At 37.2% G+C, this 922746-nt stretch carries 867 protein-coding genes, 13 tRNA genes, 3 rRNA genes, 2 other RNA genes, 17 pseudogenes and 1 riboswitch (2 of these 903 cut by a window edge); of the genes and pseudogenes, 519 read left to right on the top strand and 383 right to left on the bottom strand.

Features of this window, described 5'->3' with window-relative positions:
* Positions 1–685: the 3' end of a molybdopterin-dependent oxidoreductase gene (locus ACY45D_RS05575; protein ID WP_463108806.1), read on the top strand. Its footprint begins 2120 nt before the window's first position; only the last 685 of its 2805 coding nucleotides appear in the window; the start codon falls outside the window, past its left edge; its stop codon occupies positions 683–685.
* A gap of 59 nt (positions 686–744) precedes the next feature.
* On the opposite strand, the gene ACY45D_RS05580 is transcribed toward ACY45D_RS05575, so the two are convergent.
* Together ACY45D_RS05580 and ACY45D_RS05585 are read right to left on the bottom strand one after the other, a co-directional pair.
* Complete coding sequence (locus tag ACY45D_RS05580; RefSeq protein WP_463108807.1) at positions 745–912, bottom strand: hypothetical protein; 168 nt, start codon at positions 910–912, stop codon at positions 745–747.
* 218 nt (positions 913–1130) lie between these two features.
* The gene (locus tag ACY45D_RS05585; protein ID WP_463108808.1) at positions 1131–2552 is read right to left on the bottom strand and encodes an aminotransferase-like domain-containing protein; all 1422 of its coding nucleotides are present in this window, start codon (positions 2550–2552) and stop codon (positions 1131–1133) included.
* 307 nt (positions 2553–2859) lie between these two features.
* On the opposite strand from ACY45D_RS05585, the gene ACY45D_RS05590 reads away from it, so the two are divergent.
* From ACY45D_RS05590 to ACY45D_RS05605, 4 genes are all read left to right on the top strand, one after another.
* Entirely contained in the window at positions 2860–3684 is an 825-nt protein-coding gene (locus tag ACY45D_RS05590) for a hypothetical protein (protein WP_463108809.1), read from the top strand.
* A gap of 178 nt (positions 3685–3862) precedes the next feature.
* Positions 3863–5686, top strand: coding sequence for an allophanate hydrolase (atzF, locus tag ACY45D_RS05595; protein ID WP_463108810.1), 1824 nt, complete (start codon positions 3863–3865; stop codon positions 5684–5686).
* A gap of 50 nt (positions 5687–5736) precedes the next feature.
* Entirely contained in the window at positions 5737–9336 is a 3600-nt protein-coding gene (uca, locus tag ACY45D_RS05600; protein ID WP_463108811.1) for an urea carboxylase, read from the top strand.
* 3 nt (positions 9337–9339) lie between these two features.
* Positions 9340–10038: a GntR family transcriptional regulator gene (locus ACY45D_RS05605; protein WP_463108812.1), complete on the top strand. Its 699-nt coding sequence runs from the start codon at positions 9340–9342 to the stop codon at positions 10036–10038.
* 351 nt (positions 10039–10389) lie between these two features.
* Here ACY45D_RS05605 and ACY45D_RS05610 read toward each other — a convergent pair whose 3' ends face one another.
* Positions 10390–10764 (bottom strand): winged helix-turn-helix transcriptional regulator, encoded by a 375-nt coding sequence (locus ACY45D_RS05610; RefSeq protein ID WP_463108813.1) that lies wholly within the window; start codon positions 10762–10764, stop codon positions 10390–10392.
* 160 nt (positions 10765–10924) lie between these two features.
* Between ACY45D_RS05610 and ACY45D_RS05615 the strand changes: the two genes are divergently transcribed.
* The 4 genes and pseudogenes from ACY45D_RS05615 to ACY45D_RS05630 form a co-directional block, all read left to right on the top strand.
* Complete coding sequence (locus ACY45D_RS05615; protein ID WP_463108814.1) at positions 10925–11959, top strand: quinone oxidoreductase family protein; 1035 nt, start codon at positions 10925–10927, stop codon at positions 11957–11959.
* Positions 11960–11980: 21 nt separating this feature from the next.
* Positions 11981–12451: a RidA family protein gene (locus tag ACY45D_RS05620; protein ID WP_463108815.1), complete on the top strand. Its 471-nt coding sequence runs from the start codon at positions 11981–11983 to the stop codon at positions 12449–12451.
* Between the two features lie 182 nt (positions 12452–12633).
* A complete protein-coding gene (locus ACY45D_RS05625) occupies positions 12634–13716 on the top strand; it encodes an ArsO family NAD(P)H-dependent flavin-containing monooxygenase (RefSeq protein WP_463108816.1) in 1083 nt (360 codons plus the stop codon).
* A gap of 168 nt (positions 13717–13884) precedes the next feature.
* Positions 13885–14015 (top strand): annotated as a pseudogene (locus tag ACY45D_RS05630) (IS3 family transposase); the annotation flags it as partial.
* Between the two features lie 105 nt (positions 14016–14120).
* Here ACY45D_RS05630 and ACY45D_RS05635 read toward each other — a convergent pair.
* The 4 genes from ACY45D_RS05635 to ACY45D_RS05650 form a co-directional block, all read right to left on the bottom strand.
* A complete protein-coding gene (locus ACY45D_RS05635) occupies positions 14121–14462 on the bottom strand; it encodes an Arm DNA-binding domain-containing protein (protein WP_463109435.1) in 342 nt (113 codons plus the stop codon).
* A gap of 163 nt (positions 14463–14625) precedes the next feature.
* Positions 14626–14807: non-coding RNA, 6S RNA (gene ssrS / locus ACY45D_RS05640), on the bottom strand.
* Positions 14808–14907: 100 nt separating this feature from the next.
* Entirely contained in the window at positions 14908–15192 is a 285-nt protein-coding gene (locus tag ACY45D_RS05645) for a cell division protein ZapA (protein WP_463108817.1), read from the bottom strand.
* A gap of 2 nt (positions 15193–15194) precedes the next feature.
* The gene (locus ACY45D_RS05650; RefSeq protein WP_463108818.1) at positions 15195–15746 is read right to left on the bottom strand and encodes a hypothetical protein; all 552 of its coding nucleotides are present in this window, start codon (positions 15744–15746) and stop codon (positions 15195–15197) included.
* A 65-nt stretch (positions 15747–15811) separates the two neighbouring features.
* On the opposite strand from ACY45D_RS05650, the gene ACY45D_RS05655 reads away from it, so the two are divergent.
* The 3 genes from ACY45D_RS05655 (at position 15812) to ACY45D_RS05665 (ending at position 18785) form a co-directional block, all read left to right on the top strand.
* A complete protein-coding gene (locus ACY45D_RS05655; RefSeq protein WP_463108819.1) occupies positions 15812–16444 on the top strand; it encodes a UPF0149 family protein in 633 nt (210 codons plus the stop codon).
* A gap of 150 nt (positions 16445–16594) precedes the next feature.
* Positions 16595–17917: a Xaa-Pro aminopeptidase gene (pepP, locus tag ACY45D_RS05660; protein ID WP_463108820.1), complete on the top strand. Its 1323-nt coding sequence runs from the start codon at positions 16595–16597 to the stop codon at positions 17915–17917.
* A 64-nt stretch (positions 17918–17981) separates the two neighbouring features.
* Entirely contained in the window at positions 17982–18785 is an 804-nt protein-coding gene (locus tag ACY45D_RS05665) for a GNAT family N-acetyltransferase (RefSeq protein WP_463108821.1), read from the top strand.
* Between the two features lie 68 nt (positions 18786–18853).
* Here the strand turns inward: ACY45D_RS05665 and ACY45D_RS05670 are convergent, their stop codons facing one another.
* From ACY45D_RS05670 to ACY45D_RS05680, 3 genes are read right to left on the bottom strand one after another with little or no spacing between them, the layout of a single operon-like run.
* Positions 18854–19294: a hypothetical protein gene (locus ACY45D_RS05670; protein ID WP_463108822.1), complete on the bottom strand. Its 441-nt coding sequence runs from the start codon at positions 19292–19294 to the stop codon at positions 18854–18856.
* Positions 19291–20292 carry a hypothetical protein gene (locus tag ACY45D_RS05675; protein WP_463108823.1) on the bottom strand — a complete coding sequence of 334 codons (1002 nt, stop codon included), beginning with the start codon at positions 20290–20292 and terminating at the stop codon, positions 19291–19293. Before ACY45D_RS05675 ends, ACY45D_RS05670 begins: the two co-directional genes overlap by 4 nt.
* Before the next feature lie 2 nt (positions 20293–20294).
* The gene (locus ACY45D_RS05680; RefSeq protein WP_463108824.1) at positions 20295–20615 is read right to left on the bottom strand and encodes a hypothetical protein; all 321 of its coding nucleotides are present in this window, start codon (positions 20613–20615) and stop codon (positions 20295–20297) included.
* A gap of 73 nt (positions 20616–20688) precedes the next feature.
* On the opposite strand from ACY45D_RS05680, the gene ACY45D_RS05685 reads away from it, so the two are divergent.
* From ACY45D_RS05685 to ACY45D_RS05720, 8 genes are all read left to right on the top strand, one after another.
* A complete protein-coding gene (locus ACY45D_RS05685) occupies positions 20689–21402 on the top strand; it encodes a hypothetical protein (protein ID WP_463108825.1) in 714 nt (237 codons plus the stop codon).
* 175 nt (positions 21403–21577) lie between these two features.
* Positions 21578–22231, top strand: a complete 654-nt coding sequence (locus tag ACY45D_RS05690; RefSeq protein ID WP_463108826.1) for a DsbA family protein — start codon at positions 21578–21580, stop codon at positions 22229–22231.
* A 33-nt stretch (positions 22232–22264) separates the two neighbouring features.
* Positions 22265–23125, top strand: coding sequence for a Vmh family MBL fold metallo-hydrolase (locus ACY45D_RS05695; RefSeq protein WP_463108827.1), 861 nt, complete (start codon positions 22265–22267; stop codon positions 23123–23125).
* Between the two features lie 460 nt (positions 23126–23585).
* A complete protein-coding gene (gene ubiH / locus ACY45D_RS05700; RefSeq protein WP_463108828.1) occupies positions 23586–24797 on the top strand; it encodes a 2-octaprenyl-6-methoxyphenyl hydroxylase in 1212 nt (403 codons plus the stop codon).
* Positions 24794–26044, top strand: coding sequence for an FAD-dependent monooxygenase (locus ACY45D_RS05705; protein ID WP_463108829.1), 1251 nt, complete (start codon positions 24794–24796; stop codon positions 26042–26044). The genes ubiH and ACY45D_RS05705 overlap by 4 nt, the downstream gene beginning before the upstream one ends.
* 173 nt (positions 26045–26217) lie before the next feature.
* On the top strand, positions 26218–26469 hold the full coding sequence (locus ACY45D_RS05710; protein WP_120383231.1) for a hypothetical protein: 252 nt from the start codon (positions 26218–26220) through the stop codon (positions 26467–26469).
* 341 nt (positions 26470–26810) lie between these two features.
* Entirely contained in the window at positions 26811–28067 is a 1257-nt protein-coding gene (locus ACY45D_RS05715; protein WP_463108830.1) for a putative solute-binding protein, read from the top strand.
* A 238-nt stretch (positions 28068–28305) separates the two neighbouring features.
* Positions 28306–28887: a YiiX family permuted papain-like enzyme gene (locus ACY45D_RS05720; RefSeq protein WP_463108831.1), complete on the top strand. Its 582-nt coding sequence runs from the start codon at positions 28306–28308 to the stop codon at positions 28885–28887.
* A gap of 106 nt (positions 28888–28993) precedes the next feature.
* Here the strand turns inward: ACY45D_RS05720 and ACY45D_RS05725 are convergent.
* The 7 genes from ACY45D_RS05725 to pyrC form a co-directional block, all read right to left on the bottom strand.
* Positions 28994–29069 (bottom strand) — tRNA-Glu (locus ACY45D_RS05725).
* 43 nt (positions 29070–29112) lie between these two features.
* Positions 29113–29188, bottom strand: a tRNA-Glu gene (locus tag ACY45D_RS05730).
* A gap of 663 nt (positions 29189–29851) precedes the next feature.
* Positions 29852–31273, bottom strand: a complete 1422-nt coding sequence (locus ACY45D_RS05735) for an amino acid permease (RefSeq protein WP_463108832.1) — start codon at positions 31271–31273, stop codon at positions 29852–29854.
* A gap of 107 nt (positions 31274–31380) precedes the next feature.
* A tRNA-Glu gene (locus tag ACY45D_RS05740) sits at positions 31381–31456 on the bottom strand.
* 362 nt (positions 31457–31818) lie between these two features.
* Positions 31819–31894: transfer RNA gene (locus ACY45D_RS05745), tRNA-Glu, on the bottom strand.
* A 20-nt stretch (positions 31895–31914) separates the two neighbouring features.
* Positions 31915–32574, bottom strand: coding sequence for a ribonuclease T (gene rnt, locus ACY45D_RS05750; protein WP_463108833.1), 660 nt, complete (start codon positions 32572–32574; stop codon positions 31915–31917).
* On the bottom strand, positions 32559–33593 hold the full coding sequence (gene pyrC / locus ACY45D_RS05755) for a dihydroorotase (RefSeq protein ID WP_463108834.1): 1035 nt from the start codon (positions 33591–33593) through the stop codon (positions 32559–32561). The genes rnt and pyrC overlap by 16 nt, the downstream gene beginning before the upstream one ends.
* 581 nt (positions 33594–34174) lie before the next feature.
* Here pyrC and ACY45D_RS05760 point away from each other — a divergent pair.
* On the top strand, positions 34175–35206 hold the full coding sequence (locus ACY45D_RS05760; RefSeq protein ID WP_463108835.1) for a L,D-transpeptidase family protein: 1032 nt from the start codon (positions 34175–34177) through the stop codon (positions 35204–35206).
* Between the two features lie 179 nt (positions 35207–35385).
* Here the strand turns inward: ACY45D_RS05760 and ACY45D_RS05765 are convergent.
* The 5 genes from ACY45D_RS05765 to ACY45D_RS05785 all read right to left on the bottom strand — a co-directional run bounded on the left by ACY45D_RS05765 (position 35386) and on the right by ACY45D_RS05785 (position 37796).
* Positions 35386–35461 (bottom strand) — tRNA-Asn (locus tag ACY45D_RS05765).
* 279 nt (positions 35462–35740) lie between these two features.
* Positions 35741–35816: transfer RNA gene (locus ACY45D_RS05770), tRNA-Asn, on the bottom strand.
* Between the two features lie 5 nt (positions 35817–35821).
* Positions 35822–35897, bottom strand: a tRNA-Asn gene (locus ACY45D_RS05775).
* A gap of 303 nt (positions 35898–36200) precedes the next feature.
* The gene (locus ACY45D_RS05780; RefSeq protein ID WP_463108836.1) at positions 36201–36827 is read right to left on the bottom strand and encodes a superoxide dismutase; all 627 of its coding nucleotides are present in this window, start codon (positions 36825–36827) and stop codon (positions 36201–36203) included.
* 210 nt (positions 36828–37037) lie between these two features.
* Complete coding sequence (locus ACY45D_RS05785) at positions 37038–37796, bottom strand: Nif3-like dinuclear metal center hexameric protein (RefSeq protein WP_463108837.1); 759 nt, start codon at positions 37794–37796, stop codon at positions 37038–37040.
* Positions 37797–37966: 170 nt separating this feature from the next.
* On the opposite strand from ACY45D_RS05785, the gene ACY45D_RS05790 reads away from it, so the two are divergent.
* Positions 37967–39142, top strand: coding sequence for a S1C family serine protease (locus ACY45D_RS05790; protein WP_463108838.1), 1176 nt, complete (start codon positions 37967–37969; stop codon positions 39140–39142).
* Positions 39143–39251: 109 nt separating this feature from the next.
* Here ACY45D_RS05790 and ACY45D_RS05795 read toward each other — a convergent pair whose 3' ends face one another.
* The 3 genes from ACY45D_RS05795 to radA all read right to left on the bottom strand — a co-directional run bounded on the left by ACY45D_RS05795 (position 39252) and on the right by radA (position 42748).
* On the bottom strand, positions 39252–39575 hold the full coding sequence (locus ACY45D_RS05795) for an EF-hand domain-containing protein (RefSeq protein ID WP_463108839.1): 324 nt from the start codon (positions 39573–39575) through the stop codon (positions 39252–39254).
* A gap of 295 nt (positions 39576–39870) precedes the next feature.
* Complete coding sequence (locus tag ACY45D_RS05800; RefSeq protein ID WP_463108840.1) at positions 39871–40854, bottom strand: Tim44 domain-containing protein; 984 nt, start codon at positions 40852–40854, stop codon at positions 39871–39873.
* A gap of 505 nt (positions 40855–41359) precedes the next feature.
* The gene (gene radA, locus ACY45D_RS05805) at positions 41360–42748 is read right to left on the bottom strand and encodes a DNA repair protein RadA (RefSeq protein ID WP_463108841.1); all 1389 of its coding nucleotides are present in this window, start codon (positions 42746–42748) and stop codon (positions 41360–41362) included.
* 282 nt (positions 42749–43030) lie between these two features.
* Between radA and ACY45D_RS05810 the strand changes: the two genes are divergently transcribed.
* From ACY45D_RS05810 to ACY45D_RS05840, 7 genes are all read left to right on the top strand, one after another.
* Entirely contained in the window at positions 43031–44431 is a 1401-nt protein-coding gene (locus ACY45D_RS05810; protein WP_463108842.1) for an amino acid permease, read from the top strand.
* 160 nt (positions 44432–44591) lie between these two features.
* A complete protein-coding gene (gene lptM, locus ACY45D_RS05815; protein WP_463108843.1) occupies positions 44592–44822 on the top strand; it encodes an LPS translocon maturation chaperone LptM in 231 nt (76 codons plus the stop codon).
* A 33-nt stretch (positions 44823–44855) separates the two neighbouring features.
* A complete protein-coding gene (gene lysA / locus ACY45D_RS05820) occupies positions 44856–46100 on the top strand; it encodes a diaminopimelate decarboxylase (protein ID WP_463108844.1) in 1245 nt (414 codons plus the stop codon).
* Positions 46101–46113: 13 nt separating this feature from the next.
* Positions 46114–46959: a diaminopimelate epimerase gene (dapF, locus tag ACY45D_RS05825; protein WP_463108845.1), complete on the top strand. Its 846-nt coding sequence runs from the start codon at positions 46114–46116 to the stop codon at positions 46957–46959.
* A gap of 367 nt (positions 46960–47326) precedes the next feature.
* Positions 47327–48214, top strand: a complete 888-nt coding sequence (gene xerA / locus ACY45D_RS05830) for a site-specific tyrosine recombinase/integron integrase (protein ID WP_463109436.1) — start codon at positions 47327–47329, stop codon at positions 48212–48214.
* A 204-nt stretch (positions 48215–48418) separates the two neighbouring features.
* Positions 48419–49000 carry a phosphohydrolase gene (locus tag ACY45D_RS05835; protein WP_463108846.1) on the top strand — a complete coding sequence of 194 codons (582 nt, stop codon included), beginning with the start codon at positions 48419–48421 and terminating at the stop codon, positions 48998–49000.
* Positions 49001–49303: 303 nt separating this feature from the next.
* On the top strand, positions 49304–49675 hold the full coding sequence (locus tag ACY45D_RS05840; protein ID WP_463108847.1) for a hypothetical protein: 372 nt from the start codon (positions 49304–49306) through the stop codon (positions 49673–49675).
* An 81-nt stretch (positions 49676–49756) separates the two neighbouring features.
* Here ACY45D_RS05840 and ACY45D_RS05845 read toward each other — a convergent pair whose 3' ends face one another.
* Both ACY45D_RS05845 and ACY45D_RS05850 read right to left on the bottom strand, forming a co-directional pair.
* Positions 49757–50335 (bottom strand): GNAT family N-acetyltransferase, encoded by a 579-nt coding sequence (locus ACY45D_RS05845; RefSeq protein WP_463108848.1) that lies wholly within the window; start codon positions 50333–50335, stop codon positions 49757–49759.
* Positions 50336–50380: 45 nt separating this feature from the next.
* Positions 50381–50875 carry an Lrp/AsnC family transcriptional regulator gene (locus ACY45D_RS05850; protein ID WP_010114644.1) on the bottom strand — a complete coding sequence of 165 codons (495 nt, stop codon included), beginning with the start codon at positions 50873–50875 and terminating at the stop codon, positions 50381–50383.
* Between the two features lie 114 nt (positions 50876–50989).
* Between ACY45D_RS05850 and ACY45D_RS05855 the strand changes: the two genes are divergently transcribed.
* The 8 genes from ACY45D_RS05855 (at position 50990) to ACY45D_RS05890 (ending at position 61651) form a co-directional block, all read left to right on the top strand.
* On the top strand, positions 50990–51595 hold the full coding sequence (locus ACY45D_RS05855) for a LysE family translocator (RefSeq protein ID WP_463108849.1): 606 nt from the start codon (positions 50990–50992) through the stop codon (positions 51593–51595).
* Between the two features lie 520 nt (positions 51596–52115).
* On the top strand, positions 52116–52868 hold the full coding sequence (locus tag ACY45D_RS05860) for an electron transfer flavoprotein subunit beta/FixA family protein (RefSeq protein WP_463108850.1): 753 nt from the start codon (positions 52116–52118) through the stop codon (positions 52866–52868).
* Between the two features lie 17 nt (positions 52869–52885).
* Positions 52886–53818: an FAD-binding protein gene (locus ACY45D_RS05865; protein ID WP_463108851.1), complete on the top strand. Its 933-nt coding sequence runs from the start codon at positions 52886–52888 to the stop codon at positions 53816–53818.
* 159 nt (positions 53819–53977) lie between these two features.
* Positions 53978–54400, top strand: coding sequence for a hypothetical protein (locus ACY45D_RS05870; protein WP_463108852.1), 423 nt, complete (start codon positions 53978–53980; stop codon positions 54398–54400).
* A 64-nt stretch (positions 54401–54464) separates the two neighbouring features.
* Positions 54465–54839 (top strand): hypothetical protein, encoded by a 375-nt coding sequence (locus tag ACY45D_RS05875; protein WP_463108853.1) that lies wholly within the window; start codon positions 54465–54467, stop codon positions 54837–54839.
* A gap of 484 nt (positions 54840–55323) precedes the next feature.
* Entirely contained in the window at positions 55324–58338 is a 3015-nt protein-coding gene (gene gyrA / locus ACY45D_RS05880) for a DNA gyrase subunit A (RefSeq protein WP_463108854.1), read from the top strand.
* A gap of 135 nt (positions 58339–58473) precedes the next feature.
* Positions 58474–61209, top strand: coding sequence for an NACHT domain-containing protein (locus ACY45D_RS05885; RefSeq protein WP_463108855.1), 2736 nt, complete (start codon positions 58474–58476; stop codon positions 61207–61209).
* Between the two features lie 130 nt (positions 61210–61339).
* Positions 61340–61651, top strand: a complete 312-nt coding sequence (locus tag ACY45D_RS05890; RefSeq protein WP_463108856.1) for an NGG1p interacting factor NIF3 — start codon at positions 61340–61342, stop codon at positions 61649–61651.
* A 318-nt stretch (positions 61652–61969) separates the two neighbouring features.
* Here the strand turns inward: ACY45D_RS05890 and ACY45D_RS05895 are convergent, their stop codons facing one another.
* Together ACY45D_RS05895 and ACY45D_RS05900 are read right to left on the bottom strand one after the other, a co-directional pair.
* The gene (locus ACY45D_RS05895; protein WP_463108857.1) at positions 61970–62728 is read right to left on the bottom strand and encodes a nitroreductase family protein; all 759 of its coding nucleotides are present in this window, start codon (positions 62726–62728) and stop codon (positions 61970–61972) included.
* A gap of 105 nt (positions 62729–62833) precedes the next feature.
* On the bottom strand, positions 62834–63634 hold the full coding sequence (locus ACY45D_RS05900) for an enoyl-CoA hydratase (RefSeq protein WP_463108858.1): 801 nt from the start codon (positions 63632–63634) through the stop codon (positions 62834–62836).
* 106 nt (positions 63635–63740) lie between these two features.
* On the opposite strand from ACY45D_RS05900, the gene ACY45D_RS05905 reads away from it, so the two are divergent.
* On the top strand, positions 63741–64307 hold the full coding sequence (locus ACY45D_RS05905; RefSeq protein WP_463108859.1) for a nicotinate-nicotinamide nucleotide adenylyltransferase: 567 nt from the start codon (positions 63741–63743) through the stop codon (positions 64305–64307).
* Between the two features lie 124 nt (positions 64308–64431).
* Here the strand turns inward: ACY45D_RS05905 and ACY45D_RS05910 are convergent, their stop codons facing one another.
* On the bottom strand, positions 64432–65322 hold the full coding sequence (locus tag ACY45D_RS05910) for a LysR family transcriptional regulator ArgP (RefSeq protein ID WP_463108860.1): 891 nt from the start codon (positions 65320–65322) through the stop codon (positions 64432–64434).
* Positions 65323–65599: 277 nt separating this feature from the next.
* On the opposite strand from ACY45D_RS05910, the gene ACY45D_RS05915 reads away from it, so the two are divergent.
* Positions 65600–66199, top strand: coding sequence for a LysE/ArgO family amino acid transporter (locus ACY45D_RS05915; protein WP_463108861.1), 600 nt, complete (start codon positions 65600–65602; stop codon positions 66197–66199).
* A 114-nt stretch (positions 66200–66313) separates the two neighbouring features.
* On the opposite strand, the gene ACY45D_RS05920 is transcribed toward ACY45D_RS05915, so the two are convergent.
* The 6 genes from ACY45D_RS05920 to dapD all read right to left on the bottom strand — a co-directional run bounded on the left by ACY45D_RS05920 (position 66314) and on the right by dapD (position 70331).
* Positions 66314–66775 carry a peroxiredoxin gene (locus tag ACY45D_RS05920; protein WP_463108862.1) on the bottom strand — a complete coding sequence of 154 codons (462 nt, stop codon included), beginning with the start codon at positions 66773–66775 and terminating at the stop codon, positions 66314–66316.
* 9 nt (positions 66776–66784) lie between these two features.
* Entirely contained in the window at positions 66785–67480 is a 696-nt protein-coding gene (locus ACY45D_RS05925; protein WP_463108863.1) for a Dph6-related ATP pyrophosphatase, read from the bottom strand.
* Between the two features lie 74 nt (positions 67481–67554).
* On the bottom strand, positions 67555–67965 hold the full coding sequence (locus ACY45D_RS05930; protein ID WP_463108864.1) for a hypothetical protein: 411 nt from the start codon (positions 67963–67965) through the stop codon (positions 67555–67557).
* Between the two features lie 16 nt (positions 67966–67981).
* Positions 67982–68650 carry a 7-cyano-7-deazaguanine synthase QueC gene (gene queC, locus ACY45D_RS05935; protein ID WP_463108865.1) on the bottom strand — a complete coding sequence of 223 codons (669 nt, stop codon included), beginning with the start codon at positions 68648–68650 and terminating at the stop codon, positions 67982–67984.
* A gap of 54 nt (positions 68651–68704) precedes the next feature.
* Positions 68705–69415, bottom strand: a complete 711-nt coding sequence (queE, locus tag ACY45D_RS05940) for a 7-carboxy-7-deazaguanine synthase QueE (RefSeq protein WP_463108866.1) — start codon at positions 69413–69415, stop codon at positions 68705–68707.
* Positions 69416–69509: 94 nt separating this feature from the next.
* A complete protein-coding gene (gene dapD / locus ACY45D_RS05945) occupies positions 69510–70331 on the bottom strand; it encodes a 2,3,4,5-tetrahydropyridine-2,6-dicarboxylate N-succinyltransferase (protein ID WP_463108867.1) in 822 nt (273 codons plus the stop codon).
* A 308-nt stretch (positions 70332–70639) separates the two neighbouring features.
* Here dapD and carO point away from each other — a divergent pair, with 308 nt between their 5' ends.
* Entirely contained in the window at positions 70640–71383 is a 744-nt protein-coding gene (carO, locus tag ACY45D_RS05950) for an ornithine uptake porin CarO (RefSeq protein WP_463108868.1), read from the top strand.
* Between the two features lie 98 nt (positions 71384–71481).
* Here carO and ACY45D_RS05955 read toward each other — a convergent pair whose 3' ends face one another.
* The 7 genes from ACY45D_RS05955 to ACY45D_RS05985 all read right to left on the bottom strand — a co-directional run bounded on the left by ACY45D_RS05955 (position 71482) and on the right by ACY45D_RS05985 (position 78459).
* Entirely contained in the window at positions 71482–72702 is a 1221-nt protein-coding gene (locus ACY45D_RS05955; RefSeq protein ID WP_463108869.1) for an outer membrane protein transport protein, read from the bottom strand.
* Positions 72703–72953: 251 nt separating this feature from the next.
* Complete coding sequence (locus ACY45D_RS05960) at positions 72954–73883, bottom strand: CysB family HTH-type transcriptional regulator (protein ID WP_463108870.1); 930 nt, start codon at positions 73881–73883, stop codon at positions 72954–72956.
* Between the two features lie 54 nt (positions 73884–73937).
* The gene (locus ACY45D_RS05965) at positions 73938–74999 is read right to left on the bottom strand and encodes a sulfate/molybdate ABC transporter ATP-binding protein (RefSeq protein WP_010115826.1); all 1062 of its coding nucleotides are present in this window, start codon (positions 74997–74999) and stop codon (positions 73938–73940) included.
* 9 nt (positions 75000–75008) lie between these two features.
* Positions 75009–75902, bottom strand: a complete 894-nt coding sequence (cysW, locus tag ACY45D_RS05970) for a sulfate ABC transporter permease subunit CysW (protein ID WP_463108871.1) — start codon at positions 75900–75902, stop codon at positions 75009–75011.
* Positions 75899–76732 carry a sulfate ABC transporter permease subunit CysT gene (cysT, locus tag ACY45D_RS05975; RefSeq protein WP_463108872.1) on the bottom strand — a complete coding sequence of 278 codons (834 nt, stop codon included), beginning with the start codon at positions 76730–76732 and terminating at the stop codon, positions 75899–75901. Before cysT ends, cysW begins: the two co-directional genes overlap by 4 nt.
* Positions 76733–76814: 82 nt before the next feature.
* Entirely contained in the window at positions 76815–77420 is a 606-nt protein-coding gene (locus ACY45D_RS05980) for an RBBP9/YdeN family alpha/beta hydrolase (protein WP_463108873.1), read from the bottom strand.
* A 34-nt stretch (positions 77421–77454) separates the two neighbouring features.
* A complete protein-coding gene (locus ACY45D_RS05985) occupies positions 77455–78459 on the bottom strand; it encodes a sulfate ABC transporter substrate-binding protein (protein ID WP_463108874.1) in 1005 nt (334 codons plus the stop codon).
* Positions 78460–78625: 166 nt separating this feature from the next.
* On the opposite strand from ACY45D_RS05985, the gene pabC reads away from it, so the two are divergent.
* The 6 genes from pabC to ACY45D_RS06015 all read left to right on the top strand — a co-directional run bounded on the left by pabC (position 78626) and on the right by ACY45D_RS06015 (position 83792).
* Complete coding sequence (gene pabC / locus ACY45D_RS05990; protein WP_463109437.1) at positions 78626–79453, top strand: aminodeoxychorismate lyase; 828 nt, start codon at positions 78626–78628, stop codon at positions 79451–79453.
* On the top strand, positions 79440–80504 hold the full coding sequence (gene mltG / locus ACY45D_RS05995; protein ID WP_463108875.1) for an endolytic transglycosylase MltG: 1065 nt from the start codon (positions 79440–79442) through the stop codon (positions 80502–80504). The genes pabC and mltG overlap by 14 nt, the downstream gene beginning before the upstream one ends.
* A 9-nt stretch (positions 80505–80513) precedes the next feature.
* Positions 80514–81113 (top strand): dTMP kinase, encoded by a 600-nt coding sequence (tmk, locus tag ACY45D_RS06000; RefSeq protein WP_463108876.1) that lies wholly within the window; start codon positions 80514–80516, stop codon positions 81111–81113.
* 158 nt (positions 81114–81271) lie between these two features.
* Complete coding sequence (locus tag ACY45D_RS06005) at positions 81272–81694, top strand: PaaI family thioesterase (protein ID WP_463108877.1); 423 nt, start codon at positions 81272–81274, stop codon at positions 81692–81694.
* Positions 81695–81915: 221 nt separating this feature from the next.
* Positions 81916–82896 (top strand): hypothetical protein, encoded by a 981-nt coding sequence (locus tag ACY45D_RS06010; RefSeq protein ID WP_463108878.1) that lies wholly within the window; start codon positions 81916–81918, stop codon positions 82894–82896.
* A gap of 5 nt (positions 82897–82901) precedes the next feature.
* Positions 82902–83792, top strand: a complete 891-nt coding sequence (locus ACY45D_RS06015; protein WP_463108879.1) for an arginase family protein — start codon at positions 82902–82904, stop codon at positions 83790–83792.
* A gap of 111 nt (positions 83793–83903) precedes the next feature.
* Here the strand turns inward: ACY45D_RS06015 and nadB are convergent, their stop codons facing one another.
* Complete coding sequence (gene nadB / locus ACY45D_RS06020) at positions 83904–85547, bottom strand: L-aspartate oxidase (RefSeq protein WP_463108880.1); 1644 nt, start codon at positions 85545–85547, stop codon at positions 83904–83906.
* Between the two features lie 227 nt (positions 85548–85774).
* Between nadB and ACY45D_RS06025 the strand changes: the two genes are divergently transcribed.
* From ACY45D_RS06025 to ACY45D_RS06080, 12 genes are all read left to right on the top strand, one after another.
* Positions 85775–87172: a Do family serine endopeptidase gene (locus ACY45D_RS06025; RefSeq protein WP_463108881.1), complete on the top strand. Its 1398-nt coding sequence runs from the start codon at positions 85775–85777 to the stop codon at positions 87170–87172.
* A 105-nt stretch (positions 87173–87277) separates the two neighbouring features.
* A complete protein-coding gene (locus ACY45D_RS06030) occupies positions 87278–87715 on the top strand; it encodes an acyl-CoA thioesterase (RefSeq protein WP_463108882.1) in 438 nt (145 codons plus the stop codon).
* Positions 87716–87762: 47 nt separating this feature from the next.
* A complete protein-coding gene (locus ACY45D_RS06035) occupies positions 87763–88314 on the top strand; it encodes a GNAT family N-acetyltransferase (RefSeq protein ID WP_463108883.1) in 552 nt (183 codons plus the stop codon).
* Between the two features lie 171 nt (positions 88315–88485).
* The gene (gene lepA, locus ACY45D_RS06040; RefSeq protein ID WP_463108884.1) at positions 88486–90303 is read left to right on the top strand and encodes a translation elongation factor 4; all 1818 of its coding nucleotides are present in this window, start codon (positions 88486–88488) and stop codon (positions 90301–90303) included.
* Positions 90304–90323: 20 nt separating this feature from the next.
* Positions 90324–91178, top strand: coding sequence for a signal peptidase I (gene lepB / locus ACY45D_RS06045; RefSeq protein ID WP_463108885.1), 855 nt, complete (start codon positions 90324–90326; stop codon positions 91176–91178).
* Between the two features lie 310 nt (positions 91179–91488).
* Positions 91489–91863, top strand: coding sequence for a DUF4845 domain-containing protein (locus tag ACY45D_RS06050; protein ID WP_463108886.1), 375 nt, complete (start codon positions 91489–91491; stop codon positions 91861–91863).
* Positions 91835–92527, top strand: coding sequence for a ribonuclease III (rnc, locus tag ACY45D_RS06055; protein ID WP_463108887.1), 693 nt, complete (start codon positions 91835–91837; stop codon positions 92525–92527). Before ACY45D_RS06050 ends, rnc begins: the two co-directional genes overlap by 29 nt.
* Positions 92528–92532: 5 nt before the next feature.
* Positions 92533–93561, top strand: a complete 1029-nt coding sequence (gene era / locus ACY45D_RS06060) for a GTPase Era (protein ID WP_463108888.1) — start codon at positions 92533–92535, stop codon at positions 93559–93561.
* Positions 93562–93586: 25 nt separating this feature from the next.
* Positions 93587–93775 carry an NF038104 family lipoprotein gene (locus ACY45D_RS06065; protein WP_463108889.1) on the top strand — a complete coding sequence of 63 codons (189 nt, stop codon included), beginning with the start codon at positions 93587–93589 and terminating at the stop codon, positions 93773–93775.
* A gap of 30 nt (positions 93776–93805) precedes the next feature.
* Complete coding sequence (gene recO, locus ACY45D_RS06070; RefSeq protein WP_463108890.1) at positions 93806–94525, top strand: DNA repair protein RecO; 720 nt, start codon at positions 93806–93808, stop codon at positions 94523–94525.
* A gap of 37 nt (positions 94526–94562) precedes the next feature.
* A complete protein-coding gene (gene pdxJ, locus ACY45D_RS06075) occupies positions 94563–95288 on the top strand; it encodes a pyridoxine 5'-phosphate synthase (protein ID WP_463108891.1) in 726 nt (241 codons plus the stop codon).
* Positions 95289–95323: 35 nt separating this feature from the next.
* Positions 95324–95980: a MiaE family protein gene (locus ACY45D_RS06080; RefSeq protein ID WP_463108892.1), complete on the top strand. Its 657-nt coding sequence runs from the start codon at positions 95324–95326 to the stop codon at positions 95978–95980.
* A gap of 290 nt (positions 95981–96270) precedes the next feature.
* On the opposite strand, the gene ACY45D_RS06085 is transcribed toward ACY45D_RS06080, so the two are convergent.
* Positions 96271–96346: transfer RNA gene (locus tag ACY45D_RS06085), tRNA-Asn, on the bottom strand.
* Between the two features lie 246 nt (positions 96347–96592).
* Between ACY45D_RS06085 and ACY45D_RS06090 the strand changes: the two genes are divergently transcribed.
* Entirely contained in the window at positions 96593–97051 is a 459-nt protein-coding gene (locus tag ACY45D_RS06090) for a hypothetical protein (protein ID WP_463108893.1), read from the top strand.
* Positions 97052–97086: 35 nt separating this feature from the next.
* Here ACY45D_RS06090 and ACY45D_RS06095 read toward each other — a convergent pair whose 3' ends face one another.
* The 4 genes from ACY45D_RS06095 to ACY45D_RS06110 all read right to left on the bottom strand — a co-directional run bounded on the left by ACY45D_RS06095 (position 97087) and on the right by ACY45D_RS06110 (position 101911).
* The gene (locus ACY45D_RS06095; RefSeq protein WP_463108894.1) at positions 97087–98502 is read right to left on the bottom strand and encodes a cryptochrome/photolyase family protein; all 1416 of its coding nucleotides are present in this window, start codon (positions 98500–98502) and stop codon (positions 97087–97089) included.
* Positions 98503–98608: 106 nt separating this feature from the next.
* On the bottom strand, positions 98609–99091 hold the full coding sequence (locus tag ACY45D_RS06100) for an FKBP-type peptidyl-prolyl cis-trans isomerase (RefSeq protein ID WP_120383295.1): 483 nt from the start codon (positions 99089–99091) through the stop codon (positions 98609–98611).
* A 143-nt stretch (positions 99092–99234) separates the two neighbouring features.
* The gene (locus tag ACY45D_RS06105) at positions 99235–100521 is read right to left on the bottom strand and encodes an NAD(P)/FAD-dependent oxidoreductase (RefSeq protein ID WP_463108895.1); all 1287 of its coding nucleotides are present in this window, start codon (positions 100519–100521) and stop codon (positions 99235–99237) included.
* Positions 100522–100648: 127 nt separating this feature from the next.
* The gene (locus tag ACY45D_RS06110) at positions 100649–101911 is read right to left on the bottom strand and encodes a D-alanyl-D-alanine carboxypeptidase PBP6B (RefSeq protein ID WP_463108896.1); all 1263 of its coding nucleotides are present in this window, start codon (positions 101909–101911) and stop codon (positions 100649–100651) included.
* Positions 101912–102088: 177 nt separating this feature from the next.
* Between ACY45D_RS06110 and ACY45D_RS06115 the strand changes: the two genes are divergently transcribed.
* Entirely contained in the window at positions 102089–103792 is a 1704-nt protein-coding gene (locus ACY45D_RS06115; protein ID WP_463108897.1) for a M61 family metallopeptidase, read from the top strand.
* Positions 103793–103916: 124 nt separating this feature from the next.
* Here the strand turns inward: ACY45D_RS06115 and ACY45D_RS06120 are convergent, their stop codons facing one another.
* From ACY45D_RS06120 to lipA, 4 genes are all read right to left on the bottom strand, one after another.
* Positions 103917–104216 (bottom strand): hypothetical protein, encoded by a 300-nt coding sequence (locus ACY45D_RS06120; RefSeq protein WP_463108898.1) that lies wholly within the window; start codon positions 104214–104216, stop codon positions 103917–103919.
* Positions 104213–105520, bottom strand: a complete 1308-nt coding sequence (locus tag ACY45D_RS06125; protein WP_463109438.1) for a type VI immunity family protein — start codon at positions 105518–105520, stop codon at positions 104213–104215. Before ACY45D_RS06125 ends, ACY45D_RS06120 begins: the two co-directional genes overlap by 4 nt.
* Before the next feature lie 14 nt (positions 105521–105534).
* Positions 105535–106551, bottom strand: a complete 1017-nt coding sequence (locus tag ACY45D_RS06130; protein WP_463108899.1) for a nuclease — start codon at positions 106549–106551, stop codon at positions 105535–105537.
* Between the two features lie 309 nt (positions 106552–106860).
* Complete coding sequence (lipA, locus tag ACY45D_RS06135; RefSeq protein WP_089604645.1) at positions 106861–107874, bottom strand: lipoyl synthase; 1014 nt, start codon at positions 107872–107874, stop codon at positions 106861–106863.
* A 197-nt stretch (positions 107875–108071) separates the two neighbouring features.
* Between lipA and sthA the strand changes: the two genes are divergently transcribed.
* The gene (sthA, locus tag ACY45D_RS06140) at positions 108072–109487 is read left to right on the top strand and encodes a Si-specific NAD(P)(+) transhydrogenase (protein ID WP_463108900.1); all 1416 of its coding nucleotides are present in this window, start codon (positions 108072–108074) and stop codon (positions 109485–109487) included.
* A gap of 349 nt (positions 109488–109836) precedes the next feature.
* On the opposite strand, the gene ACY45D_RS06145 is transcribed toward sthA, so the two are convergent.
* Positions 109837–110652 carry an AAC(3) family N-acetyltransferase gene (locus ACY45D_RS06145; protein ID WP_463108901.1) on the bottom strand — a complete coding sequence of 272 codons (816 nt, stop codon included), beginning with the start codon at positions 110650–110652 and terminating at the stop codon, positions 109837–109839.
* A 170-nt stretch (positions 110653–110822) separates the two neighbouring features.
* Between ACY45D_RS06145 and ACY45D_RS06150 the strand changes: the two genes are divergently transcribed.
* The 4 genes from ACY45D_RS06150 (at position 110823) to ACY45D_RS06165 (ending at position 115958) form a co-directional block, all read left to right on the top strand.
* Complete coding sequence (locus tag ACY45D_RS06150) at positions 110823–111890, top strand: 4-phosphoerythronate dehydrogenase (RefSeq protein ID WP_463108902.1); 1068 nt, start codon at positions 110823–110825, stop codon at positions 111888–111890.
* 17 nt (positions 111891–111907) lie between these two features.
* The gene (epmA, locus tag ACY45D_RS06155) at positions 111908–112879 is read left to right on the top strand and encodes an EF-P lysine aminoacylase EpmA (RefSeq protein ID WP_463109439.1); all 972 of its coding nucleotides are present in this window, start codon (positions 111908–111910) and stop codon (positions 112877–112879) included.
* Between the two features lie 461 nt (positions 112880–113340).
* Complete coding sequence (locus ACY45D_RS06160; RefSeq protein ID WP_463108903.1) at positions 113341–114153, top strand: formate/nitrite transporter family protein; 813 nt, start codon at positions 113341–113343, stop codon at positions 114151–114153.
* A gap of 47 nt (positions 114154–114200) precedes the next feature.
* Positions 114201–115958, top strand: a complete 1758-nt coding sequence (locus ACY45D_RS06165) for a protein kinase domain-containing protein (protein ID WP_463108904.1) — start codon at positions 114201–114203, stop codon at positions 115956–115958.
* A 312-nt stretch (positions 115959–116270) separates the two neighbouring features.
* Here the strand turns inward: ACY45D_RS06165 and ACY45D_RS06170 are convergent, their stop codons facing one another.
* Positions 116271–116504 carry a hypothetical protein gene (locus ACY45D_RS06170; protein WP_463108905.1) on the bottom strand — a complete coding sequence of 78 codons (234 nt, stop codon included), beginning with the start codon at positions 116502–116504 and terminating at the stop codon, positions 116271–116273.
* 289 nt (positions 116505–116793) lie between these two features.
* Here ACY45D_RS06170 and ACY45D_RS06175 point away from each other — a divergent pair, with 289 nt between their 5' ends.
* Both ACY45D_RS06175 and ACY45D_RS06180 read left to right on the top strand, forming a co-directional pair.
* On the top strand, positions 116794–117405 hold the full coding sequence (locus ACY45D_RS06175; RefSeq protein ID WP_463108906.1) for a LexA family protein: 612 nt from the start codon (positions 116794–116796) through the stop codon (positions 117403–117405).
* 279 nt (positions 117406–117684) lie between these two features.
* Positions 117685–118437 carry a class II aldolase/adducin family protein gene (locus tag ACY45D_RS06180; RefSeq protein WP_463108907.1) on the top strand — a complete coding sequence of 251 codons (753 nt, stop codon included), beginning with the start codon at positions 117685–117687 and terminating at the stop codon, positions 118435–118437.
* Between the two features lie 79 nt (positions 118438–118516).
* Here the strand turns inward: ACY45D_RS06180 and ACY45D_RS06185 are convergent, their stop codons facing one another.
* The 3 genes from ACY45D_RS06185 to ACY45D_RS06195 all read right to left on the bottom strand — a co-directional run bounded on the left by ACY45D_RS06185 (position 118517) and on the right by ACY45D_RS06195 (position 121532).
* Positions 118517–119206 carry a pirin family protein gene (locus ACY45D_RS06185; RefSeq protein ID WP_463108908.1) on the bottom strand — a complete coding sequence of 230 codons (690 nt, stop codon included), beginning with the start codon at positions 119204–119206 and terminating at the stop codon, positions 118517–118519.
* A 167-nt stretch (positions 119207–119373) separates the two neighbouring features.
* A complete protein-coding gene (locus ACY45D_RS06190) occupies positions 119374–120201 on the bottom strand; it encodes an SIR2 family NAD-dependent protein deacylase (protein ID WP_463108909.1) in 828 nt (275 codons plus the stop codon).
* A gap of 107 nt (positions 120202–120308) precedes the next feature.
* The gene (locus tag ACY45D_RS06195; protein WP_463108910.1) at positions 120309–121532 is read right to left on the bottom strand and encodes a L,D-transpeptidase family protein; all 1224 of its coding nucleotides are present in this window, start codon (positions 121530–121532) and stop codon (positions 120309–120311) included.
* Between the two features lie 274 nt (positions 121533–121806).
* Here ACY45D_RS06195 and hemE point away from each other — a divergent pair, with 274 nt between their 5' ends.
* The 5 genes from hemE to ACY45D_RS06220 all read left to right on the top strand — a co-directional run bounded on the left by hemE (position 121807) and on the right by ACY45D_RS06220 (position 127195).
* The gene (hemE, locus tag ACY45D_RS06200; RefSeq protein WP_463108911.1) at positions 121807–122880 is read left to right on the top strand and encodes a uroporphyrinogen decarboxylase; all 1074 of its coding nucleotides are present in this window, start codon (positions 121807–121809) and stop codon (positions 122878–122880) included.
* A 14-nt stretch (positions 122881–122894) separates the two neighbouring features.
* Positions 122895–123701: a DUF817 domain-containing protein gene (locus ACY45D_RS06205; RefSeq protein WP_463108912.1), complete on the top strand. Its 807-nt coding sequence runs from the start codon at positions 122895–122897 to the stop codon at positions 123699–123701.
* A 132-nt stretch (positions 123702–123833) separates the two neighbouring features.
* On the top strand, positions 123834–124304 hold the full coding sequence (locus ACY45D_RS06210; RefSeq protein ID WP_463108913.1) for a DUF3015 family protein: 471 nt from the start codon (positions 123834–123836) through the stop codon (positions 124302–124304).
* Between the two features lie 320 nt (positions 124305–124624).
* A complete protein-coding gene (locus ACY45D_RS06215) occupies positions 124625–126511 on the top strand; it encodes an Lnb N-terminal periplasmic domain-containing protein (RefSeq protein WP_463108914.1) in 1887 nt (628 codons plus the stop codon).
* Between the two features lie 168 nt (positions 126512–126679).
* The gene (locus ACY45D_RS06220) at positions 126680–127195 is read left to right on the top strand and encodes an N-acetyltransferase family protein (protein WP_463108915.1); all 516 of its coding nucleotides are present in this window, start codon (positions 126680–126682) and stop codon (positions 127193–127195) included.
* Between the two features lie 145 nt (positions 127196–127340).
* Here the strand turns inward: ACY45D_RS06220 and ACY45D_RS06225 are convergent, their stop codons facing one another.
* From ACY45D_RS06225 to ACY45D_RS06235, 3 genes are all read right to left on the bottom strand, one after another.
* A complete protein-coding gene (locus ACY45D_RS06225) occupies positions 127341–127700 on the bottom strand; it encodes a cupin domain-containing protein (RefSeq protein ID WP_463108916.1) in 360 nt (119 codons plus the stop codon).
* 88 nt (positions 127701–127788) lie between these two features.
* Positions 127789–128337, bottom strand: a complete 549-nt coding sequence (gene folE, locus ACY45D_RS06230) for a GTP cyclohydrolase I FolE (protein WP_171057689.1) — start codon at positions 128335–128337, stop codon at positions 127789–127791.
* A gap of 144 nt (positions 128338–128481) precedes the next feature.
* The gene (locus ACY45D_RS06235) at positions 128482–129186 is read right to left on the bottom strand and encodes a Smr/MutS family protein (RefSeq protein ID WP_463108917.1); all 705 of its coding nucleotides are present in this window, start codon (positions 129184–129186) and stop codon (positions 128482–128484) included.
* 241 nt (positions 129187–129427) lie between these two features.
* Here ACY45D_RS06235 and ACY45D_RS06240 point away from each other — a divergent pair, with 241 nt between their 5' ends.
* Entirely contained in the window at positions 129428–130585 is a 1158-nt protein-coding gene (locus tag ACY45D_RS06240; RefSeq protein ID WP_463108918.1) for a DUF389 domain-containing protein, read from the top strand.
* Positions 130586–130753: 168 nt separating this feature from the next.
* On the opposite strand, the gene trpC is transcribed toward ACY45D_RS06240, so the two are convergent.
* From trpC to ACY45D_RS06255, 3 genes are read right to left on the bottom strand one after another with little or no spacing between them, the layout of a single operon-like run.
* Complete coding sequence (trpC, locus tag ACY45D_RS06245; protein WP_463108919.1) at positions 130754–131560, bottom strand: indole-3-glycerol phosphate synthase TrpC; 807 nt, start codon at positions 131558–131560, stop codon at positions 130754–130756.
* An 18-nt stretch (positions 131561–131578) separates the two neighbouring features.
* Positions 131579–132625 carry an anthranilate phosphoribosyltransferase gene (trpD, locus tag ACY45D_RS06250; RefSeq protein ID WP_463108920.1) on the bottom strand — a complete coding sequence of 349 codons (1047 nt, stop codon included), beginning with the start codon at positions 132623–132625 and terminating at the stop codon, positions 131579–131581.
* Positions 132626–132642: 17 nt separating this feature from the next.
* Positions 132643–133227, bottom strand: a complete 585-nt coding sequence (locus ACY45D_RS06255; RefSeq protein ID WP_463108921.1) for an anthranilate synthase component II — start codon at positions 133225–133227, stop codon at positions 132643–132645.
* Positions 133228–133536: 309 nt separating this feature from the next.
* On the opposite strand from ACY45D_RS06255, the gene ACY45D_RS06260 reads away from it, so the two are divergent.
* Positions 133537–133812 (top strand): hypothetical protein, encoded by a 276-nt coding sequence (locus ACY45D_RS06260; protein ID WP_463108922.1) that lies wholly within the window; start codon positions 133537–133539, stop codon positions 133810–133812.
* Between the two features lie 89 nt (positions 133813–133901).
* Here the strand turns inward: ACY45D_RS06260 and ACY45D_RS06265 are convergent, their stop codons facing one another.
* Complete coding sequence (locus ACY45D_RS06265) at positions 133902–134060, bottom strand: hypothetical protein (protein WP_463108923.1); 159 nt, start codon at positions 134058–134060, stop codon at positions 133902–133904.
* Between the two features lie 551 nt (positions 134061–134611).
* On the opposite strand from ACY45D_RS06265, the gene ACY45D_RS06270 reads away from it, so the two are divergent.
* From ACY45D_RS06270 to ACY45D_RS06300, 7 genes are all read left to right on the top strand, one after another.
* Positions 134612–135553: a hypothetical protein gene (locus ACY45D_RS06270; RefSeq protein WP_463108924.1), complete on the top strand. Its 942-nt coding sequence runs from the start codon at positions 134612–134614 to the stop codon at positions 135551–135553.
* Between the two features lie 126 nt (positions 135554–135679).
* Complete coding sequence (locus ACY45D_RS06275) at positions 135680–136213, top strand: GTP-binding protein (RefSeq protein ID WP_089603563.1); 534 nt, start codon at positions 135680–135682, stop codon at positions 136211–136213.
* A 412-nt stretch (positions 136214–136625) separates the two neighbouring features.
* Complete coding sequence (gene glnA, locus ACY45D_RS06280) at positions 136626–138041, top strand: type I glutamate--ammonia ligase (RefSeq protein ID WP_463108925.1); 1416 nt, start codon at positions 136626–136628, stop codon at positions 138039–138041.
* Between the two features lie 221 nt (positions 138042–138262).
* A complete protein-coding gene (locus tag ACY45D_RS06285; RefSeq protein WP_463108926.1) occupies positions 138263–138760 on the top strand; it encodes a chorismate--pyruvate lyase family protein in 498 nt (165 codons plus the stop codon).
* Between the two features lie 16 nt (positions 138761–138776).
* On the top strand, positions 138777–139655 hold the full coding sequence (gene ubiA / locus ACY45D_RS06290) for a 4-hydroxybenzoate octaprenyltransferase (RefSeq protein WP_463108927.1): 879 nt from the start codon (positions 138777–138779) through the stop codon (positions 139653–139655).
* Between the two features lie 580 nt (positions 139656–140235).
* Positions 140236–141480: a lipase family protein gene (locus ACY45D_RS06295; protein ID WP_463108928.1), complete on the top strand. Its 1245-nt coding sequence runs from the start codon at positions 140236–140238 to the stop codon at positions 141478–141480.
* Between the two features lie 131 nt (positions 141481–141611).
* Entirely contained in the window at positions 141612–141860 is a 249-nt protein-coding gene (locus tag ACY45D_RS06300) for a hypothetical protein (protein WP_463108929.1), read from the top strand.
* Positions 141861–141948: 88 nt separating this feature from the next.
* Here ACY45D_RS06300 and argG read toward each other — a convergent pair whose 3' ends face one another.
* Positions 141949–143292 carry an argininosuccinate synthase gene (argG, locus tag ACY45D_RS06305; RefSeq protein ID WP_463108930.1) on the bottom strand — a complete coding sequence of 448 codons (1344 nt, stop codon included), beginning with the start codon at positions 143290–143292 and terminating at the stop codon, positions 141949–141951.
* A gap of 264 nt (positions 143293–143556) precedes the next feature.
* On the opposite strand from argG, the pseudogene ACY45D_RS06310 reads away from it, so the two are divergent.
* The 5 genes and pseudogenes from ACY45D_RS06310 to dld all read left to right on the top strand — a co-directional run.
* Positions 143557–143922 (top strand): annotated as a pseudogene (locus ACY45D_RS06310) (EamA family transporter); the annotation flags it as partial.
* Between the two features lie 640 nt (positions 143923–144562).
* Positions 144563–146233, top strand: coding sequence for an L-lactate permease (gene lldP / locus ACY45D_RS06315; RefSeq protein ID WP_463108931.1), 1671 nt, complete (start codon positions 144563–144565; stop codon positions 146231–146233).
* A gap of 31 nt (positions 146234–146264) precedes the next feature.
* Positions 146265–147008, top strand: a complete 744-nt coding sequence (gene lldR / locus ACY45D_RS06320) for a transcriptional regulator LldR (RefSeq protein ID WP_463108932.1) — start codon at positions 146265–146267, stop codon at positions 147006–147008.
* 2 nt (positions 147009–147010) lie between these two features.
* Positions 147011–148165, top strand: a complete 1155-nt coding sequence (gene lldD, locus ACY45D_RS06325; protein WP_463108933.1) for an FMN-dependent L-lactate dehydrogenase LldD — start codon at positions 147011–147013, stop codon at positions 148163–148165.
* Positions 148166–148358: 193 nt separating this feature from the next.
* The gene (gene dld / locus ACY45D_RS06330) at positions 148359–150056 is read left to right on the top strand and encodes a D-lactate dehydrogenase (protein ID WP_463108934.1); all 1698 of its coding nucleotides are present in this window, start codon (positions 148359–148361) and stop codon (positions 150054–150056) included.
* A gap of 78 nt (positions 150057–150134) precedes the next feature.
* Here dld and ACY45D_RS06335 read toward each other — a convergent pair whose 3' ends face one another.
* Complete coding sequence (locus tag ACY45D_RS06335; protein ID WP_463108935.1) at positions 150135–151079, bottom strand: hypothetical protein; 945 nt, start codon at positions 151077–151079, stop codon at positions 150135–150137.
* A gap of 109 nt (positions 151080–151188) precedes the next feature.
* Between ACY45D_RS06335 and ACY45D_RS06340 the strand changes: the two genes are divergently transcribed.
* From ACY45D_RS06340 to ACY45D_RS06380, 9 genes and pseudogenes are all read left to right on the top strand, one after another.
* The gene (locus ACY45D_RS06340) at positions 151189–153222 is read left to right on the top strand and encodes a 2,4-dienoyl-CoA reductase FMN-binding domain-containing protein (RefSeq protein ID WP_463108936.1); all 2034 of its coding nucleotides are present in this window, start codon (positions 151189–151191) and stop codon (positions 153220–153222) included.
* A 98-nt stretch (positions 153223–153320) separates the two neighbouring features.
* Positions 153321–153410, top strand: a tRNA-Ser gene (locus ACY45D_RS06345).
* Positions 153411–153636: 226 nt separating this feature from the next.
* Positions 153637–154095, top strand: a complete 459-nt coding sequence (locus ACY45D_RS06350; RefSeq protein WP_463108937.1) for a hypothetical protein — start codon at positions 153637–153639, stop codon at positions 154093–154095.
* 588 nt (positions 154096–154683) lie between these two features.
* Positions 154684–156456 (top strand): ShlB/FhaC/HecB family hemolysin secretion/activation protein, encoded by a 1773-nt coding sequence (locus ACY45D_RS06355; protein ID WP_463109440.1) that lies wholly within the window; start codon positions 154684–154686, stop codon positions 156454–156456.
* A 27-nt stretch (positions 156457–156483) separates the two neighbouring features.
* On the top strand, positions 156484–172173 hold the full coding sequence (locus ACY45D_RS06360; RefSeq protein ID WP_463108938.1) for a hemagglutinin repeat-containing protein: 15690 nt from the start codon (positions 156484–156486) through the stop codon (positions 172171–172173).
* Between the two features lie 2 nt (positions 172174–172175).
* Positions 172176–172658 carry a contact-dependent growth inhibition system immunity protein gene (locus ACY45D_RS06365; protein WP_463108939.1) on the top strand — a complete coding sequence of 161 codons (483 nt, stop codon included), beginning with the start codon at positions 172176–172178 and terminating at the stop codon, positions 172656–172658.
* A gap of 260 nt (positions 172659–172918) precedes the next feature.
* Positions 172919–173416 (top strand): contact-dependent growth inhibition system immunity protein, encoded by a 498-nt coding sequence (locus ACY45D_RS06370; RefSeq protein ID WP_463108940.1) that lies wholly within the window; start codon positions 172919–172921, stop codon positions 173414–173416.
* Positions 173417–173463: 47 nt separating this feature from the next.
* Positions 173464–173979: pseudogene (locus ACY45D_RS06375) on the top strand (VENN motif pre-toxin domain-containing protein); the annotation flags it as partial.
* Positions 173980–174968: 989 nt separating this feature from the next.
* On the top strand, positions 174969–175370 hold the full coding sequence (locus ACY45D_RS06380) for a hypothetical protein (RefSeq protein WP_463108941.1): 402 nt from the start codon (positions 174969–174971) through the stop codon (positions 175368–175370).
* Positions 175371–175449: 79 nt separating this feature from the next.
* Here ACY45D_RS06380 and ACY45D_RS06385 read toward each other — a convergent pair whose 3' ends face one another.
* The gene (locus ACY45D_RS06385; RefSeq protein ID WP_463109441.1) at positions 175450–175998 is read right to left on the bottom strand and encodes an RNA 2'-phosphotransferase; all 549 of its coding nucleotides are present in this window, start codon (positions 175996–175998) and stop codon (positions 175450–175452) included.
* 94 nt (positions 175999–176092) lie between these two features.
* Here ACY45D_RS06385 and ACY45D_RS06390 point away from each other — a divergent pair.
* The 20 genes and pseudogenes from ACY45D_RS06390 to ACY45D_RS06485 form a co-directional block, all read left to right on the top strand.
* Positions 176093–177562, top strand: a pseudogene (locus ACY45D_RS06390) (VENN motif pre-toxin domain-containing protein); the annotation flags it as partial.
* Positions 177552–178073 (top strand): hypothetical protein, encoded by a 522-nt coding sequence (locus ACY45D_RS06395; RefSeq protein WP_463108942.1) that lies wholly within the window; start codon positions 177552–177554, stop codon positions 178071–178073. The pseudogene ACY45D_RS06390 and the gene ACY45D_RS06395, both read left to right, overlap by 11 nt.
* A gap of 156 nt (positions 178074–178229) precedes the next feature.
* Positions 178230–181166, top strand: a pseudogene (locus ACY45D_RS06400) (hemagglutinin repeat-containing protein); the annotation flags it as partial.
* 8 nt (positions 181167–181174) lie between these two features.
* Positions 181175–181534 carry a ribonuclease toxin immunity protein CdiI gene (gene cdiI / locus ACY45D_RS06405; RefSeq protein ID WP_463108943.1) on the top strand — a complete coding sequence of 120 codons (360 nt, stop codon included), beginning with the start codon at positions 181175–181177 and terminating at the stop codon, positions 181532–181534.
* 66 nt (positions 181535–181600) lie between these two features.
* Positions 181601–182041: pseudogene (locus ACY45D_RS06410) on the top strand (VENN motif pre-toxin domain-containing protein); the annotation flags it as partial.
* A gap of 177 nt (positions 182042–182218) precedes the next feature.
* Positions 182219–182854 carry a TNT domain-containing protein gene (locus tag ACY45D_RS06415; protein ID WP_463109442.1) on the top strand — a complete coding sequence of 212 codons (636 nt, stop codon included), beginning with the start codon at positions 182219–182221 and terminating at the stop codon, positions 182852–182854.
* On the top strand, positions 182854–183255 hold the full coding sequence (locus tag ACY45D_RS06420; RefSeq protein WP_463108944.1) for an Imm63 family immunity protein: 402 nt from the start codon (positions 182854–182856) through the stop codon (positions 183253–183255). The genes ACY45D_RS06415 and ACY45D_RS06420 overlap by 1 nt, the downstream gene beginning before the upstream one ends.
* A 157-nt stretch (positions 183256–183412) precedes the next feature.
* Positions 183413–183787, top strand: a complete 375-nt coding sequence (locus ACY45D_RS06425) for a hypothetical protein (RefSeq protein WP_463108945.1) — start codon at positions 183413–183415, stop codon at positions 183785–183787.
* A 124-nt stretch (positions 183788–183911) separates the two neighbouring features.
* Positions 183912–184406: pseudogene (locus ACY45D_RS06430) on the top strand (VENN motif pre-toxin domain-containing protein); the annotation flags it as partial.
* Between the two features lie 903 nt (positions 184407–185309).
* Positions 185310–185669, top strand: coding sequence for a ribonuclease toxin immunity protein CdiI (cdiI, locus tag ACY45D_RS06435; RefSeq protein ID WP_463108946.1), 360 nt, complete (start codon positions 185310–185312; stop codon positions 185667–185669).
* A 50-nt stretch (positions 185670–185719) separates the two neighbouring features.
* A pseudogene (locus tag ACY45D_RS06440) lies at positions 185720–186272 on the top strand (VENN motif pre-toxin domain-containing protein); the annotation flags it as partial.
* A 248-nt stretch (positions 186273–186520) separates the two neighbouring features.
* The gene (locus tag ACY45D_RS06445; RefSeq protein WP_463109443.1) at positions 186521–187210 is read left to right on the top strand and encodes an EndoU domain-containing protein; all 690 of its coding nucleotides are present in this window, start codon (positions 186521–186523) and stop codon (positions 187208–187210) included.
* A 9-nt stretch (positions 187211–187219) separates the two neighbouring features.
* Positions 187220–187609: a hypothetical protein gene (locus ACY45D_RS06450; RefSeq protein WP_463108947.1), complete on the top strand. Its 390-nt coding sequence runs from the start codon at positions 187220–187222 to the stop codon at positions 187607–187609.
* 360 nt (positions 187610–187969) lie between these two features.
* Positions 187970–189802: a VENN motif pre-toxin domain-containing protein gene (locus ACY45D_RS06455; RefSeq protein ID WP_463109444.1), complete on the top strand. Its 1833-nt coding sequence runs from the start codon at positions 187970–187972 to the stop codon at positions 189800–189802.
* A gap of 1 nt (position 189803) precedes the next feature.
* On the top strand, positions 189804–190145 hold the full coding sequence (locus ACY45D_RS06460) for a hypothetical protein (protein WP_463108948.1): 342 nt from the start codon (positions 189804–189806) through the stop codon (positions 190143–190145).
* A 35-nt stretch (positions 190146–190180) separates the two neighbouring features.
* Positions 190181–190558 carry an IS630 transposase-related protein gene (locus tag ACY45D_RS06465; protein WP_463106851.1) on the top strand — a complete coding sequence of 126 codons (378 nt, stop codon included), beginning with the start codon at positions 190181–190183 and terminating at the stop codon, positions 190556–190558.
* 20 nt (positions 190559–190578) lie between these two features.
* Positions 190579–191085, top strand: coding sequence for an IS630 family transposase (locus ACY45D_RS06470; RefSeq protein WP_463109430.1), 507 nt, complete (start codon positions 190579–190581; stop codon positions 191083–191085).
* Positions 191086–191333: 248 nt separating this feature from the next.
* Positions 191334–191753, top strand: coding sequence for a DUF6911 family protein (locus ACY45D_RS06475; RefSeq protein WP_463108949.1), 420 nt, complete (start codon positions 191334–191336; stop codon positions 191751–191753).
* Positions 191754–191787: 34 nt separating this feature from the next.
* Positions 191788–192264 (top strand): annotated as a pseudogene (locus tag ACY45D_RS06480) (VENN motif pre-toxin domain-containing protein); the annotation flags it as partial.
* A 719-nt stretch (positions 192265–192983) separates the two neighbouring features.
* The gene (locus ACY45D_RS06485) at positions 192984–193310 is read left to right on the top strand and encodes a hypothetical protein (protein WP_463108950.1); all 327 of its coding nucleotides are present in this window, start codon (positions 192984–192986) and stop codon (positions 193308–193310) included.
* 150 nt (positions 193311–193460) lie between these two features.
* Here ACY45D_RS06485 and ACY45D_RS06490 read toward each other — a convergent pair whose 3' ends face one another.
* Positions 193461–194033: a DUF4291 domain-containing protein gene (locus tag ACY45D_RS06490; RefSeq protein WP_463108951.1), complete on the bottom strand. Its 573-nt coding sequence runs from the start codon at positions 194031–194033 to the stop codon at positions 193461–193463.
* A 313-nt stretch (positions 194034–194346) separates the two neighbouring features.
* Here ACY45D_RS06490 and ACY45D_RS06495 point away from each other — a divergent pair.
* The 3 genes and pseudogenes from ACY45D_RS06495 to ACY45D_RS06505 form a co-directional block, all read left to right on the top strand.
* Positions 194347–195750, top strand: a pseudogene (locus tag ACY45D_RS06495) (VENN motif pre-toxin domain-containing protein); the annotation flags it as partial.
* Positions 195751–195755: 5 nt separating this feature from the next.
* On the top strand, positions 195756–196148 hold the full coding sequence (locus ACY45D_RS06500; protein ID WP_463108952.1) for a hypothetical protein: 393 nt from the start codon (positions 195756–195758) through the stop codon (positions 196146–196148).
* A 20-nt stretch (positions 196149–196168) separates the two neighbouring features.
* Positions 196169–196602, top strand: a pseudogene (locus ACY45D_RS06505) (VENN motif pre-toxin domain-containing protein); the annotation flags it as partial.
* Positions 196603–196767: 165 nt separating this feature from the next.
* Here the strand turns inward: ACY45D_RS06505 and ACY45D_RS06510 are convergent.
* The 3 genes from ACY45D_RS06510 to ACY45D_RS06520 form a co-directional block, all read right to left on the bottom strand.
* Positions 196768–197406, bottom strand: a complete 639-nt coding sequence (locus ACY45D_RS06510; protein WP_463108953.1) for a 3-oxoacid CoA-transferase subunit B — start codon at positions 197404–197406, stop codon at positions 196768–196770.
* Positions 197407–197409: 3 nt separating this feature from the next.
* On the bottom strand, positions 197410–198114 hold the full coding sequence (locus ACY45D_RS06515) for a CoA transferase subunit A (RefSeq protein WP_463108954.1): 705 nt from the start codon (positions 198112–198114) through the stop codon (positions 197410–197412).
* A 315-nt stretch (positions 198115–198429) separates the two neighbouring features.
* Entirely contained in the window at positions 198430–199311 is an 882-nt protein-coding gene (locus ACY45D_RS06520; RefSeq protein WP_463108955.1) for a LysR family transcriptional regulator, read from the bottom strand.
* Between the two features lie 571 nt (positions 199312–199882).
* Between ACY45D_RS06520 and ACY45D_RS06525 the strand changes: the two genes are divergently transcribed.
* The 6 genes from ACY45D_RS06525 (at position 199883) to ACY45D_RS06550 (ending at position 206990) form a co-directional block, all read left to right on the top strand.
* Positions 199883–201307 (top strand): GntP family permease, encoded by a 1425-nt coding sequence (locus ACY45D_RS06525; RefSeq protein WP_463108956.1) that lies wholly within the window; start codon positions 199883–199885, stop codon positions 201305–201307.
* Positions 201308–201342: 35 nt separating this feature from the next.
* Positions 201343–202128 (top strand): 3-hydroxybutyrate dehydrogenase, encoded by a 786-nt coding sequence (locus ACY45D_RS06530; RefSeq protein WP_463108957.1) that lies wholly within the window; start codon positions 201343–201345, stop codon positions 202126–202128.
* A 441-nt stretch (positions 202129–202569) separates the two neighbouring features.
* Positions 202570–204327, top strand: a complete 1758-nt coding sequence (gene tfpB / locus ACY45D_RS06535) for a type IV pilus assembly ATPase TfpB (RefSeq protein ID WP_463108958.1) — start codon at positions 202570–202572, stop codon at positions 204325–204327.
* A 140-nt stretch (positions 204328–204467) separates the two neighbouring features.
* Positions 204468–204827 (top strand): NirD/YgiW/YdeI family stress tolerance protein, encoded by a 360-nt coding sequence (locus ACY45D_RS06540; RefSeq protein WP_463108959.1) that lies wholly within the window; start codon positions 204468–204470, stop codon positions 204825–204827.
* Positions 204828–204961: 134 nt separating this feature from the next.
* Positions 204962–205630, top strand: coding sequence for a response regulator transcription factor (locus tag ACY45D_RS06545; protein WP_463108960.1), 669 nt, complete (start codon positions 204962–204964; stop codon positions 205628–205630).
* Position 205631: 1 nt separating this feature from the next.
* Positions 205632–206990 carry a sensor histidine kinase gene (locus ACY45D_RS06550; RefSeq protein ID WP_463108961.1) on the top strand — a complete coding sequence of 453 codons (1359 nt, stop codon included), beginning with the start codon at positions 205632–205634 and terminating at the stop codon, positions 206988–206990.
* Positions 206991–207080: 90 nt separating this feature from the next.
* Here ACY45D_RS06550 and hemP read toward each other — a convergent pair whose 3' ends face one another.
* The gene (hemP, locus tag ACY45D_RS06555; RefSeq protein WP_010112877.1) at positions 207081–207251 is read right to left on the bottom strand and encodes a hemin uptake protein HemP; all 171 of its coding nucleotides are present in this window, start codon (positions 207249–207251) and stop codon (positions 207081–207083) included.
* A gap of 139 nt (positions 207252–207390) precedes the next feature.
* Here hemP and ACY45D_RS06560 point away from each other — a divergent pair, with 139 nt between their 5' ends.
* Positions 207391–208299, top strand: coding sequence for an NUDIX domain-containing protein (locus ACY45D_RS06560; protein ID WP_463108962.1), 909 nt, complete (start codon positions 207391–207393; stop codon positions 208297–208299).
* Between the two features lie 24 nt (positions 208300–208323).
* Here ACY45D_RS06560 and ACY45D_RS06565 read toward each other — a convergent pair whose 3' ends face one another.
* Positions 208324–208893 carry a tetratricopeptide repeat protein gene (locus ACY45D_RS06565; RefSeq protein ID WP_463108963.1) on the bottom strand — a complete coding sequence of 190 codons (570 nt, stop codon included), beginning with the start codon at positions 208891–208893 and terminating at the stop codon, positions 208324–208326.
* 104 nt (positions 208894–208997) lie between these two features.
* Positions 208998–211400, bottom strand: a complete 2403-nt coding sequence (gene mrcB / locus ACY45D_RS06570; RefSeq protein WP_463108964.1) for a penicillin-binding protein 1B — start codon at positions 211398–211400, stop codon at positions 208998–209000.
* Between the two features lie 194 nt (positions 211401–211594).
* On the opposite strand from mrcB, the gene ACY45D_RS06575 reads away from it, so the two are divergent.
* Both ACY45D_RS06575 and ACY45D_RS06580 read left to right on the top strand, forming a co-directional pair.
* Entirely contained in the window at positions 211595–212497 is a 903-nt protein-coding gene (locus ACY45D_RS06575; RefSeq protein WP_407923969.1) for an NAD(+) kinase, read from the top strand.
* Between the two features lie 2 nt (positions 212498–212499).
* Positions 212500–212766, top strand: a complete 267-nt coding sequence (locus ACY45D_RS06580) for a YeaC family protein (protein WP_463108965.1) — start codon at positions 212500–212502, stop codon at positions 212764–212766.
* A 94-nt stretch (positions 212767–212860) separates the two neighbouring features.
* On the opposite strand, the gene ACY45D_RS06585 is transcribed toward ACY45D_RS06580, so the two are convergent.
* Positions 212861–213856: a glycosyl transferase family protein gene (locus ACY45D_RS06585; RefSeq protein WP_463108966.1), complete on the bottom strand. Its 996-nt coding sequence runs from the start codon at positions 213854–213856 to the stop codon at positions 212861–212863.
* A 445-nt stretch (positions 213857–214301) separates the two neighbouring features.
* Here ACY45D_RS06585 and ACY45D_RS06590 point away from each other — a divergent pair, with 445 nt between their 5' ends.
* Entirely contained in the window at positions 214302–215660 is a 1359-nt protein-coding gene (locus ACY45D_RS06590; RefSeq protein ID WP_463108967.1) for a dicarboxylate/amino acid:cation symporter, read from the top strand.
* A gap of 260 nt (positions 215661–215920) precedes the next feature.
* Here ACY45D_RS06590 and prfH read toward each other — a convergent pair whose 3' ends face one another.
* On the bottom strand, positions 215921–216511 hold the full coding sequence (gene prfH, locus ACY45D_RS06595; protein ID WP_463108968.1) for a peptide chain release factor H: 591 nt from the start codon (positions 216509–216511) through the stop codon (positions 215921–215923).
* 296 nt (positions 216512–216807) lie between these two features.
* On the opposite strand from prfH, the gene cgtA reads away from it, so the two are divergent.
* From cgtA to ACY45D_RS06610, 3 genes are all read left to right on the top strand, one after another.
* Entirely contained in the window at positions 216808–218022 is a 1215-nt protein-coding gene (gene cgtA / locus ACY45D_RS06600) for an Obg family GTPase CgtA (protein ID WP_463108969.1), read from the top strand.
* Between the two features lie 40 nt (positions 218023–218062).
* Entirely contained in the window at positions 218063–219196 is a 1134-nt protein-coding gene (gene proB / locus ACY45D_RS06605; protein WP_010112862.1) for a glutamate 5-kinase, read from the top strand.
* 602 nt (positions 219197–219798) lie between these two features.
* A complete protein-coding gene (locus ACY45D_RS06610; protein ID WP_463108970.1) occupies positions 219799–220335 on the top strand; it encodes a hypothetical protein in 537 nt (178 codons plus the stop codon).
* Positions 220336–220530: 195 nt separating this feature from the next.
* On the opposite strand, the gene ACY45D_RS06615 is transcribed toward ACY45D_RS06610, so the two are convergent.
* Together ACY45D_RS06615 and ACY45D_RS06620 are read right to left on the bottom strand one after the other, a co-directional pair.
* On the bottom strand, positions 220531–221178 hold the full coding sequence (locus tag ACY45D_RS06615; RefSeq protein WP_463108971.1) for an HAD-IB family hydrolase: 648 nt from the start codon (positions 221176–221178) through the stop codon (positions 220531–220533).
* A complete protein-coding gene (locus ACY45D_RS06620; RefSeq protein ID WP_463109445.1) occupies positions 221145–222335 on the bottom strand; it encodes a DUF1615 family protein in 1191 nt (396 codons plus the stop codon). The genes ACY45D_RS06615 and ACY45D_RS06620 overlap by 34 nt, the downstream gene beginning before the upstream one ends.
* A 107-nt stretch (positions 222336–222442) precedes the next feature.
* Here ACY45D_RS06620 and ACY45D_RS06625 point away from each other — a divergent pair.
* Positions 222443–222508: pseudogene (locus tag ACY45D_RS06625) on the top strand (hypothetical protein); the annotation flags it as partial.
* 103 nt (positions 222509–222611) lie between these two features.
* Here the strand turns inward: ACY45D_RS06625 and ACY45D_RS06630 are convergent.
* From ACY45D_RS06630 to ACY45D_RS06695, 14 genes are all read right to left on the bottom strand, one after another.
* Complete coding sequence (locus ACY45D_RS06630; RefSeq protein ID WP_463108972.1) at positions 222612–222896, bottom strand: pyocin activator PrtN family protein; 285 nt, start codon at positions 222894–222896, stop codon at positions 222612–222614.
* Between the two features lie 12 nt (positions 222897–222908).
* Positions 222909–223172 (bottom strand): hypothetical protein, encoded by a 264-nt coding sequence (locus ACY45D_RS06635; RefSeq protein ID WP_463108973.1) that lies wholly within the window; start codon positions 223170–223172, stop codon positions 222909–222911.
* 9 nt (positions 223173–223181) lie between these two features.
* A complete protein-coding gene (locus ACY45D_RS06640) occupies positions 223182–223556 on the bottom strand; it encodes a hypothetical protein (protein ID WP_463108974.1) in 375 nt (124 codons plus the stop codon).
* Positions 223556–223774 carry a hypothetical protein gene (locus ACY45D_RS06645; protein WP_463108975.1) on the bottom strand — a complete coding sequence of 73 codons (219 nt, stop codon included), beginning with the start codon at positions 223772–223774 and terminating at the stop codon, positions 223556–223558. The genes ACY45D_RS06640 and ACY45D_RS06645 overlap by 1 nt, the downstream gene beginning before the upstream one ends.
* A 53-nt stretch (positions 223775–223827) precedes the next feature.
* Positions 223828–224106, bottom strand: a complete 279-nt coding sequence (locus tag ACY45D_RS06650) for a response regulator (protein ID WP_463108976.1) — start codon at positions 224104–224106, stop codon at positions 223828–223830.
* Between the two features lie 142 nt (positions 224107–224248).
* Positions 224249–225379: a hypothetical protein gene (locus ACY45D_RS06655; protein WP_463108977.1), complete on the bottom strand. Its 1131-nt coding sequence runs from the start codon at positions 225377–225379 to the stop codon at positions 224249–224251.
* 4 nt (positions 225380–225383) lie between these two features.
* Positions 225384–226061 carry a 3'-5' exonuclease gene (locus ACY45D_RS06660; RefSeq protein WP_463108978.1) on the bottom strand — a complete coding sequence of 226 codons (678 nt, stop codon included), beginning with the start codon at positions 226059–226061 and terminating at the stop codon, positions 225384–225386.
* On the bottom strand, positions 226058–227194 hold the full coding sequence (locus tag ACY45D_RS06665; RefSeq protein WP_463108979.1) for an ATP-binding protein: 1137 nt from the start codon (positions 227192–227194) through the stop codon (positions 226058–226060). Before ACY45D_RS06665 ends, ACY45D_RS06660 begins: the two co-directional genes overlap by 4 nt.
* 13 nt (positions 227195–227207) lie before the next feature.
* A complete protein-coding gene (locus ACY45D_RS06670; protein WP_463108980.1) occupies positions 227208–227516 on the bottom strand; it encodes a hypothetical protein in 309 nt (102 codons plus the stop codon).
* Positions 227516–227956 (bottom strand): hypothetical protein, encoded by a 441-nt coding sequence (locus ACY45D_RS06675; RefSeq protein ID WP_463108981.1) that lies wholly within the window; start codon positions 227954–227956, stop codon positions 227516–227518. Before ACY45D_RS06675 ends, ACY45D_RS06670 begins: the two co-directional genes overlap by 1 nt.
* Positions 227957–228181: 225 nt before the next feature.
* Positions 228182–229093, bottom strand: coding sequence for a hypothetical protein (locus tag ACY45D_RS06680; protein WP_463108982.1), 912 nt, complete (start codon positions 229091–229093; stop codon positions 228182–228184).
* An 8-nt stretch (positions 229094–229101) separates the two neighbouring features.
* Complete coding sequence (locus ACY45D_RS06685) at positions 229102–230034, bottom strand: hypothetical protein (protein WP_463108983.1); 933 nt, start codon at positions 230032–230034, stop codon at positions 229102–229104.
* A 50-nt stretch (positions 230035–230084) separates the two neighbouring features.
* Complete coding sequence (locus ACY45D_RS06690; protein WP_463108984.1) at positions 230085–230387, bottom strand: hypothetical protein; 303 nt, start codon at positions 230385–230387, stop codon at positions 230085–230087.
* 69 nt (positions 230388–230456) lie between these two features.
* Positions 230457–231266, bottom strand: a complete 810-nt coding sequence (locus ACY45D_RS06695; RefSeq protein ID WP_463108985.1) for a S24 family peptidase — start codon at positions 231264–231266, stop codon at positions 230457–230459.
* Positions 231267–231315: 49 nt separating this feature from the next.
* Between ACY45D_RS06695 and ACY45D_RS06700 the strand changes: the two genes are divergently transcribed.
* The 41 genes from ACY45D_RS06700 (at position 231316) to ACY45D_RS06900 (ending at position 263807) form a co-directional block, all read left to right on the top strand.
* On the top strand, positions 231316–231522 hold the full coding sequence (locus tag ACY45D_RS06700) for a helix-turn-helix domain-containing protein (protein WP_463108986.1): 207 nt from the start codon (positions 231316–231318) through the stop codon (positions 231520–231522).
* A gap of 68 nt (positions 231523–231590) precedes the next feature.
* Positions 231591–232082 carry a phage regulatory CII family protein gene (locus ACY45D_RS06705; protein ID WP_463108987.1) on the top strand — a complete coding sequence of 164 codons (492 nt, stop codon included), beginning with the start codon at positions 231591–231593 and terminating at the stop codon, positions 232080–232082.
* Between the two features lie 44 nt (positions 232083–232126).
* Complete coding sequence (locus tag ACY45D_RS06710; RefSeq protein ID WP_463108988.1) at positions 232127–232498, top strand: hypothetical protein; 372 nt, start codon at positions 232127–232129, stop codon at positions 232496–232498.
* Between the two features lie 2 nt (positions 232499–232500).
* Positions 232501–232764, top strand: coding sequence for a hypothetical protein (locus ACY45D_RS06715; protein ID WP_463108989.1), 264 nt, complete (start codon positions 232501–232503; stop codon positions 232762–232764).
* Positions 232761–233069 (top strand): hypothetical protein, encoded by a 309-nt coding sequence (locus tag ACY45D_RS06720; protein WP_463108990.1) that lies wholly within the window; start codon positions 232761–232763, stop codon positions 233067–233069. Before ACY45D_RS06715 ends, ACY45D_RS06720 begins: the two co-directional genes overlap by 4 nt.
* Positions 233066–233902 (top strand): DNA adenine methylase, encoded by an 837-nt coding sequence (locus ACY45D_RS06725; RefSeq protein WP_463108991.1) that lies wholly within the window; start codon positions 233066–233068, stop codon positions 233900–233902. Before ACY45D_RS06720 ends, ACY45D_RS06725 begins: the two co-directional genes overlap by 4 nt.
* Positions 233895–235028, top strand: a complete 1134-nt coding sequence (locus ACY45D_RS06730; RefSeq protein ID WP_463108992.1) for a hypothetical protein — start codon at positions 233895–233897, stop codon at positions 235026–235028. The genes ACY45D_RS06725 and ACY45D_RS06730 overlap by 8 nt, the downstream gene beginning before the upstream one ends.
* Positions 235025–235612, top strand: a complete 588-nt coding sequence (locus ACY45D_RS06735; RefSeq protein WP_463108993.1) for a hypothetical protein — start codon at positions 235025–235027, stop codon at positions 235610–235612. The genes ACY45D_RS06730 and ACY45D_RS06735 overlap by 4 nt, the downstream gene beginning before the upstream one ends.
* Before the next feature lie 7 nt (positions 235613–235619).
* The gene (locus ACY45D_RS06740; RefSeq protein ID WP_463109446.1) at positions 235620–236030 is read left to right on the top strand and encodes a DUF1064 domain-containing protein; all 411 of its coding nucleotides are present in this window, start codon (positions 235620–235622) and stop codon (positions 236028–236030) included.
* Between the two features lie 4 nt (positions 236031–236034).
* Positions 236035–236787 carry a hypothetical protein gene (locus ACY45D_RS06745; protein WP_463108994.1) on the top strand — a complete coding sequence of 251 codons (753 nt, stop codon included), beginning with the start codon at positions 236035–236037 and terminating at the stop codon, positions 236785–236787.
* A gap of 159 nt (positions 236788–236946) precedes the next feature.
* A complete protein-coding gene (locus tag ACY45D_RS06750) occupies positions 236947–237654 on the top strand; it encodes a hypothetical protein (RefSeq protein WP_463108995.1) in 708 nt (235 codons plus the stop codon).
* Entirely contained in the window at positions 237654–238061 is a 408-nt protein-coding gene (locus ACY45D_RS06755; protein WP_463108996.1) for a hypothetical protein, read from the top strand. Before ACY45D_RS06750 ends, ACY45D_RS06755 begins: the two co-directional genes overlap by 1 nt.
* Positions 238062–238244: 183 nt before the next feature.
* Entirely contained in the window at positions 238245–238436 is a 192-nt protein-coding gene (locus ACY45D_RS06760; RefSeq protein WP_463108997.1) for a hypothetical protein, read from the top strand.
* 7 nt (positions 238437–238443) lie between these two features.
* Positions 238444–238911: a hypothetical protein gene (locus tag ACY45D_RS06765; RefSeq protein WP_463108998.1), complete on the top strand. Its 468-nt coding sequence runs from the start codon at positions 238444–238446 to the stop codon at positions 238909–238911.
* Entirely contained in the window at positions 238880–239521 is a 642-nt protein-coding gene (locus tag ACY45D_RS06770; RefSeq protein WP_463108999.1) for a putative metallopeptidase, read from the top strand. The genes ACY45D_RS06765 and ACY45D_RS06770 overlap by 32 nt, the downstream gene beginning before the upstream one ends.
* A gap of 58 nt (positions 239522–239579) precedes the next feature.
* Entirely contained in the window at positions 239580–240053 is a 474-nt protein-coding gene (locus ACY45D_RS06775) for a DUF2280 domain-containing protein (RefSeq protein ID WP_130168175.1), read from the top strand.
* Positions 240031–241557 (top strand): phage terminase large subunit, encoded by a 1527-nt coding sequence (terL, locus tag ACY45D_RS06780; protein WP_463109000.1) that lies wholly within the window; start codon positions 240031–240033, stop codon positions 241555–241557. Before ACY45D_RS06775 ends, terL begins: the two co-directional genes overlap by 23 nt.
* 8 nt (positions 241558–241565) lie before the next feature.
* Positions 241566–242906: a DUF1073 domain-containing protein gene (locus ACY45D_RS06785; protein WP_463109001.1), complete on the top strand. Its 1341-nt coding sequence runs from the start codon at positions 241566–241568 to the stop codon at positions 242904–242906.
* Positions 242851–243660 (top strand): phage head morphogenesis protein, encoded by an 810-nt coding sequence (locus ACY45D_RS06790; protein WP_463109002.1) that lies wholly within the window; start codon positions 242851–242853, stop codon positions 243658–243660. Before ACY45D_RS06785 ends, ACY45D_RS06790 begins: the two co-directional genes overlap by 56 nt.
* A gap of 41 nt (positions 243661–243701) precedes the next feature.
* Entirely contained in the window at positions 243702–244244 is a 543-nt protein-coding gene (locus ACY45D_RS06795; RefSeq protein WP_463109003.1) for a hypothetical protein, read from the top strand.
* A 203-nt stretch (positions 244245–244447) separates the two neighbouring features.
* Positions 244448–245641 (top strand): DUF2213 domain-containing protein, encoded by a 1194-nt coding sequence (locus ACY45D_RS06800; RefSeq protein WP_463109004.1) that lies wholly within the window; start codon positions 244448–244450, stop codon positions 245639–245641.
* 12 nt (positions 245642–245653) lie between these two features.
* A complete protein-coding gene (locus ACY45D_RS06805; protein ID WP_463109005.1) occupies positions 245654–246124 on the top strand; it encodes a structural cement protein Gp24 in 471 nt (156 codons plus the stop codon).
* 6 nt (positions 246125–246130) lie between these two features.
* Entirely contained in the window at positions 246131–247105 is a 975-nt protein-coding gene (locus ACY45D_RS06810; protein ID WP_004682565.1) for a DUF2184 domain-containing protein, read from the top strand.
* Between the two features lie 13 nt (positions 247106–247118).
* Positions 247119–247505 carry a hypothetical protein gene (locus tag ACY45D_RS06815; protein WP_463109006.1) on the top strand — a complete coding sequence of 129 codons (387 nt, stop codon included), beginning with the start codon at positions 247119–247121 and terminating at the stop codon, positions 247503–247505.
* A 9-nt stretch (positions 247506–247514) separates the two neighbouring features.
* The gene (locus ACY45D_RS06820; protein ID WP_005030195.1) at positions 247515–247898 is read left to right on the top strand and encodes a DUF4054 domain-containing protein; all 384 of its coding nucleotides are present in this window, start codon (positions 247515–247517) and stop codon (positions 247896–247898) included.
* Between the two features lie 9 nt (positions 247899–247907).
* Complete coding sequence (locus tag ACY45D_RS06825) at positions 247908–248093, top strand: hypothetical protein (RefSeq protein WP_005030193.1); 186 nt, start codon at positions 247908–247910, stop codon at positions 248091–248093.
* 7 nt (positions 248094–248100) lie between these two features.
* Positions 248101–248577 (top strand): hypothetical protein, encoded by a 477-nt coding sequence (locus tag ACY45D_RS06830; RefSeq protein WP_463109007.1) that lies wholly within the window; start codon positions 248101–248103, stop codon positions 248575–248577.
* A complete protein-coding gene (locus tag ACY45D_RS06835; RefSeq protein ID WP_005030191.1) occupies positions 248570–249010 on the top strand; it encodes a hypothetical protein in 441 nt (146 codons plus the stop codon). The genes ACY45D_RS06830 and ACY45D_RS06835 overlap by 8 nt, the downstream gene beginning before the upstream one ends.
* Before the next feature lie 63 nt (positions 249011–249073).
* On the top strand, positions 249074–249841 hold the full coding sequence (locus ACY45D_RS06840) for a hypothetical protein (RefSeq protein ID WP_463109008.1): 768 nt from the start codon (positions 249074–249076) through the stop codon (positions 249839–249841).
* Between the two features lie 6 nt (positions 249842–249847).
* A complete protein-coding gene (locus ACY45D_RS06845) occupies positions 249848–250159 on the top strand; it encodes a hypothetical protein (RefSeq protein WP_463109009.1) in 312 nt (103 codons plus the stop codon).
* 29 nt (positions 250160–250188) lie between these two features.
* Entirely contained in the window at positions 250189–250410 is a 222-nt protein-coding gene (locus ACY45D_RS06850) for a hypothetical protein (RefSeq protein ID WP_463109010.1), read from the top strand.
* A gap of 76 nt (positions 250411–250486) precedes the next feature.
* A complete protein-coding gene (locus ACY45D_RS06855) occupies positions 250487–250951 on the top strand; it encodes a hypothetical protein (protein ID WP_463109011.1) in 465 nt (154 codons plus the stop codon).
* Positions 250952–251010: 59 nt separating this feature from the next.
* Positions 251011–255021 carry a transglycosylase SLT domain-containing protein gene (locus tag ACY45D_RS06860; protein WP_463109012.1) on the top strand — a complete coding sequence of 1337 codons (4011 nt, stop codon included), beginning with the start codon at positions 251011–251013 and terminating at the stop codon, positions 255019–255021.
* Positions 255022–255030: 9 nt separating this feature from the next.
* On the top strand, positions 255031–255681 hold the full coding sequence (locus tag ACY45D_RS06865) for a DUF2460 domain-containing protein (RefSeq protein WP_463109013.1): 651 nt from the start codon (positions 255031–255033) through the stop codon (positions 255679–255681).
* Positions 255678–256535 (top strand): DUF2163 domain-containing protein, encoded by an 858-nt coding sequence (locus tag ACY45D_RS06870; protein WP_463109014.1) that lies wholly within the window; start codon positions 255678–255680, stop codon positions 256533–256535. The genes ACY45D_RS06865 and ACY45D_RS06870 overlap by 4 nt, the downstream gene beginning before the upstream one ends.
* Before the next feature lie 51 nt (positions 256536–256586).
* The gene (locus ACY45D_RS06875; RefSeq protein ID WP_463109015.1) at positions 256587–259661 is read left to right on the top strand and encodes a hypothetical protein; all 3075 of its coding nucleotides are present in this window, start codon (positions 256587–256589) and stop codon (positions 259659–259661) included.
* 59 nt (positions 259662–259720) lie between these two features.
* On the top strand, positions 259721–260143 hold the full coding sequence (locus ACY45D_RS06880; RefSeq protein WP_463109447.1) for an NlpC/P60 family protein: 423 nt from the start codon (positions 259721–259723) through the stop codon (positions 260141–260143).
* Between the two features lies 1 nt (position 260144).
* Positions 260145–262634, top strand: coding sequence for a phage tail protein (locus tag ACY45D_RS06885; RefSeq protein WP_463109016.1), 2490 nt, complete (start codon positions 260145–260147; stop codon positions 262632–262634).
* Positions 262635–262691: 57 nt separating this feature from the next.
* A complete protein-coding gene (locus tag ACY45D_RS06890; protein WP_463109017.1) occupies positions 262692–262949 on the top strand; it encodes a holin in 258 nt (85 codons plus the stop codon).
* Positions 262936–263439, top strand: coding sequence for a lysozyme (locus ACY45D_RS06895; protein WP_463109018.1), 504 nt, complete (start codon positions 262936–262938; stop codon positions 263437–263439). The genes ACY45D_RS06890 and ACY45D_RS06895 overlap by 14 nt, the downstream gene beginning before the upstream one ends.
* Positions 263439–263807 carry a hypothetical protein gene (locus ACY45D_RS06900; protein WP_463109448.1) on the top strand — a complete coding sequence of 123 codons (369 nt, stop codon included), beginning with the start codon at positions 263439–263441 and terminating at the stop codon, positions 263805–263807. The genes ACY45D_RS06895 and ACY45D_RS06900 overlap by 1 nt, the downstream gene beginning before the upstream one ends.
* A gap of 178 nt (positions 263808–263985) precedes the next feature.
* On the opposite strand, the gene ACY45D_RS06905 is transcribed toward ACY45D_RS06900, so the two are convergent.
* Positions 263986–264660 (bottom strand): hypothetical protein, encoded by a 675-nt coding sequence (locus ACY45D_RS06905; RefSeq protein WP_463109019.1) that lies wholly within the window; start codon positions 264658–264660, stop codon positions 263986–263988.
* A gap of 115 nt (positions 264661–264775) precedes the next feature.
* Entirely contained in the window at positions 264776–266383 is a 1608-nt protein-coding gene (locus ACY45D_RS06910) for a tyrosine-type recombinase/integrase (protein ID WP_463109020.1), read from the bottom strand.
* A 130-nt stretch (positions 266384–266513) separates the two neighbouring features.
* On the opposite strand from ACY45D_RS06910, the gene dusB reads away from it, so the two are divergent.
* Both dusB and ACY45D_RS06920 read left to right on the top strand, forming a co-directional pair.
* Complete coding sequence (dusB, locus tag ACY45D_RS06915) at positions 266514–267533, top strand: tRNA dihydrouridine synthase DusB (protein ID WP_463109449.1); 1020 nt, start codon at positions 266514–266516, stop codon at positions 267531–267533.
* Positions 267534–267734: 201 nt separating this feature from the next.
* Complete coding sequence (locus tag ACY45D_RS06920) at positions 267735–268238, top strand: DinB family protein (RefSeq protein WP_463109021.1); 504 nt, start codon at positions 267735–267737, stop codon at positions 268236–268238.
* Positions 268239–268276: 38 nt separating this feature from the next.
* Here the strand turns inward: ACY45D_RS06920 and ACY45D_RS06925 are convergent, their stop codons facing one another.
* The 3 genes from ACY45D_RS06925 to ACY45D_RS06935 all read right to left on the bottom strand — a co-directional run bounded on the left by ACY45D_RS06925 (position 268277) and on the right by ACY45D_RS06935 (position 271134).
* Positions 268277–269323 (bottom strand): NAD(P)H-dependent flavin oxidoreductase, encoded by a 1047-nt coding sequence (locus ACY45D_RS06925; RefSeq protein WP_463109022.1) that lies wholly within the window; start codon positions 269321–269323, stop codon positions 268277–268279.
* Between the two features lie 504 nt (positions 269324–269827).
* On the bottom strand, positions 269828–270529 hold the full coding sequence (locus tag ACY45D_RS06930) for a VIT1/CCC1 transporter family protein (protein WP_463109023.1): 702 nt from the start codon (positions 270527–270529) through the stop codon (positions 269828–269830).
* A gap of 260 nt (positions 270530–270789) precedes the next feature.
* A complete protein-coding gene (locus ACY45D_RS06935) occupies positions 270790–271134 on the bottom strand; it encodes a hypothetical protein (protein ID WP_463109024.1) in 345 nt (114 codons plus the stop codon).
* A 592-nt stretch (positions 271135–271726) separates the two neighbouring features.
* Between ACY45D_RS06935 and ACY45D_RS06940 the strand changes: the two genes are divergently transcribed.
* The 4 genes from ACY45D_RS06940 (at position 271727) to ACY45D_RS06955 (ending at position 273982) form a co-directional block, all read left to right on the top strand.
* A complete protein-coding gene (locus ACY45D_RS06940; protein WP_463109025.1) occupies positions 271727–272137 on the top strand; it encodes a roadblock/LC7 domain-containing protein in 411 nt (136 codons plus the stop codon).
* Between the two features lie 340 nt (positions 272138–272477).
* Positions 272478–272834 carry a roadblock/LC7 domain-containing protein gene (locus ACY45D_RS06945; protein ID WP_089603507.1) on the top strand — a complete coding sequence of 119 codons (357 nt, stop codon included), beginning with the start codon at positions 272478–272480 and terminating at the stop codon, positions 272832–272834.
* A gap of 99 nt (positions 272835–272933) precedes the next feature.
* Positions 272934–273149, top strand: coding sequence for a DUF1653 domain-containing protein (locus tag ACY45D_RS06950; protein WP_463109026.1), 216 nt, complete (start codon positions 272934–272936; stop codon positions 273147–273149).
* A gap of 236 nt (positions 273150–273385) precedes the next feature.
* Entirely contained in the window at positions 273386–273982 is a 597-nt protein-coding gene (locus ACY45D_RS06955; RefSeq protein WP_463109027.1) for an O-methyltransferase, read from the top strand.
* A 100-nt stretch (positions 273983–274082) separates the two neighbouring features.
* Here ACY45D_RS06955 and ACY45D_RS06960 read toward each other — a convergent pair whose 3' ends face one another.
* Positions 274083–274298 (bottom strand): KTSC domain-containing protein, encoded by a 216-nt coding sequence (locus ACY45D_RS06960; protein ID WP_463109028.1) that lies wholly within the window; start codon positions 274296–274298, stop codon positions 274083–274085.
* A gap of 109 nt (positions 274299–274407) precedes the next feature.
* Positions 274408–274989, bottom strand: coding sequence for a TetR family transcriptional regulator (locus ACY45D_RS06965; RefSeq protein ID WP_463109029.1), 582 nt, complete (start codon positions 274987–274989; stop codon positions 274408–274410).
* 91 nt (positions 274990–275080) lie between these two features.
* Between ACY45D_RS06965 and ACY45D_RS06970 the strand changes: the two genes are divergently transcribed.
* On the top strand, positions 275081–276559 hold the full coding sequence (locus tag ACY45D_RS06970) for an MFS transporter (RefSeq protein WP_463109030.1): 1479 nt from the start codon (positions 275081–275083) through the stop codon (positions 276557–276559).
* Positions 276560–276652: 93 nt separating this feature from the next.
* Here ACY45D_RS06970 and ahpC read toward each other — a convergent pair whose 3' ends face one another.
* Positions 276653–277216, bottom strand: coding sequence for an alkyl hydroperoxide reductase subunit C (ahpC, locus tag ACY45D_RS06975; protein WP_463109031.1), 564 nt, complete (start codon positions 277214–277216; stop codon positions 276653–276655).
* A 532-nt stretch (positions 277217–277748) separates the two neighbouring features.
* Between ahpC and ACY45D_RS06980 the strand changes: the two genes are divergently transcribed.
* The 3 genes from ACY45D_RS06980 to ACY45D_RS06990 are packed head-to-tail and all read left to right on the top strand — an operon-like array spanning position 277749 to position 283740.
* On the top strand, positions 277749–281762 hold the full coding sequence (locus ACY45D_RS06980; protein WP_463109032.1) for a DUF3418 domain-containing protein: 4014 nt from the start codon (positions 277749–277751) through the stop codon (positions 281760–281762).
* Positions 281763–281806: 44 nt separating this feature from the next.
* On the top strand, positions 281807–282922 hold the full coding sequence (locus ACY45D_RS06985) for a beta-ketoacyl-ACP synthase III (protein ID WP_463109033.1): 1116 nt from the start codon (positions 281807–281809) through the stop codon (positions 282920–282922).
* Positions 282923–282951: 29 nt separating this feature from the next.
* Positions 282952–283740 (top strand): lysophospholipid acyltransferase family protein, encoded by a 789-nt coding sequence (locus tag ACY45D_RS06990; RefSeq protein WP_463109034.1) that lies wholly within the window; start codon positions 282952–282954, stop codon positions 283738–283740.
* A 34-nt stretch (positions 283741–283774) separates the two neighbouring features.
* On the opposite strand, the gene ACY45D_RS06995 is transcribed toward ACY45D_RS06990, so the two are convergent.
* A complete protein-coding gene (locus tag ACY45D_RS06995; RefSeq protein WP_463109035.1) occupies positions 283775–284407 on the bottom strand; it encodes a TetR/AcrR family transcriptional regulator in 633 nt (210 codons plus the stop codon).
* Positions 284408–284514: 107 nt separating this feature from the next.
* On the opposite strand from ACY45D_RS06995, the gene ACY45D_RS07000 reads away from it, so the two are divergent.
* Complete coding sequence (locus ACY45D_RS07000) at positions 284515–286023, top strand: flavin-containing monooxygenase (RefSeq protein WP_463109036.1); 1509 nt, start codon at positions 284515–284517, stop codon at positions 286021–286023.
* An 81-nt stretch (positions 286024–286104) separates the two neighbouring features.
* On the top strand, positions 286105–286941 hold the full coding sequence (locus ACY45D_RS07005) for an SDR family oxidoreductase (protein WP_463109037.1): 837 nt from the start codon (positions 286105–286107) through the stop codon (positions 286939–286941).
* Positions 286942–287172: 231 nt separating this feature from the next.
* Here the strand turns inward: ACY45D_RS07005 and ACY45D_RS07010 are convergent, their stop codons facing one another.
* On the bottom strand, positions 287173–287796 hold the full coding sequence (locus ACY45D_RS07010; RefSeq protein WP_463109038.1) for a LysE family translocator: 624 nt from the start codon (positions 287794–287796) through the stop codon (positions 287173–287175).
* Between the two features lie 327 nt (positions 287797–288123).
* Here ACY45D_RS07010 and ACY45D_RS07015 point away from each other — a divergent pair, with 327 nt between their 5' ends.
* Both ACY45D_RS07015 and ACY45D_RS07020 read left to right on the top strand, forming a co-directional pair.
* Positions 288124–288951, top strand: a complete 828-nt coding sequence (locus ACY45D_RS07015) for an SDR family oxidoreductase (RefSeq protein ID WP_463109039.1) — start codon at positions 288124–288126, stop codon at positions 288949–288951.
* 175 nt (positions 288952–289126) lie between these two features.
* Complete coding sequence (locus ACY45D_RS07020; RefSeq protein ID WP_463109040.1) at positions 289127–290065, top strand: LysR family transcriptional regulator; 939 nt, start codon at positions 289127–289129, stop codon at positions 290063–290065.
* Between the two features lie 399 nt (positions 290066–290464).
* Here the strand turns inward: ACY45D_RS07020 and ACY45D_RS07025 are convergent, their stop codons facing one another.
* Positions 290465–291082 (bottom strand): TetR/AcrR family transcriptional regulator, encoded by a 618-nt coding sequence (locus tag ACY45D_RS07025; RefSeq protein ID WP_463109041.1) that lies wholly within the window; start codon positions 291080–291082, stop codon positions 290465–290467.
* A gap of 395 nt (positions 291083–291477) precedes the next feature.
* Positions 291478–292899, bottom strand: a complete 1422-nt coding sequence (gene cysS / locus ACY45D_RS07030) for a cysteine--tRNA ligase (RefSeq protein ID WP_463109042.1) — start codon at positions 292897–292899, stop codon at positions 291478–291480.
* A gap of 211 nt (positions 292900–293110) precedes the next feature.
* On the opposite strand from cysS, the gene ACY45D_RS07035 reads away from it, so the two are divergent.
* The 9 genes from ACY45D_RS07035 (at position 293111) to ACY45D_RS07075 (ending at position 306835) form a co-directional block, all read left to right on the top strand.
* A complete protein-coding gene (locus ACY45D_RS07035) occupies positions 293111–294088 on the top strand; it encodes a KpsF/GutQ family sugar-phosphate isomerase (protein WP_463109043.1) in 978 nt (325 codons plus the stop codon).
* A gap of 3 nt (positions 294089–294091) precedes the next feature.
* Positions 294092–294631 carry a KdsC family phosphatase gene (locus ACY45D_RS07040; protein ID WP_010116418.1) on the top strand — a complete coding sequence of 180 codons (540 nt, stop codon included), beginning with the start codon at positions 294092–294094 and terminating at the stop codon, positions 294629–294631.
* Between the two features lie 39 nt (positions 294632–294670).
* Positions 294671–295216, top strand: a complete 546-nt coding sequence (gene lptC, locus ACY45D_RS07045; RefSeq protein WP_463109044.1) for an LPS export ABC transporter periplasmic protein LptC — start codon at positions 294671–294673, stop codon at positions 295214–295216.
* Positions 295203–295772: a lipopolysaccharide transport periplasmic protein LptA gene (gene lptA / locus ACY45D_RS07050; protein ID WP_463109045.1), complete on the top strand. Its 570-nt coding sequence runs from the start codon at positions 295203–295205 to the stop codon at positions 295770–295772. Before lptC ends, lptA begins: the two co-directional genes overlap by 14 nt.
* Positions 295772–296515: an LPS export ABC transporter ATP-binding protein gene (lptB, locus tag ACY45D_RS07055; RefSeq protein ID WP_120385019.1), complete on the top strand. Its 744-nt coding sequence runs from the start codon at positions 295772–295774 to the stop codon at positions 296513–296515. Before lptA ends, lptB begins: the two co-directional genes overlap by 1 nt.
* 627 nt (positions 296516–297142) lie before the next feature.
* Positions 297143–304546 carry a SwmB domain-containing protein gene (locus ACY45D_RS07060; RefSeq protein WP_463109046.1) on the top strand — a complete coding sequence of 2468 codons (7404 nt, stop codon included), beginning with the start codon at positions 297143–297145 and terminating at the stop codon, positions 304544–304546.
* 112 nt (positions 304547–304658) lie between these two features.
* Entirely contained in the window at positions 304659–305255 is a 597-nt protein-coding gene (locus ACY45D_RS07065; protein WP_463109047.1) for an IMPACT family protein, read from the top strand.
* Positions 305248–305865 (top strand): DapH/DapD/GlmU-related protein, encoded by a 618-nt coding sequence (locus ACY45D_RS07070; RefSeq protein WP_463109048.1) that lies wholly within the window; start codon positions 305248–305250, stop codon positions 305863–305865. Before ACY45D_RS07065 ends, ACY45D_RS07070 begins: the two co-directional genes overlap by 8 nt.
* A 127-nt stretch (positions 305866–305992) precedes the next feature.
* A complete protein-coding gene (locus ACY45D_RS07075) occupies positions 305993–306835 on the top strand; it encodes a universal stress protein (RefSeq protein WP_089606506.1) in 843 nt (280 codons plus the stop codon).
* 384 nt (positions 306836–307219) lie between these two features.
* On the opposite strand, the gene ACY45D_RS07080 is transcribed toward ACY45D_RS07075, so the two are convergent.
* The 6 genes from ACY45D_RS07080 to ACY45D_RS07105 form a co-directional block, all read right to left on the bottom strand.
* Positions 307220–307885, bottom strand: coding sequence for an O-methyltransferase (locus tag ACY45D_RS07080; protein WP_463109049.1), 666 nt, complete (start codon positions 307883–307885; stop codon positions 307220–307222).
* Positions 307886–308343: 458 nt separating this feature from the next.
* Positions 308344–309063 carry a peptidase M15 gene (locus tag ACY45D_RS07085; RefSeq protein ID WP_463109050.1) on the bottom strand — a complete coding sequence of 240 codons (720 nt, stop codon included), beginning with the start codon at positions 309061–309063 and terminating at the stop codon, positions 308344–308346.
* A gap of 140 nt (positions 309064–309203) precedes the next feature.
* Entirely contained in the window at positions 309204–309527 is a 324-nt protein-coding gene (gene fdxA / locus ACY45D_RS07090) for a ferredoxin FdxA (RefSeq protein ID WP_120384435.1), read from the bottom strand.
* 217 nt (positions 309528–309744) lie between these two features.
* Complete coding sequence (mutS, locus tag ACY45D_RS07095) at positions 309745–312387, bottom strand: DNA mismatch repair protein MutS (RefSeq protein WP_463109051.1); 2643 nt, start codon at positions 312385–312387, stop codon at positions 309745–309747.
* A 536-nt stretch (positions 312388–312923) separates the two neighbouring features.
* Positions 312924–313388: a DUF2147 domain-containing protein gene (locus tag ACY45D_RS07100; protein ID WP_463109052.1), complete on the bottom strand. Its 465-nt coding sequence runs from the start codon at positions 313386–313388 to the stop codon at positions 312924–312926.
* 90 nt (positions 313389–313478) lie between these two features.
* Positions 313479–314207, bottom strand: coding sequence for a hypothetical protein (locus ACY45D_RS07105; RefSeq protein ID WP_463109053.1), 729 nt, complete (start codon positions 314205–314207; stop codon positions 313479–313481).
* An 82-nt stretch (positions 314208–314289) separates the two neighbouring features.
* Between ACY45D_RS07105 and ACY45D_RS07110 the strand changes: the two genes are divergently transcribed.
* Positions 314290–314910 (top strand): TetR/AcrR family transcriptional regulator, encoded by a 621-nt coding sequence (locus ACY45D_RS07110; RefSeq protein WP_463109054.1) that lies wholly within the window; start codon positions 314290–314292, stop codon positions 314908–314910.
* 66 nt (positions 314911–314976) lie between these two features.
* Positions 314977–316017, top strand: a complete 1041-nt coding sequence (locus ACY45D_RS07115; RefSeq protein WP_463109055.1) for a helix-turn-helix domain-containing protein — start codon at positions 314977–314979, stop codon at positions 316015–316017.
* Between the two features lie 44 nt (positions 316018–316061).
* Here the strand turns inward: ACY45D_RS07115 and ACY45D_RS07120 are convergent, their stop codons facing one another.
* A complete protein-coding gene (locus ACY45D_RS07120) occupies positions 316062–317267 on the bottom strand; it encodes a transporter (protein WP_463109056.1) in 1206 nt (401 codons plus the stop codon).
* Positions 317268–317558: 291 nt separating this feature from the next.
* Here ACY45D_RS07120 and ACY45D_RS07125 point away from each other — a divergent pair.
* Positions 317559–317759 (top strand): annotated as a pseudogene (locus tag ACY45D_RS07125) (AraC family transcriptional regulator N-terminal domain-containing protein); the annotation flags it as partial.
* Positions 317751–318009 (top strand): annotated as a pseudogene (locus tag ACY45D_RS07130) (helix-turn-helix transcriptional regulator); the annotation flags it as partial. The pseudogenes ACY45D_RS07125 and ACY45D_RS07130, both read left to right, overlap by 9 nt.
* 69 nt (positions 318010–318078) lie before the next feature.
* On the opposite strand, the gene ACY45D_RS07135 reads toward ACY45D_RS07130, so the two are convergent.
* Complete coding sequence (locus tag ACY45D_RS07135; RefSeq protein ID WP_463109057.1) at positions 318079–318795, bottom strand: NAD(P)H-dependent oxidoreductase; 717 nt, start codon at positions 318793–318795, stop codon at positions 318079–318081.
* 403 nt (positions 318796–319198) lie between these two features.
* Between ACY45D_RS07135 and ACY45D_RS07140 the strand changes: the two genes are divergently transcribed.
* Together ACY45D_RS07140 and ACY45D_RS07145 are read left to right on the top strand one after the other, a co-directional pair.
* Positions 319199–319474: a metal/formaldehyde-sensitive transcriptional repressor gene (locus tag ACY45D_RS07140; protein WP_120384437.1), complete on the top strand. Its 276-nt coding sequence runs from the start codon at positions 319199–319201 to the stop codon at positions 319472–319474.
* 21 nt (positions 319475–319495) lie between these two features.
* Positions 319496–320608 carry an S-(hydroxymethyl)glutathione dehydrogenase/class III alcohol dehydrogenase gene (locus ACY45D_RS07145; protein ID WP_463109058.1) on the top strand — a complete coding sequence of 371 codons (1113 nt, stop codon included), beginning with the start codon at positions 319496–319498 and terminating at the stop codon, positions 320606–320608.
* Positions 320609–320791: 183 nt separating this feature from the next.
* On the opposite strand, the gene ACY45D_RS07150 is transcribed toward ACY45D_RS07145, so the two are convergent.
* Genes ACY45D_RS07150 through ACY45D_RS07160 form a run of 3 tightly spaced genes read right to left on the bottom strand, consistent with a single transcriptional unit; the run spans position 320792 to position 323968 of the window.
* The gene (locus ACY45D_RS07150) at positions 320792–321643 is read right to left on the bottom strand and encodes an SDR family NAD(P)-dependent oxidoreductase (RefSeq protein WP_463109450.1); all 852 of its coding nucleotides are present in this window, start codon (positions 321641–321643) and stop codon (positions 320792–320794) included.
* Positions 321643–322488, bottom strand: a complete 846-nt coding sequence (locus ACY45D_RS07155) for an SDR family NAD(P)-dependent oxidoreductase (RefSeq protein ID WP_463109059.1) — start codon at positions 322486–322488, stop codon at positions 321643–321645. Before ACY45D_RS07155 ends, ACY45D_RS07150 begins: the two co-directional genes overlap by 1 nt.
* A 22-nt stretch (positions 322489–322510) precedes the next feature.
* Positions 322511–323968, bottom strand: a complete 1458-nt coding sequence (locus tag ACY45D_RS07160) for a flavin-containing monooxygenase (protein ID WP_463109060.1) — start codon at positions 323966–323968, stop codon at positions 322511–322513.
* A gap of 103 nt (positions 323969–324071) precedes the next feature.
* Here ACY45D_RS07160 and ACY45D_RS07165 point away from each other — a divergent pair, with 103 nt between their 5' ends.
* The 11 genes and pseudogenes from ACY45D_RS07165 to ACY45D_RS07215 all read left to right on the top strand — a co-directional run bounded on the left by ACY45D_RS07165 (position 324072) and on the right by ACY45D_RS07215 (position 341634).
* The gene (locus tag ACY45D_RS07165) at positions 324072–324728 is read left to right on the top strand and encodes a TetR/AcrR family transcriptional regulator (RefSeq protein WP_463109061.1); all 657 of its coding nucleotides are present in this window, start codon (positions 324072–324074) and stop codon (positions 324726–324728) included.
* A 364-nt stretch (positions 324729–325092) separates the two neighbouring features.
* Positions 325093–325854 carry a hypothetical protein gene (locus tag ACY45D_RS07170; RefSeq protein ID WP_463109062.1) on the top strand — a complete coding sequence of 254 codons (762 nt, stop codon included), beginning with the start codon at positions 325093–325095 and terminating at the stop codon, positions 325852–325854.
* Positions 325855–325869: 15 nt separating this feature from the next.
* Positions 325870–326808 (top strand): hypothetical protein, encoded by a 939-nt coding sequence (locus tag ACY45D_RS07175; RefSeq protein ID WP_463109063.1) that lies wholly within the window; start codon positions 325870–325872, stop codon positions 326806–326808.
* Between the two features lie 12 nt (positions 326809–326820).
* Positions 326821–327099, top strand: coding sequence for a hypothetical protein (locus ACY45D_RS07180; protein WP_463109064.1), 279 nt, complete (start codon positions 326821–326823; stop codon positions 327097–327099).
* Positions 327096–327665 (top strand): hypothetical protein, encoded by a 570-nt coding sequence (locus ACY45D_RS07185; RefSeq protein ID WP_463109065.1) that lies wholly within the window; start codon positions 327096–327098, stop codon positions 327663–327665. Before ACY45D_RS07180 ends, ACY45D_RS07185 begins: the two co-directional genes overlap by 4 nt.
* Complete coding sequence (locus ACY45D_RS07190) at positions 327632–327961, top strand: hypothetical protein (protein ID WP_463109066.1); 330 nt, start codon at positions 327632–327634, stop codon at positions 327959–327961. Before ACY45D_RS07185 ends, ACY45D_RS07190 begins: the two co-directional genes overlap by 34 nt.
* Positions 327958–328800: a hypothetical protein gene (locus tag ACY45D_RS07195; RefSeq protein ID WP_463109067.1), complete on the top strand. Its 843-nt coding sequence runs from the start codon at positions 327958–327960 to the stop codon at positions 328798–328800. Before ACY45D_RS07190 ends, ACY45D_RS07195 begins: the two co-directional genes overlap by 4 nt.
* Positions 328801–328836: 36 nt before the next feature.
* Positions 328837–338469, top strand: coding sequence for a calcium-binding protein (locus tag ACY45D_RS07200; RefSeq protein WP_463109068.1), 9633 nt, complete (start codon positions 328837–328839; stop codon positions 338467–338469).
* 501 nt (positions 338470–338970) lie between these two features.
* Positions 338971–339086: pseudogene (locus tag ACY45D_RS07205) on the top strand (IS30 family transposase); the annotation flags it as partial.
* Between the two features lie 345 nt (positions 339087–339431).
* Positions 339432–340871 (top strand): glucose/sorbosone family PQQ-dependent dehydrogenase, encoded by a 1440-nt coding sequence (locus tag ACY45D_RS07210; protein ID WP_463109069.1) that lies wholly within the window; start codon positions 339432–339434, stop codon positions 340869–340871.
* A 127-nt stretch (positions 340872–340998) separates the two neighbouring features.
* A complete protein-coding gene (locus tag ACY45D_RS07215) occupies positions 340999–341634 on the top strand; it encodes an HD domain-containing protein (protein ID WP_463109070.1) in 636 nt (211 codons plus the stop codon).
* A gap of 88 nt (positions 341635–341722) precedes the next feature.
* On the opposite strand, the gene ACY45D_RS07220 is transcribed toward ACY45D_RS07215, so the two are convergent.
* On the bottom strand, positions 341723–342160 hold the full coding sequence (locus ACY45D_RS07220) for a PaaI family thioesterase (RefSeq protein WP_463109071.1): 438 nt from the start codon (positions 342158–342160) through the stop codon (positions 341723–341725).
* A 115-nt stretch (positions 342161–342275) separates the two neighbouring features.
* The gene (locus ACY45D_RS07225) at positions 342276–342521 is read right to left on the bottom strand and encodes a hypothetical protein (RefSeq protein ID WP_463109072.1); all 246 of its coding nucleotides are present in this window, start codon (positions 342519–342521) and stop codon (positions 342276–342278) included.
* Between the two features lie 187 nt (positions 342522–342708).
* Here ACY45D_RS07225 and ACY45D_RS07230 point away from each other — a divergent pair, with 187 nt between their 5' ends.
* From ACY45D_RS07230 to ACY45D_RS07240, 3 genes are all read left to right on the top strand, one after another.
* On the top strand, positions 342709–343128 hold the full coding sequence (locus ACY45D_RS07230) for a GFA family protein (protein ID WP_463109073.1): 420 nt from the start codon (positions 342709–342711) through the stop codon (positions 343126–343128).
* Between the two features lie 56 nt (positions 343129–343184).
* Positions 343185–344024: a DMT family transporter gene (locus ACY45D_RS07235; protein WP_463109074.1), complete on the top strand. Its 840-nt coding sequence runs from the start codon at positions 343185–343187 to the stop codon at positions 344022–344024.
* 235 nt (positions 344025–344259) lie between these two features.
* The gene (locus tag ACY45D_RS07240) at positions 344260–345588 is read left to right on the top strand and encodes an MATE family efflux transporter (RefSeq protein ID WP_463109075.1); all 1329 of its coding nucleotides are present in this window, start codon (positions 344260–344262) and stop codon (positions 345586–345588) included.
* 331 nt (positions 345589–345919) lie between these two features.
* On the opposite strand, the gene ACY45D_RS07245 is transcribed toward ACY45D_RS07240, so the two are convergent.
* Positions 345920–347155 (bottom strand): pyridoxal phosphate-dependent aminotransferase, encoded by a 1236-nt coding sequence (locus ACY45D_RS07245; protein ID WP_463109076.1) that lies wholly within the window; start codon positions 347153–347155, stop codon positions 345920–345922.
* Between the two features lie 219 nt (positions 347156–347374).
* Here ACY45D_RS07245 and ACY45D_RS07250 point away from each other — a divergent pair, with 219 nt between their 5' ends.
* Entirely contained in the window at positions 347375–347557 is a 183-nt protein-coding gene (locus ACY45D_RS07250) for a hypothetical protein (RefSeq protein ID WP_010114914.1), read from the top strand.
* A 66-nt stretch (positions 347558–347623) separates the two neighbouring features.
* On the opposite strand, the gene ACY45D_RS07255 is transcribed toward ACY45D_RS07250, so the two are convergent.
* Complete coding sequence (locus ACY45D_RS07255) at positions 347624–349069, bottom strand: sensor domain-containing diguanylate cyclase (protein ID WP_463109077.1); 1446 nt, start codon at positions 349067–349069, stop codon at positions 347624–347626.
* A gap of 584 nt (positions 349070–349653) precedes the next feature.
* Complete coding sequence (locus ACY45D_RS07260) at positions 349654–350433, bottom strand: A1S_2505 family phage non-structural protein (protein WP_463109078.1); 780 nt, start codon at positions 350431–350433, stop codon at positions 349654–349656.
* 262 nt (positions 350434–350695) lie between these two features.
* On the opposite strand from ACY45D_RS07260, the gene uvrB reads away from it, so the two are divergent.
* From uvrB to ACY45D_RS07300, 8 genes are all read left to right on the top strand, one after another.
* Positions 350696–352717 (top strand): excinuclease ABC subunit UvrB, encoded by a 2022-nt coding sequence (gene uvrB, locus ACY45D_RS07265; RefSeq protein WP_463109079.1) that lies wholly within the window; start codon positions 350696–350698, stop codon positions 352715–352717.
* Between the two features lie 128 nt (positions 352718–352845).
* Positions 352846–353433: a lipocalin family protein gene (locus ACY45D_RS07270; protein WP_463109080.1), complete on the top strand. Its 588-nt coding sequence runs from the start codon at positions 352846–352848 to the stop codon at positions 353431–353433.
* A 293-nt stretch (positions 353434–353726) separates the two neighbouring features.
* The gene (gene rarD / locus ACY45D_RS07275; protein ID WP_463109081.1) at positions 353727–354650 is read left to right on the top strand and encodes an EamA family transporter RarD; all 924 of its coding nucleotides are present in this window, start codon (positions 353727–353729) and stop codon (positions 354648–354650) included.
* A gap of 478 nt (positions 354651–355128) precedes the next feature.
* Complete coding sequence (locus ACY45D_RS07280) at positions 355129–356853, top strand: hypothetical protein (RefSeq protein WP_463109082.1); 1725 nt, start codon at positions 355129–355131, stop codon at positions 356851–356853.
* Positions 356854–357207: 354 nt separating this feature from the next.
* A complete protein-coding gene (locus tag ACY45D_RS07285) occupies positions 357208–358665 on the top strand; it encodes a glyceraldehyde-3-phosphate dehydrogenase (protein WP_463109083.1) in 1458 nt (485 codons plus the stop codon).
* A 107-nt stretch (positions 358666–358772) separates the two neighbouring features.
* Positions 358773–359234, top strand: coding sequence for a hypothetical protein (locus ACY45D_RS07290; RefSeq protein WP_463109084.1), 462 nt, complete (start codon positions 358773–358775; stop codon positions 359232–359234).
* Positions 359235–359399: 165 nt separating this feature from the next.
* Complete coding sequence (locus ACY45D_RS07295; RefSeq protein WP_463109085.1) at positions 359400–360128, top strand: MFS transporter; 729 nt, start codon at positions 359400–359402, stop codon at positions 360126–360128.
* A gap of 8 nt (positions 360129–360136) precedes the next feature.
* Positions 360137–360817 carry a hypothetical protein gene (locus ACY45D_RS07300; RefSeq protein ID WP_463109451.1) on the top strand — a complete coding sequence of 227 codons (681 nt, stop codon included), beginning with the start codon at positions 360137–360139 and terminating at the stop codon, positions 360815–360817.
* 64 nt (positions 360818–360881) lie between these two features.
* Here ACY45D_RS07300 and ACY45D_RS07305 read toward each other — a convergent pair whose 3' ends face one another.
* On the bottom strand, positions 360882–361736 hold the full coding sequence (locus ACY45D_RS07305) for an SDR family oxidoreductase (RefSeq protein WP_463109086.1): 855 nt from the start codon (positions 361734–361736) through the stop codon (positions 360882–360884).
* A 128-nt stretch (positions 361737–361864) separates the two neighbouring features.
* Here ACY45D_RS07305 and ACY45D_RS07310 point away from each other — a divergent pair, with 128 nt between their 5' ends.
* A complete protein-coding gene (locus ACY45D_RS07310) occupies positions 361865–362245 on the top strand; it encodes a winged helix-turn-helix transcriptional regulator (RefSeq protein WP_463109087.1) in 381 nt (126 codons plus the stop codon).
* Positions 362246–362352: 107 nt separating this feature from the next.
* Here the strand turns inward: ACY45D_RS07310 and ACY45D_RS07315 are convergent, their stop codons facing one another.
* The 12 genes from ACY45D_RS07315 to ACY45D_RS07370 all read right to left on the bottom strand — a co-directional run bounded on the left by ACY45D_RS07315 (position 362353) and on the right by ACY45D_RS07370 (position 372107).
* Entirely contained in the window at positions 362353–362787 is a 435-nt protein-coding gene (locus ACY45D_RS07315) for a hypothetical protein (RefSeq protein WP_463109088.1), read from the bottom strand.
* Positions 362788–362850: 63 nt separating this feature from the next.
* Positions 362851–363483, bottom strand: a complete 633-nt coding sequence (locus ACY45D_RS07320; protein WP_463109089.1) for a DUF2238 domain-containing protein — start codon at positions 363481–363483, stop codon at positions 362851–362853.
* Positions 363484–363585: 102 nt separating this feature from the next.
* Complete coding sequence (gene purB / locus ACY45D_RS07325; RefSeq protein WP_463109090.1) at positions 363586–364974, bottom strand: adenylosuccinate lyase; 1389 nt, start codon at positions 364972–364974, stop codon at positions 363586–363588.
* Between the two features lie 62 nt (positions 364975–365036).
* Complete coding sequence (gene hflD, locus ACY45D_RS07330; protein ID WP_089604856.1) at positions 365037–365768, bottom strand: high frequency lysogenization protein HflD; 732 nt, start codon at positions 365766–365768, stop codon at positions 365037–365039.
* 35 nt (positions 365769–365803) lie between these two features.
* Positions 365804–366943 carry a tRNA 2-thiouridine(34) synthase MnmA gene (gene mnmA, locus ACY45D_RS07335; protein ID WP_463109091.1) on the bottom strand — a complete coding sequence of 380 codons (1140 nt, stop codon included), beginning with the start codon at positions 366941–366943 and terminating at the stop codon, positions 365804–365806.
* 4 nt (positions 366944–366947) lie between these two features.
* Positions 366948–367433 (bottom strand): NUDIX hydrolase, encoded by a 486-nt coding sequence (locus ACY45D_RS07340; protein WP_463109092.1) that lies wholly within the window; start codon positions 367431–367433, stop codon positions 366948–366950.
* An 86-nt stretch (positions 367434–367519) separates the two neighbouring features.
* A complete protein-coding gene (locus ACY45D_RS07345) occupies positions 367520–368296 on the bottom strand; it encodes a DUF4262 domain-containing protein (protein ID WP_463109093.1) in 777 nt (258 codons plus the stop codon).
* 195 nt (positions 368297–368491) lie between these two features.
* The gene (locus ACY45D_RS07350; protein WP_463109094.1) at positions 368492–368893 is read right to left on the bottom strand and encodes a hypothetical protein; all 402 of its coding nucleotides are present in this window, start codon (positions 368891–368893) and stop codon (positions 368492–368494) included.
* A 19-nt stretch (positions 368894–368912) separates the two neighbouring features.
* A complete protein-coding gene (locus ACY45D_RS07355) occupies positions 368913–369458 on the bottom strand; it encodes a gamma carbonic anhydrase family protein (RefSeq protein WP_463109095.1) in 546 nt (181 codons plus the stop codon).
* A 118-nt stretch (positions 369459–369576) separates the two neighbouring features.
* Positions 369577–370725, bottom strand: a complete 1149-nt coding sequence (dacC, locus tag ACY45D_RS07360; RefSeq protein ID WP_463109096.1) for a D-alanyl-D-alanine carboxypeptidase PBP5/6 — start codon at positions 370723–370725, stop codon at positions 369577–369579.
* Between the two features lie 117 nt (positions 370726–370842).
* Entirely contained in the window at positions 370843–371235 is a 393-nt protein-coding gene (locus ACY45D_RS07365) for an MCR_0457 family protein (RefSeq protein WP_463109097.1), read from the bottom strand.
* Between the two features lie 506 nt (positions 371236–371741).
* On the bottom strand, positions 371742–372107 hold the full coding sequence (locus ACY45D_RS07370) for an MCR_0457 family protein (protein WP_463109098.1): 366 nt from the start codon (positions 372105–372107) through the stop codon (positions 371742–371744).
* 118 nt (positions 372108–372225) lie between these two features.
* On the opposite strand from ACY45D_RS07370, the gene surE reads away from it, so the two are divergent.
* The 3 genes from surE (at position 372226) to ACY45D_RS07385 (ending at position 374986) form a co-directional block, all read left to right on the top strand.
* Complete coding sequence (gene surE, locus ACY45D_RS07375) at positions 372226–373011, top strand: 5'/3'-nucleotidase SurE (RefSeq protein ID WP_463109099.1); 786 nt, start codon at positions 372226–372228, stop codon at positions 373009–373011.
* A gap of 104 nt (positions 373012–373115) precedes the next feature.
* On the top strand, positions 373116–373958 hold the full coding sequence (locus ACY45D_RS07380) for a peptidoglycan DD-metalloendopeptidase family protein (RefSeq protein WP_463109100.1): 843 nt from the start codon (positions 373116–373118) through the stop codon (positions 373956–373958).
* 95 nt (positions 373959–374053) lie between these two features.
* Positions 374054–374986, top strand: a complete 933-nt coding sequence (locus ACY45D_RS07385) for a LysR family transcriptional regulator (protein ID WP_120384356.1) — start codon at positions 374054–374056, stop codon at positions 374984–374986.
* Between the two features lie 132 nt (positions 374987–375118).
* Here the strand turns inward: ACY45D_RS07385 and ACY45D_RS07390 are convergent, their stop codons facing one another.
* Positions 375119–376330, bottom strand: a complete 1212-nt coding sequence (locus ACY45D_RS07390; protein WP_463109101.1) for an acetylornithine/succinylornithine family transaminase — start codon at positions 376328–376330, stop codon at positions 375119–375121.
* Positions 376331–376491: 161 nt separating this feature from the next.
* Here ACY45D_RS07390 and grxD point away from each other — a divergent pair, with 161 nt between their 5' ends.
* Entirely contained in the window at positions 376492–376836 is a 345-nt protein-coding gene (gene grxD, locus ACY45D_RS07395) for a Grx4 family monothiol glutaredoxin (RefSeq protein WP_463109102.1), read from the top strand.
* A 203-nt stretch (positions 376837–377039) separates the two neighbouring features.
* Here the strand turns inward: grxD and ACY45D_RS07400 are convergent, their stop codons facing one another.
* Positions 377040–379625 (bottom strand): AAA family ATPase, encoded by a 2586-nt coding sequence (locus ACY45D_RS07400; RefSeq protein WP_463109452.1) that lies wholly within the window; start codon positions 379623–379625, stop codon positions 377040–377042.
* Positions 379626–379851: 226 nt separating this feature from the next.
* On the opposite strand from ACY45D_RS07400, the gene ACY45D_RS07405 reads away from it, so the two are divergent.
* The 7 genes from ACY45D_RS07405 to ACY45D_RS07435 all read left to right on the top strand — a co-directional run bounded on the left by ACY45D_RS07405 (position 379852) and on the right by ACY45D_RS07435 (position 388697).
* The gene (locus tag ACY45D_RS07405) at positions 379852–381996 is read left to right on the top strand and encodes an AmpG family muropeptide MFS transporter (protein ID WP_463109103.1); all 2145 of its coding nucleotides are present in this window, start codon (positions 379852–379854) and stop codon (positions 381994–381996) included.
* A gap of 214 nt (positions 381997–382210) precedes the next feature.
* A complete protein-coding gene (locus tag ACY45D_RS07410) occupies positions 382211–384409 on the top strand; it encodes a YncE family protein (RefSeq protein ID WP_463109104.1) in 2199 nt (732 codons plus the stop codon).
* 117 nt (positions 384410–384526) lie between these two features.
* Positions 384527–384928 carry a lactoylglutathione lyase gene (gloA, locus tag ACY45D_RS07415; RefSeq protein WP_463109105.1) on the top strand — a complete coding sequence of 134 codons (402 nt, stop codon included), beginning with the start codon at positions 384527–384529 and terminating at the stop codon, positions 384926–384928.
* Positions 384929–385143: 215 nt separating this feature from the next.
* Positions 385144–386151: a bile acid:sodium symporter family protein gene (locus ACY45D_RS07420; RefSeq protein ID WP_463109106.1), complete on the top strand. Its 1008-nt coding sequence runs from the start codon at positions 385144–385146 to the stop codon at positions 386149–386151.
* Between the two features lie 202 nt (positions 386152–386353).
* Positions 386354–386578, top strand: coding sequence for a 50S ribosomal protein L31 (rpmE, locus tag ACY45D_RS07425; RefSeq protein WP_004831212.1), 225 nt, complete (start codon positions 386354–386356; stop codon positions 386576–386578).
* 329 nt (positions 386579–386907) lie between these two features.
* Positions 386908–387807: an alpha/beta fold hydrolase gene (locus ACY45D_RS07430; protein WP_463109107.1), complete on the top strand. Its 900-nt coding sequence runs from the start codon at positions 386908–386910 to the stop codon at positions 387805–387807.
* 68 nt (positions 387808–387875) lie between these two features.
* Positions 387876–388697, top strand: coding sequence for a helix-turn-helix domain-containing protein (locus tag ACY45D_RS07435; RefSeq protein ID WP_463109108.1), 822 nt, complete (start codon positions 387876–387878; stop codon positions 388695–388697).
* A 272-nt stretch (positions 388698–388969) separates the two neighbouring features.
* Here ACY45D_RS07435 and ACY45D_RS07440 read toward each other — a convergent pair whose 3' ends face one another.
* The 3 genes from ACY45D_RS07440 to epmB are packed head-to-tail and all read right to left on the bottom strand — an operon-like array spanning position 388970 to position 393918.
* Positions 388970–391153, bottom strand: coding sequence for an EAL domain-containing protein (locus tag ACY45D_RS07440; protein ID WP_463109109.1), 2184 nt, complete (start codon positions 391151–391153; stop codon positions 388970–388972).
* Complete coding sequence (locus tag ACY45D_RS07445; protein WP_463109110.1) at positions 391135–392889, bottom strand: GTPase; 1755 nt, start codon at positions 392887–392889, stop codon at positions 391135–391137. The genes ACY45D_RS07440 and ACY45D_RS07445 overlap by 19 nt, the downstream gene beginning before the upstream one ends.
* A 15-nt stretch (positions 392890–392904) precedes the next feature.
* Positions 392905–393918, bottom strand: coding sequence for an EF-P beta-lysylation protein EpmB (epmB, locus tag ACY45D_RS07450; RefSeq protein ID WP_463109111.1), 1014 nt, complete (start codon positions 393916–393918; stop codon positions 392905–392907).
* Positions 393919–394272: 354 nt separating this feature from the next.
* On the opposite strand from epmB, the gene efp reads away from it, so the two are divergent.
* From efp to ACY45D_RS07500, 10 genes are all read left to right on the top strand, one after another.
* Positions 394273–394842 (top strand): elongation factor P, encoded by a 570-nt coding sequence (efp, locus tag ACY45D_RS07455; protein WP_089604885.1) that lies wholly within the window; start codon positions 394273–394275, stop codon positions 394840–394842.
* Between the two features lie 714 nt (positions 394843–395556).
* Entirely contained in the window at positions 395557–397656 is a 2100-nt protein-coding gene (locus ACY45D_RS07460; protein ID WP_463109112.1) for a carbon starvation CstA family protein, read from the top strand.
* Between the two features lie 45 nt (positions 397657–397701).
* On the top strand, positions 397702–398004 hold the full coding sequence (locus ACY45D_RS07465) for a YbdD/YjiX family protein (RefSeq protein ID WP_089604887.1): 303 nt from the start codon (positions 397702–397704) through the stop codon (positions 398002–398004).
* A 221-nt stretch (positions 398005–398225) separates the two neighbouring features.
* Positions 398226–399245: a 2-dehydropantoate 2-reductase gene (locus ACY45D_RS07470; RefSeq protein WP_463109113.1), complete on the top strand. Its 1020-nt coding sequence runs from the start codon at positions 398226–398228 to the stop codon at positions 399243–399245.
* A 121-nt stretch (positions 399246–399366) separates the two neighbouring features.
* A complete protein-coding gene (locus ACY45D_RS07475) occupies positions 399367–400326 on the top strand; it encodes an AAA family ATPase (RefSeq protein ID WP_463109114.1) in 960 nt (319 codons plus the stop codon).
* A gap of 12 nt (positions 400327–400338) precedes the next feature.
* A complete protein-coding gene (locus ACY45D_RS07480) occupies positions 400339–401247 on the top strand; it encodes a DUF58 domain-containing protein (protein ID WP_463109115.1) in 909 nt (302 codons plus the stop codon).
* A 14-nt stretch (positions 401248–401261) separates the two neighbouring features.
* The gene (locus ACY45D_RS07485) at positions 401262–403265 is read left to right on the top strand and encodes a transglutaminase TgpA family protein (protein WP_463109453.1); all 2004 of its coding nucleotides are present in this window, start codon (positions 401262–401264) and stop codon (positions 403263–403265) included.
* Between the two features lie 43 nt (positions 403266–403308).
* Positions 403309–403385: transfer RNA gene (locus ACY45D_RS07490), tRNA-Val, on the top strand.
* A 220-nt stretch (positions 403386–403605) separates the two neighbouring features.
* Positions 403606–404622 (top strand): tyrosine-type recombinase/integrase, encoded by a 1017-nt coding sequence (locus tag ACY45D_RS07495; protein ID WP_463109116.1) that lies wholly within the window; start codon positions 403606–403608, stop codon positions 404620–404622.
* Between the two features lie 31 nt (positions 404623–404653).
* On the top strand, positions 404654–405301 hold the full coding sequence (locus ACY45D_RS07500) for a hypothetical protein (protein ID WP_463109117.1): 648 nt from the start codon (positions 404654–404656) through the stop codon (positions 405299–405301).
* 8 nt (positions 405302–405309) lie between these two features.
* Here the strand turns inward: ACY45D_RS07500 and ACY45D_RS07505 are convergent, their stop codons facing one another.
* The 12 genes from ACY45D_RS07505 to ACY45D_RS07560 all read right to left on the bottom strand — a co-directional run bounded on the left by ACY45D_RS07505 (position 405310) and on the right by ACY45D_RS07560 (position 415790).
* Positions 405310–405603, bottom strand: a complete 294-nt coding sequence (locus ACY45D_RS07505) for a hypothetical protein (RefSeq protein ID WP_463109118.1) — start codon at positions 405601–405603, stop codon at positions 405310–405312.
* A 66-nt stretch (positions 405604–405669) separates the two neighbouring features.
* Positions 405670–407073, bottom strand: a complete 1404-nt coding sequence (locus tag ACY45D_RS07510; RefSeq protein ID WP_463109119.1) for an SNF2-related protein — start codon at positions 407071–407073, stop codon at positions 405670–405672.
* The gene (locus ACY45D_RS07515) at positions 407070–407333 is read right to left on the bottom strand and encodes a PDDEXK family nuclease (RefSeq protein WP_463109120.1); all 264 of its coding nucleotides are present in this window, start codon (positions 407331–407333) and stop codon (positions 407070–407072) included. The genes ACY45D_RS07510 and ACY45D_RS07515 overlap by 4 nt, the downstream gene beginning before the upstream one ends.
* A 2-nt stretch (positions 407334–407335) precedes the next feature.
* Positions 407336–407992: a hypothetical protein gene (locus tag ACY45D_RS07520; protein WP_463109121.1), complete on the bottom strand. Its 657-nt coding sequence runs from the start codon at positions 407990–407992 to the stop codon at positions 407336–407338.
* Between the two features lie 3 nt (positions 407993–407995).
* Complete coding sequence (locus tag ACY45D_RS07525) at positions 407996–410059, bottom strand: DNA polymerase (protein ID WP_463109122.1); 2064 nt, start codon at positions 410057–410059, stop codon at positions 407996–407998.
* 223 nt (positions 410060–410282) lie between these two features.
* The gene (locus ACY45D_RS07530; RefSeq protein ID WP_463109123.1) at positions 410283–411104 is read right to left on the bottom strand and encodes a DUF2303 family protein; all 822 of its coding nucleotides are present in this window, start codon (positions 411102–411104) and stop codon (positions 410283–410285) included.
* A gap of 36 nt (positions 411105–411140) precedes the next feature.
* Positions 411141–411467, bottom strand: a complete 327-nt coding sequence (locus ACY45D_RS07535; protein WP_463109124.1) for a hypothetical protein — start codon at positions 411465–411467, stop codon at positions 411141–411143.
* Between the two features lie 58 nt (positions 411468–411525).
* Positions 411526–412098: a DUF2815 family protein gene (locus ACY45D_RS07540; RefSeq protein ID WP_463109125.1), complete on the bottom strand. Its 573-nt coding sequence runs from the start codon at positions 412096–412098 to the stop codon at positions 411526–411528.
* A gap of 15 nt (positions 412099–412113) precedes the next feature.
* Positions 412114–413403, bottom strand: coding sequence for a DUF2800 domain-containing protein (locus ACY45D_RS07545; RefSeq protein ID WP_463109126.1), 1290 nt, complete (start codon positions 413401–413403; stop codon positions 412114–412116).
* A gap of 3 nt (positions 413404–413406) precedes the next feature.
* The gene (locus tag ACY45D_RS07550) at positions 413407–414408 is read right to left on the bottom strand and encodes a DUF7666 domain-containing protein (RefSeq protein WP_463109127.1); all 1002 of its coding nucleotides are present in this window, start codon (positions 414406–414408) and stop codon (positions 413407–413409) included.
* Between the two features lie 178 nt (positions 414409–414586).
* Positions 414587–415027, bottom strand: a complete 441-nt coding sequence (locus ACY45D_RS07555; RefSeq protein WP_463109128.1) for a hypothetical protein — start codon at positions 415025–415027, stop codon at positions 414587–414589.
* 151 nt (positions 415028–415178) lie between these two features.
* A complete protein-coding gene (locus ACY45D_RS07560) occupies positions 415179–415790 on the bottom strand; it encodes a LexA family protein (RefSeq protein WP_463109129.1) in 612 nt (203 codons plus the stop codon).
* 132 nt (positions 415791–415922) lie between these two features.
* Here ACY45D_RS07560 and ACY45D_RS07565 point away from each other — a divergent pair, with 132 nt between their 5' ends.
* From ACY45D_RS07565 to ACY45D_RS07685, 25 genes and pseudogenes are all read left to right on the top strand, one after another.
* Positions 415923–416192, top strand: a complete 270-nt coding sequence (locus ACY45D_RS07565; protein ID WP_463109130.1) for a helix-turn-helix domain-containing protein — start codon at positions 415923–415925, stop codon at positions 416190–416192.
* Positions 416189–416392 carry a hypothetical protein gene (locus ACY45D_RS07570; RefSeq protein WP_463109131.1) on the top strand — a complete coding sequence of 68 codons (204 nt, stop codon included), beginning with the start codon at positions 416189–416191 and terminating at the stop codon, positions 416390–416392. Before ACY45D_RS07565 ends, ACY45D_RS07570 begins: the two co-directional genes overlap by 4 nt.
* A gap of 5 nt (positions 416393–416397) precedes the next feature.
* Positions 416398–419001 (top strand): phage/plasmid primase, P4 family, encoded by a 2604-nt coding sequence (locus tag ACY45D_RS07575; RefSeq protein ID WP_463109132.1) that lies wholly within the window; start codon positions 416398–416400, stop codon positions 418999–419001.
* 236 nt (positions 419002–419237) lie between these two features.
* A complete protein-coding gene (locus tag ACY45D_RS07580) occupies positions 419238–419684 on the top strand; it encodes an antiterminator Q family protein (RefSeq protein ID WP_463109133.1) in 447 nt (148 codons plus the stop codon).
* Positions 419685–419833: 149 nt separating this feature from the next.
* Complete coding sequence (locus tag ACY45D_RS07585; protein WP_463109134.1) at positions 419834–420502, top strand: hypothetical protein; 669 nt, start codon at positions 419834–419836, stop codon at positions 420500–420502.
* A 60-nt stretch (positions 420503–420562) separates the two neighbouring features.
* Complete coding sequence (locus ACY45D_RS07590) at positions 420563–421150, top strand: terminase small subunit (protein WP_463109135.1); 588 nt, start codon at positions 420563–420565, stop codon at positions 421148–421150.
* The gene (locus tag ACY45D_RS07595) at positions 421147–422805 is read left to right on the top strand and encodes a terminase (protein WP_463109136.1); all 1659 of its coding nucleotides are present in this window, start codon (positions 421147–421149) and stop codon (positions 422803–422805) included. The genes ACY45D_RS07590 and ACY45D_RS07595 overlap by 4 nt, the downstream gene beginning before the upstream one ends.
* Positions 422806–422818: 13 nt before the next feature.
* A pseudogene (locus tag ACY45D_RS07600) lies at positions 422819–424204 on the top strand (DUF1073 domain-containing protein); the annotation flags it as partial.
* A gap of 141 nt (positions 424205–424345) precedes the next feature.
* Positions 424346–424705 carry a PBECR3 domain-containing polyvalent protein gene (locus ACY45D_RS07605; RefSeq protein ID WP_463109454.1) on the top strand — a complete coding sequence of 120 codons (360 nt, stop codon included), beginning with the start codon at positions 424346–424348 and terminating at the stop codon, positions 424703–424705.
* Between the two features lie 178 nt (positions 424706–424883).
* A complete protein-coding gene (locus tag ACY45D_RS07610; RefSeq protein WP_463109455.1) occupies positions 424884–425573 on the top strand; it encodes a phage head morphogenesis protein in 690 nt (229 codons plus the stop codon).
* Between the two features lies 1 nt (position 425574).
* Positions 425575–426927, top strand: a complete 1353-nt coding sequence (locus ACY45D_RS07615; protein WP_463109137.1) for a hypothetical protein — start codon at positions 425575–425577, stop codon at positions 426925–426927.
* A 60-nt stretch (positions 426928–426987) separates the two neighbouring features.
* A complete protein-coding gene (locus ACY45D_RS07620) occupies positions 426988–428277 on the top strand; it encodes a DUF2213 domain-containing protein (RefSeq protein ID WP_463109138.1) in 1290 nt (429 codons plus the stop codon).
* Positions 428278–428279: 2 nt separating this feature from the next.
* On the top strand, positions 428280–428759 hold the full coding sequence (locus ACY45D_RS07625; RefSeq protein WP_463109139.1) for a structural cement protein Gp24: 480 nt from the start codon (positions 428280–428282) through the stop codon (positions 428757–428759).
* A 65-nt stretch (positions 428760–428824) separates the two neighbouring features.
* Positions 428825–429850 (top strand): DUF2184 domain-containing protein, encoded by a 1026-nt coding sequence (locus ACY45D_RS07630; RefSeq protein ID WP_463109140.1) that lies wholly within the window; start codon positions 428825–428827, stop codon positions 429848–429850.
* Positions 429851–429862: 12 nt separating this feature from the next.
* On the top strand, positions 429863–430234 hold the full coding sequence (locus ACY45D_RS07635; protein ID WP_463109141.1) for an STY1053 family phage-associated protein: 372 nt from the start codon (positions 429863–429865) through the stop codon (positions 430232–430234).
* Positions 430235–430237: 3 nt separating this feature from the next.
* Complete coding sequence (locus ACY45D_RS07640) at positions 430238–430630, top strand: DUF4054 domain-containing protein (RefSeq protein WP_463109142.1); 393 nt, start codon at positions 430238–430240, stop codon at positions 430628–430630.
* Positions 430627–431166: a hypothetical protein gene (locus ACY45D_RS07645; RefSeq protein WP_463109143.1), complete on the top strand. Its 540-nt coding sequence runs from the start codon at positions 430627–430629 to the stop codon at positions 431164–431166. The genes ACY45D_RS07640 and ACY45D_RS07645 overlap by 4 nt, the downstream gene beginning before the upstream one ends.
* Positions 431159–431533 (top strand): hypothetical protein, encoded by a 375-nt coding sequence (locus ACY45D_RS07650; protein ID WP_463109144.1) that lies wholly within the window; start codon positions 431159–431161, stop codon positions 431531–431533. The genes ACY45D_RS07645 and ACY45D_RS07650 overlap by 8 nt, the downstream gene beginning before the upstream one ends.
* A complete protein-coding gene (locus ACY45D_RS07655; RefSeq protein WP_463109145.1) occupies positions 431534–432064 on the top strand; it encodes a phage neck terminator protein in 531 nt (176 codons plus the stop codon).
* 8 nt (positions 432065–432072) lie between these two features.
* On the top strand, positions 432073–433224 hold the full coding sequence (locus tag ACY45D_RS07660; RefSeq protein WP_463109146.1) for a DUF3383 family protein: 1152 nt from the start codon (positions 432073–432075) through the stop codon (positions 433222–433224).
* A 15-nt stretch (positions 433225–433239) separates the two neighbouring features.
* Complete coding sequence (locus ACY45D_RS07665) at positions 433240–433686, top strand: phage structural protein (protein ID WP_463109147.1); 447 nt, start codon at positions 433240–433242, stop codon at positions 433684–433686.
* Entirely contained in the window at positions 433679–434137 is a 459-nt protein-coding gene (locus ACY45D_RS07670; protein ID WP_463109148.1) for a phage tail assembly chaperone, read from the top strand. The genes ACY45D_RS07665 and ACY45D_RS07670 overlap by 8 nt, the downstream gene beginning before the upstream one ends.
* Positions 434138–434193: 56 nt before the next feature.
* Positions 434194–434310, top strand: a complete 117-nt coding sequence (locus ACY45D_RS07675) for a DUF6889 family protein (RefSeq protein ID WP_463109456.1) — start codon at positions 434194–434196, stop codon at positions 434308–434310.
* 91 nt (positions 434311–434401) lie between these two features.
* Positions 434402–434686 carry a hypothetical protein gene (locus ACY45D_RS07680; RefSeq protein WP_463109149.1) on the top strand — a complete coding sequence of 95 codons (285 nt, stop codon included), beginning with the start codon at positions 434402–434404 and terminating at the stop codon, positions 434684–434686.
* Between the two features lie 26 nt (positions 434687–434712).
* Positions 434713–436821, top strand: coding sequence for a phage tail tape measure protein (locus ACY45D_RS07685; RefSeq protein ID WP_463109150.1), 2109 nt, complete (start codon positions 434713–434715; stop codon positions 436819–436821).
* Here the strand turns inward: ACY45D_RS07685 and ACY45D_RS07690 are convergent.
* Positions 436810–437160, bottom strand: coding sequence for a lysozyme inhibitor LprI family protein (locus tag ACY45D_RS07690; RefSeq protein ID WP_463109151.1), 351 nt, complete (start codon positions 437158–437160; stop codon positions 436810–436812). The two genes, ACY45D_RS07685 and ACY45D_RS07690, sit on opposite strands and share 12 nt — an antisense overlap.
* 74 nt (positions 437161–437234) lie before the next feature.
* Here ACY45D_RS07690 and ACY45D_RS07695 point away from each other — a divergent pair, with 74 nt between their 5' ends.
* The 15 genes from ACY45D_RS07695 (at position 437235) to ACY45D_RS07765 (ending at position 446244) form a co-directional block, all read left to right on the top strand.
* Entirely contained in the window at positions 437235–437486 is a 252-nt protein-coding gene (locus ACY45D_RS07695) for a hypothetical protein (protein WP_463109152.1), read from the top strand.
* 280 nt (positions 437487–437766) lie between these two features.
* Positions 437767–438783, top strand: a complete 1017-nt coding sequence (locus ACY45D_RS07700; protein ID WP_463109153.1) for a DUF4760 domain-containing protein — start codon at positions 437767–437769, stop codon at positions 438781–438783.
* A 60-nt stretch (positions 438784–438843) separates the two neighbouring features.
* Positions 438844–439488, top strand: coding sequence for a phage baseplate protein (locus ACY45D_RS07705; RefSeq protein ID WP_463109154.1), 645 nt, complete (start codon positions 438844–438846; stop codon positions 439486–439488).
* Entirely contained in the window at positions 439485–439781 is a 297-nt protein-coding gene (locus ACY45D_RS07710) for a phage baseplate plug family protein (RefSeq protein WP_463109155.1), read from the top strand. Before ACY45D_RS07705 ends, ACY45D_RS07710 begins: the two co-directional genes overlap by 4 nt.
* Positions 439778–440725, top strand: coding sequence for a baseplate hub protein (locus ACY45D_RS07715; RefSeq protein WP_463109156.1), 948 nt, complete (start codon positions 439778–439780; stop codon positions 440723–440725). Before ACY45D_RS07710 ends, ACY45D_RS07715 begins: the two co-directional genes overlap by 4 nt.
* Complete coding sequence (locus ACY45D_RS07720; RefSeq protein ID WP_463109157.1) at positions 440715–441395, top strand: Gp138 family membrane-puncturing spike protein; 681 nt, start codon at positions 440715–440717, stop codon at positions 441393–441395. The genes ACY45D_RS07715 and ACY45D_RS07720 overlap by 11 nt, the downstream gene beginning before the upstream one ends.
* A gap of 37 nt (positions 441396–441432) precedes the next feature.
* On the top strand, positions 441433–441786 hold the full coding sequence (locus ACY45D_RS07725; RefSeq protein WP_463109158.1) for a hypothetical protein: 354 nt from the start codon (positions 441433–441435) through the stop codon (positions 441784–441786).
* Positions 441783–442928 carry a baseplate J/gp47 family protein gene (locus ACY45D_RS07730; RefSeq protein ID WP_463109159.1) on the top strand — a complete coding sequence of 382 codons (1146 nt, stop codon included), beginning with the start codon at positions 441783–441785 and terminating at the stop codon, positions 442926–442928. The genes ACY45D_RS07725 and ACY45D_RS07730 overlap by 4 nt, the downstream gene beginning before the upstream one ends.
* Positions 442925–443608, top strand: coding sequence for a baseplate wedge 1 family protein (locus tag ACY45D_RS07735; RefSeq protein ID WP_463109160.1), 684 nt, complete (start codon positions 442925–442927; stop codon positions 443606–443608). Before ACY45D_RS07730 ends, ACY45D_RS07735 begins: the two co-directional genes overlap by 4 nt.
* Positions 443608–444192 carry a phage baseplate protein gene (locus tag ACY45D_RS07740; protein ID WP_463109161.1) on the top strand — a complete coding sequence of 195 codons (585 nt, stop codon included), beginning with the start codon at positions 443608–443610 and terminating at the stop codon, positions 444190–444192. The genes ACY45D_RS07735 and ACY45D_RS07740 overlap by 1 nt, the downstream gene beginning before the upstream one ends.
* Entirely contained in the window at positions 444189–444503 is a 315-nt protein-coding gene (locus ACY45D_RS07745) for a hypothetical protein (RefSeq protein ID WP_463109162.1), read from the top strand. Before ACY45D_RS07740 ends, ACY45D_RS07745 begins: the two co-directional genes overlap by 4 nt.
* A gap of 1 nt (position 444504) precedes the next feature.
* Positions 444505–444711: a hypothetical protein gene (locus ACY45D_RS07750; protein ID WP_463109163.1), complete on the top strand. Its 207-nt coding sequence runs from the start codon at positions 444505–444507 to the stop codon at positions 444709–444711.
* A gap of 18 nt (positions 444712–444729) precedes the next feature.
* A complete protein-coding gene (locus ACY45D_RS07755) occupies positions 444730–445371 on the top strand; it encodes a hypothetical protein (protein WP_463109164.1) in 642 nt (213 codons plus the stop codon).
* Positions 445372–445435: 64 nt separating this feature from the next.
* On the top strand, positions 445436–445807 hold the full coding sequence (locus ACY45D_RS07760) for a hypothetical protein (RefSeq protein WP_296277694.1): 372 nt from the start codon (positions 445436–445438) through the stop codon (positions 445805–445807).
* A complete protein-coding gene (locus ACY45D_RS07765) occupies positions 445804–446244 on the top strand; it encodes a lysozyme (protein WP_463109165.1) in 441 nt (146 codons plus the stop codon). Before ACY45D_RS07760 ends, ACY45D_RS07765 begins: the two co-directional genes overlap by 4 nt.
* 30 nt (positions 446245–446274) lie before the next feature.
* Here the strand turns inward: ACY45D_RS07765 and ACY45D_RS07770 are convergent, their stop codons facing one another.
* Both ACY45D_RS07770 and ACY45D_RS07775 read right to left on the bottom strand, forming a co-directional pair.
* A complete protein-coding gene (locus tag ACY45D_RS07770; RefSeq protein ID WP_463109166.1) occupies positions 446275–447642 on the bottom strand; it encodes an ISL3 family transposase in 1368 nt (455 codons plus the stop codon).
* Positions 447635–448057, bottom strand: a complete 423-nt coding sequence (locus ACY45D_RS07775; protein ID WP_463109167.1) for a hypothetical protein — start codon at positions 448055–448057, stop codon at positions 447635–447637. The genes ACY45D_RS07770 and ACY45D_RS07775 overlap by 8 nt, the downstream gene beginning before the upstream one ends.
* A gap of 688 nt (positions 448058–448745) precedes the next feature.
* Between ACY45D_RS07775 and ACY45D_RS07780 the strand changes: the two genes are divergently transcribed.
* Positions 448746–449354 carry a tetratricopeptide repeat protein gene (locus tag ACY45D_RS07780; protein WP_463109168.1) on the top strand — a complete coding sequence of 203 codons (609 nt, stop codon included), beginning with the start codon at positions 448746–448748 and terminating at the stop codon, positions 449352–449354.
* 45 nt (positions 449355–449399) lie between these two features.
* Here ACY45D_RS07780 and ACY45D_RS07785 read toward each other — a convergent pair whose 3' ends face one another.
* Positions 449400–449537 (bottom strand): hypothetical protein, encoded by a 138-nt coding sequence (locus tag ACY45D_RS07785; RefSeq protein WP_463109169.1) that lies wholly within the window; start codon positions 449535–449537, stop codon positions 449400–449402.
* Positions 449538–449793: 256 nt separating this feature from the next.
* On the opposite strand from ACY45D_RS07785, the gene ACY45D_RS07790 reads away from it, so the two are divergent.
* From ACY45D_RS07790 to ACY45D_RS07825, 8 genes are all read left to right on the top strand, one after another.
* Positions 449794–451047 (top strand): heparin lyase I family protein, encoded by a 1254-nt coding sequence (locus ACY45D_RS07790; RefSeq protein ID WP_463109170.1) that lies wholly within the window; start codon positions 449794–449796, stop codon positions 451045–451047.
* 382 nt (positions 451048–451429) lie between these two features.
* A complete protein-coding gene (locus ACY45D_RS07795) occupies positions 451430–452416 on the top strand; it encodes a quinone oxidoreductase family protein (RefSeq protein ID WP_463109171.1) in 987 nt (328 codons plus the stop codon).
* Between the two features lie 24 nt (positions 452417–452440).
* Positions 452441–453289: a TauD/TfdA dioxygenase family protein gene (locus tag ACY45D_RS07800; protein WP_463109172.1), complete on the top strand. Its 849-nt coding sequence runs from the start codon at positions 452441–452443 to the stop codon at positions 453287–453289.
* A gap of 71 nt (positions 453290–453360) precedes the next feature.
* Complete coding sequence (locus ACY45D_RS07805) at positions 453361–454413, top strand: beta-keto acid cleavage family enzyme (protein WP_463109173.1); 1053 nt, start codon at positions 453361–453363, stop codon at positions 454411–454413.
* 119 nt (positions 454414–454532) lie between these two features.
* Positions 454533–455888, top strand: a complete 1356-nt coding sequence (locus tag ACY45D_RS07810; RefSeq protein WP_463109174.1) for an MFS transporter — start codon at positions 454533–454535, stop codon at positions 455886–455888.
* A complete protein-coding gene (locus tag ACY45D_RS07815; protein ID WP_463109175.1) occupies positions 455885–456541 on the top strand; it encodes a DsbA family oxidoreductase in 657 nt (218 codons plus the stop codon). The genes ACY45D_RS07810 and ACY45D_RS07815 overlap by 4 nt, the downstream gene beginning before the upstream one ends.
* Positions 456538–456873: a Rieske (2Fe-2S) protein gene (locus ACY45D_RS07820; protein WP_463109176.1), complete on the top strand. Its 336-nt coding sequence runs from the start codon at positions 456538–456540 to the stop codon at positions 456871–456873. Before ACY45D_RS07815 ends, ACY45D_RS07820 begins: the two co-directional genes overlap by 4 nt.
* On the top strand, positions 456860–457870 hold the full coding sequence (locus ACY45D_RS07825) for a YeiH family protein (RefSeq protein WP_463109177.1): 1011 nt from the start codon (positions 456860–456862) through the stop codon (positions 457868–457870). Before ACY45D_RS07820 ends, ACY45D_RS07825 begins: the two co-directional genes overlap by 14 nt.
* A gap of 313 nt (positions 457871–458183) precedes the next feature.
* Here ACY45D_RS07825 and ACY45D_RS07830 read toward each other — a convergent pair whose 3' ends face one another.
* Positions 458184–459209 (bottom strand): AraC family transcriptional regulator, encoded by a 1026-nt coding sequence (locus ACY45D_RS07830; RefSeq protein ID WP_463109178.1) that lies wholly within the window; start codon positions 459207–459209, stop codon positions 458184–458186.
* 385 nt (positions 459210–459594) lie between these two features.
* Entirely contained in the window at positions 459595–460557 is a 963-nt protein-coding gene (locus tag ACY45D_RS07835) for an OmpW/AlkL family protein (protein ID WP_463109179.1), read from the bottom strand.
* A gap of 343 nt (positions 460558–460900) precedes the next feature.
* On the opposite strand from ACY45D_RS07835, the gene ACY45D_RS07840 reads away from it, so the two are divergent.
* The 8 genes from ACY45D_RS07840 (at position 460901) to ACY45D_RS07875 (ending at position 472150) form a co-directional block, all read left to right on the top strand.
* On the top strand, positions 460901–461491 hold the full coding sequence (locus ACY45D_RS07840; protein WP_463109180.1) for an RBBP9/YdeN family alpha/beta hydrolase: 591 nt from the start codon (positions 460901–460903) through the stop codon (positions 461489–461491).
* 179 nt (positions 461492–461670) lie between these two features.
* Positions 461671–463506, top strand: a complete 1836-nt coding sequence (locus ACY45D_RS07845; RefSeq protein ID WP_463109181.1) for a DUF1302 domain-containing protein — start codon at positions 461671–461673, stop codon at positions 463504–463506.
* Positions 463507–463911: 405 nt separating this feature from the next.
* Positions 463912–464850, top strand: coding sequence for an alpha/beta hydrolase (locus ACY45D_RS07850; protein WP_463109182.1), 939 nt, complete (start codon positions 463912–463914; stop codon positions 464848–464850).
* A gap of 257 nt (positions 464851–465107) precedes the next feature.
* Positions 465108–467054 (top strand): esterase/lipase family protein, encoded by a 1947-nt coding sequence (locus tag ACY45D_RS07855; RefSeq protein WP_463109183.1) that lies wholly within the window; start codon positions 465108–465110, stop codon positions 467052–467054.
* Between the two features lie 362 nt (positions 467055–467416).
* Positions 467417–467995, top strand: coding sequence for a YceI family protein (locus ACY45D_RS07860; protein ID WP_463109184.1), 579 nt, complete (start codon positions 467417–467419; stop codon positions 467993–467995).
* A 344-nt stretch (positions 467996–468339) separates the two neighbouring features.
* On the top strand, positions 468340–469872 hold the full coding sequence (locus ACY45D_RS07865) for an MFS transporter (protein WP_463109185.1): 1533 nt from the start codon (positions 468340–468342) through the stop codon (positions 469870–469872).
* A 53-nt stretch (positions 469873–469925) separates the two neighbouring features.
* Positions 469926–470996 (top strand): HlyD family secretion protein, encoded by a 1071-nt coding sequence (locus ACY45D_RS07870; protein ID WP_463109186.1) that lies wholly within the window; start codon positions 469926–469928, stop codon positions 470994–470996.
* A 281-nt stretch (positions 470997–471277) separates the two neighbouring features.
* A complete protein-coding gene (locus ACY45D_RS07875) occupies positions 471278–472150 on the top strand; it encodes a pirin family protein (RefSeq protein ID WP_463109187.1) in 873 nt (290 codons plus the stop codon).
* 153 nt (positions 472151–472303) lie between these two features.
* On the opposite strand, the gene pcaD is transcribed toward ACY45D_RS07875, so the two are convergent.
* From pcaD to ACY45D_RS07910, 7 genes are all read right to left on the bottom strand, one after another.
* On the bottom strand, positions 472304–473080 hold the full coding sequence (pcaD, locus tag ACY45D_RS07880) for a 3-oxoadipate enol-lactonase (RefSeq protein WP_463109188.1): 777 nt from the start codon (positions 473078–473080) through the stop codon (positions 472304–472306).
* Positions 473081–473244: 164 nt separating this feature from the next.
* Complete coding sequence (pcaF, locus tag ACY45D_RS07885) at positions 473245–474450, bottom strand: 3-oxoadipyl-CoA thiolase (RefSeq protein WP_463109457.1); 1206 nt, start codon at positions 474448–474450, stop codon at positions 473245–473247.
* A 175-nt stretch (positions 474451–474625) separates the two neighbouring features.
* Positions 474626–475288 (bottom strand): 3-oxoacid CoA-transferase subunit B, encoded by a 663-nt coding sequence (locus ACY45D_RS07890; RefSeq protein WP_463109189.1) that lies wholly within the window; start codon positions 475286–475288, stop codon positions 474626–474628.
* Between the two features lie 19 nt (positions 475289–475307).
* Positions 475308–475979, bottom strand: a complete 672-nt coding sequence (locus ACY45D_RS07895) for a 3-oxoacid CoA-transferase subunit A (RefSeq protein WP_463109190.1) — start codon at positions 475977–475979, stop codon at positions 475308–475310.
* Positions 475980–476122: 143 nt separating this feature from the next.
* The gene (gene catA, locus ACY45D_RS07900; RefSeq protein WP_463109191.1) at positions 476123–477043 is read right to left on the bottom strand and encodes a catechol 1,2-dioxygenase; all 921 of its coding nucleotides are present in this window, start codon (positions 477041–477043) and stop codon (positions 476123–476125) included.
* A 119-nt stretch (positions 477044–477162) separates the two neighbouring features.
* Positions 477163–477453, bottom strand: a complete 291-nt coding sequence (gene catC, locus ACY45D_RS07905) for a muconolactone Delta-isomerase (RefSeq protein WP_463109192.1) — start codon at positions 477451–477453, stop codon at positions 477163–477165.
* Between the two features lie 14 nt (positions 477454–477467).
* Entirely contained in the window at positions 477468–478577 is a 1110-nt protein-coding gene (locus ACY45D_RS07910; RefSeq protein ID WP_463109193.1) for a muconate/chloromuconate family cycloisomerase, read from the bottom strand.
* Between the two features lie 103 nt (positions 478578–478680).
* Between ACY45D_RS07910 and catM the strand changes: the two genes are divergently transcribed.
* A complete protein-coding gene (gene catM, locus ACY45D_RS07915) occupies positions 478681–479601 on the top strand; it encodes a cis,cis-muconate-binding transcription regulator CatM (RefSeq protein WP_463109194.1) in 921 nt (306 codons plus the stop codon).
* 16 nt (positions 479602–479617) lie between these two features.
* On the opposite strand, the gene benE is transcribed toward catM, so the two are convergent.
* From benE to catA (ACY45D_RS07945), 6 genes are all read right to left on the bottom strand, one after another.
* Positions 479618–480853 carry a benzoate/H(+) symporter BenE gene (benE, locus tag ACY45D_RS07920; protein WP_463109195.1) on the bottom strand — a complete coding sequence of 412 codons (1236 nt, stop codon included), beginning with the start codon at positions 480851–480853 and terminating at the stop codon, positions 479618–479620.
* A gap of 180 nt (positions 480854–481033) precedes the next feature.
* Entirely contained in the window at positions 481034–481813 is a 780-nt protein-coding gene (locus tag ACY45D_RS07925; protein WP_463109196.1) for a 1,6-dihydroxycyclohexa-2,4-diene-1-carboxylate dehydrogenase, read from the bottom strand.
* A gap of 40 nt (positions 481814–481853) precedes the next feature.
* A complete protein-coding gene (benC, locus tag ACY45D_RS07930) occupies positions 481854–482870 on the bottom strand; it encodes a benzoate 1,2-dioxygenase electron transfer component BenC (RefSeq protein ID WP_463109197.1) in 1017 nt (338 codons plus the stop codon).
* Positions 482871–482976: 106 nt separating this feature from the next.
* A complete protein-coding gene (gene benB / locus ACY45D_RS07935) occupies positions 482977–483486 on the bottom strand; it encodes a benzoate 1,2-dioxygenase small subunit (protein ID WP_463109198.1) in 510 nt (169 codons plus the stop codon).
* Between the two features lie 11 nt (positions 483487–483497).
* A complete protein-coding gene (benA, locus tag ACY45D_RS07940) occupies positions 483498–484880 on the bottom strand; it encodes a benzoate 1,2-dioxygenase large subunit (RefSeq protein ID WP_463109199.1) in 1383 nt (460 codons plus the stop codon).
* Positions 484881–484965: 85 nt separating this feature from the next.
* On the bottom strand, positions 484966–485886 hold the full coding sequence (gene catA / locus ACY45D_RS07945) for a catechol 1,2-dioxygenase (protein ID WP_463109200.1): 921 nt from the start codon (positions 485884–485886) through the stop codon (positions 484966–484968).
* 283 nt (positions 485887–486169) lie between these two features.
* Here catA (ACY45D_RS07945) and ACY45D_RS07950 point away from each other — a divergent pair, with 283 nt between their 5' ends.
* From ACY45D_RS07950 to ACY45D_RS07960, 3 genes are all read left to right on the top strand, one after another.
* Positions 486170–487084, top strand: coding sequence for a LysR family transcriptional regulator (locus ACY45D_RS07950; RefSeq protein ID WP_089604923.1), 915 nt, complete (start codon positions 486170–486172; stop codon positions 487082–487084).
* Between the two features lie 297 nt (positions 487085–487381).
* Positions 487382–488749: an aromatic acid/H+ symport family MFS transporter gene (locus ACY45D_RS07955; protein ID WP_463109201.1), complete on the top strand. Its 1368-nt coding sequence runs from the start codon at positions 487382–487384 to the stop codon at positions 488747–488749.
* Between the two features lie 137 nt (positions 488750–488886).
* The gene (locus ACY45D_RS07960; RefSeq protein ID WP_463109202.1) at positions 488887–490134 is read left to right on the top strand and encodes an OprD family outer membrane porin; all 1248 of its coding nucleotides are present in this window, start codon (positions 488887–488889) and stop codon (positions 490132–490134) included.
* Between the two features lie 160 nt (positions 490135–490294).
* On the opposite strand, the gene ACY45D_RS07965 is transcribed toward ACY45D_RS07960, so the two are convergent.
* Positions 490295–491095 (bottom strand): undecaprenyl-diphosphate phosphatase, encoded by an 801-nt coding sequence (locus tag ACY45D_RS07965; RefSeq protein ID WP_463109203.1) that lies wholly within the window; start codon positions 491093–491095, stop codon positions 490295–490297.
* A gap of 448 nt (positions 491096–491543) precedes the next feature.
* Here ACY45D_RS07965 and ACY45D_RS07970 point away from each other — a divergent pair, with 448 nt between their 5' ends.
* From ACY45D_RS07970 to ACY45D_RS07980, 3 genes are all read left to right on the top strand, one after another.
* Positions 491544–492863, top strand: a complete 1320-nt coding sequence (locus ACY45D_RS07970) for an NCS2 family permease (protein WP_463109204.1) — start codon at positions 491544–491546, stop codon at positions 492861–492863.
* Positions 492864–492996: 133 nt separating this feature from the next.
* Positions 492997–493998 carry an adenosine deaminase gene (locus ACY45D_RS07975; RefSeq protein WP_463109205.1) on the top strand — a complete coding sequence of 334 codons (1002 nt, stop codon included), beginning with the start codon at positions 492997–492999 and terminating at the stop codon, positions 493996–493998.
* Between the two features lie 82 nt (positions 493999–494080).
* Positions 494081–494440, top strand: a complete 360-nt coding sequence (locus tag ACY45D_RS07980; RefSeq protein ID WP_463109206.1) for a hypothetical protein — start codon at positions 494081–494083, stop codon at positions 494438–494440.
* A 181-nt stretch (positions 494441–494621) separates the two neighbouring features.
* On the opposite strand, the gene ACY45D_RS07985 is transcribed toward ACY45D_RS07980, so the two are convergent.
* Complete coding sequence (locus tag ACY45D_RS07985) at positions 494622–495176, bottom strand: cytochrome b (protein ID WP_463109207.1); 555 nt, start codon at positions 495174–495176, stop codon at positions 494622–494624.
* Between the two features lie 244 nt (positions 495177–495420).
* Here ACY45D_RS07985 and ACY45D_RS07990 point away from each other — a divergent pair, with 244 nt between their 5' ends.
* The 3 genes from ACY45D_RS07990 to rnhB all read left to right on the top strand — a co-directional run bounded on the left by ACY45D_RS07990 (position 495421) and on the right by rnhB (position 496935).
* Positions 495421–495798 (top strand): hypothetical protein, encoded by a 378-nt coding sequence (locus tag ACY45D_RS07990; RefSeq protein ID WP_463109208.1) that lies wholly within the window; start codon positions 495421–495423, stop codon positions 495796–495798.
* Between the two features lie 138 nt (positions 495799–495936).
* Entirely contained in the window at positions 495937–496299 is a 363-nt protein-coding gene (locus tag ACY45D_RS07995) for a hypothetical protein (RefSeq protein WP_463109209.1), read from the top strand.
* Positions 496300–496365: 66 nt separating this feature from the next.
* Positions 496366–496935 (top strand): ribonuclease HII, encoded by a 570-nt coding sequence (gene rnhB / locus ACY45D_RS08000; RefSeq protein WP_463109210.1) that lies wholly within the window; start codon positions 496366–496368, stop codon positions 496933–496935.
* Between the two features lie 74 nt (positions 496936–497009).
* On the opposite strand, the gene csrA is transcribed toward rnhB, so the two are convergent.
* The 3 genes from csrA to alaS all read right to left on the bottom strand — a co-directional run bounded on the left by csrA (position 497010) and on the right by alaS (position 501537).
* Positions 497010–497264 carry a carbon storage regulator CsrA gene (csrA, locus tag ACY45D_RS08005; protein WP_010111264.1) on the bottom strand — a complete coding sequence of 85 codons (255 nt, stop codon included), beginning with the start codon at positions 497262–497264 and terminating at the stop codon, positions 497010–497012.
* 238 nt (positions 497265–497502) lie between these two features.
* Positions 497503–498783: an aspartate kinase gene (locus ACY45D_RS08010; protein ID WP_463109211.1), complete on the bottom strand. Its 1281-nt coding sequence runs from the start codon at positions 498781–498783 to the stop codon at positions 497503–497505.
* A gap of 63 nt (positions 498784–498846) precedes the next feature.
* Complete coding sequence (alaS, locus tag ACY45D_RS08015) at positions 498847–501537, bottom strand: alanine--tRNA ligase (RefSeq protein ID WP_463109212.1); 2691 nt, start codon at positions 501535–501537, stop codon at positions 498847–498849.
* A 446-nt stretch (positions 501538–501983) separates the two neighbouring features.
* On the opposite strand from alaS, the gene ACY45D_RS08020 reads away from it, so the two are divergent.
* Both ACY45D_RS08020 and ACY45D_RS08025 read left to right on the top strand, forming a co-directional pair.
* Positions 501984–503009, top strand: coding sequence for a type I glyceraldehyde-3-phosphate dehydrogenase (locus ACY45D_RS08020; protein ID WP_463109458.1), 1026 nt, complete (start codon positions 501984–501986; stop codon positions 503007–503009).
* 127 nt (positions 503010–503136) lie between these two features.
* Positions 503137–503436: a hypothetical protein gene (locus ACY45D_RS08025; RefSeq protein WP_463109213.1), complete on the top strand. Its 300-nt coding sequence runs from the start codon at positions 503137–503139 to the stop codon at positions 503434–503436.
* Positions 503437–503530: 94 nt separating this feature from the next.
* On the opposite strand, the gene ACY45D_RS08030 is transcribed toward ACY45D_RS08025, so the two are convergent.
* Positions 503531–503830, bottom strand: coding sequence for an AzlD family protein (locus ACY45D_RS08030; protein ID WP_463109214.1), 300 nt, complete (start codon positions 503828–503830; stop codon positions 503531–503533).
* Positions 503827–504570, bottom strand: coding sequence for an AzlC family ABC transporter permease (locus tag ACY45D_RS08035; protein WP_463109215.1), 744 nt, complete (start codon positions 504568–504570; stop codon positions 503827–503829). The genes ACY45D_RS08030 and ACY45D_RS08035 overlap by 4 nt, the downstream gene beginning before the upstream one ends.
* A gap of 151 nt (positions 504571–504721) precedes the next feature.
* Between ACY45D_RS08035 and ACY45D_RS08040 the strand changes: the two genes are divergently transcribed.
* Positions 504722–505183 carry an Lrp/AsnC family transcriptional regulator gene (locus ACY45D_RS08040; RefSeq protein ID WP_463109216.1) on the top strand — a complete coding sequence of 154 codons (462 nt, stop codon included), beginning with the start codon at positions 504722–504724 and terminating at the stop codon, positions 505181–505183.
* Positions 505184–505222: 39 nt separating this feature from the next.
* Here the strand turns inward: ACY45D_RS08040 and ACY45D_RS08045 are convergent, their stop codons facing one another.
* Positions 505223–505732 carry a hypothetical protein gene (locus tag ACY45D_RS08045; RefSeq protein ID WP_463109217.1) on the bottom strand — a complete coding sequence of 170 codons (510 nt, stop codon included), beginning with the start codon at positions 505730–505732 and terminating at the stop codon, positions 505223–505225.
* A 348-nt stretch (positions 505733–506080) separates the two neighbouring features.
* Between ACY45D_RS08045 and ACY45D_RS08050 the strand changes: the two genes are divergently transcribed.
* The 4 genes from ACY45D_RS08050 to ACY45D_RS08065 all read left to right on the top strand — a co-directional run bounded on the left by ACY45D_RS08050 (position 506081) and on the right by ACY45D_RS08065 (position 510345).
* Positions 506081–507247, top strand: coding sequence for an ATP phosphoribosyltransferase regulatory subunit (locus tag ACY45D_RS08050; protein WP_463109218.1), 1167 nt, complete (start codon positions 506081–506083; stop codon positions 507245–507247).
* A 78-nt stretch (positions 507248–507325) separates the two neighbouring features.
* A complete protein-coding gene (locus tag ACY45D_RS08055) occupies positions 507326–508645 on the top strand; it encodes an adenylosuccinate synthase (RefSeq protein WP_463109219.1) in 1320 nt (439 codons plus the stop codon).
* Positions 508646–509137: 492 nt separating this feature from the next.
* Positions 509138–509443: a hypothetical protein gene (locus ACY45D_RS08060; protein WP_463109220.1), complete on the top strand. Its 306-nt coding sequence runs from the start codon at positions 509138–509140 to the stop codon at positions 509441–509443.
* Positions 509444–509559: 116 nt separating this feature from the next.
* Positions 509560–510345: a M48 family metallopeptidase gene (locus ACY45D_RS08065; protein WP_463109221.1), complete on the top strand. Its 786-nt coding sequence runs from the start codon at positions 509560–509562 to the stop codon at positions 510343–510345.
* 103 nt (positions 510346–510448) lie between these two features.
* On the opposite strand, the gene ACY45D_RS08070 is transcribed toward ACY45D_RS08065, so the two are convergent.
* Positions 510449–511498 carry an NADP(H)-dependent aldo-keto reductase gene (locus ACY45D_RS08070; protein WP_463109222.1) on the bottom strand — a complete coding sequence of 350 codons (1050 nt, stop codon included), beginning with the start codon at positions 511496–511498 and terminating at the stop codon, positions 510449–510451.
* Positions 511499–511785: 287 nt separating this feature from the next.
* On the bottom strand, positions 511786–512496 hold the full coding sequence (gene crp, locus ACY45D_RS08075) for a cAMP-activated global transcriptional regulator CRP (protein WP_463109223.1): 711 nt from the start codon (positions 512494–512496) through the stop codon (positions 511786–511788).
* Between the two features lie 151 nt (positions 512497–512647).
* Here crp and ACY45D_RS08080 point away from each other — a divergent pair, with 151 nt between their 5' ends.
* Entirely contained in the window at positions 512648–513067 is a 420-nt protein-coding gene (locus ACY45D_RS08080) for an OsmC family protein (protein ID WP_010111287.1), read from the top strand.
* A gap of 635 nt (positions 513068–513702) precedes the next feature.
* On the opposite strand, the gene ACY45D_RS08085 is transcribed toward ACY45D_RS08080, so the two are convergent.
* From ACY45D_RS08085 to ACY45D_RS08100, 4 genes are all read right to left on the bottom strand, one after another.
* On the bottom strand, positions 513703–514257 hold the full coding sequence (locus ACY45D_RS08085; RefSeq protein ID WP_463109224.1) for a flavoprotein: 555 nt from the start codon (positions 514255–514257) through the stop codon (positions 513703–513705).
* 398 nt (positions 514258–514655) lie between these two features.
* Positions 514656–515141 carry an inner membrane protein YiaA gene (gene yiaA, locus ACY45D_RS08090; RefSeq protein ID WP_463109225.1) on the bottom strand — a complete coding sequence of 162 codons (486 nt, stop codon included), beginning with the start codon at positions 515139–515141 and terminating at the stop codon, positions 514656–514658.
* A 241-nt stretch (positions 515142–515382) separates the two neighbouring features.
* Entirely contained in the window at positions 515383–516396 is a 1014-nt protein-coding gene (locus tag ACY45D_RS08095) for an LLM class flavin-dependent oxidoreductase (RefSeq protein ID WP_463109226.1), read from the bottom strand.
* A 171-nt stretch (positions 516397–516567) separates the two neighbouring features.
* Positions 516568–517116 (bottom strand): hypothetical protein, encoded by a 549-nt coding sequence (locus tag ACY45D_RS08100; RefSeq protein ID WP_463109227.1) that lies wholly within the window; start codon positions 517114–517116, stop codon positions 516568–516570.
* 407 nt (positions 517117–517523) lie between these two features.
* Here ACY45D_RS08100 and ACY45D_RS08105 point away from each other — a divergent pair, with 407 nt between their 5' ends.
* The 4 genes from ACY45D_RS08105 to ACY45D_RS08120 all read left to right on the top strand — a co-directional run bounded on the left by ACY45D_RS08105 (position 517524) and on the right by ACY45D_RS08120 (position 521096).
* Positions 517524–518051: a PAAR domain-containing protein gene (locus ACY45D_RS08105; protein ID WP_463109228.1), complete on the top strand. Its 528-nt coding sequence runs from the start codon at positions 517524–517526 to the stop codon at positions 518049–518051.
* 15 nt (positions 518052–518066) lie between these two features.
* Positions 518067–519080, top strand: a complete 1014-nt coding sequence (locus ACY45D_RS08110; protein ID WP_463109229.1) for a nuclease — start codon at positions 518067–518069, stop codon at positions 519078–519080.
* An 18-nt stretch (positions 519081–519098) separates the two neighbouring features.
* On the top strand, positions 519099–520400 hold the full coding sequence (locus ACY45D_RS08115; RefSeq protein ID WP_463109459.1) for a type VI immunity family protein: 1302 nt from the start codon (positions 519099–519101) through the stop codon (positions 520398–520400).
* Positions 520401–520604: 204 nt separating this feature from the next.
* Entirely contained in the window at positions 520605–521096 is a 492-nt protein-coding gene (locus ACY45D_RS08120; protein WP_463109230.1) for a hypothetical protein, read from the top strand.
* Between the two features lie 285 nt (positions 521097–521381).
* Here ACY45D_RS08120 and ACY45D_RS08125 read toward each other — a convergent pair whose 3' ends face one another.
* Positions 521382–521816: a hypothetical protein gene (locus ACY45D_RS08125; protein WP_463109231.1), complete on the bottom strand. Its 435-nt coding sequence runs from the start codon at positions 521814–521816 to the stop codon at positions 521382–521384.
* A gap of 379 nt (positions 521817–522195) precedes the next feature.
* Between ACY45D_RS08125 and prfA the strand changes: the two genes are divergently transcribed.
* Both prfA and prmC read left to right on the top strand, forming a co-directional pair.
* Positions 522196–523284, top strand: coding sequence for a peptide chain release factor 1 (prfA, locus tag ACY45D_RS08130; RefSeq protein ID WP_463109232.1), 1089 nt, complete (start codon positions 522196–522198; stop codon positions 523282–523284).
* Positions 523284–524099: a peptide chain release factor N(5)-glutamine methyltransferase gene (gene prmC, locus ACY45D_RS08135; protein WP_463109233.1), complete on the top strand. Its 816-nt coding sequence runs from the start codon at positions 523284–523286 to the stop codon at positions 524097–524099. Before prfA ends, prmC begins: the two co-directional genes overlap by 1 nt.
* A gap of 106 nt (positions 524100–524205) precedes the next feature.
* Here prmC and ACY45D_RS08140 read toward each other — a convergent pair whose 3' ends face one another.
* Both ACY45D_RS08140 and ACY45D_RS08145 read right to left on the bottom strand, forming a co-directional pair.
* Complete coding sequence (locus ACY45D_RS08140) at positions 524206–524553, bottom strand: hypothetical protein (RefSeq protein ID WP_463109234.1); 348 nt, start codon at positions 524551–524553, stop codon at positions 524206–524208.
* A 211-nt stretch (positions 524554–524764) separates the two neighbouring features.
* Complete coding sequence (locus ACY45D_RS08145) at positions 524765–525787, bottom strand: helix-turn-helix domain-containing protein (protein WP_463109235.1); 1023 nt, start codon at positions 525785–525787, stop codon at positions 524765–524767.
* Positions 525788–525966: 179 nt separating this feature from the next.
* Between ACY45D_RS08145 and ACY45D_RS08150 the strand changes: the two genes are divergently transcribed.
* From ACY45D_RS08150 to ACY45D_RS08160, 3 genes are all read left to right on the top strand, one after another.
* Positions 525967–526737: a 3-hydroxyacyl-CoA dehydrogenase gene (locus tag ACY45D_RS08150; protein ID WP_463109236.1), complete on the top strand. Its 771-nt coding sequence runs from the start codon at positions 525967–525969 to the stop codon at positions 526735–526737.
* Positions 526738–526946: 209 nt separating this feature from the next.
* Positions 526947–528083 carry an acyl-CoA dehydrogenase family protein gene (locus ACY45D_RS08155; protein ID WP_463109237.1) on the top strand — a complete coding sequence of 379 codons (1137 nt, stop codon included), beginning with the start codon at positions 526947–526949 and terminating at the stop codon, positions 528081–528083.
* Positions 528084–528715: 632 nt separating this feature from the next.
* Positions 528716–530353: an AMP-binding protein gene (locus ACY45D_RS08160; RefSeq protein WP_463109238.1), complete on the top strand. Its 1638-nt coding sequence runs from the start codon at positions 528716–528718 to the stop codon at positions 530351–530353.
* Positions 530354–530505: 152 nt separating this feature from the next.
* On the opposite strand, the gene ACY45D_RS08165 is transcribed toward ACY45D_RS08160, so the two are convergent.
* From ACY45D_RS08165 to ACY45D_RS08175, 3 genes are all read right to left on the bottom strand, one after another.
* Entirely contained in the window at positions 530506–531240 is a 735-nt protein-coding gene (locus ACY45D_RS08165; protein WP_463109239.1) for a DUF3667 domain-containing protein, read from the bottom strand.
* A 642-nt stretch (positions 531241–531882) separates the two neighbouring features.
* Positions 531883–531959 (bottom strand) — tRNA-Ile (locus ACY45D_RS08170).
* Positions 531960–532542: 583 nt separating this feature from the next.
* A complete protein-coding gene (locus ACY45D_RS08175) occupies positions 532543–533253 on the bottom strand; it encodes a glutamine amidotransferase (RefSeq protein WP_463109240.1) in 711 nt (236 codons plus the stop codon).
* A 230-nt stretch (positions 533254–533483) separates the two neighbouring features.
* On the opposite strand from ACY45D_RS08175, the gene ACY45D_RS08180 reads away from it, so the two are divergent.
* The gene (locus ACY45D_RS08180; RefSeq protein ID WP_463109241.1) at positions 533484–535448 is read left to right on the top strand and encodes a gamma-glutamyltransferase family protein; all 1965 of its coding nucleotides are present in this window, start codon (positions 533484–533486) and stop codon (positions 535446–535448) included.
* 104 nt (positions 535449–535552) lie between these two features.
* Here ACY45D_RS08180 and ACY45D_RS08185 read toward each other — a convergent pair whose 3' ends face one another.
* Complete coding sequence (locus tag ACY45D_RS08185) at positions 535553–536140, bottom strand: TetR/AcrR family transcriptional regulator (RefSeq protein WP_463109242.1); 588 nt, start codon at positions 536138–536140, stop codon at positions 535553–535555.
* A 120-nt stretch (positions 536141–536260) separates the two neighbouring features.
* Between ACY45D_RS08185 and ACY45D_RS08190 the strand changes: the two genes are divergently transcribed.
* The gene (locus tag ACY45D_RS08190; RefSeq protein WP_463109243.1) at positions 536261–537004 is read left to right on the top strand and encodes an SDR family oxidoreductase; all 744 of its coding nucleotides are present in this window, start codon (positions 536261–536263) and stop codon (positions 537002–537004) included.
* A gap of 66 nt (positions 537005–537070) precedes the next feature.
* Positions 537071–537676, top strand: a complete 606-nt coding sequence (locus ACY45D_RS08195; RefSeq protein ID WP_463109244.1) for a DsbA family protein — start codon at positions 537071–537073, stop codon at positions 537674–537676.
* 160 nt (positions 537677–537836) lie between these two features.
* Here ACY45D_RS08195 and ACY45D_RS08200 read toward each other — a convergent pair whose 3' ends face one another.
* Complete coding sequence (locus tag ACY45D_RS08200; protein ID WP_463109245.1) at positions 537837–538754, bottom strand: AEC family transporter; 918 nt, start codon at positions 538752–538754, stop codon at positions 537837–537839.
* Positions 538755–539234: 480 nt separating this feature from the next.
* Positions 539235–540746: an acetaldehyde dehydrogenase ExaC gene (exaC, locus tag ACY45D_RS08205; RefSeq protein ID WP_463109246.1), complete on the bottom strand. Its 1512-nt coding sequence runs from the start codon at positions 540744–540746 to the stop codon at positions 539235–539237.
* A 348-nt stretch (positions 540747–541094) separates the two neighbouring features.
* Between exaC and ACY45D_RS08210 the strand changes: the two genes are divergently transcribed.
* Positions 541095–542291, top strand: coding sequence for a sigma-54-dependent transcriptional regulator family protein (locus ACY45D_RS08210; RefSeq protein WP_463109247.1), 1197 nt, complete (start codon positions 541095–541097; stop codon positions 542289–542291).
* 29 nt (positions 542292–542320) lie between these two features.
* On the opposite strand, the gene ACY45D_RS08215 is transcribed toward ACY45D_RS08210, so the two are convergent.
* From ACY45D_RS08215 to ACY45D_RS08235, 5 genes are all read right to left on the bottom strand, one after another.
* Positions 542321–543283: an alpha/beta hydrolase gene (locus tag ACY45D_RS08215; protein WP_463109248.1), complete on the bottom strand. Its 963-nt coding sequence runs from the start codon at positions 543281–543283 to the stop codon at positions 542321–542323.
* A gap of 40 nt (positions 543284–543323) precedes the next feature.
* The gene (locus ACY45D_RS08220) at positions 543324–544157 is read right to left on the bottom strand and encodes an SDR family NAD(P)-dependent oxidoreductase (RefSeq protein WP_463109249.1); all 834 of its coding nucleotides are present in this window, start codon (positions 544155–544157) and stop codon (positions 543324–543326) included.
* 157 nt (positions 544158–544314) lie between these two features.
* On the bottom strand, positions 544315–545145 hold the full coding sequence (locus tag ACY45D_RS08225; protein ID WP_463109250.1) for an SDR family oxidoreductase: 831 nt from the start codon (positions 545143–545145) through the stop codon (positions 544315–544317).
* A 239-nt stretch (positions 545146–545384) separates the two neighbouring features.
* Positions 545385–546557: an iron-dependent methanol dehydrogenase gene (gene mdh / locus ACY45D_RS08230; protein ID WP_463109251.1), complete on the bottom strand. Its 1173-nt coding sequence runs from the start codon at positions 546555–546557 to the stop codon at positions 545385–545387.
* 261 nt (positions 546558–546818) lie between these two features.
* The gene (locus ACY45D_RS08235) at positions 546819–548351 is read right to left on the bottom strand and encodes an acetyl-CoA C-acetyltransferase (protein WP_463109252.1); all 1533 of its coding nucleotides are present in this window, start codon (positions 548349–548351) and stop codon (positions 546819–546821) included.
* A gap of 240 nt (positions 548352–548591) precedes the next feature.
* Between ACY45D_RS08235 and ACY45D_RS08240 the strand changes: the two genes are divergently transcribed.
* The 3 genes from ACY45D_RS08240 to ACY45D_RS08250 all read left to right on the top strand — a co-directional run bounded on the left by ACY45D_RS08240 (position 548592) and on the right by ACY45D_RS08250 (position 552359).
* Entirely contained in the window at positions 548592–549983 is a 1392-nt protein-coding gene (locus tag ACY45D_RS08240) for a 3-oxoacyl-ACP reductase (RefSeq protein WP_463109253.1), read from the top strand.
* Between the two features lie 164 nt (positions 549984–550147).
* On the top strand, positions 550148–551002 hold the full coding sequence (locus tag ACY45D_RS08245) for a MaoC family dehydratase (protein WP_463109254.1): 855 nt from the start codon (positions 550148–550150) through the stop codon (positions 551000–551002).
* 91 nt (positions 551003–551093) lie between these two features.
* Positions 551094–552359: a serine hydrolase domain-containing protein gene (locus ACY45D_RS08250; RefSeq protein ID WP_463109255.1), complete on the top strand. Its 1266-nt coding sequence runs from the start codon at positions 551094–551096 to the stop codon at positions 552357–552359.
* Positions 552360–552401: 42 nt separating this feature from the next.
* Here the strand turns inward: ACY45D_RS08250 and ACY45D_RS08255 are convergent, their stop codons facing one another.
* The gene (locus ACY45D_RS08255; protein WP_463109256.1) at positions 552402–553574 is read right to left on the bottom strand and encodes an MFS transporter; all 1173 of its coding nucleotides are present in this window, start codon (positions 553572–553574) and stop codon (positions 552402–552404) included.
* Positions 553575–553806: 232 nt separating this feature from the next.
* On the opposite strand from ACY45D_RS08255, the gene dnaX reads away from it, so the two are divergent.
* A complete protein-coding gene (dnaX, locus tag ACY45D_RS08260; protein WP_463109257.1) occupies positions 553807–556023 on the top strand; it encodes a DNA polymerase III subunit gamma/tau in 2217 nt (738 codons plus the stop codon).
* On the opposite strand, the gene ACY45D_RS08265 is transcribed toward dnaX, so the two are convergent.
* The 3 genes from ACY45D_RS08265 to ACY45D_RS08275 all read right to left on the bottom strand — a co-directional run bounded on the left by ACY45D_RS08265 (position 556008) and on the right by ACY45D_RS08275 (position 558910).
* On the bottom strand, positions 556008–556451 hold the full coding sequence (locus ACY45D_RS08265) for an acyl-CoA thioesterase (RefSeq protein ID WP_463109258.1): 444 nt from the start codon (positions 556449–556451) through the stop codon (positions 556008–556010). The two genes, dnaX and ACY45D_RS08265, sit on opposite strands and share 16 nt — an antisense overlap.
* 114 nt (positions 556452–556565) lie before the next feature.
* On the bottom strand, positions 556566–557369 hold the full coding sequence (locus ACY45D_RS08270; RefSeq protein ID WP_463109259.1) for an OmpW/AlkL family protein: 804 nt from the start codon (positions 557367–557369) through the stop codon (positions 556566–556568).
* Between the two features lie 383 nt (positions 557370–557752).
* On the bottom strand, positions 557753–558910 hold the full coding sequence (locus tag ACY45D_RS08275) for an iron-containing alcohol dehydrogenase (RefSeq protein ID WP_463109260.1): 1158 nt from the start codon (positions 558908–558910) through the stop codon (positions 557753–557755).
* A 120-nt stretch (positions 558911–559030) separates the two neighbouring features.
* On the opposite strand from ACY45D_RS08275, the gene ACY45D_RS08280 reads away from it, so the two are divergent.
* The 10 genes from ACY45D_RS08280 (at position 559031) to ACY45D_RS08325 (ending at position 569255) form a co-directional block, all read left to right on the top strand.
* Positions 559031–559543 carry a low molecular weight protein-tyrosine-phosphatase gene (locus ACY45D_RS08280; protein WP_463109261.1) on the top strand — a complete coding sequence of 171 codons (513 nt, stop codon included), beginning with the start codon at positions 559031–559033 and terminating at the stop codon, positions 559541–559543.
* A gap of 29 nt (positions 559544–559572) precedes the next feature.
* Positions 559573–560601 carry a UDP-N-acetylmuramate dehydrogenase gene (murB, locus tag ACY45D_RS08285; RefSeq protein WP_463109262.1) on the top strand — a complete coding sequence of 343 codons (1029 nt, stop codon included), beginning with the start codon at positions 559573–559575 and terminating at the stop codon, positions 560599–560601.
* Between the two features lie 12 nt (positions 560602–560613).
* Positions 560614–561759, top strand: a complete 1146-nt coding sequence (locus ACY45D_RS08290) for a YdcF family protein (protein ID WP_463109263.1) — start codon at positions 560614–560616, stop codon at positions 561757–561759.
* Positions 561759–562790, top strand: coding sequence for an alpha/beta hydrolase (locus ACY45D_RS08295; RefSeq protein ID WP_463109460.1), 1032 nt, complete (start codon positions 561759–561761; stop codon positions 562788–562790). The genes ACY45D_RS08290 and ACY45D_RS08295 overlap by 1 nt, the downstream gene beginning before the upstream one ends.
* 424 nt (positions 562791–563214) lie before the next feature.
* Positions 563215–564751, top strand: a 16S ribosomal RNA gene (locus tag ACY45D_RS08300).
* Positions 564752–564810: 59 nt separating this feature from the next.
* Positions 564811–564887, top strand: a tRNA-Ile gene (locus ACY45D_RS08305).
* A 66-nt stretch (positions 564888–564953) separates the two neighbouring features.
* Positions 564954–565029, top strand: a tRNA-Ala gene (locus tag ACY45D_RS08310).
* 379 nt (positions 565030–565408) lie between these two features.
* Positions 565409–568299, top strand: a 23S ribosomal RNA gene (locus ACY45D_RS08315).
* 167 nt (positions 568300–568466) lie between these two features.
* Positions 568467–568581 (top strand): 5S ribosomal RNA (gene rrf, locus ACY45D_RS08320).
* Together the 16S, 23S and 5S rRNA genes with 2 tRNA genes alongside form the textbook arrangement of a ribosomal RNA operon.
* A 278-nt stretch (positions 568582–568859) precedes the next feature.
* Complete coding sequence (locus tag ACY45D_RS08325; protein WP_463109264.1) at positions 568860–569255, top strand: hypothetical protein; 396 nt, start codon at positions 568860–568862, stop codon at positions 569253–569255.
* Positions 569256–569505: 250 nt separating this feature from the next.
* Here the strand turns inward: ACY45D_RS08325 and ACY45D_RS08330 are convergent, their stop codons facing one another.
* The 5 genes from ACY45D_RS08330 to ACY45D_RS08350 all read right to left on the bottom strand — a co-directional run bounded on the left by ACY45D_RS08330 (position 569506) and on the right by ACY45D_RS08350 (position 573555).
* Entirely contained in the window at positions 569506–570570 is a 1065-nt protein-coding gene (locus ACY45D_RS08330; protein ID WP_463109265.1) for a porin, read from the bottom strand.
* A gap of 220 nt (positions 570571–570790) precedes the next feature.
* Positions 570791–571207, bottom strand: a complete 417-nt coding sequence (locus ACY45D_RS08335) for an HIT family protein (protein WP_463109266.1) — start codon at positions 571205–571207, stop codon at positions 570791–570793.
* Between the two features lie 28 nt (positions 571208–571235).
* Positions 571236–571505, bottom strand: coding sequence for a YARHG domain-containing protein (locus ACY45D_RS08340; protein ID WP_463109267.1), 270 nt, complete (start codon positions 571503–571505; stop codon positions 571236–571238).
* Positions 571506–571586: 81 nt separating this feature from the next.
* On the bottom strand, positions 571587–572462 hold the full coding sequence (locus ACY45D_RS08345; protein WP_463109461.1) for an NAD(P)-dependent oxidoreductase: 876 nt from the start codon (positions 572460–572462) through the stop codon (positions 571587–571589).
* A gap of 13 nt (positions 572463–572475) precedes the next feature.
* The gene (locus tag ACY45D_RS08350) at positions 572476–573555 is read right to left on the bottom strand and encodes an alpha/beta fold hydrolase (protein ID WP_463109268.1); all 1080 of its coding nucleotides are present in this window, start codon (positions 573553–573555) and stop codon (positions 572476–572478) included.
* 152 nt (positions 573556–573707) lie between these two features.
* On the opposite strand from ACY45D_RS08350, the gene ACY45D_RS08355 reads away from it, so the two are divergent.
* From ACY45D_RS08355 to trpB, 9 genes are all read left to right on the top strand, one after another.
* A complete protein-coding gene (locus ACY45D_RS08355) occupies positions 573708–574895 on the top strand; it encodes an O-succinylhomoserine sulfhydrylase (protein ID WP_463109269.1) in 1188 nt (395 codons plus the stop codon).
* Between the two features lie 116 nt (positions 574896–575011).
* Positions 575012–575341, top strand: coding sequence for a YbaB/EbfC family nucleoid-associated protein (locus ACY45D_RS08360; RefSeq protein ID WP_010114606.1), 330 nt, complete (start codon positions 575012–575014; stop codon positions 575339–575341).
* Positions 575342–575351: 10 nt separating this feature from the next.
* Positions 575352–575948: a recombination mediator RecR gene (gene recR, locus ACY45D_RS08365; protein WP_463109270.1), complete on the top strand. Its 597-nt coding sequence runs from the start codon at positions 575352–575354 to the stop codon at positions 575946–575948.
* A gap of 351 nt (positions 575949–576299) precedes the next feature.
* Complete coding sequence (locus tag ACY45D_RS08370) at positions 576300–577442, top strand: ribonuclease D (protein ID WP_463109271.1); 1143 nt, start codon at positions 576300–576302, stop codon at positions 577440–577442.
* Between the two features lie 180 nt (positions 577443–577622).
* Positions 577623–577928, top strand: a complete 306-nt coding sequence (locus ACY45D_RS08375; RefSeq protein ID WP_120385030.1) for a YcgL domain-containing protein — start codon at positions 577623–577625, stop codon at positions 577926–577928.
* Entirely contained in the window at positions 577921–578334 is a 414-nt protein-coding gene (locus ACY45D_RS08380) for a hypothetical protein (RefSeq protein ID WP_463109272.1), read from the top strand. Before ACY45D_RS08375 ends, ACY45D_RS08380 begins: the two co-directional genes overlap by 8 nt.
* 20 nt (positions 578335–578354) lie before the next feature.
* The gene (locus ACY45D_RS08385) at positions 578355–579206 is read left to right on the top strand and encodes an AAA family ATPase (RefSeq protein ID WP_463109273.1); all 852 of its coding nucleotides are present in this window, start codon (positions 578355–578357) and stop codon (positions 579204–579206) included.
* A gap of 15 nt (positions 579207–579221) precedes the next feature.
* Positions 579222–580409 carry a vWA domain-containing protein gene (locus ACY45D_RS08390; RefSeq protein WP_463109274.1) on the top strand — a complete coding sequence of 396 codons (1188 nt, stop codon included), beginning with the start codon at positions 579222–579224 and terminating at the stop codon, positions 580407–580409.
* Positions 580410–580496: 87 nt separating this feature from the next.
* The gene (gene trpB, locus ACY45D_RS08395) at positions 580497–581705 is read left to right on the top strand and encodes a tryptophan synthase subunit beta (RefSeq protein ID WP_463109275.1); all 1209 of its coding nucleotides are present in this window, start codon (positions 580497–580499) and stop codon (positions 581703–581705) included.
* A gap of 181 nt (positions 581706–581886) precedes the next feature.
* Here the strand turns inward: trpB and ACY45D_RS08400 are convergent, their stop codons facing one another.
* The 3 genes from ACY45D_RS08400 to ACY45D_RS08410 form a co-directional block, all read right to left on the bottom strand.
* Positions 581887–582318 (bottom strand): CBS domain-containing protein, encoded by a 432-nt coding sequence (locus ACY45D_RS08400; RefSeq protein WP_463109276.1) that lies wholly within the window; start codon positions 582316–582318, stop codon positions 581887–581889.
* A gap of 139 nt (positions 582319–582457) precedes the next feature.
* A complete protein-coding gene (locus ACY45D_RS08405) occupies positions 582458–582835 on the bottom strand; it encodes a DUF2750 domain-containing protein (protein WP_463109277.1) in 378 nt (125 codons plus the stop codon).
* Positions 582836–582991: 156 nt separating this feature from the next.
* Positions 582992–583225 carry a hypothetical protein gene (locus ACY45D_RS08410; protein WP_463109278.1) on the bottom strand — a complete coding sequence of 78 codons (234 nt, stop codon included), beginning with the start codon at positions 583223–583225 and terminating at the stop codon, positions 582992–582994.
* A gap of 221 nt (positions 583226–583446) precedes the next feature.
* Between ACY45D_RS08410 and ACY45D_RS08415 the strand changes: the two genes are divergently transcribed.
* The gene (locus ACY45D_RS08415; RefSeq protein ID WP_120385038.1) at positions 583447–583803 is read left to right on the top strand and encodes a hypothetical protein; all 357 of its coding nucleotides are present in this window, start codon (positions 583447–583449) and stop codon (positions 583801–583803) included.
* A gap of 235 nt (positions 583804–584038) precedes the next feature.
* Positions 584039–584365 (top strand): hypothetical protein, encoded by a 327-nt coding sequence (locus tag ACY45D_RS08420; protein WP_463109279.1) that lies wholly within the window; start codon positions 584039–584041, stop codon positions 584363–584365.
* 10 nt (positions 584366–584375) lie between these two features.
* Here ACY45D_RS08420 and ACY45D_RS08425 read toward each other — a convergent pair whose 3' ends face one another.
* On the bottom strand, positions 584376–585929 hold the full coding sequence (locus ACY45D_RS08425) for a M16 family metallopeptidase (RefSeq protein WP_463109280.1): 1554 nt from the start codon (positions 585927–585929) through the stop codon (positions 584376–584378).
* Positions 585930–585939: 10 nt separating this feature from the next.
* Positions 585940–587304 carry a M16 family metallopeptidase gene (locus ACY45D_RS08430; RefSeq protein ID WP_463109462.1) on the bottom strand — a complete coding sequence of 455 codons (1365 nt, stop codon included), beginning with the start codon at positions 587302–587304 and terminating at the stop codon, positions 585940–585942.
* Between the two features lie 210 nt (positions 587305–587514).
* Here ACY45D_RS08430 and ftsY point away from each other — a divergent pair, with 210 nt between their 5' ends.
* From ftsY to ACY45D_RS08450, 4 genes are all read left to right on the top strand, one after another.
* Positions 587515–588624: a signal recognition particle-docking protein FtsY gene (gene ftsY, locus ACY45D_RS08435; protein WP_463109281.1), complete on the top strand. Its 1110-nt coding sequence runs from the start codon at positions 587515–587517 to the stop codon at positions 588622–588624.
* A gap of 279 nt (positions 588625–588903) precedes the next feature.
* Positions 588904–589497: a nitroreductase family protein gene (locus ACY45D_RS08440; protein WP_463109282.1), complete on the top strand. Its 594-nt coding sequence runs from the start codon at positions 588904–588906 to the stop codon at positions 589495–589497.
* A 173-nt stretch (positions 589498–589670) separates the two neighbouring features.
* Entirely contained in the window at positions 589671–590348 is a 678-nt protein-coding gene (locus ACY45D_RS08445; protein WP_463109283.1) for a YccT family protein, read from the top strand.
* A 148-nt stretch (positions 590349–590496) separates the two neighbouring features.
* Positions 590497–591033 carry a GNAT family N-acetyltransferase gene (locus ACY45D_RS08450; protein WP_463109284.1) on the top strand — a complete coding sequence of 179 codons (537 nt, stop codon included), beginning with the start codon at positions 590497–590499 and terminating at the stop codon, positions 591031–591033.
* Positions 591034–591101: 68 nt separating this feature from the next.
* On the opposite strand, the gene ACY45D_RS08455 is transcribed toward ACY45D_RS08450, so the two are convergent.
* The 5 genes from ACY45D_RS08455 to cydP are packed head-to-tail and all read right to left on the bottom strand — an operon-like array spanning position 591102 to position 594470.
* A complete protein-coding gene (locus ACY45D_RS08455; protein WP_089604078.1) occupies positions 591102–591398 on the bottom strand; it encodes a cyd operon YbgE family protein in 297 nt (98 codons plus the stop codon).
* Positions 591399–591401: 3 nt separating this feature from the next.
* Complete coding sequence (gene cydX / locus ACY45D_RS08460) at positions 591402–591503, bottom strand: cytochrome bd-I oxidase subunit CydX (protein ID WP_004653762.1); 102 nt, start codon at positions 591501–591503, stop codon at positions 591402–591404.
* A gap of 41 nt (positions 591504–591544) precedes the next feature.
* Positions 591545–592690: a cytochrome d ubiquinol oxidase subunit II gene (cydB, locus tag ACY45D_RS08465; RefSeq protein WP_463109285.1), complete on the bottom strand. Its 1146-nt coding sequence runs from the start codon at positions 592688–592690 to the stop codon at positions 591545–591547.
* A complete protein-coding gene (locus ACY45D_RS08470) occupies positions 592687–594279 on the bottom strand; it encodes a cytochrome ubiquinol oxidase subunit I (RefSeq protein WP_463109286.1) in 1593 nt (530 codons plus the stop codon). Before ACY45D_RS08470 ends, cydB (ACY45D_RS08465) begins: the two co-directional genes overlap by 4 nt.
* Entirely contained in the window at positions 594279–594470 is a 192-nt protein-coding gene (gene cydP / locus ACY45D_RS08475) for a cytochrome oxidase putative small subunit CydP (protein WP_120383533.1), read from the bottom strand. Before cydP ends, ACY45D_RS08470 begins: the two co-directional genes overlap by 1 nt.
* 749 nt (positions 594471–595219) lie before the next feature.
* Between cydP and ACY45D_RS08480 the strand changes: the two genes are divergently transcribed.
* The 3 genes from ACY45D_RS08480 (at position 595220) to ygiD (ending at position 597339) form a co-directional block, all read left to right on the top strand.
* A complete protein-coding gene (locus ACY45D_RS08480; RefSeq protein WP_463109287.1) occupies positions 595220–595579 on the top strand; it encodes a winged helix-turn-helix transcriptional regulator in 360 nt (119 codons plus the stop codon).
* A 249-nt stretch (positions 595580–595828) separates the two neighbouring features.
* On the top strand, positions 595829–596395 hold the full coding sequence (locus ACY45D_RS08485; RefSeq protein WP_463109288.1) for an ester cyclase: 567 nt from the start codon (positions 595829–595831) through the stop codon (positions 596393–596395).
* A gap of 155 nt (positions 596396–596550) precedes the next feature.
* Positions 596551–597339 carry a 4,5-DOPA-extradiol-dioxygenase gene (ygiD, locus tag ACY45D_RS08490; RefSeq protein ID WP_463109289.1) on the top strand — a complete coding sequence of 263 codons (789 nt, stop codon included), beginning with the start codon at positions 596551–596553 and terminating at the stop codon, positions 597337–597339.
* Positions 597340–597640: 301 nt separating this feature from the next.
* On the opposite strand, the gene ACY45D_RS08495 is transcribed toward ygiD, so the two are convergent.
* From ACY45D_RS08495 to ACY45D_RS08505, 3 genes are read right to left on the bottom strand one after another with little or no spacing between them, the layout of a single operon-like run.
* Positions 597641–598255, bottom strand: coding sequence for an OB-fold-containig protein (locus tag ACY45D_RS08495; RefSeq protein ID WP_463109290.1), 615 nt, complete (start codon positions 598253–598255; stop codon positions 597641–597643).
* A gap of 40 nt (positions 598256–598295) precedes the next feature.
* Positions 598296–598604, bottom strand: a complete 309-nt coding sequence (locus tag ACY45D_RS08500) for a Rieske (2Fe-2S) protein (RefSeq protein ID WP_010114552.1) — start codon at positions 598602–598604, stop codon at positions 598296–598298.
* A gap of 18 nt (positions 598605–598622) precedes the next feature.
* Complete coding sequence (locus ACY45D_RS08505; RefSeq protein WP_463109291.1) at positions 598623–599627, bottom strand: adenosine kinase; 1005 nt, start codon at positions 599625–599627, stop codon at positions 598623–598625.
* 114 nt (positions 599628–599741) lie between these two features.
* On the opposite strand from ACY45D_RS08505, the gene ACY45D_RS08510 reads away from it, so the two are divergent.
* The 4 genes from ACY45D_RS08510 (at position 599742) to ACY45D_RS08525 (ending at position 605658) form a co-directional block, all read left to right on the top strand.
* Positions 599742–600209 (top strand): GNAT family N-acetyltransferase, encoded by a 468-nt coding sequence (locus ACY45D_RS08510; RefSeq protein WP_463109292.1) that lies wholly within the window; start codon positions 599742–599744, stop codon positions 600207–600209.
* Between the two features lie 314 nt (positions 600210–600523).
* Positions 600524–601312, top strand: a complete 789-nt coding sequence (locus tag ACY45D_RS08515) for a COG4705 family protein (RefSeq protein WP_463109293.1) — start codon at positions 600524–600526, stop codon at positions 601310–601312.
* Between the two features lie 231 nt (positions 601313–601543).
* A complete protein-coding gene (locus tag ACY45D_RS08520) occupies positions 601544–604492 on the top strand; it encodes an insulinase family protein (RefSeq protein ID WP_463109294.1) in 2949 nt (982 codons plus the stop codon).
* Positions 604493–604509: 17 nt separating this feature from the next.
* Complete coding sequence (locus ACY45D_RS08525; protein WP_463109295.1) at positions 604510–605658, top strand: phospholipase A; 1149 nt, start codon at positions 604510–604512, stop codon at positions 605656–605658.
* A gap of 185 nt (positions 605659–605843) precedes the next feature.
* Here the strand turns inward: ACY45D_RS08525 and ACY45D_RS08530 are convergent, their stop codons facing one another.
* Together ACY45D_RS08530 and ACY45D_RS08535 are read right to left on the bottom strand one after the other, a co-directional pair.
* Positions 605844–607196: a TrkH family potassium uptake protein gene (locus ACY45D_RS08530; RefSeq protein ID WP_463109296.1), complete on the bottom strand. Its 1353-nt coding sequence runs from the start codon at positions 607194–607196 to the stop codon at positions 605844–605846.
* A 9-nt stretch (positions 607197–607205) separates the two neighbouring features.
* Positions 607206–607856 carry a potassium channel family protein gene (locus tag ACY45D_RS08535; protein WP_463109297.1) on the bottom strand — a complete coding sequence of 217 codons (651 nt, stop codon included), beginning with the start codon at positions 607854–607856 and terminating at the stop codon, positions 607206–607208.
* Between the two features lie 228 nt (positions 607857–608084).
* Between ACY45D_RS08535 and ACY45D_RS08540 the strand changes: the two genes are divergently transcribed.
* Together ACY45D_RS08540 and ACY45D_RS08545 are read left to right on the top strand one after the other, a co-directional pair.
* Positions 608085–608630: a hypothetical protein gene (locus ACY45D_RS08540; RefSeq protein WP_463109298.1), complete on the top strand. Its 546-nt coding sequence runs from the start codon at positions 608085–608087 to the stop codon at positions 608628–608630.
* 62 nt (positions 608631–608692) lie between these two features.
* On the top strand, positions 608693–609289 hold the full coding sequence (locus ACY45D_RS08545) for a hypothetical protein (protein ID WP_463109299.1): 597 nt from the start codon (positions 608693–608695) through the stop codon (positions 609287–609289).
* Positions 609290–609361: 72 nt separating this feature from the next.
* On the opposite strand, the gene ilvA is transcribed toward ACY45D_RS08545, so the two are convergent.
* A complete protein-coding gene (gene ilvA, locus ACY45D_RS08550) occupies positions 609362–610900 on the bottom strand; it encodes a threonine ammonia-lyase, biosynthetic (RefSeq protein ID WP_463109300.1) in 1539 nt (512 codons plus the stop codon).
* A 115-nt stretch (positions 610901–611015) separates the two neighbouring features.
* Between ilvA and rpiA the strand changes: the two genes are divergently transcribed.
* The 3 genes from rpiA to ACY45D_RS08565 all read left to right on the top strand — a co-directional run bounded on the left by rpiA (position 611016) and on the right by ACY45D_RS08565 (position 612907).
* Positions 611016–611687, top strand: a complete 672-nt coding sequence (gene rpiA / locus ACY45D_RS08555; RefSeq protein ID WP_463109301.1) for a ribose-5-phosphate isomerase RpiA — start codon at positions 611016–611018, stop codon at positions 611685–611687.
* 140 nt (positions 611688–611827) lie between these two features.
* The gene (locus ACY45D_RS08560; protein WP_463109302.1) at positions 611828–612502 is read left to right on the top strand and encodes a YgjP family zinc-dependent metalloprotease; all 675 of its coding nucleotides are present in this window, start codon (positions 611828–611830) and stop codon (positions 612500–612502) included.
* 48 nt (positions 612503–612550) lie between these two features.
* The gene (locus ACY45D_RS08565; RefSeq protein ID WP_463109303.1) at positions 612551–612907 is read left to right on the top strand and encodes a VOC family protein; all 357 of its coding nucleotides are present in this window, start codon (positions 612551–612553) and stop codon (positions 612905–612907) included.
* Between the two features lie 49 nt (positions 612908–612956).
* Here the strand turns inward: ACY45D_RS08565 and ACY45D_RS08570 are convergent, their stop codons facing one another.
* Together ACY45D_RS08570 and ACY45D_RS08575 are read right to left on the bottom strand one after the other, a co-directional pair.
* Positions 612957–613778, bottom strand: a complete 822-nt coding sequence (locus tag ACY45D_RS08570; RefSeq protein WP_463109304.1) for an alpha/beta fold hydrolase — start codon at positions 613776–613778, stop codon at positions 612957–612959.
* A 4-nt stretch (positions 613779–613782) separates the two neighbouring features.
* Complete coding sequence (locus ACY45D_RS08575) at positions 613783–614535, bottom strand: HD domain-containing protein (protein WP_463109305.1); 753 nt, start codon at positions 614533–614535, stop codon at positions 613783–613785.
* A 524-nt stretch (positions 614536–615059) separates the two neighbouring features.
* On the opposite strand from ACY45D_RS08575, the gene ACY45D_RS08580 reads away from it, so the two are divergent.
* The 6 genes from ACY45D_RS08580 to ACY45D_RS08605 all read left to right on the top strand — a co-directional run bounded on the left by ACY45D_RS08580 (position 615060) and on the right by ACY45D_RS08605 (position 621386).
* Entirely contained in the window at positions 615060–616169 is a 1110-nt protein-coding gene (locus tag ACY45D_RS08580) for a GGDEF domain-containing protein (protein WP_463109463.1), read from the top strand.
* 119 nt (positions 616170–616288) lie between these two features.
* On the top strand, positions 616289–617338 hold the full coding sequence (gene argC / locus ACY45D_RS08585) for an N-acetyl-gamma-glutamyl-phosphate reductase (protein WP_463109306.1): 1050 nt from the start codon (positions 616289–616291) through the stop codon (positions 617336–617338).
* A gap of 79 nt (positions 617339–617417) precedes the next feature.
* Positions 617418–618167, top strand: coding sequence for a DUF6776 family protein (locus tag ACY45D_RS08590; RefSeq protein WP_463109307.1), 750 nt, complete (start codon positions 617418–617420; stop codon positions 618165–618167).
* Positions 618168–618185: 18 nt separating this feature from the next.
* Positions 618186–618602, top strand: coding sequence for an ATP-dependent Clp protease adapter ClpS (clpS, locus tag ACY45D_RS08595; protein WP_463109308.1), 417 nt, complete (start codon positions 618186–618188; stop codon positions 618600–618602).
* Positions 618603–618611: 9 nt separating this feature from the next.
* Positions 618612–620888: an ATP-dependent Clp protease ATP-binding subunit ClpA gene (clpA, locus tag ACY45D_RS08600; RefSeq protein WP_463109309.1), complete on the top strand. Its 2277-nt coding sequence runs from the start codon at positions 618612–618614 to the stop codon at positions 620886–620888.
* Positions 620889–621032: 144 nt separating this feature from the next.
* Positions 621033–621386, top strand: a complete 354-nt coding sequence (locus ACY45D_RS08605) for a YnfA family protein (RefSeq protein WP_463109310.1) — start codon at positions 621033–621035, stop codon at positions 621384–621386.
* An 84-nt stretch (positions 621387–621470) separates the two neighbouring features.
* Here ACY45D_RS08605 and ACY45D_RS08610 read toward each other — a convergent pair whose 3' ends face one another.
* The 9 genes from ACY45D_RS08610 to ACY45D_RS08650 form a co-directional block, all read right to left on the bottom strand.
* Complete coding sequence (locus tag ACY45D_RS08610) at positions 621471–622481, bottom strand: hypothetical protein (RefSeq protein WP_463109311.1); 1011 nt, start codon at positions 622479–622481, stop codon at positions 621471–621473.
* A 265-nt stretch (positions 622482–622746) separates the two neighbouring features.
* Positions 622747–623229 (bottom strand): lytic transglycosylase domain-containing protein, encoded by a 483-nt coding sequence (locus tag ACY45D_RS08615; RefSeq protein WP_463109464.1) that lies wholly within the window; start codon positions 623227–623229, stop codon positions 622747–622749.
* 234 nt (positions 623230–623463) lie between these two features.
* The gene (locus ACY45D_RS08620) at positions 623464–624021 is read right to left on the bottom strand and encodes a hypothetical protein (RefSeq protein WP_463109312.1); all 558 of its coding nucleotides are present in this window, start codon (positions 624019–624021) and stop codon (positions 623464–623466) included.
* 25 nt (positions 624022–624046) lie between these two features.
* Complete coding sequence (locus ACY45D_RS08625; RefSeq protein WP_463109313.1) at positions 624047–624991, bottom strand: phosphatidate cytidylyltransferase; 945 nt, start codon at positions 624989–624991, stop codon at positions 624047–624049.
* Complete coding sequence (locus tag ACY45D_RS08630) at positions 624988–625686, bottom strand: lysophospholipid acyltransferase family protein (protein ID WP_463109314.1); 699 nt, start codon at positions 625684–625686, stop codon at positions 624988–624990. Before ACY45D_RS08630 ends, ACY45D_RS08625 begins: the two co-directional genes overlap by 4 nt.
* A 58-nt stretch (positions 625687–625744) precedes the next feature.
* A complete protein-coding gene (locus tag ACY45D_RS08635; protein WP_463109315.1) occupies positions 625745–626179 on the bottom strand; it encodes a hypothetical protein in 435 nt (144 codons plus the stop codon).
* Positions 626176–627534: a phosphatase PAP2/dual specificity phosphatase family protein gene (locus ACY45D_RS08640; protein ID WP_463109316.1), complete on the bottom strand. Its 1359-nt coding sequence runs from the start codon at positions 627532–627534 to the stop codon at positions 626176–626178. Before ACY45D_RS08640 ends, ACY45D_RS08635 begins: the two co-directional genes overlap by 4 nt.
* Positions 627535–627611: 77 nt before the next feature.
* Positions 627612–629360, bottom strand: a complete 1749-nt coding sequence (locus ACY45D_RS08645; RefSeq protein WP_463109317.1) for a bifunctional alpha/beta hydrolase/class I SAM-dependent methyltransferase — start codon at positions 629358–629360, stop codon at positions 627612–627614.
* Between the two features lie 24 nt (positions 629361–629384).
* The gene (locus ACY45D_RS08650; protein ID WP_463109318.1) at positions 629385–630020 is read right to left on the bottom strand and encodes a CDP-alcohol phosphatidyltransferase family protein; all 636 of its coding nucleotides are present in this window, start codon (positions 630018–630020) and stop codon (positions 629385–629387) included.
* 146 nt (positions 630021–630166) lie between these two features.
* On the opposite strand from ACY45D_RS08650, the gene ybaK reads away from it, so the two are divergent.
* The 15 genes from ybaK to ACY45D_RS08725 all read left to right on the top strand — a co-directional run bounded on the left by ybaK (position 630167) and on the right by ACY45D_RS08725 (position 646030).
* On the top strand, positions 630167–630634 hold the full coding sequence (ybaK, locus tag ACY45D_RS08655) for a Cys-tRNA(Pro) deacylase (protein WP_463109319.1): 468 nt from the start codon (positions 630167–630169) through the stop codon (positions 630632–630634).
* Positions 630635–631004: 370 nt separating this feature from the next.
* The gene (locus ACY45D_RS08660; RefSeq protein ID WP_463109320.1) at positions 631005–632789 is read left to right on the top strand and encodes an IucA/IucC family protein; all 1785 of its coding nucleotides are present in this window, start codon (positions 631005–631007) and stop codon (positions 632787–632789) included.
* The gene (locus ACY45D_RS08665; RefSeq protein ID WP_463109321.1) at positions 632782–634275 is read left to right on the top strand and encodes a lysine N(6)-hydroxylase/L-ornithine N(5)-oxygenase family protein; all 1494 of its coding nucleotides are present in this window, start codon (positions 632782–632784) and stop codon (positions 634273–634275) included. The genes ACY45D_RS08660 and ACY45D_RS08665 overlap by 8 nt, the downstream gene beginning before the upstream one ends.
* The gene (locus ACY45D_RS08670; protein ID WP_463109322.1) at positions 634272–636089 is read left to right on the top strand and encodes an IucA/IucC family protein; all 1818 of its coding nucleotides are present in this window, start codon (positions 634272–634274) and stop codon (positions 636087–636089) included. Before ACY45D_RS08665 ends, ACY45D_RS08670 begins: the two co-directional genes overlap by 4 nt.
* Positions 636090–636135: 46 nt before the next feature.
* Complete coding sequence (locus ACY45D_RS08675) at positions 636136–636783, top strand: GNAT family N-acetyltransferase (protein ID WP_463109323.1); 648 nt, start codon at positions 636136–636138, stop codon at positions 636781–636783.
* Positions 636780–637151, top strand: a complete 372-nt coding sequence (locus tag ACY45D_RS08680; protein ID WP_463109324.1) for a hypothetical protein — start codon at positions 636780–636782, stop codon at positions 637149–637151. The genes ACY45D_RS08675 and ACY45D_RS08680 overlap by 4 nt, the downstream gene beginning before the upstream one ends.
* Positions 637148–638398 (top strand): MFS transporter, encoded by a 1251-nt coding sequence (locus tag ACY45D_RS08685; RefSeq protein WP_463109465.1) that lies wholly within the window; start codon positions 637148–637150, stop codon positions 638396–638398. Before ACY45D_RS08680 ends, ACY45D_RS08685 begins: the two co-directional genes overlap by 4 nt.
* A 10-nt stretch (positions 638399–638408) precedes the next feature.
* A complete protein-coding gene (locus tag ACY45D_RS08690; RefSeq protein ID WP_463109325.1) occupies positions 638409–640664 on the top strand; it encodes a TonB-dependent receptor in 2256 nt (751 codons plus the stop codon).
* Positions 640665–640930: 266 nt separating this feature from the next.
* Complete coding sequence (locus ACY45D_RS08695; RefSeq protein WP_463109326.1) at positions 640931–642151, top strand: MFS transporter; 1221 nt, start codon at positions 640931–640933, stop codon at positions 642149–642151.
* Between the two features lie 323 nt (positions 642152–642474).
* Complete coding sequence (locus ACY45D_RS08700) at positions 642475–643491, top strand: alpha/beta hydrolase (RefSeq protein WP_463109327.1); 1017 nt, start codon at positions 642475–642477, stop codon at positions 643489–643491.
* A gap of 149 nt (positions 643492–643640) precedes the next feature.
* Entirely contained in the window at positions 643641–643865 is a 225-nt protein-coding gene (locus ACY45D_RS08705; RefSeq protein ID WP_120383569.1) for a hypothetical protein, read from the top strand.
* Positions 643866–644228: 363 nt separating this feature from the next.
* On the top strand, positions 644229–644351 hold the full coding sequence (locus ACY45D_RS08710; protein ID WP_463109328.1) for a hypothetical protein: 123 nt from the start codon (positions 644229–644231) through the stop codon (positions 644349–644351).
* 399 nt (positions 644352–644750) lie between these two features.
* Entirely contained in the window at positions 644751–644864 is a 114-nt protein-coding gene (locus tag ACY45D_RS08715; protein ID WP_463109329.1) for a hypothetical protein, read from the top strand.
* Positions 644865–645078: 214 nt separating this feature from the next.
* Entirely contained in the window at positions 645079–645423 is a 345-nt protein-coding gene (locus ACY45D_RS08720; RefSeq protein WP_463109330.1) for an SMR family transporter, read from the top strand.
* 52 nt (positions 645424–645475) lie between these two features.
* Positions 645476–646030, top strand: coding sequence for a TetR/AcrR family transcriptional regulator (locus ACY45D_RS08725; RefSeq protein WP_463109331.1), 555 nt, complete (start codon positions 645476–645478; stop codon positions 646028–646030).
* Positions 646031–646181: 151 nt separating this feature from the next.
* Here the strand turns inward: ACY45D_RS08725 and putA are convergent, their stop codons facing one another.
* Positions 646182–649943 carry a trifunctional transcriptional regulator/proline dehydrogenase/L-glutamate gamma-semialdehyde dehydrogenase gene (gene putA, locus ACY45D_RS08730; RefSeq protein ID WP_463109332.1) on the bottom strand — a complete coding sequence of 1254 codons (3762 nt, stop codon included), beginning with the start codon at positions 649941–649943 and terminating at the stop codon, positions 646182–646184.
* 121 nt (positions 649944–650064) lie between these two features.
* On the opposite strand from putA, the gene ACY45D_RS08735 reads away from it, so the two are divergent.
* Complete coding sequence (locus ACY45D_RS08735) at positions 650065–650553, top strand: Lrp/AsnC ligand binding domain-containing protein (RefSeq protein WP_010111721.1); 489 nt, start codon at positions 650065–650067, stop codon at positions 650551–650553.
* 130 nt (positions 650554–650683) lie between these two features.
* On the opposite strand, the gene putP is transcribed toward ACY45D_RS08735, so the two are convergent.
* Positions 650684–652183 carry a sodium/proline symporter PutP gene (gene putP, locus ACY45D_RS08740; protein WP_463109333.1) on the bottom strand — a complete coding sequence of 500 codons (1500 nt, stop codon included), beginning with the start codon at positions 652181–652183 and terminating at the stop codon, positions 650684–650686.
* A gap of 368 nt (positions 652184–652551) precedes the next feature.
* On the opposite strand from putP, the gene aspA reads away from it, so the two are divergent.
* Positions 652552–654003, top strand: a complete 1452-nt coding sequence (gene aspA / locus ACY45D_RS08745) for an aspartate ammonia-lyase (RefSeq protein WP_463109466.1) — start codon at positions 652552–652554, stop codon at positions 654001–654003.
* 275 nt (positions 654004–654278) lie between these two features.
* Complete coding sequence (locus ACY45D_RS08750) at positions 654279–654722, top strand: SRPBCC domain-containing protein (protein ID WP_463109334.1); 444 nt, start codon at positions 654279–654281, stop codon at positions 654720–654722.
* Between the two features lie 86 nt (positions 654723–654808).
* Here ACY45D_RS08750 and ACY45D_RS08755 read toward each other — a convergent pair whose 3' ends face one another.
* The gene (locus ACY45D_RS08755; protein ID WP_463109335.1) at positions 654809–655345 is read right to left on the bottom strand and encodes a lecithin retinol acyltransferase family protein; all 537 of its coding nucleotides are present in this window, start codon (positions 655343–655345) and stop codon (positions 654809–654811) included.
* A 189-nt stretch (positions 655346–655534) separates the two neighbouring features.
* Between ACY45D_RS08755 and ACY45D_RS08760 the strand changes: the two genes are divergently transcribed.
* Positions 655535–656290 carry a phosphodiester glycosidase family protein gene (locus ACY45D_RS08760; RefSeq protein ID WP_463109336.1) on the top strand — a complete coding sequence of 252 codons (756 nt, stop codon included), beginning with the start codon at positions 655535–655537 and terminating at the stop codon, positions 656288–656290.
* A gap of 110 nt (positions 656291–656400) precedes the next feature.
* Here the strand turns inward: ACY45D_RS08760 and ACY45D_RS08765 are convergent, their stop codons facing one another.
* The 6 genes and pseudogenes from ACY45D_RS08765 to ACY45D_RS08790 all read right to left on the bottom strand — a co-directional run bounded on the left by ACY45D_RS08765 (position 656401) and on the right by ACY45D_RS08790 (position 662210).
* Positions 656401–656646 carry a hypothetical protein gene (locus ACY45D_RS08765; protein WP_463109337.1) on the bottom strand — a complete coding sequence of 82 codons (246 nt, stop codon included), beginning with the start codon at positions 656644–656646 and terminating at the stop codon, positions 656401–656403.
* Positions 656647–657138: 492 nt separating this feature from the next.
* A pseudogene (locus ACY45D_RS08770) lies at positions 657139–658380 on the bottom strand (OmpP1/FadL family transporter).
* A gap of 646 nt (positions 658381–659026) precedes the next feature.
* Positions 659027–659257 carry a hypothetical protein gene (locus tag ACY45D_RS08775; RefSeq protein WP_463109338.1) on the bottom strand — a complete coding sequence of 77 codons (231 nt, stop codon included), beginning with the start codon at positions 659255–659257 and terminating at the stop codon, positions 659027–659029.
* Positions 659258–659505: 248 nt separating this feature from the next.
* On the bottom strand, positions 659506–660588 hold the full coding sequence (trmA, locus tag ACY45D_RS08780; protein ID WP_463109339.1) for a tRNA (uridine(54)-C5)-methyltransferase TrmA: 1083 nt from the start codon (positions 660586–660588) through the stop codon (positions 659506–659508).
* Between the two features lie 181 nt (positions 660589–660769).
* Positions 660770–661669, bottom strand: a complete 900-nt coding sequence (locus ACY45D_RS08785; RefSeq protein ID WP_463109340.1) for a LysR family transcriptional regulator — start codon at positions 661667–661669, stop codon at positions 660770–660772.
* A gap of 112 nt (positions 661670–661781) precedes the next feature.
* Positions 661782–662210: a guanosine-3',5'-bis(diphosphate) 3'-pyrophosphohydrolase gene (locus ACY45D_RS08790; protein WP_463109341.1), complete on the bottom strand. Its 429-nt coding sequence runs from the start codon at positions 662208–662210 to the stop codon at positions 661782–661784.
* Between the two features lie 128 nt (positions 662211–662338).
* Here ACY45D_RS08790 and ACY45D_RS08795 point away from each other — a divergent pair, with 128 nt between their 5' ends.
* Positions 662339–662665 carry a hypothetical protein gene (locus ACY45D_RS08795; protein WP_463109342.1) on the top strand — a complete coding sequence of 109 codons (327 nt, stop codon included), beginning with the start codon at positions 662339–662341 and terminating at the stop codon, positions 662663–662665.
* A gap of 10 nt (positions 662666–662675) precedes the next feature.
* Here the strand turns inward: ACY45D_RS08795 and ppk1 are convergent, their stop codons facing one another.
* The 4 genes from ppk1 to ACY45D_RS08815 all read right to left on the bottom strand — a co-directional run bounded on the left by ppk1 (position 662676) and on the right by ACY45D_RS08815 (position 667220).
* Positions 662676–664766: a polyphosphate kinase 1 gene (ppk1, locus tag ACY45D_RS08800; protein WP_463109343.1), complete on the bottom strand. Its 2091-nt coding sequence runs from the start codon at positions 664764–664766 to the stop codon at positions 662676–662678.
* A gap of 186 nt (positions 664767–664952) precedes the next feature.
* On the bottom strand, positions 664953–665423 hold the full coding sequence (locus ACY45D_RS08805) for a hypothetical protein (protein ID WP_463109344.1): 471 nt from the start codon (positions 665421–665423) through the stop codon (positions 664953–664955).
* 96 nt (positions 665424–665519) lie between these two features.
* A complete protein-coding gene (gene argF / locus ACY45D_RS08810; protein WP_463109345.1) occupies positions 665520–666440 on the bottom strand; it encodes an ornithine carbamoyltransferase in 921 nt (306 codons plus the stop codon).
* A gap of 126 nt (positions 666441–666566) precedes the next feature.
* Positions 666567–667220, bottom strand: coding sequence for a TetR/AcrR family transcriptional regulator (locus tag ACY45D_RS08815; RefSeq protein WP_463109346.1), 654 nt, complete (start codon positions 667218–667220; stop codon positions 666567–666569).
* A gap of 245 nt (positions 667221–667465) precedes the next feature.
* Here ACY45D_RS08815 and prpB point away from each other — a divergent pair, with 245 nt between their 5' ends.
* Entirely contained in the window at positions 667466–668350 is an 885-nt protein-coding gene (gene prpB, locus ACY45D_RS08820) for a methylisocitrate lyase (RefSeq protein ID WP_463109347.1), read from the top strand.
* A 4-nt stretch (positions 668351–668354) separates the two neighbouring features.
* The gene (prpC, locus tag ACY45D_RS08825) at positions 668355–669491 is read left to right on the top strand and encodes a bifunctional 2-methylcitrate synthase/citrate synthase (protein ID WP_296281589.1); all 1137 of its coding nucleotides are present in this window, start codon (positions 668355–668357) and stop codon (positions 669489–669491) included.
* 146 nt (positions 669492–669637) lie between these two features.
* Here the strand turns inward: prpC and ACY45D_RS08830 are convergent, their stop codons facing one another.
* The 6 genes from ACY45D_RS08830 to ACY45D_RS08855 form a co-directional block, all read right to left on the bottom strand.
* Entirely contained in the window at positions 669638–670261 is a 624-nt protein-coding gene (locus ACY45D_RS08830; protein WP_463109467.1) for a hypothetical protein, read from the bottom strand.
* Positions 670262–670466: 205 nt separating this feature from the next.
* Positions 670467–671000, bottom strand: coding sequence for a DUF2058 domain-containing protein (locus ACY45D_RS08835; protein WP_463109348.1), 534 nt, complete (start codon positions 670998–671000; stop codon positions 670467–670469).
* A gap of 15 nt (positions 671001–671015) precedes the next feature.
* Positions 671016–671690 carry a YoaK family protein gene (locus ACY45D_RS08840; RefSeq protein ID WP_463109349.1) on the bottom strand — a complete coding sequence of 225 codons (675 nt, stop codon included), beginning with the start codon at positions 671688–671690 and terminating at the stop codon, positions 671016–671018.
* 34 nt (positions 671691–671724) lie between these two features.
* The gene (sstT, locus tag ACY45D_RS08845; RefSeq protein WP_463109350.1) at positions 671725–672921 is read right to left on the bottom strand and encodes a serine/threonine transporter SstT; all 1197 of its coding nucleotides are present in this window, start codon (positions 672919–672921) and stop codon (positions 671725–671727) included.
* A 178-nt stretch (positions 672922–673099) separates the two neighbouring features.
* A complete protein-coding gene (locus ACY45D_RS08850; RefSeq protein ID WP_463109351.1) occupies positions 673100–674833 on the bottom strand; it encodes a SulP family inorganic anion transporter in 1734 nt (577 codons plus the stop codon).
* 113 nt (positions 674834–674946) lie between these two features.
* Positions 674947–675258 (bottom strand): ArsR/SmtB family transcription factor, encoded by a 312-nt coding sequence (locus tag ACY45D_RS08855; RefSeq protein ID WP_463109352.1) that lies wholly within the window; start codon positions 675256–675258, stop codon positions 674947–674949.
* Positions 675259–675695: 437 nt separating this feature from the next.
* Between ACY45D_RS08855 and ACY45D_RS08860 the strand changes: the two genes are divergently transcribed.
* The 7 genes from ACY45D_RS08860 (at position 675696) to ACY45D_RS08890 (ending at position 681591) form a co-directional block, all read left to right on the top strand.
* The gene (locus tag ACY45D_RS08860) at positions 675696–676835 is read left to right on the top strand and encodes a serine hydrolase domain-containing protein (protein WP_463109353.1); all 1140 of its coding nucleotides are present in this window, start codon (positions 675696–675698) and stop codon (positions 676833–676835) included.
* Between the two features lie 145 nt (positions 676836–676980).
* Positions 676981–677247 (top strand): hypothetical protein, encoded by a 267-nt coding sequence (locus tag ACY45D_RS08865; protein ID WP_463109354.1) that lies wholly within the window; start codon positions 676981–676983, stop codon positions 677245–677247.
* Positions 677248–677253: 6 nt separating this feature from the next.
* Positions 677254–678000, top strand: coding sequence for a zeta toxin (locus tag ACY45D_RS08870; RefSeq protein ID WP_463109355.1), 747 nt, complete (start codon positions 677254–677256; stop codon positions 677998–678000).
* 313 nt (positions 678001–678313) lie between these two features.
* Entirely contained in the window at positions 678314–678733 is a 420-nt protein-coding gene (locus ACY45D_RS08875; protein WP_463109356.1) for a YeeE/YedE family protein, read from the top strand.
* Complete coding sequence (locus ACY45D_RS08880; RefSeq protein WP_463109357.1) at positions 678733–679143, top strand: DUF6691 family protein; 411 nt, start codon at positions 678733–678735, stop codon at positions 679141–679143. Before ACY45D_RS08875 ends, ACY45D_RS08880 begins: the two co-directional genes overlap by 1 nt.
* A gap of 3 nt (positions 679144–679146) precedes the next feature.
* A complete protein-coding gene (locus tag ACY45D_RS08885; protein ID WP_463109358.1) occupies positions 679147–680025 on the top strand; it encodes an MBL fold metallo-hydrolase in 879 nt (292 codons plus the stop codon).
* Between the two features lie 510 nt (positions 680026–680535).
* Positions 680536–681591, top strand: a complete 1056-nt coding sequence (locus ACY45D_RS08890; RefSeq protein WP_463109359.1) for a 3-deoxy-7-phosphoheptulonate synthase — start codon at positions 680536–680538, stop codon at positions 681589–681591.
* 82 nt (positions 681592–681673) lie between these two features.
* On the opposite strand, the gene gcvH is transcribed toward ACY45D_RS08890, so the two are convergent.
* From gcvH to ACY45D_RS08940, 10 genes are all read right to left on the bottom strand, one after another.
* Positions 681674–682048 (bottom strand): glycine cleavage system protein GcvH, encoded by a 375-nt coding sequence (gcvH, locus tag ACY45D_RS08895; protein WP_463109360.1) that lies wholly within the window; start codon positions 682046–682048, stop codon positions 681674–681676.
* 108 nt (positions 682049–682156) lie between these two features.
* Positions 682157–683188, bottom strand: coding sequence for a helix-turn-helix transcriptional regulator (locus ACY45D_RS08900; RefSeq protein WP_463109361.1), 1032 nt, complete (start codon positions 683186–683188; stop codon positions 682157–682159).
* A gap of 96 nt (positions 683189–683284) precedes the next feature.
* Positions 683285–683734, bottom strand: coding sequence for a MaoC family dehydratase (locus ACY45D_RS08905; protein ID WP_463109362.1), 450 nt, complete (start codon positions 683732–683734; stop codon positions 683285–683287).
* Between the two features lie 168 nt (positions 683735–683902).
* A complete protein-coding gene (locus ACY45D_RS08910; RefSeq protein ID WP_463109363.1) occupies positions 683903–684757 on the bottom strand; it encodes an FkbM family methyltransferase in 855 nt (284 codons plus the stop codon).
* A 64-nt stretch (positions 684758–684821) separates the two neighbouring features.
* A complete protein-coding gene (locus ACY45D_RS08915; RefSeq protein WP_463109364.1) occupies positions 684822–685106 on the bottom strand; it encodes a hypothetical protein in 285 nt (94 codons plus the stop codon).
* Positions 685107–685219: 113 nt separating this feature from the next.
* Positions 685220–685708 (bottom strand): GNAT family N-acetyltransferase, encoded by a 489-nt coding sequence (locus ACY45D_RS08920; protein ID WP_463109365.1) that lies wholly within the window; start codon positions 685706–685708, stop codon positions 685220–685222.
* 186 nt (positions 685709–685894) lie between these two features.
* Positions 685895–687094, bottom strand: coding sequence for an acyl-CoA dehydrogenase family protein (locus ACY45D_RS08925; protein ID WP_463109366.1), 1200 nt, complete (start codon positions 687092–687094; stop codon positions 685895–685897).
* 48 nt (positions 687095–687142) lie between these two features.
* Positions 687143–688429: an acyl-CoA dehydrogenase family protein gene (locus tag ACY45D_RS08930; RefSeq protein WP_463109367.1), complete on the bottom strand. Its 1287-nt coding sequence runs from the start codon at positions 688427–688429 to the stop codon at positions 687143–687145.
* Between the two features lie 261 nt (positions 688430–688690).
* Positions 688691–690064 (bottom strand): ABC1 kinase family protein, encoded by a 1374-nt coding sequence (locus ACY45D_RS08935; protein WP_463109368.1) that lies wholly within the window; start codon positions 690062–690064, stop codon positions 688691–688693.
* A 157-nt stretch (positions 690065–690221) separates the two neighbouring features.
* Entirely contained in the window at positions 690222–690527 is a 306-nt protein-coding gene (locus ACY45D_RS08940) for a hypothetical protein (RefSeq protein ID WP_463109369.1), read from the bottom strand.
* A gap of 201 nt (positions 690528–690728) precedes the next feature.
* Here ACY45D_RS08940 and ACY45D_RS08945 point away from each other — a divergent pair, with 201 nt between their 5' ends.
* The 4 genes from ACY45D_RS08945 (at position 690729) to aroC (ending at position 693839) form a co-directional block, all read left to right on the top strand.
* Entirely contained in the window at positions 690729–691091 is a 363-nt protein-coding gene (locus tag ACY45D_RS08945) for a hypothetical protein (protein ID WP_463109370.1), read from the top strand.
* A 133-nt stretch (positions 691092–691224) separates the two neighbouring features.
* On the top strand, positions 691225–691599 hold the full coding sequence (locus tag ACY45D_RS08950) for a lysozyme inhibitor LprI family protein (protein WP_463109371.1): 375 nt from the start codon (positions 691225–691227) through the stop codon (positions 691597–691599).
* Between the two features lie 122 nt (positions 691600–691721).
* A complete protein-coding gene (gene prmB / locus ACY45D_RS08955; protein WP_463109372.1) occupies positions 691722–692732 on the top strand; it encodes a 50S ribosomal protein L3 N(5)-glutamine methyltransferase in 1011 nt (336 codons plus the stop codon).
* Positions 692733–692744: 12 nt separating this feature from the next.
* Positions 692745–693839 (top strand): chorismate synthase, encoded by a 1095-nt coding sequence (aroC, locus tag ACY45D_RS08960; RefSeq protein WP_463109373.1) that lies wholly within the window; start codon positions 692745–692747, stop codon positions 693837–693839.
* Positions 693840–693922: 83 nt separating this feature from the next.
* On the opposite strand, the gene ACY45D_RS08965 is transcribed toward aroC, so the two are convergent.
* Both ACY45D_RS08965 and ACY45D_RS08970 read right to left on the bottom strand, forming a co-directional pair.
* Positions 693923–694393, bottom strand: coding sequence for a hypothetical protein (locus ACY45D_RS08965; protein WP_463109374.1), 471 nt, complete (start codon positions 694391–694393; stop codon positions 693923–693925).
* Between the two features lie 129 nt (positions 694394–694522).
* Positions 694523–695008, bottom strand: coding sequence for a CinA family protein (locus tag ACY45D_RS08970; protein ID WP_463109375.1), 486 nt, complete (start codon positions 695006–695008; stop codon positions 694523–694525).
* A 404-nt stretch (positions 695009–695412) separates the two neighbouring features.
* Between ACY45D_RS08970 and ACY45D_RS08975 the strand changes: the two genes are divergently transcribed.
* Positions 695413–695643 carry a hypothetical protein gene (locus ACY45D_RS08975; RefSeq protein WP_463109376.1) on the top strand — a complete coding sequence of 77 codons (231 nt, stop codon included), beginning with the start codon at positions 695413–695415 and terminating at the stop codon, positions 695641–695643.
* A gap of 123 nt (positions 695644–695766) precedes the next feature.
* On the opposite strand, the gene ACY45D_RS08980 is transcribed toward ACY45D_RS08975, so the two are convergent.
* Together ACY45D_RS08980 and ACY45D_RS08985 are read right to left on the bottom strand one after the other, a co-directional pair.
* Positions 695767–696210, bottom strand: a complete 444-nt coding sequence (locus ACY45D_RS08980) for a universal stress protein (protein ID WP_463109377.1) — start codon at positions 696208–696210, stop codon at positions 695767–695769.
* A 68-nt stretch (positions 696211–696278) separates the two neighbouring features.
* Positions 696279–696740, bottom strand: coding sequence for a universal stress protein (locus ACY45D_RS08985; protein WP_463109378.1), 462 nt, complete (start codon positions 696738–696740; stop codon positions 696279–696281).
* A gap of 313 nt (positions 696741–697053) precedes the next feature.
* Here ACY45D_RS08985 and ACY45D_RS08990 point away from each other — a divergent pair, with 313 nt between their 5' ends.
* The 7 genes from ACY45D_RS08990 (at position 697054) to ACY45D_RS09020 (ending at position 704690) form a co-directional block, all read left to right on the top strand.
* The gene (locus ACY45D_RS08990; protein WP_463109379.1) at positions 697054–697635 is read left to right on the top strand and encodes a lysozyme; all 582 of its coding nucleotides are present in this window, start codon (positions 697054–697056) and stop codon (positions 697633–697635) included.
* Positions 697636–698021: 386 nt separating this feature from the next.
* Complete coding sequence (locus ACY45D_RS08995) at positions 698022–698660, top strand: vWA domain-containing protein (RefSeq protein WP_463109380.1); 639 nt, start codon at positions 698022–698024, stop codon at positions 698658–698660.
* Positions 698661–698738: 78 nt separating this feature from the next.
* Positions 698739–699380, top strand: a complete 642-nt coding sequence (locus ACY45D_RS09000) for a TerD family protein (RefSeq protein ID WP_463109381.1) — start codon at positions 698739–698741, stop codon at positions 699378–699380.
* Between the two features lie 20 nt (positions 699381–699400).
* Positions 699401–700036 (top strand): VWA domain-containing protein, encoded by a 636-nt coding sequence (locus ACY45D_RS09005; RefSeq protein WP_463109382.1) that lies wholly within the window; start codon positions 699401–699403, stop codon positions 700034–700036.
* 89 nt (positions 700037–700125) lie between these two features.
* Positions 700126–701178, top strand: coding sequence for a TerY-C metal binding domain-containing protein (locus ACY45D_RS09010; RefSeq protein ID WP_463106435.1), 1053 nt, complete (start codon positions 700126–700128; stop codon positions 701176–701178).
* A 146-nt stretch (positions 701179–701324) separates the two neighbouring features.
* On the top strand, positions 701325–703109 hold the full coding sequence (locus ACY45D_RS09015) for a PP2C family serine/threonine-protein phosphatase (protein ID WP_463106436.1): 1785 nt from the start codon (positions 701325–701327) through the stop codon (positions 703107–703109).
* Between the two features lie 51 nt (positions 703110–703160).
* Positions 703161–704690, top strand: coding sequence for a protein kinase domain-containing protein (locus ACY45D_RS09020; RefSeq protein ID WP_463106437.1), 1530 nt, complete (start codon positions 703161–703163; stop codon positions 704688–704690).
* Positions 704691–704775: 85 nt separating this feature from the next.
* Here the strand turns inward: ACY45D_RS09020 and ACY45D_RS09025 are convergent, their stop codons facing one another.
* From ACY45D_RS09025 to ACY45D_RS09045, 5 genes are read right to left on the bottom strand one after another with little or no spacing between them, the layout of a single operon-like run.
* A complete protein-coding gene (locus tag ACY45D_RS09025; RefSeq protein WP_463106438.1) occupies positions 704776–705702 on the bottom strand; it encodes an HpcH/HpaI aldolase/citrate lyase family protein in 927 nt (308 codons plus the stop codon).
* Positions 705702–706910, bottom strand: coding sequence for a cysteine protease StiP family protein (locus ACY45D_RS09030; protein WP_463106439.1), 1209 nt, complete (start codon positions 706908–706910; stop codon positions 705702–705704). The genes ACY45D_RS09025 and ACY45D_RS09030 overlap by 1 nt, the downstream gene beginning before the upstream one ends.
* Complete coding sequence (locus ACY45D_RS09035) at positions 706903–707682, bottom strand: HAD family hydrolase (protein WP_463106440.1); 780 nt, start codon at positions 707680–707682, stop codon at positions 706903–706905. The genes ACY45D_RS09030 and ACY45D_RS09035 overlap by 8 nt, the downstream gene beginning before the upstream one ends.
* The gene (locus tag ACY45D_RS09040; protein WP_463106441.1) at positions 707672–708793 is read right to left on the bottom strand and encodes a phosphoribosyltransferase domain-containing protein; all 1122 of its coding nucleotides are present in this window, start codon (positions 708791–708793) and stop codon (positions 707672–707674) included. Before ACY45D_RS09040 ends, ACY45D_RS09035 begins: the two co-directional genes overlap by 11 nt.
* Before the next feature lie 5 nt (positions 708794–708798).
* Complete coding sequence (locus tag ACY45D_RS09045) at positions 708799–709809, bottom strand: ATP-grasp domain-containing protein (RefSeq protein ID WP_463106442.1); 1011 nt, start codon at positions 709807–709809, stop codon at positions 708799–708801.
* A gap of 329 nt (positions 709810–710138) precedes the next feature.
* Between ACY45D_RS09045 and ACY45D_RS09050 the strand changes: the two genes are divergently transcribed.
* The 7 genes from ACY45D_RS09050 (at position 710139) to ACY45D_RS09080 (ending at position 716494) form a co-directional block, all read left to right on the top strand.
* Positions 710139–711383, top strand: a complete 1245-nt coding sequence (locus tag ACY45D_RS09050) for a TerD family protein (RefSeq protein ID WP_463106443.1) — start codon at positions 710139–710141, stop codon at positions 711381–711383.
* Positions 711384–711443: 60 nt separating this feature from the next.
* Positions 711444–712019, top strand: a complete 576-nt coding sequence (locus ACY45D_RS09055; protein WP_463106444.1) for a TerD family protein — start codon at positions 711444–711446, stop codon at positions 712017–712019.
* 15 nt (positions 712020–712034) lie between these two features.
* Complete coding sequence (locus tag ACY45D_RS09060) at positions 712035–713108, top strand: DUF475 domain-containing protein (protein WP_463106445.1); 1074 nt, start codon at positions 712035–712037, stop codon at positions 713106–713108.
* Between the two features lie 28 nt (positions 713109–713136).
* Entirely contained in the window at positions 713137–713715 is a 579-nt protein-coding gene (locus tag ACY45D_RS09065; RefSeq protein ID WP_089606566.1) for a TerD family protein, read from the top strand.
* A 137-nt stretch (positions 713716–713852) separates the two neighbouring features.
* Entirely contained in the window at positions 713853–715157 is a 1305-nt protein-coding gene (locus tag ACY45D_RS09070; RefSeq protein WP_463106446.1) for a VWA domain-containing protein, read from the top strand.
* A gap of 12 nt (positions 715158–715169) precedes the next feature.
* A complete protein-coding gene (locus ACY45D_RS09075) occupies positions 715170–715886 on the top strand; it encodes a TIGR00266 family protein (protein WP_463106447.1) in 717 nt (238 codons plus the stop codon).
* Positions 715887–715903: 17 nt separating this feature from the next.
* Entirely contained in the window at positions 715904–716494 is a 591-nt protein-coding gene (locus tag ACY45D_RS09080; protein ID WP_463106448.1) for a TerD family protein, read from the top strand.
* Positions 716495–716649: 155 nt separating this feature from the next.
* On the opposite strand, the gene ACY45D_RS09085 is transcribed toward ACY45D_RS09080, so the two are convergent.
* On the bottom strand, positions 716650–717132 hold the full coding sequence (locus tag ACY45D_RS09085) for a winged helix-turn-helix transcriptional regulator (protein ID WP_463106449.1): 483 nt from the start codon (positions 717130–717132) through the stop codon (positions 716650–716652).
* A 353-nt stretch (positions 717133–717485) separates the two neighbouring features.
* On the opposite strand from ACY45D_RS09085, the gene ACY45D_RS09090 reads away from it, so the two are divergent.
* The 9 genes from ACY45D_RS09090 to ACY45D_RS09130 all read left to right on the top strand — a co-directional run bounded on the left by ACY45D_RS09090 (position 717486) and on the right by ACY45D_RS09130 (position 728599).
* On the top strand, positions 717486–719690 hold the full coding sequence (locus ACY45D_RS09090) for an OsmC domain/YcaO domain-containing protein (RefSeq protein ID WP_463106450.1): 2205 nt from the start codon (positions 717486–717488) through the stop codon (positions 719688–719690).
* Positions 719691–720120: 430 nt separating this feature from the next.
* Complete coding sequence (hchA, locus tag ACY45D_RS09095; protein ID WP_463106451.1) at positions 720121–720987, top strand: glyoxalase III HchA; 867 nt, start codon at positions 720121–720123, stop codon at positions 720985–720987.
* Positions 720988–721173: 186 nt separating this feature from the next.
* Positions 721174–721380 carry a hypothetical protein gene (locus ACY45D_RS09100; protein WP_463106452.1) on the top strand — a complete coding sequence of 69 codons (207 nt, stop codon included), beginning with the start codon at positions 721174–721176 and terminating at the stop codon, positions 721378–721380.
* Positions 721381–721917, top strand: a complete 537-nt coding sequence (locus ACY45D_RS09105; protein WP_463106453.1) for a PA1136 family autoinducer-binding transcriptional regulator — start codon at positions 721381–721383, stop codon at positions 721915–721917.
* A gap of 189 nt (positions 721918–722106) precedes the next feature.
* Positions 722107–724308, top strand: a complete 2202-nt coding sequence (locus ACY45D_RS09110) for a TonB-dependent siderophore receptor (RefSeq protein ID WP_463106454.1) — start codon at positions 722107–722109, stop codon at positions 724306–724308.
* Between the two features lie 681 nt (positions 724309–724989).
* A complete protein-coding gene (locus ACY45D_RS09115; RefSeq protein ID WP_463106455.1) occupies positions 724990–725967 on the top strand; it encodes a DUF1852 domain-containing protein in 978 nt (325 codons plus the stop codon).
* A 44-nt stretch (positions 725968–726011) separates the two neighbouring features.
* Positions 726012–727040, top strand: a complete 1029-nt coding sequence (locus tag ACY45D_RS09120; protein ID WP_463106456.1) for a methionine synthase — start codon at positions 726012–726014, stop codon at positions 727038–727040.
* Positions 727041–727239: 199 nt separating this feature from the next.
* Positions 727240–727731, top strand: coding sequence for a flavin reductase (locus tag ACY45D_RS09125; RefSeq protein WP_463106457.1), 492 nt, complete (start codon positions 727240–727242; stop codon positions 727729–727731).
* A gap of 67 nt (positions 727732–727798) precedes the next feature.
* On the top strand, positions 727799–728599 hold the full coding sequence (locus tag ACY45D_RS09130) for a sulfite exporter TauE/SafE family protein (protein WP_463106458.1): 801 nt from the start codon (positions 727799–727801) through the stop codon (positions 728597–728599).
* 170 nt (positions 728600–728769) lie between these two features.
* Here the strand turns inward: ACY45D_RS09130 and ACY45D_RS09135 are convergent, their stop codons facing one another.
* Entirely contained in the window at positions 728770–729468 is a 699-nt protein-coding gene (locus tag ACY45D_RS09135; protein ID WP_463106459.1) for a DUF1826 domain-containing protein, read from the bottom strand.
* A 177-nt stretch (positions 729469–729645) separates the two neighbouring features.
* Entirely contained in the window at positions 729646–733122 is a 3477-nt protein-coding gene (locus tag ACY45D_RS09140) for an indolepyruvate ferredoxin oxidoreductase family protein (RefSeq protein ID WP_463106460.1), read from the bottom strand.
* A gap of 203 nt (positions 733123–733325) precedes the next feature.
* Between ACY45D_RS09140 and ACY45D_RS09145 the strand changes: the two genes are divergently transcribed.
* From ACY45D_RS09145 to ACY45D_RS09165, 5 genes are all read left to right on the top strand, one after another.
* Entirely contained in the window at positions 733326–734264 is a 939-nt protein-coding gene (locus tag ACY45D_RS09145; protein WP_463109468.1) for a LysR substrate-binding domain-containing protein, read from the top strand.
* A 270-nt stretch (positions 734265–734534) separates the two neighbouring features.
* Entirely contained in the window at positions 734535–735449 is a 915-nt protein-coding gene (locus tag ACY45D_RS09150; protein WP_463106461.1) for an aminoglycoside phosphotransferase family protein, read from the top strand.
* Positions 735450–735594: 145 nt separating this feature from the next.
* Complete coding sequence (locus tag ACY45D_RS09155) at positions 735595–735849, top strand: type II toxin-antitoxin system Phd/YefM family antitoxin (protein ID WP_089604346.1); 255 nt, start codon at positions 735595–735597, stop codon at positions 735847–735849.
* Positions 735846–736103, top strand: coding sequence for a Txe/YoeB family addiction module toxin (locus ACY45D_RS09160; RefSeq protein WP_089604345.1), 258 nt, complete (start codon positions 735846–735848; stop codon positions 736101–736103). Before ACY45D_RS09155 ends, ACY45D_RS09160 begins: the two co-directional genes overlap by 4 nt.
* A 323-nt stretch (positions 736104–736426) precedes the next feature.
* Positions 736427–736765, top strand: a complete 339-nt coding sequence (locus tag ACY45D_RS09165; protein ID WP_463106462.1) for a hypothetical protein — start codon at positions 736427–736429, stop codon at positions 736763–736765.
* Between the two features lie 356 nt (positions 736766–737121).
* On the opposite strand, the gene ACY45D_RS09170 is transcribed toward ACY45D_RS09165, so the two are convergent.
* Entirely contained in the window at positions 737122–737358 is a 237-nt protein-coding gene (locus tag ACY45D_RS09170; protein WP_003651786.1) for a VF530 family protein, read from the bottom strand.
* A gap of 535 nt (positions 737359–737893) precedes the next feature.
* Entirely contained in the window at positions 737894–739054 is a 1161-nt protein-coding gene (locus tag ACY45D_RS09175; RefSeq protein WP_463106463.1) for an MFS transporter, read from the bottom strand.
* Between the two features lie 558 nt (positions 739055–739612).
* On the opposite strand from ACY45D_RS09175, the gene ACY45D_RS09180 reads away from it, so the two are divergent.
* Positions 739613–739801, top strand: a complete 189-nt coding sequence (locus ACY45D_RS09180; RefSeq protein ID WP_463106464.1) for a hypothetical protein — start codon at positions 739613–739615, stop codon at positions 739799–739801.
* Positions 739802–739970: 169 nt separating this feature from the next.
* On the opposite strand, the gene ACY45D_RS09185 is transcribed toward ACY45D_RS09180, so the two are convergent.
* A complete protein-coding gene (locus ACY45D_RS09185) occupies positions 739971–740741 on the bottom strand; it encodes an alpha/beta fold hydrolase (RefSeq protein ID WP_463106465.1) in 771 nt (256 codons plus the stop codon).
* 324 nt (positions 740742–741065) lie between these two features.
* Between ACY45D_RS09185 and ACY45D_RS09190 the strand changes: the two genes are divergently transcribed.
* Positions 741066–742271, top strand: coding sequence for an amino acid aminotransferase (locus ACY45D_RS09190; protein ID WP_463106466.1), 1206 nt, complete (start codon positions 741066–741068; stop codon positions 742269–742271).
* 108 nt (positions 742272–742379) lie between these two features.
* Here ACY45D_RS09190 and ACY45D_RS09195 read toward each other — a convergent pair whose 3' ends face one another.
* Complete coding sequence (locus ACY45D_RS09195) at positions 742380–742814, bottom strand: putative hemolysin (RefSeq protein WP_463106467.1); 435 nt, start codon at positions 742812–742814, stop codon at positions 742380–742382.
* A gap of 442 nt (positions 742815–743256) precedes the next feature.
* Between ACY45D_RS09195 and ACY45D_RS09200 the strand changes: the two genes are divergently transcribed.
* On the top strand, positions 743257–744738 hold the full coding sequence (locus ACY45D_RS09200) for a phospholipase D family protein (RefSeq protein ID WP_463106468.1): 1482 nt from the start codon (positions 743257–743259) through the stop codon (positions 744736–744738).
* A gap of 146 nt (positions 744739–744884) precedes the next feature.
* On the opposite strand, the gene ACY45D_RS09205 is transcribed toward ACY45D_RS09200, so the two are convergent.
* The 3 genes from ACY45D_RS09205 to ACY45D_RS09215 all read right to left on the bottom strand — a co-directional run bounded on the left by ACY45D_RS09205 (position 744885) and on the right by ACY45D_RS09215 (position 747563).
* The gene (locus tag ACY45D_RS09205) at positions 744885–745508 is read right to left on the bottom strand and encodes a class I SAM-dependent methyltransferase (protein WP_463106469.1); all 624 of its coding nucleotides are present in this window, start codon (positions 745506–745508) and stop codon (positions 744885–744887) included.
* A gap of 99 nt (positions 745509–745607) precedes the next feature.
* Positions 745608–745928 carry a hypothetical protein gene (locus ACY45D_RS09210; RefSeq protein ID WP_463106470.1) on the bottom strand — a complete coding sequence of 107 codons (321 nt, stop codon included), beginning with the start codon at positions 745926–745928 and terminating at the stop codon, positions 745608–745610.
* 249 nt (positions 745929–746177) lie between these two features.
* Positions 746178–747563: an aminotransferase-like domain-containing protein gene (locus tag ACY45D_RS09215; RefSeq protein ID WP_463109469.1), complete on the bottom strand. Its 1386-nt coding sequence runs from the start codon at positions 747561–747563 to the stop codon at positions 746178–746180.
* Positions 747564–747750: 187 nt separating this feature from the next.
* Between ACY45D_RS09215 and ACY45D_RS09220 the strand changes: the two genes are divergently transcribed.
* Positions 747751–748614 carry a DMT family transporter gene (locus tag ACY45D_RS09220; RefSeq protein WP_463106471.1) on the top strand — a complete coding sequence of 288 codons (864 nt, stop codon included), beginning with the start codon at positions 747751–747753 and terminating at the stop codon, positions 748612–748614.
* Between the two features lie 91 nt (positions 748615–748705).
* On the opposite strand, the gene ACY45D_RS09225 is transcribed toward ACY45D_RS09220, so the two are convergent.
* Positions 748706–749302 carry a uracil-DNA glycosylase family protein gene (locus tag ACY45D_RS09225; RefSeq protein ID WP_463106472.1) on the bottom strand — a complete coding sequence of 199 codons (597 nt, stop codon included), beginning with the start codon at positions 749300–749302 and terminating at the stop codon, positions 748706–748708.
* A gap of 152 nt (positions 749303–749454) precedes the next feature.
* On the opposite strand from ACY45D_RS09225, the gene ACY45D_RS09230 reads away from it, so the two are divergent.
* Positions 749455–750747, top strand: a complete 1293-nt coding sequence (locus ACY45D_RS09230) for a type II toxin-antitoxin system HipA family toxin (protein WP_463106473.1) — start codon at positions 749455–749457, stop codon at positions 750745–750747.
* A gap of 1 nt (position 750748) precedes the next feature.
* On the top strand, positions 750749–751030 hold the full coding sequence (locus ACY45D_RS09235) for a helix-turn-helix domain-containing protein (protein ID WP_463106474.1): 282 nt from the start codon (positions 750749–750751) through the stop codon (positions 751028–751030).
* 13 nt (positions 751031–751043) lie between these two features.
* Here the strand turns inward: ACY45D_RS09235 and ACY45D_RS09240 are convergent, their stop codons facing one another.
* The 5 genes from ACY45D_RS09240 to ACY45D_RS09260 form a co-directional block, all read right to left on the bottom strand.
* Complete coding sequence (locus tag ACY45D_RS09240) at positions 751044–751757, bottom strand: SGNH/GDSL hydrolase family protein (RefSeq protein WP_463106475.1); 714 nt, start codon at positions 751755–751757, stop codon at positions 751044–751046.
* A gap of 195 nt (positions 751758–751952) precedes the next feature.
* On the bottom strand, positions 751953–752696 hold the full coding sequence (locus ACY45D_RS09245) for an SDR family oxidoreductase (protein ID WP_463106476.1): 744 nt from the start codon (positions 752694–752696) through the stop codon (positions 751953–751955).
* Positions 752697–752741: 45 nt separating this feature from the next.
* Positions 752742–753440: a histidine phosphatase family protein gene (locus tag ACY45D_RS09250; RefSeq protein ID WP_463106477.1), complete on the bottom strand. Its 699-nt coding sequence runs from the start codon at positions 753438–753440 to the stop codon at positions 752742–752744.
* Complete coding sequence (locus tag ACY45D_RS09255; RefSeq protein ID WP_463106478.1) at positions 753437–754558, bottom strand: phosphotransferase family protein; 1122 nt, start codon at positions 754556–754558, stop codon at positions 753437–753439. The genes ACY45D_RS09250 and ACY45D_RS09255 overlap by 4 nt, the downstream gene beginning before the upstream one ends.
* Before the next feature lie 126 nt (positions 754559–754684).
* Complete coding sequence (locus ACY45D_RS09260; protein ID WP_463106479.1) at positions 754685–755923, bottom strand: acyl-CoA dehydrogenase family protein; 1239 nt, start codon at positions 755921–755923, stop codon at positions 754685–754687.
* A 130-nt stretch (positions 755924–756053) separates the two neighbouring features.
* Between ACY45D_RS09260 and ACY45D_RS09265 the strand changes: the two genes are divergently transcribed.
* On the top strand, positions 756054–756971 hold the full coding sequence (locus ACY45D_RS09265) for a LysR family transcriptional regulator (RefSeq protein WP_463106480.1): 918 nt from the start codon (positions 756054–756056) through the stop codon (positions 756969–756971).
* Positions 756972–756977: 6 nt separating this feature from the next.
* On the opposite strand, the gene ACY45D_RS09270 is transcribed toward ACY45D_RS09265, so the two are convergent.
* From ACY45D_RS09270 to ACY45D_RS09315, 10 genes are all read right to left on the bottom strand, one after another.
* Positions 756978–757286 carry a DUF7710 domain-containing protein gene (locus ACY45D_RS09270; protein ID WP_463106481.1) on the bottom strand — a complete coding sequence of 103 codons (309 nt, stop codon included), beginning with the start codon at positions 757284–757286 and terminating at the stop codon, positions 756978–756980.
* A 383-nt stretch (positions 757287–757669) separates the two neighbouring features.
* Positions 757670–757777 carry a DUF2474 domain-containing protein gene (locus ACY45D_RS09275; RefSeq protein WP_120382335.1) on the bottom strand — a complete coding sequence of 36 codons (108 nt, stop codon included), beginning with the start codon at positions 757775–757777 and terminating at the stop codon, positions 757670–757672.
* A 133-nt stretch (positions 757778–757910) separates the two neighbouring features.
* Positions 757911–758915, bottom strand: a complete 1005-nt coding sequence (gene cydB, locus ACY45D_RS09280) for a cytochrome d ubiquinol oxidase subunit II (protein WP_463106482.1) — start codon at positions 758913–758915, stop codon at positions 757911–757913.
* On the bottom strand, positions 758915–760369 hold the full coding sequence (locus ACY45D_RS09285) for a cytochrome ubiquinol oxidase subunit I (RefSeq protein ID WP_463106483.1): 1455 nt from the start codon (positions 760367–760369) through the stop codon (positions 758915–758917). Before ACY45D_RS09285 ends, cydB (ACY45D_RS09280) begins: the two co-directional genes overlap by 1 nt.
* Positions 760366–760599: a hypothetical protein gene (locus ACY45D_RS09290; protein ID WP_463106484.1), complete on the bottom strand. Its 234-nt coding sequence runs from the start codon at positions 760597–760599 to the stop codon at positions 760366–760368. The genes ACY45D_RS09285 and ACY45D_RS09290 overlap by 4 nt, the downstream gene beginning before the upstream one ends.
* Before the next feature lie 74 nt (positions 760600–760673).
* Positions 760674–761138, bottom strand: a complete 465-nt coding sequence (locus tag ACY45D_RS09295) for a DUF2946 family protein (RefSeq protein WP_463106485.1) — start codon at positions 761136–761138, stop codon at positions 760674–760676.
* Positions 761139–761746: 608 nt separating this feature from the next.
* Positions 761747–762349: a nitroreductase family protein gene (locus tag ACY45D_RS09300; protein WP_463106486.1), complete on the bottom strand. Its 603-nt coding sequence runs from the start codon at positions 762347–762349 to the stop codon at positions 761747–761749.
* Between the two features lie 207 nt (positions 762350–762556).
* Positions 762557–763051: a hypothetical protein gene (locus tag ACY45D_RS09305; protein WP_463106487.1), complete on the bottom strand. Its 495-nt coding sequence runs from the start codon at positions 763049–763051 to the stop codon at positions 762557–762559.
* 114 nt (positions 763052–763165) lie between these two features.
* Positions 763166–764560 (bottom strand): class II fumarate hydratase, encoded by a 1395-nt coding sequence (gene fumC, locus ACY45D_RS09310; RefSeq protein WP_463106488.1) that lies wholly within the window; start codon positions 764558–764560, stop codon positions 763166–763168.
* Positions 764561–764830: 270 nt separating this feature from the next.
* Positions 764831–765835 carry an SDR family NAD(P)-dependent oxidoreductase gene (locus ACY45D_RS09315; protein ID WP_463106489.1) on the bottom strand — a complete coding sequence of 335 codons (1005 nt, stop codon included), beginning with the start codon at positions 765833–765835 and terminating at the stop codon, positions 764831–764833.
* A gap of 70 nt (positions 765836–765905) precedes the next feature.
* On the opposite strand from ACY45D_RS09315, the gene tusD reads away from it, so the two are divergent.
* The 5 genes from tusD to ACY45D_RS09340 all read left to right on the top strand — a co-directional run bounded on the left by tusD (position 765906) and on the right by ACY45D_RS09340 (position 768172).
* Complete coding sequence (gene tusD, locus ACY45D_RS09320; RefSeq protein ID WP_463106490.1) at positions 765906–766274, top strand: sulfurtransferase complex subunit TusD; 369 nt, start codon at positions 765906–765908, stop codon at positions 766272–766274.
* A 43-nt stretch (positions 766275–766317) separates the two neighbouring features.
* Positions 766318–766668 carry a hypothetical protein gene (locus ACY45D_RS09325; RefSeq protein WP_463106491.1) on the top strand — a complete coding sequence of 117 codons (351 nt, stop codon included), beginning with the start codon at positions 766318–766320 and terminating at the stop codon, positions 766666–766668.
* A 23-nt stretch (positions 766669–766691) separates the two neighbouring features.
* Complete coding sequence (locus ACY45D_RS09330; RefSeq protein WP_463106492.1) at positions 766692–766976, top strand: DsrH/TusB family sulfur metabolism protein; 285 nt, start codon at positions 766692–766694, stop codon at positions 766974–766976.
* Positions 766977–767088: 112 nt separating this feature from the next.
* Positions 767089–767412 carry a TusE/DsrC/DsvC family sulfur relay protein gene (locus ACY45D_RS09335; protein WP_463106493.1) on the top strand — a complete coding sequence of 108 codons (324 nt, stop codon included), beginning with the start codon at positions 767089–767091 and terminating at the stop codon, positions 767410–767412.
* 304 nt (positions 767413–767716) lie between these two features.
* A complete protein-coding gene (locus ACY45D_RS09340) occupies positions 767717–768172 on the top strand; it encodes a DUF2087 domain-containing protein (protein ID WP_463106494.1) in 456 nt (151 codons plus the stop codon).
* Between the two features lie 419 nt (positions 768173–768591).
* Here ACY45D_RS09340 and ACY45D_RS09345 read toward each other — a convergent pair whose 3' ends face one another.
* The gene (locus tag ACY45D_RS09345) at positions 768592–769824 is read right to left on the bottom strand and encodes an alkane 1-monooxygenase (RefSeq protein ID WP_463106495.1); all 1233 of its coding nucleotides are present in this window, start codon (positions 769822–769824) and stop codon (positions 768592–768594) included.
* A 189-nt stretch (positions 769825–770013) separates the two neighbouring features.
* Here ACY45D_RS09345 and ACY45D_RS09350 point away from each other — a divergent pair, with 189 nt between their 5' ends.
* On the top strand, positions 770014–770928 hold the full coding sequence (locus ACY45D_RS09350) for an AraC family transcriptional regulator (protein WP_463106496.1): 915 nt from the start codon (positions 770014–770016) through the stop codon (positions 770926–770928).
* Between the two features lie 94 nt (positions 770929–771022).
* Positions 771023–771514: a GNAT family N-acetyltransferase gene (locus tag ACY45D_RS09355; protein WP_463106497.1), complete on the top strand. Its 492-nt coding sequence runs from the start codon at positions 771023–771025 to the stop codon at positions 771512–771514.
* Positions 771515–771584: 70 nt separating this feature from the next.
* Here the strand turns inward: ACY45D_RS09355 and ACY45D_RS09360 are convergent, their stop codons facing one another.
* From ACY45D_RS09360 to ACY45D_RS09380, 5 genes are all read right to left on the bottom strand, one after another.
* Positions 771585–772184, bottom strand: coding sequence for a GNAT family N-acetyltransferase (locus ACY45D_RS09360; RefSeq protein WP_463106498.1), 600 nt, complete (start codon positions 772182–772184; stop codon positions 771585–771587).
* Between the two features lie 23 nt (positions 772185–772207).
* A complete protein-coding gene (locus ACY45D_RS09365) occupies positions 772208–773059 on the bottom strand; it encodes an EamA family transporter (RefSeq protein ID WP_463106499.1) in 852 nt (283 codons plus the stop codon).
* Positions 773060–773150: 91 nt separating this feature from the next.
* Entirely contained in the window at positions 773151–774188 is a 1038-nt protein-coding gene (fba, locus tag ACY45D_RS09370) for a class II fructose-bisphosphate aldolase (RefSeq protein WP_463106500.1), read from the bottom strand.
* 130 nt (positions 774189–774318) lie between these two features.
* A complete protein-coding gene (locus ACY45D_RS09375) occupies positions 774319–774594 on the bottom strand; it encodes a hypothetical protein (protein WP_463106501.1) in 276 nt (91 codons plus the stop codon).
* Between the two features lie 466 nt (positions 774595–775060).
* Positions 775061–776248, bottom strand: a complete 1188-nt coding sequence (locus ACY45D_RS09380) for a phosphoglycerate kinase (RefSeq protein ID WP_463106502.1) — start codon at positions 776246–776248, stop codon at positions 775061–775063.
* Positions 776249–776388: 140 nt separating this feature from the next.
* Here ACY45D_RS09380 and ACY45D_RS09385 point away from each other — a divergent pair, with 140 nt between their 5' ends.
* Complete coding sequence (locus ACY45D_RS09385; protein ID WP_010111506.1) at positions 776389–776772, top strand: DUF2237 family protein; 384 nt, start codon at positions 776389–776391, stop codon at positions 776770–776772.
* Positions 776773–776808: 36 nt separating this feature from the next.
* Positions 776809–777402, top strand: coding sequence for a Maf family protein (locus ACY45D_RS09390; protein ID WP_463109470.1), 594 nt, complete (start codon positions 776809–776811; stop codon positions 777400–777402).
* Positions 777403–777483: 81 nt separating this feature from the next.
* Here the strand turns inward: ACY45D_RS09390 and ACY45D_RS09395 are convergent, their stop codons facing one another.
* Positions 777484–777867, bottom strand: coding sequence for a hypothetical protein (locus ACY45D_RS09395; RefSeq protein ID WP_463106503.1), 384 nt, complete (start codon positions 777865–777867; stop codon positions 777484–777486).
* A gap of 228 nt (positions 777868–778095) precedes the next feature.
* Here ACY45D_RS09395 and ACY45D_RS09400 point away from each other — a divergent pair, with 228 nt between their 5' ends.
* The 5 genes from ACY45D_RS09400 (at position 778096) to ACY45D_RS09420 (ending at position 785406) form a co-directional block, all read left to right on the top strand.
* Entirely contained in the window at positions 778096–779259 is a 1164-nt protein-coding gene (locus ACY45D_RS09400; RefSeq protein ID WP_463106504.1) for a ribosomal protein uL16 3-hydroxylase, read from the top strand.
* 110 nt (positions 779260–779369) lie between these two features.
* Positions 779370–780233 carry an SAM-dependent methyltransferase TehB gene (tehB, locus tag ACY45D_RS09405; RefSeq protein ID WP_463106505.1) on the top strand — a complete coding sequence of 288 codons (864 nt, stop codon included), beginning with the start codon at positions 779370–779372 and terminating at the stop codon, positions 780231–780233.
* Between the two features lie 172 nt (positions 780234–780405).
* Positions 780406–782076: an FMN-binding glutamate synthase family protein gene (locus ACY45D_RS09410; RefSeq protein WP_463106506.1), complete on the top strand. Its 1671-nt coding sequence runs from the start codon at positions 780406–780408 to the stop codon at positions 782074–782076.
* Between the two features lie 188 nt (positions 782077–782264).
* Positions 782265–783527, top strand: a complete 1263-nt coding sequence (locus tag ACY45D_RS09415; RefSeq protein WP_463106507.1) for a mechanosensitive ion channel family protein — start codon at positions 782265–782267, stop codon at positions 783525–783527.
* A gap of 16 nt (positions 783528–783543) precedes the next feature.
* A complete protein-coding gene (locus tag ACY45D_RS09420; protein ID WP_463106508.1) occupies positions 783544–785406 on the top strand; it encodes an ABC transporter ATP-binding protein in 1863 nt (620 codons plus the stop codon).
* A gap of 242 nt (positions 785407–785648) precedes the next feature.
* Here ACY45D_RS09420 and ACY45D_RS09425 read toward each other — a convergent pair whose 3' ends face one another.
* The 3 genes from ACY45D_RS09425 to ACY45D_RS09435 all read right to left on the bottom strand — a co-directional run bounded on the left by ACY45D_RS09425 (position 785649) and on the right by ACY45D_RS09435 (position 789462).
* Positions 785649–787151: a CoA-acylating methylmalonate-semialdehyde dehydrogenase gene (locus tag ACY45D_RS09425; RefSeq protein ID WP_463106509.1), complete on the bottom strand. Its 1503-nt coding sequence runs from the start codon at positions 787149–787151 to the stop codon at positions 785649–785651.
* 11 nt (positions 787152–787162) lie between these two features.
* Positions 787163–788050 carry a 3-hydroxyisobutyrate dehydrogenase gene (gene mmsB, locus ACY45D_RS09430; protein WP_463106510.1) on the bottom strand — a complete coding sequence of 296 codons (888 nt, stop codon included), beginning with the start codon at positions 788048–788050 and terminating at the stop codon, positions 787163–787165.
* Positions 788051–788124: 74 nt separating this feature from the next.
* On the bottom strand, positions 788125–789462 hold the full coding sequence (locus tag ACY45D_RS09435) for an MFS transporter (RefSeq protein ID WP_463106511.1): 1338 nt from the start codon (positions 789460–789462) through the stop codon (positions 788125–788127).
* Positions 789463–789920: 458 nt separating this feature from the next.
* Here ACY45D_RS09435 and ACY45D_RS09440 point away from each other — a divergent pair, with 458 nt between their 5' ends.
* Positions 789921–790490, top strand: a complete 570-nt coding sequence (locus ACY45D_RS09440) for a PAS domain-containing protein (RefSeq protein ID WP_463106512.1) — start codon at positions 789921–789923, stop codon at positions 790488–790490.
* A 56-nt stretch (positions 790491–790546) separates the two neighbouring features.
* Here ACY45D_RS09440 and ACY45D_RS09445 read toward each other — a convergent pair whose 3' ends face one another.
* Positions 790547–791131 (bottom strand): histidine phosphatase family protein, encoded by a 585-nt coding sequence (locus ACY45D_RS09445; RefSeq protein WP_463106513.1) that lies wholly within the window; start codon positions 791129–791131, stop codon positions 790547–790549.
* Between the two features lie 454 nt (positions 791132–791585).
* Here ACY45D_RS09445 and ACY45D_RS09450 point away from each other — a divergent pair, with 454 nt between their 5' ends.
* A complete protein-coding gene (locus tag ACY45D_RS09450) occupies positions 791586–792530 on the top strand; it encodes an alpha/beta fold hydrolase (protein ID WP_463106514.1) in 945 nt (314 codons plus the stop codon).
* A gap of 171 nt (positions 792531–792701) precedes the next feature.
* On the opposite strand, the gene cysK is transcribed toward ACY45D_RS09450, so the two are convergent.
* Positions 792702–793700: a cysteine synthase A gene (gene cysK / locus ACY45D_RS09455; protein WP_463106515.1), complete on the bottom strand. Its 999-nt coding sequence runs from the start codon at positions 793698–793700 to the stop codon at positions 792702–792704.
* Positions 793701–793934: 234 nt separating this feature from the next.
* Here cysK and plsB point away from each other — a divergent pair, with 234 nt between their 5' ends.
* Positions 793935–796109 carry a glycerol-3-phosphate 1-O-acyltransferase PlsB gene (gene plsB / locus ACY45D_RS09460; protein WP_463106516.1) on the top strand — a complete coding sequence of 725 codons (2175 nt, stop codon included), beginning with the start codon at positions 793935–793937 and terminating at the stop codon, positions 796107–796109.
* Between the two features lie 72 nt (positions 796110–796181).
* Here the strand turns inward: plsB and ACY45D_RS09465 are convergent, their stop codons facing one another.
* The 4 genes from ACY45D_RS09465 to ACY45D_RS09480 form a co-directional block, all read right to left on the bottom strand.
* Positions 796182–796859, bottom strand: coding sequence for a class I SAM-dependent methyltransferase (locus tag ACY45D_RS09465; RefSeq protein ID WP_463106517.1), 678 nt, complete (start codon positions 796857–796859; stop codon positions 796182–796184).
* 104 nt (positions 796860–796963) lie between these two features.
* Positions 796964–797593: a TetR/AcrR family transcriptional regulator gene (locus ACY45D_RS09470; RefSeq protein WP_463106518.1), complete on the bottom strand. Its 630-nt coding sequence runs from the start codon at positions 797591–797593 to the stop codon at positions 796964–796966.
* A gap of 202 nt (positions 797594–797795) precedes the next feature.
* Positions 797796–799181 (bottom strand): sensor histidine kinase, encoded by a 1386-nt coding sequence (locus ACY45D_RS09475; RefSeq protein ID WP_463106519.1) that lies wholly within the window; start codon positions 799179–799181, stop codon positions 797796–797798.
* Positions 799182–799191: 10 nt separating this feature from the next.
* Entirely contained in the window at positions 799192–799860 is a 669-nt protein-coding gene (locus ACY45D_RS09480; protein ID WP_463106520.1) for a response regulator, read from the bottom strand.
* A 111-nt stretch (positions 799861–799971) separates the two neighbouring features.
* Here ACY45D_RS09480 and dsbD point away from each other — a divergent pair, with 111 nt between their 5' ends.
* Genes dsbD through dsbG form a run of 3 tightly spaced genes read left to right on the top strand, consistent with a single transcriptional unit; the run spans position 799972 to position 803571 of the window.
* Positions 799972–801981, top strand: a complete 2010-nt coding sequence (dsbD, locus tag ACY45D_RS09485; RefSeq protein WP_463106521.1) for a protein-disulfide reductase DsbD — start codon at positions 799972–799974, stop codon at positions 801979–801981.
* A complete protein-coding gene (locus ACY45D_RS09490) occupies positions 801978–802808 on the top strand; it encodes a prolipoprotein diacylglyceryl transferase family protein (RefSeq protein ID WP_463106522.1) in 831 nt (276 codons plus the stop codon). Before dsbD ends, ACY45D_RS09490 begins: the two co-directional genes overlap by 4 nt.
* A 10-nt stretch (positions 802809–802818) precedes the next feature.
* Positions 802819–803571: a thiol:disulfide interchange protein DsbG gene (dsbG, locus tag ACY45D_RS09495; protein ID WP_463106523.1), complete on the top strand. Its 753-nt coding sequence runs from the start codon at positions 802819–802821 to the stop codon at positions 803569–803571.
* A 79-nt stretch (positions 803572–803650) separates the two neighbouring features.
* Here dsbG and ACY45D_RS09500 read toward each other — a convergent pair whose 3' ends face one another.
* The 3 genes from ACY45D_RS09500 to ACY45D_RS09510 all read right to left on the bottom strand — a co-directional run bounded on the left by ACY45D_RS09500 (position 803651) and on the right by ACY45D_RS09510 (position 805283).
* Complete coding sequence (locus tag ACY45D_RS09500; RefSeq protein ID WP_463106524.1) at positions 803651–803824, bottom strand: hypothetical protein; 174 nt, start codon at positions 803822–803824, stop codon at positions 803651–803653.
* 688 nt (positions 803825–804512) lie between these two features.
* Positions 804513–804881 carry a hypothetical protein gene (locus ACY45D_RS09505; RefSeq protein ID WP_463106525.1) on the bottom strand — a complete coding sequence of 123 codons (369 nt, stop codon included), beginning with the start codon at positions 804879–804881 and terminating at the stop codon, positions 804513–804515.
* A gap of 63 nt (positions 804882–804944) precedes the next feature.
* Positions 804945–805283, bottom strand: a complete 339-nt coding sequence (locus tag ACY45D_RS09510) for an immunity protein Imm33 domain-containing protein (RefSeq protein WP_463106526.1) — start codon at positions 805281–805283, stop codon at positions 804945–804947.
* A 202-nt stretch (positions 805284–805485) separates the two neighbouring features.
* On the opposite strand from ACY45D_RS09510, the gene ACY45D_RS09515 reads away from it, so the two are divergent.
* The gene (locus ACY45D_RS09515) at positions 805486–806643 is read left to right on the top strand and encodes a winged helix-turn-helix domain-containing protein (protein ID WP_463106527.1); all 1158 of its coding nucleotides are present in this window, start codon (positions 805486–805488) and stop codon (positions 806641–806643) included.
* A 302-nt stretch (positions 806644–806945) separates the two neighbouring features.
* Here the strand turns inward: ACY45D_RS09515 and lpxA are convergent, their stop codons facing one another.
* The 12 genes from lpxA to rimO all read right to left on the bottom strand — a co-directional run bounded on the left by lpxA (position 806946) and on the right by rimO (position 819338).
* Positions 806946–807734, bottom strand: coding sequence for an acyl-ACP--UDP-N-acetylglucosamine O-acyltransferase (gene lpxA, locus ACY45D_RS09520; protein ID WP_463106528.1), 789 nt, complete (start codon positions 807732–807734; stop codon positions 806946–806948).
* Positions 807731–808216: a 3-hydroxyacyl-ACP dehydratase FabZ gene (gene fabZ, locus ACY45D_RS09525; protein WP_010111473.1), complete on the bottom strand. Its 486-nt coding sequence runs from the start codon at positions 808214–808216 to the stop codon at positions 807731–807733. Before fabZ ends, lpxA begins: the two co-directional genes overlap by 4 nt.
* A gap of 2 nt (positions 808217–808218) precedes the next feature.
* Positions 808219–809289: a UDP-3-O-(3-hydroxymyristoyl)glucosamine N-acyltransferase gene (gene lpxD / locus ACY45D_RS09530; RefSeq protein WP_463106529.1), complete on the bottom strand. Its 1071-nt coding sequence runs from the start codon at positions 809287–809289 to the stop codon at positions 808219–808221.
* Between the two features lie 3 nt (positions 809290–809292).
* Positions 809293–809778 (bottom strand): OmpH/Skp family outer membrane protein, encoded by a 486-nt coding sequence (locus ACY45D_RS09535; protein WP_463106530.1) that lies wholly within the window; start codon positions 809776–809778, stop codon positions 809293–809295.
* A gap of 46 nt (positions 809779–809824) precedes the next feature.
* Positions 809825–812347, bottom strand: coding sequence for an outer membrane protein assembly factor BamA (bamA, locus tag ACY45D_RS09540; RefSeq protein WP_463106531.1), 2523 nt, complete (start codon positions 812345–812347; stop codon positions 809825–809827).
* A 36-nt stretch (positions 812348–812383) separates the two neighbouring features.
* Positions 812384–813739, bottom strand: a complete 1356-nt coding sequence (gene rseP / locus ACY45D_RS09545; protein ID WP_463106532.1) for an RIP metalloprotease RseP — start codon at positions 813737–813739, stop codon at positions 812384–812386.
* 2 nt (positions 813740–813741) lie between these two features.
* Positions 813742–814938 (bottom strand): 1-deoxy-D-xylulose-5-phosphate reductoisomerase, encoded by a 1197-nt coding sequence (ispC, locus tag ACY45D_RS09550; RefSeq protein WP_463106533.1) that lies wholly within the window; start codon positions 814936–814938, stop codon positions 813742–813744.
* A complete protein-coding gene (locus ACY45D_RS09555) occupies positions 814939–815763 on the bottom strand; it encodes a phosphatidate cytidylyltransferase (RefSeq protein WP_463106534.1) in 825 nt (274 codons plus the stop codon).
* Positions 815763–816515, bottom strand: coding sequence for a polyprenyl diphosphate synthase (gene uppS, locus ACY45D_RS09560; protein ID WP_463106535.1), 753 nt, complete (start codon positions 816513–816515; stop codon positions 815763–815765). Before uppS ends, ACY45D_RS09555 begins: the two co-directional genes overlap by 1 nt.
* An 8-nt stretch (positions 816516–816523) precedes the next feature.
* Positions 816524–817078, bottom strand: a complete 555-nt coding sequence (gene frr / locus ACY45D_RS09565) for a ribosome recycling factor (protein WP_010111463.1) — start codon at positions 817076–817078, stop codon at positions 816524–816526.
* A 123-nt stretch (positions 817079–817201) separates the two neighbouring features.
* Positions 817202–817930, bottom strand: coding sequence for a UMP kinase (gene pyrH, locus ACY45D_RS09570; RefSeq protein WP_089605086.1), 729 nt, complete (start codon positions 817928–817930; stop codon positions 817202–817204).
* A gap of 64 nt (positions 817931–817994) precedes the next feature.
* Complete coding sequence (gene rimO / locus ACY45D_RS09575; RefSeq protein WP_463106536.1) at positions 817995–819338, bottom strand: 30S ribosomal protein S12 methylthiotransferase RimO; 1344 nt, start codon at positions 819336–819338, stop codon at positions 817995–817997.
* A gap of 362 nt (positions 819339–819700) precedes the next feature.
* Here rimO and glnL point away from each other — a divergent pair, with 362 nt between their 5' ends.
* From glnL to metK, 3 genes are all read left to right on the top strand, one after another.
* Complete coding sequence (glnL, locus tag ACY45D_RS09580; RefSeq protein WP_463106537.1) at positions 819701–820807, top strand: nitrogen regulation protein NR(II); 1107 nt, start codon at positions 819701–819703, stop codon at positions 820805–820807.
* Positions 820797–822278 (top strand): nitrogen regulation protein NR(I), encoded by a 1482-nt coding sequence (gene glnG / locus ACY45D_RS09585; RefSeq protein ID WP_463106538.1) that lies wholly within the window; start codon positions 820797–820799, stop codon positions 822276–822278. Before glnL ends, glnG begins: the two co-directional genes overlap by 11 nt.
* A gap of 539 nt (positions 822279–822817) precedes the next feature.
* Positions 822818–823984, top strand: a complete 1167-nt coding sequence (gene metK, locus ACY45D_RS09590) for a methionine adenosyltransferase (protein WP_463106539.1) — start codon at positions 822818–822820, stop codon at positions 823982–823984.
* A 123-nt stretch (positions 823985–824107) separates the two neighbouring features.
* Here the strand turns inward: metK and ACY45D_RS09595 are convergent, their stop codons facing one another.
* Positions 824108–824356, bottom strand: a complete 249-nt coding sequence (locus tag ACY45D_RS09595; RefSeq protein WP_463106540.1) for a hypothetical protein — start codon at positions 824354–824356, stop codon at positions 824108–824110.
* 290 nt (positions 824357–824646) lie between these two features.
* Here ACY45D_RS09595 and ACY45D_RS09600 point away from each other — a divergent pair, with 290 nt between their 5' ends.
* Positions 824647–824859 (top strand): hypothetical protein, encoded by a 213-nt coding sequence (locus tag ACY45D_RS09600; RefSeq protein ID WP_463106541.1) that lies wholly within the window; start codon positions 824647–824649, stop codon positions 824857–824859.
* Here the strand turns inward: ACY45D_RS09600 and ACY45D_RS09605 are convergent.
* The 3 genes from ACY45D_RS09605 to ACY45D_RS09615 all read right to left on the bottom strand — a co-directional run bounded on the left by ACY45D_RS09605 (position 824856) and on the right by ACY45D_RS09615 (position 826745).
* Positions 824856–825485: a LysE family transporter gene (locus ACY45D_RS09605; RefSeq protein WP_463106542.1), complete on the bottom strand. Its 630-nt coding sequence runs from the start codon at positions 825483–825485 to the stop codon at positions 824856–824858. The two genes, ACY45D_RS09600 and ACY45D_RS09605, sit on opposite strands and share 4 nt — an antisense overlap.
* Before the next feature lie 145 nt (positions 825486–825630).
* Complete coding sequence (locus tag ACY45D_RS09610; protein WP_463106543.1) at positions 825631–826212, bottom strand: FxsA family protein; 582 nt, start codon at positions 826210–826212, stop codon at positions 825631–825633.
* A 140-nt stretch (positions 826213–826352) separates the two neighbouring features.
* Entirely contained in the window at positions 826353–826745 is a 393-nt protein-coding gene (locus ACY45D_RS09615) for a hypothetical protein (protein ID WP_463106544.1), read from the bottom strand.
* Between the two features lie 94 nt (positions 826746–826839).
* Here ACY45D_RS09615 and ruvC point away from each other — a divergent pair, with 94 nt between their 5' ends.
* Positions 826840–827385 carry a crossover junction endodeoxyribonuclease RuvC gene (gene ruvC, locus ACY45D_RS09620; RefSeq protein ID WP_120382399.1) on the top strand — a complete coding sequence of 182 codons (546 nt, stop codon included), beginning with the start codon at positions 826840–826842 and terminating at the stop codon, positions 827383–827385.
* Positions 827386–827444: 59 nt separating this feature from the next.
* Complete coding sequence (locus ACY45D_RS09625; RefSeq protein WP_463106545.1) at positions 827445–828710, top strand: WG repeat-containing protein; 1266 nt, start codon at positions 827445–827447, stop codon at positions 828708–828710.
* A gap of 55 nt (positions 828711–828765) precedes the next feature.
* On the opposite strand, the gene ACY45D_RS09630 is transcribed toward ACY45D_RS09625, so the two are convergent.
* From ACY45D_RS09630 to ACY45D_RS09640, 3 genes are all read right to left on the bottom strand, one after another.
* Positions 828766–829104, bottom strand: a complete 339-nt coding sequence (locus ACY45D_RS09630) for a hypothetical protein (protein ID WP_463106546.1) — start codon at positions 829102–829104, stop codon at positions 828766–828768.
* A 1-nt stretch (position 829105) separates the two neighbouring features.
* Positions 829106–830026 (bottom strand): hypothetical protein, encoded by a 921-nt coding sequence (locus ACY45D_RS09635; RefSeq protein WP_463106547.1) that lies wholly within the window; start codon positions 830024–830026, stop codon positions 829106–829108.
* A gap of 159 nt (positions 830027–830185) precedes the next feature.
* Positions 830186–831736, bottom strand: coding sequence for an NAD(P)H-hydrate dehydratase (locus ACY45D_RS09640; RefSeq protein WP_463109471.1), 1551 nt, complete (start codon positions 831734–831736; stop codon positions 830186–830188).
* 40 nt (positions 831737–831776) lie between these two features.
* Here ACY45D_RS09640 and queG point away from each other — a divergent pair, with 40 nt between their 5' ends.
* Entirely contained in the window at positions 831777–832877 is a 1101-nt protein-coding gene (gene queG, locus ACY45D_RS09645; protein WP_463106548.1) for a tRNA epoxyqueuosine(34) reductase QueG, read from the top strand.
* A gap of 299 nt (positions 832878–833176) precedes the next feature.
* On the top strand, positions 833177–834166 hold the full coding sequence (bioB, locus tag ACY45D_RS09650; RefSeq protein WP_463106549.1) for a biotin synthase BioB: 990 nt from the start codon (positions 833177–833179) through the stop codon (positions 834164–834166).
* 435 nt (positions 834167–834601) lie between these two features.
* Here the strand turns inward: bioB and ACY45D_RS09655 are convergent, their stop codons facing one another.
* Positions 834602–834814 carry a hypothetical protein gene (locus tag ACY45D_RS09655; protein ID WP_463106550.1) on the bottom strand — a complete coding sequence of 71 codons (213 nt, stop codon included), beginning with the start codon at positions 834812–834814 and terminating at the stop codon, positions 834602–834604.
* A 697-nt stretch (positions 834815–835511) separates the two neighbouring features.
* Between ACY45D_RS09655 and ACY45D_RS09660 the strand changes: the two genes are divergently transcribed.
* Positions 835512–837140, top strand: coding sequence for a long-chain-fatty-acid--CoA ligase (locus ACY45D_RS09660; protein WP_463106551.1), 1629 nt, complete (start codon positions 835512–835514; stop codon positions 837138–837140).
* 88 nt (positions 837141–837228) lie between these two features.
* On the opposite strand, the gene ACY45D_RS09665 is transcribed toward ACY45D_RS09660, so the two are convergent.
* Together ACY45D_RS09665 and ACY45D_RS09670 are read right to left on the bottom strand one after the other, a co-directional pair.
* Positions 837229–841764 carry a translocation/assembly module TamB domain-containing protein gene (locus ACY45D_RS09665; protein ID WP_463106552.1) on the bottom strand — a complete coding sequence of 1512 codons (4536 nt, stop codon included), beginning with the start codon at positions 841762–841764 and terminating at the stop codon, positions 837229–837231.
* Between the two features lie 59 nt (positions 841765–841823).
* Positions 841824–844547 carry an autotransporter assembly complex protein TamA gene (locus ACY45D_RS09670; RefSeq protein WP_463106553.1) on the bottom strand — a complete coding sequence of 908 codons (2724 nt, stop codon included), beginning with the start codon at positions 844545–844547 and terminating at the stop codon, positions 841824–841826.
* 177 nt (positions 844548–844724) lie between these two features.
* Between ACY45D_RS09670 and ACY45D_RS09675 the strand changes: the two genes are divergently transcribed.
* Together ACY45D_RS09675 and coq7 are read left to right on the top strand one after the other, a co-directional pair.
* Positions 844725–846044, top strand: a complete 1320-nt coding sequence (locus ACY45D_RS09675; protein ID WP_463106554.1) for an MFS transporter — start codon at positions 844725–844727, stop codon at positions 846042–846044.
* A gap of 1 nt (position 846045) precedes the next feature.
* Complete coding sequence (coq7, locus tag ACY45D_RS09680) at positions 846046–846681, top strand: 2-polyprenyl-3-methyl-6-methoxy-1,4-benzoquinone monooxygenase (RefSeq protein WP_463106555.1); 636 nt, start codon at positions 846046–846048, stop codon at positions 846679–846681.
* Between the two features lie 193 nt (positions 846682–846874).
* Here the strand turns inward: coq7 and ACY45D_RS09685 are convergent, their stop codons facing one another.
* The 5 genes from ACY45D_RS09685 to ACY45D_RS09705 form a co-directional block, all read right to left on the bottom strand.
* Positions 846875–847366: a hypothetical protein gene (locus ACY45D_RS09685; RefSeq protein WP_463106556.1), complete on the bottom strand. Its 492-nt coding sequence runs from the start codon at positions 847364–847366 to the stop codon at positions 846875–846877.
* Between the two features lie 62 nt (positions 847367–847428).
* Complete coding sequence (locus ACY45D_RS09690; RefSeq protein ID WP_463106557.1) at positions 847429–847860, bottom strand: 2-amino-4-hydroxy-6-hydroxymethyldihydropteridine diphosphokinase; 432 nt, start codon at positions 847858–847860, stop codon at positions 847429–847431.
* The gene (folB, locus tag ACY45D_RS09695; RefSeq protein WP_463106558.1) at positions 847817–848197 is read right to left on the bottom strand and encodes a dihydroneopterin aldolase; all 381 of its coding nucleotides are present in this window, start codon (positions 848195–848197) and stop codon (positions 847817–847819) included. The genes ACY45D_RS09690 and folB overlap by 44 nt, the downstream gene beginning before the upstream one ends.
* Before the next feature lie 233 nt (positions 848198–848430).
* Positions 848431–849729, bottom strand: coding sequence for an ABC1 kinase family protein (locus ACY45D_RS09700; protein ID WP_463106559.1), 1299 nt, complete (start codon positions 849727–849729; stop codon positions 848431–848433).
* A gap of 39 nt (positions 849730–849768) precedes the next feature.
* Complete coding sequence (locus ACY45D_RS09705) at positions 849769–850551, bottom strand: HesA/MoeB/ThiF family protein (protein ID WP_463106560.1); 783 nt, start codon at positions 850549–850551, stop codon at positions 849769–849771.
* Positions 850552–850805: 254 nt separating this feature from the next.
* Here ACY45D_RS09705 and ACY45D_RS09710 point away from each other — a divergent pair, with 254 nt between their 5' ends.
* Both ACY45D_RS09710 and ACY45D_RS09715 read left to right on the top strand, forming a co-directional pair.
* Positions 850806–851279, top strand: a complete 474-nt coding sequence (locus tag ACY45D_RS09710; protein WP_463106561.1) for an Lrp/AsnC family transcriptional regulator — start codon at positions 850806–850808, stop codon at positions 851277–851279.
* Positions 851280–851325: 46 nt separating this feature from the next.
* Positions 851326–851805, top strand: a complete 480-nt coding sequence (locus ACY45D_RS09715; protein ID WP_463106562.1) for a GrpB family protein — start codon at positions 851326–851328, stop codon at positions 851803–851805.
* A gap of 250 nt (positions 851806–852055) precedes the next feature.
* Here ACY45D_RS09715 and ACY45D_RS09720 read toward each other — a convergent pair whose 3' ends face one another.
* The gene (locus ACY45D_RS09720; RefSeq protein WP_463106563.1) at positions 852056–852805 is read right to left on the bottom strand and encodes a YebC/PmpR family DNA-binding transcriptional regulator; all 750 of its coding nucleotides are present in this window, start codon (positions 852803–852805) and stop codon (positions 852056–852058) included.
* Between the two features lie 107 nt (positions 852806–852912).
* Complete coding sequence (locus ACY45D_RS09725; protein WP_463106564.1) at positions 852913–853476, bottom strand: 1-acyl-sn-glycerol-3-phosphate acyltransferase; 564 nt, start codon at positions 853474–853476, stop codon at positions 852913–852915.
* 355 nt (positions 853477–853831) lie between these two features.
* Between ACY45D_RS09725 and ACY45D_RS09730 the strand changes: the two genes are divergently transcribed.
* Positions 853832–854431: a LexA family protein gene (locus tag ACY45D_RS09730; RefSeq protein ID WP_463106565.1), complete on the top strand. Its 600-nt coding sequence runs from the start codon at positions 853832–853834 to the stop codon at positions 854429–854431.
* Positions 854428–855726, top strand: coding sequence for a Y-family DNA polymerase (locus ACY45D_RS09735; RefSeq protein WP_463106566.1), 1299 nt, complete (start codon positions 854428–854430; stop codon positions 855724–855726). Before ACY45D_RS09730 ends, ACY45D_RS09735 begins: the two co-directional genes overlap by 4 nt.
* A 225-nt stretch (positions 855727–855951) precedes the next feature.
* Here the strand turns inward: ACY45D_RS09735 and ACY45D_RS09740 are convergent, their stop codons facing one another.
* From ACY45D_RS09740 to ACY45D_RS09750, 3 genes are all read right to left on the bottom strand, one after another.
* Positions 855952–856656, bottom strand: a complete 705-nt coding sequence (locus ACY45D_RS09740) for a hypothetical protein (RefSeq protein ID WP_463106567.1) — start codon at positions 856654–856656, stop codon at positions 855952–855954.
* Between the two features lie 177 nt (positions 856657–856833).
* On the bottom strand, positions 856834–857382 hold the full coding sequence (locus ACY45D_RS09745) for a GNAT family N-acetyltransferase (RefSeq protein WP_463106568.1): 549 nt from the start codon (positions 857380–857382) through the stop codon (positions 856834–856836).
* 251 nt (positions 857383–857633) lie between these two features.
* Complete coding sequence (locus ACY45D_RS09750; protein WP_463106569.1) at positions 857634–858218, bottom strand: YceI family protein; 585 nt, start codon at positions 858216–858218, stop codon at positions 857634–857636.
* Between the two features lie 304 nt (positions 858219–858522).
* Here ACY45D_RS09750 and ACY45D_RS09755 point away from each other — a divergent pair, with 304 nt between their 5' ends.
* Positions 858523–858933, top strand: a complete 411-nt coding sequence (locus ACY45D_RS09755) for an OsmC family protein (protein ID WP_463106570.1) — start codon at positions 858523–858525, stop codon at positions 858931–858933.
* 66 nt (positions 858934–858999) lie between these two features.
* Here the strand turns inward: ACY45D_RS09755 and ACY45D_RS09760 are convergent, their stop codons facing one another.
* From ACY45D_RS09760 to ACY45D_RS09780, 5 genes are all read right to left on the bottom strand, one after another.
* Complete coding sequence (locus ACY45D_RS09760) at positions 859000–859215, bottom strand: hypothetical protein (protein WP_463106571.1); 216 nt, start codon at positions 859213–859215, stop codon at positions 859000–859002.
* A gap of 181 nt (positions 859216–859396) precedes the next feature.
* Positions 859397–861385: a transketolase gene (tkt, locus tag ACY45D_RS09765; RefSeq protein WP_463106572.1), complete on the bottom strand. Its 1989-nt coding sequence runs from the start codon at positions 861383–861385 to the stop codon at positions 859397–859399.
* A gap of 388 nt (positions 861386–861773) precedes the next feature.
* Positions 861774–862217 (bottom strand): hypothetical protein, encoded by a 444-nt coding sequence (locus ACY45D_RS09770; RefSeq protein ID WP_463106573.1) that lies wholly within the window; start codon positions 862215–862217, stop codon positions 861774–861776.
* A gap of 384 nt (positions 862218–862601) precedes the next feature.
* A complete protein-coding gene (locus ACY45D_RS09775; protein WP_463106574.1) occupies positions 862602–863213 on the bottom strand; it encodes a YidB family protein in 612 nt (203 codons plus the stop codon).
* Between the two features lie 125 nt (positions 863214–863338).
* Positions 863339–863809: a DUF6231 family protein gene (locus ACY45D_RS09780; RefSeq protein ID WP_463106575.1), complete on the bottom strand. Its 471-nt coding sequence runs from the start codon at positions 863807–863809 to the stop codon at positions 863339–863341.
* Positions 863810–863841: 32 nt separating this feature from the next.
* Here ACY45D_RS09780 and ACY45D_RS09785 point away from each other — a divergent pair, with 32 nt between their 5' ends.
* Positions 863842–864714 carry a DUF2797 domain-containing protein gene (locus ACY45D_RS09785; RefSeq protein ID WP_463106576.1) on the top strand — a complete coding sequence of 291 codons (873 nt, stop codon included), beginning with the start codon at positions 863842–863844 and terminating at the stop codon, positions 864712–864714.
* 174 nt (positions 864715–864888) lie between these two features.
* Here the strand turns inward: ACY45D_RS09785 and lpxB are convergent, their stop codons facing one another.
* The gene (gene lpxB, locus ACY45D_RS09790; RefSeq protein WP_463106577.1) at positions 864889–866061 is read right to left on the bottom strand and encodes a lipid-A-disaccharide synthase; all 1173 of its coding nucleotides are present in this window, start codon (positions 866059–866061) and stop codon (positions 864889–864891) included.
* Between the two features lie 243 nt (positions 866062–866304).
* Between lpxB and ACY45D_RS09795 the strand changes: the two genes are divergently transcribed.
* The 7 genes from ACY45D_RS09795 (at position 866305) to ACY45D_RS09825 (ending at position 873666) form a co-directional block, all read left to right on the top strand.
* On the top strand, positions 866305–868461 hold the full coding sequence (locus ACY45D_RS09795) for a TonB-dependent siderophore receptor (RefSeq protein WP_463106578.1): 2157 nt from the start codon (positions 866305–866307) through the stop codon (positions 868459–868461).
* Positions 868462–868537: 76 nt separating this feature from the next.
* Positions 868538–868816, top strand: a complete 279-nt coding sequence (locus ACY45D_RS09800; protein WP_463106579.1) for a hypothetical protein — start codon at positions 868538–868540, stop codon at positions 868814–868816.
* Between the two features lie 3 nt (positions 868817–868819).
* A complete protein-coding gene (locus ACY45D_RS09805) occupies positions 868820–870394 on the top strand; it encodes a PepSY-associated TM helix domain-containing protein (RefSeq protein WP_463106580.1) in 1575 nt (524 codons plus the stop codon).
* Complete coding sequence (locus ACY45D_RS09810; protein ID WP_463106581.1) at positions 870391–870678, top strand: hypothetical protein; 288 nt, start codon at positions 870391–870393, stop codon at positions 870676–870678. The genes ACY45D_RS09805 and ACY45D_RS09810 overlap by 4 nt, the downstream gene beginning before the upstream one ends.
* 275 nt (positions 870679–870953) lie before the next feature.
* Entirely contained in the window at positions 870954–871835 is an 882-nt protein-coding gene (locus ACY45D_RS09815; RefSeq protein ID WP_463106582.1) for a sulfite exporter TauE/SafE family protein, read from the top strand.
* 141 nt (positions 871836–871976) lie between these two features.
* Positions 871977–873068, top strand: a complete 1092-nt coding sequence (locus ACY45D_RS09820; RefSeq protein WP_463106583.1) for a 3-deoxy-7-phosphoheptulonate synthase — start codon at positions 871977–871979, stop codon at positions 873066–873068.
* A 73-nt stretch (positions 873069–873141) separates the two neighbouring features.
* Positions 873142–873666, top strand: a complete 525-nt coding sequence (locus ACY45D_RS09825) for a protein tyrosine phosphatase family protein (protein ID WP_463106584.1) — start codon at positions 873142–873144, stop codon at positions 873664–873666.
* 93 nt (positions 873667–873759) lie between these two features.
* On the opposite strand, the gene ispF is transcribed toward ACY45D_RS09825, so the two are convergent.
* Positions 873760–874251, bottom strand: a complete 492-nt coding sequence (ispF, locus tag ACY45D_RS09830; protein WP_463106585.1) for a 2-C-methyl-D-erythritol 2,4-cyclodiphosphate synthase — start codon at positions 874249–874251, stop codon at positions 873760–873762.
* Between the two features lie 101 nt (positions 874252–874352).
* Between ispF and ACY45D_RS09835 the strand changes: the two genes are divergently transcribed.
* The gene (locus tag ACY45D_RS09835; RefSeq protein ID WP_463106586.1) at positions 874353–875003 is read left to right on the top strand and encodes an A1S_1983 family putative colistin resistance protein; all 651 of its coding nucleotides are present in this window, start codon (positions 874353–874355) and stop codon (positions 875001–875003) included.
* A 636-nt stretch (positions 875004–875639) separates the two neighbouring features.
* Here the strand turns inward: ACY45D_RS09835 and ACY45D_RS09840 are convergent.
* From ACY45D_RS09840 to ACY45D_RS09850, 3 genes are all read right to left on the bottom strand, one after another.
* Positions 875640–877508: a SurA N-terminal domain-containing protein gene (locus ACY45D_RS09840; RefSeq protein WP_463106587.1), complete on the bottom strand. Its 1869-nt coding sequence runs from the start codon at positions 877506–877508 to the stop codon at positions 875640–875642.
* Between the two features lie 129 nt (positions 877509–877637).
* The gene (locus tag ACY45D_RS09845; RefSeq protein ID WP_010114788.1) at positions 877638–877910 is read right to left on the bottom strand and encodes an HU family DNA-binding protein; all 273 of its coding nucleotides are present in this window, start codon (positions 877908–877910) and stop codon (positions 877638–877640) included.
* A 165-nt stretch (positions 877911–878075) separates the two neighbouring features.
* Positions 878076–878543: a phasin family protein gene (locus tag ACY45D_RS09850; protein WP_463106588.1), complete on the bottom strand. Its 468-nt coding sequence runs from the start codon at positions 878541–878543 to the stop codon at positions 878076–878078.
* A 310-nt stretch (positions 878544–878853) separates the two neighbouring features.
* Here ACY45D_RS09850 and ACY45D_RS09855 point away from each other — a divergent pair, with 310 nt between their 5' ends.
* The 8 genes from ACY45D_RS09855 (at position 878854) to fdx (ending at position 885103) form a co-directional block, all read left to right on the top strand.
* Entirely contained in the window at positions 878854–879507 is a 654-nt protein-coding gene (locus ACY45D_RS09855; RefSeq protein WP_463106589.1) for a hypothetical protein, read from the top strand.
* 138 nt (positions 879508–879645) lie between these two features.
* Complete coding sequence (locus ACY45D_RS09860; protein ID WP_463106590.1) at positions 879646–880119, top strand: Rrf2 family transcriptional regulator; 474 nt, start codon at positions 879646–879648, stop codon at positions 880117–880119.
* 1 nt (position 880120) lies between these two features.
* The gene (locus ACY45D_RS09865; protein ID WP_463106591.1) at positions 880121–881338 is read left to right on the top strand and encodes an IscS subfamily cysteine desulfurase; all 1218 of its coding nucleotides are present in this window, start codon (positions 880121–880123) and stop codon (positions 881336–881338) included.
* 107 nt (positions 881339–881445) lie between these two features.
* Positions 881446–881832, top strand: a complete 387-nt coding sequence (gene iscU, locus ACY45D_RS09870; protein ID WP_005010233.1) for a Fe-S cluster assembly scaffold IscU — start codon at positions 881446–881448, stop codon at positions 881830–881832.
* 44 nt (positions 881833–881876) lie between these two features.
* Positions 881877–882197 (top strand): iron-sulfur cluster assembly protein IscA, encoded by a 321-nt coding sequence (iscA, locus tag ACY45D_RS09875; protein WP_120382442.1) that lies wholly within the window; start codon positions 881877–881879, stop codon positions 882195–882197.
* 102 nt (positions 882198–882299) lie between these two features.
* The gene (hscB, locus tag ACY45D_RS09880; RefSeq protein WP_463106592.1) at positions 882300–882815 is read left to right on the top strand and encodes a Fe-S protein assembly co-chaperone HscB; all 516 of its coding nucleotides are present in this window, start codon (positions 882300–882302) and stop codon (positions 882813–882815) included.
* 73 nt (positions 882816–882888) lie between these two features.
* On the top strand, positions 882889–884748 hold the full coding sequence (gene hscA / locus ACY45D_RS09885) for a Fe-S protein assembly chaperone HscA (protein WP_463106593.1): 1860 nt from the start codon (positions 882889–882891) through the stop codon (positions 884746–884748).
* Positions 884749–884764: 16 nt separating this feature from the next.
* Complete coding sequence (fdx, locus tag ACY45D_RS09890) at positions 884765–885103, top strand: ISC system 2Fe-2S type ferredoxin (protein ID WP_010114772.1); 339 nt, start codon at positions 884765–884767, stop codon at positions 885101–885103.
* An 82-nt stretch (positions 885104–885185) separates the two neighbouring features.
* Here the strand turns inward: fdx and ACY45D_RS09895 are convergent, their stop codons facing one another.
* The 8 genes from ACY45D_RS09895 to ACY45D_RS09930 form a co-directional block, all read right to left on the bottom strand.
* Entirely contained in the window at positions 885186–886637 is a 1452-nt protein-coding gene (locus tag ACY45D_RS09895; RefSeq protein ID WP_463106594.1) for an adenylate/guanylate cyclase domain-containing protein, read from the bottom strand.
* A 51-nt stretch (positions 886638–886688) separates the two neighbouring features.
* The gene (locus tag ACY45D_RS09900) at positions 886689–887123 is read right to left on the bottom strand and encodes an HIT domain-containing protein (RefSeq protein WP_004830893.1); all 435 of its coding nucleotides are present in this window, start codon (positions 887121–887123) and stop codon (positions 886689–886691) included.
* Between the two features lie 358 nt (positions 887124–887481).
* A complete protein-coding gene (gene mfd, locus ACY45D_RS09905; protein ID WP_463109472.1) occupies positions 887482–890940 on the bottom strand; it encodes a transcription-repair coupling factor in 3459 nt (1152 codons plus the stop codon).
* Positions 890941–891110: 170 nt separating this feature from the next.
* Positions 891111–891464 (bottom strand): hypothetical protein, encoded by a 354-nt coding sequence (locus ACY45D_RS09910; RefSeq protein ID WP_463106595.1) that lies wholly within the window; start codon positions 891462–891464, stop codon positions 891111–891113.
* Positions 891465–891591: 127 nt separating this feature from the next.
* Positions 891592–892533: a Dyp-type peroxidase gene (locus ACY45D_RS09915; RefSeq protein ID WP_463106596.1), complete on the bottom strand. Its 942-nt coding sequence runs from the start codon at positions 892531–892533 to the stop codon at positions 891592–891594.
* A gap of 292 nt (positions 892534–892825) precedes the next feature.
* Positions 892826–893614, bottom strand: coding sequence for a glutathione S-transferase N-terminal domain-containing protein (locus ACY45D_RS09920; RefSeq protein ID WP_463106597.1), 789 nt, complete (start codon positions 893612–893614; stop codon positions 892826–892828).
* A gap of 27 nt (positions 893615–893641) precedes the next feature.
* Entirely contained in the window at positions 893642–894154 is a 513-nt protein-coding gene (rraA, locus tag ACY45D_RS09925; RefSeq protein WP_463106598.1) for a ribonuclease E activity regulator RraA, read from the bottom strand.
* A gap of 12 nt (positions 894155–894166) precedes the next feature.
* Complete coding sequence (locus tag ACY45D_RS09930; RefSeq protein ID WP_463106599.1) at positions 894167–894832, bottom strand: Rossmann-fold NAD(P)-binding domain-containing protein; 666 nt, start codon at positions 894830–894832, stop codon at positions 894167–894169.
* A 214-nt stretch (positions 894833–895046) separates the two neighbouring features.
* Between ACY45D_RS09930 and rpsT the strand changes: the two genes are divergently transcribed.
* A complete protein-coding gene (gene rpsT / locus ACY45D_RS09935; RefSeq protein ID WP_010114753.1) occupies positions 895047–895313 on the top strand; it encodes a 30S ribosomal protein S20 in 267 nt (88 codons plus the stop codon).
* Positions 895314–895462: 149 nt separating this feature from the next.
* Here the strand turns inward: rpsT and ACY45D_RS09940 are convergent, their stop codons facing one another.
* Together ACY45D_RS09940 and ACY45D_RS09945 are read right to left on the bottom strand one after the other, a co-directional pair.
* Entirely contained in the window at positions 895463–896194 is a 732-nt protein-coding gene (locus ACY45D_RS09940) for a histidine phosphatase family protein (protein WP_463106600.1), read from the bottom strand.
* 148 nt (positions 896195–896342) lie between these two features.
* Positions 896343–897194, bottom strand: a complete 852-nt coding sequence (locus ACY45D_RS09945; RefSeq protein ID WP_010114749.1) for a 3'(2'),5'-bisphosphate nucleotidase CysQ family protein — start codon at positions 897192–897194, stop codon at positions 896343–896345.
* A gap of 18 nt (positions 897195–897212) precedes the next feature.
* On the opposite strand from ACY45D_RS09945, the gene ACY45D_RS09950 reads away from it, so the two are divergent.
* The 3 genes from ACY45D_RS09950 to recA all read left to right on the top strand — a co-directional run bounded on the left by ACY45D_RS09950 (position 897213) and on the right by recA (position 899542).
* Positions 897213–897911 carry an HAD-IA family hydrolase gene (locus ACY45D_RS09950; protein ID WP_463106601.1) on the top strand — a complete coding sequence of 233 codons (699 nt, stop codon included), beginning with the start codon at positions 897213–897215 and terminating at the stop codon, positions 897909–897911.
* Entirely contained in the window at positions 897895–898335 is a 441-nt protein-coding gene (locus tag ACY45D_RS09955) for an RNA-binding S4 domain-containing protein (protein WP_463106602.1), read from the top strand. Before ACY45D_RS09950 ends, ACY45D_RS09955 begins: the two co-directional genes overlap by 17 nt.
* A 160-nt stretch (positions 898336–898495) precedes the next feature.
* On the top strand, positions 898496–899542 hold the full coding sequence (gene recA, locus ACY45D_RS09960; protein WP_463106603.1) for a recombinase RecA: 1047 nt from the start codon (positions 898496–898498) through the stop codon (positions 899540–899542).
* A gap of 65 nt (positions 899543–899607) precedes the next feature.
* Here recA and ACY45D_RS09965 read toward each other — a convergent pair whose 3' ends face one another.
* From ACY45D_RS09965 to ACY45D_RS09980, 4 genes are read right to left on the bottom strand one after another with little or no spacing between them, the layout of a single operon-like run.
* Positions 899608–900204, bottom strand: a complete 597-nt coding sequence (locus ACY45D_RS09965; RefSeq protein ID WP_463106604.1) for a hypothetical protein — start codon at positions 900202–900204, stop codon at positions 899608–899610.
* Between the two features lie 4 nt (positions 900205–900208).
* Complete coding sequence (locus tag ACY45D_RS09970; protein ID WP_463106605.1) at positions 900209–901315, bottom strand: type VI immunity family protein; 1107 nt, start codon at positions 901313–901315, stop codon at positions 900209–900211.
* A gap of 13 nt (positions 901316–901328) precedes the next feature.
* Complete coding sequence (locus ACY45D_RS09975; protein WP_463106606.1) at positions 901329–902042, bottom strand: VRR-NUC domain-containing protein; 714 nt, start codon at positions 902040–902042, stop codon at positions 901329–901331.
* A complete protein-coding gene (locus tag ACY45D_RS09980) occupies positions 902035–902562 on the bottom strand; it encodes a PAAR domain-containing protein (protein WP_463106607.1) in 528 nt (175 codons plus the stop codon). The genes ACY45D_RS09975 and ACY45D_RS09980 overlap by 8 nt, the downstream gene beginning before the upstream one ends.
* Before the next feature lie 168 nt (positions 902563–902730).
* Between ACY45D_RS09980 and ACY45D_RS09985 the strand changes: the two genes are divergently transcribed.
* Positions 902731–903345, top strand: coding sequence for a regulatory protein RecX (locus ACY45D_RS09985; protein WP_463106608.1), 615 nt, complete (start codon positions 902731–902733; stop codon positions 903343–903345).
* A gap of 196 nt (positions 903346–903541) precedes the next feature.
* Here ACY45D_RS09985 and ffs read toward each other — a convergent pair.
* An RNA gene (gene ffs / locus ACY45D_RS09990) (signal recognition particle sRNA small type) lies at positions 903542–903638 on the bottom strand.
* Between the two features lie 337 nt (positions 903639–903975).
* On the opposite strand from ffs, the gene ACY45D_RS09995 reads away from it, so the two are divergent.
* The 4 genes from ACY45D_RS09995 to accC all read left to right on the top strand — a co-directional run bounded on the left by ACY45D_RS09995 (position 903976) and on the right by accC (position 908369).
* The gene (locus ACY45D_RS09995) at positions 903976–904902 is read left to right on the top strand and encodes a YbgF trimerization domain-containing protein (protein ID WP_463109473.1); all 927 of its coding nucleotides are present in this window, start codon (positions 903976–903978) and stop codon (positions 904900–904902) included.
* A 1195-nt stretch (positions 904903–906097) separates the two neighbouring features.
* Entirely contained in the window at positions 906098–906547 is a 450-nt protein-coding gene (gene aroQ, locus ACY45D_RS10000) for a type II 3-dehydroquinate dehydratase (RefSeq protein WP_463106609.1), read from the top strand.
* A gap of 24 nt (positions 906548–906571) precedes the next feature.
* Positions 906572–906988: an acetyl-CoA carboxylase biotin carboxyl carrier protein gene (locus ACY45D_RS10005; RefSeq protein WP_463106610.1), complete on the top strand. Its 417-nt coding sequence runs from the start codon at positions 906572–906574 to the stop codon at positions 906986–906988.
* A gap of 16 nt (positions 906989–907004) precedes the next feature.
* Entirely contained in the window at positions 907005–908369 is a 1365-nt protein-coding gene (accC, locus tag ACY45D_RS10010; RefSeq protein WP_463106611.1) for an acetyl-CoA carboxylase biotin carboxylase subunit, read from the top strand.
* Between the two features lie 70 nt (positions 908370–908439).
* Here accC and ACY45D_RS10015 read toward each other — a convergent pair whose 3' ends face one another.
* Complete coding sequence (locus ACY45D_RS10015; RefSeq protein ID WP_463106612.1) at positions 908440–908916, bottom strand: hypothetical protein; 477 nt, start codon at positions 908914–908916, stop codon at positions 908440–908442.
* A 259-nt stretch (positions 908917–909175) separates the two neighbouring features.
* Between ACY45D_RS10015 and ACY45D_RS10020 the strand changes: the two genes are divergently transcribed.
* Both ACY45D_RS10020 and ACY45D_RS10025 read left to right on the top strand, forming a co-directional pair.
* Positions 909176–910663 carry a GGDEF domain-containing protein gene (locus ACY45D_RS10020; RefSeq protein WP_463106613.1) on the top strand — a complete coding sequence of 496 codons (1488 nt, stop codon included), beginning with the start codon at positions 909176–909178 and terminating at the stop codon, positions 910661–910663.
* A gap of 135 nt (positions 910664–910798) precedes the next feature.
* Positions 910799–912292, top strand: coding sequence for an amidase (locus ACY45D_RS10025; RefSeq protein WP_463106614.1), 1494 nt, complete (start codon positions 910799–910801; stop codon positions 912290–912292).
* Between the two features lie 158 nt (positions 912293–912450).
* Here the strand turns inward: ACY45D_RS10025 and ACY45D_RS10030 are convergent, their stop codons facing one another.
* From ACY45D_RS10030 to ACY45D_RS10055, 6 genes are all read right to left on the bottom strand, one after another.
* Positions 912451–913191 carry an adenosylcobinamide-GDP ribazoletransferase gene (locus ACY45D_RS10030; RefSeq protein WP_463106615.1) on the bottom strand — a complete coding sequence of 247 codons (741 nt, stop codon included), beginning with the start codon at positions 913189–913191 and terminating at the stop codon, positions 912451–912453.
* 4 nt (positions 913192–913195) lie between these two features.
* Entirely contained in the window at positions 913196–913822 is a 627-nt protein-coding gene (locus ACY45D_RS10035; RefSeq protein WP_463106616.1) for a histidine phosphatase family protein, read from the bottom strand.
* A gap of 32 nt (positions 913823–913854) precedes the next feature.
* A complete protein-coding gene (cobT, locus tag ACY45D_RS10040) occupies positions 913855–914907 on the bottom strand; it encodes a nicotinate-nucleotide--dimethylbenzimidazole phosphoribosyltransferase (protein WP_463106617.1) in 1053 nt (350 codons plus the stop codon).
* The gene (gene cobU, locus ACY45D_RS10045; protein WP_463106618.1) at positions 914907–915425 is read right to left on the bottom strand and encodes a bifunctional adenosylcobinamide kinase/adenosylcobinamide-phosphate guanylyltransferase; all 519 of its coding nucleotides are present in this window, start codon (positions 915423–915425) and stop codon (positions 914907–914909) included. The genes cobT and cobU overlap by 1 nt, the downstream gene beginning before the upstream one ends.
* Positions 915422–916099 carry a 2'-5' RNA ligase family protein gene (locus tag ACY45D_RS10050; RefSeq protein WP_463106619.1) on the bottom strand — a complete coding sequence of 226 codons (678 nt, stop codon included), beginning with the start codon at positions 916097–916099 and terminating at the stop codon, positions 915422–915424. The genes cobU and ACY45D_RS10050 overlap by 4 nt, the downstream gene beginning before the upstream one ends.
* Before the next feature lie 444 nt (positions 916100–916543).
* Positions 916544–918265, bottom strand: a complete 1722-nt coding sequence (locus ACY45D_RS10055) for a glutamine--tRNA ligase/YqeY domain fusion protein (protein ID WP_463106620.1) — start codon at positions 918263–918265, stop codon at positions 916544–916546.
* A 165-nt stretch (positions 918266–918430) separates the two neighbouring features.
* Here ACY45D_RS10055 and ACY45D_RS10060 point away from each other — a divergent pair, with 165 nt between their 5' ends.
* The 3 genes from ACY45D_RS10060 (at position 918431) to nfsB (ending at position 920533) form a co-directional block, all read left to right on the top strand.
* Positions 918431–918940 (top strand): peptidylprolyl isomerase, encoded by a 510-nt coding sequence (locus ACY45D_RS10060; RefSeq protein ID WP_463106621.1) that lies wholly within the window; start codon positions 918431–918433, stop codon positions 918938–918940.
* Positions 918941–919045: 105 nt separating this feature from the next.
* Complete coding sequence (locus ACY45D_RS10065; RefSeq protein WP_463106622.1) at positions 919046–919768, top strand: UDP-2,3-diacylglucosamine diphosphatase; 723 nt, start codon at positions 919046–919048, stop codon at positions 919766–919768.
* A 111-nt stretch (positions 919769–919879) separates the two neighbouring features.
* Positions 919880–920533: an oxygen-insensitive NAD(P)H nitroreductase gene (gene nfsB, locus ACY45D_RS10070; RefSeq protein ID WP_463106623.1), complete on the top strand. Its 654-nt coding sequence runs from the start codon at positions 919880–919882 to the stop codon at positions 920531–920533.
* A 351-nt stretch (positions 920534–920884) separates the two neighbouring features.
* Here the strand turns inward: nfsB and ACY45D_RS10075 are convergent, their stop codons facing one another.
* Positions 920885–922129 (bottom strand): D-amino acid dehydrogenase, encoded by a 1245-nt coding sequence (locus ACY45D_RS10075; protein ID WP_463106624.1) that lies wholly within the window; start codon positions 922127–922129, stop codon positions 920885–920887.
* A gap of 174 nt (positions 922130–922303) precedes the next feature.
* Positions 922304–922392, bottom strand: a riboswitch (glycine riboswitch).
* A 116-nt stretch (positions 922393–922508) separates the two neighbouring features.
* Positions 922509–922746, bottom strand: the end of a protein-coding gene (locus tag ACY45D_RS10080) for a D-amino acid dehydrogenase (RefSeq protein WP_463106625.1). The gene runs 1031 nt beyond the window's last position; only the last 238 of its 1269 coding nucleotides appear in the window; its start codon lies off the right edge, out of view; it ends in the stop codon at positions 922509–922511.

The raw sequence follows: 922746 nt of genomic DNA on the forward strand, positions 1-922746 counted from the left end.
TGCTTCGGATGCTCGTATAGGCAAAGTGGTTAATCCTGTCGTAGATGCAATCTCTGGAGAACCTGAATTTAAACATACACCTGTGATGATTCAGCCATTTTATACACAATGGCAGGGTGTGTTTTATGTGCGTAAAGGTTTTGAAAATATTGTCAAAAATACCATTGAAAATACAGTGTGGTGGACAAAAATCCAAACAGCGAAAGCAGTGCGTTATGAGTTAGCAGATCGTCGTCGTTTTACTGAAACCATGCAAAACTTGAAAGCGTTATTACCTTTTGAAGATGAAAGCTTTGAATGGCTCAATCTTGAAGATCAGACTGCACATATGAGTCATAGCGTGGTGTTGCAAGATGGACATTTGATTGCCAGTTTATACATTGCACCAAAAGCGTTATTGCCAGATCGTGATTGGGTTGCAAGTCTCTTTAAACGTGAGCGTTTAAGTGCAATGCATCGTAAGGCTTTATTGGCGGGTCAAGCGATGTCGATGGGGAACAGTGAAGGGCCTTTGGTATGTAGTTGCTTTAAGGTCGGTAAAAACAGAATTATTCAAACCATTAAAGAAAAGAATATTTCTGATGAAAAACAAGTGACTGCATGTCTAAAAGCAGGCGGAAACTGTGGTTCATGTTTACCTGAAATCCGTGGATTAATTAAAGCCTGTCAGACTGAGGTAGGCTAATTCTTAAAAATAAAAATGATTCAGCAAGTAAGCATGATGCTTACTTGCTTGTGAATCTGTTATGAACCCATAATTCTTGCGGAATCTGCGCCAATTGACACAATCACGCCAATCATAAATAAACCACAGAAGATAGAAAACCAAATAATCATGCGTTTAAAATCTTTGTCTGAGATTGAGCTATCTGCATATTTTTGCGGTTTTTTCGGGTCTTGATCGTTATTCATTACATCATTCTCTGAATGCTTATCTTGAACAAATTATGTAATGTAGCGTGATTGTTCGGTAGATACAAAACTAAAGAAAAAAAATATAACAGATGAGCTGAGAAAAACTTTATCTGTTATAAAAAATAGTTTCTATTTTAACGATAATCAATAGCAGTTTTTGAGACTTAACTGGCTATTGATCTACCGCTATTTTATAGACTTTTCAGCGAGATGGATTATTCAACTTTTTCAAAGTGCAGGGTGATTTGTTGTTGTAAATCCTCAACAAGGTGTTCTAGTGCAGTTTGAATTCGAGTGTTGATTTCAAAAGAACAATTGATACGAATATGATTTTTATTCTGTGTGGTTGCATTGAATAAGATATTGGGTGCAACGCTGATATTTTTTTCAAGTAAACGTTGATAAATCAAGGTACTGTCTAGGTACTCAGGAAGGGTAATCCATAAAAAATAACCTGAAGGATAATATTCAACTGTACACTGTGTGGGTAAGTGAGTATTTAAATAGTTAAAATATTGTTTTTTCAGTCTTTGTAAGGTTGAACGAAGTGTTTTAAGGTGTTTTTCATAGTGACGATGCGATAAATATTCGACCAAAGCATTTTGAATAAATGAATTCACTGAAAGTGTACTCATCAGCTGAATATGTTGAATATGCTCTGAATATTTTCCTGCATAGACCCAACCCACTCGAAAACCAGCCCCTAAGGTTTTAGAAAATGAAGAACAATGTAAGATCAGATTTTGTTGATCAAAGTACTTCATCGATAAGGGTTTTTTATTCCCATAATAAAGTTCTTCATACACATCATCTTCAATCAGGTGAATTTGATGCTGATGCAAAATTTTCGCCAATCGTAATTTAAGCTCGTCACTTACGGTAAATCCAATGGGGTTTTGACTGTTTAACATCATCAAACAGACTTTGATTGGGTAGTGCAAAATGGCTTGCTCGAAGGCTTCTAAATCGATTCCATCAACAGGATGCTCTGGGATGGTAATCACTTTTAAGCCCAAACGTTCAGCCGCTTGCCAAGCGCCGTAAAACAAAGTTTGTTGCAATAAAATATAATCCCCCGATTGCGTCATGGCTTGAAGTGACAAATTTAGTGCATCTAAACCGCCTGAGGTAATTACAATATCTGAAGGGTCAGTCGGAATGCCTTGCATAGCATAGCGTTGCGCAATGATTTTTCTTAACTCATAGTTGCCCGGTGGCAAACTGGGCGTTTGCTCATAACTGCGTCTTTGTTTTGCAAGTTGCCCAAGTGTTTGAATTAATTTTGCAGAGTAGAGCAGTTGGCTATTGGGAAATGCAGAGCCTAAAGGGATAATTTGTTCAGATTGAATGGATTTTAAATATTTGAATACAATCGAGTTAATTTCAATTTTATGATTGATTGCGACATGCTTTTCTGCGGTCTCATCTTGATTTTCTGAAACAAAATAACCTGATTTTTCTTTTGAATAAATTAAGCCTTGTGCTTCAAGTTCCTGATACGCATTCATTACCGTAATCAAACTAAAACCAGACCGTTCAACTTGCTGCCTTAATGAAGGTAATTTTTCATGTACCTTCCATGTTTTATTTTCAATCAGTTGTTTTAGATGTTGTGCAAGTTGTTCAGATTTATACATAAAAGGTTACCCGAAAACTTAAACTAAAAATCAGTTCAGATGTTTAAATAAAATTGAAGTACAAATCTAAATCAAGTTTTATTCATTCAACAAGAATTTGACTATGCAGAATGAAAATATAACAGATCAGTAGCATAGCAATAAATCTGTTATATATATTTTTCGTCTTTTTGTTGCTATCTCTTCAGCCCCCAACACGCCAAAATAAGATTAATCGCTTGAGCCTTAGGCATTTTTTATTGAAGAAGATTCATAAATGATCAATGCCTTTGTTCTATATAAATTTCTATTCGTCAGGGTGAAAATAATGTTTGTTACCACGCAATTGAAGCCACTTACAGCGTTTGTTGAGGGCAATACATTATCTGAAAAAGCACAAAATGTTCTGCAATTGTATTATTTAAATTTAGAAGCGACTTTATTAAGAGCCAAAGTTTTGAGAGAGTTTTCTACAACGAAATCATACTCAATTATTCAAAACAAAATCTTGCCACAACAAGCGAGTCTGGCTTATCTATTTGCACCTTTTATTTTATCAAATTTAAATAAAACAGTTGTTTATACAACGCCTTCATCACCGACTATTTTGAATATATTAAATCAATATTATCAAGCTGATCAGAAGCATTCATCAGAACACAAGAAAAATTCAAATCCCAACAAAGTCTTAGATGCATTAAATATTTTCTTGGATATTCAAAAACTAGAGATGAGTGATTCAGATTTTATCTATTCAAATTTGATCAAGGCATTGTGTCGTGCAGATGTCTCAACGATTTTTCTGATTACAGATTTAAGCTTAGATCTGAACCAAATTTTGGACATTGAATCCTTCTTTAATGTCAGAATTATTCAAATTCGCACCTATGCAGAACAACATATCCCTGATAGCGCATTGATTAATATGAACCAATTGTTGTTTAAAAATAAGAACGAGTTTTATAGCGATCTATGCAATCAATTTTCACAAATCAATGCGCAGCTTTTACAACATTGTGATCAGTATCGTTTTGATCAAGCTCAACATTTAATCGAAGATATGTTCTATTCAGAACACATTGTTGAAAAACTTTCTGTATATTCTGAGTATATGCAAACGTGTTTACAACATGAAAAAGCGGCATTCATTTGAGAACATTTTGTTGCACACATTCAAATAGCGTGTTTCAAAATGGTTCATTGATGTGTTCAAAGTGAGCAAAATAAAAGTTGTACTGCCTATTTAATTCTTTAATTTAGAATGGTTTAAGTAGGTTGGCATAACTTCTGCATTATTAAATCTAAACTTGGATACAAGATTGGATACAGTAATGCAAAAAATCAATACATCTGGATGGAGCATTTTAGATTGGAAAAATGCATACCAAAGTCAAAAAATAACTTTAGAAAACCTTTACGCACTCGTTCATAGTTTTGATACAACTGATCCTGCGTGGATCTCAATTGCAACGGATGAAATACTTAATCAACAGATTCAAGCGTTAAAGCAAAAGCATGAACAGGGTATTGATCTACCCTTGTTTGGTGTACCTGTTGCTGTTAAAGACAATATTGATGTAGCAAGTTTTGCTACGACAGCGGCATGTAAAATACTCACTGAAGTAAAACAAAAGGATGCATTTGTCATTCAATTGTTGAAAGCCGCGGGTGCAATTATTGTTGGTAAAACCAATTTAGATCAATTTGCGACAGGTTTAGTTGGCACGCGTTCTCCTTATGGTGCTGTACCGAATACTTTTAATCCTGATTATGTGAGTGGTGGTTCAAGTTCAGGTTCTGCAAGTGTGGTTGCACGTGGCTTAGTGCCAATTTCATTAGGCACAGACACCGCAGGTTCTGGGCGTGTGCCTGCGGCATTTAATAATATTGTCGGATTAAAACCAACCAAAGGCCGTTTTTCCAATACAGGTTTATTGCCAGCCTGCAAAAGTTTGGATTGTATTTCAATATTTGCACTGACTGTAAATGATGCTGAATTTACTGCCAATATTCTTGAACAGTACGATGAGCAAGATGGTTATTCACGTGAAAATCCAAGTACTGCTCCAGCTCAATTCTCAAAACAACTTCATTTTGCTATCCCAGCCCAACTTGAGTTCTTTGGTGATCAGCAGTCTGAAGTCGCATTTAAACAGGCATTAACCCAGCTTGAATCAATGAATGCCAAAATTACCCAAATTGATTTTTCCGCTTTTTATGCCTTAGCTGAACAGCTTTATCAAGGGTCATGGGTTGCAGAGCGAACAGCTGCTGTTGGAAATTTATTAGCGATACATCCCGATGCTTTTGATCCAACGGTTTCTGCAATCATTCAAAAAGGTTTTGAATATTCTGCTATAGATGCTTATCAAGCTGAGTATTTAAAGCAAGATTTGGCACGGCAAATTCAAAAACAATTTGCAGCATTTGATGCCTTAATTGTTCCATCTTCGCCAACAATTCATACATTTGCAGAAATGGCAGAAGCGCCGATTGAAAATAATTCACATTTTGGAACATATACCAATTTTACCAATCTCGCTGATCTAAGCGCTTTAGCTGTTCCTGCGGGCTTTCGAGCAGATGGCTTACCTTTTGGAATCACCTTCATTGCACCTGCTTGGCATGATGCTGCTTTGGCTCATTTTGGCAAAATATGGCAACAACAACTTGACCTGCCTTTGGGTGCATTGCAACAGGTTATGCAAGTGCAAAACTCAGCTCAGACCGTTTCGGCGCAGCATATTCGTGTTGCTGTCGTTGGTGCGCATCTCACTGCTATGCCACTCAATTTTCAATTGACCACACGTCATGCTGTGCATATTGAAACGACACTAACCGCAGAGAAATATGCATTGTATGCACTGAATGGCACCGTTCCGCCTAAACCGGGATTGGTACGTAGAGATGACGTTTCTGGGGAAAAAATCATTGTGGAATTGTGGGATGTTCCCAAAGCTCGCTTTGGTGAGTTTGTTGCTGAAATCCCAACACCTTTGGGAATGGGTAATGTCGAATTAGAAGATGGTCGGTGGGTCAAAGGTTTTATTTGCGAACCTTACGGTTTAAATAATGCCAAAGATATCAGCGGTTTTGGTGGATGGCGTGCCTATATCCAATCACTGAATAACGCAGTAACTGAAAAGAATACTTAATTTTTTTGCTACCTCGTAAAACCAAGAACGATAAATTTAGGGGAAAACCAATGTTTAAAACTGTGTTAATTGCGAATCGTGGTGAAATTGCCGTTCGTGCTATTCGTACTTTAAAAAAATTGGGAATCACCAGCGTTGCTGTTTATTCCGAAAGTGATCGTTATGCACAACATGTGCAAGATGCGGATATCGCAATATCTTTGGATGGCGTGAAACCTGCTGAAACTTATTTAAGTATTGAAAAGTTAATACAAGCAGCTAAAGATTCGGGCGCAGAAGCTATTTTTCCGGGCTATGGCTTCCTTTCAGAAAGTGCTGATTTTTCCCGTGCATGTGAGCAGAATAAAATTGCATTTATGGGGCCTACAGCGGAGCAAATTTTAGAGTTTGGTTTAAAACATCGTGCCCGTGAATTGGCTGCAATAGCCAATGTTCCCATGACACCGGGTACTGGATTGCTGAATAGTTTAGACGAAGCTTTACAAGCGGCTGATCATATTGGTTATCCAATTATGTTAAAAAGTACCGCTGGTGGTGGAGGTATTGGTTTAACACGTTGTGATGATACAGAAGCCTTAAAAGAAGCGTATGAAAGTGTAAAACGTTTAGGTGAACAATTTTTTAAAGATGCAGGCGTATTTCTAGAGCGATTTGTTGATAAAGCACGGCATGTCGAAGTACAAATTTTTGGTGATGGCAAAGGTCAAGTGGTTGCATTTGGTGAACGTGATTGTTCATTACAACGCCGTAACCAAAAGGTTGTAGAAGAAACTCCAGCTGCTCATCTACCTGAATCAACACGACAAAAATTGCATCAGGCGGCTGTTGAACTTGGACAATCAGTAAAATACCGCAGTGCAGGAACCGTAGAGTTTATCTATGATGCAGCCCGTGATGAATTTTATTTTTTAGAAGTAAATACACGTTTACAAGTGGAGCATCCTGTGACTGAAATGGTGACAGGTCTAGATCTTATTGAATGTATGCTTAAAGTTGCTGCTGGTGATGTACTAGACTGGGAAAAATTAAAGAATATTCAACCACAAGGTGCAGCAATTGAGGTACGGATTTATGCAGAAGATCCTGCGAAAAACTTTCAACCTAGTCCGGGTGTATTAACAGACGTTTACTTTCCTGAAGATATTCGGATCGATACATGGGTTTCTACGGGTACTGAAGTTTCACAATACTTTGATCCCATGATTGCAAAAATTATTGTTCATGCAGAAAATCGTGAAGCTGCTATTACCAAATTAAAACGGGCACTTGTAGAAATTCGCTTAAGTGGAATCAGCACCAATTTAGACTATGCATTGAGTGTTGTGGCAGATGAACGTTTTGCAAATATGCAGATTTGGACACGTATGCTTGATGATTTTAGTTATATTTCAAATGTGATTGAAGTCATACAGGCAGGCACACAGAGTTTAATTCAGGACTATCCGGGGCGGGTTGGATACTGGAGTATTGGCGTTCCACCATCAGGGCCAATGGACGATTATGCATTTCAATTGGCAAATAAAATTGTGGGGAATGATCACGCGGCGGCGGGGTTTGAATTTACGTTACAAGGCCCCGTATTAAAATTCCATACAGAAACGATTGTGGCACTCACAGGGGCACCTTGTCAGGCGAGTGTAGATGAAATGCCCGTTGATTTTTGGAAACCCATTTATATTCAAGCTGGACAAACTTTAAAATTAGGACAAGTTGAATCAGGTTGTCGTACTTACTTGGCGGTTCGACATGGCTTAAATGTTCCTGAATATTTAGGTAGCCGTTCTACTTTTGCCCTAGGTAATTTCGGTGGGCATGCAGGGCGAACCCTACGTGCAGGTGATATGATCAAAATGGTAAATGCAGAATTAGCAACAGATCATTTACCTTTAGCAATCGCTGAACCACAAGCTATGGCTGAAGCGCTTAGACCAACCTATACAAAGCATTGGCAAATTGGTGTACTGTACGGACCACATGGTGCTCCAGATTTCTTTAAGCCTGAATATATTGAAGAATTCTTTGCTTCAACATGGACAGTACATTTTAATTCGAATCGTTTAGGTGTGCGCTTGAGTGGCCCTACACCGAGTTGGGCACGTGAAAATGGTGGTGAAGCAGGCTTACATCCTTCCAATGTCCATGATTGCGAATATGCCATCGGTGCAATTAATTTTACTGGGGATTTTCCAGTTATTTTAGCCAAAGATGGCCCGAGTTTAGGTGGCTTTGTTTGCCCAGTGACCATTGCCAAAGCAGAGTTATGGAAAGTTGGACAATTAAAAGCAGACGATACCATTAGCTTCTACCCACTAGATGTAGAGCAGGCGAATCTTTTAGAAAAACAACAAATTGAGAGCATTGAAAATTTTGCTACTGCACCAAATTTGCCAACGCTTGAAATGGTCGGAGGCCAATACAAAAGTATTCTAGCTGTTCGTGAAGCAACTACACTTTCACCAAAAGCAATTTACCGTCAAGCAGGAGATAGTTATATTTTACTTGAATATGGCGATAATATTTTAGACCTTGCTTTACGCCTGCGTGTGCATCGTTTGATACAAATGATTCAAGATGCAAAAAATGAAGCTATTTTAGAATTATCTCCCGGAGTTCGTTCGCTACAAATTAAATATGATGGTTTAAGATTTTCACAACAAAATTTGCTGACATTCTTGCTAGGACTTGAAGAGCGCATGGGAGATTTAAGTCAAATCAAAGTCGCTTCACGTGTTATTCATTTACCCATGGCATTTGAAGATTCTGCAACATTAGGTGCTGTGGAGCGTTACCAAGAAAGTGTTTGTGCAAAAGCACCATGGTTACCGAATAATGTAGATTTTATTCAAAGAATTAATGGTTTAGAAAATCGTGAACAGGTCAAAGATATTATTTTCAATGCGCATTATCTTGTTTTAGGGCTTGGCGATGTATATTTAACAGCACCTTGTGCCGTCCCGATCGATCCTCGCCATCGCTTACTCAGTTCAAAATACAATCCTGCACGGACATATACTGCGGAAGGTACAGTCGGTATCGGCGGAATGTATATGTGTATTTATGGAATGGACTCTCCTGGTGGTTATCAGCTCATTGGTCGAACGCTACCTATTTGGAATAAATTTAAGAAAAATAAACAGTTTGGTGATCAACAATGGTTCTTGAGATTCTTTGATCAAATCAAATATTATCCAGTATCTGAAGCTGAGTTAGACCAATTCCGAGCAGATTTTGCCAATGGTATTGCTGAAATTAAAATCGAAGAAACTGAGTTTGATTTTGCTGCCTATTCACAGTTTTTGGAAAATGAAAAAGACAGTATTGCTACATTTAAAGCACAGCAACAACAAGCCTTTACGACAGAAGTGGAACGTTGGAAAGATGAGTTCGATGCACCTGTTGAAATTGAAGTCCTTACAGACGATACTGACTACAGTGCCTATTCGCCATTAAATGCATCAATGACAGGCAATATTTGGAAGATCTTTGTTGAAACGGGTCAAATTGTTAAAAAAGGCGAAACGATTGCGATTATTGAAGCAATGAAAATGGAACTACCTGTATATGCCGATGATGATGGTATTGTGAAAGCAATTATTTGTCGTGCAGGTCAGACGGTTTATCGCGGTGAGCCATTGGTTTATATGGAATAATGAATGACAAAAATCACAACACGCTCAAAAAAAGGCTCAGATAGTTTATCTGAGCTGGTTTTCCAAAATATTAAAAACGATATTTTTGATTTTAAATTAATGCCAGGAGAGCGTTTTACCGAATCAGAAATTGCACAAGCTTATCAAGTGAGTCGCACACCTATTCGTCAGGCTTTATATCGCTTACAACAAGATGGCTATGTTGAAGTTCATTTTCGCAGTGGGTGGCAAGTTCGCCCGCTAGATTTTAAAGCTTATGAAGAGCTTTATGATGTACGAATTTTATTAGAAAAATACGCTATTCAACAATTATGTCATCTAGATTTAGCTGAATCCTCAATTATGACTTTATTGAAGCAACAATGGTGTATTGAACCTGAGCAGTATTTGTATGATTTGAAGCAATTGGCGCAATTGGATGAGGCTTTTCACTGTAACTTGGTCAAAGCACTTGGCAATCTGGAAATGGCTAAGATTCACCAAGATATTAGTGAAAAAATTAGAATTATTCGCCGTTTAGACTTTTCTAAAGATTTTAGAATAGAAGCAACCTATGCTGAACATCAACGAATTTTAGCGTGTATTTTTCAGAAAGATAGCGAAACAGCATGCAAAGAAATCGAACAGCATATTTCAAAAAGTCGTGATGAAGTCAAACGTATTACTTTGGAAATGATTGCTTCACACAGTGTGGTTCGTTGAAAGGCTTTTGGAAATAAAATGTTTAAATTTTCAGGTGAATAATCATTCTCAGATCAAAAAAAGAGATGTGAATGCTATTGTATTTGAATATTTTTGTAGCGATAAAGATTTTTGAATAGCCATGGCTTATACATTTAACGGGTAACGGGAAATTTACAGGGAAGCACTAGCATACTTAAATATGATCTACAGTTTCAGGCTACACATTGCTACATCGAGCTTTTAGGGTCACAAAAATTTATTTTTGTCCCATCCTGAAAAAGAAGGTCAGTGCTTACGTGCTAAAACATCCCCACAGATGCGGACTTTTGATACAGATCAGTTTGATGTGGAATGGCGTCGAGATATTTTTCAATTTTGAGATTTTTGTATATTAAATTCCAATTCATCTAAAGCAGCAGCATTTTTCGCTGCCCAATCATATATGGCCTGTAATGGCTCAATAAAGGTTTCGCCCAAAGGGGTAAGTGAATACTCTACTTTAGGAGGAACCACGTTAAATACTTCACGGTGTACTAAGCCTGCACTTTCAACTTCTCTCAATGTTTGAGTCAGCATCTTTTTAGAAATACCTGGTAAAGCCCGTTCTAATTGCCCAGTTCGCATCACACCAAAACTTAGGGAATAGAGCACCATCGAAGTCCATTTTCCATTCAATACATAATGAATACGTCGCTGCGGACAATTTTCTCTTAACACGAAATTCTCAGGGGCTTTATTTTCCACATTAGTCACCAAAAGGGTTCTATATCACAAAAAAGTGCCTACTTTACATAAAGGCGCTATAGCGAATAGGATTATAACATTGTTTTAATCACCATATATTAAGTGTCAATGTAATGCGAGGATATGAATACACCTATAAAGCATTGATCGAGGATTCATCATGAAAGCAGCTGTTATACATGCCTTTGGCGGACCTGAACAAATTCGTATTGAAGATATTCCAACTCCAATTCCTGGACCAGGACAAGTTTTGGTTAAGGTGCTTGCTGTTGGTATTAACCGTCTCGATCATTATGTTCGTTTAGGACAAATCAATCCTCATTTAACTTTCCCACATATTCTTGGTTCAGATGCTGTAGGTGAGGTTGCTGAATTAGGCGCTGGAGTAAGTGGTTTTGCTGTAGGTGATCGTGTTATTGCAATGCCAGGTTATCCAACTGATCCTGCTGAGGCACATATTCGTCCTGTGACCACGACAAAGAGCTATGCAATTCCTGGGACTCATATTCAAGGTACCTATGCGCAATATATCGTCGTACCTGAAGCTTGGTTGCTACGGGATACTTCAGGTTTACCTGTAGAGAAAATTGCTGCTATGCCAGTTGCTTTACTGATTGCCATTCGCGCAGTGCAGATAGTGGGTGAAGTTAAAGCGGGTGATCAAGTTTTAATTCATGCAGGAGCATCAAGTACAGGAATTATGAGTATTCAAGTTGCTCATGCCTTGGGCGCACGTGTGGCTGTCACAGTACAGAATGAAACTTCTGAGGAATTGGTTAAAAGCCTAGGTGTTGAATTGGTCATCAATTCCCGCGAAGAAGACTTTGTCCAAGCGATAAGCACATGGACTGATGGCCGTGGTGTTGATGTTGTGATTGATAATTTGGGTGGTGATGTTTTTGCACAAACCATAAATGCTGTTAAACCCCAAGGCATTATTGTGGCAATGGGTTTTATGGCAGGTCCTGAAGTTACTTTTGATATTCGTAACTTCTTTTTCACACAAAAACAATTGCGTGGAACTTTAGTCGGAGATATTGAAGACTTTGCTGCATGGCTAGATCCAATCCGTGAAGGAAAGATTAAACCCATCATTGATAGTGTACTTCCACTTTCTAACGCAGCTCAGGCTCATGAGCGGATCGGAGCTAATCTTGCTAAAGGCAGTATTATTTTATTGCCTTGGGATGAGTAAACAGATTTTAAGGAGATAGACATGCATGATCAAACGCTTGAACGGATACATCAGTTGGGTTTAGAACTTCCTATAGCGCCTATGCCATTAGGCGCCTATCAGGCTGTGGTTGAAGCTGGTTCAATGTTGTATATCTCGATGCAAGGTCCAATTCAAGCTGGAAAACCAACGTTGACTGGCTTGCTCGATCAAGAGGTTTCTATTGACGCAGGGCGCGAAGCTGCCCAACTCAGTTTACTTAATTCACTTGCACAAGTATCTCATTATCTGGGTAATTTAGATCGTGTAAAACAAGTGGTTCGTTTAGACGCTTATGTTGCTTGTGAAGAAACTTTTATAAGCCATCCACAAGTGATTGATAGCGCTTCAGAGCTACTGGTTGAAATCTTTGCAGAACGAGCAGGGCATGTACGAACAGTTTGTGGTGTACGCAACTTACCGGAAAATTCCCCTGTTGGGCTTGCATTGATTTTAGAGCTATACAACGTTTGAATGCTGTAGAAATGTTTATTCACAACGCATAGTTTTTATATTGAAAATGCAACAGATCTAATTGTGGTTTAATTGATTAAGCCACAATTCATCGCGCTAAAAAATACAAAATGAATGACATCAAAATAGTTGAATTATGTTGTTATTCATGTGAGTCGTTGTGAAATAAAAGGAGAAGTATTTTGGCCCAACTTCAAGCAGATATCGATGTGGTCATTATTGGTGGAGGGCAGGCAGCACTTTCCACGGCTTACTTTTTAAAACGGAAAAAAATTCCATTTATTATTTTAGATGATCAACATCAGGCAGGTGGTTCGTGGCAACATGCTTGGGAGTCGTTATTCCTTTTTTCTCAAAATACGTGGAGTTCTTTATCAGGTTGGTTGATGCCAACAACGGAACAAAGCACACCTACGCGAAATGAAGTCATAGAATATTTATCGGCTTATGAACAAAGATATCAGTTTCCAATCATTCGTCCTGTACATGTTGAACGTGTGGAATCAGAAGGGAAGTATTTAGAGGTCTATGCAGGAGATAGATATTGGCGAGCCAAAGCTGTCGTGAGTGCAACAGGTAATTGGAGTCAACCCTATATTCCAGCTTGTGATGGTCGTGAAATCTTTCAAGGGATACAACTTCATTCAGCACAGTATAGAAATGCTGAACTATTTAAGAATAAGAAAGTGATCGTTGTTGGGGGCGGTAATTCTGGTGCTCAAATCTTTGCTGAAGTTTCTAAAGTTGCTCAAGCAATTTGGGTGACAACTACACCACCACAATTTTTACCCGACGATGTGGATGGTCGTACATTATTCTTAAAAGCGACTGAACGATTAAAAGCACAGCAGGAAAGTGGAATCATTGAACCTGATCAATCTGTAGCTGGTTTAGGTTATATTGTAATGATTGACAGTGTGAAAGAGGCAAGAGATCGAGGTGTTCTTTTTAGTCGCAGACCTTTCAGATCATTTACAAACCATTCTGTCATTTGGTCTGATGGTTCAGAAGAACAGATCGATGCAGTAATATGGTGTACAGGATTTAGAGCGGCATTAAATCATTTACGCAGTTTAGATATTGTTGAACCGAACAATACCGTTGCAGTAGCAGGTGGACGATCTTTAAAAGCGAATAATGTATGGTTGGTCGGTTATGGTGAATGGACAGGAATGGCTTCAGCTACAATAATCGGTGTTTCTAGAACATCACGAGCCGCAGTAGATGAAATTGAAGCTTATTTAGTGGATATTAGAAATTTATAAGTCAAATATGATATTGAGAATAGAGAATACAACGATTAGCAGTGTTCTCTATTTTGTACTGAACCGTACGAGATTGTGGAAGACACACTTTCTTGAGATGAGAGGCATTGCTTTGCAAGACGTAGCGAACGTAGTGTTCCTAGGACAAAATTAAAATACACCCCAGAAATTAAAGAAGGTGCAGTACATTTACTGTTTGAATCTGAAAAAGACTATCCTTCCACATGGGCTGCAGTTACAGCAATTGCACCTAAAATAGGTTGCCTGAAACTCTACATGCTTGGTATCAAAAACATAAATAACAACACAATCCTGTTGCAGTGCAACTTTTGTCAGATCAACAACGTATCAGACAACCATAAGCTTCTATACTTGCTACGCTTAACTTCTTTTTAGATTTATAGTTATCGTAGGCAGTATTTAAAGTAGGTATAAACGTATTGATGCTTTTTTTGATTAATACTACTTTTCTTCTGATTAGACTTTTCTGCATTCGGGTCAATACCTTTGGAGATCATCAATAGATATTCTTGAGCTTTTTCCCTTGCCTGTGAAACAGTCCAAATCCCATGGGCACAGATAGTGACTCGACATGTTCTACCATCAGGTAACTTTTTCTCAGCGATATAAGATTTAGAATTTTTAGTTAGACGTAGGGCAAAACCAATAAGTTTTTCATCTTTATAGAAAGTAATTTTGAAGGTGAGTAAGGTAGTGAGTCTACGGAAGTCTTTGTAATATGATATCTAACAAAATTCATATTATTAATGCACAGCTAAAAAGCAACTTCAAACAATAATATACAACAGAGAACAATATTTCTAGAGGCTACACATCGAATGAGAATAGAAGTAGGTAATTTAATTTTCCCTATTATATTTATATAAATCATTATTTTTATTAAAAATAAAACACTCCAGAGATGCCGCTGCATGGTCGTTACCCTGAACCCGATGAGTTCAAGGTGGACGCGACGTACACTTAATGGGTTTCCCACTCGAGGTGGGCATACACTCAAAATATACAGAACACATCCATAAGTTTAAGTATCGGCAGGGGAATAGACGTACTGGCGAACACCCTAGAGTTGTATTAAGTATACATAATTTAAGGATTGTGGCAAATCACCAAAGCTCATAAATTATAAATACAGATATCAAAAACCAATCGATCGCACGAAAAAAAAGCGGATTATTCCGCTTTTTCAACCTCTTCCAAAATGTCGCCTAACAGTCGTTCACATTGTGCATATTCTTGTAACGATTTATTCATGGTCAATACTTCTTGCATCAGCTCTAAAGCAACCATGATCACCAATTTATTATGCTCAACATTCGGTGCTTTGCGGCGAAACTCTTGGAATTTATCATTCAAAAGTTGACCTGCTTTTTCCAAATCTGCTTTTTTATCCGAAGTTGTCGCTAAGCGAAAGACTTGTTCAATCAGACGTAATTCGACCGTCACATGTTCAGACATATTTAAACTTCCTCATTCGCTTCAGATGGATGAGCAAGTTGCTGAATTTCTTGCGCATGATGATCTTGTTCAGTACCTAAAATTGAAAGACGTTGGATAATCGCTTCAACCTTGGCTTTGGCTTGTTCATTTTTCTGAATTAAGCGCTCTCGTTCATCTTTAAGATTTTTAATATCTTGTAACTGATGACGTTGTTCATTGACTATTTTTTCTTTTACAACACGTAATTCATTACGTTCAGCTAAAATTTCTTGGAAGCGATTTTTTAAATCAGTACAACTTTTCTCCAAACGACCATAGCGTTCTGCTAAAGAAGTCGCATCGGTATTGAGCTGTTGAAACTGACCTTGCAATTGAGTCAGTTGGTCAGTAAGTGACTCAATTTCATCCTGTTTTTGAGTGATGATACTGTTTTTATGGCTAATTTGAGAATGAGCCTGCTCCTCGCTGTTATCTTTTTCTTTTAACAGCGATGCATTTTCTTTCTCAACATTTTCAATTCGTGTTTTTAAAACACCAATATGCGTCTGTAGACGCTGTAATTGTTCTAACATATCGAGGTCGCACAGATTCGCAATCAAAGGTAATATATACAGAAGTATAGAGATTGGATAAGCGAATGCAAGACGATATTTCAGGTTGGTCAGATTGGAACCAAAATTTTGATGAGATTGAAGAAATTTCAAGCCCGAGTGAGTTACATGGCTTACTAACAGGTATAGTTTGTGTTACGGAAGCACCATCTCGTGATGAATGGTTACAAATTTTATCAACCCTAGATGTACCAAAATTAGACGATGCTGCAATAGCCATCCTCACAGAAGAGGCTGAAGACATTGCACATGCGTTATCTGAAGACGATTTAGACTATTTACCGATGCTTCCAGATGATGAACATACATTGTCTGAGCGTGTTCAAGCTTTAGCAGATTGGTGCGAAGGTGTTGTTTTAGGATTTGGCTTAGCATCTGGACATATTCGTTCAGATGAGCAAGAGCTGATTGAAAGCTTACAAGATGTTGCATCAGTTGAATTTGATGAGTCTGATGACGATGAAGAGGGTGAAGCAAGCTATCTCGAACTGTACGAATTTGTACGTTTAATCCCTGTTTCATTATCTATGGGACGTAAAAAAGTTGCTGTTGCTGAAAGTTCTTTGCTACAAAATTTGCATAGCAAGATGAAACAAGCAACGGATGGTTCTGATACAAGTCATTTGGTTGAAATGTTTACTCCGCATCGTCCAAGTTAATGCGTTAAATTATTTTCAAATTTCTTTTCAAAGTTTTTCAAAAATGATGCAAATATTCTATAAAGGATATTTGCATTCGTCCTTTTGTAATTGTAAGTTAAGAGCATAATTAATCCGATTCAATGATTTGAAATATAAGCTGAATATACAATGAAATTAAGCCAAGCAGATTTCCAGGAACGCCGTGACCGCCTCGCTGAGCAAATGGGTCCAAATAGTATCGCTATTATTGCAACCAGCCCTGAAGTGATGCGGAATCGTGATGCAGATTATAAATTTCGTACAGACAGCAGTTTCTTTTATTTAACAGGATTTGCTGAACCTGAAGCTGTCGCAGTGATTGAAACAGATCAAACGGGTCAAGACTATACCTATAGTTTGTTTTGTCGTGAACGTAACCGTGAGATGGAAATTTGGAATGGTTATCGTGCAGGTATAGACGGCGCAATTGATGAGTATGAAGCAGATGAGGCTTATGCAATCGATTTGCTTGATGAAGAAATCATTGCCAAAATTTTGAACAAAGAAAAATTATTTTATCGTATCGGACAACGTGCCGATTTTGATGCAAAAGTAAGTACTTGGATCAGAAAGGCTGATCAAACTGGACGTGGCTTTGGTGTTCCCGCTAAGTTGATACAGCTTGATCAAATTGTAGATGAAATGCGTGTATTCAAATCTTCGAAAGAAATTGAATTGATGCAAATCGCTTCCAATATCAGTGCCGAAGCACATACCCGTGCGATGCAGAAAGTTCGTCCTGAAATGATGGAATATGCTTTAGAAGCTGAATTAAATTACATCTTTGGTCAAAATGGTTGTGTTCCTGCATATAACAGTATTGTTGGTGGCGGTGAAAATGCCTGTATTTTGCATTATGTCGAAAATAATAAACCGTTAAAAGATGGTGACTTGGTTCTAATCGATGCGGCATGCGAATACGAATATTATGCCTCTGATATTACCCGTACATTTCCTGTAAATGGAAAATTTAGCCCTGAGCAGAAAGCCTTATATCAAGTTGTGCTTGATGCGCAAATTGCAGCGATTGATGCGGTTCAAATAGGTCTTTCATATAAAGAACCTCACAACGTTGCAGTTCGTATTTTAGTGCAAGGTTTGTTGGATTTGGGCATTATGCAAGGTGACATTGAACATATTATCGAAACTGAAAGCTATCGTCATACTTATATGCATGGTACAGGTCATTTGATTGGTATGGATGTGCATGATGTTGGTTCATATAAAGATGAAAATGGTGAATGGCGTGTGTATGAAGCAGGTATGGTGGTTACCGTAGAACCAGGCTTATATATTGCACCTGATGATGAATCTGTTGATGCGAAGTGGCGTGGTATTGGTATTCGTATTGAAGATGATGTGGTTGCAACAGAAAATGGTCCATTGGTTTTGACCAAGAATGTTGTGAAATCGGTTGAAGATATTGAAGCTTTAATGGCCAAGTCGAGATAATTTTATATTTGAATAGTCGATGAAATATTTGATTGATCAAAAGTAAATATGGAAAAAGCTCTAGATGGTCATCACAGAATCTCCAGCCACTCAGAGTGAATATCTACTTATTTCTGAATGGCTTGAATCACGATTTTATCACTGTATTGGTGTTACGGCTTTTCTTGAGCAAACGAAAGTCGTAGCTGCTCAATGGCATCTTTTGCGGTTATATGATCCAAACAGGCCAGATGTACTTTTAGGTGTTGCTGTGGTACTTGCAAAAGGCACATGCTTTTGGTTACCAGAAGCGTCTTCTTTTGCTGAATTGCTTTGCTCTGCGATTATGAATTTCCAACCACGTCGGATTGTAACCACTTCCATTGGTCGTGATGTATTGCGCAGTGTTGCAGTGCCTCCTCGGGTACACATGTCACGAGAATACGATCAATGGATCATGGTCTGTACACGTCGTTTCTCACAAGCGAATGGGCGTATGGCAAATTTGTCAGATATTACCCGCCTTGTGGAATATCAGCACCAATATAATGAAGAGCGTTCAGTTGAGGAGGTATCAGACTGGAAGGTACTCATTGTACAAGAAAAAGTTGCTGTATATGAAGTAGATGGTCAGATTGTGTCTATTGTTCGGTTGGGAATAGAAACAGATCGGCTGATCAGCATTGGTGGAACTTACACATTTCCAGCGTATCGTCGGCAAGGTTTTGCTGAGCGTGTAGTTGCATTTGCCGTTGATCAAATCGTTTCTACGGGACGTATTGCTCACTTAATTGTTGATATTGATAATGAACCTGCGGTTACACTTTACCGCGAGATGGGGTTTGAGTGTGTAGGGGAGTCGTATGTAGGCTATCCAGCGTATGTATAAACAAGAATATGTATAAAAATAATAAAATATTTTATTTGTGATTAGCTTGTTGTTTTAAATTCGTAGATTCAAATAGTGTTCTGTTTATGATTTTGCGATATGTTTAATATAGAAAGAAAAATAGTATAAAGAGTGAAAGAAATAATCCATAAAATCAAATATATATTATGGTCATATTGAATGGTATTTATGATTAATTGATCAATAGCTCCTCCTTCTAACATCATAAAAGAAAGTAGAAGGAACAGAAAAACGATAAAACCTATTCTAATGAAGTATGTCGTATTTTTTATAAACATCAAAATTACACCAATGAATAAACAAATGAGCCCAAAAAAGCCAAGTGCGATACCGCCATCACTTATAGAACCTTGAACGTCTTTTAAATAAATATATTCATTTGTACCATATGGTGCATGTATGACGAATCCTTTTGAATGAGTTTCAAAAAGATATGCCATAAGACCAGATATAATCAAAGATATAATGATTAAAATTTTAATTTTCATATACCTGTATATCCTTCGCCTGTTTTCCAATATTTATGTAATGTACGAGGAACTGCTTCACATGTCTTGCAGTCATCTGGTTTGGAATAAATGACTCCATTTAGTGCTTCTTTTAATGAACCTTGCCAATTTCTCGAACGATTATAGACAAATGTATGACTATCAAAATCTGCTTTATTAGATTGAGGAGAAAGAAAGGAATCAAGTATTTTTTCTCCTGCATTATGCAAAATAGTTGCTTCTCTAGGAGTAAGTTTACGACCTAATTTTTGTTGTTTTAAGTAGATATTTTTTGCTACAAGATCAGTCGCAATTTGAGGATTATTTGTAATTAAATTGAAAGCTTTCCTTAATCGATTTTTATCTGTTATAGGATAGTCTAAAAGATCAGCAGCAAGCACCAGTTGCATTTCACCGAGTCCATAACTTCGATTTGGTTTTACATTTAATCTATCAAATACAACATATACCAAAGCATTTTTACCAATCGCAGCGTTAGAGAAGAATTTTTCTTGAAAAATAATAGATGCTACTGCCTGAGGATCTACTTTGTATTTTTTTGCTGATTCACGAATAGCCTGATTGTAGTAGGCGACTATGATTAATCCTTCTGGAGCAGGAACTGTATGAATGATTTTGACTTGATTAACATTATGATTTTGTTTCGATTTTGTTGAGTACGCTACTAATTTCACTTCGTATTCAGTATATTTTACAACTCTGCTATTTTCTTTAGTGTAAGTTATCCCTATAAATGGTTTGGGCTCTAGCAAATGCCCTGTAGGCAAATAAATATTAAACCGAACACTACAATTCTTTGCAGTTTCATTTTTTTGTAATGGAAAGCTTGCTTCTATAGATACTCCAGTAGGAAGAACCCTTAATTTTTTTGTTTCAAATCTTCTTCCTGTATCTTGAGAAATAAACAAAGCTGTAAAAGAAAAGTTAGTGAAATCTGAAAGACCACTTAACTTTAATTGTGCATAACATATAGTCATGATTATTTATCATCTACATCAGCAGGTATTTGATTAGGATAATCATGGTTTTCCAAAAGGTGGAAGTAAACTTGTTCTTCCTTTTCGGTATAAATTCTTTGGGTATAACCTTCATTATCAGTAACACCTTCGAATCTTTTGCCTGATTCTGTTACAGCAAAATATGCTTTATTTTTATAAGGAATATTTTCAATATTTGTAAGTTGGACACTTAGATTGAATATCCCATCAGGCAATGTTGGTAAAATTGGAAAGTGACTCACTACATACTCACCACTTTCAAACTTATGTTGTCCGGCTCTCACTACAAATTTCCCACTCATTATGTTCTCTTTTATTTAAAAAACTTGTTATTTTGTTAAATTATACTTAATAAATTTAAAAAGTGTGATTTTTATGTCTTTAGTTGTAGCTTTTAATTTAGATGACTATGCAATTTTAGCAACAGATAAGAGGGGGGTATTTTGTTATGGCTATGGCGAAGAGAGTATTCTATTAAGAAAAGATGATTGTTATCAGAAACTAAGACAAATTCCATTTGGTTTTTTTGCAGCAGCAGGTGATTATTTTATAACAGAATGTTTTTATGAGGAATGTGTAACAAAATTGTCTAAAAACCGTAATTTGGAGCAAATCTTAGAAGCCACTTATTATAGATATTGCAATTTAAAAGATATTTACCATTTTTCAGAGAAGACGACTATTTTGTTGGTTGCGAAAGGTTTTAATAAAGATGGTGACTTGAATGAAGATGTACTTTTAGAAATAAATATTGAATTTGAAAGTATAAAGATTCAAGAAGTTAATTCAATGCATCTCGTTGCTTTGATGGCGAACATGAACCCTGATCAATCTTTTTGGGATAAAATGGGACATTTTTTACGGTCATCAAATGATTTTGTTCATTTTGAAGATTTTTTTAGCTATCACGTATATCTAATGAAATACATATGGCAAGAACAATTAAAATTTGATGATCTTATTTCTCACCATATAGATTTTTATTTTCATAATAAGCGAACAAGTCAAGGAATTTTACTTTCTGCAGAAGAGTTTAATATTCCACTCTTAGAATTAAGTCATTTATTACATAATTTAAAAAATATCTAAAATAAGCATAAATAGCAGTATTGTTTGATTTTTTTATTTCGATCGTATTTTAATTTCATACTTACTATTCGGTAAGTACTTACAAAAAGTAAGTTTGTCATTTAGTATAGATATTATCCAAAGAAAAATGTGATTTTGCACATATTTCAATCCTTATATTAAATGAGAAAAAGTTATGGCTACTCCAATGTTACATTGGATTCTAGATCCTATCTGCGGCTGGAGTTATGGCGCATTACCTTTAATTAATGCAGTTGAAGCAGCATTCCCTGATTTACAACGTCTACACTTTGGTGGATTGTATAGTGAAGATCATCAGCCACAAATGACAGCAACTATGCGTACCCAAATCATTCACTATGATGAGCAAATCCATCAGCTTACTGGTGTTGTTTTTGGTGATGATTATAAAAATGGATTATTAAAAGATCATCAACTTTTTATGAACTCTATACCTGCAACACATGCTCTACTCGCAGTTGAGCAAGGTTTGGGACATCATGCGAGTGTGTCTTTTTTGAACTTGATACAACAAGGCTATTATCAGCAAGGTTTAAACATTACACAATATGATGTGATTGCCCAACTCGCTTCCAAGTTAGGTGTGAGTGATGAGCAATGGTCAAAATATTTAGGTGCTATAGATCAACAGCAAATTGATGAATCTATACATCATGCCCGTAGGCTGTTGTCACAAGTTCAAGGTCATGGTTTTCCAACCTTAGTATTTGAAAATCAAAATGGTGAAATAAATAAGATCGCTGTTCAGCATTTTTACAATAAATCACAGGACTTCGTGAGTTTTGTGGCGCAACAACTTAAACATTAATTGAATCACTTTAACTATAACTGAGGTCATCATATGAAATTATTTTTAAAATCGCTTTTGGTCAGTTCAATCGCTCTAAGTGCTTCTGCCTTTGCCGCAGAATTAAGCTATAAAGTTTATAATCCGCAAACTCAAGCGATTTTCCCTGTGACATCCACTTTGATCACGGGTGAAAAAGATGCTGTACTGGTTGATGCGCAATTTAGTGTAAACGATGCAAAGAATCTGGTAAAAATCATCCAAGACAGTGGTAAAAGTCTAAAATATATTGTGATTACAGCAGGTGACCCAGATTATTATTTTGGGTTAGAACCGCTTGTTCAAGCATTTCCAGATGCCAAAGTGATTGCTACACCTGAAGTGGTTAAGCATATTCACGCAACGAAAGAAGGGAAATTTGCGTATTGGGGGCCAATCTTAAAATCAGGCGCACCATCACAAATCATTGTTCCCAATGTGATTGAAGCTAAATCCATAGAACTGGAAGGTGAGCGAATTGAAATTAAAGCACCGGGTAAATATGCATCTTATTTGTGGGTTCCAAGCAATCGTACGATTTTAGGTGGTGTAGGCTTGTCATCGGGTATTCATTTGTGGACTGCGGATACACAAAGTAAAGAAGCGCGTGATGAATGGAAAAAAGTGCTTAAACAAATGAATCGTTTGCGACCAAGTGCTGTGATTCCAGGTCATTATATCGGTGATATTCCTACTGGAACACAGGCTATTGACTTCACGTATCATTATCTTGCTGATGTAGATAAAGCCTTAAAAGATCATAAAGATTCTGCATCTGTGATCGCAAAGTTAAAAGAAAAATATCCAAACTTTGCTGATGAAAGTTCTTTAGAGCTCAGTTCTAAAGTGCTGACTGGAGAAATGGAGTGGAAATAATTTAAAGGTTATTATGTTCTGAAATTTTTATTTTCTTCATAATCAATAAACCAATAGAAGTTTGTTATGCATCATTTGATCTACTTTCAGAAAAAGTGATGCGTAATGTAAATATCTTAGATAAATAAATTTTAGATCATTGGATTGTTTTATATCAGTGATATTCAACTTTAATATCTTCTTGAAAATACGTACTTTTAACCATTCAAATTGTTTGTGATTTTTTTAAATTGATTGAAACTGCGTTCTCAAACGAACGCAGTTATTTGTATTCTTAAGCCAATAAGCTTTGAGTTGGTTCTAAGTATGGCTTTTATATTAGGGGCAGCGCATTGATTCAGTGCAAATAAAATAACAATTTCCTATTTCAATATAAAAATAGCTAACCTTCATGTAATATAAAATTAATCAAGATTATAAGTATTCAGCAAGCTGAATCGCGTATAGAAAGGATCAAAGCATGCAACAAGAAGTCATCATCGTGGGCGGTGGTATGGTTGGGCTGAGTTTGGCATTGATGTTGGCGAAATCTAACATCGCTGTGAAACTTTTAGAAGCTGTAAAATATCCGAATTATGACGATGCGACAGTTGCGCCATATCATTCCAGTTTTGATGCTCGAAATACTGCCTTATCACGCCGCACTGTGCAGATTTATCAAAAGCTTGGACTGTGGGATGCTTTGCAAGAACATGCGACTCCCATTCTCGAAGTACATATTACAGAGCAAGGCAGTTTTGGTAAGGCACGTTTAGTTGCAGAGCAAGAAAAAGTCGAAAGCTTTGGACAAGTAATTGAAAATGCATGGTTAGGGCGAGTGCTATTAACGCAAGTTCGCCAGCAACCGTTGATTGAACTGATTGATGGTGTACAGGTTTCTTCACTCCATCAAGATGCTGAATATGTCTATGTTGAAGCTAAACGTGGTGAGGAATATACGCATTCACTAAAATCTAAATTGGTGATTGCAGCAGATGGGCGAGATTCATTCTGTCGTCAAGCATTGGGTGTGGGGGTAGATGTACATGATTACGATCAAGTTGCGATTGTAACGGCAGTGCAAACCTCTAAACCTCATCATCAAGTTGGATTTGAACGTTTTAGCCATTTAGGCCCATTGGCTCTATTGCCTTTACCGGGCGAATATCGCCGTTCAGTGGTATGGCCTGTGAAAAAAGGGACAGAAGATGAGTGGTTGGGCGATAAAAATGATCAACATTTCTTAGATGCTTTACAAAAAACCTATGGCGATCGTGCAGGAAAATTTCAAAAAACGGGTAAGCGGTTTAGTTTCCCATTGTCACAAGTACTTGCAGAAAAACAAGCTGTCGGCCGTGTGATTCTCATGGGGAATGCAGCACATACGATTCATCCTGTTGCAGGGCAAGGTTTTAACCTGTGTATGCGAGATGCAGATGTTTTGATGCGTTACATTCTCGAACAAATCGCAAAGTCAGATGATATTGGTGAACCTGAAATGTTGAAAGCCTATGAACAGGCTCGATTGGCAGATCAGAAACGTGTAATTAAATTCTGTGATTCAGTGGTTCGTGGTTTTAGTAATCAAAACCCAGTACTTAAATTATTACGTAATACAGGTCTAGTGGCTTTTGATGTTATTCCAGGGATTAAGCCTTTGGTTGCCAATTATGCAATGGGATTAAAAGCATGAACCAAGTGAATGAGTCTGTGGATATATTGGACGTTGTCATTATTGGCGGTGGTTTGGTTGGTGGCTTAACGGCTTTGCTATTGGCGCAAGGTGGGGTGCACTCCACTGTACTTGATGCAGCACCTATTCTCGATGCTGAAAAGACTTTAGCTGTTGCCAATCCTCGAGTACTTGCTTTGAGTCAGGCGACTATTCATTTGTTAAAAACAGTGAATGTCTGGGAAAAGATTGCACGGCAAATGCCTTATACGGGGATGCAGGTTTGGAATAAAAATGGCTATGGTGAAATTAATTTTGGTCATGCCTCTGAAAAATTTCCAACAGCTGAGCAAAGTTTAGGTTCGATGGTTGAACCAAGTTTGCTCAATCTTGCAATTCAGCAACAAATGTTAGATCAATTACAAGATTATCGGACTCAAGTCAAAGTCGTTCGTGTTGAACGTGGTGTGGGTTGTTGGATCATTAAACTTGCAGATGGCACACAACTCAAGACTAAGCTTTTAATTGGTGCGGATGGTGCAAATTCTTTTGTACGTGAGCAAGCATTTATCGATCTAGATATTTTAGATTATCAGCAAGCGGGTTTAACCTGTGCGATTCGTACAGCACAACCACACCAGTATGTTGCACGTCAGATTTTCCACCCAACAGGGCCTTTGGCTTTTTTGCCTATGGCAAGTTTAAATGCAGAGCAAGCGGAACATTGGATTTCGATTGTTTGGACATTGCCTGATGATTATGCAGATGAATATGCAGCACTTGATGATCAAGCCTTTTGCCAATTGTTAACGAGAGAAAGCCATCACATGCTCGGTGAAGTCTTGGAAGCAACGCCACGAGCGAAATTCCCACTCAAAGCACGTGCTGCACAGCGTTATATTAAGGAAGGTTTGGCGTTGATTGGCGATGCTGCGCATGTGATTCATCCATTGGCAGGACAAGGGGTGAATATTGGGTGTCTAGACGCTGCTATTTTATGTGATGTGTTGTTGCATGATTTAAAACGTGGTGTTTGGGCGCATGAACAAACGTTGAAGCGCTATGAACATCAACGGAAAGGTCAAAATGACGCGATGATGCATAGTATGTCTGCAATTGGTTTTCTTGAAAGTGCTGAAATTTTCCCGATCGTATGGGCCAGAAACTTTGGTTTGAAGCAGGTTGAAAAGCAAGCATTTTTAAAAGGTCGCTTTATGGCACAAGCCAATGGATTATCGACCTTAAAGTCGACGCGTTATGCTGTTTAAATTTAAATTGATATTTTTTAAACAAACATTGCTGTTTTTTTACGAATTTGATTAGAAAAAGTACAATTTTTTTGCTTAACCCTCTAGTCGAAATCAAAAGAGCTTGCTACATTTCACGGTATAACATCACCATTTTAGAATGGTAAATTGACGTCATTGATGGGGAGTTTAAGATGACAGATTCTAATGACTATGATGATAATACCGAAGATCAAGCTGTAGATGATGATGAAGCCAAAGCTGCCGAAAAAGGTGCTGCGGCAAGTGATTCAACAGTTTCGGATGCAGATTTAGCTGAAGCGGAAACGTTGACTGTGACTGCTAAAAAAAGACAGCGTGATGCGCTCGAAGATGAAGTCGCAGCTTTCTTAGCACGTGGTGGTAAAATTACTGAAGTCCCACCGGACGAAAGTGCCAAAGACTGATTTTAAAAGCATCACAAACGTGATGCTTTTTTTATTGGAATTCAATCATCTGTTTCAATCCCATTGAACAGTTGATCGTTGATTCTCTGAGTATTTAGAGCTCTTTTAGGTGAGCTTTAGTTTACGATGAATGGAAAAGTATGAATTTTTAACTATCTCATTGAAATATTTAAGTAAAAAACTAGAAAGATGGAATAACGTTTAAAAATGTCCTTTTTGACAAATGTTGGATTTTTATAGTCAATTTCAAATGAGAAAACTTCAATTAGGCTGATAAAAGTCTACGAGAGTAGACCTGCTGATTATTATAGATAAACAAGAATATAAACAGGGATGGGGTAATGCGATATTTCAAACCGCAAGATCAGAAAATAGAGGCAAAACACACGTTTAAAAAAGCAATTTTGGTGGCTGCATTATCTGGGATATTGCCTTTGGCTCATGCGGCACCAACTTCAGCGCCAAAGCTTAATCTGGCGCTGTCAGAGCATTCTAAAGCAAAAATAAAAAGATTAATGAATGACCCTAAAGTTTGGCAACAAATACCCAAACAAGTCACGCTGTGTGTGTTTTCTCCAGATGGTGCAAATGGCGAAGCTTTTGAGCAGGCAACCAGTTATATCAGTGAGTTGCCACGTATTTCACAAATTGCCAAAGATTTTGGTGTGGACATGAAAATTACCCGTCCAACAAAACTCTCTATGCATATTGATATCAGTTATCCAAAATTAAAGAAAACAGCAACCACAGACATTAACCTACGAGTTTATACCGATGAACGCGTACTCACAGAGGATTTCCGTGGGAAAAAATGTGATGGCGCTGGAATCAGTAATTTAAGAGCACGCCAATTTAATCCATTTGTGGGTAGTATCGATGCGCTTGGAGCAGTACAAAGTTATAAGCAATTGGTGACAGTGATTCAGTTACTTGCTCGCCCTGAATATGATACCAAAATGGTCAATAAAGATTACGAGGTTGTTGGCGTTGTGCCATTGGGTGCGGCATATATTATGGTCAATGACCGACGTATCGATACATTATCAAAAGCTGCGGGTAAAAAAGTTGCGGTTATGAATTTTGATGGTACGCAAAGAAAATTGGTTCAAAATGTGGGCGCGCAACCTGTTTCAGTCGATTTACTCAGTGTTGGTGGAAAATTTAATAATAAAGAAGTCGATATTATGGCTGGCCCAGCTTTGTTATTTAAACCATTAGAGCTGCATAAAGGAATGACAGATCGCAGTGGTAAAGTGGTTGGAGGGATTATCAAATTCCCTTTGATTCAGGTTACAGGCACACTCATTATGCATCGCAATAAATTCCCAGCAGGTATGGGGTCGATTGCTCGTGAAATGATTTCTCAACAACTCAGCCCAGCTTTTGAATTTGTTGACAAAATAGAACGAGAGATTCCAGATCAATATTGGATGGAAATCCGTGAGGCTGATAAACCAGGCTATATCAGAATTATGCGAGAAGCACGTATTCAGATGACCAAAGAAGGTTATTATGATCCTGCAATGATGAAGATTTTAAAGAAAATTAGATGCAGCCAAAACCCGAGTAATTATGAATGTTCATTAACAGATGAATAGTTTTAACGGATCTGATAGATAAATTGTCATGTGAATGAGTCGAAGTAAGAAGTCAATAACAGTCAAAATTCAAAAGGATTTTGGCTGTTATGCATTTGAATATTGAAAATAAAAAGCTACATTTTTTAATCGCATACAAATTCAAACGAGATTATGCTTAAAAGTAATTTAAGTTGATTCTATTTATTTCAAGTATTCAATGATGATTGAAAAATAGAGTATTGATGATATTAAGAAAATGAATAAATTTTTAATTATATTGATGATTCTACCCAATGTGAGCTATGCCACTCGCTATCAAACAGGGGACATCATCTTTCACACTTCAAAATCTGCACAAAGTATTGTGATTCAAAAGGCAACGCATAGCCCCTATAGCCACATGGGGATGTTGGTCAATAAGAATGGAAAATTATGGGTTCTAGAAGCCATACAACCCGTGAAATATACAACATTCAATGACTGGGTGAATCGTGGTGTAAATCAGCAATATGTTGTCAAAAGGCTAAACCGTGGCCTAAGTCTTCAACAACAAAATATATTGTTAAAAAATGCGGAAAAATACTTGGGTAAACCTTACGACATTTATTTTGAATGGAATAATGATGCAATTTATTGTTCAGAGATTATTTGGAAAGCATATAACGATGCATTGGGGATTCAACTTGCACCCTTACAGAAATTGAAGAGTTTTGATTTATCTGACCTGAAAGTCAAAGCACTCATGAAGCAGAGATATGGTCAGAATATACCATTACAAGAAACAGTGATTGCGCCAAAGGCTATTTTTGAATCGAAGCAATTAGTAACAGTGAAATAGCTATTAACATTGAAGATTTACAATTTAAGATTTTTCAAATATAAAAAAACCTGAGTCATAATGCTCAGGTTTTTTATAAGAATCTTGAAAATAAGAATCTAGAATGTGGCGACCCTACGGGGATTCGAACCCCGGTTACCGCCGTGAAAGGGCGATGTCCTAGGCCTCTAGACGATAGGGTCAATAAATTGAGGCTACCAACTGAAAACTAAACCATTGAATTAATGGCGACCCTACGGGGATTCGAACCCCGGTTACCGCCGTGAAAGGGCGATGTCCTAGGCCTCTAGACGATAGGGTCGTTTCAGAGGTGGGCGTATATTAGGGCGAATATGAAAAAGTGTCAAACCTTTTTCAGCAATAAAAAGTGAAATTGTGTTTGAATGTATAAAAACACAGCAAATACTAGAAAAGTGTTTAAAAATAACACCAAATACACCCGTTAGCGAATAAATTATTTTGAATCAAAAGCAAAGGCTATAATAACCTGAGTTCGAGATAAGATATATTCCCAACTATATGATACGCGGAAACGTCAGTTGCATTGTTCGAGGCAGGACTGCACCTGTAATATACTGTTTTTGCGATACATTAGGTACTAGATAGTATCTGTCGAGTTTGCGACTGACAAATGGTTTTGCCCTTACGTGGCAGTACCACTCATCCCGAAAGCCTTGCGAGGTAGTACCTCTCAGGTCGAACCGAAGGCTAATCCTTACATTTGACTTTAAACAATAAGACTCCGTTGTGCCTGACCTACCTTTTTAATAACTTACATCAAAGTTTATTCCGAACTGACGTTATAATAAAACTGTCTGTCATGTTTTAAGAAGAAATAAATAATAGTCGCTTAAAATCTAAAAAGAAAACATAGATGATTTTAAAATAAAGGTAGATTTATTTTATATACAAAAAAGGTGTAGCAAAGAGCTACACCTTTTTGTTTTGCACAGTATTTCAGCGTTTAACTTTTGTTTTTATACAAAGTTGCATAGCTGATATAGCAGGCTGCAATAAAAATTAAACAACCAATAAAACCAGCACGCATTTCAGGATCAAATACCATGCTGATTCCTGTAATTAAACAGAAGACAAAACCTAAAATAGGTACGATCGGGAAGAGTGGTGCAGCAAAAGCCAATTCAGCTTTGCTATGACCTTGTTTATACCATTGACGTCTAAAATTAAATTGGGATAAACAAATACTCATCCAGACCACAACCATGGTGAATGCAGCGATACCCAATAAGTTTTTGAAAATGGTTTCAGGTGCAAATTGCTCTGAAAGTAAACCTGGTAATGCGCCAAACATGGTCACAATGACTGCAACAAAAGGAATACCACGTGAATTTACTTTAGAAAATACAGCAGGAAGTTGTTTCTTCGAAGATAAAGCCCACATCATTCGTGATGCAGCAAATAAACCTGAATTGGCTGCTGACAATAAAGCTGTGATAATCACAAAGCGGATAATATCTTCTGCATAAGGAATACCAATGTGATCGAATACGGTCACAAATGGGCTACTACTTACACCTTCACCACCCAATCCAGCCTGTTGGTGTGGAAGCAAAGCACTGATCACAATGATTGTTCCAACAAAGAAGATTAACAAGCGCCAAATTGCTGTATTAATCGCTTTAGGTACGTTCTTCGCAGGATCTTGTGTTTCACCAGCAGCAACACCAATTAACTCCGTACCTGAAAAGGCAAAGTTTACAATCAGCATTGTGGCAAAGATAGGGAATAGACCTTGAGGGAACCAACCATCGGCAGTTAGGTTGCTAAATAAAGGTGCAGACTCATAGCCTTGGTAATTAAGAATACCAAAAATTGCGAAGAGGCCAAGCAAGATAAAGACAATGACTGTGATGACTTTAACCAGTGAAAGCCAGAATTCGGACTCTGCAAACCATTTGGTCGAACTCATGTTCAAACCAAAAACAATTGCTGCAAAAATAATGGTCCATAACCACATTGAAATGTGAGGAAACCATTCCTGCATCAATAATGCTGCGGCTGTGAATTCAGTACCCAGCGTAGCTGACCACGTGAGCCAATATAGCCATGTCACTGTATAGCCGGTTGCAGGACCAATGTATTTTTGAGCATAGCTACCAAATGAGCCAGACTCAGGCATATGTACTGCAAGTTCGCCTAAGCATAACATCACCATATAGGCGATGATTCCACCGAGGATATAAGAAATGATGGCGCCAATAGGGCCCGTTTGTGCTATGACCTCACCAGAACCTAAGAAAAGTCCGGTTCCAATTGCACCACCTAGTGAGATCATCACCAAATGTCGTGTACTCATTGCTCGTTTTAACGGCGCTGAGTTTGCAGTAGAGTGCATAGCATCATGCTCTGATTGAGATGAAGACATAGTTGAAATGTTGTAACAAATGAAGCGAGCTATTGTAGAGAAAATAATAAATAGATCAATGCAGAATTGACGAATAATGTCATTATAATTATGGAAGAAATAGAATATGGCGACCCTACGGGGATTCGAACCCCGGTTACCGCCGTGAAAGGGCGATGTCCTAGGCCTCTAGACGATAGGGTCGTACTGAGGTGATGCGTATATTAATGATAAATGACAAGTTTGTCAAAAAAGATTTGTTAAAAATAGACTTGTATGTTGAATATCTAGGCGAATAATAATCAAGATAAGTGTTTGAAGATGTTATCTCCACACTTTCATAAAGTGTATGATTTATAAGATGAGTAATATGAATATTACATCATGCTATTTTAAAAGTTGAATTGAGAATGCATGTGAATAAATGCAGGAAAATTCATTAAGCAAAAAGATAATTATACAGACGTAACTTCTGAATACATCTAATGTCGTGATTTGAATAAATAGAATGAATTGTGCGAATAGACATTAAAGACGTTTTAATTTAAAAACAGAATTTAAATAGATGGCGACCCTACGGGGATTCGAACCCCGGTTACCGCCGTGAAAGGGCGATGTCCTAGGCCTCTAGACGATAGGGTCGTTTAGAAGATGGCGCTATCTTATTGATCCGCCATCAAAGTGTCAAGTAAGTGAGGAGCGAGTTTGTTCAAAATATAGCAAAACAGTTCAGCTGTTTTCTGAGTATCGTATAAAGCAGAGTGTGCTTCTTTACCATCGAACTCAATTCCAGCCTGAATACATGATTTTGCCAATACTGTTTGACCAAACATGACCGCACTTAAAGTCACTGTATCAAAAACTGAAAAGCTGTGAAAAGGGTTTTGATTTTTAGTCCCTGTACGCGCAATTGCTGCTTTAACAAAACCTAAATCAAAATGAGCATTGTGCCCAACCAATACCGCATGAGTACAATGTTGTTGCTTACGAACGTCGTTCACTGCTTTAAACATACGTTTAAGTGCAGTTTTTTCATCTTCAGCCATTGCTACACGCATTGGATTAAATGGATCTATACCAATAAAATCGAGCGAACGACGATCTAGATTTGCACCTTCAAAAGGATTGATATGTGCATGGTGAGCTTCACCAGGAACAAATTTTCCATCTGCATCGTAAATAATTGGAATGCATGCTATTTCTAGCAATGCATCTGTATCCGCATTAAAACCTGCAGTTTCGACATCGACGACGACGGGTAAAAAACCACGAAAGCGTTGTCCAATTACAGGTTGTGTTTCAGTTGTCACACCTTTCTCCATTGAATGGTTTTTCCTGCATAAAGCGGAATAATATCTTCACCATCCAGATAATCTAAACTTTCAGGAATGACCTGATCTTCTTTGACAAGAGTAATCGTATTGGTATTACGTGGCAAGCCGTAGAAGTCTGCACCAAAGTGACTTGCAAAGCCTTCTAAACGTTCAAGCTTACCCACTTGATCAAATGCTTGAGCATAAAGTTCAATTGCTGTGGGCGCACTATAACAGCCTGCGCAACCACATGCATTTTCTTTGGCATTTTTCGAGTGCGGCGCACTGTCTGTACCAAGGAAGAATTTAGGATTTCCACTGGTTGCAACTTCTAATAAGGTCTGTTGATGAGTCTGACGCTTTAAAATAGGTAGGCAATAGAAATGCGGTTTAATTCCACCGACCAACATATCATTACGGTTAAATAATAAATGTTGTGGAGTGATGGTAGCTGCAACATTACGATCATGTTCAAGGACGAAATGAGCAGCTTCACTGGTTGTGATATGTTCTAAAACTAATTTAAGTTTTGGAAATTGTTTCAATAATGGAGATAAAATTTCATCTAGAAAGCGTTTTTCACGATCAAAAATATCAACATGGTTATGAGTCACTTCACCATGTAGTAACAATGGAACTTGATGTTCTTCAAGTTGTTCAATGACAGCATAGACTTTGCGAATGTCACTGACACCATTGTTAGAATTTGTGGTTGCACCAGCAGGGTAAAGCTTGATTGCATCTACATGCTGTGATTCTTTAATTTTAACAATTTCAGAAGGTGCAGTTTGGTCAGTAAAATAAAGAACCATGCGTGGGTCAAAATGAACCCCTTCAGGCACATGCGCCATAATACGATCACGATATGCATTCGCTTCATCAACTGTTTTAACAGGTGGCACGAGATTCGGCATACAAATGGCACGTGCAAACTGGTTGGCTAAATCTGGAACTGTACGTTTTAAAGCCAGACCATCACGTAGGTGGGCATGCCAGTCATCCGGCTGAAGTAAGGTAATCGTATTCAAGGCAATTCTTACTAAAAAAATAAAGTAGATGATAATCGATAAAGACTAAAAATGATAACAACTATTTCAAATCAAATAAGTAAAATTAACGGTGAAAAATAAATCCTGAGCTTAAAATATGTTCAATGGATTCATATTTTTGTCATGTTTTTATGGTTGTTTGAAATTGGAGGTTTAGCACGATCAATTGCTACAAATGCAGATTTTATTTGCATACAGAAAACTGTAAATTTCCTGATTTTTTGAACTGAGAGATATTGCTTATTATTTTAAAAAAAAGATAATACAATCATATAAAGTAAATTCATTCAAAATAATAAAGTATTGACTAAATTTCTTATATAGCGATTTAAAAATCTTAATTTTATTTTAAAAATAAATTTCAGATTACATCATTACATTTTCAATCCTATTTAAAACATATCAATGGAAATGTACTGATTTAGGGATAAAGAGTTCAGCTTATTTTTGAAAGAATGCTTATACAAAATATATGGTAGGGCAAGCATGTAATATATGTGCTTGTTATCAAAGTTTATTTTTAAAATAAACGAAAACATTCGATGTGCTTGAGAGTTTTTATGGCGAAGTTATTACCAAACATTATATGCGTTATGTGTTTGGTTACACTGAATATTCAGTCTCAGATTTTTGCTAAACAACAGCTAGAAACTGCGACAACTAAGGGATCAATCCAAACCAATACCAAGCAAAACTGGTCTTTGGAGAGTTTGAATCAGTCAAATTGGTCTGAAAATATAGGTAGAGGGCAGTTTCCTGTTTATGCACGTGCACAAGTCATGCTCAATAATGCGCATGCGTCGCCGGGTCCAATTGATGCTAAAAGTGGCAAAAATTTTCTCAAAGCGATTTCTGCATATCAGCAAATACAAGGTTTAGCTATTACAGGTGAATTAAACCAACAAACATGGGATAGCCTGTTAAAAAATCAAAATAAGCCTACGTTTGGGACGTATACAATTACTGCCGCAGATATAAAAGGCCCGTATGTAAAATCGATTCCACGGAATTATGCACTTCAAGCCAAGATGCGTGGTTTATATTTCACCCGTGTTACTGAAATGTTAGGTGAAAGATTTCATATCGATGAAGACTTTTTACGGCAATTAAATCCGAAAACCAACTTTAAAAAAGTGGGTGAAACGATTATTGTTCCAATCGTTCGCAATGATTTGCCTGAAAATATTACTTTAATCATTGCGCATAAGCCTGCACGTCAACTTTATTTGTTTAATGCTTCAAATCGGCTGATTGCATCTTTTCCAGCGACGATTGGTGGATCAGGGACACCATCACCAGAAGGGACGCATAAAGTCATCAAAGTGGCGCCAAATCCTGTTTATGGTTACAACCCGAAGAATTTTGTACAAGGGGGAAATCGTAAGAAATTGGCATTACCACCGGGACCGAATGGCCCTGTAGGAAATATGTGGATTGCTTTGAGTAAACCGACTTTTGGTATTCATGGCACACCGAACCCATCTTTGATTTCAAAGACAGCTTCACATGGTTGTATTCGTTTAACCAATTGGGATGCCAATGATTTAGGGCGTAAAGTTCAAACGGGTACGGTGGTTCGGTTTTTAGATTAAATTTGATGGACAATGCATAGATAATAAAACTGATCTTTACAAGGATCAGTTTTGCTAATTTTGTTCGTTTGAGTGATTGATCATTCTAAGTCGGATTTATTTTATCTAAAGCTTTTATTTAAAAAGCGAAAAACAATAGGCAAGAAAAAACCCACTCAATTGAGTGGGTTTTTAGAACCTGGCTCTCCAACCTGGGCTCGAACCAGGGACCTGCGGATTAACAGTCCGTCGCTCTACCGACTGAGCTATTGGAGAATCTGAAACGCATTTTAGGGATGAAAATGCGAAGGGTCAAGGAAAAATTGTTAAATTCGTCATAAAAAAGTCTTAATTGCTAAATATTTGATCATTCATAGAAAATAAAAGCGAATTGATCAAAATGATCTAAGTTTTATGAATATAAATTCTAAATCATTTATGTTGAACTGATCATTAATTTAAAAGTGACTATGTTTTTATTTTCTACAATTACAGTTGTTGTTTAAATTTCTAAATAAAAAAAGCCCACTTCATCATGAGTGGGCTTTTAGAATCTGGCTCTTCCACCTGGGCTCGAACCAGGGACCTGCGGATTAACAGTCCGTCGCTCTACCGACTGAGCTATGGAAGAATAGATGGCTCTCCAACCTGGGCTCGAACCAGGGACCTGCGGATTAACAGTCCGTCGCTCTACCGACTGAGCTATTGGAGAATCTGATGCGCATTTTATGGATGAAAGCCAATGTGGTCAAGTGAAATTGTTAGAAAAATGGCTTAAATGTTTTTTTATTATCCGATTTAGAAAAGTTTGCTTATATATTGATTATTTTTAAAGTTTTATGATCATCAGTTGGATGTAATCTGTCCAAAATTTTCACTGATGTTAAATGAGGGGAATGGGTTTTATCGCCTAATCAGTGATTGGGTTGATCGAGAGAGAACTTAATGATCAAAAAAATCGCCCTGTAAAAGAGCGATTTTTAAAATAAGAAAAACTAAGATTTAGTTTAGTTTCTTATTTCTCAACACCAGCAGCTTGACCTGCATATTTAGCATTCGCATAGTCCCAGTTCACTAAGCTTTCTAAGAAAGTAGAGATATATTTAGGACGCGCATTACGGAAGTCGATGTAATAAGCATGCTCCCATACGTCAATTGTTAATACTGCAACTTTGCCATGTGCAAGCGGAGTATCAGCATTTGAAGTTTTAAGAATAGAAAGTTCGCCATTTACTTTGTCGGCAACTAACCAAGCCCAACCAGAACCAAACTGAGTTGTTGCAGCAGCAGCAAATTCTTCAGCAAATTTTTCATAAGAACCAAAAGCTTCATCGATTTTAGCAGCTAAAGCGCCAGTCGCTTTACCACCACCGTTTTTCGCCATACAGTTCCAGTAGAATGTGTGGTTCCAAACTTGAGCAGCATTGTTGAAAACACCTGCTTTAGAAGCATCGCCAGCAACAGCAGTGATGATTTCTTCTAATGCTTTACCTTCAAGGTCAGTACCTTTGATCAGGTTATTAAGGTTAACAACATAAGTGTTGTGATGTTTGTCATGATGATATTCAAGCGTTTCTTTGCTGATGTGTGGAGCTAGGTCATCATAACCGTATGGAAGCGCAGGTAAAGTAATGGTTGTCATGTTTTAAATTCCTTGCATTTTGCTGGGTTTTAACATTAAGTGGCTTTATTGTAATAGATTCTTCGAGCAATTGTGCAGGATGTTAAATAACAATACACAATTTCTTTCGATTTAATACGTATAAAGAAAATGTTAAAAATCAGTGATTATTTTTGACAAAAACTTTGATCGAGCTGTTATGTACTACAAAACAATCAAAATTTGCCAAGATTAAATCGGATTGTTTAATTCGAAATAACTATACTCAATATTGAACTGTTCTGAAATAGCTTTGGCAAGTCGTTGTACACCATATCGTTCAGTTGCATGATGTCCACAGGCAAAATAGTGTACATCGAGTTCTTTGGCTTCATAGAATGTACGCTCACTGACTTCCCCTGAAATAAATGCATCACAGTCCATTTCTGCGGCTTTTGTAATAAAATCTTGGGCAGCACCTGTACAAAAACCAACTTTTTGAATCATTGATTTTTCTGCATTTAAATGAATTGTTTCAAAACCTAATTTTTCAGTTAAATAGTTTTTGAAATCTTCAGGTTGCATAGGATGCTTTAAATAACCAATATTTCCAATCGGGTTACGTTCACTCGGATCTAAAGCTTCAATACTTTCTAAATCCAATATTTCGGCAATTGCCGCATTATTCCCTAGTATAGGATGCGAATCCAAAGGTAAATGATAGCCGACTAAAGAAATATCATTTTGAATTAAAGCTTTAATGCGTTTTCCACGCATTCCAGTGATCGGGTAGGCTTCACCTTTCCAAAAATAACCATGATGAACCAACAACAGATCAGCTTGTTGTGCGATGGCTGCATCGATAGCATCCTGAGAGGCGGTCACCGCACACAGAATTTTTTTTACTTCTGATTTTCCTTCAATTTGCAAACCATTAGGAGCGTAGTCTTTAAATTCATGTGATTTTAAAGTTTGATCACACCATTGAATAATTTCTTTTAATAAAGCCATAAATAACCTTAAAACTGCGTTAAACACTTTAAAACATAAAAACACATTTTGAATTGTAACTAAAGCTGAACAAAACTCTTTGTGTTTTTTATGTATCTTTTAGAATTTGCTTTACAATAGACAAATTGCTTTTGCATCAACTAATTAAAAAATTCTAAGAGGAAATAAAAGTGCGCCGTTCTTTTGCATGGCTACCGTGGGTATTACTTATCCTCGTCATAATCAGTTTTGTTGTTTGGCAAAAACTTCAACAACCCAAAGCACCGATTGCTCCCGATGGTGTAAAAATGCCTGCTGAAAAAGTAGAGCCATTGGTGAATACCTCTAGAACAGGTGGTGTTGTGTCATACAGTGCTGCTGTAAAAGTCGCAGCGCCTGCGGTAGTGAATATTTTTACCACTCAGAAAGTAAAACAAAAACATCCTTTATTAAACGATCCAGCGTTTCGAGAATTTTTTGGTAATCAGATTCCAGAACAGAATCAAGGTGCAAACGAAAACAGTCTCGGTTCAGGGGTGATCGTTCGTCCAGATGGTTATATTTTGACTAATAATCATGTGATTGCTCAAGCCGATCAAATTGTCGTTGCATTACAAGATGGACGTCGTGCTGAGGCAAAAGTGATAGGAACAGACCCTGACACGGATTTGGCTGTGATTAAAATCGAACTGACTGAGCTTCCAGTTTTACCCTTTAAATTGAGTGGTAATGAAGTTGGCGATGTTGTTTTAGCAATTGGTAACCCTTTTGGTGTCGGTCAAACGGTAACGCAAGGGATTATTTCTGCGACAGGCCGTTCAGATTTGGGTATCAATACCTATGAAGATTTTATTCAAACCGATGCTGCAATTAACCCAGGTAATTCAGGTGGTGCATTGATTGATGTTGCGGGTAATTTGATTGGTGTTAATACTGCAATTTTCTCTCAGTCAGGCGGTTCTTTAGGTATTGGTTTTGCGATTCCTGCAAAAATCTGTCAGCAAATTTTAAATTCGATTTTGAAAGATGGTCGTGTGATTCGTGGTTGGATGGGAATTAGTTTAGTGCCGCCAACTCAGGAAGATGTTTTACAGCCTCGTCAAACGGGTGTAGTTGTTGCCGATGTGCTTAAAAATGGCCCTGCGGCTCAAGCTGGAATTAAGGTTGGCGATCGTATTGTCAAAGTAAATCAGGAAGATATTAGTTCTACTTCGCATTTGATCAATTATGTGGCATTACAATCGCCAGATTCGACGATTCAAGTTGAAGTGATGCGTGGTGAACAGAAAGTTGATTTAACTGTGAAAGTGGGGGAACGTAAAGTCCAAAATTCTGACTCACAATATATTCCATTGCCACAGCGTTAATTGTCTTTTTAAAATTAAGAGCTAATTACTAAACATTAAATAAAAAACCCTGAAGATTCAGGGTTTTTTATTGCTTAGAATTTTTGCCTAGGATTTTAATACTTCAAGATCATCTCGATGGCCAATTGGCACAATGATTAGGCAATAAGCTATGAACATCCCCAAGCTCTTCATCAATGAGTTTATTATCTTTGTTTTTATCTAAGTATTTAAATAATTTGGTATTTTTATCTTTTCCTTGAAAACGTTTATCATCTGGCCAAGGAAGTGGATCAAAGTCTTTAACTTGTAAGAACTCTTTGAGTTCAAAAGTTTTATTCTTATTTAAATCATAGCGTTTATAAAATTTCTCCCAATTTAAGGAAACTGGATCGCAGGCAAAACTATACGAACTCATCATGGCGAATATGCAAAGAACAAATATTTTTCTCATATTTCATTACTCAGTTTTCATTTCTTAATATTTGAATGGAGAGAATATTAAAATAAAAAGATTGATTATCCATTCAGTGTAGAACGTAAAGCGCCAGTTGAGTATTGGATTTTATTGAACAATCGTGAAGATTTTTTCGCTATGACTTTTTGTAAAGTGATTGAATTATAGTGTTATAGAAAGTTGGGCAGATACAACACACCATTTTATAGTGTATTTCAGAAAATTACATGATGCATAAAAAAAACCAGTACCGCGAAGTACTGGTTTTCGTATTTTAAACCAAAACAGAAGCTTAACTTTGTTGGATACCTGCAACTAACCAATCTTGGCTAGAACCCGCTGGCTTAACAAAGTGCCAGATTTCAGCAAAAGGTTGCGGAAGGCTGTTTAAATCTTCACTAACGGTACCTGTAAAACGAACACTTACGACATATTGACCATTTTCAGTTGCACTATCAACAACCATTGCATTGAGGTTAGAAAACTCAGCCACGTCTTGATCTTGGTTTGCCATAATGTCGCTATACATAGACTGATAAAGATCAGGTGTTAGATAGCGTTGAATTTCTGAAATATTACTTACAGAGTTCATAGACTGAATATGGTTGAAACGCTGACGAGCAACACGTAAGAAAGCAGCAGGCTCACTACCGTCAGGGAGCTGGTTACCGCTTTGTGTCGATGCGCCAAAAGGTGCTTGTGTTGCAGCACCACCTGCAACTGATTGACCAAAAATATTGGTATTACTGTTCGAGTTACGTGCAGTTGTATTGGCTTGGCCAAATGGTGCATTTGAACCCGTATTATTTGGTGCATAAGGGTTATTGGCTGCTAATTTTTTTTTAGCACCGAATTTACGGAACAAGAAGAAAGCTGCACCCGCAATAAGAATTAACCAAATCCAACTCGGAATACCCCCTTTTTCTTCTTGCTGAGCAGCTTGTTGCTTCGCCAATTCAGCATCGGTCGTTTGAGTTTGGTTATTTGCATTATTGTCATCAGCCATTGCATTGGCTGCAACTGCACCTACAGCAGCACCTGCAACACCAGCAGCAACCATTTTACCTACGCCAGAACCTGATCTTTGTTGACCCGTTTGAGTAGGTTGTTGAGCAGGCGTAACTTGTCGAGGTTGAGAATAAGATTGACTTGAACTCGAAGAACGGCTCATGCCATGGCTTTTACCACCACCCGCACGTTTAGCTTCGGCTAAAGGAGCTACAGCCAAAGTTGCCATTAAAATACCTGTGATCAAGCCGCGCTGTCGGACTTCCATTGAAATTTCCTATTTAATAAAACAATTGATGAATATGATTTAAACAACAAGACGCTGTTGTTGTTATTTCTCTATTTATGCAGTCTTTTGCATAGAATTTCAATGTTTTTAGGATTTATTTGAGCATAAATTCACATAAACATAACGAAACTTTTGCTTGCTGAAATTAATAGGGAAATATTTGTATAATTTATTGAAAATACAAAATAATCTTTAAAATGTTGCTTTTATCATATCAATCAAATTATTGTATTTATATGTCATTTTAGTCGCTAAAGAAGTGGGTAATATTCTCATAAAAATGATACTTAAGTTAAATCATACTGCATTGTTAATAAAAGCACGCTTGTTTGACTAACTTAAAACCCAATTTAATCATTGGTTTATTTTATATTCAATCATTTTGATTTGATCATGTGTATGCACGCATGAGTTTGTTGAAGCTCCGCTATGAAAGAGAAAAGGAAAAGAGCAAAGCTTCAACAGATTAATTGAAAGATAGGCCCTAACCAACTTCGTCACTGAGTTGCATCGCTTCGGTGAGTGCCTCATGTAAACGTGCTACAGAAATAATTTGAACACCTGCTATGGGTTTTTGTGGTGCATTGCCTCTAGGTACAATAATGTATTTAAAACCATGTTTGATTGCTTCTTTCAAGCGTTCTTGACCATTTGGCACAGGACGGATCTCTCCTGATAATCCAACTTCTCCAAAAACGGCCAACTGTTGCGGTAAGGCTTTAGATCGCAAACTGGAAGCACATGCTAAAAGCACAGCTAAATCTGAACCAGTTTCAGTAATTTTCAAACCACCGACCACATTTACATACACATCTTGACCCGAAGTTTGCACGCCACCATGACGATGCATTACTGCCAACAGCATATTTAAACGATTTTGTTCTAAACCCAGTGCAACTCGACGAGGTTGTCCGTGTGCATCATCAACCAAAGCTTGTACTTCAACCAAAAGAGGGCGTGTGCCTTCGCGACTGATCATGACTACTGAACCGGGAATGGCTTCATCATAACGGCTCAGGAAAATAGCAGAAGGATTGGCAACTTCTTTGAGCCCCTTATCGGTCATGCCAAAGACACCAAGTTCATTCACAGCACCAAAACGGTTTTTAACTGCTCGAATCATGCGGTAACGTGAGTCAGATTGTCCTTCAAAATAAAGTACACAATCTACCATATGCTCAAGTACGCGAGGGCCAGCCAATGAACCTTCTTTGGTGACATGACCGACAATAAATAATGCTGTACCGCTATTTTTAGCAAAACGAGTGAGTAATGCTGCGGATTCACGAATTTGTGATACACCACCCGGTGCAGATTGTAAGGTTTCTGTATAAAGCGTCTGAATTGAATCTAAAATGGCAACAGCAGGGCGAAGCTGAGCAAGTGTATCGCAAATACGTTCAACACATGTTTCAGCCATGACTTGGAGTTTGTCTGTTGGTAAGTCTAGGCGGTTAGCTCGCAATGCAACTTGGGAAAGCGATTCCTCACCTGTAACGTAGAGTGCTGAACTATTGGCTGCAGCCATATGTGTTGCAGTTTGCAATAGAATCGTCGATTTACCAATTCCCGGATCACCGCCAATTAAAACCACTGAACCTGTCACCAAACCGCCACCAAGAACACGGTCAAATTCACCAATACCAGTGGCTAAGCGTGTTTCATTTGAAACGGTGATTTGGTTGAGTGTTGTAACATTGGCTGCTTGTCCTGCATAACCGCCTCCCATAGCTTTGGCACGATGAGCCACCACAGGTTCAATACGAACTTCCGTTAAGCTATTCCATTCACCACAGTCTGAACATTGACCTGACCATTTCGGATGATCTGTTCCACATTGTTCACAACGATAAACAGTTTTAACTTTGCCCATTCTTAGTGCGTTCAACTTTTAAAATAGTGTGCTGAATGTATCAATAGCGACATTGAAATACAATTTTTTAGCCAACATCTCGCCAAAATCAATTTTGGCACGTAATATGCAATTTGAAGGAACGGTAAAAAATAAGAAAGGTAAAGGGTTGTTGTTGTGATTATTTAATGAACTAAAAGGTTAGAAAACCTAGTTATTTTTAAGTATTCATTGAAAAAAGCTTTTTTATTTTTTTTGTTTTGGCTACTTTTACACAACGAAATCTGAGAGAAGAATATAACAATGTCAAATGAAAAACTGAGTTCTTCTGCTGAAACAGGTGAACTTGCAAGAAGTTTATCGAATCGCCATCTTCAATTAATTGCAATTGGTGGTGCAATCGGTACAGGATTATTCATGGGTTCAGGGAAGACGATTAGTCTTGCAGGACCATCTATTTTATTTATTTACATGATCATTGGTTTGATGGTGTTTTTCGTCATGCGAGCGCTTGGTGAATTATTGCTTTCAAATTTGCAATACAAGTCATTTATTGATTTTTCAACGGATTTAATTGGCCCTTGGGCGGGTTATTTTGTTGGATGGACGTATTGGCTGTGTTGGATCACGATTGGTATTGCTGATCTATCTGCCATTATTTACTACTTACAGTTCTTTAATAATGGTGTGCCCTTTACTCCAACAGAAGGGGCAATGATTAGTGTTGCAGCCATTTTCTTTATCATGGGGCTGAATTTAGTTACGGTAAAATTGTTCGGTGAACTAGAGTTTTGGTTTGCCTTGATCAAAATTATTGCCATTGTGGTTCTAATTTTGGTTGGTTTGTGGATGATTTTTACAGGCTTTACCTCGACTACAGGACAAGTGGCGTCATTTACCCATTTGTGGGATAACGGTGGTATGTTCCCTAAAGGGTTCGAAGGCTTCTTGGCAGGCTTCCAGATTGCGATCTTCGCCTTTGTCGGTGTTGAGTTGGTTGGTACAACAGCTGCAGAAACTAAAGATCCTGAGAAAAACTTGCCTAAAGCGGTTAACTCAATTCCTATTCGTATCATTTTCTTCTATGTTTTGGCATTGGTTATTGTAATGTCGGTTACACCTTGGAATATGATCGATCCTAAAGTTAGTCCATTTGTGAATTTATTCAGTCAAGCGGGTATTGCTGCTGCTGCAATCATCATGAACTTAGTGGTGCTTTCTTCAGTGATGTCATCGATGAACAGTGGCGTATTTTCAACAAGCCGTATGTTGTTTGGTTTATCTCGTGAAGACCAAGCGCCGAAATCATTTGGTTTATTGAATAGACGTGCAGTTCCTGCAAATGCACTTTATTTTTCTGGCGTGTGTTTATTGGGTGGTGCGGCACTACAGTATTTTGTTCCAAATACAGTTGAAGCATTTACTTTAGCAACAACACTTTCAACAATCTTGTTCATTTTGGTTTGGTTGATTATTTTATGGAGCTATTTGGTGTACTACAAAACACGCCCAGAGCTACATGCAAAATCAGTATTTAAATTACCAGGTGGACCATTTACTTGTTATGTTGTAATGGCTTTCTTTATTGGGACAATTGGTATTCTTGCTTTAGAGCCTGATACGCTTAAGTCTTTGATGGTCAGCCCGATTTGGTTAATTATCCTTGCGATTGGTTATTTCTGTTTCTATAAGAAAAAACAGTAATTAGCTATTTCAAAGATTCTCATAAGAAAACGCCAGTGATTCACTGGCGTTTTTTTTATTCTCGTTCTAAGCTTTGCAGCTTGATACTTTGGTTTTTGGTCAATGTTTTATAATCAATAATCAAGGTATACTGACGAAAATTTTGGAAATAGGTGAGCAGATGCGTTTAGTTATTTGTAGCATCGGTTTAGTTTTAGCTAGTGTGGCTTTAATCGGTTGTGGACAATCAGGTGACTTACAGTTAGCCAATAGTCCTGATTATGACAAACGAGCGAAATATTTGTTGTACTCGAAAGAGGAAAGTAAAGCAGTTCAAACTGAGCAAAAAGTGAAAGCTCAATTGGATGTAGCAGATCAATCTGTACCTGCATCCCAAGCGAATTCAAACTAAACCCAATTAAACTTTCATTGAAAGGATACATTCATGAGTTTTTCCCGCATTGATGGGGTATTGCATGCAGAGCAATGTTCTTTAGAGCAACTCGCACAGCAATATGGCACACCACTTTATGTCTATTCAAAAGCGACATTTGAGAAACATTATTTAGATATGGATAAGGCATTTAGTTTTATCGATCATCAAATTTGTTTTGCGGTGAAGTCAAACTCAAATCTTGCAGTTTTGAATGTATTGGCAAAATTGGGTTCAGGTTTTGATATTGTGACAGGCGGTGAACTTGCTCGTGTACTTGCAGCAGGTGGCGAGCCGTCAAAAATTGTATTCTCTGGTTTGGGCAAGCAAGAAGCAGATATTCAAAAAGCATTGGAAGTGGGTATTGCTTGCTTCAATGTTGAATCACATGCTGAATTAGATCGTATTCAAAAAGTTGCAGCACAGCTCGGTAAAAAAGCACCTATTTCTTTACGTGTTAATCCTGATGTCGATGCCAAAACGCATCCTTATATTTCAACGGGTTTAAAAGAAAATAAATTTGGTATTCCATCAGATGCTGTGTTTGAAACGTATCAGTACGCTGCATCGTTGCCAAATTTAGATGTGGTGGGAATTGATTGCCATATCGGTTCACAGCTGACTGAAACGCAGCCTTTTGTGGATGCACTCGATCGTGTCATTAGCATGATTGAGCAATTAAAAGCACTGGGTATCAACCTACAGCACATCGACATTGGCGGTGGTTTGGGTGTGACTTATAAAGATGAAGTTCCACCAACAATTACTGAATATGCAGAGGCAATGCGTCCAGCTTTAGAAAAATTGGGTCTTAAAGTCTATATGGAACCGGGCCGTAGTATTTCTGCAAATGCAGGCGTGTTGTTGACGAAGGTCGATTTTTTGAAACCAACAACGCATCGTAACTTTGCGCTAATTGACGCTGCGATGAATGACTTGATACGTCCTGCGCTGTATGAAGCTTGGATGGATATTCAAGAAGTGACTTCACGTACAGATGTTGAAAAACAAACTTGGGATTTGGTTGGACCTATTTGTGAGTCTGCTGATTTCTTGGGTAAAGAGCGTGAGCTTGCGATTCAGGAAAATGATTATCTTGCTGTCTTGGGTGCAGGAGCGTATGGTTTTGTGATGAGCTCAAACTATAATACCCGTGGTCGTGCTGCAGAAGTGATGGTCGATGCTGATCAATCACACTTGATTCGTGAACGTGAAACGATTGAATCACTTTGGAAAAATGAACGTTTATTGCCTTAAGGAGTAATTTTAGATGTTATTAGAATTTACTAAAATGCATGGCTTGGGCAATGACTTTATGGTTGTTGACCTGATTAGCCAACGTGCTTTTTTTGATGCAATGACTATTCGCCGTCTGGCTGATCGCCATTTTGGTATTGGTTTTGATCAGTTGCTGATCGTCGAAGCACCTGATTTTCCAAATGTAGACTTTAAGTATCGTATTTTCAATGCAGATGGTTCTGAGGTTGAGCAATGTGGCAATGGAGTGCGTTGTTTTGCACAATTTGTACATGCACGTCAGTTAACCAATAAAAAACGTTTTAAAGTTCAAACCAGTGCAGGGATCGTCGAGCCTGAATTGGGCGAAAATGGTTGGGTTCGGGTCAATATGGGTTACCCTAAATTTTTACCGAATGAAATTCCCTTTATTGCCGATGAACCAGAAGCATTGTATGACATTGCTTTGGCAGATCATCAGCAATTAACAATTGATGTGGTGAATATGGGCAATCCACATGCTGTGACAATCGTTACAGATGTATTGACCGCAGATGTGGCGAACATTGGCCCACAAGTTGAATCACATGAACGTTTTCCGCAACGTGTCAATGCTGGCTTTATGCAAATTATTGATGAAAAACATGCACGTTTACGTGTATTTGAACGTGGCGTAGGGGAAACCATGGCCTGTGGTACAGGCGCATGTGCAGCAGCAGTTTCTGGAATGCGCCGTGGTTTATTGTCCGATAAAGTGGAAATAGAGTTGGCTGGTGGTAAGTTGCAAATTGAATGGAAAGAGGGCGATGTGGTGTGGATGACAGGTCCAACAGCTACGGTTTATGAAGGTCGTTTAGATTTGCGTTATTTCCAAAGTTGATCGTTATTGTCATAAAAAACCTGAGCGAGTTTTTAATACTAGCAAGTTAAGCGTAATTTAATGATTACTTATTCAAGAATCTCCCCTAACCCCTCTTTAATAAAGAGGGGGAACCATTGAGAATCTAAATTAATTTTAGATTCCTTGCGCAGCTGTACTGCTCATCCCTTCATTGAAAAATGGTGAGGAGCATGCTCCGCAAGGGGGTGCTTAACTGATTAATATTACAGAATAAGTTTCAGGTTTTTTTACTTTTATGAGCTTAGTGTTTTTGGTTTAAAATATTAAAACAGAAATGATTGATAATAAATAGAGCTAGATTAAGGAGGGCTTTATGCAGCAGTATGGCGCAATGCAATTGCTCTCCATGTGGATTAAAGATCGTAAAATTCAAAATCAGTCTGAACATACTTTAGATGCTTATTTTCGTGATGTGTCTCATTTTATTGATTTTTGCTATGAGAAAAAACTTGAATTAAAACAAATCGAAACTTCAGATTTAAGAGAATATATTGCGTATCGTGTGGAAAAAGACCAACTCAGTTCTACCAGTTTGCAACGTCATTTGACTTCGATTCGTCAATTTATGAAATGGGCGGAGCAAGGGAAGTATTTAGAAATCAATCCTGCTGACGACTTTCAATTGAAAAGACAACCTCGACCATTGCCTGGAATGATTGATATTGAAACTGTGAATCAAATTATGGATCAAGCTGAACCTGAAAAACCGATTGAAAAACAATTATGGATACGTGATAAAGCCATTCTCGAATTGCTTTATTCAAGTGGTTTACGATTAGCAGAAATTCAAGGTTTAACAATTCGTGATATTGATTTTAATCGGCATTTATTACGCATTACGGGTAAAGGGAATAAAACAAGAATTGTCCCTTTTGGCTCTAAAGCCAGAGATAGTTTAATAGAATGGTTGAAAATTTATCGGATTTGGCAAGGGGAGTTTAGCCCGCAATCATATGTATTTATTACCCAGCGGGGCAATAATATTACACCTCGCCAAATCGAAAATCGTGTGAAATATCAGGCTTTACGTGCGGGCGTAAATGTAGACTTACATCCTCATTTACTTCGACATTGCTTTGCCAGTCATATGTTGTCAAATAGTGGTGATTTACGTGCAGTTCAAGAAATGCTAGGTCATAGTAATCTCAGCACAACGCAAATTTATACGCATATTGATTTTGATCGTCTTGCTCAGGTTTATGACCAAGCGCATCCAAGAGCGCAAAAAAAATAAAACGATAACAAAAAATTATCTTATATGTAGAAACAACTTAGCATGTCATCTGCTATAGAACGGGAGTGATTTACCTACTGTACAAAAAATGCTGAAGCATAGTAATCTAAGCATAATGAACATTTTTACACGTGTTGGTTAAATTAATATCAAGGTTCTAGACTAGCAAAAGTATATGATCAAGCCCATACCAGAGCACAAAAAATGAATAAACAACAACAAGACATTTTATCTCTAGATCAAGACGCATTTGTACAATGCACGGTCTATATTGATAGAATTCTAAAAGAATATCAAAATGTTATCGGCAAAGATTATCAAGGCTATGTAAACCATTGTAAGCGTGTTGCTGCATGCTGTTTGATCTTATGCCAAGATCGGAGTCAAGAAGTTTGTGAAAAAATAGCGATAGCCGTCGCTTTTCATGATATCGGTATTTGGACAGCGAAAACAATTGATTACATTGAGCCATCCGTTGAACAAATGCACAACTATCTTGTTTCGAATCAGTTATTAGATTGGCAAGAAGAAATAACATTGATGATTTCAGAACACCATAAGTTGACCATCACCAAATGTTTAGAATATCCATTGGTTGAATATTTTAGACAGGCTGATTATGCAGATTTTTCATTCGGTTTCTTACGTTCAAATATTCCATTGAGTGAATTTAAAAAACTCACACAGCAGTATCCTAATGCAGGTTTTCATAAAACGCTGATGTCTTTGGGAATAAAGCGGTTATTTCACAAACCTTGGAGTCCATTGCCGATGTTTAAATGGTAATGATTGTTTTGAATTTTCTAAGGGGAACAGATGTAAGAGATCATTTTTTTGAACAAGTAGAATTTTTGATTCATACTGATTTATGCAACAGATTAAAAATCAAAGATTATTTTTTGTTTAAATTTTAGCTCTCACAATAGGTTTAGATTGCTTTATTTTAAAAATGAATATCGCTTAGAAACAATTCAAAGAGAAAAAATCCAAAAGGCTAATTGTTTTTAACGAAGCTCTGTTGTATATCTAATTTCGCATGAATAAAAATGCTTTCAATTGATTCAATTTTGTAAAATTTTAGGTTTTTCAATGATCTCGGAACTTGAACAAAAATATAAGCAACTCACTGAAGCCCAAAAAGAAATTTTTAGCGGCTATGGATTACGACAAGTTAAACATTTTGTTGAATTTAGCTTACCAAAAATTGAAGCGACATTACCCGAGAAAGGAAAAGTCTTAGGGATTAATGCGGAAGGTAAGGTACAAGCCATAAATACAGAAACCAAAGAAGTCTATTTATGGATTTCAGATCAACAATGGCAAGCTGCTCAAATCGCATCAAACCGTGTTGATTTAAAAGAAGACTTCCTCGAAGTTTGGAAAATTTTTGATTTAGAAAATCAAGACCTAATTGAACTCAGCCATGTTCATCGCGACTTTTTAGACACCAAGCTGAGTTAAAAATATTCATTGAACTTTTCGAGTGAATCGATAAAAGAAGCTCGAAAAGCTTTATGCTTTATTGTGTAGGCAGTAAATGCTTTATTCAGAAGCATTTACTGTTTGAAAATAATTTTGTTGAGTCATCCGATAAAGCACATGGCTAGCCAATGGATGTGTAGCTTCCAGTTTTGGATGGTTAAATTCTGAAATTGATTGCATGTTTAAGCGTTGCATGACTTTTTGTGAAGGGATATTTAATTTCGCCGTAAATGATACAACCTCTTGAAGGTCTAACTGCTCAAAAGCAAATTTCAAACAGATTTGAGCAGCTTCTGTGGCATAACCTTGATGCCAATATTGTTTTGCTAACCTCCAACCAATTTCTACACAGGGAGAAAAACTATATTGTGTAGGTTGATTTTGCAGCCCAACAAAACCAATAAATTGATGATTTTCTTTTAATTCTGCTGCCCAAAAGCCCCAGCCATTTTCTGCAATTAGAGTCTGAAATTTATTTGCCAATTCATCACTTTCTCGTTGTGTTAAAACACAAGGGAAGTATCGCATCACCTCAATATCTGAATTTAAAGCATAAAATTCCTGAAAATCAGAATCTTTCCACTGTCTCAAAATTAATCTTGGCGTTTCTAATTGAATAGGTGAATGAAAATCTTTCATCGCATTTTTCCAATGGAACTTTTAACTTGCTTATAGGTCTGTAAGTTATAAATCTTCAAGCGGAAGTTGAAAACTTTGTTTAATAATTTGGCTAGGTACATCCGTTTTGACACTGGTAATTCCGTTCTTTTTGGTCAAATGTGTGGACTGGAATTTTCGGTAACTTTCTAAATCTGGGACGACCACTTTTAACATCGCATCACATTCACCCAAAATAATATAGCACTCCATAACTTGTGGCAGTTCTTTCATTGCTTCAATAAATAGGTCAATGGTTTCAGCATCTTGTCCTAACAACCAGATTCTTGAAAATAAAATCAGTTGGAAACCAATTTTCTGAGGATCAACAACAGTGGTGTAGTTTTGAATAACGTTGGCTTCCTCCAATAATCTCACCCGTCTTAAACAAGAGGAAGGCGATAGTCCAATCTCACGGGCTAAATCATTATTTTGAATTCGACCATTGGCTTGTAAAGCACGAATGATATTTTTATCAATACGATCTAGCTTAATTAGAATTGTCTTTGATGAAATCTTCATAAAATAGAATTTAATTCGAAAAATAATAAATATTATAGAACATTTGCAATCCTATTTTAAGTGTTTTGAAAGATACTATTTTCTTCCCTCCAACAGTACAGAAAGGAAATGAAAATGTCTGTATTTGCACTTTTTGCCTTAACGGTATTGCCGTTAATTTTCACACCAGGACCAGATATGTTATTTATCCTGTCACAAGTGATGGGTAAAGATGCGAAAGCAGGTATGATGGCAACAATTGGTATTTGTTCAGGATATTTAGTGCATTCAGTTTTGGTTGCACTTGGGATTGCTGCAATTATTGTTTCTTTTCCTGTTTTATTTGAAACGATTCGTTATCTTGGAATAGCCTATTTATTGTATTTGGCTTTTCATTTAATCAAGTCAGTATTTCATTCAAAGCAAGTGAAGATTGAACAGAAAGTTTCAGCACAACCGATTCGTAAAGGTTTTTTAACGGCCTTGTTAAACCCGAAAGGCATGCTGATCTATTTTGCAATTCTTCCTCAGTTCATTGATAAATCTGGAAATACAGTTGCTCAAGGTTTGATTCTATCATTCATCTTCATTGGTCTAATCTTCATTATTTATTGTGGTTTGAGTTTGGTTTTTGCCAAAATTTCTCAAAAAACAGGAATAGATGAGCGTAAGCAAAAATGGATCGACGCAGGTTCTGGTTCTCTTTTGGCTTTGGCTGCGACTTGGTTAGTGATCAACTAAGATATAAACAATAATGATTTATAAATAATACTTAGCTATTTTTAGTAAGCATGAGCCTAAAAACTTATGCTTACTTTTCATCATTTGGGCTTAAAAGTCGGTTAAAAAAATTCAAAGTTACAAATTTTAATGATGTTGATAACAAAAAAAGTTATTCAATCTATCTTAAATGACAAATTTAAGTAAAAAAAAGCAAAAGTCATATAGCAATTATTTTATTGTTCTATTTTTAATTTTGATCTATAGAATTCAGCATTATTCAATTTAATTAACAGGAAATATATTTAAAATCAAACATTAAAATCTATTTGAATAGAGTCTAAAATGGAGTGATAGCATTGTTACATTTTTTTTATGAACTGCCCGTTCAACGATTTTTACGCTTTTTTACAGCTGATTTGTGAATTGTGACTTGACCGAAATGCCAATCACATTGCAAGATAGGACACCTAAAAATTTTAAATGAAGAGTTATTATAACTTTTCTCAACATTTATTTTGCTAAAACAGCCGAGGATTACATGAAGGCTCTTGTTGCTGTAAAACGTGTGGTTGATGCCAACGTTAAAGTTCGCGTTAAACCGGACAATAGTGGGGTTGACCTTACTAACGTTAAAATGTCAATTAACCCATTCGATGAAATCGCGGTTGAAGAAGCGGTTCGTTTAAAAGAAAAGGGAACAGTTACAGAAATCGTTGTTGTTTCTATCGGTGCTAAAGAAGCGCAAGAACAAATCCGTTCTGCAATGGCGCTTGGTGCAGACCGCGGTATCTTGGTTGAAGCTGATGACAGCCAACTCGGTGCTTTAGAAATTGCTAAAATCTTAAAAGGTGTTGTTGAACAAGAACAACCACAACTTATCCTTTTAGGTAAACAAGCAATTGATGACGATTCTAATCAAGTTGGTCAAATGCTTGGTGCTTTACTTGGCGCTGGCCAAGGTACTTTCGCTTCTGTAGTTGCAGTAAATGGCGATAAAGTACAAGTAACTCGTGAAGTTGACGGCGGTTTACAAACTGTAGAGTTGAACACTCCAGCGATTATTACGACTGACTTACGTTTGAATGAGCCACGTTATGCTGCGCTTCCAAACATTATGAAAGCTCGTAAAAAACCACTTGATACGAAAACTCCAGCAGATTTCGGTGTTTCAGCAACTTCTAAACTTAAAACAGTTAAAGTTGAACCACCTGCAGAGCGTAAAGCTGGTGTACAAGTGAAGTCTGTAGACGAGCTTGTTGAAAAACTTAAAAATGAAGCGAAAGTGATCTAATACAGAAGGATAAAATCATGAGTATTTTAGTTATCGCTGAGCACGACAATAAGACACTTAACGGTGCAACTTTAAACGTTGTTGCTGCAGCTCAAAAAATCGGTGGTGATATCACTGTATTGGTTGCAGGCTCTGGTGCTCAAGCAGTTGCAGATGCTGCTGCAAAAGTTGCTGGTGTAAGCAAAGTATTACTTGCTGATGATACTGCTTATGCAAATCAATTGGCTGAAAATGTTGCTAAATTAGTTGCAGAACTTGGCAAAGGTTATTCACATATCCTTGCTGCTTCTACAACGACTGGTAAGAACATTCTTCCACGTGCTGCTGCACTTTTAGACGTAAGCATGATCACTGACATAATTGCTGTTGAAGGCCCTAAAACTTTCAAACGTCCTATCTATGCTGGTAACGCAATTGCTACAGTTCAATCTGACGAAGCAATCGTTGTTGCGACTGTACGTGGTACTGCATTTGATCCAGTTGCTGCTGAAGGTGGTTCTGCTGCGGTTGAAGCTGTTGCTTCTACAGGTGACACAGGTATTTCTAAGTTTGTATCTGAAGAAATCGTGAAATCTGAACGTCCAGAATTAACAGCTGCTCGTATCGTTGTATCTGGTGGCCGTGGCGTGGGTTCTGGTGAAAACTACCATAAAGTACTTGATCCACTTGCTGACAAGCTTGGTGCTGCTCAAGGTGCTTCACGTGCTGCGGTAGATGCTGGCTTCGTTCCAAACGATATGCAAGTTGGTCAAACAGGTAAAATTGTTGCACCTGACCTATACATGGCTATCGGTATTTCTGGTGCGATTCAGCACTTGGCTGGTATGAAAGATTCTAAAGTGATCGTAGCGATCAACAAAGATGAAGAAGCGCCAATCAATGCTGTTGCTGACTACTGGTTAGTTGGTGATTTGAATACTGTCGTTCCAGAATTGGTTTCTAAGCTTTAATTCTCGAATTAAGTTTCAAAAAACGCTCCGAAAGGGGCGTTTTTTTATATCTATAGAAAATGAGAAAGATATGATGAATCAATCTAGAAAATAATTCTAAAATGATTGTTGCGGTTATAAGCTAGTTGTACTCTATGGATTCATGGAAGGGGACGTTGAATGCCAGATGATGCAAATAAGGTAGAAGAACCTGAAAAAGAAAATAACCAGCCAATAGCTGCTACAGAAGATCCTTTATTTTATCGTGTTTGTTTTTTTATCTCATCGAGCTACGCTTTTATTATTTCAGCATTATTGCTTTTGCTATGTCATATCAAAGATGAGGGTGCGTTCTTTAATGCATTCGGATGGTTGATCACCTTTGTTGTTACATATCTTGCTTTTAAACTGCTTGATACTGTATTTGCACAAGAGGAGAGGCTTCTTCAAAGTGCAAATTTTTGGTCAAAGAAAATTGATGAGGGTGGTGATGGTGGAGCGGAAATTTTAGCAAGTATTTTTTATTTTATATTTCTTTTTTTGACGGTAGTGTTGGCGCATGCTTTAACTCTTTGTCTTCGCTATATTTTTCCTAAGAAATAAATAGATTGAAGACAATGATTAAATTCCTTGTTATAACAACTAAAAGAATAGAAGATGAAGCATTATGAAAAAATTATTACTTATTTTTAAAGATCCTTTATATCTTAGATTTTGTTCCTTTTTTTCTGGTTTATTGATATTCGTATTGGGTGGCGCTATAGCTTATTTAAGTTATATTGGATTGAGTCAATCTATTTGGGTTATTCCGTGTTTGCTTCTGTCTTTAGTGATTATGGTGATAGGATTTATTGTTTTTTTATTTACTTTTACAGACGATCAAAGTTTAGTTGGTGGGAACATTATTTTTTTTGGTCCTGGCATAGCTACTGATTTTATCTTACTACTCATTCAAATTGGATTATTTATATCTGTTGGTTTAATATCATTTATTTTAACTTTACTTATTCGTTTGTTAATCCCTTTAGAAATAAAAGATTGAATTTCACACTGTTCAATGGCGAACTAAAAAGTTATTTTTAAACCAAGAAAATGAAGATACTCAAAATATTCATACTTCTCTATATGAAGTACATTGAAAACTGAGTGATGTGCTTAATGCAGGTGATTCATTGATTACTAGTATTCACAAACACAATTTTATTGATAAACGACCTGTCTCAGATTAAAGAATTCATGAGCTAATTTGATCTTAATTGCGATATTAAATGTTGTATCCTGAAAAATAAATTTTTAAGAAAAGCGATTCAAGCATAGCAAGTTATGTTGTTGAAAATATATACAAAACAAAGCTAGTGTTTGTCGATAAAACATAACGAAATTGCCTATAAAAGTCTTTGTTTTATGCTATAGTTATCGGCTGTATTTTCGGATTTTAGCTCACAGTCATTTTGAGTTAATTCTTTGCAAGATTGATTATATAAATGAGCAGTTGCAGTTGGCGCTGTTTGTAATAAGGAGTATGCATGAGCGTATCGGAAATTAGACCGATTGCCATTGAGGATGAACTAAAAAGCTCATATCTCGATTATGCCATGAGTGTTATTGTATCTCGTGCATTACCAGACGTGAGAGACGGCTTAAAGCCTGTTCATCGTCGTGTGCTGTTCGCTATGCACGAATTAGGTAATGACTATAACAAAGCTTATAAAAAATCTGCACGTGTTGTCGGTGATGTAATCGGTAAATACCACCCACATGGTGATTCTGCTGTTTATGAAACCATTGTACGTATGGCACAAGATTTTAGTCTACGTTATCAGTTGGTTGATGGTCAGGGTAACTTCGGTTCTGTCGATGGCGATAGCGCGGCGGCAATGCGTTATACCGAAGTACGTATGCGTAAACTGACCCATGAAATGCTGGCTGACTTAGAAAAAGACACAGTTGAATGGGAAGATAACTACGATGGCTCTGAGCGTATTCCTCAGGTTATGCCGACACGTATTCCTAACTTATTGATCAATGGTGTGACAGGTATTGCAGTTGGTATGGCAACCAACATGGCACCGCACAACATGACAGAAGTTGTGAATGCATGTTTGGCTTATGCAAATAATCCGAATATTTCAATCGAAGGATTGATGGAACACATTTCTGGTCCAGACTTCCCTACAGGCGGTATTATTTATGGTAAATCTGGCATTGTAGATGCTTACCGTACAGGTAAAGGGCGTTTGCACATTCGTGGTAAATACCATATAGAAGAAGATCAAAAAACAAGTCGTAGTACCATTGTATTCACTGAGATTCCGTATCAAGTTAATAAAGCAAAAACCATTGAGCGTATCGCTGAATTGGTTAAAGAGAAAAAACTTGAAGGAATTTCAGAGCTTCGTGATGAGTCTGATAAAGATGGTATGCGTATTGCAATTGACTTAAAGCGTGGCGAAAACGCTGAAGTCATTGTCAATAATTTATTCCTGAATACTCAACTTGAAAACTCATTCAGCATCAACATGGTTTGTCTTGATAATGGACAACCTAAGCTGATGAATTTAAAAGACATCATTGCTGCATTTATTCGTCACCGCCAAGAAGTGGTGACACGCCGTACAATGTTTGAATTACGCAAAGCACGTGAACGTGGTCATATCTTAGAAGGTTTGACTGTTGCTTTAGCGAATATTGATGACATTATCGAAACCATTAAAACATCGGCGAATCCTACTGAAGCACGTGAACGCTTACTTGCAGGTGAATGGGCAGGTGGAAATGTAGTTGCATTGCTTGAAAAAGCAGGTGCAATTTCAGTTCGTCCAGATGAAATTGAAGGCGAAGATCCTAATCGTCCATTTGGTTTAGATGGTCTAGTTTATCGTTTATCACCTGCACAAGTGGGTGCGATTTTAGAATTACGTCTACACCGTTTAACGGGTCTTGAGCAAGATAAACTACAAGCTGAATACTCTGAGATTTTGGCACAAATTGCTGAATTAACAGCGATTCTCAATGATTTTAATTTGTTGATGAATGTGATTCGTGAAGAGCTTGCTTTGGTTTTACAACAATATGGCGATGCACGTAAAACTGAAATTGTTGAATCTCGAATTGATTTTTCTCGTGAAGATTTAATTCCAGAAGAGCAGGTTGTATTAACTGTTTCTAAAACAGGTTATGCAAAAACTCAGCCATTGTCAGACTACGCTGCTCAGCGCCGTGGTGGGCGTGGTAAGTCTGCAACTTCAATGAAAGAAGATGATTATATTCAACATCTCATCGTGACTTCAAACCATGCGACGGTACTTTGCTTTACCGATGTTGGTAAAGTGTACCGTCTAAAAGTCTTTGAAGTGCCGCAAGCGTCTCGTGGTTCTAAGGGTCGCCCAATGGTGAACTTATTGCCACTTGATGCGAATGAAACGATTACAGCGATTCTTCCTGTGATTGATGCACCGAAGAAGTTTACAGAGCGTTTAACTGAGTTTAGAACTTTTGTACGTGCCAATGTTGCTAAGTTGCGTGAAAATGCAATCATCGAAGCACATTATGAGCCGTTAAAAGCTGCATTTGCAGAGCTTGGTGAAAACCCTGATGATTTATCAGATGCTTTACGTAAGCAATTGAAAGAAATCGGTTTAGAACTTTCAGCATCAGATATTGAAGATGAATTAGTCGCAGAGTTTGCAGAACGTGTTGAAAATGTTCGTAAAAACTTCTATGTGTTTATGGCAACAGCCTCAGGTACTGTAAAACGTGTTGAATTAGAACAATTTAGTAATGTTCGTTCAAATGGTCTACGTGCAATTGAGTTGAAAGAAGAAGACACCTTGATTGGTGTAGCGATTACCGATGGTGAACAGCAAATCATGTTGTTCTCAAATGAAGGTAAAGCGATTCGCTTCTCTGAAACTGATGCACGTGTGATGGGGCGTACAGCGAAAGGTGTGCGTGGTATGCGTGTCACTTTAGCTGCGGCTCAAGCAGAAGATGATGTTGAAACTGATATTGATTCCGATGATGAAGATTCTTCTGATTCAAATGTAGCTAGTCGTATTGTTTCTCTCGTCGTTGTACCTGAAACTGGCGAAGTGTTATGTGCTTCTGCAAATGGTTATGGTAAACGTACTCCAGTTGATGACTTCCCAACCAAGAAGCGTGGCGGTAAAGGTGTAATTGCAATCAAAACATCTGAACGTAACGGTGAGTTGGTTGGTGCAGTTGCTATTGATGAATCTAAAGAACTGATGTTAATTTCTGATGGCGGTACTTTAGTTCGTACGCGTGCTTCTGAAGTTGCTAGAACGGGTCGTAATGCGCAAGGTGTACGTCTAATTCGTTTAGGTAATGAAGAAATCTTGGTTGGTGTCGTTGCTGTAGAAGCAGTTGAGGCTGATGATGAGATTTTAGAGTCTGAAGTGATTGATGGCGAAGTATTGGAAAATACTGAGAATTTAATTGATTCAGAATCTCTAGTTGAAGATGAAACTATTATGGATGAAGGTGAGCCTGAGTCTGATGGTAATGAATCTGAAGATTAATTTTTAGATGTTAAAGGAGGACGCTAAGGCGTCCTTTTTTGTTCATGGTTTTATAATATTTAGAGAAAATTCGCATGAACAATGTGTTTGTTAGTGTATGATAAATAAAGTTTTAATAGTATCTAAGAGGAAAAAATGTCAATTATATTAAAAGAGCCAGTCAGTTTATTAGATAGAAATATACAATTGGATATAAAAAGTTTAAGTAAAACAGTTGTAAAGCTAATTGCTAAAAGTGTTTCATTTAAATGGGATGAGGTAATAGAAGATTCTCCTGATCTTGCAGATGCTTTAGGGCTTATTCAATCAGAAAATGAAATTGCATATGTATTTGTCATAACATCATTTCTCAAGGCTTTTAATGAATTAGTTGAAGAAATAGAAGTAAACAATAACAATGTAGAACAAGACATAGAAATGATAAGTTTCTTGATATCAGAGAGAGTTCAAAAAGAGAAATTGATTTTAGATGATAAATTAATAAATAGAGAAGATTTTTATAAATCAGAATTATTAAATGAACTAACAAATATTTTAATAGAATATTTACAAAATAAAGAAATTGAATCTTATATAATTGATAATTTAAAGAATAGATTCAAAAGTTATTTTTTAACGGCACTACATAAAAATTGGCTTAAAGACAGCAAATATTCAACTTTATTATCAATAATTGATAATGAGACACCTTTTATAACATTGCAACAAAAAATCGTGAAATGGAATGATTATTATTCATATTTATTGAAGCAGGTTGATTTACCACTCTTCTCAGAAAATTTTAGTTTAAACCAAATTTATATTCCGTTAAGAGCTAAAACAAAAAATTCAGTTCTATTGAAGACTAATAATGAAGATGAATTATATTCAATAGTTGATATTAATGATGAAATTATTAGCTGGATTAGAGGAAAAGATACAAATGATACTATTCGATTGATTAATGGAGGGCCAGGAAGTGGAAAATCATCATTTTTAAAAATTTTAGCATCTCAACTTACGAATGACCATGTTTATAAAATAATTTTTATTCCTTTACATTTAATCTCATTTACTAATTCCTTAGATGATTCTATCAATAACTATTTGTCAACAATAGCAGGCTTAAATTTCTCAGATCTTATTAAAGAGAATGAGAAATTTTTGCTAATTTTTGATGGGTTAGATGAGTTAGCAAGCCAAGGTACTGCAGGAGAAAGTATAGCTAGAGATTTTTCTAATGAATTACAAAGAACATTGAGACTACATAATGCACAAGAAGTTAAAGTTAAAGCGATTATTAGTGGAAGAGACATAGTAATTCAGAAAGAAAAAAAATATTTGAAGGTAAAAAGCTATGAGTTGCTGCCATATTTTATTAATGATAATGGTCAATATCATGATCCTTTAGCTTTATTAAAAGAAGATCAACGTGATTTATGGTGGAATAGATATAGTAATTTAAAAAATCGTGATGTTTCTATTGTTCTGGAGCAAATTAAATCTAAAAATCTTCAAGAAATAACATCTCAGCCTCTTTTGAATTATTTGGTTGCAATATTACTGGATATTGGTGAAATTCAATTAAGCGAGGAAACAACTATTAATGAAATATATGAGTACTTATTAAGAGAAGTCTATAAGAGAGGTTGGGAAAATCATAAAACATATGGTCCGATACAATCAATTGAATATGATAATTTTTTAATGATATTGCAAGAAATTTCTTATACTGCTTGGAAGAGTAATGGTAGAACAACCAATATAAAAAGCATTGTTGAGCAATGTAAATATATGGGGATTGATCATATCCTTGAAAACTTTACAAATAGTTTGAAAATAGATGAGAAATCAAGTTTAACCCGACTATTAACTGCTTTCTATTTTAAGTCAAATGATGGCTTAGAGAGTATTTTAGATCAGACTTTTGAATTTACTCATAAATCATTCTCTGATTATTTGATTGCATTGAAAACATGTGTATTTATTGAAAGTTTAAATGATGATTTTGAACTTTCTAGAAAGATGAGTGGAAGAAGGGGGAAAAATATTTATAATATTACAGAAGATTTTGTAATTTATTTCAAAAGCATTGATTTGAATGAGAATACGGTTAAAGTCTTTTTAAAAAATGAATTTCATAAAATAGAAAAACCTAGTATTATTAAGAATATGTTGGTTAATATTTTGGAATTTATTATTGAGGATAATGATATTCCAGCTTTAATTGATTGTCAGAGTTTAGAGAAAATTAATTCAAATTTTTATAAAATATTTTCAAATATATTATTGATTTTGGAAATATTTTGCAAAATTGATAATCTTAAAATCGAGCTCTTAAGTTTAAGATCATTTGGTCTATTACAAGGGAAGTTGAATTCTGAAATTATGGGCTTAGCTGGTAACTATCTAGATTGTTTTGTATTATCTAATGTTATAGTTGGTAAAAATCTTATGGGAGTGAAACATGATTATTCTGTTAATAATAAAAAAGATATAAATGAAGGTTTTTTTGGGTTTAATTTCTATCTATGTAATTATGATCATTGTATCATATCTTTTAATATTCTAAGTAGTGTAAAAAGGTTAAGTAAGTATAATTGTAATTTTAAGGAATGTAAAATTCAAGGGGTTAATGATTTTGTTTATTTATTTATTGAATGTAGTGTTATTAACTCAAGTATAAGTAATATTAAAAAAGTCATATTTAATGATTCAATTTTGGTGAATTTAAAAATTGAAAATGTTGAATTAGTTCATTTTAGTAGAGAAAATACTTACAAAGATGTTTTTGTGAATGGAGTTTTAATAGATAATCTCAATAATAATGAGTTAAAAGAACTAGGTGTTATTTTCATAGAAGAAGAAAAAGAAGGGGTAAGAGATATTTAGTATAGGCATAATTTTTTTCTTGATTAAATTAAAGGAAGAGCAACATCCTAAGTTTTTTGTATAATAGATTTTATTTTCTGTTTACTAGTAATATAATTATTAATTTTCTGATATTATATTGGTTTGATCCATGCTCAAACTCATCTATTATGTCCCTGAATCACACTTAGAATCGACCAAGCTTGCCATTTTTGAAGCAGGGGCAGGTGGTATGGGGAATTATGAGCATTGTGCTTGGCAAGTGTTGGGAATAGGGCAATTTAAACCTGTAAAAGGTTCAAATCCATTTATTGGTGAACTCGATACTTTAGAGCAACTTCCTGAATGGCGTGTAGAAACCATTGTTCCAGAAGAAAAAGCTGTGCAAGTCGCAAAAGCTTTAAAGGCAAGCCATCCTTATGAAGAGCCTGCTTTTGAGTTTATTCAAGTCATTGATATTTAATAAGTTTTTTTATTGATAAGGGAGGGTTTTGACCTCTCCCTAACCCTCTCCTGAAAGGAGAGGGAACTTATGATATTTTCATCGCTCTCTTGAGAGGAGAAAGAATTATTAACCTCTTCCAAACTCTTTCCTAAAAGGAGTTGAAATTGTTAACCTCTCCCTAACTCTTTGTTGATAGGAGAGGGCACTTATGATATTTTCCTCGCTCTCTTGAGAGGAGAAGGAATTATTAACATCTCCCAAAGTCTTCCCTAAAAGGAGTTGGAATTATTAACCTCTCCCTATCCATCTTCTGAGAGGAAAGGGAATTTTATAAAATTAAACTTTTTGAATAAATAGCTTACGATCAAAACGATATTGTGGGTAAAACACACCATCTTCAGCTCGTTCACCAGCAGCAACGACCATGACTGGATATTCATCTGCATTTAAATTCAAGATCTTGCGAACCATTGGTTCATCAAAGCCTTCCATCATGCAACTGTCAAAACCATAAGCACGTAAAGCCAATACTAGATTTTCACATGCCAAAGCTGTTGTTTTAGTCGCCCAAAGTTTGGCATCCGCAGGGGTATAAGCTGTTACAGGAAGTTGTTTATCAAACTGACGTGCGACCTTAAACGCAACTTTCTTAAAGTTACCTAAGGCATTGAAATAGCCTGTTTTATAGTTATATGGAATAAAACGATAGTATTTTTTAACTAAAGGTGGGATTTCAGGAAAAGGAAATTCATTGATGTTATTTTCAGCCATTTCATCAATACGGTCAGTACGTGCAATACAAACAATCAATTCAGCAGCGGTTCTTGCAGCAAACTGGTTTAGACATGCTTTTACTAAACGTTTCTTTTTCGGTTGTGATTGAACGACATAAAATGTCCAAGGCTGTAAATTCGATGAGTTTGGTGCAAGCAAAGCTAAGTCTAAACATGCATCTAAGGTTTCAGCAGGAATGGGTTTGTCTGTAAATTTACGTACAGATCGGCGGCTCTCAATTACCTTTCTAAAGTTATCAACATCAATATCTTGTGGAGCTGCTTCGTAATAACGTTTTTTAGGTTGAGCATCTTGTGACATTGTCATTCTCTCATTCTAATAAAAATAATTTGATCAACTTTAAACAAAAAAACCACTTAGCCTTCAGATTGATTGCTAAGTGGTCTGTTATTTTCAATTCAACAATTAGTTAAATTGAGCAAAATCAGGTTTGCGTTTTTGCATAAATGCTGCAACTGCTTCAGCCATTTCAGGTGATTTCACACGTTGCATAAATATAACGGCTTCATCATCAATACAATCAATAATTTCTTGTAGATTATGTTTCATCAATGCTTTGGTCTGTTTTAATGATGCAAGTGGTAGCGCCGCTAAAATTTGCGCTTGTTTTAAAGCATGTGCATAAACATCATCTTCAATGCTATTTACAATACCTGCATTGAGCGCTTTTTCACTGTTAAATTTCTGTGCAGTGAGCAATAATTCAGCCGCTTTATGGTAACCCGCTTGTTGGATTAACAATTTACTTGAAGCACCTTCAGGAGAAAGGCCTAAGCTTACAAACGGAATTTGGAATAGGGCAGTGTTATCGCTATACACAAGGTCAGCATGAAGTAAAATCGTTACACCAATCCCAATCGCAACACCACGTACAGCACAGATTAATGGTTTAGAAAAACGAGCTGCTGCTTTTAAAACAACAAAAGGAGGCGTGTCACCTTCTTTGCCTTCTAGCGGAGTTTGAATAAAAGCCATAAAATCTTGCATGTCATTGCCCGCACTGAAGTCTGCATCTTCACCACGTAAAATAACAACACGTACATCTTTATCTTGATCCGCTTCATCAAAAGCTTTGGCGATCCATAGATAAAGTTCACCGTATAAAGCATTTTTTGCCTTTGGTCGGTTAATGGCTAAAGTCAGTACGCCATTGTCTAAATTCGCATTCAAATGTTCATGTGGTTGTTGAATACAACTAAGTGTCATCGTACTATCCTTGCTTTAGAAATTAATTGAACTCTACGCCTTTATTATGTCGCATAATTTAAAATTCGACACAGACTGGTCAGTTCATAAAAAAGTTAGATCTGCTATGAAATATACATTTGATTATCTCGTTTACATTGGTCGCTTTCAACCCTTCCATTTAGCACACATGCAGACAATAAAAATTGCTTTGCAACAAAGTCAATTTGTAATTTTGGCGCTTGGCTCAGCACAGAGTGAGCGCAATACTAAGAATCCGTTCCTTGCGAAAGAACGTGAGCAAATGATTTTGTCTAATTTTTCAGAAGCAGATCAACAGCGTATTCGTTTTGTGCATGTGATTGATGTTTATAATGATGTTAAATGGGTGGAATTGGTTAAATCACTGGTGGCAAGTGTCGTCGAAACGGAAGATCGAGTCGGTTTGATTGGACATTTTAAAGATGATTCATCTTATTATTTACAACTTTTCCCTGAATGGAAAATGGTTGAGTTAGAGAGTTTAGTGGGTTCAATTTCGGCAACACCATTGCGAGAGGCATATTATCGAGGTGAAATTCGACAAGCAGAATTTCCACTCGGTACAGCTGAATTTCTAGAAAAATTTCAACAAACTGAAATCTATCAGCAATTAAAGAATAAATTCCAAGCACAAGATCGATCTAATCTTTAAGTTGTTAATCGTTGTATTGATACTTCATGCTGTGCTTGTTTTAGTCTAATTATTCGTCTAAAAATATAATCATTGGTGAAGTATCAAGCCACTTTATTTTATAGCCATCAACATTCTATATTCATCAACTTAAAATAAGCTGCGTTTGTTCAATTAAGGTTTTTGTTAAAGATGCGAGTTGACTAGATTGTTGCTTCCAGTGATGCCAATACAACTCGAGTTCAAGTCTTGCTTCGGGCATGATTTCGACTAATTTTCCAGTAGCTAACTCATTTTCTACTTGTAAATCAGGCACCATGCCATAACCGAGATTAAGCAAAATCGCTTCAACAAATGCTGTTGACGATGGAATGTAGTGGCATGGATACATATTGGCGGTTAAGCCATAAATGCGTTGTATAGTTTGCATATGTACATGATCTTTATCATTAAAAATAACAGTCGGTGTGTTCCTTAAACCATTTCGATGTATACCATTTTGAAAATAATGTTGAATAAACTGTGGTGTTGCAACCATGCGATAAGACATTTTACCTAAAAGCGTAGCCTCACAGCCTTTCATCGGACTTGATTCTGTGGAAATACATGCATTGACCAAACCCGCTTCAAGCAAGTGGTGTGTTTGAGATTGATCATCAATTTTTAGATCGATAATGATCTTTTCTTGAATTAAAGTTTTTTGGATACTGCTTAATAACCATGTCGCCAAAGAGTCTGCATTCGATGCAATATTCAGTTTGAAAAATTGAGAATTAGAACGTTGTCCCTGCAAGTTTTGGATTAAGTTTTGCTCCATCAAGCGGTGATGTTGTAAGAAAAGTAAAACTTCCTGACCAGATTGTGTCACTTTACACGGTCTTTCTCGAATGATCAGCACTTGCCCGAGTTGTTTTTCTAAAGTTTGTAATCGCAAGGTCACGGCAGAAGCGGTGATATTTAAACGTGCGGCCGCCAATTCAAAGCTACCTGTTTCTGCAACAGCTAAAAAAGCCTCACTGTGTTTACTTTGCAGCATAGAGATGTCCCGATTCAAATATAGTGATTAATCAAACTCATAAAATTCTATTGCATAAAACTCGATGACTAAATAATTACAGCATGAATGATCTAATCAGATGCTAAAACCAAGTATGACAAGAACACTGAAAATAAAACCAAGCATTATCAAAGCTTAAAAATCACAACCTAAGAAAAACTTAGTTAAATTAATATTTATTTAGAAATACTCATTTAGTCGATTTAATTTGGATAATAGCACGATTCTCTAAATCAATTAAAAGTGTAGTTTCATCATGTTGCAAAGTTATATGCAAGGTTTTGCCATCGGGATGAGTTTAATCATGGCGATTGGTGCGCAAAATGCATTTGTGCTCAAACAAGGTTTGAAAAAACAATATGTTTTTTGGATTTGTCTGGTGTGCATCGCCTCGGATTCGATCCTGATTCTATTGGGCGTACTTGGCTTTTCTAAAATTATGCAAACCAATCCTGAGTTAGTGGAATGGGCGAAATATTTGGGTGCAACATTCTTATTCTTTTATGGCGCACAGCATTTTTATAAAGCTTTCACAGCAACGACTAACTTATTACCAAGTGAGAAAGATGAGTCGAAGCTTTTGAAAATGGTGTTGATCTGTTTGGCTTTAACATGGTTAAACCCGCATGTTTATTTGGATACAGTGGTTTTAATTGGCTCTATTTCTACGCAATTTGAACATGCAAAGCTTCAGTTTGCTTTGGGTGCAATTACTGCTTCTTGGATTTTCTTTTTTGCTTTAGGTTTTGGTGCTCGTTTCTTATTACCTATTTTTAAAAGTGCTAAATCTTGGAAAATCCTAGATTTTGTTATCGGTTTAGTAATGTGGGGCATTGCCACTTCATTGATTGTTTAAGGTTTTCTAAGGCTGTCTCAATTGATTTTTTATCAGCTGGCTCAATTAGTGGCATACTTAATGACATAAATCAAAAGCCTTATTGGCTTTTGATTTTATTTCAAGCAAGAAAAATTAACCTGCTTGAAGTGCTTTTAAGTCTTCTAAAACTTGTTCTGCATGACCCGCAGCTTTTACCTTACGGTATTCTTTTACAAGCTGACCATTATGGTAAATAAAAGTTGAGCGCTCGATGCCCATGACTTTTTTACCATACATATTTTTTTCTTTAATCACATCGAAGTGTTTACACAATATCTCTTCTTTATCGCTGATTAAGTTAATGGTCAGTGCTTGCTTTTCAGTAAAGTTTTGATGTGCTTTGACTGAGTCACGTGATACACCAATTACAGTTGTATTGGTCGAATCAAACTGATCTTTTAAGCAAGAAAAACCAACAGCCTGAGTGGTACAACCTGGTGTAGAGTCTTTAGGATAAAAATACAAAACCAACCAATCTGTTGTAAGTTCAGTCAGGTTAATTTCACCCGTTGTGGTAGGAAAAGTCTGATTTGGAAGTTGAATGGATTCAGTCATTTTTCATCCTTAATGTTCATCATGTTTTAATTCAAGTGTTAAAAAGGCATAATTTTCGTGAAATAGAATATCACCTTTACGGACTGAAAGTGGGGTTTTAAAAATAGGTGCATTAATCACAGTGGTATGAAATTCACCTGCTTCACCACAGGGATCAATCTTGCGTGACAATAATTCTTCTACATAATCAAGGGTTAAAATTCGCCCTAAGTCTGCAACTGTCGTTCCTAAATTTAGGTTTACAGTTACGATCATGCACTCAAATCCAAGTGTTATCAGTTCATGTACGATTTCTAAACGAGGTTTTTGCCACAGTGGCATACACAGTTTTAAATTACTACGTTTGCAAACAGATTGATTCCATTCAGCATGTGCAATCAGGTCAATATCACCAGTGAGTAGAGTTTCAGCATTTAATTGTCTAGCTTGAGCAAGTAAATCTAAGAATGTTGCTTCGTAGTTAGACCAAGTTGCTGAACCTTTTAGAATGGGTAAACCAATTGCAGTAGCCTGTGCATCTATAATTTCCAAAGGCATGGCATGTGAACGTGATCTTAAACCTTGTTCTTCAAGCATCACCATTAAAGCAACAGGTTTTGCGTGTTGCATTGCATAATAGAGTGCGAGACTACTGTCTTTACCACCACTATAAGAGGCAACGAAATTTTCCCCTTTTAAGTGATTGTTATTCCATGGAGATTGCATAATTTCCTAGATGCTATTTAAAAAATAGTGATAAAAAAGCCTGCGTAACGCAGGCTTTGACGCAAATGCCAAAATTATTTTTTCGCTTGTGCTGCTTTCATTGCCGCTTGAGTCAGCGTTTCTAACTTACTTGTAAGTTGCGGGCCAAAACATGCTTTAAGCGCAGCATTTTGTTGTTGCACAAAAGCTAAGCTAGATGGGTTTTTCTTTTGGTTTACAGCACTTTGAATTTCCCATTTTTGAGCTTCTGTTACTTTACCTTGAGCATCAATTTGGCATGAACAAAACTTACTCACTTCAGCGCTTGTTAACTTTCCACCCTTTGCAGTTTCAGTTTTACAAACATTGACCAATGCAGATTTTACATTTGTACTTTTATAAGCTTGTTGAAGTGGATTTGCTTCAGCAGCATGAGCAGTAGAACCCATCATTGCAACGATTGAAAACATTGAAGAAAGAAGAAGACCTGATTTTAAGTTTTTCATAAACTGTACCTTGTTATTACGCAATATAACGTGTTGGGTCTGCGACGCCTGCATCCATAAAGCCTTCCTTACGAAGACGGCAGCTATCACATTTACCACATGCACGTCCTTGGTCATCTGCTTGGTAGCATGAAACCGTTTGGCTATAGTCTACGCCATGTTCCAAGCCTAAGCGTATTATATTCGCTTTGGATAAATGTAACAGAGGTGTTTCAAATTTAAGCGGTTTTCCTTCAACACCGACTTTTGTCGCAAGACGTGCCATATTGGCAAAAGCTTCGATAAACTCTGGTCGGCAGTCAGGATATCCTGAATAATCAACAGCATTGATCCCAATCACGATTGCTTGAGCATCAAAAACTTCAGCAGCAGCCAGTGCATAAGACAGGAAAATGGTGTTACGTGCTGGAACATAAGTTACAGGAATACCATCAGTTTCATGATCAGGTACATCAATGTTATGGTCTGTAAGTGCAGAACCACCCAAATTACCCAAATCAATATTGATCACACGATGTTCAACCCCAGCACGTTGAGTCAAAGCACGAGCTGCATCAAGTTCGGTGGTTGAACGTTGACCATACATAAAACTCAGGGCAATACATTCGTAATTTGCTTGCGCCCAAGCCAAACAGGTTGTTGAGTCTAAGCCGCCAGATAATAAGACAATGGCACGAGGGCGCATATTCACAGTCTCCGAAAAATTTATAAAACTAGGATGATTAGGATAGCTAGGAAATTAACGACCTGTTTCATCATTCCAAAGCAATTTATGTAATTGCAATTGGAAGCGAACAGGGAGGTGGTCGTCTAAAATCCATTGAGCCAAATCACGTGCAAGCTGTGGTAAACGTACTGCACCTTTTTCTACGGCAAAAGCAGGTGAGAACCATACGGTACTGACTTTGTCATTTAAAGCATATTGCTCAACTTGTTGCTTAGACCATTCGTAGTCTTCACGGTTACAAATGACAAACTTGATTTGATCGTGCTGAGTTAAATGATCTAAGTTACTGATTAAGTTGCGTTCAACTTCGCCAGAAGTGGGTGTTTTTAAGTCCAATACTTTTGAAATACGAGGGTCAACTTTAGATACATCTAAAGCACCACTGGTTTCTAAAGAAACTTGGCAGCCCAAATCTGCTAAACGTTGCATCAATGGTAATGCATTGGGTTGAGCAAGCGGTTCACCACCTGTCACACAAATATAAGGGGTCTTGTAATCTAAAGTTGTTTGAATAATTTGATCTAAAGATTGACGTTCACCGCCTTCAAAAGAGTAAGTTGTGTCGCAGTAAGTACAGCGTAATGGACAACCTGTTAATCGAATAAAAACAGTGGGTAATCCTGCTGCATTGGCTTCACCTTGTAGAGAATAGAAAATCTCCGTAATACGTAACCCCGCAGACGGATCAGAAACAGGAATAGTAGAGGATCGGAGAGAATTCATAACATTTACCACAGTTTACAAAATGAAAAATCTCCACGCTCATGACTGAGCGTAGAGATGAGGAACAATGTACGTTCCGTATAAATGATGAAAATTAGTCTTCGCGAAGAAGTTCGTTCAAACTGGTTTTAGAACGTGTTTGCGCATCTACTTTTTTCACGATAATTGCAGCATAAAGGCTGTAAGTGCCACACTTAGAAGGCAAGCTACCAGCAACAACAACAGAACCTGCAGGTACACGACCGTAGTGAACTTCGCCCGTTGCACGGTCATAAATCTTAGTCGATTGACCAATAAATACGCCCATTGAAATAACAGAACCTTCTTCAACAATCACGCCTTCAACGATTTCAGAACGTGCACCGATGAAGCAGTTGTCTTCGATAATGGTTGGATTTGCTTGAAGTGGTTCAAGTACACCACCAATGCCTACACCACCAGAAAGGTGAACATTTTTACCAATTTGCGCGCATGAGCCAACAGTTGCCCATGTATCAACCATTGTGCCTTCATCTACATAAGCACCAATGTTGACATAAGATGGCATTAACACCACATTCTTCGCTTGGAAGCTACCTTTACGTGCGACAGCAGGCGGTACAACACGTACACCAGCTGCTTTAAACTGAGCTTCAGTCCAGCCTGTAAATTTAGTATCTACTTTGTCGTAGAATTGAAGATCACATGACTCGATAGGTTTGTTGTCATTCAACTTAAATGATAACAACACTGCTTTTTTCAACCATTGATGAACAATCCATTCACCATCAACTTTTTCAGCTACACGAAGCGTACCATTATCTAAACCAGCAATGGCTTCTTCAACAGCCTGGCGAACTTCTGCTGGGCAATCTGCAGCAGTAAAGTTGGCACGATTTTCAAACGCTTGTTCAATGATCGTTGAAAGCTGAGACATAATCTTCCTTCCCAAAAAATTTTTAAAGATTCTACACTAAATTGGCTTTGGATTAGAGATAAAATCTAGTTTCAATCGGAAAAACTAATCTTAAACTTTAAAAGAACATAAGCCTAAATAATTGATCGCTCATATTTTCTTAAAGTCAACTTGTTTGAAAGCAACAATTTATATTCATTTGTATCAAAAAATAACAAAAACCTATCAATTTCGCTATTAATTGTGAAGAGCAAATAAAATATGATCCATTTGAGTCAAAACACACATGAATGATTAAAGAACAAACTCTATTTTTTTAGGAGATATAAATGAAAGTGTTAAAATTAGTTGCGCTTACAGCGGCATTCTCAGCTTCTACTTTTGCAATGGCAGATGAATCTGTTGTTCAGCAAGGTCATGTATTTGAAGCTAATCAATTAATTCCAACAGGCGCACGCCTTGAAGTTGGTACTACAGGTTACGGCGGTGCTTTACTTTGGACTGCAAACCCATATGTAGGCTTAGCACTCGGTTATAATGGTGGCGATATTTCATGGTCAGATGATTTGTCTATTGATGGCACGAAATATGACATGGATATGGACAACAACTTGACCTATTTGAATGCTGAAATTCGTCCTTGGGGCGCGAGTCAAAATAGATGGGCTCAAGGTGTTTATGTTGCTGCGGGTGTAGGTTATGTTGATAGTAAATATGATTTGAAAAAATCGTTAAACAGTACAAATGACACATTAAAAATTGATGGTAAAAACTACTACGCTCCAACAGGTAAAGGTAGTATCGACGGAACTGTTGATTATGATAACCAAATTGCTCCATACCTAGGTTTTGGTTTTGCGCCTAAAATCAATAAAAACTGGGGTGTGTTTGGTGAAGTTGGTGCGTACTATACAGGTAATCCAAACGCTAATTTAAAAGCAACTGGATTACAAGAAGTAGGTGGTACGGCTTCAGGTGATTATGCTGCTGAACGTTTAGAATACAAAGTAAGTAATGATGATAAATATCAATGGTTACCAGTAGGTAAAGTAGGCGTTAGCTATCATTGGTAATCCTTTAAAGAATCCAATAAAAAACGAGCTTAGGCTCGTTTTTTATTGGTTGAATAGAGCATTGATGCAAAGAAAAGAGGCTATACTATTTTTTCAAATCAAAAGTGATAGCCAATTTTTATACCATGTGCAAAAGCATTGTTATTCGAAACAGCTGATAAAGTTCCATTTTGAGTGATTGGATTACTTGTATCGAGCTTTTTAACTTCAGCTTTATTAAACTTGAAATATTTCATGCCATAAGCAACAAAACCATTTTTATGAAATTTATATAATGCTCCTAAACCCAATCCATAAAACCCATCCGATGGATTGAGCGTACTGGCAGGGTTACCACTACCAGAGTCCCAAGATAAATCTGTAAAGCTCACCCATTGATCTGAAAAAATATGGGCAAGTCCCAACTTCGCAGACCATTGATCGTTATTATAATCAATCAAATTAAACGGTTTGATTAAGTCTGGGTATTGTTGAACTGCGAAATCAACCACTGCCCCAAACTGATGGGGTTGAATTTCAAAATCTTTCCAATTCACCCATCTGAGATTGCTATATAGCATATTTTTAGGCGTTAAACCTGTTTGGATATCTAAATTCACTGATTGTGGTGTGGTGATTTCTGTTTTCGCAGTAGGAACCACATTTAAAGCCTGATCAGAAATACTTTCACTTACAGCAGATTGGTGGGTAATTTTAGAACGATAGGTGATTGCGGTTTTTAAAGCGTATATTGGTAGTTGGTAGCTTAAACCTGCTATCCAACCATGACCTGAGCTTTGTTTAAATTTGGCTTGATAACCACTCATAACGGAATAACTTGGGCCAAAAACGTCAAGATCTCCCTCAAATTGTTGATAAACAGCACCTGTATACAGATTCCAATTTAATGTCGGTTGATATCCCACAAGCATTGAAATACTTTCACTCTTAAATTTTAAATTTGTAGATTCAATGGTTTGTTTTCCAAGCATGGATTGAGGGTGGTAATCATAACTGAGATTTACACCATAAGGTTGATCATAAATCACACCAAAGGAAATCTGTGGGTGGATTTGAAATTTGGCTGCTACATTGGCGAAATGATAATCATCGACCAAGTTTCCTGTAGAAAAGTTTTCTACGCCGATTTGTTGTAGTGCTTGCTGATTTTGCACTCGCCCTGAAACATCGGCATATAGTTCAGCATAGGATAGTTCTAGATAATTTTCTGATTCTAAAAAAGGTAAAATGGATTGATCAGATTTTTCTATTGCTGCTGCGTGGCTCAAAATAGGTAAAAAGCTACTGCCCAGAACAATACTGAATAAGGGTATTTTCATATATCCTCCCAAATCGATAAATCGATTTGCTTGGTGATTTTTTGACTATTTGTTGAATCCGATCATAAATAAACTGAAAAATGAAGAATTAAACAAAATGGCTAATTTTTCCACATTTGATCTGTTCTGTATTTTTTTGTCAATCTAAACAGTGAGTTTTATCATGTATTTATGAGAAAAAGGGGCAAATGCCCCTGATTTTAAATTTTTACTAAATATTAAAACTTAGATTATTAAGTCATTCTTTTAATCTAGTCATCTGGGTAGGCTATTTTCTTTAATGCTTTTATATCTGCCTCAGGTGAGCACAGTGAAATAAACTCATAACCATAACCACGAAGTAAATGACCTTTACGCACAGCAATCCACGTGGTGTTTAAACCAAAAATATCGGTATTGATTTGTTTTAAACGATGGTCACGTTCTAAGTCATAAGCCACATCATTGACAATACCTACCCCCATGCCGAGTTCAACATAGGTTTTAATGACGTCGGCATCCAGTGCTGACATCACAATATCAACATCAAGATGGGCTTCTTCAAAGGCTTTATCAATCTTAGAACGTCCTGTAAAACCACCGTGGTAGGTGATAATTGGATGTTCAGCAAGCTTTTCTAAAGTAATCTCTTTGGGATCAATTTTAGTCAAAGGATGGTCTTGCGGGGTAATGATACTGTGTTTCCAGTTATAAAATGGAACACTCCCCAAATTATCCTCAGTCGTTAAAGATTCTGTCGCAATACCAATATCAGCAAGACCTAAAAGTAGCATTTCAGAAATTTCAACAGGGCTGGCTTGTTGCAAAATCAAATGAACTTTGGGAAAAGCTTTTTTAAATAAATTGACGATTGGCGGCAAGACATAGCGTGCTTGAGTATGGGTTGTTGCAATGGTCAATGTCCCCTCATCAACCTTATTAAAGTCATCAGCAAGACGTTTAATATTGTCCGCATCAATTAACATACGTTCAACAATACTGAGTAAAGCTTGCCCTGGTTCAGTTAAACCCAATAGACGTTTACCTTTACGTACAAACAGTTGCACACCTAACTCATCTTCCAAGTCTTTAATGTGTTTACTTACACCAGATTGAGAGGTGTAAAGTGCTGCAGAAGCTTCTGTTAAATTATAATTTTGACGAACTGTTTCGCGGATAATGCGTAATTGCTGAAAGTTCATTTTGTTCGATACCTCAATGGCGGATGAGCATTCAATCGCTCATCCAATCGTCGTTTATGCGACTTGATTTTCAAATAGGTGAAGTGTAGATGCACTTACCCAAACAGTTTGATTTGGTCTAAATTGATGTAATTTTGCTTCTTCAGGATTTAAAGCAATTTCAATCAGTTGTCCTTGACGATCCTGTAATTCTGCCATGACTTTACCTGCAATCCAAACTTCACGTAAAAAAGTGGCTTGAATTGCATTTTCAGTCGGCTGAGCATGAATTTTTAACTCATTTGGGCGAGCAAAAGCGATCACTTTACCGTCAGCTGTATTTCGAGCAGAGGGAAGTTGGATACGATCTTCACCAATTTGGATAATACCTTGATGATTTTCACCTTCAAAACGATTGGCTTGCCCGAGAAAATCAAATACAAACGGTGTCGCAGGTTTTTCATAAACTTCACGAGGTGAACCAATTTGTTCAATATCACCTTTATTCATCACCACAATCTGATCTGCAACTTCAAGTGCTTCTTCTTGGTCATGTGTCACGAATATAGACGTGATATGCAACTCATCATGTAAGGTGCGTAACCAACGGCGTAGTTCTTTACGAACTTTGGCATCCAGTGCGCCAAAAGGTTCATCTAAAAGTAAAACACGGGGTTCAACAGCCAAAGCACGAGCAAGTGCAATACGTTGACGTTGTCCACCTGAAAGTTGTGCAGGATAACGATCTGCCAAGAAGCCGAGTTGAACTAAATCCAGTAAACGAGTCACACGCTTTTTAATTTCAGCTTCATTTGGACGAGTCGCACGAGGGCGTACACGCAAACCGAATGCAACATTGTCATATACCGTCATATGGCGGAACAAAGCATAATGTTGGAATACAAAACCGACTTGACGTTCACGTACGTGAATTTGGGTAGCATCCGTTCCTTCAAGAATCACTTGTCCACGATCTGCCGATTCCAAACCTGCAATAATACGCAATAGTGTTGTTTTACCACAACCTGATGGACCAAGGAGCGCAACCAATTGACCATCTGGAAAATCGAGAGAGATATTTTTAAGTGCATGGAATGCACCGAAGTTTTTTTCAATATTTTTAACTTGAATACTCATGGTCATTCCTTAAGAAGCGATAGATTCTTTGTTTTCACGATTTTGTTTCTCTTGGCGGTATTCAACCCATGTTTTGAGAATCAATGTGAAAATTGCCAACAATGCAAGCAATGAAGACACCGCAAATGCCGCACTAAAGGTATATTCGTTATATAAAATTTCAACATGTAAGGGTAAGGTATTGGTTTCACCTCGAATGTGCCCTGATACCACAGACACAGCACCAAATTCACCCATTGCACGTGCATTACATAAGATCACACCGTAAATTAAACCCCATTTGATATTTGGAAGCGTAACTTTCCAAAAGGTTTGCCAACCTGATGCACCCAATACAATTGCAGCTTCTTCTTCTTCTGTACCTTGCGCTTCCATTAAAGGAATCAGTTCGCGTGCAACAAAGGGTACGGTAATAAACACGGTTGCTAATACGATGGCAGGCGTTGCATAAAGGATTTTAATGTCATTATCCATCAACCATCCACCTAACCAGCCTTGTGAACCGAAAATCAGAACTAACATTAAACCCGCAATGACTGGAGATACAGAAAAGGGCGTATCAATAATAGTGGTGAGAATTGATTTTCCACGGAAGTTAAACTTCGCGACACACCATGCTGCTGCTACACCAAAAACCACATTCAACGGAACTGCAATCGCTGCTGTTAATAAGGTTAATTTCACCGCAGATAAAGTATCTGGATTGATTAAAGCTTCGAAATAAACAGAGACACCTTGTTTGAAGGCTTCAACAAAAACCAGAATCAACGGCAGTATTAAACAGCTTAAGAAAAAGATTAAAGCAATAGTAATTAAAGTATAACGAACCCAAGTTGGTTCACGAGTTGCATCACGTGATTGCAACTTTATCGCTAAAGCATTGCTGTTGGTATTTAAGCTCATCGTGCTGTTCTCCCTGTGCGGCGACTTGCCCATGCTTGTACTAAGTTAATCAAGAACAAGATAAAGAATGAGATGACCAACATGACAACGGCAATTGTGGTTGCACCTGCGTAATCATATTCTTCTAGGCGGGAAATGATCATAAGTGGCGCAATTTCAGTTTCAAAAGGTTGATTCCCTGCGATGAAAATCACTGAACCATATTCTCCAACGCCACGAGCAAATGCCAGTGCAAAGCCAGTCAACAAGGCAGGAAATAGAATCGGTAGAATAATTTTAGTCACGATTTGTAAACGATTGGCACCCAGTGCTGAAGCCGCTTCTTCTAATTCAGTTTCTAAGTCACTTAAAACGGGCTGTACAGTACGAACGACAAATGGAATACCAATAAAAATTAAAGCTAAAGTAATACCGATAGGCGTATAAGCAATTTTAATTCCAAGTGGTTCAAGGTATTGACCAATCCAACCAGTAGGTGCGTATAACGATGTAAGTGCAATACCAGCAACCGCGGTAGGTAATGCGAATGGTAAATCAACCAATGCATCGACAATGCGCTTGCCCGGAAATGAGTAACGAACCAGACACCAAGCCAGTAATAAACCAAAAACCACATTGACCAATGCCGCAACGATGGCTGTACTAAAACTGAGCTGTAATGATTTTAAAATACGTTCTGAGCTGATGATTTCCCAAAAACCATCCCAGCCTACACCGAGTGATTTGATAAAAACAGCAGATAAAGGAATCAGAACAATTAAAGATAAATACGCTAGGGTGAAGCCTAGTGAAAGACCAAATCCTGGCAGCACTCGGGATCGCTGCGACATGATGACTCCTCGAAAGAGAGAAAGCTTATTGAAATCAATAAGCAAAATTAAAATGAATGAGGCAAAGCTTAAGAGGCATCAGTTAAAATGCAAATTTAAAAAACAACTTTTTGATATCAGGCTTATTGATAATGACTTGTTTTTTCTCAGAAATGATGTAATTGAAAATTTCTGGAAAAGGCCCAAAACCCGATGCAACGTTAATGTGTCCAACTTCCCCAAGATTGATGGGCTTGATGTTCCAAGCTGCCGCAAGTGCGTTAACTTCATCAAAAGCAAACCAAGGATCGTTTTCACTGATTAACATTGTGGTTGGTACAGAGGTTTTTAAGCCGTAAAAATAACTTTGATAATCACCTATGCTGTCTGTTGCAAACCCATTCACACCAAAGCGTTTAGGGTTTGCAGGAGCAACCAAAATCAGTTTTTTAACTTTTTGAGCAAGTTCAGGAGCTTCATACAAGGCAGCTAGACTGGTTAAACAACCAAAGCTATGTGCAACGATTTGAATTTTATCATCGGTTGCTTCTAAGACTTTGATTAGTTCTTTCATCCATTGTTTAAGAATGGGCTTATTCCAGTTTTGCTGTTGTACGCGAGTACGGTGTTGCAATTGATTTTCCAACCAAGATTGCCAGTGAGTTTGATCACTTCCACCAACGCCGGGAACAATAACTGTATGTACCATGACAATGCTCCTGTTTACGACTTGTCGCTATCGGTTATTTACTATTGGCCTTAACGATTTGGTCAAATATCCCGTTATTTTCAAAATGTTGTTTTTGCACTTTCGTCCAACCACCAAACTCTTTATCAATTGTCACTAATTTCAGTGGTTTGAAGGTTGTCGCATATTTTTTCAACGTTGTTGCATTACGTGGACGATAGTAATTTTTCGCAGCAATTTCTTGTCCAGCAGGCGAGTATAAGTAGTTCAAATACGCTTTAGCCAAATTCAAATTGCCATCTTTTGCGGCATTCTTTTCAACGATCGCTACAGGCGGCTCAGCTAGAATTGAAAGTGATGGTGTGATGATTTCAAATTTTCCCGGTTGTTCGCGAGTTGCTAAGAACGCTTCATTTTCCCAAGCCAATAACACATCACCTATACCACGTTCAGCAAATGTCGTTGTTGAACCACGCGCACCTGAGTCTAAGACTTTGGTTTGTTTATAAATTTGACGAACAAATTCTTGAGCTTTTGCATCTGAACCATATTTATGTTTTGCCCAAGCCCATGCTGCTAAATAGTTCCAACGCGCACCGCCTGAAGTTTTAGGGTTTGGTGTGACAATCTCAACACCTGGTTTAACTAAATCGCCCCAGTCTTTAATTGCTTTAGGGTTTCCTTTACGAACAAGGAACACGATTGTTGATGTATATGGTGTAGAGTTTTGAGGGAATTTCTTTTGCCAATCTTTTGGTAATAAGTTGGTGTTCTGTGCGATTGCGTCGATATCGGCTGCAAGTGCCAAAGTCACGACATCCGCTTGTAAACCATCGATCACGGCACGGGCTTGTTTTCCTGAGCCACCATGTGATTGTTTAAAGTTAATGTCTTGACCTGTTTTAGACTTCCAGTATGTTGCGAACTGTTGGTTAAAGTTGTCGTATAACTCCCGCGTTGGGTCGTAAGAGACATTTAAAAAGTCTTTAGCAGCGATTGAGTAAGTTGAAGCAGAAAGAAGCGTTGCGACGACTGCTAATTTTAATTTTGAAAATTGCATGGCTGAGTCCCCAAATTTTTCAGAAGTTCGTTAATATGGGGTGAGCATAACGCTAGTCTTTATTCATAAAAAATAATAAAAAACGAATTTTATATGAATTAAAAAGAAATAGCTTTTGTGTATATCGTTATTAAAATCTGTGCAAAGACTCGAGGTAAGTAGTGTGATGATTTGTCTTAAAAATGCTCAACAAGTTGATTCAATACCACTTTTAGATCGAGCATTTCATTATGGAGATGGTTGTTTTACCACAGCCCGATTACATCACAATATTTTAGAGTTGAAAGATTTACATTGGGCACGCTTAGCGCTGGCTTCAGAAAAATTATTCTTAAAATTTAATCAAGTTTTATTGGAACAAAGCATAGAAGTGCTTCAACAACAATTTCCAGTCTTAAACGGCACATTAAAAATCATGTTAAGTCGTGGCGAAGGCGATCGTGGTTATGCGATGCCTGAGCATGATGCAGATGTTTATGTATTGTATTATCCAAAAAGTACTGAGGATTTCCAGCCCGAATACATTGAGAGTGGTGTGTTAGATCAAGCAATTGGTTTGATGATGCCGAATCTTGTGGGGTTAAAGACCTTAAACCGCTTAGAGCAAGTCATGCTGAAAAAAGAAGCTGCGGAGAAGGGTTGGTTAGAAGCTTTGGTGACAGATGTGCAGGGCTCAGTTGTTGAAGGCGTGAGCAGTAATTGTTTTATTCAAATAAACAATACATGGATTACGCCAGAACTTCGTTATAATGGGGTACATGGTGTAATGCGTGCGGAAATTTTGTCACGTATGCAACATTTTGGTGTTTCATGTGAGCAACGTTTTGTGGATATGGACGAAATTCGGCAAGTGCAAAGTTTATTTTTTTGCAATGCTTTAAGTCCGATGAAAATTGCCAAAAACTTGAATCATCAAACCTTAGACACTCAACCTTGTGTTGAGTTATTTGAAACTTTACATTTAAGTCAGTTTAATACTCATGTCGCAAGCTAAATCTAAGTCTAAACCTAAAAAGAAAGTTCAAGATAAAGCCAGCAATAAAATGCCACATAAAGGTATTGCGATCATTTTGATTGTACTTTTAATACTTAGTGCAATTATTTTAAAAATGAGTATTTTTAAAAGTTATCCTGTCGAAGGGCAAAAACAAAAGTTATCCATTAGCAATGGAGAAACCTATACGGGTTTTATCGACCAATTGGCGGAAGAAGATAAAGTCAGTTTTCCGATTATTTTAAAACTTTATCGTAAAATTTTTATCCATGACACCATGAAAGCAGGGGTGTATGAAGTCACAAAAGGCATGAATATGCGTCAAGTATTAGAAATGGTTTCTAATATTGAAAATGCGCAAATGAGTCGTCTTTTGGTGATAGAAGGGACGACAGCTAAACAACTGGTTCAAGCACTTAAAAAAGATCCACTGGTTGAAAAATCAGTGGTTAATTTACCGAGTGCTGAAATGTTGAAAGCCTTAAATATCCCTTATGATCATCCTGAAGGATTATTTGCACCTGATACTTATTTCTTTGATAAAGGTGCAACAGATAAGCAAATTTTGACAGATTTATATCAACGTCAAATGAAAATTTTAGATGAAGCTTGGGAAAAGCGTGCACCTAACTTACCTTATAAAGATAAATATCAAGCCTTGATTATGGCTTCAATTATTGAAAAAGAAACTAGTGTAGACAGTGAGTTACGTCAGGTTTCAGGGGTGTTTTATCGTCGATTAAAGCTTGGTATGCGCCTACAAACAGATCCAACTGTGATTTATGGTATGGGTGATAAGTATCAAGGTAAGATTTCTAAACAAGATTTACGTACACCAACAGCTTATAATACTTATACGATCAATGGTTTACCGCCTACACCGATTGCATTGCCAAGTAAAAAAGCGATTGAGGCAACATTACACCCTGATCAATCAGAGAATATTTATTTTGTTGCAACAGGGAATGGCGGGCATAAATTTACCTCAAATTTATCAGACCATAATCGTGCAGTGCAGGAATATATTGAAGTTATGCGAGCTAAAAATTAAGGAATGAGTATGTTTATCAGCTTTGAAGGTACAGAAGGCGTTGGAAAAACCACCCTCATTCGCAAATTATTTGATCATTTTCAACAACAAGGTAAAGATGTTGTGTTAACCCGTGAACCGGGGGGCACACCTTTAGCGGAGCAAATTCGTTCATTATTGCTTTCGGTGAATCACGATGAACAAATGAGTAATGATACAGAGTTGCTTTTAATGTATGCAGCGCGTGCACAACATTTACAGAACGTGATTGTTCCTGCATTGGGGGAAGGGAAGATCGTATTATGCGATCGTTTTGTCGACTCTAGTTTTGCATATCAATGTGCAGGTCGTGGCTTGAGTCGCGACAAGCTACAGCTTTTAAATGAAAATTTTGTTGTACGCATGCCTGATATTACTTTTTGGCTCGATGCACCGATTGAATTGGGTATGACGCGCGCACGTGAGCGTGGTGCATTAGATCGTTTTGAACAAGAAAAACTGGTGTTTTTTGAATCTGTGCGCAGTGGTTTTGCAGAAATTCATATGCGTGATTCGCAACGAATGAAACGTTTGGATGCAACCCAAACTCCAGAGCAAGTTTTTGCAGATGCAATTGATTATTTAAAATAGGTAGGCAAATACGACCTATTTTAAATCCTAGGTGAGCATTCAAAACAAGTGACAAATTAAGTTATTTGTGGTGTAAATTTTTAACTTAATTGCTAATGTATTCAATATCAAATGTCTTTATATTGTCTGGGCAATAGGGATATAAAAGACATTATTTTATGAAAAGTTCAAAACAAGAAATCGTACAGTTTCTACAACAATTCTTTAGTCCAAGCTTAGAGCGCTGTGAAATTGAAGCAGTGACGGATAAAGGCGCAACTTTACTTTGGAAAGTTGCTGAAGCAGATTTACGCCCTGGAGGAACGATTTCAGGGCCAACTATGATGGCATTGGCTGATTTTGCATTGTATGTCGCAATCATGGGAGAAATTGGTTTAATTGGTTTAGCTGTAACCACCAATATGAACATTAATTTTTTACGTAAACCGACAGGTGGAACTGACCTGCGCGGTGTATGCAAATTAATGAAAGTGGGTAAGGCGTTGGTCGTAGGGGAAGTGTGGATTTATTCTGTAGATTCAGAAGATCCTGTCGCACATGTCACTGGTACGTATTCAATTCCACCGCAAAGCATAGGCTAGGTTTAATCGTGTTTTTGGTGTTCTGCTGTCCTATATTATTTTAAACAATCCTTGAGCATTCATGCTTATTGAAATAAGCATGAAAAGTATTGATATTCTGGGGTTGGTATAGCAAACCTATTATTATAATTGTACTCTTATATTCACAATGCTAAGCTGTTCATAATAAATGGAAATCAAATTCTAAGTTTAATATTTAATAATTGTATGGAATGATTAAGATGTCATTAGATCATGAAGTTGTTCATTTGTTTAAGGAACAGGTTTTTCCCTTATCAGACAAACTGACAGAAATGTTAAATGAACACTATTCACATCAAACTGAACGCCGTGGTTGTGGTTATACGCAGGCTACACGAGTTTTGGCGGAATTCATCAATTTTCCACGTGATTCTGTTGAAGCGACTGATTTAAAAATATTTAAAGATTACGATTTTAAAAAATTAAAGAAAATAATCGACCAAAAGAATGCATATGGTTTAGACATCGAAGATTGGCATAATCTAGATCACAATCCATCTCTTAGTGATTTCTTGGCTACTGCAAAAAATGATGAGTTTAAAGACCTCGTTGAGCAAGAAATTTTAGTTCAAGAAAATTTAAGAAAAGTTTCACAACATGCTCAGCTTGAAGAAAGTAAAATCATTTGTAGCATGTTAGAAGATGTTATTTTGCCTAAAACAGCGAAAGAAACAGGTTTTATAGAAATACAGACCTTGAATGAAAAGCCCAAGGTTGGTTCTTGCCCTATGGCTGAAACGTTTTTCCTTAAAATTGCACATGGTTCGATGTTGAGACAAGGCTCAATCAATATTTTTGTTGATGAAGAAAATCGTCCGCTACTCATTGAAAAAATGAATATGGGGGATAATCATTCATGTATCAATTTACAACCATTGATTATGAATGGGATCCGTATTCCTGTCGGTTCTTTATTTTCAGTGGATTATGATATTGAACAGATCGAAGATAAAACACCGAATCAAGAATTTAAGGGGTACATTATTCCTTACAAAGCGATTCAGGGTTTTTGGTTTTTGCGATTGACGACCTTGGCGATTTCACCTGAAAATCGTAAACGTGCCTTTACAACGCATTTTGAGCAACAAGTGAATAATGGTCTTTTTAGCCCAGGCACAACGCTGTTAAAACAATTAAATGATGTCGCAACATCACAATTAAGAGCACTCAGTCTCGGATAATTTATATGTTAAATGTTTGTTTTTCGCCAAACTATTTCGCCGAAACACATACCAATAGTATGGAGAAGTTGGTTGCAGTAGCTGAAAAATTAAAGCAATTTGATGATTATAAATTTCACGAACCGCAACCGATTGATCCTGAAATTTTAAGAGCATTGCATGCACCTAAATATGTGGATGCATTTTTGACAGGTGAACCTAAAAAGTTAGCGACATTTGCTGGGTTTAAACCTTGGAATGAGCAGTTAAGAGATGCTGTTTTAACCATCAACTCAGGGCAGTTGATGGCGACAGCTTTGGCTTTTGAGCATGGTATTGCCGCGAATATTGCGCAAGGATTTCATCATGCAGCTTATGAGTATGGTGGATCATATTGTACTTTTAATGGACTGGCTTTAATTGCCCAACAGTATCCCAATAAAAGAATATTTGTTCTTGATTGTGACCAACATGGTGGCGATGGAACTGCTGAATTTACCCGAAGATTCGACAATTTATATAATTTTAGTATTTATGGCCTAGCTTTTGGTTATCCGACTTATGAGCGTGCTGAAAGTCGGCATGTGCATACTAAAAATGGTAGTTTTGCACAATATATGTTTGCTTTACATGAAGCTTTTCAGCGTGCAGAAGAATGGAAAGCCGATATTATTATTTATCAAGCAGGTATGGATTGCCATCAGGCAGACCCATATGGTTCATCTTGGTTTAGCACTGAATTGATTAAAAAAAGAGAGGAAATCGTTTTTAATATGGCGAAGCGAGAGGGAATCCCGATCATGTTCGTTTTGGCAGGTGGTTATCAAGATTTAGATGATTTGGTACACTTACATGTGCAGACTTTTGAAACAGCACATCAAATTTATTATCCTAAAGAAGTAAAAACAAAACCTTAAATGAATTGAAATTTAAATGCTAATCTAAGAGTTAAAAAAGGTATCTTGTTGAAGATACCTTTTCTTTTTGAGAATCAAAGATTAAAGAATTTAACTCTAATTCTATTAAAATTAAACACTTTCATTCACTAAAGGTGTTTCTACAGCAAAGTTTGGCGGTGTAAGCACGGTTTTACGTAATTCTGGTGAAAGCTCAGGATAATCTAAGGTGTAATGTAAACCTCGTGATTCTTTACGTTGCATCGCACAACGGACAATCATTTCGGAAACCATCACTAAATTACGTAGTTCAATCAAATTTTTACTCACGTGATTGTCTTGATAATACTCAGTAATTTCTTTTTTGAGCATTTCAATACGGTGCAATGCACGTTGTAAACGCTTGGTTGTTCGTACAATACCGACGTAGTTCCACATGGTTTGGCGTAATTCATCCCAGTTTTGCAAAATTACAACATCTTCATCAGGGTTAGAGACTTGAGTAGCATCCCATTCAGGTACATGAGGTACCTCAAATGTTGTGTTGTATTTGGCTTCAATATCTTTTGCCGCACTCATGCCGTAAACAAAACATTCTAGTAATGAATTACTTGCCATACGGTTTGCACCGTGTAGCCCTGTATAAGATGTCTCACCTATTGCATATAAACCTACTAGATCAGTTTGGCTATTTTCATCTACAACCACGCCACCACAAGTATAATGTGCCGCAGGAACAACAGGGATCATATCTGTGGTGATATCAATACCTAATTCTAAAAGACGGGCATAGAGTGTTGGAAAATGTTCTTTGACAAAATCAGCAGGTTTATGCGTAATGTCTAACCACACATGACGAATACCTAAACGTTTGATTTCAAAATCAATTGCACGTGCAACAATGTCGCGAGGTGCAAGTTCGGCACGTTCATCAAAACGCAACATGAAACGTTCGCCATTTGGTAAACGCAAATAAGCACCTTCACCACGCATTGCTTCAGTAATTAAGAATGAACGTGCTTGCGGATGATATAGGCAAGTTGGGTGGAATTGGTTAAATTCCATATTAGCAACACGACAGCCTGCACGATAGGCCATTGCAATACCATCACCAGTCGCAATATCAGGATTTGAAGTATATAAATAAGCTTTCATTGCACCGCCACACGCTAAAGCAGTGAATGGTGCTAAAAAGGTATGAACTTTTTCATTGGCTTCATCAAGCGCATACAGTCCAACAGCACGATTAGTTGCCGTTTTATCGCCTAATTTATGTGTTGTAATTAAATCTATGGCAATGAAGTTTTCAAAAATATGAATATTTTGTTTTTCTTGTGCTCTTTGTACCAGCGTGGTTGAAATGGCTTTTCCTGTCGCATCTGCTGCATGAATGATACGACGTTGAGAATGTCCACCTTCACGCGTTAAATGCAGTTGCTCATCTTCATCCAATGTAAATTGCACACCATGATTGAGTAGGAAATCTACGGATGGACGACCACCTTCAACAGTTTGCTTCACAGCATCTAGCTCACAAAGTTGTGCGCCTGCAATCATTGTGTCATCAATATGCTGTTGAATAGAATCAGTTTCATCAAGTACAGCAGCTACACCACCTTGAGCAAAATAAGTACTTGCATCGGTCAAGGTCGATTTAGCTAAAACAGCAATATTGAAGTGTTCGGGTAACGATAAAGCTAAACTTAAGCCAGCACCACCACTGCCCACAATAATCACATCAAATTGATGTGTTGTGTTTAAATTAGACATGTCCATCAGCTAATTTGAAAAAAGTCTGCTAATAACACTCTTTTTTTCAAGAAAATACAATAGTCACAGGGTTCAGATTTTAGTCTAAATGCATCATAAATTTTGTTTTAAGCTAATATTAAGTAAAGTCTTGTTTTATAAAAAAATGAAAACATATTATTACGCAAATACATCAAATAATATGTTACAAACATTTTTCAAGCAAAAAAACATAATTCGTAGGTTCGTGATAAATGAGTAATGGTCTAATACAAAAAGGAATGTATGCAGCAGTATTTTCTATCGCTGCAGTCACATCACAAGTACAAGCTTCAACACCGGTTGATTTTTCTAATTTGGTTGAACAAGTCAGTCCTGCTGTTGTGAGCGTGAATGTTGTTAAAAAATTGTCTCAAGAAGAGTTGTTACAGCAACAAGTACCTGAGATTCTCAAGCGTTTCTTTGGCAATCAGATCATTATTCCACAACAACGTGCGCCACAAGAAAAGACCGCTTATGGTAGTGCTTTCTTTATCAGTAAAGATGGATACTTGCTCACCAACCATCATGTGGTTGAGGATGCATCTAAAGTAACGATCATGTTGAACGATCGTCGTGAAATTGATGCGAAAGTGGTGGGTAGTGATGAACGTACAGATGTCGCTTTGCTTAAAGTTGAAGGCAATAATTATCCATCCTTGGGGATTGGTAATGTAGATCAGCTTAAAGTCGGTCAGCCTGTACTCGCGATTGGTTCGCCATTTGGTTTTGATTATTCAGCTTCCGCAGGGATTGTCAGTGCAAAATCTCGTAACATGATGGGTGAAACATCCGTTCCATTTATCCAAACAGATGTGGCTTTAAACCCAGGGAACTCAGGTGGCCCACTGTTTAACCAACAAGGTCAAGTGGTTGGTGTGAACTCGCGTATCTTTAGTGGTACAGGCGGCTATATGGGCTTGTCATTCTCTATTCCTATCGATGTGGCAATGGATGTTGTCGATCAACTGAAAAAGAATGGTAAAGTGACTCGTTCTTTCCTTGGCATTATGTTGCAAGACATTGATCGTAATTTAGCTGAAGCTTATAAGTTGGATAAACCTGAAGGTTCATTGATTACCCAAGTTACACCTGACTCTCCTGCATCTAAAGCAGGCTTTAGAGCTGGTGACGTGATTATGAAATATAATGGTACGCCAATTTCACGTACTGGAGAGTTACTCAATTACTTAAATCGTACTCAGCCAGGGCAATCGGTTCAGTTAGAAGTTTTACGTGATGATAAACCAAAAGTGATTACTGCAACTTTAGCCGCAGCACCTGATGATACTCCTGCAAAAAATGACTCAACAGCAGTGACTAAACCACGTAAAGGACCTGTTTTAGGTGTGGCTATTCGTGGTCTATCTGAACCTGAAAAGAATAAATTGGGTCTGAAAGGTGGTGTATTTATTGAAGATGTCACAACAGGTGGTTTAGCTGCTCAATCACGTATTATTCCGGGCGATATCATTACCCAAGTGAATAGTAAGAAAATTAATACACCAAACGATTTTGTTGAAGCTGTTTCTGAGTTGCAAAAAAATACAGTTGCTCGTGTAGCCATTGTACGTGAAGGTCAACATGCAATGGTCGGTTTACGCATTCAATAAAATATTTGAATGTTCTACCTGAAATAGCAAATGAGCCACTCTCTGAGTGGCTTTTTTATGTAAAAATAATGCAATTTTAGAGATAGCGTGAAAAGGAAAGATCACATGAGTTCAGTGTTTGATTTAAAAATCAAAGTAAAACCAAAACATATCGATGTTTTGGGTCATGTGAATAATGTGGTGTATGTGCAATGGATGCAAGATGTGGCATCTGCCCATATCGAAGCATTAGGTGTGGGATTAGAACAATATTTAGAATTGAAGCATGCAATGGTGGCAGTTGAACATCATGTTCAATATCGTAAGGCTGCGCTGTTAGATGATGAAATCATATTGCGGACATGGTTGTATGATATCAATGCATTATATTCATTTCGCCAGTATGCATTTTTCAATGCGAAAGATCATAACTTGTTATTTACAGGCAATACCAAATGGGCATGTATTGAGATTGCTACGGGGCGGCCTAAGCGTATGTCTCCGACGTTTATTCAAGCCTATCAACCTATTGATGCCGAAATAGATCCATTTACTGTGGGTTAATATCAATGATTTAAAGGTCTGATTATATTGATGTAGATAGGGGATTTATGAGCCAGTTGGAAATAATTGAAACGCAGCGTTTGATTTTAAATGATTTAAAACATGAAGATACTGAGGCCATTTTTTTAATATTTTCAAATGATGCAGTCGTTGAGTTCTATGATGTAAACAAATTTACATCAATTCATCAAGCTCAAGATTTGATTGATAAAATGCATGAACGCTTTAAAAATCAACAGGGCTATCGTTATGCGATTCGGTTGAAATCTGGAAAACTGATGGGCAGTTTTGGGGTAAATAGAATCATCGAACTTGATGGTCAATATGGTGTAGTGATTGGGTATGATTTACATCCTGATTTTTGGCAACAAGGTTATATGTCAGAAGTTTTGAGTCGGATGCTTTTGCATCTCAAGGAAAACTTATTATTTTCTAAAAAAATCAGTTTCGTGATTGTAGAAGTGTATGCCGAAAATGATAAATCAATACAACTTCTTTCGAAACATGGATTCCACCAAACTAAATTGAATATAGATCAGCAGACTGGTTTAAATTTGGAAATGTCATCACGGCTGATTTTTAAACTTTCGCTCGAATGAGCCATGCTTGTTGAGCATAAATTTATTTGTGATGAACTGTTTCATTATTCAGAACAATATATTTGTTTTTCTATAACCGCATTCTGCTATAATCCATCGCAATTTATTTATCAGCTTTGCTATGTGATTTTAACTTCATACATAGCGCAATTTATATGTTCAAGGTAGCCCATGGCGCAAGCTAAAAAATCCGTCGATATCAAAAATATCCGTAATTTCAGTATTATTGCTCACATTGACCACGGCAAGTCGACGCTTGCAGACCGTTTTATTCAAATGTGTGGCGGATTGCAAGCACGTGAAATGCAAGCGCAAGTCCTTGACTCAATGGATATTGAGCGTGAACGCGGCATCACCATTAAAGCGGCATCGGTTACGTTGTATTACACGCATCCAAATGGTGAAGAGTATCAGTTGAACTTTATTGATACCCCAGGACACGTCGATTTTTCTTATGAAGTTTCTCGTTCACTTGCTGCCTGTGAAGGTGCATTATTGGTTGTCGATGCAGCGCAAGGCGTTGAAGCCCAGTCGGTTGCAAACTGTTATACCGCAATTGAGCAAGGTCTTGAGGTTCTTCCTGTACTCAATAAAATTGATTTACCGCAGGCTGAACCTGAACGTGTAATTCATGAAATTGAAGAAATTATTGGGATTGAAGCGACTGAAGCACCAACATGTTCTGCAAAAACAGGATTGGGCGTGGAAGGTGTTTTGGAAACCTTGGTGAATGTCATTCCTGCACCGACAGGTGATCGTGATGCACCACTACAAGCTTTAATTGTAGATTCTTGGTTTGATAATTACTTAGGCGTTGTCTCTTTAGTACGTGTTAAACAAGGTCGTGTGCGTAAAGGCGACAAAATGTTGATGAAATCGACAGGTCAATCGCACATTATCACTTCAGTGGGTATTTTCAATCCTAAACATACTGAAACAGGAATACTGGAAGCGGGCGAAGTTGGTTTCGTTATTGCAGGGATTAAGGATATTTTTGGCGCGCCAGTGGGTGATACCATTACCCTTGCAACTACGCCAGAAGTAGAAATTTTGCCTGGTTTTAAAAAGGTGAAACCACAGGTCTATGCTGGTTTATTCCCAATCGATGCCAGTGATTTTGAACCGTTCCGTGATGCATTGCATAAATTACAAATTAACGATTCAGCATTGTTTTTTGAACCTGAAAGCTCTGATGCATTAGGCTTTGGATTCCGTTGTGGCTTCTTGGGTATGCTACATATGGAAATCGTACAAGAACGTTTAGAACGTGAGTATGATTTAGATTTGATTAGCTCAGCACCGACGGTAATCTATGAAGCATTAATGAAAAATGGTGAAACGATTTATATCGATAGTCCATCTAAAATGCCTGATGGTTCAACCGTTGAAGATTTACGTGAACCGATTGCAGAATGTCACATCCTTGTTCCTCAAGAATACTTGGGTAATGTAATGACATTGTGTATGGAGCGTCGTGGTGTGCAAAAAGATATGAAATTCTTGGGTAACCAAGTATCGATTACTTTTGAAATCCCGATGGCTGAAGTTGTGATGGATTTCTTTGATAAGTTGAAATCTTGCTCACGTGGTTTTGCTTCTTTGGACTATAACTTTGTTCGTTTTGAAAGTTCATCTTTAGTTAAGGTTGATGTGTTAATTAATGGTGACAAAGTTGATGCATTGGCCATGATTTGTCATCGTAATGATGCACGTCATCGTGGTATTGCTTTAGTTGAAAAAATGAAAGATTTGATTCCACGTCAAATGTTTGATGTTGCAATTCAAGCAGCGATTGGTGCTCAAATCATTGCACGTTCAACTGTAAAAGCAATGCGCAAAAACGTATTGGCTAAATGTTATGGTGGTGACGTTTCTCGTAAGAAGAAATTGTTATCTAAACAGAAAGAAGGTAAGAAACGTATGAAGCAAGTGGGTAGTGTCGAAATTCCACAAGAAGCGTTCCTTGCCGTGTTGAAAGTAGAAAGATAATAATAGAGGTATAGTCGCTCATGGATTTTGATTTTAATTTAATTCTCGTTCCCGCAACGCTGGTATTTTTAGGGTTATGGTTACTCGATAAATTTGTATTGAAGCAGCGTGCAACAAAAGGTAAAGGGAATGAAAATGTCATTATTTCATGGGCATATGACTTCTGGCCAGTTTTAGCGATTGTATTGGTATTAAGATCCTTCTTCTTTGAGCCTTTTAATATCCCATCTGACTCTATGGTACCCACCTTAGAAACAGGTGATTATATTTTGGTGAATAAGTTCCAGTACGGAATTCGTTTACCAATTACCAATACCAAGATTATCAATATTGGTGAGCCTCAACGTGGTGACGTTGCTGTATTCCGCTATCCAAAAAATCCAAAGATTAGCTATATCAAACGCATTATTGGTTTACCTGGTGATCGTGTTGAATATAACAAAGGTCAATTGACGATTAATGGTCAGAAAGTACAGCAAATTCCAACTGAATTTAGTCGTGAAAAAGATATTTTAGATACGCCTAAGTCGATTTATTATTATGAGCAAATGGGGCAGCATAAGCATTTGGTGCGCTTATTAGAAGGTCAAAATACTTTGATTAGTGCATTTAATTATGCACAGCAAAAGCAAGACTTACCTTATGTAGCTACAGCCAATGATCGTTTTGTGAAATCAAATGGCGAAAGTTGGGAAGTCACTGTTCCAAAAGGACATTATTTTGCAATGGGTGATAACCGTGACCAAAGTGCGGATAGCCGTTTTTGGGGTTTCGTACCTGAAGAGAACTTAACAGGTCATGCAATTTATGTTTGGATGCATAAAGAGCCAGGCTTTAAAATGCCGTCGTTTAGCCGTAATGGTGCGATCGATTAATTATTGATTCTCGCAATAAGTTTTAAATCAAGGTCAATCAAAGTTGGCCTTTTTTTTATCTGCTAAAACTATCGAGTGACTTTGATTCATAAGAAAAATTAAGCACAATAAATGATTTAAACTAGCAAGTTGGGTCACTTTCAAGGATAATAAGCCTAATAAATTTTTTGTAACCTCGTGTTTGTGTAGGAATGTAAGAAATTTATGGACAATTGAAAGAAATGAAATAGTTGATGTCATTTTCTGGGTCAAGCTATGTCATTGTTTCAATTGAAATGAAGGACTATTAATTTCACCTGTTGGATAAAAAATGCGTAAAAATCAACAAGGCACTTCATATATTGGGATTTTATTGGGGATAATTGCCTTAGCTTTTATGTTAAAAATCATAGTAGCTGTATGGCCATTATACTGGGACGATCATGCAATTGATCAACAAATTGTAGAGCAAATTAAGAATAGCTCTGCGGATATTACACCCTCAAAATTTTCTACTGAGGTTGGCAAAAGGTTGCAAATGAACAATATCAGAGATATCAAATTTGATGATATTGCGACGGTTTCTACACAAGATGGTTTACAAGTGACTAAGAAATATGAAGTACGAAAAAATTTCATGCTGAATATCGATATAGTCCTCACTTTCGAGAAGAGTTTTGATAAAAGGTCAGTTGAAAGTAAGTGATCCTCGCTTACAAAGCAGAATTGGTTATCAGTTTAAACAATACGAGTTATTGCAACTTGCGCTGACGCACCGTTCGGTGAGTCACAAATACAACTATGAGCGCCTAGAATTTCTAGGTGACTCATTGTTAGGTATGATCATCGCTCATTATCTGTATCATGCTTACCCGACTGAAAATGAAGGACGTCTCACACGTATGCGAGCGACTTTGGTTCGTCAGGAAGCATTGGGTAAAATTGCTAATGATCTAAAATTGAGTACCAGTTTAATTTTAAGTACAGGTGAGTTGAAATCAGGTGGTCATCATCGTGAGTCAATATTAGCAGATACTGTAGAAGCGATTATTGGGGCAATTTATACCGACTGTCAGGATTTGCCTTTGTTAAGGTCAATTGTTTTGAAATGGTATGAACCGTATTTTGAAAACATTGAACCGACAGATCAGTTGAAAGATCCAAAATCACGTTTACAAGAATATCTACAAGCTCGTAAAAAACAGCTCCCTATTTATGAGGTCGTAGATATTCAGGGTGATGCACCGAATCAACATTTTAAAGTAGAATGTACCGTAGATGGCTTACCTAAAATGATGGGTGAGGGATCGAGTCGCCGCTTTGCAGAACAAGCAGTTGCGGCGGATTTTTTAAAGCTATTGGAGCAGTAAACTGCATGAATACACATTCCGATCACAATGATGCTGATCACGAGCCGACTGAAAGCGGCAATGAGTTAATTAATCAATTTTTTAGTTCAGAAGGTTATGAAATTCCTTCGGATTATCGCAGTGGTTTTGTAGCGATTGTTGGACGTCCAAATGTGGGTAAATCGACGTTGATGAACCATTTATTGGGTCAAAAACTATCGATTACTTCACGTAAACCACAAACGACGCGCCATAAAATTATTGGTATTGATAGTCGTGCAAAATCTCAGGCGATATTTGTAGATACTCCGGGAATGCACAAAAAAGAAGTACGTGCGATCAATAAAATGATGAATAAAGCTGCACATTCTGCTTTGCGCGATGTGAATTTAGTTTTATTCGTGGTAGATGCACAAAAGTGGACACAGAACGATGATTTAGTTCTAGAGAAACTTAAAAATGCTGAAATGCCAGTGATTTTGGTGATCAATAAAATTGATACGCTAGAAAATAAGCGTATGATTTTACCGTTGATTCAAGAGCGTGCAAAATTAATGAACTTTGCAGAAATCGTTCCTGTTTCGGCCTTGCGTGGTGCGAATCTTGATCATTTGCGTGAAGCAATTGAAAAATATCTGCCATTCCAACCGCCACTATATTCTTTGGAACAGTTGACTGACCGATCTGAACGATTCTTAGCGAGTGAAATTATTCGCGAAAAAATCATGCGTCAGTTGGGTGAAGAGTTACCTTATGATTTAACTGTACAAATTGAATCATTTAAAACTGAAGAAGCGACCATTAATGAAAAAACGGGTCGTCCAAAAGCTGCTTGTACCTACATTGATGCCACAATTTTCGTTGACCGCCCAGGACAAAAAGCCATTGTGATTGGCGAAAAAGGTGCTAAGTTGAAGAAAATTGGGATGGATGCTCGTGTCGACATGGAAAAAATGTTCGAACAGAAGATCATGCTCACTCTTTGGGTGAAAGTGAAAGGTGGTTGGTCTGATGATGAGCGTGCGCTTAAAAGTCTAGGTTATAGTGATATTTAATCGTTAAATAAGAATAGGAGCTGTTATGATTCGAGTGATTTCAATTCTTGCTTGTGTAGTGATGTTGCAAGGCTGTATTACCAAAATTGTGACAGTTCCTGTTAAAGCTGCTTATGGCGTAACCAAAGGTGTAGTTAAAGGTACAGCCGCAGTTGTGGGTGCAGTCATTCCTGATGGTGATGACGAAGAAGAAAAGAAAAAAGATGATGATTAATTGTGAAATCAGTGGATGAAGCACTGATCAATGCGTAATGAAATTTTGCATGGTTATTTAATTCATCATCGTAAATACAGAGAACGTAGTCATATTGTGCACTTGTTTACACAAGAGCATGGGCGTGTCGATGGTATTCTTCGGCAAACGCCTCCACCTCAATACCAACCGATTACTTTACAAGCCTCTGGTAAATCTGAACTTAAGAATTTTTCTAAACTAGAAATATTAAACCAACCCATTTTCTTTTATGGTGATGCGTTTTTTTCAGGTTTTTATTTGAATGAAGTCATTCTAAGGCTTTGTCCTTTAGAAGAGGCAATGCCTGAAACGTTTGAGCAATATCATTTAACCTTACAACAATTACAAGATTTGGCACAGCATTCACAGGCTGATTTATTTCTTCGGCAAATTTTACGTCAATTCGAACATGCATTATTGGAAGAGTTGGGTTATCCCCTGGATTATGCACATGATTCTAATCAACAAGAGATCATTGCAACTCAGCGTTACCAATTCCAATTGGCAGAAGGCTTTACACCTGTTGCACATAGTTCATCCGCAACATTATCTGGACAGCAAATCCTCACGATGCTGAGTTATGAAAAGGGTGGGGATTTTAACGCAGAACAGTTACAATTACTCGCAAAGCTTTATCGGCAAATGATTACTTCATTACTCGGTGATCGACCATTAAAAAGTCGTCAGCTTTGGATTCAAAACGCTCAATCGAAAATTGTAAATCGTTAATTTTAAATTTATTGATAATTGATATTAGGAAAATGTTATGGCTGCATTGCTTGGTGTAAACATTGATCATGTTGCGACGTTAAGACAAGCACGTGGAACGACTTATCCTGATCCTGTTAAAGCTGCATTAATTTGTGAACAAGCAGGGGCAGAAGGTATTACCTTACATTTACGTGAAGATCGTCGTCATATTCAAGATGATGATGTACACCGCATGCGCCCTGTTTTAAAAACCAGAATGAATTTAGAATTGGCCGTAACTGATGAAATGATTGCTTTTGCCAAAGAAATTAAGCCGCATCATGTGTGTTTTGTTCCTGAAAAGCGTCAAGAAGTTACGACAGAAGGTGGTTTAGACGTTGTGGGACATTTCGAAGATGTAAAGGCAGCAACTCAAGCTTTAACTGCGGTTGGTTGTGATGTTTCTTTGTTTATTGATGCCGATATTGCTCAAATTGATGCTGCAATTGCATGTGGTGCGCCGACCATCGAATTACATACGGGTGCCTACGCTGACGCTGAAACGGCTGAAGCACAAAAAGTTGAATTAGAGCGTATTATTAAAGGCACTGAATATGCGGTATCTAAAGGCTTAGTGGTCAATGCAGGCCATGGCTTGAATCTTGATAATGTTGCGGCGATTGCTGCCATTCCTCAAATCCATGAGTTGAACATTGGGCATTCGATTATTGCGGAAAGTGTATTCGTTGGTTTGGAACAAGCCGTGAAAGATATGAAAGCAGCGATAAACGCTGCAGGTTAATTTTTTATTTAAATTTTTGTTGTTGAATATTGGTCATGTCTAGTATTAATTATGATGAACTCATGCAACCTGTGATTGCTTTTTTAGGTTGTGAAACACCGAAAGCGTGGTTGGATGAAGCGTTGAACAATCTCCCATTGCTCATGCAAGATCATGCGAATTGTGAAAAGAAAGCTGCTGGAACAGCGATGAATTTGATGTTCCGTTATAGTTTTTTTACCGATTTACAGATCAAACTAGCACAACTTGTTCGTGAAGAAATGTTGCATTATGAGCAAGTTTTAGAATTTATGACCAAACGTGGTCAAGAATGGAAGGGTTTAAGTGCAGGACGTTATGCAGGTGGTTTACGTAAGGAAATTCGTACTTACGAACCCGAAGCTTTGATCGATGTTTTAGTGATTGGTGCATTTGTGGAAGCACGTTCTTGTGAGCGTTTTTATGCTTTAGCACCGATTGTTGATGATGAGCTTGGACGTTATTATCGTTATTTGTTGAAATCTGAATCTCGCCACTATGAGGATTATCTTGCGCTCGCTTTGGATGTTGCAAAAACTGCAAAATTGAAAGATCCGGAAGAAGATATTCAACAACGGATTGAATTAATTCGTGAAGTTGAAAAAAACTTAATTCTCGATCCTGATGATACTTTCCGCTTCCATAGCGGTGTGCCGAGTAAAGCGGTAGCTTAAATTGGGTGAACAAAGAAGAAGTGATTGATTCACTTCTTTTTTATTTCTGTGATATTCAATTGAAGTTAAATTATTCTTGTTATCTAAATATTGATATGAATGAAAAGATTATAAAATCAAAGTAATGATGAAGTTGTTTTGTAGATGACTTTTTAAATTATTGATTTGATTGTTAAATTATTGATTTGATTGAGTTGGAGGATTGATTCTTCGAGTTTACTATCGCATAGACAGATATAAAATTTACTATAAAAAAAGCCCACTTCGTATTGAGTGGGCTTTTTAGTATTTGGCTCTCCAACCTGGGCTCGAACCAGGGACCTGCGGATTAACAGTCCGTCGCTCTACCGACTGAGCTATTGGAGAATCTGCATGCGATTATAAGGATATATCCTTTGCGGTCAAGCCTTTCATGTCATGTTTTGTGCATTTTTAAGTTATATGCTTTTTATTTGAACGAAAATGCAAAAATTCAAAAAAACTCTACCAAAAAGGTTGCAATACAAAATTTAGCTTGCTAGATTAAATTTATAAAGTGAGTTTAAGCAGTGCTTAAACCGTGTGGATTTAACCAACTTGCCAGCACTAAAATGGCTAAATAGGAGACAGCGAATGAATACGCTTACTATTCCCAAAATTTTTTCAAATTTTTCTTTTTATCAAGAAAACTATCTTTCAATTCTACAAAATCCTGAACAATATTATCTCGAAGTTGAACATGCTTATTTAGAGGTTTGGCCATTCTCTGAGAAAAAATTGTACTTAGGTGATTTGTTACAACTCTGGTTTAGTGAAAAGTGGCGGATCGATTCGAATTATCGTTTGTTATCCAATTTAGAAGCCCAGTTCAAGCCTAAATCCATTCAAAAAGAACATGATTTCTATCTATTCCAATTGAGTGGTAGTACTTTATCAGGTTCAAATCATGCTCAAGTATGGTCTGCATTAGAACAAAAAATACGTTATATTTCATTAGATAGCGTATTTAAATATTACTGTTATTTTGAATCTATCGAACGTCCGAAAGCCTATTCACAAAATCCATTTAAAATCTATAAGCATGCTGTTTAATCATTGAGTGAAGAATTCAGAAGCTTTTAAGTCATTTAAATTTGCTTAAAAGCTTCAATTGCTCGAACACGACTCTGTTTTAAATCAACAATCGGCTTTGGATAATTTAAATCAAGATTCAAGTTTTTTGCATAAGGTTCATGGATGGTTTTGGCATCTAAATGTGCAAGTTCAGGCAGCCATTGCCGAATATAATCGCCTTGGGGATCGAATTTTTGTGATTGACTCATTGGATTAAAAATACGGAAATAGGGGACAGAATCTGTTCCAGTTGAAGCACACCATTGCCATCCACCATTATTGGCAGCTAAATCACCATCAATCAAATGTTGCATAAACCATTGCTCGCCTAAGCGCCAATCAATTAATAGATTTTTAGTCAAGAACATAGCAACAATCATTCTGACACGATTATGCATCCAACCCGTGTGCTGTAATTGACGCATTCCAGCATCGACAATAGGAATGCCTGTTTGACCCATTTGCCACGCTTTTAAGTCTTTAGGTGCATGACGCCATTGAATCTTCTGTGTCGCAATTTTAAAGGGTAAATGCTTTGATACACGTGGAAAATCAAACAAGATATGTTGATAAAATTCACGCCATAACAGCTCATCTAACCATGTTTGCTGTCCAATATTGTCAATATGAAAATGTCCTTGCTGCGCTCGAAATACAGCATTTAAACATTGACGAATAGAAAGAATACCAATGTTTAAATAAGCAGACAGTTGACTTGTACCTTCTAGGTTTGGAAAGTCTCGTTCTGTTTGATAATTAAAAATTTTATTCTCAATAAAGTCATCAAGTAATTCAAAAGCGTATTGTTCTCCAACTTGCCATTGTTGTTTGATATTTTCTAGCTGAAAGCCTAATTCATCTAAAGAAGGAATTGAATCAGATCTTTGCAGCTCAAGCTCTTGCTGTGGTGTTGGTATTGGATAAGATTGAGGTATAGAAATACTCAATTGCTCATAGCAATATTTTTTAAATGCACCAAAAACTTGATAGGGTTGATTGGATTTGTTGCGGATTGAACCGATCGGGAAAATCGTGCGGTCATGGTACAAAATTAAATCGCGTGCAGATTGGTTTAAGCTTTTTTGTACTTGAAAATCACGATTGAGTTCATTGACACCGCATTCAATATTGGCGTGTACATTTTCAATATTCAACTCATGACACAACTGATCGATTTTTGTGGCAATGTCTTTCCATAAAGGCACAATGCGAATGATCAGTGGAATATTGAGTGTTTCAAGACTGAGTTTTAATTGCTGAATTTGGCGTAAATAGAAGTCAATTTTGATTGGTGCATCATCATGGATTTTCCATTGTTCTGGAGAAAGGACAATGAGTGCAATGACTTGCCCAGACTGTGTCGCATGCCAGAGTGCAGCATGATCATGGATACGTAAATCTTGTCTAAACCAAATCAGTTGTTTTTGCATAGCATTCAGTTATTCACGTTAAAATCATTTATTCACAATACATTTTTAATGGATACAAAAAAGGCAAAGTATAAAACTTTGCCTTTTTCGCACAGATCGTGAGATCTTAGTGGTGATGACCACCTGCACCGTGAACATGACCATGTTCTAATTCTTCAGCAGAAGCATCACGAATTTCAACAATTTCAACTTCAAAAGTAAGGTCTTGACCAGCAAGTGGGAAGTTAGCATCAACGATTACGTTTTCGCCTTCAACTGCCTTAACTGTAACGATTTGAACGCCGTCATCAGTTTGAGCTTGGAACTGCATGCCCGCTTCGATGTTTTCAACACCTTGGAACATTTGCGCAGGAACTTCTTGTACTAGGTCTGGGTTGTATTCGCCATAACCTTCAGCAGCAGGTACGTTTACTGTGAATTTATCGCCAACAGTTTTACCTTCTAAAGCTTTTTCTAAACCAGGAATGATATTACCTGCACCATGCAAATAGGCAAGCGGTTCACCTTGTGATTTATCGAGAGTTTCACCCTCAGCGTTAGTCAACGTGTAGTGGAAAGAAACTACGTGGTTATTTGCAATAGCAGTCATGTTATTGATCCATTCGATAATCGATAGTTTTAAGTGTACATCATAAAGTGAAAAGCAATTTTTGTAGACTAAAATTACTAAAAAATTGCATTTTCATCATTTTTTTGACGATTTTTTCATTAATATGGGCAAAAAATCAAATTTCAATGCAATTTAATTTTTGGTGCGATTTTTCGTGTAACAAAATCTTTAGCTGTCAGTAAACCTGCATGTGCATATCCATAAATGGTCGCTTGATGCATACGGTATAAAGATACGTACATCGATTTTGCAACAAAGCCTTGAACATTGACCTGTCCAAGGAGTTCACCTACAGCTTTATTTTTACTCAATGAAACCAGTGAGCCTTTGTCAGAGAATTGGAACATTGGTAGTGGTCGGCCTTTGATCCGTGCTTGCATTGCATCTGCCAAAAAGGTGGCTTGTTGGCTTGCCACTTGTGCACGTGGCCCTAAAGGTGCTTCTCGTGCATCTAGAATACAGTGCGCACAATCACCAAATGCAAATACGTTTGGATCAGATTTGGTTTGCAATGTCGCATAGACATCTAAACGCCCCATGCGATCTTTTTCAAAGCCTTTTAAATGGGCAATCACGTCAGGTGTCTTGATACCCGCAGCCCAAACTTTTAGTTGGGCATCAATCGAAGTACCATCATTAAAATAGACTTTTTCAGCATCTACTTTTTCAACGCGTTTTGCAGTTAGAACATCTATTTTCATACGTTCTAATTGTTGTGTTGCATGTTCAGCAATTTTTTCTGAAAGGGCAGGTAAAATACGATCTGCACCTTCAACCAATGAAATTTTGACATTTTTTGGATTAATTTTATTTAAACCATATTTATAAAAATTCTGCTTGGCTTGTACCAGTTCAGCAGCAAGTTCGACACCTGTTGCACCTGCACCAATAATTGCAATTTGTAAGTTGCGATCTACGTCTTTGTTTTGTGCATCTAAGTACAAGTGTAATAAGTCTTGTTGAAAAACTTCAGCTTGATGACGGCTATCTAAATAGTGACAAAACTCTTTAATACCAGGTGTATTGAAGTCGTTGGAGACTGAACCTAAAGCAAGAATTAGCGTGTCATAACCTAAAGTGATTTGTTCATGGTTTGATTCATATTTTGAAGATTGGGTTTTGCTTAATGTGATGGTTTTATTGTCACGATCCAGTTGTTCAAAACGACCCAATACAAACTCATAATGGTGTTTTGCTGCATGGGCATAGTAATTCATTTCTTCTTCGTTTGGATTCATAGTTCCAGCAGCGATTTCGTGTAAAAGCGGTTTCCAAATATGCGTAAGTTTTTGATCTACGAGGGTGATTTTGGCTTTTTTACTTTTTCCTAGAGTATCACCAAGCTGAGTAACCAGCTCTAAACCACCAGCACCACCACCAACGATCACGATATGATGTAGATTCGACATACAAAAGACTCGATTTATTATAAAAAAAGGATGGCTTAAATATGCCATCCTCTTTATATAATTGAGTTTTTTTTGTATTACAATTTACATAAATACAATAAAACTGACTAAAAAACTTGGTTTTAAATTAGAACAATGATTTGATCCATTCTAATAAACGTTCAAACCATGATGCTTGTTCAATATGGACTTCATCTTCAATATCAAAGGTTTGAATTAAAACATTATTTTGGTATACGTTGACTTTTGCCAAATGCATGATTTTTTCAAGTGGTGCAGTCAAAGAGGTCTCATTTAATTCAACATTTAAATGGGTCTGTGTTTCTTGTAAGGGCTCAACAGCAGTCAAAATACCGTTTAAGTCTACTTTCATCACTTTGCTGTTATTCACATCAAAAGCCATTAAATCAATTGGGCTAGGATCGTTATATAAAGAGGTTGTGACCAGTTGCGGCTTTTTGGCCTCAACTTTAAACATTTTCAATGTAGATTTGATTACAGGTAATTCAGCAATCAGTTGTTTATCTTTAAAGATCACTTCATCACGTGTGTATGCATAGCCAAGATTAAGCAGTTTATGGGCAACTTCTGCACGTTTAATCGCACTTTTTGCCCCCATAACCACAACAATCAAACGGCGGTCAGGTGATTCAGCAATACCTGAAGGACGGTGCGCAGTTAATGCGAGGTTATAACCTGCGGCTTTGGTAAATCCAGTTTTTAAACCATCGACACTTGGGTCAGACTTTAAAACCAAATTGGTTGCGTGGTGAAAGTGTTGGTTATAACTGAAACTTGGCATCACTGAATAATGTAAATATTCAGGTGTTTGCATGGTCACTGCTTGACCTAAAAGTGCCATATCATGCGCAGAAGAAAAATGATCAGGCATGGTAATACCCGGTGCATTGGCAAAATGAGTGTCTTTCATTCCCAAAGCTTGAGCTTCTTGATTCATTCGTGCGACAAAAGCGGGAACACTGCCTGAAATACGTTCTGCCAAAGTCACCGCAGCATCATTTGCAGACATCACAATAAGACCAGCAAGCAGTTGATCTATTGAAATCTGTTCGCCTTGTTTTAAATACATTTGGGATTCGTCCCATTGCACCATTTGTACAACTGGGGTTGCGGTGATCATTTCTTCTTTACGGATGTGACCCGCTTTTAACTCTTTTAGTGCAATATAAGCAACCATCATTTTCGTCATGGATGCAGGCGCGCGTTGCACATGACTATTATATTCAGCAAGGGTTTGACCCGTTTGCGTATCTAAAATAGTCCAAGCTTCAGCCTCGACAGTTTGAGGATTGATATTTAATAAAGCAGCATTGACAAGTGTGGAACAAATTAAGCTGAGTAATGCAATAAAAGAAACGAGAATTTTCAACAGATTTACCTTTAGCCAATCCTATGGCAAGAACGCACGAACTGTGCGAATGCTATGCCTTTTTTCAAAACAAGGCTAGTTAAAATTGCAGACAATTGCGACTAACAGCGGATGACTTTGTAAAAAAATGCTACTCTAATTGGTAATTTCTTTGTTTTGTATTTTAAATAGATCACTATGTTGCATTATCAAATTGAATTTGACGAATATCGTCAGCATCTCGTTCATGTTACTTTACGTTTTCTTGCCAATCCAACACAGGTACTTTCTTTACCCACATGGATTCCGGGTAGTTATTTAATACGTGAATTTGCGAAACATATCGAAGCAGTCAAAGCTTATGATGAAGATGGTCGCCAGCTTAAAATCAATAAATTTGAAAAAAATAAATGGCGTTTATATAACACAGACCATGAATTGATTACGGTTGAATATGATGTCTATGCCTATGATTTGTCCGTGCGTGGTGCTTATGTCGATCAAACACGTTTATACGTCAATCCTGCATGTGTGTGTTTAGGTTTACAAGACCAAGAACAAGCACCGATTGAGTTGGAAATATTCTTACCAGATGAACTCAAACATTTCCAAATTGCCACAGGTTTAGCATCAAAAAGTTTAGTCAAAGGGCGTTATACCCTGAAAGCTGACAATTATGCACAATTGATTGACGCACCTTTTGAATTGGCTGATCAAACTCGTTTCAGTTTTGAGGCGAATGGTATTCCGCATGAGTTTGTGGTTTCAGGTCAGCATGCAATGAATGCTGAACGTATGAAGCAAGACATTGAAAAAATTTGCAGTACTGAAATCTCAATGTTTGGCTCCGCACCATTTTCAGACTATACCTTTATGACCATGGCAACAGGCAATAGCTATGGTGGTTTGGAACATCCCAATAGCACCAGTCTGATTTCTCCACGAGATGATTTACCAAAAGTGGATGAACCGACTGAGCCTTCTGCGGATTATCAACGTTTCTTAGGCTTATGTAGTCATGAGTATTTTCACTCGTGGTTAGTTAAATTTATTCGCCCTGAAAATTTCACGAACTATGATTTGGACCAAGAAGGCTATACCAGTTTATTATGGATTTTCGAAGGTTTTACCTCGTATTACGATGATTTGATTTTGTATCGTAGTGGCGTGATTTCTCAGGAGTCGTATTTAAAACTATTGAAGTCGCAAATTGATCGTTATTTGCAGAATCCGGGACGTTTTATCCAGTCTGTTTCTGAGTCAAGTTTTGATGCATGGATTAAATTCTACCGTCAGGATGAAAACTCAAATAATGCAGGAACCAGTTATTACAACAAAGGCTGTTTGGTTGCATTGTGTCTAGATTTAGGGCTGCGTTTACGTGGTTCAAGTTTGGATGCCTTGATGCGCCGTTTGTATGAAAATAGCCAAAAGGGTATTCAGGTGAATGAACGGACTATTTTTGACCTATGTAAAGAATTGACAGGTGATGATTGGATTGAACAAATTAATCATTTGATTAACACCACAGATGAATTGCCATTGGATCAACTATTCCCTGAATTTGGTTTAAGCTATAGCTTAAAAAATGACAAGACCTTGCCATTTGGTTTAAAAGTTGTAGAAAAACCTGAAGGTCTGCTGATTCAACAAGCGCGTCGTGATGGTGCGGGCGTAGCCGCAGGCCTATCTGCCAATGATGTGATTGTTGCGATTGATGGTTTAAAAGCATCTGAAAAGTTACTTGAAAAATATGCTAAACACAAAGCTACATTTACTGTTTATGCATTCCGCCGTGATGAATTTATACAATTTGAATTGCGAGGTGGGGAAATTGATTTAACCACTGTTGAGTTAAATGTTGTAGATCAAGCTCAAGCTGAGAAATGGTTGAAGGCTTAATCGATTCACATTTTAGATTAGTATTCATTCGATTTTTAATAACCGATGTTTAGGCATCGGTTTTTTTATTGGTAGGGTATTTTTTAGTGCTGTAATAGATATTAAAAAATAAAAAGTTAATGATTTATTTACATTTTCGTAAAATCACAGCCATTTCAGGTGAAACAGTTTGATAATCTCCAACAGCCATTATTCTCCAATTTGCTGTTGGGTATATAAAAGTATTTGCTTCTTTCTCAAAGATAATGTCACTACGTTGTGACCATGTATCTATCAAAGACTGGATTACATCATCTTCTACTGTTTCAAAAAAGTAAGAACCATAGCTTGCTAACTTTAACCACTCATCTTTACCAAGACTGATAAAATTATGATCTAAGGATAAAGATGCTACAGTTACTAAATAACTTTTTAATTCGCTCATTTTTCTCCCTCAGTTTTCACAATCTCACTCACTAAATGCCATTTGATTTTCTTTGCTTCTTTTAAGATGGCATTTTCATAGAAATCTAAAAAACGTGGAGCAATATCACCTTTAAGTAATACGACTTGCTGGCGGTAATCATCTAAATTATTGGGTTTATAATCATTACGATCCTTATAGCCAACATATTCAGGTTGTCCATCTAAACCGACTTGCTCGTCATAACGATACACGCCATCAATTTCACAAGGTCGCCCAGACTCAAGATAAATGTTCTTTTTGCGTGGTGTACGGTCTTCATAATGCCCACGATCTGGAAAAATATCAGGTGCATCCAAACGTCGTATCCATTTACGACTTTCATCAACATCTAAAACCTTATAATGATTACCTACATCTTGGCTAATATTCCAATAAGCACCATTCCGTAAAGGACGCAGTGCTCTATTTAAATTATAATAACTTGTTAAAATAGGCAGATTGCTTGGCAATAATTGTGGGTAATCTTCGAGTTGAAATAAAAAACCTTCTTTTTGTTGTTTTGGTTCTAAACTAAAGAACTCACAGTATTTAGTGAAAGTTTCTACCTCACAAATTCGTTGCACTAAGCTATTACTCAAGTAGGTCAGCCAATCTATACTTTTAATCCCATCCTGAATGAGATTCCTTTCCCTACTGCCAGCTCCTTGATAAATCCCCAAAAATTGCTCGCCTTGAGCTAATGCATAATCACCAACCCCCATAGGTCGATAAGGTAAGATGCTTTGGAAACCTGCTACTGCATGATAAACATCTAATTTATCAATAAACAACTGAATTAACTGCATTAAAATTATTTTAATTTCAGGATCAAAAATCCACTTATTTGGCACACAAAATTTAATTTCAGAACAATACAATATACGTCCTTCCCATCCTCGATTCGTCATGGCAGAAATCATATATTCAGGTGCTTCTTTTCGGTCACCTGAAGCGCAATACCATTCAATTTGATCATCAGGATGGGACTTTTGGGCAATAACTTGCCGTATAGTTGGCATTTTAGGATCATCTAAGTCAGCATAATGACCTTCACCATGATCATCATAATAGCCGCCCCACGTTAAATACTCTCCAAAGTGTTGATTATAAGCTTCTATACATTCCGCTAAAGCTTGACGTTTTTCAGGATGATGCCCTGCAAAATACAAAAAGTGCGCTTGAAACTCTGCGCCCGTAATAAATAAATCAGGTTCATCTTTACGATGTTCAATCCATTGAAAGTCTTTAAAATAAGGTTCCATATCTTGTTCTGATTGAATAATCACTTTTACACTCCTTATGAATGTGCCAAAGTAGCAAAACCAGTAATCAATATCCCACCACTAACAGCTTCTGTCGCACCTATTACTCCTGCGCTCGCAGTCGTTCCACCAGCCGCACCAGCTAGAGCCACCGTGCCACAGATAAAAGTACCTCCAATCCCGACACTGGCAGTAATTGGAATCATCAGACTTTGATACTCTTGTAAGGGAACATATTTGCGATAAAACTGTACTTGTGGCGATGGTGGGGCAAGCAGTTTTCCTAAACCACCCAACATACTCGGGATACCTTTCTTAGTCGTTAAACCTGTATTAGCAGGACGAAATGTTGCATTTTTATAAGGCGTTGGATTCTGAATTGGAGGATAATCTCTTATAGGAATTTTCTTTCCACCATTAGGTGGTTTTCGAGTTGTGCAACTACAATCTTTATCAGATACTTCCCTTACTTTTTGGGGAGCTATAATTTCATATGCTTCGAGTTGCCCTTTGCCCCATTTATCCTTTCCAAATTTAATCTCAACCAAGCGTTCTATATTTTCCTTTCTCGGTTCAAATCTGTCCCAATCAATCGTTCCAGACATCCGCATTTCAATAATTTCAGCAGCTTTAATGGTTAAAATCGTAACATCAGGGATACGAAAAGCCCCTTTACACATTTCTTCGATTTGCTTTTGTGCCGCACCCAATGGAAATGTTGAGGGTCGATGCATTCGTGTAGGATCATCACTCATTAGTGGTCTAGGTGCTTTACCTGTCATGTCATATCCGACTTCAGCTAAATATGCCCATACTCCAAAATTTAAATCGGCTTCGATACGAATGGCTTTTGTGACGGTCTGCTGATAAAGACTTTGCCCAACCTTACCGATTTTAGGAGTTTTATTGGCTGCACAAATATGTGCGCATAAGTAGGTTTTATTCATGCCAGTTTCTAATTTAATCTTTGTACCTTTGGTCATGGTTTTTGTTTCAGACTGTCCTACTTTTTGTTCACTTGAATTGCCTGAATTACCGTTATCACGTGCCATCGTTATGATCCAATTTATGTAATTATTCTATTGTTAAGTTATAATAATTTATTTATGAAGTTTTAATTTATCAAAAGATGCTGTGACTGTCTAGCTTAGTCGGAGTCGTGATATTCATTAAAAGTATTTAGAAAAGGGCTTATTATTTAAGAGAGGATTGATTTTATACATTACAGAAAGTGTTTTATTATAAAAATAGTTTGGAGTTTAGATTTTTATTATGGAAATTAAGCTATTGATATTAATAAAAAACCCTCAATATCTGAGGGCTTTTCAATCTAAAAACAAAATACGTTTATTCGTGCCAAACTACGCTTCAATCGTTTGAACGGCAATTTTCTTCGCAGGATCTGCCTTACGACGAACTTGTGGAACAGGTTCACCATAATATTGACGATCTGCAAAATAACTTGAACGAACCATCGGAGCGGCCCAAATATTTTTAAATCCAAGCTTGTGACCATGTGCCGTATACCGTTCAAACTCTTCTGGTGTTACAAAACGATCAATCGGTGCATGTTCTTTCGAAGGCTGTAAATATTGACCAATCGTCACATAATCTACACCATGCGCATGTAAATCATCCAAAAGTGCAATCACTTCTTCTTCAGTTTCACCAATACCGACCATCAAACCACATTTTGTTGGCACATCAGGACAATATTCTTTAAACATTTTCAATAAAGTTAAAGAGTGTTGATAGTCTGAACCCGGACGCATTGCTTTATAAAGACGAGGTACAGTTTCAATATTGTGGTTAAACACATCAGGTGGGCATTCCGTCATGATGCGTAGCGCAACATCCATACGACCACGGAAATCTGGAACTAAGATTTCAAGTAATGTTTTTGGGCTTAATGCACGTGCTTCTTTAATACAATCAACAAAATGTTGTGCACCACCATCCAATAAGTCATCACGGTCAACAGAAGTGATGACTGCGTATTTTAAACCAAGGTTGGCAATGGTTTCTGCCATGTGGCGAGGTTCATCAGCATCGAGCGCATTTGGGCGACCATGTGCAACATCGCAAAATGGGCAGCGACGTGTACAAATATCACCCATGATCATAAAGGTTGCAGTACCGCCACCAAAACATTCAGGTAAATTGGGGCAGGCAGCTTCTTCACATACGGTATGTAATTTTTGTGCACGTAAAGTGGTTTTAATGCGTTGAACTTCATCAGGCGCAGCCATCTTGACCCGAATCCAATCAGGCTTTCGAGGCGTTTCAACCGTTGGGATAACTTTTACAGGTATGCGAGCCACTTTTTCTGCACCGCGTAATTTGACGCCCTGTTCTGGTTTACGGTTCTCTGACATATTCAACTTTTCCACTGTTTTCTACGGGGGAGAGGAAATTTATTATAGCGTAAATGCCAAACGATAGGGCAAAAACACTATTCATATACTAAATGTGGTTATCACAGAATATATGCATGTGAAATACAGAAAATTTTTTTACTTTAGTTCATAATATGACACGAGATATAGACCGAATTTAGTATAAGGAGCTTTGAATGCCACGTAAGAAAGAAGTCGTTAGTGGGAATTATGTGAAATACGATGCGGTCGTACTTGGCTCTGGTCCTGCTGGTGAAGGCGCGGCAATGAAGCTTGCTAAATCGGGTAAGCGTGTTGCAATTGTTGATATTCGTGAGCAACTTGGTGGTAACTGTACCCATGTAGGAACAATTCCAAGTAAAGCTTTACGTCAAACAGTTTCAAGTATTATCCGTTATCAACGTGATCCAATGTTTAAAAAAGTGGGGGATTGGAAACAATTCACCATGAAGCAAGTATTGCGCAATGCGCATAAAGTCATCCAACAACAAGTTGATACGCATTCACGTTTTTATGATCGAAATAATATTGATGTATTTCATGGTCGTGCATACATCCAAGATAAAAGCACTGTAATTATTTTCAGTGAAGATGGTGTAAAAGAAACATTAGGCTTTAAGCAACTGGTGGTGGCAACAGGTAGCCGTCCATATCATCCACAAGGTTTAGATTTTAATCACCCACGTGTATTTGATTCAGACAAAATTTTAGATTTAGATTACCCAATTCACAAAATCATCATTTATGGTGCTGGGGTAATTGGTTGTGAATATGCTTCGATTTTCATCGGATTGGATCATAAGGTTGATTTGATCAATACTCAGCACCAATTGTTGAGCTATTTAGATGATGAAATTGCGGATGCATTGTCTTATCACTTACGTGAACAAGGTGTGCTTATTCGCCATAATGAGCAAATTGATCGTTTAGAAACATTTGATGATCATGTGGTGATGCATTTGCTCAGTGGTAAGAAAATTAAAGCAGATGCTATTTTGTGGTGTAATGGCCGTTCAGGAAATACAGATGGCTTAGGCTTAGAAAATGTTGGTATTACGCCAAATAGCCGTGGTCAGTTGGCTGTCAATGATCAGTACCAAACTGAAGTTGAAAATATTTATGCTGCTGGTGATGTGATCGGTTGGCCTTCGCTTGCTTCTGCTGCATATGACCAAGGTCGTTGCGCAGGTTCGAACATGAGTGGCGAAGAAAATATTAAGCCAGTTAAAGATATTCCTACAGGGATTTATACCATTCCTGAGATTTCATTCTTTGGAAAAACTGAAAGTCAGTTAACTGCGGAAAAAATTCCGTACGAAGTTGGTCAAGCTTCTTTCCGTCATTTGGCGCGTGCGCAAATTACAGGTGATACGGTGGGGGAATTAAAAATCTTGTTCCATCGTGATACTTTAGAATTGTTGGGTGTGCATTGTTTTGGAAATAATGCTGCGGAAATTATTCATATTGGTCAGGCTGTAATGCAAAGTGGAAACAATACTATTAAGTATTTTGTTGAAACGACATTCAATTATCCAACCATGGCTGAAGCGTATCGTGTCGCAACTTTAAATGGTATGAATCGTTTGTTTTAAATAATGACCATTGATTAGACTTCTTGCAAAAGTCAGAAAATGATCAAAAATTAGCAGTAAAGTTAATATTAAAAATCTCTTCTCCTTCCAGAGATAAGAAATATTGTTCTGCAGAAGATGAGGGAGATTTACCATATAAATCCTCTCTCTCTTGCGCGTAATAACGCTCATCCTTTATAAAGGAGAGGGAACTTCCATTGTAACTAAATGTTCATCACAACTCGACTGACGCAAGAAGTCTATTGATTATCCATTCAAAACCCGTAAGTGATCTTGCGGGGTTTTTATGATGGTTTTTAGGGCTAAGGATTAAAAAAAGCTATTCAGACAAAATAATTCTAAAAAACTTTTAATCATGACTTGAATTTGTCCACGTGCTAACCGCATGATCAACCAGTAATTGCATATCGATTAAGATGCCATAACCTTCACCGACCTTTTTTCGTTCGCCATATTTTGAATCAATAAGTTCCTTTCCAATCGGAATAAATTTATCTACATCCATAAATTCAGGTATATCAAACTCGAACCATTCGCAAACACCATTATTGATGATCGGAACACCTTCTTTTTCTTTATTTGTATTGGGAAAAGCTCTACTTTCTGCAAGATGTAGGGCTGTACATCGGTTAAAATCAACACCAAGTAATAATACTTTAGCTCTGAATTGATAGAGTTTTGCTAAGGGTGATTGTTCTCCAAAAGGATCATTTAAGACGTGTTGTTGGGTAATTTGTTGAGCAGCTGGGCCAATTGCACAAAAAGATGCGAAAGGATGATGACTTCTGACTACTTTTGGCCATGTTCTAAATAATTCTGCAATTTGTCCCATATCTCTCGTTGGGGTAATTTCAGGTTCAAACACAGGCATGGTATCACGTATGGTCTGTATCCAAGATTCAGGAATAGGAGGATTACTCCAATTGGCTGGGTCAGTAATGTTTGATGAATGTGCAGGCATACATATATTTCCTTCACTGCCGATTATAGCCAATAAAGCTTTTATCACAGTCACAGCGCCACCGTTTACCCAACCAAGTGAACTTAATGATGAATGTACAATGACAGTATCGCCGTGTTTAAGCCCTAGATTTTGTAAGTCATGGATAAGGTGAGCTACGGTAATCGGATTCAATGTTCTTTCTATTTGATTTTGTTCTGACATAGACTTTTCCTGATGAATGTAATCATTAAACGTATTGTTTACTAAAATGATTTGGCAAATTAAGTTTGAAAGTATTTTCAATGTGTTTTAGGCCATGTGATGTATGAACTGCAATAGTTTTAATATTTGCAAAGCGTTATCATAGTGGCTTCAACCGGTTGGATAAAGCTATGAAAATTGTTGCAGATGAAAATCTAGCATTTACTGAATATTTCTTTTCAGAATTCGGAGAAATTCATCAAGCAGCAGGGCGTACTTTAACGCATGATGACCTAAAAGACGTTCAAACTTTACTGGTTCGGTCTGTAACGAATGTAAATGAAACGCTAGTTGAAAATACGGCGCTTAAATTCGTTGGCAGTGCAACGATAGGCACAGATCATTTAGATATAACAGCTTTAGAAAAGCATCAAATTGCATGGTCAAATGCAGCAGGTTGTAATGCGCAGGCTGTTGCTGAATATGTGATCACAGCATTATTGCATTTGAATCCTGATTTTATTGATCAAAATAAAGGCTTTACCTTAGGCATCATTGGTTTGGGAAATGTAGGCTCACGTTTGGCTTATATGGCAAAGCTATTGGGCTGGAATGTGATTGGATATGACCCATTTGTTCAACATCGAGATATTCAGCAGGTTGAACTTGAAACGCTATTAAAAAATGCAGATGCAATTACAACGCACGTACCATTAACCAAAACAGGTGAACATGCGACTTATCATTTAATTGATGCAAATGCGTTAGCTATGATGAAGCAAGAAGCAATTTTAATTAATTCTGCACGTGGCCCTGTTGTTGAAGAAGTGGCATTAATTACTGATATTCAAAAGACACAACGCAAAGTTGTTTTAGATGTATTTGAATATGAACCTGAAATCTCACAAGAATTACTCGATTTAATCACCATCGTTACGCCACATATCGCTGGGTATAGCTTAGAAGGTAAGGCACGTGGGACTCAGATGATTTATGAAGCATTTTGTAAAACATTTGGCTATTCGGCGAATAAAAAATTTGAATCACAATTGCCTACTGGTGAGCAGTATTTTTATGGCAATAATATTAAGCAAACGCTGAAAAAATACTTATCTGAAATCTATGATATTCAACGGGATGACGATAATTTAAGAGCGTGTTTGAAGGATGGTAAGGTGGATCAGAAGGCTTTTGATCATCTACGCAAAACTTATCCTTTACGCCGTGAATGGGCTGCACATGGAGGGCCTAAAGCATGACTCAGCCAGTTCAGAACATGATTCAATATCAACCGACATGTGATATTTATGCACTCAAATCACGTGCAAAAATGTATGCTCAAATTCGCCAATTCTTTGCTGAGAGAGATGCACTCGAAGTAGAAACACCTGTACTTTCACAAGCAGGCGTAACCGATGTGCATTTAGCTTCTGTGCAAGCACAGCGCCATGTACAAGGTAAAAAACAAACACACTATTTACAAACGTCACCTGAGTTTGCCATGAAACGGTTATTGGCAAGTGGTAGTGGTGCAATTTATCAAATTTGCAAAGTGTTTCGAGATGATGAGCATGGTCGTAAGCACAATAGTGAATTCACCATGTTGGAATGGTACCGTCCACAATTCAGCTTGAAAGATTTAATGTTAGAAGTGACTGATTTATTGAATGTTGTACTTGAACAGCGTTTTGGTGAAGTACGTCCAACAGTATTGAGTTATAAACATGCTTTCATGGATCGGTTGGATATAAATCCACTCCAAGCGAGCTTGAAAGAGTTAAAAGATGCTGCGCATCGTGTCGGGTTAAATCTAGATTTGGGTGATGATCGTTTAGCGTATATCGACTTGTTATTTTCACATATGGTAGAACCAAGTTTAGGTTTTGATACACCCGTGTTTTTAACGGACTTTCCACCTGAATTAGCGTCTTTAGCGAAGACTAGACATGATGAGGATGGTGAGCTCGTTGCAGCACGTTTCGAGCTGTATATCGAAGGTTTAGAGCTTGCGAATGCTTATGATGAATTGATCGATGCAGATGTTTTACGCAGTCGTTTTGAAGCGGATAATGTGGCGCGTGAAAAACTCGGTTTGCATGTGATGCCGATAGATGAGTATTTGTTGGCTGCTTTGCCGAATATGTCTGATTGTGCAGGAATTGCTTTGGGAATAGACCGTTTACTCATGGTCGTGATGAAGCAAATGAAGTTAGAAAAGGTGATTACCTTTCCTGCGGATGTGTCATGAATTAAGAATTAAATATTTGTGGTATTTGTGGATATTTTGAAGAGGATGATTTTCCATTGGGGAAGAGGGTAAAACGTCCTCATTTGATATTTGCATTTGTTGCAATGTCGAATTTGGATATGAAGATATAAGCTAGACTCTCATCAGGAAATTTAGGACAAGCTGGATAAGCTCAGAAAATTTTTTGTCTAATTCTAAATATGCTAATTTTTTAAGAAATATTCCTAAAGAATTTTTGTGATTTGTATGGTTTTAGAATAATTAAAATTCTTAGTCGGCATGTATAAACTCTGGCATGCCATTTGCTTTTATTTATTCAGCAGGCAACGAAGCCTATTTTTCAATTTTAATATATCACTAATGTTTGATAGGCAAAGGAGCCTAAAGCATGTTTCATGCTTTAGGCTTTTTTATTACTAATTTAAAAGAGTTGCCTATTGATTGATAAAGGAGCAGCGCTTATGTCATATCTTGCACCATCGGAATTTGCAGTCAAAGTTGTAGATGCTGGCGAATCAAAATTACATATGGCAACACGAGATGTCATTATTCGTGCCTACATGGCAGGGGCGATCCTCGCTATTTCAGCAGTATTTGCAATAACAATAGGAATTCAAACAGGTGTGCCTTTAATTGGTGCATTATTATTTCCAGTCGGTTTTTGTATGCTGTATTTATTGGGATATGACCTATTAACAGGTGTGTTTGTTTTAACGCCTTTGGCATGGATCGATAAGCGAGTAGGTGTAACGATTCCACGAATTTTAAAACATTGGGGACTGGTATTTTTAGGTAATTTTGCAGGTGCATTGACCGTTGCTGTTCTTATGGCGGTTGTGTATACCTATGGATTTGCAACTGAGCCCAATGAAATTGGCAACAAAATTGCACATATTGGTGAAAGTAGAACGCTTGGATATAAGGAATATGGTTTAGGAGGATGGTTAACCATTTTCATTCGAGGGATGTTGTGTAATTGGATGGTTTCTCTAGGCGTAATTGGTGCAATGATTTCAACTTCCGTAAGCGGTAAATTTATTGCCATGTGGATGCCAGTGATGCTGTTCTTTGCCATGGGTTTTGAACACTCAGTCGTCAATATGTTTTTATTTCCTTTCGCGATGATGATGGGCGGTAATTTCTCAGTGATGGATTATTTATTGTGGAATGAGATTCCTGTTGCGTTAGGTAATTTGGTGGGTGGTTTAGCGTTAACAGGTTTGGCTTTATATACAACACATGTGAAAACTGCACCAAAACGAACTTTTAAATAAGATCATTTTGATCGGAGAGCCTCATGTAGACTCTCCGTGAGATTGAGATGAACAATATGACTCAACAATTAAAAGTCGAACTTGGGCAGTATTCTCATCAAGGGCGTAAAGCGATCAATCAAGATTTTTATGCCGCTTCAATACCGCAAAATTATATGCTGCAACATAAGGGTATTGCTTGTGCATTATCGGATGGAATTAGCAGTAGCAATGTCAGTCATATTGCCAGCCAAATGGCAGTGACAGGCTTGCTATCAGACTACTTTTCTACGCCTGAATCATGGACCGTAAAAACATCGGTGCAACGTGTTTTAACTGCGGTAAATAGTTGGTTGTATGCACAAACCCAACAAAGCCAATATCGTTTTGATAAAGATCGCGGCTATGTTTGCACGCTTAGCGCATTGGTGATGAAAGGGCACATTGCGCATCTTTTTCATATTGGTGATAGTCGAATTTATCGATTACAGTCAGGACAACTGGAGCAACTCAGCACAGATCATCGGGTTTGGTTGTCATCACAGGAAAGTTATTTGAGTCGAGCGCTAGGTGTAAATGCGAAAGTTGATATTGATTATCAAAGTTATGTTTTATATGAGAATGATATTTTTATTCTGATGACAGATGGCGTGTATGAGTATTGTCCAGCTGAAAAGTTAACCCAATTTTTAACTCAAACTCATACCAGTTTAGATCTGATTGCCCAACACATTGTAGAGTATGCCTACCAACAAGGCAGTACAGACAATTTGACGATTCAGATTGTAAAAGTACAACAGCTTCCTCAAGTTGGGTCACATGAAATTGTACCCGATTATGCTCAATTAGCATTTGTACCTTCTCTGAATGTCCAAACCCAATTTGATGGGTATCAGATTGTTCGTGAAATATATAATAGCAATCGTAGTGTTTTATATTTGGCTCATGAAATTGATCAACAACAGCTTTTGGTGATTAAAGTTCCTGCTACAGATGTACAACAAGATCCGTATTTGACTGAGCAATTTTTATTAGAAGAATGGATCGCAAATCGAATTCATCATCCCCATGTTTTAGCTGCTTATACACAACTTAGGCCTCGAAATTATATTTATCATACGATGGAATATATTGAAGGCGTTACGCTTAAACAATGGATTACAGATCAACAACAGCCAGTTCCATTAGATAAAGTTCGACAGATTATTGAGCAGATTGCTAAAGGTTTACAGGCGATACATCGTTTAGAAATGATTCACCAAGATATTAGACCTGAAAATATTATGATTGATCATTTGGGTACGGTAAAAATCATTGATTTTGGAGCGTGTCGTGTGGCAGGAATTCGTGAAATGACGAGAGATGTCGAAGAAGTTGCATTGGGTACGATGGCTTATATGGCACCTGAATATTTTCTATCTGAATCCGTTACTACGTCCTCAGATCAATATTCGCTTGGGGTTCTCGCTTATTATTTGTTAAGCGCTGATTTGCCTTATCAAACCAATATCGCAAAGTGCAAATCAAAAAAAGATTTTAGAAAGTTACAGTACCGTTCTCTATCTTATTATCGTGAAGATGTACCTATATGGGTGGATAAGGCTTTAGAAAGAGCAGTTCAAATTAGGGCAGATCATCGCTATGACGATGTTGCAGAATTTGTTTATGATTTGATGCATCCTAATCCAAAATTCTTAACATTAAAGCGGAAATCATGGGTAGATAAAGATCCTGTGAAGTTTTGGAAAGCTATTTCTTCGCTGTTATTTCTATTGTTATTAGGAGGAGTGGCTCTAGTAAGTCATTTTAATGCGATACATTTTTAATTCGTCGATGAGCATTTGTTATATACATATTAAATGCTGAATATATTGGTTAAGTACTTTCATACATTTATCCATTGATATCGTAATTACATCATTGCTTTAACTATTGATTCACTGAGTTAAATAGACATTTATACGTATATATTGAGTTTAAACCTAGAGTCGAAGTATTTATTGATCAAGAATTTTAAATAACCTGAATAGTGTGCATTTTTACTTTTTTGAGTAAGAGGGCTCAAACCTTGGTTTGTATTTTCGACCACAATATTCAGGTATGCTTTTGAGTATGTTCTACGATCTTTTGTTTAAGCGTTACAGGGTTAACGGCTCTAAACCTTTTACAATATCACTAAATTCTGAGCCATTTAGCCAAAAAGATTTCTTTAAAAATAACGTTGTCATAATGCTTTCTGCCGTATCACTATTGGTGTTTTCGCAGAATAGACCATATTGACTGCCGAGTACTGTATTGTCTTCAATCAAGCGAATATAGTAAGCATGTTGTTCATCTGCATAACCAAGAATCGCATCACGTTGAGTAGCCATTTTTATGTCTCCACATAGAAAATCAATCAATTAAGTAAGCTAAATTAGACCAGTAAACTTATTCAATGAGATCAATATATTAGTGAAATAAAGAATTATATTTTCATTCTAAATTATTGATTTATGATAAGTATATTGATTATCTTTGTCATCCTTGATCAAATAGATGTATCAAAAACTGATCGATAACGGTATTGTTATTCAAAAAAAACACGCCGTCAACTTGAATTTGTAACTTTTTCGAGATATATTGATTTTAATGGCTTTTATACAGCATATAGGATACAGCATGACAAAAAAAGTAGAATTTGAACATGGTGGTGCGAGAGCAAATGCAGGGCGTAAAGCGCAATTTAATGAACCGACCAAAGTAATTCGTGTACCTGAGTCACAAGCTGATTTTATTAAAAATTGGTTACTGAAAAATTTCAAAAATGGTGCATTAAGTGATTTAAACTCTACGATTAAAATTCAAACGGTTCGACCGAATAACGATAAAATTTATCAAATTCCAATGGCAACTGAACGTGTGGCTGCAGGTGTACCTTTCTCCGTACAAGATACAATTGACCAATCTTTGGATATGAATGAATTTTTGATTCGTAATGAAAGTTCTACCTTTATTGTCAAAGCAAATTCGTTATCTATGCTTGATGTTGGAATTGATATTGATGATCCATTGATCGTGGATCGTAGCATCACGGCTAAATCAGGAGATATTGTGATTGCACGTATTGATAATGATTTTACAGTTAAACGTTTAATGATTGATAAGCAATTTAATCCACCTAAAATTTGGTTAAAGGCAGAAAACCCTGAGTATCAAAATATTTATATTGAAGAAGGGCAAGAAGTTGAAATTTGGGGAGTCGTGACTTATAACTTAAAACGTATGCGATAAAATAGAGATTTTTATATGATATTGATTTTTCAATATATTTTAATAGGTTTGCTTTCTCATCCAAGTTGTTTTGAGCTTGATTAGGGAACTTATCTGTTTTCGATGAACATCATTCAATCTTTTTTGAAGTGTCATGCATGTATTCGCAGAGTTTATTTAAGCCAATCATTTTTAAAATTTTATTTGCACACAATTTAAAATAAAAAGTCATTGTGAATACGAGTGAGTCTGTTAAAACTAATCGTTGTTTAACCACTGAACAATAAAAGGATTTTAATCATGAAACGGCCTAAGCATATTCATAAGGCAGAATGGGAAGCACGTTGTCAATTGGCTGCATTGTACCGCTTAATTGCTTATTTTCGAATGACTGATTTGATTGATACCCATATCAGTTTACGTGTTCCAGATGAACCGAATCATTTTTTGATTAACCGATATGGTGTCACTTTTGATCAAATGACCGCTTCGGATTTAGTCAAAATTGATCATGAAGGCAAAATCGTTGCAGATTATGACCAAGGGAAAATGGTGAATGTGGCGGGTTTCGTGATTCATTCAGCTTTGCATCATGCTAAAGAGGATATTCACTGTGTGATTCATACCCATACTGCCGATGGTATTGCTGTTTCTGCACAGGAAAAAGGGTTATTACCGTTGTCACAACATGCACTCAAGTTTTATAACAATATTGCCTATCATGAATATGAAGGTATTGCGTTTTCTACGGAAGAAAGAGCGCGTTTAGTCAATGATTTAGGTGATTTTCGTTGCATGATTTTGCGAAATCACGGTTTGTTAGCAACTGGAAATTCGATTGCACGTGCCTTCCATGAAATTTACTTTTTAGAGCGTGCCTGCCAAGTACAAATTAAAGCAATGAGCAGTTCGAAATTACATTATCCAAGTAAAGAAATTTGTGAATATACCGTGAAGCAATTTGAAAGTGATGCTGCTGAACCGATTATTCAAACTGCTTGGAATGCCGCGTTATCACTGATTCAAAATCAGCAAAAAGATTATTGTCGTTAAGGTATTTTTTGATTCTCAATTTTTCAATAAAAAACCCTCTGTATTCGTAATACAGAGGGTTTTTCGTGTTTAAGGTAAATTAGTTGGTTAAATCAAACCAGATGAATTGACTATTTTCATTGGCTGAAAGGGTTGCATCTGCATCAAATAGATAAGCATCACCTGCTTTGACAATTTGACCTGCAATATCAATTTCACCTTCAATCACATGAACATAGTTAAACATTTGAGTTGCTTTAACTTCAAGGGTATGACCTTTTTCTAAATATGCCGTTTTAATTTCAGCATTTTGACGAATATGCATCGGCGCATTATCGTTTGGGCCAGCAATTAAAAGCCATTCATTTGGTGTCTTTTTAGGATCACGTTCAATTTGTTGATAGTTTGGTTCAACATCTTTCACATTTGGAATCACCCAAATTTGTAGAATGTGAACGGGTTTATCTCCTTGGTTTTCTTCACTATGTCGTACACCTGTACCAGCACTCATCAATTGCCATTCACCAGCTTTGATGTGACCTTCATTACCCATGCTGTCTTTATGTGAAATCGTACCATCTAGCACACATGTTAAGATTTCCATATTGTCATGCGGGTGAGTACCAAAGCCGTTATGTGCAGCAATCGTATCGTCATTGATGACACGTAACGAACCAACACCCATATATTTAGGATCATACCAACTACCAAAAGAGAAACTATGTTTGGTATCTAGCCAACCTGCTTGTACATGTCCACGGTCTTCACTACGATGTAAAAATGTATTCATTTCAAATCTCCAAATTTTTATTTTTAACTTGAAATCATATTAATCTTTCACTCTATTGTTTAAAACATTAAACAAGCAACGTATTGTTGTATATTTGGAACGATGATTTAGAAATTATGTAACCGTTGTAAATTTTACTAACTTTTCGATTTAAAATAAATTCATCCTTAGATTTTTAGTGTATCTAAAATTGCTTGAATAGAAGGCAAGGCATTGTTAGGAATGGAGATTCCTTGATTTGCCGCTAAATCATATTCTCTAGGATTAATTCGAATGAAGGATGGCGCAAATCTTTCACTAAAATTTCGGACGGTGGGAATTGCAGTTCCTGCACCTATTTCAATCACAACAGGACGCTGATATTGCTTTAACCAATGCTCTAAGTTTTTCCTTTGTTGATTCGTTCTATTATTTAGCCAATTATAATCGTCGAACATTAAAATATTGGGTCTTGCTAATCCTAAACAATATGGACATTGTGGCAATTCACCTAACCATTCACAACGAATGCTATCAATTCGTGCTTGAAGTTGCTCTGCGCCCCAAATTTTATTTTCACACACATCTAAGCATTGTAAATGGTGAATAGAACCATGACATTCATAAATCAAATTTTCATCAAATCCTGCTTTTTGGAATTGACCATCGACATTTGAGGTAAAAATGAAATAGGGCAGTTGTAAAGCCTTACTCAATTTTTTCAATAAGTGAAAGCCTTGATGTGGCATGGTTTTACGATAAAGTTGGAGACGATGTCCATAAAATCCCCAAGCAAGCTTAGGTGTATTGCAAAATGCAGCTGGGTTTGCAATTGAAGTAAATTCGATACGTTGTTTTCCTAGTTCTGGGTAGGCTTGCCACATCCCTTGATTACCACGAAAATCAGGTAATCCAGAATCAATACCCATACCTGCACCCGCCGTGATCAGCAAGCCATCTGCATTGGAAAACATTTTCTTTATTTTAGAAATTTGATGTGTATTGAGCATCGTCATATGCCTAAGAATAGAACTGCGTATTTTTTATAAATAGAACATCTTAAATAAAAAACCAGTGCATTAACACTGGTTTTGGATATTGGTGAATGCTTAATTCCGAATGATCATTCTAAGAACTTAACAGTAACACCTGATTTTACTTTCTTACCGAGGTCATTGGCATCCCAGTTGGTTAAACGAATACAACCATGCGAAGCCGTTTTAGAAATTGCTGATGGGTTCGGTGTGCCGTGAATACCAAATGATTTTTTACTTAAACCAATCCAAATATTTCCAACAGGTGCATTTGGACCCGGTGGTAATGATAATGGTTTTAAGTTTTTACCTTGTACAAAGTTACTTGGAGAATAGCTGTACCAAGGGTTTGGAGCTACACCAGTTACTTTATATGTACCTGTTGGCGATGGAGTATCTGAGCTACCAATCGTTGCAGGGAATGAACCGACCATTTGATTTTGAGCATTGAACAAATAAAGTTGCTTAGCACCTTTATGCGCCACAATAAGATGAATATTTTCAGGGAGTTCATTGCGAATATTCGTCACAATAATTTTCTCGCCTGCTTTTTTAAATGTCGCTTTAGGATTCAATTTCTTCAGGAAATCTTCATCCATGTGGAATTTTTCACCCAACATTTCAGTAACACGGGTGTAATACAAGCCCTTCATTTTTGCTTGTAAAGCATAATCATGCGGAATTGATGCTGCGTATGGCCCTTTCAAATCTGCGTCTGTAAGGGTGTATTCAACATAAGCAGGTTTATTACCTTGTTTGGCAACTAAGGTATCCCAAGTTTCTTGAGTTAATTCACCTGTTGGTTTTAAGCCATTGATTTGCTGGAATGATGCAACCGCTTTTAAGGTGTTCATCCCACTGGTGCCATCAATCGCACCTGGTGAAGCGTGTGCATTATTGAGCATCACGTGCGCACGTGCATAGACAGGGAACTGACCTTTGCCAATATTTTCATACCATTGCGCATTATTCAGACCATCTAGTGTCCAAGATGCTTTTGGCGCATTTGGATTTGACTGTGGAGTTGTTGGTGCACTAGGTGCTGAAGCAATATCTGCAGTTTTAGATTCTGTTTTTTCTAAATTTTGCAGTGTATTGGCAGCTTGGTCTAACTCTTGTTGCTCTTGCTGCGAGATATGAGCTTCAGCAGAGGATACTGCTGCTGAATCAATTGCTAATGGATCAATTGGATCTTCGACTGGAGTGGTTACAACTTTTGTAGGATTTAGAGGTTGCTCAGTTGTAGAAGCTGCAAATGCTGTACCAGTAAGTATACAGCTTAAACTCAAAGCAAGAATTGAGCGAACGAACATGTAATTCAACCTTAAGAATTATTCATATTGATTACTAAAATATCGTGGCAAGTATTACAGAAATTACATATAGATGCAGTACTTGTTTTGTTTCAATCATTTTTTTCTATGGAGAAATATTGTAAAAAGCATTTTTGTTTTATTTTCGTATTCTAAAAATTTATAAATATTGTGTTGATTTAATTTCTAGATCGAAATTTTTACTTAGAAATTATTAAATTTGAAGCCTTTTTGCTATGATGGGGCGACTTTAATTTTTGGAATGGGAAAGTAAATGACGACCTTAAAAAATGATCGTTTTCTACGTGCCTTATTGCGTGAACCTGTAGATACCACACCAGTATGGATGATGCGTCAGGCAGGGCGTTATTTACCAGAATATCGTGAAACACGTGCTAAAGCGGGTGATTTTCTTTCTCTTTGTAAAAATACAGAATTTGCTTGTGAAGTGACTTTACAGCCTTTGCGTCGTTATGAATTAGATGCTGCGATTTTGTTCTCAGACATTCTCACTGTTCCAGATGCTTTGGGTCTAGGCTTATATTTTGAAACAGGTGAAGGTCCAAAATTTCATAAAACTGTTCGAACTGAACAGGATGTTGCTAATCTTCCAAAGTTTGATGCGAAATCAGATTTATCTTATGTCATGAATGCCGTGACGACTATTCGTTCTGCATTGGGTGGACAAGTTCCATTGATTGGTTTCTCGGGAAGTCCTTGGACACTGGCAACCTATATGGTTGAAGGTGGCTCGAGTAAGGATTTTCGTTTTACCAAACAGATGATGTATGCGCAACCTGAAGTATTACATGCATTACTAGATCGACTTGCGGATGCTGTTATTGATTATTTAAATGCGCAAATTGATGCAGGTGCGCAAGCTGTACAGATTTTTGATAGTTGGGGCGGAGCATTGGCTCACCGTGAATATTTAGAATTTTCTTTAAAATACATGCAAAAAATTGTAGCTGGGCTAAAACGTGAAAGTGAAGGACGAAAAGTTCCTGTTATTTTATTCACCAAGGGCGGCGGTCAATGGCTTGAACCAATGATTGCAACAGGTGCAGATGCATTTGGTTTAGATTGGACCACACCATTAAATGTTGCTCGCCAAACTGTAAATGGTCGTGCTGCATTACAAGGAAATTTAGATCCTGCAACGCTTTATGGTTCTGCAATGACGATTGAAAATGCCACCAAAGCCATGCTGGATGATGCTTATGCCAATGGTGAAAAAACAGGTTATGTGGCAAATTTAGGTCATGGTATTACCCAATGGGTCGATCCAAAAAATCCTAAAGCTTTTATTGATACGGTTCATGAATATAGTGCCAAGTATTTGGGCTAAGCTTTAATTTTGCCATGATCTATTTAAAATCATTATTTGAGTTTTTATATAAGGCAGCTTCAGCTGCCTTATTTGGTATTTTATTGCTCATTGCATTTGTAGCAACAGCAAGTATGGGTAGCCATGAGTTTTATGGCTTGTTTCGCTATGACTATTTATTGTTTTACGCCTTAATTATCCAAGCTTGTTTATTGTATTTAAAATTAGAATCATGGGCTGAAGCCAAGGTGATTGCCTTATTTCATATCATGGCAATGGGTATGGAGTTATTTTTAACCCATCCGCAGATTGCATCATGGCAATATCCACAACCTGCTGTATTTAAAATAATGACGGTACCTTTATTTGCAGGCTTTATGTACTCAGCAGTTGGGAGTTTTTTCGCTCGATCATTACGTTTATATCAGGTTTCATTCATTAACCTACCTCGTTTTGCCAATATGCTCAGTTTGGCGGTATTGTCTTATATTAATTTTATGAGCAAATTTTTTATTCCAGATTTCCGTAATATGCTTTTTATTTGGAGTGTGATTATATTTTGGAAAACAAAAATTCGTTTTGAGTTATACCATCATCATTTTCAACTACCGATGCTTCCTATCTTATTTATTTTGGCATTTATCATCTGGATTGCAGAAAATATCAGTACATTTTATAAAATTTGGCTTTATCCGAGCCAGGTCGATGCATGGCATATGGTTGGGTGGGGAAAATTAGGTTCTTGGTATTTATTACTATTATTGAGTTTAGTGTTGGTTTTAAAAATTCTTGGAAAAAGAAATAGCAAAGGAAATTGGTTACTTATAGAGAACAAAAAATAGTCATTTAATTGTCATATTTTGATTTGCTTATCTATATTTATGTGATAAATCTGTATGGGTGTAATTTAATCTACACAAAACGGAATATAACAATTTACATATGTCATATATGGATAATTTCTGGAGAATTATATGTTTAAAAAAATCGCTTTAGCTGCTGTGTTAGCCGCTGGTTCTAGTGTTGCAATGGCTGATCCAGATGTAGGGTGTGGTGTCGGTTCACAAATTTGGGCAGGTCAATCAGGTAAAATTCCAAAAATTTTAGCTGCAACAACCAATGGTCTTTTAACAAACCAATTAATCGGTATTACTTTTGGTACATTGGGTTGTAATGGTAATGGTAAAGTCACTGCTCAAGTGGTTACATTCACCAATGAAAACTCAGAATCACTTGCGCGTGATATGGCTGTAGGTCAAGGGGAAAGCTTGAATGTTCTTGCTTCTTTATTGAATGTTAAAGATGCGGATAAGGCACATTTCTTTGCTGTGACTAAGTCGAATTTCTCGCATATCTATTCAGCAGATAATCAAAATTCTCTACAAGTTTTAGCATCACTTCAAGACGTGATGGCAAAAGATGCGGTATTAAAAGCATACGTGTAATTGTTGATTAGCCCTGTCTTTGATTAGAGCTGATTAGTTAATAGTCATTTAATGATTACTTATCTATGAATCTCCCCTAACCCTGAGCCATATATGGCGCAAGGAAAAGAGGGGAACTATCGAGAATTTAAAATAATTTTAGATTCCCTTGCGCAGCTGTGCTGCTCATCCCTCCTTTATCAAAGGTGAGGAGCATAGCTCCGCAAGGGGGAGGATTTAAAAATGCTTAAATGACTTGCATTAGTCTTTGACAGGGTTTTTATTTTATATATGTGATAAAAATCATAAGTTTGCTTAATTTTTTAATATTGAAATTGTGAATGAAATATTTAGCTTATAGTTTAAGTTTACTCAGTACATTTGTATCTTTCAGCATCTCGGCTGAATCTTTAGCCATTCAAGACTATGTCAAATTGGCAGAACAAAAAAAATTAGAACAGAACATCACATGGAAACGTTTACTCTATGCAGAAGATTCTCCAAAAAGTGAAGTCAGTTATTCAGGCTATTTTCTAGCTCTAGATGGTCAAAATAATATTAAAAATGAAATGATTGCTGATATAACGGCTTTATTTCAGTCTGCTGAACCGAATCAATCTTTTCGTTGTAAATTTCCAGCTCGTAGCCAGTGGCTCATACAACAATTGAACATTAACACTCAACAACTCCCGCAAGTTGCATGTCCTGAGTTTGAGCAGTGGTATGGACAAATTAATCCTTATAAAGCGACCTTAATTTATGCCACAGATTTTATGGGCAACCCAAGCTCTATGTTTGGTCATACTTTATTACGCTTAGACCCTAAAGATCAAAAGCAATTAAATTTAGTCTCTTATGCTGTGAATTATGCAGCCACAGTGAATGGACAGGACAATTGGTCATATGCGTGGAAAGGCTTAATTGGTGATTATCCAGGGGAATATTCACTGATGCCATATTACCGAAAAGTAAAAGAATATGGTGATTTTGAAAGTCGTGACCTGTGGGAATATGAACTGAATTTAAGTCCAGAAGAAACAGCCTTTTTGGTCAAACATATGTGGGAAATGCAAAATGTGAGCTTTCCATATTATTTTGTCAGTGATAATTGTGCCTATCGTTTGTTGGGACTTATTGATTTAGTTCGCCCAAACGCGAATTTGCGTCATAAATTCAGCTATGCTGCAATTCCTGTAGAGACGATTAAAGCAGTTGATCAACAAGGTTTAATTAAAGAAACAGTGTATCGACCTGCACTAGAAACACAATTGAATGCACAAGCCAAGCAACATGGGCATCGTTTAGCGAAGAAAGCACATGAAATTGCCTCCTTAGAACCACAGCAAATGCAAGTGCGTTTAGCCAATGAGCATGAAGCGGATCGTGCCAAAATACTTGAAATGGCCTATGACGATTTATACTTACAATTTGTTTCTCGCCAAGTTGATGAGAAATTTGTACAACCACGTTTTAGACAATTACTGGGTTTACGGAGCCAAATTCAAATCGCTAAACAACGTCAAGAACCGCAAAAACCAAAAATAAATCCTGTACATGGACATGATTCTCGAAATTGGTCGATCGATATCGGAGAAGTACAGGGCGAGAAATTTGTGCAATTAGGACATCGTCAGGCTTACCATGAATTAAAAGATCCACAAGGTGGTTTTCGTACGGGGACGCAGCTTTTATTTTTAGATGGCGCTGCACAGTGGCGTGATGATCAACTCAAATTAGAACATTTGGATGTATTAACGGTTAATTCATATAACCCGATTACGCCATTTAAAACACCAATCACGTGGGGATTTAATATGGGATGGCAACAAGAAGCCATTCATCATGGAAAATTCAGTGAAGATGAACAACACGGAGTGTTTGCCGTAAAGGCGCAATCAGGCTATACCATAGCAGACGATGATCGTAAAAATTTATGCTATGCAGAATTACAAACCCATTTGCAGGCAGGCAAATCACTGGACAAGGGTTGGCGTCTCGGTTTAGGGCCTACAGTAGGTTGCCAGAATCTTTGGTCAGATCAGTTGAATAGTGTTGTTCAACTTGAATTGCCCTATTGGGAGGATTCTCATCAATGGAACTTACGAATCAATAGTTACTTACAATATTCATTATCCTCGCAAAACTCTTTAAGAGTGGGTTGGGAATATCAACAGCAAGATGGTCAGGATTGGATGAAAGGAAGTTTTGGATTTGCACATTATTTCTAAGTTTTAAAATGTATTCGAAATAATGACCTGTTTGATAAATGATCTTTTTATCTATTTTAATCACCTTGAGTTCTATCGCTGGTGTTTTATCATCATTATGTTTTGATTAGACTTTTGATCATGTTATATCTGAAAGCAGTGAATTTATTGTTAGAAGTATAAGCTCATATGGAAATAAGACAAATTGAGATACAAGATGCTGAAAGCTTAATAAAATTCTTTAAACAACTTGATGTTGAAACGGAATTCATGCTGTTTGAAGTAGGGGAACGACCAATCTCATTGAGTCAGCAAATTGAATTTATTAAAACTCTAAAGACATCAGAGAATGAGAAAATATTTGTTGCTGTTGATCAACAGTATATTGTTGGTTTTATTGCACTTTCTAGAAAACCGTTTAATAAAGTAAAGCATTGTTTTCAATTGGTGATAGGCATTTTGAAAAACTATCATGGAAAGAATTTAGCCCGTGAGTTGTATCACTGTGCTGAATCATGGGCTATTGCACAGGGAGCGATCAGGATTGAACTGACTGTTATTCAAGACAATATTGCAGCGATTAAATTTTATGAAAAGCTCGGATTTAAAACAGAAGGGATTCGTAGTCAAAGTATATTTTATCAAGGACAGTTATTGGATGAACGCTATATGGGGAAAATTCTAAATAACCTGAGTTCGGGATAAGCGATATTCCTAACTATAGGATACGCAAAAACGCCAGTGGCATTGTTCGGGACATGAGGAATATATTCCGCAAGAGCTGTAATATACTGTTTTTGTAATATATTAGGTACTTGATAGTTTATCCCGAACTGACGTTATATTATTTTTATACTTCGACAACGACAAAGTATTTTTTAACTGTTTCAATGACTTCAAATGTACCGATAAATGAAGGGGGAATAATGCCAGCTTCACCAGCTTTTATTTCTATAAATGATTGGCCATTTGCATCATGTAAACGTACAACACCTTCAATAATTTGAAAAAACTCTTGTTTATTATCCGCAAATTGAATATTCCATGCACCAACTTCACATTGCCAAATGCCACAATTCATATTTGGATGATCATACAAACTTTGAGTTAAGCGTTTTGGATTACCTTTTACCAAACGATCCGCGCGAGGGTAATCTTCACTTACTTCACTGTTTGTTAATCCATGACCAGCTAACCAAATTGAAGACATTTTAAAAACCTCATTTAAAAGAAAGCCTCAATTGAAGTTGAGGCTTAAAGCAATCTTTATAGATAGAAATGATGAAAAATTCATAAAATCAATGTGCTTCAGGTACAGCTTGTAAGAATTCACGACGTGCTTCTTTATCGGTTTTAAAATCCCCGACAAAAGACACGGTACGGGTCGTTGATTCTTGCTTACTTACACCACGCATCATCATACACATATGCGCTGAATCAATGACTACAGCGACACCACGCGCTTGAGTGACTTCTGCAACTGCATCTGCAATTTGCTTGGTCAGTTGCTCTTGAATTTGTAAACGACGTGCGAACATTTCAGTGATTCGTGCAAATTTAGATAAACCTAAAACATTACCAGAAGGTAAATAGGCAATATGCACACGACCATGAAAAGGCAATAAGTGGTGTTCACATAAAGAATAAAATTCGATATTTTTAACCAACACCATTTCATCATTATCAGAAGGGAAGACCGCATTGTTGGTCACTTCTTCCAATGTTTTGCTATAGCCAGACGTCAAGTACGAAAAAGCTTTAGCCGCACGCATAGGCGTGTCTTTCAGACCAGGACGATCTAAGTCCTCGCCAACGGCAGTTAAAATATTTGCGTAGGATTGCTGCATAGACATATAACGTGTTCACTTATACGGATTGAACAAGGACGGCATTGTAGCAGAAAAACCAAAAAAGTCTGACTATTACAGGATAAACCGTATTTTAAAGGATATTGACTATCAATCACAAAATTTGCGGGTACAAAAAATGGATTAATGATCCTGACTAAATTTAGGATTTTTCTCAGCACGTTTTAATAAAACTAAAACTGCACCTGTGCCACCTTGCTTCTCGGGCGCACTGACAAAAGCTAAAACATCACGGTGCTGACGAAGCCAACTGTTTACATATGATTTTAAAATGGCTTCAGGGCCTTTACCATGAACAATTTTAATCACATTCTGGTTTTCATTCTTTGCAATTTGGATAATTTCTAGAACTGCAGATCGGGCTTCTTCTACGGTACAGCCATGCAAATCTACAGCTTCATACCAACGAATATTGCCAGCTTTTAAATCTTCAAAAACTTTATGCTGTAAGGTCGCAATGCGATAACTTAAAGCTGCTTGGCTGGCAACAGGGTTGAGCATGGCATGTGTATCTGATAATTCAGCATGTTCAGTTTCAGTTGGACCTTCTGCTGCTGCACGTTTTGCCAGTGTTTTCGCATCAGGTTTTTTACGAGTAGGACTCGTTGCTATTTTAGCAATATTACCATTATCAATCGTTTTTACACCCTGCATCGCTTGATTAAACAAGGCGAGATCGTCATCTTGAGGTATCGGTGCGGTTACAGGTGCCGATTTCTGCTTTTTATGTGTAGATTCAGGCTGAGATTGACCCGTAGAAATTTGTTTTTTGAATTGTTTTAAAAGATCAAGTTGAGATTTGGAGAATGTTGAATCAGATTTACTCATAATTGCAAAAACAGTAAAAAGAGAATATTTGCTGAGTATTATAGACTTAATCCATTCAAAATTGAACTGAATTGAATTCAGTGCAACTTTTAGAACGCTTACTCAAGGATTGAGTGAAATATTTCCGCGGTTAAAGGTGCAAAAGACTGGATATTTCAGTGCAATTATTAACAGATTTCCTATATTGATGATTTGAAAAAAAAGTTAAATTAACTCAAAGCATTAAAAGATCAATAACGCTATGGATAATGGAAAAGATAAAGATCCAACAATTATTGTTGAAGATACTCCCGACCAAGAAAAGTATGAAATTCTCAAAGAAAAATTAAGATATAAACAAGCTTTACGAGAGAATTCCAAAAAAATTGATCATAAACAAGTTCGTTTAAATATTCAGGCGAATGCTTTACCGAGTAAAACATTTTTTATTATGAATGCCTTGGCTGCAATTATTGCGGGCTATGGTCTATTAACCAATTCATCTGCTGTGGTCATTGGAGCCATGTTAGTTGCAATGATGTTAGGGCCAATTTCGGGTATAGCGTTGTCTTTGATTGATAATCGTTGGATATTGTTTAGAACCGCCTTAACCACACTATCTTTAGGCATTTTAATGATCTATGCGATTGGAATCATTTTAGGCTTAATTAATATTGATGTTCCCATTACACATGAAATCCTGTCTCGTACCCAGCCTACAATTATGGATTTAATGATTGCTTTAGCTGGCGGAGCAGCAGGGGCATTTGCATCGGTATCTCCGCGGCTTTCAGTTGCAGTGGTTGGTGTTGCTGTCGCCACAGCTTTGGTTCCTCCATTGGTTGCAAGTGGTATTTTATTTGCTCATATGGAGTGGAGAAATGCGGCGAATGCTTTTATTTTAGCTGCGACCAATATTATTGCGATTCAAGTGAGTTCATCACTTGTACTGTGGGTTGCAGGTTTTAGACGTGGTTCAGATATTGAAGTCAAAAGTAATGTCATCGAATTTATTAAAAGAAATGCGATAAGTTTAATCTGTCTTTTGCTACTCACTATCTATTTGTCTTTGAATTTTATGCATTTGTTGCGTCAACAATTATATGAGACCGCTATTAAGACTGAGGTTGAGACTTTGCTGAATAAAAATAATAATATCGTCGATACGATTCAATTCGAAAAGCACGATGAATTTACATTGATTCGTATTGTCATCAGAGGTGATACTCCTCCAACTTCGATTGAAGTTGGAAAATTAAATAAGATTTTAGAACATGATTTAAAAGACAAGCCGAGTGTTGCACAAGTACGTTTTATTTTTACTGAAATTATTGAAGCACCGAATAGTCCAACCGTCAGTATTCAAGAACGAGAAGCCGCAGGGGGAATCACAAGTTACTCACTTGAGCATCCGCAATAAGACCATGTATAAATAGTTTAGAGAACAAAAAGCCCAACTCAGAAGCGTTGGGCTTTTTTGAGAATCAGCGATTAAACATTCTCATTCATAAACGAAAAGATTAAATGACAGACTCAAATATCATCTAAAACGCAATCGAAGCATTAAATCAGGATTTGAATGATTCGTTTAAACAGAATGAGGAACTCCAAACAGAGCCTTAAAAGCCTCATCTGGACGTGGTTGCTTCATAAAACTTTCACCGACTAAGAAGGCGTGAATGTCATGCTCTTGCATCATTGCAACATCTGTAGGTGCCGCAATACCACTCTCAGTGACCAATAAACGAGATGGATCGAGTAATCTTTTTAAACGCAATGAAGTATTTAAATCAACATCAAAGGTTTTAAGGTTACGGTTATTGACGCCTAGAATACAACGCTCAGAAAGCTTCATCGCACGTTCAAGTTCATCTTCATCATGTACTTCAACCAGTACGTCTAGGTTGTGTTCAAATGCTGTTTTAGACATTTCCTCAAGTTGTTGGTCAGACAAACAAGCCACAATTAACAAAATACAATCTGCATGCAAAGCGCGCGCTTCAATCACACCATAAGGATCGATTAAAAAATCTTTGCGTAAAGCAGGAAGTGAACAATGATTTCGTGCAATTTGAATGTTTTCATCTGCACCTTGGAAAAAATCAACATCGGTCAAAACAGACAAACATGCAGCACCTGCTTGCTCATATTGTTCTGCTATTTCAGCAGGATTAAAGTTTTCACGAATAATCCCTTTTGATGGAGAAGCTTTCTTTATTTCAGCAATCACACCAGGGCGTTTACTTTGTAAAGATTGAGCAAAACCACGAACTGGTGTTGCAGCTTTGGCAAGTTCTTCAACATCTTTTAAACTATGTTGTTTTAAACGTATCGCAAACTCTTCATGTTTACGATCAACAATTTTACCTAAAATGGTATTGGCAATATTAACCATGGTGATTTCCTTAAATCCTTAAGCTTCGTATTCTTTGAGCGTTTTGGTAAATTCAGACAAAATGCCCATTTTTTCTAAAGCCTGCCCACCATAGATAATATCATGTGCCAAAGCGACACCTTGCTTATAGGTCTTGGTTAAACCTGAAACATAGATACCCGCACCTGCATTTAAAGCAATCATATTGGCTGCTTTTTCACCTTTGGCTGATTTATTCTTGCTTAAAGCATCTTTTATCAACACTAGGCTTTCAGCCGCACTTTCTACAGATAAGCCTGTCAATGTCTGAGACTCAATATCAACATCTTCAGGTTGAATGACCCATTCGGTGATTTCACCCTCTTTGAGCTCAGCTACATAAGTCGCAGATGCAAGGCTAATCTCATCTAAACCATCTTTAGAGTGAACCACCATCACATGTTCAGCACCCAGTTGTTTGAGCACTTCAGCAAGTGGGCGACATAATTCTGTTGAAAAGACACCAATCACATAGCGGCGTACCCCAGCCGGATTCGTAAGCGGGCCAAGGAGATTGAAAATACTACGGAAGCCTAATTCTTTACGTGGGCCAGCTGCATATTTCATCGCTTTATGATGGTTTGGTGCAAATAAAAAACCGACACCTATCTCTCGGATACAACGTTCAGTCTGTTGCATATTTAAATCGAGATTGATACCTGCTTGTTCTAATAAATCAGAAGAACCTGATTTTGAAGAAACGCCACGATTTCCATGTTTGGCAATGGTTGCGCCCGCTGCAGCAATCACGAAAGAAGACGCTGTAGACACATTAAATAAGTTTTGACCGTCACCACCAGTACCGACAATATCAATCAGATGCGGAATATCACTGACATCTATTTTGATGGCAAATTCACGCATTACACGTGCTGCTGCGGTGATTTCATCAATACTTTCGCCCTTTAAACGCAGTCCCATCATAAGCGCGCCGATTTGTGCATCGGTGGCTTGACCACTCATGATGGTACGCATGATTTCTTCCATCTGTGGTTGGGTCAGCTCAATATTTTTGGTGATGTTATTTAAAGCTTGTTGAATATTCATTATCTTGATTACGCTCTTTATGCATAAATATCTAAAAAGTTCTTAAAGATTTGGTGACCATGTTGGCTTAGGATCGATTCAGGATGAAATTGCACACCTTCAATAGGTAGTGTCTTATGTTTTACACCCATGATTTCTTCCATAGAACCATCAGTTTCATTGGTCCAGCAAGTGACTTCCAAGCATTCAGGAACGGTCGCTTGATCAATCACAAGGGAATGATAGCGAGTCGCTGAAAATGGAGATGGAAGATTACTGAAAATACCTTTATCACTATGGTACATATCAGATAAACGACCATGCATCACTGTTTTGGCACGAACAATGTCACCACCAAAGGCCTGTCCAATTGCTTGATGTCCTAAACAAACACCGAGCAATGGAATTTTGCCTGCAAAATGTTGAATTGCAGGGATAGAAATTCCGGCTTCTGAAGGAGAACAAGGTCCAGGACCAATCACTAAATACTTTGGTTGCCATCGTTCAATATCCTCTAAAGTCACGGCATCATTACGGACTACTTTTACTTCTTGGTTTAACTCGCCAAAATATTGGACGATGTTATAAGTAAACGAGTCATAGTTGTCGATCATTAGAAGCATTTTTGGCTTAAACCTCTGATATTTATAGCGTAATTCGTATCGTGTTAGTGATATTAATCACTATGGTACTCATTTTGCTGTTTGTCTAATTTTTATTAGCTAAAAACTCGCTAATAATTCACTATAATATCAGATTATTGCGGAGATTCTTTGACTTTTTGCTTCGCATAAAATTCGCATCAAAACATATCTTTATCCATAAGCTGTAAAAGCTTATGAGTATTATCATGACTGAATGCTCAGCATTGTTCTACATTTAGTTTTGTTATATTTTAGAGTAGCTCACTATAGAAGAATATGGAGAAATTGATGTCAATTATTGATGCAACGGAAGCAAAACAAAATTCAGAAAATCATCAGCCTAAAAAAACACTTGATACTTTGCGTAATGAGATTGCTGCTCAAATTAAAGCAAGCTCAGATTTAGGTTATTTCAGTGCTGGTTATACCATTCCTTCGAATGTCAGTGCAGAAGATCAAGAGGCGATATTGGCGGAATTGAATCAAAAAAAATATTCTCTAGATACAACGCCAAATGAAAGTGGGCTTGATTTGTTTATTAAATGGTTCAGACCTGTCCCGTAATTTCAGTTTTAGATACAACCTCCTTCGGGAGGTTTTTTAAATGTCTGAATAAAAGACTTGCAAAGCAAAATTAAACTTGAAAAATATAATCACAGTAAAATTGGTTGGAAGTTATTTAACCTCATCATCATGCTTTTTCTTTGAATGATCATCGCAACGTCTAAAAATAAAAAAGTTTGCGGTAGATTGAGATGCATTTCAAAGCCTTTCAGTAATTTAGCATAAGTCACCGATCTTGCTGTGATCATCCAAAGCTTTTATATCCTTAAAAGACTGTATGACGATCATTCATGAGTTTTCTATTTATCGTGACTCATATTTTCGAGATATTTATCATTATTTAAGTAAGTAAATGGATCATATTTATTAATGTTTTTAATACTAAATTAAAATCATTTTATATATTATATTAGTGAAACTTAACTTTATTTTTAAATTAAAATACAAGTGTTTTTATATTGAATAAAAAATATGTTAAGCCGAATTTAAGATAATGTTGTGAAATAAATATGAGAATGATTTTTATATTCATTTGATCGATATTTTGTATTTAAAATACATATTTTTGATAAAAATAAGCTATTGTTTTGCAATGTTTTGTGCGTTTTTGGCTTTATTGAAAATATTATTGTTGTTTTAATATTTTTTTTATCAATTGGATATTACATTTTTATAATTTATAAGGTAAAAATAATATAAATTATTCTGTAATTTTTGAGTTTTCTAATGTGATTAGTATGTTTTTTTAAAAATAAAATGTTAATATTGTCACGTTTTATAGTGTGACTATGGGGGTTTAATGAAAGAAGAAATAAAAATCGCTATATTTGGCTTAAGTCTAAATGTACTTGAAAATATTAAGCAAAAAGTTCAATCGATGTACGACGATGCTTTGAAAGTAAGTTGGGCGAATATTGCTGACCCTCATTTAGATATTCTTTTAGTGAATGACATGTTTTTTAGCTCAGCAACGATTCAAAACTTAGTTGGTGCGAAAAAAATTCCTTATTTACGCCTAGTCAATAAAAATGAAAAATCAGGTACGATTGAGGGGGATAAATTATATTTGCCTTTTTCAACATCTGAAGAGATTCGACAGTGGTTTAAGGATCGATATTTACGAGTTCCTGTCAGCAATAAAACTGAAACTTTCGTGAATCAAATTTCTCAAAAAATGGACTTAAAAAAAGTCGTTCCTGAGTTTTTTAATGAAAGAAATGGGAATGTTCAGGTTTTTGATTCAAATGGTAATATTGCGTTGATGAATATTCGAACTCAACAGGTTTGGATCAATCAAACACGAAAATTGCAACGGACAGATTCTTCTCTAAATTATACCTATGCAACAATGCAAATGGCCCAATCAGTCAGTTTAATGCAGGGTGAAGATTTAACCTCTTGGCTTTGGAATGTGCTGTGGCATTCTGACGATTTGGATTTTAACCAAAATCATTCAGATTTTTATAAATTACAGTTTTGGCCACAACCTGATCCTCAAAATGAACGTAAACAGGTTTTTAAAATAGCAGCATGTTTCGAACAGGGTGCAAACCTTAAGCAAGTTGCTGAAAAAACAGGTTATAGCTTGGCACAGATTAATAAATTTGTTTCAATTGCTTTATTATGTAATGTGCTTAAAAAAATACCAGCAACGGATGCGAAACTGATGCTTGAAGAAAAAGAATCTTCTAGCGTACTTCGAGGCTTCTTTGGAAAGTTGAGAAAGAAATTAGGTCTATAACGTGAGCCTAAAGTGATTATGTTAATTTTTTACACATCTAGTTAAATTGAGAATTTTCAACTTTATGTGTAATCAAAATGAATTTTATAGTCTGGTAAATGTGAAATAAATAAAACAGGTGATGATGTGATACTACATAAATATAAAATTGTATTTGGCGGTAAGATGGGGGCAGGTAAAACTGCTGCAATCAAATCATTATCAGAAATTTCTGTTCTTTCAACTGAAGCACATAACACAGATGAACAAGCGCATAGCAAAGCGCTGACGACGGTTGGCATTGATTATGGCGAAATTAAACTGGATGATGAAGTCGCAGTTGGCTTATATGGAACACCGGGGCAAGATCGTTTTGATTTCGTTTGGTCTGTTATCTGCAAAGGCGCAATTGGTGCGGTGGTATTGATTGATCATTCACAGAAAGATGCTATTGAAGATTTGAAATTCTATTTTCAAGCGTTTAAAGAATATGTGAATAATATTGTGGTTGGTGTGACTCATGTGGATGAAGACCCACAGCATTTATTAAAACAATATAAAGACTGGATGCATTTGAATCAGCTGACGATGCCTATTTTTGCGATTGATGCTAGAGAGAAAGATGATGTATTGCTTATGGTTGAGGCATTGATTGCGAGAGCAGAAGTTGAATTTGGCTAATTTATTGCTGAAATAATTTACATATTTTTGATTTATAAGATTATTTTTATAAAAAAATTTAAAGCGTATTAATCAATACGCTTTTTTTATTTTTAAATTAAATGTAAATAGGTTTAGAAAGTAGATTGATTTAAAGCAAAACAAGCACCAAATTAAAACAAATAATTAGTTATGCACAAAATTGGTGCGCTAAAATTGTGCGTTGCAATATAAAATTCCTAAGTGTGTTTGAATATAGTGCATTTCTAAATACACTCAGTATAATAGTTAGAAATTAAAGGTTGCTAAGCTTATTTTCTAATAAGGAATTCAATATTTTAGCAACCATTTTAAGAGTTGGTACGGTAATTGCTATATAAACACCAACTACTAACACGCACTTTGTAAGTGCAACAAAAATGCATTGGAGCAAATGAGCATGGCGAACAAGGTCCTTCAACTCATACAAGAAAGTGGCGCAAAATGGGTCGATTTTCGCTTTACGGATACTAAGGGTAAAGAACAGCACGTAAGCTACCCATCAGACACTATCGATGAAGATACTTTTGAAGATGGTAAAATGTTTGATGGTTCTTCAATTGCTGGTTGGAAAGGTATTGAAGCATCTGACATGATTTTACGTCCAGATCCTGAAACTGCTTTCCTTGACCCGTTCTTTGCTGAAGCAACTGTCGTTGTAACTTGTGACGTAATTGAGCCTTCAACGGGTCAAGGTTATGACCGTGATCCACGTTCAATTGCTCGTCGTGCTGAAGAATACCTAAAATCTACAGGTATTGGTGATACAGCTTTCTTTGGTCCAGAACCAGAATTCTTCGTTTTTGACGAAGTTAAATGGGATATCGATATGTCTGGCGCTCGCCATACATTGATCGCTGAAGAAGCTGCTTGGTCAACGGGTAACTCTTACGAATCAGGTAACTCAGGTCACCGTCCTCGTGTTAAAGGCGGTTATTTCCCAGTTCCTCCGGTTGATTCTTCACAAGATATGCGTGCTGAAATGTGTGCTCGTATCGAAGACATCATGGGCCCAGGCCGTGTAGAAGTACATCACCACGAAGTTGCATCTTGCCAGTTAGAAATTGGTGTAAGTTTCAACACTATGGTACGTAAAGCTGACGAAGTTCAACAGTTCAAATATGCTGTTTGGAACGTTGCGCATCAATATGCAAAAACTGCGACTTTCATGCCTAAGCCAATGGTTGGCGATAACGGTTCTGGTATGCACGTTCATATGTCAATCTCTAAAGATGGCAAGAACTTGTTTGCTGGTGATGAATACGCTGGTCTTTCTGAAATGGCGCTTTATTTCATTGGCGGTATCATCAAGCATGCTCGTGCATTGAATGCAATCACAAACCCTTCTACGAACTCGTATAAGCGTTTAGTTCCACATTTTGAAGCACCAATTATGCTTGCTTACTCAGCACGTAACCGTTCTGCTTCTATCCGTATTCCATACGTTTCTAGCCCTAAAGGTAAGCGTATCGAAGCACGTTTCCCAGATCCAATGATGAACCCATACTTAGGTTTTGCAGCATTGTTAATGGCTGGTCTTGACGGTATCCAAAACAAGATCCACCCAGGTGAAGCTGCTGATAAAAACTTGTATGATCTTCCTCCTGAAGAAGAAGCTAAAATCCCAACAGTTGCGCATAGCCTAGATATGGCACTTGAAGCACTTAAAGCGGATCAAGACTTCCTTCTTAAAGGTGGCGTGTTCACTAAAGAAATGTTAGATGCATATATCGAACTTAAAACTGAAGATGTTCGTCGTCTAAACACGACAACTCACCCAGTTGAATTTGATATGTATTACAGCTTGTAATTCGTTTTCGAATTTAAGTGACCAAAAACCCGCCTTGTGCGGGTTTTTTTATTATGGATTTATCTAGAAAGAAGAAAAATCATGATTTGATAAAATGCATGATAAATAGGCAAAATATTCATCTAGATGATATATTCTGCGCTTAATCTGCTTATATCTGATATTTTCAGTTAAACTTGCGACTTTATTGAAAATTGAAAATTGAAAAATAGGAGAGAACATTGGCTCAATCATGCAACAGTCAACAAAGGCAAATTCCTTTAGAGTTAAAAACATGGTTGTATGCTTCAGGTTCTCTTACTCAACAATTGACTGATCTTGCAGGTGGTGTTTTTAGTGTTCAACCCATTCAAGAACATTATAAAAGACTTACATTTAGCGATAGTCAGTGGATGAAAATGCCGCATCAACATACTTCATGGGTGCGTGAAAGTTATTTATTTGGTTGTAACGAGCAACCTTGGGTAAAAGCAAAAAGTATTTTTCCTATTTTAAGTATTCATGCGAAGGCTCGTTTATTTAAACATATTCGAAACAAGCCAATTGGCAAATTCTTATTTCAACGTACCGATCCGCAATGCGAACGACGTGTATTATTTCTTGAAGAAGGCTGGACACGACAAAGTTGTTATACTTGGCATGGTTGTAAGTTTATTGTTCAAGAAACTTTTCTACCTGCCTTTGAGCAATTTTTACAACAGCAAAGCATTTCAAAATAAGTATTGAAGGATTGTTATGGCGATGATGCAGCACACCACATGGCAACAACGTTTAGAAGCGTATTATTATTTATGCCGATTTGATAAACCTATTGGTACAGAATTGGTTTTTTGGCCAACCATGTGGGCAATGTGGATTGCAAATAAAGGTATTCCTGAAATTGGTATTTTAATACCGATGATTTTAGGGACGATTTTTATGCGTGCAGCAGGTTGTGCAATCAATGATTTTGCTGATCGTAAAGTAGATGCTCATGTAGAGCGTACAAAAACGCGTCCTTTAGCGACGGGTGTGATTCGTGCTAAAGAGGCTGTTTTTGTCTTTTTAGCCTTAGTTGCTGCCAGTGCTGCAATGCTATTTTTCCTACCCATTGAAACATTTTATTGGTCATTTGGTGCATTGTTTTTAGCTTTTATTTATCCATTTATGAAGCGCTATACCCACCTACCTCAAGTGTTCTTAGGCGCAGCTTTCTCATGGTCAATTCCAATGGGCTATACTGCCGTGGGGGTTGAGCCCAATTTAACCTGTTGGTTGCTGTACTTTGGTAATTTGGCTTGGACAGTGGCTTACGATACACAATACGCAATTACGGACCGTAAATATGATTTAAAAATTGGTGTGAAATCTACAGCAATTTTATTTGGTAAATACGATATTGAAATTATTTCAATACTTCAGGCCTTGAGTGTTGTGCTCATTGCTACAGCTTTCTATCTTGAAAATATTCTTATCCCATTTGGGTTAGCCGCTTTACTATTGGTGTGTGCTGATTTTATTTATCAATGGACAAAAACCAATAATCGAGACCCACAGCGTTGTTTTTGGGCATTTCGTCATAATCGTTGGGTAGGTTTAATTATTTTTATAGGAATATTTGCTTCGTTTATTTAAACGTTTGAAGAAATATGCATAGACGTATTCTTATTTAAAGATATTTATTACGGGCAGCATAGAACTGAATAAATTAATATTTTAACGTCAGTTCGGGATAAACCTTGATGTAAGTTATTGAAAATATAGATCATGCACAGCGGAGTCTTACCGTTTAAAATCAAATGTAAGGATTAACCTTCGGTTCGACCTGAGAGGTACTACCTCGCAAGGCTTTCGGGAAAAGTAGGCAAAACCATTTGTCAGTCGCCAACTCGATAGATACTATCTAGTACCTAATATATCGCAAAAACAGTACATTACAGATGTAGTCCGGCCTCGAACAATGCGACTGACGTTTCCGCGTATCATATCGTTGGGCATATATCTTATCCCGAACTCAGATTATTTAAAGATATTACGGGCAGTACAGAACTAAATAAATTAATATTTTAATGTGAATACTGTCATATATCGGGTAAAGATATTGAATTTGGTTAGATTTATGATTAAAAGCGCACTAGTAAGGTGCTTTTTTTTATGCTTAATTATGAGAAGACATGAAGTCAGTAAAAATACAAGACAAATAGAAGGGTGATTTATGAGTATTATGCTTAAACGGACATTACTTGCGATTACATGCGGTACCACATTATTCATTGCTGCATGTAATGACGATGATAATGATAATAATCAATGGTCTACCAATAAAAGTTATGTTTCTGAGAAATCCTATAATTTAGATAGCATGACATCGGCAGCCTCAGTCAAAGTCATGACTTATAACATGCCGAATGTTTTAGGCGAAACGAAGAAAGCCACAGCAATGGTTTTTGTACCTAAAACGGCTCGTCCTGCCAATGGCTGGAAAATTGTGGTGTGGGAACATGGCACAGTGGGTGTAGGCGATAGTTGCGCACCGAGTAATAATGCATTTAATCCTCGCTTTAAGAATATGGCAGAAAGCTTATTGGCAGAAGGCTATGTTATTGTTGCGCCAGATTACGAAGGGTTGGGTACAGCGGGAATCCATCCATATCTAAATTTAAAAAGTGAAGCAAACTCTGCTATTTATGCAGTAAAAGCCTATAAAGATCATTATGGTAGCCAAATTAATGGCCAATGGATGTCCGTTGGTCAATCTCAAGGGGGGCATGCGTCTTTGGGAACGGCTGAACTTTCTAATAGCGATTCAAACTTTAAAGGTGCGGTTGCTGGTGCACCTGCTTCAAGTTTAGGTTACATCATTTCTGTTGTTGCTCCGCAAGCCATTCGAAGTATTCTTCAACAAGAACAAGAGGGTAAAGTTCCTGTGGGAACTGCTGTTGAAGTCTACGCAGAATTGTTAGCGTATGCTGCTTATACGACAGTGGGAATCACAGCGTATGAACCTAAATTTAATTATCGTGAAATTTTCCAAGAACGTTCAAGAGCAATTGCAGAGTTTGCTGAAGGGACTACAGGTGAAAATGGTTTGTGTCTAGACGACTTGCATAATAAGTTTGCTGTGGATATCCGTGATTTCTTGGTGAAAAATGCGGGTAAAAGTGTTTTAGATTATCCTGGTTTAGCAGGGGATTTCCAAGAAAATCCAACAGTGAAAAAGTTCTTGGTTGATAATCAACCAGCAACGAAGAAAATCAATACGCCTGTGATGATTATCCAAGGGACTGCGGATATGGCTGTGCCTTATCCTGTGACCAATGCTTTGCAACAAGGGTTAAAGGATATGGGTACAGATGTGACATTCCTGCCTGTGGTCGGCGCAAGTCATACACAAGCAATTGTTGAAATGAATCCACAACTGGTTGCATTCATTAAACAAAAAATGCCTGCGACGCAATAGTTATCAATCAAAAGGAAGAGCTTCGGCTCTTTCTCTTTTCCTCATTAAACAATGCTAAAACAGCAAAATTTGTATATCGAAAATCTTCTGTTATATTGATCAGCCAAATTGGTATTGATTGATGTAAATTCATGACGCAGACAAGTTCGAAAAAATTTCCTAAAGTTTATATTCTTGCCGCACTCGGTTTATTATTTCCAATATTTTTGGTGGGAATGGCGTTTGTTGCTGCTAAAAGTGATGCTGAAACGAAACGAAAGTATGATCAAATGCGTCAGCAACATGCAGAAAAAGTGGAATTGAAAAAGCAACAACAGAAACAAGAACAACAAGATAAATCTGTTTTTGAACAATCTCAAAAAGATGCAGTCGAATCTTAATTGAATTGATCAATATTTTGTGATTAAAATTCTGCCATAAAAAAACCGCCATTGTTGGCGGTTTTTTACGTTTGTTTTGATCAAAAACTTATTTGTTTTTATCTTTAAGTTGAGGAACAGCAGAACCTGTACCCACTGCAAGTAATCCAGTATTTGTATAAATACCTAATTTTGCACGTGTATCTGTAATATCAAGGTTACGCATGGTTAACTGACCAATACGATCCATTGGCGTAAACATTGAATCACCTTTCTCCATCGTTAAACGCTCAGCTTCATAAGTGAGGTTTTCAGATTCAGTGTTCATGATGGTGTAGTCATTACCACGACGAAGTTCTAAAGTCACAGTACCAGTAATGGCTTTAGCCACCCAGCGTTGAGCAGTTTCACGAAGCATCAATGCTTGAGAATCGAACCAACGACCTTGGTACAATAAACGACCTAAACGTAAACCGTTAATACGATATTGTTCAATCGTATCTTCGTTATGAATACCAGTCACAAGACGCTCATAAGCAATATGAAGTAACGCCATACCTGGTGCTTCATAAATCCCGCGAGATTTTGCTTCAATGATACGGTTTTCGATTTGGTCTGACATACCTAGACCATGACGACCGCCGATACGATTCGCTTCAAGAATAAACTCAACTGGATCTTCGATACGCTTACCGTTTAATGCAACAGGGAAACCTTCTTCAAACGTTACAGAAACTTCTTCCGCTTCAATTTTAACGTCATCTTTCCAGAAAGCGACACCCATGATTGGGTCAACGATTTTGATACCTGCATTGAGATATTCTAAATCTTTAGCTTCATGTGTCGCACCCAACATGTTTGAATCTGTTGAATATGCTTTCTCTTTCGACATTTTATAGTCAAAACCATTGTCGATTAAGAATTGTGACATTTCAGCACGACCACCCAATTCATCAATGAACTGTTGGTCTAACCAAGGTTTGTAAATTTTAAGATCAGGATTGGTCAATAAACCATAACGATAGAAACGTTCAATATCGTTCCCTTTATACGTAGAACCATCGCCCCAAATATTTACATCATCTTCTTTCATTGCTGTAACAAGCATTGTTCCTGTTACTGCACGACCTAAAGGTGTTGTATTGAAATAAGGAACACCACCTGTGCTGATATGAAATGCGCCACATTGAATCGCAGCAATACCTTCTAATGCAAGTTGTAAGCGGCAGTCTACTAAGCGTGCTTTTACAGCGCCGTATGCTTCAGCTTTACGTGGAATTGCATCATAGTCATCTTCATCAGGTTGACCTAGATTTGCTGTATAAGCATAAGGTTCTGCGCCTTTTTGTTTCATCCACAATAAAGCTGCTGAAGTATCTAGACCACCAGAGAAGGCGATACCGACTTTTTTGCCTACTGGTACATTCTGCAAGATCGTTGCATTATCAGTCATTGCGAGTCCTAACTATTTCGAAATAGGCACCATATATTTTGGTAGCCGAAGAGAATTTTATTAACGCAGTATTATAGCACCCTTCAATGCAATTTTTTTGATGTTGAGACTGGAAATATTCTTTTTTCATTTAAAAAATAGATTAATATTCTAAAAATATAAGCTTTTACGATAAGAATTCAGCGATTTAACTCAAGATTAGACCAAAGGATAATGCAGTGCCAAATAGCAATAATCAAATTTTATCGACACTACATCGGATCGTGGCAGTTATTTATTGGCGGTGGGGTGATTCTTTTCGCTGCTTTGGTTTTTGAACCTGTTGATTTTAAGGTTTGGTTAAATCCATTCAATGATTCAATTCTTTTCTATATTGCGGTGATTGGAACTGGCTTTGCATTTGTACTTTGGAACTGGATTGTCAGTCAGGTTGACACTTTTGTTGCCTCAATTTCAATTATGTGTATTCCAATTTTAAGTCTATTTTTTGGTCATGTGCTTTGGCATGAAGCATTGAGCATCAATATTTTAATCGGTGCTGTGTTTATTTGTTCAGGTATTATCTTGAGTTCTTTAAAATTGAAGAATGCCAATCAACCTGTAAAGTCTTTGTGTAGTGACCAGCGTTGATACTCAAGCTAAATTCATGAAATCAGTGTCGATGGTTTAGGTCATCAATACAACAGGCATTGTGGCAAATAGTAATTAAGCAAAATCAGTGGAAGTCTGCTGATTTTGCTTTTTATATTTAAATTTGAATATTACGTAGCTTTGGTTTTCAAGAGCTAACCTTTTGGCTATTGAGTGAGTAGGAGGTGGATTATTATTGATCTAATATGTTGTTAAATATTAGGAAATATAAGTTATTTTTATTGTTTGAGTATTCATCTAAACCAGCGGCAACGTAGCATTTAGGTTAAAATAAATACAGATGATGGCAATTAAAAACTACTTATTAGACTAAAGTATAATATGGCGTGATAAAAAGTTAATCATTTCGAAAAAAATAAGTAAAAACAAGCGATTTAATTTATTCATTCAAAACATAACTTGCCTAATGCACAGATAAAATTTACATAAATACTTTTAAATTGGTATGACCAATATAATTATTTACATTCTTATATTGATCTTTAAATCGGCAGAAATTACTATTAAGGCGAAATTAATAGATTTTTTTTACTTTATTGTTTTATTGGTCATACCAATTTTACAGAAGTTGAATGACTGATCTGACCACGTGATACTTTCCTGAAAGCATTTCAAGGAGATGACAATGCTTCAACAATGGCAACAAATTTATGATCCTATGGGCAATATCTGGATTTCCAGTTTGATCGCCCTAATTCCGATTATTTTCTTCTTTTTAGCCCTCGCTGTTTTTCGTATGAAAGGTAGTGTTGCGGGTACAATTACGGTTGTATTGGCACTTCTTGTTTCATTATTTGCTTATAAAATGCCTACGATGATGGCATTTGCTTCAATGGTTTATGGCTTTTTCTATGGCTTATGGCCAATTGCATGGATCATTATTGGTGCCGTATTCCTTTATAAAATCTCAGTAAAAACTGGGCAGTTCGATGTTATTCGTTCTTCGATTCTGTCTATTACTGAAGATCAACGTTTGCAAATGCTTTTTGTTGGTTTTGCATTTGGTACTTTCCTTGAAGGTGCAGCAGGTTTTGGTGCACCGGTTGCGATTACCGCAGCGTTGTTGGTTGGTCTTGGTTTTAAACCTCTCTACGCTGCTGGATTGTGCTTGATTGTGAATACTGCACCTGTTGCATTTGGTGCAATGGGGATCCCGATCATTGTTGCAGGGCAGGTTTCAGGTGTAGAAACCATGGAAATCAGCCAAATGGTGGGACGTCAGTTACCATTTATGGTGATTATTGTTCTGTTCTGGATTATGGCAATCATGGATGGGTGGCGCGGTGTGAAAGAAACTTGGCCTGCAGTTATTGTTGGCGGTGGTTCATTTGCATTGGCGCAGTTTTTAACATCAAACTTCGTTGGTCCTGAGCTTCCTGATATTACAGCTGCAATTGCTTCATTGGTTTCATTAACGATTTTATTGAAATATTGGCAGCCAAAACACATTTTCCGTTTTGCCAATGAAGATAGCGATATCGATGAAAACTTAGCAGAACAAAAGCAAAAGAAATATTCAATTGCTCAGATTGCTAAAGCATGGTCGCCATTTGCAATTTTAACGGTCATGGTCACCATTTGGAGCGTTAAACCATTTAAGGATTTATTTACCAAAGATGGCGCTTTACATGATTTGGTTATTTCAATCAAAGTACCGTATTTACATCAACTTGTGCAAAAAATGCCACCCGTTGTGCCTGAAATCAAAGATTATGACGCAATTTTCAAATTTGACTGGTTTTCGGCAACGGGTACTGCCATTTTAATTGCTGCGATTATCACGATTATTTTCTTAAAAATGAAGCCAAAAGAAGCGGTCATTACTTTTGGTGAAACCATTAATGAATTAAAAATTCCAATTTATTCAATTGGTATGGTGTTAGCTTTTGCTTTTATCGCAAATTATTCAGGAATGTCTGCAACATTGGCTTTGGCACTTGCACATACAGGTCATGCATTTACTTTCTTCTCGCCATTCTTAGGATGGTTAGGCGTATTCCTTACAGGTTCAGATACTTCTGCAAATGCTTTATTTGCTGCTTTACAGGCAACGACTGCACAGCAAATTGGTGTACCTGAAGTGCTACTCGTTGCAGCGAATACCAGTGGTGGTGTAACAGGTAAAATGATTTCGCCACAATCCATTGCAATCGCTTGTGCAGCAGTTGGTTTAGTGGGTAAAGAATCTGATCTGTTCCGTTTTACAGTTAAACACAGTATAACGTTTACAGTAATGATCGGTATTATTATTACCTTACAAGCCTATGTGTTCCCATGGATGATTCCATGACACTCAATTGATGTAAAGCTGAGGAAAGCAGATGAAAGTCTCCGATAAAGTCGTACAAAGTCTTCGCATGTTAATTGAAGAAAAAAATATGCAAGTCGGAGAGCGATTACCTGCTGAACGTAAGCTGTGTGAGCAACTTGGGGTATCCCGTTCTTCTTTAAGAGAAGCACTTTCACAACTGACCAGTATGGGCATGTTGGTCAGCAAAGTTGGAGCGGGAACCTATTTGCAGCAATTGCCAGTGAATTGGTCTCAGTACCAAATCGTTGAACCGTTGAGTAATCTGATTGATGAAGATCCTGCCTATCGTTTTGATGTACAGGAAGCGCGTACAATTTTAGAGGGCGGTTCAGCGTGGTATGCAGCACAGCGTGCAACCAAAGAAGATATTGAAAAGATTCGTTATTACTATGATCAAATAACATATTTTCAATCTTTAGGTGATGACGATCAGGCATCAAATGCAGATGCTAAATTCCATTTAGCCATCGCAGAAGCATCACACAATTTAGTGTTGATTCAGATGATGCGAGGGCTGTTTGATTTGTTGCAATTCAACGTGGTTTTGGGACGTCGTAAAGTCTATTCCGAAGCTCGTCGTTTTGATCAGTTGCATGATCAACATTTTCAAGTGATGGATGCAATTGAACGTCATGATCCAGATGCTGCTCGTGATGCAGTGTGTGGACATATAGAATTTGTAGTACAGCAAGTGCGTATGATTGATGAGGAAGAAGCTCGTCGTCAGCGTGCAAGTCGATTGAACAGGATATAAACATGATTATTTCTTCTGCAAATGACTACCGTGAAGCCGCACGACGTCGTTTACCACCATTTCTTTTCCATTACATCGATGGTGGTGCATATGCGGAATATACACTGAAACGCAATGTGGAAGATTTATCAAAAATTGCGTTAAGGCAGCGTGTTTTAAATGATATGTCGCAGTTGAGTTTAGAAACCAAACTGTTTGATGAAACTTTGTCAATGCCAGTTGCCTTATCACCTGTAGGGCTTACAGGAATGTATGCACGTCGTGGTGAAGTGCAAGCTGCTGTAGCTGCCGATAAAAAAGGGATTCCTTTTACATTATCAACAGTTTCAGTATGCCCAATTGAAGAAGTTGCACCTGCCATTAATCGTCCAATGTGGTTCCAATTGTATGTGCTGCGTGATCGTGGCTTTATGCGAAATGCTTTGGAACGTGCGAAGGCAGCAGGCTGTTCAACTCTCGTCTTCACTGTAGATATGCCTGTTCCTGGGGCACGTTATCGTGATGCACACTCAGGTATGAGTGGGCCAAATGCAGCAATGCGTCGCTATATGCAGTCATGTTTCCACCCACATTGGGCGTGGAATGTCGGTCTGTTAGGACGACCACATGATTTAGGCAATATTTCTAAATATTTAGGTAAACCGACTGGCCTTGAAGATTATATCGGATGGTTAGGTAATAACTTTGATCCATCTATTTCATGGAAAGACCTTGAGTGGATTCGTGAGTTTTGGGATGGTCCAATGGTGATCAAAGGGATTCTTGATCCTGAAGATGCGAAAGATGCAGTACGTTTTGGCGCAGACGGTATTGTGGTTTCAAATCATGGTGGTCGTCAGCTAGATGGTGTTTTATCTTCTGCACGTGCGCTTCCGCCAATTGCAGATGCGGTGAAAGGCGATATTAAAATTCTAGCGGACTCTGGTATTCGTAATGGCTTGGATGTTGTGCGTATGCTGGCATTGGGTGCAGACACGTGTATGCTTGGTCGTGCATTTGTATACGCGCTTGGTGCGGCAGGCGGTGAGGGTGTTTCGAATTTACTCGATTTAATTGATAAAGAAATGCGCGTTGCAATGACTTTAACGGGTGCGAAAACAATCGCTGATATTACTTCAGATTGTTTAGTGAAGTTAGAGAAAGAATTGGTGGGGTGATTCCTACTTTATAAATAAATGTTTCTCATATAAATGTTTCTCATATAAAAGTATCGCTATTCATAGATAATCCCTCCCAACCTCCCTTTAAAAAAGGGAGGAGCTATACCAACTAGGAATAGTTTTGGGTGAAAAGTCCCCCCTTTAGAAAAGGGGGGACTTAGGGGGATTTGAATAATTGGAAATAACAACTATGAACACCCAATCCTCTGCTAAACACACCATTCAAAACCTCATCGCTATTGTCGGTAAACAACACGTTTTAATTGATGATCATGATACTCGGCTCTATCGCCAAGGTCGTCGTTATGGATCAGGTCAAGTCCTTGCTGTAGTTGTTCCGGGCACTTTGCTTGAGCAATGGCAAGTCTTACAAACTGCTATAAATGCAGATTGTATCGTAATTATGCAAGCAGCAAATACAGGTTTGACAGGTGGCTCAACGCCATTTGGCGATGATTATGATCGTCCTGTAATTTTAATGAGTACACGACGCTTAGCTGGTATTCAAGTCATTAATGAAGGTCAGCAAGTGATTTGCTTACCAGGTGCAACACTGGATCGACTTGAAAAAGAATTAGCACAATTTAATCGTGAACCCCATTCTGTGATTGGGTCGTCATGTATTGGTGCATCTGTTTTAGGTGGTGTGTGCAATAACTCTGGCGGTGCATTGGTGCGTCGTGGTCCCGCATATACAGAATTGGCACTCTATGCACGTATCAATGAATCTGGCGAATTAGAGTTGGTAAATCATTTAGGTGTACATCTAGGTACGACACCTGAAGAAATTCTAACGAAGCTTGAGAATAAAAATTACCAAGCCGATGATGTGATTAACAATTCAGATTGTTGTGCATCGGATCATCGTTATGCACACGATGTTAAACAGGTCGATGAAAATACCCCTGCGCGTTTTAATGCTGATCCATCACGATTATTTGAGGCATCAGGCTCGGCAGGGAAAGTTTGTGTCTTTGCTGTACGCTTAGATACTTTCGAGAAAATACCCAGTCAGGTGTTCTATGTCGGTACAAATTCACATGATGATTTGACTGAAATTCGCCGTTTCCTACTCAAAGATTTACCACGCTTACCGATAGCAGGGGAATATATTCACCGTGTTGCTTATGATATTGGTGCTGAATACGGTAAAGATACATTTATGTTTATCGAGAAATTTGGTACAGCCAAAGTACCTGCTGCATTTGCGATGAAAGATAAAGTCGATGGGTATTTAGAAAAAGTAGGCTTACGTGGTTTATCAGACAAAGTCTTACAACTAATCACCAAATTTATGCCAAGCCATTTACCGAAACGTATGAATGAGTTTCGGGATTTGTATGAGCACCATCTGGTGATACGAGTTGAAAATCAGGATGTTAAACAGGTCGAAGTATTTTTAAAAGACTATTTCCAAAATAAAACATCTGGTGATTATTTCCACTGTAGCGATGAAGAGGGACGTAAAGCATTTTTACATCGCTTTGCAGTCGCTGGCGCTGCAATTCGTTATCGAGATACCCATCGTTCAGAAGTCGAAGACATTGTGGCACTGGATATTGCATTACGCCGTAATGACCGTGAATGGGTGGAAACTTTACCTAAGGAAATGGATGATTTAATTCTGCATAAATTGTATTACGGGCATTTTTTATGTCACGTATTCCATCAGGATTATATTGTCAAAAAGGGTGTAGATCCTTTAGCCATGGAACATCAAATGTGGCATTTACTGGATAATCGTGGTGCGGAATATCCTGCTGAACATAATGTTGGGCATTTATATATTGCCAAGCCTGCTTTAAAAAATCATTATCAAAAGTTAGATCCGACCAATAGCTTTAATGTCGGAATCGGCCAAACCAGTAAATTAAAATACTGGAAGTAGCGATGAAATAATATCAACAGATGATAGATGTTAATAATTTCATGAATCAGCTATATTCATATTGAAGATGGCTGATTTTTATTTTTGCTGTCCTAGTTTTGAAGAAATAACTCCAAGAACCAATGCGCTGATTAAAAAAACCAAAGCAGCATAAAGTATGGAATAGGTTGTAAACCAAACAGCCAAGGTGGCGATCACCACGATGGTGGTACAAATGAGCAGAGTCAGCCCTGTATTTTTTGCTACGGTTGAAGGCTGATTTTCTTGTAATTGGCTTGCTTCATTATTTATGGGTTCATAGATTGCGTTATTGTTTACTCCATAAAAGAAATAGGGATGATCATCAAAACGAGCTAGATCTGCTCTTTGAAGTGCGGAAAATTCATCGCGATTGCTATGATCATATTGAAAATTTTCAATATGTTGTAAGGGTTGAATTAAAAAATTTGCATCATTTGAATCTATAGGTAATCCACTGGTTCTTAATAAGATATATTGTGGGTAGTGTTGTTCAATGAGTGACTTAAATTGTTTAAATTGAAAGTTATTTTCAGTTCCAAAAATCGCTGTAAAAATAGCTTGATGGTTTTCTAAGTTAATTAAAGCCTGCTTTTGATCAACTACTAAATAAGCATAATAATGATCGCCAAAGGTATCTTGGTAGTCTTCTAAATTATCAAGCAACCGTTCATCATTTAGATCTAAATCATCTGTGTATTTCGCCCACAGAATATGATCTTGCTTAAATAACATGAGCCATAGAATGGGAATAACAGCGTTTGCCTCAAGTTCAAAAGATGCTGTTTTGAAAAAATTAGCCCATTGATTTTGACTGCCTACAGGCATATGGTTCAAATGCGAACTCGTTAAAAATACTGGATGGCTCATATCGTTAATATGCTCAATTTCTAAAACTTTTTTATAAGCATATTTCAAAACTGCTTGGTTTAATTCTAGAAATTGTTGTAAAGCTGTATATAGAGAATCATAGTTGCCATTGTTTAACGCTATATTTACTTGCATGATTGACTCTATCTACGTTGAAAATAACAATAAAAGTCATCCCAAAAATGTTAAAAATAGATAAAGTAGTATGCAACAAGTTGCAAAGCCAAACATTAAAGGATTCACCATGACAACTAGCTATGCAAATATTTTAAAACCGCTTCATTTGGGATTTACGACCATTAAAAATCGTGTCGTGATGGGTTCAATGCACACGGGTTTAGAAGATCGTTTTTATAATTATCCCAAGCTTGCTGCATATTTTGGGGAACGTGCAAAAGGTGGTGTTGGGCTGATCATTACAGGCGGTATTTCACCGAATCGTCAGGGTTGGTTGCTTCCTGCGGGTGGAACAATGAACACTTTGGGTGATATCGCGCCACATCGTTTGGTCACACATGCTGTACATAAGCATGGCGCAAAAATCCTCATGCAAATTTTACATGCTGGACGTTATGGATATCAGCCATTTGTTGTGTCTGCGAGCCCAATCAAATCGCCTATTTCTGTATTTAAGCCACGTCAAATGAGCGAGAAACTTATTCTTGAAACGATTCAAGATTATGCTGAAACGGCGAGCCTAGCAAAAAAAGCGGGTTATGACGGCGTGGAAATTATGGGTTCGGAAGGTTATCTTTTGAATCAGTTTTTAAGCCTGCATGTCAATCAGCGTGAAGATCGTTGGGGCGGCCCAATTGAAAACCGTATGCGTTTTGCAGTAGAAATCGTAAAAGCGATTCGTGCAAAAGTTGGTGAAAAATTTATTATTTGTTTCCGTCTGTCGATGCTGGATTTAGTGCATGATGGTAATACCATGCATGAAGTTATTACGGTTGCACAAGCTTTGGAAAAAGCTGGAGTGACTTTATTAAATACAGGGATTGGTTGGCATGAAGCACGTATTCCAACAATTGTGACCTCTGTACCACGTGCTGCATTTGTAGATTACACAGCAGAAGTCAAGAAGCATGTATCTGTACCTGTGATTGCATCTAACCGTATCAATATGCCTGATACTGCTGAAGAAATTTTAGCATCAGGAAAAGCAGATATGGTGCAAATGGCACGCCCACTATTGGCAGATGCTTTTTGGGTCAATAAAACTGCAACCAATCGCGTTGATGAAATTAATACCTGTATCGCATGTAACCAAGCTTGTTTAGACCATAGTTTCCAAAATAAACGTGCGAGCTGTTTGGTTAACCCGCGTGCCGCTCATGAAACAGAACTGGTTTATATTAAAACCAAGAAGCCGAAAAGAATTGCTGTAGTGGGTGGTGGTGTTGCAGGGATGTCTGCGGCAACAATTGCAGCTGAACGAGGCCATCATGTGACATTATTTGAAGCATCAAGTGAAGTTGGTGGTCAGTTTAATTTGGCAAAAGTAGTTCCTGGGAAAGAAGAATTCCATGAAACTATTCGCTATTTTAAAGTGCAGATTGAAAAAACTGGTGTAGATTTACGTTTAAATACCAAAGTGAATCGTGAACAACTTGAACGTGAAGGCTTTGATGAAGTTGTGGTTGCAACGGGTGTTATTCCGCGAGATCTGAAAATTGAAGGCAGTGATGCACCGCAAGTTTTATCTTATGCTGAAGTTTTACGTGGTGCAGCAGTAGGACACAGTGTCGCTGTAATCGGTGCAGGTGGTATTGGTTTTGATGTATCTGAATATTTATTGAAACCTGAACATCAACCGCAACCTCAGCCTTTGTCAGATTGGATGCGTGAATGGGGAATTGACCCAAATCCAAACTATATGACCGAAGGTGGTTTTGTTCCTGCCGAAGTTGAGCCGCCAATTCGTCAGATTTATTTAATGCAACGTAAAACTACGCCTTTAGGTATAGGCTTAGGTAAAACCTCTGGTTGGGTACATCGTGCGCAATTGAAAAAGCATGCGGTAAGAATGATGCGAGGTGTGCAATACAAAGCTGTGACCAATGAAGGTTTATGGATTGAAACCAATGGTCATGATCAACTTTTACGTGTTGATACGATTGTCGTCTGTGCAGGGCAAGAGTCTGTGAAAGATTTAATGCCAAAAGAAGGTGAGTCGACATTGGCCAATTATCATATTATTGGTGGTGCGAAACTTGCTGGTGAGCTTGATGCAAAACGTGCAATACGTGAAGGTGCTGAATTAGCAGCTAAACTTTAAGCAAAAAATGCAAAATTGATGAAACAATATGCATTTGAATACTTTAAGCTTATATTTCTCTTGTCAGAAATAAAAAAGCTTAGTATTCTTGCGCACATGGAAGCGTGGCAGAGCGGTTTAATGCACCGGTCTTGAAAACCGACGAGGGTGTGAGTCCTCCGTGAGTTCGAATCTCACCGCTTCCGCCAGATATCTAAATAAGCCCTTGTTTTTACAAGGGCTTATTTTTTGTCTGTGATTTTACCCCTCAATATACCCCACATCAAAATGTAGATGCATTAATCCTTATTGATACTTTATTAGTACCTTTCCATAAAAGAGTTGAGGATCTCTAAAAGTAAAATTGCATCAACAGTACAACATTCGTATCGTAAAGTGTTCAAAGATGAGAATCTCGAAGTTAGTCGAAGCACTATGATTACATCATTACCTAGACCATCAGATTTGATATACATCAAGCATTATGACAGTAAAAAATTACGATCTTTCAAATCTGATATTGCTGGTTTCTATTCGGGACATGGACTACTTTGTAATTGGAAATTTGACATCCTAAAAAATTTTACTTCGAGTGACGAAGGCCATAGTAGTAAAAATATGGATCAGTTTATGAAAGGGTATGTGACCTCTACAAAAAGTAAGCCTTCAAAACCTAAAAAGGAAGCAATTCAAAATGAGATAAAGGTTGAAGCCGAGAACTCTACTGAAGCAGAAGCTATTTCTAAAAAAGAACTGCCCATTGCTCTTGAGGGCGAAGCTGTTTTAAATACTGTACCAACAGCTCAACCCGACCATAAGACCGAAAGAAAAAATGTAGTTGCTAATAAGCTCAACAGCACAGTTGAATCAGAATCCGATTTGTACATGAGATAAATGAACAGGACACCAAAAAGGGCTAAAACGATGTGAATCAGTTCAGGTTTAACAAACTCAATAGGATCAGGAACTTCTAGCACTCCTTTGTTCAATTTATACTGTTTATAGTATTTGTGGATAAATTTAAACAGTGGTTTCAAAACATAAGTAATGCATACACCAAACAGAAGGGAGGTACAACAAAGTGTAAAGTCTGTAAGTTAACATGGAAGTTACGGCCTAGTTATGGAAATAAAATATTAATAGCGAAAAAGTGTCGGAATAGGTGGAGCTAGTACAACTTAACGATATATTACACCACTCTCCTGGAGTAGCAATATCGTAGTCCTACGGTCTCCCTTAAGGGTTTGAGATTTTTTATTTGAGTTGAAGTAGCTTTCCTTTTTCAGCAGAGAGTTGCCTGTTTTTAATGTGTTTAATTTAAAAAAATAAACTATAGATAAATTAATCACATATTTGAATTAATGTGTTAAGTATTATTTTTTTGTTTACAGAATTATATCAATTGATAATAATTCAATAAAACTATCTTATACTACGTTCAATATGAATTTTAAAAAAATGAAAAATACTCAAATATTCATTATGTTAAGTTTGTTGGGGTCTTCAGTTTATGCGGCAGATCCACAATTACGTCCAGAGTTAGAAACAGATAATGTGCAACGCCAGCAACAACGTGATGAAGTATTACAAAAACAAATACAGCCTACGGCTACAGTACAGACAGGCTTAGATCAAAGCCTACAAAACAAACCACAACTACAATATTTAAAATCACATAGTGAAGAAGTGTGCTTTGAGATTAAAAAGTTTGTATTGCTCGGTGAGGATGCAAAGAAATTTACTTTCGCAATGCGATCGGTCACTCAAGGTGAACATAATCTGATTGGCCGATGTCTTGGCGTACAAGGTTTAAATCAAGCTTTAGATCTTGTTCAAAACAGTATTATTAGTCATGGTTATGTGACAACGCGAATTCTTTTTCCTCAACAAAATATTGCTTCTGGTGAAATTCAATTAAAAGTCATTGCGGGGAAAGTAGATCAGATTAAATTTGTAGCAGGAACGTCAAAGCGGGCACATCAATTTAATGCATTACCTGTGAAGTCTGGTGATATTCTTAATATTCGCGATATTGAACAAGGCCTAGAAAATTTTAAACGTGTTCCTACTGTTGAGGCAGATTTTAAAATAAAACCCTCAGAACAGAAAAGTGAACCAGGATATAGCGATCTTGAGCTGAGTTGGCAGCAGCCAAAAATGTATCGCGTTTTTTTAGGTATCGATGATTCTGGTTCAAAGTCTACGGGGAAATATCAGGGCACGGCAACAGTTTCACTTGATAACTTATTAACATTGAATGATATTTTTTATTTCAATTATTTCCACGATTTAGGTGGTGGTGATTCAGGTAAAAGAGGCACAGATGGTCTTTATATAAATTACAGTGTTCCATTTGATTATTGGGTTTTATCAACTAGTTATAGTAAGTCAGACTATTTACAGACGGTTAGTGGCGACAGCCAAAGTTATGAATATAGTGGTAATTCAGAATTAATGAATCTTGATTTATCACGATTAGTCTATCGTGATTCACATCGTAAAACGACTTTGGGTTTTGGTGGATGGTATCGAGAGTCGCAGAACTTTATTAATGATATTGAAGTTGAAGTACAACGCAGAAAAACAGCGGGTTGGAAAGCGACTATTGATCATATTGAATATTTTTCAAATGCAACATTCAATGGAAATTTAACTTATAAACGTGGTACGGGCGTATTTTCTGCATTAGCAGCACCTGAGGAAGATTTTGGGGAGGCATTTACTCGAACGGGTATTTGGCAAACGAATCTTAATTTACAAGTGCCGTTTCAAGTGGGTAAACAAGCCTTGCAATATAGTGCTGAATGGCGTGGGCAATATTCTAATCAGCCATTAACAGCTCAGGATCGTTTTTCTATTGGTAATCGTTATACCGTTCGTGGATTTGATGGTGAACAGACCTTACTTGCAGACAAAGGTTTTTTAGTTCGTTCTGAATTAAGTGGTTCAACCATGCAGAAACCACACTATTGGTATACAGGGCTGGATTATGGTGAGGTTGGCGGACGCAATGCTTATTATCCGAACCCGTTACCAGGTACCAGTTTATTGGGGGCTGTAGTTGGTCTACGAGGCCAAGTCCGCAGTGTTAATTATGATGTTTTTGCAGGCGTACCATTGAAGAAGCCTGACCATTTTCAAGCAGATGATTATACCGTTGGTTTTAGTTTATTTTGGAATTTAGGTAATACCTTAACAAAGACCAAAAACTATCAAAATCAAACCTTTCAGTCACCTATTGTGCAAGTTCAATAAAACAATTAATTTTTTTGGAAAAATATAATGAATAAGAACCTATATCGTATTATTTTCAGTGAAGTTCGTGGCATGTTCATTGCAGTTGCTGAAAATACGAAAAGTAAAACTAAGCAAGCAGGTCAAAGTGGTGCGATCACAATGACTGAAGCATCCAATTCGATAAAACCAATTTATTATAAGAAATTAAATGTCTTAAATTACTTTATGGCATTGTCTTTGGGGGCATTGACAATCAGTATGCCACTGTCAGCAGTGGCTGAAAATAGAATTGTTGCCGATAATAGTGCGCCGAAACAACAGCAAGCAACCATTCTCAATAGTAGTAATGGTGTACCCCAAGTCAACATTCAAACACCTTCAGCAGGCGGTGTGTCACGCAATACCTATAGTCAGTTCGATGTAGAGCAACAAGGTGTCATCTTAAATAATTCACGCAATAATGCTCAATCCCAATTAGGCGGATGGGTACAAGGTAACCCTTGGTTAGCCAAAGGCGAAGCAAAAATTATTTTAAATGAAGTGAATAGTAACAATCCAAGTCAGCTTAAAGGCTATATTGAAGTTGCAGGGCAAAAAGCTCAAGTGATTATTGCAAATCCAGCAGGTTTGGTATGTGACGGATGTGGTGTTATTAATGCGGATCGTTTCACACTCAGTACAGGGGAAGTGGTACTTAAAAATGGTTATTTAGATTCATTTTTAGTGCGTGAAGGACAGATTGTTATAGATGGAAAAGGCTTAAATGGTAGTTTAACGCCCTATACTGATATCTATGCGCAAGCTTTAAAAGTCAATGCTGGGTTGTATGCGAATAATTTAACAGCCATTTTGGGTCAAAATGATATTCAGATCAGTACAGATGCAAGAATATCATCCAACCCAGTGACAGCTACTGTTCCATCACCTAAACCAGCATATGCATTAGATGTTGCACAGCTTGGTGGAATGTATGCGCAAAAAATTTATTTAGTGGGTACTGAGCATGGATTAGGGGTACGTAATGCTGGAAATATTAATGCCAGTAATTCAAATCTTATATTAAAGATCAATGGTGATTTTGTTCAATCAGGGAGTATTATTGCCAATAAAGATGAACTTGAAATTCAAGCTAAAAATATTGCCAATAGTGGTAATCTAGGCAGTTCACAACATAAAGTAACGCTTAATGCAGAAAGTATTCAAAACAGTGGTTTAATCAGTACTCAAGATGAAATAAAAATTACAGGAACAGAACACCTGAATAATGATAAAGGGATTATCAATGCAGGTCGGATTGATATTTCAACAAAAGAGTTCAGTAATCAAGAAGGTCGTATTCAACAAATTGGTCAGCAAAAGCTGATTGTTAATGCCGATCATATTGACAATACCCAAGGTAAATTGGGACAGTATTTTGAGGAGGCAACCACAACTACACCTGATCCAAAACCAACTACGCCAGATGTAACACAACCTGAAAATTTAAGTACTTCATTAGATCAAAGCAAAGTTGAAGTTGTCAAAGAGACAGAAGTAAATATTAAATCATTTGTTGATGGTCAAATGAATATAACTGGTGGTATAAATAATCATTCAGGAAAAATCATTAACAATGGTGAAGTCAATTTAAACATTAAGAATAGTATCAATAATACAGAAGGTGAGATTAAGCTCCCAACGTTAAATTTTACAGGAGAAAAATTTGATAACCAAAAAGGAAAAGTTTATAGCAATCAGATCAATATTCAAGCAGGTGTAATTGATAATACTTCTGGAATGTTGATATCTGAAAATCAACTTCATTTAGATGCTACAAATTTAAATAATAAAAATGGTTTATTACAGGCTGAAACGACACTTGAACTCAATGTAGAGCAAACATTAGTGAATGAAAGTGGTCATGTCATTTCAGCAGGAAAACAAACCACCAATGCGGGTCAAATTCAAAATCAAAAAGGCGTATTTGTATCATTAAATAATGATTTATCAATGGCAGCCAAAGAAATTGAAAGTCAATCAGGCAGTATTAGTGCACAAGGCATAGTGATTGCGACTGACAAACTGAACAATAGCAATGGGATAATCCAAGCAAAAACTAGAAATATTCAGCTTGATGCTACAGAGGTAAATAATGATCAAAGTGGTGATGGATTAGGTCGTATTATTGCAGAGAAAAATATAGATATTCAAAGTGACACTGTATATAACGCAGGTCAAATTTATGCAGGTGATACTCTAAGCTTAGATACGCAAATGCTTCAACAAAATGGACAAGTTGCTGCATTGAATAAAGTTAACTTATCAGCGGATACAGTCACGAGTAATCAAAATGCACAGTGGATTGCAGGTTTAGAGCAAACAGGTGAATTGAGTGATAATACAGCTCAACTCACCATAAAAGCGAAACAATTGCAAAATGCTGGTACTAATATCTCTACGGGAAATATCGAACTTTCTGCCGAAGATATTCATTTAAAGTACAGTGAAAATCTGGCAAAAAATATCACCATTGGGTCAAAAAGACTTGATGCATCTGATGCCAAAATGATTGCAGAACAAAACTTAAATATTGAGGCTTTGCAGGGAATTAATAATCAAAGTGGTTATATTAGTGCAAATAATGTTTCATTGAAAACGACGATTATTGATAATGATAAAGGGGTTATTCAGCACCTTGGCAATGATCAATTTGTATTAGATTTAACAGGTGATTTGGAAAACAATGCAGGTAAAATCATAAGTCATGCAACCAATACTGAAATAAAAGTTGCCAACCTTTATTCTGATTTTGGAGAAATCCAACATACTGGTCAGCAATTAGATATTGTCACCCATGATTTAAGTTCAAAAAATGGCGAAGTTCAAACACTTGGGCAATTGAATATTGATGCAAAAAACATTGATATGACACAAGGTGTAACGACAAGCGCAGGAATCAATATCGTTGCTGATACCTTATCTCACCAAAAGGCGACTTTGCTACAAACAGACAAAAGCAAAAAATTAAATATTCAATTGAATGGTGAGTTAAACAATCAACAAGGTATTTTGAGTTCAGCAGGAAATACAACGATTCAAAGCCAAGAGCTTAATAATACGCAAGGCTTCATTCAAGTTGAAAATAATCAAAATTTATCAATTAATAGCACAGCTTTGAAGAATAATAGTGCTCAGATTATTTCGAGTGGGAAAACGGATTTAATCACCACACAGTTAGAAAACAAAAAAGGTGAAATTTATTCAAAAGATTCATTGAGTATTGTAAATAACCAATTTATTGATAACCAAGAAGGTATAATCACATCCCAGCAAGATATTACACTGACTTCAAGTGCTTTGAATAATAATCTGGGCTTTGTACAATCCGATAAAAATGACCTGAATCTTACGGTTGCAGATGAATTATCAAATATAAAGGGTAATATTCAAGCGAACCAAAATTTAAATGTTCAAACAGGGCAGTTAGAAAATTTACAGGGTCAGTTGGTTTCAGGTCAATCACTTCAACTGAATGTACAACAGTTAAATAACCAATCTGGGCAAATTTATGCTTTAGAAAATGCTGATCTTCAAATTGCTGGAGAGTTCGATAACCAACAAGGGTTAACAGCTTCAAATCAGTCACTTTCAGTAGCTGCTGATCAAATCAATAATGACAAGGGACAAATACGTTCAGAAAAAAATACACTTGATTTAAATGTAAGCCAAGCGTTAAGTAATAAAGAAGGTTTGATCCTTTCAGAAAAGCAGATGCGCTTAAACACGGGTGATGTCGATTCAAGTCAAGGTAAAATTATATCGAATGATGATTTAAATCTTGTTGCAGATTATGTGAATAATCAGCAAGGAACAATATATAGTGAAGGCAATATAAAGTTTGATGTTACTGCGCTGAATAACGAAGAAGCTTTGGTTTCAGCCCAAAAAGATATTGATGTTATTGTACAAAAATCAATTAATAATGATACAGGTGAAATTTCATCGGTTGTAGGTTCAATTCAAACAAAACTTGGTGGCAACTTTAATAACTCAAAAGGTAAGGTGATTGCTAAACAGAATTTAGCAATGACTGCAAACAATATCAATAATGAACAAGGGTTATTGGTTGCCAATCATTCAACAGCGATTGAAACACAAAATAATATTAATAACCAACAAGGTACTATTTATGCAGCACAAGATTTAGCAATTAAAACAAGAGAAGGGCAATTTATACACGTTGAAGAACCTGCTGTTCCGATTTTAGCAAGAATGAATTATAGATTGTTGAATGGTGATGATTCATATAACTCTGAAAGAGAAACAGATGAAATTGTACAACCCACAGTCAGTGGGTATGTTTCAGGTCCTAGTATCGACAATCGACAAGGACAGATGATTGCAGAAAAAGGCAATTTATCTGTGGATGTCGGTGCAAAGCTAGATAATTCAACGGGTAAGATTCATGCTCAGAATATGTTAAATATTCAAGCTGGATTATTGGATAATCAAAAAGGACAAATCGTTAGTAATAATCTCAGTGAGATTGTGTCCACAGGTGGAATTAATAATACGGAAGGTCTGATTTATAGTGAAAATCAGCTATCGATCGATGTACCTGGGCTGATTCCATTACCTCATCCAAACGATGAGGAAATGGCGGTATTTGCCTTAGATTATGTTGAGCTAAATAATAGATTGGATGACAGTGTAATTGTTCCTATTGAGGGCTCAATTCTTGATTCAAATGAAAACTTACAAGAATCGATTGATTATTCTCTGCAAAATGTCAAAGGGAACATCATATCTAAAAATGACGCAATACAAATCTCAGTTGCAAAAGATTTAGATAATCAACAAGGTTTAATTTCAGCTCAGAAAAATATTGAGATTAACAATGCGCGACTAGCGAATCAAAATGGCAATATTGTTGCAAATCAGTCAATCCGTATGGATTTGCAAGAAATTAATAACAATCAAAATGGATTAGTTTACTCACAATCTCCTTTGAATATTTATGTTGAACATGGCTTAAATAATGCTTATGGAAAAATAATTTCTGAACAAAATGCGGCATTACAAGCATCGAGTATCAATAACTTACAAGGCGTTATACAAGCTCAAGATGGTTTGGATATTCAGGCGTACAATCATTTAAACAATGTTCAAGGCGTAATTAACTCTGTTAAAAATATCAATTTAAATACGTATAATCTTGATAATACCCAAGGGGAAATCAGTTCAAAAGCTACTGTTCAGATGGGAGTAGAATATTTAAATAATATCCAAGGTACAGTGTATGCAGAAGACAATTTAACTGTTAATGGTACTGGCTATATCAACAATGAAGAGGGTCTACTCGCTGCAAAACAAGCTGTTTCAGTAAATACATGGGCATTGAATAATAACAAAGGGCAACTACGTTCAGAACAAAAAGGGCTTGAACTGCATGCATTGGGTTCAGTCAGCAATGATGAAGGTTTAATATTAGCGACAGAAAATTTAGTTTTAACAGCACAAGATACAAGCTCAGTCAAAGGAAAAATCATTTCAGACCAATCTGTTTCAATGAATACAGCGGGATTGAATAATACAGAAGGTACAATTTACGCCAAAGATGCGCTAGCGATCACAGCATCTGGAACGGTGGCGAATGATCAAGGTGCGATTGCTGCCAAAAATAAAATTGATTTAACGGTTGCTGATTTAAGAAATACAACAGGGCAAATTCTATCAGAAGCAGATGCAATTCGATTGACCAGTACGGGAAATGTTGGAAATCAATCTGGAGAAATATCGGCGCTGAAAGGTATTGATGTTAAAGCAGCGAATATTTCTGCTGTATCAGGTAAATGGATCAGCGGTGATGCTTTAACCATTCAAGCCAATGATATTGATAGTCATCAAGGTACGATCTATGCAGAAAAAGACCTGAACATTGATGCCAGTGGGAATATCAATAACAATTTAGGGATTATGGTTGCAAAACAACAGGTCAATGTGAATGCCAATAGTATCCAAAATGACGCAGGCAAAATCCGTTCAGAACAAGCAGGTTTAAATATCACAACCCAAGCGCATGTGAGCAATCAGGCTGGTGAGATTTATGCAGTTCAAGACCTCAATCTACAAGCCAATACCGTTGATAATCAAAAAGGCTTAATCAGCTCTAGTGCTGCAATGGATCTTGCTGTGAATGATGTTAATAATACACAAGGAACAGTATATGCAGAAGATACCTTAAAGGTTGATGGCTCAGGTGATATCAGTAATGAAGAAGGTCTACTTGCTGCAAAACAAGCTGTTACGGTCAATACTGGATCATTGAATAATAATAAAGGACAATTACGTTCAGAACAAAAAGGGCTTGAACTGCATGCATTGGGTTCAGTCAGCAATGATGAAGGTTTAATTTTAGCGACAGAAAATTTAGCCTTAACTGCACAAGACACAAGCTCAGTCAAAGGGAAAATCATTTCAGACCAATCTGTTTCAATGAATACAGCGGGATTGAATAATACTGAGGGTACAATTTACGCCAAAGATGCACTAGCGATCACAGCATCTGGAACGGTGGCGAATGATCAAGGTGCGATTGCTGCCAAAAATAAAATTGATTTAACGGTTGCTGGTTTAAGTAATACAACAGGGCAAATCCTATCTGAAGCAGATGCAATTCGATTGACCAGTACCGGAAATGTTGGAAATCAATCTGGAGAAATATCGGCGCTGAAAGGTATTGATGTTAAAGCAGCAAATATTTCAGCTGAATCAGGTCAATGGATCAGTGGCGATCATTTGACTATTCAAGCGAATGATATTGATAGTCATCAAGGTGCGATCTATGCAGAAAAAGACCTGAACATTGATGCAAGTGGAAATATCAATAACAATTTAGGGATTGTAGTTGCAAAACAACAGGTCAATGTGAATGCCAATAGTATCCAAAATGATGCAGGAAAAATTCGCTCAGAGCTGGCTGGTTTAGACATTCAAACTCAACAAAAAGTGAGTAATGTCGATGGTGAAATCTATGCTGTTAAAGATATCAACTTGCAGGCAAGTGAAGTAGATAATCACAATGGTCAAATCAATTCTACAGCTACAGTGAATCTAGGGATCAACTATTTAAACAATAATAACGGTATTATCTATGCTGACGATGCATTAAAAGTTGATAGCTTAGGTAACATTGATAATATTCAGGGCACGATAGCGACCCAAAATAAGTTGTTACTCGAAGCTGGTAATTTAAATAATCATTCTAGTGGTAAGATTTACGCTAAAGCAGCGTTAGACATGAATGTGTATGATTTAGATAATACTCAAGGGAGTATTTATACAGATGATGATTTGATTTTAAATGTTCAGAATGTAAAAAATACATCAGGTCAAATTGCCGCCAATAATATGCAAATCGCAGCTAAAGGTAATATTTTTCAAAATATGCAAGGACGTATTCTTGCCATTAGTCAGCTAGATATTACATCGAAAGAACTCAATAACCGAGCTGGATTAATTCAAGGTGGGCAGGATGTTAAACTTGACCTCGGTGGTGAATCATTCATAAATAGTGATTCAGGGCTACAGGGTGGAATTTTAAGCCAAGGCAAGTTATCTATAGAGAATGCACGGTATATTGATAATACATATGGGCTTATTGCTTCAGCAGATGACCAAAATATACAAGCACAAACCCTATTAAATCAATCAGGACAGATACAGAGTGGTTCGGATTTAACGATTCAGCAGCTTAAAGATGATGGGGAACTATATAATACCGAAGCTGGAGCAATACAAGCGCAAGGAAATATTAATCTGATAGCAGATCGTGTATATAACACAGGTTTAGATAGCCATATTGCTGCAAATGAAAAACTCACGATTTATTCAAAAGCGATCAATAATGATTTTAACGTAGGGCCAAATAATATTGGTGGTTTAGATGCTAAAAATATTGAAATTTATGCAGATATTTTAAGCAATCAAGGTGGTGCCATCAGAGCTGTTGAGCAGGGTTCACTGCATATTAAAAACATTTTAAATAATAAAAATGGTCATATTTCTAGTCAAGATCGTTTAATTATTGGTGATAATGATAAAACTTTAAATATTTGGAATGAAAATGGCGAAATCATTGCAAAAAATCAATTGTCTATTTTTTCAAATCAATATTTAAATGGCGGTAAAGTCATTAGTCTTGGTGATTTGGAATTAGGATTAAAGCAAAGTTATATTAATACAAAAGCAAATGAACTCGCTGTTAATGATCATTTAAAAATCAGCAGTGATCAGGATATTATTAACTATGCTGAGCTGGCAGCAGGGAAAAACTTAGAGCTCAATGCAAAAAATATAACAAACTATTTAGGTGCAAGTATTGCTGGGATTGAAACACATTTATACGCTCAGAATAATATCTATAACGAAGGTTTGATTAATGGTGAGTTAACGCATTTACAAGCCAATCATATTGTGAACAATGGTGCAAAAATTTATGGAACTCAGGTGTCTATACAGGCTGATACCTTAAATAACCAGAGTAACCCTTGCGTTGGGGCAGTGCAGTGCTCTGCTTCTTCCTCAGGTGCAATTATCGCATCACGCCAAGACATGGATCTTGGTATAAACGTACTCAATAATCAATCTGGTGGTGAGGTTAAGGAGAATGCGCAAGATAACGCTTGGATCTTGAGTGGTGGTCAATTAAATATTGGTGGAAAATTAGACAGTGCTTATCAGGCACAAGGTTCTGCAAATGCCATTTACAATCGAAGCTCTCGTATTGAATCATTCGGGGATATGCAGCTCAATGCTGGGATAATTAAAAATCTGAATGACAACTTTACGACAGCTATAGGTCAGGTTGGTACAGCACAGCAACTTGTTTATATCCAACCCAAAGATAGTGCGACGAAAATCCCATCGAGTGAATTGGTGTGGAAAAATTGGAGTCGAGCTGGATTATACCGTTATAAAATTGATCAAACTGAACTTCCTGAAGATGTGGTATTGGGCAGTACAGCGATTCCTTACCTAGAGGTAACAAATTGTGTCGGTAGCGATGATAGTGAAGTGTGCGCAACCAATTATAAGAGTACAAATCCTGCATGGGCCTATTTTAAAATCACGCCACCTATGGAGCAGCCACAACCACCAACCTTAAGCGAACCAATAGCGCCTGCTGCCCAAACGAGTTGTGATACTGCAACCTATAATGAGCAATCTTGCCAAGCTTATCAGCAACAACTCGCTGATTATGATTCACAAAAGAAAATCTATGACCAAGTACAGCTAGATTATCAAACGGCTTTAGATGAATGGAAAAATAGCGATCAAAGTGCTTATGGTACCTTAGATGAAGCAATCACGGCGTATAACGAACAATTTATTCGACGGGAAATTAAAGCTTGGACACAATATGAGGTCGATCATACTGAATTTGAAAGCCATATTGTGACCTCTGCACCGGCAGAAATAATCTCTGGTGGTCAGATGGATATTACAGCAGATATTTTTACCAATGATAAAAGCCATGTATTGGCTGGAGGTGCACTGACAGGTCAAATTGGAACACTCGAAAATATTGACGGTGAAGGCATACACATCATTAAAGAAAAGGGCACTAGTCAATATACCAAATCTAGATGGCGTGGTGGATTCAAGCGTTACCATCAACGTGATTGGGATAGAAAAGTTGCTTATGAACCAGCAGACGTGATCACAACGATTGATTTACCTGTTGAACAATGGAAGCAATATCAGTCTCAAGCAAATCAACAACATCAAGTTGACCAATTAACAACGGGTGGTGCAGGTCATCGCAACGCTTCGGAAGTGAATGGCGCCAAGGTAGCCACGATTGCACAACAGCAGGCAGACCGTATTCATGCCAATGTAAATAATGGTCAAGCGACCACTGTCTCTCTAGGGCAAACTGAACAACCTGAAAATGCTAAACCGATCATGGTTAATCATGGTCAAGCGATAGATACACAAGACCGTCAGCAACAGCAGGATATTATCCCGCAAGACTTAACATTGGATTTGGCTGCTCATATTGGCAAAGATGATGTGAACTCAGCTCAACCAAATGATTTAAATCATGGTTTTAGTAAAGAGGGCAATCATGTTGTGACCCAACCAGATGCTTTAAATCATGGGCTTCAAGATATAAAAACAACTGACGTTCAGCAACAACAAGTTAAAATCACTGATGCGACACAACACAAAACCGTGGCGACAGATGGGTTACTCGCAACCAATGACCCTGAACAATATGACATAAGAATTATTAATCAAGACTTTATCAAAGTCCCAAGTAATGCTTTATTTATTGTTAACACTGCGAGTCAAGCAAACTATCTTGTAGAAACTGACCCTGCTTTTGCAGGTTATAAAAATTGGCTGTCTTCTGACTATATGTTGAATGCTTTAGGGGTAGATCCAGCATTGGCTCAAAAACGTATGGGCGATGGATATTACGAGCAACGTCTTGTGCAAGATCAAATTGCGAGCTTGACAGGTCGACGTTTCTTGAATGGGTATACCACGGATGAAGAACAATATAAAGCTTTGATGAACAATGGCTTAACCTTTGCAAAAACATATGGTTTACGTCCAGGTGTTGTATTAAGTGCTGAACAAATTGCACAATTGACTACGGACATCGTGTGGTTAGAAGAAAAAACAGTAGTACTGAGTGATGGTTCAACGACAAAAACGCTGGTACCACAACTTTATGTTAAATCGAATCAAGGTGACCTCAAAGGAGATGGGACGCTGATCTCAGCAGATTCGATTCGATTGAATGTCAATGGTGATGTACTCAACAGTGCCATCATTGCTGGACGTCAAGCGGTTGTGATCAATGCCAACAATATTGATATTTTAAATGGTCGAGTTCAAGCCAATCAGGTCGGACTGCGCACTCAAGAAAACTTAAATATCATCGGTGGTCAAGTTCAGGCAAAAGATGCAATTCGGCTGAATGTGGGCAAAGATTTTAATTTAGAAAGTTCAGTTCAAAGTAGCGAACATAAAGTCGGCGAAAGTGTTTTTAGTTATACAGGCATAGACCGTGTTGCAGGGCTGTATACGTCTAAATCATATGATCGTAGCAATTTAAAACCGACGATTTTAGTGAATGTTGGTGGCAATGCACAGCTTAAATCTGCTGAAATCATCAATGAAAATGGCGGGACAGCCATTGTTAGTCAGGGTAACCTGAATATAGACACGATTCAGACTGAAACAAGCAACAAAGGGTATAACAATAAAAATAACTTTAATTTTGAAGTCACGCAAAAGGATATCGGCTCGACTGTACAAGGCTTGGGAGATGTCTATCTGAAAGCTGACAATATCAAGGTCAAAGGATCAAACATTAGCAGTCAAGAAGGTTCAAGCATATTGACGGCTAAACAAGATATTGAAATCACTGCAGGTCGCCAAATGTCTGAATCTGAGCAGGCATTTAAGATCAAGAGTAATAGCTTATTGGGGAGTAAGACTGAACAGGGTCATGTTCACCACATGCAGGATGAGGCTATTGGTAGCTTGATTGAGGGCAAGAAAGTCGTCCTAGATGCCAACAACAATATCGATATCCACGGTAGCCAAATTGTGTCAGATGATTTGACACAGATTCAGGCAAAAAATAATGTCACCATTACTGCAGCGGAAAATAATTATCTCAACCAAGCAGAATACCGCACCAAAGAATCAGGTGTTACAGGAAGCCTGTCAGATGGTGTTGCCAGTGTAGGTTATGGAACATCAAGTATTCGTACAGCACAAAACAATACAACCACAGCATTAACGCAAAGCCAAGTGATCAGCCAACAAGGCAATACAACGATTATTGCTGGCAAAGATTTAACAACGGAAGCGGCTATTTTGGGTGCAGGCAAAGACCTACATTTACAAGGTGCAAATGTTTATCTGAAAGCAGACGATGAAACAACAAATCAGCATTCAGAGGTACAAAGCAAAAATTCTGGTGTATCTGTAGGTTTGACATATTCACCGATTACAGCTGCCGTATCAACCTATCAAAAAAATACAGACAATAACCAATACTCAGACAGTGCCGTTGGTCAAGTCATGTCACAAGCAGAAGCGATCAGTAAAGCAACTCAGGCTGCAATCACACCGATCGTTGTGACGGCTGGTAGTCATAAATCTAAGCAAAGCAGTGATTATAGCCATACACAAGCGGTAGTTACCCAAGCTACAGCCCAAGGCAACTTAAATATCATTGCGACTGAAGGCAATATCAACAGTCAGGGTGCACAGCTTGCAGCGGAAGGTGATGCGCTGTTGCATGCCAAAGAAAACATTAACTTAAACTATGCAACGGATCATGAGGCGCAAATAGCGAACAAGACTCAAAGTGGCTGGAGTATAGATAACCGGGATCACTCTGCGCCAGCAGGTACCTATAACACCAGAACACAAGGTGCTGGTAACATAGATAAAGTGACTGGCACTCAGCTTTCAGCGGGTGGAAAAACCACACTTCAAACGGAACAAGGCGATATCAATATCATTGGCAGTTCGGTTGCATCGCAAGGTGATGTAAATCTAAATGCTGCCCGAGATATCAATATTAAATCTGCACAAAACAGCCAAAACCAAAGTGAAAACAGTTCAAATAAAGGTATTGGTAGTGCGCAGATTTCAGATACAGAACAATTCTATGGCTATATGAAAGGTCAGAGCCAAAGCAATAGTAATGGTATAGAACAACAGCGCAGTCAAGTTGGCAGTTTAGGAGGAAACGTCAATATTCAGGCAGGCAACAACTACAACCAACAAGTTGCAGATGTCGCAGCTTCTAAAGACCTGAATATTACCGCCAAATCCATCAATGTATTGCAAGACCACAATACAGGCAGTTCAAACCAGTCCGCAGATGATTTAAAAGTCGGGATATTTAAACGAATCAGTTCACCGATACTCGACCTATTAGGTGCAGGAGATAAGGTTGCCAATAGCAAAGCCGATGACCGTACACAGGCATTACAAGCACTAGCAACAGGTGCACAAGCTTACCAAAGCTATAGCGATATCCAAGGCGGGGCATTATTTAAAGCAGAAGCAGGCATTGGATTTAGCACCAGTGAAAACCAACAAAGCAACAGTTATGCAAGCTCACAACAAAACAAAATCAGCGCAGGGAATAATGTCAACCTGACCAGTACAGCAGGCAATATTCACCTCCAAAATACCCAAGTCAAAGCCAAAGACACCATTCGCCTAGATTCAGCCAAAGACATCCTTTTAGAATCTGGACAAAGCCAAGAAAAAGCCGATGGCAGTAATAGCAATGCAGGCTTAAGTGTGGGATATGGCGTCTCTGTGGGTGCACAAACAGGTGTCTATATCTACGGAGAAGCAGGCTATGGCAAAGGCAGTAACCATACTGACAACACCCTTCAAAACAATACCACTTTACAATCAGAACAGCTGAACATAAAGAGTCAAGGCGATACCACACTCAAAGGTGCGCAAGCCACAGCCAACCGTATCGATGCGGATGTGGGTGGCAAACTGAGTGTGATCAGCCAACAAGACAGCGTCAATCAACAGATTGAACAAATGGGCGTGGGAGGTCGAGTACAGGCTTCACTGGGTACAGCATGGCAAGTGTCGGGTAATTACAGTAGCAGTGATGCCAATGGCAAATCCAACAGCGTGCAACAACAAACAGGCTTATTTGCAGGCGATGGTGGCTACCATGTCAAAGCAGACAGCGTCGACCTCAAAGGTGGAGCAATTGTTTCAACAGCAAGCAAAGACAACAATGAGCTGACTGCCAACAGTTTGACCTTTAGCAATATTGAAAACCAAAGTGCGTATGATGCCAAAAGTGTCAGCTTAGCAGGTGGAACCAGTGGCACAAATGATAAGGCCAGTAGCCAAACAAATAGCAAAGCAGCGACACCAACCAATAATGACAACTGGCGTAATGCAACCAGCTTTAGTCCAAGTCTACCACAGTCTGAATCAGACCAAGAGCATAGCACCACCTATGCCACATTAAGCGAAGGCAATATCAACATTGGAGGTAAAGCGACCACAACCACAGCGCTGGGTATAAACAGCAATGCCAATACCGCCAACAAAACACTAGACACCTTACCAAACTTACAAGACATCTTGGATCAGCAAAAAACTGTTGCAGATGCGACTTCTACAATTGCAGCAGCAACACGGACGTATAGTCAAAATCAGCAACAGCAAGCGGAGCTAGAAAAGCAAACTGAAAAGCAAAAAATACTGGGACAATTGGCTCAAAATAGTGAAGCACTGGATTATTATAAAAATCTAGATGCTGTAAAGCAGGAAGAATATTTACGCCAATATTCACCTGACTACGCTAAGGCAAGTCAAGCAAACCAAGACTGGGGCATGGGTGGCGATAAGAGCCGAGCAGTGAATGCTGTGACCATGGCAGTGACAGGCGCACTCGGTGGACAAACAGATTTACAAGTTGCAGCCAATACCCTTGCACCATATGCAGCACAAGTGATCGGCGGACAGTTTGGTCATGGTGAAGATAAAAACACCGCAGCGCAACTAGCAAGCCATGCGATATTGGGAGCAGCCTTGGCTTATGTGAATGGCGGTGATCCAACAGCAGGAGGCAGTGCAGCGGTCGCAAGTGAAGCAGCTGCGGATTATCTCACCAACCAGTATAAGGATAAAAAAGAATATCAAGATGCCAATGGAGAGTTCCAACCCAACTTATTGCCTGAGGAAGTAAAAACCCAAATCCGAGATCTGACCTCAGCTATAGGTGCTGTAGTAGGCGGTACAGTTGGAGATTCTGCGTTTGAAGCACAGCTTGCGGGTGTAGTTGGGCAGAATGCGGTGGAGAATAACTCCCAATTGGGTGATGATGCTCGTAAAAAAGTCAAAGAATTTTTTAATATGCTTTCAACTAAAGCAAAACATCCGATCGATCAAGGATCGATAAAAGGTGTTGGCAGTGTTGCAGATGGCTTGTTAATGATAGCGGATGCCTTTGGAGACACAGCAGTATCAGCCATACATTGCCCAGTTGGCAGTTCAGCCTGTACAGACGCAATGGAAAATAATCGTGAGAAAGGTCAGGCAGTTATTGATTTTTTAACAATCAATAATTTAAAGAAACAAGCAACAGCGGTTGAACAGTCTTATATAGATTTAAATAGTGGCGATCCAGAGAAAGTAGCAAATGCGCAAAGAGTTCAGGCAGAAGTGTTCACAAGTCTGGGGTTGAGTGCGGCGAGTATTAAGAAATTAGGTGCAATAGATGTTAAAAACGTAATCACACTAGAAAAGACTGGAATAACGTGGGGTAAAGGGATTAATAACCAAGGATTACCATGGGAAAAATATGTACAGTCGACAGCATCTCCTACAACAATTGATTTAAATTTAATTAAAAAGAATTTTGCAGCCTATGATCATTTTGATCCTAAAACTGGGCATGCTATAAGCGATAAAACGATGGATACAATAGGGTCAAAAACTTATCAGAATCCTTCTAAAATTACGTATCAATTAAATCAATATGTCGATCAAATGAATAAATTCACTAGTGATGGGAAAGGTAACTTTAGATTGCGAAATGATCAAATTAAATCTAAGGAAATGATGTTGGCAATTCCTTACAACACTAGTAAAATCCAAATCGATGCGATTAAGAGGTCGATTGATTATGCAAAAACCAAGAATATTAATATTACTGTAATTAAGGTTAAGTAAAGATGAAAGAAGCAACTGTTTATTTTAATGATCAATATATTGAAGTGATATCTTGGATTGATGGTGGAATATCTGTATTTAATTATGATTTTACGCCAATATTATTACCTGTGGATATATCAAATATAATTCTAGGTGATTCAATTAAAAAAGCCCTAGAAGCTAATTATAAGATTCCTGCTGAACAGGTAAGTGACTATTTGTTTTCACCTATTTGGTCTGAAAAAGATCAAGAAAGACAAAAAAAACTTATGCAAACTTATGGATATAAAACTAAAAAAAGTTTGTTTAAAAATATGAGAAGTGTATCGATTACTTTATCCGATAAAATTTTGGTTAGCCCAAGTCATCAAGATGGGCTGGATTATAGCTTTTTAGGGTTGGAACAGAGTAATGATTTAACTTTAAATAAAAATGTTACTGATGAGGAAATAGGCGTTGCAGTGAGAAAAGCGATGAGTTTATGCACTAGTATTTATAAGTAATGATAAATTAAAATTCTAGATTAGCAAAAAGTGCAAGTAAGTTAGTCTAGAATTAATAAAATAAAATTGTAAATTAATATAATATACGAATAAAAATAAAGATAAGAGGTTTTAATAATAAATATGTAAAATATAAAAATGTGAATATTAATACTAAAAGGTACATCAAAAGCTAAAATGCAAGTGATTAATAATATGGTAAGTTATGGTAAGAAAAATGATGTTAAAGTTGTTGTTACTTTTACAAAAGGAGTAAATTAATGAGTGTAGTTTTTGAAATGTTTTTCAGTAGTAAAGTCGTGATGCTGAATAGTACAATTACACCTGGTCTGAGTTTTCGTGATGTTAATATTCCTTTAAAAGAATTGGATATTACTGTTAATAATTCCATTTTAGGAAATGCAATAAAACAAGCTGCAGCAGAAAGTACATCAGTAGATGATGATAATCGATTAGAAGTATCTCAACAATTGTTAGCGAATATTCAAACAATTATTGATTGTAATAATGAAGATATAAAGAGGGTAGCTAAAGCATATGGATATAAAAGCAAAAAAAAATTAGAACAAGATTTAATGAAAGTAGGCATCAGTTATAGTGAGCTGAGTATTAGTTTTACGCCTTGTCGAACATTAAAAGATTCTTATACAGGGATAGAGAATCTTGATGATATAACTTTACCATTATCTGCTACAGATGAGGAAATAGGCGTTGCGGCGAGAAAAGCGATGAGTTTATGCACGAGTATTTATAAGTAAATTAATTTTTGAAACCGTAGAAATTAAAGTATTTTTCAGAATTAAACTGGGGCATGGGCGGAGACAAGAGCCGAGCTGTGAATGCAGTCACGATGGCAGTGACAGGCGCACTTGGTGGACAAACAGATCTACAAGTTGTAGCCAATACCCTTGCACCATACGCAGCACAAGTGATTGGCGGGCAGTTTGGACATGGCGAAGATAAAAACACCGCAGCGCAACTAGCAAGCCATGCGATATTGGGAGCAGCCTTGGCTTATGTGAATGGCGGTGATCCAACAGCTGGAGGTAGTGCAGCGGTCGCAAGTGAAGCAGCAGCGGATTATCTCACCAACCAGTATAAGGATAACCCTGCCTACCAAAATGAGAGTGGCGAGTTTATTCCGAATTTACTGCCTGAATATGTAAAAACCCAAATCCGAGACTTGACTGCTGCAATAGGCGCTGTTGTTGGTGGAACAGTTGGAGATTCAGCATTTGAAGCACAGCTTGCTGGCGTGGTTGGGCAGAATGCGGTGGAGAATAATGTTTTATCTCCTGAAGAATATAAACGTAAAGTTGAACTTATAAATAAGGCGCAAGGTGGAGCAAATGGTCTTAATTTTAAAGTGTTCACAATTTTAAATAATGGTTCACTGAATGAAAACGAAGCAAGAGAATTCTTGGCTTTAGTAGCAATGGACAAATATTCAGATCAACTATTAAAACAGTATGTTAAAAATCCAAAATCTTTAAGTAACGAACAACTTTACGATTTAACATATTTATTAAATCAAGCATCAAATGGAGATTCTAAAAAAGCACAACAAATTTATTCAGATGCAAAATTTAATATAGGCACGGCAGACCCTTACACTGGTGAACAGTTAAATCAAGCAATCATTAAAGCCAAGCAGTCCTTAAGTTATGCAAACTCTACAGATAAGCAGTTAGCAGAAGCAGCAGGACCTGCATTATTTGGTTTGACTGGTAAGTTAGGAACAGTAATCAGATATGTTGGTGGTTTAGCAGGATCTTATAATGTAGGTCAAGGATCGGCAAAAATTGCAGATGGAAAGTATAGTGAAGGAGCAGTACAAGTTGTAAATGGTGCTTTGATGATTGCTCCAGTATTAACTGAAGCAAAATATGTCCTTGGTCGTCTAGAGGGAGCAGGTGCTGTTAAAGGTGCCAATTTTGCACAGTCTAGAATTAGAGCAGATCAGAGTTTTAGTGCGGAAGGTAAAGCTAATTATTCAAAATTAGCAGGGTATCCAATTAACACTATTGATGATTTAGCTTTAGCTATACAGAAAGGGAAAATTAAAGTTAGTCAGCTACCTGTAGATTACGTTGAGCTTAAAAGTGGTCAAAAATTAATTCTAAATACTAGAACTTCAACTGCTTTAAACCGTGCAGGGGTTTCTCAAGATAAATGGTATGGGAACAACCAAACTGGTATACAGGTACCAGAGATGAAGATAGGGACTACATTTGATAAGTTAGCACAGGACCAGTTAAAGCGTAATAAACTTCCTGAAACAGGTTCAAAGACTATTACAAGGAAATAGAAATGTTAATAGCAACTAAACCACGTATAATTTTAGACCCGTATCAATGGATGCCTAGTTATGGTGAGAATGCTATCAGATATAGTTTTTCTGACTTAACTTTGTCATTAATACTCGTTTTTGATACAGATATTGGAGTCAAGGAAAAAGAAATTATTTTCTATGGTGTGAGGTGGTTAAAACATTCTAGTTTTCCAACTCCAGAATTAGTTAAAATAAATTATATTGATGATAAAGACGTGATGGCATCAGGCTGTTTAGTTGAATTTCTAGATTCAGATGCAGGTCAACTTTTTAATAAACACTACAACAAAATATTTAATCTTAAACATTTCGTTTGGATTTTTTTATCCGAAAATATTAGGTTTGAAATTATTTGCGAGGAATTTAAGGTTTTAAATTAATAATAATTAGGTGTAGTAGCTCACAAACCTGATCTGACAGTTACTCATTTTTAGTGTAACTGTCAGGTTAAAATGGATATTATCTCGATAATTCTGATATGAATCTATTCGGGACATGGTTAATTAACCATATTCCATTTTCTGTTAGGAAAAATTTGAATCCTTCTTTATACATTTTTGATGTATGAATTTTTAGAGTTTTTAGTTTTCCATAGCGAGCACCAACAGATTCTGCTGTTTGCTTATCTTCAGTTAGATGCACATACTGTCGATCTTTTGGAACTAGTCCGTGCTTTTTTATCGATTCTAAAAAACGAGTAGCTGTGCCGTGGTACAAAAACTCTGGAGGCATTTTCTCAGTAAACTTACGTTGGATGTTAACATTTGAATGGCCTTGTATAGCTCGAATATTTAAGCCATCATCTGAAATCTGAAAACGTTTCTTATCACTATTTTTCACAATTGTTTGGATGATTTTTAAAGTTAATTTTGTTTTATTAATTGGTTGAGACTTTTCTATCAATTCAGAAATATTTCCCCAACCTTCAGAATTTAACTCAAGATTAATTTCTTCTGGTTTATGCCGTAAGATGAAACTTAAATATTGACTAATTTCTTTTTCGCTCATTTTATAAATTTTCATCTTTAAATACTAATATGCGTATTATACAGATTTGTAAGTAGTCAGTAATGCTTTAGCACCAAATCTATTACCAGAAGGTGCTAAAACTCAAATCCGAGACCTGACCTCAGCTATAGGTGCTGTAGTAGGCGGTACAGTTGGAGATTCAGCATTTGAAGCACAGCTTGGGGGTGTGGTTGGGCAGAATGCGGTGGAGAATAATGAATTATATAGTAAAAGAGAAACTAAAAACGGTACAGAATTTTATTACGATCAAGATGATATTGAGTTTAATTTATTACAATATCAGGTTGCGAAAGGATTACTTTCAAGAGATGAAGTCCCTAACAATATATTCGAGAGATTGGATGGAACATTAAGTTTAGATACTGGTGGGACAACAATTCAAGATCCGAGTAAAGAATCATTTTCTATGTTATTCGATAAAGAAATTGCAGCGAATAGTGTAATTACTGACGAAGAATATAATAAATTAGTATCAGGAAATCCTCAAATTGTTGCAAAAATTCAAGCCGAGACAGGATTGGATTTTAGTGCAAGTCAATCCAATGATTATGGGGTTAAGACCGAGGATATTGAAAGTAATGCTAGTATAGCTGACAGTGCAAGAGCTGTTCAGTCCTTTATGAATGATCGAGTAACAGATATCACGGATGTTCGGGATAATGGCGATTCAGGAGGAATGGTTGTTGGTGCGGCATTATCACGTCCTTTCTTACGTATGGCTGAAGGTGCAATAAATGGTGGTGCAGGTTTAGTCATATTGGGTGTGGACTCTGATGCTAGAGCAGAAACGTGGACGGGCATAAAAACCTTTGCAGAACATCCGATAGATAATACATCAACAGCATTGACTAATTATTGGAACAATACATCTTGGAATCAGATGCTTGAAGATGGTTTTGTAGCAGGCTACGGTGCAGGGCTCGGTGGTGGAACGAAGTTAGTTTCAACGTTAGATACAAGCCCAATTATAACGGTGGTAGATGTACCTAGTAAGTATGGACAAGCAGGACAGATTGGAATAACTCTAACACCAAATCCTAAATTAGATGTTGCAGATACAACGAAAGCGGTTGGTACAGGTGGAAATAAAGAGGTAATCTCTCTTGATGTGGGATGGGTCGATAATTATGGAAATCAAAAGAAAGTGATAGGTGATGGAACTATAGCTAGAGATCATCAACCATCTAAAGCTGCATTATTAAAAAGAGCTGAAGATTTAAAGGGAGAACCTTTAACTCAAGCAGAGAAAAATCGTATTATTAATGAAGGAATGAGTGTGACTGTACCAAATGAGGTGCATGCCGCAGGCCCAACATATGCAGGGAAAAATAATAAAGGACTTATTGAAAAAGATGCAAATGATTTACAAACAGCTCAAATTAGGGATTCTAAGGCAATGATAGAAAATGCTAAAGAGTTAACACCTGAGCATGTTACAAAGTTACAGCAAGCATGTACTACATTGAGCTGTAAAAATAATGCTGATTATGATAATTTTTTGAAAAACATAATGGATGAGGAGGCAAAAAAGAATGACAAATAGTTTTATTGATCATTTAATATCTTTGCTGGGTAAACCAAATACTGATGAAACATTAATCGAATTTTTTGTTGAGAATCTCTTTGTAAAAAGTAAGGAGGATATTAAGTTACCATTATATGATGAGAATGGTGATTTTTTGGATGAGTATAATTTTTATATTAATAAATATGAAGAAGGATTGAGTTTTATATTTACAGATGAGTCATTTTATTTAAATCAAGAAGACAAACCTATAACTGGTGAAAAAATATTTTTAACCACTATATTTTTTTATAATGAAGGAATTGAAGGGTTTTCTCAATATAATAATGGATTACCATTCAACTTTGATTTTTCAATGAAAAAAAATGAATTGGAAAATATATTAGGAACACCATTATTTACAAAAGATGATGATGAAGGAGTCGTTCGAAGTCAAAAATGGAAAATTAAAGATATTCCATTTACAATATATGTTTCATATACCAATAAGGGGGAAATTAGATATATTTCATTAAGCATTCCTTATTGATACTGTTAAAATAGTTTTCTTAATTCTGGAATAAATAGGCTGTAACTGATCTAAAATCGAACTGTATTAATAGTTCGGTTTTTAGAATGCTGAAATCATAGAGAAAATGCCAGCAGCAGGTGTCACAAGCTTAGATTTGGTGACGGGTTCTTTAGTGTATTGCAAGATCACAATATAGGCAGTTCAAATCAATCTGCGGATGATTTAAAAGTCGGTATATTTAAACGAATTAGTTCACCGATACTCGACCTATTAGGTGCAGGAGATAAGGTTGCCAATAGCAAAGCCGATGACCGAACGCAGGCATTACAAGCACTAGCAACAGGTGCACAAGCTTACCAAAGCTATAGCGATATCCAAGGCGGGGCATTATTTAAAGCAGAAGCAGGCATTGGATTTAGCACCAGTGAAAACCAACAAAGCAATAGCTATGCAAGCTCACAACAAAACAAAATCAGCGCAGGGAATAATGTCAACCTGACCAGTACAGCAGGCAATATTCACCTCCAAAATACCCAAGTCAAAGCCAAAGACACCATTCGCCTAAATTCAGCCAAAGACATCCTTTTAGAATCTGGACAAAGCCAAGAAAAAGCCGATGGCAGTAATAGCAATGCAGGCTTAAGTGTGGGATATGGCGTCTCTATGGGTGCACAAACAGGTGTCTATATCTACGGAGAAGCAGGCTATGGCAAAGGCAGTAACCATACTGACAACACCCTTCAAAACAATACCACTTTACAATCAGAACAGCTGAACATAAAGAGTCAAGGCGATACCACACTCAAAGGTGCGCAAGCCACAGCCAACCGTATCGATGCGGATGTGGGTGGCAAACTGAGTGTGATCAGCCAACAAGACAGCGTCAATCAACAGATTGAACAAATGGGCGTGGGAGGTCGAGTACAGGCTTCACTGGGTACAGCATGGCAAGTGTCGGGTAATTACAGTAGCAGTGATGCCAATGGCAAATCCAACAGCGTGCAACAACAAACAGGCTTATTTGCAGGCGATGGTGGCTACCATGTCAAAGCAGACAGCGTCGACCTCAAAGGTGGAGCAATTGTTTCAACAGCAAGCAAAGACAACAATGAGCTGACTGCCAACAGTTTGACCTTTAGCAATATTGAAAACCAAAGTGCGTATGATGCCAAAAGTGTCAGCTTAGCAGGTGGAACCAGTGGCACAAATGACAAGGCCAGTAGCCAAACAAATAGCAAAGCAGCGACACCAACCAATAATGACAACTGGCGTAATGCAACCAGCTTTAGTCCAAGTCTGCCACAGTCTGAATCAGACCAAGACCATAGCACCACCTATGCCACATTAAGCGAAGGTAATATCAATATTGGCGGTAAAGCAACCACAGCCACAGCGTTGGGTATAAACAGCAATGCCAATACCGCCAACAAAACATTAGACATCTTACCAAACTTACAAGAAGTCTTGGATCAGCAAAAGACCGTTGCAGATGCGACCTCTACGATTGCAGCAACAACACGGACGTATAGTCAAAATCAGCAACAACAAGCGGAACTAGAGAAGCAAAGAACAGAACAAACAGCGGTAGCAGAACTACAAGCCCAAGGTGGAGATGAATGGGAGCAATACCAAAAGTCAACCAATGTTGCAGAAAAACAAGAGATACTCAAAAATAACTCTGAGCGTTATAAAACAGCATCAGAAACAGCTCAAGACTGGGGCATGGGTGGCGATAAGAGCCGAGCTGTGAATGCAGTCACGATGGCAGTGACAGGCGCACTTGGTGGACAAACAGATCTACAAGTTGCAGCTAATACCCTTGCACCATACGCTGCACAAGTGATTGGCGGACAGTTTGGACATGGTGAAGATAAAAACACCGCAGCGCAATTAGCAAGCCATGCGATATTGGGTGCAGCCTTAGCTTATGTGAATGGCGGTGATCCAACTGCTGGAGGTAGTGCAGCGGTAGCAAGTGAAGCAGCAGCGGATTATCTCACCAACCAGTATCAAGATAAAAAAGAATATCAAGATGCCAATGGAGAGTTCCAACCCAACTTATTGCCAGAAGATGTTAAAACTCAAATCCGAGACTTGACAGCTGCGATAGGCGCTGTAGTAGGCGGTACAGTTGGAGATTCAGCATTTGAAGCACAGCTTGCGGGTGTGGTTGGACAGAATGCGGTGGAGAATAATGAGACCTCATACAAACAAAGTATAGCGAACTCACTATTCTGCTGGAATAAAGCATGTACAGAACAATATAACAAAATGAATGAAGCCCAAGGCATTGCATTTAGAAAAGGGCAAGATCAAGCAGTATCAAAATTTGTAAATGATATAAAGAACTTACCGAATGTACCGCAAGAAGTCTATGAAGCGATTAAGAACGACCCGAAAGGTGTAGCAAAAGCTGTATATGAAGGTGTGAAACAAATCCCTGGAGAGATAATAGACACAAGTAAAACCATCGTAAAAGTGAATGCGGTAGGAGATACACCAGCAGAGTTTGAAGCATTGGGCGAAGCTGAAATGACGGCAACACTCAATGTACTTTCAGCGGCACTAAGTGCAGGTACGGTCACGGTTGTTAAAAAAGGTGGTACGGTTACTATTGAGGCAGTGGAAAAGATAAAAAATACATATATTTTAGCCAAGACACCAGAAGGGATTAGTTTTCAGATTAGACAACCTACGCATTTAGCAACAGTAGATGGTTTTACTCAAAAAGCAGGTATTTCTGGTGGACATAATGCCAATATTTTTTATGAAGAAGCTAAAGATAGAGGGATACAAATTTTAGATGAAAAACCAACAACTGTAAAAGGTATAACTCATATTGAATATAAGATACCAACTAAAGATGCTGCCGGAAATTTTACAGGAAATTATAAAGGTAATGGAGCAAAACCATTTGAAAAAACAGTTTATGATCCTAAAATTTTTACAGACCAAAGAATGCTTGAATTAGGGCAGAAAGCAGCAATTAATGGTTATAAACAGGCTATGGCTAAAGGATTACAGGCATATGATGCAACAGCTGGTGGAGTTATATTCAGAATATATATTGATCCTAAAACTAAAGGCGTTAGCAATTTTCATCCGAAATAGGGGATAAAATGAAACATTTATTTGATTTGCCTTATGATCATTTTGATATCGAAGGGACTGTAAAAAGTTACTTTGATTTAATGTATAACGAGGATCGGTTTTTAGATGCTGTTGAAAATATTGCAGAAAAAGAATCTTACATGTTAGATGGTATATATTGTTTTTTTCCTGATATGAATAGTAGTGAGGACGATGAACATTTTGAAGGAGTTCAATTTGCTATAGGATATCCACTCTTGCAAGAAAATATTGTCACTGTAAGCGACAAAACTTGTTATCACTTTGTTAGATTGGCTTGTAAAAAGTTTTTAACACTTCATCCAGAAAATATTGGTAAGGTAAATGAAATATTAGAAAAAATACCTTAGAGTATTTACTAGATTATGCAAAAAAGCTTATCAAAATGAGAAAGGTAAGTTTTACCGCATATGGCAGTGACAGGTGCGCTTGGTGGGCAAACAGACCTACAAGTTGCAGCCAATAGCCTTGCACCATACGCTGCACAAGTGATTGGCGGACAGTTTGGACATGGTGAAGATAAAAATACCGCAGCGCAACTAGCAAGCCATGCGATATTGGGAGCAGCCTTGGCTTATGTGAATGGCGGTGACCCAACTGCTGGAGGCAGTGCAGCAGTAGCAAGTGAAGCAGCAGCAACCTATTTAGCAAATCGCTACAATGATGGTAAAACTGCAATTAATCCACAAACAGGTGAATTTGATCCGAATCTATTACCAGAAGGTGCTAAAACCCAAATCCGAGACCTGACAGCTGCGATAGGTGCTGTTGTTGGTGGAACAGTTGGAGATTCAGCATTTGAAGCACAGCTTGCGGGAGTGGTTGGGCAGAATGCGGTGGAGAATAATGAATTTTCAATCATTACTCAAGGGACTGAAAAGGTAATAGCTGAAACCAAAAAGAATAAGGAATTACAAGCAAAATGGTCAGCAGATTGCAAAAATAAAAGTTGTGTTTTACCTATAGATAAAAGCTTCTCAGATCATGCGTTAGAATTGGTTAATAATTTGACAGTTCGCCAACTTGCAGCAGTTATGGGGGCTGAATATGACCCAGTAAGTAAGGAGAAAATTACACCTAACGAACGAGAAGATGCAAAAGCAGCAATGTTAAGTTTAGGCTTTTCTAAAGCTTTGTCTGGACCGATAAAATTAACAGATAATGCATTGACGATTGCGATTGAGAAAAAATATGGGAAAAAGATTCTTGAAAAGATTACGAATACAAGAAAAGATATTCCAACAGAGAGTCAGATTTCTAAAGTTGATTTAAATGCAAATGTTGATGATGGAATGCAATATGTACAGTATCAAAATTTGCATGGGGGGAGTAATAAATGGGGATGGAACTGGCCTGAAAATTTAGGTTTCAAAGGTGAAAAAATTGAAAGCACATTAACAACTGGTACAAGATTAGATAGAGTGGGGGAGCCAACTGGTAGTTTTTTAGCTCCAGCAGGAACGACATATGAGGCAAGAGCATTAGCTCCTGGATCTGCATCAGCAAAAGTTTATCACTACGAAGTAATAAAACCACTACCTATTATTAAAGGAGAGATTGCTCCAGCATTTGGACAAAAAGGTGGAGGTATTCAAATATTACCAAATGTTGGTCAACGGGTTAATGTCCAGTGGTTAATTGAGCAAGGTTATATTAAAGAGATAAAATAATGTTAACTTTTAATGAAATTCAAGAGAAAGTGTATGAGTATGGGGAGATTATAAATTCTCCTAAAGAGTTGTTAAAAATATTTCCATCACCTCAATCAGATGGTGCACCATATATTGAAATTAATAACCATGAATATTTCTATATTGTAGAAGAGAGGGGGGTGGAGCTAGAGCGTAGAAGAACAATTAATATAGATGTATTATTATATTGGATAATGTCTGATATTATATTTATTTTAGCAAGTAAATATGAGATTAAATATAGAATAGAAGGTGTTGATAATAGGCGTTTAATATTTGAAAAAGAAGTTGAACTTTTTCGGATTCTGAAATCAGATTGGGGGGATGTTACTGAGGCACGTATTAATAAAATATTAGAAGAAGTTCCTTATAACGATTAATGTTTTTGATGTCTGAAATTACTAGTGAAACGAAACAGGTAGTTATCGTAAATGGCATAACATTTAGAGTGCCAGTTTCTTCATATAAAGGAAAAATTTATGTTCCGTCAGTATTTCCAATTAATCCAAAGACACCGTAGTAGCAATGAGGTGAATAATGAGTTTCTCTTATAAAAGCAAATATGTTGAGTTTGATATTCAGCATCCTTTAGTGCCTTTATTATATTGCATTTATGAAATTATTAATGGTGGAGAAGATTTAGAATACTATTTGCGAGGTACTATAGGTAAAGATCCAATGGAGCCTGTTGGGGGAGATCCGGGCTGGAGCTTAATTCCTGAAAGTCAAGATAATGGAAAAACTACGTATTATGCTTGGGTTGATGAAATAATGGGATTAGAGCCTAATGAGGGAGAATATGAAGAAAAAATTGTTAAATTTCATATTCGACAGGGGCTAGAGAATGTCTTAAAAGAACAACCGAATCGTAAAGATGAGATTTATGATATTTTTAGACGATATGAGCTATGAATTTTGCTAGGACATCTCGCAAGGTGCTGAATGGGAGCAATACCAAAAGTCAACCAATGTTGTAGAACAACAAGAGATACTCAAAAATAACTCTGAGCGTTATAAAACAGCATCAGAAACAGCACAAGACTGGGGTATGGGTGGCGATAAGAGCCGAGCTGTGAATGCAGTCACGATGGCAGTCACAGGTGCGCTTGGTGGGCAAACAGATCTACAAGTTGCAGCCAATACCCTTGCACCATACGCAGCTTATGCAATAGGCAAAGAGTTTGGACATGGTGAGGATAAAAACACCGCAGCGCAACTGGTAAGCCATGCGATATTAGGTGCAGCCTTGGCTTATGTGAATGGCGGTGATCCAACAGCAGGAGGTAGCGCAGCGGTCGCAAGTGAAGCAGCAGCGGATTATCTCACCAACCAGTATAAGGATAAAAAAGAATATCAAGATGCCAATGGAGAGTTCCAACCCAACTTATTGCCTGAAGATGTAAAAACTCAAATCCGAGATCTGACAGCTGCGATAGGCGCTGTAGTAGGTGGAACTGTAGGAGATTCTGCGTTTGAAGCACAGCTTGCGGGTGTGGTTGGGCAGAATGCGGTGGAGAATAATAAGACTTCATACAAACAAAGTATCTCGAACTCATTATTATGCTGGAATAAAGCATGCGCAGAACAATATAAAAATATGGATGTAGTTCAAGAAGCAGCATTTAGAAAAGGGCAAGATCAAGCGGTATCAAAATTTGTAAATGATATAAAGAACTTACCGAACGTACCGCAAGAGGTCTATGAAGCGATTAAGAACGACCCGAAAGGTGTAGCAAAAGCTGTATATGAAGGTGTGAAACAAATCCCTGGGGAGATAATAGACACAAGTAAAACCATCGTAAAAGTGAATGCGGTAGGGGATACACCAGCAGAGTTTGAAGCATTGGGCGAAGCTGAAATGACGGCAACACTCAATGTACTTTCAGCGGCACTAAGTGCAGGTACGGTCACAGTTGTTAAAAAAGGTGGTACGGTTACTATTGAGGCAGTGGAAAAGATAAAAAATGCATATATTTTAGCCAAGACACCAGAAGGAATTAATTTCAAAATCAATCAACCTACGCATTTAGCAACTGCTGATAGTTTTACTCAAAAAGCAGGTATTTCTGGTGGACATAATGCAGATGCATTCTATGATTCTGCTAAACAAAATAATATTAAAATCATTAATAAAACTCCAACAGGAGTAAAGGGTATAGATGAAATTTCCTATCAAATTCCATCTATTGATCCAGCAGGAAATATTACTGGGTATAAGAAAAAACCGTTTACTAAAACAATTTATGATCCAAAAGTGTTTACAGATACTAAGATATTGGAGTTAGGGCAAACAGCTGCTAGTAAAGGTTATAAAGTAGCGATACAAAATGGGGTGAGAGAATATACATCTACAGCTGGTGGAATCAAATTTCAAGTATACTTAGATAAAAGTACAGGAACTGTTACTAATTTCTTTCCTATAGGTAAGCCTTAAATGAGTAAATATCTTTTTAAAAACCTAGATTATGAAAATGATCTGAATTGGATAGTTAAAGATTTTTTCAACTCAATCAATTTAACTGGTAAATTTATTTGGGCACTCCCATTTATTATTAAAAGAATTGGCTGTAGTGTTGAAGAGTCTTTTTGCAATTTTCCTGATAAAGATAGTGATAATCCTGAAGAAGATTTTGAAGGTATCAATTTTGGAATTTATGGGGCAGAAATTATTGTCTCTGAAAAAATTGGTTTTAGTTTAACAAAAGATGCATGTAATAGATTTCTAGAATTAAATCCAAAAGATAGGTTAACTGTAATGCAATTTATTAAAGATATTGAGGAAATGGGATATTAAATAATGCACTGGATTATTATAAAAATCTAGATGCTGTAAAACAGGAAGAATATTTACGACAATATTCACCTGACTACGCGAAGGCAAGTCAAGCAAACCAAGACTGGGGTATGGGTGGCGATAAGAGCCGAGCTGTGAATGCTGTGACCATGGCAGTCACAGGTGCACTTGGTGGACAAACAGATCTACAAGTTGCAGCCAATACCCTTGCACCATACGCTGCACAAGTGATTGGCGGGCAGTTTGGACATGGTGAAGATAAGAACACCGTAGCGCAACTAGTTAGCCATGCAATATTGGGTGCGGCTTTAGCTTATGTGAATGGCGGTGACCCGACTGCTGGCGGTAGTGCAGCAGTAGCAAGTGAAGCGGCAGCAACCTATTTAGCAAGTCGCTACAATGATGGTAAAACTGCAATTAATCCACAAACAGGTGAATTCGATCCGAATCTATTACCAGAAGGTGCTAAAATCCAAATCAGAGACTTGACTGCTGCGATAGGCGCTGTGGTAGGTGGAACTGTTGGCGATTCAGCATTTGAAGCACAGCTTGCTGGCGTGGTTGGACAGAATGCTGTGGAGAATAATTATTTATCAGCTAAGCAAATTCAGCAATTCGATCAAGAAATGGGGAATTGTAAAGCTAAGAATAATTGTGATCAGGTAATAGAAAAATATAAGGAGTTAGCGTTAAATCAAGATAAAGAGTTAGCCTCAGTTTGTTCAGTTAATGCTGTTCTATGTAAGGAAAAATATGGGTTTATTATTAATTCAAGAACAGCAATACGAGAGGCAATAGATAAAAGTAAGAATATACCAGCATTCTATGAAAGCGGTTTATTTTCACAGCAAATGGCTGCAGAAGGATTTGTTTATAATACGGAGTTAGCACGACAATTTAAAACTAAATATAACATTAGTGATGAAGACGCAGTACGTTACGCGATGATTGTATCTTCAATTGGTGTTGGGAGAGCTATAAAATCTAAGAACCAAAGTACTTCGCAAAGTAACGTGACTAATAAAGTTAGTGAAGAAAAAGTAGCCTTAGAACGTATTAAAAATAATGAGAAAGGGGCTAATTTAACGAATAAGCAGAATGACAGTATAATAAATCAGCAAGCAAGTAAACGGGTTGGAAATGTAACTGCTCCTATCGATTTTAATGGACATGTTTTAAAGGCCGAAATAAAGAGTAATGGTACCGTTGTTGGTGGGCATTCTATTGCTAATGGAAATGTTAGAGTAGATAGTATTGTTCGCGCACCTGATAAGAGTGGAGTGTATGAAGCTAGAGTTTCAGTTGCAGATCCAAATAATGCTGGTAGGTATATAAGTAAAAGTAATAATAATGGAGTTTCGACAATGTTTCCAAATAGTTGGAGTGGAGATAGGGTTAAAGTTGAGGTTGATACCGCTTATAAAAATAGAATTTCAGTACCAAATAAACCAAATATGTGGGAAGGTACTACACCAAGTGGAGTAAAAGTTCGAGGTTATTTACAACCGAAAACAACAGTCTATCCTGTTTGGACACCATAGGTGAGTAAGATGCAAATCAAATTTTATTTTTTTGAAGATATGAGTTTAGGCTCTCCAATTTTAATTCCATCTTGTAATATTAAAGATAGTGATATTAATATCGTGAATTGCTTGAGTGGAATATTAATGGATGATGGAGGATGTTCAAAAGAAACGACTCTTTTAAGTTTGAAAGATGGTGTCGATAAATTAATAAATAGTCAAAATAAAATTAATACTTGGGTTAGAGAGAGTTGGATGGCAGAAAGTAATAATGATATCGTGAAAATTAGTTTTTTGTATGATGAAGAATACTTTGTCAATATAAATTACGATGCTTTTAAATCAATTTTACTAAACTGGGTGGATTTCTATTCATCTACTCCTTCTTTGGATAATATTATATATTTAGAGTATTAACTCAATTTTCGAGAATTTAAATCTGATCAGACAGTCACCCATTTTTATTGCGTCTGTAAGTTTAGTTCGTTTCATATATGGTCTCTTTCCGAATTGCAAGACTAAATAGCTAATGCGTTGTTACACATACACAATAAAGCCCTGAAAGCCTAAACTTTCAGGGCTTTATGCCATCAAATTAAAAGTTACTAATATGAGGTTCTTTCAACTTTGAACGTAACATCAGAATATTTAAATCTTGCCCAATATTTATGCATATGCTGCTGATCTTGCCAATTAGAAGGCAGTTAGAAGGCAGTCACAAAAGAATGGAGTATGGGTGGTGACAAGAGCCGAGCTGTAAATGCAGTTACGATGGCAGTGACTGGCGCACTTGGTGGACAAACAGATGTACAAGCTACAACAAATTTACTGGCTCCTTATGTTTCACAGCTAATTGGTAAAACATTCGGACAGGAACAAGATAAAAATACAACGGCACAATTGGTAAGCCATGCAATATTAGGAGGAGTTTTAGCCTATGTTAATGGTGGTGATCCGATCGCAGGAGGAAGTGCGGCAGTTGCGGGTGAAGCAACCGCAACCTATTTAGCAAGTCGCTACAATGATGGTAAAACTGCAATCAATCCTAAAACAGGTGAATTTGATCCGAATTTATTACCAGAAGATATTAAATCAAGTATTCGAGATCTGACCTCAGCGATAGGTGCTGTAGTGGGTGGAACAATTGGAGATTCAGCGTTTAATGCCCAAATATCAGGAGCAATTGGGAAAAATGTAATTGAAAATAATACATTACACATGGTGAATGCGGATGGTACGAAAAGTTATGAACTTCCACCCGAAACACAAACATTTAATCGATATGAAGTTTTAGTTGGTTTAGGTATTATTCCAATTGATCAGGTTCCACAGTCTGTTTATGAAGATGTGGCAAAATTAGGCTTACATGGCAAAAAGGATGAAGATGTTACCGCAGAAACTTTCCAAAAAATATTAGCAAAACAAACAGATACAAGTACTGGTAAATATTTAGTAGATACACAAGACTTGTTAAGTAGTATATCAGAGTCAGTAGGAGTCAAATGGTTATATGCTGATGACACAATTACCCAGTCTCATGTGACATATAAATTTGCAAAATATGGATTAGAAGGTCTTTCCAACAGTGAAATAGAATCATTATCAACATTAATGTTGCAATATGCGAATTACCGACCCTCATTAGGAGATAGTATTAGTGTTGAAAATGTTAAAAATCAAGGAATGATCTTTGCTTTACTGCAAGCAGGAATTAGTGAAGGAAAAATAAAGAATGGTACAAGTACAGATTCAAATAGACAATCTGCTTTAACGGATTTATATGCGAGTTACAATAGATTGTTCTTAAGTGATGCTAATATACAATATGATCGCGATTCAATTACTCGGCTTCAAACTTCATCTACAAGTGCTATAGGTACAGTTACTACAGGGATTTGTGATGCAGCGGGAGGCAGTCGATCCTCTTGTACAAATGCAGGTGTTGCAGGTGCAGCTTTTGAAGGTGCATTGGGTGCTGGATTTGTAGGCAAAGTGATTACACCTCTGAAAAATGCAAAAAGTGAAACAACTATACCTAAAGTTGAACCTATTAATAAAACGCCTGACGTATATAGTGTACATACTGGTAAAACAAATATTAGCTATACTGAAAAATCAATTTTTAACAAATACCCAACTTATACTGAATTAAAATTTAACTCACTGGATGAACAAGCTAAATTTTTATCAAATTCAATAGAGGGACTATCTATTGAACAGGCAAAAATAATTTTAGAAGCAGGAGCGAGTAAAAATACATCAATTGTTATGGGGGGAAGTCGAGTTAGAGGAAATAATTCATCTACAAGCGATATTGATATAGGTTTTGGCTCATTAAATGCAAATCAAGCATGGAAGGCTATTCAACAAATTCAAAAAAAATCAAATCAATTGGATTCATCGCTTAAATTAGAAGAAACGAGGATTATTCCTGGAAATTCTACAAAATCGATTGCAACAATTAAATCACCTGAGGAATTTTTTCAAAGAAATGGTATTCGTGGAGCAAAAGATGAAAAAGCTGGTCAAGTTTATTTTGGTTCGGGGGCAATAAGTGTTTTTCCTGATGGTAGAGTAATTATTACACCACCTAATTATAAGGATAAATAAAATGTTTAAAGTAGAAGATCATATAATTCTTGATGTGCAAAACGAAGTGGATTATAGAGATATAAAATACGGCAGAGATGATTTAGGTAATCTCGCAAAAAAATTTGTATGGACGGAGACGTTGGATTCATTTATGGGGGTTTGTAAGAAAACTATTGATGAGTTTATATATGATTATAAGCTTGATGATGAAAATTCTGTACCAGAAGAAGAAAGAGAATTCTTATTTTTTCTAAATTATCCATCTGCTCAAGAGTTATTGGAGAAATATCCTGAATATTTTTGTAAATTATTATTTGATGCTCAAGATTTATTAATAAATATAGAAAAAAGATATTTTTGAGCTACAATAGATAAATTCTTTTAAACTGTTTTTACATGCCAAAAATATATTCAGAAGACTTACGTCAGAAAGTCATGGAGTTCTACACAAAGAGCAACCATAAATCAAATACCTGCACGACTTTCAACATCGCCCGAACAACATTGGATGACTGGATTCTACTTGAACAGCAGACTGGACAACTGGCTCAGCCTAAACTTGTCAATGTTGGTAGACCATCATCCATTAAGGATTGGCAGGCATTCAAAGTATTCGTGGAAAATACAAAGTTTTCACAGGCAAAAGACTTAGTTGCCTTATTTGAAATTCAGTTTGGATATGCGATTACTTATGATGTCGTGCTTGCTGCACTTCATAAATTAGGTTGGACTCATAAAAAAAGAGTTTCCTCTACAGACAAGCCTGCAAAATAAGCAGAACGGTATTTCAATGGATTCTCCCTCAATGGGAAAGTGAATATGGTCAGGAAAATATTCTGTATGTAGATGAATCTGGAATAAACAGTGCTGAGACAGCAGAATATGGCTGGTCATTTAAAGGGAAACGTTGTCAAGATTTAAAATCAGGTGGTCATGGAAAAAGAATAAGTATGCTCAGTGCCGTGAGATCAAATTCCCCATACAGTTTTTTGTCACCAATAGTTTTTCAAGGTTCATGTGACAGAAAGTTATTCACAGGATGGCTTGATTATTTATTTCAAAATTTACCTAGGTCAAAGTATCTTTTGATTCTAGACAATGCTTCTATTCATAAAGGCAAAGAGATAGTACAGCTTGCGGAAGCGTATAATGTACGAATTGCCTATCTTCCTGCATATAGCCCTGATTTAAATCCAATTGAACAAGCATGGTCTGTACTAAAAAGGAAAGTCAGAAATATTGTAAGTCAGCAGAGTATTTCTATCTCTGAGGCTTTAGATATTGGATTTAAAGAAATGTAGCCTTTAATTTACATGTGGCTATAGACCTTATTTTGATATACCCTATTTTGAGAAAAAAAAGCCAAAAATTTTCCACGGTTTTGCTATTAATAAAATTTATAGAATATGGATAGAGAATAATATTTTAAATATGGAGGGTGTTGGTTATTTTTTTCCAAGAATAAATAAGTAAGGAGTAATAAAATGTTTAAGGTAGATGGTGCTATTCTAGATGTCAAAATAAAATAACCTAATGAAAGAGGTGGGAAATGAAGCGAATTGAGATGGGAGGGTATTACTCAGGTGCTATTAATCAAGGGAGATTGTATTTCCCTATAATATTAGATCCAAATACTATAGATATTTTAATGACTCTAAACCTTATCGAAAATCAGAAATATGGCGTATTAGAATTAGAAAATACTTTGGCAAAAGATGAAGTTGAACCACAGAAATTAACTTTATATTTTGAAGATGGTAACTATTTACTAATGTTATTAGATTTTGATGAAGAAGGTTATATTGATGTCAGAACACCATATAATCCTGATGCTCCAAAAGGCGAATTTCAAAATATTTTAGGAGAGCCTTATGGAGCAACGACTATAATTCAAGATTTTGAATTAGTAAAAAAATGCTTTGTTGAATTTAATCAAACAGGAAATGTTTCAAAAGACCTGTTAAATTGAAAACTTTTTCGTTTAACTAACATAAGCCATAGATGGAGACAAGAGCCGAGCTGTAAATGCAGTCACGATGGCAGTCACAGGTGCACTTGGTGGGCAAACTGATCTATAAGTTGCAAGTAATACATTAGCTCCATATGCTGCTTATGCCATAGGTAAAGAGTTTGGACATGGCGAAGATAAGAACACCGCAGCGCAACTGGTTAGCCATGCGATACTTGGAGCAGCCTTGGCTTATGTCAATAATGGTAATCCAGTAGCTGGAGGAAGTGCAGCAGTTGCGAGTGAAGCGGCAGCGGATTATCTCACTAACCAATATAAAGATAAAAAAGAATATCAAGATGCCAATGGAGAGTTCCAACCCAACTTATTGCCTGAGGATGTAAAAACCCAAATCCGAGACCTGACAGCTGCAATAGGCGCTGTAGTAGGTGGAACAGTTGGAGATTCAGCGTTTAATGCCCAACTTGCGGGTGTGGTTGGGCAGAATGCGGTAGAGAATAATGAAATGAGCGTGCCTTTTCCTCTTAATTCTCAAAGGGGGCAAGGTTATGAATCTATAGTCAAGTATGCTCAAGATAAGGGCTTAAACGATGAAGAGACTCAAAAGTTAATTTATGAATATGGTCAGCCTGAAAACAAACAAGCAAAGGAATATATAGAGGGGTGGATTTTTGAACCGCCGAAACTAGCTGCTTCTATATTAGTGCCTGAGTTAGCTGTACAAAAATTAGAACCGATAGTTGTAATGGCATCCAAAAGTAAGTGGTATACAGGAGCTCTTGATACTTTTAGAGGGTGGTTTAGTAAAAGTAATCCCGAAGAAAAAGTGACAGTATATAGAGTTGATGATATTCAATTTACTCCTAGAATTAATTCAGAGGGTGAAGTACCTATTGTTACAACTAAAAGTGGTAATGAGCGTGCTTTATTCTTAAATTTTGGGGATGAAGCACGAGCTCATGAATTTGCAATATTAAACAGAAAAGGTGAAGCTACTATTACGGCAGTTGATGTAGATAAAAAACTGTTAGATAAGCTTAGAGAAACATCTATATATGATAAAAGTGAAGCAGCTAAGTTAAATCCTACAGCTCCAATAGTAGTAGATATTAATAAAGCAACTGATCAATATGGATTAAGAACACCTGAACAGATTCAAATGTTTAGGGAAGCTTTAGATCCTAAGACAATACGCTCAATTCCTTTAGATCCGAAAAAGGTACCTAAAAAATGAAAGTTTTTATAATATTATGCAAAGTCCATGCTTTGGCTGAAACAATTATGCCTTTAACTATGAGTAAGGCTTTCGTAAATTGTTATATTAATGCTAATTCTTATGAAGAAGCTGTAAAAAAAATTTTGAATCAATTTATGAGTGATGGAATCTATTTGGATGAAATTGTACCTCCTGTCTATGAAATGCCTATTACCAGTTGGCAATCTCATATTCAGGAACAATATAAATCTTTATCAAATGAAATGTTAAGCCAGTCAGAGTTTGAAAATGAGATTGAGAATGGTAAAGTTGTATACGGTATTTTTAGTGGTTTTAATTGATTTTAATTTTAGTTTTGAAGGGTAGTTTTCTAACGAAAGAAAATTATTTTATAAAATTTTAATGTATTAGATAAACACCTTAATTTTATAATGAAATTAGGGTGTTTATAATTAAATCTGCTAAGGTTTTGAATTTATTTTTTTTAAAGTTTAATTGAAAAAATAAGGATAGATATGCTCAATAGGGAGCATTTTTCTTGCATTTTCTAGATCACCAGTATCTATTAAGTTTTTAATAGTTAGTACATCATCAGTAATATCAGTAATAGTGCTAATCCATTCATGTATATATTTTAGTACAGCTTCTTCACCTAATCCTATTTGGATTGTTCTATAGGATAACGGTTGTGAGAAGATATCTCTTTCAGGGTCCCACTGAATTCTAACAGGATGTTTATTTTTATAAGTTTTCCATTCTTCATTATTTAAGTATTCAGGTTTATGACTTAAACAGCCATTTTTCAAAGCCCATTCAAAACCATTCCTATCTATATCAAGAGCTAATATTCTTTTTTGATTAGCATCTTTTTGAGCCCATCCAGAACGATACATCATCCATAAAAAAGAAGGTTTGATCCAAGTCATTCTATCAATTTTGAATGGTGGGGAAATGAAAGTATTATGTTTTAATGCCGAGTCAGCAATTATATTCGAGTATGCTTGATATATACGGATAGTTTTATCCGTATAGTAAGCCCTAATTTGGTGGTAGGGTTTAGTCATTTTGTAGTTTAAAATATACATAAAGAAGTAATATTATAACATAGTTTTAATAGAGCAGACCTACTGGAGATGACCAAGAGGTTTGATACTAGTAGCAGATGCGACCTCTACAATTGCAGCAGCAACACGGACGTATAATCAAAATCAGCAACAGCAAGCGGAACTCGATAAACAAACTGAAAAGCAAAAAGTACTTGGGCAATTGGCTCAAAATAGTGAAGCACTGGATTATTATAAAAATCTAGATGCTGTAAAACAGGAAGAATATTTACGACAATATTCACCTGACTACGCTAAGGCAAGTCAAGCAAACCAAGACTGGGGTATGGGCGGAGACAAGAGTCGAGCAGTGAATGCTGTGACCATGGCAGTGACAGGTGCGCTTGGTGGACAAACAGATCTACAAGTTGTAGCCAATACCCTTGCACCATACGCTGCTAATGTAATAGGTAAAGAGTTTGGACATGGCGAAGATAAAAACACCGCAGCACAGCTAACAAGCCATGCGATATTGGGAGCGGCCTTAGCTTATGTGAATGGCGGTGATCCAACTGCTGGAGGTAGTGCCGTAGTTGCAAGTGAAGCGGCAGCGGATTATCTCACCAATCAGTATAAGGATAAAAAAGAATATCAAGATGCCAATGGAGAGTTCCAACCTAACTTATTGCCTGAGGATGTAAAAACCCAAATCCGAGACCTAACTACTGCAATAGGCGCTGTAGTTGGTGGAACAGTTGGAGATTCAGCGTTTGAAGCACAGCTTGCGGGTGTGGTTGGGCAGAATGCGGTGGAGAATAATAAGACTTCATACAAACAAAGTATCTCGAACTCATTATTATGCTGGAATAAAGCATGCGCAGAACAATATAAAAATATGGATGTAGTTCAAGAAGCAGCATTTAGAAAAGGGCAAGATCAAGCGGTATCAAAATTTGTAAATGATATAAAGAACTTACCAAATGTACCGCAAGAAGTTTATGAAGCTGTAAAGAATGATCCTAAAGGTGTAGCAAAAGCTGTATATGAAGGTGTGAAGCAAATTCCTAGTGAGATGTTAGACACAGGTAAAACTATCGTAAAAGTGAATGCGGTAGGAGATACACCAGCGGAGTTTGAAGCATTGGGCAAAGCTGAAATGACGACAGCACTCAATGTACTTTCAGCGGCATTAAGTGCAGGTACGGTCACGGTTGTTAAAAAGGGTGGTACGGTTACTATTGAGGCAGTAAAAAATGTTAATAAAGTACCTAAAATATATGTAAACAATGTTGGTGTTAAAGAAGTAAAGATTACTAGTACACCATTAGAAGGGCATACTAAACTAAATATTCCTGATCAAGGAAAATTAAAACCAGCGGAGGCAGCAGCAGGTGCACAGCTAGAAAAAGTATTAGGTTCAATGGAAAAGTATAAAGGAACGACAACAACTAAAAATCCTGATTGGGAAATAACATCTGGGCCAAATAAAGGGAAAACAGTTGATGCCATGTATACAACTGATAAGTTGAATCAAAAAGAAATTGATGGTCTAAATAAATTTTATGAAAAAAATATGACAAAAGGTACTGAAAAAGACAAAATACAAGATCATTTAGGTAAGGCAGATATTGTTCCTATTGATTTTAGAGTATTAAACTCAAAAAATCAGGAAATTTTCTTGAATTATGTAAAAACATTACCTAAATCACAACAAAGTCAATTTCTTATTTTGAGGTAGTAATTATGGGAGCAAGTTTATTTATTGGAATGAATGATAACGGTCAAAAATCGTCAAATTTTCAGAGAACTGGTGATTTTGTGAATGGTGATTATTGGGATGCATTTGGTGATTTATTAGATGAAGTATTTTTATTAGATTATCCGCAATTACATGAAAGTATTAAACCTGAAGAGAGTGAATATTCGAAGTTTTATACTTTTGAAGATCTAAGTAAAGATGATTTTAACTTATCAGTTAAACTAATTAGACAATATCTTCAACATATGGAACCAAAGGATTGGAAGGAAAGGGATTATGTAAATGATATGGCTAAATGGCAGGGTATGGCACGTCAAGTTTGGGAGGAAATTGCAGAGCCATATATTGTGTTAGATAGTCGATATGATTCTAAATGAGGCTAATTTCAAGATAACCGTGGGGCATGGGTGGAGACAAGAGTCGAGCTGTGAATGCAGTCACGATGGCAGTCACAGGTGCACTTGGTGGACAAACAGATCTACAAGTTGTAGCCAATACCCTTGCACCATACGCAGCACAAGTGATTGGCGGGCAGTTTGGACATGGTGAAGATAAAAAAACACCGCAGCTCAACTGGTAAGCCATGCGATATTAGGAGGAGTTTTAGCCTATGTTAATGGTAGTGATCCGATCGCAGGAGGCAGTGCAGCAGTTGCGAGTGAAGCAGCAGCGGATTATCTTACCAATCAGTATAAAGACAACCCTGCCTACCAAAATGAGAATGGCGAGTTTATTCCGAATTTATTACCTGAGGATGTAAAAACTCAAATCCGAGACCTGACAGCTGCGATTGGCGCTGTTGTTGGTGGAACAGTTGGAGATTCAGCCAGTTATTGAAAGTGGTGAATATGCAAATCCGAATTCTTATTTATGGGATGTAGATCCAGATAAATAATAGTTGAATAAACTGCAAGTAATATATACAAATCGCAACTAATTCAAAAATACGAACCTAGGGTATATAAAAGCAGCCGAAGCTGCTTCAAACTGAAACAACTACAAACCACTCGTAATCAACTCAACACCTGTCGCAGCTTGAATTTGATCCAAGCTCACATCGGTAGCAAGTTCGACCAACTTAACACCTTCAGAGGTAATATCCATTACACCCAAATCTGTAATGACACGATTTACGACACCTTTACCTGTTAAAGGTAAACTGCATTGATTGACGATTTTAGGGCTACCATCTTTTGCATTGTGTTCCATCAGTACCACAATTTTTTGCACACCTGCAACTAAATCCATAGCACCGCCCATACCTTTGACTTTCTTTCCCGGAATCATCCAGTTCGCAAGATCACCAGTTTCAGAAACTTCCATCGCACCTAAAATAGTGATATTGATGTGTCCACCACGAATCATGGCAAAAGATTCCGCGCTAGAAAACAAAGCAGCACCTTTTTTCATGGTAATGGTTTGTTTACCCGCATTAATCAAATCTGCATCGACTGTATCTTGAGTTGGGAACTCACCGATACCCAATAAACCATTTTCAGACTGTAACCAAACATCAATATCTTCAGGAATATAGTTAGCAACCAGTGTCGGCAGACCAATACCTAAATTCACATAAAAACCATCTTCAAGTTCAAGTGCAGCACGTTGTGCCATTTCATTACGTGTCCAAGCCATGATTTAAGCCTCCGCTGCTTTTAAAGTCATCTGTTCAATGCGTTTTTCAGGTGTTTGATTGAGTACAATTCGGTTCACGTAAATACCTGCTAAATGCACATCATCAGGATCAATCTCACCAATTTCAACGATTTGCTCAACTTCAACAATTGTGAATTTCCCAGCCATAGCACATTCAGGATTAAAGTTACGTGCGGTTTTACGGAACACTAAGTTGCCAGCTTTATCAGCTTTATAAGCTTTAATTAGTGCAATATCGGCAGTTAAAGATGGTTCTAAAATGTATTCTTTACCATCAAATTCACGAACTTCTTTACCTTCAGCAATCAGTGTACCTACACCTGTTTGCGTGAAAAATGCGGGGATACCTGCGCCGCCTGCACGTAATTTTTCGGCTAAAGTACCTTGAGGAGTCAGTTCTACTTCAAGTTCGCCGTTGAGGTATTGACGTTCAAATTCTTTATTTTCACCGACATATGACGAGATCATTTTTTTAATTTGTTTGGTTTGCAATAATTTTCCTAAACCAAAATCATCGACACCCGCATTATTTGAAATACAAGTTAAGCCAGTCACACCTGTTTCTTTTAGCGCATCAATTAGCGCTTCAGGAATACCGCATAAGCCAAAACCGCCTACAGCGATGGTTTGATTATTGCCAACAATATCTGCTAAAGCATCTTGAGCATTTGCTACAACTTTATTCATCCTGATTACCTTATGTCCATTTGTATATTTTATTATTAGCATTGAGGACATTTTTTAGAAATTGAATGTTTTTAACGTGTAATAAGAAAAACTCATTAATCTTTTAATGAGGCAAAATATAACGAAACTATCGCAAGTGAGTTTTAAAAAGGTTGGAAATTTTGATCTATAAATGGGGGAAAGAATAGATTTAATTTTTTAATTTAAAGATGTATTGAGTTTGAGATACTCAGTTGTTTCTCAAAACAGGTTCACACAGTCGCTTTGATATCAGGGTGAAATTTGATCGCACTATTTTCAATTGAAAATAATGGTTTAAAAACGGTGCTTCAATAATGTTTCGATAAATTGTGTTGAAATATTAGACAGTTCAAAATCTTTTTTATAGATCACCCCAAGCGGTAAATGGACATTTCCTTCATCAATTTCAATCAGAACATTTTGCTCTTTATCAATAAATTTTTGGAAATGTCTTGGTATTGCTGTGACACCCATGCCATAAGCAACAAAGTGAGACAATGAGCTAATTTGATGACATTCAACTTTTAGGTCTAAAACTAAGTTGTTTTCAATGCATGTTTGTTCAATAACATGGCGAATAATCGAAGGTTTTTGTAAGGTCACGAAAGGGTAGGAACATAATTCTGCCATCGATACACTTTTACGTTTTGCTAAAGCATGATCTTTGGGTACCAATGCGACAAAGTCTTCTTTAAATACCAATTTAAAGGTCAGTTGCTCACTGTGTTTGGGTTCATAGCAAATGCCAATTTCAAAAATACCTTCTTGTACCTTTTCGATAATTTTTTCATTGGTCACATCATGTATAGAAAAACTAATATTTGGATGCAGTTTGGAAAATTCATGCATTACTGAGGGTAAAACAGCATGTGTAGCAAAGGGCATAGAGGCAATATTTAAAGTACCGCGATGCAGTTTAAAACGTTGCTTAACATCTTTTTCCATATCCTCCCAATTCGCCAATAGTTTTTTTGCATAGGGAATTAAAGATAGACCTTCAGTGGTAATGTCTACACGACGGGTATTTCGTTTAAATAATTTCCCACCCAATTCTTCTTCTAAAGTTTTGATACTTAGGCTTAAAGCAGATTGACTTAAACAAAGTTCATCAGCCGCATTGGCATAATTTAAAGTGCGTGCAAGAACTAAAAAGGCTTTTAATTGTTTAAGTGTCATGATTTAACCTAGTCAAATTTTCCGAATGCATAAAATCACAAAGGCATAGATTTATCTGCAATCATTAGAATCATACAATTTCTAAAATATTGATCGTTTGATCAATTATCAGTATCAAACGACTCCAAAAGAGTATAAGTGAACAAGTTTAAAACAGATAGAGACATGGTTTTGTAAATATATGAAAAGTTGGTATTTCTCGTGAATTTTTTTTGCTCAAATAAAGTGAATGAGTTCAAATTTTGAGTAAATTTTACTGCGCATTTTTTATGTAATATTTTAGATTTGATTAATCAATTTTTCTTATTACTCAATGATTATTTTGAAATAATGAGCTGAATTAAATGCATTATAGTTTAATCAATAAATTGAATATGCTTACTTTGATTTATCAATATTCATCGTTTTATCGAAGCTGGAATTGACAAAGTTAAGCCAATTGACAGGTAGTCTTTATTGTTAAATGTGATTTAACAAATTGATATTAATGGATTTTAATGTCTCGAAAATATATTTGAAAGAAATATTCAAGCTGTAAAAGGACATATATTCTTTAAGGATGGAGTAAAATATGTGGGATTTAGGTGTAATTTTACTTTCTCTCGGGCTGTTGATGTATACAGCTTACAGAGGATTTTCTGTAATTCTTATGGCACCAATCTGTGCCTTATTAGCCGTATTACTGATTAACCCAGCAAATGTTTTACCATTTTATTCAGGCGTATTCATGCCGAAAATGGTCGGTTTTATTAAAGACTATTTCCTTGTGTTTTTACTGGGTGCGATCTTTGGTAAAGTCGTTGAAATGTCTGGTATTGCCGAATCGATTGCAAAAACCATTGTTAAATTGATTGGTTCTAAAAATGCCATGCTGACAGTGGTATTGCTTGGCGCAATTCTAACTTATAGTGGTGTGAGTTTGTTTGTGGTTGTATTTGCAGTATATCCATTTGCAAATCAACTCTTTAAACAAGCAGATATTCCTAAGCGTTTGATTCCAGGCACAATTGCATTAGGTGCATTCACCTTTACGATGGATGCGCTTCCAGGAACACCACAAATCCAAAACGTGATCCCAACGACTTTCTTTGGTACAGATATTTATGCCGCGCCTTTCCTCGGTATTATCGGTGCGATTTTTGTTCTAGGTGTTGGTTTAAGTTATCTTGAATGGCGTCGTCGTGTGGCTGCACGTAATGGTGATGGTTTTGCTTCAGGTATTACACTGACTGCTGCTGAACAACAATTATTAGACAATGCTTCTACTGATCTCTCAAATGGTTCTGGCTTACGTCAATTCATGGCGTTCGTACCACTGATTTTAGTGGCTGTAACCAATAAATACCTATCAACTGCAATCAAAACTTGGTATCCAAACGGCTTTGATTTTAATGCGATTGGTCTTGCAAATTATACAGTTGATGTTGCGAAAACTTCGGCAATTTGGGCCGTGGGTCTAGCTTTAATCGTTGGTATTATTACCGCTATTTTATTCGATTTCCGTCGTGTGTATAGCAGCTTTAAAGAAGGTGTAAATGCCAGTATTGGTGGTTCGTTATTGGCTGTGATGAACACTGCATCTGAATATGGTTTTGGTGCCATTATTGCGGCGCTTCCGGGCTTTGCTGTGATTAGTCATGCTTTGGGTCATACCTTCACGAATCCTTTGGTCAATGGTGCTGTGACCACAACAGTGTTAGCTGGTATTACAGGTTCAGCATCAGGTGGTATGAGTATTGCGCTGAGTGCGATGGCAGATCAATATAATGCTGCAATTACTGCAATGGGTATTCCGCCTGAAGTGATGCATCGTATTGTTGCGATGGCGTCTGGTGGTATGGATACGCTTCCACACAATGGTGCTGTTATTACCTTACTTGCTGTAACAGGGCTTACACATAAACAATCTTATAAAGATATTTTTGCGATTACAGTGATTAAAACAATTGCCGTATTTGTTGCGATTGCAGCATTTACATGGTTCGGCATTGTGTAATTTTGTAGAAAATATTTTGAAATAGGGAGTAAATAATGAGTCAAACTCTAAAAGACAAAGTTGCATTTATCACAGGTTCAGCAAGTGGAATTGGATTGGAAATAGCGAAAAAATTTGCCTTGGAAGGTGCAAAAGTCGTTATTTCTGATATGAATAGTGAAAAGTGCGATGAAACAGTTTTGGCGCTGAAAAATGAAGGTTTTGATGCCTTATCTGCTCCTTGTGATGTGTCGAATGAAGCAGCCTACGGTGCTGCGATTGATTTAGCACATAAGACATATGGGCGATTAGATATTTTGATCAATAATGCTGGTTTTCAGTATGTTGCATCGATTGAAGATTTCCCAACTGAAACTTTTCAAAAATTGTTAAATGTTATGCTCGTCGGTTCTTTTATCGGTATCAAGCATGCATTTCCAATCATGAAAGCGCAAAAGTATGGTCGTGTGATCAATATGGCTTCGATCAATGGCTTAATTGGTTTTGCTGGAAAATCGGGCTATAACAGTGCGAAACATGGCGTCATTGGTTTGACCAAAGTTGCGGCACTTGAAGCTGCTCGTGATGGTATTACCGTGAATGCATTGTGTCCGGGTTATGTAGATACGCCACTGGTTCGCGGTCAAATTGCTGATCTTGCGAAAACTCGTAATGTCAGTGAAAGCAGTGCGCTTGAAGATGTTATTTTGGCAATGGTGCCACAAAAACGTTTGCTTAGTGTTGATGAGATTGCTGATTATGCAATTTTCTTGGCAAGTGAAAAAGCAGGTGGTGTGACTGGTCAAGCTGTTGTGATGGATGGTGGTTATACTGCTCAATAATCTTGATTGGTTATTTAGTGGGTTGCCTATTTGTTGTATAAGTTGCATGGTGTTTGATCATTCACCATGTAATTTATACAACAGCGTTTTTACAAGTGAGCTGATCGCTTAGATTGAATAAGTAAAATATAAAAACTGAAGAGAAGAAGCTAATCATAAAAATTTAATTCAATTGTTTCTTTATAGATTGATGCCGAATTTCAGTATTTTTTAAAATTTCTTTTTTATTTTCAAAATTATCCATTCTCTAAATTTATATTCTCTACGATTCAAGCCACTATGGATTGAATGAACGAATCAAATCGCTATGTGCATTTATTCTAAATTTATATATGCCTAATTCATTTTGTGCTTAGACTTTGTTATTCGTAAATCATTTAAAATGAAAGAAACTCAAAGACTCATTTTTGTTATAGTAGGTCTAGATTTGGGGATATAACAATGCAATTTAATTTTGAAATCGATACAACATGGTGTTTAGAACAATTATTAAAAGACGGTCGAATTACAGAGCGCGAAAAGCTATTGGTACAAACCACACATCGACAACGTGATCAGTTGAAGTGGCATCCTTTGCAATGGATTGCGAGTTTTAAACTGGTCGATGCAAAAGATCCCGTTAAACGTTTAACATTGACGAATTTAACGGAGTGGTTGGCTGAAAAATCTAAACTAGATTTATTCACCATAGATCCTTTAAAAGCAGATGTAACGTCTTTGACAGGTGTAATGTCACAAGAGTTTGCACTGAGAAATAAAATTTTAGCGGTTGGGGTGACTGCGGACACTATTCTGATTGGTACGGCGCAGCCTTTTACCACAGATTGGGTACATAATTTAGAACGCAGTTTAAGTCCTAAAAAAATTGAACGTGTGGTTTTAAATCCTGAGCAATTGCAACGCTATCTGGTTGAGTATTATCAAGTCAGTAAAGCGGTCAGTTCTTCACAAAAATCAGGTTTGCACGATAAAGAAAATAAAGGTGTAGAAGCGCTTTTACAATTGGGTGATACGCAAAATCCAGATGCCAATGATCAACACATTGTCAAACTGGTCGATTGGGTTTTACAGTTTGCTTTTGAGCAGGGTGCGAGTGATATTCACTTAGAACCACGTAAAGAAAAAGGTAAGATCCGTTTTCGAATCGATGGGGTATTGCATACCATTTACAATATGCCAGCAAGTACACTGACCGCTGTGATTTCACGTATTAAAATTTTAGGTCGTATGAATGTTGCTGAGAAGCGTAAACCTCAAGATGGGCGATTAAAAACACGTACACCGAAAGGACAAGAAACCGAATTACGTCTTTCAACTTTACCGACAGCATTTGGTGAAAAGTTGGTGATGCGTATCTTCGACCCAGAGGTTTTGGTACGTAGTTTCCAGCAACTTGGTTTTGATGAACATTTATTAGAACAGTGGAATGGTTTAACGCAGCATAGTCACGGTATTATTCTCGTGACTGGCCCAACGGGTTCGGGTAAAACCACGACTTTATATTCTTCACTGAAACAGTTGGCAACTGAACAAGTCAATGTCTGTACCATCGAAGATCCAATTGAAATGCTAGAGCCAAGTTTTAACCAAATGCAGGTTAATCAAGGGATTGAACTGGGTTTTGCAGATGGTATTCGTGCATTAATGCGTCAAGATCCTGACATTATCATGGTCGGTGAGATTCGTGACCAAGATACGGCCAATATGGCGATTCAAGCGGCGTTGACGGGTCATCTAGTCTTATCAACTTTGCATACCAATGATGCACCTTCGAGTTTGACGCGTTTACATGACCTAGGTATTCAGCCGTTTTTGACAGCTGCAACCATTCTCGGGGTACTTGCACAGCGTTTGGTGAGAAAATTATGTCCGCATTGTAAGCAAGAAACGTTTATCAATGAGCAAGAGTGGAAGCATTTAACTTTTGGTTATCAAACTAAAATGCCTAGTTTTGTTTTTAAAGCCGTAGGTTGTGAAGAATGTCGTCATACTGGTTATAAGGGACGTGTGGGGATTTATGAGTTTATGCCTATAAGCTTAGAGGCAAAGCAAAGAATCAGTGCCAATGCAACTTTGGATGATTTACGTGCTCAGGCGAAGAAAGAAGGGATTGAACCCTTAAGAATTAGTGGTGCTCGAAAAGTGCTTGAGGGTACGACAACGTTAGAAGAAGTGTTGAGAGTTGTGCCGTTAAACTAAGCATTATAAATATAAAATTGTGAATATAGCGTTGAATTGAAATTTGCTTAAATTTGAACATGAGGAAATCTTAAGATTCGCCTCATGTTTATTTGTTTAAATAACCTCATTGAAACGATATAGATGATGAGGGTTTAACCATGAATTTACTCAATAAAGCAGTTTTAGCCGTAGGTTTAATTGGTGCAACAACATTTGCAACTGCAAATACAGCGGTGAATCAATCTGCGTTGACACCGAGTTTAATCACAGTGAAGCAAGCGTTAACGTTGAAAGATAATACTAAGGTTCAACTGCGTGGTCATGTTGTAAAAGCCACTGGGGATGAGAAGTACCAATTCCGTGATAATACAGGTTCAATCACTGTCGATATTGATGATGAATTGTGGCAAGGTAAACCCATTTCAGCCAATACCACTGTGACGTTGATTGGTGAAGTAGATGTAGATTATAAACCCGCTAAACGTGTTGAAATTGATGTAGATAGCGTTAAATTTTAAGTTCTGTCTATTGAGATAAAGCAATAAGCGGCTTTGTACTCAGTCTCCCAAAACCACATGAGTCCATCATGTGGTTTTTTGATGTAAAGTAGCGTTATAACCATAAAATATGATCAATGATTGAGAGATTTTAGATGCGTTTATTACTGGCAGAAGACGATGTATCACAAGCTGAGAGCATTAAAGCTTGGCTAGAAATGGATGGCTATAATGTTGATTGGGTAGAGCGTGGTGATTATGCAATTTTGGCAATAGAACAACATCAATATGATTGTGTGTTGTTAGATCGTGGTTTACCCAAAGCTTCAGGTGATGAAATTCTAAAAATTTTAAAACAAAAGTATAGTGATATTCCTGTGATTTTTCTCACGGCAAAAGACAGTATTCAAGATCGTGTGCAAGGTTTAGATTTAGGCGCAAATGATTATTTGGTTAAACCATTTAGCCTTGAAGAATTATCTGCTCGTGTACGTGCGCAATTGAGACAGGCGCAAACTTCAGGACAGCATGTAATCAAATACGTAAACCTGAGTTTAGATGTTCAAGCAAAGACCGTTTTACTGGACGATCAGCTTGTAAATCTGACTGCAAAAGAATTTCAGATTTTATATCGATTGATGGTCAAACCAGAGCATATTGTGACCCGAGAGCAACTTGAAGAGTCACTCTATGCATGGGGAGATGAAATTGAGAGTAATGCGATTGACGTTTTTATTTATCAATTACGTAAGAAAATAGGAAGTCATTTCATTAAAACAATCCGTGGTTTGGGTTATCGCATGAATCAAGGAAAAAGTGAATGACATGATTGAAAATGCAGGATCTAAAATGATTCCACAAGCAGTGTCATTACAATCTAAACTGATTAAAACTTCGATGCTGAGCTCAGTGGTTGCTGGAGTTGTTGCATTCATTTTATTAATCGCCCATTCAGCATATCAAACCATGCAAGTTCAAGATGAAATTATGGACGAAATTGCAGATATGCTGATGATTTCAGATTTAAGTTCAAGCGCAGGTTCACAAATAGATGAGTTGAGTGATGAATTTGATATTCAATATCAATTATCAAATCAAAATATGCTTTTAACCCAATCGACTCAATTTGATCTTCATACTCAAAATCCAAGAATTTTTGCCCAGCAGGATGATTACTCATTTATTTGGTCGGGTGATCGCTTATTGCGGAGTTATCAAGTTTTTGACCACCAAACAAAATTGAATGTCCATGTGATACAACCGCTAAGTATTCGCTTTAAGGATTTAAAACACAGCTTTTTAAGTTATTTACTTATTTTGTTGGGGTTATGGTCTGTACAGTGGTTAATTTCACATTTTCTTATTCAAAAACAATTTAAACCGATTCAGCAATTGTCTAAAGATATTGCAGATAAAAGTGCCAATGATCTCAGTTTGATAAATCAACCACGACCTGAGTTAAAAGAATTACAACCAATGGTCAATCAGTTAAATCAAATGCTGACTCGGTTAGATCAGGCTCTAGTGGCAGAACAACGATTTACTGCCGATGCATCACATGAGTTACGTTCACCACTCTCTGCGATTCAGTTACGGCTACAACTTTTACAACGTCAATATGCTGAAATACCTGAATTAAAAGCGCAATTACAATTGATTCAACATGATGTGAATCGCGGAACACAGGTATTAGAAAACTTATTATTACTGGCACGTTTAGATCCAATGGATGAAACCCAGTTGCCAAGAACTTGGGTCAGCGTGGAGACTTTAACGCAAGATGTTTTGAAAGCACTTGAGCCGTTGATCAATGAAAAACAAATTCAAATTCATATTGATCGTGAAGCATCAGATATTTACGCAAATGCAGAATTAATCTTCATTTGTATTCGAAATTTAATCGACAATGCAATTCGCTATACTCCCGTGCTGGGTCATATTTATATTCGTTTTGGACATTTAAATAATCAAATTTTCTATGAAATTGAAAATGATGGGCAAGGGATTTCGCAGGACGTATTGGACAGGCTAGGTGAACGCTTTTATCGGGCTTTAGGTACTCAAACGCAAGGCTCTGGTTTAGGTTTATCGATTTGTAAGAAAATTATTGCGTTGCACCAAGGGCAGATTGAATTTTCATCGTCGGAATATGGCGGTCTAAATGTAAGTGTATATTTACGTTAATATAATGTTCGAAGTAATCATTAAAAAGCAGTATGCGCTGATTCATACTGCTTGTTCCCACGTTTTTTGTTTTGAAACTTGTTGTTCTAGTTATTTGGTTAAAATCAAACGGTTATTACGTGTTAAACGTAAACGATATTCTTCACCTGCATGCATAATGCGGATTTCGCGTCCTAGGGCAAATAAATTATTTGAATGTAACATTGGCAGAGATTGATGTGCTTCGTTATTACGTGTAAATAGGCTAAAAGGTGCGTTCATTGTTATTACTCCGAGTGGGGTGCTGTTCAAGTGATTTAAATGATAATCATTATCGAATAGATCTGTCAACGATAATTTTTATGATTTATAAAATATCTATAATTACTTACAATTCTTAAAACTTTGGATGAGCGAATTTATGTTTAAACCCAAGATTGATGTTGCGATCGGGCTATTGTTTCATCGTGGAAAAGTATTGGTTGGTTGGCGCAAAGCAGGGCAACATCAGGGCAATAAACACGAGTTTCCTGGTGGAAAGGTCGAAGAAGGGGAAAGCCCTGTGGAGGCATGTCGTCGAGAAATATTTGAAGAAGTGGGAATTGGTATTCAACAATGGCATGCCTTTGATGTGATTCATCATGACTATGAGGATGTAGAGGTTTTCTTACATATTTTTCATGCGATTGTTCCAGAAAAATATTTAACAGATATTCAAACGCCGTGGGCTTGGTACACACGTGATCAGCTATTAGAACTAAATTTTCCTAAGGCGAATAAGAGTATTATTCAACGTTTATATTGGTCAGATCACATTAAAATTTCTGATCAATTATCGACTTATGCTGCTGAAAAAAAGGATCAACTTTTTTATTGGAGAATAGAAGCCGATCAAAATACGGTTGAGCAATTACAACAGTTCGATAATGAGGATCATCAAGATTTATCTCAATTGATGGTAAATATTGATCTATGGCAACAACTATCTGAAACATTGCAAAAAAAGATCACCACGATCCATTTTAAACAGCATCAATTGATGAATTTAACAGTAGGGCAATTACCTATCGGAATTCGTTGTATTGCCGCTTGTCATGATATAGTGTCTTTAAAACATGCGCAGCAATTAGGCTTTGACGCAGTGACTTTAAGTCCGGTCTTAAAAACACAAACACATCCTGACGCAGTTGCATTGGGTTGGGAGAGTTTTGCAGATTATGCAAAGACCTGTGACATTCCTGTCTTTGCACTCGGTGGGTTGACTCAAAGTGATTTACAATTCGCACAACACAATCATGCGTATGGGGTTGCAGGAATTCGTCATTTTTAATTTAGCTTGAAATGAAAGGGTTAATTACAAACTTTGCAGTTGACGCAATGCTTCTGCAACGGTTTGTTGCTTCTTCAGTTGCTGTCCTGATTGTAAAATAACATTCCAAAACATTTTCTTCTGTGTCGTGCTTTGAGCAAAACCTAAACCACGCCGTGCCAGTGATTCAGCGTTGGCGTACTGCTTTTTCTGATTGGCAATGCGTGCAAGGTATAAAAAAGTTTCCGCAGATTGAGGTGCGAGGCGTTGAGCTTGCAATGCACTACGTTCAGTAATATCCCATTGACCTTTTTGAAATGCCACTTGCGTTTGTTGCATTAAGTTTTTAAAAGCGGGATTGCCTTGACCATCATCGAGTGACTGTGTCGAAGCTTTTTGTTGAGGAATAACCACAGGAATCTTTTGACGTTTTATTTCAGGATGATCATAAGGTGTGATTTTCACACCATCTGGTGTAGGTACAGCGGGTTTTGAGGTTTTCGGTTTTTCAACAGGTTTGGTGGCTTTAGACTTGTATTGAGGTGCCGTTTGACAGCCTGCTAAAGTCATCATTACAGTTAAACCGACGATATATTTTGTATAACGATTAATCATAAGTACTCATCTAAACTTTAGAGTCTGCTGACAATTCATCCTTCTTGATGACGATGCAAGGTCAGCAAACTCTCATCAAAACCAAACTATGACGAGATCATGTTCTAGTTTTGATAACTACCACTTGAAATGACACGTCCTCTAGAATTTGACAAATCTTGATCCATGTCAGTTTCACTTTCGCGAATATAGTTTTCTATACTATCGCTTGAATGGGGTTGAGATGCGTTTTGTTGTGTATCGGGAATGTATTGTGGATCCACTTGATAATGCGGCATACCACATTCAGTTGCGCTATTGGGTACAGTTTGACGCAATAATGGAATGTACATTGCACCACTACAACCTTGTGCAGACAATTCACCACTTGCAGAATCAATCCATTGCCACGAAATATTATCAGGCTGACGTAAGTTCACTGGTTTTTGACGTAATTGTTTCATTGCATTAATCCATACAGGTAATGCACCTGATGAACCTGTTAAGCCAGTCACTTTATTATTATCCAAACCTAACCATACAATCGCTAAATGATTGCCTGAGTAGCCTGCAAACCAAGAGTCGCGTGTATCATTGGTTGTTCCAGATTTACCTGCAAGTTTTAAATCAGCAGGAAGGGTGTTGTAAGCTGCTTTACCCGTACCTGAGCTCATTACTTGCTGTAAACCATAATTCAATAAATAGGCAGCAGCAGGATCTATCGTTTGTTGAACATTTAAACCAAAACGTTCAAGTAGTTGTCCATTTGCATCAACCACGGTGCGAATGGCTTTATTGGGATATTTAAAGCCGCCTGTAGCAAAGTTCCCATAAATATTTAACACTTCCATAGGCGACATATCGACTGCACCAAGGAAAATAGAAGGATAGTTCGGTACTTTTGAGGTCACACCAAATTTAGTTAAGTTATTTCTAAATGATGAAATGCCAAATTCATTACCTAAGCGAACTGCGGATAAGTTATATGAATTTGCAAGTGCTTGAGCTAAAGGAATATAGCCATAACCACTGCCACTGTAGTTTTTCGGCGTCCAGGTTTTATTGCCTTCAACGGTTAAACTGATTGGTGAATCTTCAATTTGACTGGCCCAATTATAACGGCCTGATTCTAAAGCACTTAAGTAAATCACAGGTTTAAGTAATGAACCCACTTGACGTTTTGCATCCAAAGCACGGTTAAAGCCTGTAAATTCTTGGGTTGAACCGACTGCTGCAATCAATTCACCATTTTCAGGATGTGAAACTAAAATTGCACCTTGCAAATCTTTCAATCGTGCAGGATTGGCATTGGCTAAACGGCTTACAGTTTCTCTAAAGCTATTTTGGATTTTGGTTTGCGCAATTGGATCAAGTGTCGTGAAAATTCTTAAACCTTGATTGGTTAAATCAGATTCTTGATATTCTGTTTTTAATTGGCGACGTACAATATCTAAAAAGTCAGGGAAGCTTGCTGTACCTACTGTTGGTTTACTTACAACATTTAATGGACGAGCAATTTCTTTTTCATATTGAGCTTGGTCGAGATACCTCATAACCAGCATATTGTTGAGTACAATATCTCGGCGTTTTTTAGCACTTTCAGGGTTTTTCCAAGGGTTATATAAAGTAGGGCCTTGGACTAAACCAACTAAAAAGGCTTGTTGGGAAATATTCAGTTCACGTAATGGCATACCAAAGTAAAATTGTGAAGCTAAACCGTAACCATTTACAGAATAGTTACCGCTTTGACCCAAGTTTACTTCATTTAGGTAGGCTTCTAAAATTTCATCTTTGCTATAGTGTAATTCTAATAATAACGACATCAATGCTTCATTGACTTTACGTTTTAAGGTTTTTTCAGGTGTTAAGAAAAAGTTTTTAACGAGCTGTTGAGTCAGGGTTGAGCCGCCTTGACGCTTTCCACCTGTGACATTACTGACCATTGCTCGAGCTGTACCACGGAATGATATACCATGATGATGGTAGAAGTTACGGTCTTCGGTCGCAATCAATGCTTCGATTAAAGGTTTAGGCACTTTATCTAATTTAATTAAAACACGATCTTCATTGTGTTGCGGGTAAATACCGCCGATCAACATTGGTTCTAAACGGGCAATACCTGTGTTGGTTGGTTTTGTTGCTTTCACATCGGCAACGGTATCATCTGTAAAAGTGACTTGTAGAACTTGTTCAGGGTCAACACTATCGCCGAAGTCGAAACCACGGGTATGTACATAGACAGAGTTTGCTTGAGTCAGATAGCTACCAGACTTGGTATAACTGTCACTACTTTTATAACCGAGTAATTTGAGTTCTTGCTCAAATTCACTTTGGGCAATTGGCGCAGTCGCATAGATTTCTAAAGGACGAGCAAAAACCTTCGCAGGGATATCCCAGCGATTGCCTTCAAATTTGTCCCGAATCACATTGTCGAGCTTAATTAAATAAATACTAAATGCAAGAAATGCTGCAATGACTAATACACAAAAAATCAATGCAATTAAGCCAATACCACGTTCGGTCTTCATATATAGATGATAATGCCCAGTTTATTTTCGTTAATCATGCGAAGCTTTTCTTAAATTTGCAATAATAAAACTGTGAAATACACAAATTTAAAGACTTTTTAAACATTCCGATTATTTTTCATTGAGGAATGATTTTATAAAAATATTCTGAAAGTGTTATTATAGCTCAGAATTTCAATGGAGCCACAGCACCTGTGCAAATTTCACCAAAGACATTTCGTAACATCGGTTTAATTGGGCGACCAGATAAAAACTCTGTAGTCGATACACTATGCCTTATCCATGATCATTTACTTAGTCTAGGTTTGCATCCCATTTTCGATACAGATACAGCAGAGCTTGTTCCTTATAAGAATACGCAAAAAGTGAGCAAAGCTTTACTTGGCGAAGTTGCTGATCTTGTCATTGTCGTGGGTGGTGATGGATCTTTGTTACATGCTGCACGTGCCTTGGTGAAATACAATACACCTGTATTGGGCGTGAACCGTGGCCGTTTGGGCTTTTTAACCGATATTAAGCCAACAGAAGTGATTTTTAAACTTGATCAAGTTTTAAAAGGTGATTTCCAACTGGATCGTCGCTTCTTATTAGAAATTGAAATTCGTACAAAAAATGAAACGATTTATGATGCAATTGCTTTGAATGACGTGGTGCTCCATTCTGGTAAATCAGTACATATGATTGATTTTGAATTAAATATCGACGGACAATATGTATATCGTCAGCATAGTGATGGTTTGATTGTTTCGACACCAACAGGTTCGACTGCTTATGCATTATCGGGCGGTGGGCCTATTCTACATCCGAGTATGGATGCCATTGCCTTAGTCCCAATGCATCCGCATACCTTATCATCACGTCCTATCGTTGTTGGTGGGCAGAGTGAAATTAAAATTTTGATTCGTGAAAATCGTGTATTGCCCATGGTCAGTGCCGATGGGCAACACAGTGTTTCATTAAATGTCGGCGATAGTTTGCATATTCGTAAACATCCATTCAAACTAATACTCTTACATCCGCCAGGTTATGACTTCTATATGGCATGTCGTACTAAACTTGGTTGGAACCAAGATTTTGATTCATTTCAGCAGGATTGACCATGAATATTGAACAAATGCTTTCTATTTTAGATGCAGATATTGTTGAGCGTTTAAAAACGGCAGTCGAAATTGGTAAATGGCCCAATGGTATTGCTTTAACTGCTGAGCAACGCCAAACGTGTATGCAAGCGGTAATCGCTTGGGAACATCAAAACGTACCTGAAAAACAGCGTACAGGTTATATCGACAAAGGGCATAAAGAAGAAGGTGAAGAGTGTGATTCACACGTGCCTGAGCCTGAGTTTAAGCCGATTCGTTTTGTGTAATAGATTAAAATGTTGAATCACAGCTATAAAATAAATAGCTGTGATTCATAAAAGATGTGTTAAACGGTTATTTATAGATTTTTAAAGCAGTCGTTTAAAAACGTGTCGCCCAAAGCACTTTTGCTTTTGTCATCGCATCATCAAAACTATTCACCACACCCATGGTATATAGTGCAATTCCGATGGTTTCAGTGACTGCAACTTCACCATATTCATGATTTTGTGAACCTTCCCAAACAGCTTTAAAAACAGCTAAATCAAGTTCTTCCTCAACTGGACTACGATTATCCGTCAGTTTAGGCAATTCATATTCATACAGTTCGCCTTGTTTAATACCACAAATCAACGTTTTTGCATCTGGATTACGTTCAAACTCACCACCTTCGCCTTTAATCACAGCACTGTTTTGATAACCTAATTTAAAAGCAGCTTGTTGATGTGAACTACGATAAGCAGGGTGGAAAATGGCTTGTAAAGTTGCTTTCGCATTAAATGGATTGATTAAACGTGCAAGTGTATGAATTGGAGAGCGTAAGCCCATCACATTCCTAAGACTAATTAACTCGCTTAGGATTGGAGAAATGACTTCAAGTGGTATATACGCAAAATGTTGAGTTTTTAATTGTTCTGCAACTTGTTGTTCATTTTGGCAAATTGGGTAGCCTAAATATTCTAAGACTTGTTCAGTATAAACACGGTTAATGGTATGTCCAGAAGCCCCGTGCATAACAATATTGTAACCATGTTTGGAAAGCGTCAGTGCAGCCAGTAAAAACCACGGATAATGTTTGCGTTTACCTGCATAAGATGACCAGTCTAAATCTACACTTAAAGGTTGGAAATTTAATTGGTCTTTGGTGGCTTGGACAAATCCAGTCAGTTCATCGACAGATTCTTCTTTCACTCTGAGTAACATTAAAAAAGCACCAAGCTGAACATCTAAAACTTCGCCTTTTAAAATCATTGAAAAAGCATCATAGGCCTCGTCATAAGTTAATGATCGTGCGCCGTTTTTACCCTTTCCAACAATACGAACATATTGTGCAAATGGATGCTCAAAGTCTTTATAAAGATTACGTTTTGTGTTCATGATGAAATGACAAATTTGATCGATGCAGTGTGTGAGACACTATGACATAAATTTGATTGGAAAATATAGTGCTATGTTTTATTCGACTAAGGTCTAATAATAAATCGTTGGATAATTAAACACTCTCGCAATCCACGGAAGTTTGATTAAAGAAAATTGATTAAACTTAGCTCGTTTTATATTTTTGATATTTATTATCTCCCGATCTACATTTATTTGGAATTATTTTAATTTTCTTATAAATAGTTTCAAATAACACTACACATAACTAGCGTGTCGCTACTATGCATGATTTTCAGAAAACTGATGTCTTCTGAAGGGATTTTTATTTTCAAAATTTTTCTCCCACCCCTTGTCGTATAAAGGGACTTAAGGGCGTGTGCTATTCACGCACGTGAAAAGACGGATATTTCTGCATATAGAAATAAAGACAGAAGTTAAGATTATGGCTAAAAAACCACTGTATAAATCACTTTATTTTCAGGTGATTGTCGCTATTATTTTGGGTGTGTTGGTCGGGCATTATTTCCCGAGTGGCACTCAACTCATCAATGGTGTTGAAAAACATGTCCCAGGTTTAGGTGAACAACTAAAACCATTGGGCGATGCGTTTATTAAACTCATTAAAATGATTATTGCACCAGTAATTTTCTGTACGGTTGTAAGTGGTATTGCAGGTATGGAAAGCATGAAATCTGTCGGTAAGACAGGTGGTATTGCACTGCTTTACTTTGAAGTAGTTTCTACCATTGCGCTGATCATTGGGTTAGTGGTGATCAATATCGCTAAACCCGGTGTGGGCATGAACGTTGACCCTGCTACTTTAGATACCAGTGGTATCAGTAAGTATGTAGAGTCAGGTGCATCACAATCTACGGTTGAATTTTTCTTACACATTATTCCAAATACGGTTGTCGGCGCATTTGCAGAAGGTGAAATTCTGCAAGTTCTTTTATTTGCTTTATTGTTCGGTTTTGCATTACATAAATTAGGTGATGCGGGTAAACCTGTATTGAAGTTGATTGATCAAATTTCTCATGTGTTCTTTAACATTGTAAATATGATTATGAAACTTGCGCCGATTGGTGCATTTGGTGCGATGGCATTTACGATTGGTAAATATGGTATCGGCAGTTTAGCGCAATTATTCCAATTAATTTTGTGCTTCTATGTGACCTGTTTATTATTTATTTTCATCATTTTAGGTTCAATCAGTCGTTTCTGTGGATTTAGTATTTTAAAAATGATCCGTATGATTCGTGAAGAATTATTGATTGTTTTAGGTACATCTTCTTCAGAATCTGTACTACCTCGTATGTTGAAAAAACTTGAAATCGCAGGGTGTGAAAAATCAGTTGTCGGTTTGGTTATTCCAACAGGTTACTCGTTCAACTTAGATGGTACCTCTATTTACCTGACAATGGCTGCAATCTTTATTGCGCAAGCAACCAATACTCAGCTAGACATTTGGCACGAACTTACATTACTTGCTGTATTGTTGATTTCATCGAAAGGTGCAGCGGGTGTAACAGGTTCAGGTTTTATCGTGATGGCGGCAACGTTGGCAGCGGTAGGAAATATTCCTGTAGCTGGTTTGGCGCTGATTCTGGGTATTGACCGTTTTATGTCTGAAGCACGTGCGTTGACCAACTTGATTGGTAACTCTTTAGCGACGATTGTTGTGGCTAAATGGGTAGGGAAATTAGATATGGAAAAGTTTAATAATGCATTGAATAATCCGGCTGAAGTTGATCGCAAAATGCTTGAAGAATCAAAGGATGAACCTGCAAAAGCATTAAGCTAATACACTATTTTTCAATTGATTTAATTAAATAGGAAGCTTCGGCTTCCTTTTTAATGCTTTGATTTTGAGATGTGTGTTTAATGAAAAGTTTTGAGAATAGGCTTCTTGCAAAATTCAAAAAATGATCGGAAATGAGTCGTAAAATTAATATAGAAAATCCTTTTTTCTTTTAGAAAGGAGAGGGCGTTTCCATTGTGAATGAAAGCGTTTCATCACTCGACTTACGACTTAATGGTAAGACGGTAAGAAGTCTAGATATTTCACTTTTTAAACGATTTCACAGCATTACCCCGTTCAATCAATGCATGTTGTAAATGCTGTGTTTGCTTATGATGTGCATGACTATTTTCAAGTTGTTGCTGTAATTTTAAAGCAATTAATTGTTTTGCCAAACGCTTATTGGCATGTTGACTACGTTCAGACATAACTTTAACACTGATTCCAGATGTGACATGCGTTGCATGAATGGCTGAATCCGTTGTATTTACATGTTGCCCACCCGCACCTGAGGCACGACAGGCTTGAAAAACAATCGTGTCATCACTTGGGAGTTGCTGAGGTGTTTCAAACTGCGTAATACCGACAAACCAATTTTTACGTTTATGATTTGGACGAATTTGACTTTGGAATGTCCATTGAATTGTCCCCAGCCATGTGTTTAACCATGTTTGGGCATCGTGGGCGATATTTAATAAAAGTGATGAATAGCCATATGGTGTTTCATGACTTTCAATGATGTCGAGTTGAATTTTTTGAGTTTTCGCTTGTTTTTGCATTTCTTGCAAAGTGTATTTAACAGCAAGTTCACATTCTGCGGGTCCAAGCGCAGCGCTGATTTGGACTATAGGCAATATAGAAATCCTTTAATTGGTTTTGAGATGAGAAAGTCACAACATTAAAAAAAGCAATTACAGAAAAATTTTAGACTTGTTCAGAATAAAGTTGATCACTGTTGTTAGTTTTTCAAGATAAATATTATATAAAAATATGAATAAAAAACAACCATAAAGCAATCGCTTATCGTCTTTTTATGGTGAATTACCATGAAAGCTAAAGAAAATTCATCATAAGCTGAATAATACTATTCGAGAAATTTTTCAAAATATGGCAGAATATGCGGTTTTAAAGATTTCAGAGGATTGGCAGCATGCGCTTTGTTGATGAAGCAGTCATTACCGTAGAGGCTGGCGACGGTGGCAATGGCGTAGCTAGTTTTCGCCGTGAAAAATTCGTACCATTTGGTGGTCCAGATGGTGGTGATGGTGGTCGTGGTGGGATGGTTTATATCCAAGCCGATGACGATACCAGTACCTTGGTAGATTATCGTTATACCCGTAGATTTCGTGCTGAACGTGGTAAAAATGGTTCTGGTGCAAACTGTGCTGGTCGTGGTGGCGAGTCTGTAACGCTTAAAGTTCCAGTCGGAACAACCATTGTGGATACTGAATCAGGCGATATTATTGGCGATTTGGTTGCAGATGGTCAAAAGGTTTTAGTCGCACTTGGTGGCGATGGTGGTTTAGGCAATACTCATTTTAAATCATCGACAAACCGTTCACCACGTAAGTGTACACATGGTATTAAAGGTGAATACCGTGAAATTCGTTTAGAACTTAAAGTTCTTGCGGATGTTGGTTTACTTGGTATGCCAAATGCAGGTAAATCAACCTTTATTCGTGCAGTTTCCGCGGCAAAACCAAAAGTTGCAGATTATCCATTTACAACCATGGTACCTAACTTAGGTGTGGTTGATGCAGATCGTCATCGTTCATTTGTCATGGCCGATATTCCAGGCTTAATTGAAGGTGCGTCAGAAGGTGCAGGTTTAGGAATTCGTTTCCTTAAACATTTAGCACGTACACGTATTCTTTTACATATTGTTGATGTGCAACCGATTGATGGTTCAGATCCTGCACATAATGCAAAAGCGATTATGGAAGAATTGAAAAAATTCTCTCCAACATTGGCGCAATTACCAATTGTTCTTGTTTTAAACAAACTCGACCAGTTGAGTGATGATACTCAAGAAGAATGGTGTAATCATATTCTTGAAGAATTACAATGGGATGGTCCAGTATTCAAGACTTCAGGTTTACTTGAAGAAGGAACAAAACCTGTTGTGTATTATCTGATGGATCAAATCGAACAACAACGTGAGTTGGAAGCAGAAGATCCAGAATATGCAGCGAAAATGAAAGCATTCCGTGACCAGTTAGAAGCTGAAACACGTGAACAAACCATTGCAGCAAAAGAAGCTTATCGTGAAATGCGTCGTCAACAACGTCTGGCAGGTATGTTGGCAGATGATGATGAAGACGATGACGGTGATGATGGCGAAATGGAAGTGCACTACGTACGTTAATTTCTAAGTACATCGGCTTAGGAAAGGAACTGAGGACAAGATGATAGAAGTGGTAGATGGGCAGCGTCAGCTCAAGGCTTTAAAACGTATCGTTGTTAAAATCGGATCATCTTTACTCACAGCAAATGGGCAAGGTTTAGATTTGGAAGCAATTTCGCATTGGGCGAAACAAATTGCAGATCTACACAATGCAGGGCATGAGATTATTCTTGTGTCTTCAGGTGCTGTGGCTGAAGGGATGGTTCGCATGAAGCTAGATAGCCGACCCACCGATCTACCCAGTCTGCAAGCTTGTGCTGCTATTGGTCAAATGGGTTTAATCCAAACATGGTCAAGTGTTTTGGAAAACCATACCATTCAAACTGCACAAGTTTTATTAACCCATGATGATCTCGCAGATCGTCGTCGTTATTTAAATTCTTGCGATGCTTTGCAAAATTTAATTGATTGGCGTGTAATTCCAGTGATCAATGAAAATGACACAGTTTCTACTGATGAAATTCGTTTTGGTGACAATGACACATTGGCAGCGATGGTTGCAGGTCAAGTACATGCAGATTTACTGATCATTTTGACAGATCAACAAGGTATGTTTGATTCTGACCCTCGTTCAAATCCAAATGCAAAACTATTCCATACGGTTCGTGCGATGGATGAAACGTTGTTTGATATGGCAGGCGGTGGTGGTAAGTTCGGACGTGGTGGAATGTTGACCAAAGTTCGTGCTGCACGCTTGGCTGCAAAATCTGGTTGCCCAACCTTGATTGCCAGTGGCGAAAGCGACAATGTTTTAGCTCGTTTAATGTCGGGTGAATTGTTGGGTACTTTATTCATTACCGATGATGACCGTGTCACAGCGCATCAACAATGGTTAGCAGCACATTTACAAACAGCAGGTCGTTTGGTGTTGGATGATGGTGCAGTGAAAGCCATTAAAGAGAACCATCGTAGTTTGTTGCCAGTAGGTGTAAAGGCTGTTGAAGGGCATTTTGAACGTGGTGATGTGGTTGAATGTGTAGACCAATATGGACATCGTGTTGCTGTTGGACGTGTTAATTTTAGCTCTCGTTCAGCAGATATTGTCAAAGGTTTAGCGTCAGATAAAGTTCATCAAGTTTTAGGTGAAGCTCGTTCTTTGGAAATGATTCATCGTAATCATATGGCGATCTATTGATTACGTAACTTATTGAATTTTTTGTTTAAAATAGTTTTGTTTTAGCCACACTTAAAATAGCCTGCTATACAAGCAGGCTATTTATTTAAAAACGAATATAAAACTTCCCAATAAACTGGTGTGTCTTTAGAAAAAAATTTGTAAAGATATTTTTAGGATCATAGAACTTTACTTTATCGTTCAGTAAGGCTGTGATTTTTTCTCTAGAGGAAGTCGTTTGATAAATTCAAATGCTGCTATTTTCAGTCACTCAGTCATTTACAGATTGACAATCAGGTGTCATGGCTAAGAGTTTTTTTCAGCAGGTTGTTCAAAATCCTTTTTAATTTCCTCGCAGCTTGAAACTAAAATAACTTTTAGCTTCTTTGTTGGAAAGTAATCCTAATGTTTCATCATTAGTAGCGTGTTCAAATTTCGGAAACAAATAATATCGCCAAAAGGCTTTTTGTTGTTGAACGCACGGGTTAGTACGTGAAAAGGCTTAGTTTATACTCATTATTTTATCTATATTTTAATAAACACTATCTTATTAAACACTTATATGTGATTCTATATTTTTACCTATTTTTAAAAATTAAAAAAGTTTGTTTTTGGGGGAAATTATGGATGGATACAATATTTATAACATTGTTTTAATTGCAATATTTTCAATAGTTATTTTAGGGGTTTTTTTAGGTGCAGGGAAAAACAGAAAAATTGTAGTGTTTAGGGATTACGATGATCTTGGGTTAACTTTTCTTATTCCAACATCATTATTTGGAATCATTTTCTTGTTCCATTTATTTGGTGGGAATCCGCTATATGGTACTGTTTTAGCAAGTGTTGTTTCTTTTATTTTATTTATGATCTTAGTAAAGAATAGCTATATTGATAATAACCGTGTGATTTGGAAGCTATTTCTTGCTTTGATCACAAAGTTACCGCTTGCTTTTCTATGGGTGATTAATTTATTTTCCTTAATTAAACCAAGTGGTCAAACAGCCAGACAACGACGAGAAAGTCGAGCAACAGCACTTTTAATTTTAACGATTATTACGCCAATTATAGGGATTCTAGTTGTTGATAAATCTGGTGAACTGTTTAACCCTCGGCAATGGATCAAAGGAAAAAGAGTTGGTAGTATTCGAAATCATATGTAGGTAACTTCAATTATTTTTCAATATCTTTAGCTTTTGAGTCTTGTAATTGAATATATTTTTATATGGCTTTTTTTCTTTTTAAAGATTATTTACATTTTGGTTTGTGCCTAACCTCATTCCTCATTGTTGCAAAAGAGCGAGGAGCACTACCAAAGCCTTTAAAATAGAAAACATCATCAAATTCAAAAGAATCAATTAGGCAAATTTCTTTTCTTCTTCTAAAAAAGGCAAAGTCTGATCTTTGCCTACCATAAATTTAAAATCTGCCAAACTCAGCATATCTAAATCTTCTTCACTATTTCCATACGCATAGATTTTATTATATTGGGTTAAATTATATTTCTCTAAAATACGAATCCTTTTTTGTTCACAGCTACAATCAGGCGTTGAGTAATGTCCTGTGAATTGATCATTCACAATTTCAGTACCAGTACAAATCAGGTCAATGTTTAGAATTTGGCAAATTGTTTTTAAATAAAGGTCAACCGAAGCTGAAACCAAAACCACATCATCACCATGATGCTGATGATCTAATAATTGTTGATAAAGTTTAGCATCTAATTGCTCGGTTAAACTATGTGCATATTCTTCAGCAATACTTGAAATTTCATAAGCATTTGCATCTTTAAACATGGCTTTAAAAAGACGAGGGCGCATAGAATCGGCAGGGTAGATATTTAAATAATACGCCTGAATCCACGGTAAAATTTTAAAACCTTGTTTTACAATATGTCTTTTTGATAAAGCATAGAAAATAAACCCTGTGAAACTGTCTTTTTTACACAAGGTTCCATCAAAATCAAATAAAGCTAGGTTCTTATACGTTTTGCTCGTTGCATGCATGTTTCATATCGTCCGTTTACGCGGCTTGCATACCAGTTGGTATTATAATCACGACTCAGTTTAGGCCCAGAAATAACCACCTCTGGCATGATTGCATAGATAGGATCTTTACCTGTTTTTTCTTTATATAATTTTGAAACAGCAATATAGGTTTGAGTTTTTTCAAAACCTTTTTCTTTCTCTTTTTTCAAATCATTACGCAACTGGCGAGGCGTAATGAGTACATTATTCTTTGAAAATAACGTCATCAGTGCTTTTTCAGTTGTTGTAACTGCAGGACGAGCGTCACCATTCTTATCATAAGAAAGCAAATCGCCATCTAAATCCAAATCGATATCTGATTCTAATGTTTTATCCACCATTTTTTGAAAAGCGGCATTTCGACTTGAATACATACCTGAATTATAATCGGCAAAACGATAAATAGGCTTATCATAATCTGTTGGATACATCATTAAGCGATGTATGCCATAGTACAAACCACCATATTCTGTATATAAATCATCACGTAATTCGTTGGTGCTCATGCTGCTACGCTTATTTTCTTTGGCATAGTTAATATGAACTTGCATTGAACCTAAAGTGGTAATTGGATTCAACTTTTCAGCAAAGTCTTGGCCAACAAACTTGGCAGCACCTGTTAAAGCACTAATATGATAATGCTTTGTCATATAGTCAAAAATTTCACGATAAAGAACATCAAGTTCCTTTTCATTCTTAACTCGACTCATTTGCTTTAAATAATTGTCTTCAGGTGACGGCTGATTTTTTAATACATCTTGGAAATAATTGGCAATTGGACCACCAATTGTAGTCCCTAATTTATCTTCAAATTTTTCTTGTAAACGAGTGCTGACTTCTTTTACCGCTTTATCACCTAAGCCCGGAACATTTGGATTGGCAATAAAGTTGGATTCCTGATCTACAACAGCAATAATTGTACAAATATTTTCTTTATTGCGTGGAATTTTTAATTCTTCAGAAATATCAAAGATATCTTGCGCCCATGACTTACGATCATTGACACGATTTGGAATAAGCTTGCGAATTTGCTCACTTTTTAGTTCTGGTTCATCATCATTTGACCACCATGATCCATCACCACAGGCAGTGAGACCAATCGCAAGGGTCGTTAAACACGCGGAACGAATCAAGATACTTTGTAAACCAAATTTTTTCATACTGCTGAAAACACGTTTAGAAATGGATGAGCTCTAAGAGCTGATGAAGTATACTATGTCTATCTTAAAATGTATGAATATATATGTATATTGGTCCGTATCAACTGTCAAATAATTTAATCGTTGCTCCTATGGCGGGTGGGATAGATGCTTTATAAATAATTATAATTAACAGTATCTTACTTAAATTTGAGTGGTGCAAGGTGCAAATACGGTGCAACCACTCTCGATTTTTATCAATAACTTAGCATTTTAGCTATGCATCGCAGTCCAGTCTTTTTTAGCCTCTTGCTGAGCACTTGTCAACCATATTGCTACGTCACTTAAATGAGCACACCATGGTGAATATTTTCCATCTGGTTTAAATACAGGAAATGGTAAATCACATTTATTTGCACGCTTATTTGCTTGGACGAGTGATAAATGTGGTAAATAGTCGTCCAGTAATTCCTCGATGGGTACGACTGGTTTTCTAAACTTCATTTGAAGCAACCAAAGTGTGTCGAAAGGATCTTCAATTTTTTTTACAACACTCATTAATTTCGCTCCCTAACAAACCTTTCTTTTTTCTTGCATAATTCCAGTAGCCATTTTTTGCGTTAAATCGATCATTACCTTTTCTGCTCGTTTAACATCACCATGCCCACCCAAATAACTAGCTATGGCATTTCCAGAAATACAATAACCAAATCTTTTTGCCAAGATAGGATCTGTTTTCTTCAACTCATCATAAATTGGGTAAATTAACTTTTGAAAAACTTGCTCTGCAATTTCTTCGGTTGTGCCTTCGAGTTCAAATTCAGGAATTTTCATACAGGCACCCTAGAATTTTTTACCATTTTCAGTTAAGCGATTTTCTAACTTATGATCTGCACGATGCTTATTGAATTCAAGTTTTTCTTGAATTGCTCCATCTAGATCCAAGCCTAAACCACCAGCCATATCGCATATGCGAATAACCGCGTCAGCAAGTTCAACTTCAAGCATTGACCGATGGGGTAGTTTGTCATCCATCAAGTTTTTACGATGACCTTCCATTGCTTCTGAAATTTCGGAATGAATTAAGCAAAGCATTTCTGGGACATTTCGTTTTGCAGGCTCACCATTTCTAGATGTTAGGTCTGTGCCTGTAATTAAATCAGTCCACCATCCTGCTTTTACATTTTGCTCATGAATTTGTTTAATTAAATTTTTCATCACGCCACCTGTTTTAAAAAATAAACTTCATTTTCAGTTTTAAACTCAGCACACTGAAGAATTGCCTTAACTGTTTTTGCGCTGAGTCTTGAAACAGTCATCAACTGGCTTACTGATAACCCGAAAGGCTCATTTTGTAGAACTTTGATCACTTTATTTTTTGCATTTTCAAAGTTTTTATTTGCAACTTCTCTTTGAAACTCTTTAGCAGAATCCATCTCACCAACTCCCAATCTCGATTAAAATAGGTCCATAAATTGCAATCGCAATTTCAAGCAGCAAAAGTGATATTTCCATTTTTATCTGCCTCCGCTACTAAAAAGTCAGGTGATGCTAAGTGACTTTCAAATTCCTGACCCAATTCGAATGCCGCTAGATTTCCATTTAGTTGATCTGTCACCAACACATAGTGGTGTTTCTTTTTGATTCCACGGTCGCTTGTTCGCGCCGTGAAACCTTTCCCTTTTAAACTTTTGACCTCATAGCCAAGTTTTACAAACCAAATTCGAAATGCTGTGAGGTGCTTTGTTTTAACGACAGTTTTAGCCATTACACTCTCCAAGTTGCTTCTTTGAATTTGGCATTCGTAACCAACTCATCAATTTCAGACAATGAAACATTGTCAAAAATATGAGTCATTTTGGTACCAAATACAGTTAATATTCTTGTCACAGATGAGTATTTAAATTTCATTATGGCACCACCTTTGAGCCTGAGTTTTCAAGCTCATATCGACGTGCGCGGACATAACCCATTAGACGTGGTTGAATATCTGGGTGACGACCTGCCACATCAATTTCCAATGCGTCCAAAGTTGTTAGGTCGGGTGCTGTTTGGATCTGCACCATTAGTGAGGGTGTTTCAGCAACAGTTGAAGTTTCAGGATTCAATTCAATCAAGCGTTTGTGAATTGCATCAATTAGTGGCTTACGTTGAATTTCACTCCAAGCCTTTGTATAACCTGTAAGTGCAGTAGCCTCTGCAGGTGTTTTGGCTTCTTGAGCGCGATTGATCAAATCATTGAGTAAAGTTTGATACTCAACAGATTCATCAAAAGTTGTTAAATCTGGTTCAAGTTGTTCTGTTTTAGGTGCGTATTGCTCAGGATCCAGTTCAAGCAACTTTTCCTCAGTTAATCTACACAAATACTGATGTTGTTCGTGTTCCAAATACCCATTGGCTAAAAATACTGGTCGTAATGCAAGAACTGAATCGACAGAAGTACATTCACTGATCTGAGCTGTAAAGCTTTCAATAATCTTTGATTGACCTGTTTCAATATCTCCCCATGGTTCATCTGTACTTTCAGTACCAGTGGGTTTAACAGATTCAGTTTCTGCTGAAGTATCCGTTTTTTTACCACGTGGAGAACGAGCTTTCTTAGGCTTATCATTAAAACCATCTTTAACTTCGATTCCAGTAATCATGTTGCCAAAATTTTTACCAATAGCCTGCAGCTGCAATTTTGCATTTTCTGCATCAAGCTGAGCAAAACCATTTGCGACACTTAGACAAATATCGCCGTGTTCTTGATCATATTGAGTGCGCAAAATACAAGTAGGCATAACAATATAAATTTCTTGACCACTTTTTAAATCGTGTGGTTCCGCAGGTTTAGTGAATTGAATTCCTGCAAGCTCAGTCATTTCAATTTTTATGCAAAATTCATAATGTGGTGCAAAAAATACAGTAGCGGGGACTTGATCAAGTGTACTGAAATCTTGATCAGCATGAAGAGATCCGTTACCTGCATATCGACACAAAACTGTTTTACCAGCTTGAACTGCTGAAATTGCTTCTTGTGCTGTAATAATATTTGTCATGTTCTTATCCTTTTAATGCTTTTACTAAATACGGGTCTACGTCAGGCTGATTGCATAACCAACGCTTATAATCAGGTGGCAAAAATTTGATTTCAGTGCCTTTGTGTTTGCCAAAGCTAATAATTGTAGGAATCCGAGCATTTTCAGAGGCTTCGTAAAGTTCTTCAATGGTTTGAATATTTAGTGCACGGATGATGCTTTTTAAAATAAATCCGGTGAGAAGAACATCTTGTTTGGCATTGTGTGCTGAACGTAGTTTTTGGCGTGCAATATCGCTACCCTCAAGCAACATGTAAGTAAGGGCAGAAATGTTATGTGCCTCATGTGGCCATACTTTACGTGCTAAAGCTAAAGTACAAATTGCTTTAAGGGGTTTTGTATTAACACCACATTTAGCGATCGCTTCAATGTCATAATCAATGTTGTGACCGATGATGTATTGGACATCATCAGGTAACTTGAATGTTGTATAAAATGGTTTGCCTGCAATATCTGATTCCAGGATATGATGGACAGCCATCGCACCAAAATTGATTTTGGCATTGATAGAGTAATACTCATCAAATGCTTGATCGGCATAAATTGAAGCCTCACCATTTGCCAATTGGAATGGCACATAAGCAATTTCGATAGGTAACCCTTTAAGGTCATGTGTTTCGGTATCTAAGATAATTGCGTTCATGCTGTAGCCATCTCCGATTTAGCTAAGGTTTCAATTTCATTTTGTACCGCTTGCAAATTTGCGGCTTCAATTTGGGTGAGGGCATCAATCCCGAAATATTCACAGACAGATTTAACGTCTAAACCACAAGAATCTATGAAGACTTGTAACTGATCGCGTTGAGCTTCACTAATTAAGTCAACTGGGCGTGAATTAGGGGCGATGTATTTGTTTTTTTCCGTATCGAATACGAAATTCAATTGTTTTGCTCTATTAATGAAATGTTTACGCATTTCTTTATAATGTGGGTGGTTTTTATCAAGCTGTTCAATTAGGGTGTTGAGTTCTGACACATAATTGATTTGATCACACTCAGAAAAGAATTGATCACGTTCTTCAATTGCTTTCATGGTCTGTAATTGAGCTGGTGTCATCGTATTAAGATGATCTTTAGCTTGTTGAATCAAATCACCAAAAAAAGTAGGCGAATGCTGTAGATCTGGAAGCACAATATTGCCATCTGTATCTACACCAAGACTGCCTGAGTTTTTTGCATGATGTGAATTTGATGCTTTGAATTTTAGAACACGGACAATTTGACCATCGGTAGCTTTTTCATATGTGAGATAAGCCATGATGTCTGATATACGATATAGAACATCACGATTTTTACCGCTCATCGATGGGCGATGAATTAAAAGATCATCGTTACGTTGTTCTTCAGCATGACCTATAAAAATAATATCTTTGCCATAACTGCGGATACGGTTAATTAATCCAATAAAGTCATTACCAGCATAGCCTTGAGCTTTAAGTGTTAAATTACCATCACGCTGGGTGTTACCCTTAATACCTTGATAATGAATTTTTACGCAGTCGAGCATTGTGCCTACAGTATCAAACGCAACTGTTTTAAAAGATTTAAGATCTTCTTCAGTTACGTTGGAAACATCTGTCCATTTTTGAACTTGTACCGCAGTACCTCGACGCAGAGCACCAACACGGTGAACACCTTTATCAAAATCGAATAAGATAGTATCTTTTGCCGTGAATGCTAAAGATGATTTACCAATATCAGGATCCGCGTAGTAATACGCTACGATAGTTTCAACATGGATAGGTTCATTTGCATGAACTACATTTGCAAGAGCCATAAGTCACAACTCCTTAATTATATTTAGCATTGTTATAAGCAATGCGTTGATTAGCGGAATATCGGGTGCGCTGGTTACGAGGATCAGCAAGATAAATAGCAACGGCTTTACGGTTTTGAAATGCACGTTCACGTTTAAAGATTTCACGAATCCATGGCTTTTGAGCGTGTTCTTCAGCTTCGATTAAAAATAAAGTACCTGATTTGCTAACACGATAAATCTCGCCATTTTTTTGGATATATTCGTATGAATACAAGCGCATACGGAATTCACCATCAGCATCACTGATAAATTCGGTTTTCTTTTGAGTGGTAGAAGTCATTAGGCAGCCTCCACCATTTGATTGCGTTCCAAATGACCGCGAACAAGTTCTTTGATTTGAACAATATCGTTAAAGTCAGTGAAATCACGGTAAGCATTGCCGTTTATGTCATGGATGTCATCGACAGAAAGCTGAGTAATGTCTACAGCTGTAAAATCTGAACCTGGTACGCCGTAGTTGTCTGGGTGAGCTTCATAGTCGAATGAAACCTGAAGTATAAAATCATCAAGTTTTACAGTAGCTTTACCAGTTGATTTGGATGTTATAACTGCAGTTTGTACTGCAACTACATCGGGGGCTTGCTTAGCAGTGTATGTAGGTGGCGTATAACCAGTTGTAGGTTCATATTTGTGAAAACCTGTAGTTATCGCACCAAGAACAATAGCTGAAACACTGAGTGTTACGATGAAGCTATTGCTTGGAGTAAATTTTACATTCATAATTCACCTGTTGTTTGAAAAAGCGCATTTGATTTCGAGGTCTGTGCGCTTTTTTGTTATTTGGTGAAATTATTATTCACTAATGAATAAAATAATGCAATAAAAATATTCATTAATGAATTGATTGGTTGTATTTTGATCTATTTTTATTCGTTTTAATTTTATTTATGCTCTAATAGATAAAAGAAAACCCACACAGGGTGGGTTAGATGGAGTTTGATTAAACTAGATTTCTTCTAAAGTGGGCTGTTTATCAATACCAGACCAATCAATTAATTTTTCAGATACCTTATCTACAGAATACTCTTCAATTAAGTCAATCCCTTCAGAACGTAAACTCCATTTAAAACTATCAATAATATCATCCCTCTTCTTTTTATCTGATTTACTTAGTAAATCCATGTTTGAGCTGTCAGGTGACAACATGAAAAGCTTGAAGTCGCTATCAGTTTTTGCATATTTCTTTACAGCTCTCATGTTCTCTAGGGTTTTGAAACAATTAATTTCTACTGTATCTGGAGTGGCGTATACAGATGAAACTAGATCACCAATTTTGTGGTTTTTTTCCATATTAATTGCCACTGGAAGCCTTCTATATCCAATTGAAGAGTTTCCAACTAACACTGTTTCATTACTAGTAAAGATCTCCTTATAAATTTCACCCATTTTATTTTTAATGTAACTCTTAACTTCAGAATGAAACTTAACTGTTTTAACGGTATGAAACTGTTTTTTGTATTTAACTTTATTATCATGAGGTAGAGATAAAGGGGCAGCACGCACCAATAGCTCTTCAAGTAGTTCGTCGATAGATTCTCCTTGAACAAATCCTCGCTTTTCTAAGATCAATTGAGAAGAGAATGAAGTTTCATAATTGCAATGTAGAAAATCCTCAAACAGCTCAATACAGGACTTTATATAATCCACCATTTCAGAACCATAAGCACATTCAACTCTAGAAAAATCTTCAATGAATTTTGTGTGTACAATATCATCATGATTTATAAGCACCCCAACGGCAAGTTGTTCATTCGTCACTAAGTCAGGTGTGAATCTAACTTGCGCCCAAGAAGCTTGTACCAACTCTAGAGTGGTTAAATTTGTCTTAAACTTTTCTTCAAATTTTTTAAAATTCATAATGTTACCTACTTAGCAACATTGCTGTGTGTTGTAGAAAGCCATAAATCGCATTTTGCTTCAATATTCCCAACTTGTACAGCATTAGTATCTAGAAAATCTTGCAATATATTACTTACATTTTGGATGGGGTTTGGTGGCAACCCTGTATTAATTTTCTCATCTCCAAGAAAATCATTAATTAATAAACCTAGTTCTTCTTTTACGGTTTCAAATGCTGAAGCATGTTTAAGTTTTGCATTTTTCAATTCATTTAATAAATTTTCTTTCCAAAATAATCCACTAAATTTCGCTTTCAAAATCTCAGTGTACATCTTCTGAAATTCACCAGATATGGTGGCGTTACGCATAATATCCCAAGGAGACCAGTTATCGCCATATAGTATCCCACCGTGGTCTATTAGCGTAAAAGTCCTATTCGGAAGCTCTAACAAGTTACCCAAATTACGATCGTTATTAATTAACCAATCATCACACATTATAAGATTAGGTAACTTCTCCCAACTCTTTAATGCTTCTAAGAGGTGAGCTGTAATGTAGCTTTTGATTTCTGGTGTCTTAGCGTTATCCAATTCCAATCTGCGATTAATGCCATTTGTATTAGTGCACACCCATGCATAAGTTACACCTCTATACCTATCAACTTCTGATACCTTATCCCATATTTCCGGAGTAAGTTTTTCTGAAATCTTAAACTCAAGAAATCCAGCGAGTTCTGGTTGTGGAAGACCTAAGCCACTTACTAATAGATAACCTATTGCCTCATTTAATAAAGCTCGTTTTTTATTCTCACCATAAAACTTTACATAAGATTCTCGCTGAATACCGTCATTCCATGTGAGTTCAGCAACATGAGTCATAAGACCCATACATCCATCTATAGCAGGCCGAAGATATTTTTTATAACTTAAAAATGGTAGATACTGCACTATTTGACCCATAACAACCCCTCAAAAAACCCGATCAGTAAACTGCGTCGGGTTCGCAGTTTTTATTTATCTGAATATTTCTCTAAAAAGTCATCAATCCATCCTTGCGCCACATCAAGATTAGTAATATCTGCTAGCTTTAGGCTAGTTTCTTCAGCTTCGTTAAAACCCTCAATTATTGCTTCAAAGATATTTGCTTCAGCAATCACTTCGCGTGCCATCTCACCCGCGTCATAACTTTGTTTAGCTTTTTTAAGTGAGGCTATTTGCTTATCAATGCCTTCGCCAATTTTAGCTAAAGCCAATTTAAACTCTTGACGATTGATCGTTAGTGCAGTTTTAGATTTATTCAATGTTGCGATCATAATATCCTCTTTTTAAATTTTTTTTTGTTATCTAGTTTACTGAAAATGGCGACCTAGCATCTTTGGTAATTAACCTGATCTATATCGCACGCGGCCAAATACTTTAAATGTTGTGTTATCCGCTAGCTCGGTGTTAACAATTTTATCTTTGTATTTAGGGTTACGCGGATGCAGTACAAGAATTCCGCCTTGCTCTTTAAAAATCTGCCTAATGAGCGCATCTCCTTCAAAATAAATTGCATAGGTTTCACCATCAGTTATCTCAGTATCAGAAATATCCAGACCTATAGCATCATCATCGAAAAGATATTCTTCGTTGCTGTCACCCTTGTTAATGATTAATTTAAAATTCTCAGGTTTAATTTTACGTTTCTTGAAAAAACTAGGCTCAAATGACAACTGTTTTTTTATCACATCAAAGTGAAAATCAATAGATTCACCTTCACCACTACAGAATTTAACATCATAAAAATCAATCCATATTTTTTTATTACGCTCCTCATCTGTCAATTCATCTGTTGTGATGGCAGTAGCTGTGTTATTCAAAAATCCTTGTATTTGCTCATCAATGGATAAATTTTGTTTTACTAATTGATCCTTCTTAAGATCTCTATCTATTAGTTCACCTGGAGTGACTCCAGCCCACTTAGCCAAAGATTCAAGGGTTGATCTTCTTGGATTTTCGGTAATGCCTTGTTGGATGCGAAAAACTGTAGCTTGAGGTATGCCGTGCTCTTTTTCCAGCTCGTGTGGATTCGTTCTATTTTTATCAAGCAAGTATTCAATATTTGAGCGCAGAAACATTTCCAAAATCCTTGTGTTCATAAAATCAATTTTATTCAATAAAGAATAATTTAAAACAAATAATTCACTTCTCATTGACACTTATTCACTAATGAATAATACTATTCATTAATGGAGGTGTTATATGACCCTAAAAGACAAAATCCTATTCCTTCGCAGTTGTGGTGTAACGCAACAAAGCATTTCAAGTAAAACAGGAATTCCACAGAGTTCTATCTCAAAAATAGAAAACGGTGATCAGCTTGATGTGCTTTACAGCAAAGGCGCTGCTTTAGATAAATTTGTCAAAGAGCAACAAGATTTAAACCTGAACGGAAAATTATCCGCTTAGTAGCAATCAGACAAAGTATCAATTTTTGTTCGTAAAAAATAAACGTGAATAAAAACAAGGATTCACAAATGGAAATTTCAAAAGAGACAAAAACAGCTCTTCATCAAATGATCAGACATTCACTTGGTATCACGCCAAAAGAAATAGCTGATCTAACTGGCGACTCGCATAACACGATTTGTAACTACGCAAATATGAATATGCCTGACCACATGCCGAGTTTAAAAAAGTTCGAAGCAATGTTGATGTTTACTCAAAACCCTGCGGTTTTAAAAGTTTGGGCGCATAAATTGGGTTTTGTATTGGTACCAGTGGGTGCGGATGGTGAAAGACATCGAGAAATGAATGTGCTTGAAGCAATGATGCTAACAAATGTAGCAAGCGGAAAGGCAAATCAAAAAGTGTATGAGGTTCTAGAGGACAACATTGTTACACCTCAAGAATACGAGGAAGCACACATTATTTTTCAAAGAATTATTGAGTGTGCTACCGCAGCAGACAAAGCTTTGCAAAAACAGGCTGAAAAATACATTTCAGCAAATCAAATGGAAAAAGCCTGATCTCAGAAATCAGGCTTTTAATTCAAAACTTTGAGGCATTGAATATGAAAACAAATTTACCACAACACCCATGTGCTGGCAAATGCACAGAGTTTAAAAACGAACAGTGTAAGACTTGCTTAGTGCGTGATATTGAAAAGCGCAAGTTTGATTTAGGTGTGGCACCAGATGAGGCTTATGTAAAAGCAGGCTTCAAAATGGATGACATGGTTGTGAAAATAAGCAGTGATGACAATACATTATATGTCTTCGCAATATACAGCACTGTTCATCCTGGTTATTGCTATATCGGCGAACCATATGCTGAAGATGGTGAAATGGCTCATGTTGATGAAATCCGCCCAGCCTCAACAGCAGAAATCCAAGCCAATCGCCGTCTAACCGAAGCTGAGCAAGCTTTAGCGGAGGTTTCATAACTATGGAAAATCTAAATTTATCCGACCGCCAAAAACTTGTTTTGCAATGTGTGATCGATGCTGCTAACGAGAAAAAGCAACCATACACGGGTGGTGTCGTTCGGCGTATGTTAGCAAAAGGTCATGAAATCACTGAAAAACAATGTGCTTATGACCTTGGGGTAATTATTCGTACCAAAGGAACTGGCGTTTATTCAGTGAAATTCGATAACAATCCTAAACTTTGGATATATGAAGCACCAAAAAATAGTGAGGTGAATTCATGACTACAAATCAACACTTCCAAAAAGCACCAGAGCACAAACAGATCCAATGGACTCAATCTTGGTATGAACCAGCATTGAAATCATTAAATGGAATTTTAGATGTTCGCCGTGCAAATTTACGCAAAATCAAACGAGATGAAAATCAAGCGGCAATCACACGTGACGAGTTTATTGAAATTTTAATAAATGAGCATCGCATAACTGTCTATCAAGCTGGAGAAATCATTTCGAGTTTATTGCGTGCTGGAAAAATTTTAATGTTTGGTCGTTTCATTCAAATGAATGAAGAGGTGGGTGAGGCATGACAAGTATGAATCACCCATTAATCAGATATCACGGTGGTAAGTTTCGCATTGCTGATTGGATTATCTCAAAGTTTCCTGTACATAAAACTTACGTTGAGCCGTTCGGTGGTGGAGCATCAGTTTTGATGTGTAAGCCGCAAAGTAATATTGAAGTTTATAACGATATAGATAGCGATGTAGTCAATTTATTTCGTGTGCTTCGTAATACTGAACAGTGTGAGCAGCTCAAACAACTAGTACATCTGACACCATTTTCTCGTGATGAATTTCATCTCGCGTATGAAGAAACAGAATGTCCAGTTGAAAAAGCTAGACGGATGATTGTAAGAGCACAAATGGGTTTTGGTAGTGCGGGTGCTACTAAAGGTCATACGGGATTTAGGTTGGCTGGTGGACGCCAAAAAAATTACGAAATCAATTTATGGGATCAGTATCCTCAGCGAATTGCCAAATGCGCAGAACGACTAAAACAATGTGTGATTGAAAATCAGGATGCATCAAAAATTATCAGTTTATATGACGCTGATGACACATTATTTTTTGTAGATCCACCATATGTAAGAAGTACCAGAATAGCAAATGTTGTGGCTTATCGTCATGAAATGACAGATTCAGATCATGAAATTTTGTTAGATCAACTCGTTAATGTGAAAGGTTCGGTAATTATTACAGGTTACGAACATGACATTTACAATGACAAATTATCAAAATGGACAAAATTCACTAAATCAGTGCAGGCATCAGGACGGCTTGGTGGCGTAACACGCCAAGAGTGTCTATGGATTTCCCCAAAAGCGCAATATCAAGATTTATTTGGAGGGCAATATGAGTAAGTTTGTGCCCAATTCGTTTATGGTGGCGAACGCATTTGTAGATGAAGCTATGTACAAGATAAGCGATGCATCTGTAAAAATTTATCTATTGATCATCCGAAAGACACGTGGCTGGACCAAGGAAAGTGATGCACTTTCATTACGTCAGTTGGAAAGTTTATCTAAGAAAAGCCGACCTACTGTCATTAAGTGCTTAACTGAACTTGAAGAAGTTGGTTTGATCAAAAAACACCATCAATCAAAATATGGGAATGTTTTCTCACCAGTTGATAATTACGATATTGGAGAGTTGATTAAATTTCCATCTAAAAAGGTATTGGTTAAGGCACTTATTTTGTTCAAAAAAGAGCTGGTTAAAAATTTTTACCACTTTGGTTATGGTGAAAAAATAGCTCAAAAACCAGTCGAATTTTACTTAAATATTGGTGGTCAAAAATCTATACTGGTTAAAAATTTTTACCACTTTAAAACTGTGGATAACTTCCCAATGTGGTCAAATTTTTTTACCACTAAAAATGGCAAGTGGTCAAATATTTTAACCACAGGTGGTAAAGAATTTTTACCGCAAGTGGTAAAGAATTTTAACCCACAAAGTAACACTATCAAAAGACACTATCAAAATAAAAAAAATTGGCTTTCTTTTGAAAATTTAAAATCTCAAATTACTTCTGCCAATACTTTGGTAAATGTTGACGAGATTTTGAACGCTTCGTGGTTTAAACGTGAGTTGGAACAATTTGAAAATTACAACGCTGAAAAGAATCATTCTGATGAAATGATGATTTACTTTTTGGCAGATTGGTTGATCAGAGCATATTTGAAATACGAAAAATATAATTCTGTGAATTCTCAAGGGCAATTTTCAAAATCACCTGCAGGTGAATCAGCTAGCAATACCAATTCTGATTTTCTGGTTTTTGCATCACCAAACCAGATGTACATGTTTGCAAACAAACTTACAGCACACCCTGATGTTGTTAGAAAATTCAGTTTACCTGGCGAATCAACTGAAACTTTTGCTGGTCGTATAGCTGTAAAACTCGCTGATCCTTCTGAACGCCAAAACTGGAAGGCATATCTTGCGGATGTCGGTTTTAAACCTAAGGGCAAAGGAGTGGCAGCATGAATGAAATACTAAATCAACGTATTCAATCAGTACAAGCTGGTAAAGATCTTACACACGCTCAAATCGTCGCTAAGCGCAATCTGCGTGAAGAAATTGAGGCTGAGATGGAAAAGTTCTTAGCGCAAGGTGGTGAGATTAAACAAGCAGTAAATCAACAGTTTCGTGTCAAACATGGTACAGCAGATCAATACAATAAACGCGGTTGCCGTTGTGAGAAGTGTGTTGATTGGGCTTTAAAAAAAAGGATTGATAAAAACAACAACACTCAAGGTGAGAGCATGATTATCGGAGTTGCTGTAAAAGCTGGTGATCTTATGGTCGCTCTACCAAAACCTAATCGCCATGCAGATTGTATCGATATCATTCTGTCACTTGGCTTAGTACCAGATATTCAAAATCAATGGGGGAAATCTGCACATCAGGGTTTCTATTGTGAAAATGGGAAGTTCTATACACGTCCACAAGCATTTTTACATGCGGTTGAATGTGGTCAGTTGGAATTTTGTGTAAATCAACTTGAACTAATAGCCTTGGGTGAGATGAAGTTTTCTCGCCTTGGGGTATGCAGTGAAGATTTGTGGTGAGATTTCAGTGACAAGCATTTCACTTGCAGATTACAGGGAAAAATACGGTGGTGGTAAACAAACTGCCACCGTTAAACGTAACAAATTTAATGCCCAGAAAGTTGTTTTTGATGGAATGACTTTCGACAGTGTTAAGGAACACAAGCGGTATATCGAGTTAAAAGCCATGTCACAACGTGGCGAGATACGAAACTTGAAACACCACACAAAATTTGCATTGGTACCAAGTGTGAAACTGGAAGGGGAAAAAAGGGCAAAACCAGCAATTAGATATTTTGCAGATTTTACATATTACACGGCATCTGGTGCTTATGTCGTTGAAGATGTGAAATCCAAGGCTACACGGAAACTGGCTCCCTACCGCCAGAAAAAGCACTTAATGAAAACGGTTCACGGCATAGATATTCAGGAAGTATAGGCATATGTTAGTAGATAAATTTGATTTTTTAGAGTTTTTGCGCCTTGCTATTGCTGCTGGTTCTGCGAATGGGAAGAAAATTTCAAAAGAAATTGTTTTAGGGGAAATCGCATTAATGCCAAGGCATACACGTATGTGGGCGTGTTTATTACTTGAGAAAGTTGCATTTGATCGAATTGCGATAATAACGGAACCAAAAGAAAATACCGAGCTTGTTTATAGTAGATATGATTTTAACCGCACATGGGAACGCCGTTTACCTGATACACCAGGTACAGTGGAATTTAAGCAAGGTGATATTTCTTCGGTTGATTTCTTTAAAGTTAGAAATATTATGGCAACCACAATTCACAAGGAAATGATTAAAAATAATTTTAAACCAAATAATGCTCAAGGTGATTTATCAAATATTGCAAAGGGTTTAGCAGGGGTTGTTTTACGTGGGCATGTATTGGTTAAGGCTATGTGTGGATCATGCCAAGGATTAGGAAAATTAGAGTTATTTGGTTCCAAGGGCTACCCATGCGGTGTAAAGCCTTGTCAAAAATGTGAGGGTACAGGCAAACGTCCTTATACGTTAAATGAAAAAATTACCATATCAAAATTAAAAGTTTCTAAATCAGGTTACTCAGAGCGTTATGCAAAATATGAGCTTTTGGGGGAGTCGATTGTAGCTCAATGGGAAAATGAAATAAGAGGTCGATTGAGCCGTGCATTTCACTTTGAATTGGAAGAAAGTACAACAACTGTAGCTTGACACAAACAGAACACTTGAGTATAAGTATTTCTAAAATGGGCGTTTTATAAATTAATAGCCCTCAAGATATTTTAAAGCTCGCATTAGCGGGCTTTTTTAATTATTGTTGGTCGTTGAATTTGGTTTAGAATTAATTAGCAATATTCTTAAAGGCAAAATATGAAAGCGCAACCTTTAGCGGAAACTTTGCTTGATGAATTAACAAAAATTGATCAAGATGTTTTATTATCTGAATTTAAACAAAAAAGATATCTTAGAGAATGTGAAAAAGCTATTCCTATATACGCTGCATGGGGGTATATGTGTAAGGGTATTGTTTATGCTTTTTCAAATGATTTTGATAATATGCTTGCCAACTTCCAGATAGCATTAAAACTGGAATCAAATGATTACGTAATCAATAATAATTACATTAGTGCTTTAGCTAGTTTTGGCTATCATAATGAAGTTATAAATTTTTATTCTCATATGGATATTGCTGATAAATCAAAAGAAAAAGGATATATGAAGGCATTGGTTTCAATACTTTCAATGACTGAAATTAGAGAAATCAGCGAAAAATATGCTGATAGAATTGAAGAAGCATTAATAAATGTTGAATTGAATTTGGAAGATGTTAAGAGTTACCTAAAGCTATTTAACGAGTTTATGAGGAATAAAAAAGTTAAATTCCAATTACAGCCCTCTATAAGTTGGAAATTAATCGAAGATGATTTATACCTCTATTACGAATTTATGGGGACTCCAAATCAATCAATTGAATTTATGGATGAGTTTGATAGAATTGCAATTACACATTTAGATCGGTCTTTATCTAAAAAAATAACAATTGTATTGCTGCCTTTAATTTCAGGGAAAATGATTTAATGAGATTTAAACCTTACGATAGATTGTTAGGCTCAAAAGACATTTTACAAAAGTGTGAAAGCAATGAATCTACTTACAGAAGTGTGATGCACCAAAGCTATTACGCAGCTTTCAATCAATTGACAAGCGAAATTGAAAACCGCTTATTTTATCCGATAGATAAATTTACTTTAAAAAATAGTGTACATAAAGCACATATTGATGCATGTGAAAATAAACAGAATAGTTTATTAAAAAATCATGCTGATTATGAAGCTCTAGGTTTACTTATAAAAGAAATCAAAAGGCTTAGAGGTTTGAGAGCAAAGTCGGATTACGAACTGTATACCAATGTTAGAGAAGGTGAGGCTGAACTATCGTTATTAATTTCAGAAAGGATATTCGACTTAATAGATAATTTATCATAAAACAGATTATTAAAATTTAAGGATATAGTTTTAAGTATAACAACTCGCTTTTGCGAGTTTTTTTTACGGTTAAAACCCTCACTCGCTTAGGACGCTTTGCGAGTCAACTAGCCGAACGGATTACGGCATGGAACCCCGCTGACATACATGTTATTGGCGGGGTTTTACTTTTTATGAGGTTGTATGAATTTTTTAGAAATTATAAAGCAGATTAAAGAGACCAGCCTTGAATTAGATCACTTGGGAAGTTGCTCTACACATGGCTTAACAGATCAAGAAATCGCTCAATTAGATGAGCGATTTTTTTTAGCCACGGAAAAATTAAAAAAGCTCAAAGCACGCCGTGACAATAAACCAGAAGGTTTTTTAAAATAGGTGGTATATGGAAATTGATCAATATAAAGGTTTAACTAAAAAATCACCTTTAAAAACAAAACCTAGATCTAGACCATTACCTAAAGCAACTGAAAAATATTTAGAAGCGTTTGAAAATTTTGAACATGCTTTAAATTTATTTGAAATCAAATACGAAAAGACATTTCAGTTCAAATCAACCAAACATTGGCGTTTCGATTTTCATCTTATTGAGCACAGAATATTAGTTGAGATTTCTGGTGGACCATGGTCGGGCGGTCGTAAAGGCAAGCTGAAAGATAAAGCTTGGAGTATGGATCGTTACGATATCGCTGAAGATATGGGTTATACCGTTGTGAGAATAGAATCGGCACCAAGATATAAAATTAAGGAAGATGGGCCATTACAGGTCGAAGCTAATTTTTCTAGTCAGTGGCTTAAGAATTTGAAGAGGCATATTTTCAATGGAACAGATCAGACCATTTCCACCGACTGACTTTATTGATCAAGCTGAGGAAGAAGAAGCAATTCGCTTGACGCCTGCACCTGATCTAAAGGAATGGATAGTTTCAAATTGGCTTACTATGGGTGGTCATTTACATAATCCAGACCATGATCATATAGCAGAACTTTTGCATGATGATGAAACCTTTCTTGCATTTGCATGGGCTTCATCTGCCGCCGTAGCTAAAAAGCGTATGGTATTGGGTCAATGTGAAAAAGTAATGTTTAATCAAGGTGGTTGGAAGAAAGCTCGTCAAGAGCAACAAATGCGGGACTGGTTTGGATTTGTACCTGTTTATCTCATTACTGTTGATGCAAGCTTTTGTGAAAACTCGAATGATGTTGAATTTTGTCGTTTGATCGAACATGAACTTTATCATATTGGTGTTGAGCGTGATGAAGATGGCGAAATCATATATAGCTACAATACAGGTCTTCCTAAGCACTATCTGGCAGGTCACGACGTGGAAGTGTTCTTCGGTGAAACCAAGCGTTGGGGCGCAGATGCAAATGTTAAACGATTATTGGAAATCGCAAAGAATGCGCCGTTTGTATCTGAAAAAAATATTGCAGCGTGCTGTGGGAATTGTGTGATTAATTGAGCTTTGAAGCTCTTTTTTTTGCCTATTTTCTTGGACGTTCTTGGACGAAAATGAAATTATGGCAAGACTTAAAAAAGAGGTTCAAATCTTCATTGTACGTGCGCTTGCGGTATTTAACACACCAACTGAAACTGCTCGGCTCGTCCAAGAAGAGTACAACCTAGAAATAACTAGACAGAAATGTGAAGCCTATGATCCTACAAAGCGTTCAGGTCAGGATTTAAGCCAAGATTTAAAAACAGAATTTGAGGAGACTCGAAAAGCATTCTTGGCACAGCCTGAAAACATTCCAATTTCAAATTTAGCGGTACGGTTACAAAGATATGAAGACGGTTATCAGTCATCTAAAAACATTGTGCGCCGTTTAAAAATATTGGAACAGGCTGCTAAAGACATGGGCGGTCAATATACCAATAAAACAGAATTGACTGGTGCGGGCGGTGGACCACTTCAAAGTGAAAATACCACATATGTAACGGCAACACCTGAAATGTTAAAGCAGGTGTGGGATGAACTCGAAAGTAAATACTAGTTTGCTAGAAATGCAAATGGAAAGGGAGCGGTGTGAAAAAGAACAGTTGTTCTTTACACGTCGGTTTTTCTTACCTCGCATGGGATTTAAATTTTCAGTCAATTGGCACCATGAATATATTGCTGACAAAATCGACGAGGTTATAGCTGGCAAGGTCAAAAACCTAGTTATTAATGTCCCGCCTGGTAGTGGTAAAACTGAACTTTTAACAAATCTTATTGCCCGTGGTATCGCTAGAAATGCCCGATCAAGATTTTTATATTTGTCATTTTCCCAGTCTTTGGTTGAGGATGTTTCATCTACAGCACGTAACATTGTAAAGTCAGAGGATTTTCAAGGTTTATGGCCAGTAAAAATATCAACCAGTACCGATGCAAAATCAAGTTGGAAAACTACTGTTGATGGTTATGACGCTGGACATGTTTATTCTGCTTCAATGGGTGGGCAGGTCACAGGTCGCCGTGCAGGTACATTAGCAAATGAGGGGTTTACAGGGGCAATCATTCTTGATGACCCACTCAAGCCTGAGGATGCTTTTAGTCAAACAGCAAGACGTAAAGCAAACCGTAAAATCCTAAATACGGTCAATTCACGTAAAGCACGTTCAGATACTCCGATCATTTTGATCATGCAGCGTTTGCATGTTGAGGATCCGACCAATTTTGTTATGACTGGTAATGTTCCTGGTGAATGGGAACAAATCAGCATACCTGCATTGATTGATGATGATTATATAAGTCGGCTACCTGAGAACATTCAGCGCAAAATTCCACGTGATGTGGAAAGGGATGAAAAAGGTCGGCAAAGCTATTGGCCATTAAAAGAATCATTACAATCACTACTGCAGTTAGAACAAGGTGGACAGGATAAGGACGGCGCAACAGTTTCACGCTATACATTTGCCAGCCAATATCAGCAACAGCCTAAAAAGTTAGGTGGTGATCTTGTTAAAGCTGAGTGGTTTGGGCGTTATTTAACATTACCTGTACTTAAGTGGCGTGCTATATGGGTTGATACGGCGCAAAAGACCAAAGAGCATAATGATTATTCAGTGTTTTTGTGTGGTGGTCTTGGACATGACGGCAAGCTTTATATCATTGATGTAAAGCGTGGTAAGTGGGAAGCACCTGAACTGATTAAGGAAGCCAAGCTATTTATCAATAAGCATAAAGAATCCAATACAGAAATTGGCAAACTTCGATATATGGCCATTGAGGATAAAGCTTCAGGTACAACATTGATTCAAACCATTTCAAGGCAAACAACATTGCCAATCAGAGCTATTCAACGAAGCATAGATAAACTCACACGTACAATGGATGTGGTTTTTTATGTTGAAGATGGGATGGTGATGTTGCCAGCATCTGCTCCGTGGCTATTGAATTATGTTGAGGAAATAGAGGGATTAACCGCTGATATGACACATGATCATGATGACCAGTGGGATCCTACAATTGACGCAATAAATGACACTGTTGCAAGTAAGCCAACTGTATTTGATTAGGAAAAATTATGGCTAAGAAAAGAAAGCCTGACGCTATAGGCGATGCAGGGGCTTACACTAATTTTGTGTCTAATATCGGCACAGGACGTGATAAAGCATCACATGGGCATTTTGTACGCCGTGATATTGGTGACGATCAACTTGAAGCAGTTTATCAAGATTGGTTGGCGCGTCGTATCGTGAATCGACCTGCATCCGATATGTTGCGTGCTGGATGGTTTTATGAGGGAATTCAAGGCAATGACTTAGAAAAACTGATTGAAGCATGTGATAAATTCAATTTAAATAAAATCTTAATGTCTAGTTTGATTTTATCTCGCTTGTATGGCGTTGTTTACGTTTTATTAGGAACAGCAGATGGTAAAGCTTTAGATCAGCCATTTGAGCTTAATAAGCTTGGAATTGGGCGGTTAGAGTTCTTTACTGTTATTAAAAAGAAATATGTTACACCAGATAAAACCAAGTATTTGACACCACAAGAAAGCGGTGGATTACTTAAACAGCCTGAATTTTATAAATTACGTTTTGATGATGGGAAACTTGAACAACGGATTCATTACACCCGGTTAATTAAAATTTGTCATGCCGATGTTGTGAATGAAGAACCACAAAGCATTTTACAGGAAGTTTATAACGACTTATTGGACCATGCGAGTGTTAAACGTGGTGCTGCAAGCCTAGTACATGAAGCCAAGATTGATATTATCCGTACTCCAAGTTTAGTAGATAAAATCAAGGAGGATATGAAAGCCGTAACAGAGCGTTTTTTAAGTGTAGGTCTGCTTAAAGGCTTAAACGGCATGTTGGTTTTGGATAAGGAAGAAGAATATGACTCTAAGTCTTATACATTCGGTGGACTACCTGAAATGATGCGCGAATTTTCGATTCAAACCTCAGGTGCAGCAGATATTCCATACACCATTTTGTTTGGCCAATCACCTGCAGGTTTAAATGCCACAGGTGAGCATGACACACGTAATTATTATGACGGCATCGCGACAAAGCAAATATGGGATGTAAAACCAGCATTAATGAAGTTTTTAGCTTTAATTTGCCAAACTACATTTGGTCGGCAATTTGCAGGCTTGAATGTGGTTTTTAATCCCTTATGGCAATTGGACGCGAAAGTCCGTTCTGAGGTTGAGAAAAATAACAAAGAACGTGATCAAGGTTATTTAGACATGGGTATTTTGACCGAGCCACAAATCGCACGTCAGTTGCAAATTGATGGCGTTTATTCTGTGATTGATGATGATCACATTAAATTATTGGAAACAATGGTAGATACGGACAATGAACAAGACAATTCAAATCCTAAAGCCATTCCTCCAACAAGCGAAGAAGAGTAAACGCGGTAGAAAGGCAAAGTTAAAACCGATCAAGGTAAATCGCCGTATTGAGCTGTATTACACAAGACAGCTTTTAGCTATCGCACAATATTGCCAAGAGCAAACCAAGGAAATCGTTTTACCCAAAATTGGTGAAAATATTGGTGACAGCTGGTTCACTGAAATGTTTTCTAAAATTCGGGATAAGATTGTTAGGTATGTTTCTGATACATCAAAGCCTTTAGCAACCAAGGTTGTAAATGATGTAAGGCAAGAAGTAGATAGTCAGATTGCCAATCATACAAAATCCTCAATCGGTGTGGATTTAACACCCTTCTATCAAGCGAGTGATATTCAGCTAACAGTAGATCAATGTATTGCTGCCAATGTATCGTTAATCAAGTCGATACCACAGCAGTACGCTGATAAATTAGAAGCGTTGGTTTTAAATGCTTTACAGACTGGACAAACCAATGAAGAACTTGCTTTAGAAATTCATAAGTTAGGGCAATCAACTGAGTATCGCGCACGTTTAATTGCTTCGGATCAGATGGGTAAGATTAATTCCAATATCAACAAGCAACGACAGTTAGCTTTAGGTGTTGAATCTTATACATGGCAAACAGCAAAAGATGATCGAGTGCGTCCAGATCACCAACATAAGCATGGTAAAACTTTTCGTTGGGATGATCCGCCTAGTGGTGGGCATCCTGGTGAGCCTATTCGATGCCGTTGCGTTGCGTTGCCTAATTATGAGGATATTTTGATTGATTAGTTTTATAATTACTCAAATATTTAAAATAAATGAGGCTCAAGTTGGTTGCTAAACAGGTGAGGGATAAAGTAGAGATAAGGGAAAAAGCCGACCAATATAAAGTTTTATTTGATTTTTATAGAGCTGAATATGAGGCATTGAGGAATGAATATTATAAAGTTGAAGATAAAGCTGCTAAATATCTAACATCATTGTCTGTTTTGTCTGGGATTCTTTTAGTTTCATTTAGAGAGGTTGTTATTGATTTTCAGCCATCCTTATTGTCAATCATTCAAGTTTTGGTTCTATGTGTGTTGGTGCTTACCATTTCAACTTCATGGCGGTTTATATTTATGGTTTTAAAACCATTAGATATTAAGGTTATCCCATACAATCAAGATGGAATCGAATACTTCACAAGCGTTGATCTAGATGTTTTTTATTACTCAATGACAATTCAATATGTAGATACTATTAGTAGCCACAAAATTGGCATTAAATGTAAAACTGAGTTCCTGAAAAGAGCTTTTTCTGAAATTAAATTGGCGGGTTTGGTTTTGTTAATATTCCTTTTATTGATTTTAGTTGATAAAGTTGTTTATTAAGAATTAGCGTAAAAGGTAATAATGATGAGCTCAAACAAACCGCCAGAATATGTTCCACCACCTCAAACAGAGCTTGTAACTAAGTCTAAAGACAAGCCTGCTAATACCAAATAAATTAGCGGTGATAAAAGCTCACTTCGGTGGGCTTTTTAATGCCAAAAATTCAAAGAGCCGATAGGGCTCTTTTTTATTGAGCCTTATTTATGAGAATCCTATACCAACTCAAAATTGGTGATTTTGCACCAAGTGAATCATCACGCTCATTTACCAAAGAAGGGTATTTGAAGTGCGTTAATGTTCGCTTAGCGAAAGCACCGCAGGTACGGCAGTACTACGCCTATGAATTTCCATCATTAGAGGGATTCACGGCTGACCAAAACATTAACGTCTATACACCTGCAGATGAACTTTTTAAACCAGAATCGGTTGCAAGTTTTAATGGTGTGGATGCTACGGACTATCACCCACCTAAAAATGAGATTAACGCCTCAAACTGGAAAGATTACCACATTGGCTATTGTGAGAACGTGCGCCAAGAGGGTGATTATCTGGTGGGTGATCTTCTTATTAAAGATAAGACCAGCATTGATCTAATTCAAAGCAATGAGCGCATAGAAATGTCGCTTGGTTACGCAGCACTCCTTGTTTTAGAAAATGGTACTGCACCTGATGGCACGCCGTACCAAGCGAAGTTTATTAATTTTATTGGCAATCATGTGGCACTGGTGAAATACGGTCGCTGTGGTGGTGATTGCCGTATCGGTGACCAAAATCCAAGCCCAAAGGGGAAAATAATGGAAGTAGAAGTAAATGGTATTCGCTTCGATATCGGTGATAACAAGCCTTTAGCAGATGCCTTAAACATCCAAAAACAACAATTGGAAAATTTAAAAGCCGCCAAATTGAAAGTGGGCGACAAGCAATTTTCTGTCGGTGATGAGTTGCCAGCTGTGCAAGCGGTCGTTGATCAATTACACACGGACAAAGCAACACTTGAACAGAAAGTCGGTGATTTAGAAAAAAATCAAATGACACCTGAAAAGTTGGAACAAGCTGCAGCTGAACGTGCAACTGTGATTGCTGATGCAAAAGCATTATTGCCTACGGTTAAAACAGAAGGTTGTACGTGTGAGCAGATCAAACGTGATGTGATTGCATCAAAAACAGGTGACAGCCTTGTGACAGCAGTTTTAGGTAGTGTTGCCATTGGTGATGCAAAGCCTGAACAAGTAGACATGGTATTTCGTGCCTTATCTGCCGTAAAAGGTACTAATCCAACAAATCCAGTGAATGATGCTCTTAATTTCCAACAACAACAAAAAGTTGGAGATCAAGATCCAAACTTGGGTAAACAAGAGCAGGGCTATAGCAAAGCGACTGCATATAAAACAATTTAAGGAAGGAACATCATGGTTCAACAATATGATGCTGCACCTGGTATGAAAGCTCGTTTAAATGGTCCAGAAGATATTTTATCTTTACCGTTTTCGGGTGCTGGTGTGGCCAATGATGGTGATGTGGTCATTATTAATACTGATGGTAAATCAGTTTCCAATGTGACAGATGCAACCAATAAAAAATATGGGGTAATTATTCGCCATGGTGTTGGTAAGTCTGGGAAGAATTCAGCTGGTAAGGAAGCATACCAAGCCACTGACATGGTACCAACCATGACAATTGGATCACTTTGGGTAAAAGCCACAACACCTGTAACAGACATTACAGCAAATGTATATGTCAAAACTTCCAATGGCACAACTGATGCGCCGTTAGGTTCCTTATCACCATCTGCTACAGATGGTACTCAATTGCCTAATGCATCATGGGAGACGATTTCCAATGCACAGGGTTTAGCTGTTGTACGTTTACGTGGGGCATAACAAATTATGAGTAAACTCGCTCAGATGAAGCTACGATTGACTCCCGTAGCTCAAATTGTTCAAGCTGCTATTGGTGATGCATTCAACTTTGATGCATTGGCACAGCTTTTTGTCAAAATTGAAGAACAAAACGAAATCACACCGCAACTTGAGCAGGTCATGGACTATGCCAAGTACATTCCTGTGATGCCTGTAAACGGTGTCTTTGGTGGTGGTGAGGTGCTTTCACGTAAATGGGGCGTTGGTATCGGTAAAGACTATGCGGGTACTGGCAATGATATCCCATTGGCTGAAGTTGAATATGACACGGTTGCATTGCCAATTAAGGTTGGTACGATTGGTTATCAATATTCAATTATGGAGCTTGAAGCTGCTCAAAAACTTGGTATGACCTTAGAAGCCGATAAAGTTCAGTCAGCACGTTTAGCGGCAGAAAAGCATTTAAGTCAAGTTGCATGGTACGGCAATAGCAAAACTGGTGTTAAAGGCTTCTTGGATCAGACAGGTGTAACGGTTGTTACTGGTCAGCATAATTGGGCAACAGCCACAATTGAACAGATTCTTGGTGATTTTAATGCCAGCCTTTCTGATTCCGAAAACCTATTTGATGGTGATGTATCGGTACAGCCTGACACATATCTCATGGCATCAAACCAATATATGCATTTATCAACACGTGTGGTACCTGATTCAGGTGGTAAGACATTCCTTAAATATATCGAAGAAAATAATATTTTTACCACACAAGGTAAGACATTAACGATTCGTGGTTTAGGGCGTTCAAATGGTAAAGGTACCGCTGGCGCAGATCGATCAGTGATTTACCGCCGTGATCCATCGTGCATCCAAATGAAATGTGATGATGTTTCATTCTTGGCTGCTCAACCTGCAGGTTTGGATATCAAAGTACCTGGTCATTATAAATATCAGGGTGTTTGGTTGAAGCGTGTTGATTCGCTTCGCTATTTGGATCATGCATAAGGTTTAAATCACTATGAAATATTCATATTTATATAGCGGCTTACAAGCCGCTTTTGTTTTTTCTGGGCTTGCTGTTTTACCTACTGGTGTGCCGACTTCTGTTGATGAAGATGTACATAAAGCTTTATCTAAAAATAAGTTTGCTAAACATCTGATCGATTCAGGTGATTTAACTGTTACCGAAATTGCTGAAGATGCTTTGGTAAAAGCAACTGGTAAAGGTGCAGGTAAAACATCTGGTAAAGGAAAGACTGAAGGTGCGGCATCCGATGCAGCGAAAGCGGCTGGTGAAGCAGAATTAGCCACAGTTCAGGCTGAATTAACCGAACTTGGTATAACTTTCGCTGATGACGAAACGCTTGAGCAACTTCAGGCTAAATTAACCCAAGCCAAAGAATAAAGGTGGGCTATGGATCCGCAGACGTTTCGGGAAAAATTTAAATCAGATTCCCAACTTTATAATTCAAGTGACACTGAGATAACAGAAGTTTTAGAAGAAGCTGAACTTGTTGTTTCTGTTATTGAATTTGGGAAGCTGAAAGAGCGTGCTGTAGGTTTATATGCAGCACATATTCTGAAAGTTCAAAAAACCAACCCAAATGGCACAGCTATTTCAAATGCTTCGAGTATGTCTATCGCTGGTCAGAGTGTGAGTTATGCTCGATCATCTAAAGAAACATTCTATGACCAAAGCATTTATGGCCAACGCTATTTGGCATTAAAAAATTCAATCCCGATTGATGATAAAGGCACTAATCCTAATAGTTTGAGTGTTGGTGCTTTTGTTATTTAGGAGAAACGTATGTCATTTAAATATCAAGCACCTGAGACATGGAAAGCTGAATCTCTTACGATTTCAGGTGTAAATTATGAAGTGAAAAACGGTATTGTTTCATCTAATGAAGATATCTATTTTGCTTTACAGCCTTTGCAATTCTCTCGTTATGTTGAAGAACCTAAAAAAGCTGTAGCGGTTACTGCTAAATAGGTGACTTATGGTTGATTCTGTAGATGTTCACATTCAACTCAATGAAGAAAATAATCGCGTCAAGGTTGAAATACGTCGAACAATCACAGCATTAACTTTAAAAATTCAAAGGATGGTGCAAGAAGACATGCTAAGCGGTCAGAGGTTGAATGTTCAATCTGGTCGGTTACGTGGTTCACTTGCCTCAAAAGTTGAAGAATCTGGTGGTGTGATTGAAGGGATTGTCTCAGCTGGTGGCGCGCATGTTAAATACGCATTTATCCATGAGTTTGGCTTATCTGGATCTATTGGTATAAAAGAACACATGCGACATATCAAGCAAGCCTTTGGTAGACCTATCACCCCGCGCGATGTTCTTGTCAAAGCACATAGTCGCAATGTAAATGTTAAAGAGAAGCGGTTTATGCGTGATTCACTGGATGAAATTTCCAAGATTGTGCCCAAAAATATCGACAAGGCGATTGATCGAGGTTTGAATGGATAGTGAAATTATTTACCAAGCCTTATTTGATCGGCTTTCAAATGTTCAAGGAATGGTTTCAGTTAGTCGGCGTTTAAAACATTTCAACCATGTAAATAATGACCAACGTCCAGCATTGTTTGTTACACAAGGGAATCAAGCTGAAAATCCTGTAAAGGGATTGAACGCTAAGATTATTTTAAGTGCTGACTTGTATTTATATGTGTACGAAGCTGATCCAGTTAAAGCAATTTCAACACAAATAAATATCTTTGTTGATGCTGTTCGTGAAGCCATTAAGCCTGATTTTCCAGAGATATGTGAATATCAAACCTTAAATGGCTTGGTTGAGCATTGTTGGATTGATGGAACAATTGAGGTTTATGAGGGTGTAGACGGAATGCTGGATGGACAAGGGATTGCGATTATTCCTGTCCAAATATTAACAACCAATTAAACAATTAACCTAAATTATGACCGCCTAAATGGCGGTTTTGTCATTTTAAAGAGGTCAAAATAAATGGCTCAATATTTATTTGGTGCGGGCAAAATTTTTGCTACACCTATTTTAGATGTTTATGGACAACCTATAAACAATCCCACACCTGTTGAAGTTGGAGTAATGCAAAACACTTCCGTTGATATTTCATACGATATGAAAGAATTATTCGGACGTGGACAGTTTGCTGTAGATGCAGCGCGTGGAAAAGGTTCAATAAAGTGTAAAGCGACTATTGGACGTATCAGTGGTGCATTACTCAATTCAATCTTCTTTGGTGGTGTGATTGCAGATGGTGGACTGGAAGTGGTCACTCAAACCATCAACGGTGAAAAAATTGCAACAGGCGGTACAGTTACACCTGTGGTACCAAATGCAGGCACCTATGTTAAAAACCTTGGTGTGACCGATGCCAAAGCCATCCCATTAACACGTGTTACTACAGCACCAGTGGCAGGGCAATACAGTGTAGATGAAGCCACTGGTGCATATACATTTGCTACCGCTGATGTGGGTAAAGTAGTGTTTATCAGCTTTAAATATTCCGCAACAGTGGCAGGTGCAAAGTCAGGCTTAGTCAATAACTTGGATATGGGTTACACACCTGAATTTTCAGTGAACCTGCAGCGCGAATATAAAGGCAAGTTTATGGGAATGGAGTTTTTCCGCTGTACCAGTAACAAACTTGGGTTTAGCTCTAAACAGGATGATTACGATCTTCCTGAATTCGAATTTCAGCCGATGGCTGATGATCTTAACCGCGTATTTTCTTGGAACACTTCGGAGTAACCATCAATGCAATTTAAAGAAATTGAAAATCCACGCGGTACCACGATTCAAATTGATGGCCAGCCTTTTGTTTTTGCGCCTTTGTCACTTGGTGCAGTTGAAAAGCTTTTACCAGCATTACAAGGATTTCAGCCAAATGATGTGGGAACAGTGATCGATGTTGCACATAAATCTCTTAAGCGTAATTATCCTGACATTACGCGCGAAGATGTAGCCGATATGCTTTACATGGATCAGCTTGAAGAAGTTATGGCTGCGGTCATGTCTGTGTCTGGTCTGAAAAATAAAGAAGTCCAAGAAGGTGAATCGGGGGAATAGACTGGGAGGAGCTTTATACTCATTTAGTGATGACTACAGGTAAAGACTTTGATTACATCCGTGATCATTACGATTTACCCAGAATCAAAGCATTGAATGAGTATCACACAAAGTTTCCTCCCGCTGATGTTGGCATTCAGCGACTTTGTCGGATTTTAGAAGCATTTATGGGGATTGAAGATAATTCACAGCCTCAAGATGATGATGAAGATGATTTGGAAGAAATGTTGAATGCCTTTCCACAAGGGTGACTGCGGTTGCCCTGATTGATTTTTATGTCTTGGTTGGGTAGAGTTTGGATGACTTTAAAACAAACCGAGAAATGTAATGAAAAATATTTTAACTGCATTAGTGATAGGGGTGGCTTTAACTGGATGTGCCACAACATATCAAGCTCCAATTTCTCTAAATCAAAGTGCGAGTGAATCTGTTACAGCTTCTAAAGCTCAATTATTTAGCGCATCTCAAAGAGCATTAGCAATAAATGGTGAGCAAATCATGAGTGCTAATGCGGATGCTGGAGTTATTTCTACTGCAGCTAGAGATTTTCGCTTAACCCCACTTTTAGCAGATTGTGGTAAAACAATGGGGTTGGACTATTTAAAAGATAATCGTACAAGTACCAAAGTTGCTTACAATATATTGATTGCTGATAACAGCTTAGAGGTTCGTACTACTTTGCAAGGTGACTATAAGGTTGGAGATGCTGTCCAAAATATTACTTTGACATGTGTATCACGTGGTGTTTTGGAGCAAGAAATGGTTAAAAAAATCAAAGCTGAAATTAAATAAACGTAATTATATTCACCACAACCACCTTCGGGTGGTTTTTTTATGCCTGAGGAAAAGTAATGGCTAACGAAGTTGAAGTAAAAATCACAGCCTCCACCGATGCACTTTCCGAGGGCATGAATCAGGCAACAAATAAAGTCCAATCTGCAGCAGCGGATATTAACCGTATCGCTGACACTATTAAGAATGCATTTGACGGAGTACGAGAGTCACTTAAAAATATCGATGTTAGTTTAAACATTGATATGAGCAATGTTCAGCAAAAATTGAGCAATGCAGCGAATACGATCAAATCACGTATTAACAGTATTGTTGATGATGCTTCAATTAAATTAAAAATTGATACCACATCGCTTGATTCACAAATCGGTCATGCTGAAAATTTGATTAGATCCCGATTATCATCATTACCTATTCAAAATGTACGTTTAGATGTTGATGTGCATGAGATACAGCGACGGTTAAATCAAATCAATAATCAGCAAATTAAAGTGAAGCTAGGTGTTGATTTAACTCAGTTAAGGACTGAACTCCAGCAAGCCAAGCAAACAGTAGCAACCACACTGCAGTCAGTGTTTTCAAGCGCGATTCGTATCACTGTAAATTTACCTTTATTGGCAGCACAGCTTAGCCAAGCGCGTACAATGATTCAGAGTGCAATCAGTCGCTTACAGCATACAAATATCAATTTAAATACAGTTATTAATGTTGATGCAACAAGCACAATGTTAAGAGCCTCACTGGATCGCCTAAAAACCAGTATTGATCATTTACGCACTCGCTTAAACACTGGTGGTGGGGCAGGCGGTAGTGGTGGGGGCGGATCAGGTGGAGGTGGTGGAAGTCCTAGCAGTGGTGGGTTAGGAACAAGTATTCTTGGTAACTTCCTTGCGAATATGGCAAGTGAGCTGGTAATGCAAATTAGCGCATTAACAGGTGAAGTGATTCGAAATGCGCGTGAAATTGAAAACATGTCACGCCTTGCCAATGCAACAACTACTGAATTTCAAGAATGGACATTTGCGTCTAAGTCAGCAGGTATTAGCCAAGAAAAACTTGGCGATATCATGAAGGACGTAAACGATAAGTTTGGTGACTTCATGCAAACTGGTGGCGGGGAAATGAAAGATTTCTTCGAAAAGATTGCACCAAAAGTTGGAGTTACTGCCAAAGAGTTTCAGGGTTTATCTGGGCCACAGATTTTAGGTAAATATTACGAAACTTTAAAGAAAGCAAATGTGTCACAAGCTGAGATGACTTTCTATATGGAGTCTATCGCTAATGATGCTATGTTACTTTCACCGTTGCTGGAAAATAATGCTGCAAAACTTAAAGAGTACAGTAAGCAAGCACATGATTTGGGTGTGATTCTTGATGATGAGGCAATTCAAGCAACAAAAGAATTTGATTCGTCATTAGGTTTGATTGGTGCAACGATCAAAGGTTTGCTTGGTCGGTTGGTAGCGGAATTAGCACCAGGTCTTAAAGACATGGCAAATAATTTCTTATCATCTGCAACTAAATCAAAAGAGGCGATTGATGGATCAATAACAGCGATCGTCACTATTCTTGAAAGTTTGATGGATATTTGTGGTGAAGTTTTTGGGATTATCAGTGATGTCTGGAGCGATTTAACCAAAGATATTGGAGATGGTTCGGTTCAACAGATCACATTTATGGATATGGTGTCTGCGACCCTAAAAAGCTTTGCAATGATTGTTGTTGGTTTGAAAGTGGGTATTCAGATTGCCTTTGCTGCGATTCGCGCCGTGATTGTGACTGTATGCCAGAATATTTCTGCAACAATTTCAACTGTAATGAATGTATTTGGTGGATTCAGAGACACCATTCAGTTTGGTTTAGATGTACTTTCTGTGAGGTTTAGAACCTTTGGTAATATTGTTGAAAATGTACTTAGTTTTAATTTCTCAGGTGCTAAAGCAGCATTTGAACAAGGCTTCAGCGAATTAAGCTCTATCACTGACAAATACACTTCTAAAATGGGTCAACGTGTTGATTGGCTTAAATCGGATTGGAGTACTGCGTTTAGTAATTCAGCTGAGGCAGGGTCTACAGCGTGGGATAAGATCAAGGAAAGCTCGATAGCTGGTGGTAAGCAGTATGAGAATCTTTTTCTTAAGAATCCAACCGAAGTAAAAAAAGATGCATCACCGTCAACAACTTTCAACCCTAATCGTGGAGTAGGTACAGGTGAAGCGGATAAAAAATCTGGTTCAAATAAAAGTAAGAATGAGGCTAACAAACTTCAAAATATTCTCAATGTGAATGATTTAGTACGTGCTAACGCCACTAAATATAACTATGAGGGATTTGAGAGTAAGTACAATTTGCCAAATGGATTACTTTCTGCGGTTAATATGCAGGAAACGAAAGGGCGCAATGTAGAAGGAGTTCAAACCAAGTATGGAACAGCCAAAGGTAATTTTCAGCTTTTAGATGGTACAGCGAAGCGATTCGGGGTAGATAATCCATTTGACACCAAACAAGCTGCAGAGGGTGCTTCAAAATACCTAAGATTCTTACTTGATAAATATGGAGATATTGATAAAGCAGTGTCTGCATACCATGCAGGTGAAGGTAATGTTGATCGTGGAACTGGATTAGGTCCTATCAATCGTCAATATGTCAAAAATGTAAAAGGTTACATGGCGGGCATTAACGGTGTTGATAAAGGCACAGAATCAAATGATTACGATAAATCACTACAGGATCAAATTCGTAGAACAGACCAAGCGAATAAAGAAAAGTTAGATCTTGAATATAAGTATGCTTCTGAAACTAAAAAGATTCAGATTGACTTAGATAAAGAATTGGAGCGAATCGAAAAATCAACACTAAATAGTGCAGATAAAAAAACCTTCAAAGAAAAAGCCGAGAAAGAATCGCAAGATAAAATCGTGGCTTTGAATTTAGAAGCTTTTGAAAAAATCAAAGCTATTTATGAACAAGAAATTCAATCCAAACAAGATCAGGCGCAGCGGATTTATGAGCAAGAAAAGGCTCGTATTCAAGCTGCTTTAGATGCAGGTCGTATTTCTAATGTTGAAAAAGTTCAACTTGAAAAACAATTAGAGGATCAGCTTTACCAGATCAAGCGTGATGGATTATTGGCGCGATTGGATTTGGAGAACCAGCAATCATCCATATCGGGTAAGGGAGCAGGGCAAGCAACTATCAGTAATAATATTGCTGAGTTGGATAGTCAGAAAAAGGTCAATGATACTGGCGCACCCAAGAAACTAGATGAAGCTCAGTTAGCAGACTTTGAGAAAAAGTTTGGAGGATTAACATCTCGTATGTCTGGTCTATGGGATCAAGGCATGCAAGCCATGTTGAATGGTACCTTGACTTGGAAAAATGCCCTAAGCGCAATTTATTCCGAGTTAGCTGCAGAATTTCTTCAGAAGATGATCACAGCACCATTGAAAGAATATGTTAAAAGCATGGCACCTCGTTTGGCTGCAAAACTAGGTTTGATTAAAGCTGAAACTTCATTAGAGGTTGCAGGGCAAGCATCTCAGACTGGCGCAGTAGTTGCAGGCGAGACTGCTAAAACCGCAGCGACATCAACAGGTGTATTCGCTCGTTTAGGCTTAAAACTCATGGAGGTTATCAGATCCATCATGATGTCGGCATGGGAAGCAATGGCAGCGGCTTGGGCGGCACTTTCAGCAATTCCAATTGTTGGACCTGCATTGGGTGTTGCAGCAGGTATTGCCGCATTCGCTGGAGTGTCGGCGATTGTTGGCAAGGTTGCATCTGCTCGAGGAGGTTACGATATTCCTTCAGGTGTAAATCCAATGACCCAACTACATGAGGAAGAGATGGTTTTACCTAAACAACATGCCAATACCATCCGTGCATTGGGTAAATCTGTCATGGGTGATGGCTCTATGGCTCAGCAACCCGCTTATGCAGGTGATATGGGTGCGATGCCACAGGTCAATATTCAAGCATGGGATTCAAAGGATATAAAACGCTTTATGAAGAAACATGGTCGTGAATTGGCAGGTGGGTTGAAAGGGTATAACCGTAATTTTGGCAAATAAGGAGTTTACATGTCAGATGAATTATTTCCTGAATTACCAGGACTAGAATGGGAGCTTACAAAGACTCCCATTTTTAATACCAAAATTATGACCTCTGTCAATGGTCGTGAGCTTCGAGCAAGCTATCAAGCTGTACCAAAGTATGAATTTACAATGTCTTATGCTTTTTTGCGTGAAAACAAAGGTCGTAAAGAATTGCAGATTTTACAAAGCTTTTTCGAGGCTCGCCGTGGTGCTTTTGATTCATTTCTATATAAAGCACCTGATGATAATGAGTTTAATTGTGAGTTCGTAGGGGATGGGGTGACTACTACCTACCAGCTCTATAAAGCACAAGGATCAGCTAAAGTTGCAGTAGGGAACACGCTTGAAGCTACTCAGCCTTCAAATTTAGTCATGTGGAATGAAGATGATTCAAAACCCATGTGGGCTGAGAATGATCAAAAGCTCATGTGGAGTGCTGAAACTGTAGGTATTACAAAAGATGGTAAGTTTGTGCTTTCAGAACCTTTAGATGATGGGCAAAAAATTGCTATATCTGGTACGTATTACTATCGCTGTCGTTTTAAAGATGATGAACAGCAATACACAAACTTCATGTCAAAGCTTTGGAAAGCCTCTAAAGTTGAATTGGTCGGTTCATTAGGAAAGAAAATATGAGAGATGCTTCACCGCAATTAATTGCTTTGTTGGATGCAGATCAGTTTCTAATGGCTGATCTGTACACTATCACGACGGTTCAGAATCAAGTGCATCGTTACACAAATTATGATTATGACCTGATCGTTGGCGGTAATACCTATTTGACGGATGGCCCTATCATTAGTCGAGAGGGATTTAATCTATCGCTAGGTGTTGAAGTAGATAATTTATCTGTTTCAATTGAAACGACAGATGAAAATGATTTCAACTTAATTCCAGTTGCACAAGCATTTCACAATGGACAGATGGATGGTGCACGTTTTAAGTTAGAACGCATCTTTATGGATATCAATACACCTACTGATACAAGTGCAGGGGCGTTGTTGTTATTTGAAGGTCGAATTATTGAACCTGAACTTGATAGAAACGAAATTCATTTTAATGTTGCTTCTGATCTTGATGATTTGAGTGTTCAAATGCCACGTAATTTATATCAACCCGGTTGTTCAAATACACTGTTTGATAGCGCTTGTGGTTTAGATCGAATTAATTATGTGGTGGAAAGTATAATTGAATTGAATAGTACATCTGCTCGAATTATTTGCAATGTCACTCAGCCGCAGGGTTGGTTTACGCAAGGTGTGGTCGAATTTTTAGATGGTGGTAATGCAGGGATAAAACGGACAGTAAGATTGCATGAGTCAGGTGTTTTATTGCTAACCTTGCCATTATTAGAGGGACCGCAAGCAGGTCAGCGAATAAAAATTTATCCAGGTTGTGATAAACGGCTTGAAACCTGCGTAAATCGATTTAATAACAAATCCATGTTTCGTGGTTCACCATTTATACCAGTACCAGAAACTTCAGTCTAACAGTTATGAATATAAACCCAGCTTCCGCTGGGTTTTTTAATGGGGTTAAAAATGCCATTACCAAATAAAGAAGAATTCACTGGATCTAGTGTAAATCAGCGTAATTTTAAAGATGCTCAAGGGCGACTGGTTGATTATATTGGTTTAGAAGTAGCAACTAATGTATTTGTTGAAGGTAAAATTTCCAAAACAGAAGACAACATTGTTAAATTTGAACGTGGCGTAAATATATTTGATCCTACAGATGGTATTTCTGGAAAATACTGGAATGCTACTAACGGCAAATTAACAGACGGTTTAGCTAAATTCGTAGCTTCAAAATTAATACCTGTGACAGCAGGTATCGAACTACAAGTTCCACCTTTCTATAATCAGCAGTTCTGTTACTTTGATGAATACAAAAAATTTATTAGTGGTGTAACAAGTGTAGTCGCTTCAAACTTTAAATTTACACCGCCTATAGGTACAAAATATATTGGATTCACTCTCGAACAAGATTGGATCAGCATATTCATGGTGTGTGAGTCTTCGAAGTATCCACCCGTTACAAGTTATGTTCCATTTACATTATATAAAGAAGAATTTCGAGCAAAGCCAAAGCAAATTATTGGCTTAGAACAAAGTATTAAAGATTCAATGAGTGTTGAGGTTCAGAACATCATTGATACTTCAAATGTGATACTCGGGCGCTATTTAGAATGGAATACTGGTCGTGAGCTTGAGCAGCCAGAAAGTGAAGCATATTGTATAGCTGGCTTTTATTCAGTTAAGCCAAACACTGAATATCAGACTTCATCTTTTTATGATCAGCAGTATTGCTATTACAATGAGAAATTTGAATATATTGGCGGACAAGCTGCAGCAGTTGGTAAAAAATTCACAACGCCTGCGAACGCTAGTTATATTCGTTTTTCTGTCAAAGTTGCAGACTTGGCAAATCTTGTAGTTACTGAAAGTGCTAATTTTCCAGTCTCATATGTTCCATATGCAATGGAGATTCCGAAACTTAAAGTTAAACCTGCGCAAGTTGATGGTTTAGAAGATAAGGTTAAAGAAGTAGCACATATTGCAGATTTAAATATTGTTAATTTAGCAAATGCAGAAAAAGACAAATATGTGAATTTTCAAACTGGCCAAGTGGGCAGTGTTTCTGGACATTATGCAACAGACTTTTTACCTGTTAAGGCAAACACACTTTATAGGGCAGACGAAATTTATAATCAACAGTTTGCATTTTCAGATGCAAATAAAGTCTATATCAGCGGTATGGCTTCAGTTCCAGCCAACCGTCAATTTATAACACCACCCAATGCTGCATATATTCGATTGACTATACCGAATGAGCAATTAAGCACAACAATGATAACTGAAGCTGATGTTTTCCCGACTTCATATCAATCATTCAATGTTAAAACTTTAGAAAACATAGTTTTTCCAGATACTTCATCTGTACGAACAACTAAAATCTTAACATCAGCAGATACAAGTGATAACTCAGCACAATTCACAGGTAAGAATGCAGTTCAATTAGCAATGGATAGTATTAGCAACAATACTGCTAAAACTCCTTTTGATATTATAAGTGAAGGTCTTCACAAAATTACTACCCAAAGTGATGTCATTGGATACCCAGGTTACCCAAGCATGATTCTAATGAAAGATCACGTAAATCTGATCGGTGACGGTAATACAGTTTTTTGGTGTGAGCTTCCATATGACGATTCGGCAATTGGTCCATCGGCGAACGGAACAACGTACCCACGATCTTCATATCAAACACTTTATACTTATGCTAATAACAGTAAAATTAAAGGAGTGAAGTTTGTTATTGTTAATGCTCGCTATGCGGTACATATCGACAATACAAAAGGTGCAAATGCTAAACGTTATTTTGAAGAAGTGTTTTTTGAATTTAAAGGAGATAAAGGCTCAAAACAAGCTTTAGGTATCGGCACAAGCACAGGTGAAAAAATTTATTTTGTTGGTGGTGGTGCTCATTCTGACAGTGGCGCACCGCTTTACTTGCACAGTAATACCAAGTTTGCTGATGCTTCTGGAATGTACTTCAAGAAGTTTCATTTTTCGAGTAATACAAGCAAATTAATTGCACGTGTTGAGAGTGATGGATCATTGCAACGAGATGAGTTTGAGATGATCGGCTGTAGTTTTGGCGGTACAGCGTATGTGTTGGAGTATGGTGAGTTGTGGATTAAACGAAATCCTGCACAAAATTATGACTCTTTTAATCATGCAGAATGGAAGTTTACAGGTTATGGAAATGAACCATTTTTATTTGATAATCAAGTGCGTGGGCATTGTTTAAGAATCAAAACCACTGCAACTGGTACAAACAACACAATTCGTTTTGATAAAACATCATCAGCTTTTTCATTGTTGATTCAAAACAATCAAGTAAATTCTGATGTTAGTTTATATACGAACAATCGTGATGTGATTGATGGTTATATTGTGCAAGATGGATCAACAGGATTGTCAGCACAAGTTTGGGGTTGTAAAGACCTAACGGATACTGTTGAGTACAGTGATGGCGGTGTAATTTATACAAGCCTTGGGAAACGTCTTGGTGACTGTTCTACATCAAGTAAAACTTTAGTTGTGATTATTAACAGCACAACAAACACTGTGACGTTTAATAAAGATTATCGCTCAATGACAAATGCTCAAATAATTGCTGAAATTAACACTCAATTAAGCGGTGCAAGTGCTGATCTGTATATATACGGACGTGATTATTACGCTGAAATGACCGATGTTATTGAAACTGTTTACAACACGACTGCAAATTTTATTGCGAAAGGCTCAGTAGTAGCGAAATCAGGCGGTTCAGTACGTATAGCATCTGCAACAGATAAAGTGTTTGGTGTTGCGCTTGATGATATTCCAGTCCAAACAACTACAGCAGAGGGCATCAAGAAAGGTGAAGGTCGTGTCTTGAAACGTGGTTATATCTACACGAATCAAAGTAAAGCTCACTTTGTGCTTACAGATAATCAAAATCCATCGGTTGGAGCAAGATTCGCTGTGAACAATGGGCAGTTAGTGACAGATGTGAACGGTAAAATCTCAGTCGATATTGACGCAGGTGTTGTTTCAATTAATTGTTAAAATTGCATCTTTAATTAACCTATAAGTTGGTTTCAGCTTATAGGTTTTTTTATGGAAAAATTATGAAAAACCATGAAGCAGTAAGTGAAGCAATGACTTGGCTAGGCACTCCTTATCATCATCAAGGCCGTGTAAAAGGTGTAGGGGTTGATTGTGGAACATTGATTTGTGAAGTCTATGAAAAAGTAGGATTAATGGATTATCTGGATCCACGGCCATATCCACCTGATTGGCATATGCATCAAATGGGTGAGCGGTATTTAGAACATATTAAAGGTGTGTGTTTTGAAGTTGATCAACCACAACCGGGTGACATAGTGCTTTATAAAATTGGCAAATGTGTAAGCCATGGTGCCATTGTTGTTGAATGGCCAAGAATAATCCACTCTTATCTTGGTATTGGCGTTGTGATTCAAGATGGTACAAAAGGAAGTTTAGCCCGACGTGTTGCGGGTTTTTATCGTATGAAGAGGCTTAAATAATATGGGTGGACTATTTGGTGGTTCTACCATGAGTACTTCTGATACACGTATTAATTCAATGCGTGTGCAGCAATCAGCTTATGGTCTTTGTCAGCCTTTGGTTTACGGTAAAAACCGCATGGCGGCAAATATGTTTTGGTATGGGGATTTTCATTCCATTGCAAAAACTACAACAACTAAGTCAGGTGGAAAAGGTGGTGGTTCAAAAACTAAAAATACCACTTTCACTTATTATGCTTCGTTAATGCTTGGGCTATGCGAAAACAAAATTAGATCAATTGGCATAATTTGGCGAGACAAAGAGCAGATTGTCACAAAAACAGAAAATAATGTTCAAATGAAGCCAATCGATCAGATTGGCTTTGAGCTTTTTAACGGTAATGGTAATCCGATCTGGGGGTATTTACAGACCAAACATCCCGACGAAGCCATCCATTACCCATATCTAGGTTATGTAGCATGTGCAAATTATGAATTAGGAGGTAGTGCAAGCCTTGCAAACCATAACTTTGAAGTAATTAGCGATATTACTTTTTCAGATACGATTCATGATGCTAATCCAGCAGATGTGATAGAGGATTTAATTACAAATCCGCGTTACGGTGCATCACCTTATTTAACTATGGATGATTTATCAGAGTTCAGGACGTACTGTGCTGCAGCTAATTTGCTTATTAGTCCAGCTTTAACAGAACAACGTGAAGCACATGAAATTATTAATGAAATCGTTGAAGCTGTTAATTGTGCGGTGGTACCAAGTACAGATGGTTTAAAGATTAAATCATTTGGAGATTCAGCTATATCAGGTAATGGATATACTTTTACACCAAATTTAGAACCTGTATACCATTTAACTGATGACGATTTTATTGGTGAAGATGAACCAGTACGTGTCCGCCGTAGCCGTGATACTGATGCGTTTAATCATACTCAGATCGAGTATGTAAACAGATTCAATCAATATAATACTGAAACTGTTGAAGCCAAGGATCAAGCAAACATTGAGATGTATGGTCTACGCACCGAAGATCCAGTTAAATTGGAAATGTTTTGTGAACCAAAAATTGCAAGACATGCAGTTCAGTTACGTTTGCAGCGACTTCTATATGTACGCAATGAATATGAATTTAATCTTGGCTGGAAGTACTGTCGTTTAGAACCGATGGATATTGTAACAATCACAGATGAATCACTTGGTTTAGATAAATTCTTAGTGCGCATTACACGTGTTGAAGAAGATGAAGACGGCATGCTGACAATTACTGCAGAGGAGTTGGCAATCGGTTCAAGATCCGCAGTTGAGTATGATCTGCAGTCATCTAATGGGTATCAAGGTGGTAATGAAGAGCCAGGTAATGTGAATGCGCCTGTAATTTTTGAACCTCCTTTAGATTTAACCAATGGCGTAAATCAAATTTGGGTAGCAGCCTCAGGTGGCAGTAATTGGGGCGGTTGTAATGTTTGGGTGAGTCTAGACAATACCACTTATGAACGCATTGGTACAATATATGGTTCAGCTCGATATGGAGCATTAACAACAGGCATTAATGAAAGTGATACTGCTCTACAAGTCCAGTTGAATACTTCCAGCCAAATATTTAGTGGTACAGCTGCTGAAGCTCAAATTGATGCAACTTTGTGTAAAGTTGGTGAGGAATACTTTAATTATGAAGAAGCTACCTTAAATGGTTCAGGTCTTTATACATTAAGTGACTTGCATCGCGGTAGGTTTACAGATGCGCAGTCTCATTTAGCTGGTGAACCATTTGTGCGTATCGATCGAGCGATTTTTGAATATGAATTCAACCAAAACCTTATTGGTAAACAGGCATATTTAAAATTTACTAGCTTTAATGGCCTTGAACAGAAAGAGCAATCTTTAGATGAAGTAACAGCTTACAGTCATACAATTAGTGGCGGTACACCTTCAGGTGTCAAAGGTTTATCTTTGCAATCTCCATTTGTGGGGACGAGTTTTAAAGTTCAATGGCAAAATACTGCTGGAGCATCTGGCTATATTGTTCAAATTTTAGCTGGTGGAACTCTATTAAGAACTGTAGAAACTACAAACACTGATTATAGTTATTCTACCGAAGAAGCTAAAATTGATGGGGTACAGCGTTCTTATACTATTCGTGTTGCAAGTAAGAATGGCGAAGTAGTAAGTACCTATGCTGAGTTGAACATTAGCAATCCTATACCGCCCCAGTTATTAAATGTTTATACGTCAGCAACCAAAGACTCAATCACCGTTACTTGGATTCCAAGTGAAGTTCCTGACATCAAAGACTATCAAGTATGGGTAAGCACAAATGCTGACTTTGATCCTGAAATTCTAATTGCGAGTTGGACTGGTACAGAGAATGCTTGCACGATAAACCTATTACAGTCTACAACTACATATTATGTGAGAGTGGCGGCCCGTGATGTATGGAAAGAAACAGCTTGGAATTATTCAGCACGTATAACACAAGCAACAACTGAAACTTAATTAAATCAAATACAAGCACCTTCGGGTGCTTTTTTATTGCTAAAAATTGGAGGGGTTATGTCTGAAAATCAACAGATTGTTGAAACTTCTGTTGCGATTGCAGCAAGTAAAGCGGCGGCTTACGGAGGAAGTACGGTTGGGGCTATAACAGCATGGTTCGGTACTATTGATCTAGCTTTTTGGATCAGTATTTTAATTGCACTGGCTGGTTTAGTAATGAACTGGTATTTCGCACGAAAAAAAGACAAGCGTGATGCTATTGAACACAAAGCTTATTTAGAAAGTTTAAAGGAAAAGTGCGATGTCAAAGACTAAATTTTGGGTAATAAGTTTAGCAGCTTCGGCTGCTTTTTTTACGTCTTTAATTAAATATGAAGGATATGAAGCCAAGCCGTATTTAGACAGCGCAAAAGTCGCAACGATTGGTATCGGGTCCACGACTTATGAAAATGGCACAAAAGTCAAAATGACGGATAAGCCAATCACTAAAGAACGTGCAATTCAAATTTCTAAAGCACATGTGGCCAAAGATGAGATTGCTTTCCGTAAATCGTTACAAGGCGTGAAGTTGTCTCAAGTTGAGTACAACGTATTTTTAGACTTTGTTTACAACTACGGCCAAGCCAACTGGAATGGCTCGTCAATGCTTCGAAATTTAAAAGCAGGGCAATATAAACAGGCTTGTGCTTCATTGCTGAAATACAAATATGTTGCAAAGCGTGATTGTAGTATCCGATCCAATGGTTGTTATGGGGTTTGGGTTCGTCAGCAAGAGCGTTATCAAAAGTGTATGGGGGCGCAATGATGCCAATATTAACAATACTCTGGAAGTTTAAAACATGGATCGCAATTGTGATCCTTTTTGTTTTATGGCTTGGGCAAATTGCATATACAAATCATTTAGCTGGGAAACTTCAAAAAGCCGAATTGGTTTGTCAGCAAAAGATTCAAAAACTCAATAATGATCAACAAAAAGCATTGATCAAAAAACAAAATGAAATCAATCAAGTGAGCGCAGAGTATGAACAACTCAAATCAGAACAACGCGTCAAAGTCGAAACAGTTAAACGTGAAGTGCAAAAGATCGTTACTAAGCCTATTTATAGCAACGTGTGTTTTGATGACACTGGGGTGTCAGCAATCAACTCACTTATCACCGACAATTCCAGCTAATTTAATAGAACCTTGCCCTGATCTTCAGAAATTAGAAGATGGGACGGGGCGCACTTTATTGCTTTGGTCTGTTGATACAGTTGCAAAATATAATGATTGTAAGAGTAGGCATAGCAAGTTAGTGAAAGCCCTCGATTGAGGGCTTTTTTTTTATACTAAGTTAAATACTGTGATGAGTTTAAGGTCTTATTTGGATTGGGCCATACATACCTGTATTAATTAGTGATTCCCATATCTTCTTTAGTATTAATCCTGTTTCTTGATTGACTAGTAGTGATGATCGCTTACCATGTGGTTTTCCTAAAATCACCTCACTCATTGAATCCCATGTTTCAGCATATTTTGATGATTTCCAATAAGGAAGCATTTTTTCCAAAAGCAAAGGCACTGCTAAGGATGGGGGGATAGTCCCATCACGACAAAGAGGCTTATCCCATTGACAATAAACGACTATTGCTGTTGAGTTTGAATTATATAATTTTTCACTCAGTTTTTCGGCAAAGATACTAGCTGCCCCATTGGAACTTAAATGGTATACAGAATCTAAAACACTTTGACCATCATCATAAGGGCATGTAATAAAACCATTAGCAAAAAGTACAGTGTGGTCAAGCCCTTTATACCCACATTCTGAATTAGGAGCAACAATATCATAATGCTCTTTTGCATCTACCAATAATGGATGCCAAGCTGGATAAAAGTCTACAACTGGACCTAAAATATCCATTAAATCCATAAGTTTTTGTCTACTACTTTCTTGCTCTTTTTCAGTTAAATCGGTTAGTTTTGAAAGTAAATATTTTTCCGCGAAAGCGGCTCCATCTTTCATTGATTCATCTGCTCGAAATGCCATAATAAACTCCATATTACGTTGTAATTTAACATTGAAATTAATTTTAGTGCATAATAATTAACTTTCATGCACTAAATTGTAATTTAATGTGTTTCACAATATTGAAGTTAAGAATTTATTTCTCAATGTGATAATGCTCGTCAAAATAATAATTATTTGAAACATCAAGCCAAGCATTGAGCTCGTGATCAAATTCTAAGACTCTATTTTTAAACAATCTAATAACACGATTATGTTTAAAATTGAAATGCGACGATTCTTCTGGAAGTTCAGCCCAATTAACTTCGCCATATTCTGCAAACCAATCCTCCCAAGCTATTTGAATTTCAGAAATATAGAATTCCTGTTTTTCTTTGTTCCAAGAAAAGGGATGTTCGGTTTGTAGTTTTTTAACATGCTTTCTTATGAAGAATTTACTTTGCTTGTGATGTTCAATAAATTCATTAAGCTGAGTAGCAATAAATTGATAAGGAACATCAATTTCACTGTTTTGACTTAAATCATGTGCTTCCAATATATCCATTTCAGAAAGATTGCGCTGTTTTTTATTCCATTCTTTGTAGTGGTTACTATAATCAGATTCAGCATTTGCTATAGCTTCAGCATAATCCAATCTATGTTCACCTCGTTTTTTAAAGTTCACATATCGTTTCAGCGTATTCCAAGATTCATGAAGTGTAATTGTTTGAAGTTTAGGAATTGAAAACCCATCTTCAGCATAACGTGTTGCAGCTTCGTGACGTAGGTCGTGGAAACGTAAATCTTCAATACCAAGATGTGAACAAGCTCTGGTGAAATAAGATGAAACGGTAGCAGAGTTCATTGGAACCAACAAAGCTTCATTTCGCCCAAGTTCTAACATTCTCAATCTCGTCTCTTTATCTAAAAACTTATTTAGTAGATCAATAGCTTTAGGCTCTAAGTGGGCATATTTATGATTTCCTTCTGATCCATCTGGATGTTTAGCATCTCGGACTAACCATTGGGTATTATGTCTATCGTAATCATTCAAGCGTAAAGAACAAATTTCATCCTCACGTCTACCAGAATATATCGCAAACCATAAAATTAAGTGCATGGGCACAGATTTGCGTTTACGTTTCCAATTTTTATAAAAATGAGTCGTCAGAGCTTGAAGTTCCTCGGAGGTAGGTAGTCGATCACGAGTTTTAGATTTTGTGACGATTCTAGATTTTCGTAAACCGATTAAAGCCTTATCAAACTCAGCAATAACATCTTCTAAAGGCTCACCCCAAACAAACTCAGCATGAACCAAGACAGCTTTTATATGACTCATATCTTTTAATGCTGTAGATGGTGCAACTCCATCAACACCTTTCAATGGATCACCTTTGCGACGAGCAATGGCGTGATCAGAAAAATCTTGGCGTGTTAATGAATAGATATTTTTCTCGGAAATCTCTAAACTAGCGATATGATTTAGTGCACCAGTTTTTGTTCGCGCAAAACTATCTGCCTCATCAAGGTACCTTTTAATAAATTCTGATAATGTTGCTTGCTTGATTTCCACTTTGGGATTTAGCATCTTGTCTGGATTTAATTCAATCTCAGCTTCAGTACGTTTAATAAATTCTTCTGCTAATGATTTTTTACTGAAAGTTTTTGAAACCTTGAATTCTGGGTAACCTTCACGCTGAACACGCACCTGAGCACGATAACGTATAGTTCCATCTTTTAATTGGCGTTTAGTAACCGTACCCATGCAATTTGCACCCTAACTTTTTCGCGGTGCAAATAGGGTGCAACAATAGGGTGCTAGAAGTCAATAAGAAGCGGTTCAAAGAAGTTCAAAGAGGTTAGAGAAATTGAGTCAAAACAATGTAATTAAAGAATTGTTTGATAAATCAAAGCGTACGCAAATATGGGTCGCGCCTATGGCGGGGGTCACTGATCGTCCGTTTAGAACCCTTTGCAAATACTTCGGTGCAGGGCATGCGGTGAGTGAAATGATGACCTCGGATCAAACTTTACGTATGACTAAAAAAAGTCTCTATCGTGCTAATTTTGATGGAGAATTAGCGCCAATCTCTGCACAGATTGCAGGCTCTGAACCTGAGCAATTAGCTGAAGCAGCGCGTTATCAAGTTGCCAATGGTGCGCAAATTGTCGATATCAATATGGGGTGTCCTGCAAAAAAAGTCTGCAATAAACTTGCTGGATCAGCTTTGTTGAAGGATGAGGATTTAGTTGCAAGAATTCTAGATAAAGTGGTTGCGGCTGTTGATGTACCCGTGACATTAAAAACCCGTTTAGGCTTTTTAAATGGTGATGAAAATATTCTACGAGTTGCGAAAAGAGCAGAAGAAGCTGGAATCGCAGCGCTCGCATTGCATGGTCGAACACGTGAAGATATGTATTTAAATACAGCACGTTATAGTCTGATCAAAGAAGTCAAACAAATGCTGTCTATTCCTGTGATTGCCAATGGTGATATTGATAGTCCTGAAAAAGCTAAATATGTTTTGGATTATACTGGTGCAGATGCGGTGATGATTGGTCGTGCTGCACAAGGACGTCCATGGATTTTCCGTGAAATAGCACATTATTTAAAAACAGGCGAGCATCTTGCAGCACCCTCTATTGAAGAAGTAAAAGAAGTTTTACTTGGACATTTATCTGAGTTGTATCAGTTTTATGGTGAATATTCTGGTTGCCGAATAGCACGTAAACATATTGCTTGGTATACCAAAGGCTTACACTCAAGTAATGAGTTTCGCCAAAATATGTATAAAGTCGAAAGTACCTTAGAACAAGCAAAAGTGGTAGAGGAATATTTCAATCATTTGCTAGAACAAGGCAATATCATGAGTGATGTGCAAATTGAGGCGGTCAATTTATTGGATACAAAATAAGGGATTTAAATTTTCTGTTAGGTATTTTAGTGATTATTCAACACAAATCATGAATATTGCCTTGTTGTGCATATTTTAAAATGGTTTATGAATAGACCTAACGAACATGCCATGTTGTCAAGTATAGTGCGTGTATTATGAATATAGAACGACAGGTCTCGATGGTTTAATGTTATAACAATTTAAAAGGCAAGATGACTGATGGATAAAAAAATGCTGCTGATCTTGGCTGAATATAATATTTGGGCTACCCATCGGCTAATACAAAGCCTTGAATCCATTCGTGATGAGGATTTTTACAAAGATGTTGGATTGTATTTTAAAAGCATCGCTGGGACTTTAAATCACTTATTGGTCGGTGAACATTATCTTTGGTATTCACGATTTAAATTGGGTATTTCACCGAAAATAGCCTTAGATAGCATTGTTCATACTGAAAAAGAAGCATTGCTGAATGAGTTAAAACAAAAGTCTGTAAATTGGATTTCATTTATAAATCAAATAGATGATACTATGCTTAGTGGAAATCTGACGTATCAAAGAGTCTCTGGGCAGGAACTGACTTTGCCATATGCTGCAAATTTGATGCATGTTTTTAATCATGGAACGCACCATCGAGGGCAAATTAGCGCAGCACTGACAATGCTTGGCTACCAATGCCCTGAATTAGACTTGGTATATATGCTGGTAGAACGAAATAAATAGTACAAAAGCCGATTTTTTATCGGCTTAATTATTCATTTTTATTGAGAATGATTCATCTCAACAATTAATTGGTTAATCAAATCACCTGCTTCAAGTTCACGAATCTGTGACACATTACTTCCAGCCCAAAATGCACCATAACCTGAGTCGCCATTTTTAACCGCTAAAGCATTTAATTGTTTTGCGAGATCATAAGCATACGGGTAGGGAGCAACATTCGGACGGCTGGCTTGATCAATATGAGATTGCCAATGGTTAATAATACCACGTGCAGGACGACCCGAAATACTTGAGGTAATTTGGGTTAATGGTTGATTAAACAATGCTTCACGGTAGGCAGCATTGGCATTTGAAGATTTACATTGCACAAATGCAGTGCCAAGTTGGACCGCATCTGCGCCCAGTTTCAACATGGCGTTCGCTTGCTGTCCATTCATAATTCCACCCGCTGCAATGACAGGGCATGAACAATGTTTTTTAATCAACTGAACTAAGTCCGTCGTTTTAATTGCACCGTCAATTTGTGCATTGAAAATACCACGATGACCGCCTGCTTCTATACCTTGAGCAATAATGATATCTATGCCTGCTTGTTGAATTTCCATAGCTTCGGTTAAATTGGTGGCAGAAACCATAGTCAGAATACCAGCTTGCTTAAGCTGTTCAATTTGATACTGATGTGGAATTCCAAAGTGGAAGCTTACCGCTTGAGGAGTAGTTTCTAATACCAAATTTAAGAAGTCATCATTGTCTTTAAAACTTGGGTAGATACATTTTAATTCAGAGGGTGCAGTTGCCCCAAATTTCTCAAATTCAACTTGTAAATGATCAATCCAAATTTGGTTGGCTTTACTTTCTAAAGCTGTTGATTCATGGCAAAAGAAATTGACCTGAAAAGCGTGTTCAGTGAGTGCCTGAGTTGCCAGTATTTGTTGGCGAGCTGTCTCAACCGTATTGGCACCTAAACCCAATGCACCTAAACCACCTTGATTAGACACTTCTGCTGCGAGTTCAGGCGTAGACACACCTGCCATTGGTGCAATTAAAATCGGATGCTTAATATTTAAACGTTCTAATAATGACATGATTGAGCCCCTTTAGATTTATTTTTACTTTGCCGAAATCAAGCGTGATTAGCAAATAATGTTCAATATTTTATTTAAAAATGTCTATTAAATGCATCTTTAAGCCTGCCTAGATGAACACCCAGTAAAAATAGGGATTCAATAAAAATAGGGCATGCAAGAAAAGATCCGATCATTAGGGTCTGTTGACAATTCGTCTATGATTGCGACTATGAGTGTTTTTTAGGTGATACTAGGCGTGAAATACGAAATTTAGTCATTCTAAATGAGTAGTTCACAACAACGTAGCGTCAAAAAACACTCTAGTCCCGAAGGGTTGTGGCTAAAACTATCTCAGCCTTCGTTATGAAACTTGAAAATAGTCTCGCTATTCTCTTCGTTTCATGCCTTGTCTGCTCAATTTTAGCCTACAACGCAAACCATTTATGAAATGTCAACAGACCCTAAAAATTTGTCGAAGTACAGATATAAATTTAGGCGTACAGATATAAATTAAAATGAGTATTAGATTGGAGTGACGTGAAACAACGATCCAATCCAACTTGAAAATGCCATAGCAAGAATGCCCCAAACGGCAACGCGAAAACTACCTTTAACGATGGATGTCCCTGCAAAATAACTCGATAAAGCCCCTAAAATAGTCAAAGATAAAATACCGACAATTAGAACGACCGTTTCTATATAAGCATCTGGGCTAATTAAGATTGACAGTGTGGGAAATAAAGCACCAATTGAAAATGATAACGCGGAAGAGCCAGCTGCTTGCAACGGTTTAGCTGCTGTCGTTTCATTGATGCCAATTTCATCACGTGCATGCGCTTCTAAAGCATCTTTTTCAGTCAGTTGAATGGCGACTTGATGAGCCAAATCAGGATCTAAACCGCGATGAATATAAATTTGAGTTAATTCTTTCAATTCTAAGTGAGGATTTTTTTCTAATTCTCTTGCTTCAATTTTTAAATCGGCCTCTTCAATATCTGACTGTGATTTCACAGAAATATATTCACCTGCAGCCATAGAGGTTGCACCTGAAATTAAACCTGCAACACAGGTAATCAGTAGGGTATGGCTCGAAGCACCACTGGCGGCCATGCCCATGACTAAACTTGTGACTGAAATGATGCCGTCATTTGCACCTAAAACAGCGGCACGTAACCAACCTGCACGTTGAATAAAATGTTTTTCTAAATGATGGGAGTGAGACATGAGTAAAGCTCTATGTTGTTATGTATATTAAATTCTAAAGATCACTATTGTTGGCAATTTCTATGAAATGTCAGCATAAATATATAATAACAATAAAAAAAGCTCCTACAAGAGGAATGCCAGTCAGTTAAGCATTTTAAAATCCACCCCAATTCTCTTTTTTAAAGAGAGCTTAGGGCGAGATTCTTAAATAAGTAATGAATAAATTACCCTTAACTCGTCAGCATTACCTACAAGAGGAGCTTTTTCTAATTCAAAGCTTATTGTTGAGCTTTTTCTTTTACATGAGCAGCACCATCTTCAACTGCACCAGCAGTTGCAGCAGTCGCATCTTTTGCAACGGCAACAGTTGCATCAGCAGCTTTTTCTGTTGCATTTGCAGCATTGTCTACAGCATGAGCAGTCGCATTTGCAGCATCATCTGCAGCTTTAGCAGTCGCATCAGCAGCATTTTGAGTTGCAGTGGCAACATCATGGCCAGCTTGTTGAGCTGCGTTTTCTAAATGTTCACCTGTTGTAGCACCAGTTTCAGGTGCTTTATCTTTATTACAACCAACAAGAGCAACAGTCGCAGCTAGACCTAAAGAAAGTAGAATTTTGTTCATTATGTTTTACCTTTTATTCACTAATTTTTGGTATCCAATATTTGGATGAGTCAATATAAACACAAAAAATGACCAAATCAAAAAAATAAAATGTAAAGTTTTTATACGTTTAAGCAATTTTGCTTTAACGAGTAGAAATTAAGAAAAAGGTGGTTTTGAAAAAAAATATATTTAATTCCATGATTTGGATTTAATCTATTTATCTCATTTTATTATAAAGTGTTTTGTTTTTTAGTTTAATGTGATACAAGATTGAGAATAGACCTACTTTTTTTAGGGTATTAATATAAAATCAGTATTAAATAAAATTTTATTAAGAAAAAATTAACTTTTATTTAAAATAATCTTAATTCTTCTTTAAGAAATGTATACACTGACAAATATTGCGCATATAGAGTCATAATCTGACAATTTACAGAAAATATAACTTTAGTTAAAAAAATATATTTACAAGTTTGGCTAAATTGATAGAATTTGTATATTAAATGTGAAATTCATCAATTAATTTTGAATAATCATGAAATTGATAAGTTGAATGTCTAATATTTTTTTAAAATCGTGAAAATATTTTTCACTTTTAGGTGCGTTTTGTATGCTGGATATAACTCTTTCTCGGAAAGTTCCTGAAAAATTTGTCTTATTTAGTGAAAAGAAAATCCAGCAATTGTTGAATACAGTTTCTGGTGTTGAATTTGTGATGTTATGTACGTCTGATGGCTTTGAAATTGCCATGGCAAATAAAAAAAGCATAACGAATTCAAGCAAAATTGCGGCTGTAAGTAGCTCTATCCTCGCAATGGTAACGGCTTTTGTTTCAGAAATTAATTTAGTTGGTTGTCAGACCATCACGCTAGATGCAGAAAATGGAAAGGCATTACTGACTTCGATTCCGCATCCAAAGCACCCTTTGGTTCTGGTGGCGATGACCAATAAAGATATTTTATTAGGTCAAATGCTTTATGAGATTAAAGCAACATCTGAAGCATTAATGCAAAATATATAAACTTTAATTCAAAAGTAATAAAGGCAGAATTTGTTATTTTTATTTAAAGATGATTTAAGGTTTTTTGAAGTTTTTAAATAATCAAGAATATAGTAAATTATTTTAAATTTACTATTGAATAATGAATATTTTCTATGCTATTAAAATAGGTATAGAATATAATTAATTAAAATTGATTATTGAGTAAAATTAAAATATGTATTCAATTAAAAGAATACTCATTTTATTAATTTTAGTTAAGGATTCTATTTTTAACTAAATGGAACATCATTTTAGTAAAGAAGAATTTATTGGACTTACTAAAATCAACAACAATGTTAAACACTAAGCGGGGAATCCCATGGCTCGTATCACACTAGATCAATTAACAGATATCGACGGTTTTGTTTGTGCAGCTTTAGTAGACAGCGAAAGCGGTTTATCTTTAGCGACAGCTGGAACTGGTATGGATTTGGAATTAGCAGCTGCAGGTAACACTGAAGTTGTTCGTGCTAAACGTAAAGTAGCAAAAGCTTTGAAACTAGATGACGTAATTGAAGATATTTTAATTACGCTAGGTAAGCAATATCATTTAATCCGTCCATTGGATTCAAATGAAAACCTATTCCTTTACCTTGTGTTAGACCGTTCTAAATCAAACTTAGCAATGGCTCGTCATGAGTTGAAAGGATTTGAAAAAGAATTAGATTTTTCTTAATTCTAAATAAGAAAAATCATAAAAACTCGTCTTCGGACGAGTTTTTTTATGGCAGATCATGTATAACTGGATAAGTGTATTTTTTACGGTATTTGGAAAATGTTGCAAGCAGGAATTTATAAACATTATAAAGGTAATTTATACCAAGTTTTAAATGTTGCTACACATAGTGAAACATCAGAGAAATTGGTTGTTTATCAGTGTTTATATAATGATTATTCAATATGGGTAAGACCATATGAAATGTTTATAGAACAAGTTCAATTAGAAGATGGTCAAATGAAATCTAGATTTGAGTTTTTACACAGCGTTTAATTTAAAAGTAAATATGAGTTTCTAAATGATGTGATGATCAAAGCCTTTTCAGTGTATTAATCAAGCACTTTTGAAAATAAAAATGTATTCAATCGTGTTGGTTTTGCTGAAAAGGTATTGAAAGAGAAGGATAAACATTGCTTTAAATTATACCTAATGATAAATCTATTTATTGTCACGACAATGACCTAAAGTATTGAAATAATAATGATGAAAGAGATGAGGATGATCTAAATATGAGTTTAAGTAACCCATTCCTACAAAGATTAAATGAACTATATCAATCCTTTATAAAATTTGATGCAACACAGTGTAATCGAATCAATAGATACCGCAATATTGAACCTGAATCTGCTTTATTTCTTGCTATGCAAGTTAGAATTCAACAATCTAAGAAGATTTTAGAAATAGGAACATCAACGGGTTATTCAACGTTATGGTTAGCGGATGCCGCCCAAGTGACGGGTGCGAGAGTTACAACATTGGAGATAGATGAAAAGCGAACTGCACAAGCGAAGCATTATGCTCAAGAGCTACAAGTTGATGATGTTATTGATTTTTGGGTGGGTGATGCGCAACATTTTTTAGAAAAAAATCAGGAAAAATACGATTTTATTTTGCTTGATGCTGAAAGAGATGCATATTTGAATTATTGGACCTATTTACAGCATATGATTCAAGAAAAAGGTGGGGTACTTATTGTCGATAATGTTATTTCACATGCTGCTGAAGTGAAAAGTTTGATCAATGTAATTAAACAAGATTCACGCTTTATGACCACAACATTGCCGATAGGTGCTGGCTTATTTATCGTGACCTTTAAGAATGATTAATTGACGATGAATTGCCATATAAGTTTTAGACATATAGGGAGTTACTGACTCCCTATAAATAGCGTATTCAAAATACAGCATGAAATTCTAAAGTTTAATTTCAAAGGTTGAGTTGGATTGAAATTCGTTTAAAGTGTAAATCATACTCTAAATATTTATGTACGAAGGCGGTTTTATCACTACACCGAAGTAAATTGTTATAGATAAATGCAGGCACAGGATGGTACAACTCGCCATAACCATTATTATAAAAAATTTTTAAATATCGTGATGACGCATTGTACTTCCAAGAAGTCACGGTAATCATTGATCCCATAAGCAACCCCTTAATTTTTTAATTAATTTCATAGAGATATATACTCTCTATATTCTGAAATTAATCCAATATTGTCGCTGTATGTATAGCAAATTTGTAAATAAATTGACTATCCAATTTCATTCTGAATGATCACATTCAGGTGTTTGTAGAAGAAGTCTGTTCCGATCCCAGCGATTTCTAGGTTATAGAGTGTTTCTAGTCCGAAGGAAATCGCAATGAGCCGCCAAGCAATATCTTGAATTTTGTCTAAGTCGAATCGGTAAACTCCAGTTGAAAGCCCGAATTCTAGTACTTCTATGATGGCTTGATGCCACAATTGAATGGCTTCTTGATAGGCCATTTTTAATACTGTGTCTGTATCAATTGAATTTTCTGCATCATTCCAAAGTTTGAGATAGGACTGTTCTTCTGCACTTTCTTCAAAACCAAGCACGTATATTAAAAGTTCTGAGCAACTTAATGTTTGTTTTGCTTGACTCAAATCAAGATTAAATCGTACCAGTTCTAGAAAAACTTCAGCTTTTAATTCTGAAATTGATCCAAAATGATGATGAATTTGTCCCGTAGAGATCGAAGCAGTATGTGCGAGATGTCTGACAGTTAAGGTATTTAATCCTTCATTTAGAACAATTTCTTTTGCAAATTTCATAATTTGAGATTTGCGTTCAGCTTTATTTAAGTAACTCATTTTTACAAAACCAAATATTAAATTGAACATGTGTTCAATTGTAGGTGCTATAATTTGAACACATGTCCAAATATCAAGGCAATTCATTCCTATGTTACGTCAGTGGTATATTTTAGCAATCATCGTGCTAATTTATTTGCCAGTTTCAATCGATGCCACAGTGCTACATGTGGCTATTCCCACTTTAAATCAGGAATTACAACTCAGCAATAATCAGATGCTCTGGGTCATTGATGTTTATTCTTTGATGATGGTTGGCTTAATTCTACCTATGGGGGCATTGGGAGAGCGAATTGGTTATAAGCGACTCATGTTATTGGGTGGTTTAATTTTCGGTTTTAGCTCTATCGTTGCGGCATTATCTACATCAGCCAATATGTTGATTTTTGCCCGAATCATTCTTGCTTTTGGTGCCTCCATGATTATTCCAGCGACTTTGGCTGGGCTTAGAAATACTTTCCTTGATGAAAAGAAACGAAACTTTGCACTCGGACTATGGGTTGTTGCAGGTGGCGGTGGGGCAGCATTTGGCCCTTTAGTCAGTGGTGCGTTGTTAGAGCATTTTCATTGGGGAAGCATTTTCTTAATTAATATCCCCATTATTCTTGGTGTTTTAATTGCAGGTCATTATGTATTGCCTGACCAACCGATGAATAAAAATAAAAAGATTAATGTAGTAGATGCACTTTATTTAACCAGTTCAATTTTATTGATCGTTTATGCTTTAAAAACAGGAATGAAACAGTTTGATTTTTCGGTTGCTGTTACTGCGATACTCGGTTTATGTATTGGTTTGTATTTTCTTCGAAAGCAAAAGGAGCAAGTGCAGCCACTGATTGATTTAAGTTTATTTCAGTATAAAGCGGTTAAAGTTGGTTTTACGGTTTCAATATTTACCATGATTGCATTGGTCGGATTTGAATTGTTGATCGCTCAAGAATTGCAATATGTACATGGCTTTTCTCCATTACAAGCAGGGTTATTTATTTTACCTTTCATGGTTGCAGTCAGTTTAAGTGGTTTTTTTGCAAGCTTTTTAATTAATCGTCTCGGTGTGCGTTGGGTGAGTATTATCGGTTTAACTCTGTGTGCAATTTCTTTGATCGGGTTAGCTCAAACCAATTTTACCCATCAACAATATCAGGCTTGGTTTTGGATGATTATGCTTGGATTTTGGGTTGAGGCAACTTTTCTTGCATCAACATCTGCGATTATTTCTAGCAGCCCAGTTGAAAAAGCAACAGCTGCAGGCTCGATTGAGGGTATGGCTTATGAGTTGGGAACGGGCTTTGGTGTCGCAATATTTGGGTTATTGGTCTCGTATTTTTATAGCAAGAATATTCAATTTCAATCATTTATGTCGACTGAAAACTTTGATTTAGCAAAGAGTTCAATTGGTGAAACAGTTCAGTTATTGTCAACAGTTGAAATAGATAACGGTCTAGTCATTCGTGCGATGGCGAATGAAGCGTTTTTAAGTGCACACCAGTATGTTTTATATTTATCAAGTTTTACTTTGATTGTTTTAACGTTATTTATTTATATGTATTGGTCTAAGAAAAGTGCTTAGATAAAAATCTTAGGTAAGAGTAGCAATAAAAAAACCACGTTATACAACGTGGTTTTTTATTGCTCAATCTAAATTATAAATTGAATTATAAACTTAGATTTTACCAACTAGATCGATAGAAGGAGCTAAAGTTGCATCGCCTTCTTTCCATTTAGCAGGGCAAACTTCACCTGGGTGAGCATGTACATATTGAGCCGCTTTAACTTTACGAAGAAGTTCAGAAGCATCACGACCAATACCACCAGCATTGATTTCGATGATTTGGATTTTACCTTCTGGATCGATAACGAAAGTACCACGATCTGCAAGACCAGCAGCTTCAATTAAAACTTCAAAGTTTTTAGAAAGTGTCCAAGTTGGGTCACCAACCATTACGTATTCAATTTTTTTGATTTCGTCAGAAGAATCATGCCAAGCTTTGTGAGTGAAGTGTGTATCAGTAGAAACTGAGTAGATTTCAACGCCTAATTTTTTGAATTCAGCATAGTTGTCAGCAAGGTCACCAAGTTCAGTTGGACAAACGAAAGTGAAGTCAGCTGGATAGAAGAAAACTACAGACCATTTACCTTTTAAGTCAGCTTCAGTAACTTCAATGAATTGACCGTTTTGGAAAGCTTGTGCTTTGAATGGTTTAACTTCAGTATTAATTAAGCTCATCATTATCTCCATGATTGAGGTGCGTTTCTAATATGTAAAGGATCATAGTCAATTTTTTGTTATTGGTGAAATAGTATTTTTTCATAGCTAAAATCGGAAAATTGAATTTAACCAGATTCAAATGCTTTTCACCAATGACGGTTCTTCGGTATTGTGACATCACAGGCATTGTTTATTTATGCCGTTTAAATGTGATGATTCAATGACAGAAGCCATGCTTTCTGAATCTGCTACAAACATGATGCTTCTTGGCTTTGATTTCAAGTCTCTTTTCGAAAAAAGATATAAAAAATATTTCAATGTATAGAATATGTGCATATAAGAAGCATTGTGTGTTTTTGCATATTTCTTATTCACATTAGGAAAATAATCATTTCATCGCTATTTAGTATTCAAAATGGAGCATTAATTTTTGTTTTTACTTTAAAGACTATTTTTATAACGTGAATGAATTCATACGGAATAGACTATCTCTCATTGGGTTTACAGCGTAAAATAGCCAGTTCAATTTGAGTATTAGGATAGTGCCTCTGTGTTAAGTGATTTAAATGTCGATCAATTGGTTATGGTTCGAGATCGCCATCGTTTAAGTCGACTTAAAAAGGGCAAAGATGCAAATCCTGAACAATTCCAAAAATTATTTGATCAGTCGAATAACAAAGTACGTGAACGTATAGCACGTCTTCCCAATATAAAACTCAATCAAGATTTACCTGTAACACAATATGCCGATCAATTGATTGCAGCAATTCAAAAGCATCAAATTATCATTGTTGCAGGCGAAACAGGTTCTGGTAAAACCACACAGCTTCCTCAGATTGCAATGCTTGCAGGACGTGGTTTGACTGGAATGATTGGTCATACTCAGCCTCGACGTCTCGCGGCACGAAGCGTTTCACAACGTATTGCTGAAGAAGTTGGTGAGAAGCTGGGGGAGTCAATTGGTTTTAAAGTTCGTTTTAATGAACAAGGTTCTAATGATTCTATTGTTCGGTTAATGACGGACGGTATTTTACTTGCTGAGCTGTCTAATGATCGTTATCTAAATAAATATGACACGATCATTATCGATGAAGCGCATGAGCGTTCATTGAATATTGATTTCATCATGGGGTATTTAAAGCAGTTAGTCAAAAAGCGCCCCGATTTGAAAATTATCATCACTTCGGCAACGTTGGATGTAAATCGTTTTAGTCAATATTTTAATAACGCGCCTATTTTTGAAGTTGAAGGGCGAAGTTTCCCTGTAGAAGTCCGTTATAACCCTATTTCAGAGATGACCATTGGGGGCAGTGACGATGATGACTTCGATGATTTTGAAGAGAATTTACCTCGTGCAGTTGTACAGGCTGTAGAAGAATGTTTTCGTGATGCTGAAAGTAAAGGGCATCCTGAGCATGCCGATATTTTAATTTTCTCAAGTACCGAACAAGAGATTCGAGAATTACAAGAAACATTACAGAAATTTGGCCCTAAACATACGCAAATTTTACCGTTGTATGCACGTTTAGCTTTAGCAGAACAACAAAAAATCTTTAATCCATCAGGTGGTGGACGACGGATTATTATTGCGACAAACGTGGCAGAAACTGCGCTTACTGTTCCCAATATTCGCTATGTGATCGATAGTGGTTTTGCACGTATTTCACGTTATAACTATCGTTCACGTGTACAACGTTTACCCATTGAAGCAATTTCTCAAGCAGCAGCCAATCAACGGAAAGGTCGTTGTGGTCGTATCGCACCAGGTGTCTGTATTCGTTTATACAGTGAAGAAGATTTTCAAAGTCGTCCTGAGTTTACCGAACCCGAAATTAAACGAACCAATTTGGCATCTGTTATTTTGCAAATGCAAAGTTTAGGTTTAGGTTCTGTTGAATCTTTTGATTTTATTGAACCACCTGATCATCGTTTGGTTAATGATGGTCGGAAGCTGTTGATTGAATTGGGGGCGATTGACGATGTACAAAATTCAAATCCCCCTCAATCCCCCTTTGTTAAAGGGGGGAGTACGGTTTTGCAAGAACAAAGTTCTCCTCTTTCTCAAAGAGGGGTTAGGGCAGGTTTAGATCGTGTTAAAGAGCAAAATCCCCCTCAATCCTCAACGAAAAAGGCAGGACAGCAAACTAACGGCCTAACCAAAATTGGACAACAGATGGCTAAAATGCCAATTGATCCAAGGCTTGCTCGAATGATTCTGGGTGGGGCGCATTTTGGGGTGTTGAATGAGGTTCTTATTATTGTTGCTGCTTTGGCGGTGCAAGACCCTCGTGAACGTCCTGCTGATAAGCAAATGCAAGCTGATCAGAAACATGCATTATTTAAAGAAGCTGATTCAGACTTTTTGTTCTATATCAAACTATGGAATACTTTGACAGAAAACCGTGAAAATTTAAGTGAGAGTAAACGTCGCAATTTTGCTAAGCAACATTTCTTAAGTTGGTTGCGTTTGCGTGAATGGAAAAAAACGCATGAACAATTGCTTGATTTAGCACAAGGTTTAAAGCTTTCATTTAATACCAAAACGGCAAGTTATGAAAATCTGCATCGTGCTTTGTTAACGGGATTGTTGTCATTCATTGCCAATAAAACCGATGAACGAAACATTTTCATGGCAGTGCGACAGCAAAAAGCACGTATTTTCCCAGCATCAACATTGCATAAAACCAATACACCATGGGTCATGGCATTTGAAATGGTGGAAACGTCTCAGGTTTATTTACGGACTTTAGCCAAAATTGAGCCTGAATGGATTTTACTTGCTGCACCAAATTTATTGAAACATCATTATTTTGAACCACATTGGGCGAAAAAGCCGGGTGTGGTGAATGCTTATGATCAGATTTCTTTATTTGGTTTGATCATTGAGCCGAAGCGCGCTACAAATTTTGAAAAAGTCGATCAAGCGGCTGCACATGAGATTTTCCTACGTGATGCTTTAACCACGGGGAATTTAGGGACAAATCCAGCATTTTTAAAACATAATCTGTTAAAACTTGAAGAAGTAGAACGTGTTGAAGATAAATTACGTCGTCGTGATTTAGTGGTCGATGAAGAAACGATTTATCAGTTTTATGCTGCAAAAGTACCAAAAGAAATCGCAAGTCGTCGAACTTTTGAGGATTGGCTTGCTACAGTTGAACCTAAAAATCCGCGTTATTTATTTGTAGATGATGATGCTTTATGGATGAATGATCGTCCAACCACACAGCAATTTCCAGATTATTTACATAATCATCAATTACGCTTAGCTGCAAGTTACCGTTTTGATCCAAGTCATGATGAAGATGGTGCAACGGTTAAAATTCCTGTGCAAGCCTTGCCACAAGTAGATGAAAATATTTGGTCATGGGGTATTCCAGGCTGGCGACTAGATTTAATCGAAGCATTGTTGAAATCTTTACCCAAAGATAAGCGTCGTAATTTAGTTCCTATTCCTGATACTGCTAAAAAATTAATGAAGCTTATTGATGCACAACATTTGCAAGCCCATATTTTTGAGTTTTTGGCTTTCCAATTGCGTGGTGAGCAAATCACGGTTAAAGATTTTTCTTTTGAACGTATTGATCAATATCTTGTTCCTTTTATCAAAGTCATTGATGAAAAAGGTCGTGTTATTGAAAAAGGACGCCATTTAGATGAGTTGAAAGCACGTTGCCGTACAGAAACGCATAGTCCTGTGAAGCAGTTAAAAGGTGAATTTAACGTATTCCCTGATCAGTTTGTATTTGAAGCCTCACAAAAAGTCACAGGTGTTGTGGTTAAGCAGTATCAAGCACTTGTACCGACTAAAGCTTTTGCAAAGCTTGATGCTAAAGATGAATCTGGGATCGTGATTCAAACGTTTAATGATCAAAACGAAGCGATTAAACAGCATCGAGAAGGGATTATTCGTCTTATTCATCTGCAATTAGGCGATTTGATTCGTCAGTTAAAGAAACAGATTTCGAAACCTTTGGCTTTAGCCTATTCACCTTTGGGTGATAAGGCTCAACTTGAGCAAATGTTGATTTATGCAACTTTACAAATGGCAATCAAAGATTTACCGATTAATGCAGACGAGTTTTCAAAATTAAGTCAAGATGTTAAAAAGTCATTTCTTAGTCATGGTCAAGAAGCATTAAAGCTAATTAGCGAAATTTATATTCAATGGCAGGAAATTCGCCAACATTTGTTGATGTTAGATCAAGATGTATTTGGCAAAAATATGGATGATATTGAAGATCAACTTGATTTGATGAATTTATCTAATTTTGTTTATTCAAAATCAGCAGATATTTGGCAAGAATATCCACGATATTTGAAAGCTTTAATCTTGCGTTTGGATCGTTTGCCGAATAATCTTAATCGAGATGATGCTGCGATCAAAGATGTTGATCCGTGGATGGAAAAGCTATTTAAGTTTAAAAATGATACGCGTTTGAAGGATGTATATTTCATGGTGGAAGAGTTAAGAATTTCTTTATTCTCTCAACCGATGAAAACCAAGATGCCTATTTCCCCAACTCGAATACAAAAGGTATGGGAAAAGCTCGGAATCAGTTAAAATAGTGGTAATTTGAGTTTTAGAGATTAAAAAAGGAGTTTTGCATGGGCATCCGTATTACAGGTACAGGTCTATACCATCCTGAAGAAGTGATTACCAATGAAGAATTGGTAGAAAGTTTAAATGCTTATGCGGAACAGTTTAACAGCGAAAATGCTGAACAAATTGCAGCAGGTGAAGTTGTTGCACGTCGTGGCTCTAGTGCAGAATTTATTGAAAAAGCATCTGGTGTAAAGCGCCGTTATGTTGTTGAAAAATCAGGTGCATTAGACATCAATCGTTTACGTCCTCGTTTAGCTGAGCGTTCTGATGAAGAGCTTTCAATCCAAGCGGAGTGGGGTGTGATTGCCGCTAAGCAAGCGATGGAAAATGCTGGTGTGACTGCTGAAGATATCGATGTTGTTATTCTTGCATGTTCAAATTTACAGCGTGCTTATCCTGCAGTAGCCATTGAAATCCAAACGGCATTAGGCATTCAAGGTTATGCATATGATATGAATGTGGCATGCTCAGCAGCAACATTTGGTTTAAAGCAAGCTTATGATGCTGTGAAAACTGGCGCACGTCGTGTGTTGTTGGTCAATGTAGAAATTACATCGGGTCATACCGACTATCGTTCACGTGACTGTCACTTTATCTTTGGTGATGTTGCAACGGCTTCAATCATTGAAGAAACCGACGCTAAAACAGGTTTTGAAATTTTAGATACCAGCTTATTTACGCAATTCTCAAATAATATTCGTAATAATTTCGGTTTTTTAAATGGTTCTGAATTAACTTCACGTGATGACAAACAGTTCCGTCAAGATGGACGTAAAGTCTTTAAAGAAGTTTGTCCGTTGGTGGCTAAAATTATTTCAACTCAATTGGAAAAGAACAGCATTCAGCCTGAAAATGTAAAACGTTTTTGGTTACATCAAGCCAATGCCAATATGAACGAATTGATTTTAAGATTAATCGTCGGTAAAGAAGCTGCTGAAGCTGATCCCGATTTAGTTCCGATTATTTTAGATGAGTTTGCCAATACGTCTTCAGCAGGTGTAATCATCGCTTTACATCGTACAGCTGATCAAGTGAATGAGGGTGAATATGGCGTGCTTTGTTCTTTTGGAGCAGGTTATTCAGTTGGTTCAATCCTTGTTCAAAAACATGTTGCTTAAGTCTTAAATTGAGTTTGTAGAGATACAGCATGACTGAAAAAGCGTTGCAAATACGACACAATTCGAAATTGATTCGATTGATCAGTAGTTTGCAACGCTTTTATTTTCGCCCAACCTTTTTGGGAACTGAAAATATTATTACAAATAAACCTGCAATGTATGTAGGAAATCACACTATTTATGGTGTTTTAGATTCACCTATTTTGATTGATTACTTATTTACTCAGCATAAGATTGCCGTGGTCAGTTTGGCGGATCATATGCATTTTCACATCCCCGTTTGGAAAGAAGTGGTAAAACGCGTAGGCGGGGTCGATGGCGTTCAAGAGTATGCTAAAGAAGCCATGCGACAAGGCTACTCAATTCTAGTTTTCCCAGGTGGCGGTCGTGAAGTGATTAAACGCAAAGGTGAGGCGTACCAACTGATCTGGAAGCAACGTTTCGGTTTTTTGAAATTGGCGCAAGAATTTGGTTATGACATTGCACCTTTTGTGGCTTTAGGTGGGGATGAGGTTTTTGATTTAGGTTTTGATGCCAATGTTTTGTTGAGGCAGAAATGGTTTAATAAAATATTGTCTAATCCTAAAATAGGTTCTTTTTTAAGGCAGGGCGATGTTATTCCTTCCATTCCTAGCCATATTATCCCTAAACGAATTCCTTTCTATTTTAAATTTATGCCACGTTTATCCATTAATCAAATTAAAACAATGGAAGATATGGTTGCGTTTCGAGATGAATTACAACAACTGCTTTATAGTGAAATTGAGGCTTTGAAGTTGTATAGAGAACAGGATTTAAACAGCAAAAAGAATACTTAGCTTATTCAGGATTTAACCTGAGAGATAATAAAATTTAAGCTTTCCGCATCCCTGCAACAATCAAATCAATAATTGAATCACCATATTTTTCTAAACCTGTAAGATCACTCGGATTGGCTAAAAATCGTAAAGCGCCATTGATGATCATGCCAATAATATTGTGTCCTGTATTTTCACAATCTAAATCAGCTCTAAAAATCTTTAATTCGACACCGTGTTTTAAATAATTTGCAGTGATCACACCCGCCATTTGCATTAAATTTTGAACAAATTTAGTCATTTCCGTATCGATAGAGGTTGCTTCCAAGAGTAGTAGTTTTAAAGTGAGTGGGTTTTCTTGGGCAAAGTTTCTTAACCGTTCGGAAATACGCTGACATTGTTCACGGTATTCATCAATATTATTAAAGGCTTGTGGTGCATTTTCACCAGTCAATAACGCCATGATTTTTTGCAGTGTTTCAGAAATAACGTGCTGAAGAATATCGCGTTTATTTTCGAAATGACGATAAAAAGTACCATGCCCAATACCTAAGCGTTGAGCAATATCTGAAATCGCAGTTTGATGATAACCGCGATTTGAGAATTCTAAAAAAGCAGCTGCAACAATATCCGCTTGTAGCTGGAGGCGTTGTCGTTCTGCACGACTTAAATTTGTATTTTCACTCATAAGTAAAATAAACCAAAAATAATGAGAACTGTCAAACAATAGAAATTGACAAGTCATTCCGTTTTTGACATTGTATTCCTCTTGTTCACATTCTAAGCGATTTCAAAATGAAACAACACAAAAATAACAGTAAAGCTCAAGATTTTTATAAGGTCATCATCGTGGGTGGTGGGTTTGCAGGACTTGGTGCAGCCATCAAACTCAAAGAAGCGGGGATTGAAGATTTTATTCTTTTAGAAAAAGCTTCAGAAATGGGTGGGGTGTGGCGTGAAAATACTTACCCAGGATGTGCATGTGATGTTCCATCGGCTTTATATTCTTATTCATTTGAACAAAATTCTGCATGGTCACGTGTATTTGCACAACAAAAAGAAATTAAGCAATATTTATTTGATGTGGTGGATAAGTATCAAATCATGCCACATGTACGTTTAAACCATGAAGCTTTGGGTGCCAAGTGGTCAGATGTAGAGCAGTGTTGGATCATTCAAACAAAACAGGGTGAATTGAGATCACAATTTACCATTCTTGCATGTGGGCCAATGCATGAACCTGTATTGCCTAATGTAAAAGGCATTGAAAGTTTTAAAGGTGAAATTTTTCATTCTTCGCAGTGGCGGCATGATATTGATTTAACAGGAAAACGTGTCGCTGTGATTGGTACTGGTGCTTCGGCGATTCAGTTTGTTCCACAAATTCAACCACATGTTAAGCAACTCACCATTTTCCAACGTACTGCACAATGGATTTTGCCTAAGTCAGATATTCCTCTATTTGCACCTGTGCGTGCCATGTTTAAAGCATTACCCCTCACTCAGCAACTCATGCGTGGTTCAGTTTACGGCATTTTTGAGACCATTAATGGTGGAATTCAGAGTCCAGCAGCGATGAAACAATTCCAAAAAATAGCGCAATGGCATTTAAATACGCATATTAAAGATCCTATTTTACGCAGTAAATTAACCCCTGATTTTATTATTGGATGTAAGCGTATTCTTCAGTCTAATAATTGGTACCCAGCCTTAGCGCAAACAAATGTAGATGTGATTGCCAGTGGCTTAGTAGAAATTCAAGATCATACTTTAATTGCGAGCAATGGTGAGCGTTGTGAAGCCGATATTATTATCCTTGGGACAGGTTTTGAAATTGCTGAACCACCAATTGCTAATCGAGTCTATAACCGTTTTGGTCAAAAAATGTCAGACGTATGGCAAGGTAGTCCAGAGGGTTATATGGGAACGATGGTCGAGAATTGCCCGAATGGATTCTTGATGTTTGGCCCTAATGTCGCTGTAAGTTCTTCCGCTTTTATTATCATAGAAGCACAGCTTGAGTACATTATGGATGCACTAAAACAGGCTGAGCAGTTGGGGATTAAAACCATTGAGCCTAATCCTGAGATTACGCGAAAATTCAATCAGAAAGTTCAGGCTGCTTTGCAGTCAACTGTATGGAATAAAGGAGGATGTCAGAGTTACTTTATCGATCGTAATGGTCGTAACAGTACAGCATGGCCTTGGACGACATTTAAATTAAAAGAAAAAATGAAGAAATTTAATTTAGATGAGTATTTAGTGGACTATAACCCTCAAGTTGAAAAAGCTGAAACAGTCTGAAAATCAATATGTTGAATTGCTGTAAATCTGAGTGATTCGCAATGTTCTATTTGATAATGATATACAGAAGAAGGATAGAAAATGTTTAAAAAACAAAAATTAAAAGGCAAAGTCGTTGCAATTACAGGCGCTGCACGTGGGATAGGACTTGCCACGGCAGAAGCTTTAATTGCACAAGGTGCTAAAGTGAGTATAGGTGATATTGATCTCGCACTCGCTGAAAAAGAGGCTCAACGAATTGGCGCTAAAGCTTTTAAAGTCGATGTTCGTGATCGTGAGTCTTTTGCTACATTTATTCAAAATACAGTTCAGCACTATGGCAGTCTTTATGCTTTGGTAAATAATGCAGGTATTATGCCGATGGGGGCTTTTTTAGATGAAGATCCAGCATTGGCAGATGCACAAATTGATATTAATTTTCGTGGCGTGGTGATCGGGATGCAATTGGCTATACCTGAATTGTTAAAAAATAAAACAGGCCATATTGTGAATATTGCATCATTGGCAGGGCGATTTGCTTTACCAGGTTCAGCGATTTACTCAGGTACAAAATTTGCAGTGGTTGGATTAACTGAAGCTGTTGCAGGTGAGTTCAGAAAGAGTGGTATTGAATTTACAGCAATTATGCCAAGTAAGGTTTTGACTGAACTTACAGCAGGAACTGAGCATGCTGCCAAAGTGATTCCAAGTGTTACACCTCAACACGTGGCGAATGCAGTGGTTAGCACTTTAATTAAACCGAGATTATTTATCGCAGTGCCTGATTATTTGCAATCTGTGTATAGTGTTTATGGCATGATGCCACAATGGATGCGTAAAGGTGCGCGTCAAGTGTTGGGTGATGATGGTATATTAACCAAATTAGACCATTCGATGCATTCAGGTTATGCAAATCGAATTAATAAGTTGGCAAAGTAATTGCATATATAAATAGATATGAGGGAGATTTATCATATAAATCTTCTCCCTCTTGCGCGTAATAACGCTCATCCTTTTAAAAGGAGAGGGAACTTTCATTGTAAATTAAATATTCGTCATAACTCGACTTACACAAGAAGTTTAATGTATACCCAGTTTATGTGCCCCAAAGTAGATACTCCATTTTGGGGCATTTTTTATTTGCTATGGTTTATCGTCTATCGGAACAGCCTATTTACGAGCACTCAATAATATTTGGGTGGCGAGCCCAAAAAACACCGTACCCATGAACCATTTTTGTAGTTTTTGCCATAAAGCATGACGATTCAAGTGTTGTGTAAATGAGCTGGCAGTCATAATAAACAATGAATTCACCAGCAAACTAATGATGATTTGCACAATACCTAAAGTGAGGGTTTGTAATAAAACTGCATCTGAATCAGGTTTTATAAATTGTGGGAGCAATGCCAAATACATCATGGCAATTTTAGGATTGAGCAAATTGGTTAAGAACCCCATAAGAAATAATTTTGTATTTGAATACGTTTGGACATGGGCAAGTTCAAATGGCGAGTGCGAGGAACGAATGGCTTTCCATGCCAAGTAAATTAAATAGATTGCACCTGCGATTTTGAGTGCATCATAGGCCAAGGGAATGGTCATTAATAGTGCTGTAATCCCAAATGCAGCACACAACATATAAAACAAGAAACCCAACGCTGTACCACCTAAAGATACGAATCCTGCTTTTTTACCTTGGCAAAGTGATCTTGAAATAAGGTAAATCATATTTGGCCCGGGAGTGAGCGCCATTCCTAATGAAATTAAAGCAAAAGCCAATAAATTAGAGCTCATATCAGGCCATCTAAAGCAATGAATTGCTGTTTATATTAGACCTAAGATTGAGAATATTCTAGTTATCTGAAACTGTTAGGAATGAGAAAAATCTTTTGAATTTGCAAGAATGTAATAAGTCAAACATTCTCAGATGATGCAGTAACATAGATTGTTGGTATTGGATGGTATTTTAAATAGCCTTTAAAAAATGGTTGGTCAATCAGTGATTTAATTTTTGTACTTATGAGTATATAAATTAATGGCGCTTGCACTATCTTAAGTAATTTAACTTGCTGTAAATTAGTGCACTGTGAATAAACTCAATAAAAAACAATGAGGGAATATATGTCATTAGCAGGTAAAACACTGTTTATTACAGGTGCAAGTCGTGGGATCGGACGTGAGATTGCACTTAAAGCAGCACAAGATGGTGCAAACATTGTGATTGCAGCCAAATCTACAGAAGAACACCCAAAATTGGGCGGTTCGATTTTTACCGTTGCGAAAGAAGTTGTAGAGGCTGGTGGTAAAGCTTTGGCAATTCAACTGGATGTTCGAGACCAACATGCAGTTGCTCAAGCAATGCAACAAGCTGCGGAACATTTTGGTGGGATTGATATTCTCATCAACAATGCTGGTGCAATTAAGCTTTCAGGTGTTGAAATGCTTGATCCGAATCGTTTTGATTTGATGTATCAAATCAATACACGTGCAGTTATGGTATGTAGCCAAGCTGTATTGCCTTATTTGAAGAAAAGTGAAAACCCACATATTTTAAACTTATCTCCACCATTGAATTTGGATGAGAAGTGGTTTGCTAGTTATGCACCTTATACGATTACCAAGTATGGCATGAGTATGCTGACGATTGGTATGAGTCAAGAATTTGCGAATTATGGGATAAGTGTCAATTCTTTGTGGCCAAGAACGATTATTGCAACTGCTGCGATTGAGTTTTCACTGGGTGGAAAGCAATTATTTAGCCGAGCACGTAAACCAAATATCATGGCGGATGCGGCTTATCAGATTTTAATCAGTGAAAAACGTTCAATTACAGGGCGTTTGATGATTGATGAAGATATTCTCAAGGCATCGGGTGTAACAGATTTCTCGGAATATCGTTATGCAGATACAGATGATGAATTGATGGTCGATTTATTTGTTCAAGAATAGCACTTGTGAATACTTATAAATTCTAGTCAATTTATATTCAAAATATGTGCTTAATGTACCGATTTAAGAAAAGTCATTTTGATTGTTTAAAATCGGTACATTAAAACATTGGAAAAAATCATAAAAAAGGTGAATATATAGGGCTAAATTCAAAAAATCAGTGAGATGATATTTCGTGTATGAGTTAGATTGTAAGTTGCTCAGTATTTTTTACTATATCTATAAATTTAAAAGTGTTTCTGCTGCAGCGGATCACTTGGCTATGAGTCAACCTACAGTCAGTAATATTCTCACGAAAATACGCACACATTATAACGATCCATTATTTTTACGGATTGGTAATGAAATGGTGCCGACGGAATTGTCTAAACAACTCTATCCTTTGGTCAGTGAAGCGTTAAGTAAAGTAGAAATTATCAATAATTTTAGTGTGGATTTTGATGAATCTGCATCGCAGCAACAATTTACTGTAGCAATGACCGATGTCTCACATTTGGTGCTTTTACCTAAAATTTCTCAATATTTAAAACAACATGCACCGCATGTGAAATTGAATGTAAGAGCAATTACCTCTGAAACCAGTTATCAAATGGCGAATGGTGAAATTGATTTAGCAATTGGTTTTTTACCGCATTTGGAAAATGGTTTTTATCAACAAAAATTGTTTGAGCAGTTTTATGTGGTGATTGCATCCAAAGATCATCCAAGACTGAGTAATGACAGTATGACGGTTGAGCAGTATTTGAGTGAATCACATATCGATATTGATGCAGGTATTGGGCATTACCATATTGCCAATGAATTATTAAATTTGGATTTAAAACGTAATATTCTGATGCGTATTCCAAGTTATTTGGGTGTGGGTTTGGTGGTGCAAGACACTGACTCTATTGCCACTGTGCCTTATTATTTGAGTGAAGTTTTATTATCGAGAGGTAATTTGAAAATTTTACCTGCACCAATTTCATTCTCAACTTATTCAATTAAGCAGTATTGGCACATGTCTTGTCATCATAAAACCAGCCATCAATGGTTAAGACATATGTGTTATGAGATTTTTAGTCAGGTCAATTCAATGCCGTTGCCGAGCCAGTTATTACAACCGAATCAATAAAAATCTATGCTTAGGATCTTTATATAAAGATGTATTTATAACGTCTGTTCGGGATAAACTCTGATGTAAGTTATTGAAAAGATAGATCACGCACAACGGAGTCTTATCGTTTAAAGTCAGATGAAAGGATTAACCTTCGGTTCGACCTACTTTTCTTTCGGGAAAAGTAGGCAAAACCATTTGTCAGTTGCCAACTCGACAGATATTTTCAAGTACCAAATATATTGCAAAAACAGTACATTGCAAATGTAGCTCGGCCTCGAACAATGCGACTGACGTTTCCGAGTATCATATAGTTGGGAATAATCTTATCCCGAACTCAGGTTATTTACCGCAATAATTAGCAAAACAAAAATGGATTCGGTGGGTATTGTTTTCACAATATTTCGCCTAATTTATTTAATCCAATTGTTCGTTATCGGTGAGTTTGTCAGGGGTCATTAAGGCTTGATTGACGTATAACTTAATGAGACGCTCACGAGAACCAATTGATTTTTGGTAATAGGTTGAATTGAGCAATAAAGATGCGCCGTAAGTCACTGTCCAAATATAAGATAAATAATCACGAATCGACATGATGCTATTCAGCGATTTTAAATGCGCGCCAAATAAATCTTTCAGTTCTAAAATGCGTTCTTCACGAATGCGATAAAGTTCTTCAAATAAATCATTGAGTTTTCTTTCGTTATTGGTCAGACGTTCTTCAATTACATGCAATAAGATAGTTCTATTTGAATTCAGCATGTTGTAAAGCATGTATTGAGATACATAAGTTTGAATGTCTTTTTGATAAGATTTTGAAATATCAAGTAATCTTTTCTCATTTTGAATAATGAGTTCTAAGTAAAGTTGATTTTTACTTTTAAAATGTTTGTAAATCGTGCCTTTGGCAATATCCAGTTCTTCAGCAAGTTCGCTGAGGGTAATATCTTGAGTATTATCGAGTAGAAGTGTTTCAGCCATGGCTAAAATTTTCTCTTTCCGTAGTAGAAAATTTTGTTGGCGTACTGAGCTCATGTAATTTGTTCCCAAAACATCTAAAAAGAACCAGCGTTGATTATATCAGTTATTCAAGCATTCAAAAATAGCTTGGTAAAATAAGATGATATTAAGTCACTCACGGCCAATGTTATGCTTATTTTTTACTAAATTCTGAGCTAAGTATGATCTTTTTGATCATTCAAAAGTTAAAAAGGAAGGTTTGAATAGCAATATTGGTGATTTAAATATGATTTATTTTTGATCTTCCTCATTAAACAAATGAGCTCTAAATGAGCTAAAAGGTGAGTCAAAAGTTGGCTCATACTCATTTAAAAAGAGCGTATTCAAACTCGAATACGCTCTTTTTGTTTTAATGGTATTGCCATGTCGTTGAAACAATTACACTATTAGAATTGAATTAGGTTAAAAGCTTAGTCCGCACGACGCCAAACAGTACCTTGACGAGTATCTTCCAATACGACACCTTGATCGAGTAAAGACTGGCGAATAGCATCTGCATTGGCAAAATCTTTATTTTTCTTGGCATCTACACGTTGCTGAATCAAATCCTCAATTTCGGCTTCAGATAAACCAAGTTGTTCTTGGCCGATATCAGACTTTAGGAATTCATCTACATCATACTGAACCAATGCTAAAATATCAGTTAGATGACGTAATGTAGAATAGAAAAGCGTCGCTTGCGCTTCATTTTCTTCTTTAACTGCACGATTCAACTCTTTGATGATTTCAAACAAGATCGCAATTGCTTCTGCTGTATTAAAATCATCACACATTGCCGCATTGAAACGCTCAACAAAGCTTGTATCTAACGTTGCGACAGTTTTATTGCCATACACTTGTTGATAAGCTTTAAAGGCATGATAAAAGCGTGAAAGTGTGGTTTTTGCTTCTTTGAGGGCAAAATCTGAAAAGTTCACAGGACTACGATAGTGTGAAGACACAATAAAGTAGCGAATCACTTCAGGGTGGAATTTTTCCATCACATCACGAATAGTGAAGAAGTTGCCTAATGATTTAGACATTTTTTCACCATCAACATTGATGAAACCAACATGCATCCAATAATTTACATATTGCTCGCCTGTAGACGCTTCTGACTGTGCGATTTCATTTTCATGGTGTGGGAACATTAAATCTGAGCCACCGCCATGAATATCGAAATGATTGCCTAGGCTGCAAGTTGACATAGCAGAACATTCAATGTGCCAGCCTGGACGACCATTGCCCCAAGGCGAAGCCCATGACGGTTCATTTTCTTTGGCATGTTTCCAAAGTACGAAGTCAAATGGGTGCTTTTTCTCAACTTCAACATCAACACGTTCAGATGCACCTGCTTGCATGTCCTCCAGTTTACGACCTGAAAGACGACCGTATTTTGTAAATTTTTCAACTTCAAAATACACATCACCATTTTCAGATGGATAAGCTGTGCCTTTATTGACCAGATTACCAATCATGTTTTGCATTTGATCAATATAATCTGTGGCACGTGGTGCTTCATTCGGTTCTAAACAACCCAAACGAGTAGCATCATCATTCATGGCAATAATAAAACGTTCTGTTAATGCAGAGATGCTTTCGCCGTTTTCATTGGCACGTGCAATAATTTTATCGTCAATATCTGTGATATTTCGAACGTATTTAACATTCCAACCTTGGCTACGTAGAAAACGAGTAATGTAGTCAAATGCAACCATAACCCGAGCATGCCCGATGTGACAGTAGTCATACACTGTCATACCGCACACATACATGTCGATATGTCCTTCTTTACGGGGAACAAATTCAACTTTTTTACGTTGCTCAGAGTTGTAAAGAACAAATGGTTGCATAGGTCGTCTAAATGCTTAAATAAAAAGATAGTTAATCTTAACCTAAGCTCCATATTTCATAAAGATTTATGCATTATTTTTCTAAGAAAGTGAAAATTATATATTTAGGAAAGCAGCCTATTGTATTGCTATGCTAAAATATGAAAAATATTCCAGTCGATATTCAAACTCTTTATAGAGTTAAGGTCAGTTCATTTTGAATCTTGAAAATATGCAGAAACAAGTTGATTTTCAAAAGGTAGCACTTGAAACCTTACGCATTGAAGAACAAGCCTTAGAGATTTTGGCGACACAAATTGATGATCGCTTTTCACGTGCTTGCGAAATTATTTTGCAATGTAAAGGTCGCTTAGTGATCACTGGTATGGGGAAGTCAGGGCATATCGGTCGTAAAATGGCTGCCACATTTGCCTCTACTGGAACACCTTCATTCTTTATGCATCCCGGCGAAGCAGGACATGGAGATTTGGGCATGCTGGTCGAAGGCGATGTACTCATCGCAATTTCAAACTCTGGTAAGAGTGATGAAATTATGATGCTCATGCCTTTAATCAAACATTTGGCTGTGCCGCTGATTACGATTAGTGGTGATGATACAGGGCCAATGCCGCAAAATGCTGATGTTGCATTAACCTTAGGAAATATTAAAGAGGCATGTCCATTGGGTTTAGCACCGACTTCAAGTACAACTGCAACTTTGGTTTTGGGTGATGCACTTGCTGTTGCATTATTGGATGCGCGTGGTTTTACTGCTGATGATTTTGCGATGTCGCATCCTGCTGGTGCTTTAGGTAAACGACTGTTATTACATGTAAAACATTTGATGCATACAGGTAGTGATTTGCCGAAAGTTTTGCCTAATACGCCAATGAATAAGGTGTTGTATGAAATTTCCAATAAACGTTTAGGTTTGACGACAGTTGTTGATGAAAATGACACCTTATTGGGTATTTTTACGGATGGTGATTTACGTCGTTTAATTGATAAGCAACAAGGTTTTGATGTCAATTTACCTGTTTCAGAGGTGATGATTCAAAATCCATCGACAGTTTCTAAAGAAATTCGCGCTGTAGAAGCTTTAGAAAAAATGAATGAAAAGAAAATTACTCAATTTATTGTCGTCGATGAGCGCAATAAAGTGATAGGTGTAATTAGTATGCATGACCTGATTCAAGCTGGAGTAAATTAATAGATGGCTTCTTATGTTTTGTTAGAACAAGCGCGTCATATTGAAGCATTGGTTTTAGATGTAGATGGTATTCTCAGCGATGGTTTTGTCACACTTACGAATTCAGGTGATGAAATTAAATCTTTTGATATTCGTGATGGGCTCGGTATGAAACTGGTTCAACAAGCGGGGATCAAGGTGATTATTATCACGGGTCGAAAAAGTAATATTGTTGAAAAACGCATGTCTGATTTAGGTGTGGATCTGGTTTTCCAAGGGCGTGAAGATAAAGGTGTTGCGTTGAAAGAGGCGTGTGCGCAATTCAATTTACAGCCTGAAGATTGTTTATATATGGGCGATGATTGGCCTGATCTTTCTGCATTTGCAATTGCAGGTATGAAAGTGACTGTGCCGAATGGTCATGTCGAGGTTCGTCGCCGTGCTGATTTAGTCACACAAGCGATGGGTGGTCGTGGTGCAGTACGTGAAGTTTGCGATATGTTACTGATGTCCAAAGGCGTTTACCAAGAACTACTTGAAAAATATACAGCTATACCGCATTAATAGCATAAATTCAGATTAATCGAATGTTGAATATCATTTATGGATACTAAGGTTTTATATGTTACTGCAGTTGTCATCGCGGCAATCAGTGGTGGCTATTATTATTACAGCGGAAAAGGTAAGAAGCTGGATGCAAATTCTGCACAAAGCATGACTTATTCTGCTGAGGGTATCCAATTGGTTCAAACCGATGAAAAGGGCAATTTGTATGTACGTGCTCAAATTGATCATTTGGAGCAAGATTTACAAAAGAAAACGTCAAAACTCAGTCATCTAAATGCGTCTATGTTTCATCAAAATCAAGTTGATTCAACTTTTTTTGCTAAACAAGCACAAGGGTTTAATGACAATGAAAAAGTTATTTTAACTGGACAAGTTGAGGCAACAAAAATTGGTGAACAAGGGAAAATGGTTTTTTTGACTGATGAATTAACAGGTTATCCTAAAGTACGCAAGTTTGAAACGACTCACCAAGTGACTGTTAATGCACCTAATGCTGAATTTATAAGCCAAGGTTTAAAAGCTGATTTAAATGAAGGTCAATATGAATTCGCTCATATTCGAGGAAAGTATGCACCAAATTAAGCCATTTTCACTAACTCAATCTTTCCTAAAAAAAGCAATCGGTACAGTGAGCTTGATGTGTTTATCTGCGTCTGTTTTTGCGTTGCCAAGCGATCGTAGTCAATCTATTTCACTGGTGGCGGATAAAGCGACATATAGTGAGCGTACTGGTGTGACAACATACACGGGAAATGTAATTATTGAGCAAGGTACAATGAAGCTTCAAGCAGCTTCATTGGTGGCGCAACTCAATAAAAATAAACAAATTAGTACCATCACTGCGAATGGTTCACCTGCAAAATTTCAGCAACAATTGGAAAGTAACCGTGGTATTGCACGTGGCGAAGCCCAGAAAATCGTGTATAACGCTGAAACAGGTATTATTAATTTGATTGGAAATGCTTATCTTTACCAAGATGGTGCAAGTATTCGTAGTAGTACGCTTAAATACAGTATGAATAAAGGTGATATCGAAGCTTCTGGTACATCATCTGACTCAATAGGTAGTTCAAAAGGGCGCGTGCAAATTATTATTCCACCTAGTGCAACAAAAACATTCCCTGGAGCGCGTGATTAATGCAAGTGCAGGATCAGACTCAAACATTAACCATTAAGCACTTAGCGAAGGTTTATAACAAACGTTGGGTAGTGAAAGATGTTTCTTTCAAAATGCAAAGTGGTCAGATTGTAGGTTTACTTGGACCCAATGGTGCGGGTAAAACGACCAGTTTCTACATGGTTGTTGGTTTGGTTCGGATGGATAAAGGTGTTATCCATTTAGACAATGAAGATATTTCTGATCTAGCAATGCACCAACGGGCAAGAAAAGGAATTGGTTATTTACCACAAGAAGCTTCTATTTTTAGAAAGTTGAGCATTGCCGATAATATTATGGCGATTCTTGAAACTCGTAAAGATTTGAATAAGCAGCAACGTCAACAACGCCTTAAAGAATTATTGGAAGATTTCAAAATCACACATATCAAAGATTCTTTAGGAATGAGTGTTTCAGGAGGCGAACGCCGCCGTGCTGAAATTGCACGTGCTTTGGCTGCTGACCCTAAATTTATGTTATTGGATGAGCCATTTGCAGGTGTAGATCCAATCTCGGTCGGTGATATTAAAGACATTATTCGTCAATTAAAAGATCGTGGTATTGGTGTTTTAATTACAGATCATAATGTAAGAGAGACGCTGGCAATTTGTGAGCATGCCTATATCGTCAGTGAAGGTGCTGTGATTGCTGAAGGAACTCCCGAAGAAGTTCTTGCGAATGAAACTGTTCGTGAAGTGTATTTAGGTGATGATTTTACAGTTTAATTAAGAAAACTTTTTATTATGTATTATTAAAGGTGAAGTAAATAGCTTCACCTTTTTTATTATTCTAAATTTCTATTTAGGCAAAGTTTAAATATCTATAAGCTATTTTTAAGCAGTGGTAATTTTTTATTACTAAAATACATTTACGATTAGAATAATTAAATTATTTACAATTAGTTACAAATATAATTAAGGCTTGAGTGTTTTTTAATCATTAAGCTTTAATTATACCCATAATAAAACCATGGGAATAAAAATACACTTGTATATAATATGTTTCAAACAAAAATCAAAAAAATACAAAATATCGTTAAGTTAGCATTCAAAAATAAAAATAAAAAATATATTACTTGGTTTGATAGATGAAAAATAGATTTAGTAAATCAAGCTAAATAAATGTGATTAAAATAATAAATTAAAATGGATTTTGATTAAAATAAAAAACAGGATTGGATAACTGCATCACTTAAAAGCATAAGCGCAATATTATTTTAATTTAAATATTCATCTGTAGTTAGTTTTGTATTCATTATCTTTTCATTTTTCTTAGTAATATTAGCTACTTGTTTGGCCTAATAGATTTCCTTATCTTTTTTAATGGGTAGGTATAATAAGATAGGTAATAACATGACAACTAAACCAATATATGAAAAGGGAACGGTTCAAGTCATCACTTTTGATAAGGAGAATATAAGCCATCGTATTTTTAAGGCTAATCTGGATAAAGCTGATATTGCGAAAATAACCAAAGTTGGAAATAACTTGGAGGTTGAATTAAATACGGGTGAAAAAATTGTTTTAGATGATTATTTTTCAGGAGAACCGCCTAAAGAGTTGGTATTGGAGGCAGCTAATGAACAGTATTTTCTTGTCAATTTACAGGAGTTTAATGCAGAAGGTGTTGCTACCAAAGTAGATTATTTGGGTATTAACGACTTTCAAGATTATTTATCAGATGGTGAATCCACTGTGGCACCAACATGGGCATGGGTTGCTACAGCTTTGAGTATTATTGGTATTGCAGCAAGCGCAAGTAGTAGTCGTGGACATCATTCAAATAACGAAAATAACAACGAAAATAACGTAGATAAAACTGGGCCAATAATAAAACATGACATTCTTGATAATAGTCATATTAAAATTAGTTCGGATGAGGCGAGCCAAATTGTTATTTTAGATGCAAATGGTAATAGCATTGGTTCAGGGAAAATAAATCAAGCAGGTGATATTGAGATTACGTTAACAAGACCTTTGCAAGATAATGAAGTTATCACAATTACTGCAACAGATAATGCTGGAAATAAAACGACTGAATCGGTCAATGTTGGTGACGTGACTGCCCCGCTGGTGGAGGTCAATATCATTGATAATAGTACAATTCAGATCATTTCCAATGAGGTTGGTAGTAAGGTAGAAATTAAAGACGAAACGGGTAAGACCATTGGCGAGGGCGTTGTTGATTCAAATGGTCAAGTGAGCATAGATGTCGATGAGTTGCTCAATGACGGTGATACGATTGTAGTCAATGTTACTGATCATGCAGGTAATAATACGACTGAAGTGATTGTTGTCGGTGATGTCACTGCTCCAATTATTTCAGCAGATATTAAAGATGCAAATACCGTAGAGATTATATCGAATGAGACTGGGACTGTAGAAATTACAGATTCAGATGGCAATATCATTGGTCGTGGGTTTGCTACAGGGAATGATGCAGTTGATGATATTCAACTTGATCGTCCATTGGCTGATGGTGAAACTATTTTAGTCACAGTGATAGATGCTTCAGATAACCATCAACAAATGCAAGTGACTGCGGGTGATGTCACTGCGCCAAGTTTTATCAGTGCAACAGTAGATGCAAGTGGTACAGCATTAACCTTGAACTACAATGAAAGCCTAGACAGCACGCATTTACCGACAATAGAGAATTTTACAGTAACGGTTGGAGACGTTATTGTTCGTATTGTAGATATTAGTATTCGCGGGCAAGACGTTATTCTGACCCTCAGTGAAGCCGTCACAGTTGGGCAAAATGTTCAAGTTTCTTATACAGATCCAAGTGCAAGCAATGCAAGAAGTGATGGTTTTACGATTCAAAATATCTCAAATAATAACGACATAAATGCTATTCAAGATATCGCAGGAAACGATGCCACAGACTTAAGCTCAATCATTGTTAATAATAATTCTACAGTTCCAACGACACCAACTGCTGACAATAATGCCCCACAACTACAAAGCGTAGAAGTGAATCCAGCAGGACAATTGGTGTTCCACTACAACGAAGCATTGGATGGTGTGCATCTACCAAGTGCAACTAATTTTAGTATCAGTATTAACGGTCAGACTGTTGCTCCAACAGCGATTACTATTTCGGGAAGTGACGTATTATTGAGTTTTGTTCCAGCAATAGGCATTGGGCAAAGTGTAAGTTATAGCTACACCGATCCAAGTTCAAATAATGATATTTCTACAATTCAGGATACAGCAGGCAACGATGCTGCGAGTATCCCATTAACCACTTTAGCGGGTGGCGACAACCACTCGAATGTTGATAGCACAGCGCCACAACTACAAAGCGTCGAAGTGAATCCAACAGGACAATTGGTGTTCCACTACAACGAAGCCTTGGATAGTGTGAATCTACCGAATGCGAGTCATTTCACAGTGACGGTTAATGGTCAAACTGTGACTCCAAGCAGTGTCGTGGTTTCAGGCAGTGATGTATTGCTCAGCTTCATTCCAGCGATTGGAATTGGACAAAGTGTGAGTTATAGCTACACCGATCCAAGTTCAAATAACGACACGTCAGCAATTCAAGATGTTGCGGGGAACGATGCAAATAGCATTGCACAGACCACTTTACCAGTAGGCGACAACCACTCAAATGTTGATAGCACAGCGCCACAACTACAAAGTGTCGAAGTCAATCCAGTTGGACAATTGGTATTCCATTATAACGAAGCCTTAGACGCTAATAACACAGCATTAGCCAGTCATTTCAACATCACCATTAACGGGCAAACAGTTACAGCTACTGGTGTAGCAGTAGTCGGCAATGATGTGTTACTCAGCTTCATTCCAGCAATTGGAATAGGACAAAGCATCAGTTATAGCTACAGCGATCCAAGTTCAAATAACGATATAACTGCAATTCAGGATACAGCAGGCAACGATGCTGCGAGTATCCCATTAACCACTTTAGCAGGTGGCGACAACCACTCGAATGTTGATAGCACAGCACCACAACTACAAAGCGTAGAAGTGAACACAGTTGGTCAATTGGTGTTCCACTACAACGAAGCTTTGGATAGTGTGAATCCACCAAGTGCAACTAATTTTAGTATCACGATCAATGGGCAGTCGGTTACTCCAAATACAATTAACGTGGTAGGCAACGATGTCCTCCTTAGCTTCGTTCCAGCCATCGGTATTGGACAAAGCGTGAGTTATAGCTATACCGATCCAAGTTCGAATAACGATATATCTGCAATCCAAGATGTTGCGGGGAACGATGCAAATAGCATTGCACAGACCACTTTACCAGTAGGTGACAACCACTCGAATGTTGATAGCACAGCACCACAACTACAAAGCGTAGAAGTCAATCCAGCAGGCCAATTGGTATTCCACTACAACGAAGCTTTGGATAGTGTGAATCTACCAAGTGCAACTAATTTTAGTATCAGTATTAACGGTCAGACTGTTGCTCCAACAGCGATTACTATTTCGGGAAGTGACGTATTATTGAGTTTTGTTCCAGTAATAGGCATTGGGCAAAGCGTGAGTTATAGCTACAGCGATCCAAGTTCAAATAATGATATTTCTGCAATTCAGGATACAGCAGGCAACGATGCTGCGAGTATCCCATTAACCACTTTAGCGGGTGGTGACAACCACTCAACAATTGATAGCACAGCGCCACAACTACAAAGTGTAGAAGTCAATTCAGTTGGTCAATTGGTGTTCCACTACAACGAAGGTTTGGATAGTGTGAATCTACCAAATACAACTAATTTTAGTATCACGATTAATGGCCAATCTGTTACTCCAAGTACAATTACGATCTCAGGTAACGATGTGTCACTCAGCTTCGTTCCAGCGATTGGCACTGGACAAAGTGTGAGTTATCGCTACAGCGATCCAAGTTCAAATAATGATATTTCTGCAATCCAGGATACAGCAGGGAACGATGCTGTGAGTATCCCATTAACGACTTTACCAGCAGGTGATAACCACTCGAATGTTGATGTTACTGCCCCACAACTACAAAGTGTCGAAGTGAATCCAGCAGGACAGTTGGTATTCTACTATAACGAAGCTTTGGATGGTGTGAATCTACCAAGTACAACAAATTTTAGTATCACGATCAACGGTCAGTCTGTTGTTCCAAATACAATTACCATCTCAGGCAACGATGTCTTCCTGAGCTTCGTTCCAGCGATTGGAATTGGACAAAGCGTGAGTTATAGCTACACCGATCCAAGTTCAAATAACGATGTTTCGGCAATTCAGGATACAGCAGGCAATGATGCTGCGAGTATCCCATTAACCACTTTAGCGGGTGGTGACAACCACTCAACAATTGATAGCACAGCACCACAACTACAAAGTGTCGAAGTGAATCCAGTAGGTCAATTGGTATTTCACTACAACGAAGCTTTGGATGGTGTGAACCTACCGAATGCGAGTTACTTCACAGTGACCGTTAATGGTCAGTATGTTGCTCCAAGTACAATTACAATTTCAGGCAACGATGTCTTCCTTGGCTTTGTTTCAGCAATTGGAATCGGACAAAGCGTGAGTTATAGCTACACCGATCCAAGTCTGAATAACGATACATCCGCGATTCAAGATGTTGCAGGTAATGATGCTGCGAGTATCCCATTAACCACTTTACCAGCTGGTGACAACCACTCGAATGTGGATAGCACAGCGCCACAGCTACAAAGTGTCGAAGTCAATCCAGTAGGTCAATTGGTATTTCACTACAACGAAGCTTTGGATGGTGTGAACCTACCGAATGCGAGTTACTTCACAGTGACCGTTAATGGTCAGTATGTTGCTCCAAGTACAATTACAATTTCAGGCAACGATGTCTTCCTTGGCTTTGTTTCAGCAATTGGAATCGGACAAAGCGTGAGTTATAGCTACACCGATCCAAGTCTGAATAACGATACATCCGCGATTCAAGATGTTGCAGGTAATGATGCTGCGAGTATCCCATTAACCACTTTACCAGCTGGTGACAACCACTCGAATGTGGATAGCACAGCGCCACAGCTACAAAGTGTCGAAGTCAATCCAGTAGGCCAATTGGTGTTCCACTACAACGAAGCCTTGGATGGTGTGAATCTACCGAATGTTAATAATTTTAGTATCACGATCAATGGTCAGACTGCTGCTCCAACAGCAATTACTATTTCGGGAAGTGACGTATTACTGAGCTTCGTTCCAGCAATTGGAATCGGACAAAGTGTGAGTTATAGCTACGCTGATCCAAGTTCGAATAATGATCCATCCGCAATCCAAGATGTTGCGGGGAACGATGCAAATAGCATTGCACAGACCTCTTTACCAACAGGTGATAACCACTCGAATGTTGATAGTACAGCGCCACAACTACAAAGTGTAGAAGTGAATCCAGCAGGCCAATTGGTATTTCATTACAACGAAGCTTTGGATGGAACAAATTTATCGAGTGCAACTGATTTTAGTATCATTGTTAACGGACAAACCGTCACTCCAACAAGTGTTACGGTTACAGGCAATGATGTCTTCCTTAGCTTCATTCCAGCGATAGGTATTGGGCAAAGCGTGAGTTATAGCTACACCGATCCAAGTTCAAATAACGATACATCCGCAATTCAAGATGTTGCAGGAAATGATGCAAACAGTATTGCGCAGACTACTTTACCAACAGGTGATAACCACTCGAATGTTGATAGCACAGCACCACAACTACAAAGCGTAGAAGTAAACACAGCAGGACAGTTGGTATTTCACTACAACGAAGCTTTGGATGGAAATAATCTACCGAATGCCACTGATTTTAGTATCACGATCAATGGTCAGTCGGTTACTCCAAATACAATTAACGTGGTAGGCAACGATGTCCTCCTCAGCTTCGTTCCAGCAATTGGAATCGGACAAAGCGTGAGTTATAGCTACACCGATCCAAGTCCAAATAACGATACATCCGCAATTCAAGATACAGCAGGCAACGATGCTGCTACTATCCCATTAACCACTTTACCAGCAGGTGACAACCACTCGAATGTTGATAGCACAGCACCACAATTACAAAGTGTAGAAGTGAATACAGTTGGGCAACTAGTATTCCACTACAACGAAGCCTTGGATGGAAACAATCCACCAAATGTAACCAATTTCAACATTACGATTAACGGGCAAACAGTTACAGCCAGTGGTGTAACGGTAGTCGGCAATGATGTTTTTCTCAGCTTCGTTCCAGCAATTGGAATCGGACAAAGCGTGAGTTATAGCTACACCGATCCAAGTCCGAATAATGATACATCCGCAATCCAAGATACAGCAGGCAATGATGCTGTGAGTATCCCATTAACCACTTTGCCGGGAGGTGATAACCACTCGAACGTTGATGTTACGCCACCACCTGCACCGATTATCTTAGGGGCAGAAGATAATGTAGGAACATTTGGTAATATTTATTCAGGTGGTTTGACGGATGATTCAACCCCAACCATATATGGTGTTGCAGAAGAAAACAGTATTGTCACCGTTTTTGTAAATAGCCTTGAAGTAGGAACTGCAATTGCAGATGGCTCAGGTCGGTGGAGTTATGAGCCAACATTAACCAATCCGACGTTTAGAAGTGTTCAGGGTTCTAATTTTCAAATTACGGCAACAGCAACAGATGCTTCACATAATGTGAGTCCGATCAGTAATGTTTTTGATATTGGTACTTATCAAACTAGTACTACGCAAAACCCGATCACGGCACTTAAAGAAGGGAGCTTACTCGGTTTAGTGGGTCTTGATGCTCTTGGGCTTATTCAATTAGATAACCAACCCATAGCTGCTTATGATGTGAATAATGATTTAAAGAAAGTCATATTAAAAACCAGCGCGCTTTTGGATTTAGCGGGCATATTTGGTCCTAGTTGGGAGTATTCTCAAGCTGTAGCAGATATTTTGGGATTAAGTGTTAAGCCTGTAAATACTGGAATATTAGGGTTAGTAGCCGTTACGTCAGCATTAGAAATTACTGCTAAAGATGGTGGAACAATTGATAATTCTGCGATTATGGAGTTTTTTGCCACAGTTTATGATCCTAAATTATTAGGTTTAACAAATATTAGTTTGTTGGGAAGCTTGACATTAGAAGCATGGGATTCTAGATATACCAATGATTCTAATAAAGATACGAGTAATCAAATCATTGGTTATAGTAAAAATAGCTTATCAACACTAGCAGATGTTAATTTATTAGGGTCAACAAAAATTCCTACATATGACCAACTTTCTGATTTTGACCAACATCTTGCTGTTTCTAATGTGCGCGTTTACGGAACAACTGGAAATGACACCCTTCAAGGTAGTGCATTTAATGATATTTTGCGTGGGGGCGATGGTGTTGACACTTTGAAAGGCAATGCAGGTAATGATTGGTTGGAAGGTGGTAAGGGCGATGACTTTTTAACGGGTGGAATCGGTTCCGATACAGCTATTTATCATTTACTGGTTGAAAATGATGCAACAGGTGGAAATGGGACAGATACTTGGACCGATTTTCACAAAGGAAATGTGATAACTGACACTGAAGCAGATAAAATAGATATCACTGAATTAATTGAAAATGCTGCAAATATTGGAAATATTCAGCAATATGTATCGGTGACTTACGATGCTTTGAAAGATCAAACAGTACTCCAAATAGATCGTGATGGTTCAGGTGTGGCTTATGCAAAAAGTGATCTTTTGATTTTAGAGCATGTCAATACAACACTTGAAGAGTTACTTCAAAATCAGCAAATTATTTTCTAATGATTCAATTCTAAATCAAACCCTAAGCGAGCTTAGGGTTTTTTATTGCGACTTAGCACAGAATTACAAGCTATAATCTAAAGGTATTTTATTTGAATGTTTTATTTTGATTATGACTTTTACACTAGCAACAGAAACGACTTACGAAGAAGAGATTAAAAAAAGTCGATTTCAAGCGATTGCAGCACCTGTAGAAAATGAACAGCAAGTAAAAGAATTTTTAGAAAAGCATTTAGATGTATCGACAACACACCAATGTTGGGCTTGGAAAATAGGACATAATGTCAGATTTAATGATGATGGTGAACCTTCTGGAACAGCAGGCAGGCCTATTTTAGCGACCATTGAAGGCAATGAACTCACCAATACAATTGTTTTAGTCAATCGCTGGTATGGTGGAGTTAAGCTTGGCACAGGTGGTTTAGTTCGAGCCTATGGAGGCTGTGCAGGACAATGTTTATTATTGGCTGAAAAAATTGAGCAAATTGAAAAAAAAGCAGTTTATTTTCAATGTCAGTTTAATGAGTGGGCAATTTTTCAATATGAGTTAAATTCCCAACACATTGAATACACAGAGCAATACACAGCACAAGGGGTGAGTGTTGAGGCCATGTTACAAATCCACCAAATAGAGCCTCTTAAATTGAAAATTCAAGATGTCACACGTGGGCGAGAGCAACTCAAAGTATTGGAAGAAAATAATGCTTGAACAAGATCCATTGCTCAAATATAGAGAACAACATAAACATCGACTGAATTATATGCCATGGTTATATTATTCATTAAAACCCAAGAACAGACTTTGGGCAGAACAATGGCAAAAAGAATATCAAGATTATTTGATGGCGATGGAAACCGTTGAAATTGGCAAGAATTGTTTTATTTCACCATTGGCGCATATCTTTGCTGAGCCCGGTCGTAAGATTGTGATTGGTGATAATACCTTTATCGCCGCAGATTGTACTTTGCATGGGCCTTTGCAAATAGGCAGTGAAGTAGCAATCAATCATCATTGTATTTTAGATGGCGGCCGAGTAGGGATTAAGTTACATGATCAAGTACGCATAGCCGCTTATTGTCATCTTTATGCTTTTGATCATGGTATGGATTTAGATCAACCCATTTATCAGCAAGCTGTGACATCGAAAGGTATTGAAATTGCTCAGGATGTTTGGTTAGGAGCACATGTTGGCATTAAGGATGGTGTGAAAATTGCTGCACATGCTGTGGTGGGGATGAACAGCATGGTGACTAAAGATGTCGCTGAGCGTGAAATTGTCGTCGGTAATCCTGCAAGATTTGTGCGATATCGTGAGTAACTGCACAATATGTACAAATGCATCATTAAATTACGGAATTTATTACATAATACTGTCCAAATTAATAAAAACTTATGCTAATTTAAAATCAACAGACCCAAAGCTGTAAAGCTAAAGCGAGGTTATGATGAACAGAGTAGTGGCTTGTATCGACTCTTCTCCATGCATTAATGCAGTAGCAGAAGCAGCGGCGTGGATTGCTCAGGAAACTGGTCGTGAATTGGTGTTACTACAAGTATTAGACTATTACCCAGCGAGTTATCATCTTGGGGAAATTAGTGGGGTAATCGGCTTCGAAAGTAATGCAATGCTGCTAAAAGAGCTTGCAGAATTAGAGCAAAAACAAAGCGAGCTTGCTTTGGATTATAGTAATAATTTACTTAAACATATTTCTGAACACATTCAACAAAAATACGGTATTCAGGCAAGCCAAATACAGGAAAAAGGCGATTTCCTTGAACAAAGCTTTAGCCAATTAGATATTGACGATATTGCTGTGATTGGTAAAGTCGGTGAACGTTCTGCCGAAAAAAATAAGACACTCGGTAGTAATGTCGAAAACTTTATTCGGGGAACAAAAAGCTCAGTTCTCACTGTAGGAGAAACGTTTAAGCCACCGACACGTTTTATTTTTGCTTATGAGCTTTCGGAAGCTTGTCAGAAGATGTTAAAACGGGTTGAAAAAAGTGATTTACTCCGATTATTACAATGCCACTTGGTCTATGTTGGCGATCATCCTGAAATACTCAATGAACCAACACAGCGCTTAAAAGACGCAGGTTTGGATGTGGTGGTGGAATATCGTTATGGTGATGTTGCTGAGAATATTTTGGAATACCAAGATCAGCATCAAATTCAATTAATTGTACTCGGTGCTTTCAGTCACAGTAAAATTCATCAATTTTTCCTAGGAAGCGTAACCACGACTATTTTCCGTAACTCGTCAGTTCCATTACTGGTTGCAAAATAAGTTTGGAGTGCGTTTAAGTACGAAAATAATAGGTGATTAGTTAAATAATTACTGTGATTTTATTCACGAAATGTCTATGCCACGTATTTCAAAATACGTGGCATTTTTTATCAGAAAAATTGAAAAAAATGCTGTGAAATCTTGCAATTTAAAATGCAATAGCTTTTTTTGAAGGGATGAATTTAATTGATTAAAAAACGAACTGTTGTTAAAAATATCATATATTCATATATTTAATTGGTAATACATGAGTTATCCACAATTCTACAAACAAGTTCAGGGGATAACTCGGTGTATTGATGATGCTGGCTAAAAATGCCAATTCATATTGTCAAACAAAAAAATCCTTTAGAACGATAGAGGATTTTTTAGATGAAAAATATTTTATTTTACAATGGCGATTGCAAAACCATCATGACCTTTACTACCGACAGTTTGTAGGGCAGTGCATGATAAAATTTTTGGATGATTCTGCATGGCTTTATACATATTACGAATCCCTTCGATACTTGGCTTTTGATTTTCAGGATCGAGAATATCACCTGCACGAATCACATTGTCCAAAACGATCACTGTACCTGAGTGTGAAAGCTTCAAACTCAGTTCTAAATATTCAGGATAGCTTTGTTTATCGGCATCAACAAAAATAAAATCAAAAGGTTCAGTATTTTTAGGTAAGGCATTTAAAATATCAGCCGCACGCCCAACTTTAAGTTCTACAGTTTGTGGAAGTTGAGCATTATCAATATTCTCTTGCCCTAAAGCGGCATGGGTGTCTCGGCCTTCAATGGTTAAAATATAACCATCTTGAGGCAATGCACGTGCTAACCACATGGTGCTGTATGCAGCAAATGTCCCTAATTCCAAAACACGTTTACATTTATTCATTTGAATGAGCATTTGTAAAAGCATGCCTTGGTTTGCAGCAACAGCAAGGTGATCTGGAAAACCTTTATCCTCAGTATTTTTGAGTGTTTGAGTCAAAATTGGGTCTTCAGGGATTAAATGTGATTCGATGTAACTATCGATGTCTGACCACATTTGTTGCATGTTGTACCGCCTCATTAGAGTCACTGGGTTTGTATAATGTGCATTTTAATGGTTTATACGTAGAGTGCAATTTTAACCGAAACTTTTGGATGATATTTAAGCAATATTCTCATCAAACATTTATATAAAAGTTAACTGAAAAATCATTTGAGCAAAGTTGAAATGTTTTCCCTCAAGTTAAGCGGCAAATAAAAAGAGATCTTTCGATCTCTTTTGCATTGCAAAGCACTGGTTTAGATTAATGCTAGTCAGTTAAGCATTTTTAATCCTCCTCCTTGCGGAGCATGCTCCTCACCTTTGGAAAAAGAGGGAGTATCTTGGATTCAATACCGCATTGAATTCCTTGCACAGCTATGCTGTTCATCCCCTCTTTTGCCTTGCGCCATATATGGCTCAGGGTTAGGGGAGATTTATCAATCAGTAATAATAAAATTAAGCTTAACTGATTCAAATGGGATTTAGAAATTACACATCGAACTATTACGTGTTAAATCTGGTCCCCAAGTACGGTAGCCCTGAGTATCAATATGAATTTGACCCGAAGCGTATAAACCCAGTCCCATATTTAAGCTTTGACCATACTGCGACCAGAATTGACAGAGTTTAAATTTAGTATTTTCAATATATGCATAATCTTCAGGTTGCGGATATTCAGGTCCAATACGGAAATCGATTGCCGAATTAAATAAATGGCGTGAAGAACTTGCACCACCTGCACATTGGTTTAAAGGTAAATCACGATAGACCGATGTCACTGTGAAATCTGTGAGTACTTTTGAAGCAACTAAATATTTGAATACTTTTAATGTAGGTAATTGATTCCGCCAAATTTCTTCACTTGGAATCATGTATTCAGATTTACCACACTTGTCCCAATCACGCGCTGTTTTAAACAGCTCAAAACTTGGAATGATATTACCCACATTATTTTGCTCAAGAAAACGCTCATAATCACGTGCACGTGACTGATTTGAACCATTCATAAGCCAGTTACGATATGAGTTGGGCATGACTTTTGGTGGAATAGCACGTTCAATCGTAATTTTTTCCTGAGGAATATAAATTCGATGACCATGAGGTGTACTAATTGTATGACTTTTTTGGGGAGAAGACGTACAAGCAGTCAAAAGCGTTGCAAAAAAACTGACTGTAAGCAGACCTTTTAGAATATTTTTCATTCTCAATATTAGCTAAAGAAGGTAAGGCGCTATTCTAGACTAGTTTGAATCGCGCAATATGGATAAATTGCAAATAAATGTACAATTTGTTTATTCAAATGAAAAAAGACCAGCTTAAGCTGATCTTTGATCTAGAAAACTTACTTTTCTAAGTATTGTAATTTATCAGGTTTACCATTCCACTCTTCACGATCCGCAGGTTGATCGCCAATTTGAGTAATGTTCGGCCATTTTTGAGCCAACTCAGCATTTAATTCAATAAATACTTCTTGACCTTCTGGTAGCTCATCTTCAGAGAAGATTGCATTTGCAGGACATTCTGGTTCACAAAGTGCACAGTCAATACATTCATCTGGGCTAATGACAAGGAAATTCGGACCTTCATAAAAACAGTCAACAGGACATACTTCTACGCAGTCTTGGTATTTACACTTGATACAATTTTCAGTGACAACAAAGGTCATGGCGTCAGCTACCTAAAAATATGGTTCTAATTAATAATGGTGTATTTTAGGCAAAAAGTACCCCAACTAACAATTGCTTTTATTGATATTTATTATATGCAGGACTGCTAATTTTGATAAAAAGTGAATAAACAGACTATTTTTTACTCAAAAAGTCAAAAGCCCGACTTATTTATCGAGCTTTTCACTTTTTTGAATAAGGCTAGAACAATAAAAACTAAGCCTGTTTTAAAAGTTCTTTCAGTGCATAGAGTTGAGCAAGTGCTTCACGAGGTGTTAAATCATCGACATCAATTTCTGACAACGCGTCTAAAACAGGAGATGATTTCTCAACCTCAATCACTTTTTCAACAATTTCAGGCTCAGCTTCAAAAACCTCAGATTCTGCAAATAAATCATTTTGGACAATGTTAATCGGTTGCAGTTGTTGTTTTTCTAAAATCTTTAAACGCTTTTGCGCTTCTTTAATCACGCTTGCAGGAATACCCGCAAGTTTTGCGACTTGTAACCCATGACTTTGACTTGCAGGGCCGTGTTGTACTTTATGTAAAAGAATTAAATTACCATTCAGTTCTTTTGCTGTGACGTGATAGTTATCAATTGCTGATTCTTTAGCGAGTTCTGTAAGCTCAAAATAATGCGTGGCAAATAGACATAGGCATTTGATTCGCTTGGTTAAATCGAGTACACATGCCCATGCCAGAGATAAACCATCATAAGTACTGGTACCACGACCAACTTCATCCATCAATACTAACGATTGATTGGTGGCATGATGCAAAATTTGAGATGTTTCAGTCATTTCCACCATGAACGTTGATTTGCCAGTGGACAAATCATCGGCAGAACCAATACGTGTGAAAATGCGATCAATTGGACCTAACTTTGCAGCTTTAGCGGGTACGAAACTGCCACAATAAGCGAGCAGACTAATCAATGCCGTCTGACGCATAAATGTCGACTTACCCCCCATGTTAGGGCCTGTAATAATCGCCATACGATGATTAAAATCAAGTAATGTATCATTCGGTGTATACGGAGCTTTGTTTAAAGCTTCTACAACTGGATGACGTCCAGCTGTTATTTTAATACCAATTTCAGGGCTATATTCAGGACGATTCCAACTGTGCAAACGTGCTTGATGGGCAAAATTACACAACATATCAATATACGAAATCGAAGCACTCATCATTTGCAAATTGGCAATATCTGCTTTTAACTCATCCAATAGCATTTCAAATAACAGTTTTTCACGTGCTAGGGCACGAGACTCACTCGACAAGACTTTATCTTCAAAAGATTTTAGTTCAGGCGTGATATAACGCTCTGCATTTTTCAGTGTTTGACGACGAATATAATGCTCAGGCGCTTGTTCTGCTTGAGCACGTGTTAATTCGATATAGTAACCACTGACACGGTTATAGCCGATTTTTAAAGTATTAATTCCAGTGGCTTCACGCTCTTGTATTTCCAAATCAATCAGGAATTGTCCTGCATGATCTCGAATTTTACGGAGTTCATCCAACTCAGCATCAAAACCCTCTGCAATGACATTGCCATCACGAAGAAGTACAGGAGGATGCTCAACAATGGCTGACATCAAACGCTGATGCAGGCCATTAAAATCACCGAGTTCTTCATTTAATTGCGCAATAAAAGCTGATTTTTTAGTATTGAGAATAGGTTGGATTGCATGACGAAGGAATGGAATTTGTGCACAGGCTTGGCGTAATTGGACTAAATCACGAGGACGAGCACTTCCAAGAGCGACACGACTCAATACACGTTCAATATCGCCAATTTCTTTTAACACCAATCTCACAGGAGACTCATGATAACCTTGTAAAAAAGCATCAATCGCATCTAAGCGAGCATCGAGAAGTTGAGTATCACGGATGGGTTGCATTAATGTACGAGCAAGTAAACGGCCACCCATTGCAGTTTGGCAATCGTTAATTAAATGAAATAATGAAGTACCGTGTTCAAATAATGGATCAATTATTTCTAAATTACGACGAGTGACTGGATCTAACGCGATAAAATCTGAGCTTTGTTCTAATTTTATTGAACGAATATGTGGTAATGCTGTTTTTTGGGTTTCTTTGGCATAATGAATCAGCGATGCAGCCGCAGCTTTAGCTAAGGGTAAATGATCAATCCCAAAACCAGAAAGTGTTGCTACAGCAAACTGATCACATAACGTTTTTTGCGCATTATTTAAATTGAAATCAACATTTGGACGCTTGGTCACAGGGCAATCAATTTGCTTTTTAATTGATTCAATAATATTGGGATCAATCATATCTTCATCAATCAGAATCTCACTTGGCATTAAACGCGCCAATTCAATTGCCAGTTGTTCCGTTTTGAATTCTTGTTGTTGAACTTTAAAAATACCTGCACTTAAGTCCAGTAAAGCGATACCGATCTGATTTTGTTGAAAACATAGTGCAACAAGATTTGAGCTTTGTGTTGCTGTTAATAAAGCATCATCAGTGAGTGTGCCGGGTGTGATGATTCGAACAACCCCACGTTCTACTGGGCCTTTACCTGTGACCTCACCAATTTGTTCACAGATAACAACAGTTTCACCTTTTTTCACTAAGCGTGCTAAATAGCCTTCGGCAGCATGATAAGGCACACCTGCCATAGGAATTGGCGCACCATTGGCTTTACCCCGATGGGTGAGTGTAATACCCAGTAATTTGGCTGCTTTTTTTGCATCATCGAAAAAAAGTTCGTAAAAGTCACCCATACGATAAAACATTAAAGAATGTGGATGCTGCATTTTTACTTTTAGATATTGTTGCATCATGGGCGTATGAGAGGAGAGATCAGCCGTTATTTCTGTGTTATTCATGTATGTTAAAACCTTAAATTTAAAGATTAAATAGGGTTAATTGGAAAGTTTGGCTGTCTAACCAATTCAAATCATTTTTCTACAAAACTGAGCTGACTCTAGAAAAAAACAAAGGTTTACAGTACTTTCTATGTCCTAACTAGAGCGACAGTATATAAGAAATCAATTTAATTCCTTGCGGTTTGTCATCTTAACAAATTGAGACTGATTCGCAAAAAGGAATACTGATATGAGTGAGGAAATAAACAACAAAGAGAAAATGGTTTTGTTAGCTGGTGCTATTGATAAGATGAAAATTGGTGACACTGATAAAAGTGATCTTAGAGAATAGGGTTTACCTCGTCATATCGCTTATGAAATTTCACGTAGAAATCACCTAAATTAAAAGATTTGTGATTTTTGAATGCTAGCATTTTTTCGTGAAATGCCTCTAATCATTTCATTATTACGTAATTATGTATCTCTATGAATTTTAGAAATACAGATCGAGACATAAAATTACCTAATAAAAAGAGTTAGAGGCTATCATGCTTATTTTAATCAATTTTAATCCAGGTTTGACTACGACCTAGTACGGAAACGCCGATGTAACCTCGTAAAGTGATTTTTTTACCATTTGGGTGCATTTTGATTTTTCCTTTATAAGTATTTCCAGTTTCAGGGTCGACCACTTGACCATGAATATATTCATTTTTATTTTGGGTATTTTCCACAAAATTAGAGAGAATACGCAAACCAATAATAGGTTTATCTTTTAATTCGCCTTTACACACTGTGCATTTACCAACTTTAGGCTTTGCTCCATTTGGTAGATCATAAATCTTTTCTATTTTTCCAGCATATGTTCCACCTGCATTTTTATAAATAAGGACATTTGCTCCAGCTGAGCCACTTTTGTCATCAATGGTTTTCCATGTACCTGTAAGATCATTTGCCCAAGTATTAGATATGAGTAGAAAAGTAGATATAAAGCCAGTGAAACGTATTTTGTTAACTTTCATAGGTTAGTTCCATTATTTCGGTCGTGTTTAGTATTTCGGTTAGGAGAATAGATTGCGCTAAAATTAGACTTGGTAAGTCGCATGTAAGTGTTATGCAAAAGTCTGGTCTAAAGCAGCAGAAATCCAGTTAGAAAATTCGCTCGCTAAATGCCATTGATGTCCAGACATAATTGTCGGTAGAATCAATAATGGATATTCAACCGTTAACCTTGCTCTAAATCCATTGCCTTCATTACGGAATTGATGTCTAACACCACCTAAAGCGAGACCATCACGTGATCGAGCAACACCTGCGATTTGTAAAGGAAAAGTTGGATCAACAGGGGAGCGTAGGCTAGATAAATCTTCATAATCTATATAAAAGCGTGCAACCATTGGTGAGCCACCGTTTGTTTCAATGACTTCCTGAATACCATTTGTTGTAGAAATAAGGTAATGATCAGGTGTTCCAGCAAGCATGGCTTGTTCATTATTGATTTGACCACATTGCTCGAACCATTCTACAAATTGTTCAGCACTTGCATTTTCTACAAAGATTTCAGTTGTACATAAGCGGCGGGAGCCGAATGAAAAATGTGCTGTCATCTTGGCAAAAAAATCAGAAATAATGAGCTCTTTTTTTAATATTTTGTTGATACCTTTATGCCCAAGTTTAGACTTTTGCTCAAGTAACTGTTGTCTAAGTTCAATTAAGTTTGAACTTTTAGGTTTAGCACCTAATTTTTTCAGAACAATATCGGCACGTTTTTTTTCCCAATTTAGAATATCTTGCTTCTGTACTTTTTGTCCGTTAATGAAAACTTGAATGTTAGAATGCATGACAGAAATTCCTTTATTAATTTATTAAAAGCAACTATAGTTGCTTTTATTGTTAAGGTAAATAAGTATGGAGAAATTTTAGATGGATGGTCGTGCCGATAATTCTGAATTAACCGTAGTCAAACAGAGCCGACCAGGTGGACGTGCTGAGAGATTGGTGTCTGTAATACACCAAGTTACTTTTGAGTTATTACAAAAAGTGAGTTATGAAGAGATTGAAATTCCTGACATTGCTAAGCTTGCAGAAGTAAACAAAACAACAATTTATCGTCGATGGCCAACTAAATTAGCGCTTATTTTAGATGTTGTATTAACTCGTATAAAAGCTGATGTACCATTACCGAATACAGGTCATGTAATTGATGATCTCAGCCAGTTTTTAAAAATCATTGCATTTACATTGCAGACTCCATTTACCCTTAATATTTTGCGGGCATTAATGAATACGGATGATGAAAACATACGACAGGCACGTAAAGACTTTTGGGATGAGCGTTTTCTATTGGCTAAGCCCTTGATTGATCGTGCAATTGAACGAGGTGAGCTCGCAGAAACAACTCAAGTACGAGAGTTTTTTGAATTAGCAGCTGCACCTTTGTTTTATCGTGTACTTGTAACAGGCGATCAGATTTCTGATCAGGATATTGAGTTGATGGCTAAACGGGCAGTGTTAGTATTTAAAAATAAAGATGAAATAAAATAATCGAGTTGCAATAGTTTCAATGAGTGAGGCTTTAGTTCAACTTAGATTTTTAGGAGAATATGTACGATGGATTTAATGGATTCTTCTATGCACATTCCTACGATCCCTGTGCATCATCCTTCATTATTTGTGAAAATGTGTATGGCTCGCGGTTATAATATTGAAAAGATATTAGAAAACACAAATATTAAAATTGAAGACTTAAATGATTCAAAATCAAGATTTAATTTGAAGCAAACCGAAACGCTCATCAGTAACGCTTTAAAGGTGTCAAATGATCCAACATTGTCGATTGCTTATAGTCAGCATATTCGATTATCGCATTTAGGTACTTTGGGTATCGCAATATTAAATGCTCCAAAATTTAGCGATGTTATTTATGTTTTAAACCATTTTTTATCTATTGTTGATCCAGCTGCATTGATGCATGTGGTTTTGGAAAAAAGCATAGTTAGTATTCAATTTGGAAAAAAAGTCCCATTGGGGATGAATTATAAATATGTTCAGGAAACACTCTGTTTAACAATGATTAAAATTTTTGAAGATATTTTAGAAACACAGTTACCTGAACTAAAAATTTATTTTGATTTTGATAAACCAACCTATGCCGAAAAATTTAAATTTTTAGACACGCCAATTTTTTGGGAGCAAGATCTTTGTAAGATTACTTTTAATGCTAAAATTTTAGAAAAAGATTTACCAGGGGCGAATCATTTAGCATTTCAACAAGCTTTGCAAATGTGTGAATTAGAGCTTCAAGATCAAAGTGATGATGAAGATCATTGGCTTGTAAAGGTTAAGCTTCTCGTATTAGAAAATATTCGATCGCCACTTACTGCTGAAGAAATTGCAGAGTTATTACACTTATCAAGGCGAACTTTTTTTAGAAAGTTGGCTAAGTATCAAATGACGTATGACAAACTGTTAGTTGTGGTTCGGGCAGAAGTAGCAAAAGAATATTTGATGAATAAGTCATTAAACCTTGAAGAAATTACAGATCTACTCGGCTATAGCAACGTCTCGAGTTTCTCAAAAGCATTTAAACGTTGGTATGGCGTAACGCCTTATCAATGGTATTCAACATATAGATCTCGTGAAATGGTTTAAATAGCTAAAGCGAGGCCAATATTTTTGACCTCGCAAATTTAATTCTAAAACTTATATCCTATTTTTAAACCATAAGCCCATGCTGTGTTATTACTAAAATATGCATCTGAGTTATTTGTGCCAAAGTCAGCAGCAGACTGGGCTCTAGCATCCCCTAACCAAAAATGTTTTACACCTAAAGCAATATCGTAATTTGGCTGTGGGCTAAATTTTACACCTACACCGACATTCCAATAACCTTTTGTTGGCCCTAATGTGGTAATCGGATCACCAGCACCACTATCCCAACCGACTGATAAACTTCCTCCCCATTGATCATTTAATTTACGTCCTAATCCAATATTTGCTGAAATTTGATCATCAGTATAAGCAACCAAATCTATTCCTTTTCCCATCACTTGTTGTGTTGTTTTGAATAATTTAGGCGGAGAGATTTTATTCTTTGACCATTCCACCCAACGCACATTTGCAAATGCAACAGTATCCGCCATGATTCCTGATTGTAGGTCTAAATTAATGCTTTGAGGGGTTGTCACAGTTGAAGGTGATACGTCAGTACCAAAGTCGATGACACCATATACTGGATGTCTCAGTGCTAGTGATTCAGTCATTTTTACATCATGATCGATTTCGGAACGATAGGTTAGTGATGTCTTTAATGCAATTTCAGGAATTGAGTAAGCGAAGCCTGCTAACCAACCTGTACCCAATTTCTCAGAAGTTGTCATGTCATATTTTAACCACATATATCCTGCACCGCGGGCATGGCTTTCACCTTTTACAGTTTGTAAGACTGGGCCTGCATAGAAATTCCAATTTTCATTTGGTTGATAGCCAACAATTGTGCTTAAGTTTTGTGTGGTCACTTTAGCGCCAGTGCTTGCATCACCTTCGGTATAGGCTGGTAATTTTTGTATTGGATAAAGTGAATCTGAACCAAAAGGGTGATCGTATAAAAAACCAATTGAGAAATGATTTGTAAGCTGTAACTTGAGAGCCGCAGATGGTGAAATATAGTGATTGGCAATATTACCTGTATCCATATTCGCAGCTGTGCTTAAACCACCTTTATTAAAATCAGCGTCAATTTTCCCAGATACATGGGGATCAAGCACATTTATTCCTGCTTCAAAATAATGATTGGGTTGTAAAAATGCTGAAATTGATTGTCCAGAACGGTCGAAGCCTGCTGCATGCGTTTGTGTTATAGCAATGACTAATGACGAAATTGTAAACGTAATTTTTTTCATTACAAAGATCCTTCCTAGATAGCGGTAATGGTTGATTTTTGTTTAATCCATGGAAGTATTCTTTGAGCAAAAGTACGTTTTAACGAATGCAATCGTGCCATTATTAAGTCCGATCGTGTCATTTTGAATGATTCATTCTGAGTATTGAGCAATGATTAGCGTTATGACTTTAGGAGGGAATCATTATGACCAAAACATTTTTCTACCTAGCATTGTGATCCTAAATATCTGAGCCAGTTGTTAATCACACATTTTAATTTTATTGAGAATTTCTATTTGGATTAAAAATATATGACGCTCACTTTTGTTGAAGAAAGAAACTCGAATACGGATCAGCTCACTCAAGCTGTTTTAGGTATTGCAGTGGTAGAAGGCGATCATGTTTCTGCAATTCCCCAGCTTTCTTTCCATAGTCGAATGAGTCCAACAACAAGTACACATTGTATTTATAATTTAGGTATTGGCATTATTTTACAAGGAGATAAAGAAGTCGCTGAAAAGTTATAGACCTCTGAAAGAACTTTACAACGGTTACTCAATAAAGAGCAAATAACGTTTCAAATACTGGTGACTACGGTAAGAAAAGAACAAGCAGAGCGACTTTTACAACAACACAGCTACCTATAAAAGAAATTGCATATCGTTTAGGCTATACAGATATCTCACATTTTTCGCGAGCCTTTAAGAAATGGACAATGTAATGCCTAAATTTTATCGAGAAGCGATTGATGGTAAATTTTAAATAGGTCATTTATTGTGAAATAAAATTCCTTCAATTTGCTATAAAAAGAAGGAACTCTGCACAGTTTAATTAATTGTCAGTTGTCGTTTTTAAAGGATGCATCCTATGATCAAAGTCTTCTAATACTGGGAATTCTAGGGCAGGTAATGTATCTAGATTCGTTAGATAGTTCTGAAAATCCAGTAGAATTTTTTGCCTTTCTTCATTTGATATATAAGGGACGTGATAAGCCACAAAAGGTGGTAAAACTTCAAACCCCGCATAAGCCAGCGTTCCACGTTGAATCGGTGAAAGATAATATTCTAGTGAGCCATGAATAGAATTTTCTCCAAACATATGCTCGCGTCCACCCAGTGTGAAACATAACATTGCTTTTTTACCAGCCATCCCACCATGGTTGTAAAAACGTTTTCCACCATAAAAAAGACCTGAAACAAATATTCGATCGATCCAGCCTTTTAAGATGGCAGGAACAGAAGTCCAGTACAACGGGAAGCTGAAAATCACAAGGTCTGCACGTTTTACTTTTTCAATTTCATCAACAATATCCTGTGAGAGTAGCCCTTGTTTTAAAGCATGACGTTGCTCTAAGGCATAATTAAAATAATCAGGTTGGCTTAAATTTTCAAAATCATTGTGTGATGCGACAGGGTTAAAACCCAATTCATACAAGTCAGAAATTTCGACGTGATAACCAAAATCTTTAAAAGTTTTTTGAGCTGTATCTTTTAAAGCAGTGGTAAAAGATTGTTTTTCTGGATGGGCATGTACAATAAGAACATTCATTCTAGAATCCTGAATACATAGATATTTCACTGGACTTACTATGCATGAAGATTTTTACAGAACCTAGCTCTTGATGCGCCAGTATTTACCATATTGCGCCAAAATAAATGTATTTAGCAGTGATACGCCGAAGCAAAGAGTGGGCTGAAACGAGTAAAGAGAAGTACCGATAAGATTGAATAAATGAGCGATGCATCCTTTAAAAATGATAGAAAATGATCGGATCAATTTACGTTTGAGAATAGGCATTTGTAAGTCAAAGATCCATTTAAGTAGGGTTTAATTGATTTAAGTATTTGAATATTAATAAATTTAAAATTTACTTGCGATTATTTTTCGATGATGTATTTCTATGTTTTATACTATAGGGTACTATACTATAAAATTTGAATGGATATGATTTATGCCAAATCAAGTTGAAGACAAAAAAAAGATACTTCTCCGTGTTAAACGCATTATCGGACAAGCTCAAGCGATTGAAAATGCATTAGAAGACGGTGTGGAGTGTGGCGCAATTCTGCAACAAATATGTTCTGTGCGTGGTGCGATCAATGGTCTAATGAATGAAATGTTAGAAGTTCATTTAAAAGACACCTTGGTATCGGGTGAAACCACAGAACAACAACGAAGTGAAGAACTGACCGAGATCGCTAAGATTCTTAAGTCATATTTAAAATAAGTTTTTATTAGGAGAAATTCTATGAAATCACGTGCTGCTGTTGCATTTGGTCCTGGTGAACCGCTTAAAATTGTTGAAGTAGATGTTGAGCCACCTAAAAAGGGTGAAGTTTTAATTAAAATCTCGCATACAGGCGTATGCCATACCGATGCTTTTACCTTATCTGGTAGTGATCCTGAAGGTGTGTTTCCAGTTATCTTAGGACATGAAGGTGCTGGTGTGGTTGTAGAAGTTGGTGAGGGTGTAACAAGTGTTAAAGCTGGTGATCATGTGATCCCACTTTATACAGCTGAATGTGGTGAATGTTTATTCTGTAAATCAGGTAAAACCAATCTATGCGTTGCAGTTCGTGAAACGCAAGGTAAAGGTTTAATGCCAGATGGTACAACACGCTTTTCGTATAATGGTCAACCCATTTACCACTATATGGGCTGTTCGACTTTTAGTGAATACACGGTAGTTGCAGAAGTTTCTTTGGCAAAAATCAATCCAGAAGCAAACCCTGAGCATGTGTGTTTGCTGGGCTGTGGTGTAACGACTGGTATTGGCGCTGTACATAACACAGCCAAAGTACAAGAAGGTGACAGTGTTGCAGTCTTTGGCTTAGGTGGTATTGGACTTGCAGTTATTCAAGGCGCTCGACAAGCAAAAGCAGGACGTATTATTGCAATTGATACAAATCCTGAAAAATTTGTACTTGCGAAAGAGTTTGGTGCAACTGACTTTTTAAACCCACAAGATTTTGATAAGCCAATCCAAAATGTGATTGTTGAAATGACAGGTTGGGGGGTAGATCATTCTTTTGAATGTATTGGCAATGTGAATGTAATGCGTTCGGCACTTGAATGTGCTCATCGTGGTTGGGGGCAGTCTGTGATTATTGGCGTAGCAGGCGCTGGTCAGGAAATTTCAACTCGACCATTCCAGCTTGTTACTGGTCGTAAATGGTTAGGTTCAGCTTTTGGTGGAGTGAAAGGTCGTTCGCAACTTCCGGGTATGGTTGAAGATGCAATGCAAGGAAAAATCCAACTCAAACCATTTGTGACGCATACCATGGACTTAGAAAAAATCAACGAAGCGTTTGATTTAATGCATGAAGGTAAATCTATCCGTACAGTGATTCATTACGCGTAATCTATCCTCATGATTTCCAATGCATCGTTATAACAATGCATTGGAAATTGAGAATGGGAGCTTTATTGATGCTAAATGTCTATTTAATAAATATACTTAGATCAATAATCTCCCATTTTTTAGATAAATTTTTTCATTCCTAAATGGACAGAAAATGATTTCTATCTTCTTTTACTTTTCCTGTTATTTCGCCATACGTGAACGTACAACCGCTGTAAATATCGCTTGATAAGAAGAAGGTAAAAGTCTCGCTGACCAGTCATATAATTTAGAATCTGGCCCGATCAGAACACGTCTTTTATTATTTTTGACTGCTTGAAAAATTGTATTGGCCGCTTTTTCTGCTGTGGTTAAAAAAGTCATTTCAAATTCTTTGGTTGCATCTTGTGCTGATTTTCCAGTGAGCTTAGAGAGCTTGTCAGAAATTCGTGCCGATTTGGCAATATTGGTTTTGATCCCACCCGGGTGTACGCATGTTGCACTGATATTAGAATGACTGATTTCTAAATCTTGTCTAAGCGCTTCGGTAAAACCTCGAACAGCATATTTACTGGCATTATATCCACTCATAAAGGGTTGTGCTGTCAAACCAAAAACACTAGAAATATTGACAATATGTCCTTCACCTGACTGCTCAAGATAGGGTAAGAATGCTTTGGTGCCGTAGATGACGCCCCAAAAATTAATATCCATAATCCATTGATAATCTTTAATCTCAAGCTCACTGACAGTACCTGACAATGCGACTCCTGCATTATTGATAATTAAATTCACCTTACCATGCGTCTCAAAAACATATTTTGCCCAGTCGAAAACTTGTTGTTGATTACTGACATCAACTTTTTGGCAAGAGATTTCTAGATGGTTAAAATGAGGCTTATTTTTAATAAGTTGTTTGGTTTCCTCGACTGAATCTAAGTGAACATCGGAAAGGGCTAAATGGCAATTTTCCTGAGCAAAGCGCATTGCCAAAGCACGCCCAATGCCTGAACCTGCACCTGTAATGGCGACTACAGTATTGTTAAAGTCTTTAATCATTTGAAAATTCCTTTTTTGAGTTTGATTAATTTGTAGGGCTTCTGATCAATCACTTTTTTCATGTCAGACCAAATCAACTTATTTAATATTTTTAAGGGTACAAATTTAGAACCTAACCACACTTTCAAAGAATCATTGCCATATATGATACGGGTTGAGCCTCTTTCAATATGTTTAATTAAATATTCGGTGATTTGTTCAGGTGATGTTTTCAAATAATTTTTAGAAAAAGCTTGTCCACCCTCAGACTTTGCAATATTTGTATCAATCCCACCCGGATGTAGTAAATGCACCTGAACACCGCTGTTTTGTAATTCACACATCAGTGCTTCACTGAAACCTCTTACTGCAAACTTACTGGCACAATAGTCAGAATGGTTGGGTGTACCGACTAAGCCAAAGATACTGGATACATTGACAATATGCCCTGTATGTTCTGACAGTAATTGAGGTAAAAAAGCACGTGTTCCACAAACAACACCAAAAAAATTAATTTTCATCACGTGTTCATAATTGCTTAAATCCATTTGCCATGAAGGCATATAAGCACCTTCAATACCAGCATTATTGATTACGACAAAAGCATTCCCCAGTTTTTGTTGACATGAACTGGCAAAAGTTAGCATTTGATTTTGATCAGATACATCAAAAACTTGGCTAACAATATTACAATTCGGTGTTTTATCTTTGATCAGCTGAATGGTTTCATCTAGCCCAGCTAAATTAAAATCATTCAAACCTAGTTTTGAGCCAAGTTTCGCAAAAGCCAATGCATAGGTGCGTCCCATACCTGAGCCCGCACCAGTAATAATGATGACTTTATTATGAAAATATTGAGTCATTTACTTATTCTCAGTTGAATGCTTAATTAAATTTATGATGTTTGGGTTTAAAGTTTTTTGTCATTTGGTGATAGGTAAAACTAAAACCTGGGAACATTGCAATCACATGACCACTTTTGCTTTTGTACCAACTATTACAACCACCAGTTTGCCAAACTGTTTTATCCATTTCTTTATGAATCATTTGTGTATAGTCATTTTCAGCTTTGGCTGTCACTTCAATACTTTGTTTGCCTTTTTTCAAAGTGGTTTGAATTGCGTTGATGACATAATTGAGTTGTGACTCAATCACAAAAATTGCGGAAGTATGTCCAATGCCTGTATTTGGGCCAGTGATGATAAATAAATTCGGAAAATTCGGAAGGGTTGTTCCCAAATAAGCGCGTGGAAATGCTTGCCAAACGTCAGCAATGCTTTGCCCATTTTCACCAAGAACAGGATAGGAAATCACACCATCTGTTGCATCATAGCCAGTTGAATAAATAATTAAATCAAGATCAATATGCTGCCCATCTGTGGTGTTAATCCCCGTTTTATCAATTGAAGCAATCGCTGAGTCCTGAGTATGTAGTGTGACATTGTCACGACATAAGGCAGGATATAAAGTGTCAGATAAAATAATGCGCTTACAGCCAATCGTATAATTTGGCGTGACTGCTGCTCTAAGTTTTGGATCTTGGATTTGTTTTTCAATGTGCTTAAGTGCTTGTTTTTGTGCAAAGACATTAAGTGCCGCTTTGGAATATTTAAAACCAATCATGCGTGTTTCCAACTGCCAATAGACAGCAGTCCGTACGGCCTTATGAATTAACTTATTACCAATTAATTTTTGTTGCATGTTATTAAATTTATAATCTGGGCGGGGCATGACCCAATGCGGTGTACGCTGAAAAACATGTAAATGAGCAACATCGGGTGCAATGGCAGGAATCACCTGTGCAGCACTTGCACCACTACCAATGATTGCTACACGTTTAGCTGTGTAATCGTAGTCATGATCCCATTCATTGGTGTGAAAGGATTTACCTTGGAAGCTTTCACGACCTTTAAAGTTGGGAATCACAGGTGTACTCAATGGACCTGATGCATTAATAATAAATTGTGCGCTTAAAACTTCATCCTGATCTGTATAAATATCCCAACGTTTCTTATGGCTATCCCATTCAACTTTCACCACATTACAATTGGTCTTTGTTTTACTGCGTAAATCATATTTATCAATCACATGGTTGGTATATTGTTCTAATTCATTTTGTTCGGCAAACATCTGACTCCATGCATAAGGTTCATGTGAAATCGAATAAAGTGGGGACTGAACGTCTACAGCGGCGCCTGGGTAACTATTTTGGCACCATGTACCACCCATAAAGTCACGACGCTCTAGAATTAAAAAATCATTGATATCATTTTTTAATAAATTGATTGCAGAGCATTGCCCGCCAAAGCCACTGCCAATAATAATCACTTGATGGTAAGACATATGTTGAATCCTCATTTTTAACGATATTGCTATAATTCTTGATTAATCTGATGACAACTGTCTTCACTTTACATTTGACAATAAATGTTGTCAAATATAAATCATGAAAAAAAGCCAAGATGCCCAAAATGGGCGAACCTATGCAGGCGAAGCGCAAGCTGAACGCCAAGCTAAACGACATCAAAAATTTATTGAAGCTGGACATGAATTGTTTGGCACGATTGGTTTTAGACAAACAACTGTTAGAGTGATTTGTAAGCAGGCTGAGCTTACAGATCGTTATTTTTACGAGTCATTTTCCAGTATGGAAGATGTCTTAGTGGTGGTGTATGAGCAAGCGATTCGAGAGATTCGGACCAAAATTCTAGGGGCAATTCAAAAGAATAATCTTAAAGATGATGTTGATGCTTTGATTCGGCAGGTACTCGATATTTTTTTTCAGGCAGTAGAATGTCCGAAAACAGCTCGAATTATTTGGTTGGAAGTGCTTGGTGTAAGTACACGTGTTGATTTAATTTATAACAATGCAATACGTAGCTTTGCTGCACTTTTTTTACAATTAAGCCTATCTCTTTATCCTGATATTCAGTTATCTGAAACAGAGCTTGACGTGATTGCAATTGGGATTGTTGGGGCGATCAGCCAATCGACCATGGCATGGTTGTTAAATGATTATAAGCTTGATCGCCAAATTATGGTGAGTTCGATGTTTCATATTATCAAAGGCACTTCATCTCAATTAATACTCAATTCGCAGTAGTTTTTGCATTACCAACAGATTGATTGGGATTATTTGGTAGATTTGGAAGAAAGCTGCGTTGTGCTACTTACCAGATAATTGTAAATGTATCTTGAGAGTCTAAAATTGTATGAGCATTATCAAAATTTAAAAAAGATTTCGGAGAAGGGGGATGTTAAAAATTAAAAATAGACTTTTTCAAAATACGAATAAAAGGCTATAGATATTTTGAAAAAAAACAAGTAAAATTCACATAAAATATTTAAAATCATAAGTATAAATTTAAATATTCGTTACATTTTTTAACAAGTATTTTTAATTTTAAGTAAAAAAAGTACATTTCTAGGCTATATTGTAACAATCATAAAACTTACGAATAAAAACAATGCATATCCATTTTACGGTTGAAGACCGTGATCATGTTGAAGGGACAGGGCCAATCCAAGTCGGTTGGTTTCTTACAGATGATAAGGCTTCGATTCTTTTTGAAGCACCTTATCGTATGCGTTCGCAATCTCAAACGAAACATGCAAAGTCAGCCAGTCGTTGTCCAGCAGTGCTGCAACTCGAAAGCCGATATTTTGTGATTAATTGCCCATTTGATTTTCATCTTCGTTTTGATCGTGATAGCACAGGTAAACCAACCTTAATTAATGTACTTGGTGATGCTTCGCCTGTACGTGGTAATAAGCTACGTGAATTGCTGACTTTAGTGAATGAGAATGAATGGCGTACTCCGAATGTACCGATTCTCCAGCTTAAACTTCCTTATTGTTTCATTGCAGATGAAGTGGTGTATATCACTCAATTAGATGCATTTGGGTATTACAGAAAAAATCCTTTACCGGGCACAATTTTTGGTGGGCGTTTCCCGATTCATATTTGGCCTAGACCACTGATGTGGGCTTTTGAATGGCATGATACTTCTAAGGATTTGATTTTAAAACGTGGTGAACCTTTGTTTTATTGCCAGTTTGATGGTTTTGATCCATCACGCACCGTGAAATTAGTTCAAGCAGAAAAAACGCCTGAACTTATGCAATACATGGAACAGATTTCAGGTGTGGTGAATTATGTGAATCAGACTTTTTCGCTATTTAGTGAGGTGGAGAAAGTACGACCTGAAAAGTTGATCAAGTTTAAATAAATTTCGGACATGAGAATGAAACGAATAAAAATAAGTTTAAGAGTAACTTTTCTATTGGGGCTGTGTTTAGGACTCAATGCATGTTTTTTTCAAACAGATGAAGAAAAAATAGCAAGTTTTAATCGTACATATGGCCCAGAGTATAAACTTAGTCAGGATGATTTATATGTTCATTGGAAAGGCGATAAGCAAGCCTTAATAGAACCTTTAAACTTAAAAATACCACTTGCTTATCTTGAATATAATAGTGAACGAATTAAGAGAGGAGATAAATTTTATTGGCTAGGTTTATCATTAGAACCAATGGAAAATGGGGAAATAGAAAGGATTAAGATAGAACTTCTACGATCTAATAGTCAGCCTGTATCAGATACCAATTATAAAAAAGCTGATCAGGAAGAAGAAATAAAGAAAAAAAATCACGATATTGGAAACTCATATAGATTCACGATATATGCACATAGTAATGAAGATTGGGGGACTTCAAAATATTATTTATTGGATCGGGGATATTTTAGGGGAAGGGATGAAGCAGGTTTAGAAAACTATAGAGAAATGAAATGTTTTACTGAAAAAGATATAGAGGTACTTAAACAAGAAACTCAACAAAAAGTCGTCGGTAATGAATTTAAACAAAAAGATTTAGACGCACTTAAAAATAAACAAAAGAATGATGACCAAAGCCCAAAGAACTGTATCACACAAGAAACAGGTCAAGGTACATATTGGTTATCGCCAGATAATGTACCTAATGAAGACAGAGTTTTAATCAAGTGTTGGTTTGCGTGCGATATATTGTTTACACATAAAAATCACCGAGTTGTCATTACTGCTACAGGTGGTGAAAGACAAATAGTCCCTCAGTGGAAATCTTATCGGCAACAAGTGATAGATTTACTTAATCATTTTGAACAAGAAGCCAATCAATCACAAACCAAGTCACAAAAACAATAGATGGAAAAGAATATGGAAAACAATCAAAATAATCATATTGCACCACTTACAACCACACAAGGCTTATTAAAACTCAGTCAATCTGAGCTGGATTATTTACAAAGTTTTTTAAAGGCAAATGACCGTGGTGGATATTATCTTGCTTTGTACAATATGGCGGGTGTAACACAAGTTTTAGTCAAAGGGGAGATTTCAACTTTTAGTGGCGGTACTGGGGGAGCAGCATATTTTGCAAATATGCTGATGTATGAATTTGAAAAAAATAATGATCAAAAAATGGTGACCTCATGAAAAAAATCATACTGGGTCTTTGTTTTAGTTCATTATCATTACTTCTCACTGCTTGTGAACAAAAACAGGATAAACAACCTGAATTTAAACGCCCAATGGGACCTTATGGCTTGCCTTATCGAGTAGGCAATTTGGGAGGGAAACCTGTACTTTTAGGAGAGGAGGTAGAGTGGCTAGAATATGAGGACTCGCCTGTATTAAACCCCGAAAACCGTTATAAGGGATATAAAGCCCCTCCTCGTAATTTTGATTCAGTGATCACATCCTTCGGAGTAGAGATGAAATACCCCACAGGTATGGCACTGGTTAGATATCAAGGTGCACCACAGGAATCCTACCGACAATATAAGGAAGATCAAAAATCCCCCTATCATCAATGGGTCAGTATAGGATTGGATGCAGGAAGGCGTTATCGTCCTGATTTAACCGCTGCTTTTATTAACTCTACAGTTGATTCAAAAGTGATTTCTGCAGAAATCATGCAAAATACCCATTATATATATATATACCCACACATAAAAAAGAGTTTGGCTTGGAGAAGTATGCTCCTCATCCTGAATGGATAAATCGTACTGGTTATAAAGAAACCAAAGATATGTATCTACAAAAAGATAGTCAAGGAAAGGTCATTACTTTGATTAGGTGTAATAATTTCGTGATCAGGGGATGGTCTGCTGCAAGGTGTGAAATGCGTTGGAATATTGAGCCTTTTATGAAGGTTCAATTAGATGCACGTTTTGCAAGAGTGCATTTAAAAGATTGGCAACTGATTCAAGAAAATTCTGAAAAGCTGATTAAAAGCTTTGTCGTAGATCCAAAAACATTAAAAACCAATAATGATCAAAAAATGGTGACCTCATGAAAAAAATTATACTGGGGCTCTGCTTGACTTCGTTGCTCCTCACCGCTTGTGAACAAAAACAGGATAAACAACCTGAATTTAAGCGCCCAATGGGACCTCATGGACTACCTTATCGAGTAGGCAATTTGGGCGGGAAACCTGTACTTTTAGGAGAGGAGGTGGAGTGGCTAGAATATGAGGACTCGCCAGTATTAAACCCCGAAAACCGTTATAAGGGATATAAAGCTCCACCGCGTAATTTTGATTCGGTGATCACCTCGTTTGGGGTAAAGATGAAATATTCGACAGGTATAGTATTGAATACCTATCAGGGTGCGCCACAAGAATCCTACCGACAATATAAACAAGATGAAAAATCCCCCTATCATCAATGGGTCAGTATAGGATTGGATGCTGGAAGGCGTTATCGCCCTGATTTAACCGCTACTTTTATTAATTCTACAGTCGATTCAAAAATACAATCTACTGAAAGCATGCAAAATACCCACTATATATATATATATATCCCAACACATAAAAAAGAATTTGGTTTGGAGAAATATGCTCCTCATCCTGAATGGGTCAAAGCTCATGGTTTTGATGACACTAAAGATATGTATTTACAAAAAGATAGTCAGGGAAAAGTTAGGACAATGATGGAGTGTGATAATTATGTGATCAAGGGATGGTCTGCAGCAAGATGTGAAATGCGTTGGAACTTAGAACCTTTTATGAAGGCGAAATTAGATGCACGTTTTGCAAGAGTGCATTTAAAAGATTGGCAACTGATTCAAGAAAATTCTGAAAAGCTGATTAAAAGCTTTGTCGTAGATCCAAAAACATTAAAAACCAACAAATGATTTAAAAACCAATTCAAGACTAAAAAGGACAATAACATGAATACAATTCAAAATCTCACAATTGAACAAATTAAACAATATCAAGACTTAGTAAAAGAACAAGGCATAGATGCCGTACCAGGCATTTATGCAGCGTTAAATGATATGGGCTTTGGCTATGCAGGTTGGTGCTATGGTGTTGCCACTGGAGATACCATTACAGGCATGGGCGCACTGGATTTTATGCAAGAAACAGCTCCGAAAACCATTAGCCCTGCAAAAGTCGATCAAATTCGGGTTGGGATGTTAAATGGTTATTTGAGTGCGCTGGAGCTGAAAGCGCGTGAGAATGGTAGTTTTGTAAATGAGGAAATTAGATTTGAAATAATACGTGACTTTCATGTTCAGGTTTTTAAGGATAACCAGTTAGACATTAGTTATTGGACTCTTGAAACCCCTATGAAAATTATCAGGGAAAATTTTGGACCTGATTTAATTGACCAAAAGTGGGAAGAATTAACCCAAACCAATGGAACGGGTGCAGATGCATTACTAAGTAGCCTAATCTTAGTGGATTGGGTAAATGAAGCTAGTCATGGAACCATTTATTTAGATAAAGACAATCATCTAATTACTCGCGCAGAATTAGTGATAAACCCAACAGCATATTTAAAAATAGCTCAAATCAAAGATGTCTCTGCTTATACAAAAGATGCAGAAGAATGGCTTGCTAGGCTTCCATTAGGAGGTGCGGGCTCTGCTGGACACTATGTTTTTGAACAATTCGTTACTGAAAATAGTTATTGGAAAGTTGGTGATCAAAGTCAAGTGGGGCAAAAAGATATATTTTCTGTTCCATCTGGTGAAGATGTTTCTTATGTTTATGGACTCGGAGGTGATGACAAAATTTATGGATGGGATTCAAAATCAAATTTAGGTGAGTCTATTGATACAGGCTACAGTGCAAAAGACCATTTCTATGGAGGAACGGGAGATGATGAATTATATGGGGGCGGTAATCAAGACCAACTCTATGGTGAAATGGGGAATGATAAATTATATGGTGGCATAGGCGATGATATTTTATATGGAGGAAAAGGGTCGGATGAATTACATGGTGGTGAAGGAAATGATGTACTCATTGTAAGTGAGCTGAATTTAGGATCTGAAACTTCATTTAATGTTGCATTATTAGACGACAGTACCGTCAGTAATGAAGCATATGGTGATGCGGGTAATGATCATATCTATGGTGGAAATGGCAGTGATGAGCTTTATGGGGGAGATGATCACGATAAACTGGTTGGTATAGGAGGAGTTGATTTTCTTTACGGTGGTAACGGTAATGATACGTTATTAGGCGGTGCAGAAAATGATGAACTTTATGGCGATGAGGGCAATGATGCTTTATATGGCGGTGATGGCAATGATAAAGCAGATGGAGGTAAAGGTAACGACCTGATTATTGGAGGAATGGGTGAACTCATTGCAGATGGTGGAGAGGATAATGACACAATCTATGGAAATCACTTAAAGGATAAAATTAAAGGTGGCAGTGGTAACGATGTAATAATAGGATTAAATGGATTAAATGAGCTAGAAGGTGGGGATGGAAATGATTTAGTGACAGGAGGAAATGATCAAGATGATCTCTATGGCGGAAAAGGCAATGACATCATAAATGGCTATGATGGAGAAAATAATTTATATGGTGGCAGTGGAAATAATTTAGTTGTTGGCGGTAAAGATAAAGATACTTTTGTAATTTCAGAATATGGAACAAATATTTTAGCTGGTCAAGAAGAGAACGATACCTATGGATTCTTTTCTACAACAATAGGAAGTTTAAGTGAATTTGGTTTTGGTACAAGTTTAATTAAAGATGCTACAGGTACAATCTTAATTGAAGGAGCAGTCTTAAATATTGGCGAATACGACCAAAATTTAAAAGCATGGAAAAGCAGTAATGGTTTATACATTATTCGCAAATTAGGTGAAGATACCGATAAAACAATAATAAGCATCCATAAAGTAGGTGATGAAAAAAATACAATCTATGTGGATGGCTGGAAAAATAATGGCGATATGGGGCTAAGTTTTAGTGCACCACCTGTAGAAGAAATTCCAACGACCGATGGATTGCCGACCTTAAATGATGGAAATAATATTGCCTATAATCAAAATAAAACGAATGCTGGTGGTGGTAATGATTATATTGATGGGACAAATTCAGCGGATGTTCTTGATGGTGGGAGTGGAAATAACTACATCAATGGCTGGGATGGAAATGATTTAATAAAAGGTGGAAATAATAAAGATATAATTTTAGGAGGGGATGGACAGGATATTATTTATGGTGGTGCAGGTGATGATGTCCTTTTAGGCTCGGTGGGATGGAAAATTAGCCCCGGAGTATTAGCCACTTATCTATTGAATAAATATAAAGCCAATATTGATAAAGATGCGACATTGGAGAGTTTAACTAATATTATTATAAATAATTCGAAAAATAATTGGAATATCAACTTTTCGTTTCAACCTATTTTTGATGAGGATGCAGAATCATATAATTACTATCTTGTCGATAATGGTATAACTACGACTACTATACTACCAAAAATATTAATAAATGTTGTTACGGATGGTGAAACTCATCAAATATTCTCATCATTATCAATTACAGAAAATGCAGATGAACAAACTGGTGAAATTATTTATGGCGGCGTTGGTAATGACTTTATAATGGGGTCTAGAGGCACAGATATTTTATATGGTGATAATGATAATGATCACTTATATGGCCAAAGCGGTGATGATTACTTATATGGTGGACATGGAAATGATGTCATTGAAGGAGGGGCAGGACGAGACTATATTAGTGGTGGCACAAATGATGATGAATTGGTTGGTGGTTATGAAGCAGATGTAATCTATGGAGGAGATGGTAATGACAATATTATTGGTGATTTAGCAAATCTATTTGGGACAGATGCGCCTCCTCTTTCTGCTGATGAAAGTCGTTATGGAAATGATTTAATTTATGCAGGTGATGGAGAGGATAATGTCTCGGGAAATGGTGGAGATGATATTATTTATGGTGGGGAACAGCAAGATAATATAACTGGTGGTACAGGTAATGATTTTCTTTATGGTGATAGTGGTATAGATAATATTTGGGGAGAAGAGGATGATGATTACCTCTTTGGTGGTAGTGATAATGATCATCTCTTTGGTGGAATAGGCAATGATATACTTCTAGGAGAAAGTGGAGATGATAATATAAAAGGGGAAGATGGAGATGATATTATTTATGGTGGAATAGGTAATGACATATTTCTATTTGGTGGAAAAGATAATGATATAATTTATGGTGGTGAGAATAATGATAAGTTGTATGGCGAAGATGGCAACGATATTTTATTTGGAGGAACGGGGAATGATCAGCTAATAGGCGGGCAGGGATCAGATTTATACGTATTTGATTTAGGTGATGGCAAAGATACAATAAAAGAAGAAGTTTCAGATATCGCCTCCTTAAATCATCAAAACTTTATCTACTTTACATTTGACCCAAGTGCAATTAGAGAAGTTAGCCGAGATAATTTTAACCTAATTATAAAATATGGGACAAATGATCAAGTTACAGTTACAGACTATTATAAAGTTAGAAATTCAAGCAATCATAGTTATTTAGAAAATCAACAATTATTCGATCAGATCGAAATTTCAGAAGTGCGTTTTGCGGATGGTACCAGTTGGAACACAGCAACGATCATGGAAATGGCACCCCCACCAGATGTGAATGAATTACCACCTGATGCTTTAGATGGTGTCGCATATTTTATTGATGCTTTAGTTACACGAGACATGATTGCGGTTCAAGGTAAAACGATAATTACATACGCATTTCCTGCGGATAGTGCTTCTGGAAATAAGCCATATTTTCAAGAGCAGATGTTGGCTGTTGAACAGGCATTAAATAAATTTGCACATGTTTTAAATATTACTTTTGTAAAATCTGAAACAGGCATAGGTGATCTAAAATTTTATTTAGATGATTTAACTTCTGCAGAAGCAGGAGCAGCTGCTGGATATGCCAGTGCGCAGACAGGTGAGATACATATTAACTCGACAATGTTTAAAACGGCTGACTCATTAAATCAGGGGGAGTATGGTTTTGAAGTTTTACTTCATGAAATTGGACATGCCTTCGGATTGGAACATCCGTTTGAAGCACCAGTCTTGCCTGAGTTAGAAAATACGCAGAATAATACAGTTATGTCCTATACTTCAAATGGTGTAAATGATACGGAACTAAAACCATATGATATTGCTGCACTGCAATATTTACATGGTGTAAACCAAGGTGTCAGAGCTGAAAATAATACCTATAATTTTGCAACTAAGTTTATTTGGGATGGTGGTGGTATCGATACATTTGATGCATCATCTGAAATCCAAAATGTTTACATTGATCTTAATGCCGGGGCATTAAGTTATGTTGACCAAAAGAAACAGAGCATTTTAGCTCAGGGGCAAAGTTTTATTGGATATGGCACAGTTATCGAAAATGCAATAGCAGGAGTAGGTAATGATATTTTGGTTTCGAATGAAGCTAATAATATTCTTCAAGGAGAGTTAGGAGATGATACATATATTTTTAATGAGAATTTTGGACGTGATGAAATTATTGAGGTTGATCATAATAATGTATTAATTATTCGTGCAAAAGTTGTTGAAGGGAGAGATTATTATTTAAATGGTGGTCTTAATATAGGTTCTAGCTTTTTAATATTTAATATTTCAAATTTTTCAAGTTTTATAATAAATGAAATCGAAATAACACAGGATCAGTTTATTAAAAAGTACAAATATAAAGAAATCTTGACTAGTACTATTTTAGATGATGATGAAGTTGGTGGCGTGGTTTTAAATGATTTAGGGGTTTCCGTAACTGGAAATAATAAAGACAATTTTATTTTCGGTGCTGATGGTAATGACCAAATCTTTGGAGGTCAAGGTTCGGATAATCTTTATGGTGAAATTGGTGACGATTATCTAGAAGGTGAAGCCGGAAATGATCAACTAGAGGGAGGGGATGAAAATGATCAATTAAAAGGTGGTGAGGGTGATGATTATCTATTTGGTGGTAGTGGTAATGATTATCTAGAAGGTGAAGCCGGAAATGATCAACTAGAGGGAGGGGATGAAAATGATCAATTAAAAGGTGGTGAGGGTAATGATTATCTAGAAGGTGGGCGTGGAAATGATTTATTAGAGGGAGGTAAAGGTGCAGATATTTATCATTTTAGAATAGGGGATGGTATAGATGAAATAAAAGATAATGATGAAATGATTATTTCTTTTTTGGATGTTAGTTCAGATGAAGTGGTTATTGAAAGATTTAATAATGAATTAAAAATATATTATGGTGAAAATGATGAAATTATATTTAATAATCCTGGGTATGGAATATCAAAAATAATATTTAATGATACTGAGTGGTCATCAACTGAACTATTAAATAAAATTATTAATAAAGTGGTTGGAACTGAGGGTGATGACTTACTTTTAGGTACGCAAAATAATTATCCAGAAACTATATATGCTTTGAGTGGAGATGATTATATATATTCTGGACGAGGTGATTCTGTCTATGGTGGATTTGGTAAAGATACCATTGAAGCTAAAGATTCTGAGAATATTATTGCTTATGGAGAAGATGGAGATGATATTTTTGATTTGTTTAGAGTTAGCCATAGTAAATTTTATGGCGGTGATGGCAATGATGATTTTAAGCTGAATACATGGGGGAATGAATTTCAAGGTAATTATTTAGAAGGCGGAAAAGGATATGACACATATGACATTTCTAATGGAGACTCATTTATTCAGAATGGTGTCAGCATTAATGATGAAGATGGACTAGGTAAGATTTTTCTGAATTACTCTGTTATTTGGGCTTATGTTCATGGAATGTCAGGTAGTATTGATTATACTCGCCTAGATGCAGAATATAATTATTCGACTGGGATTTTGTCATATAAATATTTTGGTAAAAATGTATTTAGCTTGGTTGGTATATTTGATGTTAATGATATCACTAGATTAGGAAATCTTGAAGTAAATATACAAGGTGCAAGTTATGAGGGAGGAACTGTTTATCAGCCAACAAATGATAAATTACTTCGAATGATGAAGGGGACAAGGACAGATTTTTATTATACAAATTCCGATGATGTGATTAATGATCTAATAGAATCTCATTTATCAAACAGAATTTATGCCCAAGATGGGAATGATTTGATTAATATTGTAGGGCAAAGTTATCACGTTTTTGGTGGTTTTGGTGATGATATCATTAATACGCATGGTGGAGTTATATTAGGAGAGGAAGGTAATGATACTCTAACAAATGCCGGCGAATTTGCACTGTTGTTTGGTGGGGATGGGAATGATGTATTGAGGGGCGCCGGTGATTTATATGGTGAAGATGGGAATGATGTATTGACGGGAGCCGGTAATTTATATGGTGGTAATGGGGATGATCAGTTATTAGCCAATAATAATGGTGCTTTAATGGATGGTGGTGAAGGCGTAGATCATCTTGTTGGTGGATTAGGTGATGATACGTTTGTGGTTGATGAATTTGATACTTATGAAGAAAATGATCCTGATGGTGGATATGATACAATACATATCGCTCAATCATTTGATTTAGCTCTGAATAATTTTGAAGCAGTTACTCTACTAGGATTTCAAGATTTTAATGCTTTTGGAGATGAGTACGATAATAAAATCATTGGTAATTCAGGGAACAATCATTTAGAAGGCTACTTAGGCGATGATACGCTTGAGGGAGGTGGAGGAGACGATATTCTTAATGGAGACCTTGGTAGTGATATTATGCGAGGCAATGATGGAAATGACTACTATATTGTTGATACAGCAGATTCTATTATTTTTGATGTAAATGGAAACAAAATAGTTAAGCAGGGAGATTTGGTTCAAGAAGATGATGATAATGGTATAGATACTATTGAACGTTGGACTGATTCTAAATTTATTGGAAAAGATGAAAATGGTGGGCTGATATTAACTAATAGTTATAATATTTTAGAAAAAAATGTCGAGAATTTGGTGCTAAAAGGAAATGCTACAATAGGATTCGGGAATGATTTAAGTAATATTATTATAGGTAATGAGCAAAATAATTACATTGATGGTTTAGTGGGTGATGATACCTATATTTATAATTTCGGTGGTGGAAAAGATACTTTTGTATTTAAAGATAGTATTGATTCTTTTAATAGTTTGATTATAAATGGCTATGACCAAAGCCAAATTTATGCTCGTCAATCAGGCAATAACCTAACGATTAACTTTAAAAATAATTTGAATGATCAAATTACAATTAATCATTATTTTTTAGATGATGATTTGGAAAATGATATTAGTTATAAACAAGATGAGATTCAGCTTTCTAATGGATTTATTTTAGATTCTACTTGGATCGAAAATTCACTCCACAATTTAGAAGGGACTGATGGGAATGACACGATTTGGGGTTCATCACGGGCAGAAAATATTTCTGGCGGTGCTGGAAATGATACGCTGATCGGTGGAACAGGAAGCGATACTTTAGACGGCGGTGCAGGTGACGACAAATACTTCTATTACCTAACAGATGGTCCAGATGTGATTGATCAAACGGGTGGTGGTGTAGATGTCCTTTGGTTAATGGATAATGGTATTACCCGAGATCGTATTCAGTTCACAAAAGAAGAAAATGATCTAATTGTCACCATTGATAATAATGCCAATCAATCTGTACGTATTGTCGATCATTTCTTAGGTGGTGAGAAAGCCATTTCAGCGGTTCAACCCAATAATGGATACACAATCAGTAAAGCAGAAATTAATGCGTTATTTGCATCTGAGATTGAAGAGCCAAACCCACCCATTGAAGGTGGAATCTACGATACCTCAGCAAGTGACGCACTTGTTGGCGGAACTGAAGACAACATATTCTTCTATACGGCGGGTAAAGACACGATTCAGGATGCAGGTGGTATTGACATCCTACGCTTTAGTAATGGAATTACCTTTAATCAAGTCGGTTCAGGGTTGATGAAGACAGGCAATGACCTTGTATTAAAAGTCAATGGAAGTACAACCAATCAAGTCACTTTAAAGAATTATTTCCTTGCAGGAGATCATTTGATTGAAACCATTGATTTTGAAACAGGCGGGCAACTTACAGCAGAACAAATATTTAATGCCTTTGGTGTGACATTACCAGAAACAGAAGAAGAAACAGGTTCTACAGATGTTGTGGGAGATACAACCTATCAATATACGACAGGTGAACTCACCATTACTGAGCAATCAGGCACAGATAAAGTTATCTTTAAAAATGGTATTGGTTTTAGTCAGGTGAGTAGTTATCTCAACAAGTCAGGTAATGACCTTATTTTGAAAGTAGATGGTAGTAATACCAATAAAGTCATCGTTAAAAACTTCTTCTTAGCAGGCCAATATCTCGTTGAAAGTTTCCAATTCGAAACGGGTGGTCAACTGAGTGCAGAGCAAATCTTTGGTGCATTTGGTATAACCATGCCAACGACTGAGCCTGAAAATCCAACTGAACCAGAATCAGTAAATGTGGTCGGTAATACGACCTATGATTACACCACTGGTGCATTAACCATTACAGAACAATCCGGTAATGACAAAGTTGTCTTTAAAAATGGGATTGGTTTTAGTCAGGTTGCTAATTATCTAACCATGTCTGGTAATGACTTGATTCTGAAAGTGGATGGTAGTAACACCAATAAGGTTACGGTTAAGAATTTCTTCTTAGCAGGTGAATACCTTGTTGAAACTTTCCAATTTGAAACGGGTGGGCAAATCACTGCGGAGCAGATTTTTGGTGCGTTTGGCTTAACTGTTCCAGAACAAAACAATCCAGAAACGACTCAACCCGAAACAGGTCTTGAGGCTATGAACAGCACATATACCTATACTTCGGGTACATTGCAAATCGATGAAGATTATGGCGTAGATGAGATTGTATTTAGCAATGGAATTAGTTTCAATCAAGTTGCTTCACAGCTCATGATGTCAGGTGATGATCTTGTTCTGAAAATAGATGGAAGCAATACAGACAAAGTTACGATTAAAAACTTCTTCTTGGGTGGAGCGCATGAAGTAGAAAGCTTGAGTTTTGAAACAGGTGGAAGTATTTCATCTAGTCAGATTTATCAAGCTTTTGGTTTAGATCGACCACTCAATGCAGAAGATGAAGTTAGTGCAGTGGTGCTTGGTGATACAGGCGACAATACACTCATGAGTGATGCAGCGGTAAGTGAGTTATTTATTCTAGATCAAGGTCAAGACATTATTCAATTGCTCCAAAATGCTTCGGGTGAAACAGCAAAAGATTATGTAAGCGATTTTAGTCTAGTTGATGACAAAATAGATTTATCCGCGGTTTTTGTGAATAGTCAGGTGAATGATGCTAACCTTGATGACTATCTGCAAGTTTTCTATGATGCAGATGCGAAAACCAATACTTTAAGTGTTCGAACATCTGTAAATAATACGCATAAAGATATGTTGATATTCACCAATCAGGCTGAGCAATTGTACGTAGACGATTTATTGTTGAATCAGTCAATTACGTATTAATTCAAAACTGAAATAAAAAATGAGGTGGCTTAGGCCACCTTATTTATTTTGTTAATTAACGTCAGTTCGGGATAAACTCTGATGTAAGTTATTGAAAAGATTGATCAGGTACAGCGGAGTCTTGCCGTTTAAAGTCAAATGTTAGGACTAACCTTCGGTTCGACCTACTTTTCTTTCGGGAAAAGTAGGCAAAACCATTTGTCAGTCGCCAACTCGACAGATACCATCAAGTACCTAATATATTGCAAAAACAGTATATTACAGATCTTGCGGAATTTATTCCTCATGCCTCGAACAATGCGACTGACGTTCACGCGTATCATATAGTTGGGAATATATCTTATCCCGAACTCAGGTTAATTATTTTCAGAATTTAGCTTTTATTTTCATACGTTAAAACAAAGACTGGGCGAGCTAAATCTTGAAGTGTGACACAACTATCCCATTTAATAGGAATTATGGAGGCACATTGTCATACATGCATCTTTGCTATGAAGACTGTACGATCGTGGTCGAGAAATGGCTGAGCATAAGATTTTGGAATAAGATCTCAATATGGAGCTGTACTTTCACGATCCACACTCACCATGGCAAAAGGGACATGCGAAAATATGAATCATTCCAATATGATGACATTGATTTTTATTGGGTGAAATTTAACCTAAAAACAACATATCTAGATGGTTTAAAAGAAATAATATAGTTTGATCAGTAAAATTTGAATTGTTCAATCCAAATTCAAAGCCAAAATAATATTAATAAGATTATTCAAGGAGATATGATTTACTCACATCATGAATAGTAGAAAACATGATTATCATAAAATTGAGATAGTGTTTCCTAATTATCTTGATTTTTAATCTTCTTTTTCACTTTTATAATACGCTAAGAAATCGTAATAATGAGACATGGTTATTGTTTTTATTTATTTGTATGACGTTTAACGAATTGAGGTATATGAGATGAAAAAGCATTTATTGGTAAAAATGGCTGTATTGGGAGTAATGCAAGCATGTGTAAGTACAACTGTTTTTGCAGATATTCCATTGACTCCTGCTCAGTTTGCGAAAGCTGATAGTCAAAAGTTTGATAAGAAAGTCCTATTATCAAACTTAAACAAACCGCATGCCTTGCTTTGGGGGCCAGATAATCAAATTTGGTTAACTGAGCTTGCTACTGGAAAGATTATACGTGTTAATCCAGAGTCGGGTGCTGCAAAAACAGTATTCCAAGTTCCTGAGATTATAAATGATGATCATGCACAGAATGGTTTTCTTGGTTTTACATTCCATCCAAATTTTAAACAGCATCCTTATATCTACGTTTCAGGTACTTTTAAAAATCCCAATGCGACAGATAAAAATCTACCAAATCAAACCATCATTAGACGCTATACCTATAACAAAACAAAGGATTCTTTTGAGAAACCATTGGATTTAATTACAGGCTTACCTTCAGCAAAAGATCATCAATCAGGACGTTTAATTATTGGCCCAGACCAAAAGCTTTATTATACGATTGGTGATCAGGGACGTAACCAATTGGCTTATTTATTTTTATCTAACCAAGCTCAGCATACGCCAACACAGCAAGATTTAAAAAATAAAGATTATCATACCTATATGGGTAAAGTTTTGCGTTTAAATTTAGATGGTAGTATTCCAAGTGATAACCCAAGTTTTGATGGTGTTGTCAGTCATATCTACACAGTAGGACATCGTAACCCTCAAGGTTTGGCTTTTAGCCCAAATGGCAAGTTGCTACAAGCTGAGCAAGGGCCAAATTCCGATGATGAAATCAATGAGATCGTTAAAGGTGGTAATTATGGTTGGCCAAATGTAGCTGGCTATAAAGATGATAGCGGCTATGCTTATGCAAACTATTCAGCTGCTAAAAATCAATCTCAGATTAAGGACTTAGCACAGAATGGCTTAAAAGTTATGGATGGCGTTCCTGTAATGAAAGAGTCGGAATGGCAGAGTAAAAACTTTGTTGCGCCATTGAAAACCCTATATACAGTACAGGATACTTATAGTTATAACGACCCGATGTGTGGTGAGATGACTTATATCTGTTGGCCAACAGTAGCACCAGCATCGGCATATGTGTATAACGGCGGTCAAAAAGCGATTCCAGGTTGGTCAAATGTATTGTTGGTTCCATCATTGAAACGAGGTGTGATCTTCCGTATTAAAATGGATCCAACCTATAGTGTGACTTATGATGATGCAGTTCCTATGTTTAAAAGTAATAACCGCTATCGTGATGTGATTGCTAATACAGCAGGCAATGTCCTTTATGTATTGACCGATAAAGAAGGTAATGTGCAAAAAGATGATGGGACTGTGACCAATACTTTAGAGAATCCGGGTGCTTTGATTCAATTCACGTATACACCTTAACTGCTTTATACGAGTAATTGGTCAGATGATGAGGAAGTTGATCTATTCAACGCTTTGTATTGAAGTTGATTGAATTAGCATGAGGCTTCCTCATCATTTAGGTGTGAAAATGGATTGAAAATAAAAGATGTTAAAACAGCAATTTGAAGCCTATTGGCAGCAATTTTCTAATCAGTTATCGTTGGATGAGACACATTCAAGTACATTGTTTTGCTTATTAATCAACGCTTATTCAGAGCCACAACGTTATTATCATACAGTGCAACATATCGTTGAATGTTTAGCACTTTTTCACCAAATTAAAGATCAACTTGAAGACCCGATTGCTGTTGAATTGGCGATTTGGTTTCATGATGTGATTTATGATCCACAAGCCACAGACAATGAAGAAAGAAGTGCTAAATTGATGAAACAACAATGTTTTCAGCTATTCGAAAACGCTAAAATTCATAAAGTTAATGATTGGATTATTGCAACCAAAAAGCATTTACCAGCTACAGTTCAGGATCTTAATTATTTATTGGATATCGATTTAGCGATTTTAGGAAGTTCCAAACAGCGTTTTGCAGAATATGAACAACAAATTCAACAAGAATATGCATGGGTTGAAGCAGAACAATATAAATTGAAAAGAGCAGAAGTATTAAAATATTTTTTGGAAATGAAACCTTTGTATCAGACTGAATATTTTAGAAATTTGTTAGAGGATAATGCTAAATTGAATTTAGCAAACAGCCTAAATCAATCGTCAGACATTCAGTAAGGTACTAAGAAATACTCAAGTCTAAAGGCGAGTTTAGATATAAAAGTGCCATTCAATTGAATAAACAGCACTCATACAACGAATATGATTAAGGGCGAATAATCATGCAGGTCGCTGTGGCATGTGCATATAACTTGCCATCTTCATCAACCAGTTTACCTTCAGAAATTGCAAGATTTTTACTCAAATTAATCACTGAACCAATGGCGAGTAATTCTTTATCTTTAGGCACAGGGCGGCACATTTTGACATTTAAATCGATGGTTCCGTAGCCTACACCGGCTTCCAAAGTTGTGTGCACGGCACAACCTGTTGCTGAATCTAACGCTGTTGCAGCAAAACCACCATGTACACCACCTAAAGGATTTAAATGACGTTGATCTGCTTTGACTTTAAAACTGGCTTGACCATTGGAGATTTCAACTAAATCCATTGGAATCGTTTCGCTAATACTTGCTCTAGGAATATGGCCTGCAATCATTGCCTCTAAAAACTCTAAGCCTGTCATTTCTTTAGGGTGTTTCATATTTGTTCCTAATTTTTATCTTGAATATAAGTTCCAAAAAAGAACTTTAAAATTAAGATATGCTGAGACAAGATCACTGTCAAATCTTTTGTGGTGACTACAGCGTTGGAAAATTTTAGTATTCAGTTGTATAGAATTTTTCGAAATGATCAGATTGATGAATGATTTTTAGTGCAATTTTTTCACCCGTTGCCCATGTTGCATGTGCTTTTTGCAAATCTACATCGATGATATCGAGCTCTTTACACAGTGTTCGAGTGCTTTCTATGACAATAAATTGAGGCGATTGAGCTTTTAAACATTTAGCGATATAACGCTGAATGCCTTGTAATGTATAAACATCAATTATTTTATAGCGCATATTTTCCAGAATTTATATTTAATTTATTGTTTTCCTAGTCTAATCCCAATGAATTGTAAATTTCAAATGAAAAATACTTTAATTTTACTGTTTGTAAAAAAAGAAAATATTCATAAGGACTTCATCTAAAAAGCATAGTATTTTAAAGTTTAACGAGAACATGAATTTATAAGTATAAAAGGATCAAATGACGAAAGGGCAATGTCTGTGTGGCGCAACAACTTTTAACGTCGAATTGAGTAATCACGATGTACATGTGTGTCATTGTTCAATTTGTCGTCGTCAAACCAGCGGTGTGATTATGACTATTGATATAAAACAAGGGACATTAAGGTTTGATCAGCAAGAACATTTGAGTGTATTTAATTCATCAGAATGGGGTGAGCGAGGCTTTTGTAATGCCTGTGGTACCACATTGTTTTGGCGTACTAAAGATCAAAGTTATTGTAATATCAATGCATTTTCACTGGAAAATGTTCCCGAAGATTTGAAGTTGAATCTGGAAATTTATATCGACAATAAACCTGAGTTTTATAGCTTTAAAAATGAAACGAAAAAAATGACCGAGGCTGAAGTGGTGGCTTTATTTAGCCCGCAAACAGAATAAGCGAGTCGTTTTTGGAAATGGATTTCAAAAATTTGTTGAAAATGAGTGCATCAACGATGCTGTTTAAAATAACATTGGCAATGATTGCCTTTGCTGCAAATTCTGTACTGTGTCGTTTTGCATTGACTCAAAACCAGATTGATCCAATGAGCTTTAGTACTTTGCGGGTACTCAGTGGAGTACTGGTTTTAAGTTTATTGTTTGTCATTACAAAACGTCAATCAAAGGTCGCAATACCTTTAGATTGGAAAATTAAAAATGGATTTTATTTAGCAGTATATATCGTTGCATTTTCATTGGCCTATGTGAAAATTGATGCGGGTGTAGGTGCCTTATTATTGTTCGGTACAGTGCAATTCACTATGGTGATGTATGGGCTATGCCATGGTGAAAAGATTAATTTTAAAAGAGCAGTTGGGCTAGCACTTGCTTTCGTTGGTATTTGCATTTTGCTCTTGCCAGGAGTAAATGCGCCGAGCATTGGCTATTCGATGCTTATGGTGATTTCTGGTATTGCTTGGGCGGCCTATAGTCTTTCAGGTAAAAATTCTCCGCATCCTTTGAGTAGTACTTTCAGCAATTTTGTTTTGGCTGTGCCATTTGTTGTGATGGCTGGTTTGTTATTTGCTCAAGACATACACATCAATCTACAAGGTTTTATTTTAGCGGTCGTTTCGGGGGGACTGGCTTCAAGTGCCGCGTATGTGTTGTGGTATTCCATTTTAAAACATATAGATAGAATCATGGCGAGTACGGTGCAATTAAGTGTGCCATGTTTGGCTATTATTGGGGGTTCACTCTTTATTGGAGAAAGCATTGGTTTAAGAATATTATTATCGTCAGTAATTGTTTTATGCGGAATATTATTGGTGATCTTTGCTGTACCCAAAAAGTGATTTAATCTCAATTCATTTACACAGGTCTAGATTTTGTAGGGATACTTATTTAAATTTTTCTTTAATTTTCAATGTTATTTTTTATAAAAATTAGATATAGTCATAAAATAACCAAATTTTATTGTTTGATAAATTATTTAATATGTTAAGTATTGGCTTAACATAGGCGATTTTTCATGCTCAAAATATAAAATTTAATGCCATCAGATGCTGAACACAACAAAATCAAGAATGTATGAAAAAGTTTATCAATCTGTTTATTCCCATTCTGTTAAGTAACCTCGCCGTTGTTCTCGGTGGTGTTGCGGATACTGTTTTTTTATCGCATGTCAGTACCATCGATGTTGCTGCAATGTCAGTGACGCTTTCCATTTACGCCTTAGTTTATATTTTAGGCTATGGTTTATTGCAAGGTATGATGCAGGAACTTGCGGAAGCCAATGGGCGACATGCTTTAAATGCGTCACAAATCATCATTAAACAAGGTGTGTTGATGGTGTTATTGCTTTCAGTTTTTGGTGTCATTTTCCTGACACATGCTGAAACTGTTTTAAATCTTCTTGGGGCAGATCAGCATTTACAAGTTTTGGTTTTAGACTGTCTTTTTATTCTAGCTTTGGCGCTACCTGCGCAACTTTTACTACGTACTTTTTTTATTGTGACGCAGACTTGTGGACAAGCCAAAATGGTGTTTTATGCGAATGTTTTCGCATTGCTGCTAAAGCTGAGCTTATCTTATGCGTTGATTTATGGTGTTGCTAATTCCCACATTCCCAAACTTGGTGTGCAAGGTGCTGTTGCTGCGACATTACTTACGCAATGGATCATGTTGTTGGTTTATTATGGGCTTTTCTTAGAGAAAAAGTATCGGATCCAATTCTCAGGTCAATTTTTTGATTTTAATATTTTTAAAAAAATTCTGAGAATAGGCTTTCCAATGGCGGTTATTATTTTAATCGATGTGATTGCTGTGACATTTATTTCACTGCTTTCTATCCCTTTAGGAAATACAGCATTAACAGCGCATCAAATTGTCATGGGCATTGCTTCATTATTATTTATGTTCCCGTCATCTTTGTCGGCGGCATATAGCATTTTAATTTCTACCAAAGTTGGAGAGGGCGATCTTCAATCCGCATGGGCGTTAACTCAAAAAGCGTTAAAAACAGGATTTGTTTTAGCGCTGTTGATTGTGATTTGTGTTTATGGGTTTAGAGATTTATTGATCCCTATTTTTACGAAAGATGCGGCAGTGACTGTGTTGGTGACCAATTTATTATTGATCGTTTGTGTTATGCATATTGCAGATGCCATGCTGTGTATTTTGGTCAATATGTTGCGTTGTTGGTCTGTGACCATTAGTCCAATGTTTATTTATACGTCAGTGATCCTTGTGATTGGACTGGGTGGTGGGTGGTATGTTGCTTATCATGCTGTTTCTTGGAATGGTTTGCATATACCTGCGCTGGGTATTTATGGTTTTTGGATTTTATTGACATTTGCCTATATTCTTGCAGTAGCAGTGTGTGGCTTATGTTTAAAATATCGTCAATATTTGAAATAATGTATTCGGATTGATTTAATTAAGTGATCTATCCGAAAATGTAAATTTTATTGTTATCGATGAATCAATGGCGATTTTAATTGATAAATAAAAAAACTCGCTCAGTTGAACTGAGCGGTTTTTAGTCTAAGAATTTAAGGGTTAGACTTCTTGCGTAAGTCGAGTTGTGATGAGCATTTAATTTACAACAGAAATTCCCTCTCCTTTTAAAGGAGAGGGCTAGGGAGAGGATTTATATGATAAATCTCCCTCATCCTAACCTTCTCCCAAAGGGAGAAGGAACTTTCAATATTAATTCCTGATGATTTTGGACTTTTGCAAATGATTTATTTTATTTCGCAGCTTTTTCAGCTTCAATAGAAGCAATCGCAGCATCTACGCCTTCAATTGAATCAGCAGCTTTTTTGATACGTGCAAGTGCATCTACAAGTACTTCATCTGCAGTCGCATACGAAATACGCATAAAGCCACCTAAACCGAATGCATCACCTGGAACAACCGCAACGCCAGTTTCTTCCAATAACCATTCAGAAAACTCTGTGCAAGATTTTAAACCTTTGGCACGGATCAATGGACGAATATTTGCATAAGCATAGAATGCGCCGTCAGCAGGTAAACACGAAATACCGTTGATTTGATTCAAGCCATTCACCACCAAATCATGGCGACGTTTGAACGCTTCAATCATTGGCTCAAGTACATCTTGTGGACCATTCAACGCAGCTTCAGCAGCAACTTGTGAAATTGAAGTTGGGTTAGATGTAGACTGAGATTGGATTTTTTTCATTGCACCAATCAACTTAGCAGGGCCAGCTGCGTAGCCAATACGCCAGCCAGTCATTGCATAGGCTTTAGATACACCATTTAACACGATTGTGCGGTCATAAAGATCAGGTGCAACGGTTGCAATGTTGTAGAACTCATCATCCCAACGGATTGGTTCATACATATCATCAGAAGCGATGTAAACTTCAGGGTATTTACGTAAAACTTCAGCCAAAGCTTCTAACTCTGCTTTGGTATAAATCATCCCTGTAGGGTTTGAAGGGCTGTTTAAAACCACTAAACGTGTTTTGTCAGTGATAGCTGCTTCTAATTGAGCAGGCGTGATTTTGAAACGTTGTTCTTCACCACACTTCACAATAACTGGAACACCTTCAGCGATAATCACCATGTCTGGATAGCTTACCCAGTATGGTGCAGGAATAATCACTTCGTCGCCTTTGTTTAATAAGGCAAGTGCCAAGTTAAAGAATGATTGCTTACCACCGCAAGAAACCAAGATTTGGTTTGCAGCGTAGTCAAGATTATTATCACGTTTTAACTTTGCAATAATTGCTTTTTTAAGGCCTGGCGTACCATCTACAGCTGTGTATTTGGTAAAACCGTTGTTAATTGCTTGAATAGCAGCATCTTTGATGTGTTGTGGGGTATCAAAGTCAGGCTCACCTGCACCTAAACCAATTACATTTTTACCCGCAGCTTTTAATTCTGCTGCTTTGTTGGTAACAGCAAGCGTTGGGGACGGTTTGATGGCATTAACACGATCTGAAAGACGTACGTCCACGGCATTATTCCTTCTTATAGGGATTAAAAATAAAAAGCACACTATAATAGCTTAAAATAGTGCATATCGTTGCTTAATATCTAAACAAATTCACTAGAAATTTACGAAAATTAAAATTTACTGTATCAAGCCACGACAAATATTCAATCAATAACATGAGCGCTCGCATCATTCAGCAATTTTACGTACAATATGCTCAGTTGAAATTGAGTGAATCATATGAGCACCCAAAATACTCCCAAGAAAAAGTCATTGGCGAAATTACCATTTCCAATGCCATCGGCTTCGGCTGAAAATCAAGATGATGTCGCTCACAATCAAGTGCGCCCAAAACCTGAGCAGTATGCAGATCGGACGTGGATGCCGCCACGTGGTACACGTCGTTCGATGGGCAAAAGGTAATAAAAATAGGTGCATGAAGCACCTTTTTTTATAGCGGATTATTTTTAATCAGTCATTTAACAATAGTTAGTTGTCTATGGGTTGTGTAAAATATTCATAATAGTCTTTTTTCTTTTTATACATGACTTGATCTGCACGTCTCAACATATCCTCAACTTTTTCATTGGGTTGAGTCGTTGCATGACCTATCGCAATGCTAATGGGGTGAGAAGAATAGTATTGATTGTCAATATTCAATAGTTCTTCAATGGTCATAATGATTGAATTTACAGCTTGCTCATTAGCACCTGACATCATCACGACAAATTCATCACCACCGATTCGAGAAGCAGTATGGCTGGTATGTGTCACCGTGCGATTGAGTATATTGCCCATGCGACGAAGTAATTCATCACCGACATCATGTCCATATTGATCATTGACCGCTTTTAAACCATTCATATCTATAAAAATGGCTGAAACAGGGCGGAGCACACTACGTTCTAAACGATTGATTTCTTCTGTATAAAATGATCGATTAAACAGTTTGGTTAAAACATCATGTTTGCCTAAATACTCTAAATAACTTTCGGCTTTTTTACGTGCAGTAATATCGGTCAACGCAACTTGGACTAAACTCCAATCGTCTTCATAACCCGGAAAAACGGTAAATTGCAACAGCACATTGCGAATAGACCCATCAAGTGCATAATTGACAGCTTCACGTTGATGGTGAATTTTTCCATTCCATAATTCAATCAATTGTTCACGAAAAGTTTGGTGCATTTCTTTCGCAAAAACACGATACAGGTTTTTAAATAAAGTCTCTTTATCTGCTGCCTTAAATAAATCTAAGGTGGCTTGATTGACATCAAGTAGAATAATGTCTTCAACACATTGATTTACAAAATCTGAATGCACATCTAAAAAGGTACGAAAGTCTTCAATACCGACTTGGCGTAATTGATCCAAACGCATTTTTACACGACTAAAATCTTCTACCCATAATGAGGTTGGCGAGTAAATAAAGCGAGATTCAGCAAGTAGGCGATTTTTTTCTTCGTTACGATGTGCTTCTTGATAATCGGTAATATCTTCAGTTGTGATTAATACTTGATTAAATGTGTCTTCTGAACCCGGGAGCACCACTGCTCTAAGTTTAATATCAAGTTTTTTACCTGAAATTGTATAGTTTGTGGTGGTGCTTAAATATTCATTATTACCATTCCATAAAGAGACTAATTCTAGCAAATGTGCTTTAAACATATCCTTTTGGAAAATAACATTGAGGTTTTGATACAAGTGTTGCTGGCTATTTGCTTCAAAAAGATCTAAGGTTTTTTTATTGACTTTAATAATTTTAATTTTATGTGCACATTCAACAACCAAGTTAAAATTTTCTTCTAAAAATGGTTGAAGCTCAGTAATTCCTTGCGCTTTCCACTGGTCAAATTGTTTTTTGATTTCACTCATATCTTCTAACCACATGGGGATCGGTGATATATCAAATATAGTGGAATTCATAATATCCATTACAGGATTCTCATTTGTTTTTAAGTTCTAAAGTAAGCGAAAATATACCTTAAAAGTCTATAATATCAAAATAATAAAAATAAAGAATTGTTTATTATTTGTTTTCTTATTCTTGTGTTGTTTAGTATTTCTTATTAGAGTTCATTGAATTTTTAATTGTCTAACTGATGTGAATTAACTAGATTTAAGGGGTATTACGCTAAAATACAACAGATTAAATACAAAATAAAATCTATAAATTTGAGATTAACGCTATTCTAAAGTGGATTGTTTTATATTAATTTTAATAAGAATATCTAATTAATTACTTTGTACTAATGAGTTCTAATAAATAAGTAAAATAATATTGAGTATGATTTAAATTTTAAATAGATGTACATTTTATTTTAACTTTAATCAAATGAGTAAGGGCTTATTTTTTATTTGGACATAACGATAGCAGATGTATAATTCCTTACAATAAATAAGGGATCAGTTTTTAATTTATAATCTCTGATCCCGGCTCTTTAACTGTTTTGACCATCAATATTCATCATGATTAAACAACAACTTATATCTGATTAAATCAATACCAATTAAATGACTTATTTTTTGGAATGATTTTCTGCCTTTGGTGCTGAAATTGTTCGTGTACCATTCCAAACATCAATAAAATCATTTTCGTTTAAATGATAAAGCTCCAATAAAGCTAATATTGCGCCACCTAAAATCATTGAGCCTTTCGTATCTGGTTGGAATTCATGTGTTTTAGCATGAAGATTATGCAAAATATCTTGAATCTCAAACTCACGATCACGGCCATTACTGTCCGTAGGGTACATAGGAGTATTTAGAATAATGGTTGCTAAACTTTTTTCCGCATCGGTTAAATCTAAAGCTTGTATTGCTTGGTCAAGGTCAGCACTAAAAATCACGTGATCATTGATAAAACTATGCAGTAATTTTTGAGTCAGTTTAGGTAATGTTCTTTCGACAAAAGGGCGAAAAGATTGTGGAAAAATCACGTTGCGTGAGATGCCTTTAAACATCGGTGCAATTTCTTCAACTTTATAACCAGCGACACCACAACCTACAGAAGTAATAAAATATTTTAGCTTCGGATGGTTCTTGGTGTAAATTTTAAAGTCGTCTATATAGTGTTGAATTTGCGAAAGTGGCATTTGCTGTAAATGTTCATTCATGGTTGGAATTGCAAAACTTTGTCCAGACCAACCACGCCCAACACCTTTCATCGCACCGAAATGTAAATGCGCCGTTTTTGCAGCTCCACCTTGATGTGTGCCTGCCATATTACTGCCAAATACAAAAACCGTATCTTCAGCTAAGCTTTTGATTATGCTTTCATCATGGTATTGATAAGTCATGTTTTTTCAATCTTTTAGTCGGCTTGTTTCCATGTTGCTATTGAATTAAAAAAGGGTCAAGGATATTTGTTGAATATTGTGTAATCGCCCTCATTTAAAAACAATCTCAACAAGTGAAAGCGTTACTTTCTGTTAAACTTGTTGTCACGTTATATGTATTTATTATTTTTAGAATTGTTTCTTATTCACTAAGGTTCATTTAATAGTGTCATTCATTTGCCTAATAAATGATTGAATTGTATTGGTAAAAAGAGAAAAGCCCGTGAGTGATCATCAACCTTTTGAACTTGTCACAAATTATGAGCCAGCAGGCGATCAGCCGCAAGCCATTGCAAAATTAGTCGAAGGCGTAAATAAAGGTTTTCGCGATCAACTTTTACTCGGGGTAACTGGATCAGGTAAAACCTATACCATGGCCAATGTGATCGCACAGACACAACGGCCTACTATTGTTATGGCACATAACAAAACCTTAGCTGCACAACTTTATGGTGAGTTTAAGGCATTTTTCCCTAACAATGCTGTTGAATACTTCGTGAGTTATTACGACTACTACCAACCCGAAGCTTATGTGCCATCTTCTGACACTTTTATTGAAAAAGATTCAGCCATCAATGATCATATCGATCAAATGCGACTTTCTGCGACTCGGGCATTATTAGAAAGACGTGATGCTATTATTGTTGCTTCCGTATCCGCAATTTATGGTTTGGGTGATCCGAATGCTTATATGAGCATGCTGTTGCATATTGTACAAGGGGATCGCATTAGCCGAGATGACATCATCCGCCGTTTAGTTGAAATGCAATATACACGTAATGAGCTTGAGTTTTTACGTGGTACTTATCGCATTCGTGGTGAAATTATTGATATTTTCCCTGCGGAATCAGACCAACATGCCATTCGTATTGAACTGTTTGATGATGAAGTGGATTCGATTCGCTGGTTTGACCCATTAACGGGCAAATTGGTACGTAAAGCACCACGTGTAACGATTTATCCGAAAAGTCATTACGTAACACCAAAAGATAATTTGCAAAGAGCAATTGGTACCATACGAGAAGAGTTGGCTGAACGTTTAATCTTTTTTAAAGAACATGAAAAATTACTTGAAGCGCAACGTATAGAACAGCGTACACGTTACGATTTGGAAATGATGCAACAGTTGGGATATACCAACGGTATTGAAAACTATTCACGACATTTATCGGGTCGTCCTGCCGGAGAAGCACCACCGACTTTATTTGATTATATTCCAGATGATGCATTATTGATTATCGATGAATCACATGTGACTGTTCCGCAAATTGGTGCGATGTATAAAGGTGACCGTTCACGTAAAGAAAATTTAGTGAATTATGGTTTCCGTCTACCGAGTGCTTTGGACAATCGTCCAATGAAGTTCGAGGAATGGGAGCGAATTGTTCCTGCGACAATTTATGTCAGTGCAACACCTGCAAAATATGAGTTGGAAAAGTCTGAACAGGTTGCAGAGCAAGTGGTTCGTCCAACAGGATTGGTTGACCCTGAAATTGAAATACGTCCAGTACTGACCCAAGTGGATGATGTATTGTCAGAAATAAATATCCGTAAAGAATTGGATGAGCGTGTTTTAGTGACGACACTAACCAAACGCATGGCTGAAGATTTAACATCTTATTTAAAAGAATATGGTGTGAAAGTGGCTTATTTACACTCGGATATTGATACGGTAGAACGGGTGAAAATTATTCATGAGTTGCGCACGGGTGTACATGATGTCTTAGTGGGAATTAACTTATTGCGTGAAGGTTTGGACATGCCAGAAGTTTCTTTGGTTGCCATTCTCGATGCGGATAAAGAAGGCTTTTTACGTTCTGAACGTTCATTGATTCAAACCATTGGACGTGCGGCTAGACATTTAAATGGTAAAGCCATTCTTTATGCAGACCGTATGACAGATTCGATGCAGAAGGCGATTGATGAAACTGAGCGTCGTCGAAATAAACAAATTCAATTTAATGAAGAACATGGCATTATTCCTCGGAGTGCTGTACGCCAAGTGATTAAGGAAATTGATTCAGGTGAAGTGATCGAAGATGATGAAATTGATGCAAAAATTCTCGAACAAAATAAAGCCTTAACAGCAGACGAACAACATTTACTCTCTGATCCAAAGTTATTGAGTAAACATTTGTCGAAACTGGAAAAAGAGATGTTAAAAGCATCGAAAGAGCTTCAATTTGAACAGGCGGCACGTTTACGTGATGAAATTGTTCGTTTAAAAGCGAGAATGTTGCAGTAATTTATTCAATACAATGCACTATTATGCTGTAGCTTTAGCTGTTATTTGAGATACATAAAGCTACAGTTTAAGTTTAAATTTATGATTATTTTAATAATTATAATATTTGTAGATGGTGAGGGTATACAGTGCAATTTCTAAAAAAATTACCCAAAGTGAATGATTTTAAAAAGCTAATAATTTTATCTAGTGTTATCGCTTTGCCTAATTTTTATAGTCAAACTCATGCTGAAAATTCAACTTTGGCAGCTGTTCCAAAATTGGAGTTAAGTCAGTATTTGGGGCTATGGTATGAGATTGCACGTAAACCAATGTATTTCCAAAAGCAATGTGCGAAGGATGTTACTGCTCGATATACCGTAAATGAATATGGGAATGTTGCAGTTGATAATCGTTGTATCGATATGGATGGTCATGAGTTGCGGTCTTTGGGTGAAGGATTTATTAGCAATGAACCCTTTAATTCAAAATTAAAAGTAAGTTTTCTTCCTGAAGCCATTCGCTGGATGCCTGTTGGGCGTGGTGATTATTGGGTTTTGAAAATAGACCCAAGCTATCAAATGGTATTGGTCGGTGAACCGAAGCGAAAATATCTCTGGTTGTTGTCACGAGATCCACACCCTGATGAAGCCAAAGTCACTGAATTTTTACGTTATGCTCAAATTGTAGGATTTAGTTTAAAAGATCTTATTCGTACCAAACAAACTGATGAATAAACAGAGAAATAGTTCTATTTAACTCTTGATTTGTATTTTTAGAGTCTTTGGATATATAAGCCACCTTGCAGAACAATAAAATTAATTGATCTTTCAAGTGATATTTAATTAAGAATGTTTATACTATTTTATCTGAAATATTGGGTTTCTTGCTAAGTCGAGTTGTGATGGTTATGTATTTATAATGGACGTTCCTTCATCCCAAAGGGAGAAGGTGCTCTCGATTAAATCTTCGATCACTTTTGATTTTCGCAAGAGATCTATTGAACATAGTATTCGCATTGAGGTATCAGATGTTTAAAGGTGTAGCATTATCTGTCTTGGCATCTGTCACTTTTGGTGTTTTGTATTTTTATACTAAATTGTTAGGCGATTTAGATAGTCAGCAAACCTTTGGTTGGCGGATTATTTCAACCTTGCCTTTTTTAACGCTGTTTATGTTATTTAGCGGCGATTTTATTCATGTAAAAACCATTTATAAAAGAATCATTGAAAAGCCTATTTTATTACTTTTTTTGATGGTTACATCGACATTAACCTGTTTCCAATTGTGGCTATTTCTTTGGGGGCCAATGAATGGTCGAGGATTGCAAGTTTCACTTGGCTATTTTTTATTGCCTCTCGTCTTGGTTCTAGTTGGCAGTGTTTTATATAAAGAAAAGTTGTCAAAGTTCCAGATGGTCGCCGTAGCCTTTGCGACTTTAGGTGTGGGACATGAGTTGTGGCGGCTAGGAAGTATTGCATGGGAAACAATCAGTGTTGCAATTGGTTATTCGCTGTATTTTCTTATTCGTAAAAAAATTAACACAGATAATCTTGGTGGTTTTTGGTGGGATATTTTAATTTGTATTCCGCTTGCGATTTATTTTACTCAAACTGGGTTGAACAGCTATGGTCAATTTATTGATTCCCCAAGTTTAATCTTAGTTGTAGCAGGGCTGGGTATTTTAAGTGCGATTGGACTTGGTAGTTACATTTTGGCTAGTCGACATTTACCTATGATCTTATTTGGCTTATTGAGTTATTTAGAACCAGTTTTACTGGCCTTAGCGTCATTTGCTTTAGGGGAATCGATTTCCAAAGATGAGTGGCTGACTTATATACCAATTTGGTGTGCTGTTGGGGTATTGGTGATTGAAGGTGTTGTACATCTTTACCGACAAAAACAGCGTAAGAAAAACTTGGCGCTAAATATTGAAAAATTCGATAAATATTAAGGTTTATTGATATTTTATAAATGGTTGATTGTTGTACAAATTAACATGATACATGGGGGTAATGCTTTAGAGTATGCATACGCATAGCATCAAGATTTCCAAGTTTAATTTAATAATGAATGATGAGATTATTTTAGTCAGAATCTTAGAAAACGTTTTGAAATATATATAATGCCTATTTTGTTCGTAGTGTAAGGCGCATTAACGACAAAATTTTTTCAAAGGTGCCATGGTTTTTGTGAAGTTGTACTTCTGAATGTCTAAAGTAAATCAATGCTGTATTTTAAGTAAAAATGGATTAAAAATCGCTTAAATTGAAAAATTTTAGACAAATTGTCAGTCACTTAAAATGTTTATTGGAGTAATAAATTTTTACTAGCTCACATATAAACATTTAACAAAAATTAAAAAATATGTTAAATATGTCTCATTATTAAAGTTTCTTATATTTACTTTTTAGAAGTAAAAAGTTGGTCATATGATGAACTCTACAGTGATTCCATATCAAACAAGAGCAATGTTGTCGCAATTAGAACCAAGTACAGATTTAAACTGGGAAGGTATTCTATTGCATGTATTTGATAGTGAAAATATTGAAGTAAGAGAAGAAATAGATCGTCAAATTTTAAAGCCAAAAGATATTCAATGGAATCGTGTCACCAATACATTTGAGTACACGATTACCAATTCGCTCAGTATTTTAAAACATAGTTTTAGCAGTGAGCGTATGCGTTCGATCGCAAGTAAATTGAGTAATTCGATAAACTGGCTGAAAAATATTACCGATAGTGTGCAAATTGCAGATTATCTAGAAAATGCTTTGCATCAAATCGATTTGATTCCAGTGGATGACAATTTAAGTCTACAACGTGAAAAAATGCTGATCCGTAGAGTTTTTTTACAAGATGTCGCAAAACTGATTCGTAAAATAAAAATCCAACCTCCTCAAGGCGTTCGTAATCTAACGTGTGAACAAATACGTTGTTTTATTGTTGAAGTTTTTATTAAACAACAATTATTGGGTTATTGGTTTAAGCCTTTATTGCCTAAGTCGGCAGAGCTTAGAAATCATCCTTTTTTTAAATATTATGTTTTAACTGAACAAAAGGTTAGAAAGTTTGACATTGTTAAAACATCTGAATTTATTTATTTAATCGCACCGATTCAGAATTTTGAACAGAACCCATATTCAATTCGACGGTTTTTATTTGAAGAGAACATTGAGTATAAAAATCAAATCTTTATAACAGGTTTGGTGTTGGAAATTGATCAAATATCAAATGATGGTTATAAAGATGACATTCATCAATTGATGCAAAAGATGGTGACGATTCAAAGTCAAGTACAGAAGGATGTAATTGATATTGTACAAGATTTTGAACATTTTACTGATAAAACACTGTTGCCATTTTTAATGGAACCTTTAGGCATGTCTGCAAGTAATAGTGATTCGGTTGCTCAAAATCATTTAAAGAAGATTGAACAATTGATCACTGCTAATATTTTAATGCCTTTACGCAACGCCGTTAAAAATGATTTATCTCATATAGAAGAGTTTGAATACTTATTTATGAGTGTGCATCGTATCTTCTCCGAGATTCTTTCACATTATCGAGATTTTAAAGAACAACCTGCTTTATTTTTTAATCATGCTGTTCAACTTTTTGAATATCGTTTGTTGGCTTATTTAAAACTTTTGGAAAAAAGGAAAGATGAAATTTTTATTCCAATGAGTAAACATGAGTGGCAGGTGATGCATGATCGTTCGCAACAACCGATCAAAAAAATTCAAGCGATTCTACTTGATCAAATGACGGATTATCGTGATTTAACACATTATGTTGATCAGTTAAAAAAAGAAAAAACAGCATGGCAAGGTTCTTTTATCAAAAGAATTTTGAGAGGTGAGCGTGTTGAGAAAGAAATTCTACAGACCAATCAAGCAGCTTTGCTGATTAAAAAGCAAACCTATATGGATGTCTTGGCCGTTCCAAAAAGCTTACTCAAATATAATGTATTTATAGAGTTTGAAAGTTTAACCTCGATGAGTGAGTTGGAGCGTCATTATGCATTCCCTAGTGGTGATAATGGTTTGATCCGCTTACCTTTATTGATAAAAATGCCAGAAAATCTAATTGATTTTAATATTGAAGAGTTTAGTACAGCAATTAGTTACGACTTACATTATTCACCGAATATGTAATTTATAGGTATATGACATTAAGAAGCTTAAGGATTAGGATTTACTAATTTTTAGGCATCGTGTTTTGATGCCATGGCGGAACATGTGATGGAAAGATAGGGTATTGTTTCTAATCAGCCTAAATCTAGAATTTGTGATCATTTTATTGTTCTAAAAGTACATGATTCGGGTATAAATGAGTTTTATTCAGTGTTTTACACTTTAAAATCAAGTTGTAATCCGAATTTAAATAGTAAGTATTACAAAATTTTATAAAAATGATAGATGATTTGATTTCAACTAAATGAGAATTCCTTTACAATAATGGGGTTTTTAAAATCATGTCTAGATATACATAAAATAGAGGACGTATCTGTGAGCAAAGACACTATCATCGCCCTACACGCAGAGCATCAAGGTCGCTGGAAAAACCGTGAAGAAATCGCGGAACGTATGATTGCATTAATCGGTCAATTATACCGTGAAAAAAATATTGTGACTTCTGTTTACGGTCGTTCTTTAGTAAACCGTTCAGTGATTCAAATTTTAAAAGCACACCGTCGTACACGTATGTTGGACGTTGAGCTTTCAGTTGTAAACACGTTCCCAATTCTTGAAGCATTGGCTAAAATTGAAAATATTGGCACTGCTGAAATTGATCTAGGCAAATTAGCTGTTGCTTTTAAAGAGCAAGGTGGCGATGTTGATGCATTTGTTGCCGAAGCTGTTAAAGCTGCAGAAGGTCGTGACACTTCAGTAGAAGGTCGTGACGTCGTACTTTACGGTTTTGGTCGTATCGGTCGTATTCTTGCACGTTTAATGATTGGTCAGTCTGGTCTTGGTCGTGGTTTAAACCTTAAAGCAATCGTCGTGCGTAAATCATCTGATGGCGATTTGGAAAAGCGTGCGTCTTTATTACGCCGTGACTCAATCCATGGTCCATTCTCTGGTACGATTTCTGTTGATGAAGAAAACGAAGCGATCATTGCAAATGGTCAGTTCATCAAAGTGATCTATGCGTCTAATCCATCTGAAGTTGATTATACTGATTATGGTATTAGCAATGCATTAGTGATTGATAATACGGGTAAATGGCGTGATGCTGACGGTCTTGCTCAACACCTTAAGTGCCCAGGCGCTGCACGTGTGATCTTGACTGCACCAGGTAAAGGCGACATGAAGAATGTGGTATTTGGTGTAAACCAAGCTGACATTCTTGATGAAGATGCGATTATCTCTGCTGCAAGTTGTACAACCAATGCGATTACACCAACGCTTAAAGTATTACATGACAAATACACGGTGTTGAATGGTCACGTTGAAACAGTTCACTCGTTCACAAACGACCAGAACCTAATTGACAACTACCATAAAGCAGACCGTCGTGGTCGTGCTGCAACATTGAACATGGTTATTACTGAAACTGGTGCTGCTAAAGCAGTTGCTAAAGCACTTCCTGCACTTCAAGGTAAATTAACAGGTAACTCTGTACGTGTTCCAACGCCAAACGTTTCTCTTGCGATTTTAAACCTAACTTTAGATAAAGAAGTTGATCGTGAAGAAGTGAACGAATACATACGTCAAATTTCGATTAACTCAAATCTTCAAGGTCAAATTGGTTATACAAACTCAACTGAGGTTGTATCTTCTGACTTTATCGGTTCTCGTACAGCGGGTGTATTTGATGCGCAAGCAACAATCACTTCTGGCAACCGTTTAACTGCATATGTTTGGTACGATAACGAAGTTGGTTATAGCTGCCAAGTATTACGTATTGCAGAACAAATGGGTGGCGTAAGCTATCCTAAAATTCCTGCGGAAACAAATGCATAATTTGTTAACGTAAATAAAACCCGACTGTATGTCGGGTTTTTTATTGCCTAAATTTTTGGATTTGTCTTAAACTTTGAAACAGCATAAAAATTCAAGTGCGGCATTTAATGAAAAATAAAATCCTATTGAGTCTCTCTTACATATTCCTTTCAACGTCAGTTAATGCCAAGCCACTTGAACTACGTCCTCTGCTGAAAGATCGCTTTGAGCACAATTGTGCAGTGCGACAAAGTTATGATTTTCATGATGAAAATACAGAAGTCATCGCACCATTAACTTCATATATTGTTGATTCAAAATATATTGAACAGCAAGCCTATGATTTAACACGTTATCAGCTTAAAAATACCTATTATGCAGGTATTCCTATTTCCAAATTTGAGGTTGGTTTTGGGCGTGCTGCACAGCAATATAATCAATATTTATATTTTAATTTAACGACAGCTTCTGCAAAGAAAGTGTTTAAGTCCTTAAAGTTTAAACAGAATCATCAGCATAGTGATGTGAGTGTGGAATATAAGGGCAACACGGCAATCGTGCATTGTTATTGGCTCAATGATTATTCTTAAAAAGTGGGAGGGATGAAAATTGTAAAAGTCAGGCTGAGTCGCAAAGATGCATAAATGCTTAAAATAAGAACAAATAGCTTCAACTCGCATACATAAAAATGCATATTAGTTCACAATAATATTTAGAATAGAAAATAGATAAAACTAAGATTCAAGGGATGAATTTTGCAGGTAAAACAAATAATAGCAGGCCTTACTTTTATTCTCATTGCGACATTGTGTGGCGTGTTGATTGCAATTTGGGTGTTTAAGCATTTTAGTATTTATATTCCGCTTGAAAATCAGGCTGTGAATATTGATTTACAAGAACCCTTACAGGCTAAGGTGGTGATCCATGATGCTTTAGATGTTGATGTCACAGGGCAGGTCAATGCAACAATTCCTATTCATGAAAATTTGGAATTACCGATTTCCCAGACTTTAACACCGCGTGTTTATTTCGATAATCAAGTGCCGATTCAAACCACGATTCCAGTCAAAGAAGTTTTGAAAGTAAATCAAAACATGCCAATTGATACCACTGTAAAAGTGAATGTATTGGGCAAAGATATTAGCTTGCCTTTGAAAGGAACGATTCCCATTCATATGGATGTGCCGATTGATTTAAAAGTGCCTTTAAATCAAAAAGTGCATTTAAAATTTGATGCACCTGTGAAAGCCGTGCTTAAAGAAAATTTAAGAGTTCCATTGACTGCAACCCTTAAAACCAATATTCCGATTGAAGGGCATTTAAATGTTCCTATTCAATCTGCATTACAGGCAACAGTCGATGTTCAAAATACTTTGCCAGTCAAAATTGAAAAAGGGCAATTGAAGATCCCATTAAACAGCTTAAAGCTTTCTCAACATGATATTGCTTCTAAGCAGTCATCCACTCAATTGCAAAGCGAGTGAGGTGAATGATGTGGGCTTTTAGTTCAGTTAGACGAGTATTGATTAGTTTTGTCATTGTTGTGTTGCTCATCGCAGTATTGGTTTGGGGGTATTTGAATGTTCAGGCTTCCATGCAAATTTCTGCAAAAAATGCACAAATTCGACTGTCGCAACAATTACCGACAAAAATTCAAGTTGGAAATTACTTGCAAGCACATGCTCAGGGCGCTTTGGATGCTGATTTGAATGTTCAAAGAAAATTAAATTTACCTTTAATAGGAAAGTATTTGGCAGATCTTAGTTTTGTAGTTACGACACCTATTGTTGTTGATATTGATTACACAACCAATATTGATATAAAAACGGTTATGCCACTCGAAACCAATACTGACTTAGTTTATCAAAACAAACTGCTTCCTAAATTTCCATTGAAAATGGATATTCCAATTCAGCTATCTGTACCTTTTCATTTGAAACGCAGCTACCAAATACCAATCAAAATTTTATTCGATGGTTCTGTTTATTTTCAATTTGATGAAGCAGTGGAAGTTGATGTAAATCATCAGTTTAGACCTGTATTGAAGGTTAATGATCCCATTACAATGCGTAAAATTTCAACGTTTAATGCGACGATGATCAACACTGAAAGACAATCGATTGCAGATTTAAAGATGAATATCGATTTACCCATCAAAAACATTCATCCTTGATGGGGAAGTTATTGAATTTAAAATGTATGACTATGTACACGGTTAATTTTATAGATTGAGCTGATTATTTGAATAGTGCTTGCACCTGATCTTGGATCGGTGTTGTTTTTCGACCAATCAGATTTTCCAAATCTTTGCTATTGCTAAACATTGCGCCAGTTACACTTTGAACATCGGCATCAACAATAACTTCTACAAGCGCTTGAGGTAATCCTGCTGATGTCAAAGCTTCGCTGTAGTCTTCTGCGCTGAGATTTTGATAATCAACAGCTTTACCTGATGCATTGGCAATATAAGATGCGAGATCAGCTAGTGTAAAGCTTGTAGATCCTGCCAATTCATAGGTTTTATTTTCATGTCCTTCTGTGCTGAGGACTTGAGCTGCGGCTTCAGCATAATCGAGTCTTGATGCAGCGCTGATTTTACCATCCTGAGCACTACCATAGCGTACTCCTGTTTCAGCAACATGCTGTACATTTGCAAGGTAGTTTTCGCTATACCAGTTATTGCGCAAAAAGGTGTATTTCATAGTGCTTTGTAGAATCAAAGCTTCAGTTTCCCGATGTTCTTGGGCTAAGCTTAATGGGTTTGTATCGGCATTTAACAAACTGGTATAGGCGATATAAGGTACTTTTGCTGAAACGGCTGCATTTATAACAGCTTGGTGTTGTGGTGTGCGGCGACCGATTTCATTTGCAGAAATAAGTAATAATTTTTCAACCCCTTGTAAGGCAGGAATAAGTGTTTCTGGTTGATCATAATCAAATAATCTTAATTCAACACCTTGTTGTTTAAGTGTCTGCGCTTTGTCAAAATCTCTGACCAAAGCGATAATATTCTCAGCCTTCGTTTGTGTTAATAAATTTTGAATAACCAATTCACCCAGTTGACCAGTAGCACCTGTAATTGCAATTTTCATGATATTTACCTTCATTTACGATTTTAGTTGGATGTTTTTTAAACTTGATGCTAATATCATAATTATTAAACTTACCAAATGTAAGTACGTACCTAAAAGTAAGTTAGTTACGAGATAGAGAGAATTTTATGAGTATTTATGGTCGTAGTGATTTAGTTGGTCAAGTTTTATCCAGTGAATGTCCCTCACGTCAAATTCTAGAGCATTTAACTAGTAAGTGGTCGGTGTTGGTTCTTCGCTGTTTAAGCGAGGGCGTACAGCGTTTTAGTGAGTTACGAAATCGTATAGAAGGCGTGAGTGAGAAAATGCTTGCTCAAACGCTGAAGACTTTGGAAAAAGATGGCTTTATTTTACGTACGGTATATCCAGAAGTTCCTCCGAAAGTTGAGTATCAGTTGACTGTTTTAGGTGCTCAAGCTGCAGAGAAACTCAATTATCTCATCGGTTGGATTGAACGTAGTCTGCCAGATATTTTGGAAAATAAACAACGGATTCAAAACAAATCATAATTTAAAATTTAGTCAAATAAAGCCTAGATTCTTCTCAATGTAAAAACGATCCATATTAAAAATAAGGGTCGTTTTTGAAGAATCTACGTCACATAAATTCAAACGTATTATTGCACCGCAAATTCATCAACCAACGGTTCTAATTTTTCTTGAGCCGTTTTGTTTTTATTGAATACAAACATGTTATTCATGGTGTATTTAGCTGTATGAAGTTGCAGCCCATTATCAAATAAATGTAAATATGCTTTGGAAATAATGCTATCTGCATCCTTATTCTTTTTAATATCATAAGTCAGTGTGTATTTGCAGTCACTTGGCTTTTGTTGAGCATAAACCTGAGTATTTATTTTGTTCGCTGTAAATCTATTTACGATGATGTTGAGGTATTCTTTCGATGGATCTACAGCAAGATTCTCTTGAATACACACTTTAGTTAAAACAGGTAATTGTTCAGTGTTTACAATGGCATTGAAAGATTGATGGCTGACACATCCAGTTAAACCAGCCATCAAAATCATTAAAAAAATTGAGTTCTTATTCATTGTATTCATATTTAATATAAAAGATAGTGTGATATATTTTACATAAAAATATAAATTTGACAACTATGTTTGATTTTTTGTTTGTTTAAGCATGAGTAATCCTGTGAAAATTGCACCAATTGTAGCGAGGAACATATCCTTATGAGCATCCCACATATCGCCTTGTTGTCCATTGTAATTCTCCGCTTCTTCTGGAGATAAACCTATAGCAATCCACCATTCAATCCATTCATAAACCAAGCTACTCGCCATGACGAATTGAATAATTAATAAGAAGAGTACTTTAGGTTTTAAACTCGGTAACCAAACTTGAAAAAGACGATAGAAAATTGGGTATAAAAATAGCCCATAAAAGAAATGTACGAAGCGGTCGAACATATTGCGTGTCCAACCCATTGCATGGTTTAGGTCGAAGTGTAAGTATTTGATCATCCAGTCATTATAGGGCACATAAGAGTAGAGATAATGTGCAGCAATCACATGGATGATTAGAAATAATATGTACAAGAAAAATGCTGAAAAACTAAGCCCTATTTTTTTAATACATATAAATAAGCCAATCAGCATGAGTACAGTGCCGACTTGATGCAATAAATAAGAGGGATATTCTAAGGGGTGGATACTGGCGATAATAATGGCTATTGCTAAAACTAAGAGTACAAACCAATGTTTTGAAGTGAGTGAATAATAAATCATTTGGTTATTTTCATTGTGAAATTCCAAATGATTGTAATCAAAATACAAAAAAAATGCGAAGCAAAAGCTTCGCATTTCCAATGTTGAAACAAAACGAGAGTCTTAGATTTTAGCAATCAAATCTTTGATCTGTTTTGCTTGATCAGCAGCATTACCTGTATAGGTTGCAGGTGTCATTTCAGCTAAACGTGCACGATCAGCGGCAGGAACTGCTTCAAGCTCATTTCCGTTCACAAAATCAACCATCATGTCACGTGTCATCGCTTGACCACGCGTCAATGCTTTTAATTTTTCGTATGGTTTTTCAACATTATAACGACGCATCACGGTTTGAATAGGTTCAGCCAAGACTTCTTGAGCTTGATCCAAATCTTCAAGAATACGTGCAGCATTAAGCTCAAGTTTACCAATCCCTTTTAAGCAAGCTTCAAAGGCGATTAAGCTTTGTGCCAAGCCTACACCCATATTACGTAATACAGTTGAGTCAGTTAAGTCACGCTGCCAACGAGAAATAGGCAGTTTTTCACCCAAGTGAGCTAATACCGCATTGGCAATACCTAAGTTACCTTCTGAGTTTTCAAAGTCAATCGGGTTCACTTTATGTGGCATCGTTGAAGAACCCACTTCACCTTCTTTTAAACGTTGTTTGAAGAAACCTAAAGAGATATAGCCCCAAACGTCACGGTTAAAGTCGATTAAAATTGTGTTGAAGCGACGTAAAGCATCGAACAATTCAGCGATATAATCGTGTGGTTCGATTTGAGTGGTGTATGGGTTGAATGTTAAACCTAAAGATTCAACAAAAGCTTGCGAGTGAGCAGGCCAGTTGATTTCAGGGTAAGCAGAGTAATGTGCATTATAGTTACCTACAGCACCATTAATTTTACCCAATAGCTCTACTTGATTGAATTGTTTGATTTGGCGTGCCAAACGGTAAGCAACATTCGCCATTTCTTTACCCAAAGTGGTTGGGCTAGCTGTTTGACCATGTGTACGTGACAACATCGGTTGTTCAGCATGTGTTTCTGCCAAAGCAACAATAGAATCAACAATCTGTTGCATAGAAGCAACTAAAACGTCACGACCGCTTTTCAGCATTAACGCATGAGAAAGGTTGTTAATGTCTTCAGAAGTACATGCAAAGTGAATGAATTCGCCTGCATTTTTTAATTCATCGATGTGTGCAATTTTTTCTTTTAAGAAATATTCAACCGCTTTAACATCGTGGTTAGTCGTACGTTCAATCTCTTTAATGCGATTTGCATCTTCCTCAGAAAAATCTGTAACGATTGCATCTAAAGCAGCATTTGTTGCCGCCGAGAAAGCAGGAACTTCTGTAATTTCTGGACGGTTCGCAAGCGCTTGTAACCAGCGCACTTCAACAGTCACACGAGCATGGATTAAACCAAACTCAGAGAGGAAAGGGCGCAGAGCATCACATTTGCTTGCATAGCGTCCATCTAATGGAGAAAGTGCAGTTAAAGCGTTCATAAAGATTCCTTAGATTTTGGAATTAAACGTAAATACAAAACGGAAGCCCTTTACTCATCAAATTAAACAACCTGATATTGTAGTCGGGCAAGATCTTGAATATCTTGAAGAAGTTTGCGTTTACTAAACATCATATTCCATGAGCTACCACCCAGTTGTCGCCAAAGGTGAGCCATTTGCAAACCAGTAAATAAACTGGCACGAATACGATTGGTATGCGATGCATCTTTAAACGCTTCTGCATTACCACGCACGAGAATTCGGGGATTGATTTGACCTGCAGTATCGACATAAGTTTGTGCTAAATTGGCAATGATACTTGGGTGCATGTAGTCATGATCAAAAAAGGAAAGCTGTTTTAATATTTTTTGTTGTGATTTTTCAATAATTTCTACGAATTTCGGATTGCCATACACTTTCTTTTCTAATGCTAAAAGCGACATGGCATAGGTCATGGGTAATTTTGCGCTGGAAAGTTTAGGAATTCGTGATTTGGGTGAAGTATTAAATGGTTGGGTGATGCTGCTTTCTAAGGCTTTCAGTCCGAGAGAAATATCAGCCAATTGATTAAAGAAATCTAGGGTTTGATTGGAACAATTATCGGCAGGGCGAATATTCAAGCTGGCTTTAATCAATTGTTCGAAGTAAAAATTACCACTTTCGCCAATACTCTGATGTCCTGACATTGCAGTCATATGCGTCAGCTGTGTTGCTTGGAACACAGCCGCTAACGCCAAAGCTCTGTTTTGGCGTTGATTCAAAGTTTGAGGCTGTTGAAAGGGTAACTCAACCATGCCTAAATTCCTTTAAATAATTCTGAAAATTTAAACTATTGAACAATAAAGTCGGGTTTTGGTGCATTGGTATGATGTATCACACCACCACCTAAACATACTTCATCTACATAGAATACAACGCTTTGTCCCGGCGTTACAGCTCTTTGCGGTTCATCAAATTCAACACGGACACCATTTGGTACATCAGCGTCTTTATAAATTGTACATGCTTGATCTGGCTGACGATAACGTGTTTTTGCCGTGCATCGGAAACCTGTTTCTGGAATCGCTTGCTCACCTGCAACCCAATCGATTGCTTCAGACCATAAAGTGGTACTTTGCATAAGTGGGTGTTCGTGACCTTGACCGACAACTAAACGATTACCTTCAATATCTTTATGCAGAACAAACCAAGCGCCTTCTTCAGCACCTTTAAGACCGCCTAAACCGATACCACCACGCTGACCGAGCGTATAGTACATTAAGCCGTGATGTTCACCAACCTCTTTTCCTGTATCTAGGACAATTTTTCCAGGCTGAGCGGGTAAATATTGTTTAAGAAAGTCATTAAAACGACGTTCACCAATAAAACAAATACCTGTTGAATCTTTTTTCTTAGCCGTTGCTAGACCCAAATCCTCTGCAATTTTACGAACTTGAGGTTTTTCAATTTCACCAACAGGGAATAGTGTCTTGTTAATTTCACGACCATGTACTGCATGTAAAAAGTAAGTTTGATCTTTATTATCGTCAACACCCCGTAGTAAAGGTGCGTATTCTTCACCACGAGAATTAGTCATGGTTTCACCACGACGGCAATAATGACCCGTTGCAATAAAGTCTGCACCTAAATTTACGGCATGATCTAAAAATGCGCGGAATTTAATTTCTTTATTACATAGAATATCTGGATTTGGAGTACGACCAGCAGCATATTCTGCTAGAAAATGTTCAAAAACACGATCCCAATATTCCATCGCAAAATTGGCTGTGTGTAACTTGATGCCTATTTTATCGCAAACAGCCTGAGCATCAGCAAGATCTTCCATCGCTGTGCAGTATTCCGTACCATCATCCTCTTCCCAGTTTTTCATGAAAAGTCCTTCAACTTGATATCCTTGTTGAAGAAGGAGTGCTGCAGAAACAGATGAATCTACACCACCAGACATACCGACGATGACACGTTGTTGCATAGGATTAGGCATCCAAATTTGAAATTAAAGGAGAGTTTTGGTGCTCATAAATGAGCGAAAGTGGATATTTTTGACCAGAAAGCGCGTCTTGTACAGCTTTAATTACTAAAGGGCTGCGAGCACGTGCAGTTTCAAGTAATTCTTCAAGGCTCATCCATTTTGGACCAATAATACCTGTATCCAGTTCAGCTTCTGGAAAGTATTCAAGCACATGGGCTAAAAAGCAAAATCTATAATAAGTACGATCTGGAAACATGGGCGGAGTATAGGTATAGATTCCAAGTAATGCATCAATTTCGACGGCATGCCCAGTTTCTTCCATGGTTTCACGAATAGCTGCTTGAACAATACTTTCGCCACTTTCAACATGTCCCGCAGGTTGGTTAAATACCGTATGCGTTACACCTTCTGTATGTTCTTCTACAAAAAGAAATTTTCCGTTTTTTTCTACAACTGTAGCAACGGTAACATGTGGCGTCCAAGAGGTCATAAACAGCACCATGGGAAATAAAGCACTATTCTACAAAATTTTGGGTGTGGTGGCTATGGTGTAATGATTGGTATTGCTTAAACATCCTAACTTGACTCATTGTCTTCAATTTTAAGATTGGAAATCACCCAATTATCGCCTATAAAATTACGGTCTGCACATTGTCCATATTCAAGATCAAAGACCTCATTTAAGCTCAAATCACTGCTGATTAACTCTTCAAAATGAACAAGTTTAATATCTTCTAATTCTTGATCACGAGTTAAAAATTGCCAGTCACCATCATGATTATGAACAACCTTTAAAATGGGTTGATTGTTTTCCAGCCATTGCCGAGTGGTGAAAATACCTAAATTTTTTGCTTCTCTAAATTTAAAATCAGCATTCCGATCCAATAAAGGTTGATCATATGCAAATTTCTCCTCAAATCCTTCTTCCCATGGAAAGTTATCATTACGGTCAGTCCAAACTAATTGTAAGGCAGAGAAGTTATTGTGTGGGTAATAGTTGAAGGCAGCATAAAAGTAATCTTTAAGATTTCTTATATCTACATGTAAGAATTGAGCACGACTGTCTTTAAAAATTTTATCGTAGTAATCTTGGTTGGGAATAATTCTGTGTCCATTTTGGATTAAATCTGCTACATCATTGATAATTCCATGGGCCAAGTCCATTGGTAATCCAAAACAAATTATCTCGGGGTGTTGGTAGCTTTCATATAAACCAACACTATAACTAAAAGAAGGTAAGTAGCTTGTTGCCTCAATTCCCACGACTTGTAGTCCATATTTTTCAATATTAGACTTAGTTCTATTCAATAATTCATTTGGTGAAGGACAGTTATGTGGATTATTAAGTTTCATCTGATATCTCTAAAGAAAATTATTATTTTTGAATATGTTTAAAAGATAAAAGGGAGGCGGAATGAAGTCAAGATTTAGTAGTCAGATGATTGACAATTTCTACCCTAGAATTGAAGTAATCGTTGGCATGTTCTTTCAGGTTTGGTCAGGAACATAGTTTTTAAAAATTTATAGGTGGCTGTAGAATATTAAGATTCAATCTTTAGTGTCTGCACGTTTTGGACTACTAAGATCCTTCGCTAAAATCCAACCAGAAGTATCATTGCCTTTGTTCCAGTAGGTAACATGTAACCAATGCTGATTTCGATAATTAAAACCGTAATTTACGTTGACGAGATCATGAGGAATGATAAACAGATTTTTAATTTTGCACTGTGTGGATGGTGCAGTGTGAAAATAAGTTTTAAAACCTTTACTGCCTTTAACTATAGATTGGTAGGGTGAATATTGGGTTGGCGCAGGGCTACCATTCCCATAAATATAAACAGAATATTCAACACGATTATCATTCGCAATTTTTTCAAGCTCAGTGCAGGAGATAGCTGAGACACTTCGGCTAAAGAGTAAAGCAGTGATAACGAATAATGTATTTTTCATGTGTGTATTTTCCTCTTGTTTATACCTCTTTTTGTGCTAAATAATTCCCCGCCACCTTCACATAATGTCTTGCTGAATAAGGTAAAAACTCTTTTTCTTTCTCGGTTAAAGCTCGAACTTTTTGCACAGGGCTACCCACATATAAAAAACCACTTTCCAAACGCTTTCGTGGTGGAACTAAAGATCCTGCGCCAATCATCACATCATCTTCAATAATGACATCATCCAAGACAATACTATTGATCCCAATTAAAACACGATTACCAATTGTGCAACCATGTAAAGTCACGTGATGCCCAATCGTGACATCCTCACCAATGACTAAAGGGGAACCATTGGGTTTTGCATCATTTTTATGGCTTACATGTAACATACAATGATCTTGAACATTAGAATTACGACCAATCTTAATGCTATTTACATCACCACGAATAACAGCAAAAGGCCAAACAGAAACATTTTCAGCCAAAGATACTTCACCAATGATCACCGATAAATCATCGACATAACAAGTCGAATCAATCTTTGGGTGATGTTCTAAATATGGACGAATATTTTTTTTCATTGGCAAGATTCCTTTCAATCGCATTTTTACACATACGAATCATTATAAATAAAAAAGCACCCATGTTAAGAACATGAATGCTTTGGTCTAAGACGAAACGAAGCGTTAAATCTTGGAATTAAAACAAGTTACTAAAGAACATTTTAATATGATCGATTAAACGAGAGAAGAAACCAGCTTCTTCAACCGCTTTTAAAGCAACTAAAGGTTTTTCTGCAATCACTTTACCATCTAAAGTTGCAGTCAATTTACCAACCACTTGACCTTGTTTTAATGGTGCATTTAAGTTTGGTTGAACATTGACTTGTGTTTTGATCGCATTGGCTTGACCTTTAGGCATAGTCACATTGAAGTTTTCTGCTAAACCAATTTGAACATCATTTTCTTGGCCAAAGTAAACTTTTGATTTTGCAAGTGCTTTGTTGGCAGGCTGTACACTTACAGTTTCAAAGTTTGAATAACCCCAAGCAAGTAATGAACGCGTTTGGCTCGCACGTTCATTCATAGATGGTGCGCCAAAGATCACGGAAATCAAGCGCATTGGTCCACGCTTAGAAGAGGTTGTTAAACAATAACCTGCTTCTTCTGTATGACCTGTTTTTAAGCCATCAACACTTGGGTCTGTATAAAGCAGAGCATTACGGTTGCCTTGTTTAATGCCGTTGAAGGTAAATTCTTTTTCAGAATAAATTGGATAGTATTTTGAACTGTCATGGATGATATGTTTTGCTAATGTCGCCATATCTTTTGCAGTTGAATAGTGACCTTCAGCAGGCATACCTGTTGCATTGATGAAATGAGTATTCACCATGCCAACACGCTTTGCTTCTTGGTTCATGGCATAGGCAAAAGAACCTTCATTACCAGAAATATGTTCAGCCATTGCTTTAGACGCATCATTACCAGACTGAATAATAATACCGCGTAACATTTCTAAAACTGTCGCAGTACCGTTCAATGGAACGTACATACATGATTCAGTACTGCTACCACGACACCATGCTGACTCGTTCATACGAACTTTTTCATCTTCCGTCAGTTCGCCTTTGAGTAGCTTTTGCTCAATGAGGTAACTGGTCATCATTTTGGTCATTGAAGCAGGTGCTAATTTTTCATTTTCATTTTTTGATGCAAGAATCTGCCCAGTTTCATAGTCCATCAAGACATACGATTTATTATTTAATTCTGGCGGTGTAGATAAGACGGTTGCTGCGTAAGAAAATGAAGGTAAGAGTAATAAGGCAGCAATGGCGCTTTTTCTGGTCATTCTAGGTCGTTCCAATCGTTATATGGGCACAAAAACAGCCTAGTATTCTAGGATAAAGCAAAGCCGACTTCTACACGAAAAGTCGGCTTATTTCCTACTTATTGTAACTATTTACGCTTAATAGTTGTAATCAACGACTTCTTGACACATTTCTTTATTTTCTTTATCTCCAAAGCGTTTTGATTCAGCTTGAATCTGTTTTAAAGAATTTTTGAAATCTTTTTGCTTACTGAGTTGTTTGATCGCTTCTTGAGGGTTTGCTTCGTTTGGTAGAACTTTTTTCAACTCGATATTATAATTGTGATTAAATTTTTTACTGTCTTTATCATCAATCAGAGATGGACAAATTAAAGATAAATTATAAACAGTTGCAATTTCATCAAGAGAAATCTGTTCTTGAGTTACATCAATATTTTCCTCACTCGCAGCTTTATTTGGAGCAGCAAAAGATTGTGTCATCAGGAAACTACTTGCTGAAATAAGACTTATAGAAAGCATTTTTAAAGTCATACGCATGATTAAACTCATCAACTTAAGAATGGGCATAGAGTAAACTTAAAAACGGTGAAAAATATAGAGATAATGTATCGATGTTGTAGATTTATATGAATTTATAATATGTGAATACATGCAGAAACAAAGAATTATATAAACTTAATTCATAGGGGCTGTTGGCAATTCGTCTATGTTTGCGACTATGCGTGTTTTTTAGGCGATACTAGGCGTGAAATACGAAATTTAGTCATTCTAAATGAGTAGTTCACAACAACGTAGCGTCAAAAAACACTCTAGTCCCGCTGCGCCTTGCGCTACGAACAAAGCAGTGCTTTGTTCTTGCTCAGGTTGTGGCTAAAATTATCTCAGCCTTCGTTATGAAACTTGAAAATAGTCTCACTATTCTCATTCATGCTTTACGACGTATACGTCTCATGCTCAATTTTAGCCTACAACGCAAGCAATTTATGAAATGTCAACAGACCCTAATGTTCTACATGATAGGTATGCTTTGCTAATGCTTAAGATTCAAGGCTTAGAACGTCATTACAAACGACTTTATGTTCTTCACCATCAACTTCTTTCGCACTAACTTGAGCTTCTTTAAACGCTGCTTGGTATTCAGCATCTTGTTGCAATTGTTCAAATGTCGTTGATTTAGAAAGTTCTTTTAATGAACTTTGTGTTAATCCTTCAATTTTACTTTTTAAAATAGGATTATTTCCAATCAAAGCAGGGCATACTTCAGCCAATACTTGAGTTGAAGCAATATCTTCTTTAATGATGAGGTCTGCTTCTTGTTTGGTTAATGTTTCAGAAAATGCCGACTGAGTGCAAAGTGTGATGAAAGCTATGGAAAATGTACGAATAAGAGAACGTTTAATCATCTTTTTTAACTACAAATTGATTTAGAATTGAGTGCATAACTATATATAATCGCTGAATAAATTTAAATCGATTTGTTCAATAGAAATTGAATAAAAGACGACTGAAGAGTAGACCAAAGTGAATATTTTAATAGCAAACGATGATGGTGTATTTGCACCAGGTATTCAAGCACTTGCAAAAGCATTGCGACCATTGGGTCGAGTAGTCATTGTTGCACCTGAAAGTGAACGTAGTGGTTTTTCAAGTGCGCTTACATTAGATCGCCCACTGAGACCAATCCAAATCGCCCCAGATATGTGGGCGGTCAATGGAACACCAGCAGACTGTGTTTATTTGTCGATGAATGGCTTATTTGACTTTGAGTTTGACTTGGTCGTGAGTGGTATCAATAGCGGAGCGAATCTAAGTGATGACGTATTGTATTCTGGCACTGTTGGGGCGGCCTTTGAAGGGCGCTTAATGAAACAAGCTGCGATAGCTGTTTCATTGGCTGGTAGTAATGTACGCTCTTATGATCATCCTGACGATTATGCGCAGGCTGCTGATTGGGTTTATCAATTCATTGCCAATGGATTACCACAACTCCCAGAACGACATATTTTTAATATTAATATTCCCGATGTTGCCGAAATAAAAGGGGCACAAATTACCTATCAAGGCAGAAGAATTCAATCTAAACCGATCACCAGTCATGTAGATCCACGTGGGCGACAAGTCTATTGGATCGGTTTAGCAGGTGAGGCAGTAGTAGACCCAGAGAAAAATCTACAAAATATTCAATCGGACTTTTTTGCAATCGCAAATGGTTTTGTCAGCATCACACCGATTCAGATGGATGCAACCAATTATGATGTATTGGAATCGTTGCAAAAGCAATTATCTCATAGTCATTTTGATGTATGAATGTTATAAGTTTGTGAAAAAGCACTGTCAAACGGTGAAAGTTAATTGTTTTTTGCTAATCTTAGCAAAATATTTCAAAATTTAAGATGTAGAGAGGGAAATCAATGCTTTTGGCTACACAGCTCCAAATTCAAATGCCTAAGCTATGGATAAAGACGATTTTTTTAGCAGTCGCAGTCACTTCTACATTGCTTGTTACAGGTTGTGCATCTAAGCCACAAATTAATAATCCAACGCGTTATGCGGTTGCACCTGACTATTATACTGTTCGCTCTGGTGATACGCTCAGCGGTATCTCTATGCGTTATGGTTTAAGTTATATCAGTGTTGCAGAAATGAATGATATTGCGGCACCTTATCGAATCTATGTTGGGCAATCAATTCGTTTGAAGAAGTCGGGCAATAATGTCAATCGTCCTGCGACTCAAGCACTGAATACTGCACCTCAGATTCAACGTCAAACGATTAATTTACCAACGCAACAGCCTGTAGCACCTCCAGTTACACAAACAGCGCCTACAACGACAACTGCGCCAGTCGTAACAACGCAAGTACCAGCTACGCCTGTAAACAGTTCAAGTTTAAGATGGGTTAAACCGTCAAATGGGCCAGTGATTGCTAACTTTAATGTAACAAATAATATCAAAGGCTTGCGATTTGGCGGTAATCAAGGCGATCCAGTGTTTGCAGCAGCCGATGGGCAAGTGGTATATGCTGCAGATGGCTTGAAAGAATATGGTAATCTTGTACTAATAAAACATATCGATGGTTACATAACTGCATACGCTCATAACAGTAAAATGTTAGTGAAAAGTGGTCAAAATGTTAATGCAGGGCAAAAAATTGCAGAGATGGGTTCTTCGGGTGCAAATAGCGTCATGTTAGAGTTCCAAGTACGATTAGATGGTAAACCTATCAATCCTGCAAATATTTTACCGCTAAGTTAATAATTTTGATGCAAAGTGTAATTTTCTTCGTATAATACAATGAGTTGTTTTGAATGAAAAAATGTGAAGCAACTCATAATTTCAGAGGGAAATTTATGTTAGATCAACTTCGAGCAATGGGTGTATTTGCTTGTGTTGTTGAAAAAAGCTCTTTTAGTGGTGCCGCGCGTGATCTCGGTATTACGACAAGTGCAGTTAGTCAGCAAATTCGATCTTTAGAACATGAAATGGAGGTGACTCTTCTACATCGTTCTACACGGAAATTGAGTTTAACTGAGGCTGGTCAAGCTTTTTTCCACAGCTGTCAAGAAATGCTTGCTGCGGCAGAGCGTGGAAAAATCCGTATTAATGAGTTGCGAGACGATTTAGTCGGTGATTTACGCATTGCGACCACCCCGGAAATAGGTGCAACACATGTTGTGCCTGCATTATCACATTGGATGTCTGCACATCGTGGTTTGATGGTTCATTTTGAAGCAGATAACCAATATATCGACTTGATTCAAGAGCGTATTGATATTGCTATTCGTATGTCTTCTAAAATGGAAGATTCGAATAACTTAAGCTGTACGCCTTTGGCACGAGTGGATCAGATCTTAGTTGCATCGCCAAGTTATTTAAATCAAACTTCACCTATTTCACGTCCTGAAAATTTACAGAATCATGATCTGATTCCAATAAATATTCTGAAAAATTATCAACATTTTTCATTTCAGCACGGTACAACAGGCGAAGTCGTTAATTTAGAGATGAAGCACCGTCTTCAAACAAATAATGTATTTATTGCAAAATCTCTGTGCCAAAATGGACATGGGATTGCACGCATTCTTTATTTAGATGTGCAAAAAGAATTGATGAATGGGACATTGGTAGAAGTATTGCCAGAGTGGAAATTACCAACTTTCACTTTGAGTGCGGTAACTTTAAAACGTGAACAACAGCCGATGAAGATTCATCGTTGTTTAGACGCTTTAAAACAATACTTTGGTCAATTACCAGGCGGAAGAATCTTTCAAGAAGCTTCGTGAAAGTTCGAGTCTAAATAAAAAAGCCGCTTTATAGCGGCTTTTTTATGCTTAAAAATTTTGCAGGACTTTTAAACTCAGCCTTTGAAATGATGTGAATGAAGCTCTTAATGCTTCATTCACTATTTCTAGCCTTTAAGCTAAAAACTTTTTAATGGCTGGAACAAGACGCTTTAACAGATCATCAGCTTGTTGGTGATTCATATTTAAAGCAGGAAGCAAACGAACAACATTACCAGAAGTAACATTGATAATAAGATGATGTTCATCACGTGCAATATTCACAAGTTCAGCACATGCTTTTGGTAATTCAATACCAATCATCATACCGAAACCACGGACAATCACATCTTGATCTGCAAGTTGAGTGCGGAATTGTTCAACAAGATATGCGCCGATTTCAGCCGCATTCGCAACAATATTTTCCTTCTCAATCAAATCAATGACGGTGTAAACAATACGAGAACCCAAGTGTGTTCCACTGTACGTTGAGCCGTGATTGCCTGGCGTGAGCACGCCCACAGCACGGCCTTGTGTCATTACAGCACCAATAGGGAAGCCATTACCCAAACCTTTAGCTGTGGTTAGAACATCGGGAACGATATTGGTATGTTGATAAGCAAAATATTGACCAGTACGTCCATTACCTGTTTGTACTTCATCAAGCATCATTAACCAATTGTGTTGATTGCAAATATGACGAATTTCTTCAAGGTAACGAAAACCTTGTGGTGCGGTATTTACGCCACCTTCACCTTGAATCGGTTCAACTAGAATCGCCACAATATCAGGATGTTGAATAGCTGCTTCTTCAATCGCTTCGATGTCTCCAAACGGAACACGAATAAAACCTTCAACCAAAGGTGCAAAGCCTTCTTGAACTTTTTTATTGCCCGTTGCAGACAATGTTGCAAGAGTACGGCCATGAAAAGATTGGTCTGCTACAATGATTTTAGGCGTGCTAATGCCTTGTAAATGGGCAAATTTACGTGCAATTTTAATTGCACCTTCATTTGACTCTGCACCACTATTTGAAAAGAAAATTTCTTCCATACCTGAAACTTCTGCGAGTTTTTGAGCCGCAGCAGTTTGCCAAGACACTTCGTAAATATTACTGGTGTGGATTAAAGTCGCTGCTTGTTCAGCAATCGCTTCTGCAATAATAGGATGTGCATGACCTAAGCCACAAACAGCAATCCCTGTAAGTGCATCAAAATATTCAGTATTATCTTCTGTGTAAAGATAAGAACCTCGTCCTCGAACAAAACTGATCGGTTGACGGCTAAATACAGACATCAAGTGGGATGGTTGATCAGGTTGTATTGGAGCGAGGGTGATGTTGTTCATGACTAACTCTTATCTGTTAGGAATAAAAAGAAAGAGTCATCTAACCAAAGATTGGCAAAGATTTAAAGCCTAAATACAAATAAAATTGGAAATAATCGTCAAGACATACTCTTTATTGTGGATTTAGGTATAATGCAGGCAGATGAGTTGAGGATTTATCAATGACTGAACAAGCGCGTGATACAGAAGCGTTAATTCGCGATCAAATTGCTAAACATGCAGTACTTCTTTATATGAAAGGTACTCCGCAGTTCCCACAATGTGGTTTCTCTGCTCGTGCAGTTGAAGCTCTTAGTCAAATTGGTCGTCCATTTGCTTATGTAAATATCTTGGAAAATCCTGATATTCGTGCACTTTTGCCACAAATTGCAAATTGGCCGACATTCCCACAATTGTGGATCAACGGCGAGTTGATTGGCGGTAGCGATATTATGCTCGAAATGTTCCAAAATGGTGAGTTAAAACCATTGGTTGAACAGTATAGCCCTGCATCTGAAGCTCAATAAGCTGAAGATCTTAAAAAAGCACCGAAAGGTGCTTTTTTATTGTCAAAATTTATCTTGCAGTTTTTAGATGATTACTCATTATCACGCATAATCAAAGCTTGATTTAAGCGCATTAGTTTAATTTTTTGTCATTACAAAAGAATGACGCCCTGAATAGCAGAGCGTCATTTTATTCTTAACTAAGCTTGAGGATAAAGCTAAAATTATTTACTTTTATTCTGCTTCTCAATCAATTCGACAGGACTCGCCTCTACAACAGCCGTTGCTTCGGTTTCAACCTTTTTGTCTTTTTTGGCCTTCTTCTTTTTTTTCTTTTTCTTCGGCTTTGTCTCGATTTCTATTCCATCTTCAAGCGCTTGCCAGTATTCAAGCTGTGCCATGACAGCAGCATAGATTGAACCTTTGGTGTAACGACCTTTTTTATCTAGTGTTCCTACAGGACGAGCCATCAGTATTTCTAGAGCTTGGTCGATGGTGTCAATTGCATGAATATGGAATTGCCCAGCTTCAACAGCTTCAATCACATCTTGACGTAACATCAAATGTTGCATGTTTTGACGAGGAATAATCACACCTTGTTTATGCGTTAAGCCTTGTAATTTACATGCATCAAAGAAACCTTCAATTTTTGCATTTACACCACCAATCGGTTGTACTTGACCCAATTGATTCATTGAACCTGTAATTGCCCAAGATTGATCAATCGGTAATTGGCAAATTGCGGATATCAAAGCAGAGAGTTCAGCAACTGTGGCGCTATCGCCATCGACTTGTCCATAACTTTGCTCAAAAGCAAGTGCAGCAGAGAAGTGTAAGATTTGTTCACGACCAAAATGTGCTTTTAAGAAGCTCGACATCAGTAACACACCTTTGGCATGTAGAGAACCGCCTAACTCAACACTACGTTCAATGTCTAGAATGTCGCCACCACCTTGATATACAGAAGCAGTTAAGCGAGAAGGCAAACCAAACTCAACATCTGCATAGTGAATGACTGACAAGGCATTGATCTGTCCTAAACGATGCCCACGTGTTTCAATCAATTGTGTACCACGGGATAAATCCTGCCAATACAGCTCTCTTAAATAGCCTAAGCGATATTGACGGTGTTTGAGTGCGGTATTGATATGATGAGAGGTCACCAGCTTTTCACCAGATTGTGCAGCATGGTGATGCGACTCACGAATCAAATCACCTAGGGTTAAAGCATGTAATGACAATGAACTTTGGTCTTCAGCTTGACGGCTTGAATCTGTGAGTAAAGCCGCAAGAGCAGAGCGATCAAAAGGTAATAATTTATCTTGTTGAACATAATCAGCAATCAACTGCATATAGGCTTGTTCATTGTCATCATTACGTTGCAAAGTGTCAGTAAAATCTGCACGGATTTTAAAAACACTGCCTAGTTCTGGTTCAAGCTCTAAAATTTCATAATAAATTTCAGGTTCTGCAAGTAAAACGACTTTTAACTTCAACGGAATAGATGCGGGCTCAATGGAGATGCTTCCTGTTAAAGTCAGCATGTGCTCTAAAGATGAAAGTTTTAATTGTCCAGACTTTAAAGCACGTTTTAAGCCTTGCCATGCATAAGGTTGTTCTAAAAGTTGTTCAGCTTCTAAAATTAAAAAACCACCATTGGCTTGATGCAAAGAACCTGGTCGAATTAAAGTAAAATCTGTCGTAATCGTGCCATTTTGGGTTAATTGTTCAACATGACCCAATAAGTTGTAATGTGTTGGGAAGTCTTCAAAAATAACAGGTGCACCTGAATTTGGTTTATTACTGACAACAACATTGGCTTGGTAGCGTGAAGGAACACGGTTAAACAGCGCAGGAGAAAACTCTTCACCTTCTTGGTCTAAAATGGTTTCGACATTTTCAATAATATCGGCAGCATAGAGTTTTAGGTACTGTTCAAGCCCTTGCACGGATTCAAACTTATTAAGAATGACTTCCATACGAGGAATCACGACTTGTTTGGCAATATCACGATTAAGCTCAGAAACCTTATCTCGTGCTTCATCTTCAAGATCGCCCAGTTGTAAACCTAAACGTTCTAATTTTTTATCCATATAACGGATATTAGAATGAATTTCAGCACGCTGTTTGCTGTTCAATGCATTCATGTCTTCTTGCGACATTTCTAAAACCTCATCATTTTTGACATGAATCGGTACAAAGATATGCTCATCATGTCGATTAATCAGTTTTAGATCTAAATCTTCGCCTTCTTTTGTCAATTCAACCAATGCCAATTGTTGTTCATTGCCAGTCACTTGACGGATTCGTTCGATATGATTGTGGTATGTTTCAGCGCTAAAACGGCGTTCAAGCTGTTTAAGAATGGTTTGCCATGTTTGATGAATTAAACTTTGAAATTTACTGCCTTGGCTTGCAGGAAAGCGTAGTGCAATTGGTTGTCTTGCATTCTTAAAATTATAAACATAAACCCAATCATCAGGCGTTTGCATGGTTTTAGCATGTTGCTGAAGTAAACGCTTAATCATGGTGCGTTTACCCAAACCTGCTGTTCCCACTGCAAAAATATTATAGCCAGAATAAGGCAAAGCAATACCTGCTTCTACAGAAGCTTTAGCACGATCTTGACCCAAAAAGTTATTTAAGGGTTTGATTCTTCGCGTAGACGAAGGAATCGTTGCAAAATTAGGAATATGCGTAAGTTGCTCAGCTTTAAGCGCAGTTAAAGCCAATGTATTTTGAATTTCCGTTTGATCAAAAGCAGTTGCTAAGTTGTTTTCAATTTTTTGTAATGCGGTTGTGGTTGTCATATTAGAAACAGTGGTTGAACTTAATTGATCGTGTCTTTGCGTCACAGGTTGAATCCAAAACAAATGAAGGTTTAAAAGTTAAAGGTATACAGGATTGGGGATAAAGATCAAGCGCCAAAAGCGGAAATATCTGTAAATGCGTACAACAGTTGCATAAAAATGATTGAAACTCTGAGCATTAAGCGGTTGAATAGCACTATTTCATTTTTCAGAAAATAATAACGCAATGACCACACAGTCTACAGGTTGGAAATCTGCCTTTACCGCATTTCTTGATCGCCGTGCAGCTATTATGCTGTTTTTGGGTTTTTCAGCAGGTATCCCAATCCTTCTGATCTTCTCTAGCTTATCGCTATGGTTGGGTGAAGCTGGGATCGAAAAAAGTGCAGTAACTTTTTTTAGTTGGGCTGCTTTGGGCTATTCCTTTAAATTTGTTTGGGCGCCTCTAATTGATGAATTGCCCGTACCATTTTTAACCAAGAGTTTAGGTCGGAGACGTGCTTGGTTGCTGATCGCACAAATACTCATTATCTGCGCAATTTGTATCATGGCATTTTCAGATCCAGCACTTGGACAAAGCTATATTTATCAAATGGCGGTTGGTGCGGTGTTGCTCGGCTTTTCCGCAGCAACGCAAGACATTGTTATCGATGCTTATCGTATCGAACTTGCTGAAACTGAAATGCAAACGGTGCTTGCCTCTACTTATAATGCGGGATATCGCATCGGGATGATTGTTGCAGGTGCAGGTGCACTGTTTCTTGCCGCATCATTAGGCACAGCCAAGGGTAACTATATTTATGAAGCTTGGAAATACACCTATTTAACCATGGCTGCTGTGATGGTGGTTGGTATTATCACCACATTAAGCATCCGTGAACCAATGGTTAACCGTATAGATAAACATTATAAAAATATTGATTACTATCGCTTAGTGTTTGTTTTTATTGTCGCTGTCGCAAGTTTTGTTTGTTTCTACATTTATTCAGATGATGTTGTTCAGTATTTGCAAACACAGTGGGAAATCAAAGACAGTTTCTTGAAATTTTTAATGGAAGCGGTTCGCTTTTTAGGTTCAGGTGCAGGAGCTATTTTTGTTGCAACATTACTCATCCGCATGGGTGTTGTGAATAAACAAATGGCTTATGAAACTTGGGTCAATCCGATTGCTGATTTCTTTAAACGCTATGGGGTTAAACTGGCTTTAGTTTTATTATTGTTGATTGGTTTTTATCGAGTTTCTGACATTATTGCGGGGGTGATCTCCAATGTGTTTTATCAAGATTTAAACTTTAGCAAAGAACAAATTGCAGAAGCTGTCAAAATTTATGGTGTAATTTTTAGCTTAGTTGGTGGCTTCTTAGGTGGTTTACTTGCACAACGTATGAACATTATGAAATTGATGTTCGTCGGGGCAATTTTGGCAAGTTCGACCAATTTAATCTTTATCGGTTTGGTGAAATCAGGTGCATCTATGCAACCTGTTATGCTACAAGTGGGTGAAAAACAATATCAGGCTCAACCTGATGAAGTGGGTTATTGGAAAATCCTCGTTCCAAACCATGATTTAGCGCAGGCGAAGCAGATTCAAGTCAATGTTGCACTTGCAGATCAATCTGAAAAAGCTGAATACGTTGTGCCTTATTTAACAGACAATGGTACCGCACAAATTCAAATCCTACCTGTGACCAGTGATAATCAATTATCAGCAGCTGAATTGAAGCAAAATGTTGTCATTAAAGGGCAACTTGTAAGTGTGCAAGCGGCTGAGTTAAATACAGAACAACCGATCACTTTAAGGTTAGATGGACAAGAGTATTCTGCAAAACTAGATAAAGATGGCATGTTTACTGGGACAATTGATGGTAAAAGTTTACAAAATTCTGCTTCAAAAAATATCATCGCAATCGCCAACTTTAATGAAGCACACGCGACTTTAAATGCACAGCAGAATTATCAAATTAGCAATAACAGAACAGCTTTAGATGTCGACATTCAGCCGATTCCAGCGGTAAATTCACAGTCTACAGGAAGTACTGAAATTAAAGGTAAAGTGATTGAGCAGTACAGTTCAGCTTGGCTTTATTTTGCAATTATTGTCGATAATCTCGCTTCAGGTTTAGCAGGTGCAGCATTTATCGCATTCCTTTCTAGCTTGACCAGTGTTTCCTTTACAGCAGTTCAATATGCTATTTTTAGCTCATTGATGACCTTAACACCTAAAATTCTAGGCGGTTATTCTGGAACGATTGTGACCAATATTGGTTATCCGAAATTCTTTTTAATGACCACTTTAATTGGTATCCCAATCCTCATTCTTGTAGTCTGGGTCGCTAAACTCTTGAGAGAACATTCAAATCGTCAAATTTAAAAAACTGAACCATTAAAGTATGAAAGTGATGATTTCACTCTTATGCTTTACTCAAACCTATTTCATTTGAACAGTGAAATAGGTTTTTTAAATTTAGAGTGTGATTTATGTTTGAAAATAGGTATTTATAGTGATCAATTTAATTTTAATATCTATATATTGATCCATAATTTTTGTTAATTTGTGTAGGTTGGATTTTCTATTGGGGAATAGGATGAATAAGCAACTTTTTGCTTTAAATTTAGCCATAGTATTGGCATTGTCAGGATGTGGTGGTGGAGGGGGCTCTGAACAAACAGAAAATAATTCAGGTGGTACCAATGAAACCATACCAAAACCACCAACTGAAAATAATAATGAACAATTTATTTTATTAAAACAACTACGTACTGCTGATGCTGCATCAGAGTTAAATTCGCGTACGTTCGGCTTAGATGAGTGGAACCCGCGAGCGATTGCAAGAGATAGTGATGTATTGTATATCGCCAATAGCAATGAAAAATCTCAAATTTTACGCTATGACTTAAAAACTAAAACTGTACTTACAGCAATAGACCCTGAGAAAATCACAGGTATTTTAAAACCATGGAATACTTTAAACGATATTAGTATCTACAAAGGGCGTTTATATGTTTCATCCTTTCCATCAAGTCGTGTCGATGTTCTAGATATCAGTACAGGAACGCCACAATATGTCATGGCGTTAGGTACAGGACAGTGGTGGGGTGATACAGCAAATAGCGCAATTGTGCATACACATTCTGTGACTGCGAATGACAATTACGTTTTTTCAGCAGATATGGAAAACCGTATTAATGTCTGGTCGCAAAGTCAGGTTGTTGCAGCAAATAGTTTAAAGGCTCGAAAATACGCACGCTTGGTATTGCCAAAATGTGAGCGAAGCTGTGTTGTACGCCTAGAAGCGGTTGGAAATTTACTTTATGCCAATTTAAGTAATGGTAATACCTTTGTTTATGATGTGAGTCATTTACAACAAGGTGCTGTTGATGTTGCAGCAACGCGCCAACAGACAGGTATTGCGTCTGCCAGTCATCTTGCCAATGATGGTTTGCTGTATGCATTACGTAGCTCTGGGGCAATAGAGACTTATCCAAGTGATCAATTAACAACGATAAGTAATGTATTACCCAATGCTATTGATCGTGTCACATCTTATCGCGTACAAGGTCAAGATCAGTCTCAGAGTTTGGCAAAAACCACCGATCTCGCTGTTTATGAAAATAATTTGATTGGTTTGGTCAATAACACAGTCATTGTTATGCCTTTACGTGTTTTGCAGCAACGGAAAACAGCGAAAGTAGCGAATCCATTACAATTGCAGCAAGCACAAAAAGTCAGTAGTTATAAGATGTTACAGGATGGTGAAAGTTGGGAAACGCTCACGAATCCGAATCTACGCCATGTGATGATGAATGAGATTCTCTCTGCAACGTTGAACAGTGATACCGTTCAATTACAAAGTTACAGTGCCATTCCTGTTTCGGATTTAGAAATTCAAGCAAGGCTTAAAGGTACTGAGCAATGGATGGTTTTGGCTAAACTGGATCAACTTGATGCTTTTTCAAATGTATCATTAAAATTGAAAATAAATGATGATTCACGCTTTAATTTAGTCGATGGTTCAGGTTCGATTCAATTGGCGGGTTTAAGTCAGTTTAACCAACTACCTAGTGATTTATTTGATTTAAAAATTACTTCGAAAACAGATACGCATGTTCAAAAATTGTCGAAAATCAAAGCCAAATGGAATATTTACTTTGGTACGTATAATCCTGAAGCAGACTCAAAATGGTTGAGAATTACACCATTATATGCACGTGAATGGGTCATTATGATGACTAATTTTGCCTATACATTAAGCAGCCCTGAATTTGAACATCTTTGGTTTAACCATAAAAAAGTCATGGGATATGATTTTTTTGGCAATGGTGGCATGGTTGATGGAGAAAATGGTTACTTTAAAGACGCTGATTATACGCGCGTCTATCAAGAAATATTTGATCGTGGTGGTATCTCTCTAGGCATTACCAATATGGGTGGTGGACTCGGTGGTGGTGCGGTTTTAGGCGTTGATCCTTGGATTTATTATGGTCACTATCGTTGGTCAGGCTTAGGCATTGTTGCACATGAGTTTGGGCACCATTGGGGAAGTCATAGTAGTGCATGGGCAAATGGTAATTATGGTTTCCAACCGATGGTTGGCGATCTTCATTTTTACATGCAACATCAAAATGATTTGCCGTATTTAGATCCGAATGCCAATAAACTTCATTTGGCAAACGCGGCGGATTTATACGGCAATGTTTCAACAAATATTGTGAACAAAGCACCAAACAGTTCACCGTGGAATAAAATTGACCAGTATTTTGCAGATTATCCATTGAAAAAATAAACACCAAACGAAGTAAAAGCAGCCAAACAATGGCTGCTTTTACTTTGAGTAAATTGAATTCTTTAACGGTATTGCCTATATTGACAGGCTATATTTTATAAAATAGGAAAATCAATCATGCGCATGCTGCATACCATGTTACGTGTAGGCAATTTAGAACAATCTTTAGCGTTCTATACTGAAGTACTCGGTATGACTTTACTTCGCAAACGTGATTATGAAGAAGGTCGCTTTACTTTGGCTTTTGTGGGTTATGGTGATGAAGAGAGCAATACAGTGCTAGAGTTGACGCATAATTGGGACACATCAAGTTATGAGTTGGGCAATGCTTATGGTCATATCGCGATTGCCGTCGATGATGCTTATCAAGCTTGTGAAGAGATTAAAGCACGTGGTGGAAATGTTGTTCGTGAAGCTGGGCCGATGAAGGGTGGCGTGACAGTAATTGCTTTTGTTGAAGATCCAGATGGTTATAAAATTGAGCTGATTCAACAAGATCATGATGCTCGTAACAATTAATTATGATGATCGTTGAATAGCATGAAATATTCAGAAAATTGTCATAAAACACTTAAGTAAAAGCCTAAGTGTTTAAATGAAATACTGAACATTTTGTATAAAAGCTAGCTTAATTTATTTAGCTCAGTAAGATAAATATTTTACCCAAGGGTAAAGTTTTGATTACTGAGCTTTTTTATAAGCTTTCAATTTTATTCAAAAGATAGGATGCTCAAGTGAAAATGTTAAAAATATTGGCTTTAGATCGCTTTACTTGTCTTTTGGTGCTCATGGTCATTTTAGCTACATTTGTACCAGTGCATGGGCAAGCCGCTATGGTTTTTGGCAAAGTGACGACCTTTGCCATCGCCATTTTATTTTTCTTACATGGTGCAAAACTTTCCCGTGAAGCTGTTATTGAAGGCGTTTTACATTGGAAACTTCACGCGTTGGTCTTTGCATTTACATTTGCATTATTTCCTATCATTGGATTGTTAGCTAAGCCTATTTTAGTGCCATTATTGGGACAACAGTTGTACTGGGGTTTTTTGTTTATGTGCTTTTTACCCTCAACGGTACAGTCGTCCATTGCTTTTACTTCAATGGCTCGGGGGAATGTAGCAGCTGCAGTGTGTAGCGCTTCATTTTCAAATTTAATTGGTATGTTTATTACCCCAATTTTAGTGAGTTTATTTATTTTTGGGCAATCTAAGCATGATTATGATCCAACCTCATCAATTATTGAAATTACTTTACTGCTGTTAGTACCTTTTATCGCAGGGCAATTATTGCGACCCTATGTTTTCCCACTCATGCAAAAAAAGCCCAGTATTGTGAAAACTTTTGACCAAGGTTCTATTTTGATGGTGGTTTATGGTGCTTTTAGTGGAGCGGTTGTCGCAGGGCTTTGGCAGCAGGTGAGCTGGACGACACTGATTTATCTGATTTTAGCGTGTTCGGTTTTTTTAACGATTATCATGTTATTGGCATTCTTTATTCCCAAATGGCTTGGGTTTAATCAGCAAGATCAGATTGCTACTTTTTTCTGTAGTTCTAAGAAAACGCTTGCCAGTGGTGTGCCTATGGCACAAATTCTGTTTATCGGTCAACCGCTCGGCATGATCGTTTTGCCGATTATGATTTTCCACCAAATCCAGTTGATGGTTTGTGGTGTGATTGCCAATTATTGGTCGAAGCAAAAAACGACTGAAATGCAAATTAATCAAGATTCTGTGTTGGATTAGTCGCATTTGGTTAAAAACTTCAGTATAATACGCTCCACTTGTTGTGCTTAGCTCTGACACTTATAGTCTCGGTGGGCCAAAAGAAATGGTCTGTTGTGGTGTTAACCTGTTGAATTTATTTTTAAATCAACTTTCCTCAATTTTATTGAGAGTGGTTAATTGCGATGACAGCAAAACCTTTCTTAACTTAGGAGAATCGACCATGCGCGCCGATATTCACCCAAAATACGAAAAATTAGTTGCTACTTGTTCATGTGGTAACGTTATCGAAACTCGTTCTGCTTTGGGTAAAGAAACAATTTACCTAGACGTATGTTCAGCTTGCCACCCATTCTATACTGGTAAACAGAAGAATGTTGATACTGGCGGTCGTATCGATAAATTCAAACAACGTTTTGCTGGTATGTCACGTTCTGTTAAACGTTAATATCGCGAAACGAAAAAACGGGCTTAAGCCCGTTTTTTTGTGTCTAAATTTTGTGTATGTATAAGTGATCTGTTTGTTAAAGCATGTTTTTAATTAGGTATTGAATCTTAATCAGGCGATATAAGAACTATCATTCTAAAAGAAATACTATTATGCGCTCATGGTGTTTATCTAAATCTTAATTATCGAGCGAGTATCTCATTGTCTTATAACTCGGTCGTCTTTTATCTTGTCTCCTTAACTCTTTTATAACTACCTGATAGGTAGTTGCGAGTGTATCAGCATTGACACATGATCATATCTCTTATAACTCAAAGAGAGTTTTCATCATGTCGCTCAGTCATATACGTACTACAGTAGAACAAACATCCTATTCATCAGCAGCACAAGCTTTTCTCACAGTTCCTATTGAGCACATCAAAGTAGACGATGCAACTTTTGCCTTACGTCGTTTTGGTCAGGGGCCTGCATTATTGTTGATTCATGGATTTCCCTTAAGTGGCTTTACTTGGCGACATATTCTACGAGGGCTTTCGGCGCATTTTACTTGCTACGTACCAGACTTACCTGGGCTTGGTGATTCGATTTGGCAGGACAACACAGATTTTAATTTTGTAGCACAAGCAAGTCGCTTGAAAAAAATGATGGATATTCTGGAAATTTCAAAATATAGCATTATTGCGCAGGACACTGGTGCCACGATTGCTCGTTGCCTGACGTTACAAGATAGTCAGCGTGTCCAGAAATTAGTGATGATCAATACTGAAATATCATTTCATCGTCCACCATGGGTTGTCGAGTATCAAATACTCACTAAAATTCCTGGGGTGGCGTTGATATTTCAACAATTATTGCGATCACGTAGCTTTCTTAAATCATCTTTAGGTTTTGGTGGTAGTTTTCAAAATATGGCATTGATGAACGATGAGTTTTTACAGCAATTTATCGCACCATTGGCAGATAAAACTCGTTTACGAGGGCTTATTGCTTATCTGAATGGTATTGATTGGGATGTTGTAGATGGCCTTGCTGTACGACACCAAGCTATACGTCAACCTGTATTATTATTGTGGGGTGAAAATGATCCGACCTTTCCACTAACTTATGCAAAAAAAATGTTACCTGAGTTTCCTAATGCGATACTTAAAATTATTCCAGACTGTAAATTATTACCTCATGAAGAACAGCCAGAAATGGCTCTAGTCACCTTACTTGAATTTCTTGGGTGAGAATAAGCGTGTAATATATTGTTTTATATTGCAATGAATAAAAATAAATTTTAATGAGATAAACTTTTATGGATATGAGTACGCGATCTGTTATAAGTTTTGGTCAAAGATTAAAGCACCTACGTAAGTTGCGTGCGCTTAGCCAGCTTGAACTAGCAGAGTGTTGTGGTATTTCACAAAGACACCTTGCGTTTTTGGAATTAGACAAATCGAATCCCAGTCGGCGTATGGTGCTGGATTTAGCCGAAACACTTCGTTTATCAATTGATGCTCAAAATACACTGTTATTGGCGGCGGGTTTTGCTGCTGTATACCCAGACACAGCATGGTCAGATAAACGTTTGGAATATATTGATCAGGCTGTAGAGATGATTCTTGAAAAGCAGGAACCTTACCCAGCCATTGTTGTCGATCGATTGTGGAATATCAAACGAACCAATCGAGCGGCTGATGCATTATTTGCATGGATATTCGATTATCCAATGACAATTCCAGCAGATATTTTGATTGGGCAAAATTTGATAAGACTGATGACAACTGAGGCTTTGCAACCTTTAATGCCAAATGCTATTGCACTGGCGCGAGAATTATTGGTAGCCACACGAAGGATGTTTGATTCTTCAATAGAAACATTAAATGAGCTTGAGTTGCTAGAAAAAGAGTGCGGTATTCATAAAGAGCGCAGTATTCAAACTATGCAGCCTCCACCCTTAGATTGGCCAGTCATTCCAGTTATACTAGAAAAAAATCAGGTTAAACTATCTTTGGTATCTACAATCACATCATTTGGTGCGCCTCGTGACTTAAATCTACAAAATATGTTAATTGAAAGTTTTTTTCCGACTGATGCTGTGACTAAAGCTTTTTTTCTAACACTCCAAAATCCATAGTAAGTATAGATATTGCGAACATAAAAATTGATATTTAATACAGTGTTGGAATCAAAGATGTTGGGGGTGAGTTTTTCTAAGTGTAGTAAAACATGTTTGCTCAGTTGAGCAGTAACAAAAATGGCTATATTTACACAGTTGTTCTCGATGATTGTTTATGTAAAATCATCTGTCGGATGATGATTACGAAAAGCTCCCATGCTTTGCATGACAGCTTTTTCTAAGTTACGACAATTTATATATTGCTTATGGTATTTATGCTCAATACTTAATTAATGATCCTGAACATCCGTTAAATGATCTAATTTCTTTTGGAAATACTCACCTTGTAGGAAGCGAACCTCTACATTCCATGCGTTTGCAAATGAGTTCATATCATTTAAGTTTTTCAAAACCATATCGACTGGCTTAATCTCATGGTATTTCTCTAATAAATGTTGGAAGTCAGATAATGCCTTGTCATTATTCAATTTTTCAGTAAACTTCTCATCAAGTGTGAGCAGACCAACATCCATTTGTTTTAAGATGGCTTCACTTGAAATGGTTGAACCGAAACGACGGATGGAAATTTCAGCACCATTTTCTCTTAGGATTGTAAATTGCTTTTGAGATTCGATGATACTTTTTGCAATATCTTCTTCATCAAATTGCAAAATAAGTGGATGTGAGAGACGACTTCCCACAATAGTCAGTAATTTTGAGATTAATTCAGGGAACTGTTTATCATTAAATAAAACATGGCGATTTAAATTTACAACCAATTTAGCTTCAGGATACTGTGTAATAAAGTTATGTAATTGTTTACATGCTTCAACCAGAATCCAGCGATCTAATTTGATTGAGAGTTCAACATCGTCATCAAGTTCTATTAAATTACTCACTTGTTTCCATTGATTTTCAAAAATAAAACCACAGCTCACTTCATAAATATTTAAGGTGCTGTCTTGCTTATCGTAAAGCTGTTGGTATTTAAGTTGAATTTCACCTTTTTCAAGTGATCGCACGATTTGGGTCAGTAGAGCTGATTCTTGGAAAGTTGGATTTACTGCTGATTCCGATACAGATTTGGCCGGTGTTGCTTCAAATCGAATCGGTTCAATCGCTTCAAGTTCTAGCTTAGGTTTTTCAGTGCTTAACTCAATTTTTGTTTCTTGCAAAGTTGCAGACAACTGTAATTCGGATGCTGAATCTTTCTTCACTAAACGGTGATCATAGGCTTGTTCTAAAAGATGACTGAAGTTTTGTTCAGTAAAGTGATTTGGATCTATATTGGAATAACCAATTTTTAGATTAAGCGGATACGTTTTCGAGTTAATGATCAGTAATTGCGGTTTTTCTAAAGCGTGTAAACCATGAATACGGGATTCTAAAATTGTTTCAGATTCAGCTTGTAAAAGAATACCGTATAGAATGTTATCAATTTGATAGACAGTACCATTGGTTTGTTCTTTAACAAATTGCTTAAAGTGATCTAAATATTGCAGGGCAGTGTTCCAAGTGGAATTAAAGACTTCTTTAGGGCAGTCTGAAAAACTAAATAAAACTAATGCATTGGCTTTAGCGGGTTGATTAATTAAGCATGCTGAAATTTGTTGAAAGCTGTTTGCAACAAATGAAATTCTTTGTTTCGACAAATCTGATGAAGTCGTTGCATAACTATTGGTTTCAATTGTGATTTGAATTGCATCATCTTCATCGGAAGGGAGGAATTCAATTTTCAACGGATTTTCAGATTTCGCATTATTATTCAGTGTATCAATTTCAAAGCGTGCAAGATCGAACTGACCTTGTGAAACCTTTTTAAAACGTTGTTTAAAATCATTAATATCTTTGGGTTGTAAAATATCGAGTAGTGGTAAACCGATAATATCTGCAACATCATTCAGGCCAAATAATTTTAAATATTCTTCATTGGCTTCGGTATGAATACCTTCTTGGATGAGTGCAACGGCTTTATGTTGTTCTACGGCTAAAGCTTGAGCTTGATGCTTAGCATTTTCAAGATCATTCAATAAATGCTTTTGCGCATGTAGTGTGCGGCTATATGATAATGCGCGAATTAAACTGACATAAAAACGTTCACTATGTGCTAAATCAATGACGTCATAAATTCCTTTTTGGATAAAGGATAAATATTGATCATGTTGATAATCTTCAGGTTTTAGTAGTAGAACAGGAATATCAACTTCTGCAGATGCTTGAATAAGTGCAATGGCTTGCTCGATTTTGATATCGTAAGCTCGCCCAAAAATAATTAAATCCCATGAAGTATTCAGCTGTTTCTCAAAACTTTTTAATTCATCAAGTAGGATGGCATGAACCAAATGATTTTTGCTTTGAAATAGATCAACAATTTCATTATATCGAATTTGGTTATCATCAATAATGAGCAATCGAGTTTCAGAGAGTTTTAACTTCTTAGATAATAACAAATTTCTCACTTCAAGGCTTCCCATACATCTTGATTATTCAAATTGGTAGATTGTTGCTCAATAAACTGATCGACAATAATGCTTTCTTCATCATTGATCAGTTCAAACTCATACTGGGCAAAACTTTGGGTAATTAACACAGTTTTTGTTAAATACACTTTAATTTCCTCAGTATCTAAACGCAAATAGATGGCCTGATGCTCTTTAAAGAAAGGCAAATTAGGCACAATAATGGAGATATTGGATTCATTGAGATTTGGCACTTTGACCATCAAACAAGGATGATAGTTAAAAGCAGAACGGTCAGCAGGAACTTTAACTGCACATGGGTAAATATCCTGTGCCAAAACTTCTAATCCAACTTCAAAGGTCTTATTGGTGGATTGTTTAATCCAACGAATAATTGCTCCTCTCCATTTATTTTGAAGATTTTCATTCAATAAAATAAATTCGCCAGTTTTTAAGTTGCGAGGCGTCTCATTGGCCCAACGAATGCGATAACCATTGATACTAATATCAAGCACTTGAGCTTGATAGATTTGTTTGGATTCACGATCTAAACTTTTAATCTGGGTGGTATTGGATGCGGAACTTGAGCCCGTAGCAATTGCAGAATGTTTGTTTGATTCAGATTGAAACGCGAAATTATTATGAATATTTAAAGTTTCGTAGAAATTTTTTGCTTTAGATAAATAAAAATGTGCAGATTGTAAACTGAAGCAAATCTCTAATTGCGCCGTATATTCATAACGTTCTTGTTGACGTTCAGAATTTGTACCCAGTACATTTTGGACGTGAAACTTCAAGGCAGCAGACAGATAGATTTTTTCATTCTTAGACATATATTCAGCGTCTTTATGAATGGTCAAATTGATATGCTCAAGAAGATTTTGTGTTGAAATATATAAGCTTGTGCGAAAATTAGGATGCTGTTTACGATTATAAATAGGCGGTATATCTTTTGAACCATCTACCACATAGCGTGAAAGCGCAGTTTCCCTAGGTAAAATTTGAACCAATTTTACCCAATCAAAAGTACATTGATACAGTGCTTGTGTTTCCGATGGACGTATTTGATGTGTATTGAAAATATCCAGTAATAACACCTGCGCATAGGCTTGTTGAATATTCAGAATGGAAAAATGTGTGCCTTGTAGCTGATTTATATTGATATTAAATTCTTGGTTTTTAACAGATAATTCGTACAAATAATGTGTTGTTAACCATTGTTTCGATAGTGGCCCACTATAAAGCATTTGTTGTTGAACGAGTAATAAACCCAACTGTTCTAAAGCATAAAATGATGCAAGGATTCTTGCAGTTTTGAGATTACGTTTTTGCTTAAATTTAAAAAAAGACAGTTTATTCTGAGAAAGTGCTTGATCACTTCTTTGCACAATATTGATATAAATATTGGTGAAATAGGTACGAATTCTTGTGATTAAATCAATGATGTGTTCAATACGGTCGGATTGAGAGAGACCTTGATTTAAAATATTTTTTTCTAAGCTAGATAGAATACTTTCAGTAATAGGATGTAACACTTGAATTAAGTCAAAACGTAGCGTTTCACTACAATTGAGTTCACTAATTTCATGAATTGCTTTTAAAACAGATTCAGCCGTATCGCCCAACTGCATAATTGACAATGTTGTCGTCCAAGCGGTCACAGACTCTACAGTTTTGTCTGCAAAACTTAGATTTTCACGTTGTAGTGACGTGGAACTATGAAAAATTTCAGAAATCTCTTTATTTATCATGCTTGTGTTCAACTCTTAAAAGGTTGTAACTCCAAAAAGCGGTGTCTTATTGTTTTCTCCCGCAATCTCTCGAACTAGTTTAGGCACTAGATAACCTGGTAAACTGGCTAATACTTCCGTATAAATCTCATTAATTCTTTCCGTCCCTAAATCAAAATGATGAGCACCCTTTACTTTATCTAATACATGTAAATAGTAAGGTAAAATTTGCGCTTCAAAAAGTCGTTGACTTAATTCAACTAAAATTTGTGCTGAATCATTTACACCTTTAAGTAAAACTGCTTGATTCAACACAAGAATATTATGTTTTGCCAATTGAGATAGTTTTGAGCAAGTCAAATCATCTAATTCAGCTGGATGATTTGAGTGTACCACTAGAATTACGCGTAGCCTACTGTTTTTCAATAAAGAAACAAGCTCTTCATCGATTCTTTCGGGGATAACGATAGGAACGCGTGAATGAATTCTCAAGATTTTGATTTGATTGAGAGATGCTAGGCGTTCTATCCAAAGGGCTAATTTTCTATTAGATAAAGTTAAGGGATCACCGCCACTCAAGATAACTTCGTTAATTTCTGGATGTGTTTCTAAATAATTTTTAATTTTTAGCCAATCTTCATTTTTAGGTAAGTTTTCCTGATAAGGAAAGTGTCGACGGAAACAATATCTACAATGAACTGCACATGCCCCCGTTAAAGTCAGTAAAAAGCGTGACTTATATTTATGTAACACACCAGGTAATTGATTGGCCTGTTCTTCACCAAGCGGGTCAGTGACAAAATCTTGATGTTCTTCTAATTCAAGGTGATGAGGAAGTACTTGCAATAATAGCGGATCAAAAGCATTGCCCACTTGCATTTTTCTGACAAAAGCACGAGGGACACGTAACTTAAACTGTTCAGAAGCAAGTAATGCACCCGACAATAAATCATCTGCAGAAAGCTCTAAGATTTGAAGTAACTCAGCAGGAGAGGTGATTAAATCACTCATCTGTGATTGCCAGTTTTGCTCTTGAAATAAATAAGTCATGAAAAATGGAAGAAGTCGTTGAGTTCAATACAGTTTGCATGGCAAGCATGTATTTTGAGAGATTTGAAAATGGACTCAGCCAAATAAATATTCTAGCGCTGAATTGAGCAGTCAATTTTAACACTTTGTCAGTCAAGAAGCATACTTTAAAGCCTAAAAATGGGTTGTATTTAGCGAATATCTGAACATTACTGAAAATTTTTACATTGCTTCAAAGTGTCTAGGTCATTTAGAATAGTGTCGAATGAAAAATATGGCATTGCGAATTGACGAAGATTCGCAATAGTATTTTATACATGCTGTATGATTTTAAGCATGAATAGATTAAAGATTTAAGTTTGGAGTGTGCCTTTCATGGCCTATTATTCTACAAATGATTTTAAAGCAGGCCTAAAGGTTATGCTTGATGGTAACCCATGTTCTATCATGGAAAATGAATATGTAAAACCAGGTAAAGGTCAAGCATTTAACCGTGTAAAACTACGCAACCTTAGATCTGGTAAAGTATTAGAAAAAACTTTCAAATCAGGTGATTCTTTAGAAGCTGCTGATATTGTAGAAGTTGAAATGGATTACTTATACAACGACGGCGAACTATGGAATTTCATGGATCCTGTATCTTTCGAGCAAATTGCAGCAGATAAAGTTGCAATGGGCGACGCTGCGAAATGGTTAAAAGACGATTCAAACGAAAAATGCACAATCATGTTATTTAATGGTGTTCCATTAAATGTAAGTGCGCCAAACTTTGTTGTATTAAAAATCGTTGAAACTGATCCAGGTGTTCGTGGTGATACTTCTGGTGGTGGCGGTAAACCAGCTAAGCTAGAAACTGGTGCAGTAGTACGCGTACCATTGTTTGTACAGCAAGAAGAAAGCGTTCGTGTAGACACTCGTACAGGTGACTACCTAGAGCGTGCATAATCTTAAAGGTTATGTTTTATGTGGGAAAACATATTCAGCGTTTGATCACTGATGTTTTCCCATATTATTGTTGGTGCTAAGTGCTTATGACTAGCTGAGCAATCAACCTCAGATTCTCACTCTTTATGTATTATTCAGAATAATCAAAAATAAAAATTCTTAGATATTTAATCCTGACATTACCCAAGTCCCAATAACACACCAATCTCAACAACGTTAAGCTATGCGCTGTAGTTCATCCTCTGTGTATTTTTATTCGTCCATCCCTCCATAATTTATTTTCTGATATTTCTTTGAATATGAAGTAAGTGCATTAAAAATCTCTTGAGCTGTTAGATATTTACCGATTTCAAATTAGACAAAGCTTTTAAACACAAAGAAGTAGAAAACTATTCAAGTATTGATTGAAAAATAAACGATGAAAAACTGATAAAAATGAATGTGTATTACGACCAAAGTATTAGATCGGGATTAAAAAATAAATAGTAGAGTCAAAAAGTCGGAATACAATTTAATTATAAAAATAACAGTGTAAATATTTAAGTCATGCAATTGTCATGCTAAATGTACATATTCAAATCAATTTTTATTCCAAAGTCTTAGATGAAAACAACAATATGAGGAGTACAGTTGCCAAGGAAAGAGTCACATGGAAATGAGTTTAGGTAAATAAGAACAAAGGAATTGCTTTTGTTATCAAGATGAGAGGTATTTATGGAAAGTATTGAAACGAAATTATCACCCCTCTCAAAGCTTATATGGGTGATTGTGGCGATCATCGGCGCAGTATCATTTGGGATACTGGCTGTAAGTAGGGGCGAGCATGTCAATGCTGTGTGGTTAGTCCTTGCAGCAATTTGTGTATATAGCATTGCTTATCGCTTTTATAGTTTATTTATCGCCAACAAAGTATTTGAGCTAAACCCTAGACGATTAACCCCAGCACATCGTTTAAATGACGGATTAGACTATGTGCCGACCAATAAATATGTGCTTTTTGGACACCATTTTGCTGCAATTGCAGGTGCTGGGCCATTAGTCGGGCCTATTCTTGCTGCACAAATGGGTTATTTACCCGGTACGATTTGGTTACTTGTCGGTGTCGTACTCGCAGGTGCTGTTCAAGACTTTTTGGTATTGTTTATATCAACACGACGTGATGGTCGCTCATTGGGCGAAATGGCCAAGCAAGAGCTGGGTTCATTCGCAGGTGTAGTTGTCATGCTTGGTGCTTTGGGGGTAATGATTATTATCCTTGCAGTATTGGCATTGGTTGTTGTCAAAGCATTAGCACATAGCCCATGGGGAGTATTTTCCATCGCAGCGACGATACCGATCGCGTTGTTCATGGGTATTTACATGCGTTACTTGCGTCCAGGGAAAATTGCTGAAGTTTCGATCATTGGTTTTGTCTTGATGATGGCGGCAATTGTCTATGGCGGTAATGTTGCTGCTGATCCATATTGGGGGCCATTTTTCACATTAACAGGTACTCAACTGACTTGGGCTTTGATCATTTATGGTTTTGTCGCTTCAGTTTTACCTGTTTGGTTGTTGTTAGCGCCACGTGATTATTTATCTACTTTCTTGAAAATCGGGGTAATTGCAGGACTTGCAGTCGGTATTATGGTTGCAATGCCAATGCTGAAAATGCCTTCAGTAACTCATTTTGTTGATGGTACGGGTCCTGTCTTTGCGGGTTCAATGTTCCCATTCCTATTCATTACCATTGCTTGTGGTGCTATTTCAGGTTTCCATGCTTTAGTGTCTTCTGGAACAACGCCTAAATTGGTTGATAACGAAGTGAATATTCGTGTCATCGGTTATGGTGGCATGTTAATGGAATCATTTGTTGCCATTATGGCAATGATTTGTGCGACTGTACTTGAACCGGGTGTGTATTTTGCTATTAATGCACCTGCTGCTGTTTTAGGCACAACGGTTGAAAGTGCTGCAGAAGCTGTTCGTACACTGGGCTTTGTTGTAACACCTGAAACATTGGCTTTATTGGCAAAAGAAGTAGGTGAAACAACAATTCTTTCACGTACGGGTGGTGCGCCAACTTTTGCAATTGGTATGGCACATATCATTACGGAAATTTTCAATAACCGTTCAATGATGGCGTTCTGGTATCACTTTGCAATTCTTTTTGAAGCTCTATTCATCTTAACTGCAGTTGATGCAGGAACACGTGCTTGTCGTTTTATGGTTCAAGATACCGTGGGTATCGTTGTTCCATCACTTAAAAATTCGCACAATTTTGTCGGCAATATGATAGGTACCGCAGTTGCTGTGGCAGGATGGGGTTTCTTTGTTTATCAAGGTGTCGTCGATCCTCTAGGTGGTATCAACAGTCTTTGGCCGTTATTTGGTATTGGTAACCAAATGCTTGCTGCCATGGCGTTGATCTTGGGTACAGTGATTTTATTCAAGATGAAAAAAGAGAAATATGTTTGGGTGACCATTGTCCCAACAATTTTCTTAATCATCACCTGTATGACTGCGGGTTGGCAAAAAATCTTCCATGAAAATCCAAAAATTGGTTTCTTGGCTCAAGCAGATAAGTTTTCTGCTGCGATTGCTAAAGGTGAGATTTTAAAACCAGCTAAAACACTTGAAGAAATGCAAACGATTGTATTATCAAATCAAATTAATGCTGCGCTTTGCGCATTCTTTATGATTGTGGCAATTGTAATGGTTTTTGCTGCGATTGGTGTCATTCGTCGTGCATTGGCAAGCCCAGTTCCAACGGTAAATGAAGCGCCAGCTGTGTATGCAGATCCTGAAGAAGTTTCTGTTTCTAAGTCACATTGATATTTTGCGATATGTTTTTGCAAGAAATAAAGTGAGGTGAGTAAGATGAATCTTAGATTCGCCAAAGGTGGTAAAACGGTGATTTATAAAATCATCAAGATGACCATCATGTCGCAAAAAGACTTAATTTTTTCGCCAAAGAATTGGTCGAGAATTGCAACTTTGTGGCAGCGGTTACAGCAAAGCTTCCGATTGATGGTCGGTGTTCCAGATTATGAAAATTATGTGGAACATATGAAAAAGCATCATCCTGATGTTGATGTAATGGATGAAAAGACGTTTCACCGTTATTGCGTGGATGCACGTTATCCAACAGCAGGCGGTACGATGAAGAAATGTCCTTGTTGATGTAGATTATGGATTGAAAGACGGCACTTCGGTGTCGTTTTTTATTGGGGGTAGATATAAATCTAGCTTAGTGATTCATGAATAAAATAATTATATATAATGTTGATTATCAATAAAATTTATCAATTGATGGATGTTGAAAACGAGTAATTGTCATGTATCCGACAGTTTTTGATTGATATCCACGATATAGTGAGCCTCTCATAGAAAAAGGAAGTTTTGTGAAAATTTATATTTATGGTGCAGGAAATATTGGTTGCTATCTAGGTGGGAAATTAGCTGCTTCAGGCAATGATGTTACTTTCATCACTCGTCCACGTATCTATCAGGAACTTTCTCAATTTGGTTTAGAGTTAACTGATTATTTGGGTGGAAATATTAAACTTGCGCCGAATGAGTTGAAACAAACAACGGATATTAAAAAGATTATAGATGCAGATGTAATTTTTGTCTGTGTGAAATCAGCGGCAACCGAACAAGTTGCGCATGAATTAAAGCAACACTTAGGACAAAAAATACCGCTGATCATTAGTTTTCAAAATGGCTTGAGTAATGTTCCAATTTTAAAAAAGATTTTACAAGGGCTGACTATTCTAGAAGGGATGGTGCCTTTTAATGTCGCGGCTCTAGGAAATGGGCATTATCATCAAGGAACATCTGGTGCTGTAAGTGTTAAGCAATATTCCAACCAAGCTATTTTGGAAGCTATTTTTAAAAAAGCGAACTTAGAAATCGTATTTGAGCAGGACATGTTGGCTATTCAATGGGCGAAGCTATTACTAAATTTGAATAATTCAATCAATGCCTTATCAAAGTTACCACTCAAACAACAATTATCTATTCGCGCATATCGTCAATGTGTGGCGATGGCACAGCAAGAAACCCTAGATTTGCTTGATTTTGCACAAATCAAAACAGCAAAATTAACAGCAGTTCCTACAGGTTGGATTCCGAAGCTGCTAAGTTTACCCAATCCATTGTTTAAATTATTAAGCCGTAAAATGTTGGAAATCGATCCTTTGGCTCGATCATCAATGCAAGATGATTTAATGATGGGACGTGCTACAGAAGTGGATTGGATTAATGGGGAAGTTGTAAAGTTAGCTGAACAGAGTGGACGACGTGCGCCGATCAATGAAAAGCTTATACAGTTAATTAAACAGGCTGAAAAAATGCCAAAAAAGTTTTCAATCAGTGCAGATGCTTTAAAGGACCAATTAGAATCTGTAGCTAAAACGTGACTTTAGCGGAAGCTATTATCAAGCAGTGACGGGATTTAATATTTATAATGATCATCTTTGAGTATTCTTTAAAAGCGTGTATGTTAACGCTATACATAGAATTTTTATTGGGGAATAAAAGGTGATTTGGGGAACAACACAGCAAACAGCATCTCTAGAAAATGAGTCGGTTTCTCAACAAGAACTTACGCGTTATTACCCTAAACTTGATGAATTCCTCAAACAAATTAACCAAATCATCCTCGATAAAGAACAGCAAACCAAGCTTGCATTATGTAGCCTTTTGGCTGGCGGGCATTTGTTATTTGAAGATTTACCGGGGTTAGGTAAAACAACATTGGCCAGCAGCTTATCTCGCTTAGCAGGCTTAGATTTTCAACGTATTCAATTTACCAATGATATGCTTGCGAGTGATGTGATTGGTATCAATATGTTCAATCAAAAAGAACATCAATTTGAGTTTAAACAAGGGCCTATTTTCTCTCAAATTTTACTTGCAGATGAAATTAACCGATGCAGTCCAAAGACTCAAAGTGCTTTGCTTGAAGCGATGGAAGAGGGGAATGTCACTGTCGATGGTACTCGTTATGAATTGCCGAAACCATTTTGGGTGATTGCCACACAAAATCCACTTTTTCAAAGTGGAACCTATAGTTTACCTGAATCACAACTCGATCGTTTTATTATGCGATTGTCTTTAGGTTATCCATCACGTTCTGCTGAAAAATTACTTTTACAGCAAAATTCACGACATGAACTGATCACACAACTGCAATCGATATTCGAACAACAAGAAATATTGCAATTACAACGTAATGTGAATCAAATTGCAGTAAATGAGCTTGTTTATGATTACTTACTTGATTTAACAGAAGAAACTCGAAAAGGTCGTCATGGTCTATCGACACGAGGATTACTTGCGCTTAAAAAAGCGGCGCAAGCTTATGCTTTGGTTGAAAGGCGCCAATTTGTAATTGCAGATGATGTGCAAGCGGTATTTGTTGCAGTTGTGTCTCATCGTATTGGATTAGGTGAATCTGAAACCTTAGCCTTGATGCAAAAAGTTCCTGTAAAAGGTTAATAGGGATCGATCATGCTCAGAAAACGATTTGTGCGTTGGTTGCATCTGCGATTTCGCTATACTGGTATGCGTACGCTAAAACAAAATGAGGTGTTGGTCTTTATTTATCAGCAAGGTTATTTATATCTTGTTTTAATTTTGATCACCTTTATTGCGGGTATTAATTATGCCAATAACTTAATTCTGGGTTTTTGCTTCCTCATAAGTGCAATTTTATGTATCAGTTTTTATCTAAGTTTTAAACAGTTACATGGCATAACCATGCAAGTCGTTGTAGATGAAGTGGGTAAAGTCGGAGAGGCTTTTAAAGTTAAAATCATTTTACAACAAGATCGACTGACACCTAAATATTTAAATTTCAAAACCAATGATCAAATACATCCCTTTTTATTTGAAGAAAAGCAGCAAAGCTTTGAACTCGTGTTTATTCCAGAGCAACGTGGGAAATTTGAGATTCCACCGATTCAAATATATTCAACTTATCCTTTAGGACTTGTCAGAGCTTGGACTTATATTTATCTCACTGACATCTATTGGGTTGCCCCACAAGCCAAAGCATTTACACAGAGTTTACAAAGTTACTCGAATACAGGTGAACCTGACTTAGATGAATTTAAGGAACTTAGAACATTTAAACTGGGTGATTCATTGCAAAGTATTTCATGGAAACAAGCTGCGCGAGGACAAGGCTTATTCGTCAAACAATTTGAAGATTTGGTCGACACGCATGTTATGCAAATTGAATACAGTAAAATGCCAAGTGCAGACCATGAAGAAAAACTATGCTTCATGATGGAATTGGTTGATCAATGTGAGCATTCTCAAATACCTTATAGCGTTATTTTACCGCATGCACAGACTGAAAATGGCGTAGGTGAGCAACATTATATTCATATCAAAACATTATTGGCTCAGGCTTAATTGGAGAGTTGATGATGAATAAATCAATTCAAATTTCAATCTTATTGGTGCTGAGTTTGATCTTGGTCGCTCAAGCTGCATATATACCCATTGCATTATCTATTTTATTTTTAAGCAATATTATTGGATTAGGCCTATTTTACAGAAAACAAAATAAACACGAAATTTCAGACTTCCCCAAATACCCAAAATTAATTTTTGCGCTAATCGCATTGGTGATTATTTACTTTGATACTCAAACTTTTTTAGGCGTAGAAGCAGGAACTGCAGTTCTCTCTACATTTTTATATGCCAAAGCCTTAGAGACCAAGTCTAAACGTGATTTTATTATTTTATTTAACTTTGCCTTATTTGTGAGTGCAAGCCTATTTCTACATTCACAAGCCTTTTGGATGGCATTGTTGGTGCTGTGTTGTTTAGTCAGTTGTTTAATCGGTTTATATCGTGTGCAAACAGCACATTTTCAAACTAAACAACCTGTTTTACAATCACTCAAAAATGATTCATTTCATATTTTAAAATTTATTGGCTTAGCTTTACCATTTTTTATCTTACTGTTTCTATTTTTTCCACGCTTGCCACCGCTTTGGCAAATTCCAATCCCCAATAATAAAGCCGTAACAGGTCTAAGTGATACGATGTCTCCCGGTGATATTGCTGAATTATCGCAATCAAGTGCCTTGGCGTTTCGCGTGATTGCAGATATGAAGCAGTTACCTAATCGTAATGAATTATATTGGAGAGCGTTGGTTTTAGACCATTATGATGGTACGACTTGGACCAGTGATTTTATCAATAAACGAGATAAATCTTCTTCAGCGATCACAGGGCATCGTGAAGGATTTCGTTATCAATATTTAGCCAGTGATCCAAGTCAACAATGGATTACGGGACTGGAAAAATCAGTTCCAATTGAACAACGATTTACTTTACATGAAGATTGGTCAATTACCCCAAGACGTTTAGTGCAACGGACACAACCGATTCAATTACAATGGATTGGCAATGGAATTGTTGAGACACAACAAGAAGGTCTTACACAAACGATGTTGAGGAATAGTTTGGATTATCCTTTAAAAAGTGATCCACAAGGGCAAAAATTTGCACAATTGATGTATCAACACAGTCAAAACAATCCTGAACTATATATTCGTAATATTTTAAATTGGTATAAAAAAGAGAATTTTGTTTATACATTAGCACCGGGAAAACTGGGCGATAATCGCGTAGATGAATTTTTATTTCAAACTAAACAAGGCTTCTGTGAACATTATGCATCTAGCTTTGTTTTGTTAATGCGCTACGTTGGAATTCCTGCCAGAGTCGTCACGGGATATCAAGGCGGGGAATTAGCACCTGATGGTCAAAGTTGGGAAGTTCGTCAATTAGATGCGCATGCTTGGGCGGAAGTTTACCAACGAGGTCAATGGCAACGTGTTGATCCAACGGCAATTATCGCACCAATGCGTATAGACCAAGGAATGCAGAATATTATGAATGATAATAATGCAATCTTTGGTGATGCAAGCTATTCAAATTTACGTTTACAACATTCTTCAGTTTTCAGAACGTTACGTATTTGGAGCGACTACGCCAGTTTCCAATGGCAAAGTAAAGTGGTAGGTTATGATGCCGATAAACAAAATAGTTGGCTAAAAAAACTCGGACTCACATCCACTTATAGTTATGCGCTCATTTTAATATTTGGAATTTTAGGATTGCTTTTGACCTATTGGGGAGTTTCTAAGTTTCTATTGATTCGGCAAATGTCTAAAATTGAATATGTGTTGTTCCAATTTAATAAAAAACTAGATTTCGTTGATCAAAAAAAAGAATCGGAAACTTTTCAACAGTGGATGCAGCGTTTGGCAGATCAAACTCAGCAAAAAGAGATTTTTGAGGAAGCCAATCGGTATTTTCAAAACCTTGTTTATTTAGCTGATGAAAATCAACAAGATATTAAAAAGTTTAAAAATTTGCTTAAAGAGTGTGCGAATGTGCTAAAGCAACGTAAATAAGGCTTGTCAGAATCTAAAAAAATGCATATTATCGCTGTCACTTAGGTGTATAGCTCAGTTGGTTAGAGCGCTACGTTGACATCGTAGAGGTCAGCAGTTCGAGTCTGCTTATACCTACCAAGATTTTTATTGATATTAATCAATAATATAAGGGTGAAATTGTAATGATTTCGCCCTGTTTTTTATGCCAAATAGGTCAGCTTTGAGTAATCAAAATACTCAAAATTTGCATTAAAAACTGCTTTATATTTCGCTTTCGGGCGCCATTTTTGAGATGTGTATGTGTCTCTAATAGAAATGGTGCCCGAATTACGGCCCCAAATATTGAGAGTTTATTAATATGCAAAAACCTGTCAAACGTGGCAATGCTTGGCGTATTCAAGTCAAGTACAAACATCTCCGTGATGCGGCAACTCGAGATACTTCAGAAGAGTGCATTGCTTGGGCACACAAACGACTTCTAGAATTACAGCTTGAGTACGAAAAGCAACTCAAGGATCTAGACAAACCTAAAATCAACTTAAAACAATTATTCGAACTTTATTACGATAAAGTAGGACAATTCACCAAATCTAAAACCTATATAAAAAATCACATCAAATGGCTTGATCGTTATTATGGCGAATTAACCTATATCTCTATCCACGATCTCACACCTAAACTAATCACCGAAAACCGTGAAAGACGTTTAAAGCAAGTTAAACCCGGTACGCTACATAAAGAAATGAGTCTGGGATCTTCTGTGTTTACTTTCGCTGTCCGTGAAGTTTTCCTTATTCAATCCAATCCCTTTAATCTTGTTAAGAAACCCACTAAGCCTCAATCAAGACAAAACCGTATTAACCAATCTCAGATTGATAAGATCTTACGTGGTTTAGATCATTACCATGAAAATATGGTTCCAAGTACTCCTGCACACTATATCGCTTGGTCGTTCTTATTTGCTCTTGAAACAGCGATGCGTAAAGGGGAGATTCTAGGTATTCAGCGAGAGCATATACACGATGATTATGTGCATTTACCTGAAACCAAAAACGGTACTTCTCGTGACGTTCCGTTGTCTCAGAAAGCACGTAAGCTTTTAGATTTATTGGTGAGCCGTGATGATTATTTGATTCCACATAGTTCAAATTCTTTTAGGCTTTTATGGCAAAGGAATTTGAAGCGTACCGATTTAAGTGGTCAGTTTACTTTTCACGATACACGCCATGAAGCAATTACACGTATGGTGAATAATCAGAAGCTACCAGTAGAGATATTAGCGAAAGTAACAGGTCATAAGACAATTAATGTTTTAGTGAATACTTATTACAATCCAACAGCTTCAGAGATAGCAAAAATGTTGAATGCTGCTTAAAATATGCCCCATAACAAGGGGCTTTTATTACATGAAAAAACATAGCGTTATTACAATACTTTTATATGCAGTTTTAATTTTTTTGACATGTTTGATTGTCGCAATAATAATTAAAGATGCTTTCAATATTGATGTAGATTATTTATCTGCATCCGCAACTTTCTTTGCGGCGTTTGCAGCATTCTTATTGTACGACAATTGGAGAGAGCCTTATAGGGCTCAAAAAATGCTAGAGGAACGAAAAGATATATTATTCCAAATTAGAGAGTTTCGAGTAGCTTACTATAAATTTAAAACCCATCTTGATTTAATACCTAAAGAGGGTTGGGATTCTAAAAAAGAGGAATATATTGCTGAATATTTGTGTTTGGAAGCATGTGTATTAAATAATTTAGATAACCTATCTGATTTCTTACATATTTATTCAATAAATTTTAATGACTTATCAAAAAATGACAGAGAAAGGCTTCATAAAATTGAATTAAGAAAGTACAGTGATGAAATTATTGAAATATATACTATCTTTTTAGAAAAGGATCCTAATGAGAATTTTGAAGATGCTTATATGAATATTGTATCTAGTCGGGTCCAAATAGAATTCCTAAAAATTGTAAAAAATATTACATTAAAATTACAAAAAGAAATTTTGGAATATAATAAAGAACTTGAAGGGCAATAAGCCCTTTTCTAATTCTTACGTCTAGCACCACGTTTCGATGCTGTAATATGTAGATTTTCAAGTAAGGGCATGACTTCTTTAGGGTCATACAGGTGTTTGTTTTGATCGCCCTTATTTAATGGCCCAACTTTTTCAATAATGGTTTTGCGCGATAAATTAAAGCGTTGAGCAAGCCAAGCAGCAGTTACGCGATTCGGCAATTCTTCAGCTTTAAGCTCTACTATTTTCCCACCTGCAAAATGATCACCAAGAAAGACTTGAGGCGGTTTGTCGGATTCAATGACAACTATGTATTTGTTCATCTCAAATAATCTCCCAGTGCAAAGCTAAAATTAAATTTAAAGTCAGCCAATCCGCTATTAAAATCATTAACATGGCGCAACTCCTTTGCGTTTCATTGCTTCCATTAATAAATCCTGCACTTCGCGCTTTGATTCTCTGCGTTCCATGACCACCGAATCCATAGTGTCTTTGGCAACAATAAAATGTAGATAAACAGGGCGGTCATATCCCGCTTGTGCTTGACGTGTTGGGCCAATACGTTCAACAATTTGCTGATATTGTTCTAAGTCCCACCAATGCGAAAAGAAAACTAAAATATTCCCACCGTCTTGCAAATTCAGTCCGTGACCTGCACTTGCAGGATGTGCAAACAGCACAGGGATTTTCCCTGCATTCCAATCGTGAATTGTTTGCGGATCCTTATCTAAGTGGCGACCTTGAGGAAATACTTTGAGCAATCGAGCAAGGTCACTTTTAAAGTGATAAGAAACTAAAACAGGCATGCCCGAAGCTTCTTCGATAATGGATTCAAGTGCCTGAATTTTTAAATCATGAATTGCTTGCCATGATCCATTTTCATCGGTGTAAATCGCACCTGAAGCAATCTGCAAACATTTCATCGTTTTTGATGCAGCATTAAAAGCTTCAATCTCAATGGATTCTGAAAGTTCAATAAACATTTCCTGTTCCATTTCTTTGTAGATTTTTTTTGCTTTGCCTGTCAGTTCTACTTCAATGACGTTTACAATTGGCTCTTTAATATCAAAATAATCTTTAGCTTCAATGCTGATACAAATGTCTTGAAGCTTGTTGTGTATCTCCGCTTGGCTATGCGCAAATGGGATAAGCTGTACGGCATTACGATCTGCGCCAACTTGTACTTGCTGAAACCAACGACTAATAAAAGAATTAAAACTGGTACCTAATCTTTGTCCTCGATCAAGAAACCATGCTTGCCCCCATAAGTCTTTTAATCCATTGGGTGCAGGTGTTCCAGTCAGCTCAATAAAGCGATCAACCAGTTTGGTGTGAGCAACCTTGCCTAAAGCACGTGTACGTACTGATCCTTGACGAATGCGAAATCCTTTTAGCTTTGTGCTTTCATCTGCAACGATTTTGGTGAAAGGCCATTGCGTACCAAAGTGTGCGACTAACCAAGGCAAGTTTTCATAATTAATGGTGTAAACGCTCGCTTTCTGTTTCAAGGCATATAGGCGTTGTTCAGGTGTACCGACTACAGCCACAACTTTGAAATTTTTTAGATGTTCCCATTTCTTCGCTTCATCGGGCCATGTGGTTGCTGCAACACGTAAAGGAGCAACAACTAAAGCAGGACCTGGTTCGAAAGCCTCAAGAATTTCTAATGCAGTTAGGGCAGAGGATGTTTTTCCTGTACCCATTCCTGCATAGACTCCGCAACGTGGATGATCAATCATGTGACTGATCATTGCATTTTGGTATGTATGGGGAATAAATGGTTTAGCTGTCATCCCAATAACTCCTCAATTCGTTCTAAGCTATCTATAACTTCAACTTGCTGACCCATTTTGCGCATGCGTTCATGTTCACGAATTTGGGCTTTAGTTGGTTTTTCGCCTGTTGCTTTTAACTCTGCCCAAAATGAATTATCAGGTAACATCACGATACGGTCAGGGGCAGAGTTACGACCAATCCACTTAACTTTTCTAACTTCACCACCTAGTGCTTTAACTCGTTGCACTAGGTATGTTTCAATTTTTGATTCACGCATATTTATGAGCGTATCGGCATGACCACGCCTTTGGCATGGTTGAAACCTGTTTTTTCAAAACCAATAACAGCAGCAGTATTTTTGCCAGTAGGGTAAAGCATTACACCTCCTTCTTTACCCGAACCGCCAAGTGCTTTTTGCACTTTTTGAAAATCAGTGAGATATGCCCAATTGAATTGTGGGTAATCGTCGTTGTTGACGCCTTCAACCAAACGGTTTGGGAATATTGGTTGCCAATTTGGGTATTTTGCATTGATCAAATTGAAAGATTCGACAGAATCGGCAAAGCGTAATTCGCCTTTTTTATTTTTTAAGTCGACACTAAGTTTGCAAATAAGACTGCGTTCTTTGGTTGATATTTTTTTTAAGAAATAACGAACTGCATTTGCAGGAATAATAATTTGTGGTGCTTCTTTATCTAATCCTTCAATTACGCATGCAAAACCACGGTGCCCATCGGTAGACACGATATGCCCGTCATCAAAAGCGATTCCTTCTAAATAAAAGCGAACATCACTTTTTGCAGTACAAATAAGTGCAGCATCAAGTAGTTGCATTGGTACTTCAATATCAAAGTTTTCCATATTGATTCCTTTTTTATATTCGTTGATTGCTACAGGATTGGTAGCAATACGGTTTCGGTTTCTATAAGCAGTCATAAATCAATCCTTTTTATATCGATAAGATTCAAAGCCTGCTGCCGCCAATGGCAAATCACTCGCCCAAACTGGATTTGTAGCAAGCAGGCTTGATAAATGTTCAGGGTTAAATTCAGGTAGATCAGGCGCCTCAGTAATCACTTCGTCGTGAACTGTTAAAACCATTTCATAATCTGAATCGTCAATGCTTGGCATGTTGTGTCCAAGCACATCACGAGATACAGCTTGCGTAATGTTCTCGGCAAATTTGCCGCCATAGGTATAAAGGCGTTCCCATTTACGTGTGTATTGGTTATTGCCCATATAAGAAATTTTGCCGTCTTCAACTTTCGCACCTGGATAGCAAAGGAAACGACCAGAAGGGAGGCGAATTAAAAGCCAAGAGCCTTTTTTGATAAAATCAACTTTTCGGCATTTAAACGGTGTATTTGGATTTTGCAGGGCGTTGGTTGCCGCTTGTTTGAGCTCTGACCACCAAGCAAAAATATTTGGATGCGCATAGCGCCATGAACGTTTAAATGAATCACATACAAGCCATGTTTTCTTTTTAAGCCCAAATGTCGTACGATGTTCTTTCTTGTGCCATTCCCAAGCACGAATTGCTTCGTTCATGATTGATGGCTCAATACCTTCAAAAGCTTGTTCAGCCATTGCATCAAGATCTAAACCATAAGCGGCAGCGAAAGTAAGGAATGCACCGACACCGCCTTCATAACCTAATGCTAGTTCTTGAACCTTACCGACTTGGCGTTGTTCCTTGTCCACATCTTCAGGGGATACGCTAAAGGACTTGGCATATGCCAATTTATAAAGGTCGTGTCCTTTACCCGCATCGAAATCATAAAAGGCTTTGATTTTCCATGTTTCGCCTGCAAGCCATGCCAATGCACGACCTTCAATGTTGGATAAGTCGGCTACAACAAGCTTTTTGCCTTCAGGTGCACAAATTGCTCCACGGATTGCAGAAGATGTAAGTTCCATAACATTGTCAAAAAATACGTCAGCAAGATCGAGTTTTAATGCCTCAATGCCTTGATCGATTTCATTTTGAGCAAGTGCAGGGCGGGGTAAATTCTGCGGTTGAAATAATCGACCCGCCCAACGTCCAGTACGACTCGCCCCATTAAATTGCAAAGTCCCACGTAAACGACCATCTGAACTGGTACCTTTAGAAAGCGCATTGTATTTAGCTGTACTGGTGGTTGATGCTTGTAAACGAATGGCAAGCAATTCACGGACTGCAAGTGGTAAAGCTTCGTCATTTAATCGACGTTCTAAAGTGGCTTTTTGCATATCAGGGAGTGATACACCGTGAACCTCGAGTATGTGCTTTAACATTGCATCTCGTTGGGTTGCTGCTTCCACTTCACCATCGGTCAATGACTTAGTGCGTTTTGCTAATCCTTTTTGCGCTTTGTCTACAGCTGTAATGGCGCATTCAACTAGCTCGAGATCAATACAAACGCCTCGATCATTGATTTGTTGATCTAAATGCCATAGCGCTAATTCAGTGCCTTTGTAATTCCACTTTGGCATTTTCTTGTGCAATTCACGCATTGCTAAAATATCGTTCTTGGCATAATCAACAAAACGAGCCCATTCAACAGGATGGGTTTCGCTTGTTGCACGACGAATTTTTTGATTAGCAGGGCGAGGTTTACAGAACAATTGAATAAGTTGTTTGCCTGCTTTGTCTTTTGCTTTATCCGTATCGATTTTGAAAATGTCACAGAGAATATCAAGCCCACCTGGTAAGGAATGGCTCAATGCTTGAACCATTGTGTCTTCCCAACGGTTTATTGCTAAATTGTATTGTTTAAACGCATGGCGTAAAACGGTACGGTCAAAGCCTGAGTTATGAGCGATTAAAGTTACCGATTGGTCTTTTAATAAGTTGCTTAATTCAAGTGAAATGTTTGGATATGTTGTCAAATCTTCAACATGCACTTCACCATCATCTAAAGCCCATGCGAATACCATGACTTCTGCATTTTCAGCATATGCATGTGTGCCATTTTTAATCGGTGTTTCGCAGTAGGTTTCGAGATCGAGGTATAAATCGGGCATTTCAAATAATCCTTAGCAAATTTTGCTTTGGTAAAGTGAACGCATAGGGTCAGCTGTACCTTCACTTTCCAAAACAAGTCACACTGACGCAGTGACACTCGGTAGACACCCACAGGGAATAGGAGTATGTGTTATCTACTGCTATGGTTTTTTCCAGTTTCAACACTCATAGCTTGTCGAGTAATGCGCGGGGCATACTGGGAACATGGTCACACTTCAATTATTAAGCTGAAAATTGCCCTTGGTAGAAATCAACTGAACCTGTCAATTGATCTTCTAAAAGTTCAATAAATTCTTCAGCACGTTGTTGCTCATGCGCATCTTTACCCACGAAACGAAGCACGAAAGTAGGGTTTGCATCTTTTGTGGAAATGCGAATTGAAATTTTTAGGTTATTGTCTTTTAAGCCTTTATATGACTCAGTGAACATAGTGAAGTGGTCAGGTAGAAATTCATCTACACCCGTTGCTTCAACTTGCTCGGTTACACTGGCTTTGTATCCGAGATCCTGAACAGCGCTATCTACTTCATGCCCACGATTGATTTTTACTTTGCGTAATGCGCGAATCGCTTTGTCATGAGAAATTATTTCCCCAGTAGCAGTTCGTGCAGAAACAAACTCTGCCCAATCATCTAACCAATCAATAAGGGCTTGTTGCTCAAAGCGTTGACCATCCGCACGTTCAAGCGCTTTAAACTCAGGTTTTTTTTCTAAAGTTAGATGTGCTAGATCGTCAGCATGTCCAGCTTCTACGACATCACCTAGATTAAAAATTGCTTCAGCTTTTAAACCGTTTGTTGTAGAAATAAATGCTTTTACATCCTGCAATTTGCGATCTTGGATATAACCAACAAAGGATTGGATGCTTAGCGTTGAAAATATTCCGCGGAAACGATCACGCATTGCGTTATATTTTTCAGTGCTATGCAGACTGAAGCTACTCGGAATAATGGCAATAGATGCTTGGCTATCTACTTGAATTGGCATTACGTTTTGAGCAGCAATGGCAAGATCTGCGATTTTTTGTACTGTTGCTTGTTCCATTTCTTATTTACCCTGTAATGAAGTTATTGAAGTCGATTAATCGACGTAATCGGTCATGTTTGTGCGTTCAGGCATAAGTGAAATGCAACCGCCTTTAAGCACGTGCATAGGGGTAGCACCTTCTGATAATTCAGTACGGTGACCTTTAGCAGTCGGGGTTTTGTAGTCAATTGAATGACTCACATTGACTTGTTGAGTATCTGAAATCTGTTTGATTTTCAGCTTGATGGTAACTTCACCTTGTTTGTTGTTAAGCACAACGCCTGCAGCAACATCGGAAAGCACAGCACCTAATTGCTTTTCGAAAATACCTGCATTTAGGTCACCAATAAAATTTGGTACATCTGTTGATTTTTGGCTCATTTCTATTTTTCCTTTTACTTATTGGAAAGGGTTGCCCTAGTTACCTAGGGCGATGCATTTATGCAAATGCAGGGTCATTTTCGAAATCAGGATCTGCACCTGAAGCGCCCACATCTAAATCGTCAAATTCATCTTCAGATGCAACACCGCCGCCTGCGAATGCTTCACCATCTTTTAAGAATTGAACGCCACGGAGAGAGGCATTAATGCGCTTACCGTAGTTATTGTCTTGGCACCAAAGTTCAATGGATGCATTTACATAGCAGCCCGCATAAGGTCGACCATCTGCTTGAACTAATGGGGTTTTATCTCGGTCAACAACAGTCACACGGGTTTTGTTACGTGCAGAAATGTATAAATTTCCTGCGTAACCTTCATAGTCAGCTTTAGCGTCACCATCATGTAAAGCTGTACGATCTTTGGTTTCGATTTCTTTTTTGATTTGAGGCCATTTAGCGCCCCATTTGTCTTTGCCAATTTGCTCCATCGATTGCTTGATTTGAGCAATTTGAGGGTGGTTAGGTGGTAAGATGAATGAAGCTGAGAACGCTGGATCACCTTCACCATTTACGGTTTTTGCTTCGAATAAAGCAGGAAAGGCAAGGCGTACGTTTGATAATGCAATTTTCATTGTGATTGCTCCTTATTAAGCATCAAGATTGTTAAAATCATTTTCGGGATTGACGATAAGTGCAGGGCGCTTATCAGATTCAGGTACGACAGTAGGTTTACCGTCTGCACGTGTGATGAGGTTTTCAACTTTTGACCATTGGCGAACGCCGATGATCTTTTCTTTTTTGAGTTTTTCAGCTGTAGTCGGTGAGATGAGTTTTAAGTCATACATCTCATCCGTTTTAAGGCGCATAGACTTTAGTAATTGCTCAGCTTCTTCTGTATTTGACCAAGCGCGATTACCTTGTTTACCTTGGACTAGCTTGTAGCCTGTAACTTCTTCGCCTTGATGCAGTTTGTTATGCACCAATCCGCTAACCGCTTTGATCCATCCTTCAATCAATGGAATCGCACTGAAAAATTTGCTTAGGCGGTCGTTTTCAAGGTTCGTCACTTCACCTGTTGCCGTATCGATCTGTGCATTGAGATCTACTGTATCAAGATCATCAAATTCACCTGCAACGGTATTTAGGACATATTTAGCAAGCGCAGGGCATGTGGCTTTTGCTTTGCACCATTGACACTGCTTTTCACCAGGATTAAATGAGATATCAAAATCCGCAATTGCACCGCCATCTCCGCAATCAAGACCTTCTTCAAGATTACGAATAACGTCAACCTGGTATTTAGCTTCACGCCCAAACTCAAGAAGGTCTTCGACAGTGCGCACTTCTTCTGAATAATGATTTAAACGCGGTTGGTGGATCACTTGACGTACTTGTTTAAAGTCACCAAATGCACCAAAGTTATTTAAAGCACCCAATGCATAAAGTTTTAATTGTTCATTGCCTTCAGCATTAACTTTTACACCGCGACCGTATTTAAGATCGTGAACTTGAATTTCATCTTCAGTGAGAATGATTACATCGCTTGTGCCGAAAGCATTTTCAGCGCCAATGTATGATGAGAAATCTACACGCTGTTCAACAAGTAGTTCATTGCCAATGGCTTGAGAGCGAACTGCATCAAGGTAGATCTGAATGTTTTCTGACATTTCTAAATCGACAGTGAAAAAAGATGATTCCGCTGCTTCAGTTTCACGCGCCCACCATGTTGACCCTTTAGATACAACAATGATTTGATTTAAAAAGTCTGTCGCATCTTTACCTTGTTCAAGGCATTCAGATGCAAGGAAATGTGCTGCTGTGCCTTCATCTGCATGCTCAGAGCTAGAATCAGGAATGCCTTTCTCTAAGATCATGCTTCCTGCGCATTGCATCCAACGGTGTGCAGATGAAGGGCTTAATTTTGCGTGTGAGGTCATGGATTATTCCTCCACTTCTTCAAATTCACCTGAATCATTTAACTGATACCAAGTATTTGGTTTAAGATTGTTTTCGCCTATTTTTGATGCGCGAATATGGATAATTTCTCCTTTGTCATCACGGTGTGCTAAAACAATTGCACTACCTTCAGGCGCACGAGCTTTATTTTCATAACCAATGGCGATCGCAACACCATATGCGTTATCTTGTTGAATAATTTGGCTGTTTGAGAAATATCCTGTCGTTAGGCTCGCAGACCAGTTGCCAGTTGCAGAACTCGCAGACTTGTAACCAGTTGCAGAACTCGCAGAGTTGTCGCCAGTTGCAGAACTCGCAGAGTTGTAACCAGTTGCAGAACTCGCAGACCAGTTGCCAGTTGCAGAACTCGCAGACTTGTAACCAGTTGCAGAACTCGCAGAGTTGTCGCCAGTTGCAGAACTCGCAGACTTGTAACCAGTTGCAGAACTCGCAGAGTTGTCGCCAGTTGCAGAACTCGCAGACCAGTTGCCAGTTGCAGAACTCGCAGAGTTGTAACCAGTTGCAGAACTCGCAGACTTGTAACCAGTTGCAGAACTCGCAGAGTTGTCGCCAGTTGCAGAACTCGCAGAGTTGTCGCCAGTTGCAACTGCTTGCCCACGGTTTTTATCACTAAAAGCTGGGGATTCTTCGTTAATCGGCTCGCATTTTTGAGTTGTATATTCAATAGATGCCTTGACTAAAAAAGGGATATCAATTTCTGCTTTTACAGTAATAGAACGGCTTGATACTTTAGAATCGCCGCTGTCTTTACGGCTTAATTCCCCTGACTGTTCTACAGTGGCAAAACGGCTATTACTTGGACTGTAGTAATTGAATACGTCTAAAGGGTATTCGCAAGCATGGAAACCTGAACCACAAACCTCGACTTTACCTTTGTGGTGGTATGTCTTCCCGATTTCATATTGAAAGTCACGGCATTGTAGATTTGCATCAAAACCTTTGAATGAATTAATCTTTTCGTCCATTTTGCCTATTCCTTATGCAAAATACGTGGTGTATGTTTTGAAACAGATGAAAATAAGCGCAATTAAAAATGCGGTTATAAATACAAAGGTTTCATTACGTGTTAATAGCGGTGTGAATTTTGGCTTTTGCGCGAAGTCAGGTGACTTAATGCGCTTGGCACAAATTCGATCTAATTTGTTATTGCGCATTGTCAGCCTCGAATTTTTCTACTTCTGTCATTACCGTTGGGTAATCAGCTTCTTTTATTTGTGTGATGTTTTCGGCATTACACTTAGCCATAATCGCTTGGAAGGCATTGCGATCTGCTTTAGCAACTCGCATCAAAGCGGATTTAATATCTGCAAGCTCAACTTTGGTTTGTTCAGAAGTGGTTTCTGTTTGAGCTTCTTGAACCACAGTGCTTGTTTCTTCAAGTGTTTTGGCTGCACGTTTTGCTTCTGATTTCGCTTGCTCAACGATTGTTTTATCCGTTTTGGCTGTACCACGGCTATAAATGAAGTTTTCAACGGCTTGGGCTGCGTGCACAATAGCGTCTGAATCAACTACACCTGCACCGATAAGCTGAAGGCATAGTGAATGGCGGATTTCTTCGATTGATGGGTTTACTCGTGTATTCATGGTATCTATCCTAAAGTTGCGTTTAACTCAACATTTTAGATAAATTAATCGCAACTTTGAGTTGCGTCAAGTGCAACATTTAAATTTTTTGCATAAAAAAACCTGCTTTTAAAGCAGGCTGTTGAATATTAATATTATTTATTTTTAAAAATTACACATCCATTTGCATTTTTTTAACAACACCACAAAAAGTCGTACTAGGTTGGAAGGGCATTAAAGGATATTTTTCGTTTAGAGGCTTTAAATATTTACCTGATTCATCGTCAATCAGCTGCTTAAAAGTTGCTTGGTTACTATCTTGAACTGTGACAATTACGAAACTTTTATTATGTGGTTGTTCTTCAGGTTCAACGATAATTACGCAACCTTCAGGGAATTTGGTTTCCATACTATCACCGACAACCCTTAATGCATATGTATGTTTTCTTGGTTTATAAGTCGTTTCAATAAGCTCAATATTATCTAAACTGCTAAGGAAAACGTCTTCATAGTTGCCTGCTTGAACCCAAGATATTAAAGGGACTCTATAAATATCAGTTGCTTCTGAGACATTACATCCTTGAGCTTTAGCGAATAGTTCCCAAACTTCAACACCTAGTGCTTCTGCTATAGAGCTTACTTTATCAAGTTCGGGAAATTGTTTGCCCGATTCATATCTTGAAATGTTTCCTTTATCAACTCCGATTGCATTTCCCAATGTTTCCTGACTCATCTTTTTTTCTGTTCTTAATTCTTTAATTGCATTGCCAAGTTCAGTCTTCACTTTAATGCCTATTTAATTGGTAGATATGCCGTTGAGAAATTTTATTATTAATATTGCGTTAAACGCAATGAATTTCAGCACAACAAAACTTGATTGTTTGTTGCGTTTAGTGCAACATATTTTGGTTATTAAATGAAAAAGGCGAAAACAATGACACCGCTTCGTCGAATTAGAGACCTGAAAAAGTATTCATTAGCTGAAGTTGCAAACTATGTTTCTTCTGATCCTGGGAATTTATCTCGAATTGAAAAAGGTATTCAAAAACCCTCTTTAAAACTGGCTGAACAATTAGTTCATTTTTTTAATTTTGAAATCACAGAGTTAGAGCTACTTTACCCTGAACGTTACGATGTTGAGGGTGACTTTGAAGATCTAACAATTACTGAAAGTGCTAGCCTATGAAAATTGATTTCGAGACTTGGTTTAAGCAGCAGCCTTTCTATGTTTCTTTACGCATTATTCATGGTGATCGGATTTTTGACTTTGATCACTGTATAAATTCCTATCGCGTATTGCATGTGCAAATTGCTTGGACGGTTTGGGAGCATTTGCATGAAACCCTTGAAGCTGTTGAATGCAATTGTGATTGTGCGGGGTGTTAAGACGAATGAACTATTTCAAAGAGTTCGGTAAAACCTTACTCGCCAATCACTATATGCTGATTCCAATAAAGCAGGGTATGAAGCGCCCCGTAATGGATGAATGGCAAAATTTCCGTATCAATGTAACTGACCTACCTAAATATGCTAATCACGGTATTGGCGTATTAACAGGACAAGGGCCTTTTCCAATATGCGCAATTGATATCGATGTACTCGATGCTGATCTTTCTGAGAAGTTTGCAGAATGGTGTAGAGATCACCTTGGTATTTGCTGTGAACGTATTGGACGTGCGCCTAAGATTTTACTTGTCTATCGCGCTGAGGATCCAAACTGGGGTAAATCCGCTTCGGCTTGGTTTGCTTCCGCTGAAGATACAAATAAACCTTTTAAGGAAATCACAAAGCACCGGGTTGAAGTCCTTGGACGTGGACAACAATTCGTTGCCTACCATACGCACCCTGATACCAATCAACCCTATGAATGGGTTGATTTCTTTGGGGGGATTGCCGAATTTTCAGCGGATGCTTTAACTGTTTTGACTCAAGAACAAATTGCAGAAGCGATCAATGCTTTTGAACAAATGGCACTTGAGCATGGTTTTGTCCGTGTCAAAAATAGCAAGTCACGCATTGGCACAAAAACATCAAGCGAATTGGTTGATGATGATGACTACCTGAGTACGGTTACCGCAACAATTGGTTTGCAAATCGATGATGCTAAGAAATATTTAAATTACATAGACAATGAAGATTATGACACCTGGTTACGTGTGGGGATGTCTTTGCATCATGAGTTTGCTGCTAGTGATGATGCTTTGCAACTTTGGAACGATTGGAGCTCAACAGCAAGTAACTACAATGCGTTTGAAGACATTGAGTATCGTTGGGGTACCTTCGAGCAAACAGGCGAATCCATCGTTACTGCGCATTGGTTACTTAAAGTCGGACGTGAATCAAGACAGGAAAAAATTCGAGCTGAAAAGCGCAAAATCTTTGCAGATGTAAAACAAAAAATCATTGAATGTGATGATGCTCAAGTCTTAATTCAAGTTGTAGCGAAAGAAGCAGGCAAAGTTGCAGGCACAGATTTAGCTTTGCGCAATGAATTGGCAGGGTTGATTCGCCAACGATATAAACAATTGACTAAATTCACGATTAATCACCGTGAAATCAATATCGCTATGGGCGGTAAGAAAGTCCAAATTGCATTGGACGATGCTCAAAAACGCCCGATGACTGAATTTGGTAATGCTTCAAGAATGCTCGATGCTTACGGCAATGAGATTATGTTCGTTGCTGAAACTGAAAAATGGTATCGATGGAATGCTGTTTATTGGGAGCCGTGTGTGCATAAGGTCATCGAGCAATTTGCCAAGCAAACAATCCTTGCGATGGGTGATGAAGCTAAGAAAATTGATGATGATACGCAAAGAGCTGAGTTCTACCAATTCTGTGCACTGAGCCAAAAACATGGCATGGTTTCAAATATGGTTAAACTTGCACAATCAGACCCCCGTGTTTTAACGCCTTTTAATGAGTTAGATAGTGATATTAATTTATTAGGATGTGCCAATGGTGCGATTGATCTACGTACGGGGGATTTAATCAAACCATCTCAAGATCTGCTTATTACCTATAGCACTGGGGTTAATTACAATCCTAAAGCTAAATGCCCATTATTTGAAAAAACCGTACTTGATGCTTTCTTTGGTGATCAAAGCATGGCTGATTTCTTTCGTCGATTGATGGGGTATGCAGTGCTTGGACATCCTGTAGAAAACCTTTTAATTATTCCTTTCGGTGATGGCTCAAACGGTAAGTCAACAGTATTCACAACCATTTCTAAAGCTTTAGGGGATTACACCACAACAGCAGCGGCTGAAACATTTCTAGGTGGTGGCAAGGGCAATGCAGGTGGTGCGCGTGAAGACTTGGTTCGTTTGCGTGGATCTCGCTTTGTTTATGTTAGTGAGCCCGAAGAAAATCAAGAGCTCAAAGAAAGCTTGGTTAAATCCGTAACAGGTGGGGAAAAAATTACGGCTCGGGGTATCTATGGTAAGCAGTCCGTCGAGTTTGTGCCTACTTGGACGGTCGTTATGCCGACCAACCATAAGCCCATTGTCAAAGGCGATGACTATGGAATATGGCGTCGATTAATGATGTTGCCTTTTGAGCGCAATTACGACACAGATCCAAACATTATCAAAGATCCTTTCTTATCAATCAAAATGAAAAATGAACTTGAAGGGGTATTGGCTTGGCTCGTGCGCGGTGCGCTTGAATATCAAAACGAAGGAATGAAACCGCATAGCAAATCCCAAAAGGCACGTGACGATTATAAAGACGAAATGGATTTGCTCAAAGACTGGATCAATGAATGCTGTGAGCTTGGTGATTTTCGCGAGACCTCTCAAAACTTATGGGTGAGTTGGAAACAATATGCGGAATCTAAGGGCGAATTAAAGTACATCCCGACTGCAAGAAGTTTAGGGCGTCGTTTAAGTGGCAAATTTAAAACATTTAAAGGGACTGCTGGCGTAAGAAGTTACGCAGGCATCCGTGTGCGAGTATCCGTAGAATTTGCGGATGAGCAAGAAAATGCAGATTAGTTTTTGCGGTGAACACGTTGCATTTTGCGAATAGGTAATTTTTTACATGGTTAAAGTTATTTTTAAAGAAATTTAGTGGCATTAGTGGCGTTTGAGTGGCATTTTTTCAAAACTATTATTTCTTATATACATTTTAAAGTTTTGGAAAAAGTAAAAATAAACGCCACTAATGCCACTCCTACACAAAAACGGCAAAATTTAACCGCCTTGGCGGGTTGAGAAAAGTTGAGGTGACTATGGAAGCGGTACAAACAAGAAAGAATTTCCAAATTGCGATTGATTGGAAACAAAAGACACTTGAGCAATGGTTAGAGCAATACGGTGCTTGGTTACTTCAGGATAGTCATTACGAAGACCTAAGCGCACATTGCAGTTTAGGAAGCATTTTAGACATGGCACAAGGCGTGAAGATTGATCGACGCAGAAGATCATTACCTCGTTGCAATATCAACGAGCAACACGCAATGGCAGTTGAAGATATGCTTAGCCATTTGCTTGAAACAGAAAGCAAAAAGGTTAAACAATGGCTCACGGTTGTCATTAAATACTATGTCGATGCATATAGCGAAGAGGACATTGCAGAACACTATGACAAGACAATGTACGCAGTTAAACGCGACAAGCTACTCGGTACGGTGCGAATTGCGACTCGCTTTAAATTACGTAGTTTGCTGACTGATTAATAATAATATTTGACTTGTCGACAGCATTATGCAATATTTCAGGTATCGTAGACGAAGTCTATGAGAAACACACAAAATTAAGCGCGCCTATGGTGCGCTTTTTTATTTTCTAATAGGGTAGAAAACACCTTTAAATATTAGAGATAAAAATGAACTTTTTTGAATATTTTGTTATAGCAGTTGCTCCATCAGTAACCTTGGGACTCGTTATATTTTTTGCTAAGAATTGGTTTTTAGAACGTTTAAAAAATAGTATTAAACATGAATATGATTTGTCTTTAGAGAAATTCAAAGGCGAATTGAAGTTTGAAAAGGATAAAGAGCTTGAAGATTTAAAAGCCATTTTAAAAAAGCAAACCGATGTCAATTTAGAAGATTATAGATTTCAAATTGAGATTAGAAAGAAATGGCTAGATGATTTTAAAAACTTGAGTTCGAAATATTTAGATATAGTTAAAGAAAACGTAGATCTTTTCAATCAGTATGTGCTTAAAGATGAACTAGCTTTGAGTGATGCCAATGTGCAATTTGATAACTATAAAGAAACATTATATAAGCTAAATCAAATATCTGCAGATTTAAGTACTACAAGTTTTAAAATTGATTTACTAATTTCTGACGGTGAACAGTCTTGTGAAGAAATAAAAAAGTATAAAATTTTTATTGAAGACTGGTTGAGAACTGAGTTAGTGGACAATTTTGTAGAAAAGCAAGCAGTTGATTATGAGTCGGAAAAGATTTTGCGGTTAAAAAGTGAAACAGACAAATTTAAAGCCAGTGTAATTAAACTGTTAGAAATCAAATCTACAAAACTTTAATATCAAATTTGACCTCCTTCGGGAGGTTTTTTATTACCTAGAGTTTTTGCAGGAGGAAATATGTCAAAACTCACTGCAAAGCAACTTGCATTTATTGATGAATACCTAATTGACCTTAATGCTACGCAAGCTGCGATTCGCGCAAAATATTCCGTAAAAACCGCATGTTCAAAAGGGCAATATCTTACTAAGGTACTGAGCGCACAAATCAGCGAAGCACAAGCGAAACGCTCAAAGCGAACTCAAATTACCCAAGATATGGTGCTCAATGAGCTAGCAAAGATCGGTTTTAGCAACATGCTTGATTATGTGTCTGTGACCGATGGTGGCGATCTTGCTCCTGATTTTTCTGCCATTACCCGAGATCAAGCCGCTGCAATTGGTGAAGTTACCGTTGAAGAATACACAGAAGGCAGAGGCGACGATGCTCGAAACGTGAAGCGGACGAAATTCAAACTTAGCGATAAGCGCGCTGCATTGGTCGATATGGGTCGTCATTTAGGCATGTTCAAAGACAAAGTGGAATTAACTGGTGCGGGCGGTGGGCCAATCCATCAAGTCACAACAAATATACCTATGACATTAGAAGAATTGTCGAACCTCTCACCACAAGAGTTATCGCGATTAGCAATTAATGGAAAGTTATGACTTATGCCCTTGAAGAGATTGCCCCGCTAATCAAAGAATGGACTGTAAATACAAGATTGCCCGATGTTATCGCAGAAATGACACGCCGTTATTACTACAAAGCTGTTATCGAGCAAAACGAGTTAAGTATTCAGGCTGAGCTATACAAATGCCGTACTGATCCAGTGCATTGGTTTAATCATTGGATCTGGACATACGACCCACGTGGTATGTCATTTGGATTACCTGCAAACCTACCATTTGTATTACGACCAAAACAGGTCGAATTGGTTGAATGGTTACTAGAACGCGAAAGCACACAAACACATGGCTTGATTGAAAAATCTCGTGATGAAGGAATGTCTTATGTTGTTTTAGGATTTTTCTTACATCGTTGGCTATTTGTTGAAGGCTTTGCAGGTGGCGTTGGGAGTCGTAAAGAAGAATTAGTCGATAAAAGAGGTGATCCTAAAACGCTGTTTCATAAAATTCGCGATATGTTTAGCAAAATGCCGAACTGGATGAAGCCCAAAGGTTTTGTTGAGAAGGTACATGATAATTACATGCGTTTTATTAACCCTGATAATGGTGCAACCATCACAGGCGAGGCGGGTGACAATATAGGTCGTGGTGGTCGTACTACAATGTACCTTCTTGATGAATGGGCGCATGTAGAGCATCAAGAAGCTGTAGACGCTGCAATATCCCAAAATACCAACGTACATATCAAAGGATCTACCCCCAACGGTATTGGAGATCGATTCCACCAAGATCGTTTTAGCGGTCGTTATGCTGTGTTCACGATGCCTTGGCGAGCCAATCCCGATAAGAATTGGACGGTTATATATAACGGCAAAGAGATCCATCCGTGGTACGAAAAGCAGTTAGCCACCCTCGATGATGTAGTTCTTGCGCAGGAAGTCGATATTAACTACGCCGCTTCTGTTGAAGGTGTGCTTATCCCATCTACATGGGTTCAGCTTGCGATTGATTCACATATCAAACTTGGTATTCAGCCTACAGGCGATCGTATTGGCGGTCTTGATGTCGCTGATGAAGGTCGAGACAAGAACTCACTTGCAGCACGTCACGGCATTGTCATGGACTATCTTGATACGTGGTCGGGTAAAGGCGATGACATCTTTGGCACGACACAAAAAGCTATGGATACCAGTATCGAAAGATCGATTGATACGCTTTTCTACGATGCTGATGGTCTAGGTGCTGGCTGTCGTGGTGATGCACGAGTGATTAATGAAAAACAACGTGAACTTGGCTTAGCTGAGGTCGATGTTCAACCTTTCCGTGGGTCGGGTGCTGTCCATGATCCTGAAGGTCAAATGGTAGAGAGTCGTTATAACAAAGATTTCTTTGCCAATCTCAAAGCTCAATCATGGTGGTCTTTGCGTTTACGTTTTCAAGAAACATTTAGGGCACTCGATGGGCGTGAATACGATCCCGATATGATTATTTCTCTATCTAGCCAAGACATAGACGCTAAAGAGTTGGCATTACTGACCACTGAACTATCTCAACCGACCTACACCAAAAATGGTGTGGGGAAAATATTGGTAGATAAACAACCAGATGGCACAGCATCACCAAACCGCGCAGATAGCGTCATGATTTGTTTTAACCCCCAAGTCTCAAGCCTGAGTATTTGGAGCAAACTTTAATTCAGGAAAGCTTATGGGTCTTTTAAAATTTACTGCGGATAGTTTTCAAAACTTCGCGGCCCGAGTTGGCTTGGGTTCAGGAAATCAACACGATCAATCACAATATGGCTTTGACTTTGTCAGCCGAGACCGTTTGAAACTTGAAGCAATGTATCGTTCAAGTTGGGTGGTTGGACAAGTTGTCGATGTAGTTGCCGAAGACATGACACGAGAGGGATTGAATATCCGTGGGTTTGATAAACCTGAAGATGTTGAAGCAATTAATCAGTGTTTAGATCGTTTGGAAATTTGGGATAAGTTGTGTAATACGATCAAGTGGGGACGCCTATACGGTGGTTGTTTGGCTGTGATGTTGATCGATGGTCAAAATTCCTCAACCCCGCTAAATGTTAAAACTGTGGCTAAGGATTCATTCAAAGGTCTGATGGTTTTAGATCGCTGGATGGTCTTACCAAGTTTGCAAGATTTGGTGACTGAATATGGCCCTCATTATGGCAAGCCTAAATATTATGACGTGATTACTGATGCAGTTGGTTTTTGCAATCAACGTATCCACTATTCACGAATTATTCGTATTGATGGTGTTGATCTACCTTATTGGCAATCGATTTCTGAAAATCTTTGGGGGCAATCTGTCATTGAGCGCTTAATCGATCGTTTGACTATTTTTGATAGCGCAACGATGGGTGCAGGACAGTTGGTTTATAAAGCGCATTTACGCACCTACAAGGTCGATAAATTACGTGAAATCATTGCCAAAGGTGGTGCTGTATATGAAGCATTATTGAAGCAAATCAATCAAATTCGCCAATTCCAATCCAATGAGGGTATGACCCTAATGGATTCAAGCGATTCATTTGAAACACACCAATACAGCTTCACAGGTTTGGATAATATTCTTTTGCAGTTTGGTCAGCAGATTTCGGGTGCTGTGCAAATTCCTTTGGTTCGTTTGTTTGGTCAATCACCTGCAGGTCTTAACTCAACAGGGGAAAGTGATTTAAGCAACTACTATGACAATATCAATCAGCAACAAGAACGCCGTTTAAGAACACCATTACAAACACTGTTACGCGTGATTTGTCATTCTGAATTAGGTGTTGATCTTCCCAAGTCTTTTAAATTTGATTTTGCATCGTTATGGCAAATCGATGATGAGAAGAAAGCGACGATCGCAAGTACTGTAACTTCAGCTGTGATGAGTGCTGTTGAAAACGGCATTGTGACAGAACAAACAGCGCTTAAAGAATTGCGTCAATCTAGTGAAGTAACAGGTATTTGGTCAACCATTACTGATGAAGATATTGCACAAGCGAATGATCAACCGCCTGCACCTGATTCCGATCATGATTCAGATGAGCATGAAACAACGGATGCAGGAACGTGGAATGAAGAAGATCATCCACGAGATGAGGGTGGTCGCTTTGGTAGTGGTGGATCAGGCAGTAAGAATCCAAAGGGTTATCAGGTTTCGGTTAATGATTTATTTGATCAAGCCATTGCTAGAACTGGACAAACTGGAAATGAGTTCTATTCCAAAATATCAAATGTTTCTGAACAGCAGGCAGAAAAAATCCACAAAGCTACAGGGATTGATCTTGAGGATTATCACAATGGTATTGATGAAGAACATGTGCGCCACATTCTAAACGAGCATGGTGACGAATCCATAGAGGCAAAACGTGGGCAAGTTGCGATTACTAAAGAAGACTTCTTACATTTAAATGATTATTTAAATAATCCTGACAATGTGGAGTTAGGTAAACCTGATACAAAAACTGGTGCTGTACGTATAGTTAGCACTAAAAAAGTAGATGGTGTCGTTTATGTTATTCAACAAATCGGGAAAAAGAGAAAGCGATTATCTGTGATTTCAATGTGGAAAAAGAAAACCACATAGTCCAATCACAACGGTTGCCTAACTCTCAGCATCTAAATGCCTGCGTTCGCTGAACGTCCGAAACGTACCCGTCCCCATAGATTGGCTATGCGGTGTATAAATATTTTAGCCCATTTTTTAATCGGTGACTAGCATGAAATCTAATCGCCATACACCTATGCGTGCCCGAAAGGTGGAAATGAAGTACGGCAGGCAATTGCGACAGATTTCTAGCTACATTGAGTCCATCATCAAAGGCTTTGATGTGCATGATCAGCGTGTTTATCCGTCGATAGTGACTGCATTACGCCGTTATGCTGAAACATTGGATGTATGGGCGCATAGTGCCGCGGGTCGGGTACTTACTGACATTGCCTTACGTGATGAAAAAACATGGATGATCTATGCAAAGGATATGTCCAAAGGCTTGCGGGATCAGATTCGTAATACGGATATTGGTGCGACATATCAGCAATTACAATCTGAGCAAGTGAGATTAATTCGCTCACTGCCTTTAGAAGTTGCAAATAAGGTTCACGACCTGTCTACACGCGCTTTGATTGAAGGGATTCGATCTGACGAGATTGCAGGATTAATCATCGCTGCTGGTCACACTTCAAGAGCAAGAGCCAATACCATTGCACGGACAGAAGTCTCAAGGGCAAGTACGTTATTTACAGAAGTACGAGCTAAAGCGATTGGTAGTGAAGGCTATATTTGGCGTGATTCAGGCGATGGTGATGTACGGCATGATCATCATTTATTAAATGGCAGTTTTATTCGCTGGGATTCACCGCCAATTGTAGATAGAAAGCGAGGAATAAGAGCACATGCAGGCTGTATTTATAGCTGTCGTTGTTACCCTGAACCTGTAATACCTGAGGATTAAAATGAAAGATTTAAAATTTGAAAACACGATCCAATTTGGTATTTGGAAGTTCTTGGATAATGTCGATGGTTTTGTCAGACCACGGTTTGCATGCGCTCAGCCTATTCCAGTGGGTGTACGCATTGGGGAAGATTACGCTACGTTTGAAGATGTTGGTGTTTGTGGAACAAATTTACCATCGATTAGTTGTGCAGGGGCGACCAATTCGGTCACTTTATATGATGCTAGATTAATAGAGCCTGATGAAAATACGATAACTGCATCAAGGCAGATGATGTATATAAACGGGGTTTCTACTGATATTTTACCCGACTTTTTGGAATCTATACCTGTACCTCCACCAGTGTTCCCTCCACCTGAAGGCTATGAATGGACATATTCTGAAATTTTAAGAAATACATCTACTGAAGATGTGCGATTGGAGTTTGCTTATGAACCCACAAATCAGAACATGAAAAGAACAATATTGACGGGCAACCTCACAATTATTGAATTTAATAACAATAGATCTGGTGTCTGTCTTTCACGTTACCTTGAAGATCTGCAATCATGTAATTTCGGGTGGATAACTATTGAAAATATGTTGGCTTGGAGTAGCGTTTCAGCTTATGAGTCACAACTTCAAACGTGGTTTAAATTAGAGAATGTTGAAACGAATGAAACCATTGCTTTTAAAGAATGTAACGGTACAAACGAGGGCGCATTAATTGCAGCTGCATTTGAAGAATTTTTATTGCAAATCAACGCATCTATGAAACTAAGCGCTGAGCTAATGCCTGATGCATGGGCCGGTGTGAATAGATTTAATTTAGTCAATACATCAACTAACAATCTTCAATTACGTTATAGCGCAACAATCGGCAATGAAGGTGATCTAAATGTGGTAGATGGTGAAGGTGTTGTGTCAGAAGAGTTTAATCCGACTCAATTTGATAGATATAAAGAAGTTCGTTTCTGCTTAGCGCCACAACCAATACAAGTTGGAAATTATCCACCCTATGCAGCGCTCAGAACTACAGCAGCGTGGGGAACTACAATCCCTGCATTAATCGTAGTGAATGGTACTGAGTACACAGGCTCATTAGTGAATGAATTGGCTCCTATTTTACAACAGCAATATCATGTGATGACGCTATTTGATCAAATAGATCCTGCATATTCTGGTGGACCTAATGCTGTGAGAATTGGATTTGAAGGAACAGGGATTACTGAAAATCTATCCATTTATATTGAATTTTTATCGGAAATTGATGTCATCGTTGATGATAGTGGGTTGTACCCTCCAAATGAAACATTAATTGTTACTGATGGATTCAAAGCTCAATTCAATCTCGGTAAAAATGACATCAATTAACCAAACTAAAGAATATGACCACCTTCGGGTGGTTTTTTAATGCCTATTAAAAGGTGACTTATGTTTAAAAAGAAGCCTACAGAAAGTAAAACGATTGACCGTTCAAATATCTACACAACAGGTCAGATTGGACGTACACGAGAAACTACACCAGAAGGTTATTTACTTTGCCGTGATGTTCCTATCGCGAGAATCGGCAAGCTAATGTATGGAGATGGTGAAGTCCCTGTGACCGCAGACAATACGGGGCTGATCATTATTGAACGTGGTGAGGATATTTTATTTGATCCAGTCACCATCGCTAGTGCCGAAAGTAAGCCCGTTACAGACAATCACCCTGACGACTGGGTCACCCCTGACAATTGGAAAGAATTGTCCAAGGGGTCAGGACAAAATGTACATCGTGGCGATGGTGTTGATTCAGATTATTTAATGGCGGATCTATTAATCACAGACCGAGAAACGATCAAGGCTGTTGAAGAAGGAAAAGTTGAAATTTCTCTTGGGTACGATGCTGATTATATAGAGATCAGCAAAGGCAAAGGGTTACAGAGCAATATTCGGGTAAACCATATTGCATTGGTCGATAAAGGGCGATGCGGTTCTCGCTGCTCTATAGGAGATAGTTTTATGTCGAATAAGACAAAGAAACAAAAAAAACCATGGTATCAAGCCTTGCTTGGTGCAAAACGTACAATTGATGAAGCTTTGGAAGAAGCAGAAGAAACCAAGGATTCGGATGATGATTCTGAAGAAGATGATTCAGATGATGACAAAGGAAAAACCTCTGATACTGCGGTCAATCGTCAGATTCTGAAAATGCTCAAAACAATGGATTCTCGCCTTGGGGCATTGGAAAAGAAAAGCACCAAAGACAGTGATGAATCCGATGACGATAATGATACCGAAGAAACGAAAGATGATGTTCTTGATACAGAAGGGACATCTAAGCTTTCTCAAGAAGGTGTGCAAAACCATACAGGGGATTCATTGAAAGACGTTATCGCACGTGCTGAGGTTTTAGTACCTGGTATTAAATTACCGACGTTTGATAGCGCCAATAATGGACAGTCTGTTTTAAACGCTAAACGAATTGCCCTAAAACAGGCATATGCCACGGCAGATGGTCAAAAGGTGATTACACCGTTTATTGGTGATCAAACCAATTTTGATACCTTGCCTGCACATACGGTCGATGCTGCGTTTATCGGTGCATCTGAGCTGATGAAGCAACACAATAATAATGCTGGTGTCCGTCATGGTATTTCAACCAAAGATTTTGGTCGCCAAGCGCCATCAATCGCTGATATTAATGCGAAGAATCGTGCCTATTGGAACAAAGGAAAATAATCATGAGTAATGCTTTTTTATATCGCATGCCGTCAGGTATTGCGGGTGATGTATCACGTAAATCGCATTCAACCACTGAAGCACATGACACTGTGGTTGGTTTTGCAGGTTTCGGGTTATTCGGCAAATTAAATGCTGATGGTAAGTTTGCACCATTAACAGACACTGACACTGCTGCGGATGTATATGGACTTATTGTGCGTTCATATCCAACTCAATCAGCGAACAATGGTTTGGGTTCAGCTATTCCAGTAAAAGGTTTTAACGATGTCTTGCGTCGTGGCTATATGACAGTGAAATGTAACGCAGGTACCACAAAAACTGGTGGAAAGGTATTTGTGCGTGTCGCAGCAGGCACAGACTTAAAACCAATCGGTGGTATCGAAGCGGTAGCAGATGCAGCCAATACTATTGAAGTAAATGCAATCTTTATGCATGCGGCTGATGCAAGCGGCAATGTAGAAATCTCTTACAACATTTAAATCTTAAATCACATAAAACTCGGGCGCTAAAAGCGTCTTTTTTTTATGTCTAAGGAAAAGAAGATATGAAGAAATTACTCTTGGCCACTTCCATGGCTCAAGCTGTAGCAATGGGGACATCGACGCCTGTGCGAGCACGTACTCGTGATCAGATGATGACATTCGATCAGCGTACTGTAGACAGCTCTGGTGCATTCTTGGTGGGTGAGCTTGAACGCTTAGACCAAACCATGCACGAACCTTTAGCGTCGGTAACATGGACACGTGATATTGATTTGCGTTCGGATGTATCGATTGCTGATGAAACCTCATCATTTACCAACAGTACCTTTGCTGCTGCAGGTGGACAATCGGGTAATGGTAAAGCGTGGGTCGGTAAGAATACCGATGCGATTCAAGGCATTGCACTTGATATTGGCAAAACTGCTGCACCATTGACATTATGGGCGATGCAGATTGGTTATACCTTGCCAGAACTTGAATCCGCTTTAAAAGTGGGTCGTCCTGTGGATGCGCAGAAATATACGGGCTTGATGCTTAAATATAATATGGATGTGGATGAGCAAGTCTATATTGGTGATGAGCAACTTGGTTTAGAAGGCTTGCTCAATTCAAGCAAAGTCGGAGCAACCAACGTCAATACATCTTGGGCGACAGCAACGCCGCAACAGATTGTAGATGATGTAAACCTGATCTTAAACAATGCGTGGATCGCATCGGGCTTTGCGGTATGTCCTGATAAATTGCTTTTACCACCAGTACAATTTGGTTGGTTGACGACACGTGTGGTGAGTGAAGCAGGGAATATCTCGGTTTTAGAATATTTAAAAGTTAACAACCTTTGCATGTCTGTGAATGGTAAGCCTTTGGATATTCAGCCATCTAAATGGTGTGTGAAACGTGGTGTAGGCAATACAGATCGTATGATGACTTATACGCAGTCTGAAAATCGTGTGCGCTTCCCATTAGTACCGCTGCAACGTACGCCACTTGAATACCGTGATTTGCGTCAATTGACCACCTATTTTGGTCGTTTGGGTGCGGTGGAGTGGGTTTATCCTGAAACTGCGTATTACGCCGATGGTCTATAAGGAAAGCTGATCATGTCTAAACTTGTACAGATTCTTTTAAGTAAAGAACTCACTGTGAATCTTGGTAAAGATAAAGATGGTCAGCAAAAAACAGTAAAGCTTCCTGCAGGTTTGCAGGAGGTGGATACTGAAATTGCTGAACATTGGTTTGTCAAAGCGCATGCACAAGAAATTACCGCAAGTGTCACAGCCAATAAAGAACTTCAAGATGCTTATGATGCATTAAAAGCTGAACATGAAGCGCTTCAAACCCAGTCTAATTTAGCAACACAAAAGATTGCTGAATTAGAGGTTCAAGCGAAAACAGATGCACAAAAGATCGCTGAACTTCAAGAAAATCTCGCAGCTGCAACTACTCCTGAAGAAAAACCAAAGGCGAAATAAACCATGATCAACGAATCAGAATTCAGACAAGCTTTTCCAGTGTTTGCGGATTTGGATGTTTACCCGACAGCACAATTTAATTTTTGGTTGAACTTTTCAAAAAAAATGCTGAATGAGTGCCGTTGGGCTGATTTGTATGATGAAGGTCAGATGCTTTTTGTTGCGCATTATCTTGTCCTGTATGCACGTGAAACAGAGGCTACGAATCACAGTGGTGCTGAGTATGCAGGACAAGTACAAGGGGTGGAAACAGCAAAATCGGTTGATAAAGTTTCAGTTACGTTGGATGTATCCAAAATCACACTGGATGATGCAGGACACTGGAACTTAACCACCTACGGTATTCAGTTTTATCAATTGTTATGTATGGTTGGCATGGGAGGTGTTCAGTTATGAGTATCACCATGACAGGTGAAGGATTAACGGGAATATTTGACGCAATACAAGAATTGATGGAAAACGAAGTGCTTGTCGGGATTCCACATGGCGAGGCAAGAACTGATGCAGATGGGATGACCAATGCTCAGCTTGGTTATCTCCATGAAAAAGGTTCTCCTGCACAAAATATTCCTGCCCGACCATTTTTAGTACCCGCTATAGCAACCGTTCAGGAAAAAGTTGCAGATCAGCTATGCATGGCGGTTGATGCTGCATTAGATGGTCATGCTGAAAGAGTGATCAAACACTATAACGCTGCGGGAACGATCGCAATGAATGCGGTACGACTTTATTTTGTTGAGGGTAACTTTGCACCATTGTCTATTTTAACCATTCAAAATCGTGCTCGCCGTGGGCGCAAAGGTGCAAGAGACTATCTAAAACAAATTGATCAAGGGCCACCACAAGCAGGTTTAGTTAACCCCTTAATCGATACTACGGAAATGCGTAAAAGCGCGACTTATGTGATTCGAAAGCGAGGTGAGGATGGCTAGACTTGATGTAACCAGTGTGCTGCGTGACCCTCGATTTATGGATAAAAATATTGTTTGTATCCGTAATGTTCAAGATGTAAATGAGAAAGGACGAGCTGCAAATGAACAGTGTAAAACTCGATTTTCAGGTGTAGTGACTTCCAATGATGGGGTTAATCTTGATCGCCGCCCTGACGGTTCTATTGTTTCAGGTGCAATTAATATTGTGACTAAATTCAATTTAGTTGCAGGGCTTGATCATCGAGATTCAGATGAGGTTTGTTGGAAAGGCAAGCATTACATCGTGAATAAAGTTGATGATTATTCACATTTTGGCAAAGGCTTTATTCAAGCTGTTTGTATTCTAAAACCATTCGCAGGTTCTTAAATGTCAAATACCAGTGCAACAGGTGGTTATTTACCATCTGATGGTGTTGGTGTGCCTAGTGATGATGAACTGGAAGATATTTTACAAAGTCATGTGGTGAATCTCACAGGCTTAGATCCTCCTTTGGTTCGTCCTCGATGGCAAACAATCACACCGAAGTTACCTGAGCCTCATGTCACTTGGGCTTCAATTGGGACGACCTCCAGTGAAGATCCTGATTCACCTTATTTTGATGATGATAGAAATTCAGTCAACCATGAAACGTTTGAAGTTTTGGCTTCATTCTATGGCCCACATGCCGAGTCAAAAGCCAAAATGTTTAAAGCAGGCTTGGCAATCCCTCAAAACAATAACCAATTGAAAAAACATCACATCACTTTTGTACGTACTCAACCGATTCGCAATGTCCCTGAACTACTGAATCAACAGTGGTTAAGGCGCTATGACATTGAAATTACGATGCGCCGTAAGAAAGTGAGCCACTACCCAGTTTTAAACTTTAATACACCGCCCAAGATTGATGTGGGCTAGGAGACCGTATGACCGCAGCATTACCTGTGGATTTGGTGGTTAATGTACAACTTTCATTAACACCACGTGCAGCCCAAAATCGAAGCTTTGGTACATTATTAATTTTAGGTTCTACACCTGTCATTTCAGCGAATGAACGTGTTCGCCCTTATTCTTCAATGAATGAAATTGCAGAAGATTTTGGCGAAGGTGATCCTGAGTATCAGGCAGCACTGAAGTTTTATGCTCAAAACCCACGACCTACAATCGTATGTATTGGACGTTGGGTTCAAGCAAGCACCGAAACAGGCATTCCTGAAGCATTGCTTGAAGCAGTAAGAGCGTGTGCTGATGCTTCTAATGGATGGTATGGCTTAACTGTTGCTGCACCTATTGCTACAGATGAAGACATTATTTCAGTGTCTGAATTTATTGAAGCATCTACGCCGTATCGCATTGTTGGGTTTACCACACAAGATCCAGAAGTAAAAACACCACATTTTGGTGATGCACTTCCAAACGATATCGCCTACAAACTCAAAGAACGTAAGTTTGAACGCACTCTGATCCAATATTCTGAAGATTCGCCTTTTGCAGTTGTGTCGCTATTGGCTCGCACATTTGCTGTGAACTTTTTAGCGAACAATACAACAATTACGTTGAAGTTTAAGCAAGAGCCTACTGTTGTTGCTGAGTATTTACGCACCAGTGAAGCAAGAACATTGCAGGATAAAAACTGTAATGTGTTTGCTGAATACAACAATGACACCGCGATTATTCAAGAAGGTGTTATGTGCAGTGGCACATTCATTGATGAGCGACACGGCTTGGATTGGTTGCAAAACTATCTACAAACAGCGGTTTGGAATGCACATTACACAAGTTCAACTAAGATTCCTCAAACTGAGGGTGGTATGAATCGTCATTGTGCGGTTTTAGAACATGCGCTTGAGCAAGCAGTAACCAATGGACTGGTTGCACCAGGTGTATGGAATGGTGATGGCTTTGGGATTTTAAAAACGGGCGATTATCTAACCAAAGGTTATTACGTCTATTCCAATCCGATTGATGCACAAGAACAGGCTGAGCGTGAAGAACGTATCGCACCACCTATTCAAGTGGCTGTTAAATTGGCAGGTGCAATTCATTTTGTTGATGTTTTGGTTAATGTGAATCGCTAATAAGGAAAATAATTCATGTCTACATATAGCTTTTTAGATGTTCATGCAACATTAACCAGTAGCGATGCAACGATTGATATTGGTTATGGGGCTGCCGTTGCTGATGAAGGACTTTCTTTTGTAATGGCTGGTGATAAAAACACAATGCATATTGGTGCAGATGGTGAAGGGATGCATTCCCTACATTGTGATAATTCAGGTCAAGTCACGATTCGTCTGCTTAAAACCTCCCCAACCAATGCCAAGCTTTCTGATTTGTATGACTTACAAAAAGGGAATACCAAAAAATGGGGTAGAAATACCATCACCTTTAATCACACTGGCGGTGGTGACAATGGTACCGCTTCAAAATGTGCTTTCAAAAAACGCCCAGATCTGAAATACGCCAAAGATGGTGATGTGGTGGAGTGGGTATTTGATGCAATCAAACTAGAAATTAAACAGGGTGCTTATAGTGAATGATCTTATTAATGTAGGTGAATACCAGTACCAAGTTGGCAAACTCAATGCTTTGGATCAATTGCATGTATCACGCCGTATCGCACCTGTGATTCCAACCATTGCGCCGCTGCTTGTCAATATCGTTGAAGCAGGTTTGACGGATATTAAAGAAAACGAATCACTTGATCTCGATATCCTTAAAACCTTAGCCCCATCTTTTCAGCCGTTTGCAGAAGCTTTGGCAGAAATGTCAGATGAACATACGGACTATGTGATTAGTAAATGTATGTCTGTCGTACGCCGTAAAACGGATAATGGTTATGCAGCAGTCTGGCGAAATAAAAGCCCTGCATTTGATGATATGGAAATGTCGGAAATCCTTCCGCTAGTGATTGCTGTTTTACGGAGCAGTTTGGGAAATTTTATAGCAGGTCTGCGTACGAGTCAGACCGAAGTGACGAATCCTCAATAAACTGGCGAAGTTTGCCCGATGGTGAAGACTGGTTGTTAAGACCAGTCATTAAAGGCATGTGTAAGTTTGAATCACTTAAAGATGGCACAGTTGATTTAGCAGATATTGCTTTGATGAATGATGCATTAAATGTGCTTGTTGATAACGAAAGGCTTGCAAGTGAAAAATCCTGATTAAGCGTTAAACAGGATTTAAGTGTTAGAACAGTTGATTTTAAAGGCTCATAGTTTCGCTATGGGCCTTTACTTTTATTGATTAATGAAAATGGAAGTGTTTCCGCCTGATACTCAGGGAAAAAAATCATTAGCCTATAAAAAAGCAAAAACCCCAGTGTTGGAAGCACCGAGGTTTTTTAAAAAATTAACCCTTAAAAGGATTAACAAAACGTTCATGAATAAGAATACATCAAATTCTCAATTAAAGGTAGATGGAAAAATGACATCAAAAGGTGCTGATCGTGTCGGAATGTTACAAGGCATATCTTTACTTATAGTTGCCACAAGTGGGTTATTAATCTCAATTGCAGTAGTCCTACATGTAATGAAGTAAAAATTAAAACCTGAAGGATAGAATTTATGAGTAGTACAGTAATTCGCGATTTCTTGGTTGCTCTGACATTCAAAACAGATGACACAGGCTCTAAAAAATCCAAAGATGCTTTAGAAAGCAACGAAAAAGCAGCAAAATTATTGAGTCGTGCACTGATTGCACTTGCCAGTACCGCAGTAATCGCCGTTGCTAAAACAGCCAATGAACTTGAAAAACTGTATTACTCAAGTCAGCGTATCGGTGCATCTGCCAATAATATTCGTGCTTATGGTGATGCTATTTCTCAAATGGGTGGTAGTGCAGAAGGCGCGCTTTCATCACTTGAAAATGTTGCACGTAAACTTCGTGAATCACCGGGTTATGAGGGCATGCTTAAAGGACTTGGCGTAACGACCCGTGACCAGAACGGACAGATGCGTGACCGTGTTGAAGTGATGAAAGACTTATCTAAAACATTGCAAGGCATGGAGTATTACAAAGCCAATAACTATGCCAATGCGCTTGGTATTGATGAATCAACCTTAATGTCTATGCGTGATGGTAAATTCACTTCTGAAATGGAGAAATACCAAAAACTACGCAAAGACATGGGCTTGAATGATGATTTAGCCAAATCAGGACAAGAGTTTGCATATCAGTGGCGTGATATGACGATGCAACTTAAAGCCTTGATGGAAGTCATTGTGATGACAGCAGGCAAAGCATTAATCCCTGTTTTGAAAATGTTAAATCAACTCATTCAGTATGTGATTCATTGGTTTGGTCAGCTTGATCCACGGCTTAAATCATTCCTTGCTACTGGTCTTAAAATTGCAATGCTCACCTTAGTTTTTGGTGGGTTGTTTAGTGTGATTGGTAAGCTTGCAAAGCTATTACCTTTGCTTACTGGTTTGTTGAATGTATTTAAAGCCTTACGACTTGTATTCTTAGCCTCACCGATCGGAATTGTTCTCGCTTTAGCTGCGGCAATTGCTTTGTTATGGGATGACTACCAAACATGGAAAAATGGTGGTGAGTCTTTAATTGATTGGGGTAAATGGTCAGATGGTATTGATAAAGCCATTGCCAAGATCAAAGAACTTGGTGGTTGGTTGCAAGACTTAACTAAGCAAGCAATGGACTTGATGTTTGGTGAAGGGTCTTATGACAGTACCGTAGATTGGACGTCTCGGAATATTGTTGAGCCTGTAATGGAAAAAGTGGTTAAACCAATCGCTGAAAAGACCAGTCAAAATTTAGCACAACAAGCAGCTTTGGCAGGTGTAAATGCGATTGTTAGTGGTGCTAATGCTTTGAAGGGAGATGTAGAGGCGAAGGTGGGGGCGAATGCAGGAGGAGCATCTTTAGAGCTTTCAGAGCAAGATATTGTTGATATTATGAAAGTAACCTCAACCGAAGTAGTGCCATCGCTCAAAGGAAAGGCTTTTGAAAACCAAGCCGCTGGAGTGATTGATACTATATTAAATAGAGTTGCTTCAGGTAAATATGGTAAGGGAGTGAAGGGAGTAGTAAATCAACGCTGGGCATTTTCAGATATAAACGCTCCCAGAAAAGGTGCTTATGGTAGTGTTGATAAAGTTCCGATGAGTAGAGTATCAAGCCGTATGGAAACTTTTGTACGGGAATATCTGAAAAAAAGAGCTTTAGGACAATCATCAAGCGTAGGAGAGAATGTTTCTTATGCAAATCCTTATTATTTAAGTGAAGCTAGTGAAGCGACAAAAGCATGGGTTCGCGAAGTTGAAAAACAAGCCGAAACCACTGGGCAGAAGTATGGGGTAGGCAAAGCAATTCATGTTCACGGGACACCTAGTTCTGATAAGCATAAGATGCCAAAGCCATTTAGAGTTACGCTTCATAATAATCAAAATAACTCTACACCTGTTAATCAACCTACCCACATGCCACTCCCTAAAATTAACTCATTTGTTCCACCAAAAGCAGTACTTTTACCAGAAGGAACAAATACAAATAGTGCAGGAAAACAGAATAATGTTGTAATTAATCAAAATCATCATACTCAAATGACGATTAATGGTGCTGAAAATCCGAGGTTAGTTGCAAAAGAAGTTCAGCACCATAATGATGCTACAAGCATGCAGATGGCGAGAAATGCAAAAGGATTATTCGATTAATAGTGTTTTTAGGTATGCGGTGCGTTGTTGCAATAAAGTTGATTGACAATCTAGATCCATTATAACCGCAGCAGGACTATGCCCTGTGTCTACAGCTACAAAGCTACCGCATTGCTGTTCTTTGTAGCTAAGCCATAATTTTTGAGCAGTATCAAGCTCTGATTTTGCCTCTGTTTGTGTATAGAGTTTTTTATAAATTATGTTTAGTTCATTTTTAAATTTACGAACATCTTCTGATAAGCATTTTTGAGCTTCAAATGAGTTAGTAGGATTATCGCAGGCTTTATTAGCCCAAGCACCACCACTAACCAAAAGTGTAAGAAGGAGTAGTTTTTTCATTTTGAAATTCCTTTTTAGAATGACTCTATGATATGTTTTTGTGGGAAAAGAACAATATTAACTGAATAAATAAAATGACTCTTAAATTAATGATTATCTCGCTTGTATTCTTATTCTGCTTATTTGGTGTGTTTGCGTATCGAAACTATTTAGAAACAGGTGGTTATGAAGAAAATACGAGTGAATATTACGGCTATCGCTACTTTACAGATAACAACATCACGGATCTAAAAAGCTGTGAGGAAGTCGATATGGAGTACGAGGAACCTGCATCAAAGGAATGGATGACTGGGTGTAAGAAGTTTCTTGAGATGCATAAAAAGTAATAATAGATGACGTTGCGCGACAGTATTTAACGCACATATATTGACAAAGCGAATACATTGGCGTATTGACCAATTATACGATAACGTATAATATGCTCGAACCGACCATTTTATCATTTGATAAGAAGGCATATTTTAGTTAAAAGGAGAGATTTATGATTAAATATAACGAAAAAACTATGAATATTCTCAGCGAAGGATATGGTTTAGGCTAATATCCTCTTAACAGTTTCGAAAAAATAAAGCATCCTATAGGGATGCTTTATTTTTGAGTATGATAATGGGAATTTTTCTAACATATTTACTAATTGTTCCATACATAACAGTTCTAATTTATTTTTTCATATATAAAAAAGATAACTTCTTTTTAAAGATCCGAAGTAGCGTTCAGTTGCTTTTGATACTAATCCTTTTAGGACTGTCTTTTGTTAATGTATTAATTTGGAAAGGTTTTTTTGAGAGCTATACATTTTTGGGCTTTGATATAGAAAATAAGCCTGATCAATTTAAAACAACTGCTTTGGTGACAGTATTGGCTGCAATTGCAGCTGTTTTTGGATGGATTTTCACCTCAAGAGTTCAAATAATTAATACTACAAGATCACATTCAGTACAAGTATTAATGAATAGTCGTAATTCTACTGTTTATATGGACAAAGTTGATAAAGCTACAATTATACGAAGAAGGCTATCAGAGGAGCAAAGTCTTTCTAATAAAGATACATGTTTCATTTTTAACGAGAAAATTAGTACTGTATATAAGATGAAAAATGTTATAGGGAAGAACAAAGCTGAAAAAATTCAATTATCAGAGAGCGCATACCAAAAGTTAGACCATGCTGAAAAGTCAGCGGTTACGTACTTATTAAATTTTTTAGAATTCGTAGCTATTGGTGTTCGGCACAACAATCTTGATGAGGATTTAATAAGAGGTAGTTTTAAGTCAATTTTAAAATCTAATTACGTCCTTTTTGAGCCAGTAATTGAGCATTTAAGAAAATTAGATAGTCCAAAAACTTATATGCAATTAGAGATGCTCCATAAAAGATGGGATGATGAAAAACATTTAAAGTGCCATAAATGCAGCGAGTGGCACCAAGTGGGTATTGATAATAGTAAACTTACTAAATTAAAAGTAATAACAAGGCATGTTGTTTTTACCCTATTTACATGCTTTTTTTGGTTAATACTATTAAGTGTTATGAAGTATATTGAATGGCTAACTATTTCTAGAGAAGAAGATAATTTTATTTGTGTAGATTGTGAAATGGACGCGTTGAAATCTAAGGTTACGTAATATTAATAAATTAATAAAACCCACTCAACCGAGTGGGTTTTTTAATGCTCGGAGAAAAGTATGGCACTACCTGCAATTGTTCAATCTGCACTCAGCCAAGCAAGCCAATACAGTAGTGAAATTCAAACAACAGGTTCACTTTTGTTTGCAAAGAAACGTACCATCATGGGCTTGTTTGCAGATGTCACGATTGAAGAACAACATAGTGATGAACTGAATATTACGGAGCATCCAGTTGAAACAGGTTCACCGATATCAGATCACGCTTATATGAATCCACCAGAAGTGACGATTAAATTAGGTTGGTCAGAAAGTGCGGGTAAATTGAATGGGTTACTGGGTAATAGCTTTATAGCAGGTACGCCGTCACTTATTGGAATCTACGAAGCTTTACAAGCACTGCAAAAAAATGCAGTTCGCTTGGTCATTATGACAGGTAAACGTCTGTATACAGATATGTTGATCAAGTCACTAAAAGTAACCACAGACATGGAGTCTGAAAATGCCTTGTTGGTTACGATGACGTTAAAAAAGGTCATTATTACAAATACCTTAGAAACCAATCTAAAGATTGAACAACAAAAAGAACCCGAGGCTACAGCGCCTCCAATTGATGCAGGTGTTGTTCAACCAAAACCAGTTAAAGATGAATCTTTTTTGGATAAAAGTCGTGATGGATTCGTAAAGTGGTGGACATCTAAATGACAATATTTGAATTACCTTTGCAGAAAGGGTCACAAAAGTTTTTCACATCACTGGATGGTACAACCTATCAATTTAAGCTGATTTGGCGGGATGCAGTAGGTTGGTTTTTAGATATTGCAACCGCAGATTTAATTCCTTTGGTAAATGGGATTGCAGTTGTCACTGGCGTGGATCTGATTAAGCAGTACCAACATAAAATACAAGGTGAGCTATGGGTATCTACCGATGGCTTAGACAATCTAGATTATAAAAGTGTAGGGGATACGCTTAAACTTTATTGGGTGGATCCATGAGTGAAAATTGGAATCGTGCTTGCCAGTTAATTGTCGGTTTGGAAAAAGGTGGTTCAGAGGCATTAGATCTCTCAGCTTTTAGAATAATTTTCAATGTTGGTCAGGCTTTGGTTGGACAACCTGGTACTGCTGAAATTTATGTCTACAATCTATCAACAGAAACCATGAATAAGTTTAAGGGAGAAGGTCAAGACTTTGCTTTGTATGCTGGATATGAAGGCAATATGGGGCTGATCTTTCAAGGCCAAGTATTTCAGTTTAGACGGGGCCGTGAATCCCCTACAGATACCTATTTATGTATCGTGGCCCAAAATGCAGATACCCAACATAACTTTGCAGTGATGAAAGGCAATTTAGCTGCAGGAAGAACGTTAGATCAAGAGAAGCAAGCAATTGCCGAATCATTCAAGGCAAATGGTGCAAAAACTGGATATCTTGCACCTGCAGTGAATGAAGACGAAGCGCCTAGGGGTAAAACTTACTTTGGTTTGGCTTCTCAGTATTTTCAAGAATATGCAGATAACAACAATCAAGATTGTGGTTACGATGGAAATGAAATCACGATTGTTGAAAGAAATCGTCCTGCAGATGCAAAAGCTTATGTTTTAAAACCTTCAACAGGTTTAATTGGTATGCCCCAATTAACAATGAGTGGTTTGCGAGCTGAATGTTTAATGAATCCAAAAATCAAAATGGGTTGTCAGGTTCAGATTGATACCAGTCTAATTCAAACTGAAAATTACGACACAGCTTATGGTCAACAAGAGTTAGATAAGCCTTTTAAGCAAGCATTTGGCGCAGATGGATATTACAACGTTGTTGGGGTTTCACATGAGGGTGATACGCGCGGTGATATTTGGCAAACCAGTATTATTGGTATTGGTGTAAACGCTACACAAGCCGTCACAGGTGTTGCAATTCATGGGGTGCAAAATGCCGTTTGATTCTAACCAATCGATTAATAACCAAGCCAAAACATTGCAAGATATGCTCAATGCATTTAAAGCAGGTTTTTGGGTAGCAACGCCGTGTATTGTTGAAAGTTATGATCCTGACAAAGTGACAATTACTGCTTTCCCTGCAATTCAAATAGCGATGCGTAAACAAGACGGCACGATCTCAATGGAAGATATACCCTTATTACAAGATGTGCCTGTGATGTTTACCCGTGGCGGTGGTTGCACCATCACGCATCCAATTAAAAAGGGTGATGAGTGTTTTGTGGTATTTGCTGATCGTTGTATTGATGTGTGGTGGCAGAACGGAGGTGTTCAACCACCGTTTGATAATCGTAAACATGATTTATCAGATGCCTTTGCTTTCTTTGCACCACAATCACAACCGAACCGGGTTGAGAACATTTCAACCGATGCTTTGCAGATTCGCACAGATGATGGCGATGCTTTTATTGAATTGAATCCCTCTACCAAAGAAATCAACATTAAAGCCTCAAAAGTAAATATTGATGCTGATGTTGAAATCACAAAAACATTAACGGTTAGAGGTTTGATTAAGTCATTAACCGATGTCATTGCCAAGACAATCAGTTTGATTGGACATATCCATATTGGTGTGCGGAGTGGAACTGATAATTCAGGAACACCCAAACCCTAAATAACCAAAGGAGACCACGTGAAAGCGTGGTTTTTTTATGCGCTATAGAAAACTAGATGAAAACGGTGATTACTCATTTGGGAATAGCCAAGCAAACTTTCACAAGAATACGCCTGAAGGTGTGGGGCAGGCAGTTTTAACACGATTAAAACTTTGGGTGAATGAATGGTTTCTCAATATCGAAGACGGCACAGATTGGCTTGATCAGGTCTTAGGGCGTGGTACGAGTTTGTTGTATGAACAAGTCATTAAGCAGCGAATTTTAGGCACATTTGGTGTAACTGAAATTACGGATTTTTATACTCAGTTTGACCCTAATACCCGAAAGTTAGCAATTCAAACCACAATCAACACCATTTATGGTGAGACAACCTTGCAGGAATCTTTATGAGTTATGTGACCATTGACGAAAATGGGGTTTCAGCAAGTACCTTTGATGAAATACTCACAGACATTAAAAATCAATATAGAGCGATTTATGGCAATGATGTCTATTTGGAAAACGATAGCCAAGATGGACAATTCTTAGCCTTGATTGCACGAGCGCTGAGTGAAACGGCAGCCATTGCGGTTGGTGTCTATAATTCATTTAGTCCAACAAATGCATTAAGTGATGCGTTATCACGAAATGTAGCCATCAATGGCATTGCACGTGCTATTGCATCAAACTCCACAACACCAGTGGTCTTAACTGGTGCTATTGGTACAACGATTAATAACGGTATTGTCAGTGATGGTACGCATCGTTGGATTTTACCAAGCGCCGTATCCATCGATAATACAGGCTCAATTACAGTGAATGCCACATGTGAGGATCTTGGTGCGATTTCTGCGATACCGCATAGTATTAATAAAATCATTACACCCACGCGAGGATGGCTGTCTGTAGATAATCCGAATGCAGCAGTATTGGGTAATCCTATTGAAAAGGATGCAACCTTACGGCAAAGACAAGCAATATCTGTAGCGATTCCATCATTGGGTTTACTCGATGGTGCTTTAGGTGCTTTGGCTTCACTGAATGGGGTTACGCATTATCAAAGCTATGAAAATGAAACAGATGTCATAAATGCTTTGGGTATGCCTCCGCACAGTATGGCTTTTGTGATTGCTGGCGGTGATGAGCAAGCGATTGCAGATGTGATTAAGCATAAAAAAACGATGGGTTGTACCACGGTTGGGAATATCACCAGAACGGTATTTGACAAAAAGGGCAATCCTTCAGCAGTCCGTTTTTATCGTCCAAACATTGTTTCGGTTTCTGTCCAAGTGTCGATCAAAGCAATGAACAGCTATAACGATTCGATTGGGGGGAAAATCAAACAGTCCATTGCAGATTACATTAATTCATTAACGATCGGTGGTGAAATTACATCAAAACGACTTGATATAGCAGCGGCTTTAAACGGGCATGTTGACTCATTAAGTTATGACGTCCTTGAAATTAAGGTCAACGGTCAAAGTCATCTTGATCTGCAATTCACTGAGTTGGCGGTGTGTACAACGAACGATGTCACTATAGGGGTTTCATGATGAATATAGATGGTTATCTAAAATTGATCACCAGTCAGCATCGAGATAAACCAAAGTTTCAAGCAACACTTCAGGCGACGTTACAGCCCTTCATTGAAATCAAAAACGCTATTCAACAACTACCTACTTACTTCGATATAGATACAGCAACAGGCGATCAACTTTTGATTTTAGCCAAATGGGTTGGCGCACCTACAGCGATACCCAATGCGATTCCTTTACCTTTTTTTGGCTTTGATGATCAGCTTGAAGCTTTACCCTTTGGAGAAACGAACAATCCTGAAATGGGTGGTTTTTGGCGTGAGTCAGGCATATCGGGAAATGCAGCAGGAAGCATTAACGTTTCACTTTTGAGAAAAGTGATTAAAGCGCAGATTTATCGAAATCGTTGTGGATGTTCTTTGAACGATGCTTATGACGTTTTAGACCATTTTATTGAAGAACAATACACAATTTTTGACAGTGGGAAAATGTGGATTGGTGTCGGCGTTGTACGTTCAATGGAAGTGGCAACTAAGGAATTACTGCAAATTATGATCCCAAGACCTGCAGGTGTTGGACTTAAATTTTATGACAATTGGTACGACAGTTTTGGTTGGGCTGATCAGCCTGATAGCTTGGGTTTTGGTGATACAAACGACATAAGTGTCGGTGGATATTGGATTGAGGAAAAATACTGATGGCAGATATAGAAAAATTAACCGTATTTTCGCAAAACGGTGAAAAAAATACAGATGGGTTAAATTTAATTAATGGATTCCCCGCTGCACTAAAACCCGCACGACAATGGTTTAACTGGATACTTAATTCACTTACGACAAAAATCAATGAAGTGATTGATGTTGCAAATACACTCAAAAGTTCATCTTCAAATGAAATCGACCGTATTTATCCTGTTGGAATAATCATTGAATTTGCAATCGATTTTGATCCAAATGCTCATTATGTTGGAACTACGTGGGTAAGGCATGGTGAAGGTAAGGCTGTGGTTGGTTTGTCAACAAAAGAAAATGATCCTCTATGGACCAAAACAATAGGTACTACATTTGGTGAATATACACATAAATTGATCATTAGTGAGCTACCAAAGTTTAGCCTTGATATTGATGCATCAGAAACTGATAGTGATGGATCTTCTAGACCTGCTTTTGATCGTAGAACAGACACTCCTGCAAATATAAGCACGAATGAAATTGGTGGTGATGTAGCACATAACATTGTCCAGCCATCTATCGTTGATGCACGTTGGAGACGTACAGCATGAGTTGCGATGACACGCTACATATTATTCGTGGTGATACGTTTAGCTATGCGTGTCATTACGATGATCCTGAAAGCAATCCCATAGATTTAACCGATACTGAATTTGAAGCTACGCTCGAAACATTCAATCAGTTTTGGATCTATCCATTGACAGTTTTAAAATTAGACCAAGTCACCAATAAAGGTGACTTTTTAATTTCTGCGGATAGTACAGTGAATTGGCAGGTCGGTGATTTACAAATTCGCTTGGTCAGAGTTTTAAACAATATCCGTTCAACAGTATTGATCCCGATCACTGTGACAAGAGGTTAGTATGGATGTATTACAGATTAAAAAAGGTGATTCGCTCACGATCAAGAAAAAAGATGGTGATACGTTAAAACTATATACCAATTCTATTGTAAGTCTAGGCGGGATAGATCAAACAAATCTATCACTGCCTTTTTTCTTATCTAACGGCACTCAACAAAATTTAGCTTTAACTAATCAGCCATTATTAAAAAATGATGGCACTCAATAAATATTTAAAGGTGACAGTATGAAAGCAATTATCCCAATTAAATTACGTGTAGATGTTCTCAGTGAATTTGAACCCGAAGATGTGATAGCTGTAGAACATGGTGGTACAGGTGTAACTTCGATAGAAGAATTAAAACAATTGTTAGGTGTTGGCTCAGGCGGTGTAAGTGAAGGCACTTTACGTTTTGAACCTGAATATCTGAATTGCACTTATGAGAATGGTGAAATTTCATATTCTGAGGTTTTACCAGTAGATCGTTATTCAAATGGGTTTATTTTTACCCAACCGTTAGATATAGATGAAAAGATTACATTCCCTTTTCCTGTAAATTTCTTTTCATTCGGTGTGTTAAATACAACACTTGCAGAACAGGTGGAATACAATAGCTTGGGTGGGTTACCCTATTTTGGTATAAGTTCCAACCCTAATTCTAAAGATATCTTTATTGATAACAGCACATTTTCTGCATCTTATAACTATGTTGATACACCAATAACAGATTGTTCATTTCAGCTTGATGGTAAAGGTGTAGTAGTTCGTTTTTTAAGTGGAGATGTTGTTTTCAGAGAACTCAAACTAAAACTCAAAAGTAATTGTAGGACTCTGTTCTTCAAGTTGAATAGTGACGAAATCATGCAATTACCGATCTCCATTTCTTAAAGCTCCACTATTCATAAGCACCGAAAGGTGCTTTTTTTTATTGCCTAAAAACAGGGGAAATACCTTGAACGATCCAATCTCAATCAAAAGCCTACCATGGCTTTTTAAAATTATAGCTGCAGTGATCGGGGCTATTTTTGCCCTGACATTAAGCGGGGACATTGATACACAGGGGCGTATCAAAATAACGATGGGTGTGATTATGAAATTCACATTCAGTGTGGCTATTAGTTTATATGGCGGTTCAGCCTTCATTGAATACTACGATCTTGGGCATTATTCACATATGTCGCAGGGTTTCGTCATGCTCGTATTTGCCATTTTTGGAATGCTTTGTATTGGTATCGCTTACCAGTCAGTACAGCTTATGAAAGGTAAATCCTTCATGGAAATTATCACAGAAATTAAAGAAGCCTTTGGAGCGATATTCAGATGAAAACAAGCACAAACGGAATCGATTTAATCTGCTCATTTGAAGGCCTTCGACTCAAAGCCTACGACGACGGTGTAGGTGTATGGACTATCGGTTATGGTACCACGGTGATTAATGGTACCAAAGTCAAGAAAGGTGACACTTGTACTGTCGAACAAGCCAAGTCATATATGGCCCAAGATTTAAAGCAATTTGAATCTGCGGTGAATCAAACCAAAGTACCGCTTAATCAAAACCAGTATGACGCTTTGGTTTCACTGGCCTATAACATCGGTGCAAGCGCATTCTTAAATTCGACTTTGCTTAAAAAGTTGAATGCTAAAGATTATAAGGGAGCTGCTGAACAATTCCCACGCTGGAATCGTGCAGGCGGCAAAGTGATGCGTGGGCTTACGAATCGTCGTGCGAAAGAGCGGAAGTTGTTTGAGAAAGTCCTTTAGAGGTCTTAGAAAATCGGCTCTACGGATTATCTAGTGTAATCCGTAGTCTCTAGCGATATCTAAAAATGGGTCATCTTGGTGTAATCGAGATAAACATCGTTTACAAACAACTCCATTATCTTCAGGAGTCTGAGGTTCAAAACAAGAAATACATCTAACAAAACTGTCTTCTAAAAGTTTATATTCCTGAGCAGTAATATTAGGGTCAACATTGAAGCACGGTGGTTCAAACAGATCATACTTATTAAACAACACCCTTGCCCGAAGCATCTCAAATGTATAACCACGACCCTGACGATTAATTACTTTAGCCACACCGTTTACAGCTTCCGTGTATGCATTTGTGACTCTCTGATCAAAGTAATTCATAATCTCTCTGCGCCATTCTTTAAAGATTGTAACCAATGGCTTAAAGTCACTTTTGCCTTTACACATATCAGCAGGGATAATATCAAGCCAATCATCAAGCAATGCTTCAGCATCTTCACGAGTTGGCATCTCATAGATCAAATAGAACAACTCTTTAAGGTTGTGTGCAATCTTAATATCAGGTTCGTTTTCAAGCCACATATCTAAGTTGTACTTACCGTGCTCACTAAGATTCTTGTAACGCATACGCAGTAATGATTTTCTGCGCTTCCAATCTTGACCAATGGCTTTAACACGGTCTTTTGATAGTTTTAGGCGTATTTTATCAACCGCTTCATTCGCCATTCTCTCAACATGAAACTTATCAATCACAATGATAGCATTTGGATACACTTGATAAACAACTGACTTATAAGCGCGCCACATATCCATAGCAACCACCTCAACAGGGTCGTTGCGGTGTTTCCAAAAGTAATCTGATACCGTTGATTTTTCACGATCCACAAGCATGTCAATTGGTTTTCGATTAATTATATCGGTCACAATGAAGCGTAATTTACCGTCAATAGTTGTTTCATCAATACCAATCACTTTTGGTAGCACAGGATTGTACCTAGCGTTTAGCTCATCAATGAACGCAGTTGCAATTTTTCGCACTGTTTTCTCGTCACAGCCAAAGTCTTCTGCAATGCGAGTAAACGTGTCTTTTAAACATCTACGCTGAATACTTTCAACACAGCGAATTGTCATGCGTGTTTCGGGGTAAATCTGCGTCACAGGCTGAACAAACACACCACCGCATCCCTTACAGCGATAACGTGTTAATTTTGCCTTAATAACTGTTGCTTTTGCACGATGCGGTATATCACGAAAAACTGTAATCTTTGGGCCATGCTTATATATTTGTGACGACTCACACTTGATACAAGCAATAGGGTGAATCTTATACTCAGCAAAAAACGTTTCAAGCTTAGGTGTTTTTTCAGTTGACAAGTAATGCCAATTCTGGAGGTCTAACGGATCAGTCATTCAGGCGTCTACCTGCTTCGACTTCTTCGCCTGTAGCATGTTTAAGCTGAAACCAAAGGGAGTTAAATTCATTCACAGATTCTTGGTTTTTAGGATTAATAGCTTTAACTTTAATGAATCTATAGTGTTTGTTAGAGTCCTCAATGGATATAACCTTTAAAATATCCCTAGTAGTCAAATGAGTAACAAGGTCTCCAACCTCAAATAAACTGTGTTCGCGGCGATACTCAAGTACAGCAGATCTCAAATCACTAATAGTAAATTCAACCAATTCAATATTTGCGATTTCGCTTGGGTCTCCTGTGTATTCAATATCCTTGCTTGAACATTGAATAACCCTATCGCGATCATTTCTGTAGTTGCGAGCAATCTTGTTTGCTCGCTCATATCCGCCTAATTGTTCTATTAAAATCATTTTAATAATTCCACTATATAATCCGAAATATGGTTATAACATGGAATTATTAAATACACTACTTATTCCGAATAGCCAGAAAATCTTTCTAAGAAAACAAATAACCTTTATTTAATTATTTTTAGTAAATAAAAAAAGGTTAGTAAATCTGAATACGGTAAGGCTTCAATTGCCGCGCGATTTTACTTCAGTTACCAACCTTTCTAAATAAATATTAAGCTGAATTCGGAAAATATACAAGTCAGCAAAATGTTTGAGAAGGGCTTAGGAGTAAGGTCTCTTTTTTGTAACAAAATTAAAGGGCGAAACTTGGGCGCCGATTAGGTATAACGTATTGATTTTTATAAATGAGTATTACGTTGACATCGTAGAGGTCAGCAGTTCGAGTCTGCTTATACCTACCAAATTTTAAAATAATATAATCAAAGGTTTATAGGTGATTTGATTGCTTGTAAACCCTTTTTTTATTTGTTTGTCGCATCTTGATTGTGGAAGTATTTGTAAAAATTGGCAATATTTCTAAGTCATCTGCGACAAATTTGCGACGAAAATGAAGCTACCTAAATCACGAAAACAAAGGTGGGATTTGTACAATTACAGGTCTCATTTGAGCATAAGATACTATTGCACAAGAACTTTCAAAAATTATAAAATACAATTAAAAAATAACACTTTAAATGGTAACGAGATGGATCATAAACAAATTTTTCAAAATGCACTGGAAGCAGAAAGAGCCAATCCAAATGATTTACAGAATAAATTTGGTTTAGCTTGCTTGTTATTGTATGGCATAGGTACAGATAAGAATGAAAAGAAAGCTTTTGATATATATACTGAGCTTTCTGCAAAAAATAATGTATCTGGTATCGAAGCTTTAGCAAATATGTATATTCAAGGGCAATATGTAAATGTTGATGTGAAGAAAGCTGAGGAAATTATTCAAGACAAATTGATAAAAATAAATTCAGGGAAGTCTTTAAATTCAGCAGGATCGTTGTATTACACACTATCATTCAAAGTAGGTGGTAATCAAAGTATAGTCTATTCTCATAAAGCATTTGAGCTTTTCAATAAGGCTTTAGAATTAGGATTTGAAGAAGCTAATTATTATTTAGGTGAATATTATTTATTCGGAAGAAATACTTGCTTAATAGATGAAAATAAAGCTTATTTATATTTTAAAAAAGCAGCACTTGTGGGGCATGATGAAGCAATCGCAAGAGTTAAAGAGATGGAAAATACTCAAAAATTTAAACAGGGGTTGGGGGTAGTTAGATTACTTTCAGGGTTATTTTGATTTGGTGTGGAAACTGTTTGAGAAAGCCCTTTAAAGGGCTTTATTTTATTCTTCCACAATACATTTAAATCTAATTTCTATCTTTGGGAAATTACCAAAAATAAAAGGAGGTCTAGCATCAATCGCCTCTAATATTTTAACTGCTTTGCCAGTTTTACTACATTCAGAATTAGCTTCTTTCATTGCTTCTGCATTTTTAATAGAACAGCTCATTCATAAAATGAATAGATTTTAATCTGTATTTTTACATAAAAATGAAAAGAGCCTGAAAAGTGTAAATCTTTCAAGTTTACGCAAAATCTCATGAAGTTGATGGGCATCACAAATTAGCTAACTATCCGATAATAAACATGTTATTTCTATAATTTAGTTTTTATATTTGATGATTAATATGGTAAAACCATCAATAGTTTCATGAGCTTATCGAGTATGTCTTTGAATGAAAAAACTTAAATACTGTTTAATATTTTCTACAGCTTTAGTGGTCACAGCCTGTGGTGGCAATAACAAAGAAAACAATAGTGAGAATCAAGCTCAGCCTATAACAAAAGTATCTGAAAATATTGCACCTGTTTCAGTCATTCAATCCGTTAAGGAGACGATAAAAGTTGGTGATTCAATCGTACTCGATGGATCAGAAAGTACAGATGATGGCACCAATACATTGAATTATCGATGGGAAATTATAACAAAACCAAATAATAGCTACCCAAGTACAGGGGATAGTCATTCAAAAACCTTTTCGATCATTCCAGATATAGCTGGCGAATATCAAATTAGCTTGGTAGTGAATGATGGGGAAAAAGACAGTCAAGTAACGACTATTCAGTTAAATGTGTTGGATAGACAAAAGCCAGAAAAAATAGATGAGATTATACCACCTACTGAGCTATCTCCTTTGGTTCCAAAGGCAGAAGAACCAAGTCAACCGACTGATTTAGCCGAAGCAGGGAAAGTCGTATTTCGTGATGGTTTTTGGACTGGAATGATAAATATCGATAAGAGCATTCCAAATGATTACAGTTGGAGTTCAATTGGGCTTCAAATGGAAAATAGCAGTTCAGCAGTTATTGTCAAAGATCCTGCTGGAACAGGAGAAAATGTAGCAAAATTTACAGTACCTGACGATGGAAAGTCCTATCGTGCTGAAATACAACGCAAACAATTCAACTGGGGGCATTATAACTATTCCGTTTCGCACTACATTCCATCATCATGGCCACTCTTTGATTATGGAACAATTTTAGCGCAATGGCATGGTTATAGCCTAAACAACAAAAATCTTAACCCTCCAATTGCATTGGTACTATTTGGTAAAAAGCCCGAATGGCAGATCCATGTTTATCAACTTAAGCCGCTTTCTTCACCTTTAGCTGTGCCTGAAACTGTTTTAAAACGTTATATACTTGATGTTCCTGTTACTTTTAATCAATGGAATAACTGGAATTTTGATATCAAATGGTCTCAATTAGATGCAAATAATCAACTTATTCCAGGACAGATTGTGGTTACGCACAACGGTATAGAGGTTGCAAATATTGTTGGTGGAAACAATTACCATCAAAAATGGCCACCGTATTTCCAAATGGGAATTTATCGCTCAAGCTGGCGTGAAGGGGCGCTTAACCGACCAATCAATGGCAACCCGATCGAGGTTTATCATAAGGGTGTGGTCATAAAAGACATGAATTAAAAGAAGTTTTGTATTCAACACATGTCATGCTAAGTAAATGAATAATATGGAAAAGCTCAACTGAATGTTGGGCTTTTTTATTGCGAATTTTAAAATGATGATTATTTTAATAAGCGCAATGATTTATAAGCTCAATAGTACTTCTAATGGTATTCAGAAAATTTTTACAGAATAGAATAAAGAGAATCAAAAAGCTAAATCAAAGCCAATCAAAAAAAATGCTGTTTAAATATATGTCACTTATACATTCCAATAAAATATCAAAATAAATGTCGTAAAAGGACAAGTGCGTGTCGTCAAAAGTGAAGTGAGTGCTCAGCCGAGTATTGTAGTTTTGAGATATTGCTTGAGAAGCACTGTAAAACAAGACATGGACTATAAAATGACGTTGACTAAAGCTGTACGTTTCTATGGAACGGGAACACCCGAAGTAATGCGCTATGAAGATGTGGAAATAGGTGAACCAAGTGCTGGAGAAGTACGCCTGCGTCATGTAGCAGTTGGTCTGAACTATGCAGATACTTATTTCCGTAACGGTACATATCCGATTCCATTACCAAACGGCATCGGCGTAGAAGCAGCGGGTATTGTAGAAGCTGTTGGTGAAGGTGTTACAGATTTTACCATTGGTGATCGAGTCACGTACACCGGTTTTTTAAATACTCTAGGCGCATATAGTGTTGAGCGTTTAGTGCTTGCCAATGCTTTGATTAAGTTACCTGAAGGTATTTCCTGCGAAACTGCTGCGGCGATGACCATGCGTGGGCTAACAGCTTCTTATTTAATGCGCCGTGTTTATAACTTTAAAGCGGGCGATACGATTTTATTACATGCTGCGGCAGGTGGCGTTGGATTAATTGTTTCGCAATGGGCGAAGTTACTTGGCTTAACCGTGATTGGAACAACTTCTTCAGAAGAAAAAGCGGCAGTTGCACGAGCATATGGTTGTGACCATGTCATTAACTATAGTCATGAAAATGTGGCTGAGCGTGTTCGTGAAATTACCAATGGTGTTGGTGTCAATGTGGTATTTGACAGTGTCGGTAAAGATACCTTCATGTCGTCATTAGACTCATTAAAACGTCGTGGTTTGTTGGTTTGCGTTGGCACAGCATCGGGGCCAATACCTGCTTTTGATCCAGTTTTATTGGCGATGAAGGGCTCACTTTATATGACTCGCCCAGCTTTGGCGGATTATATCGCAGACCCTGCGGAAAAAAGAGAACTGGCAAATGAGTTGTTCGATCATGTGCGTAACGGTCGAATCAAAATTGAAATTAATCAACGTTATGAATTAAAGGATGCCGTACAGGCTCACCGTGACCTAGAAGCACGTAAAACCATAGGTTCATCTATTTTTGTGATTTAAGTTTGTTGTTGGAAAGGATTTCTTATGCAAATTGAACAGTTAGCTTGCAACATAGGCGCAGAATTGCATGGTGTAAGTTTGGCAGATGCGATTCAGGATGATGATTTATTCACTGAAATTCGTACACAATTATTAAAACACCATGTTTTGTTTTTGAGAGATCAGAATTTAACACGTGCAGAACATGTTGCATTTGCAGAGCGTTTTGGACAGTTAGAAGACCATCCCGCAGTAGGGAGTCATCCTGATCATCCTGGTTTAGTACAGATATATAAAAGCCCAGACAGCCCAATAGATCGTTATGAAAATGCATGGCATAGCGATGCAAGCTGGCGAAAAATTCCACCAATGGGTTGTGTGTTGCGTTGTGTTGAATGCCCAACGGTAGGTGGCGATACCATGTGGACCAATATGGTCATGGCTTATAAAAATTTGCCTGAAGATATTAAAACAAAAATTGCAGATCTACGTGCTTATCACAGCATAGAGGCGAGTTTTGGTGCAGTCATGCCGATCGAAAAACGTTTGGCATTAAAAGCGCAATATCCAGATGCAGAACATCCAGTGGTACGTATTCATCCTGAGACGAGTGAAAAGATTTTATACGTTAATGCATTTACAACGCATTTTAGTAATTACCACACCAAAGAAAGAGTGCGTTTTGGGCAAGACGCAAACCCCGGTGCAGCAGATCTTTTACGTTATTTGATTACCCAAGCGTCTATTCCTGAGTACCAAGTTCGTTGGCGTTGGAAACCAAACAGTATTGCGATTTGGGATAACCGAAGCACACAACATTATGCAGTGATGGATTATCCAGCATGTCATCGGAAAATGGAACGTGCAGGCATTATTGGTGATGCAACATATTGATTTAGAAATCATACATTTTATTGAAACAGAATTATTTAATTTACATTTTAAAAATAGCATAGGAGATGCACATGCAATTCTTTGATGATTCTTTGCACCCAGAAAACATGGAAAAAGTGGTCATTACAGTTGCGCCATATGGCCCTGAGTGGATGCCTGAAGATTTCCCAGAAGACATTCCTGTTACGATGGATGAACAAATTCAAAAAGCAGTAGAGTGCTATGAAGCAGGTGCAACAGTTCTACATTTACATGTGCGTGAACTTGATGGTAAAGGCTCTAAGCGATTATCAAAATTCAATGAATTAATTGCAGGTGTACGCGAAGCTGTACCTGAAATGATTATTCAAGTGGGTGGTTCAATATCGTTTGCACCTGAAAGTGAAGGTGAAGCTGCGCTTTGGCTGAGTGATGATACCCGTCACATGTTAGCTGAATTGACTCCAAAACCTGATCAAGTAACTGTTGCTGTCAATACCACCCAAATGAATATTATGGAATTACTATATCCTGAATATTTAGAAGGAACATCTTTGGCACACCCTGCGATTCAAGAAGCTTATGCAGAAATGACTGTGCCTGCTGGCCCAGCTTGGCTGACTGAACATCTGAAGCGCTTGTGCCAAAACGGCATTCAACCACATTTCCAATTAACAGGAATGCATGGTTTAGAAACTTTGGAACGTATGGTGCGTAAGGGCTTATATAAAGGGCCATTAAATATCACGTGGATTGGTATTGGAGGCGGTTTTGATGGGCCAAACCCATTTAATTTCTTTAACTTTATTCACCGTGTACCAGATGGTTGTACTTTGACTTCAGAATCATTGTTAAAGAATGTTTTACCTTTTAATACTATGTCTATGGCAATGGGATTCCATGCACGCGTGGGTAATGAAGACACCATTATCGACCATCAAGGAAAGCGTTTCTCATCTGTAGAGCAAATTAAGCAGACAGTACGTATTGCCCACGAGTTAGGTCGTGAAGTGGCTTCAGGCCAAGAGGCACGTGAAATTTATCGTATTGGTGTGCAATATGACAGCATTGAAGAAACTTTACTTGCAAATGGTATGTCGCCAAATCGTCAAGCGGGTCAAAAAGGTGTGCCACGACGTAAATGATATTCTTATTTGAAATAAATTTAGGCGTGAGTTAAGTGTGAAGTTGGAATTGCGTTTCAGAATAGAAGCGTAATTCTTGGTGAATAAAAGAGAAATTATAATAAACACAAGGGGTTCGTATGGATGCGCATCAGTATACAAATCATGCGAGTAGTGTAGATACATCTGTTCATGTACCACGTCGCTATGCGTGGGTCATCTTTGCTTTAACATTCGGTTTACTGATTTCAGATTACATGTCACGACAGGTCTTAAATGCGGTATTTCCTTTAATCAAAAATGAATGGACATTGAGCGATAGCCAATTGGGCTTGCTGAGCGGTATTGTGGCCATAATGGTCGGGATATTGACTTTACCTCTATCATTATTGGCTGATCGTTTTGGACGTGTCAAAAGTTTGGCGATCATGGCTGTGTTGTGGAGTTTAGCAACCTTAGGTTGTGCACTGGCACAAAATTACCAAGAAATGTTTATTGCACGGTTTATGGTTGGTGTCGGTGAAGCAGCATACGGAAGCGTCGGTATTGCTGTAGTGGTTGCAGTATTCCCGAGAGAAATGCGAGCGACTTTGGCAAGCGCATTTATGGCTGGCGGTGTGTTTGGTTCATTTTTAGGCATGGCTTTAGGCGGTGTATTAGCTGAACATTTTGGATGGCGTTGGGCTTTTGGTGGGATGGCGCTGTTTGGTTTAGTTTTAGCCATTCTGTATCCAATAGTTGTTAAAGAAAAAAGAATAGCGCCGCATCGTGAAGTAAATAAAATTCAAAAAAAGTCGGTTCAAGCTAAAAATCCACTTAGAACGATCTATTCCAGCCATTCAGTGATTGCAACGTATATAGGTAGTGGTTTGCAGTTGTTTGTTGGCGGGACAATTATTGTTTGGATGCCGAGTTATCTCAATCGTTATTACGGCATGACGACGGATTCAGCAGGCGTTGTTGCAGCTGTCATTGTTTTATGTGGTGCGGTTGGAACGATTTTTTGCGGCATGCTTTGTGATCGTTTAGGGCGAGAACGTCCTGATCGTAAAGTAAGTTTAGCGATCGTTTACTGTTTAGGGAGTTGTGTATTGTTGCTCATCGCATTTGCGATGCCAGCAGGTAAAGCTCAATTGCTAATGATTTGTGTAGGAATGTTAGTTGCATTGGGAACCAATGGTCCATCAAGTGCAATGGTTGCCAATCTAACCCACAATTCTGTACATGGTACCGCCTTTGCAACTTTGACATTAGCCAATAATTTTCTAGGTTTAGCACTTGGCCCTTTGGTTGTTGGGCGAGTTTCAGATGTGATTGGTTTACAACAAGCATTCCAATTTATGCCGTTGGTGAGTATTGCAGCTGCAGCAGTATTTCTATATGCCAAATATCATTATCACCAAGATATGGCTCGCTTGGATGGGCAACTTGCAGCTGAAGAAAAGTTACTGCATCAAGAGAAAATTCAGGAACAGTGTGTGGAAGATAAAATATGATTCGCCAATTGCGTATAGATGTATTTTTTGACTTTATTTGCCCTTGGTGTTTGATTGGAAAACGTCAGTTGCAAGCTGCAATTGATCAGCTACAAGACAATAATCCTGAAATTGAGGTGATATTGCATTGGCGAGGTGTGCAGTTATTGCCACATCTCCCTTCAAATGGTGTTGCTTTTAAAGCTTTTTATCTTGAAAGATTAGGTGGTGAATCGGCTGTTCTTCAGAGACAGGCGCAAGTTCGTCAGGCTGGTCATGCAGTAGGTGTAGATATTCATTTTGAGCGTATCTCTCGCATGCCAAATACAGCCAAAGCACATCGATTGTTTGAACATGCGTTGAAAGTCGGAACACCTGAGCAATGTGAGATGTTATTGGAACGTTTATTTTCAGCCTATTTTCATTATTCAGAAGATATTGCGGATACGTCAGTTTTATTGAGTATTGCAAATTCTTTCGGTTTTTCTGGGCTGATTCAAAGTCATGATTTGGATGTAACTCAGCAACCCTTTATATCTGCCAATACAGGCGGTAAAGGCGTACCGTATTTTGTATTTAATGATCGTTTTGCCTTATCGGGCGCGCATTCAGCAGACACGATTTACAAGGTAATGCTTGAGACACTCGCACAACAACAAGGAGCACTGAAATGACCTCTCGTTTTCATGTGCCAAGTGAAAAGGTACCCGTTGTCGGTTCAAGAGCTTTTTTAAAGGTTGGTGATCAATTTTTAGTCCTTTTTAATGTTGAAACTCAATTGTATGCCATTGATGATCGTTGTCCTCATCAGGGCGCTTCACTTTATGCAGGGCGATTAGATGGAAAATTGATTCAGTGTTGTGCACATGGTTTACGTTTTGATTTGGAAAGCGGTTATATGCTTAATTCTACTCAATTTAAAGTGAATTCATATCCTGTAGAAGTCATTGGAGACGATGTTTTTATTATTATGAATTCAGCAGGAGAGCAGCATGAGCAGTGTTAAAGCAGAAAATATTGTGCAGCGGGTACGTGTGTTGTTACCGGGATTTATAGTGAGTGCGGTTGTCGCTGCTGCTGCGACCTTTTTATCTGAACATTATGGCGCACCTGTCATGTTATTTGCCTTGCTGCTAGGCATGGGACTTAATTTTTTAACGACTGAAAGCAAGTGTAAAGCTGGTATTGAATTTACGGCACGTGAAGTATTACGTTTTGGTATCGCTTTATTGGGAATGCGGATCACCTTAGAACAGATTACAGCACTAGGTTGGCAGCCGATTGCCTTGGTTATTTCACTGGTTGCGATTACGATCACGGTGTCGATCATAGCGGCTAAAACACTGGGTTTTAATAAGTTGTTTGGTATGTTGACGGGAGGTGCAACGGCAATTTGTGGTGCTTCAGCTGCTTTGGCATTGTCTGCTTCATTACCTAATCATCCTCAAAAAGAAAAGGCAACACTCTTTACAGTCATCGGTGTTTCAGCGCTATCGACTTTAGCCATGATTGTATATCCCATGATTGTCAACTGGCTTCATTTATCACCGTTACAGGCAGGGGTTTTTTTAGGTGCAACCATTCACGATGTAGCACAGGTGGTAGGTGCAGGCTATAGCATGTCTCCTGAAATAGGGGATACTGCAACAGTGGTTAAGTTGATGCGGGTTGCAATGCTTTTACCTGTCATTATTTGCGCGGCGATGATTACACGAATGCAGGGTGGAGATTCTACAGGGCCACGACCTCCATTATTGCCTTGGTTTGCTGTTGGTTTTGTTATTTTGGCTTGTATTAATAGTACGGGTTGGGTACCAAGTGTTGTGCAAAGTGGTCTAAATGGATTATCGAGCTGGTGTTTAGTGATTGCAATCAGTGCTTTAGGGATGAAAACACAACTTAAAGAGCTTGCTACTGTGGGAATTAAACCAATTCTGTTGATGGTGGGTGAAAGTGTTTTCCTTATATTATTGGTATTAACATTGATGCATTGGTGGTTCTAATTGTTGAGTAAACACTAACTAGGCATAGGTTTTACATAGATTTCTAGTAAAGGTTTTGATGTAAAATTTTTGACATTAAAGTAAATTTACATAAAAAGATTTATCATGGTTTTTTGATTATTTTTCAACATTGTATTGATATATTTTTTTATTCTGTTTGATGTCTGTTGATACTTTATTGAAGTATCAACAGACAAGCATTCACAAATAATTATTCACAAAAAAATAAAAACACATAAATTCTTAAAAAGACCAACGAAGATAGGCTCGCTAAGAATCATTATTATTTAAAGTCTTCATTCAGCAGTAGCAGTTAAGAATCACTTTCTTTATTGAGCATATTTTTGTTTACATTACGCCACGCTGTTGGCGCTATACCAAATTGACTGATAAACCAACGAGTGAACGAACTTGGCATAGAATATCCAAGAATATCTGATACTTGTGCGAGCGAATAATTAATATTTTTTAAATAACGAAGCACCAAACTGCGCCGTACATCATTGATTAAATCGCTAAAACTGGTTTGAGAAGCTTCTAAACGACGTTGTAATGTTCGTACATTCATACCATGAGTTTGTGCAACTTGATCAATTGTGGCACGGCCCATGGGGAGTAGTAGGTAAATGCTTTTTCGAACATCAAAGATAAGTGAAGATTGATTAATATTCGGTAATATGTCTAGGTAGCGTTGCGCATGATTTGCCATCGCAATATTGGCTTGAGGATTGGTTGTGTTGAGTTCAGTTGCAGTACAAACAATTCCATTAAACTCACTTCCAAACTCTAAAGAACATCCAAAAATACTTCGATGTAATGAAAGATCATGTGGTGCATTATGGGTAAAATGAATACTCAAAGGGCGCCATTTATGAGGCAGCAGAGCAGCACAGAAACGATGCATAATTGCTAAAGCCAGTTCAGTGCCTTGGCGACTGTATTGTGAATGGGATGAGATGACTTCTTCACGAATAATGACTGTATTTCCAATCTCTTCAACAAAAATTTCCAGCGCATTATTCAGTAAATTACGATAGCGGACAATGGTTTGTATGGCATCACGCAAAGTGTGTTGATAACTCAGTAATAAGCTAATTTCACCAAAATCCGAAATTTCACGTTGTTGCGCCATAAGCAGGCCAAAAACTTCACATCCACTGACCTGAGCGGACTCTTCTAATAAATCAATGGCTTTGTCTACGGGAATGCGCAGTTTCGAATCTTTTAATAAGTTCTGGCTAAGTCCAACTTTTGATAATAAATAATAAGGGTTAATGCCGAGTTGTTGGCTCACGGTCACATAATTCTTAAGTACTGCTGCATGAGCAAGAGGTACCATTTCATTATCTCCTTATTAAAAATCTGATCTTCCTGATCAGTATTTATCGATCACCATAATATAAGGCGCTGTGTACAATTGACTACCGATTTACAGCAATTTTCGCATGTATTTAGCCGTTTTGAATATACTACTTTTGCAAATCCTTTTTAATATATTAATATGCGAAATAGCTGATTTCTGTAAAGTACAGAAATCAGCTTTGAAATGATGTCCAGTTTTAAGTATCCAAATTATGTTGATTACACAATTTGGATACTACAAAAATTAGAAGCGGTAACCCACACCGACATAGGTCACTAACGGATCAAAATCAATTTTAGTCGTTGATTTGATCAATTGTGTACCTGTTGATGTATCGGTTACAGTTACTGTAGCCACGTTATTAAAGTTTGGCAGTAAACCAACGTTCAGTCAAGTCATAGGTAAAGCCCGCAGTAAATACTGGCGCGAAGGCATCACTTGTTTTAACTTTAACTTCTGGCGTGGCTGTTGAACTTCCTTTACCTCCATGAAGCGCTTCACCCGCGCGATCATTCAGAATATTATCAATCATATATCCTGCTTGAACGAGGTCTTCTCTTACACCGCCATCGAGTTTCAATTTATTGAAATGTCCATAAACGACACCTGCACCAACAAATGGGCGGAACTTATTTTTATCCGACGTGCCAAAATGGTACTTCGCTGTTACTGCTGGTGTCCAAGCGGTCACTTCTGCCACTGTGCCATGAGCACCAAGGTCAGTAATTAAAGTATCTTTAAGTAGTTGTAAACCATCAAAATAGGTTGGCGGAGTATGTGGTGGTAAAGGGGAGTTAGAGGTTGAGAGGGCTGTTGCTCTAATTTCACCTACGCCTTTTACATCAACTTTTGGCGGAATGCCACCCACCAATTCTAGGGAAACATTGTCATTTACAAAATAACTGAGCGTCAAACCGAGCGTATCCGTGTCTTCAATTTCCATACCACCATCGGCTGTATAGTCAGAAATTCCAGTAATATCGGCTCTGGCACCTTTCATAAATGAATCAGGAATTTTGTAATTTGGATCTTTTTGTCCATTTTTAACAAAAGAGTTAAACATTAATTTTCCTAAAGAGCTCTTCAACTCTCCACCATTTAATGCATATTTACCAAGATCTTCCCCATATAATGACCCAACGCCATAACTGCCACCTTCTTCAACACTCGTTGTAACATGCGTTGAATTGGCTTTTCCTTGAGGCATGACATGCATCCAGCCCGCACTTACAGCCCAGCGTTTATAATTTACAGAATCCGCATAAGCTAAATTTACAGACAATAGGCATGCCACAGGCAGCGCTATTTTACAAATTTGACTCATTTTACTTTCCTTATAGTTTGATTTTTTATGGTTCCAGCGGATCCTTTCTGAAACACGGGCACATTATTCAAAGAGAAACGATATAAATCAACTAAAAAATATTTAGAGTACAAGTGTATATTTTTTCTTTATTTAATGGTGATTGTAATTTAATTATAATTAAATCAATATTTTAATTTTATTTTTTCAAGTTGTGAATGTCGCCGTATTCAAGGCAATCTGTCATCAAATGAAAAGTGTTTGTCATCTAATGTGTATTATCTAAAAGACCTGTTCTTTATTGTGTGTATGTAATTTGTGCAATTCAGCATTTTTAAAGACAGTGTTCAGTCAAGGTATAGACATGGAAAAAATACGAACAAATGCAACAGTTTTAATCATCCCAGGCTTACGGGATCATGTGGCCGATCATTGGCAAACATTATTACAAGAGCGATTGGTCAATGTGCGTTCCGTTCCACCATTGGAAACAGACAAACTCAATTGTGAAAAAAGAGTAGCAGCAATCCAAGCACAGTTAGAAAAAATTCAAGGTCCAGTGATTTTGGTTGCGCATAGTGCAGGTGTATTGATGACCGTGCATTGGGCAGCCAAGCATCAACATGACATTCAAGGCGCATTACTGGTTACCCCACCTGATCTAAGCATGAACTGGCCAGCGAATTACCCAAGTGCTGACACACTTCGTCAAGAAGGATGGGATCCATTGCCAAATTCAAAATTACCTTTTCCAAGCATTGTTGCTGCAAGTAGCAATGATCACTTGGCCAGTTATGCGGCAGTTGAGGAAATGGCGAAACAGTGGGGAAGTCAACTGGTCAATTTAGGTGCAGTAGGACATATGAATCCAGCAGCTGGCTTTGGGCTTTGGACACGTGCTGAACAATTTATCCAAAAGCTTGATTTGATTGATGAGCAGATTTTATCGGCTTAAAAAGCTATAAAAATCAATTTGAATATCCAACTCAATTTTGGTTTGAAAGTAGCTCAGCTATTTTTAGGCTTTTACATATAGATCAGTAACTCATGCTGTCAATAAAACAATTAAAGAATAATTCAATTGCTATGTAGTCAAGAAGATTACTAGTCAAATCATTGCGATATGGAGATCGTATGGTCAATAAGTATATAGGTTTAAGCAAAGTTGAAAGCAATATTATTTTGATTCAAAAACTAGGCATGTTTATGGGATTGCTATTGGCCATTTCAAAGGCTTCAGCTGCTGGTTTTGATATCAATAATGATTGGAAATTTGAGACCAATTCAACGATCAGTTTAGGTCAAAATTGGAGTACCCAAGACCCATCAGCCGCACTGCTTTATCGTCCCGATGCTTATAGTATTGAGAAAAATGGTGCAAGTGTTGATATTAATGGAGATGATGGGCGAGCAAACTTTAGTCAAGGTGATGCAATCTCGCAAGTTGTCAAAGGCTATACCGAATTTAAGTTGAATGGGAAACAACAAGGTGCAGTATTGAGTGGCAAATATTGGTATGACCATGCCTATGAGACTGGACATGGCGATTTAAAAGCATTTGACGATTCAGCATGGCCAAAACTTGCAAAGTTTAAAGGGATAGACCTTTGGGATGCCTATATTTGGAAGAATTCGACCTTTGACAATGGTCAATCTTTCAATTTTAAATTGGGTAAACATGCGTTTACTTGGGGGAAGTCACAATTTTTCCAAAATGGTTTGAATTCTATTAACGCCTTTGATCATGCTGCGATGAATAGACCAGGGGGTGACCCTAGAGAAAAAATCATTCCTGTAGAAATGTTTTCTTTTTCTGCAGGGTTGAATAAAAACCTCAAACTCGAGGGGTTTTATCAGTTTAAGTTTAGGCCTTCAGTTTATGATGGTTGCGGAACTTTTTTTGCAGCAACTGATTTTGTTCCAGAAAATTGTGGCCCAATTTTGATTACATTGGCACCGGGCGACAAATTGTCTGAAACCGCATTAAAGCAACAAACCTATATTCCTCGTTCTGCAAGCCGAATGGCAAAAGATAATGGTCAATATGGTGTGTCTTTAAAACAAACTTTGCCCAGTTTAAATAACGCTGAACTTGGTGTGTATTTTGCAAATTACCACAGTCGAAATCCAAATTTTGATGCATATAGTGTCACAGCACCGGGTATACAAAACTTTAAAACGGCACATTTTTATTCTGTCTATGCAGAAGATATCAAAATGTATGGATTAAGTTTGACTGGAAAAGTAGGTAATACCACTATTTTTAGTGAATTAAATTATAAGCCAAATCAACCACTACAATTTAATGGTACTGATACTGTTTATGCGCAAGTTCTCGATAAGAACACGCCATTGACTGAACCTGGTGAATCTTTTGGATTTGGAGAATATATCAATGCATATAAAAGATTACCTGTCACTCAGTTCTCAATCGGTGCGAGTAGCAGCATTCCTAATATTTTAGGGGCAAGTAGTTTAAATTGGTCGGCTGAGACTGCTGTAAATCATATTGCTGAGATAGGCGATTATCGTTTTGGTCGAGTAGGTCCATTTGGTCGTAGTGAGCTTTCTAGTGGGGCGTATAATCCTGAAACAGGTAATTTCAAATGTACACCATACGGTACTGCACATCTTTCAAATGACGAAATTGACAGTTTGAATAAACGGTTTTGTAATGATGAAGGCTTTTTTAGTGAATGGTCATTCGGTTATAGAATGCGAGGTGCATTGAATTATCAAGATGTTTTACCTGCAACAGTCATTACACCAAGTCTGACGTTCCGCCATGATGTTTATGGTTTTAGTCAAAATTTTCAAGAAGGACAAATGAGTATTGGTGCTGCATTATCAGCAACATATCAGAAAAAATATACAACGGAACTGGCGTATTATAGCTTTTTTGGTTCAAATGATTTTAGCGTATTAGATGATAGAGATTTTGCATCATTATCATTTAGAGCAAGTTTTTAATCGATTCATCATCTTATAAAAGGCATTGATTTGTTATGTATGAATAGATCAATGTCTTTTCAAATTTAATTAAATTCAGATCATTTCTTAAAGGTCGCTATTCTCTTTATCCATTAGATTTGAATATTTTTGTTATATACAAATTTTCAGTGTAATCATGTTGTTTTCATGACAAATGGTCTTGCTGAAATGAATAAAATTGACGTAAAAGAATAATGAAAAGCGTATTTTAGAAGTTGTAATGATTATTTTTGATACTGAATTGATCAATTAGAATATTCAAATCATCAAGATTTTCAAAACTATAAATTTTTCACAGCGATCAATATTTAAATTAATCACAAATATAGCCTATCGAATTATTCATTGTCTCTACTCTATTTGTGGCAAACAAGGAGCATGTTCTTGAAATTTTTACTTCATCCACAAGCACAACCAATTATCGATGCTTTTCTAGCCAATGGCGGGAAGTCATTTGAAAAAATAGGTGAAATTACAACGCTGCGTGCTACCTATGAAAATAATTGCCGTTTGGCGGTCATGCAGAATTTAGATCATATTCAATCATTTGATATTTCAAACTATATTGAAAATGAACCGATCAAACTACGTATTTATGATCAACAGATTGATCGTGAGGAACTTAGACCTACGGTACTGTTTATTCATGGTGGTGGTTGGGTGATGGGAAACCTCAATAGCCATGACTCTATATGTCGTAAACTAGCAGAAATCACCGCTGTGCGTGTCATAGCTGTAGATTATCGCTTGGCACCTGAAGTGAAGTTTCCAGTACCCTTGGAAGATTGTCAACGAGCACTTCAGTATATTCTTGATCATCAAGATGAATTATCTGTAGATCCGACTCGTATGGTTGTGGTCGGAGATAGTGCTGGGGGAAATTTAGCAGGACATCTAGGACAAAATTTCTTTCAACATTACGGCTATGTATTAAAAGCACAAGTTTTACTCTATCCAGTGATTGCTTATCTACCTGAGTCTGAAAGTTATAATATCTATCAAACAGGTTTTCCTTTGGTTGCAAGTACCATGCATTGGTTTTTTGAGCAATTATTGAGTTCACACCAACAACATTCTCAAATTTCATTGCTTGAACAGCCTTTTATTGCCAATAATGGCGATATTTTTTTACTGACATTAGAACATGATCCTTTACGTGATGAAGCACTGTTGTATTTAGATAAAGCCGTTAAGAATGGTTTAAATGTTGAGTATTATCATTTAAAAGGCTTGATGCATGGTATTTTCACACTTGCAGGCAAGGTACCTGTGGCTGAGCAATATTTAGAATTAGTTGGTCAATATATTGCAAAACGAATTTGAATTGTCGCATTGTCAATGTGTTTTTCTACATCAAACCGACATCAAAAATGGATCAATGATTGAAAATATATCTAAGTCGTTTAGATGCAAAAATATTTTGTAAAATGATTTTTAGTAAGCCATCATTTATTGATTTTGCGATTGCATGAAGATAGAAAATTCGATTACATTACCTTGAATTAGCTTAATTTAATTGTTTTAGCCATTCATCATGGTATCGCTTTTTTAGTCCTAAAAATATTTTGAAGAGTTTTAGCATGATCAAACGATCGAAGATCAATAAACGATTTTTAGTGATTGTTATGCCTTTATTATTGGTAGGATGCCAATTGGTTAAGCTGCAAGAACAAAAGATGAGTTCTGAGTTATCCAATAATATTGAAACAGTGCTCACCAGTTCGAATCTCAGTAGTCAAACCAATAGTTTATTATTTTTAATCGACAAAAGTCAGTCGGATTGTTTAGCGTCACCTGATCGGTGTATTTCTCGATTAAACGAATACCAATATGTTGATCGTGCAGAACTTTATTCCTCTGCCAGTGAATTATATCTGGCGAGTGCAATGAAGCTAGAACATTCCTCGCAATGTGATCATGCTTTAAAAAATGGATTTGTTGATCAAGACAAGAATAGCAAAGTACAAATCTGTATGGATCAAGCACTTTATATGCTGGATAAAAGTATCCGCTATAGCTATATGTATTTATTTAAAACTGAAGACAGCCCGCAATCTCGTGTATTTAGTATCCGCCAATCACAAGTCAGAACCTTTTATAATTTTGCTTTATCACGCTTAATGACTTTGCAATATTTAAAAAGTCATTTTGGTCAAATTCCTACTGAGTTTTCAATAGGACAAAATAAATATTCATCTGATTTTCAATATTATCCAGCTTTAGAAAGCTTGAAGATAGAACATTTTAAGTCCAGTTATAGTATGAAATTCACAGGTTTGCAAAGAATTAACCGTCGTGATGGTTTTGGTGCAGAATTTGTCGTTGTTCGTAATAGCAAACCCATTAACAAGTCAAAAGAGTTTATTTTCAATCCTGAAGAGTATTATAAAAATGCCGAAGATTGGAATATTTATGCCGCCAAATATTTACCTATTACAGTCATTGCAGAACCCGCTAAGTTCGATGAGCAACAGATTTTAACTGCACCATTTCTGATCCGTTTTTTTGACCCTTATCAGGAAGAAAGTGCAACTGTTGATGGAGAGCAGTTTAAAATTTCTGGAAACTTTTCTGTACCTTATGGACTATGGTTGGCTGAAAATAATTTCGGCGCTTTGGGGTATAAAAAAATATTAAATATGGGGGAGAGCTCTGCTATGCCTCATTTGTTTCAGATTGAACCTTATCAAGCCAATAAAAAAGTTATTGTTCTCATACATGGCTTAGCCAGCAGCCCAGAAGCATGGGTCGATTTAACCAATAATATTATGGGAGATAAAGTATTAAGAGACCATTACCAAGTTTGGCAAGTTTTTTATTCAACCAATATGCCGATTTGGGAAAGTCGTTATCAGATAAATGCTTTATTGAAACAAGCTTTTAGTCAAACCACTCCAAACTCAGTATCATCGCATGATGCTGTGTTGATCGGTCACAGTATGGGCGGTGTGATCAGTCGGCTTTTATTAAGTCAAGCAGATGTTCGCGCCAATGTTATTCCACTTTTGAGTGATGATGAACGTAAGTTTATCTATAAATATCCAAGTATTGTAGATCGATTTCAATTTGAACCGATTCCTAACTTTAGTAGCGCGGTATTTATCGCATCACCACATCGAGGAACTGCTTATGCAGATCGGTGGTTTACTCGATCTATCCGTAGGATGATTAGTTTACCGGGTGATTTTTTTGAGTCATTAAAAGCAGGGAATTTAATTCAAAAAACCAGTCAGGCTGTTAAATTAGGTGTCGCTACGATTGGACCTAGTGATTTAAGTGATCAATCTATTTTTATGAAAGTGACAGGTGATATACAACCCAAAGAAGGTTTGGATTATCATTCAATTATGGGGAATACAAGCGCCAGTCAGAATACAGAAATGATGACAGATGGGATTGTGCCTTATAAAAGCTCACATTTGGATTTAGCAAAGTCTGAAAAAATAATCAAAGGGGGACATTCAATTCAAGAAACTCCTGAGGCTGTACACGAACTGCAACGGATCTTACGTGAGCACCTTCAGTAACCAACAATAAAAATGCCGTACTATTTCATCAATGGTTGAGTGGTAGATTAAAGAGAAAGCTGTAAACAATGGGTAAAACTTTTGTCTTTGGCCGTGTTTGATTGAACAAAAGTTTGATGTGAAGCATAAGTTAGCGCTTTATTTGTCATATTTATAGGACAATGTTAATCATTTTAAGGTCTTTATCCGTTCTGTATGAATGATTAACATTGAGTAAATCAATCAAATTCAGTTTTATCTATGTTGATTCGTGAATAAATCAGGCGGCAATATTGCTTAATTTAAACTCAAGAAATGCGTGATAGGGTGAACTGAATAGATCTCAAATTGAAGAGCATATCGCTCTAGAAGGCCTTAATAACATGAAACTCAAAAATCTTGCTATTGGTTTAAGTTTATTGACGATTTCGGGCTTAGTTTCAGCAGAAATGGTCAGTTATAAAATTGATCCAACCCATACAGCCACTGTATTTACATGGAACCATTTGGGTTTCTCTACACCAAGTGCTAACTTTTCGGATATTCAAGGGACGATCCAAGTGGATAATGATCACCCAGAAAAATCCTCTGTAACTGTGACTATTCCAGTAAAAAGTTTGAATACCAACGTTCCAGTGTTAGATACTAAACTTCAAGAAAGTGATTGGTTTAATACTGCAAAATATCCAGATATTCGCTTTCAAAGCACTAAAGTTGAAACAGCAGACAAAAAGACATTTAAAATTTCAGGCAATTTGACCGTCAAAGGGATCACTAAACAAGTGGTATTGGATGCTGTGTTAAATAATCAAGCACAACACCCGATGTTAAAAGTGCCTGCAATTGGTTTTAATGCCTCGACAACCATCAAGCGATCTGATTTTGATATTGCAGCTTATGTGCCTGCGGTGAGTGACACAATTGATATTCAGATTACAACGGAAGCATTAGCTGTTAAATAATTGCAGAGATGATGAAGGTATGGAGCTGAGTTGCAACAGTAACAGATGGTGAATATTGATCAGCTCCTATTTTCAAAGATTTTTAATCGCAATGTAATATTGACAGTAAACATCTTGAATCATTCAACTTTTTGATCATACAGTAGCTCTAGCTGTTTAAAAGTTTATATCGGTTTTTGAGTGATACATTTCAAACATTCGGCATTTAATATAAGCAGCAAGCAGTCGTAAAACTGAGAGTATGGACTGAGAGGTGATCATTTTATAGATCGTCTAATCATTCACTTTATAGATAGCTTTATAAAATTGATTATTCTATTTCTTTGTCCATCAAGAGAATTTCTATGCTTGATCAGGCGTCAATTCAAAGACTAACCAGTATGTCTGTTGCGGCATTCGGTGCAGCGATTAGTAGTACTTTTCCTCTGTCTGTGATTTTTGCACAACAAGATATCGCTGGTGCTTTTTCTGTGACGTCACAAGATGTTGGCTGGGTCGTGACCTTATACAATGTTGGGCAAATTTTAGGTTTACCAATTGCATTTCTATTTTCGGGTGTATTAGGACGTAGACGTGCAATGATGACTGCGGGGATGGGTTATGTCCTCAGTTCTTTACTTATCGTGATCATTAATAATTTTGCTACGATGATGATTCTCAGGATTTTTCAAGGTGCTTTTGCGGGCATGTTGCCAATCCTGATGTTTATTATTCTTTTTTCTACACATCCCGCAGGTATCATTCGGACACGCGGGTTAACCTATTTTGCCACTGCAACAGCAATCGGTGTTGGAATTTCAGCTTGGTTCGGTAGTTTGTTTTTATATAACGAAAATTGGCGTTTGTTATTTATCGTTCCTGCACTTGGCATTGTCGTTTATGTGGTCATGGCACATTTTTTGTTTCGTGATGATCCGATTAAACCAGAAGTTTTTAAACAATTTGATTGGTCAGGATATATCCTTATTTCAATGAGTCTAACCTGTTTGGTGATTTTTGTTTCTGAGGGTGAGCGTCATTTTTGGTTTGAATCTTGGTGGATTACAGCTTGTCTAGTGAATGCAATTTTGTTTTTCATCTTTGCTATATATCACTTTATCAAACATGATCAGGCCTTATTAAAGAAGTCCATATTTTATAAGCCTTTTACGTATGGTCTTATTTTTCAAGTTATTTTTCGGTTTGGCTCACTCTTTATTATTTGGATTATTCCTCAATTTCTAATTCAACTTGCGGGTTTTAGAATCGAACAAATTGCTGAAGTATTATGGCCATTTACTGTAGGTACACTGATTGGTTTGGCTGTGGCTTATATGTTAAGTCCGCGTGTGGATCAACGAATTGTCATGTCTATTGCATTGGCTATTTTGGCCTTTACATCATTCTATTGTAGTTATGCAACCTCGCAGTGGGCAATTGATGATTTCTTACTTCCTATTTTTATCGCAGGGTTGGGGCAAGGGTTATTTTCTTTAGCAACTTTACATCTTGTTTTATATGATATTTTACCTGTAGAAGGCCCGACATGTGGTATCGGTTTTAACTATGCACGTGTTTTAGGTCTGACGGGTGGAATTGGTGTTTTAAGTCATTTTATCAATGAGCGGGAAAAGCTTCACTCTGCAATGCTTGGTGAAAATGTCCATTTACAAAGTGAAGAAACGTTATCTACATTGAGTGCGATACAAGGTTCGTTGAGTCGATTTTTTTCTGATCAAGGCAGTCTTGATGCGGTGAGTTATGCTCAGTTGAGTCAGCATATTAAAATTCAGGCATTTGTATTGTCTTATAATGATGCTTTCTTATTGGTTTTTATCATTCTTTTTATCGCATCAGCTTGTATATGGATTTTTCCACACAGTAAGGCTATGCATTAGGCATTTTCACAGATTGAAAATTTCATCAATTTCACTGGAGTCGAGTTTAAACAATGACTGAATCTAAAAAATTAGTTCGTCCTTGGATGCGAGTCATCATAGCTTTTGTTTTGATGATAGGCATTCTGAGCTTGGTGTTTTACATTTATAACTATTGGAGTGTGAATAGCCAAACGCAGACTTCAGATAATGCATATGTAAAAGGTGATTTGAGTTACATTACCAGTAAAGTCAGTGGCTATGTTGTAAAAGTCAATGTGGTTGATAATCAAAAAGTTAAATCAGGGCAGGTGCTGGCAGAAATCGACCAAACAGATTATTTATCTGCTGTCGATCAGGCTAAAGCAAAGATTGCTGAAATTGAAGCTTCACAACACGAGCTTGAAGAAAAAATTAAATTAGCCAAAGAACAAATCAATATTAGCAAGGCTGAAATTGTTGCAGCAGAAGCAACGCAACGCCGTGCAAATAACTATTTAAAACGGACTGAAGATCTAGTGAATATTGGTGGCATTAGTAAGAGTGAACATGACAAAGCAATAGAAGACCAAGCTGGACAAACGGCCAATCTAAATATCGCTAAAGTGAAAATTCGTGAGTCTGAACAAAGCATTCATGTATTAGAAGCGCAGCGCGCAACATTAAAAGCAGCATTATCTGCGGCTTATGCGAATTTAACGCAAACTGAAAATAATCTGAAAGCTACTCAATTGCTTGCGCCACGTGATGGCACAATTGTCTCACGTAAAGTCCGTGAAGGAGAATATATCACTGCGGCTAAAAGCCTGATGGTGGTTGCTCCATCTACAAATCTATGGATTGAAGCAAATTTAAAAGAGACTCAACTCTCAAAACTTGCTCCAGGTGACAAGGTTTATTTCTCTGTAGATGCTATTCCGAGTAAAAAATTCTGTGGAACTTTAGACAGTATTTCGAGAAGTAGTGGATCTGATTTAGCTTTACTTCCTGCAGATAATGCAACGGGTAATTTCACCAAAATCGTCCGTCGTTTTCCTGTAAAAATTATTTTCGATCCTCAACAAAAAGGGATAGAAAACTTGGCGATTGGTATGTCTGTGATTGTCGATTTGAAAGCCAATACACAAGCTAAAACCTGTCAATAATCAGGTTGATACAGTTTATATATGTGATAGGTCAGTCATTTTCAATTGAACCATTATTATCGATGTGTAGGAATAATTATAGTGCAAGAGCCTGATTTTTATTTTAAATTTTAGCTTTTAAGTCGTCTCTGTTTTTAACTGTGTATAAGGATTGTATTTGAGAAAACAAGTTAGATATTGTCCTATGTATAGAAAGTTGTTTATCGTGTAGAGTATTTATTCAGACCATTTAAAAAACTAAAATAAACCTATGTTAACTCCAATCAAGGAGGAGAATTTTAATGAAGAATATTGTAGGTGTATATCGTAACCCACATAGTCATTGGGTCGGTGATGGATTTCCAGTAAAAGGTTTATTTTCTTATGATCGTTTTGATCAAGCGACGAGTCCTTTTCTATTGCTTGATTATGCCGCACCGTATCATTTTGAACCGACTACAGCGCAATTGGGTGTAGGTTCTCATCCGCATCGTGGTTTTGAAACGGTGACTATTGCCTATAAAGGAGAAGTAGAGCATAAAGATTCAAGCGGTGGTGGCGGTACGATTAAAACAGGTGATGTACAGTGGATGACAGCTGGAGCTGGCTTAGTGCATGAAGAGTTCCATTCAAAAGAATTTGCCCAAACTGGTGGATTATTTGAAATGGTACAACTTTGGGTCAATTTACCTGCGAAGGATAAAATGACACCACCTAAATACCAAGCTATCGAAGCTAAAGACATTCCCATGCTTGAATTAGAAGATGGCGCTGGTTATATTCGTGTGATTGCAGGTCAATATCTTGATCTTACTGGCCCAGCATTTACATTTAGTCCTGTGAATGTTTGGGATGGCGAACTGAAAGCAACCCATAAAAAAGTGTTCAGTGTTCCTGCTGATCACAATTCAATGATCATTATGCTTTCGGGTAAAGCCATGTTGAATGGTACGAAAGAAATTACTGATAATTCGATGATCTTGTTGGAAAGAGATGGTCAGACTGATTTTGAGTTTGAAACTTTAGAAGATGCACGCTTCCTTATTCTTTCAGGACAACCATTGAATGAAACAATCGAAGGCTATGGTCCTTTTGTGATGAATAACCGTGAAGAAATCGAACAAGCTATCGATGATTTCAATAGTGGTAAATTCGGTAAAATCCCAGTGTCATAAGCTGATCTATGTTGTGTTGTGATTTATGAATAACCCCATCAAATTTGATGGGGTTATTTGTTTGGACAATGAATATTTATGTCGTAAATAAGACCTCACTGATGTGAGGTTTTCTTATTTTACAACGATCTTCAATAGAACCATTAAAGACGATTACGTTAAAAAGCGAATCAAAGCTTGATTAAATTCTTCAGGCTTTTCTACATTGGAAATATGCGAAGCATCAATTTCCACAAGTTGAGCATTGGCAATTTGATCACGCATATATTGTCCATCGATCACTGTGGTTACAGGATCTTTTTGCCCTGCAATGATCAATACAGGTACAGTAATTTGACTGAGTTGATCTCGTAAGTCCGCTTTAGCCAAAGCCTCACAACAATTTGCATAACCCTCTGCGCTGCTAGCTGCTAAGTCGTTACTTAAGGATGATACAATCGTTGCTTGGCTTTGGATAAAGGGTTCGGTAAACCAGCGTAGTGCTGCTGTTTCTGCGATAGGTTTTAAGCCTTGCTCTCGAACTAATTGAGCACGATTGAGCCAAGCTTGTTGTTGACCAATTTTTGCCGCAGTGTTGCAGACTACAACATGATTAAAACGTTCAGGTCGATAAATCGCTAACCATTGTCCAGTGAGACCTCCCATAGAAATCCCGCAGAAATCTGCCTTTTGAATCTTCAAATGGTCTAGTAAATTCACGACATCTTGACCTAACTGGTCAATGCTATATGGCCCTTGTGGTGTAGAAGATTGTCCATGACCACGTGTGTCATAACAAATTACAAAATGATCTTTTTGAAAATGATCGATTTGGTTTTGCCACATACTTAACTTTGTGCCCAGTGAGTTTGAAAAGACAAGGGCAGGTTTTGAGCTGTCACCAAAAGTTTGAAAATGAATAGTGGCATCACTTGAGTTAAAGTTTGGCATTTTATTTTCCTTGCAATTTTTTCTTCACATTTAAAGTTTTGTCAGAGAATTTAACTTCCATCTTTTAAAACGAGGGAGCGGTTAACGATTCAAAAGGCTTAATCATTTACTATATCTACCATGATATTAACATGAGTATTAAATAGCCTAAGCAGTATGGAAATTTAAACCCGTTGAATAATCAACGCAATGCCTTGTCCGACACCAATACACATTGAGCATAGCGCATAAGTACCACCTGTTTGTTCCAATTGGTTTAAAGCTGTTGTGACTAAACGTGCGCCTGATGCACCAAGGGGATGACCAATTGCTATTGCGCCACCGTTTGGATTCACTTGAGTTGTATCATCGGCTAAGCCTAAATCACGAGTGACTGCCAAAGCTTGCGCTGCAAAGGCTTCATTTAGCTCAATCACATCTATTTGTTCTAAAGACAGATTGGCTTGTTTTAATAGCTTTTTAATCGCAGGCGCAGGAGCGAAACCCATGATACGTGGTTCAATACCGACTGCTGTTGAGGCGATGATTTTGGCACGTGGTTTTAACCGGTATTGCTTAACTGCTTGCTCTGATGCAATCAACACAGCAGCTGCACCATCATTGATCCCAGAAGCATTGCCCGCCGTAACCGTTCCATCTGCTTTAACTACACCTTTGAGTTTATTTAAGCCTGCTAAAGTGGTTGAAGCACGTGGATGTTCATCAGTATCCACCACAACTGGGTCACCTTTACGTTGCGGAATTGAAACTGGGATAATTTCATGTGTAAAAAAGCCCTGTACTTGTGCTGTAGCCGTACGCTGTTGGCTACTCAGGGCAAACTTATCCTGATCTTCACGGTTAATATGAAATTGCTCAGCTACATTTTCAGCGGTTTGAGGCATGCTATCCACGCCATACATTGTTTTAAGTGTTGGGTTGATAAAACGCCAGCCCATGGTGGTATCTTCAATCTTTTGACTACGACCATAAGCTGTGTCTGATTTACCCATCACAAATGGAGCACGTGACATGCTTTCCACACCACCTGCAATAATTAGATCCGCTTCACCTGCTTTAATTGCACGTGCTGCCATGGCAATCGCATCTAATGATGAACCACAGAGGCGATTGACTGTAGTGGCAGGGACTTCTACAGGTAAACCCGCAAGTAGTGCTGACATGCGACCCACATTACGGTTATCTTCACCCGCTTGGTTGGCACAGCCGTAGATCACATCATCTACCTGTTTCCAATCAACATTTGGATTACGTTCAATTAATGCTTTGATTGGCAATGCACCCAGATCATCTGCACGGACTGAAGCGAGTCCACCTGCATAGCGTCCGAAAGGGGTACGAATGGCATCGATAATATAAGCGGTTTTCATTTTTAAATTTTCCATTTTCTACCTCCCTATATCCCTCCTGAAAGGTGGGACTCGCGTGAAATAGTTTTGGGTTAAAGCCATGATTTACTTTGATCGACTCTTACTTAAACATTCATCAAAATTAATAAGTAATGAAAGTTTCCCTCCTCTAAGGAGGGATTAAGGGAGGTCATATTTATTCAAAAAAAGTTTGCGTCGCATCAATCAACGTTGCACCTGTCATCGACTGCAATTCCGCAAAGCTCAAGCCATCAACTTTTTCAATCACTTTTAAGCCTTCAGGTGTGACATCAATGACACACAGATCGGTATAAATACGATCTACACAGTTTTTACCTGTCACAGGATAAGTCAGTTCAGCTACAATTTTTGGTTCACCTTGTTTAGTGACATGGTCAGTGGTGATAAAGACTTTTTTTGCACCGACTGCTAAATCCATCGCTCCACCAACCGCAGGAATTGCATCTGCTGCACCCGTATGCCAATTGGCTAAATCACCATTTTCAGCAATTTGAAATGCACCCAGCACGGCGATATCAAGATGACCGCCTCGCATCATGGCAAAGGAATCACCATGATGAAAAAAACTACCGCCTTGCAGCATGGTGACATATTCTTTACCTGCATTGATCAGTTCAGGATCTTCTTGACCTTTTGCTGGAGGTGGGCCAAAGGCCAGTAAACCATTTTCAGAATGTAAAAAGACATCTTTATCCGCAGGTAAATAACTGGCAATTTTAGTCGGTAAGCCAATGCCTAAGTTGACATAAGCACCATCTGGAATATCTTGTGCCACACGTTCAGCAATTTGATCACGAGTCAGTTTGCTATAGCTCATTGTTTATCTCCCAATCTGATTATTGTGCAGGGGTGACAGCAACAACATGCTGTACAAAGATACCCGGTGTGATGATATGTTCAGGATCGAGTGCACCGAGTTCTACGACTTCAGATACTTGAGCAATGGTGACATCAGCTGCCATCGCCATGATTGGGCCGAAGTTACGTGCAGATTTTCGATAAACCAAATTGCCCCAACGATCGCCTTGTTGAGCTTTGATTAAGGCAAAGTCAGCACGGATAGGATGTTCTAAAACGTAGTTTTTACCTTGATAATTTAAGGTTTCTTTGCCTTCTGCCAACAAAGTACCAAAACCTGTTGGTGTATAAATTGGACCGAGTCCCATACCTGCTGCTTGGATGCGACAGGCGAGATTGCCCTGTGGTACAAGTTCGAGTTCAATCTTGCCAGCACGATAAAGTTCATCGAAAACCCAAGAATCGGACTGACGTGGGAATGAACAGATGATTTTACGAACTGAGCCAGCTTTGAGTAATTTAGCGAGACCATAATCAGCATTACCTGCATTGTTATTGATAATGACAAGGTCTTTGATGCCGAGTTGGATTAAGCCATCAATCAATTCGGCAGGTTGCCCAGCTGTTCCAAAACCGCCAATCATGATGGTTGAGCCGTCTTTAATTTGGGAGAGGACTTCCTCTAGGGATACCGCACTTTTATCGATCATAGGACTAAACCTTTGTCTATGTTTCTAAATTTCTATGCATAGATGAGTCAATACATATCTATACATAGCAATCCAATTTAACCTCAACAGCTGTGAGATAAAGCGCTATCTCACAGCTTGATGTATTCAAAAAACAATTTTAATTAAGCACTTACACGGCGGCGATCAACTTCAGTGGTTGGCGCATTGTCTTGTTCTTTGACTAATTCAACATTGAACGTAATGTGTTTAAAGGGTTTGTTTAGCCCACGACGAGCAATTTCAGCTTCATCAGTTACATCAACAGCGGTTGCAACCAAACCATCACGGGTTGCAAAAGCAAAGTCATCCCAAAGATACTTATCGCCTTCAATATTAAATTGGGTGGTGAGTTTGCGATAACCTGGAGCAGAGATGAAATAATGAACGTGAGAAGGACGGTTACCGTGACGACCAAGCAAGTTTAAAACAGCTTGCGTTGTACCTTCAGGAGGGCAACCATAACCAACAGGCATAGTGGTTTGGGCAATATATTGTCCATTTGCATCAGAAAGGATAGTGCGACGTAAATTGAAGTCAGATTGAGATTTATCAAAGAAAGAATAGTTGCCTAAACTATTGGCATGCCAAACTTCAACTTTTGCACCTTCAATGATATTGCCATCTGTATCCGTGACAGTACCTTCAATGAATAAAGTATCGATTTTATCTGTTTCAGAACCATCATCCATACGTGCAAAACCAACAGATTCAGGCGCGCCAGCAACGTATAAAGGGCCTTCGATGGTACGTGGTGTACCGCCGGTGATTCCAGCTTTGGCATCTGCTTCATCAGCACGTAAATCTAAATAATGTTCGAGACCTAAGCCAGCAGCTAAAAGACCAAGTTCGTTGGCTTGTCCTGCATCGGTAAAATACTCTAAACCTTTCCAAAGCTCAGACTGAGAAATATCTAAATCTTCAATCGCTTGAAATAAATCGCCAAGTAAGCGTACAACAATTTTTTGAATACGTGGATTCACTTCGCCTGTTGCAGTGTCCACGTTCATTTCCTTGACTAATTTATCTATTTTTTGACGGTTCATACAGATTCTCCTGAAGTATGAAAATATTTAGGTGGTTGGCTTTGCTCGCATTAATTTGCTTGCTCTTTTGCTCACCACATTCCTTGTTATTGCTGTATTTGAAAAGGATTTAACCCAACTTAGCTGTCATCATCTCGAATTGAAGAAGGGTGACGATTAAGCGGCATGACTTCAATTTTCATGTAGGGATACAATGGAAGCCCTTGTAAAATATTGTGAAGTTCTTCATTGCTTGCAACATCAAAAATACTGATGTTTGAATATTGCCCAGTCACACGCCAAATATGACGCCATTTGCCTTGACGCTGTAAATCTTGTGAATAAGCCTTTTCAACAGCTTTAATCTCGTTGGCTTTTTCTACTGGCATATCAAGTGGGATATGTACATCCATTCGTACTTGGAAAAGCATATTCATTCCTTTCATTATTGACGACGCATGTTGTCGATTTTGTCTTCATCTAATTCAATTCCTAAGCCTGCACCTGTCGGTACTTTTAGCTCGAAATTTTCATATTGAAGTGGTGTTTTTAAAATATCTTCAGTCAATAACAAGGGGCCAAACAACTCAGTGCCATATGCTAAATTACTGAATGTTGAGAATACGTGAGCGGATGCAATCGTGCCAACTGGTCCTTCTAACATCGTGCCACCATACAGATCGATCCCTGCAAGATTTGCCAGTTTGCCAACTTCGCAGGCTTCGATTAAACCGCCAGATTGAGCAACTTTGACTGCAAAAACACTAGCTGCATTACGCTTAGCAAGCTCATAGGCACTTTGCGGGCCCGTGAGTGATTCATCTGCCATGATCGCAAGATCAAATTTGCGTGTTAAACGTTGCATTGCATCAATATTGTGAATTGCGCAAGGTTGTTCAATCAGATCTACACCACCATCTTGCAGCATTTGAATGCCTTTAATTGCATTTAGCTCTGACCAAGCACGGTTGACATCAACACGAATTGACACTTCTGAACCTAATGCTTTTTTAATTGCGAGCACATGTTCTACATCTTGCTCCACAGGACGTGAACCAATTTTTAATTTGAAAATATTATGGCGTTTCGCTGCAATCATTTTCTCAGCTTCAGCAATATCCTTTTCAGTATTGCCAGAAGCCAAAACCCATAACACTGGAATACTGTCACGTAAGCGACCACCTAACACTTCACTCAGTGGTAAGCCTAAACGCTGAGTTTGGATATCCAACAATGCAGTTTGAATCGCACATTTGGCAAAGCGATTACCGTTGATGTTACGGTTAATGACTTGCATGGTTTGGGCGATATTCATAGCACCTAATGTTTTGAGTAATGGTGCGAAATACGTTTCAATATTGGTTTTTACACTTTCAGGGCTTTCTTCAGCATAGCCTAAACCGCCAATCGTGGTTGCTTCACCCCAACCGACTAGTCCATCTTCAGTGGTGACTTTGATGAGAACCAAGGTTTGAGTTTGCATGGTTGCGACCGCCATCTTGTGAGGGCGAATCGTTGGAATTTCGACTAATAGCGTTTCTATGGACTTATACATCTGCGTATTTCTTAAGTATCAATCTATTTATATACCCTAAATTAATGTAAAATCTTAAACTAGGCTCAATTTGGTATTTTTAGATACTTATTAGGTATATTAAATGGAATTAAGACATCTTCGATATTTTGTCACTGTTGTAGAAGAGCAAAGTATTACCAAAGCCGCTGAGAAATTATGTATTGCTCAACCTCCGTTAAGTCGGCAAATTCAGAAGCTAGAAGAAGAGCTGGGAATTTTATTATTTGAACGGGGTTCTCGACCTGTACGAACTACAGAAGCAGGGCAGTTTTTCTACCAACACGCTGTGCAAATTTTAACCCATACAGCGCAAGCGACGTCAATGGCAAAGCGGATTAGTTCGGTCAATAAAATTGTTCGCATAGGTTATGTGAGCTCACTTTTATATGCTTTACTACCGCAAATTATTTATCTATTTCGTCAAAATAATCCAGAAATCGAAGTAGAGCTGATCGAGTGTGGAACCAAAGATCAAATTGAAGCGTTGAAGCAAGGTAAAATTGATATAGGATTTGGGCGCTTAAGAATTAGCGATCCTGCGATTAAACGTATTTTACTCAGAGAAGAAAAATTAAAATTAGCAGTGCATAAAAATCATCATTTGGCTAAATATATTGATCAAGGTATTTATTTATCACAAATCATTAACGAACCTATTTTTTCTTATCCTGCATCGCAAAAGCCAAACTTCTCAACACTCATTCAATCTATTTTTACTGAATTAGGACTTGTGCCGAAAGACATGATTGAAGTTCGAGAAATTCACTTGGCGCTTGGTTTGGTTTCTTCAGGTGAGGGGATTTGTATTATCCCCGAAAGTGCCAGTGATATTGGAATGAAGAATTTGGTGTATATTCCAATTTTAGATGTAGAAGCTTATAGCCCAATTTCCTTATCGGTTCGAAATATGGACCAAAGCAACTATATCCCAAGCATCTTGGATTGTATTAAGCAGGTATTTGAAGAAGAAAATATGCTACTTAAAACCAGTGATTCTACTTAACTGTATTCGCTCCAACCTAATCCTTAGTCGTTTGTGCTGATTTTAATTCTGCCTTTATCGGTTGTGGCGTGGTTGGTGTTTTCTTGGTTAAAACCAAATGTGCAATGACACCAATACATATTCCCCAAAATACTGAACTGAGCCCTAAAAAGTGCATCCCTGATGCTGTGGCAAGAAAAGTGATTAATGCGGCTTCTCGTTGAGATTCATTTTTCATAGCGACTGAAATATTGGTTGCAATCGCACCTAATAGTGCTAAACCTGCAAGTGCTGCCACCAATTCTTTAGGAAGTAAACTAAATAGCATGACAATACTGCCAGCAAATAGGCCACCTAGAATATAAAAAATACCATTGGCAATCCCTGCGATATAGCGCTTTTCTTTTAGCTCATGTGCATCTTTTCCCATACACAGTGCGGCTGTAATGGATGCAAGTACGATGGTGATCCCCCCGACACATGCAACGGCCAAAGAAGCAATACTGGTTATTGTAATAATGGGTTTTGCAGGCGTGTCATAACCACTGAGTTTCATAATCGCCATACCGGGTAAGAATTGTCCAGTCAGGCTGACTAAAATAAGCGGAATAGCAAGGTTTAAGGTTGAATCCCACGTCCATTCAGGTTGAATAAATTGTGGAATCGCCAAGGTAAAATTAACATCGACAGGATTCATTTTACCCAGTAAGAGACTGAGTATGACACCAGCAACAAGCACCCAAACCATGGCATAACGTGGTGTCAAACGTTTCGCAAAGAGGAAAACCAAAAGCATACTGAATACAATTAAAGGCATACTATCTGTTGCAGTAAATAGACCTAATCCAAATTGAAATAATATGCCTGCCATCATGCCTGCGGCGACATCTTGTGGGATCCACTTGAGTAATTTATCAAAATAACCTGTGATACCAATGATTAAAATCACCACAGCAGTGGTGATGTAGGCTGCGACAGCTTCATTGAGCGACACATGAGGAAAAAGTGTCACCAATAAAGCAGTGCCGGGTGCTGACCATGCTGTAATGACAGGTGTTTTGAATTTAATCGATAAATAGATTCCTGCAACAGCAGCACCAATAGAGATTCCCCAAATCCACGAGATCATCATGGCATTGGAAACATGGGCTTGCTGTGCTGCTTGGAAAAAGATGATCAATGGCCCTGAATAGGAAATAAGAACAGCTAGAAATCCTGCAACAGTCGCTGAGATAGACCAATCTTTTTTTAATGTTTGCAATAGATTTGCCATTGTTTTACTTCCTTGCTCAATGGTTATTTTTATTGACTGATATTACATCCATATGTCTATAGCGTATTTTATTGGGCGATTAAAACTGAATTTAATTCTTAATCATCACGGTATAATAAATATGTTATGTAATATCAGTTGCTTTATATTTATTGATCAGAATAAAGCCTAAAACCAAGTTTAACCCTGATCGCCACCACCAACAGGAACAACTGTACCTGTCATATATGAAGAATCATCAGATGCAAGAAATACGATGGCATTGACTTGTTCTTGAATTGATCCATAACGACCCATGAAAGTACGATCAATGGTTTGATCGACAACTTCTTGCATCCACAATTTTTCATGGTCAGAAAGTGGCTTATCATTTCTAGGCACTTTACGTGGCGGTGCTTCTGTACCACCTGTTGCAATCGCATTCACTCGAATACCATCTTTGGCATGTTCAAAAGCAAGTGAAGCGGTTAATCCGTTCACACCACCTTTTGACGCAGAATAGGGTACACGGTTAATACCACGCGTTGCAATTGAAGATACATTTACAATTGTGCCTTTCTGATTTTTAATCATTTCAGGAAGCACAGCACGGCAACACCATAGCGTTGGGAATAAAGAGCGATTCACTTCTTTGATGATTTCCCCTTCAGAAAACTCCTGAAAAGGTTTCATCCAAATTGCACCACCGACATTGTTAATGAGGACATCAACACGCCCATAAGTCGCAATGGCTTTTTCAACGACAGCTTGTGCACCTGCAAAGCTTTCTAAATCTGCATTGATGGTGACAGCATCACCACCATTGTGTTTAATTTCAGCAAGAACTTCTTCCACAAATTCAGAGCGATCAGCCAAAACTGCTTGAGCACCTTCTAGTGTGACTTGTAGGGCGACTCCACGTCCAATCCCTTGTGCTGCACCTGTAACAATGACGACTTTATTTTGAAAGCGCTTATTCATGGCATTCTTCTCCTCAAATATAAATGTTTGAAACGACTTATTAATTGGCAGAGAATTTTTCGAATAAAAAGTTCTTTGGTTTAATGCCTTCCGTATCTAACCAACCACGTACAGCTTCGACCATTGGAACTGGACCGCATAGGTAAATATCGACATCACCTTGATTTAACCAATCATTTTCAACATGACTGGTCACATAACCTTTACGTTCATGTTGACTGTCTGCATGTGCCACAACGGTACGGTATTCAAACCAAGCATGTTTTTCTTGTAATTCATTTAACTTTTCAATTGCGACTAGGTCGAAGTCATTTGTTACGCCAAAAACCAAACGAACAGGTTGCTCTGAATGTTTTTCTTCAAGCACTTGCAACATCGACATGAATGGGGCAATACCTGTTCCACCAGCGAGCATCAACACAGGGCGGGTGACATCACGTAAGTAGAAACTTCCAAAAGGCCCTGTAAACGTCATTTTATCGCCAGCTTTGACGTCTTTACTGAGAAATTCACTCATTTTTCCATTCGGCACATTACGTACCACAAAACCTGTTAAGCGATTGCCTGGTTTTGAACTAAATGAATATGAACGTGTTTCAGTGGTTCCGGGAATGCCAACATTGACATATTGTCCAGCAAGGAAGTGAATGTCAGGTTGACCTTCATCGAGCTGTATATCAAAAGTAATGGTTGAATCAGATAGGTTTTCAACACGTGAAAGCGTACCTTGGAATTGATGAATTTCAGTTTTACATACCTCAGAAGACGCTGCGATTTTAAAGACAGCATCTGAAGTTGGTTTACATTGGCATGCCAAAATATAACCTTGTTCAGCTTCTTCAGGTGTCAAGGCATCTTCAATGTAATTTTCTTCAGGCATGTCATAGGTGCCAGACTCACAGAATGCACGGCAGGTACCACATGCACCATCACGGCAATCTAAAGGAATATTAATTTTTTGACGGTATGCAGCATCAGAAAGCGTTTCATCTTGTACAACAGAAATGAAGCGAGTTACGCCATCTTCAAATTGAAGTGCAACATTATGGTTTGACATGGCAGAATCCTTTTAAACTATATGAATCTTTTGCCGTTCAATCAAATCTCCTTATACTTGAACGGCTGACCTTGCTGTCTATTGAAAATATTGACAATAGGGAGTCTTAGAGGTGATAGATATCAATTACTTGGTTGATATAATCATTTTTAAGCACGACATATTTGCTTAAAATCTGTGGTTGTTCGCCTGAAAAATCAATTTCATAACGAGACATACCAAAATAGCTATAATTGGTTTTATAACGGAAACTGAGCGTATTCCAATTAAAGCGTACGGTGACTTTGTCACCCTCACGTGCAATCACTTCAACATTGGCAATGTTATGACTGGTACGTGTATCAGGCATGGTTGCAGAAGAGCGTTCAGTTTTGATACGGAATACACGGTCTTCAAGTCCTTGACGATCTGGATAATAAATCAAGGAAATTTCAGACTGAGGGTCTTCTGTCAGTTTGTCGTCGTCATCCCATGCAGGCATCCAAAATGAAGCACTGGGTGCATAGCAAGCTAACCATTCATCCCAGTGTTCGTCGTCTAAAAAACGTGCTTCACGGTAAAGAAATTGGCTGATATTTTCGATACTTGCTTTATCTATTGTTGTAGTCGCATTCATCTTGTTTCTCCTTAATCCACCACATCCAAACCAGCTAGCTCTTTTTCTGCTTCAATGGCTTGTTTCATGGTTTTTAACCAATATTGATGTTGTGCAAGATAAAGTCCTTCATCTTCTGTTTTGATACAGCTAATCGCTGGTTTTAAACCAATTTCATCGGCAGCTTCATCAGGCCCTTGAATCCAGTGTTTTGAGCCACGACACATGTCGTTCCATTCCAATTCAATACCTGCATAACCTGCTTGGCAGGCACGGAATTCTTCAAGATCATCAGGCGTCGCCATACCTGAGGCATTAAAGAAATCTTCATATTGACGAATACGACGTGCACGAGCTTCTGGTGCTTCACCAACAGGAGCGATACAGTAAATCGTGACTTCAGATTTATTGACTGAGATTGGACGCACCACACGGATTTGTGAACCGAATTGATCCATCAAATATACGTTTGGATATAGACATAGGTTACGTGAACGCTCAATCATCCATTTCGACATAGGTGCGCCGAATTTTTCAGTATATTCATCCGCTTTAGAAAAGTTCGGACGATCTTCAGGATTGCCCCATTGTGTCCAAAGCAGCATGTGACCATTGTCAAAACCGTATGAACCACCGCCTTGCTTGCCCCAAGAGCCTGCACTCATGGCACGGACATTGTCAGCCGCTTGTTTTTCTTTACGTTGTTGAGTGGTCGCAGCATAGTTCCAATGCACAGCGGAAACGTGATAGCCGTCAGCCCCATTTTCAGCCGTTAATTTCCAGTTACCTTCAAAAGTGTAAGTAGAAGAGCCACGTAATACTTCTAAACCTTGCTCAGATTGATCAACAATCATGTCAATGATTTTGGTTGTTTCACCTAAAAACTCTTCTAAGCTTGGAACGTCTGGATTTAAGCTGCCAAATAAGAATCCTTTGTAGCTTTCAAAACGTGCTACTTTTTTCAGGTCATGCGAACCTTCTTTGTTGAAGCAGTCTGAATATCCTGCATCTGCTGGATCTTTTACTTTGAGCAATTTTCCAGAGTTATTAAATGTCCAACCATGGAAAGGGCAAGTATAGGTTGCTTTGTTACCACGTTTATAACGACAAAGTTGCGCACCACGGTGTGAGCAAGCATTGATCATGGCATTTAATTCGCCATTACGGTTGCGTGCAATTAAAATGGGTTGACGACCCATGTAGGTGGTGTAGTAATCATTATTGTTTGGGATTTGACTTTCGTGTGCTAAATAAACCCAATTGCCTTCAAAAATATATTTCAATTCAAGGTCAAATAAAGATTGGTCTGTAAATACTGAGCGATGTAATTTAAATTCGCCAGTTTCATAATTGTCTACAAGAAGTTCATCAATACGATCAAGATGACTGGTGTTAATGACTGGAATACGAGGCATGTCTATTCTCCGACTATCCGTGTAGTGATCTTGCTAAGACGAATGCGATGAACATCTTAGCCAAGTCAGTATTTTGGTCTTTTTGTTATGCGCTAGCGCGACGACGATCGACTTCTGTTGAAGGTGTTTCAGTTTTTTCTTGAACCAGCTCAACATTAAAAGTGATGTGTTTAAAGGGTTTGTTTAGCCCACGACGAGTAATTTCCGCTTCATCTGTTACATCTATAGCAGTTGCAATCAGACCATCACGGGTTGCAAAGGCAAAGTCATCCCAAAGATACTTATCGCCTTCAATATTAAATTGAGTAGTGAGTTTGCGATAACCTGGAGCGGAGACGAAATAATGAACGTGAGAAGGACGGTTACCGTGACGACCTAATAAATTAAGCACGGTTTGCGTTGTACCTTCAGGAGGGCAACCATAACCCACAGGCATGGTGGTTTGTGCAATGTATTGACCATTAGCATCAGAAAGAATTGTGCGACGTAAATTAAAATCAGATTGTGATTTATCAAAGAAAGAATAATTACCTAAACTGTTGGCATGCCAAACTTCAACTTTGGCACCTTCAATAATATTACCATTACTATCAGTCACCGTACCTTCAATGAATAATGTATCGATTTTATCTGTTTCAGAACCATCATCCATACGTGCAAAACCAACAGATTCAGGTGCGCCGGCAACGTATAAAGGGCCTTCGATGGTACGTGGTGTACCGCCAGTGATTCCAGCTTTGGCATCTGCTTCATCAGCACGTAAATCTAGATAATGTTCAAGACCTAAGCCAGCAGCTAAAAGACCAAGTTCGTTGGCTTGTCCTGCATCGGTAAAATATTCTAAACCTTTCCAAAGCTCAGACTGAGAAATATCTAAATCTTCAATGGCTTCAAAAAGATCACCAAGCAAACGAACAATAATTTGTTGTACACGATGATTGACAGTACCAGTCGCCGTTTCCACGTTCATTTGCTTAACTAAAACATCAATTTCTTGACGGTTCATACTATTGCTCCTCAGTATGAGTGGTTTGGCATGTGACTCGCAGTATTGAAATGCTGCCTACTGCTATTGCTGACCACTGTCCATGTTTTGTTTAACAAGATCTACAACGTTGAATATGCACTACTTATTCATTTGACTGACTGGATTAACTTAACCCGCTTGCGTACTGAAAAGTTTTGCAATCTTGATTTTCATCTTGCTTTTGATATACCTTAAAAGAATGAATGATCGCTGTCTAAGATCAAATTTGCATTTTTTTATATCTTAAAGGTATGGAGTTGAAATGGAACTCAGACATTTACGCTATTTTGTCGCTGTTGTTGAAGAACAAAGTTTCACAAAAGCAGCGGAAAAACTTTTTATTGCTCAGCCGCCATTGAGCAGACAGATTCAAAACCTTGAAAGTGAACTAGGAATTGCACTTTTCGAAAGAGGCAGTCGTCCGTTGAAAACGACAGAAGCGGGGCAATTCTTCTATCAACACGCTGTTAAACTTTTGTCTAATGCGGAAGAGGTCAAGTCGATGACCAAGCGTATTGGCTTGATAGAAAAAACAGTAACGATGGGTTTTGTTGGTTCTTTACTCTATGGATTGCTACCTAAAATTGTATATATGTTTCGACAACAACAACCACATCTAAAAATAGAGCTGGTGGAAATGAGTACTAAAGATCAGATTCAAGCTTTAAAAGAAGGCAAGATTGATGTGGGTTTCGGACGTTTGCGAATTTCCGATCCAGCGGTAAGACGTGTATTATTACGTGAAGAACCTTTAATGGTCGCCGTGCATACCAGTCATCCTTTAGCTTCAGATTTAAAAGGAACATATTTGGCAGATATAGAGGATGAAAATTTATTCCTTTACCCAAGCCATCCAAAACCAAATTTTTCCACACAAGTGCGAAATATTTTTTCTGAACATGGTTTAGATCCCAAAAACTTAAAAGAAGTCAGAGAAATTCAGCTTGCATTGGGTTTAGTCGCTGCTGGTGAAGGGATTTGTATTGTTCCAGAAAGTGCCAAAACCATTCAACTCCCCAATTTAAACTATATTCCACTCTTAGACAGTTCTGCAAAAAGCCCAATTTTTCTCGCTATCCGTTGCATGGATGAAAGTGAAAATATTCGTTCTTTATTTGATTGTATTTATCAGGTTTATGATTTGGAGGGATTTCAGTATGATCGAAATCATATATAGCTATATATATTATGTGAATAATAAAGTATTGATAAATCAGAGCAAATCATCAGATTTGTTCTGAAGCTTGTCTGAAAAATATAAATAGAAGTTAAAAATAATAAAATTAAAAGAAAAAATTATAAAAACCAAAATCAAATATTTGTAAATAGCATCTTCAATCACTTGTTTATTCAATAGTTTTTGTTAACCCGACCTTTTAGGTATGAATATATATGTAATCGGTTTTGGACAAAAAAAAGCACTTGCCTCATTGTTTGGAAAATTTTATCACGTTTCACAGCAGGAGGCTGGAATATGCAAACGAATAAATTGAATATAAATAGCATTGTGGATGAGGCTAAATTTACACCATTTCATTGGAGCGTTTTGTTGTGGTGTTTGATGATCATTATTTTTGATGGTTATGACTTGGTTATTTACGGTGTAGCACTCCCTTTGTTGATGCAAGAGTGGGGTTTAACTGCGGTACAAGCAGGATTATTGGCCAGTACGGCACTGTTTGGGATGATGTTCGGTGCAATGAGCTTTGGCACACTCTCAGATAAATTAGGTCGTAAGAAAACCATTATGATCTGTGTGGCTATTTTTAGTGGTTTTACATTCTTAGGTTCATTTACGACGACGCCAATTGAATTTGGTATTTTAAGATTCCTTGCAGGGCTTGGGATTGGCGGCGTGATGCCGAATGTCGTAGCGTTGATGACAGAATATGCTCCAAAACGTATTCGTAGCACACTTGTCGCTGTGATGTTTAGTGGCTATGCGATTGGTGGAATGACCTCCGCATTGCTTGGTGCATGGTTAGTTGCCGACTATGGTTGGAAAATCATGTTCTATATCGCAGGCTTACCATTACTTTGCCTACCTTTGATTTGGAAATATTTACCAGAATCTTTAATGTTCCTAACTAAAAAAGGTGAATCTGAAAAAGTTGCTCAAATTGTGAAAAAGATTGCGCCACAGCAAGCAATTACACCAGAAACTGAATTTGTTCTAAATGAGTCGACAACGGGTGATGAAGCACCACTGAAAGCCTTGTTTCAACAAGGGCGCGCGACCAGTACGATTATGTTTTGGGTCGCGTTCTTCATGTGCTTACTGATGGTATATGCACTTGGTAGCTGGTTGCCAAAACTGATGATTCAAGCAGGTTACTCACTTGGTGCAAGTATGTTGTTCTTATTCGCGCTCAATATTGGCGGTATGGTTGGTGCAATTGGTGGTGGTGTTTTAGCGGATCGTTTCCATCTTAAACCTGTATTGATTGTTATGTTTACTGTGGGTGCAGCAGCATTGATCTCACTTGGGTTCAAGAGTCATCAAGTTCTTCTATATAGCCTAATTGCTATCGCAGGTGCGGCAACCATCGGTTCACAAATCTTACTTTATACTTTTGTTGCGCAATTCTACCCAGCTGCGGTTCGCTCTACAGGTATGGGTTGGGCATCTGGGATTGGTCGAATCGGTGCAATTGTAGGGCCAGTTTTAACAGGTGCGTTACTCACACTCCAACTTCCACACCAACTGAACTTCATGATCATCGCAATTCCAGGTGTTATCGCTGCATTGGCAATATTCATGGTGAATCTGAAAGTTTCGACAGAAAGCAGAGCAAAGCAATCGAACGATTTTGTTAAAAATTCAGCAGTAAAAGCGCAATAACTGACTGAATTCTTACATCACAATATTCAACAACACTCACATTTAAAAACGAATCAGAAGGTATGTGTATATCTTCTGAGTGAGGACTCGCTTGTATCAAATTTAGGAATATCGATACAACTCTAAAAGGATTAATTATGCAAACCACTGTAAAAACACTACTTTCTATTTTAATTGGTCAGCTTTGTGTGGCGAGTTTGAGTCATGCTGAAACTGCCAATGACAATCAGTTTAAACTAGTCTTAAAAAATGCATTTATTGAGCGTAATTTTGATCGTGATGATTTAAAAGATCCGGGTAGTTGGTCACAAGGGATTTCAGGTTTTTATAATTCAAAATATATTCCAACAGTTTTGGAAGTTGCCGATAAGCCGATTGAATTAGGTTTAGATGCTTCTTTGCAATATGCATATCGTTTAAGTGAAGATCGTCATGTTGATGATACCATTTTGCCTTTTGATAAAAACACACAAACTCAGGATCGTAACTTTTTTAAATATGGTGCAACGTTTAAAGCACGTTATGATCAAACTGAATTAAAAGTGGGTGAGCTTTGGCTGGATTTACCGATTACTTCTGTAGATGCGAGTCGCCAATTATTAAGCTCATACTGGGGCGGTCAACTTCAATCTAAAATCACAGATCAATTTAAACTTGAACTAGGGCGAGTTGAACAAGTTTCGCCACGTTATCAAGAAGGATTTCATCGTTTCTCCTATACGGTAAAAGGACAAAAACATGAATCGGATGGTTTAAATTATATCGATCTTAAATATGATGTTACGCCAAATTTAAAAGCTGAATATTATTATGGCGATTTAGAAGATTTATACGATAAGCACTATGTTGGCTTAGAATATTCATGGAAAAATCAGTATTTAAAATCTCAGACCCGATTGAAATATTTCAGATCTGCAGATTCTGGTGACGCAAAAGCAGGAGAGATTGATAACCATAATTTTGGGGTATTAGAGAAAATATCTGTCGGAAATCACAATGCAGCATTGGGTTATCAACAAATTTCTGGTGATACAGCTTATCCGCTGCCAGATGGATTTTTACCAGAGTTGTATTTTATTAACTGGAATGCAACGGGTTTCTTTAAGAAAGATGAAAAATCTATCCATGCCGTCTATGGTTATGATTTTAAAAATTATGTTCCTGGTTTAAATGCCTTGGCAAAATATGCGTATGGTTATGATTTTAAAGATGCACAAGGTCGAGACAATAAAGAGTCAGAGTTGAATTTGATTCTTGCATATCAATTCCAAAATCCATCATTAAAAGGTTTAGCATTTCAATGGTTATACATCAACTATGATATTGATCATGGAAATTCATTTCAAGAAAATCGTATCTTAACGACCTACACCAAGAAGTTTTGATGATTCAAGAAAGGAACTTTGATTGATCGCTAATATTTTTCGCTAGCCAATCAACACATCAGGTTTTGATGACGCTTTAGACAAATAACCTTATATTTTCCAAGAAAAAACCCCTGAATTTTAAAAAATCAGGGGTTGTGCATTTTATAAGGTATCTAATTTATAAGAATACGATGAGTAAAATGACACCTAATACAACACGGTACCACGCAAAGACTTTTAGGGTATGTCTTTCAACAAACTTAACCAGTGCTTTAACGACCAATAGTGCAGCAATAAATGCAGCAACAAAACCAACCGAAATATTGACTAAATTGTCAGAAGTAAGTACATCTGCATTACGAATCAAGTCATAAGTTGCAGCACCAAGCATAGTTGGCATTGCGAGGAAGAAAGAAAATTCCGTTGCAGCTTTACGAGATAAGCCTGCTAACATTCCCCCGATAATGGTTGCACCTGAACGAGAAGTTCCTGGGATCATCGCTACGCATTGTGCAAATCCGACAATGATCGCTTGTTTAATCGTAATATCAGTTGCTTCAATGGTTTTAGGTTCAAACTTTCTTGCTTCAACAGCAAAAATAATTAATCCACCAATAATCAGAGCGCAGGCGACAACAAGCGGGCTAAACAATACTTGTTTAATAAAATCGACAGCGAGCACACCAATAACAACGGCTGGAATAAAAGCAATCAGCACATTGATTGCAAAGCGTCGCGCATGCATATCTCCAGAGAAAAAGCCTTTAACGAGTTCTACAATCTTTTGTCGATATAACCAACAGACGGCTAGAATTGCGCCAAGTTGGATCACCACTTCAAAAACGCGACCAGCATCTGAGTGGAAATCGATTAAATGTCCAAAAAGAATTAAGTGTCCTGTACTTGAAATCGGGAGGAACTCAGTTAATCCTTCGATTAAACCCAAAAATAAGGCTTTAAGAAGCTCAAAATTTTCCATAAATTTAAATAATGACTGGTTTTAAAAAATTGAATCATTTTCAATGTATTTCAGCACTTTGAGAAATAGAAAATTGTAATTTTTTACGTTTATTTATAGGCAAGCAATTGTGTTGATATTTGTGCCTTATAATCAGTATAAAATTGATTCATGTATTTTTTGATCTTTCACGTTCAAAGTAACTCGATAAGTAGCATGATCAGATTGGTAAAATTAACTCAACAGTATGTTATAATTTGTAATATGTAATCGATTAAGACCGTAATTAAAGCGTTCTTATATAAAAGCTGCCTAACCGCAGCTTTTTTAATTCAAATCGTTTTTTATCGAAAATGTTATTTTGGTACGTTTATTGAATGTTTTGTTCACGCTAAATTTGGACGTGCATCATTTTTTAAATGAACTAGATTTTATCAACGAATAGCTCAAACTCGATAGGGGCTCAGCAATGACAAATCCAAATCCTTCAGCGGGTTTGCTTGAACGCTTATTTAAATTAAGCGAGAACAAAACAACGTTTAGAACCGAAATACTTGCGGGTTTAACGACATTTTTAACGATGTGTTACATCATTATTGTAAACCCTTTGATCTTATCTGAAACAGGAATGGATCATGGTGCTGTATTTGTAGCAACGTGTTTGGCTGCTGCAATCGGTTGTTTTGTGATGGGAATTATCGCAAATTATCCTATTGCACTTGCACCAGGTATGGGTTTAAACGCTTATTTTACTTATTCTGTATGTTTGGGTATGGGCGTTCCTTGGCAAACTGCATTGGCTGCTGTCTTTGTTTCAGGTTTGGTGTTCATCGCGATCAGTATGTTTAAGATCCGTGAAGCGATTGTCAATGCGATTCCAATGTCTTTGAAATTTGCAATCGGTGGCGGAATTGGTTTATTCCTTGCGCTTATTGCCTTGAAAAATTCAGGTATTATTGTTGCAAATCAAGCCACTTTAGTGGGTTTGGGGGATTTGAAACAACCGACTGTTTTATTGACTTTACTCGGTTTTACAATGATTGTTGTGATGCATCATTTTAAAATTCGTGGTGCCATTATTATCAGTATTCTAGTGATCACTGGTATTGCAACAGCAATGGGTTTAAACGAATTTAAAGGTGTAGTCGGTACGATTCCATCAATTGCTCCAACTTTCCTACAAATGAACTTTGAGGGTTTGTTTACAGCAAGTTTGGTTGGTGTGATTTTTGTCTTCTTCCTTGTCGATTTATTCGACTCTACAGGTACGCTTGTTGGTGTTTCACATCGTGCAGGCTTATTGAAAGATGGCAAATTACCACGTTTGAAAAAAGCCTTATTCGCTGACTCAACTGCGATTGTTGCAGGTGCTGCTTTAGGTACATCTTCAACGACGCCTTATATTGAATCTTCAGCTGGTGTTGCTGCTGGTGGTCGTACAGGTTTAACAGCAGTTGTTGTTGGTGTCTTATTTATTGCATGTTTATTCCTTGCTCCATTGGCACAGTCGGTTCCTGGTTTTGCAACTGCTCCAGCATTGTTGTTCGTTGGTGTGTTGATGATTCAAGGTATTACCAATATTGATTGGGATGACATCACAGAAGCTGTTCCTGCATTCTTAACCATTGTATTCATGCCATTTACCTATTCAATTGCAGATGGTATCGCAATGGGCTTTATTAGCTATGCAGTGATCAAATTATTTACGGGTAAAGCGAAGACCGTTCCGTATATGGTTTGGATTATTGCCTTGCTTTGGGTGATTAAATTTATCGCATTTGGTGGATAATTTCTCCAATCTATGAAAGGGTGTAAACTCAGTTTGCACCCTTTTTTGTTTAAGATGATGAAAGAATTTTAGTTTGAATAAAGTTATTGAACAGATAAATAACTTTTTGGTTTTAGATTTTTGAGGATAGAACATGAATAGAAATGAACTCATACGTGCTTTACCAAAAGCAGAATTGCATGTGCATATTGAAGGAACGTTTGAGCCAGAACTCATGTTTGCCATTGCTCAACGTAACCAGATTGATATTCCATACAAATCTGTAGAAGAAGTGAAACAAGCGTATAACTTCCATAACTTACAGTCTTTTCTTGATATTTATTATGCAGGCGCTAACGTTCTTGTACATGAACAAGACTTTTATGACTTGGCTTGGGCATATTTTGAGAAGTGTGCTGAAGATAAAGTTGTGCATACCGAAATGTTCTTCGACCCACAAACCCATACAGATCGTGGCGTTGCATTTGCAACGGTGATGAATGGTCTGCAGCGTGCATGTGATGATGCTCAGACAAAATTGGGCATTTCTTCACGTTTGATTATGTGTTTCTTACGTCATTTAAGTGAAGAAGCAGCATTTGAAACCTTAGAACACGCTTTGCCATTTAAAGATCAAATTATTGGCATCGGACTTGATTCAAGTGAAGTCGGACATCCTCCAGCTAAATTCGAACGTGTTTTTGCCAAAGCACGTGAGGCGGGTTTTCTAGTGGTTGCACATGCGGGTGAAGAAGGTCCGGCTGAATATGTGTGGGAAGCTTTGGATTTATTGAAAGTAAATCGTATTGACCACGGTGTACGTTCAGAAGAAGATCCTCAACTTATGCAACGCTTAATTGCTGAGAAAATGCCTTTGACAGTGTGTCCACTGAGCAATCTTAAATTGTGTGTAGTTGATGATATGGCACAACACAACATTCATAGATTATTAAAGCAGGGCGTACATGTGACAGTAAATTCAGATGATCCATCATATTTTGGTGGTTATATGAATGATAATTTCTTTGCAATCGCTGAAGCACTTGATTTAAACAATGATGAGTTAAAACAGTTGGCTAAAAATTCATTTGAAGCTTCATTCATTTCAGATGAAGAAAAGCAAAAATGGAACAATCAAATCGATGCATTGGTTTAAATGACGATTTATTCTCAGTTATTCTAAAGTAGCAAAGATAAAGCAGTGTTTCGTACACTGCTTTTTTTATGAGGAAAATACATTGAAAAGCTTACTGATTTTACTTCTCGTACTGTTGATCATAGGTATTGTGATATTCGCTTATACAGGAAATCAAAAACAATCCACGGTACAAAGAATACTGAAACCATGGATTGCGTTGCAGTGTGGGAATGAATTGAAAGCTTCCAAGTTGTGGCAGGTTTCTTCTTTATTTTTAACGGCGGATCAACAAAAGCATGCACAAGAAAAAGTTTGTGAATGTGTCAGTGAAAATGCATTAAACGATGTGCCTACTCAAGATTTACTGATGGCGACAGTCAATGAAAATGCGAAGAAAAAATTAGTACAGCAGGCACTTATGAATAGTTTAAAAGGCTGTGTAAAAGAAGTATTGAAATAATGTGAATGGATTTGAGAATAGTATCTTAAATAGAAATCAATAAATATGAACATCTGAATGGGTGATGTATTATTCATTTTTAGTTTTACTATGTTTTTTGCTAAAAAGAATTTCTAAGCTAAAAAATTTGCATATTTCCTCAACGAAGAGGAAATATGCAATATGAATTTTTCAGAATAAATCAATCAGATTGGCGAGTCATGCTTCTAAGCACATTATCTTTATCAACAAAATGATGTTTAAGTGCTGCAAGAATGTGCCCAACTAAAAGTAAGCCAGCAGTCCAAGAGAGGTAGATATGAACGGGTTTGACAATATCTGTTAAATCAGGATTATCTTGAATCATTCTTGGAATTTCAAATAAATAGAGAACGGGTACAGGGTGGCCTGCGCTCCAACTGAATAAACACCCAGAAATAGGCAATGCCAAAAGCATGAAATATAAACCTAAATGGCCTAAATGAGCCAAAGTTTTCATCATCGGTGACATGGTTTCTGGTAATTCAGGTGCAGGGTGGGTATAACGCCAAAAAATACGGATAATCACTAAAAAGATAATTACGGAGGCTATATTTTTATGTAAGGTAATCACATCACCTTTAAAGCTACCATCGACATCATAACTTAAAAAGTTTCCACTATAAAAACCGATCAGCCACGCAGCAATGAAAATAATGGCCATAACCCAATGAAGCCACTGCGCAGTTTTGGTGTAATATTTTGATTTTTGCGGCATTTTATGCACACCTTAAATATAATTAACAATATCATATCGATTTTTTTAGCTTGTATCATCGCTAAAAATTCAACGTATTGTTTTATATTTGCAACGCAAAGTGTTAATAAACATAAAAATGCTGAATCATTAGTCAAAGTCTGCTTGAATAGGTGACGATTACATGATTCCTGAAAATTTAGGTTTAAACTGCGTGAGAGTTTAGGCAAAATACAGCAACTTCATCTCAAGAAAAGGAATAATTGTGAAAAAATTAGCTGCTCTCGTTGCATTAACCAGCTTAGCATTAACAGCATGTGTAACTACAGAATCTACAGGCAGTGCTGCAAGTACCACAACTCAGCAATTGGGTATGGTTGCGATCAAAGTTGCGATCAATGCAAAATGTACAACTGAATTAAACAGCCTTCCTGCTTGGAAAACGGCGACCCGTGTGATGACAGATGAACAGAAAACCAATGTTCAGGGTCAAATTTGCGGTTGTGTGAGTGAGAAAGCACCTCAAAGTGTAACAGCGGTTGATTTGGCTACAGCAGCGATAGATCCACAAGCACGTGCAACGATTGTTTCAAATGTTGTAACTAAAACAATTAATCAATGTGTTGCTGAAGCGATCAAATAAGTTTTTGTGAAATCAAGAAGCTGGGGCAATCCGAGCTTCTCTTACTGAATTTTTTGTACTTTCTTGAATTTATCTTTTATATTCATCTGAACGATAAAAATTTAAGCATCGTGTATTTTCAACATGGGTGACATTGGTATGAAAAATGATAAATTAATTCTGAGTTTGTTTGGGTCTGTCATACTTACAGCGTGTGCATCCAATCCTTTGTCTGGTTCTGACTCAGATGGATTTTCTGTGATTAAGATGGCTTCGCATGCTAAATGTATGGATGAAATTGAAAGTAATCCAACATGGCTATTGAGTAGTAAGCTTTTATCTGAAGATCAAAAGCATAAGAAAAAACGTCAAGTATGCAACTGCGTAGGAGAAAACTCACCGAAGGTGTTATCTAAAGAGCAGTTGGCATTGGCGGCAGTTGACCCGAAAGCAAAAGCAACTTATACCGCTTTGGCAACAACAAAAACAACAGCCGTTTGTGCTTCTGAAATGTTAAACTAAGCGCAAGAGATTGCTGTTAAACTTTTAAAATGACTGTTGATCAGTCATTTTTTATGAGAGTAGAAAATGTTAATTGCTGGTGTAGATGAAGCAGGTAGAGGCCCATTGGTAGGCTCAGTTGTGGCTGCTGCTGTAATTTTGGATCCAAATAATCCAATTCAAGGATTAAACGATTCAAAAAAGTTGACTGAAAAAAAGCGTGAAAAGCTGTTTATTGAAATCCAAGAAAAAGCCTTGGCTTGGGCCATTGCAGAAGCCAGCCATGAAGAAATTGATGAAATCAATATTCTACAAGCATCTTTATTGGCAATGCGCCGTGCAGTAGAAAAATTAAAAGTTCAGCCTGAGCATGTTTTAGTGGATGGTAATAAAGTCCCACAAGGTCTCGTGATGAGCTGCGATGCAGTTGTCGGAGGGGATGCATTACATGCGGAAATTAGTGCTGCCAGTATTCTTGCAAAAGTGACACGAGATCGTGAAATGGTGGCTTTAGATTTAAAATACCCGCAATATGGATTTGCTAAACATAAAGGATACCCAACCAAAGCACATTTTGAAGCGATTGAAGAACATGGTGTGATTGATCAGCATCGTCGTAGTTATGCGCCAGTCAAAAAGGCATTAGGTTTAGAGTGATGATTATTTATTGAAATTCATATAAATTTAAAGCGGCCTCAAGAGCCGCTTTATTTTGCAAAAAGACTATAACCTTAACGATTATAGTTGTTTTGCACTGTATTATCATCTTCAAAAGAAGGCTGATAATCTTGATCGATGTGTTGAAGATGTTCATGCATAGCACGTTCATGTTGAATTCTTTGATAGATTTCTTCACGATGAACAGATACTTCTTTTGGTGCATTTACACCAATACGCACTTGATTGCCCTTGACACCAAGCACAGTTACACTGACTTGATCCCCAATCATTAATGTTTCTCCGACACGACGGGTCAGAATCAGCATGTTTATCTCCTTGCTTAAACGCTAAACCTGCGATGAATTTCAAAATACGAAAAACAACCTCGATAGCAGAGACAATTTTAACAGAAAAATGTGACAAATTTTTCACTTTGCACGTTCTGTTGAAAATTATTCTTAAACCTCATAATCTAATATAACAGAGCCACTATAGTAAAAACTATAGTGGCTCATGTTTTTTATCACTTGGAATAGCGAAATACTTAATTTTTTAGACTAAATATTAAGCATGTGCACTTGATTCCCCGTGTTCACGGTCTAAGCCGAAAGCAGTGTGTAGTGAACGCACAGCAAGTTCTAAGTAATTTTCTTCAATAATCACTGAAATTTTAATTTCAGAAGTTGAAATCATTAAAATGTTGATGCCTTCATCTGCAAGTGCTGTAAACATTTTACTTGCAACGCCCGCATGCGAACGCATGCCTACACCTACGATTGATACTTTAACAATATCATCGCGAGTCGCTACTTCACGTGCACCAATAGCACGCGCAGTTTCTTCTAAAATTGTTGTCGCTTTTTTGAGTTCACCACGGTTTACAGTAAACGTGAAGTCAGTCGTACCATCTTCTTCAACATTTTGGATAATCATATCGACTTCGACGTTTGCTGCGCCGATCGGAGATAAGATTTTAGAAGCAATACCTGGTTCATCAGGTACACCTAAAATTGTTAATTTAGCTTCGTCACGGTTAAATGCGATACCTGAAATAATTGGCTGTTCCATATTGTCTTCCGCTTCTGTAGTGATTAGTGTTCCGACATTTTTTTTGAAATGTTCGTCGAATGCGCCATCATTGTCATTATCAAAACTTGATAATACGCGTAAAGGCACTTGGTATTTTCCTGCAAATTCAACTGAACGAATTTGTAAAACCTTTGAACCAAGAGATGCCATTTCAAGCATTTCTTCAAATGAAATGCGGTCAACTTTTCTCGCTTTAGGTGCAACACGAGGGTCAGTGGTATATACGCCATCAACATCGGTATAAATCTGACATTCATCCGCTTTAAGTGCCGCTGCAAGTGCGACACCTGAAGTATCTGAACCACCACGACCTAAAGTTGTAGTATTGCCATCAGCATCAAAGCCTTGGAAGCCTGCAACAACAATGACACGACCAGCATCTAAATGACCTGTCATCACATCAGTATCAATAGATTCAATACGCGCTTTGGTAAATGAGTTGTCAGTTTTGATACCCACTTGGCGACCTGTTAGAGATTTTGCTTCAACACCAATCGAGTTAAGCGCCATTGCTAACATTGAAATCGTTACCTGTTCACCGGTAGACACCATTTGGTCTAATTCACGAGGATCAGGAGTTTCGGTAATGGCTTTCGCTAAAGCCAATAAGCGGTTGGTTTCACCACTCATTGCTGATACAACCACTACAACCTTGTGGCCGTGGTCATGCCAACGCTTTACACGACGAGCAACATTTAAAATGCGCTCGGGAGTACCCATTGAGGTACCGCCATATTTTTGAACGATTAATGCCATAGTTGTTCCATATAAGCCATGACCCTAATTGGCATTAGGGTCAGTTACACAAAAGGTGAAGTATTATTTTTGAGCAAGCCAAGCAGTTAAATCTGCCATAACTTGATCAAACTTCTCGTTTAGTGGCGCGCCACCTTGTGCTAAGTCAGGTTTGCCACCACCTTTACCACCTAGCTCTGTCGCTAAGTGTTTGATGATGTCACCCGCCTTTAGATTTGCAGTAAAGTCTTTTGCTACAGATGCGATTAAGCTGACTTTGTCACCATCCACACCTGCAAGTACGATGACTGCATTTTCTAATTTAGATTTGACACTGTCATGAAGATGACGAACGGATTTCGCATCTTGTCCTTGAACTGTGGCAATAAGCGTTTGGCGACCTGCAACATCCTGAACTTGACCCATTAAGTCGTTCGCTTGGAAGTTCGCCAATTTTTGATTTAATTGCTCAATTTGTTTTTGCAATTGATGTGAAGTTTCAATAGTTGCTTCTACTTTTTCAACTGTTTGGTCTTTTTGAGCTTTCAATAAATCATTGATATGAAGGATATCAGCATCAACTTTTTGAACCACTTCGAGTGCTTTTATACCCGTAACGGCTTCGATACGACGTACACCAGCCGCAACACCACCTTCAGAAGTAATTTTGAATAGACCAATATCACCCGTGCGTTTTACATGGATACCGCCACAAAGCTCGATAGAGAAGTTTTTCTCATCTTTGAGTGAACCCATAGACAATACACGAACTTCGTCACCGTACTTTTCACCAAACAGCATCATTGCACCTTTTGCTTTTGCAGCTTCGATGTCTAAGAGTTCAGTAGAAACAGCTGTATTGGCAATCACTTCGCCATTCACAATACGCTCAACACGTTGCAACTGTTCGAAAGTCACAGGCTGGTCATTGGCAAAGTCAAAACGTAAAATGTCTGAAGCAACCAATGAACCTTTTTGTTGTACATGTTCGCCTAATACTTGACGTAAAGCTGCATGTAAAAGGTGAGTAGCCGAGTGGTTACGTGCAGTTGCTTCACGCAAATCAGCTTTAACAATCGCTTCAACGCTTTGAGTCGCTTTTAAGCTACCCATTGTCACGATACCTTGGTGTACAAAAGCACCACCAGATTTTTTAGTATCTTGAACTTCAAAAATACCTGTATCGTTTTTGAAAATACCTGTATCACCGATTTGACCACCGCTTTCAGCATAGAAAGGGGTTTGGTTTAATACAATCAGTGCTTCATCGCCTTCAACGACTTCGTCAACTTGTTCGCCATCTTTATAAATCGCAACAATTTGACCTTGACCTTGAGTTGCTGCATAGCCATCAAATTGAGTTTCGCCATCAACTTTGACGATACTGTTGTAGTCAACAGCAAATTTACCCGCATCACGTGCACGTTGACGTTGAGCAGCCATTTCAACTTCGAAACCAGCTTCGTCAATTTCTAATTCACGTTCACGTGCAATATCAGCCGTTAAATCAGTTGGGAAACCATAAGTATCATAAAGTTTAAAGACTGTTTCACCTGGAATGATTTTGCCTTTCAAGTTCGCTAATTCGCCTTCAAGCAATTTCAAACCTTGCTCTAGTGTTTTAGCAAATAGTTCTTCTTCACGAATTAAAGCATTTTCAATCACCTGACGACGTTCAATCAATTCAGGATAAGCTTGACTCATAACATCGATTAATGGTTGCAACATTTTGTAGAAGAATGTGCCTGTTGCGCCCATTTTATTGCCATGACGAACTGCACGACGAATGATACGACGTAACACATAGCCACGACCTTCATTCGATGGGTTTACGCCATCCGCAATCAAGAAGCAGCATGAACGAGCATGGTCAGCAACGACTTTAAGTGAAGCAGGGTATTCAATCGCTTTGTTATTGGCTTGAGCATCCGCTTCTGCTTGACTCATATCTACACCGATAATTTCAGCAGCAGATTTGAGTAAGTGTTGGAACAGGTCAATGTCGTAATTTGAATTAACATGCTGCATGACAGCAGAAATACGTTCTAAGCCCATACCTGTATCTACAGAAGGAGCTGGCAATGCATGAAGCACACCATCAGCAGTACGGTTGAACTGCATGAAAACGTTATTCCAGATCTCGATAAAACGGTCGCCATCTTCTTCAGGTGTACCCGGTAAACCACCCCAAATGTGGTCGCCATGGTCAAAGAAGATTTCTGAACAAGGCCCACAAGGGCCTGTGTCACCCATCGTCCAGAAGTTATCTGATTCGTATTTCTCGCCTTTATCACCAATACGGATAATATGACTTGCATCTAGACCAACGTCTTTGTTCCAAATGTCAAAAGCTTCATCATCTGTATGATAAACAGTGGCATATAACTTATCTTTAGGAAGCGCTAACCATTCATCAGCAGTTAGGAATTCCCAAGCAAATTTAATTGCATCACGTTTGAAGTAATCACCAAAAGAGAAGTTACCTAACATTTCAAAGAATGTATGGTGACGTGCGGTATAACCTACGTTATCTAAATCGTTGTGTTTACCACCTGCACGTACAACCTTTTGTGAAGATGTTGCACGAACATAGTCACGTTTTTCTAAGCCAAGAAAACAATCTTTAAATTGGTTCATTCCCGCATTGGCAAAGAGTAGAGTAGGATCGTTGGCGGGTACAAGTGAACTCGACGCGACACGTGTATGTCCTTGCGATTCAAAGTAACGCAAAAAAGCTTCACGTATTTCAGCAGTTGTCATAATACGAGTACTCACAACCAAGTCACTCCTTAATTTTCATATTGGCTAAAAGTGTGTTGCTGAGTCTGATTTATATGCTCAGTGTTCACACAGGCTTAATTTTTTAAAACGCCAAAGTATAACGGAAAATAGTAACTCCACCAATGATTTTAAGGTGAATTATTGGTTTTCTATGTAATTTAAATTTCATTGAAACTTAGGCTTAGACTCGATATTTTGAAATGATCGGTGTTTTGTCATTACAATCTGATTTCAAAGATTAAACTGAATCAATATTAAAAGAAAAACCATCATAGTTTATAGGTCGTATTCGCATAATTGCTGATCGAATCTTGTATAAATTAAGCATCATTCAAAAACAAATATTTACTGTTAATTTTTTGATAAATATTCGCCGTACAGCTTAGAAATCCGATAACATATCAATCTGAAATCTATTGTTTCAACTTTAAGGATAAATGATGCAACGTGTGGCGATTAACGGATTCGGTAGAATCGGGCGAAATGTATTACGAGCTTGGTTTGAAAATCCGAAAAACTTCCATTTTGAAATCGTTGCGATCAATGATATTGCAGATGTTGAAACCTTAGTCCATTTATTTAAATACGATACTACGCATGGACGTTTTGATGGAGCTGTAGAGATTGTTCAGGAAAATGAACATATTTACATGTCTATCGATGCACGCCAAATCAAGCTTAAAGTTCAAATTTTAAGACAAGCAGCGCCTGCACATTTGCCATGGGCAGATCTAAATATTGATGTGGTTTTGGAGTGTACTGGACTATTTCGTTCAAGAGAGGCTGCAACTCAACACCTTATAGCAGGTGCGAAGCGCGTCATTATCGGTGCTGCACCTTTTGACACAGTCGATGCAGCAATTGTTTATGGTGTAAATCACCATGAACTCAAACAGACCGATCAAATTATTTCCAGTGTGTCATGTACCACACAAGCACTTGTTCCTTTGGTTAAAATTATTGATGATGCTTTTGGTATCGATACCGCTTTAATGACAGAAATTCATGCCGTAACAGCAGATCAATCGGTTTTAGATCATGCACATCGTGACCTACGTCGTGCGCGTGCTTCAGGTCAGAATATTATTCCAACCACGTCTTCTGCACTGGGTGCTTTGAAACAAGTGATGCCAAAGATGGAAAATCGTATTGATGGTTACTCGATCCGTGTTCCGACGATTAATGTTGCTGCGATTGATTTAACCTTTATTTCTAAATCACCGATTACTAACCATTTAATTAATCAGACTTTAATCCAAGCAGCTAAGTATGATTATGCTGAAATTATGTCAGTGACGGATGAAGCATTGGTTTCTAGTGATTTTAATCATTCACCATATTCCCTAATTGTTGATTTAACCCAGACAATGGTTGTTGGAAATCAAGCCAAAGTATTTGCTTGGTATGATAATGAATGGGGCTATGCAAACCGTTTGCTTGATCTATGTGAGTTGTTCACTGCATAACAGTTTGTTCTTGAAAATGTTATTTATGTTTAAATTTGAATTCGTTAGTTTCAGACGTGTTTAAAATGGTTTATTGATCAATCATTTTTGTTCTGTCATATCACAATTTATTTTTTGGGGGAATGTAATGATATTTATAATTACAGGAATCGTGTTTCTTTATTTGGCTGTGATGTTCATCATTTGGCAAACAGGCAAGCTTTCTAAAGAGAATCAAGAGCTTCTATCGATTCAACAAGATCAAGAACAACATATCAATGCACAAGAAGAACATCTCAAACAGACTTTGCAGATTATGCAAGATTTAGCAAAGAAAATGCATGTTCAGCAGGAGGTGATTGATAAAACCACAGCACGTATGGCTCAAGTTGAATTACAAAATGCTGAACTTATTCGTTTATTGCAACAGAATTTGTCTAATAAATAATTTTTTAAAAACAATTGGATAGAAAAACGTCTTTGACACAGGAAAACGGAAAATTTATTCACGCATTATAAAAAAATTAAAGATACAACTTGGTTTAATTCAAGAAGTATCTCAATGCGCCTGTTGCAACAATACTGATCATCACGGTTGGCAATAAAGATAAATAACAAGCGGCAGCTAAAGTTATTGTAATTGCAATTAAGCTGGCTGGATTGTCCGCAACAAAATAAGGTGCGATCACTGAAATAAGCACACAGCCGGGGATGACTTGTAAGATGCGTGTTGCTTTTTTACTTAAGGTTTTATTTTTTAATAGCAAATAGCCTAAAATACGTGTCGAATAAGTGGTAAGTGCAACACAGATAATAGCGATAAGTGTCGTTGTATGAATCATTCTTCATCTCCGCTTAAGAAAAATGCTGCGATAACCCCAGTAATAGAACCGATTAAAACGTACCAACCATTTGGCAAATAGAGATAAGCCAATGCTGCTGCAATTAGGCTAAATAACCATGGCAATGCAGGTTTAAAGCCTTTCCACATGCCTCGTAAAAGCACTAAACAAACGGCTGGAAATGCCATGTCAAAGCCAAATTTGGTCACATCTCCAAGGAATGAGCCAATTCCTACACCTAAAGTGGTAAAAACTACCCACATGACATATAGGGCAAAACATAAACCGATATAAAAAAACACACTAAAGCCATGATAGGGATTACGTGGATTATTCTTATGTGCATCGGTGATGCTTAATGCCCAACTTTCGTCACACATAAAAAACAATAGAGGTAAGGCTTTGCGGTTAGGTAGATGTCGAATATAGGGTGCTAAGCTCGCACCCATCAAAATATGACGGCTATTGACTAAAAAAGTGATTAAAATTAAAAACAAAAGCTGAGGTGGCTGCGTCCAAACTTCAATAATGGCAAACTCAGACCCACCTGCAAAATTTAAACCCGTGAGTAATGGAACTTCTAAAGCTGAAAAACCTTTTTGAGCCGCTTGTGTTCCTAAAACCAAAGCAAAAGGAATAATCCCTAATAACATTGGAATCGAAACTTTAATTCCACGTAAAAACTCCCTAAATTCTAAAGAATAAGAAAGTTCTCGCGTCGTGTTTTTAAAACTAAACATGCGTAGCTCAAAGGTAAGTAGAATGAGTGAATTCTATTTTATGCTAATTGATACGCTATATTTCACCAAAGTTGCTATTATAAGAAACTACTTTAAAATAATATTGCGTGAAATTACTCATTTATAGAATTTAAGTGTGTGGAGAGTCTTTATGAAATTAGACCATACAGATCGTCGTATTCTGCAAGCACTACAGCGTGATGGCAAATTGCAAAATAATGAATTGGCTGAACAAATCGGATTATCGGCATCACCATGTTTACGCCGAGTTAAGCAATTGGAAGATGCGGGGATTATTGACCAATACGTGGCTTTGGTGAATCCTCAAAAAGTGAATTTAAGCCTCACAGTTTTTGCACGAATTTGGTTGAAAGGTCAGGATGAGCGCACGGTAAATCAATTTATAGACACCATTATGGATATTCCAGAGATTGTAGAATGTCAACTCATGGCAGGGGATTGCGATTTCTTTCTAAGAATAGTTGTGTCTGATTTGGAAGCTTATCGTAAATTTCAAATTAATCATTTAAATAAAATTTCAGGGATACAGAATGTTAAAACTGAAATTCCGTTGCAAAAAATTAAGCAAACAACGGAATTGCCATTGAATTGATTTTTAAATGAATCATAGGAGCGTTGAGTATACGAGCGATTATTCTTCGTTTAGAAAACCTTCTTTGATTTTTTTCGGTAAGTCTGCATGCCACCATGTATAAATCGAGGCTTTGATTTCTTCATCTTCTTCAGGATCATTAAACGGTTCATCGTCTTCACGAATCAGTTCATCACCTTCAAATTTAAGCCAAAACTCCCATGGGTCATCGTCACCGCAACCCCATGCTTGGGTATGAATATCTGCAAGTAAAGCTTTTAAGAACAGTAGAATAGCCTCAATAAATTCATCGCCAGATGAACCGTGAACAAAATGGGCAATAGAATAACCTTCAATAGACTGAATTGTTTCAGGACCAAGATCAAATTCGACATTGTCCACACTGTCTAAGAGGTCTAATGCAAGTTCTTGACCTTGCTCAGGATTTAGTGTGATTGCAGCGGCAACAAACTTATCTTTATCTCCCTGATGTTCTTTAAATAAACGATCCAAGTCAGCCATAACTTTTGAATCTGCATGTTTGTAATAGACATTGCTGTGCATTTCCATTAAAAATCCCCAAAGTGTTGTTGTGTTTTTTCAAAATTTGTACGTATTTTCAACGTCAAAATTATAAATTTATAGATGAAAATATCAACCTTAATATTGATATAAATATCTGTAATAGAATAACTTTATCGAAGAAAATACGATGTGCGAACGTACAGTTTTGTGTTTGTTTTGAAAAGAAGTTAGAAATTTGATTAAAATGTGTTTAAAGCATCACATTATTCGTTATGCAAAAGTTATTTTATTAATGCACAGCGCAAATGAACGTGGTAAACTAAGAGAAATCGGGTGTGCTCCCGATTTTTTTATGCGGATTTGTTCCGCGCAGACAGGATTTAGGTTTACAACATGCCCATTTCAGAGACATGGTTATTACCTGATGGTGTAGCTGATGTGTTACCAGAGCAAGCGCAAATTATTGAACAATTGCGCCGCGAAGCTTTAGATTTCCTCGCAACTCGAGGTTATCAGTTGGTGTACACGCCATTTATCGAATACATCGAATCTCTTTCTTCTCTTTCCGAATCGAATCAAGATTTAGACTTAGCCACTTTTAAAGTCATCGACCAACTTTCAGGTCGTTTACTTGGTGTGCGTGCCGATATGACACCGCAAGTGGCACGTATCGATGCTCATGTACATCCAGTACAAGGTGTGGCGCGTTACTGTTATGCAGGAACTGTCCTTCATACCAAGCCTCAAGGTTTTAATACCACACGTGCACCTTTACAGTTAGGTGCAGAACTCTTTGGTTCAGACAGTATTGATGCAGACGTTGAAATGATTGACGTGATGCTCGGTTTGCTTGAAACAGCAGGGTTGGTGGAAAGTGTCCATTTAGACTTAGGGCATGTCGGTTTATTTAGAAGTTTAGTCAAGCAAGCGGGTTTAAGCAAAGATACAGAGAGTCAACTTTCTGATTTGTATCAACGCAAAGCATTACCTGAACTTGCAGAATTTACAAAAGAATTGAAATTCGGCTCAGACTTCTATGTTTTAGGTCGTTATGCAAGTGATTTGGCTGCATTGCAGGCCAATTTAAGTGCCAGTATTTTAGCTGATGAAGCATTTAAACAAGCTTTTAATGTTTTAACGACAACTCAAGTTGAGATTCAAGCACGTTGGCCTAAGCTACGCATCGGTATCGATGTTGTGGAATTGCGCTCATACCATTATCACACAGGTTTAACCTATGCTGTGTACGCACCTAACCGTGCTGCACCACTTGCTTTAGGTGGTCGCTATGATGGGATTGGTGAGCATTTTGGTCGAGCACGTCCTGCAACGGGTTTTAGTTGTGATCTTTATGCACTCAGTGCAGGTCAGTTTAAACATATTGAAAAAGTCGTAGCACCTAAGGGTACTGACAAAGCTTTATTGGCAGCGATTGCGACAGCACGTAGCCAAGGTTTAAGTGTAATACAGTTGTTGGGTAATGATGATTTAAACTCTGTTCCAAATGCAACACACCAAATGGTACTTGTTGCAGGTGAGTGGAAAGTCGAAAAAATTTAATCGCTAGGCATCAGTGTAAATATTTAGAACATTGATGTGTGGTTTTCAATTTTAACAGCATGATGTAATGAGGCTATTATGGGCACAAATGTTGTGGTACTCGGTACCCAATGGGGCGACGAAGGTAAAGGTAAAATCGTTGACCTGCTCACAGATCAAGCGGCTGCGGTTGTTCGTTATCAAGGTGGACATAACGCGGGTCATACGCTCGTCGTTGGTGGTAAGAAAACAGTTCTTCACCTCATTCCATCAGGTATTTTACGTGAAAACGTACTGTGCTTAATCGGTAATGGTGTTGTACTTTCACCTGAAGCTTTGATTAAAGAGATGGACATTCTTGAGAAAGAAGGTGTGCCAGTTCGTGAGCGTCTACGTATTTCTCCAAACTGCCCATTGATTCTTCCTCACCATATTGCACTAGATCAAGCACGTGAAATTAAACGTGGTAATGCCAAAATTGGTACGACTGGTCGTGGTATTGGTCCTGCTTATGAAGATAAAGTTGCGCGTCGTGCGATCCGTGTTGCGGATTTAGTTCGTGGCGGAGATCATCTTAAAGCACAACTTGAAGAGTTGCTTGAATACCATAACTTCCAATTGACTCAATTCTTTGGTGTAGAACCCGTTAAAGTTGAAGATGTATTGGCATTATGTGATCAATGGCGTGAAGTTGTTGCTCCATTAGTGATTGACGTGATTGCTGAGTTACATAACTATCGTAAAAATGGTGAAAATATCATGTTTGAAGGGGCTCAAGGCTCACTTCTAGATGTTGACCATGGTACATATCCATATGTGACATCATCAAATACAACTGCTGGTGGTGTAAGTTCAGGTTCAGGTCTAGGTCCATTACACCTTGACTATGTATTAGGTATTACCAAAGCTTATACTACACGTGTCGGTGCTGGTCCGTTCCCAACTGAGTTGGTTTACGATGCTGCGAATGATGTTGGTGATGCGATTGGTAAACACCTCGGAACTGTAGGTTCAGAGTTTGGTGCTTCTACAGGCCGTCAACGTCGTTGTGGTTGGTTTGATGCAGAAATTCTACGCCGTTCTGTAGATGTGAACTCACTTTCAGGTATTTGCTTAACTAAACTTGACGTATTGGATGGTTTGGAAGAAGTGAAAATCTGTGTAGGTTACGAAGCAGCTGATTCAGGTTGTACAGGTTCAACAGATGCACTTGCATTTGAAACGTTGAAACCAATTTATGAAACAATGCCAGGTTGGTCTGAATCTACTTTTGGTGCAAAATCACTTGATCAATTGCCACAAAATGCAATTAATTATGTGAAACGTATTGAGCAATTGATTGAATGTCCAATTGATATTATTTCAACTGGCCCAGATCGTGATGAAACAATTGTATTACGTCATCCATTTGATGCTTAATCGCTAGATTAGAATCACCAAGAAAGCCTCGTATTTACGAGGCTTTCTTGTATTAAAAATGAATTTTATGAGAATAATTTTTCCGATTTTTTAAAATCCATAAAATCATATAGTGATAATCATTTTATCAATAAGAATTGGCTGATATGTAGGATATTATTCTCACCTTAAGTTATAACAAGAATCTTGTCTTGAATATTGAAAAGACAAGTGTATTTTTATTTTTAGAATAAATGAGTGAAATTATCATAATATAATAATTCTATTTTAATATTATATGGCAAAGTCATGGTATTTATGTTTAAGCTTTTATATAGGCTATATTTTTATTTTTTAGTGATATAGGCCACCCAAAAAGGGTATTTAACAGATTATATCTTGGGTAGATAAAATATTTACTTTTAAATAACGACTAAAGTCGAAATTAAATCTACTATGCATGAATTACAAGCTTGCTAGAATGTAGCACTTAAATGGAAATGGGTTTGTGGGATGCAAAAAAATATTTCAAATACAATCTTTTATTCACTTATCTTTGCAATGGGTGGTGCGCCAACAATCGCACTGATGATTATTCAGGCACAAACAACAGACCAAGTATTGATTAATAATGCATTATTAGGCTTGAGTGTGATTATTGCGTGTATTTTAGTCCCGATTATTTTGCTTCAAAATGCGATTCTTTTTGCAAAACGTAAAAATGTCGAATTGAATGAAAAAATAAAACCATTAAGCCAAATATATTTGGTTTTAAATGTGATTTGCCTCATTTATTGGCTAATTGTGCAGTTTTTATAACAGAACACTTACATAAATCCTATGAATCTGTAACTTATTTTATATTATTGCACCCAAGTTATTGAATATAATCGCTTCATTGTAAAGTTCAACTTCTTTATGCGGAGAAAATTATAATGAAGAAAAAATTATTGCTCAGTTTGTGCGCTACAAGTGCTTTAGCAATTTCTGGTTGTACAACTGTTGCCGATATGGCAGGTGCTGATTCAGCGACTTTGAATATGAGTGCGGCTCAAGGTTTTAATAAAACTGTGCAAGAGGCGCGTAGTAAAAACACGCTAGACACTTCATCAGCAACGTATAAAAAGATTTACTCTGCTTTTGTTAAATTAAAACCGTATGCAGATCAAATGAACCAAACAGGGCAAAAGTTTGATTGGCAATTGGCAGTTTTAAAATCTGACACGGTCAATGCTTATGTAGCGCCAGGTGGTAAGGTTGTATTTTATACAGGTATTGTAAACAAATTAAACCTATCTGAGGCAGAAGTTGCCGCTGTGATGGGACACGAAATGACGCATGCTTTGGAAGAACATTCTAAGCAAAAGCTAGGTGCGCAAGCTTTAACAAATTTAGCTGTAGGCATTGGTAAATCGTATGCTGGAAGCCAAATTGGTGAGTTGGGTAATGCCGCAATTGATTTAGGCAGTCAAGTTGGTGTTGGTTTGCCATACTCACGTAGCTTAGAAAGCCGTGCTGACCAAGGTGGACTCATGATGATGGCGCGAGCAGGGTATAACCCTCAAGCTTCGATTACATTGTGGGAAAAAATGGCAAAACAAGGTGGAGCTCAAGGTTCTGCAATATTGTCAACGCATCCATCCGATGCGACGCGTATCAATGCAATGAAAAAGAATTTGCCAGCTGCGATGGCAGTTTATAATGCACGTGGCGGAAGATAATAGACAATTTGTCTAAGAACAAAAGGATGCGTAAGCATCCTTTTGTTTTTTAAAGCAAGTCGTCATTATCTGTAAAAATACTCAGCTGAATCGTTGATTTGCATTAAGGGGCTGGATTTGGCTGTTGTTGATGAATTGCGTTAATTTCCGTCAAAATTTCTTCAGACAAATCAATTTGAAATGCATTGATATTTTCTTTTAACTGATCCATGGTTGTTGCGCCAATAATTGTACTGTCTACAAAAAATTGTTGTTTAATAAAAGCTAACGCCAATTGAGTTAAGCTTAATCCATGTTTTTCTGCGAGTAAGGCATACTGTTCAGTCGCCCATTCACTTTGTGGATTGGTATAACGACTAAAACGTGAAAATAATGTAATTCGTCCATCAGCAGGGCGTGCACCATGACGGTATTTTCCAGTTAAAAAGCCAAATGCAAGAGGCGAGTAAGCCAATAAGCCTACATTTTCATATTGTGCAATTTCAGCCATACCAACCTCATAACTACGATTGAGTAAATTGTAGGGGTTTTGCACACTGACGACTTTTTCTAAACCCAGCTGTTCCGCTAAATGTAGAAATTTCATTGTTCCCCAAGGCGTTTCATTGGACAGCCCGATATGGCGAATACGTCCCTTTTTAACTTCATCAGAAAGTGCGGTTAGGGTTTCTTCAAGCGGGGTAATGTCCTGTGTAAGTGCTGCATGTTGATTGGTATAGCCTAATGCGCCAAAGAAGTTGGTAGAACGTTGAGGCCAGTGCAGTTGATACAGATCGACATAATCCGTCTGTAAACGCTTTAGAGAAGAATCTAGCGCAGATTCTATTTCAGACTTGATGAACTTGGTATGACCATCACGGATATGACTGCCACCTTGCTGTGGGCCTGCGATTTTAGTTGCTAAAATCAGTTTGTCTCGTTGTCCATTCTGAGCAATCCAATTTCCAATAATGGTTTCTGTTGAACCTTGGGTTTCTGGTTTGGGTGGAACGGGATACATTTCTGCGGTATCCCAGAAATGGAGGTCATGATCAAGTGCATAAGCCAATTGCTCAAAGGCTTGATTTTGATCATTCTGCTCACCAAACGTCATTGTCCCTAGACAAATTTCTGGAACGATAAGATCAGATTGCCCTAAACGATTCGATTTCATTGCACATCCTTAGAATAATAAAAAATGTTGGATCATTGCTATAGATTCATCATAGCTTAAATAGGGGTGTATCAGTGATTTTAAGAAAGGATGTTTATTCTCTATATATGATAAATTTGTTAAAAATTCTGATATGGGGAAAGTTAAATTAAAAAAACAAAGTTAAAAAAAGCAAACGCGAAGGTTTGCTTTTAATATGATTTTAGCTGCCAGAGAAGGATGATGTTTATCCCAAATGAATAAACATTCAATAAAGGGATTTTAATTCTCAAGCTGGCCGAAATGCTTTATTCATCATCATGATCAGCATCGTCTTCAGAAAAAGCTGATTCTTCTAAAGATACATCAAAAATAAGGATTGCTTTACCATCTGTTTCAATCATGCCTTGTTCTTCAAGCGTTTTAAGAACACGACCGACCATTTCACGAGAGCAACCGACAATACGTCCAATTTCTTGGCGAGTAATACGGATTTGACGACCATTTGGCAAAATCATTGCTTCAGGCTGTGATGAAAGGTCAATTAAACAACGTGCAATACGACCAGATACGTCTATAAACGCTAAATCTGTGACTTTACGTGTTGTATTTTTTAAACGGCGAACAAGCTGTGCAAATACAGCATAGCTTAAGTCAGGATATTGTTTGCTAATTTCGTGGAAATTGTCATAAGAAATTTCAGCAATTTCACATACGTCACGGGTTCTAACTTCCGCAGTACGTTGAGGATTTTGCTCAAATAAACCCATTTCCCCAAAAAAATCCCCAGGGTTCAAATATGCAACAACAATTTCACGCTCATCATCTTCACGTAAAATAATTGAAACTGAACCTTTTAAAATTAAATACAGCGATTTTGACTCAGAACCTGCATCGATAATTGTAGATCGTTTTGGAAAACGATTGATGTGAGCTCTTTTGAGTAAAGCTTTGACTGACTCAGGTAACTGACCAGGAGACAAAGCATCTGTACTAAGTTGTGCAAAATTAGAAGGCATGCTTAAAAATTCCGAATTGGATAATAACTAGATCTTTTGATCTAAATTGAACTCGTCACGTAGAAGCAGTAGAGATGAAATTCCTTATCAACTCATTTTATGCTAGTGTACAGGTACCCTGTAAATTTATAGCTTTTTTTAGGTAGTTGCAATGCAAACTAGCGTTCATTGGTTAGAGAATGTTGCTTTTGAAGCAAAATCGGAGAGTGGTCACCAAATCGTAATGGATGGCTCTGCTGAATATGGCGGTGAAAACCGTGGTCCACGTCCTATGGAGTTAATACTAATGGGACTTGGTGGTTGTGCTTCGTTTGATATTGTGACTATTTTGAAGAAATCACGCCAAGACGTGACCGATGTTGTATGTCAACTTAAAGCAGAAAGAGCAGACACGATTCCAGCTGTGTTCACAAAAATACATTTACATTTTGTGGTAACAGGTCGAGATGTTAAGGAAAAACAAGTCGCTAAGGCCGTTGAGCTGTCTGCTGAGAAGTATTGTTCTGCAAGTAAAATGCTTTCTGACGGTGGTGTGGAAATTACCCACGATTTCGAAATTATTGCGTTATAATTTAGCACAGAATTTTTTTCAAAAAGCCAATATCAATATTGGCTTTTTTTATGTTTTTTAGATTTAAAAATAATGACTGGGCAGACATTATTTTTTGAAATATAAATTATTACAAAATGTGTCTAAAATCTTAAAAAGCATTTTTATGGCTGATTTTTCACGCTAACTTAATTATTTTTAAACTCATTTTGTATAATTTGTCTGCATTTTTCTTTATTTACGTTGTTATTTTTCTTAATAGAGCTAAAGGCATTTGATGCCGAGCTTAACAATGAATGCTCGCTTGTGATCTTGTGGCGGTCGTTTTTACTCAAAGTAATGGCGGATTTTTTTGGGTGAACTATTTGTCGAGACACTAAAGGTTGAAAGCTGTCAATTCATAACAGATACAGAAGAACATGATTTGTACTTATGAGTTGTTTGAAAATATACAAAATGAATTTTGGAATGATAAAGCTAGAAATATTTAGACTATAAATAATATGAAAAAGATATTAATGGCTAAGGTCGAATTAAATACAAGAATATGTTTTTAGACTGAAACTATTTTTGAGTTTAATTTGAATTAAAAGAGAATTTGAGAAAGGCTTTAAACCTTTCTCGGTGTTGAAATTCACACTACTCAATGATTAAATTTAGTATGTGGTGATAATGACATCGGCAGGGTGTTCAACTCCTTCCATACTTTGTACCGCATGATTGGTAATTTTAACAATCGGCCAAGTCATTAATTTACAGTTTTGACGTTGTAAGGCTGTGTAATAAGTATCTGATTTGAGGAAAACTTTATGTTCATCTGCTGAGTTGGGCATCAGTTGGCGTTTTAACCATTGTTCTTGCACTTGTGAATCTAGGTATCGGATCGCTAACAAAGATTTTACGCGATTATTAAACAAACGACGATTTTTGATGATCAGTGGATGAGAAATTAATCGATGAATCCCTTTTTCAGTTTGTGGTAGAACAAAAGCAGGCTTAATTTGAAAGACTTTAACGGATGTTGCATGTTGTGTAATTAAGTCTAAATGAGTCGCAGTAGATTGATTTGCACCAATAATAGCAACATTTAGACCTGTAAAATTTGATTGTTTAATTTCATTCGCAGAAATAATTGTCCCAGTATAATTTTTAAAAAACTCTGCTGTATTTTGAAAAAAACCGTCCCTTTGGCTTTTTTTCTTGCTGTGCATATCAATATCCTTTTTGTTTTATTTTCAAAGCTCTTGGCTTTGATATTCATTCATATAACTAAACTTAGAATCGTTGGTAAAGCTCTTTTTGAAATCTGATCAGTCATTTTCGTTGTAATCATGATGGTTTGAAGATTTGTATAAATCAGTTGGCGCGGACTGATTACAAAATTTGTTTAATGATAAAAAATAACTGTCTATAAATTCACCTAGATTATATGGTTTTGTCATTGGTTTTGCTTAACTATAATGTTGTTATAGTCTTGTTGTTATAGCCGATGCAAATATAAAACCAAATAAAATTATGGATTTAGGTGGACAATTTATAAATTGTAATAAAAAAAGACCTACAGCAAGCTTTAGGTCTTTTGTATGGATTAACCACTCAATAACGAAATTTAAAACTGATCATCTTTTGCGTCAGCTTCTTTCATGTCTAATTGATTTATTCTTTGATTCATTTCTAAATTGTTGTGGTCATTATGATTTTTTAAATATTCTAAATCTCGAATATTCTTTTGAACCGCAACAGCACCAAATAAGCTGAGTAAAAAGGCCATGATATAAAAGCCTTTTTCACTGAGTGCCATGCTGGCATTCCATAAACCTAAGGCCAATAACACCACGCAGATGACGACAGAGGCCCAACATAGCCCATAATAAATTGCAGTGACTTGTTGGCCTTCGAGTTTATCACGGACGATTTTTTGTAAGGAAACAGCAGAAAATAACCCGTATAAAATTAGGATTAAGTAATAACCTTTTTCATTCAATGCCAATTGTGCGTTGAATAAGCCTATACAATAAGCTGCTGCACCTGCCAGTAATGCAACCCAACTTACTGCAATAAAAGCAGGTGTTGGTTTGTTGATATAGTGATTCATTGTTCTTCCTTATTGATTTTACTGGTTTTTATATGGCTATTATGCCTACATCAAAATAGATGGCAAAGCACTTCATGATTGTTGAATTGTAAAGCGTGAAAATAAATAGGTATAAATTTTTATTATTTTAATAAAGTTATTTAAAATCAATATTGTATAAGTTTATTCAAATGCACGTTAAAAAAAACCAAAATGAAACTTAGCATTTCATTTTGGTAAAGAGGAAAAGTCGTTTAAAAAATTATTTTTTTAAATCCATCAATAAACTAAAGTTTTCTAAACGTTTATCTGTATCGTAAATATCACAAGTAAAAATAAACTCATCAACTTGGTATTTCTCTAACAGCGGTTCCAAACCTTTCTTTACTGTTTCAGGCGAACCGATTTGCGCCATTGCAAGAAAGTTTTGTACGGCCATTTTTTCAGAAACTGACCAGCGACCTTCCATACTATCGATCGGTGCTTTGAGTTTTAGACTTTGACCTGTCAATAAAGCTAAAATTCGTTGATAAACACTGGTCGCTAAATATTCAGCTTCTTCATCGGTGGATGCAACAACAGTTGGAACACCCATCGAAACATAAGGTTTGTCTAAATATTCAGAGGGTTGGAAATTGTCACGATACAATTGAATGGCTTGCTCTAACATGCGTGGTGCAAAATGAGAGGCGAATGAGTAGGGAAGCCCTAAACGTGCAGCAAGCTGTGCACTAAATAAGCTTGAACCTAATAACCAAACTGGAACGTGTGTACCCTGACCTGGTGTTGCCTTGATTCTTTGGTGAGGTTGAGCATCGGCAAAATAGCTCAGTATTTCCAAAACATCTTGAGGAAATTGCTCTTCAGTTTCTTGGTGTCCGCGTCTTAAGGCACGCATGGTTGTCGGATCAGTTCCAGGCGCGCGACCTAAACCGAGTTCGATACGGTTTGGATAAAGTGTTGCCAATGTCCCGAATTGCTCCGCAACAACCAGAGGAGCATGATTAGGTAGCATAATACCACCAGAACCTAAACGAATTTTTTGGGTATTTGCCAGTATATAACCGAGTAATACCGCAGTTGCTGAGCTTGCGATTCCATCCATATTATGGTGTTCTGCAAGCCACAAACGTTCATAACCAAGCTTCTCAGCATGTTGAGCCAATGCTAAAGCATGCTTCAATGAGAATTCGGCATTTTGATCTTCACGAACAGGTGCAAGTTCAAGAATAGAAAATTTCGTATCTTTTAACTGAGTATCTGTTAAAGTGGGCATAGTCGGACTCTAAACCTGAATGTATTTTATATCGATATAATACGATATAAAAAATATGATGTATATCGAATAATTTCGATATATTGTAATAATTAGTGTACTTATCATGTAAAAAAGCACCCGTAGGTGCTTTGATCGTTGTTACTTAGCTTTCTTAAACATAAAACAGGATTAACGTTTTTTGTTTTTGTACCAGCCATAATGGTTGCCATTGTCATGGCGATAATTACGGTCATTATAACGGTAACTGTTATTACGATAGCCTTTACTATTATAACGGCGGTCGTAACGATCATCGTAGCGACGGTCATAACGGTCATCATATCTGTCGTCATAACGATCATCGTATCGGTTATCAGCGCTGACTTTTTTACCAAGCGCTGCGCCACCTGCAGCACCAAGTCCTGCACCTACATAACCACCTGTTGATGTACCTGTTACATTTTTACCTACGGTATAACCGCCTGCGCCGCCAAGCGCACCACCAATAATTGCACCATTACGGTCTCTTTTATTGGCTGCAGCCCCAGCACCTGCACCACCGCCGATTGCTGAACCGATCATTGCACCTGTTGACCCACCCATTTGTTGCCCAATCGCTGCACCCACAACACCACCAAGGGCAGAAGTTAAAGCGACGCGACTCGAATTATCGGCATGTGCTGTCGTCATCATTGTGGCTGCAATTACAGTTGCACCAAGAATTGCTTGTAATTTCATATCAAACTCCTTGTCGAAGCTTCTTCGTTTTATTGAACTTGAGTTTAGAATATAGAAATATGTTGCAATAATTATGGATAGCAAGGTAATTAGATTTGTCGTTTAGTGTCTGGATTGTATTTTTCTCTCTTTAATTTCTACATGATTGGGTTTTTGCTAACCCAAATTTTTGAAATGTATTAGAAATGTTTTAATTTTAAAACAAATATCAAGAAAACTTATCCTCATTATTGTTTATGAATTTGTTTAAATTTTATTATTAATCAATTGCGTGTTTGAATAAAAAGCGTGAAAAATCTAGGTGTTGAGTTGAATGCATCATGGCGGTTAAGTAGACATCTTTGTGATTGTTAACTAAAGTTGTGCTTTATTTTTAAATTAAAATAACTAAACAATAAGGTAGCATAATGATGAAATATTATATTTGTATGGGTGATCGAACCACTGGTGGTGGTGTCGTTGTAGAGGGTAATGTTAGAACAATTATTATGGGGCGACCTGTCGCAAGTATGGGGATGAAGGTCATGTGCTGTAATGCTCTTCAAAAGATTCAACAAGGTTGGGCAGGGCATCTCGATCACGGAAGTCAGATTGCTTATCATGGTTGTGTGCTCAGTTGCGGTCATCAAGTGATTTCAAGTCAAAACTTGATGGGATGGTCAGATGGCAGCAGTGAAACCACAATTCCAGAACAGCTCACTGCAACAGCGCAAAAATACCATGAGTTTTTTACGTTGTTGGATAATGATAATCAGCCTATAGCCAATCAAAAGTATCGATTATCCGCTGGAGATGGCTCGGTGATAGAAGGTTATACCAATGAGCAAGGTCAAACTGAGCATCTTTGGACACATGAAAAACTCCCTGTAAATCTGCAAATACTTGATGATGAAGAGGAACCTGAATTTGACCAATACCATATAACTGACTTGTAAATAAGGAAAATAAAAATGGCAGGTCGTAATACAGTTGGTTCAGGTTCTAACAGTCCGAATAAGACCAAACCCTCAGAAACAAAAACCATGACCAAAAGCGCGAAGATAAAACTAGAAACAGGAACTAACAAAAGCTACTTATGTGCGCATATTTGTGCTGCTAGTAAAGCGCCTAAAATCGGTAATATTGGACAAAGTCTTTATCAGCAGACCGTCACCAAAGCTATTCGTAAAGAAGCAGATTTAAATTTTGGGGTATGGGCATATTTAGCCGAAGTTGGCTATAACATGAGACTACACCCTCCTAAACCGTTAATGAGCGCAGATCCTCCACGAATGCATAGACCTTCTTCATTTCCTCTTGGTGCAGCAAAAGAACAGATTGAAAACTTAACCAAAGGAGACTTTCGTATTCCTGATGTTACGATTTTAGCCATTAAAGCTGCTGAAATTATTGAAATGCGCATGTCTGGAACTATAGATTGGAAACGTTTTTATCCCAAAGGAAAAAATATAGAACGTCTTGTCGAAATTAAGTTCGGAAAGGATAAATGGGGCAAAGGGCAACTCGAAGCATATAAAATTATAGCTCCAAAAAGGGTAAGAGAAGTATCGGATAAAGATTGTAGTTGTAGTACTCGGAAACCGCCAAGTGGAGGGATAAAAATTCCAGTCTATCCTCCAATTAAAAATCCAACACCTTATAAAAATGCAACATTTCGTCCTGCCAATACGGGTTTAACGGCTAAGAAAGGTATTCCCAGTATGTTGGGGGGGCTAGGCAAACTGCTTGCACCACCATCACCACAAGTACAGTTTTATCGCAAATATGTTCCCTTACAAGAGTATCAAAGTCTGATGATTCCAATTACTGCCAGTGTTGGGATTGGAGGTGCTTTTATTTGTGGCACGGTGATCTTGGCAGGAGCCGCAGGTGGAGCAGTTGCGAGCGCAGGAGCAATAAGTGCTACAGAAGCTGTTGGTGGTGGAATATTGATTACAGGTTTTGCCACTTTGGCACATTCATAAGGCGAGAATAATAAGATGATTATTAAAAGTTATGAAGATTTAGATCCTTATTTTAAAGACTTTCAATGGGTTGAACATCGTAAAGATCAACCTGATTTATTTATTACAGGCGCAGAATTTCAAGCGCACTTTTTGTATTTTGCAGGGCATCGTCCTGAAAAGCGTCAAGCTTTAGCGGAATGTGTAGACGCTTATAATCAACACTTTGGAGAATATTTAACTTGGGGTGGCTATTATGATGATCATGGTGAAGGCCATTATGCTGACTTAGATGACCCTAAAATGCCTTCTATACGGCAGGTGATTACTCAAAAGTCCCATCCTGATGATCAAATTGAATGGTACTGTGCATCAGGAGAACAAAAAGAGGCACCTGAATATATGATTTCTGCTATGACGAATCGAGGTTGGGAAGGGCATAAACTTTTTTGTTCTGAAATTAAATTTTGTGTGCCAAATAAGTTGATTTTTGATCCTGAAATTAAAATAATTTTAATGCAGTTAATTCAGTTTTTTATTGATAAATTGGAGGTTTATTATGCTGTAGCAGGCTTTCAAAGTATTTTGCCTTATCGACCTATTGGAGTTGGCGATTATGCTTTAGCACAAGGTGAACGTTTTTTGGGGATTTATTTAGGTGCAGGTATAGATGAAAGAAATTTAATTCAGGATGGGATTAAAAGTATTGATTGGTTGACTTATTTAAGCAACACCTTGGTACAACGGATTTGTGAAGTAAAAACTTTTGCTAAATATTGTGAATTTTTTGATTTAAAACCTCAGCAACAAAAGCAAGGTTTTTTATTTCAACTGGAAGACTTTCCACAACTGGTGCCAAGCAATCTGCCTATTTTAACAAGTTATTATAATTTAAATAGAGCGCTGCGTCCTTTACGAAATGGTGCTTATTGGAATATTAGCCAAGATGTAGATAATCACTATAAGGTTTTAGATATTGATGAGAGTCGTAAATGGATTCGTCGTTTGGATGCACCTGATATTTTTCCTGATTGTGAACACTATGAAGAAAAAAAACCACGTAAACAGAATATTTACCTTGAGTCTGGGCGACCTTGTGAAATTGATGGCATTTATCGTTATGACGAACAAGTCGATTTAGATGGTCAACCTGTTTATGTAGGTTATGACGATCGTAATGATTATGAACCTAACGATCTCGATGATTATCGTCAACATGTGGTTTTGCTTAAAGGTGATATTGCACCTCGATTTTTAGAGTTTTATGACCATGCTGTTTTAAAACAAGCTAAAAAAATTAAATGGCACTTGGTTAGTGAGATTGTCAGGGTTGATAAATAATCAATTAAAGCTTAACTGCACTTATCTAGACGATGGATAAAGCAGTTTTCGACCTATTTTTCAAGTTAATAAGTGAATTTTAAAATGGAATACGTATTTACTATTTTTATTATATTCATCAGTTTCATCGTTACCAAATGTGAAGCCGTTTTTCACTCTTCAGAAATTTCACCAAACACTTCTATGACAGCAAAGGTAGCAAAAATGGGCAATTCAGATGAGATTTATTACCTACTTCAGGAAGCGCTTCCTGAGTTAAAAAAACAAGAGATTCCCCAAAATAGTCAAGAGTTTACAAATTTTCGTGATTGGTTAAATGAATACCATTCTTATATGCAATATGTAGAGATAAAAGAGTTTTATGACAATGGAATTTCAGATTCTGAAATTTTAAAAGATGCCCAAATAGATACGACAGCACTTGAGAAAAAAATAGGGCAAGACGTACAGCAAGTTTGGAAAGAATATGGTGATAAATACACAGAAGAAGATTTTGAAAAATTGAGTATCGACGAGCAATTTGATATTAAAATTGAACTAGATTATCAAGTTGAAAAAGCATTATTTAGTAATATTAAAAAAGTGGCAGAAGAAAAAAATTTAAAACTTTTTGTCGTCGTCAGAGAAAATCCCTATTGGTTTGTTTTACCTAATGATCCTGATAAAAATAAAAAAATTGTAGATGCTTTTAATTAAGTGTTTGCAGATGGTGGTGATACAAAATTACTTTTGTATTAACACGTGTATTTCATATTTAAGGGCTTTAAATTCAATTTTATAAACTCGTTGTTTTAAAGTGGTTTTAAAACATTGAAAGAAAGTTAAATGGCACTTGGTTAGTGAGATTATGCGTATTAAGCAAGATGAAGCATGATTCAATCAGAACAAGACATGCAAGCTTATTTTAAAAGTTTTCAATCGCACAAATAAAAAGCACCCGAAGGTGCTTTTGCATATTACATAACTTGCATATTACATAGCTTAGTGGTTATGACGATGGTGTTTTTTGTAGTACTTTTTATTGTACTTACGTTGATCTGCATGACGGTCTTCAGAAACTTTCTTACCTAAGACTGAACCACCTGCAGCACCAGCAGCAGCACCGATGTATCCACCTGTTGTTCCACCCATGCTCTTACCAACGCTATAGCCACCAACGCCACCCAAACCACCACCGATTGCAGCAGCAGTACGGTCATGTTTATTGGTTGCAGCGGCAGCACCGCCTGCACCACCAATAGCCGAACCAATCATTGCACCTGTGTTACCACCCATTTGTTTACCTACAGCAGTACCAACAACACTACCTAAAGCTGAGGTTGCTGCGATTCGAGTTGAGTTGTCTGCGTGGGCACTCATTGTAAACATAGATGAAACTGTCAATGCAGTCGTCATTAAGATCGTATTTAATTTCATATGTTTCTCCATGTCCTTTATTTGGACAGCTCTGTCTCTATTCGATGGAGGCAAATGTAACAAAAATATTTTCTGAGAAAATGGAGATGTATCTGCAATTTGATAGTGTTTGGTATCTGAATGTATGTTTTCTATTAATATTGACGGTTAAACGTGCAGATTTTCACTAAAAAGTACAAATCATGGAGAAAGTGTTTTTTATTTCCAGTGAAAAAACGGCTTGGCGTGGGTAAATGCAGTGCCTTGTGCAATAGTTGCTGTATTTAAAGGGCAGAATCGGTAAACTATGCACAACTATAGAATTTTCTTAGCTGATTCATGTTTATATCGGTTTATATAGATAGTCATCGCTAAGGCTTAGATTGAGAATGTATTTAAAATGAAAGAATCGTTACGTTTACGATTAGATCAACTTTGTGATCGACATGAAGAGTTAGAAGCATTATTGGCAGATGTCGAAGTGATTTTAGACAATAAGCGTTTTCGTAATTTGTCACGTGAACATAATGATTTAACTGAAATTACAGATGTTTGGAAAAAGTATAAACAAGCTGAAGATGATATAGAAACTGCCGAAGCGATGTTGTCAGATCCAGATTTTAAAGAAATGGCAGTCGAGGAAATTAAAGAGAATAAGGCTTTAATTGAACAACTCGAAGCTGAGTTGAATATTCTCATGATTCCTAAAGATCCGAATGATGCCAATTCGGCGTATTTGGAAGTTCGTGCAGGCACAGGTGGAGATGAAGCGGCCATTTTCTCAGGTGATTTATATCGTATGTATAGCAAATATGCTGAGTCTCAAGGCTGGCGTATTGAAGTTCTGTCTGAAAATGAAGGCGAACACGGTGGTTATAAGGAGATCATTTGCCTTGTTAGTGGTGAAGGGGTTTATGGTCGCTTAAAGTTTGAAAGTGGCGCACATCGTGTACAACGTGTCCCTGCGACTGAGTCACAAGGTCGTGTACATACTTCGGCATGTACCGTGGCAATTCTTCCTGAAGTTGATGTTGATACTACAGTAGAGATTAATCCTGCGGATTTACGTATTGATACTTATCGTGCATCAGGTGCAGGTGGTCAGCATATTAACAAAACAGATTCTGCTGTGCGTATTACCCATATTCCGACAGGAACTGTGGTTGAATGTCAGGATGAGCGTTCTCAACATAAAAACAAAGCGAAGGCACTGGCTTTATTGGCTTCTCGTTTGGAAAATGCGAAACGTGCTGCTGCAGATGCTGCCACCTCTGAAATGCGCCGTGATTTGGTGGGTTCGGGAGATCGTTCAGAACGTATCCGCACTTATAACTATCCGCAAGGTCGTATGACAGATCACCGTATTAACCTAACGTTGTATAAGTTGGATGCGGTGATGGAAGGAGATTTGACCGAGTTGTTAGATAGTTTACATCGTGAATATCAAGCGGATCAGCTAGCTCTTCTTGCACAGCAAAATGGTGGTTAATGAATATTGCACAGGCTTTAGCCTTACGTGGAGAAGTTGAGAGTTATGAGCGTCAAGAAAATGCTTGGCTACTTGAGCATATTTTAAAAATTGATGCTTTTGATTTATCACTCAAATCTGAACAAGAACTCACAGCCGAACAAGAGCAAGATTATGTGAATGGTTTAGCACGTATCGCAGCGGGTGAACCTTTGGCTTATGTGACTGGCTCTCAACCCTTTTGGACCTTAGATCTGACTGTGACTACAGATACTCTAGTGCCTCGTCCAGATACAGAAGTACTTGTTGAAACGGTATTGCGTCTTGATTTACCAGAAGATACGCGTGTTGTGGATTTAGGTACAGGTACGGGCGCAATTGCCTTATCACTTGCGAGTGAGCGTCCGAATTGGTCAGTGATCGCAACAGATATTTATGAACCGACTTTAGAAGTTGCTTTGCATAATGCAGAAAAGCATGATTTAACTCAGGTTAAATTCTTTTTAGGCAGTTGGTTTGATGCATTGAATCGTCAATATTTTGATGTGATCGTATCGAACCCGCCTTATATAGATGCTAAAGATCAGCATATGTTGAATTTAGCTTCTGAGCCTGAAAGAGCTTTGGTTGCAGACAAACAAGGTTTGGCAGATATTGAACATATTATCCAGCAGGGTAAAAAGTGGTTAGCTGCGCAAGGTTGGATTGTACTTGAACATGGCTATGATCAAGGTGAAGCGGTACGTAATATTTTTAAAGGTGCTGGTTTTAAAGAAGTCAGAACTGTAAAAGATTATGGTGGAAATGACCGTGTGACTTTAGGCTGTTGGATGTAATTTGATTTAAAATTTTACCTTTATCGTATTCAATAAAAAATAAAGCCTTGTGAATATATAGTTCACAAGGCTTTTTTATGAAACATCGCGTATAAAGCAAGCTAAATTAAACTGGATAGCCTTCTAAACTATCTGCAATATCCACTTGTTTTAAAGCGTTGGTTTCAAGTGCAAGACAAAGTGCTACGATTTTGGCTGTATCAGCGATGTTTTCTTGCTGCATCGCAAAACCTGTTTGAATTGCTTGTAGACGATCTTGATTGATATCAAGTGCTTGAGCAATTTCTTGAGCATTGTTGGTCGTGAAAAATTGATTAATCACGTTGTCAAAATCGTGATTAGAGGTGTTTAAGATCCCTTCGATAAGTTCATCGAGGTGTTCTGTTTGGGTTGAAAGGGAGTTGATAAAGTTTTGAACTAGGTTTTGATCGAGTACATCAATCATCTTAAGCATAGTATTGACCTAAAGGCTGATTAAAGGGGAGGAGTTACCGCAAAATGAGCAAAAGGGTTGCTCTGAATTGTGTGAAAATTACACCTATATTGCATAAAAATCAACCATATTAAGATCGGCTGTAATCATCGATAAGATATAAAAAATGAATTTTTATAAAAGTGGCATAAAAACAGTATGCTAATTAAAACTTAAAAAATGACTGAGCTGTTTAAATTACTTTGAGTTCGCGATAAGCCCCAGGACTTACACCTGTCCATTTTTTAAATGCGCGATGAAACGCGCTAGGTTCTTGAAAATTTAATTGCTCACTAATTTCTTGCAAGCTATGCGTAGATTTACACAGTAATTCAATTGCTAAATCTCGACGAATATCATTCTTGAGTTGTTGGTAACTGATTCCTTCACTTTTTAAACGTCGTTGAATAGTTGCTTCTGAAATATTGAGTTGTTGTGCTAATTCATTGAGTTCATACCAATCGACAGGGGCGAGAGATAATAATTGTTTACGAATCATTGAGCTTAATGCATGAGGATTTTTAAAGCGGATTAATAAATTTTCTGGTGTATTTTGAATAAATGTATACCAAGATTTTTTGTCACGTTTTATCGCAATATTCAAATAATTAGCATCAAATTGCAGATAATTCTTATCCGCTTGGTAGCTAATTTTTTCACAAAAACGTACTCGATAATCTAGATCATCTATAGGTTGTACGCATTTCAATTGGATACGATTAATTAAAATACGCTGATCTGCTAACCAACACATAAGGCTATGAATCAGCATGAAATAAGTTGCATAGCAAAACATACGCTTGGTTTGTAATTTATCTGTAATGACAATGTAGGCATAATTTTCATCAATAATCAATTTGCCGTGGAAATCATCCAAAATAAAATTTAAATATTGCAAAATTTGTTCAATGGCACTGCGTAAGGTATCTGCATGCATCACCATTTTGGAGAGTAATTTATAGCTACCACGACGCATTGGATGAGTGTCCATACCAAAGAATTCATCATTCATTTGATTGGCGATTTCAGTCCATAATTTTGCATAAGCTGAAACAGAAATCCGTGCTTTCGCAGACTGAAATAATTCAAGCGGAATTTCGGCTTTGGAGAGTATTTGCTGAAGGTTAAAGCCTTTCTGTTTCGCATTGAATAATGCTTCATGTACCAGTGCGATTGAAATGGTGCCTTTGTTTTCACTGAGCAGTTGATTATTCACATCCTATTCCATTATTTTGTGAAATGCTTGGGGCAAAGCCATTTGAAATTATCCAAATCCATCATAAAGGATGCAACTTTTGGAAATTGTACTCAAGCATGACTCGGTTTACTCTGCATCTTAAGTCTAATTAGATTTATTTTAAACGTATTGATTCAAACAATTAATAGGAATACAGGATGAAAATTGAAGGAAAAGTTTTTGTTGTGACAGGTGGTGCATCAGGTCTTGGTGCTGCCACTGCAACACATTTGGTTGAGAATGGTGCAAAAGTGATCATGGTTGATATGAATCAAGCACTTGGTGATGAAATGCAGCAACGTTTAGGTGAAAAATCTAAATTTGTAGCATTAGATGTAACAGATGAAGCTGCAGTAGCACAGTTTTTTAAAAATGTAGAACAAGAATATGGTCAATTGAATGGTTTGATCAATTGCGCAGGCATTGGGCCATCTGCAAAAGTTTTGGGTAAAAATGGTATTCATGCACTTGATGCATTTCAAAAAGTATTAGATATCAATGTGTCTGGTACATTTAACATGTTGCGTTATGCAGCAGATGTGATTTCTCGTTATGAATTAAAGGCAGGTGAAGAAGATCGTGGCGTTATCGTTAATACAGCCTCTGTTGCTGCTTTTGATGGTCAGATTGGACAAGCTGCGTATGCAGCATCAAAAGGTGCTGTGGTTGCGATGACTTTACCTTTAGCACGTGAGCTTGCTCAACATGCAATACGTGTGATGACGATTGCACCAGGAATCATGGAAACACCGATGTTAAAAAGTCTGCCTGAAAAAGTACAGGATGCTTTAGGTGCAATGGTGCCATTTCCACCGCGTTTGGCTAAACCAGAAGAGTTTGCTCATTTGGTGGGGCATATTTGTGAAAACAGTTATTTAAATGGTGAAACCATTCGTTTAGATGGTGCAATTCGTATGCAGCCTAAATAATTGCTGAATATTCACAGATCAAACTTGCTAAATCCTAAATAACGTTAGATTTAGGATTTAGCTAATGATCTTTAAAATTCTAATTTCAAATCAATATTTATCTGACTTTCAATATGTGAATAGCGCATATTGTCGAAGCTATGCTTTGATCTTATTTACAAATATTTTATATCGCAGCCTGTTTAAATTTGCTGAGGAAGGATGCTCACATGATTCTAAATGAACAACAAAAAATGGTTCAGGAAATGATGCGAAATTATTCGCAGAATAAATTAAAACCAACAGCAGCAGAGCGTGACAAAACATCAAGATTTCCTGCTGAGGAGCTTAAGGAATTAGGCGAGCTGGGTGCTTTAGGCATGACCGTTGCTGAGCAATGGGGCGGTGCAGGCTTAGATTATATTTCACTGGTTGCTGCAATTGAAGAAATTGCAGCAGGTGATGGCGCAATCTCAACTATTGTCAGTGTACAGAATTCATTACCCTGCGGCATTATTCAAAAATATGGTACAGCGCAACATAAGCAAGATTATTTAAGTAAACTTGCTACAGGTGAATGGCTAGGATGCTTTTGTTTAACTGAACCTCAAGCGGGTTCAGATGCAGGCGCATTGTTATGTAAAGCAGAACGTGATGGTGATTCATGGATCATTAATGGTACCAAGCAATTCATTACCACAGGGCAACATGCTCAACTTGCGATTGTTTTTGCAATTACAGATAAAGCCGCAGGTAAAAAAGGGATTTCGTGTTTTATTGTACCAACGAATACAGAGGGTTATATCGTTTCTCGTATAGAAGAAAAAATGGGACAACATTGTTCAGATACAGCAACAATTGTCTTTGAAAATTGCCGCATTCCAGCTGAAAATATACTGGGTAATGAAGGTGAAGGATACAAAATTGCTTTGTCTAATCTTGAGTCAGGGCGTATTGGTATTGCTTCGCAGTGTGTCGGTATGGCACGTGCAGCTTTAGATGCCGCCGTTGAATATGCCAATCAACGTAAATCATTTGGTGTCGAATTGGTGCAACATCAAGCCGTTGCCTTTCGACTGGCAGATATGGCAACTCAAATCGAAGCAGCACGACAATTGATTTATCATGCTGCAAGTTTAAAAGATGCAAATTTACCGTGCCTTAAAGAAGCCTCAATGGCCAAACTTTTTGCTTCTGAAATCGCAGAGAAAGTATGCTCAGATGCTATTCAAATTCATGGTGGATATGGCTATGTTTCTGATTTCCCAGTAGAACGTATTTATCGAGATGTACGTGTCAGCCAAATTTATGAAGGTGCTTCTGATATTCAGCGTTTGGTGATTGCAAGAGCTGTGATTAATAACTGAACATTTTTATTGAATAAATAACGTCAGTTCGGGATAAACTTTAATGTAAGTTATTGAAAAGATAGATCAGGCACAACGGAGTCTTACCGTTTAAAGTCAAAAGCAAGGATTAACCCACTTCGTCTTGCACTTCGCTTGAAATATATTTCAACCTTGTTCAGGTTCGACCTGAGAGGTACTACCTCGCAAGGCTTTCGGGATGAGTGGCATTGCCACGCAAGGGCAAAACCATTTGTCAGTCGCCAACTCGACAGATACTATCAAGTACCTAATATATTGCAAAAACAGTATATTGCAGATCTTGCGGAATATATTCCTCATGCCTCGAACAATGCGACTGACGTTTCCGCGTATCATATAGTTGGGAACATATCTTATCTCGAACTCAGGTTAAATAAACCCATCAAAATCCAAAGATCAGCGCTAGGCTGATCTTTTTTTGTGCCAAATAATGAGTGTTCAAAAGCTGCAATACGATTGAGGTCTTTGGAAATTGTGCGCAAAATCTAAACATGGTTATCTATAGTGAATGCAACACAAGCTGAATCAATCAGCATTTTGAATAAAAGCCAAAAGTAAAATATGGAATCGCAAATCAAGACGATTTGTAAAATAAATGCAAGGATATTGCCATGAAAACACTGCAACAAGCGTATCAAGAATTTGATTATGAAAAGTTAATTGAGCAACAATTACAAGGCAATCCGCAATCAATCAATGCTTATGTAGAATGTTGCCAACGTTTTATCGGTTTGAATAAAGTTGCATTAATTTGGGAAGGCAAAAATGGTGAGTCTTCTCAATGGACATTTGAACAATTGGCTGAGGCATCTGGAAAATTAGCCAATTATTTCCAATCGATTGGTTTAAAAACAGGTGATTGTGTCGCAGGGTTGTTGCCTCGGACACCTGAATTACTGATTACCATCTTGGCAACATGGCGTATCGGTGCAATTTATCAACCTTTATTCACAGCCTTTGAGTCAAAAGCGATTGAACATCGTGTTGAAACGGCAAAGACGCAATTGATCGTAACCAATGAAGAACAACGGGTAAAACTGAATAATATTGATATTCCTCATATTTTAACGGTCTATCACGTAGATACAACAATACAGTCAGATGCAAATTTTTGGCAAGAAACTGACAAGCAATTAGCAGAATCTCAGCCTGTCATGCTGACTTTCGAAGATGATTTTTTAATGATGTTTACTTCAGGAACAACAGGTTTGGCAAAATCTGTGCCTGTACCATTAAAAGCGATTTTGGCATTTAAAGAATATATGCGCCATGCGGTCGATTTACGTGAAGAAGATTCATTTTGGAATCTCGCAGATCCGGGTTGGGCGTATGGCTTATATTACGGTATCACTGGGCCTTTAGGTTTAGGTCATAGCATCATTATGAATGAACGTCCATTTAGTGTGGATCATGCCTTACAAATGATTCAAAAATATAAAGTGAGTAATTTAACGGGTTCTCCTACAGCTTTTCGTATGTTTTTTGGCTTTAAAGAAAAGTTTGATGCATCCATCAAAGACCATTTAAGAGCTGTGAGTAGTGCAGGAGAGCCTTTGACACCTGAAGTTATTCATTGGTTTAAACATGATTTGAATGTCAATATTTATGACCAATATGGACAAACTGAATTGGGAATGGTGATCGGTAATCATCACGCTTTAGATCATCCAATTAAAATTGGTTCAGCGGGTTTTGCCAATCCTGGGCATCGTTTTGCTGTATTAAATACTCAAAATGAAGAAGTCGAGCGTGGTGAAATTGGAACACTCGCCATCGATTTCTCACAATCACCATTAACATGGTTTAAAGGTTATGGCGGAAATAATCGTAAATCATTTGTAGGAAACTACTATTTAACCGGAGATACAGTTCGCTTGAATGATTTGGGTGGCGTAGACTTCATTGGCCGTACAGATGATGTGATTATCACATCGGGATATCGCGTTGGCCCTTTTGATGTTGAAAGTACCTTACTTGAATGTGCTGAGGTTTTAGAATCAGCAGTGATCGGCAAACCTGATCCTGAGCGTACTGAAATCGTGAAAGCTTTTGTGGTGTTGAAACCACAGCATGTTGCATCTGAACGGTTAGGTGACAAACTTCAAGATTATGTACGTTCTCGTTTATCGAAACATGCTTATCCTAAAGAAATTGAGTTCGTGGAAAGTTTACCAAAAACATCAAGTGGCAAAATTCAGCGTAATTTATTAAAACAGCAAGAAATTGCAAAAATGCAGGAAACGTTATAAACAAATCGGTTTTTAATTGTGATTAGTATTTTTAGTATTCGTCATTTGCACCCGTCAGGGTGCTTTTTATATAGCGCTTATGCATATTAAAATGATTAATTTTAGTTTTAGGAAAGATTGTTAAAATGATGTTTAAGGTATATGAATATTTACTAGAGAAGATGATTCAAACGAATACCACTTTTCAATGTAATTTCTATTAATGCCAGTATTAGTATTACAATTAAAAAAAATCCAACACCTGCCAAGAGCGTTAGAATGGCTTTTTTATAATCATTTGCATTTGACGCATGGAAAAATTGAGTAATTCCCCACAACGTATACAGTAGTTCAGGAACTATACTAAAATTAAGTAACCAATCTATATGCCCGATGAAAAAACTGAGTGACATCAATATTGCAGTGAGTAAAAAAATTTGTGCTTGTAGATATGTTGCCAATACAGCACATTCATAAAAATTATAACCACTGTCTTTATAAGTCCAATGGGCCATAACCCATGCCATAAAAATAGCCTGAACTAATTGAATCCAATGCATATTTTTCTTAAGGCCTACGGCAATTTCCAAGCTTTTATCAAAGTCTTTATCGAATTGATTAAGTGACCATAGAAATAACACCGACATCATTAATAAGTAAGCAATCGGTTTAATAATTTGTTCACGATCATAGTTAATGTATTGGTAAACAACCTTACCAGGAGCTATGAATAAGCCCAGCATTGTGTTACGTACACCTTTCTCTAGCCATTTATTATTTAATTCTTTAAAAAAACTTTTGCGGTCTATCCGTGGTAGTGCACTGTCGTGTTCACAGGCAGGGCATAATTTAATATCAGGTAATAATGGTTTAGTTGGTGTAGTGATAATCTCTCTGTATTTAAGCATGCAAAGTACCTTTTCAGAGTCAAGGTAATACGAATTTGCTTAGATTCGCATATTAACGTATCTCTTGAACTTAATTTAATCGACTTTAATTAACATCAATAGCTTATTATGACGATACCTTTTATTTATTAGAATCACTTAACCAATATCATTTATTTAAGAATATTTCAATAGAGTATTTCTTTAGACTGTTGTATTCGAATAAATCATCATTATAAATTGCATGTTTAATAGTAATTTTGTTTAAAATAAAAAGAGCACAGCTATAAACGCTGATTTTTCATGAATTTCAACATTCAAAATCATCAGGCATCTTGTTTTGAAGTTACTCTTTAATCATCCAATTTATTCGCCCTAAAATTTAATTTATTTTTAAGCAAAATTTCTTTTGCCTATTCCTATATTTAGGAAGTTTTTTTATTTCTGAGATTCTTATATGAGTTGAAAAATTTTGTTAATCTAAAATGAATCAATCAAGTGCTAAATCAGATCAAGCTAATTTCAAAGATTTTGAACAAATGGATCAACACATTTTATGAGCTTTTTAATTGGGTCAGCGCGTAAACAGGTAGTGAGATTGTAAATATTTTCTAATTTAAAAAGAAAAACCCTCTAGGCTCATGGCTTAGAGGGTTTTAAATTTGGTGGGCCCACCCAGACTTGAACTGGGGACCAACGGATTATGAGTCCGCTGCTCTAACCAACTGAGCTACAGGCCCTATAAATACTAGTGTTTCAAGTATTTTCGAGAAAGAATACTAGCGAAATTAGAATTGAATTACAAGAACTTTAAAAGCAAGATTATTGATATGCATGTTTTTTAATCACTGCGATTGAATTTTAATTAAATTATTGATTCTCATCTGTAGTTTGAGAAATTTGTTTGTAAACAGTACTACGATTTTTTCGTTTTTCAAGATAAATTTCAAATGCGCTCCAAGCACATATCACAAAAAACACCAAAACAATTACGATCGATAAAGTCATTAACATGCTGCAATCCTTATGAGCATATAGCAAGATTAAATTTGTGGTTCTTATTAAACTAAAGTCTATATGATTTAAGATGTGCTGCAAGCATTAATTTGATTATTTTTAATACGAAATAAAACTTATGTTATTGTTTTTGAATATTAATTAATAAAGTTTTCTTGAAATTATTAATGTTAATTGTGTATTAATTTTATAAGTGATTTATTCTCAAACTAGTGCATATGTATCAAAATAAAAGGAAGAAAAGACAAAGTGTTTAAATAGGTGCTTTGTCTTTGAAATTAAATAAAAAAATCAGAAAAATAGGTGCTAAATTAAACCAATATTCTTTAGATATTCTTTAAAAATAATTTCTGCTTTGTCTGCTAAATTTTCAGCAAATTTATTATTATCTTCACGTAAATGAGAGATGTTGATATTGGCTTTACGCAATTCACAAGTATGTCCAATTAACCATTTTTCTAAGCTATCTTCTGCAACTTCAATATGAAATTGTAAAGCTAGAATATTTTGCCCAACTTGAAAGGCTTGGTTTGAGTAAATTTTTGAGCTCGCTAATAAGGTTGCATTTTCAGGAAGATCAAAAGTATCACCATGCCAATGTAAAACAGCGGTATCTGCCAAAGGAGCTAAAATATTGTTATTCGCATAACGAATATCTAAACCACTCCAACCAATTTCTTTGACATGTCCTGCATAAACTTTTGCACCTAAAGCATGTGCAATCAATTGTGCGCCAAGACAAATACCAATCGTAGCTAGGTTTTTTTCTAACCGTTGTTTTAGATAGCGAATTTCATCAAGCAGAAAAGGATAGTCCTCAGTTTCATAAACACCAATTGGGCCACCTAAAATAATGGTCAAGCCTTCATATTCAAACGCTTGCTTTAAATCATCTACGCCTGCTTCGAAATAGCGCACCCGAAAGCCAAGTTGATAAAATAAATCTTCAAGTGAGCCAAGATCTTCAAAAGCAAGATGTTGGATTGCATAAATAGTTTTAGGGAAGTTTGAATTCATAGCTCAGTCTGAATGGTGTGCAAGCAAGGGTATTTATATCAAGATAACATTATTAAAAATAAATTGATATTTCCACAATTTATTGGAGTTCATTTGTAAGAGAACCTACTATATAAAAACTGCTTATCAATTATTGAAATTAAATGAATAATTTTATTATATAATTCAATAATATAATTTAAATATTTTTATGGGTGAGCAGGTAAAAACCAAGAAAGGAGTTCTACCCAATGTTAAAAAAACGTGTGTTAACGGTGTGTTGTTTCTCTATTATTTTAAGTTTATACGGTTGCAATGATGACAATCATTCAGATCATGTAACAAATGATCTTATCAAAGATACAAACCCATATAGTTGTTCTGCAACAGCAAACGATGGCTCAAATGTTGTTGTTGGTTCAGATCAAGCAGGAGATCCCGCCTTTCCTGAGCCTGCATCAGGTTATCGAACTGGATTAAAAGTTAAATATTCTGACAAGTACATGGTGGTAGCCAATACACCACTTGCGACCAAAGCAGGTTGTGATGTTCTGCGAGCTGGAGGTTCTGCGATTGATGCAGCGATTGCAGTCCAAGCTGTTTTGGGTTTGGTTGAACCGCAGTCAAGTACGATCGCAGGTAGTGCATTTCTTATGTATTACGATGCAAAAACCAAAAAAGTGACTGCCTATGATGGTCGTGAAACTGCACCAGCTGCTGCGACTCATTATTATTTGGCTCGGCAAGATCAGTCCAATGCAAATTCTTTAGCACCTGTACCCAGTGCGCGTCGGAGTGGACGTTCAATTGGTGTACCGGGAACAATGAAAATGTTAGATATGGCACATACTGAACACGGTAAATTGGCTTGGAATAAACTTTTTGACAATGCAATCAATTTAGCCGCGAACGGTTTTAAAGTTCCAGGACGCTTAGCAAATGCAATTGTGGTAAATAAAGATAATTTGGCATTGGATAAAAATGCTGTACAAACTTACTTTAAAGCGGATGGAACAGCTTATAACGTAGGTGAGACGCTGAAAAATGTCGCTTATTCAGAAACTTTGAAGAAGGTGGCAAACCAAGGCGCTCAAGTGCTTTATCAAGGGCAGATTGCTCAAAACATTATTCAAAAAGCAGGGCAAACTGTTGGTGACGATAGTGCTCGAACTCCGATTACACCAAGTTTGATGACTTTGGATGATTTAAAAAATTATAAGCCTATCAAGCGCGAAGCAATCTGTTCGGTATACCGTAGCGCTTATTATGTCTGCACGATGCCACCACCATCTTCAGGGGGGATTGCAGTACTGCAAACTTTAGGTATTTTGGAGAATTTTGATTTAGCACAATATCCACCGTCACAAATCAGCAATGAAGGCGGTATTCCTCATGTAATGGGTGTGCATTTAGTCTCGGAAGCAGAGCGTTTAGCTTATGCAGATCGGGATAAATATGTCGCGGATACAGATTTTGTACCACTACCTGCAAAAGGGATTCCGAGTCTGCTGGATAAGAATTATTTAAAACAACGAGCCGCATTAATTAATCCAGAAAAATCGATGGGCGTCGCAACGGCAGGAGACTTTAGTAGTGCAGCTGGGGTGGATAAAACACTTGAGCACGGTACAACTCAATTCACCATTGTGGATGCCTATGGCAATGTTGCATCTGTGACGTCAACCGTTGAAGCCAGTATGGGGTCTTTCCATATGGTAGATGGTTTCTTATTGACCAATCAGCTGACTGACTTTTCAGCCAATCCGACCGATGCAACAGGTGCTTTGGTTGCCAATCGAGTAGAAGCCAATAAACGACCAAGAAGTACAATGGCCCCAACCCTTGTATTTAAAGGCACACAACCAGGAGATTTCTATGTTGCGACAGGTTCACCGGGTGGTGGAACGATTATCCAGTTTGTAGTTAAAACATTGGTTGGTATATTAGATTGGAATCTCGATGCTCAACAAGCGACATCGCTGGTAAACTTTGGTGCAACGAATAGTTTGATTACCAATGTAGATGGTTCTAATACAACGTTGAATCTGAGTGAACTGGTGGCAGGATTACAAACTAAAAATCATGTGGTAAATCAGGCAGCGCAATCGAGTGGTGTTTCAACGATTATGCAAGTTGCGTTAAATAATCAGAAAAAATATGCGGGTGGTGTTGATCCACGCCGTGAAGGATTAGTACTGGGTAATGGAGCGTTATAAGCTTACATTTAACTTATAACGTGTAAATGAATCTAAATCAGATTCGGGTTTGTTGATATTTTAACTTGATTGATCAAGACATAATATTAATAAACCCAATCCATTTAAAATACATCCGCTTTATCATTCGCTGAATGTGCGATAAATGCTTTAATCGATTTTTTAGACGATTCTAAAATGGTGACTTTCAATGCATCATCAGCGATGCTGCGTGCCATTAAAATTGCACCCACCAATTGGCACATGACTGCCCATGCAGTTTCTTCACTGTCTAAATGTTTTAGAAAGATTTTTTGACCGCGAATGAGTTCGTTTTGGTAAGCCTGTTTAATTTCATCATTCGAACGCGCAATTTCTGAGGCAAGTGAAGGTAATGCGCATCCACGCTCAGGCTGTTCAACATGCGATAATGCCAAATATCGATTCAATTCAAAATCAATCCATTGTGCAGGTTCGTCATAAGGATTGTCTTGCCACATTTGAATACTGTGTTGTAATTCATTTTCAATCAGTGCTTTAAATAAATCATTTTTTGAAGAAAAGTGTGAATAAAAAGCACCACTGGTCACACCCGCCGCTTTCATAAAGCCATCTACACCTGTGGCATTAAAACCATTTCTTTTTGCCAACTGTCCGCTGATGTCTAACAGCTCTTGACGCTTTTGTTCTTTATAGCCTGATTTATAGCGCATACTGACTATTCCTAAATCAAAAAATGATCTTGACGATTTTCAAAAAGTATAACATAGTGATCGTTATGATAACGATCGTTATTTTATGATTGTAAATAAAATGCTCTGTCGAGAAAGCTTATGAATGGATTGGAACAACAAAAAGCAAAAGTTGCATTAGTGATTGGCGCAGGAGATGCGACAGGTGGTGCAATTGCCAAAAGATTTGCAAAAGGTGGTTATATCACCTGTATGACACGTCGTAACGCAGAAAAATTACAACCATTGATTGAGGAAATTGAACAGGCGGGTGGTATTGCATACGGTTTTGCTTCAGATGCACGTAAAGAAGAACAAGTGATGCAATTGGTTGAAGAGATTGAGTCAAATATTGGTGAAATTGATATTTTAGTTTTCAATATTGGTGCAAATGTCCCTTGTAGTATTTTGGAAGAAACAGCACGTAAGTATTTTAAAATTTGGGAAATGGCTTGTTTCTCGGCATTCCTTGTTGGGCGAGAAGTCGCAAAGCGTATGGTGACACGCCAACATGGGACGATTATTTTTACTGGAGCAACAGCGGGTATGCGTGGTGCAGCTTATTTTTCAGCCTTTGCAGGGGCAAAGCATGCTTTACGTGCTTTGGCACAGAGTATGGCGCGTGAGCTTGGCCCGCAAAATATTCATGTCGCACATGTGGTTGTGGATGGTGCGATTGATACCGATTTTATTAAAACCACCTTTCCTGAGTTGTATGAAAAGAAAGATCAAGATGGAATTCTTAACCCAGAACATATTGCTGAAAATTACTGGCATCTTTCACAACAACCTCGAGATGCATGGACGCACGAATTAGATTTACGCCCATGGAGTGAAAAATGGTAAGTTACTTTATATAAGTAAGTTTAATATTCATTTTATATTCATATAAAAGTTAAGGAATAATGGTATATGAAACAAATCGTGTTTTATTTTGATTTAGGTAGTCCATATAGCTTTGTTGGATTTCACCGCATTCAGCAGATCGCTCAACAATATCAAGCCGAAATTATTTGGAAGCCAATGTTATTGGGTGGTGTTTTCAAAGCAACAGGCAACAATAGTCCAATGGCAGTTCCAGCGAAGGCACGTTATTCGATGATTGATTTAGGGCGTTGGTCAAAGTTGTGGAATATTCCCGTTCAAATGAATCCGTACTTTCCAATCAATACTTTGAATTTAATGCGGATTATTACCGCTGTACAAATTTATCAGCCTGAAAATTTCCAAAAAGTGCTCAACGGCTTATTTGATGCGATGTTTGGCAATCCACGTAATTTAAATGATATCAATGAATTGGCAAATGTTACTCAAAAGTTGGATTTAGAAGTGCCGCAAGTCCAAGCTTGGTTGGCAGATGAACAAGTCAAAGCACAATTAAAATCAGTGACAGATGAAGCCATTGAACGTGGTGTTTTTGGTGCGCCCACTTGGTTTGTAGATGACGAAATTTTTTGGGGAATCGATCATTTACATTTTCTAGAAATGCAACTTTCAAAAGATGGAAACCCTAAATAAATCATCAACGTGAAATACACAGTAAAATGATGGTGAAATTATTGCTGAGTCATCGGTCAATGCTTAAAAGTATTCAGCAAATTTCATCATCGCTTTATTAAAAAACGTTAAAATATAATGAATTAAGAAGAAAATGAATTTAAGCTTAGAAGTATTCGTATTAAGCATAATAAGCTTGTATCAATGTCAGCATCAACGCCAAGCTAAATACTGATAATAGCGTTTGTAAACTGATCACAGCAGCCATGAGTTGATAATCACCATTCAGTAATTTTGTCAGAATGTAGGCTGAGGATGCAGTGGGAATTGAAAAGAAAATCATAATCGCAACCACTGCGGAATAATCCAGTTCAAAGCATTGTAGGCAGATAAAGGCGACACAAGGAATAGCCACAATTCGCAATAAACTAATGATTAAAGACGTTTTAAAATAAGTTTTAATCGTATTGAGCTGAATGGCAGTCCCTACACACAGTAAACCAAGCATTAGGCTGCTATTTGAAAATGCTAACAATAAGTTGCTAAAACCTTGCCAAAGTGGAATATTGAAAACATTAAATAAAATACCCACTAGGCAAGAGCTTATTAATGGGTTTTTGATTAAAGAAATAAAAATGTGCTTAATTTTTAACTGATGTTTTGGGGTAAGCGAAAGGATTGAAACAACGTTCACAAATGGAATTGTTATCGCCAGAATATTAACCAGAATGCTTTTGATTTCTGGATTATTCATAGTTGTTGCAATAGATAGTCCAATATAGGTGTTAAAACGAATCAAGCTTTGAACATAAACCCCAATTTGAGAAATAGCGGTTTTTTTAATTTTAGCAAAGCAATACACACTGCAAATCACCAAAGCCATCACTAGAAAAATAACAATTAAAATCGTATCGATGTGTGCGATATGCATGTCGGCTGTTGCCAACGAACTGAACAGTAATGATGGAAAGAGCACATAATAGTTGAGTTTTTCTGCACCATTCCAAAACGTTGCATCTAATATACGAGATTGAAATAAGTAAAAACCTAAGCCGATTAGTGCAATAGCTGGAAAGAGAATATTGATGATTTGCAACATGTTTAGGCTCTATGCTTTGGTTTTGTCTAATATCTAGATCAATCAAGTACAAGATAAACCATTTTACCTGTGGATTTAGCAAATATTTTTCTATGGATTATTATTGTTATTATTCCCGCATTAAAACGAATGATCATCACAACTCGACTTACGCAATAAGCCCATCATTATTTCTATTGATTCAGCTGATTCAGGCTAAATTAAAAAAGCGAACCGAAGTCCAATGCCAGTCAGTTAAGAGTAATTTACTTGTTACTCATCTAAAAATCTCCCCTAACCCTGAGCCATTTATGGCGCAAGGAAAAAGAGGGGAACTATTGAGAATTTAAAATAATTTTAGATTCCTTGCGCAGCAGTGCTGCTCATCCCTCCTTTGAAAAAGGTGAGGAGTATGCTCCGCAAGGGGGAGGGTTTTAAAAGGCTTAACTGATCAGCATTAGAACCAAAGTCCGCTTTGATATTAAAAAAACAGTTAAAAACTTAGAAAAAACCCATCGCCTTCGTTGAATAACTCACCAGTAAGTTTTTGGTTTGTTGATAATGATCAAGCATCATTTTATGGTTTTCACGACCAATCCCTGATTTTTTATAACCACCAAATGCAGCATGTGCAGGATAGATGTGATAGCAGTTCGTCCACACACGGCCTGATTCAATTGCACGACCTGCACGGTAAGACGTATGTGCTGAGCGTGACCAAACACCAGCACCTAAGCCATACATGGTGTCATTCGCGATCTTAATCGCATCGTCATAGTCTTTGAACGTTGTAACAGATAAAACTGGGCCGAAGATTTCTTCTTGGAAAATCTTCATGCTGTTATTGCCTTTGAAAATGGTGGGTTCGATGTAGAAACCTTGTCCAACTTCTTGACGGTCACCACCACCTGTCAAGATCTGAGCACCTTCCGCACGACCTGTAGCGATACAACCTAAAATCTTATCTTGTTGCTCTTGTGAAGCTTGAGCACCGATCATGGTATCGGTATCAAGCGGATGACCTGTTTTGATACGTTTTACACGTTCAACCGCCATCTCTAAGAATTTATCTGCAATGCTTTCTTGAACCAATGCACGTGATGGACAAGTACATACTTCACCTTGGTTCAATGCAAACATTGCAAAACCTTCAAGTGCTTTATCTAAGTAGTCATCATCTTTATCCATGACATCTTCAAAGAAGATATTTGGAGATTTTCCACCCAGTTCAAGTGTCACTGGAATAATATTCTCAGTTGCATATTGCATGATTAACTGACCGACTTGGGTTGAGCCAGTAAATGCAATCTTAGCAATACGTGGGTTGGTTGCCAAAGGGCGACCGACTTCAACCCCATAACCATTCACAATATTCAGTACGCCTGCGGGTAGTAGGTCTTGGATGAGTTCAATCAAAACCAAGATACTTGAAGGGGTTTGTTCAGCAGGTTTCAGAACGATACAGTTACCCGCTGCCAATGCTGGAGCAAGTTTCCAAGCCGCCATAAGAATAGGGAAGTTCCATGGGATAATTTGACCCACGACACCCAGTGGTTCATGGAAATGGTAAGCAATGGTATCTTCATCAATTTCAGAAATTCCACCTTCTTGGGCACGTAAGCAACCTGCAAAATAGCGGAAATGATCAATACACAATGGAATGTCAGCAGCCAAAGTTTCACGGATCGGTTTACCATTTTCCCATGTTTCAGCAACAGCAAGCAGTTCTAAATTTTCTTCTAAACGATCTGCAATTTTAAGCAACAAATTTGAACGCGTCGTTGGTGAGCTTTTACCCCAAGCTGCTTTGGCTTTATGTGCAGCATCTAAAGCCAGTTCGATATCTTCTGCAGATGAACGAGGAACTTTGGTAAATACTTTGCCATCGACAGGGGAGACATTGTCAAAGTATTCGCCTTTTACAGGAGCTACCCATTTTCCATCAATAAAGTTTTCGTATTGTGATTTGAATTGAACTTTTGAACCAGGTTGATTTGGGTCTAGATAACGCATGAGAATATTCCTTTATTTTTAACTTGATCCGTAACATGATCAGTATATGAAAATGCATGTATGACACAGTCATTATTTACATGATGATCTGAGCTTATTCAGTTAAAGGTTGGAGAAAGGTTGGAAGATAAACTCTGATTATTTGTACTATGATCTAATATTTGGACGTGTTTCTTTTATCGTAATAATCAAGTGATTTTGTTAATTTTTATTACGGTTATACCGCTTTGGTATGAGGTTGGTTGACGGCCGATCTACTGAGTGTGATAGTGTAACTATTGAACGACCCAAAAAAATAATGATCGGGAAAAGAGGAAGTTTTAGACAAATTGCATAGGAATGTCGCATATGTTGAGCCAACAAGAGTTAGCGCAGAAACGGAACCTGATTGAGCAGTTACGCCAAAGTAGTAGTTTGTCCTTAAAGCATGCAGATCAACTTGGACAAAGTATTGCCAGTTCTTGGCAACGATCAAATTCAGCATCTATTCCCAAAGATCGTGATGCAGCGCCATTGGTCATTCAAAAGCAAACCAATCAAAAACAAGCCAGAAAAAATGCATTAGAAATAGCCTTAGATCATTGCGGTGATGAGTTAAAACATATTGCAGAACAATCCTCTATGGTTGCCGCCGTTGGTGATGTGGGCAGTACCATTATTTGGTCAGCAGCGAGTGGGCAAATGCGAAATGCTGCTGAGCGGGTACATTTTGTCGAGGGCGGGCAGTGGCGTGAAGAATTGGTCGGCACCAATGCTTTAGCCTTATCACTTAAGACACAACAATCTAGTTGTGTATTTTCCAATGAACACTATATGTCTTCAATCCATGACTGGGTTTGCTATGCAGCACCGATTATCGACCCGTATTCAAAGCAAGTGCTTGGCGTCATTGATCTTTCAACCACATGGAATCATCATAATAGTTTAGGGCTTTTGGCTGCTGAACGTTGTGCTTCTATCATTCAATCTGCATTGTTAGAATTTCAACAGCAACATTTATTTATTCGTGCCTTTGCAGTGCCCCAAGTGCTGTTTAATGGCAAGATTGTTGTACTTACACCGCGACAAATTGAAATTCTGACCATTCTTGCGTTGTGCCCTCAAGGTATGAATTTAGAGAATTTACATCAAGCACTTTATGGTGAACGAAAGGTGAGTGTAGGGACTTTAAAGGCTGAAATGTCGCAGTTAAGAGATATTTTAGGGGGAATGCTTGGTTCTCGACCTTATCGTTTATTGGCGCATGTCGAGGCTGATTTTTTACAAGCTGAAAATGCTTTGGATTCAGGTTATACAGAATCTGCTTTAAAACTATGCAAAGGAGTCTTCCTCGCAAAAACTGAAAGTCCATTTTTATGTGCATGGCGAGACTGTTTGGAGTCTCGTTTGAGTGAGGCTATTTTTAAAGCCAATGAAACAGATGCTTTACTTAAACATCTCGCACATTTTCCAGAAGCGATTGACGCTGTGGAGCGTTTAATTGAGCTAACGCCGATGGGACATCCAGCACATCAAATGCTCATGAAATATAAAGATGAGCAATGATGTGCTATTTCAAATCAGCTTTGTGGTGTCTAAATATTTTTCTGTTCGAGCCATGTAAATAGCTTTTGATAAACCTCTGCGCGTACAGATGGTGCAGATAAGACTAAATCATGTAGTCCGTTCTGAATGGGCATTACAGCGACATCGCCTTGTATTTTATTGCCATATTTGATCATATCTTTGACTTCTAAGATGACATCACTGGTTTGAGCATCTTGATTAAATTTCTTCGGATATGTAGTTTTATGTGAATGCATAATCAGTGTTGGAACATTGACTTGCACACCTGCATGAATTTCTTTTTGCGCTTCGTGAATGCTACGAATAAAACTTAAATATACTTTCGGATATGTCTTCTTTTTCCATTCTAAATCAAAGTCCCATTCACCTTTTAAATCTTTATGCAAACTGGTGACATACCATTTATTGAGTTCACTCGGAAATTGCAGTTTTGGGAAGTGTTTAGCCAAAGTACTTAATTTAGGTAAGGCTAATTTTTTCTTCCAAGCTGGCATATTAAAGTCATAAAACGGACTATTACACCAAAGCGCTTTAATCAATGGATGGTTTGGATGATGTGCAGCATATAAGGTTGAGGTTAAGCCACCTGTTGAATGTCCTGCTAAAATCACATCGCTATGACCTTCTTGCCCAATGATCTTTAATGCTTCTGTTATTTCGGCATCATATTCATTTAAATTAAGCACATAGTAATATTTTTGATGTGGCAGGTGAGCGCGCCCATATTTTCTTAAATCAAGGGCATAAAAATCATAACCATGTTGGTTAAATTGTTCAGCCATTTCTTTTTGGAAAAAATAATCAATAAATCCATGAATATATAAAACGGCTTTATGGGTTGTTTGGGCGGCTTTTTTGCGTACTAAGGTCGCGATCACTTTGCCATCATAGTCATCTGGGAAATTGAGCGTGAGTTGCTCATATCCTGTTCCTAGTACATCAGGCTTATATTCATTTGACTGCGTTATCATTATTTATTCCTATCTTATTCATATGAAATTTAATAACACATTACAAATAAGTTTTCACTAAATCATAGGATAAATCATAAAGATGTTGCGCTAATTTTAAATCTTTTGATTTTTTAGAAGCCCATGCAGGGGTTTGTACACTGGCATATTCACCATTCTTGTTCGCCCAAGCTTCATCCAAGGCCATATGTTTAATTAATCTTGCAGGTTTTGACGGTGGAATCAACACTAAGGAAACAAAGGTATATTGAAATTTTGGTAATTGACGATATAACTCTGAGTCAACTGCACCGGGATGCAGCGCATTACTGGTGACATGACTACCTTCAAGCTGTGTAGCCAAAAGGTTACTAAACAATAAATTCTGAAGCTTACTGCTACCGTAACTTGGGAACATAATGTAATGTTTATTGTTTTTCGCAAGGAATTTTTCAGGCTGAATACTTCCACCCCAATGCCCAATTGAAGACAAATGGATGATTCGACCTTGGACAGATTTTTTAACGACAGGAAGTAGTTTGAGTGTCCATAAAAAATGACCTAAGAAATTGACACCAAAATGTTTCTCAAAGCCATCTTCGGTGACATCTAAGTTCTGAGAAATTAATCCTGCATTATTCACCAATACATCAATATGTGCGTATTTCGATAAAATTTCATCTGCAGCAAGATTTACTTTTTCTAGACTATTTAAATCCAGTTGTACTAAATCTACTTGACCTGTGCCAATCTTTTGCAAATGTTGCTTAGCTCGTTCAGCTTTCTCCATATTGCGACAAGCTAAGATGACATGATGGCCTTCTTTTACAAATTCCTCAGCCGTGGTCAATCCAATTCCTGCATTTGCGCCAGTGATTAAAATTGTTTTTTTCATCTTTATATTCTCATTGTTTAAACAAGATTTTTTGAATTCTATAGCTTTGTTTCATCAAGAAAATTCTTGTTTTGGCTTAAATTTCTCCACACCCAAAGCCGATATTACGCATTTGGTGTAGAGAAACCCATCGCTTTGGCAGGGCGTTATGCTGTCTTTAAAGATAATCTTGAACCAATTTTAAGGATTGTTCATATAAATCCCGCGCTAGTTGCATATTCTTTGCTTTAGAAGACTTGATTGCTGGCGTTTGTAAGCTGACATAGTCTCCATTTCTATCATTCCACGATGTGTCAAAAGCTATTTTTTTGATTAATTTCGCAGGTTTAGAGGGGGGAATTAAAAACAGTTTAATGACTTTATATTGATAATTGGGTAATTCACGATAGATTTCAGAATCTACGCCGCCTGGGTGTAAAGCATTACTGGTAACATGCGTGTCTTGAAGCTTTTCAGCTAACGCATTGCTAAACAAGAGGTTGGCTAATTTACTATTCCCATAGCTGCGTACACCATTATAGTTTTTGACTTGATCTGCTTTGAAAATCTCAGGTTGAATTGAACCGAGTAGATGCATCATCGACGCAAGATGGATAATTCGACCTTGTTCTGCTTGTTGCACGAGAGGTAAAAGTTTCATTGTCCAAAGGAAGTGTGCTAAATAATTCACACCAAACTGCTTTTCATAACCATCTTCAGTCGCTTCTAAAACAGGGGTCATCAATCCTGCATTGTTGACCAATACATCGATTTTTTCATAGTTTTCAATAATGTAATTTGCTGTCTGATTTACATTGTCCAAGCTATTTAAATCAAGCTGGATAATATCAACTTTGCCTGTACCGAAACTTTCCAACTGTTGTTTGGCATGTTGAGCCTTTTGTATATTTCGGCAAGCTAAAATTACATGATGCCCATCTTTGATCAATTCTTTAGCTGTAGCTAAGCCTATACCCGTGTTTGCACCTGTGATAATAATTGTTTTCATTTGAACAATACCAAAATTTTATTTTAACTGAGAGCTTGATTTTTATTTAGACAATTTAAATTGTCAATATTTATTCTTCATTTTAATTTGGCAATGGACAAATACGCATTCATTTTTGTCTGTTTAAATAATCATTGTTGTATTTTATTTGAAAATTCAAGAGATAAGTCGAGAATAAAAAAAGGAATATTACCGAAGCAATATCCCTAAGAATCAGTAAAACAAAGGATTTGAAAAGTTTACATCGCTGCTTCAAAAATACTGATGACTTGAGCGTCTGTTGCTTTACGTGGATTGGTGAGCATACACGCATCTTTTTGCGCATTTGACGTCATCACCGCATGATCTTCAGCTTTCACACCAAGTACAGCTAATCCTGATGGAATGCCAATCGAAGCAGATAATTCACGAATTGCAGCAATCGCGGAATAAGCAGCTTCAGTGACAGTTAAGCCTTCGGTATTTACACCCATCAATTGTGCAATTTTTGCATAACGATCTGGGCATGCAATGAGGTTAAATTCACACACATGTGGCAATAAGATTGCATTACAAACGCCGTGCGGAAGGTTGTAGAAACCACCAAGTTGATGCGCCATTGCATGTACATAGCCTAATGAAGCATTGTTAAATGCCATACCTGCCAAATACTGTGCATAAGCCATGGCATCACGTGCTTCTATATTTTCACCATTGGCAACGGCAGGGCTTAGCCATTCACTAATCATGCTAATGGCTTTTTCAGCACATGCATCTGTAATTGGATTGGCAGCAGTTGATACATATGCTTCAACAGCATGTGTCAAGGCATCCATACCTGTTGCAGCAGTGAGTGCCGCAGGTTTGGCAATCATCAGTTTAGGGTCATCAATTGCAACCAGTGGTGTACAACGCCAATCGACAATTGCCATTTTTACATGCGTATCCGTATTGGTAATGATACAGAAGCGAGTCATTTCTGAAGCTGTACCCGCCGTTGTATTGATCGCAACTAAAGGCGTCATCGGCACTTTACTTTGGTCGATACCTTCATAATCACGAATGTGACCACCACCCGCAGTGACTAGACCAATCCCTTTGGCACAGTCATGTGATGAACCACCGCCTAGAGAAACAATGAAATCACAACCATTATCATTGTACTCTGTAACACCATGATGCACGTTTATATCAGTTGGGTTGGGTTCAGCACCTGGGAACACATGGCTATCTACACCTGCTTCTTTTAAATAACTGACAATAATGTCAGCGACACCAAATTTAAATAAACCAGCATCAGTTACGATAAGGGCTTTTTTAGCACCTAAGTTTTGAGCTTTAACACCTACTTCTTTGGCACAACCAGGTCCAAAAAGTGATACGCAAGGGATGTAAAAGCCGTTTGTTTGATCAGCAATATTTTTAAAAGCCATGGTGCGATTCCTTCTACCATATTTGTTATTTCATCATTCCAACAGGTGATGATCACCTTGAGATTGAGTATTGTCTTTAGGTGGCTTTTTGAATACCTACTAAATACCTACCAATAATTTTTTATTAGAAACAGGGGGTTATATTTTTAAATCTAGAAGTGTTATTGATTTTTAGCTTTGATAAAAAATGATGAATTTGGAAAATAAAAAAACCCTTAAATTGCTTTAAGGGTTTTTCTGTGGGTTAGAAAGTAGGGAAGCTTATTTCTCTACAATTGCAACCACACCTTGTCCACCAGCTGCACAGATTGAGATCAATGCACGACCTGAACCTTTTTCATTAAGAAGTTTTGCAGCAGTTGCAAGAATACGACCACCAGTAGCAGCGAATGGATGACCCGCAGCTAAAGAAGAACCTTTAACGTTTAATTTAGAACGATCAATTGAACCTAATGGTGCATCTAAGCCTAAACGCTCTTTACAGAACTTAGGATCTTCCCATGCTTTAAGCGTAGAAAGAACTTGTGATGCAAAAGCTTCATGAATTTCATAGAAATCAAAATCTTGAAGTTTAAGACCAGCACGCTCAAGCATACGTGGAACTGCATAAGCAGGCGCCATCAATAAGCCTTCTTTAGGACCATCTTTACCAATGAAATCAACAGCAGCAGTTTCGCTAAATGACAAATAAGCTAAAACTTCATGACCATTTGCTTTCGCCCATTCTTCAGAAGCAAGAAGAGTAACAGATGCACCATCAGTTAAAGGCGTAGAGTTACCTGCAGTCATTGTTGCAGTTTCACCTTTACCAAATACTGGTTTAAGTTTTGCAAGTTTTTCTACAGAAGAATCTGGACGTAGATTATTGTCTTTAGTTAAACCTAGGAAAGGCGTCATAAGGTCGTCAAAGAAACCTTCTTCATACGCTTTTGCCATTTTTTGGTGTGAAGATGCAGCAAGCTCATCTTGAGCTTCACGAGCAATACCCCATTCTAAAGCAGTAATGGCTTGGTGATCACCCATTGATAAACCAGTACGTGGCTCACCATTTTTAGGTGCATCCATTAAATCTTTTACATTGATTTTTGATAATGCTTTTAAACGGTCTTTACCTGTTTTAGCAATATTCAACTCAAGCAATGCTTTACGGATACCATCACCTAATGCGATAGGAGCATCTGAAGTTGTATCTACACCACCTGCAATACCGACTTCAATTTGACCCAATGCAATTTTATTGGCAACAAGGAAAGCCGCTTGTAGGCCAGTCGCACATGCTTGTTGAATATCATAAGCAGGTGTTTCAGGAGCAAGCTGAGTGTCTAATACACATTCACGAGTCATGTTGAAATCACGGCTGTGTTTAAGTACAGCACCTGCAACAACTTCACCTAAACGTTGACCTTGAAGGTTATAACGTTCTACAAGACCATTTAAAGCAGCAGTCAGCATGTCGCTGTTAGATGCTTTAAAGTAAGGACCATTTGAACGTGCAAAAGGAATACGGTTACCACCGATAATTGCTACGCGACGAACAGTATTTTGACTCATATTTTTGCCCTGTTGACCAGAAGTTTGTGTTTTCGACGTTGAAGGTATTTCAGCTTTTTTTGTCGGCGCACTTTTTCTACGTGTAGTAGAAGCCGTAGGAGTACTTGGCTTTTTTGTGCTATTTGTTGCATTTGAAACAGTGCTATTTGCGTTACTCGTGCGTGTACGAGTTTTTGATGTATTTGACACAGTTTCTTTTGTAGAATTCTCTACTGTTGGATTTTCTTGAGTTGTTTTGCTCATAAGGCTTTTCCAAGCATGTGGATAATCTTCTTGGTGCTTACATTAACATAATCAATAATGTGCTGAATTGACTATAATGACATTTGAGGGTTGTTTCAGGTCAAGTCATCATTATTGTAACTCAAGTATGATTTACCTGAAAGTTATGGGTCTTTTATATTATAAGTATCTGAGATTGTTTTAAAGTTAAAAGATAACTTGAGATCCCATACAAAACTAATTTGTTAAGAGATAATAATCATGTCTGATCAATACCAAACTTTTGCAAAATCTCCAATTGGTAAATTTGTAATTAAAAATTTAGGTTTACCATCTCCAATTGAATTAGACCGTTTTGAATCTGCAACACCTGTTGTAAAAGGTGCAGTTTTATTGGGCGCAGCACCAAACAGTCAATTTTCAAGTGAAATTGCTCAGGTTTTAAGTAATATTCATGCCAATACTTACGCTGGGAATAATGCTCAACTTCAACAAGTCGCTGCAAAGTCTGGCTTAAATGTAAGTGCGTTCAATGAAGGCGATAAAGAGTCTAAATTTAAAGCAGTTGTTTTCGATGCTTCTGGTATTGAAAGTTCAGAGCAACTCAATGAATTGCACAAATTTTTCAGCCCAATCGCACGTCAAATTGCAACTTCAGGTCGTGTGATTGTCGTGGGTTTAACGCCTGAAACTGCACCAACAATCAAACAAGCCATTGCACAACGTGGTTTGGAAGGTTTTGTTAAATCTGTAGGTAAAGAGTTCAAGAAAGGTATTGCGGCTGAATTGATTCTTGTCGATGCTGATGCTGCGCAAAACTTAGAATCTTCTTTACGTTTTGCATTGTCTCCACGTTCTGCTTATGTATCAGGTCAAGTGATTCGTGTTTCTAAAGCAGCAGTTGTCGATGTAGATTGGGCGAAACCACTCGCAGGTAAGACTGCACTGGTAACTGGTGCGAGTCGTGGTATTGGTGAAGCAATTGCGCATGTATTGGCACGTGATGGCGCGCATGTGATTTGTTTAGACGTTCCACCACAACAAGCAGATCTTGATCGTGTTGCTTCTGAAATCGGTGGTTCTACATTAGCGATTGATATTACAGCTGCTGATGCAGGTGAAAAAATCAAAACTGCTGCGGCAGCTCAAGGTGGTTTAGACATCATCGTGCATAACGCAGGTATCACACGTGACAAGACTTTGGCAAATATGAAGCCTGAAATGTGGGATCTTGTGATCAACATTAACTTGTCTGCAGCTGAACGTATTAACGATTATTTATTGTCGAATAATGGTTTAAATGCGAATGGTCGTATTGTTTGTGTATCTTCAATTTCAGGTATTGCAGGTAATTTGGGTCAAACCAATTACGCGGTGTCTAAAGCGGGTGTGATTGGTTTAGTGAAATTTACTGCACCAGTTTTAAAAGATGGTATTACCATCAATGCTGTTGCACCTGGTTTTATCGAAACTCAAATGACTGCAGCTATTCCATTTGCGATTCGTGAAGCAGGTCGCCGTATGAACTCTATGAGTCAAGGTGGTTTGCCTGTAGATGTTGCTGAAACAATTGCTTTATTTGCATCAACTGCTTCAACAGGTTTAAATGGTAATGTTGTACGTGTTTGTGGCCAAAGCTTGTTGGGTGCATAAGTAAAATGAAAGGTACTTCTGCTTGAGTTTTACGATCGTCTAAGCAGGGTATGGACAGGAAGTTTTTGTATTTAGATGATTCTAATTGTAAAGACTTCCTGACATTTTCTTTATTGAGAAGCTACTTTTTAATAACGATAAATATTTATATGTAAAGGTTTAGTATGAATACTCGCCATTTTAGTCAACTTCCAAAGCCTTATTTAGCTTATACCAAAGTTATTCAAGGTCTTATTTTCAAAAAGCCGAAAGGTGAAAAGGTTCTACCGCAAGTTGAGTATGTGGTGGATTCTTTTAAAGTTGATTCTAATCATTTGAAAGCCTATAACGAAGTTTGTGGTTTTAAAAATAATGGTTATATTCCAGCGATTTATTTAACTGTTTTGTCGCAAAGTCTGCAAATGAGCATGATGACGACAGAAGCTTTCCCATTTGCACTTTTAGGTTTGGTACATATACGTAATGTTGTCAAGCAAACACGCAAAGTTGGAGTAAATGAGCAACTGACGCTGTCATGTAAATTTGGTGAATTAAAGCCACATGATAAAGGTTTACAGTTTGATTTTATTACCACTGTTAAAGTGGGTAATGCAATTGTTGTTGAAGGTGTTACGACCTATTTAGCGCGTCAAAAAACCACCAATTCAACTGCTGAAAAATCAAAAGATACCAAAGAGCCTAATTTTTCAGTCAAAGATGTGTGGAACATTTCTGAAAATACAGGCCGCCGTTATGCAAAAACATCAGGCGACTTTAATTTGATTCATATCCATGCAGTTACAGCAAAAGCATTTGGTTTCAAACAGGCGATTGCACATGGAATGTGGAGTAAAGCACGTGCTTTGGCGAGCTTGAATTTACCAGATGCGTATGAAGCTGATGTTGCTTTCAAGTTGCCTATATTTTTGCCATCGACCGTTGAGTTTTTGACAGCTGAAGAAACAAAAGCAACAGATTTCCTGATCAGAAATCAGAAATCGCATAAGCCGCATGTTTCAGGTGTGGTCAAAACACTTTAAAGTCAAATAGAATAGAACGCCTAAATCGAGATGATTTGGGCTTTTTTATACAATAAAAAAGCGATATATAAAGATAAAATAGGAATAGGAAATGAACGGTTTAAAAGGTGTCTTTTTTGCAGATAAACTGAATTATCAAGGTTATGTAGATCAGCGTTTTCAAGACTTAGCTGAGCAGTTTAGTCGTCTGCAAGATGGGCGAGTAGAGCAAGGTGGTGCTGCTTTAGCTGTTTATTTTCAAGGCGAAAAAGTTGTTGATATTTATACTGGAAAAAAATCCAATACTGAACGATGGAATGGACAAACTTTATCGGTTTGTTATTCAACAGGCAAAGGTGTTCTTGCAACTTTAGCGCATATTATCGTGAGTGAAGGCTTTTTAGATTACGATACGCCAGTCGCAAAATTTTGGCCTGAATTTGGACAAAATGGTAAAGAAAATATGACATTGCGTCATATTCTAAGTCATCAAAGCGGTTTATATGACATCCGTAACCTAATTGATCGTGCAGTTGAAATGGCAGATTGGCAACATATGTTAACGGTTATGGAGCGGGCGACTCCACGTTTTTCAGTCGGATCTGATATTGCTTATCAGGCTTTAACATTTGGTTGGTTAGTGGGAGGTGTTCTTGAAAAAGCAACACAGCAATCTTTAACTTCATTATTGCAAAAATATCTCGTTGAGCCACTTGAACTGGATGGGGCTTATTTTGGTATCCCTGCGTTTGAGTTAGATCGTGTTGCACGTTTAATAGCCAGAGCAGAGCCAATACAAAAAAATGAATCACGAACTGAAAAAACTAAAGCAAAGAACAAAAGCATAGCTTCTTTTTCAGATAAATTGATTGAGTTGAGCGGTCAGAATCCGCAAGATTTTATAGATGCAATGGTGCCGAAAGGCATGCGTGATTTTAGCTTTTTTAGTGATCAAGGTTTACAAGCGATCATCCCTGCTGCCAATGGTGTTTTTACCGCAAACAGTTTGGCAAAAATTTATGCCATGATGGCAAATAAAGGCGTTTGGAATGGCAAGGTATTTATTAAACCTGAAATATTTGCCGAGTTAAGCAAGATTCAATGTATTAAGCGTGATCGTGTGATGCCAATTCCAATGAAGTGGCGCTTAGGTTATCACCGTGTAATTACGATGGGTAAACGTGCCAAAAAAGGTTTTGGTCATATTGGTTATAATGGCTCAGGTGCTTGGTGTGATCCGCAACGTGAGTTAAGTTTTGCCTATACCCATAATTTTAAAATTGGTTCAATCACAGGTGATTATCGTCTTTGGGGTTTAACTCAAGAGGCTTTACGTTGTGCAGATGCCGAAATTAAGGGCAGTAAAGGATGGTTTTGATTGAATAGTGATTCGCTATTCTATTTAACTCGAAGAGCACCATTATATTTGATGGTGCTTTTTTATTGCAAAGCTGAGTAATACGTAGGTACAAAGATTAAGAAAAACAAAAACAGCTGAAATTAAGAATATATTCAAGTAATGATGATTAAAAACAAAGGATGATATAAATGCCCCAAATGAATCACCGATCAAAAATAAGCTCAGTAATAGTCCAAAGACTGAGGCAAATTGCTGTTTGGATATATATTGCATGTGAATGATTTCTTCAGTACAAGTACTGGTCGATAGCAAAAATGTTCTTAAAATAAAGACAAATAACAAGACATAAATACTGATTTCTGAATATTCAAAATATATAAATAAGTAACTGAGTAATAAGCTTGTTTCTAAAATAATCAGTAATTTTATTGGAGATTTTGAGAAAAATTTCAGCTTTTTAATCACAATCGTTGTGAAGATAACTTGTGAGAAAACAATCAGTAAATTAATGAAAATTGAATATTCATCAGAAAATCCTTTTTTAATGAATAAAAGAATCAGGTAGGGTTTGATTAGCCCTGAATAGCAACCTGAAAAGATCATATTTAAAGAGAAAAATAACACGATTCGATTAAAGATGATTTTAGGCAGTATTTTATTTTGTTGCTTATCTATATGGTAATGATGTTTAATTTTTAAAAAGAATAACCATGCAAAAAATACGATGATTGCTGATAAAACCAAGAGTGACCAATACAAATGGCTTTTATTCGGTGTGACATAGGCAAGTCCTAATACAAAAACCATTGAAAATAAATTGGTTGAATGGAAAATTAAGCTGCGATATAGCACAAGGCGATTGGTTAAAGCGCTTTGAGCGCTATACGCCATCCAGTTTTTTAAACTTAAAACCCCAGTAGATGCTGCAAGACCAGCAATAAAGGCAATTAAAACAGCGAAATACTCATTGGTGATGATTCGCCCAAGTAGTGCTAAAGCATAAATCAGTATGCTAAAGGTTAGTGTTGTTATCCAGTGGAATTTATCAACAATTCTACCTAAAAATATTGAAAATATTCCAGCCAAAGATAGACTTGCATATGCAAGCCCATAAATTTTAACTGCATTATTCTCATTAAAATACAAAGGCATAATGAAGATTGATAAATTTATCCCTAAGTAATAAAGTATCGAAAACACAATAAAATGGTTTGTATAGTTGTTTTCCTGCATTTGATTTTTCTAGAGTTTTTCTTGATGTTAAATATAAGCTGTAGAGAATTCAACAGGATTATTTAAAACATGATCTTGCGTGTAATCCACATTTTTGACTTGTAAAAAACAGTTATATGCACATCCACTGTCATTATTGAATTGTATTTCAACTTATGATGACGGATTTTGCATTTTTAATTCACTCTAGACTTAAAAAACAGTATCCTAGGACCTGTAAATAGGAGCTTTCATGTATCAGGTACTTGCACGTAAATATCGCCCACGCAACTTTAATGAATTGGTCGGACAAAATCACGTATCACGTGCGCTGACCAGTGCTTTAGACCGTGGACGTTTGCATCATGCTTACCTATTTACAGGGACACGAGGTGTTGGTAAAACCACCATTGCACGTATTTTGGCAAAATGTTTAAACTGTGAAACAGGTGTGACTTCAACGCCGTGTGAAGTTTGCGCAACATGTAAAGCGGTCAATGAAGGTCGCTTTATCGACCTGATTGAAATTGATGCGGCATCACGTACCAAAGTTGAAGATACACGTGAATTATTAGACAACGTTCCTTATGCACCGACACAGGGGCGATTCAAAGTTTATCTGATTGACGAAGTGCATATGCTTTCTACGCATTCTTTCAATGCTTTGTTGAAAACATTGGAAGAGCCGCCTGAGCATGTCAAATTTTTATTTGCAACAACAGACCCTCAAAAATTACCGATTACGGTGATTTCTCGTTGTTTGCAATTTACATTGCGTCCTTTGGCTGTAGATGAAATTACCCATCATTTAGGTGATATTTTAAATAAAGAACATATTGACGCTGAACAAGATGCGATTTGGCAAATTGCTGAATCTGCCCAAGGTTCATTGCGTGATGCATTGTCATTAACCGATCAGGCAATTGCCTATGGACAAGGCGCGATTCATCATCAAGATGTTAAAGAAATGTTGGGTTTAATCGACAGAACGATCATTTATGATTTGATTCTCGCGATTCACCAAAATCAACGTGAGCGAGTCAGTCAACTTTTATTGCAATTTAGACAACAAGCTTTAGATGTGTCTTTGGTTTTAGATCAATTTATTTCAACATTACATGAATTGGCAATGTTGCAATATCTGCCTGAACTTAGCTTGAAATATAGTGCTGAAATTAATCGAAAAATAATGCAACTTTCACAGTTGGTTTCTGCGCAAGATTTACAGTTGTATTATCAGATTGCATGTAAAGGTCGTGCTGAACTGCAATTGGCAGTCACTCAAGAGCAGGGCTTTGAAATGACTGTGCTGCGTTTATTGGCATTTAGACCAATACAAAGCAATGAAATTATTGTGCAACAACAGTCGGTTATATCGTTGGCTGAAAATAGTCATTCAGTCAATCAGGCGCAGGTTGAAGCTCAATCTGTACCTGATATAAAGACGAATTCTACTGAAAATGAAGTGTTTAGCGCTCAGGTGGAAATTACAAACCCACAAAATGTTGTAAATGTTCCAGAGCCTAGCTCAACACAAAATATCAATCAGGGTTTTGATCCTGCTTTTGAAGATATTGAAGATGAATTATCGGAACATCATATTGTAGAGAATGAGTCGAGTAGTGATGATTTTTTAGATGATGAAATTGTAGATTTAGCTGAAAATATTCAAACAAATACAGAGTCAAACATAGCAATAAATAATCAGACAAATACAGAGTCTTCTCAGGCTATTGAGCACAGTGAAGTATTGTCGAGTCAACAAATAACTGAACATTCAGCGACACAAGCTACAGACGAACCAAGTTTAAGCTTATTTGGTGGAGATTCAATTTCTGCGGCTGCTCAGCATTCAGTTGCACAAAGCACGGCCCAGCAAGATGTTTTCTTTTTAGCACCTGAAACCACTGAACAGATTGATCAAGTTCAAGCGAATCAATCTCAACAAACAACATCAAATCAAGCTATTGACCAAACTGTTGAAGTTGATGTTATTCATGCAACGGATGCACAGTTAGTAGAACCATCATTAACCATAAATGATCAACAAAGTCCTCAACAAATTTTAAGTTTAAAAAACCAAATTTTAGAAGGTGATTGGACGGTAGATAAGTGGGAATATTGGTTTAGAAATAGTGAGCTTTCACCTGCTGTTCAAGAGCTTGCTCAACATGGTTTGATGACAGGTGCGATCAATGCGCAATCCATTTTTCAAATTCCACAAAAATATGAAAAATTATTAGGGCAAGCACAGTTTGATTTAGAAGCTGCGTTGAAGCAACAGTGGGAAAATACTGTATTTAGTGTGGAATATGGTGAAATCGCATCAACCACACCTTATATGATGCAAAATGAACGTAAAGCCAAAGCATTTCATCGTGCAGCTGAAATGCTACATCAAGAACCAGTTGTGAAAAGTTTGGTCGAAGCTTTTGATGGACAATTACACAATATTCAATTGAAATCTTGATCTGAAAATGGTTTTAAAGCATCTCGCATTTCTTGAGGAATCGAGGTGCTTTTTTTCGTTTCACGATCAATAAAAACATGGATAAATTGACCTTGTGCAGAAGCCTGTTGTTTGCCTTGTTTGAAAATAGCGAGATCATAAGTCAGGGACGAATTGCCTATTTTTGAAATAGCGACACCCACTTCAATAATTTCAGGATAAGTGAGTTCTTCTAAGAAATTACAGGATGAGTTTACGACTAAACCAATAATCGGCGAATGATGAATGTCAAAAGCCGCATGTTGAATCAACAGGGCATTGGCTGCGGTGTCAAAGTAGCTATAGTAAGTCACATTATTGACATGACCATAGATATCATTATCTGCCCAGCGTGTTTGGATGGGCAATAAAAAATGATATTGAGAACGATCTTTAACAACTGGTTTCATTGGTCGGACTTCTAAAATTTATTGTTTGCGTTGGCGTCTTCTGAGTTTCTATGCTATATGAAAAAAGCCCATTAAACAAAACAGTTTAATGGGCTTCTCGTTCTAATCTTTAAATTAGAAACGGTAACCAATACCGATATAAGTCACGATAGGTTTGATTTCGATATCACTTTTACCTGAAATCAAAGTGGTTTGACCTGCTGGTGTCATACCACTGACTTTTAATTCTGCTGAAGTAGTCAAGTGTGCATAAGAAACTGATGCAGTTGCGTACCAGTCTTTAGTAATGTTGTAGTCAACACCAATCATTGCAACAGGAGCAAATGCATCATCAACTTTCACTTTACCCAATGATGGGTTAAATGGGCCGAGAGGCGAGTTTTTGAGTGCTGTATTGATTGCTGGATCAGTTTCCACATTTGAGAAATGCGCATACATTAAACCTGCGCCTACATATGGACGAATCTTGTTATTGATTGAACCAAAATGATAACGGCCAGAAATTGTTGGTGTATAAGCATCAGTTGTAGCAGCTTCATCAAAGTTGTTTAAATCAATAACTTTGACACCATGAACAGTGATGCTACCTTGTCCAGCAAGTTTCATTTCAGGTGGTGTACCTAAAGTCAATTCTAATGAAACATTGTCATTCACATAATAATCAAGCATTAAGCCTACAGTATCAGCATTTTGTACTTCAAAACCTGCTTCTGGGTTCGCTGACTGTAAATTTGCCAACCCTCCAAGAAATGGTGAACTACCTGTTTTACCATTCACACCTTGAGGATTGCTTTGAGGCATAACATGTAGCCAACCTGTAGAAACCCCAAATGTTTTACCGTCAGTAGTGGCGGCTTGAGTGGTTGTATTTAGACCAATCAATGCGAAAGGGAGGATTGCTAATGTAAGTTTATTCATAGAATTGTTTCCAGTACGGTCGGCTGTCTTGATTTCCCGATCAAGATCGGCAGCGATTCTAGAGTAATTGTTTTAAAAATTAAATGAAAATGGCATTAAAAAATCTACCAGTAAGTCATTAATAATATAATTAAGTTTTTTAAAATTATGATATATAAAATATTATTAAAAAATTAAACGTTTTTTTGTATTAACTGATTGGTTAAAAAATAGAATATAAGTAAAGTATTGGTAGCTGATTTTTGCACAATTTGAGAATTAAGATAATAAAATTATAATTCATATATTTTGCGTTAGGTGATAATTTAAGCAAATTTAATCTATTTTTGTGGAGTAAATTTGCATTAAATTATCAGTGGTTTTATGCATTTTTATTTAGAGACTTAGTAAATAGCTTGATAAATTTTTAGTGCATCTATCTGCGTTAATTCTCTAGGATTATTTTGTAATAAACGGCTTTGTAGCATCGCATCTTTTGCAAGAATTTCTAATTGTTGCTCCTGAACATTTAAATCTTTTAACTTTAATGTTAAACCGCTTTGTTCGAGATGGCTTTGCATATGGTCAATAAATAAATCACATAAACCATCAACACTGCCTTGACTATATGGGTTTAGCAATTGCATTAATTCTGCATAAAGCTGCTTGGCTTCAGGTGCATTAAATTTTAATACTTCTAATAAAACCAGTGCATTGGTATGTCCATGTGAAAGATGAAAATGTCCGCCTAGTGGGTAGGCTAACGCATGCACAGCACCGACGGGTGCATTCGCAAAGGCCTGACCAGCCAACATTGAACCAAGTAACATGTTTTGACGTGCTTCTAAATTTGATCCGTCTTGTAAGACCAATTTTAGATTTTTATTGAGGAGTTTTAATGCTTGTTTTGCGAGCATATCTGCATAAAAGTTTTTCTTAATTTTAGAGGTGTATGCTTCAATTGCATGCACCATTGCATCGATACCTGTTGCGGCAGTGATATGTGCAGGTAAGCCTGTGGTAAAGGTTGCATCCAATATTGCAACATCAGCATATAACACAGGAGAAACGATTCCTGTTTTAGTGGTTTCGCCAGTCGTCACGATTGAAATAGGGGTAACTTCCGAGCCTGTGCCTGCTGTTGTTGGTATTAGTACTAATGGTAAGCGCGGGCCTTTAACATTATTGATCCCATAGATTTCTTGAATGCTTTGAGATTGATTTGGATTGGCCAAAATAGCAATTAACTTGGCAACATCCATAGGACTGCCACCGCCAAAACCAATCACAAGATCTACCTGCTTTTGTTTGGCAAACTCACACGCAGACAGAACGATATGCTCAGCAGGATCGGCTTGAACATCGGAATAAATTTCGTAATTTAAATGACATTGTTCAAGTATTTTTAATAATGGTAAATGCAATGCATGCTGAATCATTCCCGCATCGGTGACAATTAAGGCTTTTTTGTAATTATTTTGTTTGATTAAGTTGCTGAGTTCTTGAATTGATCCTAATCCTGAAATGATATTGGCAACAGTTTGAAATTGAAAATGGTTCATATGTATTATCCTTGATCTATCATCATAAATTAAACACTATTGTTTTACTGTTCTATAGGATTCGTATGCTAAATAACTTAACATAAGCCTTTATAAAAGAAATGATCGATTGAGGTTGTTATGTCATCCAAAATGCCATACAAAGTTTTGTGTGTGTGCTTAGGGAATATTTGTCGTTCACCGACTGCTGAAGTGGTTTTACGACATTATTGTGATGAAAAACAACTCAATATCCTTGTTGATTCTGCTGGAACCAGTAATTATCATCCCAATAAAGCACCTGATGAGCGTAGTCAAAAACATGCCTTAAAAAGAGGTTTTGATCTGTCTGCACTACGTGCGCGTCAATTAACAACACAAGATTTTTTAGAGTTTGATTTAATTTTAGCCATGGATCATCAAAATTTTGAAGATATCCAACAACGCATGCAACAAGCGATCAGTGAACATGAGTTGCATCGTATAAAAGCCAAAATCGCTTTGATGAGTGAACATGATACTCAATATCCACAACAAGCTTTACCTGATCCTTATTATGGCGATGGACAAGGCTTTGAACGTGTGCTTGATCAATGTGAATCAAGTAGTGTGGGTTGGGTGAACGTGTTTCAGCAACAGCTTCAACAGAAGTAATTGAAATATTTTAGGAATGAATGCTCGTTATGAATATTGAATCTCAGGTTCAACTAAAGCCTTTCAATACGTTGAGTTTGGACTCAATTGCTTCACATTTTGTTAAAGTTCAATCCATTCAAACACTTCAAGAAGCTTTAATATTTGCTGAAAGTCAGGCGTTAAATGTTCTGCTGCTTTCAGGTGGCAGTAATATGATGCTTCCTGAGCATATTCAAGCGCTTGTTGTTGCAATGGATATTCAAGGGATTGAATTTTTAAATGAAGATGATCATACCCAAACACTGAAAGTTGGTGCAGGGCAAAATTGGCACGATTTTGTATTGTGGACGACTGAACAGCAACTTTATGGTTTGCAAAATTTGGCTTTAATTCCGGGTTTAGTTGGTGCATCACCTGTGCAAAACATTGGTGCATATGGTGTGGAAGCTGGTGAATTTATTCAATCTGTAGAGGTATTTGATCGAAAATTGAATCAAGTCACATCAATTTTAGCAGCAGATTGTCATTTTGCTTATCGACATAGCATTTTTAAAGATGATCCAGATCGTTATGTGATTACCCATGTTATTTTTAAATTACTTAAATTCCCTGATTTAAAAATGAATTATGGTGATTTAAAAACTGCAATGGGCGATGAGGTCACTGCTGAAAATCTACAAAAGCAAGTCATTCATATTCGACAAAGTAAGTTACCTGACCCTAAACAATATCCGAATGTTGGAAGCTTTTTTAAAAATCCAATTATAAATCAAACAGAATTTTCACAATTGATTGCAAAATTCCCCAATATTCCACATTATCCTCAGACAGGGAATCAGGTTAAGATAGCTGCAGGTTGGCTTATAGATCAGTCTGGGTGGAAAGGTAAACGTTTAGATCAAGTGGGTATGTTCGAAAAGCAAGCTTTGGTGTTGGTGAATTATGCAAATGCAACTTTAACTGATGTGCAAGCAACATATCATGCTGTACAAAAAGATGTTTTTGATAAATTTGGTGTGCATTTGGAGCCTGAACCCGTACTTTTTAATGAGTTCGGATTAATTCAAAACCATTAAGAGAGTAAATTTATGGTGAAACTGCATTGGATGGTCAGACTAGTACGAATAATTGCAATATTATTTGTATTTCTCGGCTGTTTAATGGTTTTTTGGTACACACCTTTTTACTCAAATATGATGGTTAAGTTGCTCAATACTTTTGTACCTGTCGAAGTGAATCAAGTTGCAGCCAAAAGTCAGCAAAATGCGGCTTTATCTGAATCTGAAAATTTAGAACCCGGTTCAGATTTATGGATTGCAAGACAAGCTTATCTCAAACTGATGGAACAAGAGATTAACAGTAAAAATACAGATGGTATTGCGACGCTCGGTCTACGTTATAAAGCGTTACAAGAGCAAATAGTAAAAGAACAGCAAGGAGAACAAGACACAGAAGAAAAACCAGTGATTCCTTTGGTTGCAGAGCAAGCCAGTTCAGAACTCAATGTTGATCAATCTACTGAAGCGGTCAAAGAGTTGTTGGATTTAAATAATGAAGACAATAAAGCTTTGATGGATGAATATATTATTTTTCTTAAAACACACAAAATTAAGGAAACTGAATCTGAGCCGCATTCGTATAGTGCAAGTGAGTTAGCTGTATCTCAAGTGCAAGAAGATATGGTATTGGTTCAGAATGAAAATACTGAAAAAAATAAATCAAGCAGTCAACCTTATGCAATTGTGGTGCTTGGTGGTGGCTTAACTTTAGATAAAAATCAAAAAGATATTATAGTTAATCAATATACAAAATTACGTTTGGAAACGACACTGGCCTTAGAAAAGCAAGTGAATTTACCTATTGTATTGAGTGGTGTAGAAGCGCCTTATATGCAGAAATGGTTATCTGAGCGTGGTGTGGAAGCAAAATTGCTAGAAAATAGAAGCATGAACACCTGTGAAAATACACGCTTTAGCTCATTGTTATTGCAGAAAAAAGGTGGCGCTCCAACAGTATTATTAATCACTGATCGTTACCATATGCCAAGAACACGAAGATTGTTTGCATTAAATGGCATCGAGACGATTCCAGTAGAATCACCTATGCCAACGCCATTGACTTCGTGGCAGCCAAGTCAACAAAATTATAACCATAGCCGTAGAGCAAATTACGAAACCTTAGCAACCATTCGAGATATGTTGTTTGGTTCAAGTGGCTGTAGAGAGGTACCATGATGACAGATATCCCTTTTTTAAATCCGACCATTTTAAAACAACTTGATTTACCAGTGCCTAGTCGTGACACTACACCTAAATTATTAGAAGCACTTAATTTAAATCGTGACTATGTTCCCAATAAAGAAATAAAAGCCTACCAACGGCTTTATGGTTTTGATCAATTGGATTGTGAGCAGTGGCAAGGTTTTGTTGAAATGTCATTGTTTAAATTACATGTACAGGTTTTTAAACCTAAAATAGAAAAGTTAAAAGGTACAGTCTGCCTATTGCATGGCTATTTGGAGCATAGCGGAATTTACCAGCCCATTATCAAAGAAATATTAGAACAAGGTTTTAGTGTCATTACTTATGACTTACCTGGACATGGGTTGAGTGATGGTTCACCAGCCAATATTAAAAACTTTGATCATTACCAACAGGTTCTACATGCAATTTATCAATACGTTAAGAATGCCGAGCAGCTCCCAAAACCATGGTTGGGCGTAGGACAAAGCACAGGTGGTGCAATTTGGATGCATCATCTACTTGAATATGCACAGAAGCGTGAAAATCCAATCGTGGGGAGAGTATTGCTCTTATCTCCATTGGTTCGCCCAGCAAAAACAGCGTGGTGGCATAATTCAATTGGTTTGGGAATTATTCGTAGAATAAAAAGAGAAGTACCTCGTCATTTTAAAAGAAACAATCATAATCCTGAGTTTCTTCGATTTGTGCGACTCAAAGATCCACTACAACCTAAAATGATGGGGATGGATTGGATCTTGGCGATGTCTAAATGGATGCAAGAAATGGAAGCGTATCCAAAATGTCGTATTCCTGTTTGGTTGGCGCAAGGTGCGCAAGATCAGACCGTAGACTGGAAATACAACATTGAATTTGTCCGTAAGCAATTCAGACTACAAACTTTGCTGATGTTAGAAGAAGGTTCTCATCAGTTGATCAATGAGCGGGCTGATATTCGTGCTGCACTTACGGGATTAATTCCAGCTTTTTTGCATGCACAATCTTCTGCTGAATATTTTGAATAAGTTATGAATCCTAAAATTCACCGATTAGATATAAAATATTGACTTAAAATGGTCAAAAAATAAGTGAAAAATCCAGTTTTTTAATAAATTGGTATAAAAAATATACAACCAGTAATTTTTTATTAAATTGGGGGTTGCGCTTGTTTTGAAACTGTATAGAATACGCAGCATCCCGACGCGATACAGCAAACGAACTTAGCTTAGAGGGTTAAGTTGTTAAATGTTTATTGCGTTTTATTTATCACTGATGAAGTGATAAATTACTCATTAAGAGAATATGAAGAACAACTTGTGTGGATTTTTACTGATTGATTGATCGAAAATATTTCATTGATTGAAAGGTTTAAATTACTCGAAGTTTATTTGAGAGAATTTGTCAGGAAATTGATGAGCCAGAATTGTGACCTTAAGTCACTAATGATTTTAACTGAAGAGTTTGATCATGGCTCAGATTGAACGCTGGCGGCAGGCTTAACACATGCAAGTCGAGCGGGGGATGTAGCTTCGGTTATATCTCTAGCGGCGGACGGGTGAGTAATGCTTAGGAATCTGCCATTTAGTGGGGGACAACATTCCGAAAGGAATGCTAATACCGCATACGTCCTACGGGAGAAAGCAGGGGATCTTCGGACCTTGCGCTAAATGATGAGCCTAAGTCGGATTAGCTAGTTGGTGGGGTAAAGGCCTACCAAGGCGACGATCTGTAGCGGGTCTGAGAGGATGATCCGCCACACTGGGACTGAGACACGGCCCAGACTCCTACGGGAGGCAGCAGTGGGGAATATTGGACAATGGGGGGAACCCTGATCCAGCCATGCCGCGTGTGTGAAGAAGGCCTTATGGTTGTAAAGCACTTTAAGCGAGGAGGAGGAGCTCTAGGCTAATATCCTAGATGCTTGGACGTTACTCGCAGAATAAGCACCGGCTAACTCTGTGCCAGCAGCCGCGGTAATACAGAGGGTGCGAGCGTTAATCGGATTTACTGGGCGTAAAGCGTACGTAGGCGGCTTTTTAAGTCGGATGTGAAATCCCTGAGCTTAACTTAGGAATTGCATTCGATACTGGGAAGCTAGAGTATGGGAGAGGATGGTAGAATTCCAGGTGTAGCGGTGAAATGCGTAGAGATCTGGAGGAATACCGATGGCGAAGGCAGCCATCTGGCCTAATACTGACGCTGAGGTACGAAAGCATGGGGAGCAAACAGGATTAGATACCCTGGTAGTCCATGCCGTAAACGATGTCTACTAGCCGTTGGGGCCTTTGAGGCTTTAGTGGCGCAGCTAACGCGATAAGTAGACCGCCTGGGGAGTACGGTCGCAAGACTAAAACTCAAATGAATTGACGGGGGCCCGCACAAGCGGTGGAGCATGTGGTTTAATTCGATGCAACGCGAAGAACCTTACCTGGTCTTGACATAGTAAGAACTTTCCAGAGATGGATTGGTGCCTTCGGGAACTTACATACAGGTGCTGCATGGCTGTCGTCAGCTCGTGTCGTGAGATGTTGGGTTAAGTCCCGCAACGAGCGCAACCCTTTTCCTTATTTGCCAGCACTTCGGGTGGGAACTTTAAGGATACTGCCAGTGACAAACTGGAGGAAGGCGGGGACGACGTCAAGTCATCATGGCCCTTACGACCAGGGCTACACACGTGCTACAATGGTCGGTACAAAGGGTTGCTACCTAGCGATAGGATGCTAATCTCAAAAAGCCGATCGTAGTCCGGATTGGAGTCTGCAACTCGACTCCATGAAGTCGGAATCGCTAGTAATCGCGGATCAGAATGCCGCGGTGAATACGTTCCCGGGCCTTGTACACACCGCCCGTCACACCATGGGAGTTTGTTGCACCAGAAGTAGGTAGTCTAACCTTAGGGAGGACGCTTACCACGGTGTGGCCGACGACTGGGGTGAAGTCGTAACAAGGTAGCCGTAGGGGAACCTGCGGCTGGATCACCTCCTTAACGAAAGATTGGTTATTGGTAAGAATCCACAACAAGTTGTTCTTCATTGATGTATCTGAGGGTCTGTAGCTCAGTTGGTTAGAGCACACGCTTGATAAGCGTGGGGTCACAAGTTCAAGTCTTGTCAGACCCACCAAGTCTACTGATTGAAATTGAAGAAATTCAAGATTACAGAGAAACAGATATATTAAGATCTTAAGCTGGGGACTTAGCTTAGTTGGTAGAGCGCCTGCTTTGCACGCAGGAGGTCAGGAGTTCGACTCTCCTAGTCTCCACCATACATTACGAAGTAATGTGAAAACGAAAGTTAAATCCTAAAGATAGTTTATAGAAATTAATGAATAAGAAGATCACATGGTCTTGATTTATTAACTTCTGTGATTTATCACAGTGAACTACTTGCTGACGAGGCGGTAGTGAATCATTAACAGAATAAATTTGAGTTGAAATAATTGTTTAACTCGTTTCAAGCAAATTAACAAGCAATTGTTAATGTTGAATGAAATGAGCACTAGCGATAAAACTGAATCAAGCGTTTTGGTATATGAATTAAATTGAAGCTGTACAGTGCTTAAGTGCACGAACAACAGATAGTAGCAATTAAGTTTGCAACGATAACACTCACTTGTATGTGTTAGCGACTGTTTGGGGTTGTATAGTCAAGTAATTAAGTGCATGTGGTGGATGCCTTGGCAGTCAGAGGCGAAGAAAGACGTAATAGCCTGCGATAAGCTTCGGGGAGGCGGCAAATATCCTGTGATCCGGAGATTTCTGAATGGGGAAACCCACTTACCATAAGGTAGGTATCGCATGATGAATACATAGTCATGCGAGGCGAACGAGGGGAAGTGAAACATCTCAGTACCCTTAGGAAAAGAAATCAATTGAGATTCCGTCAGTAGCGGCGAGCGAACGCGGATCAGCCCATTAAGTTATATGTGTATTAGCGGAACGCTCTGGGAAGTGCGACCGTAGAGGGTGATAGTCCCGTACACGAAAGTGCACATATAATGATGACGAGTAGGGCGAGGCACGTGAAACCTTGTCTGAATATGGGGGGACCATCCTCCAAGGCTAAATACTCCTGACTGACCGATAGTGAACCAGTACCGTGAGGGAAAGGCGAAAAGAACCCCTGTGAGGGGAGTGAAATAGATCCTGAAACCGCATGCATACAAGCAGTGGGAGCCGACTTGTTCGGTGACTGCGTACCTTTTGTATAATGGGTCAGCGACTTATATTCAGTAGCAAGGTTAACCGTATAGGGGAGCCGTAGAGAAATCGAGTCTTAATAGGGCGTTTAGTTGCTGGGTATAGACCCGAAACCGGGTGATCTATCCATGAGCAGGTTGAAGGTTGGGTAACACTAACTGGAGGACCGAACCCACTGTCGTTGAAAAGCCAGGGGATGACTTGTGGATAGGGGTGAAAGGCTAATCAAACTCGGTGATAGCTGGTTCTCCCCGAAAGCTATTTAGGTAGCGCCTCGGACGAATACCATAGGGGGTAGAGCACTGTTTCGGCTAGGGGGTCATCCCGACTTACCAAACCGATGCAAACTCCGAATACCTATGAGTACTATCCGGGAGACAGACTGCGGGTGCTAACGTCCGTAGTCAAGAGGAAAACAATCCAGACCGCCAGCTAAGGCCCCAAAATTATAGTTAAGTGGGAAACGATGTGGGAAGGCATAGACAGCTAGGAGGTTGGCTTAGAAGCAGCCACCCTTTAAAGAAAGCGTAATAGCTCACTAGTCGAGTCGGCCTGCGCGGAAGATGTAACGGGGCTAAAACTATATGCCGAAGCTGCGGATGTGCACTAAGTGCACGTGGTAGGGGAGCGTTCTGTAAGCCGATGAAGGTGTGTTGAGAAGCATGCTGGAGGTATCAGAAGTGCGAATGCTGACGTGAGTAACGACAAAACGGGTGAAAAACCCGTTCGCTGAAAGACCAAGGGTTCCAGTCCAACGTTAATCGGGGCTGGGTGAGTCGACCCCTAAGGCGAGGCCGAGAGGCGTAGTCGATGGGAAATTGGTTAATATTCCAATACTTCTGTGTAATGCGATGAGAGGACGGAGAAGGTTAAGTCAGCCTGGCGTTGGTTGTCCAGGTGAAAGGTTGTAGGCATGTATCTTAGGCAAATCCGGGGTACTCTATGCTGAGAACTGATAACAAGCTAGTTTACTAGCGAAGTGGCTGATACCAAGCTTCCAGGAAAAGTCTCTAAGCTTCAGTTACACAGGAATCGTACCCGAAACCGACACAGGTGGTCAGGTCGAGTAGACCAAAGCGCTTGAGAGAACTCTGCTGAAGGAACTAGGCAAAATGGTACCGTAACTTCGGGAGAAGGTACGCTGCTGACGGTGATAGGACTTGCTCCTTGAGCTATTGGCAGCCACAGAAACCAGGCCCCTGCAACTGTTTATTAAAAACATAGCACTCTGCAAACACGAAAGTGGACGTATAGGGTGTGATGCCTGCCCGGTGCTGGAAGGTTAATTGATGGGGTTAGCGTAAGCGAAGCTCTTGATCGAAGCCCCAGTAAACGGCGGCCGTAACTATAACGGTCCTAAGGTAGCGAAATTCCTTGTCGGGTAAGTTCCGACCTGCACGAATGGCATAATGATGGGGGCGCTGTCTCCAGCAGAGGCTCAGTGAAATCGAAATCGCCGTGAAGATGCGGTGTACCCGCGGCTAGACGGAAAGACCCCGTGAACCTTTACTGCAGCTTGACATTGAACTTTGATCTTACTTGTGTAGGATAGGTGGGAGGCTATGAAATTGGGACGCCAGTTCCAATGGAGCCATCCTTGAAATACCACCCTGGTAATATTGAGGTTCTAACTCTGTCCCGTTATCCGGGACGAGGACCATGTCTGGTGGGTAGTTTGACTGGGGCGGTCTCCTCCTAAAGAGTAACGGAGGAGTACGAAGGTGCGCTCAGCGTGGTCGGAAATCACGCGTAGAGTATAAAGGCAAAAGCGCGCTTAACTGCGAGACCCACAAGTCGAGCAGGTACGAAAGTAGGTCTTAGTGATCCGGTGGTTCTGTATGGAAGGGCCATCGCTCAACGGATAAAAGGTACTCTGGGGATAACAGGCTGATACCGCCCAAGAGTTCATATCGACGGCGGTGTTTGGCACCTCGATGTCGGCTCATCTCATCCTGGGGCTGAAGCAGGTCCCAAGGGTATGGCTGTTCGCCATTTAAAGAGGTACGCGAGCTGGGTTTAGAACGTCGTGAGACAGTTCGGTCCCTATCTACCGTGGGCGTTGGAAATTTGAGAGGATCTGCTCCTAGTACGAGAGGACCAGAGTGGACGAACCTCTGGTGTACCGGTTGTGACGCCAGTCGCATCGCCGGGTAGCTATGTTCGGAAGGGATAACCGCTGAAAGCATCTAAGCGGGAAGCCTACCTCAAGATAAGATTTCCCCGAGGCTTTATGCCTCCTAAAGAGCCGTTGAAGACTACGACGTTGATAGGTTGGATGTGGAAGTACGGTGACGTATGAAGCTGACCAATACTAATTGCTCGTGAGGCTTGACTATACAACACCCAAACAGTTGTATATAGAGCATCATTTGATTCATAAAAGATCAATCATACTTGATTTAGTTGTAAAGCTAGTTACAATACCCAACTCAAATGTTCTGTTAAACTCATTTGGTACCAAGTAAGGCATTTAAATAAGACCCGAACAAGTCCATAACAGTTTGCTGGCGACAATAGCAAGAGTGAACCACCTGATCCCTTCCCGAACTCAGAAGTGAAACCTCTTAGCGCTGATGGTAGTGTGGGGTTACCCATGTGAGAGTAAGTCATCGCCAGCTTTTAAATTCAAACACCCCCAACTCGATAGTTGGGGGTGTTTTTTTTTGCTTGGGGTTGTCGACAAAATAGAAATCATTCAAAGAGTCAGCGATAATTTGCTATAGTGATCTAAAATTCAGAAATAAAAGGGGAGCAATGATGTTGAGTAATCTGTATCAACGTTCTTCTTGTTATTATTGTCATAACATTCAATTTACGATTAGAGAATATTTAGATAAGTAATTTTCAGCATATATGCTTTATTATTTAGAATAGAAAAATAGAGAAAACTATAGCAATGAATAAACCTAAGATTGATCGTGATACTTTGTTCATTAAGTTGTTTTTCAAAAATTCTCAGGAGGTTGCAGCTGAGGAAGTTGAATATTATCGTGAACATCCTGAACAAATTGAGGAAGTAACTGCACCTGTAAATATCCATAAAATGTTTCTTTGGGGAGGTGCTATAGTCGGTATTCTGATCGTAGTGTTATCAAAATTTTTTAAGTATTCTCAAATATTGGCTTTTGAATCGGTATGGATCAATGAGTTTATTGTTGATATTGTATATGAGAGTGGTATAGCTTTAATTGGTGCTGCGATAACCACTTATATGATGGGGGTTTTATTGAATCGGCAACAAGCGAATGCAACAAAGTGGCGAAAAGAAATTCGTAAAAAAATTAAACAATAAAGCGGTTAAGGGTGATGGTTTTAGAATAATCTATCTATTCGTTATTATTTTTACCAAGATGATTGAGTGCACTATATAATTTGCTGAAAATATTGGCTATTGATAGCTAAGTTTGCTTTTATTCTTAGTAAATCATTGCGTTGTTATTTGAGTTTGTATGTCGTTATTGTTTCTAAGGTCATCTTAGAAAAGAAAAACCGAGTTAGTAATTAACTCGGTTTGATCTAAAACTATTTATTTTAAGGCTTGATTAGAAGTTATATTCCATACCTAGGCCAAACACAGTTTTCTTATCGTTATCTACATACCAATCACGTTTTTGTTGTGCAACGACACCGTAAAAACGTGCTTGTTTGTTAAAGTTGTAGTCAACGCCTAAGCCGTATTGGTCAATTTTACGATCATTGTTTGCCCAGTCAGTTTTAGCTGATTGATATTGTGCTTTTACAGCCCATGGCGTGCTTGGAATGCTATATGTTCCAGAAACTAACCATGCTTTTTCTTTTAAATCTTTGTACGCAACTACATCATCAGTAGGTTCAGCTTGTTGATAAAGTGCACCGAAGACTAAACCTTCCGCTCCAATTGGTGTAAGGTCTAAAGAACCCGTAACACGAATCGCATCTGAGTAGTATTTTTTGCCATCAAGTGCATTATAAGCACCCTGTACACCGAAGTTACCTGCGATACCTGTCGCTAAACCAATATCTTTATTTTCATATGTTAAAGATGTTGAGAATGAGTCAAGGCTATCACGTTTGTTGTCATCACCCGTTTCACCCGCTTTCGGGTCAGTGCTGCTTGATTCGCCAGTTTGTGTTTGGACGTTAAATTGTAAACCAGGAATTAATAGGTTTTTATCTGTTTCAAAACCAATAACATTATTTAAGCGTTCTTCACCGTACATTGTTTTAGTGATATCAAGGTTTGTGTCGTCATTGAAAATATCTTGATATTTTCCAGCTGAAGTTTTGAAATATGAATCGTATTTACCCGCTTTTAATGTACCTACTTTATTGAATTTAAGACCTAAAAAGCGGTTACGCGCGCTCCATTCTGCATCAGAACCTGCGCCATCTGTTGCAAAACCAAACTCAGCTAGATAAACAACACCAACATTGTCTGTTAATTTTTCTTCGCCTTTAACCCCAATACGTGAAGCATTTGAATTTAATTGAGTTTCATTGTTACCAGTAGCATTTACGTTGTCTACTTGGTTTAAAGATACATTGAGCTTACCATACAATGTAGGCGCTGCTTGAGCTGCGTTTAAACTAATAGTGGCGATTGCTGCAGCGAGTAGCACTTTTTTCATTGAGATTTCTCCAAAACATGTTCAATAGGCATTTGCCGTTGCTTTTTTTATTCAGTAAGTGTTGAGATGTTCATTGCTTACTAACTTGCATGCAGTATCAACAAATTTTGTTACATGTAGGTGAAGAATAAATGACAGTTTGATGACGTAAGAAATTGATTTTATTTTTATAAAAAAAATGAGGCTACATGAGCCTCATTGATTCTAAAAAGATTTTTGATTAAATAAGCGCTGCTTTAATTTTTTCAGCAAAGCCTTTGATTTTTTCTTGATCGCCCATTTGTGCTGCATGACGACCTAATTGATGCACAGAAGTTGGAATCAGGTGAAAGTGTACATGAGGTACAGTTTGCCCAGCAGATGCGCCAGAAAGCTGCATTAATACAATACCTTGAGCATCTAAACCTGTTTCAATTGCTTGCGCAATTTTCTGAACGATTTTAATTGTATATGCTGCAGCATCTGGGTCTAAATCTAACAGAGTAAGTGCTGGTGTTTTTGGAATAACCAGTGTATGACCATCGGCTTGGGGCATAATATCCATAAATGCAAGAACTTGATCATCTTCATACACTTTTATCGCAGGAAGTTCTCCACGTAAAATTCGTGCAAAAATATTCTGATCATCATAAGCCATAGTCTTTTCCTTAAATTAATGAAAACTGTTATTTACAATTCAATTCTTTCTGACGTTCCTTGATAGAGTCAAGGCGTTGTTGTTCTTTTTCAGAAAATTTAGGCTTACTGGTATAACAATTGTCATTACCATACTTTGCTTTTGCTTCAGGATCTTTAAAACAGAAGCCTTTTGATGCATAGATTACGTTGTAATCATCTTGTAGTTTTTTACATTCTTGCACATTATCATTGGCAAAAACTTGAGAACCTACAAAAATTGATAAAGTAGAAAGTATTGCAATTACAGACTTATTCATGAGATGGCCTCAAATTTGACATTTCAGTTTGTCACTTTATTAGATTATAAGGATTGATTGTGGTTATTCAATGGCGAAAAATTAATCCAATGTAATTTTATTCCATAATTCGTACATTTTTATTGCAGTTGAGAAATCACTATTTGGTTCAGCTAAGCTATTTGCAGTTTGAATTAAACTTTGAGTTAATCCTATAACGGGTGCAGAAAGTCTAGCTTCACGGATTAGATCAACAGCAATTCCTGTATCTTTAGCTAATAAAGGAAGGGCAAAAGTTAAAGGGAAGCGACGATTAAAGACACGTTGCGGTAAAACGGCTTCAGTTACAGCACTTTTGCCACTTGATGCATTGATGCAATCGAGTGCTTCATTTAAGTTTACGCCATGTGCTTTAAGTGTGGTAAAACCTTCTGCTGCCGCACATAGATGTACAGCCATCATCATATTATTCACTGCTTTTACAGCAAAACCAGCACCTGAATCGCCAACATGTTTAATCAATTTCCCCATTACTTGCATGGTGCTAAAGGCTTGATCAAATGCGGATTTTTCACCACCTACCATAAAGGTTAATGTCGCATTTTCTGCGCCAATGGTTTGTCCACTCACAGGGGCATCCAAAAATTTCACATTCTTTTCAGCAAGCTGTTGTGAGAGCTTCCGTGCGGATTCAGGAACACCACTGGTACAATCAACCCAAATTGCACCAGATTTAATTTCAAGCGTTTGGATTAGATCTTCAACATCCTGACTGGTTGGTAAGCATGAAAAGATAATATCGGCTTGAACAGCCTGTTGTAATTCTACTGCCTGAGTATTGTATTCAGTTGCATGTTGCTTGGCTTTGTCGAAATTTCGATTCCAGACATAAACGGTATCGAAGTGTTTCGGTAAATGAGCCGCCATACGGTAACCCATCGCGCCTAAGCCTATAAATGCAACTGAGGTATTCATAATATTCCTTAAAGTTTTAGATTTTTATCGATCGTTGTGCTAACCATTGAGCGAGTGTAGGCCAAAATTCATCAGCGCTTTTTTGACTCGACATCAAGCCTAAATGTCCACCAGGAATAAGAGTAAACGTGACATCACTACTATTTGTCAATTCGATTAATGGCTTAACTGAATCAGCAGTAACCATTTGATCGCCTTTTCCAGCGCCAACCATTAAAGAACAATCGATATTTTTAAGTTCAATTTTATGTTTGCTCAGTTGAATAGCACCATCTTTTAACGGATTTTGTAACCATACATTGAACAACATATCTTGGTTTACACCACCTGGGTAATCGATCATATGATTGAGAAAGTTGCCAAGTGTTGCATGCTCATGTAGCAATTGTTCATCATCTAAATTGAGTAGTAATTGTTTATGGCCTTGATACCAGCCTTTAGGATCTAGAATTTTAAATCCGATCGAATTTAAAATACCTGGCGTGTGAATCAGCTTTTTAGGAAGTCCACCTTTATAGAGTGTATTTTGTAATTTAGGACTTTTCAGGATGAGATTGTTCACCTTTTTATAAAGTTTTCCAATACCACCAGAAGCATAACTATCTATAGGGCTGCCTAAAACAATTAAGTTTTTGACATAGTTCGGTTGTTTAAAGGCAGTATAGAGCAGTACAAAAATACCCGCCATGCTCCAACCATGCAGTGAAATTTGCTCACTCTGAGAATGCTCACGGATTTTATTGATACAGTAGGGAATTGATTCATCAATAAAATTTAAAAAATTAAGAAAACGGTCATTATAATTGAGCTTGCCCCAATCGAGTAAATAGACATCAAAACCTTGTTCTGAAAAATACTTCACAAGTGATCTGTAAGGATATAAGTCATAAATCGCCATATTGATCGCGAGTGGGGCTGTAAAGACAAGCGGCTCTTTAAACTTTCTTTCAGGGGCAGCGTAGTATCGAATTTTAGTTTGATTGTGTTCTGCAATAATTTCATAGGGCGTACTTTGAGATAACACCAATGACTGACCATTGAAAATACGGGTAGATAAGTTTTTTAATTTTGATTTTCGTTCTTGGAACTTCGTCATAATGTGTGCCATAAGCGCTTTTTGTCTCATTTTTGTACAGAATATCCGAAGTGTAAGTGATAATTTTAGATTATACCTTGACCTTAAATACATCGCGCGCTCAAAATGTTGGCAATATTTTACAAAGGCAGTTTTAGAACTGAGTAGTTGAAATGAGCCAACAAGACGACATCGAATACCAATTGGATACGCTAGCAATTCGCACAGGTCATAATCGTAGTTTTGAGGGTGAGCATAGTGAACCAATTTTCTTGACCTCATCTTTTGTCTGTGAAAATGCTGCTGATGCGGCGGCGAAATTTTCAGGTGAGATTGAAGGAAATACTTATTCACGTTATACCAATCCAACGGTACAAGCTTTTGAAAAACGCCTTGCGATCTTAGATGGTGCTGAACGAGCAGTTGCAACCAGTTCAGGTATGGCGGCAGTGCACGCAGTATGTATGGCATATTTAAAAGCAGGTGATCATGTTATTTGCTCACGTGCGGTCTTTGGCTCAATTATTTCTTTATTTGAAAAATATGTTGTTAAATTTGCTGTCGACGTCACTTTTGTTGACTTAGAAGATTTAGATGCTTGGAAACAAGCGATTCGTCCAAATACGCGTTTATTGTTTATTGAAACACCGTCTAATCCATTGGCTCAAGTGGGTGATATGCAAGCGATTGCAGATATTGCCCATGCGCATGGTGCTTTATTTGCAGTTGATAATACTTTCTGTACACCTGTGCTACAGCAACCCATCAAATTTGGTGCGGACTTGATTGTGTACTCATCGACAAAATATATCGATGGTCAAGGTCGTGCATTGGGTGGTGCTGTTGTTGGTAAGAATAAACTGGTTGAAGAAATCAATGGTGTTATTCGTACTCTAGGTAATTCGATGAGTCCGTTTAATGCTTGGGTTTTCTTAAAAGGTTTAGAAACCTTAAGTTTGCGTATGAAGGCACATTGTGAAAGCGCACAAAAATTAGCAGAATGGCTGGATCAACATGAAAAAGTTGAAAAAGTTTATTATGCAGGTTTACCACATCATGCAGGACATGAATTGGCGAAAAAACAACAATCAGGTTTTGGTGGTGTAGTTTCCTTTGTGGTGAAAGGTGCTCGTCAAGGTGCTTGGACGGTGATTGACCATACACGTTTCTTATCCATTACCAGTAATTTAGGTGATGTAAAATCGACGATTACCCATCCTGCGACGACTTCACACGGTAGAATGTCAGCTGAAGCTAAACAGGCTGCGGGAATTGAAGAAGGTTTAATTCGAGTATCTGTTGGTTTAGAAAATATCGAAGATATTATTGGTGATCTTTCACATGGTTTAGATTTAATTTAATCAAATAATCTATTTATCTAAGTCATTATTTAACAATTGCGCTAGGTTTGGATCGTTTTTGTTTTAAACCTAGATTACAATGTTTGCCAAATTTAGGATTTTGTTCGGAGAATTTTATGAATATTAATATGCTGATGCAACAAGCGCAACGCATGCAAAAAGACATGGAAAGCAATGTTAAAAAAGCAAAAGAACAACTTGCACAAACTGAAGTTCAAGCTGAAGCTGGTGGCGGTTTGGTGAAAGTCACCATGACTTGCCGTAACGTGGTTAAACGTATCGAAATTAGCCCAGATTTGTTGCAAGACGATCCAGATATGATCGAAGATTTGATTGCTGCTGCAATGAATGATGCAGCACGTCAAGCAGAAGTCATTTCTGAAGCGAAAATGAAAGAAGCAAACTCTGGTATGGGATTACCACCGGGTTTATCAGGTTTGTTTTAAGGATTAACAGGTGTTTAGCGACCGTTTTGATCAGCTTGTACAAGCCTTGCGAATCTTACCCAGTGTTGGGCCAAAGTCAGCTCAACGTATGGCATTACATTTGATTATGAAAAATAAGGAAGGCGCGATTGGCTTAGCGCATGCGCTGAATGAGGCAACTTCCTATATTCATGAATGTAGTCTTTGTCATTCACTGACTGAAAATGAAGTCTGTGATATTTGTTGTTCAAACGATCGTGATGATCAGTTGCTTTGCGTGGTTGAGTCCCCCGCAGATGTGATGGCAATTGAGCAAAGCGGTAGCTTTAGAGGTAAATATCATGTACTTGGTGGACATTTGTCTCCTTTAGATGGTATTGGCCCTGAAGAGATTGGTATTCCATATTTGGTTCAACGCTTGAGCGATGGTAAAATTTCAGAAGTGATTTTAGCAACCAATGCTACAGTAGAAGGGCAAGCGACTGCACATTATTTGGTTGAGGCAACTAAGCATTTGTCTTTACAAATGACGCGTATCGCCCAAGGTGTACCACAGGGTGGTGAGTTGGAATATGTGGATAGTCATACGCTTAGCCAAGCTGTACATAATCGAATGCGTATGAAATAACAAGTCAAGAAAACGACTTAAGGGTTTGTTGATCTTTTAGATAGGTTTGCGATAATGCAATTGGTCTGAAATGATGAACAAATCCTTTTTTATTAAAAAATATTTACATTTGTTCAAAAGTTTTATGTAGACTCAAAAATGCAATTTAAGAAATGCTTATATTCATCATTTTTATAAAAAATTTTTATTTTAGTAAGTTGTAAAAACTATATATAAATTAGTTATACAATGTTAATTTTGTTGAAAAATAAGATATTTATGGAGAATTAGTTGAAAAATCTTATATTTAAATTTTATATATTCAGGTAAAATCATATTTTATTTAAATGTAACATTTTGACACAAACTGACATGTTTCAATTTATCAATCAACAGGCTGAACTCGAAAATGTGTTGGATTTAATGCAACACACCTCGACTTATGGCCTAGACACTGAATTTATAAAAGTCGATACGCTTTGGCCTAAACTCGGTGTGTTTCAAATCAATGTCAATGGTCAAGTGTTTCTGCTCGACGGTACAACTTTAGATTTACACAATTTTTGGAACAAACTTTTTCATGCAAGGCAGAATATTTTTCATGCATGTGGTGAAGATATTGACCTCATTTATCATTATTCAGATAAGAAAAATTTAGAAAATGTGTTTGATACACAAGTTGCATTGTCCTTCCTTGGGCATGGTTTGCAAGTGAGTTATCAAAATGCATTGAAATTGATTCTCGATATCGATATTGATAAAGATCAGACGCGTTCAGACTGGCTTGCACGTCCGCTGACCAACGAGCAAATGAATTATGCGGCCAATGATGTGTTGTATATTATGCATTTGGCTGAAAAGGTGAAGTCTGAATTAGCTGAGAAAAATTTATATCAGCAAGTCATTGAGGATTGTCAGAATTTAACTTTTGAAATTGCTTTAGAAACACCTAAAGAAAAGCTGTATAGCGATATTGGAAATTATCGACATTCACGTAAACAGTTGATGCAACTACAGCAATTGAGTGTTTGGCGTGAAGAAATGGTAAAAGCGCTCAATCAGCCTCGAAGCTTTATTCTTAAAAGTTCGACCATGATCGATTTGGTTGAAATGAATCCTAAGAACAATTTCCAATTGTCACACGTAAAAGGTATTCGACCGAATATTGTACGTGAACATGGCAAGACCATTTTAGATTTATTGAAGTTCTTACCTGAAGTTGACGAATGGCCGCTGCGTATAGCGCGTCCAATTAAGCACTCATCAAAAGGTGTGACACTTGAAGTGGATGAATTGATTTCAAATATTTCTTTAGAGACACAAGTCCCGAAAGAAGTACTTATGCGTAAAAAATGGCTAAATGCACTCTATCATCATGTGGTATTTAAAGGTGATGAACAGGATTTACCGCGTTATTTATTGGGTTGGCGTTATGATTTATTGACGCAGCCACTGGTTCGTATGTTACATAATGATCTAAATTATTTAAGTACGCAAATGAAGGTAAATGACTAATTTCTAAATTATTTATCATAGAATTTTTAGCAAGATCTGGTTTGATAATAGAAATTTTAGGTTGATCAAATATTTAACAATTGATCATAAATAACGACTGATGCGTTAGTTTTCGATACTGTATCTGTCGTTTTTTTCATGTATGCTGTGATATGAGTTTTATTGAAGCTGTTGTTTAAAATGCATTGTGATATTTATAAATCGAGCAAAAAAGATGAAATGTATCTTTATGTGGCTCGTCCAAATCATCCAAATGAAGATGAAAATGCGGATCCTTTAGCGGTCTTGTCTGAACCTTTGCGTGCTGCTTTTGGTCGTGCAACCCATGTCATGCATCTTGAATTAAATGAAAATAAAAAATTAGCACGTGTAAATGTGTTACATGTTTTAGATTCATTAAACACAAAAGGCTTCTTTATTCAAATGCCGCCAGAGGGCTTAATTAACCCAAATGCGGTTGAACCAGAGGGACTACGTGGTGCTTGAACAGTTATCAGGAATATGGGCAAATTTCTTACACCTATTTGATTCTATACCAGAAGATAATATTGCGATCTCAGTCTATGTTCTTGGGACAGTTTTGATTTTATGGTGTTGGTATTCGATTGCAAAACGTTTACCTTCACCACTTGGCGGTATTACATGGATCATTGTATTTGCAATTATTGCAACCCCAACAATTTCTGAAGGACCTAACTCCGAAGTTGCACCTGCAATTTTTGGATTGTTATTTGGTATTTTAACCAAAGATTCTCCTTTAATTTGGTCAAATCTCGCATTGATTGTATTTGTGATTGGTGTCGGTTTGATTGTTGGATTCTGTTGGTCTAAATACAAAGCCAATAAAAGTACGAAACAAAGCACTGTAGCAAAAAATATTTCACCACTTTAAATAAAAAATAAAGGTTATTTATGTCTGTAGATTCTCAACAATTCACAGGTACTGAGCAATATATTGCGACTGATAGTTTAAAACTTGCTGTAAAAGCAGCTCGTGCATTACAAAAGCCATTATTGGTGAAAGGTGAGCCGGGCACAGGGAAAACCTTGCTTGCAGAACAAGTCGCAGAAAGTTTGGGCTTAAAACTGATTACTTGGCACATTAAATCTACAACCAAAGCACAGCAAGGTTTGTATGAGTATGATGCTGTTTCACGCTTACGTGATAGTCAGCTTGGTGATGATCGTGTTTACGATATTAAAAACTATATCAAGCCGGGTAAACTGTGGGATGCATTTACCAGTGAGGAACGTTGTGTTTTATTGATTGATGAAATTGATAAAGCAGACATCGAATTTCCAAATGATTTGTTGCATGAATTAGACAAAATGTCTTTCTTCGTTTATGAAACAGATGAAACGATTACAGCGACACAGCGTCCGATCGTGATTATTACTTCAAATAATGAAAAAGAGCTTCCGGATGCATTCTTGCGTCGTTGTTTCTTCCATTATATTGAATTCCCTGATGAAGCAACCATGCGTGAAATTATCGCAGTACATTTCCCTAATATTTCAGGGACTTTGGTTTCAGAAGCTTTACAAGTCTTCTTTAAATTACGTCAAGTTCCGGGCTTAAAAAAACCACCGTCAACATCTGAGTTGATTGATTGGTTAAGCTTACTTATGGCAGATGATATGCCAGAAGATGTATTGCGTAATCACGATAAATCAAAAGCGATTCCACCACTGTATGGCGCACTCATCAAAAATGAGCAAGATGTGCAATTGCTTGAGCGCTTAGCCTTTATGTCACGTCGTTAATAGGGAGATCGCAACATGTTTGTGCGATTATTTTATACCCTGAGAAAATACGGTGTACCTGTTTCGACACGTGAATTGATTGATTTAAATCAGGCGGTCAGTGAAGGTCTTGTTTTTGCAGATCAAGATGATTTCTATCAATTGGTGAAAACGGTGATGGTCAAAGATGAAAGATTCTTTGATAAATTTGACCGTGCCATGAAAGATTATTTCGAAGGTATTCATACTTTTGATATAGATGATTTACTCAATAAAGTTCAAAAACTACCTAAAGATTGGTTTGATTTAGAACTGCTTGAAAAGCATTTAACACCTGAGCAGCGTGCAGAATTGATGAAAGCAGGTTCGCTTGAAGAATTGATGAAAATGTTGGAAGAACGCTTGCGTGAACAGCATAAAAAACATCAAGGTGGTAATCGAATGGTAGGTACTGGCGGAACATCTCCGTTTGGTGCTTTTGGTGACCATCCTGAAGGTGTTCGGATTGGTGGGCCAGGTCGTAAAAAATCTGCTGTAAAGGTTTGGGAACAGCGTAAATATCAAAACCTCGATGATGAGCAAATTTTAGGTACACGCCAAATGCAAATGGCTTTGCGTCGTTTGCGTAAATTTGCTCGTCAGGGTGCGGCTGAAGAGCTTGATATTAACGGTACAATTTATGAAACGGCAAAGCAGGGCATTTTAGATGTTCAAATGGTGCCTGAGCGTCGTAATCGTATCAAAGTTTTAATGTTGTTCGATGTGGGGGGGTCTATGGATTCACACATTGCACAATGTGAAAAGTTATTTAGTGCTGCTAAAACAGAGTTTAAAACTTTAGAATATTTTTATTTTCATAACTGTTTATATGACTATGTTTGGAAAGACAATCATCGTCGTTCTTCAACTCGTATGAACACATGGGATCTATTTAACACCTATGGTAAAGACTATCGTGTCATTGTGGTTGGTGATGCGAGTATGGCACCTTATGAGTTAAAGTCAGTCGGTGGTTCTGTTGAATATATGAATGAAGAAGCAGGCGATGTTTGGTTACGTCGTTTACGTAATCATTTTGAAAAAACAGCGTGGTTAAATCCTGAAGAACAAGGATATTGGCACTATACGCAAACGATTAATATGATTAAGCAAATATTTGACGATCATATGTTTCCAATGACCTTAAAAGGCATTGAAGATATGACCAAGTATTTATCTCGTTAAATAAGCAAATCATATTTATTCAATTAGTCAAAAGCTGAGTTGAGTCGTTTTAGAATTCAACCTGTAATTTTTAAATGAGGGAATGAAATGAATCATCACATCAAGGGTGTTGCTCTACCGAATGAAGACGGATTTTTTGGTGAATATGGCGGTCAGTTTATTCCTCCTCATTTAAAACAAGCCATGGACGAGATAAATGTGGCTTATGAAGAGATTCGTAAGACACCTGAATTTCAAAATGAATTAGCAGACTTATTTACGCATTATGTTGGTCGTCCAAGTCCTTTATTTCATGCTAAACGCCTTTCAGATCAATTGGGCGGTGCGCAGATTTATCTGAAACGTGAAGATCTAAATCACACAGGTGCACATAAAATTAACCATTGTCTAGGTGAGGCTTTACTTGCCAAGTATATGGGGAAAACCAAGGTCATTGCTGAAACTGGTGCAGGCCAGCATGGCGTGGCTTTGGCAACAGCATGTGCATTGGTCGGTATTCCATGTGAAATTCATATGGGGCAAGTAGATATCGAAAAAGAACACCCAAATGTCGTGAAAATGAAGATTTTGGGTGCAAAACTGGTTGCGGTAACTCAAGGTACAGCGACACTGAAAGATGCAGTAGACAGCGCTTTTGAAGAGTATTTAAAAGATCCTGAAAATTACATCTATGCCATCGGTTCAGTCGTGGGTCCTCATCCTTTTCCGAAAATGGTTCGTGATTTCCAATCGATTATTGGGAATGAAATCAAAGTCCAAACTCAAGATCGTTTTGGTGCTCAACCTGATTATGTTGTGGCCTGTGTGGGCGGTGGTTCAAATGCGATAGGTGCATTTACAGCATTTTTAAGTGATGAAGCTGTCAAGTTAGTTGGTGTAGAGCCTGCGGGTCATGGTCTAGACACAGATATGCATTCTGCGACATTAACATTGGGCAAGCCAAGTCAAATTCACGGTATGGCATGTTATGTCCTTGAAAATGAGCAGGGTGAACCTTTACCCGTACATTCTATTGCTTCAGGTTTAGACTATCCAGGTGTTGGCCCTCAACACAGCTTCTTGAAAGATATTGGACGTGTTGAATATGCAACAGCAACAGACCAAGAGTGTTTAGATGCTTTTATGACACTGTCTCGCGTAGAGGGTATCGTTCCAGCATTGGAAAGTTCACATGCGGTAGCATGGGCAATTCGTGAAGCACCAAAAATGGATAAAGGCATTAAAATTGTTGTGAATTTATCAGGTCGTGGTGATAAAGATGCTGATTATGTCGCTGGAAAATTGGGTTTAAATTGATCCAATAGTTTCTTATTAAATCGGTATTTTAATATGATTAAAATACCGATGAGATATTCTTATTCAAAATTCAAAATTCAAAATTCAAAATTCAAAATTCAAAATTCAAAATTCAAAATTCAAAATTCAAAATTCAAAATTCAAAATTCAAAATTCAAAATTCAAAATTCAAAATTCAAAATTAGCCTGAGATATATTGTTGTAGTTGTTCAATCAGTTTTCTTTGATCTTCCATTGTTGCTTTGACTAAATCGCCAATAGAGATAAATCCAACTAGTTTTTCACCTTCCATCACAGGTAAATGGCGTAAATGACCATCGGTCATCAGGTTTAGACACTCTTCTACCGTGTGGCTTGGCATCACTGAAATGACTTTAGGTGTCATAATTTCTGCAACAGTGGTATGGTCTGAAGTACGTTGCATCAAGGCGATTTTACGGGTGTAATCACGTTCAGATAAAATTCCAACGACTTTCGAATCTTGAGTGACAACCAGTGCACCAATCCCTTTATTTGCCATCAGCGTAATTGCTGCTAATACCGTGGCAGTGGGTGAAATGGTATGAATCTCTTGTCCAGCTTTGTCTTGGATCACTTGTGCTACTGTCGTCATAATTATTCTTCCTTTTCGTTGATGCTTATACTGCATCCTTTTAACTTAACTGTATTTTTAAAGATTGCAAATACTTTGCAGTCAAAAATATAACAATAAAATTTTACAGTTGCTTTAAAACTCCAAAACTGTTTTGAAATTAAACGGCTTGAAATTGAATATTGTTGTTAAAAAAGAAATGATGCATTTGAGTTGTTGAAAGTTTAAATTTACGTGATGATGAATTAAACAATGCAGGCTTAACATTCAAACGCTTTAATGTCGGTAGCAATGATTCTTCAAAATCTTTAGGGGTGATTTTTCGAGGTGTATAATGTGGCCAATGAATTTTTGCATATTGAAATGCTTGAACTGAATTGAGCCAAAAGGGAAAGAAGACTTCATTTTGATCAGACTTCATTGCCCAACCTTCGTGGTAAAGTCCCCATAATACGCCACAATACATTAATGATTTTAGAACCGAAATTTTAAGAAACAACTCATTTGAGATGGGTTGAAGGTGTATATATTTTTTCATGATTTACAATCGTGTCTATCGCACCCACCATTCTAAAGGAAATTCGGCTCAGAACCGCGTACACTTTGTATTGAATCGTAAGAATTTATTAAAATCAGTTGAAAAATAAATCATTAAAAAACAGGTATTAAAAAACGCCACCGAGGTGACGTTTAATTAGGCTTGCATCGTGGCCATCTTTTGCCAGTACTGCGCTTTAAGTGAATCTCGTTCTACGCGGAAACCTTGGAAATAAAGTTCTGCAAGAAACATTGCTGCTTTACCATGTCCAGCTTTTGCTGCATCTTCTAACGCTTTTACCGCATCTACAAAGTTCATTTCACATTGAATTGTATTTACTGCATTTGCATAAACATGTTCTAAGTCTTGATGAGAGATTTGATGAATCATATATAACTCCTTATTGTAATTATGATCTTTAACTTGGCTCCCCAACGGAACCTATACTTAACTAATCTAACTTAACTTTATTAAACTAATATTACAATTTACTTCACTTGTCAAGTAATTTACAAAAGGTACTTGACGAACACATGATTACATGATTAAACATTAATCAGAAATAATATTTATTAAAATTAATATGAGAATTATGACAAAGGGAGAACAACATGACAAATGTAATAGATGGATTTACTTTTGATGTACCTCCAGCTGAATCTCAAATCGTTGAATTAGCTCAGTATCATCGTAAACAGTTGGACGAAGCAATTTATCATCAAGAAATACATCTAGGTGATTATTGTTTGGCACAACGGAAACGCGTGTACGATTATACCAAAGATTTGAATCCAACGCAAAAGGCGGGGTTTTATCGCATATATGACGGCGAATTAAGAAGACTTGCAGACGATGATGATTTGCATCCTGCGCATGCAGAAAGTGGGGTCGGGGTATTCGCTGTAAGCATTGTGCTGATCATTATTGCGGTTATTTTATATTTCGCATTTCTGAGAGCAGTTATTTAGTTGGGATTCAATTGGAAAATTTCTAAATCACAAAAACCTTATTCAATTTTATGTGAATAAGGTTTTTTCTGTGCAGCCTAAATTTTCAGCACAATGGTTGAAAAAGTTAGAAATTGAATGTGTATTTCATCAAACAAAAACTGAGCTGTTTGAAAATGTTATACAGTGCAAAGCTAAGAAAGCGCTATATTTTTCGGTTAAGGATGATTAAACTATCGAGAGTTAGAGGTAGTTCATGCGCAAATTCAAAGCTTATTTTCAAAAATTGTATTCTTCATTTCCTATGGAAAATATCTTGAATTATTGCATTATCAGTATGATTTCTATCATTTTGATCGTTGCAGCTTTGGCTTTGCTTCGACCGATTAATTCTGAACAATATCGTTTAGTGGCACAATATTCAAAACAGGCGACATGCCCCAAAACACAAAAAATAGCAGTTCAATTGCAGCATCAAGAGCGCATTAAAAGAATAGAATATCTGCGATTGCTACGGGCTTATCATTTTGAAAATAGCCATGTTAAAAAATATCCCGCAGTAGATATCACTGATCCAGAATAAAAAGTGTGCTTTATTTGGAAGGTCTGATTGTGGTTTTAATGATCAAATTAGGTGTATCAGGTTGAATCCTTTGAGCTGAGTTTATGTTGCTATTTAACATATTTTTCAACGCCTTTTCATCCAGCTGATTCGCAACAATCACTAAAGTTAGGCGGTCAGCATGTAAGTTTTTTTGAATGGCATGTTGCAATTGCTGTGTTGTTATCTCGCTTAGCTGTTTTTGATATTGGCTGAGATAGTCTGCGGGAAGTTGATAAAACCCAATTGCTGCAATTTGTGCATTAATGTTGGCATTTGAGCTGAAAGTCATAGGGAAAGAACGTAGCATTCCTTCTTTTGTTTCTTCAAGTTGCTTGTTCGAGATTGGTTTTTTTATAAAATCGTTTAATGCTTGGTGAGCAACACGAATACTGTCCATCAACTGATTTTGTTCTGTTGCATAGCTCAAACTAAATAAACCTTGTGCAGCAGTCGACGTGAGCGTGCTATAAGCGCCGTAGGTATAACCACGTTTTACTCGTAATTCTTTCATGAGTATAGAATTAAAGCCATTGCCCCCAAACATCTGGTTTGCAACTTCTAAGGCAACTCGATCTGGATCATTACGCTTGATCGCCAAGTGTCCCATTGTTACATGAGCTTGGGTTGAGTGGTATGGAATATATTGAATATTAAAATCTTTTTGATCTTGTGGTTGTGGAAGTGTTTCTGCTGCTTGACCTTGAGTCAGATTCTGACTGATTAAGTTAGAAATGTGTGTCGCTTCGGCATTGGTTAAATTACCTGTAATTGCAATATTCATATTTTGTGCAACGAGTAATTTATCCCGAAATGCTCGTAACAATTCAGGGGTAATTTTTTGAATACTCCCATTGGTTCCTACTGTCGGTTCAGCATATGGATGTTGTCCATACAAAGCGCGATAAAATTTTATTCCCATCAATCGGCTAGGATTTTCTTGGAGCTGTTTTTGTCCCACTTTGGTGTTATTGAGTGCAAGATTTAAACCAGATGCTTTGAATTGAGAATGGTTGAGTACATGCAGCATCATGTTGATGGCAGGATTGAGTTTTTCAGGATCGGATAAAACTCTGAGTTTAACGATGAACATATCACGATAAGCATTGACATTAAATTGAGCGCCAAGACCTTCAAATGTAGAGACAATTTCTTTGGCAGAATACTGTTCTGTACCTTCTGTTATGAGTTTTGCAGCCATATTTGACATCCCAAACAATCCTTTTCCGAGCGTTTCATCTTGCGCTGAACCTGCATTAAAGGTGAGTTGAATATCTACGATGGGTAAATCTTGCGCAGCGACAAATAATGTGCGGACATTTTGAGTATTTTGTAAATCTTGTACAAATGGCGCTTGATCGTATTGTTGTTCACCAAGATCTTTGAGACTTTGTAATGTTGAAATGGCTTTTAAATGTGTCTCAGACAGAGGCGTTAAAGCGCCTTCATGTTCATTAGGTGATATGTCAGCATGGTTTAGTGTAGGACACAGTAAAAGACTGAGTAAAAGTAATGGTTTTTTTAAGGATATTCTGAATAAACGCATTGTCATCATCCTATTTATCTTTTGGTGTTTCTGGCGTCAAATACAAACTACTGAGGTTTTCTTTGACGAAGTAAATATTGGCAATACGTTGTAAGTCTTGCGGTGTGACCGTGTCGTAATGTTTAGGTAATTCATCAATAAGGCGAAAACTTAAGCCATTCACCTCAAGTTTACCGATCATATTGGCTTGCCCACCGATATCATCTTGGCTATAGATTAGATTTGAAATGAAGTTGTTTTTAACGCGATCGAGTTCAGTTTGATTGACCAATTCGGTTTTAAATAAATTCATTTCTTTTTCAATAGCAGTTTTTGCTTCTTCCAAAGATACACCTTCACTGGGTAATGCTGAGATCATAAATAAGCTATCACCGCGATTATAAGGTTCATAACTCACACTAATTGCAGTTAAAACCCTTTTATCTCGAACTAAGCGGTCTTGGAGTCGTGCAGAAATACTTCCATCCAATAAGGATTGAATAATGGTTAATGCATAAGCATCTTGTGGATTTTTCGCTGTTGCAATAGAATGAACGTTCCAAGCCATAAATAAATTCGGGACTTGGACTGGAAGTTCAATTTCCATATGGCGATAACCCACACGATCAAATTCAAGCACATCATTTCGGTCGAGGAGTTGTTTTTTAGGAAGAGCTGCAAAATACTTTTCAACTTGTTTTAAAGCTTGTTCGGCATTGACATCACCGACAATCACCAATGTTGCATTATTGGGGGTGTACCATGTTTGATACCAATGTTTTAAGTCATCTACTTGAATATTTTTCAAATTTTTCATAAAACCAATCACAGGTTGACGATGATGACTGGTTGGATAAGCAATCCATTTAAAGCGTTCATACGCTAAGTTTCGAGGATTATCGTCTGTTCTTTGACGTCTTTCCTCCATAACAACCTTAATTTCAGGTTCAAAATCTTGTTGTTTCAATACAAGATTTTTCATGCGATCTGCTTCTAATTCTAGTGCTAAAGGAAAATACTTTTTAGGATAAAGTTGATAATAATTGGTGTAATTATTATAGGTCGTCGCATTGGTAGATCCACCATAAAGCCTACTCAGGCGATTAAATTCATCATCTGGAACTTTTTGCGTGCCTTTAAACATCATGTGTTCAAGCACATGAGAAATGCCGAGTACATTGCCCGACTCATCACTACTACCCACACCATACCAAATTTGTGTCATGACAATCGGCGAACGATGATCCTCACGAATGATGACTTTTAAACCATTTTTTAATGTTGTTTCAAAGGTGGTTCTTGCCAATTGGCTTTGTGTTTGAGCATGTATCTGACTCGTCCAAACACCGAGCGATGCAAAGAGAATAGAGCTGATCAAGGTTTTATTTTGTTGCATAGGTCTGATGAATTTCGCTTTGAAAATACGCACAAATCGCCTAGATATTCTTTTAAAATTTAGAACTATTCTTAAAAAATTAACCATTTAAAGCAAGTGTTTCATGTTGCTTTTTGGTTCGAGTGCTTTAAAGCCAGTGAAACGCTAAAAATCGGTGTAATTTATGCTAAACTCTTTCTTTTTTAACGCTATGCTTTTCAAGGAATCGGCATGCAAGAACAGCAAAATAAATTCTTGATTGATGCGGATATCGGGGATGACGATGTCACTTTACCTAGTTTACCAGCCGTTGATGTGCCTATTATTGAAAATAATAAAATAGAAGCCGCTCCAACTCATACCCAAGAACCTGTAAATACTACTGAACAAGTCGCTCAAGTTGAAGAAACAAGCAAAGGTGGTTTCTTTAGCCGAATGAAAGAAGGCCTAACCAAATCGCGCAAGAATTTTGCAGATGGTATGGTTAATATTTTGATCGGTGGTAAAGAAATTGATGATGAGCTGTTAGAAGAAGTTGAAGAACAACTTTTAGTTGCTGATATTGGTGTCGATGCAACGAAAACCATTATTGCAAATTTGACTGAGCGTACAGCACGTGGCGATTTGATCTATTCACATTCACTGTACAAAGCATTGCAAGAAGAGTTGGTTGCATTGCTTGCACCACGTGTCAAGCCATTACATATTGACCCAAATAAAAACCCATTTGTGATTTTAGTGGTTGGTGTGAATGGTGTGGGTAAAACCACGACCATTGGTAAGTTAGCTAAACGTTTGCAAGGTGAAGGCAAAAAAGTCATGCTTGCTGCGGGTGATACTTTCCGTGCTGCTGCGACAGAACAGCTTCAAATTTGGGGTGAACGGAATAATATTGCTGTTGTGGCGCAAGGTCATGGTGCAGATAGTGCTTCGGTTATTTTTGATGCATTTGAAAGTGCACGTGCCAAAGGTGTTGATGTACTCATTGCAGATACAGCAGGGCGTTTGCATAACAAAAGTAACTTAATGCAAGAGTTGACCAAAGTTAAACGTGTAATGCAAAAAATTGATGCAACAGCACCGCATGAAATTATGTTGGTTGTTGATGCAGGGACAGGGCAAAACGCGATTAATCAAGTTGAGACTTTTGATGAAGCTGTTGGTTTGACAGGTCTGACCATTACCAAACTGGATGGTACTGCGAAAGGTGGGGTGTTATTTAATATCGCTAGCCGTACTCATGTGCCAATTCGCTTTATTGGTGTGGGTGAGAAAATCGATGATTTACGTCCATTCTCTGCTAAAGCATTTGTTGCTGCATTATTTGAAACTGATAAATAATCTTAGATTTTTATTTTTGTAAATCAGTTTTTATAAATAGGTCATTGAATAAATGGCCTATTTTTTTATGGAAATTTTGTATGATGCGTATTTTTATGCTGTTTTGAGTTTATTGGCAAAAAACTAAAAATATTCATATTTAGACTTGCTATACCTATTATTGTTCTAAAAATAGAACACATTGTTATTGATTTAAGGCTGACGTGAAGCTTTGAGATCACCTAAACTGTGACCATCTTAAAGAACACGACCAAAAATGGTCAGCGAAGGATTACAACCATGTCATTTTTAAATCAAATCAAGCAACGTCGTACCATTTATGCGATTGGTAAAAATGTAAGCTTAAGTCAAGCTAAAATAGAAGAAATTATCAAAGAAGCAGTAAAACAAAGTCCATCATCATTTAACTCGCAATCTTCACGTGCAGTGATTTTATTTGGTGATTCACATGTGAAGTTTTGGACGATCGTTTTAGAAACGTTGCGTAAAATTGTTCCTGCAGAAGCATTTGAAGGTACAAGTGCAAAAATTAACAGTTTTATTGCAGGCGCAGGCTCAGTATTGTTTTATGAAGATATGGCTGTGATCAAAGGTTTACAAGAGCAGTTTGCTTTGTATGCAGATAACTTCCCAGTTTGGTCTGAGCATTCTACCGCAATTGCGCAGTTTGCAACGTGGACAGCGTTGTCAGAAGCGGGTATTGGTGCGTCATTACAGCATTATAATCCGATTGTAGATGAAGAAGTTGCAGAAGTGTTTGGTGTACCTGCAGATTGGAAACTTCGTGCACAGTTGGTATTTGGTTCAATTGAAGCGCCTGCTGGCGAAAAAACATTTATTGATGATGCAACACGTTTTAAAACGTTTAACTAATTTCAAGATTGGTTTAAACCCCAAATAGAGCACTTCGGTGCTCTTTTTTTGTTTTGTATGTTGTATGAGATCGGAATTCGAAACCATTCAATATTCATTTGTCATAAAACTGTCATCACGACATTGCATAGTGCTTTAAATTTTACAGTTTTTTGACAAAAGAGTAGAACAACATGGCATTTAAATATGGCGTTGCTGCATTAGGTTTAATGCTTAGTGGATCAGTTTTTGCAGCAGTGACGATTTCTGCACCTGAGGAAATTGTGTTACTTGCGGTGAATGATCAAGAAGTGAATGCAGGATTATTCCGCTCAAAAAACAATGAATATAAAGTTGATGCAGGGACGGTAGATTTGAGTGTGCGCTATCAACAGTATTTTGAGCATTTAAATGGCGAACATGACATTTTAAAATCGGGTGTTGTGACGATTAAAGCGCCTCATTTGAAGGATGGTCAAACTTATAAATTGGCTTTGGTCAATGCACCTAAAAGTTTTGATGATGCTAAAAAGTATGCAGAGCAGCCTACAGTTGCAATCTATGACCGTAATAATCAATTATTGGTACAGCAAACAGGTGCGAATAATGAGCAAAAACCGTGGTTAAGCACTGGTGTTTTTGGAAAAGTTGTTGATTTGACTTCACGTAATAAAACGCCAAGTAATCAACCAGCAGCAGTATATGCAACTGCAAATACTACAGCTCCAGTTACGATGGTAAATTCTGTATCAACAAATAGCTCAAACGTTGTTTCTAGTACGAACTCAACAGATCAACAATTGATTCAAATGTGGCAAAAAGCGTCTAAGGCAGAACGTCAAAAGTTTATGACGTGGTTGGCCGAGCAATAATTTAGAAATTTGAAGAGTTCAACTTTAAAGACCATTTGATGGTCTTTTTTTTGTAACTCAGAAATGTTGATGCAGGCTATGCTTTGATTTTTTAAAACTGTTATATTTGTTGTACTTCATTATTAAATCCATATAGAAAAATAACTCAATGAACCATTTCAAATTTAAATTTGCACAAAGTGCGGATATTACAAAGCTTGTGGATTTAGTTAACTCCGCATATCGGCAACAACATGGCAATAGTTGGACCAGTGAAGCTGAAATCGTCACAGGGCAACGCATAAATACCTCACAGCTTGAACATGCATTATCTCAAGACAACTTCCAATTATGGATTGCTATACAGGATGGGGAAACCGTTGCTTGTATCGGTTTAACGTTTAATAAGCATGATATAGAAATCGGTACATTTTGCATTGCACCACATTTGCAAAATCAAGGTATAGGTAAACAGGTTTTAGATTTTGCTGAAAATTATGTAAGACAACAGATTGCATTAAAGCATCAATATTTAAATGACTTTGTGATGTGGGTGTTAAATGTAAGAACTGAACTGATTGCGTATTATGAACGCCGTGGTTATGTGCAGACAGGTGTGATTGATGATTATCCTTTAGATGCTGATGTTGGAAAACCGATGGTTGATTTGCATTTGGTTGAGATGCGAAAAGGGATTCATGAATGATCTAAACTATTTTCTGAGCGCATAATAAGAAAAACCCTGAATTCATCAGGGTTTTTTATTTCTTTAGCTTAGGTCAAGAACCAAGTGTAATAGCCCCAAAGCATGAGTGGCCATGCAATATAAGGGCTAAACAGCCATTTCCAAACCCAAAACTGTGGCAGAAATCCTACACCGTGAATGAATCCACCTGAAATACCAATCATCACCATCATCAATGCACTATGATTATAGTGACCATTGACATCCAGCATCATGGCAGGGTGAATTAATAAAACACTTGCAAGCGGCAATGCCATCAAAAATGAAATGGCCATCGCAATTTTGTTCGGCTTGTTTTCTTCTGTTGTCATTGCAATTTCTGTCATGGTTTATTCCTCATCCAAATCTTGATGATGTTCGATGTAAAGTGCGCTTAAAACACCTGCAAAGCACGCCATCAAAACCCCAAGAATCCAAGCAAAATACCACATCGCTTATTCTCCAATGCTATTAATTAGGTGATGACACAGCCTTAGTACAGGCTGTGTGAATTGTCCTGAATGTGTTTGTTGGTAATCACGCCCCACATTTTGTAATAACACCAAGTGGTATACGCCAAAATAAGTGGAACAAAAATAGAAGCAACAACGGTCATTACGGTTAGGGTATTCTTACTTGAAACAGCATCCCACATGGTCAAACTGACTGTTGGGTTAATGCTAGAAGGCATTAAGAATGGGAATAGCGCAAAGCCTGCAGTTAAGATCGAGCCAGTTACAGCTAAAGTAGAGCCTGCGAAGCTAATTCCAGCCTTATTCTTTCCTGCACCCAAGATAATCATGATTGCACCTAAAATCGCAGCAATTGGAGCAAGCATGGTGATTGGGTAAGTTGAATAGTTATTCATCCAACCTGGGTTCATATCGGTGAGGACTTGTTTCGCTAATGGGTTGGCAACACCATTGGTATTATAAGGTGTAACGAGGGTATAACCTTGAATACCACCAAAATATAACCATGCACCAGCACCTAAGAAACAAACCAAGAATATAATGCCCATCAACTGTGTTGCTTTAGCAGAGCGTTGACGTAAGTCACCATCTGTACGCAACATTAACCATGCACCACCGTGTGCACAAAGCATAGACAAGCTCACTAGACCACAAACCAATGCAAATGGATTGAGTAGGGCAAAAAAGCTACCTGTATAAGTTGAACGTACAGTTTCATCCAAAGTAAAAGGTACACCTAAAAACATATTACCAAATGCAACGCCGAAAACTAATGCAGGCACAGCACCACCGATGCATAAACCCCAGTCCCATGATGTACGCCATTGGGTATTGGTCAGTTTAGAACGGTAGTCAAAACCCACTGGTCTGAGAAACAGTGCGAATAGGACCAAGAGTAGCGCCCAATACATACCCGAGAAGGCAGTCGCATAAACCATTGGCCACGCAGCAAATAGCGCACCACCAGCAGTCACAAACCAAACTTGGTTGCCTTCCCAGTGAGGTGCAATGGTATTGATGGCTGCACGACGTTCATCGTCAGTTTTACCTACAAATGGCATGAGCGCCATAGAGCCCATGTCGAAACCATCGGTTAGGGCGAAACCAATCAACAAGACCCCAACCAATACCCACCAGATGATTTTGAGAAGTTCATATTCGATCATGATTGAGTCTCCCCAGCGTGATTTGCATTCGTGTTCACTTCAAGTTTTTCGAAATGGTATTTACCGGTATGTAAAGAACTTGGCCCTAAACGAGAGAATTTGATCATTAAATACATCTCAATAATCAGCAATACTGTATAAAATGCAGCTAGTGCAATGATAGAACCCCAAACATCACCTGTACTTAAACTCGATGCAGAGAGATGGGTAGGAAGTACTTCACCAATCGTCCATGGTTGACGACCACCTTCAGCAACGTACCAACCTGTTTGAGCAGCAATCCACGGTAATGGTAATCCAAACAATGCAAATTTGAGTAACCACGGTTTGTTTTCAGCATTGCGTTTAGCTACGGCAAATGTGGCTAAGATAAACAGCAATAACATCAGAAAACCAGAAGCAACCATTGCGCGGAATGACCAGAATAAGCTTGCTACATGAGGAATCGTGTCTTTAGTTGCAGATTTAATCTGTGCTTCAGTCGCATCTGTAACATTTGGTGTATATTTTTTCAGAAGTAGGCCATAACCTAAGTCTTTTTGATTTTCTTTAAATGATGCCATCAGTTCAGGAGAACGATCGCCTGCACGAAGTTTTTCAAGTTCGCTATATGCCACCATACCATTACGGATACGAGCCTCATGCTGAACCATCAAATCTTTTAAGCCAGTCACTTGTTTATCAACCGAGCGTGTTGCAATAATCCCCATCGCATAAGGAATTTTAATTGCATAGTCAGTACGTTGTTCCTCTTGGTTTGGAATACCAAACAACGTGAATGATGCAGGTGCAGGGTGTGTTTCCCATTCAGATTCAATCGCGGCTAATTTAGTTTTTTGAACATCACCAAGTTCATAACCTGATTCATCACCTAGTAAAATAACCGATAATGTCGACGCTAAACCGAAGATTGCAGCAATTGCAAAAGAACGACGAGCGAATGGCAAATCACGTTTTTTCAATAAATAATAACTAGAAATTGCCAAAACAAAGATTGCACCAGTGACATAACCCGCAGAAACCGTGTGTACAAATTTCACTTGAGCCACTGGGTTGAAGATTAAAGCACCGAAATCGACAAGCTCCATACGCATGGTTTCAAAATTAAATTCTGAACCCACAGGATTTTGCATCCAACCATTGGCAACTAAGATCCATAAAGCAGATAAATTAGAACCAATTGCAACTAACCATGTCACACTTAAGTGTTGAACTTTTGAAAGGCGATCCCAGCCAAAGAAGAATAAACCGATAAAAGTTGATTCAAGGAAAAAAGCCATTAATCCTTCAATAGCGAGTGGCGCACCGAAAATATCACCTACATAGTGTGAATAGTACGCCCAGTTTGTACCAAACTGGAATTCCATGGTTAGACCAGTGGTTACCCCTAAGGCAAAGTTAATACCGAAGAGTTTTCCCCAGAACTTGGTCATATCTTTATAAATTTCTTTACCTGAAATCACATAAGTGGTTTCCATGATGGCAAGAATAAAAGCTAAACCGAGTGTCAGTGGTACAAAAATAAAGTGATACATCGCGGTCATTGCAAATTGGAACCGCGAAAGATCGACCACGCTTTCAGAAATCATCAACGTGTCTCCTTGGTTTGAGAAGGACTGCCAGCGATACGCTCAGCAACTTGATTGTCAAAATTTTTAGGAATTGTCGGTGCATCAAACCAGATATGTTTGATCGTCATTAAAAGCACAATCTTAATTATTAATATGATTGTTATTTCTCTGACGAGGCGACGATTTAAATCATTTGATTTTAAGCTCATGATTAAAGCCTATAATTTAATTACTTTTATATTATTAAACAAAACACTACATAAAATAAATAGAAAATACATTTAAAATAAAAATATATTATTAAATATAATAAAAACAATAATTTATAAAATTAACATGTTAAAAAATAAACTAAAAATATTTAAAATAAAAGTTGATTAAAATAGTCGTGTTTAAGGAAATTAAAACCAACTAAAATGGTCATGTTTAAATATTAAATTCCTACTAATTTGGTTTGAATTAATATTTAAGAATTTTTAAAATAAAAATGGAGTAAAATTAATCATAGTAAAATGGTTGGTTTAAAAGCTAAATTAAAAAATAAATTCGAATAAATGCATAAGATTATTCATTTAACCAGTTAAGTAGGGGGGATTTATTCTGTTGAATTGATGAATGAGAAATATTGTAACTATATGGTTTTGATATTGGGGATAGAGTGAGGAAGGTGAAATTAAAACAAATGCTGAATGGTTAAATTGACACAATAATACGTTCATTTGAATATTTAATTTGTTTAATAAAAGCAAAATTAATCAAAGGTTCATGATTTTTTGATACGTGGCTTTTAAGCTATATAAAAGCTAAGTTATTCATTTTAATTATGATAAATTTTACATAATTTAGTGTTGATTTTTTTGTAGGATGCATAGTGCTTAGATTTGACTATAAGGCTATTTTTACAATACAAATATCAATAATACATGATGGAACATGACTCCATAAAAAGGAAAAAATGATGGTTTTGAAAACCCCTGAACCTATTTGCCTTGCGGAAGTGATCACGAATATGCTTCGTGGTAAATGGGCAGTACATATTTTACATATTCTAAAATTGCATGATGCATTGAACTTCAATAGCCTTCATCGCAGTATTCCTGGTATCTCGTCAAAAGTTTTAAATGAGCAGCTCGGTTATTTAATCACTGCTGGTGTTTTACAGCGCGTTCCTACCCATAATCCTCGGCAAGAAGTGATCTATTCTTTTACAGAGCAAGGGCAGGAATTACGTGTTGTATTGGATGTTTTAGATGAATTGGCGGGGCGTTGGCAAACACCTAAGAACACTTTGGAAGTTGCTGAATATACGCAACTTTAACGTGAATCTTTAAGGTATTGTGTTTATTCAATTTATTGATATAAAAGCTAATATCTGTTTTGTGCTCATTATTTTTTGCAATGGTTACAAATTTGTATGTAGTTTACGATTTGGACGATCTCAAGCATAATCTAATTTGCTATCAATCCTTTACTGGGTCTAGCGATGTTTTAAATGACTTACTGAAAATTCAAAGAGTGTGCGATCTGTTTAGATACCAATACACTCAATCAATTGATAGGAAATCACATGATGCAAAAAATAAATGTATTTACACATATCACCTTAGGCCTAGTCATGGCATTGAGTTCTGCTACCAGCCAAGCAGGTACTTCATTATCAAAGAAAGATGCAAAAGAGTTGGCTCAATATAGAGAGGCTGAACGCATTGGTAATGAACATCTGGTTAAATTTGATACTTTAGATTTTGATGTTTACAGTAATCAAAAGTGGGATCGTTTTAAAGAAAGCCATGCTGCTAACATTCGTGTGCATTATCCTGATGGTAGTACAACAGTCGGTATTCCAGATCATATTGTAGAATTAAAAAAAATGTTCGTTTTTGCACCTGATACTAAAATTAAAACACATCCCGTGCGTATCGCCTCTGGTGAATGGACCAGTGTGATTGGTGAAATGGAAGGGACGTTTAGTCAGCCGATGCCTATTGGCAATGGAAAGACCATACCGCCTACAGGTAAAGCATTTAAGTTAAAAATGGTGACAGTGGGTCATTGGAAAAATGGCACGATGGATGAAGAGTATTTGTTTTGGGATAACCAATCCTTCATGCAACAAATTGGCTTAGGACAATAAGCCTAAAAGATGATTCAATTTCTTGCGAAAGTGTGTTTTATCGTCAATTTAACTTTGATATTGAATGGTCAATAACAGTGAAAATTGTCCAAATTCCACTCTCGCAAGTGATCGATGCTCTGAAATAGAATTTAAATGATTTTATGGATTTAGTTATGACATCAAATTCAAGACCTCAAAAAATGCCAATTGTTTTTATTGGTCATGGTACGCCCATGAATGCGATAGAAACGAATAAATATAGTTTGGCATGGCAACAATTGGGTTTAAATCTACCAAAGCCTAAAGCAATTTTGGCAATTTCAGCGCATTGGTATACCCAAGGCATTGGGGTAACTGCAATGCAGAACCCTAAGACAATTCATGATTTTGGTGGTTTCCCTCAAGCATTGTTTGACTTTCAATATCCTGCTAAAGGGGATACAGAGTTGGCTCAACAAATTGCAGCGCTATTGTCTCCTGAACAAGTCATATTAGATCAAGGTTGGGGAATAGATCATGGTACTTGGTCAGTCTTGGCGCATGTCTATCCAAAAGCAGATATCCCAGTTGTGCAATTGAGTATTGATTCGAGGCTCACTGGTCAGGAACATGTAAGTTTGGCGCGAAAATTAAGTGAATTGCGTGAGCAAGGTGTATTGATTCTAGGTAGCGGTAACGTTGTCCATAATCTTTATGAAATGAATTGGAAGACTGATGCCCCTCATTATGATTGGGCAACACAGTTTGATGACAGTGTAAAAGAATACTTATTTGCACGAAATATAGATGCACTTGCAGATTATATGAAACTACCTGGTGCAGAGAAGAGTGTGCCAACCGCTGAGCATTATTTACCATTTTTATATATTGCAGCGTTAATGGCGGAAGGTGATCCAATTGATATCTTTGTCGATGGTCTGCAAGGAAAATCAATTAGCATGCTTTCAGTGCAAATTGGTTAAATAGATGGCTTGCCTGCATGAGATTGAGTCATTTTTTAGCATGCAACATTGACTCGATCATCATTGCTAAAATTTAATATACATAAACAAATATAGCGGTGATAAACCGCTCGTTTGAGAATTAATACGATAATAATTTAAGATTTTTTATCAGTTTAGAAAAAACGAGCAGTGGAATTTTATATGTTTTTTTAAGACGTGGAGATACTTACATAGCACATGAAAACAATCATAAAATAAACATTTAATATGCTTTTCTCGATGTACAACATTTTCAATGTACAGTGTTATTCATACAGTTTTAAAAATTTTCAGAACTGAATAAATGATTTGAGATTGAGATTTTTTTAGCAATGTAGTGTGATTTGCGAAAACGGATCAAAAGAATTTGAGATTGAAACTCTAATTCACCAAATTCAGGTTCTACTTGGACATAATGCAACTGCCCATATTCATCTCGCACACGTGCTTGTGCGGAAAACCCAGGACGGGCATTGCCACTGGATACGGTCGCTAAGCGCCCAAGAAGATTGACTTTATTGGTCACAACTTTCGGTTTAATCACCTGATCCAAACAGTGAATCATAAACACGGTAAAGAAGATTGCCATAACTAAGGCAGGCAAGATGACGTAATACCATGCAATAAAATGTTGTTGCGTTGCGTGCATGACCAATTGAAGAAAATAACCAGCAAAACTAAAATTGATTAACAAGAATACAAAAATCAGTACTTTAGAAAATTTCACCTGTACCAGTGGAGAAACGATTAACCAATGAGGAGAAACTTTCTTTAAAAAAGTACTGGGGCGTATTCCGATATAATAGCCTGCGGTTTCTGCCATGCTGAGCAGAAATAGAGCCACCACAGAAATGTGAAACGGCATTAATTCAGATTCTGATAAGAATTCCAACATGACAGTCCTTTGGTTTATTGATTATTTAAAATAATTTTAATTAATCAATGATATAAATACCGCCATCTGAGTGAACAGCGATGTTTACTTTTTCAAGTTTATCACCGATACATGGCCCTGAAATACATTCACCTGATTCAACCTCAAACAGTGCGCCGTGCGTAGAGCATTGAATATACTCACCATCTTGATCTAAGAATTGATTTTCTAGAAATTCAAGTTCTGTCTGCAAATGCGGACATACATTTTGGTAAGCATAGAATGCACCATCGCGCTGGGTAATAAAAATCGTATCACCCGTCATTGTGTCAAAAGCACGTGCAGTACGTTCTTGAATCTCTTCTGTCATTGCAATTTTTTCAGACATTTATGCACATTCCTTTTTAAATGTTTCAAGTAAATTGGCATATTCTGCAATGTCTAAACGAGGGCCGAATTTAGAAACCACTTCACTTGAAATAAGAATAGCAAGTTGAGCCGCAGTTTGTAAATTTTCACCTTGATTTAAGGCATATAAGAATGCACCTGAAAAAGCATCACCCGCACCATTTGCATCGACTGCGACCACTTTGCGTCCTTGTACATGAAAATACTGTTCTTGGTTTGCAACGATTGCACCTTTTGCACTTAATGTAATGACAACTTCATTGCTCAGTAATTTCAATTTAGCCAGAGCAGCGTCTACAGAGGTTGTTTCTGTATACATCATAGCTTCTTGTTCATTACAGAAAAGTAAGTCTACGCCGTCATCAATCAATTCATCTAAGCCAGTACGTGCGTATTGAACCATTGCAGGGTCAGATAAAGTCAGTGCGATTTTTACATTATTTTCACGAGCAATTTGACGTGCCTGTTTTACTGCGGCGCGTGCAGAATCACTGGTCGATAAATAACCTTCAATATAAAGCCATTGTGCGGTTTTTAATGGCTCAAAATCCATTTGAACATCTGAAAGTTCAGCGGTAATGCCCAAATAGGTATGCATGGTACGTTCAGAGTCTTCACTCACCAAAACCATACACGTACCTGTTACGCCTTCACTGATTGATTTTGTTGAGGTTTGAATACCTGCTTCAGTTAGACCATTGAGGTAAATTGCACCTAAATCATCGTTCCCTACACGGCATGCATAAAAAGCTGAAGCACCGAGTGCGCTGAACGCAACAGTTGTATTGGCAGCAGAACCACCTGAAGCTTGACCTTTATAAATTTGGCTTGCTTTTAAATTATTGTAGAGTTGAGCCTGAGTTTCACCATCGGTCAATTGCATGGTGCCTTTTTGCAAATTTTGTTCGGTTATGAACGTATCAGATACTTTAAATTCTTGGTCAATGAGTGCATTTCCAATTGCAAAAAGGTCAACTGTAGCCATGTTTTTCATCACATCTAACATTAAAAACACAAAGTTTACACCAATGCTCAGCTTAGCAGTAGTTTGTTGAATAAATTTCAATTACATTTGTCATATAAATGCATTGGAGGTTGTGTGGATATTTTAATTCAACAGGTAGATCAATTACCTTCGCAGATTCAGGATTTGGTGATCGCTTCGGAAAAAGAAGGTTTCCATTTCATTCAAAAACTTGTTGATGAGTTTCAGCAAGGCACAAATCAATTTAATCGTCATGGTGAGTTTTTACTGGTGGCTTTTGATGGGCCAAAACTTGTTGCCTGTGGCGGTTTGAATATACAAATGAGTGATGACGAGGAAGCCAATAAGGCTGAAGCAAAATATAAAATTGGTCGTGTACGTCGTTTTTATGTATTACCCGAGTATCGTAGGTCGGGACTAGCTAAACGGTTATTACAAGAGCTTGAAAAAAGGGCAAAAGCGAATTTCTCAGCTTTGTGCTTATTTACGAGTACAACAGTTGCTGCGCAGTTTTATCAAAAGCAAAACTATGTATTTGTAGAGAATCACTCGAATTATAATTATTTCAAATATTTGATTTAGTTTTTAAATTGGGTGCGTGGATTGCCGTTGCAGTAAGGTTATACACAATACCGATATGAATAATGAGCAGACATTTACAAATATTCTAGAGAATCATAAATCAGCAATACTTATCGCCCTTATCCAACGGTGGCATTCATGCCACCAAAGTGGAGCTAATTGCATGTAAATCATTACTATGGGAAAACAATTTTTTATCTGAAATGAATAACAGAATTAAATCAAGTAAAACTGCTTTGATGGTGAAATGAGGGCTTAATCACAATTTTAATTTTGCTTTAAGACTAAAAACGCAAGATTTTAGCATCTAAACCATGGTTGAACTGATCATGAAGCAAGTTGAGCTGTCTGAATTAGTCTCTAAAGTTCCCCAAGTTACACTGCTATTTTGGATCACCAAAATCTTCGCTACAACTTTTGGTGAAACGGCAGGTGATGCAGTTTCGATGTCTTTAAATCTAGGCTATTTACTGAGTACATTTATTTTTGCTTTTGTATTTATCCTCTTTGTGTTTTTTCAAATCCGTGCCAAAACTTATCATTCTTATTTGTATTGGTTTACGATTATTGCCAGTACTACAGTCGGAACAACATTAGCGGATTTTGTCGATCGCTCTTTAGGCATAGGCTACTTAGGTGGAAGTACCTTATTACTCAGTTTAGTACTTTTATCTTTATATAGCTGGTACAAAGTTGAAGGTACAATTTCACCACATATTCATCAACCTCGCGCAGAAATTTTCTATTGGTTAACCATTACATTTTCTCAGACATTGGGTACAGCTTTAGGCGATTGGTCATCTGATACAGCGGGTTTAGGCTATACGGGTGGCATCATGCTGTACGTGATATTGCTCGGTATTGTTATTGCACTATATTTTTTCAGCAAAGTGCCTAGAACTTTACTGTTTTGGACGGCTTTTGTACTTACTCGTCCGCTTGGTGCTGTGGTGGGAGATTTTCTAGATAAGCCTTTAGATCACGGAGGTTTAGCTCTCAGCCGTTTTGCCGCTTCAGCTGTGTTATTCATTGCGATTTTAGTGTGCATTTATATCGATAATCGTAGTAAGAAAAACTTAAACCTAGGATTTAGAAGTACCTAGTATGATTCTTCAAAAAGATTATGCCTGATTCGCGTGTTCTTTGAATGGTGATGCTCAATATTTTGGGCATCACTTTTTTTAAATCTGACAAATTTAGCTTCTTAATCAATTTGTTGATGTCGCGAATAAACCTGACTAAATGAATAAGAATTAGTGATAAGAATGAATCGCATTTATTTAACTTTGCGTTATACTTAAATGCATAGATAAATATTTAATTTAGGAGATCGCATGACTGTAGATGTGACTGAAACCTTAGCCCAAACTGTTCATCCTGCGTTTCAGTTGGTACGTCAACACCATGTTGAAGCTTTAGACATTTTAGTTTCAGAATATAAACACAAAGTCACAGGTGCGATGCACTATCACTTAGCAACAGATCACGATGAAAATGTTTTCCTTGTTGCATTCCGCACGCAGCCTATGGATTCCAAAGGTGAAGCGCATATTTTAGAACATACTGCATTGTGTGGTTCTGAAAAATTCCCTGTTCGTGACCCATTCTTTTTGATGATTCGTCGTTCATTAAACACGTTTATGAATGCGTTCACAGCAGCAGATTGGACAGCATATCCATTTGCGACGCAGAACAAAAAAGACTTCCAAAACCTACTTGAAGTGTATATGGATGCCGCTTTTGCAGCCAATTTGAATCCTTTGGATTTTGCACAAGAAGGTATTCGTATTGAGTTGGAAAATGGTGAACCTGTTTATAAAGGTGTGGTATTTAATGAAATGAAAGGAGCGATGAGCTCTCCTTCAGATCAGCTTTATCACCAATTGGCTCATCACTTATTCCCTAAAACGACGTATCACTACAATTCGGGTGGTGATCCTAAAGATATTCCAGATTTAACTTATGATGAGTTAGTGACTTTCTATAAGTCACATTACCATCCAAGTAATGCCATATTTATGACTTTTGGTGATGAGTCTGCCTATAACTTACAAGAACAGTTTGAAAAGTTAGCACTGTCTAAGTTTGGAAAAGGTGAAACACTTTATTCTAAAGCTGAACAGCGTTTAACAGCACCGATTGAAGTACAAGAAACGTATGCGGTTGATGCAGAAGATTTAAAAGATAAAACCTATCACATCCTTTCATGGTTATTACCACAAACCAGCGATGTGAAATTACGTTTAGGCATGCGTTTGGTTGAAGGTATTCTTTTAGAAAACTCAGCTTCACCATTACGCCATTACTTAGAAACCTGTGGTTATGCACAATCTACAGGCCCAATCATGGGTGTAGATGATTCTAACTATGAAATGACGTTCTACTGTGGCGTGCAAGGTTCAAATCCTGAACATGCAGCAGAGTTTAAAAATGGTGTCTTAAATATTCTACAAGATGTAGCTTCTAAACCTGTAGATCAAGACATGGTTGATGCAATTTTGCATCAAATTGAACTGCATCAACGTGAAATTGGTGGTGATGGTACGCCTTATGGTTTAACGCTGATTTTGAATGGTTTGGGAAGTGCAATCCATCACAATGACCCAATTCATACGTGGGATGTCGATAGCGCTATTGCCAGTGTGAAGGAAGAGCTAAAAGATCCAATGTGGTTGTCGAATTTAATTCAAACCCATTTATTGGACAATCCACACCGTGTGCAAATGACTTTAGTGCCAGATGCAACCAAGTCTGCAAAAGAAGCTGAAGAAGAAAAAGCACGTTTGGCAAAAATTGGTGCAGCATTAACAGAAGCAGATAAGGCTGAAATTGTTGCACAAACGGAAGCTTTGAAAGTTCGCCAAGAAACACCAGATGATTTGTCTTTATTGCCGAAAGTAGGTTTAGAAGACATTCCTGCGGAACTCGCGATTGTACAAGGTCAATTGCGTGAGATTATTTCAAATGGCCTAGATACACCATTGAATCTGTATCATGCAGGAACCAACGGTATTTATTACCAACAAGTTTTAATTCAAATTCCTGATCAAATTGTAAAATCACCATATTTCAATCTGTTATCTATTCTCATGGGTGAAGTAGGTGCAGGGCAGTATGATTATTTAGAATTACAACAATTACAAACTGCAGTGAGCGGTGGTTTGGGAATGGGTGCGTCTTTACGTTCTAAAACTGATGATAAAGGTCAAATCAGTGCATGGTTAACCCTTACGACGAAATCTTTGGCAGATAAGTTTGATGCGATTCAGTTGTTAAAGTTAGCTTTTGAACAATTACGTTTTGATGAGAAAGACCGAATTATCGAACTTTTACAACAACGTAAAACACGTTGGGCATCTCGCTTATCTGGCTCAGGGCATAGTTATGCGATGCAAATCGCTTCACGTAATATGAGTGCATTGGCAAAACGTGATTATGACAGTACGGGGCTGGGTGCGCTGAACTGGTTGGGTGACTTGGTTGAAAAAATCGAAAAAGATGATGTTGCTTATAACAATTTAATAGACGAGTTGAAAGCCATTCATCGTGGTTTGATGCTTGCGCCAAAACAATTTTTATTGGTGTGTGAAGAACATCATTCAGATCGTTTAGTTGAAGAAGTTCAAACAGTTTGGGATAAGCTTGCCGTCGACAAATCACCTGTCTATCTAACTGAGGTTGAATTTGACGAAAGCAATGCTCAAAACTTAGATCAAGCTTGGCTCATTCAAGCCAATGTTCAGTTCTGTGCTTCAGCGTATCAAGCAGTTGATGTCGCACATCCTGATGCAGCACCACTGATGGTACTTGCGGGTTATTTACGTAACGGTTTCTTACACAGTGCGATTCGTGAAAAAGGCGGTGCGTATGGCGGTGGTGCAAGTTATGACGGCAATGCATGCTCATTCCGTTTCTATAGCTACCGTGACCCACGTCTTGCTGAAACATTCCAAGATTTTGAAGCAAGCTTGGATTGGTTATTGAACAAAGAGCAACACGCTTATCAGCTTGAAGAAGCAATTTTAGGTCTGGTTTCTAGTATGGATAAACCGGGTTCGCCTGCGGGTGAGGCAATTACAGCATGTTATGCATTGCTTCATGGACGGACACCTGCGTTTAGAAAGCAATTACGTGAACGTTTATTAAACGTTACTATGGATGACCTTAAGCGTGTGACACAAACTTATTTGGTTGAACAAAAGCCAGTAAGAGCCGTAGTTGCACCTGTTGCGAAGAAAGAAGCTTTGGAAAACTTAGGCTTTGAAATTAAAAAAGTGAATTAAATAAACTGGAGAGTTATATGTCGTTCAAAGATTTTGAACGTACACCATTGAACCTGAGCATCTTAATGATGCTCAGTTTTAGTTTAATGGAGGTTGCTCATGCCGATGATACAGCATTGGTTAACCCTGCAAGTACACAAGCCTGTGTGGCGTTAGAGTCTAATGCAGACCGTTTAGCGTGTTATGATAAAATTTTTAAAACACCAAGCGAACCTGCTCCAGTCATTGTTTCAGAACAGCGTGCAGCTCAAGAGATTGCAGTTGAAAAAGCTGAACCTGTAACCTTAAAAGAAAAGATTGAAGATAAGGCTGAAAATATATTTGCCATTCATGGTGATAAAATTGATCCGAATACTTCTTTATTGGATAAACGTTGGGAACTTTCGCAAGACAGTAAATTAGGGACGTGGAATATTCGCGCACACCAACCAGTTTATTTACTACCTGCGTTTTGGACGACGGAAAAGAATTCATTCCCAAACAGCCCAAATCCTCAGAATGACGTTGAAGAAGATCAAAATCTAAAATCAATGGAAGCGAAATTCCAAATTTCATTAAAAACCAAAGCTGTTGAAAATGTTTTTGGTAAGAATGGTGATTTATGGTTAGGCTATACGCAGTCATCTCGTTGGCAAGTTTATAACTCAGAAGAATCACGTCCATTTCGTGAAACTAATTATGAACCTGAAGCGAGTTTAATGTTCCGTACCAACTACAATCTGTTGGGACTCAACGGTCGACTTTTAGGGGTTACTTTAAATCACCAATCCAATGGACGTTCTGATCCGCTTTCAAGAAGCTGGAATCGTGTCATGTTGAATCTTGGTTTTGAGAAAGACAACTTCGCTTTGATGCTACGTCCTTGGTATCGTATGGAAGAAGACTTTAACGACGATAATAATCCAGATATTAAAAATTATATGGGGCGTGGTGATATGACTGCGTTCTATCGTTGGAAAGAGCATGATTTTTCATTGATGTTACGTCATTCTTTAAAAGGTGGTGATGACTCACATGGTGCAGTCCAGTTTGATTGGGCATTCCCGATAAAAGGAAAACTCCGAGGCAATCTACAAATTTTTGATGGTTATGGCGAAAGTTTGATTGATTATAATCACCGCGCGACCTATGTCGGCTTAGGTGTGTCTCTGATGAATTGGTATTGATATTTCAATAGTTTTAATTTGAGTATCTATTCTTTCAAGATAAGCCCTCACTTCATCATCAAGTGAGGGTTTATTGTTTTAGATCTAAGAATTTGATTATCTTAAAACCAACTAGACCAAACTTGATCATATTGGCTCAGTATTTTCCGTTAAGCTATAAAAAGCCCAAACCTCAAAGTATCTATTTAACCGATTTGGATTTCGGTGGTAGGGTGACTGACACGGCTCTTATTTGGGGTTGCGATTAAATAGGCCAAAGTCAAAGGCCCTAAACGACCAGCAAACATTAAAAACATTAAGGCGACTAAGCTACCAGGTTGCAAATCTTCAGTGACACCACGAGATAAACCCACAGTGCAGGCGGCAGAAACGGCTTCAAATAATAAATCTAAGAACTTTTTATTGGGTTCTAATATCAACAGCGTGAAAAAACCAATTAAAATCAACAATGAAGTGATGGCAATCACCGCCAATGCTTTAAAAGTTGCTTGATGTGAAACAGAGCGACCAAAAACTCTAATCTCATCGGAACGTTTTAAGAAGGTGATCACACTTAAAATCATAATAATAAATGTACCGACTTTAATCCCGCCCGCAGTACTCAAAGAACCACCACCAATAAACATCAAGACCATGGTAATCAGTGTCGAAGCATTGGTCATATTGCCGACTTCTAAACTGTTAAAGCCCGAAGAGCGGGGTACAGTTGCATGGAACCAAGCATTTAATGCTTGATCGCCTACTGACATCGGTGCAAGTGTTAAAGGATTGGATGCTTCTATTAACCAGATCACAATAAAAGCGAATAGGTTTAATCCAGCAATGGTTGAAAGAATTAATTTGCTGTTGGTTGAAAGCTTTTTCCAACGTTTGGCACGTTTAATGTCCATCAGGACAACGAAACCAATTCCACCAATAATATAGAGCATACTGATGGTGAATGTGACCATGTATTGGTCAGAGAAACTCATCAAACTATTGGGGAATAATGAAAATCCACCATTGTTGAACGCCGAGACACTGTAAAACAGTGCATAGAAAAAAGCATTATCAAGGTCATAGTGATGTGACCAAGCCATGGTTAAAATTGCAGTGCCAATCGCTTCAAAAAATAATGAATAGAGAAAAACACCTTTTACGGTAAAAGTTGCTTTTGCAAGACTGGTTTGCCCAATGGTTTCTTGCGCCATGATTTGCTGTTTAAGCCCAACTTTGGAAGAAAGACTGAGCGCAGCGAGAATGGCGAAGGTCATAAAACCTAGGCCGCCACACTGGATCAGTAACATCACGATGACTTGGCCAAAAGTGGTAAAAGAATCACCGATATTCACCACAGAAAGCCCTGTGATTGTGACCGCAGAAGTTGCAGTGAAGAGTGCATTTATCCACGTTAATTCGCCGTGATGGGCGAACGGAAGCTTCAGTAACAATGTGCCGATAATGATGAAACTTAAAAAACCTAAAGCAAGTAAGCTCGGTGGACTGAGATTAATACGATTATGTTTTTTATCGATCAATTCATTTCTAGATAAACGCATAGATCACAACTATAAGAATCGTATTGAAAATTGTCTTAACATTTCTACAGGACCTTCAAGAATTAAAATATCCTTTTCTTGTAAAATTGTTCCTGGTGCAACTTCATAAAGTACATGAGAGCCACGTTGTAACATCAGGGTTTTAAGCTCTGGAGAATTTTCCATAACGGTATGAAATTGAGCGCCTTGCAAATTTGCAGCGATTTCAATTTTTACGATATAGCGATCATTATTCAGTGCCATATAACGTCGAACCATCGGATAACTAAGAGATTGCGCAACTCGAATCCCCATGTCTTCTTCAGGATGAATGATTTTGGTAATTCCCAAATGTGACAAAATCATGTGGTGCGCTTTAGATTTTGCTTTGGCGTAGATTTTATCAATCCCTAAATTTTTTAAATGTAAAACGCATAAAATACTGGCTTCAATATCTTCACCAATCGCAACCACAACAGCATCACAGTTTTTTACATTCAGTTCATCTAAAACGTGTTCATCTGTTCCATCGGCAATCACCGCATGGCTGATTTTATCTGCGATATTTTCAACATTTTTTTTAAGGGTATCTATTCCAATCACATCGTGATTTAAATTGGTGAGTTCTAAAGCAATTGCTTCTCCAAAACTCCCTAAACCGATAACAGCAAATAATGCCATAATCTAAAAAATCCTTATCATCATGCGAAATCCGCATAGACATCATATTTAATTCATTGCATTTTATATTTAAACGATACAGCAGCCAATCTGTAAAAGGACAATAAAATAGGCTAAATGTAAAAATACTCATTTTTCTTGTCATAAATATTTAAAAAACCATAAATATAATTCATTTAAAGAGATGGATTTTCACTCTAAAACTTAGCTTGAGTTAGAGTATAAAAAATGGATGATAAAAAGATTTTCAAAATACTCCAGCATTGGTTTCCTGAACTGTTGGAAAGAAAAATACCCAAAAAGAAAAAGCGTAAAGATTTTGAGGAGTTTTTAGGCTGGTTGGTTGCAGAAAAAGTAGCAAATCATTTACGTACTTTTCTTATGAAAATAGATCGTCATGCATTTCAAGAAAATGAAATTGAACGCAGTGCTATTTTTCAGGACCATCGCCTAGATGCTCAGCATGTGCAGAGTACGATTCGGCTACGTGCTAAACCCATTTTAGAGCATTTTGAAAAACATAAAGCGGTTATTGGACGTTATTACAATGTGCAAGATCAAGTCTTTGATATTGTTTTTGAAGAAATTTTAACAATATTAAAGATGCATGATTTTGAGTTACTTTTAATTTATGCAGATGATTATTATTGGTTAGCTGTGCCTAATCAAGAACACAAAATTGAAAAATTCTGTAAACATTTCAATAAGCAATTCCATGATGAAGATATCAGCATAGAACATTATGCTTTGTTTGATTGTTCAAGATCGATTTGAGGTTTGAACCATTAACGCTTTTTAAAGTATAGTTTTGTTCTCTTTTAAAAATTGAATAAACAATGGATGATAAAAAGATATATCAATGCTTACAAGCATGGTTCCCAGAGTTGGAGTCGCTGAAAATTCCAAAGAAAAAATTTAGAAGGGATTTTGATACTTTCTATTATTGGCTATCACCTAAAAATATAACAGAGCCTACGACTGAGGATGAGCTTCAAGAATGCAAATATCGTGGTTATTTCTTAAGTATTGATCGTGATCAACATTTTGATAATGGCATTGAGGCTTGTGCATTATTTCAGGATTTAAGTGTGGATGTTGATACTATCCAAAACAGGATTGAGTTCAGAACAACGCCATTGTTTGAACATTTTGAAAAATATAAAGATTTAATTGGTAATTTTTATGCTTTACGTAGCCATGTTTACGATATTGTTCTGGAGGAAATTTACAACGAGGTGAGAAAGCAGGGTTATCGAATGTTGTTGATTTATGCATCTGAGCAAATTTGGATGGTTGTGCCAGATCAACCTAAAAAAATAGAACAATTTATTAAGTTATTTCGTAAGCAATTTATTGGATCGCATCCATCCATCGAATATTATGAACGATTTAAGCCATTTAATTTGAGTAGTTTTTTGTCAGATGATGATTGATTGTTAAATTCAGAATACTTATATACATCAAGCTCTATTTGACAAGAGCTTGATGTACATTGAAAGACAATTTTATTTCAAGAAACGCTGATAACCTAAGTTATTGGTAATTTCTGCATATGGATAAGTAATGCTTTCCAATGTTTCGATTAAACCATCAGGGTTTTGTTTCGCATCAGTCGCTTCAAGACCAACCAATACACGACCCTCAGCCGCCCCATGATTACGGTAATGGAATAGGGTAATGTTATGTGTTGGGCCAAGACGCTCTAAGAAGGTTAATAAGGCACCCGGGCGCTCAGGGAATTCGACACGGAAAAGACGTTCATTTTCAATATCGGCATGGCCACCAACGAGATAGCGAATATGTAATTTTGCGACTTCATCATCAGATAAATCATCAACATCATAATGTAGCTTTAATGCTTCATAGATATCATGGCGCTCTTTTTCACCCGCTTTTAAACTGATTCCAACAAAAACTTGTGCTGCTGATGCATCACTGGCACGGTAGTTAAACTCAGTAATATTACGGCCTTGTAGAGCACGACAGAAGTTCAGGAAAGAACCTTTTTCTTCAGGAATCGTGACTGCAAAAATAGCTTCTTTGCGTTCACCTAATTCTGTACGTTCAGCAATATAACGTAAACGATCGAAATTCATGTTTGCACCACAAACAATCGACACCATGTTTTTGCCCGAAAGTTGGTGTTCAGCAACATATTTTTTGATCCCTGCCAAAGCCATCGCCCCTGACGGTTCTACGATGCTACGGCATTCATCATAAGTGTCTTTAATTGCAGCGCAGATTTCATCGGTATTGACTAAAATAACCTCACGTTCAACGATTGGCCCTGAGTTATCCGATTTTTGTAATTGGATCACTTCAAATGGTTTTTCACCAATTTGCGCAACCGCTGTACCATCTGCAAATAAACCAACCGTTGGTAAAATCACGCGTTCATTGGCTTCAAAAGCCGCTTTTAAGCATGCAGATTCATCATATTCAACAGGAATAACTTTGACATGTGGTGCAACATCACCTAAATAAGCAGCAACACCTGCAATTAAACCGCCGCCACCTACAGCGACGAAAACATAGTCGACATCACGCCATTGACGTAAAATTTCATTGGCAATAGTCCCTTGTCCAGCCATGACCAATTCATCATCATAAGGTGGAATAAAGCTCATCCCTTCATCTTTAGCCCGTTGGATGGCGTATTTATTGGCCACATCGAAAGAATCACCATGCAGTACCACTTCACCGCCTAAGCGTTTTACAGCTTGGACTTTAATGTCAGGTGTGGTTTTTGGCATGACAATAATGGCACGAATTCCTAACTTTTGACCTGATAATGCCACGCCCTGAGCATGGTTACCCGCAGAAGCAGTAATAACGCCACGTTCCAACTGAGATTTCGGTAATTGACTGATGCGGTTATACGCACCACGCAGTTTGAAAGAAAAGACAGGTTGTAAGTCTTCGCGTTTGAAGCGAATGTTATTGTTTAGTTTTTCACTAATTCGTGGCGCTGCTTCGAGTGGGGTTTCGATTGCAACGTCATAGACGGTTGCCTGTAATATTTGTCGAACCAAACGAGACAGCATGTTAATTTTCCATCTAACAGTTTAAAATGAGCGATCATTGTAACAAACCGCTGTACATTTGCGTTTTAAAATTATGCAAAATGTGCAGGAAATTGAAATTTAATTGAGAGAAGTCATGAGCCTTTATGCAACCCAAGATGAGAAAAAACAAGCAGCAGCCAAAGCCGCTTTAAAACACTTACCAAAAGGGGGCATTTTGGGGGTGGGTACGGGAAGTACTGTTAACTTCTTAATCGATCTTTTACCAGAGTTACAACTTGAAGCTGCGGTTGCAAGTTCTGAAGCAACGGCACAACGTCTTAAAAAATTAGGCATTGAAGTGGTTGATATGAACCATGTGGGTGGTTTAGATGCCTATGTTGATGGTGCAGATGAAATTGATCGTCATATGCATATGATCAAAGGTGGTGGTGCGGCGCTAACACGTGAAAAAATTGTTGCATCGATTGCTAAAAAATTCGTTTGTATCGTTGATGATTCAAAATGGGTTGATCAGTTAGGCCGTGATTTCCCAGTACCGATTGAAGTGATTCCAATGGCACGTTCTGCTGTTGCACGTAAAATTGTTTCTTTGGGTGGTGATCCTGCTTACCGTGAAGGTGTGATCACCGACAATGGTAATGTGATTCTAGATGTTTTTAATTTGAATATTTTAAATGCTTTAGAACTTGAAAAAACTTTAAATGATATTCCTGGTGTCGTTTGTAACGGTATTTTCGCAATTCAAAAAGCAGATATTGCGATCGTTGCGACCAATAATGGTATTGAAGAGCGTACAGCGGTTTAACTTTTTTTAATCTCCCCAAACCCCTCTTTAAAAAGAGGGGCTTTCACTCCGTTAATTGATTTACAATGGAGCCTCTTCATTTATAAAAGATGAGGAATGAAATGACGCAAGGGGGGATTCTATGTGTAATTATAGAATAAATGATCTCAAATCTTCCTGAAATTCAAATCACACATCATGCACGGGCAACACGTTTGCGCTTACGTGTAGAACCTACGCAGATTCGTTTAACTGTGCCAAAGTTTTGTACAAAAAGACAAATACAAGATTTTCTGAGTCAGTCTGAACAATGGATGATCGAAACATGGCAAAAGCAGCAAGAAAAAATCGTTCAAGTTGAACGAACTTTGCCGACAGAGTTACGATTATTTAATTTAAAACAATCATTAACCATTATTTATCAAACTCAAAAAAATTCTTATATTTATGATAAAGATAATCACCAGCTTTTTATTAGTGATCGTCAGCCTGAACAATACTTAAAAGCATTTGTAATCGCCTATGCAAAACACCATTTACCGATTTATTTAAAGCAAGTCAGCCATGAAACTGGGTTAAAGTTTGGTGAATGTTCAGTTCGTCAACCAAAAACACGTTGGGGAAGCTGTACTTCACGACATGATATTATGTTGAATAGTGCTTTGGTTTTACATGCTCTTGAAATTGCACGTTATGTATGTGTGCATGAATTAGCACATACTCAACATTTTGATCATAGTGCTGCATTTTGGGCAGAAGTTGAAAAGCATGATTTGAATTTTAAAAATCATCGGAAGATTTTAAAAAGTGGTGCAATGCCATGGTGGTGGGTTTAATTGAGTATTACAACTGAATTTTAATGAAAATAAAAATGAGGAAGGTTTATGACTATAAAAAGAATCATCAGCAATATTAAATCTGTAGATTTAGCCAAAGCCCAAGCTTTTTATGGTGATTTTTTAGCGATGGACTTGGTGATGGATCATGGTTGGATCAAAACATTTGCAAGTCAGGAAATTATGCATCCACAAATCAGTATCGCTTCGGAAGGAGGAAATACAACAGATGTCCCCGATTTTTCGATCGAGGTAGACAATGTGGATGAATTATATGAAAAAGCCAAAAAATTGGATTTAGATATTCTTTATCTGTTAACCAACGAAGACTGGGGCGTTAGGCGTTTCTATGTCAAAGATCCATTTGGAAAGATTGTAAATATTTTGCAACATGTGGAATATTAAAATGAATAGAGTATTTTTTAATGTTAAAAAATAGCCTAAGCAAATGTGTTTAATTAGCTGAATTCATTACCCAATCCTTAATTACTCTCACAATTTCCTCAGGTTGTTTAATCCATACAGCATGTTGGTTTCCTTTGAGCTGTTGCGATAAATCTACGGTTTCTATTTTCGGATGATTAAAATAACGGCTTAAACCAAGCATTGAACTCATTGGTGCGAAATCATCACCTTTTAAATAGACAAATAGGGCAGTATTATCAACGATCTGTTCATGTCCAATGATATGTTGATAATTTCCCGTAAAGACGACTTTTGACCAATCTCGCATCAATGATTTAGTTTCACGATTACCAAATGCAATTTTATAACCTGCAAAATAGCCATCTTTTAAAATCATCGCATTGATCACAGTGACTGCTTTTAAAATATTGATCTTGCCTTTTAAATCCCAATTTTTTAGGCCAATGTTTCCAGTCGCAACACCAATTACTTTATTTTTATGGTTTTGAGCATAAAGTGTTGCTAAATGACCACCTAAACTATGACCGAATAAAATAGGAGTTTCTGTATTTAAATCAAATGCAATTTGTTCAAGTTGAGGAATAAAATCATTGAGTAAGTCAGCATAGTTATAATCAATATCTGCCGAAACCAGTGGAAGATTACGCCCACAATTTGGATAATCAGCGACTACAATATTAAAGTTATGTTGTATGAGTGATGCAATTAATTTTTCGTATTTATTGATTGCTACACCGAGTGCAGCAAGCAGAATAATACTTTGTTTATTTTCAGGGTTTGAGTGGATATCAACAAGGATCGGTTGTTGATTAAAATGAATCGTTCTTTGAGTGAACGTATTACGAGTCATTTGATCATTCCTTAAAAGCACTCATTCGAATCATCATAGGAAGTCCTAACTTACTCATCAATGCAGTACGCGATTGAGGATTCCTTTTTACTTCAATGGCTATGAGTTTAGGCATTTCAGTTTTGAATTGTTCACGAGGGTAGCGTGTTAGAACTTCATTTTTAAAGTTTAATGAAAATAGTGATAAATCGGTTCCAATGACATCGCAAGATGTTGCCTGATTGAGCAAGAGCGCTTCTTTGGTAAATTGTGAATCATTTACATCCAAATGACCATTTTGATGTAAACAAATTGCATTTGAAATGTTATTCATTCTCTCTTCAGCATAATGATGTTTTGAGCATAAACTTTCTACACGTAAAGCGCTTTCAAAAGTAAAGCATTGACATGAATATTGTTCTAAATGCTCAACCAGACCTAAATCATGCATGAGGCTTGCAATAACAAAGCTTTCATCATCAAATTGCCAATTATTTTTTTGCGCAATTGCGACACCCCAAATGTAAGTTCTCCACGAATGATTAATAATCGCTTTAGAATCAGTTCGCTCTAATTCTGTTATCGCTTCTTTAACAATGGCTGTATCTGGAATTTTGAAATCATCAAGTTTTATGGATATAGGATTAGAATTTCGGTCTAAAAAGGTTTTGCTAAAACCCAGTGTTGCTGGTAATAGTACGCTTTTAATCAATTGAGCTTTTTCTTTAAAGCTCAATTTTCCGTTACTTAGGTTCATCCATTCTCTAGATCCAATCATTTTCGTTATTCCTGTTTTAGTTTTTAGAGTAATTACTCTAAATTATTATGCATGGATTATCTCCAAAAACAAGATGGTTTTATCTTTTTTGGAGTTTTTGGAGCGATAAGTTGCAGAATCGAAATTTAAAAATCAAATTCTAAGGTTCAATCACTAATCTTTTTTTTGATGATTCAGTTATTTGGCGAATGCGCTATGATTTTATGCGGCATGATCAAAATAATATAAACATTGAAAAATTTTAAAAACTGGAATCACTGCCTTAATTGGTGGTTTTGTGAATAAAGTTTTAATTTAATCACAAAAAAATAGGTTTTTTTTTAAGCATAAACTGAGGCTAAATTGGAAAAATGCTTTAAACTTCACGGCTTAAATTGGGGCTGCTCAATTTTGGTTTAGAAGGCAAGTCATTTATGAAATGTTAACAGGCCCTAAACATTCTCCCATTTAGCCAAAAGATATTAGACGTGGATTTTGCAGATACTCACTATTTCTTATTAATTGTACCTATCTGCCTGATATTAATGGGTAGTTTATTCTTCATCTGCTATTTCTTTTTTAAAGCACCTTCCTATTTATTTTGGTTGGGGCTTGGCTATGTGGTACCGTCCTTTGCGCTAGGTGCACAAAGTTTTATGTCAAATCACATGTTGACTACATGTGCACCCTATTTAGGAATAATGTATTTATTTGGCGCATGGGCGAGTGCTTATGCAATGGCTTTAAGAAAAAATGCAAATGCACATTCTGTCATCGCTTTTATACTCATTTTCTCAGCGGTATTGTTATTAGCTTATTATTCGTTGGTCAATGATCAGCTTTGGATGAGAATGTTGATTTTGAATTTGACAATTGCAATTGTTGAATCATTGGTTCTTTTTTCTATTTTCAAAAATTATAAGCAAACCGATTTATTAAACAAAATTGTTGATTACTCCTACTTACTAATCGTGTTATATGCTTTTGTCCGTGGACTCATTATTTTTATATTTTTAAAAGATATTGAAATACACATGTTAGTCACTTCTGTTTGGTGGTTAATGATGTTGGCAGCCAGTATTTTATCGAGTTTATGGTTTGCGATTGTTTTATTGGGGACTTTGGTTCGGGATATTGTGGCTAAATTAAATGATGAGCGTTCAAGAGATCATTTAACACATCTATTGAATCGGCGCGGGTTTTATGATGCTGCTAAATTAAACTTTTCATATAAACCGCAACGAAAGTGGTTTTTGGTGATGTGCGATGTAGATCATTTTAAGAAAATTAACGATACATACGGGCATTTGGTCGGAGACCAAGTTTTACAACAGATAGCGCATATTATTAATAAAAATGTACGTGAAAATGATTTAGTTGGGCGTTTTGGTGGTGAAGAATTCATTATTTTATTGCACATTGATCAGATCGACTTGGCTTATAATGTTGTAGAAAGAATACGCATAGCAATTGAGAATGGGCAATTTTCATCGCAAAAAATATCACTCACTGCAAGTTTTGGATTAACACAGTTGCAACAACCAAATTTGACACAAGGTATAGATCATGCAGATAAATTATTATATGCCGCTAAACGGGCAGGTAGGAACTGCATTGTTTTTAATCAACAAAAATCATTGTTGATAAATCCTTAAACTGAATTTTGTTGATGTAGAAAATATGATAAAACCCAAGCAAAACAGTTTGGAAAAATCAAACTTCCTGTCATACTACGACACTACGAAATGGATACTTTTGAATTGAGGTAAAGAACGTGATTTCAGTTGGAATTGTCGGTGGCACAGGTTATACAGGCGTTGAATTGTTGCGTCTTTTACTACGACATCCCAATGCTCAAGTGAATGTACTGACTTCACGTACTGAAGATGGCCGCCGTGTGGACGATATGTTCCCCAGTTTACGTGGCCATACAGAACTTAAATATTCAGATTTAAACATTGACGAATTAAAAAAATGTGATGTTGTATTTTTTGCTACACCGCATGGTGTTGCGATGCAACATGCGGAAGAACTTTTGGCTGCAAACACCAAAGTGATTGATTTGGCAGCAGACTTTCGTTTACAAGATTTAGAACAGTTTGAAAAATGGTATGGCATGCAACATGCTTGCCCTGAAATTTTAAAACAATCAACTTACGGTTTGTCTGAGTTAAATCGTGACAAAATTAAAAATGCAAATGTGGTGGGTAATCCAGGTTGTTATCCGACAACGGTGCAATTAGGTTTAGCACCATTATTCAAATATACTGAAACATTGGTTAAACCTGAAACTATTATTATTGATGCAAAATCAGGTGTTTCAGGTGCAGGCCGCAAAGCCAGTTTGGGTATGATCTATTCAGAAAATGCTGACAATTTCAAAGCTTATGGCGTGTCAGGACATCGTCATCATCCTGAAATCGTTGAAGCTTTAGAGAATATTTCAGGTCAAAAAGGTGTGTTTGATCATATTGTTTTTGTACCGCATTTGGTGCCGATGATTCGAGGGATGTTAAGTACAATTTACATCGATTTAACAGAAGCAGGCGCGGCAGCAGATTTACAAAGTATCTATGAACAGTTCTATGCCAACGAAACCTTTGTTGATGTGATGCCAGCAAATAGCTCACCTGAAACGCGTTCTGTACGTGGTTCGAATCAGTTGCGTATCGCTTTGTATAAACCACAGCCAAATAAGTTGATCGTTTTGTCGGTTCAAGATAATTTGGTTAAGGGTGCGGCAGGTCAGGCTGTACAAAATATGAACTTAATGTTTGGTTTTGCTGAAGATGCTGGCTTACAAGGCATCGGATTATTACCATAAGAAACGCTTTATAACTTCACACACATTTAACTTTGCGGTTAAATGTGTGTTTTGATTTTATCAATAATCAGAGATGACGATGCAGAACACAGAAACCAATACCGCGTCACAACCTACTCAAACGCCAAAAAAATCTTTTATACAAGAGAATATGCCATTGATCGTTGGTGGTGCTGTACTTTGTTTAGGCAGTACACTTTTAGGTTATACGGTTGGACATCGCCAAGGGTTGACGGCAGTTGGTTATGATGCAGATGCTGAACAATTGGTCGAAGTTGTTAAACAGCAAAAAGCAAGCTTAGGTAATTTAAATAAAAGTTTGAATGCTGCGGTACAAGAGCGTGATGTTGCTGTCTCAAACTCGAATGATCTGTTGGAAGCACTAAATAAGGCCAATGCAGACAAAGTGCAAGGTGACATCACCAGTGCAATTTATCGTGATGTTTTAAAGCAACGTGGTGGTTTGAGTCTGACTGTTCAAAATTTAGCAGTAAAATCACTCCCTGAAAATGCCTATGAATATCAAGTAGATTTAATCCAAGTAAGTCCGAGTAATCGCCGTGCGACAGGTACTGTTGAAATTCGTTTGATCAGCGGCACAGAAGTGCTGACTGTACCTATGGAAGATGCAAACTATAATTTTGCAGATTATGAGCGTCTAACTGGTCGATGGACGATGCCGAAAGGATTTAATCCACAATTCATTGAAATTCGACTAAATGGCGCTACACCAGTCATTAAGCGTTTTGCGTGGTCACGTGGGCAAGCTGTTGAAAATACAGCTGCATTTGCTGCTGAAGTTCCACAAGCTGAAGCAAATTCTCAATAATTTATGTATCTAAATATTATGCGAAGTATGAAGCGTCAAATCAGCTTAAATGAAGTGAAATCCTCATTCCAAGCGTCAGGTCATGTCGATTGGCATTTGAACACACGTATGAGCAATACTGACGATCCAGATCATGGACAAGGCGATGTTGCTGTGCAGACAGCGCCACCAGAAGTTAAGCGTCCACCGATGTATGCTGTCGTTTTAATGAACGATGACTATACGCCAATGGACTTTGTTATTGAAATTTTACAACAATACTTTGCTTTGAATCTTGACCAAGCCACTCAAGTAATGTTAACAGTACATTATGAAGGTAAAGGTGAAGCTGGCGTTTATCCGCGAGACATTGCAGAAACAAAAGCTAACCAAGTAAATAACTATGCTCGGTCGCAAGGTCATCCGTTACTTTGTCAGATTGAGCCAAAAGAATAAGGGGGTTTCATGCTCAGTCGTCAATTAGAGGTTTCACTACGTTTGGCTGTTAGCATGGCTCGTCAAAAGAGACATGAGTTTCTTACAGTTGAACATTTATTGTTGGCTTTACTTGATAATGATTCTGCAGTGAATGCTTTGAAAGCATGCGGTGCTGAAATTATAACTTTACGTAAAGAGTTGGAAGAGTACGTTGAACAACATACACCTAAATTAGGTGAAAACAGTGATCAAGCGCCGCATCCAACTGAAAGTTTTGACCGTATTTTACAACGTGCAATTTTCCATGTTCAATCGAGCGGTGGAGATCGTACTGTTGAGGGTGCAGACGTATTAGTTGCGATGTACTCTGAGCGAGACTCATTTGCAGTTTATTTGCTTAAACGCCATCAAATCAATCGTTTGACTTTGACACAATATTTGTCACATGGTGCGCGCAAAGAAGAAATACAAGTTGAAGAAGAGTCTGATGATTTAGACGGTGAATCAAGTTCTTCGGCAAATGCAGGCCCATTAGAGCTTTACACGTTAAACCTAAATGTTGAGGCACAAAAGGGCAAAACAGACCCATTGATTGGCCGTGAAAAAGAAATTGAACGTGCTGCGCAAATTTTATGTCGTCGTCGTAAGAATAATCCGCTGTTGGTCGGTGATCCGGGTGTAGGAAAAACCTCCATTGCAGAAGGTTTAGCTTGGTTGATTGTGAATGGTAAAGCACCTAAGCCACTCGAAAATGCTGAAGTGTTCAGCCTTGATATTGGTGCATTGGTTGCGGGTACAAAATATCGTGGTGATTTTGAAAAGCGTTTAAAACAACTTTTAAATGCCCTAAAAAAGAAACCAGAAGCGATTTTATTTATTGATGAAATTCATATGATTATTGGTGCTGGCTCAAGTATGGGCAGTACGATGGATGCATCAAACTTAATTAAACCTGCTTTGGCAAATGGGACACTACGTTGCATTGGTTCTACGACATTCCAAGAATATCGCCAAGTTTTTGAAAAAGATCATGCATTGTCGCGCCGTTTCCAAAAGATTGATGTGAATGAACCATCGATTTCAGAAACCATTGATATTTTACGTGGTTTAAAAGTGAAATTCGAAGAATTCCATCATGTTAAATATGATGATATGGCTTTGATTTCGGCAGTAGAATTGTCTGCTAAATTCATCAATGATCGCTTTTTACCAGATAAAGCTATTGATGTGATTGATGAAGCAGGTGCACAACGTCGCTTAAAAGCAGAGCAAGATGATACGCTGATCACGGTTGAAAATATCGAAGATATTGTGTCTAAGATTGCACGTATTCCACCGAAAACTGTTTCTAAAGACGATAAGTCTGTGCTTGAGTATCTTGAACGTGATCTTAAACGTGTGGTGTTCGGTCAAGACGAAGCGATTACTGCATTGGCATCTGCAATCAAGTTGTCACGCGCGGGCTTGAAATCACCAGATAAACCTGTGGGAAGCTTTGTTTTTGCTGGGCCAACAGGTGTGGGTAAAACTGAAGTGACCAAACAGCTTGCGAAATTGCTCGGTGTTGAGTTGGTTCGCTTTGATATGTCTGAATATATGGAACGTCATGCGGTTTCACGTTTGATTGGTGCGCCTCCAGGTTATGTTGGATATGACCAAGGTGGTTTGTTAACAGATGCGATTCATAAAAATCCACATTGTGTTTTATTGCTCGATGAAATTGAAAAAGCGCATCCAGATGTCTTTAACTTGTTATTACAAGTCATGGATCATGGTGCTTTGACGGATAATAATGGTCGTAAGTCAGACTTCCGAAATGTGATTATTGTATTAACCACCAATATTGGTGCTGAAAGCATTTCACGTACCAGTATCGGTTTTACTGAACAGGACAATAGCAATGACAATCAAGAAGCGATGAAACGTGCTTTTGCACCTGAGTTCCGTAACCGTTTAGATGGTGTGATTCAGTTTAAAGCATTGCAAACCACTGTGATTGAGTCTGTTGTAGATAAATTCTTGACCGAATTACAAGCTCAGCTTGATGAGAAGAAAGTTGTCCTAGAAGTAGATCAAAGTGCACGTGATTGGATGGCGGAAAATGGCTATGATCGTTTAATGGGTGCACGTCCAATGCAACGTTTGATTCAAGAACACTTGAAGAAACCGCTTGCTGAAATGATCCTATTCGGTGAGTTGGCAGATCATGGTGGAAATGTCGCGGTGTCTGTGAAGAAAGAAAATGGCAAGGCTGTAGGGCTGACATTGGAAGTGTTTGAAGACCAAACCGCAGAACCAGCTTAAGGTTTTGATCTAGTGTTATTCTCTTGATTGAAGATGACCCGTGTTTACACGGGTTTTTCTTTATAGATGATCATGTCACAGTCAAATTAGCAATTTTAAATATTCTACAAAAAGTAGAATGAATCAAGGTGTCGATTATATTTTATGGATATTCAACTGACTAAAATTATAAGCACTTTTTTATTATTTTTACTCACTGCGATTGCAGAGATTTTAGGTTGTTATTTTCCTTATTTAATTCTGAATCAAAATAAAAGTTATTGGTTGTGGATTCCAACGGCACTCAGTTTAGCAGTATTTGTATGGTTATTAACTTTACATCCTGCGGCTTCTGGACGTATTTATGCAGCTTATGGTGGGATTTATATTTTTACAGCATTAATGTGGTTAAGATTCGTGGATCAAATAAGTTTAACACGTTGGGATATTATGGGCGGTATCGTCGTTTTGATTGGCGCTGCTTTAATTATTTTACAGCCCCAAGGTTTAATCCGCTAATTGATAGTTTTTATTTTCTCTGTGTGTTGAATGGTTTCAAGCTGAGTAATTTTACATAATTTAGGAATCGCTTTTCGGTATTCTTCATAATCCTGTTTGTATTGTTTTTAACCAACGCTGATATTCAGCATTTAATTTTAAATTTGCTAGATTAGGTTCTTTTTCAATAGAATCAGGTTCTGTTGTATTTTCATCTGTAATCTCAAGTTGTTTTAAATAATATAAAGCCTGTTCAGATTGTCCAAGTAGGGCATAGAACTCCGCTAGAAATTCATTCTCACGATGCGAAAGTTTAGATTTTTTCTGTACGATTGCTTCTATTTCAGATTGATTGTCGATCAACCATTTTTCAGCAGTTTGTGGGTTTTCTGTGTTCAAAATTTTGTAATACTGTTGTACAAGAATCAGAAAATTACCGATATCAACATTATCTAACTGCTGTTGTGAATGAGATAAATATAGAAATAGCGGCTTTTTGAGCAGATTCATTAAGTGTTTTTGTTCATTAAAATCAAAATGGTGCTTTTGCAACAGCATGAGCTTGTCACTCAGTACTGCCTCGTAATTTATTTGATGTTCTTTATCTTCTGGGTCAATTTTTATTAATAATGAAAATAATTGTTCAGCTTTAATCAAATTCTGTAAACGTGGCGTTGGATCGGTATTCTTGCGGTAATAAACCGACATTTTTGCATAAAATAATCCTAAATTATTGAGTGCGATTTTATCGTTTGGATCACGTTTTTGTAATGCGAGATATGCGTCTTCAGTTTTTTTCTGATAGGGAGTAGATAGCGCTGTACAATGTTGTTCAAGTAAATATTCAGCATATTGAGAGGTGATAATGGCATAATTGTGCAGATAAACTGAATCGTTATAGCTCATATTATTCGATTTTAATAACTTTTCAACATTTTGCTGTGCTTGGTAAATCTGTATTTTAATTTGTGCTTCTATTGCCGATAAATTCTCTGTTTGCATAACTTGATCGGTGAAATCTGCAATTGATTCTATTTCAGTCATATCAATATCAGCATAAAGCGCTGTATTTTGAAGTGAAAGTAATAACACTATGCTTAGCTGTTTTATGTTCATAGAGCACCTTGTTAAATTTTTAGTATTTCAAATACTTAAACTCAGAATTGTTGTGTAATTATCAAAGGATCTTTGTTTTATCGTTAAAGCATAATGTAATGAGCCATTTTATTGTCGAAAATAGTGTTTAATCTTGTTTCAATGCCTTCATTTATATTGTTGATTATTTCAGATGCCTCTAAATAAAGAATCAGTTTTTAAATGAATCCATTTAAGAGGCATGTGTTTTAGAGTCAATATAAGTTACTTTTATATAAAGCAGGTTTTATAAAGCAGACTTCAATTGTTTTTGATGTTTCTTTACTTGTTTTGCATATTTTTTGCCTTGGCGGCGCATTTTCCAACTCGATTCATAATTGCTTGGCCCAACATTATAATAAGCCAAAGCTTTCTTCCAACTACCCGCAGATTGATTATATTTGGACAAAATCATCGTGCCGCAACGAATATTGTTATATTCATTGTACAAATCACCAGGGCATGATTGCTGCCAATAACGTGGCATAACTTGTGTGAGTCCGACAGCGCCAGATGGTGATACTGCATAACTGCGATAGCTTGATTCTTGACGAATGGTTGCAGCGATCAATAATGGATCAACATCAAATTGTTCAGCACTTTGCACAATCATTGGTGACACACGATTGGCAACATCAGGTGAAACAGAATATGCTTTTTGAATACCAGTTGAGAGTTTTCCAGCACGTTTTTGTATAGAGCCACCACCTAAAGAAGAACAGCCTGTCATAATCAGTACAAGGGAGAATATTGCGGTATTTTTTAATGCACGGCTGTTTCTTAAAGGGGTGTATAAATTCAAAATAAAACCAATAACGTGTGTCTAAATGTGCTTTGATGTTATGTGTCACGAAGCATTGTGTCAATTATAGAAGTTTTATAAAATTATTAAGATATTAACTTAATATTTAATCAATTTTTAGTTTCATCACATTCATGATTCTATAAGTTTTCGGCTGTTAATTTACTTTTTTAACATAATCGCAAGCATTAAATGTAATGAATTTTCAGGACTATATTGCACTTCATACAGTTTATTGCCATCTTGGGTATAGATCGCATAAATAATAGGAATATTCAGTTTATTCTTTTGAATTAATTTTGAATTTTCAGGGCTCAGTTGCTGAGCAATTTCAGTTAATTTTGATGTATTAATCTCTTGTTTGATTGTTGCTTTGCAAATGTATTGTGCACCTTCGAAACGATCATGAATAATATCGAGAATTGCTTGTGATTTTTGAGTATTTTCAGCTTTTAATTTTTCAATATCTAGTTGTTTAACCTGTTTTAGCTCGATACCCACTATAGATTGGGAATCTTCCTGAACAGGTGCCGAATTTTGTGTTAAGCGTGCTCGCAATTGGTCAATTTTTGAAAGTGGATTGATATTGATCTGATTGGCATATCGCTTTTTAACTGAATCAAGGACTTGTTCGTCATGACATGGGCTATTATTGAATAAACTACAGCCTTGCAAAACGAAAGTTAGGCTTAAAAAAGTAAAAATTCTTTCGATTTTCATTTATTTTTTCCTAGGTATGAGTCGATCAACTCCACCAATACCTTAAAATATGAAAGAAAATAGGTGCAGAAAAACAAATAGAGTCAATGCGATCTAACATTCCACCATGTCCGTGAATGAGTTGCCCCCAATCTTTAACCCCGCGATCACGTTTAATCGCAGACATCACTAGACCGCCAAAGAAGCCAAAGATACAAACCACCAATCCAATACAAGCCGCTTGAACATAGCTAAAAGGTGTTAACCACGCCATTGCAGTACCCAAAGCCGTTGCTAGGAAAATACCACCGAGTAGGCCTTCTACAGTTTTTGATGGTGATAAAACAGGTGCAACTTTGTGCTTTCCAAACAATTTACCGCAGACATACTGCAATACATCTGAGACTTGAACCACCATGATTAACCAGATAGCTAACCAAATCGGTTCACCTTTAAATTCAGGTAATTTCAAATTCAACAAAGCTGGAACATGTGAAATACAGAATACACTGACCATGAGCCCCCATTGAATTTTTGAACTACGTTCTAGAAAATGAGTTGTATCTTCTTGTTTTAAACTGGCAATTGGAATTAATAAAAAAACATAGAGTGGAATAAAAATTGAATAAAGACCGTACCAATCGGTATAAATTAAATAATATTGATAGGGAATAACAAAATAGAATGCGATCAGTAATGGAAAATAATCGCCGCGTCGGGTTGGCAGTAAGCTAATAAACTCACGTAGGGCAAACAGTGAGATAATCCCAAATAACACAATAAATGCTGTTTTTCCCAGCAAAATCGCCGCAGCAATCACGATAAGCATGACCCACCATGCATTAATTCGTGCATTTAAATTATCTATAACCGATGATGGTTGAGCTCCCGCTTTTTGTTTGAGAATAAAACCAACAGTAGATGCAAAAACTAAAATTCCTGCAAAAATAGCAAATAAGAGATAGGTTTTATCAAGATTATTTAACATCATTGATTTTCAACCTCTTTTAATTCTAATAATTGTTTTTGTGCATAATCAATAAAGCTTGTTTTATCCATTTCTAAATGTTGCTCTAAAGGACAACCAAAACATACTGTAGAAAGTAAGGGGAGTGGGATAAATGCACCTTTGGGCATGACACGTCTTAAATTGGAAATCCAAACAGGAACAATTTCAATTTCAGGGAATTGTTTGTGCAAATTATACAACCCACTTTTGAACGGTAATAATTCAATATCATCATTCAGATTACGCGTCCCTTCAGGGAAAAAGATAATTGAATAACCTTGCTCAAGCGCATCTTTCACAGGTTGTAAAGGGTCAGTGTTATCTTCTTGATTACGTCGAATTGTTACACCATTGAACGTATCTTTAATTAGAAATTGTCGAAATCCATCTTTAAGCCAATAATCGGAAGCAGCCACAGGCTTGGTTTTTCGCCGCATTATTTTAGGCAAAGATGACCACAGTAAAATAAAATCGATATGACTATTATGATTTGCATAATAAATTCGCTGTTTTGGCACAGGCTGACAACCGATCCATAAACTACGTGCGCCAGTCAGTAGACGTGCCCCACGACGTGTAAAGAAAGCAATTAAACGGGCAATAGAACTGCTCGCAAAATGATTTTGAGTTTGCGCGAGTGGTACATTTTTATCGTTTTGAAGCGGAGTTTTATTCATTCTGCAAACCAATTTTATCAATAATTTCAATAGGCTTATTTAGGCTAAAGAAAGAAGTTTATTGTGCTAACAATTTATAAATTAAGACAATTAAAACAAAATATTGTATGAACAGTAAAGTAATTTGCAGTTTAAATAAACGGAAGCAACCTGCAAAGCGTAAAGACCAATCACGACCAGTTTTCGATTCAGGCATGAGTTTAAATTGCATCAATGATTGATCAAACTGTTGTGTCAAATTTTCGATGGATACAGTATCAGATTGTTGCGCCATAATTTCAATGAGTTCCGCATCAAATTTCAACCTGAGTGACACGTAATGATGAGTCATCATAAAACCGAAGCTTAGAATAATAAATATCCAAAATTCAAGAGATTGCCAGCCTTTAAGCAGTATTGCCATAATCGATAATATAAAGGCGACATAGCCTGAAATTAACAAACCATGGGTTGCAGATAAAAGTTTTGCCACCACATAAAAGTTCATTTTCATGGGGCTAATCCTTTCAATTTTAATTGATAAGTATTCAGGTTTTTGATTTGAGCTTCATTCAGCTTAACCCATGGTCTGGCAGACTGAACAATTTGAATTGCATCATTTACATGCGCTGCATGCTGCTGTTGTAACAGCCAAGCACATAAAATAGCGCTACTTCTCGAATAGCCTAAGGCGCAGAAAATCAATACATCTTGTTGTGAGTGCTGTGCTGAAGTTGAATCAATCAATTGGTTAAAAGATTCAACAGCTTGAACAAGCTGATCGGCTTGTAAGGGGATTAAGTCTAAACTGGTGTATTGAAAATATGAACATTCAGGATTCACGGGTAACTCTGCAACACAATCAAATACTGCTTGATATTTTTGAGTTGTGGAATGCGTTGGTATGCGCCCTAAAAAAATGGTTGTATTTTCAAATTTAAAAATTTGGGAATCTTCAGGATGTTTCTTTGTCCAAATTCGACTGTTCAACCATGCAAATATTAAGTAGGGCGCAAATAACATTTTTGCTGCGATGCTCAAGTTACCATCTGCTTGTTTTTGGAAGAAATGTGGTCGAACAAAACCGTAGCTTAAAGCTACGCCAAATAGACTGATCGCTGGGTAGAGTAACCATAATCCCCAAGGTTTGAGTTCATATGCCAAGATAAAGCAAATCACTGCGCCACAAAGGTAGTAACTGCCTAATTTTAAATGCTTTGGCGTTAAAATTTGTAAACCATCTTTTTTAAAAGGTGATTTTGCCGTAAATGGAAATAGCCATAGACACAATGCACCTGCCAATAAACCAGTTGGAATATCAATAAAATGGTGTTGCCATGTGGTAAGTACAGATATTCCGATGAGCAATGACCAAATATCGACGAGGTATTTCCATCGACCTGAGCTATGTCTACGGAAGAAGTCCCAAAGAATGACCAATAAAACGATATGTAGAGAAGGTGCTTGGTTAAAAGGTTTATCAAAACCCATCAATACATCAAACCAGAGACCAAAGAATCCGTCTAAAGGTGGGCGTTCAAAACTAAATTTGAGTGGAAAAAGTAGAAAGCAACTGATCGAAATGAGCTGTGCTGTAAATAGCCTAAGCGCATGCTGCTTAAGCTCAAATTTATTCCAACACAATAGCAAAGACAGCCCATAAAAAAGATCAATCGACCAATAAGGTACAATTGTCCATGCCCAAAGCGGAATGTGTTTTTCCCAGTCATAAACAATACTTGGCACGTTCAGCAGTTGCGATGCGTAGTTATTTGCAAATCCATAAGTAAGAAAGAAAAAGGGTGCAAGGAAAATTAAACAAAGGATTCCCCATTTCCAAGTGCCTGTTTCTTTATTCAGTATTTGCATAAAACATCCATAGATTATTATTGTAAAGTTATACGTAGACGACATGATTCAAAGATTGATCATATCGTCTATGCTTTTTAAAGCTTTTGAGCGACTGAAACTGTAAAAATTCCAAATTCATCAATACATTGATCTACTTTTTTAAAGCCAGCCGCTTCAACGAGGGCATCCATTTCCGCTTGTGAGCGTAAGCGCATGACCCATGCATCACCTTCACGATGTGAGGTTAATGCACGTGCAATAAATTCTTGCTGAGGGTGCCAAATTTGACCTGTATAGATTAAATAACCATCTTTGAGAATGGCTTTACTTAAACCTTCCAGTGACTGCCGAAGAAGATCATTATCACTAAACAATTCATATAAACCAGAAACCACAGCTAAAGATGGTTTTGGTTTGACTGATGCAAGTGATTGCGTATCAAAAGCATCGGCTTGAACAAATTCAGCGATATCACTTAAACCACGTTCAGCAATCATTTTTTGCCCAGCCTGGACATTAATATCACTATAATCACGCAGTAGAATCGAGTCTGGGCGCTTTGAAAGTTGCGTAACAGCATCTAAAATATAACGACCATGCCCTGAAGCAATATCCATGATTCTAAGTGGTTTACGCTTTTTGATGAGAATGTCAGCGTATTTCTGTACGAGATATTCAATATTTTGTTTACGAACACGGATACCACGCCAACCAATCGCATTGAGATATTGTCGATCTATAATTTTGCCAATTGGATTGCTACTTTCAGTCTGATTACGATAGACAAAATCTAGTGTGCTGCCTGAGTCATAGCCAGTATCTTCACCAATTTTTAAGCCTCTAGATAAATGACTTCCTATTTTTAAATTCTTTTTAGTCATTTCCCAAAATGCATTTTTTATGGATTTCGCAGGCAGTGGAGCACTTAAGTCTTCAGCAATCGCACAACTTGAACCAATTTTATCGGCATTTAAAAGATCAGGTGCTTGATATTCCACAGCAAAACATTGCTGAATAAAACGACGGATTTTTTCAGTTGCAATATGACGGTCTTTTTCGCCCAAAGTATCGTGAAAGAAGCCATCTAATATATGAAATTCTTTTTTAGGATGCGGTAATTTTTGATAAAACTGTTGCTGCGGTTTTTGGAAGACCACAAAATCTGAGCCTGAACATAAAACCTGTGTTGGAACAAAGATGTTTTGTGCATCCGCGACAATGCGTTTTGAAGCATCGTATAGCCCCAATAACATTCTGACTGAAATCGCTTTGGCAATTTTAGGGTCGGTATCATAGCTCTGTGCGCGTTGTTTATCATGCGTGAGCATATTGGCTTTCACATAGCTTTGTATAAAGAAATTGCCACGTAGTTTTGCCATAACTCTTAAGCTTGGTTCAGCAAAAGGCACATACAATTTAATATCAAAAGCAGGAGAGGCTAGGCAGAGTGCACGAATTTTAGGTGCATAATCATGAACCCAAGTTGCAGCTAAAACAGCACCTACACTTTGCGCGACTACAGCGATATTTTCCGCTGAAATTGCATATTGTTGTTCAATATGTTGCACAAAAGATTGAATATCTTTAACACATGCTGAAAAACTGGGTGCATCACCACGCTCACCAGGCGAATCTCCATGCCCTCGTGCATCCCAAGCGAAGAAATCAAAATCAGGTAAATTCAATTCGTTGACTAAATGCGCCATACGCCCCGAATGTTCATGACCACGGTGAAATAGAATGATGGCTTTTTTTGTTTCTGATGATGTATCGGTTGCCCAGTGTTGATAAAACAACGCAGTTCCATCATGGCTCGTAAAGGTTTGTTGAGTATTGTTATACATCTGTTTTTACCCTGAATAATAAAATTACGAAACTGTCTTTAAACTATTTTTAATTCGGTTATAAATGGTGAGCGTAAGTAGAAGGCCAATTAGAATCAGTATGCCATTACAAATCCAACCAAGAAGTTGCAAATTTGTACTGATTAGTGGAAATATCACAATAATAACAGCAATTAAACTAAACCAAAAAGCACGATCACTTTTCCCCATTGGGCCATCATAACGGCGTTCTTGGCCAATCAGAGGTGCCATTACACCTGTATATTCACTGAGAAGAGCAAGAAAAACGATAAATAACAATAGTTTTGCACTTATAAAACCAAAGGCAATAAAACAAAGATAGAGTGCTGTATCGGAAATAATGTCACACAATTCATTATAAAAAGCGCCCAAATTGGACTGCTGTTTAAACTCACGTGCCAACATGCCATCAATTGCATTGAATGCCATACGAATTAGCATCCACAAGGGAAATAATAATAAAAGCCAAGAAATAGAATGTGTTAAATAATGTTGATATAGGAAATAGCCTAAGCAAATTGAGATAAACATCGCGAATAAAGTGACTTGATTCGCTGTGATTCCCAATTTGAATAATCTTTGCACAAAGGGACGTAATAAGTTCTGAAATGCTGGTTTTAATTGATAGATAGAAGGCATCGTTTTAATAAATGTTCGTAATTGTTGAGATTTTAAGCAGATTGCGGATGATTTATCAAGTGCTATAAATAGCCTAAGCAAATTCAAATTTTCTCAAAAAAGTCTTATACTTGCATCTCCTCAAATATTTTAAATACTCAATTCACATGACACCTGCTTGTAAAGTTTTGAAATCAAATAAAATCGAATTTTCAATACATGAATATGAACATGACGCCAATGCCAAAAGCTTTGGTTTGGAGGCAGCAGAGAAACTTGGGTTAAAAGTAGATGAAGTGTTTAAAACATTGATGGTGACTGATGATAAAAATTATTTTGTTGCTGTTTTACCTGTGAATCATCAACTTAATTTAAAGAAAGTTGCCAATGCTTTTGGTTGTAAAAAATTGCATATGGCAGATCCGAAGGATGCGGAACGTTTAACAGGTTATTTAGTCGGGGGTATTAGCCCACTTGGGCAGAAGAAGCGCTTAAAAACGGCGATTTCTGATAAAGCCTTAGGACTGACAAAAATGTATATCAGTGGTGGCAAAAGAGGGCTAGATGTCGGACTACACCCAAATGATTTGGCAAAGGTTTTAGGTGCAGCTTTTGTTGATATTGTAGATGAATAATTACATCAGTTTTTGATTCTTAAGGTGTAAGCTATTAATTTATAATACTTAATATATAGAAATGATTCTAAATAAGTATTTCCCTAATTAAATGAAAAGTTGAATAGCGTAAACCTTGAACCATTTTGAGTGTAAATAAAAATAAAAACCTTTAATTCAATCTGTTAGATGTATTTTTAAAACCTTTTTTTCGATTTCTATTGAATTATTAAATGATAATAATTATTATTATCAGTATTCTTAGATTTTACAATCTTCGATCAAGAAACATAAATAAATTTAAAGCGACTGCTCAAAGGTTTGAATTTAATCAATTTATAACTTTTATAGAGCAGGCTTATTTTACTCTTTTGTGAAGAGGACTCGTAAGATGCAACAACTAGCCAATCGGTTGGCGATGCAACATTTCATGAATGCTTATACGCAAGAAACTGGCAAAGGTTATTTGCTTAAGCATGATCAACAAAGTTCTCAACAACATGCGTTTAGCCAAGGTTTGACGCTGTTATCCATTCCTATCTATTCTATTCAAGCGCAATGCTATTTCCCTCTATCCTATCTCAGTCGAGTAGGGCGTCACCGTTTAGCAGATCTTCCGCAGGTGATTATTCACGGACAAATGAAGACTTTAAGCCCTATTACAATTATTGGTCTCCTGCTTGAAGAACTGGTTCTTGAATCTTCGATTCCATTAGATGCTGCTTCATTGGTTGAAAAATGGATTCAAAGTCGCGATGCATTGCAACAATTTTTAAATCAACGTGAAGATGATTTTGATGATCTTGTTAAAGCCGGTCAGAGTTTTATTGAAACTGAACAAGCTTTGATTCTGGGGCATAGCATGCATCCAGCACCGAAAAGTAGAACAGGTTTTGTGCATGAAGATTGGTTAAAGTTTTCACCTGAACATAAAGGCAAAACACAACTGTATTATTGGTTGGTTCATCAGGAGTATATTTCCGAGGGCAGTGCAACAGATGAAGCTATTTCAAGTCAGCTCAAAACTGCGTTGCAATGGTATTTATCTGAACAAGATCTCAATCTATTAAAAACCCATACTGAATATAAATTACTGCCTTTACATCCTTGGCAAGCGCGTTACTTACAAAGTAAACCGTGGTTTGAACATCTTAAACAAACAGGACAATTGATTGATTTAGGCTTGCGTGGCTGGCAATTTTCGCCAACAACATCGATTCGTACACTTGCCAGTTTTAATGCACCTTGGATGGTGAAACCGTCACTTTCAGTGATGATCACCAATTCTATTCGTGTCAATTTAGCCAAAGAATGCCATCGTGGTGAGCTGGCGCACCGTTTATGGCACAGTGAATTGGGTCAAAATATTTTAAAACAGTGCCCAAGCTTAAAAGCGGTGAATGATCCCGCTTGGATGGCGCTAAAAATTGATGATGAAGTGGTTAATGAAAGTATCTGTATTTTCCGTGATCAGCCATTCCATCCGCAGCAACAAGTCACTTGTATTGCATCTCTCTGTCAGGACCATCCAGATAAACCTTTAAACCGTTTTAATGCTTTATTCGCAAAAATTGCCAAGACAAACTCTGAAACCGATTTTTCAAACATCGCTTTGGATTGGTTTAATCGTTTCCTTGAAGTCAGTTTGCAACCGTTGATGTATGTCTACCATCGTTATGGTATGGCTTTTGAATCACATCAGCAGAATGTGTTATTGGAGCTAGAGAATCATTTTCCAAAAAGCTTGTGGCTACGTGATAATCAAGGTTTCTATTATATTGAAGAATTTGCCACTGAAATTCTGCAAGCCTTACCTGAGCTGAAAGAAAAGGCTTTTGCTGTTGGCCCAAAAGATTTTGTGGATGAACGTTTTAGTTATTATTTCTTTGGAAATACCTTGTTTGGCATGATCAATGCGATTGGTGCAACAGGTTATATCACCGAAGATGAATTGCTTGAACATTTAAAAACTTTCTTGCAAGAGCAATTGCAGCAATATCCTGATAGCACATTATTACAGGGGTTATTGTTCAATCCAACTTTACCTTATAAGGGTAATTTACTGACTCGTTTACATGAGTTAGATGAACTGATCGCACCCGTCGAAAATCAATCTGTTTATGTACAACTGCCAAATCCACTGTTCATGACAGAAAAGGATGTCAGTTATGCTTGATTTTATTGGAATTGGTCTAGGACCATTTAATTTAAGTCTTGCCAGTCTGCTACACAATAAAAGTGCAATGAACTATGCATTTTTCGAGCAAAAAGCTCAATTCGATTGGCATGCAGGAATGCAATTACCCAATACAGTATTACAAGTACCCTTTATGGCAGATTTGGTGTCGATGGTTGACCCAACCAGTCCATTCAGTTTCTTAAATTATCTGCGTCATCAGCAACGTTTATATAAATTTTATTTCTTAGAGCAACCCCATATTCCACGTTGTGAATATAACCATTATTGCCAATGGGTTGCAGAACAGCTTGACTGTATCGAATACCAATCTCCTGTTTTGATGATTGAACCGCAAAGCATCGGTTTTAAGGTACTGGTTGAGTCAGAAGGGATTCAGCAAAGTTATTTATGCCGTCATTTGCTGATTGGAAGCGGTAATGTGCCTTATTTGCCTGAATGTCTGGCAAAAGTTCAGCAACAGCAACCACAAAAATGTCTGCATTCTGCTCAATATATGACGCATGCTGATACGGATTTACATGGCGATGTAGTGGTGCTTGGTTCAGGACAATCGGCTGCTGAAATCTTTATTGATCTGTTTGATGAACAGCAAAATGCGGCAAATCATCTATTTGATTTACATTGGTTTACCCGTTCTCAAGGTTTCTTCCCAATGGAATATGCACCATTGGGATTGGAACACTTTAGCCCTGACTATGCGCAGCATTTTTATGATTTGCCTGTCGAGAAAAAAGAACAGCAATTGCAGCAGCAAGCTTTGTTGTACAAGGGGATCAGTGCAAAAACCATTCGTGAAATCTATCAAAAACTTTATCACCGCAGCATCGCAGGGCAAAGTTTACAAACACATTTACATAGCCAATGTGATTTAAAAGATGCCGAAGTGTTGGATACGCAAAAGATTCGACTGCATTTTCAGCATCGTGCTACAGCGCAAAGCTTCCATCTCGATTGTGATTTCCTTGTGGCAGCAACAGGTTATTTTACGCCTGACTTTGGTTTTATGCAGTTATTGAAACCTTATATTGAATTTGATCATAAACAGCGCTGGCAAATTACCGAGGACTATCGAGTTGTACATCATCTGAATGGTCATATTTTTGTTCAAAATCAAGAAATGCATAGTCATGGCGTTGGTACACCAGACTTAGGTCTTGGCGCTTATCGTGCAGCCACGATTATTAACCAATTGGCTGAGCGTCAGATTTATGAGCTTGGGCAACAAGTACAGACCTTCCAAAATTTTAACCTCTCTCAAAATCCTAAAATTTGTTTGGCTGATCACGATACACGTTCAGAAGCGTGCTTTTGTGAAAAGAAGGTCAGTAAAAACCTATCTACTTTAAAGAATACAGAACAGAACTCGGTAACGGCGCATTCAACAACACATTCATCCAGTCGTGGCGCAAGTATTCGTACACAAACGGTTGCTGTGCATCCAACTTATGAGAAATTGATATGAACTTTGCAACTTTAAAAATTAATCAGCAGCAATGGCGTGCCGCAGGGCAACGTCTCATTGAAATGGCGATTGCAGAGTTTCTCTATGAAGAAATTATTGAAGTGAAAGCCTTAGCAACAGGACGTTATCAGCTTGATCTCGGTAATCGTCATTACGAATTTCAAGGCCACCAATATTTACTTGGACACTGGAATATTCAGGAAGGTTCGGTACGTGATGTAACCAATGGCCAGCAGAGTGATCAGCCCGCTTGGAATTTACATGAGTTTATTGTCGCAATGTCTGACAGCACTGATGTTAAGCCATTTACCAAAGCATATTTAATTAAAGAAATGAACAATACTTGGCTGGCAGAAGCACATTTGTTTAATGAAACGCGTTTGCCAAGTGCTGCGGTTTTAGCTGAACCACATTATAAAATTGAAGGTATGTTACGTGGTCATCCTTGGCTGATCATGAGTAAGGGGCGTATGGGCTTTGGTTATGATGACTATTTAAGCGCTGCACCCGAACTCTCACCTGAAGTCAAAGTATTATGGTTGGCAGTACATCGTGATTTAGCGGAATATCGCAGCACTGAACAATGGGATGCTTGTGCTTTGTATCAGCATGAGTTTGATGCCAATGAACTGCAACAATTTCAAAATATTCTGCAAGAAAAAGCATTGAATCCACAAGATTATTTTTTGATTCCTGTACATGCTTGGCAATGGCATCAATGGCTGGTTCCAACCTATGCCAATGAAATTGTTGATCAAAAAATTATTGAGTTGAACATTAGCCAAGACAGTTATGTGCCGATGCAGTCTATTCGGACATTGTGTAATATATCTAACTTACAACGTCATTACGTTAAGCTACCAGTCAGTATTTTTAATACCGCAGTTTATCGAGGATTACCTTCAAAACGTAATCTTGCAGCGCCTGCTGTTACTGCATGGTTAAAGCAAATTCATCAACAAGATCAAGACTTGCAAAAAACTGGTGTGATTTTCTTAGGTGAAGTGGCGACCTTAACCATTCACCAGCCGTGTTTTGACCAAATTGAAGGTGCGCCTTACCAATTTAAAGAACTCTTTGGTTGCTTATGGCGTGAAAGTGTCGATCGTTATGTTGATCCATCACAGCAAGTGCTTTCTCAAGCTGCGTTATTGCACCGAGATATTTCAGGTCAATCCATTCTGAGTGTGCTGATTCAAGCATCAGGTTTAAGCCCTTTGGCTTGGTTAGCACAATTTGCGCAAGTTTGTTTGAGCCCGTTATTACTCTGTTTGTATCGTTACGGTTTAGCATTCTCACCACACGGCGAAAACACTATGTTGGTGCATGAAAATGGCGTACCGAAAGCATTGGTATTAAAAGACTTCATTGATGATATCAATTTGGTGGATGAAGATTTCCCTGAGTTGGCGCAATTGCCCTCTGAAGCTAATTTGTTATTACGTCATGAAGCCACAGACTTAAGTCATTTCATTTTCACAGGCCTGTTCATGGTGCATTACCGCTATATCTGTAATGTGTTCTTGCAAGATTATCCTGAATATTCAGAACTTAATTTCTGGCAAACCATTTCCAACGCTATTTCTGAGTTTAACCAACAGCATCCTGAATTGGCTGAACGCGCTGAAAAATTTGCCATGTTACGACCAACTTACACCAAGATTTGTTTGAACCGTGTGCGTTTATTTACCACCAGTTATAACGATGAAGCAGAACGTCCTGTTCCTGTTTTCTTAGACCCAATTGCTAATCCTGTCAGTCCAGCGACATTGGTGGAATGGGCAACTCAACAAGCTGAATCTAAAGCGAGCTAAGTGCCTCTAACAAATAAATAAAGTATTGAATATATAAAGGTCTGATATGAACACAATCTCTCAGCGACTCCCTGATTATTATGAATACTATGAGAATGGGACGCAATATTATTTAAGGCAAGTGCAGTATCCACAAGATATTCCTTTATTGCATCAATGGATGCATGAGCCACATGTCATCCCACAATGGCAATTGAATAAATCTGAACTGGATTTACAGGTTTACTTTGACAAGATGCTGGCAGATGACCATCAGCGTTTATTAATTGTTGGGGTAGATGGTAAAGACGTGGGTTATACCGAAATCTATGAAGGTAAACGAGATCGTTTAGGTCGCTATTACGACGGTGATGAGCATGATTTAGGTTGGCATCTACTTTTTGGCGATAAATCTGTGTTTGGTAAAGGTTTTTTACGTCCAACTATTCGCTTGCTCAGTTTCTATATTTTTGAACATTCTCAAGCCAAAAAAATTGTGGGTGAGCCCGACCATACGGTTAAGCCTTATGCAGCAGTCGTCGAGGACTTATGTTACGAAAGCCAAGGTCTCATTCCAATGGCTGAAAAAACCGCCATGTTGTACTACTGCTTTAGAGAAACTTTTTATCACAAGTTTGGTCAATCTCTCCAAACGTCACAGCAATTACAACAACAGCTCGCAAATCAGCCAGCCAAAGTCCTGAGTGTTACATGAGTTTATCTATCAATGAGATGCACATCTTGGACATGCGCTTTGCCGCACATGTCTCGGTGGCAGAATTTGAACAATGGTTAGCGCATATCCAACAATATTTCGAGCAGAAAAGAAATTTTGTGCTGATTATGCAAACTGAAGTGGATACCGAATTTCCCGAAGAATATCGAGCAATTCAAGCGAAATGGTACAAGCAATATAAATCCGATTTTTATCAATATTGCCTAGGTTTTGCTCGTATTGCCCAAGATGAAGAGGATCGGATTCGATTAGACACGCCTGCTTTGCAAAAAGCGTGGCATGTGCCTTATTTCGTCAGTTTAAACCAAGCCGATGCCGTGCAATGGGCTGTGCAGAGGTGGTTATGAATCAACAATTGAATTATGACAATGCCTTTCCAATCAAAACAGTATCCGCACTGAGCCTATCGGTAGTGGTGGTATTGTATCTTGCACATGCTTTGCCATTGTATTTTTACAACGTGGCTTTACCTACGATTTTACGCCATCAAGGCGTGGATTTGCGTTGGATTGGCATGTTGTCATTACTATATATCCCGTGGGCGTTTAAGTTTTTTTGGGCGCCATTGCTTGATCGCTTTTATTTGAAATCACTGGGTAAACGCAAAACTTGGCTTTTATTCACCCAAATTGCCTTGGTTTTAGGTGTTGTTGCCTTGGCTTTGACACAATTTGACTATGGTTTAAGTGTCTTTGTGATTGTGGGTTTATGGATTTCAACTTTTGCTGCAACCCAAGATATTGCGATTGATGGTTATACCGTTGAAACATTTTCCGAGTCTGAATATCGCCTTGGCAGTATGGCGCAAAGTATTGGGATTGCTTTAGGCAGTATGGTGGGTGGCGCTGGTACTTTATGGTTGTATCAACTCTATGGGTGGCAAACGGCACTGATTGCTTTAGCCGCAATGACAGCATTCACCATGTTGGCGATTTTTCAAATTAAAGAAAAATCAGCGACAGAAAAAATTGCCAAGCAAGCACCTAGCCTTATTCGTGCTTTTAAACGCCCTGAAATGTTATGGGCTTTGGCCTTGATTGTCTGTTATCGCGTGGTTGAAGCACCTGCAATGGCAATGCTCAATCCCATGCTGATTGATCAAAATTGGTCATTGGCACACATTGGTGTACTGATGTCCGTAGTCGGGGCGGGTGTCGGTTTATTGGCAGCAGTATCCGCAGCATTTTTATTAAAAAAATTAGCAGCAACTCAATTATTGATTTGGGCAGGTTGGGCACGAACTTTGATTTATGCCTTGCTTGGGGCTGCTGCCCTACTGAGTTGGTTTGATCAATGGCAAATGTTACTTGGTGTATTTGTCGTGTTCATTTTAGCCATTCGTTACGTCGCGATGACCGCTTTATATGCGCACTTCATGCAAACCAGTTCTAAGGAGCAAGCAGGAACAGACTTTACGATTTTAGTTTGTTTTGAGCTGCTGGTTTATTTCATTGGTGGGGCAATGTCAGGCTTTTTAGCCAAAGCATTTGGCTATGGAAATTTCTATCTCATTCTCGCAGCTGCATCTGTACTGAGTGTCTTACTCAGTCAATTGTTAATCCACAAATCAAAACAAACGCAACATTTCACCTAGGGGGTAATTTATGAAAGTTATTTCACTTTCAACATCATTCACATTGTTGAGCTTGGCCATAAGCACACAACTTTATGCTCAAACTGTTGAAACAGAATCATCAACACAAGCCGTTGCTGTAGAAAGCCAAAAGCAAACACAGCTTAACCCAATCGTGGTGACAGCAACGCGTTCAGCTCAAAGTATTGCGGAAATTGCGGGAACAGTACAATCGATTGAACAAAAACAAATTGAGCAACAAGCTGCTGCTGGGCGAAAACTTGCAGATATTCTAGCGCAGTTGGTGCCTTCGCTTAGTCCAAGTAGTGGTACAACCACCAACTATGGTCAAACCATGCGTGGTCGTCAGGTACTGGTTTTGATTGATGGTGTCGCACAAACAGGTTCACGTGATGCTGCTCGTCAACTGAATAGCATCAGCCCAGACTCAATTGAAAAAATTGAAGTAGTTTCAGGTGCGAGTAGTATTTATGGTTCAGGAGCAACAGGCGGTATTATCAATATTATTACCAAAAAAGGCACTGCGGACGGTTTAAGTTTTGAATCAAAAGTGGGTGTGACCTCGGGTGATCATTTTAAAAATGATGCACTTGCTTATGAAGCTTATCAATCGGTTGGATTCAATCAAGGCGATTGGAATGGTTTCTTAGGTGCTGGTTATACCAAACGTGGGGAAATCCAAGACAGTCATGGTGATCGTATTGGGCCTGAAGTTGCACAAACCGATCGTCAAGACACCGAGACAGTCGATGTAAATGGTCGTTTAAGCTGGCAATTCACAGATAAGCAAAGACTTAGCCTTGGTGCGCAATATTATGATGATCAACAAGATTCAGAATATGGTCCTGATTATGGGACAAACTTTGCCGTTTTAAGAGGAAATCCACCGAGCTTAAAAGCGTTAAAAGGTTTTGAAATAGATGAGCAACCCTTTACAAAACGTTATGCAGTGAATGCGCAATATCAAAATACAGATGTGTTAGGGCAAGAGCTCAACGTTGAAACTTATTATCGTAATGAAAAAGCAAGATTTTATCCGACCATTTTAAGTAATTTTATTCCTGCAGGTTATTACTTAGCGTATCAGTCAGAGTCTGATATTGATGTGGCAGGCGTTCGTGCTGCAATGACTTCTAAACTCAATCTTGTCGATCGTGCTTTGGAACTGACTTACGGTGTTGATTATGACCATGAAAAAGATAAGCAAACCGCAGATCTTTATAGTTTTAGCAATAATGGTCTGAAATATAGTAATACAGGTCGCAGTTATGATTTTGGCCCAGATGCAACCATTAAAAATCTAGGTGCATTTGTACAAGGTCATTATGATTTAACAGCAGCATTGAATGTACAAGCGGGTATTCGTTATCAGCGTATCGAAAGTGACACAAGTTCATTTAAACCGACCGTTGCTGCTATTCAAGGTGATATTACAGGTCAACCCGTGGGCGCAGTAGAAGCAGGCTCAGTGAAGCATGATAAAACATTATTTAATTTAGGCGCTGTTTATAAATTAAATGATCAACAACAAGTCTTTGCAAACTTCTCACAAGGTTTTAGCTTACCTGATATTCAGCGTGTTTTACGTGATGTTTCGGCAGGTTATCTGGTGCGTTCTGAAAATGTAGACCCAATTACGGTCAATAACTATGAATTGGGTTGGAGAATGCAAAATGAGCATGATCTTAATTTAGGTTTAACCACTTTTTATAATACATCTGATAAAGTTGTTCAATTTAAAGCAGATCGTTCAGTCACGGTCGCCGATACAGACCAAAGAGTTTATGGCGTAGAAGCAAATGCAAGTATGCCTGTACTCGATCAGTTTAATGTCGGTGGGACGCTTTCTTATACCCGAGGTCAATTTAAAGACGCGGCGGGGAGTTGGAGAGAACTGAATGCATTACAAGTTTCACCAATGAAAGGCACAGTATTTGGTGAATGGCAGGACGATAAAGGCAATAACTTACGTGTACAAATGCTTGCTGTAAAAGGTACGGATAAAGCCTATAAAGATTCGTTAGTTGCCAAATATGATGCCAATGTTCGCCCGAATGCTGCGACCAAAATCAAAGGTTATGCTGTGATGGATGTGATTGCCAATGCAAAAGCAGGGCCAGGAACTTTAGGTTTTGGAGTGTATAACGTTTGGAACACAGAATATAAAACCGTGTTTAGCCAAGCAGCAGAAGCAATCTATGGGGCAATTTCTAGTTTACCTGCGCAAGGTCGTACTTACGGTTTGAGTTATACCGTTAAATACTAATCCAATCAAAAGGCATCTTTTTAGATTAATGACAGTCAGTTAAGCTTTTTTAAATCCTCTCCCTTGTGGAGCTATGCTCCTCACCTTTGAAAAAGGAGGAGTATCTTGGATTCAATACCTCATTGAATTCGCGAGTGTTCCCCTCTTTTCCTTGCGCCATATATGGCTCAGGGTTAGGGGAGATTTATCAATCAGTAATAATAAAATTACTCTTAACTAATCAATATTCATCTTTTTAGATGCCTTTTCTTTTTATGACATTCATTATGCAAAGAAATTTTAAATTATTGGCTTGGGCGACTTTGGCCAATGGGACTTGTTTCTCGATGATTTTGCCTTTACTTGCACCTTTCATGCGTCAATTACAACTTACTGAATTTCAGGGAGGAATGATTGTTTCTGCGGGGGCAATGTGTATGGCAATAGCATCGATATTGATCGCCAAGAATAAAAAAATTCAAACAGCATATCAATTGATGAATTATGGTTTTTGGGGAATGACCGTTACATGGGCAGTTTTCACATTCATCCTTTATTTGGGCATCAATCAAAGTTTAGCGCCTGTTGCAATTTTTATACTTCTTATAGTCAGCCGTGCAAGCACAGGGGCATTCATGGCAATGCCACAAATTGGTTTACAAAGCTATGTGATGCAGCATGTCACTGATACAGAACAACGAAGTCGGAAAATGGTAATGTATGGGGCAATGAATAGCTTGGGGATGATCATTGGGCCATTTATAACGTCTATATTGTTAATCGGTGGAATCTTATTCTCGATGTGGTTTGCAGTTATTCTACTGCTTATATTTAGTATTCTACTGACCATTTTCTTTCAAAAAGATGTCGCTGTGCCTAGAGATTCAATACAGCAAGCAAGCTCAAAATCTGAATCAATAGAATTTTCAATCAAACCTGCTTTACCATGGTTAATTCTTGGTTTGAGTACTTATGTGGCAATTGTGACTTTGAATATGACCGCAGGATTTTATATTCAGGATCGCTTTCAACTCAGCATACAGCAGAGTGCAAGCTATTTTTCCCAGTGTATGTTAATTGTTGGTTTTAGTTTAGTTTTGACACAAATAATGATTGTGAAAGTGGTCAAACTCAGTTTAAAAGCTTTGGTTGGATTGGGGATGGTAGCAATGATTGCGGGAATATTATGGTCTTTAAATGCGAATCAGATGATTTATTTCCAAGCGAGTTATGTACTCTATGGTGTCGGCGTTGCATGTCTAATTCCTGCATTCACCACAGGTGCAGCACAATCTGTAAGTCAAAATGCACAAGTTAAAATGGCGAGTCTATGTACTGCAATTCAGGCGCTTGGTTTAATTGTTGCGCCATTATTCAGCACTTTTTTATATCGTTATGCGATCCATTTACCTTTTTATTTACTCTTGGTCTTAATGCTTACTGTGGGTTTGTATCTGGCTTGGATTTTAGCGAAACAAACGAAAAGCGAGCTTAAGTTACAGGTGTAAGGAGGGACGTATTGAAAGAGCTAGATATTTAAAATAGATCTAAATAATCAAATGGTTAGATGGTTGAATTGTAAAGTGAATTTTAAAACCAAATATTTTAAATGTTATATGTGTGAAATATATCACGAAGTTGAAAAATAATTGAGATGCATGTACATTCGAGCCAAACAGCATGCTTTGATCATCGAATACACCTGTGTTTATGGTTTTGATTAAAGATTTAAATTCGAAAATCAAATTTAAAGCAACGAGTTTTCTTGAATCTATTTGCAGATACAATTTTTTGATTTTATAGCATCTTATTTTAATGATTAGAGGTAAAAATGCGATTACCCAATTTTCTAAGCTGTATTATTTTAATGTTTATGCTTTTAGGTTGCCAAAATGTGCAAACCAATAGCAAAGTTATTGCTACAGCATTTGATACATCAACACATTTTCAACGTATTTTATTGGATCATTATGCACCTGAAAATGTACAGGTTAAGGCAAATATAAGTTATCAAAAAGATCCTCAACTCAGTTTGGATATTTATCAAAGACAAGATATACAGCAACTTGGAAAACGACCAACCGTTGTTTGGATTCATGGCGGTGGTTGGGTGTCGGGTGCAAAAGATAAGGCCAGAGGATATTTCAAATTACTGGCAGCGCAAGGTTATAATGTTGTTTCAGTGCAATATACCTTTGCTCCTGATGCTGTTTATCCGACACAACTTTATCAAATTAATAATGCCTTAGCGTTTATTAGTCAGAATTCAAAGCAATATAATATTGATTCAAATCAATTATTTTTAGCAGGAGACTCTGCTGGAGCAAATTTGGCGAGTCATTACGCCGCTTTACTGAGCAATCCAACATTTGCAAAGCAATCAGAATTTTCACCTAAGATTCAAGCCTCTCAGTTGAAAGGGCTGATCTTGCATTGCGGAATTTATGATATGAATGCTTTTGTAAATACTGCACCAGATGAAATCAAGTTAATTGAATGGGGCGTGAATACCTTGGTACAAGCTTATACAGGTAATCAAAAGGACAATACTGAATACTTAAAATTTATTTCACCAGCCCAACATCTTACTTTGCAATATCCACCAGTATTTATTAGTGGTGGCAATAAAGATTTTCTAACCGATACACAGTCAATGCCTTTTGTAAAAGCATTACAAGAAAACAAGATTCCTGTAGAAGCTGTATTTTATCCAAATTCAAAAGAATGGTTGGTACATGAATATCAATTTTTCTTGATCAATAAAGCCAGTCGTCAGACTTTTGATAAAACAATTCAATTTATTGGGCAATACAGTAAAGATGGTGATCAACAAGCTTTGGTTTTATAAATTTGATGATGATCAATAAAATGTTTGGAAAATAAACGATGATTATTTAGAAGTAGCAATAAGTTACTGTGTTTTATTCACTTAAACTGAACTGTCATAAAAAGATGTTATACCTAGATCAAAGTGATTATGTCTAGAGAGTTGAGCAGATGGATATTAGTGTTAAAAAGGTGAATAAACGAATTGATGAATTTTTAGAATCTGGGCAAAAACCTCAATTATTAGAAATAGGCTACAAAACATTTTCAAAGTTAATGCATGAAGATAAGTTCGTCAATGCTTTAAAGAAAGATCAAGATGATCCAATGCTCAGATTTTACAAAGATATCCAAATTAAAATGGTCACTGAAAAGCATCACTTTGAAGTGAAGTAAATTGTTGAACCAAGATTGTCATAGAGTAGATGTGTCGTTTTGCAGAATTTAAAAGCACATGTCTATTTTTATTGAATCAATTTTATACATCGTTAAAAGGTGTAGCAGCTTTGGCCAAAGTTTAATTTATCCACTTACAGCAAAAATAAAAAATTAATTTTCAATCATTTTATATGTTTATCTATATTCAACGTCATTTAATTGAGTTGTGAATGTCTCATTTTTCTTATTTCAATGCTCAATTCTAAATACATAAAGCATGTATTTCATACAAAAGCGGTGCAAAAAGGCCTCAGAAGGACACAGTTAAAAGTGTTAGATTTTAAATACAGATTTAGGTCAGTAAACAGCAAGGTGTAATGTATGAAACTTTTGAAAATTGTTGGTATAAGTCTTTTGGCTGGATATTGCTATAAGAAAGTTAAAGCAAAAAGAGCAGTCGTTAAGCCAAGTAAAGCTGAAGAAATAGAAAACTCTTTAGCATAACTTATAAATATTGATTAAAATTGGAAATAAGAGCTTCGTGTGATTCACGAAGTTTCTTTGTAGGTTTTTAAAGCAATAGAAAGAAACATGTTGATTTAAAATAGTAATATTCACGTTCTTTTTGTTTGTGTGAATGAAAGAATACAGATGATGAATCCCATTCTTATTCATCGCTATTGCTTAGATGAGCTAAAGCATTTTACCAAGTAATAAATAAAAATGATGTTTAGTGATAGTTTTGCAAATGATTGAAATGAGTCTTAAATTTAAAGTATACGACTAAAGTATAATGCTTTTAAGAAAAATTTAAGTTTTTTTGCTATTTTAATTTCTAAAAATATTACAAATTATAACAAAGTATTATAAAATGAATTAGGATTTGTTTTGTGATGTGAAATAATGGAAATTTTAAAATTTATTAGAAGTTTCAATACTTTAAATACATATTTGTTTTTATCAATGACTATTTTAATGGTGTTGATTTCATTTTTTTATTTTGTGAACCCCAATTAATAAAGAATAATATCCTAAAAGGAGAAATGTTTAGTTAATATTTCTCCTTTTTTATTGGCTAAATTCATCATTAATTTTCTTATAATAATCTGAAAAAAATATAAGCATTTTTGGTTTTTTGATATTTTTTTAATCACTAATTTTATTTGAATCATTGAATTTTTTTTGATTTTAATTCAACATACCGACCAATCGGTATGTTTTGGGTGCGGTGATGAACGCTTTAAGCTTTGCTTATATTTTGTTGGGCTTTGCAATTATCTCTGAAGTAACTGGTTCAACATTTTTAGTTAAATCTGAAGGTTTTACTAAATTATGGCCATCTGTAGCCGTGGTCATATTATTTAGTTTAGCTTTCTATTTATTATCACAAGTGATCAAAGTCATTCCTTTGGGGATTGCATATGCGATCTGGGCGGGTGTAGGTATTATTTTAACTGCAATCATTGGTTATTTTGTTTTTAAACAAAGTTTAGATGCTGCTGCTATGATCGGCATTGGATTAATTGTTTCAGGTGTGATGGTGATTAATTTATTTTCAACTTCAACAGGACACTAAGAAGCCAAGTAAGAAGAAGTACATTTCTTAGTCACTGAGGAGAGTTAGAACAATGGAAAATCCGCATCAACGCAAGAAAGATCCTGAACGAGTCAGGCAATTAATTTTAGACAAAGCGATTCAACTTGCGGCTGAACAGGGCGTCCAAGGCATGTCAATCCAAAGTGTAGCAAGTATGGCAGGTGTCACCAAAGGAGGAGTCTTTCATCATTTTGCCAATAAGCAACTTTTAATCAAAGCGATGCTTGAGGAATTAATTCATCAGCTAGATCGTGAAGTCAGTGCAAAAATTGAAAATGACACGGTTGCCTATGGTTGTTTCACCCGCGCATATATTGAAGTAACTTTAAGCTCAAATATTGGTGTGAACTCGGCATGGGGCGCATTATGTATGACTGTAATTACAGATAAATCTTTTAGTGAAATGTGGAATCAATGGTTAGAAACACGTTTAAAACAGCACGCTACAACAGACCAATCTATCGATTTAAAGATTTTACGTTATGCGGCAGATGGCGCATGGTTTATTGAAGGTTTAGTGCCTGAACCTCAGGATGATTATGAGTTAATCAAGCAGGAATTGATTTTAAGAAGCTACCCAAAATAATAAAACGTTGCTGTGCCTAGAGAAAAAGTACAGTCAGAAAAAAACCAAGTCAAAATGATTGGCTTGGTTTTTATTGTTTAAAGCAGACTTAAAATTTAAAAATACATTTTAAGCAGCTAAAAAACAGTAGATTTTATAGGCAATAGACCAATCAAAGATTATCTAAGGTCATCAAACTGGCATTACCGCCTGCCGCAGCAGTATTGATACTAATTGCACGTTCAATGACTAATCGTTCCAGTGGAATACGTTCATTTGAATCATTGAGATGTGTGATTCCAATAATCGCACCCGATCTTTGTGCAATGATACTTTGCAACCGCATTAAGTTTTTAGCAGAATCATGGTGTAGGATGGCATCGAATTCGCCTGATTTTAAATCATTGACCATGATAAATTGCTGTTGCAGTGCTTTTGGCATGCTTTGAATCATTTTAAGTGCAATCGTTGTTTCACTTAAAATACCAACTTTTGCACCAACGGTTAAAATCGCATTGAATTGATTTAATAAACCATATTCATCATTTGAAATTGCCAAAACATGAGATCTCGGAACCACTTGGTATTGGTTCAACTCACCAGTAGGTCCTGGAAGTTCATACAAGCCGATTGGTGATTGATAGTTTTGCAGCGTATGTTGTGGGTAGTGTTGCTTAGCCCACGTTTTAAATTGCTCAAACATTTCAGGTGTTTTAAGTTCTAACTGCGCTGCAATGTTCTTTAACGTACCAAATGGTTTACTTGGCAATTCACGATGTTGTAATAATTTATACAAATAAATTGGACCACCAGCTTTAGGACCTGTTCCTGATAATCCTTCGCCACCAAAAGGTTGCACGCCTACAACAGCACCCACGATGTTACGGTTAATGTATAAATTACCCACTTCCGCATGTTGAATAGTGGTTTGAATGGTTTCATCAATACGGGTATGTAAACCCATCGTTAGGCCATAACCTTTACTATTGATTTGATTTAACAGTTGTTTTAACTCACCATATTTATAAGTAATGATGTGTAAAACTGGACCAAATACCTCACGTTCTAAATCATTTAAATTTGGAAGTTCGATAAGCGTTGGGACAATAAAAGTCCCTTTATTTAAGTCACTACTTGGCGTATTTTCAGCCAGTTGATGTACTGGATAACCTTTACTACGCATTTTTTCAATATGTTTTTCAATATTTTGCTGCGCTTCTAAGTCGATCACAGGACCAATATCAGTTTTTAATGCAACGGGGTTACCCATTTTCAATTGTTGCATTGCACCTTTTAACATTTTGATTAATGTTGCGGCATTGTCTTCTTGTACACATAAGATACGTAAAGCAGAACAACGTTGACCTGCACTGTCAAAAGCTGAGTTCACTGCATCGATCACCACTTGTTCTGTCAGTGCGGATGAGTCAACAATCATGGCATTTTGTCCGCCAGTTTCCGCAATTAGAGGAATAGCTTGACCTGTAGGGCTGATTCTTTGCGCTAAAGTTTTTTGCAAAATTTTCGCAACTTCAGTAGAACCTGTGAACATAATGCCTTGAATACGTTCATCTTGGCTTAATTTAGCACCAACCGTTTCACCACGCCCCGGTAGAAGTTGTACCACGGCTTGCGGTACGCCAGCTTCCCATAATATTTGAATCGCTTGCGCTGCAATCAAAGGGGTTTGTTCAGCTGGTTTTGCAATGACTGTATTACCTGCAACCAATGCCGCTGCAACTTGCCCTGTAAAAATAGCCAGTGGGAAGTTCCAAGGGCTGATACAAAGAATAGTGCCTAACGGTTTGAGTTGCTCATCATCAGAAATATGTTGTACTTGTGATGCATAATAACGTAGAAAATCAACAGCTTCACGAACTTCAGCAATACCATTGCTATAGGTTTTACAACTTTCACGACACAGCAGAACCATCAGTTCTTGCATGCGTGATTCCATAATATCCGCTGCTTTTAATAATGCATCTGCACGAAAATCTTTTGCAGTATTTTTCCAATTTTCAAAAGCTTGATGTGCATTATTTAGTGCTAAATCAACTTGAGCTGTTTCAGCTTCAATCACGTAGCCCACAAGGTCATCGTGATTGGATGGATTACGGATTTCTTGAGTATTTTGCTCAGATAAATCCTGTAAATCTAGGTTCTCAACTAGGCTGTAACTGTTCCATTGATTATGTGAATACTGTTGAACAATTTGATTCAATTCAACTAATTCACTGTCATTGGCTAAATCTATACCATGTGAATTTTGGCGAATACCTTGGTAAAGATCTTGTGGTAATGGAATAGCAGGGTGCTTTAATCCAATCGCATGCTCTTTTTGTGCCGTTGTTAAGATCTCTTGAGTTGGATTTTCAATCAAGTCTTCGATTTTAATATTTTTATCTGCAATACGGTTTACAAAAGATGTGTTGGCACCATTTTCCAATAAACGACGCACTAAATAAGCCAATAATGTTTCGTGATTTCCTACAGGTGCATAAATACGACAAGGAATGCCTAATTTATTGTCAGATTTATTTCCAACCACTTGCTCATACAGCGGTTCACCCATGCCATGTAGACATTGGAATTCATATTGTCCTGCATGATAGTTGCTTGGATCGGCAAGTTCATAAATCGTTGCAAGCGTTTGCGCATTATGGGTTGCAAATTGTGGGTAGATATTTTCAGGTGCTGCCAAAAGCTTTTTAGCACAAGCAATATAAGACAAATCTGTATGAACTTTACGTGTAAACACAGGGTAGTCTGTCATACCATCAATTTGTGCTTTTTTAATTTCGCTGTCCCAATATGCACCTTTGACTAAACGAATCATTAAACGTTTATTGCTACGTTTAGCAAGGTCTACAATATAATCAACAAGATAGAAGCAACGCTTTTGGTATGCTTGGATAACGAAACCGATCCCTTTCCAATCTGCGAGTTGAGGTTCAAAGCATAAGCGTTCGAGTAATTCTAAAGAAAGCTCTAAACGTTCTGTTTCTTCTGCATCGATATTTAGACCAATATCGTAAGTTTTAGCAAGCAATGCTAAATTTAAAATTTTAGGATAAAGCTCTTGATGTACGCGTTCTGTTTGAGAACGTTGATAACGTGGATGTAATGCAGAAAGTTTAATAGAAATACCTGGGCCAGAATAAACATCTTTGCCTTCAGAAGCTTTACCAATGGCATGAATTGCTTGGGTATAGTCATCAAAATAACGATCAGCGTCATGCTCAGTCAATGCTGCTTCACCCAACATGTCATAAGAATAGCGGAAACCTTTATCTTCAAGAACTTTGGCATGATCCAAAGCTTCTTCAATGGTTTCACCTGTTACGAACTGTTCACCCATCATACGCATAGCAACATCAACAGCTTTACGGATAATGCCTTTACCAGTACGTGCTAGCAAAGAAGTTAAAACACTTGAAAGGCTGGTTTGTTTCGGTGTTTCCATGAGCTTACCTGTGAGCATTAAGCCCCAAGCAGCAGCATTAACAAACATCAAATTACTTTGACCTAAGTGATCTTTCCAATTGCCTTGGTTGATTTTGTCACGGATGAGTAAGTCACGTGTTGCACTGTCAGGAATACGCAATAAAGCTTCAGCCAAACACATGAGTGCAATTCCTTCTTGAGAAGAAAGCGAGAACTCTTGTAATAAACCTTGAACAATACCTGCTTTGCCTGATGAGCTTTTGCGATCACGTAAACTGTGTGCCAAATTGAAAGCAATATCATAAATTTTTTGATTCAAATCTTGATCGATTTGAGTCTGTTCAAGTAAATATTCGACACACTCAGGCTCAGAACGACGCCAAGCAGTATTGATTGCTACTTCATAATCACTTTTATCTTTAAATTCAGTAATATAATCTAAGCTAGCTGGAGCGAAATCGGTATGAGGGAAACTTTCAATGCTACTCATGTCAACATCCTGTGACTTGTGAAAACTTTTAGTTGAACTGACAACTTTATATAATTTATGATTACAGAATCATTGACGAATAACTCACTATAATTTTCGTATTTTTTAGAGAATAATTCAGATGAATAGCGATATTTTAAGCCTTGACCGTATAGATATTAAGATTTTAGATATCTTGCAAAAAGATGGACGTATTTCCAATATCAAACTTGCAGAAGCGGTGAATCTGTCACCAACTGCGGCTTTGGCTAGGGTACAGAAACTGGGAAATGAAGGATTTATTCTCGGTTATGAAGCTAAACTCAACTATGAAAAATTAAACTCAAACTTTGTGGTCTTTGTGGAAATTCTTTTAGATAAAACCACACCCAATGTTTTAGATGAATTTTCGTATGCTGTTGTGCAATACCCAGAAATCATGGCATGTCATATGATTAGTGGGGGATTTGATTTTCTAGTGAAAATTCGCTGTAAAAATATGGAGGAGTTTCGACGCATTTCAGGTCAAATTTTATGGCAATTACCCGGTGTAAAAGAAACACGAAGCTATCCAGTGATGGAAGTGATTAAAGACAGTTCTCAGATTTATTTGAATAATAAAATTAAGTAATTCATGTCAATATTTTGCTGATGTTGCAGTAATAGCGCTGTTTAGAGATTCTATTTTCAATACACAAAATTAAAGGGGCTTGCGCCCCTTTAATGTGTACAATCATCATTTAATTAAGTTTTACAATAGCTTAATTCATTTCACGATCATAGATTTTTTCAGCTTCGTCAAAACGATCAACAACGTCTTGTTCAGGCGCTTTACCCATTAAACTCACTACGATGATACTGATCAACGATAGGATGAAGCCCGGTACGATCTCATATAAACCAGTATCCGCCATCGTGTTTTTCCACAGAATAACAGTTACCGCACCTACGATCATGCCCACTAAAGCACCATTGAGGGTCATGCGCTTCCAGAACACTGAAAGAATAATCAATGGACCAAATGCAGCACCGAAACCAGCCCATGCATAAGAAACCAGACCAAGTACTTTACTTTCAGGGTTCATCGCTAACAAAATCGCCAATACAGCAATCGCCAATACCATGAAACGGCCAACCCAAACCAATTCTTTTTGAGAAGCGTTTTTACGAAGGAATGCTTTGTACAAGTCTTCAGTCAGCGCACTTGAACAGACCAAAAGCTGACAGCTGAGTGTACTCATCACTGCCGCAAGAATCGCTGCTAAAATTACACCTGCAACCCACGGATTAAATAGAACTTTAGTTAATTCCATAAATACAGTTTCAGGGTTTTTCGCTACAATTGCCGCCGCTGGAATATCAGGGTGTGCTTGGAAATATGCAATACCGACATAACCTACAGCAACAGCACCTCCTAAGCATAGAATCATCCAAGCCATACCAATACGACGTGCATTTGGAATAGACTTAACAGAATCTGCTGCCATGAAGCGTACTAAAATGTGTGGTTGACCAAAATAGCCTAGACCCCACGCCATTGAAGAAATAATGGCAATCGCACTTACACCCGTAAACATACTCGATGCATGAGGGCGTGCTGTTTCAATCAATTGGTTAACATGTTGAAGATCACCAATGGCCAAGAAGGTCATAATTGGTGCAAGTAAAAGCGCAAAAATCATTAAGCCTGCTTGGAAAGTATCTGTCCAACTAATGGCTAAGAAACCTCCAATACATACATAACTCATTGTCGCAATGGCACTGACCCACAAGGCAGTGGTGTAATCCATAGCAAAAATACTTTCGAATAATCGTGCGCCTGCAACCATACCCGATGCGCAGTAAATACCGAAGAATATTAAAATAACCAATGCTGAAATAATACGAAGCACTTTCTTTTTATCACCAAAACGACTGGTGAAATAATCGGGTAAAGTCAGTGCATTATTCTGAACTTCAGTGTGTACGCGTAAACGTCCTGCAACCAAGTACCAGTTCAACCATGCGCCAATGATTAAACCAATTGCAATCCATGATTCAGATAGCCCAGTAAGATAAATTGCACCTGGCAACCCCATGAGTAGCCATCCACTCATGTCTGAAGCACCTGCTGAAAGTGCAGTTACAAAGCTACCTAAGCTTCGGCCACCCAAAATATAATCTGAGAAGTCTGTGGTTCTTTTATATGCATACAATCCAATACAAACCATTGCAATAATATAAAAAATAAAAGTAACCACTGTGGGGTTAAGTGAATCCATAATCAATCCTTTTCCATTTGGGACATTATCCAAGTATTATTTTTTTATAGCTACACATTTACGTGCAGATTCTTCCATAGAATTAAAAAAAATCGCTGTATTTTTTATAAGGTGATTATGAGAGCATTATGTATCTGAATGTACATTTAGATACAATTCAAAATTTCACCGAGTAAGACGATTTTTTAATCAGGTAAAATTTGGAGTAAATATTATCTTTACACAAAGTTACAAAGCGTACATGTATTAATATTCTTATAAGAAATTTTATCGAAAAGATGTATTTTGCTAATACAGAAATCAAATAAAAGGAATATGATTTAGCTATTGCACATATAAGGTGCATTATAAGAGTAAAGTAAATGGAAATAGAAACGGTTCAAGCGGATACCACCAGAATAGAAAAGGATTTACTTGGTGCGAAAGAAGTACCATTAAATAGTTATTACGGTATACACACATTAAGAGCGTTGGAAAACTTTAAAATTTCTAAACATACGGTTGGAGAGCAAAATTTTTTCATCCGTGCATTGGCGCAAGTAAAAAAGGCTTCTGCACAAACCAATCAACAATTTAATCAGATTTCGGAAGAAACCAGTCAGGCAATACAAAATGCCTGTGATCAATTGATTCAAAATCCTGAACAATGGCGTGAGTCATTTCCTTCGGATGTGTTTCAAGGGGGTGCGGGTACTTCGATCAATATGAATGCCAATGAAGTCATCGCGAATATTGCTTTAGAATCTCTAGGGTATGCAAAAGGTCGTTATGACATTATTCATCCCAACGATCATGTGAATAAATCTCAATCAACCAATGATGTTTACCCAACAGCATTGCGATTAGCGACTTATTATTCATTGGACCTACTTTTTGAGAAAATAAATCATTTAATCCATTCATTGCTTATTAAATCGACGGAATTCCAATTTGTTTTAAAAATGGGTCGCACTCAATTACAAGATGCAGTACCGATGACTTTAGGGCAAGAGTTTCATGCTTTTGCAACATTATTAAAAGAAGACGTACGCTTAATTAGAAAAACACGCGAACTTTTATTAGAAATTAATTTAGGTGCAACGGCGATTGGTACAGGTGTGAATACACCACATGGTTATGCAACCCAAGTCAATGAGAATTTAAAAACAATCACAGGTTTAAATTTAATCGGTGCGGAAGATTATGTTGAAGCAACCAGTGATTGCGGTGTATTTATTTTACTTTCGAGTACATTAAAACGATTAGCTGTTAAACTTTCTAAAATTTGTAATGATTTACGTCTACTCAGTTCAGGGCCACGTACAGGTTTATGGGAAATTCGTTTGCCAGAATTGCAAGCAGGCTCATCGATCATGCCTGCAAAAGTCAATCCTGTGATTCCAGAAGTTGTCAATCAAATTGCATTTAAAGTGATTGGTAATGATTTGACGATTACTTTTGCGGCTGAAGCAGGGCAATTACAGCTGAATGTTATGGAGCCGGTGATTGCAGTTTCATTAAATGAATCGATTGAATTGTTGATCAATGGTATTCAGACTTTGGATGAAAAATGTATCCAAGGTGTGGTGGCGAATGAAAAAACTTGTTATGACGCAGTGATGCGTAGTGTCGGCATTATTACCTTACTTGATCCTATTTTAGGTCATGCAAAATGTGATGAAATCGGTAAGCAATGTATTGCTGAGAATAAAACTATTCAGGAAGTGGTACTTGAGCAAAAATTATTGACTCAAGAGCAACTGGATACGATCTTCTCATTTGAGAATATGATTTCAGAAATTGCAGTGCAACCTTATGAAGAAGTTGAGAAAGCAGGCTGATGATGTTTTTAAAACTGAGCATTTGGAATGTAAAGTGATTAAAAGCGCGAAGTTTTCTAACTAATATCAGACTCGGATTTAAAAATCCGAGTCTTTTTTTGAGATCGTTACACTGATTGTTGTTTCTTGAACATGTTGATTTGTAAGATGCAATTCGCGTTTTAAAATCTGTATTACCAATATTCATTCATATAAAAAGATTAACAAAATCATGTTGGCTAAGTTGTTTTAGTTATGGTATCACTTTGTTAATACAATAAATTTGGAGAATAACAATGAATCCAACCATTGAAACCCAAATGTTGATCCGTAAACCTGTTGCCGAAGTATTCCAAGCCTTTATTGACCCTGAAATTACTTCACAATTTTGGTTTGATTCCTCTACGGGGAAACTTGAACAAGGCAAAACGGTACAATGGACATGGTCTAAATACCAAGTCGACACCCAAGTTAAAGTTTTAACAATTATAGAAAATAAACAAATCCAAATGGTATGGGGTGATCCTAAATCTACAGTCGACTTTATTTTTGAAGAAATTAGTCCAAACAAAACTTATTTGCGCATTCGAAATTACGATATTCCATTACAAGGCGCTGAATTGATCAAATTTATCATTGATGCTACTGGTGGCTTTACAACGGTTGTTGATAATTTAAAAGCTTATCTTGAGTATGGTTTAAAATTAAATTTAATTGAGGATAAATTTCCACCTTTTTAAAAGTATTTTACACTCTTCAAACGACTTTAAAATTTAAAAAAGCCACGTCTTAAAATCGTTTGATGCGTTTTACACAGCTTGGCTTTTTATTTCTTAACTTGTTGTTCTTTTAAAGATAAATAAGTAGGTAGTTTTAATTTGGCCTGAGCTCTGAGTTTCATTTTGATATAGAGCACGAGAGCAAAACAAGTCGTTGCAAGCGTTAAAAATAAACCATTCATATAGGTCATAAGCGAGCTGATATAACCAATTGTGGTTAAACGATTCATCATTTTGACAACTTGTGGGCTACTTTCTATATCGGTAATGGCCCAACTACAGAGATGTTCACAGTTGTTAATAATCAAATGGTAGTTATTTTCATGCATGCGTAAACGCATACGACGCACGATATGACGACCTTTATATTTAGGTGAATCATAATGGCGAATCGCGATGCTTTTACCATGTGAGAATTTTTCTAAAGATGTGACTTCGATTGGACGCTTTTTAAAAAGATGTGCAAAGCCTGAATAATGAATGACTCGACCTTTTCCTGCATAGATTCCATGATGACTATAGCCCAAATGTTTAACAATGAGATGAGCACCTAAAGGATAATGATATAAGCGTTTTTTCAGCATATTTCACTCAGTTCAAATAAAGTATACATATGTATTTAATTGAAAGGATAAAATCATTATAGTCAAGCCAAGCGAATATGGTAGTACTAAAACTGATAATTCAGTAAAGAATTGCATCTAAAATGATAAGTAATTTTCATTATGATCTGCTATACATTGTAGAATAGAAAAAAATTGATTAAGCCATCTATGAATTTAAAAACAATAATTTTGCGTTTAGCTGCATTACTCGGGGTAAGTAGTTTGGCTATGAATGTTCAGGCCAATACAGATTATATTCAAATCAAACAGGATAAACGCATTATTGCAGATGCTGTTCGTATTGATGATTTGGCGAAACTACAATTATTGCTGAAGAATCAACAGGGTATGCCTTATAAAAAGTTTAATCAGGTTCAAAAATCAATGCCGCATTGTAAAATAAGTTTTGCGATGAATGCAGGAATGTATCACGCAAACTTCTCTCCAGTAGGACTATATATTGAGCAATTTAAGCAACTGAGTGCATTGAATACCAGTACAAATCAATTTGGTAATTTTTTTCTACAACCGAATGGTGTTGTTGCTTGGAATAAGAAAAAAGTAGTACTTTTAACCACACAGCAGTATGCACAATCTAATTTTAAAGCAGAATTTGCAACACAATCTGGCCCAATGTTGGTGATTCATCGTGAGATTAATCCAATATTTAAATCGGACTCAGATTCTTTAAAAATTCGTAATGGTGTGGGTATTAAAAACAATCAGCTTTATTTTGTCATCAGTCGTGGAAAAATCAATTTTTATCATTTTGCGGATATTTTTAAGACACAGCTTAAAGTGGATCAGGCTTTGTATCTCGATGGAACAATCTCAAGTGCTTTTATTCCACAAGCTAAACGGCACGATCAAATCTATGATTTAGGGCCGATGTTTATTTATGCGGAGCCAAATCATTGTGATTGATTGACGACATGAATAAGTTGTATTCATTATATTGGTTTTACAGCTTAGTTCTGAAAGATACAGTTGTAGAATATGAATTCCACAACTGTATTTTGAATCGTGTGATCGATCTATTTCACCATACTCAGAATAGATGATTGTGCTTTACAGGTTTGAATCGCTTCATCTTTAGATAAGCTTTTGATTTGTTCTTCAAAGGCTTTCTTTTGCTCTTTTAGGGCATCTTCTGGAATACCACTTTGTTTTGCGATTTTTTCCATATGTTTCCAAGATTCTTCACACTCTTTTGGCATATTGCTACATGCGCTTAAAAGGACAGTCATTGCGAAAACTGGAATTAAAAATAAAGGTTTCATCTTTATATCTCTCAATTTTTTATATTGGTATAGGTTGTCGTTAGAACAGCAATTGATTTATAACATAAAAAACTTACATTTCGTTGAATTTGTAATTTTCCAGTGAAACAAGACGATCAGCTTCTTTTGCTCGATATTGATATAAAGAAGCCGATCATTTGTTATTTAACAAAATATATTAACGTCAGTTCGGGATAGACTCTGATGTAAGTTATTGAAAAGATAAATCAGACACAGCGGGGTCTTGTCGTTTAAAGTCAGATGAAAGGATTAACCTTCGGTTCGACCTACTTTTCTTTCGGGAAAAGTAGGCAAAACCATTTGTCAGTCGCAAACTCGTCCAATACCGCTATGTACTTAATGTATTGCAAAAACAGTAAATGACGTATGTAGTCCTGCCTCGAACAATGCGACTGACGTTACCGCGTATCATATCGTTGGGAACATATCTTATCCCGAGCTCAGGTTATATTATCAAAACCTTTCAAGTCATTAAAAGCGATAACCTATTTTCAAACCATATCCAATCGCAGTATTGTCACGGTAGTCACCTTGTTGTGCTATTTCAGAAGCACCCGGCACAGGAATGTAATAAGTACCATCTTGAGCAGTAACATCACCAATCCAAAAATATTTAAAACCTGCGGCAATAAAATAATTCGATGCAGGCGCATATTGAATGCCGAGACCCAATCCCCATCCACCTTTGGTTGGATTGAGTACAGATGCAGGATCACCAGTGCCAGAATCCCAACTTACATCTGCTGAAGCACTCCATTGATCTGTAAATTGATGTCCCAAGCCAAGTGTAATACTGTATTGATCTTTTTTATATTCATCGAGATTAAAGCCTTTGGTATATGAGCCTTGACTTAACTCTGTTGTCACCAGTTCAGTGAGTGCGCCAAACTGAGTAGGGCGGATCGTCATATCTTTCCAATTGACCCAGCGTGCATTTAAATAAGCCAAAGTATCTTGATAAACACCTGTTTGAAAGTCTAAATTGACCGACTGTGGTGTTGAAATTTCAGTATCACTCGTTTGCGTGATCATTAAGGGTTCAGAAAATATCGTTTCTTGTGCATCCATTTTATGTTTAATTTTAGAGCGATAGGTGATTGCAGTTTTTAGTGCTATTTCAGGTATTTGAAATGAAGCACCTGCTATTCAACCTACAGCGCTATCTTGTTTCATATGAGCATCATAGCCATTGAAAATACTCATAGAATTACCCCGCAAAGCAACTTTGCCTTTGACAGTTTGATATGCAGCGCCACCGTAAATATTCAAATGTGTAGTGGGCTGAAAGCCGAACAGCGTCGTTATATTTTGCGAGCTCACTTCAACAGTTGTGCCTTGTTGGCTGATTACATTATCGGAAAATGTATGATTACTGCGTAAAGGGTATTCAATTTCAGCGCCATAAGGTTGGTCGTAAATGAGACCAAATGAAACTTTGGGAGTAATTTGCAGCTTGAGTGCAGCATTATAATATTGAAAAGATTGTGCCATATCTCCTGTATTCAAGTCGCGACTATCTGCATTCACAAGATCGGGACGGTCACGTATACGTCCTGAAATATCAGGATCAATGGTTGTTGCATTCACTTCAAAATAATTTTTATCCTCAAGAAAGGCGAGTATAGATTGTCCAGATTGGTCCATCGCTGCTGAATGGCAATATGTACTTGCGAATACACTCATCATACTGAGAAGTAGTGGTCTAGTTTGCATACAGTTCTGTCCTTGAATGTATTTTTATGATTACCCAAAAAACTATTTAAATAAAAACCAAGCGCAAAATCATCGTTAAGCCTGAGTTTCATTTAGATTTTATGGAAATGTTTTTGTTGTTTTAGTGAATCATTTTTGCAATGTTTAAATAAGGGGAAGGCTGACGGATTGATGGGGGGGGGGTCGGACAATGTTTATGGTTTTAATAAATTTAACGTCAGTTTGGGATAAATTCTGATGTAAGTTATTGAAAAGACAGATCAGGTACAGCGGAGTCTTACCGTTTAAAGTCAGATACAAGGATTAACCCACTTCGTCTTGCACTTCGCTTGAAATATATTTCAACCTTGTTCAGGTTCGACCTGAGAGGTACTACCTCGCAAGGCTTTCGGGATGAGTGGCATTGCCACGCAAGGGCAAAACCATTTGTCAGTCGTCAACTCGACAAATACTATCTAGTACCTAATATATCGCAAAAACAGTATATTATAGATCTTGCGGAATATATTCCTCATGCCTCGAACAATGCGACTGACGTTTCCGCGTATCATATAGTTGGGAATATATCTTATCTCGGACTCAGGTTAAATTTAAGGTAATAAAAAAAGCATTCAGTTTACTGAATGCTTTTCTGTATCATCCATGACTATTGAATCGGTGGATGCTGTAATTGGTTGAGTTCTTTTTTACTGAAGCCTCGCGACACCAATACTTTTTTAATCCCAGTGATTACGTCTTGATCTGTAGCATTTGTTAATGCGGATAAGAGTTGATCATTGGATTTACAAGAACAATCATTTTCAACACATGCAATTTGATTCTTGTGTTCATTTTGCAGTGTATCTTCTGCCATAAACAGCTTTTGCCAAAAACTCATAGAGCCTTCATATGCAACCTAACATAGTTCGAAATATAAGCTTTTTTTTCTAAAATACAAGAGATCTATGCTTAGAGAAGCGGCTATTGAAGCTTGTATTTAGCCAGAATGTTAATTTTTGGAGAGTATATTTGCAGTATGATCATTCAGTTATTTTTTTTTAATTTATTGATATATATTTATTTAATCTAAATTCAATATAATGCCGAAGATACTTTTTCGGCATTGTAAATGTTGTAATAAATTGTTTAAATCTTTTCGAGAAGAACGCCTGATTCAACATGATGTGTGTATGGAAACTGATCAAACATCGCAAATTTTACGATTTTATGTGTCTCAAGAAGTACTTTTAGATTGTCATGCAAGGTGTCAGGATTACATGAAATATAGAGGATCTGATTAAAACCTTGTAATAGCTTTAATGTATCATCATCAATTCCCGCACGAGGTGGATCTACAAATACGCTATCAAAATTGTAGCTTTGAATATCGATTTCGGCTTCTTGTAGACGACGGAATTCACGTTCGCCATTATAAGCTTGGGTAAATTCTTCAGCGGAAAGTCGTGCAATTTGGATATTATCAATGTTGTTCTTTTCAATATTCCATTGTGCAGCATAAACAGATGATTTAGCCAATTCAGTTGCAAGTACACGATTGAATTTTAATGATAAAGGTAGTGTAAAATTACCATTACCACAATACAACTCTAATAAGTCTTGATCTGTTTTTTCAACACTATTACATGCCCATTCCAACATCTTTTGGCAGACTTGAGCATTCGGTTGAGTAAAGCTACTTTCAATTTGCTTATATTGAAATTTACGGTCAAAAACTTGCAACTCTTCAACCACAAACTCATCGCTAAGAATCACTTTTTGACCACGACTACGACCAATCAATTTAATATTGAGTTTTTCAGCCAGTTGTTTCGCTAAGCTTTCCCATTCTTCAGTTAATGGCGCACGATAGATCAGTGAAACCAACATTTCACCTTTAAGTGTTGCTAGAAAATGAATTTCAAAAAGACGTTTTGAAAGGATTACATTTGCTTTTAATTCTGCTAACAAAATTGGCATAAGCGTATTAATACTTTGATCAGCAATAGGAAAATCATCAATACGCAGCACAGTTTTTTGCTGATCTGCATCACGTTCAAACATGGCATAGAACATATCATCATCAGTATGCCAAATACGGAATTCTGCACGCATCCGAAAATGTTGCTCAGGTGAAGCAAAAACTTCTAAAGATGGTGGATTGAATTCTGCAAATTGAGTTTGGATTCGTTCAATTTTGGCATCAAGCTGTTGTTGATAAGATGAAGTCATAAAAATCAGGAAAACACTGGAATTAAGCAGTAGCGATGGTATCAAAAATAGCAGACGATGGACAATCATTCCTGTCCATCTTTAAAAATTTTTAGATTGCACAGCTGTATTAAGTTGAATATCAATCACTATGCAGATAAACATTGCTATATAAATAAACTATAAAAATAAACAAAGGCAATTAGTATTTACTTAAATGTTCAACCAAATAATCGATAAAAACACGTACAGCAGGCAATAAACCACGACGCGATGGATAAACGGCATGGAAAATACCATGTGGCGCTTTCCAGTCTGGCAGCACACGTACCAATTCTCCCGTTAAAATATAATCATTGGCAATGGTGTCGGGAAGTAGGGCAATACCACAATTTTGACTGGCCAATTTAGCCAACATCATCAAGTCAGAGCCCATTAAAATAGGATTAATTTTAATTTTTTTGGCTTGATTTTGATCATCATGCAAAACCATCTGTTGATCCAAATGTTCATCCACCATACTTAAAATACGATGTTCAGTTAAATCTTCAGGCTTTTTTAACATGCCATATTCATTTAAATAGGCTTGGCTTGCAAATAAATGCTGTTCAATATTTTCAAGTTTTCTTAAAACCAAACTTGGATCGTCATCCAAATTGGCACGAACACGTAAGGCGATATCGAAGCCTTCATTGACAATGTCTATACGGCGATTACTCACCATCAATTGCACTTTAATCTCAGGATATGTCTTTAAAAAATCAGGTAATATTTTGGAAAGTTCATTTTGTGCAATAGAAACAGGAACGCTGACTTTAATTACACCGCGTGGTTGTTCACTTAAATGATCAACGAGATCATGTGCGGATTGTGCTGCATTCATCATTACTTGTGCATGACGATAAATATTCATACCAATATCGGTCACGGCAAAATGGCGTGAACTGCGTTGAATGAGCCGAACACCTAATTTTTCTTCTAAATTATAGACCCGACGACTCAATTTTGATTTGGGAATATCTGTTGCACGTTCAGCTGCGCTGAATCCACCATGCTCGACGACTAAGCCAAAACAGTAAAAATCATCTAAATCGGAGAGCATTTATATATTCCATCATTGCAACAATAACTTGTCATTAAACTTGATTGTTGCAAAAAGTCAATTTTAAATTGTGTCAATAAAGCAAACTTAATCAAAAACCTAGACATTAAAACTATGCCGTTGCTGTAAGCAGAATGTATTGGACTTTTTTATATTCTTCCAGTCGTAACCAATCTTTGGCACTTGGCTGCGGAATTCGCGTTAAATCCATATTATCTGTAACATCTGCAAGTTTAACGACTCTTGCAATTGGGTTTTTTACAGCGCGGTAGGCCGCTTCAATCCGAGATTCACCTTCTTTTTTAGTTAATGCCAAAATTGCATCGACAATATCCTGACTGAATCCCAAGGAAATCAGATCGACAACGGTGGTATCTGTATCTTCTAAAATATCATGCAATACAGCAACGATTTGTTGCTCTGGGGTTTTAACTTTAAACATGAGTCTGAGTGGGTGAAAAATATAAGGTTGTTGAGCTTTATCTTTTTGACCTGAATGTTTACGAGCCGCTAAAGCAATTGCTTTTTCAATGGTTGACATAATATCCTTATCTTTCTTTATAAATAATAAATATAAAAATCATTAGACTTATTGAAGCATATGTTTAATACGAGTGTTTAATTTTTACAAACTCGTTTAAAATATAATTTTATTCTGTTCCAAACCTTATGCCATTTCAACTAATCACATTAGAAAATTATCAAGAAAATGTTACATGTCCGCATTGTCAACATGCAGTCATTGATTGGAATGAAGAGCAATATATTCAGCCATGTGAGCATACTTTATTTATTGCCATGGATTTGGGTTTTGAATATATCTCAGATGAATTTGAAAGCACGATGCAACGCAGTGTTGATGAAATCCATGCGCATGATGATCAAGGCTTAAACATTTTGAGTGAATTAACCCATTCAGAATACCCTAACTATTTAATTTACAAAGCAAGTTTAGGTATAGAAGGGTATTCTCGATATATTGGTTTTACGCAATAATCTGCTCATTTTAAGCCGTGGTTGTAATGATACGTTGTTCCATTAATATTTGTTGAGCAATATAAGCTGCTTGATCTTTTTTAGGATGAACAACGTACCATTGCTCATTGCTGTCCAGTTCCCAAGCTCGGGTATTGTCTTTTAAATAATTGAGTAAACCAAACTCAATAATCTGCTTTTTTAGTTTTTTATCTTCAATAGGAAAACAAGTTTCTACCCGTGAGAATAAATTGCGTCCCATCCAGTCTGCACTTGAACAATACAGCTTTTCATCTCCACCATTTTGAAAATAATAAACCCTCGTATGTTCTAAAAAGCGTCCTACGATTGATCGAACTTTAATATTTTCAGACAAATCTGGTATTTGGGGTCTTAAACAGCAAATTGAACGGATAATAAGATCAATTTTAACTCCAGCTTGGGATGCCTTATATAAAGCAGCAATCAGTTTAGGTTCAGTCAAAGCATTGACTTTGATAATGATACGCGCAGATTGCCCTGATTTTGCGAAAACGATTTCATTTTCAATTAATTGCAGTAATTGAGCATGCAAAGTAAATGGCGCATGGAACATTTTTTTAGACTTTGCCATACGTCCCATGCCCGTAAGTTCTTGGAAGATTTTATGCACATCTTCACAAAGATCAGGCTCAGTACTGAGCAATCCATAATCGGTATACATTTTGGCATTGCCTGCATGGTAGTTTCCCGTACCAAGATGTACATAACGTTTTAATTTTTCACCTTCACGTCGTACGATTAAAATCATTTTGGCATGGGTTTTATAGCCTACAATGCCATAAACCACGACTGCACCCGCTTCTTGTAAAATATTGGCGACGATAATATTAGACTCTTCATCGAAACGTGCACGCAACTCAATAATTGCAGTAACTTCTTTACCGTTACGTGCAGCTTCAGCCAGAACTTGAACAATTTCCGAATCTGGACCACTACGATATAAAGTCTGTTTAATTGCAAGTACGTTTGGATCTTTGGCTGCTTCTTTGAGCAAATTAATCACAGGTTGGAAAGAATCAAAAGGATGATGCAACAACACATCTTGCTTGCTCAATACTTCAAAGATTTTGTGTGGATTACGTAATGCTTTTGGAATGACAGCTTGAAAGGGCTTAAAACGTAATTCTGGAATATCAAAATTTGTGATTAAACGAGTTAAATTCACAGGCCCATTGACCTGATATAAGTGTTGCGGATCTAAATCAAATTGTTCTAATAAATAGGAGTTGATTGAGTCTGGGCAATTATTGGCAATTTCTAAGCGAACGGCACGACCAAAACGACGAGAAGACAACTCATCTTTTAAAGCGACAGCTAAATCATCTACATCCGTAGCCAGTGTTAAATCAGCATTACGTGTAACACGAAATTGATAACAACCTGTTGCAGTCATACCTGGAAATAAATCATTAATATGCTGCTGAATAATGGCTGATAATAAAATGTAATGCTCTTCGCCATTGGTGAGTTCATCAGGTAAACGAACAATTCGAGGCAGGGAACGTGGAGCAGGGACAATTGCCAATTCAATCTGACGTCCAAAAGCATCTTTACCCTCAAGGGTGACGATAAAATTCAGGCTTTTATTCACTAAACGAGGAAAAGGATGGGCTGGATCAAGGCTAATTGGCGTAACAACTGGTTGAACTTGTTTAAAAAAATAATTCTTAATCCATTCTAAATGCTTTTTTTCTATATTGTTGTATTGAATAAATTTAACGCCGTATTCTTCCAACTGTGGTAATAATACCTGATTTAATGTGTCATATTGCTCTTGAATAGCTTGATGGGTATTTTCAGAAATTTGTTGCAAAATGACTTCATTGGGAATGCCATCAGGCGCAGTGGTAATACTATTCAAGTCAATTTGTTTCATTAAACTCGCAACACGTATTTCAAAAAATTCGTCTAAATTCCTTGAAAAAATAATTAAAAAGTTTAAGCGTTCTAATAATGGATGATTGGCATCTTTTGCTTGCGCTAAAACCCGTTGATGAAATGCCAGCAGTGAAATTTCACGGTTTGTGTAGGTTGCTGAACTGTGTTGAAAACTGTTTAAAGCGGGCATGATCTGCGTCATTTGAAACTATCTAAAAGACTTTGTAGGCATAGTAAGATTTCAATATGACAGAATGGTTAAATATTCAGGCATACTGAAAACTAATCAATTTTAAATGGTTAAAAAATATTAATTTTTTAAATACAGCACTTTAGCAGAATAGACAATAAGCTGAATGGATGACATACAAAACCAATCGGTGATCAATCAAAATTTACATTGGTTATTGTTAATTTTAAGTTCATAACTTTTATGCTCTGAAACCAATTTCATTTTCACATAATAAGGGTTTTGTCTTTGAAACTGATTTTCAAAAATGAGGTCGCAGTTTTCAATCATACCTTTGATCAGTAAGCTTTGAATCTGTTCTTTTCCAACACTATTTGCGAATTGATTAAAATCAGACGATGTAATAATACCTTGTAGGTCAATATGATCATGAAATAAAACGATTTTTTCGATGAGCGTATTTTGGTCAATTTGTACAGGAAGTATGCGTGAATCTTCTTCACTCAGCGCAGTTAATACATCATTTAAGTTCTTTTTATCTTTAATTTTATAATTTTGATCGATCAAATTTTTCTGAATTAAATAATTATCGAGTTCAGTTGCATGGATAGACATTGAAATAAGAAGAAATAAAGTGATTGAAATTTGAGAAATTATTTTGAAATTCATTGGAGTAATACACATAATTAGAATAGGGTTTTATTATACGTCAACAAAAAATAAGCACCAGTATTGGTGCTTATTTTTATTCATTTATTACAAAAATTAAGCTTTGTTTAAATGCTCATTCAATAAAAACTCAACCAGTGCTTTTTGTGCATGTAAGCGATTTTCTGCTTCATCCCAAACCACAGCATTTTTATGGTCAAGCATGTTTTCTGAAATTTCTTCACCACGGTGCGCAGGTAAGCAATGCATAAACAAGCAATCAGGATGAGCTAAATCCATCAACTTTTCATTCACTTGGTAGTCAGCAAATGCTTTTTCACGAATCTTTTGTTCTTCTTCCTGTCCCATGCTCGCCCAAACGTCAGTCACGATCAGGTCTGCATTTACTGCTGCATCTTCAGCAGAATCAACAAGTTCTACACAATGCGCAAATTCTGAAAGGAATTCAGGTTTAGGTTCATAACCTTTTGGAGATGCAATTTTAAGCTTAAAGCCCCACATATGTGCAGCTTCAATATATGAATTACACATATTATTGCCATCACCAATCCAAGCCACTGTTTTGCCTTTGATTGAACCACGATGCTCAACAAAAGTTTGCACATCTGCAAGCAATTGGCAAGGGTGATGGTCATCGGTTAATGCATTAATCACTGGTACACTTGAATATTCTGCAAAACGTTCAACAATGTCATGCCCAAAAGTACGGATCATCACAATATCTAACATACTTGAAATGACACGCGCAGAGTCTTCAATTGGCTCACCACGACCCAATTGAGTATCGCGTGGAGATAGGAAAATAGCACTACCACCAAACTGATTCATACCTGCTTCAAAAGATACACGAGTTCGTGTGCTCGACTTTTCAAAAATCATGCCCATCACTTTACCAACAAAAGGTTGGAAAACTTCATGTTGATGTTGCTTTCGCTTTAATTCTTGAGCACGTTCGATGATGCGATTTAATTCAGCAGTAGATAAGTCACGCAGGGTAAGAAAATGTCGTAGAGCCATGGTTACTCCACAATAATTGCTTGGTCAAAATCAATACGCATTGACCAACAATATATTGTTGGTGGTTGATGAATAAAAAAACAGGAATGAAGTAATATACTATAAGAAAAGGGAAATGCAAAAAAACTAGACTTTTTGATGACCTTGCAAAAAGCGATCTACACAATAGCTGATGTAATCGTATACTTCTTGATCATCTTCTTGAATATCAACGTTCATTAGTACGCGCCATTCAATATGACGAATGATACCAAAATAAAATTGAGCAGCATAAATAGGTTGCTTACAATAGATTAAGCCTAATTCGTCTGCTTTAGTGAGTGCAGAAGCAATTGCCATTTGAATATGCTTTGGCCCTTGTTCATGAATATATAAAGCCAATTTAGGACTTCTTTGGGTTTGTTCTAAAATTAAACGGATAAACGCTGCATTCTCAGGTAGCAATAAATGCGTTTTAAAATTCATTAGGGTTTGAATGAGATATAAACGTAAATCATCCTGATCAAAATCGAACGGTACACAAATATCTTTAAAAAACTGCTCACGACGATAATCACAAATGGCAGTAAATAAGCCTTCTTTATTGCCAAAGTACTTATAAATTGAAGCTTTAGAACCACCTGCATGCTGGACAATATCATCTAGAGAAACTGCATCATAACCACGATCAAGAAACAGTTCATTGGCACTGAGCAATAATGCAAGACGGCGTTCATGACCACGTTTAGTTTGTGGTAAATCACAGCATAGGGTTCCGATTTGCGCTAAGTCATTGTGCATAAAGTTTAAAATACAGCTTCGAAAGAAATGGGTTGCTACGAGTATAACAAAGATGTCAATAAATATCTTAAGCAATATGAAACTGAAAAATAATAATCAATAAAATCAAAAAATTAAAAAAATGAATCAAAATTCATTTTTCTTTATCAAAAGTTTTATGTACACTCAGTGCATAGCCATTTTACAGAAAAGCAGGATGGCTATACCAAGAACTCAATAGATAAGTGACCGCTGTGGAAGGGAATATGACAGAACAAACATCTGCAGGCTTAAGATTTAGACAAGCTCTCGAAGTGGAAAAACCATTACAAATCATCGGTACAGTCAATGCTTATGCAGCAATGATGGCGAAACAGGTCGGTTACAAGGCGATTTATGTTTCGGGTGCAGGTGTCGCGAACTATTCTTACGGTTTACCTGATTTAGGTATGACCAGTCTGGATAATGTTTTAGAAGATGTACGTCGTATTACAGAACGTGTAGATACACCATTACTTGTTGATATCGATACAGGTTGGGGTGGTGCATTTAATATTGCACGTACAGTGAAACAAATGATTAGCGCAGGTGCTGCAGCTGTTCATATCGAAGACCAAGTGGCACAAAAACGCTGTGGTCACCGCCCAAATAAAGAAATTGTTTCTCAACAAGAAATGGTTGATCGTATTAAAGCTGCGGTAGATGCAAAAACTGACTCGAATTTTGTTGTTATGGCACGTACAGATGCCTTACAAAAAGAAGGTCTACAAGCAGTGATCGATCGTGCATGCGCATGTGTAGAGGCGGGTGCAGATGCAATTTTTGCAGAAGCAATGACTGACATTACCATGTATAGAACCGTATGCGATGCAGTCGGAGTGCCTGTATTGGCAAATATCACTGAGTTTGGTGATACACCTTATTATACGACAGACGAATTGGCTGAACAGGGTATCCGCATGGTGTTGTACCCACTTTCGGCAACCCGTGCAATGCAAAAAGCTGCACTTGAAGTTTTCCGTTCAATCCGTGAAAACGGTACGCAAGTGAATGTACTGGACATAATGCAACAGCGTAAAGAACTTTACGAATTCCTTGATTATCATACTTTTGAAAATACATTAGACAAACTATTCACCCAGGAGAAATAATAAAATGGCTGAAGGAAAAGTACTCACAGGCGCAGGATTGCGTGGTCAAGTTGCAGGTAAAACAGCACTTTCAACCGTTGGTAAAAGCGGTGCAGGCTTAACTTATCGTGGTTATGATGTGCAAGATTTAGCTGAAAACTGTCAATTTGAAGAAGTGGCTTATTTAATCTTCTTTGGTGAATTACCAACAGCAGAGCAGTTAACAGCTTATAAAGCTAAACTAAAATCACTTCGTCAGTTACCGCAAGCTTTAAAAGAAGTTTTAGAGCGTATTCCTGCAGATTCACATCCAATGGACGTGATGCGTACAGGCGTATCGATGCTCGGTAATTTAGAAACTGAGAAATCTTTTGATGAACAACAAGATGTTGCCGATCGTATTTTAGCGACACTGCCTGCAATCATCTGTTATTGGTATCGTTTTAGCCATGATGGTGTACGTATTGAAGAAAATACTGATGATGATTCTATCGGTGCTCAATTCTTACACTTACTTCGTGGCGAAAAGCCAAATGAATTGCATGAGCAAGTGATGAATGTTTCATTAATTCTCTATGCAGAGCATGAGTTTAACGCATCAACATTCACAGCACGTGTATGTGCATCAACATTGTCAGATATGCATTCATGTATTACGGGTGCGATTGGTTCACTACGTGGTCCATTACACGGCGGTGCCAATGAAGCTGCGATGGAAATGATCGAAAACTGGACGTCTCCTGAAGAAGCTGAGCGTGAAATGCTGGGTAAACTTGAGCGTAAAGAAAAAATCATGGGCTTTGGTCATGCGATTTATAAAGACAATGATCCTCGTAACGGCATTATCAAGATTTGGTCTGAGCGTTTAGCAAAAGATGTTGGCGATACAGTGCTTTATCCTGTTTCTGTACGTTGTGAAGAAGTGATGTGGCGTGAAAAGAAACTTTTCTGTAATGCTGACTTCTTCCATGCATCTGCATACCACTTCATGGATATTGCAACTAAATTGTTTACACCAATCTTTGTGATGTCACGTGTAACAGGTTGGGCTGCGCATGTGATGGAACAGCGTGCAGATAACCGTATTATTCGTCCAAGTGCTGAATATACAGGTCCAGAACTACGTAAAGTTGTACCGATTGAAGAGCGTTCAGCTGCTTAATCATCAAATAGAATCATCTAAATAAACAATATTTTTGATTCATCAAATCGTGTTTATCTGTAAAGCCTCGAAAGAGGCTTTACTCATTTTTATTCTATGAAAAATGAACCCATCCTAATAAATATTGAGGTATATGTTTGAGTTTCTTATTTTTTAGGTTGTAATAAAACAGGATCTTCAATGTTATAGCCTGTTTCAAAAGGGATGCCTAAATATTGAATCACAATTAGCATCTTATTCTGTTTAGGGACAATAAAATTCTGAGTAATTTTTAATTTGTTATCATAATTTACAGCGATTTGATTCCTACTTTGATGTGAAGGACTCGTGACTTTATATGTAGTTTTATACTCAGAAATTTTTTCAGAAGGATCATGCCAAGAGGGAATTTGTGTTTTGCTCTGATTCAGAATTTGTATTTTTGTAGTCTTTGCATTACCCACGATTAGGGGCGTTAAACGTTTCCGAATTTTAGTTAAATCTTTTTCAAACTGAACACCGTCTTGGTCATAATCAACTTTTTGCGTCTTTGGATTGATGTATAAAGACCGAACCTCTATCAGCTTTTCAGGTGTTTTACTGTTGAATTGGTAATAATACAATTGTGGCAAACGACCACGACCATCTTCATAATGTCTTAAAAGATAAAGTTTTTGCTCTTTAGTCGAATAACCCAATACTTCAATATGTTGTCCACCTCCCACAGTCGCATAACAGTGTAATGACGTTGTAAGGATAGTGCTTGCGATAAAGTATTTTAAGATTTGCATAGCAGTGTCATTCATTTATTGTCATGATTTATTTTGCATTTTTTTGCTGTGGAATTAATATGAGTTTTGTATTTATTCGTTTTGTGTTGAAAAGCAAACTAGATTGTAAATATTTAAGCATATTGCACAGTATTTTATTTCTTGAAAAATAAAAAACCTAGTGAGTTTAAGTCACTAGGTTTAGGGATATTTCAATAATGATGAATTACCACATTAAATCATCTGGAATAACATAAGCAGCGTAAGGATCTTCTTCATCTGTGATTTGTTCATTTTTCTCTGAATTATTCACAATAATAAAACCTGTCATTTTGTCGTTTATACGATCGGCCAATGCTTTGGGTAAAATAGCGTAACCGTCAGCATCGTTAGCAACCACTAAACTTCCAGAAACCAAGGCATTATAAACTTGCTGATTGATATAGATCTTTTTAATTGAACCATCAATAAATTGATAAACAGATTCACCATCTGTATCTCTGATTTTATGCTGCGAGATCATTTGAATAATGGATGCTTTTAGCGCTTTTTCATCCAATATTTTTTTCTTTTCTAAGTCCAATGCTTGGTCTTTTGATAGTTTTTCTTGCTTATCTTGTTCAATCTTTGCTTTGATTTCAGCTTCATCGCTTTGTCCAGTACGCTGCTCGTGCTGTGCTTGCTTAGACAGTTTCTTTGCTTTTTTATTATCAACTAAGCCAGCTTTAAGCAACTGCGCTTGTAGTGCATTTTTAACCATAATAATAACCAACCATTAACTGTGTATTGTGCGATACCGAAAATAAACAAACCAGTACACTAAACTTAAAATTAGGCTTAATCCCGCAGGAATAAGAAATGCATTCAATTGTAAATAAGGATGTAACACACTGGCAATGATTCCACCGATAAAAAAACCTAAAAGAATCAATAAATGTAAGGTAATACGGCGTTTTTCAGCATTTAACCCACGAAATAAATAGCCCAGTGCCAAACCTAAATCGGTCAATACACCTGATAAATGCGTAGTGCGAATGATCGTGCCTTTATAATGACTCACCATCGCATTCTGTACACCCATTGCAGCACTTGCCCACAATAGTGCATATTTTGGGTATAGCGGAATAAACAGCCAACAGAGTAGGATAAAGAATGCAACAAGGCTAAGTGGGATGCCGTATCTACGACCGAGTTGAAAATGACTATTGCCTAAAATAAACCCACTATAACTTGAGCCAAGCACATAACAGCAAATTACCAAGAACAGATAAATAATCGTATCTGTTTGATGCAGAATAATGGCTTGTGCCAATAAACTGGTATTGCCCGTCATATGGGAAATCGATTGGTGCAAAACAGTGATTAAACCGAGAACATTAATCATGCCTGCATTGACTGCAAGCATGAAAGCAGCGAATTGGATCCAAATTGGTAGGCGCTGTAACGGCATAAACCCTTCTTTTTATTCATACACCTGTTATGTATTACTTTTTAGAAAGATCTACTGCTGCTGTAAATAAGACATCAGTAGAAGAGTTCAAAGCAGTTTCCGTCGAATCTTGTAAAACACTGATCACCATACCAATAGCAACCACTTGCATTGCAATTTCTGAAGGAATACCAAATAAACCACAAGCAACAGGAATCAGCAATAATGATCCTCCAGCTACACCTGATGCGCCGCATGCGGTAACAACAGATACAATTGAAAGAATAATCATCGTAACCATATCGACCTGAATACCCAGTGTATTTACAGCTGCTAGCGTGAGTACAGTAATCGTTACTGCTGCACCCGCCATGTTGATGGTTGCACCCAATGGAATCGCGACATTTGCAGTGGTATCTGATACGCCTAGACGTTTTGCAAGATCAAGATTAACGGGGATGTTTGCTGCAGAACTACGTGTAAAGAATGCAGTAATACCACTTTCTCTTAAGCATTTTAAAACCAAAGGATATGGATTTTTACGCATCACAATAGCAACGATGAGCGGGTTAATCACAAGCGCCACAAAAATCATCGTGCCGACAAGAACTGCAATCAGTTGCGCATAGTTTTTAAGTGTTTCTAAGCCAGCTTGTGCAAAAGTTGCAACAACTAAACCGAAAATACCGACTGGTGCAAAGGCAATGACGATACGGATAATTGAGTCGATTGCACCTGCAACATCAACAATCATTTGTTTGGTGGTGTCAGAAGCATGACGCAGAGCAGCACCTAAACCCACAGCCCAAGCAAGAATACCAATAAAATTGGCTTGATCTAATGCTGAAATTGGATTAGAGATAAAACTCAATAAAAGGTTTTTTAGTACTTCTGCAACACTACCCGGGGGTTGCAACGCTGCATCGGATGCATGGGTAAAGATTAAAGTACTTGGAAAAGCCATACTTGCGACCATAGCACTCAGTGCTGCCAAAAGCATCCCAATTGCGTATAGCCCAAGAATAGGTTTGAGGTTTCCAGCACCGTGACCGACTTTAAAATTGGCAATTGATGCCGTAACCAAGACAAAAACAAGAATAGGTGCGACAGACTTCAATGCCTTAATGAACAATTCACCTAAAATATTAAAATATTCAGCAGAACTTGGAAAAAGATAGGCAACTAAAAAGCCCAAAATAATTGCTATGAGAATACGACTAACTAAACTTAAACGTGCTAGGGCAGCGAACATATGCGAACCTTAAATGCCTAAACTGGCCTAAAATCAATAAACAAGCTGAGTATTCTATACCGAAACAGGATCACATAAAAAATACAATTTTCAGATAAAAAATAAGATATTAAAAAATATACAAGTTTTTCTAAAATTAAGAGTAAAAAATACTTTTAAATCAATCTATTTAACCTTTTTAAATGTGATAAAAACTTTGCGCATCTAATTTATGCATGGCTTGATAATGTGTTAAAAAAACCTTGCCACTCAGCGCATTGATTAAATTGGACTGTTTAAGACGGTCCATGACAGGGCCTTTGACTTCAGATAAATGCAATTGGATCTTGAGTTTATCCAATTCACGATTAATTTCTTCTAAGGTTTCCAAAGCACTCAGATCAATATTGCTAATACTTGAACAATTGATCACCACATGATGCAAATCTGGATGCTTACTCACTTCAGAAATCACGAATTCTTTAAGGGTATTGGCATTTAAAAACGTTAGATTTTCATCAATACGAATAGACACAATATTGGCACTGGTTAAAACATCATGCCGAGAAATATTTCTAAAATGCTGTGTGCCTTCAACTAAGCCAATCACAGCGATATGTGGTCGGCTAATACGCCATAGCAACAATAAAAAAGTAGAAACAATACCAATAATTAAACCTGTCGAAATATCAATACACAACACACCGAAAAAAGTCACCCACATTGCGATACCATCCGCTTTTGAATAGCGCCATGTTTCAACAAAGGGTTTAAAGTCGACCAATTTCCAAATCGAAACCATGATGGTTGCAGCGAGGATCGCCAGCGGCAATTCTTTGAATACCCCTGTAAAATACAGACTGACAATCACAATAAAGATCGAAGATAAAACACCTGCCATAGGTGTTTTAGCACCTGCATCGGTGTTGACAACTGTCCGAGACAGACTGCCTGTTACTGGAAATGCGGCACTGATTCCTGCGCTAATATTCGCTACACCGAGTGCAATCAGTTCCTGATTACTATTCAGCTCACTACGCTGTTGAAAAGCAGTTGCTTGGGCAATTGAAATTGATTCAACAAAACTGACCATGGTGATCATGGCTGCGCCGGGTAGAAGCTTTAAAACGAAGTCCCAACTCCAAAACGGCATGGTTAATGGTGGGAATCCTGAAGGTATTTCTCCAACCGTTTTAATACCCAATTGATCGATATGAAAGAATTGCACCAAACCAATCGAAATAAAAACCAACAATAAAGGCAGTGCTTTAATCCAAAATTGCATGGCATTTGAAAATGATTTGAAAATCTGTGCGTTGAGTAATTTGGGAGTATAGATTAAAAATAAAATCGACCCGATGCCAAAGATAACCGTTGCCATATTCATCAATGCTAAGTATTGCCATGTACTTTGGAAAAACTCGATGATATCGCCTGATTTTAACGGCACATCCAGTATAAATTTAACTTGGCTGAGGGCGATTAATAATGCAGAAGCAATAATAAAACTTTTAATAACAGGGTGGCTGATGAGGCGAATTAGAAATCCAAATCTAAAAATACCCAATAACGTTGAAAGTATGCCGACCATCAATGCCAATAAACACGCTGCTTGAATATACACAGGAGAACCAACTTCATATAAAGGTTCCAATGTTGCAAAAGTCATCATGGAAATTAGAGCGACAGGACCTATAGACAGTGTTGGGCTTCCACCAATCAAGGCATACACGATCATGGGTAAGATACTGGCATATAAACCCATGACAGGCGGTAAGCCTGCAACCATTGCATAAGCCATGCCTTGCGGTACAAGCATTGCAATCACGATCAGTGCTGCAAGCAAATCTGCTCTAAATTTTGATGAACTATAGTCTTGCAGCCATAGCCATGCAGGGAGAATTTTACTCAGTTGTAGCTTGGGAGTAGACATTACTTTTTCGTTATCACATTTTCATATATATTATGCATAAAAAATGCTAAGAAAGCAGTTAAAATTACCCTTTAGATAGCTAAGATTTTGTTATTAAAAATAATTTAATAAAACTAAGCTTTGGGGCAATACAGGTTGTATAAGGTATTTAAAACAATATGTAGTTTCTCATCCTTAATCGAGTAATAAATTTGCTTACCATCACGTCGTGTTAAAACCACATCACTTTTACGGAGCATCATCAGTTGTTGAGAGAGTGTAGGCTGATTAATTTGAGTCTTTTCTTCAATTTGTGAAACATTCAGTTCTTCCTGAGCGAGATGGCACAAAATGAGTAAACGATCTGTATTGGCTAAAGATTTTAAAATGGTGACCACAGATGATGCAGATTCCCGCATAACATCAATTTCAAGATCATTAGACATATCGACTTTCCATGATTGTTTAAGCAAGTATAACCGCAGCATTATATACTGTATGTTTTTAAATGAGATAAATCCAATTTCAAATCAGCAAGGCTCAAGAGGAGTGTTGCTTAAATAAAAGAGAGAATAGTAATAGGAGAGATCAGTCTCAAATGTTCATCAGGATCGTCTAGTGTGAAAGTCGGCTTTCTGATTGAGTTTAAGCTTTTCGACTTTTAATAGTATGTAAAATAGCCTCTACCGTTTCTGCCACTTTTATAGGTTGTCTTTTAGCAACTTTGTTCGTCTTTAGATGTTAAAAAGTAACAAGGATTGATAAGTTCAGAATATTTTTGCTTAATGTGATTGTTAAGAAAAAATTGGCCTACAATTGAGTTGGTCTATAATGTAATTACTTTTTATGTAAATTTTTATCAAAATTAGAATGAGCATCTATAATGAAAATAATTTCTATTATTTTAGCATTGTTGTTAATGGCTGTTCTTTATTTTAAATATCAAATAGACCATATAGCTGATCGTAAAAACCTTGAAGCCTCAATAGATATTGAGGTTGAAAAAGCAATGCGTGGTGGGCAATTTCAAAGTATTGTCGTTGGGGTCTATAAAAATAAACGGACTTTGATCAAAGGATATGGAGCAGTGACTAAAGGAAGCCAGCTTTCTCCTGATGCGACAACCATATTTCAAATAGGTTCTATCAGTAAGCTTTTCACTGCATCATTATTACAGACACTTTGTGATCAAGGTACTGTATCCATGGATGATACATTGGAGGAACTGATAGGAGATCAAATACCACTTTCATCAGATGCAAAAAATGTCACGTTAAAGCAGCTCGTTACACATACTTCAGGCTTTCCCAGTATTCCAAAACCATTAGAAAAAAAAGTGCAACAACAAGTGGATAAAGAAGATCTACTCTTAGATCCTTATAGCCATCTTCATACAAAAGATATATTTGGCTATCTTGCAACAACAGAAGATAAGCGCAAATCAGGTCAATTTGAATATTCAAATTATGGTATGGGTTTATTAGGTCATGTACTTGAATTAGTGACTGGTAAAGATTATGAGTCTTTAGTCAAAGAGATGGTTTTAACACCGATTGGAATGGATGCAACGGTCATCACCCCTACATATCAAACACAGGAAAAGTTAGCCCAAGGTTATACGTCTCAAGGAAATATTACACCTGTATGGACATTTCCAGCTCTTGCAGGTGCAGGTGGTTTCTATTCTAATGCAAATGATATGTTGAAATTTATTCAGGCCAATCTAGAAGAAACAGGGCCTAGTTCTAAAGTATTTGAAAAAATGCGTAAAACTCAAGCCAATGGCAATGCAGGAATAGGTTGGATGCAACCCACATTTATAGATCGTTTCTTTGGCAATCGTAATACGGTATGGCACAACGGTATGGTTGGAGGGTACGCCACTTATCTTTCTATAGATGCTGAAACAAATACAGGTGTTATTGTATTAACAAATCAAGCGAGCAGTACAGATATGTTGGGAATGATGCTCACTCGCCAAGTACGTACTCAATCTTGGTCACCTGATAAATATCCCAAGTAATCATATAAACTAGTTTTACTTATTCAGTAAAAGTTGGTGAGATTTAGGATAATTAGGATAAATTGAACGTTGCTACAAAATAGACAAAAATATGGATTGTGATAAGATGAACTCAACATCTAAGCATTAGATGCTGGAGCAAAATATGAGCACTTCAACAACCATGACTGTGATGAAAACGACATTACGTGAAGAAGCGACCGTTCCTAAATTGGCCCTTCAGTCTTTTTCCGATGCGTTTGAACAAGCGATCCACTCTGAACAGCAAGTTGTTTATGTAGAAGATTTTAAGTTGATTGCTGTGCAACGAGGGCAGAAAGTCATTATTAAAGATTTATCCAAAGCTTATGTTGTTCCGCAACTTAAACGTAGCGTGTTAAAACGTAAAAATAAACAAGAGGTGATGGCATAAGCATCTATGCGTCAACCTAGAATTCGTATGTTTGCAGGGCCGAATGGTTCTGGTAAAAGTACCATTAAAGATTATTTAGCGCCTCATCAAATTGGGGCTTATTTAAATGCAGATGAATTAGAAAAAGATTTAAAGCATTCACACATTTTAAGATTAGAAAATTATCATCCCGATTTAAATGTAAACACGCTAATTCAATTTTTAAAACAGAAAAAACGAAAGCAAGAAAATGATTTTATTCCATTATTATCAATTGACCCGCAAATTTTAAGTGATGGCTCTCTTTATTTTGAACAGCAAGAAATCGATTCCTATTTGTGCGCTCGAATTATTGATTTTATAAGAATGGAGTTTTTAAGGTTAAAAATCAGCTTTACTTTTGAAACGGTGATGTCACATATTAGCAAGGTCTATTTTCTAAAAGAAGCGCAGAAACAAGGATTTAAAACCTATTTGTATTATGTTGCAACGGTAGACCCTGAAATTAATATAGGCCGAGTACATTATCGCGTACATGTCGGTGGGCATGCTGTGCCTGAGCAAAAAATTCGTGAACGTTATTATCGTAGTTTAGATTTGCTCATGTCTGCGATAGAAGCCTCAGATCGTGCCTATATTTTTGATAATTCGAGTCATGGTGAAAAAGCAGCCTTTATTGCCGAGATAGAAAAAGCAGAAGTATTAAAGCTCAACCCAGCTGTAGAATATTTTCCAAAATGGTTTGTCGATAAAGTATTGGAAGAGTTTAGCTAATTTTTATGACTTAAATCTGCTGTTTGAATAACAACTTAAATAAAGACATAAATCAAAGAATAAATAAATGCATAAAATTGAACTATGAATAAAACATTTAAAATCATTGTTTTATTATGATATTAATCGATGATCAGCGATTTGTGACGCCAGTTAAAAAATGGAAAAAAGTGATGATTCAATGCATTAGGTATTGGCCCATCTAATAATTGCCACTTTTATCTCTATGAAATATTCAAAAAAAATTGAAAATGAGTTGATTAGTTTATTAATAGATATATTATAAAAACATATATTGTTTGAATTTTGAAACATGCATGATTATTTATTGGCTTTCTTAGGTGGAATTCTACTCGGACTGTCTGTTGTCGGGTATCTATTCGTTAATGGGCGTATTGCAGGAGTGAGTGGCTTAATCACTCAGATATTGAATCCACAAACGATGTTTAAAACACCTGCAATATGGTTTTTATTGGGTCTATTGATCACCCCAATTTTCTATGGATGGATTTTTAAACCAGACATTGCCATGGTGGTTACGAGTCCAATACTTTTAATTTTTTCTGGTTTATTGGTTGGATTTGGCACAAGTTTAGGCTCAGGTTGTACCAGTGGGCATGGGATTTGTGGAATCAGTCGTTTATCTAAGCGCTCTATTGTGGCTACGAGTATTTTTATGTTGGCTGGGTTTATGACGGTTTATGTTATTCGTCACTGGATAGGCGTTAAATGATGAAAAATATTTTAGCTTTTATTTTTGGTGGATTATTTTCAATAGGACTTATGCTTTCAGGTATGTCAAATCCAGTCAAAGTCATTGGTTTTTTAGACTTATTTGGAGATTGGGATCCCAGCTTAGCATTTGTAATGCTCGGTGCGATTGCTGTGGCATTTTTCCCTTTTCAAAAAGCTATACGCAAACCTGTGACGGTTTTTAATGAAACGATTCAGCTTCCTAAAAAAACTCAATTGGATCAAAACTTGGTTTTGGGTGCGTTTATTTTTGGCGTGGGTTGGGGAATCGCAGGGATTTGTCCTGCACCTGCTTTGACACTGATTGGTTTGGGCTACGCACAAGCGCTGTATTTTATTGTCGCCATGTTAATTGGTATATTGATTCAGCGTCGGGTCGCAGGAGCATAAGCAATGATTCGTCCAGTAGTACAAGATTTTTTTGATGAATCGAGCCATACCTTTAGTTATGTGGTTAGCGACCCTCAGACCCAGTGTTGTGCAATTATCGACAGCGTTTTGGATTATGATGCAGTGTCAGCAACGACATCGACTCATCATGCAGATCAAATCATTGATTACATTCAAAAAAAGCATTTAACAGTACAGTGGATCCTTGAAACGCATGTTCATGCAGACCACTTAACGGCGTCACAATATTTAAAAGAGCAGTTAGGTGGACAAATTGCAATGAGTGAAAAAATTGCGATCGTTCAAGAGATTTTTTCGCATATTTATAATATTGATCTTAAATCGCTCAATGCTCATCAACCGTTTGATTATCTATTTAAAGACCATGAAGTTTTTAAAATAGGGGAATTAGAAGCGTATAACATTCCTACACCTGGACATACACCCGCATGCTTGAGTTATGTGATTGGTGATGCAATATTTGTTGGAGATACGTTGTTTATGCCAGATTATGGAACAGCTCGCTGTGATTTTCCTAAAGGAAGTGCATCTCAACTTTATGATTCTGTGCAACAAATTTTTAAATTACCTGAAAATATGCGAATGTATTTGTGCCATGACTATTTACCCCAATTGGCCAACGCTAGGCAAAACTACATGTGTCAAACAGATATAAAAACACAGCGTATGCAAAATATTCATATCCATATAGGTGTTCATAAACAAGCGTTTATTGCAATGCGAGAACAACGTGATGCAACATTATCAATGCCCAAACTGATTTTAGCTGCCATTCAAATTAATATGGCAGGTGGAAAATTTCCAGTGCCAGAAGTGAATGGGATCCGCTATTTAAAATTGCCTTTTAACTATTTTAAATAACTGTTTTTTAAAAATATTGAATGAGAATGGTTAGGCTTAAATGCTAATGATTCGTTGAATTGAATATTTTCCAACAAAATTGCTTAAATTTAAACATCAACAATTTTCGTCAATCCATCAAAAACATGAAAAAACGCTTGTAAAGTCAGTGAACAGAGAGTATTGTAAATTTAATACAGATTTTACGAACGACATGAAGATGTTAAAGCAACCATTAATCGCTACTTCTTATTATTTTTGGCAATTCTTTAGATAATTGCCTGAAGTCGTTCGGGCAATGAATTAGTTGCCCATCAAAGTTAATACCTGATCGGCAACACCGATCAGGTTTTTTTATACCTTTTACTTTATAAACTTTTTAGATTTGAGAAATTTGGAGAACATCATGATGACATTCAATAACGTATATTTTAGCAACTTTTATTGGACTTATTTTGGTCAGCCACGTTCGAATAGATCACATACGCTCAAATAAAAGTAAGGACTGTCGAGAGTCCAAAGGAATACATCATGAATGCTTTAAATATCGCTTTACAACAAAATCAAAGCCAAGAAACTGAACTGAGTTTGCCAAATGATTTGAAAAGAAAATTTTCATTAAGTCATCGTTTGGCGATACAAATTGCAGAACAACGCCAAACCATACAAAATATACTCAATGGCTCAGATCCTCGTTTATTGGTTATTGCTGGGCCATGTTCAATTCATGATGAAAAAGCAGCGCTCGAGTACGCAGAAAAATTAAAACAAATTCAAAGTAAAATTTCAGATCAAATATTTTTAGTGATGCGTGCTTATATTGAAAAGCCACGTACTACAATTGGTTGGAAAGGTTTTTTATATGATCCAAATCTTGATGGTTCATCCAATATTCAATTGGGCTTAGAAAAATCACGTCAACTTTATTTAAACATTATCGAAATGGGCCTGCCGATTGCCAGTGAAATTTTAAGCCCAATGGCTACAGCTTATTTTGATGATTTATTGGCTTGGGGTGCAATTGGCGCACGTACTAGCGAATCTCAGATTCATCGTGAAATTTCAAGTCATATGCCTTTCAGCATCGGCTTTAAAAATGGTACAGATGGCTCAATTCAAATTGCAATGGATGCTATTCAGTCTGCAAGCCATACGCATCAATTTTTGGCAATGAGTCAAAAAGGTACGCCATGTATTTTGCAAAGTCAGGGGAATCCTTTACCCCATTTAATTTTACGTGGTGCAAACCATGGTCATAATTATGACGCTGAATCCATTCAGCACATTCGTGACCAATACCAAGGTCATTTACCTGCTTTAGTGATTGATTGTAGTCATGGCAATAGTGCTAAAGATCCACTCAAACAGCCTTTGGTGCTACAACAGATTATTGCAGAAAGACACATGACACAGGTCCGTGGTGTGATGTTAGAAAGTCATTTACTGGATGGGAATCAAAAGATTTCAAGTGATATGACTTATGGTCAGTCGGTGACAGATGGATGTTTAGGATGGGAAAAAACCGAACATTTGTTGTTGAATGTTGCTGAACAATTATCTGCTAAACCGTTATTACGCACAGCCTAGCTTGAAAATTGCGCACAAAAAAGATCAGATGAGTCTGATCTTTTTTAATGTTTTTAAATCACTGTTAATGTTGAATAACAGATTATAAGCCTGCTTCGTATTCAGTATTGCTGAGCAATTTTTCAACATCTGCAATATTGTCAGCTTTGATTTTATAAATCCAACCTTTGCCATACGGGTCATCATTTACAAAATCAGGGTCATCTTCTAAAGCAGTATTGATTTCAACCACTTCACCTGAAACTGGTGCATGAATGTCGGATGCAGTTTTAACAGATTCAACCACACCTGCTTGAACACCTGCAGTTACATGGCTGCCAACCTCTGGCATTTCCACATAAACTAAATCACCTAATGCATCTTGGGCATGATCTGAAATACCAGTAATCACAAGATCACCTTCAATTTTTACCCATTCATGTGTATTTGCATACTTCAAATCTGAAGGATGATTCATAATGACTCCTTAATATGACAATTTGTTTTTGTTAAGCGTTATACAGGTTTTTCAGTTAAAACAAAAAGCAGAGATACTGATAACCTTATTCATCCAAGCAAATAATGCTTATAAATACGGATCTTTACGCCAACTGCTTGGGCTACGACCACTCCAACGCTTGAAAGCGCGGCTGAAGTTCGCAACATCGCTATAACCCAATTCATCTGCGATTTGTTCAAGCGTATAATCTGTTCTTGAGAGTAGCGATGTCGCATGCCGATAGCGAACTTCATCCACCAATGTTGAAAACGAAGTCCCTTCAGCTGCCAACTGTCTTTTTAGGGTTCGATCTGACATATGTAGTCGGTCAGCAACATTTTCAATACTTAAATAATGCTGTTCTGAATGGGTCAAAATATCACGGACACGCATCGCTAAACGACGTCTTTCACCCAACGCAGAAAGTTCTGCTTCACATTGGTTAATCGCGATTTGACTGGCAATAGGGTCTGCATTGACCATTTTCAAACATAAATACGCTTTGTCAAAACTCGCAATGAGGTGAGGTTGGTCAAAACTCATATTGTAGCGAGAAGCCAATTTAACGATATATTTATCAAAACCTTCTGGTTTTGGAAAATCAAAATCGATATCTCCATGTAACTCATCTATACCCGTTAAAGCCTTTGCCATAGTCATGATGCCAAAGGTTAAGCCCATAACGATTTCTGTACGTAGAGGCTCTATGTCGATATCACACTGCAATTGTAGTGTGGCTTTTTCACCAAAAGTAGAGAAATACAATTGTAAAAAGGGCATGCGTAACTGAATAAATCGGTTTGCGAGTACCAAAGCATCGGTAATATCATGCGCCGTCATGATGGCATAACCAATAAACCCATGAATCGAAATACGCATTTGCGTACCTAAGTGATAACCAAGGGTCGTTTCACCAGTCAATTTTAATGCATGTTTAACCAATTCATTGGCAATAGGCGTTGGAATCCTGCACTCAGGTTCTGCCAATTGTTCACTGGTAAAATTAAAAGGTGCAAAAAGTGTTTCTGCGCTATAACCCCAACGAGAAACAATATCTAATAATAATAGTCCATATACACCAGGAATTCCCTGATCTTGGCGACCTGAGACTGTCTTCATTTGCTATCCGTTGCTCTCAACATGTGCTTCACTTCATTGAATTATATTGTCATGGAATATGTAAAAAATTCTAAATATTGTAAGACAAATTTAGAATTAATGAGCATCAAAATTACGTTTGAACACCACAATTTTAGTGGTTGATATCAGCAGAATATCACCATGTTGATTTTTTGCTTGAGTCACATAAGTCACAATAGCACGATCATTTTTAGTTCTTGATGGCGTAATAGAAACAATTTCAACTTCAACATGAATTTTATCGCCAACGCGGGTTGGTTTCGGCCATCTTAAACTCGATTCAGAGCCAATTAGACCATAAGCAACAGGGAAGCATTCTGTCCAAAGACGCATGGTCACAGCAGAGGTGTGCCATCCACTTGCGGCCAAGCCTTGAAAAATAGGGTGATCTTTGGCTTTTTCGATATCGGTATGAAAAACTTGCGGGTCGTACTTTTGAGCAAATTCTAAAATTTCTTCAAGTGTCATTTCATATTCACGACTGGTAAAATGATCACCGATATTGATATCTTCTAAATACAACATTATTTAAATGTTCCTTTATTTTGGCATAAAGTATAAATATATGACTTTAAATACAATTGCATAATAAAACCTAAGTCGCATAAGAATACTTAAGTTTTCTCCTAAATTAAAGGAATTCATACCTTGGTTGTAGCATTATAAATATTCACTAAATTTGGCTTTTTAAAATCAATTGGCATTGTGTGCACTATTCAACATGTTTATATAAATTTGTTGAGAATGAGCAGGAAGAGCAGCACGTTGTTCCAATAGATCAATACAGCACAACGTTAAATCAAAAGATTGATAACAACAATGAGCAATCAATGCAAGGTGCTTTAATTGTTCATCACTGATATTTTGTGGCTTTGTAAAATCTCGAACATAAACAATATCCGCTTCAAGTAATTGATTGACAGCACGTAAAGGTTGATTTTGGTAAGCAAAAGGTGAGATTGGCCACTTTTTCACATCTGCAAAACAATGCGGTATAAAGCCTTGGCTACGCAACTCAATGTCGATTTCTCCGAAACTGGGTTGATTTTCATAGAGTGTAACAAAGGATATTTCAGTTTGTATTGCAACAGCATTGCTGAGTTTTTGTTTACCTGATTTGAAAACAGAAAGCTCAGTGCCTTGGATGTCAATTTTTAAAAAATCAAGTGCCTGAATTTCATCAATATCATCTAACTGATGGGTAGAAATTAAAACGCGTTCTAAGACCGTTGCATTGGCTTTTAATGCTGAAAAATTGTCAAATGTGTTTTGATCCGGCTCAAGCAAACTGGTCATACCCGAATATTGGCACACTTTTAAAGTGTGTTGATTTCCATCGCCAATGGCGTAGGGTAGGTAGTTTTCTAATTCACTTTTTTGTTGATTGAGTTTTTCCAATGCTTCTGGTTGCGGTTCGAAACCTGTGACTTTGCAAAATTTTGATTGTAAAAGTGTTTTATAAGGTGGATCACCATCTATAGGATTTGCACCAATATCCACAATTTCTGTTAAACGCTGTGGTTGTAATAAGTGAATGAGTTGATGCATATCATGTCCATAAGGTTATTTTTATCTCATCATTATTGATGAAGAAAATACAAATATTTCTGATCTAAACAAATGCAAAGGGAAATTTATGTAGATAATCAGCTTCAACTTCAAGCTCTAAAATCGTTTCAGAATGCTGAATTGTTTTCTTCATAATCTCTCCCGCTTTTTTATAATCAGGATAAGTGTCTGTGTTCAATCGATCAAATTGAACATTTTCCCAATGTTCCTGTGTAGGCCATTGTGCATAACCAATATAATCGCCCGTTTTAGTATCTTTATGAAGTCGTGAACCTAGTGATCCTAATAAAAGATAAATACCTTCGGTGCGTACTTTCCATTCCTGCATGTATCTGAAAACGATATACGGCTATAAACATATGATTCTCTTTCTGATATTTTCTGAATGAACACAATCAATATAATTGAAATTTAAGAATGTTCTAAATTGAAAATAGTGCTTTATTTAATCGTTTTTAACATCCAAATTTCACATGCATGACTATGACCTGTATTGCCTTTAGGCTGTTCTAAATGCTCAAAGCCTAGTTTCTCATAGAGTTTAACCGCTTGCCATAATGCTTGAGTGGTTTCTAAATAACAGGCTTGAAAACCCTGTTGCTGAGCAAACTCAAAACCTTTTTCCAGAATCTGTTTCGCAAAACCAAGGCCACGTATTGCGGGTGCAAAATACATTTTTTGAATTTCAAGAATAGAATCATCACCTATTAATGGTGAAAGACCACCACCGCCATGAATTTGACCATGTACATCTTCAATCACCCAGTATTGTGCATTCGGTTGATCATAAACGCTATAAAGATCATCTAAAATAGGGTCAGCAACTGCAAATCCAGACTCGGCGGCTAAACCAAACTCTTGCGAAACATCACGAATAATTTGAGCAATTGCAGCATTATCCTTGGCTTGAATAGGTCTAATTTTAAACATTTAAAAATCAATTAAAAAAAGAGATGAATTTTTATAGCAAAAAATTCATCTCTTGTATTCGTTATTGCTTTTAACTGGTTAAAAAGTTATCGGTTGTCCGAGAGGTAAGCTAAGCAAGCGTTATATCTTGAAAAGCTTTCTTCTTGAAATAAGAAGTATCACTCTAGAAGCGGAATGAATAAAACATTATTTCAATTCACTCGATGATTTTCCTAACTCACGGCGCGCGATAATCAATTGCTGAATTTGCTGTGTGCCTTCAAAAATATCGAGAATTTTTGAATCACGAGCCCATTTTTCTAACAATTCTGTTTCGTTATAGCCAACACTTGCTGCTAATTCGACGCATTTCAGAGTAATTTCATTGCCGATACGCCCAGCTTTGGCCTTGGCAATAGACGCTTCACGTGAGTTTGGCTTTTTATTATCAGCCATCCATGTTGCTTTTATGGTCAATAAACGTGCAGCTTCCCATTCAGCTTCCATACGATAAATTTGTGCTGCCAAATTCGACGTTTGTAAATAAGGCGTTGTATAGTTGGGATCAAGCTCATCTTTAAAAATTTCTTTGATGCGTTCTAAAGATGCTTTGGCACAACCAATCGCCATTGCAGCAACCAAAGGTCGAGTATTATCAAAGGTTTCCATTACTCCTGCAAAACCTTTGGCAACATCAATTTCAGCATTTCCAAGTAAATTTGTAGCGGGAACACGACAGTCAATAAAGCTGATTGCAGCAGTGTCAGAAGCTTTGATGCCCAATTTATGTTCTAGTCTTTCAACTTTCATCCCCGGTGTACCTTTGGGTACCACAAAAGATTTAATCGCAGCTCGTCCGAGTTTTTTATCTAAAGTTGCCCAAACCACAACTGAATCGGCACGCTCACCTGAGGTTACAAAAATCTTTTCTCCATTCAGGATATAATCATCACCATCTTTGGTCGCGGTAGTACGAATTGCAGCAGAGTCAGAACCACAGCCTGGTTCTGTAATCGCCATAGCAGCCCATGTACCTTTAAAGCGTTCTAGTTGTTCATCATTGGCGACAGCAGCTATAGCCGAATTTCCTAAACCTTGGCGCGGCATAGAGAGCAGTAAGCCTGTATCGCCATAGCACATTTCGATAATGCCCAGTGCGGTACTCATGTTGACGCCATTTTTATTGCCGACTTGAACATCACCACGAACATTCACAGCAGCGCCAGCATTCAGTCCTTCGCCACCATCATTCATACCATCGAGTAGTGATGCCAACATATCCAATTCTTTTGGATAGGCATGTTCTGCTTTGTCATATTTACGTGAAATTGGACGCAATACATTGATTGCTGTTTCATGTGCTTGATCTAAAAGCATTTTGAATTTTTTTGGATTTTGTAAATTCATGATTTTTATCCTATGGTCTTTTAGCGCTTGTCTTTTTAATATTGTAAATTAAGCATGTAAGCCTGAATGTAGAATCGCCATGGCACGTAAATCACGGTACCAACGCTCAGCAGGATGTTCTTTTGTAAATCCATGACCACCTAGAATTTGAACACCGTCAGTACCAATCTTCATGCTTTTTTCAGCACAAAGTAAACGTGCTAAATAGGCTTCTCTATGGAAAGCTTGCCCAGCCTCTGCCAGACTCGCGGCATTTAAAACCAGCATACGCATAGCTTCAATTTCAATTGCCATATCTGCGATCATGAATGCAACACTTTGACGATGTGAAATCGGTTCACCAAATGCAGTACGTTCATTGGCGTATTTGATACAGTATTGCTTTACAGCTTCGCATGTACCGACAGCCATTGCACACCACATTAAATTCCCCAAATCTAAAAAGGCAGGATAATTGAAATCGTCATCTCCAAGTCGTTGAGCAGGGCTATTGTCAAACTTTAGCGTCACCGTTTCGGTCGCTTTAAGCCCCATTGCAGGTGTTTTTTGCACAGTAATACTTGGATCACGATTTACAACAAAGACATCCGCTTTGCCATTAAAATCTGCACTGACTAAGAATACATCTGCTGTTTCATCAAGCATGACCAAGGTTTTTTCACCTGTAATACTGAATTGACCACCATTTGAAACAGCTTTAGTTTTTAGTTTCATTGGATTAAAAGCAGCAGTCGCTTCTTGTACTGCAAAACTGGCTTGAATTTCTGTATCTGTTGCAAAGCTTGGTAAATAGGTTGCTTGAACGTGTTCTGAGCCCCATTGCGTGATCGCATTGATCACGCTAAATGTTGAAAGCAAACCTGCTGCAAGTGAGAAATCGCCTTTAGCTAGACGTTCTGCGATTAAAATATTACTGACAATGTTCTTTTCGGAAGCAACTCCGCCTAAAGCTTCAGGCAGAGCGTAGTAATTTAAACCTAGATCGGTACTGTATTGCCAAAGCTGATTTGGAAACTTTTCATCATGATCGGCTTGGTGAGCAAGCGGGTATAGCACTTCCGATGCAAATTGATCCATTGCATCAACCGTCATTTGTTGTTCTTCGGACAGACTCAAATCAAATAGTGACTTTGATTGATTGGGTAAACGTTGTTTGCTTACATTTGACTCGGATTTAAAGGCTTTTTGAGTTGCGGTCAATGTCTTAAAACCCGCTTTAGAGCCTTGATAAAGTGATTTTTCGACAAATTTTCGGAGTTTAAATTGATCAAGTAAATCACTACCTGCAATTTTTGTTATTAAGTTTAAGCCCAACCCCTGAGCTTTATTGACCATGTTTGTCATTCCGTCGTACCCTGTATTTTTAGTGTTGGTATGACAACATCCTGACATGCAAAAAAATAAAAAACTATGTCAAAGCTGACAAACTCATTGACCTTAGATAAGCGGTTAAACTTCACTTATATAGGTATTTAATTTATTGTATTTTTTACATTATTTATAAATGAAAATACCCAACAAAAGTTGAGTATTGACAAATCTGACATTTAGCTTGTGTAATTCGATTCTATTTAAAAACAGTAAAAGAAGCTCAAATTAAACAAAAGGTGCAACCATTTTACGGACGTTGGTTTTCGCATCAATCACGGTCATGAATGTATAAGCACCGATGAATTTACGGCTAATAAACATAAACTCTTTTGGTGGAATACTAAAGTAACGTGAGGCCATAGATTTAGACGCACGTTGCATAACTCGGCTGTGTAATTGGCTTTTTTTCCAGTCATAGCGATTATGTTCATCCATAACACCAGGTGGTAGATCTGGATTATTTAACAAGGTGCTGAATGCTTCAGTCGCTAACAAAAATACTTTAGCCATGTCAGGTTTAATGCTTAATGGCATTGCATCAAAAAACTCATAACCTGACATTGAATTCACCATTTCTTGGCTATCATGGTCATAACCTGATTTGATTAAATTACGTGCAACTTGAAGCAGTTGTGCGTCAAACTGGCGTATTGCACCAAAATCTAACAAAATAATTTTATCTTTAATGTCTTCGCCATTTCCTAAACGAACTAAATAGTTACCAAAGTTAGGATCGGTTTGCATTTCGCCCCATTCAAACAACTCTCGAACAGCAATTTCAAGCGATGCTTCACCCAACAAATTACGACGTTCTTGTGGCAAAGACAGCATAACAGGGCTATTAATCGGTACGCCACGTTCAAAGGTCATACAGAGCACTTGGTCAGTACAATAGTGATCAATCACTTGCGGAACAACATAACGTGCATCGGTTTTGAGCCTTTCAGCAAAACGACGTGTCGTTTCAGCTTCTAAGTGATAATTGACTTCACGATGCATCATTTCACGAACTTCATCAAACCATTGATCAAATTCACGTGTTTGAGGAACCATACGTGTCAGTTTGAGCATGTTTTTAAATAAACTCATGTCTGAGTCAATCGCATCAGCCACGCCAGGATATTGGATTTTAAGAACCAACTCCAAGCCATCTGATTTGCGCGTAGCACGATGAACTTGTGCAAGTGAAGCTGTTCCGATAGGTTCATGGTCAATGGTTAGGTCATCAAGTTTAGAACCCAATTGACTGACGAGCTGTTCTTTAATTGCTGGCCATGCGAGTGCAACTGTTTGATTATTTAATGTATTTAATGCTTGTGTAATTTCTTCAGGCAAAAAATGTTCGCCATAAAGCGCCATCATTTGCCCGATTTTAACGATAGAGCCTTTGAGTTTACCGATTTCTTGAACAAGATAATTGGCTTGCTCTTTCATGGCTTGTTTACGCTTCTTTTCTTTTTCTTCTTCACTCGAAAACATTGAACTAGCACTTGAAGCCGCCCAGCGTGTTCCTGCTAATAATGACGCTTTTGCGATAGATAAGCGACGATCCATTGACGAGGTTTTTAACTGTTTGAGCTTTTCGTTCTGATCTGACATGAAGATAAAATCCTTATAGAGATTCGAAAAGATGATGAATTGTGAAGAATATTACATGCAATAGCGCTTTTTAAATAGTTCAATTCGCTAAACGGGGCGATATATTTCTTCTTTCGTTGATTTAAATCGCATAAATAAGGCTGAATAAATTGAGAACTTACATTCTAAACTGAATTTTAATCTGTTCTCTCAGCATTAAGGATTGTTTATTCGTTTCAATATGATGCGTAATCATGTCTTTGACACTGCCATTTGTAAATCCAAGTGAATAGCCTTTTACAATGATGATACTGGGCAAGCTAAAGAAAAAATATTTAACATCGTCTAGTGAAGGTGCTTCATAAATGCCTAATTCAAGCAAAGTATTTTGAAAAAATAGTTTTTCAGTTTGAACCGATGGATTAGATTCATCATTCCACCATGATTGACGCATAGCCAACAGGTTATTGTGCTTATAGCTCATAAATCGACGGAATTCTTCATAAGTTTAAAACTTGGTTTATATATAATGGTCAAAATAGGGAATTTCAAGTCAAAGCTTTAGTTTTGAGGGTTAGGTCACAGATAAATTTATTTTTAGGATGAAAGTTGTTGATTTGTTTTGAAAATAAACAATAATAAAGATCAAAATAAAATCTAAAAAACTAGATGTGGTGAGGGCGTAGTGAAACAAATTTTAGGGGCTTTGATCTTATTATGTACGCAAAATACTTTTGCAGAGGTTTATACCTGTACCAATAAAGGGCATACCGTTTATCAAGGTAAGCCATGTGCGGGTTCTACAAAGAGTAGTTTGAATCATGCTCAAGCTTCGCTCAGTGATACTCAAAAATATCAACAATGGAAAGCTGCACGGGAACCCAAAGTAGGAATGACGGGTGATCAAGTGATTAAAACCACCAATTGGGGTGCACCTGAACGGAAAAGATCATATACCACCTCAAGAGGTAAGGACGAAGCTTGGTATTATCCTGAATTAGGTTATATCACATTGAAAAATGGGGTAGTGGTGTCCATTAGCCAATAACATGTTTTATGAACTCTGATGATTAAATTGGATGATTCAGTTTGCTTATGCATTGTATTTTTTATCAAATCTTTTACACTCAATGCGATGAAATATTTGAATTAAAATAATGATTTTTTATAGGGAAAATTCAATGTCGTTAAAATACTTGGGGTTAACGGTTGCTTTGTTATTGCCAATGCCGATTTATGCAATGGGATATAGTGCTGACTATTTATCTTGTGTCAGTTCGGGGAGCGCTAGTTTTGCAAATTGTGCAAAAGACGAGTTCAAATACCAAGATGACCGCGTAGAAACATTATTCAAAAAAACCTTGGTTCTATATTCAGGAAAAGAAAAAAAGGCTCAAAAGAAATATCAAAAACAATGGGTTAAGCAAAGAGACCAGCGTTGTGATGAAGCCAATAAGTCTGTATCTGAGGTGTATAAAAGCAAATATTATACTTGCGCATTAAAAGAAACAGTCAATCGTGGAAATATGCTAGAGCGGCTTTCTTTTAGATTGTAAAAAATTATAGTTTTCGGATCTGTTTTAAAATCCGATAATGAAAAAGTTGGAAAGCATTATAAAAGTCGCTCAAAACAAGGTATCATAAGCTGTTTAAAAATATGACCTTGGAGAAACCTTAAGTGGATCGACCGACTATTAGCCCTGAACATTTACAGGAAGCTGCTGAAAACTTAACAACAATTCGTGATTTTATTCGCTTTGGTGTTACAGCATTACGTCAATACGATGCACATTTAGGCCAAGGTACAGAAGACTATTTTGCTGAAAGTTCAGCATTGGTTTTACAAACAATGTCACTAGAATGGAAAGCAGATGCTGAAATTCTGGATGCAAAATTATTACCAAGTGAAAAGGCAGAATTTTTAAGTCTATTAGAACGCCGTATCAACGAAAAAGTTCCAACCTCTTATTTGTTAAATTTAGCTTATTTCTGTAATAAACCGTATTACGTCGATGAACGTGTACTGATTCCACGTTCACCAATCGCAGAATTGATCAATAATCGTTTTGCGCCGTATTGCTTAGACGAAAATGGTCAAATGCGTGAAGCCAATAATCAGTTACCTGAAAATGCGAAAGCTAAAACACCACAACGTATTTTAGATATGTGTACAGGTTCAGGCTGTATTGCGATTGCTTTGGCTTATGCATTCCCTGATTCAGAAGTAGACGCTACTGATATTTCTAAAGAAGCTTTAGAGGTTGCTTCAATCAATACGGAACACCACGATAAGCAATATCAAGTTGCATTACTTGAATCAGACTTATTCGCAAAAATTCCGGCTGAAAATCAATATGATTTAATCGTTTCAAATCCTCCATATGTTGATGCAGAAGACATGGCTGATTTACCAGATGAATTCCACCATGAACCTGAACTTGCACTTGCAGCAGGTCAAGATGGTTTAGATTTAGTACGTAAAATGTTAGCGCAGGCTGCGGATTACCTGACTGAAGATGGCTTAATTGTGATTGAAGTCGGTAATTCTGAATGGGCAATGCGTCAAAACTTCAACACTGTTGATTTCTATTGGTTGCAATTCCAAAACGGTGGTTCAGGTATTTTTGCTTTAACTGCTGCACAATGTCGTAAATTCCGTGATTTATTTATTCAATCTACTCAAGTTTAAGGAGTCGTGAGCATGGCAGGTAATAGTATTGGACAACTCTTCCGTGTAACGACTTGTGGTGAATCTCACGGTGCTGGCCTGATGGCGATTGTGGATGGTATTCCACCGGGTCTTGAACTTTGCGAAGCAGATTTGCAAAAAGATTTGGATCGACGTAAACCGGGAACATCAAAATTTGCTACACAACGTAAAGAACCTGATGAAGTTGAAATCATTTCAGGGGTTTTTGAAGGTAAAACTACAGGTACTTCAATTGGTTTACTGATTCGGAATACTGACCAAAAATCAAAAGATTACGGTAATATTGCGCAAACATTCCGCCCGGGTCATGCGGATTATACCTATACACAAAAGTATGGCTTCCGTGATTATCGTGGTGGTGGACGTTCTAGCGCACGTGAAACAGCAATGCGTGTTGCTGCTGGTGCAATTGCTAAGAAATATTTGGCTGAGAAATTCGGTATTTTGATCCGTGGTCATGTGACGCAGATCGGAACTGAAGTTGCTGAAACCTTAGATTGGAATGAAGTTCCGAATAATCCATTTTTCTGCGGCGATGTAGACGCTGTACCACGTTTTGAAGCGCTCGTGACTTCACTTCGTGAGCAAGGGACGAGCTGTGGTGCAAAACTTGAAATTTTGGCAGAAAAAGTACCTGTAGGCTGGGGTGAACCTGTTTTTGATCGTTTAGATGCAGATATTGCCCATGCCATGATGTCAATCAATGCCGTTAAAGGTGTTGAAATTGGTGACGGTTTTGCAGTTGCAGGTCAGTTTGGTCATACAACACGTGATGAATTAACCACAGATGGTTTCTTGGCGAATCACGCAGGCGGTATTTTAGGTGGGATTTCTTCTGGTCAAACCATCCGTGTTGCGATTGCGTTAAAGCCAACAGCGTCGATTACCACACCAGGTAAAACCATCAATATCAATCGTGAAGACACCGATGTTTTAACCAAAGGGCGCCATGACCCATGTGTAGGTGTACGTGCGACACCGATTGCAGAAGCAATGCTTGCAATTGTTTTAATGGATCATTTTATGCGTCATCGTGCTCAAAATGCAGATGTTGTTGCACCTTTTGCACCGATTGAGCCTAAATAGTATTTCTATTATTCAGCCGATTGTTAAAACATAAAAAACCAGACTCTGAGTCTGGTTTTTTATTTCAAGGCTAACTACTTAAATTATCGTGCAATTTGGCCTGTATAACCTTTTAAGAACGTTAAATAAGCAGAAGATTGTTGTCCATCAGCCTTTAAAATAGGGCGTTCAATATCACCTTTGTCAGTGACTAATTTAAGCGTAATTTCTTTACCACTGCGGAAAGAGTTTAAGAAACTTGCTGGAACATTGATAGAGTTAGCTGAAACCGTTCCAGTATATTGAGTTGGATTAATTGTTGAATAAGCATAAGGTTGGCCGTCAACTAAGAATACAAATTGTTTGATATCATATTTATTTGAATTATTGATTTCAGCTGTAATTTTAAAACCATTACGATCTTCTTCATTCCAACGCATAGCAAGTTCAGGACAAATTTCGTTTGCTTCACAGATTAAAGGCCCTTTAGTTACCACTCTTTCTGGGTAAGAACCTGCACAACCCGCTAAAGTTAAACATGCTATAGAAGAAATTAAAGCAAATTGAAGTTTCATAAAGCTTCCTATTCATTAATGTTATTGCTTGTGCAGAATGTGTAAAATTTACCGTTTTTTAGTAAAAAAGTGAATCAATTTATTTCATTAGCCGTTGTAAAATTGTATTTTCTGAATCTAATGAATGATTTATATACTGTTGCCGTGCAGAATTGTGAATAATTCTTTTGCGACATTTTCAGTCAATTTATTCAATCGTTCTAAAGGTGTGCCTTCAATAAAATATTTAAAATCAAATAATTGATTATTAAAATATATGCAAATAAAGAAAGTACCCTCAGGTTTGGTCGGTGTCGCACTACCGCCACTTTTCAGTAAACCTGTACAACTCACGATAATATTGGCCTGATCAAATAAAGCTTTACCTCGTATCGCCATTTGTTGTGTGACTTCTGCTGATTCAGCGCTAAACCTCTCAATCAGTTGCGTTTCTATATGCAGTACTGAGACTTTAATCGAAGGATCGTAACTGACTAAACCACCCAATAAAATATCTGCACCACTATTTTTGTAAATTGAAAATTGACTGCTTAAATATCCAGAGCTAGCGCTTTCAATAAATGCAATTTTTAAGTCTAACGACTCTAATAAATCACAACATTGTTTTAAAATCATCGAGATCAACCTTTTAAAAGGATGAATATGGAGTTGTGGCTCAGCTAAGAATTAAGTAAAAACAGCGATATAACCATCTTTAATTTTACAATTTTAAATTTAGCACACTAAAAAATATATTTATATGAATGAAGCGAATGCAATAGAGTTGTCATATTTTCCTGAGATAATCAACTCAATAAGAAAAAACTTAGACAACCACAAGAATCACAGTATTTTAATAATGATAATTCAGCGTAATCAGGCTGTAAGTTTCGAGTCTACCCACCTTTAAATAAGGTGGGTTTTCTTTTTTTAGGGCTAAATGGGGAATAACTAAACAATTTAGCGATATTTTATCTTTCAACCTTGCAAAAAAGTGATATAAATAAAAATAAAGTGCATATGAAAAAGGAGTGCGTTAAATGAAAACTACAGTTAAGTATGTTGTCCTTAAAAGTAGAGAATACCAACTTGGCACACCTTTATTTGAAGAAAATATAGAAGCCGATGCAAATTATTTTGATCAAATTCCAAATATAATTCATTATCAAAATCACGATTTTAAAGTGAAATCTAAAGAATTAACACGCAAACAAATTTTTGATGATTTTGAAGAATTTCAAACCATATTGGTGAAGGTTATTGCTATTTAAATCAAACCATTCAATCAAAAATATTTGATTTAAAAAGTTCCCCTCATTCTGAGCGACAAATAGCACAAGCCAAAAGAGGGGAACGGTGCAACATTTAAAATATTGAAACGAACAACTATAAGATTACTGTTTCACGATCAAAATAGGCAATTGTGTTTGCCCTAAAACATCCTGAGCAAAACTACCTAAAAAGAACTTTTGAAAGCCTTTTCGACCATGTGAACCAATCACAATAAGATCTGCTTTTAATTCCTCAGCAGTCGCTACGACCGTTTCCGCAGAAACAGCATCTTTAACCACTTGAGTATTAATCGTAATACCTTGTTGTTGCGCAAGTTGTTGTGCTTTGACTAAAGATTCTTCTGCATTTTTTACAGCTTCAGCAACATAGTCCTTCAACATTGCAGAAGTATAATAGAAGTCCGCAGCTGCAAATGGATCTTCAGAAACAACACTAATTGCAGTAACTTTGCTCCCAAAGGCTTTGGCGATTTCTGCTGCATGTTTAATTGCAGAATAAGAAATATCAGAACCATCGACTGGAACAAGAATATGTTGATATGACATGAGAAAATCTCCTGTTTATTTTAAATAAATCAATTTGTTAGTCACTAAAAATTACAACATGTTAAATATTATTCAATTTCATTGACTGATTTGATAATCAGTACAGGTAATGGGCTAATCGAAAGCACTTCTTGTGCAACGCTTCCCAAGAAGAATTTTTTAAATCCAGTACGACCATGTGAACCCATGACAATGAGGTCAGCATTTAACTCATCAGCCGCCTCTAAAATACCTGTTGCTGGCGGGAGTTCTCTCACAATCTTTGTATTTACAACACTCACACCATGATGAAGGAGGGTTTCCTGAACATCTTTTAACCGATTTAGCGCATTCTGTTCAGCTTCCATGAGATATTGAGTAACCGCAGGGGCAACTTTATAAAAATCGACGCCCTTAAATGGATCGACAGCGATCACACTGGTCACAGTGATTTTACAATTTAAAGCAATTGCGAGTTTTTCTGCGTGCGCAATCGCAGCATAGGAAATAGGAGAATCATCTATCGCGAGAAGAATGTGTTTATAAAGCATAATATTTCTCCTTAATTTTTAATTGTTCAACTTATTTATTGATAGCACATTAACTAGGGTAGAACAATTCGAAATCTGGGTATTTTTTTGAACAAAATTGTAGTATTAGCAAGGTTATGTGATATACACATACTTTTTATATGGGTTTATTTTTATTTATTGAAAATGAACGTTCTTGAGAGCTATAACTCGCTTAAACCCAATTTACCTTTTTAAGAGCTGTGGATATGATTTTTACAAAAAATATCACATAAAGATTTCATCTTCTCAGCTACAACTTTTAGAATAATAAGCTATTTTATAGAGTTAAATGATGAATCTATCCTTTTCTAAAATCATTTCTAAATTGATCTCGACAATTTTTAGCTCAAAAGCGGATTCAAACTCTGACATTGCAGTTGCTGTTGACCATGCCACAGACCCAAATATCGGTTATGCACAAGATGAAATTCACCAAATCAGTGAAAAGGGTATTCAGCTTATTTCGAATTTTGAAGGTTTACGTTTAAATGCATATCAAGACAGTGTAGGTGTTTGGACGATTGGATTTGGTACGACCATTTTTCCACATGGACAGAAAGTAAAAGATGGAGATTGCTGTACTATTCAACAGGCAAATAGCTATATGTTGCATGATTTAAAACGTTTTGAAGCGGCTGTATCTCAAGCGGTACAAGTGCCATTAAATCAACATCAGTTTGATGCTTTGGTTTCTTTGGCATATAACATTGGTGTAGGTGCTTTTCAGCGTTCTACCTTAGTTAAACTTTTAAATACAGGTGATTATAAGGCTGCAAGTCATCAATTTGATGTTTGGGTTAAAGCAGGTGGGAAGACTGTTCAGGGTTTGGTCAATCGTCGTGCGATAGAAAAAGCATGCTTTTTAGGTAGATAATAATTACTTTAAATTTTCTAGTTTTTGCAATCAATCGAAAAAAATAAGATCAAAATGGATGAATACCTTGATCGTTGGAAAGACTATACCTATCGCATAGATTTAGCCCAACAAGCCGAAAAAGAAAAATATGGTAAGTTGGCAAAATAATGAGTTTTAACAGCAAAAAATGATTCACGTATCAGAAGCCAAGTATGCCTTGTTGAACCTTAACTGATCAATATTTTTAACCGTGAAGCTTAACTTATTAAAAGCTTTAGGGAATCCACCGAATTTTACAAAATACATTTTTTAATGTTAAAAACGCTTTGTTTTTAGCCTATTTTTTTATATAAAAGAAAGCACAAAGATTAAAACTTGATAAAAGACGATTAGAGAGAAAATGAATGAGAAGATTACCTGTATATTTATTATTAGATACCTCTGGATCAATGCACGGCGAACCGATTGAAGCCGTTAAAAATGGTGTAGAAATACTGATTTCATCATTACGTCAAGATCCGTATGCACTTGAAACAGCCTATTTATCGATCATTACTTTTGATACTCAAGCAAAACAATTGATGCCACTGACTGAAATCGCTATGTTTCAACCGCCACAGTTACAAGCGACAGGTACGACACAACTTGGTGAGGCCTTAGGTTTATTGGCAGATAAAATTGACCAAGAAGTGCAAAAAACCACACATGATACACGTGGTGACTGGAAGCCTTTGGTTTTTATTATGACAGATGGTGCACCTACAGATGATTGGACCAAAGGTTTTGCAAGATTAAAACAAGTTAAAACAGGAATGGTCATCGCATGTGCTGCGGGCCATAATGCCGATACCAGTATTTTGAAACAAATTACAGAAGTTGTTGTTGAGCTGGCGACCGCAGATTCAAATACCATTAAAGCCTTCTTTAAATGGGTTTCTGCAAGTATTTCAACAGGCAGCCAAAAAGTGGATGCAGGACAAAAAGAAGTTTCTGGACTGAATGATCTTCCGCCACCACCACCTGAAGTAAACGTGGTGTTGTAAAATTATTATTTATTTCAACTAATCAAATATTTAAACATAAATTACAAACTAAACATTGCATTATAAAAGGGTATTATTATGGGGATAACATTAGCAAAAGGTCAGGGCTTAAGTCTTGAAAAATCACAACATAACTTGTCATTGGTCACCATTGGCTTGGGTTGGGATATTACTGAACAAAAGAAAGGGTTTTTAGGCGGGCTGTTTGGTGGAAAAGCAGAAGAACATGACCTAGATGTGGTTGCTTTCCTTTGCGATAACAATGGAAAAATTAAAGATTTAGGCTGGGATCCATCTGGAAATGCAACTTTAATCAATAGTGATGTGATTTTCTTTAATAATCTTAGCCATCGTACAGGTCAAATTTGGCTGACTGGTGATAATCGCACGGGTGCAGGTGATGGAGATGATGAACAAATTATTGTCAAGCTGAATAGCTTAGCACCTGAATATCATAAGATTATTTTTATTGTTCAAATTTATAATGGTGCAAATAATAATCAGCATTTTGGACAAGTCAAAAATGCTTTTATTCGTGCAGTGGATGCCTCAGGTAAAGAAATGGTGCGATTCAATTTGTCTGGTATTGGACAATATGATCAGCAACGTTCATTATTATTTGCAGAGCTGGTTAGAGAAAATAACGGCTGGAAGTTTAATGCTGTAGGTGATGCTTCTCCGACAGATAACTTTGTTACATGGTTAAAAAATTACGTATAACCGTATAAAAAGAGAGAAAAATGCGTCGCTTACCTGTTTATATTTTATTGGATACGTCTGGCTCTATGCGTGGTGAACCCATTCATTCGGTTAATGTAGGCTTACAATCGATGTTAAGTGCATTGAGACAAGATCCTTATGCGCTTGAAAGTGTTTATTTAAGCGTGATTACCTTTGATATGGAAGCAAAGGTGTATTTACCACTGACACCATTAGATCAAGTACAAATACCAGACCTTGATGTGCCAAATGTAGGTGCAACGTTCATGGGTGCTGCATTGGAATTACTCGCACATGAAGTTCAGCAAAATGTGCAAAAAAGTACCGATGATGTGAAAGGCGATTGGCGTCCACTTTTATTTTTAATGACGGATGGTTCGCCTTCCGATGTTTATGCATATCAGCAAATTATACCGACCATCAAGCAATCTAACTTTGCCACTATTGTGGCATGTGCGGCTGGCCCAAAAGCCAAAACAGAAGCTTTACTGCAATTGACCGATCAAGTGGTGGTATTAGACACCATGGACTCTAGTAGTTTTTCAAGTTTCTTTAAATGGGTCTCTGCAAGTGTGGTTGCAGGCAGTAGTAGTGCAGGTGTGACAGATTCTATTTCATTGCCACCACCACCTGCTGAAATTCAATTGGTTTTATAGTCATTTTTGACTCAATATCGTAAAGAAATTGGTTTTAAATATTTAATAAATTTATTATATATCAATTGTATAATAATCTAGGTGAAATTATGCGCCGTTTACCTGTATTTTTTGTACTTGACTGTTCAGAATCAATGGTGGGGCAACCACTGGAGTCAGTGCAAGAAGGTGTTGAGTTTATTCTGAGTAATTTACGAAAAGACCCGTATGCTTTGGAAACTGTTTATGTTTCTGTGATTGCCTATGCGGGTATTGTAAGAACATTGGTACCATTAACAGAGTTATTTGCTTTTAAAAATTTTAATTTACCTTTGGGTGGTGGAACGCATTTGGGTAAAGCTTTGGATCATCTTGGGCAAGAAATTGATCGTTATGTGATGAAGACGACCACAGAAGTCAAAGGCGACTGGAAGCCGATGGTGTATTTGTTTACAGATGGTCGCCCTACAGACGAATATGAACAGGCCATTGAACGCTGGAATACAAAATATGCCAACAAGGCGACAGTTGTTGCGATTGGTCTAGGTGCAGATGTTGATTTTTCAGTGCTGAGCAGATTGACTGAAAATACGATTTCGATTGATCAAATAAATCAGGAATATATCAAAGGTCTATGCAAATGGATTACTGCTTCAGTGGTATCGCAAAGTATGAGTGTTGGAAATAATCAGCTCAAAGATGAATTATTACCGATAGATCAGCGTTATATGCGTTTGGCAAAAGAAGTCTTATCCATCAGTAAAAATAAAGTAGATGAACATTGTGCAACCTTTGTTGGTCGTTGCCAAAAAATGAATAAACCCTATATTATTAAATATATTAGGAATTTACAGTACAAAAGTCCTGCTGATTTAAACATCAATATTTATAATTTTAAACTGGATACTTGTCGTGCTATTTCAGAAGATTATTTTACTTGGTCTGATTCCACGGCACCCAATAAACAAATCAACACAGCTGAATTGGATGGGTTTCCAGAATGTCCGCATTGTTTTTCTGAAACAGCATTTGCAGTGTGTGGCTGTGGAAATTTAATGTGCTATGACGGTTATAGAGAATCTGTAATCTGTCCGTGGTGTCATCGTCAAATTAGTTTTTCTGCCTCAGGCGAGGACTTCAACCTCAATCGTGGACAAGGTTAAAATAGGGAATGTGGCTTCTATAATTTTTAAATCCGCGAACAATGATTCATTAGCAAGATAAGTTAATTTTGATGTGGTATCTGCATATCTTCATACATAACAAATGACGATATTGTACATATTGTAAAAATAAAATTGAGGAAAAAATGGACAGCTACGAATGCAAAATTAAACAGATTTTAGAGCAGAATAAACAAGATTATAGTACTGAGTTTTCACAGTTTTTATTGCATGAGCAAAATTTACAACAACTTTCCAAGCTTGTTTTAGAATTAAAAAATGTTAAAGCCGTTGAAAATAGTTTACATATCCAAGAGCCTCAATCAACGATTGAAAATAGGTCTTTAGATTGTGACCATCAAAATCACCACGATGCTGATGACACATTAAAGCAACACCTTGTTGAAGTTGAATCTCGTGTTGTAGAAGAAAAGATAGAGTCTATAGAGCTTTTCAATCTTTCAGAAAATGAAACCACTCAGACATCGCATGATACTCAAGCTATTACTGTGATAGATATTCCTAATGAGCCTCCATCCGAAGAATTTTCTATAGAAAATCAAATAGATGTCGTTACAGAAAATGTAAATGAAATATCAGAAGTAGCGCATTCAACAGAAACTTCTGAGCTTGAATCTGTGATTCATACAGATTCCGATCAGCTACCTTTAGAACCAACAACCCGCTCTGAAATAGAGAAAAATAGACAAGAGATAGAGTCCGTGTTTAGACGAAGTAAGTACGAAGATATTAAATTTCAGGTAGAAAATGCACGAGTAGGACAACATTATCAGTCTAAAATTGCAGTCATTTCGCAACATGATGTCAATGATATTACTTTTAAGGCAGATAGTTTTAAATTCCCTGATGATACTTTTTATTTTGATGCTGAAACACAGACTGTTTTAGGTGAGCCTAAGCAAGCACAGGAACTTGAATTTTCTTTTCAGTTTTATGTAGATCAAGAGACTAGGTCGGCACAATGTAGGTTAAATGTAATTGCAGACCCACGTAGTTTATGGAAGGTTATAGAACCTGAAGTTGGACAACACTTCTTTAAACAGCATAGCGATCAAGCTTTGATTGAGACGGAAAACTATAAAATCGTTGCTGCAAGTCGTCGAGGACGTTCACATGAGCATGCAGGGACATTTAGAGATGATGATTTTTCAATTACTCAGCTTGAAAATAGCCCATGGTCTGTGATCACAGTGGCAGATGGTGCAGGAAGTGCTGCATATTCACGGGAAGGTTCACGAATTGCTGTTGAAATTGTGCAGAGTGAATTTAAACGTTACCTAAATCCCCATACCAGTGATGCACTGATTGAAGATTTAAAGAAATGGCAAGTGGGCAGTCAAGATACAGAAACCTCTGAAATTGCAGCAAAATTAAATCAACAATTTCATTTGGTTTATTATGAAATTTATAAATCGATCATTGCGCAAATTGAATATCAAGCCAATGAATTGGATGTAAATCCTAAATTATTTTCAACCACACTTTTAGTAGCTGTAATTTGTAAATTAAAAGACAAAACTTTTATGAGTACCTTTTCTGTGGGCGATGGTGCAATTGCTGTCTATAGTGAAAATAATGTACGACTGATGAATGTTCCTGATGGTGGTGAATATGCAGGACAAACTAAATTTTTAGATAGAAGCATTGCACAAGAGTTTAATACCCGTTTAAAAATTGGTTGTTTTACCGATACAGATGCCATCATGTTAATGACCGATGGTATTTCAGATCCTATATTTGAGACAGATTCTGGTTTGGCAAATCATACAAAGTGGCAAAAATTGTACACAGAACTTGATCCACTCATGCAAATTGAATCTGCTGATACTGCTTTATTGGAATGGATGCATTTCTTTACACCAGGACATCATGATGACCGAACTATGGCGGTTTTATGGAATAAACATTGAGATCAATATTTATCTTAAAAGTGTTTAAAAATATAGAATTAGGTAAGAAAAATGTCAGCGAAAATTATCAAATGTAATACGGTAGATGGTCGTCCGATTGAGTATATCGATGAAATTATTGGTTCAGGTGCAATGAAAGATGTCTATTTTTCACCTGATCGTAGCTATGTCGTCTGTTTTTTTAGTAAAGAAAAAAATAAGTTTTATGAGTCTCGAGCAACATTGGAACAGCAAAAAGACCGTTTAAAAGAAATTGTTGGCAATAAGTGGAATGGTATCTTTAACGGCATAGGTGGAGATTATTGGAAGAATATTTTTTGTTGGCCAGATGGTTTAGTTGAACATAATAATTTGCTTGGAATTACCGCACCGACTTATAACAAACAGTTTTTCTTTGAATATGGCTCGAAAAATAATGATTTTTTGCAAATCAAAGGTAAAGAAAAAGAAGGCAAATGGTTTGCCAGTGCTAATAATCAAAATAGATTTTTAGATGAAAAAGAAAAAGGCACATGGCTGAACTATCTGAAAATTGGTATTTTAATTTCTCGGGCTGTGCGTCGTATGCATGCAGCAGGTTTGGCACATTCAGATTTATCCTATAAAAACATTTTGGTTGATCCTGTAACAGGAAGTGCCTGTGTAATCGATGTCGATGGTTTGGTCGTACCTGGAAAATATCCACCAGATGTCGTTGGAACACCTGATTTTATTGCGCCTGAAGTGGTGCGAACCAGTCATTTATCAAAAGATGATCCAAATCGTATTTTACCCAGTATTGCAACTGACAAACATGCATTGGCTGTTTTGATTTATATGTATTTGTTGTATCGCCATCCGCTGCGTGGTGGAAAAATTCATGACATGAATGACCCGCAAAAGGACGAAACCATCGGGATGGGGGAAAAGGCCTTATTTGTTGAACACCCGACAGACCCAAGCAATCGAGTCAAGCCATCACAACTCAAAGTCAGCCAACAGCCTTGGGCTGATCCAGCAAAAGTACCATTTACGGTGACAGGGCCTTATTTGTCTGAACTATTTATAAAAAGTTTTGTTGATGGGTTGCACGATCCAAGCAAACGTCCATCAGCGAATGACTGGGAAACTGCTTTGGTCAAAACTGTCGATTTGATTCAACCTTGTCATAATCATCGTTGTGGTCAAAAGTGGTATGTATTTGATAATTCGACTCAACCTGAATGCCCATTTTGCCATACACCGTTTAAAGGCAAATTACCGATTCTGAATTTATATTCAGCAAGACAGCAAGGTAATTTTAGACCTGATAACCACCGTTTAATGGTATGGACAGGGCAATCGCTTTACGCATGGCATGCCAATAATATGATTGCACCGAATGAACGACTTACGCCTGAACAAACCAAACGTAAAGGTTATTTTGTATTGCATAACGATGTGTGGTGGCTCGTCAATGAAGGGCTGCCTGATTTAACCGATGTTGTGACTAAAACGCCTATTCCAATCGGCGGAAAGATTGAGCTTAAAGATGGCGCTCAAATCTTACTTTCGAAAGAAGATGGTGGACGTTTAGCTGTAGTACAGATGGTTGAAGCTTAAAGATATATAAGTGAAGAATATAGAATTGTATTTAGAAATAATGGTTTACAGATTCATTGATTAAATCTGCAAACCATTTTCATCACTAAGAACTGAGGCTTAATTTATCCAATCCTGCTGATGATTTTAGTAGCCCAAAGGTTTTGTAACGCAATAAAATCATTTCAGCCCAATTTTTATGGGTTGCTGGTTCAAGCATAGAGCCATGGCTTTTAAATACACTTTTTGCATCACTGGCAAGAATCAACTGAGCTTCATGTAGCTCTTCGGCTCGTACTTGTAATGCCAAATGAATATGTCCAATTTGAGTTGGGTGAATTGCCGTTTTGGTATAAATCCCATTGTTCATATCTTGAGTGATTTCTTGCATCAATAACTGAGTATTTTCAAAATGTTCACAAACAGGTGAGCTCAATTGAAAACCATTGGGAATAAATAAACCCGCCAGTTGAGCAATGAGTATCCCGACTGGCGTTTGATAAATCGTGGTATTTTTAGGACGTCTAAGATTTAAACATGACAAGAGATCATTTCCACCCACTCTTAGACATAGCGTTTTATGAAAATCATATTTGAGTGCTTGATATAACTCAATATTATGAGAAATATCAAAAATTTCTTTGGTTTCCAGTGTTGGCATATATTGTAAATTTGCAGGTAATACATCCATCCAATTTTGCAAATTATGAATATTGAATTTCGGCAAAATCATGCCGTTAAAAGTCTGATTTAAGTCCCAATCTACAATATGCTTTGCCATTTCAATATTACGTGGGCGAATAAAAACAGCAGGTGCTCTTAAATTTGGGTTTTCTAAACGTTTTTGTAATAAGTTCTTTAAATTGACCATTGCGGTTTGAACATCAGACTCTAAAACGGCATCTTCAAGACAAACTGCGATTGATTTGATCAATGGAAATTTGATGCCTTGAGTCACTTCCCACAACTGTTCATGTGTTGCAGGAATATACATTGTTGCGCCTAACTCGATCGCATGTTGTAGATGTTTCATTATTTTTTCTCTACTTTTTTTATCAGGGTGACAGCTTGATAAGGACCCAATTTAGATCCAATGATTTCTACAGGAATATTTTTTTCATGGGCAAAATGTAATAAAAGTTGCACATTAGGATCGGTGTCATTGCGCAATAAAATACGTTCAGGTACACGTCTTAACACAGCACGTGTCGCTTCGGCAATACTGGCTTTAATTCGGTTAATATTTTCTACTGAATAATGCTCAGCAATCCAAGCAATCGTTTCACTTGAAGATTGTTGTTGAGCTAGGCGGATTTGGTTATTCCAATGCGCAGGCTCAGTAACAGGGTTAAGTTTAATCAGCTTTAAAATTTTCTCAATAAAATCTACAGATAAATCATAAGGCTGTAAATGATTGTAAATTAAACAGCTGTGCCATTTTTGTGGATTATAACAATCACGCTCTGCATCTTTACGATCAATGCTTTGTTTTAAAATCGTCCGAGAAGTTAATCCAGAAATCACTGAACCTAATATACCAAAAGGAATCAGCCAATCATCTGTACTTGCGCTTAACCATGAAAAACCACCGAGGTCTGACAGGGTCACTAAACGAGGAATTGGCCAATTTTCATCAAATAATTCAGGGATATTGAGTAAGTTTTGAGTGAGTTCTTTACAGATTGCACCTTTACCTGTCCAGCCATCTACAAAAACAATATTTTCAGCACCGTGCTGCTCAATAATGGCTTGCAAAGCAGCAAAATCAATCCCACGATCACGAATGATACTTATACCGTAATGATGTACATCATGGTTTTGAATATTTACATTTTGATCGTTAGAAGTTTGTGGAACTGAGCGTTGGTCACTTAAATAATGTTTAAGTAAAACACCTAGCGGCACACCTGCACGGACTAAACTAATCAATACAATCGGTTGCTGCGCAAAGCGTTGTAATAATGAATTTCCAATCTTTTGTACTTCTTCAGCAAGGCGTAATGCACCTTGCTCAAAAGCGTGATGAAAATGCTTCATATGCTCTTCAGTCGGTGGATTTTCGACACTAATCATTTGAGAATAATGCATTTTCCCAGATTGAATCAGATATTCTTTTTCTTCTACATCGGTGGGTTGAATATCATCCACTTGCATTAAAAAAGTCACATCTTCTGGACGATATGAACCGTGGAAGCCTAATTTTAGCAATGTCTGATTTTTGATTTGTGAGTGATTAGACATGGCCTAAATACCCCTTGGCATCGTGATCATGCATTAAATTTATATTTAAAAACTTATCTAATTGGCTATTTTTAGGCATGCCAAACCAATCGCAACAGCTTAAAAAGCCCGCATCTGACAAACTATCACCCCATCCTAAAACTACACGTTCATGCTTTGGATCATATTTTTGGATAAAAAACTCAACCGCTTTTTGTTTAGAAATATGGTTGGGAATGATGGCTAAATTATTCCCATTGATGTGTATATAACAATGTTCAAGGATACTTTTAGGAATATGTTGCACCAGTTGGTCTAAAAATAATGTATCGGGCTCATTTTGTTTTGCCACAGTATAAATTTTTAACTGGTTTTCTTCCAAAGTCCACGTACGAAGTGAACCTAAGTCTTTGGCATAGTCATGCATCGCATCGGCCAAGTTATGTAGAACATGGTTTAAGTTTGCATTTTCTTGTTGTTTAAGTTGTAACCATTCAAGATCAACTTGATTATTTTTACCAAGAATCGTACCACCATGTGAACAAATTGCACCATATTCAAAAGGAATTTGTACACGTTTAAAACCTTCAACAGAACGAGCGGTTACAGGAACAATTTCAGTTGTTTCAAGTAACCAATTCACAAAAACTTGCTGTTTTGGATTTTTATAAGAAAGCGGTTGCCCTGAAACATCTGTAGTCGCAATTTTATGTAACGGTGTAGGCTTTTGCTTTCTATGTGTTTGAAAAAGTGTATCGTCTAAATCAACAAAAACGAGGGGTTTAGGGTTCATAACTGATCACCTCTAAATTTTTAATTTGTTCAAATAGGCTTGGGTCTACACTATCTTGAGCTGTTTCAATAACTAAAAGTACACGGTCAAAATTTTGATGTTTAACGTTATACGCAAAATTTTGAATATTCAGCCCATAATTATCTTGAAAGCGGCAGATACTTTGAATGGCATGACCCTGCATAATCGGGGAGCGTGTAGTTGAGCTGTAATAAGTTTCAGCACCTTGTTGTTCCAATTGCTCGGCAATTAAAAAAGGAATCCAAGTAAATTCTCCAGACCCTAAAACAAGTATCTTTTCATTTGGATTTTTTACTTTTACTTGTGGCCAAGCTGTACATTCCAAATAACAAGGTTCACGTCCCCAATCATTGGGTGCAATAATTTTCTGAGCTTGTTGCTGTGTTGAACCAACATCAGGCATATCAACTTGAATATTTTGATTATTCGGCTGCCATTGCCAATGACCATGCAGCAAAGAAATCACTTCAACAGGAATATCTAAATCTTCGGTCGCTAAATGCTGTTCAGCCCAATTGACCAATGTCACAAGAATAATGCGTTCAACTTGTTCCAAGCCCGAACTTTTTAAACTATTGATTAAGTTTTTAAATGTCTTACCTGTAGAAATTTCATCATCCACTAGAACCAAAGTTTTTGCATTGACTACATGCTGATGTTTACTCTGATCATGGCTACTGAGGATACATTGATCTTGCGCATGACTATGTTCTTCTAAAAACAGCCCCAAAGTTGGCAACGTTGAAACAGGGTGGCGTGTTGTGGTTAAAAAGATAGCTTTTTTGCCATAATCTTTTTTAAGCTCACGGTAAACACCCGCGCCTAAACCGACTGCTGTTTCAGCCATACCAATCACGCAGATCGGACCTTGCAAATCTTTAGGAATCAAGCTTGCCAAATCTGCATAACTACGCTGCATCACCGATGGTGCAACAGGAATATGTTTACCCAAAACCTTAGAAACAAATAAAAATGCTCTTTTAGGATTTATTCTTTCTGCAAAATCAAGTAAACCGTCTAAATCCCAATGTGTATGCTGTTGATTGACTTGTACGCTAATACGCCCACGGCTTAATTCTATATGTTTCATGAATATTAAAAATCCAATGTAATACTTTGGGTCAGCGGTAACACTTTTACTGGTGAGTGCTGCGGCTCACGCTCTAAATTTAGCTGTAATTTGTCAGCAATTAATTCAGCAATCAAATTGACACCCGTATGCTGCGTATAGGCAAAACCGCCAGCAGGGCGAGCATTGATTTCAAGAATATGCCACGCTAAACTTTCATCTTGTTTAAACTGGATATTGATTAAGCCATCACATTGAAAATATTTAACTAAATCTATGCAAATTTGATGACAAGGATGTTCAGTAAAACATTCTTGATAAAAAGAATATTTGATACGAGTGACTTGCGCTAAAATTTTTCCTGCATTACAGGCAATATCTACAGAACATTCCTGACCATTCAGGAACGGCATGATTAGATAATCTGTCGGTTCAGACAGTTGATCATAAGCTTCAATAAATTGTTGTGTATTTGATTGCGACGCATTCTCAAACTTTTTGAAATACGACACATCATTGCGTAAATGCACAAAACCTGAACCATAAACCCCGTAAACAGGTTTGGCACATATTTCCACATATTGTTGTTGGAATTGTTGAATAGCACTTTTTAGACTTGCAGTAGAGTTGACGAACAGTGCAGGAATATAAGGTAAATTTTGGGTTTCACAATGCAAACCAAACTGATATTTGTTATTCATCAATTCGTGATTTTTAGCACCAATTGCACCCGTCAACAACTGAATATTATGCGCTTCAAATTGTGCTCTAAAGGGCTCGATAAACTGGCAGTGTTTGCCACAAAACAACAGTTGAATGTCATGTTGAATGCATTGCTCGAGTAACCATTCAGCGCTTTGTTTTATCGCAGGTTGTTGAAAGTAATGATCTGCAAGTAAAACCAACTCAGGACGATTGCGAGTATGTGAACAATAAATGGTTAAATGCTTTGATAAATTAGAAGATTTTAATAACTGAATAATGTCTTTTTGACAAGAATAACTTTCGGCGATCCATATTTTATATTGCTGTAACACGGTTAAATTAATCTCAAATTTTTATGGAAGATAAAGTTGAATAACACAATATTTAGAATTACCGCGCGAAAATATAACAATTCGCACTTTAGATACAAGATTTAATTTCAATATTTTGTATAACACACGAAATTCAATGTAAAAATATTATTCAAAGTATTGAGATTGAGAATATTTATGGTAAAACATTAGATTAAATTTTTAATCGATTTTATATCGAATTGTATCGGGAAGTTTATTTATATCTCTGATTTGTTTGGGAAGACTTTTACTTTTAAAATTCATTTGAGATGAATGATAACAATATAGAAATTTTGAATGGAGTAGATATGCAACTTGTAGCTGGTGGAAATCTTGCGTTAACTGCTCAAAATATTGAAATTTGTATTAAAACAAGTTTTGCTGCAATGCTTGAATTGGATGTCACAGCATACCAATTGGCACAGGACACCTTCAAAGTCCGTGGTGACCACGATATGATTTTCTACGGTCAACGACAAACAGCAAATAAAAGCATTGTTTTAACAGAGTCTAGTGCAAAAGACCCGTATATCACTCGATTAAATATTGATACCTCACTCATTGATCCGCAAATTCAAAAAATTGCAATTTGTGTGACCTTAAATGAACCGCATCAATTAAGCAGCATACGTCCTATTCATGTAGAACTTTCTGCTGCAAATCAGTTGATTGCGACAGCACAAGTGGATACTCAGAACAAATCTGAGAAAGCACTTATTTTAGCCGAAGTGTATAAACACAATAATCAATGGAAGTTTAGGTTTGTAAATCAAGGTTTCAATGGTGGTTTAAAGCCATTGGCAGAGAATTTTGGGGTTGTGATTTCAGCAGATAATCATCATGCTACACCTACACCTACACCTACACCTACACCTACACCTACACCTACACCTACACCTACACCTACACCTACACCTACACCTACACCTACAAGCTCAACGATCAATTTATCAAAGATTAAACTCGATAAAGGCAACTCGACCATCAATTTGACTAAAAAAGGATCGGGCTTCGGCAAGATTTTAGTCAATCTCAATTGGAATAAAGCACAGCCGAAATCACAATCATTCTTTCAAAAATTGTCAGGATCCAATTCAATTGATCTAGATTTAGGGGCAATGATTCAACTCAAAAATGGTGATATTGATTTAGTTCAACCACTAGGCAATCGCTTTGGTCGTTTTGAACAAAAACCGTTTATTCAGTTAGATGGTGACGACCGTACCGGTACAGCAGTGAATGGTGAAAACCTACATATTAACGGCAATCAGTGGGATCAAATTGAACGAATTGTTATATACACCTATATTTATAAAGGTGCTGCGCAATGGGCCGCTACAGATGGTGTTGTGACAATAAGAATTCCTGATCAACCTGAAATTGAAGTTCGTCTGACGGATGGCAATCAATTAACCACTTGCGCTATTGTTGAACTTAAAAATATCAATGGTGCAATTCAGGCAAATAGGGAAGTTCTTTATTTTAAAGATCAGCAATATTTAGATCAGCATTATCGTTTTGGCTTCCGATGGACACAAGGTTCCAAAGACTAATTTAAAACACGTTTTACATACGATTGAAACTTCATATCAATAAAGAAGAGGGTTAAAAAAATGGCTATTTCATTAAACAAGGGTGGCAATTTATCTTTAAGTAAAACCGATCCGAGCCTAACTCAAGTTTTAGTTGGCTTAGGATGGGATGCTCGCGCAACAGATGGTGTAGACTTCGACCTTGATGCTTCAGCATTCCTTTTGGGTGAGAATGATAAAGTTCGTGGTGAACATGACTTTATTTTCTATAACCAAACACGCTCTCCTGAAGGTTCTGTTGAACATACAGGTGACAACCGTACTGGCGCAGGTGACGGCGATGACGAAGCTGTTAAAATCGATTTAAGCAAAGTACCTGCCGATGTTAACAAAATTGCAATTACTGTTACGATTCATGATGCAGATAGCCGTGGCCAAAATTTTGGTCAAGTGCAGAATGCATTTATCCGTGTTTTAAATGACCAAAGCCATGTTGAAATCGTACGTTTTGATTTAAATGAAGATTATTCAACTGAAACAGCCATGATTTTTGGCGAATTGTATCGCCACAATGGTGAATGGAAGTTTAGGGCGGTCGGTCAAGGCTATAACGGTGGCTTAAGCGCCATGTGTCGCCAGTATGGAATTAGTATATAACCTTGAGTTAATTCAATGAAACATTTTCGTTTTTCTATTATTTTCACCATTATCTGCTTGGCGCTTTCGGCCTATTGGGGTTTTACGCATGGCCCCGAAGCAGGCTTAATGACGATGGCTAAAGCTTTAGCCATCACTTCGATCTTGGCAGTGATGGAAGTTTCGCTTTCTTTTGACAATGCCGTCGTCAATGCTTCTGTATTAAAGCATTGGAATCATTTTTGGCGCACACTGTTCTTAACAGTGGGTATTGTCATTGCTGTATTTGGTATGCGTTTGGTTTTCCCATTGCTTATTGTGGGTGTCACTGCCGATATGGGCATGATTGAAGTGGCTAAACTGGCACTCAATGATCCAAAAACATATTCAGAAAAATTAATGGCACATCATGCTGAAATTGCAGCATTTGGTGGCATGTTCTTATTGTTAGTTTTCCTCAACTTCTTATTTGATGATGAGAAAGATGAGCATTGGTTCCATTGGTTGGAATCTAAACTTGCCGATCTTGGCAATATCCAAGCAATTTCTGTATTTATTTCATTATGTGCTTTGTTGGTTATGGCTAACTTTGTCCCTGAAGCATCACGTCTTGTGGTAACGATGGCGGGTATTTGGGGGATCGTTGTTTATGTAGGCGTGCAAGTGATTGGACACTTACTTGAGGGTGGTTCACATGATGACGAAGAAGAACAACCGCAATCAAATGGTGCCCCAGTCACAGGAACCATTATTAAAGGCGGTATCGGCGGATTTCTATATTTAGAAGTATTAGATGCATCTTTTAGTTTCGATGGTGTAATCGGCGCTTTTGCAATTACCAGCGATGTGGTAATTATTATGCTTGGCCTAGCTATTGGTGCGATCTTTGTGCGTTCAATGACAGTATATCTGGTTGAAAAAGGCACATTGGATGCATATATCTTTTTAGAACATGGTGCTCACTACGCAATTGGTGCGCTTGCATTCATTATGTTAGCAAGCGGTACAGGTATTCATATACCAGAAGTTGTTACAGGTTTAATCGGTGTTGCTTTCATCGTTTGGGCTGTTATTTCATCTATTTCATATAGTAAAAAGCAAGAATCTTGAAACCACAACGGAAAAAAGGAAACTAAAAATGGCAATTAATTTATCAAAAGGCGGAAACATCAACCTGTCTAAAACAGCGCCTACGATGAACAAAGTAGATTTGGGTTTAGGTTGGAATCCACGTGTTACAGACGGTAAAGCTTTTGACTTAGATGCAGTTGCATTCTTAACTGGCGAAAATGGCAAAGTTACAGGTGATGGTGGTTTTATTTTCTTCAATCAAAAAACTTCTCCATGTGGTTCTGTGTCTCACCAAGGTGACAACCGTACTGGTGATGGTGAAGGTGATGACGAAACAATTTCTGTAGATCTTTCAAAAGTTCCTGCTGACATCGCGAAAATTGTATTTGCAGTGACGATTCATGAAGGTCAGCAAAATGGTCAAAACTTCGGAATGGTTGATAAAGCCTATATCCGTGTACTTAACCAAGATAACAATGCTGAAGAATTAGCTCGTTTTGACTTATCTGAAGATGGTAGTACTGAAGTTGCAATGATCTTTGGTGAATTATACCGTCATAGCGGTGAGTGGAAATTTAAAGCAGTAGGTCAAGGCTTCAATGGTGGCCTTGGTGCTTTAGCTGCGAGCTATGGTGTTGCTGTTTAATCATTAGTCTCAAAAGATTAATGTGTTAAAGAGACCAAACAAGTACTAAAAGATTTATCTTTTAGTACTTGAAAGTGATTAAACCCAGATTTGATTGATATGGAAATTATTTTCAAGTACTAAAATAGAGCACAATAATGCAATTGATTACTGGACAAAAAATAGCGCTCCATCAACTGCTTCAACACGAAACAGTATTTAAATTGCGTGTGCAATTTACAGCAGCTTTTGAAGTTGATATCTCATGTTTTGGTATAGCCGCAACTGATAAGCTTTATCATGATGATTACATGACTTTTTATAATCAGCCTGCGACGCCTAAGGGAGAGGTTCAGTATCAATTACAAAATACATCACATATTTTTTCTTTTGATTTAAATAAAATTGATGCAAAGCAAACTCCTCGTTTTGTGATTTGTGCAACAGTTTCAAATGAACAATCGTCAATGCAACAAATCCAAACAGCTCAGGTTGAGCTGTGTAATCAACATGGACAAGTGCTTGCAACATATCAATTAAATGGTTCAAGTTTTCATCAAGAAAAAGCACTGATGTTGGCTGAAATTTATTTTAGAAGCGATGCTTGGCGTATTGCTGCAATCGGTCAAGGCTTTAATGGTGGATTAAAAGCATTGGTTCAACACTTTGGTGGTGAAGTCGCAGAAGATACACCGACACATTCTCAAACTGAAGAAAAAGCTACGGAAGTTGTTTCTAAAGTAGATTTAAAGAAAAAGATTGTCTTGGATAAGATTGAAAAATCCGCACCACACTTGGTGGATCTAACGAAAAAATCTTTAATCAGTTTAGAAAAAAATAATTTATTGGATGTGAAAGCACGTGTCGCCTTAGTTCTGGATTATTCAGGTTCGATGCATCAGCAATATATTAAAGGTGATGTGCAAAAAGTACTGGATCGAATCATGCCTTTGGCTGTGAATTTTGATGATGATGGAAGCTTTGAATGTTGGGCATTCGCAGAAAAATCATTAAGGTTAAGTGACGTCACACTGAAAAACCTGCAAAATTTTGTCAATACCGACCAAGGCGGCCATCCGAAATGGAACGCAGGTGCTCGATATAATAATGAACCTGTAGTACTTGAAGCTGTTTTAAACTACTTCATCAAAGAAAACCCATCTAACTTGCCTGTATATATCGTCTTTATCTCAGATGGTGGCGTTTCACAAAGCAAGAAGATTAAAAACATTCTCAAAGATGCTTCTCTTCAACCCATTTTTTGGCAGTTTGTTGGAATAGGTGGAAGAAACTATGGTGTTCTAGAGCAACTAGATACCATGGATGGTCGTATCGTAGACAACTGTAATTTCTTTGAAATGGCCAATATACAAAGTATGCCAGAAGCACAGCTGTACGATGCATTACTGCAAGAATTTCCGCTTTGGTTAAAAGAAGCTAAAAACAAAAACATCATTCGTTAACGAGGGATAACTATGGCTCAATTTGAATTAGTGGGTAGTCCAGAACCTTTTCTATTGGTCGATATGGTTCAGGGAGAAAAGATATATTGCGAATCTGATGCAATGGTCATGATTGAACAAAATCTCGAATTGGGTGGAAACCTGCGCGGAGGATTATTTCAGTCATTTATGCGCCGTTTCACAACTGGTGAGTCGTTATTCCAGCAAGAAATCAAAGCTTCTTTTGGAAATGGACAATGCCTACTTTCTCCAAACTTAGATGGAGATATGCAAATCTTAGACATTGGCCCACAACAGTACACATTGTCCGATGGTGCTTTTGTTGCTGCTACAGAACACGTCAATGTGAAAGCTAAACTGCAAGCAAATTTAGGTGGTGGCTTTTTTGGCGATACAGGCGGTTTTGTGGTGATGGAATCCTCAGGACAGGGCAAACTTTGTATATCGGGTTGCGGCACGTTAATGGAAGTAGAAGTCAGTGCTCAAAATGGAGAAACCACGATTGATAATGGTCATGTCGTGGCTTGGGACTCTACACTCAGCTATAACATTGGCATGCCAAGCTCACAAAACCGTGGCTTAATGGGCAATTTACTTAATAGTTTTACCAGCGGTGAAGGAATGGTTCTTAAATTTCGTGGTAATGGTAAAGTTATCATTTGTTCAAGAAATAGAAAGAGTTATATTACTTGGCTATCATCTGCATTAAATTTAAATAGAAACAATTAATCAAAGAGGAAAAAATCATGGGTATTAGTTTAGTCAAAGGACAAAAAATTTCTTTAGAAAAAGGAGATGGTTCTTCACTCACCAAAATTTTCTTGGGTGCGGGTTGGGATGTTGCGAAAAGCGGTGGTGGTCTCTTTGGTATGTTTGGTGGTCGTGGTGACGACTCAATCGACTTAGATGCTTCAGCCATTATTTTTGATGATAACAACCAACCAGTCGATGCAATCTGGTTTGGACAACTCAAAAGCCGTGATGGTAGCATTTGGCACTCAGGTGATAACCGTACTGGTGCAGGTGATGGTGATGATGAAGTGATTCATGTTGACTTAACTAAAATTCCACCACAAGTAAAAGCGATTGTTTTCACGATCAGTAGCTTCCGTGGTCAGACGTTTGAAAAAGTTGAAAATGCATACTGTCGTTTAGTTGACTCTACAACCAATACAGAAATTGCAAAATATAACCTTTCAGCAAAAGGGAATTATACCGCTTTAATTATTGCTAAAGTTTACCGTCACAATGGTGCATGGAAAATGTCTGCAATCGGTGAAACTTGCCAAGGCAAAACCATTCACGACATGATCCCATCGATTATGCCTGTACTTTAAAAGTATATTTTTAAATGAAAAACCCAGCGATTCAGCTGGGTTTTTATGATTCAGAAACAATAGAGTTTGATAATGATTTACATATTTAAAACATCTGTAGAATGAGTTAAGAAGATACTTGAATGATTCATTCTAAAATTTTTACAAATTAAAACTCATAACGCTGCTTTTGCTTCAGAATGAAAAGCTAAAAAACCTTTACCTATTTCAACTTTTACTTGTTTAGGATCTAAAGGCTCAGTACATTCAGAACAAATCATAACGGGATGAAATTTATGCCCACATGGTTTATGTACATAATCGACAGGTGCACCTTGTCCTTTATCCATATAGGTATCGCCCCAATGGATAATACTCATCAAAATAGGGTATAGATCGAGCCCTTTTTGAGTCAGACGATATTCAAAACGTTTCTGTGTCTCTGTGTATGGGGTTTTATATAAAATCTCTTCTTGAACTAAGGTATTCAATCGCGTTGTTAAAACATGGCGAGTTACACCTAAGTTTTTATGAAAATCATCGAATCGACGAATCCCTAAAAAAGCATTACGAATAATCATCATTGACCACGTATCACCAATCACCGACAAAGTACGTGCGACTGAACAAGGTTGATTGCCAATATCTGCTATTTTCATGGAAATAAATGATTCCTGACCAAATTTAAAAACGATCTTTAAAAATACTAATTGAAAGCAAATTACTTGTATAGCTTTAAAGCAAGAGAACGTTAAAAAGTGTCTATTCAGTAGTCATTAAAAATCATAAAAATGATAGGAATTGTCCAGAAATACAGACAAAAGTTATCAACTGGACAAAATCACTCTATAATACGGACAATCTTTTCTTAAGTCAGTCATTCAACATAGATCGTTATGTTCAGTGAAAGGCTTTCTTTTAAATCAATTTCTGATCCGTGATTCGGCTGATTGATTAATATTTTGAATTTTATGTGTTTAATGCTTACACATAAGAATACTTAGGTGCCAGCATGGAAATCAAAGTTAATTATCTCGACAATCTTCGCCAAGAAGCCAAGTTCGATGATTTTACGGTAATCGCCGACCAGCCGATCCGTTATAAAGGTGATGGCTCAGCACCGGGTCCATTTGATTATTTCCTCGCTTCATCTGCATTATGCGCGGCTTACTTTGTGAAAGTGTATTGTGCTGCACGAAATATCCCAACGGATAATATCCGTTTGTCACAGAACAATATTGTAGATCCTGAAAATCGTTATAAGCAGATTTTTAAAATTCAAGTTGAATTACCTACAGATATTTCAGATAAAGATCGCCAAGGGATTCTACGTTCGATTGATCGTTGTACCGTGAAAAAAGTGATTCAAACGGGCCCTGAATTTATTATTGAAGAAGTTGAAAGTATCGATGCCGATGCCCAAGCTTTACTCATGCCGAATTTAGCTTCTGAAAGTAGTACTTTTATTGCAGGTAAAGATTTACCTCTAGAAGAAACCATTGCCAATATGTCAGGTATTTTGGCAAATTTAGGTATGAAGATTGAAATCTCTTCATGGCGTAATATTGTGCCAAATGTATGGTCATTACACATTCGTGATGCTCAATCACCGATGTGTTTTACCAACGGTAAAGGTTCTACCAAAGAAAGTGCTTTGGCTTCTGCATTGGGTGAGTTCATTGAGCGTTTAAACTGTAACTTTTTCTATAATGATCAGTTTTGGGGTCAAGAGATTGCCAATGCTGAATTTGTACATTATCCAGATGAAAAGTGGTTTAAACCGGGGCCAAATGGTGAATTACCACAAGAAATTCTGGATGAATATACTTTAGAAATTTATAACCCTGACGATGAGCTGCTTGGTACGCATTTATACGATACCAATTCAGGAAATACTGAACGAGGCATTTGCTCATTGCCATTTGTACGTCAGTCAGATGGTGAAGTTGTCTATTTCCCATCAAATTTGATTGAAAATTTATACCTCAGTAATGGTATGAGTGCAGGAAATACCTTAGCAGAAGCACAAGTTCAGTGTTTATCTGAAATTTTTGAACGTGCCGTAAAACGTGAAATCTTAGAAGGCGAGATCACATTACCCGATGTACCTGAAGAAGTTTTGGCAAAATACCCAAGTATTGTAGAAGGTATAAAAGGTTTAGAAGAGCAAGGCTTTCCTGTCTTGGTGAAAGACGCTTCGCTCGGTGGTCAATACCCAGTGATGTGTGTGACTTTAATGAACCCTCGTACAGGTGGTGTTTTTGCATCATTTGGTGCTCATCCCAAATTAGAAGTTGCATTAGAACGTAGCTTAACGGAATTGTTACAAGGTCGTAGTTTTGAAGGGCTAAATGATTTACCAAAACCTACATTCAGCAACAATGCTGTTACTGAACCGAATAATTTTGTTGAACATTTTATTGATTCAAGTGGTGTGGTGTCTTGGCGTTTTTTTAGTGCTCAGTCTGACTATGCGTTTGTAGAGTGGGACTTTACCAGTGAAGGTGAACATGCCAATGCAGAAGAAGCTGCAACCATGTTTGGCATTCTTGAAGAGATGGGCAAAGAAGTCTACATGGCGGTGTATCAGCACTTAGGCGCTACAGCTTGTCGTATTTTAGTGCCTGATTATTCTGAAATTTATTTAGTTGAAGATTTGATTTGGGACAATACCAATAAAGCGTTGGCATTCCGTGAAGATATTCTAAATTTACATCGTTTAGATGATGAGCAACTTGAAGCCTTAGTTGAACGTCTTGAAGAACTAGAAGTTGATGATTATACCGATATCGTGACTTTGATTGGTATTGAGTTTGATGACAATACCGTTTGGGGACAACTGACCATTCTCGAATTGAAATTATTGATTTACATTGCCTTGCAAGCGTTCGAAGAAGCCAAAGAGCTTGTAGAAACATTCTTGCAATACAACACCAATACGGTTGAACGTGGATTGTTCTATCAATGTATGAATGTCGTGCTTGAAGTTGAATTAGACGATGATTTGGATCTGAACGATTATGAAACCAATTTCCGTCGAATGTTTGGTGATGAACGTATGGATGCCGTGATTGGCTCAATGGAAGGTAGTGTTCGTTTCTATGGTTTAACCGAAACCAATATGCAACTTGAAGGCTTAGAGCGTCATTTACGTTTAATTGAAAGTTATAAGAAACTTCATGCAGCGCGTGCTAAAGCTGTAAGCTTAACAAACTAGTTTCGCATGTCGTAAATACGCTGTTTATTTACATGAATTAACAGAGTAGGTCGCTATATACAGCATGTAAGCTTTTATATGCTGTATATAAGTGGTTGAATTATATTAAAAAAAATAAAACTATAGATTAGCTGGTACAGATTTTATTGATTCACATTATAAAATAAACTGAATTTATTCGAATTTGATTATTCTTAACACTTATAAAAATAGATAAATAACAACATGTTAAATGAAATATTTAAACAAATATTGTCCTTATAATTACTGGCTTAATCACAGTAATACATCAAGTAACCAACAAACAACATTTCAAGTCATAAATGTGAAGGAATAGGGGCTTTCCCTTATTTAAATCAATTCTCCAACTCGCATATACTGGTGCAGACGGTTCGATAAATGAAGTCAAAAAAACCATTGGAGTATAAAAATGAGTGAACTAAGCAAAACACCTACACCAGATACAGCGGAAGACAATGCTTTTTTTCCATCACCTTATTCTTTAAGTCAATACACGTCTTCAAAGACTGATTACGACGGTACAACGTATCCAAATCCATATAAAGGCAATAAAAAAATATTGATGATTGCTACGGATGAGCGATATATCTTGATGCAAAATGAAAAGTTCTTTTCAACGGGAAATCATCCTGTTGAAATGCTACTTCCTGTATTTCATTTGGATAATGCGGGTTTTGAATTTGATATCGCAACACTTTCAGGCAACCCTGTTAAGCTTGAAATGTGGGCAATGCCACATGAAGAAAAAGTTGTTGTAGATACCTATGCAAAATATGCAGAGCAACTTAAAAATCCGTTAAAACTTGATGATATTTTAGAAAATGCGTTGAGCAAAGATTCACCTTATGCAGGGGTATTTATTCCCGGTGGTCATGGTGTACTTGCAAAAATTCCTGAAAGTAAAAGCGTTAAAAAAGTATTGGAATGGGCTTTAAGCCACGATAAATATGTGATTACACTTTGTCATGGCCCAGCTTCTTTACTTGCAGCTGCAGTGGATGAAAAACCTGAAAATTATATTTTTAAAGGTTATGAACTTTGTGTATTCCCAGATGCACTTGATAAAGGGCCAAATATTGAAATCGGTTATATGCCAGGTCAACTACAATGGTTAGTTGGTGAAAATTTAGAGAAATTAGGCGTTAAGATTCTCAATAAAGGCATTACAGGGCAAGTTCATAAAGACAGAAAACTTTTAACAGGTGATAGTCCTTTAGCATCACACAACTTAGGTAAATTGGCTGCTGAAACGTTACTGGCAGATACTACACTTTAATGCCATACAATGCATAAAGACATATAATGAATAAAGAATAGTCACTTGCGGAGTGGCTATTTTTATTGAAAATCAAAATATTAGTTTAAATATTTTATAAGTTTATCTAGTATCTGTTGAGATGTCATAAATGGCTTATGTTGTAAACTTGAAGTCAACAGACAAAGAATTATCGAGAAAAGTGGTATGAAAATTCTGAATCAACATCAATTTGCTGAATTATTCTTTCAAACAACGCATCAACTTAGACAAGCCCGTGAACTGAATAATATTTTTGACGTTATTGTAGAATTTGCAAAAAAGTTAAACTTTGATCGAATCATTATATGTAGTGTTTCGCCTTATAATAGAAATGAATTAATCGATGAAATCTTTTTTACTTATGGCGATTAGGTGGATCAAAGTAACCTTGATGAACGCGAAACTTATTTACGGCGTTGTCCAATTAGCAGTCATATTTTTGAATATGATGAACCCTTCTTTTGGGCGAAAACATTAAATAAAGAAAAAACCCAAGAAAGCTATCGTATTATTAAAAATCTCAAAAATTTAGCTGAGGTGAATGGTGTCCAAATTCCTATTTTTGGACGCACAGGCTTAGAGGGAGCAATTTCCTTTGCAGGTGAAGTTGTCGATATGAGTCCCGATTTTAAGCTAATCATACAAACGGTTTCAACACTAGCATTTCGTCAAATTCAACATAAGAAAGACCTTAACATTATTCAAAACAGTAGTTTTCTAACAGAACGAGAAAAAGAAGTATTGAAATGGACTGCAATCGGTCATAAGCACTCTGATATTGCAGATATTCTAAAAATTTCAGCCCGAACTGTTGAAAATCACTTGCGTAATATCAGAAAGCGACTGGGTGCAAAATCTACAGCTCAGGCCATTTCTTCTGCTTTAATCCGTAGAGAAATTGAACTATAAATATTTAAATCACATGTATACGAATAGGCGATATTTTCTTGTGCGCAGTTTTTATGTACTAAACTGAATAGAAATTATTTTTTAATTCGAGATATACGATAGAAATACTTGTCCAATCAAAGAAAATTGTGAATACTCATGCCGCAAAATTCAGGCTGTAAAATTATCTTTTGGGGTTAGGCAATTACTGTGAAAACATATCCATTTTCTTGTTTACAAAAAGCACTACTGGCGGTTGGTTCATTTTCATGTCTAGGACTAAGTCCAGTATTGCTACATGCTGAAACTGAAAATGAGACCCAGCAGCTTGAAACCATCACAGTTACGGCTCAAAGAATACCAACAACAACCGATTCTCAAAATAAAGTGAATTTATCGGGTTTTACGCAGCAAAATATTGCTGAAATTCCTGCATCTATCAGTACAGTAACAGCCGATCGTATAGCGGATCAGCATGCAAAAACACTCAGCGATGTAGTTAAAAATGATGCAGCAGTCGGAGATGGCTATGCACCCATTGGCTATTACTCAAACTTTATGATGCGTGGCTTTGCCTTAAATTTAGGATCAAGTTACTTGCTGAATGGTAACTTGCTGCGTGGTGAACAAAATGTGGCACTTGAAAACAAAGAACAAGTTGAAATTTTAAAAGGTATTAGTGCCATTCAAAGCGGTATGTCAACACCAGGCGGTGTGGTGAATTATGTAAGCAAGCGCCCAAAAGATATTCGCTCCATTACTGTTGAAGCAGACAGCCATGGGGGTAACCGTGTTGCAACTGATTTTGGTGATTTGCTTGGCGAAAATCAGCAGTTTGGTTATCGAGTAAACCTAGCGAAAGAAGAAATTCATCCTTATGTGGAACATGCAGATGGAAAGCGTTTATTCGGTTCTTTGGCTTTAGATTGGAAAATTTCAGATCGTTCTAAACTAGAATTTGATATTGAATCTCAGCGTCAACGTCAACGTTCAGTACCCGGTTATCAGTTACTTGATGGTAAAACTGTGCCTACTGGCGTTGAGTGGGATCGTTTGCTTGGCTACCAAAGCTGGAGTAATCCAGTCACCAATCAAAGTTTAAATACCAGCCTGAAATATATTTACCAAATCAATGACAATTGGGTTGCCAACCTGACAGCTTCGCAAAGCCGTGTAGTTGTAGATGATTATTCAGCTTTTGCATGGGGATGCTATAGCAGTGTCTGCCAAACCTCAGGATTAGGGAATACTTTTGACCAAAATGGTAACTACGATATTTATGATTTTCGCAGCCCTGATGACAGTTATCTAACCAACCAATTTAAAACAAGCTTAAATGGTCAATTCAACACGGGTACATGGCAACATCATCTTAGTTTAGAGCTATCACATGTATACAAACGCCATGCACAATATGTTGCGATTAATGAACTCATTGGAACTGGAAATATTAATCATGATCCTATCAGCTATACACCTACAGACAAAACTTTAGGCAATCATTACAAATCATTGGATAGCCAGCAAACGGCTTTGAATTTATTAGATCAGATTGATTTTAATGACGCTTGGTCGACTGTGGTGGGTGGTAAGTTATTACATTTAAATGAAAGTGCCTATGATGAAAATGCGAACAGCATTCGGGACACGAATTTCAATCGTTTCTTACCACAGTTTGCAGTGATGTATAAACCTTGGGAACAGACTCATCTATATGTTTCTTATAGCAAAGGTTTGAGTGATGGTGGTCAAGCGCCGTGGTTTGCCTATGGCAATCCAGATAAAGGTATCGAAGGCAATGCTTATGCAACTTTAGCACCTATAGATTCAACTCAATATGAGTTAGGTATTAAACAACAGTGGCAAGGGCTATTGTTTACAGCTGCATTGTTTGATTTGAAACAAGATCATCAGTACACCAATGCTGATAATTATTTCTTAACTGAAGGTGAACAACATAACCTTGGCTTAGAACTTGGCTTGCAAGGGAAATTAACTCAGAATCTAGATCTAAGTTCTAGTTTGGCGTTGATTCGTTCACGTTTAGAAGATATACACGTGGATGAATATGCAGGGCACCAAACTCAAAATGTGCCTAAAGTGCGTTTTGCGAGTCATTTGTCTTATCACATGCCACAAGTAGAAGGGCTGCGTTTATTGGCAGGTATGCAATATAGCAGTAGTAAGTATGCCAATAAATCAGGCACAGCTAAAGTGTCAGGTTATAGCGTGTTTGATGCAGGTGCTGCTTATAATTTCCGTGCTTATGGTTATGACAATACGCTTCGATTCAACGTTGATAATTTGTTCAATAAGAAATATTGGCGTGATGTAGGGAGCTACTTTGGCGATGATTATTTATTTCTTGGTACACCACGTACAGCACAATTGTCGTGGACGATGGATTTCTAACCTATCCGTTTAGATCGTGCTATACAAGACTGTCTAAGTTAGCTTAGGCAGTTTTTTCAATGTCATACTTATTTTATAATCCTTATATTGATTCATTGGACTTATGAAAGAGCCAGTTGAGTTTGTTGAATATAGCGATAAGGTTTAAAGCTAAATTGTATACTTCAGCTATGTAGCAAACCCAAAAGATGAATAAATTGATGCCTTATAAGAACAACATGAGATATTTTCATTATGAATAATATTCGTGATAGATATCCAATAGGCATTGTTATTCCAACATAGAAATTTCCTATGCAAGCCTTGATAGACTGTATATTAAGCATATCATTCACTTTAAGCACAGGAACTAAATGCTGTTCATGCTTATTTTTTATAATTTTTTTAATATGTATTACATTCTTAACAATTGATTCTCTCATACTTTTTGGGGGTCAACTAAAATATAAATTAATTCTTTATTTTCAAATATTTAAAATTTAAATATCCAAGTTAATTGCTTATAAATACTGTAGTTATTTTTCTTACTTTCATTGTTTATAAACATAACAAAAAATCCACACATGAATTTCGCTCATCTTTGTGTTAGATAAAATCATTTTTATTCATGTAATGGTTCAGGTATAAATTACGACATAAAGAAATTTCGGTTTTATTGCAGAAAATAGGGTAGAGATCGCCATGAGTACAGAGTTTGCATGTTCAATTAAACGCATTCGTTTTGATGAAAACTATCAACCAGCAGATAACACGCGTCTAACGACTAACTTTGCTAACTTAGCACGTGGTGAAAGCCGTGAGCAGAACCTACGTAATACGCTCCGAATGATCAATAATCGTTTCAATGCCTTAGCACAATCAGACAACCCGAATGGCGATCGCTACTCACTTGAAATCGATATTATTTCTGCGGATTTAGATATTGAAGGTAATGGCCAAGCTTTCCCAATCATTGAAATGCTGAAAAGTACGATTACCGATCATCACACCAATCAACGTATCGAAGGCATGATTGGAAATAGCTTCTCATCTTATGTACGTGACTACGATTTCAGTGTGGTGCTGAAAGAACACAATAAAGAGAATTCGACGTCATACGCACCTGAAGGTTTTGGTGATTTACATGGCAAGCTTTATCAATATCTTGTGAATTCAGAGACCTTTAAAGCTGAGTTTAATCAACAACCTGTGATTTGTTTGAGTGTTTCAACGGCGAAGAAATATCACCGTACTGCCAATGAGCATCCTGTTTTAGGTGTTGAGTATAAACAAGATGAATACTCACGTACCGATGAGTATTTCCACAAAATGGGCTTACAGGTTCGCTTTTTTATGCCGAGAGGTAGCGTTGCACCTTTAGCATTCTATTTTGCGGGTGATTTGTTGCATGACTACAGCGATTTTGAGCTTATTAGTGCGATTAGTACTATGGAAACCTTCCAAAAGATTTATCGTCCTGAAATTTACAATGCAAATTCATCAGCAGCACAAGTGTATCAAGCAAGTTTGGAGTATCCAGATTATTCATTAACACGAATCGTTTATGACCGTGTTGAACGTGGTCAATTGGCAGTAAAACAAGGTAAATGGACTGAAGAGAACTTTATCAAACCTTATCAAAACATTCTTGAACAATGGGCTAAAAGCTACGCCGTTTAAGACACCACACTGCTGAATTAACTCGATATAGAAGATACTTGATTATGAAAATATTATTACCAACATCAACGGCTGGCAGTTTACCTAAACCCTCTTGGCTTGCAGAGCCAGAGCAGCTTTGGTCACCTTGGAAACTCGAGGGTGAAGCATTAATTGAAGCGAAACAAGATGCTTTACGTCTGTCATTGCAAGAACAACAACACACTGGGATTGATATTGTTAGTGATGGCGAACAAACTCGCCAACACTTTGTCACTACCTTTATTGAACATCTGGATGGTGTTGACTTTGAGATGCGTGAGACTGTTCGCATTCGTAATCGTTATGATGCAAGCGTGCCATCGGTTGTTGGTGCTGTGAGTCGCCAAAAACCCGTATTTGTCGAAGATGCCAAGTTTTTGCGTCAGCAAACCAATCAGCCAATTAAATGGGCATTGCCAGGTCCAATGACCATGATTGATACACTGTATGATGGCCACTACAAAAGCCGTGAAAAACTGGCTTGGGAATTTGCCAAAATTCTCAATCAGGAAGCGAGAGAATTAGAAGCCGCAGGTGTTGATATTATCCAGTTTGACGAGCCTGCGTTTAATGTGTTCTTTGATGAAGTGAATGATTGGGGTGTTGCAACGCTTGAGCGAGCACTTGAAGGCCTGAAATGTGAAACTGCGGTTCATATTTGCTATGGCTATGGCATCAAAGCCAACACAGATTGGAAAAAGACTTTAGGTTCAGAATGGCGTCAATATGAAGAAGCATTCCCTAAACTTCAAAAGTCTAAAATCGATATCATCTCACTTGAATGCCAAAACTCACGTGTGCCAATGGATCTGATTGAACTTATTCGCGGTAAAAAAGTCATGGTTGGTGCGATTGATGTCGCAAGCAATACCATTGAAACACCTGAACAAGTTGCAGATACGTTACGCAAAGCACTTCAGTTTGTCGATGCCGATAAACTTTATCCTTCTACCAATTGCGGTATGGCACCTTTGGCTCGTGAAGTCGCAAGAGGCAAGCTCAGTGCTTTAAGTGCAGGCGCAGAGATCATCCGAAAAGAACTTTCGGCTTAATATTCTTCTACTCATCGATAGCATGATGTGAATGGCTACCTATTTAAAAAGATAATGGTTAAGAAGAAATAGGTAGCTCATATTCCATTCAAACAATGTATCCGTTCTATTCAGAATTCATTTAGATGATATGTCGATATAACGCCATTGGGTGAGTGCGAAATCTAAAAAAGCGATGGTTCAATTTAGGAATAAGGTGATGATTGAAGCAACAGACTTTAGAAATGCAATGTCTTTATTGACCAGTGCAGTCAATGTGGTGACCACAGCAGGAGCGTCTGGGCGTCATGGGTTTACGGCATCTGCGGTGTGTAGTGTTACAGATACACCTCCGACATTATTGGTTTGTATGAATAAAACATCTCGATCACATATGCATTTTATCGAAAATAGAATTTTAACTGTGAATGTTTTAAGTGCAGATCATCAACGTATTTCTAATGTATTTGCATCGAAAATGAGTTCAGAAGAGCGCTTTAAACATGGCTCTTGGACAGAATTAGCAACTGGTGCACCTGTTTTAAATGATGCCTTGGTGAGTTTTGATTGTGAGATTGAACAAATTCAAGAAGTTGGAACGCATACTATTTTTATTTGTCGTACAGTGGCGATTCAACAAGGTGAACAAGAACATGGGCTTGCGTATTTTAATCGTGCTTATCACCATGTGGGGCAGGCTGAAATCGCCTAAACCCTCTTTTTTTGATCATTAATGAATGATCAAACCTTTAACTATTAGATTATTAAGTAAATATATCGTGGAATTAATCATTTTTTTAGCAATAGGCGCATTAGCTGGCTTTACTGCTGGGTTGTTTGGCGTTGGTGGTGGCCTGATCATTGTGCCACTTTTATATGTAGTCTTTACACAAATGGGGTATTCATCTGACGTGATCATGCATATGGCTTTAGGAACGTCTTTAGCCACGATCATTGTGACTTCTATTAGTTCACTTATGGCTCACCATAAAAATGGTGCGGTGATTTGGTCTGTATTTAAAAACCTGACACCAGGATTAGTCATTGGCGCGTTTTTCGGTGCAGGAATTGCGGGTTTACTTTCAGGCGCGAATTTACAACTGATTATTGGCTTTTTTGTGATTTGGGTTGCATATCAGATGTTTACTGGTGCAAAAAAACACATAGATCACAATAAAGCACTTCCATCTACAACGAAGCAAGTATTTGCAGGTACAGGAATCGGGGTGGCTTCTGCAATATTTGGAATTGGTGGAGGGAGTTTAACCGTACCTTATCTGAATCATCATGGTATGGTCATGCAAAAAGCGGTTGGAACATCAGCAGCATGTGGTTTACCGATCGCAATCGCTGGTGCATTGGGCTTTATGTTTTTTGGTGTACAAGACCAAGTTTCGATTTCAAACAGTATTGGCTATGTGCATATTTATGCTTTTATTGGCATCAGCTCTATGAGTTTTTTTACCGCGAAGTTTGGTGCTAAAGTGGCGCATTCATTGTCACCCTACATGTTAAAAAAATGCTTTGCTGTATTGTTGCTTAGCGTAGGATGTTTTTTCCTTTTTAAGGGACTGCTTTAAAATAGATTCGGTTAATTTCTATGATAAAAACTCATTACATATTTAATGGGTTTTTATATTTTTGACCGTGGCTACTTAGATCGTTAAACCATTTAATAAATAGACAGATGTGATATCAAAATTTTATCGCGATTTATTTTATTCTGTATCGTAAATATCTAATTAAGTCATTAACAAATCAGTAGCAACCTATACTCACCAACCTTTTCAACAGGTGCTCTATGCACACAAGGCAAGACCTTTTGCGTAGGATGATCAACCGCCAAACGCCAAAGATGGCTTAAGCCTAAATTGACAGGTTTTGCATTCGGTTTAGGCTGATAATGTAAATCAAAAAAATATTCTTCTAGGAAATTTTCAAATTCAGCTTCTGCGCCATCATGTAATTCTTTGAGTTTTTCCCTGATCTCGGGAATCAAAATCTTTTGCTCTACCTGATCATTGGCCACGATATCACTTGCAGCACCATGGTAGGTACATAAGAAAGTATCTGTTTCGATGGGTGAACGATCAATATGAAACGAATATACATCTGTTGAAATAAAATCTAGCTCGTCATCACGCTCATAACATTTTAGTAAATTAAGCGTTGGAGATGCACCATAATCAGTTAAAAGCTGTATATCGTTTAAGATAATTTCCCTTGCTAAATTTCCTTGTTCTGAAAGTTGTAATGCTAAAAGGTCTTCAATAGAAACTTCTGTAATATTCTCTTTTAACTCAAGTTTAGCTACAACTTCTTTAAAATCACCAATCAAATTTCTATGCCAGCAAAGTGCATTCATTTCTCCTTGAAATTTGGAATTTACAAGTTCAGAGAAAGAGGAAACAACTTCAATTTGAGGGGTGTTAGAAAACGAATTTTTCATAGCAGATGTAAGTATTAAAGCATGGCTAATATTATACGCTTAGCCTCAAAGAAAGGGAGAATGATTAGGCTTCTTGCGTAAGTCGAGTTGTGGTAAGCATTTATTTACAATGGAAGTTCCCTCTCCTTTAAAAGGAGAGGGCTGGGGAGAGGATTTATATGATAAATCTCCCTCATCTCAACTTTCTCTATGAAGACTCAATGAAAGCTCATCCCAACGTTGTATCGCTACGCCCATCGCTTGCATTTTGACATGACCAAAACCGCGTACATCTGCTGGTAATTGAGCGATTTGCTCAGCAACTGATAAATCATAACTTTCAGGTGCAGAACTGATGGCTTTGACAAATGCGATATAACGATCACGCCACGCCTGTTCTTTTTGACGTTCTTGCTGTAAAGCAAATGGATCAAGGAAAGTTTCTCTAAGCCATTGTAGTCGAGCAAGAATCATCATCGGAATACGCATCCAATATCCGAAAGCACGTTTGCGTATGCTGCCATGAGCACCCAACGCAGGAGGAGCTAAGTGATAGGTTAAACGTAATCCTTGACCGAACTGAGCTTCGATTGATTGGTTAAAACTTTTCCCTGTGAGTAAGCGCGCAACTTCGTATTCATCTTTATATGCCATGACTCTATATAGCTGTGTCGCAATGGTTCCCGCTAATTCTTCGGGCAATACTTTGGCAGCTTGCTCCACAAGTACTCGATACTGAGTTGCATAATCTTGATTCCAATACTCAACCAAACGAGTAGAACGATCATCCACTAATTCAGCCAACGTGGTTGGTTTACGTGTTGTTGGTATGGTTGCAATAATGCGTTTGGCTAAGTCAGGGTCACTCATGAGATGACAACCGATGCGGAAAGCTTCAAGGTTTTTTTCAGTAGCCGTACAATTCAGGTGAATTGCTTTCTCAATACTTTCACGCTTCAACGGAATCTGACCTGCTTGCCAAGCCATGCCAAGTAAAATCTGATTTGCAAAGATTGCATCACCCAAAACTTGTGTGGCAATACGTGTTACAGGTAAAGATGTGAGTTTTCCTTGCGTAGTGCGACCACGAAGTCGATTGATTAAATCTGTAATTGGTGCATACCAATCACGAGACTCAAGGAAATCAGAAGTAGGGGAAGCATCTTCATTAACAATGACAACAGCATCCGCTTTTAAACGAGAAAGTGCTGCATTACTGCCTGCGACAATGGCATCTGCGCCGATTAAAAGATCACATTGACCCGCAGGGATTTTGGTTGCTGAGATTTGCTCATCTTCTGTAGCAAGTTGTATGTAGGAATAAACCGTACCTCCTTTTTGAGCCAATCCAGCCATGTCCATGATACGTGCAGCTTTACCTTCCAAATGAGCAGCCATTCCCAATAAAGCGCCCGCTGTAACAACACCTGTACCGCCAACACCGCCGACCAAGATACGGATGGGTTGTTGATTTAGTTCTGGAAGGATGGGTTTTTCAGGCCAGCCAGCTTCTATACCCTTAAATACTTCTGGGCGTTTCATGTCGCGGGTATGGACTGTGACAAAACTTGGACAGAAACCTTCGACACAAGAGAAGTCTTTGTTACAACTGCTTTGATTGATTTGACGTTTGGTTCCTAATGCTGTTTCAACGGGTTCGATCGATAAACAGTTCGATTGTTTAGAACAGTCACCGCAACCTTCACAAATTTCACTATTGATAAAAACGCGTTCTGCAATATCAGGATAAGCATTGCGTTTACGACGACGACGTTTTTCACTGGCACAGGTTTGCACATAAATTAACGCCGTAACCCCAGAAATCTCACGTAATTTGCGTTGGACATCATCCAGCTCATTTCTATGGTAAATCTCGACGTGAGCAGCAATACCTTCTTCTGAATGGATGAGTTCAGGTTCATCTGTGACAATGACTTGTTTTGTGATCCCTTCAGCATCCAATTGTCGTGTTAACTGTGCCACGCTCAGATGACCATCGACATGTTGCCCACCTGTCATTGCAACAGCATCGTTATAGAGAATTTTGTAGGTCATGTTGAGTTTTGCAGCAATTGCTTGGCGTATTGCGAGATAACCTGAATGGAAATAGGTTCCATCGCCTAAATTGGCAAAAATATGCTTTTCATTGGTGAAATGAGAAGCACCAGCCCAACTTACGCCTTCACCACCCATTTGTGTGAATGTTTCTGTTTCATGATTCTGTAACACGGCAATAAAATGACAACCGATCCCACCTAATGCTCGGCTACCTTCGGGTAACTTAGTTGACGAGTTGTGAGGGCAGCCGCTACAAAAGAAAGGTTTACGTTCTGCAATATCCAGAACACGCCGTGACTCATGCTCTGCTTTTTGTAATAGCTCAACTCTATTTTGAATTTGCGTTTTTAAGCTTTCTGGAAGATCTAATTTTAAGAATCGGGTGGCCAACATTTTTGCAATCGGTTCAGGCTGGAACTCGTAGTGACCAATCAAAGGCGCTTCATCTATAGACGTACTCCATTCACCTTTTCCATCACTCGCTTTACCGATGATACGAGGGCGTTTGCCATCTGGAAGCGCATAGAGTTCATCTTTAATTTGTGCTTCAAGAATCGGGCGTTTTTCTTCTACAACGATCAGTTCTTCTAATCCTTCGGCAAATTCACGCAGACCTTGTGGTTCTAAGGGCCAAATTAAAGCCACTTGATACACTCTCAATCCGAGCTGTTGGGCTGTTTCACCTTCAATTCCGAGAATACGTAAGGCTTCAATCGTATCTAAATAACCTTTACCACTTGCGGCAATACCTATACGTGCATCAGGACAATGCCATGTCACCTGATTCAGTTGATTTTCATGTGCGTAGGCCAATACAGCGGGTAAGCGATATTGATAAAGACGTTGTTCTTGTTGAATGCCGTGATCAGGCCAACGAATGTTAACACCATCTTCTGGCATTTGAACATTTTTGGGTAAAACAGGAGTAACTCGATTTAAATCTACATAAACAGAGGCTGAAGTTTCGACGATTTCACTGACTAACTTCATCGACGTCCATACACCCGCAAAGCGTGACATGGCGACCGCATGCGCACCTAAATCTAGAATTTGTTGTATTGAAGACGGGTAAAAAATTGGAATACCACAAGCGATCATGACATGTTCTGATTGGTGCGGAATACTCGAAGATTTACAAGAATGGTCATCACCAAAGAAGGCAACCACACCACCTCGTTCGGATGTTCCTGCAAGATTGGCATGACGCAGAGCATCTCCTGAGCGATCTACACCTGGGCCTTTGCCGTACCACCAAGCAGTCACACCATCATATTTACCTTGACCTGCAAGATTGGCTTGTTGGGTACCCCAAATTGCTGTAGCAGCGAGATCTTCATTTACGCCAGGTTGAAAAACCACATGATGGTCTTTGAGTATGCCTTCAACTTGCCAGAGAAAATTATCATAATTTCCGACAGGAGAACCACGATAACCAGAAATAAAACCAGCAGTATGATAACCGTTTAATGTATCCCGACGTGTTTGCGCAAGTGGTAAACGTACCAATGCCTGAATACCTGTCATGTAAGCAGTACCGTCATCACTTAAATATTTATCTTCAAGTGATATATCCTTGGTTGGAATTTTATTTGGAGTAAATTTTGTCGCTATATTCATTTATGTCTCCTTAGAATTTTGTAGATCGAGCTACTTTCTTTTTTCAACATCCGGTTGAATATTTGGAGTAAATCACATACTGAGAAGAAGATTGACCAGTTCAATTTAAGACCATGAAACTGTTTAAAGTATGTACATTAATGTCATTGTGGTTGATCCAGACTGGTGCAACAATGCGTAATTTAGAAAAAGATATTTACGTTATGCGCAAAAATCTTGAGGGTGGCTTACTCCATGCAATGCATGCTTTCCTAAAAGTCATAGATAGTGGAAGTTTTACGGCTGCAGCAGAACAGATGGAACTGACAACAGCGCAAGTGTCTCGCCTCATTAGTGAGTTAGAAGGGCGTTTAGGAACAAAATTACTACAACGATCGACCAGACAGCATGCATTGACCGATATTGGTGCGGCTTATGCAGAACAGTGCCGTCAAGTACTTGCGATGGTAGAAGAAGCTGAAGCTCAGGCAATGGGAATGGCAAGCAAACCGCAGGGAAGGCTACGCGTTTTGAGCATGGCCAGTTTTGGCCATCATTATGTATCTCCGATGATGGCTGAGTTCTGTCAAGCCTATCCTGAGCTTACAGTTGAATACCGTACTTCGCAAAATGTACCAGACCTTTTAGGTAAAGGAATTGATGTAAGTTTATACCTCACAGAATCTTTGGCTGATTCAAGATTTGTTGCTCGCCGAATTGGGACAATATTTTCATTACTTTGCGCATCACCAGCTTATTTAGAAAAATATGGCGAACCGAAGTCATTAGATGACCTACAAAAACACGCATGTTTAAGATTGGTGAACCCATCGATTACACCGCAATGGCATCTTGTAAGTGAAAATAGTTGTTCGAATCAAATTGATATAACAGGACAATTGATTGCAGACACACCAGAACTATTACTGGACATGGTGCAACAAGACATGGGCATCGCGTTACTTCCAACCTTTGCTGTGATTGATGCTGTACGTACTGGGCGATTACGCCGTGTCTTAGCGGATTGGAGATCGCCTGATATTGGTGTTTATACCTTATTACCATCGCGTCATTTTATAGATGCTAAAACAAGGGCATGGTTAACATGGGTCGAACAGCATATTTCACCTAAAATTCAAAGTGATACAGACTATTTTTTGTAATGCCAATTCGCTATTCAAATGTTTCTGGTAAATATTAAAAATAGTAAATTTGCCACGAACCACAGCCTAGTGAATCCTTACAGCTTTTGAAGTTCAACAATTGGTTATAAAACAGATGAAACAAACAAAAAATGATGATTAACAAAATATTATATGAATAGATTTGATCGTGATGATGGTAATGTTCGATGTGGAATTTTACTATTTATTAGGAAAATTTTCGATCATTCACAAATCATTCATAAAACATGAACAAGGAAGTTGATCGTTGTGACTGAACGTAAATATGAACCAAGCATAGTCAGTTTAGCTGATGCGAATCGCTGCCTTAAAGTAATACAAGTTGACGATGCTAACCAAGTAATTGTCTTAAAACTGATGAGCGGTGGATTGAGAAATAGCAATTTTTTGCTGACTTTATCTAATCGATGCAAATTGGTTCTGAGAGTTTATGAAGGTGAGAATGCCAATATCAGCGTAGCTAAAGAAGCCTCTATAGCTAACTTGCTTATTTGCAAATCGATTTGTACAGCCAAATATTACGGCTATGAGTTTGATCAAAGCTTGGACAAATGGTTTGCGCTGATTGAATATATTGAAGGGAATACCTTAGCAAATGTGATTAAACGAGCAGATGAAAGCACGCTAAATCGTTTATTTTTCCAAGCAGGCGAATTACTAGCAAAGATCCATCAATGTCAGTTCAAGTACAATGGATTCTTTACTGGTGATTTATCAATTGATCAGCCTATTGATAATCCAATTGAATCATTCGAGCTTTACGTTTTTTCTTGTTTGTTAAATCCTTTGATTAATCAAAGGATTGGACGAGAGCGTGTTAAGCAACTTAAGACATTAATAAAGGATCGATGTCATGATCTTCAACGACTCACAGAGCACAGTCATTTGTCTCATATGGACTTTGGGCCAGAGAATATTTTAGTTGATTTACATACGAAGAAAGTGCTTGCCATTATTGATTGGGAGTTTGCAGCATCGATGTCGCCGTTGTATGACATAGGACACATGCTACGACCTCATGAACAATTTACTGCTTATCATCAATCATTTTTGTGTGGCTACAGTACAACTGGAACTCAAGTTGATTGTCACCAACAGCAACTCGCGAAAACACTAGATCTGGTAAATCACCTAAGTCGTTTAGCTGAGGTACAGGCTAGGTAGCGGGAAAGTAGTTTGAATGTGACAGGGCAGTAGCTCATCAAGCATGTGTTAAACATACATAAAATGTAGCCATCCATCAGATTGAAAAAATCATAATATTGTACTAAAATAGGTACAACTATTTGTACTTAAGTAAGGTGTATAAGTGAAAGTTGTTACATATTCTGATCTACGGAAGAACTTAGCAAATGTACTCGATGGTGTTATAGATGATCACTCTCCAGTACTTGTCACTAGACAAAACAACCAAACGGCTGTGTTAATTAGCTTAGATGATTTCAATGCCTATGAAGAAACAGCTCATCTACTTAAAAGCCCAGCGAATGCGAAAAGATTGCGTGACTCAATTGCTCAGATTGAAGCAGGTAAAACAATAAGCCATGAGCTAATTGAAGAATGATTTTAAGTTGGACAGATGAAGCTTGGGATGATTATTTATACTGGCAATCTACAGACAAACAAACACTTAAAAGAATTAATGTGTTGATTAAAGATATTAAACGATCACCATTTGATGGTATTGGTAAGCCTGAACCTCTTAAACATGACTTATCTGGATATTGGTCTAGGCGCATTGATAAGGAAAATCGTATCGTTTATAAAGTAACATCAGATTCAATTTTTATTGCTATGTGTCGTTATCATTATAATTAAGCAGTAAATACACCATAAAGGTTCATAGTGGTAAATGAATCTTTATGGTGTTGTTTAGTTTCAAGGTCAAAACCTAGCGATTATAGTAAAGATCAATTTCGTTTTATAATTATTCTCATCAATGATTTAAACGCAGAGCATCGACTAGTAAAAAGAATAAGAGTGCGGATTCACATCAACTTATATAATATATAGTTATTAATAACTTACAGAGATATGTGTAATCCTGAATAAGTGCTGTTACAACATGTGTAAATGGCTAGATTCTCTTATGAGATTGTTTCAATATAAATTCAGACACTCGAATTTACAGGACAATCATCATGACATTGAAATATAGTATATTTTTAAAATATCTTACCATTCTAGGTTTGGTGGCAGGTTCTGCTGTGACCAGCGTAACTTTTGGAAGTTCCGAGCAGGCATGGAACAAACATGATCAGGAAATAAAAGCGGCTTGTATAAAAACCAGTCAACTTAAGAATGCTAAAACAGTGAGCAATGTCATGTTGTTTAATGATCGTGTTGGATATTCTGCACTCATGATTCAAGGAAAATATCCACAAGCACACATGAAAAACAAAACTGGGCAAGAGCTTTGTTTATGGAATAAGACCTCGAAAAAAGCTTATTTAACTGAAGTAAACATGAAAGTACATTGATGTGTTTATGAATCAAATTATTATTTATAAAACTAAACCATCACATAGACAGACTTAGGTAGCATAGGGTGCTTATGTTCAGCTAGAATCTAGTTCACAATTAAATTTATGTTTAATAAACAATAAATTTAATTACTTAGCGCACTAAAGTGATAGCTTATAAAGTATTTTGTTCATGAACCCTAGCTATGAATACATATTTTCCTACTAAAAAGATCTTAAGAATAGACTAAATTTTTCTAGGAGAGTGGTGGCAGTCCACCACTAACTAACAGGTGTCTACAAAATCGATGGTTATTCAATAAGTGTAGTTAGTATTTGGTATAAAATATTATGCTGAGGCCGGGTTTTGATCGCTACGATTTCTGTTTGGCTTTTTGGCGTAAGACATACAAATATAAGCTTTCTACTTTTTCACGTGCCCATGGTGTGGTACGTAAGAATCGTAATGATGACTTAACACTTGGATCTATGCAAAAACATCTAATTTCAATTTTACGACTTAAGCCTTCAAAGCCACCGTAGTAATCCAATAATTCATCCAAAATGTCAGCAAGTTTTTTACCGTGTAGAGGGTCATTGGAGGCGTTCATAATAGATCAACTATATTTTGGGAGGCCATCATTATAACCTGAGCTAGTTGAAAAATGAGAGGGTTGGAATTTAAACGTAATTAACATAGAAAATTACAGCTTATTTTCTAGTTAACTTTTTTCTAGATATAAATTAGTCAAATTCTAATAATTAGGTAGACATTGCAATCTGTAGCAACAACAGCGTTGTGTAGGCTACAGCCTTGGGTATATTATTTAACATAATATACATTATACGAAATTGGTATAATTAAGACTTTGAATTAACGGAAATGTTTTCTTGTTGAATTTGTAGAAATTGCCTGAGCCTTTTAATTTAAAAATCTGTGTTTGAATCATCAAATGGTTTTAGCTGGAATATTTTATGGTTAGTTAAGCCATTTTGTGTACATGCTATTTTTCACGTTCTTTGCTAATCATCCATTTACAAAAATAAAACCACTGAATATCACATATGCAGTGATTTTAAGCATGACCAAATCAACATAAATTGATATTTTAGACATACTCTTATTCATACAATACTTTAATTATATCAATGTATTGTATGAATAGTTTTTGGTAAGAAATTCACCATAAATAAGCCTATTAATGCTGACAAACCTGCACAAATAAAAATGGTTGTTCCTGATAATATTTCCCAATATTGTCCAGCTAAAATACTTCCTGAAGCCACTCCTAAGCCCCACATGGTACTGTATAAAGCTTGGCCTCTACCCTGTTGTTTTGCTGTAAAATTCTGCAAGATAATTCGCATGGCAAGAATATGAAATAAACCAAAACTAAATGCATGTAGGCTTTGTGAAATAAACTGAATAAAGAAACTTTCAGGGAAAAAACCGGCCAATAAAAATCGAATGCAGGTCATTATTAAGCAAATAGCGATGAGATCTCGCCACGAAAAACGAGACAGAAAGAAATTGGCGTAATTAAACATAATAATTTCTGCAATAACACCAACTGACCATAAAAAGCCGATCTCAGAGGTACTAAAACCTGATGTTTTTAGATAGTTGCTATAAAAGCTATAGAATGGTGCCTGTGCAAAAAGCATAATAAATTCAATGCAAAAGAATGCGGCAACCACAGGTCTTTTTAATATTGGCAATAAGGATTCGAGCGCTTTTTGGGCGTTAGGTGCAGTACTGGGTTCTTTAATTGAAAATGACCAAATGAATGCAGTAAATGCAATGCATAATAACATCATTGGTAAATAATGGATGTCAATAATCTCTAGAATCGCACCGATACTAAATACACCGAAAATAAACCCGATGGATCCCCATTTTCTAATTTTCCCATAATATTCAGTATGTTTATCACCTAGCCAAAACAAAGTTACGCCTTCAAATTGAGCAAGTATGGCATTTTGGAAAAAGCTAAAAATGAACATCAGTAATGCAACTGATTGCATATTATTGGGAATAATAAAAATTAAAAACCAAATCGTAGCTTCCATCCATGTGGCTGCACGAACCAATAGCATTCGTTTGCCCGTTTTATCTGCAATAAAGCCCCATATAAAGGGTGCAAAAATACGGGTTAAGATAGCGATAGATGAAAGTAAACCTATTTCTTTATAGTTAAATCCTTGGTCTTGAAGGTATAAGCTCCAATAAGGCAAAAACGTCCCAACGATTGTATAGTACCAAAAGTAAAATCCGCTTAGTCTGTATTGGATCGGTATAGATTGCATATCGTTATATTCGCTTGTATTTTCAATATGTTAGCATAATTTATAGTTGTATTGGTTTGCATTAAGTTGTTTGCTTTTGTATTTCAACAGTCTACAAAAAATATTTTTGAAAATTATAGGTTGTTATCCTTTAATGTTTTGGTTTTAAAATTATTTATGAAATTTTTAAAGGAAAGAAAATGAAGTTTAATTTTTCGTTGGACACAGCAATTTTATGTTGATCCTATAGTCTTAAATTTTAGCGTTCAAGACAAAATCTATTGGGGATTTTTAAAAGCATTAAATCCTTTAATAATTATTTTTCTAATTGGCACAGTTCTTTATGTTTTGAGATATCTTTATGCATCACTTGAGCTAGATCAAAAGATTGTTGATTTCTTAAGGCGAAAAATCAGATTTCGATTAAAACATCAAGTTAAACCTCATAATTCAAGCCAAACTGATGAACTGGAGAAAACCTATACAACTTTTACTATCTTTGTATCTCTAATCATAGTTCTTTCGATCATATTATTCACATCTATTCTTGACACACAAGAAAAAGGTAAAAAAAATGGTATGGATATTCTTGCTAATATTAAAAAATTACCTTTAGTAAAAATTACTGGTAATGAAAACAACCTAAAACAATACCGTATTTTATGTGGTTCTGCCCTTTGTGCTGTAATAGATGAAAAGAAAAATGTCTCTTTAGTTGAGCCTAAAAACATTATCTATTTGAGTTCTAATTTCGATAAGAAAAATTAAAATAGTTGATAAAAATTAATATGATACAATTAATAAAAACTCAAAAAACAAAAGCCCTTATCCTAGGGCTTTTTCAAGTAAATTACTTTATTTCAAGCAATAATTAATTTCACTTTTACAATTTTTATTTAGGCTGTCATGTTTAATCTTTGTTGTGCCTACTAAAACACTAAGCCTCTATAAAATCCGCAATAAGCTGATTCACTTCCGTAGGTTTTTCCGCATGTAACCAATGCCCTGCATTTTCAACAACCTGAATCTGATGGTTACTAAATTGCTGCTCAATCGCTTCAAAATGTTCTGGTTTTGCAAGATATGGAGAATTTCCACCTCTAATGAATAATATAGGAACGGCATTTGCATGTTGCTGCTCCCAACCTAATATATCTGGATAGTCCTTATACAAGGTACGTACATTGAACAACCACTTGCCCTTATTCCATGATTTTAATAGGAATTGAATCACCATTTCTTCATTTAAGTATTGACGCATAATCTCTGTTGCATCTTTACGTAACTCAACTTGAGCATCTTCCACCGCGAGCAATGCTTTAAAAATTTGATCATGGTGATTTTGTTTATATGCAAATGGTGTCATATCTAAAATAACAACTTTTTCTAGGCGATCTTGAGCTAAATCCGCAAGTTTCATCGCAATTTTACCACCCATAGAATGCCCAATCACAATAAATTGCTGAATTTTTAAATGATCAAGGGTTTCTAGAACGTCGTTGGCCATAAGCAGATAATTCATTTCTTCAGAATGTGCAGAATGACCATGATTTCTTACATCTATCTGTAAAATATTGAATTTTCCTTGAAATACACGGGCTACCATGCCTAAATTACTTAAACTACCAAATAATCCATGAATCAAAACCAATGTCGGAGAAGCATCTGTAGCAGTTGTGACTTGGTCATATTGATAATTGAGTAACATTTAAAACCGTCCAAAAAGCCTTTCCAATATGAATATGATGGCAAGAAATATACCTATCAACAATGTTTTTAATGATTTATCTACAAATTTATTGTGAGAATGAGGATTCAATACTCTATCTATAATATTTAAGCGCTTTGTAGTGAATAGATGAAAATGATGCTCAAAAAACTGATTAGGACGATCAAATTCAACTTTTCAGACGAATATAAGCTAAAGTCGAATAAATTATTCAAAATAATCGTGAATCTGCTGTTGAGTCACCCTTCGAATTACATATATGATCAGCCATGAATATCTTCGTTTGATTTAGGACTTTCAACCATGTTTCAACATGTAGATCCTTATGCAGGTGATCCGATTCTTTCCCTCATGGAAGCATTTGGCAAAGATGAACGGACACATAAAGTAAATTTAAGTATTGGTCTTTATTACAATGAGGACACCATTGTTCCTCAATTGAAAGCGGTTAAAACGGCTTTAAAAAATATTGAACCAAGCAATGACAAGGTAAAGCTTTATTTACCTATGGATGGTTTAAAGTCTTATAACGAAGCAACCCAAAAGCTTGTTTTAGGTACGGACAGTCAAGCGCGTAAAGATGGCCGTGCGGTAACAATTCAAACATTAGGTGGTTCTGGTGCATTAAAAGTAGGTGCAGACTTCCTTAAAAAATATTTTCCTGAATCAGACGTTTGGGTGAGCCAACCGACTTGGGAAAACCATATTGCAATTTTTAATGGCGCTGGAATTAATTCGCATTTCTATCGTTATTTCGATGCAACAACCAATGGTGTTGATATCGAAGGTATGCTGGAAGATTTAAAACAAATCCCAGCAAAAGGTATTGTTTTACTTCACCCATGTTGTCATAACCCGACTGGTGCAGATTTAACACCTGCCGAATGGGATCGTGTGATTGAAGTATTGAAAGCTGGTGATTTGATTCCATTCTTAGACATTGCTTATCAAGGCTTTGGTCAAGGTTTGGAAGAAGATGCTTATGCAATTCGTGCCTTTGACAAATCAGGTATGAATTTTATTGTCAGCAATTCATTCTCTAAAATTTTCTCGCTTTATGGTGAGCGTGTCGGTGGTTTAAGCTTTATTTGTGATGACCAAGCGACTGCACAAAAAGTTTTAGGACAATTAAAAGCTACGGTTCGTCGTATTTACTCTAGCCCACCAACTACAGGTGCTTTAGTTGTAGATAATGTTTTAAATGACGCTACTTTGACTGAAACATGGCATGCTGAATTAAAAGAAATGCGCGAACGTATTATTCAAATGCGTGAACTTTTAAAAGCAAAATTAACAGCGGCTTTGCCTGAGCGTAATTTTGATTATCTAACAGCACAGCAAGGTATGTTTAGTTATACAGGCTTAACTGCTGAGCAAGTGGATATTTTAAAAGACAAATATGCGATTTACTTAGTGCGTAGCGGTCGTATGTGTGCTGCTGGCTTAAATTTAAAAAATATTGATTATGTTGCAGATTCAGTTGCGGAAGTGATTAAAGCAACCTCTTAATTCAACAATCAAGTTTTAAACATTGATGTTTTAAGAAACCAAAGTTCGCTTGGGTTTCTTTTTTTTATGTGTATTGGTTAATGTCTAAATACATAATAAATATACGTTTTATCCACAATTGGCCTGTGTGATTATTTTCGTAACAGGCTCTATGGTCACTGTGACTCGGTCTACACGATAATCCATGGTTACGGGCTGATTTGGCGCAACTCGGCGAATGACTTGTGCTTTAGTGCTTTGTTTAATTTGCTCATCAGTCAAACCAGTTTGACCTATCAATTTCGTTGCTTCTTCAGCAACACATTGTGCTTGGCTTTGACGAAATAAAGCCCACTCCTCTACTTTTTTACCATTTGCCAGATGACAATAACCCACTTCACCATTGGCTTCTTTCACAATTTCTAATTTTCCGCCTTGATCTACACAGTATTGACTTACTGGATTGGCTAAGCCAAGTTTGGCTTGCTTTGAATCTGTGGTTTGGATAGATGAACACGCTGATACTGAAACTGCAATGACAGCTAAAATTGTAATATTTTTCATAAAGATACTTTGATCATTTTAAATATTAAACATATCAAAAAAAGTGTTACTTTTATATTAAATTTATAAAACTCATACAGTTTTATATGGAATGAATTATTTTCAAAAAATCTATAAAAAGTGATTTTTTCAGAAACAATCTGAACAAGGCACACACTATAGAATAAGATTTATATTCAATTGAGTGATTGAACAATCAAAAAATCATAAATTAACCTGTAACGCTTAATGTGATTATTACACTTGTCTATTTTCATTGTACTTTTTATTGCGATCTTCAATTTAACAAAGCACAAACAGTAAGCATGCGAAGTTTAATGATTCAAGTATATAGTAATGCTATGATTTTAATATTCAGCAAAGATTAATCAAAAAGATGACAAAATTCAGAATTTTACCGATTTTATCTTTCACGATCGCTTTGACAGGATGTGGTTTGCCTATGAATCATTCTAAACAAGAACAACAAATTGCCGTGCATACTGATCATTGGATCAATAACGATCCCGATGCTCAACAAAAACTAGCTCAGGGATTAACTGCTTATTTAGCAATGAGCGATGCTTACCAAAGTATTGCGTCTCGTGTACATTTGATCAGAAAAGCGAAATATACTCTTGATTTACAATACTATATTTGGGCTGATGATTTTATTGGTAATTTAATGTTAGAGGAACTATTAACTGCTGCAGATCGTGGTGTCAAAGTGAGATTATTGATTGATGATCAAAATGGTACAAAAATAGATCGACAATTAAGTGCCCTGATTACACATCCTAATATTTCAATCAAATTTTATAATCCATATAAGTTTAGAAATTTCAGAGTGCTTGATTATATTATTCGAGCAAATCGTATCAACCATCGTATGCACAACAAATTGATCATTGCTGATGGTGCGATTGCGGTGACAGGTGGCCGTAATATTAGCAGTGAGTATTTTGATGCGAGTGAGTCTTTTCAGTTTACCGATATGGATATTCTATTTCTAGGTAAAGCTGTACACAATGCCAACAGCGTATTTCAAAAATTTTGGAACTTTGAACTGAGCTATCCTGCTGAAAATTTTATAAATAAAGGTTCTAAACAAGATTTATTGGACTTACGCCAAACCTTTGTAAAATTAGGTCAATCGAATCATCCAACAGATGCAAAAGTAAATTTAGAACAAAAAGAACTGGCCAATGAATTAAATCAAAATAAAGTTGATTGGGCCTTTGCGGAATTTCTTGCAGACTCACCCAATAAAACGCTGGGTCAAGCTCAAGATAATGAATTGATCTATCATCAAATTCGTAACTATATGGGCGACCCTAAGCAAGAGATGGATTTGATTGCTGCTTATTTTGTTCCTACAAAGAACGGGACAGATTTTATCAATCAATTTCCCAAACAGAATGTGAAAGTCAGGATTCTTACCAATTCATTTGTCGCCAATGATGTTGCTTTAGTGCATGCTTTTTATCAAAAATACCGTGTAGATCTACTCAAAAATGGCGCAGAACTTTATGAGTTTAAACCTTATATTGAACGTAAACGTCGTACTTGGTATGAGGTTGTGACTGGAAATGTGATTCCTAAAAAAGGTAAAAACAAATCAAGCTTACATGCAAAGTTTATTGATATTGATGACAAAGTTTTTATTGGTTCATTTAACTTAGATCCGCGTTCATTTAACCTCAATACAGAAGTCGGTCTAGTGGTGACATCTGATCCACTTCAAGAACAAATTTCTAATTTACTTGATCGAACCTTAGACACGGTTGCCTATGAATTAAAGCTGAATAATCAAGGCGAAATCGTATGGTTAGATCATCGCCCAGATGGTAAAACCATTGAATATAAAACAGATCCTGAAACTACGCGATTCCAAAGGCTGATGATGCACAGCGTGTCTTATTTACCTATTGAATGGATGATGTAATAAAAAACCAATTTGTAATGTTCTAAAACTTACTTTGTCATTACAAAATTAGTTGTTAAGTATATTTGGTCAATTGACCTGCTTAGATTTGACTTTACTAAGAAAAGCTTAAATTGACGTTCAATTAAAACTCAGTTTTGTCAGTCTCAAACCTTACACTCAAACAGACATAAGCCCTTGTAATCTTTAATCAATATGACTTGTCGATAAGCTGCATTTTCCAAACTTTGAACATGTTCTTCAACTGACATATAAAGCTGATTATTCTGCATAGCCTCTGCTGCAAAAACATGATCGCAAACAAAATAAATGGCATCTTCTTTTAACAATGTTTTAACTTGCTGATGAAACAATGATGCATAGGCTTTATGGCGTAATTCATGTAATGCCTGATGAATAATCACCACATCAAATTGCCCAAGCTCTTTGAACCAATTCTCTTGTTTAAAGTCCGCAATTCGATATGCAGCCCTTTCTAACTCTTTAGTCAGCAGCTTACTTTTTGATAGCTCATGCATCGCCTGAGAAAAATCGACAGCTGTATAATTGATTTCACTACAATGCTGCAATAAGTGCTTAGCAAGAAATCCTGGGCCTGAACCAATTTCTAAAACTTGAATATTGTCTTTCTGCAAGCTTTTGATTTTATTTACATAGAGATCAAAAAAGTCGTAACGCCAAGGTCGTTTAATATTGGCTTCATTTGCCCATTGCAATGCTTCTTGTGGGTCTTTTAAATCTATAGGACTCGCTACTTCTTGTATTTGCATGTCTTTATTACTCGATAAATCAAACTATTTGTTTCAGTTATTGGTATTGATCAACACTGAGTGGAATCACTATCACGATTTACTAAACAGGATCAACGACTATATAAACAGTGCAAAAATAATACCGAGAAATGCAATGCAAATACTAAACATATATAACTTTAAGGTCGTGAAATACATTGCTTGAGCATCATCATAAGTTTTATTGCTCAATAGTCGGTAAACGACAATTAACATGAAAATTAAAGAGATTAGAAGTGTTAGAACAATGACCCAATCAGACAAACTTTCTAAAGCTGGATGCTCAGGCGTTCCTTCGATTGCCCATCCAGCTAAAAAATTAAGAATAAACCCCATCATAATGCCTAATGACGTGATCATAGGTTGACGAAAGTCTTTGATATCACCTGTAAAACTCATATTAGATCCTTATAATAAATCGTTTTAATATATGAAGAATAAACTTTTATTCCGCGTATTTGCTAAAGTTATTTTAGTAAATATTTATTTATAATCGCTGTTGCTTATAATATCAATGCGTTCTGTACGAGCTGACCAATAATTTACTATGAATTCCAAAGATGCTGAATTTAAAAACATTCAAGAAGCAAGTAAAAATCTGATAAATATAATGAATTTCAAAAATTATTTTAATATGCATCCTTAAGGTTAAAGTGCACGGATTTCTCTAATTGCAGACTCAAGTACATCGAAGATACGTTTATCGATACACTGTGCCACATTAAAACGCATCAAATGCTCTGCGCCTTCCGTCTGGCTAAATGCATTTCCTGGTGCAAGAATGACCTGATGTTTAAGGCAATATTTTGACAAATCAGAGGCTAAAATATCTTTTGGTAATCTGCACCATAGAAATATTCCTGCTTTGGGAATGATCCACGGATGAATATCTAAGGCTGCCAATTTATGAATCGTTTCATTCATTGATTTAACCAGTTGTTTTTTAAGCCAATCGATATGTTTTAAATAACTACTGTCCATCAATGCATGATAAACAATTTCTGCATTTAAATTACTATGACTAAAATTTGTGGCAATGCGTAAGTCTATTAAATTTTCAATATTTGCTTGATTGGAAATAATATAACCACAACGTACTGCTGCTGACAGAGTCTTAGTAAAACTGCCCATTTGAATCACATGATCAAAACCTGCCAAAGCTGCGTAACGTGGTGCATGTTGATATTCAAAATCTGAAAAAATTTCATCTTCTATAATGATTAGGTTTCCCAGTTCCGCAAGTTTGGCAATTTGAAAAGTCGTTTGAATGGATAAACTTACCCCAGTAGGATTTTGAATACCTGAATTGGTTAAATATATTTTAGGTTTTAAATTTAAAGCTTGTTTAAATTGTTCAATATCAGGGCCATGCGGTGTAAATGGAATTGCGACTGCTTTTAAATGATGTGCTTTAATCAAAGCTTGAAAATTGAAATAGCATGGGTCGTCAATCAAAATAACATCACCCGCTTGTAATAAAAGCCTAAAAATCAAATCAATCGATTGTGTTGCTGAATCTGTAATTAAAATTTGTTCTAAATCAATGCTTAAATCATAATTTTGTTTACGCCGTGCAATCCATTGTCTAAGGGCTAAATGGCCATTTGGCACAGCATAATCAGTCATTAAACTAATTTCAGATTTTGCAACTTGCTTTAATGCCTTACGAATGGTTTGTTCTGGCATCCAGTGACTTGGTAGCCACCCGCAACCCGGTTTTAAAACATCAGGTTTTGCCTCTAAAGACTGTCTTGAAATCCACAGCGGGTCAATTTCTCTTTGATATTGAATTTTTGTTTCAAATATTTGAGTTTGCGTGGCTTGTCCAACGACAAAATAACCTGCACCAATGCGCGACTCTAAAATACCTGCAGATACTAAACGTGTATATGCCTCGACGATTGTAGATACGGAAAAGTTTAATTGGATTGCCAATTGACGTACTGAAGGCAAGCGTGAACCTGCAATTAAGCTTTTATTGGCAATTTGTTGTTTGATCATATCGATTGCAATATTAATTTTTGTTTTATGCATTTTAGTTGTCGCCATTTTCCTTAATCATTCAAGATGCGTATCGGCTAAGCATAATAACTCTTCAAAAATAATACAAATTGTACTGGTTGATTGAGCAGTACAGTTATCACAAATTGTTTTAGATTGTATATATAAATAGAGAATCCTTCATTGCTTTAATCTACTCAAAGACGATGAGTATTTGTAAATGGATCAAGCTTCAAAAGGTTGGTTAAATGGATTGATTGGTGTGGTTATTTTTGCAGGCTCATTACCTGCAACCCGTATTGGCGTACTCGGGTTTACACCTGAATTTTTAACCACATCACGTGCCGCAATTGCAGGAATAATAGCCTTATTACTTTTAATTTTGTTCAAGCAACTTAAACCAAATTTTCAGCAATTTAAAGCACTTATTATTGTCGCATTGGGTGTGGTTATCGGCTTTCCATTATTTACAGCACTTGCATTACAAACGGTCTCATCTTCACATGCGATTATTTTTGTCGGTCTATTGCCCTTATCGACCGCAATTTTTGCAGTGTGGCGTGGCGGAGAAAAGCCTTCTTTGCAGTTTTGGTTATTTGCGATTTTAGGAAGTTGTTTAGTGATTATTTTCATGTTCTTTGAAAATAAAAGCTTAAGCCTGACAGTTGGTGACTTCTATATGTTAGCCGCGATCCTCATTTGTGGTTTGGGCTATGCTGAAGGCGGTAAATTATCCAGTGAATTAGGTGGATGGCAAGTGATTTGCTGGGCTTTGGTAATAGCTTTACCGATCATGTTGTTTGGTAGCGTGTATTATTTTCCAACACATTATTCACATATGAGTATTGCCCCTGTTCTTGCACTGCTCTATGTTTCATTGTTTAGTATGCTGATCGGTTTTGTTTTTTGGTACAAAGGTTTAGCACTCGGTGGCATTGCAAAAGTTGGGCAAATTCAACTGGTTCAACCTTTTATAGGGTTGCTGTTATCTGCTGTACTATTGGGTGAACATATCACTCCTGCGATGATTCTAGACAGTATTGCTGTGGTTGCATGTGTTGCGATGGCAAAGAAGTTTGCTTAAAGACTTAAATAATAACATCTAATTATTTACATTCTGGATACGTAACTTTCGTAAATGTTATATTTATTTTTGAGACTTAAAATAAACTTACTCATAGTAAGCCTATTTCTTTAAATAAGTCATGATAAGCTTCTGCTTTCTTATCTAATGCAAGTGGATAAGCTCTTGAAGATGAAGGCATTCTATACAAAGTGATATTTCGATCTGCAAATATTGCTTTTGATGAATGCCCTATTTTCGGTTTTTCAGCCGTTTCAGGCATCGATAACATCAATGTATCTGTGGCTTTATCACCTGTGGTCATAATATTGTGACAATTCGGCATTTGATCTAAAAGTTGTTTGATGTCTGTTGTAGTTTCTATTTGTAAAAATTTATCTGCTGCATTTCCCTTTAGACGTATGACTTGATACGCCGTGTCAAAAATAGCAATCCCCTTATCAGTGAGAAAATCTTTAATTATTTGTTCTTTAAAGTTTTTATTAGGTAAATCTAAAAAATAGTCCTTGTTATTAAAAAAAATCACGCCAAAAATCCGCCACATATCATTTTGATAATTTGGATAATAAAAATCCATTTTCCAGCGTTCTTTAGGCGGTGGAAAGCTTCCTAACATCAAAAGTTTAGCATTTGGTGGTAAAAATGGTTTCAGTGGGTGGATTTCTATAGTTTGTTCAGAACTTGACATAAGCAGACATTATTCAGGTTATCATGGGTATTGTGGGCTTAAATCATTTTATTTCAATATCAATTTAACAGTTTAATTTTTCAGGCTAATATTTTACTAAAATAGAATATTAGCTTACTGTTTTCTTTTCAATTTTCTATTATAATAAAATTATGAATAAATATTGCACGATACAAATCTACCATCAACAACAATGGCATGACTGCGCAATTGTTGAATTATTAGATGCTTCAACTTTGGGTTGGGAAGCAAAAACGCGTACATCTTACTTATTCGAATATGCTATTGATTACATGGACCATCGTGATGCTTATGCTATAAGTTACAATTTTCCTGTAAATGTTCAAAATACAATATCAGACACATGGCCAGCTTTTTTAATTGATTTATTACCTCAGGGATTTGGTCGTCAGGAATTATTAAAACAGCTTAATTTTTCAGAAAATGCGCAGCAGCAGGCAGATTGGGCATTATTAAATGCAGGTGCGAGTAATCCTATTGGAAATTTGCGAATCAAAGAAGCACATGAATGGTTAGTGCAACACTACTCAAATACAATTAAGGGATTTACGCTCCAAGAAATTATTGAACGTAAAGAACATTTTATTGAATCTTTAGCATCTTTCGGTCTATTTGTAGGCGGTTCTTCTGGTGTGCAAGGTGAATGGCCTAAACTTTTACTCACTCAAGCTAAAGATGGCTTATTTTATTTGGATCATAGCCTTCAAGATCATCAAGTTAAGAAGCATTGGCTGGTTAAATTCAGCCGAGGTATAGACTTAAGATTAGAAAAAATCTTATCACAAGAAGCACTTTATATGCAGGTCGCAAAATATCTTGGATTAAGAGTTTATGCAGATTTAGAAATGCATGGGCGCACCTTATTTATTCCTCGATTTGATCGGCAAGTTATAGATGGTGAAGTGATCAGAATAGGACAGGAAAGTATAGCGTCCTTAAGTGAAAAAGCAGGTTTCGGTGTGAAATTGTCACATAATCAAATTTGTACATTGATACAAAAAAGTTGCACACATGCTGATATTGAAATTATTGAATATCTAAAACGTGATATTGCCAATGTTGCAATGGGGAACAAAGACAATCACACACGGAATACAGCAATTCAACGCAATTTTGATGGATTAATTCAACTCACACCACTTTTCGATTTTGCACCTATGTGGCTACATCCAGATGGTATTGCACGAACAATACGATGGGAAAAAGATGATCATGGCGGTCTTCCAGTTTGGGCTTCTGTGATAGAACAAATTTCTGCTACAAACGTCATAACTCAATCAAAAATTATTAATGCGCTAAAACAGCAACTACCTCTTTATCAAAATTTACTGCAATTTTTAAAAGAAATTAAAATAGATCAAGAAATTATCGACAATAGCGAGTATCGAATTCAAAACATTTGCCAGCAATTGGAGAAACTATAATATGGACAAACGCTTTAAAACACTCACTCCAATAGAGCAAATTCAAAGAAAACAGCAAGTTCTAAATATGATTGAATTACATCCTGAGTGGGAAATTCATCAAATTGCTAAATTTCTTCGTACAGAATTGCGATTAACCTTGCCAGAAATGGCGAAAATCACAAAAATTGCACCTCAAACTTTGCAAAAAATGGAGCAAGCTGATTCAAACCCAACTTTACAATCGATTTTGAAATTACTGAATGCATTTGGATTAAATTTAGTTGTGAAAATGACGCATTAAAAACAGCAATGATTCATTGAAATTTATTGAAAATAACCTGCGAAATTTCTTTTGCCCATAGCTGATAAATATCTTTACTTGGATGAAATCCATCTTCAGCCATTTGTAAATTTAATGCTTTAAAATGAGCTAAATCAAATTGAATCAATTGATAATGCGACTTTGTATTTACAAATTGACTCAGTTGCTTATTCATCGCACTGGAATATTGCCCAAGCAACCAGCCTAGTGGATTGGGTAAAGCTGGAAATAAATTCATTGGTGGAACACCTGTCACCACAATCTTCTTAGGTGAAAATCTAGATTCAATTTCTGCATAAAATTGTTGCTGTTGTAAAATCCACTTTTTGGGCGAGATCAACTTGGTGACATCATTTACCCCAACAGATGTGACTACAACATCAAAAGATTGATGATTCAGCTGTTTTGTTCTTTCTAAAACTTGTAAAGTGGTATCACCTGTTTTAGCTTCTAATTGATAATAAACTTCAAAATCATATTCTAATTGTTTTAATAAAGCGCCGAGTAAAGCATCTTGTTGATGTTCAACACCCACACCAGCTGCTGCCGAATCTCCAAGAATTAAAACAGACAAAGCTTTACCTTTACCCATTTTACCCTGTCGCTGCCCACTCGCTTCTTCTAATCGTGGTGTATATTTTTTAACACGATAACCTTGAATAACAAGGGATGGTATTAACAGCAGTGTAGATACTTTCAAAAACATAGTGCAACCATCGTCATAAATACTACATTAAAATTTTTAAACTATTGAATAATCAAATTTTTATGATTTAAAATTTCAAATCGTTTTGATCTTCATTTATTTCACGCTGTTCTATTTAAGCCAAATTTAAAAAGATCTATTTGCAAATAAAACAGCGTGAATAAAAATATTTACACGTTTGATTTTAAATAAAAGTTAACCCAGTTTATTCACCAATTTTAAAGGCAATATTTTCATCGCTAAACCCAATGGTAGCCACGGCCATTGAGGAACATAAGCCTTAACAGGTTCTTTTTCAATGGCTTTAACCAGCAAATGTGAGCCTGTTTCTACATCAACTTCAAATGGTAATTTTTTTGCACCTTCATTAATTTCAGTACGAATATAACCTGGGAAAATCGTTGAAACTTTTATTTTGGTATCAATTAGTTCTGCACGAATTCCTTCAGCTAAAGCCGCAACACCTGCTTTGCTTGCGCCATATGCAGTTAAATGTTTTGGCATACCACGAATTGCGCTCATAGAAGAAATCACCACGAGATGACCAAACTTTTGCTCTCGGAAAATTTCAACGGCTGCTTCGCATTGCGCTAAAGCGGAAATAAAATTGGTTTCTACCGTTGCACGATTGATCGCAAATTTACCATTACCAATACGACGTCCATCACCGACACCTGCATTGACAATGATTCGATCAAGTGTGCCAAATTCTTGTTTAAACTCACGAAAAACTTGAAAAACTTGGTCATAATTGGTGACGTCAAGGATTTTGGTCAGAACTTTGACACCATATTTAGATTCAAGTTCTTGCTTTAACGTTTCTAGTCGCTCTAAACGACGTGCGCAAATCGCCAAATTATAACCTTTTTGAGCAAATTCACGTGCCATGCCTGCACCAATACCTGAACTCGCCCCCGTGATCAAAATCGTTTTTGCCATGCTATTTTCCTTATATTTCTTTCAATATGAATCAGATATAAACTATTAAATCCACGTCAATAATTGTGGATCTTCGGCTTTAATAAAATGATGTTCATTTAAGCTAAGTAATTGCGGTTCGATTCCAACCAAACGCAGAGTGGTTAAACTGGCATTGGCAATTGCCCAATTCAGTGCAAATGTCTTATTCGGACTCAGTTCTAACAACTTACCTGCCGCAACAGAAATTACACCACCTGAGGTAAAAACGACGGCATAACGTGGTTTGGTTTTAGCCAATTCATCACATAAATTTTGTAATGCTGTTTCTACACGGTTTTTAAAATCTGGCCATGATTCATCATATTCATGGTGATATTCACCGCCTGTCCAACGATCAATTGCACCTTCAAAAATTTTGGCTAAATAGGCACGTGGACTACTTTCTTTCGCCACATCTTGTTTAAGCAAATGCGGCTCGTTAAATCGTGAATCATATTGTGCGAAAACTTGCTGATGATTAAATTCGTTCCAAGCATTGTCAGTAACGATTTGAACATCTGGAAAGTTTTCAGCCAATGCAAATTGAGCGGTTTGCTGATGTCGCTGCATTGAACCTGCAACAACATAGGGAGATTCTTTCAAAATTTTATTGAAATATTGACCCAATAATTTAGCTTGTAACTCCCCATTTGGAGAAAGTTTGTCATAACTTTCTGCACCAAAAGAAGCTTGCCCGTGGCGAACGAGATAAATTGTGGTCATTTTCCTAAAATTTCCTTAAATTTTTCAATGTATTTTTGTGCAATTTCATTGGCTTCTAGTTTGTGTAAACCAATCAATTTCAAAGCACGAATATGTAAAGCATGTATAACAATCCAAAAATCTTTAAATGCTGGATTGTCTGTTTGTTTATGATAATAACGATAATAAATTTGTTGTGCGATCACCGCCAAACGGAAAATTCCAAAGACCTCATAAAAAGTCCAATTTTCAGTCTGTAAGCCTGTTTTTTCTAAATAATATTCAACCACTTCTTTACGGGTAAACATACCTTTTAAATTGGTCGGTTGGCGACGTGTTGATTTGAAAATTTGATTATCGGTATCTTCTACCCAATAAGCTAACGCAGAACCTAAATCCATTAATGGATCGCCGATTGTTGCCATTTCCCAATCCAAAACACCAATCACTTTCGTCGGTTGCTGCGGATCTAAAATCACATTATCAAAACGCCAATCATTGTGAATGATACAACTATTTGAATCAGCAGGGATATTTTCATTTAACCATTTACGAACAAATTTAAAACTAGGCACATTGATGGTATGTGCTTTTTCATAACGTTGATCCCACCCTTCAACTTGACGACGACAATAGCCTTCACCTTTGTCTATTTTCTCAAGCTCTGTTCCTTTATAAGGTACTTGGTGTAATTCAATTAATTTATCTAAAACATTGATACAGAGTTCTCTAACTTCTGCTTCACCAAATTGCAATTCTACAGGTAATTTTGCACGTGGAATGATACCTTCAATGCGTTTCATTACATAGAAATCACAACCAATCACAGATTCATCCTGACACAAAGCCACCATTTCAGGGAGTACTGGATAAAAAGGTGCTAAATGCTTTTGGACATTATATTCTCTTGCCATATCATGTGCTGATTTAGCTTTTGTTCCCTTAGGTGGACGACGTAAAATTAAATCAGCATTGTCGTATTTCAATCGATATGTCCAGTTTGATGCACCACCAGAATATTGAGTGACTTCCACCGCACCTGAAATTTCAGATCCATTTTCAATAAGCCAATTTCCAACAGCACGTACATCTAGCTCTTCGCCTTCACGTACATTTCCACCAATATCAATGACTGACATGTTATTTCCCTGAATCTTATGTATTCTAAAAATCAATGATGTTTCAACGAAATAATACAATTCCGTTTTTAACTGTCTTAGATACTATCTGTATACTAAAACAGTTATTTTTCAATGCTTAAACTGTTACTTTTTACGTGAATCATAGCCACGTTTTTTCAATTCTAATTTCGCAATCATGCCTTTATGAACTTCGTCAGGGCCATCGGCTAAGCGTAAAGCACGTGCCTGAGCAAAAAATCCTGTTAATGGTGTATCTCTTGATACGCCCTCGCCACCATGAATTTGTATAGCCATATCGACCACTTTTTCCAAAACAGATGGTGCAACGACTTTAATGGCTGAAATTTCAGTAAGTGCAGCCATATTGCCTTGAGTATCCATTTTATAAGCAGCGTACAAAGTCAGTAATCTTGCTTGGTCAATGGCAACTCGAGCTTCAGCCACACGTTCTAAATTTCCACCGAGTTTTAATATTTCTTTGCCAAACGCTGTGCGGCTCATCCCGCGATCAATCATCAATTCTAATGATTTTTCAGCAGCACCAATGCAACGCATACAATGGTGAATACGACCTGGACCTAAACGACCTTGTGCAATTTCAAAGCCTTGCCCTGCACCACCAATAAAGTTGCTTATAGGCACACGAACATCATTAAAACTGACTTCACCATGACCATGTGGAGCATCATAATCACCAAACACTGGAAGCATACGCTCGATTTTAACCCCTTGAGCATCTACAGGGACTAAAACCATTGAATGCTGATGATGACGATCTTTAGTTGCATCAGGTGTATGTGCCATAAAAATAATGATTTTGGCGTTCGGGTCGCCTAAACCTGAAGACCACCATTTACGACCATTTAAAACAATTTCATCACCTTCAATGACCGCAGTGGCTTGCATATTGGTCGCATCAGATGATGCAACTGCAGGCTCAGTCATACAAAAAACTGAACGGATTTTCCCTTCAAGCAAAGGTTTAAGCCATTGTTCTTTTTGAGCTTCTGTTCCATAGCGCCATAAGACTTCCATATTGCCACTGTCAGGTGCATTACAATTGAATACGGTTGGCGCAATTAAACTACGACCTGAAAGTTCAGCAATATGTGCATATTCCTGAACAGATAAACCTGCGCCCAACACTGGATCGGGTAGGAACATATTCCAAAGCCCTGCTGCTTTTGCCTTGTTTTTTAATACTTCCAATTGAGCGGGCCATTGCCACTGTGTCCAATCACCCCCTTGATTGAGATGATGAACTTCATTCCAAAACGCCGTTTCTACAGGTTCAATTTCGTTTTTTATAAATGCTTTGCTACGTTCAATAAAATCTTGTGCACGTGCTGACAGTTCAAACATGGTCATTTTCCTTTTAGTGCTGTATTTAGATTTTTATCATGCTAAAAATCAATACATTTGTTTATCGCGCTTTACAACACATTAACTGAAAAACTATTATGAATAAAATGGTTTAATTCAATATCTAACTATGAATATGATTCATAACAAAACCAATATCGATGTGGCACTCTTTAACCATATTGATATTAATTTATACCCGCTTTTTATTGCGATTTATGAGCAGAAAAATATTTCTAAAGCTGCTCAAATACTCTGTATAAGCCAATCGGCAGCAAGTCATGCTTTGCAACGCTTAAGACAGCATTTACAAGATGATTTATTTGTACGAGCTGGTTCAAAAATGTTGCCGACGCCTTTTGCTGAGCAAATTTATCAACCGATTAAAAGTGCCTTATTTTCAATTCAAAATATTTCAAAACAAAAGCAGAAATTTGATCCGAGTCTGATTCACACATTGAAAATTGCAGTCCATGATGAAATTGAACCGATTATTTTTCCTAAATTGATCAATCATTTTCAAAACTTAAAGCTCAATATTCAATTTCTAAGCTCCAAGCTCGATCGTAAAAATGTAGTCGCTGATTTAGCCTCGCAACAAGTCGATTTTATTATCGATTTGGAACAAAATTATGGCGATAAAATCCAATATCAAAGCCTCGTTGAAGATCATTTCGTGGTATGCACTCAGCAAAGCGAAATGAATAGTGAGTTATATTTTTCTGCTTCTCATATTGGTGTTTCTTCAAGACGTACAGGCATTTTACTTGAGGATATTCATCTGAATCGCAAACAATTTAGCCGTCAGATCTTTTTAAGATGCCAGCATTATTCCACAGCATTACAAGTTTTAGCTCAAGAGCGTAACGCCATGCTGACGATTCCAAAGCAAATTTTGCAACATATGAAAATTGATGAAAATGTGAATATTTATGAACACCCTATTGAATTACCCATTTTAAATATGGGTATTTATTGGCATAAGGATTTACAAGAAAATTCTCGCAATGCGTTTTTAAGAACAGAAATTATGAAAATCTTTACTTAGGCTATTTTATGGTGTTTTTAAAAGTTTGCTTGAGAATTTGTCTATAAATTTCCCATGTTTAAAGTGCCATTGTAATTGGTATGCAGATACAAAACTGCCAATAAAAACGGGTGATTTATCAATCGGAGATTTCACTTTGAAATAATTTTTTTCAACTGACCAATCATAACTTGAAACATCTAAAGGATATTCCATAATGACGCCTGATAAAGCGTTTTCATAAACCCATGTTTGCGCTAATTTGTAGGATGAAAATACAGCCGAAGTATATGTCGCATTCTCAGCTTGGAATAGAAATACAGAAGATCTTTTCATCGTTTTACTCCTGATTCGCCTTATTCTTTATAAGATTTTGCGTTAATTTTGAAAATAAAGCAGTCACTACAATTACGTATATTTTCTCCTTTTTTAGTATTTCTGATGCATATTTCAAGGATAAATTGATTACATTAAAATAATTTACACTTTCATTTTAGACATTCTTAATATTTTTATTATTTTATTTATGTCTGAATTTTTATAATGAATTTACAGAAATTTACGACCGAGTTAAGTTTTTAATATTAATCAAACTTACTTAGGCTATTTTTAATCTCTACCCACATTAAACTATGCTGTTATTTCCCTTCAATTTAAAGCTCATTTTAAGAATAAAAAAGAGGTCAATAAAGACCTCTTTCCCGTATAAAAGCACTTGATCAATAAGCTAACTGAATTAACATTCTAAAAAATCCAGCGATAATGGCCAAAGTAACAAAACCACCAATCCAAAGTAAAATAAACCATTGAGTTTGAGAAAGCTTCATTGATTTATATCCCTCCAAATTCAAAAGGTAAGAAATGAATATGATTGAATAAATTGCTTAGGCTATTTTTGTATACCCTAAGCAATTGTCATATAAAACTTTATAGTCTTATAGACTGCTATGGATCATCAAATTAATGATAACCATCATCCCCTATACGCACTTTGTCACGGAAAACCCAATAAGACAGTCCTGTATAAATCAAGATAATTGGAATCAAAATCAATGCACCGATCAAAGTAAATAATTGACTGCTTTGTGGTGATGCTGCTTCCCAAATCGTGACTGAAGGTGGGATAACATACGGCCAAAGACTAATAATAAAGCCTGTATATGCTAAAAATACCAGTGCCAATGTATAAAGAAATGGGCTTAATTCATTACGTTTCTTGCATGAACGACATGCCATATAGGTAAATACAACCACCAATATAGGAACAGGACTAAAATAAATTAAATGCTCTTGGTTAAACCAACGTTCCGCAATCTGAGGATGTGCCAGTGGTGTATAAATACTCACTGCACCAAAAACGACAAACAGTGTAATGATCAATTTCGGCATCAACTTATACATACGATCTTGCAGATCCAGTTCAGTTTTAAAAATTAACCATCCGCAACCAAGTGCTGCATAAAGCACAACGACGCCAATACCTGTGAAAATGGTAAATGGTGAAAGCCAGTCAAGCCCTCCACCTGCATACATATGATTTTCAACTTTAATGCCTTGGATATAAGCCCCTAAAATCATCCCTTGGAAAAAACTTGCAAAGAATGATCCACCAATAAAGGCTTTATCCCACAAGTGTTTAGTTCTATTGGCTTTAAAACGGAATTCAAAAGCAACGCCTCGGAAAATAAGCGCAACTACCATTAAGATAATCGGCATATACAATGCAGATAAAACTGTGGCATAAACCATGGGGAATGCAGCATAAAGTGCAGCACCACCTAAAACCATCCAAGTTTCATTACCATCCCAAACAGGTGCGACAGTATTCATCATCACATCACGTTCGTGTGTATCTTTAACGAATGGAAATAGGATACCTAAGCCTAAATCAAAGCCATCAAGTACCACATAAATAAATACACCAATGGCAATAATTACAATCCAAATCAGAGATAAATCAATCATTATTTACGCTCCTGTTCATTGCCATTTTCAGGTTTATCGGTATCTACACTTTCTTCAACCGTCGTTAATGGACGTTTAGATGCAAGGATGATGGCTTCTTCAGTATGGGCCACACCTTCTGGTGTTGAGTAAATAAACTGTGGTCCTTTATGCATAAGCTTCAACATATAATAAATGCCGATCCCAAAAACAACGCAATACACCACCACAAAAATGATCAAAGTAATACCGACTTGTTCTGCTGAAACTGGAGATAAAGCATCTTTGGTACGCATCACACCATACACAACCCACGGCTGACGTCCTACCTCAGTAGTAAACCAACCTGCAAGTAAAGCAATAAATCCAGATGGTCCCATGACAAAGGCAAAGCGATGTAACCATTTATTTTCATAGATTTTACCGCCTTTACGTAGAACCAAGGCCATAAATGCAAGCAATATCATCAGCATGCCTAAGCCAACCATGATACGGAAGCTCCAAAACACGATAAGTGAATTTGGACGATCTTCAGGTGCAAACTCTTTAAGACCTTTGACTTCTCCATCTAAGGTATGCGTCATAATCAAACTACCTAGATTTGGAATACCGATCGCATACTTGGTTTCTTCTGCTTCCATATCTGGAATACCGAACAGATATAAAGGCATGCCCTCACCTTTATTGGTTTCCCAATGTCCTTCAATCGCAGCAAGTTTTGCAGGTTGATATTTTAAAGTGTTCAGACCATGGTTATCACCAATCACGACTTGTAATGGTGCAAGTACCAAAATCATCCACATCGCCATTGAGAATGACGTTTTTACTAAAGCATCACGGCGACCTTTGAGCAAATGCCATGCCGCTGTTGCAGCAACCAATAATGCTGAAACTAAAAATGCAGCAACGGCCATATGGGCTAAACGGTATGGAAATGATGGGTTAAATACAATTGCAAACCAGTCTTGTGGGACAATGATGCCATTTTCAATACTAAAACCTTGCGGTGTCTGCATCCAACTGTTTGAAGACAAAATCCAAAACATTGAAATACATGTTCCTAGAGCGACCATTGCCGTTGCAAAGAAATGCGCTCGTGGTCCGACACGTCCCCAGCCAAACAACATAATGCCAAGGAAGCCTGCTTCTAAAAAAAAGGCACTGAGTACTTCATAAGTCAGTAATGGCCCTGTAACAGAACCTGCTACACGTGAAAATTCACTCCAGTTTGTCCCAAACTGGTAACTCATTACGACACCTGAAACCACGCCCATCCCAAAAGCAACGGCGAATATTTTGACCCAGAATTTAAATAAATCTTGATAAACAGGATTATTGGTTCTTAACCAACGCCATTCTAAAACGGCAAGAAAACTGGCTAAACCAATCGATATTGCAGGAAAAATAATATGAAAAGACACAGTGAATGCGAATTGTATCCGTGCCAATTCAAGTGCGGTAAATCCTAAACTCATAGCACCACCTTACCCATATCCAAACCATAAAAAACAACATGGTTAAATTGAAAAGTATTAAAACGATTAAAGAAAGAATAGTGTTCAATACGTGTTCTTAGCATTGTTTCTAAAGCATAAACTTGTACAGAATCAGCTGTCTGTAGTTTATTTATTACGGTTTTATTCAACAAATTTTTAGGGTGAATCAGTGCGATACCTTGAATCCGTTGATTGAAGAATTGATACATACATGATCTCTACATAAGATATTGTTTATTCATAAATAATTTTTAAAGCATATTTATGAGTGAAAACTTAAAACTTATGCAAAGCTTGGCGGGGCTCGCCCTTGAGGAATCAGATATAAGCGCTGAAGCTGAAAATAAACATGCTGAAAAGTTTCAACAAATGCCAATAATCGAACTTGAACACGAACCAAAGCTTCTTGAATGCCTAATTCAGGTGGCATGATGAGGTGACCATAAAAAGTACAATATGGGCACTGGTGATTTGGGTCATGTTGATGATGATCGTGCTTATTATTCAGTTCATTTGCGTTTGCATGATGATCGTGATCATGGACAAATGCACGACTCGACTCTGAATGATGATCATGTGAAATATGTTGTTCTGAAGAAACAATCGAAGAAGACTGCGATAAAACTGGAGTGATAAGTTCACATACCGGAGCAATTTGATATTGCTTAGGCAATAACGGTTGTAGAAAAACCGCGAACTGTAAAAATACTGTTGCAAATGCAATCAGTAAACCACTTCGTCTTAACACAATTGATTGCTCATATTGAGAAAAAAGCAAAAAGTGAGTACTTCGCTTGTTCATTGGTCTACGACCAATCGATTAAAAACCAAGCGTAACGCTCAACTTTATTTGTTCCACTATAGTGCATCTTTACATTAATTTAAAGCATATTTAAAGATTACTTCCAGTTACTTGCCTATTCACGTCCCATGTTATTTAAAATATGGCACTTTCAATAAAGCAAAATTAAAATGTGAATGCATGCAATAACTTATTAAAAATCTCGTTTAGGAATTTAAAAACATTACAGCCCATCAAAATTTCCTTTGCACAATAAATTATCGGCAGTAATACTTTGAGAACTCACAGATTTATCCAAAAATTTAAAATTTGTGCTGATTTTCAATATTCTTCACACCATCTCCATCAAATATTGTAAAACGATCCTAATAAATAGATTACTTTCCCACTAAAACCCGAGATATATCCCCGAGAGAATTTGATCATCACATAAAAATAATGAAGATAAACTACACAGATGAGCATTAGGTTTAAAGCAGCATAAAAAAAGACAGATCATCAAGATCTGCCTTTCATTGAACGATTAAGTGGATACTAATGGGCTGATTTTTAAATTATTTAAAGACTTTAAAACGTACAGCATTATCAATAAATGATTTCTCACCTGCTGGTGCTTCAATTGAGCCAAATACCAGTTGTGCACGTAATTTCCAATTTGAAGGAACTTCCCATTTTGCATGCACTTGATCATCAATAATTGGATTGTAATGCTGTAGTGAAGCACCTACACCGTTTTCAGCTAATGCAGTCCATACAGCAAATTGCGCGATCCCCGTTGAGTGTTCTGCCCAAACTGGGAAATTATCTGCATATAATGCAAATTGTTCTTGTAACGACTTCACCACATCCATATCTTCAAAGAATAAAACCGTACCTACACCTGCTGCAAAGCTATTAATTTTACCTCTAGTTGCAGCAACAGCCTCATCGGTTGGTAGAAACTCTTTTAACTTATCAAAGACCATTTCCCAAAAGGCTGTATGTTCTGTACCAAATAATAAGACCGCACGTGAAGTTTGAGAGTTGAATGCTGACGGCGCATGCACAATCGCATTTTCAATAATGTCTATCAATTCATCGGTGCTTTGTTTAACATTTTTACCTATCGCATAAATAGTACGACGGTTTTCGATCAGTGCTTGAAAGTGATTTGGCATGTTTTAATTCCCTGTTTTGTTATTCGTAAAGTAGTGCATATAAATTATACGAGATGTGTTTTTAATAATGGATGATTTTTATCGTATCTTTTTTGTAGATCAATATTACTTTGCTTTTTCACGGCGCATTTAAATAAGTAAGCCCTTAAAGTTTACTGAAATAAAAAAGGACAGCCTTAAACTGTCCCTTGCTATTACACCTACAAATCAATCAAATTTTGCATTCAATACTTTGCTTGAAACCGTGCTTTTCCAAAGATCACGTAACACAGGTAAATAGAATTTTTCACCAAGTTCTACCAGTTCTGCATCAATCAAAGCATGTACTTCATGCATAAATAAATAATCAAGTTCAACTGTCGTAAGTTGTTTTTGCTGTTTCGCAAATTCTTTACGTTTTGCTTGAGCCTTTTTAACCAACTGATCTGCATAGCTTTTGTCTTTATATTGGCTAATCGCTTGTAAACGTAGTTCGATCACACCCCAACCTGTAACTAATTTCTTAAAGATTTCAAAATCTTGTGTATTCGATTCCCACGTCATTTTTTCCAAATCTTCATCATCTGGAAGAACTGGAAGTAATAACTCCATAATACTTGGAAATATTTTCTTGAAATTTAAAATAAATTTAACAGGATGCTCACTTGGGTAATCCTTAAATTGCACATTTTCCTGAACATCCGTTAAATAAATATCTAGCATAACCATCATCAACAATAAAACTCTAAGCCATATTGTACGCACTTCGAATCGAGATACAAACTATTGCTGATGATTTATGCTCAATTGTTTTAGGCCTCACGTTGAATCATGTTGCTACTTTGCATTTGGATGAACCATTTTTGCAGGTTGTACCACTTCATCAAACTGCTCAGGTGTAACCAACTGCAATTCAACAGCAACTTCTTTTAAGGTTTTACCCTGTTTATAAGCTGTTTTAGCAACCTTAGCCGCATTTTCATAACCAATGACAGGATTTAAAGCCGTGACTAACATGAGTGAGTTATGTAAGAAATAATCAATTTTTTCACGATTTGGCTCAATACCTACCGCACAATGTTCATCAAAGCTATTACATGCATCGCCAAGTAACTGCACAGATTGAACTAAATTATAAGCAATAACAGGCATATAAACATTTAATTCAAAATTTCCTGCTGCGCCAGCAAAGTTAATGGTGGTGTCATTCCCCATCACTTGTGCAACCACCATGGTCATGGCCTCACATTGTGTAGGATTGACTTTTCCAGGCATGATGCTTGAACCTGGCTCATTTTCAGGAATAGATAATTCACCGAGACCACAACGAGGTCCACTAGCCAGCCAACGAATATCATTGGCGATTTTATTTAAACTTGCTGCTAAGGTTTTTAATGCACCTGAAGCAAATACAGCAGCATCACGCCCTGCTAAAGCTTCAAATTTATTTGGATTACTAATGAATGGCAAGCCTGTAAGTTGTGCCAATTGCTCAGCCGCTTTTTCAGCATACTCAGGATGTGCATTTAAGCCTGTACCAACCGCAGTCCCACCCAAAGGTAGCTCATATAGCCAAACCAATGCTTGTTGTAAGCGTTTTAAGCCATGATCAAGCTGTGACACATATCCACTAAACTCTTGCCCTAAGGTTAACGGCGTAGCATCTTGTAAATGGGTACGCCCAATTTTGACTATATCGTTAAATTCTTCAGATTTGCGATTCAATGTATCTCTTAAACGTTTTACCGCAGGAATCAGTAGTTCATTGATTTGTAATGCTGCAGCAACATGAATAGCTGTTGGAAACGAATCATTGGTCGATTGCGCACGATTGACATGATCATTGGGATGTACTGGCTTTTGTGAACCTAAAGGATTGCCTAGTTTTTGATTGGCAATATTCGCAATAACTTCATTGCAGTTCATATTACTTTGCGTACCTGAACCTGTTTGCCAAACCACCAAAGGAAATTGGGAATCCCATTGTCCAGAAATGACTTCATCTGCTGCATCGACAATATATTTTGCAAGTTCTTGTGGGATCTGATTTAATTCTGCATTGGTGATTGCCGCAGCTTTTTTAACTAAGCCCATCGCACGAATCATCGGGCGTGGCATATGCTCTGTACCAATTTTAAAGTTTTCTACACTTCGCTGCGTCTGCGCGCCCCACATCGCCTCGCTTGGCACTTCAACATCACCCATCGTGTCATGTTCAATACGTGTTTGCATAGCAACCTCAATCTTATCTAAGTACTTGTATTAAAATCGTATAAACTACAAATCATGATGCATAGCCAATCAAAAAGCATTGTTTAAATATTTCAAGATAAATGCATGTCGATCAATTTAAATCGATCAAGCGACGCCTCAAACACTACCTAAATATTTAATCATTACTTCTCTCCACACTAAATCATTGATCGTATTTACGCTATGCTAAACATGATCAATAAAAATGTAAATGATAATTATTTGCAATAATTTAAATTTACGAGTGACTTAGCGATTATTTAAAGTGTTTTGGAAAAATCTCCATTCATCTTCAATCATTTGTTTTAATGACCGTTTTGGCTGCCATTGCAAGATGTCAAATGCTTTACTGCTATTGGATGCGACCTGATCAAGTTCTTGCATTTGATAAGATGCAACCATCTGAGGGATATCGGTTTCTGTTACTTCTTCAACAACTTTAATCAAATTCTTGATCGAAGATAAATGTCCTGCGATATCAAAACTTTCACAGACATTTTGCTGCCCTTGTAGCCAAAGGATACTGGCTTGCACGGCGTCACATACATCAAGCACGTGTACAAAACTACGCTCTGTGGTTCCATCTTCAGTCTGAGCATATTGTTGTAACTCAATCGCTTCACGTTGTTGAGCAGCAACTTGTAAGATCAATGGCACAATGTTTTTCGGCATGGGAACAACAAATTCGCCCAGTACGCCATGCTCAAAAGCACCCACCACATTTGCAACACGCAACATTGCAATGCGCCATTCGCTATCTGTTCTAAAGGTATCTCGGATGATTTCTTCAATCATCTGTTGTGATTTGATATATGGGTTTGGGTATGAATAGTTAAAAGCTGTATTTTCATTCAGTTTGGTACTGGACTGAGCATAAGCGGCCAGACTTGAAATATGCACTAAGTTTCGTACACCTGTTCGTTGCATAGCGCGTAGCAAGCTCATGATACAACTGACATTATCATTATAATATTCAAGTGGTTTAAGCACCGATTCTTCAATCGATTTAAACCCTGCACAGTGGATGACGACATCAATTGAATACTGTTCAAACACTTTATTCAACGCAGGCGTATTTCGGATATCAATTTTGACAAAAGGAATGTACATTCCCGTAATATATTCTAGGCGTTCTAAAGACTGTAAATTTGCATTGGCTAAGTTATCAACAATGACGACCTCTTGCCCTTGAGCAAGCAAGCTTAAAACCACATGCGAGCCTATAAAGCCTAAACCACCAGTCACTAAAATCATTGTATACTACCTATTTATTATCAAGTTTGAATGTTGCAAAGTCGCTTTCCATTCTCCAAGTGAAATTCCAATGAGTACATTATTGCTAATCACCTCTGCGCCAAATTCCATCCATGCATGGCATGCTTTAGGTCTTGCGCAAGCTTTAAAAAGCAAAAATCAACATTTCCGTGTTTTCTTCTACCAAGACGGTGTACAAGTTGCGAACAATTTGCAATGGATACCAGATGATCAACGCAACTTAACTGCCGAGTGGCAAAAGCTGGCAATAACACTTCCTGTGTGTGTCAGTGCTGCTTTAGCACGTGGGATCACGGATGAGGAGAATGCTAAGCGTCACCAAATTCACGCTGCTAACCTTGCTCAAGGATTTGAACTTGTCGGCTTAGGTGAACTTGCAGATGCTGTTCAATCTACAGATCGCTTAATTCAATTCTAGGTTGTTATTTTTATTCAATTGTTGCATTTAAAAGGTAAATTGTGTGAAAACTGTACTCGTCATATTAACCCAAGCCAATTTGAATAGCTTGCAGGTGCATGAGAGCCTTTCTGCGACCATGGTTTTAGCTACTTTTGGCTGTGAAGTCAAAGTGTTACTACAAGGCGCAGCGTTGAGTTTATTGCATGCAGAAGTAGCATTTAATGGCTTAAAACATGCCTTCAAAGTGGCATCAAATATGGTGGATAGCTTTGAGTTTTATGATTTGACTCCTGTTTTAGTAGAAAATAAGGATAAAAACTCAAATTTCGTTACGCAATCACAACAAGAGCTCGCATTTATTGATTTAAATGCTGAATTTATTCAATCATTTGATCATGTGTTGTATTGGTAAAAGGCTCAATCAGGTAATCTTTCATGTCAGATAAAACACTTTATTTAATTCAATCTTCTTTTCAGCATACAGATGCTGTGTTAAATCAATTAGAACGTATCTATTCAACACATGATTCTGTGGTTTTAATGGGCGATGCTGTTCTATTTGCACATGATCCACGTGTTTTAAATAAACAGCATGTTGCTGTATTGGAAAATGATGCTGAAATTTTAGTTGAATCTTTACCCACACAGATACAAAAATTGTCATACGATCAATTTGCAGACTTGGTTTTAAGTTTTAAGCGTTGTATTCGTTTAAACTAATAGAGCGAATAATGTTTTTGCACTCAGTCCATTTAAATATTTTCTTTTCGTAGTATTTATATCCATGAAATCAGCAGTATAAATCTATGATTCAATTTGCTTAGGCTATTTTATGAGTTTAGAACTAAATTTGGAATTAGATCAAGACGGTCATTTACTTGATTACACCATTTGGAATGAAGATGTCGCAAAAACTTTAGCAAAAACTTTAGACTTAGAGTTAACCGCATGGCATTTTGAAATATTACAAGCTGTACGCCAATTCTATGCACAATTTGGACACTCGCCTGCAACACGCCCATTGATTAAATTTTTAATGAAAACAGTGAGTCCTGAGATTAATAATGCTGTTTTACAAGAGAAATTTAATACAGGTTTAGTGGCTCGTCATTTAAGCCGTTTGGCGGGTGTACCTAAGCCTGCGAATTGTCTATAAACGGCAATAAGTACTATACAAACTTTACGCTTTTAACACATACACCATGTCGTTGTAGCAGAATGCTTTACGACAATCTCATTAGTTACAACTAGCGTGAAGATAATTGTATAAAAATTTATTTGTTGTCTTATGAGAAAATTAATTTAAAATTTTACTTTATTTTTATACATTGCTGTTTGATTTTTAATGAATAGATCAAACACTTCGACCTATTGGTTTAAGCAATATCTAAATCCAAAAAAGTAAAAATGAATAAGGAAAAATTCGCTTTTACAGTGATATAAACAAAAAGAGTTTAAAAATGAATACCATGACTTCTGAAATAACCATTCATCAACAAGATATATGGGCAATACTACAACGCCTTTTAAAGAAAAAAGATTTCACGCTTAAAAACCTAAAGCATGAAGAATTTCAGACGTGTTTGGCATTGGCTTCATTGACCATTGCATCATCCCAAATACTCAATGAAAAGGATGTTAATGAAGCACTGAAAGATTGGTTAAATGGTACTGGAAGCATACTCTGGATTGATCATGTTGAATTGCGTAGAACATTGATCGATTATGGTTTTTTGCATCGAAACTTAGCTGGAAACGAATATCAAAGATTACAGCTTTTAGCTAACCACCCTGCAAAACCATACCTTGATGTTTTATCTATGATGGATATTGATGATACGATTTTTAAAATCAAACAACAGATCGAACAGCAAAAACTGGAAAGAATGAATCAGCACATGAAAGACGCTCATTAGCATTACTATTTAACCTGAGCTCGGGATAAGATATGTTTCCAATTATATGATACTCGGAAACGTCAGTCGCATTGTTCGAGGCCAGACTACATCTACAATATACTGTTTTTGCAATTTATTTGATAGTTGATAGTATTTGTCGAGTTGGCGACTGACAAATGGTTTTGCCTACTTTTCCCGAAAGAAAAGTAGGTCGAACCGAAGGTTAATCCTTACATCTGATTTTAAACGGTAAGACTCCGTTGTGCCTGACCTATCTTTTCAATAACTTACATCAGAGTTTATCCCGAACTGACGTTATTTATTCCAAAATATTTAAATCCTTCTGTTGTGAAGAGCATGCCACCACTTTCCCATAAAAATCCCCTCCTTTAAAAAGGAAGGGATTTTTAGATCAATCACTTAATCAATAAAATATCTTAAACATCTTGTTTCGATGAATTTAATAACTTATCAATCACACCAAACTTTTTGAATAAGCTTGCACGGCGTTTTGGATAAATATTGGCTTTATTCAAATCGCCTTGATAATGATCAAATACACGCTTATCCATGATTTTAAACCACCAAGAAGGAATCAATGCAGGTAATAACATACTTGCATAACCACTCGGTAATTCAGGCGCTTCATCAAAATGACGCAAAGCTTGGAATGGACGTGTCGGGTAAGCATGATGATCTGAATGACGTTGTAACTGATATAAGAATAAGTTCGTTACAATGTTATTGTTATTCCAACTATGCTCTGGCATGGTACGTTCATATTTACCATTTTCATTCTTTTGGCGTAATAAACCATAATGCTCAATATAGTTAATAATTTCAAATAAACCAATACTATACACCGATTGAGTAGCTAAGTAAGGCAATATACCTGTTCCAAATAAACCGACCATTGAAGAATGAAAAGCTGCGGTCATTCCCCAACCTTGTAATAATTCATTTTCTTTTGACCAAAAGCCTAAACCTTTACGTTTTAAACGGTTGGTTTCAATTTCTATTGCAGATTTAAATGAACCAATCACGGTACGTGGTAAAAACTCATAGAACGTCTCACCCATTTTTGAAGAAGCTGGATCTTCTGGTGTTGCTGCACGTTTATGATGCCCATACGGATGTTCAATACGGAAATGGTTATAACCCGAAGGAACTAAAGCCAAATGCGAAAGAATATGGTCCATACGATCATGTTTATGGCTTAACTCATGTGCAGTATTGATCGCAATGCCGTTAATCGCGCCCATGGACATCCCTAATAAAATTTTATCCAGTAAAGACGTTTGTTTACGACTTACTAAATAACATGCATAGACATTGGCTGCATATTGAATCGGGATAAATGATTTCACCAAACGCGCATAGTAAGGGTCTTGCTCTAGAAGTTTTACATCTTCAGCCGTTGGATTGTTTTTATCTTTACCAATCAATGAATCAATTGTTGGAATAATCACGTGTAAAACAAGTGGGCCACCCAATGCGAATACTTTTTTCAAAGGTTTTGGCGCAACATGATAGCCTGCTAAAATACCTAAACCAATCACAGGTAATGATGGACTAATCATCCATAAATATCTTTTTTTATCGAGCTGAAAACCTGACTTTTGCTTTACATCCTGAAGCTGTAATTCAGTCATTTGTACTGGAGCATTCATAACTTCACCTTTTAATGCCTTATTCTTATGTATATATTTGTTTATTCAGGCATTGAACAACAGTTGTAATCGTCCAAAAAAGCTATGTAAAAGTCTTTGGCACATTCAACCTAGAAATTGTCCTATTCGCACATGCTTTAACACACGATGGGTTTTATAATCATCGCTATGGGATATTGAAATAAGTCTATGGATGCACTGAGTAAAATTTTTGATGATATTCATCTAAATCACTCTGAATATATCTATTTGCAGGCTCAAGGTGCTTGGGCTTTTGAATACGCAGAACAATCCGCTGTAATTGCGCATATTATTTTATATGGTCAAGCGCACGTAAAATTTCATCATCAAAGTTTAAATCTAAACACGGGTGACATGTTGCTCATCCCTGCGGGACTACAACATCAAGTCATGGCGACAGCAGATCAAAAATTAGTTGAAGTATTAAGTATTCATTCACTGTTTAATGGTTTAAGACAAGATGCAATTGAGTTTGGTCAAGGTGAAAGTGAAAAGACCTTAATCCTCACGGTCAGATGTCAACTCAATGCGATTATGGCCAAACCTTTAGTGAATGCCTTACCACCCTACTTACATATCCAAAATGCTTTGAGTGATGAAGCACCTGAGTGGTTACGTATCGGATTATATTTTGTTTCAGCTGAAACACGTCGAACCATGGCGGGTAAAAACAAGATCATGGATCATGTGGTCAGTATCATGGTGATTGAATGTGTACGTGATTATATTGAGCAAATGCAGCATCAGAACAACTGGTTGAATGCCTTAATTCATCCTGAGCTTTCCAATGCACTCGCTGCCATTCACAGTCAACCTGAATTAGGCTGGACGGTAGAAGCACTGGCTGAAACCTGTTGCATGTCACGTTCTAAATTTGCCAATTTATTCAATCAGATTGTTGGAGAAACACCTTTGGCCTATTTGCAACAGCATCGGCTTCGTTTGGCTAGCCAATTGCTTAAACAAGGTCAACTTTCTATTCAACAAATTGCCCACCAAGTCGGTTATTCCTCTGAAACAGCATTTAGCCAAGCTTTTAAAAAGCAATTTGAACTGAGCCCGAGTCAATATCGCAATCAGTAAGCAATTGATTATTATTTATTTTTAAACAAAATCGAGACATAAGTATAGACGTTTAAAATCAATACATATTCACCTAGATAGAAGAACCTTATAAATGACTAAAATTTATTTTCAAAGTTTAAATATCGACCATGCAAATATACTCTTTGAATATTTGCAAGAAGAGGCGCTTTACCACTATATTCCAGATCAAAAATACGCATCTATACAAGCACTTAAACAAAGATATTCACGTTTAATTCAAGGTTCAGTCACTGCTGACGAAATTTGGATGAACTGGGTTATGTTCAATGATTCAGTACTCAAACAACCAATCGGAACTTTACAAGCAACGCTTTTCCCACAACAAAATACAGTTCAAATTGGCTATGTTATTTTTAAACCATTTTGGGGCAAAGGCTATGCCTCCAAAGCTGTTGAATGGCTTGAAACACATTTAACAAAAACGTTCCCTATCCAATATCTTGAAGCCTATGTCGATCCACAAAATACCGCTTCAATCAAAGTATTAGAGAAAAATCTTTTCAATTTTATCAAGTTGGAAGATGATGATTTATATTATTCAAAATCCATAAGTAATCTATAAGTTAAAATATCCATCTTAGAATAAGTTGCTATTTTTTATAGACTGATTTTATTGATGTGGTGAAGCCGATTTAATGACACGCCAATAAATCTTCTAAATGTGCTTCTACATTAGCCCATTCACCTTTTACGATGCTGTACATCACCGTATCTCGAATCGTGCCATCCTTACGTAAAGCATGACCACGAATGACACCATCCTTTTTAGCACCTAAACGCTCAATTGCTTTTTGGCTTTTAAAATTAAATTGATCTGTACGTAACCCCACAGTATTGGCCTGAAGTTGTTCAAATGCGAACTTCAATAACAGTAACTTACAGGTTGTATTGACATGTGTTCGCTGTACCGATTTTGCATACCATGTATAACCAATCTCAAAACGTTTTACTTGTAATAAAATATCGTGAAAACTAGTCGTTCCAAGAACCTTCCCCGTACTTTCTTCGATTACAGCAAAGGGATAACGACTTCCCTGCGCTTTTTGCTCTAAGGCTGTTTCGATATATTGTTTAACTTCTGAAAAATGTGGTGCCGAAGTAATTCTTAAATTCCACAACTCACCATCTTTACAGGCTTCTGCAAGCCCTTGCTCATGCGCATAAGATAAAGGAATAAGGCGTACGTTATTTTGTACCAATTCAATATTTTCTAAGAATACGTTTTCGATCATAATTTACTCCTTTATTTTAATTTTCAAATCGCCAAAGCCAAACACATCACGCCTGCAAGTCCTAAAACAAGACCAAGTACCGTTATATTGTTCAGTTTCTCTTTGAAAATGAATAAACCTGCAATCACACCAAATAGCACAACGAGAATATTCATCCCTGCAAAAACGATGGCTGGAGAGTCTTTTAATAGAATATGTGCTTTTACATATAACGCGATATTGGCAAAATTTAAAAATCCTAAAAATAAACCTGCGGCAATATTTTTTATTTTCCATTGAGCTTTTTGAATAAGAAGATAGAGAATAGAAAGAATAAAAGCACAAATAAACATCAAAGTTAATATGACAGGAAATTGTAGCCCCAAACTTGTGGTGTATTTTAATAAAATATCAACCATCGCATAACCAACCCATACGCTAAGCAGAAAAAACATTCCATTGCGATTTAAAGCGGTCTTTGATGCACCTGATTGTGAAAAAATAAGACATAATACGGCGATAATACCCAGTACTACCCCAATTATTTTCAATTGACTAAATTGTTCTTGAAATAAGAAATAAGCGGCTAATAGCGACAATACAACAGATAACCGTTGTGCAATTTCAGTTTTTAGAATCCCTGCGGTCTGTAAAGATTTGGCTAAACACAAAAAGATACTGGGTAACACCATACCCAATACAACGATCAACCACCACGGTGTCGCAGAAACCGAAATATGTGCTAAATCAGGTTTAAACCATAGATGACTCAAAATACTGGCAATGGCATAGTTCCAAGCAATCATTTGTAAAGCATCAAAACCTTTATTTTTGGCAAATTTTAAAAGGATCGATACCAGTACACTACACAATGCTGCTGAAAATATAAGTTCCATTGTTGTCTTCTTTTATCCGTTGATTCGTCAAGAAAAAGCCCACAATAACGTGGGCTTCTACTGTATAGCGCTGTATAAATAACGTTAAAAATTATTTATAACGATCGACCATTTTCTCTAAAGAAATTGGACGAATCTTGTCAGCATTACCCGCTGTACCAAACGACACATAACGATCTACGCAAATCTGTTTCATTGCATCAACAGTTTTAGCAAAGAATTTACGTGGGTCAAATTCGCTTGGTTGTTCAGCCATCATACGGCGCATCGCACCTGTAGACGCTAAACGTAAATCTGTATCGATGTTGATTTTACGAACACCATGCTTGATCGCTTCAACCAATTGCTCAACAGGAACACCATAAGTTTCTTTGATGTCGCCGCCGTATTGATTGATCACAGCTAACCATTCTTGAGGAACAGAGCTCGAACCATGCATAACAAGATGTGTATTTGGAAGTGCCGCATGAATTTCTTTAATGCGGTCAATTGCCAAAATGTCACCTGTTGGTGGACGAGTGAATTTGTATGCACCGTGTGAAGTACCTACAGCAATTGCCAAAGCATCTACATTAGTATCCGCTACGAATTGACGAGCTTCTTCAACTGAAGTCAGGAGTTGAGAATGGTCAAGAACGCCTTCTGCGCCAACGCCATCTTCTTCACCTGCCAAACCAGTTTCAAGGCTACCCAAGCAACCAATTTCACCTTCTACAGAAACACCACACGCATGCGCCATTTCAACAGTACGGCGAGTTACATCTACGTTATATTCATACGATGTCGGTGTTTTACCATCCGCACCTAACGAACCATCCATCATTACAGATGAGAAGCCAAGTTGGATAGAACGCTGACATACATCTGGATCTGTACCATGATCTTGATGCATTACCACTGGAATATGTGGCCATTCTTCAATTGCTGCCAAAATAAGATGACGTAAGAATGGAGCACCTGCATATTTACGCGCACCAGCAGAAGCTTGCACGATTACAGGTGAATTCGTTTCGTCTGCGGCTAACATGATTGCGCGCATTTGTTCTAAGTTGTTTACGTTAAACGCTGGAACGCCGTAGTTATGTTCACCGGCATGATCCAAGAGCTGGCGCAATGAAATAAGTGCCATAATATCCTCCCAGGTAATGCCCGATATTCTACATGGGGAATTATTTCAATTCAGCAACAATATTCACTATTTCATAAAAAATCCCTGCTTTAGCAGGGATTTTTAACAAATAACAACAAAGCAAAATTAATTATTGTGCTTTTGGTGCTTCTTCTGCTGTTGCAGGAGTTGCAACATCAGCAGGCGCATTGGCTTTTTCAGCAGGAACATCTGTATTCTTCTCATCCAAAACAGGCTGATCAATTGCGTCAATTGCTGCTTGTTGTTCTGGACTCACTGTTTCCGATTCAGTAGCAACGCTTGAAGCCGAAGTTTGTTCAGAAGCAGGTGCTTTGTCTTGTTTATTACACGCCGTTAAAGCTAAAGGTGCAAGAATAAGTGCAATCAGTACAAATTTAAATTTCATCACATTTTCCACATCTGGTGATTTAATGCTCACGATTTTATTGCAGATATATTTCATTTTGATGACTTAATTGTGAATCGCTGAATAAAAAAGGCTGACACATGGTCAGCCGATTCACAAAATTGTTGTTTATCTGACTTTAGTTCAAGATAAGATATTGTTCCAGATATATGATACGCGGGAACGTCAGTCGCATTGTTCGAGGCAGGACTACATACGTCATTTACTGTTTTTGCAATACATTAAGTACATAGCGGTATTGGACGAGTTTGCGACTGACAAATGGTTTTGCCTACTTTTCCCGAAAGAAAAGTAGGTCGAACCGAAGGTTAATCCTTACATTTGACTTTAAAGAATAAAACTCCGTCGTGCATAATCTAACTTTTTAATAGCTTACATCAGAACTTAACCCGAACTGACGTTATCTAAAATAATCAAACTCGATATTTAAATAAACACAATTCTATTATGCACGCTCTAACAATACAGCAACTGCTGGAAGTGTTTTACCTTCTACAAATTCAAGGAATGCACCACCACCCGTCGAGATATAACCGATTTTGTCAGCAACTTCATATTTATCAATAGCAGCCAAAGTATCACCACCACCTGCAATAGAGAATCCAGCTGATTCAGCAATCGCTAAAGATAAAGTTTTTGTACCTTCGCCGAATTGATCTACTTCAAATACGCCCACTGGGCCATTCCAAAGAATTGTTTTAGATGTTTTCAAGATTTCAGCAAATGCTTTTGCAGTTTCTGGGCCAACATCTAAAATCATGTCGTTATCAGTCACATCTTCAACTTTTTTCACAGTTGCTTTTGCTTTTGCCAAAGAACCCAAGAAGTCAGAAAAATCAATTTCAGCAGCATCAGCAACCACAACATCTGTAGGAAGTGGTACAGATACTTTAGCCGTAATAGCTTTAGCCGTATCGATTAAATCATTTTCACACAATGATTTACCGACATTGAAACCAGCAGCAGCCAAGAACGTATTGGCAATACCACCGCCAACAATCAATTGGTCACAAATATCAGAAAGTGAAGTCAATACATCAAGTTTTGTAGAAACTTTAGAACCTGCAACAATGGCAACCATTGGTTTTTCAGGTGTTTGTAATGCACGACCAAGTGCATCTAATTCCGCAGCCAATAATGGGCCTGCCGCAGCAACTTTCGCTAAACGAGCTACACCTTCAGTTGAAGCTTCTGCACGGTGTGCCGTACCAAATGCATCCATAACAAATACATCGCAAAGCGCTGCATATTTTGCCGCAAGTTCAGGATTATTTTTCTTTTCGCCAACGTTGAAACGGCAGTTTTCAAGTAGTACAACTTGTCCTGCTGCAACTTCAACACCTTCTAAATAGTCTGTAAATAATTTTACTTCTTGTCCTAAAGCTTCCGTCAAATACGCTGCTACTGGCGCAAGTGACTGCTCTGGTTGTGGTTCACCTTCAACAGGACGACCAAGGTGAGAATAAACCATGACTGCTGCACCTTTTTCGAGTGCTAACTTAATCGTAGGTAACGCAGCACGTAAACGTGCATCACTTGTAATCACACCATTTTTAACAGGAACGTTTAAATCTTCACGAATAAGAACACGCTTGCCCGTTAAATCAAGGTCAGTCATACGCTGAAAATTCATGTATAGCTCTCTTTATAGATATTAAAAATCGCGTAGATTCTAAATGATTACACAAAAAAAGGTTAGATACTTTTGTAGAAAAGCTGTAGAAATATTCAGATTTGATTATCATAGCCTTAACTTCGAAAATTTGTACGCTTATGTCTTTTCATCCAGATCCTAAAATTAATGGTTTAAATGTATTAGGTGAGCCTTTGGCAAGCTGTTGTTATTCACCGATTACAGGTTATTTCCGTAATGGTTTCTGTCATACAGCACCGTCTGATATTGGTCAGCATACTGTTTGTGCTGAAATGACTTCTGAATTTCTTAATTATTCCCAAAAAGTAGGCAATGATTTAATTACTCCTTTGCCTGAACATGGCTTCCCTGGTTTAGAACCTGGTGATTTTTGGTGTCTATGTGTCACTCGTTGGGTGGAAGCTTATCAAAATGATATGGCGCCACGGGTAAAATTACAGGCATGTCATCAAGCTGTTTTGTCTTATGTTCCATTAGATGTCCTGATGGAATATGCGGTTTAACTTTTGATGAACACTTCAAAAATGAATAATCCAAAGATAAACCATCCTGAAATCATTTTGGCCTCTTCTAGCCAAACACGTAAAGATTTAATGAATCGGTTACGATTGGATTATCGTTGTATTTCCCCTGATATTGATGAATCTGTTCAGGGTGAAACACATGCTGACGTTTTGGCTAAGCGTTTGGCTTTTGAAAAAGCACAAGTGATTGCCCAAGAAAATCCAAACGCTATTGTGATTGGTTCAGATCAAATAGCATGGCGTGAACATGCGCCGCAAGAATTTATCGGTAAACCTTTATCTGTAGAAAATGCCATACAACAGTTACAAGCCAATTCAGGCAAAAATGTCTTTTTTAGTACAGCTTTGAGTGTTCAACATTTGGCTTCTGGCTTTGAGCAAACATTGGTTGAACATTATCATGTTAAATTTCGAGATTTAAGCCTTGATGAAATCAAACGCTATATTGAAATTGATCAGCCTTTACATTGTGCAGGTAGTTTTAAGTGTGAAAGCTTAGGTATTAGTTTATTTGAACAAATGATTGGTCAGGATCAAACCACATTAATGGGTATGCCAATGATTCAATTATGTAATATTTTAAGAAAGTTAGGGATGAATTTGCCTTAATGATCAGATCATCAGACTACGCCACTATTCCTAGAATGAATAGCAAAGTCGCATAATCTAATGCTTAATATTGTGATTAATTTATATTATTTTTGAATCGTGTTCTTTAATCAATTGATTTAACTGTCTTTTAATTAAATTACTTTGGTAAATTTTTGAAAGTAAAACAAGAGAAATCATTGAAAACAATAGGATTCTTACATTACTTAAGTTATTTACCTTATTAAAACTCATTGTAAAATATAACGATACACCCATTATAACAATCATATTCATATTCATATACATTACACGCTTATATATACTGTGTTTTTCAACAGCTTTTTTTGCGTTTTTGTAAAATATATATTGTTGATACAATGGTACTTTATCTAAAGCCTCACATCTGTGCATCCAAGGAATACTCTTGGTCTGTTGAGCTATTTTTTGGTGTCTTTGTTCTACTTCCTGAGTAAAGTATGTCATCAGCTATTTTATTTGCTTGTTCTTTCGTAAACATCTTAGTTCTTCTTTGGATAATATATTGATATTTGATTCTTATTTTCAGTAAAGAATCATTTTAAGCGAGTCCTTAGGTTTAATTTTAATCTATTTTTTGAATTTTAAAATACCATTTTTGAATTTACTTGCACCATTCAGCTCATCATAAGACAATACACCTAATATTGATTTAAATTTGCTTAGGCTATTTTCATGTCGCAACCTTTAGATGTTTTAGGCGGAATCACCGCTGAACAATTCCTCTCAGAATACTGGCAAAAAAAACCATTATTGGTTCGTAACGCATTACCTGAAATTGCACATATTTTAGAACCCAATGATGTTATGGAATTGGCACTCGATGAAAATGTCACTGCACGTTTAATCAAACAAAAAGACAAAGATCCGAACCAATGGTCAGTTAAAAATTCACCACTCATCAAAGGCGATTTTCAAAAAATGCCAAAGCTTTGGACATTACTGGTTCAAGCTGTTGACCATTACTCATTTGATTTAGCAGAACTTTGGAAAAAGTTTCCATTTATTCCACAGTGGCGCCGTGACGATATTATGGTGTCTTATGCACCTCAAGGCGGTTCTGTAGGAAAACATTTCGACTTCTATGATGTATTTTTAGTACAAGGTTATGGACACCGTCGTTGGCAACTGGGACAAATGTGTGATGAAGATACAGACTTTGTTGCAGGACAACCGCTTAAATTACTCACAGACATCGATGTACATTTTGACGAAGTTTTAGCCCCAGGTGACTTACTCTATGTACCACCAGGTTTGGCACATTACGGCGTTGCTGAAGATGAATGCCTCACCTTCTCTTTTGGCTTCCGTATGCCAAATGTGACTGATATGATGGATCGAGTTTGTGACAAATTCTCAGAAAATCAAAGCTTGAAAAATCCTTTAATCGATATTATTCGTGATCAAGTTTCGCGCGCTGGTGAAGTAACTGAAAATGAATTGGCGTATTTAAAGGCAGAGATTTTGACTCAATTGCAAAACTCGATTGTTTTAGATGATGCAATAATGAGCTTAATGTCGGAATCTAAGTACCCTGAAAATATTCCAGAAGCTGAGGAACTTGGTACAGGTGATTTAGAAGATGCCTTAGATCAAGGCTATTTAATTCAATTAGAGCCTGCTTCTCGTTTACTCTACTCAGATCAAGACGATCAAGTTTTATTTTGGGCGAATGGTGAAGCTATTTGCATTTCTGAACAATTCACACCATTTTTACAACAAATTGCAGATGGTCAAAGTGTTGCATTGAATCAAAACTTAGCAGATGAGGAGATTTTAGAAGACCTCAGTCTGCTTTTAAATGAATCTGTGCTGATGCTTGTTCCGACAGAACAATAACGTATAGTACAAGGAGTCTAAACAAGACATTTAAGCTGAACTTTTAACTTAAAAATCCAGTTTAGACTCAGTTTTACAACAAACTAAAAATAAACTAAAAGGAGTGGTATATGAATGATTTACGTTGTTATCAACAACTTCCCATTTGGCAGTTTGTGACCATTCCTCAAGGCTTTAAACGTCCTCATAATACCAAACAAGGTACTTGGGCAAAATTAAATATTATTCAAGGTACGATTCATTTTGCAATGTTGAGTGAAACTGGAGACGTCCTTTCAGAGCATGAATTTAATACAGAGTCTCAGCCTCCGTTTATTCCGCCTCAAGCTTGGCACAAAATTGTCTCTGCATCCGAGGATGTAGAATGTCAACTGAGTTTTTATTGTGAACCCAATATTTATTTTGAGAAAAAATATAAATTAACAGCAACACATTCTGAGATTTTAGCAGCAATACCTTATATTCCTAAAGGCAAAGCGCTAGATATTGGCTGTGGTACGGGTCGAAATAGTTTATATCTGAATCAACATGGTTTTCAGGTCGATGCTTTTGATGTAAACCCACAAAGCATTCAAGTATTAGACGATATTATTCAGGCTGAAAATTTACAAAATATTCATACAGGCATTCGCGATCTAAATATAGACCAACATATAAACTCAACGTACAACTTTATATTTTCAACTGTCGTAATGATGTTCTTACAACCCAAAACAATCCCGACGCTCATTCAAAATATGCAACATGCAACACATCTGCATGGATTTAATTTGATTGTTTGTGCAATGGATACAGATGATTACCCTGTATTAAGCGATTTTCCTTTTAGTTTTAAGGAAAATGAACTACTTGATTATTATCAAGGTTGGAAAATTTTAAAATATAATGAGAACGTCGGTGAATTACACCGTGTTGATGAACAAGGTAAGCGTATTAAACAACGCTTTGCGACCTTATTTGCACAAAAGATTTAAAAAGTATTTTCTATTTTTGAGAAATTTTTTAAATCATCCGTTGAGTGTTTGAATGTTTATTCATGCTTTAAAATAGAATCTTTCTTATTTCTAACAATTCGTCACTTGAGAAAACCACTTAAAATTGGCAACTTAGTCACTATGATCGTCTTCAGTTGGACCAACTACTCATATGGCAAGCCCCGCTCAAGCAATAAGAAGTAAGTTCTTAAATACATTTTTTTCACGATATTCCGTTTGGTTTCTATGTCTGTTTATTTCAATCTATCTGACATGGATTATTTTCTTTTATGAAACACATTTTATTTATTACTTTTTCTCAGATACTTTTCTCAATGTCGTTTGGCTACTGACCATCATACTGAGTATTGTCGGTATATATGACATTATACAAAGCAAACACGCTATTTTAAGAAATTACCCGATTATGGGGCATTTCCGTTTTTTCTTTGAAAGCTTTCGTCCAGAAATTCGACAATATTTTATTGAATCAGATGAAGACGCCCTGCCTTTTTCACGCTCACAACGTAGTTTAGTTTACCAACGTGCAAAAAATGAAAATGCAGATAAACCTTTTGGCTCAATTATTGACGTTTATCAGGAAGATTATCGTTTTTTAACGCATTCTTTAGCACCCAAAAAGCCTGCTGATTACAATAGTTTTAGAATTAGTATTGGAAATGCACAATGTTCACAGCCTTATAGCGCATCAATTATGAATATTTCAGCGATGAGCTTTGGCAGTCTAAGCGCTAATGCGATTCGCGCACTGAACAAAGGCGCACAAATGGGCAATTTTTACCATGACACAGGCGAAGGTAGCTTAAGCCCTTATCATCTTGAATATGGTGGCGATGTTGTTTGGGAGCTTGGCAGTGGTTATTTTGGATGTCGTACTTTAGATGGCAAATTTGACCCAGAAAAGTTCCAAAAACAAGCTGTACTGGATTCAATCAAAATGATTGAAATCAAGCTTTCTCAAGGGGCTAAACCAGGACATGGCGGAATTTTACCTAAACATAAAATTAGTGAAGAAATTGCACAAATTCGTGGTGTACCACGTGATCGTGACTGTGTTTCCCCTGCGGCACATTCGGCTTTCAGTACGCCAATTGAAATGATGCACTTTATTCAAAAACTACGTGAATTATCCAATGGCAAACCTGTAGGCTTTAAACTCTGTATCGGGCAACCTTGGCAGTTCATGGGTATTGTAAAAGCCATGCTTGAAACAAAAATTGTCCCTGATTTTATTGTGGTCGATGGCTCTGAAGGTGGTACAGGCGCAGCGCCAATCGAATTAATCGACCATATGGGTACACCACTACGAGAAGGTTTACTCTTTGTGCATAACACCTTAGTCGGTGCAGGTTTACGTGATCAAGTGAAAGTGGGAGCAAGTGGTAAAATCATCAGTGCTTTTGATATTGCGAGCATAATGGCAACTGGTGCAGATTGGGTCAATTGTGCACGTGGTTTCATGTTTGCAGTGGGTTGTATTCAAGCGCAGAGTTGCCATACCAACCAATGTCCAGTAGGTGTAGCGACACAGGACAAAGAACGTCAAAAAGCACTCGATGTTCCTAATAAATCTGAACGCGTCTTTAATTTCCAAAAAAATACTTTAAAAGCTTTAGCTGAAATGATTGCAGCCGCAGGTTTACAGCACCCCGCTGAAATTAAAGCACACCATTTGGCGCAACGTATCAATGACCGTGAAATTAAAACCTATGCCCAACTTCACTTTTGGATGAAAAATGGAGAATTATTGAATTGTGAAAATAAAGATGATGAAAATTTCTATTTTAGAATGTGGAATTTAGCATCTGCTGAGGCATTTTAAACAGCATTAGACCATGAGAATTAAGTCAATTCTCATGGTCTCGTTACGAGATGTCTCATCTAGATCCTCCTAAAACAAAAAAATTGGTTAATTCAAGTGTTTTTAATGTGGTAAATACGTTACCTAAAATGTGATCTTTATTCAAAATCAATAAAATAGCCTCTAATCTAAACTCAGAGGTTTTACTTTTGGAAAAATATGAATTCATCCAAAATCTTAGAGATTGGTCTGATCAATACCCTTGGTTAGAAATGCTGACATCTTTAAGCTTACTCATTATATTTGCATTGGCAGCGAATTTTATTGCCAAACAAGTGGTTGTACGTGGAATTCGTAAGCTTATTTCCAAAATAAAATTTGCCAATAATGAAGTTTTTGCACAACACAGCGTCATTCGCCGTATTGCCAATATCATCCCAGCCATTGTGATAATGAATGGCATTGTGACCGTTCCGCATCTGTCTGAAAAAGTCATTTCAATGACTCAAATGTTAGCTCAAGCTTTCATTTTCTTAACCATTGCTTTAGCGGTGAGTGAATTTCTAAGCGTTTTTAATATTATTTATCAACGTAATCCCAAATCTCGAAATAAGCCAATCAAAGGGTATTTACAGTTGGTCAAACTGGTTATTTTCATTGTTTGTGGTTTGATGATTTTAGGAACATTCCTTCAAAAAGATGTATTTACGCTTTTAGCAGGTTTTGGTGCGATGGCAGCGGTGTTAATGCTGGTTTTCCAAAACACGATATTGTCTTTAGTCGCTTCGGTACAAATTTCTTCTTATGACATGGTTCGCATTGGAGATTGGATTGAAATGCCATCTTTAAGTGCTGATGGTACTGTCATTGATATGTCATTACATACGGTGACCATTGAAAATTTTGATAAGACCTTTACCACCATTCCAACCAATAAATTAGTGACAGATACCTTTAAAAACTGGCGAGGTATGTCGCAATCAGGTGTACGTCGAATTAAGCGTTCAATTTATATCGACCAATCCAGTATTCAATTCCTCTCTTTACAAGCACAAAGTCGCTTAAAAGAATTTTTATTACTGGAAAATTACCTCGATCAAAAACAAGATGAATTAAAAAGTTTTAACCAACAATTGCAGCATGAGTCAGTATATAATCAACGAAGATTGACCAATATTGGAACTTTCCGTGCTTATGTCGATGCTTATCTCAAACAGCATCCACGAATTTCCCAAAACAGCACTATTCTTGTTCGTCAATTACAGACCACAAGTGAAGGTTTACCTCTAGAAATCTATGCGTTTACCAATACAACGGTCTGGAATGATTACGAAGCCATTCAATCCGATATTTTTGACCATTTAATGGCAATCATTCCATTGTTTGGTTTAAGACTGTATCAAGCCCCATCAGGTGCTGATGTTCACGCAATGTTATCGCCGAAAATGAATGAAATTGACATGACAAGTTAAAAATTAAGAGGATTTTATGTTACTGCAATGGTTCGAAAAATTAGTAGATCCCTATCCATCTAAAGGTTTAAACGAACCATTGCCAACAAAATTCTTTCCTTTTGTATGGCAAGCTGCAACGGGCATAAAACGCTACTTAATCATTCTTATTGTTTTTACTGCGGCAACTGCAACATTTGAAGCTTTATTTTTTGCTCAAATTGGTCATTTGGTGGACTGGTTAACCCAGTCTAAACCCGATACTTTTTTGGCAGAACATAAAAATAACTTAATCATTCTGTCAAGTATTTTGCTGGCTAATATTTTCTTTGCCAGTATGCAATCTATTGTAAGACATCAAATTTTATATAGTAGTTTTCCAATGCGCCTACGTTGGCGTTTTCACAACCTACTATTACGACAAGGTTTAGACTTCTTCCACAATGATTTTGCAGGTCGTTTATCTGCCAAAGTGATGCAAACCTCATTAGCCGTGCGTGAGTTTTGGGTTATTTTGGGTGATATGGTGACTTATGTGGTGATCTACTTCATCACCATCAGTGTGGTGCTTGGTTCGATCTCACCTATTCTGCTCTTACCATTATTTTTATGGCTGATCCTATTTGTCAGTGCCGCGTTATATTACATTCCCAAATTAGGCAAAATTTCTAAAGAACAAGCCGATGCACGTTCAATTATGACTGGTCGTGTAACGGATGCTTATACCAATATTCAAACAGTCAAACTTTTTGCACATGCTGGCCGTGAAAGCCAATATGCGAAAGAGTCTATGAAAGAATTCATGACGACCGTATTTAAGCAAATGCGCTTAGGTACGGCTTATGAATTTTGCATTAATTTACTCACAGCTGTTCTATTTTTTGGTGTATTGGGCACTGCCGTTTGGTTATGGTTACAAAGTCAGGCTGCAATTGGTGTGATTGCTGCCACCACGGCGATGATTTTGAAACTGAATAGCATGGCTGAGTTTATGATGTGGCAAACCTCAGCGTTGTTTGAAAATGTCGGGACCATTCAAGATGGTATGCAAACACTTGGACGCCCAATTAAAATTCAAGACAAAGAAGATGCAAAACCTTTGGTTATTTCTAAAGGTAATATTCAATTTAAAGATGTCAGCTTTGCCTATAATGATAAAAATGTGATTGATCACTTTAACTTAGACATTAAACCGGGCGAAAAAATTGGGATTGTGGGACGTTCAGGTGCGGGTAAATCTACACTGATCCAGCTACTCTTACATTTTTATGAAGTCAATCACGGTAAAATTATCATTGATGATCAAAATATTGAAGATGTAACCCAAGACAGCTTGCGCAGAAATATTGCCCTCGTCACACAAGATACGTCATTGCTACATCGTACTGTTGCTGAAAATATTAAATATGGTCGTCCAGATGCAACTTACGAAGAAATGTTAGAAGCTGTGCGTAAAGCCAAAGCAGATGAATTTATCCCACAACTTTCAGATTTACGTGGACGCACAGGCTTTGACGCATACGTAGGTGAACGCGGGGTTAAGTTATCAGGTGGCCAAAGACAACGTATTGCGATTGCACGGGTATTCTTAAAAGACGCCCCTATCTTGATTTTAGATGAAGCAACCAGTGCCTTGGATTCAGAAGTTGAAGCTGCAATTCAATCGAGTTTAGATGAATTAATGCAAGGCAAAACCGTGATTGCGATTGCACATCGTTTATCAACAATTGCGCAAATGGATCGCTTAATTGTTTTAGATCAAGGGCATATTGCTGAACAAGGTACACATGAAGAGCTGATTGCTCAACATGGTATTTATGCACAATTATGGCAACGACAAACAGGTGGATTCTTGGTCGAACAGACGCACAAAGAACAGCCTGATATTGAGACGATTTAATTAATTGAAACCATTTAGATAATGTATTGTGAATCGGTTGTAGTCTAAAAGACTGCAACCTTTTTAAGCAGCATCATAAATACAGATAAAACAATTATTGACTTATTTTTTTAATCCAACCAATCAATAAACCAGATTGATCAGATATTTTGCACCCATTGCAAAATGCTCTTTTTAATACGTTAAATCTCCTATTAAACTTATTTTAATAGGAGATCTTTGAATCAATAAAATATTGAGAATTAAGTGATTTTAAATGCCAATGAGATGGCTTGGTCACTTTCTTCAGGCTCAGGCCATTTTTGAGATACCGTTTTTAACTTGGTATAAAAACGTGCTGCATCAGGGCCATATAAATGTGACTCACCAAATTTTGAACGGCGCAAACCACCAAAGTTAAAATAACTTACAGGTAAAGGCACGGGTACATTTACACCGATCATCCCTGATTCAACTTCCATAAAGAAACGATGTGCTGTTTTCCCATCCCGAGTAAAAATCACAGACCCATTACCAAACTCATGGCTATTGGTGATAAGAATGGCTTCATCTAAAGTATTTACTCGTAAAATTCCACGTGCTGGGCCAAACACTTCCTGCTTATAAAAATCCATATCTGTAGAAATGTAATCAAATAAAGTTGGACCGATGTAATAACCATTTTTATGCTGTGGATGCTCATATCCACGACCATCCAACAGCAACTCGGCACCATCTGCTACACATTGATCAATAGCTTTTAAGACAGATTGCTGTGATTGTGCTGAAATGACTGCACCAAAATCTGCTGTTGGGTCGTTATAAGCCCCTATTTTCAATGCCTTTGTTTTTTCAATAATGAGTGCACGTAGTTTATTTGCAGTTTCATCACCAACAGGAACGAGCAATGAAACAGCCATACAGCGTTGACTTGCTGAACCAAAACCTGCCGATACAAAAGCATTTGCAGCCGCTTCTAAATCTGCATCAGGCATCACCACCATATGGTTTTTGCCACCTGTAAATGATGCCACTCGTTTATTGTGTGATGTGCCTTTTTGGTAAACATATTCACCAATATGCGTTGAACCAACGAAGCTCACCGCTGCGATATCTGGATGTTCTAACATTGCATCTACAGCAACTTTATCGCCTTGAACAATATTAAATATATCATCTGGAAGCCCTGCTTCTTTCCACAAATCTGCAAAGAATAACGCAGCAGAAGGTACCTTTTCTGAAGGTTTCCAAACAATACTATTTCCGACTGAAACTGCCATTGCCATCATCACAGCAGGAATCATAATTGGAAAATTAAATGGTGTAATACAGCCAACCACACCCACTGGGACACGTACTGAAAACACATCAATATCACCTGCAACATTACGCGCATATTCACCTTTGGTGACTTGTGGTGCATTGCATGCAAACTCAATCCCTTCAATCGCACGACCAATTTCGCCTTTTGCATCGAGTATGGTTTTACCATGCTCACGGCCAATAATTTCTGCAAGCTCATCTGTTTTCGCAATCATCAATTCACGTAGTTTAAATAAAACTTGCAAACGTGTTGCATGTGAAGCCTTTGCCCATTTTTTAGCATTCGTAGATGTTGCAGCCTGAACAGCTTGATCGACTAAAGCAGCATCTGCATAAGCACAACGTGCAATTTCTTCACCCGTAGATGGATTAAAAACTGGGCCAGAATTTTGCGTCTGTGTAATGTGCTGTCCTGAAATATAATGTCCGATCATATTATTCATGTTCATTTCCCTTATGAAGTTTGCGAAATTAAATTAAAAATGCTACTAAAATCTGTTTTTCCATGCCCATTTTGGCTATGTGATCGATAAATATCTTTTGCGAGTTCGCCCATGGTGACCGTCGCACTGACTTCAGAGGCTGCTGTCATAGAAAGCCCTAAATCTTTGAGCATTAAATCGGTCATAAAGCCTGCAACATACCCTTTGCTCGAAGGTACATTTTCCAAAACATCGGGAACAGGATTGTATTTTTCAACACACCAATTCGCACCCGAACTGTTTTGAATAATTTCTGAAATAACTTTCGGGTCAAGCCCATGTTGTATTGCTAAATTCAAAGCTTCACTTGTACCAATCATATTGATGGCTAACAGCATGTTATTGCAGGCTTTTGCAATTTGGCCCGCGCCATGTTCGCCTGCGTGAAAAATGTTTTTACCCATTTTTTCAAGAACTGGTTTAGCACTTTCAAATTGCTGAATAGAACCGCCTACCATAAAAGTTAATGTCCCTGCTTGCGCAGCCAAAATACCCCCTGAAACGGGTGCATCAACAATATCAACGGCATAAGCCTTAGCAGCCAATGCAACTTCACGACTGACGGATGCAGCGATAGAAGAACAATCTATAATTAAGGTATTAGGCTTTAACTGCTTTAAAATCCCTTCTGAACCTAAAAAGAAGTTTTTCATGCTTTCAGAACTTGGCAGCATGGTGACGATCACATCTGCATTTTCAACAAGTTGTTGTTGATCTTGAGCAACTGTGCCACCGTAACTTTTAAACTGTTCTAAAGCTGCTTGGGACAAATCTGAACCAGTCACATTAAACTGTGCTTCGAGCAGATTTTTGGCCATAGGAAGTCCCATATTTCCGAGACCAATAAAGGAAATATTCATATCAATACCTGAAGTTAAATGTCGCTAAATTGAATACTGCTTGATTTAAGTGTTTGGATTTAATGAAGTTAGTGTTAAGGCTGTCTAACTTCTTTCTGTAGATATTGTTTGCTCGACAATTGCTTTTCATCACGCTTCATAAAGAAGGTACAAAAGATTGCAATCACAGCCATACTGCCTATATAAATCGTGATTAAATAAGGACTACCCTGACCAATACTGAGTAATTTAGTTGCGATCATAGGTGCGATACCACCGCCCAACACACCTGCGAACTGTACTGAAATTGAAATGCCGCTATAACGGATTTCCGCAGGGAACTGTCTTGCGAAAAGCTGTGATTGAGGTGCATACATGATTGGGAATACCACACCAATCGCCAATACAATTGCTGTCCAAACCAACATAGGATCTTTGGTATTTAACATGCTAAAGAATGGGTAACAGTAAAGTGCGAGAATAAATAGTCCAAACATGAACATATTACGTTGCCCAACTTTATCTGATAAATGTCCACACAATGGCGTCATAATCATGATAAGAAAAGCACCGCAAATCGTTGCAAACAAAATATCAGAGCGTGGAATACCCAGTTGTGTCGTGGTATAAGCCAAGGCAAATGTTGAAGCGATATAGAACCATGCATTTTCAGCTGCACGTGCCACAATAATCGTTATTAATTCACGTGGATGGTTTTTAAATACTTGTAATGCAGGTACTTTAATTTCTTGAGCTTGATCTTTCACTTTTTCAAAATCTGGAGACTCAGGCACTTTCACACGAATATACCAACCGACAGCCAACAGTAAAATACTGGCTAAGAATGGTAATCTCCAGCCCCAACTAAACAATGCTTGTTCAGGTAATAAAGACACCGCTCCTAGTGCTAAAGACGCGAGCATTAAACCGCCACCAGCACTTGCTTGTGGTAAACTGCCCCAAAAACCTTTGCCTCCTTCTGGCGCATGTTCAACAGCCATCAAAACAGCACCGCCCCATTCTCCACCCATCGCCATTCCTTGAACAAAACGCAGAATGACTAAAAAGAAGGTTGCCCAATAACCAATACTTTCATATGTCGGTAATAAACCAATAAGAACCGTTGGAATCCCCATCATGACCAAAGTCAGTAATAACATTGACTTACGGCCAATTTTGTCACCAAAATGACCAAAAATAATGCCACCAAGTGGACGACCAATAAAACCAACAGCATAGGTTGCAAAAGCTGCTAAGACGCCTGTTAACGGGTCAAGATTGGGGAAAAATAATTTATTGAAAATGAGTGCAGCTGCAGCGCCATAGATAAAAAAGTCATACCATTCAATGGTCGTACCCACCATACTGGATATCCCTGCCAGTCGATGTGAAGACTTTCCTTTCTGAGGGTTCGATCCTTGTATCTTATCCATAATACACCTCTTCCATTTTTAGAATTTTAGTCACAAAATCATCCCTTTAAAAATCACTCCTGATTTTTAAATATAATGACCTAACTTTTTCCCTTAATCAGCTAAGTAGATAGACGATAATAAATAAATTATATTTAAACTTAAGTAGCAAAGAATAAATATAAATTACCTTTGGACTTAATGTGTATCATTCACAAAAAACAGTCAACATACTTAATTACTTAAGTAGTTTTACTAATATATTTTTATCATAATAAACAAATATTTATATAAAAAATAACATTAAAACACCAAACAAAAATATACAGAATGGCTTAATTACTTAATCTTATAGTTAATCTTAAAAATATTTTATTAATAGTTCACAATAGACGAATAATAAATCTGTAAATATTTTATACTTGTTATTTTATGCCATTCCATTATATTTATTCTTATATTAAGAATGGATGCTTATTATGGATTATAACCAACTCGCTTTTGAATATTGCCCTGCACCAATCGTTGTACTCAGCTATAGACATATGATTGAAATGAATCCAGCATTTGCTCATTTATTCGGCTACACACGAGAAGAGCTGATCAATCATTCAATTGTAAAAATCTTTCCAAGTATCGAAGATTATGAAAAAGTAGGAAATGATGCTTTGCAAAGTTTGCTCAAAAAGCAAAGTCTGTTTTATTCAGATCAACGTTTTATGCAACATCGTAATGGAGAGCTATTTTGGACACATACGCATGGCAGAACGCTTAGCCCTGAAGATCCGTTTAAATTGATGGTGTGGCATTTTGAGCGTAAAGACCAAGCGCCAAGTTCTAAACAAAAACTCACACAACGTGAGTCTGAAATCACCCAATTAATCGTAAACGGATTTACGTGTAAAGAAATTGCTCGAAAACTCAATTTATCACATCGTACCGTAGAGGTTCATAAAGCCAATCTCATGAAGAAGTTAGAAGTTCGTTCTAAAGCCGAACTGACATCTAAAATTATTATTCAAAAAAGTATGGGCACACTATTTGAGTGATTTAAAATTTGAGTGATTCAAATCAGCATACAAAATGCATCATTCTGTTTTTAAGTCTATTGATTGAAAATAAAATATTCTGTATTTTGAATAGGATGGTACAACATTTCATATCTAAAATCTGCCATCAATGATGCGGATAATGCCCTTTCTTGCTCGCTTAACATTTGAAATAACTTCAAAAATTGACCGTGGCTAAAAACCATTAAATTTCTGTCCATAAAGTTAGATTGAATAGTGAAAAGATGTTGTTTAAAAGTAATAACCCGTTGATAAAATGCGTGAAAAGACTCAGCATCATTTCCATCTATATAATCTACATCTAAGGCATTCCAATAACGATCTACCCACGGTTCTCTTTCTTCTAATGTCGTATTTTGACAGCGTGAATCAGACAAATAAGAAAATTCTTCAATTGAAAATATTTCAGGCTCGCGCTGATCACGATCAAGGATCGGTTGTGCCGTTTGTTTTGTTCTTATAAATGATGAAATATACACACGATCTGCATATGGTAATTGAGTGGCAAGTTTTCTTGCTTGTTCATGCCCTTCGATTGTCAGTTCAATACTCGCATGTGATGCAGTCCGCCCGTTTACATTACCTACACTTTCTGCGTGACGAATTAAATAAATTGCCATAACACCCCTTTCATACTTGATCGTGATTGATCATTGAATGAACTCCAATCTATTTGATTTTAAATATAAATTCATTCAATTATTTTTAAATTCTGCTTAAACTTTGCAAAATACTACAATTTAAAAGCACAATAAATTAAGATCGCTGCACTCATTCTCATACTAGAATTTTCTTAAAACAACCATTTTTTTAAATAGTTATCTTTAAAGCTTTCTTCTTTTTAAAACTGCCATCTTTTTAAAATAATCATCAGCATAGACATAGATTCACTCTAATTTTCATCATTATATCGGCTATTTTTACCGAATTTGGTAAATCCGCCACTATTCACATAAGCACACAGAACAACAAAGTTGTGATAAATTACACAACTTACAATATTGACAATATATATTTTCAATTTAAAAAATACCCTTTCCGTGGTTTAACTGGGTTTAATTTCACAGGAATAAAATGAATAACAAACGCTTTTATCGCAGCATTTTCTTGGTGCTCTGTATCTTGATGCTCGGCTTAACTGCCTGCGCACAATTCAATGCACAAAGTACCACTCAGTTTGCAGTCAACCTTGAACGTAAAGTTTCAGGATTAGAAAAGAAACAACTGCTACTCAGCACAGGTGAAAAAATAGTTTACCTTGAAGCAGGTGACCCAAAGCATGAAACTATTGTTTTATTACATGGTTTTGGTGCAAATAAAGATAACTTTACCCGCTTCTCACGTAAGCTTACTGATAAATACCACGTCATTATCCCTGACAATGCAGGTTTTGGTGAATCGAGTAGAATTGACAATGCGCGTTATGATTCAGAGGCACAAGCCACTCGCTTGCATCAGATGATAACCCAATTACATTTACAACACGTTCATTTGGGTGGTAGTTCTATGGGTGGACATATTTCTATCGCATTTGCAGCGAAATACCCCAAACAAGTCAAAAGCTTATTGTTATTAGACTCTGGTGGTTTTTGGAGTGTTCCAAGAATGCCGATTTTCACAGACTTTGGCACAGGAAAGAATCCACTGATTATTGAAAATGCAGAAGATTATATAAAACTATACGATATTGTGATGACGAATCCGCCCTTTGTTCCAAAAATGATGCTGAGAGAATTTGCTCAAGACAGCATCAACAATGCCGCTTTGGAGCGTAAAATCGCGAGTCAACTTGCCGCAGATCCAATCGAAGAACGTGCAAAAACAGTCAAAACGCCAACATTGGTCATTTGGGGTAAAGAAGACAAACTACTGGATGTCAAAACCACGGCAACCATTAAAGCATTGATGCCACAGTCGCAAATCATCATTATGGAAAATACGGGCCATTTACCAATGCTTGAAGCGCCAAGTCAAGTCGCCAAGAATTATTTATTATTTTTAGCCAATCTAAAGCAATGATTTTGTTGTTGAATGATCAATCAATACGACTCTAAACCTAAATACAACTAGGTTTAAATACTAAAAGACCTATCATCTTCTAAATGTCTAGAAGTTGATAGGTCTGTTATTCATACAGATGTTCTAAGCTTTTACTGATCTGCACTTTTATTCAGTTAGCCTTCTGTAAGTTTAGTCTGCTGAAATGTCTTCAAACAAGACTGAAGATAAATAACGTTCACCTGCGTCTGGAAGTACCACCACAATGGTTTTCCCAGCATTTTCAGGACGCGCAGCCAATTGAGATGCAGCAGCCAATGCAGCACCGCTAGAAATCCCGACAAAAATACCTTCTTTAACTGCACTTTGACGTGCAAAATCAATTGCTTCTTGATTTCCAATCGCAATCACTTCGTCGACTAAATCCAAATCTAAATTTTTAGGTATGAAGTTTGCACCAATACCCTGAATTTTATGTGGCCCAGGTGTTAAAGCTTCACCGCGTTTAGTCTGACCAATGATTGGTGAATCTGCTGGTTCTACAGCAACAGAGTAAATTGCCTGATTCTTCACATTTTCAAAGTAACTTGAAATACCTGAAATTGTCCCACCCGTACCAACACCTGCAACGAGAATATCGACCTTGCCACCTGTAGCCGCCCAGATTTCAGGGCCTGTAGTCGTTTCATGGATTTTAGGATTAGCTGGATTTTCAAACTGTTGCGGTAAATAATATTTTTCAGGTTGTTCTGTTGCCAAACGTACAGCTTCCTCAACAGCGCCTTTCATACCTTTTGCAGGTTCAGTTAAAATAAGATTTGCACCCAATGCTTTGAGTACTTTACGGCGTTCGATACTCATACTTGCAGGCATGGTTAATGTAATATCATAGCCTTTTGCTGCTGCCACAAATGCCAATGCGATACCTGTATTACCACTGGTCGGCTCTACAATGTGCATGCCTTTTTTAAGCAACCCTTTTTCTTCAGCATCTGAAATTAAAGCAGCGCCGATACGGTCTTTAACTGAGAATGCAGGATTACGACTTTCAATTTTCGCTAAAACCGTAGCACCACCTGTAATCAAACGATTGATTCGAACCAATGGCGTATTACCAATTGCCTCTGCATTATTACTATAAACTGCAATACCTAGATTTTCTGTTTGTGGGAAATTTGGATCTGTCGCCATGGTCTTTCCTTGAATTTTTAAGTAAGTAATATCGAGCCTATCATAGCGCTTTTTTATGAATGTTTGATATGCCCTAAAAATATTTAGTTATACGCAAAATTGAAATGTTTATACCTATTAATCATAAACTTAGTTTATTATTCAACTGTTTGACTGATTTGTCATCAAATCTGCTTGCACATCTGTATAAGATTTAAAGCATAATAACCTTATTAAAAATATTTTGAGAATCACATGGCAACAAATGCTTATCAAAAATTTTATCGACAATTCACTAAAAAAATTCTAGATAAAATTGTTTCCCCACAAATTTTGGGTGATACACAAGCACTTGAAAATACAGTGAATAGTGATACGTCAAATGCTTTTCCGATATGCTATGTAATTCAAGACGATTCAACATCAAACAAAGTGTTGATTGATAATGAAACTGAGAAAAGAAATTTAAGCCCTGCTTTTGCGCCTTTAACAATAGGCGATTACCAAGAAGATGACGCTTTCTTAACGCTTGAAGCCAGTAAATCCAATGCTTCAGCCTATTATCCAGATAAATTAATTCGTTTAGTGGAATATCTACTTAAACACCCTGAAGCTGATGTTTTATTGGTTCCTGTCACGATTTTATGGGGTCGTGCACCTGAAAATGAAGACAGTTGGTATAAAGCACTGATGGCGGATGCTTGGACTAAACCTACAGGCATTAAGCAAGCAATTAATATCACGTTATATGGTCGTGAAAATTATATCGAATTTCATCAAGCTATTTCTCTCAGAAGTTTAATTAATAGTTCACTTGAAATTGCACCAAACTTTGCACCTGCTCACTTTGTCGTAACTGAGTTAAATAAATCGTTTTATCAATATAAAGAAGCGATTTTAGGGCCAGACATATCAGATCGTCGCAATGTGATTAACAAATTGATGACCAGTGAAGCCATTAAACAAGCCATTCTCACAGAAAGTATTCATAAAAAAATCAGTGTTAATGCTGCGGAAAATTTGGCACGTGGCTATTTGGATGAAATCGTTTCAGATTTTTCATATTCGACTTTACGCTTTGCTGAAATTGCACTAACCAAATTATGGACACAACTCTACGATGGTATTGAAGTTCATCATTTTGATACAGTGCGTGAGCTTGCCAAAGATTACGAGATTGTCTATACACCATGCCATCGTAGCCATATCGATTATTTATTATTGTCTTTTGTGATCTATAAACGTGGTTTGATGGTACCGCATATTGCAGCAGGGATTAATTTAAATATGCCTGTCGTTGGACAATTGATGCGTGGCGCAGGTGCTTATTTTATTCGCCGTAGTTTTAATGGCAATGCACTTTATACTTCTGTATTTAAAGAATATATTTATAGCTTACTCAGCCGAAATACCCCTTTAGAATATTTTATTGAAGGTGGTCGTTCTCGCACTGGATTATTATTGCCTGCTAAAAAAGGCATGTTAGCGATGACCATTCAGAGTCATTTACGTGGCAATAGTAAACCGATTGTGTTTATTCCAACGTATTTTGGTTATGAGAAACTTATGGAAGGTTCTTCGTATATCAAAGAGTTAGGTGGGCAGAAAAAACAAGCTGAATCTCTATTTGGTTTATTAAAATCTATTCAAAAGATTGAAAAAGTTTTTGGTGTCGTGCATGTCAACTTTGGTGAACCTGTATTTTTAGATGATATTTTAAATCAGAATCAAGCACCTAAGCATGTTGCATTACAAGATGAATTACCTGAATCTGTTAAAACGTCAATTAATGATGTCGCCAATGAAATCCTTGAAAATATTAACAAAGCCGTAGTAATAAATCCTGTGAGTTTAATTTCTTTGGTTTTATTAAATGCACCGACACATGCACTTTCAGAGCGTGAAGTACTATTGCGTTTAGAACAATTCCGCAATTTACTTCAATATCATCGTTATGATGATCGAATGAAAATTACGGCACTTTCAAACCATGAAATTATTCAATATGCATTGAAACTTAAACAAATTGAATTTATTGAACATGATAATGAACGTTGGGTCAAAGTCGCAGATACGCAAGCTGCGCTGCTAAAATATTTTAGTAATAATATTATCCATACCTTTATTTTGCCAGCATTGATCGCCAGTATATTGAAGAATCAATTGCAGCAAGAGCAGCTCACTATTGAACAAAATCAATTACTTGATCTAATTCTTGAACATTATGTTCATATTCAAAAGCAATTTTATTTAAAATGGGACGGTTCGGAAGTTCAAACTGAAATTGATCAACTTTTAGAATATTTTGTAGCTGAGCGATTAATCTCGATTGAAAATCAAGCTATCCATATTCATCAATCTGATGAGGCACTCAGTTTACTGACTTCATTTACACATTTATATGAAATGAATTTGCCGCAAGAAACTTAATAGCCTTCTTTCTTAATCGCTAGATTGAAAACATGAGCGCATTGTAAAGGACTGAAATAAAGGTTCAGTCTTTTACATTTTAAACCCAATAAAACCATAATAATTTAGCACTTGAGTAAAACTCTTTGTTTGCGATAAGCCTGCTTGATGATAGAGCGCTAATATTTCATGAGCACTGATTAAGTGGAAATCTTGCTTTAAACGCTCAATCATGCTTTGGCTTTGTTTTTCTGAAAGCCCTGTTTTTAAAGCCATACTTTTTAATATTTTTAATTCTTCCTGAGTCTCAATTTGAGCTAAGTCTACACTGATACATAGTCCATTTGAGTTTAAACAGTCTGTAATATCCTGAAAAAAACTAGCTTTATTTTCAATAGGAACAAAATGTGAAACCAATATCGCAAGTGCAGCATCAAACTTTTCATGGTTTGAATTGAGAATCGAAGTGTCACCATGAATAAAATTGACACGATCTGATAATGCGAGTGTTTGAATATGATTTTGTGCCTTTTCAAGCATATTTAACGCAGGATCAATTGCAGTAAAGTGCCATTTGGGGAACTGCTCTAGTAAATATTGCAACTCATAACCCGTTCCGCAACCGACAATCAAAATATGTGCATGCGGGTCTAAATAGGTTTCTAATAATGCATGTACTTGTAAATGAATGAGTTCATAGCCCGGAATAAGTTTACGAATATGTTCATCGTACCCATCAACAACCATGGGGTTGTTAAAATCTTTCGCCATGCTTTAATCTCTATTTGCACTGCTTATATTGAACTTAAACATAATGATGATCTTTAACAATTTGAATTTATAAAATTTTATTTTACAAACTGTTTGGTACAAGACTAATTTAAATGATGTTTTACTTTAACCGCTTGTAGGCAAAAATCAGCAATTTGTTTAACAAAATACTCTTTATAAGTCTGATCAAACATCTTGGTTTTTGCAATACTTAAAGGTTCAATCACTACAAATGTCATCGCACCGACGATACAAAGTGCTGTAGTATTCAAATCTTCAAAAATAAACTCACCTGAATGCCGTCCTTCCGTGAGTATTTTGATAATACTTTCTTTAATCAATTGCTTACTTTGAAAACGTTCCAATTCAAATGTCGGATCGACAGGTTCAAACAATAAAGAATAGGATAAACGTGGACTATTCATCGCTCTTTTGACAAAAGTGGTTACAGCCCGATGTAATTTCTCTATAGCAGTCTGCTCAGTATGCGCAATATCATTTAAAATACTGACTTCAATATGAATCGCTGCATTTAATACTTCAATCAACACTTGATTCTTATTTTCAAAATAACGATAAACCAAACCACTCGAAATTCCTGCTCGATCTGCAATCACTTGAATTTGTGCATCTTTGAATCCTCCTTGTGCAACTAACTCACGTGCAGATTTTAAAATCATCTCACGATTTTGCTGCATCTTTTCTTCCATCACCGAGGATCTTTTATAATTCATAACGACGCACAGTTCCTTTTCAAAAATTGAATCTAAAGCACAATTCTACCTTGCTTTTTCTTCAAAGTAATCAAACTTAAAGGTGATCATATTGAATCATCAGTCATCTAACGATCATTCAAGCAAATGGCTCATATAATGACTAATTTAAAGTTATTTTTATTTGCATCTATTCATCGTGGATAGCATTTTCAATTGTGGATCAATGTGGTTGAAAATTGATAATCACCGTTAAACCCTGTGGTTGACTTTGTTCAAATTTGAGCTGAAAATTTTGTTGTTCTAACAAGATTTGGCTCAAAGCTAAGCCTAAACCATAACCTTGCTGTAAAGAATCTTTACGCCAAAATCGTTTCGTCGCCAAAACTAATTCTTGTTGATCTAAGCCGATACCGAAATCTTGAATATAAAGTTGTTGTCCCTTTTGAAAAATCTTAATTTTTTGTGGGTTTTGCTGATTGAAATTTTTCGAATGCTTAAAGCTATTTTCAATCATATTTCGCAATACAATCATCATCGCTGTATATGACATATCAATTGCAGTAAATGAATCTTCATCTAAATCAATTTGGCTATACATTTCAGGATAATGCGGTTGTAATTGGGTCAAAACATCATGCAATAATATGTTTAAATCGGTTGGTTCAAAAGATAAACTGTGTTGATGCTCAGTCTGACTTAAAATTAATAATTGCTCTAATAAATTTTGGTAGCGTAAAATGCTATTTTCAGCATCTGTAAGGATATGAATAATTTCAGTATTCTGTCCATTTTCTTGTTGTTGTGTAGCAATCATTTTACTGAGTTGCACATTGGTTTTGATTGCAGTTAAAGGGCTTCTCAACTCATGTGCTGCATAAGCGCTAAAATTCTTTTCATTGTCTAAACTTTCTTTTAAACGTGTAACCAATTCAATCATATTTTCAATAAAGGGTTGAATTTCATTGGGAATACTTTCAACCTTTAGATTGGATAAAAACTCAAGTTCGTGCGTCTCATTGAGTTGATGCTTATTCAATGATTGGGTGACTTTTTCAATCGGCTTAAACTCAGCTTTAACAATCCATAAAATTAAAATAATACAGAGGATTAAAGTCAAAATAAGTGGATATAAAATCGATTGAAGAATTTCAGTAAGCAATGAATTTCTAAGGATAATTTTTTCGGCAGCAACCACTTGTAATTGATCTTTTTTAAGTACAAAACTACGCCATTCTGTACCATTTTGAATCCATGTACTAAAACCCTCAGCCCGATTCGCCAATCCATCAGGCGCACCTTTGGTACGTGCCACAACTTGATGATTGATAATCACATCTGAACCAAAATAAGTCACTTCACAAGCGATTAGATTTTGCTGGCTTAGCTCTGAAACCATCGGTTTTGCAGACTTGACCAATTGTTCAGCAGGAATTTGACTGAGTAAACGAGCCACCATATGTGCAGATGCCGACAGACGCTCATCAAGCGTTTCTGTCATTTTCTTTTCTAAATTGAAATATAACCAAGCAAAAGCAACCGCCCACACAAGAATAAAAGCGCAGGTAATACTCAGAACTAATCGCCATTTCAAACTATAATTTTTCATGGTTTAAACATCACACATCTAGCGCAACATGAAACAAATATCCAACACCTCGAACCGTTTGAATAAACTGCGCGCCTATTTTCTGCCTTAAGTGGAAAATATGAACGTTTAATGCATTACTTTCAATATTGTCTTGAAAACCATAAACTTTATCGATCAATGTTTCATTTTTTAGCACTTGATTTGGATGCATCATAAAAATTTCGAGCAATGTGTATTCACGTCTAGACAAATTCAACACTTGATCTTGCAAAAACACCTGTTGAGTTGCCGTGTCAATTTTCAAATTTCCTTGTTGAATCTGATTCGATGCAAAACCACGGTGACGCCTTGCCAAGGCATGAATCCTGGCAATAAGTTCCGATAATTCAAAAGGTTTGGTGAGATAGTCATCTGCACCATAATTCAATGCATCGACACACTGCTGGGTTTTATTACGTGCCGTTAAAACCAAAACAGGTACTAGAATATATTGATCACGCCAATTTTTCAGTAACACCAGTCCATCTTGATCAGGTAAACCCAAATCTAAAAGGCATAAATCCACCGCAGTATTTTTAACAAAATAATCTGCATCTTTGGCTGTGGTCACATGCTCAACTGAAAAATTCAGATGCTGTAGAGACAGGCAAATACTTTTTGCAATATACGGATCATCTTCTACCAATAAAATAAACATGCACACGCCCCAAACACTCAGTACACTATTCTACAAAGAAAAACTCAGATTAATGTTCTCTTAATCTGAAATTATGGATAATGACTTTAAATGAAAGCAAGATTGGGAATTATGAAGCTGCAAAAATTGTTCAATGCGTTGTGCATTTCTGTATTGATATTAAATACCGTGAATACGGTTGCTTTAGCGAATGTTGATTTTTTACCTCCAGATCAAGCCTTTCAGCTATCTGCCGAATCTATTTCAGCCAATAAAGCACAACTTAAATGGACAATCGCACCTCACTATTATCTTTACCACGATCAATTCAAAGTCAGTGTAAATAACAAAAATATTGCGCTCAGCCTACCCAAAGGCCATATAAAAGACGATCCAACTTTCGGTAAAACGGAAGTTCATTATGACCAAGTCACTAGCCAAATTCAGGTTAAACCCAATTCAAATTATTTAGTCATGTATCAAGGCTGTTCGGCAGATGGCTTATGCTATCCCTTACAGCGTAAAACCATCCGTACCGATGCAGACGGACTCTTTCCACAAAATAATACAACAGCGAAAAACTTACTTAATAACAGCGCAGACTCATTACTGAAACCATCTACAGATACAACACCGCAAAACACCTTGAATAAACAAAATTCTGATCGTGCAGCGGATTTAGCCGTTAATCAACAGCAGAAAATTTTAACTGAAAATAAAGCCCAAACTTTAGAAAATCCTACACCGAGTTCAAGCAGTGAAGCTATTCCAGATGAATCTACTGACTCAAGTACTGTCATTACAAATACCATTAAAACAGATGCCAGAACTGTTGAAGGGAGCAAAACCAACAACACAACGTCATTACAATGGAATGATGATCAATCTTTCTTTAAGCTACTATCTAAAGATTCATTAATTTTAAATTTATTTATCTTTTTCGGTTTAGGCATTTTACTTGCATTCTTACCCTGTTCATTGCCTCTGATTCCAATTCTTTCGGGCATCATTATTCAGCGTGCCAAAGGCTATAAAGCGGTTGTAATCGCACTGAGTTTTGTTGTCAGTATGGCTGTTGTCTATGCGATTATGGGAATAGTGGTTGCTGAAATTGGTTATAGTTTTCAACGCTGGTTTCAAAGTCCTTGGATTGTTTCACTATTTGCTATTCTCTTTGTGGTTTTAGCACTCAACCTATTTGGTTTATACCAACTGAATCTACCTCAATTTATTACGCAAAAACTGAATAATCTACAAAATAATCAAAAAGCAGGTACGATTTTTGGTGCTATTGCGATGGGTGCATTATCTGCATTGATCGTAGGGCCATGTATGAGTGCGCCATTGGCAGGTGCGTTATTATTTGTTTCACAATCAAAAAGTGCATTTCTAGGCGGTTTATATTTATTTATCCTCGGTTTAGGTATTGGTTTACCCCTGTTTATTGCCAGTGTTTTCGGTTCTAAATTACTACCAAAACCGGGTAAGTGGATGGATCGAATTAAAGTGAGTTTCGGTTTTGTCATGCTCATGGTTGCTTTATATTTTATCCGACCAATGCTGGCTTCTACATTGTATTACGTGATCTTCGCAATCTTATGTATTGCCCTCGCAATCTACCTATTCAACGCATTGCGTGACAGTGAGAAAGCGGTTAATAAGGGAATTTTAATCATCATTGCCTTGCTTAGCCTTGCTGCCAGTGTTTGGAATATCCAACAAAGTCATTCTGCATATCAAATTCAGCATAGCCAAACAGAGCACCTCGCATGGCAAAAAGTCACCACTGCGAATGAGCTTGAAAGTGCCTTAAACTCAGCAAAACAATTGGCTAAACCCATCATTATCGATGTTTATGCGGACTGGTGTGTCGCATGTCAACCCATTGAAAAAGAAGTCTTTCCTCGTGTTGATGTACAAGCTGCATTAAAGGATTTCACTTTAATTCAGTTGGATTTAACCACTTATAATGAATCACAAGGTCTCATTCTCAAACAACATGAAATTTTAGGCCCTCCAACCATGTTGTTTTTAAATGAAAATGGCCAAGAAGTTCGTGAATTACGTTTTACAGGCACATTCACTGCTACGCAATTGATTCAACAAGTGGCGAAACTCCATCAACAAACAACTGTGCCATGATTAGCACGCAAGCAATACATTTAGGCCCAATCATGCTGCCGTGGGGATTATTCATCCTCACCAGTGCAATTGGTATAACCTTACTGCTTGGAAAATATATTCGTCATCGATTTACAGTCAACAGCGTGCAATGGGCAAGCTTTAAAGACAGTATTTGGACTGCTATTTTAATTGGCTTCGTCTGTGCACGTATTGGATTTGTTGCTTTAAATTGGGATATTTATCTGCAACATCCAATTGAAATTATAAAAATACAAGACAAAGGCTTTGATCTTTTTTCAGGAATAGTCAGTGCTTTTTTATGGATATTTTGGAAAAATCGTCAGCTTAAAAAATCATTTTTGATGATTTTATTGAGTATTTTTACTACGGTTTTTCTTTTGGGTACTTATATTCATCAGCAAGTGATTTTGCAATATCAACAATTCCCAAAAGTCAGTCTGAGTAATTTACAGCAACAAAAAGTTGAACTGGTTCAGTTCATCGGTAAACCAACCGTGATTAACCTTTGGGCAAGCTGGTGTCCACCATGTCGCCGTGAAATGCCTGTATTGAATCAAGCTCAAAGAACTTATCCAAATGTCCAGTTTGTTTTTATCAATCAATCTGAAGATACAGCAACAGTCCAAGCTTATTTGCAACAACACACGTTAAATCTTAATTGGGTTTTACTAGATGCCAGTGGCATCACCGCACAAAAAACTGGCATGTATGGATTACCCAGTACGTTATTTTTCAATGCTCAAGGGCAATTAGTCGATTCACATATGGGAGAAATCACCCATGCAGCATTGGATCATTATCTTCAAAAAATGCAATCTAAATAGGAATAATCACATGAAACCATTTAAAACTTTAGGCCTTTTTACCATTGGAATATTGGCAAATCATGTTGCATTTGCAGCAGAAGCGGATTTGATAAAAAATAAGTTAGAAAAACAAGGTTATACATTTGTTAAACAAATTGAAGCACCCGAAGGCTTAATCGGTTGGACAGGTTATAAAGATGAGTATCCTTCGACTATATTTATTTCAAAAGATCAAAAATATTACTTGGTTGGTGACTTGTTCAATCAGTCTGGACAAAACTTAACAGAACAAGCGATTAATACCCATGTAAAAGGTGCTGTTCTCGATGAAATCTGGAAGAGCCTCGAAAAATCAACGTGGATTCAAGATGGAAAAGCAGACGCTGAAAAAATTATCTATGTTTTCAATGACCCAAATTGTTCGTATTGCCATACTTTTTGGAAGCAAGCTCGCCCTTTTGTAAACTCAGGTAAAATCCAATTACGTCACATCATGGTTGGTGTGATTCGTCCAAGCAGTAAAGGTCAAGCTGCAAGTATTTTGAATAATCGCAATCCTGCTGAATTTTTTACTGAATATAATCTAGCCAATGGTAAATCTAAGCTGAAAGAAATGCAGTCCATTCCTAAAGATTTATCTGAAAAAATAGATTTCAATACAAAGTTAATGGACAAATATGGTTTCTACGCAACACCTGCTTTGATTTGGAAAGACAGTAAAGGAGAAATTCAAAGTCAGCAAGGTGTACCAAAAGATCTCAACAAACTGCTCGCTGAGTAAGACATTGAAAATACTTTGAAGATAGATTCGTCTGTCTTCACACTCCTAAATCATTTGTAATGCCATGAAATTTAAAGCGTTACACACCATCTAATAAATTCCCTAAGAAACCTAGAATCGCCTCATCAGCAGCAGCAAGATCAATGTCTGGTATCCAGTCTGAAATATGCTTTTGATTTTGTTCTTCTTGACTATGCTCTGTAGCCACATCTTGCTGTAGATTTTCAGTATCTCTAATGTTTTGAGAATTCATACGACCTCTTTTATTTTAAATGAATCACTCTAACTAACACACTTTGGATACAGCACAAGTCATTTATGAAATATCAGCAGATTCTAGAAAGTTGGCAATAATAATTGCTAAAAATCATACCAACTTTTTATTTGAAAGCTGTTCTGATATAACAATTTAAAACTTGCGAGTACGAATTCGTGATTAAACTGAATTTTGCAGAATCATTATTATTTATTGCATTAATCTATTGGCCTGTAACATTATTTGTTCTAACAATACTCGTTATTATCAGTTATACCCTTCGCAACAAACCAATTGTAAAATATTTACTATGCTTTTTCATATGCATTTGGATTGCATTCTCAGGAACGGCCTTATACATGCTTCCATAAATGATTTTTAAAAATGTAAATTCATTTTAGATCAATATTCTTTAAAGTCCGAGTATTATCAAAAATCAGCTTTTTGTGTAAATCTTATTTTTAGAAATGCCACTCCAAATCATTAAAAAACCCGCTAAAAAGCGGGCTTGGGGTTTGATCAAATTAAAATTGATCATTAAAACAAACCACATATTTAGACCAGGGAAAATCAAATAATATAGTGTTGCTTCATGTGTCTATTATTTATAGTTATTTGATTTTCATCTTGTCATTCTGCGCCAGTTTTATGTCATTTTACGACACAAAATGTGAATTTTATCACACTATTTTTCTTTAGATGAACAAAATACCGAACTGGTCATTCCAGATGCTTCAAGACTCTGCTTTTGGCGCTCTAAGAAATTATTGGCTATCACAAACATCATATTCGCTGTATCCAGTTGAATATTTTCTTTTGAAATCATTGATATATTCTGATAAGCCTCTAAACGTGAACAAAAAGCCTCTTTCTGTTGCTGAGCATCTGTAACTGAATCTGGTTCATCTAATATCAATTTGGTTGCGTTGACTTGATCTGTATATTCTTGGATTTTTCTATTATATTCATCTTGCGTCAATTTCTGTGTCATTTGATCTGCGAAACTCTGTACAGATACTAATACCACCAATATTCCCAACAACATTTTTTTCATATTGATTTCACACCACAAGCTTGAATATTTGTGTCCACAGGTCAAGGATTACAGAACAAATGATTACAAAGCGTCAGCTTTCCAAACATCTTCATAATCATCAGCATCGATCATAAATCGAAAACCTTCTTCCAAAGATAAATATGGAATTGCATCTGGAAAAACCTCTTCAAGTTCTTTTACAGTAATCACTTCAAAGAAATCCTGCCCCTCTTCCAATTCCCCACCATAAATAAACCACGATACATTCTCAGCATCAGGTTTTTTGCGTAGACCAACGATCGGTTCTTTGTTCAAGGTATGCTTTGCAATTGCAACTAAATCCGTTTCATTCACTTTAATATACTTAGAATCAAACTCTTCACAGACCAATTTCTGCTCTTCGACAAAATCTTGCAACATACACATTCTCAATCTTTTGGATTTTATGTGATTGTAAGCCGACACCTTTAGAATCACAATCAATTCAACAAAGAAACTTTGACGAATCGATTTATTTTGATACACTTGATTTTGTTTCATATTCAAAAAACATATCATCAATATCTCTACGTTTTTTAACCCACGCGATCTATAAATCTTAATTTTTAGCATAGAGTTTCCTATGATTGAGTCACTAAGACGCTTAGCTTTACAGCATCAAGGCCTAATGACATTACCTTCCTTTGGAAGTGGCTTGTCTGCAACTTTGCAATGCATAGAGCATCTAGGTTATGTACAAATCGATACGATCTCTGTCGTTGAACGTGCACACCATCATATTTTATGGAGCCGTGTTGCAGATTATGATCAAAATCATCTCAACCTATTAACACAACAAAAGAAAATTTTTGAATACTGGTATCACGCAGCCTCTTATTTGCCCATTCAGGACTATCGATATGCCCTTCCACGCATGGCTAAAGTACGAGATGGTCAGCATCAATATTTTAGCAGCGGTGACCAAAAACTCATGAATGAAATTCTCATTCAAGCTAAAGCAGAAGGAAAAATTCGTCTTCGCGATATTGATAAAGAAAATAAGACAAATACAGGCGGTTGGTGGAATAGTAGCCTCGCCCGTCGTTCTATTGAACAACTATTCATGCAAGGTGATTTGATGATCAGCGAACGCATCGGCATGGAAAAAATTTATAGTCCAACGGAATTCTGCTTACCTGATGGCTTAGATTTAAGCATGCCTACACTTGATGAATATGCTTTGTACGTGTTCAATACAACACTTAGAGCGCATGGCGTATTTACATTAAAACAGTTACTACACTTAAAAACTGGCAAAGATATTCGTAATGCGATGCATACCATTTTAAATCAGCAAATTGAAGAAGGCGTGATTACAAGTTTAACGGATATAGATGGGCAAAATTATTATGTGAATAATCGCTCGTTAAACCAAACTGTAGTACCTGAATTTAAAGTGAAAATCTTGTCACCTTTCGATAACTTAGTTATTCATCGTGACCGTTTAAACGCTCTTTTCAACTTTGATTATCGAATCGAATGTTACGTCCCTGCGGCTAAACGTATTTACGGGTACTTTTGCCTTCCCATTTTATATGCTGATCAACTGGTCGGACGTATCGATTGTAAAGCACATCGCTCTAAAAAGATCTTTGAGATTGTAAGTCTTCATTTAGAAAATAACATTGTGGATCAAGCACATTTTTTTGATCAATTAAAAATTGAAATACAAAAATTTGCTGATTTTAATCAATGTCCAATACTACATGAAAATACCTTAAAAATATTAGGAAAGTTATAAAAAAACCGACTGTATTCAGTCAGTTTTAATATCAAAAGCTATATGATACGCGGAAACGTCAGTCGCATTGTTCGAGGCAAGACTACATCTGTAATATAATGTTTTTGCAATATATTAGATACTCGATGGTATCTGTCGAGTTGGCGACTGACAAATGGTTTTGCCTACTTTTCCCGAAAGAAAAGTAGGTCGAACCGAAGGTTAATCCTTGCATTTGACTTTAAACGGTAAGACTCCGCTGTGCCTGATCTATCTTTTCAATAACTTACATCAAAGTTTATCTCGAACTGACGTTAATAGAATTAACGAACAATTCCGCGTTTAGATTCCAATATTGAATCAATCAGCAATTGCGCTTCTTCAACTTCTGGAAGAATATCCTGACGGATTTTTTCAATTGCTTGTTCAGTCGTTAAACTCTCTTTATAGATCAATTTAAACGATTCTCTTAAGCCCTGAATCACCTTCTTAGACCAGCCTTTACGACGCATGCCTTCAACATTCATACCATAGGCATGTGCAGGATTTCCAGATACCATCACATAAGCAGGAACATCTTTAAGGATCAGTGAAGCACCACCAATCATGCTATATGAGTCAATTTTACAGAATTGGTGAATACCTGAGTTACCACCAACAATGACAAAATCACCAATATGTACATGACCTGCAATTCCAACATTATTCGCAAAAATGTTGTTATCACCAATGACACAATCATGTGCAATGTGTGTATTTACCATCAGTAGGTTATTGCTCCCCACTTTGGTCAGTCCTTGATCTTGAACTGTGCCACGATGCAAACTGCAATGTTCACGAATTTTATTATTGTCACCAACTTCTAACCAAGTTTCTTCACCTTGATATTTCAAGTCTTGACAAACTTCACCTACACTGGCGAATTGAAAAATTTCGTTATTTTGTCCAATACGTGTAAATCCACCAATCACAACATGAGAATGGAGCTTGGTGCCTGCTCCAATAGTCACTTGTGGCCCGATAACTGAATATGGACCAATTTGAACATCTGGTGCTATCACTGCAGATGAGTCAATAATAGCGGTTGGGTGTATTAGATCGTTATTGCTCATGCCTGCTCTAATTTCTGATGAGAAATGATAATTTCAGCGGTTGCTGCCACCATGCCGTCAACGCTAGCAGTACATAAATACTTGTAAATGCCACGTTTTTGCATAAGTAATTCAGATTTTAGCACGAGTTGATCACCAGGCACGACTTGTTTTTTAAAACGTACCTTTTCAGCGCCTGCAAATAAGAACAAAGAACCCGGTCTAGGCTTTTCATTGTTCATAATAAAACCTAACACACCTGAAACTTGTGCCATCGCTTCAACGATTAAAACACCAGGCATAATAGGATAACCAGGGAAATGCCCCTGCATAAACTCTTCATTAATTGAAACGTTTTTGTACCCGACAATTCCGTTCTCTGTAACTTCTGTTACACGATCCACAAGCAAAAATGGATAACGATGTGGTAAATACTCACGAATCGTTTGAGTTTGCATAGGTAATTCAGGAACCGTAAAAGGTAGAGATGTAGACTCAGTCATAATTATTTACGCGATTTTAAAGTTGATTCAATGGACTCAATTTGAGTCTGCATATGATCCATTTGTTTAACCAATTTGGTCAATGGCACATCTGCTAATTGTCTTAAACGAACAACCGTTCTTTTCCAATGGTTTGTTTCAAATTGTCCTGTACCTGAAGAATACGAACCCGCTTCAGAAATATTTTTTGTGACTATTGACATTCCAGTAATCGTCACATTATCTGTAATTTTTATGTGACCTACAATACCCACAGCACCAGCGAGAATACAGTTTTTGCCAATGATCGTACTTCCAGCAATTCCGCACTTGGCAGCTATAGCCGTATTTTCACCAATCTGTACGTTATGAGCGATTTGCACAAGGTTATCAATAATGACGCCATCTGAAATAATTGTATCATCCAAAGCGCCGCGATCGACACTACAATTTGACCCAATACGCGCATCATTTCCAATGCGCACAGAGCCCAATTGAGCGATCCGATTCCATTTGCCCTGATAAGGCGCAAAGCCAAAACCTTCACCACCAATGACCGTATTGGCATGAATACGAACCCGGTCACCAATCTTACTTTGACCTGCCAAAGTTACATGCGAATCAATAAAACAATCTTTACCGATTTCAACATCATCATCAATTTTCACATGTGACTGGATCACCGTATTTGCACCCACCACACAGTCTTCACCAATAACCACATAATGACCGATATAAGCATCATCAGCGATAATTGCAGACGGTGAAATTTGCGCAGTACTTTCGATACCACGTTTGTTCATTTTAATTTCAAACTTATGGGTTAAGATGGCAAATGCGAGATATGGATTGGCGACTACAATAAAGTTTTGATGATGATTTAGCTGTGCTTTGATTTCAGCTGTAACAATCAAAGCCCCCGCTTGAGAGTTTTGAGCCGCATTCAAATGTTTATCGCCATTTACAAAAGCAATTTGATTTGCCTGAGCGCGCTCTAAACTTGCAAGACCATTGAGGGCTAAATTGGGTTGACCAATTAGCTCACCTTGAACAAGTTGAGCTAATTCATCGAGATGATAATAGTTTGATCTCATTGATTATTTAATTGCATTAACCTTTTGGATCATTTTAGCAGTTATATCGTTCTTTGCGTCATATGCAAGTGCTGAATTTTTATTCAAAATATAATCTAAACCACCTTCTTGGCGCAATTGTTCAGCAGCTTGCTTTACACGAGTTTCAAAAGCAGCATTGGTACTTTGGATTGTACTTTGAACTTTGGCTTGTACGCCTTGTTGAATGGTTTGAAACTCATTCACTTTCGCTTGATACTGTGCATTGATTTGTTGCACATTTGCGCCCTGCGCTTGCGCTTTTTGTTTCAAAGCTTCGATATCTTTCGTTATTTGCTCAAGTTTTGCAGTTTGCGGTTTCACTGACTGTTCAAGACTTGCATTTTGCTGTTTTAAATACGTACTACTTTCGACAACCTTTTCTAAATCAACCACACCAAAACCAGCCGCTTGGGTTAATCCAGCAAGACCAAGACCTAAGCCCAATACAACCATCTTCATTGTTTTCATATTTGTTCCTTAATTATGCTGTTATTAAATCCGAGAAGGATCGTACTTAGAAAGTACGACCGATCTCAAATTGAATTTCTTTGGTTTCATCACCCGGTTTATCATTCAATGGGAATGCATAGCTTAATGAAAGTGGACCGATCATGGTAATCCATGTAAAGCCGACACCCACGCTATAACGCATATTACTCAAATCAAAATCGTAGTTATCTTTACAGTATTGTTTTGCATCAACAGGTGTGGTTGAACCATTTAAGTAAAGTGGACCAGTTGCTGTACTACAATCAGTATCAAACACTTGAGCACCTTCTGCAAAAATCACTGGACGGATTTGACGTGCCCAATCACCTTTAAATGGAACAGGTAATGCCAATTCTGTACCAAATTGGATCAATGCATTACCACCGACTTCTTCAGGATCATAATCTTTGGTTCGTGATTCGTTATACGTTACACCTGGGTACTGCGGCCCTAGGGTACTGTTGTCATAACCACGGACTGAACCAAAACCACCTGCATAGAAGTTCTTATAAAATGGTAGATCATTACCATAACCCAACTTACCATAGCCTCGTAATACAAAATCACGACCTAATGGGAAATAAGTTTGCGTGTCATAAGTCACTTTTTGGTATTCAACATCACTGCCCGGCAATGCAATTTCTGCATTTACACGATGTGAAGTACCATTGGTTGGGAAAATTGGACGGTTTAATGTGTTATAAGACCAACCTAAATTTAAGTTATAGGTTAAGAACTTGCCTTCAAACTCATTATCGTAAGGAATCCATTGATCATCATTAGCTCCACAAGTTGCAAGTGTTTCTGGATCATTGTCATAATCCTGCGTTCCGTCTGCACAATAACGACCTTGACTACCTTTTGCTTTACCACCATGCTTTAACAAATAATCACGTACATAAGTCGAAACATAAGCACCTGTGGTGACTTTAGTTTCGTCAATATTTAGACCCGCACTAATATTTTGATTCTCATCAATTGGATAACCAAAAGTTAAACCACCACCAATACTGTCTGTTACATAGTTATTAACGTTATAGTCATCATTTAACTTAGTTTTACGATAGTACAAGTTATAACCACGACTGACACCATCAATGGTGAAGTAAGGGTCAGTCACACTAAGGTTATAATAATCTTGTGTTTCAGAACGTGATAAATCGATCGCTACACGGTTACCTGTACCCAAGAAGTTAGTTTGACTCAAACCTGCTTGGAATGTAATACCACCATTCTGCGAATAACCGACCGCCAAAGTACTGGTACCTGAATGTTGTTCTTCAACTTCAACATTCAAATCCATTTGGTCAGGTGCATTCGGCACACGAACAGGTTTAACATCAACTTTACTAAAGAAACCAGTACGCTCTAAACGCACTTTCGATAAATCGATTTTCTCATTACTCGCTAATGCACCTTCCATTTGGCGCATTTCACGACGTAATACTTCGTCTGCAGTCTTGGTATTTCCAGTAAAGTTAATACGACGAACTGTAACTTGTTGTCCTGGATTGATATAATAATTTAAATCAACAGTATGTGTTTCATTATTGATTTCAGGAACCACATTCACTTCGGTATAGTAATAACCTGCATTACCATACTTACGCAGTAAAAGTTGCTTCACAGCATTCACTTTTTCTTGTGAATAGGTAGTACCATCTTTATAAATTTGCAGTGCTTTAAGTTCATCAGGCTTATAAAGCGCATCACCTAAAAACTTAGATTCGCCAAATTTAAACTGATCACCTTCTTTTACAGAAACCTCAATAAAGATATGTTTTTTATCTTCACTAATATTTAAATTTGAGCTGTTTACATCAAAATTGATATAACCTTTGTTCAAATATAAAGCACGTAATGACTCTAAGCTTGCCGCCATTTTTTCACGTGCATAACGGTCATTACGAGAAATAACCGACAACCAACCACTTTCTTTTACTGCAAAAGCTTGTTTAATGTCGTCATCTTCAAAGACCGTATTACCAATCACATTGATATCAAAAACTTTAGCTGGCTTACCTTCATTGAACTGAATATCCAAATCTACACGGTTATTTGGTCGTGCAACTTGTTCAACACTGATATCAGCATCATAACGACCTTGTTGAGCATATTGTTGCTCTAACTCTGTCTCTAAAGTTTGTAATGCAGATTTTTTTAGAACTTCGCCTTCAGCCAAGCCCATTTTCTTTAAACCTTCTTCCAAAGCTTCCTTTGGAATAAGCTTATTACCTTTAAAATTAATTTTAGAAATAACGGGACGTTCAACCACTTTAAAAACAAGAACATCATCTTGTTTAGATGCTTGAATATCATCAAATGAGTTTGAAGCATACAAAGCACGGATTGAATCAGCAATCGCAGCATCATTGACACGTTGACCACTGGTTATGGGTAAAAGTGCAACAACATTATTTTGTGTTAAACGAACCAAGCCATCTACACGGATATCTCGTGCAATAAACTCATCTGCAGCTTGTACTTGTTGTACAGCCGCCATAGCACTAACCAGTGCCAATGGCATAAATAAATGTGATTGCTGCATGCCTATTATTTTCCAGTAAGTTAATCCACTATTACGTTATAAACGCATAAAATCATTAAATATTGCCAGAAGCATCATGCTCCCGAGCAGTACCATACCAATTTTTAGCCCAACCAATTGTATTTGTTCAGAAACAGGTTTACCACGAATTGCTTCTATTATGTAATAAACCAAATGACCGCCATCCAACATCGGTATCGGCAATAAATTCAATATCCCTAAACTCACACTCATCAGTGCCATGAATGAGATAAAGGATTGCCAGCCCATTTCCGCAGTTTGACCTGCAACTTTAGCAATCGTAATCGGCCCTGATAAATTATCCAAGCCAATTAAACCACGAACCATTTTCACCATAGAATTCAAAATCATTGCTGAAATTTGACCTGTTTTTTCAACAGCAACGCCAAATGCTTCAGCAGGATTATATTGAATCGTTTGCTTATATTCAGCAGGAATGGTTAGTTTGTCAGTCTGCGCTTGCACACCCAACATCCCCGTAACATTCCCCATATTGTCTTGTTTACCTTGCGGCATGACTTGTAAATGTACAATTTGACCACCGCGCAGCACATCTACATTAAGTAACTTTTCAGGTGATTTTTGTACCACATCTACCACATCAAACCAATCTTTCATTTTGACTTGGTTGATCGCTAAGATTTGATCACCCTCTTTCATCCCTTGACGAATCGCTGCGCCATCACTCGTCAACTTATAAACAGTTGCAGGAATGTGTGGGCGGTAAGGTGTAAACCCAAGTACATCAAATGGAGATTGGCTTTGATCTTTTAAAAAGCTTTGTATCGGCAACTCAAATGATTTTAATTGACCATTTCGTTCAGCCTGAACCACGATTGTGCCTGTTTCACCAACTCGATCAACCAATGCATAATTCAGCTTTTCCCATGTATTGATTTGGGTGCCATCCACTGCAACAATTTTATCGCCTTTCTGCATTTGCACTTGAGCTGCAGGAGAATTTGGCAAAATGCTTCCTACACGTGTATTCAATTGCTCTTGCGAAGGTAAGAATAAAATCCAGAACAAGAAAACAGCAAAAATCAAATTAATCAAAGGCCCAGCAGCAACAATGGCAATACGCTTCCATGGTGGCTGACGATTAAAAGCATAAGGAACATCTTCTGCACTGACATTGCCTTCACGTTCATCCAACATTTTGACATAGCCACCAAGGGGCAATGCTGAAAGTTGATATTGGATTCCTGACTTCTTTGAAGTCCATTTCAGCAAGGTCGGCCCAAAACCAATTGAATAAACCAGAACTTTAACACCAAGTTTGCGTGCAACCCAATAGTGTCCAAACTCATGAATTGCAATCAAAGGACCAAGCAAGAATATGGCTGCAACGATGATAAATAAAACACTCATGATCAGCTTTCCAATTGGGTGATACGTTTAGATGCAACTTGACGCGCAAGTTGATCAATCTGCAAAATCGTTTCAATCGAATCTGCTGAACCATTTTGAACGTGATTAAGCGTATGTTCAACCACCTGTGGAATTTCAAGAAACGAAATCTGTTGTTGCAAGAAAGATGCCACCGCGACTTCATTCGCAGCATTCAAAATTGCTGGTGCTAAACCACCTGCTTGCATTGCCTGTCTTGCGAGTTTTAAAGCTGGGAAACGAACCATATCTGGCGCTTGGAAATCAAGTTGCGAATGTACAAACAAATCCAAAGGAGCAACATGCGTTTCAATTCGCTCAGGCCACGCAAGTGCATGTGCAATTGGTGTACACATATCAGGATTACCCATTTGCGCCAAAGTTGAACCATCCACATATTGAACCATTGAATGAATAATACTTTGTGGATGCACAACAACTGTAACAAATTGTTCTTGAATTGAAAATAAATGACACGCTTCGATTAATTCTAAACCTTTATTCATCAAAGTAGCTGAATCAACAGAGATTTTTTGTCCCATAGACCAGTTGGGATGCTTACATGCCTGCGCTGGTGTGACCGCTTGTAATTGTTCTAAGCTATGATTTAAAAATGGCCCACCCGATGCTGTTAACAAAACTTGTTTAACACCCTGTTTCGGCTGGCCATTACTTTCTGTTTGTAGATAATTTTGAGGAAGACATTGAAAAATAGCATTATGTTCTGAATCAACAGGTAACAATAATGCTTGATGCGTTTTTGCTGCTTGAAGCATGATGTCTCCAGACATCACCAAAGCTTCTTTATTGGCAAGTAAAACCCGTTTACTGGCTTTCACTGCCGCCAAGGTTGGCAATAAACCTGCCGCACCGACAATTGCAGCCATAACCACATCCACTTCAGGATGTTCTGAAACAGCGATCAACCCTGCTTCATCAGTCAAAATTTCAATATCTGAAATATTTTGGGCATTTAAAAATTGTTGTAATTCATCAACTTTATCAGAAGGTACGACAACACATTTTGGTTGATACTGTTTGCATATTTCACTCAGTTCTTGAATTCTGCTGTGTCCAGAAATTGCAAAAACTGAATATTGCTCAGGATGCTGTTCTAAAACTTTTAAAGTACTGCGCCCGATTGAACCTGTAACACCCAATATACAAACAGATTGTGACATCTATAAATCTACACCAATAAGTTTTAAAACATACATTCCCGCTGCAAAAATTGGAGCTGCAGCAAGTAATGAATCAATGCGGTCAAGCACCCCACCATGTCCAGGTAGAATACGACCCGAGTCTTTAATACCCGCACGACGTTTGATCATAGATTCAAACAAATCGCCAAGTACAGAGCTGAACACTGTTACAATAGACAGTACAAGGAAAAGAATATGTTGTGAAAGCGTTAAATGTAAATAAATGGATTGCACAATGATAATCACGATTGCAACCGTAATAATCCCACCGACTAAACCTTCAATCGATTTATTTGGACTAACATCAGGGGCTAATTTATGCTTACCAAATTTTCGACCAACAAAATAAGCACCACTGTCTGCGCCCCAAACCAATAGGAATAGGTACATTAACCACCATGGATCTTGCTTCCATACATAAAGTATTGCAGTAATTGCAGCGCCTATAAGAACCAAGCCCACAACATTTAAAGTAACGTTGTACCAACCATCATATTCAGGGTAACTTTTAACCCAATATATACTGCAAACCCAAGTCAGAATTGAAGCACTCCAAAGAATGAGTGCCAAGTCATTATAATATAATGCTAAGCCAGAAAATAATGCGGTTAATGCACCAAAACCTGCTGCTTTAATTTTATTCACATGGTCAGATTCTTTTGGCATGAGTTTAAACCACTCATAACCTGCTGCCCCAGCTGCGATAATCATTAACACTAACATTGGATATTGTGAATGCGTTGCAAACATACAAATCAAAACAACAGCAACCAATATCAATGCGGTTATAATCCGCTCTAACATTATAAATTCTCTATATACGCTTGTTGAATTTGTTCAGTGGTTTTCCCAAAACGTCGCTCACGCCCAGAAAAAATATTGAACGCATATTCTAATTCTTTGACTGTAAATTCTGGCCATAAAGTCTCAGTAAAATACAGTTCTGCATACGCTGCTTGCCACAGCAAGAAATTAGAAAGTCGATAATCCCCAGCTGTACGAATCAACAAATCTACAGGCGGTAAATCACCCAAACTTATGTGACGTGCAAACAATTCAGTATCAATTTGATTCACATCAATTTGTTCATCTTTAACTTGTTGCGCAAGTTTACGAGCAGTATCTGCAATATCCCACATACCACCATAACTTATTGCAATTGTTAAAGTCATGTTACTGAAATTAGCAGTCCTTTGTTCAGCATGCAACATTAATTCACGCAGTTCAGCAGAAAGCCGACTACGGTCCCCAATAAACCTCAAAGAGATTTCAAACTTTTCCATACGTGGAATTTGCTCGTGAATTGTCTCTTCTAACAATTTCATTAACAAATCAACCTCAAATTGAGGTCTATTCCAGTTTTCACTTGAAAAAGCAAAAACGGTTAAAGCTTGAACGCCCACTGTTCGGCAATATTCTACAATTGGATCTAGGACATTTTTACCTTCACGGTGTCCATCACCTTTCTGTAGTTGCTTTTTTTTTGCAAAACGGTTGTTGCCATCCATAATGATGGCAACATGTTTTGGAAGATTTTTGTCTTCTGATGTGGTCATTAGAAATCTTAGACCTTCATCAATTCAGCTTCTTTTGCAGCAAGACGTTTTTCAACTTCAGCAACATATTTATCTGTGATTTTTTGGATTTCATCACCTGCACGGCGCTCATCATCTTCAGAAATTTCTTTTTCTTTCAATAATGCTTTGATGTCACCCAATACATCACGACGAATATTACGAATCGCAACTTTTGCATTTTCTGCTTCGTTACGCGCAACTTTCTGCATATCACGACGCGTTTCTTCAGTTAATGCTGCCATCGGTACACGAATAGCATCAGCAGTCACTGGGTTTAAACCCAAATCAGACTCACGAATCGCTTTATCAATTGCACCCACCATTGAGCGTTCAAATGGCTGTACCAACAAAGTACGTGAGTCTTCGACACCGACGTTTGCCACTTGGTTCAACGGAACGTCAGAACCATAGTAAGGAACCATAACACCGTTGAGGATGGATGGATGCGCACGACCTGTACGAACCTTTGCAAAACCATGTTCCAACGAGTCAAGTGACTTGTTCATACGGTCTTCAGCATCTTTTTTAAGATCGTTAATCATATGATCTTCCTTACTTATTTATCTAAATATATTGGGGTTTGTGAGCATTTCATAGATAAATGAAGTATCAACAAACCCGATCTAAAATTGCAGTAGTATAGAGAGCTTTGTGGGTCACGTACATTAGTTTGTAACGTGAGTTCCTTCTTTTTCACCCATAACCACAGAAAGCAATGCGCCAGATTTATTCATATCGAATACTTGTAATGGAACATTGTGATCACGGCATAAGCAAATTGCTGTTAAATCCATTACTCCAAGCTTCTCATCCAATACTTCATCAAAGCTTAAGAAGTCATATTTTACAGCATCGTCATATTTGCTTGGATCTTTATTATAAACACCATCTACTTTGGTTGCTTTTAAGATCAAATTCGCTTCAATTTCGATACCACGTAAGCATGCTGCTGTATCCGTTGTAAAGAATGGATTACCTGTACCTGCAACAAATACGCACACTTCACCTTGTGTTAAGTGACGAATTGCATCACGGCTCGAATAAGACTCAACCACAGCACCAATTGGAAGCGCAGACATCAAACGAGTTTTAATGTTACGACGTACCAAGGCATCACGTAATGCTAAACCATTCATCACTGTAGCAAGCATACCCATTTGGTCACCTGTTACACGACCAACCAAACCATCTTTTTGAAGTTGGCTACCACGATACAAGTTACCACCACCTACAACGATACCCACTTGTACACCCAACCCAACTAAGTGCGCAATTGATAACGACATTTGGTCTAAAACTTGGGCATCAATACCCATGTCTTTATTACCAGCAAGTGCCTCACCCGAAAGTTTCAGCAAAATACGTTCATAACGTGGTTTTTTAGAATCTAACATCACAAAACTCCAATACTTATATCTACAATTTTATTCGTATAAACCTAACTATAATTTGAAATACTTAAACTGATTTAACTCGAATCAATTTTGCATACAGATCGTATTCATCTGCATCGGTAATTTCAACTTCTAGTAAATCACCTGCTTTAATCAGTGATTTATCAATATCTTCAACAAATACATTGCCGTCAATTTCAGGCGCATCTGCATAAGAACGTGCTACTGCAACTGGGAACTCTTCTTCAAGATCATCTACCAGCACAGTCATGGTTTGACCAATACGTTTTTGCAATTTAGCTGCTGAAATCGCCTGCTGCACTTCCATAAAGCGTTCATAACGTTGTTGTTTAATGTCTTCAGGCACATGATCTGGCAAATCATTTGCTGTCGCACCTTCAACTGGTGAGTAGGTGAAACATCCAACACGATCAAGTTGCGCTTCTTGCAACCAATCTAACAACATTTGAAAATCTTCTTCAGTTTCACCAGGGAAACCAACAACAAAAGTCGAACGAATGACCAAATCTGGACATTTCTCACGCCACAATTTCAAACGTTCTAAGGTATTTTCACTGTGGGCTGGTCGCTTCATCAATTTTAAGATGCGCGGACTGGCATGCTGAAAAGGAATATCTAAATATGGCAGGATTTTACCTTGTGCCATAAGATCAATCACCGCATCAACATGCGGATAAGGATAGACGTAATGTAAACGAACCCAAATACCGAGCTGACCGAGTGCTTCGCACATGTCATAGAACTTGGTTTTAACGGGCTGTCCATTCCAAAAATCTAACTTATACTTGGTATCTAAGCCATAAGCTGAAGTATCTTGAGAAATGACTAAGACTTCTTTTACACCTGCTTTTTTCAAAGCTTGTGCTTCATTTAAAACCGAACCAACAGGACGAGAAACCAAATCACCACGCATACTTGGAATAATGCAGAACGTACAACGATGGTTGCAACCTTCTGATATTTTCAAATAAGCATAATGTTTCGGGGTCAAACGAATACCCTGTTCAGGAACAAGGTCTATAAAAGGATTGTGTTTTGGTGGTTCTGGAACGTACTGATGTACCGCTTCCATGACTTCTTGATATGCTGCTGCACCTGTCACTTTTAAGACATTTGGGTGCATCTTACGAATTTTGTCTTCATCTTTACCCAAACAACCTGTGACAATCACACGACCATTTGCGCTCATGGCCTCGCCAATCGCATCTAAAGACTCTTGTACTGCAGATTCAATAAAACCACAGGTATTTACAACAACTAAATCAGCACCATCATAATCTGATGCTACATCATAACCCTCAGTTTTTAACTGAGTTAAAATTCGTTCAGAATCTACCAATGCCTTAGGACAACCTAAAGAAACAAAACCGACTTTGGGGGACTTCATGAATCTGCGCTCCACTAGAATGCGCGTATTGTATGTCTTTTCGAGAGATAAAAATAGTTGAAAACGATACTCTTTGCATCATGCACCAAAATAATACAAAAATTTTATTAAATTTCTTAAATGCACCATTTTAAAACATCAATATGCTAACGTAATGCTTGTAATTACTTTCAACGAACGATAAAGGGCGATTTCTGCGCAATTTTTATAATTCATGTAAGAAAACTGAGCAAATAATAAAAGTTGGCGTGTATTTTGCTATATATCAGCATTATTTATATCTATGAAATTTCCGTGTAAGTTGGAAATATTCAGTGAGGTCAGATGCCATTGCGCTATTTTAAGACAGGAACGCTTTGCTAATGGATCAATACCCAACCATTGATTATAGACTACTTGTGGATAATTTAACCACAGCAATCCTTTTGGTCGATTGCAACTTAAATGTTTTTTATCTGAACTCATCCTGCGAAGCACTGTTTGATATCAGTTTATTACGTGCTGCGGGCCAGCCTGTCATGAATTTATTGCATGCACCAAATGACAGCTTTAATACTTTTGAAGCATTAAGCAATACACTCAAAACAGGTCAAGCTTATACTCGTCGTGAGGCGATCATTAATGTCAACTTTAAAGACAGCCATGTCGATTATTCAGTTTCTCAGCTCAATACTGGCAGACCTTATCATCCATTGCTATTAATTGAGCTTAATCCAATTGATCGTATGCTGAAAATCTCCAAAGAAGAAAATCTAATTCAACAACACCAAGTGGCTCGCCAACTCATTCGTGGCGTGGCACATGAAATTAAAAATCCATTGGGCGGTATTCGTGGCGCAACTCAACTGCTTGCTCGTAGCTTAAATGATCCGCAATATTCAGAATTTACCGACATTATCATCAGTGAAGTCGATCGTCTTCGCACTTTAGCAGACACCATGCTAGGCTCACGCCAATTACCAAGTTATGAACCTGTGAATGTCCACGAACCTTTGGAACGTGTTCGCTCTCTCATTGTCAATCAAACCAAAAAGAAAATTAAGATTACCCGTGATTACGACCTTTCTTTACCCGATGTAAAAGCTGATCGTGATCAACTGATTCAAGTCATGCTCAATATTAGTGTCAATGCAATTCAAGCCATGACTGAAAATAAAGATTTCTTTGTGGAGCATCAGCCTGAGCTGATTTTGCGTACACGTATTCAACGACTTGTCACGATTAATGGCGTACTGAATAAATCAGCCATCCGTATTGATATTGAAGACAATGGCCCTGGTGTTCCCGAAGAAATTTTAGAATCTGTGTTTTATCCGCTGGTTACTGGTCGTGCAAAAGGCACTGGCCTAGGGCTAAGCATCGCCCAAAATATCATGCATCAACATAACGGAATGATTGAGTGCCAATCAGTTCCAGAAAAAACAATATTTAGCTTATATTTACCTTGGGAGTCTCACCATGTCGCATAATAAAATCTGGGTTATTGATGACGATCGTGCAATGCGTTGGGTCTTGGAAAAGACTTTCAAAGAAGAAGGCTTTGATGTGACCAGCTTTGAAGAAGCTCAGTCTGCGCTAGATCAACTTCCAAACAATGCACCTGATGTCATCCTAACGGATATTCGTATGCCAGGTATCGATGGTCTAACCTTTCTAAGCAAGGTAAAAACCAATTATCCAGATCTACCTGTCATTATTATGACTGCACATTCTGATTTGGAATCTGCGGTTTCCAGCTATCAAACAGGTGCTTTTGAATATTTACCAAAACCTTTTGATATTGATGAAGCTTTAGCACTGGTGAATCGTGCGATTTTGCATATCAATAAATTACAACAACAAGAATCTGCAAAAGCGACACCGATTCAATCGACTGAAATTATTGGTGAATCTCCTGCCATGCAGGAAGTGTTCCGTGCAATTGGTCGCCTGTCACAATCTCATATTACTGTGTTGATTAATGGTGAATCTGGTACAGGTAAAGAATTGGTTGCTCATGCTTTGCATCGCCACTCACCACGTAGCAGTAAACCTTTTATTGCATTGAATATGGCTGCGATCCCTAAAGACTTGATTGAAACTGAATTGTTCGGTCATGAAAAAGGTGCGTTTACAGGTGCAAATACGCAACGCCAAGGTCGCTTTGAACAAGCCAATGGCGGCACACTATTTTTAGATGAAATTGGCGATATGCCATTTGAAACCCAAACCCGTTTACTGCGTGTTTTGGCAGATGGTGAGTTCTATCGTGTAGGTGGTCATATCCCTGTACGTGTAGATGTGCGTATTGTGGCTGCAACCCATCAAGATTTAGAAAAATTGGTGAATGATGGTCGCTTCCGTGAAGACTTATATCATCGACTAAACGTGATTCGCATCCACATTCCAAAACTAGCACATCGTTCTGAAGATATTCCTATGTTGGCACAGCACTTCTTGGCACGTGCTGGTAAAGAGCTGGGTGTAAGTCCAAAAATTTTACGCCCTGAAACACAGGAATACATTCAACAATTGCCTTGGCCGGGAAATGTGCGTCAACTTGAAAATACTTGCCGTTGGTTAACGGTCATGATTACGGGTCGTGATGTTTATCCTGAAGACTTACCTGCTGAGTTAAAGCAAATTCCAATTCAAAAACCAGATGATTTGGCACAAATCCAATCAGGTGTGGATCGTATTGCTTTACATCATTGGGATGAATTATTAGGTCAATGGGCCATTCAAAAGCTTAAAAATGGCGAAATGAAAATTTTAGACATTGCAACACCAATGTTTGAACGTACATTAATTGTCGCTGCACTACAACAAACACGTGGTCGTAAACGCCATGCTGCTGAATTGTTAGGTTGGGGACGAAATACCCTAACACGCAAACTTAAAGAATTAGGTATGGATTCTACTGAAGATGATGAAGAGGAAGATAAGTCTTTGGTCAGCTAATACAGCTATAAATTAAGCTTAGCATCATTGAATATGCCATACATCGCGTCTTGCCTTGTATGGCTTTTTATATGGTGAATGGCTATTCTGCTGCTAGTCAAAACCTTTGTAATAATTCAATTGGTATCCAATGAGCATTAGCACACCAAGTTAATCATTTTAATTCACTTATAAAATAAACATAATTCGCATTTAAATCGTTAAATTCCACTTCTTTATTCTGTGTTAATAAAAATTCAAAAACATGAATAAATTTCATCTTTCATACACTACCCCACACCACAACAAGATTGATCAAAACCTCTGCTACTTCAAACCGATCACTCACTCAATTGTTATATTTTTATACGCTTAAAATTTACTTCAAATCCTAAAACCAGTGGCTGGTTTTAATGTTTATCATTTTTATTGATGTATATATGAGTAAAATTCCCGAATAAATGAAAGAAATTCACTCTTTTTGGTCAGGTTTCGCTAGTCCAAAAGTCCAAGTCGTTGTAACATATTGCGTCTTTATAAATTACTGCGATAGGACTTTCATGCGCGAGTATGCTGTTTTTACTTCGGAATCTGTAAGCGAAGGTCATCCTGATAAAATGGCGGACCAAATCAGTGACGCTATTTTGGATGCAATCTTAAAAGAAGACCCTTATGCACGGGTTGCTTGTGAAACATTAGTAAAAACTGGTGCGGTAGTCCTTGCAGGTGAAATCACAACAACAGCCAACATTGATTTTGAAAATGTTGTTCGTCAAACCGTAAATGGTATTGGCTATCATCATACTGACCTAGGTTTTGATGGTTCAACCTGTGCTGTAATCAATATGATTGGCAAACAATCTCCTGAAATTGCACAAGGTGTTGATCGTCAAAAGCCAGAAGACCAAGGTGCAGGTGACCAAGGTTTAATGTTTGGTTATGCAAGCCGTGAAACTGATGTGCTTATGCCAGCACCGATTTCATACGCTCACCGTTTAATGGAAAAGCAAGCTGAATTACGTCGCAATGGAAGTTTGCCATGGTTACGTCCTGACGCTAAAAGCCAAGTGACTTTTGCTTATGAAAATGGCAAACCTGTTCGCTTAGATGCTGTCGTGCTTTCAACTCAGCATGATTCTGAAATTTCTCAAAACAACTTAAAAGAAGCTGTGATTGAAGAAATCGTTAAAAAGATTATTCCTGCTGAAATGTTCCATGCTGGTACTAAATTCCACATCAACCCAACAGGTATGTTTGTGATTGGTGGTCCAGTTGGCGATTGTGGTTTAACGGGTCGTAAAATTATCGTAGATACATACGGTGGTATGGCACGTCATGGTGGCGGTGCTTTCTCTGGTAAAGACCCATCTAAAGTTGACCGTTCTGCTGCTTATGCAGGTCGTTATGTTGCAAAAAATATTGTAGCAGCTGGCCTTGCTGATAAATGTGAAATCCAAGTGTCTTATGCAATTGGTGTTGCTGAGCCAACGTCTATTTCAATCAATACATTTAATACAGGTAAAGTATCTGATGAATTGATTATTCAATTGGTTCGTGAACACTTTGACCTACGCCCATATGGTATTACCCGTATGCTCGACCTGATTCAACCCATGTATAAGCAAACTGCTGCTTATGGACATTTTGGTCGTGAAGGTTCTGATCATGCATTTACTTGGGAAAAAACAGATAAAGTTGAAGCACTTAAAGCTTCTGCTAATTTGTAATTTTTACAAGTTGTTAGACATAAAAAAAACTCGCTTCAGCGAGTTTTTTTATGTCTTATTCAGATTAAATTTAGATGAACCAATCAATAGTATCTTTTAAAAACCATTTCCTTCGAAAATGGATCAATGATCGGATTTAGAATCTTGTTGTAACACTTCCAATAGTGAAATTTGAGCAGGTGTTTCAACATGATGATTTTTAATAAAAATGTGCCCCACTTTAAAACTGATCGCAACAACTAAACATGCGAGAATACAGAAAATCCATGCTGCATAAGGACTTCTAATATGTTGTGAGCCACATTTTGGGCAAACCTTATCCGTAGAAGCAACAACCTCATCGCAACAAGCGCAGTGATATTGTAAGATCATTAAAACTCTCCTTTCTATAAGACCTATTATTGTTTTTCTTTGTTACATTATGATTATATCCATTAACATAATGTAACTTTTAAACCCTATTATTAGTGTACATGATCAAGCCATATAAACAAGCCTTATTTTTAGATTCAACAGTAAATAATAAAAATTGATATTTAACAAATATTTAAATTAATCAAAAATTAAATAATACGAAATAGGTTCATTGACTTTCAACATTCTCTTAAACAAAAATTCACGTTATAATTTACAAAATTTTAATTTTATTTTTGGAGTCTATTTTGGTGCAACTTATCAAAAAAGGTGGTTTGCGCGAACGCGCTAATCGTAGTCGAAAATATTCTCACTCTGAAAATAATATTACAACTCTAGACCCGCATAAGTATGTCACCACTGATCAGTCTCAGGCTGAACATTCTCAATCTCAAGAAAAACCCGTTGCTCTAATAGATTCAAACAGCCAAAAGGTTGAAGACAACCCCTCAAAAGATTAGAACATTTTAGCAACGTCAATCCATAAAAACACAGCAAACAATAAGAAGAAACTGCCAGAAACAATATCAATATAACTTCCAGATTTTTGATAGAGCGCTTTAATTTTTGGAACAGACATAATCATCATTAACAAGCTAAACACCAAGAAAGTTTGAATTGGAATAATCACTGCCAATTGTGGTTTTATATTCATGCCTTCAACAGAACTCAATGCCAATGAGAATACACTACTGAAATAAATCACAATTTTAGGATTGGCAAGATTGGTGAATAATCCCAATAAAAAATAATGCTTAGGTTGTTGTTCTATTACCCCATCTAAATTTGTACTTTGCTTCAGATGCGTTATTCCACCTTTCAACATGGCATAACCCATTTTCGCAAGAAAGAACCCACCAATGAGCATCAACAGTTGTTGAATCCATGGCCATTGTTCCAGTAAAACTGTAAAACCCAACAATGTCAGTGTAACCCATACCACAACACCAACAGAGATCCCCAAAATGATCTTCAAGGTATTGCTTCGTGTTGTTGAGGCAGCACTTTTTGCGACAAGTAAAACATCCGGCCCAGGACTGAGTTGAGCAACAAAATGCAGTGCGCAGATTGTCAGTAGCATCGACATAAATGATAACTTACTTATTTCTATAAGCTTGATTATACCTATTGATCAATGACTTGGTGAATCACACAGCAAATTCTTCAAAAATTTTCCAATAAAAAAGCTGAATCTTTCGACTCAGCTTTCCTTTAGATTATTTCATCTGCAATTATTTTTGGTTTACATCTTTAAGTTCAATTTGCTTACGTTCAGGTTCGACTTCGTGAGCTTCTCCATCAATAATGGTTGAATTTCGACCGTGACCACCTGATTGCTGGTTCTGCATCTCTTGCATTTGGCGCATTAAATCTGCAAATGGGTTTTGACCTTGAGCTCCGCCCATGTCTCCCATATTGCCCATCATGCCACCCATCATATTATTCATCATGGCTTGTTGTTTTTTCGCCATGAAGTTCATCCCAGCCTTTTGAATCATTTTTTGCACAGGTGGTAAAAGAACCAACAATGCCAAAACATCTGTAATTAAACCAGGAATCATCAACAGGATTCCAGCAAAAGCCAGTGCCATTTTTTTAGTGACAGAAGCATCTGCACCCATTTGCCCTGTCATTTGCATTTGTTGTAATTGCGGCATAATGGTTGCTGTACTTGAACGCACAATGCTCATACCAATCACAAAAGCAATGATGAACCAAAAGAATACATACCAACCACTGATAAATTGAGCAACCCCAATCCAAACAACGATTTCTAATATGATACCGATTAAAATAACGGGAAATAGTTTCATTAAAAACAATTCATCTCTAAGATAAAAATAATTTTCACTAAAAGTTTTATCAGATTTAAATAAAATTCTTAGCTTTAAACATTTATAAGGGCATTTAAAAAAATTTAAAGGGCAAACTTGAAGTTAAACTCGATTTATCCTCATTTTTGCCACTCAAGATCAGACGTTTTATAAAAAAGATAAAGTGCAATCACAGTTCCAATCGGAAAGAAAAACAATAGAATAAGCGCAATAAATCGTGAGGTATTGCGCCCTTTAGTTGTACCCTGCGCTGATTGATCTGCTGCAACATAATGTAAATACAGCATCCAACCAAATATCGCGATGAGGATAATATAAGCAGATAATGCCTCTAAATTGAATTTACTCAGCATTCCGATACCCAGCAAAATTAGACCTAAAACGTAAAGCATAAAAATCAAACGATGAATCCAATAAATGTGCGTATTTTTAATCTCATGTTTTCGATCAAAATGCTTTAAATTTAAGTTTTTAAATGTTACATTACCCTCTAAATACCTTAATTCATTCATATTTGTATGATGAACATACAACAGTCTGAAAATTATACTTACATTTCTTCTATAGAATCATATAATTGAAATACGACTAATGATAAGCAGCACTATGTCTTTAATTATTGGAATTGACCCCGGCTCTCGTTTAACGGGTTATGGCATCATTAAAAAAGAAGGTCAAAAACTCTCTTTTGTCGATGCAGGAACCATTCGAACTGAAACGACAGAAATGCCTGAACGCCTAAAACGGATTTTTGCTGGTGTAGATCGTATTGTCAAATTTCATGGCCCAACAGAAGCCGCTGTTGAACAAGTGTTTATGGCGCAAAACCCTGATTCTGCTCTAAAACTTGGTCAAGCCCGCGGTGCTGCTATTGCTGCTCTAGTGAATTTAGATTTACAGGTTGCAGAATATACTGCCCGTCAGATTAAACAATCTGTGGTGGGTTATGGAGCAGCAGATAAAGAACAAGTACAAATGATGGTCATGAAATTACTCAATCTTTCAATTAAGCCACAATCAGATGCAGCTGATGCCTTGGCTGCTGCAATTTGTCATGCGCATGCTTCAGGCAGTATGAGTAAACTTGCTGTACTCAATGCCCTAGGCGGTATGGCACGTGGACGTAGTCGTAATAGCAGTAGAAGGCGTTAAAGCTTTTAATCAAAATTATGTTAAGCTATTGCTATATTTGATTTAAATTATATAAAAAGATGTCTCACAGAATAAACTTATATGCTTACAACCAAGCAACCCCCCAATTAATTTCACGTATTGGAGAGTGGAAATATGAGATCCCTCTTCTACTTTTCCCTCTTCTACAAAATCCTATTGTCGATGGACATTTAATCTATTTAGACATTGCAGCAGGTATTCCTAAACTGCAAAAATTTTATGATTTTATAGAAAATATGCTGAAATTACATCAACATGAAAATTTTAAAATCAACCGTCATCGCATATTAAGCTATTTAAGTAGCCTTGAAGGAAAAGTATTTTATTTAGATGCCGCAGATGTTTTTGATCTTAATAAAAACTCTTATGTTAGACAAGCTGCCGATTTAGCAGAAGAAATTATTGAAATACAGTCCTTATTTGATCAAAGTATGCAAATTCAATCTTTAGTGCTTTTAAATGACTTATTAACTAAACAATCATTCAACACATGGCTAGACATGCTTGAACATGAGTATGTTCAATATGGATGGAAATTATTTGAAATAGGACAAGTTAATCATTCAGAAGCACATATATTTAAAGACAATAACAAATATGGACTAAAAGATTATCAAAATAAAATCATTGTTGAAGCAATTTATGATTATATTTATTGGTTTAGTGAGCATGGTCACAGTATTTTAATCAATAATGAAAAATATGGAATCATTAACACTATTGGCGAAATTATTATTCCAACTGAATGGGATTATATTGAACAATTGGATGATAAAAACTATCACCGCTTCATTGCCGTAAAGAATTCTGCAGTAGGCTTAATCGATCTACAGAGTAACACCGAAATCTTACCCACCATTTACTCAAAGGTTGAATGTTTTCCTAACGGTTATGTTCAAGTTTTAAAAGATCAAAAATACACGGTATTAGATCGATCATTAAATGTTATTTTCGGAAATTCTGAGCTTCCTTTTCAATACTATCAATATGATTTTTTATACGTTCTAAAAGAAAAATCACCTCGAGCAGAATTTTATTCAGGCCAGGGACACGCTTTAGGATTACTTTATCCGAATTATTTAAGAGTTTTAAGCCATGATTTAATTCTAATTAAACCCATTAAAAAAATAGAAAAATATTTTAGACTACTCAATAATTTAGGTCAGTACCTTTATACTGATATTCAAAAAGTTTCACATTTAGAAGACCAACAACAGTTTGCCTTTCAAAGAGAAAATAAATGGTATCTATTTGATATCCGCAATCAAAAAGTATTGAGAGAATTGGCAGATATCAAACCATAATATTTCCCAAAAATGTTTTCCAATAATAGAACCAGCCAAATTCAGCTTAAATTATTCAAAGATAATTGGCGGTGTCTTTGCGAATCTCACGAATACTCGGTTGTTTTGAATAGGTCGCGATAAGCATCTTACCTGAATTGCGTAAATTCTTCTTTTGTTCAGGGTCTATTCGGATTAAAACCAATTCTTCTGGAATACGTGGATTATGCCCCTCTCGGCAAATGATCAAATTTTGATTGCGCTCAAGAATGGTATAATTTGGAAATTCCTTTTGTAATTTTTCTTTGAAAGAAAGTGTTTTATCTTCCTTTTTAGTATCGCCTAACTGCGTGTAAATAATCAGCAAAACACATGCTGCAAAAACAATAGCTACAATTAAATACTTATCAATCATTTTATTTCACTCGAATATATTTTTGCTGTTTCTCATTATACTGATAAACATGGATTTCATTGACAGGTACAATATCATAAGACTCTGTCGTATATTGACGTTTCGTTCCAGAGTATTGAATTTCAATATCATATAAACCATCATGCTCCGTCTTTAAAAAGCGATAATGACCTTGTGTATTGTATGTTCTTTCGTCCCCAGTCACTTCATTGTCATTACTTATTTCTGCGACTTCTAATTTGCTAAGTATCTGATTTTCATCAAAAGGGACAATATTTAACTTTGTAAATGAATACCCCTGCCGACTAAACGCTTGTTCTTCTACATAGCCTTTGATTTTAGGACCAATCTTTTTGATATTTTTAATGATTTCCTCGCTAGGATAAGGAACATAGTGATAATCCAAATTTAACCAACCACTCTCATCCTGACTTTGGCTCAATAATTCATAGTGTTGATCTGCATTTTTCTGGAAAATGTACACTGTGGTAAGACTTGTACAATTACCACAAAATTCTAACTCATCAGGATTGTATGGAGAAATAGCGCGTTGCGTGATTGTAAACAGATAACGTAATTCATTTTGTGGATTTCTATAAGTTTTTGCAGGACTAAAGATTAAAACACCACTCGCATCTTCACCTTGTGCATTTTCTATATTCTGAATGCCGACATACTGTAGTTGTTGCTGTTCAAGCACAGGAATCTTGACATATTGAAGGTCTTTTTGATGTAAAGACATCATTACTGTTTTAAAATTTAAATCTTTAACTACGATTTTGTCTGTCGTCTTTTCTACTGACCTGTCAGTTGTTTTTTCTACATTTTTGATCGGCATATGATCTGCAAAACTTTGCTGACTACAACTCAGTCCAAATAACAGACTTAGAAACATCATTTTTCTATGATTTTTGAGATTCATTTTTATCATTCTTAATTTTAACCTCTTAACTTTTCACCTTACTCTTATAGCTTATATACATTAATCGTGAAGCATTTTAAAACCATCTTAAAGCCATCAAAAAAACGCCTCTTTCTCAAACCAACGACGATACCCTACCTTGCACTTTACCTTGAATGATCAGTTTGACAGCTTTGATATCATGCTACCTGTTGAATTGTTAGGTATTTGATGATTGACTACATAATAAACAGCCTCTGGCATATGTTGCGCCTGTAAACCTCGCTGACCTTGTTGCGCAAGATAATCTCCTGCTAGAGCATGTAAAGTCACAATTTCATGCAAAGCAATTTTCTCAGCGAATTGTGCTTTTAAACTGGCAATAATCCCTGCAAGAACATCTCCCATACCACCAGTCCCCATTCCTGCATTGCCTGCGGTACAAATCCACAGTTGATGATCAAGTATTAGACTACCTGCACCTTTAAGCACCCATTGTCCTGAATATTTCTTTTGCAATTGGTGAATAGCGAGAATTCGATCATTTTCAATATCTTTAATACTACAATTCAATAGTTTAGCGGCTTCACCTGGATGCGGTGTTAAATAAGTATTTGGTTTTAATGCAATCGCATGTTCTGCTAAAAACCACAGTGCATCTGCATCCAAAACCACTTGTAAATGTGTGGCTAAATTGATTTGAGGAAGCCATTTCAAAAACTGTTGTTCTGCCCAATCATCACGCCCTAAGCCCATTCCCAAACTTACAGCATCGACTTGATTGAGCAAAGTTTGAATATCATTCTGAGAGAACGCATTGATATCACGTAACATAATATTCGGTGAACGTGCCAAAATTGCAGTATGATGCTTTTCATGGCAAACAATCGTCACTTTGCCTGCACCTGCACTAAATGCGGATTCTGCCGCCATCATTACTGCACCGCCCATTTCTGCATGTCCGCCAATCACCAAGACATGTCCATAACTGCCTTTATGCCCAAAGGCTTGGCGCTGTGGCAATTGAATCTGATTCGATGACAATTGTGCAATTGGCTTTAATTCTGTATCCGTTGGAATAACTGAAACCACTTCAATCTGACCCGAATATTCCTTCGCTTGTCCAGTAAACAGTCCTGCTTTTAAACCCAAAACCGTATAAGTTCGGTCTGCTTTAATGGCAACGGGTAAAGCTTGCCCTGTATTGGCATTTAAACCACTTGGAATATCTATGGCGATTTTAAGACCTGAATGTGCATTAAATATTTGAATGATTGCTTGCCAAAACTGATCTAAATCGCGATTTAGACCAATCCCGAATAAAGCATCTATATGACAATCAAATTGCGCCATAATCGGATGCTTGAATTCGAATTTATGCTGAGTATTTTGATTGAAAATTTGATGAATCGACAATCGATGTTGCTTTGCAATGTCAACAGCTAGCTTCAAATCTCTAGACTCTCCCAGCTGAGTTGCAAAAATTTCGACCTGATAACCGAATTGTTGTAAATAACTGGCAATACAATAACCATCACCTGCGTTATTTCCTGCACCACACCATACCGCTATTTTTCTAATTTTAGATTCAGAATGTTGAAATAAATGATCGAGACGTTGTGCAATTGACCACGCCACCTGTTGCATCAAACCAAAAGTGCTATTTTGCTGCGCAAACCAACGACGTTCCCATGCTTGTATTTCGTGGCTGTGATAAACTTGTTGATACATCATCTTGCCCTTTTTACTGTTTTAGCCCATTGATTTTACTATGCCAGCAACTTCATCTTCACCACACATCCCTTTGCAACAGATTGATTCACAGGAATTAAAACTTTGGATCAAGCAACAAGCTTTGCAATTAGGTTTTGCTGATTGTGTCATTGCTCGCCCGGATGCTCAAGCTGAATTAGCTCGATTTAAAGAATATTTAAAACGTGGCTATCACGGTGATATGAAGTTTCTTGAAGAAAATTTAGAAAAAAGAGCTGATCCCACACTTTTAGTTCCAGGTACAAAAAGTATCATTTGTGTGCGAATGAATTATTTAGTTGAAACACCCAAACCACGCTATGTACCCGATGAACCGAATGTTGCAATTATTGCACGCTACGCACGTGGGCGTGATTATCACAAAGTTATGCGTGGTCGTTTAAAAACCTTAGCCAGTAAAATTAAAGAAAAAGTAGGCGAATTTGAGTCTCGTCCATTTGCAGATTCCGCACCTATTTTCGAAAAGTCTTTGGCTGAAAATGCAGGAATGGGTTGGACAGGAAAACATACCTTACTCATTCACAAACAATCAGGTTCTTTCTTTGTATTGGGTGAATTATTCACTTCTCTAGAATTGCCTTTTGATGAAGCGACAACATCACATTGTGGATCGTGTACAGCCTGTATTGATATTTGCCCAACGCAAGCAATTGTTGAACCCTATATGCTTGATGCACGTAAATGTATTGCTTATTTAACCATTGAATATAAAGGTATCATTCCTGAAGAGTTGCGACGTGGTATTGGTAATCGGGTCTTTGGCTGTGATGACTGCCAGTTGATTTGTCCTTGGAATAGTTTCGCTAAAAAAGCCACGATTGAAGATTTCAATCCTAGACATGGTTTAGACCAAATGACGCTATTGGACTTATGGCACTGGGATGAAGCAACTTTTTTAACCTGTACCGAAGGTAGTCCAATACGGCGCACTGGTTACCAAAGTTTTATGCGAAATATCGCAATTGGCCTAGGAAATGCACCTTTTTCACCGCAAACTTTGCAAGCATTGCAACAAAATAAATCACAACATGATGAAGTTGTGCAAGTCCATACTGACTGGGCTATTGCAGAACAACTACGTAAACAACTGGAAAATTAAGTGTGTTATTTTCATAATTTTAACTCAAACTTGAATTTTCAGATATTTGCAAAATTCGTATTTTTTCCGCTTTTTAACTGCAAATACAAAGAAGTTTTTCATTCAATGAATCATAATTTTGTAAGTAATTCACAGGAAAACCGTTCAACATTGCAACTATATCTATAATTTTTGTTTTCAATTTTATTGATATTTTTAATCGTAAGATACCATCATATTTGGACTTTTTTGCCCTTTGGAATTGGCACGAATTATGTATTATAAGCACTATTAGATAATGATTATCACGGATTAGACCAATGACAGTACGTAATGACTGGACTCGTGAAGAAATTCAGGTTTTATACAATCAACCCTTTCTTGATTTAGTATTTAAAGCGCAACAAACACATCGTGAGCATTTCGATGCCAACACGATTCAAGTCAGCACTTTACTTTCAATTAAAACAGGTAAATGCCCTGAAGATTGTAAATACTGTTCTCAGTCTGCACGTTATGACTCAAAACTTGAAGCTGAAAAACGTATTGCGGTTGAAAAAGTAATTAGCGAAGCCAAAGAAGCACTTGCTTCAGGCTCTTCACGTTTTTGCATGGGTGCAGCATGGCGCAATCCGCATGAAAGAGATATGCCTTATGTGATTGAAATGGTTCGTGAAGTCAAAGCATTGGGTTTAGAAACCTGTATGACTTTGGGTATGCTCAATCAGTCTCAAGCTGAACGTTTACATGAAGCAGGTTTAGATTATTACAATCATAACCTAGACACTTCTCGTGAATATTATTCACATATCATTAGCACACGTACTTTTGATGATCGCTTAAATACCTTGGATCATGTACGTAATGCAGGTATGAAAGTTTGTAGTGGTGGTATTGTTGGTTTAGGTGAAAGCCGCAAAGACCGTATTGGTCTACTGCATGAATTGGCAACTTTAGCCATTCATCCTGAGTCAGTACCGATCAATATGCTCGTTCCTATTGAAGGTACACCATTGGCCGATGTTGAAAAGCTTGATGTTACAGAATGGATTCGCACCATTGCAGTAGCCCGTATTATCATGCCTAAAAGCTACATACGCCTTTCAGCTGGACGTGAATCACTGTCAGATTCAGACCAAGCCTTGGCATTCATGGCAGGTGCAAACTCCCTGTTTAGTGGTGAAAAATTACTAACCACTCCAAATGCAGGTGAAGGTAAAGATAAACAATTATTCGACAAACTGGGTTTAAACGTTGAAAAAGCAAAACCTAGCGTTTCCGAATTATCTATTGATGCAATGGCAAGCTAATATCTAAAAAGTAATCCCTTTTCAATGAAGAGGAATTACTATGTATCAGTTTATGTTACAAATAACGATTTTAAAATTAACCTGAGCTCGGAATAAGATCTATTCCCAACTATATGATACACGGAAACGTCAGTCGCATTGTTCGAGGCCAGACTACATCTGTAATATACTGTTTTTGCAATATATTAGGTACTTGCTAGTATCTGTCGAGTTGGCGACTGACAAATGGTTTTGCCTACTTTTCCCGAAAGAAAAGTTGGTCGAACTTGAACAAGATTGAAATATATTTCAAGCGAAGTGCAAGACGAAGTGGGTTAATCCTTACATTTGCCTTTAAACGGTAAGACTCCGTTGTGCCTAATCTATCTTTTCAATAACTTACATTAAATTTTATCCCGAACTGACGTTAAAATTAAAATACGCTCAAAATAAAAACTATAAAGACGTGACTAAAATCCCATACTTCGACGTTAAATACATGCCCTGACGGATAATATCTGTTCCATTGGCATGATGTACTTTTAATTCTTGAGCAATCGCATCATATTGAAAAGCATCAAAACAATCCTGATGCTGGCAAAGCCAATTTAAAGTATCAGCAATATGCTCATCGACAATGTAGGTTTCTGCGAGAAAATCTTTAGCCATGACAATAAAACAAATAATAAGAATGTCATCATTGTATCTGAAATAAATTTCTGATTAAAAGTAAGGACATCAAATACTAAAAAATGGGAAAGACTTAAAGATTGAATCTCAGATTTTCAAACTAAAAAACCACCATATTTATGTGAAATATGATGGTTTCTTTATTCAATTAGACGTGTCACACGATCGATTTACATGTAGAAGAAATTAATGATGTGCTCCACATTTACGACATTCCTTAACAACGAAGTTGTACCCGATTTCATATTCATAACTATGGATACATAGTAACTTTCTGATTTTACTTAACATTCCTTAACTCCCTTAAGATTCCTACTTGTTTTATTTCTTCCTGAACACTTTAAAGAAAGTCTAATTAGACTTTTAAATATAATTATCACAATTTTTCATAAGATGAAATATATTTTCTTACATCTTTAGTCGTATATAGATTGTATAGATACAGCCATGAATAAAGCGTTTTTAAAGCTTAATTTTCAAATAATGATAATTTCTTAAATTATTGGTTTTATTGCTGAAAATTATTTATTTTTGTCATAAAAATTGTAAGTTTTAATCTTGATTTAATCCAACTTTTATATAGGATGAAATGGTAGCTTTTTCTATTAACAATCTTTTCAACTAGAAAGCTTTAACACAATTTATATGTATTAATTTGATTATAAAGGAATTTTGTATGCAAGGAAGAATGATGCAACAACCCCTCCTGATCAGTAGCATGATTGAACATGCTGCGCGTTATCATGGAGACACCGCAATTATTTCTAAAAATACAGACGGTACAATTACACAAACAGATTGGACACATATCACCGAAAACTCTAAACGTTTTGCCAATGCCCTACAGTCTCTTGGACTTGTGCAAGGCGATCGTGTTGCAACGATTGCATGGAACAATCATCGCCATCTTGAATCATGGTATGCGATTTCAGGCAGTGGTTTAGTTTGTCATACGATTAACCCTCGCCTATTTCCAGAACAACTTGTTTTTATTATTAATGATGCACAAGATCGTGTTGTATTATTTGATAAAACCTTTCTCCCTTTAATTCGTGCTGTAAAAGCTCATACACCAACAGTTGAACATTTTGTCTACCTCGGTGCTTTTGACCAAGAAGTTGCAGATGCTGTACCAGATGTAAAATTCTACGACGTACTCATTGCCGAACAGTCTGTACATTATGAATGGCCAAGCTTGGAAGAAAACACTGCAAGTTCGCTGTGTTATACCTCTGGTACAACAGGAAATCCTAAAGGTGCTTTATACAGCCATCGTTCAACAGTACTCCACACCTATGCCATTTGCTTACCTGACTCATTAAATTTATCTGCCAATGACATCATGTTACCAGTCGTTCCGATGTTCCATGTTAATGCATGGGGAACACCGTATGCCGCGGCGATGGTGGGTTGTACCTTCGTCCTTCCTGGCCCTGGCTTAGACGGTGCAAGCTTGGTACAAATGATTGACGATTATAAAGTCAGTATTGCACTTGGTGTACCAACCATTTGGCAAGGTCTACTTGCCGCAGCGAAGCAAACTGGTAGCCAATTGAACAGTTTAAAACGCAATGTCGTCGGTGGCTCTGCTTGCCCACCTGCAATGATGAAAGCATTTAGAGATGTTTATCATTGTGAAACCATTCATGCATGGGGGATGACGGAAATGAGTCCTTTAGGCACAGGTAATCAGCTCAAAGCTAAACATCAACAGCTTTCAGCAGAAGAACAATTTAAAGTACGCTTATCCCAAGGTCGCCCACCTTTTGGTGTCGATTTACGTATTACCGATGCAGAAAATGGGACACATGAAGTCAGCCGTGATGGACATACCACTGGAAATCTTCAAGTCAAAGGTCATTGGATTATCGAATCTTATTATGGAAAGTCTGATAATGCCTTAACAACAGACGGCTGGTTCGATACAGGTGATATTGCTTCGATTAATGAAGATGGATATTTATTATTAAGTGATCGCGCTAAAGATTTGATTAAATCAGGTGGTGAATGGATTTCTTCAGTTGAATTGGAGAATATTGCCATGAATCATCCTGAAATTGCGATGGCAGCGGTGATTGCAGCAGATCACCCTAAATGGGATGAACGACCTATTGTGATTGCCATTAAACAACAAGGTGCAACCATTACAGAGCAAGGTTTATTAGATTACTATTCTGACAAAATCGCAAAATGGCAAATTCCAGATAAAGTCATTTTTGTAGAGTCGATTCCTTTAACGGGTACTGGCAAAATGTTGAAGCGTGATCTACGCGAACAGTATGGGAAAATATTACTTACTGAATAAAAAATCATTTGAATACTTATAAAAAAGCCTTTTAATATTGAATTAAAAGGCTTTTTTTATTTCTGAGAAATTTTCAGCTTTTCGCTTTTTAGAATCGCCAATGATAGAACAAATCGATTGCTTTTTCTAAAGACTGACTCGCTTCTAAATATAAGCGTTTATTCATTTGATAGCGTAAGGTTAACTTATTCACTGGTGTGAAGACACCGACACCATAACGAATATATAAGTCTGGGGTAATATAGCCCGTTAAACTGACTTGGGTATCATCACCCGTACCTTGTGCATCAAAAGACAAACCACTTAAGCCAAAAGTACGTCCAATCTGGTTGGTAAATGCACGTGTACCACCCAACCCTAAACTAATACCCGCTGCTGCAATGGTATTATTGACGTCAGATTTGAAGCCTTGCTCATTACTTAAACCACTTGAACCTTCATTGATACGCCCTGTAATTAACGCATTCATCGCCTCTTGATCAGACAATCCAGCATCATTATAAACTTGAATATTTGGACTCGATGCGGTGCCTGTAATACGGACACCGACTATACTGCCCGAGATACTCTTATTGGTGTCTATGTCCAATGTTGGGTTTGCCAATGGGCCATTAAAACGTGCAATTGCACGATTCAAATCTAAACGCTGACCATACGCTTCGATCGTTACTTTTTGGCTAACGCCAATCGCACCATTGGCACGCATGGCTGTCTCTAGACCACGTTGTGTGAGATATAAACGACCGACCAATGGAATACGACTGTTAAAGCCTTCAAAAATCACTTTATCGCCAAGATTGACATTAACATCTGCACGAATATCCCACGGTTTAGCTGCACGCAGAATAGCGAGTTGGTTTTCTCCTTCTTTGACAATACGTACATCAGGTGAAACGTTCACAACTGCTGCACTTGCTTCAGGCATTGAAATCAGTGCACGAGGAACATCTACTTTACCTTTCACTGCAACACGCTTACTCATTGGCAATGCGTCTACTTCAATATCAGTATCCACGACAGCTGTGATCAACGGTGCTTGACGAACAAGTAATTTTTCACCATTTAATTTTAATTGCACACGTAGATCATTTTTCCAATCAATACTACCATTGATTTTCCCGACCCCACGTCCACTATTAAACGCACCATTAATCGTCACAACATCTTGGCGAATTGAAGAGTAAATTTGCACATTGGTTAAATTAACAGGCAGTGAAATCATACTGATTTCACCATTCTTTAAGCGCATCTCACCATCAAATAATGGCTGAGATAAGGTTCCATTGATCTTACCTGCAAGTGACAATGTGCCATCTAATTTGCGTATATCTGCAATAAATGGTTTTAAAATCTGTAATTGAACTTCGTTAAAGGCAACTTCGCCACGCATTGGTTTTGAGTCAACATATGGGTTCACAATAACACTTGCATAGCCTGTACCGATATTTGGTGCTTTTAAGTCAACACGCAGTAGTAATCCATCAGCAATGCTTTTTGCAATGATACTTGCTTCATCATAGTTCATCGATGTTGAAACATCTTCAGGATTTTCGGCAGCAATACCAATTTTACCGTTGCGTGTGATTAATTTAGCATCTAACTTAGGTTTCGCACCTTGAGCCCATGACGCTTTTGCATAACCATTTAATTTACCTGTTAATGCTAAGCCTGTTGGCATAAATGCAGCGAAATCATTTAAATCTAGATTTTGAGTTAAGAATGAAACATTACCACTTTTCTTACTCACTCGTATCGGCTGATCAAAGCACAACTGACTTTGCTGACTCTGCCAACAATGCTGTCCAACATACAACTCAGCTTTGGCAGATGAATAAATAATTGGGGCATTCTTTTGTTGAAGTAAATGTGCTCGAACCGAGTCAAACTCACCTTTTTGAACTTGTCCTAACCAATCATTCTGCGCATTAAAACCACCTGCCAATTGCATATAGAATTTTGAATAATAATTCCAACCCTGTAATTGCAATAAGTGTGCTTTGCGAGTACCCGACAAAGTAATCGCTGCATGTTGAATTTCACGATCACCACTACGCAATGTCTCCATTTGCGCAACCATTTTAGAAGGCACGGTTTCAGACGTTGGCAATTCACCTTTCAAACTGAGTTTTTTAATACTAATATCATTAAAACTAAAACGATCAACCACTAAGTTTGCAGTCGCACTTAAACGCGGTTCTATCTGTAAATTTAAATAACCGTATGCTTTACCACGTAAACCCGGATAAATTTCATATAAAGCAGGAGCATTGACTTTTAAGCGTAGGTTTTGCGCATTTCCTGTGGCTTGAACTTGATTATTGGCATAGGACAAGAATAAGTTATTTGCCTCAAACTGCTGAGGAACAAAACCTTTTTGATCAGCATTGAGCATGATTGCCAAATTACCACGACCACGTAAAGGCTTATTATTAATCATGCCTGCAATGTTAAGTTGTTGGATATTAATTCTTTTCTGTTGATCAGACCAACGACCTTGGGTTTTCACATTCCCTGAAACCTCACCACGGACTGAGGAAACAAAGTATTGTGGTTTAAAGCGAACCAATGAAGTACTAATATCCCAACTGAAACCATTCGCCACATGCACTAAACCACTTGCAAAGACTTTTCCAGCAACACCGTCATGCTGTAACTCAGATATTTTGATCAATTCAGGTGTACCAGACACCCGTAGTTTTAATAAACCACTGCCTTGTTTCAATTGCGCTGCATTGAGTGCACCATCATAATTCACAGCAAAGCCTTTAAAACCACCTCCTGCTTTTTGATCTGCAAAAATAATCGCAGCACTACTTTTACCTGTCAGTCGGATGGTTTCTGGGTTGGCTTGATTGGCAATTCGTCCAGTGAGATCTATGTGATCAAAAGAAATAAGTTGTTGATTTGGTTTCGCAAAACCATTTGCTTTAACTTGACCATTTAACAAATTCACAGGAGCAGTAGCGAGTACAGATTGTGGATTAAAATCTTTAGCATTCAATAATGCTGTCCACTTTAATTGACGTTTATCTGTTGGTAACTCAATCACTGCATGACCTGAAAGATTGCCTTGATCTGCTAAATAATTAAAAGCTGGAATATGTAAATCGTTGCCTTTTAAGTCCAATTGCGCATTATATTTACCTGCTGGCAAACTGCCTTTTTCGTTTTTCCGCACAACGGTTGCAACATGAAAATTTTGTTGACCTTCAAGCAATGCTAAATTGACTTGACCTTGCTCACTACTCAACCAACCCACATACGGAACAGCTCGATCAATATTTTTCCAATTGACACCTAGTTGCATAGGCTCAGGCTTTTGACTCTTTTGTTCGGCTTGATCCAGTTTGACATTCCAAGTTTCATATTTATCAAAAGCAACATTTGCGGTTAAATGCATGCCTTGTTTCAGTGCACCTACCGAAGAAATATTGGCATCTAATGACGGTGGCAAAAAGTCTTGAACGACTTGTGGAATAATTTTGTCTTTTGGATTAATACGATCTAAACGCCCTTTAATATCCCAATGGACATGATCTTGCCAACTCACTAGCCCAGCAGCATTAACCGCTCCCCCCATCAGCTGACCATTGACATTACTGATATTCAGTTGGTTCACCAAGTCTGTATGTGCAAGACCTGTATATTGACCTTGTGGAATATTTTTCCCACTAATATCGGTATTGATATCGAGGTTTAAACCTTTAATATCACCTTGGAATTTTGCAATACCATTCTTTGATAAAAGTGCTTGATCTAATAACAACGGCCAATGGTAATCTTTAAAATTTAAAGCACCATTCATTGGCACATTGGGACGCATTGGATGCAACACTGCCCATCCTGTTAGCATATCAGGTGTTTTTGTTGCCACACCTGCTTTAATCGTGTCTAAAGAACCACGTGCTTGCACATAAATATCTTGAATATTTAAACTTTTAAGAGACGGTAAACGAACAACACCTTGTGCATTTAATGGATATTTCCCTTTAAAATCCATATTGCCTTTGGCATTTTTAACAGACAAATAGCCCATGTCCATGCTTGAATTTTCAAATTTTAATTCAGTCCCAGACCACAATGCCTCTTCTAAATGCACATCATTAAAATCAACTTTGGCTGAATAAGTTTGGATCTGTAAATGATCCACATCTGCCTGATCTACCCGCAGAATAAAAGGCAGTTTGATTTCACTAAATTTGAACGGCTCATTGCTTGGTGGAGTCTTTGTGATAATTCTTAAATTATTGACATCGGCATGACTTAAATGAATTTCTTTATCAAAAATGGCTCGCCAACCTAAAGAAACATTGGCTCGATCTATTTTAATATCTACAGGTTTTAGGGTGACTAGAATATTTTTGAGAATAATCCCTTGTAAAAGATTACCGCCTTCATATTGATAATGGATAATTTTTTGACTAGCAGCAACACGATCAAGTAAGAACTTACTGCCCTTATCTGTACTAAACATCACAGCTAATGCAGTAACCAATAAAACAATGATCAAAAACACCGACAACAGAATATTGCGTAATAATTTACGCTTCTTTGGGCTTTGCTCAGGCTCTAAAGAATTACTTTGTTGTTCATTTTGAACATCTTGATGTTCTGCATCAGTCATATTATTTCCAAAGTTCTCACTGATTTTAAATCATTCATTTATTCTATGGATTATGGATATTAAAGTTGCGATCCAATATAGAAGTGTAATCGAATCGGACGGTCTGGATCTGATATTCCAGAAGCCAAGTCTAATCGAATTGGGCCAATCGGTGATTTCCAGCGAATGCCTAGACCGATACTGTATTCTGTATCATTACTAAAGTTTTTATTGTAGGCATTACCAACATCACTAAAAATGGCTGCACGCCAACCTTCTTTAAACTGATAGTTATATTCTACTGACCCAACAGCTAAAGCCTGCCCTCCGACTTCATAGCCATATTCAACTGGAGAAAGGCTTTTATAATCAAAACCTCTCAGGCTTTGGTCACCACCTGCAAAGAATCTTAAATTATAAGGCACTTGTTGAAAATCTTTTGCAAAAATATAACCCACATCCAAACCACCAACAAATTGATGATTGTCATTTTTGCCCAATGAATATAGTGCTTTCCACGTTGTATTGACGATTGCCATATCTGTATCGGTCAATAAAGACTCACTACCCATTTGAATTTTATACGATTGTTTAAAACCACGGGTTGGATTCACTCGATTATCACTGGTGGTTTTGGTTGCTTCGTATCCAAATAATAAAGATTCTTGTTCTTCATTCGAACCTGGTATTAAGAAAGCATCGGGAATGTCATCTACATCCACCACACCACTTTGCGTAATTCGGTCTAAACGATAACGCACGCCAAAAATATGCTGCCATTCTTTACGAGACCCTTTAATCACACGGTCCACACCCGCAACAGCAGATTCAATGACCAAATCCAAATCATTACCAATCCCCCCACGATCTTCACGCTCATAACCTGCAACGAGGCTGACATAATCATTTAGTGGATGTTTATAAGGAATATTATAACGGGCATCAAAGGATTGACGAATTTGTGATAACTCGAAGTTCGCGTCAAAAGAATGACCTAAATGATTGACAATGGCACGGCGATACTGACTTCGTAGACGAACACCAGTATCTGTTCCAAACCCAATACCTGTTTCTAAACTATTGAGACGATCTGCATTTAAAGTCACCACGACAGGAATTTTCTTTTCTTCACGTGCTTTATCTTTGAGCAAATCCTCTTCAGATTCTTTTTCTTTTTGCTGTGTTTGCAATTGTCTTAAATTCGGATCTGTCGCATCTTGCTGAGTTCCAGCGAACTGATTTTCATCGACCACATTCTGCGTGACTTCTTTATCCGACTGTTTGGCTTTTTCAACTTGAGTCTGCTCTGAAAATGAAGCCGCAGCGATACGCTCCTGATCGACCAGTGCTTGTAAATCCGCAGGTAGCTCTAAAGGTTTCACAATCGGATCAGGTTTTATAGCATCAACCAAAGTATAGTTAAAATATCGTGAGTTGGTTAAGTTATTTGCCAAACCATTGATACGCCATGCGGTATAGTCAGCATCATCTTTCCAAGGAACCATAGACTCAAGAACTTTTAAATCAATTGGTAGCGGTTTAGAAGGATCACTCATCCTAAATTCAACATGACCTAATTTATAGCGATCACCCGTTTCATATTTTAAATTAATTTTGGCTTTATTCTGTGGTTGTTCAACTTTAACGTCATGTAAACGCCAATAACTGTCAAAAAAACCATTATCAATCGCAGCATCGGTAATACGTGATTTTGTAGTTTCATATAAACCGTGGTTAAACGTATCGCCTACTTCCAAGTCTGGTAAAACACGTATCACTTGGAACTGAGCCAAATTCGCTCCAGCACCACTGCCTTCTATATTTTGCTCAGCTACGATTACGGGCTCATTGGCAACAACACTAACTTTTAAGTGTTTATCATCCACTTTTGAAAATTTAAATTGCGCATTGTAATAACCCACAGCCTGAGCAGCTTGCACAGTCAGGGTTCTCAATTGTGAAACTGAACCATTAAAATCTAAAAAAGCCTCTTGAGTAAAAGAAGATAATTTCGCTTTAATATTGTCCGTCAGAACTTTAGGCCCGCCCTCAACTGTCACCGTAATTTTAGGAATGGTTGCAACATTACTTTGTGGTTTAATAACTTTGTTAATCAACCCTTTAAAGAAACCAACTTTAATCTCTTCAGGCTTGGCTTCACTCAAGGTTGGATCTGTTAATGTTTTCGCTGTATCATTTTTTTCGACTGAAATATCCTGATCTGAATGAATCTCTTGAATGAGTTGATCTACATTGACAGGAGCTTGAGTAATTTCATAAACTTCTTGCTGTGTAGCATCATTCACAACCACTTCAGGAACTTGTGTAACACCATTCCTAAAATCAAGTGCTTCTTTCTTTGCGTCTTCTGCAACTTGAAAAATTTCATTTGCTAAAGATTGATCAACAGGTGCAATCGGTAAATCTTCAAGATCATCAAATTGAATCGGTTTAAAATCATCTTGAACACCCAAGTTTTGTTCTTGCTGTTGAAGCATAGATAAACTGTCAACCGATGTTGTAGCTTTGCTTTGTTCTATTTTTTCATCAATTTGGTCTATTTTCTCATTCGGCAAACCTTGTTGCTTTGCAGCGGCTTCTAATTGCTCTTGTGTATTGGTAATCTCAGCTGTTTGATTTTCTTGCTTTATATTGTCCTGCGCTGATTCGGCATAACTTAGGGGTACAGCAAAAACACTTAAAAAAACACTTGCACATAACAGTTTGTTGATATGATAACTATCAAAGTGAAGGTGCATACAATGTGCAAGTACAGATTTTTTAAATTTAATTTTTGCTGGCATACCAAGCTCTAATTATCTAAATATATTAAATGAAATTTACACTGAACAATGTATATTTCTGACACTCAAAACAATTGGTTTTAAACATGATTTAAGGTTAAAACATGATACATGATTTTGTATGATAGTTACTATTTCACCACATTTTTCATAAATAACTAAATGAAGTCATCTACAATGGAAAAAAATGAGCATATTTTAGCTACACGGCGTTTTCTGCCGATGTTTCTTACCCAATTCTTTGGTGCATTAAACGATAATGTCTATAAACAATCGCTTTTGCTCGTCATCACTTATGGATGGATTCAACAACAATCTGCAAGTATAAGCACACTCAACAACCTTGCTGCATTGTTATTTATTCTACCCTATTTCATCTTTTCTGCGACAGCTGGACAAATTGCAGATAAGTACGAACGTTCATTTTTAGTCCGAAGTATCAAAATACTCGAAATTATCATCATGCTGATCGCTTCAGCTGGTTTTTTATTGGGCAATTTATGGATTTTACTGTTTGCCTTATTTTTAATGGGAACCCACAGTACCTTCTTTGGCCCGATCAAATATGCAATTCTGCCTGATATTTTAAAACCCAATGAATTGATGTCTGGAAATGCACTGTTTCAGTCTGGAACGTCCATCGCCATTTTGATTGGTATGATTTTAGGTGGAGCGGTGATTTCGCTTTCTGAAGGCAATATGATTTGGATTTGTTTAACCATCATAGCGATTGCAGTGATGGGTTATCTATGTAGTCGTTTTGTTCTTAAGCAACCCACGACCAATACTGATTTAGAAATTGACTGGAATTTCTTTCGTACCAGTTTTCAAACCATTGGTTATGCGAAAAGTTTGCCTTTAATTTTTATCATTCTTTTAGGTAACTCATGGTATTGGTTTTACGGGGCAACTTATCTCACGCAAATTCCTCAATTAACTCAACAAAACTTGCATGCCAATGAAAATGTAGTCAGTCTGCTTTTGACATTCTTTTCAGTTGGTATTGGTGTCGGTTCACTGCTGTGTCGTAAGGTTGGCGGTACTGAAGTCAATATTAAAATGGTACCCATTGGTGCAATCGGATTGACTGTATTTGCGCTTTATTTAGCAGCAAGCTTAGCATTTGTTCCTGAGCGCACAGGTGATTTGATCACCATTTCAGATATGTTTAGCTCAGGTGCTGCGTATTACCATGTTATGGTTGCAGTCACCTTACTAGGGATTAGCGGTGGATTTTATATCGTTCCTTTGTACGCCATGATGCAAGCCTACGCACCTAAGTCACATCGTGCCCGTGTGGTTGCTGCCAATAATATCTTTAATGCAATATTCATGGTTTCCTCTGCGATTTTCTCTATAATCATCTTAAGTATTTTAAAAATAGATATTAAAGTTCTATTTTGTATTACCGCTATACTCAGTGCGATTTTTAGTACGTGGTTATTAATTCGTTTAAAACCACTGATTGCCACAACTCAAGCTTCTTTGGAGGACTAATATGCGTCAATATACTGGCATTGATAAACTGATCAATTCATTCGATCAAGCTTTAAGAAGTTTAGTACCAGGCGCGACGTCTGCACAAAGAACGAACCCGTCAAATGACACAGAAACTAAATTAGCCGTCAGTGAAGCTCGCCATGTTGCAGGTTTAATGCGAGTGAATCATAGTGGTGAAGTATGTGCCCAAGCGCTTTACCACGGGCAGGCTTTAACTGCAAAGCTACCGAATGTACGCCGTGAAATGGAGTTTGCTGCGATCGAAGAGCAAGACCATTTGGCATGGTGTGAAGATCGCTTAAAAGAATTGGATAGTCATACCAGTTTATTGAACCCTGTTTGGTACGGGCTTTCTTTTGGTATGGGCGCACTGGCAGGTATTGCGGGTGATAAATACAGCTTAGGTTTTGTTGCCGAAACTGAACGTCAAGTGAGTATGCATCTACAACATCATATTAGCCAACTGCCTGCACAAGATGAACGTTCACGCAGAATACTGGTACAAATGAATGAAGATGAATTGCACCACCGTGATACAGCTTTACAAGCAGGCGGTGTTGATTTACCCATTCCAGTCAAAATCACCATGACGGCTATTTCTAAATTGATGACCAAGACCAGTTATTTTATTTAACAAGCTTTTTTACTGTTGATATTCCTCACCTTTTCAAAAGTGAGGAATATGCAGCAAAGGAATGATTTAAACGTTTTAGAATAAAGAGCATTGCGCTTTTTATACCAGTACAACCTTTTTCTAAATAGTTTTTACTTTACTCATTTAATTTCTTTGAACATTTTTAAACTGATAAGCGATTGAATAAGTAGAACTATTCACTCAATCCAAACAATAACTTAGCATTGTGTGGCGCTGACTGTGTAGCCTCTATAGGCAATAAAGATGGGTTTAGTGGATAAACTGCACCATCAAATTTCAACATCACTTGCCCATGCTTTCGACTATAAACCAATAACTGTTTCCAACCATTACTAACATACATTGTTGAATAGACGGGGCTATCAACCAAAGTTGTTTTACTCAAAAAATCAAATGCTTGGTTCGGTTTCCCTTTAAAGATCAGCATGGTACAACCACCTGAACCACACCAATCCAAACCATTCAAAAGCACTAAGGCATCTTGTTGCCCATCGCCATTCAAGTCATCAAAAGCCACCTCATAAGCAGATGAATCTTTTGTATAAGCAAAAATACTTTGTTTTAAATTGCTGTCACGTTGTTGCACAGATTGATTTTTAACTTCTGTTTTTGATGCTTGAATCGATTGTTCAGGCAAATGTGTACATGCACTGAATAGAAACATACAACTTAACAATGTCAATGATTTCAAATACATTGCTACTTACTCTCTCATCTCTAAAAATATTATAAAACAATAACAGGGAATTGATGCTTTGGATGATCGAATAACATATCTTGCCAAATATCATACATTGGAATCTTTACATCCAGAGCCAATGGTAATTTTTTAGGATTAAATTGCATCTGCGTTAAATCGCTCCCCCACGCAATCAAATCGACATCCAAAGTGATATTGTGTGAAGGACGGACACGACCTGAATCTGCTTCCATCTTTTTTAATAAGGCGATGATTTCTTCAACAGATAATTGGCTTTTCAGCAAACACGCAGCATTCCAATAATCTGCACCTACGCCATCACGACATGGAATAATATAAATTTTTGAAAATGTGGCTTCACCCAAACTCAAAATCTGAGCAAATGTTTTTTGAAAATGATATTGAGGAGCGCTATTACTCGCCAGAGCTAGGGCGAATATCGTTTCGGTGGCGTTCAAGGCGAATTCCTACAGAATTTGCTTGCGGGATAATGGCAGGCTTACGGATGGTAATCATAATCGATTCAACTGATGGATAGGTAGCGAAAAGCGCATTTAAAACCAGTTTAGCCGCATGTTCGATCAATTTCGGGGCAGCGTCTTGAATGACTTTACTCGAAATCTCACAAATTTCTGCATAATTTAACGTGTCTTCTAGTTCATCTGTGTTGGATGCTTTTTCTAAACAGCTCTGAATCGTGAGATCAAGCATTAAAGGCTGAATCATTTGGCGTTCCCAATTGAAACAGCCAACTACTGTATCCACTTTTAAACCTTCAATGATAATTGCGTCCATAACGATTTCAAATTCTCTATTCAGATTAAAAAGTCCCCCTTTGAAAAAGGGGGATTTAGGGGGATTCCATTAAAAGCAATCCCTCCCTACCTCCCTTTAAAAAGGGAGGAGATCCATCTCAATATTCGATATCGAAGCTGAATCAAATAAAGTCCCCTTTTGAAAAGAGGTACTTAGGAAGCTTCTATTAGAATAGAAGCAATCCCTCCGTCCTTTAGGGGAGAAGATCCATCTCAATGCTTCAACAACGAAGCTGGATCTAAATCTTGCACCATTTGCAAACGTTGATCTGCATAAATATCGGTATATGGTGCAAGTACACGCATGAAGCGATCAAAATACAACATTTGCTTAAATAATAAGGCAAAATCACGTGGGAATCGAATACCGTGACGCTCACCGACGGCAACCATATCCATCATAATATCGTTTAAATCAGAAGGGTTTGAAGTCATGATTTTTTGCGGATCTGCCAATAGAACACCACTAAATAGGCGCTCCAAATCATCCGCTAACACTTGGGTATCAATCTGCGTACTCGTCATGCCCATACCCAACATATTTTGAGCCATAAGCGTGTAATCGGTCTTTTGCAATGCATCCATAAATGCCATACACGACTGCCATACTTCTGGTTTAAGTTGACCCACGATACCAAAATCAATAAAGCCAATTCGCCCATCTTCAAGCAACATCAGGTTTCCTGCATGTAAATCTGCGTGAAATGATTTACACAGCATTAAGCTACCAAACCATGTGTTCATTGCCGTAATGAGCACTTGTGAAGGGTCTTTTGCAACTTTTCTAACCACATCAAAATCGGTTAATGGCACACCATACAAGCGTTGCATGGTCAATACACGGCGAGTTGAATACTGGTGATAAACCTTTGGCGCAGTCGCAGCGTGATTTTGAGACACGTTGAGATAATTCACAAAGTCATCAAGGTTTTGCGCTTCTTCAATAAAATCTACTTCACGTACCATACGTGTTTTAATTTCTTCAACAATATCTGCCAACGAAGCAAATTTAACTTTAGGAACCGCTTTTTCTAAGATTTTTGTTGCCCAATGCAAAACATTGAGATCGGTATAGAGGATGGTTTCCACACCAGGCTTTTGCACTTTAATAACAACATCTTCACCAGTCACCAATTTCGCTGCATGTACTTGTGCAATAGACGCTGAAGCCAATGGCTTTTCTTCAATAGAAGCGAAAATTTCACTTAAATCTCGCCCTGCAAATTCTTGCGCTAAGACACCTTGTACATAGCTGAATGGTAATGACGGTGTTTGATCTAGACAACCTTGAAACTCTTCAACATATTCACGAGGAAATAATGAAGGTGTACTGGCAATGAATTGCCCCAACTTAATATAAGTTGAGCCTAAAGATTCAAACGTTTCACGCATGAGTTTTGCGTTACTTGGTTTTTCAGTCGCATATTTGATGCCTGCTTTTGCTGCGATTACAGCCGTTTCCCCGACTCGGGCAACTGAGCGCAGTCCATCTAACCAGATATTGTTTTTCATAATGTCTAAGTAGAAATAAATTGAGACAAGTGTAGCAAATTAATCAGCCTTTGCTGTATGGCTTGCCTGACAGTTTGCACAATCTGTATCTTTTTCAAAGGCTAAAATTCGTTGTTTCATTGTTAAGCCATCCCAAAGCAGTAATTTTTGCTTGAGTGGGGTCTGAGCTAAACCTAAATATAAAAGTGCATGATGTGCTTGCAAGCTTGCCATTACATTTGGCGTCGTAGCTAAAACCCCTGAATCTGCACAACGAAAGCTTTCATTAATATGTTGTTCTTTGGGAAATAAACACTCATAACAGGCTGAATTTCCTTCGACCATAAACAATTGACCTTGGAAACCAATTGCCGATGCGCTAATCAACGGTACATTGAATTGGGTACAAACCTGATTGACCAAATAACGTGTGGTGAAATTATCACAACCATCGAGGACTAAATCTTGTTGAGCAATCAATGATTGGGCATTGAACTCATCCAGTTTATGAGTATGACTTTCAACTTGGATAAAGGGGTTAATCTGTTGCAGACGCTTGCTGAGTATCTCTGATTTATAAAATCCAACATCTTGTTGTGTATAGGCAATTTGACGTTGTAGATTGCTGATTTCAATGGTATCTGCATCTATAAGCGTGATTTTTCCAACTCCCGCGCGTGCGAGTAACTCCGCAACAGTACAACCAATCCCACCGCAGCCTACAATTAAAACATTGGCCAGTTTGAGCTTTTCCTGCGCTTCAATATCCCAACCATCCAGTAGGATTTGACGTGAATAAAGATGCATTTCAGATTCGGTGAGTTCTAAATCATTTTCGAGCATGAGAGAAGAGATATTTCAGTTTTGATCAGTATAAAGTAAAACATTCAAATTAAATGCTTACATTGTTATATTTTGAGTATTTAACCGAATTTGATCAGTTAAAATTAAATTTAAAATGACTACATTTAGATTTCTGCATAATTTCCACAAAAACCTACATTGTCGATATTTTTCCCACAATTTGATCAAATGTTGAAATTTTTAACAAACCATTCTACATTAAAGCAGAAAACTTTTTCAGATTGGATTTAAGCATGGAACTTGATCGTTACGACAAACAAATTCTTGAAATTTTAACGCATGAAGATATCAACCTAAATGAACTGTCGGAACGTATTAACCTCTCTGTAAGCTCGGTACACCGTAGAATCAAACATTTGATTGAAACCAATATCATGACCAATTTGAAACGTGATATTAATTTTGAGAAGCTCGGTTTTAAACTTCACGTGATATTGCAGGTTTCTTTAAGTAAACACGACAGTGATACTTTTGCTAAATTTTTAGAAGAGCTCGAAAGTATTCCAGAAGTGATTAATGCCTTTTTAGTGACTGGGCAAACGGCTGATTTTTTAGTTGAAGTGGTTGCAAAAGACATGGAAAACTACAGTGAAATTTTACTGAAACGTATTGGTAAAATTGACCATGTCGTCGCCCTGCATTCTAGCTTTGTGATTAAAGAATATAATCACGTTTTTAACTGTACTGGACTGCTTAATCGCGTTTAAGTCTTATGGTAAGTACAATATAAGGCTTTATTTTAATTGGTATAACATGAAATTTTATTTAGCAGAAGAATACCAACCACAATGCAAAGTGTTGTTTGAATATTATCAAACTCAAATCAGCACAGTTTTACCATATGCAAAAATTGAACATATCGGTGCTTCTTCTATTCCTCACGCCATTTCTAAAGGTGATTTAGATATTTATATTGCAGTGTCACAATCTGAATTTGATGATGCTATTCAAAAACTTTGGACATTAAATTTCCGAGAGAAATTAGAAACATTGAGAACAAATCAACTGTGTATGTTGGAATCTCAAAATGGCGATAACGTTGCTTTTCAACTGATTGTAAAAGGTTCTGAGTTTGAATCATTTATTACATTTAGAGATCGGCTTAGACAATCACCTGAACTCATTAAAAACTACAATGATCTAAAAAGACGCTGTGAATATTTAGATATGGCAGATTATCGTACAGAAAAAAATCGATTCATTTCAGATGTTCTAGATAGACATAAAACTTAGCTCAATAAAAAACGCACCAAAAGGTGTAATGTTAGCCAGTTAAGAGTAATTTAGTCGTTACTTATCTAAGAATCTCCCCTAACCCTGAGCCATTTATGGCGCAAGGAAAAAGAGGGGAACTATTGAGAATTTAAAATAATTTTAGATTCTTGATACTCCCTCCTTTGAAAAAGGAGGGTTGGGGAGGATTTAAAAAGACTTAACTGATCAGCACTACACCCACTGGTGCGTTTTTTGACTCAAATATGAATTAAGCGTCTAACTCAGCGAGTACTTCATCTGAGAATTCAACGTTGGTATAAACGTTTTGCACATCATCCAAATCTTCAAACATATCAATCATTTTTAGAATTTGTTTAGCTTGATCTACATCTGTAATTAATGCTTTTGTTGAAGGACTCATCGTCACTTCAGCATTATCAGATTTTAAACCTGCAGTCGCTAAAGCATCTTGAACAGTACCGAAAGTTTCAGGTGTTGTGATGACCAAAATCTCATCTTCACTCACTTCAATATCTTCTGCACCCGCTTCTAAAGCGACATCCATGATCTTATCTTCTAAAGAAACATCTTCAAAAGTAATCTCACCACGTTTAGTAAACATGTAAGCAACTGAACCCGCAGTTCCTAAGTTACCATTGGTTTTAGAAAAACAGTGGCGAACATCAGGCACAGTACGATTCAAGTTATCCGTCATGGTTTCAACAATTACAGCAACACCACCCACGCCATAACCTTCATAAGTGACTTCTTTCAAATCGGCATTTTCTTCACCACCAACACCACGCGCAGTTGCACGGTTGATGGTGTCACGTGTCATATTTGCCACCAAAGCTTTTTCAATAACTGCACGTAAACGTGGATTCGAAGCAACATCTCCACCACCTAAACGAGCCGCAGTCACGATCTCACGAATAAATTTTGTAAATACTTTAGCGCGACTCGCATCTTGTTTTGCTTTACGATGCTTTGTGTTAGCCCACTTGGAATGACCCGCCATGCGAAATATGCTCCTGTAGATTGGCCTTATGCCATATCAAATTTGTGGCAATTCTACCATAAGCACTTTTTTATGAGAAAGTGCTTATTTTTTAGATTTTATCCAAATTACGCTTTTTTTGGCTCAGGAATGACAATATCCAACCCTGTATGCTCTTTATATAATCGTTTAATTTCAGCTAAATCTTGATCGATATCTGAAGGATAGATTTTACCGAAAATACCACCTTGCTTGGTTTTTGAGTTAGCATACATCAAAACAATCGGCACATTTGCTGCTTTAGCAATATGCCAAAACCCTGTACGAATCGGTTTACGAGCCTCTCCACGTTCAGCACGTGTAGCTTCTGGTGCAATAACTAAATTAAATTCATCATTCGTTTGAAACAACTCAACCATTTGCGTCACGATGTCTTGATTGGATTTACGATCAACTGCAATCCCGCCAACTTTCTCAAGAATTGGCTTCATAGGTCCTTTGAATAATTCTTTTTTGATCAATGTATGAATTTTTAAATCAAAAATTTGAAAAATTGCAAGGGACAGCACTGCATCCATCATCGACGTATGTTCAAAACCGATAATCACTTGTTTTTTTTCTAATACATTGGGTTTTACTTCATATGTCCAACCTGACAATTTAAAAGCTAACTCCCCCAATAACTTTTTCATGTTCTACCTAGCGTCATAAAAATAATTTGCGAATTGTCCGAGCATCTGCAAAAAAATACAATTGCTATTCAGTTCTTTTTTTACATTTGTATATTTATTTTGCCAAAACTGAGACTTAATCCTAAACCATGGCAATTCTAAAACAGTAAAAACTGGTATTTTATCCGTTTTTACAAAAAAAATAAGCCCCCTTCATTTTGGCTGAAAATCGTCTCAAAGCCAATATTTACCGTGATTTTTCATTTTATATTCAGTCTATATTACACAAAAATTTTCTTTGATAGAAAAATAATCATTTGAATTTTACTCAATCAAGTTTTAGAATTTTGAATATGTAACAAATTCGAGTTAAGATATGAATGAGTCTAAATATCAACATGATGATCATTGTAAAAACATGATATTCGGCCCTTATGCTCCCTCTCAAATACTGAAAACAAACCTTGCGAACAAAGGGCAAGCTGAACCTTCTCATACATTCCAATCTTGCTCATTCACAATCAAAAATACCGTCTATAAAACACAGGTTGAAATTGACCATATTCAACAGATTAATCCCGTGACCTTTCTACACATTCCTCTTGCAATTGAGCGTGTACAAGCAGGTTTTCCCTCTCCCGCTCAAGACTATATCGATAAGACTCTCGATTTAAATGAACACCTGATTAAAAACCCAACTGCTACTTTTATTGTTCGGGTAAATTCCCTATCCATGCTCGGTATCGGTCTCGATATCAATGATGAATTGGTTGTTGATCGTAGCCTTGAAGCCAAGCATCGAGACATTGTCATCGCTCTAATTGACAATGATTTCACAGTTAAACGATTGATGATTGAAAATGGTCAGCATTGGTTAAAAGCTGAAAACCCTGAATATAGCGATATTCATCTTGATGAAAGTCAAGAGCTTATCATTTGGGGTGTCGTCACTTATGCATTAAAGCGCTTCAAATGAATACTCAAAATAGAATCTTTGCACTTGTCGATGTCAATAACTGCTATGTCAGTTGTGAGCGTGTTTTTGATCCATCTTTAAACAATAAGCCTGTTATTGTGCTGTCGAATAATGATGGTTGTGCTGTGGCGAGAAGTCAGGAAGCAAAAGATTTAGGCATAAAGATGGCTGTGCCCTTCTTTCAAATTGAAGACATTGTACAGAAACACGATGTACAAGTTCTTTCCAGCAACTATGCTTTATATACTGAAATGTCACGTCGTTTTCACGCTATATTGGGAGACTTTGTAACAGCTTCGGAGCAAGAAATTTATTCTATTGATGAATGTTTTCTAGAACTAACAGCTTATGCAAAAAGCTATGATCTCACTGAATATGCTCAAGAAATGCGTAACCGTATTGGAAAATGGCTAGGTTTGCCTGTATGTGTTGGTATTGGTCGAAGTAAAACAGAGGCCAAAATGGCCAATCACATGGCAAAAAAAGCCAAACGTTTTAGTGGTGTATGCAATTTGGCATCGATGGATCCCAAACACCGTGATTATTTTTTCAGTCTGATTGATGTCAGTGAGGTTTGGAATGTTGGTCGTAAACTTTCTAAAAAATTACATGCGATGAATGTTCACACGGTATTCGATCTGGCTTGTTCAAACCCAGCTGAAATGAAAAAACGCTTTTCAATTGTCATGGCTAAAACGGTTGCAGAATTACAAGGGATATCTTGCATAGAAGTTGAACATACCCCGCCAAGTAAAAAGCAAATTATCGCCAGTCGTTCATTCGGCTCACGTGTGACTGAACTCAATGACCTTAAAGAAGCCATGAGTGCCTATGCGCAGGACGCTTGCGCACGATTACGTGAAGGTCAACTGCTGTGTGGGTGTATTATCATTTTTGTGCAATCCAATCCTTTTGATGAGAATATTCCTTTTTATAACCAATTTATTCCCTTTGCATTTTCTGAACCTACAGACTGTGTGGCAGATTTAGTCAAGGCTGCAACTGAAATGCTCAAACATATTTATAAAAAAGGCATTAAATATAAGAAATGTGGGGTAATTCTGACAGCATTAGAGTCGAAAAATAGTCATGCCTTTGACTTACTTTCTGATAGATCAAATATTGAGAAGAAGGATAAATTAATGTCTGCAATTGAGGATGTACATGAGCGTTTTGGTAAGAAAAAATTAGGGATTGGTGCTTGTTATATTCCCGATCGCAGTTGGTCAATGAATCGCAACAAACTCAGTAAAAATCCTTTTCACTGGGATGAGCTACTAAAAATAGATCATTAAAAAGTATGTGAAATAAAGTGCTGAATGATTTTGATATATACAAATAACCATATCATTTTTAAATCTATCAAAGCCTAAAATGATGATCACACATTATTTTTTAACGAAGTGCAGATTGAACAATTTCGGGTAGTGCCATACTTTTCTCCAAATATTAAAAACCTCAAAAGTGCTAACTTTTGAGGTTTTCATTGTTTATGTAAAGAAGCCGATGGTCGTTTGATTTTAGAAATTATATCGCATACCCACTTTGTAGGTCATACCGTCAAAATCACCAATTGTATAGTTATAACGGTCAATTCCCTCATGCCAAGAACATGCCCCTGAACCCGTGCTATTACTTATAGAACCATCATTACATCTCGTGTTTCCAGAAACATCCCATGCCCATTTGTAACCAACTCCACCATAAACTGAAAGTGATGGTGTAAATGTATATCCTAGTTCTAAACCTACAGGTATTGTGTAATAAACAGAATCATCAAAACCATCCGCACTAATTACACTTACCCCCATGCCAAGGGTAGCTAATGTATAAAAACCTTTGTAATCAATTAAATTGAAATGCCCACCATATGAAAACTCATACACATCACCATCAAAATTTTTATTAGATTGGTACTCAAATTTTGCCCACATACCATGGTTATGTGGTGATGTGGAATAACCAACTCCGAAACCTTTAAGATCTTCATCTATATCGGTTGCAAATTTCCCTTTCTGCATAGAATACTCAAGCATAAGAGAATGATTCAATTCAACTTCATTTTTAAATTTCTTTGGCTGTAATGTCTTTTCATTTTGATCGTTTTGAATCGCAACTGGTGTATTTTCCATTGGTGTTGGTACACCTTGTTCGATTAATAATGGTTGATCTGCATGTGCTAAACATGCTGTACCTAAAACCCCAACTAAGAATAACTTTTTCATAAATTCATCATATAATTTCTTGTTATCATAATGTTACTGAAAGAATACATATTGTTCAATGAAAACAGCCCATCAAAGTGGGTTTGGTTTTGCTAGATTTTGACCAGCCTTTTCAGCGATAGGAAACCTCAATACTAAGTGATTAAACACGTTAGTTTAGAGAAAATTGTTTTATAGTCATTTTTTAGAATAGTCTTTTTGAAAATAATCAGCTTTTAGAAGAGTCATCTTGATTTCATCTATATGTTCACCTTTATAGATCAATGCATTTTTTAAAATATCTACGATTTTGAATCCAAGTTTTTGATACACATGTAACCCACGTTTATTATGACGATACACTTCTAGTCCTAGCTGTTCTAAGTTCAAAACATTAAAAACAAAATCCAAGGCTAAATGCATCGCCTGAGTCCCATAACCTTGACCTGTCAATTCGATATTGCACATCGAAATTCTGAAACCCGCACTTTTATGGGCTTGATCTATATCCATAATGACAAGTTCACCAATCATTTGATGATTGCTATTCAAACATATCGCGAAGTCATAACGACTTGTATTATTTTGACAATTCAAGATATGTTGTTCGATTTGCGCCAATGTAAAATCGACTGTTGTTCCAGTCATATAACGAATTTCTTCGATCTGCGTACTAGCCAAAAGAAGCGGTGCGTCTTCTATACGGACTGGTCTTAAATAAAGTTCGAGATTGGTAGGTTTGTGCATATATTTGTTATAAATTCAGATGATGAATAGAAAATAAATTAACATTTTTTCTGTTTAAAGCGAATGGATTCATTCATACTCTATTAAGCTCCTTATTAAAATAAAGTTTGGTATTTTAGTCTCCATTAAATATAAACTTTTATCTCACTTCTCTGACTGCTCTAATAAAAATAATCACTTTGATTCTTTCTATAGACAATAAAAAACTTGCACCAGAATATCTAGTGCAAGTTTCTCATTTTATTGGTTTATTACTTAGTAGCAGGAACAGAAGCTTCAGTCGTAATATTTACAGTGATCTTATCGCCAACATTTGGTACATAAGCACCTACACCAAATGCAGAACGATCAAACGAAGTCGTTGCATTGAAACCAATTGACTCTGCTTTGGTCATTGGGTGTACGCCTTGCTTGTTTAAAACTGCATCCAAAACAACAGGTTTAGTCACATCTTTAACCGTTAAGTTACCTGTAATTTTGTATTTGTTTTTTCCTAAAGCTTGTACTTTAGTACTTTTAAACGTGATATTTGGGTATTTTTCAGCGTTAAAGAAATCAGCATTTTTTAAATGCTCATCTAGCGCTTTTACATTGGTATTTAAGCTTGATAATGGAATTGTCACATTCACTGAAGAATTTGCAGGTTTTGCATTATCTACAGAAATCGTACCTTGAATATCACTGAAATTAGCAGATGGTGTAGAAAAACCAAAATGGTTCCAAGTGAATACTGTAGCAGTATGCGTAGGATCGATGCTGTAATCTACTGGTTTTGCAATTGTAAACGTTGTTACTGATGCAACGGCTAAACCTAATGTTAATGCTTTAAAGTTCATGTTCTTAATCTCGCTCTTGAATGTTTGTTATTTTATACCTCTAAGATTTTAATGCACCGTTATAGATAAGACGATATGTTTCAAAATTAGAACGCAGTATCAAAGTTGACAAGTTTCAGAGATATAAAAAAACATATATCCAATTGAATTTCATACATTTTAATTGATTTTTATATTTTATCTTATGAATCTCTGTTCTATTTTAAAATATAATTTTAAAAACATTCTATACAAAATAACTACAGTCAAAATTGTCGTTAAAGCATTGTATAAGCTTATGAATTCCTTTCGAGAATAATCAAAAATGATCCATAGCGCCGTAGCACAAAGTACAAAAACGCCTTATCGTGTCACCCTCACAGATCCGCAAGGACATACATGGTATGTCGATGAACCCATTGAGAAAGGTGGACAAGATACTGCACCTAATCCAATGCAACTGTTGCTGTCTGCGCTAGGTGCATGTACCACTGTAACGTTGCAAATGTATGCAGATAATAGAGGAATAAAAATTGAACATATCCAAGTAGATTTAGCACTTAATCCTGAGGGTGACCCAGAAGCTGGGCAAAATAATATTGTCCGGAAAATTACTTTAACAGGTGATTTTACTGAAGATCAGCATAAACGTTTATTGAAAGTTGCAGAAAACTGCCCTGTTCATAAATTATTAACCTCAAATATTCAGATTCAAACAGCATTAAAGGTTGATTAAATTTTCATCCTAAAAATTATTATTTTACTTAAAGCAAAGCCCCTTACGGGGCTTTCATTCTCAATCTTACAACTTTTCAACCAAGATTCGATCAATCAACTTCATACCTGTTTGCTTTTCATGGTTTTTACGACGGATCTTAATTTGCTTATCTTCAGCTAAATCTTGTAGTAGCAACTCAACTGCTACCATAGATTCGATGGGTAAATCCTGCCCAATCCACTTTTGCTCGCCTACATCCATCAAGACAATTTCATCACTAATCTGATCATAAAGGCTCATATTTTCCTCACTTATGGTCTATGTTTCACCATATTTCTTGAATTCTGAAGAACGGGTCAACTATATACCTATTGCTAAAAACTACTAGTAAAATCTGACCCAGTTACAAAACATTTCTCAAAATAAAAAACGCTCCAATTGAATTGGAGCGTTTTAAAACTTAAAAAGAATTAAATGCGAATTAAGCTGTTAACTCTTTTACAGCTTCAACCACAGCTTCAGTGGTGATACCAAAGAATTGGAATAAATCTTTTGCAGGTGCAGATTCACCGTATGTCGTCATACCAATCACTTTGCCGTCCAAACCAACAAATTTCCACCAATAATCGACATGTGCTGCTTCAACTGCAACACGTGCACGAATATTTGCAGGAAGTACAGCTTCACGATAAGCAGCATCTTGTTTTACAAACTCTTCAGCACATGGCATAGAAACAACACGTACACCATCAAGTTGAGCATGCGCTTCCATTGCCAATGAAACTTCTGAACCAGTTGCAATGATGATTGCTTTTAATTCACCTTTTTCTTCAGCCAAGACATAACCACCTTTCGCAACGTTCTCAATTTGAGTTTGAGTACGTGTTTGGAATGGTAAGTTTTGACGCGAGAAAATAAGCGCTGTAGGGCCTTCGCTGCGTAACAATGCTGATTTCCACGAAATAGAAGCTTCAACAGTGTCACATGGACGCCATGTATTTAAGTTTGGAGTACCACGTAAAGATGCAATTTGTTCTACAGGTTGATGTGTAGGACCATCTTCACCAAGACCAATTGAGTCATGCGTATAAACATGAATCACGCGTTGCTTCATCAATGCAGACATACGTACCGCATTACGTGCATATTCCATAAACATTAAGAATGTTGCTACGTAAGGAATAAAGCCACCATGTAATGCAACGCCATTGGCAATTGCAGTCATACCAAACTCACGCACACCATAATGTACATAGTTACCAGCTGGATTTGACTCTACACTTTCAGCACCTTTCCAAAGTGTTAGGTTTGAACCTGCTAAGTCAGCAGAACCACCTAAGATTTCAGGAAGTTGAGGCGCAAATGCTTGAATTGCATTTTGGCTTGCTTTACGTGTTGCAATCGTTTCAGCTTTTGCATTGACTTCTGCAATATAAGCATCTGCTTTAGCAACAAAATCAGCAGGTAAATCACCACTTAAACGGCGTTTGAGTTCAGCAGCTTCTGTCGGATATTTAGCTTGGTACTGAGCAAAGACATCATTCCAAGCCGCTTCAGAAGCAGTACCTTTGGCTTTTGCATCCCAAGCTGCATAAACATCAGCAGGAATAACAAATGGCTCTTCTTTCCAACCCAAAGCTTCACGTGTTAACGCGATTTCATCATTGCCCAATGGTGCGCCGTGGCAATCTTCTTTACCTTGTTTGTTCGGTGAACCTAAACCAATAATCGTTTTACAGATAATTAATGTCGGTTTTGCAGTTTCAGCTTTCGCTTCAACAGTCGCAGCACGGATCGCATCACTGTCATGACCGTCTACTTTAAGCACTTGCCAGCCGTAAGCTTTGAAACGTTGTTCTGTATCGTCAGAGAACCAACCTTCAACCTCACCGTCAATCGAGATACCATTGTCATCATAATAAACAACAAGTTTGCCTAAACCTAAAGTTCCTGCAAGTGAACATGCTTCATGAGAAACACCTTCCATTAAGCAGCCATCACCCAAGAAACAGTAAGTGAAATGATCTACGACTTTAATATCTTCTTTGTTAAATTGAGCAGCTAAGGTTTTTTCAGCTAAAGCAAAACCTACTGCATTGGCAACACCCTGACCTAATGGGCCAGTGGTTGTTTCAATACCTGGTGCATAACCTAATTCAGGATGACCCGGTGTTTTTGAATGTAATTGACGGAATGCTTTTACATCTTCAATAGAAAGATCATAACCTGTTAAATGAAGTAACGCATATTGAAGCATTGAGCCATGACCATTAGATAATACAAAACGGTCACGGTTCGCCCATTGTGGATTGGTCGGGTTATGATTTAAAAACTCACGCCATACCACATCAGCGATATCTGCCATCCCCATTGGAGCACCTGGATGTCCAGAGTTTGCTTTTTGCACAGCATCCATTGCTAATACACGAATTGCATTGGCAATACGACGTTCATTCAGCGGGGTTGTCATAGATCAAAGTCCAATAAATATGAAAAGAATAAGAAGATGAATTAAATTCAAAACTACTGCATATTGTCTTAAAAAAAGCGCAAGGCGTAAAGCCCGTTAAGCTATAAATATCCAATCAAAATGCAATAGAACAAAAAATAAGCACATTTAAAATAAAAGACACTGTTCAAATGAATAAGATTCTCTTTTACCCTAATCGATATGAAGAAGAAGTCGAAATTACAAAGACGAGGAACTTGGACATAGATTCAAGTCATAGCAGGTGTTTTAAGTTGATCTTTAAAAAAAGTCATGATGTTTTGATTGTTAAAAATAGTGATTTTACTGATATAAAATACTAAAAATTTAGCTGAAAAAATTGAAAATATTCATTCAACGCAGTTTAACTTCAATAATGTCTAAATCTTAAATTATATAAGCATAGTATCCCAGAATTTATACCTATTCCGAATTTCGCTTTAACATAGACTTCCAGTGTCCATCTGCCTAAAAAGCTAAAACTGAGCAAGCTTTCGTCAACTATTTTCAAACCACTCAAAATATCTGTTTGGTAAGCCTGTCCTATGAATAGTTGATCAACAACACCTTTACCCAATTCAATCAGGTAAATGTTTAAAGATTCTTCAAAAATCACATCATCTGTTGTGAAAATAACATAACGATTTTCATCAATAGATACAGCACTTTCTAGTATTTTCCCTCTTATTAAGATGTTCGAAGGTTTATGGTCAATAACGATTTCACACAGCGTTTGTTTGTATTTACTGATGCCTTCAATGGTGCTGGTTTCTTCAATAATATTTAACTGGATGTTGTTATTAACACATTTCATCAGCAACAGCGCTCAAACAGTCTTTAAAAAAGTAAAGCCAATTCAAAAATTGGCTTTACTGAAAACAAGTGAATGACGAGCTCAATTCTTAAGTAACCTGAGCTCAAAATAAGATATATTCCCAACTATATGATACGCGGAAACGTCAGTCGCATTGTTCGAGGCAGGGCTACATCTGCAATATACTGTTTTTGCAAAATATTAGGTACTTGATGGTATCTGTCGAGTTGGCGACTGACAAATGGTTTTGCCTACTTTTCCCGAAAGAAAAGTAGGTCGAACCGAAGGTTAATCCTTACATTTGACTTTAAACAGTAAGACTCCGCTACGCCTGATCTATCTTTTTAATAAATTACATCAGAGTTTATTCCGAACTAACGTTAATTACTTTAAGAAACCTGAAACCATATTCATCACATCTTGAATATCATTATTTGCTTCATTCTGATCTGTAGAATCACCTTGAGGCGTTAAAGAGTCAATGATTTGTGGCAATACGGTTGAAATCGCACCATATACTTCGTTGGTTGGAACTTGAGCTTGTTGTGCAACTTGTTCAACTTGCTGACCACCAAACAAGCTTTGAATTTGCTGTGCATCTACAGCATTATTGCCTTGAGATGGATCTACCCAACTTTGCACCTGACCACCTAAACCAGCACCTTGCAACTTTGCCAAAGCACCTTGTAAACCACCATTTTGCTGAATCCAACTGAGGATTAAAGGCACAACGGCAATCAATAAAGATGAACCATTAAAACCGCTCGATTGTGATTGTGGCGCTTGCTGTTGCTGCCCACCAGTCAATCCCCCAAGAACTGAGCCAAGCATCCCACCTAAACCACCTTGTTGTGATTGTTGTTGACCACCTGTTAAGCCACCCAATACTGAACCTAACACGCCCCCCAATCCACCGCCTAAACCACCTTGTGATTGTTGTTGTCCGCCAAGCGCTTGTTTTGCCAAAATTTCCACAATATTTGATAAATCTGTCATAAGTTTCTCCTTTTTAAGTTTTTATGACACTCGCACAGCATACGTGGCTTTGTTGTTTTCGCCAAAATTGAAATTGTTAAATTTTGCAATAAGTTAAAACTCAATTTTTAGCCCAAACAAATCGCTTACCAGCGGAATTTGTCCCAATTTTCAGGATTTGCCCAAAACTTAGAATTAAACCAGTCTGGCACATGTTTATAAGTCAAAATATTAAATTGCCACAGTGCAAAATCATTATCATGTGAAGTTTTATCAATCAACTGGGTAAAACCAAGCGATCTTAATAGCTGTTCGTCGCTTAATTTACAAACCACGACAATTCGCTTCGCCAATAAATCACGCAGTTTTACTAAGAGTTGCGCTTTATGTTGATCCGAAACAACCAATGTTTCATCTGTATCGAATAACACAAAACCTAAATCATAACGTTGTGTAAAAGGCAGATTTAAAAACTCAGATACGTTAAAATAAGACCATTGAATTGAATGATGAACATTGTATTGTGCCAAATTTTGCCCAATACACAATGCAGTTTGAATTGGCTGTTCTAGCGATAAATCGTCTAGCATTGAAGTGATGACATTTTGCTCAGCCATAACTGCACCTTTATTGAAGTGAGTAATTAAACATGGAACTACAAGGCATTTGCCATAAAATGCATGCAGGTTTAAAAGACCTAAGTGTAACTGATCAGCAAACACATAAGGCAAATGTTGAATATAAATTCATATTAGATCGTTCAGAAATTGACCTTCCGTTTAGTTTAGGTCAAGAAATTGAAATTGAAGCAACTGGAAATATTTACTGTGTCTCTTGTGGGTCTAAAACGCCGAAGTCTTATTCACAGGGTCATTGCTTTAAATGTATGAAAACCAAAGCGGCATGTGATATGTGCATCATGAAGCCTGAAACCTGTCATTATCATTTGGGAACATGTCGTGAAAATGATTTTGCACATGAGGTTTGCTTTCAACCGCATATCGTTTATTTAGCCAATTCCAGTGCTTTAAAAGTTGGCATTACCCGTATAGGTCAAATGCCAACCCGTTGGTTAGATCAAGGTGCAACGCAAGCACTGCCAATTATGAAAGTTGGTTCACGTCGCCTTTCAGGTCAGTTAGAAGTCATGTTTGGGACACAAGTTGCAGATAAAACCGATTGGCGTAAATTACTCAAAGGCGAAGCAGAACCTGTCGATTTAATTGAAATTCGTAATGATTTAGTTAAAGAATTTGCGCCTAAAATTCAAACCATTCGTGATGAGTTTGCTCAAAACCTTGAATTTAACGAAACAGTTGAATTACTTGAAAATGAATTACCCCGTGAATTTGTTTATCCTGTTGATCTTTATCCTGAAAAGATTAAATCTCATAACTTGGATAAAACACCGATTATTCGTGGCAAATTACAAGGCATTAAAGGTCAATACTTAATTATGGATACGGGTGTGATCAATATTCGTAAATATACAGGTTATGAACTTAAAGTTCGGGCTGAATAAGAAGTCATTGAATTCATATTGAATTTTCTCTCTTCTTTAATTTAAAGAAGAGAGAGGATTAAGAAGAGGATTTAAATAACCTCTTCTTAACTTCTTATCACAATTACATCAAAAAAATATAATTTAAAATCAAACATATAAGTCTTAAAAATAAATACAATAAAAATGCTTAGGCTATTTCAAAATCGACAAAATCGCCTGCACAGGATCTTCGCTATTTCCTGACAATAACTGTTTATGCATGGTCAATAACTGCATCACTTGAATTTGTGCCGTTTCTTGATTCATTAATTTTTCAATTTCATTGGCTAAATTTTCAGGTGTTGCATCTTGTTGAATGAGTTCCTGAATCACCTTTTTACCCGCAATAATATTCGGTAAAGAATAATAAGGAATCTTCACCAATAGTTTTGCAATGATATAAGTCAACCAATTCAGTTTATAAAAAGTCACCATTGGACGATGCAATAATAATGCCTCTAAAGTGGCTGTTCCCGACGCTAAAGCCACAATATTTGCAGCATTCATCACCTGACGACCAATTTTTGATTCTTTATCTGTATTTTCCAGTAAATGAATTTGATCTGTTAATTGTTTCGGATAATTTTTTAATAGCTCTTCAATTTGCTGTTTTCGTAAATCATTAATCGCAGGAATTAAAAACTGATATTCAGGATGTTTTTGATGAATGATCTTTGCCGCATCTAAAACCAATGGCCCTAGTCGTTCAATTTCACCACGGCGACTCCCCGGCAATAATGCAATATGTTTTTGGCTAATGTCCAAACCCAGCTCTTGTTTTGCATCTAAAATTGGGTTTTGTAATGACAATTGACTGGCAAGCGGATGACCAACAAAGGCTGCAGGCACAGCAAACTTTTCAAAAAAGCTTTTTTCAAATGGAAATAAACACAACACTAAATCAATACTGGCTTTAATGCCATGTACTCGCCCTTGACGCCACGCCCAAACAGATGGACTCACATACTGAACTGTTTTTATAGCTAAGTTTTTCTGTTTTAAATTTTTAGAAAGACGTAAATTAAAATCTGGTGCATCAATACCAATAAAAATATCGACTGGATTTGCTGTCCATCGTTCAACTAGACCATCACGGACAGCAAATAGTTTTTTCAAATCTTTAAGGACTTCAACGATCCCCATGACAGATAAAATATCCATCGGGTAAAAGCTATTAAAACCTTCTGCGATCATTTGAGGGCCACCAATCCCCTCAAACTCAACATCTATACCTTGTTCACGGAAACTACGGATAAGTTTCGCACCTAAAGTATCTCCCGACACTTCACCTACTACGATTCCAATTTTAAGTTTCCGATTTTGCAAGATATTCTTCCTAACTTTTTTAGCAAGCACATCATAGCATAGTCATTTTTGGATTGGTGTTTGTATCTGAGCACAGTACTCTTAAATTCAATATTGATTTGAACGCTTGATTTATCCAATCACTTTTCACCTATTTTCAATCAAAAAAATATTTTCAATTTATATTTCCAATTGTAAAAAACTTGTAAAGCACATTTTCAAACAATAAACTTAGCGATAATTATTCTCATTTGTATTTAGTAAATGACCAACGCTATCTCATCCCCTTTTAAGCTCTCGATCATCACATTGGCTATTTTCAGTGCACAACATAGTTTGGCTGAAGATGTACAAACCCTAGCAACCATCACGGTTCAAGCAAATGCTGATCAAACTGAGCAAACATCTGAACAGTCCAAATCCTATATCGTTAAACAATCTTCTAGTGCGACTAAACTGAATATTCCACTGAAAGAAACACCGCAAACGGTCAATGTCGTTACTCGTCAACAGTTAGATGATTTTGCACTGAATAGCACACGTGACGTATTACGTAATGTGCCTGGTGTCATTGTGAGTAACCAAGAAACAGACCGCAGCACTTACCTTGCACGTGGTTTTGAAATTTCAAATGTTTTAGTTGATGGTGTTGGCTTTCCTTTAGAAAGCTATAACTACAATAATGATAATCCTGATAGCTTCCTGTTTGACCGAATTGAAGTTGTTAAAGGTGCAGATGCTTTAAATAATGGTGTGGGTGATCCAAGTGCGACCATTAATATGATCCGTAAGCGCCCAACTCAGGACTTACAAGCCTCTTTAAACGCAAGCTATGGTTCTTGGAATACACAACGTTATGAGGCAGATGTATCTTCAGCACTCACTAAGGATGGTAAAATCCGTGGTCGCGTATTTGGTTATGAACAAACGGGTGATAGTTATTTAGATAACTATTCACTTGAGAAAAATGGCTTTGGTGCAATCGTTGAAGCAGATCTCACCGATTCAACACTTTTCACAGCGGGTTATACCGAAACCAATAATAATTCGAACGGTAATAACTGGGGTGCCAATCCGCTGATTAATACACAAGGTGAACAACTGCATTATTCACGAGATTATAACTACAGCCCAGAATGGACCTATTGGGATACCAATATCAAAAATTATTTTGTCTCATTACAACAAAAGCTAGGCAGCGACTGGGTTGCCAAGTTGTCTTATGATGAAAAACAAACAGATCGTAGCTCAAAATTATTATATTTATCGGGTAATCCAAGTGCAGATGGAACTTCTGGTGTCTATTTATGGCCGGGGATATATCTTGATGATAATAAAGCACGTCAAACCAACCTGAATCTTCAAGGGACCTATCCATTGTTAGGTCAACGCCATGAAGCCGTTTTTGGTTATACATGGTCTGAAAATAATAGCAATGAATTAGGCTATGGTGGAAGTTATGCCAATCATCTCACCACAGATTTAGCCAGCTGGACGGCTACGGAACCGACTTGGGATTTCTCCAAAACCAGCGGTGAAATGCACATGAAGCAAAAAAATCAAAGTTATTATGCAGCAACACGTTTGCATTTAAACGATGATTTAAAACTGCTATTGGGTGCAAACTATGTGCAAGCTGAAAGTACAGGTAGCAGCTATGGTACTGACACCATTTATGATGAAGATAAAGTTTTACCTTATGCAGGTTTAACCTATAATTTCACCCCTGAATATACAGGCTATATGAGTTATACCTCTATTTTCCGCCCGCAAACCACCAAGGCGCTTGATGGAAGTATTAATAAACCAATTGAAGGCGAAAGCTATGAAGTTGGGATAAAAAGTTCATGGTTAGATGACAAATTAACAGCAACCATGGCTGTTTTCCGTACTGAAGAAAGCAATTATCCGCTGCGTAACTCAGATGGACTACCGACTACACGTAAAACCCAAGTCAGTGATTTACGTTCTCAAGGCTACGAATTTGGCCTTGCAGGACAACTGACTGACCACCTCAGTTTAAACTTTGGTTATACCGTGTTGAGCTTGAAAGATTTAATTAATGGTGGAGATGCACGCACCTTTAACCCTACACAATCTTTCAATGTATTAACCACTTATCAAGTACCGCAAATACCTAAGTTAAAATTAGGTTTAGGGGTTCAATGGCAAGATAAAACACATTTAGATGTGCCTCAAACTGAAAGCAATGGCACTGTGACTCAAAAAGCGGGTGTCATTCAACAAGATGCTTATGCGCTTGTCAATGTAATGGCAAGCTACGAAGTGAATAAAAACATCACTTTACAGGCAAATGGTAATAACATCACCGATGAGAAATATCTCTATAACTTCCCCGATGCTCAAGGTTTCTACGGTGCGCCTGCCAATTATAGTGTTGCTGTGAAATTTAAATATTGATTCAATAGCGCCTTGGTTTTCGCGCTTTAAAGCAAAGGCAAACCAAGGCACTTTTATCTAAATAAAATGGTTCGTTATGCATAAAGTTCAATATCCATTAGCAGTCTTATATCGTTTTATTCTTGCCTTTGGTTTGGGGTATATCTGTAGCTACTTATTGTCTTTATCCTTAACCGATCTTTTTTATCCTTATTTAGCAAAAGCAGAATCTATTTATCTGGCAGCATTTTCAGCCTTAGTTTTTTATATTCTTTTTGTGATTGTGAGCTTTTGCATCCAATCTTTAAAAAAACTATCGACCATTATTCTTTCTTTGTTATCGATGTTGTTTTTACTTTCGAAATTAGTAGGTTAATCCATGTTTAAATCTGTTCGCCAATCTATGGCATGGCTACATTCATGGATTGGGCTGCTTTTAGGCTGGCTTCTTCTTGCTATTTTTATTACAGGTTCAGTGACCTATTATCGTCATGCGATCAGCACTTGGATGCAACCTCAGTTTGCAAGTATGCAAATTCATCAAGATACAGCTGTGCATACTGCTTTTGATTATCTACAAAAAAATGCAGCCGATGCCAAAAGTTGGTATATCGGTGTTGCCAATGCAGACTCTCCTGTTAATCAAATCTATTGGCAAAAAGCGGATGACAGCTATGAAAGTAAAACCTTAGATGCAAATACGGGAAAAGTGTTAAGTTTATCAGCCACACAAGGCGGTGATTTTTTCTATACTTTTCATTATCAATTGTATGGAATGCCCTACTTTATCGGACGTCTTATTGTCACCCTTGCCGCTTTGGTGATGTTTATTACCCTTATTTCAGGCATCATTACCCATAAAAAAATATTTACCGATTTCTTTACATTAAGAGCTTTTAAGGGACAACGCTCCTATTTGGACTTTCATAATGTTTCTGCTGTATTGGCCTTACCGTTCTTTTTAACCGTTACATTTACAGGTTTGGCTATATTCTTTTACATTATTTTCCCTGCTGGAATGAAGCAGTTATATCCTGACCACCCCTTTCAATATTTTGAAGAAATTAGAACTATTTCAACACCTTCAAATGAAGCCACTGTCAACAAAGCACCAATGCTGCCGATTGATTATTTTTTAAAACAGTCCCAACAACGCTGGGGAAGTTCGGAAATTGACAATATTACAGTGAAACAACCCAATACTCAGTTAGCTCAACTGACAATCACTGAACTTAAAGATCAATCGATAACACGAAACCAAGCACAACTCAGTTTTAATGTGCAAGATGGTCATTTAATGACTGATACACGTAATCACAGTGCAATTGCAACCTTAAATGCAGGTGTGTATGGCTTACACATGGCAAATTTTGCACAACCTATATTACGTTTAGCCTTCTTTTTTTCAGGTATTTTAGGCTGTGCCATGATTACATCTGGCTTATTATTGTGGAGTTTAAAGCGTCAAATTCAGAATAAAACACAGCGTTTTCATTTCGGACATTATCTGGTTAATCGTTTAAATATCGCTGTAATCTTAGGCTTGCCTATCGCAATGCTCAGTTATTTGTATGCAAATAGACTGGTTCAGATTCAAGCTGATGGCCCTAATTATGAAATCTACAGTTTCTTTATTGTCTGGTTAATGAGCTTTGTTTTTGCATTAATCACGCCACAACACTATTTATGGAAATCGCAGCTTAAAGTCTTTATTGGACTGGCTTTAGGATTACCATTTTTAAATCTTTATCATTTAATCACCCATGATCATATCCAATCATTTCAGCAATATTGGGCATTTTTGCGTGTTGATTTAATGATTTTACTATTTGCAATTCTGGCAATATTCCTACATCAAAAAATTGTGCCTATACAGCAAAAATCGGTGGCTAAAATTCAACAAAAATTAGCAAAGAATCAAGCTAAATCAACATTTTCGGAGTCTACAAAATGACTTTAATCATTGCTTGTGGATTGATTTTTATTGCGAGTTTTGGCTTATATTTAGTCAGCAGCAAACACATTCAAAAGACTTTAAAATCTAAATGGGCAATAGTGGCAAAACAACCTAAAACCATTCGCTATATTGCTTTTATTTTTATACTCATTGCACTTTGTTGTTTGACTCATTATTTTGGCAAGAGCATTGCAATCGTTGCTTTGTGTCTATTTTCAACTCCAATTATTTTTGGGGTGATCTTATCGATCAATGATTTAAAGCCTAAAGTTAAGTCTTAAAAGACTTATATTAAAGGTCTTAAATATTTCACAATTGATCAATGGCAACAAACGCTCATTCGTTAATTTTAAGAACTACATTCCGATGATTATCACCAGTAAAATTTATGAAAAAATATTCTAATATTATCAAAAAGATATAAATTATTATTTTAAAAGTATGCTTACAAAATCACTTTAGCATTTTTTAGAATAAGTAAATCAATAATCAAGACAACCACTTATATCAAAAAGTCATAAGATATGCCTGTTTTCTGATATTTGGCACTATAGTCATGGTTGGTCCTGTTGAGTTTATTTTAGCTGGTGTTCTCGTTGGTTTCTGCGTAGGTATTACAGGTGTTGGTGGTGGTTCTTTAATGACCCCTATTCTAATCAGCTTATTTAGAATAGAACCACACATTGCGATTGGTACTGACCTGCTCTACGCTGCTATTTCAAAATTTTGTGGTTCTTTAGTGCATGCTAAAAAACTGAATATTGTCTGGCCTATTGTTTTATGGCTCGCTGCGGGTAGTGTTCCTGCATCATTTGCGACCCATTGGGCTTTAGAAACCTACCTAAGTGGCTCAACACATTACAAAGCTGTATTGACCATGGTTTTAGGTTTCATGCTAACGCTAACAGGACTTTCAATCGTGTTCCGTGCACAAATTGAAAAGTTCTTTGCTAAATTTCGCGCTGAAAAACATGATTTCCATGAAACCAATAATTTCACAATTGATGGTAAACGCCCGTATGTTGTGATTATGGGGATCGTATTGGGGGTATTCGTAACCCTATCTTCAGTCGGTGCAGGTGCTTTCGGGATTATGGCACTGATTTTAATGTTTCCAAACTTACCTATGATCCGAATTATTGGTTCAGATGTGGTTCATGCCGTTTTACTGACGTCTGTTGCAGGCTTTGCACACATGACTTCTGGTAATGTGGATTTCCACTTATTGGGTTGGCTTTTAGTCGGATCGATTCCAGCGATTGTGATTGGTACACTCATCAGCTCTCGCCTACCTGAAAAAATGATTCGTAAAATTTTAGGTGTTACCTTATTTGCACTGGGTATCAACTTTATTTTGAATCCTGTAAAAAGCAAACCTGTCGAAAAACCTAAAACTGCCATGATTGTTCAAGTACAGCAACACCATTATTTAGGTTAATTCGCGAGTTTAACTCATAACTGAATTTTATGAATTGATCGCAAAGTTTTAATGATTTATTTATAACAAAACTTTGCTCAATTCATGTTATATTCAGCCAACTAAAAATACTTTTGTATGATCTAATACCCAGTGACGGCAATGAATACACAACAGTCTACTCCAATTACTCAATCAGATATTGATGACGTGAATGTACAAAGCATTCAAACACTTGTAACTCCAGCTGAGCTTAAAGCTGAATTGCCTTTAAATGAAAATGCCTATCAAACTGTGCTGCATGGTCGTGAAACAGTGCGCAATATTCTTGATGGTAAAGACAACCGTTTATTTGTTGTGATTGGTCCATGCTCGATTCATGACCCTGTTGCTGCACATGATTATGCAGATCGCTTAAAAGTTTTAAGTGAAAAAGTAAAAGATACGTTATTTATCATCATGCGTGTTTATTTTGAAAAACCACGTACAACGGTAGGTTGGAAAGGTTTAATTAATGATCCTGACATGAATGATTCTTTCAATATCGAAAAAGGTTTACGTATAGGTCGTAAACTTTTACTTGAATTGAATGACAAAGGACTTCCTTGTGCAACTGAAGCACTCGATCCAAACTCACCACAATATTACCAAGACTTAATTTCATGGTCTGCGATTGGCGCACGTACCACTGAAAGCCAAACACACCGTGAAATGTCTTCAGGTCTTTCATCACCTGTCGGTTTTAAAAATGGTACAGATGGTGGTTTAACGGTTGCAACCAATGCTATGCAATCTGTAAAGCATGGTCATAGTTTCTTGGGCTTAAACAACGAAGGACAAGTTTCTGTTATTCGTACCAATGGCAACCCATATGCTCACGTTGTTTTGCGTGGTGGTAATGGCAAACCAAACTATGATGCTGGTTCAGTTGCTGAAACTGAAAATGCTTTAGCCAAAGCCAAAGTTAGCAACAAGATCATGATTGATACCAGTCATGCCAACTCAAACAAAGACCCGTACTTACAACCTTTGGTATTGAAAAATATTACTGAACAAATTTTAGATGGTAATAAGTCTATTGTCGGGATTATGGTTGAAAGCCATATCAAAGGCGGACGCCAAGACATTCCTGAAAATCTATGTGATTTGGAATATGGCAAATCAGTCACCGACGGATGTATCGATTGGGAAACCACTGAAAAGGCCCTACTCGAAATGGATGCGGCATTAAAAGAAGTTTTACCAAAACGTTAATTAATTTAAAAACGCCATCTACATAGATGGCGTTTTTGTTTATGATGTAATGAAAATACTTTGTAAGAATGCTATGAACGAATTTGAACAAGAACTCAGCCAAATTCCAGACTTTCAGTTTATACATGAACATTTGTTTACTTCTGGGCAACCTTCAACAGAGCAATTCCAACACATTAAAGAATATGGCATAGATACCGTTATCAACCTTGCCTTTAATGATGCAGAACCGCACTTAGCAGGTGAAGATAAAATCTGTGCCGAACTTGGACTGAACTATATTCAAGTCCCAATTTTGTGGGAAACACCTGCTGATGATCAGTGCCTATTTGTTTTGGACTTAATTGCGCATTTGGTTCAGGAAAAAATGATTTGGGTACATTGTGCCAAAAATATGCGCGTCAGTAGTCTTATGTATCTATATCGTCAATATTTTATGGATATCGATATGCCGACAGCCCAAGAGCTACTACACCAAATTTGGGAACCCAATGAAACCTGGACGGGTTTGATCCATGCGGTAGGCTTACAACTTCAAGGGCGCAAAGCGACAGAAGACTTACAACATTCATTGATGAATGCAGATCAGTTTTCTTAATCCTTAGATTCTCAAAGAGTTAAAAACCGATCAGTTAATCATTCAAAATAAACGTTAGATATTAAACGATACAACAGATTAACTGATCAATTTCTACTTGGTCGGATGCGTAATCAATACGGTCGCAGTCGATAAAATACCTTCCTGACGTCCTGTGAAGCCCAATTTTTCAGTTGTTGTTGCCTTAATACTGATCTGCGTAATATCTACATCCAAAACATCTGCAATGCTTTGACGCATTTCCAAGTTATGCTTCGCCAATTTCGGACGTTCACATGCCACTGTAATATCGGCATTATTCAACACATAACCACGATCTAAAATCAGTTGATAAACATGCTTTAATAGCTTACGACTGTCTGCACCTTTAAACTCGGGGTCAGTGTCTGGAAAATGCTGTCCAATATCACCCAAAGCCAGCGCACCTAATAAAGCATCGCATAAGGCATGTAACACCACATCACCATCTGAATGTGCTTTTAAGCCATGCGTATGTGGAATTTGCACACCTGCCAAAGTCACAAAATCACCTTCATCAAAAGCATGTACATCCATTCCTTGCCCAATACGAATCGGTATGATCATTTTCAGCTCCTTTATGCAATTTTTTAGTTTGAAAAATCTTGTATTCGTACTTTCTATTTCGCTATAGTACGTATGCAAACATTGTGAAAGTATAAGCGATCATGCTGTTGAATACAGAATTTAATCAAACTAAAACACTCTTATCTGCTCTCATTTTAAGCTGTATCAGCACATCTGCTGTTTATGCTTTACCTGTAGATTGTGAGTATCAAAACACCTCAACTTTGAAGACCTTATGTGGGACACAATTCAAAGACTTACGTGCAGAATTAGATGAAAAATATTTGACAGCTTATCTCATCACAGATGCACCTACTCGCTTAATCAATGACACCAATCAGTTATGGTTCAACCGTTTAAAGCAATGTAAGTCTAACGATTGCCTTAAACAGCAAATTGATATTCGCTTAGAAGACTTTAATTTTTATACGTCAATGAATCAGAGTTTAACGCAACATTTCATTAAATATGAGCATGGTGAAATATCTAAACAACCGATTCATCTAAAAATTCACCAGTTAACCAAAGACCGCATCAAAGTTGAAGGTATTGCATACCGCAACCCCAATAACCGTAAAGACACTCAAATAGTCACCTTATTGGCATACACTACACCTGAGAAGAAAAACCAAATTTTGGACAATGAGCATGATTGTAAGTACCAACTCAATTTCCAAAAATCTATTTTATCGATAAAAACTGAGCAGAAAGGTTGTGAACGCTTTACTGGCGTTTATCGTTTATATGATTAGTTTTTATTGCACTCATCGTATTTAGATCAAAGCTAAATGCCTTAATGTATTGAGATCTTGATCATCTGAATGAGGGAAATACATAAAATAAAACGCAAACTTGCATTACAGTAGAATATTCTTTGATACTTAATTTGATAACAAATCTAAAATTTCATTTGTAAAATCATAAACTTTTGGATGAAGTATCAAATAAACTTAAACCTCAGATTAAATACTTACAAGAAAAGAGACAATGCTATGAACATTCTTAAATCTTTACTGAACTTTGAATTAACCATGACCAGCAGTAACAATCCAAAGCTTCAATTGTTTATCTCACTTATTTTTGCCCTGATTTTTATTTATCTAATCGAAAATTAATATTGATAGTCCCTTCTCCCTCTGGGAGAAGGTTAGGATGAGGGAGATTTATCAAATAAATCTTGCCCCCTCTTGCGTATAATAACGCTCATCCTTTATAAAGAAGAAAGAGCTCCCATTGTAATTACAAGTCAAGTTATATAAAAAATCGAAGAAATTAGAACCTTCAACTTTCTAAAAAAGTATTTTAAAAACAAAACGCCCAATGAATTTCATTGGGCGTTTCTATGAAATAAAAGTTAATTTATTTCCAAACTCAAATTAAATGCAAAATTATTTAATTTTGGCATGTGCTTTTAAGTAACGAGAGTAATCATCAAGGATTTGCTCACCACGGAACTTTTGATACATCTGAGTTAATTGCTGAACTTCAGCAGGACTCAAGCTATCAATCGGCGTTTGCTTCACATTTGATACAGCAACCACAACCAACTCATCTGGTAATTTAGCTGTCGTCACAGACCACATACCAGCTTTAGGGGTAGGTTGACTAAATGCTGCGCGTTCAATTTGGCGTTTCAAACCTTGAGAACGTGTGAAAGTCCCTGCATGCACAAAGTTATATTGATACTTTTTGGTCACTTCCTGCGCTGGTAATTTTTTGAAATCAGCCAACATTGCATTGAGTTTCGCATGCGCCGCATCAAAAGCTTTTTGCTCAATTAACTGCGCTTTAACACGCTCAGTCGCTTGTGCTAAAGGTTGAACACCCGCAGCATGGTACTTACGTACTTTGATCCAAACCGTATCACCATTTGCAGTTTGAATGTTACTTGAAGCAGTTTGATTGCCCGCTTTCACATCTTCACTAAACAATTTAGATTTAACCGCAGGATCAGCAAATACTGGATTTGTAGTGCCTAGCGTAACGCCATTTGCAGATTCAACTTTTACAGTTTTAATCGCTTCTGGAATGACATCTAAACTATCACCACTTACAACTTGTTCATTTAAAGTATTCACTGTGTCTGAGTAGTAATTTGCAGATTTGCTCTTTAATACTTCAGCAGTTAATTCAGCTTTTTTAGCTTCAAATGAAGGCACTACACCTGCAACTGTTTGCACTTCTAATATGTGATAACCAAATTGCGTTTTGACGGGTTTAGAGATTTGCCCATTTGCAGTGCTTGAAACCGCAGCGTCAAACTCAGTACCAAAAGCACCTGGTGCATAGGCAGCAAGTAAACCACCTTTTGCTTTCGAGTCTGGATCTTCTGAGTATTGTGCCGCAGCAGCTGCAAATGAAGTCCCTGCTTGGATTTTTGCATACACATCATTGGCAAGTTTAGCTGCTTGTTCAGGTGTACGATTGTCTAAGGTGATCAAAATATGCTTTACATCACGTTTAGCATCTTTGTTTTGCTTTTCAACAAACTGATTATAAGCTTGTTTTAACTCTTCATCTGACACCGCTGTATTCGGCTGAGTCAAAGTCGCAGGACTTAACACAACATAGTCCACATCAACTGAAGCAACTTGTTTAAACTTATTTTGATGTTTGTTGTAATAATCAGCAATTTCCTGATTCGTCACTTTCACATTGGCTTTGTATTCATCAAGCTTAATGCTCGATAAGAACAATTCACGCTGCTCAGTTTGTAAGTTTGCAATCTGTTGAATATCAGTTTTGCTAACCAAAGCGTTGTCAGTAAATGTCGTCATTAACATTTTTAAAGCATGATCTTGACGTAAACTTGCAATCAACGTTTGATTGGTCATTCCGACAGAACGCAAATAGTTTGCATACAAGTTTTGTGAAAATTTACCATTTTCTTGAAAACTTGGTTGTTGAGCGATCATTTGCTCAATTTGTGCATCACTTAATGAAATACCCAGCTTGTCCGCTTGCTGAACCAACAATGAACGCGCAATTAAATTATCAAGAACAGTATTTTGAATATAAGACTGATTGAGCAAAGATTCATCACCATTTAGGCGTTGAAGCAATTGATCTTTATACGCTTTTGTCTGCGCTTCTAAATCTTTTTTCGAAATATCTTGACCATTAACGGTTTTAGCTACGTCTTCTTTTTGCCCACCGCTGAAATAACCTTCAATACCGACCACAGCAAATGGCGCTAAAAATAACACAAGGAGAACTTTACCAAACCAGCCCCTTATGAGCGTACGAAACGATTCCATGAGTATTCCAATATTTTATTTCGTAGGGATTCTAACTGAAATTAGCAAATGAATGAATGAGCAATCTCTTATAATTCGACATTTTTCATAAAAAACGCGCCACATGGGCGCGCCTATAGCAACAAAAGATTAAGCTACTGAATCTTTTAATCCTTTACCCGCTTTAAAGCTAGGAACTTTGCTTGCTTTAATTTGTAGTTCTTCACCAGTTTTCGGGTTGCGCCCTGTACGAGCAGCACGGTCTTTCACACTGAAAGTACCAAAACCAACTAAAGTTACTGTATCACCCGTTTTAAGTGCTTCACCGATTGAAGCAATAGTCGCATCTAATGCTTTACCTGCATCAGACTTAGACAATCCCCCTTTCTCTGCAATCGCGTCGATTAATTCTGATTTATTCATGAAGATTACGTCCTCTTATATCGTTTGTTTAAGTTCCAAGGCTGTAGATCAAAGGCCATGACGACTTTATAGCAATGCTTTGGGGGAAAACGCAAGACTCCAAACCAGCTTTTCACAAAATTTATGACCAAAAAATGAGATTTTTTTACTTTCACAGCATTTATTTCATTTTTTTAGCAATTGTTCACGTAAGTTTTTATTCTCATCAGCCAGTGCATCCACCTTACTATGTAGCTGTAAAATGAGGTTTTCTAAGTGTTGTAAATCTTTTGCCGTCACTAAACCAATACGATTAAGCGAATGATTAACACTTTGGTCTATTAGTTTCTCAACTTTATCTTTGGTATCTGTCACGGACTCTTTGGTTTTTTCCGCAACTTTATTGACTGTCTGATCTGTGACTTCAACTGTTTTAGACTCAAGCTCTTCACCAACTTTCACCAATGAATCGAATAATTTATTGCCTTCTTCTTCTGCGCGCGAAAATGCACCCAAACCTGCCAACCAAATTTGCTTGGTATATTTTCTAAAATCTAAAGCCGATTTTTTTTGGAATTTATTTCTCTGTTGCGATGAAATCTGTCCTTTTCCGTCTGTAGTTTGATCAGATTGTTCTACACTGTTATTTTTCATATCTTGCTCCATCTGCCCCGCACTCCTGCATTTAATTGCTTAAATGACCAAATTATGTAGAAAATATCCCTATAATATCAAATAAAAGTATTGAACCTTTTGCTAAACTGTTCTACAAAGCAAAAGTAATTATTTAATGTTAAGTAACACTTTGCAATTCAACAATGGTTATGCGATAAATATTTTCCAAACCATCAAAGAAAATTGAGTGTTTCTTTTTTGAGAATATATTTTGTAAATGGATTTTGTGAATTATTTCACTTTTTAGTTTTAAGAGATCGGACTCTCTGTTTTGCAATAGGAATTTTATATGGATGAAGCGCAACAAAAACAAGGTCAAACTCGTTTGTTGCTAAACATTGTCATGATTATATTGGAGACAATTTATTCTTTCGTATTAAAGCATGATCGTGTTGTTCGCTTACAGGCAAAGACATTTGTCACACAGCAAATAACTATAAAAGTGAATAGCTACATTCCTTACTTTGATTTTTATGTCCAATTTACAGACCGTGGCATATTATTTGACTTACACCCATTTGAAAAAGCTGTGGATTTAACAGCAAGCAGCACTTTGCTTGATTTAATTCAGATTTTTGTATTTGCCAATCGTCGCAGTATGAAAAAAATGCGTTTGGAAGGCAGTCCAGAACTGAAAGACCAATTTCGTGATTTAGTGGTACATTTAACAGCACCAAAACTATTGTCCGATTGGAAGCAATGGCTAACCCATCCTGAAAATGACAATGAAACACGTGCTTCAAAAAAACGTATTGCCCCGCTATTGGAAAAAATTGATCTACAGCGCTCTAAAATCAATACGCTACAAGTAGAAGTCAAACAGTACCAAAACCGCATTAAACGCATGAAACAAAATCAAAAAAGAATGAATACTGCTTTTGGTGTAGTAGGCTTTCTATTTTTAGTATTAATCGTGTATAATTTGTGGCAGATTTTCTCTTAATTCTTAAGAGAATCTATACTTAAATAAACAATTACAAATTCTGACTAAAATAGTCAGAATTAACCTCGAAAAAACTTGACTATTTTAGTCAGGATTCATAAAATTCGAACATCTAGTCTAAAACATGTGTATCGAATCATGCGCCTAACTACTCGCGGTCGCTACGCAGTGACTGCACTACTTGATTTAGCATTGCAGCCAGCTGAGCAAACGATAACGCTTGCAGAAATTGCAGCTCGCCAAACAATCTCTGTCGCTTACCTCGAACAATTGTTCGCAAAATTAAAGCGTCATGGTTTGGTTTCAAGTGTTCGTGGTGCAAATGGTGGTTATCACTTAGCGCGTAGTGCTGAAGAAATTACTGTCTTAGAAATTATTGAAGCCGTAAACGAAACAGTTGATGCTACACGTTGCGACCATAAAGGAAACTGCCAAAATGGTGCAATGTGTCTAACTCATGATTTATGGCAAGAACTCTCCCTCCATATTGCCGATTATCTCGCTAAAATCTCGCTTGCAGACTTAGTTACGCGTGACAACGTACAAACCGTTGCCGTTCGTCAAAACTCTACACATCTTGATTCAGCCCTATTATCGGTTACAGGTATTTGACATGAAACGTCCGATTTATCTTGACTACGCAGCAACGACACCTGTTGATCCTCAAGTAGCAGAACGCATGATGGAATGTTTAACCTTTGACGGTACATTCGGTAATGCAGCCTCTCGTTCACATGCTTATGGTTGGCAAGCTGAAGAAAAAGTTGAATACGCACGTGAACAAGTCGCTAATTTAATTAAAGCCGACCCACGTGAAATCGTATGGACTTCTGGTGCAACTGAATCAGATAATCTTGCACTTAAAGGTATTGCGCAATTTTACGGTTCTAAAGGCAAACACATCATCACAAGTAAAATTGAACATAAAGCAATTTTAGATACTTGTCGTGAATTAGAAGAAGAAGGTTTCGAGATCACTTATCTTGAGCCAGAGCCACAAACAGGTCTGATTACCCCTGAAATGGTTCAAGCTGCATTACGTCCAGATACGATTCTTGTTTCACTGATGATGGTGAATAACGAAATCGGTACGGTGACAGATGTTGCTGCGATTGGTGAACTCACTCGCGCGAACAAAACTTATTTCCATGTCGATGCTGCTCAAGCTGCAGGTAAAGTTGAAATCGATCTTTCAAAAATGAAAGTTGATTTAATGAGCTTCTCTGCGCACAAAATTTATGGCCCTAAAGGTATCGGTGCTTTATTTGTACGCCGCAGCCCACGTGTTCGTATTAAAGCGCAAATGCATGGCGGTGGTCATGAGCGTGGCATGCGTTCAGGTACGCTTGCAACTCACCAAATCGTTGGTATGGGTGAAGCATTCGAACTTGCAGGTAAAAATTTACAAGCTGAACAAACACGTTTACGCGTACTGCGTGACAAGCTTTGGAACGGCTTACAAGATTTAGAACAAGTGTTCTTAAATGGCCACCCTGTTCATAATGTTGCGAACTATCTCAATGTCAGCTTTAACTTTGTTGAAGGCGAATCATTGATGATGGCACTGAAAGATGCTGCTGTATCATCAGGTTCAGCATGTACTTCTGCAACATTAGAACCTTCTTATGTACTTCGTGCACTTGGTCTATCTGATGAATTGGCACATAGCTCGATTCGTTTTAGTTTCGGTCATTACACAACTGAAGCTGACATTGACCATGTCATTGAAATCACCAAAGCAGCCGTTGAAAAATTACGTGCACTTTCTCCGCTTTGGGATATGTACAAAGAAGGAATTGATTTAAGTACAGTGGAATGGGCTGAACACTAATCACACAATCAAAACTCGGCATTTCATTGAAAATCAGTGAAATGCCCTCATATTAGACTGTAGCAATACATATTATCAACGCTGACCCCGAGGTTTGGAGAAGCATCATGGCTTATAGTGAAAAAGTAATCGATCATTACGAAAACCCTCGTAATGTAGGTGTTTTAGACAAAAATGCGGAAAATGTTGGTACAGGTATGGTCGGTGCACCAGCTTGTGGCGATGTTATGCGCCTTCAAATCCAAGTGGATGATAATGGTGTTATTGAAGAAGCACGCTTTAAAACCTATGGTTGTGGTTCTGCAATTGCTTCAAGTTCACTTGTAACTGAATGGTTAAAAGGTAAAACTTTAGACGAAGCTCAAGCGATCAAAAACATTGATATCGCAACTGAACTTGCTCTACCTCCTGTAAAAGTACACTGTTCAGTACTTGCAGAAGATGCCATTAAAGCTGCTGTTGAAGATTACCGTAGCAAGAAAACTAAAGCCTAATATCTGTAGGTTTATTTTACAGATCATTTTATAACGGAGTTTTCATGATCCATTTAACTGAAAATGCTGCAACTCATATCAGCAATTATTTAAAAAATCGCGGTAAGGGTGAAGGTATTCGTCTTGGTGTGAAAACTTCAGGCTGTTCAGGCTTAGCTTATGTGCTCGAATTTGTTGATGAAATAGATACACATGATCAAATTTTTGAACAGTTTGGCGTTAAAGTTTTTGTAGACCCCAAAAGTTTGGTTTATCTCGAAGGCATGGAAATGGACTATGTAAAAAATGGTCTAAATGAAGGCTTCGAGTTTAATAACCCGAACAAAAAAGGTGAATGTGGTTGTGGTGAATCTTTCACTGTTTAATAACAGCCCCGACACTTTTCACATTAAAACAGTGCACAACACTGTTTTAATCATATTTATTTATACCGTTTTCTTGCAAAACATCGTGGATGAGTATCTCCCATGAGTCATTTTGAGTTGTTTAATCTCCCAGAAGCACTCGATATTGATCTAGCAACCTTAAAAGCTAATTTTTTAAAATTGCAACAACAATATCATCCTGATAAAGCTGAAGATAAAGATCAAGCACTGATTAAATCAAGTGAAATTAATCAAGCATATAAAGCTTTATCTCATGTGGATAGTCGAGCCGCTTATCTTTTAGCACTCAAAAAACAAGATCATCATTTAGATCAATCCATTAGTGATTTTGAGTTTTTGCAATCTGCGCTAGAAATACGCGAACAATTAGATGAAGCAAGCACGACTGATCAACTTAACTCACTTAAAAATGAAGTAAACCAATGGATTGATGGTTTAGTTCGTGAGTTTAAAATTGATTATTTAGATGAGGATTGGGCAGAAGCACGAGATACTGTTCGTAAATTACGTTTTTTCCAAAAAGTTATGAATGATATTGAAAAGGCTGAAGACCGTCTTTTAGATGATGAAGACTTTGATTTAGACGACGATTTTTAACTTCGGGCTGAACCCATTCACTTAAAGCGCTATTTTGTATATTTAAAGCTTGTATATTTTAAGGATGTAACACATGGCACTCTTGCAAATTGCTGAACCAGGTCAATCAAGTGCGCCACATGAACACCGTATCGCAATTGGTATCGATCTAGGTACAACACATTCTTTAGTTGCCACAGTATTGTCTGGAAAAGCTAAAGTTCTCAATGATGAACATGGTCGTGTACTCCTACCCTCTATTGTCCATTATTCAAAAAATACAACTGAATATGGTGATGTAGCTAAACCTTTTATCACCACAGATCCTAAAAATAGCATTGTTTCAGTTAAACGCTTTATGGGACGTTCTAAAGCAGATATTAAATTTCAGCATCCATACCACCTTGTCGGTGCGGACAATGAAATGCCTGCTTTCGAGACTAATCAAGGCCGTAAAACCCCTGTAGAAATTTCTGCTGAAATTTTAAAACAACTCAAAGATCGTGCTGAAAAAAGTTTAAATAATCCTGTGAATGGTGCTGTGATCACTGTTCCTGCCTATTTTGATGAAGCACAACGCCAAGCAACCCGCGATGCTGCTGAACTTGCAGGTTTAAACGTATTACGCTTACTCAATGAACCAACGGCTGCGGCTGTTGCCTATGGCTTGGATCAAGAGAGCAACCTTGAAAATGATCGCAATTATGTGATTTATGATCTTGGTGGCGGTACTTTTGATGTTTCAATTTTACGTTTTTCTCAAGGTGTTTTTGAAGTTCTCGCAACGGGTGGTCATACAGCACTGGGTGGTGATGATTTAGATCGCTTAATTGTTAAATGGGCTAAAAAACAACTCAACATAGACACTTTAGATGATGCTGAATATGCACATTTTCTAGTATCTGCACGTAAAGCCAAAGAAGCGTTAAGCGATGCAGAATCTGTTGATATTAAAGTACTTAGCCATCACCTAAGTTTAAACCGCAGTACGTTTGAAGAAATCATCAAAATTGCATTAGATAAAACCATCAACGTGTGCAAACGTGTCATGCGCGATGCCAAACTCGAACTTGATGATATTCAAAATGTTGTTTTAGTTGGTGGTTCGACTCGATCTTATGCTGTACAAAATGCGGTTAAAGCTGTTTTCAAACAAGAACCGCTTTGCACGATTAATCCAGATGAAGTCGTTGCAATTGGTGCGTCCATCACAGCCAATCAATTGATTGGTAATTCAAAAGATGGCTCTTTACTGCTAGATGTTACCCCGCTTTCCCTTGGCTTAGAAACCATGGGTGGTTTGGTTGAGCGCTTAATTTCACGTAATACAGCCATTCCAGTCGCTCGTCGCCAAGAATTTACGACCTATCAAGATGGCCAAACAGCAATGTTGATTCATGTCGTACAAGGTGAACGTGATCTTGTTGAACATTGCCGTAGTTTAGGGCGTTTTGTTCTACGAGGCATTCCACCAATGACTGCTGGTCAAGCTCGTATTGAAGTCACTTTCCAAGTGGATGCTGATGGTTTATTAATGGTTTCTGCCAAAGAAACCACCTCTGGCATACAAGCGCAGATTGACATCAAGCCATCTTATGGATTGTCTGAAACAGATACTGAACGCTTACTTTTAGATGGCTATAAATTTGCTGAAGAAGATAAAAATCTTCGCCACTTAAATGAAACTAAGGTTGAAGCTCGTCGTGAGCTAGAAGCATTAGAACAAGCTTTAAAAGTTGATACACAACTTTTAAGTGCAGAACAATTAGATTCACTGAATCAAGCGACTGCACAATTAAAAGTACAACTTGAAACAGATGACATCAAGGCCATTGAACATGCGATTGAGCAGTTAAAAGAACATAGCGATGCTTTTGCTGCTGAACGTATGAATCAACATATTGATCACGCCTTAAAAGGCACCAAACTTGATGATTGGTCAAACTCAAACTAATTTATAGGTAAAGACTATGCCACGTATTAAAGTACTACCTCACGCAACAATTTGCCCGAATGGTGCTGAGTTTGAAGTTGAAGAAAATGCCAATCTTTGTCAAAGCTTACTCGATAATGGCATCAAAATTGAGCATGCTTGCGATATGTCAAAAGCCTGTACCACTTGCCATGTTGTTGTGCGCAAAGGTTTTGATAATCTTGATGAAATGGATGATGTTGAAGCCGATTTACTTGACCGCGCTTGGGGCTTAGAGCCAGATTCTCGCCTTTCATGTCAAGTTAAAATCACCGATGAAGATATGGAAATTGAAATTCCAAAATACACCATCAATCATGCTTCAGAGAACCATTAACTCTCAATCAAAGTATACAATAAAAAACCACTCTAAACTGAGTGGTTTTTTTACAACTGAGATTCAGGAAAAATTAAAAATGTCAGATCAAATAATCAGGCTTAACTTCATCTTCAGCATTTAATTTTGCAACGCCCTGAGCATTGGTTAACTGCTGTTGAATTTTAATACGGTGAACCATTTTTTCTAAAACTTCAACCAATTCAGCATATTCAAAGTTTTGTACTTCTTCTAAATTAAGCACCAAATGGAAGCCTTTATACTCATAATCAAACCATTGCTGATTTTCATTTTTATTTGCTGAATATTTTTCCATGACCTGCCAAGTGCGTACTTTACCTTGAATACCTTTCAATTCAATGGGTGCTTTAGGTGCACAAAGATAATCATTCTTCACCAATTTAAACGTTTCTTCTGAAATTAGAATTTCATCAATTTCAGCAGCATATTGCAACCGTGCTGCCAAATTAGCATCACGCCCAACAATCGTATAGGCCATACGATGAACCGCACCATAGTTCCCTACGTGGCAATACCCTGTACTCACACCCATACGAATATGAAGCGGCGCATAACCCATTTTCACCCAACGCTCTCGTAAAAACGTCATTTGCTGACGCATTGCCAAAGCCATGTCCATACAGTTTTTAGCGTCTCGCTCCACACCTTGCGAATCAGGATCACCGAAGAAAATCAAAATAGCATCACCCATAAATTTATCAATGGTTGCGCCATATTGTTTTGCGATTTCAGTCATATGACTCAAGTAATCATTTAGAACAAAGGCTAAATCATCTGGAATGAGTGTTTCAGATAGCTCCGTAAAGCCTTGAATATCTGAGAAGAAAACGGTTATTTTTTTACGTTTATATTCGATTTTCGCTTCTGAGTCACCTCGCATAATCGCTTGCCACAATTGTAATGGCGCATAACGACTGAGCTGATTTGATAACTCAATATAACGGTTCATTTCGTTAAAGTAAGTCTGCTTTTGTTTTTCAACCAGCTTCATGCGTCGGTTTTGATAGTAATTTCCAATATTCACAAACATGATCAAACTAACAAATGACAAGACTGATAGCTCAAGACTGGTTTGTTCGAAATAACCATCAAACCCAAAAATGAAGATAATATTGGTATAAAAAACCACAAAAGCGATTAATGTGGCTAAAGAGCCCATCATAAAAGATATTTTATTGTTAATTGCAGTATAAATAAGTGCAAAGAACAATACAAAAGACACCACTAAACTTAAATGAACAGCTGCAAGCGCAGTGGATACAACCACCACATCAATTAAAAAATAGATATTTTTTCTTGCTTTATAACCATAACGGTATTCAAGCCAACGAGAAAGTTTTGGGCTAATTAGAAAAATAAAAACAATAAAAATAGGGACATAAATCTGATAATTAGCTATAGGCGAAGTGAAATAATAAATAACAACCAACAAAGCAATCATTAAATACCCCATAAATCTCTGGAATATTTCAAATTGCTTTGGCTCTTTATCTAACATACGGTCAAATGGCAAAATATTTTACCTCGAATGTCATTTATTAAACACTTCCCATGTGTCGCTGAATCAATCCATACGCCAGTCAAATGGCATATCACCTTGACCACGTAGCGCTAACATCAGCGTTTGACGCATATGCGCCAAAACTTCATTTGTATATGGAACTGCTTGAAGACCAAACACAGGTTTAGGCCAAGCCACATCGTTTTGATAACGAACAACGTGGTGAAAATGTAATTGCGGAACCATATTCCCCAATGCTGCTACATTCATTTTGTCAGCACGGAAAACGCGAGAAAGTTGACTAGACAACCAACTTGATTCACGCAAAAACTGCTCTTGATCTGCTTGACTCAGTTCATAAAGCTCTGTGATACCCGGCACACGTGGAATAAGGATCAACCACGGAAATTGCATATCATTCATTAAACGACATGTTGAAAGCGGAAAATCGCCTACAAAAAAAGTATCTTGAGCAAGTTGTGGATGCAAACTAAACATATCTTTATAAATGACGCAAAATTAAAATGATGGACAATACTACCACATCGGTTTTCATGTGAGTATTGCTTAGCTTGTGTTTCTGTACAAATTAATACAGATTAATCTGCACTTGGTCACAATTACACTTTAAAGAATCATAATTTTTTTTCAAGAAGTTTGAGCTAAATTTTTCAATTATTTTCTTTAATTTACTTTTATAGAACATTCATATTTCAATGATTTTTTTCTCAACCATAAAATGAATGCGTCTTCCTGAACAATTCAGACTTTTCATTCGCCTTGTTCAGGAAGTTCGGACAGCAAAACGTATAAAAACCACACTCAGATGAATGCTGATTTAGCACTTAAATCAAGCTCACTTTAACTCTGAAATCAACTTATTCAATAACTCCTGAATAAACTGAATACGCTTCTCATACTCTTCTAACATCACCATCACTTTTAATCGCTGACCACCTTCCATACGATAATACGTTGGCTGTTTTTGCATGAGCTGGATAATACTCAGCGCCTGAACAGGTGTATCTGGCGAAAACTCCACAACACCACCATTCGCACCGATATCAATCTTTGTAATACCTAAAAATTCGGCATGAATTCGAATTTGATGCACACTGAATAAGTGTTTAACCGCCTGTGGTGGCACACCAAAACGATCAATCAATTCCATACGAATATTATCTAACTTTTCCTGTGTATCTGTATTACTGATGCGTTTGTAGAATAATAACCGTTGATGTACATCACCCAAATAATCATCTGGAATCAAAGCTGGCATATGCAAACTAATTTCAGCAGTCAAGGACAATGGCGCATCAAAATTAGGCGTTTTACCATTTTGAATCGCTTTGGTGGCTTTTTCGAGCATCTCCATATACAAACTATAACCAATCGCTTGCATAGAACCACTTTGTTGCTCACCCAACAACTCTCCAGCACCACGAATTTCTAAATCTTCTGTTGCTAACATAAATCCTGCGCCAAGATTTGACGCTCTAGTAATCGCATCTAAACGCTTTTCTGCATCACCTTTTAAGCCTTTCAATGAAGGAACCATTAAATAGGCATAAGCTTGGTGATGCGAACGTCCAACACGACCACGTAATTGATGTAATTGTGCTAAGCCTAATTTATCTGCACGTTCGATAATGATGGTATTGGCATTTGGAACATCAATTCCTGTTTCAATAATCGTAGAACACACCAAGACGTTATATTCTTTATGATAGAACTGCTGCATGACTTGCTCTAATTCACGCTCACGCATTTGCCCATGCGCTACCGCAACACGTGCTTCAGGAACTAAATTACGAATATTTTCAGCAGCTCGTTCAATCGTATCCACTTCATTATGTAGAATATAAACCTGCCCACCACGAAGTAATTCACGAAGAATTGCCTCTTTCATGGTTTCATTGGTTTGTTCATTCACAAATGTTTTGACAGCCAAACGTCGTGCAGGCGGTGTCGCAATAATGGATAAATCACGCATCCCACTAAATGCCATGTTTAATGTACGCGGGATTGGCGTTGCTGTCAGTGTCAACATATCTACATCAGCACGTAGCGCCTTAATACGTTCTTTATCGCGCACACCAAAACGATGTTCTTCATCGACAATCATTAAACCTAAGTTTTTAAATTGGACATTTTCCTGAAGAATTTTATGTGTACCAATCACAATATCAACTTTACCATCTGCCAAATCTTCAATGATTTTTGTATGGGTTTTATTGGTACCAAAGCGTGAAAGCACTTCAATACGTATTGGCCAATCGGCAAAACGATCTTTGAAAGATTCATAATGCTGCTGCGCCAAAAGTGTCGTTGGTACAAGCACTGCAACCTGTTTATTATTCTGTACTGCGACAAATGCAGCACGCATTGCCACTTCTGTTTTACCAAAGCCCACGTCACCACAAACTAACCGATCCATCGGTTTTGCTTGTTGCATATCGTATAATGTTGCTTCAATCGCATTGGCTTGATCAAGTGTTTCCTCATAGGCAAAACCACTAGAGAATTGCATATAACTACTTTGTTCAAGTTCGAAACTCAAACCAGGTTTAGCTTGACGACGCGCTTGAATATGCAGCAACTCCGCTGCAACATCATGAATCTGTTCTAAAGCTTTACGTTTGGCTTTATTCCATGCGTCTGTACCCAACTTATGCAATGGCGCTAAGTCTGGATCACCACCGCTAAAACGACTGATCAGATGTAAATGTGTGACTGGAACATAGACTTTTGCCTCATCGGCATAATTCAGCTGTAAAAATTCATAATCTTGATTGTCAATATTTAAGGTGACCAAGCCTGCATAACGGCCAACGCCATGATCGATATGGACAACAGGCGCACCAATACTCAGCTCAGTTAAACTACGAATTAAAAATTCTTCAGAAACTTCTTGTTGACGCTTACGGCGGCGTTGAACAACACGATGTTCATAAAGTTGATTTTCCGAAATAACAGACAATTGATCTGTAATCACCAAACCACGATCTAAAGGCGCATTGGTAATCGCAACAGAAAAATTGGATTTACGGAATATTTCAAAATTTTCAACAACTGGAATTTCACCTAAACTGGCACGTAACGCATCTTTTAAGGTTTCACGGCGTCCCGCACTTTCAGCGACCAATAAAACTGGATGATTCGCCGCATCGATATATTTCTTAACAGCTGAAAAGGGTTTTTCTTGTTTAGGGTCAACAGGTAGTTTTGGCGGTTGTTCTACATTTAAATGAATCACACCTGCTTTTTTCTCAATTTCGTCAGTTGAAGCAATAATTCTTGAAAATTGGTTTAAATATTCAAAGATTTGATTCGGTTGTAAAAATATTTCTTCTGGTGCTAGCAAAGGCTGATCAACATTGTGACGGCGATCCTCATAACGTCGCATCACATCTTTCCAAAAAGTGGTTAATCCTTCATCAATATTTTTATCTGTAATGACAATCGAATTACTTGGTAAGTACGATGTTAAACTACTTTGCGATTGCATCGCTTCTTTGCTAAAGAATAACGGAAAATAGAAATCTAAGCCTGGTGATGCAATGCCTTCTAAAACATCTTGATAAATTGGATTCTTTTTCGGGTTTGCCGTTGGAAAACTTTCTGCATAACGATCACGGAAAATTGAACGCGCTTCTTTCAGTGGAAATTCTTTGGCAGGCAGAACTGTAAACCGATCCAGCTTTGTTGTAGTACGTTGTGTTTCTGGGTCAAAGAATTTTAGGCTATCAATTTCATCGTCAAATAAATCAATACGAATTGGCGCATTCTGACCCGATGCATAAATATCCATGATGCTACCACGTACGGCAAATTCACCATGATCATAAACTGTATCGACTAAATGGTAGCCTGCCTGAACCAATTTAAGTTTTTGTTGTTCTAAATCAAATTTCTGCCCTACTTTGATATCAAAATGTTCTCCGAGCACCCATGAGGTAGGAGCAACACGTTGCGCAAGCGTTGTTGCAGAAATGAGTAAAATGCCTTTTTTAGGCATATTTGAAAGAATAGATAAACGCTCTGAAACAATGTCTTGATGTGGTGATAAGCGATCGTATGGCAATATTTCCCAGTCTGGAAATATCGTTGGTTTAATGCCATAAAACTCGAGTTCACTTTCGAGCTGCCCTAAATGCTGATTATTTCTTGCCACTAAAACAAATAGTTGTTCAGATTGTTCTGAAATTTCTTTAAATAATAAAGCAGCAGAAGAACCGAGCATCGAGCCGATCCAACGCTTTTCACCTATTTTAAGTTGTTTTAAATTGAGTTCAGAGATTTCTTTTTGGAACATGATCGCTATTGGTCTAAAAGACATGGCGATAGTTTAACATGATGACTTTCTTGAGTTGAGTAGATTTTTATTTGATTGATAAAGTGACTCAATAGCTCAAAAATATAACGTTTGTTTAACATATATTTAAATCTAGTAATCAAACGGTTGCAACGTTTAGAATTTATTTTTCATCTATCCCTTTTAAATTCTTTATAATAATCATTCAGTTTCTGAATAATTGCTTTGAGTTGCATTAGATTTTCTTCTGTATTCCCCAGTCTTGCAACATAACGCTGTGAAGCAATTTCCAAATCAATCTTTTCATTGATCAAAATAGCTTTATAAAACAACGCTTCCAAATCATCAAAATTGGTTAATTTACGATTAGAAAAATACTCAAGTCGCTCAGACAACGTATTCACAACCACATCATCTACGATATAACCCTTTTCAGTATCAATCTGGATATTATTTTCACATAAAAAAACTTGTTCAGCACTTTCTTTATTGCTCTTAAATAGTTCCACAAGTTTATTCAACATTTTCAATTATCCTCATTTAACACTTGATATATCATAACAAAATTCAACATGACAATTAAAAAAGGATGCGATCGAGCATCCTTCAATTTCTATTCAATATTCAACAATTTTTTAGAAAATGATGAAATTAGTCATCACCTAAATCATCTAGAAAATCGACTGTCGGCACAAAGAACAAAGTCCCTGTTTTTGCAGAACTAAAATCCAATAAACTGTCTAAATTACCTTCTGCATCGCCTTGGAACATATGCTGCAACATCTGACGTGTAACACTGAATTTACGTGCATAACCGATAAAGAAAGTTCCATATTCATTTCTAGATGGGTAGGAGAATGGCATATTTGCACGCATAATTTTTAATTCATTACCATCTTCATCATGTGCCTTACTCACCATATTATGTGCAGTTTTCGGCTTAACATCATCACCTAGTTCCACGTCATTAAACTTTTTACGTCCAATCACTTTTTCTTGCTCTTCATCACTTAAAGCACGCCATTTATCCATGTCATGCATGTATTTTTGAATAAAGGCATAACTTCCACCTTTAAACTCGGCATCTTCATCACCGACCAATGCATATTCTGCGGCAATTTCATGTTCAGGGTTTTCAGTACCATCTACAAAACCAATAATTGAACGACCATCAAAATAACGGAAACCATGTACCTCATCAATTGGTGTAGTTACATCTTGTAATTGTTCTTGAATAATACTTGCCAACTCGAAACAAAGTGCTTGTCGGTCTGCACGAATGTGGAAAAATAAATCACCCGCAGTTGAAACAGCCGTATATTTAGGGCCTTTTATTTCTTGAAAGGTTTCTAATTCTTTCGGTTTAGCTTCTTCTGGAAATAAACGATCCCATGCATCTGAACCAAAACCCATCGTTGCATTAAATTGAGCATCAGGATAACGATTGGTTAAACTACGGGTTAACGCTGAAAAATTAGCTGAAAAATCAATAACACTATCTACAACCTCTGCACCTTGCTTTAAGCCCAAAACAATAAATAATGCATTCTCACCAGGACGGCTGATTACAGGTTGGATTCGAGTTGTAGTCATATAAATATCCCTAAATTGATAATATTTTTGTCAATTTATCATAATCTCAGTGCGATTTTGTCAATTACATTCACTATTCATGAGCAAACTCATGATTTAATGCGACTTAATTTACAAAACAAATGCTAAAACAATACGTCTCAATATTTTCGCAAAACCAATATTTTTACACTCAACCATGTTAAAACAGCGAAAAAATTTCCAATAAAAAGCATCCTTTTCAGATGCTTATATTTTCATAACGAGATTTCAATCACATCAAGGTTTAATTTGAATTAATGAATTAATAAAGTTATGCACCATATTGTTTTTGTAAATATTTCACAATCACTTCAGATTCAAATAAATGTACCCCTGTATTGGGATCGATTAAATACGGCACTTGAATATCTTTTTTCTTACGCCCCATGATCGGAATGATTTTTTCACGTTTTCCACCTTTCAATGGCTCATATTTACCTGGCTTTAAACGTAAAACTGCTGGCCCCATATCTTGCCAACGTTCTTTCGCAACATTATGTAATTTAAAAGGTAGTTCTAGTTCCGTAAGCACACCACGAATAATACGCGAGTACGGACTTGCTTCAAAACTCCATAATTCCAACAACTGAACAGGCGCTTCACGATTGATAATTTTTTTATCAATCCATACGCCACGTGCTCCATTGAGGATTGTTCCAACCATCGCAACAGAAGGATAGTGTGGATATTTAGCATATTTTTGTGGTGTCTTGCCTGTTTTACCGTAATGTTTAAATAGATAATCGACAATCGCTATAGACTCATACAGTTTTTCACCTGTATTTTCATCAACAAAGTAAGGAAATTGCGCCTTTCCACCTTGCTCTTTGACAATTTTACGGTATTTGGTTCCGCCTTTCGGGCATGGGTAAACCTCATAATCAAGGTTTAATAAAGTCAAAACCTCACGAACACGACGACAAAATGGTGACCCCTCAAACTCATACAACTTTAATGCTTTTTCAGGTTGATTGGGAAATGCTGTCCCTGAAACGCCTCGACCGCCCGCAGCAAGGCTTGAAACCAATGCTTGTACAACTTTTATTTGATGGTGCACCATTTTATTGTCCTTATGATTTGCTTGATCTTATAAATCGACTAATTTTTCTTTTGCAACCACAATTCCATTGTTATCTGCGTAAAGATAATCACCAGAATTGAAGTTTACACTGCCAAAATACAAGCTAACATCCACTTCACCTATGCCTTTACGATTACTTTTTTGTGGAATTGCAGCCAATGCATGTACACCTAAATCAAGCTCTACCAATGCATCAACATCACGTACGCAACCGTAAATCACAACACCATTCCAGTGATTTTTAACCGCAGATTCAGCAATCATATCGCCCATCAATGCACAACGCATTGATGCGCCACCATCAACCACTAAAACCTTCCCTGTCCCATCTGTTGCCAACAGCTCTTTAACACGTGAATTATCTTCAAAACATTTGACTGTCACGATTTGCCCACCAAATGTCTTGCGTGCACCATAACTCTTGAAGAATTTACCATCCATTGACGGAATTAAGGTTTGAATATCTTTGTCTGGATTGTCATCTAATAAATCACAAGTTACGAATGGCACTGTAGTCACTTTAATTCTCCATTATTGGGCATTGAGTATGCGTAAATTATCATATATTTCAAAATTTTCAGTCTGAGTTTGCGCAGCCTCGACCATAATATGAGCCACTTGATCTGCTGTCACTGGCTTATATTTAAAAGAATTTGGAACCAAATGCGAAACCTTTTGATAAACATTTTGCATTGCGCCTTCCATCGTTCTTTTTTCTTGGCGTTCACCAATAAGTAACGATGGTTGAATAATCGAAATACGATACAAATCTAGTTTTTGAATATATTGTTCCAATTTTCCTTTGACTTGATTGTAAAAAATTGGCGAGCTTGCACTTGCACCCAATGCACTAACCAAAAGAAAATGGGTTTCAGTCAGTTCAAACAAATCTGCAAAATGTGCATTAATTTCAAAATCAATATTATAAAAAGCTTGTTTTGAACCCGCTTTTTTAATGGTTGATCCTAGGCAGCTAAAGGCATGACTATAACCACTCACATCTTGATCATTGAGTAATAAAAAGTCTTCTATGACAAATTGCTCTACTTTACTCAAATGTTTAAAGTCTGCTGATTCACGTCTTACAATCGCTGTAATTTTCTCACAATTTGGATTTTGCTGAAGTTGCTCAATCAAAGCCTTCCCCACCAAACCTGTTGCTCCAATTACAATTGCATTTTTAATCGATTTAGTCATTTTTTAAACAATCTCCTGAACTTATTACTAATCTAACGTTTTATTTAGAATTTTTCTGCATCAATAATGTAGTCAAAACAAGCCAAGACTTGACTTTGAAGCTGGTTTTAATCACAATATGGCACTTGTTTACGGGCTGGTGAAAATTCTCTGATGTAGGTTTTCAGATGTGATTTCAGCCCGCCCAGACCAATCTATTTCAAGGAGTGCACGAGTGGCAAACTCTGCTCAAGCAAAAAAACGTGCTAAACAAAACGTTAAAGCACGTAAACACAACGCAAGCTTACGTTCTATGGTTCGTACTTATATCAAACGTACAGTAGCTGCTATTGCTGCTGGCGATTATACTGTCGCTACTGATGCTTACAAAAAAGCTGTTCCAGTAATCGACCGTATGGCTGATAAAGGTATCATCCATAAAAACAAAGCTGCTCGTCATAAGAGCCGTTTAAATGCACAAGTTAAAGCTTTAGCTAACTAAGTTGTCGCATAGAAAAGAGCCCTAATTTATAGGGCTTTTTTTGTATCTCTTGTAAACTACAGCTTTATCTAGAAAATAAAATCAAAACCATAGATAAATTTTAAAAAGTGCTAGATTGATCAATAGAGTAATACTGAAATCATTAACCATTAATATTGCTGAAACTCTCGAATAGACAAATCACCTTTCTCTCCCCGCCAAATCCATTTCAAATGGCAATCTGCAAAACGGTCACCTTCAAACCAAACAAATAAACCCTCCATCATTTCAGGCCAATCACTTTGTTTAATTTGAGTTCGTTTAGAAATAATAGCAATAATTGCGGCGAGAATTGTATCGTGGCTGACCGCAAGGCTCAGCTGGTTTTGCCCTGTCGGATGCGTTTCATAAATTAATTCAAGTACATCTACCACACCAGTAATCGGATGTTTCATCCCTGGCAAGGTATTATTCACAAAACTATTAATAAAACCTAAAGCACCTTGTTGACGGAAATACGGTGCAGCTTGTTTGATATCAAGTACAAAGCTTCCCGGTTCAACCAACAATCCTTTCTCTACAATTTCAATATGATGCGTATTATTATCAGGTAAAATCGTATCCGCACCTTGAATCATCAAAGCTGCGGTATCCACACATCGTTGAATTGGACTTGAAATACAATGTTGAATGATCCGATCTGTATGATCAATCAAATGTGAACCCCAAGCTTGCGCCAAATCACGGCCTTCCGAAGTCAATTGCAAATCATAGCCCGACAGGCCCTGTCCATTCACCATTTCACGAATTGAATGTCGAGTGAATAAAGTCACAGGCGTACTGGTATCTGGCAATAAATCAATTGCTTTTAGCATACTCTTTGGCAATAAATCTAAGGCCATATTCAATCATAACTCTACTTTGTACTACCTCCACTATACCATGTGAGGCAAAACTCTCAATCAAATCTAAAATCAGCGCTTTGCAATAAAACGGATAATTTCATCAAATTTAATGCTTTAGCTCTATATCACGATAAACAACAACAGACTATAAATTAACATTAGATAATGCTTCCAATGCAATATCTTTATTCTCTGCATTTCTATAAGCAATAAAACCATCATTTAAAACAGTACTACGCTGATTATAAGTAAAAGGCACAGCATCCAAACTCAGTAACCCACCACCAATACTCTCTAATAAGCCTTGCCCTGCACTGGTGTCCCATTCTGATGTAGGGTGAAAGCGTGGATAAATATCAATTTCACCTTCAAGCATCATACAAAACTTATAAGCACTGCCTGCTTCACGGCGAATAACAGGTATTTCTTGTTCAATATAATCAATATATTGCTGATATTTTGGATTTTTACTGCTATGACTTAAGCCAACTTGAATGGCATCCGTTTCTGTATTTTTATATTTACAATAACGCTCCCAACTTTCTCGAATAAAGGAATATTTATAAGGCAATTCTGTTAAATAGCCGATATACATCACCTGTTCAGTGGGCACAGCAATGATTGAAAGTAAGGTTTGATGCTCTTGAATTAAACTTAAATTAATGGTGAATTCATCACGTTCATGAATAAATTCTTTAGTTCCATCCAAAGGATCTAGCATCCAACACACTTTCCACTCGTGACGTTGAGAATTATCACTTTCTTCCGATAAAACAGGAATATCAGGTGTTAATAATGCCAACTGTTTGATTAAATAATCATTTACTCTTAAATCAGCCTGCGTTACAGGCGAATGATCATCTTTTTCATCAATATTAAACTCACGCCCTGCACAATAATTTTGGTATTCTTCTAACAAGATTTGACTTGCATGCGCCAAAATCGGAACTAATTTTAAAATTTGTTCATCTTGCGGTGCAGGAACTGTAATAAACATTGATTAAAAACCTATTTTATGTCTGATTCTACTCAGCCGATTATCTTCTTTGATATGGACGGCACACTACTCGATTTAGCTTTTGATGATTTGATCTGGAACACTAAACTTCCTGAACGTCATGCAGAAACCCACCAATGCTCATTGGAGCAAAGCCATGCGCTTTTGCATGATTTTTATCAACAGCATAAGCATACACTATCTTGGTACTCATCGACCTATTGGACTGAAAAAGTTGGTGTCGATGTATTACAATTACAGCGTGACTTTAAAGATAAAATCGCACCCAGAACGGGCTGTTTCGAACTATTAAAAGCATTACAACAACAAGGCTATCGCTGTTGGTTACTGACCAATGCTGATTGCGCAGGATTAAAACTTAAACTTGAAAATGTTGATTTAAGCCCTTATTTTGAAGTCATGATCAGTAGTGAAGAAATTGGGTATTCCAAAGAATTTGTAGAGTTTTGGCAAATTTTACAGAATAAACATTTTTTTGATCCAAAAAATGCATGCCTAGTCGATGACACTGCACCCGTTTTAAAAGGTGCAGAAAAATTTGGAATACAGCATTTGATTACCATTACTCAGCCTTCAAGCCTTCGTGCAGCACGCCATGCATTAGAACTTGAATTCACTGCGATTAATGATTTAACAACGCTTTTACCTATACTTGAACAAATTCAAAATAAGGATGTCGATGTCAAAACAGCCTAATCACTCACCTGTAGAATCTATGCGTGTAGACAAATGGCTTTGGGCTGCACGTTTTTTTAAAACCCGTTCAATTGCCAAAGATGCGATTGAAGGTGGTAAAGTTCACCACAACAATGAACGAGTCAAAGTTTCCAAAGAAATTCGAGTCGGCATGGAACTCACCATACAGCAAGGTTTTGACCGAAAAACTGTTGTGATTAAGGCACTTTCTGCTGTTCGTGGTGGTGCTCCAATTGCGCAACAACTTTACGAAGAAACCGAAGTCAGTATTGCACGTAGAGAGTTGATTTCATCGCAAAGAAAATTGCATAATCTTGCCCGACCTGATCATCGACCAAGTAAAAAAGATCGACGTGAAATTCATAAATTTAAACAAGAAAATGATCAACAGTTTGACCAAAGCTGGTCTTATGATGATGACTGAAATTCGTTTTGGTCTATCGCGACATTTCATGTCGCACAAATAAATTTAAACATAGAACAGATTTTTAATTTCTGTCACTATTACTGCCGTGGACGAAAGATCAAATTTAATCACATCCACTTAAGATATTAGTGATATTACATCGTTTGAGGTTTACGAGATGGATGATAACAAAAGCAAAGCGCTCAATGCGGCACTCAGCCAAATTGAGAAGCAGTTTGGTAAAAATACAGTTATGCGCCTTGGCGACAATACTGTGCAAGCCGTTGAAGCTGTATCTACAGGTTCTTTAACGCTTGATATCGCATTAGGTATTGGTGGCTTACCGAAAGGTCGTATCATTGAGATTTACGGCCCTGAATCGTCAGGTAAAACAACCATGACCCTTCAAGCGATTGCACAATGCCAAAAAGCAGGTGGAACATGTGCCTTTATCGATGCTGAACATGCTTTAGATCCACAATATGCACGTAAACTTGGGGTTGATATTGACAACCTACTGGTTTCACAACCAGACCATGGTGAACAAGCACTTGAAATTGCAGACATGTTGGTTCGTTCTGGTGCAATTGATATGATCGTTGTCGATTCTGTCGCTGCATTAACCCCTAAAGCTGAAATTGAAGGTGAAATGGGCGACTCACATATGGGCTTACAAGCACGTTTGATGAGCCAAGCATTGCGTAAAATTACAGGTAATGCTAAACGCTCAAACTGCATGGTGGTCTTCATTAACCAAATTCGTATGAAAATTGGTGTCATGTTTGGTAGCCCAGAAACCACAACAGGCGGTAACGCACTTAAATTCTATGCGTCTGTGCGTTTAGATATTCGCCGTATTGGTCAAGTTAAAGAAGGCGATGAAATTGTAGGTTCAGAAACTCGCGTTAAAGTTGTTAAAAACAAAATGGCACCTCCATTTAAAGAAGCTCTTTTCCAAATTTTATATGGTAAAGGTGTAAACCAGCTTGGTGAGTTGGTTGATCTTGCTGTAGCACAAGAGTTGGTACATAAAGCGGGTGCTTGGTACTCTTACCAAGGCGATAAAATTGGTCAAGGTAAAAACAATGTGATTCGTCACTTAGAAGAAAACCCTCAAATCGCTCAAGAGCTTGATCGTTTGATTCGTGAAAAGTTATTAACCACAGCAATTGCTGCACCAACTGATGAAAAAGATGAAGAAGAGCCTGATTTCTTAGAGGTTTAATTCATTATTTAAATCTATTAAACGCCTTTCGGGGCGTTTAATTTTTATTACAGGGTTGCTAAGTATTATTGAATCGTATTTCGCACATAAACATACAAAGCCATATCCATTTCCCTAAATAATTTTTCTAAATCTAGCTCGACTTCACTTCCCAAAATATCCAGCATATCTTGATGATAATCAGTTCTATCTCCGAAAGGTCTTTTACCATCTGTATATGGCATTGGTAAAGGATAGCCTTGAAAATAAAATTGCACGATACCATCATTGATGACCATATCACGCCAAATAAGGTGATGTATGAGCTTAATATGCTGTTCAGTTAATTGAAACAAAAATGACTCTTTTTTATTATTTTCACAAAGATATTCTCCAGCATGGCAATTAGACCGAGACAACCATAACGGAAAAGCACATAAAGCCTCACTCATAATTTTTCTTAATTCATTTGAATTTTTTGATAACTTTAATGCGTGAGCAACTGAATCAAAATTTGGAAAATACGCCGCTATCGCCCCACTCTCGATATTTAACCAAGTAAACTTTAAATTCTGGATAACAATTAAATGCTGTGCATTTAATGCTATATCACCTTGATTATAAGCATCTTGCACATCACAACCAGTAAAAATATTTTTTAGTATATTCATTATTTTAACCATGTATCTACCCCTCCCAATCTATACGCTTATCTAAAAATGCATAATTTGAATTTAACTTAGGCTCAAACTGCAATTTCGCAAAATAATCAATTTTTTCTGAGTCTTCGATATCAAAGCGTTTCAACCATGCTTCAGCTCGATAGCCTTTAATCAATGGAATTTCATCAGTCGAATAATTACCACGATGTAAACTTCCTATCTTTTCAACACGTAGAGGCTTTAAAATCCGATTGAGCAAGACATAAGGTGCAGGTAAAGGATCTTCTTCAACAGAACCACCTAAAGGTAAAGTACCTGCTTGTATCACCACGCCAGTACCATAGTCATAACCGATAAACCAGTTCATCGGTAATTCACTATTTAAAGCTTCTTCTTCTTTTATTCGATTAAACCACCCGTAATTAATTGCCGTAAGCCAATTGACTGTTTTTATTCCTTTAATCAAGTTGTCTGATAATAAACTCGGACTTCCAGCATCCATTGCCCAAAGTTTACGGGCTAAAAAGGCTTCCGTAGGTTCATTCTTATCCCTACGAATCTGGGTCAAAATACAAGCATAACCTGCATAACCATGCCTTGCTTTTAAGCGTTGAGCACATTTAATAAAGAGATCAATAAATAACTTACTATTTTCACCGATCCAATCAATTGGCATAGAAAAGGTGAGTACACTTTGATAAGTTCCATTCTGTACTTGCCATTGACTGCGACCTCCAACAAAGAATTCCCAAGCTCCAATAGCAAACTTTTCTTTACCGCTGGTATATAAAAAGTTAAAAGACTTCATCGGGCTGTAATATTTCAAAATATTTCGAATAGGTTTAACTTTATCAAAAGCTATACTTGCATTACCTGCTCCTGAGGGAGGTTCATCTTGCCATAGCCATGTTAAATGCTCTTTAGCGTAGACTAGATAATCATCGGAACATTGCGCAATCGCTTCTCGCATTTCATCACTATAGCCTTCTTTAAAGTAAAGCACTGCACGAATCGCAGGAATCGCCCCCACATAGTCTTCACCACCTTGAGGTGTCAGCAAACCGCCACCAACCGCTCCTTTTTCTTGTTTCTCAACCCATGCTTTATAATCTTCTTCTTTTGTAAAGTGCATATATTTCTCCAAATTAAAATGCAGGGGACGGAAATTTTGGCATTTTGGGTATTTTGCCTTTTCGTAACTGCATTAAGGCAGTTAATGTTGCAATTGCTGCTGTTGCCCATTCAGTGACAGTGGATTTTCTGCCATCGTCACTATTACATCCACATTCATCTGGGTCTAACACTTTAACTTTACTAGCATCACCTGCTATTTTTCCATAAGAAGTTTCTTGATCTATACCAAAAACATCTGTACCAAACTTAATCTCAACCACATGCTCAATATTGTCTTGTGTAGGTGGTAAATTAGGATCTTTAACAATCACTACATCTGGTCGGCGAGTCATACCTTGCCCGCGTTCATACTCATAACCTTTATCGTTCAACCAATTTTTTTTAATCCATCCCCAAACATATCTATGTCCCTTGGTTAGAATATCTTTATCCATAATCGGTTCAGGTGGATCGGTATGCATATCATAGGTTATTTCAGGTTTATAAGGACTTTGATTAAACATCATCTCATCCATTTCTTTTAATCGTTCAGAAACACATGATTGATATAGGTTATTTTGTTTTTTACCTTTGTTTGGATTATAGTTGCAGTAACAAATCGCACTACAAAGAATTTCTTTATCTTTTGGATCAAGCGCATCGTTATCAATTGCCACCACTTTAATGGCAGGCATTTGTACTGGGGAAGTGACTAAAGTTCCTTTTGGCTTTCCTTGATCAGCCATTGTCTAGCTCATCCACTAAATATAAGTGAATGTCTTCCTCTGAAGGCGTATAAATCCAGTCGGTAAAACCGTCATCATTACTTGCATAAATGGTACTTGTACCATCTGACATGACAACCCGAACTCTACGGTTTGCAATCGGATGACCTGTATTTTGGTCAATTAATTGAAATCTTCCTGAATGTTCTTCAGGTGCAGGAACCGTGTCTTCATCATCATTTGGGTTGGCAATCAGACTTGAACCAAAAGGCGAACCAGCCTCTACGATCACCAAAAAGGTACTTGCTAATAAAGTTGCTCCACATGCGGTTTTCATACCAGCCAAAGCAACGGGTAAATCATTGGGTAATGTAAAATTTTCCGCACCCTCAATAATCGGAAAGACACCTTGGCATCTAGGGCAACTCACCATATACCCCTTGGCCGCCATACCAATCCCATTAATTGACATGGTTGGATGTCCTTGAAGAACAACGCCGCCATGATCGGTCTTACAACCTTGAACAATAATTGGTTTCATCATTATTTTCCTAATTTGTGTTTTTTATATAAAATGTAAAAGAACTTATATTTCTAAACTGTAGCGGAACAAATTATGACCATATTGATGAGCAAAACAAGATATTATTAAACATATCTAACAAAACTATACAAAACTGATTAAACCAATTAAATAGAACCGCCAAAGATGTCCAACTCAAATTTCCCTAAAATGCTCGATTATGAAAAATTAAAACAGCAATTTGGTGAACAAAAAACTGATCAGCAAACTCATACGCAGTATCAACAAACTGACGATACGACCTCACTAGATTCACTCTCAGATGACCAAACCGAAAACACCCCAAAACCACAAGGTTTAACAGGTACTCGTCTCCGTTCTTATGCTTTTGCAGTATTAACACGCAGAGAATATTCAAAAGCGGATTTAATTGAAAAGTTAATAACCTATGCGCAAGACCGAGACGAAGTTATGGGTCTAGTAGAAGAATTAGCGCAGAATAATTATCAAAGTGATCAACGTGTTGCTGAAATGACCGTACGCAGTCAAATGCGTAAAGGTAAAGGTCCAAACCGTATTAAACTCGCATTGAGAAGTAAACAACTGGATAAAGCACTGGTACAAGAGGATTTAGCTGAAATTGATTGGTATGAACAAGCTTACCAACTTAAAGTTAAAAAATACGGTACTGAAGTCGCAAAAGATCCAAAAATTAAAGCCAAACAGATTCGTTTTTTACAATATCGTGGTTTTGAAATGGATGCGATTATGAAAGCGATTTCCAAAAAAGAAATTGATTAAGAATAATCATGATATAGATGAAAATACAAACTGATCATGGATCAGAAAATAAGAATAAATAACAGAATAAAAGCAATAATCACAATTAAAAGAAATAGATAACGATAGGAGTATTTAAATGAAGACAATTGATTGAAAAGGTATTTAAAAAGAAGTAAATAACAATTTATTTTTATGATTTAGAAACTGGTGGCAACCCTACTAGCAAAACCTCGGCACATCGTATTTCTGATACCGTTGCTACCTTCCGGTCCTGGCGGGGTTTTCAGAGTACAATTGCGAAGCCACCAGCAGGGCTACCATTGCAATATCAGAGTATAGAGATTTTTTATATTCTTTCAAGCCAAACATTGTCATTTTCTCAAGTTATTCATTCATTTGCTTATTTCATCATCAATATATCTAAAAAGTTGGCAAAATCTAAACAGAAAGTACCTTTTTTCTTGTTATGGGAATAAAAGCGCCTGCTTGTTCTATACAAAAATCATTCACATTCTGAGTAGAATTAGCTGAAGTTTGTAAAAGCACCTTGCATTTCCCTTTTCAGCCGTTTTTAATGAGGTCAAATATCTATTTTCATACAGGCTTTGAAAGGTGCTGTATGTAAAACTTAACTTTGATGGATCTAAAATTATGCTAAAGAAGCATGCCCTGTTTTCTATTGCCTTACTCAGTTCAGCATCTTTATATGCAATTCCTATTGAATCTCGTGGTTTAAGTGATTCTGTATCGACACCCAATGCGATATCGAATTCTACTTCACCAATTGCTGGCAATATGAGTTGGGATTTAATTCAAAAGAATCAACAATTAGAAAATCAAATTCGTGAATTACGTGGAAAAATTGAAGAACAAGAAAACACCATTGACCAGTTAAGCAAAGAACTCACTAACCGTTATACAGACTTGGATCAGCGTCTTGAGTTATTAAATCAAAAGCTTGACCCTGAAAATAGTGAACAAACAGCACCCGTTGAGAATGCACCTACAGCAAATAGTACCAATGCACCTGCAAATAATGCTCCGACGAATACTGCACCAACGAATACTGCGCCAGCAAACAACAATAATGTTGCTCCACCGCAAACCGTAGCACCTACAACACCAGCCCCACAACCTGCAGTAGACAATACCGCCCAACCATCTAATACAACCAGCACGGTGAACAATAATAGTAGTGACCCAATCGCTTTAGAAAAAGCAGCATACACAATTGCGCTAGATGCATATAAGAAAGGTGGTGCTAAACAAGCCATTGCACCTATGCAAAACTTTATTAAAAATAATCCCAATAGCATCTATACAGGCAATGCTTATTTTTGGTTAGCAGAGTTCAATTTGGCGATTGACCCACCAAATTATAATGAAGCCAAAAAGAACTATGAAATTGTTGCTGCAAAGTTCCCCAATTCATCTAAAGCACCACGTGCGCTTTACCAACTTTATAGCATTGCTAAAGATGTAAATAAAAATGCACAAACAGCAAATGTCTATAAGAATAAGCTTTTAAAAACCTACCCAACATCTGAAGAAGCAGGCTACTTTAAAAAGGCTTAATGTTTGGTTTGAAAATAAACCACAAACGACAAAGTGTCTTTGTTCAATCACGCTGAGTTTGGCATCAAAGTAAATGGGGTTAACACTGATTTACTTTGATGCTTGATAAAGTAAATCTGTTACATATCTGTTTTTATCTTTTTAAAATCTTTATTTTAACCATTCAAATTATTTCAAACATGATCAACTAGAATCAGCTTGCTTAAATTGCATGAATATCAATCCCGCCAAAATTCTAAAAATTGAACATGAAACCAGCAACCGATGATATCCATACCCTTCTTATATTTGCTGTGACTTAACTTTTGCCAATACATCCTCTGTTCATTCAAAATGAGCGATGCTGATAAACACAGCAACGATGAACTAAATGGTCAATTCTGTATGTTTTTAGATATTTTATAAGATCGATTGTTAAAGGATATATTGTATGAATATTGCTTTAACTCCCTTTAAAAAATTAAAATCCTTCAATAAGGAATTGTTCTTATACTGCTCAGCTGAGATATCACTTTATAAATAACAAAACAGCATAATGCCTCACACCGATTTGCTATTCATAATCATCTAAATGTGCTGTATAGAAAATCATAGCGTCATTGATTCTTAGTTTTGAACGGTCACTTGTGAATATAAAACCAACGGTTTAAATAATAACATTTTGTTTTATTTAATAAAAAATATTAATTTAAATAGCTAGATTTGCTCAATCCTGATAAGAAAAAATTGTAGATCTAAAATTTACAATAAGATCTATCATGTATTGGGCAATAACGAGTATGCAAAAAAGCTGAATTAATCCAAATCCTAGTGACTTGATCATAAGCACCCAAACTAGCTACTCTCTATGGATTAAAATATTCAAAATTGAACAAGGAACTTGAATTACTCACAACCGACTTGATCGAATGCTATGCTGTGTATCGTCGATTTAAGCCAACCTGTTACACAAATCAAATGAATAGTTTGGTCATTCGGTTTAAAATGTAAGAATTACGAAACATCTATAAAATTTGTCATATTTTAACATTGCCATTTGTCGGCAAAATTAACATTATATAGCCCATACGAGGCACAACCTTTCTGCGACAATTCAAAGAAAATATAAAGTATTTGTAGAAAAACATGCCATAATATGCAAACTTTGCAGACATCTTGCAAAACTTTTTGCAACTTTTAAATTGGAGCAGGCTCAATGAGTTCGACCATTTTGGTCATTCACGGACCAAACTTAAATTTGCTAGGACAGCGCGAACCAGAGGTTTATGGTCACCTCACATTGGATGACATTAACCAGCAACTCATGCAACAAGCTCAGCAAGCAAATATTTCTTTAGACACTTTCCAAAGTAATTGGGAAGGTGCAATCGTAGATCGAATTCACCAAGCTCAGCAACAAGGTGTGCAATTTATAATTATAAATCCAGCCGCATTGACACATACATCTGTTGCTGTACGTGATGCACTATTAGGTGTAGCCATTCCCTTTATTGAAGTGCATCTGTCAAATGTACATGCTCGTGAAGCATTCAGACATCATTCTTATTTATCCGATAAAGCCGTAGGCGTAATTTGTGGCTTAGGTGCAAAAGGCTATGCTTTTGCGCTCAATTACGTGATCGACAAAATTCAATCTTCAACTTAAATCATAATTTAGGAATACGAACCCATGGATATTCGCAAAATCAAAAAGCTCATCGACTTGATGATTGAATCTGACCTTCAAGCGATTGAAGTGAAAGAGGGAGATCAATCGATCGCTTTAACTCGCCGTAATCCTGTGGTTGCTGCTGGCGTAGCCCCTGTTGCAGCACCAATCGCTGAGGCACCTAAAAAAGCTGGGCCGCGTGGTGCAGTAGAAACCTCTCCAATGGTTGGCGTATTTTATTCAGCACCTAGTCCTGGTGAAGCACCTTTTGTGAATGTTGGTCAAACTGTTTCTGCTGGTGAAACGCTTGGTATCATCGAAGCAATGAAAATTATGAACCCGATTGAAGCAACTCAAAGCGGCGTCGTTGAAGAGATTTTAGTTAAAAATGGTGATGTAATCCAATTCGGTCAACCTTTATTCCGCTACCGCGCGTAATACCTCGGGGGTTGATATGTTGCAAAAAGTTTTGATTGCAAACCGTGGTGAAATTGCTTTACGCATTACCCGTGCTTGCAAAACTTTGGGAATCAAAACGGTTGGTATCTATTCCGATGCCGATAAAGATTTGATGCATCTTCGTTTTTGTGATGAAGCTGTTTGTATTGGTCCGGGTGCGAGTAGTGAAAGCTATTTAAATATCCCTGCCCTCATTACCGCTGCTGAAATCACCGGTGCAGATGCTATTCACCCGGGTTATGGTTTCCTGTCTGAAAATGCAGAATTTGCTGAAATTGTAGAAAGCTCTGGTTTTATTTTCATTGGTCCACGTCCAGAACATATCCGTTTAATGGGTAATAAAGTTTCGGCAATTATGGCAATGCGTAAAGCTGGTGTACCAACAGTTCCCGGTTCAGCACATGCCGTAACAACCAGTAATGCATTGGCTGAGGCCAAAGAAATTGGTTTTCCATTGATCGTAAAAGCGGCATCAGGCGGCGGCGGTCGTGGGATGCGTATTGTTGAACGTGTAGACACGCTGCTTGAATCTGTTCAAGCAGCGCAACGTGATGCTGAAATGTGGTTTGGCGATGACACGGTTTATATGGAACGTTTCCTACAAAAACCACGTCATGTTGAAGTACAAGTTTTAGCTGATGGTAATGGGCATGCTGTTCATTTATATGACCGTGACTGTTCATTACAACGTCGTCATCAAAAAGTTTTAGAAGAAGCACCAGCACCTGGTTTACCAGAAGAGGCACGCGCTCAAATTCTAGATGCTTGTGTACATGCATGTAAATTGATGCAATATCGTGGTGCGGGTACGTTCGAGTTCTTATTTGAAGATGGTGAATTCTTCTTTATTGAAATGAATACCCGTGTTCAAGTTGAGCACCCTGTTACTGAACAAGTGACGGGTATCGACATTATTGAACAACAATTACGTATTGCAGCTGGCTTAGGTTTAGATCTTCAACAAGAAGAAATTGAAGTGAAAGGCCATGCCATTGAATGCCGTATCAATGCAGAAGATCCGACCACATTCTTACCTTCACCGGGTAAAATTGAAAGTTTCTATGCACCAGGTGGGGCAGGTATTCGCCTAGATTCTCATATTTATGAAGGTTATAGCATTCCTCCGTATTATGACTCTATGATTGCGAAACTCATTGCACATGGTAAAGATCGTGATACAGCGATTGCTCGCATGAAACAAGCTTTAGATGAAATGATTTTGACTGGAATTAAAACCAATATTCCATTGCATAAAGACTTAATTCTAGAAGATAAAAAGTTCTGTGAACGAGCGATGGACATTCACTACCTTGAAAAGCATTTGTTAAAACAAGTTCAAGGTCATGAGAATGATGCTTAATCAACTCATCTTCTAAGCATAAAAAAACCTCTGTTAATCAGAGGTTTTTTTATATTTAAGGGTTTATTGATTAAGGCAATACACGGCGCAAGGTCGCAAAACATTGATCGCCTTTTTCAGAAGCACAGAATGTTATGGTATTGGGATTATTCCATTTCACAAAATATTGAGAAACTTCACCTGATTGATCTTCTTTACGACCTGAACAATCCGTCTCATTATTTTCATATTTAATTTGCATAATTAATGCAGGTGGCTTTTCTAAAGTATTATCAGGAGATGGCTGATAATCATAGAGGCCGATAGACCACTCTTTGCCACTGTTTACGACAACTTCATTTGAACCTCGAAAGTTATAATATTCAGTACATTTTTTATTGTTTGGAATTTCCATACCCCATAAACCTAAAATTTCTGGGCGGGTATCTATGCGAATTAAATTCGCCGAACTTGTACTATTTTTGGTTTGCGGTTGAACTTTTTGATCTGCAAAAGAATGTGCTGAAAGACTAAGCAGTAAAGGAATAATCAGTGCTGTTTTTTTCATACCTAATCTGTGTAAAGATTTCATCAAATCTAAATTAGCATATATTTAAAATAAAGCATGCAAAAATAACCATATAAGAACAATCTTTATTGCTTTTAAAGCTTGATATTAATTTTGTAAGTATTTCTTAAAATGGCACCTAAAACTATTGATTTATAGATCAAAAAATATATTCTTAATTGGAATAAACTTAGAGTAGCTGAGTAATTGTATATAATAAGCTTATGGTTTAACCGTTCTAATCAAATAGGTTAGCAAATTGCTAGGAATAAGATTTTCAAATCAAGGACTTAAACAGAATATTTCTGCGTTCTCTATTGTTGCAGTAGTGATTTTCGTCTGTGCTTTAATGGGAATATTAGGCCGTCCGTTATTTTTCCTCGCAATTTTTTGGCCTGCCAATGCTGTGTTATTGGGCATGTTTCTTCGCTTTAATAACTTGAAAAACTTTGGTGGTTGGTTCGGTGCTTTTAGTGGGTTTATGATTGCCGACCTCATTACAGGTAATTATTTTTTACTCACTTTATTTTTAACCATTGCAAATTTATTACATGTTATTGTTACGCTCTTATTCATTCGCCTATTTAAACTCAATTATAAACAATACAATAGAGGCTTAACGTTCCTTTACTTATTTGCAATCAGTACTTTTGGTGGCTGTTTGGCGGCTCCAGTTTTTGCCAGTCTTACTGTGCCATATTTACCCAATACGTTTATGTCAATGGACCGTATCTGGACTGATTTTGGTATGTGGTGGACAGGTGAAATTTTAAATGTGATTGCCTTTTTGCCTATTATTTTGGCGATTCCAGAAAAGAAAGTTTTTAAAAATTATCTTGAAGAATATCAGCAAAAACCACTGCAACCAAAAACACTACTTCCCTTAGTGGCTGTGATTGTTTCTGTTATTTTAACTCATTTCTTTATTGGACCGGGCGCGATCATGTTTCCAATCGCAGCGTTGGTTTGGGCTTCACTGAGTTATAACTTATTTTTTGTTTCTATTGTTAACTGCATAGTGTGTATGCTGCTGTATAACAGCTTAACAAGTTACTATATCGCTCAATCACCAGATGCTTATTTGGCTACAACCATTTCTGTTCGTATTGGTTTATTAATGTTGGCATTGGGGCCACTCACGCTCACAATCATCAGTTTAAATCGTCAAAAACTTTATCATCAAATTTTATATCTTGCCAATCATGATGGCTTGACCACAGCGATGAATCGCCGCTTCTTTTACGAAGAAAGTGAGCGTGCTGTCACCAAGGAAATTGAAAGGTATCAATCTCATAGCGTGACCATTTTGGTTTTAGATTTAGACCATTTTAAAAAAATTAATGATCAATATGGTCATGTTGTTGGTGATTTTGTTTTACAAGAATTTACCCGACAAGTAAAAGCACAACTACGTTCAAATGATTTGTTTGGCCGTTTAGGCGGCGAAGAATTTGCGATATTATTGAAAGACTTAAGTTTAGAACAAAGTGTCAATATTGCGCAGAGAATTTGTAATAGTGTTTTTAGCACGCCAATCCATTTAGATGATCAACGTGAATTAAATATTAGCGTAAGTATCGGGTTAAGTTATCAAACTTTGCCCTATTGTGTTCCTTTCCAACAACTGATAAAACGAGCTGATGAGGCACTTTATCAAGCCAAAGAGAAAGGACGTAATCGTCTTTGTTTGGAAAGTAATTTAAACATTGAACGCACTTTAGAAGCACAGCCTAATTTACAAATGTAATGAGAATCTGCTGACATTTCATCAATGGCGTGTACTTTAGGCTAAATTTGAGCAGGCTAGAAATGACGATGGAAATAAATCCATATTAAAAATCACAACTTAAATGAATAAAACGCAATAGTGCAAAGGAATGCAATGAAATTTTCAGAATATGTTCAATACGATGGCTTAGGTTTGGCTGAATTAATTCAAAATAAACACGTTCAGGCCAAAGAGCTACTCCAAGTTGCTATGCAACAGGCCGAAAAAGTAAATCCTAAATTGAATGCCATTGTGATTCCAATGCATCAACAAGCTGTTGCACGTGCTGAACAGCATTCGACAACAGGAGCGTTTGCAGGTATCCCCTTTTTACTGAAAGATTTACACCAAGAATATGCAGGTGTTGCGACATCATTTGGATCAAATGCCTATAAAAAAGGAAAATATATCGCCACTGAAAACTCGGAGATAGTCAATCGCTGGGAAAATGCAGGTGTCATTACTTTTGGTTTAACCAATTCTCCTGAGTTTGGGATCAAAGGTATCACTGAGCCTGAAGCATGGGGAAGTTGCAAAAACCCTTGGAATCTAAAACATAATAGTGGTGGTTCTTCTGGTGGTTCAGCTTCTGCTGTTGCAGCGGGTATAGTCCCCATTGCAGGTGCAAGTGATGGTGGTGGTTCAATCCGTATTCCTGCATCATATTGTGGCTTATTTGGACTCAAACCAAGTCGTGGACGTACACCTTGGGGGCCGCAAATCAGTGAAGCTATGCATGGTGCAGCAATGCAACATGTTCTAAGCAAGTCTGTGCGAGATAGTGCAGCGATGTTAGATGCAACACAAGGCTCAGATCATGCTTCTTTGTTTAATATTCAAAGCCCAACAGAAAGTTATCTAAAACTTTTACAAAAAGCACCCAAACGCTTAAGAATTGGATTTTCAACTGAATCACCGATTGGCACTCAAGTTTCTAAAGATGCGATCCAAGCCATTCAAAATACAGCGAAATTATTAGAATCTTTAGGGCATCATGTAGAACAAGCCAAACCGCAAATTGATGGTATGAAACTGGCCAAAGATTTTATTACCACCTGGTTTAGTCAATGCGCATTTACAGTCAATCAAGTCAAACAAAAATTTGGTGCTAAAGACAGCGACTTTGAATTAGACACCTTGGCAATCGCTGCTTTTGGCGCTAAAGCTTCTGCTGTAGATTATATTAACAACCTCAATAATTGGGGTGTTTATGTCTCGCAAATGAATCGTTTTTTTGATCATTATGACTTATTTCTACTCCCTGCTACGGCCTCTGTCGCACCAAAAAATGGTGAAGTGAAAACACCTGCATGGCAAGTCCCTATTATAAAAGGCTTGCTTAAAGTAGACCAAGCGCATTTATTGGCAAAAGGTAAATTGGTTGAACAGTTAATTAAAAATAACTTGCAATGGGTACCTTTCACACAACTGGCGAATATTACAGGATTGCCTGCCATGTCCGTTCCATTGTATTGGAATAAAGACAATTTACCGCTCGGTTCACAGTTTGTTGCACCATTTGGTCGTGAAGATATGCTCTTACAATTGGCTGCACAACTAGAACAAGCGCAACCATGGATGCCAAAATACCAATCGATTCAGCTATAAACTGATGATGAACAAGATATTTTCAAAGCGTGTTGTCTTACGGAATCAATAAGAAAAAATTAATAAAATGAGTAACTTGGATTACTCATTTTATTGATACTTGTTTAAGTTGAGAACATGCTCTGTTGAAATCAAAACGCTGCTCATTTAAACTTTTTTTATAAATAAACACTTGCGATCACAAAGCTAAGTAAACAAATCGCTTCTGTAATCTCAATACTCGCACCTATGGTATCACCCGTGATTCCACCAATTCTTTGAATAAACTTAAAACGTAAATAGAGTAATGTGAGAATAAAAACCGTCGCAGTAATCAATCCAATCCAAACAAAATAACCACTCAACAATAAGCTCATGGCAAAAATAATCATTGCCCAAACACGTGAAATATATTGAGTAATTGAAGAACCCAAACCATTTTCACGCACATATTCTGTGGTGAGAAATAAGAATAACGGCGCTAAGCGCCCCAATACGGGAAATAAGATTAAGGCAGTATATTGTTGTTTTTGCAAAAGAACGTATAAGGCAGACCATTTAAGCAAACACATAACAATCAAACTGAGCACCCCAATTGGGCCACTCGTAGGATCTTTCATTATTTTTAAGGTACGTTGTTTATCTCCAAAACCACCGACCCATGCATCTGCTGTATCAGCCAAGCCATCGAGGTGTAAACCGCCTGTTAAGCAGATCCAAATGACGAGAATAATTGTACTGAGTAAAACCACAGGTAAAGCATGTAGCACATTCACAATTGCAAATAAAACACCACCAATGATGAGTCCCACCAAAGGATAAAACAACACCGACTGTGCATTTTGCTGGAGTGATGGCATCGCTTTGAGCTGAATCGGGATGATGGTCAAAAACTGTAGTGCAATAAAGAATGGCGTCATCGATTTACTCCAACCACTGCAAATGCGCTGTTTCACTGTTTAAAACAAAGCGATTCAGTTGCCCTAATTCTGCTGACATTTTCAAAATATCATCTAAAGATTGTTGTAGTGCAATACATTTTAAAAGCTTAATCACACCTGCATGTGTCACGATTAAGGCTTTTTGAGCATGCGCTTGCAACATATATTGTTGAATATTGTGTAATGCATTTTGAATACGTGCATAAAAAGTGTGCAGACTTTCAGCATGTGGTGGTGTGAATTTTGTAGGCTGTTGCCAAAAATTCGCTAATAATTCAGGGGTATTTTCATAAATAGCTTGCGTTGATTGACCTTCCCAATCCCCAAAATGCATTTCTTGTAGTTGTTGATCAACGATCAAGGGAATATTGAATTGTTCAGAAATGAGTTCTGAAAATAAGCGACAACGCTTTAAGGGTGAAGTAAAAATCATATCCCACTGAGGTTGAGGTGAATTTAAAACAACTGAAGACGGGTCTAAGATTTGAATTGATTGATGCATTTGCTGCCAACCTAATGCGGTCAAATCATCATCGGTAGAACCGCGTAAGGTATGGCTGAGCGTGGTCTCTCCATGACGGAGCAAATCCAGTTGCAGTTTCTGTTCCATTTGGGTTGTCACTTGCCAGCCATCCAATTTAATTAAACCTTTTCACCCGTGACAGCCGCTTCAGCAAAAGTCGCCATGTTATTGTGTAAACTACATGCCAGTTTGATAATACCCAATGCTGCCCCTGCGCCACTGCCTTCACCGAGTCGTAAGTTTAATTTTAATAACGGATCTGCATCCAATTCCTCCAATAAACGACGATGACCATACTCAGCTGATTGATGTCCAAATAGCATCCATTGGCATACTTCTGGATTTAAACGAACAGCAATTAAAGCTGAAACAGTACTAATAAAACCATCGATAACAACAGCTAAACCCAGTTGCGCACAACGAATATAAGCACCCGTCATTGCAGCAATTTCTAAACCACCAACGGCACAGAGTATTTTAAATGGATCAGCAGCAACCTCATGCTGATGCAATTGTATCGCTTGTTGAATCACATCCTTTTTATGCTGTAGTTGTATTGCATCAATCCCTGTACCAACGCCTGTTAATTGTTCTGCTGATTCACCCAGTAATAAACAAGATAACGCTGAAGCTGAACAGGTATTGCCTATCCCCATTTCCCCTGCGATATAAATTGATGTGCCATGAGCAATGGCTTTTTCTACACTTTTACAGCCTAAATTCATCGCTTGAATGCATTGTTCTTCGGTCATCGCCGCTTGCTTGGCAAAGTTTGCTGTACCTTGCGCTATACAATATCGCTCAACACCTGCATATTCATAAATCTCACCGACAGAACCACAATCAATCACCTGTAAGGTTGCAGCATATTCCTTAGCAATCACACTAATACATGCACCACCTGTCGCAAAGTTTTGTAGCATTTGACGCGTCACAGCTTGGGGATACGCAGAAATCTTTTCCTCCATAACACCATGATCACCTGCAAAGATTGTAATCCAAGGGGTATCCACATTGGGTTGAGGATTATTCTGTAATGCAGCTAATTGCACCGCTACATTTTCCAACACTGAAAGAGAACCTGTGGGTTTAGTCAGTTGTAATTGACGTTCTTGGGCTTGCTTTTTGACCTCTGCATTTGGAACTTTGCATACATCTAACCACCACTTCATTATTTCTCTCCTTTTAAAATCATTGGAAACCCAGCTACACAAAACACCACTTTATCTACAATTTGTCCTAACTGCTGATGCAAACGCCCTGATTCATCGACAAATTTACGGGTAATTTCACCCATTGGAATAACACCTAAACCTGTTTCATTACTCACCAAAATAATCTCAGATTGTAATTGAGGAAGCAGTGCCAATAACTTCTGACATTGTTCTATTTGCATGTCAGGGTCTGTATGCATAAGTAAATTACTCATCCATAGTGTTAAACAGTCAACCAAAATCACTTGCCCCGCTGCATCATTCTTTTGCAAACACGCTGCTAAAAATAGAGGTTCTTCTATGACTTTCCATTTATTAGGACGTTGTGATTGATGGTGTGTAATTCGTTGACGCATTTCATCGTCATAAGCTTGCGCTGTCGCAATATAAATAACAGTTTTGGCTGACTGAATGGCTGTCTGCTCTGCCAAACGACTTTTTCCAGATCGTGCGCCACCCAATATTAACTGCATCATCGATTTTGCTCCTGAAATAAAGCCCGCTTAACGCTATGTTGATCAAATTTATGCTGATGCAAAGGATAAAGCTCACCTTGTAAAATTTTAGCTTTATAAAAACCAAAAGTAAGATGATCAATTGAAATTTCAAAAGTTTTTTGTTGCAATGCTGCAATAGTATTGAATATTTGTTCAGCTTTAAATTCAGCTTGATATAAACCTAAAGTAATATGTGGGCAATATTCCAGTGCCGCAATTTCCTGATGACTATTAGGATGACTTCTAGAGAATAGGTTTCTTATTTTACTTAGGCTATTTTCTACATCTAATATTTCAATAAATAACGCACTCTCAAAACTTTTGATTTGCCCTGTGCTGAGTTTAAACGTTTTAAAATGTGTACTTTCTAATCGTGCTAATTGTTGCTGAAACTGGTCTTGTAAGAAATCATCATTCCATTGCATGTAATCTTGTTTTAGGAAACCACAAATCCATAAAGTGATATGAAACTGACGTATATTGGGTTGCAGCAAATAATTGGAGAATTGTTGTCTCAACTGATTTAAATATGCAATAAGTTCAGGTTGCTCTATTTCTATGTACCATAACGCATAGTCCTCTCTCCCTTTGTGCCATTCAGGATAATCACGTGCTTTAGTCGGAATGGTGAGTTGATGAGCTTGTAAAAACACATTAAAAATACATTTAGATTTATGCTGTTATTAAAGCATGTAATGGCTATGTTTTGCTGTGATATTGCATGAACGCTATTCAGTTAGAGATGAATATTGTTCATTTGGTTTCTTAAATGACTTAAAAATAACTTTTCATCTAAATACAAATTTGCCTTACGAATGCAAAATCATATTTAAGAAGGTTCTCAGCCAGTATAGTGGTGAGGATGTGTTGGTATTTTACGATGCAAAAAATAGCGAATAGATCAAATTAAATCGCTAAACCAAGGTCACTATTTTTTATAATGATGTTTTTACAATATTGAATAATCAACACAGGCTCAAAATAAAAGGATTGAGCTCAGTTCAATATAGAGCTCAATCCTACGTTTCATAAAACTGCCTGAGATTTAAATTCAGTTCAGCTCTACTTTGATGAAATTTTCATTTTAAAACAACGAATTATTTACCTGGTTTAAAACTATCTTTTAAATCTAAGATACGGTTAAACACTGGTTTTTCCGCTGTATGATCATACTGATCTGCAACAAAATAACCTTCACGTTCAAATTGGAAACGATCTTCAGGTTGAGCTTGAGCCAAAGCAGGCTCAATAACCGCTTGTAGAACTTTTAAAGATTCAGGATTTAAATTTGCAAGGAAATCATCATCCGCATCAGGTGCTTCTTCGGTAAATAAACGATCATAAATACGAACTTCCGCAGGGATACCCTTTGTTGCAGAAACCCAATGAATCACGCCTTTGACTTTACGACCTTCAGGGTTTTTACCTAAAGTTTCAGGGTCGATTGAACATTTCAACTCAATCACTCCACCATTTGCATCTTTAATCACTTCATCACACTTGATCACATAAGCATGACGTAAACGTACTTCACCTTCTGGAACTAAGCGTTTAAAGCCTTTCGGTGGGACTTCTTCAAAGTCTTTACGATCGATGTAAATTTCAGATGTTAAAGGAATAACACGATCACCCATGTCTACATTTGGATGACGTGCATGGGTTAAATCCATATCTTCAGGAAGATTGGTCAACGTCACTTTTAATGGATTAAGCACAGCCATGCCACGTGCTGCTGTATTTTCAAGCGATTGACGAATACAGAACTCAAGCATTGCAACATCCACAATACCATCGGTCTTTGAAACGCCTACACGCTTACAGAAATCACGTAAACCTTCAGGCGTAAAACCACGACGACGCATACCAACCACTGTTGGCATACGAGGGTCATCCCAACCATTGACATGATTACCTTCAACCAATTTGCGCAATTTACGCTTAGAGGTAATGGTGTAATCCACATTTAAACGGCTAGATTCATACTGACGTGGCACAGCTTTAGAATGTACTTTCTCAACAATCCAGTCGTAGAATGGACGGTGATCTTGGAATTCTAAAGTACAGAGTGAATGGGTAATCCCTTCAATTGCATCAGACAATGGATGAGCATAGTCATACATTGGGTACATCTTCCATTTGTCACCTGTTTGGTGATGTTCAGAATGAAGTACACGATACAAAATTGGATCACGCATATGCACATTTGGCGATGTCATATCAATTTTGGCACGTAAAACCGCTTGCCCTTCGCCTAATTCGCCATTGTTCATTTGTTCAAAACGAGCAAGATTTTCTTCGATTGAAGCATCACGGTATGGAGAGTTTTTACCCGGTTCTACGAAGTTACCACGATTTAATCGAATTTCTTCTGGTGACTGCAAATCGACATAAGCATCACCTTGTTTAATCAATTGAATTGCCCAAGTGTGTAACTGATCGAAATAGCTTGATGCATAACGAGGTTCGCCATTCCAGTCAAAACCTAACCATTTCACATCATTGGCAATACCATCGACATATTCTTGTTCTTCGGCATCAGGATTTGTATCGTCGAAACGTAGATTACATAAACCTTCAAATTCTTCTGCAATCCCAAAGTTTAAGCAAATTGCCTTAACATGACCAATATGCAAATAGCCATTTGGTTCAGGTGGGAAACGTGTAACAACAGTTTGTGTACGTCCTGCTTCTAAATCGTCAGTAATAACTTGACGTACAAAGTCCAAGCCTGCCTGTTGTTCTTGCTGCACAGCATCGACAGGTGTAGTACTGGTTGTCGGGTTCTTTGGCAGTTCTGAAACAACATCATTTGGCTTCATAGTTGATAAATCACTTTTAAAAGTTAAAATAAGATAAATAAAAACGCTTTTCTGGAAATATTAACAAAGAAAATAGCGTTTTTGCTTGCTATGTAGTTTACAGTTTGCTTATGCTTCTCTCAACCAAAAACCCATGGCTTTTTGTCATGATTAGGAGATTATAGAATGAGTTTTCCTCAAGTCGAATTAAACACCAACAAAGGACGTATCGTTCTTGAACTTAATGCTGAAAAAGCGCCTAAAACAGTCGCTAACTTCTTAGAGTATGTTCGTGATGGTTTTTATGATGGCGTAATCTTCCACCGTGTTATTGATGGTTTTATGATCCAAGGCGGCGGCATGGACGAAAACTTCAAAGAAAAAGCGACTCGTGATTCAATCGAAAACGAAGCTGACAACGGTTTAAGTAACGATAAAGGTACGATTGCAATGGCTCGTACTCAAGCGCCTCACTCTGCATCTGCTCAATTCTTCATCAACGTAAAAAACAACTCTTTCCTTAACCATACGGGTAAAACAGCTCAAGGTTGGGGTTATGCAGTATTTGGTAAAGTTACAGAAGGTTTAGACATCGTTGAAGCGATCAAAGGCGTACGTACTGGTAACCGTGGTTATCATGCAGATGTTCCTTTAGAAAATGTTGTAATCGAATCTGCGAAAATCATTTCGGAATAATTAATCTCCCTAAATCCCTCTTTATAAAAGAGGGACTTTCCTCCCTTTTAAAAAGGGACTTGCGGAACGTTGTTCCTCAGGAGGGATTATTAAATAGGAAAATAAGTGACCTATCTGTTTATCGCTGATTTACATTTGTCACCTGATCACCCTCGACTCGTTCGGGGGTTTTTAGATTTATTACAACACTATCAAAATAAAAATACCCAACTCTATATTTTAGGCGATTGGTTCAATGCATGGATTGGCGATGACTACACTGCCCCATGGTTAGATGAAATTATTCACCAATTAAAACAATTTACAGATGTTGGAAACCATATTTACTTTCAAGTGGGTAATCGTGACTTTGCTTTAGGTCAAAAATTCTTAAATCAGTTTAATGGCGTATTCCTTCCAGATATTCACACAATTCATATTGGCAATAAAACATTCCGCCTTGAACATGGCGATGCTTTATGCACCGATGATATTTCCTACCAACGATTTAAAAAAATTATTCGGAATCCGATTGTTTTGGGACTTTTAAAAAGTACTCCACTTGGTTTTAGACAAAAACTTGCCAATGGTTTCCGTAAAAAAAGCCGTGAATCGCAGCAAAATAAATCCTATGAAATCATGGATGTAAATCAACAAGCTGTTGAACAAGCTCTACATAACGTTGATGTACTGATTCATGGACACACCCATCGTCCACAAATCCATGATGTGAATGGTAAACCTCGAATCGTTTTAGGTGATTGGCGTGAAAAAACATCTGAAGCCATACTACTAGAAGTCAATCAAAATGGTGATTGGGAATTATTCAAATGGATTATCGCAGCGTAGTTCTGCTTAAAAAAATAGTGATTTTTTCACATTAATTTCGCTTTAAAAGATTTAAAAAATTAAAATTGAGAATATAATATATCGAAATTTTACGATATATGAGATTAACTCATGGATGTATTAAGCATTTCAAAAACGCGTTATACCACCAAAGCGTATGATGCAACTCAGAAAATTCCGCAACAACAGTTTGAACGCCTACTTGAAATCCTACGTTTAGCGCCCTCTTCTATCAACATTCAACCTTGGCACTATTTTATTGCAGACCATCAAGCTGCTAAACAACGTATTGCAAAAGCCTTGGTTGGTAAATATAGCTATAATGCAGCTAAAGTATTGGATTCTTCTCATACAATTTTATTTTGTACCAAAGCTGACATTACCGAAGATCATCTTGCTAGCTTATTGAATCAAGATGATTTAAGTGGTCGTTTTAAAGATGAAAAAGCCAAACAAGGTCAAAAAGATAGTCGTACAGGTTATGTTGATTATTATCGTAATGAAAAAGGCGATATCCAACGTTGGGCTGAAAACCAAACCTTTATTGCGTTAGGCCAAATGCTCTTGGCGGCAGGCATTGAAGGTGTTGATGCCACACCCATTGGTGGTTTTGATGAACAAATTATCACTGAAGAGTTAGGCTTAACAGAAAAAGGTTTAATTCCTTCTGTCATTCTCACTTTAGGTTATCGCAGTGAATCTGACTTTAATGCCAAACTCCCTAAATCTCGCTTAAATAAAGAAGAAATTTTTACCAAGCTTTAACTACACTATTCAATATTCATGCAGATAATTGGAAATGCTTTCGAGGATGGGGATATGCTCCATTTACACATTAGTATCTAAAAGTATCTAAAAATAAAACTATAAAAACTTTTTTGTTTTTGTAGTTTTAAATACACCGTGTGTGCTATCGCGTTTGGCGGCAAGGATGCCGCCGTTGTTCGGAGGTACAGGACGTACCTCCCGAACAACAGAGGGCTTTTGCTACTTTTCGCCCGAGAAAAGTAGAGTATCGACCATACAAATCAATCTAAAATCTTCACAGAAAAATAAGGTTGTGAAAACCACTTATATTTATATCTATTTTTTATGAATAGTAAAAACGATCAATCTTTAAACAGGATGACTTCTCGCAATTTCTTGGCTAATCATCACCGCTGTTGCAGCAGACAATGTCCATCCCAAATGCCCATGCCCCGTATTATAAAATACCCGTTCACGCTTACCACGCTTTACCACTGGCATCATATTTGGCATCATCGGTCTTAAGCCAGCCCACGGTATACAATGCTCCGTTGAAATATCAAAGTTTTTATTCACCCAATCGGTCAAAGGTTGAATACGATCAGAACGAATATCACGGTTATAACCATTAAATTCAGCCGTTCCTGCGATACGTAAACGATTTGCACCCAAACGAGAAGTCACAATTTTGGCACTTTCATCAAGCAAACTAACCCAAGGTGCGCCATTAATACTCTTTTCATCATCCAATTGCACAGTAATTGAATACCCCTTTACTGGATAAACATTGACACGATCACCCAATTGATTGGCCAAATGATAGCTTCCCACACCACCACAAACCACAACCGCATCTGCACTCAACTGTTCAATGACTTTTGACTGACCATCTCTATGCTCACCACTTGGATGATATTGAATATTCACTCCTTGAGCTGTGTGTTCAACATTAACCACTTCCATGCCAAAAATATATTTCACACCATATTTTTCAGTCGCTTTGGCTAAACCCGTAGTGAATTTATGAATATCACCTGTTGCATCACCTGGACAATAAAATCCACCGTAATATTCACCTTTTAAGCTTGGCTCAATACTTTGAATCTCTTCAGGAGTAACTGCATGACGTTCCAAACCACCTTTACACAGTAGGCCATTGACCCGAGTCGCCACCTCATAGTCTTGTTCAGTATGATAAAAATGCAAAATGCCTCGTTTTTCTAAATCAAAATGAATACCTTCTTGTTCAGCGATATTAAATAAGCGCTGACGAGCCAACAGTGCCATTTTTACTGTATCTTGTGTGTTAGATTCATAATGTTTGATATTGCCTAAAAATTCAGCCAACCATGCATATTTGTGCAAGTCAAAAGATGGATTGAGCAATAATGGCGCATCTTTACGCGCCATCCACTTAATGCCTTTTAATACTGTTGATTTTTGATTCCAAACCTCAGCATTGCATGCCGATAGCTGACCGCCATTGGCAAACGAGGTTTCCATCGCAGGGAAAAGATGTTTATCGATCACCGTAACTTGATAGCCCAATTGAGCAAGCTCATAAGCTGATGTTACACCTGTAATCCCTGAGCCGATCACAACAATATGACACATACGCACACTCCTTTGAAAATGCAATATTTTTTTTAAATGCATTATTTCAAGCATGCCCCATCTGTCATGTGTACCTGAGAGCTTCGATAAAACTTAAACCATTCAAGTTTTACCATCCCCTTCGGTGAGCCATTTGCTTATTTTTACAATAGAATGGCTTCTCTCCAGATTTTAAAAATTATTACAGTCCTTTTGCCTGAGAGTTTCCGGGGTCGTTGCTCCTTCGGCGAGCCTACAAGAGACTTCTCTCCTGCAATAATATTTAATTATAGTAAAGCAACTTATATGCCATTTTCAGAAACAAATACAATAGATATTCGTAGACTTGTGTAAGTAAATTGGCTTGAACTCATCCTCTTTTTTAATGGAAATAGGCTATTTAGTGATTCACTGAAGCATATCTAAATACATTCAAATCATCATATTCAATTTGCGGTTTTTTATGCGAGATAATGTCCGAGAGCAATTTTGCAGAACCGCATGACATCGTCCAACCCAGTGTTCCATGTCCAGTATTGGTATAAAGATTTTGATACTTGGTTTTACCCACTATCGGTGTACCATCAGGCGTTGCAGGTCGCAAACCTGTCCAAAAATGTGCCTCTGAAATATCACTG

It is taken from the genome of Acinetobacter sp. BZX-2 (genome assembly GCF_055179795.1).

Excerpts from the sequence above, each read along its gene's own strand:
- hscA (WP_463106593.1), top strand. The coding sequence starts at position 882,889 with ATGGCACTCTTGCAAATTGCTGAACCAGGTCAATCAAGTGCGCCACAT.
- ACY45D_RS07120 (WP_463109056.1), bottom strand. The coding sequence starts at position 317,267 with ATGAAAAAAATTACGTTTACAATTTCGTCATTAGTCATTGCTATAACA.
- ACY45D_RS07875 (WP_463109187.1), top strand. The coding sequence starts at position 471,278 with ATGAAGAATATTGTAGGTGTATATCGTAACCCACATAGTCATTGGGTC.
- tkt (WP_463106572.1), bottom strand. The coding sequence starts at position 861,385 with ATGACAACCCCGCTGAATGAACGTCGTATTGCCAATGCAATTCGTGTA.
- ACY45D_RS07005 (WP_463109037.1), top strand. The coding sequence starts at position 286,105 with ATGTTTAAAAAACAAAAATTAAAAGGCAAAGTCGTTGCAATTACAGGC.
- ACY45D_RS09360 (WP_463106498.1), bottom strand. The coding sequence starts at position 772,184 with ATGATCGAAAACGTATTCTTAGAAAATATTGAATTGGTACAAAATAAC.
- ACY45D_RS09090 (WP_463106450.1), top strand. The coding sequence starts at position 717,486 with ATGGAAATCAAAGTTAATTATCTCGACAATCTTCGCCAAGAAGCCAAG.
- trmA (WP_463109339.1), bottom strand. The coding sequence starts at position 660,588 with ATGACTTCATCTTATCAACAACAGCTTGATGCCAAAATTGAACGAATC.
- radA (WP_463108841.1), bottom strand. The coding sequence starts at position 42,748 with ATGGGCAAAGTTAAAACTGTTTATCGTTGTGAACAATGTGGAACAGAT.
- ACY45D_RS07430 (WP_463109107.1), top strand. The coding sequence starts at position 386,908 with ATGTCGCTCAGTCATATACGTACTACAGTAGAACAAACATCCTATTCA.
- aroC (WP_463109373.1), top strand. The coding sequence starts at position 692,745 with ATGGCAGGTAATAGTATTGGACAACTCTTCCGTGTAACGACTTGTGGT.
- ACY45D_RS07655 (WP_463109145.1), top strand. The coding sequence starts at position 431,534 with ATGTCAAATACCAGTGCAACAGGTGGTTATTTACCATCTGATGGTGTT.
- ACY45D_RS06145 (WP_463108901.1), bottom strand. The coding sequence starts at position 110,652 with ATGTCAGAACAAAATCAAATAGAAAGAACATTGAATCCGATTACCGTA.
- ACY45D_RS08355 (WP_463109269.1), top strand. The coding sequence starts at position 573,708 with ATGAGCCAACAAGACGACATCGAATACCAATTGGATACGCTAGCAATT.
- ACY45D_RS07515 (WP_463109120.1), bottom strand. The coding sequence starts at position 407,333 with ATGCGTGAATCAAAAATTGAAACATACCTAGTGCAACGAGTTAAAGCA.
- ACY45D_RS05620 (WP_463108815.1), top strand. The coding sequence starts at position 11,981 with ATGCATGATCAAACGCTTGAACGGATACATCAGTTGGGTTTAGAACTT.
- pyrH (WP_089605086.1), bottom strand. The coding sequence starts at position 817,930 with ATGTTAGATTCTAAAAAACCACGTTATGAACGTATTTTGCTGAAACTT.
- ACY45D_RS05955 (WP_463108869.1), bottom strand. The coding sequence starts at position 72,702 with ATGAAAATACCCTTATTCAGTATTGTTCTGGGCAGTAGCTTTTTACCT.
- ACY45D_RS06550 (WP_463108961.1), top strand. The coding sequence starts at position 205,632 with ATGATTGAAAATGCAGGATCTAAAATGATTCCACAAGCAGTGTCATTA.
- ACY45D_RS09920 (WP_463106597.1), bottom strand. The coding sequence starts at position 893,614 with ATGGTGCACCATCAAATAAAAGTTGTACAAGCATTGGTTTCAAGCCTT.
- ACY45D_RS06520 (WP_463108955.1), bottom strand. The coding sequence starts at position 199,311 with ATGACACTTAAACAATTAAAAGCCTTTTTAGTTCTTGCACGCACTTTA.
- iscA (WP_120382442.1), top strand. The coding sequence starts at position 881,877 with ATGATCCATTTAACTGAAAATGCTGCAACTCATATCAGCAATTATTTA.
- ACY45D_RS09715 (WP_463106562.1), top strand. The coding sequence starts at position 851,326 with ATGAAATTTTATTTAGCAGAAGAATACCAACCACAATGCAAAGTGTTG.
- ACY45D_RS07695 (WP_463109152.1), top strand. The coding sequence starts at position 437,235 with ATGACTCTTAAATTAATGATTATCTCGCTTGTATTCTTATTCTGCTTA.
- ACY45D_RS07155 (WP_463109059.1), bottom strand. The coding sequence starts at position 322,488 with ATGACTCAATATTTTCATAATAAAGTCATCATTATTACTGGTGCGGGC.
- cysW (WP_463108871.1), bottom strand. The coding sequence starts at position 75,902 with ATGAGCTTAAATACCAACAGCAATGCTTTAGCGATAAAGTTGCAATCA.
- ACY45D_RS08340 (WP_463109267.1), bottom strand. The coding sequence starts at position 571,505 with ATGAATAAGTCTGTAATTGCAATACTTTCTACTTTATCAATTTTTGTA.
- ACY45D_RS08565 (WP_463109303.1), top strand. The coding sequence starts at position 612,551 with ATGACTATAAAAAGAATCATCAGCAATATTAAATCTGTAGATTTAGCC.
- ACY45D_RS09490 (WP_463106522.1), top strand. The coding sequence starts at position 801,978 with ATGATTAGCACGCAAGCAATACATTTAGGCCCAATCATGCTGCCGTGG.
- ACY45D_RS09965 (WP_463106604.1), bottom strand. The coding sequence starts at position 900,204 with ATGGTTAAAATAATGAATATACTAAAAAATATTTTTACTGGTTGTGAT.
- ubiH (WP_463108828.1), top strand. The coding sequence starts at position 23,586 with ATGCAACAAGAAGTCATCATCGTGGGCGGTGGTATGGTTGGGCTGAGT.
- ACY45D_RS09165 (WP_463106462.1), top strand. The coding sequence starts at position 736,427 with ATGACATTGAAATATAGTATATTTTTAAAATATCTTACCATTCTAGGT.
- ACY45D_RS07060 (WP_463109046.1), top strand. The coding sequence starts at position 297,143 with ATGACAACTAAACCAATATATGAAAAGGGAACGGTTCAAGTCATCACT.
- ACY45D_RS06210 (WP_463108913.1), top strand. The coding sequence starts at position 123,834 with ATGTTTAAAAAAATCGCTTTAGCTGCTGTGTTAGCCGCTGGTTCTAGT.
- ACY45D_RS09665 (WP_463106552.1), bottom strand. The coding sequence starts at position 841,764 with ATGACTGATGCAGAACATCAAGATGTTCAAAATGAACAACAAAGTAAT.
- ACY45D_RS09660 (WP_463106551.1), top strand. The coding sequence starts at position 835,512 with ATGCAAGGAAGAATGATGCAACAACCCCTCCTGATCAGTAGCATGATT.
- ACY45D_RS07160 (WP_463109060.1), bottom strand. The coding sequence starts at position 323,968 with ATGTCTTACCATCAAGTGATTATTATTGGCAGTGGCTTTGGCGGGCAA.
- gyrA (WP_463108854.1), top strand. The coding sequence starts at position 55,324 with ATGAGCGTATCGGAAATTAGACCGATTGCCATTGAGGATGAACTAAAA.
- ACY45D_RS07855 (WP_463109183.1), top strand. The coding sequence starts at position 465,108 with ATGATCAAACGATCGAAGATCAATAAACGATTTTTAGTGATTGTTATG.
- ACY45D_RS05850 (WP_010114644.1), bottom strand. The coding sequence starts at position 50,875 with ATGAAGATTTCATCAAAGACAATTCTAATTAAGCTAGATCGTATTGAT.
- ACY45D_RS10030 (WP_463106615.1), bottom strand. The coding sequence starts at position 913,191 with ATGACGCCATTCTTTATTGCACTACAGTTTTTGACCATCATCCCGATT.
- ACY45D_RS09050 (WP_463106443.1), top strand. The coding sequence starts at position 710,139 with ATGCAACTTGTAGCTGGTGGAAATCTTGCGTTAACTGCTCAAAATATT.
- ACY45D_RS09005 (WP_463109382.1), top strand. The coding sequence starts at position 699,401 with ATGCGTCGCTTACCTGTTTATATTTTATTGGATACGTCTGGCTCTATG.
- ACY45D_RS05675 (WP_463108823.1), bottom strand. The coding sequence starts at position 20,292 with ATGACTATATGTTATGCACAATTAAAGTTAAGTGGTCTTTCAGATTTC.
- ACY45D_RS10025 (WP_463106614.1), top strand. The coding sequence starts at position 910,799 with ATGAAATTTTCAGAATATGTTCAATACGATGGCTTAGGTTTGGCTGAA.
- ACY45D_RS09785 (WP_463106576.1), top strand. The coding sequence starts at position 863,842 with ATGGAACTACAAGGCATTTGCCATAAAATGCATGCAGGTTTAAAAGAC.
- pcaF (WP_463109457.1), bottom strand. The coding sequence starts at position 474,450 with ATGAAAACCGCTTATATTATCGATGCCATTCGTACCCCTTTCGGACGC.
- ACY45D_RS06865 (WP_463109013.1), top strand. The coding sequence starts at position 255,031 with ATGTCAGATGAATTATTTCCTGAATTACCAGGACTAGAATGGGAGCTT.
- ACY45D_RS06705 (WP_463108987.1), top strand. The coding sequence starts at position 231,591 with ATGGAAATTTCAAAAGAGACAAAAACAGCTCTTCATCAAATGATCAGA.
- ACY45D_RS09930 (WP_463106599.1), bottom strand. The coding sequence starts at position 894,832 with ATGACTAAATCGATTAAAAATGCAATTGTAATTGGAGCAACAGGTTTG.
- ACY45D_RS07585 (WP_463109134.1), top strand. The coding sequence starts at position 419,834 with ATGAACTTTTTTGAATATTTTGTTATAGCAGTTGCTCCATCAGTAACC.
- ACY45D_RS06615 (WP_463108971.1), bottom strand. The coding sequence starts at position 221,178 with ATGCATGCAACGAGCAAAACGTATAAGAACCTAGCTTTATTTGATTTT.
- lepA (WP_463108884.1), top strand. The coding sequence starts at position 88,486 with ATGGCGCAAGCTAAAAAATCCGTCGATATCAAAAATATCCGTAATTTC.
- ACY45D_RS08325 (WP_463109264.1), top strand. The coding sequence starts at position 568,860 with ATGAATAAACCTAAGATTGATCGTGATACTTTGTTCATTAAGTTGTTT.
- ACY45D_RS07025 (WP_463109041.1), bottom strand. The coding sequence starts at position 291,082 with ATGAGCTCAGTACGCCAACAAAATTTTCTACTACGGAAAGAGAAAATT.
- ACY45D_RS07185 (WP_463109065.1), top strand. The coding sequence starts at position 327,096 with ATGAAAAAAATCATACTGGGTCTTTGTTTTAGTTCATTATCATTACTT.
- tehB (WP_463106505.1), top strand. The coding sequence starts at position 779,370 with ATGAATGATTTACGTTGTTATCAACAACTTCCCATTTGGCAGTTTGTG.
- ACY45D_RS07485 (WP_463109453.1), top strand. The coding sequence starts at position 401,262 with ATGAATAAATCAATTCAAATTTCAATCTTATTGGTGCTGAGTTTGATC.
- ACY45D_RS08635 (WP_463109315.1), bottom strand. The coding sequence starts at position 626,179 with ATGAAAATGAACTTTTATGTGGTGGCAAAACTTTTATCTGCAACCCAT.
- ACY45D_RS08295 (WP_463109460.1), top strand. The coding sequence starts at position 561,759 with ATGACAGATATCCCTTTTTTAAATCCGACCATTTTAAAACAACTTGAT.
- rseP (WP_463106532.1), bottom strand. The coding sequence starts at position 813,739 with ATGAGTGTTTTATTTATCATCGTTGCAGCCATATTCTTGCTTGGTCCT.
- ACY45D_RS08950 (WP_463109371.1), top strand. The coding sequence starts at position 691,225 with ATGTCGTTAAAATACTTGGGGTTAACGGTTGCTTTGTTATTGCCAATG.
- ACY45D_RS09955 (WP_463106602.1), top strand. The coding sequence starts at position 897,895 with ATGTCAAAACAGCCTAATCACTCACCTGTAGAATCTATGCGTGTAGAC.
- ACY45D_RS09700 (WP_463106559.1), bottom strand. The coding sequence starts at position 849,729 with ATGAAAAACAATATCTGGTTAGATGGACTGCGCTCAGTTGCCCGAGTC.
- ACY45D_RS06370 (WP_463108940.1), top strand. The coding sequence starts at position 172,919 with ATGAGTGTAGTTTTTGAAATGTTTTTCAGTAGTAAAGTCGTGATGCTG.
- ACY45D_RS07075 (WP_089606506.1), top strand. The coding sequence starts at position 305,993 with ATGAACAGAGTAGTGGCTTGTATCGACTCTTCTCCATGCATTAATGCA.
- ACY45D_RS08985 (WP_463109378.1), bottom strand. The coding sequence starts at position 696,740 with ATGCTTTATAAACACATTCTTCTCGCGATAGATGATTCTCCTATTTCC.
- atzF (WP_463108810.1), top strand. The coding sequence starts at position 3,863 with ATGCAAAAAATCAATACATCTGGATGGAGCATTTTAGATTGGAAAAAT.
- ACY45D_RS07290 (WP_463109084.1), top strand. The coding sequence starts at position 358,773 with ATGAAAAATAAAATCCTATTGAGTCTCTCTTACATATTCCTTTCAACG.
- ACY45D_RS08760 (WP_463109336.1), top strand. The coding sequence starts at position 655,535 with ATGAATTTAAAAACAATAATTTTGCGTTTAGCTGCATTACTCGGGGTA.
- ACY45D_RS06010 (WP_463108878.1), top strand. The coding sequence starts at position 81,916 with ATGTCATTAGATCATGAAGTTGTTCATTTGTTTAAGGAACAGGTTTTT.
- ACY45D_RS08085 (WP_463109224.1), bottom strand. The coding sequence starts at position 514,257 with ATGCACAGCAAGAAAAAAAGCCAAAGGGACGGTTTTTTTCAAAATACA.
- ACY45D_RS07140 (WP_120384437.1), top strand. The coding sequence starts at position 319,199 with ATGCCAAATCAAGTTGAAGACAAAAAAAAGATACTTCTCCGTGTTAAA.
- ACY45D_RS09915 (WP_463106596.1), bottom strand. The coding sequence starts at position 892,533 with ATGACTACAACTCGAATCCAACCTGTAATCAGCCGTCCTGGTGAGAAT.
- ACY45D_RS06185 (WP_463108908.1), bottom strand. The coding sequence starts at position 119,206 with ATGAATACATTTTTACATCGTAGTGAAGACCGTGGACATGTACAAGCA.
- ACY45D_RS10035 (WP_463106616.1), bottom strand. The coding sequence starts at position 913,822 with ATGGAACAGAAACTGCAACTGGATTTGCTCCGTCATGGAGAGACCACG.
- glnL (WP_463106537.1), top strand. The coding sequence starts at position 819,701 with ATGGATCAATACCCAACCATTGATTATAGACTACTTGTGGATAATTTA.
- prmC (WP_463109233.1), top strand. The coding sequence starts at position 523,284 with ATGAATATTGCACAGGCTTTAGCCTTACGTGGAGAAGTTGAGAGTTAT.
- ACY45D_RS09770 (WP_463106573.1), bottom strand. The coding sequence starts at position 862,217 with ATGAAATGTGTTAATAACAACATCCAGTTAAATATTATTGAAGAAACC.
- ACY45D_RS09835 (WP_463106586.1), top strand. The coding sequence starts at position 874,353 with ATGCTGTTGAATACAGAATTTAATCAAACTAAAACACTCTTATCTGCT.
- bamA (WP_463106531.1), bottom strand. The coding sequence starts at position 812,347 with ATGCAGCAATCACATTTATTTATGCCATTGGCACTGGTTAGTGCTATG.
- ACY45D_RS09810 (WP_463106581.1), top strand. The coding sequence starts at position 870,391 with ATGACTTTAATCATTGCTTGTGGATTGATTTTTATTGCGAGTTTTGGC.
- ACY45D_RS07035 (WP_463109043.1), top strand. The coding sequence starts at position 293,111 with ATGCAGAAACAAGTTGATTTTCAAAAGGTAGCACTTGAAACCTTACGC.
- ACY45D_RS07280 (WP_463109082.1), top strand. The coding sequence starts at position 355,129 with ATGATGAACTCTACAGTGATTCCATATCAAACAAGAGCAATGTTGTCG.
- ACY45D_RS07680 (WP_463109149.1), top strand. The coding sequence starts at position 434,402 with ATGGAAGTGTTTCCGCCTGATACTCAGGGAAAAAAATCATTAGCCTAT.
- ACY45D_RS07225 (WP_463109072.1), bottom strand. The coding sequence starts at position 342,521 with ATGCGCTATAAAATAATTGATGTTTATACATTACAAGGCATTCAGCGT.
- ACY45D_RS08685 (WP_463109465.1), top strand. The coding sequence starts at position 637,148 with ATGAATCAACAATTGAATTATGACAATGCCTTTCCAATCAAAACAGTA.
- ACY45D_RS06810 (WP_004682565.1), top strand. The coding sequence starts at position 246,131 with ATGAGTAAACTCGCTCAGATGAAGCTACGATTGACTCCCGTAGCTCAA.
- ACY45D_RS08155 (WP_463109237.1), top strand. The coding sequence starts at position 526,947 with ATGATTCTAAATGAACAACAAAAAATGGTTCAGGAAATGATGCGAAAT.
- ACY45D_RS06860 (WP_463109012.1), top strand. The coding sequence starts at position 251,011 with ATGGCTAACGAAGTTGAAGTAAAAATCACAGCCTCCACCGATGCACTT.
- ACY45D_RS09175 (WP_463106463.1), bottom strand. The coding sequence starts at position 739,054 with ATGCAATCTATACCGATCCAATACAGACTAAGCGGATTTTACTTTTGG.
- dld (WP_463108934.1), top strand. The coding sequence starts at position 148,359 with ATGAACACCCAATCCTCTGCTAAACACACCATTCAAAACCTCATCGCT.
- tusD (WP_463106490.1), top strand. The coding sequence starts at position 765,906 with ATGAGTACATTATTGCTAATCACCTCTGCGCCAAATTCCATCCATGCA.
- ACY45D_RS06465 (WP_463106851.1), top strand. The coding sequence starts at position 190,181 with ATGCCAAAAATATATTCAGAAGACTTACGTCAGAAAGTCATGGAGTTC.
- ACY45D_RS08925 (WP_463109366.1), bottom strand. The coding sequence starts at position 687,094 with ATGAATTTACAAAATCCAAAAAAATTCAAAATGCTTTTAGATCAAGCA.
- ACY45D_RS05665 (WP_463108821.1), top strand. The coding sequence starts at position 17,982 with ATGGTCATCACAGAATCTCCAGCCACTCAGAGTGAATATCTACTTATT.
- ACY45D_RS08855 (WP_463109352.1), bottom strand. The coding sequence starts at position 675,258 with ATGTCTAATGATCTTGAAATTGATGTTATGCGGGAATCTGCATCATCT.
- ACY45D_RS08400 (WP_463109276.1), bottom strand. The coding sequence starts at position 582,318 with ATGACGACAGTAGCACAAGTGATCCAAGACAAAGCTGGACAAGAGATT.
- ACY45D_RS09075 (WP_463106447.1), top strand. The coding sequence starts at position 715,170 with ATGGCTCAATTTGAATTAGTGGGTAGTCCAGAACCTTTTCTATTGGTC.
- ACY45D_RS08750 (WP_463109334.1), top strand. The coding sequence starts at position 654,279 with ATGAATCCAACCATTGAAACCCAAATGTTGATCCGTAAACCTGTTGCC.
- ACY45D_RS08975 (WP_463109376.1), top strand. The coding sequence starts at position 695,413 with ATGAAAACTACAGTTAAGTATGTTGTCCTTAAAAGTAGAGAATACCAA.
- ACY45D_RS06530 (WP_463108957.1), top strand. The coding sequence starts at position 201,343 with ATGAGTCAAACTCTAAAAGACAAAGTTGCATTTATCACAGGTTCAGCA.
- ACY45D_RS05670 (WP_463108822.1), bottom strand. The coding sequence starts at position 19,294 with ATGAAAATTAAAATTTTAATCATTATATCTTTGATTATATCTGGTCTT.
- ACY45D_RS08200 (WP_463109245.1), bottom strand. The coding sequence starts at position 538,754 with ATGTTGCAAATCATCAATATTCTCTTTCCAGCTATTGCACTAATCGGC.
- ACY45D_RS07700 (WP_463109153.1), top strand. The coding sequence starts at position 437,767 with ATGGGAATTTTTCTAACATATTTACTAATTGTTCCATACATAACAGTT.
- ACY45D_RS06365 (WP_463108939.1), top strand. The coding sequence starts at position 172,176 with ATGAAAGAAGCAACTGTTTATTTTAATGATCAATATATTGAAGTGATA.
- ACY45D_RS08270 (WP_463109259.1), bottom strand. The coding sequence starts at position 557,369 with ATGAATAAACTTACATTAGCAATCCTCCCTTTCGCATTGATTGGTCTA.
- ACY45D_RS07745 (WP_463109162.1), top strand. The coding sequence starts at position 444,189 with ATGAGTTGCGATGACACGCTACATATTATTCGTGGTGATACGTTTAGC.
- ACY45D_RS05905 (WP_463108859.1), top strand. The coding sequence starts at position 63,741 with ATGAAATATACATTTGATTATCTCGTTTACATTGGTCGCTTTCAACCC.
- ACY45D_RS09945 (WP_010114749.1), bottom strand. The coding sequence starts at position 897,194 with ATGTTTATTACAGTTCCTGCACCGCAAGATGAACAAATTTTAAAATTA.
- ACY45D_RS08580 (WP_463109463.1), top strand. The coding sequence starts at position 615,060 with ATGGGTAGTTTATTCTTCATCTGCTATTTCTTTTTTAAAGCACCTTCC.
- ACY45D_RS05735 (WP_463108832.1), bottom strand. The coding sequence starts at position 31,273 with ATGTCTTCATCTCAATCAGAGCATGATGCTATGCACTCTACTGCAAAC.
- ACY45D_RS05710 (WP_120383231.1), top strand. The coding sequence starts at position 26,218 with ATGACAGATTCTAATGACTATGATGATAATACCGAAGATCAAGCTGTA.
- ACY45D_RS07345 (WP_463109093.1), bottom strand. The coding sequence starts at position 368,296 with ATGAAACTTAATAATCCACATAACTGTCCTTCACCAAATGAATTATTG.
- ACY45D_RS09735 (WP_463106566.1), top strand. The coding sequence starts at position 854,428 with ATGAATACTCAAAATAGAATCTTTGCACTTGTCGATGTCAATAACTGC.
- mdh (WP_463109251.1), bottom strand. The coding sequence starts at position 546,557 with ATGGCTTTTAAAAATATTGCTGATCAAACAAACGGCTTTTACATCCCT.
- ACY45D_RS09980 (WP_463106607.1), bottom strand. The coding sequence starts at position 902,562 with ATGAAACCAATTATTGTTCAAGGTTGTAAGACCGATCATGGCGGCGTT.
- ACY45D_RS06645 (WP_463108975.1), bottom strand. The coding sequence starts at position 223,774 with ATGGATTCTGCTAAAGAGTTTCAAAGAGAAGTTGCAAATAAAAACTTT.
- ACY45D_RS08500 (WP_010114552.1), bottom strand. The coding sequence starts at position 598,604 with ATGACAGAAGAGATTCAAGAACGTACTGCACGTGCTTTTGACACAATG.
- ACY45D_RS07320 (WP_463109089.1), bottom strand. The coding sequence starts at position 363,483 with ATGATTTATTATTCACTCACTTCAAAACATTGGTTTGTACTCTTAGTT.
- murB (WP_463109262.1), top strand. The coding sequence starts at position 559,573 with ATGAATATTGAATCTCAGGTTCAACTAAAGCCTTTCAATACGTTGAGT.
- fumC (WP_463106488.1), bottom strand. The coding sequence starts at position 764,560 with ATGCAAACACGTATTGAACATGACACGATGGGTGATGTTGAAGTGCCA.
- ppk1 (WP_463109343.1), bottom strand. The coding sequence starts at position 664,766 with ATGACGCAGATCATGCCCGCTTTAAACAGTTTTCAACACAGTTCAGCA.
- ACY45D_RS09985 (WP_463106608.1), top strand. The coding sequence starts at position 902,731 with ATGTCCAACTCAAATTTCCCTAAAATGCTCGATTATGAAAAATTAAAA.
- ACY45D_RS09380 (WP_463106502.1), bottom strand. The coding sequence starts at position 776,248 with ATGAATTTTCAGCGTATGACTGACCTTGATTTAACGGGCAAGCGTGTT.
- efp (WP_089604885.1), top strand. The coding sequence starts at position 394,273 with ATGGCCTATTATTCTACAAATGATTTTAAAGCAGGCCTAAAGGTTATG.
- ACY45D_RS05645 (WP_463108817.1), bottom strand. The coding sequence starts at position 15,192 with ATGTCTGAACATGTGACGGTCGAATTACGTCTGATTGAACAAGTCTTT.
- ACY45D_RS07260 (WP_463109078.1), bottom strand. The coding sequence starts at position 350,433 with ATGACTTATCAATACCATGATGAAAGCATAATCAAAAGCTTAGCTGAA.
- ACY45D_RS06090 (WP_463108893.1), top strand. The coding sequence starts at position 96,593 with ATGAATACGCTTACTATTCCCAAAATTTTTTCAAATTTTTCTTTTTAT.
- ACY45D_RS09170 (WP_003651786.1), bottom strand. The coding sequence starts at position 737,358 with ATGAACGCCTCCAATGACCCTCTACACGGTAAAAAACTTGCTGACATT.
- ACY45D_RS06030 (WP_463108882.1), top strand. The coding sequence starts at position 87,278 with ATGAGTTCAGTGTTTGATTTAAAAATCAAAGTAAAACCAAAACATATC.
- ACY45D_RS09195 (WP_463106467.1), bottom strand. The coding sequence starts at position 742,814 with ATGAAAAATATTACAATTTTAGCTGTCATTGCAGTTTCAGTATCAGCG.
- fabZ (WP_010111473.1), bottom strand. The coding sequence starts at position 808,216 with ATGACTGAGTCTACATCTCTACCTTTTACGGTTCCTGAATTACCTATG.
- ACY45D_RS09410 (WP_463106506.1), top strand. The coding sequence starts at position 780,406 with ATGGCAAGCCCCGCTCAAGCAATAAGAAGTAAGTTCTTAAATACATTT.
- ACY45D_RS07440 (WP_463109109.1), bottom strand. The coding sequence starts at position 391,153 with ATGGGAAGCCTTGAAGTGAGAAATTTGTTATTATCTAAGAAGTTAAAA.
- ahpC (WP_463109031.1), bottom strand. The coding sequence starts at position 277,216 with ATGAGCTTAATTAATACTGAAGTTAAACCATTCAAAGCACAAGCTTTC.
- ACY45D_RS05810 (WP_463108842.1), top strand. The coding sequence starts at position 43,031 with ATGTCAAATGAAAAACTGAGTTCTTCTGCTGAAACAGGTGAACTTGCA.
- ACY45D_RS09035 (WP_463106440.1), bottom strand. The coding sequence starts at position 707,682 with ATGAACCCTAAACCCCTCGTTTTTGTTGATTTAGACGATACACTTTTT.
- ACY45D_RS05925 (WP_463108863.1), bottom strand. The coding sequence starts at position 67,480 with ATGCAATCTCCATGGAATAACAATCACTTAAAAGGGGAAAATTTCGTT.
- ACY45D_RS06255 (WP_463108921.1), bottom strand. The coding sequence starts at position 133,227 with ATGCTTCTAATGATCGACAACTATGACTCGTTTACTTATAACATCGTC.
- ACY45D_RS09755 (WP_463106570.1), top strand. The coding sequence starts at position 858,523 with ATGATCCATAGCGCCGTAGCACAAAGTACAAAAACGCCTTATCGTGTC.
- ACY45D_RS08245 (WP_463109254.1), top strand. The coding sequence starts at position 550,148 with ATGAATACTCGCCATTTTAGTCAACTTCCAAAGCCTTATTTAGCTTAT.
- ACY45D_RS08615 (WP_463109464.1), bottom strand. The coding sequence starts at position 623,229 with ATGACAGGCTGTTCTTCTTTAGGTGGTGGCTCTATACAAAAACGTGCT.
- ACY45D_RS10060 (WP_463106621.1), top strand. The coding sequence starts at position 918,431 with ATGAGTTTTCCTCAAGTCGAATTAAACACCAACAAAGGACGTATCGTT.
- ACY45D_RS09740 (WP_463106567.1), bottom strand. The coding sequence starts at position 856,656 with ATGAAAAAGTTATTCTTAGTTGGGGTTTTAGGTACAGCATGTTTAGCA.
- ACY45D_RS07085 (WP_463109050.1), bottom strand. The coding sequence starts at position 309,063 with ATGAAAAATATTCTAAAAGGTCTGCTTACAGTCAGTTTTTTTGCAACG.
- ACY45D_RS07785 (WP_463109169.1), bottom strand. The coding sequence starts at position 449,537 with ATGAAAGAAGCTAATTCTGAATGTAGTAAAACTGGCAAAGCAGTTAAA.
- ACY45D_RS08630 (WP_463109314.1), bottom strand. The coding sequence starts at position 625,686 with ATGAATAAAACTCCGCTTCAAAACGATAAAAATGTACCACTCGCGCAA.
- trpC (WP_463108919.1), bottom strand. The coding sequence starts at position 131,560 with ATGGTTAATATTGCCAATACCATTTTAGGTAAAATTGTTGATCGTAAA.
- trpB (WP_463109275.1), top strand. The coding sequence starts at position 580,497 with ATGAATCATCACATCAAGGGTGTTGCTCTACCGAATGAAGACGGATTT.
- ACY45D_RS06950 (WP_463109026.1), top strand. The coding sequence starts at position 272,934 with ATGTTGCAAGCAGGAATTTATAAACATTATAAAGGTAATTTATACCAA.
- ACY45D_RS08405 (WP_463109277.1), bottom strand. The coding sequence starts at position 582,835 with ATGAAAAAATATATACACCTTCAACCCATCTCAAATGAGTTGTTTCTT.
- ACY45D_RS09125 (WP_463106457.1), top strand. The coding sequence starts at position 727,240 with ATGATTGAAGCAACAGACTTTAGAAATGCAATGTCTTTATTGACCAGT.
- ACY45D_RS09435 (WP_463106511.1), bottom strand. The coding sequence starts at position 789,462 with ATGGATAAGATACAAGGATCGAACCCTCAGAAAGGAAAGTCTTCACAT.
- ACY45D_RS05895 (WP_463108857.1), bottom strand. The coding sequence starts at position 62,728 with ATGTCACAAGATGCTCAACCTAAAAAACGTTATTACGAAGCAGCTCCA.
- ACY45D_RS07910 (WP_463109193.1), bottom strand. The coding sequence starts at position 478,577 with ATGTATAAGTCCATAGAAACGCTATTAGTCGAAATTCCAACGATTCGC.
- ACY45D_RS06500 (WP_463108952.1), top strand. The coding sequence starts at position 195,756 with ATGGGAGCAAGTTTATTTATTGGAATGAATGATAACGGTCAAAAATCG.
- ACY45D_RS09625 (WP_463106545.1), top strand. The coding sequence starts at position 827,445 with ATGTCTCACAGAATAAACTTATATGCTTACAACCAAGCAACCCCCCAA.
- lldR (WP_463108932.1), top strand. The coding sequence starts at position 146,265 with ATGAAAGTCTCCGATAAAGTCGTACAAAGTCTTCGCATGTTAATTGAA.
- ACY45D_RS09445 (WP_463106513.1), bottom strand. The coding sequence starts at position 791,131 with ATGGCAATTTATTTAATTCGTCACGCAGAAAGTGTAGGTAATGTAAAC.
- ACY45D_RS07870 (WP_463109186.1), top strand. The coding sequence starts at position 469,926 with ATGACTGAATCTAAAAAATTAGTTCGTCCTTGGATGCGAGTCATCATA.
- ACY45D_RS09250 (WP_463106477.1), bottom strand. The coding sequence starts at position 753,440 with ATGACCACAATTTATCTCGTTCGCCACGGGCAAGCTTCTTTTGGTGCA.
- ilvA (WP_463109300.1), bottom strand. The coding sequence starts at position 610,900 with ATGCTGTCTCGTTTGGTTCGACAAATATTACAGGCAACCGTCTATGAC.
- ACY45D_RS07550 (WP_463109127.1), bottom strand. The coding sequence starts at position 414,408 with ATGGACGAAAAGATTAATTCATTCAAAGGTTTTGATGCAAATCTACAA.
- ACY45D_RS08485 (WP_463109288.1), top strand. The coding sequence starts at position 595,829 with ATGATGCAAAAAATAAATGTATTTACACATATCACCTTAGGCCTAGTC.
- ACY45D_RS07925 (WP_463109196.1), bottom strand. The coding sequence starts at position 481,813 with ATGAATAAGCGCTTTCAAAATAAAGTCGTCATTGTTACAGGTGCAGCA.
- ubiA (WP_463108927.1), top strand. The coding sequence starts at position 138,777 with ATGGCGATGATGCAGCACACCACATGGCAACAACGTTTAGAAGCGTAT.
- ACY45D_RS06685 (WP_463108983.1), bottom strand. The coding sequence starts at position 230,034 with ATGGGTCAAATAGTGCAGTATCTACCATTTTTAAGTTATAAAAAATAT.
- ACY45D_RS08450 (WP_463109284.1), top strand. The coding sequence starts at position 590,497 with ATGAACCATTTCAAATTTAAATTTGCACAAAGTGCGGATATTACAAAG.
- ACY45D_RS05705 (WP_463108829.1), top strand. The coding sequence starts at position 24,794 with ATGAACCAAGTGAATGAGTCTGTGGATATATTGGACGTTGTCATTATT.
- ACY45D_RS08860 (WP_463109353.1), top strand. The coding sequence starts at position 675,696 with ATGAAAATAATTTCTATTATTTTAGCATTGTTGTTAATGGCTGTTCTT.
- ACY45D_RS08040 (WP_463109216.1), top strand. The coding sequence starts at position 504,722 with ATGAAATTAGACCATACAGATCGTCGTATTCTGCAAGCACTACAGCGT.
- ACY45D_RS08940 (WP_463109369.1), bottom strand. The coding sequence starts at position 690,527 with ATGAGCTATAAGCACAATAACCTGTTGGCTATGCGTCAATCATGGTGG.
- ACY45D_RS08920 (WP_463109365.1), bottom strand. The coding sequence starts at position 685,708 with ATGTTTAAAATTAGACCTATTCAAGCCAAGGATAATGCTGCAATTGCT.
- ACY45D_RS09420 (WP_463106508.1), top strand. The coding sequence starts at position 783,544 with ATGTTACTGCAATGGTTCGAAAAATTAGTAGATCCCTATCCATCTAAA.
- ACY45D_RS05720 (WP_463108831.1), top strand. The coding sequence starts at position 28,306 with ATGAATAAATTTTTAATTATATTGATGATTCTACCCAATGTGAGCTAT.
- ACY45D_RS07300 (WP_463109451.1), top strand. The coding sequence starts at position 360,137 with ATGTGGGCTTTTAGTTCAGTTAGACGAGTATTGATTAGTTTTGTCATT.
- cgtA (WP_463108969.1), top strand. The coding sequence starts at position 216,808 with ATGCGCTTTGTTGATGAAGCAGTCATTACCGTAGAGGCTGGCGACGGT.
- ACY45D_RS08720 (WP_463109330.1), top strand. The coding sequence starts at position 645,079 with ATGAACGCTTTAAGCTTTGCTTATATTTTGTTGGGCTTTGCAATTATC.
- tmk (WP_463108876.1), top strand. The coding sequence starts at position 80,514 with ATGTTTATCAGCTTTGAAGGTACAGAAGGCGTTGGAAAAACCACCCTC.
- proB (WP_010112862.1), top strand. The coding sequence starts at position 218,063 with ATGATAGAAGTGGTAGATGGGCAGCGTCAGCTCAAGGCTTTAAAACGT.
- ACY45D_RS07380 (WP_463109100.1), top strand. The coding sequence starts at position 373,116 with ATGCTTTTGGCTACACAGCTCCAAATTCAAATGCCTAAGCTATGGATA.
- ACY45D_RS08025 (WP_463109213.1), top strand. The coding sequence starts at position 503,137 with ATGATATTTATAATTACAGGAATCGTGTTTCTTTATTTGGCTGTGATG.
- ACY45D_RS06690 (WP_463108984.1), bottom strand. The coding sequence starts at position 230,387 with ATGATCGCAACATTGAATAAATCTAAAACTGCACTAACGATCAATCGT.
- ACY45D_RS06925 (WP_463109022.1), bottom strand. The coding sequence starts at position 269,323 with ATGTCATTATTAGAACGTTTAAATATTAAGCATCCGATTTTAATTGCA.
- ACY45D_RS05655 (WP_463108819.1), top strand. The coding sequence starts at position 15,812 with ATGCAAGACGATATTTCAGGTTGGTCAGATTGGAACCAAAATTTTGAT.
- ACY45D_RS09305 (WP_463106487.1), bottom strand. The coding sequence starts at position 763,051 with ATGCTAGATATTTATTTAACGGATGTTCAGGAAAATGTGCAATTTAAG.
- ACY45D_RS07535 (WP_463109124.1), bottom strand. The coding sequence starts at position 411,467 with ATGAGCCAAAAATCAACAGATGTACCAAATTTTATTGGTGACCTAAAT.
- xerA (WP_463109436.1), top strand. The coding sequence starts at position 47,327 with ATGTGGATTAAAGATCGTAAAATTCAAAATCAGTCTGAACATACTTTA.
- ACY45D_RS09205 (WP_463106469.1), bottom strand. The coding sequence starts at position 745,508 with ATGCAAATACAAGAAGTAGCGAGTCCTATAGATTTAAAAGACCCACAA.
- ACY45D_RS07510 (WP_463109119.1), bottom strand. The coding sequence starts at position 407,073 with ATGACAGCTAAACCATTTATTCCCCATACATACCAAAATGCAATGATC.
- exaC (WP_463109246.1), bottom strand. The coding sequence starts at position 540,746 with ATGCGTTATCTAGACCCAAATCAACCTGGTTCAAAAGTTCAATTCAAA.
- ACY45D_RS10005 (WP_463106610.1), top strand. The coding sequence starts at position 906,572 with ATGGATATTCGCAAAATCAAAAAGCTCATCGACTTGATGATTGAATCT.
- ACY45D_RS06695 (WP_463108985.1), bottom strand. The coding sequence starts at position 231,266 with ATGAGAAGTGAATTATTTGTTTTAAATTATTCTTTATTGAATAAAATT.
- ACY45D_RS08705 (WP_120383569.1), top strand. The coding sequence starts at position 643,641 with ATGGATATTAGTGTTAAAAAGGTGAATAAACGAATTGATGAATTTTTA.
- ACY45D_RS07435 (WP_463109108.1), top strand. The coding sequence starts at position 387,876 with ATGGATATGAGTACGCGATCTGTTATAAGTTTTGGTCAAAGATTAAAG.
- prfA (WP_463109232.1), top strand. The coding sequence starts at position 522,196 with ATGAAAGAATCGTTACGTTTACGATTAGATCAACTTTGTGATCGACAT.
- ACY45D_RS06770 (WP_463108999.1), top strand. The coding sequence starts at position 238,880 with ATGGAACAGATCAGACCATTTCCACCGACTGACTTTATTGATCAAGCT.
- ACY45D_RS06380 (WP_463108941.1), top strand. The coding sequence starts at position 174,969 with ATGTTAATAGCAACTAAACCACGTATAATTTTAGACCCGTATCAATGG.
- ACY45D_RS06415 (WP_463109442.1), top strand. The coding sequence starts at position 182,219 with ATGGGGGCTGAATATGACCCAGTAAGTAAGGAGAAAATTACACCTAAC.
- recO (WP_463108890.1), top strand. The coding sequence starts at position 93,806 with ATGCGTAATGAAATTTTGCATGGTTATTTAATTCATCATCGTAAATAC.
- ACY45D_RS08505 (WP_463109291.1), bottom strand. The coding sequence starts at position 599,627 with ATGGCTACAGTTGACCTTTTTGCAATTGGAAATGCACTCATTGACCAA.
- ACY45D_RS07115 (WP_463109055.1), top strand. The coding sequence starts at position 314,977 with ATGGATTTAATGGATTCTTCTATGCACATTCCTACGATCCCTGTGCAT.
- lipA (WP_089604645.1), bottom strand. The coding sequence starts at position 107,874 with ATGTCAGAGAACCGTAAACCAGAACAGGGCGTCAAATTACGCGGTGCA.
- ACY45D_RS07555 (WP_463109128.1), bottom strand. The coding sequence starts at position 415,027 with ATGAATACACGAGTAAACCCATCAATCGAAGAAATCCGCCATTCACTA.
- era (WP_463108888.1), top strand. The coding sequence starts at position 92,533 with ATGAATACACATTCCGATCACAATGATGCTGATCACGAGCCGACTGAA.
- ACY45D_RS09720 (WP_463106563.1), bottom strand. The coding sequence starts at position 852,805 with ATGGCGGGTCATTCCAAGTGGGCTAACACAAAGCATCGTAAAGCAAAA.
- ACY45D_RS08660 (WP_463109320.1), top strand. The coding sequence starts at position 631,005 with ATGCAACAACTAGCCAATCGGTTGGCGATGCAACATTTCATGAATGCT.
- ACY45D_RS08290 (WP_463109263.1), top strand. The coding sequence starts at position 560,614 with ATGGTGAAACTGCATTGGATGGTCAGACTAGTACGAATAATTGCAATA.
- sthA (WP_463108900.1), top strand. The coding sequence starts at position 108,072 with ATGCCACGTAAGAAAGAAGTCGTTAGTGGGAATTATGTGAAATACGAT.
- ACY45D_RS08540 (WP_463109298.1), top strand. The coding sequence starts at position 608,085 with ATGGATGATAAAAAGATTTTCAAAATACTCCAGCATTGGTTTCCTGAA.
- ACY45D_RS08225 (WP_463109250.1), bottom strand. The coding sequence starts at position 545,145 with ATGAAAACAATTATTATCACAGGTGCAAACACGGGTATAGGCTTAGCT.
- ACY45D_RS07715 (WP_463109156.1), top strand. The coding sequence starts at position 439,778 with ATGAGTGAAAATTGGAATCGTGCTTGCCAGTTAATTGTCGGTTTGGAA.
- ACY45D_RS09535 (WP_463106530.1), bottom strand. The coding sequence starts at position 809,778 with ATGAAAACAATGAAGATGGTTGTATTGGGCTTAGGTCTTGGTCTTGCT.
- ACY45D_RS07390 (WP_463109101.1), bottom strand. The coding sequence starts at position 376,330 with ATGAACAACATCACCCTCGCTCCAATACAACCTGATCAACCATCCCAC.
- benA (WP_463109199.1), bottom strand. The coding sequence starts at position 484,880 with ATGCCTCGTATTCCAGTCATTAACACCAGTCATCTTGATCGTATTGAT.
- ACY45D_RS07195 (WP_463109067.1), top strand. The coding sequence starts at position 327,958 with ATGAAAAAAATTATACTGGGGCTCTGCTTGACTTCGTTGCTCCTCACC.
- ACY45D_RS09950 (WP_463106601.1), top strand. The coding sequence starts at position 897,213 with ATGTCTGATTCTACTCAGCCGATTATCTTCTTTGATATGGACGGCACA.
- ACY45D_RS08370 (WP_463109271.1), top strand. The coding sequence starts at position 576,300 with ATGTTTCAATTTATCAATCAACAGGCTGAACTCGAAAATGTGTTGGAT.
- ACY45D_RS06800 (WP_463109004.1), top strand. The coding sequence starts at position 244,448 with ATGAGAATCCTATACCAACTCAAAATTGGTGATTTTGCACCAAGTGAA.
- ACY45D_RS09340 (WP_463106494.1), top strand. The coding sequence starts at position 767,717 with ATGAATACCATGACTTCTGAAATAACCATTCATCAACAAGATATATGG.
- ACY45D_RS06050 (WP_463108886.1), top strand. The coding sequence starts at position 91,489 with ATGCGTAAAAATCAACAAGGCACTTCATATATTGGGATTTTATTGGGG.
- ACY45D_RS07525 (WP_463109122.1), bottom strand. The coding sequence starts at position 410,059 with ATGCCCGATTTATACCTCGATCTCGAAACCTACTGCGAAACACCGATT.
- rpiA (WP_463109301.1), top strand. The coding sequence starts at position 611,016 with ATGAGCCTTTATGCAACCCAAGATGAGAAAAAACAAGCAGCAGCCAAA.
- ACY45D_RS08440 (WP_463109282.1), top strand. The coding sequence starts at position 588,904 with ATGTCATTTTTAAATCAAATCAAGCAACGTCGTACCATTTATGCGATT.
- lysA (WP_463108844.1), top strand. The coding sequence starts at position 44,856 with ATGAGTTTTTCCCGCATTGATGGGGTATTGCATGCAGAGCAATGTTCT.
- ACY45D_RS06080 (WP_463108892.1), top strand. The coding sequence starts at position 95,324 with ATGTCTAGTATTAATTATGATGAACTCATGCAACCTGTGATTGCTTTT.
- ACY45D_RS08915 (WP_463109364.1), bottom strand. The coding sequence starts at position 685,106 with ATGCAGGAATGGAAAGTACGCACCGAAGGTATTTATCTTTTATTAGGA.
- ACY45D_RS08385 (WP_463109273.1), top strand. The coding sequence starts at position 578,355 with ATGTCTGTAGATTCTCAACAATTCACAGGTACTGAGCAATATATTGCG.
- ACY45D_RS06360 (WP_463108938.1), top strand. The coding sequence starts at position 156,484 with ATGAATAAGAACCTATATCGTATTATTTTCAGTGAAGTTCGTGGCATG.
- ACY45D_RS09480 (WP_463106520.1), bottom strand. The coding sequence starts at position 799,860 with ATGTTTATTTTATTGGTAGAAGATGATCCGTATATTGCAAAAAGTATT.
- ACY45D_RS08995 (WP_463109380.1), top strand. The coding sequence starts at position 698,022 with ATGAGAAGATTACCTGTATATTTATTATTAGATACCTCTGGATCAATG.
- ACY45D_RS07795 (WP_463109171.1), top strand. The coding sequence starts at position 451,430 with ATGACGTTGACTAAAGCTGTACGTTTCTATGGAACGGGAACACCCGAA.
- ACY45D_RS08360 (WP_010114606.1), top strand. The coding sequence starts at position 575,012 with ATGAATATTAATATGCTGATGCAACAAGCGCAACGCATGCAAAAAGAC.
- ACY45D_RS08850 (WP_463109351.1), bottom strand. The coding sequence starts at position 674,833 with ATGTCTACTCCCAAGCTACAACTGAGTAAAATTCTCCCTGCATGGCTA.
- ACY45D_RS06490 (WP_463108951.1), bottom strand. The coding sequence starts at position 194,033 with ATGACTAAACCCTACCACCAAATTAGGGCTTACTATACGGATAAAACT.
- frr (WP_010111463.1), bottom strand. The coding sequence starts at position 817,078 with ATGATTAACGATCTTAAAAAAGATGCTGAAGACCGTATGAACAAGTCA.
- ACY45D_RS09315 (WP_463106489.1), bottom strand. The coding sequence starts at position 765,835 with ATGATTTTAGTGACTGGTGGTTTAGGCTTTATAGGCTCGCATGTGGTT.
- ACY45D_RS07580 (WP_463109133.1), top strand. The coding sequence starts at position 419,238 with ATGGAAGCGGTACAAACAAGAAAGAATTTCCAAATTGCGATTGATTGG.
- ACY45D_RS09395 (WP_463106503.1), bottom strand. The coding sequence starts at position 777,867 with ATGACATACTTTACTCAGGAAGTAGAACAAAGACACCAAAAAATAGCT.
- ACY45D_RS06640 (WP_463108974.1), bottom strand. The coding sequence starts at position 223,556 with ATGAAAAATTTAATTAAACAAATTCATGAGCAAAATGTAAAAGCAGGA.
- ACY45D_RS09400 (WP_463106504.1), top strand. The coding sequence starts at position 778,096 with ATGTCGCAACCTTTAGATGTTTTAGGCGGAATCACCGCTGAACAATTC.
- ACY45D_RS05845 (WP_463108848.1), bottom strand. The coding sequence starts at position 50,335 with ATGAAAGATTTTCATTCACCTATTCAATTAGAAACGCCAAGATTAATT.
- ACY45D_RS08495 (WP_463109290.1), bottom strand. The coding sequence starts at position 598,255 with ATGTTGGAATTCTTATCAGAATCTGAATTAATGCCGTTTCACATTTCT.
- ACY45D_RS09865 (WP_463106591.1), top strand. The coding sequence starts at position 880,121 with ATGAAACGTCCGATTTATCTTGACTACGCAGCAACGACACCTGTTGAT.
- ACY45D_RS06630 (WP_463108972.1), bottom strand. The coding sequence starts at position 222,896 with ATGAGTGTTGTAAAAAAAATTGAAGATCCTTTCGACACACTTTGGTTG.
- ACY45D_RS06565 (WP_463108963.1), bottom strand. The coding sequence starts at position 208,893 with ATGATTAATCGTTATACAAAATATATCGTCGGTTTAACTGTAATGATG.
- ACY45D_RS07895 (WP_463109190.1), bottom strand. The coding sequence starts at position 475,979 with ATGATCGATAAAAGTGCGGTATCCCTAGAGGAAGTCCTCTCCCAAATT.
- ACY45D_RS07640 (WP_463109142.1), top strand. The coding sequence starts at position 430,238 with ATGATCAACGAATCAGAATTCAGACAAGCTTTTCCAGTGTTTGCGGAT.
- ACY45D_RS08830 (WP_463109467.1), bottom strand. The coding sequence starts at position 670,261 with ATGCAAATCTTAAAATACTTTATCGCAAGCACTATCCTTACAACGTCA.
- ACY45D_RS08210 (WP_463109247.1), top strand. The coding sequence starts at position 541,095 with ATGTTGAGCCAACAAGAGTTAGCGCAGAAACGGAACCTGATTGAGCAG.
- ACY45D_RS09055 (WP_463106444.1), top strand. The coding sequence starts at position 711,444 with ATGGCTATTTCATTAAACAAGGGTGGCAATTTATCTTTAAGTAAAACC.
- ACY45D_RS07015 (WP_463109039.1), top strand. The coding sequence starts at position 288,124 with ATGTCATTAGCAGGTAAAACACTGTTTATTACAGGTGCAAGTCGTGGG.
- ACY45D_RS06845 (WP_463109009.1), top strand. The coding sequence starts at position 249,848 with ATGCAATTTAAAGAAATTGAAAATCCACGCGGTACCACGATTCAAATT.
- ACY45D_RS05890 (WP_463108856.1), top strand. The coding sequence starts at position 61,340 with ATGCTCAAACTCATCTATTATGTCCCTGAATCACACTTAGAATCGACC.
- ACY45D_RS07250 (WP_010114914.1), top strand. The coding sequence starts at position 347,375 with ATGAGCACCCAAAATACTCCCAAGAAAAAGTCATTGGCGAAATTACCA.
- lldP (WP_463108931.1), top strand. The coding sequence starts at position 144,563 with ATGACAATGCTTCAACAATGGCAACAAATTTATGATCCTATGGGCAAT.
- ACY45D_RS08715 (WP_463109329.1), top strand. The coding sequence starts at position 644,751 with ATGGAAATTTTAAAATTTATTAGAAGTTTCAATACTTTAAATACATAT.
- ACY45D_RS09080 (WP_463106448.1), top strand. The coding sequence starts at position 715,904 with ATGGGTATTAGTTTAGTCAAAGGACAAAAAATTTCTTTAGAAAAAGGA.
- ACY45D_RS07310 (WP_463109087.1), top strand. The coding sequence starts at position 361,865 with ATGAGTATTTATGGTCGTAGTGATTTAGTTGGTCAAGTTTTATCCAGT.
- ACY45D_RS07340 (WP_463109092.1), bottom strand. The coding sequence starts at position 367,433 with ATGACCTCTTGGACGCCACATGTTACCGTTGCTACAGTTGTAGAAAAA.
- ACY45D_RS07010 (WP_463109038.1), bottom strand. The coding sequence starts at position 287,796 with ATGAGCTCTAATTTATTGGCTTTTGCTTTAATTTCATTAGGAATGGCG.
- ACY45D_RS06295 (WP_463108928.1), top strand. The coding sequence starts at position 140,236 with ATGAGTATTATGCTTAAACGGACATTACTTGCGATTACATGCGGTACC.
- ACY45D_RS08575 (WP_463109305.1), bottom strand. The coding sequence starts at position 614,535 with ATGATTGGATCTAGAGAATGGATGAACCTAAGTAACGGAAAATTGAGC.
- ispF (WP_463106585.1), bottom strand. The coding sequence starts at position 874,251 with ATGATCATACCGATTCGTATTGGGCAAGGAATGGATGTACATGCTTTT.
- ACY45D_RS09470 (WP_463106518.1), bottom strand. The coding sequence starts at position 797,593 with ATGAATTATAAAAGATCCTCGGTGATGGAAGAAAAGATGCAGCAAAAT.
- uppS (WP_463106535.1), bottom strand. The coding sequence starts at position 816,515 with ATGACCACATCAGAAGACAAAAATCTTCCAAAACATGTTGCCATCATT.
- ACY45D_RS07845 (WP_463109181.1), top strand. The coding sequence starts at position 461,671 with ATGGTCAATAAGTATATAGGTTTAAGCAAAGTTGAAAGCAATATTATT.
- ACY45D_RS06985 (WP_463109033.1), top strand. The coding sequence starts at position 281,807 with ATGGGCATCCGTATTACAGGTACAGGTCTATACCATCCTGAAGAAGTG.
- crp (WP_463109223.1), bottom strand. The coding sequence starts at position 512,496 with ATGCCTTCTAATTTTGCACAACTTAGTACAGATGCTTTGTCTCCTGGT.
- ACY45D_RS07350 (WP_463109094.1), bottom strand. The coding sequence starts at position 368,893 with ATGAAAAATACATTATTCGTTATCACTGCTTTACTCTTTAGCCGAAGT.
- ACY45D_RS06890 (WP_463109017.1), top strand. The coding sequence starts at position 262,692 with ATGTCTGAAAATCAACAGATTGTTGAAACTTCTGTTGCGATTGCAGCA.
- ACY45D_RS09190 (WP_463106466.1), top strand. The coding sequence starts at position 741,066 with ATGTTTCAACATGTAGATCCTTATGCAGGTGATCCGATTCTTTCCCTC.
- ACY45D_RS09505 (WP_463106525.1), bottom strand. The coding sequence starts at position 804,881 with ATGAAAAAAATGTTGTTGGGAATATTGGTGGTATTAGTATCTGTACAG.
- lptB (WP_120385019.1), top strand. The coding sequence starts at position 295,772 with ATGCAAGTGCAGGATCAGACTCAAACATTAACCATTAAGCACTTAGCG.
- ACY45D_RS07230 (WP_463109073.1), top strand. The coding sequence starts at position 342,709 with ATGACGAAAGGGCAATGTCTGTGTGGCGCAACAACTTTTAACGTCGAA.
- ACY45D_RS05685 (WP_463108825.1), top strand. The coding sequence starts at position 20,689 with ATGTCTTTAGTTGTAGCTTTTAATTTAGATGACTATGCAATTTTAGCA.
- ACY45D_RS08910 (WP_463109363.1), bottom strand. The coding sequence starts at position 684,757 with ATGCATCAACTCATTCACTTATTACAACCACAGCGTTTAACAGAAATT.
- ACY45D_RS08265 (WP_463109258.1), bottom strand. The coding sequence starts at position 556,451 with ATGAAACCAGTTGTTAAAGATCGTTCTCAATATCATTTTTTATTGCCC.
- ACY45D_RS08815 (WP_463109346.1), bottom strand. The coding sequence starts at position 667,220 with ATGCACAATGACTTAGCGCAAATCGGAACCCTATGCTGTGATTTACCA.
- ACY45D_RS09745 (WP_463106568.1), bottom strand. The coding sequence starts at position 857,382 with ATGCACAAACCTACCAATCTCGAACTTTATTTAAGACCAGTCCGTATA.
- ACY45D_RS05985 (WP_463108874.1), bottom strand. The coding sequence starts at position 78,459 with ATGCAATTTTCAAAATTAAAATTAGCAGTCGTCGCAACGCTTCTTTCT.
- ACY45D_RS07365 (WP_463109097.1), bottom strand. The coding sequence starts at position 371,235 with ATGACTTTAAAAATGCTTTCTATAAGTCTTATTTCAGCAAGTAGTTTC.
- ACY45D_RS09940 (WP_463106600.1), bottom strand. The coding sequence starts at position 896,194 with ATGGCCTTAGATTTATTGCCAAAGAGTATGCTAAAAGCAATTGATTTA.
- cysS (WP_463109042.1), bottom strand. The coding sequence starts at position 292,899 with ATGCAACCATTTGTTCTTTACAACTCTGAGCAACGTAAAAAAGTTGAA.
- ACY45D_RS08545 (WP_463109299.1), top strand. The coding sequence starts at position 608,693 with ATGGATGATAAAAAGATATATCAATGCTTACAAGCATGGTTCCCAGAG.
- ACY45D_RS08640 (WP_463109316.1), bottom strand. The coding sequence starts at position 627,534 with ATGCAAATACTGAATAAAGAAACAGGCACTTGGAAATGGGGAATCCTT.
- ACY45D_RS08990 (WP_463109379.1), top strand. The coding sequence starts at position 697,054 with ATGAATCTATCCTTTTCTAAAATCATTTCTAAATTGATCTCGACAATT.
- ACY45D_RS09640 (WP_463109471.1), bottom strand. The coding sequence starts at position 831,736 with ATGTATCAACAAGTTTATCACAGCCACGAAATACAAGCATGGGAACGT.
- ACY45D_RS05760 (WP_463108835.1), top strand. The coding sequence starts at position 34,175 with ATGGCGAAGTTATTACCAAACATTATATGCGTTATGTGTTTGGTTACA.
- ACY45D_RS08070 (WP_463109222.1), bottom strand. The coding sequence starts at position 511,498 with ATGAAATCGAATCGTTTAGGGCAATCTGATCTTATCGTTCCAGAAATT.
- ACY45D_RS08195 (WP_463109244.1), top strand. The coding sequence starts at position 537,071 with ATGAAACAAATCGTGTTTTATTTTGATTTAGGTAGTCCATATAGCTTT.
- ACY45D_RS06655 (WP_463108977.1), bottom strand. The coding sequence starts at position 225,379 with ATGACAAATATTATTACAGCACAAGAAGCAATTTCAGCAGTTCAAGCT.
- lepB (WP_463108885.1), top strand. The coding sequence starts at position 90,324 with ATGGATTTTGATTTTAATTTAATTCTCGTTCCCGCAACGCTGGTATTT.
- ACY45D_RS08050 (WP_463109218.1), top strand. The coding sequence starts at position 506,081 with ATGCCCATTTCAGAGACATGGTTATTACCTGATGGTGTAGCTGATGTG.
- ACY45D_RS09840 (WP_463106587.1), bottom strand. The coding sequence starts at position 877,508 with ATGGAATCGTTTCGTACGCTCATAAGGGGCTGGTTTGGTAAAGTTCTC.
- ACY45D_RS07765 (WP_463109165.1), top strand. The coding sequence starts at position 445,804 with ATGAAAACAAGCACAAACGGAATCGATTTAATCTGCTCATTTGAAGGC.
- ACY45D_RS07815 (WP_463109175.1), top strand. The coding sequence starts at position 455,885 with ATGATTCGCCAATTGCGTATAGATGTATTTTTTGACTTTATTTGCCCT.
- ACY45D_RS08735 (WP_010111721.1), top strand. The coding sequence starts at position 650,065 with ATGAATAGCGATATTTTAAGCCTTGACCGTATAGATATTAAGATTTTA.
- uca (WP_463108811.1), top strand. The coding sequence starts at position 5,737 with ATGTTTAAAACTGTGTTAATTGCGAATCGTGGTGAAATTGCCGTTCGT.
- ACY45D_RS08525 (WP_463109295.1), top strand. The coding sequence starts at position 604,510 with ATGTCGTTCAAAGATTTTGAACGTACACCATTGAACCTGAGCATCTTA.
- nfsB (WP_463106623.1), top strand. The coding sequence starts at position 919,880 with ATGGATGTATTAAGCATTTCAAAAACGCGTTATACCACCAAAGCGTAT.
- ACY45D_RS07315 (WP_463109088.1), bottom strand. The coding sequence starts at position 362,787 with ATGAATAAGAACTCAATTTTTTTAATGATTTTGATGGCTGGTTTAACT.
- ACY45D_RS05680 (WP_463108824.1), bottom strand. The coding sequence starts at position 20,615 with ATGAGTGGGAAATTTGTAGTGAGAGCCGGACAACATAAGTTTGAAAGT.
- ACY45D_RS08105 (WP_463109228.1), top strand. The coding sequence starts at position 517,524 with ATGATGAAATATTATATTTGTATGGGTGATCGAACCACTGGTGGTGGT.
- ACY45D_RS06785 (WP_463109001.1), top strand. The coding sequence starts at position 241,566 with ATGGCTAAGAAAAGAAAGCCTGACGCTATAGGCGATGCAGGGGCTTAC.
- mutS (WP_463109051.1), bottom strand. The coding sequence starts at position 312,387 with ATGAATAACACAGAAATAACGGCTGATCTCTCCTCTCATACGCCCATG.
- ACY45D_RS05585 (WP_463108808.1), bottom strand. The coding sequence starts at position 2,552 with ATGTATAAATCTGAACAACTTGCACAACATCTAAAACAACTGATTGAA.
- ACY45D_RS09670 (WP_463106553.1), bottom strand. The coding sequence starts at position 844,547 with ATGCCAGCAAAAATTAAATTTAAAAAATCTGTACTTGCACATTGTATG.
- ACY45D_RS06015 (WP_463108879.1), top strand. The coding sequence starts at position 82,902 with ATGTTAAATGTTTGTTTTTCGCCAAACTATTTCGCCGAAACACATACC.
- ACY45D_RS08455 (WP_089604078.1), bottom strand. The coding sequence starts at position 591,398 with ATGACAGAAATTGCAATGACAACAGAAGAAAACAAGCCGAACAAAATT.
- ACY45D_RS07240 (WP_463109075.1), top strand. The coding sequence starts at position 344,260 with ATGAAAAAGTTTATCAATCTGTTTATTCCCATTCTGTTAAGTAACCTC.
- dacC (WP_463109096.1), bottom strand. The coding sequence starts at position 370,725 with ATGACCAGAAAAAGCGCCATTGCTGCCTTATTACTCTTACCTTCATTT.
- ACY45D_RS05900 (WP_463108858.1), bottom strand. The coding sequence starts at position 63,634 with ATGACACTTAGTTGTATTCAACAACCACATGAACATTTGAATGCGAAT.
- ACY45D_RS07145 (WP_463109058.1), top strand. The coding sequence starts at position 319,496 with ATGAAATCACGTGCTGCTGTTGCATTTGGTCCTGGTGAACCGCTTAAA.
- ACY45D_RS06935 (WP_463109024.1), bottom strand. The coding sequence starts at position 271,134 with ATGAACAAAATTCTACTTTCTTTAGGTCTAGCTGCGACTGTTGCTCTT.
- ACY45D_RS08980 (WP_463109377.1), bottom strand. The coding sequence starts at position 696,210 with ATGTCATATCAACATATTCTTGTTCCAGTCGATGGTTCTGATATTTCT.
- ACY45D_RS09140 (WP_463106460.1), bottom strand. The coding sequence starts at position 733,122 with ATGAATATAGCGACAAAATTTACTCCAAATAAAATTCCAACCAAGGAT.
- ACY45D_RS06540 (WP_463108959.1), top strand. The coding sequence starts at position 204,468 with ATGAATTTACTCAATAAAGCAGTTTTAGCCGTAGGTTTAATTGGTGCA.
- ACY45D_RS06995 (WP_463109035.1), bottom strand. The coding sequence starts at position 284,407 with ATGAGTGAAAATACAAATTTAAGTCGTGCAGAACGACAACGCCTCCAG.
- ACY45D_RS09675 (WP_463106554.1), top strand. The coding sequence starts at position 844,725 with ATGGAAAAAAATGAGCATATTTTAGCTACACGGCGTTTTCTGCCGATG.
- ACY45D_RS06260 (WP_463108922.1), top strand. The coding sequence starts at position 133,537 with ATGTCAATTATTGATGCAACGGAAGCAAAACAAAATTCAGAAAATCAT.
- ACY45D_RS09120 (WP_463106456.1), top strand. The coding sequence starts at position 726,012 with ATGAAAATATTATTACCAACATCAACGGCTGGCAGTTTACCTAAACCC.
- ACY45D_RS06165 (WP_463108904.1), top strand. The coding sequence starts at position 114,201 with ATGAACAATATGACTCAACAATTAAAAGTCGAACTTGGGCAGTATTCT.
- fba (WP_463106500.1), bottom strand. The coding sequence starts at position 774,188 with ATGGCACTTATTTCATTGCGCCAGCTCTTGGATCATGCCGGTGAACAT.
- ACY45D_RS09825 (WP_463106584.1), top strand. The coding sequence starts at position 873,142 with ATGAACGAATTTGAACAAGAACTCAGCCAAATTCCAGACTTTCAGTTT.
- ACY45D_RS05715 (WP_463108830.1), top strand. The coding sequence starts at position 26,811 with ATGCGATATTTCAAACCGCAAGATCAGAAAATAGAGGCAAAACACACG.
- pcaD (WP_463109188.1), bottom strand. The coding sequence starts at position 473,080 with ATGCCAAACTTTAACTCAAGTGATGCCACTATTCATTTTCAAACTTTT.
- ACY45D_RS08625 (WP_463109313.1), bottom strand. The coding sequence starts at position 624,991 with ATGATGTTAAATAATCTTGATAAAACCTATCTCTTATTTGCTATTTTT.
- ACY45D_RS08670 (WP_463109322.1), top strand. The coding sequence starts at position 634,272 with ATGAACTTTGCAACTTTAAAAATTAATCAGCAGCAATGGCGTGCCGCA.
- ACY45D_RS08035 (WP_463109215.1), bottom strand. The coding sequence starts at position 504,570 with ATGTTTAGTTTTAAAAACACGACGCGAGAACTTTCTTATTCTTTAGAA.
- ACY45D_RS06805 (WP_463109005.1), top strand. The coding sequence starts at position 245,654 with ATGGTTCAACAATATGATGCTGCACCTGGTATGAAAGCTCGTTTAAAT.
- ACY45D_RS09510 (WP_463106526.1), bottom strand. The coding sequence starts at position 805,283 with ATGTTGCAAGATTTTGTCGAAGAGCAGAAATTGGTCTGTGAAGAGTTT.
- ACY45D_RS07575 (WP_463109132.1), top strand. The coding sequence starts at position 416,398 with ATGAACTATTTCAAAGAGTTCGGTAAAACCTTACTCGCCAATCACTAT.
- tfpB (WP_463108958.1), top strand. The coding sequence starts at position 202,570 with ATGCAATTTAATTTTGAAATCGATACAACATGGTGTTTAGAACAATTA.
- ACY45D_RS07960 (WP_463109202.1), top strand. The coding sequence starts at position 488,887 with ATGCAAACCACTGTAAAAACACTACTTTCTATTTTAATTGGTCAGCTT.
- ACY45D_RS06385 (WP_463109441.1), bottom strand. The coding sequence starts at position 175,998 with ATGAGCGAAAAAGAAATTAGTCAATATTTAAGTTTCATCTTACGGCAT.
- ACY45D_RS05930 (WP_463108864.1), bottom strand. The coding sequence starts at position 67,965 with ATGAAAAACTTAAAATCAGGTCTTCTTCTTTCTTCAATGTTTTCAATC.
- ACY45D_RS06100 (WP_120383295.1), bottom strand. The coding sequence starts at position 99,091 with ATGACTGCTATTGCAAATAACCACGTAGTTTCTTTCCACTACACGTTG.
- gloA (WP_463109105.1), top strand. The coding sequence starts at position 384,527 with ATGCGCATGCTGCATACCATGTTACGTGTAGGCAATTTAGAACAATCT.
- ACY45D_RS07355 (WP_463109095.1), bottom strand. The coding sequence starts at position 369,458 with ATGAAAAAAAATATTCGTCCATATTTAGAACATCACCCAAAGATTGAT.
- ACY45D_RS09815 (WP_463106582.1), top strand. The coding sequence starts at position 870,954 with ATGGTTGGTCCTGTTGAGTTTATTTTAGCTGGTGTTCTCGTTGGTTTC.
- ACY45D_RS07705 (WP_463109154.1), top strand. The coding sequence starts at position 438,844 with ATGGCACTACCTGCAATTGTTCAATCTGCACTCAGCCAAGCAAGCCAA.
- catA (WP_463109200.1), bottom strand. The coding sequence starts at position 485,886 with ATGAACCGTCAAGAAATTGATGTTTTAGTTAAGCAAATGAACGTGGAA.
- ACY45D_RS07540 (WP_463109125.1), bottom strand. The coding sequence starts at position 412,098 with ATGAAAATTGCATTATCAAACGTACGCCTTGCCTTTCCTGCTTTATTC.
- ACY45D_RS06150 (WP_463108902.1), top strand. The coding sequence starts at position 110,823 with ATGAAAATTGTTGCAGATGAAAATCTAGCATTTACTGAATATTTCTTT.
- ACY45D_RS05590 (WP_463108809.1), top strand. The coding sequence starts at position 2,860 with ATGTTTGTTACCACGCAATTGAAGCCACTTACAGCGTTTGTTGAGGGC.
- ACY45D_RS09265 (WP_463106480.1), top strand. The coding sequence starts at position 756,054 with ATGAATATGATTCATAACAAAACCAATATCGATGTGGCACTCTTTAAC.
- ACY45D_RS09010 (WP_463106435.1), top strand. The coding sequence starts at position 700,126 with ATGCGCCGTTTACCTGTATTTTTTGTACTTGACTGTTCAGAATCAATG.
- ACY45D_RS09970 (WP_463106605.1), bottom strand. The coding sequence starts at position 901,315 with ATGCACTTTACAAAAGAAGAAGATTATAAAGCATGGGTTGAGAAACAA.
- ACY45D_RS09725 (WP_463106564.1), bottom strand. The coding sequence starts at position 853,476 with ATGAAAAAGTTATTGGGGGAGTTAGCTTTTAAATTGTCAGGTTGGACA.
- ACY45D_RS08415 (WP_120385038.1), top strand. The coding sequence starts at position 583,447 with ATGACAAATGTAATAGATGGATTTACTTTTGATGTACCTCCAGCTGAA.
- mmsB (WP_463106510.1), bottom strand. The coding sequence starts at position 788,050 with ATGAATATTTCCTTTATTGGTCTCGGAAATATGGGACTTCCTATGGCC.
- ACY45D_RS07800 (WP_463109172.1), top strand. The coding sequence starts at position 452,441 with ATGCAAATTGAACAGTTAGCTTGCAACATAGGCGCAGAATTGCATGGT.
- ACY45D_RS08150 (WP_463109236.1), top strand. The coding sequence starts at position 525,967 with ATGAAAATTGAAGGAAAAGTTTTTGTTGTGACAGGTGGTGCATCAGGT.
- lpxA (WP_463106528.1), bottom strand. The coding sequence starts at position 807,734 with ATGAGCAATAACGATCTAATACACCCAACCGCTATTATTGACTCATCT.
- clpS (WP_463109308.1), top strand. The coding sequence starts at position 618,186 with ATGCGAAGTATGAAGCGTCAAATCAGCTTAAATGAAGTGAAATCCTCA.
- ACY45D_RS07985 (WP_463109207.1), bottom strand. The coding sequence starts at position 495,176 with ATGCCGCAAAAATCAAAATATTACACCAAAACTGCGCAGTGGCTTCAT.
- ACY45D_RS06510 (WP_463108953.1), bottom strand. The coding sequence starts at position 197,406 with ATGGCTTGGACACGTAATGAAATGGCACAACGTGCTGCACTTGAACTT.
- ACY45D_RS06720 (WP_463108990.1), top strand. The coding sequence starts at position 232,761 with ATGACTACAAATCAACACTTCCAAAAAGCACCAGAGCACAAACAGATC.
- ACY45D_RS09270 (WP_463106481.1), bottom strand. The coding sequence starts at position 757,286 with ATGAAAAGATCTTCTGTATTTCTATTCCAAGCTGAGAATGCGACATAT.
- ACY45D_RS09860 (WP_463106590.1), top strand. The coding sequence starts at position 879,646 with ATGCGCCTAACTACTCGCGGTCGCTACGCAGTGACTGCACTACTTGAT.
- ACY45D_RS08795 (WP_463109342.1), top strand. The coding sequence starts at position 662,339 with ATGCCATTTCAACTAATCACATTAGAAAATTATCAAGAAAATGTTACA.
- ACY45D_RS09085 (WP_463106449.1), bottom strand. The coding sequence starts at position 717,132 with ATGAAAATAGCAGATATTGGCAATCAACCTTGTTCAGTCGCACGTACT.
- ACY45D_RS09230 (WP_463106473.1), top strand. The coding sequence starts at position 749,455 with ATGAATAAATATTGCACGATACAAATCTACCATCAACAACAATGGCAT.
- ACY45D_RS07385 (WP_120384356.1), top strand. The coding sequence starts at position 374,054 with ATGTTAGATCAACTTCGAGCAATGGGTGTATTTGCTTGTGTTGTTGAA.
- lldD (WP_463108933.1), top strand. The coding sequence starts at position 147,011 with ATGATTATTTCTTCTGCAAATGACTACCGTGAAGCCGCACGACGTCGT.
- cobU (WP_463106618.1), bottom strand. The coding sequence starts at position 915,425 with ATGATGCAGTTAATATTGGGTGGCGCACGATCTGGAAAAAGTCGTTTG.
- dsbD (WP_463106521.1), top strand. The coding sequence starts at position 799,972 with ATGAAGCTGCAAAAATTGTTCAATGCGTTGTGCATTTCTGTATTGATA.
- ACY45D_RS06870 (WP_463109014.1), top strand. The coding sequence starts at position 255,678 with ATGAGAGATGCTTCACCGCAATTAATTGCTTTGTTGGATGCAGATCAG.
- ACY45D_RS05795 (WP_463108839.1), bottom strand. The coding sequence starts at position 39,575 with ATGAGAAAAATATTTGTTCTTTGCATATTCGCCATGATGAGTTCGTAT.
- ACY45D_RS06265 (WP_463108923.1), bottom strand. The coding sequence starts at position 134,060 with ATGATCACAGCAAGATCGGTGACTTATGCTAAATTACTGAAAGGCTTT.
- prpC (WP_296281589.1), top strand. The coding sequence starts at position 668,355 with ATGGCTGAAGGAAAAGTACTCACAGGCGCAGGATTGCGTGGTCAAGTT.
- ACY45D_RS07370 (WP_463109098.1), bottom strand. The coding sequence starts at position 372,107 with ATGATTAAACGTTCTCTTATTCGTACATTTTCCATAGCTTTCATCACA.
- ACY45D_RS05650 (WP_463108818.1), bottom strand. The coding sequence starts at position 15,746 with ATGTTAGAACAATTACAGCGTCTACAGACGCATATTGGTGTTTTAAAA.
- ACY45D_RS06515 (WP_463108954.1), bottom strand. The coding sequence starts at position 198,114 with ATGAATAAAGTTGTAGCAAATGCTCAAGATGCTTTAGCAGATATTGTT.
- ACY45D_RS08965 (WP_463109374.1), bottom strand. The coding sequence starts at position 694,393 with ATGAAACTTCAATTTGCTTTAATTTCTTCTATAGCATGTTTAACTTTA.
- ACY45D_RS06065 (WP_463108889.1), top strand. The coding sequence starts at position 93,587 with ATGATTCGAGTGATTTCAATTCTTGCTTGTGTAGTGATGTTGCAAGGC.
- ACY45D_RS05870 (WP_463108852.1), top strand. The coding sequence starts at position 53,978 with ATGCCAGATGATGCAAATAAGGTAGAAGAACCTGAAAAAGAAAATAAC.
- ACY45D_RS08445 (WP_463109283.1), top strand. The coding sequence starts at position 589,671 with ATGGCATTTAAATATGGCGTTGCTGCATTAGGTTTAATGCTTAGTGGA.
- purB (WP_463109090.1), bottom strand. The coding sequence starts at position 364,974 with ATGAACGCTTTAACTGCACTTTCTCCATTAGATGGACGCTATGCAAGC.
- ACY45D_RS09300 (WP_463106486.1), bottom strand. The coding sequence starts at position 762,349 with ATGCCAAATCACTTTCAAGCACTGATCGAAAACCGTCGTACTATTTAT.
- ACY45D_RS07635 (WP_463109141.1), top strand. The coding sequence starts at position 429,863 with ATGTCTAAACTTGTACAGATTCTTTTAAGTAAAGAACTCACTGTGAAT.
- hemP (WP_010112877.1), bottom strand. The coding sequence starts at position 207,251 with ATGAACGCACCTTTTAGCCTATTTACACGTAATAACGAAGCACATCAA.
- ACY45D_RS06755 (WP_463108996.1), top strand. The coding sequence starts at position 237,654 with ATGAGATTTAAACCTTACGATAGATTGTTAGGCTCAAAAGACATTTTA.
- ACY45D_RS06335 (WP_463108935.1), bottom strand. The coding sequence starts at position 151,079 with ATGCAAGTAAATATAGCGTTAAACAATGGCAACTATGATTCTCTATAT.
- ACY45D_RS06790 (WP_463109002.1), top strand. The coding sequence starts at position 242,851 with ATGAACAAGACAATTCAAATCCTAAAGCCATTCCTCCAACAAGCGAAG.
- ACY45D_RS06825 (WP_005030193.1), top strand. The coding sequence starts at position 247,908 with ATGTCATTTAAATATCAAGCACCTGAGACATGGAAAGCTGAATCTCTT.
- ACY45D_RS07965 (WP_463109203.1), bottom strand. The coding sequence starts at position 491,095 with ATGGAAAATTTTGAGCTTCTTAAAGCCTTATTTTTGGGTTTAATCGAA.
- lptA (WP_463109045.1), top strand. The coding sequence starts at position 295,203 with ATGCACCAAATTAAGCCATTTTCACTAACTCAATCTTTCCTAAAAAAA.
- ACY45D_RS09020 (WP_463106437.1), top strand. The coding sequence starts at position 703,161 with ATGTCAGCGAAAATTATCAAATGTAATACGGTAGATGGTCGTCCGATT.
- ACY45D_RS08255 (WP_463109256.1), bottom strand. The coding sequence starts at position 553,574 with ATGCAGGAAAACAACTATACAAACCATTTTATTGTGTTTTCGATACTT.
- ACY45D_RS09630 (WP_463106546.1), bottom strand. The coding sequence starts at position 829,104 with ATGATTGATAAGTATTTAATTGTAGCTATTGTTTTTGCAGCATGTGTT.
- ACY45D_RS08220 (WP_463109249.1), bottom strand. The coding sequence starts at position 544,157 with ATGAAAAAAACAATTTTAATCACTGGCGCAAATGCAGGAATTGGATTG.
- ACY45D_RS07305 (WP_463109086.1), bottom strand. The coding sequence starts at position 361,736 with ATGAAAATTGCAATTACAGGTGCTACTGGTCAACTGGGTGAATTGGTT.
- ACY45D_RS07970 (WP_463109204.1), top strand. The coding sequence starts at position 491,544 with ATGACAAATCCAAATCCTTCAGCGGGTTTGCTTGAACGCTTATTTAAA.
- ACY45D_RS06180 (WP_463108907.1), top strand. The coding sequence starts at position 117,685 with ATGAAACGGCCTAAGCATATTCATAAGGCAGAATGGGAAGCACGTTGT.
- ACY45D_RS07100 (WP_463109052.1), bottom strand. The coding sequence starts at position 313,388 with ATGAAAGTTAACAAAATACGTTTCACTGGCTTTATATCTACTTTTCTA.
- ACY45D_RS06205 (WP_463108912.1), top strand. The coding sequence starts at position 122,895 with ATGATCTATTTAAAATCATTATTTGAGTTTTTATATAAGGCAGCTTCA.
- ACY45D_RS06730 (WP_463108992.1), top strand. The coding sequence starts at position 233,895 with ATGAGTAAGTTTGTGCCCAATTCGTTTATGGTGGCGAACGCATTTGTA.
- ygiD (WP_463109289.1), top strand. The coding sequence starts at position 596,551 with ATGACATCAAATTCAAGACCTCAAAAAATGCCAATTGTTTTTATTGGT.
- clpA (WP_463109309.1), top strand. The coding sequence starts at position 618,612 with ATGCTCAGTCGTCAATTAGAGGTTTCACTACGTTTGGCTGTTAGCATG.
- ACY45D_RS09145 (WP_463109468.1), top strand. The coding sequence starts at position 733,326 with ATGCGCAAAAATCTTGAGGGTGGCTTACTCCATGCAATGCATGCTTTC.
- ACY45D_RS06175 (WP_463108906.1), top strand. The coding sequence starts at position 116,794 with ATGACAAAAAAAGTAGAATTTGAACATGGTGGTGCGAGAGCAAATGCA.
- ACY45D_RS07255 (WP_463109077.1), bottom strand. The coding sequence starts at position 349,069 with ATGGATATTATGAATTCCACTATATTTGATATATCACCGATCCCCATG.
- ACY45D_RS06665 (WP_463108979.1), bottom strand. The coding sequence starts at position 227,194 with ATGGCTCTTGCAAATGTAGTTCATGCAAATGAACCTATCCATGTTGAA.
- ACY45D_RS06220 (WP_463108915.1), top strand. The coding sequence starts at position 126,680 with ATGGAAATAAGACAAATTGAGATACAAGATGCTGAAAGCTTAATAAAA.
- ACY45D_RS09760 (WP_463106571.1), bottom strand. The coding sequence starts at position 859,215 with ATGAGCCTTTATGATCAGATTAGTGATGAAATTGTCTTGATGGATGTA.
- ACY45D_RS06650 (WP_463108976.1), bottom strand. The coding sequence starts at position 224,106 with ATGGCTAAAACTGTCGTTAAAACAAAGCACCTCACAGCATTTCGAATT.
- ACY45D_RS07955 (WP_463109201.1), top strand. The coding sequence starts at position 487,382 with ATGCAAACGAATAAATTGAATATAAATAGCATTGTGGATGAGGCTAAA.
- ACY45D_RS07660 (WP_463109146.1), top strand. The coding sequence starts at position 432,073 with ATGACCGCAGCATTACCTGTGGATTTGGTGGTTAATGTACAACTTTCA.
- terL (WP_463109000.1), top strand. The coding sequence starts at position 240,031 with ATGAACTCGAAAGTAAATACTAGTTTGCTAGAAATGCAAATGGAAAGG.
- ACY45D_RS08880 (WP_463109357.1), top strand. The coding sequence starts at position 678,733 with ATGAAAAATATTTTAGCTTTTATTTTTGGTGGATTATTTTCAATAGGA.
- ACY45D_RS07200 (WP_463109068.1), top strand. The coding sequence starts at position 328,837 with ATGAATACAATTCAAAATCTCACAATTGAACAAATTAAACAATATCAA.
- ACY45D_RS07480 (WP_463109115.1), top strand. The coding sequence starts at position 400,339 with ATGCTCAGAAAACGATTTGTGCGTTGGTTGCATCTGCGATTTCGCTAT.
- ACY45D_RS07565 (WP_463109130.1), top strand. The coding sequence starts at position 415,923 with ATGAAAAAGGCGAAAACAATGACACCGCTTCGTCGAATTAGAGACCTG.
- ACY45D_RS09610 (WP_463106543.1), bottom strand. The coding sequence starts at position 826,212 with ATGAAACTATTTCCCGTTATTTTAATCGGTATCATATTAGAAATCGTT.
- ACY45D_RS05780 (WP_463108836.1), bottom strand. The coding sequence starts at position 36,827 with ATGACAACCATTACTTTACCTGCGCTTCCATACGGTTATGATGACCTA.
- ACY45D_RS06450 (WP_463108947.1), top strand. The coding sequence starts at position 187,220 with ATGCAAATCAAATTTTATTTTTTTGAAGATATGAGTTTAGGCTCTCCA.
- ACY45D_RS07725 (WP_463109158.1), top strand. The coding sequence starts at position 441,433 with ATGCGCTATAGAAAACTAGATGAAAACGGTGATTACTCATTTGGGAAT.
- ACY45D_RS09515 (WP_463106527.1), top strand. The coding sequence starts at position 805,486 with ATGATTGAGTCACTAAGACGCTTAGCTTTACAGCATCAAGGCCTAATG.
- mnmA (WP_463109091.1), bottom strand. The coding sequence starts at position 366,943 with ATGCAACAACGTGTCATCGTCGGTATGTCTGGTGGTGTAGATTCATCT.
- ACY45D_RS07070 (WP_463109048.1), top strand. The coding sequence starts at position 305,248 with ATGCTTGAACAAGATCCATTGCTCAAATATAGAGAACAACATAAACAT.
- ACY45D_RS09855 (WP_463106589.1), top strand. The coding sequence starts at position 878,854 with ATGGATGAAGCGCAACAAAAACAAGGTCAAACTCGTTTGTTGCTAAAC.
- ACY45D_RS09655 (WP_463106550.1), bottom strand. The coding sequence starts at position 834,814 with ATGGCTAAAGATTTTCTCGCAGAAACCTACATTGTCGATGAGCATATT.
- ACY45D_RS06525 (WP_463108956.1), top strand. The coding sequence starts at position 199,883 with ATGTGGGATTTAGGTGTAATTTTACTTTCTCTCGGGCTGTTGATGTAT.
- cdiI (WP_463108946.1), top strand. The coding sequence starts at position 185,310 with ATGAGTAAATATCTTTTTAAAAACCTAGATTATGAAAATGATCTGAAT.
- ACY45D_RS07775 (WP_463109167.1), bottom strand. The coding sequence starts at position 448,057 with ATGATTTTAATAGAACAATTAGGCGGATATGAGCGAGCAAACAAGATT.
- ACY45D_RS06355 (WP_463109440.1), top strand. The coding sequence starts at position 154,684 with ATGTTAAGTTTGTTGGGGTCTTCAGTTTATGCGGCAGATCCACAATTA.
- ACY45D_RS06990 (WP_463109034.1), top strand. The coding sequence starts at position 282,952 with ATGACTGAAAAAGCGTTGCAAATACGACACAATTCGAAATTGATTCGA.
- ACY45D_RS09775 (WP_463106574.1), bottom strand. The coding sequence starts at position 863,213 with ATGACAGATTTATCAAATATTGTGGAAATTTTGGCAAAACAAGCGCTT.
- ACY45D_RS06300 (WP_463108929.1), top strand. The coding sequence starts at position 141,612 with ATGACGCAGACAAGTTCGAAAAAATTTCCTAAAGTTTATATTCTTGCC.
- lptM (WP_463108843.1), top strand. The coding sequence starts at position 44,592 with ATGCGTTTAGTTATTTGTAGCATCGGTTTAGTTTTAGCTAGTGTGGCT.
- ACY45D_RS08010 (WP_463109211.1), bottom strand. The coding sequence starts at position 498,783 with ATGGCATTAATCGTTCAAAAATATGGCGGTACCTCAATGGGTACTCCC.
- ACY45D_RS07595 (WP_463109136.1), top strand. The coding sequence starts at position 421,147 with ATGACTTATGCCCTTGAAGAGATTGCCCCGCTAATCAAAGAATGGACT.
- ACY45D_RS09820 (WP_463106583.1), top strand. The coding sequence starts at position 871,977 with ATGAATACACAACAGTCTACTCCAATTACTCAATCAGATATTGATGAC.
- ACY45D_RS07975 (WP_463109205.1), top strand. The coding sequence starts at position 492,997 with ATGAATAGAAATGAACTCATACGTGCTTTACCAAAAGCAGAATTGCAT.
- ACY45D_RS07730 (WP_463109159.1), top strand. The coding sequence starts at position 441,783 with ATGAGTTATGTGACCATTGACGAAAATGGGGTTTCAGCAAGTACCTTT.
- ACY45D_RS07590 (WP_463109135.1), top strand. The coding sequence starts at position 420,563 with ATGTCAAAACTCACTGCAAAGCAACTTGCATTTATTGATGAATACCTA.
- ACY45D_RS06095 (WP_463108894.1), bottom strand. The coding sequence starts at position 98,502 with ATGCAAAAACAACTGATTTGGTTTAGACAAGATTTACGTATCCATGAT.
- ACY45D_RS07110 (WP_463109054.1), top strand. The coding sequence starts at position 314,290 with ATGGATGGTCGTGCCGATAATTCTGAATTAACCGTAGTCAAACAGAGC.
- catC (WP_463109192.1), bottom strand. The coding sequence starts at position 477,453 with ATGCTTTTCCAAGTACGAATGGATGTACATATCCCACTTGATATGCCA.
- ACY45D_RS08430 (WP_463109462.1), bottom strand. The coding sequence starts at position 587,304 with ATGCAACAAAATAAAACCTTGATCAGCTCTATTCTCTTTGCATCGCTC.
- ACY45D_RS06910 (WP_463109020.1), bottom strand. The coding sequence starts at position 266,383 with ATGGGTACGGTTACTAAACGCCAATTAAAAGATGGAACTATACGTTAT.
- ACY45D_RS08065 (WP_463109221.1), top strand. The coding sequence starts at position 509,560 with ATGAAGAAAAAATTATTGCTCAGTTTGTGCGCTACAAGTGCTTTAGCA.
- ACY45D_RS08425 (WP_463109280.1), bottom strand. The coding sequence starts at position 585,929 with ATGCGTTTATTCAGAATATCCTTAAAAAAACCATTACTTTTACTCAGT.
- ACY45D_RS09910 (WP_463106595.1), bottom strand. The coding sequence starts at position 891,464 with ATGTTGAATAAACTTGTGGAACTATTTAAGAGCAATAAAGAAAGTGCT.
- grxD (WP_463109102.1), top strand. The coding sequence starts at position 376,492 with ATGACTGAACAAGCGCGTGATACAGAAGCGTTAATTCGCGATCAAATT.
- ACY45D_RS06820 (WP_005030195.1), top strand. The coding sequence starts at position 247,515 with ATGGATCCGCAGACGTTTCGGGAAAAATTTAAATCAGATTCCCAACTT.
- cysK (WP_463106515.1), bottom strand. The coding sequence starts at position 793,700 with ATGGCGACAGATCCAAATTTCCCACAAACAGAAAATCTAGGTATTGCA.
- ACY45D_RS06445 (WP_463109443.1), top strand. The coding sequence starts at position 186,521 with ATGGCTGCAGAAGGATTTGTTTATAATACGGAGTTAGCACGACAATTT.
- ACY45D_RS08605 (WP_463109310.1), top strand. The coding sequence starts at position 621,033 with ATGGATATTCAACTGACTAAAATTATAAGCACTTTTTTATTATTTTTA.
- carO (WP_463108868.1), top strand. The coding sequence starts at position 70,640 with ATGAAAGTGTTAAAATTAGTTGCGCTTACAGCGGCATTCTCAGCTTCT.
- nadB (WP_463108880.1), bottom strand. The coding sequence starts at position 85,547 with ATGGACATGTCTAATTTAAACACAACACATCAATTTGATGTGATTATT.
- ACY45D_RS08930 (WP_463109367.1), bottom strand. The coding sequence starts at position 688,429 with ATGGTCAATAAAGCTCAGGGGTTGGGCTTAAACTTAATAACAAAAATT.
- ACY45D_RS08110 (WP_463109229.1), top strand. The coding sequence starts at position 518,067 with ATGGCAGGTCGTAATACAGTTGGTTCAGGTTCTAACAGTCCGAATAAG.
- ACY45D_RS09365 (WP_463106499.1), bottom strand. The coding sequence starts at position 773,059 with ATGGAACTTATATTTTCAGCAGCATTGTGTAGTGTACTGGTATCGATC.
- ACY45D_RS06960 (WP_463109028.1), bottom strand. The coding sequence starts at position 274,298 with ATGGGATCAATGATTACCGTGACTTCTTGGAAGTACAATGCGTCATCA.
- ACY45D_RS07220 (WP_463109071.1), bottom strand. The coding sequence starts at position 342,160 with ATGAAACACCCTAAAGAAATGACAGGCTTAGAGTTTTTAGAGGCAATG.
- ACY45D_RS05960 (WP_463108870.1), bottom strand. The coding sequence starts at position 73,883 with ATGAACTTTCAGCAATTACGCATTATCCGCGAAACAGTTCGTCAAAAT.
- glnG (WP_463106538.1), top strand. The coding sequence starts at position 820,797 with ATGTCGCATAATAAAATCTGGGTTATTGATGACGATCGTGCAATGCGT.
- ACY45D_RS05980 (WP_463108873.1), bottom strand. The coding sequence starts at position 77,420 with ATGGTACATACAGTTATTGTTCCCGGCGTTGGTGGAAGTGATCAAACT.
- ACY45D_RS08875 (WP_463109356.1), top strand. The coding sequence starts at position 678,314 with ATGCATGATTATTTATTGGCTTTCTTAGGTGGAATTCTACTCGGACTG.
- ACY45D_RS06105 (WP_463108895.1), bottom strand. The coding sequence starts at position 100,521 with ATGTCGAATCTACATCATATCGTGATCGTTGGTGGTGGTGCTGGTGGT.
- rarD (WP_463109081.1), top strand. The coding sequence starts at position 353,727 with ATGTTTAAAGGTGTAGCATTATCTGTCTTGGCATCTGTCACTTTTGGT.
- plsB (WP_463106516.1), top strand. The coding sequence starts at position 793,935 with ATGGCAACAAATGCTTATCAAAAATTTTATCGACAATTCACTAAAAAA.
- putP (WP_463109333.1), bottom strand. The coding sequence starts at position 652,183 with ATGGATTCACTTAACCCCACAGTGGTTACTTTTATTTTTTATATTATT.
- ACY45D_RS09225 (WP_463106472.1), bottom strand. The coding sequence starts at position 749,302 with ATGTCAAGTTCTGAACAAACTATAGAAATCCACCCACTGAAACCATTT.
- cydP (WP_120383533.1), bottom strand. The coding sequence starts at position 594,470 with ATGAGCTTAAAATCAAATGATTTAAATCGTCGCCTCGTCAGAGAAATA.
- ACY45D_RS08125 (WP_463109231.1), bottom strand. The coding sequence starts at position 521,816 with ATGAAATTAAATACGATCTTAATGACGACTGCATTGACAGTTTCATCT.
- ACY45D_RS06765 (WP_463108998.1), top strand. The coding sequence starts at position 238,444 with ATGGAAATTGATCAATATAAAGGTTTAACTAAAAAATCACCTTTAAAA.
- ACY45D_RS09015 (WP_463106436.1), top strand. The coding sequence starts at position 701,325 with ATGGACAGCTACGAATGCAAAATTAAACAGATTTTAGAGCAGAATAAA.
- ACY45D_RS06395 (WP_463108942.1), top strand. The coding sequence starts at position 177,552 with ATGACAAATAGTTTTATTGATCATTTAATATCTTTGCTGGGTAAACCA.
- ACY45D_RS07860 (WP_463109184.1), top strand. The coding sequence starts at position 467,417 with ATGAAACTCAAAAATCTTGCTATTGGTTTAAGTTTATTGACGATTTCG.
- ACY45D_RS08530 (WP_463109296.1), bottom strand. The coding sequence starts at position 607,196 with ATGCGTTTATCTAGAAATGAATTGATCGATAAAAAACATAATCGTATT.
- folE (WP_171057689.1), bottom strand. The coding sequence starts at position 128,337 with ATGCAGCAATCCTACGCAAATATTTTAACTGCCGTTGGCGAGGACTTA.
- rpmE (WP_004831212.1), top strand. The coding sequence starts at position 386,354 with ATGCGCGCCGATATTCACCCAAAATACGAAAAATTAGTTGCTACTTGT.
- ACY45D_RS07710 (WP_463109155.1), top strand. The coding sequence starts at position 439,485 with ATGACAATATTTGAATTACCTTTGCAGAAAGGGTCACAAAAGTTTTTC.
- rnhB (WP_463109210.1), top strand. The coding sequence starts at position 496,366 with ATGTTAATTGCTGGTGTAGATGAAGCAGGTAGAGGCCCATTGGTAGGC.
- ACY45D_RS07495 (WP_463109116.1), top strand. The coding sequence starts at position 403,606 with ATGCAAAAACCTGTCAAACGTGGCAATGCTTGGCGTATTCAAGTCAAG.
- benB (WP_463109198.1), bottom strand. The coding sequence starts at position 483,486 with ATGAATGCGACTACAACAATAGATAAAGCAAGTATCGAAAATATCAGC.
- dapF (WP_463108845.1), top strand. The coding sequence starts at position 46,114 with ATGTTATTAGAATTTACTAAAATGCATGGCTTGGGCAATGACTTTATG.
- ACY45D_RS07825 (WP_463109177.1), top strand. The coding sequence starts at position 456,860 with ATGAGCAGTGTTAAAGCAGAAAATATTGTGCAGCGGGTACGTGTGTTG.
- ACY45D_RS06930 (WP_463109023.1), bottom strand. The coding sequence starts at position 270,529 with ATGTCTCACTCCCATCATTTAGAAAAACATTTTATTCAACGTGCAGGT.
- ACY45D_RS06580 (WP_463108965.1), top strand. The coding sequence starts at position 212,500 with ATGAATATTGAACAAATGCTTTCTATTTTAGATGCAGATATTGTTGAG.
- ACY45D_RS09025 (WP_463106438.1), bottom strand. The coding sequence starts at position 705,702 with ATGAAACATCTACAACATGCGATCGAGTTAGGCGCAACAATGTATATT.
- ACY45D_RS07530 (WP_463109123.1), bottom strand. The coding sequence starts at position 411,104 with ATGGAACAAGCAACAGTACAAAAAATCGCAGATCTTGCCATTGCTGCT.
- ACY45D_RS07410 (WP_463109104.1), top strand. The coding sequence starts at position 382,211 with ATGAATAAGCAACTTTTTGCTTTAAATTTAGCCATAGTATTGGCATTG.
- ACY45D_RS07950 (WP_089604923.1), top strand. The coding sequence starts at position 486,170 with ATGGAACTCAGACATTTACGCTATTTTGTCGCTGTTGTTGAAGAACAA.
- ACY45D_RS07750 (WP_463109163.1), top strand. The coding sequence starts at position 444,505 with ATGGATGTATTACAGATTAAAAAAGGTGATTCGCTCACGATCAAGAAA.
- cydX (WP_004653762.1), bottom strand. The coding sequence starts at position 591,503 with ATGTGGTATTTTGCTTGGATTCTTGGGGTTTTGATGGCGTGCTTTGCA.
- ACY45D_RS07615 (WP_463109137.1), top strand. The coding sequence starts at position 425,575 with ATGAAAGATTTAAAATTTGAAAACACGATCCAATTTGGTATTTGGAAG.
- ACY45D_RS05615 (WP_463108814.1), top strand. The coding sequence starts at position 10,925 with ATGAAAGCAGCTGTTATACATGCCTTTGGCGGACCTGAACAAATTCGT.
- ACY45D_RS09070 (WP_463106446.1), top strand. The coding sequence starts at position 713,853 with ATGCAATTGATTACTGGACAAAAAATAGCGCTCCATCAACTGCTTCAA.
- recA (WP_463106603.1), top strand. The coding sequence starts at position 898,496 with ATGGATGATAACAAAAGCAAAGCGCTCAATGCGGCACTCAGCCAAATT.
- ACY45D_RS07080 (WP_463109049.1), bottom strand. The coding sequence starts at position 307,885 with ATGCAACAAATGTGGTCAGACATCGATAGTTACATCGAATCACATTTA.
- argF (WP_463109345.1), bottom strand. The coding sequence starts at position 666,440 with ATGGCTCTACGACATTTTCTTACCCTGCGTGACTTATCTACTGCTGAA.
- hchA (WP_463106451.1), top strand. The coding sequence starts at position 720,121 with ATGAGTGAACTAAGCAAAACACCTACACCAGATACAGCGGAAGACAAT.
- ACY45D_RS09215 (WP_463109469.1), bottom strand. The coding sequence starts at position 747,563 with ATGCATAAAACAAAAATTAATATTGCAATCGATATGATCAAACAACAA.
- ACY45D_RS08410 (WP_463109278.1), bottom strand. The coding sequence starts at position 583,225 with ATGATTCATCAAATCTCTCATCAAGACTTAGAACATGTTTATGCAAAT.
- ACY45D_RS07890 (WP_463109189.1), bottom strand. The coding sequence starts at position 475,288 with ATGAGCTATAGCAAACTGACTCGTGATCAAATTGCTGAACGTGTGGCA.
- ACY45D_RS09065 (WP_089606566.1), top strand. The coding sequence starts at position 713,137 with ATGGCAATTAATTTATCAAAAGGCGGAAACATCAACCTGTCTAAAACA.
- ACY45D_RS09850 (WP_463106588.1), bottom strand. The coding sequence starts at position 878,543 with ATGAAAAATAACAGTGTAGAACAATCTGATCAAACTACAGACGGAAAA.
- pepP (WP_463108820.1), top strand. The coding sequence starts at position 16,595 with ATGAAATTAAGCCAAGCAGATTTCCAGGAACGCCGTGACCGCCTCGCT.
- ACY45D_RS09475 (WP_463106519.1), bottom strand. The coding sequence starts at position 799,181 with ATGAAAAATTATAGTTTGAAATGGCGATTAGTTCTGAGTATTACCTGC.
- ACY45D_RS07995 (WP_463109209.1), top strand. The coding sequence starts at position 495,937 with ATGAAAAATGATAAATTAATTCTGAGTTTGTTTGGGTCTGTCATACTT.
- ACY45D_RS07460 (WP_463109112.1), top strand. The coding sequence starts at position 395,557 with ATGGAAAGTATTGAAACGAAATTATCACCCCTCTCAAAGCTTATATGG.
- ACY45D_RS07735 (WP_463109160.1), top strand. The coding sequence starts at position 442,925 with ATGATGAATATAGATGGTTATCTAAAATTGATCACCAGTCAGCATCGA.
- ACY45D_RS07445 (WP_463109110.1), bottom strand. The coding sequence starts at position 392,889 with ATGATAAATAAAGAGATTTCTGAAATTTTTCATAGTTCCACGTCACTA.
- ACY45D_RS09345 (WP_463106495.1), bottom strand. The coding sequence starts at position 769,824 with ATGAATGCTCCAGTACAAATGACTGAATTACAGCTTCAGGATGTAAAG.
- ACY45D_RS07665 (WP_463109147.1), top strand. The coding sequence starts at position 433,240 with ATGTCTACATATAGCTTTTTAGATGTTCATGCAACATTAACCAGTAGC.
- ACY45D_RS08620 (WP_463109312.1), bottom strand. The coding sequence starts at position 624,021 with ATGAAAATCGAAAGAATTTTTACTTTTTTAAGCCTAACTTTCGTTTTG.
- ACY45D_RS06965 (WP_463109029.1), bottom strand. The coding sequence starts at position 274,989 with ATGAGTTACTTAAATAAAGCTGAACGCAAATCTCAAATTATGAAATTT.
- ACY45D_RS08650 (WP_463109318.1), bottom strand. The coding sequence starts at position 630,020 with ATGCCTTCTATCTATCAATTAAAACCAGCATTTCAGAACTTATTACGT.
- ACY45D_RS09240 (WP_463106475.1), bottom strand. The coding sequence starts at position 751,757 with ATGTTTTTGAAAGTATCTACACTGCTGTTAATACCATCCCTTGTTATT.
- ACY45D_RS08055 (WP_463109219.1), top strand. The coding sequence starts at position 507,326 with ATGGGCACAAATGTTGTGGTACTCGGTACCCAATGGGGCGACGAAGGT.
- ACY45D_RS06025 (WP_463108881.1), top strand. The coding sequence starts at position 85,775 with ATGAGTAATGGTCTAATACAAAAAGGAATGTATGCAGCAGTATTTTCT.
- hemE (WP_463108911.1), top strand. The coding sequence starts at position 121,807 with ATGACGACCTTAAAAAATGATCGTTTTCTACGTGCCTTATTGCGTGAA.
- ACY45D_RS09465 (WP_463106517.1), bottom strand. The coding sequence starts at position 796,859 with ATGGCGAAAGATTTTAACAACCCCATGGTTGTTGATGGGTACGATGAA.
- ACY45D_RS06235 (WP_463108917.1), bottom strand. The coding sequence starts at position 129,186 with ATGAGTAAATCTGATTCAACATTCTCCAAATCTCAACTTGATCTTTTA.
- ACY45D_RS07210 (WP_463109069.1), top strand. The coding sequence starts at position 339,432 with ATGAAAAAGCATTTATTGGTAAAAATGGCTGTATTGGGAGTAATGCAA.
- sstT (WP_463109350.1), bottom strand. The coding sequence starts at position 672,921 with ATGTTCGCTGCCCTAGCACGTTTAAGTTTAGTTAGTCGTATTCTCATA.
- ACY45D_RS06715 (WP_463108989.1), top strand. The coding sequence starts at position 232,501 with ATGGAAAATCTAAATTTATCCGACCGCCAAAAACTTGTTTTGCAATGT.
- ACY45D_RS06460 (WP_463108948.1), top strand. The coding sequence starts at position 189,804 with ATGTTTAAAGTAGAAGATCATATAATTCTTGATGTGCAAAACGAAGTG.
- lptC (WP_463109044.1), top strand. The coding sequence starts at position 294,671 with ATGGATACTAAGGTTTTATATGTTACTGCAGTTGTCATCGCGGCAATC.
- dnaX (WP_463109257.1), top strand. The coding sequence starts at position 553,807 with ATGTATCAGGTACTTGCACGTAAATATCGCCCACGCAACTTTAATGAA.
- ACY45D_RS08390 (WP_463109274.1), top strand. The coding sequence starts at position 579,222 with ATGTTTGTGCGATTATTTTATACCCTGAGAAAATACGGTGTACCTGTT.
- accC (WP_463106611.1), top strand. The coding sequence starts at position 907,005 with ATGTTGCAAAAAGTTTTGATTGCAAACCGTGGTGAAATTGCTTTACGC.
- ACY45D_RS06115 (WP_463108897.1), top strand. The coding sequence starts at position 102,089 with ATGTTGCATTATCAAATTGAATTTGACGAATATCGTCAGCATCTCGTT.
- rnt (WP_463108833.1), bottom strand. The coding sequence starts at position 32,574 with ATGGAGAAAGGTGTGACAACTGAAACACAACCTGTAATTGGACAACGC.
- ACY45D_RS08680 (WP_463109324.1), top strand. The coding sequence starts at position 636,780 with ATGAGTTTATCTATCAATGAGATGCACATCTTGGACATGCGCTTTGCC.
- ACY45D_RS05915 (WP_463108861.1), top strand. The coding sequence starts at position 65,600 with ATGTTGCAAAGTTATATGCAAGGTTTTGCCATCGGGATGAGTTTAATC.
- ACY45D_RS05875 (WP_463108853.1), top strand. The coding sequence starts at position 54,465 with ATGAAAAAATTATTACTTATTTTTAAAGATCCTTTATATCTTAGATTT.
- ACY45D_RS08785 (WP_463109340.1), bottom strand. The coding sequence starts at position 661,669 with ATGCTCTCCGATTTAGATGATTTTTACTGTTTTGGCTTAGTCGTCGAG.
- ACY45D_RS06240 (WP_463108918.1), top strand. The coding sequence starts at position 129,428 with ATGGATAATGGAAAAGATAAAGATCCAACAATTATTGTTGAAGATACT.
- ACY45D_RS09350 (WP_463106496.1), top strand. The coding sequence starts at position 770,014 with ATGGATGCACTGAGTAAAATTTTTGATGATATTCATCTAAATCACTCT.
- ACY45D_RS08215 (WP_463109248.1), bottom strand. The coding sequence starts at position 543,283 with ATGATAACGCAGTCAAATGAATATAAGCCTGATGTACTAGGAACAGGA.
- bioB (WP_463106549.1), top strand. The coding sequence starts at position 833,177 with ATGACAGTACGTAATGACTGGACTCGTGAAGAAATTCAGGTTTTATAC.
- ACY45D_RS08240 (WP_463109253.1), top strand. The coding sequence starts at position 548,592 with ATGTCTGATCAATACCAAACTTTTGCAAAATCTCCAATTGGTAAATTT.
- ACY45D_RS06635 (WP_463108973.1), bottom strand. The coding sequence starts at position 223,172 with ATGAAAATTCCTGAATTTGAACTCGAAGGCACAACCGAAGAAATTGCA.
- queC (WP_463108865.1), bottom strand. The coding sequence starts at position 68,650 with ATGCGCCCTCGTGCCATTGTCTTATTATCTGGCGGCTTAGACTCAACA.
- benE (WP_463109195.1), bottom strand. The coding sequence starts at position 480,853 with ATGGCAAATCTATTGCAAACATTAAAAAAAGATTGGTCTATCTCAGCG.
- ACY45D_RS06895 (WP_463109018.1), top strand. The coding sequence starts at position 262,936 with ATGTCAAAGACTAAATTTTGGGTAATAAGTTTAGCAGCTTCGGCTGCT.
- ACY45D_RS07625 (WP_463109139.1), top strand. The coding sequence starts at position 428,280 with ATGAGTAATGCTTTTTTATATCGCATGCCGTCAGGTATTGCGGGTGAT.
- ACY45D_RS06610 (WP_463108970.1), top strand. The coding sequence starts at position 219,799 with ATGGATGGATACAATATTTATAACATTGTTTTAATTGCAATATTTTCA.
- ACY45D_RS06725 (WP_463108991.1), top strand. The coding sequence starts at position 233,066 with ATGACAAGTATGAATCACCCATTAATCAGATATCACGGTGGTAAGTTT.
- ACY45D_RS06545 (WP_463108960.1), top strand. The coding sequence starts at position 204,962 with ATGCGTTTATTACTGGCAGAAGACGATGTATCACAAGCTGAGAGCATT.
- ACY45D_RS07620 (WP_463109138.1), top strand. The coding sequence starts at position 426,988 with ATGTTTAAAAAGAAGCCTACAGAAAGTAAAACGATTGACCGTTCAAAT.
- ACY45D_RS08275 (WP_463109260.1), bottom strand. The coding sequence starts at position 558,910 with ATGAACCATTTTCAATTTCAAACTGTTGCCAATATCATTTCAGGATTA.
- ACY45D_RS06485 (WP_463108950.1), top strand. The coding sequence starts at position 192,984 with ATGAAAGTTTTTATAATATTATGCAAAGTCCATGCTTTGGCTGAAACA.
- ACY45D_RS08885 (WP_463109358.1), top strand. The coding sequence starts at position 679,147 with ATGATTCGTCCAGTAGTACAAGATTTTTTTGATGAATCGAGCCATACC.
- fdxA (WP_120384435.1), bottom strand. The coding sequence starts at position 309,527 with ATGACCTTTGTTGTCACTGAAAATTGTATCAAGTGTAAATACCAAGAC.
- ACY45D_RS09220 (WP_463106471.1), top strand. The coding sequence starts at position 747,751 with ATGGATCAAGCTTCAAAAGGTTGGTTAAATGGATTGATTGGTGTGGTT.
- ACY45D_RS07755 (WP_463109164.1), top strand. The coding sequence starts at position 444,730 with ATGAAAGCAATTATCCCAATTAAATTACGTGTAGATGTTCTCAGTGAA.
- ACY45D_RS05920 (WP_463108862.1), bottom strand. The coding sequence starts at position 66,775 with ATGACTGAATCCATTCAACTTCCAAATCAGACTTTTCCTACCACAACG.
- ACY45D_RS08970 (WP_463109375.1), bottom strand. The coding sequence starts at position 695,008 with ATGATTTTAAAACAATGTTGTGATTTATTAGAGTCGTTAGACTTAAAA.
- ACY45D_RS08080 (WP_010111287.1), top strand. The coding sequence starts at position 512,648 with ATGCAAACTAGCGTTCATTGGTTAGAGAATGTTGCTTTTGAAGCAAAA.
- ACY45D_RS09805 (WP_463106580.1), top strand. The coding sequence starts at position 868,820 with ATGTTTAAATCTGTTCGCCAATCTATGGCATGGCTACATTCATGGATT.
- ACY45D_RS10015 (WP_463106612.1), bottom strand. The coding sequence starts at position 908,916 with ATGAAAAAAACAGCACTGATTATTCCTTTACTGCTTAGTCTTTCAGCA.
- ACY45D_RS06775 (WP_130168175.1), top strand. The coding sequence starts at position 239,580 with ATGGCAAGACTTAAAAAAGAGGTTCAAATCTTCATTGTACGTGCGCTT.
- ACY45D_RS07835 (WP_463109179.1), bottom strand. The coding sequence starts at position 460,557 with ATGAGTCAAATTTGTAAAATAGCGCTGCCTGTGGCATGCCTATTGTCT.
- putA (WP_463109332.1), bottom strand. The coding sequence starts at position 649,943 with ATGAGTAGCATTGAAAGTTTCCCTCATACCGATTTCGCTCCAGCTAGC.
- ACY45D_RS07810 (WP_463109174.1), top strand. The coding sequence starts at position 454,533 with ATGGATGCGCATCAGTATACAAATCATGCGAGTAGTGTAGATACATCT.
- ACY45D_RS06560 (WP_463108962.1), top strand. The coding sequence starts at position 207,391 with ATGTTTAAACCCAAGATTGATGTTGCGATCGGGCTATTGTTTCATCGT.
- ACY45D_RS09375 (WP_463106501.1), bottom strand. The coding sequence starts at position 774,594 with ATGAAATTTAAATTTGTACTGATTGCACTTATTCTTGCACCTTTAGCT.
- ACY45D_RS07690 (WP_463109151.1), bottom strand. The coding sequence starts at position 437,160 with ATGAAAAAACTACTCCTTCTTACACTTTTGGTTAGTGGTGGTGCTTGG.
- ACY45D_RS09255 (WP_463106478.1), bottom strand. The coding sequence starts at position 754,558 with ATGTCAGTCATTGATATTGGTGGAAATGTACGTGAAGGCGAAGAGCTA.
- ACY45D_RS09900 (WP_004830893.1), bottom strand. The coding sequence starts at position 887,123 with ATGTTTAGTTTGCATCCACAACTTGCTCAAGATACTTTTTTTGTAGGC.
- ACY45D_RS06660 (WP_463108978.1), bottom strand. The coding sequence starts at position 226,061 with ATGAACGCAATTATCTTAGATACCGAAACACATGACCTTAAAGGGTTA.
- ACY45D_RS08375 (WP_120385030.1), top strand. The coding sequence starts at position 577,623 with ATGCATTGTGATATTTATAAATCGAGCAAAAAAGATGAAATGTATCTT.
- benC (WP_463109197.1), bottom strand. The coding sequence starts at position 482,870 with ATGTCAAACCATAATGTTGCACTTCAATTTGAAGATGGCGTAACTCGC.
- ACY45D_RS09135 (WP_463106459.1), bottom strand. The coding sequence starts at position 729,468 with ATGAAAAATTCGTTTTCTAACACCCCTCAAATTGAAGTTGTTTCCTCT.
- ACY45D_RS07650 (WP_463109144.1), top strand. The coding sequence starts at position 431,159 with ATGGCTAGACTTGATGTAACCAGTGTGCTGCGTGACCCTCGATTTATG.
- ACY45D_RS06340 (WP_463108936.1), top strand. The coding sequence starts at position 151,189 with ATGACAACTAGCTATGCAAATATTTTAAAACCGCTTCATTTGGGATTT.
- ACY45D_RS08870 (WP_463109355.1), top strand. The coding sequence starts at position 677,254 with ATGCGTCAACCTAGAATTCGTATGTTTGCAGGGCCGAATGGTTCTGGT.
- ACY45D_RS08725 (WP_463109331.1), top strand. The coding sequence starts at position 645,476 with ATGGAAAATCCGCATCAACGCAAGAAAGATCCTGAACGAGTCAGGCAA.
- ACY45D_RS08775 (WP_463109338.1), bottom strand. The coding sequence starts at position 659,257 with ATGAGTTTTTGGCAAAAGCTGTTTATGGCAGAAGATACACTGCAAAAT.
- ACY45D_RS08755 (WP_463109335.1), bottom strand. The coding sequence starts at position 655,345 with ATGCTGAAAAAACGCTTATATCATTATCCTTTAGGTGCTCATCTCATT.
- rimO (WP_463106536.1), bottom strand. The coding sequence starts at position 819,338 with ATGAAGTCCCCCAAAGTCGGTTTTGTTTCTTTAGGTTGTCCTAAGGCA.
- ACY45D_RS09200 (WP_463106468.1), top strand. The coding sequence starts at position 743,257 with ATGAATCATTCTAAACAAGAACAACAAATTGCCGTGCATACTGATCAT.
- ACY45D_RS07175 (WP_463109063.1), top strand. The coding sequence starts at position 325,870 with ATGAAACGAATAAAAATAAGTTTAAGAGTAACTTTTCTATTGGGGCTG.
- ACY45D_RS08535 (WP_463109297.1), bottom strand. The coding sequence starts at position 607,856 with ATGGCATTATTTGCTGTTATCGGTTTAGGGAGTTTTGGAGAAGCAATT.
- ACY45D_RS09335 (WP_463106493.1), top strand. The coding sequence starts at position 767,089 with ATGAGTTTAGAACTAAATTTGGAATTAGATCAAGACGGTCATTTACTT.
- ACY45D_RS09780 (WP_463106575.1), bottom strand. The coding sequence starts at position 863,809 with ATGGCTGAGCAAAATGTCATCACTTCAATGCTAGACGATTTATCGCTA.
- ACY45D_RS05860 (WP_463108850.1), top strand. The coding sequence starts at position 52,116 with ATGAAGGCTCTTGTTGCTGTAAAACGTGTGGTTGATGCCAACGTTAAA.
- ACY45D_RS09000 (WP_463109381.1), top strand. The coding sequence starts at position 698,739 with ATGGGGATAACATTAGCAAAAGGTCAGGGCTTAAGTCTTGAAAAATCA.
- ACY45D_RS07630 (WP_463109140.1), top strand. The coding sequence starts at position 428,825 with ATGAAGAAATTACTCTTGGCCACTTCCATGGCTCAAGCTGTAGCAATG.
- argG (WP_463108930.1), bottom strand. The coding sequence starts at position 143,292 with ATGACTGATAATGCAACGATCTTGCAGAATGTACCAGTAGGCAAAAAA.
- ACY45D_RS06350 (WP_463108937.1), top strand. The coding sequence starts at position 153,637 with ATGATTACATCATTACCTAGACCATCAGATTTGATATACATCAAGCAT.
- ACY45D_RS06005 (WP_463108877.1), top strand. The coding sequence starts at position 81,272 with ATGAAAAGTTCAAAACAAGAAATCGTACAGTTTCTACAACAATTCTTT.
- ACY45D_RS09440 (WP_463106512.1), top strand. The coding sequence starts at position 789,921 with ATGGATTATAACCAACTCGCTTTTGAATATTGCCCTGCACCAATCGTT.
- ACY45D_RS08335 (WP_463109266.1), bottom strand. The coding sequence starts at position 571,207 with ATGGCTTATGATGATCAGAATATTTTTGCACGAATTTTACGTGGAGAA.
- ACY45D_RS08250 (WP_463109255.1), top strand. The coding sequence starts at position 551,094 with ATGAACGGTTTAAAAGGTGTCTTTTTTGCAGATAAACTGAATTATCAA.
- ACY45D_RS06160 (WP_463108903.1), top strand. The coding sequence starts at position 113,341 with ATGTCATATCTTGCACCATCGGAATTTGCAGTCAAAGTTGTAGATGCT.
- cydB (WP_463109285.1), bottom strand. The coding sequence starts at position 592,690 with ATGATCGAATATGAACTTCTCAAAATCATCTGGTGGGTATTGGTTGGG.
- ACY45D_RS08280 (WP_463109261.1), top strand. The coding sequence starts at position 559,031 with ATGTCATCCAAAATGCCATACAAAGTTTTGTGTGTGTGCTTAGGGAAT.
- ACY45D_RS07170 (WP_463109062.1), top strand. The coding sequence starts at position 325,093 with ATGCATATCCATTTTACGGTTGAAGACCGTGATCATGTTGAAGGGACA.
- ACY45D_RS08590 (WP_463109307.1), top strand. The coding sequence starts at position 617,418 with ATGCAGAACACAGAAACCAATACCGCGTCACAACCTACTCAAACGCCA.
- ACY45D_RS06955 (WP_463109027.1), top strand. The coding sequence starts at position 273,386 with ATGAGTTTAAGTAACCCATTCCTACAAAGATTAAATGAACTATATCAA.
- folB (WP_463106558.1), bottom strand. The coding sequence starts at position 848,197 with ATGGACGCAATTATCATTGAAGGTTTAAAAGTGGATACAGTAGTTGGC.
- ACY45D_RS09685 (WP_463106556.1), bottom strand. The coding sequence starts at position 847,366 with ATGTTTCTATTCAGTGCATGTACACATTTGCCTGAACAATCGATTCAA.
- ACY45D_RS08675 (WP_463109323.1), top strand. The coding sequence starts at position 636,136 with ATGAACACAATCTCTCAGCGACTCCCTGATTATTATGAATACTATGAG.
- aroQ (WP_463106609.1), top strand. The coding sequence starts at position 906,098 with ATGAGTTCGACCATTTTGGTCATTCACGGACCAAACTTAAATTTGCTA.
- ACY45D_RS06945 (WP_089603507.1), top strand. The coding sequence starts at position 272,478 with ATGGCTCGTATCACACTAGATCAATTAACAGATATCGACGGTTTTGTT.
- ACY45D_RS08700 (WP_463109327.1), top strand. The coding sequence starts at position 642,475 with ATGCGATTACCCAATTTTCTAAGCTGTATTATTTTAATGTTTATGCTT.
- ACY45D_RS05840 (WP_463108847.1), top strand. The coding sequence starts at position 49,304 with ATGATCTCGGAACTTGAACAAAAATATAAGCAACTCACTGAAGCCCAA.
- yiaA (WP_463109225.1), bottom strand. The coding sequence starts at position 515,141 with ATGAATCACTATATCAACAAACCAACACCTGCTTTTATTGCAGTAAGT.
- ACY45D_RS06920 (WP_463109021.1), top strand. The coding sequence starts at position 267,735 with ATGGATAAAAAAATGCTGCTGATCTTGGCTGAATATAATATTTGGGCT.
- mfd (WP_463109472.1), bottom strand. The coding sequence starts at position 890,940 with ATGTTCCAAAAAGAAATCTCTGAACTCAATTTAAAACAACTTAAAATA.
- ACY45D_RS08020 (WP_463109458.1), top strand. The coding sequence starts at position 501,984 with ATGCAACGTGTGGCGATTAACGGATTCGGTAGAATCGGGCGAAATGTA.
- metK (WP_463106539.1), top strand. The coding sequence starts at position 822,818 with ATGCGCGAGTATGCTGTTTTTACTTCGGAATCTGTAAGCGAAGGTCAT.
- ACY45D_RS08905 (WP_463109362.1), bottom strand. The coding sequence starts at position 683,734 with ATGTTGTATTTAGAAGATATCAATATCGGTGATCATTTTACCAGTCGT.
- ACY45D_RS07570 (WP_463109131.1), top strand. The coding sequence starts at position 416,189 with ATGAAAATTGATTTCGAGACTTGGTTTAAGCAGCAGCCTTTCTATGTT.
- ACY45D_RS09450 (WP_463106514.1), top strand. The coding sequence starts at position 791,586 with ATGAATAACAAACGCTTTTATCGCAGCATTTTCTTGGTGCTCTGTATC.
- mltG (WP_463108875.1), top strand. The coding sequence starts at position 79,440 with ATGTCGCAAGCTAAATCTAAGTCTAAACCTAAAAAGAAAGTTCAAGAT.
- ACY45D_RS06190 (WP_463108909.1), bottom strand. The coding sequence starts at position 120,201 with ATGACGATGCTCAATACACATCAAATTTCTAAAATAAAGAAAATGTTT.
- ACY45D_RS06130 (WP_463108899.1), bottom strand. The coding sequence starts at position 106,551 with ATGGCACGTGATAACGGTAATTCAGGCAATTCAAGTGAACAAAAAGTA.
- ACY45D_RS09355 (WP_463106497.1), top strand. The coding sequence starts at position 771,023 with ATGACTAAAATTTATTTTCAAAGTTTAAATATCGACCATGCAAATATA.
- ACY45D_RS06195 (WP_463108910.1), bottom strand. The coding sequence starts at position 121,532 with ATGTTCGTTCGCTCAATTCTTGCTTTGAGTTTAAGCTGTATACTTACT.
- ACY45D_RS09635 (WP_463106547.1), bottom strand. The coding sequence starts at position 830,026 with ATGAATCTCAAAAATCATAGAAAAATGATGTTTCTAAGTCTGTTATTT.
- ACY45D_RS07610 (WP_463109455.1), top strand. The coding sequence starts at position 424,884 with ATGAAGTACGGCAGGCAATTGCGACAGATTTCTAGCTACATTGAGTCC.
- epmA (WP_463109439.1), top strand. The coding sequence starts at position 111,908 with ATGATTCAATATCAACCGACATGTGATATTTATGCACTCAAATCACGT.
- catM (WP_463109194.1), top strand. The coding sequence starts at position 478,681 with ATGGAATTAAGACATCTTCGATATTTTGTCACTGTTGTAGAAGAGCAA.
- queG (WP_463106548.1), top strand. The coding sequence starts at position 831,777 with ATGCCAGCAACTTCATCTTCACCACACATCCCTTTGCAACAGATTGAT.
- ACY45D_RS06900 (WP_463109448.1), top strand. The coding sequence starts at position 263,439 with ATGCCAATATTAACAATACTCTGGAAGTTTAAAACATGGATCGCAATT.
- ACY45D_RS07820 (WP_463109176.1), top strand. The coding sequence starts at position 456,538 with ATGACCTCTCGTTTTCATGTGCCAAGTGAAAAGGTACCCGTTGTCGGT.
- cdiI (WP_463108943.1), top strand. The coding sequence starts at position 181,175 with ATGAAACATTTATTTGATTTGCCTTATGATCATTTTGATATCGAAGGG.
- ACY45D_RS07790 (WP_463109170.1), top strand. The coding sequence starts at position 449,794 with ATGAAAAAACTTAAATACTGTTTAATATTTTCTACAGCTTTAGTGGTC.
- ACY45D_RS09615 (WP_463106544.1), bottom strand. The coding sequence starts at position 826,745 with ATGAATGAATTAAGGTATTTAGAGGGTAATGTAACATTTAAAAACTTA.
- ACY45D_RS09750 (WP_463106569.1), bottom strand. The coding sequence starts at position 858,218 with ATGAACTTTAAAGCATTAACATTAGGTTTAGCCGTTGCATCAGTAACA.
- ispC (WP_463106533.1), bottom strand. The coding sequence starts at position 814,938 with ATGTCACAATCTGTTTGTATATTGGGTGTTACAGGTTCAATCGGGCGC.
- ACY45D_RS08515 (WP_463109293.1), top strand. The coding sequence starts at position 600,524 with ATGGTTGAACTGATCATGAAGCAAGTTGAGCTGTCTGAATTAGTCTCT.
- ACY45D_RS06585 (WP_463108966.1), bottom strand. The coding sequence starts at position 213,856 with ATGAACACAAAACGTAATCTTTATAAAGACTTTGAGCATCCATTTGCA.
- ACY45D_RS09210 (WP_463106470.1), bottom strand. The coding sequence starts at position 745,928 with ATGAGTTTTACAGGTGATATCAAAGACTTTCGTCAACCTATGATCACG.
- ACY45D_RS09235 (WP_463106474.1), top strand. The coding sequence starts at position 750,749 with ATGGACAAACGCTTTAAAACACTCACTCCAATAGAGCAAATTCAAAGA.
- ACY45D_RS08900 (WP_463109361.1), bottom strand. The coding sequence starts at position 683,188 with ATGAAGACAGTCTCAGGTCGCCAAGATCAGGGAATTCCTGGTGTATAT.
- ACY45D_RS06815 (WP_463109006.1), top strand. The coding sequence starts at position 247,119 with ATGAAATATTCATATTTATATAGCGGCTTACAAGCCGCTTTTGTTTTT.
- ACY45D_RS08180 (WP_463109241.1), top strand. The coding sequence starts at position 533,484 with ATGTTAAAAAAACGTGTGTTAACGGTGTGTTGTTTCTCTATTATTTTA.
- iscU (WP_005010233.1), top strand. The coding sequence starts at position 881,446 with ATGGCTTATAGTGAAAAAGTAATCGATCATTACGAAAACCCTCGTAAT.
- ACY45D_RS09425 (WP_463106509.1), bottom strand. The coding sequence starts at position 787,151 with ATGAATAATATGATCGGACATTATATTTCAGGACAGCACATTACACAG.
- ACY45D_RS06710 (WP_463108988.1), top strand. The coding sequence starts at position 232,127 with ATGAAAACAAATTTACCACAACACCCATGTGCTGGCAAATGCACAGAG.
- ACY45D_RS06170 (WP_463108905.1), bottom strand. The coding sequence starts at position 116,504 with ATGGCTACTCAACGTGATGCGATTCTTGGTTATGCAGATGAACAACAT.
- dsbG (WP_463106523.1), top strand. The coding sequence starts at position 802,819 with ATGAAACCATTTAAAACTTTAGGCCTTTTTACCATTGGAATATTGGCA.
- ACY45D_RS09060 (WP_463106445.1), top strand. The coding sequence starts at position 712,035 with ATGAAACATTTTCGTTTTTCTATTATTTTCACCATTATCTGCTTGGCG.
- ACY45D_RS06875 (WP_463109015.1), top strand. The coding sequence starts at position 256,587 with ATGCCATTACCAAATAAAGAAGAATTCACTGGATCTAGTGTAAATCAG.
- ACY45D_RS05800 (WP_463108840.1), bottom strand. The coding sequence starts at position 40,854 with ATGGAAGTCCGACAGCGCGGCTTGATCACAGGTATTTTAATGGCAACT.
- ACY45D_RS06420 (WP_463108944.1), top strand. The coding sequence starts at position 182,854 with ATGTTAACTTTTAATGAAATTCAAGAGAAAGTGTATGAGTATGGGGAG.
- ACY45D_RS08560 (WP_463109302.1), top strand. The coding sequence starts at position 611,828 with ATGATCTCAAATCTTCCTGAAATTCAAATCACACATCATGCACGGGCA.
- ACY45D_RS09555 (WP_463106534.1), bottom strand. The coding sequence starts at position 815,763 with ATGTTAGAGCGGATTATAACCGCATTGATATTGGTTGCTGTTGTTTTG.
- ACY45D_RS09115 (WP_463106455.1), top strand. The coding sequence starts at position 724,990 with ATGAGTACAGAGTTTGCATGTTCAATTAAACGCATTCGTTTTGATGAA.
- ACY45D_RS09500 (WP_463106524.1), bottom strand. The coding sequence starts at position 803,824 with ATGAATTCTCAAAACATTAGAGATACTGAAAATCTACAGCAAGATGTG.
- ACY45D_RS06735 (WP_463108993.1), top strand. The coding sequence starts at position 235,025 with ATGAATGAAATACTAAATCAACGTATTCAATCAGTACAAGCTGGTAAA.
- ACY45D_RS06680 (WP_463108982.1), bottom strand. The coding sequence starts at position 229,093 with ATGAATTTTAAAAAATTTGAAGAAAAGTTTAAGACAAATTTAACCACT.
- ACY45D_RS05605 (WP_463108812.1), top strand. The coding sequence starts at position 9,340 with ATGACAAAAATCACAACACGCTCAAAAAAAGGCTCAGATAGTTTATCT.
- ACY45D_RS08805 (WP_463109344.1), bottom strand. The coding sequence starts at position 665,423 with ATGAATTTCAAAATAATTTCTCAAATTTCAATCACTTTATTTCTTCTT.
- ACY45D_RS06700 (WP_463108986.1), top strand. The coding sequence starts at position 231,316 with ATGACCCTAAAAGACAAAATCCTATTCCTTCGCAGTTGTGGTGTAACG.
- ACY45D_RS09330 (WP_463106492.1), top strand. The coding sequence starts at position 766,692 with ATGTCAGATAAAACACTTTATTTAATTCAATCTTCTTTTCAGCATACA.
- ACY45D_RS07235 (WP_463109074.1), top strand. The coding sequence starts at position 343,185 with ATGCTGTTTAAAATAACATTGGCAATGATTGCCTTTGCTGCAAATTCT.
- ACY45D_RS06215 (WP_463108914.1), top strand. The coding sequence starts at position 124,625 with ATGAAATATTTAGCTTATAGTTTAAGTTTACTCAGTACATTTGTATCT.
- ACY45D_RS06850 (WP_463109010.1), top strand. The coding sequence starts at position 250,189 with ATGACTACAGGTAAAGACTTTGATTACATCCGTGATCATTACGATTTA.
- ACY45D_RS09185 (WP_463106465.1), bottom strand. The coding sequence starts at position 740,741 with ATGTTACTCAATTATCAATATGACCAAGTCACAACTGCTACAGATGCT.
- gcvH (WP_463109360.1), bottom strand. The coding sequence starts at position 682,048 with ATGAATCATCCTTCAGATTTGAAGTATGCAAATACACATGAATGGGTA.
- ACY45D_RS08140 (WP_463109234.1), bottom strand. The coding sequence starts at position 524,553 with ATGCTTAAGATGATTGATGTACTCGATCAAAACCTAGTTCAAAACTTT.
- ACY45D_RS05885 (WP_463108855.1), top strand. The coding sequence starts at position 58,474 with ATGTCAATTATATTAAAAGAGCCAGTCAGTTTATTAGATAGAAATATA.
- ACY45D_RS06670 (WP_463108980.1), bottom strand. The coding sequence starts at position 227,516 with ATGACTTCTACCACTCAAAAGAAAACCGAATTTATCAGTGATGCTGAT.
- ACY45D_RS08470 (WP_463109286.1), bottom strand. The coding sequence starts at position 594,279 with ATGATTTCTGAAAGCGTGGTCGATCTTTCGCGGTTCCAATTTGCAATG.
- dapD (WP_463108867.1), bottom strand. The coding sequence starts at position 70,331 with ATGTCTCAGCTTTCAACGATCATTGAACAAGCGTTTGAAAATCGTGCC.
- ACY45D_RS08570 (WP_463109304.1), bottom strand. The coding sequence starts at position 613,778 with ATGACTCGTAATACGTTCACTCAAAGAACGATTCATTTTAATCAACAA.
- ACY45D_RS08890 (WP_463109359.1), top strand. The coding sequence starts at position 680,536 with ATGAATGCTTTAAATATCGCTTTACAACAAAATCAAAGCCAAGAAACT.
- ACY45D_RS09845 (WP_010114788.1), bottom strand. The coding sequence starts at position 877,910 with ATGAATAAATCAGAATTAATCGACGCGATTGCAGAGAAAGGGGGATTG.
- pdxJ (WP_463108891.1), top strand. The coding sequence starts at position 94,563 with ATGGCTGCATTGCTTGGTGTAAACATTGATCATGTTGCGACGTTAAGA.
- ACY45D_RS09710 (WP_463106561.1), top strand. The coding sequence starts at position 850,806 with ATGGAACTTGATCGTTACGACAAACAAATTCTTGAAATTTTAACGCAT.
- ACY45D_RS07505 (WP_463109118.1), bottom strand. The coding sequence starts at position 405,603 with ATGAACAAATACATAGTTGTCATTGAATCCGACAAACCGCCTCAAGTC.
- ACY45D_RS09705 (WP_463106560.1), bottom strand. The coding sequence starts at position 850,551 with ATGCTCGAAAATGATTTAGAACTCACCGAATCTGAAATGCATCTTTAT.
- ACY45D_RS08235 (WP_463109252.1), bottom strand. The coding sequence starts at position 548,351 with ATGAGCAAAACAACTCAAGAAAATCCAACAGTAGAGAATTCTACAAAA.
- ACY45D_RS08060 (WP_463109220.1), top strand. The coding sequence starts at position 509,138 with ATGCAAAAAAATATTTCAAATACAATCTTTTATTCACTTATCTTTGCA.
- ACY45D_RS08935 (WP_463109368.1), bottom strand. The coding sequence starts at position 690,064 with ATGTCAGATCAGAACGAAAAGCTCAAACAGTTAAAAACCTCGTCAATG.
- ACY45D_RS07135 (WP_463109057.1), bottom strand. The coding sequence starts at position 318,795 with ATGAATGTTCTTATTGTACATGCCCATCCAGAAAAACAATCTTTTACC.
- ACY45D_RS08095 (WP_463109226.1), bottom strand. The coding sequence starts at position 516,396 with ATGCCCACTTTAACAGATACTCAGTTAAAAGATACGAAATTTTCTATT.
- ACY45D_RS06885 (WP_463109016.1), top strand. The coding sequence starts at position 260,145 with ATGGGTGGACTATTTGGTGGTTCTACCATGAGTACTTCTGATACACGT.
- ACY45D_RS05835 (WP_463108846.1), top strand. The coding sequence starts at position 48,419 with ATGAATAAACAACAACAAGACATTTTATCTCTAGATCAAGACGCATTT.
- ACY45D_RS07645 (WP_463109143.1), top strand. The coding sequence starts at position 430,627 with ATGAGTATCACCATGACAGGTGAAGGATTAACGGGAATATTTGACGCA.
- ACY45D_RS09275 (WP_120382335.1), bottom strand. The coding sequence starts at position 757,777 with ATGAAGCTTTCTCAAACTCAATGGTTTATTTTACTTTGGATTGGTGGT.
- ACY45D_RS07040 (WP_010116418.1), top strand. The coding sequence starts at position 294,092 with ATGGCTTCTTATGTTTTGTTAGAACAAGCGCGTCATATTGAAGCATTG.
- ACY45D_RS09975 (WP_463106606.1), bottom strand. The coding sequence starts at position 902,042 with ATGGCTGATCAAGGAAAGCCAAAAGGAACTTTAGTCACTTCCCCAGTA.
- ACY45D_RS08665 (WP_463109321.1), top strand. The coding sequence starts at position 632,782 with ATGCTTGATTTTATTGGAATTGGTCTAGGACCATTTAATTTAAGTCTT.
- ACY45D_RS05965 (WP_010115826.1), bottom strand. The coding sequence starts at position 74,999 with ATGAGTATTCAAGTTAAAAATATTGAAAAAAACTTCGGTGCATTCCAT.
- ACY45D_RS09795 (WP_463106578.1), top strand. The coding sequence starts at position 866,305 with ATGACCAACGCTATCTCATCCCCTTTTAAGCTCTCGATCATCACATTG.
- ACY45D_RS09290 (WP_463106484.1), bottom strand. The coding sequence starts at position 760,599 with ATGTATCAATTCTTCAATCAACGGATTCAAGGTATCGCACTGATTCAC.
- ACY45D_RS07545 (WP_463109126.1), bottom strand. The coding sequence starts at position 413,403 with ATGACCTCACACGCAAAATTAAGCCCTTCATCTGCACACCGTTGGATG.
- ACY45D_RS05580 (WP_463108807.1), bottom strand. The coding sequence starts at position 912 with ATGAATAACGATCAAGACCCGAAAAAACCGCAAAAATATGCAGATAGC.
- ACY45D_RS06840 (WP_463109008.1), top strand. The coding sequence starts at position 249,074 with ATGGCTCAATATTTATTTGGTGCGGGCAAAATTTTTGCTACACCTATT.
- ACY45D_RS06835 (WP_005030191.1), top strand. The coding sequence starts at position 248,570 with ATGGATAGTGAAATTATTTACCAAGCCTTATTTGATCGGCTTTCAAAT.
- queE (WP_463108866.1), bottom strand. The coding sequence starts at position 69,415 with ATGAATTCTCTCCGATCCTCTACTATTCCTGTTTCTGATCCGTCTGCG.
- ACY45D_RS10055 (WP_463106620.1), bottom strand. The coding sequence starts at position 918,265 with ATGAAGCCAAATGATGTTGTTTCAGAACTGCCAAAGAACCCGACAACC.
- ACY45D_RS09160 (WP_089604345.1), top strand. The coding sequence starts at position 735,846 with ATGATTTTAAGTTGGACAGATGAAGCTTGGGATGATTATTTATACTGG.
- ACY45D_RS06475 (WP_463108949.1), top strand. The coding sequence starts at position 191,334 with ATGAAGCGAATTGAGATGGGAGGGTATTACTCAGGTGCTATTAATCAA.
- ACY45D_RS08695 (WP_463109326.1), top strand. The coding sequence starts at position 640,931 with ATGCAAAGAAATTTTAAATTATTGGCTTGGGCGACTTTGGCCAATGGG.
- ACY45D_RS07740 (WP_463109161.1), top strand. The coding sequence starts at position 443,608 with ATGGCAGATATAGAAAAATTAACCGTATTTTCGCAAAACGGTGAAAAA.
- ACY45D_RS09245 (WP_463106476.1), bottom strand. The coding sequence starts at position 752,696 with ATGGCAAAAACGATTTTGATCACGGGGGCGAGTTCAGGTATTGGTGCA.
- ACY45D_RS07865 (WP_463109185.1), top strand. The coding sequence starts at position 468,340 with ATGCTTGATCAGGCGTCAATTCAAAGACTAACCAGTATGTCTGTTGCG.
- ACY45D_RS07400 (WP_463109452.1), bottom strand. The coding sequence starts at position 379,625 with ATGACAACCACAACCGCATTACAAAAAATTGAAAACAACTTAGCAACT.
- ACY45D_RS08710 (WP_463109328.1), top strand. The coding sequence starts at position 644,229 with ATGAAACTTTTGAAAATTGTTGGTATAAGTCTTTTGGCTGGATATTGC.
- trpD (WP_463108920.1), bottom strand. The coding sequence starts at position 132,625 with ATGAATATTCAACAAGCTTTAAATAACATCACCAAAAATATTGAGCTG.
- ACY45D_RS08610 (WP_463109311.1), bottom strand. The coding sequence starts at position 622,481 with ATGAACATAAAACAGCTAAGCATAGTGTTATTACTTTCACTTCAAAAT.
- ACY45D_RS07770 (WP_463109166.1), bottom strand. The coding sequence starts at position 447,642 with ATGACTGATCCGTTAGACCTCCAGAATTGGCATTACTTGTCAACTGAA.
- glnA (WP_463108925.1), top strand. The coding sequence starts at position 136,626 with ATGAGCATGGCGAACAAGGTCCTTCAACTCATACAAGAAAGTGGCGCA.
- ACY45D_RS07720 (WP_463109157.1), top strand. The coding sequence starts at position 440,715 with ATGCCGTTTGATTCTAACCAATCGATTAATAACCAAGCCAAAACATTG.
- ACY45D_RS08350 (WP_463109268.1), bottom strand. The coding sequence starts at position 573,555 with ATGACGAAGTTCCAAGAACGAAAATCAAAATTAAAAAACTTATCTACC.
- ACY45D_RS09730 (WP_463106565.1), top strand. The coding sequence starts at position 853,832 with ATGAATGAGTCTAAATATCAACATGATGATCATTGTAAAAACATGATA.
- ACY45D_RS07180 (WP_463109064.1), top strand. The coding sequence starts at position 326,821 with ATGGAAAACAATCAAAATAATCATATTGCACCACTTACAACCACACAA.
- ACY45D_RS08030 (WP_463109214.1), bottom strand. The coding sequence starts at position 503,830 with ATGATTCATACAACGACACTTATCGCTATTATCTGTGTTGCACTTACC.
- ACY45D_RS09385 (WP_010111506.1), top strand. The coding sequence starts at position 776,389 with ATGTCTTTTCATCCAGATCCTAAAATTAATGGTTTAAATGTATTAGGT.
- ACY45D_RS08520 (WP_463109294.1), top strand. The coding sequence starts at position 601,544 with ATGACTGTAGATGTGACTGAAACCTTAGCCCAAACTGTTCATCCTGCG.
- ACY45D_RS06760 (WP_463108997.1), top strand. The coding sequence starts at position 238,245 with ATGAATTTTTTAGAAATTATAAAGCAGATTAAAGAGACCAGCCTTGAA.
- cobT (WP_463106617.1), bottom strand. The coding sequence starts at position 914,907 with ATGAAGTGGTGGTTAGATGTATGCAAAGTTCCAAATGCAGAGGTCAAA.
- ruvC (WP_120382399.1), top strand. The coding sequence starts at position 826,840 with ATGTCTTTAATTATTGGAATTGACCCCGGCTCTCGTTTAACGGGTTAT.
- ACY45D_RS08790 (WP_463109341.1), bottom strand. The coding sequence starts at position 662,210 with ATGTCAACCATTGAAAAAGCAATTGCTTTAGCGGCTCGTAAACATTCA.
- ACY45D_RS07685 (WP_463109150.1), top strand. The coding sequence starts at position 434,713 with ATGAGTAGTACAGTAATTCGCGATTTCTTGGTTGCTCTGACATTCAAA.
- ACY45D_RS06035 (WP_463108883.1), top strand. The coding sequence starts at position 87,763 with ATGAGCCAGTTGGAAATAATTGAAACGCAGCGTTTGATTTTAAATGAT.
- ACY45D_RS08185 (WP_463109242.1), bottom strand. The coding sequence starts at position 536,140 with ATGCGCTATAAATCAGGCTATAAAGAACAAAAGCGTCAAGAGCTGTTA.
- ACY45D_RS05695 (WP_463108827.1), top strand. The coding sequence starts at position 22,265 with ATGAAATTATTTTTAAAATCGCTTTTGGTCAGTTCAATCGCTCTAAGT.
- ACY45D_RS06675 (WP_463108981.1), bottom strand. The coding sequence starts at position 227,956 with ATGAATGTAAAATTTACTCCAAGCAATAGCTTCATCGTAACACTCAGT.
- ACY45D_RS06425 (WP_463108945.1), top strand. The coding sequence starts at position 183,413 with ATGAGTTTCTCTTATAAAAGCAAATATGTTGAGTTTGATATTCAGCAT.
- ACY45D_RS06270 (WP_463108924.1), top strand. The coding sequence starts at position 134,612 with ATGAAAGAAGAAATAAAAATCGCTATATTTGGCTTAAGTCTAAATGTA.
- ACY45D_RS08840 (WP_463109349.1), bottom strand. The coding sequence starts at position 671,690 with ATGCCGTTACAGCGCCTACCAATTTGGATCCAATTCGCTGCTTTCATG.
- ACY45D_RS09285 (WP_463106483.1), bottom strand. The coding sequence starts at position 760,369 with ATGAGTTTAGGATTTACCGCACTTGAATTGGCACGGATACAATTCGCA.
- prpB (WP_463109347.1), top strand. The coding sequence starts at position 667,466 with ATGACAGAACAAACATCTGCAGGCTTAAGATTTAGACAAGCTCTCGAA.
- ACY45D_RS07105 (WP_463109053.1), bottom strand. The coding sequence starts at position 314,207 with ATGCATTCTAACATTCAAGTTTTCATTAACGGACAAAAAGTACAGAAG.
- ACY45D_RS08160 (WP_463109238.1), top strand. The coding sequence starts at position 528,716 with ATGAAAACACTGCAACAAGCGTATCAAGAATTTGATTATGAAAAGTTA.
- ACY45D_RS06855 (WP_463109011.1), top strand. The coding sequence starts at position 250,487 with ATGAAAAATATTTTAACTGCATTAGTGATAGGGGTGGCTTTAACTGGA.
- ACY45D_RS05855 (WP_463108849.1), top strand. The coding sequence starts at position 50,990 with ATGTCTGTATTTGCACTTTTTGCCTTAACGGTATTGCCGTTAATTTTC.
- ACY45D_RS08045 (WP_463109217.1), bottom strand. The coding sequence starts at position 505,732 with ATGGAAATGCACAGCAATGTCTATTACAAACATGCAGATTCAAAAGTT.
- ACY45D_RS07215 (WP_463109070.1), top strand. The coding sequence starts at position 340,999 with ATGTTAAAACAGCAATTTGAAGCCTATTGGCAGCAATTTTCTAATCAG.
- ACY45D_RS07675 (WP_463109456.1), top strand. The coding sequence starts at position 434,194 with ATGTGTAAGTTTGAATCACTTAAAGATGGCACAGTTGATTTAGCAGAT.
- coq7 (WP_463106555.1), top strand. The coding sequence starts at position 846,046 with ATGCGTCAATATACTGGCATTGATAAACTGATCAATTCATTCGATCAA.
- mrcB (WP_463108964.1), bottom strand. The coding sequence starts at position 211,400 with ATGAAGACCGAACGTGGTATTGGCTTAATTGCATTGATTTTTTGTGTA.
- ACY45D_RS07805 (WP_463109173.1), top strand. The coding sequence starts at position 453,361 with ATGCAATTCTTTGATGATTCTTTGCACCCAGAAAACATGGAAAAAGTG.
- cydB (WP_463106482.1), bottom strand. The coding sequence starts at position 758,915 with ATGATTGATTTATCTCTGATTTGGATTGTAATTATTGCCATTGGTGTA.
- ACY45D_RS09030 (WP_463106439.1), bottom strand. The coding sequence starts at position 706,910 with ATGTCTAATCACTCACAAATCAAAAATCAGACATTGCTAAAATTAGGC.
- ybaK (WP_463109319.1), top strand. The coding sequence starts at position 630,167 with ATGACACCTGCTTGTAAAGTTTTGAAATCAAATAAAATCGAATTTTCA.
- ACY45D_RS07065 (WP_463109047.1), top strand. The coding sequence starts at position 304,659 with ATGACTTTTACACTAGCAACAGAAACGACTTACGAAGAAGAGATTAAA.
- ACY45D_RS08690 (WP_463109325.1), top strand. The coding sequence starts at position 638,409 with ATGAAAGTTATTTCACTTTCAACATCATTCACATTGTTGAGCTTGGCC.
- ACY45D_RS07000 (WP_463109036.1), top strand. The coding sequence starts at position 284,515 with ATGAAACAACACAAAAATAACAGTAAAGCTCAAGATTTTTATAAGGTC.
- ACY45D_RS05690 (WP_463108826.1), top strand. The coding sequence starts at position 21,578 with ATGGCTACTCCAATGTTACATTGGATTCTAGATCCTATCTGCGGCTGG.
- hscB (WP_463106592.1), top strand. The coding sequence starts at position 882,300 with ATGAGTCATTTTGAGTTGTTTAATCTCCCAGAAGCACTCGATATTGAT.
- ACY45D_RS09605 (WP_463106542.1), bottom strand. The coding sequence starts at position 825,485 with ATGTCGATGCTACTGACAATCTGCGCACTGCATTTTGTTGCTCAACTC.
- ACY45D_RS08165 (WP_463109239.1), bottom strand. The coding sequence starts at position 531,240 with ATGCTTAAATACAGAGAGATTATCACTACACCAACTAAACCATTATTA.
- ACY45D_RS08330 (WP_463109265.1), bottom strand. The coding sequence starts at position 570,570 with ATGAAAAAAGTGCTACTCGCTGCAGCAATCGCCACTATTAGTTTAAAC.
- ACY45D_RS06905 (WP_463109019.1), bottom strand. The coding sequence starts at position 264,660 with ATGGCATTTCGAGCAGATGAATCAATGAAAGATGGAGCCGCTTTCGCG.
- ACY45D_RS10075 (WP_463106624.1), bottom strand. The coding sequence starts at position 922,129 with ATGTGTCATATTGTTGTGATCGGCTCAGGGATTACAGGTGTAACATCA.
- ACY45D_RS06940 (WP_463109025.1), top strand. The coding sequence starts at position 271,727 with ATGCTGGATATAACTCTTTCTCGGAAAGTTCCTGAAAAATTTGTCTTA.
- ACY45D_RS07500 (WP_463109117.1), top strand. The coding sequence starts at position 404,654 with ATGAAAAAACATAGCGTTATTACAATACTTTTATATGCAGTTTTAATT.
- epmB (WP_463109111.1), bottom strand. The coding sequence starts at position 393,918 with ATGACTTATTTATTTCAAGAGCAAAACTGGCAATCACAGATGAGTGAT.
- ACY45D_RS07830 (WP_463109178.1), bottom strand. The coding sequence starts at position 459,209 with ATGGTACCTCTTGCTCATGCAGCAGTACTTAAGAATTATGTGACCGTG.
- ACY45D_RS08480 (WP_463109287.1), top strand. The coding sequence starts at position 595,220 with ATGGTTTTGAAAACCCCTGAACCTATTTGCCTTGCGGAAGTGATCACG.
- ACY45D_RS08120 (WP_463109230.1), top strand. The coding sequence starts at position 520,605 with ATGGGCAATTCAGATGAGATTTATTACCTACTTCAGGAAGCGCTTCCT.
- catA (WP_463109191.1), bottom strand. The coding sequence starts at position 477,043 with ATGAACCGTCAAAAAATAGATAAATTAGTCAAGGAAATGAACGTGGAC.
- ACY45D_RS07780 (WP_463109168.1), top strand. The coding sequence starts at position 448,746 with ATGGATCATAAACAAATTTTTCAAAATGCACTGGAAGCAGAAAGAGCC.
- ACY45D_RS09040 (WP_463106441.1), bottom strand. The coding sequence starts at position 708,793 with ATGAAACATATAGAATTAAGCCGTGGGCGTATTAGCGTACAAGTCAAT.
- ACY45D_RS06120 (WP_463108898.1), bottom strand. The coding sequence starts at position 104,216 with ATGAGCGAATTAAAAAGTTATTTAGTAACTGTAGCATCTTTATCCTTA.
- pabC (WP_463109437.1), top strand. The coding sequence starts at position 78,626 with ATGATTTGTCTTAAAAATGCTCAACAAGTTGATTCAATACCACTTTTA.
- ACY45D_RS06750 (WP_463108995.1), top strand. The coding sequence starts at position 236,947 with ATGAAAGCGCAACCTTTAGCGGAAACTTTGCTTGATGAATTAACAAAA.
- ACY45D_RS06830 (WP_463109007.1), top strand. The coding sequence starts at position 248,101 with ATGGTTGATTCTGTAGATGTTCACATTCAACTCAATGAAGAAAATAAT.
- ACY45D_RS05785 (WP_463108837.1), bottom strand. The coding sequence starts at position 37,796 with ATGGCTTTATTAAAAGAAATTATTCAATGGTGTGATCAAACTTTAAAA.
- lpxD (WP_463106529.1), bottom strand. The coding sequence starts at position 809,289 with ATGAGATCAAACTATTATCATCTCGATGAATTAGCTCAACTTGTTCAA.
- ACY45D_RS07520 (WP_463109121.1), bottom strand. The coding sequence starts at position 407,992 with ATGACTGCTTATAGAAACCGAAACCGTATTGCTACCAATCCTGTAGCA.
- fdx (WP_010114772.1), top strand. The coding sequence starts at position 884,765 with ATGCCACGTATTAAAGTACTACCTCACGCAACAATTTGCCCGAATGGT.
- ACY45D_RS08420 (WP_463109279.1), top strand. The coding sequence starts at position 584,039 with ATGCGCAAATTCAAAGCTTATTTTCAAAAATTGTATTCTTCATTTCCT.
- ACY45D_RS08190 (WP_463109243.1), top strand. The coding sequence starts at position 536,261 with ATGAATGGATTGGAACAACAAAAAGCAAAAGTTGCATTAGTGATTGGC.
- ACY45D_RS09180 (WP_463106464.1), top strand. The coding sequence starts at position 739,613 with ATGGATATTCTTGCTAATATTAAAAAATTACCTTTAGTAAAAATTACT.
- ACY45D_RS06970 (WP_463109030.1), top strand. The coding sequence starts at position 275,081 with ATGTTACGTCAGTGGTATATTTTAGCAATCATCGTGCTAATTTATTTG.
- ACY45D_RS07465 (WP_089604887.1), top strand. The coding sequence starts at position 397,702 with ATGAATCTTAGATTCGCCAAAGGTGGTAAAACGGTGATTTATAAAATC.
- ACY45D_RS08175 (WP_463109240.1), bottom strand. The coding sequence starts at position 533,253 with ATGAATTCAAACTTCCCTAAAACTATTTATGCAATCCAACATCTTGCT.
- ACY45D_RS09260 (WP_463106479.1), bottom strand. The coding sequence starts at position 755,923 with ATGTTTGAACTGTCAGCACGTGCACAAGATTTTATTGAACGTAGCAAA.
- ACY45D_RS08865 (WP_463109354.1), top strand. The coding sequence starts at position 676,981 with ATGAGCACTTCAACAACCATGACTGTGATGAAAACGACATTACGTGAA.
- ACY45D_RS06745 (WP_463108994.1), top strand. The coding sequence starts at position 236,035 with ATGTTAGTAGATAAATTTGATTTTTTAGAGTTTTTGCGCCTTGCTATT.
- hflD (WP_089604856.1), bottom strand. The coding sequence starts at position 365,768 with ATGGTTGAGTTACCCTTTCAACAGCCTCAAACTTTGAATCAACGCCAA.
- ACY45D_RS08100 (WP_463109227.1), bottom strand. The coding sequence starts at position 517,116 with ATGAAATTACAAGCAATTCTTGGTGCAACTGTAATTGCAGCCACAATG.
- ACY45D_RS09800 (WP_463106579.1), top strand. The coding sequence starts at position 868,538 with ATGCATAAAGTTCAATATCCATTAGCAGTCTTATATCGTTTTATTCTT.
- ftsY (WP_463109281.1), top strand. The coding sequence starts at position 587,515 with ATGCAAGAACAGCAAAATAAATTCTTGATTGATGCGGATATCGGGGAT.
- ACY45D_RS09595 (WP_463106540.1), bottom strand. The coding sequence starts at position 824,356 with ATGATCTTACAATATCACTGCGCTTGTTGCGATGAGGTTGTTGCTTCT.
- ACY45D_RS05910 (WP_463108860.1), bottom strand. The coding sequence starts at position 65,322 with ATGCTGCAAAGTAAACACAGTGAGGCTTTTTTAGCTGTTGCAGAAACA.
- ACY45D_RS08645 (WP_463109317.1), bottom strand. The coding sequence starts at position 629,360 with ATGTATAACAATACTCAACAAACCTTTACGAGCCATGATGGAACTGCG.
- csrA (WP_010111264.1), bottom strand. The coding sequence starts at position 497,264 with ATGCTGATTCTGACCCGTCGTGTCGGAGAAACATTAATGATTGGGGAT.
- ACY45D_RS08765 (WP_463109337.1), bottom strand. The coding sequence starts at position 656,646 with ATGAAACCTTTATTTTTAATTCCAGTTTTCGCAATGACTGTCCTTTTA.
- ACY45D_RS07840 (WP_463109180.1), top strand. The coding sequence starts at position 460,901 with ATGGAAAAAATACGAACAAATGCAACAGTTTTAATCATCCCAGGCTTA.
- ACY45D_RS08835 (WP_463109348.1), bottom strand. The coding sequence starts at position 671,000 with ATGGTTAAAAATGCACTACAAGCGCAGTTGCTTAAAGCTGGCTTAGTT.
- ACY45D_RS09100 (WP_463106452.1), top strand. The coding sequence starts at position 721,174 with ATGAAAATTCTGAATCAACATCAATTTGCTGAATTATTCTTTCAAACA.
- ACY45D_RS07405 (WP_463109103.1), top strand. The coding sequence starts at position 379,852 with ATGACCACACAGTCTACAGGTTGGAAATCTGCCTTTACCGCATTTCTT.
- cysT (WP_463108872.1), bottom strand. The coding sequence starts at position 76,732 with ATGTCGCAGCGATCCCGAGTGCTGCCAGGATTTGGTCTTTCACTAGGC.
- ACY45D_RS06590 (WP_463108967.1), top strand. The coding sequence starts at position 214,302 with ATGGCTAAAAAACCACTGTATAAATCACTTTATTTTCAGGTGATTGTC.
- ACY45D_RS06225 (WP_463108916.1), bottom strand. The coding sequence starts at position 127,700 with ATGTCTTCAATTTGGTTAGCTGGTCATGGATTAACAAACAGTGAAGTA.
- ACY45D_RS07165 (WP_463109061.1), top strand. The coding sequence starts at position 324,072 with ATGAAAAAAAGCCAAGATGCCCAAAATGGGCGAACCTATGCAGGCGAA.
- ACY45D_RS05865 (WP_463108851.1), top strand. The coding sequence starts at position 52,886 with ATGAGTATTTTAGTTATCGCTGAGCACGACAATAAGACACTTAACGGT.